The following is a 920,233-nucleotide window of genomic DNA, read 5'->3' on the forward strand; positions in this document are numbered from 1 at the left end:
AAAACCACCGTCTTCAACTGTCTGACCGGCTTTTATCGCGCCAGCGGCGGGCGGATACAGCTCAACGCCAACCAGCGCTCTACCGATGTGATTCAGGTGCTGGGCGAAAAAATCCATGCCAGCGACTGGTTGCATCCGGCGCAACTCGGCTCCCGTCTCTGGTACAAGATGTTTGGCGGCGCGCATCTGGTTAATCGCGCCGGGCTGGCGCGTACCTTTCAGAATATCCGGCTGTTTCGTGAGATGTCAGTGATTGAGAACCTGCTGGTGGCGCAGCACATGCTGGTGAACCGCAACCTGCTGGCGGGCGTATTCAATACCCGAAGCTACCGGGCGGCGGAAAACCGCGCGCTCGACCGGGCGTTCTACTGGCTGGAAACGGTGGACCTCGCCACCACCGCCAACCGGCTGGCGGGTACGCTGTCGTATGGTCAGCAGCGACGGCTGGAAATTGCGCGCGCCATGTGTACCCAGCCGGAGCTGATCTGTCTGGATGAGCCCGCCGCCGGACTGAACCCGGTGGAAACGGAGGCGCTCAGCGCTATTCTGCATCGCCTGCGGGCCGATCACCGCATCAGCGTGCTGCTGATTGAGCATGATATGCCGATGGTGATGAGTATCTCCGATCGCATCGTGGTGCTGGATCACGGCGAGGTTATCGCCGAAGGCACGCCGCAGCAGATTCGCCAGGATGCGCGGGTCATCGCCGCCTATCTTGGCAGTGACGAAGAGGAGTAAATGATGGCGGAACCACTGTTGCAGTTTGAGGCCGTCGATCTTTTTTATGGTCCGCTACAGGCGCTGAAAAATGTTTCGCTGACGGTTAACGCCGGTGAAACGGTCGCGCTGATTGGTGCCAACGGTGCCGGGAAATCGAGCCTGCTGATGTCCATCTTTGGTCAGCCGCGTATCGCCAGCGGCGAGATTCTGTTTCGCGGCCAGCCCATCAGTCAGAAGTCGACCCATTTTATTGCCGCCAACGGCATCGCTCAGGCACCGGAGGGCCGCCGGATCTTTGCGGACATGACCGTGGAAGAGAATCTGCAGATGGGCACCATCGCCATCGGCAATCGTTATCAGAAAGAGGATCTGGCGCGGATGTACAGCCTGTTTCCTCGCCTGCTGGAGCGTCGGCGTCAGCGTGCCATGACCTTGTCCGGCGGGGAACAGCAGATGCTGGCGATTGCGCGTGCGCTGATGAGCCGGCCCGCGCTGCTGCTGCTTGATGAACCGAGCCTCGGTCTGGCACCTCTGGTCGTTAAGCAAATCTTCACTATTCTGCGCGAACTGACGGCGCAGGGAATGACGCTGTTTCTGGTGGAGCAGAACGCGCGCCACGCGCTGAAGCTGGCCAATCGGGGTTATGTGATGGTCAATGGTGAAATTCGTTTAAGCGGCAGTGGCGCAGAACTGCTGAACAATGAAGAAGTTCGCAGCGCTTATCTGGGCGGCGCAGCAGTGCCTGCCGTCGTTGGGCTAAAAAGTTTGTAACGATGATTAATTTGGGCAGGAAAGACTTTGCATATTTCTCTGCCCACTATCATCATTAGATCTCCTGTCCAGTCTCTTCTGATTTGGTAATCCTTTGCAAAATCCTGGCGTAGCAGTGATGCAGGCGATCAAGCGCACGGCGTGGTATCCAAAACGTCGCGCTTACCGCACGCTCTACTGGCGTGAAATATCGCCATTAGCCGTGCCTATCTTTTTTGAGAACGCCTGTGTGTTATTGATGGGCGTGTTGAGCACCTTCCTGGTCAGCTGGCTGGGTAAAGAGGCGATGGCCGGCGTTGGCCTGGCAGACAGCTTCAATATGGTGATCATCTCATTCTTTGCCGCCATCGACCTCGGTACCACGGTGGTGGTGGCGTTCAGCCTGGCGAAACGCAACGGCAAGCGCGCCCGCGCCGCCACGCGTCAGTCGCTGGGGATGATGACGATACTGGCCTTTGTGCTGGTGATCGCGATCGAGTTCTGGGGCCATCTGATCATTGATGCGATAGCCGGTGCCGCCGATCCCAAAGTGAAAGCGCTGGCGCTGAGCTATCTGCAAACCTCGGCCTGGAGCTATCCGGCGGCGGCCATCACCCTGATTGGCAGCGGCGCACTGCGCGGCGCAGGCAATACCAAAATTCCGATGCTGATTAACGGCGGGATGAACATCCTCAATATCATCATCAGTAGCGTACTGATTTATGGCTGCTTCTCGTGGGACGGTTTAGGGTTTATCGGTGCCGGGCTCGGGCTGACCATCACCCGCTATATCGGCGCAATCGCGGTGATCTACGTACTGATGATTGGGTTCAACGCCTCGCTGAAGATTACTCTGTCGAGCTATTTCCGGCGCTGGAACAGCAGCATTCTGATGGAGGTGCTGGGTATCGGCGTGCCGGCCAGCATCGAGTCGGTGCTGTTCAACGGAGGGAAATTACTGACCCAGGTGTTCGTCGCCGGGATGGGTACCAGCGAGATCGCCGGTAACTTCATCGCCTTCTCCATCGCCTCGCTGATTAACCTGCCGGGCAATGCGCTGGGATCGGCGTCAACCATCATTACCGGGACCCGCTTAGGACGAAATCAGGTGTTTCAGGCGGAGCGTCAGGTGCGGCATGTTTTCTGGCTGGCAACGCTTTGTCTGACCGCGATGGCGCTGCTGACGGTGCCGCTGGCCGGTTTGCTGGCGCGGTTTTACACCAGCGACCCGGAAGTGATTAACGTCACGAAGCAGCTGATCTGGCTTAACGCGCTGTTTATGCCGCTATGGGCCGCCTCCTGGGTGCTGCCCGCCGGTCTGAAAGGCGCGCGCGATGCGCGTTATACCATGTACGTCTCGATGTTCAGCATGTGGGGCGCGCGCGTGGTCGCCGGTTATCTGCTCGGTATTGAGCTGGGCATGGGCGTCATCGGCGTCTGGCTGGGGATGTTCCTCGACTGGACGGTGCGCGGCGTCTTTTTCTGGTGGCGACTTAACAGCGGCAAATGGCTGAATAACTACCGCCGGATGATCGCCAAATCAGGCTAGCGCCGCGAAAAACGCCTTCCCTTTAGCCGGGGAAGGCGTTACGGCGTGCTGCACTACCGTCAAAAACCCCATCCCCGTCACATCTCCAGGCTTCCGGCTCAATCTTCAGTCAGTTGCACAAAGCCAGCCGGCATTTCTGCCGTTAGCGTTAAACGCCTGCCGACTGAAGCAGCTAATAATAAGAGTGAAGGTGACCCTATGATCCGTCTCAAACCGGCGCTGGCCTTGCTGCCGCTGCTGTGCAGTAGCCCGCTGTGGGCGACAAGCTATGTCTATGTCTCGAACGCCGACTCCGGAACCGTTTCCCGCTATCAACTCAACGACACCACCGGCAGTTTGCAGTGGCGCGGCGACACGCCAGCCGGTAAAAAGATAATGCCGCTGGCGGCCAGTCCGGATGGCAAGCGGCTGTATGGCGCGCTGCGCAGTCCGCCTTATTCCATTATCAGCTGGCGGGTGACGGGACAGCATGGCGACCTGCAGCGGCTGGCGGTAACGCCGGTTGAAGCCAGTTTTCCGTGGATCACCACCGACAGAAGCGGGCGCTATCTGCTCGCCGCCTCGTATGACAGTGATATCGTCACCAGCAACCGCATCGACGCACAGGGCGTGGTGACGCCGCAGGTGACCGGTCGGGTCAAAACCGGGCCGCACGCCCACTCGGTGATCACCGACGTCAGCAATCATTCGCTTTATGTCGGTAACCTCGGTGCCGATCGGGTGCTGGAATACTCCTTCGCCGACAACGGTGTGATCACTCCGCTGGGCAAGGGTTTTGTCCAGGGCGAGAAGAACAGCGGTGCGCGCCATTCGGTGATCTCGCCGGATAATCGCTTTCTCTATAACCTGGCGGAGATGAGCGGCACCGTAACCCAGTTCAGGCGCGCGGCCGATGGCTCGCTGACGGAGCTGAAACGCTGGCCGAATGCGGTGGCCGGAAAATATGGTCTGCAGCACGGTGAGCAGCGTCCGGCAGGTTACAGCGATCCAACGCCACGCATCTGGGCGGCAGACATCAAAATTACCCCGAATGGCCGCTTTCTCTACGTGACCGAACGGACCTCCAGCACGGTGAGCGGCTACCGGGTCGATCCCGCCTCGGGCGAGCTGACGCTGATTGGCAGCTGGCGGGTCGAGAAGCAGCCGCGCAGCATTGCGATTGATGCCAGCGGGAAATGGCTGATTGCCAGCGGCGAGAAGAGTGCGGTGATTGGCAGTTACGCGATTGATCCGGTCAGTGGCGAACTGAAACGGGTCGCTGAAGCGCCGGTCGGCAAGGGCGCTAACTGGGTGACGGTGATCGCCGGATAAGACCATGCGGTTCGCTTTGCTGCCCGCAGAGGTCGTGCAGGGCGGATCGCATAGTTAATTTCTGGCATAGCAGTGCAGAAATTTTTGGTTCTGTTTACGCGCCTGAACGGGTTTACTCGTCTTATCAACCGATACGGAGCGCGTACGATGAAACAGAAACTGAAAGCCTGGTTTGAACAACTGCTGAGTGGATCTGCGGCGACTGAGGCAGAACGCGATATCAACATTGAACTGCTGTTTCCCCTCAGCCAGCTTTACGGCATGGAGTATTATCCGGCACTGCATCGCTACCATGAAAAATAATCCCTGTTGTGCGTTAACGGATTAAAGGCCCGCCATTTTGCGCGGGCCTTTTTACGTTTGGGCCAGGATGGGGTGTGGACATCATTTCTCCGATGAATACAGGGTAGAGAGCTCTGATCGGCATGTCAGGAAACTTCGTTTAATATCTGCGAGTTGTGTTCCAGTTCTGCCTGTTGTCGTCCAGCGTTAATTGACCTATTCTTTTTCAGCGCCTGCAAAATCAGGCGACGGAATTGGAACTCCGGTTAAGCATGCTGGCGACAATGTATTAATGTCGTACGTCTCGCTACACCTCTATGGTGGGCTGGGCGAGGGCACCTCAGGGTGCGGTTTAAAAGCATACTGGAGACATCCCCATGACCACGAACCTCGATCAATGCCACTTCTCATCTGAAGGCGCGCCATCTAAAACACAACGTCGCTATACCATCGGCTATCTGCCTAAACGCGGTGATTGCACTACACCTGCAATACATCTGAGCGGAAAATGGCTGCGTGAGGCAGGATTTGATACCGGAAGCATTATTACGGTGAAAATTGAGCAGGGTTGTCTTGTGCTGGTTCCGCAAAATGATTGAATATAATTTCCTGATACAGGGGAATGACTCGGATAATTTTGATCACTTTCATTCAATCGCGTGATGACGCTTGTTTTTAGAGTTTATCTGTCAGGGGATATAAGTGAGGTTGTAAAGTCTGTTTTTGTATTTTCTACAGGGACATCTCAATAGTTTCCATCAACGATTAAAAGAGCTTGCCAGCATTGGTCTTAATTCATCCTGACTAATCTAAAAGATAAAAGCCCAATACTTAAATAGCAGGCTTTTATCTTTTTATTGATGACGGATTAGTGCATTAACTGGCTGACCAGGGCGCTGAGATCGGCATTCTTTTCCAGTGAACCCGCAGAGGAGGCTTTATCAACCAGTTGAGGTAAATATTTCACCAGCAGGTTAAGCGCATCCTGAGTATTAATACCCATCCGTTCGGCTAATTGCTGAATGGCCTCTGAATGAATCATTTTTTCCACAATATCGCTGCTGACAGCAATATTCTGTTCATCACCCAGCCAGGAGTTTACCACCGCATTAAAATCGCCATTCTGGATATGGCTGACGATGGCGTGCAGGCCACCTTGCTGCTCAACCCACTCCAGCACACCTTTGACTTCCTGACTGGTTTGACTATTCAGACCACACATTCCCAGCACTTTTTCCAGTAAACTCATTTTATTACCTTTAAATTTAAACGATTCAGGACTGCTTACAGGCCCTGATTTTATGCATCACAAAGAGCACGACAATCGAGCCCGCTGTCGCGATGGCAATACTGTAGAGATTGAAACCACTGACCTTACCAAAGCCCAGCGCTGTACTGATTACCCCGCCAATCAGAGCACCGACGACGCCAAGAATGATGGTCATGAAAATGCCCATATGTTCTTTGCCGGGCATAATACATCTGGCAATAATACCCGCAATCAGACCAAATATAACCCAGGACAATATGCCCATCTATTCTCTTCCTTTCTCAGTTTTATAATCGTAGCGTTTAGCGTTGGTTTAATTGTTAGCGTAAAAGCAAGCGTATCGTACGCTGCGTTAAAGGTCCCTGGCAATCAGGCTAAGTAAACATTCCACAAACGTAAGAGGGTCAACCATGAGCATTTTGGATAGCATAAAAAATATTGGTGGCGAGTTGTTACATGTTGTAGATAATAATGTTGAAAATAAAAAAACGCCGGAATCGTCGGATCAGCGTACTTATACTGTGAAGTCAGGCGATACGTTAAGCGTGATCGCTAAGCAGTATTACAATGACGCATCAAAGTATATGAAGATCTTCGAGGCCAACAAAGAATTGTTAAGCAGCCCGGACAAGATCGTGGTGGGTCAGGTGTTACACATTCCTGAGTAATCTGGTGAAGCCATTCGCAGCGGGTTGGAAAATCGGTTTCCGGCCCGCTTTGCTGTGGGCGCGTAACCTCTGTTTCCAGTGGGCATAAATCGCCGGGCGGGCTCCATCAAATCGAAAATCTGCCACAGTGAGCGCAGGGAACGGGCATCTGAGGGTAAAGAGAGTGACGTGCTGGCGGGAATTAAAGCAATGCTGAAGGTATAGATGACTGAGAATGGAGATGAGCATGCGTCTGAAAGCGCTCCTCTGAAAAGCAAAAAGCCTGCTCGAAAGCAGGCTTCTTTAAATCTGGCTCCTCTGACTGGACTCGAACCAGTGACATACGGATTAACAGTCCGCCGTTCTACCGACTGAACTACAGAGGAATCGTTGGAACGAGGCGAATATTAACGGCGTCGCCCTAAGGTGTCAACAGCAAAAAATACATTATCATTCAACTGGCTAGCTTTAGCGCAAAGCGATCGCGATTTAAGCAGTTTGCGCCGACAGCGTCGCGATCCGCGTGAGCGGGTCCTGCTGGTAAAACTGGCGAAGATGCTGATACATCGCCGGAAAGCGCTCGGCCAGCAGGTCCGGCGCGGTGAAGAAGTACTCCGACAGCACGGCAAAACATTCGGCCGGATCGCTGGCGGCATAAGGATCAATGCTTGCCGCCTGTTCGCCCACCAGCTCGACTTCGCTTTCGATCGCCGCCATCGCTGCCCGCAGATCTTTCTCCCAGCTGGCGACGTCACGCAACGGCATCACCGGAATCCCGCTGGTGTAGCCGCCGCCGCGGGCATCGAGCTTATGCGCCACTTCGTGAATCACCAGGTTGTAGCCGGAGAGATCAAACGAGTCCTGAATATCGAGCCAGTTCAGCACCACCGGCCCCTGAGTCCAGCTCTGACCCGCATGCACTGCGGCGGCGCTGTGTACCAGTCCATCTTCGTCCTGCCAGTGATCGTCAACCTCAAACGGCTCCGGATAGATCAGCACATCGTGAAAACCATCCAGCCACTCCAGACCCAGTTTCAGCACCGGCAGAGAGAACAGCAGGGCGATGCGGACGCTGCGCAACTCATCAAGCTGAACGTTATCGAGCGGCACCAGCTTTTTCTGTTGCAGGAAGCGCTGTGCCAGCTGCACCAGCGCCTGCTGCTCCTCCTCACTGAGCAGGGTGAAAATCGGCTGTGCCAGACCTGCCTGCCACGGCAGCGCGGCCAGCGTCGAGTCGTTATGCGATTTCCAGGGCCATTTAAACATCATCACTCCCGCACAGAACCGGACTATCTCGCTATCCTGGCGCGCCAGATACAAAAATGCCAGCATCCAAAACAGCATGCTGGCACCATTAATCTGGCTGCAGGGCTTAAGGCTGTCTATTCAACCCGTTAGCGCAGCCGTTGTCTGTGATTCAGCCCGCAAAGCGCAGGGCTGACAGCTTATTTACGCTCGATGCGCTGAAACTCTATCACCCAGACCCACGGGTTCACTTCCCAACTGGTCGCGCCATACTGTTTTTCCCAGGCTTTGCGGTAGGCTTCTTTCGGCGATTCTGAGTTAACGTTCATAGTGAAGAAGTTATTGAGGAAGTGCGAATCGGTCTGAACGCCTTCCGCCATAATGTCATCTTCACTGATGTCCTGAATCTTCTCTGCCCGCACCCCGGTAATTTCCAGGTTGATACGGCTGGCCCAGCGGGGCATGTGGATGGCGGTCTGCCAGCCAAACTGTTCCGCTTCCGGGCTGCTCATCACATGCTGACCCAGTTCGTTACTGTCCGCCCGATACTGGCAATAGGCTGGCTGACGAAAGGGCGTTGGATCGCGCTCATATTCTGCCAGATCGTTCTCGGGCACCATTGGACCACGCCAGGTTTCACGCACCCACAGCACATCGCCGGGTTTGCCATACGGACAGTGATAACTGATATCAGTCATCGACATCATTTTGTAGCCATGCAGATGGTTAGCACTCACATCGAAAGCATGCACACCTTCGTGATGATCCTGTCCCGGTCCGAAAGCCTGAGTTTTCATAATGCGCCGGGTTTGCGTTTGCTGGCCAACCAACAGGGCACGAACACGCTGTTCGGAAAAAAGAATCGGCCGTTCTTTCATGGATTACCTCTTTTTATTAGTAGAACCCGGTTACTGCTGTAAACATCCCCTTGCTCACCTCAGGGGATTATCATAAAGGGTATAAATCATTTTGCTTAATAATTTGTCGGTGGGTATGAAGGCGAAAATGGCCGCTTTTCGTGTTAAAAACCAGCAAAATGCAAAAACCGCACCAAAGCTTATCACGCTGGTCAGATAAAGCGCTGAACAGCCCGGTTACAGTACGTTATAACGGTAAAAATAGGAACCTTTTCAGAATTGTTCACCTGTCATTATTGACAGTTTTACAGTTATTTCGGGAATCAGGTCGCCTGAAATCGGCCCGTTGAAAAATTTTTCTGCTGGAGCAAACATTACACACATTAAACTAATGCGCTTAGCCGCCATCCGCTGAGGAAAGACCGAAAAGTGCTTAAATTGCGGTTATTTTGTATCAGAGGTGCTATAAAAATGATCCAGATCTCATTTTCCTGCCGGAAATCCCTGGCAGCGCCGCTCTTTTCCTCAGCACGGTAAGAAAAGTGTCATTAGCCATTCGCTATGATGGCTTGCTGTTGCGCAGCGTTCGCGACCAAAGTTTGCGCATCGATCACTACAGGGAGATAAATAATGTCACTCACACTCTGGCAATCTCGCTATGAAAGCTGGTTTCAGGCCAACTGGGTCCATGATGATGGCGCACACGATATTGCGCATTTAAGCCGCGTCTGGATGAGCGCACAGCGCATCATGACCGGCACTGCCGCCAATCCGCTGGTGGTATTAACCGCCTGCTATTTTCACGATGTGGTTAACCTGCCGAAAAACCATCCTGAACGCCATCTGGCTTCGACTTATGCCGCCACCGAAACGCAGCGCATATTGCAGCAGGACTTCCTCGATTTTCCTGAGGATTTGACCGAAGCGGTAATGCACGCGGTAAAAACCCACAGCTTCAGCGCCGGCATTCCGCCGCAGACGCTGGAAGCAAAAATCGTCCAGGATGCTGACCGGCTGGAGTCACTGGGTGCCATTGGGCTGGCGCGGGTGTTCTATACCGCCGGGGCGCTGAATCGTCCGCTGTTCGACAGCGTCGATCCGCTGGGCAAAGATCGTGAACTGAATGATGTGAAATGGACACTGGATCACTTCCAGAAGAAGTTGCTGCGTCTGCCGGAAACCATGCACACCGATACCGGACGGATGCTGGCTGAACACAATGCGGACTTCCTGGTGCGCTATATGGCCAAGCTCTATGCGGAGTTACAGGGCAATCTGACCGGGATGGACGAGGGCGTGCTGCGGGACTTTACGCCGCTTCGGGCCGAATATTAAATTTTTGTGACAGTATGTTAATCGAAACGGTCATCCGGTAGCGTGGAAGCAATAACAAAAAGGAGCAGCACGATGACCGAAACCGTTAATTTGACGATTAAAATTGATCCCGCACTGAAAGAAAATATTAAACAGCTGGCGCTGGAGAACCAGATTTCGATGAGCCAGGAAATTGTGCAGCGTTTGCAGGCCAGTCTGGAAACGCATCCGCATCCGGCCATTGATAATCAGGATCTGACCGAGGCGTCACCCGAAGCGTCATCAGAGGGGCTGACCAGTGCGGAAGTGAAGCAAATTCGCCTGCTGCTGAAGAAGCAGGGCAAGAAGAAGAAGTAAAACTAAACCCGTCGCCTGACGGGTTTTTTGTTTTATTGCGTCAGATCACCGTGACGGAACTGCTGCACCGTCTGTGCCAGCCGGCTGGCCTGCTGGTGCAGCGCATCTGCCGCGCTGCGCTGCTGCGCACTCAATCCTTCATTGGTCTGTAATTGTTCATTCAGCGCCAGCACCTCGGCGGCAATATGCGATACCCGCGCGCTTTGCGCGCTGGCGTTGTGTTGCAGCTCATTTAGCCGGGTGACGACCGCGCTGACCGCCTCGCCAATCTGCCCGAACAGCGCTTCCAGCGACTTCACTTTGCTGAATCCGCTATCCACATGCTGTCGGGTATGCTGGATCAACTGGTCAATCTGGCGGGTCGAATCACCGCTTTTATTCGACAGCAGTCCAATTTCCTTCGCCACCACGGAGAAGCTGCGGCCATAGACACCCGCATGGGCCGATTCTATGGCGGCGTTCAGCGCCAGCAGCCGCGTTTGCAGCGACAGGCTATCCAGCAAATCGACAATTCCGGCAATATCGCCCGACGCCTGCACGATCTGCCGCATCTGACTTTCCATCTGATCGACCTGACCGGCGCACTGCTGCATCAGACGATCGGCGGATTGCGCCTGATCGGTAGCCTGCAGTGAAAAACGGGTGCTGTTTTCCACCTCTTCCGAGACCCGATGCAGACGCTGTGACAGATGACTGAAGCTGGCATTTTGTGCCTGGTGCTGCTCACGGGCCTGCTGATTATAGTGCTGCATCTCGCCAGCCGCCGAGGTCACGCTGGCCGCCACCCGATCAATTTCATGAATGATGTGGTGCAGACCCAGGCGCATCTCATCCATAGCGTGAAACAGCTGCTGCGTCTCACGCGACTGCCGCCGGGCTGGCGCGTCAGAGACCCTTAAATCGCCGGTGGCGATAGCCTGGAGCTGACGGCTGGCCTGCTGCAGCGGCGTAATGACGCCCCGCACCAGCAAGGCTCCGCCCGCGATCAGCAGCCCGAACAGTAGCCCGGTCACCAGCAGTGAGGCATTACGGGTTTCAGTTAAGGTTGAGAGTGAACGGTGATTGACGGCCGCCAGCTGGCGGTTCGCCTCGCTGATCGCCTGGAACCAGGCATCGTTAAACTGCTGTTGATAGGCCTGCATCGGCACCATAAAAAAGGCGTCGATCTGGCTGGCGGCCAGGCCTTTTAGCTGCTCGTCCAGCCCCTGCGTTAACAGGGTGAAGCTCTGTTGCAGCGCACTCTGCGGGGCCGCCTGATAGCGGCTGAACAGCTGTTCGGCCTCGCGCAGCGAAGCGTTCGCGCTCTCCGCCAGGCTTTTCCAGCTGTCGACCGAGCCGCTCTGCTGATCCTGCATCAGATAGATGCCGGCGCGGTGGCTGTTATCGCTGGCGGTGAGCAGTTCGATACGGGCGCGATCCAGCAGCGCCAGTCGCTCACGCAGGGCCTGCGAGTGCGTCAGGTTGACCTGCGCCTGGCTGACCTGGGCCGTCAGCAGCAGGATGCCGGCCGATTGCAACAGGCAGAACAGCGCCACAAACAGGATGAATTGGCCGCGCAGGCTGGTAAGCCAGCCAGGCAGACGAGGGGAAAACCGGCGTTTAGCGCCGCTGAGCGGCAGCAGAGTAAGCAGTGACATCACGCAACCCGAAAAAAGAAAAACGGCAGTATCAAGGGCTTGCGTGACATCTTTGTGACAATCCCGCCTGATCGCGGGAGAACAGCAGAATCGTTTTTCTTAACCTAAACCGCGTAGCTTAATCCGCGCGTAACTGACGAATATGGGGCAGCAGCAGCTGAGCGACCGCGGCAAAAACCGGTACCACCACCGAGTTACCGAACTGCTTATAGGCTTGCGTATCCGATACCGGAATGCGGAACGGCTCACTGCCCGGCACGTCGAAGCCCATCAGGCGGGCGCACTCGCGCGGGGAGAGACGGCGCGGACGGCGTGCCATATTGGCCGCATTGTGAAACTCCGCTTCGCCCAGCGCGCTGTCCCAGCCGCGATCGATCAGGATCTCCGATCCATCCTTGTAGTAACGCGCCGAAAGGGTTCGCACGCAGCACGCCGGATTACGCGGATCGTTCAGCCCGAATCCAAAGCCGTTGCCTTTGGCTTTGTGTTTTTTGGCGTACTGGTAGAGATAGCGCCACAGCACCGGTGACAGAATATATTTATCATCCGGCTGCTGCTCCAGCAGGCTTTGCAGGCTCGGCACCACCGGCGGGAAAAACTTTTTGATATCGCGCAGAGTAAAATCCTGACAGCCTTTAATGTCACGGCGAATGCCGACCAGCACAATGCGTTCGCGATGCTGCGGCAGAAAATGACGGGCATCGATCACTTTCGCATCCGGGCTGCTGGCGGCGGCATCGGCCACTTCATAGCCCAGCTCATCCAGCGTCTCCATAATGATGGCGAAGGTCCGGCCCTTATCGTGGCTCTTGAGGTTCTTCACATTTTCCAGCACGAAGAACGGCGGCTTTTTCGCCGCCAGAATGCGGGCCACATCGAAAAATAAGGTGCCCTGAACCTGACATTCAAAGCCGTGGGCGCGGCCTAAGGCATTTTTCTTACTGACGCCCGCCAGCGAAAACGGCTGACAGGGAAAGCCCGCCAGCAGAACCTGATGGTCGGGGATCGCCGCATCAATGGCGCGATAGATATCCGCGTCATCGCTCAAGCCTTCCGGCTGCGTCACCTGGCGAATATCGGTGTTAAAGTGATGCTCCAGCGGATCGCTGTAGTGATTGGCCTTGTAGGTGCGGACCGCTTCCTTGTTCCACTCGCTGGTAAAGACGCATTTGCCGCCGATGGCGTCAAAGCCTTTACGAATGCCGCCAATGCCCGCGAACAGATCGATAAAGCGAAACTCAGGCGCATCATAATGGGCTGGCCGGCTGGGCAGCAGCGCCTGCAACAGTGCCAGCTCTGCATCACACAGCGGCGGCAGCGCGCTTTTGCCCTGGCGTACCCGGTTGAGCAGGGCAGGTGTCCAGCTGAGAAAACCGGCCTGTTGCAAACGGGTGGTGATATCCCGGACCGAATAGATGGAGAGCACTTGCTGTAACAGTTGAGACGCCTCAGAAGAGGAAAGGGCAGCGGAGTGTGGTTCAGCGATGGCGGCGGGGTGCATGCGTTTTTCCTTAACAGTGAGGCGCCTATGCTATCACTCCTGGCGCAGCGAGGAAATTGGCGGCGTGTGCCGCTATGCAGATTGCGCGGCAGCCAGATTTTTACCGCAACAATCTGATAGCGCCGCTTCGCGGCTTTCGCTTTTCGTGGCGCAGGCTAAAGTTGAAGGACCAGCAAAAAAGGAGAGTTTATGGCTGACGTTCACTCCAGCGAAATACGCAGCAAAAATATGCGTGCCATTCGCGCACAGGATACTGCTATTGAGCAGCGTGTGGCGCTGTTGCTGAAGGATCGCGGATTCAGCTATCGGGTACAGGATAAGAATCTGCCGGGACGGCCCGACTTCGTGCTGCTGGAGCAGCAGGCGATCATTTTTGTTCATGGCTGCTTCTGGCATCGGCATCACTGCTATCTTTTTAAGCTGCCTGCCACCCGTACCGAATTCTGGACCGGCAAGATCAACAGTAATGTCGAACGCGATCGGCGGTATGTCCGTCAGCTACAGGAGAGCGGCTGGAAGGTGCTGATCATCTGGGAATGCGCGCTGCGTGGGAAATTCCGGCTGGCGGATGACGATCTGCTGGAGCGGCTGGAAGAGTGGCTGCTGGCAATGGCGCAGAGCGCCGAGATTGACCACCAGGGCATTCATCATTATCACGCAGAGTGAACCTTGCTAATCAGCAACATAATTGGTTAGATCTGCGCTTTCTCCGTGGCCAGGAGCCTGACATGAGCAGCATTAAACTGACGGTAAAACGCCTTTACCAGCTTCGCGACGAGCGGATGGTGAATACCAAAGCGACCGCGCGCGTCTATCAGGGCGACAGGCTGATCGCCACGGAAGAGATTACCGGCATGACCGAAAGCCCGGTCAGTAAGTATTTGCACGCTGAAGGGACGGCAGGCGAAGCGGTACGGGTGGAGTGGGATTGTGAGGGCATCGCCGAGATGACAGTCACGGAGATCGAGCGCTGCCCATGTTGTCAACATAACGAACCAGACTAAGGATACGATTTTGGCGGGAACCAGCTTACTGACTTTACTTGATGATATTGCAACACTTCTGGACGATATTTCCGTCATGGGAAAATTGGCGGCGAAAAAGACCGCTGGTGTACTGGGTGACGATCTGTCGCTGAATGCCCAGCAGGTGACCGGCGTGAAAGCCAACCGGGAGCTGCCGGTGGTGTGGGGCGTCGCCAAAGGGTCATTTCTGAATAAACTGATCCTGGTGCCGCTGGCGCTGATTATCTCCGCCTTCGCCCCGTGGCTGATTACGCCGCTGCTGATGATCGGGGGGGCCTATCTCTGCTACGAAGGGGTAGAGAAGGTGATGCACAGCCTGCAAAACGACAAGCAGCATAAATCGCCGGAAGCGCGCCAGCAGCGTCTCGATGCGCTGGCAAACCAGGATGCCGCCGAGTTTGAAAAGAAGAAAATCAAAGGCGCGGTGCGCACCGATTTTATTCTGTCGGCGGAGATTGTGGCGATCACGCTGGGCATCGTGTCGGAGTCGCCGCTGCTGAACCAGGTGATTATTCTGGCGGGTATTGCGATTCTGGTCACCGTGGGTGTTTATGGCATCGTGGCGGCGATTGTCAAAATTGACGATCTGGGCTTCTGGCTGCGGGAGAAATCGTCGCGCGTCGCCCAGGGCATCGGCAGCGTCCTGCTGGCGGCAGCGCCGTGGCTGATGAAGATTCTGTCGGTGGTGGGCACCATTGCCATGTTCCTGGTGGGCGGCGGCATTGTGGTACACGGCATCGCGCCACTGCATCATCTGATTGAGGAAGCCAGCAGCGGATTCAGCGGCTGGATCGCCACGCTGCTGAGCAACGGCGCCAATCTGGTGCTCGGATTTATCATTGGGTCGATCGTGCTGTTAGTGGTGAACCTTATTGCCAAACTGCGCGGGAAATCGGTATAAAGCGCACTGTTATTACGGTCAGGAGAATGATGATGAACGACGACATGTTTGAATTTGATATCGACGCGCAACTTGAGCAGGCGGAAGCGAAAGCAGAGAAAAAGGCCAGCGAAGTGCCGGATGATCTGAGCGACGAAGCGGATTGCGAAGGCTGCAAAATCTGACTTCAGCCTGAACGTCTCTTCAAAGCGGATAATATTTATTATCCGCTTTTTTTATTTTCAACATATCCAACTGCTTAATTCTGAATTTGCCGCTTATTTGTGTGCCTTAACAGGCAGGAACCCTTTTCGGCTGCTATAAAGAAAATAATCACACAAGGTCAATGAGGAGGGCGCAACATGGTTTTTGCAATCAGTGAAGAAGTTCAGCACAAAGAAGATGGTCAGACGATGGTGGTCACCGGCTATGCCAGTGGCATGGTGGAGTGTCGCTGGTACGATGGTTATGCGGTGCGTCGCGAAGCGTTTCGCAGCGATGAGCTGAGCGCGCGCTCTTCCCCGCAGCAGCTGGCCAGCTAAATGGCCTGGCAGCAGGCCTGCAGGTACCGATACCTGACAGGCCCGGCTTTGCCATCCTCTTTCGCCTGACTCAACGCTATCCGGCACGCTCCCTGTGCCGCTGCTCGCCTCAGACGTTGCCGTCGTTGTCCTCTTCCACCGCCTGATAAATACGCTGAAGAATGTCCGGAAACGCTGACTGCACGCGGCTCCAGCTCGGGATAAACGGCTTATCATTAGGACGTTCAATAAACGCCTGTCCCGCTTCGAGAATCGACTGAGTAAACATTTCCACCGCCGCCTCTTCAACGTGCTGGTCGAACTTCAGGCCATTCATCGCGGCTTCATGGTTGTAGATCTCCATCATATCCAGCGCATTGCGATAGTAGGTGGCTTTGAGCACCCGGAACGAATCGCTGGTCAGCGGCACGCCCATCGTCGCCAGCTTGCGCATCAGTGACTGCACAATGTCGCTGCTCATGCGCTTCAGCCCGCCGGTACCATCATCTTCCGCCAGCGGCTGATGTTTATGGTCATAGTTATCCGCGATCTCCACCTGACAGGATTGACGGGTGGTGTAGTTACGATAGATCTCCGACAGCACACCAATCTCCAGACCCCAGTCGCCGGGAATTTTTATCCCGTTCAGTACATGGGTACGCATCGCGAACTCACCCGAGAGCGGATAGCGGAAGCTGGAGAGATAATCGAGATATTCTGAATGACCATAGACCTTCTGCAGCGAACGCAGCAGCGGACCGACCAGCAGACGACCGACGCGGCCATTCAGCTTGCCATCCGCAACGCGGGCGTAAAAGCCTTTACAAAATTCGTACTGGAACGCCGGGTTCGCCAGCGGATAGAGTAGCCGCGCCAGCATACCGCGCTCATAGGTGACGATATCGCAGTCATGCAGTGCGACGCAGCTGGTGCGGTCAGAGGCGAGCGTATAGCCGGTACAGAACCAGACGTTGCGCCCTTTGCCCGGATGAGTGGGCGATAAACCCTCTTTATCCAGTTCGGCGTCGATCGCCTTCAGGCGTGGGCCATCATTCCACAAAATGCGATGCCGCTGTGGCAGGCGCGAGAAGAACTCGCGGGCAAACAGAAACTGATCGCGGTCAGCGCGATCCAGCCCAATCACAATCTCATCGAGATAAGGCACTTTAGCCAGTTCATCGACAATTTTTGTCAGCGCCGGCCCTTCTAATTCTGAAAACAGCGACGGCAGGATCAGTCCCATTTTCCGTTTGCGGGCAAATCGCACCATCTCTTTTTCCAGCGATTCCACGCTGCGGTGGGTGAGATTATGAAAATTGGTGATTACGCCATTCTGATAGAAGTCACTCATCGCACCATCCTTTTAATGCCCGTGGGCAGCTCACTGAGGTTGAGTCAAAAAATAGTCCAGCCCTTCACGCCAGCCTTCAGGGCCATAGTGCGCCGTATGATAGACCTGCTGCTGATCGGTCCGGCTGAGGGTGACCGGTGTTTTACTGTAGCCTTTAATCACAACGGCATAATCGACGGCGTCGAGCATCGGCGCGTCGTTAGGGCCATCTCCTAATCCGATGGTGGTGCGTCCTCCAGCGGGCTGCTGCGCCAGTAGCCAGCGTACGGCTTCCCCTTTGCCGCTGCCTGCCGGCATCACATGCCAGAAGCGTCCGCCCTGTGCCAGCATCAGCCCATCCGCGTTCAGCGCCTGACGAAAATGATCAAACGCCTCGTCACTGTCACGCCACACCACGACTTCCGAGGCGTCACGCTGCCGCGCCAGGGCGGCCTCCGACTCCGTCAGCCCGGTCATCGATGAGACCTCCGGATCGGAAAAATCGTGGAAGCCGGTAAACCGGAAGGTGGTCTGCAGTTCAGCCAGCCGGGCGCACAGGGCGTCGTAGGTCAGGGTAGTGTCGGGCAGACGGGTCCGCTGCCCATTCATGTCAACCACCGCGCCGTTTTCCGCAATAAAGGGCGCGCCGGCAATCCCGAGCCGTTTCTGCAACGGGATAATTTCGGCGGCTGTTTTGCTGGAGCAGATCACCAGCGGGATCGCCCGCTGTTTCAGGGTAGTCAGCCACTCGGTGGCGGCGTCCCAGCGATAGCTGTGGTGGTCGAGCAGCGATCCATCGAGATCGGTAATTATCATTAACGGCTGTTGAAGATCGGGCATCTGTCAGCTCCTGTCAGCACGGCTAAAGCGGCGATTTTTCAATATTATAGTTGAATATGGCTCACACTTTTTTTTGCAGCGCACGCCGTGAAAATCCAGGATAAATCTTAAATCGAAACGTTACGGATGCTGGCGATGCGTGAAGTGTGCAGGCGCTAAGTCGCTGTCTGCTACGGTGTTTTCGGTAACATGCACGCTGATTCTGGCCGCCAGGTTGCAGAAATGTGCATATCAGATACTTGTCTTAACGAAGGGAAGGCGTAGTCTGCAGAGGTGTTAAGAATTCCCTGGTGTAACGAATTGAAATTTTTACCCGGCCATCCCGCCGGGTATTTTTTTTGAAATCGATTTCAGCGATGGACTTCACAGGAGCGGCAGTCGCCGATCTCCATTTCAAAGGTATCCGCCAGTTCGGTACCCCGATGCAACAGCCGCGGTTCCACCTTCAGTTCGGGCTGAGGCCCGTGCGCCATCGATTCCTGCATTTCGCCCGCGTTCCCGGCCTGAATCGCCTCCAGTAAACGGTCCACATCCAGTGTCATGGCGGAATGCTGCGTCCCGATAATCTGTTTTTCATCGCTCATTTTCTGACTCCCGGCAGCGGGCAGAGTAGTAAGTATAGTGGCTGGCGGAGAAAGGGGCGTGAGGCGATCGCAGCAAAAAAAAGCCCGCGCTGCGCGGGCAAAATCCTTGTTACTTTTAGGTTGACTGCGCCTATGGGGTTGGAGCAGTGAGGAGAAGTGTAAAGGGGAGGCGCGTCAGAAGTCTTGCGGTGAAATGTTAAGGAATTGAAAAAACGCACGCTTACTCAGATTTACCTGACTTTTCGCTCATTAACAGCAGAATCAGCTATAGTTGCTGGCAAAGCTGATTTTTATCAATACCTAAAGGAATGGTTATGGACATCTTGAGAATTATTATCGCTATCCTGCTGCCGCCGCTGGGCGTCTTTATGCAGGTCGGTTTCGGTGGTGCCTTCTGGCTGAACATCCTGCTGACATTGTGCGGCTACATTCCCGGGATTGTGCACGCCGTCTGGGTGATTGCCCGTCGCTAACGCTCGGCATCTCTGCGGTTCTTCGTTTAGACTGTGCAACAGGAAATCATCAGGAGAACCGAAATGAAGGTGAATGACCGCGTCAGCGTTAAAACCGATGGTGGCCCGCGCCGCATCGGTACCATTCTGGCCATGGAGCCATTTAATGAGGGCACCATGTTTCTGGTGGCGCTGGAGGACTACCCGTTAGGCATCTGGTTTTTTAACGAAAGCGATCACCAGGATGGGATTTTTGTCGAGCCGTACAGTGCAGAGTAACAGTGCAGAGTAGTGCGGTAAGGCAGCACAAACGGTGACGCGATCCTCCTCCCCGTCAGGGGGAGGAGGGGATAACTGATTTTAGTCACGCCGCATTAACCAGCCTGCGTGACTGCACTCAGAAGGTTTCCCAGTTTTCATTACCGCTTGCCAGCGCCGGACGGGCTGCAAGGGCAGGGGTTTTCACCGGTGCTGACGCGCGGGGCGCCATCCCGGCAGTGGCCGGCGTATCCTGCAGGCGGAACGCCGATACCGCCTGAGTCAGCTTACCAGCCTGATCTTCCAGCGAGGCCGCAGCGGCCGAGGCTTCTTCCACCAGCGAGGCGTTCTGCTGGGTGACGTTATCCATCTCGGTGACCGCCTGGCTGACCTGCTGAATACCGCGACTCTGTTCATCGGAGGCGGCGGCAATCTCTGCCATGATATCGGTCACCCGACGTACCGCTTCGACAATCTCGCCCATGGTGCTACCGGCATCACCGACCTGCTGCGAACCATCCTTAATCAGCGTTACCGACTCGCCAATCAGCGACTCAATCTCTTTTGCCGCCTGCGCACTGCGCTGAGCCAGATTGCGCACCTCACTGGCGACTACAGCAAAGCCGCGACCCTGCTCACCGGCGCGCGCCGCTTCTACCGCCGCGTTCAGGGCCAGGATGTTGGTCTGGAAAGCGATGCTGTTAATAACGTTAGTGATCTCGGCAATTTTCTTCGAGCTGCCGGAAATATTGTTCATGGTTTTTACCACGTTGCTCACCAGATCGCCCCCGCTGCGCGCTTTGCCTGAGGCATCGGCGGCCAGCTGGCTGGCGTGATGGGCGTTTTCGGCGTTCTGTTTCACCGTTGCGGTAAGCTGTTCCATGCTGGCAGCGGTCTGCTCCAGGGCTGCAGCCTGCTGCTCGGTCCGCGAAGAGAGATCGGTATTCCCGGCAGAGATTTCACTGGAGCCCTGATAAATGGCGACCGCGCCTTCACGTACCGTGCCAACGGTTTTCACCAGCGACTGCTGCATCAATTGCAGATTATGAATCAGCGTGCCGATTTCACTGCGACCGTGCGGCAGCGGAGGTGCGGTGAGATCGCCCTGCGCAATCCGCTCTATGCGCGACACCGACTGACGCAGCGGATTAATCACCACCCGACGCAGGAACACAAAGGTCAGCACCACCAGCACCAGCGCAGCGCCAAAGGCCACCGCCATAGCAATAAAGCCAATACGCGACTGCTGATTCGCTTCTGCGGTGATGGCATTGGCGCGATCGGTACGGATTTTGATCGCCTTCAGCAGCACGGCATTGTAATCCGCATCCAGCTTACGGGTGACGTCAGTTTCCTGAGCGATGATGCCTTCGAAACTGCCCTGTTTACCGGCGTTAATCATCGGTATCAGGCCTTTTTCAATGTAGTCGTTAAAGCGCGACTTGAGCTGGTCATCCAGCGCGACATCCTCAGGCAATTTCACCTTACGGTCGGCATAGACTTTAAACCCGTCTTTGGCCTGCTGAATGCGTTTCTCCGCCGCCGCTACGTTGGCGCGGAACTCATCCATCTCACCAATACGCGCGGCGGCTCCGGCCTGAATAATGGTCAGACGGGCGGTGCGTAAATGGTTTGAGCTATTCGAGATCCCCATGCGCACCTGAATTTCGTCGGTGGCATCGCTGAGCGAGTGATTCCCTGAAATAAGAAAGTAGCTGGCGACACCAATACAGAGTGCAAACAGCAGCAGAATGCCGCCGAAGATCAGGCTAAACAGCGGAACCAGGCGCAGGTTCTGCCATATGCCTGAGGTATTCTGTCCATCATTAACCAATGCAGTGTTCATATCCTTGCTCTGTTGTTATAAGGGTTAACATCGGCAAGAGGGCGGAAAGGCTTAGCGGCAGGAGTGAGATCTGGATCTCAGTTCAGAGCAAAAAAAAACCGGCCAGAGCGGCCGGTTTTCATTGCGGGAGATTATCGTACGTTGACGTAAATACCCGACGTGACATTATCTGTTAAACGCACCACATGATAAATAACCTGCTTATTATGGGTTTTGATTTTGCGTTTAATATTACCTTTGTGTGACGAAACGGTTTTCGCCTTAATTTGCATCTTATCTGAGATCTGAATGGTGTCGTGACCTGACATCCACATCTTCAGCATATTTGACTCGGTCTGGCTCAACGTCAATGGATGAACATCCATGCCGGAAGAGATACGCGCAGACTGATTGAGTTTTTTCTGCAAAGAGGTGCTCAGCAAGGAATCCAGTGTCGAGGTCTTTATCGATTTTGATGTAATAATCAGGTTCTTACGAACGTAGAGGTATTCCTCAAAATGGATATTGCTAATCGCCATGAATATAAAAAACAGCGTATCAGGGTGCTGCATAATAATGCTGCGGATACGTTCGCTGGAGTCAGGTTCATGAATGAAGCAGTCTTCATTAATAAAGACGACACCAGGTTTTAATTGTTCACATTTTTGCTGTAGTTGCTCAATATCGGAGGCAGAAGTGATATTTTTCTTCTTAACTCCTTTAAAAGACATGTAGTCCGATAATCCCAGGCGTGTGTAGTTGCAGGAATCCATAATAATCGTTGGCATAATAGCGACCCTCACCAATTTGTTATCCGTTTAAATCAACGATGAATTACGCGTTGCGGTACGAGAGAGATTTCTAAGGCACTTTTTTATTCTGCTCGTGCAGTGTGGTAACAGGCAACCGCCCGTAAAAGTCTTCATCCCTGACCCGTTCTGCAAAAAAGTTTGTGCTGCTTTGACGTCACGCATTCTCCGGCAATGGCGGGGAATGCCAGTGAAATACCGGAGGTTAAGTAAGACTCTGTTTTTGGGAGCGCTGTCACTATCGCTGAAAACCCGGAGTTTTCTGATAGGACAAATCTTAAAAACATTTGTTTTACGAAAGTGTGATGTCTCAGCGTGTGTTGACAATGCCGGAAAAAACATTTTTTAACAAGAAAAATCACTAAAGAATTTTTTTTGTTCAAATTCAATGTATTGCCGATTTTGTCAACAAAATCACAGTCTAACCGCTACTGTGAACCGCCCAACTAAAATACGCGAAGCCCGGTTTAATAAGAATTATTTTCAGACTCTCAGCACATTTATCAGATTTTCCTTAGTTGCTTTCTGGAAAATATGGTTTGCAAAATGCACGGATGGTTTTGCGTTACTTAAGTATCACTTCATGAAGATAGTTAGAAACTTAATGTTCAGGGACGGGATAGTTCTGTGAGGAACAGGGCGAGTAAATCAAACACTTCACCGAACAAATGCTCACAGAATGGGGCGAGCAGTGGCATCAGCATACTGATAGTCAAAATGCCCACTGATAAGGTGACAGGGAAGCCAATTGCGAAGATTGATAACTGTGGTGAAACACGGTTTAACAAACCTAGTACCAGATTTAGCATGAGGAGCAAAACGATTAACGGTAGCGCTAACATCATGCCATTAAGGAAAATTAATCCGCCCGATTTCACCAGCGCCATAAACGCATTGGCATTTAGCGGATGTCCGCCGATGGGCAACGTATGAAAACTGTCCGCCAGCAACGAGATCAGCCACAGGTGTCCGTTGAAGGTCAGGAACAGTAACATCGCCAGCATGTCTAAAAAACGCGCCAGTACCGGCATGTTAAGGCGGCTGCCGGGATCGAAAAAGGTGGCGAACGACAGGCCCATCTGCAGCCCAATCACTTCCCCGGCGGTACGCACCGCGGCAAACGCAAACTGCATGGTGAAACCGAGCGCAATGCCAATCAGCATCTGCTGGATCAGCAGCCAGAAGCCGGCGGGCGAAAACAGCGTCACGTCAACCGGAGGCAGCAGCGGCATTAACAGCCAGGTGATCATCACCGCCAGACCAATTTTGACCCGATGACTGATAGATCGTTCATTAAGCAGTGGCGCAGAGGCCAGCAACGCCAGAATACGCACCAGCGGCCAGAAAAACTGACTTACCCAGTGCACCAGCTGGCTGCTGTCGAGAGTAATCATCAGCCGATGATGTAAGGCAGGTTGGAAAAGACGGTGCGGATATAGTCGAGCAGCAGATTCAGCATCCACGGGCCAGCGATAATGCCGGTGGTGGCCACCGCCAGGATTTTCGGGATAAACGACAGGGTCTGCTCATTGACCTGCGTCGCCGCCTGCAACAGGCTGATCAGCAGGCCGCTGACCAGCGCAGCCAGCAGCATCGGGGCGGCCAGCATCAGGGCGACGCGCATCGCCTCCTGGCCCATTACCATTACTGATTCGGGTGTCATGTTGTGCTCCGGGAAAAGGGTGGGATCAGGAGTAAAAACTTTGCGCCAGCGAGCCGACCAGCAGTTGCCAGCCATCGACCAGAACAAACAGCATCAGCTTAAATGGCAGTGAGATCGTCGCCGGTGGCACCATCATCATTCCCAGCGCCATCAGCACGCTGGCGACCACCAGGTCAATAATCAGAAACGGGATAAACACGGTAAAGCCAATCTGGAAAGCGGTCTTCAGTTCGCTGGTCACGTAGGCGGGCAGCAGAATGCGCATCGGTACCGCTTCCGGACCGGCAATGGGCGCACTGTTCGCCAGCCGGGCGAACAGCGCCAGATCGGCTTCACGGGTCTGACGCAGCATAAACTCACGCAGCGGCTGAGCCCCTTTCTCAATCGCCACATCCATGCTGATTTTGTCCTGGCTGAACGGCAGATAGGCGTCCTGGTAAATCTTGTCGAAGGTCGGCGCCATAATAAAGAAGGTCAGAAACAGCGACAGCCCCAGCAGCACCTGGTTCGGCGGCGCGGAGGGCGTACCCAGCGCGTTACGCAGCAAACCAAATACGATGATGATGCGGGTAAAACTGGTCATCATCAGCAGCACGGCCGGTAGAAAGGTCAGCGCGGTGATAAACACCAGCGTCTGCACCGGCAGTGACCAGCTCTGGCCGCCGTTCGGCAGCGAATGACTCACCAGGCCCGGAAGCTGGGCATGGGCAACCGGTGCCAGCAACAGCAGCGGCAATAAAGGAAGCAGTCGACGCATCATTGAGGTTTTCCGGGACGTTTAACCAGATTCTGTAACAGCTGACGAAAATCCTGAGGTGCAGCACTGACTGGCGTAGTTGCCAGCGGCGCACCCGGCGGCAGGGTATGCAGATGGGTAATCTGCTGTGCGGTGACGCCGAGCACCAGCCGGGCATCGGCGGTATCGACAATCACCACCCGCTCACGCTGACCCACCTGCACGCTGGCGGTCAGTTTCAGCTCCTGGCTGCTTACCTTCTTCGGCGCGAAGCCGAAACGGCGCGCCAGCCAGGCGCAGGCCAGAATCAACAAAATAATCACGGCTAACATGCTGCTGACCTGCACCACCATGGAGCCGGTTGAAATCGGCTGCGCGTGCGGCGCAGCAGGTTGCAGACTTTGATTCTGGCTATTCATTCTCAGCGACTCAGACGACGCATACGTTCGGACGGGGTAATAATGTCAGTGATGCGCACGCCATATTTATCGTTCACCACCACCACTTCACCCTGGGCAATCAGGTAACCGTTGATCAGAATATCCAGCGGTTCGCCGGCCAGACCGTCCAGTGACACCACCGAACCCTGCGTCAGACGCAGCAGCTCTTTGATGGTCATCTTGGTGCGGCCCAGTTCCACGGTCAGTTTGACCGGGATATCCATGATCAGATCGATATCCTGCAGGGAGCCGGAGACGTTGCCGCTGTCGAATGACTTAAACACGTCATCGGTTTGCGGCGCGCTGCTGCTGCCGACCTGCTCATTCATTGCTTCAGCCCACAGATCGTCCGCAGAGATATCATCAGACGGCTTATTACTGTCACTCATGGGGCTGTTCCTCGTTCAGCGAATTCAAAATCGGGTTAATCAGGTGTTCGACACGAAGCGCGTACTGGCCATTCATCGTGCCATATTGGCTGGTTAAGACCGGCACGCCATCCACATGGGCGATAATGCGTTCCGGTATCTCAATCGGCAGCACGTCGCCGGGTTTCAGCTGCAAAATTCGCGACAGGCGCAGCGAGGTTTCGGCAAAGTGCGCAATCAGTTCCAGCTCGGAGTGCTGCACCTGTTTTACCAGGTTGTCACGCCAGTGGTTATCTTCCTGGCGGGAGTTCTCGAGCGGTGGATTCACCAGCAGCTCGCGCAGCGGCTCAATCATTGAAAACGGGATGCAGATGTTAAATTCACCCACCAGGTTACCAATCTCCACCTGGAACGGCGTGTTAACCACGATATCGTTCGGTGAGGTGGTGATGTTGGTGAACTTCACCTGCATCTCTGAACGTACATACTCGACGTCCAGCGGATAAATGGCTTTCCATGCATCGCTGTAACCATCCAGCGCCAGCTTCAGCATGCGACGGATCACGCGCTGTTCGGTATGGGTAAACTCGCGACCTTCTACTTTGGTCGGGAAGCGGCCATCACCCCCGAACAGGTTGTCCACTGCGATAAAGACCAGGCTCGGTGAAAACACCACCAGTGCCGTACCGCGCAGCGGCTTCAGGTGGATCAGGTTCAGGTTGGTTGGCACCGGCAGATTGCGGGCAAACTCGTGATACGGCTGAATCTTGATCGCACCCACGCTGATATCCGGGCTGCGACGCAGCAGGTTAAACAGCGCCATACGGAAACTACGGGCAAAACGCTCGTTAATAATCTCCAGCGCCTGCAGACGCTCGCGCACCACGCGACGCTGGGTGTTCGGGTCGTAAGGACGAATATCGCCTTCCGGCCCGTTTTGTTTCTTTTCTTCTTCCGCGCTGCCACTGTCGCCGTTTAATAGGGCGTCAATTTCAGCCTGGGAGAGAATGCTATCGCCCATTGATTCACCTCAAAATGAAGGCAGTAAACAGCACATCGTTCACGGCCTGCGGAGGTTGACCTTTTACCAGTGGTGGTGCCAGCGCCTGTTTGATTTGTTCAACAAGCGCTTGCTTTCCTTGCTCTGTCGCCAGCGCCGCAGCGCTCTGACGCGAGAGCAGCAGCAGCAGACGACTGCGCACCTCAGGCAGATAGTCATTTAACCGACGTCGGGTATCCTCATCGGCCAGACGCAGGGTAAAGCCTACGTACAGCACGCGGTCAGGATCGTTGTCGGGATTGACCAGGTTAACCGTAAATGTATCAAGTGCAAAAAAGACCGGGGCGGGAGGCGGTTCGACTTTCGCCACCTCCGGCTTATCGCCCTCATGTTTATTCATCATTCGCCAGACTGCATAGCCTGCCACGCTGCAAGCGGCCAGCGTCACAATGAGCAACACCGGAATTAAGAGTTTACGTTTGCGGCCTTTAGCTTTCGCGTTATCAGACATGTTTGCAGTTACTTCCTGTGAATTATGGGCAAGCCTCTCGGCTCACCTGGACAGATTATCCCGCGTCTTAAGTCAAACAATGGGAAGAAAAGACGCGGGTTTTACGCTTACCTTCAGCGTTTGTCGCTATCAGGCAAAAGTGTCGACCGCGCCATTACCGTTTACGCGCGCCTGAAGGGCAGCGGGAACGGCAATCGGCGTGATGTCGGTATCACTCTCCTGAGCGAGAGAGAAGCGGCCATGCTGTCCGTCGCGGCGCGTCTCCTGCTGTTGCTGGAAGCTCTGGCCTTGCGCGGAACTGTCACTGCTGACCTGACTCTCACCCAGGTTGATTCCGCTCTCTGCCAGCGCGCTGCGCAGCTGCGGAATCGCGGCTTCCAGCGCCGCTCTGACGTGGCTATGGCCGGAAACCAGATTAATTTGTGCCTGGTCGTTATCCAGTTTCAGGCTGATCTGGATAGCGCCCAGGTCTGCCGGATGTAACCGCAGCTCGGCATTCTGCTGACCGTTGCGGCTGAACATCACAATCTGCTGGCTTAACGCCTGCTGCCACTCATCACTGCCCAGCTGGGCATTCAGCATCGGCGTGGAAGGCGTGCTGGTGGTCGACGACGCCATCATCGGCGGTGCCAGGCTGCTGGCACTGGAGATCGGCGTGCTGGCGATCAGCGAACTATCGCTGGCGCTGGCTTTCATCGCGGCCTGATCGTCCTGCCGGGTGAGTTGGCTCAGCGCCTGCTGAAAACTGCTGTCCAGCGTCAGAGTGCTGCTGGCGCTGTTGCTGTTTACCGCAGCCGTACTGACCGGGCTGGCGGCGCTGCTCACAGCGGGCGCATTCAGCGCTGCGTTTTTCACGCCAGGCGGCTGATCCGCGCCGGATTCTTTACTCTCCTGACCGCTGCCGGTCAGCATCTGGGCCAGTGAGGTCAGGCTTTTGCGCGTGCTGTCGCTCTGAATCCCCAGCTCACCCGGCAGTTCGCTGACCGGGCTGGAGCTGGCGCTGGCCGCCGCTGGTGCTGTCGGTAACATGGCGAACAGCGCCTGAACATTTTGCATATCGCTGGCACTTAACGGTGCGGCTTCCGGCTTGTCTTTATCATCGGCTGATTTGGTGCCGGCTTTAATATTTTCCGGTTTAAACAGTGCGCTCAGCGCTGCCGGATTATCCAGTGCCGCGATCAGCGCATTCAGCGGCGCGGCAGGCTGGGCGTCAGTCTCACTTTCTGTTTTGGCATCAGCCGATTGCGCCGCTTTTCCCTGCTGCTTTACCAGGTTAAGCAACTGGTTTCCCAGCGTGGTCAGAAAGTCGTGCGGCAGGGCATCGGTGCCTGCCGCAAGGTCAGTGGAAACTGATGGTTCCGCGTCGGTTTTTACCGCCGCTTTGGTGGAAATGTGTGGCAGCGTAATCATTCGCCTCTCCTCAATGCGGCCCGTTGGGCAAATTCATCCATCCGTTTCTGGTCGAGACGGTTTTCCTGTCGTAATGCATTTTCTGCTGCCCGGGTGATCAGGGTCTGATACGCGTTCAGTCGCTGCTGTTTCTCACGCCAGTTGATCAGCGCCTGCTCTAAACGCTGGTTCCAGTTGTTGAGCTGATTGCGATGCTGATCGATCGCTTTTTCCAGCGTCTGAATAAACTGGTGATAGTTGGTCCAGCGGGTGCTGGCGATGCCGCTCGACATATCGTCGTTGAGCTTGTTGCGATATTCGTCCTGATAGTCGAGCAGCATGGTCAGCTGTTCATTAGCCGCCTGCTGACCGCGACGCATATCGCCCAGATAGATCGCGGCGCGCTCCAGATCCTGCTCCGCTAAATCGCGAAGCGTGTCGATGGCATTTGCAGTTTTCATGGCCGTTACCTTGCGTTAATCGCGTCGATTAGCCGAACAGTGCATGCAGATGCAGGCAGGCGTCGTCATAATCGCTGCGTTCGAAAATGCCCTGTTGCAGGAACGCTTCCATTTGCGGATAGAGCTTGATGGCTTTATCCAGCATCGGATCGCTGCCGGCGGCGTAGGCGCCCACGCTGACCAGATCGCGGTTGCGCTGGTAGCTGGAGAGCAACTGCTTAAACTGACGCACGCGTGCGTAATGGTTCTCATCAATCAGCGAGGTCATCGCACGGCTGATTGAGGCTTCAATATCGATCGCCGGATAGTGACCCGCTTCCGCCAGCCGACGCGACAGCACAATGTGACCATCGAGGATGGCGCGCGCGGAGTCAGCGATCGGGTCCTGCTGGTCATCACCTTCGGTCAGCACGGTATAGAAGGCGGTAATCGATCCGCCGCCATCAATCCCGTTACCGGCACGTTCGACCAGCGCCGGCAGTTTGGCGAACACCGACGGTGGATAGCCTTTGGTGGCAGGCGGCTCACCGATCGCCAGCGCGATCTCACGCTGCGCCATCGCGTAGCGGGTGAGGGAGTCCATAATCAGCAGCACATGTTTGCCGCGATCGCGGAAATCTTCGGCGATACGGGTGGCGTAAGCGGCACCCTGCATACGCAGCAGCGGCGAGACGTCAGCGGGCGCGGCGATCACCACCGAACGGGCACGACCTTCGGCACCCAGAATGTTCTCGATAAAGTCTTTAACTTCGCGGCCACGTTCGCCAATCAGCCCGACCACAATCACGTCAGCTTCGGTATAGCGCGCCATCATGCCGAGCAGCACGCTCTTACCGACGCCGGAACCGGCAAACAGGCCCATACGCTGGCCGCGTCCTACCGTCAGCAGCGAGTTAATCGCACGCACGCCGGTATCCAGCACATCGGTGATCGGCGTTCGCTGTAACGGGTTGAACGGCGGGGTGATCAGCGGCGCACGATAGCCGGTATCCGGTGATGGCAGGCCATCCAGCGGACGACCGCTGCCGTCCAGCACCCGGCCCAGCAGTTGCGGGCCTAACAGCAGTTGCTTACCCGCCTGTGGATTTTCACCGTTCTGCAGCGCGTAGACGCGTGCGCCAGGCAAAATGCCATCCACCTCTTCCAGCGGCATCATCAACAGTTTTTGTCCGTTGAATCCCACCACTTCGCTTTCGATTTCGCTGATGGAGTTGCCATTGTTACGTTCAATAATGCAGGTCGCACCGAGCGGCAACTGCAGGCCGGTCGCTTCCAGCACCAGACCGGTGGCGCGGGTCAGGCGACCATAGCGGCGCACCGGCTGAACCTGGGCGATACGTTTTTCGAACGCGTCGAGCGCGCCCAGCCAGCGATTGAGGCGGGTGGTCATTACACTTCTCCCGGCGCGGCAAGACGGCACAGTTCCTGCCAGCGCGTCGCCACGCTGGCATCCAGATCGCCATCTTCGGCGCTGAGTTTACAGCCGCCAGGATGCAGCGTGTTGTCCGCCAGCAGACGCCAGCCGTGCAGATCCAGCGTCGGGCCCAGCGTCTGCTCGATACGTTGCAGATCGTCCGGATGCACCCGCAGCTGCGGTTTACCACTGAACATCGGTTCCTGCTGCAGTAATCCCTGAATCTGACGCAGCAGGGCGCTGCCATCGACCGTGGTCGCCTGGCCAATCACCGAGCGGGCGGCTTCCAGCGCCAGCTGCATCAAACGGGCAGCAATAACGCTATCCAGCGACTCCAGCGTGTTCTGAAATTCCGTCACCAGTTGCTGCATCCGCGCCTGTAACGGCGCCTGCTGCTGCTGCGCATCGGCCAGACCCTGCTGAAAACCGGCGTCGTAGCCCGCTTTCTGACCTTCGGCAAACCCCTGCTGATGACCTTCGTTGTAGCCCTGGCCCTGCGCTTCTTTACGCATCTGCTGTTGCAGACGTTCCAGTTGCTGCTGCTGCTCATCCACTTCGGCAGTAAATTCGGTGATCTCCGGCTGTGGCTCCGGTTCAGGCTGATCGAAACGGCCTAAATCGGTTGGCTGCCACAGCTGCCACGGGCGGGCAGAAAATGCATCAGACATAGGTTTCCTCGCCACCGCCAATCACCATCTCGCCCGATTCGGCTAAGCGGCGTACCACCAGCAGGATCGCTTTCTGCTCGTTTTCCACTGCCGACATACGAACCGGTCCACGGTTGGCCAGATCGTCGCGCAGGATATCGGCCGCACGGGCTGACATGTTTTTGAGGAATTTCTCGCGCAGCGGCTGCTCGGCACCTTTCAGTGCCACCAGCAACTGCTCGGATTCCACTTCCTGCAACAGACGCTGGATGCTGCGGTCGTCGACTTCCACCAGGTTTTCGAACAGGAACATCTCGTCGATAATTTTCTGCGCCAGCTCGCCGTCGAAGTCGCGTACCGCTTCGATAACCGCTTCTTCCTGCTGCGTTTTCATCAGGTTGATGATCTCGGCTGCGGTTCTCACGCCGCCCATCTTCGCGCGCTTGAGGTTGGTTCCATCCAGCAGGCCGTTGAGCACTTCGGTCAGTTCGGCCAGCGCCGCTGGCTGGACACCACCGAAGGTGGCAATACGCAGCATCACGTCGTGGCGCAGACGCTCGTCGAACAGCGCCAGGATATCCGCCGCCTGACCGCGTTTGAGGTGGACCAGGATGGTGGCGATGATCTGTGGATGCTCGTCGCGGATCAGATCGGCAGCCGCCTGTGGCTCCATAAAGTTGAGCGTTTCCATGCCGCTGGTGGTTTCGCGGGTTTCGAGGATATCCTCCAGCAGGCTGGAGGCACGCTCTTCACCCAGCGCTTTAATCAGCACTGAACGCAGGTATTCATTGGAGTTGAGGCTCAGCGCCGCAAACTGCTCGGCATCAGTCTCAAACTCACGTAGCACTTCGGTCAGCTGCTTGTGCGACACCTGGCGCATACTGGCCATCGCGGCGCTCAGGTGTTGCACCTCACGCTGGTTCAGGTGTTTGAAAACTTCCGCTGCGCGCTCTTCGCCGATGGTCATCATCAGGATGGCGCTTTTTTCGGTTCCGGTCAGACTCATAGCTCTTTACTCATCCATTCGCGAATCACCAGCGCAACAACGCGCGGATCGTTTTCAGACATGTCGCGGATGCGTTGACTCATCACTTCTGCGCTCATGCGGTTACTGGACTTACGTTCCTGATCCAGCTCATCTTTGCTGAGCTGTACGTTATAGGCTTCTTCTTCTGCCGGTTCGGCGGCGCGCGCGGCGGCGGCTTCAGCAGCGGCTTTCTCTTCCGCCTTCTTACGAACCAGATGCGGACGAACCAGTTTGCGGTAGAGAATGAAGGCCACCAGCGCCACCAACAGCCACTTACCGGCGCTCATCAGCTGATCAAAGAACGCTTGCTGCTGCCAGAAGGGCAGGTCGCCCGTGGTCGGCTCGGTCGTATTGAACTGCGAGTTCACCACGTTGATGCTGTCACCACGGGTCTGGGAATAGCCCATCGCTTCGCGGGTCAGATCTTCAATCTGCTTCAGCTGCTGCTCATTCAGCGCAACCGCTTTACCTTTATCGTCTTCGCGATAGTTGACGACGACCGCCACCGACAGACGCTGCACGTCGCCAACGTTGAGTTTGGTATGGCGAATGGTGCGGTCCAGCTCATAGTTGACCGTGTCATCGCGACGTGAGTTGGTCGGCGTGCTGCTGGCCGCTGCGGTACTGGTGGTCTGTGCCGCGTTGTTCTGGCCGTTGGCATTCTGACCATTCGCGTTCTGTCCGTTGGCGTTCTGGCCATTGGCGGTTGGCGTATTCACCGGCGCGGTATTGGCTGGCGCGGGCTGATTAGAGAGCGCGCCCGGCACGCCGCCCGGATACGGGCTGCCTGACTGATCGCTGGTGCTGGTCTGACGCGAGCGAATCGCCGCGTTAGACGGGTTCGCGTTAGGCTGATATTTCTCGTCGGTCTGCTCGCTGGTGTCGAAGTTGATCTGTGCCGTCACCTGCGCATGCACGTTGCCCTGGCCGAGAATCGGGTTCAGGATCGCTTCGATACGTTGCTGATAGCGGGTTTCAACATCTGAGGCGTACTTCAGTTGTGCATCATTCAGATCGCGGCCAACGCTATCAGAGCGGGTCAGCAGGCGACCGGTCTGATCGACCACGGTGACGTTGCCCGGCGGCAAACCCGCCACGCTGCTGGAAACCATGTGGGCGATGGCCTGAATCTGACCTTCATCCAGCGCACGACCCGGCTGCAGGGTTAATGTGACCGAGGCTGAAGGCGCTTTCTGCTCACGCACAAATAAGGTGGGTTTTGGCATCGCCAGATGGACGCGGGCAGTTTTGACCGGACCCAGCGATTCGATGGTGCGAGCCAGTTCGCCTTCCAGCGCACGCTGGTAGTTGACCTGCTCGCTGAACTGGCTGATACCGAATTTCTCTTTATCCAGCAGTTCGAAGCCGACCGAGCCACCTTTCGGCAGGCCCTGTTGTGCCAGACGCAGACGCAGCTCATGGACATTCTCTTCCGGCACCATCAGTGCGCCGCCATTTTCGGCGAAGCGATAGGGAATGTTCATCTGCGTCAGCTGTGTGACGATAGCACCGCCATCTTCATCTGACAGGTTGTTGTAGAGCACGCTGTAGCTGGGGGCTTTAGCCCACAGCACCATTGCAATCACAATGGCGATAACAGCGGCGGCGGCGACGACTAAAGGAATACGCGGATTTGCGCGCAGGCGAGCGAGAAGGTCACCGAAGCCTTTCTTTTCTTGATCTTGTGTGGCGGCTGCACTCGCATTCATGACCGATTCCTGCCTGACGTAATTGACCGGGTTAGTTGAGATGGCAAAACAGACTCCCTGACCTGCGTAAATAAAAATTCCACTTCAATGCCAGGCATTATTTGTTGAAACCGAAAATTTGATGGCTGGATAAGCCGGGGTTTTTGCTGTCATTTAGCGCCTTTGTCTCATTGACAACGTGCTAGATTTTTGAACACAGAAAAACTTCACCACTTTTACAAGGTAACGTTAATGTCCATTCAGGCAATCGACGGGGTACTTCAGCAGCTTCAGGTCACCTCGCTGCAGGCGAGCAACCGCAGCAGCGAAGCGCCCAACCAGATCGATTTCGGCGCAACCATGAAAGCCGCGCTGGATAAGATCAGCGAGACGCAAACCACTGCCCGCACGCAGGCGCAGGATTTTGAGATGGGGAAACCGGGCATCGCGTTAAATGATGTGATGGTCGATCTGCAGAAATCATCTATCTCGATGCAGATGGGGATTCAGGTCAGGAACAAGCTGGTATCGGCGTACAGCGATATTATGAATATGCAGGTTTAGGAAGGCTAACTTATTGAATAAGAAGGGTATATCGTTCAGATCGCCTTGGTGTGGGACACCTGTGGGACAAATTCGTTGAGTTTTTCGTTCAGAAGACTCCTTTGTGCCTCGTCGTTTTCCTTCATCCAGGATCCGTATACCTGATAAACCATCTGAGCATTTGCATGGCCCATCTGACTGGCTATGAAGTTTGGATTTGCGCCGGCAGAAAGTGACCAGCATGCATACGTGTGCCGGGACTGGTAGGGCTTACGATAAGTCAGCCCGGCCTTCCTTATTGCAGCTCTCCATGTCTGTGGCAGAGATGACACCGCATAATAGTTTTCACTTTTATTGTTGACCGCATTCACTGTCGGGTTGAAGACGAAGGTGAGTTCCTCTTCGCTCTTTTTGCCATATTCCCGGGAATGCACTGTAATGACGGACGATCCCTTCAGTCTGGTCAGCTCCTGCTGATCTTTGAGAGTCGTGACAGCTGCATCTACCAGATAAATAGTGCGCAGACCTGACGCAGTTTTAGTTGGGGTAAAGTCACCGAGGATTGTCAGGTTACGCTTCACTGTGATAGTGCCTTTTATCAGGTCGATATCTTCCCATGCCAGTGCGCAGATTTCGCCATGCCTCTACCGGTGTAGACGGCCAGCGACCACAGGTTACGTAACTGCCAGCACCTGGAACACGCCGACGCAAACCAAAACCTACTTCCGAGTTGAGCTGGAAAGCCCATCTTCACTGCCATCAGACATCGTAACGTAAGCTTAGGGATCAATAATCAGCGCCTTCAATGGCAATAGTGAGCTGGTGCCTAAAGCTCGTATCGCTTCGAAAGTCTTTGCCGGCGGCTATTACTCGGTGCTAAACAACATAGACATGGCATCTGTTAACGTGCTTTCGGTAACAGTCAGTCTGGACGGGATTAACTTCGCTTCCTCCGTTGGATATGGCGTTAACCAGATACCCTCCCTCGACGCCAGTGATATTTGAGTGAGCTTTGTATGAAGAACGTGAAAGACACGATCCTTACGCAATACACCGCCAGCCCCAACATCCGAAGCCTGATTGAAACCTTCAACACATCAACGGACATGACGGAATTTACAGACGAATTCCTGACTTCCATTTGGGTTGTTTCAACGGCAACCGGGTACGGGCTGGATGTGTGGAGGAAGATAGTTGGCGTCTCAAGGCTGCTCAACGTCAGGCTCGCCAAGCCTGATCATTGTAGAGTGGTAATATGAATAATGATAATGTTTTTAGGTTCGCTTTTTTTAAAAAAGGCGAACTTAAGGTTGTTAATGTAATCTTGGCTGAAGAGGATACAAGATTACCGGGTACACAACTCTGAAGTTGAGTGACGATGCTTATTGCTCTCCGGGAATGGTATATAACCCAGATGACGGCATATTCTATCAGGATGAAAATTATTCTGAAATCCACCCCACAGACCCAGAGTTGATTTAAATCCTTTTGCAGTAAATATCCTGTTTGCCATAAACCTCGATGCAAATTTCGCTGTGCGTTTGGTTTTTACATACCTACGGTTTATGATGTGTAAAAACTAGATGATGGTGAATACGGTGATGCTGCCAACTTACTGATTTAGTGTATGATGGTGTTTTTGAGGTGCTCCAGTGGCTTCTGTTTCTATCACCTGTCCCTCCTGTTCAGCTACTGACGGGGTGGTGCGTAACGGCAAAAGCACTGCCGGACATCAGCGCTATCTCTGCTCTCACTGCCGTAAAACATGGCAACTGCAGTTCACTTACACCGCTTCTCAACCCGGTACGCACCAGAAAATCATTGATATGGCCATGAATGGCGTTGGATGCCGGGCAACCGCCCGCATTATGGGCGTTGGCCTCAACACGATTTTACGTCACTTAAAAAACTCAGGCCGCAGTCGGTAACCTCGCGCATACAGCCGGGCAGTGACGTCATCGTCTGCGCGGAAATGGACGAACAGTGGGGCTACGTCGGGGCTAAATCGCGCCAGCGCTGGCTGTTTTACGCGTATGACAGGCTCCGGAAGACGGTTGTTGCGCACGTATTCGGTGAACGCACTATGGCGACGCTGGGGCGTCTTATGAGCCTGCTGTCACCCTTTGACGTGGTGATATGGATGACGGATGGCTGGCCGCTGTATGAATCCCGCCTGAAGGGAAAGCTGCACGTAATCAGCAAGCGATATACGCAGCGAATTGAGCGGCATAACCTGAATCTGAGGCAGCACCTGGCACGGCTGGGACGGAAGTCGCTGTCGTTCTCAAAATCGGTGGAGCTGCATGACAAAGTCATCGGGCATTATCTGAACATAAAACACTATCAATAAGTTGGAGTCATTACCCAATGATAGATAGTAACTGGGGTTACCAATATTGTTGCCTGAAGCTCCAGTCACTTTACTAATGAACTCATGATCTAAAGAGTAAATTCCTAACCAGTGAACAATGACTACGCATAAAAAGGCAATAGCTCTAAGTTGTCCTGCAAAAATAACGCGAGACGAAGATATCGATGTAGGATACGTCTGGGCAATGCCTGCGCCATTGAGTTCAGGTGATGCTTGCGACATGCAAGACCTCTTCAGATAAAAACCAGTAATTAAATTTCTGTTAAAAAAGGGTAAAGATCAAGTAAATTGTGAGACTTGTCTTAATTTTGGCGTAAAAAGGTTCAGTCAAAGGTTAAAGAGACTTGTGCTAAGCAACCAAGGGCAGTTGTCTGACAAAGTGAAGTGTAGGGCTAAGCTTGCACATTCAATGGTGAGATGATTGAACTAAAAGCTGCTCTTTAGGCTATTTAAACTCTGCGATTTTGTCTTTACGTTTTTTTATAAAAAGATGCCATTATCTTATCTTCATAAATAATGCTTAAATATCATTAGCATAAGTGGAAAGCATGCTGACAGTGGGGTGAATGCTCCTGACCCATTTTGCTCATTAAGTAATGGTCTTTATGCGCCGCATCAGGGATCAAGACGTTTGGTCATTTCACCGATAGTAAGCGAAAATTATGCCACCTATAGTGGGCAGCAATTGCCTGCCACACAGACCTTCTCAGCCATCAGCAGGACACCGCAACAATGATAAAAACGATCGCCGGATTACTGTTACTGACATCTCTGTCTGCTACTGCTGGCACGCCGCTGCAATGCGGACCTTTCAAAATCGAGTCTGATGAAAAGGGCGCAGTCACGGTTAATGGTGCCAGCGCGAAGATAAAGAGCACCACCTTTCTCAAAGCAAAAAACGATGACGATAACGTCAGGCTTCACTGGCGGGTCAAAAACACCAAAGCGCCAGGCATGATCGATATGGATCTGGTGACCCGTGAGGGTAAATCGGAGTTAGAGGCTGAAATCGTCCGTACCAGCCCGAGCCAGATAAAAATTCGCGGCAGCTATGACTGTGAAAAAATAAAGTAACCGCGCGCTCCTGCACCTTGAGCAGGCGGAAAGCAAACAGTCGTATCAACTACCGCGTTGAAAACAGCCTTAGCTAAAAGATCGATGCGCGCCTTTTCAGGCAATAAAGAGTGAAACCCGGTTAAGGCCCACTGGCCCCAGAGGTGATGCGCTCAGGTTTCAGGCAGCCCGATGAATGCGTTCACTCCGCTTTTTTACACTCATCGATCAGGGCCGCTACCGATGCGCTGATGTCGGCGGCGTGCGGGTCATAAAAAAATTCAGTGCTGGTTTCGCTGTGGTTAAATTTGGCTATTTCGACCCAGGCGATAACGGTTCCGTCACCTTGTTCAAGGTTATAGCGTTGCGTACCGCCAGGTAGCGGATCGTCCTGATCAAGATAAAGGTGCCGGCTGATGGCGGCTGAGTAGAGACAGGACTGCACCTGATCAGGATGCGCATTAAAATAGGCGGTTTTAACTTGCGGATGTAATCCAACCCGACCGGTATCCACACAGCCGGCCATCATTATTAAAGCGAGTACTAAAACTGTTTTCTTCATCAACTCAAACCTCATCACGCTGCAGCATTTTTTTAGTCCATTCCGTCAGCCCTGAATCAGCGCCGGACACGGCACAGAATAGCCTGAACTATACTTACCTTTTTTCAACGAGGAGGATGAGATGATCAATCTTCGAGAGATGAATGAGAAAATTCATCAGGTGCTGCAGGCCGATGAAGCGTCAGGGTTTACGCCGCAGACTGCAGAGCAGGTATTAGCGGTGGTGAAATCTTACTGGCAGGAGGGCGATGAAACGATAAGAAACGACATCACCCAGAAATTGTCCCGTCTGGAAAAATCGGGCGTGCCTTTCCCGGATAATTACCTCGATACGCTGTAGCCTTCCGCTAAACCACAATGCGCCCCTGCGTGGGGCGCGATCTCTTCACTACTGCGCTTTGTAGGGATCTTTTTTATCATCCTGACTATCATCGTTCTTACGCGGTACTTCGCCATGATCTTTTGGCGCATCAGTAGCGGGATGATCGTCCTCTTCATAGGCATTGCCGACATGTGGCGCCGCTTCCGGCAGGCTTTTACTGACTTCACCTTCGTGTTTACGTTCTTCATTGGTTTTATGTTTAAACATACTTCACTCCTTTTTTTCCTGTCTGTTAAGTCTAGACCAGCCAACAGATGCTGGCAGGCGGGTCCACGTTCAGATAAAAAAAAGCCCGCATGAAGCGGGCTGAATCGGAGTTTTCTCTCGTGTGCTGCACGGCTTTATTCGTTGCGTGTCAGTGTGTAGCGGGATCATGCTAACGGGGTAGAACCGGTGCGGGAATGGACAAATCTGTTATCTGGCGTGCGGCAGGTCACAAATTAATCGATTAATAAATTCGATTGAACGGATTAATAAAAGGCATATAGTGACCTGCGTTACCAGGAGATAGAAATTATGTTACGAGACTATTTAAAGATTGAAGCTGACGATCAGCTGATTAAAAACCGTACCCTGAGCCTGAACAATCGCGGTCAGGAAGAGGTCACTGAGTGGACCATCGTCAGCCCGCACGGCGTCAAAAAAGGCGGCGTGACCCTGTTCGATAAACTGAGCACCCGCCGTTCATGGTGTGTCGGCTATCGCATCACGCAAACCGATCTGCATGGCAATGTGGTGGTGGATAAGCTGACTGACGCGTTATAAGTTGTCCGACTTTTGCCGTAGTAAAATGTGAACTTTGTTGGAATTAACCCGCAGCGTAGCGGGTTTTTTTATGTCCGCTAACGATAGCGGCGCAGTTCTACCAGCGTGCCGGCCAGCTTTATGCCATCGCGACGGGAATGCAGCAGTGGAAAGTCGATGTTCTCCGGTGCCAGCTCAAACTGCACAACACCGCTCTCACTGCTGCGTTGCCGGTATGTACGCAGCAGTGCGCTGTTCTGCTGCAGCGCCAGCACGCTGTCGCCGGGCATCGGTGAGACGGCCGGATCGATGATCACCACATCATTGTGCCTGATAGCAGGCGTCATGGCCTGTTCCTCAACCCGCAGGGCAAAGCTCTGCTGAGAGAGCGCCATGTCGTTATGCATCAGCAAATCACACTTCACCGAAGTGGCGTCATTCAGCCACCGGGCGACGTCGCGCTGATTGAGCAACGGAATCTGATGCAGGCCGGCAAATCTGCTTTCGCTAAAAACAGGACCATCGCCATCTATCAGATAGGCAGGCGCGCATCCCAGCGATTCCGACAGTCGCAGCAGATTTTCACCACGCGGTAACGTCTCCTCTTTTTCCCATTGTGAGATCGCCACATGGGACACTTTTACCTGTTCCGCCAATTGCTTCTGCGTTAATCCCAGGTTTTTTCGTCGGTGGCGAATACGGTCGCCCAGCGTTTCGTTTTTCATCTGCTTGACATTCAGGTTAAGAATGACTTAAGTATACTTAACCCTGGCATTTAAGCAATCTTAAATTTCAGGCAGGGGACGTGCCTGTTGTTGCACGCCGTGGTGTTCCAGTGACCTTACCGGGTAGAGGGGTGCGGCATGGAAAGTAGTTTAATTACCAGTATGGGTGCGTTGGTTTTGGGTGGGGGCGCGGCGGCACTGTTCTGGAAACCATTATTGGCGGGTATCGCGTCAATCGTGACCAGTAATCGGGCCGGCGGCGAAATTATAACCAGTTATAAAGAACAGGTGGTGTTGCTGAAGGAGAGCAATCTGCTGATACGAGAAGAGAACGACGAGCTACGAGAACGGCACGATAAAAATTTGCGGCGTATCTCCATGCTCGAAACCGATCTTCGGCTTATCAAGAATGCGTTAGGGATACTGCTGGCAATGACAGAGGCCGATCACAGCGATAAGTTTCGCAACGAGGTCGATCGCCTTATCTCAACTCTGGAGGATCGCAGCGATGGTGACGATAAATAGTCCTGCTACAACCCTGTTAAACAAGCGAAAAATTATCCTCGGCGGCGTGATGCTGGGCTGCTCGATGATCTGCGTGCTGATGACGATTCTGTTTCTTTATGTCAGCAATACGGCCAACCGGCGAGTAGCAGAGATTCGGCAGGAGTATCGCAATATCGCGGCAAAACGTGATGCCCGGGTCGATTTGCTGACTAATCAGGTGACGACGTTACAACACAAACTTGATGCGTTACCGGACCGCACGGCGATCAAAACGGTGGATAAAGTCAAAGAGGTAGTGATTGAAAAAGAAGTGTCACCGATGCATTCGCAACCCAGGCCATAACTTCCGATTATTCTTAGTGCGGCTTCGCTATTATCGACTAGTTTTAAATCTCCGGGCGACATTTTCTTTCGCTGTATTGTGCGAAGAAAAGGCCCGCAGATTGGCCGGTTGATGAACCGCTACGCCAAATCACTTTGGATAACTAACCAGAAGGACATTTAGCATGAGCGATTCAACAGAAACCAAGAGCAAAAATGATTACCTGCGTGATGTCACCTCTCAGCTGAAAGAGATGCGCCACTATGCGCAAACCAACACCGAGACGCTGTCAGCACATTGGTTAGCCTTCGACGCGGGCGAATACAAAGACAAAGTTAACGCCGATCGCATCGATGCGCTACTCAACAAGCAGGGTAAGATGCTGGAAGATCTGGATGCGGCCATCCAGGACATTGAGATCGAAATTAATCACAGCGAGCAGGAGAGTTAAGTGATCTCCCGCTAACTGATGCGGTGGCCATTAAGGGATTAATCGGCCACCAGCCACATTTCCGCTTCGTCGAACATCTCTTCAACTATCCGCGCAATCGTCGCTTTATCGTTCTTACTCAAATCCGTATCAATAGCGTTACGTTCCATCGGTTTGACCTTAACTTCAATGTCAGGAAACACCCGATGCACCCGCTTTTCCAGCTCTTCGAGAATCATCTCGCGCGCACCCGGTAAACCGGCTACGTTACGCTTGTCATAAATCAACTCAACAAACATGATGGCAATCCATTCAGGGCAAAATCGCTGGGATATAATACTGTAAATAAAAACAGTGGCAAGGCGGCGCGCCCGATTACGGGAAATATTTTTATGTCATGCCGGACTGCATCTTGATCTGGCTTATTACTGCATCATCACGACATAATGGCAGCTCAAACATCTGGAGAAGTGCGATGCGACAACTGGTCATTGATATTCTGCTTAAACTGGCAAAGATGGACGTCGACGCGAAAGAGCTGACCGCCCAGCTTGAAGCGCAATCGCTGCTCGTTGCTGCGTTACTGGTGCAGGCCAAACAGGACAACACGCTGACGATTAGCGAGACGGTTCAGGATGCTATTGTCACGGCGTCACGTTCGTCGACCGACTTTTTGCAGTCTGACGTAGACCTGCTGCTGACGCACATTAATCGTCTGCTGGCAGTGGCACAATATGTGGAAGTAAAAGGGAAGATGGCAGAAGAGGAGTAGCCGGAGAAAAAAATTCGCCTCTGGAGGTGAAATCCAGCAACACCTCCAGAGGCAGTGCAAAAGCACTATTCGTTCAAGGACAATCACGACCGAAGTCGTAGGATGAAGTTATACACTTTCCTCGTCCTTGTACAACTTTATCGGCGGTTATATCACTGGTTGGAGGTGTATAAAGAATACACCTTACAAGACTGGCCGATCAGAGCTCGTTTTTGATGCAAAACTCTTCCCAGCTCATCCCCAGCGATTCAGCATGTGATTTGAGATAGGTCTCAATCGCCTCAGCCGCCACCGCTTTGTCTGGCTCAGCCAGCTGTATCGAAAAGATCATCCCATCCAGATTTTTCTGACGTAAAAAAGCCGCATAGATGCGTTCAGCGTGCCATTCACGCAGCTGACGCAGGGAAAGATTGGCCGCGCGGGCGTCGCTTTCGGTCAGCTCATCCAGCGCTGCCTGGAAATCGGGATGAGCGGTAAAGAACATGTCGCGCGCCTGCGCGTAATACGCTTCTGGGGTTTTCATAGCCGGGTTCCTGAATATCTGTTGCAGCCCGCCAGTGTAGCGGGTTGCGCCAGCCTTGTCAGGAAGCGATGCTACGGCGTGGCAGAACAACGGTACTGACGCCGACTTTATGCAAGACAATGAAAAAAAACGCGCCGGGCGCGGCTGGATCAGCCGGATACCTTGCGCACTGGCGTGGAAAAATTATAACGTAGCCGCCATTGACGCGATCTTAGGGATTAAACATGAAAAAGTGGATGCTGATTGCCACGCTGGCACTGGGCGGTTGTGCGCAAATCAACGATTATGACAGTGCGGTGCAAACGCCGGCGCCGGCGAATCTTCAGGGTAACTGGCAAACCGTCGGGCCTCAGGGAAAGCTGATTAGCGATCAGGCAATGGGCTCGCTTATTGTCAATGCGGATGGCAGTACGCTGGATTGCCGTCAGTGGCAGCGAGTGATTGCCAAACCCGGCAAACTGACGTTGCTGAGCGGTGATTACGTTAACGTAACACGTCAGGTTCGGGTGATGCCGCTGGTGGTGGATAATGGTGAACTGAGCTATGACGGGCTGACGCTGCGCAAAGTGGATCGTCCGACCCTTGAGTGCCAGCAGGCGCTGGAGGAGGTGGCGAAGCAGCCAAAAGCCGCCATCATTCAGAATATTGAACCGCAGCTGCTGCGGACCCACATTACCGATAACAATGCGGCGGCCTTATCGCAATAACGTGATCTGGCAGGGCCGCGGCCCTGCCAGAAGAGGCACTACTCTGCGACGACCCAGACGCTGACGCTGCCGCCGTTACAGACAAACACTGCATTACCCTGATCATCGGCGGTAATGGTTTCTTCACGGTTTGCCAGATGATCGCGCCATACCTTGCCGGCATAGCCTTCACCCATCGCCACGGCTTTTTCGCCCGCCTCGCCATTCGACATGATTACCACACAGCCCGGCTGCGTTTCGGTTCCGCTGCGGCTAAAGGCAACGCAGTTAGGATGATCGAAATAGTCGGTCTGTACGCCCCAGCCATACTGCTGGCGCGCCCGGATTAACCCTTCCAGCTCCGGGATCACCGGCATCTCAATCTTATGCTTCTCACCGTCGCCACCGGTATCTTCGTAACTGGCGCCGAACAGATCGGGATAGAAAATGGTCGGTACCCCTTGTTCTCGCAGCAGGATCAGCGCGTAAGCCAGCGGTTTAAACCAGGCTTCCACCGGCGCTTCCAGCGACTGTAGCGGCTGGGTATCGTGGTTGGCGACGATCGTCACCGCATGCCAGGGATCGGCCACCACCAGCGAATTAGCAAAGATCTGACTCAGATCGTAAGCGCTGCCTGCGGTTGACGCCTGGTGGAAGTTCATGTGCAGTGGCGCATCAAACAGCATGGTTTTGCCTTCCACCTGATGCACATATTCCTGCAACTTGTCGGTTTCAAACGACCAGTATTCCGCGACGATGAACATCGGCTCTTCGGCCACTTCCTGAATGTGGTCGATCCAGGCTTTATAGAACCAGGCCGGGATATGTTTTACCGCATCCAGACGAAAGCCGGTGCACGGCACCTGTTCCATCACCCAGCGCGCCCAGTATTTCAGCTCTTCGCTCACCGCTTTATTGCGGAAATCGATGTTCGCGCCCATCAGATAGTCGAAGTTACCCAGCTCATTATCCACCTGATCGTTCCAGCCTTCGGCGGTGTAATCATTAATGATTTTAAAGACGCCGTTTTCATCCGGATTTTCGATATGGTCGACGCCGCTAAAGCATTTATGATCCCAGACGAATTTAGAATATTCACCGGCGCGCACCGGGAAGGTGAACTTCGTCCAGGCTTCGCACTCCACCACCTCGTCGTAAATTTCATCACGGTTGTCCGGATTGACGCGGTTGATGCGGATCTGCTCTTTTTCATCGGCACCCATTTTATGGTTGAGTACCACATCCAGCAGCACGCCGACGTTGTGGCTGCGCAAGGCATCTACTGCCGCCAGTAACTGCTGTTTATCGCCATATTTGGTGGCAACGCTGCCTTTCTGATCAAATTCACCGAGGTCAAACAGGTCATAGCTGTCGTAACCGACCGAATAGCCACCCGATTCCCCTTTATAGCTCGGCGGCAGCCAGGCCATGGTGATGCCGATTTCGCTGAGCCAGGCCGCGCGATCGGCGATTTCCGGCCACAGTTTGCCGCCATCCGGATAATACCAATGGAAAAACTGTAATAACGTCGGGTTTTGCATCTACTGCACTCCAGGGGATGATGAGAATCAAGTATGGAGTAAGCGGCAGAAAAGAGGCGCCGCGCAGAGAAATAAATCTGGCGGCGGGAGAGAGCAGCAATCAGGAGAGGGTTTCGCGCGGTACCATCACAACACCGCCTTGCTTACCGTAGGCGGAAAGCACCGATTTCTGGCGCGCATTCTGGCCGACCAGCGAGGCCAGCTCATCCATCCGCGCCTGCAGCAGGCGTTTCACTTCACTCTCATTATCCAGAATATGACGCAATACCGGACGCAGCTGCTCCTGAACCTGAACGGAAGGAGCGGCAGCTTCTGTCGATTGTGCTAACGATTGCACCGCGCTGACATAGTCCATCTCCCTGCTGATCAATTCATCCCATTCGCCCTGTGCGGCGTGACGCAGCATTCCCTGGCTGAGATCGAGTAACTGTTGGTAAACGGCAATCAGATGCGGTGCAATAGTCATTAAACGGCGTCCTGAATCAGGTTAGGTTGAACCACTTCTTTCCACGCGTCGGCGATGTTGCGCAGTAAGCCTTCGACTTCTTCGATAGCTTCTGCATCATTGTGCAGGTTGGCCTGCAACAGACGACGCGTCATGTAGTTGTAAAGACCCAGCAGGTTGTCTGCCAGCTCATCACCACTGTTTTCACTGAGGCCCTGTTTGAGGCCTCCTTCAATAATATTGATAGCTTTGGAAAGGGAATTACCTTTGCCTTCAATATTGCCATCCTGCATAAACAGGCGAGCGCGAATCAGCGCGCTGAGCGCGCCATCAAACAGCATAACCACCAGCTGGTGCTGGCTGGCGCTCATCACGGCGCTTTCCACGCCAATTTTTGCATAGGCTTTGGTGCCTGTAGCGCTGTACATGGTCACTCCTTACGATTTGGAACTGCTTGACGTCATGTTGTCAAACTGCTGAGTCAGGTAGCTACTGGTGCTGTTGAGTGAACTCATCGTCACATCGAGCTGGGTAAATTGCGCCTTATAGCGGGCAATCAGGTTGTCGATGCGAGTGCTCATTTTGTTGTACTGATCGGTCAGGTTGTTGAGCGTCTTGCTCACGCCATCCTTCGCCGCCTGAATGATGCCGGTTGATGAGAGCCAGCCGGTCAGGTTAGTGGCGATTTTGGTGGTGATGCCGGTGGTTTTGCCGTCGCCGATCATCATCTCTTTAATGCCGTCAGGATCTTTATCTAAGGCGGTTTTCAGTACCGCCGAGTCCAGCTTCAGTGCACCGGTGGTCGGGTCAGAAGAGATACCAATCTGCGACAGGGTTTTATAGCTGGATGAGCTCGCGGCATTAGTCAGCAGACCTTTTAACTGCGTCTGTATAGTGCGCAGCGTACTGTCGCCCACCAGCGCGCCGTTGCTGGTATCCTGCGCCGTTGCACCCACATCAACAGCGGTATATTTGGTCAGGCTGTTGAACTGATCGAGCAGGGTATTGTACGCATCAACAAAGGTAGAGAGCGCCGTCGTCACCTTGGTGGTGTCTTTAGCGACGTTCAGGGTCTGGCTGGTGGTGGTGGTGGTGTCTTTCAGATTAAGGGTGATGCCCTCTAAGGCGTCGCTGATGGTGTTGCTGCTGCTGGTGATGGCAACATTATTCACCGTCAGTTGGGCATCCTGTGCCGCCACGCTCAGATCCATAGGATTGTCTGCATCGGTTTTAGTGGCATCAAAACCCACAACGTTTTGCAGCGTATCGTCTCCGGTCACGGTCACAGACGAGACCGCATATTTCTCACCGGTTTTCGCCGCCGTTAATGAGAGCCGATATTCACCGTCACCCGATTTAATGATGCTGGCGCTCACGCCGGCACCCGCTTTATTGATCGCGTCACGCATACCGGTCAGCGAGGTCTGATCACTGGTAAGCGTAATATCTTTACTGGTGCCGTCAGCCAGCTTGATAGAGAGCGTACGGCTGGCCGCTGAGCTGTCGCCCAGTACGGCGGTGTTGCTGCTCTGCACGCCGGAGGTCAGGGTCTGTGCCTGCGCCAGCTTCGACACGCTAATGGTATAGCTGCCGGCAACGGCGCCGCTCGTGGTGGTGGCGCTGAAGGCGCTGCCGGTGCTGGTGGCCGTGGTGGAGCTAAACAGATCGGCGCTGTTCAGCGCGGTATTCGCGGTCTGAAAGGTCGTCAGTGCGCTGGAAAGCGTACCGTAAGCGCTGAGCTTAGCGGTATAGGCGCTCTGCTGCGCAGAGATAGGCTTCAATGTGGCTTTTTCTGCCGTTTGCAGACTGTCGAGAATATCACTTAATTGCAGACCTGAACCGACACCCAGGTTAGAGATACTAGCCATGTTGTTTCCTTTATATGGTCGACACGGAGTTTGAATACCTGAGTTATCGGCCTTGATTAACGAAAGTTTAAGGTTATTTGCCTTAGGGTAATGAGGTAAATAGGGCATATAGAGAAGGGTATTTCAACGACTAGAAAATTAATCAATTAAGTCTAAAGAAGTGCGGCAGGGTGGCGATAATCAAAAGCGTGACAGGTTGAAGCAAAAAAATTCGCCTGGTACTAAAAAAATTCTAAAGGTTGTTTAACGGCAGACGATAACAACTTTGACGGCGCTGAAGCCGGCGGGTTGAAGCCCACACCTTAACCGAAAGACTTGATTAACAGGAAAATTTATCATGGCCCAAGTCATTAATACCAACAGCCTCTCGCTGATCACTCAGAACAACATCAACAAGAACCAGTCAGCTCTGTCTACTTCTATCGAGCGTCTGTCTTCTGGTTTACGTATCAACAGCGCAAAAGATGACGCTGCTGGTCAGGCGATTGCCAACCGTTTCACCTCTAACATTAACGGCCTGACTCAGGCTGCGCGTAACGCCAACGACGGTATCTCTGCTGCGCAGACTACCGAAGGCGCACTGTCAGAAATCAACAACAATTTACAGCGCGTACGTGAACTGACCGTTCAGTCTCAAAACGGCACCAACTCTGATTCAGACCTGTCTTCAATCCAGGACGAAATCAAATCACGTCTGGACGAGATTGACCGCGTTTCTCAACAAACCACATTCAACGGTGTAAACGTCCTTGCTAAAGACGGCACCATGAAAATCCAGGTTGGCGCAAACGATGGTGAAACCATTTCAATCGATCTGAAAAAAATCGATTCTAAAACCTTAGGTTTGTCAGGTTTTAACGTAGATGGTGCTCAGAAAGTCACTGCGGGTGCACTGATTTCTGACTTTGGAGCTACTGGTACTAATAATTACTCCGTAGGCGCGAATACTTTCAATGTCGACGTCAGTACTGCTCAAGTTACCAAAGGTGGAAACGCTCAATACATTGACTCTGCAACAGGTGCTTTTACTGACAATGCAACAACTGCAAACGTAGCTAAGTTAGGAACTGCTGATGCCACTGCCCTTGCCACTGCATTTGCAGGTAAAGCTGATGGTTCAACAGCCACTGTTAATGGAGTTAGCATTACAGCGGTAGGTGCTGCCGATGCAAACGGTAACGGTAGCTTCAAAACCACTGTTGGCGGTAAAGATTATAGCTTCACTATCGCGAACAGCGCTGATACTTCTGGCGGTAGTGCTACATTTAGTGGTCAGTCTATCTATACCGACGCTGCTAGTGGTCAGCTGACTACCGAGGCAACACTCACTAACGTTGCCGCCACACAGAAAGACTTGGATCTGCAAGGCGCGACAAAAACAGGTAGCACTTTAAGTATCAATGGCAAGACTTATACAGCTAATGCTGCTGGTGACGAAGTAACAGCTGATTTCAGTGCTACGGCGACACCTGACATTCAAACTGTTTACTTAGGTAAAACTGCTGCAGGCAACTCAACGTTGATCAGCGCTGATGCAGCAAAATTACAGCAGTCTACTAATGATCCATTGAAAGCATTAGATTCAGCTATCGCAACCGTTGATGAATTCCGTTCAAGCCTGGGTGCGATTCAGAACCGTCTGGATTCAGCGGTCACTAACCTGAACAACACCACCACTAACCTGTCTGAAGCACAGTCTCGTATTCAGGATGCTGACTACGCAACTGAAGTTTCAAACATGTCTAAAGCGCAGATCATCCAGCAGGCGGGTAACTCAGTGTTGGCTAAAGCTAACCAGGTTCCACAGCAGGTTCTGTCTCTGCTGCAGGGCTAATTGCCTCTACTCGGAACGTCAAACCCCGCTTCGGCGGGGTTTTTTTATGCCTGTCAGATTTATTTTTTGGCGTTAGCCGGTCTAAAACAAGTCATTATAAAAAGAATCTAACCAGAGAAAAGCTAAGTCAGCGCTAAGCGTTCGTTACTTTTTTAGCCAGAGCGCGATGAGCCCTTTCTACAAAGCAGCATTGAGTAGTTAACAAAAAAACTTTAACTCATGGTTATCACACGAGTGTGTAGTCAGTATCGCGCTTTTGATTTGAGTTTCTGACAAAGAAAAAGGTATCATTTCATTCATGGAAATATTTTGTTACCTGAGTGATATAAATCTACATGCAAGCTTTCATTATCAATCTCGACTCTTCAACTGAACGCCGCGCAACGATTGCTGCGCAGTGTGAAACTGCAGGGATTACCTATCAGTTTATTCCTGCCGTAAATGGTAAGCAGCTGAGCCAAAAGGAAATTTCTCAGCATACCCGCTCGGTCAACTATGCGTTTAAACCGGGTGAAATAGGCTGTGCGTTGAGTCATCTGAAAATTTACCAAAAAATAGTTGATGAGAATATTGCGCAGGCATTGATTCTGGAAGACGACGCCTTATTAACCGAACAGTTACCTGAAGTCTTATCCAGCCCTGCAATGCAACTTCCTGTAGATAAGCCTGTGGTGGTGCTGTTATCGCAGGTTAATAAATTTGTTAATAAGGTTGTCGCGCCAATAACGCCAACCACCGGTCTTTATCCGGTATACAGTGCCACTACCTCTCATGCCTATGTGATTAATCTCGAAGCCGCCAGACGACTGCTGAAGCTGCTTTACCCGGTCTGGATGGCCGCTGATAAATGGTGTCTGTTCGAGGAGCATGGCGCATTCCGGTTATTGGCTGTCTATCCTGCGCCGGTGTTACTGCATGACGTGGCGCAACATACCACCATTCAGCAGTTTGATGATGTTGACAATCACAACAGACAAAAACGGGCGATCTGGACCAGCATAATGGCGAAACGGCCACTCAGCGCAAAAATCCGTCAGCGTTATCGCCGGGCGGTGGTACCGCTTCTGAACCCGATTGTTGATGTCAAAGCCGGGCTAAAAGAGTCGGGCCAGTAGCACACCCGGTATTCAAAGGTGCAGGCATAGCTTTCCAGCAGAATTAACCCCCCGCACCACGGGGTAGCCATGCCGGCACAGTTGCTGAGATCCCTGACAGCAGAGCCGGCGCAATGTCAGGAAAAAAGACACTGCGCTGCGCTTATTCACCCCCCGGTTACAGTTCCCCTCCAGCCTGCCGATAACTCCTTGCAGAACAACATCACTTTTGATCCATTTTCCTTATTTTGTGGAGTGTCTATGCGCTTCAATTATGACTTGTTACCGGGTGAGCGGCTGACCTTTGAGGAGATCGCGCTGCGTTATGCCCAGCAGTACCCTGAGGAGAAGGAGCTGACGGCGCGCGCGCTGCTCAGCCCGTCGACCAGCTTTCGCACCCTGAAAATCCGTGCGGTGTTTGCGCAGGAAGAGAGCAACAGTCCGCTGGAGGATCTGCTGTTCATCGCCAACGATAATGAACGTAAAAATTATCTGCGCCGCTTTGAGCACTACCTGAAGCAGAATCTCTCCTTTCTCTATTTCCGGCGCAGCGAGAAAGAGAAACGCGACAATCTGTGGAAGGTGATGGGCAGCACTCAGGTGTTCGCGATGATCGATCCCCATTCGGCTACCGCCCAGAACCTGATCAACAGTCGTGGCTACAAACTGGTGCTGATGTATCAGGATGAAGACGAGGCCTACTGGCAGCTATTTAACCCGCAGGCGAATCCCTGCTTTCCGCAGTCGCGGCGCATCCAGTTCATCGTGGTGTTGAGCACGCCCCAGCATAAAGTCCCGGCGGCGGTGATGCCGGGGACCGAAGTGGGGCGCCGGGTGAAAGCGCGGGTGCTACAGCGCGCCAGCCAGGCGGAGTTCAGCGCGGGGGTAAAAGCGCGTTACGGTGGCTGTGTGATGACCGGAACCCGACTCACCGAACGGCACAACTGGCCGTGGGTGGAAGCGTGCCACATCGACACGCAGGAGAATGACGAAGGGGTGCTGGCGGATAACAGTATCGATAACGGTTTATTTTTGCGCAGCGATCTACAACGACTGTTTATCAATCGGCTGATCAGCATCGATGGTGAATCGGGGCAGATTCAGGTGCATCCGGGTGACGAGGCGCAGGAAAACATCAGCCCTTATTATCAGGAACTTGATGGTCGCGTCTGCACCCTGTGGTCGGCAGTTCCTCCCGCCACCCGCCAGCGGCTGCGGGCGCGACGCTAGTCCACATCAGGGGCAGACGGATTTGCCCCTGCAGATAACAAAAATGAAATAACCTCGTTTTACCCCGCCTATTCCCCCAATCAATAACCCTACAGAATTGGATAATCATGCCGATAACTTCATTAACGCAGGGTAGTCAACGTGAACGATCTCTATACCGCCGAAGGCGTGATGGACAAGCATTCGCTCTGGCAGCGCTACGTCCCGCTGGTGCGCCATGAAGCGCTGCGCCTGCAGGTGCGTCTGCCAGCCAGCGTTGAGCTGGACGATTTGCTGCAAGCGGGAGGTATTGGCCTGTTAAATGCCGTGGAGCGCTACGACGCGCTACAGGGTACGGCCTTTACCACCTATGCCGTGCAGCGTATCCGTGGCGCAATGCTGGATGAGCTTCGCAGCCGGGACTGGGCTCCACGCAGCGTGCGTCGAAACGCGCGCGAGGTGGCCGGAGCAATGCATAAGGTGGAACAGGCGCTGGGTCGTGCTGCCTCCGAGCAGGAAGTCGCTGAGCAGTTGAATGTTTCAATGGAGGAGTACCGGCAGATCCTGCTGGACACCAACAACAGTCAGCTCTTCTCCTACGATGAGTATCGGGAAGAACATGGCGACAGTGCGGAGCTGGTGACGGAAGGGCATGAAGAGGCCAATCCGCTTCATCAGTTGATGGAAGGGAGTCTGCGTGAGCGCGTCATTGAAGCGATCGAAGCGTTACCCGATCGTGAAAAGATGGTGCTGACACTGTACTACCAGGAAGAACTGAACCTGAAAGAGATTGGCGCGGTACTTGATGTGGGGGAATCCCGTGTCAGCCAGCTGCACAGTCAGGCGATTAAACGCCTGCGGGCCCGACTTACGGGAGCGCGCTAGCAGTATCAGTTCCTGGCGATTCAAAAATATAAGAAACCGGGGACTCAGCAATGGGAGCCAAGACCAAGGCCAGACCGTTAAGTCGTTATCTTAAAGACTATAAACACAGCCAGAGCAACTGTTCACACTGTGGCAAGGTATTAGATCGTATGGCGCTCGTTTTTCGCGGCCAGATCATCAATAAAGAGGCCATCGCTCGGATGGACCAGATGATTGATGAGCCACTGTGGCTGAAACTTCAGCCAGAACTGACTGCGCTCTGTCGCTTTTGCAGCGATATTTTTTGCAATACCCATCCTAATTACTTCGACATTATGGCGTTCAAACAGTACCTGTTCGAACAGACAGAGATGAGCCCCAGCACCATTCGTGAATACGTGGTGCGGCTGCGTCGGCTTGACGACATGCTGAAGGCAAAAAATTTCCCGGCCGATCGGCTACAGGGCAATAGCTGGCATCAATGTCTGGAAAGCGACCTGCCGGATGCGGGCAATAACAATTACCGTATTGCTCTGCGCAAATACGATCAGTTTTTAGGGTGGCAACAGGGCTAGATCCCTGCTGCACACCCATTGCTCCCCCAGCGCACCGCCGGTGCGTTCCTGCCATTTTTAATCTGAAAAAAATGGCGGGGCGGGGGAGCACGCCTGTCACCGCATCTCACGCCACCTGAATCAGAGTGATCCTTTTCGCATCTTCTGCAACACTGTAAGGATAATTTCCAATGCCCGAATGGAGGCAGCATTGTCTTTACATCTGTTACACCAGTTTCCCCGGCTTGAGCTGCTGGGCGCACCGACGCCGTTAGAGCACCTGCCGCGACTCTCCGACTATCTGGGCCGCGATATTTTCATTAAGCGCGACGATGTCACGCCCGTGGCGATGGGCGGCAACAAGCTGCGTAAGCTGGAATTTCTGGCGGCCGATGCGCTGCGCGAAGGCGCGGATGTGCTGCTGACCGCTGGCGCGATTCAGTCCAACCATGTGCGGCAGACCGCTGCCGTTGCAGCCCGTCTTGGCCTGAAATGCGTTGCACTGCTGGAAAATCCGATTGGTACCCATGCTGAAAACTACCTGAGCAACGGTAACCGGCTGCTGCTGGAACTGATGGACGCGGAAGTGATCATGGTCGATGCGCTGCACAACCCTGCGGAACAGCTGGCTGAGCAGGCTGCGCGGCTTGAAGCCCAGGGATTCCGCCCTTACATCGTGCCGGTCGGCGGCTCCAATGCGCTGGGTGCGCTAGGCTATGTGGAGTGCGCGCAGGAAATTGCCCATCAGAGCGAAGGCGTGGTTGATTTCGCCGCCGTGGTGGTCGCTTCAGGCAGTGCCGGCACCCATGCCGGACTGGCGGTGGGTCTGGAGCATCTGTTGCCGGAGACCGAGCTGGTGGGCGTCACCGTTTCACGCCAGACTGAGGCGCAGTTACCGCTGGTTGAGCGGCTGCGTCAGTCGCTGGCGGAGACGCTGGAAGTGCAGGCTAAGGCGCCGATTACCCTGTGGGATGACTACTTTGCGCCGCGCTACGGCGAGCCAAACGACGAAGGCATGGCGGCGGTGAAACTGCTGGCACGGCTGGAAGGTATTCTGCTGGACCCGGTCTACACCGGTAAAGCGATGGCGGGCCTGCTGGACGGCATCAGTCAGAACCGTTTCCGTCGTGAAGGGCCACTGCTGTTTATTCATACTGGCGGTGCGCCGGCGTTATTTGCTTATCATCCTTCGGTCTGAGACAAGCAAAAAAAACAGTTTATAATCTTGCCGTTATCACGACAGACCGGCAGCGGGATCGCAGCGTTGCCGTTATAAACTACACACAACACAATCAATAATGGGGTGAATATGACCTTTTCTCTTGTACGTCGCCAGTTGGTGATGGGCGTCATGGCCGTGGCGCTGGTCGCGGGCGTCAACGTTAAAACTTTCGCAGCGGAAAACCTGCTGAATAAAATTAAAGAGCGCGGCACGCTGCTGGTGGGTCTGGAAGGCACTTATCCACCGTTCAGCTTCCAGGATGAAAAGGGCAAGCTGACCGGTTTTGAAGCGGAGTTCGCGCAACAACTGGCGCAGCATATGGGCGTTAAGGCCAGTCTGAAACCGACCAAATGGGACGGTATGCTGGCCTCGCTGGATGCGAAGCGCATTGATGTGGTGATCAACCAGGTCACCATCTCTGATGAGCGCAAGAAGAAGTATGACTTCTCTACGCCATACACCATCTCCGGCATTCAGGCGCTGACCATGAAAGCCAACGCGGGCACCATCACCAAACCTGCTGACCTGGCCGGTAAAAAGGTGGGCGTCGGTCTGGGCACCAACTACGAGCAGTGGCTGCGTGAAAACGTGAAAGGCGTGGATGTGCGTACCTATGATGATGACCCGACGAAATATCAGGATCTGCGCTCAGGCCGTCTGAACGCCATTCTGGTTGACCGCCTGGCCGCGCTGGATCTGGTGAAGAAAACCGGCGATACCATGGCCGTTGCGGGTGATGCGTTCTCTCGTCAGGAATCGGGCGTTGCGGTTCGTAAAGGCAACGACGACCTGCTGAAAGCGATCGACCAGGCTATCGCTGAGATGCAGAAAGATGGCTCGCTGAGCAAGCTGTCTCAGAAATGGTTTGGCGCGGACGTGACGAAATAATGCAGGAAAGTCTTCAACTGGTGCTGGATTCAGCACCTTTTTTATTAAAGGGCGCGCTGTTTACGCTGCAACTCAGCATCGGCGGGATGTTCTTCGGCCTGGTGCTGGGATTCATTCTGGCGCTGATGCGTCTGTCACGCTTCTGGCCGATCAGCTGGCTGTCGCGCATCTACGTCTCTATCTTCCGCGGTACGCCGCTGATCGCTCAGCTGTTTATGATCTACTACGGCTTACCGCAGTTTGGCATTGAACTGGACCCGATTCCGTCGGCGATGATTGGCCTGTCGCTGAATACGGCGGCCTATGCCTCAGAGTCACTGCGTGGCGCGATTTCCGCGATTGAGCGTGGTCAGTGGGAAGCGGCAGCGAGTATTGGTATGACGCGCTGGCAAACCCTGCGCCGGGTGATTCTGCCGCAGGCAGCCCGCACCGCGTTGCCGCCGCTGGGTAACAGCTTTATCAGCCTGGTTAAAGATACCTCACTGGCGGCGACCATTCAGGTGCCTGAGCTGTTCCGTCAGGCGCAGCTGATTACCTCGCGTACGCTGGAAGTCTTTACCATGTATCTGGCTGCCTCGCTGATTTACTGGGTGATGGCGACGGTGCTGTCCGCCCTGCAGAACCGGCTGGAGCAGCACGTTAATCGTCAGGATCAGGAGTCGAAATGAGTGCCATCGAAGTCAGAAAGCTGGTGAAATCCTTCAATGGCCAGACGGTGCTGCACGGCATCGATCTCGATGTCGCGGCAGGCGAAGTGGTGGCGATCATCGGTCCCAGCGGCTCGGGTAAAACCACGCTGCTGCGCAGCATTAACCTGCTGGAAGTGCCGGACAGCGGTACCATCAAAGTGGGCGATATCACCGTTGATGCGGCACTGGCGCAGAGTAAGCAAAAAGAGCAGGTGCGTCGTCTGCGTCAGCAGGTGGGCTTTGTCTTCCAGAACTTTAATCTGTTCCCGCACCGTTCGGTGATGGAGAACATTATTGAAGGCCCGGTCATCGTTAAACGCGAAGCCAGATCGGAAGCGGTGGCACGCGCCCGTGAACTGCTGGAAAAAGTCGGACTGCACGGCAAAGAGGAGAGTTATCCGCGCCGTCTTTCTGGTGGTCAGCAGCAGCGCGTGGCCATAGCCCGTGCGCTGGCGATGCGACCTGAGGTGATTCTGTTTGATGAGCCGACCTCGGCGCTGGATCCGGAGCTGGTCGGTGAGGTGCTCAACACCATCCGCGCGCTGGCCGAGGAGAAACGCACGCTGGTAATCGTGACGCATGAGATGAGCTTTGCCCGTGACGTGGCTGACCGCGCCATCTTTATGGATCAGGGGCGTATCGTCGAGCAGGGCGAAGCAAAAGCGCTGTTCAGCAATCCACAGCAGCCGCGAACCCGTCAGTTCCTCGATAAATTTCTCAGTCAGTAATGCCGCAGCCTTCCCCAGGGAGGGCTGCGTTAATCTGTTTAAATATCACGATTTTGGCTGAATAGCGTAGCGGTTATTGCCGTCGATATTCAGCATTATCACAGTTCAATAAGCCATCGTTAAACCTTTTGGCACATCTGACAAATCTTTTCCTTTCATCGGATATAGAGTGGTTTTTATTATTGCCACTTCCTCTTATTTATTTTTGCGGGATTATCAGAAAATATTATCCTTTATCTCTGTTCTGGCGTAATTAATCGCGTCAGCGTGTGCTTTAACGATAAGTGTAAGGAAAGGTTCCACTGCGTAAATAACTGTAGCAACAGGACCATGCGGGATTTTTTAAGACTTTCGCTACATTCACCACCGATTCAATGACGAATAATCGCTGGATAACCATAAAAGCACGACTGATTTCCTCGCTTTTACTTTTCAGCGTTCTGACCTACACAGCCGGAGTCATTGAATGAACGACACCAGAACCGAACATACCAGAACCGAACATATAGCCTGGATAAACACCCTGAAAGGGGCCTGTATATTACTGGTGGTCCTGTACCACACGGTGTTACCTGGATTTGAAGGAACAGTTAAATATCTCTCTGCCGGATGGATCCCCGCCGAAATATGGGTGCAGTTTAATACGGTCCTGTCGCCGCTACGAATGCCCGCTTTCTTTTTTGTTTCGGGTCTGCTGGCGACTAACGGTATTATTAACCGGCCCTGGAAACAGGTATTTACCAGCCGCATTACCAATCTTTTTTATCTCTATATTATATGGGGATTCATTCAGTGGTGGTCGATTTTAGGTATCTCCACTGAAATTACCGGCCAGCGCATTTCACAGAATCTGAATGCGGCCTACGCCGGATCGCTGATTGAGTTTCTGAAGCTGACATTTATGGCCATGAGTACGTCATGGTACTTATATGGGCTTGGACTCTATTTCCTCTGCGCCAAACTGTTTCGGCAATATAAACTGGTGCTGATGGCAGCGGCAATTCTGCTGAACTATCTGGCAGTTGAAAAGATTATTCCCTACTGGGGCCCACAGAGTCTGGCGCAATATTTCCTTTTCTTCCTGCTGGGCGCGTTCTGGAGCCAGACGATGCTGCGCCTGAGCGAGTGGCGTCGTGAAAACTACACACCCTGGGCCATCCTGGCCGCGCTGGCGGGTATTCACGCGATATTCGGTCTGGATAAGAGTCTGTTCATGTGCATCCTGGCGGTGCTGTTCAGTATTGCCGCCTGCCGCTGGCTGAATCAGCATTTCAGCATGCGTTATATAAACTGGATTGGCCGGAATACGCTGCAGATTTATGTCATACACCGTATTTTTATCGAGTTTTTCGGTATGTCAGCGATCCTGTTTGCACAGCGCCACCATCTGTTTGAGCAGGCGTGGTTTTCATTCCTCTGGGCCTGTTTCTATCCGCTGGCGATTGTGGGCCTCTGTTCGCTCTGTTCGGTGGCGATCTGGTCGCTGACCAACCGTGGACTGGGGCAGTCACTGTTTGTGTTTCCAACGCTGATGAAAAGGGCGCCTGGCGGCGCGAGCAGTGGGTAAGTTACGCTTAGCCGCGGGCTGGGGCCGGTTTCGCCTGGCGGCGGGCTGGAGCTGGGGTCAGGTTACGCATAGCTGCGGGCTGGCACTGAGCGGGTTTCGCACGGCAGCGGGCTGGCATTGAGTAAGGTTTCGCCCGCCAGGCGCTGGGGAGTTTCAGGTTGCCTGAGCGGGCGGACGCGTCAAGGGGCGGACGCCCGCCCCTTAACAATCCCGGCGTCCGGCTGCCTTCGCGCCACGCTGCGCGCGGTGCCTTCGTCATTCCCTGCGGCCGACGGACCGTCCGGACTCGCCGTCCCTGGCGAGGCCGTCCTTTCGCCGACGTCCTGTCGGCTCTTCCTGGCCTCCGCTCACTCCTCAGCGCTGCGGACGCCTCTGGCAAACCCCCGCCTGTGATTTCTTACATTTTTCATGCGGTCCGGAGCTGGCTGATGAGTGGGTGATTACGCCTGTCGGCGGGCTGGGGCTGGTTACGCATGGCTGCGGTCTGACATTGAGCGGGTTACGCCTGGCAGCGGGCTGGCACAGAGTGAGGTTTCGCCCGCCAGGCGCTGGGGAGTTTCAGATTGCCCGAGCGGGCGGACGCGTCAAGGGGCGGACGCCCGCCCCTTAACAATCCCGGCGTCCGGCTGCCTTCGCGCCACGCTGCGCGCGGTGCCTTCGTCATTCCCTGCGGCCGACGGACCGTCCGGACTCGCCGTCCCTGGCGAGGCCGTCCTTTCGCCGACGTCCTGTCGGCTCTTCCTGGCCTTCGCTCACTCCTCAGCGCTGCGGACGCCTCTGGCAAATCCCCGCCTGCAAATTCTTAAATGTTATGTGGCCCGGTATTGTCTGGCGGCTCACGAATACGAATGCGTCTGGCAAACCCCGGTCCGTAATTCCTGAATGGTTATCCGGCTCTGCCCGGTGTGGTAGCTGGCAAACTAAAAAACTGACAGCAGCGGAAGCTAGTCCCTACAGCAACGAAGAATGTGAAAAGAAACACAGAAATAACAGCGAGGGGTTGGGAGGCCGTCTGAAGCGCTGAGCGGATGAGGGATTTCAGGACGAGCGACAGGGATGTCGCGAAGAGGCGGGGCCGCGCCAGGGATGGCGCGTCCCGGCCGGTCCGTAAGAAATCCGGAAGAAGCGAAGGGACCGCGAAGCGGCGGTGAAGCAGGCCGGAGCCCGGGGTCAAGGGGGCGCGGCGACTGGCGCCCCCTTGTCGGTCGCCGGCAGCGGCGAAGCTGAAACTGCCACAGCCAGCCGGCGAACGAAACCCGCTCCCAGCCCGTTCGCGCAGCGAACCCCCACCAGCCAGCCGGCGAACGAAACCCGCTCCCAGCCCGTTCGCGCAGCGAACCCCACCAACCGGTCGGCGGCTCGAAACCCGCTCCCAGCCCGTTCGCGCAGCGAACCCAATCAGCCCCTAGCGGGCGCCCCTTACCCTATGGTCATCAGACTTGCATTGCCGCCAGCCGCGGCGGTATTCACACTGAGTGAACGCTCAATCAGCAACCGCTCCAGCAGCAGATTAGTCTCACCGCGGGCGAAGCCCTGCACCGACACAATCGCGCCTTCACGCGCCGCAATCTGCTCGCACAGGGTCCGCAGCTGATCGGCATCACCGTGATAGATCACCGCATCAAACTCAGCGCTTAACGGATCGCGCGCCAGGGTGATACGGGCTTTCACTGCGTCTGGCAGGCTTGCCAGCAGGCGACGATGCAACTCATCATCCTGCCACAGCGCCTTGCTGCCGACGCTGGTCACCGCCGCCAGTTGCACTAAAGCATCCTGCTCATTGTCGGCCAGACAGAGCACCTGATCACGAGGCAGCAGCGAGAAGGTATTGCGCTCGCCCGTCGGGCCTGGCAGCAACCGCACTACGCCTGCCTGCGCCAGATCGGCATAGTGCTGACACAACGCCGCCAGCTCAGGCTTCTCTTTCGCCCAGCCTGCCAGCGCCTGATGCGGTGCCAGCAGCGCCTGACGCAGCGTCGTGTCGGCAGGGCAGACGGCATCCTGACGATCGAAAGTCAGCCGCAGCGCGCCATCCGGACGATGCGCCAGCAGACGATAGAGGTAGAGCGGACCGCCCGCTTTCGGGCCGGTGCCGGATAAGCCCTCGCCGCCAAACGGCTGCACGCCCACTACGGCACCGACCATGTTGCGGTTAACGTAGAGATTGCCGACCCGGGCGTTCGCCGTCACCTGGGCAATGGTCTCGTCGATGCGGGTATGCACGCCCAGCGTCAGGCCGTAACCCGAGGCGTTGATCTGATCCACAATCTGCGGCAGTGCATTACGGGTGAAGCGCACCACATGCAGCACCGGACCAAACACCTCTTTATCCAGATCGGTCACCTTATCCAGCTCAATCAGGGTCGGCCTGATAAAGGTGCCGCTGCTCCACTCTTTGCTATCCTGCGGGTTCTCCTGCACCGCCTGATAGACCGTGAAGCCTTTATTGCGCATCGCCTGAATGTGACGCTCAATATTGGTTTTGGCTTCGGCATCAATCACCGGACCAATATCGGTCGACAGACGCTCCGGATTGCCCATCCGGCATTCCGCCATCGCGCCGCGCAGCATCTTCAGGGTATGGTCAGCCACATCTTCCTGGATGCAGAGCAGACGCAGGGCCGAGCAGCGCTGACCGGCGCTATCGAAGGCCGATGCGACGATATCAATCACCACCTGCTCAGTCAGCGCGGAGGAGTCGACGATCATCGCATTCATCCCGCCGGTTTCGGCAATCAGCGGCGTCGGACGACCTTGTGGGTCGAGACGACCCGCCAGATTACGTTGCAGCAGCGTGGCGACCGCGGTTGAACCGGTGAACATCACGCCGCGAACCCGATCGTCACCGGTCAGTTGCGCGCCGACCGTCTCACCCAGGCCTGGCAGCAGTTGCAGCACGCCCGCCGGCACGCCCGCATCCAGCAGAATCTGTACCGCCTGCGCCGCAATCAGCGGTGTCTGCTCCGCCGGTTTGGCCAGCACGCTGTTACCCGCTGCCAGCGCCGCGGCAATCTGTCCGGTAAAGATCGCCAGCGGGAAGTTCCACGGGCTGATACAGACCACCGGACCCAGTGGACGGTGGGTTTCGTTATCGAAATCTTCCCGCACCATACCGGCGTAGTAATAGAGGAAGTCGACCGCTTCACGGACTTCGGCAATGGCGTTGTTGTAAGTTTTGCCCGCTTCACGCACCAGAATGCCAATCAGCTGCTGCAGCTGGCCTTCCATGATTTGCGCGGCGCGTTCCAGGATCGCGGCACGCTCCTGCGGCGGCGTGGCGAACCAGATCGGTCCGCTGTTGACCGCAGCGTCCAGCGCCTGCGAGACTTCCTGCTCTGTCGCTTCACGCACCTGGCCGACAACATCGTTTGGCGCCGCCGGGTTAATGATAGTGCGGGTTTCCCCGTCGCCCGGTTCACCTTCAATCATCGGCTGCGCCAGCCACGGCTGCGCGGCACTGCTCAGCAGGGCGCTGGAGAGTGAGGCCAGACGATGTTCGTTGGCCATATCCAGACCGGCTGAATTGACGCGTTCAGCACCGTACAAATCGCGCGGCAGGGGGATCTTCGGATGCGGCAGGCCAATGGCGCCTTCGCTGGCCCCGAGCTTCTCCACCGCGCTGACCGGATCGGCAACCAGCTCATCAATCGGCAGCGAGGTATCCGCAATACGGTTAACGAAGGAGGTGTTGGCACCGTTTTCCAGCAGGCGACGCACCAGGTAAGCCAGCAGCGTTTCATGCGTGCCGACCGGGGCATAAATGCGGCAGGGACGATTCAGTTTGCCGTCCGCCACTTTACCGACCACCTGCTCATACAGCGGTTCGCCCATGCCGTGCAGGCACTGGAACTCATACTGACCGGGATAGTAGTTGTTACCGGCCAACTGATAAATCGCCGCCAGCGTATGGGCGTTGTGGGTGGCAAACTGTGGGTAGATCAGGTTAGGCACCGCCAGCAGTTTACGGGCGCAGGCCAGATAAGAGATATCGGTATAGACCTTACGGGTATACACCGGATATCCCTCCAGCCCTTCCATCTGGGCGCGTTTGATTTCGCTGTCCCAGTAGGCCCCTTTGACCAGACGGATCATCAGGCGGCGACGGCTGCGCTGCGCCAGATCGATCAGCTCGTCAATCACAAACGGACAGCGCTTCATATAGGCCTGGATGACAAAGCCGATGCCGTTCCAGCCTTCCAGTTCCGGCTCGAAACAGAGTTTTTCCAGCAGGTCGAGTGACAGCTCCAGACGGTCAGCTTCTTCCGCATCGATGTTGATGCCGATGTCATAGGAACGAGCCAGCAGCGTCAGCGATTTCAGAATAGGGTAGAGCTCTTCCATCACCCGCTCATACTGGGCGCGGCTGTAGCGCGGATGCAGCGCCGACAGCTTAATCGAGATGCCCGGGCCTTCATAAATGCCACGACCATTCGACGCTTTACCGATGGCGTGAATCGCCTGCTGATAGGAGATCAGATAGGCTTTAGCATCGCTGGCGGTCAGCGCCGCTTCACCCAGCATGTCATAGGAGTAACGGAAACCTTTCTCTTCCAGCTTACGGGCGTTAGCCAGCGCTTCAGCAATGGTTTCGCCCGTGACGAACTGCTCACCCATCAGACGCATCGCCATATCGACGCCTTTGCGGATCAGCGGTTCGCCACTCTTGCCAATAATGCGGTTCAGCGAGCGCGACAGGTTGGCTTCATTATGCGTAGAGACCAGGCGACCGGTAAACAGCAGTCCCCAGGTGGCGGCATTCACGAACAGTGACGGGCTGCGTCCAAGATGCGACTGCCAGTTGCCGTTGCTGATCTTATCGCGGATCAGCGCATCTCGGGTGGGCTTGTCCGGAATGCGTAACAGCGCTTCGGCGAGGCACATCAGCGCGACGCCTTCCTGCGAGGATAAAGAGAACTCCTGCAGCAGGCTTTGCACCATGCCAGCGCGTCCGGTTGCCCCTTTCTGGTGCCGCAGCTTATCGGCTAACTGATAAGCCAGCTGATGCGTTTTTTCGGCCAGCGCCGCGGGCAGGCGCGCCTGCTCCAGCAGCATCGGCACCGCATCGGTCTCCGGGCGACGCCAGGCGGCGGTCACGCTGGAACGGGTCACCGACTGCGGCAGAATCTGCTCTGCGAAGTCCAGGAACGGCTGATGCGCTTCCTCGGTCAGCACCTCATCCGCCTCCACGGTTGCCTGTCCGGATAACGGGATTTCAGGCAGTGAATCGCCCGACTCAAGCTGGCCGAGGTAGTTGAAGATCGCCTGCTTAATCAGCCAGTGTGGCGTGCGATCAATACGCTGGGCAGCCAGTTTGATGCGCTCGCGAGTCGCGTCATCCAGTTTTACACCCATGGTGGTTGTACCCATGAATCCAGTGCTCCTTATAGTGGTTCGATACGGCGTGGCTGCACTATCACTTAAGTTGCAACTTTGTGCAACCGTGTTAAATGTGAGCCAGTTAACACCCTTTTAATGCCGCCGATTGTTAACTTTTGCAGACCGGCACGGATATTGCTGCAAGATCCTCGCCAATCTGGCAGGCCCGGTAAACCGCGGTTTCTGTGAGGTTGTGCCAGGGTGCAACTTGAGATCTGTGAGCGAGTGCAACCTCTGAGCACATTTTCGCAATCGGTTAGTGAAATCGCTGTAACGCCTGTGTTAAATCCATTGTGCGCGGAACGCCTTTCCGGCAGGATACCGCGCCGCAGGGAAACGGCGAACGCCCTGACGAGGATAATCGGTCCGTTTTGCCCCGTTCCGGCAAGCAGGCAGCTGGCGATTTCTCTGGGATATCAAATAATAAGTGGAGAGACAGATGAGTCTAAGTACACCGATGCTGGTGACCTTTGTGGTTTATATTCTTGGGATGGTGCTAATCGGTTTTGTGGCGTACCGCTCAACCAAAAACTTCGATGACTACATCCTTGGCGGTCGCAGTCTCGGCAGCGTGGTGACGGCACTCTCGGCTGGGGCATCAGACATGAGCGGCTGGCTACTAATGGGATTACCGGGAGCCATTTTCATCTCCGGCATTTCGGAAAGCTGGATTGCAATTGGCCTGACCATTGGCGCCTGGCTGAACTGGAAAATCGTTGCCGGTCGTCTGCGGGTGCAGACCGAGCATCACAACAACGCCCTGACGCTACCGGACTTCTTTACCAGCCGTTTTGAAGATCACAGCAAAATCCTGCGCGTCATCTCGGCAATCGTCATTCTGGTGTTCTTCACTATCTATTGCGCCTCGGGCGTGGTGGCGGGCGCGCGTCTGTTTGAAAGCACCTTCGGCATGAGTTATCAGACGGCGCTGTGGGCCGGTGCTGCCGCCACCATTCTCTATACGCTGGTCGGCGGTTTCCTCGCGGTGAGCTGGACGGACACGGTGCAGGCCAGCCTGATGATTTTCGCGCTGATCCTGACGCCGGTGTTTGTGATTATCGCGGTGGGCGGCTGGTCTGACTCGCTGGCGGTGATCGAAGCGAAAAGCCTCGAAAACCTCGACATGCTGAAAGGGCTTAACGTTGTGGCGGTGATTTCGCTGCTTGGCTGGGGGCTGGGTTACTTTGGTCAGCCGCACATTCTGGCGCGCTTTATGGCGGCAGATTCGCACCGTTCAATCCGTACCGCGCGCCGTATCGGCATGGCCTGGATGATCCTCTGTCTGATTGGTGCGGTTGGCGTAGGCTTCTTCGGTATCGCTTACTTCCAGAACAACCCGACGCTGGCTTCCGGCGTCAACGATAACGCCGAGCGGGTCTTTATTGAGCTGGCACGTATCCTGTTCAACCCGTGGGTGGCCGGTATTCTGCTGTCAGCCATTCTGGCCGCGGTGATGTCGACCCTGAGCTGTCAGCTGCTGGTCTGCTCCAGCGCCCTGACGGAAGATCTCTATAAAGGTTTTCTGCGTAAGAACGCCAGCCAGAAGGAACTGGTGTGGGTCGGACGTCTGATGGTGCTGCTGGTGGCGCTGATTGCGATCGCGCTGGCGTCGAATCCGGAAAACCGGGTGCTGGGTCTGGTCAGCTACGCCTGGGCAGGTTTCGGTGCAGCCTTTGGGCCAGTGGTGCTGTTTGGTGTCTGCTGGAAGCGGATGAACCGCAACGGTGCACTGGCTGGCATGATCGTCGGCGCATTAACTGTGCTGGTGTGGAAACAGTATGGCTGGCTGGGACTGTATGAAATCATCCCAGGCTTCCTGTTCGCCAGCATCGCCATTGTCGTGTTCAGCCTGCTGGGTCGTGAACCTTCAGCCGAAGCGCAACAGCGCTTTGACGCGGCAGAAGCGGAGTTCCAGACGAAATAAACTCCGCACGGTCTGAAAAAGCCCGCCCGGTGATCCCGGCGGGCTTTTTTTTGTTACAAAGATAAACCACTCAAATGCGAAATTATCTCATCCGGCAACTTGTTTTTTTCGTGGCGATAATGATAATCGGTATCGTTTACACTTTACCTGATTTTACTTTCATTGACGCTGCTTAACATTCAAGAGGTTGGCGATGTTTGTTCCGTTTCTCATCATGCTGCGCGAAGGGTTAGAAGCCGCACTGATTGTCAGCCTGATCGCCAGCTATCTGAAGCGCACCCAGCGCACTCAGTGGTTCCCCGCCATGTGGGCCGGGGTGTTTATTGCCGCGGCGCTCTGCCTGGGGCTGGGCCTGTTCATCAACGCGACAACCGGCGAATTTCCGCAGAAACAGCAGGAGCTGTTTGAAGGGCTGGTGGCGCTGGTGGCGGTGGTGATCCTGACCTCGATGGTGTTCTGGATGCGCAAAGTGGCGCGCAACATTAAGGTCGAACTGGAGCAGGCGGTGGACCAGGCGCTACAGCGCTCAGGACGCGGCGGCCTGGCGCTGGTGCTGATGGTCTTCCTGGCGGTCGCGCGTGAAGGGCTGGAGTCAGTGTTCTTTCTGCTGGCGGCTTTTACTCAGGATGTCGGCTACGCGCCGCCGATTGGCGCGGTGCTCGGGCTGGCGACCGCTGTGGTGCTGGGTATGCTGCTTTACTGGGGCGGGATTCGCCTCAACATGGCCCATTTCTTCCGCTGGACCAGCATCTTCATCCTGTTTGTTGCAGCGGGACTGGCCGCCGGGGCGATTCGCGCTTTTCACGAAGCCGGTTTGTGGAATCGCTTTCAGGATGTGGCGTTCGATCTCAGCAACACCTTATCGACCCATTCGCTGTTCGGCACGCTGCTGGAAGGCGTGCTGGGCTATCAGGAAGCTCCCAGCGTCAGCGAAGTGGCGGTGTGGTGCCTCTATCTGATCCCGGCCCTGATTCTGTTTTTTATGCCCGCGCGGCCTGCTGCGTCGGCGACGGTGCGCTAAGCCATTTATCGGGCGCGCCAGCCGCGCTCATTAACGTGATAGGGAAAGAGATATGACAATGCGTTTTCGCCGCAAGGCACTGCTGCTTCCTCTGCTGGCGATCTCTGCCTCCGCGGCAGCGGCGGTGCCACAGGTGACCGTAACGGTTAATGACAAGCAGTGTGAGCCAATGACCTTAACCGTCAAGGCCGGTAAAACCCAGTTCCTGATTAAAAACAACAGCCAGAAAGCGCTGGAGTGGGAGATCCTGAAAGGAGTAATGGTGGTTGAAGAGCGCGAAAATATCGCGCCAGGTTTCAGCCAGAAACTGACTGCCAACCTGCAGGCGGGCGAATATGAGATGACCTGCGGCCTGTTGAGCAACCCGAAAGGTAAGCTGGTAGTGGAAGGTGAGGGTGCGGCAAAAAGTGCGCCCTCTGAGCGGATGCAACTGGTCGGCCCAATCAGCGCCTACAAAGCCTACGTCACTGAGCAGGTGAGCCAGCTGGTGAGCCATACCCAGGCCTTTACCGATGCGGTCAAAGCTGGCGATGTCGAAAAAGCCAAAGCGCTGTTTGCTCCGACGCGTCAGTATTATGAGCGCATTGAGCCAATTGCTGAGCTGTTCTCCGATCTCGACGGCAGCATTGACGCCCGTGAAGATGATTATGAGAAGAAAGCGGAAGATCCTAAATTTACCGGCTTCCACCGGCTGGAAAAAGCGCTGTTCGCCGATCGCAGCACCGAAGGGATGGCCGGCTACGCGGATCAGCTGAATAAAGACGTTAAAGATTTGCAGACCCGCATCAGCGAACTGGCCTTCCCGCCAGCCAAAGTGGTTGGCGGCGCGGCTGGGCTGATTGAAGAGGTCGCCTCCAGCAAAATTTCCGGTGAAGAAGATCGCTACAGCCGCACTGACCTGTGGGACTTCCAGGCCAACGTTGACGGTGCGCAGAAAATTGTTGAGCTGCTGCGGCCGATGGTCAGCCAGGCTAACCCGCAGTTACTGGCGAAAATCGACGGCAACTTCAAAAAAGTGGATGCGATTCTGAGTAAATATCGCACCAAAACCGGTTTCGAATCCTATGAGAAACTGACCAGCGCCGATCGTAATGCGCTGAAAGGACCGATTACCGCGCTGGCGGAAGATCTTTCATTACTGCGTGGCACCCTGGGTCTGGATTAATCATGAGTCGTCAGGAAGATGACGCGCAGCCCGCGCGTCGTCGCTTACTAAAAGGGCTGGGCCTGCTGGGCGGGGCGGCCGCACTGGGCGGCGGTTGCCCGTTTCACGCCGCCGCCGACAGCTTCTCACCGGGTACGGTAACGCCGCAGGCACGGCAGCAGACGCAGCCGTTTTACGGTCCGCATCAGGCAGGCATCGTGACGCCACAGCAGGCATCAATGATGCTGGTGGCGTTCGATCTGCTGAGCAGCGATAAAGCGGAGCTGGAACGGTTGTTTCGCCTGTTGACGCAGCGCATCGCTTTTCTCACGGCGGGCGGTCCGGCACCTGCGGTGACCAATCCCCGCCTGCCGCCGATGGATTCCGGTATTCTGGGCGCGACTATCGCGCCGGATAACCTGACCATTACCGTGTCGGTCGGCAATTCGCTGTTTGATGAACGCTTTGGTCTGGCGCCGCACAAGCCGAAAAAATTGCAGCCGATGACTCGCTTTCCCAATGATTCGCTGGATGCCAGTCAGTGTCATGGCGATCTGCTGTTGCAGCTCTGTGCCAACACTCAGGATACGGTGATTCATGCCCTGCGGGATATCATCAAGCATACGCCTGACCTGCTGGGCGTACGCTGGCGGCGTGAAGGCTTTATCTCCGATCACGCGGCGCGCAGCCAGGGGCAGGAGACGCCCATCAACCTGCTGGGCTTCAAAGACGGGACGGCCAATCCGGATACTCACAATCGGGCGCTGATGAATCAGCTGTTGTGGGTGACGGACGATCAGGATGAACCCGCCTGGGCGCGTAACGGCAGCTATCAGGCGGTGCGCCTGATCCGTTTTCACGTTGAGATGTGGGACCGTACGCCGCTGGGCGAGCAACAGACCATTTTTGGCCGCGATAAGCTGAGCGGGGCGCCGCTGGGTATGCAGCATGAACGCGATATCCCCGATTATCAGCGCGATCCGGAAGGCGAGGTGATTGCGCTGGATGCGCACATCCGGCTGGCAAATCCGCGTACGCCGGAAACCGCCAGCAGCCTGATGCTGCGTCGCGGCTACAGCTATTCTGCCGGCATCTCCGCTTCCGGTCAGCTGGAGATGGGGCTGTTGTTCGTCTGTTATCAGCACGATCTGGAAAAGGGTTTTATTACGGTCCAGAAGCGTCTGAATGGCGAAGCGCTGGAAGAATATATCCGGCCGTTTGGCGGCGGCTATTTTTTTGTTCTGCCCGGCGTCACCGATGCGAATCATTATTTAGCCCAGCCGCTGCTGGAAGCCTGATTAAATTTCATCCACATCGCGCTGTCTGGCCCCGGACAGCGCTTTTTTTTGGCGTAACAGCGAGCCGGGGCGGTTCCTGGCTCAGCTTTTACTGAAATTTTAACGCAATCTTTAGTGTGACAGAATAAAACAACCAACTGATTTTTATGGGTATTGTTATTTGTTGAGGCTAAAGTTATCGTGCGCAATTCGCAATTACTTTGCCATGAAGTAAAATTACTGTTGCAAAGCGCCAATAAAATGGTGCACTTTAATCAGTAAGCGTAATCAGACGTGTTGATGTATCACACTGGAGTTCGCGCATGGGTCGATTCTTTTATGGAAAGTCTGTATCAGTAAATAGATTACGCTTAACCGCGAGGGCTATTCTGCCTCGTCATATCCTCCTCTCTTCAACGTTCTCTCTTGTCATTTCGCATCCTTTTTTTACCGGTGTACAGCAACGCTGTGGTGCTGCTGCATGCCTGATTTCATGGCCTGTCACGGCTCTAAAGGAAGCCAACTGAAACCTCTAAAGCGTTCACGTAATCGCAACGGGCAATTCGCCTGACGCGGGAAATGAAACCAACTGTAAGGTGCCACTATGGGAAGACAGAAAGCAGTGATCAAAGCGCGTCGGGAAGCAAGACGAGTGCTTCGCAATGACTCCCGGAGTCATCGTCAGCGTGAAGAAGAATCGGTCACTTCGCTGGTGCAAATGGGTGGGCTGGACTCAATTGGTATGGCGCGCGATGTGCGTGACCGGGGACCGATTGAAGCCCGTAATGAAGCTCAGGCGCACTATCTCAACGCCATAGAAACGAAACAGCTGATCTTTGCCACCGGTGAAGCCGGTTGCGGCAAAACCTGGATCAGCGCTGCGAAAGCGGCAGAGGCCCTGATTCATAAGGATATTGACAGGATTATCGTTACGCGCCCGGTATTACAGGCCGATGAGGATCTGGGATTCCTTCCCGGCGATATCTCTGAGAAATTCGCGCCCTATTTCCGACCGGTGTACGACATTCTGGTTAAACGGCTCGGCGCATCCTTTATGCAATATTGTCTGCGCCCGGAAATTGCCAAGGTCGAGATCGCTCCGTTCGCCTATATGCGCGGCCGGACCTTTGAAAATGCGGTTGTTATCCTGGATGAGGCGCAGAACGTCACCGCCGCCCAGATGAAAATGTTCCTGACCCGACTGGGCGAAAACGTCACGGTCATTGTCAATGGTGATATTACCCAGTGCGACTTGCCCGCTGGGGTGCCTTCCGGTCTCGCAGACGCGCTGGCGCGTTTCGAAGAGGACGAGATGGTTGGCATCGTACGTTTTGGCAAAGAGGATTGTGTGCGTTCTGCGCTGTGTCAGCGCACCCTGCACGCGTATAGCTAGCGTTTGATTGAGTAGAAGTGTAGCGCCCAAACCCGGCTTCGGCCGGGTTTTCTTTTTGTCTTTATTGGTAATGATAACGCGCCGCAGTGAGCGTCAGGTGTCGACGTAATATTATCGGTCAGGTCATATGACGTTACCTTGTTAAATACGGCACAGCCTGAACCTTAATTTAAACAGGTAATATGGATTAAGAGCAGCTAACCACTTTACGGCAGCGACTTACAGGCTTGCTCTGGCAACGCTGATCTATTCAGCTTTAGTCGCTGCCGTCACTCTTTGCAGGATAGCGATTAGGGCGGTTTACCTGTAATTATTAAACTCAACAGACATTTCGGCAAGGTTAAAAAAGCGTCAGAAAATCATTCAGGCCTGATAACCTGCATTTTTTCTGTGTAAACAACACTATTGTCGGGGATGTTCTGATTGATAAATGACATGGCTCCGATAGTCACATTGTTTCCTATGATCAGTGAGTCGCCGATGATGCAACTTCCGGCCCCGACTTCAACGTTATCGCCAATGATAATGCGGACTGCCATGCTGTTATCTGAGCGACCGGAGATGCCGATTGTTGAGTTTTGGCGGATCTTAAAATTGCAGCCGATAACGGTGCATCCATTGATCACTACCGATAAAAAGTGACTGACTTTTAAACCTGGTCCTATTTGGGTACCTGGCTGAATCTCAGTGTTGTATTTCTGAATTAATTTTCTATTAATTCTATGCGCCATCTTTTTTAATAACCTGCTGTCGGAATTGTATAAAAAGGAAACAATTCGCCACCAGAAGTTAAACCGCCTGTCCGGACACTTAAACGCCTTGTGGAACGTACGTACCCAGCTAAAGGGTTTATCACTTATCATAACTTCGCGGCGTAAGCATTCATGCAGGTGTTTTTTTAATTCATCTTTTTTCATGTTTTTATCTGCGACTTTCAAATAATTAACCGCGTATATTAGCAGGCTTCAGTAAACACTTTTTGCGCCAGGTCATTTACCTTAAAACAGAGTTAAATAAAAGTCATTCGAATTAACGATATTGGAAGTTTAATTAACAGTCTCAAATAACAATAATGAACAAAGGATTGGCTTATATAAGGGGGCTGCGGAACTGGAGAGTGCTGATAACGGATCGCCAGGGCAGGATAGCTTCGCACCTTGTAGCGCTCGCCCTGCGGGCAGCGTCTCAGGCTCCGCTGTTCAACGGGCTGCGCCCGTTGTCGAACCCCGGCGGGGCTTCTCACCCCCTCTCTTAATTGCGCATAAAGAAGAGCCTGAACTTTCGTTCAGGCTCTTCTTTGAATGTGGCGGTGAGAGGGGGATGAACTCGCTGCGCTCGCCCTGCGGGCAGCGTCGCAGGCTCCGCTGTTCAACGGGCTGCGCCCGTTGTCGAACCCCGGCGGGGCTTCTCACCCCCCTCTCTGAATTGTGCATAAAAAAAAGCCTGAACTTTCGTTCAGGCTCTTCTTTGAATGTGGCGGTGAGAGGGGGATGAACTCGCTGCGCTCGCCCTGCGGGCAGCGTCGCAGGCTCCGCTGTTCAACGGGCTGCGCCCGTTGTCGAACCCCGGCGGGGCTTCTAACCCCCCTCTCTGAATTGTGCATAAAAAAAAGCCTGAACTTTCGTTCAGGCTCTTCTTTGAATGTGGCGGTGAGAGGGGGATTCGAACCCCCGATACGTTGCCGTATACACACTTTCCAGGCGTGCTCCTTCAGCCACTCGGACACCTCACCACATTTTTTCCATTGACCGCGCCGGGTCAACGGGGCGCTACTATAGGGAGTCGGCTGAAAAGGGTCAAGCACTATTTTTCTCTTTTGTTCTATTCGCTTAACCTCTGAACGAATCGATTTAGCCTTGTTCGCTACGCCGGTTTTGTCATCAAACTGAAACCCGGATGACACAAAAAGATCACCCGATCGTCGCAAAATTACCGACTGAAATCATTGGTATTTTTTGCTTACAAGGATCGATTAATGAAAAAGCTTCCTCTGTTTACCCTTTCTCTGCTCGCCTCCGTGATCGCCACGCCGACCCTGGCAGATACCGCCCTTGCTTCCCGCGCGGCGCAGGGTGATATCAGCCAGCACGGCGGGGCGCGTAGGCTGACCGGTGATCAGACTGAGGCGTTAAAAGCCTCGTTACGCAATAGCACCGCAAAAAACGTCATCCTGCTGATTGGCGACGGGATGGGCGACTCTGAAATTACTGCGGCGCGTAACCTGGCAGAAGGGGCGGGCGGCTTCTTTAAAGGCATCGATGCGCTGCCGCTGACCGGCCAGTACACCCACTATTCGTTAGACAAGAAAACCCATAAGCCCAATTACGTCACTGACTCTGCCGCGTCAGCCACCGCCTGGGCGACCGGCACCAAAAGCTATAACGGTGCGATCAGCGTTGACGTAAATGGTCAGGATCAAATGACGTTGCTGGAACTGGCGAAAGCGGCGGGCAAAGCCACTGGTGACGTTTCGACAGCTGAATTACAGGATGCGACGCCCGCCGTGCTGTTCTCACACGTCACCTCACGTAAATGCTACGGACCAGAAAAGACCAGCGAACTCTGTCCAACCAACGCTTTAGAGCAGGGTGGTAAAGGGTCGATCAGCGAGCAATTACTGAAAACCCGCCCGGATGTGACCCTGGGCGGTGGCGCGAAGTCCTTTGCTGAGGTGGCGAAAGCGGGCGAGTATCAGGGTAAAACCCTGAACGAGCAGGCGCAGGCGCTGGGCTATCAGCTGGTCAGTGACTGGCAGGGACTCAATGCCGTAACCCAGGCCGACCAGAAAAAACCGCTGCTGGGCCTGTTCTCGCCTGGCAACATGCCGGTGCGCTGGCAGGGACCCAAAGCCAGCTATCACGGCAATATCGATAAGCCGGTGGTAACCTGCGAAGTGAATAAAGATCGCCCGCTGTCGACGCCTACGCTGGCACAGATGACCGCTAAAGCGATCGACCTGCTGCGTCACAATCCCGATGGTTTCTTCCTGCAGGTGGAAGGCGCCTCAATAGATAAGCAGGATCACGCCGCCAATCCGTGCGGACAAATTGGCGAGACGGTGGATCTGGATGAAGCGGTCCAGCAGGCGCTGGCATTTGCGCGCGAAGAGGGGAATACCCTGGTGGTGGTGACGGCCGATCATGCTCACAGTAGTCAGATCGTCGAGAACGGCACCAAAGCGCCGGGCCTGACGCAGGCGCTGAACACCAAAGACGGCGCGGTGATGACCATCAGCTATGGCAATTCAGAAGAGGATTCGCAGGAACATACCGGTTCACAACTGCGTATTGCGGCGTATGGGCCACATGCCGGTAACGTGGTGGGACTGACCGATCAAACCGATCTGTTCTTTACCCTGGGGAATGCGATGGGGCTGAAGCTGCCCGGTCAGTAAAACCGGGTCGGGGTGGTGGAAACCACCCCGCAGCTGAAAAAACTAGCTCTTCACCTTATTGGCAAAGCTCTTACGCAGTTTCTGCAATTTCGGTGGGATCACCGCCAGGCAGTAACCGTTACGCTGACCGGCACCGTCCCAGTAATCCTGGTGATAGGCTTCAGCCGGATACCACTCTTTGAGCGGCTCGATGGTGGTTACCACCGGCACATCGTGATCGGCCTGCGCGCGTTCAATCGCGGCACGGGCTTCCGCTTCCTGCTCTGCATTGGCCGGGAAAATCGCTGAGCGATACTGGGTACCGATATCATTGCCCTGACGATTAAGCTGGGTCGGATCGTGGGTCACAAAGCTGATATCCAGTAAATCACCGTAGCTGACTTTTTCCGGATCAAAGCCGATGCGGATCGCTTCAGCGTGACCGGTGGCACCGCTGCAGACCTGCTCATAGGTCGGATTTGGCCGGGCACCGCCGGTGTAACCGCTCTCTACCGACTCCACGCCGATCACATCCTTAAATACCGCTTCGGTGCACCAGAAACAGCCACCCGCGATCACTGCATATTCGATTGCCATAATGAATTACTCCTGTCAGGTCGAAAGAGGAGAATGGGGACGAGAGCGCCCGCTTTCAACTAAATCAGCATTTCCGGTTTAAAATCTTTGCTCTTATCCAGCAGCTTATCGCTCATCACGCTGAAGCGGCCTTCACCGGTGTAGTGCAGGGTGGTGGGATAGTCGGGATGTTCGGCAACGTGCGCTTTAACAATCTCAAAAATAAACAGGTTGTAGTTATCGACCATCGAATCGTCGTACAGCTGGCATTCAAAGCTGGCAAAGCATTCGGCAATCATCGGCGCGCGAACTACCTGCGCGGGCTCAGCCGTCAGGCCAAAGGCGTCGAACTTATCCAGCTGGTCACCGTGGCTGTTACCGATCGCCACCACCTGATCAATCAGCGAGGCCGAAGGCACGTTGAGCACGCACTGACCGCTGTTACGGATCAGCTCATGACTGTAGTTCATGCCGGCAATCATGCAGCCGACCAGTGACGGGGAAAATTCAAGCACGGTGTGCCAGCCGAGGGTCATGATGTCGTGCCGATCCTCAAACTGCGAGCTGAGCAGCAGGACCGGACCCGGCTCAAGATATTTACGCGCTTTGCTGACCGGAAAAGCATATTTGTGCATGCGTTGACTCATGGCGGAACTCCCTGAACGGAATGGTGCCACTAAGTGTAGAGCACCACGCCGACGCAGCGGTGGAGCCAACCCGCAGAATGGAAAAAAGCGCTGCCGCGGCGCGGTTCAGCGCGCGTCAGCGTTCGGGCTTAACGGCCAACCCGCGCCTGCAAGGCGGCAGGGTAGCGGTCACCTTGTATCTGGACCGCGTCCAGTGCCTGATTGATGCGCTGTAACTCTTCCGCCGTGAGCTGCAACGCTGCCGCCTGCAGGTTTTCGCTCAGACGGTGCAGTTTCGTGGTGCCAGGGATCGGGACAATCCACGGTCTTTGTGCCAGCAGCCAGGCGAGGGCAATCTGTGCCGGTGTGGCAGCGTTATCCTGTGCGAGAGTGCCGAGCAGATCGATCAGCGCCTGATTAGCGGCCAGCGCTTCAGGCGAAAAGCGCGGCACCTGGCTGCGGAAATCGTCGCTGCCAAAGGTCGTGTCCGGCTGAATGGCGCCGGTCAGATAGCCTTTACCCAGTGGACTGAACGGCACAAAACCGATGCCCAGCGCCTCCAGCGTCGGCAGCATCTCCGCCTCCGGTTCACGCCACCACATCGAATATTCACTCTGCAACGCCGTCACCGGCTGAACCGCGTGGGCACGGCGCACGGTCTGTACGCCAGCTTCGGATAAGCCAAAATGTTTCACCTTACCTTCGGCGATTAAATCTTTAATCGTTCCGGCGACATCCTCAATCGGCACCTCAGGATCGACCCGATGCTGATAATAGAGGTCAATCACTTCCGTTCTCAGCCGACGCAGCGAACCTTCAATTGCCCGGCGAATCTGTTCTGGCCGGCTGTTAAGAATCTGCTGTTTGTTATCCTCGCCAAAAGTGAAGCCAAACTTAGTGGCGATCACCACCCGATCGCGAACCGGTGCCAGCGCTTCGCCCACCACCTCTTCATTCAGCCACGGGCCGTAAACTTCAGCGGTATCGAAAAAAGTGACGCCCTGATCGACGGCGGCGCGGATCAGGGAAATGGCCTGCTGTTTGTCAGTTGCCGGACCATAACCGTGACTCAGCCCCATGCAGCCGAGCCCCAGGCTGGAGACCTCCAGGCCGGACTGACCTAATCTGCGTGTTTGCATTGTTGCTCTCCTCGGAAGTGTTGCGGGAATCGCCTGAGAATAGAGCACATCGCGCGCGCTGATTAGATCCCTGAACAGAGATGAGTTTATGAGTTGTGCTCATTAGTCGTGGGGAAAGGGCGATTTTTAACCTAAGTCCGGCGAGCTTAAGGTTTCCTTAATCTGGCGCGAGGATACTCCAGGGACAACATGAGGAGAATGCCATGAAATCTGCGTCTACTGCGGTAATTGCTGCACCTGCCCGACCTGTCAGTGAATATGCGGCCGTGCTGATCGCCGCCGCAACCGTGATCCTGTTTCTGGCGGCATGGTTCAGCGCCTGAGTTGTCTGCCATCAGAATTTAATCACCGCCCGACAGCCGCTGCGGTCGCGGCGGTTTTCCAAAAAGAACTGAAAGCGATGCAGCTGCACAATGCGGCTGACGATGCTTAACCCCAGTCCAATCCCGCCGTAACGACTGTCCATCCGGATAAAGGCTTTACTCAGCTCACCGCTTTTACTTTCATCAATACCCGGACCTTCGTCTTCCACCGTCAGGGTCGGCTGTGCGCCCGACGCCAGCCGCAGAGTAATCGCACTCTCTTTGGGGCTGTAACGATGGGCATTCTCGACCAGATTACGCAGCAACATTTTCAGCAACGTCGCGTCCCCGCGTACAAACAGCTCCTCTGGCAGATCGAGCGTCAGCGTCTGCTGGTGCGCATCCAGCATGGTGCTTAGCTCCGCCTCCATCGGCAATATCACATCTTCAATCAGCGCCACATTCTGATAGGTGCCGGAGGTAAAAGACTGCCCGGCACGCGCCAGCTGCAACAGCTGCGACACGCTGTGCGTCATCTGATCGAGCCGCTGGAGTAACGGCTGAACATGGGCCTCGCCGTTGCGTTCAATCAGTTCCAGATGCAGTCGTAATCCCGCCAGCGGGGTGCGCAGCTCGTGCGCCACATCGGCGGTAAACAGCCGCTCGCGCTCCAGGCTGTTATTCAGCCGCGCCACCAGCTGGTTGATCGCCTGGGTCACGGCATCGATCTCATGCACCGAACTATGGCAGGCGATCGGGTCCAGATTCTCTTCGCTGCGGTTCTCCAGTTCACGCTGCAGTTGATACAGCGGCCGGGTGATCCATTTCACCGCCTGATAGCAGAGCAGCAGCGTCAGCGTAATCATCACCAGACTCGGCACCGCCAGGCTGGCAACCGCTTCATGCACCTCTCTTTCGACGTGGCGATCCATATTGCGCTTCTGCAACTGCGCTTCGACCAGAAACTGAATCTGTTCTTTACTCTCATGCCACAGCCAGACGACGCTGATCACCTGGAACACCAGCAGAATCAGGCCAATGGTCAGGATCAGGCGAAAACGCATACTGCGATGATCGATCCGGGATTTCATGGTGCCTCGCGCATCACGTCAGTCGTTACCAGCGCATAGCCGAAACCGCGCACCGTGCGGATCGCACTTTTGCCGATTTTGTCACGCAGATTATGAATGTGAACTTCCAGCGTATTGGTAGACGGCTCGGTTTCCCAGTTATAGATATCCTGATAGAGGATTTCGCGGTGCACCGGGTTACCTGCCTTCAGCATCAGGCGGGAGAGGATGGCATACTCTTTGGGCGTCAGATCCAGCAGCGTTCCGGCGAGTGAGATCTGGCGATGCGTCATATCCAGCGCCAGCGCGCCGACCATCAGATGACTGTCGCCCTGATTGACATGGCGGCGGATCAGGGCACGAATGCGTGCCAGCAGCTCCTCCAGCGAGAACGGCTTAATCAGGTAATCATCGGCACCGGCATCCAGCCCGGCAATACGTTCACTGATGGTGTCACGCGCGGTGAGAATCAGTACCGGCGTCATCTTCTTCTGCCGGCGCAGACGCAGCAGAAAATGCAGTCCGTCTTCATCCGGTAAACCGAGATCCAGCACCACCAGACTGTAAAGTCCGCTGGCAAAATGCGCTTCAGCATCGCGCACCGTGGTGACGCCATCACAGACGTAACCTTCGCCCTCCAGCGCCAGGATCAATCCCTGCAACAGCAGAGCATCATCTTCTACGATCAGAATCTTCATTGTGGTCGGCTCCGACACATCGTCAAAATGTCATCCGCGGGTACATATTCGTGGGTCGCGGTGCCGGTTAATCCCAGCATGGTTGAGAACAGATTATCCTGTGAAAAATCGTCTGTCGCCGCCAGTCTGGTCAGGCAGCCACGATTAATCGCATAGCGCTGCTGATAATCCTCTGACAGCCAGATCAACATCGGCACATGTTTTTGCGTCTCCGGGGCAATCGCGTAGGGCAGGCCATGCAGGTATTCGCCATTTTCGCCCAGCGATTCACCGTGATCGGAAAGATAGACCAGGCTGGTGGTAAAGCGATCCTGATGGGCACGCAGCAGGTTAATCGCCTTATCCACAATGTGATCCACATTCAGCAGCGTATTGTCATAAGTATTGACCAGCTGTTGCTGCGAACAATCCTGAATCTGATTGGTATCACAGGTCGGGACGAACTGACGCAATTCCGGCGGATAGCGGTGGCTGTAGGTCGGGCCGTGGCTACCAATGGTGTGCAGCACAATCACCGCATTGCCCTTAATCTGGTTAATGTAGTCATCCAGGCCATGAAACAGTACGTCGTCGTAACATTCACCGTTAATACACATGCCAGGCAGATTCAGGCTGGTCATATCCTGATGCGGCACCCGGTCGCAGGCGCCTTTACAGCCGCCATCATTCTCATTCCATAACACGCTGATGCCCGCCCGCTGGATGATATCCAGTAACCCTTCCTGATGCGCCGCCAGTACATCATCATAATGTGCGCGCGGCATATTAGAGAACATGCAGGGCACCGAAACGGCAGTGGCCGTGCCGCATGAGGTAGTGTGCGGAAAATAGATCACATTATCTTTTGCCAGCAGCGGGTTGGTCTGACGGGCGTAGCCGCCCAGCGAGAAGTTCTGCGCCCGTGAGGTTTCCCCGACGATCAAAATGGTCAGATTCTGTTTACCGCCGCTGAGCCGATCGGGCTGCTGATGGGCATCTTCGCCAATGCGCACCAGCGGCAGGTTCTCCAGTTGCTGATGCTTATACCAGGAGAGGCTGGCGGCGATGCTGTTTGACGGGCTAAGCGCCTTCACCAGTTCGCGGTTATTGCGAAACAGCGAGGCGTAATCTTTATAGAACAGCAGCGCAACCAGCAGGATCACCGCCACGGAGATCATGATGCTGAGCAGTCGCTGCACCACGCCACGCCAGTGCTGTTTCTTCAGCCGCGGCCAGAACACCAGCAGCGCCATCAACAGGCCCGATGTCAGCAGGGTAAACAGCAGTTGTGGGGTGATGAGCGCAAAAGATTCCGACGCGGTGGTATCCATCATATTGGTGATCATCGAGCGATCGACCACGATGTTATAGGTCTGGATAAAAAACTGTGCGCTGGCGGAGAGCAGGATAAACAGCGCAATCAGCAGCCGGTCCAGCCAGAGAAACGAGGCGAGGGTGATCACAATGTTGATCACGCTAAACGCCACCAGCGGCATAGAGAAAAAGACCAGCGAGGCGTGCAGGCTGGTCAGTGGCATCAGAGCCAGCACCTGACGGTAATAGGCCAGATTAAGGAAAACCGAGATATAACAAGCCGCAAGGATCAGCAAAGTGAGGCGGCTGATAACCGGCCGGTTCAGTGTAAATGCCATGTTGAGAAATATCCGAATATCAATTGTGTGCTGAGAGTGCACTTTCAATATTAGGAATACCTTAAGACGCTTAAGGTTGGCCCGGCTCCGGTGGCTCAGCCGCGCTACACAAGGGCTATTCCCCATCCATTGGCTGCAAAAAAAGGAATGAAGAGAAAATAACCCGCCTTTCAGCGTTGGCAAGGCTGGCTGACTTAACCGCAGCGGCTGGCATGAAACCTGCATCTTTCTGGCAAAGCCACTATTACTGTCTACACTTAATCGGGTGATGTTCTCAGTCAGCCAGTATTGTCAGTAATGAGCTTGCAAGTTTGAGGAGAGTGACCTATCGAATCGCCCGGCTTTATCCCTCAATCGCCACGTTATCAGAATTTCCCTCTTGCTGACCCTACTGCGTCAGGACATCCTTGATTTGAACTCAAATTTCCAAATTCAGGAGAAGTGACGTGACCCAAGCGGTAGATACCTCTGACGCGTTCCCGACACTCGATGGCGGGCTTTATGCCTTCTTTTTTGATGTCGATGGCACGCTGGCAGCGATACAGTCCCGTCCCGAAGCGGTGTTTATTCCTGAACAGGTCGTTGACCAGTTACAACAACTCTCCGCACTCAGTCAGGGTGCGCTGGCGCTGGTCTCTGGCCGGCCGATTGAACAACTCGATGCTCTGGCCGCGCCGTGGCGCGGTCCTGCCGCTGGCGTACACGGTGCCGAGCGCCGTGACGCCGACGGCGAGATGCAGCGCATCAGCCTGCCGGTTGAGGTTGAACAGGAACTCCGGACGGAACTGCAAAACGCGATGGCGTTATGGCCTGGCACCCAGCTGGAAATCAAAGGCATGGCCTTTGCACTCCACTATCGCCAGGCGATGCAGCATGAACAGGATGTGATGCGACTGGCTGAGCAATCTGTAAAACGTTTTCCAGGACTGGCGCTTCAGCCGGGGAAATGTGTCGTTGAAATTAAACCTTTAGGGATTGATAAGGGCGCTGCCATTCGCGATTTTATGCAACAGGTGCCTTTTGCCGGACGCATTCCGGTATTTATTGGAGACGACCTGACAGATGAGAAAGGCTTTCTCGCGGTTAACGCCATGCAGGGCATCTCTATTAAGGTCGGCGAAGGTTCCACTCAGGCCCGCTATCGATTAAACAATGTCGAGGCGGTATATGGCTGGCTGGAACGAACATTATTACGATTAAAGCAAGACAACGTCGGTAAGGAGTTTAGGTTATGAGTCGTTTAGTGGTTGTATCTAACCGTATTGCCATTCCAAATGGGGCTAAAACCAGCGCAGGCGGCCTGGCCGTTGGGATTCTGGACGCGTTGAAAAGCACAGGCGGACTGTGGTTTGGCTGGAACGGTGAAATCAGCGAGTTCTCAGGCGAAGAAGAGGACGATGTTACCGTCCAGCAGCATGAAGGCATTGAGTATGCCTCCTTCCCGTTAAGCCAGAACGAATACGATCTCTACTATTGCCAGTTTTCCAATACCGTAATCTGGCCCGCCTTCCATTATCGTCTTGATCTGGTGCAGTTCCAGCGCGAAGCCTGGGACGGCTATTGCGAAGTGAATGATGCGGTGGCCCAGCGGTTAAAACCGTTGATTGAGCCGGATGATATTCTGTGGATCCACGATTATCACTTCCTGCCGTTTGCCGCAGCGCTGCGTCGTGCCGGTATTAATAACCGCATCGGTTTCTTCCTGCATATTCCTTTCCCGACGCCAGAGATATTCAATGCGCTGCCACCGCACAAGGAACTGCTGGAAATGCTGTGCGAGTATGATCTGCTGGGTTTCCAGACCGAATCAGATCGGGTTGCTTTCCTCGACAGCGTCAGCCAGCTGACACAGTTGCAGAATAAAGGGGATAAGAAGCATCGCGCCTTCGGCAATACCTTTATGACCGAGGTTTATCCGATTGGGATTGAACCCGACAGTATTAAAGAGATGGCTGAAGGGCCGTTGCCACCGAAAATGGCGGCGATGAAGAAAGAGCTGGGCGACGCGCGCAACATTATTGCCTGTGAGCGCCTCGACTATTCCAAAGGTCTGCCTGAGCGTTTCCTGGCGTATGAAGCGCTGCTGGAGAACTACCCCCAGCACCGCGGTAAAATTCGCTACTCACAGATTGCGCCGACCTCACGCAGTGATGTGCAGGCCTATCAGGATATTCGTCATCAGCTGGAAACCGAAGCAGGGCGCATCAACGGTAAATACGGCACGCTGGGCTGGACGCCGCTCTACTATCTCAACCAGCACTTTGATCGCCGGCTGTTGATGAAAATCTTCCGCCTGACTGATGTCGGTCTGGTAACGCCGCTGCGTGACGGGATGAACCTGGTTGCGAAAGAGTATGTGGCGGCGCAGGACCCGGACGATCCGGGTGTGCTGGTGCTGTCGCGCTTCGCCGGTGCCGCCAATGAGCTGACCTCTGCGCTGATCGTCAATCCTTATGACCGCGATGAAGTGGCGGCGGCGCTCGACAAAGCGATTACCATGCCGCGCACTGAAAGGATTTCACGTTATAACGACATGATGGCGGTGCTGCGTAAAAATGACATTACCGCCTGGCGTGAAAACTTCCTCAAAGACCTCTATCGCATCGCCCCTCGCAGTGCCGACCATGGTACGGCGAACAAGGTCGCAACCTTTCCTAAACTGGCCTGATTAAACGGCCTGAACCCGTTCTGACGGGCAACGACATCTTTGGGTGTCGTTGCCCTTTTTTACAGCCAGCACCGGCTGTGCTCGCCGGTTACATTCCGTCATGCTCACTGCCACAATCTTTACCCTGGCTGGCGTTCGCTTTACGCCGCTTCACCCGGCACAGGGCTCCAAAAAAAGCAAACGGTCAAAAAAACCACTGATAAGCGTATCAGGCGGCTTTCTTTAATTTTTAAACTCAAGTTTTTCTTCCCGCTGCCGATACTGACTAAGCCTGATTAAACCCTTCCCCGATTCATTCATCCTGCTTATGTAACTCATTGTTACATCTGGTGTCGTATACTAAACATCCAGCGGTAACTGTTAACGCTTGGTTGCCAGTTGAAGTCAGTACTGCCGTATAAACCTTAACGCTTTCATTACTCACCCTCTGCGATACTCACCCTAAGTGACTAATTACAAAGTGATTCTCTGCCGCTTCGTTCAGCATAATATGCTGGCTTAGCCGTTTTAAATGGTTCTAAATAGGGTGTTAAATCGATTAACACTGACAATAGATCGACGCCGTCTCAAAGCCTCGAATAGAGCTGCTTTTACCCCCTATTAAACCTTTCTCAGGACCAATTCGACTTAAAATCGGCTTTTTTCGCTCAAAAATTGAACAACAGACAAAGGATCGTAAAGGGTTGCTGAAGAAATTTGCCTTAAAAGTGTGATCTGCGTCACACTTTATCTAAAATTTCACAGTACTGTCGTTGTATGTCGAAATCAGACGATATAGATTTGCCTTGTTTTCGGAATAGTCTTAAAAAATGTAAGAAGACGTCACGGAAGATGGTCAGAACTCGAAAATAAAATGGCCTGGATTTTTGACTTTCGGTGGGTCATGAACCCACACATAAGATGAAGGCGAAAAGCAGTGACATTGGCTTCACATGACATTTTTTTTGCCATCTTTAGATTTACCAAACAGCAGCTCAATACGCAGATAATAATCTGTGGTGAAGTTACGTCGCGTCTCTCAGGATGGAAAAATGGGTACATCTGAATTACTAAAACATATTTACGATCTCAACTTGTCATATTTACTGCTTGCGCAGCGATTAATTAACCAGGAAAAAGCTTCGGCAATGTTTCGCCTCGGTATCGATGAGAAAATGGCGGACGCATTATCTGAATTAACACTGCCTGAAATGGTAAAAATGGCGGAAACCAATCAATTGGTTTGCCAGTTCCGTTTTACCGATAGCAGCACAATTAATCGCCTGACGCAGGAATCACGCGTGGATGATTTACAGCAAATCCACACCGGCATTTTATTATCGAGCCGTTTACTGCGTAACGCGTCTAAAGATGACGTGCCTGCTAAAAAGAGGGCGATGTGATGACTGAGAAAAGTATTGTTCAGGAAGCGCGTGATATTCAGCTCGCGATGGAGCTGATTACCCTGGGCGCGCGTTTACAGATGTTAGAAAGCGAAACCCAACTGAGTCGTGGTCGTCTGATTAAGCTCTATAAAGAGCTGCGCGGTAGTCCGCCACCGAAAGGCATGCTGCCTTTCTCTACCGACTGGTTTATGACCTGGGAGCAGAATATTCACGCTTCCATGTTCTGTAACGCCTGGAAGTTTTTACTGAAAACCGGACTGTGCAACGGCGTCAACGCCGTGATTAAAGCCTACCGGTTATATCTCGAACAGTGTCCGCAATCGGACGAGGGCCCGCTGTTGGCGCTAACGCGTGCATGGACCCTGGTGCGATTCGTTGAAAGTGGCATGCTGGAACTGGCCGATTGCAAAAGCTGTAATGGCAGCTTTATTAATCACGCCCATCAGCCGGTTGGCAGCTTTGTCTGCAGCCTGTGCCAGCCGCCATCACGTGCCGTAAAAAGACGTAAACTTTCTGCAGATTCTGCCGATATGTTTCCACAACTGCTGGATGAACAGGTTAAACGCGCCGTTTAAGTTTGTTCGCACTGTGGAAGCCATCCAGCAGCGGTTAATACCGCTGCTTTTTTTTTGCTTCCGTTTTACGAATAACACCTGCGGCTCTCTGGCTTAACTTCCACCAACACGTTACGGACGTAAGGATTTCTTGTGCTGATAATTTTAGGTTATTTGATTGTTTTAGGCTCCGTGTTGGGCGGATATGCGCTGGTGGGTGGCCATCTTGGCGCACTTTATCAGCCGGCTGAATTATTAATGATCGGTGGCGCCGGGGCCGGTGCTTTTTTAGTGGGCAACAACGGCAAGTCGATTAAAAAAACCCTGAAAGCGTTACCTTTGTTATTTCGCGGGTCAAAATATAACAAAGCGGTTTACATGGACCTGATGGCGCTGCTCTATCGCCTGATGGCCAAGTCCCGTCAGCAGGGGATGTTGTCGCTGGAACGCGATATTGAAGATCCCAGCCAGAGCGAAATTTTCGCTAATTATCCGCGTATTCTTGCCGATAAACAGTTAGTGGATTTTATTACCGATTATTTGCGTCTGATGGTCAGCGGCAACATGAACGCCTTTGAGATTGAGGCGCTGATGGATGAAGAGATTGAGACCTACGAACACGAGTGTGACGTACCGGCGCAAAGTATAGCGGCGGTCGGCGATGGTCTGCCGGCATTCGGTATCGTGGCGGCGGTAATGGGCGTGGTACATGCCCTGGCTTCCGCCGATCGTCCGGCGGCGGAACTGGGTGCGCTGGTGGCTCATGCGATGGTCGGAACATTCCTCGGCATTCTGCTGGCGTATGGCTTCATTTCGCCGCTGGCGTCGGTACTGCGCCAGAAATGTGCTGAAACCACCAAGATGATGCAGTGCATCAAAGTGACGCTGCTCTCCAGCCTGAATGGCTACGCGCCTCAGATTGCGGTGGAGTTTGGTCGTAAAACGCTCTATTCCGCTGAACGTCCCTCATTCAGCGAACTGGAAGAGCACGTACGTAACGCGAAGAACCCGGCTAAACAGACTTCGGATCAGACCTCATGAAGCATGGCAATCGCCCAATTGTGCTGATCAAAAAGCGCAAACATAAAGGACATGAAGGCAGCCACGGGTCGTGGAAAATTGCCTACGCCGACTTTATGACGGCGATGATGGCATTTTTTATGGTGATGTGGCTGCTCTCCATCGCCAACCCGCAGGAGCTGGTGCAGATCGCTGACTACTTTAAAACGCCGCTGAAAGTGGCGATAACCGGTGGCCAGCGCAGCAGCGACAGCGACAGTCCGATTCCTGGCGGCGGCGACGATCCGACGAAAAAGATCGGTGAAGTGAAGAAAGTGGTCGATATGGATGAGCAGAAACGCAAGCTGGACGATATTCGCCTTAACCGGCTGCGGGAAAAGCTCGATCAGCTGATTGAAGCCGATCCGCGTCTGAAAGCGTTACGTCCGCATCTGATCATCAACATGGTGGAAGAAGGGCTGCGCATTCAGATTATCGACAGCCAGAACCGCCCGATGTTTAAGACCGGCAGGGCCGAGGTGGAGCCCTATATGCGCGATATTCTGCGCGCCATTGCGCCGATCCTCAACGGCATTCCCAACCGTATCAGTCTGGCCGGCCATACCGATGATTTTCAGTATGCCAGCGGTGATAAAGGGTACAGCAACTGGGAACTCTCAGCCGATCGTGCCAACGCCTCGCGGCGTGAACTGGTGATTGGCGGGTTAGACAGCGGCAAAATTTTGCGCGTGTTAGGCATGGCCGACACCATGCGCCTGAAAAATCGTGGCGGGAATGATGCGGTTAACCGTCGCATCAGCCTGCTGGTGTTGAACCACGACACCGAAGCGGCAATAGAAAAAGAGAACGCAGAAAGTGATGCCGTCCAGATCAGCGATCCGGCGGCCATTGAACAAATTACCGCACCGTCAGCTCCCCAGGGCAGCGCGGTGAATACAGCAGCCCCCTCACAGCCGAGGTGATCCCCGTGAGTATGGACATCAGCGATTTTTACCAGACGTTTTTTGATGAAGCCGATGAGCTGTTAGCGGATATGGAACAACACCTGTTGGGTCTCGACCCGCAGGAACCAGATTCTGAACAGCTTAACGCCATCTTCCGCGCCGCCCACTCGATTAAGGGTGGCGCCGGAACCTTTGGTTTTACGGTATTACAGGAAACTACTCACATCCTGGAAAACATTCTGGATGGTGCTCGTCGCGGCGAGATGCAGCTCAGCACCGACATCATCAACCTGTTTTTGGAAACCAAAGATATTATGCAGGAACAGCTCGATGCTTATAAAACCGCGCAAGAGCCGAACGCGGAGAGCTTCAAATATATCTGTGAAGCGCTGCGCCAGCTGGCGCTGGAGGCCAAAGGTCTGCCGGTTGAAGCACCGGTCAGCGTGGCCGCCGTTGCCAGCGCAGCACCGGCCAGCAGTGCGCTGCGCGTGCAGCTGATCGATCTGAAAGAGAAAGAAGTCGATCTGATGCTGGAAGAGATGAGCAATCTCGGCACCCTGACTAACGTCCAGAAGGGCAGCAACACGCTGGATGTCTGCATTGATGGCGTCGGCAAAGATGACATCGTGGCGGTGCTCTGCTTTGTGATTGATGAAGCGCAGATTCGCTTCCCGCAGGCGGAAGAGCCGGCACCGGTGTCAGCGCCAGCGCCTGTTGCGCCGGTGGTAGCTGAAGTGCAGACCGCCAGCGTCACCGAACTGCCAGTGGCCGCGGTGAAACGCGAAAGCAAACGCGCTGCGGCACCGGCCAAATCAAGCGAATCCACCAGCATCCGCGTGGCGGTTGAGAAGGTCGATCAGCTGATTAACCTGGTCGGCGAACTGGTGATTACCCAGTCGATGCTGGCGCAGCGTTCCGGTGAACTCGATCCGGTGGCGCACGGTGACCTGCTGAACAGCATGGGTCAGCTGGAGCGTAATGCCCGCGATCTGCAGGAATCGGTGATGTCGATTCGTATGATGCCAATGGAATATGTCTTCAGCCGCTTCCCGCGTCTGGTGCGTGACCTGGCGAGCAAGCTCGGCAAAGAAGTGGAGCTGACGCTGCTCGGCAGCTCAACCGAACTCGATAAGAGCCTGATTGAACGCATCATCGATCCGTTAACGCACCTGGTGCGTAACAGCCTCGACCACGGTATCGAATCGCCGGATAAACGTCTGGCGGCCGGCAAAGTGGCAACCGGTAACCTGACGCTGTCGGCGGAACATCAGGGCGGCAACATCTGTATCGAAGTCTCTGATGACGGTGCCGGTCTGAACCGTGAACGTATTCTGGCGAAAGCGCTCTCATCCGGCTTGCCGGTCAGCGAAAGCATGAGCGACGAAGAGGTCGGGATGCTGATCTTCGCGCCTGGCTTCTCAACGGCCGAGCAGGTCACCGACGTATCAGGCCGCGGCGTCGGCATGGATGTGGTGAAACGAAACATCCAGGAGATGGGCGGTCACGTCGAAATCGCCTCGAAGCAGGGCAAAGGCACCACCATCCGTATCCTGCTGCCACTGACGCTGGCGATCCTCGACGGCATGTCGGTTCGGGTGGCGGATGAAGTCTTTATTCTGCCGCTCAATGCGGTGATGGAATCGCTGCAGCCGCGTGCTGAAGAGCTGAAACCGCTGGCCGGTGGCGAGTGCGTACTGGAAGTGCGCGGTGAGTATCTGCCGCTGGTCGAACTGTGGAACGTGTTTGAGGTGCAGGGGGCGAAAACCGAGGCCACCCAGGGCATCGTCGTCATTCTGCAAAGCGCGGGCAAGCGTTACGCGCTGCTGGTCGATCAGCTGATTGGTCAGCATCAGGTGGTGGTGAAGAACCTGGAAAGTAACTATCGCAAAGTGCCGGGCATCTCCGCCGCCACCATTCTTGGCGATGGTAGCGTGGCGCTGATTGTCGATGTTTCAGCACTGCAATCACTGAACCGTGAAAAACGTGTGGCTGGCGCTGCCGCCTGATTGATAACGAAAGGGTAAATAACATGAATGGAATGGCAACCGTGACAAAAATCGCTGGCGAAACTGTCGGCCAGGAGTTTCTGGTCTTCACGCTGGGTGATGAAGAGTACGGCATCGATATCCTGAAAGTTCAGGAAATTCGCGGTTACGATCAGGTAACGCGTATCGCAAATACCCCTGAATTTATTCGCGGCGTCACCAACCTGCGTGGCGTGATCGTGCCGATTATCGACCTGCGGGTGAAGTTCTCCCAGCCCGATGTCGAATACAACGATAACACCGTGGTGATCGTGCTGAATCTGGAGAATCGCGTGGTCGGGATCGTGGTGGATGGCGTTTCTGACGTGCTGTCACTGACCCAGGATCAGATCCGCCCTTCACCGGAGTTCGCCGTCACCATGTCAACCGAGTACCTGACCGGTCTCGGCGCGCTGGGCGATCGCATGTTGATTCTGGTTGACATTGAGAAGCTGCTGAGCAGCGACGAGATGGCGCTGGTGGATAACCTGCGTAGCGCCTAAGCGTCACGTCACAGGCCGGTTATGTCCGGCCTGTGACAGTTTTACAGCTGAATAATTTCTTATTTTTCAAATAATAAACTCACTTTCTTCTCTAATTTCCCGCACGCACCTGCCGATAATCACGTTGCTGCTTTATCACTTACATTTTCCAGGGTTAATCATGTTAACGAAAATTCGCGTTGTCACCAGCCTGTTGCTGGTATTGCTGATGTTTGGGCTGTTACAGGCCTTTTCCGGCTCCGTTTTTTATTCGGCACTCAGCCATGACAAGCGTAGTTTTGCCGTGTCGCAGCTGGCGATGCAGAACACTCAGGCTCTCAACGATGCCTATATGAGTCTTAACCAGAGCCGGGTCTTACTCACCCGCATTCAGCTGCGCTTTGCCACCAGTAAACTGGAAGGAAAAGACGCCGACGTTGCCGGACTGTTTGACGACAGCAAAGCCTTTCAGCAGGCGGCCGCGGGCTATTACAAAGTCTTTAAGGAGACGCCCGATACCCCAGGGCAAAATCTGCAACTCAATGACCAGCTGGATCAGCGCTACAGCGCCTATGCTACGGCATTAAACGATCTGCAGACCGCACTGCAGGCCAACGATCTGGTGGCGGCTGGCAAAGCGCCGGTGGCACCGGGCCAGAGTGCGTTTCTGAAGCTCTATACCGACTGGCGCGCCGATCAGAACCGACTGACCACGCTCGGCGTTGAAGAGAACAGTTCTGCTTACAGCCGGATGCTGTGGATACTGGGCACCATCATGGCGGTAGTAGCAGGTGTGATCGTCCTGTGCTGGTTCGGTCTGCGCAAGGTATTAATTACTCCACTGAACACGAACATCACCCATATTCAGCACATCGCGCAGGGCGATCTGACCCAGCCGATCGCGGTTGAAGGGCGTAACGAGATGAGCCAGCTGGCGGCCAGCCTGCATGATATGCAGCAGTCACTGGTGCGCACGGTGAGCAACGTGCGCGAAGGGTCTGATGCCATTTTTACCGGTGCCAGCGAAATTTCTGCCGGCAATAATGATCTCTCTGCCCGTACTGAACAGCAGGCCGCCTCTCTGGAGCAGACCGCCGCCAGCATGGAGCAGCTGACCGCCACGGTGAAGCAGAACGCAGACAATGCGCGTCAGGCGTCGCAGCTGGCGCAGACCGCCTCAGAAACCGCGCAGAAGGGCGGCAATGTGGTGGATGGTGTGGTGAAAACCATGCGCGACATCGCGGGCAGCTCGAAGAAAATTGCTGATATCACCAGCGTGATTGACGGCATCGCCTTCCAGACCAACATCCTGGCGCTCAACGCCGCGGTGGAAGCGGCGCGGGCCGGAGAACAGGGTCGCGGTTTTGCGGTGGTAGCGGGTGAAGTGCGCAATCTGGCCCAGCGCAGCGCCCAGGCCGCCAAAGAGATCAAAGGACTGATTGAAGACTCGGTTAACCGGGTCAATGCTGGCTCCCAGCTGGTGGGAACCGCCGGTGAAACCATGAGCGATATCGTCAGTGCGGTGACCCGCGTCACCGACATCATGGGCGAGATCGCCTCGGCGTCCGATGAGCAGAGTCGCGGTATCGATCAGGTGGGTCAGGCGGTTACCGAGATGGATCGGGTCACCCAGCAGAACGCCTCGCTGGTCGAAGAGTCAGCGGCGGCCGCGGCCTCGCTGGAAGAGCAGGCCAGCCGTCTCAGCCAGTCAGTGGCGGTGTTTAAGATCCAGCGCGCGTCTGGCGGGCAGACGCTGACGAAGCATCTGCCGATTGCCGCGCCGGTGACCGCTCTGGCACCGCGTAAAGCGCTGACCGCACCGGTTAGCGACACTCACTGGGAAACCTTCTGATCGACCGCACGCCCCGTCTGCCTCCAGCCGGGGCGTGCACCTGCGCCTTATCCCGCCAGCCTGACTAAAGCCAAACCCGCCGCCCGGTAGCAATATCATTAATTACAAAAGCCGATTGTCGCTGAAAAGCGGCGAAAACCGCTAACACATCGCGTCAGAGCGCCGATAAAGCCGCTGCACCTTAATCAACCTGCAGGGGAACAAGATGTTAAAAAGAATAAAAGTGGTCACCAGTTTAATCGCGGTACTGGTGATCTTTGGCGCGCTTCAGCTGCTCTCCGGCAGCCTGTTCTGGTCGGCGCTGAATAAAGACAAAGCGGCTTTTGCCCTGTCGCAAGTCTCCAATCGCAACGTCACGGCGATGACCGACGCCTATATTTCGCTGAACAACAGCCGCACCACCCTGAACCGCGCCATGCTGCGGTTACAGACCAGCATGGCCTCGCAGATGAACGGCGGTCAGCTCGACGATCTGATGAACAAAGCTAACGCGCAATTAGCCGAGGCCGATCGTCACTTCCAGATCTACTACAACCTGCCTGCGACCGCTGGCCTTGCGGTGGCGCTGCGCGACCGGCTGGAAGCGGATTACGCCAGTTACGACAACGGCCTGAAAGCGATGGTGAAAAGCCTGCAGGCGCGCGATCTGGAAGGGATGTTTAAACAAAATATCGAACAGAAACAGGTGGCGATGCAGGGCAGCTATGGTGAGTGGCGCGCCCGTCAGACCGCGCTGTCTGAACAGGGCATTGCCCAAAACCAGCAGGCTTTTACCCAGATGATGTGGCTGTTGGGCGTGATTGCCGTGTCGGTACTGGTGGTGATTGTCGCCTGCTGGTTTGGCCTGCGGCAGGTGTTAATTCAGCCGCTGCAACAGCTGCTGGCGCATATCCGATCTATCGCCTCCGGCGATCTGACCCAGCCGATCCAGGTCGAGGGGCGTAACGAGATGAGCCAGCTGGCGGCCGGCATTCAGGAAATGCAGCAGTCGCTGGTGATGACCGTCAGCAACGTACGTGACGGCTCTGACGCCATCTTTACCGGTGCCAGTGAGATTGCTGCCGGTAATAACGATCTGTCAGCGCGTACCGAAGAACAGGCCGCCTCGCTGGAGCAGACCGCCGCCAGCATGGAGCAGCTGACCGCCACGGTGAAGCAGAACGCAGACAATGCGCGTCAGGCGTCGCAGCTGGCGCTGACCGCCTCAGAAACCGCGCAGCAGGGCGGCAAAGTGGTGGACGGTGTGGTCAGCACCATGAAAGAGATCGCCGGCAGTTCGAAGAAGATTGCCGACATTATCAGCGTGATTGACGGCATTGCCTTCCAGACCAACATCCTGGCGCTGAACGCCGCGGTGGAAGCGGCGCGGGCCGGTGAACAGGGCCGCGGTTTTGCGGTGGTGGCCGGTGAAGTGCGTAATCTGGCGCAGCGCAGCGCCCAGGCGGCGAAGGAGATCAAAGGGTTGATCGAAGATTCAGTGGCACGCGTCAACAGCGGTTCGCTGCAGGTCGAAAGCGCGGGCAGCACCATGAACGACATCGTCGGCGCGGTCACCCGCGTGACCGACATCATGGGCGAGATCGCCTCGGCATCCGATGAACAGAGCCGTGGCATCGAGCAGGTCGGTCAGGCGGTGACCGAGATGGATCGCGTCACCCAGCAGAACGCCTCGCTGGTGGAGCAATCCGCCGCCGCGGCCGCCGCCCTGGAGCAGCAGGCCAGCGTTCTGACCCAGGCCGTCTCCGTTTTCAAAGTTTCCCGCGTCTGATTTTCTCTCCTCTCCTCATGGCGGCAGCGGTAAAGCCGCCGCCATGCATAAAGTTCCCTTCAGATGCGCCGATAAACAGAAGCGAATCGCCAACCAATGAGGTGTGTATGTTTAGTCGTGTACGTGTTGTTACCGGTCTGCTGTGCGTGCTGGCGCTGTTTGCGCTGCTGCAGCTGTTTTCCGGCGGAATGTTTTTCAAAACCGTCAGTTCAGATAAAGAGAATTTTGCCTATAACCAGCGGCTGAATACGCTGCAACAGGCGATGGGCACCTCATGGGTTTCGCTGGTTCAGGCGCGCAACACCCTTAACCGCGCCGGTATTCGTTTTCTGCAGGATGCGCAGATGTCCGGATCGGGCGCCACGGTGAAAGATCTGGTGGCACTGGCGGGTGAAGAGCTGAAACAGGCTGAGCTGGGCTATCAAACCTTCAACGCTAACCTGTCAGAAAAAGGCAAAAACGCCGACAACGTCAAAACGCTGCAGGCAAATTATCAGGCTTATCACGACGCGCTGGCCGAACTGATGGTGTTCTTCAACAGCGGCAACTTTAAGGGCTTTGTTGACCAGCCTACTCAGAGTTATCAGGACAAGTTTCAGAAAGATTACAACGCCTGGCTGGAATACAACCAGGTGCTGGCGAAGCAGGGCGTGGATGCCAATGAGCAGGCCTATAGCCGCTCCATCACCATCGTGGTTGCGACGCTGGCTGTCACGCTGCTGATGATTATTCTGGTGTGGAACGTGATGCGCCGCGTGCTGATCCGCCCGCTGCGTCAGAGCATCGAGCATATTCAGCATATTGCGCGCGGCGACCTGACCCAGCCCATCGATCTCTCGGTGCGTAACGAAATCGGCGAGTTGCTGGCTTCCTTGCAGAACATGCAGCAGGAGCTGGCGCGCACCGTTCGTAGCGTACGCGATGGATCGGACGCGATTTATACCGGTGCCAGCGAAATCGCCATCGGTAACAACGATCTCTCCTCACGCACCGAACAGCAGGCCGCCTCACTGGAGCAGACCGCTGCCAGCATGGAGCAGCTGACCGCCACCGTGAAGCAGAACGCCGAGAACGCCCGTCAGGCCTCGAAGCTGGCGCTTAACGCCTCTGAAACCGCCCAGCAGGGCGGCAAAGTGGTGGATGGCGTGGTCACCACCATGAAAGAGATTGCCGGCAGCTCGAAAAAGATTGCCGATATCACCAGCGTGATTGATGGCATCGCCTTCCAGACCAATATCCTGGCGCTGAACGCCGCGGTGGAAGCCGCCCGTGCCGGTGAACAGGGTCGTGGTTTTGCGGTGGTGGCGGGTGAAGTCCGCAGCCTGGCACAGCGCAGCGCGCAGGCGGCCAAAGAGATCAAAGGTCTGATTGAAGACTCAGTCAGCCGCGTCAATACCGGCTCGGTGCTGGTGGAGAGCGCAGGCGACACCATGAGCAACATCGTCAGTGCGGTGACCCGCGTCACCGACATTATGGGCGAAATCGCCTCCGCGTCGGATGAGCAGAGCCGTGGCATTGATCAGGTGGGTCTGGCGGTCACCGAGATGGATCGCGTGACCCAACAGAACGCCTCGCTGGTGGAAGAGTCGGCTGCTGCCGCAGCGGCGCTGGAAGATCAGGCCAGCCACTTAAAACAAGCGGTCTCAGTGTTCAATATTGGTAAAGAATTTGTCGCCCAGGCCGTTAACAAGACAACGGCGACAAAAAGCCTTCAGTTGGATGCGCCGTTAACCGTTGCCCGTCAGTCTGCGTCACGCAGCGACGACAACTGGGAAACCTTTTAATCGCCTGGAAGGCCCGACCGCTGTCTGGCGGTCGGGCATCGCAGCAGAAAGTTAATGTGTTTTAGTTCAGGCCAGGTGCAGAAATGAAAAAATCGACATTCGAGCAAAATGAGACGACGACGCTGCTGTCGCAAATGGTGCAGCGCTTACCGCTGTCAGATACGCATTTTCGTCGTATCAGCCAGCTGATCTATCAGCGTGCCGGTATCGTGCTGGCCGATCACAAGCGCGAAATGGTTTACAACCGTCTGGTACGTCGTCTGCGCACGCTGAATATCGATGATTTTGGTCGTTACCTGGCGCTGCTGGAACACGATCCGAACAGTGCAGAATGGCAGGCGTTTATCAATGCGCTGACCACCAACCTGACCGCGTTTTTCCGCGAGGCGCATCACTTTCCGATCCTCGCGGACCATGCGCGTAAGCGTCAGGGTAATTTCAGCGTCTGGAGTACCGCCGCGTCGACCGGTGAAGAGCCTTACTCGATTGCCATGACGCTGGCCGAAACGCTGGGGACCGGACCGGGTAAGTTCCAGGTTCACGCCAGCGATATCGACACCCAGGTGCTGGAAAAAGCGGTGGCGGGCGTCTATCGCCAGGAGGAGCTGCGTACGCTGTCACCGGCGCAACTGCAACGCTTCTTCCTGCGCGGCACCGGTCCACATGCTGGCATGGTGCGGGTACGTTCTGAACTGGCCAGCATGGTCAGCTACGCACAGCTCAATTTGCTGGCGAATGACTGGGCGCTGCCAGGCCAGTTCGACGCCATTTTCTGCCGCAATGTGATGATCTATTTCGATAAAGAGACGCAGGAGAAAATTCTGCGTCGGTTTGTTCCCTTGCTGAAGCCCGGCGGCATTCTGTTTGCCGGTCACTCAGAGAACTTTAGTCAGATCAGTAAAGAGTTCTGGCTGCGTGGGCAAACCGTCTATGGACTGACGAAGGAAAGATGATGAGCAAAATCACCGTGATGTGCGTAGATGACTCTGCGCTGATGCGGCAACTGATGACGGAAATCATCAATAGCCATCCGGATATGGAGATGGTCGCGACTGCGCCCGATCCGTTAGTCGCCCGCGATCTGATTAAGCAGTTTAATCCGCAGGTGCTGACGCTGGATGTGGAAATGCCGCGCATGGATGGCCTCGACTTCCTCGAAAAACTGATGCGTTTACGGCCAATGCCGGTGGTGATGGTCTCATCGCTGACCGGAAAAGGCTCGGAAATTACCCTGCGGGCGCTGGAGCTGGGTGCGGTGGACTTCGTCACCAAACCGCAACTCGGGATTCGTGAAGGGATGCTGGCCTACAGCCAGATGATTGGCGACAAAATTCGTGCTGCCGCCCGCGCCCGTCTGCATAACCGGGCGGCGATGCCGGTGCCGGCGACGCTGAAAGCGGGTCCGTTGCTGAGCAGCGAGAAGCTGATTGCGATTGGTTCGTCAACCGGCGGTACCGAGGCGATTCGCCATGTGCTGCAGCCGCTGCCAGCCACCAGCCCGGCGCTGCTGATTACTCAGCATATGCCGCCAGGCTTTACCCGCTCTTTTGCCGAGCGGCTGAACAAGCTGTGTCAGATCACGGTGAAAGAGGCCGAAGACGGCGAGCGTATTCTGCCGGGACACGCCTACATCGCGCCAGGTGCGATGCACATGGAGCTGGGCCGCAGCGGTGCCAACTACGTGGTGAAACTGAACGAAGGGCCACCGGTCAACCGGCACAAACCCTCTGTGGATGTGCTGTTTAAATCGGTGGCGATCAACGCCGGACGCAATGCGGTCGGGGTGATCCTCACTGGCATGGGCAACGACGGGGCCGCCGGGATGCTGGAAATGCATCGGGCTGGTGCCTGGACCATTGCCCAGAACGAAGCCAGCTGTGTGGTATTTGGCATGCCGCGTGAGGCGATAGCCACGGGCGGCGTGAGTGAAGTCGTGGATTTAAGCAACATCAGCCAGCACATGCTGGCGAAAATTAGCGCCGGACAGGCATTGCGTATTTAACAGGCCCGTCCTGCCGGGCGAGATAACACAGGAGTAGATATGGCTGATAAAAACATGCGCTTTTTGGTGGTAGACGACTTCAATACGATGCGTCGTATTGTGCGTAACCTGCTGAAAGAGCTGGGCTTCAACAACGTTGAAGAAGCAGAAGATGGCGTGGATGCGCTCTCAAAGCTGAAAGCGGGTGGTTTTGACTTCGTCATTTCCGACTGGAACATGCCGAACATGGATGGCCTGCAGCTGCTGCAAACCATCCGTGCTGATGCCGCGATGAGCAGCATGCCGGTACTGATGGTCACCGCAGAAGCGAAGAAAGAGAATATTATCGCTGCCGCTCAGGCTGGCGCCAGCGGATACGTCGTGAAACCGTTCACGGCGGCGACGCTGGAAGAAAAGCTGGGCAAAATTTTCGAAAAACTGGGCATGTAAGGAGATGTGATGAGCGACCTTCCGAAACCAACTGAGGATGCCTCGGCACACGACATCATTACCCGCATCGGCTCTCTGACGCGTATGCTGCGCGACAGCCTGCGCGAGCTGGGGCTGGATCAGGCGATTGCCGATGCGGCTGAAGCCATTCCCGATGCCCGCGATCGTCTGGATTATGTGGTGCAGATGACGGCGCAGGCCGCCGACCGTGCGTTGAACTGCGTTGAAGCGGCACAACCGCATCAGGATAAGATGGAAGCCGGGGCAACCCAGCTGAAAGGGCGTTGGGACCAATGGTTTGAAAACCCAATTGAACTGGCCGATGCGCGTGAGTTGGTAACGGATACTCGCGAATTCCTTGCTGCCGTGCCGGATCATACGTCCTTTACCAACAAGCAGCTGCTTGAAATCATGATGGCGCAGGATTTCCAGGACCTGACCGGTCAGGTCATCAAGCGCATGATGGATGTGATCCAGGAGATTGAGCGCCAGCTGTTAATGGTGCTGCTGGAGAACATGCCGGAAGTCAGTGCCGAGAAGCGTCAGGAAGGCACCAGCCTGCTGAACGGTCCGCAGATCCACGCCGATGCACCTGGCGTGGTGGCGAACCAGGATCAGGTTGATGACCTGCTGGACAGCTTAGGATTTTAATCGGCTGAAGCCAGCCTGCGGGCTGGCGACACGGCTGCACCTCTCTGTTACGGGTCCACCAGACGGTGGGCCCGCTCTGCTTTGCCCGACTCATCCGTCAAAGAACGCCCCTTTTTCCCGTTTTATCTGCGCTTTAACCCCACTCAAATTTGGCATTCTATGCTCAGAATTCCTGCCAACCGAGGTTTGTCGTGGCTGAAGAGAGCGACGAGGACAAAACAGAATCGCCCACCGCGCACCGACTTGAAAAAGCGCGTGAGGATGGGCAGATCCCGCGATCGCGCGAGCTGACCTCATTACTGATGCTGCTGGCCGGCATCATGATTCTGTGGATGGGCGGCACCATGATGGCGCACCGGCTGGCCAGCATGGTCGCCACCGGTTTGCGTTTCGATCACGGCATGGTGACCGACGATAAAATTATCATCAGCCACATCGGCAGCCTGATTGGTCAGGCGCTGATGGCGCTGCTGCCGCTGATGGGCGGACTGGTGCTGGTCGCGATTGCTGCGCCGATGCTGCTGGGCGGCATTGTGATCAGCGGCAAGTCGATCAAGGTCGACTTCACCAAGCTCAGTCCGATGGCCGGTTTCAAGCGCATGTTTGCCGCACAGGCCTGGACCGAACTGTTCAAAGGCATTCTCAAGACCGTGCTGGTGGGCGCCGTTGGCTGCTGGTACATCTACGCTCACTGGCCGGAGATGCTGCGTCTGATCAGCGAATCCCCGATCACCGCTCTGATACACGGCATGGATATGATCGCCATCTGCTGCACCCTGGTGATGCTGGGGCTGGTGCCGATGGTGGGTTACGACGTCTTCTGGCAGCTCTACAGCTATTACAAAAAGCTGCGCATGTCGCGTCAGGAAATCCGCGATGAGCACAAGCAGCAGGAGGGCGATCCGCACGTTAAAGGGCGTATTCGCCAGCAGATGCGCGCCGCCGCCCGCCGCCGCATGATGGCCGATGTGCCGAAGGCTGACGTCATCGTCACTAACCCGACCCACTATTCGGTGGCGCTGCAGTACAACGAGAAGAAGATGAGTGCGCCGAAGGTGATAGCCAAAGGCGCGGGCGAGATTGCCCTGCGTATTCGTGAACTGGGTGCGGAACACCGCATACCGGTTCTGGAAGCACCGCCGCTGGCGCGTGCGTTATACCGACACACTGAAATTGGACAGCACATCCCCGGCGCGCTCTATGCGGCGGTGGCGGAAGTGCTGGCATGGGTCTGGCAGTCACGCCGCTGGAAGCGTGAAGGCGGCCTGATCCCGACCAAACCGAAAAACCTGCCGGTCCCGGCAGAGATGGACTTTGCAGGAGAGAGCAAAAACGATGGCTAATAACCTGGCCGCAAAACTACGTTTACCGGGCAACTTTAAAGATATGCAGTGGCAGGTACTGGCAGGTCCGGTACTGATCCTGATGATCCTGTCGATGATGGTGCTGCCGTTACCGCCGTTCATCCTCGATCTGCTGTTCACCTTTAACATTGCGCTGTCGATCATGGTCCTGCTGGTGGCGATGTTCACCCAGCGTACGCTGGAATTTGCGGCTTTCCCGACCATTCTGCTGTTCTCCACCTTGCTGCGTCTGGCGCTGAACGTCGCCTCAACCCGTATCATTCTGATGGAAGGGCATACCGGTGCGGCAGCGGCGGGTCAGGTGGTTGAGGCCTTTGGTCACTTCCTGGTCGGCGGCAACTTCGCCATCGGTATCGTGGTGTTTATCATCCTGGTGATCATCAACTTTATGGTCATCACCAAGGGTGCGGGCCGTATCGCAGAAGTGGGCGCGCGCTTTGTGCTTGACGGGATGCCCGGTAAGCAGATGGCGATCGACGCCGACCTCAACGCCGGTCTGATTGGCGAAGATGAAGCTAAACGCCGCCGTTCTGAAGTGACCCAGGAAGCGGACTTCTACGGTTCGATGGACGGTGCCAGTAAGTTCGTTCGCGGCGATGCCATTGCCGGTATCATGATCATGGTGATCAACGTTATCGGCGGCCTGCTGGTCGGCGTGGTGCAACACGGCATGGACGTGGGGCACGCGGCAGAAACCTATACCCTGCTGACCATCGGTGACGGCCTGGTCGCGCAGATCCCGGCGCTGGTGATCTCTACCGCGGCGGGCGTTATCGTAACCCGCGTGGCGACCGATCAGGACGTTGGCGAGCAGATGGTGACCCAGCTGTTCAAAGATCCGCGGGTGCTGATGCTGAGCGCCGGCGTCATCGGCCTGCTGGGGCTGGTGCCGGGTATGCCAAACTTCGTGTTCCTGCTGTTTACCGCGGCCTTACTCGGTCTGGCCTGGTGGCTGCGCGGACGTGAAATGCAGCCGAACAAAAAGTCGGAAGCAACGCCGGGCAGCATCACCAAAGCGCCGGACACGCCCGCCACCGCCGAAGCGTCGTGGACCGATGTCCAGCTGGAAGACACGCTGGGAATGGAAGTGGGTTACCGGCTGATTCCGATGGTCGATCATCTGCAAAATGGCGAACTGCTGGGCCGCATCCGCAGTATCCGTAAAAAAGTGGCGCAGGACGTGGGCTTCCTGCCGCCGGTGGTCCACATTCGTGACAACATGGAACTGCCACCGGCGCGCTACCGTATTCTGATGAAAGGGGTCGAAATCGGCAGCGGCGATGCCTATCCTGGCCGCTGGATGGCGATCAACCCAGGCACCGCGGCAGGCAGTCTGCCGGGTGAAGCCACCGTCGATCCGGCGTTTGGGCTGGCAGCGGTCTGGATTGACAGTGCGCTGAAAGAGCAGGCGCAGATCCAGGGCTTTACCGTAGTGGAAGCGAGCACCGTGGTGGCCACCCACCTTAACCATCTGATTGGGCAATTCGCCAGCGAGCTGTTTGGCCGTCAGGAAGCGCAGCAACTGCTGGATCGCGTCACTCAGGAGATGCCGAAGCTGACGGAAGACCTGGTGCCGGGCGTGATTTCGCTGACCACGCTGCACAAGGTGCTGCAAAACCTGCTGGTGGAGCGGGTATCCATTCGTGATATGCGCACCATCATCGAAACGCTGGCGGAACATGCGCCAGTGCAAAGTGATCCTCAGGAGCTGACCAGCGTGGTGCGCGTGGCGCTGGGCCGCGCCATTACTCAGCAGTGGTTCCCGGGCAACGATGAAGTGCAGGTGATCGGACTGGATTCAACACTGGAACGCTTGTTATTACAGGCGTTGCAGGGCGGCGGCGGACTGGAACCGGGCCTGGCTGATCGGCTGCTGAGCCAGGCGCAGGCGGCGCTGCAGCGTCAGGAGATGCTCGGCGCACCGCCGGTGCTGCTGGTGAACCATCCGCTGCGGGCGTTACTGGCGCGCTTCCTGCGTCGCAACCTGCCGCAGCTGGTGGTGCTGTCGAATCTGGAGCTGAGCGATAACCGCCAGATTCGGATGACCGCCACCATCGGAGGCAAATAATGCGCTGGCTGGTGATGGCATTCGTGATGCTGCCACTGATGGCGCAGGCGGCCGGTGGTGCCTGGAGTGCTTCGGCCAATGGGCCGCTGCTGGCTAACCGCGGCAGCTGGCAACGGGCGCAGCCGCTGACGCCGCCCGCCGACATTAGCGGGGAGGTCAGCGTCGTTAACTGGCGTTATCAGCTGAGCAGACCGGCCCCGTCCGGCCTGCAGGTGCGGCTGTGCGGCGAACAGCGCTGCACTTCCCTGGAGGGGGCCAGCGGCACCACACGCGGGTTGGCACATCTGAGCGCCGGTGAGACTTTGCACATGGTGTTTGGTTTTGCCGGAAGCGGGGCGCTGCCACCCGGTTTACGGGTGGTGAGCAGTGAAGTGATGGTCAATTACGAGTAAGGATATCGTTGCTGAATTGACTAGCGCACCTGGGCACAGTGCGCAAGTGCATAGTTTGTGTTCAGGCGTTAACCCCCTTCATTCCCTCCTCAGAGTAGCGACCGCCTTTAACTTCAACCTGTTGATGAACAGCATCCAGCAACCCGATATCTTCCTCTTCCAGCTCGATATCCGCGGCTTCCGCGTTTTCAGTGAGATAAGCGATCTGTTTGGTGCCTGGAATCGGCACAATTTTTTCATACTGTGCCAGTAGCCAGGCCAGCGCAATCTGCCCGGTAGTGGCGTGATATTTCTCCGCCAGCGGCGTTACCGCGTTAAGAAGCTGGAGATTGTGATCGATATTTTCCTGCTGGAAACGGTCATTATTTTTGCGGAAATCACCTTCAGCAAAATCGCTGTTTTTACGGTATTTACCGGTCAGGAAACCTCTGCCCAGCGGCGAATAGGGCACCAGGCCGATACCGAGCTTTTTCACCGCTGGCAGAATTTCCTCTTCGATGTCTCGCGTCCAGAGTGAATATTCCGTCTGCAGCGCGGCCAGCGGGTGGATCGCCTGCGCCCGGTTCAGCGTTGCGGCAGAGGCTTCACACAATCCAATCCGGGCGATTTTGCCCTCCTGCACCAGACGGCTGAGACACTGCATGCTCTCCTCAATCGGCGTCGCCGGACTGATGCGATGCAGATAAAAGAGATCGATACGCTCGACGCCCAGCCGTTTCAGGGAGGCATGGCAGCTGCGGGTAATGTAGTCTGGCTGATTATTAATGGTGCGGGCATAGGCCGCATCCGCCGGACGCTCAATGCCACATTTGGTGGCGACGGTGAACTTCAGCCGTTCAGACTTGCTCAGCCCGGCAAGAAACTCTCCGATCAGCTGCTCGTTGTGGCCACGTCCGTAGAGATCGGCGGTATCAATAAAAGTGATATCCAGCTCGCGCAGCTGGCTGAGCAGTTGCAGGGAGTGACGATCATCGGTCTGACCGTAAAATTCGCTTAGCCCCATCGCGCCGTAGCCGATGGCGCTGACATCCAGACCCTGAGTTAACGTTCGCTTTTTCATTGTCTCTCCTCGTAAGTGAGACGCGATTGTTTCACTCCGTGCGACAGCAATGAATTGCTCTTTCCGTCATGCAAGAAAGGTATCAGGGACGAAAGGGGACAACATCAGGATGGGCGACAGGCCGCGCGGAAGAAGGGAAACCGCGACTCAGCCGCGCAGACGCGCGGGGCTCAGCGTTCAGCGGACTGCGAGAGTGTTCTCAGCGCATCGAGAACCGCCTCATTGTTTTCATCAGCGCGAATAGCCGCATAAACATCAATCGCCAGCTGTTGCGCCGCGCCTTCCGTCAGCGGGCGGTAACAGAGTCCTGCCTGATTAAAGGTACATTTTGACTGCGGCATCAGCGCGAAGCCTTTACCTCTGGCGATGTGCGACAGCATCAGCAGGGAATCTTCCGGCTCTCTCACTCGTTTCAGCGTGACGCTGAGCATGGCGAAGAAGCGCTCGCATTTATCGTAAAACTGCGGATTGGCACTGCGCGCGAACCAGAACAGCGGCAGGTCAGCCAGCGCCTCCGGTGAGACTTTTGCCGCCAGACTGGCCGGATGGGCCGACGGCATCGCGACCAGAAGCGGCTCGCGGTGAACCCAGGCGTACTGGACAGCTTTTTCCGCTTCCGGACCTTTTTCACCGGTGAGGATCAAATCCAGGCTGTTTTTTGCGAGGCTTTGCAACAGCTGAGCGGAAGTCAGGCTGGGCATTTCCATCTCATCACGGGCATGAAAAGCGGCGAGTTGCTTATTGAGCGGCGCGATCAGTTCAAAGTTCAGCGTGCGGGTCAGCCCGATGCGCAGCCGTGCGGCAGGCTGCGCTTCCTGCTTTAAGGCACTCAGCGCACTGAGGATCGCTTCTGCTTTCGCCACCAGCGCACGGCCCGCTTCGGTGAGCGTTACCTCATGGGTTGTGCGACTGAACAGCAACTGACCGAGCAGATCTTCCAGGCTTTGAATCTGGCGGGTAAGCGGAGGCTGCGTGATGCTGAGTCGCTCTGCGGCCCGGCGAAAATTAAGCTCGTGTGCGACAGCCAGAAAGCACTGCAACTGTTTAATGGTGGGAAGGTGGCTGCTGATGAGGTGCGCGGCGACAGACATAACACGCTCCTGCTGCGGAGATTGGGGGGAAGTTCAGAGAGGATACTGAGATCAAAAACGGAGAGGGAAAACCTCTCCGTTTCTGAGATTACATGCGCTCGACGGTGTCGATACCCAGCGTATCCAGACCCTGCTTCAGCGTTTTCGCGGTCAGCGCGGCCAGCTGTAGCCGGCTCAGGCGGGTTTCTTCTGATTCCGCGCTGAGGATCGGGCAGTGCTCGTAGAAGCCGGAGAACAGGCCGGCCAGATCGTAGAGATAGGCACACATCACGTGCGGCGTACCGTCGCGCGCCACCTGAGTGATCACCTCTTCGAACTGCAACAGACGGGTGGCCAGCTGCGCTTCACGTTCTTCGCTGATCACAATCTCTGCATCCAGTGCATCAGCGTCAATACCGGCTTTACGGAATACCGACAGCACGCGGGTATAAGCGTACTGCATGTAAGGCGCGGTGTTGCCTTCAAACGCCAGCATGTTATCCCAGTCAAAGATGTAGTCGGTGGTGCGGCTTTTCGACAGGTCAGCGTATTTCACCGCGCTGATGCCCACCACTTCCGCCAGCGTTTTCACTTCCGCTTCGCTCATCTCCGGGTTCTTCTCACGCACCAGGGTATAGGCACGCTGATAGGCTTCATCGAGCAGATCGGCCAGCTTGATGGTGCCGCCGCTACGGGTCTTGAACGGACGACCATCTTTGCCCAGCATCATGCCGAAGGCATGGTGTTCCAGCGGTACCGACTCCGGCACATAGCCCGCTTTACGCACGATAGTCCAGGCCTGCACCAGATGCTGATGCTGACGCGAGTCGATGTAGTAGAGCACCCGATCGGCCTTCAGGGTTTCATAACGATATTTGGCGCAGGCGATATCGGTGGTGGTATAGAGGTAGCCGCCATCCTTTTTCTGGATGATGACGCCCATCGGTTCGCCTTCTTTGTTCTGGAACTCATCCAGGAACACCACGGTCGCGCCTTCACTTTCCACCGCTAACCCTTTCTGTTTCAGGTCAGCGACGATGCCGGGCAGCATATCGTTGTAGAGGCTCTCACCCATCACATCTTTGCGCGTCAGGGTGACATTCATGCGGTCATAAATTTTCTGGTTCTGACTCATGGTGATGTCGACCAGTTTTTTCCACATCTGGCGGCAATAGTCGTCGCCGCCCTGCAGTTTGACCACATAGCTGCGCGCCCGCTCGGCAAACGCTGGGTCTTCGTCGTAAGTCCGCTTGGCTTCACGGTAGAACGCTTCCAGATCGGCCAGCGCCATCTCGGCGTGATGCTCGTTTTGCTGTTTTTCGAGGAAGGCAATCAGCATACCGAACTGGGTACCCCAGTCACCGACGTGGTTGGCGCGAATCACCCGATGGCCGAGAAACTCCAGCGTGCGGACCGCCGCATCACCAATGATGGTGGAGCGCACATGGCCGACATGCATCTCTTTGGCCACGTTCGGCGCAGAGTAATCCACCACGATGGTCTGCGGCTCGGCCAGTTGCACGCCGAGGCGCGGCAGAGTCAGCGCTTCGCGGGCGTGGGTCGCCAGCCAGTGGTGGTCGAGGAAGATGTTGATGAAGCCCGGTCCGGCAATTTCAACTTTACTGGCGATGCCGGTCAGGTCGAGATGCTGGATCACTGCTTCCGCTAATTGTCGCGGTGCCTGTCCCAGCTTTTTCGCCACGGCCATAATGCCGTTGGCCTGATAATCACCAAACTGGACCCTGGCGGACTGACGAACCTGCGGTTCGCAATCGGCGGGAGCGCCGGCTAAAACCATTGCCTGACTGACTTTTGCGGAAAGAAGAGCCTGAATATTCACCGAGTTACCTTCATGTGCTGAACAACGCCCGAACCTGTTGAGTCGAGCCGTCATCATCTTGCCTGGCAGCATCGCGCAACGGAGTGACAGAAACGGATGGAACAGACAAAATGGAAAAAAATGAGGGGAAAAGTATACGTGAAATGTCGGTGGGCGTCAGTAGTTGGATGAAGCGGGGAAACAGAGCCGAAGATGTTTCCCAGGGGCTTTAACGACGTCGTGGATGACGGCGAGGGTTCTTGACGCTTTTATCTTCACGCACCTTCCAATGGCGGGAAATTGCAAATCCCATCAGTGCGATCAGGACTGCGACAACGATGAGCATAGACATATAGCCATTCCTTTTGGTTGTGTTGGGTCAAATTTATAAGAAAGAGGAGGTGGCTGCAATTGTTTGAGTGCCAAATAAGACTTATCTTATTGTATTAAAGAAGGTGATATAAATCAGTAATTTAAGCCACTTTCATCAATTAACTCATGGACCTAAAGAGGGGATTAATCCGAATTGAAAGCTGTTCTTATACGCTTTTGCAGGAAATAATGGGTTAAATAGGATGAATCTTACCATTTTGTCATGCGCAAGGCCGCGCAGGCCAGGGGTTCGATTGATAATAAAGTTTAAACAAACCGAGAGGATTTCCCGTTTTGAACCGATCTTTTCCCGCTGAATTGGATGATTTAAAGACAGATTTGCAACGTTTTGAAGAATCGTTGCAAAGTTTTGCACAGAGGCTGGGTTTACAACTTAACGATCTTGAAATCGATCACATTGCGGTGCGTTGTCATCAGGAAGCGACGGCAATACGCTGGCAGCAAGGGCTGCAACAGATCGGCAGTCAGTTTTCCCAGGCCATGATTAATGGCCGGCCAATCTGCCTGTTTAAATTGCATCAGCCACTGCAGGTAGCCGGCTGGCCGGTGGATGTGGTTGAGTTGCCGTGGCCCGGCGAGAAACGTTACCGTCATGAAGGATGGGAGCATATCGAAGTGGTGCTGCGCGGCGATCATCAGACGCTGGGCGTGCGGGCTATGGCGCTGTTATCCGATGACGCCCTGACTCAGCCCGGTATTTCGTTCAAAACCAGCTCGCCGCAGGGCGAAAATGAGCGTCTGCCGAATCCGACCCTGGCGGTCACAGATGGGCAGACAACCATTAAATTTCATCCGTGGCGACTGGAGGAGATCGTCGCCAGCGAGCAAGGCTAAGGCCGGGCAGCAACGGCGCGCTGCAGACGAGCAACCGCCTCATCGAGCAGGGCGCGGGTACAGCCAAAGTTGAGACGGACAAACTGGTCGTCACCAAACTCGCGTCCGGCTGACAGCCCCAGCCCATGTTTTTCAAAGTAGAGCGCCGGGCTGGCCACGCCCAGACCGCGCGCATCGATCCAGGCCAGATAACTCGCCTCAGGCGCTGAAAGCGACAACCCGCTGAGCTTATTCACCTGCGACACCAGCCAGTCACGGTTGCTGCGCAGGTAGTCATTCTGTGCGCTGAGCCAGTCACTGCCTTCGCGCCACGCCGCTTCTGCGGCCGTCAGCGCCAGAATATCAACATCCGGCACGATGCCACGCCGGACACGATCAAAGCGTGCGCGGAGTTCAGGATTGGGGATGATGGCGATGGACGCACCCAGTCCGGCAATATTGAAACTTTTGGACGGTGACAGCAGCGTAATCGAGCGCTGTGCCGCATCTTCGCTCAGGGTGGCAAACGGAATATGCTGCACGCCGGGTTCCAGCACCAGATCACAGTGGATCTCGTCGGAACAGACGATCAGATCATGCTGCTGAGCAAACGCCAGTTGCGCCTGCAGTTCATCACGCCGATAGACCGTGCCTCCCGGATTCTGGGGATTGCACAACATCAGCAACCGCTCTTTGCCCGTCATCTGCCCGTCTGCCGTCGCCAGATCCAGCAGCCAGCGTCCCTGTTGCAGAGTCAGCGGCAGGTTCAGCTGACCTCGCTCCGCCAGTTTTGCTGCACCGCGAAACGGCGGATAGATGGGCGTCGGTGCAATGCTGCGTTCATCCGGAGCAGTAAAGGCACGCACCGCAAGATTTAACCCGGTCACCACGCCAGGCAGCACCACAATCCATTCGGGATTAACGTGCCAGTGATAGCGCGAGGCCAGCCACGCAATCGCGCTGTCAATGAAACCGACAGGCTTATCGCCATAACCAAAAATGCCATGTTCGGCGCGGGCCTGTATCGCTTCGATCACAGCCTCAGGGGATCGAAAATCCGTATCCGCCACCCATAACGGCAGAATGTCCTGGTCCGCATATTTGTTCCATTTAAGGCTATCGCTGTGACGACGGTCTATCCGTTGGTCGAAATTGAATGCCATAGTTAACTTTCCCGGTAAACTCATTCCAGCAGCCAGACTAACTGATGAATCTGCCTTGAACCAGAGTCATGTAAAGGAGAAGAGAATGACCACACTGGAAATTTGCTGCTATGGCGTGGATTGCGCAGTGACCGCGCAGCAGGCCGGCGCCGATCGGGTTGAACTCTGTGCCGCACCGCGAGAAGGGGGATTAACCCCGTCGGCAGGCATGCTTCATGCGGCCCGACGTGAGGTTTCAATTCCGGTTCATCCCATTGTCCGGCCACGCGGCGGTGATTTTTGCTACACCGCACGCGAATTTGAGGCGATGAAATCTGACGTTGCATTGATCCGTGAGCTCGGTTTTCCCGGGCTGGTCATCGGCATGCTGAATGAGGATGCGCATATCCATCGGGGTCAGATGCGGCAGATTATGGCGCTGTGCGACGGACTGGCGGTGACCTTTCACCGCGCTTTCGACCTGTGCCACAGTCCGAAGCGGACGCTGGAAGAGCTGACCGATCTCGGCGTGGCGCGCATTCTCACTTCCGGCCAGCAGCAGAGCGCGGAGAACGGAATTGCATTACTCAAGGAACTTAATGAGGCGAGTACAGGTCCTATCATTATGGCAGGTGCCGGTGTTCGTCTCAGTAACCTGCAAAAGTTCCTCGACATGGGCATACGTGAAGTTCACAGCTCGGCAAGCCGGTTAGTCGCTTCGCCGATGCGCTACCGTAAAGCGGGTGTGTCCATGTGTTCTGAAGCCGAAACCGACGAGTTCAGCCGCTATTGTGTGGATGGCGATGTGGTGGAAGCGATGAAAAGCGTGATGCAGATGAGCACCGTTCGGGTGGCCTGAATCATGACCGATTTTGCCGCGCAGCACGCCGATCATTGACGTGGTGTTTGCAAGTACCAAACCCCAGTATGCTTGCTGGGGTTCTTTTTATCTAAAACAAAGGGTTAGGATAAAAAGGGGGCCTCATGGGGTCCTGATGTCGGCAAAAATAACGCAGAGTTAAGCAGCAATCAACAAGTTTATGCGCTTATTGGAGAGATTCTTAAAGCATTAAAAAAGGGCCATAAGGCCCTTAATTGATCACTGTCGCGTGTGCGTTGCGCTATGCAATTCGCGGCTGGCCCTTCGCTGTTCATCTATGTAGTCTGCAAGATCAGCAATGTGAACCATGCGTGGTGCTTTCTGACTTTCCGCAGTACGGAAAGTCGGGACCGGTAATTTATTCTCTGACGCCTTCCGCTCGGCAGTCGCCGACTTCATACCAAAATATTTCTCACACACCTGGCTAAGTGGGACTGTTGCCGTTTCATATTCGGCCATCAATAAAAACATTGTATTCATATTCTTCTCCACACGGCCTGCTGCATCAGGCGTTTTATTTTTGTGACATGTCACACGGTCAACTTCAGTTTGTGCCAGCCGCTGGTGGTCCAGCATGCAGCTTCACCCTGACAAGGACATGACCGCACCGGCAGCTGATCGCCACACTTACCGCATTGCTGGTGTGCCAGCGCTTCAATCTGCTGCGTCAGCTCAGCGGCATCTTTGCGTATCAGCATAGTGATGTACTCGCTGAGTTCGTACGGCTCGCGACCGGGGCGACGTGCGGCGCAGTTCTGCGCCAGCATCTCCAGCTCCTGACTGTCCAGCGCCAGATCCAGCTTTTTACCACCGGCAGCGGCCTGTCTGGCACGCTGCGCGGCTTTGCGTTCGGCGGGGGGATTTAGGCATTAGTCGTCATCCTCATCCCAGTCATCTTCGTCTTCATCCTCCTGCTCACACAAGGCCGCCAGCGGGTTGGTAGCCGCGAGCATTACACTGGCTGTGCCTCGGCGCTGAAGTCGGCGCAATGCTTCAGACAACTCAAACGCCTCAATTCGTTCCGGCCCCAAATCAAGCGAAGCAGCATAGCTGTATGCCAGACCGACAAGTTTGTGCAAGTTGTCACTGATTTCCTGTCTGCTCGCCATCATTCCACCTCCGGCGCTGCTGCCAGCATAGCCGCCCAGCAAAGTTGCGCTTTATACGCTGCCTGCTGGCAACCGCTCAGTTGGCTATATTTCTTCCACACTGCTGGCTCACTAAAGCTTTCATCAGGCCGTGACTCGAAACCTTCAATGATCATTTCCTCGGTTGGTTCTACCGGCACTAATTTCCAGCCATCCGGAACTTGTCCAGCCAAGTGAGCGGCGGGCGCTGGCGGGGCGGTGAATAACTCACCTGGCAATAAATCAAAGCGGCGCAACTGAACGGCACACGTTCTATTCTCAACTGGATGATTCCAGCTAACTACGTCTGCTACTGGCTCAGCAGTCAGTGCGGACAGCGCGACCACCATCAGCTCGACCATGTATCGCATGTTAGGGTCAGACTCTGATGCAGCCTTCCAGCGCTTAATCTCAATTTTGCAGAGTCCAATCAGCGCCTGTTTCTGCTCTTCGGTCATGATGGCTCTCCTGCGCGGATAGCGGTCGCATAGTACTGTGGAACTGCCTCGCCACTAACCCTGAATTGCTGCTCAGGCCCGTCGCCTTCAGCAACGCACACAACGGGGGTCTCACGACCACTTACGATGCTGTATTCAGCACTGTAACAATCTTCCTCTTCAGCCCACTCCTGTGCTGCTGACTCGGCGTCATGAGCTTCTATTTCACAGGCATCTTCACGCTCTGAGCCCATATCAGGGCACCATACTAAGAAGGTTTTCATCACTCACCATCCTTACCGACGCGGAGTTGGGCGGCGAAATCCTCAGCCCGGCAAGCGGTGATCCGGTGGCTACGTTGTTCCTCGCGGCGGGCTAACGCATCTGCAATTACGCGCTGATGATGTGCGAATGACTCGACGGCATCAACCCGCACAGAGTTGAGGTAGGCGTCGGTGGCTGGGGTTTCGGCCTTGATTATTTCCAGCGCGCGGGAGTGGCTGATGCTGTCTTTGCTCTGCTCATTAGCCCAGGCGTCGATTTCGTCTGATAGCTTTAGGTTTGGAGCCTCTAATTCCGGCCCTGCAATAGTTCCTTTGAGCCACTGCTCAGCTTCATAGCTGCGTCCAACCTGCATATGCATTAGTGCCGCCTGAATGCCCACCCAGTATTTATGCATTACCCAGGCATTAGAGAGTTCGCTAGCGGCTTTAGGCAAGAGGTATGCATTCTCAGCCGCCAGCGCGTCACGCTCTGCTTTGGCTTCGGCGAACTTGCGAACCAGATAGGCTGGCAATTCCTCATTCACCCGCATATCGCCCGGCAGACATTTACCAGCCAACAACCCGCGCATTTCATGTTCTGTGATATTCATTCTCTTACCCCTTATGCCGCTGGCAGGCTAACTGCCGCGGCGAAAATAGTTAGCCTTTAAATTCGGCACAAGCGGTCACGACCCGTTCACACGTATCTACGTCGAACATGCCGATATGGCAGTTTTTGAACGGGATGCTCAGTCGCTTACTTAGCCACTCATAAGCACCTCGCCGGGACTTTCTTCCTGACTTCCATATGGGGTCGAAAGCTGCGTGAGCTGCGCTCTTGGCCTTTCGCAGCTCTGCATTTGCGAGCCGACCCAGCGGAACTGCGTTTGATCGCTTATGACATCCAACCCATGCGGCGCAGGGTGGGCACTTCCAGAATTGCAGCCCCGCGAGGTCGGGCCGATTCGGGTACATATCCTTCCCGCTCACAAGCGCAGCATCCTTACCGCAATAGTCACAAATCACACTCACTTGCTCTCCTTAGTCGCCGTGATAGCGGCGTGCTGCCCATTCCGGATAGGCAGGGTTGGTATCTCTGACCGGCATGTCATGCTTGCTGTGCCGGTTGCGCTCAATGGCTTCCTGATGCTCGACGTACTTCGTCAGACGCCGCTCCGTGGCCTCCTGCACCCATTCCTTTGTCTGCTCAGTGGTCCGTACTGATAGCGACACCCTCACGCCTTTCTTCGCCAGAATCTGCTGCTGTGCGTCCTGCATCGCTAACATCCATCTGCGCTGTGATTCCGTTTCATCAGGGCGTGCAGAGTCCGCCGAAGGTTCGGTGATGGTCATGAGGGTGCCTTATTAGTGGGTGTTAGAAGGGGATCGAATTATCGTATTGAGGTTCGGTAGATTGACCATGCGACTGCTGCGGCCGACTCTGTTGCTGACCGCTCTGCTTTGGCGGAAGGTCGATATCCCGCACGAGAATCGTTGGCGTAGAAACCTTTGTGCCGTCGTCTTTCGTCCACTCCTCAAGCACAAACTCGCCGGTCACTGTGACCTTTGCACCTTTCAGAATGCTGGCCGACAGCTTCTCTGCCATAGCCCCGAACATCTTGCATTGCAGCCAGGATGTTTTCTCGTTGTCACCAAATCCGGACTTGGCCGGCAGAGAGAACGACGCGATGTGCTTTCCGTTTGGTGTGACACGCAGAACGGCATCCTTGCCGACATTACCTGCGATTGTGATCGTGTTGATTGGCATTATGCTGTGGCTCCTTCAAGCTCTGATTTGCGAATTTCATAGACTTCCTGAGCTTTAGCCTGCTCAGGCTTGCCGTCCAGCATCTGCCAGGCTTTAGCAAATGCGGTTTTCAGCTCAGGAATAGTTGATTTAAGATGCGCCGCCTCGGTGAATGCCTTCAGAACTTCTTCTGGCGACATGGATGGCTTCTGAGGCTGCTGCTTTGCATTGTTCTGCTGGTTCTTGTGCTCGTCCGTGTCAGCATCTTTTGAATCATCAATGCCGAACAGGCCATTCAGGCAGTATTTGCGGGCGTAGGAGCTGGTAGCGCCAGTAATCTGCGCGTCATCCATGCCTTTCTTATCGACGGCTTCACGGGCCATTGCAGAGGCGCTGTGTGTGGTCTCGCCATCGGTTATCGTCGCCGTAGCTTTGACGTAATAGCGATCGCCAATCAAAACGATTTCGTCCGAGATGGACAGGAACAGGCCATTAAGCAGCGGCTTCACACCCTCAAGGATGTCTTCGCAGCTGCGGTAGTGATACTTGCCAAAGCTATTGTACTGGCCCTTCGGCGCGTTCAAAGTGCGCTGTATCTCTGCCAGCCTGACGTAGAATTCCTTACTCATAGGCAACTCCCATTCTGCTTGCCTGCTGCTCCGTACGGTAATCAGCCGCCGCATCCATTGCAGCCTGCTGTGGCGTCATCTCATCAAGCACTGGCTCTAAGATGGCCTTCATCATTTCGATGAAATAGATACCCGGATCAATCATGCTGCGTGCTCCTGGTGAATTGTGTAGCCCTGCTCTGTGAGCCACTCCATGACGTCTTTGATATCAAGCTGGTTAAGCACCTGCCTGCCACTGAAGTCGAGCAGAGAGACCTCATCTGCCTCGATAATCATCATGCCAGGGCGATATCCGGCGCGCGTCTTAAGCTCGCCACATTCAATCTTCATTTTCATTTCAGCGCCCTGCGCAGTAACTGCATCGCCATATCCCATTTGGCACGGTCACCAAACAGATGAGCCTCTCTTGAAAGCTCCTGAGCCTTCGTGAAGTAACGTGATTTCATGACTGAACTCCTTTGCGGATGGAGATGAACAGGCTGCGAAGGCGACGTGCAATGCGTTCTAGCTGGGATTCAAAGTCGAAAGGGCAGCCCAATGCCGCCCCTGCCGTTGCATAAGCTGGCATGGGATACCTCGTGATAAATTTGGTTGGTGTAAAAAGAAGGGGCCATTGCGGCCCCCATAAGGTGTGTTACGTTCTGGTTATCTATCCTGCTGAAATCTCAGCGTTGGTGCGTAGCAGCTCAAAGCCGTCTACACAGGCGGCTTTACGGTGTCACTCAATTCACTGCTATAAACCCCAGCACCATCAACACACCAATAGCTATCCAGCCGATAATCCATTCAGCGTTGCTCATGGAACCTCCAATAAAAAAGGCTGCGGGTTAGGCAGCCTGATTGATGTAAGTGCCGGGATATTTATCCACGCCCGGCGCGTGTCCCTGCCATTCCCCAACAGCAAGAATTCGTTTAATCTTTAAGCTCCCCAACAGTAGAAAGGATGTGTTCATGCAGACCATGAAGACCGTTTGTCCTGATTGCGGTAGCGAGATGTTCAAGAGGCCCGACGATTTTGATTTTGACAGCAATTTCGTTGACGTTTTCTGTGCTGATTGTGGTAGAGAAATCACCAGGAGCGATGTTGTCAATCAGGCTACGGATGTGGCTAAAAAACAGGTTGACGATATGCTGAGGAATACCCTCAAAGGAACTGGCTGGAAATTCAAGTAACTTAGCAATCTCATTCACCTGACTTTCCGCCTTACTGGCGTCTATACGAATCTCAATAGGCGCTATTTTTTTCTCAGTCATAACTACCTCGCCGTTACGATGTCTTTTGAGTTGCGATAGCCAATAAAAAAGGCCGCCTAAGCAGCCTCATTGGTGGGTAGTCCGATCATCTTGTTAAGGTCTTCAACCTTAAGGGCAGGCAATGAAGCCCTAACGCTATCGACGTTTTCAGGTATCAGCTCCTGGCTTTCAGGCCAGACCTCAACCAGGCGTTTGATGGTCGAAACAGAGTTAAGGGCAGCCCATACTGTCTTTTCGATTTCCTCTTTGCGCTTTTCTGCCTTAGCCTCAGCAGCAAGGATTTCATCAAACCGCTTTGTAATCTCATGTTCAGCAGCAAAAAGGCACTGATCACGACTTGGTGTCACCAGATAAATCTCTTCACCTTTATCATCAACGCCATAACTGACCCAACCAAGACGGCGGCCGCCGATTGCGATGTTGATATTCCCACTGCGCCCGGAAGAAACGTAGGTGCTCGCACCGAGCTCCTGAATTTTCCTCTCGATATTTGTCATCTTGGCAAACAGAGAGTCAATTTCTTGGGCTTTCTTCTCGCCACCAAATGCGTGGATTCTCGCAGCCCGAGCAGCCTCGTTGCGCTGCGTTTGAAGTGATGCCAGCTCAGCTGTAACGCCTGACTTAGCAAGTGCATTTTTGGCAATCTGCTCACGGATGACGGTAGTTAAGCGTACTGATGACATATGGAAACCCTCACTTATAGATATGTGTTGCGCCCTTGCGGACGGTGCGGTGTCCCGCGTTATAGATAGCCACATCCGGCAAACACACTGATGTGCTCTCATGCCTGTCACGCAGAGAAGGGGAGATGCAAGCCTTCTCGATGCGGCTGATGTGCTTAACCTGAATCGCCACAACCTCTGGCTCAATGCCGAAAGCCGTGTCGATGATTGATTCGATGCGTTCGCGATCCATTGCCACCGCACGACGACGAGCATGGCGGCGTGATTTGGCGTTCTCTTTAACCGATGTGCCGTAAGTGATTACTGTCATGGTTGCCTCCTGAAGTGGTTTTGGTACTGCCGACTGGTAAGCCGATAGACAGTCCAAAGCCATCTCGTTTGGTTATTTGGCGCTTTGTCAGCGCTGCAATGTTTTTAAAGAGCATCACCGTCCTGGTGAGTAGTGCGTCCTGCTGATGGGATAAAATTACAATAAAGTTTGTATGCTGTAAACAATAAATATTGTATTTGATGGCGAAAAATACAAATAGCTTTGTTTTTAAAGGTGATTTATTTTTGCGAAGTGGGATCTGCAGGCACAAAAAAGCCCGCTCGGTGGCGGGCTATTTAAGTAACGCCAATAGGTTTTATCAGCGTTAGGTCATTTTTTAGAAACATATTGCTTTATAATATCTGCCACTTCTTTCGCTAATGAGAGCCAAACGCTTGGTATGTCATCTTTATCTTCTTTTGAAGACTTGCTGAAAGCAAAGCGCAGAAGCGCTAAAGCCAGTGTTGTAGGAATGGCAGCCAAGACAACAATGCCAGAAGTCCAAAGAATTTTGGTTTGTGAAATGAAATCAGCATACTTCTTAGGGTCTTCAACACCGCCTGCAAATTTGTGTAGATCAAGCGATGTCATAGGCCAAACAACAAGCCAATAAAGTAGAGCAAGTAAGAAGGCGCACACAATTGCGCATGCGCCATAGAAAGCTATAGACCTGAATCTAAGCGCCTGCTTTTGCTCGTTAACCTCATGCGTAGCTTCGTCAGCGGTTATTGACGTTGTCTGCGAGTCATCCGAAACGTCACCCATTACATAAAGCCCAGCTTTTTAAGCCTGTAGCTCATAGCGTTGACTGAAACATCGAATAAACGGGCCAGCTCGGCAACATCAGTAATTTTTCTCTGCTTAAGCAACACTTTTACAGCGACTTCTGGCATCAATACTTCGGCGGCAAACTGATTAGCATCAACTTCGCGCTGGTCATAATAGCTCATAGAAAAATGAGAAGATGGATCACGGAAAGCATGACCATGACCCAGCATGTAATGACCCAACTCATGAGCAATGGTAAAACGCTGGCGCTTTGCTGAATCGGAAGGGTTGAACTTAATGATGGCAGTATCGCCATCCGGCACAAGCTCACCAGAAAGGCTCTTGGAAGCGTTATCAGCAAATGGCTCTACCCGCAACCCTTCTAATGCAGCTATTTTGCTCGGGTCTATTGGTAACCCACCCTTCCAATATTTATTCAGAAGGTTTCGAGCTGTTTTTACTGGCATGTCAACCTCCTAGATTGAAATGTTCAGATGTAAGGAATCATCTCCGGAGGCTCAAGCCTCAAGAGCTGCCTGTATGGATAACCAGTGGTTACATTACACCGAGTCAACCATAACGTCTATATTAAATGTAATATCGAGTTACGTCACTGCAAACTGAATAGCATTACGTGCTAATGATTCATGAATGACAGCAGAATTAACCACATAAGCATTAAAAACTTTTCTAGCTTAATGGAATGATGCGGTGCCTGCGCAGAAGGCCGTAAGCACCATCATGAGAAGCAGAAACCTGTGTAAGCCTGAGTCAACCCTTCGCCATACGATAGCCATAAGGATCAACGCAGTTACTGCAAACTGGATGGCAATTACTTCACTGCGCATGAATCACCCCAACATCTCTGCCAGCCACTAAGCCTTAAACCAGCCGCATCTTTGTCTCGATCGCAACGCCCAGCACCTTACAGTTACCGTTAACCGGCACCATAGGCCATTGCGGATTAAGGCCCTTCAGGTATTTCTGGCTGCCGTCGATGATGAGCTTCTTGAATGTAGCTTCGTTGTCATCAGTAAGCTTCGCCACGACCAGGCTGCCATTGACCGCCTCACGACCTGTATCGAACAGTACATAGGTTCCTGCCGGAATACTTAGGCCAATCGGCGCAGTCATCGAATCGCCTTCCACCTGCAACCAGAAAGCCTCTCCTTGCGTATGTGCGTCAGATTCAAGCCACATATCGACATCCTTAATCGTATAGGGTTCACAGGCTTCATCCCATGCGCCAGCCTGAACCTTGCTTAAAACGGGATAGCGCGCAGTCGGCTTGTAGTCCCGAGGGTTAGACACATTGCTGTCTAAGGTTGCCCCTGTTCCATCAAGAAGCCATTGGATGTCGCAATTTAACGCCTTAGCTAGCTCAGGCAGATACCTTGGTCTTTTAGTTTTACCGCTCTCAAGCTGGACAATCGCCTGCTGCGTTGTGCCGGCCTTTTCCGCTAGCTCTGTCTGAGTCAAACCCAGTTCAGTCCTTTTTGAAAGCACCCTTGCCGCAATTGTCATTTAACACCTCATCAAAAAAGAGATGTTCACAAGAAAAGCTGTAATTGACAAACAAAGTAGTTTGTATTTAAAATACAAGAAAGTTTGTCAAGGAGGCTATATGCAAACTATCTCCCAGCGCCTCAAGCAGAAACGAGCAGAGCTGAAGATGACTCAGACCGAATTGGCGCTTAAGGCAGGTGTGAAGCAGCAATCAATCCAACAGATTGAAGCTGGTATCACCAAGCGCCCACGGAAGATCTTCGAAATCGCTGTAGCTCTGCAATGTGATCCTGTCTGGCTGCAATACGGAAACGGCGTCAATACCGCCGCCTAATTTCCACCGCTCTTTACACAATCTAGCCCGCCGCCAACGCGGGGAACTTTTAAACCGAAGTGACTTGCTCACCGCAATGTCACGCATTCATTTACCTACATGGAAATTATCAATCATGGAACAAGCAAGAAACAGCAAGTTGATCAACGAAGTAGAAACTGAATTACGCAGCCGCCTAACACACAAAGGGCAGCGCGTTCTGGCTGATGAGGCCGGATGGCATGAATCGAAGGTAAGCCGCTTAAACCTGCGCGATATGGCGACGGTTTTTGTGCTGCTGGAGAAGGTGTGGGAAACGAGCCTGATAGCAGAGGTTGCCCGACAAGCGGTAGCAGCTGCGATGGGAAAAGAAAAAGCGCCGAATGCGGTAACATTCGACGCCTGATAGCAATTTGCGAACACAAATAACTGGAGGAAATTATGCCAGGACTAACTGGATATGTAAACAGTAAAGGGGGCAGTTATGTCAACTGCTGAACTTTTTGATTTCAACGCAGCTCGCAAACACAGGAGCGCAAGGATGGAAAACCAAAAGCAGGGGCATTTTGCACTGTTCCGGAGTCTTCTGTCCAAGGACTGGGCCAAAGATACAGCCAAGCTGGCAATGTGGATTCGGCTTATCGGTGAGGCTTCCTACAGGCCACGCACAGTAGAGTTTGCTGGCAAGGAATGGAATCTTCAACCCGGCGAACTGGTCACCACAGCGGCGATTATGGGCCGAAAATTACGTGACCAAGATGGCACGGAAAAGAGTCCGCAGGCGGTGACCAGAATGATTAATTTCTTCGCCAGAGAAGGGATGATCACCACCAAGGGAACACGCTTCGGTACGGTGATCACCATCACGAATTATGCCGAATATCAGGTCATTTCAGCCGATGAACCTCGCGAAAGACCATCCGATAACAACAAACCCAGCACTGGAGCGGCTTTGAATGCCGTACCCGATGAACCATCCGATAAACCATCCGATGAACAGAACAAGAAGTTACTAGAACAAGAACTAAAAGATAAAACCCCCCATACCCCCAAAGGGGGCTTGGAAGGTGATCAGGTTAAACCTGAAAAGCGTCGGGCAGAGCGAATTGATTACGAATCATATCTGGTGGCTTACAACGAGGAGGTTGGTGATCGCCTTCCACACGCCGTATCTGCCAATACTCAGCGTCAGCGCCGCCTGAAAAAACTTATCCCTCAGCTCAAAACCCCAAACGTCGCAGGCTTCCGGTCATATGTCCGCGCATTCGTCTGCCAGGCCAAGCCGTTTTACTTCGGTGGAAACGAAACTGGCTGGTCAGCGGATCTGGATTTTCTCCTGCGTGAAACAACGCTCACCGGCGTCAGGGAAGGCAAGTTTGCAGACCACAAGGAGCCAGCATGATTAACACCGACATCGAAGCCAGCGTGATTGGCGGCCTGCTGATTGGCGGATACACGCCGGATGCCAGCGACGTCATCTCAACACTGGACGAAAGCGCATTTAGCGTAGACCTGTACCGCCGGGCATTTGGCGAGATTAAGCGCCAGGCGAAACAACGTAGCCTGATTGACGGGATGATGGTTGCCGAAGCCATGGGTGACGAGTATTTCGGTCACGTCATGGAGACCATGCGCAAATGCCCTTCAGCAGCAAACCTGAAAGGCTATGCCCGCGTGGTGGCCGACTATCACAAGGTACGCCGGTTCACTGAACTGATGGACGCTGGCAAACGTGAAATCACTTCAGCAGGTAATCACGAGATTGCTCTGAACGCTATCAGCCAGTTCATGGCATCACTCACCGACATCGACCGCCCTGGCGATGAAATCAGACCGATGCATATTCGTGACGTTCTGGACGGTTATCAGGAGCTGCTGGAGAAGCGCGTTCGTCAGGGTGAGGAATCCGACACACTGAAAACCGGCATCCCTGAACTGGACCACATCACCGGCGGCATCAACTCCGTCGACCTGGTCATCGTTGCGGCGCGCCCTGGTATGGGTAAAACGGAATTTGCGCTGACCGTAGCTGAAGGTGTTGGTAGGCAGAAGTTGCCAGGCAGCAATCAGAAACGAGGCGTACTGATTTTCAGCATGGAGATGGACGCTAATCAGGTCGTTGAGCGTCAGATCGCCGGTGCCGGTAATCTGCCAGTTTCAGCACTACGCAACCCTGCGAAGATGAACGATGAAGGCTGGGCAAAGGTAACAAACGGACTTGGTCGCCTGTTAGATCTGGATGTGTGGATTGTCGATGCCAGCAAGATGAACGTTGAGCAGATCCGCGCCATTTCAGAACGTCATAAGCGCAACAACCCGGCGCTGTCACTCATCTTGGTGGATTATCTCGGGCTGATTGATAAGCCAAAGGCAGAGCGTAACGACCTCGCTATTGCACACATCTCCGGAAGCCTCAAGCGCATTGCAAAAGACCTGAAGACGCCGGTTATGTCCCTCAGCCAGCTATCCCGTGATGTTGAGAAGCGCCCGAAAGGTCAGCGCCGCCCAACGAACGCCGACCTGCGCGACTCCGGCAGCATTGAGCAGGACGCCGACAGCATCATCATGCTCTACCGTGAAGCCGTCTATGACGAGGAATCACCAGCTGCGAACTATGCAGAAATCATCGTCACCAAGAACCGCTTTGGACAGCTAGGAACCGTTTATCAGGCTTTCAACAACGGACACTTCCAGCCAACAGATCAGGAAGCCGCAGCAAAACTCTGCCGCGCCCGCCCTGAGCAAACCCAGCAACAATCACGCCGCTACAACAAAGGGGCTGACGTATGAATTTAACCTATGAAGATTCAGAAGTAATTGCCGCATACCTCTGCGCAGACCGACCACAGTACAGAGGCCCGGTATTCATCGACCTCAGCAAGCTGGAAGACCTGCATATGCGTAGTGCTCAGGCTCACGTTCGCTATGCACTCATGTTTGCATCCGGAAAGTGGACATCGACCGGGAGGGCCGCATGACACACGTAACTCAACTGGTAATCACACCACCGCTGATGCGTCAGGCACGCAATATTCAGCTGGCAATCATCGACCTGGCGAAGAAGCGCGACCTGAAGCCTGAACAGTACCGGGCGCACCTGAACGCTATCGACATGCTGGCACGCGAAGCACATGACCTGATACTCGATGCTGAGTTTGAGCAGCAGGACAGGAGTCACCAATGAACAAGCTAACCGCTGAAGAGTGCAGAGAGTTGATTCAGCGCCTTAACGACAAACATGCTCACCCAATGAAGGGGCTGACCGGTGATGAAAAACTGTACCTGCAAGCCCTTGAAATTGCACTCCCCATACTGGAGCAGCAGGAGGCGATGCGGGTCCCGGCATATTATATCGTCTATCACCCAAACCCCGATCCGCATGAATATGATGACAAAGAGCACTCTCACTGTGGGTCAATTCATTTGGCGAGGCGATTAGCGGGAGAAATAGGCGGCAGCATTTGTCCAGTGTACATAGGGGATAAATTGAAGCAACCCACCAATCAGAACGGAGAGCAGTGATATGTTGCTGCACACCGGATGGCAGAGATTTCGATACTGGCGCTACTGGATGGGATTCGAGCGCGCCTATTACAAGCTGAAGAAGGAGCAGTGATATGAGTCAGTGGATAAAAATCACAAGGAAATCCCTGCCAGAACTTGATACCAGGGTGCTACTACTTTTCTCAAACTTTGATAATCACATTGAAGATGGATTTATAGGTGACGATGGCGACGGTTTTTATCACTACCTTTTCGACGGGGACTCAATGGGTGAAAACCCAACACACTGGCAACCACTCCCATCACCTCCGGAGGAAGCATGAGCATTCAAATCACCGAGCGCCAAATGTTTGAGAGATACGCCAAAATGATGGGGTGGGATTTATCTCTGGGTGAGGACGGCAAATATACAAGTCAAACCGCTGAAGATATCTGGTATGGCTGGAAGATTCGCGCCGATATGGAAAAGGCCAAAAGCATGGCTGAGTCATCACGCCAGCTAAATATGCTCGTCGATTACATCGGCAGAGGTGGCACATTTGAGGTGAAATCATGAACAACGTAATTCCCCTCAGACCTAAGCATCAAACCCTCAAAGACTCACACTCAGCGATATTGACAGCCCTTAAGATGCTTCGTGAAGGCGGACACAGTAAGCAGAGCATTGACCTGTTGTTGAGCGCAGCCGCCGACAACATCCATGACTACGTGGAGACAATCGAAGGGAGGTAACAGTGCAGGACTTCTGTTTGCACACAACGACTCTCGGGCATTTCACCAGACTCATCTTCGACCTCGTTTCTTCCGGCAAGAAATACCGCATCAAATTCTCCGAATGGCGTGACCTCCGAACAATTCCAATGAATCGCACATGGCGTATGTGGGTAGAAACCACAGGCGACTGGCTGCGCGCTCGCGGGGTAGTAGTCGATATTCGAAGCGGTAACGGGACGGTGGTACTCAGCAGGCCAATCAGCAATGAAGAAGTTCATGACTACTACGTTGGTCACTGGCTGGGCCGTGATGAAAGCGGCGAGCGCGAGAAGACGAGCAGGATGGACAAAGGCCGAATGCTTCACCTGATGGAGCTACATGAGCAATGGTGCCTGGATAAAGGCGTACCAATCACCATCCCCAACAACTCAGAGTTTTACGAACTCAGGCAGAAACAAAACCAATGACCCCCTTTACTGAAATTGGCGCAGCTATTGAAGAGGCTGCGTGGCTTGCTCACGCCCATAACAAACCGCACTGCGTATACCAGCGCTTTGACGGACTGATGGAAGTGACGCCAGAGAACCCCGACCGCAACCCTATGTACACAACCGGCGCGCCCGGTGTCGTGACCACTGAATACAGGAGAGCAGCATGAGAAATACATGGAGCCGCGAGCATCTCGACATTCTGGCTCGCGATTACGCAAACGCATCAACAGAACTGCTGGCAATCATGTTCGACAAGCCACGTCAGCAGGTAACCAACAAAGCACGTGAACTTGGCCTGAAGAAATCACCGGAATTCCTGGAAGTAGTTCGTGCAGCAACTGGTGCGATGAGGTGGCGTAATCATGCGTAAAACCTGGTTCACTCACCCCGACCCGATAGACACAAAAACAGCAGATGAGCTGATAGCCAGTTACAAATCACGAAATATCCAGGCCAAAAAGTGCCTTGCCTTTGACCCATGCTACTGGCTGGTAAGCGCACTTCTACCCGAATTCCGGAACGAGCCAATACCGAGCAGGCAGTATAAAAACCCAATGTGGAGCTGAAGATGAAAATTAAAACGTTCGGGTATGACAGGCACAAGCTGACTTCATTGACATACGAAGAGCTGGAAATGCTAATTCAGCAGGTCAATGAAGAGCATGCCTGCAGCGATGGCATCTACCTGGTAGATGCGAAAGGCAGGAAGAAAATCGACGCTATCGGATGGGCTGTTTATTACAAAAATAAGCAGGAGAAGCCCAATGCGTGAACGCTGCTGCCGCTGTCACATAACACTCACCTCAGAAGACAAGTATCACTACGGGGCTAACTGCGAAAATTGCGAGGTCGATTACCGATATGAAGAAGCCGAAAAAGCAAGCCCCATCAAATCAGCCCACTGGCGATGGCGTGCAATCTGCTTTGCCGTGCGCTGGTTGTGGTGCTCAGTTGCTGGATACCGAAGCCTACGCCTGTACCTCATGCCTCGACCTGTGGTGCCTGCTCGACCCAAATTTCAGGCTCACAGGAGAAAGTGATGACTGACACCAAATGGATAGCAGTCTTTGTAATTAGCGTCGTAATTGCAGGAATTATGCGAAGGAGGAAGTGATGGCAATCATTACTCTGCCAACCGAGAAAATGAAAACCCTCAGCGATGATAACTACCGTTTGCGGCGTGAGCTTCTTGTAGCCAGGCAATGTCTTTCTAGCGCCAACCACCGCGCTGACTTGCTGGAGAGGGAATTGCATACCAGGAGTTATGACATAACCTGCATACCGCCAATCAATATGACGAAGCAGATTGCCGAGTGGATTCAGGAATACCAGGTGCCGTGGGAAGTTTTGTACTGCACTGACTGCAAGAGTTGGATGAAAGAACTAGATTCGTCATTCCCGTATCACTGGGATGGCAACATCTGCAATTGCCAGGGAGGTGACGATGGCACAGGCTAAACAGCCGAAGCCGAAGCCGAAGCCGAAGAAATGCAAATGCTGTCCTGAAAAGTTTATCCCCCGCAATAGCCTCCAGACCGTCTGTTCCCCCAAATGTGCCATCCAACTCGCTAACCAGATATCCGAGCGCAAGCAAAAGCGCCTGGAGAAAGAGCAGCGTGCGGCATGGAACAAACGCAAAGCCGACGTGAAACCGTTAAGCCACTGGATGAACATGACCCAGCGGGCATTTAATGATTGGGTAAGGGCAAGGGACGGGAATATCTGCATCAGCTGTGGCAGCACAACAGCGGTGAGCTATCACGCAGGGCATTACAGGACAACAGCAGCGGCTTCGCAGTTAAGGTTCAATGAGGATGGATGCCACTCACAATGTGCATCTTGCAATGTGCATCACTCCGGCAACATCGGCCCATATAGGGTCAACCTCATAGAAAAAATCGGCCTTCAGCGCGTCTTAGCGCTCGAATCTAACAACACACCTCACCGATACACCCGCGAAGAACTGGAGCACATCAGAGCGCGTTACAGGGCGGCTCTGCGTGAACTGAATAAGCAAAGAGAGGCGGCATGAAACCAATCGATCACTACCGGCTGGCTATGTACCTGCACAGCCGCAAACAGCTTCAGCATCGACTCAACGAAATCAACTCGAAGATAGAGCGCATCCAGTACCTACCCCAGCGCAGACTGCCATTAGGCCAGCGCATCATGAATTGGTGGTTCGCATGACCGAATACCTCAGAGAGAAGTGGCTCCGCCTTCGCATCTATAAAAGGCGCGGCGGATTTGCAGTGGATTACCGGATACTCAGGAATATGGCGAAGATGATGGGGGTTAAGCATGCGCATTGAGCGTGACTATCAGCAAATCGTCAGGCTGTCAGGCGTCAGAACATCAGCGGACATGCGCCGGCTATTCGGTAATGGCTGGAAGACCATCAACAAATCGCAGCAGGCATGGGTCAGGCATCTGCTGGGCGTGTGGGGCGATCATCTGGGCGGAGAAGATTACGATCGTGCAGAGGTGAACGTGATTGGCCGTCTGATGATGCGATGCGAATGGAGTGAGCAGAAGGGCAGGCAGATAGAGAAAATCGTGTCACAGCTGCATTGTGAAGGGCTGCGTGGTGAAGAGCTGTTCCGCAAGGCGCGTGACCTGCTTATCCCTCAGTCATCAACGGCAAACATCATCGCTCTCGCCAAAGAATCCGATGATGCTGCCTTCGTTGAATCTGTCATGGTAAAGACATTCGGTAAGGACAACCCGCTCCGAAACGTAGCAAGATTACGCTACTGCAAACGCAAGAGCGTGCAAAACATCGGCTCATCGCTGATTTATTACTGCGCCATCTCACCCAAGGAGGCCCGGAACAGAATGGAATGGGCGATGGATATCCTTGAAGGAGAAATGTTTTACGCAATTAAGCGGGAAATGGAGAAGGAGATTCCTAAAATAGCCGCATAAATATACTAAATAGCACGAAATGACAAAGACAAAGGGCATGTAACCTGGCACATTAGCGGCATGATCGGGAAGTGAAGCGAACAGATCGCGGCTTTACCGGTCAGTTGCATAAATGTGGATGCCAAAGAGCCTCGCGACCTCACCAGTCGGCGGGGCTTTTTTATTTCTATCCCCTGAGAGGGATAAACCCTACTGCATACCCTGTAGCGGATAAGTAACACCACTAAACTATTTCAAAAGGTCGCCATCAGAGCGGCCTTTTTTATCATTGCCGTGAACCCGGCACGAAAAACCGGCACGAAAAAAAGCGCCATCCATATCCAGAAAGGCGCCAAAAAAATTCAAGTTCCACAATATGTCAGCCATCTTTCATAAACTGACCATAAAATCCTAACAATTCTTGATCATACGTTTGTGCAATAAATGTTATTTGGTTGCCTTTAAGATAGTTCTGTCTCTGTAAGGGTGTGCTGCTACAGACCCTTGTCGTTTTCACGTCACTCCGGGTTTCTGGATTTCCTCCTGTGTGTTATGGGGTGGCGTATTTTTTACCCATAAAAAAATCCGCTCAATGGCGGATTCTTCAGCGTTGACTACCCAACGGCAGTACGGTTCTTTTTCTCTCGACAAGGAAAAGACTAGCCGGACTTGCTCAGTTCAGAAAGTAGACAATTCCTAATTGAGCACGTCCCCGTAACCGGGGGTCACATGAGTATTGATATGAGCAAACTGGCATCAGGCGCAGCATATGGCGCATCTGCCGGGACGATTGCCAATGGTCTGCTGACCCGGTTAAGTCCCGATGAATGGAGTGCTGTGGGCGTACTGGCCGGTATTCTGGTCGCGCTGTTCACGCTCGGCATCAACTGGTATTACAAGCGCAAGACAACGATAGCGCAGATTAAAGCCCTTCAACGCTGGCCCACTGCACCAGACATCAACGAGGATTAACCCATGGCTATGTCAAACAGCCTGCGCAATAAGCTGATTGCTGTCGCGGGTGGCGGAGCTATGGCTATCGCCACGGTATTCCTCGGCGGAAAGGATGGAGTAGAGGGGAGGGTATACGAGCCTTACAAAGATGTGGCGGGCGTCTGGACTGTCTGCGACGGCCACACTGGCACCGACATCATAAAGGGTAAGAAGTACACCGACCGCGAATGCGACCGCCTGATGTGGAACGACCTGCAGCCAGTTAAAAAGGCGGTCGACGGGATGGTTAAAATCCCACTTGGCGAATACCAGCGCGCCGCGCTTTACAGCTTCACCTACAACGTGGGCACCAGCGCGTTCTCTAAATCAACCCTGCTTAAGCGATTGAACTCAGGCGATGTCGATGGCGCGTGTGAAGAGCTGCGCCGCTGGATTTACGCGGGTGGGCAGAAATGGCGTGGATTAATGAATCGCCGCGATATGGAGCGCACCATGTGCCTGGCGGAGAGTGCCGATGACCTTAAAGGCTAAGGTGCTTGCTGCACTCATCCTACTGGTTCTGCTGCTGTTAGCCACCTCAGTAGCGTTCGCACTCTACTACCGTGGGAATGCCATTGACTACAAGGCGCAGCGTGACACCGCAAGCAGCAGCCTTAAGCTGGCTCATGACACCATCACCGACATGCAGACGCGCCAGCGCGATGTGGCGGCACTCGATGAGAAATACACGAAGGAGCTAGCTGATGCTAAAGCGACTATCGATCAGCTGCATGATGATGTTGCTACTGGCAAGCGCCGGTTGCAGCTCAACGCAACCTGCACGAAGCAACCCACCGCCTCCTCCGGCCTGGATGATGCAGCCAGCGCCGAACTCACTCCAGACGCTCGACAAAATTATTTCCGTCTCAGAGAGCAATTAGCTACCTCTGAAAAACAAATTCGCGGTCTTCAAGATTATATCCGAAAGGTGGTATTTGATGAGAAGGGCGAAAGTAACCAGTGAAATTGAGGCTTACATCAACGAGCATCTTGAAGTAGATAGCAGCATGACTTCGGGCTTGAGATGGAAGAAAGCACCAAAATTCAATGGTCATATGCTCGGCAAGCAGGCCGGCGCTGAAACAGAAGATGGTTACTATCGGGTTGCCGTAAAAAGACAGAAGCTTTGCACCCATAGAGTGATCTGGTTTCTGGTCAACGGGTGCTGGCCTTTGTGCATTGACCATATAGATGGCAACCAAGCTAATAACTCTCCAGAAAACTTGCGCTCCGTGACCCTTTCAGAAAATCAACATAACCGAATCTGCAAAGGCGTTAAGCATGACCCTAGGCGCGATATGTATAGCGCAAGGATAACTGTTTCTGGTAAGTGCATCGAGCTTGGGTCCTTCAGGAGTGAGAGTGAAGCATCTCAGGCATACAAGTCAGCCAAAAGAAAGCTTCACCCATCAGCTCCTACACGATGTTATCAATGAGTCAACTCCGCTCAACGGGATTATTTCACCCTCAGAGAGCGAATCGAAACAGCCGGAAAGCAAATAGCAGGATTGCAGCAGTACATCAGGGAGCAGTGCCTGAAATGATTGAGGCGCACAGGAAAGTGCGCTAAATTTCCCAAAGATGAAGAGCTGCGTCCGAAAGGGTGCGGCTTTTTTTGTGCCCGAAAGCCAGCCCTGACAGAGATGTTCTGCCGGGGCTTTTTTATTACCACAACCAAGAGAAACAAAATGCTAACCATCAAGACCATCAACAAAGACAACGACATTTCAGTTTTACAGGCAACCGGCGACGTGAGTTTCGTTCGTGAATCAAGAATGATTTTCTTCCGTGGCTGGTCAGGCGGTGATGATGAAATGATTCTGGATGACGGAGAGGTTGCTTACGTCTGCAATGAGAAAGGCGTAACTGTCGCTACCTTCCAGTAGCTGTTACCAGAACCTACGTTACAACGAGCACCATAGAGCCTGGCTTCGGTCGGGCTTTTTTGTACCTGCAATAAATCTCAGCGCAGTCGCATGCGCATATCAACGAGAGCCTTTCAGTAAGCGAGCCTGAGAACTGCCGTTATAGGTGGCGACCTCTCTCGGGCGGCTTTTCTGTGCGAACAGGCTCACTTTCTAAAAGGTAGAAACGCAATGAATATTGTTCCACTGAACTACAAAGGTGAGGCGGTTCGTTTCAATACCGAAGGCTGGATCAACGTTACTGGCGTAGCAGAGAGATTTGGCAAACGTATCGATAACTGGATGCGTCTGGCAGAAACGCTCGAATACATTCGCGCCTTAGATGAGGCGCTAACCGGTGAAGATTCGCAGATTTTACATCCCTCACAATCGAGGTATGTAAAGACCAGTCGAGCCCGTAAGGATAGAGGCGGTGGTACTTGGCTCCATCCAAAGCTTTCAGTTGCGTTTGCACGTTGGTGTGACGCCCGCTTTGCTGTGTGGTGTGACTTGCACATTGATAGCTTGCTTCGCGGTGAGTTGACTGAGCAGCAGAAGTTTGAGCAAGCATGCCGCATCCGTGATGCGAGAAAGGAAAAAGTGAGTGCAGGGGCAAGTGAGCTGGCTCGCTGGAGATGGGACAAGCCAGCTATTGAGGCAAATGTCGAATACTGGCGCGAACAACTACAACTCACGCTGGATATCGCAGTCTGACAGCCAACGCAAATTTGCGTCGACCGAGAGCCTCTTTCACAACGGCTCTTTGTCCGCTGCTGGACGTGCGCCTGAACTACCTCCTACACTTTGTAACGTGTCTCATAAAAAAGGAGGATTCATGTCTGAGCGTCCGGTCGAAGGAGATCACCCTGACTATGACCCTAAACCAGTCTCGCCTAATCCAGATGAAAAAGGTGAAGGTAAAGACGATCCACATAAAGCACCTGAGTCAGGGGATAAATTCTGAATCATGCTAAGCCGCCTCCGGGCGGTTTTTTATTGGAGAAAATATGAAGATTCGACTCACCGTGAACGGGCTGGAGTATGCATCTGACGAAGGGCTTCACACCGCAACGGCTGAGGTCGTCGTAAAGCGTGGCGGGAAAGAGGTTGTCCGCGATACCTTCAACGGCAAGGCTGTCGGTGATTACTCCCGCACCTACGACGCGAAAGATGGCAAAGGCGATTTAGATGTGACTTACACAACCGAGTCACCTCACTTTCAGTGCAAGGCTGAGATTGTAGAAAGCGAATAAGGACTGAGTATGGCGACCAAAACTAAAACTGGCCGCCCTTCTGATTATCTACCAGAGGTGGCTGCTGACATCTGTTCACTGCTTGCCGACGGTGAAAGCCTGCGTAAAGTTTGTGAGCGCCCGGGAATGCCCAGCAAGACTTCTGTCTTCCGCTGGCTAGCTGAACACAAAGAGTTTCGTGACCAGTACGCGAAAGCCACTGAGACGCGAGCCGACGCTATTTTCGAAGAGATGTTCGACATTGCCGACGCGGTTGCCGAAGAAGCCGCAGCCGTAGCGAAAGCCCGCCTGCGCATCGATACTCGCAAATGGGCTCTGGCTCGCATGAATCCGAAGAAGTACGGTGACAAAGTCAGCCAGGAAATCGACCACAAATCTTCGGATGGCAGCATGGCAACTAAGCCGACGACCATCCAGCTGCTGCCCGTTGAGCCAAAAGCATGAGTGAAGCCGTACAGCTCCCGATCCCCGCTAAGCTTGCCCCACTGTTCACCGCCATCAATAAACGCTATCGCTGCTCACATGGAGGGCGCGGTAGCGCAAAGACTCGCACCTTTGCCCTGATGACAGCCGTCAAAGCGTATCAGGCCATGATGAACGGTGAGAGTGGGGTAATCCTGTGTGCACGTGAGTTCATGAACTCGCTGGAAGAGTCCAGTATGCAGGAAGTTAAGCAGGCGATCCTGTCGGTTCCATGGCTGGCTTCTAACTTCGATATTGGCGAGAAATACATCCGCACCATCGACAAAACAGTAACATACGTTTTCGCCGGTCTCCGTCATAACCTCGACAGCATCAAGTCAAAGGCACGCATTCTGCTGTGCTGGGTTGATGAAGCTGAATCGGTGAGCGAGATCGCCTGGCAGAAACTTAGCCCGACAGTTCGTGAAGAGGGCTCAGAGATTTGGGTGACGTGGAACCCGGAACGAGACGGCAGCGCTACCGACAAGCGCTTTCGGAAAGAGATGGGTGATGACTGTGTAACTGTCGAGATGAATTACACGGATAACCCGTGGTTCCCTGACGTGCTGGAGGGGGAGCGTCTGAACGATGAGCGCCGACTCGACCCTTCAACATATGCGTGGGTATGGGAAGGGGCCTATCTTGAGAACTCAGATAAGCAGGTGCTTGCTGGCAAATATCGTATTGCTGAGTTCTCTGATGATCTGTGGAAAGAGGCTGAGCGGCTGTTCTTTGGCGCTGACTTTGGTTTCGCCAAGGACCCGAACACACTGACCAGATCATTCATTCTGCATAACCGGCTTTACATCGAGTATGAGGCCTATGGTCAGCAGACTGAGCTGGACCACATGCCAGAGCTTTACGACACCATACCCGGATCTCGTGAATGGCCTATCAAGGCCGACTCTGCGCGACCAGAAACAATCAGCTACCTCAGGCGGCAGGGATTCAAAATATCTGCTGCTGAGAAGTGGCAGGGCAGCGTTGAGGATGGCATAGCACATTTGCGCGGCTTTGACGAAATCATCATCCATCCACGTTGCAAGAACGTAGCCCGTGAAGCTCGCATGTGGTCGTACAAAACGGACCGCATCACCGGAGAGGTGCTGCCGAAACTTGCCGATGGCGATGAGCACTGCTGGGACGGCATACGCTACGGGCTAGATGGTCATATTAAGCGCAAAGGCCAGTTAGCAGGGATGATGATCCCAAAAAGGCTGCGTTAAAGCCTAAAGATTTACCATGAACTGACGTTAATTTTAATGATGTACTTACAAGGAGATAGTTATGCAGCATCATTTTAAAAACGTTATTTTCCAACGCATTCCGAAAGGTTTCACCGCTGGCAATCAGGTCAAGCTAGCCGATGTTCTTGCTAATGGGAAAACGGAGTCAGCATTGATAGAAGCCCTTCAGAAACAATTTAAAGGCGACACGATAAAGCTGAAAAGCTATCAGTAATTTCCAAGCCACTTCGGTGGCTTTTTTATTGCCCCAAACCCACCAACGGACAAACCATGACTGACAAATTAACGCTAGCCGTCAATCACGCGCTGAATGACGTCAGGATTGCCCGTGCGCGCGCCATGGCATTTAACCCCGGCATGGGGCTGGACGCGAAGCGTGAGAGCGCATGGTGCGAATACGGCTTCAAAGAAGAGCTGACATTTAATGACCTGCACAAACTCTATCGTCGCGGCGGTATTGCTCACGGTGCTGTGAATAAGCTGGTTTCAAACTGCTGGAAGACGAACCCACAGGTTGTTGAGGGTGAGCAGTCAGACGACTCGCGAGAGCTTACCGCATGGGAATGCTCCAGCAATCAGGTATTCACTCACCGCTTCTGGCGTACCTTTGCTAAAGCTGACGCTCGACGCCTTGTCGGCCGATGGGCCGGTATCCTGCTGCACATCAAAGACAGCAAGAAGTGGGATGAGCCAGTAGTTAAAGGCAAAGCACTACAAAAGATAACGCCGGTTTGGGCGAGCGCATTGAAGGTGGGCGGCCGGGATAACAACGGCGGCATCACAATGTGGCAGTATACCGAGTCGCTTTCTGATGGAAGTACGGCGCAGCGCAACGTTCACCCTGACCGCGTGCTGATTATCGGCGATATGTCAGAAGACGAAATTGGCTTCCTTGAGCCTGGCTATAACGCATGCGTCAGCCTGGAAAAGGTCGAGGGTGGTTCAGGTGAGTCATTCCTGAAGAACGCGGCGCGACAGCAGAACATCAATTTCGACAAAGAGGTCGATTTCAACAATCTGGCATCGATGTATGGCGTCACAGTTGACGAGCTACAGGAGCGATACAACGAAGCAGCCAGAGAGATTAACCGCGGCAACGACACGCTGCTGATTACGCAAGGCGCGCAGGTCACATCGATGGTTAACGCCGTCTCTGACCCTTCGCCGACCTATGAAGTCAACCTGAAGACCTTCAGTGCTTCGGTAGATATTCCATCACGCATCATCGTTGGCAACCAGTCAGGTGAGCGAGCCAGCACTGAAGACCAGATTTATTTCAACAGCCGCTGCCAGTCGCGACGTGGTGACCTGTCGTTTGATATTGAGGACATGGTCGACAAGCTCACATCTCTGCAGGTAATCAAGCCGGTCGCGAAATTCAGCATCGTATGGGATGAGCTAAACGAGCAGTCACCATCAGACAAGCTGGATAGCGCAACGAAGATGAGCAACATCAACCAGACATCTCTGGCCTCAGGTGAGCAGGTGTTTACGGTTGATGAGATTCGCGTTGCTGCAGGATATGAACCGGGTGGCGGTGATCCATTACCAGAGGATGAGGAAGATGGCGAAACTGAAGAAGAAGCCGAAACCAGCAATCCTGCCCGGAAACAAGCTTGACCCGACAGGCGTTGACCGCTTCGAGCGCGGCGCAATGCGAGAATACGGCAGGCGCCTTAAGCAAATAAGCACACGTTACATCGAACTCCTTAACCGAATCCCGGCAGAGCCAGCAGTAAACCAGCGTTACACCTTCCAGTTAGACCCAACCCTGCTTTCGATGCTGTTGCAGAACAGCGATTCACTCGTTGATGAAATCCTGCTGCAGGGTGGCGAATTCAATCCGTGGCTGTTTCAGGATTACGTTTCACCATCTTATCAGCGAGGCACGGCGCAGGAGTTTGCCAACCTGTCTCAGCAATCTCCCGCGTACGAAGCAGATCGCGGCAGTGTGCAGGATATCCTTCTCAGCGATGCCTATCAAAGCCGGTTAATTCTGGTGAGAGCCCGCACGTTTGAAGAGATGAAAGGGCTTGCTGCGGATGTGAAGCAGGACCTGTCGAGAATCCTGACAGATGGGATGGGGCGCGGACAGAACCCGAAAGAAATAGCCAGACGGCTGCATGACCAGATAGGTATTGAGCAGGGCCGTGCTAACCGTATAGCCAGAACGGAAATCACCACCGCACTACGGCGTGCCAGATGGGATGAGCATGATTCAGCCAAAGATGAACTAGGCCTGAATGTCATGCTGCTTCATCTGTCTGCCCTGAGCGCCACAACGCGCCGGACGCATGCACTACGCCACGGCAATCTCTACACCTCGGAAGATGTTCGCGACTGGTACAGCATCAACGGCAATGCGATCAACTGCAAATGCTCTCAGGTCACTGTACTGGTTGATGCGAAGGGAGTGCCGCTCAATTCCTCTGTAATCGACATCGCCAAAAAAGAGTTTACCCAGACATGGGGTAGGCGCATGGCAACCAACAAATCACATCACTGCTGCGACCACAAGCACGCGGCTTAATCGAGAGATAACCATGACTATGCAGGTCAATGTCACCACTAAGGTGAACAGTCAGGCTATTCGCCGTGAAACGTATAACGGGCGGCCGCATCTGGTGCTGCCAAGTTACACACTGCCAGCCAACGTTGTGATGAACGGCGGCCTGTATCCGGCATCTGAAATCGACGCACATTATCAGGGGCTGGAAGGCACCCTGGCTCCGCTCGGACATCCGACTGTAGATGGCCAGTTTGTCTCAGCCTTTTCACCCGAAGGCATCAACGCTGGTCACATCGGCGCATGGAACCGCAACGTGAAGAAGTCCGGCAACCGCGTTTATGCGGAGAAGTGGGTTGATACCACTGTAGCGAACCAGAGCGAAGGCGGACGGGAGCTGCTTGAGCGCGTTGCCGCTATTGAGCGTGGCGATGACGTTCCGCCGATCCACACCAGTGTTGCTGTATTTCTCGACCAACTGGAGTCCAGCGCAGAACAGAAGGCGCAGGGCATCGAGTGGGTCGCGAAGATTAACATGATGGACCACGACGCCATTCTGCTGCACGAGGTTGGCGCAGCGCAGCCCGAGCAGGGTGTTGGTCTGATGGTTAACGCTGACCAGGCGAAAACGCTGCAATCCAACTCTGGCGCGCTGATTGGCGAATCATACCGCGAGCGCGAACGCCGCCTTGAGCAGGCTGCCCGAGATAAGTTTGCTACCGGCCCGGATGATTACGCGTGGATTGCTGACTTCACTGACTCACAGGCGATCGTCATCCGTAACGGGGGCGATGCGCAGGTTTACGGTTACACCACCGAAGGCGGCAAGATCACCTTTGACGATACCGGCTCAAAAGTCGCCCGCCAGGAATCATGGGTCGCCATCGTAGCCAACAAAGTTAAATCCCTTTTCACACCGCAGGATGCTCCTGCAACAAACCACCAAACGGAGGGCGATATGCCTTTAACCAAAGAAGAACTGGAACAGATTGGCACTATCGTCAGCGGCGCTATCGCTGCTAACAACGAAGCGTCACTGAAGCCCATTACTGAAGCACTGGCAGGCATCCAGGCCAATCAGAAAACGCTGTCAGATTCACTGACCGCCAACTCACGCGCTGAAGAGAAAACCAAGCGTGATGCTGTGGCAGCAGCGCATGGCGAAATCGTTGCTAGCGCACTGTCAGGCGAAGCCCTGGACGCAATGTTTAAGTCTCTGGGTGAAGCTACCCACATCGGCACCAACAGTGCCAAAAACCCACCAGTGACCGGCGCACCGGATCCGGCTGCTTACTTCGGAGGTGCTGCGTAATGGCACGTTATCGTCGCGTTAATATCGACGGTCAGTCTCTGTACAAGACCGAAACCCGCGTTACTGCTGCAGCTCTGCTGCCGGGTACTGCGGCTGTCATCAACGACGACAATGAGTTTGCGCAGGCTACCGCGCTGGCTGGTCGTCTCTACATCATTGATGTGGCATATCACCAGGGCCTGAATATCACCGAAGCCGTTCCGGCAGGCGATTCTGCTGTAGGTAACTACGTAGAAGAAGGTCGCGAGCTGGCTCTGTTATGCACGGCTGGCACCTATGCAAAAGACACACCGATCACGCTTGGCACCAACGGCCAATTCGAAATCGCTACGGCAGACACTGATTCAGTGATTGGCTACAGCCAGGACGAAGCGACCATCGCTGCTGGCGCTACCGATTTTATCCGTGTGCGTATGCGCGTCGGCACCGTTGCCGCAGCTGCTGGCGCTTAATCAGGAGAATAAGAATGTATTTTACCGCTGAAACACTGGCTGCTAACAGCCGACTGCGCGGACACTGGAACGAGCTGTGGGCGAACCGTGACATCTTCAATGCTCAGCACGACATGATGGTTAACGCGTTTCGTACGCGCATGACGCATGAGATGCTGGCAGCGAATGCCATCGGCGGCTTTACCCGCGAGTTCTGGGCTGAGATTGACCGCCAGATTATCCAGATGCGCGATCAGGAAGATGGCATGGAAATCATCAACGACCTGATGGGCGTGCAGACCGTTCTTCCTATTGGCAAGACTGCGAAGATGTATAACGTATCAGGCGACATCGCAGATGACGTATCAATCAGCATCGATGGTCAGGCGCCATATTCATTCGACCACACTGATTACGATGGTGATGGTGACCCGATCCCTGTCTTTACCGCTGGTTATGGCGTCAACTGGCGTCATGCTGCTGGCCTGAGCACTGTCGGCATCGATCTGGCGCTTGATTCTCAGGCTGCCAAACTGCGCAAGTTCCATAAAAAGCGCGTGAACTACTACCTAAATGGCAGTGACACAATCTCCGTCGATGGTATGAAAGGTCAGGGCATTCGCAACCACCGCAACACTTCCAAGATCAACCTTGGAAGCGGCGCTGGCGGTGCAAATATCGATCTGACTACGGCTACCCCGGCCCAGATGCTGGCCTTCTTTGGTCCTACAGGTGCCTTTGGTCTCAATGCCCGCCGCAACAAAGTCGCTGCTTATGACAAGTTGTGGGTGAGCGCCGAAATCTGGGCGAACATGTCCAAGCCTTACACCATTGAAGTTGGCAGCGGCTCGAATGCTTTTGTAAGCGGCACTGTGCTGGATGCGATCGCGAAGTTCATTCCTGCCAGAGAAATCACGCCGACCTTCGCACTTACCGGCAATGAATTCTTCGGCTACCAGCGCCGTCAGGACGTCATTTCTCCGCTGGTTGGTATGGCTGTTGGTACTGTTCCACTGCCGCGTCCAATGCCGCAGAGCAATTACAATTTCCAGATCATGTCTGCAGAAGGTTTGCAGATTAAGAAGGACGGCGAAGGCCTGTCCGGTGTGGTCTACGGCGCCAACCTGGCTTAAGGAGAAATCATGGCTGATAAATACGAAGTGATTAAGCCGTGGCACGGCGTAGCAAAGGGTGACGTAGTGCAACTGGAAGCAGTGCATCCATCACTGAAGCCTCACGTCCGCAAGCTTTCCGGTAAAGCATCGGCTGAGCTGGTTCCGGCAACACCTAGCGCCACGTCAGACAAGCAGGCCCGCAAAGATGCGATCACCAAGCGTCTTGATGAGCTGGGTATTGAGTACAAAGGCAATCTCGGCGCTGACAAGCTGGCAGAGCTGCTGCCGGACGGTGAGCTGGAAAAGCTTTTCCCAACCGCTGAATAACAACCGCCGCGCTGGCGGTTTTTTTATGCCCTGTTCCGGCAGGGCTGAGAGGTATTCATGGTTACCCAGGAGCAGGCAAAAGAGTATCTGGCTAGCCAGGGTATTACGCTGCCAGATTTCATTCTCACGGCGCTTGTTGAGCAGGCAAACAGCATTCAGGAATGTCTGGATGCTAATTACCCGCCAGCTACAGCGTTACTCATTCAGATGTACCTGTTAGGACTGATGGGGCTGGGGCAGGGCGATAAATATATCAGCTCTCAGTCAGCCCCATCTGGTGCGTCGAGATCATTCCGCTACGGCTCATTTGTAGATCGCTGGAAGGGTTCGATTGGTCTTCTGCGTGGTCTCGACAAAAACGGGTGTGCCACTGCATTGATACCCGCCGACCCAACTCAGCAGTCCTTTGCAGGCATCTGGATTGCCAAGGGCGGATGCATGTGTGGTGGGCGACAATGAGCTGGCTGCCGGCATCACAATTACCCAAGCCATTCGAACGGGTCTGGATCAGAACCTCAAATGGCCGGGAAGCGACTGGCTATGTGAACAGCAGCGGTGAGTGGGTGATTAACTGCCCTCGCATCGCTGCTGTAAAGCCCACCGTTGTTAGTTGGAGGGCATGATATGACCAGAACCGGCGGCTTTGTCGAATCAGGCAAAACCTACATCGCAGGCGAACACTGCTGTGACCACCTCATGCCCCGCGTGGATTATAGGGCAGAAAAGTCACATGGTGACGTCACAATCAATTTGGAGGTGAGCATTGAGCAGCCTAGACAGTTGGTCATACACAGCTCAGGCGACCATCTGGAAGCCTTTAGGGCTGGATGAGTACGGAGATTCTCTAGGCTGGTCTGAGCCGATGGTGATTGCCTGCGACTATCAGGGTGGACTGAGCAAGCGGCTAGGGGCGATTGGCGGCGAGAAGGTAGTTAAGAACACCATATGGACGGAGTACGCACTGGCAGATACCGGTGATTACATACTGATTGGCGCGTCGAGCAATCCAGACCCGATAGCAGCGGGCGCTGATGAGGTTATGCAGGCTATTCGCTATGCTGACACCTTTGAGCGGCTGGTTGATGATTATGCAATTCTGACCGGGGGCTGATATGGGAGTAAAAGTCCGCGGTATCCGACAGGCTCAGCAGAACCTTAATCGCCTGATTGGTGACATTCAGGGCAGGAAGGCTGTCAGGGCCATTCAGAGCGCATTAATCATCGGTTCATCACAGGCAGCGCTGTATACGCCTATCGACACGTCCACGCTCATCAACAGCCAGTATCGAGAGCTCGACATCAAAGGTACGAGGTTAACCGGGCGGGTTGGCTACTCAGCAAACTATGCGGTTTATGTTCACGACCCGAATGTGCTGCAGACATTCCGAAGGGCGACAGCCCAGAAGGAGTTTTTGACCAAAGGCTTCGAGGATACCCGCGACCTCATCGACCGCACCATTAAAAAGGAGATGAGCTTGTGAATCCTCCGATGCATCAGCGTGTTAAAAATCTGCTTATCGATACGGGCCTGACATCCGGATACACGGTTCAGTCACTCATCTGGACTGATACAGGTGACCTGAAGCAGCGGTTCATCGTGTTCCGGCCTAACGGTGGCACTCCGGTAGACAGAGATATCGGCTCCGATCATTACGTGCTTGTTGACCTGATCACCGGCAAATCTGCAGGAGATTACGCAAAGTCAGAGTCTGACGTGCAGGCCATCATCGACTACGTGCAGCAAAACCCTATCAGCGACCCCTGCGTCGGCCAAATCACCAATATGGGTGGCATACCATCACCAATCCCCACGGCAGAGGGGCGTATGGTCTGGCGCCTGCAATTTGCCTGTTCTTACGGCGAAAGTTAATCAAAAGAGGAATTACCCATGGCAGCAAATTGCCCAACGGACAACACAAAGTTGTTTGGCCGCGCCATTGTGCTCGAAGTAGCTGATGGTTGCGCCGATACAGTGCCGCAGGAGTCAGAGTGGAAGGCTTTGGCTGCAGGCACCAGTAAAGGCTTCGACTTCTCGCCGAACAGCGTGACGTCAGATGCCGATGACACCAAAGGCTACGTAGAGAACATTGTTACAAACGCTGACTTCACTATCTCGTTTGAGGGTGAGGTTCGCCGTAACGATAAGCTCGACCAGTATGGTGTTGGTCGCCTGATTAAGTATTTCAACACTGAAATTCAGGCGGCGCGCCAGCCTACTCTTTGGGTTCGCATGGAGTTCGGGCCGATCACCTTCCAGGGGTACATGCTGATCAACGCATTGAGTTCTGATGGCGGCACTAACGACATCATCACCTTCTCCACGGAGTTCAAGGTGGCGGCAGCCGATACCATCCAGGTAGTCGATACCGATGACAGAGTGCCTGCTACGGGTGTCACTGTTACACCAGCGACAACCTCTATTGCAGTTAGTGCGACCCGCCAGCTTACAGCGACCGTATTACCGGCTGATGCAACAGACAAGTCAGGAACCTGGACAACTTCAGACGCGACAAAAGCAACGGTAAGTTCTACCGGGCTGGTGACGGGTGTCGCAGTCGGCACTGCAAGCATCACCTTCACATCGACTGATGGTGCGTTTACTGGCTCCACTGCTGCGACCATCACCGCATAATATCCATTTCAGGGGCTTCCACCTGGTGGCCCCGAAAATGTCTGTTACCGGATTAACCCATGACACCTTACAAAGAGATTGGCGAGTGCATGATTACAGCTGGAGAGGATGAATATTTCTTCCGTCCTTCGTTCGCTGCAATGAGCCGAATCGGTGAACCGCAGGAGATTGTTCAGACCTTCGCCGATCTGCACCACGATGAGCTGACACCTCTGATAGAGCGTGCAACTGCCGCATATGGACATGTTCCAGCCTGGCTAATCGAGCACATCCGCAGCTGCAATTACGGAAAGCGAGCGCTTATGGCTGCCATGACTGTGATGCAGGCGTGCTGTGAGGATGATTTGTCTGCTCTTATTGGTGAGTTCCGTCCGGCCAGAGCGAAAGGCAGGCCATTTAAGCGCCGCATGGGCTTGATGGGTGATTTTGAGATGCTGCTAATCGCTCAGTCCTTGATAACACATGGCATCATCGGTAAGGCAAAGGTTCGGCAGTTACAGCGCCATGAAAGCGGCAAGGCAACGACAGAGTTTAATTCCTTCGATTACATTAACGCCGCAAGAAACCACTTCGGGATGAGCAGGAATGAGGCTGAGCAGTTAAGCATGACAGAGTTCCAGATGATGCTTGCAGCGAAATACCCTGACCAGAAAGGCTTTACTCGTGAAGAATATGACGCCACGCGAGACGAGTTCTTAGCCAAACAGGAAAGGCGGAGAGCGAAAGCTGCTTAATACCGAAACACTGCGCAAAATTTACTCGTCTTTATTGAAAAAAAACCGCCTCCTGGTAGGATGATTTCCAAATAACTAAAGGCGTAAATTATGAAAATTTTAATCACAATGTTGGCAATGTTGCTTCCATTTTCAGCGCTTGCTGTAACAGACGATGGGATAGTTACGTCAGTCAAAAAAGAAGCTGAAACTGAGTGGTTTCCTTCCGAAGTAACAGTTGAGTCTTTTGAAAATGCTAAGTTCTTTCCTAGCGCAGAATATTCTGAATACTCACGTTCGGGGAACGTGTGCGGTGTAATTACAGCCAGGTCAGGGGGTCAAAAAGTTTCCCTCAACTTTATATCAGAGGCTGAAGAGGTAAACGGCGGGGTGAGAGTTGGAACGCCTCAGCTATATGACAAATCAAAAGAACCAGCAGTAGCGCGAAAAGCGCTAAGCCAAAAATGCAAGAACCCGCTTTAAGCGGGTTTTTTTATGCCCGGAGAGAAGCGAATGGCAGGTGATAAGCAACTAGGCACCATTGTTTACCAGGTAGAGATGGATGTCGCTGATCTGATTGCCGCTCAGCAAAAAGTTAACCAGCGCCTTGACCAGATGGATGGAAGTTTCAACAAATCATCTCAGTCTGCCGGCCGGTTTGAGGGGGCGCTGAACAAGGTTGGCATTGCTATCGGCGCTGCTTTCACTCTGGAAACAGCAAAGCGTCTGATCGCAATTGGCGATGAGATGAGCACGCTTCAGGCGCGCGTAGCGAGGCTAAGTCCAAGTATTGATTCCGCCAGAGAAACAATGAAGTCCCTTTCTGTTATTGCATCGCAAACTGGCAGTAGCCTTGCTGACACCGAGCGGTTATGGGAATCCATGACATCTGCTCTTAAGGAAACAGGCGCGACAAACTCTCAGATTCTGGCACTCACATCCACCCTTCAAAAAATTGGAACAATTGGCGGATCTTCGGCTGAAGAAATGTCTAACGCACTTCGCCAGTTTGGTCAGTCTATTGCAGGCGGAACGATTCGAGCTGAAGAATTCAACTCAATACTGGAGCAGATGCCAGAGCTTGCTCGCCAGATCGCTTCCGGGCTCGGAATTTCTATCGGCGAACTACGTAAAAGAATGCTTGAGGGGAAATTAAGTGCAACTGACGCGCTTAATGCTATTCAGGGTCGTTCTCAGGCGGTGAATGAAGAATTCGATAAGATGCCGGTCAGCATCGAGAGGGCAAAAAACAGCCTAGATGTGGCATTCAGAAATGCGATCAGCGATCTGAACCAGGCCATTGGCCTGACGTCTACGCTTGCCGGTCTGATGCAGAACGTTGCTGATAACCTGAATTTCTATAACAACAATGCTGGCGATGCGGCAAGGATGCCGAAGTTGATTAAGCTCCAGCAAGATCTGAATAAAGAGGTCCAAGAGGGCCAGCGCTGGTACGAGACTGACACCGTATTCCAGCAGCGTCGAGGCCAGGCAGCATTCGAGCTCAAAAAGACCGAGCAGGAAATAGCCAGCATTCGAGCCAAGGCAGCGCAGGATGCAAAAAATAACAGCGGATTTAAGCCTTCTGGCACTAAAGGCGACGATGCAGCCACCCAAAAGCTGGTCAAGAACTCTGAGAGAAGGCTTGCTCTGTCAAAGCTTGAAGGCGAGGCGCGCGCCCGTCTTCAGGCGCAATACGACGCCGCGGATGCAGGGGTAACTGATCAGAAAAGAGTTAAAGCTATTGAGGATCAGTACGCAGCAACTTACCGCAATACTGAGGCTCAGAAAGAGAACAACAGGGAAGGCAAGACTACTGCAAGTCGGGCAGAGGCAATCACGCAGAAGCTTGAGAACCTCAAAGGGCAGTCAGAGCTGGCAGCAGGCTCAACAAGCCAGTTAAGCCGCGAGCAAGCCATCCTTAACGCACAGCAATCGCTGGGTATCGCTGCCACCAAGGAAGATATCGCGCTTGCTGGACAGTATGCAGCTGCCAAGTGGGATACCGGAAACGCGATCAGGGCTCAGGCTGCGGCTGAAAAGCTACTGCCAGAGGCCAAAGAAAACGCCAGCTACAAGCAGGATGTTGAAGATCTAAACACAGCATTGTCTGCGAAAAAGATTAGCCAGGAGCAGTACAACGTCACCTCAGAGAGATTGGAGCAAGAGCATCAGTCTAACCTCGCAAAAATACGTGCTGACCAGGCAGTATCCCCGCAGCAATCCGCCGCGGGTATGGTTGACCCAGTCCAGCAACTGGCTAATGAAAACGCGCAGAAACTGGCGCTGATCCAGCAATTCGAGGCTAATAAAACCCTCACCGAGCAGCAGGGTCTGGCACTGAGAAATGCCGCTAACACCCAATATGAGCAGCAGCGAATCGAAGCTCAGTGGGAAATATGGCGGCAACAGAGTGCTGGCAATGAAGTTGCAGCCGCTGCCTTTGATAGTTTTGCAGGTAATGCTTCTAATGCCCTGACCGGCATCCTGACCGGAAGCATGTCTGTTCAGGACGCAATGCGCTCGCTTGGTTCGACCGTGCTTAACAGCGTAATCAACTCATTTGTACAGATGGGTGTTGCATGGCTTCAGTCGGTAATTATGGGGCAGGTGGGGATGACCGCTGCGGCGGGAGTTGCGGCGGCACAAGGGGCAGTTATAGCTGCTGCCATGGCGCCAGCTGCGGCTATGACCTCGCTCGCAACATCAGGAGCAAACGCCGTGCCAGCTCAAATAGGAATAGGCGCAACCGTTGGAATGGCGCAAGCACTGTCTGTTGCCGGAGCACGTAAGAACGGCGGTCCTGTTTCGGCTGGGTCGATGTATCAGGTGGGCGAAGGTGGTTTGCCTGAAATATATCAGGCCAGCAGTGGCAAGCAATACATGATCCCCGGCGATAACGGTTCGGTAATCAGCAATAAGGATATGCAGGGTGCTGGCGGAGGCGGAGTGGTAATCAACATTCAGAACTACACCTCGGCATCTGTCGATGCACAGGCTGGTAATGACGGCAATGGTGGACTAACTGTCGACGTGATTGTTGCAGATTTGAATAACGGCGGGCCTATCAGTAGCAGCATCACCAGCAACTTTAATGTTAAACGCACGCCAAGGGGGCAAAGTTAATGCCGATTATTGACTATCCCGACTGGCTGCCGCTGGCGCAGAAAGCCAGCAAGAATATGACGCTGGATACTGGATTCCTTTCGGATCAGCCTGCGGTTGGGCCTGCTATCTTTCAAAACCTTACCGATGATCTGAAGGTTACCTGGTCGCTAACATGGATATTCACGCTGGCGCAAGAAAGGGCTTTTCAGCAATGGCTGAGAAGCCCTAACTACCTAAACCGGGGCGTAAACTGGTTCCGCATGAAAATCGACATTGGCGGCAGCGGTATTCAGATACAGGAACTGCACTTCACACAGATGCCTGTGCAGACCAGCATAGACGGGGGTGTTGTGACGTGGACGGGGACGGTAATAGCTAACCGCCTGAATAACCCAGATGACGACTTCGATGACATTATTGTTGAGTTGCCGCCGCCATGGGATTCATGGCTGGATATTGTTGTAACTGGATACCTAGATAACCGAGATCCAGAATCCTTGCCGAGGGTTCCCTGATGCCTTCCTTTCTAGAATATAAGCAACAGCGACCGACACGCGGCCTGTATGACACGCTGACGTTTTACCATCCATCATTCGGTTATGTGCGTCTCGTCGATAAGCAGTTTTACAACAAAACGCTCGGCGGCGTGATTTACCAACCAGCGAGATTTGAAATTGAGGAAAGCCAGCAGAGTGGGACGCCGGTAATCGACGCTACGGTCAAGCTTGGGCGGATATCCTCAGGCGTCAAATCAATGATGAAGCAATGGAAGGGTGCATCGCGTTTAACAGCGATAACCGCCACCCGGCAGATATTTGACAGTGGCGACGTGTCAGCACCGATTAAATCATGGCAGCTCTATGTTAAGACAGTGGACATAGATGCTGAAAATGCCTCCGTGACCTTATCTGTCACCAACCCACTCAACAATAACGTTGGCCGCCTCTATGACCCACGGGAATACACTGGACTGCAGTACCTCTGATTTTATTGCGCGCATGATCGGCGTCCCTTGGGCAAACCGGTCCTGTACGACTGATTCCGTCGACTGCTGGGGACTGGTGGTGCTTTATTACCGGCAGGTGCTAGGTATAGAGCTGCATCAGACACCAGACTACGAATCGGGTGCAGACTTCTTCACCTGCTATCAGGGTGACGTGGTTTTCTGGCAGCAGGTGCCGCATCCTGTAGAGAGCGGAATATTTGTTGGCTATACCGGCACGCGGCCGGCACACGTTGGGCTTATTCTGCGGCGTCAGGCGCTGCATTCTCGTGGCGAAAACGGAAGTGTCAGGCAGGACTCTTTGATGCTGATCCAGCGCGCATTCACCAAAGTGGAATACTTTCGATATGGCACTGATTGAACTGCAGAGATTTCCCGGAACGCCTAAAGAGCGTTACAGGGTGCCTAACGGCACCTTTTTTTATGCCTGGCTGGAAGATAATGACACCGCTCTGCACCGTGACGTGCTTATTGTGCGTAATGGCGTGAAACTGGAAGAGGATGACGAGCTGAATTTCGAGCTGTCAGAGCTGGACCACATTCAGATATTCGATCAGCCAAAAGGTGTTGTAGGTGACATCCTTAGCCCAATATTCAAGGTGGTTGGGCAGGTATTTTCTTTCCTGATGCCAAAGCCGGCCATTGCTAACTCTGGCGGGAACTCAGTGGACTCTCCGAATAATTCCCTGACCGGACAGACAAATACCGCTCGAGTTTATAAGGCAAAGCCGGACATCTACGGTCAGGTACGTTCATTCCCCGATCTGATTCAGGAATCGGTATTTGAGTACGTTACACAGAATGTGAAGAGCGGCGGGCTGAAGTATGTCACGGAATGGATGTGTATTGGCATTGGAAGTTATGACTACGACTCAGTGCGTTACTCCGAGTCCAGTATCGGGTCGTTAGCCGGTGCGGAATATCAGGTTTATCAGCCCGGAGAAGTAATTCCGCAAATCGTAGAAGGCTATGGTTTCGACGATGTAGACGGTCAAGAAGTGCCAGGACAGAACGAGGCAAGTGACTTCCCAATCCAGTCTGCCACCGCCAATACGATGGTCAGCGGAAGTTATTCCGGCGGCCAGATAGCCATTAAGATAGTGAAGCAGGCAGAGTTCGAATACTTCAAAAATTTGGTCCTGCCACACGCGGTTACGTTCACAATTAACGTAACGTACAGCACGGCATCCGGCAACGTGACAACGGACGCAACGTTTTCTGGCTCGCTGGTATCAGCTGTGGAAACGAACGACGGCGCGGTGACAAATCCGGTACGCTGGTACACCTTCACCTTTAGCCAACTGGAAGGTCCGCAGGACATCCCGGCAAACGCCACAATTAATACTACCAAGTTTGTGCTGAATGACAACGAAGCGCTGGTTGTGGGGCCATTCTTCTCGCCTGTCGCGTCCGATCAACTGTGGTTACATACGCAGTCGAGCTTAGGCGGGAAGAAAGAGACCAACTGGAAAGTCATCATCTGGAAGATCAATGATGACTACACGCAAGTTCCCGGGACTCAGCAGACTTTTACTTATCGCCAGACAACGCCACACCAGTCAACCAGCGAGGTTTTTTACCGAACCGACAAGTTGACGCCTGCTGGAGGATTTGGGAAATATGCAATCAGTTTCCAGCGTACCGATAACTCTGGCGACGCTTCTCTTCTGAAAGTAGAAGAGATTCACAGTATCAATATACGCCAGAACGTGACGCACCCAACGGATACGCTTGTGCGCGTCAGGGTCAGGGCAACGGAGAACGCACTAGGAAGTCGCGAACGAAAATATAATCTGTTAGCCACCCGCAAAACTATTAGCTACAACCTCGACACGCGCGCAGTAGATTACACGCTGCGAGCGTCCCGTTCCTTTGCCGATGCAGTCGCGCATGAGTGGCTGGTTATTGGTGAGCAACCAGTCAGTAGCATCGACCTCTACGGCCTGTATGCGATCGCAGAAGCACTGCCTGATGCTCGCCTTGGCTACTTCGATTACACGTTTGACGATGAGAACGATTCGCTGGGTGATCGAGTGCAGGCTATATGCAATGCCGCAAGCGTTATCGCATTCATGGATGACAACGTGCTGACGTTTACGCGTGATCAAAAGGTTGCCAATCCCGCCGCCGTATTTAACCGGGCCAACATGAAAACGGATGAATACAAAATAACGTATGAGGCCACTCTTCCGGGAGGTTATGACGGAGTTCAGGTGTCCTATGTGCATCCATCAACGAACAACAAGACGTACATTAACTACCGCATCGTCAACGGCGTGATCACGGAGCAAGAGGCGGAGAACCCGAACAAGATGGAAATCGTAGGGTTCCGCAACGAGTACCAGGCACGCGAGCGTGCATTACGTGAAGCAAAGCGGCTGATGTATTCACGAACCAGAATGAACGCCAAAGTATTTGAGGATGGCATAATCCAAGTAGGTAGCGTTATTCAGATGCCTGACATCTATGACAGCAACGAACAACAGGGATATATCACCGGCCGCGCCGGGAATGACTTTGATACCAGCGAGCAGATTACCTTTTCAGGGGATATGTATGTGCTGGTCACCGATAGTCTGGGCAAACCTACTCTGCGTTACCCAGCAACGGCCCGCTCTGACACGAAATACGGCTTCACCGCCGCAGTACCTAACATTCAGCTAAATATATGGAACGGAGACTCTGTGCAACTCCCATCGCGTTATCTCATAGCGACAGTGGAAGAGATGGACAGTCAGCTATGGACGGTCAGCAGTATCAAACCTAACACTGATAACACGGTATCTCTTACCGTCGCGGAATACAGCGACGCTATCTATCAATAAGAACCGTCACCGACCAACCAGACCCGGCCCCGTGCCGGGTTTTTTTATGGAAAAAATATGGCTACGCAACCTACACAAAACCAAGTTCCAAGTGAATCACCTCGCGACCTGAAGTTTAATGCGGGAAAAATTGATGAATTCGTAACATCAAAACAGCTCGAGTACCAAGATAGATTTGGTGTCAATCACTACACAATTGAAGGTCTTCGCTGGGTTGCACAGCAGGCGATATCGAAGTTTGGATATATTACAATTGACTCATTTCAGGCGGGGGCGACAATTTCATTACCTAATCAAGCGCTTCGAGACACCAGAACTGGTGAGTATTATCGCTGGGATGGCGACCTGCCAAAAATCATTGCAAGCAATTCTACACCTGAAAATACGGGTGGCTTTGGTATTGGGGCGTGGATATCGGTAGGTGATGCTTCTCTACGCGCGTCCCTTGCCAGCACCGGAATTGGAATGGGCGCATCAATGGTGGGATTCAAATTATCAGTCGACGGCGCATCCTCACGAACCCTACAGGAGAAATTAAGCGATTCTATATCTGTGCTGGATTTTGGTGCCAAGGGGGATGGGGTTACGGATGATTCAGCAGCATTCCAGAGCGCTCATGACTCACTAGGGAGCAACGGCGGTGTGATTTACATCCCCGGCGGCGCGTTCTGGCGCATAGAAAAACCCATTAATGTTTCGAAGCCAGTAACTTTCATCGGTGGTGGTAATACAGCAACAACCTTAACCCGCTCTGCTAATCAGTCTTCCACGTTTTTTAATATTGCGTCAGAAGGTTGCGGCTTAGAAAACCTTAGAATTATTGGCGCAGGAGCTCTCCAATCTACTGGTGGTACTTTTGCTGTCGATGCGACTAATGCATCATCAAGATTTTATGCCCGTAACGTCCAGATACTTTTTGTTCACTCGGGATTAAGGCTGCGCAGCAACCTGTTTACTTTAGACCGGGTTGAGGTCCGAGACATCCATTACCCTAGTGGCGTAGGTATCGAAGTGGACCAGTTAGGCGTTGACGACGGAGTGGGTACTATCGGGAATTCTGTTGTTCAGAATTCTGACGGAAATGAACCTTACGCCGGTATTAATTTCAAACACGCAATAGGCATACTTTTGCACAATACCCAATTAATGCAGTGCGGTCACTCTATCGTTATGGCCCCGCCACTCGGACGCGCGGTTAGCTCTGTTAAAATTGTTAACTGCTATCTCGATACCAGCGATGATGGCGGCCTGTTTATTGCTAACTCGCAGGCGGGTAATGTGCAGCGGATAACGGTAGCCGACTCGTGGCTCGCAAGCTGCCATAATGGTGCCGGGCTGCGGGTTGTATCCGGCTCTAACGTGGACGGATTAAGAGTATCCGCCTGCGAGTTTTACGACAGCGTTAACGGTATTCAAATTGATGATAATGTCACCCTGCAAAACTTTGAAGTTGATGGGGCTGTTTGTGCGGGTAACACTACCGCGGATGTTAGTATTGGACGCGCGGTGAGTAATGTTAGCCTGCGAAACTTGCGTACTGGTACCAGTGGCGGTTTCGGTGCATCGCCTCGCGGAGTGTTCTTGAATGCTGCAGTAACTAAAACTGTGGTAGAAAACTCAACTGTGCATGACCTTGTTGACGATTCGTTTCCTAGTACAGGTGTAGTTATTCGCAATCTTACCGGATGGGGTTTCGGTTCCGTAGTAGTTGACCCGGCGTCGCTAACGAATGGATCAGGTCAAACCTCAACATGTGCCTGTAAAGGCGCGAGGATGGGCGACATGGTAGAGTGTTCTTTCAGTAATGCGCTTTTGGGCGTGACCCTAAGCGCGTGGGTTTCTGCTTCAGACGTTGTAAGTTTCAGATTTCAAAACGGCACTGGTGGAACTGTTGACCTGGGGTCTGGGACAATCAGAGTTCAAGTGTCGAGAGTTAGCTAGGTAAAATTGGCCCCTCGGGGCCACTATCATTTTGAATATAACGCCCAGGCGTTATAAAGTCTACTTATGGCAAACCTTCCATTCGATTTGTTTGACGCTGAGATAGCGTCTGCTTCATTCTTGAAGACATAAATGCAATTTTCACGCATATCACCAGAGAGGACTTCCTCAGAAACTAAATCCTTTTGTCTGTCATACTTTTCTCTGTCAAATCTAGCAAAGTATCCGAAGCCTATTTTCATATTTTTCATTGCTGCATAGTATGAAAATTTCAGCCATTCTTCATTGAAGTCTTCAGGTTTAAATGCGACAAGGCAATCCTTACCGGCAATGTTAAGCTGATTCTTCGTTTCTGACTGAAGAGGATTTTCATCAATAATGTAATGAGCCGCCGACCATTTTGCAGAGTCTGTTTTGTCATAAGCCTGAATAGACAGGCATAGAGCAAGTATTATGTATGACAGTCTTTTGTCTTTATATTTATAGTTGGCAACTACAATTAATAAAGACAGTGTATAAAAAACTGGCCATATGAACCTTCCTGACGCTCTGAAGGCTCCGGTTATTCCATGCAAGAATGATGGGTAGTTGAAATCTATGATTGTCCTGTCGCCAAATGCAATGTTACCTGATAATGAATACAGATACAGGCCAACCATAAGGGCTAAAGCTATGCGCCGGTTTTTAGATGTTATCTTTTCCTTCAGGTACGAAAACTGGGAGAATATGGTAATGATTGCCATTAAAATAAGACCAGCGCCAGCATATGCCTGGCCCTCATAATCTCCAGGCTGCTTTTTCATTTCCGGTAGGATTGTAGATAGAACCTGATCATTTGGGTTTATAAAACCTAGCAGGTTGTGATGAAAGAAACCAAATCCGCTTATGTAGGTTGAGCCTATCGCAATGGTGAAATATCCTACGGCATCCATCAAGACATATAGAGATGCGAACAGGATAATTAAGTATATAGCTGCTGACTTTATTGATTCCCTGTCTCTTTTTGTTTTGTTTAACAGGTCAGCGAAAAAGATTGCAAGGCACATCGCCATAAGATACGCATGAATTAGTGAAGAGAGTAATATCAGCGACATCCATTTCTTTCTGCTGAAAGAGTCAGAGAATTGAAGGGTTATGGAATAAATCAATAACCATTGGGCACAAAGCGCATAGTGACCTATTGCTCTTTGAATCAATACGGCTGAGGTCGTGAAAAAAACCGTGCAGAGTAATGCGTATAGTTTATCGTTTGTCTTCTGTTGTACAAAGTTATAGGACGTCAGGCTAATTAAAGCAAAGCAAAGCATCAGCCACAGCCCTGTGTACTGTATGTTTTGATGATAAAAATACAGTATATATTTAAGAGGTATGGCTATCAGTGGAATGGAGTCGGTAAATACGACTGTATTGCCAATGTCCATTCCATAAGCATCATTTCTCCCTAACGGCCACTGAAGTATTGGAGAACTCCGAAAGGTTTCCCAGCCAATCCAATGCTGAGCAGGATCGCCGCTCATTAGGAAGTTAATGTTGAAAATATTAAGTGTCCGCGCCCCACCAAATATAATATAGATAAAGGCACCAAAAATAAGCGCCACTACAAGATAATATTTATTTTCTTTACTCGCCATGTTTTATTTATTCCTTTTGATATACAGAGGTCTGCGTTTTACCTCTAAGTAAATCCTGCCGATATACTCTCCAAGAACTCCAATCCCTATTAGCTGAACACCACCAAGAAACAGAATAGAAACAAGAATTGATGAGTAACCCGCGACAGGGTTTCCCCATATGAGCTTATCAATAATCATCCATACACCATAGATGAATGACAACGCAGCAACGAAGAAACCGATGTACGTCCATACCCGCAGGGGGAACGTAGAGAAGGATGTAATTCCCTCAATCGCAAGGTTCCAGAGTTTCCAGCCGTTGAATTTTGTCGATCCCGCCACTCGTTCCGCTCTTACGTACTCAACAATATCCGTTTTTCCGCCCACCCAAGAGAGAACGCCTTTCATGAACAGGTTTCTTTCCTGAAGCAATTTGATGTTCTCAACTACTTCGCGTGACATGAGCCGGAAGTCGCCCACGTTCTCCTCGATTTTAGGCTTACTGATAAGGTTGTGCAGATGGTAGAACCACTCAGCACTTTTCCTTTTGAGTTGGCTATCTGAAGATCTGTCCATGCGCTTAGCCAGAACCACATCTGCACCATCTCGCCATTTATCAATCATCAGCGGTATGACCTCAAGCGGGTCCTGCAAGTCAACATCAATGGGGATAACAACTTCACCGCTGGCTTTTTCTAATCCGGCAAATAAGGCCGGCTCTTTACCAAAATTACGAGTGAAAAAAACATTTTTTACGAGTGAGTCTTCCTTCGCCATTTCTTCCATGAGATGAGGAGTTAAGTCCGTGCTTCCGTCGTCAATGAATACAACCTCTACATCATATTTTTGAAATGGTTTAAAGAACCGCACCTGACGATAGAAAATGTTGATTGCATCTTCCTCATTGAAGACGGGAACCACTAGGGATATTTTCATTTTCTCTCCCTGAAAATTACATATTTAGAATAAATGAATCCGCAGACCAGGCTTATCAATGAGAATGCAACCAGTGTTACTATAGGATTTATGCTCATTTGATCACTATATGACCCTACAAAAGTCGCTATCGCACCCATAAAAAATACGTACATCATATATCTGATAGTTGTTGCCTCAGCGCTAAAAGTCCACTTAGCATTGGCAAAAAATGAAAACGTAACGGCAACACAGAATGCAATGAAATTTGATAGCGACTGCGGCTGCCCATTTTTCACGCAAATTGCAAATACACACCAATGTATAAGTGTGTTCAAAACGCCAATAGTCATATATCTGGCAAACAATTGAGCCATAGTATGCTCCAAAAAAAGATGCGGAATTTTCTCATTAGAGCAAGATATGATCAAGGGATCGATCATATCTTGCCCGCCAATTTTGAATAAAAAAGCCCCGGCGACGGGGCAGTTACAGACCGCGCCCATCTCAGCAGACTGCGGGGTGTGATTTGAGATTAGTCATCACTGAAACTGTGGGCAAAAAAATACCCGCCCCCCAATGAACAGGGCAGGTACAAAGTGAGGTGAAGCGCTAGAGCGCGCATGGGTGCTCTGTTGTTATCGGCCTCTCTACAGTGCACACAAGAAGGGAGTGGGGTGGATTTCCCTTCTTGCGTCAGATTGGCAGAACTATCCGTTTCCACCTATCTTCAGAAAGTCTATTCATAATGAATTCAACAACAAGCGTAAGCGGTAAGTTTTTTTGGTGTAGTGCTGCTGAACGTGTGACACAAAAAACCCGGCGCGGTGGCCGGGTTAAAAGGTTAAGCAACACTTCGCAGCTTTAAGCCATCATCGTATCCCATAAGGTATGCTGTGAAGGCATCCTTATGGCGAACATAGCTTGCTTGGCTTTCGGCCAGTTCGCTGAGCACTCCATCATCGGTAGACTTAGGAACGCCAATCATCGCGTGCCATTTCCCCAAATCATACGCACATCCTGCGCATTTGTGGCGCCCCGTTTGGCCTTGATTCTCTGGAAGAACCTCGAACATTTGGTTGCGGCGATGACTTTGTTTGCAGATTTGTTTCATAAAGCGCACCTAAAATAAGGCGCTGAACGCTTTACACGGGATCTCGCTTGAGATAGTCTCTTTGGCGAGATCTCAAGAAAACATTCAAGCACTGACTGTTTTTATTGGCCCCTCGGAACTTCGACCTTCCGCAGGGGCTTTCCCTTATGTGCAGATCACTATTTGACCGCACAACATCGGGATAATATCCAGACAGCACAAAAACCTCAATAAAAAGATCAGCTTAACTGCTGTATTTTTTCACATCTGTGCATTAATCCAGTTTTACCCCATTCCCAGATCACCGGAAACTAAATTTCTTTGCCCACCAACAGCTTTACAATTCCTTCAATCGCTCCGCCTTGATCAAAACCACCGATCGATATTACTGTTTATTCATACAGTATTTATCGAAAGGGATTTATCATGCCACGCGACTACGAAATCAGGGGTGCGTTTACTCAGGCTATCACACGCGACGGGCTGGGGCGTCAGGTGGTGACAACCGGCTCATTCCAGCGCCATCTGGAGGCGTTCAATCACCACTGGACGCTGCAACAGTGCAATCAGTGGATACGTCGCGAACAGAACATGTTCAGAGAGCTGGTAACTGATGGCGGTGAAAACCGCACTTACGCACTGATGAACATGGGATATGTGAGGTAGCTATGGGATTTCCATCTCCTGCGCAGGACCATGTTGAGCACCGCCTGAGCCTGAATGACATTCTGATGCCTAACCCGGCCAATATGATGCGCATTGAAACGCCGGAAGGGTTTGTGCTGGTTGACCGTTCCATCCCGCCTAAGCCTGGCGACAAGGTTGCATTCCAGTTTGAGGATTACCCGCAGATTGGGAAACTGTTCCCCTCGGGCATCATTACGCAGGACGGCGAGACGATCGACGGAAAGGGCCTTGATGGCGTCGTTGTGCTCGGAAAGGTGACGGCCGAAGTGCTGGCTGTGTATGAGCCTTACCGGCCGACGATTTAATGTGTGGACTAATAGCCTGTGTCGTTTTCGGGGCTATTTCTGGTACCATCGCCCTAATAAAATTAATGGGACTAAGAAATGAAAATTTTGGCTGTTGCTATGGGCGTCTTAGCTTTGACAGGGTGTGTTAACCCATATAATTATCGTCAGGATCAGGAGGTGTTAGCATCATATACAACCACAAAATCACCTGAAGAGACTCAAGAATGTATCTTAGCTGCTTGGCAGAAAGAGCCACTGATGTATCAGATCATTCCTCAGAAAACAGGCAAGTATTACAGCGTGTTCTCTGGAGCAGATAACGCAGATGTCTTTACAGACGGCGCGGTAACGCGCATAAATTTTTACTCCCTTCGCGGCGCGCTTGACGTTACAAATGGAATAAAAAAACGCAAGGCAGCAATTCAAACCTGCTTATGAGTTTCCGCCCGGACCATGCCGGGCATAACTTAATCAACTTTCGATTTCACTGCTGTTTGTTCAGAGTCAGAAATGACATCACATCTTTTTTCCTGCAGTTCTCTAAAACGTTCATGCAGGGACCGTGGGTACAGTTCTGTATAAATTTGCCATAAAGTTTTAAGTGAACGATGCCCTGTTACTTGAGCTACTTCCTCGATAACAAACCCCGCCTCAAACAATCTGCTTGCCCCCTCTCTTCGAAGATCGTGATAGCGCAAATCCTGAATCTCTAACTTATCCCTTTCCTCACCAAACACTATAGAAATCCTTTTATGGCGGAACGGGAAAATCAACTCACTGGTTTTCGGTTGCTCCTGCAAAATGTCCCATGCTTCGCCCAGCAAGGGTACATACATATGGTTACCCATTTTCTTCCTGGGATGCTTACGGTCACGCACAAGGACAGCTTTCTGAGCCTCATCAACGTCATCCCAGCGTAAGCTTGTGACTTCTCCTATACGCATACAGGTCAGAATGGAAAACATGAATATTCGGTGGAAAGGAATTTTTTTATATGAAGATCGCGATCGATCTTCTAAAGCAATTAGCAAAAAATTTATTTCTTCTTTTGTTGGCCGGCGACTTCGTTTTTGTGAGTGCGAAATCATGCCGAGCTTACTCAGCTGGTACTTCGCCTGTTGGTAACAAAGCATATCAAAATGGATGTTGAACAAAGGTCCTGCGGAAGCCAAAACCGCGCCGATGAAAGTAATATCATTGCGTATTGTTGAGGGCCCAGCTCCCTGAGTCGCCCGGAACTTAGCGTGTTGAATGAAGGTGTTGTTTGTAAACTCTTCAAGCGGTATATCACAAATCTCGCATCGCCTTACAAGGTCAAGAGACCAGCCCTTACTTTTTCCATAACTGATGTTTGGATGGCTTGTATAGAGGTCCAGCAGCTCGCCAAAATTAACCTTATTTTTTTGCTGCGAAACGGGGATACCATTCTTCTCTAAATCAGCAACGCGGACAACACCCCAACTTTTGGCCTCTGACTGCTTGGTAAACGTCTTTCTTTCCCGGAATGCGATTAACCCCTCTTTTTTAACACCAACTGTGCAGCGGTATCTGATCTCTCCTGTGGAGGTCTTCCGTTTCTCTATGCTATAGAAAGCCATTCTTGGTTACTCGCTATGGATTGTCAGGGGGGCCTACAGGGGGGCCTGAGCATGCAAAAAGGATAAATAATACTGTGATAATGTACAGTTATCTGCAAGCAAAAATACAACGTAATGTTTTAAGCTATTGTTAATTAAGTAATTTATATCAGCATTAAAAATGCGAATCGCAGTATGCTTGCTGGGGTTCTTTTTGCCCGCAACAAAATCTTTAGCCGAACCACGCGGCCGCGGCGCTGCGGCATAGTGCAGCATAGTGCAGCATTCTGGTCTGATGCCGTGCGGACAGAAGGCGCTGCGCGTCGGGCGTAATCTGTGAGCTGAAATCATCCATGTCGTCTTCGGCAAGGCTTTATAGCTTAATCCGTCGCACCTTCACGCTAAACATCGGACTACTGAATATAACCACTCGCGATTTTTCTGATTATTTTTCCGTCCGGTAAGCTGACTTTTCGATATAATGTTTTTTATCGTTGTGCGCTGGTTTTATATTCAGCGATCCACAATTAACGCCGGTTACGTTATCATTTTTGGTAGTATTATTCCGTAACTTATTCCAATGCTTTCTTTCCAGTCCGCAACGACTGCGAAACGTTGAACGCTGCGCCGAAGCCCCTTAAATCCCTTCTGGGAAGCGCTGGAATTTCATCTCACTGCTTTATTTTTTGCGCTAACTGTCAGTAAAGAGGTGACGCCTGAAATACAGAAAGCAATCAGCGTAAAGTCCGGCATTGTAAAGAGATCTGCATGGGTATCGCCATCTGTCATTGGGCATAAATAAAAAAGTAAAGATCACCGCGCGTCTTTATTATTGTCATTATGGAATGCATAGAGTGCAATAAAATATTTCCTCAGGCCTGGCTATTATTTTATTTGACTTGAATGAAAGGAAAGGTAGATTCTTATTGCGTCGATTTTCGCTGATATACCGCCGTGGATGTTTTCCAGGTAAGACCTGGTTTTTAACAAGGAGTGAAATTTAATGAAAAAGACTTTCTTAACGATACTATTACTTTCGTCGCCAGCGGTAACGCTTGCTGCTACACAGTCATGCAGCGAACAGCTTGCTGATATTAGCGCTAAAAGCGAAATAGCCAGAAATAGCGGAAATAGCGCGGAGGTCTCCAGGCTGGAAATTGCACGTAATAAGGTGCAAACCTACTGCTCAGACGACCGTCAGGCGCGCCAGGCGACCCATAACGTCAGTAAGAAAGAGTTAAAGGTTAAAAAAGCAGAGCTTGAACTGCAGCAGGCGCAGCAGGAACTGGCGGAAGCGAAAGAAGAGGGTCGGCTCGACAGAATCTCTCAGAAAACACATAAAGTTGAAGAGAAAAAACTCAAGCTTGAATCCGCTAAAATTGACCTGAAAGAAGCTCAGGACGATGCTGAGCGCCTGAACTAATCACCGCGTAACAGACGATGTTGAAAGGCTCTCATAGAGAGCCTTTTTTACTTTTTAATCTTAACCGATCGTGATTCAGCGCTCTCGAGGCGCAACCTGTTTTCGAGCGGTTCCAGGGTTGCTCAACGCATAGCGTTTCGATTGGTTCACGTTGCGCTATCCCCTTCAACCGGGTGAGAAGTCATGCTTTACCCAGCTTAACTGAACCCTCACGTACTTAATTGCGCTCTGTTATTCGCCCGCCTCGCGCGGATGCTCTTTCTGATGCGGATCATAAATTTTTTCCGTTCCCAGTCGCTTCACCGCTGGCCGCCATGCCTGCTGTTCGCAATAATCACACCGCTGTTCCGGCTGCGCTTTACTCTGCACCACATAACCGCAATGACCGCAGGCGAAGCGGTCATCAACCGCAATATGCTGGTTAAACTGCTGGTTCTGTTCAGGTAGTAACCATAATCCGGCACGGGGTTGCCGGTAGCACAACAGGCTGACCCGGCCGGAAGGTTCCAGCCAGGCGCGCCGCACCTCTCCCAGATGCTGAATCCCCATTGAGCGCAGTTCGGAAAAGGTACGATCGCGGGAGAACTCCGCATGGTGCAGATGCTCCAGCGCCAGCCGCCCATCCATCACCAGCATCGTGGCGTCACCCTGGGTCAGCACTTCCAGCCGATGCGAAAAAAACGTGCACCAGGAGAGCAGGCGAAAACAGCCAAGCAGGGTGATCAGCAACACGATAGTGGTCAGTATCCCTTTTTCAGGCGTCTGTAACGGTGCACCAATTGCAGCACCCAGCATAATCATGATCGCCAGGTCGATAATACTTAACTGACCGGCGAAGCGTCGGCCCATCAGCCGCAGCACCAGCAGTAAAACCAGATAGATACACAGAAAGCGCAGCAGGACTTCCGCCGCAAAGGACCAGGGCGCTTCACCTATCAGCCAGCGGTGCAGAAGATCACCCATGATCACTCCTCCAGCGACGCAGACGCAGGCAGCCATTGGTGCGCGTGGCAACCGTGGCAGGCACTGTCAGCAGGCGTGGTGCGGTCAGCCAGGTTTCCGCAGGAGGCGCAGACCTGATGCTCGCCGGTCTCCATTGCGGCGATCAGGGCGTGATCGCCGCGAGGCACAATCGCCAGGCCGGGCCGCGGCGTATCACTCCAGATCAGCGTCAACGCACCGGAAGGCTCGATGTAGATGCGGCTGAGCTGGCCCAGATGCTGAACGCCACGACCGCGCAGCAGCGAAAACAGTTTCTCGCGTGACAGTACGGTGGCGCGCAGCGTTTCCAGCTTCAGGCGACCTTCATCCAGCAGTACCCGTTCGCCACCCGCCAGCAGCCGATCGAAGCGGCGTGAACCCAGGCTGAGATGGCCTGCCAGATGCTGTAACGCCAGCAGGCTGACAATAATCACCAGCGGCGGCAACAGCCCGCGTTTGTCATCCAGCAACGGAACGCCCATCGTACCCGCCAGTGTCACCACCGCAGAGAGTTCGAACAACGTATATTGTGAGGCCACGCGACGCCCCAGCAGACGTAATGTGATAATTATCAGGACAAAGCAGATCACTGCCCGTCCCATCACCTCCAGCAGAAACGTTGGCGGATTCTGGCCAAAAACCAGACGCGCAATATCTGACAAAGCGATTTCATCCTGCTTCATGACTCATCTTTTCTCCGGTTAACTCACGCCAGAGTGAAAAGTATATCGGCAGAATTTCATTTTTCCGCCCGGCCTGAAACGCGCTTAACCCTTGTGCCGTCTGGCTTAGAGGCTAAAAAACGTTATAAAACCGGAACAAAGTGCGCGCGATTTTAGGTTGCGGGCGATGAAATAATTGACGCTATCTGACAACGGATATTTTTGCGCTACACCGCCATTCGTCGCTGCAGCGTTTACACTTAACGCAACGTTGTCTGGAACTTACCCTATGAAATGCGAACCGATTGTTGCCGCAAGCCTGTTACTGGCTGCGTTGAGTCCTCCGCTGTTTGCGGCCAGCCAGTGCGGTCCGCACAGCGGGGCTATTGCCAGTAGTAATAACTGGATCCTGCTGGGCGGAAGCGCAAAAGGCGCGGTTAAGCAGGTGATCGCCGGTGAGTTTGGCAAAGATGTCAATTCGCAGAAGCGGGTGCTGGGGCAGTTTGACGCCTGTGGCGATTTGCTGGTGGCTGACGTCAGCTATGACAAGAACGAGCGCAACGTGATCCTCAGTATGGAGCAGCACATCGCCAGAGTGCAGGGCGGCTGGGTGGCGGAATATGCTTACCTGGTGAAAGTGCTGAAAGAGGGGAAAGAGGTGGTGGTGGATAACCGGCAGGGGACGATTAACTGGCACAAGGGCCAGCACGGTAACATCATCAGCGCGTCGGACAAATTTACCAGCATGGGCAGCAGCGGATTTACCGACACCACCTATCGTTACGATCCCCAGTTCCGGCTGCAAAAGAGCGTGGCGCGCGGCAGCGATCAACTGACCAACGGGGAATATCTCTATCGCTGGAATCAGCAGGGTCTGGTAACCCGTACCAGTTCAGCCCGCAGCACCGACAGCTACAGCTACGATAACCAGTGGCGCGAGCTGCGTCTGAATGGCACCGCCACCACGCCGCTGAGCACCATCCGCACCGTCGATGAATGCCAGTCGTGGGACCAGGCGGGTAACTGCACTCTGAGCTATCTGCATGAAACCGAGATGTTTACCCGCGGCACCATCGAACGCCATCTCAGCTCCGCCTACAAATATGAGTACTGGGATCAGCCCGCCGCTGAAGAGTAGCGGGCGACTCGGCAATCGCGCGCAGCGGTTTACGCCACCGTTTTACTGAACGCATCCAGCGCCAGCAGGGCGTTGGCAATATCTTCCGGCGACAGGTTAGGATTCAGATTCTTCAGCGTGTCGCCCTCGCTGTTCGCCAGCGCACCGATTTTGACCAGATTTTCCCAGCTCTCATTCTCCAGATGCAGCTCTTTCAGGGTGGTCGGCATCTTAATTGCGCGATAGAAACGAATATAGCGCGCAATCTCCTCATCCGGCCGCTGCTCCAGCACCATCTGCGTCAGCGTGCCGTAAGCAACTTTCTCACCGTGCGTCAGGTGATGGATATCGCCATCAATTGCGGTAAAGCCGTTGTGGATGGCGTGAGCCGCGGCCAGACCGCCATTTTCGAAGCCCAGCCCGGAGAGCAGCGTATTCGCTTCGACCACCGCCTCGACCGCTGGCGTTACCCGTTTTTCACTCACCGCCACGTAAGCGCTGTAGCCCCAGGTCAGCAGCGTCTCTTCACAGGCACGGGCGATGGCCAGCCCGGCGAGCGTGGGATCGCCATTAACCATTGATTTGGCGTGCGAGCGCGCCACCGCCTGCGCTTCGACCCAGGTCGCCAGGCCATCGGCGATGCCAGAGGCGAACAGCCGCGCCGGCGCGCTGGCACAGACTGCGGTATCCACCAGCACCAGATCGGGGTTCTTGCTGTAGAAACGGTAACTTTCAAACACGCCGCTGTCCGAGTAGATCACGGAGAGGGCGCTGCAGGGCGCATCGGTTGAGGCGATGGTCGGCACGATCGCTACCGGCTGCTTCAGCTCATCCGCCACCGCTTTAACGGTATCCAGCGTTTTGCCGCCGCCCAACCCAACCACCACATTGCAGCCCTGACTTTTTGCCAGCTGGCTCAGGCGGGTGATCTCATTGCTCGACGCCTCGCCGTTGAACTGCTGCCAGTTGAAGGTCACGCCCGCCTGTTGCAGCGCCTGCTGCGCACGTTCGCCGATCAATTTCCAGACGACGTCATCTGCGACCAGGAAAGCGTTATCACCCAGTTCGGCCACATAAGGTCCCAGCTCATCCAGCACGCCCGCGCCCTGTACATATTTACGGGGTGAAGAGAAGATAAATTTACTCATAATCACAGCTCCTTAATATGAAGTTAAACCGCCCTTAGCCTGGCACACGCTGACGAACAGGGAGAGTAAGCAGGGTGAGATAATTCGACGGGCCTGTTACGCTAGCAGGACACCCAGACGCTGCTGACCGGCTGTTACCTCCAGGGAGAATGCCATGACCACCACGCTGTTTTCATTTCTGTTTGCCATCACCATACTGACGCTGACGCCGGGATTTGATACCGCGCTGGTACTGCGCTCAGCGGTAGCTCAGGGCGCAAAGCGCGCCAGCGTGACGGCACTGGGGATCACGCTCGGCTGTCTGGTCTGGGGTGTCGCGGTGGGATTCGGATTAGGCGCGCTGCTGCTGGCCTCCGAAATGGCCTATAACCTGCTGAAGTGGCTGGGTGCCGGCTGGTTACTCTGGCTGGGGCTGAAGTTGTTGCTGAAGCCCCGCCAGGGAGCCATCGACACGCAACAACCGGCGCTGCAACAGGGCTATCTAGCCTGCTTCAGCCGCGGTCTGCTGGGCAATCTGCTGAACCCCAAAGTGGGCATCTTCTATGTGAGTTTTTTGCCGCAGTTTATTCCGGCCGGGGCATCGGTCGCGTTGTGGTGTAGCCTGATGGCGCTGGCACATATGGTTCTGGGGCTGGTGTGGAATGCGGTATTGATTGGCGGCAGCCACTATTTCGCCGGTCATCTGCGTCAGCCACGGGTGCTGAAGGTGATGGATCGTCTGACCGGCTGTGTCTTTATCGGTTTTGCGGCGAAACTGGCGTTGTCTCGCCGCTAAAACTCAGGGTTTGGTGGCGACCAGCACCGCACGCAGCGGCGCGGGATAACCCTCAACGGTTTTGCTGGCGTCGTCAGGATCGAGGAACTCGGCCAGCGATTCGCTGGTCATCCAGTCGGTGCGACGCTGCTCTTCAGTGGTGGTGCGAGCGAAGTCGACGATGCGGACATCGACAAAACCGCTCTTCTCCAGCCAGCTTTTCAGCGCCTCGGCAGAGGGAATAAAGAACACATTGCGCATCTGCGCGTAGCGTTCGCCCGGCACCAGCACCTGATTAACGTCACCCTCAATCACTAAGGTTTCCAGCACCAGTTCGCCGCCGCTCACCAGCTGATTCTTTAACTGCAGCAGGTGATCCAGCGGGGAACGGCGGTGATAGAGCACGCCCATCGAAAAAACGGTATCGAACGCCTGCAGCGCCGGCAGTTGCTCAATCCCCAGCGGCAACAGGTGGGCGCGACGATCGTCATTCAGCAGCTTACGTACCGCTTCGAACTGCACCAGGAACAGCTGCATCGGATCGATACCGACCACCAGATGCGCGCCCGCACCGATCATCCGCCACATGTGATAGCCGCTGCCGCAGCCGACATCCAGCACCGTCCGGCCCGCCAGCGACGAGATATGCGGCAGAACGCGATCCCATTTCCAGTCGGAGCGCCACTCGGTGTTGATGTCGGTGCCGTAGAGCGAGTAAGGCCCTTTGCGCCACGGCATCAGGTTACGCAGCAGTTTCTCAATGCCCTGACGATGACGATCGCTGATGTCGTCGCGGTCAGCACTGACGCTGTGCAGCAGGTCAAGTTTCTGCGGCTCCAGCAGCGGCAGATACTCCAGCGACTTATACCAGTCGCGGAAGTGGCCATGCAGGTTTTCACGCTGCCATTCGCTGATTTGCGCCGGCAACACTTCCAGCCACTTCGCCAGCGGACCCACGGCGATTTGCTGATAAAAACGGCCAAAATCGATCATTTCAATGCCACCAGTGATCCAAAGTTAAAGCACTGGAACCAGAGTTCGGCGTGCGAGAAACCGGCCTGTTTCAGGCGGGCTTTGTGCGCTTCCACGCTGTCGGTCAGCATCACATTTTCCAGCATGCTGCGCTTCTGGCTGATCTCCAGTTCGCTGTAGCCGTTGGCACGCTTGAAGTCGTGATGCATGTTAAACAGCAGTTCACCCACTTCGGCGTCTTCAAAGCTGAATTTTTCCGACAGCACCAGCGCACCGCCAGGCTTCAGCCCGTGCCAGATTTTCTCCAGCAGCGCCAGCCGCGCCGGTGGTTCAAGAAACTGCAGCGTGAAGTTGAGCACCACCAGCGAGGCGTTCTCAATCGCAATATCGCGGATATCCGCTTCCAGCACCGTCACCGGCGTATCAGCGCGAAAGGCATCGATGTGGCGACGGCAGCGCTCGACCATCGCCGGGGAGTTATCCACCGCAATGATCTGGCAGCCGGGCACCTGAATGTTGCGGCGTACCGACAGGGTCGCCGCGCCGAGCGAGCAGCCGAGGTCATAGACCTGGCTGTCGGGGGTCACAAAACGTTCTGCCAGCATGCCAATCATCGAGATGATGTTGGAATAGCCTGGCACCGAGCGCTGAATCATGTCGGGAAAGACTTCAGCAACGCGCTCGTCAAAAGTCCAGTCACCCAGTTTTGCAATGGGCGCTGAGAAGAGTTGATCGCGGTCAGACATATCGAAAATCCGAAGAGACGACGGAAAGGGCGCTATTCTGGCAGAAAGTGGGGCGGGCTGCACCCCTTAACCCGGCAACACTCAGTGTAGCGTCAGCACCAGCTCCCAGGGCAGATAGATCAGGTTGAAAATCACCATGCCGCACAACGAAAACAGCGTCAGCAGCATGCCATATTTCCGGCCCGGCATGGCGCTGTGACGCAGACCCCAGGCGTGCAGCAGGCGGCTGATAAAGAACAGCAGGGCGGTCAGGTGCACCATCCAGATGTCGGCACCGTTCATCTCCATCATCACCAGCAACAGCAGCGCCAGCGGGATGGTTTCGATAGCGTTGCCGTGAATGCGAATCGCCATCTTTAAGTCATGGTAGCCGCCGTCGCCATACGCCACCCGATAGAAGCGGCGGTAACGCACCACGTCCAGCGTAAACTTCATGACCAGCAACGCACCCCACACCACGTATAACGCGCTAACCATTGTGACTCCATCAGCATCAGTAAGGCGGCTATTCTAACCAGCGCGGAGGGCGCTGTCCTGTCCAGTGATTAAAACAGTGATTCCTGTTGTGGCCAGTCGGGACCGCTGCCAATCTGCGGGTCAATCTGTTGCAGTTCGGGCCACAGCGCCTGCACCAGTGGAAATACCTGGCCCATATCCGGGGTATGCAGAAACAGCATCGCGTCGCCCTGTTGCTGCCATTCCGCTAACTTTGCCCGCCAGATCTGAAACAGCGGCACGCTCTCCTCCACGCTGTCGCTGCCGATAAAGCGCACCATCGGCTGCGCGCCGGTGCGCAGGGCATGCGGCGGCACGCGCGGCTTCTGGTTGCGTGCCGCCAGCGCCGCCGGGCTTTGCGACGCTGAGGCGTGGACCGGACGGCTGTCCAGCATCACCCGGTTAACGCCGCGCGCCAGCAAGCCGCGATTCAGCGCCCGCTCGGCTTCACCTTTGGCGAAAAACGCCGCATGACGCACTTCGACACCGTATTCGAAACGCGCAGGCAGACTGTCGAGAAAGCGCCAGAGATCGTTCAGCTGCGCCGGAGAAAAAGTGGCGGGTAGCTGCAGCCAGTATTGACCGATGCGATCGGCCAGCGGCTCCATCAGCCGCAGAAAATCGGTCAGCAGGTCATCGCTGTGCTGCAGCGCCGCCTGATGGCTGATGGTACTGGGAAATTTAAAGCAGAAGCGAAAGGCATCATGCGTCATCTCACGCCAGCGCAGTACGGTGTCGGGCGCGGGCAGCGCATACAGCGTGGTGTTACCTTCAACACAGTGAAAATAGCGGGCGTAGTCAGCCAGATTCTCAATGCCCCAGCGTTTCCAGTGTGAATGCTGCCACTGTGGCAGGCCAATACGAAGCGTCACGCCCTCTCTCCTGGCTCAGAATGAAGATTTACGATTATCCTCTAAGGTCACGCCCCGGTGCAAACAGGTCAACTGCCGATGAAATCGCCGCTTTGGCGCGGCTCTACTTATCCTGGTTGCCTTTTTCCATTATAATGACCGCCATTTTTGCGACAGCATCGCATCAGGTTACGCGGCCGGATGCTGTCAGCTGCAGCGGCGAAGTTAAAAGGATAGCGTTATGCGTACAGAATATTGCGGACAGCTCAATCTGTCTCATGTGGGTCAGCAAGTCACTCTTTGCGGCTGGGTAAACCGCCGTCGCGATCTGGGAAGCCTGATTTTTATCGATATGCGCGACCGTGAAGGCATCGTGCAGGTGTTCTTTGATCCCGATCGTCAGGACGCGTTTAAGCTGGCTTCTGAACTGCGTAACGAATTTTGTATCCAGATCACCGGTACCGTGCGTGCCCGTGACGATAAGAATAAAAACAGCGAGATGGCGACCGGGGAAGTCGAAGTGTTTGCCCATGCGCTGAACATCATCAACCGTTCTGAGCCGCTGCCGCTGGATGCAAACCAGACCAACAGTGAAGAAGCGCGCCTCAAATACCGCTATCTGGACCTGCGTCGCCCGGAGATGGTGACCCGTCTGAAAACCCGCGCGAAAATTACCAGCTTCGTGCGTCGTTTTATGGATGATGAGGGTTTCCTCGATATTGAAACCCCGATGCTGACTAAAGCGACGCCGGAAGGCGCACGCGACTATCTGGTGCCGAGCCGGGTGCATAAAGGCAAGTTCTATGCGCTGCCGCAATCGCCACAGCTGTTCAAACAGCTGCTGATGATGTCGGGCTTCGATCGCTACTACCAGATCGTTAAATGTTTCCGTGACGAAGATTTGCGTGCTGACCGTCAGCCAGAATTTACTCAGATCGACGTCGAAACCTCCTTCATGACCGCGCCACAGGTGCGTGAAGTGATGGAGCGTTTAATCCGCCATCTGTGGCTGGACGTGCAGGGTGTGGATCTCGGTGAGTTCCCGCAGATGACCTTCGCTGAAGCGATGCATCGCTACGGTTCCGATAAGCCAGATCTGCGCAACCCGATGGAGCTGGTGGACGTCGGCGATCTGCTGAAAAACGTCGAATTCCAGGTCTTCTCTGGCCCGGCCAACGATGCAAAAGGCCGTGTGGCCGCCTTGCGCGTGCCGACCGGTGCGCAGCTGAGCCGTAAGCAGATTGATGAATATGGCAAGTTCGTCGAAATTTACGGTGCCAAAGGTCTGGCATGGATGAAAGTTAACGTGCGCGCCGACGGTCTGGAAGGCGTGCAGAGCCCGGTAGCTAAGTTCCTGAATGCGGAGATCGTGGAAGGCATTCTGAGCCGCACTGGCGCTCAGGATGGCGACATCATCTTCTTTGGTGCCGATCGCGCCAAAGTGGTGGCTGACGCGCTGGGCGCGCTGCGTCTGAAAGTGGGCCGCGATCTCAGCATCACCGATGAGAAAGCCTGGGCACCGCTGTGGGTCATCGACTTCCCGATGTTCGAAGAGGACGAAGAGGGCGGCCTGGCGGCGATGCACCATCCGTTCACTGCGCCGAAAGAGATGAGCGCAGAGGAACTGGCTGCCGATCCGACCCGTGCCGTGGCGAATGCCTATGACATGGTGATCAACGGTTATGAAGTGGGTGGCGGTTCCGTACGTATCCACAACGGCAAAATGCAGCAGACGGTGTTCAGCATTCTGGGTATTGAAGAGCATGAGCAGCGTGAGAAGTTTGGCTTCCTGCTGGATGCGCTGAAGTTCGGTACGCCGCCACACGCTGGCCTGGCGTTTGGTCTGGATCGCCTGACCATGCTGCTGACCGGTACCGATAATATTCGTGACGTGATTGCGTTCCCGAAAACCACCGCCGCAGCCTGCCTGATGACCGAAGCCCCAAGCGAAGCGAATCCCGCCTCGCTGCTGGAGCTGGGCATTCAGGTAGTCAAAAAAGAAAAGCCTGAGAATAAATAATGGGCTATAAACACCCGGTTTCGGTGCTGGTGGTCATAATGGCGCGCGACACAGGCCGGGTGTTAATGCTGCAGCGGCAGGACGATCCGGCCTTCTGGCAGTCGGTCACCGGCAGCCTTGAAGCCGGTGAGTCGCCGCTGACGGCCGCGGTGCGTGAAGTGGGCGAAGAGTTGGGCATCGACGTGCTGGCCGAGCGGCTGGAGATGGAAGATTGTCAGCGTCAGATCGACTTTGAAATCTTTCCGCACTATCGCCATCGTTATGCACCCGGTGTCACCCATAATCACGAGCACTGGTTCCGGCTGCGATTGCCAGCAGAGCGTGATATCACGCTGACCGAGCATCTGGCGTTTCGCTGGCTGCGACCGGCGGAGGCTGCGGCACTCACCAAGTCCTGGAGTAATCGCCAGGCGATTGAAGAATTTACCTGAATTGCTGCTGCCGCGCATTTTCCGGCGGCGAATCGATTAAATTTTATGAATCTGGTGAGTTTTAACAGGACTACACCAACCTATTGAACAGTCAGGCGTAATCGGCGCCGCAAGGTTGTTCACCGCCAGCGCAACCTGACCCGCATACTCTGGTATCGGCGTTGCGAGAAGGGCAGCGAACAAGCTCGCAGCCAGGATAGCCTGCACCCTGTAAAAGATCGGAGAAAATTTAAAATGGCAGGACACAGTAAGTGGGCAAACACCAAACACCGTAAGGCGGCGCAGGATGCTAAGCGCGGTAAAATCTTCACCAAGATCATTCGTGAACTGGTGACAGCGGCCAAGCTGGGCGGCGGTGATCCGGGTTCAAACCCGCGTCTGCGTGCAGCAATGGATAAAGCGCTGGCGAACAACATGACCCGCGACACCATGGATCGCGCCATTGCGCGCGGTGTGGGTGGCGATGACAACGCCAACATGGAAACCATCATTTATGAAGGTTACGGTCCAGGCGGCTCCGCCATCATGATCGAATGCCTGAGCGACAACCGTAACCGTACCGTTGGCGAAGTGCGTCATGCCTTCACCAAAACCGGCGGCAATCTTGGCACCGACGGCTCCGTGGCTTACCTGTTTAACAAGAAAGGCGTGATCTCCTATGCGCCAGGTCAGGATGAAGATGCGGTAATGGAAGCGGCACTGGAAGCGGGTGCAGAAGACGTGGTCACCTATGACGACGGCGCAATTGATGTCTTCACTGCCTGGGAAGAGATGGGCACGGTGCGTGATGCACTGGAAGCACATGGTCTGAAAGCGGATACCGCAGAAGTGGCGATGATCCCGACTACCAAAGCGGAAATGGATGCGGAAACCGCTCCCAAACTGCTGCGTCTGATCGACATGCTGGAAGATTGCGACGATGTGCAGGAGGTCTATCACAACGGTGAGATCTCCGACGAGGTGGCGGAAACGCTGTAATGGCGCTGAGCCGCAATCCCTTAACCGGAGAGGCGTAATGTCGATTATTCTGGGTATCGATCCCGGTTCGCGCATCACCGGTTATGGTGTCATTCGTCAGACTGGCCGCCAGCTCACCTACCTGGGCAGCGGCTGTATCCGCACCAACACCACAGAGCTGCCCGCCCGCCTGAAGCTGATTTATGCGGGCGTCTGTGAAATCATCACCCAGTTTTCGCCCGATTACTTCGCCATCGAACAGGTGTTTATGGCGAAGAATGCGGATTCCGCGCTGAAACTGGGACAGGCGCGCGGCGCGGCTATTGTCGCGGCGGTCAACCACGATCTGCCGGTATTCGAGTACGCCGCGCGTCAGGTGAAACAGACGGTGGTCGGCATCGGCAGCGCCGAGAAAAGCCAGGTGCAGCACATGGTGCGAACCCTGCTGAAACTGCCGGCCAACCCGCAGGCGGATGCCGCCGATGCGCTGGCCATCGCGATTACCCATTGCCATGTGTCGCAGAATGCCGCGCGGATGAGCGACAGCAAGCTGGTGCTGACCCGCGGGCGTTTACGATCGGGTTAAGCGCACTGTCGCAGCGCTCCCCCGCAGGCTGGATATTCATCCAGCCTTTTTTATGTTATAAAATCCGCCACATTCGTTAGTTAAGGAAGTATTCAGGTGATAGGTCGTTTACGGGGCAATATTCTGGAGAAGCAGCCGCCGCTGGTGCTGCTTGAGGCGCACGGCGTAGGCTATGAAGTCCATATGCCCATGACCTGTTTCTATGAGTTACCTGAACTGAATCATGAAGCGGTGATTTTTACCCACTTCGTGGTGCGCGAAGATGCGCAGCTGCTGTTTGGCTTCAACAGCAAACAGGAGCGAGCGCTGTTTCGTGAGTTGATTAAGGTGAATGGCGTCGGCCCGAAACTGGCGTTAGCGATCCTCTCCGGCATGTCGGCGCAGCAGTTTGTCACCGCGGTCGAGAAAGAGGAGATCGCCTCGCTGGTGAAACTGCCGGGCGTGGGCAAGAAGACCGCTGAGCGTCTGGTGGTTGAGATGAAGGACCGCTTTAAAGGGATGCATGGCGATCTGTTTGGCGGTGATTCCGCCTTTACGCTGACCACGCCGAACGCGGAACCGGAAACCAATGATGCGGAAGCCGAAGCGGTTGCAGCGCTGGTGTCGCTGGGTTATAAACCGCAGGAAGCCAGTCGTATGATCAGTAAAGTCGGTCGACCGGATGCGGATTGCGAAACCCTGATCCGCGAAGCGCTACGCGCCGCCATTTGAGGTAAGTCATGATAGAAGCCGACCGCCTGGTCTCTGCTGTAAGCGTTAACGAAGAAGAGAGTCTCGATCGCGCCATTCGCCCGAAGATGCTGACCGAGTATGTGGGTCAGCCGCAGGTGCGTGAGCAGATGGAGATTTTCATCAAGGCAGCCCAGCTGCGCGGCGATGCGCTGGATCATCTGCTGATCTTTGGTCCGCCGGGGCTCGGGAAAACCACCCTGGCGAACATCGTCGCCAATGAGATGGGCGTGAACCTGCGCACCACCTCCGGTCCGGTGCTGGAGAAAGCGGGCGACCTGGCGGCGATGCTGACTAACCTTGAACCGCACGACGTGCTGTTTATTGATGAGATCCATCGTCTGTCACCGGTGGTAGAGGAAGTGCTCTATCCGGCGATGGAAGATTATCAGCTGGACATCATGATTGGTGAAGGCCCGGCGGCCCGCTCGATTAAGCTCGATCTGCCACCCTTTACCCTGATTGGTGCCACCACCCGCGCCGGTTCGCTCACCTCGCCGTTACGCGATCGCTTTGGCATTGTGCAGCGGCTGGAGTTCTATCAGGTGAAAGATCTGCAGCATATCGTCGGCCGCAGTGCCGCCTGTCTGGGGCTGGCGCTGAGTGAAGAAGGGGCGTTAGAGATCGCCCGTCGCGCCCGCGGAACGCCGCGTATCGCCAACCGTCTGCTGCGTCGGGTACGTGACTTCGCCGAAGTGCGCGCCAACGGTGAGCTGAGCGGTGAGGTTTCTTCCAGCGCCCTTGATATGCTGAACGTCGACAGTGAAGGGTTCGATTACATGGACCGCAAGCTGCTGCTGGCGATTATTGATAAGTTCATGGGCGGACCGGTCGGGCTGGATAACCTGGCGGCGGCCATTGGCGAAGAGCGTGAAACCATTGAAGATGTGATCGAGCCGTTTTTGATCCAGCAGGGGTTCATTCAGCGCACACCGCGCGGCCGGATGGCCACGCAGCATGCGTATCGTCATTTCGGTATCACCCGCGAAGTCTGATCAGACCGCCGGTTTACGCACCATGCTGAAGATAAACAGGATGGCGGCGCACAACACCACCGACGGACCGGCGGGCGTGTCATAAAAGGCCGAGAAGGTCAGGCCGCCGGTAACGGCGAGCACGCCGATAACCACCGCCACACCCGCCATCCCTTCGGGGGAACGGACAAAACGACGTGCGGTGGCGGCCGGGATGATCAGCAGTGACGTAATGATCAGCGCACCCACGAACTTCATCGCCACCCCAATCGTCAGCGCGGTGACCAGCATCAGAATCAACCGGGTTCGCTGAATATTGACGCCATCCACCTGTGCCAGCTCCGGGCTGATGGTCATCGACAGCAGCGAACGCCACTGCCACGCCATCACCAGTAACACCACCACCACGCCGCCACCCATCATCCAGAGATCGTCCGGCATGACCGCCAGCAAATCGCCAAACAGATAGGCCATCAGGTCAACCCGCACGTTCTTCATCAGGCTGACCACCACCAGACCCAGCGACAGCGCGCTGTGCGCCATGATGCCGAGCAGCGTATCGATCGCCAGATGCGGACGTCGCTCCAGCCAGACCAGGCCCAGCGCCAGACAGACCGTCACCAGGATCACGGCGTAATAGGGGTTAACGTTGAACAGCAGGCCAAAGGCGACGCCGAGCAGTGAGGCATGGGCCAGCGTATCGCCGAAGTAGGACATTTTGCGCCAGACTACAAACGACCCCAGCGGGCCTGCAGCCAGCGCTAACATCACGCCGCCTATCCAGCCCGGTAGTAACAACTCAATCATGATGAACCCTGTCCTTTGCGTAAAACAATGCGTCCCTGAAGGTCGTGACGGTGATTATGGTGGTGACGGTAAATCGCCAGCTGCTGCGCGCCGCGAGGACCAAACATGGCGATAAATTCGGGATGTTGTGACACCGCTTCCGGCGTACCGGAACAGCAGATGTGGTGATTAAGGCACAGCACCTCATCGGTTTTGGCCATCACCAGATGCAGATCGTGAGAAACCATCAGCACGCCGCAGTTCAGTTCATGGCGTAGCTGATCGATCAGATCGTACAGCGCCACCTGACCGTTAACATCCACGCCCTGGGTCGGCTCATCCAGCACCAGCAGCTGCGGCTGGTTGAGCAGGGCGCGTGCCAGCAATACCCGCTGGGTTTCACCGCCGGAGAGTTTTTGCAAAGGCGCATTGAGCAGGTGACCCGCCTGTACGCGTTTAAGCGCCGGTAGAATTTCCGCGCTTTTACTGCCGCGCGATAAACGCATAAAGCGTTCTACCGTCACCGGCAGCGTTGGATCGATGTGCAGTTTTTGCGGCACATAACCGATGCGCAGCCCAGCATCACGCCGGAGCGTACCGCTGGTCGGGGCTAATAATCCCAGCACCACGCGCACCAGTGTCGACTTTCCCGCGCCGTTGGGACCCAGCAACGTCAGAATACGGCCCGGCTGCAGCGCCAGGCTGACGCCAGACAACACCGTGCGCTGGTCAAATTTGATCGAAATGTTTTCGAGGCTAACAAGTGAGGTCATAGTATTTACAGGTTGCACAGAATTTCGAATGTTATAATATCACATCCCATCACCCGGTCACGATGGAATGACGCATAATGTTACATATTAAAAAAGGTGCACTTTTCGCCTTAACTGCTTTCTCCGCAACAGCTTCTTTTACCTTTCCTGCTCACGCCAATGTTGTGGCTTCACTGAAACCGGTCGGATTTATCGCGGCGGCCATTGCTGATGGCGTGACCCCGGTCGATGTTCTGCTGCCGGACGGGGCCTCGGAGCACGATTATGCCCTGCGCCCATCTGATGCAAAACGCTTAAAAAACGCGGACTTAGTTGTTTGGGTCGGGCCGGAAATGGAAGCCTTTATGGCGAAGTCTGTGGCTGAACTGCCGGCTAAAAAAAATCTGTCGATGGCCGATATCAATGGGGTGAAACCGCTATTGATTAGCGGTGGTGAAGATGAAGATGAACACACAGCGGAAAAATCCGAAGCCGCAGAGGCCGATGCCCATCACCATCATCACGGCGAGTTTAATATGCACCTCTGGTTGTCGCCGGAGATAGCGCGGAAAACCGCGGTTGCAATCCATGAAAAATTATTGGAACTTATGCCGCAAGATAAAGCCAAACTTGACGCCAACCTCCAGCAGTTTGAGGTAACTTTGGCGGACACGGACAAACGCGTTAACGCACAACTCGCGCCGGTCAGAAATAAAGGATATTTCGTTTTTCACGACGCTTACACGTACTTTGAAAAACACTACGGTCTCTCGCCCACCGGGCATTTTACCGTCAATCCTGAGATTCAACCGGGCGCTCAGCGTTTACACCAGATACGAACACAGTTGGTTGAGCAAAAGGCGGTCTGCGTCTTTGCTGAGCCACAATTCAGGCCAGCAGTCATCGATGCTGTCGCCCGCGGAACGCAGGTGCGTAAAGGTACGCTCGATCCGCTGGGAACAGACATCAGCTTAGCTAAAGATAGCTACGTGAAATTCCTCTCACAGCTGTCGAGCCAGTATGCAAGCTGCCTGAATGGAGCATGAGGAATAGGTAAAAGTGCAGCAGATAGCCCGCTCTGTCGCCCTCGCATTTAATAATTTGCCGCGCCCCCACCGCGTTATGCTGGGTTCTTTAACTGTTGTGACACTGGCCGTCGCCGTCTGGCGGCCTTACGTCTATCACCCCACCGATGATGTGACGCCTATCGTCAAAACCATCGAGCTGGATAAAAACGAACTCCGTACGCTGCTGCCGGAAGCCAGTGAGCCGATTGATCAAAGCACACCGGAGCCGGACGAAGAGCTGCCTGCAGACGACGTCGATACCGGCGTGCCTGACACCCCAGGCGTTCATGAATACACGGTCTCCTCCGGCGATACGCTGAGCAGTGCGCTGAATCAGTATGGCATCGACATTGGCGACATCAATTCGCTGGTGGTCAGCGACCGTGATTTACGCAACCTGCAGGTCGGGCAGCAGCTGAGCTGGACCCTGGCCGACGATGGCAGCCTGAAAACCCTGAGCTGGGAGATCTCCCGCCGCGAAACCCGTACCTATGAGCGCACCCCAAAAGGTGGCTTTAAAATGGACGCGGAGTTGCAGAAGGGCGAGTGGCGCAACAGCGTGCTGCAGGGCGAAGTGCGCGGCAGTTTTGCCGCCAGTGCCCAGCGCGCCGGGTTAAGCCGTGCCGAAGCCAGCGGCGTGATTAAAGCGATGCAATGGCAGATGGATTTCCGCAAGCTGCGGGCCGGCGATCAGTTCAGCGTGTTAATGTCACGTGAAATGCTCGACGGCAAAAGCGCCCAGAGCCAGCTGCTGGGCGTACGCCTGCGCAGCGGAGGTAAAGATTACTACGCCTTCCGTGCTGAAGATGGCAAATTCTACGATCGCAACGGCTCCGGCCTGGCGCGCGGCTTCATGCGCTTCCCGACCGTGAAGCAGTATCGCGTCTCCTCTAACTTCAACCCGCGCCGTCTCAACCCGGTGACCGGACGCATCGCGCCGCATAAAGGCGTCGACTTTGCGCTGCCGATCGGCACGCCGGTGCTGGCAGTGGGCGACGGGGAGATCGTAGTGGCGAAGAACGGCGGGGCCGCCGGTAACTACGTGGCGATCCGTCACGGTCGTCAGTATATGACGCGTTACATGCACATGAAGAAAGTGCTGGTGAAGCCGGGACAAAAAGTGAAACGCGGCGATCGCATCGGGCTGTCAGGCAACACCGGCCGCTCAACCGGGCCGCATCTGCACTTTGAAATCTGGATTAACAACCAGGCAGTCAACCCGTTAACGGCGAAGCTGCCGCGGATGGAAGGCCTGACCGGCAAAGATCGCAGCCAGTATATGGCGCAGGTGAAATCCTGGCTGCCGCAGCTGGGGCTGAAATAAGCGTATTTCGCCAAATCGCGCAGAAACCGACGGCAATCCCGTCGGTTTTTTTCTATCTGGCGCACGATGATTGCAAATTTGCCCGTCGTCACTATCATTAGCCGGTCATTGCTTGAGGCGAGTGCATGGAAACCCGAAAAAAAAATAACGCTGAATTTATTCCTGTTTTTGAACGTTCATTTCTCAAACCTAAATACTGGGGAAGCTGGCTGGCGATTGCTGGACTGGCCGGTATGGCGATGTTACCGCCCAAAGTGCGCGATCCGCTGCTGGGTCGTTTAGGCCGCTTTGCCGGCAAGCTGGCGAAAGGCGCACGTCGTCGTGCCCTGATCAATCTCTACTATTGCCTGCCGGAACTGAGTGAGACCCAGCGTGCCGCGCTGGTTGACGAGATGTTCGCCACGGCACCGCAGGCGATGGCAATGATGACCGAGTTAGTGCTGCGCGATCCGGCCCGTATTCGCGAGCGCGTAGAGTGGCATGGCCGTGAGATTATCGATCAGATGCAGGCTGAGCAGCAGAACGTCATTTTTCTGGTGCCACACGGCTGGGCAGTGGATATCCCCGCGATGCTGCTGGCATCGGAAGGGCAGAAAATGGCCGCGATGTTCCATAACCAAAGCGATCCGCTGCTCGATTATGCCTGGAACACCGCGCGTCGCCGTTATGGCGGCCGGTTACATGCCCGCAATGACGGTATCAAACCCTTTATCAGTTCCATCCGTCAGGGCTACTTTGGCTACTATCTGCCCGATCAGGATCATGGCCCGGAGCACAGCGAGTTCGTGGACTTTTTCGCCACCTATAAAGCGACGCTGCCGGCACTGGGCCGTTTGATGAAGCTGTGCCGCGCCCGCGTGGTACCGCTGTTTCCGGTCTATAACAGCGACACGCATAAGCTGGAAATCTATGTGCGGCCACCGATGGACGATCTGCTGGAAGCGGATGACCATCAGCTGGCGCGCCGGATGAATGAAGAAGTCGAAATTTTCGTGCGCCCGCATCCGGAACAGTACACCTGGATACTGAAGCTGCTGAAAACGCGCAAAGGCGACGATATCGAACCCTATTCGCGCAAAGAACTCTACCCGCGCAAATAGCAAAAAGGCCGCGCAAGCGGCCTTTTTCTTACAGTGCTTCCAGCTTACTGCGCCGTTTGCGTTCCCGCATAAACACAATTACCAGACCAAACCACAGCACACCGCTGATAAAGTTAATCAGACAGAACCACAGCGTGCCGCCACTGAAGTAGCCACTTTTCGCCAGTTCAATGCCGATAGCCAGCGTCAGAATGCTGATCATTCCCAGCATCGCCGCCACGCTGCCTTTGCCTTCATCGCTGGCGTAAAGCGTCAGGCGATAGAGTCCGGCATTGACCATGCCCGCGCCAAAGGCGTACAGGCTGAGCCCGGCGGTAATCAGCAGATAGCCGTGACTGTTCATCAGGCTCGCCACCAGCGCCAGGCTCAGCCCGATAAGGATCGGCCAGGCGGCAAACTTCACCGGCTGCTCAATCGGCACCCGTCCAGCCAGCTTACTCAGCGTCAGATTACCGGCGATCATCGCCAGGAAGACCGGCAGCTGCAGCAACGCATACTGCATACGCGACAGCCCTTCGTCATGCATCAGGATCACCGGCGACAGCGCCACCCAGGTGAGGATCGGGATAAATACCAGGCCGATAGCGAACGATCCCGTCATCACCAGCCGATCTTTCATCAGACGACCGTAGTTGCGCGCCAGATTCGGCAGCGCAATCGAATGAGTGCGATCGCCGGCGGTTTCCGGCATCACTCGCCACAGCACCACGAAGGCCAGCAGGCTACAGGCAGCGAACAGCCAGAACATGCTGCGCCAGCTGCCGACGGTGAGCCAGGCGGCGCCCGCCAGCGGACCGGCCAGCGGGGCCAGCAGCGCGACGTTGGCCATCAGCGCCATCATTCGTACCGCCAGCGCTTCATCAAACGCCTCCTGAATCGCCGCATAGCCGACCGCACCGATAAAGCACAGGCTGATCCCCTGCACAAAGCGCAGGCTGACAAACTCTTCAATAGAGCTGACCCAGTTCGTCAGCAGACAGGCGGCAGCAAAAAACAGGATACCGAACAGCATGACCGGACGGCGGCCAAACTTATCCGAGAGCGGGCCCAGCAGCCATTGCAGCACCACGCCGCCAATCAGGTAGGCGGTCAGCGAGGTAGAGACCCATTCCGGGCCGACGTTAAATTCTGCCGTGACGATCAACATACCCGGCTGGATCATGTCATGGGCAATGTAGGTAGCAAATTCGAATAACACTAATGCCAGAGGAAATAACAATACCCGGCCGGTGAGCTGGCTGATGGGGTGAAAACGGGCCATCTGGCCTCCTTGTCAGAAAAGAAAACGCGACTGGCAGGCAGTCGCGTCTTTTATTCTACACTGGCAATCTCAACCCGGTGTCAATTAATCCACGCGCAGCACGCGAGTGGTATTGGTGGTGCCGGTGGCGCCCATGACGTCGCCCTGAGTAACAATCACCAGGTCGCCTGAGACCAGGAAGCCTTTATCACGCAGCAGGTTAACCGCATCGTGCGCGGCCGCCACACCGTCGTTGTTGCTGTCAAAGAACACCGGCGTCACACCGCGATAGAGCGCGGTCAGGTTCAGGGTGCGCTCATGACGTGACATGGCGAAAATCGGCAGGCCGGAGGTGATACGGGAGGTCATCAGCGGCGTACGGCCCGATTCCGTCATAGTGATGATGGCGGTCACACCCTGCAGGTGGTTAGCGGCATACATCGACGACATCGCAATCGCTTCTTCTACGTTGTCGAACTGCACATCCAGACGGTGCTTCGAGACGTTAACGCTGGGGATCTTCTCTGCGCCAAGGCAGACTTTAGCCATCGCCGAAACGGTTTCTGCCGGATACTGACCGGCGGCGGTTTCAGCCGACAGCATCACGGCATCGGTTCCGTCCAGCACGGCGTTGGCCACGTCCATGACTTCTGCACGGGTCGGCATTGGGTTGGTAATCATCGACTCCATCATCTGAGTGGCGGTGATGATGGTACGGTTGAGCTGGCGGGCGCGACGGATTAAGGCTTTCTGAATCCCGACCAGTTCCGGATCGCCAATTTCCACGCCGAGATCGCCACGCGCGACCATCACCACATCAGAGGCGAGAATAATGTCATCCATCGCTTCCTGACTGGCCACCGCTTCGGCACGTTCTACTTTCGCCACCAGTTTGGCATCGCAACCCGCTTCACGGGCCAGACGACGCGCATAGTTCATGTCTTCGCCACAGCGTGGGAACGAGACCGCCAGATAGTCGACCTTGATTTTCGCCGCGGTGATGATGTCTGCTTTGTCTTTTTCAGTCAGCGCTTCAGCCGACAGGCCGCCGCCGAGCTTGTTAATCCCTTTATTGTTCGACAGCGGGCCACCGACGGTCACTTCGGTGAACACTTTCATCTCCTGCACTTCCAGCACTTTGAGCTGCACGCGACCATCATCCAGCAGCAGGATGTCGCCAGGCACGACGTCGGCTGGCAGACCTTTATAGTCGATACCAACGCGCTCTTTGTCGCCTTCGCCTTTACCCAGGCTGGCATCCAGCAGGAAACGATCGCCGATGTTGAGGAAAACTTTGCCTTCTTTAAAGGTAGAAACGCGAATTTTTGGACCCTGCAGGTCACCGAGGATCGCGACATGGCGACCCAGTTTTGCCGCAATCTCGCGCACTTTATCTGCACGTAGCTGGTGATCTTCTGGCGTGCCGTGGGAGAAGTTGAGTCGAACAACGTTAGCGCCAGCCGCGATGATTTTTTCGAGGTTATTATCACGATCGGTAGCCGGGCCGAGGGTTGTTACGATCTTGGTTCTTCTGAGACGTCTTGACATGAAGGACTCCGTTAACAAATAAGCCGGTCCTGATCTCCGGACGCGGCATGGTTAGCTATTCTATATGATCGATGGGTTGTGATACGACTCACATTGTAAATGTGATGTTAATTATTTTGTTGTGTATCTTGTTCCCGAATGGCGTGCTTTTCGTAACGCGACGCTTTCAGCGCCTGTTTAACGCGCTTGAGGTTTTCCCGGAAAGGCGTTCCGCGTTCCAGAGTGAAACCGGTCGCCAACACATCGATCACGGTCAACTGCGCCAGGCGCGACACCATCGGTAGATAGACATCAGTATCTTCCGGTACATCAAGCACTAAAGCCAGCGCGGCTTCGTCGGCAAGGGGCGAGTCGGGAGAGGTGATGGCAATAACGGTGGAACCGTTTACACGGGCCAGGCGAGCCAGTTCTACCATATTTTTTGTGCGGCCAGTATGTGAAATGAGAACAAAAACGTCACCGGCTCGACTATTTATACAACTCATGCGCTGGATCACAATATCGTCCGACCAGAAGACCGGCAAATCAAAGCGCAGAAATTTTGTGAAGGCGTCATGCGCCACCACCGCTGAAGCGCCCAGACCAAAAAAAGCGAGTTTATCCGCCCCGGTCAGCAGCGTGACTGCCTGCTGCAGACGCGCGGCGTCCAGCCGGTTGCGGACCTGTTGCAGGCCAGCCAGCGCCGAATCAAAAATTTTATGGCTGTAGTTTTCCACATCGTCATGCTGCTCTACGCCACGGCTGACCCAGCTGCTGCCTTTCACCAGGCTTTGCGCCAGCTGCAGTTTGAAGTCCGGAAAACCGCGCGCGCCTAACCGATGGCAAAAACGGTTGACCGTGGGTTCGCTGACGCCCGCTGCGCGCGCCAGTGTGGCAATGCTGGAGTGCATCGCAGCCTGCGGCGCTGCCAGAATCTGCCCGGCCACTTTCTGTTCCGCTTTACTCAACGCAGCCTGCTGCGCCTCAATCTTTTCCAGCATATTCATAAGTGGATGACCATTATCACTTTTATCGATTTCAATTATTGCTGTCGCTGGCAGCCATTAACAGAGACTATATCGCGTTAGCGCGGGTCGGGCGCAAGGGCGGATAAGCCGGACGCGCTTTTTTTTGGCATACTTTGAGCGGTGCCGGATTTTGCCTGACAACATCAGACACAGAAAAAAGCAGAAATGCGCACGCGTCATCACACGCGCTGACACTATCCGGTACAGAGTTAATGCGGTTGACCCGGCGCGTCGGTTTACCTGGCGCGGGGAAAAAAGTACATTGTGCTGAAAGAAAATAACAACCTGGACCCGGTGGCAGAGGATGCATCACCATCGGATTATCCTGCAACGAGGAGAGGAAAATGGCGGTTACACAAACAGCCCAGGCATGCGATCTGGTGATTTTCGGTGCCAAAGGCGATCTTGCACGCCGTAAACTGTTGCCTTCACTGTATCAGTTAGAAAAAGCGGGTCAGATTCACGAAGAGACCCGCATCATTGGCGTAGGCCGCGCCGAGTGGGACAAAGCGGAATACACCAAAGTGGTACGTGAAGCGCTGGAAACCTTCATGAAGGAGAAGATTGACGAAGCGCTGTGGGATAAGCTCAGCGGCCGTCTCGACTTCTGCAACCTCGATGTGAATGACACCACGCACTTCCCGAAACTGGGCAAGATGCTGGATCAGAAAAAACGCACCACCATCAACTATTTTGCCATGCCACCGAGCACTTTCGGCGCCATCTGTCAGGGTCTGGGCACCGCGAAGCTGAATGCCAAACCGGCGCGTGTCGTCATGGAGAAGCCGCTCGGCACCTCACTGGAAACCTCACAGGAAATCAACGATAGCGTCGGTGAGTATTTCGATGAGAGCCAGGTGTTCCGTATTGACCACTATCTGGGCAAAGAGACGGTACTGAATCTGCTGGCACTGCGCTTTGCCAACTCGATTTTCGTCAATAACTGGGACAACCGCACCATCGACCACGTACAGATCACCGTGGCGGAAGAGGTCGGGATTGAAGGCCGCTGGGGTTACTTCGACAAAGCGGGCCAGATGCGTGACATGATCCAGAACCACCTGTTGCAGATTCTGACCATGATCGCCATGTCGCCGCCTTCCGATCTCAGCGCTGACAGCATCCGTGATGAAAAAGTGAAGGTGCTGCGTTCGCTGCGTCGCATCGATCAGACCAACGTGCGTGAGAAAACGGTACGTGGTCAGTACACCGCGGGCTTCGTGCAGGGTAAAAAAGTGCCGGGCTACCTTGAAGAAGAGGGTGCCAATAAATCCAGCGCCACCGAAACCTTCGTCGCCATCCGGGTGGATATCGACAACTGGCGCTGGGCGGGCGTGCCGTTTTATCTGCGCACCGGCAAACGGTTACCGACCAAATGTTCAGAAGTGGTGGTCTACTTTAAAAACCCTGAGATGAACCTGTTTAAAGATTCTTATTCAGAGCTGCCGCAGAACAAGCTGACCATTCGTCTGCAGCCGGATGAAGGGGTGGATATCGAGATCCTGAACAAAGTGCCAGGCCTCGACCACAAGCACAAGCTGCAGACCACTAAGCTGGATCTGAGCTACTCCGAAACCTTCAACCAGTCGCATCTGGCGGATGCCTATGAACGCCTGCTGCTGGAAAGTATGCGCGGCATTCAGGCGCTGTTTGTCCGCCGTGACGAAGTGGAAGCGGCCTGGACCTATGTCGATTCCATCATTGAAGCCTGGGCGGCGGATGGTGATTCCTCCAAACCGTATCAGGCCGGCACCTGGGGCCCGGTTGCCTCGGTGGCGATGATCACCCGCGATGGCCGTTCGTGGAACGAATTTGAATAACGGAACCTCTGAGGCCCGCACTGTGCGGGCCTTTTTTTTGTCCGACGCAAAGGCAGAAAAGTGAACTGGCGTTTCAAAAATCGCGTCGGGCGATGGACGCTCAGGAACCGGATCATGTATGGTAGTGGCGCAATTGACAGGGCAGGAGCCGAGGCTCCATGACCGGGCCGCTAATCCCGGTGTTATCAAGCAAGGGGAAGTGATGAAGAACTGGAAAACAAGTGCTGAACAGATTCTGACCACCGGACCGGTCGTGCCGGTGATCGTGGTAAACAAGCTGGAACACGCGGTCCCGATGGCGAAAGCGCTGGTCGCGGGCGGTGTCCGGGTGCTGGAAGTGACGCTGCGTACGCCGGTGGCGATGGATGCGCTGCGTGCGATGATCAAAGAAGTGCCGGAAGCGATTGTCGGTGCGGGTACAGTGATTAATCCTCAGCAACTGCAGGAAGTGACCGAGGCGGGCGCGCAATTTATCATCAGCCCTGGCGTCACGGAGTCGTTACTGAAAGCTGCCGTTGAAGGCCCGGTTCCGTTGATTCCTGGCATCAGCACCGTTTCAGAACTGATGACCGGCATGGACTACGGCCTGCGTGAGTTCAAATTCTTCCCGGCGGAAGCCAACGGCGGTGTGAAAGCGCTGCAGGCGATTGGCGGGCCTTTCCCGCAGGTGCGTTTCTGCCCGACCGGCGGTATCTCTCCGGCCAACTACCGTGACTATCTGGCGCTGAAAAGCGTGCTGTGCATTGGCGGTTCGTGGCTGGTGCCTAACGATGCGCTGGAAGCGGGCGACTGGGATCGGATTACCCGACTGGCGCGTGAAGCGGTAGAAGGGGCGAAGTAAGTTCTGGCGGTGAGCCGAGGCTCACCGCCTTGATATTATCCCTCGACCTTCACCGCTGCCGCGCTGGCGACCGCACGCGCAATCGCCTGAGTGGTGGTGTCACCGCTGGCCAGCGCCACGCCCAGCCGGCGCTGTCCGCTGATCTCTGGCTTGCCGAACAGACGCAGTTGCAGACCGGCACCCAGCGCCGCCCCGACATTCACGAACTGCACATTCTGGCTGGTCAGCTGCGGCAGGATCACCGCCGACGCAGCCGGACCATACTGGCGAATGCCGCCAATTGGCAGACCGAGGAAGGCCCGGACGTGCAGCGCAAACTCCGACAGATCCTGTGAAATCAGCGTCACCATGCCGGTGTCATGTGGACGTGGTGACACTTCGCTGAAGATCACCTCATCACCACAGACAAACAGCTCAACGCCAAACAGTCCATATCCGCCCAGCGCCTCAACCACCTGCGCTGCAATCGCCTGCGCCCGCTGCAGCGCCAGATCGCTCATCTGCTGCGGCTGCCAGGATTCACGGTAATCGCCATCTTCCTGACGATGACCAATGGGTGCGCAGAAATGAATGCCGTCCACCGCACTGATGGTCAGCAGGGTAATTTCAAAATCAAAGGTCACGACGCCTTCGACGATCACCCGACCGGCACCGGCACGGCCGCCTTGCTGCGCGTATTCCCATGCGCTGTCCAGCTGGCTGGCATCACGGATAAAGCTCTGGCCCTTGCCGGAGGAGCTCATCACCGGTTTCACGATGCAGGGAAAGCCAATCTCCGCGGCAGCCTGGTCGAAACGCGCTTTGCTGTCGGCGAAGCAGTAACGGGAGGTCGGCAGTGACAGCTCTTCGGCAGCCAGACGACGAATACCTTCACGATTCATGGTCAGCTTTGCCGCCCGGGCAGTCGGCACCACGCGCTGTCCCTGCTGCTCCAGCGCCACCAGGGTGTCGGTGGCGATGGCTTCAATTTCCGGCACCACGAAGTCAGGTTTTTCCTGCGCGATCAGCGCGGCCAGCGCCTCGCCATCCAGCATGTTGATCACATAGCTGCGATGCGCCACCTGCATCGCCGGGGCATCGGCGTAGCGATCAACGGCAATCACTTCCACACCCAGACGCTGACACTCCAGCGCCACCTCTTTACCCAGTTCACCTGAACCTAATAGCATCACACGCGTGGCCGCAGGGCGCAGCGCAGTTCCGAGAGTCGTCATAAATTCACCTAAGCAGTCACAAAATGCGCGCGCAGTATAAACGAAAACGATTGCGTACTCATCTTTCTTACCGAACGCTCCGCCGTTTGCCTTACTTTTCCCGCTCTGACGTTTCCTGACATCTTTTTCGTCAGGATGACGGACTACCATCTTAAACAGGAGTGGATGATGAACAACTGGTTGCAACAAATTCAGTCGGTACTGGCGAAGAAGGGCGGCGACAGCAAGTCTGGCGGTGGTTTAAGCGATATGCTGGCACCGGGCGCGTTGGGCGGCCTGGCGGGTATGCTGATTTCCAGTAAATCGTCGCGCAAACTGTTAACCAAATATGGCGGCAAAGCGCTGATCATTGGCGGCGGTGCTGCCGCAGGCGCGGTGCTGTGGAACAAATATAAGCAGCGGGTCAGCGAAGCGCACCAGAATGAACCTGACTTTGGCGCAGCGCAGACGCCCATTGACCTGCGCGCCGAACGTCTGGTCACAGCGCTGGTATTCGCCGCCAAAAGTGATGGCCATATCGACGATCAGGAACGGGCAGCGATTGAGCAGAATATTCATCAGTCTGGTTACGGTCAGGAGGCGGAACAGCTGATTCAGAAAGCGATGAACCGCCCACTCGATCCGCAGTGGCTGGCCGCCGACGTAAAGAACGAAGAGGAGGCGCTGGAGCTTTACTTCCTGAGCTGCGCGGCGATCGACGTCGATCATTTTATGGAACGCAGTTACCTGTCGGCGCTGGGCGATGCGCTTAAAATCCCGCAGGATGTCCGTGACGGTATTCAGCAGGATATCGTGGCAGAGAAGGCCCGCTTACCCGCCAGTTAATCCCCCACTGGCCACCTCCGGTGGCCAGCTTGCTGTTTCCGTACCAGTTGAAGCTTGGCTTCCTGCGCCTTTGGTGCCACGCTTACAGATCATTACTTTCACGGAGACGGATGTCATGAAAGCACCCATCGCAAAGAAAATACCGCATGAGATGACGCTGCATGGTGAAACGCGCGTCGATAACTACTACTGGCTACGCGACGACAAACGTGAAGATAACGAAGTTCTCGATTACCTGCGGGCTGAAAATAATTATGGCCGTAAAATCATGGCCTCTCAGCAACCGCTTCAGGAGCGGGTACTCAAAGAGATCATCGATCGTCTGCCGCCGGAAGACCATTCGGTGCCCTATGTGAAGAACGGGTATCGTTATCAGAGTCGCTATCAGAGCGGCAATGAATATCCGGCTTACTATCGGCAACCCGCCGACAGCGCGGAGTCTGATGAATGGACCTTGCTGCTCGATGCCAATCAGCGCGCCTCCCACAGTGAGTTTTACACCATGGGCGCGCTGCACATCAGCCCGGATAACCAGGTGATGGCGATGGCAGAAGATTTTCTGTCGCGGCGGCAATATGGCATTCGCTTCCGCAATCTGCACAGCGGCAGCTGGTATCCGGAAGTGCTGAGCAACGCCTCCTCCAGCTTTGCCTGGGGTAACGATTCCCGCACCGTCTACTATGTGCAGAAGCATCCACAGACGCTGCTTTCTTATCAGGTCTGGCGGCATGAGCTGGGAACGCCGCAGTGCGACGATCAGCTGGTGTATGAGGAGAAGGATGATACGTTTCACCTCAGCGTGCATAAAACCACCTCAAAACAGTTCATCCTGATCGCGCTGTACAGCACGACCACCAGTGAAATTCAGCTGATCGACGCTAACTTCCCGGATGCGCTACCGCATGTGTTCCTGCCGCGCCGCCGCGATCATGAGTACAGCCTCGACCATTACGATCACCAGTTCTTTATCCGCTCGAATCGCGACGGCAAGAACTTCGGGCTTTATCGCACCCGATATCTGCCTGAGTCCCGCTGGGAGACGTTGATCCCGGCGCGGGATCATGTGGTGATGGAAGATTTCCAGCTATTCCGTGACTGGCTGGTGGTTGAGGAGCGCCAGCGCGGCCTGACCAGCCTGCGCCAGATTAACTGGGCCAGCGGCGAAAACAGCGGCATCGCGTTTGACGATCCGACCTATGTTACCTGGCTGGCCTATAACCCGACGCCCCGCACCAGTAAACTGCGCTACGGTTACTCGTCAATGACCACCCCGACCACGCTGTTTGAGCTGGATATGGATACCGGTGAACGCCGCATTCTGAAACAGACGGCGGTAAAAGGCTTCGACGCGGACGACTACAAAAGCGAGCATCACTGGATCAAAGTCAGCGATGGCACCGAAGTGCCGGTTTCGCTGGTCTATAACCGTAAATACTATCAGCCGGGCCAGAACCCGATGCTGGTCTACGGCTACGGTGCGTATGGCAGCAGTATGGATGCCGATTTCAGCGTCAGCCGTCTGAGCCTGCTGGATCGTGGCTTTGTCTATGCGCTGGTTCAGGTTCGCGGCGGCGGCGAGTTAGGCCAGCAATGGTACGATGCGGGCCGCCTGCTGAATAAGATGAACAGCTTTACCGATTTTATCGACGTAACCCATGCGCTGGTGGCGCGTGGCATCGGGCATCCCGAACGGCTCTACGCGATGGGTGGCAGCGCCGGTGGCCTGCTGATGGGCGCGGTGATCAATATGGCACCGCAGCGTTTCCACGGCGTGGTGGCGCAGGTGCCGTTTGTGGATGTGGTGACCACCATGCTCGATGAGTCGATCCCACTGACAACCGGCGAATATGATGAGTGGGGCAATCCCAATCAGGCGGAATACTATCACTATATCCGCCAGTACAGCCCTTACGACAATATCGAAGCCAAAGCCTATCCCCATTTGCTGGTGACGACCGGCCTGCACGATTCGCAGGTACAGTACTGGGAACCGGCAAAATGGGTGGCGAAGCTCAGATCAATGAAAACCGATAATAACCTGTTGCTGCTCTGTACCGACATGGATGCCGGTCACGGCGGCAAGTCCGGTCGCTATAAAGCCTACGAAGGGGTGGCGATGGAGTACGCCTTTATCCTCGGACTGGCGCAGGGGACGCTACCCCCGGCCGGAGACTACTGATCCTCGCTGAGGCATTTCCGCAGCGCCTGCCGTAATGGCGGGCGCAGATCGGCCACGTTATCCAGCATCCATTTCAGGTAGCCCGGATCTTTACGGGCGATCACTGCAATCGCCTGACCACGATACTTGCCGAATGGCAGAACATCGTCACGCTGCGCCGCCGGTTGCGAGCGCACAATCATCTCGGATGCGCTCCAGCCTGAGGTTTCCATAATGCGTATTAACAGCGCGGCGGTGACATAACAGTCATAGAGCGCGCGGTGCGCATGCAGGTCGGCGGGCGGCGTGACGTCCAGCTTCAGCGAGTGCCGCAGCGCCTGATTGCCATATTTGATGCCCGGCCACAGCTGACGCGCCAGCTGCATGGTGCAGATCCACTCACCGTACATCTCAGGCAACATGCGACGATCGAAGCTGGCGTTATGCGCCACGTAGAAGGCGCTGCCGTGGTAGCGGGAAATCGCCTGTTCAATGGTCGGCTTGTCGGCCACCATCGCTTCGGTAATGCGATGCACCGCCATTGCCTGCCGGCTGATAGGGCGGTCAGGCAGGATCAGATCGCTCATCGGGTTAACAATCTGGCCGTTGATCACATCCACCGACGCCACTTCCACCACGCCGCCCTGCAGGCCGCAGGTTTCGGTATCAATTACGCGTAACATCATTATTTCATCTTCGGTTCATAAGGCAGGCGCGACAGGCTGAGTGACGCCTGGCGATAGTGCATCAGACGCTGACGAAACCAGTCGCGTAGCGCCTCGGGCTGTTCCTGAGCGACCATCTCTGCGACCACCGGCATGTTATAGCGCTCTTTGAACGCCACACCCGCTGCCGCCAAATCGACATTGATTTTGTCTTTCTCTTCCCGGGACAGCCGGGCAAGGTTATGACTCATAGTGTTCTCCTGATGATGTGGGGCAAAAGTAATGTTTTCCCCGGCCTGAAGCAAGGGTTAAGGATCGCATCGCTGGCCTCGACACCATAAAACGAGCAGCGTATCCTTTCGCCACGTTTGTCGCGTCAACGGTTGTTAAAAGGATGATCTTATGCAGAAAAAAGCGGTTTCCCGCATGATCGCTGCGCTGGCGGTTGTCGCTGGCCTGAGTTTCAGTCAGTTTGCGCTGGCCCATGCTCATCTTCAGTCATCAAATCCGGCGGCTAACGCGCAGGTGACCTCTTCAGCGGATGCGCTGACGCTGAATTTTAGCGAAGATATTGAGGCGGCATTCAGCGGCGTGACCTTGCTGGATGCGGCACAACAGCCGGTAGCGACCGGCAAAGCGCGTGTCGCGGCGAAACAGGCCAGTCATCTGATTATTGATCTGCCGCAGCCGCTTAAAGCCGGTGACTATCAGGTTAACTGGCATGTGCTGTCGGTTGACGGGCATAAAACCTCAGGAAGCTACCGCTTCAGCGTGAAATAATCGTGGTGGAGACCCTTTGGGTAAGCCTGCGCGGGCTGCATTTTGCCGCTCTGATGCTGCTGACCGCGAGTGCAGGTTACTCTGCGCTACTGGCACCGGCACGCTACCGTCCACGGCTGGCGATTGGCTTAAACCCCTTGTTGCAGTGGAGCGCGTGGCTGGCGCTGCTGAGCGCACTGGCGATGCTGGCCTGCCAGAACGTATTGATGAGCGGCGACAGCGCCAACCTGGCCGAGGGTGCCATCTGGCTGGCGGTGCTGGGTACCCGCTTTGGCGTTGTGTGGCAATGGGAGATGCTGTTCAGCGTTTTAGCCGTCGCAGGGCTGTGGCTGAACGGGCGACTGCGAGCGCAGACGTTACTGCTGACGGGCGTGCTGCAACTGGCTTCTCTGGCCTTCACCGGACATGCAGCGATGCATGAAGGCTGGCCCGGCCTGTTACACCCGTTCAATCAGGCTTTGCATCTGATTGCGGCGGCGTTCTGGGCTGGTGGTTTGTTACCGCTGCTGTTATTGATGCGCGAAGCGCGGCAGATTGAGCGCCGCACGGATGCTATCCGTACCATGATGCGTTTTTCCCGTTATGGTCATCTGGCCGTCGCGTTAACGCTGCTCACTGGCGCGATCAACAGTCTGATGATCCTCGGCTGGCCGCTGACGTGGCCCGATTCACCTTATGTGATATTACTGCTGTGCAAGGTGTTGCTGGTGGCGTTAATGGTGCTGGTGGCGCTGATCAATCGTTACTGGCTGGTGCCACGCTTTCGTCTGGCGGGCAGTGGGACGCAGCAAAAATTTATCCGCATGACCCAGCTGGAACTGCTGCTGGCGTGTGGAGTGGTTGGGCTGGTCAGCGTTTTTGCCACGCTGTCGCCAGCCTGAATATTATTTAAGAGATGCGTAAAGGTAAGTTATGTTGCTGAAGAAAGTGATTCCCGCAGTCCTGTTGTTATCCCTATGCGGCCAGGCGCTGGCGGCGCAGATCATTACCGTCAGCCGTTTTGAAATCGGTAAAGACAAATGGCCGTTTAACCGTGAAGAGGTGATGCTGACCTGTGAAAAAGACGGTTCGCTGTTTGCCATTAACCCCAGCACCCTGATGCAGTATCCGCTGAATGACAAAGCAGAGCAGCTGTTCAAAAACAAACAGGTGAAAGCACAACCGATCAGCGTGATTCAGAGTGAAGATAAAGCGAATCCGGGCCATATGATGAGCCTGCAGCCGATTGTTGAGCGCACCCAGGCGCTGTGCGGTAAATAAACCCGCCGGGTACAGTGCCACGCTGTACCCGAATTCCACTGTTTTCTGCCGTTGCGATCACAAACTGTTCCAGATTCCGGTCTCCAGCCTCGCGCTGACTGGCAAATCCTGTGCGCTGATCTAATCTTAACGTGTAAGGCGAAACCGCCTTCATGAATGCCAACTTTTAGCGCACGGCTCCTTGAGAGCCATTTCCCTGGACCGAATATAGGAATCGTATTCGGTCTTTTTTTGTTTAATTATCAAGATAAAAATCAGATCCACAAGATTCCCTATCCGATATTGTCCTTTCAGACCATCGCAGATTTTCCTCTCCGGAATGGAGATACTTTTCAGTCATCATTTCTGGCTGATGTCCTGCTGTGTTTAGCGAATAATTTGTCACATTCACTTTCAACGGTCGCACCGGCAGTTAACTGATTCCAGAAAAGATGAGGGGATTAATGATTAGCCCGATATCGGCATTGTTCCGCGTTTTAACGAACCCTTCAGCCAGACTATCGGAGTAAAAAAATCATCAGGGCTGATCATGCAGATGCTTACGAGACGGCAGGATCAATGCCGGGTATTATGATTTTATCAGAATGAGCTTTATCGGGTCTGACATACAATCGGGTTAAAATCCTTTACAGATTATTGAATTGATCAATTCAAAGGTGTCATGGTAATCCATTATTAATACAATTAATTGCTTATCTCAGGAGGTCAGGGTTATTTGCGTGGGGTTGTGATGCAGACAGGAATTTATAGTCAGAAAGGGTTCGTCACACCCATCCTCCCTGACAACTTAACTCAGTTTAAGGCGAATTTAAAAAAAAGATCAACGCGCACGCAAAAGCCACCTTAACTTTGTTCAGAACGGTCTCCCCCGAAAGTTAACTTGATCCTCGGTATCCCAACCATTAGCGAGTTTTTTTGCTCAATAGATAGCCGTACTTCAGGATACCGTAGCCAGCAGGTTGTGGTTTACATCACGGTTAAATGAAGGCAGATACAAGAAATTTTATCATCCTGTTGCTAGGGCGAATCCCCTGTTCAGCAGAGATCAATCTGATAAGTAATTTGAAAAGCCAGGTTACGTCGACAGGCCTTAATTGGTGTTATCCCATTTTGATGATTGAGTGCCCTATCTATCCTAAGTAACAAATAAAAAGTTGTTGCCAAATATCGCGTTGAAAAATTTGTTACATAAAGCGGTTAATTAAATGCCTGATCATCAGGTGTGCGTCAGGTCTCATTATTTTAGAAGTAATAGGATAAAGAGGGTTTTTTTGTCACCATTTGAAGTTTATTTTTTCCTGTAAATTATTTAATTTCCTTTGCTATCATAGGCTTTATTGGCTTTTATTAAAGCAGGGTTTGATTTTGAGGTCGGTTTGCTTAAATGGTATAAACAACCTGCAGCGCTGCTTCCTTTAAGCTTGATACTTCTTTGGGAGATTTAAAATATGGAAATTTTAAACATTATGCAGTCAACCTTTGTTGCTGGTGCAAGGGGGGCCTGTGGTCCTGCCTATGCTGGTGCCGGCGCCCGACAAAGCCAACAGGGTGGTGGCAGTGGCAATCGCACCGCTGGCAGTAATGGAAATGATGACATTTATGCAGGTACCGATGACTGTGTGATATCAATTGGCTCAGGCGCGTTGGGCGGTATAAAAGGCGAGCCAGGGGGAGCATTCATCGGTGACCTGTCAAACGGGTATAGCGCATGTATTGGTAGCTCAAACAATGGTACTGGGGGAGGGGCATCTCAATCAGGGGCCGGAAACTGCTCTGGTGGAATAGGTGGCGTATGCAATTAGAAAAGCATGCAAAAAAAATCACCTGGCTTATAGATTTTGCGGTAATGGCCCTGTGCATCGTTTTTAATGTGTCTTTTCTGCATGGTGTTTGCCTGTGGGATTCGACGTATTTTGACATACCGAGAGATATTTCCAGATATGCATTATACCTCACTAGCCTTATCGGGGCTGTGACGATAAGTAATAAGGTCGCTGATTTTTTAATACGATGTATTATAAAATCCTGATGGGCTGAATTTAAAGTCCACCCCGGTGGACTTTTTACTACTTTTTCTCTCACTATTCATAATGCTGAGCCATTAAGCTGGTCGCGGTTATCTGCTCACTAGATATACCATTGGTCGATTTTGCCATTTGGCAAAAATTGAGAGGAGAGTATTTATTGGCGGCGCTGAACGGTCAGGCCTGTTAGTACCAGGCGTTATCGTGATCGGAGAGCCTATTAAAATGTCACCTGAGTGGATTTTCCTCTGGAACGAGAGCAATACCAACCCGGCATCAAATTAGGCGGACAGACCAGAGTCCGGCATGCAGCCAAACGCTACTCAGAGCAGTTTGTCACCTGTTGAACAGGTGACAATCGGCATTGGATCGCCAACACTCATAACTTAATCATCTGTGATGCCAACGGTTTCTTCACCGTACTTTATAACCTCTTCGATCAGCTGATACTCACTAAGCAAGCCGCGCTCAACAAGGCACATACATGGCCCGACCTGCGTATCATTCTGATTGATCGGGTTGGCGTCATCTGCAACGTCATGACTGGCCACAAACAGACTCAGCCGGATAGTCAGTACAAAACCATTACATCGCCATCCTCAGCCCGCCAATAAACTTGTTATCACTCGCGTTTGGCTTATCCTTACAGCTCAATCAAAGGGAGGTATGTTTATGAAAGCTGCAATTGCTAACAGTGAGCACCAGGTTGATGTTGTAGAAAAAACTCTGCGCCCGCTGAAGAATGGCGAAGCACGGCTGCGGATGGAGTGCTGCGGAGTTTGCCATACCGATCTGCATGTGAAGAACGGTGACTTTGGCGACAAAACGGGCGTAACGCTCGGGCATGAAGGTATCGGTATCGTGGAGGAAGTGGCGCCCGATGTTACTTCGCTCAAGCCTGGCGATCGCGCCAGCGTGGCGTGGTTCTTTAAGGGCTGCGGACACTGCGAATATTGTAACTCGGGTAACGAAACGCTCTGCCGCGACGTAGTCAATGCCGGTTATACCGTTGATGGCGGCATGGCTGAAGAGTGTATCGTGGTAGCGGATTATTCGGTCAAAGTACCGGAAGGGCTCGACCCTTATGCGGCCAGCAGCGTGACCTGCGCTGGCGTCACCACCTATAAAGCGGTGAAGGTGTCAGAAGTGAAACCCGGTCAATGGATTGCTATTTACGGGCTCGGCGGGCTGGGCAACCTCGCACTGCAATACGCGAAGAATGTCTTCAACGCCAAGGTTATCGCCGTGGATATCAGCGAAGGTCAGCTTGAACTGGCGAAACAGATGGGTGCCGATCTGGTAGTCAACTCCGCTACGCAGGATGCGGCTGCAGTTATTCAGGAAAAAACCGGTGGCGCGCATGCGGCAGTGGTGACCGCCGTCGCTAAAGCGGCGTTTAACTCGGCTGTTGACGCGGTCCGTGCCGGTGGTCGGGTTGTCGCGGTCGGGCTGCCGCCTGAAGAGATGAGCCTGAATATTCCGCGACTGGTGCTGGACGGCATTCAGGTAGTGGGCTCGCTGGTCGGAACCCGTAACGATCTGGCTGAGGCTTTCCAGTTTGCTGCAGAAGGGAAGGTGGTGCCTAAAGTCACCAAACGGAAAATCGGCGAAATCAATACCATCTTCGATGAGATGCTTCAGGGAACCATTCGCGGCAGGATGGTGATCGATTTTACCGGTCAGTCAGCCTGATAGCGGAACGTTCGAATCTGTAGCCCGCGCTATGCGGGCTTTTTTACGCCCCAGCACCGCCACAACTGGATGCCAGCAAAGGAAGAGAGTACCAGGTAGGCTTCAGCTGCGGGCTGATTCTGCCAGTAAAGCAGAAGTGCAGGTCGGTGCATCTGCTGAAAGATAAGAAAAAACCTCGCCGTAGCGAGGTTAATGCGTCAGGCTGCCTTACACCAGGCTGACCGAGAGCAGGGTAATCTCTGCGGTTTGCAGCGACATGTCCTTCTTAATCTCAAACATATAGGCTTCCAGCGCCTCTTCGACATCATGGCCTTCGATGAAAGCATGGGCGGTAACGTGATCTTCGCCTTTCGGCTTTATCACATAAGAAACGAACCACTTCTTATTCTGCATAATCAGCTTCCTTCTCTGTTTTAAATCATTTACCACGTGACCAGCGATGCTGGCTACTCAATCGGGGCGGGATGGAGCAGGTCAATCACGTCATCGATCTCATTGCTGGCCGCGTGGCGATCAAGTGCGACAGCGTAGTAGCGGCCTTTACAGTAGTGCCGCGTCACGGTTACCCGATGACCGGTATCACCATCAGCCTCATCGCCGGTTGCGGTTCGCAGATGCGGCGGGATCACCAGCTCCGTTTCGAGTTCATCAGCTTCGATAATCAGATGACCACCGTCGCTGGAAAGTAGCAGATGCTGAACGCTCATTGTCTCTCCTCTGTTGATCTCATGGGTACCGGAAAAGTGTAGCGCAAGGCTGTGAGGGCGCAGTGGGTGCGGCAAAGGCTTTTGCTGACCAATAAAAAAGCCCCGCTGACGGGGCTTAATACAGAGAGGGGCACAACGCTGAGATCAGCCAGGCTGGTTGGCCAGTTTAGGTTTCAGAACCCGTTTGCCGATCTGGATACCTGGCTTCTCGACATATTTATACAGCAGCGACGCCAGCGCATAGGTGACCGGAATAGCGGTCACGCAGACGATCAGAAAGCGCACCAGATCGCTTTTAAATTCGATGTCGGTATGGTTAAGCAGCAGAGCGATCAGTGGAATCACAATCAGCAGATGCAGCAGGTAAACCGAAAACGACACGTCGCCCAGCCAGGTGCTCAGGCGGTTATTGAGCAGCTTACGCGGCAGCATAATCAGTCGTGCCATCACGCTGTTTTCGCGGTACTGCCACAGAATCGCGGTCATCCCGACAATCATCAGCGCTTCCATAATCACCTGCAGCTTAATCGCTTCCAGACCAATCGCCACGCTGGCGACCGGGCCCAGTAGCGCATAGGCCACGTAAAGCAGGGATTTACGGCGAATCGCTTCGGCCAGCAGCATTCCCGAAAGGAACATGTTGAGCTTAATCAGGATCATCGACGGCATCTCAAAGGCTTCGTAGTAATCCGCCAGCAGATAACGTCCGGCGCAGCACAGCGCCATAATACCAATCAGTGAAGCCGCATAGCCGAATCGCAGCGTCACCAGCATGATGAACGGGAACAGCAGATAGAACTGCATCTCCAGACCAATGCTCCAGTCCGGCAGCACGGTATTGAAGCCATATTCAGGCAACAGGCCAAACAGGAAGCTGAAATGAGTGAGAATATTGGTCAGTGACTGATCGGTGTAACGGGATGACTCGGTCGCGGTGCCGGAGTAGAAATGGGCAATGGTATCGCGCATCTCACCGAACCACGGACCGTAAATCAGGGCGATAATTAGCAACAGGTAATAGAGCGGGGCGATACGGAAAAAACGACGGATCCAGAATTTTTTAATGGTTTCAGCGTGCTGCCACGGCTCTTTTTGCTGGCGCTCAACGTAGTTTTTCGCCATCAGATAACCGGAAAGCAAAATAAACAGATCGACCCCAATCCCCGGTGACGAAATCAGCGTGATATGACAATGCACCAGCAGACTGATATGGCCGACCAGTACCCAAAGAGAGGCGATACCGCGTAACCCCTCCAGCTCCGTTGACCATCCTCGTGTTGCAGACATGAAAAATTCCTCGGTTTCCGTTTTATCCGTCTTTGGGCGCTCACTTAGCCTCAAGGCTGTGATTAAGTAAACGGGGCGACAACAAAGTGGGAAAATTCCGAGCGGAGTTTAACCGGAAAATCGAGGAGAAACAGGCAACAGTCAGCAGTCGCTTAACGACGAGCGACTCGCTGTCGTTAAGCGACGTTAATCATTCGTCAGGCCGCATCAGGCCAGCTTTAACAGGATCATACCGGCCAGCAGCAGGGTTAACCCGGCCCAGCCTTTTCTGTTGAGACGCTGGCCAAATAAGACCCAACCGGCCGCGACAGTGGCGATAATCCCAAAACCACCCCAGACCGCATAGGCCACCGATAATTCGATGCCTTTGACGGCTTGTGCCAGCGCACTAAAGGCCAGCAGAACCGACGCCAGTGAGAGCGCACCAATCAGCGGTTTCTTAAAGCCATTGGAGTATTTAAGAAAGATATTAGCGGCAATTTCCAGCACGATCGCCAGCGCCAGCCAGGCGGGATGAACCAGATCAGCGATGACCATGGCTCACCTCCGGCGTGGCCAGGGTGCCGGTTTTGATCAGCACAATGCCAGCCACCAGCGTCACCAGGCCACCGAGTTTCAGTAGGGTCAGGGTTTCGCCAAACAGCTGCACGCTGAACAGGGTAATCAGCATAATGCCAATCCCTTCCCACAGCGCATAAGCCACGCCTAACGCAATGCGTTTAATGGCGAAGCTCAGCAAGATATAGGAGCAGGCAATCATCCCCAGCATCATCAGGTAGCCCGACTGGCTGCCGCTCAGGCTGGACCATTTCATAAACAGGGTGCCGATAATTTCAGTAGCAATAGCGAGTGATAATATGATCCATGCACGCATGGTTTTTCTCCAGCAACGATAACTATTCCTGCCATCACAACGGTGTTAGCAGACGCAGAATTCAGTCGAAGTGGAAAGGGGACTACAGGGCGCTGCGCCAGTGCCGATCGTCGGCGTTCCAGCCAGAGAGGAAAGGGGTAAAAGTGACAGGGATTGAAATGAACATTCTGCTCATAATATTCACGACGCATCCACTTTGTTGCTTCTCATCAGTGGACGAAGCAGGCCTCCGGTTATAAACACGCCAGATTTATAGCATTTTGCCTGATGGGTAATCAATAGCAGGATATGCTTCGTTTTGGGTTGATTTAGGTTTATCACAATGAAAAGTGATCGCGATCAGGAGGAATATGTTAATCAGAGGTGAAGGTAAAAAACAGCCGGGCAACAAGGTGCCCGGCCGGAATTGCGTGACAACGTCACTGATTACTCAGCACGCTGCGGTACCTTACGCACCGGGGCATCGCCGGCAACGTAATAGCGGGCGGTGCTGCGCGGCAGCGGATCGCGACCACGGATGATATCGGCAATCTTCTCGCCAATCATAATAGTGGTGGCGTTGAGGTTACCGGTGATGATCAACGGCATGATCGACGCATCGACCACGCGTAAGCCTTCGAGGCCATGCACTTTGCCTTCCCCATCGACCACGGACATCTCGTCGTAACCCATCTTACAGGTGCCGCACGGGTGATAAGCGGTTTCGCCGTGGTTACGCACGAACTCATCCAGCTGCTCGTCAGTCTGGCACTCCAGCCCCGGACTGATTTCACGGCCGCGGTATTTATCCAGCGCCGGCTGGTTAATGATCTCACGGGTGATACGAATCGCATCACGGAACTCGTGCCAGTCCTGCTCATGCGACATGTAGTTGAACAGAATGGCCGGATGCCGGCGCGGATCGCGTGACTTCAGGCGAACGTGACCACGGCTCGGTGAGCGCATTGAGCCGACGTGACACTGGAAACCGTGTGCATCGACCGCATTCGAACCGTTGTAGTTAATCGCCACCGGCAGGAAGTGATACTGAATATTCGGCCAGCTGAACTCTTCACGGCTGCGGATAAAGCCACCCGCTTCAAACTGGTTGCTGGCGCCAATTCCGCTGCCGTTGAACATCCATTCGGCACCGATTTTCGGCTGATTCCACCATTTCAGGGCCGGATAGAGCGACACCGGCTCTTTGCATTCATACTGCAGATACATCTCCAGATGGTCCTGCAGGTTTTCACCCACGCCTGGCAGATCGTGCACCAGTGGGATATCAAACTGCTTCAGCAGTTCAGGCGAACCGACGCCGGAACGCTGCAGGATCTGCGGCGAAGCGATGGCGCCAGCGCACAACAGCACCTCGCGACGCGCGGTCACTTTGTTGATGCTGTTGCTGTCACCCTGCAGATACTCCACGCCGACCGCACGTTTGCCGTCGAACACAATCCGATCGGTGGTGGCATGGGTAATGATTTTCAGGTTTGGCCGGCCTTTAGCCTGATCCAGGTAGCCGCGCGCGGTGCTGGAACGGCGTCCCTGCGGCGTCACGGTGCGGTCCATCGGACCAAAACCTTCCTGCTGGAAACCGTTGAGATCGTCGGTGCGCGGATAACCCGCCTGCACACCGGCTTCAATCATCGCTTCAAACAGCACGTTATTGCCCGCTTTTGGTGTCGCCACACAAACCGGACCGTCACCGCCGTGGAACTCATTCGGGCCGATATCGCGGGTTTCCGCTTTACGGTAGTAGGGCAGGCAGTCGGGATAGCTCCAGTGCTCCAGACCGGGCGCGGTGGCCCAGTTGTCGAGATCCATCGCATTACCGCGGATATAACACATGCCGTTAATCAGCGACGAACCGCCCAGACCTTTGCCGCGACCACACTCCATGCGGCGATTGTTCATGTAAGACTCAGGTTCGGTTTCGTACGCCCAGTTATAACGTTTTCCCTGCAAGGGATAGGCCAGCGCCGCAGGCATCTGGGTCCTGAAATCAAATCGATAATCCGGGCCGCCCGCTTCCAGCAACAGCACATTCACGTTGCTGTCCTCGGTCAGACGGGTGGCCAAAACGTTCCCTGCGGATCCGGCTCCAATAATGATGTAATCAAATTCCATTCATCGTTCCTCAGGTTTTAATGATTAAAATACGGACTGAAAACGCGACAGCTCAACCTGCACTGACTTCACCTGGGTATAGCTTTGCAGCGTCATCAGGCCATTTTCGCGTCCAATGCCGGAGTGCTTGTAGCCACCGACCGGCATTTCCGCCGCCGATTCGCCCCAGGTATTGATCCAGCAGATGCCAGCTTCGATCTGGTGGATCACGCGGTGCGCCCGGTTCAGATCCTGGGTCACCAGACCGGCAGCCAGACCAAAGTCGGTGTCGTTGGCGCGGCGGATCACCTCTTCTTCGCTGTCGTAGCTCAGGATGGACATCACCGGTCCGAAGATCTCTTCACGGACGATCTTCATCTCATCGCGGCAGTCGGTGAACACCGTTGGGGCCACCCAGGCACCCTGATCGAATTCGCCACCGGTCAGGCGTTTACCGCCGCACAGCAGCCGCGCGCCTTCAGCAATGCCGGATTCGATGTAGCGCATCACGTTATCGCGATGGCTGAAGCTGACCATCGGGCCAAAGTTGGTCTCCGGCTGGCGCAGATCGCCGGCCCGGATGCGGGCGACGCGCTCGCTGATTTTGGCTTCGAACGCCGCCTGCAGTTTTGTCGGAATAAACACTCGGGTACCGTTGGTGCAGACCTGGCCGGAACTGTAGAAGTTCGCCATCATGGCGATGTCAGCCGCCAGATCGAGGTCCGCGTCGTCGAAGATGATCAGCGGCGATTTACCGCCCAGCTCCATGGTGACCTCTTTCAGCGTCGATCCCGCCGCGTTAGCCATTACTTTTTTGCCGCTGACTACGCCGCCGGTAAACGATACTTTATCGATGCCCGGATGTTCGGTCAGCAACTGGCCGGTGACCGAGCCGATGCCCGGCAACACGTTGAATACGCCGTCCGGCAGGCCCGCTTCGGTGTAGATTTCCGCCAGTTTCAATGCGGTCAGTGGCGTGACTTCGCTGGGTTTGAAAATCATCGCGTTGCCGGCCGCCAGTGCGGGTGCGGATTTCCACAGCGCGATCTGAATCGGGTAGTTCCAGGCACCGATACCGGCGACCACGCCCAGCGGTTCACGGCGGGTATAGACGAAAGAGGTGTCACGCAGTGGGATCTGCTGACCTTCCAGCGCCGGTACCAGACCGGCGTAATATTCCAGCACGTCCGCGCCGGTGACGATGTCGACGCTGGCGGTTTCGCTCAGCGGTTTACCGGTATCCAGCATCTCCAGCTCAGCCAGTTCATCGTTACGTTCACGCAGAATATCGACGGCGCGGCGCAAAATGCGTGAACGCTCCATGGCGGTCATCGCGGCCCAGATTTTCTGGCCTTTTCTGGCTGCGGCAACGGCGCGATCAACATCCTGCTGACCGGCAGCGTGAACCTCGGCCAGCACCTCGCCGTTGGCCGGATTGATGGTCTGGAACGTTTCGCCAGACGTCGCGGCAACGTAAGCGCCATCGATATAGAGTTTCTGCTCGGTAAATCGGGACATGTTATCTCCTTCCGTTATTCGTGCTCGCCAGCCAGTTGCTGACGGATGAATTGGGTAGTCAGTGTGCGGGCTACCACCGGCTTAAACGGCTTCCCGCTCAGCGCGGCGCGTAACCATAAGCCGTCGATCAGGGCGGCCAGCCCATGTGCGGCGAGACGCGCCTGTTCCAGCGGCAGTTCGCGGCGAAATTCGGCGACCAGCGTCGAGTAAAGTCGTCGACTGCTGACCCGCTCAAGTCGATTCAGCTGGGGCTGATGCATACTGCTTGCCCAGAAATCGAGCCAGGCTTTCATCGCGGCGCTGTGCACCTGGGTTTCATCAAAATTGCCGTCGACGATTGCCCGCAGACGCTGCTCTGCCGGGGCATCAGCCAGCGGCTGCAGCCGGGCTGAAACCGCATCGCGCAGCTGGCGCGTCACATCACGCATCGTCGCTTCCAGCAGGCCGTTCTTATCTTTGAAGTAGTGACTGATGATGCCGGTCGACACACCCGCACGGCGGGCAATCTGGGCGATGGTGGCATCGTTAATCCCCACTTCGTTAATCGTGCTCAGGGTCGCATCAATCAATTGCCGACGTCGTATCGGCTGCATCCCCACCTTTGGCATAGCTCCAGCTCCACCCTCAAATCGAGTGCCTATTAAAACTTTTTTTGATTGCACGTTCAATATAAAAAGAAAAGTTGTTAGGATGCTGTTCTTTAAATGTAGCGAAAGCGCAACGGCATTGAGTGCTAAAATAGACTCGTTTGCCGAAGCGGCAAATCAGGAAAAGAGAGTACAACAACAGGCCGCACGGCGCGTCAGCCGCAGGCGGCGACATTTACCCATTGCATATTTTCAGGAAAACTAACCAGAGGTAATCGATGAATAATCCACCTGCCGGTGAAAAAGACAGACTCAATCCCGTTGTGTTCTACACCTCTGCCGGATTGATTCTGACGTTTTCACTTGTGACGATTCTCTACAGCGATCTGGCCGGCGGCTGGATCCTCTCGGCGGTGAACTGGGTCTCCGCGACCTTCGGCTGGTACTACATGCTGGCTGCTACGCTCTACATCGTGTTTGTGCTCTACATGGCCTGTTCACGGTTTGGCTCGATCAAACTGGGGCCGGAGCAGTCCAAACCCGAATTTAGCGTGCTGAGCTGGTCGGCAATGCTGTTTGCCGCCGGTATCGGTATCGATCTGATGTTCTTCTCGGTCGCCGAACCGGTGACCCAGTACATGCAGCCGCCGGAAGGGGCGGGGCAGACGCTGGAGGCCGCACGCCAGGCGATGGTCTGGACGCTGTTCCACTACGGCCTGACCGGCTGGTCGATGTATGCGCTGATGGGCATTGCGCTCGGCTACTTCAGCTATCGCTATAACCTGCCGCTGACCATTCGTTCGGCGCTCTATCCGATATTTGGTAAACGTATCTACGGCCCGATTGGACATACCGTGGATATCGCTGCGGTGGTCGGCACCATTTTTGGTATCGCCACCACGCTCGGCATCGGGGTGGTACAGCTCAATTACGGGCTGAAAGTGCTGTTTGATATTCCGGAAGGGCTGACCGCGCAGACGGCGCTGATTGTGCTGTCGGTGGTGATCGCCACGATTTCAGTGACCTCCGGCGTCGACAAAGGGATTCGTATCCTGTCAGAGCTGAACGTGGTGCTGGCGCTGGGCCTGATCCTGTTTGTGCTGTTCTTCGGTAATACCGAATTTCTGCTGAATGCACTGGTGCTGAACGTCGGCGATTACATCAACCGCTTCATGGGCATGACGCTCAATACCTTTGCCTTTGATCGACCGACGCAATGGATGAATAGCTGGACGCTGTTCTTCTGGGCATGGTGGGTCGCCTGGTCACCGTTTGTCGGGCTGTTCCTGGCGCGTATCTCCCGGGGTCGTACTATCCGCGAGTTTGTGCTCGGTACGCTGATCATTCCGTTTACCTTTACGCTGCTGTGGCTGTCGGTATTTGGCAACGCCGCGCTCTACCAGATCATTCACGGTAATGCCGGTTTCGCGCAGGAAGTGATGGCCCATGCCGAACGCGGTTTCTATAGCCTGCTGGCGCAATACCCGGCGTTTAAACTCAGTGCCTCGGTCGCGACCATTACCGGGATGCTGTTTTACGTCACCTCGGCCGACTCCGGTTCGCTGGTGCTGGGTAACTTCACCTCAAAGCTGAAGGATATCAACAGCGATGCGCCAAACTGGCTGCGTATTTTCTGGTCGATTGCGATCGGGGTACTGACGCTGAGTATGCTGATGACCAACGGGATCTCTGCGCTGCAGAACACCACGGTGATCATGGGGCTGCCGTTCAGTTTCGTCATCTTCTTTGTGATGGCCGGACTGTATAAATCGCTGAAGGTGGAGGACCACCGTCGCGCCAGTGCCACGCGTGATACGGCACCTTATCTGGCCCATGCCACCGATCGTCTGACCTGGAAAAAGCGCCTGTCGCGCCTGATGAATTATCCTGGCTCGCGTTATACCCAGCAGATGATGGAAAACACTATCTATCCGGCGATGCAGGAAGTGGCGAAAGAGCTGGAGCTGCGCGGTGGTGGCGTCACGCTGGAAAAAGTGGCACCGGATGATAACAATCCGATTGGCTATCTGGACCTGCGCGTCCACCTTGGCGAAGAGCAGGATTTTGTCTATCAGGTCTGGCCGCAGCAATACTCGGTTCCGGGCTTTACCTATCGCGCCCGCAGCGGTAAATCGACCTATTACCGGCTGGAAACCTTCCTGCTGGAGGGCAGCCAGGGTAACGATTTGATGGACTACAGCAAAGAGCAGGTGATCATCGATATTCTCGATCAGTATGAGCGCCACCTGAACTTTATCCATCTCAACCGTGAGGCGCCGGGCAGTAATATCACCTTCCCGAGCATGTAACTGTCAGCCCGTAAACTCTGTTGTTTACGGGCTTTTTTTATCGCCGGTGCGGCGATCCTGCGTCGCATCGGTGACAAATCGGCTATATTCAGGGCTTACTGGCCTGATGCCTGCCAGATGTAGACAGGGAGTCGTATGCGTAAAATATTCAGTACGTTTCTGCCGTTGTACACCACCACGCTGCTGATGCTGCTGGGGTCGGGCCTGTTAACCACCTATGTTTCACTCCGGCTCGCCAGTGAGCAGGTCAATGGCGCGCTGATCGGTGCGATTATCGCCGCTAACTACATCGGGCTGGTGATTGGTGGCAAAGTCGGGCACAACCTGATCGCCCGCGTCGGTCATATTCGCGCTTACGTTGCCTGTGCCGGGATTATTACCGCCTCGGTCATTGGTCACGGGCTGACTGATTTTATTCCGCTGTGGGTCTTCCTGCGCCTGATTATCGGGCTGTGCATGATGTGTCAGTACATGGTGCTGGAGAGCTGGCTCAACGATCAGGCGGAATCGTCGCAGCGCGGCGTGATTTTTGGTTTTTACATGGTCGCTACCTATCTCGGTCTGAGCGGCGGGCAGGTGATCCTCAGCCTGCAAAGCGGCTTTGACGTCAGCACGCTGCTGATTGTGGCGCTCTGTTTTGCTCTCTGTCTGGTGCCGATTGCGCTCACCACCCGTACCCATGTTCAGCCAATGTCGCCCGCGCCGATGGAGCTCGGCTACTTCATTCGCACCATTCCTAAACTGCTCGGGACCACGCTGGTGACCGGCATGGTCATCGGCGCTTTTTATGGTCTGGCGCCGGTTTACGGCAGCAGTAAAGGTTTTACCACCAGCCAGACCGGCTACTTTATGAGCCTGACTATCTTTGCCGGGCTGGTGTCGCAGTTTCCGCTCAGCTGGCTGTCGGATCGTTATGACCGTCAGCGGCTGCTGTTCTGCATGGCTATCCTGTTTGCCGTGGCCTGCGTGCCGCTGGTACTGTTGCCGCATCTGACCTTTAACTGGATGATCGGCATCGCCTTTGTCGCCAGTATGATGCAGTTTTCGCTCTATCCGTTGCAGGTGGCGCTGGCGAACGATCAGGTCGCTGCTGAACGGCGGGTCTCGTTAACCGCCTGTCTGCTGATGGCGTTTGGCATTGGTGCCAGTATTGGCCCGCTGGTGATCGGGGCGCTGATACAGCCATTTGGCAGCAATATGCTCTACCTGTTCTTTAGCCTGTGCGCGCTGGTGATTGCCGGACTGAGTTATGTCAAAGCCCCAGGACCGCTGCCCACTACTGAAGTGCCATTGCCGCATGTGGTGATGCCGGATAGCCTCGCCACCTCACCGCTGGGTGCGGCGTTGATCCCCACGCTGGAAGAGGAGGTGATCCAGGCATCAATGGGCAACAGCGAGCCTGAGCCGGACGAAGAGCAGGAAGAGGGGGAAGATCAGCGCGAAGATGCGCCGTTAAAATAACCACAGTCGGGGCGTGGCGGCACCGGTCGCCGCCAGCGCTCCCGATAAGTTCCAGTGATTGCTCAGATGAGAGGCTCGACAATCGCGCCTCGCCAGGCGAAGCTGGTGAACTCGTCTTCGTCTGGATAAACACCATGCTGGAACTTCGCCCCAACTGTGAACGCTGTGACACCGATTTGCCGCCAGCCTCGACCGAGGCGCGCATCTGCTCGTTTGAATGCACCTTTTGCGCAGCGTGCGCCGAACAGTCACTGAACCATCTCTGCCCCAACTGTGGCGGTGAACTGGTGCGGCGGCCGATTCGTCCGGCAGAAAAGCTGGTAAAATTTCCGGCTAAAACCCGCGCCTGAGCCGTTTCTGGCCCAAATGACACGGGTTATTTTCTGTACAGAATAGTCTTAAGGCGGCGATATCGCTATGATGCAGGTCGTCCCTGACAGAGCTACCACCTTTACTGAGTGCCGGAGATAAGCGCCGGAAGGGACAATCCTTTTCTGGCGCCTGACTGGCTCTCTGTTGCCGCGCAGCCCATCGCCCCGATCTATACTTCAGCTATCGTCCTTAATCCTCCGCTGAAGGTCACACTATGCACTATCACTATCTCAACGGTGAAAACTGGGACAGGATCTGGATTGTCGGCGATCTGCACGGCTGTCGTCGCGAACTTGATGCGCTGTTATTGCGTCATCAGTTCAATCCGCAACAGGATTTACTGCTGTGTACCGGTGATTTAATCGATCGGGGTGAAGAGAGCGCGGGTTGTCTGGCACTGCTTGGCGAACCCTGGTTTCGCTGTGTGCGCGGTAACCATGAGGAGATGGCGCTGTCGGCGTTACAGGGTCACGACGTGGCGCTCTGGCAGATGAACGGCGGTGACTGGTTCTGGCAACTGCGCGGTGCGGCACTGATCAGTGCGCGTCACGCTCTGCTGCGCTGTCGTGAACTGCCGCTGATTCTGCATCTGCAGCTTGAGCAGCGCATTATCGTGGTGGCCCATGCCGATTATCCTTCAGCCCGCTACGGCTGGGAAAAACCGCTTAACTGGCAGGATGTGGTGTGGAGTCGCCGCCGGCTGCAGGCGATAGAATCGGGTCAGCGGGGCGCGATTGAAGGCGCCGACGCTTTTTACTTCGGACACACGCCCCTCCAGCAGCCGCTGGAGGTGGATAATCTGCATTACATCGATACCGGCGCGGTGTTTGGCAATCACCTGACGCTGATTCAGCTGCAGTGACCTAGCGGAACAGACGCCCGTCACGCACCAGTTCGCGCGGATAACTGTTTTTAATCCGGCTCCCGACTTTTTTCGCCAGCCCCAGCGGTTGCCGCTGCCAGGTGACAATCATCTCATCACGCGTTACCGCCGTTTCCGGATAGATATCGCGGCCGCGATACCACTCCTCAGCTTCTGCGGCGCTGAGTTCAAACGTTTGTTCCGGTGCGGGTTGGGCCAGCGCGATCACCGCTTCATGTTGCCAGCGATAGCCTTTAGCAAAGGTTTCGGCCAGTTTCAGGCCAATCCGCGAGAAGCGCACTCTACCCAGCAGCGGTGTCACGGCGGCGGGGAACAGCCAGATCTCTTTATCGCGTTGCCACAGTTCCAGTGAGTCATCCCATTTGATCGAGACAGCGGCAGCGGCCTGCCGGATTTCGCTTTCCAGCTTGCGGCTGAGGTGGGAGAACGGCAGCTTACCGACTTTGTAAGTCGGCGCAGGCAGCGGCTCAACCGGGGCAGTTTTGCGCAACCGCGCCACGAAAAAGCCCTCGCTGTCGAACAGCTGCGGAAAGACGTGCAGATAGCCCTCAGGCGTTGCAGCCTGCGCGGCACCCTCAAACAGCTGATCGAGCGGCATCACCTCGACAGCATCGGGATAGCGCTGTAGCAGCCAGGCGATGACCTGCTGATTCTCGAGCTGATTGAGCGTACAGGTCGAATAGACCAGCGTCCCGCCGGGCTTCAGCGCGTGAAAGGCGCTGTCGATCAGGTCGCGCTGGGTCGCGGCTATCTGTGCGGTACTCTCCAGCGTCCAGTTTTTCAGCGCATCAGCATCCTTTCGCACCACGCCTTCGCCAGAGCAGGGCGCGTCGAGCAGTATCGCGTCAAACTGTTCCGGCAGCGCCGGGCCGAAAACCCGGGCATCAAAGTGGGTCAGGGCGCTGTTGCTGACGCCGCAACGGCTGATATTGGCGTGCAGCACTTTAACCCGGCTGGCGGAAAACTCATTCGCCAGAATGACGCCCTGGTTATTCATCCGCGCGGCAATCTGGGTGGTTTTCGATCCGGGCGCGGCGGCCATGTCCATCACTGCCGTGGCCTCAGGCTGTGCATCAAACAGCGCGGTAACCGGCAGCATCGAACTGGCTTCCTGAATATAGAACAGGCCGCTGAGGTGTTCAGCTACGCTGCCGAGCGGCAGGCTCTCATCTTCACGGCTGATCCAGAATCCTTCGCTGCACCACGGCACCGGCGTCAGTTGCCAGCCATAGGGCGCGGTCTGAGTAAGGAAGTCGGCCACGCTGATTTTCAGGGTATTGACGCGCAGGCTGCGGCGCAGCGGTTGCTGGCTGATGGCGATAAATTGTTCGAAGCTGGCATCATCAGGCAGGTTCTGACGCATTAACGCGAGAAAATCAGCGGGGAAAAGCGAAGAGGAGTCTGACACGGGCACATTCCAGTTAAGGCAAAGGCGGCAGTGTAGCATGGAGAAAGGAAACGGGCAGCCAGGCTGCCCGTTTCAGGCTAGCTTAGCGTGGAGAGGGGATCGCCGTTCCCCAGTTCCGCCACTCTTTCGGCGCTTCATCCTGCAGCAGGAAGTGTTTATCCGGATTCGCCTGTGGTGCCAGCGGCACGGTTGGCGGTGTGGCAAACTGGATGCCGCCCTGAATAAACTGCTGGAAGGTGCCGGTTTTCACCACGCCGCCAATCAGACCAAAGTCGAGGTTATAGCCTGACGCCAGCCAGAAGACCGAGTTGTTACGCACCAGATGCTGATATTTCTTACTGATACGCAGCGCAATCTGCACCCGGTCAGCCATGTTACCCAGCGAGGTGCCGGTCACGGTACCCACTTCCACCCCACGGAACAGCACCGGCGTTCCCAGCGACAGCGATCCGGCTTCGGTAGCATCGACGTAGATGTTCAGACCGTTCAGATAGCGCGAATCGGTAATGGTGCTCTCCTGCAGTTCAAAAGTGCGCGCCGCGCGTCCTTTGCCGGGATCGACGTTGACGTAAGGCTGCAGCAGCGTTTCCAGATGATTCACGCCGGTCGCGGAGATCTCCGGTGACACCACCGAGAAACGGCTGCCGAGGCGGGCGAAATCATCCACATATTCCGGATAGAGCACCGCTTTCGCCACCACCTGATTTTTATCGCTGCTCAGCGACAGCGACTCCACCTGGCCGACATTAATGCCGAGATAGCGAATCGGCATACCGGCCGACAGCTTGCTGGCATCGAAGGTATGCAGCGTGATCTGGCTACCCACTGCGCGCGCCGCAGTTTCCGACGGATAGAGGATGCGTTTGTCGCCTTTGGCTGACAGCGCACCGCTCATATTATCGAAGCTGATCGCGCCTTTCAGCGCGCGGTTAAGCGGCGAAGCCTGTACCGTCAGGCCGCTGCCGTTCAGCTGTACCCGCGCGCCGCCTTCCGCCCAGAAGACGCTTTCGCTGGTCAGCAGCTTGCGGTACTCCGGCTGAATATGCACCGCAATATCAAACGCATCGGCGCGTGGCGTCACCTTCACAATCTCACCGACCTGATACTTGCGGTAGAGCACGATGGAACCGGCCTGCACGTCGGGCAGGCTGGTGGCGGTCAGCGTAAGGGTGGTTGACGGTGCGTCACCAATAATCCCTTCTTTGGCTTTTTCCGCATCGGCAAACAGCGGATAGCGGGTTTTCGGCTGGCCTTTCTGACCGGGCTCAAGGCGAATACCGCCATCAACCCACTCACGGGCGCTGGCTCCCAGCACCTGCATCCCATCCAGTCCGAATTTCACATCCAGCCGGCTGTTAACGATAAATTTGCTGTCGCCATGCACCAGTTCGCGATTTTCCGGATTGACCGCCACCACGAAGTTGACGCCATTTTCATCCAGCGAGCGCGACATTACCTGGCCAATCTGCATCCCGTGCAGCATCAGCGGCTGGCCCTGATCGATGCCATAACTTTCCGGCGCGCTGAGTTTTACCGTCAGCACGTCGGGCCTCTGCAGCAGCGACTCATTCGACGCCAGCACGGTATAGTGCTGCTGCGGCGGGCCTTCGCCCGGCACCAGTTCAAAGGTGTTACCGGTCAGCAGCGCGCTGAGGCTGGTATCAGTCAGGCTGATTTTCGGGCTACGCATCTCAATGCGGGTGCCGCTGCGCATCAGGCCCACTACGGAAGGATCGATGGTCAGCTCGCCAGTGACTTTACCGCCGTCCTGCAAATTGAGTTTGGTCAGAGTGCCGACTTCCAGGCCCTGATACATCAGCGGCGTACTGCCCGCTTTGAGATTTTTGCCGTCAGGCAGGTCGAGGGTGATCAGCACCCCGCGCTGGCTGTGGGCCAGATCGGGATAGAGCTGGTAATTCTGATCCGCTTTAGCCGGTTGCGCATCGTCAGGTGAGTCAAAGGCCACCGCACCGTTAACCAGCGCCGCCAGACTCTCCAGCTGCACTTTGGCGCCGCTCAGGCTGACATCAGCATTGACGCCCGACACGTTCCAGAAGCGACTGGTTGTTTTCACCAGATTGGTAAAGCGACGATCGATTAACACATCAATCGCCACGCCATCGGTTTTGTTGTTGATGCTGTAGTCATAGACTCGACCCACCGGAATTTTCCGGTAATAGACCAGCGAGCCGGTGCTCAGCGATCCTAAATCGGGGGCATGCAGGTGGATCAGCAGTTCGCCGGTATTCACCCGATATTTGGGTTGGGTATCCAGGGCGGTAAAGGCTTCGCTCGGCTTGCCTTTGCCCGGCATCATGCCGATATAGTTACCGCCGACCAGCGCATCCAGCCCCGATACGCCCGCCAGAGATGCCTTCGGCGTGACCAGCCAGAACTGGGTATCTTCACGCAGCGCATCACGCATGTCGCTCTTGATGCTGGCTTTGATCTGAATGCTGCGATAGTCATCGCTCAGATTAATGCCCTGCACGGTTCCCACTTCCACACCCTGATAGCGAATCGGTGTGCGGCCCGGCACGATACCATCCGCCGTCTGGAAATTGATGGTGATGGTGGTGCCGCGCTCCTGATAATTGGTCCACAGCAGCCAGCAGGCGATCAGCATCGCAATGATCGGCAGCAGCCAGAAGGGCGAAATTTTGCGCTTGTTGCGCAGCGTGGCGTTAGTCGGTGTAGTCGGCGTTTCCTGTTGCATGTGCATCCCAGAGCAGGCGGCTGTCCAGCCACTCAACAGACATAATGGTCAGGATCACGGCGGCACCAAAAAACAGCGCTGCCGGTCCCATGGTAAAAGCCAGCAGCTGGTCACGGTTGACCAGCGACATGGTTAACGAAATCACGAACAGATCGAGCATTGACCAGCGGCCAACCCAGTTGACGAATCGCAGTAACCGGATTCGGGTTTTCAGCCCCTGTTCGCAGCGGAAGTGGATGCTTAGCAGCAGCGTCAGCATCACCAGCACTTTGGTGAACGGCACCAGAATACTGGCGATAAATACGATCGCCGCGATGGGAATATTGCCGGAGCCCAGCGAAACGATACCGGAGAAAATGGTGTCTTCGCGCCGTGAACCATTGAGGTAAACCACTGAAATCGGCATCAGGTTGGCCGGGATCAGCAGCACGATAGAGGCAATCAGCGCCGCCCAGGATTTTTGCAGGCTGTGACGGCGGCGGAAGTCGAGCGGCGTGTGGCAGCGCGGACAGCGCCCCCGCGCATCCGGCACGCCGGTGTGGTGGCAGTTGAGGCAGACCTGCAGGTCATCGCGTGCGACATTGCCGGGGCTTTGCGGATAGAAATGATCCCACAGCTGCTCAATGTTGAGATGGATCAGCGTCAGCACACTCAGCACCGTCAGGGCAATATAGGCGGCGAGGCCGTAGCCGAGCTCCAGCGAAGCGTAGTCCTGCACTTTGATTGAGGCAACGGCGATACCGATCAGGTAGATATCCAGCATCACCCACTCTTTGAGCTTCTCCAGCATCAACAGCACCGGACGTAAGTTCATTCCCAGCCGATGACCGATACCGAGGTAACAGATGCCCGCCACCAGCGTGACCGGTGCGCCGATAGTGCAAAACGCCACCATTGAGGCGGTCAGCACATCACCCTGCTGGGTCATCTGGATCACGCCTTCCAGCACGCTGGCGTTAATCCGCATGCCAAGCAGCCGGATATCCACCAGTGGCAGAGAAAAAGCGAATGGCATCAATACCATCATCGTGGCGGCCATCGCCATTAATCGGGTCATTGACCAGTCGCGGCCGCTGAGAATTTCTGCATTGCAGCGCGGGCAATGGGCCGACTGATGCGATTTCACATCCGGTAAGGAAAAAAGGGTATCGCATTGCGGACAACGCTGATAACGTGCGTGAGGCAATGACTGGCTGATAGCGTGAATTTTCATAGGGTGATGCAATCTTCGCTCATCGTAAGTAACACATATCGGTCGTTAAGACAGCGCCTGTGTGCCTGTCTCGGGCATCACGCTTCGATCCACAGAATGCTAAGGGTATAGTAACTAACGCTATGATTCACCTTGTGGCTCTGGATATTTAGTGCTTATTTTTAACGAGCGGGAAATAACCCTGCTCAGATGTCATTGGTAACGGTCAAATAATGAACAAAACTGCCTTTTACGCCGATTTGAATCGCGATATGCGCGCCTTGCTGGCGGGAGAAACGGCGTTCCTCGCCGCAATGGGTAACTTTAGCGCGCTGTTGTATGAACGTCTCGAAGGCGTGAACTGGGCAGGTTTCTACCTGCTGACGGAAGCGGATACGCTGGTGCTGGGGCCGTTCCAGGGCAAAATTGCCTGTGTGCGTATTCCGGTCGGTAAAGGCGTATGCGGTACCGCGCTGGCCGAAGAGAAAGTGCAACGCGTGGATGATGTGCATGCTTTTCCGGGACACATCGCCTGCGACGCAGCCAGTAATGCTGAGATTGTGATTCCTCTGAAAGTGAATGGCACTGTGGTTGGGGTGCTGGACATCGACAGTGTGGAATACAATCGCTTTGACAGCGACGACGAATCGGGGCTGGTCACACTTACTGATGGGCTTTGTGAAGTGCTTGCGAACAGCGACTTAGAAAAATATCTGCAGCTGACGCGCAGCTAATCGACTGGATCACATGGCATTTAGCGATGTTGTCATTATAATGTCGCCTGTTCATGCCTGCGCTGGTCGGCAAACCCGTTGTAATCAGGAAATTTCATGGAAAATCAACCTAAGTTGAATAGCAGTAAAGAAGTCATCAGCTTTCTGGCGGAGCGCTTTCCGCACTGCTTTAGCGCTGAAGGTGAAGCGCGTCCGCTCAAGATCGGTATCTTTCAGGATCTGGTCGAGCGTGTTCAGGGCGAAATGAATCTGAGCAAAACGCAGTTGCGTTCTGCCTTACGCCTTTATACCTCCAGCTGGCGCTATCTGTACGGCATCAAAGCCGGTGCGACCCGTGTCGATCTCGACGGTAACGCCTGTGGCGTGCTGGATGAGCAACACGTAGAGCATGCACGTAAGCAACTGGAAGACGCCAAAGCGCGTGTTCAGGCGCAGCGTGATCAGCAGCGTGCCGCACGTCGTGAAGCAGGCGAAAGCGAAGAGGGCGCCGCACCGCGTCGTCCACGCAAGCCGGCTGCGCGTAAACCTGCCGAAGGCGACGCCGCGCGTAAACCGCGTCCGCAGACCGCAGCAGAACGCCCGACCGCCTCACAGCACCGCAAACCGGCCCCACGCCCGGAGCAGCAAGCCCGACCCATCACTGATACCTCAACTTTGCAGCCCGGCCAGAGTATTAAAGTTAAAGCAGGCAAAAGTGCGATGGACGCGACCGTTCTTGAAGTATCGAAAGACGGCGTTCGGGTCCAGCTCGCTTCCGGCATGGCAATGATTGTGCGCGCAGAACATTTGCAGTTCTGAAACGGAGGCTGACCCCGGCATGAACACCCTTTTTAAAATTGGACTTATTGCGGGCCTGCTGTTGTCAGGCCCTTCCTTTGGCGCGGAGAATATTACCCGCGCCGACCAGATCCCCCAGTTACATGAGGATGCGCAGGACCCGACGGTCAGTGAGCGCGTCACGTCACGCTTTACCCGTTCCCACTACCGCCAGTTCGATCTGAATCAGGACTTTTCAGCGAAAATTTTTGATCGCTACCTGAACATGCTCGATTACAGCCATAACGTGCTGCTGGCCTCGGATGTGGCCCAGTTTGCCAGCAGAAAAACCACCGTCGGCGATGAGCTGCGCAGCGGTAAGCTGGACCTGTTTTACGATCTCTACAATCTGGCCCAGAAACGCCGCTTTGAGCGCTATCAGTATGCGCTGACGGTGCTGGCTCGCCCGATGAATTTTAGCGGCAACGACACCATCGATATTGACCGTGCCAAAGCACCCTGGCCGAAAGATCAGTCTGAGCTGAACGCGCTGTGGGATGCCAAGGTCAAATATGACCAGCTGAGCCTGAAGCTGGCCGGTAAAGACGAGAAAGAGATTCGCGATGTGCTGACCAAGCGCTATAACTTCGCGATCCGTCGTCTGGCGCAGAGCAACAGTGAAGATGTGTTCCAGCTGGCGATGAATGCCTTCGCCCACGAAATCGATCCTCACACCAGCTACCTCTCACCGCGCAACACCGAACAGTTCAATACCGAAATGAGCCTGTCGCTGGAAGGGATCGGCGCGGTGCTGCAGATGGATGACGACTACACCGTGATCAATTCCATGGTGGCGGGCGGTCCGGCTGCGAAAAGTAAAGCCATTACCGTGGGTGACCGCATCGTTGGTGTGGGTCAGCCTGGCAAGCCTATCGAAGATGTGATTGGCTGGCGTCTGGATGACGTGGTAGCAAAAATTAAAGGCCCGAAAGGCAGCAAAGTCCGTCTGGAAGTGCTGCCTGCCGGTAAAGGCACCAAAACCCGCACCGTCACGCTGACGCGTGAGAAGATCCGTCTTGAAGATCGGGCGGTGAAAATGAGCGTGCGGAATGTTGGTAAGCAGAAAGTCGGCGTACTCGATATTCCCGGCTTCTATGTCGGCCTGACTGATGACGTTAAAGTGCAGCTGCAGAAACTGCAAAAGCAGAACGTGGATAGCGTGGTGATCGATCTGCGTACCAACGGTGGTGGCGCGCTGACCGAAGCCGTCTCACTCTCCGGCCTGTTTATTCCGAGTGGCCCGGTGGTGCAGGTACGTGATAACAACGGTCGGGTGCGCGAAGACAGCGACAACGATGGCGTGGTCTACTATAAAGGCCCGCTGGTGGTGCTGGTCGATCGCTTCAGTGCCTCAGCCTCAGAGATTTTCGCGGCGGCAATGCAGGATTATGGCCGCGCGGTGATTGTCGGTGAGCCGACCTTTGGTAAAGGCACCGTTCAGCAGTATCGCTCGCTGAACCGCATCTACGATCAGATGCTGCGCCCGGAATGGCCAGCGCTGGGCTCGGTCTCTTACACCATTCAGAAGTTCTATCGCATCAACGGCGGCAGTACGCAGCGTAAAGGCGTTACGCCCGATCTGCTGATGCCAACCGGCGTAGAAGCGGCTGAAACCGGTGAGAAGTTCGAGGACAATGCGCTGCCGTGGGACAGCATCAATGCGGCGACCTACGTCAAAACCGGCGATGTGAAACCGCTGGTACCGCAGCTGACCCGTCAGCATGCCGATCGCATCGCTCAGGATCGTGAGTTCCAGTACATCATGAAGGACATTGCCCGTTACAATGCCCTGAAAGATAAACGCAACATCGTGTCGCTCAATCTCGCTCAGCGTGAGAAAGAGGATCACGAAGATGATGCGTCGCGACTGGAGCGGATCAATGCCCGTTATCAGGCCGAAGGCAAAAAACCGCTGAAAAACCTCGATGAACTGCCGAAGGATTATAAAGAGCCGGACCCGTATCTTGATGAGACGGTGAAGATTGCCAACGACCTGGCGCAGCTCGATAAATCTCAGCCCGACGCGCCTGCGGCTAAATAAGCCGCCGTCGCGATGAAAAAGCACCGTTCAGCGGTGCTTTTTTTTTGGAAAAATGGCGTGCCGGTCATCTTTGATAAGCGTCAGTAAACCGATGCAGCAGCGATGCAGAGCGGCGAAGATGACAAAGTGTAAAGTTATGTCTTTTTAGACACTTAAACGTTAAGGTCGCTTGAAAAGCGGCACAATGGACATAGGATATGTATCCGCGCACATGCGCGTGAACCACTGAGGAAGATTAACAAATATGATGCGTATTGCTCTTTTCCTGATGACCAACCTGGCTGTGATGTTGGTTTTCGGGCTGATTCTCAGCCTGACAGGGATCCAGTCAAGCAGTGTTCAGGGCCTGATGATCATGGCGGGTCTGTTTGGCTTTGGCGGTGCGTTTGTTTCACTGCTGATGTCGAAGTGGATGGCACTGCGTTCGGTTGGCGGTGAAGTAATTGAACAGCCGCGTAACGAAACGGAACGCTGGCTGATGACGACCATTGGACGCCAGGCGCAGCAGGCCGGTATTGCGATGCCGCAGGTTGCGATCTACCACGCGCCGGACATCAACGCCTTTGCAACCGGTGCACGGCGTGACGCCTCGCTGGTAGCCGTTTCCACTGGCTTACTGCAAAACATGAGCCGTGACGAAGCGGAAGCGGTGCTGGCACACGAAATCTCCCACATCGCCAACGGCGACATGATCACCATGACGCTGATTCAGGGTATCGTGAACACCTTTGTGATCTTTGTTTCACGTATTCTGGCGCAGATCGCGGCGGGCTTTATGTCCGGTAACCGTGATGGTGAGGAGAGCAGCAACGGTAATCCGCTGGTCTATTTTGCGGTATCGATGGTGCTGGAACTGGTGTTTGGTATTCTTGCCAGCATCATCACCATGTGGTTCTCACGTCACCGTGAATTTCATGCCGACGCCGGTTCTGCGAAGCTGGTGGGTCGTGAGAAAATGATTGCTGCGTTGCAGCGCCTGAAAACCAGCTATGAACCGCAGGAACCCAGCAGCATGATGGCGTTCTGTATTAACGGTAAAGGCAAATCGTTCAGCGAGCTGTTTATGTCGCATCCGCCGTTAGATAAGCGTATTGAAGCCCTGCGCAGCGGTCAGTATCTGAAGTAAGCGTGATGACAGTATGAAGGCGACCCTCTCGGGTCGCCTTTTTTTATGCCGCGGCGCGGGTCTGGGTCATGCGTGACAGGCTGACCACCGCCGCCACGCTTGAAAAGCCACCGGCCAGCAGCAGAGAAGCATGGGTGCCGCTCTGGTCAAACAGGTTAAACATCAGCGCCACCAGTGCCGCACCGATGCTCTGACCCAGCAGGCGGGCGGTGCCGAGCATTCCGCTGGCACCACCGCTGCGGTGACGCGGTGCAGAGGTGATAATGGTGTGATTATTGGGGGACTGAAACAGGCCAAAACCTGCGCCGCATAGCATCATCCGCCAGATAATATTCGCATCGGTAGGCTGGACCGGCAGCATCGCCAGCAGAAACAGTCCGGCTGCAAACATCGCCAGACCGATGCCGCCAAGCAGGCCGGCATGGACGCGCTCAATCAGTCGTCCGGCTATCGGGGCAAACACCATGGTCGCCAGCGGCCAGGGCGTCAGCAGCAAACCGGTTGTCACCTCATCGCGGCCCAGCACGTTCTGCAGGAAGAACGGCAATGACACCATGGCCAGCATCTGCGCGCAGAATGAACAGACCGAGGTGCCCATCGACAGGCTGAAAATCGGGATACGCAGCAGATCCACCGGCAGCAGCGGGACCGCCATGTTCAGCTGACGTCGAATAAAGAACAGCCCCACCAGCAGCAACGCCACCAATTCCGCCAGCACCAGCCAGCCATTCTGACCCTGAGCAAAGCCGCTTAAAGCGGATATCAGCAGGCCGAAAAACAGCGCATTCATAATCGCGCTGGGAATATCGAACTTCTGCGAGGTCGCTTTCTGCGGGTTATCCGGCAAGGTACGCAGCGCCAGCCACAGCGCAATTATGCCCAGCGGCACGTTAATCAGAAACAGCCATTTCCAGCTGGCAACGGAGAGAATCGCCGCGGCCACCGTCGGGCCGGCTGCGGTCGATACCGCCACAATCAGCGAGTTGATTGCCATTCCGCGGCCAAGGTAGCGCTGCGGATAAATAATGCGTATCAGCGCAGTATTCACGCTCATCAGGGCCGCGCCGCCAAAGCCCTGCAGCACACGGGCAAAGGTCAGCATATTCAGCGAGGTAGAGAGGGCGCAGAACAGCGAGGTTGCAATAAACAGCGCCAGCCCGGCCTGATAAACACGGCGATAGCCCAGCATATCGCCCAGAAACGACAGCGACAGCAGCGAAACGATAATCGCAATCTGGTAGGCATTGACGATCCATACCGATTCCGCCGGACTGGCATTCAGTTCACGGGAAATGGTCGGTAACGCCACGTTGGCAATCGCACCATCCAGCACGGCCATGGTGATGCCCAGCGCGATGGTCAGAATCGCCCAGTAGCGCTGGGCAACAGGGAGTCCGTCTTGCGGAGTAGAGGTCGGCATAAGGTAATTACTAAAGAGGGTGAATATCACCATGCTAATGAAATTGCCATGAAAAAGCAGCGAGTCTTGTGACAAAAAACTGTCTTAAAATATGTCTTAGCGCCGGCAGCGGCCTCTGCGGCGCTCATGCTTCATCCGCTGATCCCGGCTGCCACTCACCCAGACCGGCGGAATGCCTGGTTTTCCGCGGCTGGGCCAGCGCCGGAAACGCACCGCACGACGCGGTGTTGCTGGCGTCTTACCGGTCACGATTCTGATGGATAAAGGCGGCCTGAGGCGCGAAATCATTTCCGCCGTCGCCAGCCTCGCTCTATACTGACAGTCCGTTCCATTTTTTTTGAAACAGGTTTAACAAGGTGCGCGATGTCCTCTGCTGAAAATGACAAACAGCCCGATTCAGTCTCCTCGGTACTTAAAGTGTTCGGTATTTTGCAGGCACTGGGTGAAGAGCGCGATCACGGTATTACGGAACTCGCGCAGCGCGTGATGATGTCGAAAAGTACCGTTTACCGTTTTCTGCAAACCATGAAGTCGCTGGGTTACGTTACTCAGGAAGGGGAGAGTGAAAAATATTCGCTGACCCTGAAGCTGTTTGAGCTGGGTGCAAAAGCGTTGCAGAACGTCGATCTGATCCGCAGCGCCGACGTGCAGATGCGGGAGCTGTCGCGCCTGACCAAAGAGACGATTCACCTCGGGGCGCTGGAAGAAGACAGCATAGTCTACATCCACAAAATTGATTCACTCTACAACCTGCGCATGTATTCACGCATCGGCCGGCGTAATCCGCTGCATACCACCGCCATTGGTAAAGTGCTGCTCGCCTGGCGCGATCGTCAGGAAGTGAGAGAGATCCTGCGCGACGTTGAGTTCAAACGCAGCACCGCCAATACGCTGTTAAGCGCAGAGGCGCTGCTTGAGACGCTGGATCAGGTTAAAATCCAGGGTTACGGCGAAGATAATGAAGAGCAGGAAGAGGGATTACGCTGCATCGCGGTACCGGTGTTTGATCGCTTTGGCGTGGTGATCGCCGGATTGAGTATTTCCTTCCCGACCATCCGTTTTTCAGAAGACGCCAGACAGGACTATGTGGCCATGCTGCACCGCGCAGCACGCACTCTGTCAGCAGAAATGGGATTTCATCACTACGACTTCTGACAACAGCGGGCCACTGCGCCCGCCGTTTCAAAAATCAGTTATCAATCACTTCTCCGCTCTTCTTCAGTAACGGACAATCGGTAACGCCGATTACGCCACTGTCAGTATGCAGATATTGCGCGCTGATAAGGCCACGAGCGGTAAGATAACTGCACTGCAATCCCAGACCCGCTGCGTTTTTGGTGCTGCCGGTCAATACGCCGTAACCGGTAAAAAGCATCGCCAGCCAGATGACCGCCAGTAAACCTATTGTCCGAATCAACAGTTTCATTTTGTCTCCTTGTGACAGATAACGCAGCGATCCACATATTGCTGCTGGTCGTGATTGTACCAGCATGCCTCGCTTTTCTGGCCGGATCGATCAGAGATAACTGAAACGGTAAATTCTGTATTCGCGCAAAGCCATTATCTTTTACCAGGCCTGAGGGTAGAATGGGCGGTTGTCGTGTTTTCAGACTTTCCACTAAGGTGTATGAGGCAGTTATGAATGAGTTAGCCGCAAATTCGGGACCACTGGTCAGTTATGGTCTGCTGGTGATAATTTTGATTGTGGCCTTTATCGTCTGGTTTTTTGTCAACCGGGCCAGCGTGCGCGCCGGTGAGCAGATTCATTTACTCGAATTGCTGCTGGAAGAGCAGAAGAAGCAGAACCTGTTGTTACGCCGTCTGGTTGAGGCGCAGCCGGGTTCAGAGAGCAAAAAAACTGAGGAAGATCAGGATAAACGCGATTTCATCCGCCTGATCCCGGAACGTTAATTCCCGCAGGGAGGCTGGATGGCCTGGAAAAATCCGTGGTATGACAGCAGTAAAGCGCATCACACGCCTGAGGGCTTTCGCAATCCGGAACCCGATGCGCGTCAGCCCGGCGACCTGCAACGCTGGCGTCGTGAGCGTAAAGCGCAGGGATTGCCACTGCCGCCGCAGCAGGGCTATGCCGGCTTTAGCGCGCGGTGGTGGCAACCGGCCGATCTGAGCGGCAGCGATGACCGCATCTGGTGGCTGGGACATGCTGCGTTATTACTTCGGATTAACCAGCGCTATATCCTGATCGATCCCGCGTTATCGCCGCGGGCTTCACCGCTGCGTTTTGCCGGGCCGCCGCGCCGGACGCCTGCACCGTTGCACATCCGCGATTTACCGCAGCTCGATCTGGTGCTGGTCTCACATAATCATTACGATCATCTCGACACCCCGACGATTAAACAGATTATCCGGCGGTTTCCGCAGGTCAGATTTGTGGTGCCGCTCGGCCTGGCTGGCTGGTTCAGCCGTCAGGGTGCCAGAAAGGTGGAGCAGCTGGACTGGTGGCAGTCGCTGCAGATTGACGATCTCTGCATTGATGCGGTACCGGCGCGCCACTGGAGTATGCGAACGCCGCGCGATCGCAATCGTTCACTCTGGTGCGGCTGGGTCATTCGTTCGGCAGGGCTGCGTTTCTGGTTTTCGGGCGATAGCGGCTACAGTGACAATTTGCTGGAGATTGCGACCCGTCTCGGACCCTTCAACCTTGCGGCTTTACCCATCGGGGCCTGGGCACCAAAATGGTTCATGGCGAGCCAGCATATGGACCCGGATCAGGCTGTTGCGCTTTGGCAGGCGGCAGGCAGGCCGTTAACGGTTCCGATCCACTGGGGCGTGTTTGAACTGGCTGATGAATCTTTAGATGCCCCACCGGCCGAACTGAACCGTGCGCTGCAGCGGGCAGGGGAGAAGGAGACCTGTTTTTCTGCCTGGCGAATAGGTGAAAGCCGGGCACTGGATAATACCGACCAGGAATAATCCTAAAGCAGAGGAAATGATTTTAATCAGCCTCTGTTTTATCTGACATCAATTTTTCACTTCAAAAGCAAAATTTCTAATAAGTAAAATCTGAACTGATGCTTTTATTTGGCGCAGCACAAAATGATGAATCCTGTTTTTGGTGCAACGTGCTTTTTATATTTGTACTAAATAAGGTGCGCTGTACAGGATTGGCGCTGCGTTAATCACTTTTGTGGTCTACCGCTTCGCTTATTCTTTTAGCGTTTGCCATATTTGTGAAATAATAATTTCTTATGGTATCCATCAGTTTAGCCGAAGCCGGGCGCAGAAGCGTAGGCTACTGCGACTGCAAAGGCATTTGGCGGAATAGCGGAAGCCTTTATTTCATCGGGCCGAAAAGCGCGTCTTCTGTACCAGACGGAACATTCATTGTGAGCACTCTGGCAATTGTGGACAAAGCTTCTCACCTCGTTTAAAAATGGCTTGCCATTATTTTAAGGATATGTGATAACAATTCGTGGGTTAAACGAGGTACAGTTCTGTTTATGCATGGCATCTTCAGTAAAGAAGTTACGAGTAAAGACGTTGACGTTGAATACCGCTTCCTTGCCGAACCTTAATTAGTGCCTCATTCAGTAACGTCTCTGGTTTCTCTGTAGGTCAGCCTTCGGGCTAAATAAACATTCAAAGGAATTTGCAAAATGGCAAAGATTAAAGGTCAGGTTAAGTGGTTCAACGAGTCTAAAGGTTTTGGTTTCATTACGCCTGCTGACGGTAGCAAAGATGTGTTCGTACACTTCTCCGCTATCCAGGGCAATGGTTTCAAAACCCTGGCCGAAGGCCAAAGCGTTGAGTTCGAAATTCAGGACGGCCAGAAAGGCCCGGCAGCAGTAAACGTTACTGCTATCTGATTCGACTCCGACTCGGTGCACTGCACCTCGACACGGAATCTTAAAGCCCTGGCGAATTCGCCGGGGCTTTCTTTATGCTTCCGATGCGCAAACGTAAAGGGTACACTGCGGCGCGTTATCTGCTGCCGGAGTGCCTCATGTCGTTGATCTGCCCCCTTTGCCATTCCCCTCTTATCCTGACTGAGCGCAGCTGGCGCTGTGAAAACCGTCATCAGTTTGACCAGGCGAAAGAGGGCTACGTCAATTTGCTGCCCGTTCAGCATAAACGTTCGCGTGAACCGGGTGACAGCGCGGAAATGATGCAGGCACGGCGTGAATTTCTGGAGGCGGGCTATTATCAGCCGCTGCGCGACCAGGTGGTCAGCCTGCTGGCCCCGACGCTCTCCCAGCCGGGCAGCCAGATTCTTGATATTGGCTGTGGCGAAGGTTATTACACCGCGGCGCTGGCGGCAGCCAACAGCGAGACGGGTCAGTTTTACGGGCTGGACGTTGCCAGAATGGCGATCCGGCTGGCGGCAAAGCGCTACGCTGAGGTGCTGTTCTGCGTGGCTTCCAGCCAGCGCTTACCCTTTGCCAGCCAGTCGCTGGATGCGATAGTGCGGATTTACGCACCCTGTAATGAAGCGGAGCTGGCGCGGGTGCTGAAGCCCGGCGGCATCGTGCTTACCGTTACTCCCGGCCCGCACCATCTGCAGCAGTTTAAAGCACTGATCTATCGCGAGGTGCAGTTGCACGCGGCGGAACAAAAAACCTATCCCGATTTTCACCTGCTGGCGCAGCATTCGCTGCGTTATCCGATGGCGCTGACCGGCGCGGCGGCCACCACGCTGTTGCAGATGACGCCTTTCGCCTGGCGAGCGCGTGATGAGGTCTGGCAAACGTTGCAGCAGAGCGACCAGTTCAACTGTGACGCCGATTTCACCCTGACGCTGTGGCAGCGCGACTAACGCGCCTCCACCAGGGTGTTATAGATGCGCTCCAGATCGTCAAGTTGCTGCACCGCCACCAGCAGCCGACGCTGTTCGAGCTGGATCACCAGAATGCCATCTTCAGAAAGATTCATCCCCTGAATCCGCCGGTAATCGATCCAGACGCCGGCATAAAACAAGCCGCCGTTTTTCATCAGCAGTTTTGGCCGGCGTAACCAGAACAGCCAGAACGCCAGAAAGCTCAGCACCATCAGTAAAGACGTGGTGAGCTGCGGGCCGTGATGGCTGACGTTATTCCACAGCAGAATCAGCAGCAGACCAATGAAGATCAGACTGTCGATTTTGTGTCGCCGCTGCAGCGCCACCCGTAAGCGGGTTGGCCCGCGACGACGCGGCAGAATCACCTCATCGTAAATCGCAAACAGCAGCAGGGCGGCAATACAGCCTGCAATCAACATGTCGGTCAATGACATGGAACCTCCTCAAACAGGGTGAGATCAGCCCGTCAGGGCTCAGCTCACCACGCTCAAAAAAGTCGGGAGCCTGGGCTCCCGACCGGCTGGCATTACAGGCCGAGCAGTCCGATCCAGTAACCGAAGATACCGATGGCGAAGAAGCCGACGATAATCCACAGCGCATTGACCTTACGGCGTAACAGCCACATACAGGCGAAGGTCAGCAGCAGCGGCACCACGCCCGGCATCAACTGATCGAGAATCGACTGCACCGTGGTGACAGTGGTTTTGCCGGTTGAGTCGGTAATGCGCGAGACGACCAGTGGAATGTTGACGTGCGTCCACTTGTTCACCAGCGCGCCCATGACAAACAGGCCCAGTATCGAGGCGCCCTCCGTCAGTTTTTGCAGGAAGCCGCCGCCCATATCGCTGACGATATCGATCCCTTTGCGATAACCATAGGCCACGCCGTAATAGCGGGTCAGCAGGCGCGCCAGGTTAAACAGCACAAAGAACAGCAGCGGGCCGAGCAGGCTGCCGCTCATCGCAATGCCTGCGCCCAGCGCTGCAAACACCGGACGTACCGTTCCCCAGAAGATCGGATCGCCGACCCCGGCCAGCGGCCCCATCAGACCCACTTTGATACCGTTAATGGCACCATCATCAATCGCAGCGCCATTGGCACGCTGCTCTTCCATCGCCATGGTCACGCCCAGCACCGGGGCCGCCACGTAAGGGTGCGTGTTAAAAAATTCGAGGTGACGCTTGATCGCCTGTTTGCGTTCGTCATTGTTTTCCGGATAGAGACGGCGGATCACCGGCACCATCGAGAAGCAGAAGCCCAGCGCCTGCATACGTTCAAAGTTCCACGATCCCTGAAACAGGTTAGAGCGCATAAAGACAGCACGGACGTCACCCGGCGTGAGTTTCTTTTCGACTTTGGTAATATCAACCATGTTCTCACCTGTTCCTTAATCGAGTTCGTTATCGAGATCGTTAGCACTGGCTGGGCCTGCAGGCGCGCCAGCGACCCGGTTGTATTTCGGGCTGAGCTGGATGTAGAGCACCGCCATCACCACACCGATAACGCCAAGCGCGACCAGGTTAAAGTTGGTGAAGGCCGCGGTCACGAAGCCCAGATAGAAGAACGGCATCAGGTAGCCTGCGCGCATCATATTGATGACCATCGCGTAACCAACCACCACGATCATCCCGCCGGCGATGTTCAGGCCATTGGTGACAACGTCAGGAATCGAACTGAGTAAGGCGTGAACCGCGCTGGTTCCGACAGAAATCGCCACAATCAGTGCCGGAATCGCGATACGCATCGCCTGCAGCAGCAGGGCAGAGACATGGATCCAGGAGATAGCGGTGAGATTCCCTTTCTCGGCCGCCTTATCAGCAGCGTGCTGGAACGCCACGGTAATGGTACGTACGATAATCGTCAGCACCTGTCCGGCCGCCGCCAGCGGGATCGCCAGTGCAATACCGGCACCGACGCTTTGACCGCCAGCGATAACCAGAATGGTCGAGATGATGGAGGCGAGTGCGGCATCCGGCGCAACAGCGGCACCGATGTTCATCCAGCCCAGTGCAATCATCTCCAGCGTACCGCCGATGATAATCCCGGTTTTCATATCTCCTAATACGGCACCAATCAGCGTACAGGCGACCAGTGGGCGGTGAAACTGGAACTCATCCAGAATCGAGCCCATACCGGCAATACAGGCGACAATAAAGATCAAAATGATTTGTAGCGAGGTTATTTCCATCATACTTCTTGTCCTCAGCAGGATAACGAAAATGAGCCTGGCGAAGCAGGCGCAGACGGCACTGCGTTACGAATTAACCTTCGCAATCAGATCCATCATTTTCAGTTTCTGGTCGCTGGAAACTTTACGGACTTCCAGTTCAATATTGCGCTCATTCAGTTTACGAAACGCGGCAATGTCCTTTTCATCAACCGAGACGGCATTGTTCACCTGGGTTTTGCCCTGACGGAATGCCATACCGCCAATATTGACGGTTTTAATATCAACACCCTGTTCCACCACCCGAAGTACATCGGTAGGGTTGGTAAACAGCAGCATTACCCGATCCTGACCATATTTCGGGTTATTCCACACCCGCACCATCTTATCGACATCCACGACGTGTGCGGTGACGCCCGGCGGCGCAACCTGCGTCAGCAGCGTTTTACGCACGTGATCGTTAGCCACCTCATCGCTGACCACGATAATGCGCTGCACGTTGGTCTCTTTGGTCCAGCGTGTCGCCACCTGACCATGGATCAGGCGGTCATCAATACGTGCCAGCCCGATTTTCATATGGTCACCCGGTGCCATCGGTTTGGCCGGCTGTGCCGGTGCTGCCGCCGGTTTTGCTGCCGCCGGCGCAGGGGCCGCTTCTTTGGCTTTCAGCGCCTTCACGCCTTCACGGCCGGTTTCAACCGCCACGGCAATCAGTTCGTCGAAAGTGGGGTTGTCATCGCGCGCCATCAGGGTTTCGACCAGCATCGGGATATTAACGCCAGCCACCACATCATAATCGGGCTTATCCACCACAATGCGGCTGGCCGCATTAAAGGGACTGCCTCCCCAGGTATCGACTAAAAACAGCACGCCCTGCGCGGTATCCAGCTCCGCCAGCCGCGCCTGATACTTTTCAATCAGCGTTTCTGCATTTTCGCCCGGCACAAAGTCGATCCATCCGACATTTTCCTGCTCGCCTAACAGCATTTCTGCCGTTTTAAGCAGTTGTTCCGCTGCCCAGCCATGTGTACCAATTACAATCGCAATGGTCACTTGCTACCTCCGTTCGCTTGAGATGCTCATCTGAGTCAATGAACTGTATGAGTTACCGCTTCGGTTATGTGAAAATTCTGATCCCGAGGGTTCCGGATAGTGCCGGAAAATCATCGGGTAACCGCGATAAGGTCGTAAAGTCGCGATTTATTTTAGTGATCGAAAAAATAAATTATGTGATGGCTGTCTGCTATTCGCAGCCTGATTAACCGAACCTGCAATTAAATGCGCTCCGTCATTTGATCTGCAGATTGTAAAAATAAGAAAATTTTTTGACGCCATAGCGCGACCTGATACATTAACGATCTGTTTATTATTCAGGAGTAACGGGCCTCAGCCCACCTTTATGGATCGTCACCGACGTCGCTTAACCTGTTCTTTGCGCCTTCCGGCGCGTCATCTATCGCCTGCGGGCGTTTTCACCGCTTTTCCGATTGTCCCTCTGTCACGCTTTAACGCGCTGACACGCATCGGTTCACACTGTTCCTCGTTCGGGAGTCATTAATGGAATTTCTATTCGACCCCTCAATCTGGGCGGGTTTGCTGACGCTTGTGGTACTGGAAATCGTGCTGGGTATCGATAACCTGGTCTTTATTGCCATCCTTGCGGATAAGCTGCCGCCGAAGCAGCGTGATAAAGCACGGCTGATCGGCCTGTCGCTGGCGCTGGTGATGCGTCTGGGCCTGCTGTCGCTGATCTCCTGGATGGTGACGCTCACCACGCCCCTATTCAGCGTAGGCGATTTCAGCTTTGCCGGACGGGATTTAATCCTGCTGGCGGGGGGGCTGTTCCTGCTGTTTAAGGCGACGATGGAGTTGCATGAAAGGCTGGAGAACCGCCAGCTCGACGGTTCGGGTAATCGGGGTTATGCCAGTTTCTGGGCCGTGGTGACGCAGATTGTGGTGCTGGATGCGGTATTCTCGCTGGATGCGGTGATAACCGCCGTGGGTATGGTGAACCATCTGCCGGTGATGATGACCGCCGTGGTGATCGCCATGGGTGTGATGCTGCTGGCTTCTAAGCCGTTAACCAACTTTGTGAATGCCCATCCGACCGTGGTGGTGCTCTGCCTGAGCTTCCTGCTGATGATTGGCCTGTCACTGGTGGCAGAAGGCTTTGGTTTCCATATTCCTAAAGGTTACCTCTATGCGGCGATTGGCTTCTCGATCCTGATTGAGCTGTTTAACCAGATTGCCCGCCGGAACTTTATTCGCCATCAGTCGCATCGGCCGATGCGTGAACGAACCGCAGAGGCGATTCTGCGGCTGATGGGCGGTCGCAATCGTGCCCAGACGGCGAGCAGCAGCAGTAACGATGAATCCGCGCTCACCGAAGCGATGCCGCAGGAAGCGTTTAAAGATGAAGAGCGCTATATGATTAACGGTGTGCTGACGCTGGCGTCCCGTTCGATTCGCAGCATCATGACGCCGCGCGGTGAGATCTCCTGGGTGGATGCTAATCGTCCGGTGGATGAGATCCGTATTCAGCTGCTGGATACGCCGCACAGCCTGTTCCCGGTCTGTCGCGGTGAGCTGGATGAAATTGTAGGTGTGGTGCGGGCCAAAGAGCTGCTGGTGGCGCTGGAGCACGGCGTCGATGTGGCGACCTTTGCCGCCAATACGCCGACCATCGTGGTGCCGGAAACGCTGGACCCGATCAACCTGCTGGGCGTACTGCGCCGGGCCAAAGGCAGTTTTGTGATTGTGACCAACGAGTTTGGCGTGGTGCAGGGCCTGATTACGCCGCTGGACGTGCTGGAAGCGATTGCCGGTGAATTTCCGGATGAGGATGAAACGCCGGATATCATCGCCGATGGCGACGGCTGGTTAGTCAAAGGCGGCACCGATTTGCACTCGCTGCAACAGTTGCTCGACTTCCACGAACTGGTCGATCCGGATGAAGATCACGCCTCGCTGGCGGGCCTGCTGATTGCTCAGAAAGGGCAGTTACCGCAGCCAGGCGACGTCATCGATATCACGCCGCTGCACTTCCGGATTATCGAAGCGACCGACTACCGTATCGATCTGGTGCGGGTCACCAAAGATCAGCCGCTGGATGAAGAGGAAGAGCGTTAAGGCGACAGGCGCTGAGGTATTACCGCAAGCGCCGTTAGGGTAACGTCAGCTCGCTTCAATCTGGTCAGCCGCTGCAGGGATGCAGCGGCTTTTTTATTTTATCTACAGTCTGACTCGGGGCAGGCGGGTTGCGCCGCTGCCGTCAGACGGATAACGGTTCAACGTCTGGCTGGTGCCTGGCCAGCCAGCCGGGAAAATCACCGATCGGCATCGGGCGGGCGTAGTAGTAGCCCTGCAGATGATCGACGCCGCGCTCGCGCAGATAGGCGGCCTGTTCTGCGGTCTCGACCCCTTCCGCGACCAGACTGATATTCAGGCGCTGCGCCAGAGAAATCACCATATCGGTCACGGTGGCGTTAATCGCGTCGGTGCCGATAGCGGCGGTAAAGATTTTGTCGATCTTCAGCACGTCGGGCTTCAGGTCCTTGAGGTAGGAGAGCGAGCTGTGGCCGGTGCCGAAGTCATCAATCGCCAGCCGCACGCCAATCTCATGCAGCTGCGCAATAACCGATTGATCGACCACCGGCAGGGCATCCCGTTCGGTTAATTCAACCACCAGTTTCGGTATCGGATTAGCTGGCCACCACAGGTTTTGCAGATCCTGCAGGATGGCGCGATCGCGAAAATGACTGGCCGCCACGTTAATCGCGATGTGGAAACCCGGGCAGTTGGGCAGATGGGGCAACTGCTTCACCACCTCATTCAGCACAAAACGGGTGAGCGGCTTAATCAGGTTCTGTCGTTCTGCGAGCGGAATAAAGACATCAGGCGCGATCCAGCCCTGACGGGCATTATGCCAGCGCAGCAGTAACTCAATGCCGTCACACTCACCGCTTCTGGCGTTAATCAGCGGCTGGCAATAGACCATGAACTCATTGGCGGTGATGCCATAGCTGATTTGCCAGCTCAGACTCATGCGATTGGCGGTGGCCAGCCAGACGATATACCCCATCAGCAGGCTAAGCAGCAGCGCCAGCGGCAGCTGCGACGGCAGCGTGTGCAGTGCCAGCCGGGTCGGTGAAGGACCATACAGCGTCAGGGAATAAGGGTAGCGTAGCGAGGCCTGGTTATAGGTCACCTCATCTTCGGACGGCTGCGTCGGTTCAATCAGCGGATTGCCATATTCCAGACTCTCTCCGTTAACGTTGAAGACGGCGCGCTCCACCCACGGCAACTGCGGCTCCAGCAGATAATTACTCATCATTTCGATGTTAACCACCTGCAAAATACCCGAGCGATTATCCAGGCTTCTCGGCGTCCACAGCAATAGTATTGGCGAACCCTTTAATAAATAATTATCCGTGGCAAGCGTCATCCGCTGGCCGTTAAAGGCCAGATCCGGATAGGTGTCGCTAAACGGAATGGCTCGCGGGCCAAAGATGCTGGAACAGTAAATCGTGTCATTATCGACCAGCAGCATGGCGCGCACCGTCTGCAACGCCGATATTTTCTCAATCAGCGGGAAGCGCACGTCCCGACAGGGTACACCCACCAGCCCGAGCGTGTTATTGGCAGAGACATCAAGCGGTGAGAACATCCGGTCAAAACGCAGAATGGCTTTATCGGCGAAATCCATCGCCTGCTGCTCAATTCGCGACTTCTCTTCTATATAACGAAATGCCAGCGTCAGAATCAGCACCACGGTGGCGATTGCCAGCGCAATCAGCAAACGCTTACGTCTGAATTGTCCAACAAATTGCTGGGCCATGAGCATCAGTAACCACCTTCCCAAAAAACCAGAAAAAAGCCAAAAATAACGGGGTTGTTATCGGCACGGCCTAATCAACATTGAGGCCGGAAAGCAGAAAAGCGGGTCTGAAATGTTGCGCGACCAGGACGGTCGCGCGGAAATCACTCTACCGGTTTAGGCTGCGCTGAGATAGCGCAGGATGCGGATTTTATTACAGTTGCACAATAATTAAACAGTGAAACGTTTCGCTTAATCGCATTGCACTTTAATTGCCAGACCGCCGCGTGACGTTTCACGGTATTTGGCGTTCATGTCTTTGCCGGTTTCATACATGGTTTCGATCACCTTATCCAGCGAGACGCGCGGTTCACTGGTGCGGCGCAGGGCCATGCGTGCGGCGTTAATCGCTTTAACCGAGGCGATCGCGTTACGCTCAATGCACGGGACCTGCACCTGGCCCGCGACCGGATCACAGGTCAGACCCAGGTTATGTTCCATGCCGATCTCCGCAGCCACGCAGACCTGCTCCGGGCTGCCGCCCAGCAGTTCCGCCAGACCGGCAGCCGCCATCGAACAGGCGACACCCACTTCGCCCTGGCAACCCACTTCCGCACCAGAGATTGAGGCATTCATTTTATACAGCACGCCAATGGCGCCAGATGCGAGGAAGTAGCGCAGGAAAATATCGGGCGTGACCGGCTCAATAAAGTGATCGTAATAGGCGAGGACCGCCGGCACGATACCGCAGGCGCCATTGGTCGGCGCGGTGACCACCCGGCCACCGGCCGCATTCTCTTCATTCACCGCCAGCGCGAACATATTGATCCAGTCGATAACGATCATCGGATCGTTAGAGTGCTTAGAGGAGGAGATCAGCAAGCGACGCAAAGAGGCAGCACGACGCGGCACGCGCAGCGGACCAGGCAGCACGCCTTCGGTATTCAGACCGCGATCGATACAGGCCTGCATGGTCTGCCAGATGGTGGCGAAGTAGGCGTGGATCTCGTCGCGGCTGTGCAGCGCCAGTTCATTTTTCATCACCAGCCCGGATAACGACAGCCCGGTTTCGCGGCAGTGCGCCAGCAGATCTTTGGCGGAGTGAAACGGCCAGGGAACCGAGACTTCATCCAGCGCCGACTGCCCGAAATGCTCCTCATCGACGATAAAACCGCCGCCCACCGAGTAGTAGGTTTTCGACAGAATCAGCAGGTCACCGGCGAAGGCCAGCAGGCGCAGACCGTTTTCATGCAGTGAGAGGTTTTCGCTGCGGAACACCATGCCGCCCTCGCGCGGGAAATCAACCTCATGCGGCCCTTTGGCCAGCAGCAGACGTTCGCGCTCTGCGACATCTTTAATAAAAGCGGGGATGGCATCAATATCGACGGTGTCAGGGGATTCACCCGCCAGACCCATAATAATGGCGATATCTGTATGGTGGCCTTTACCGGTCAGCGACAGCGAGCCGTAAACATCCACCGCAATGCGCGTCACCTCCTGCAGCTTTCCCTGTTCGGATAACAAATCCACAAACTGCTTTCCCGCTTTCATCGGGCCGACAGTGTGAGAACTTGATGGGCCAATACCCACTTTGAACATGTCGAAAACACTAATCACAGGTGACACTCCTCACAAATTATTCTCAGTCTGCCGGGGCAGTTTATGGCGCTAATAGTAATAGTCATGCCGGGGAAAAGAGCAGCTTTTCGCATGAAATAAACTTATTAAAAGCGATAGAAAAAATTATAGCGCGGCCAGCGGCTCAGCAGGCCGGAATCGGGCAGGTAAAGGGCGAAAGTGAGCGTCAGAACGCAATTTGCTCGCTCAGCGAACGGATAATGCCGGCGGTCATGCCCCAGACCAGATAATCCTGGTAGCGGGAGAGCCAGACCGGATGACGTACGCCCGCCCGGTGGACCTCCAGCGCGCTGTAGCGGCTGAGCCGTAAGGCTTCGGCCAGCGGCATTTCAAAGGCGCTTCGCACTTCATCCGGATTGATCTGCAGCCGGAGATCGGGCGGGATGATCCCCAGCACCGGCGTGACCTGAAAGCCGGTACTGCTGGTGACGGCAGGCAGCGTACCCAACACTTCGACCTGCTGCGGGTCGATACCCACTTCCTCCTGGGCTTCCCGCAGGGCGGTGGCGATCAGCGAGGCGTCGGACTTATCCTGCATACCACCAGGAAACGCGACCTGGCCAGCATGTTTGCGCAGCGCATGGGAGCGTTGCGTCAATAACAGGCCAGGTTCAGGCCGCGCCACAATTGGTACCAGCACGGCGGCGTGCCGTCCGGCAAGGCGTTGTGTATTATGTTGCGGCGGCTGCAACAGGAAACGGCTGCGAAACGTGTCAAGCGTCAGCGCCATTCAGACCCCCTGAGCCAGCGCCGGCAGAATGCGGCTCACTTTATCCAGCGTCTCCTGATATTCCGCTTCCGGTTGGCTGTCGGCGACGATGCCACCGCCCGCCGCGCAGTAAAGTTGCTGGCCTTCAGCAATCAGCGTACGGATGGTGATGCTGGTGTCCATGCGGCCGCACAGGCTGAGATAGCCAATACTGCCGCACCAGGCATTCCGACGATGCGGTTCCAGCTCATCGATAATTTCCATCGCCCGGATTTTCGGTGCGCCGGTGATGGAGCCACCGGGGAAACAGGCGCGCAGCAGATCGGTCGCCTGCAATGTGTCCGGCAGTTGCGCCCGCACCGTACTGACCAGATGGTGTACGGCTGGAAAGGGTTCAACTACAAACAGTTCCGGCACGCTGACGGAGCCCGGCACGGCCACACGGCCAATGTCGTTGCGCAGCAGATCGACGATCATCAGATTTTCGGCCCGATCTTTCTCTGCATTTTGCAGCGCGTCGGCCTGTTGCCGATCGGCGACGGGATCGGCACAGCGTGGACGGGTGCCTTTGATCGGTCGGGTTTCGATCTGTTTTTCATTCAGCGACAGAAAGCGCTCCGGCGACAGGCTGAGGATCACGCTTTGCGGCAGACGCAGGAAGGCGCTGAACGGTGCGCGATTGGCGCGGTTCAGCGCACAAAATGCCTGCCATTCATCGCCCTGATAACCGGCCTGAAAACGCTGGGCCAGATTGACCTGATAACAGTCGCCCGCCTGGATATAGGCCTGAACAGCGGAAAAACACGCGGCGTAGGCGGCGTAATCCAGGTTGGATTGCCAGCGGCTGGTCAGGCTGAACGGGACGGCGTCACGCTCAGGCCACTGCGCCAGCCAGGCGGCACGGGCCTCGATATCCTGCAAGGCCAGCAGCGTCAGCGTCTGACGATGGTGATCGGCGATTAATGCCCAGTCATAAATGCCCACCGCCATATCCGGGGTAGTGAGATCGGCCTGCGCCTGCTGCGGCAACTGCTCAAACCGGCGGCCCAGATCGTAGCCGAACAGGCCCAGCGCGCCTCCCTGAAACGGCAGGGTCGCATTGGCAACGGGCGTCACACCTAGCGCATCGCACTGCTGCTGAAGCAGCAACAGCGGATCTTCGCGGGACTCAATTGTGCCGCTGGCATCGGTAATCTGCGTGATGTCGCCCCGGGTCACCAGCGTGGCGCGGGGATCGGCGGTAAGAATGTCAAACCGGTTGTCGCTGTGGTCGGCATTGGCAGAAGAGAGCAGCATGGCCCACGGCTGATCGGCAATCGGGGCAAAACGCTGATTGAGCGCATCCGGGGTATAATCAAGGCTGAGGGTTTTAACAATCATCAGGCAGACAAATCAGCAAGCAAAGAGGTCGCCAGACTGCCATATTTTTTCCCGACTGGCACCTGTTTGTTCCGCGTGTGATAATCGCTGCCCCAAAGCAGGAGTGAAACATGTTTAAAGGATTACCGGCTCTCTCTCATGAGCAACAGCAACAGGCCGTCGAACGCATTCAGGAACTGATGGCGGGAGGCCTGTCGAGCGGCGAAGCGATCGCCCAGGTGGCTCAGGAAATTCGACAAAACCATAAAGGTGAACAGGTCCGGGCGATGTTCGACGACGAAGACGAAGACGAAGACGAGGAAGAATAACGCCCGGCGAGCTTAGCGTGCGGCGATAATCTTTATTTCGATTTTATATTTCGGGTTCATTAAACCTGCCTGAACCGTGCAGCGTACTGGCGCGTTATCCGGGGAAACCCAGGCGTCCCAGGCGCGGTTCATTGCGGGCAGGTCCGCTTTGTCCACCAGAAACAGGGTGGCGTCCAGTATCTTACTCTTATCGCTGCCCAGTCGCGTCAGCAGGGCATCAATCACCGCCAGCGCATTGGCTGTCTGCGCTTCAGCATCAGCATCCAGATTTTCCGGCACGCTGGTGTAATAGATAGTGTCGTTGTGAATCACAGCTTCGGACATACGATGTTCCGGATCGATGCGGGTAATACTCATCTTTTTCTCCCTGGTTTGATGGGCATTAGCCTGGCACATTCCTTATGCTGCTGTCATCTCTTCGCCTCACAGGCAGCGCCTGACGATAGCCTGCCGGTCAGCCATTACCTGAGGCGCCATATTGAAGGTGGTGAAAAATTTCACCTCCGCACCCTGTGGCTGTGGCGTCACATCGGCAAAGATCGAATCTTCCCAGGTCAGGATGGTGATCTGTTCACCCTGCGGCTGAGTATGCGTGGTGTTATCTCTGGCGATGACCTCGGTGGTGGACCAGCCGCGATAAATACAGTCGCTGAGCTGTGGCACCGTGCGGGCGCTTTGTCCCTGGAATAGCGGCTGATTCAGCCGGGCTTGTTCCGGTGTCGGCGCCTGACAACCACAAATCAGCAGGACGCCGAAAAGAGAACCGATGCGGAAATGAGTCATAACGTTCCTCCGCCTGAGACAGGCAGTGCGGTAGAGGCGGTCTGCAGGAATCTGCCGACGGCGCATCACCTTACCGGCGCGCAGGCGAAAGGTAAGCTGATGTCATGATTATAATCTGTGCACTTATTTCCTCGCTGCAATCCCTCGCATTTGGTAGCTGCATCACACTGTCTGGCGCAGTGAAGGGCGCAGACCCGTGCCGCGTTCAACAGAAGGGGCGCACCCGGCACGGAAAAATGATATAAATCAGCCGTAAATGGCGCCACAGGATGAGGATCAAAGCATGGCGAATACGCAGTATCTTTTTTGGGTCATGGCAGGCGCGCTGACGCTGCTGTTTATTGTGGTCTCAGCCTTTGTCGGGTTGTCGCGTGGCGCAAAGCAGGGCTTCATTACCTTTGCCGTGCTGTTTGTTCTGATGCTGGCCGGGGCATTGTATATTCATCATTAGCGGTAATGGCCGCCGGTTTATTTCCGCTTAGCTCACAGTTCCAGCCAAAAACGGGCGGGAGAAGGTGCCGGTTAACTATGCTGAGATCAAATAGCAGCACTGCTATTTATCACCGGAGGTAATTATGTCTGAACGTCCTGATTACGATGAACCGCTGCCAGATGACGCTGAAATCTATCCGGAAGATGAAGAAGAGGATGAGGAGCCCGGCCAGGACCCGTTAGAAAAAGATATTTAATCGGCCCTGTTCGCCCGACGTTGCATAACTAGCCTGATCCGCGGGCAGTAGATGCAACAACATCAATGCGTTATCCCGACAAAACCGCCGCCGAGGCGGTTTTGTTGTTTCTGCTGATCCGCCGGTAGCCAGCTGGCTCAATGAACCGTTAAGGGCGCGTCACTCTCATCCCGGCAGGGTAGCCAGCCTGTTTATTAGCGCCGACATTGTTAACAAAAATTATCTTTAATGCGCATTCGGGACCGACTATATCGGCTGAAACCGGCTCTGCCTCCGCTATTCGCTTGCCGTCTCAAAGTTAACAGGAATATCATTTTTCGCTCCGGCATTAAGACGATAAAACAGGGATTAAGAAATGAAATTAAAGGGGATGTTCAGTCTGGTTCTGGCGCTGTCCACCTTCAGCGCAGTAAGTGCTGAGGCTCCGCACTGGACGTATGAAGGTCAGGCGGGTCCGGAGCACTGGAGTCAGTTAACCAACGATTTCCACATCTGCCATGAAGGCAAGTCTCAGTCACCCATCAACATTAAAGATCCAATTGAAGGACATTTACAGCCGCTGAATCTGCATTACCTTAGCTCAGCAGAGAAAGTGATCAACAACGGTCATACCATTCAGGTCACTGTCGCTGATGAAGACACCTTTGTGCTGGATAATGAAAAATTTATCCTCAGGCAGTATCACTTCCACACGCCGAGTGAAAACCAGATCAATGGTCACACCTTTCCGCTGGAAGCCCACTTTGTACACAGTAAAGAGGATGGCGATCTGGCTGTTGTCGCGGTGATGTTTGAAGTAGGAAAAGAAAATCCGGCGCTGGTACCGTTAATTGCTGCCATGCCGGAAGAGGAAAATCAGCAGAACAGTATTGATCGTGAAGTCGATTTACGCGCCCTGTTCCCGGAAGACCTGCACTATTATCGTTTCAGTGGTTCACTGACTACGCCACCCTGCAGTGAAGGGATACGCTGGCTGGTGCTGAAACAGCCGGTGACGCTCTCCCAGGCTCAGCTTGACGCCTTTAAACAGGCACTCAAAACCACCAATAATCGTCCGTTGCAGCATCTGAATGGTCGTATGATTGTTGAATAATCCCTGATTGCCGATCGCGGGCTGACTGCCTCAATGCCCGATATCCCATCGGGCGTAGCAGCGCGTTCTTCAGGCGGCCATGAGCCGCCTTTTTCATGTCTTCCTGATACCAGAAGCGCTGGCGGAAGCCGCTGCTCAGCGCGCTGCAAAGGATTAACCTGATGATTATCCTCCATTTTGCTTTGTGAAATTAATACTGACATAATTACAGTGTTTTTGCCGTTCTTTGAGAGGGTATGTGGCAGACGATTTTGCAGTTGATGGCGCGCTGGCGCAGGCGATAGCGGGCTTTAAGCCGCGCGAAGCGCAGCGTGAGATGGCGCAGGCGGTTTCCGACGCCGTAAAAGAGCAGGGCGAACTGGTGGTCGAAGCGGGTACCGGCACCGGTAAAACCTATGCTTATCTGGCACCCGCGCTGCGGGCCGGCAAGAAAGTGATCGTCTCGACCGGATCGAAAGCCCTGCAGGATCAGCTGTATGGACGCGATCTGCCCACCATGATCGATGCACTCAAATTTAAAGGGAAAACCGCCTTGCTGAAAGGGCGCTCCAACTATCTCTGTCTGGAGCGGCTGGAGCAGCAATCGATGGCGGGCGGGGATCTTACTGTCCAGGCGCTGACCGACCTGGTGACGTTACGTAGCTGGTCGTCGCAGACGGTGGATGGCGATATCAGCAGCTGCGCCGGCGTGACGGAAGACAGCCCGGTCTGGCCGCTGGTCACCAGCACCAACGATAACTGTCTGGGCACCGACTGCCCGCGCTATAAAGAGTGCTTTGTCGTGAAGGCACGTAAGCGGGCCATGGATGCGGATGTGGTGGTGGTAAACCATCATCTGTTTCTCGCCGATCTGGTGGTCAAGGAGGGCGGCTTCGGTGAGTTGATCCCGGAAGCGGATGTGATGATCTTTGATGAGGCCCATCAGCTGCCCGATATCGCCAGCCAGTATTTCGGCCAGCAGCTCTCCAGCCGGCAACTGCTCGACCTGGCAAAAGATATTATTACCGCCTACCGCACCGAAGTGCGTGACGTGCAGCAATTGCAGAAGTCCGCCGATCGCCTGGCGCAGTGCGCGCAGGACTTTCGCCTGTCATTAGGCGATCCAGGCTACCGCGGCAATCTGCGCGAACTGCTGAGCGATAACACTATTCTGCGCATGTTCACGCTGCTGGATGATGCGCTTGAGCTCTGTTACGACGTGATCAAACTGTCGCTGGGACGTTCAGCGCTGCTCGATGCGGCGTTTGAACGGGCGGCGCTCTATCGTGGCCGGCTGAAGCGGCTGCGCGCCATCAACGAGCCGGGCTACAGCTACTGGTATGAATGCACTTCGCGTCACTTTATCCTCGCCCTGACGCCGCTGTCAGTGGCAGAACGCTTCCGTGAAGTGATGGATAACCGTAAAGCCGCATGGATCTTCACTTCGGCCACCCTGGCGGTGGATGAGAAGATGGATCACTTCGCCGAGCGGCTGGGCGTTAACGCCGCAAAAAGTTTGATTCTCAACAGCCCGTTCGATTATGCGCAGCAGGCCCTGTTGTGCGTGCCGCGCAACCTGCCTGAACCTAACCGGCCCGGCGGCGCTCGCCAGCTGGCTGCCATGATGAAACCGCTGATTGATGCCAACAAAGGGCGCTGTTTCTTTCTCTGTACCTCGCATCTGATGATGCGTGAGCTGGCGGCGGAGTTTCGCGCCTCTATGACGCTGCCGGTACTGGTGCAGGGTGAAACCAGCAAAGGTCAGTTGCTGAAGCAGTTTATCGACAAAGGCAATGCCTTACTGGTGGCGACCAGCAGTTTCTGGGAAGGCGTCGACGTACGTGGCGACGCGCTCTCGCTGGTTATCATCGATAAACTGCCGTTTACCTCACCGGAAGATCCGTTGCTGAAGGCGCGGATGGAAGATTGCCGCATCCGCGGCGGCGATCCGTTTAACGACGTGCAGCTGCCGGATGCGGTGATCACGCTGAAGCAGGGCGTCGGGCGACTGATCCGGGATACTGACGATCGTGGCGTTCTGGTGATTTGCGATCAGCGGCTGGTTTCGCGTCCTTACGGTGCGCTGTTTCTCAACAGTCTGCCGCCGACGCCGCGCACCCGCGACATTGCACGCGCCATCGCCTTTGTACGTCAGCAACCGGACGCCTGATTTTATGGTAAGATGCGCGCCGTTTTCATTCTCCTGAGGTGGTCATGTCAGCCCGAATTTTAGCGCTGGATACGGCGACAGAAGCCTGTTCAGCGGCCTTGCTGAATCAGCAACAGATTGATGCCCGATTTGAGATCGCCCCGCGCGATCATACGCAGCGCATTTTGCCGCTGATTGAAGAGTTACTGCTGGCGCAGCAGCTCGACCTGACGCAACTCGACGCGCTGGCCTTTGGCCGCGGTCCCGGCAGTTTTACCGGCGTACGCATCGGTATTGGTATCGCCCAGGGGCTGGCGCTGGGTGCAGCGCTACCGATGATCGGCATTTCTACCCTGGCTACGCTGGCTGAAGGTGCCTGGCGTCTGCAGGGCGCGACCCGCGTTTTAGCCGCCATTGATGCGCGAATGGGGGAGGTCTACTGGGCCGAGTATCAGCGTGACGAAAATGGTGTCTGGCAGGGCGAAACCAGCGAAAGCGTATTATCCCCTGAGGCCGCACTGGCCAGGATGCAGGCGCTGTCCGGCGAATGGATGACTGCCGGTACCGGCTGGCAAGCCTATCCTGCACTGCAGCAGGGTCATGCGCTGACGCTGCATGCCAGTGAGGTCACGCTACCGGCGGCAGAAGATATGCTGCCGCTGGCCGTCATTGCCTTGCAGCAGGGCAAGACGCTGCAGCCGGAAAATGCCGAGCCAACTTATCTGCGTAATGAAGTGGCATGGAAAAAGTTGCCAGGCCGCTAGATCGCACGCAACTTATTGTTATGCGTCCAGTCTAAGCCATTACGTAACTGGAGAACGCCTATGTCAATGTGCGCTAAAGGGCTAACGGGTCTGCTACTGACCTGTACGCTGGTTTTAACAGGTTGTGTGTCGATTCCTGACACGCTGCAGGGCAGTTCACCACAGCCGCAACAGGATTTGTTGCGGGTAATGAACGATCCGGCCATCTATACCGGCCAGGAATCGCGTTTTGGCGGCAAAGTCGTGAATGTCACCAACCTCAATGGCAAAACCCGGCTGGAGATCGCTACGCAGCCGCTGGATGAGAGTGCCCGGCCCCGGCTGGGAGCCGCTTCGGTAGGGCGTATCTATGCCGACATCCACGGTTTCGTTGATCCCGTGGATGTGAAAGATCAGTTTGTCACGGTGCTGGGAACCATCAAAGGCACCGAGCCGGGTAAAATCGGTGAGGCGAATTACAAATTTGTGGTGATTGACGTGCGGGGTTATCAGCGCTGGCATCTCACCCGACAGGTGACAACACCGCCGCAGCCGATCGATCCGTGGATCTGGTATGGCCCGACGCGTCATCGCCCGGGCTACTGGGGACCGAATCCCTACTGGGGAATGTACAGCAGCGGCCCGGCCCAGGTAGAAACGATTCTGACTGAGTAACCCGTAGTGCCCTTTTTTTTAGCCCGGTAGCGCTGCTCGCCGCCGGGCTTTTTATTTGGCTGTTTTAACAGCACGAAATTTAGTGATGGACTTCGCAACCTCAACATGCCGAAGCAGGCAAACTGGTACAATCAGTTAAAATATTGTTAACAAACCAGATTGGCTGAGGCAGCGATGGAAATACAACATGATTATCGGGGTGGATCCTTGAATAAGGTTTGGCTGAAACGCTACCCGGCAGATGTGCCTGCCGAAATAAGTGCAGATCGTTATACTTCGCTGGTGGATCTGTTTGAGCAGGCCGCAAAACGCTACGCCGATCAACCTGCCTTCTGGAACATGGGTCAGAAGATGACCTACCGCCAGCTGGAAGAGAAAAGTCGCGCTTTCGCCGCTTATCTGCAACAGCAACTGGGACTGAAAGCGGGCGACCGGGTCGCCCTGATGATGCCGAACCTGCTGCAGTATCCGGTGGCACTGTTTGGTGTGCTGCGTGCTGGCATGGTGGTGGTCAACGTCAACCCGCTCTATACGCCGCGCGAGCTCAAGCATCAGCTGAATGACAGCGGTGCCAGCGCCATCGTTATTGTGTCGAATTTTGCCCACACGCTGGAAAAAGTGGTGGCAGAAACCGCTGTTCGCCATGTGATCCTGACCCGGATGGGCGATCAACTGGCGCCGGTAAAAGCTACGCTGGTTAATTTCGTGGTTAAATATGTCAAACGACTGGTGCCCAAATACCATCTGCCAGGCGCGATCTCATTTCGTGAGGTGATGGAGGCCGGCGCCACGCTGACTTATCAGCGGCCGACGGTGACCAATGACGACCTCGCTTTTCTGCAATACACCGGCGGCACCACCGGCATTGCCAAAGGCGCGATGCTGACTCACCGCAATATGCAGGCCAACCTTGAACAGACCAAAGCCACCTACGGTAAAGTGCTGCGTGACGGTAAAGAGTGCGTGGTCACGGCGTTGCCGCTTTATCATATCTTTGCTCTGACGGTAAATGGCCTGCTGTTCCTGGAACTGGGCGGGCAGAATCTGCTGATCACCAATCCACGCGATATTCCCGGCTTTGTGAAAGAGCTGGCGAAATTTCCCTTCACCGCTATTACCGGCGTCAATACCCTGTTTAACGCTCTGCTGAACGATGAGCAGTTCAATAAGCTCGATTTCAGTACGCTGCGGTTGTCAGCCGGTGGCGGGATGGCGGTGCAGAAAGCGGTGGCAGAACGCTGGGAAAAGCTGACCGGCCACTATCTGCTGGAGGGCTACGGCCTGACCGAGTGTTCACCGCTGGTATCGGTGAACCCTTACGACATCAGCTGTCACACCGGCAGTATTGGTTTGCCGGTTCCCTCAACCGACGTGTTGATTGTTGATGATAATGGTAATGAGGTGTCACCGGGTGAACCGGGCGAACTCTGTATCCGCGGTCCTCAGGTGATGCTCGGCTACTGGCAGCGTCCGGATGCCACCGAGGAAGTGCTGAAAAATGGCTGGCTCCACAGCGGCGATATTGTTACCGTTGATCAGGAAGGCTTTATTCGCATCGTCGATCGTAAAAAAGATATGATTCTGGTCTCCGGCTTTAACGTCTATCCGAATGAGATCGAAGATGTGCTGATGCAACATCCCAAAGTGCGTGAAGCGGCCGCTATCGGCGTGCCCAGCGATCTTTCTGGCGAGGCGGTCAAAGTCTGCGTGGTGAAGAAAGATCCCTCACTGACCAAAGAGGAGTTGCTTGATCACTGCCGCCGTCAGCTGACCGGATACAAGGTGCCAAAAATCATCGAGTTTCGTGAGGAGCTGCCAAAAACCAACGTTGGCAAAATTCTGCGCCGCGAATTGCGCGACGAAGTGAAACCCAGCGCAAGCTAAGCGCTGGAAAGATTCAGGTCAGACGCCGGCATGTCCGGCGTTTTTACTTTTTTAACATGGAGCGCCGCACGTTGTTAGCTGCGGTGGAAAAAACCAGACGTGAACTACTCTCTGATCGACCAGGATGAACAGCTGGCTGAAGTCTGCCAGAAAGCGCGCCAGCAATCGGCTGTCGCGCTGGATACTGAATTTGTCCGCACCCGGACCTACTACCCGCAACTCGGTTTGATCCAGCTGTTCGATGACCACCAGCTTGTGCTGATCGATCCCCTCGCGATCCGTGACTGGTCGCCGTTTATTGCCTTACTCACTGATACCGCGGTGACCAAATTCCTGCACGCCGGTGGCGAAGACCTGGAAGTGTTCCTGCACCGTTTTGGTGTGCTGCCACAGCCGATGATCGATACCCAGATTCTGGCAGCGTTCTCCGGCCAGCCGCTTTCCTGGGGCTTTGCCTCAATGGTGGCCCACTTTACCCAGGTCGAGCTGGACAAGAGCGAGTCGCGTACCGACTGGTTAGCGCGCCCGCTCACCGAGCGTCAATGTCAGTATGCGGCAGCCGATGTTCACTATCTGCTGCCCATTGCTCGTCAGCTGATGGTGCAGACTGAGGCGGCCGGCAACATGGCTGCCGCACTCAGTGAGTGTGACAACCTCTGTCAGCGTCGTCTTGATACTCTGGCACCTGAGGAAGCGTGGCGTGAGATCACCAATGCCTGGCAACTGCGTCCGCGTCAGCTGGCGGCGCTGCAGCGGCTGGCCGCGTGGCGTCTGAAACTGGCGCGTGAAAAAGATATGGCGGTTAACTTTGTGGTGCGTGAAGAGCATCTGTGGAAAGTGGCGCGCTTTATGCCAGGTTCGCTGGGCGAACTGGACCATCTCGGCCTGTCAGGGCACGAGATCCGTTTCCACGGCAAAACCCTGGTGGCGCTGGTGGCAGAAGCCCAGGCGCTGGATGAGAGTGAATTGCCCGCCGCGCTCGGCAATCTGATCGACCATCCGCATTACAAGCAGGTGTTCAAAGCGATGAAAGCGCTGGTACAGCAGGTCAGCGAGCAGAGCGGATTCAGCCAGGAGTTACTGGCGTCACGGCGTCAGATCAATCAGGTGCTGAGCCAGCACTGGGGCCTGAAGCCACAGGGACGTCAGCCGGAGTTACTGACCGGATGGCGCGGGGAACTGCTGAAACCCGGCATTGATGAGATTCTGGCCGGAGTGTGACCGATAAAATTTCCCCTGCTACTGCGCAGGGGAAATTCAGGAAACGGTCAGCGTCATTTAGTCACTTCTTCCGTTTCCGGTAGCGTGACGTTCAGCTCCAGAATAGAGATGTCGTCACCTTTCTGATCGAGCTGAACCGTGACCATTTCCGGATCGATTTTGACATATTTACAAATCACTTCCAGAATGTCGCGCTTGAGCTGCGGAAGATAGTGGGGCTCACTGTCGCCCCTTCTGCGTTCTGCCACAATAATCTGCAGCCTTTCCTTGGCTATATTGGCAGTGTTCTTCTTCCGGGATAAAAAGAAATCGAGTAATGCCATGGTTTATCCCCCGAACAGGCGTTTCAGGAAACCCTTCTTCTCTTCTTCAATAAAGCGGAAGGGGCGTACTTCACCGAGCAACCGTTCAACGGTATCGGCATAGGCTTTGCCAGCATCTGATTCACCATCGAGGATCACCGGCTCGCCCTGGTTAGAGGCACGTAACACCGATTGATCTTCCGGAATCACGCCGACCAGAGGAATGCGTAAGATTTCCAGCACGTCTTCCATGCTCAGCATATCGCCACGGTTTACCCGGCCAGGGTTATAGCGGGTCAGCAGCAGGTGCTCCTTAACCGGCTCCTGGCTGTTTTCTGCGCGACGGGACTTGGAAGAGATAATACCGAGAATACGGTCAGAGTCACGCACCGACGAGACTTCCGGGTTGGTGGTGATAATCGCTTCATCAGCGAAGTAGAGCGCCATCAGCGCGCCGGTTTCAATCCCTGCCGGAGAGTCGCAGACGATAAAATCAAACTCCATCGCCGCTAAATCGTTGAGGACTTTTTCGACACCTTCGCGGGTCAGGGCATCTTTATCGCGGGTCTGTGACGCAGGCAGAATGTAGAGTTGCTCGGTGCGCTTATCGCGAATCAACGCCTGATTCAGCGACGCATCGCCCTGAATCACGTTGACGAAATCGTAGACCACGCGTCGTTCACAACCCATGATCAAATCCAGGTTACGCAGACCGATATCGAAATCGATAACGACCGTTTTTTTGCCTTTCTGCGCTAAACCGGTGGCGATGGCCGCGCTTGACGTGGTCTTACCAACGCCCCCTTTACCGGATGTAACTACAATAATGCGTGCCATAAATGTTGATTTCCTTAACAAAAGAAAAGGGGCCTAATTAAGTGTCTGGATGGTGAGCGCGCCATCCTGCAGGCAAAGGCGCGCCGCTTTACCAAAAAAAGCTTCGGGGATCTGATCCATGATCCAGTATTCGCCAGCAATCGAGACCAGCTCTGCCGCCAGATTGGTACAAAAAATCTGGCAATCCCGGTCTCCGCCAGCGCCGGCGAGCGCCCGACCGCGCATCATGCCGTAAATATGAATGTTGCCGTCCGCAACCAGTTCGGCACCGGCACTGACGCTGCTGGTGATGATTAAATCCGCGTCACGGGCATAAATTTGCTGACCAGAACGCACCGGGGTATTCACGATGCGGGTTTTGGCCGCCAGCGGTTCAGCCACCACCGGCTGAGGTTCAGGTGCGGGAGCATCGCTGCGGCTTTTCGCCTCTTTGCCCTCCGCCAGAACCGGCAGGCCTGCGCGTGAAATCATGCGTTTCAACGCATCATCTTTACAGCCGCTCACGCCGACAATGCGCAAACCGGTGGCGATAATCGCCTGCTGTAGCTGCTTCCAGTTAATATCGGCACTTAAAGCCGCAACGTTCAGCACCACCGGGGCGTTTTTCAGGAAATCCGGAGCCTGGTCAATCTTGTCCTGAAGTGCCTTACGAATCACCGCGGGATCGTGGTGATGCAGATGGACGACAGATAGGGTGAAACTGCTACCTTTGAATTCGATTGGCGTTTGCGACATCTGTCCCGACTCAGTCCTGTTTTCACTACCGTTGGCTAAGCGACGATAAAATCATCATTAAAGCGCCAACGGTGAATATTCGAAGTTCTGCAAGCATGTTATAGTTACAGCTATATTCAGACAAGCCTCAACGCTGGTTAATTCGAGTAAAAAATATGTTTTGTGTGATCTACAGAAGCCCACTGCGCGACCAGACTTATCTTTATGTTGAAAAAAAAGACGATTTTTCTCGCGTACCGCCCGAATTGCTGAAAGGCTTTGGCAAGCCTCAGCTGGCAATGGTGCTGAAGCTGGCGGGCCGCGACAGGCTGGCTAATGCGGATATCAATAAAGTTAAGCAGGGATTGAGTGAGCAGGGCTATTATTTACAACTGCCGCCGCCGATAGAAAGTCTGCTTACCCTTCATCTGCAGACCGATAAAAAAGTTTAATTCGGATTCATCTGTAAATATTAATCCTGTCGCGCTGAAGCCGTCAGGTTTAATATTTTTTTGTCCCCGCTAAAATTAAACGTACTGCTTATCTATCCAGTTATTTTTAAATCGCCTGCCTGATATTTAGCGTCATTTGTGCATTTATTCATCACTTCCGCGCTCTGATTCACGCTTTTTGACAAATTCTGCTCACCTGACCGCAAAAAGCATCTTATTATCAGGCGATGAGGTTGGCATTTCGATCAACTCATCAGCAAACATCAACCCGCCAGCCACGCTGGCATCACACCTAACCTACGCAGGGGATGAGCATGTATCAGCATCGTAACTGGCAAGGCGCTCTGTTGGATTTTCCGGTCAGCAAAGTGGTTTGCGTTGGCAGCAACTATGCGAAACACATCAAGGAAATGGGCAGTGCCACGCCAACTGAGCCGGTGATTTTTATCAAGCCGGAAACCGCTCTGTGTGATTTACGCCAGCCGCTCTCGATTCCGGATGCGTTTGGCGAAGTCCATCATGAAGTTGAACTGGCCGTGCTGATCGGCGCGACCCTGAAGCAGGCATCTGAAGCGCATGTGGCGCAGGCGATTGCGGGTTATGGTGTGGCGCTCGACCTGACGCTGCGTGACCTGCAGGCCGGACTGAAAAAAGCCGGACAGCCGTGGGAAAAATCCAAGGGATTCGATAACTCCTGTCCGATTTCCGGCTTTATCCCGGTGGCCGAATTTAGTGACGATCCGCAAAATACTGAACTGAAACTGCGGGTCAATGGCGAGGTGCGCCAGCACGGTTCTACCGCGGATATGATCCATAAAATCCTGCCGCTGATTGCGCACATGAGTCAGTATTTCACCCTGCGCGCTGGCGACGTGATCCTGACCGGAACGCCGGAAGGGGTCGGTCCGATGCGTTCCGGCGACACGCTGGAAGTGTCACTGGCTGGTCACGGCATCAGCACGCGCGTTCTGTAAAAACTTGCATCGCCGCACCAGAGGCTTTATAAGGTGCGGTTTACGCTAAACCCGGACAATCATCATGACTGACACCCCTTTCTGGCAACACAAACGCCTGGCACAAATGAGCGATGAGGAATGGGAATCCTTGTGTGATGGTTGCGGGCAGTGCTGTCTGAACAAATTGCAGGATGCGGATACCGATGAGATCTACTTCACCAACGTCGCCTGTAACCAGCTCAACATCAAAACCTGCCAGTGCCGCAACTATGAGCGTCGCTTTGAATATGAAGAGGATTGCATCAAGCTGACGCGGGAAAACCTCACCACGTTCAACTGGCTGCCGCGCACCTGCGCCTATCGCCTGTTGGGTGAGGGCAAGCCGTTGCCTGCGTGGCATCCGCTGCGTGCAGGCTCAAAAAATGCGATGCACGCCCAGCGCATTTCGGTGCGATATATTGCGGTGCGGGAGAGTGAAGTACGCGACTGGGAAGATCACATCATTGATCGACCAGACCGCAACGGCTAAGCGCCGGAAAGAATTAAAAAAGGCTGCCGATGGCAGCCTTTTTTATGGCGTCAGCGGCTAAAGAGATCGCGACGTTTGGCTTTAAACGGCTGAGCAATCAGCACCAGCAGCGCCACCAGCAGATAACCGGCGAACACCACAATCATCCACTGCGGCATACTGAGCGTCAGGAAGCTCCAGCTGCGATCTGCGCAATCACCGCTGGCGAGGAACACGGACGGCAGCCACTTATCCAGCGGTAAGCCGCTCGGGAAGCGGGCAGCAAAATCACAGGTGGTAAAAGGATTGGGATGCAGCTGAATCATGGTGTGTTCATAGGAGAGACGAAGACCCTGCCAGGCGCTGTAGATCCACAACGCCAGCGCAGCCAGTCTTAATGGCGTTTTTGGCGCAATGGCACCGACCAGACCGGCACCCATCACGCCGAACAGCGCGTTGCGCTCATAGATACACATCACACAGGGTTTGAGCCCCATAACGTGCTGGAACCACAACGCAGTGAGTTCCAGCGCCAGCGCCGTCAGGGCCAGTAATAACCAGGCTCCACGACCGCGAGAACATTGATTCAGATATCGTAACATATTGCATTCCCTGTAAACGTCAATGTCACGCAGTGTAAACCAAAAGCGCCGTCAAACCAGCCTGGGCCAGGGAAAAATCATGTTCAAATATGACCTGAACCTGATCCAGACCAGGGAAAGCGTTGATCAGTGTGGCGGTAACAACCATCCCATGTTGAGCATACTGTCAGTCAGCGGCAGCAGCAGAAAATGGATAGACAGATAGCCGACCAGCGACAGGACCACCGTAAACGGCAGTGCCATCCAGACCATCCGCCCATATGAGAGGCGAATCAGCGGTGCCAGTGCTGAAGTCAGCAGGAACAGGAACGCCGCCTGACCGTTAGGGGTAGCGACGGAAGGGAGATTGGTACCGGTATTAATCGCTACCGCCAGCAACTCAAACTGCTGCGCGTCAATCGCGCCGCGATCAAAGGCATGACGTGCTTCATTGATATACACCGACCCGACAAAAACGTTATCGGAAATGGAAGAGAGCAGGCCATTAAAGACGTAGAACCATTTGAGCTGGGCCTCAGGCTCCGCGCTGAGAACGAATGAGACCAGCGGCGCAAACAGCTGTTGCTCAATGATCACCGCCACAATCGCAAAGAACACCGTCAGCAGCGCCGTGAAAGGCAGGGCTTCAGTGAATGCCTGGCCGATGGTGTGCTCATCGGTGATGCCGCACAGCGCGGTCGCCATAATGATCACCGACAGGCCAATCAGTCCCACTTCGGCCAGATGAAAGGCCAGCGCGATAATCAGCCAGATCCCAATTGCCGCCTGAATCCACAGTTTGATGGTGTCCTGACGGGTACGCTGGGCAGCCTCCTGTTTTTCGCTCTCCTCCAGCAACTGACGTACGCTGGCGGGCAGGGTTACGCCGTAGCCAAACCATTTACACTTTTCTACCAGCACACTGGTCAGGATGCCGCATAGCAGCACCGGAACGGTCACCGGCGCCATACGCAGGAAAAATTGGGTAAAGTCCCAGCTGGCGGCATGGGCAATAATCAGGTTTTGCGGCTCGCCGACCATGGTCATCACGCCACCCAGCGCGGTACCGACGCCCGCCTGCATCATCAGGCTGCGCAGAAATGCCCGAAACTGCTCCAGCGTCTCACGTTGTGCCAGCGGGTGATGCTGATTTTGTGGATCGGAGGCGACGCGGTGATAGATCTGATAAAAACTGACGGCGACGCTGATCACTACTGCCAGCACCGTTAAGGCATCAAGGAAGGCGGAGAGAAAGGCGGCGGCCAGGCAGAAGGTGACGCCGAGCAGCACTTTTGACTGAATCGACAGCAGCAGCCGGGTAAAGACAAACAGCAGCAGCTGCTTCATAAAGAAAATGCCGGCCACCATAAAGATTAACAGCAGCAGCACTTCCAGGTTGTTTGCCAGCTCGGTTTTAACCTGCTCCGCGCTGGCCATGCCGATGAAAATAGCTTCCAGCGCCAGCAGACCGCCAGGCAGCAGCGGATGGCATTTAAGCGCCATACCCAGGGTGAAAATAAACTCTGCTACTAATAACCAACCCGCAGCAAACGGGCTGACAAAAGCGTAAATTAATGGATTAACGATCAGAAAAGCCAGCATTAATCCCTTATACCAGTTGGGAGACTGGCCAAGAAAGTTCCGTTTTAACGCCTGCCCATAAGTCATATCCATCGGAATAAGTATCCTGTTGTTGTGTATCGATTTTGCTGCAAAGAATAATCTTTAGCAGGGTCTGGCGCAAATCGCGGCAAATTCGCCGTGAGGCAGGCCTGAAAATGGTACCTGCATCCGGTTTAAATAGTTGCGCAGGCTATATCCGCTATAGGGCGTCTGGTATGATGAGTGCCCATTACGATTAAGAAAGCAACGAGAACACACTGCTATGGTCATAAAGGCTCAGAGTCCAGCGGGATTTGCTGAAGAGTATATTATTGAAAGCATCTGGAACAGCCGCTTTCCGCCAGGGTCGATTCTTCCTGCTGAACGTGAGCTTTCTGAATTGATTGGGGTTACGCGCACCACATTACGTGAAGTGTTGCAGCGGCTGGCGCGTGATGGCTGGCTCACCATTCAGCACGGAAAACCGACCCGGGTTAACGACTTCTGGGAAACGTCCGGACTGAACATTCTGGAAACGCTCGCCCGTCTCGATCACGACAGCGTGCCGGTGTTAATCGATAACCTGCTGTCGGTTCGCACCAACATCTCTTCCATCTTTATCAGTCGCGCGTTGCGCCACCATCCGGAGAAAGCGCGTGCCGTGCTGGAGACCGTCGCCAGTGCCGACGATCAGGCGGATGCTTACACTGAACTCGACTATCGGGTGTTCCGCGGTCTGGCCTTTGCTTCAGGGAATCCGATTTACGGTCTGATCCTCAATGGACTGAAAGGGCTCTATACCCGCGTCGGTCGTCACTACTTCTCTAATCCGGAAGCTCGTCAGGTGGCGCGTGATTTTTATCTCTCGTTACTGGCGCTGTGTGACAAAGAGCCGGGCCAGGATGAAATTGTAGATGCGGTGCGCCACTACGGGCGTCGCAGCGGTGAAATCTGGCACAGTATGCAGAAAAGTATGCCAGACGATCTCAGCAGTAAACGCTAAAAAGCCGGGCATCTCGCCTCAGGCTCGTCCGTTAAGGTTAAATTTGCAAAGGCTGTCACGGTTAAACGTGGCAGCTTTTTTTTGGGTGAGTATGCCGGAGTGCGGGCCTGCGCACCGCTGCTGCTGCCGGGCCGTCCTCGCGCCGCTCACGCGGTACCTTCGGCTTTGACGTCGTGCCGACGAGCCGTTCGGGGATCGGCCCTCCCTGGCCGGCCCCGAACTCTCCACGCTTCCCGGCGTGGCGTTCTGGCCCACCGTCACGCCTCAGCGCTGCGGATAGCCCTTTCAGCAGCAGAGGCGCTCAGGCCTTCACGCTCGTGCCCTTTTTAACAGCACGTACTGAAGTTTCAGAGCAGGCTGGGGCCGATCAGGGGCAGGCAATCCGCAGCGCTGAACATTAGCCAGGAGAGCCCGCAGGACGCGGGCGAAAGGCGGGGCGGCACAGGATGTGCCATCCCCGGCGGTCCGTCAGGCAGAGGAATGAAGTGAAGGTACCGCGCAGCGGCGCGAGGACCGCCAGCCCCTGAGCAGCACCAGACTGCGCTATCACCGATCGCTTAACTAACGAGCATCAGAAACCGCGTCCGGTTTTTTTTAAAGTTACAGCGGCGAACCGCGTGACGGATTACGATCCAGCAATTCGACGCTGCCATCCTCGTTCTGTTGTTCCAGAATCACGTCAAAGCCCCACAAACGATGCACATGCTTCAGCACTTCGCGCCGGCTCTTATCCAGCGGCGTGCGGCTTTGCGGCACATAGCGCAGCGTCAGTGAGCGGTCACCGCGCAAATCCACATTGTAGACCTGAATGTTCGGTTCAAGATTGCTCAGGTTGTACTGTGCAGAGAGCTGCTGGCGAATGGCCCGATAACCGGCTTCATCGTGAATAGCGGCGATCTCAAGAAAGTTATTGCGGTCATCATCCAGCACGGTAAACAGGCGGAAATCGCGCATCACTTTCGGCGACAGGAACTGGCTGATAAAGCTCTCGTCCTTGAATTCACGCATCGCGAAGTGCAGAGTTTCCAGCCAGTCCGAACCGGCAATATCCGGGAACCAGTAGCGATCTTCTTCGGTGGGTGACTGACAGATACGCTTGATGTCCTGGAACATCGCGAAGCCTAAAGCATAGGGGTTAATGCCGTTATACCACTGGCTGTTATAGGGCGGCTGAAACACCACGTTGGTGTGACTGTGCAGGAACTCCATCATAAAGCGTTCCGACACTTTGCCTTCGTCATACAGATGATTCAGGATGGTGTAGTGCCAGAACGTGGCCCAGCCTTCGTTCATCACCTGAGTCTGCTTTTGCGGATAGAAATACTGGCTCACTTTGCGCACGATGCGCAGGATCTCACGCTGCCACGGCTCCAGCAGCGGCGCGTTCTTCTCCATAAAGTAGAGCAGGTTCTCCTGTGGTTCAGAGGGATAACGCGCCGCTTCAACCTGTACCGTCTCTTTTTCACGCCGTGGCAGGGTGCGCCACAGGGTATTCACCTGGCTTTGCAGATACTCTTCCCGACTCTTCTGTCGCGCTTTCTCCTCCTGCAGCGAGATCTTCTGCGGCCGTTTATAACGATCAACGCCGTAGTTCATCAGCGCATGGCATGAGTCGAGCAGCCGTTCGACTTCTTCAACGCCGTAACGCTCCTCGCAGTCACTGATGTAATTCTTCGCAAACAGCAGGTAATCAACGATCGAACCGGCATCCGTCCAGCTGCGGAACAGGTAATTATTTTTGAAGAAAGAGTTGTGACCGTAACAGGCGTGCGCCATCACCAGCGCCTGCATGGTCATGGTGTTCTCTTCCATCAGATAGGCGATGCAGGGATTGGAGTTAATCACAATCTCGTAGGCTAACCCCTGCTGACCATGCTTGTAGCGCTGTTCGGTTTCAATAAACTTTTTACCGAATGACCAGTGGGAATAATTGATCGGCATACCGACGCTGGAATAAGCGTCCATCATCTGCTCAGAGGTGATCACTTCGATTTGGTGCGGATAGGTATCGAGCCGGTAGAGTTTCGCCACGCGGTCGATCTCGGCTAAATAGACATCCAGTAGTTCGAATGTCCAGTCTGGTCCGTCATTGAGTCGTTTGCTGTCCTTGATGGGATCGTCAAAGATTGTCGTCATAGCGCACCTCTTTTTTTGCAAACTGGCTGACCCGAAAGGCAACCCGTTCCGGTTATTTAAGGCTTCATCCTGAGAAAGGGAACCCGAAAAAAACTGAGCGAACACAACAATGATAGCCCACTGTCGCTTATCCGAAATGCGAACTCAAATGAATTCTTTGGCAGAAAATCATTCATAGTGGAATGACGTGGAATTTAATAGCCTTTAACTCGACCATTATTTTAAAATCCAGCATATAATCCTGTTTATAAGTTGTTTGTATGGGGTTGAATGATTCTCCTGCCAAAAGCAGATTTAACTGCTGTTGTTGTCATTTATTTCTGGCCAGGAGTGATATGGCGCATAAATCTCTGTATTTTGCCGCCTGATATGATTTTAGTTACCTGTTAAGTAAAAAAGATGTGAAATAGTTGCTGGAATTTAGAGGTGATTTCCGCTGAGTGGATCCGCTGAATGTCGCCTGATGAATAGTGAATTATGCTTTTACATGCCGGTGGGGGACATATGCACGTTGTGATTCTGGGAAGTGGTGTGGTGGGTGCGGCGAGCGCGTGGTATCTGGCGCGTGCCGGACATCAGGTGACGGTTATCGATCGTCAGCCTGCCGCGGCGCTGGAGACCAGCGCAGGCAATGCCGGTCAGATTTCGCCGGGCTATGCGGCACCCTGGGCTGCACCGGGTGTACCGCTGAAAGCGGTTAAGTGGATGTTCCAGCGTCATGCACCGCTGGCGGTGCGGCTGGATGGCAGCAGCTTCCAGCTGGAGTGGATGTGGCAGATGTTGCGTAACTGCGATATCAACCACTATCAGCAGAATAAAAGCCGGATGGTACGCATCGCTGAATATAGCCGTGATTGCCTGAAAGCCCTGCGTGCTGAAACCGGCATCACGTATGAAGGACGGCAGGGCGGCACGCTGCAACTGTTCCGTACGCAACAGCAGTACGACAGTGCCAGCAAAGATATCGCGGTGCTGCGTGACGCGGGCGTACCCTACGAATTGCTGCAGGCACATGAGCTGGCGCGCGTCGAGCCGGCACTGGCCGCCACCCAGCATAAACTGACCGGCGGTCTGCGCCTGCCTAACGATGAAACTGGCGACTGCCAGTTGTTTACTCAGCGGCTGGCAAAAATGGCTGAGGAGGCGGGCGTGGTTTTCCGCTTCGGGACACCGATTGATCATCTGCTGCGTGACGGTAACCGCATCTACGGCGTGAAGTGTGGCGAGGAGATCGTTAAAGCGGATCAGTATGTTGTGGCGCTGGGTTCCTATTCCACCGCGCTGCTGCGTAACGTGGTGGATATTCCCGTCTATCCGCTGAAAGGCTATTCACTCACCATCCCGATTAAAAATCCGGATGCTGCGCCGGTCTCAACTATTCTCGATGAAACCTACAAAGTTGCGGTAACCCGTTTTGACGATCGTATTCGGGTCGGCGGAATGGCGGAAATTGTTGGTTTTAACACCAGACTGACTGAAGCACGGCGGGAAACGCTGGAGATGGTGGTCAGTGATCTCTATCCTGAAGGCGGTCATCTGGCCCAGGCCAGTTTCTGGACCGGCTTGCGTCCAATGACGCCCGATGGCACGCCGATTGTCGGTGCCACACCGGTGTCTAACCTCTGGCTCAATACCGGTCACGGGACGCTGGGCTGGACAATGGCGTGCGGTTCGGGTCAGCTTCTTGCCGATCTGATCTCCGGTATTCAACCGGCGATTGCCGCCGATGACCTGTCGGTGTTCCGTTACTTACCCGGTTTTGTGGCCAGCGCCGCGCCGCTGCGTAACGCCAACGCTACTCGTTAAGCTTTCAGGGAGAGGAAGGATGTCACGTCCGATTGTCGCTACCATCAATCAGCAGGCATTACGGCATAACCTGGCGGTGGTTCGCCAGGCCGCACCTGCATCCCGCGTCTGGTCGGTGGTTAAGGCTAACGCGTATGGTCATGGTCTGGCCCGCGTCTGGGAAAGTCTGGCTTCCACCGACGGCTTTGCGCTGCTGAATCTGGAAGAGGCGATTCTGTTGCGCGAGCAGGGCTGGAAAAAGCCGATCCTGCTGCTGGAAGGCTTTTTTCAGCCGGACGATCTGCACCTGATCGATCGCTATCGTCTCACCACCAGCGTACACAGTAACTGGCAGATTAAAGCGCTGGCTAATGCAACGCTGTCGGCACCGATCGATATCTATCTCAAGGTCAACAGCGGCATGAACCGGCTGGGCTTTCGCCCTGAGCAGGTTAATGCGGCGTGGCAAAAATTGCGCGCGCTTAACAACGTGGCTGAGATAACACTGATGGCCCATTTCGCGGATGCGGAAAATCCCGACGGCTTAATCGCTCCGCTGCAGCGTATTGAACAGGCGGCTGAGGGGCTGACCTGTCCGCGATCGCTCGCTAACTCCGCCTGCACGCTGTGGCACCCGGAGGCGCATTATGACTGGGTTCGTCCCGGTATTATTCTCTATGGCGCGTCACCGAGCGGCGACTGGCAGGATGTTGCCGGCAGCGGACTGACGCCGGTAATGACGCTGAGCAGTGAGATCATCGGTATCCAGCAGTTACAGGCGGGCGATGGCGTCGGTTATGGCTACCGTTATCATGCGGCGCAGGCGCAGCGGATTGGCGTGGTAGCCTGTGGCTATGCGGATGGTTACCCACGTCACGCACCCAACGGCACACCGGTCAGCGTCGATGGCGTGATGACGCAGGTGGTAGGCGCGGTGTCGATGGATATGATCACCGTCGATTTAACCCCCTGTCCGCAAGCCGGCATCGGCTCGCGGGTGGAGTTATGGGGCGAACAGGTGAAGATCGATCAGGTGGCAAAAGCGGCCGGAACGGTCGGATACGAGCTGATGTGTGCGCTGGCACCTCGCGTTCCGGTTCAGCTCAGTTAAGAGTGATTAAGCGCGGTCACCCGGCCGCGCATCTTCCGGCTGCAGCGCCAGGCGATCAACGCCAGCATGGCACCTAGCAGCATCATCAGACTCAGTGAGAGCTTCTCAGCCAGCGGCAGCGCCACAATCACCAGGCTGCCTGCCGCACCGCCCGCCATCTGAATAAATCCCTGTAGTGCGGATGCCACGCCAGCCTGTTGCTGATAGGGCTCCAGCGCATAGCTGGTCGCGGGACCGACGGTGAACGCCAGACCCGCCACCGAAACCGCGACCGGAAACATATACAACGCCCAATGGCTCTGCATCGATGCCGGAAACAGCATCATTCCCGCCAGCAGCAACAGCGCACCCAGCAGCATCGTGACAAAGCCCATCGCCAGACAGAAAGGCCGTCCCGCTTTGCGGATGGTTTTATTGACGAAGACGCTGACGAACATAATCCAGAAGCCGTTGGCACCAAAGGCAAAAGAGAACTCAATCGGTGATAAGCCGCCTTCGGTCATCAATACCTGCGGAGCCAGAGAGACATAGGTCAGCACCATGCCCAGTGCGCCCGCGTTGGCAAAGGCAAACGCCAGGAAGCGAGGCTGACGCAAAATGGCGGCATACTGCGCAATCGGCAATCCTTTCACCCGCAGGGTATCGGCCGGGCGCGTTTCGGGCAGCCAGACAATGACCAGCAGCATAATCAGCGCGCCGTAGCCGCACAGGAACCAGAAGGGCGCGCGCCAGTCGAACGCGCTGGCCAGCAGGCCGCCCAGCAGGGGAGCCAGTGCCGGAACGATATTTAATGCGCCATTCAGAAAGCCATAGGCGCGTGCCGCATCATCACCGCTCAGGCGATCGCGTACGCCGCTGAAGGCGACGACCGCACTGCAACAGACGCCACAGCCCTGCACCAGACGGGCAAGCAGAAACAGCGGAAATGAGGTGGCGGTAGCGGCAATGGCGCTGCCAGCGATGTAGAGCGCCAGGCCCAGCAGGGCAATCGGCTTACGGCCATAGTTATCCACCAGCGGGCCAGTCACCAGTTGTCCCAGCCCCATCACCAGCAGAAACAGCGGGATGGTGGTCTGCACCAGGTTAACCGGCGTATTCAGCCCTTCCGCAATCTGCGGCAGCGTGGGCAAATAGAGATCAATGCCTAAAGGTGCCAGCAACACCAGGCTCAATAACAGTAGAGTAAATTTTTGCATAACGACCAGAGGGTGAACGTTCTGTTAAAAAACGAGCCGCAGAGGGTAATGATTCACAACAAAAAAAGATAGAGGAGAAGATGCGGAAGTTGCGATGCCTGTGCGAAACAGGCATCGCTTACTGTCAGTTAGTAGGCACCATCACGACGCAGTACCACGCCAGCGGTTTTAAACAGGATGGCGATATCGGTCCACAACGCCCAGTTTTTCACATACCAGGAGTCAAAGTAGACGCGGGTATCGTAATCGATGTCATTACGTCCGCTGACCTGCCACAAACCGGTCATGCCAGGCTTCGCCATCAGATAGTAATCAACATCACCGGCATAGCGCTCCAGTTCCGCTTCAATCACCGGGCGCGGTCCCACCAGGCTCATCTCGCCACGGATGACGTTCCACAGCTGCGGCAACTCATCGAGGCTGGTTTTACGCAGGAAGCCACCGATTTTGGTGATGCGCGGATCGTTTTTAAGTTTGAAGTCCTTATCCCACTCAATACGCGCGGCTTCGCTGGTGGCCAGCAGATTTTCCAGCACCTCTTTCGAGTTGGTCACCATGGAACGGAATTTCAGGCACTTAAACTTTTTACCATCCTGACCGACGCGCTCATGGCCATAGATAGCATTGCCGCCATCGCGCTTCACCATGTAGCAGAGCAGGGCAAAAATCGGGCCGAGGAACAGCAGCAGCATTGACGCGACAATAATATCAAAGGCGCGCTTCAGGAACCGCGAGGAGTGCTTAGCCAGATTATTACTGACCCGCAGGATCATCACTTCATGGCTGAAGATAAATGACATATCGGTACCATAGAGCGGCACACCGCGCAGGGTCGGGATCACCGAGACGGAACGACAGTTCATCTTCGACAGGAACTTCAGCCAGCGATCACGCATAGGCTGCTGCTCATACTCCATCGCCACAATGAACTGCACGTTGTCGCGGTCGATGGTTTGCCAGTTAATATCTTTCCAGGTGATAACCGGGACGCCATTAACGCTTTGCTCGGCGGGCACATCGTCTACCGAGATAAACGCCTGTACGTTATAGCCCAGGATCTCTTCGCTTTGCAGCGCCGCGTAGGCCTCGGTGGCATTCCGGCCGGAGCCAATAATGATCGTCTCTTTCTGCCACTGACCGGCTTTATTAATCGCGCGCTTCACTACGGCACGCATCAACGGCAGCAGCAGCAGGGCATAAGTCCAGCTGAACACCCACACCATGCGGGAGAAATCCCACTTCGAAAAAGCGATCAGGGCGAGATCGAGCAGGGAGAAAACGAAAAGTGTCTTAACGATCTCTTTCAGCTCGAACCAAAAAGGTTTGCGATAGGTGTAGTGGCGCAGGCGTACCCAGAACCAGCCGGTACACATGACGGACATAATAAATTGTGCAACAAAACGATATTCAATTTGTTGCGGGGGAATAAATGTATCCAGCTCTCCCCAAATACCCTGAACAGTGGCGGCCGATAAAAACAACGCCAGATTAAGTGCAATCAGATCGGAAAAACTCAGGGCGAACTTTACGATGATATTTTTTCGCGTTCCGCTCCAGGAGCGGCTCGGGTTATTCATTATCAATGTACTTGCCATAAAACCTGCTCTCTTTCTCAAGTAAAAGATGGCCTGACCAGAATCAAGTACGCGCTCAGGAGTGGGCTACTGAAAAAATTAAAAAATCATTTTCAGTCTGTTGCAGTCAGTACAGCCAAAAGAAGCTGCGAAAAGAGTGACGGATAAAGCGTGATGTCACTCACGAAATATTGCAGCGTTGAGTATGAGTATGCAGGAGTTATTTGACAGAGTTAATACGGAAAAAATCTGAAAACGTTAAAACTGATTAAAGTTTTAAAGTCATAATTCTATGTTTAATAAGGATAAAATAAGAGAAGGGGTGGTTATAACCAAACTGTTTAAGACTGTTTTTAGGAATTACCGCCAAATCTCTCGACCGGCGGTAGTGAAGTCAACTCAGGCGGGCTTCTTTAAAATCCAGCGGTCCTGCTGTTTATCATAATGACCAATTTGCAGATTGACCGGTTCCCCGTCGATCCAGGCCGGAATGCTGGTGTCACGATCCCAGCCATCAAGTTGCGTAATTAAGCCGGGATTGGTATCACAGGGGATGCTGACGGTGTCGGGGTTCTCACTGTCAAGATCGGCATCCACAATCTCATAACGACCAATTTTAACCACGTGTCCCATTCATTTCTCCTGTTTAAGCGGGCTTGAACTCTTAGCTTAGTGCATCAGCAGAAAATAACGGGGCAGAATGATTAGGATTATTCCTTCTCTTCAGCCGGGCGCACACCAATCTTCACAATACGGTTATCTTCTTTCTCGGCCACGGTCCAGGTCAGCTGGTTCCATTCCACCTGATCGCCAACCACCGGCGCGCCGCCCAGCATACTCAGCATCAGCTGCCCCAGCGACTGCTGGTCATTGGTCTCCTCGTCCAGTTCCAGACCGTATATCTGCGCCACATCACGCAGCCGGGCTTCCGCATCAAGGATAAAGTCACCAAAGAAGCGCTGATCGAGCGAAACCGGCGGCGACTGACTGAACATCTTGCCCAGCGCCGGCAAATCGCGTTCGCGGCCAATCACGCAGATAACGTCGTTCTCTTTCAGGCGAGTGCCGCCATTGGGATGCATCAGCACATTGTCGCGGAACAGCGCCGCAATCCGGGTTTCACGCGGCATCTGTAAATCGCGCAGCGCGGCACCGACGCACCATTTGTCGGCGCTGAGCTGATAAACGAACTGCTCCCACGGATTCTCCGGATGGATATCCAGGCCTACCCGACTGATCGGTGAGGCCGTTGGCGGGACCACCACTTTGGCTTTTTTCGCGGCAAAGCCCAATGAGGTACCTTGCAGCATCAGCGAGACCAGCACCACAAAGAAGGCGATATTGAAATAAAGTGAGGCGTTCTCCAGTCCGGCCATCATCGGGAACACCGCCAGAATAATCGGCACGGCACCGCGCAGGCCGACCCAACTGATAAAGAAGCGCTCGCGGGTGGTAAAACTGCGGAACGGCAACAGGCCGATAAACACCGAGAGCGGGCGCGCCACCAGAATCAGCCACAGCGACAGAATCATCGCCGGCACGGCGATATGCCACAAATCAGAAGGCGTCACCAGCAGGCCGAGCACGATGAACATCCCGATCTGACTCAGCCAGGCCATGCCGTCGAAGGTCTGCAGGATGCCGTGACGGTTACGAATCGGGCTGTTACCCAGCAGGAAGCCGCACAGATAGACCGCCAGAATGCCGCTGCCTTCCAGTACCGTGGTCAGGGCGAACACCAGAATACCGCCGCTCAACGCCAGCAGCGGGTAGAGCCCGCCCGCCAGGCTGATGCGGTTGATTAACTGCTGCAGCGCCCAGCCGCCGCCGAGGCCTAACACAATGCCCAGCCCGAACTGCTGCACCAGGTGAACCAGGAACATCCAGTCAAGCCCGGTCTGGCCTTGCTCAATCATCTCAATCAGGGTGATGGTCAGAAACACCGCCATCGGGTCGTTGCTGCCCGATTCAATCTCCAGGGTTGAGCTGACGCGCTCGTTCAGGCCCTTATCGCCCAGCAGCGAGAATACCGCCGCCGCATCGGTAGAACCGATAATCGCGCCAATCAGAAAGCCCTGCATCATATCGAGATTAAACAGCCAGGCGGCCACCACGCCGGTTAAGCCCGCGGTAATCATCACGCCGACGGTGGCCAGCGACAGGGCGGGCCCCAGCGCCACCTTAAACGAGCTGGCTTTGGTTCGCATCCCGCCATCCAGCAGGATGATAGCCAGCGCCAGGTTAGAGATCAGGTAAGCGGCGGGGTAGTTATCAAAGGCGATGCCGCCGATGCCATCCACGCCGGTCAGCATACCCAGCGCCAGGAAGATAACCAGGATAGGAATACCCAGGCGTGAGGAGAAAGAGCTGAGCAAAATGCTCGAGGCTACCAGCACGGAACCGATGATAAACAGACTGTAAACAATGGTGTGGTTCAAACCCGGGCTCCTGAGTTATGGCGTTGCGTGGCTGCAAAGGGTGACAAATGTCCATGCTATCCCTAAAAGATAATGTTTTATCAAAGAGTTGTCATGGTCAAAATGAAAATTATACCAATTGTTAACTGGCTTATGGAATCAGATTAATGTGAAGAATGAGGGAGTTGGCAGGCAAGCGGCAGAAAAGCCACTCTTTTAGCAGGTTATTCGGCAGATAAAAAACAAGCCGGTGATAAGCCGGCTTGGTTGATCAGGCTTCGGTCGCCTGTTTATGAAACAGAGAACGGAACACCGGATAGATATCTTCCGGTTCGCGAATATGCTCTATCGCGAAGTTATCGAACATCGCCTGCAGATGTTCATACTCGCGCCACAGGGTCTGATGCGCGCGGCGGGTAATTTCGATATAGCTGTAGTAACGCACCACCGGCAGGATGTTCTTCGCCAGGATTTCGTGACACAGCGGCGAATCATCGGCCCAGTTGTCGCCGTCCGAGGCCTGCGCCGCATAGATATTCCACTGCGCCGGATCGTAGCGATCTTTGACCACCTCATCCATCAGCTTCAGGGCGCTGGAAACGATGGTGCCGCCGGTCTCCTGCGAATAGAAGAACTCCTGTTCATCCACCTCTTTCGCCTGAGTGTGATGGCGGATATAGACCACATCCACGTTCTTGTAGGTCCGGCTCAGGAACAGATAGAGCAGAATATAGAAACGCTTCGCCATATCCTTGGTCGCCTGATCCATGGAACCGGAAACGTCCATTAAACAGAACATCACCGCCTGGCTGGAAGGCTCCGGGCGTTTCTCGAAGTTTTTATAACGCAGGTCAAAGGTATCGATAAACGGCACGCGTTCGATGCGCGCGCGTAATTCGGCGATATCCTTACGCAGCCGCTCCTCCTCAAGCAGCTGTGCCGGTTCCGATTTTTCCACCATGCTGAGCGTCTCTTCCAGCTCGTGCAGCATCCGGCGTTTACCTGCCGTCATCGCCGTGCGGCGCGCCAGCGAGTTCTGCAGCGAACGCACCACACTGATGTTGGCAGGAACGCCGTTGGAGGTGTAACCGGCGCGGTGGGTTTTGTATTCATTCAGCTGACGATGCTGATTCCGGCGCAGATTGGGCAGAGCGAGATCCTCAAACAGCAGATCGAGATACTCATCTTTCGAGATCTGAAAAACAAATTCATCCTGACCTTCACCATCCTGGCTGGCGTTGCCCTGACCACTGCCGCCGCCACCGCCACCCTGAGGTCGCTCAATGCGGTCATTCTGCACAAAATGGTCGTTTCCGGGATGCACGCGGTGACGATTCCCGCCGCGTCCCTGATGGAAGATCGGCTCATTGATGTCATCAATGGGTATTGAAACAGATTCACCGCTGCTGACGTCGGTAACCGAGCGTTTGTTAATGGCCTCGGAGATCGACTGCTTGATTTGCGACTTATAACGGCGCAAGAAACGCTGGCGGTTGACCGCGCTCTTGTTTTTACCGTTAAGCCGGCGATCGATGAAATAGGCCATAGTGTTCCCCCAAACTACATTGCAAGCAGGTCGGGCATGCCCGACCTTTAGATGACCGGTACCGTAATACCGGCTTGCTTACAGACTTTTATCAGGACGATTTACGCACACGCAGATACCATTCACACAGCAGGCGTACCTGTTTGCGGGTATAGCCTTTTTCCATCATGCGATCGACGAAATCATCATGTTTCTTCTGCTCATCGGTCGAGGTCTTGGTATTGAATGAGATGACCGGCAGCAGCTCCTCCGTATTTGAGAACATTTTCTTCTCAATCACGGTGCGCAATTTCTCGTAACTGGTCCAGTTCGGATTGCGACCGTTATTGTGTGCCCGCGCGCGCAGCACGAAGTTGACGATCTCATTACGGAAATCTTTCGGGTTACTGATGCCCGCAGGCTTCTCAATCTTCTCCAGTTCCGCATTCAGCGATTCGCGGTCAAACAGCTGACCGGTATCGGGATCGCGATATTCCTGATCCTGAATCCAGAAGTCGGCATAGGTGACGTAGCGATCAAAGATGTTCTGACCATACTCGGAATAGGATTCCAGGTAAGCGGTCTGAATCTCTTTGCCGATGAACTCCGCATATTTTGGAATCAGGTAACCTTTCAGGTGCTCAAGGTATTTTTCCGCCTGATCCTGCGGGAACTGCTCACGCTCGATCTGCTGTTCAAGCACATAGAACAGGTGAACCGGGTTGGCCGCCACTTCGGCATGGTCGAAGTTGAAGACCCGTGACAGGATCTTAAAGGCGAAACGGGTCGACAGACCGTTCATGCCCTCATCAACGCCGGCGTAATCGTGATACTCCTGCCACGATTTCGCTTTCGGGTCGGTATCTTTCAGGCTTTCGCCGTCATAGACCCGCATTTTGGAGTAGATGCTGGAGTTTTCTGGATCTTTCAGGCGCGACAGAATCGAGAACTTAGCCAGTGTTTCCAGCGTACCAGGTGCGCATGGCGATGTTGCCAGCTCACTGTGGTTCAGCAGTTTCTCGTAAATTTTGATCTCTTCAGAGACTCGCAGGCAATAAGGCACTTTGACGATGTAAACACGGTCAAGGAACGCCTCATTGTTTTTGTTATTACGGAAAGTGACCCATTCAGATTCGTTGGAGTGCGCCAGAATGATGCCGTTAAACGGCAGCGCTGAGATCCCTTCGGTTCCGTTGTAGTTACCTTCCTGGGTGGCGGTCAGCAACGGATGCAGCACTTTAATCGGTGCCTTGAACATCTCGACAAATTCCATGATGCCCTGGTTCGCGCGGCACAGTGCGCCAGAGTAACCATATGCATCAGGATCGTTTTGCGCGTGGTTTTCCAGTTTGCGGATGTCCACTTTACCGACCAGCGCCGAAATGTCCTGGTTGTTCTCGTCGCCTGGCTCGGTTTTCGCGATCGCCAGTTGCTCAAGAATCGACGGCCAGACTTTCACTACTTTGAAGCGGGAGATGTCACCACCAAAGTCGTGCAGGCGTTTAGCGGCCCACGGCGACATGATGGTGCCAAGGTAACGGCGCGGCACGCCATACTCTTTTTCAAGAATGTGCGCATCCTCCTGCGGATTAAACAGACAGAGCGGATGGTCATTGACCGGGCTGCGTTCGCCATCTGCGCTCAGCACATAGATAGGGACGCGCTGCATCAGCGATTTAAGCCGCTCAGCCAGCGAGGATTTACCGCCGCCGACCGGCCCCAGCAGATAGAGGATCTGCTTCTTCTCCTCCAGTCCCTGAGCGGCATGTTTCAGGTAGGAGACGATCTGTTCAATCGCTTCCTCCATGCCGTAAAACTCCTCGAACGCCGGATAGCGTCCCATCACACGGTTGGAGAATATTCTGGAAAGGCGTGGCTCCTGAGCAGTGTCGACCATTACTGGCTCACCGATTGCCATTAACAGTCGCTCTGCAGCGTTGGCGTATGCACTGCGATCTTGCTTACAGATGGCAAGAAATTCCTGCAGTGTGAACTCTTCGTCCTTGGCAGCTTCATAACGCTGACGATAGTGATCGAATATATTCATAGCGATGCCCGTCCTTTCGTTTTTAGCACAGGTAAGGAGCGTAATTAGAGGCTCATGCAGCTCCCGGAAGATATTCTCTATTGAGTACAGCAACCCTTATGCCAACCTGATCATTTTTATCGGGATACACAACTTTACTGGTTACTCTGCTCGTACATATTGTCTGGTCTTACTTCTAACTGTAGATGGCTTCTAAGAAATTTCCTCCATGGCTGTGGGTGAATGAGGGTGAGATCAACAGCATAATCAGTCTGAGGTGAGGCCGGTATGCGCCTCTGATGAGTTAACTTAACGTGATTTTAACCTTTAATGCCACTTTCTACGGCTGGGCGCTTAAAGGATTTCGATATAAGTTAATCCAGTCGCAAAAAAACGTTAGACTTCATGTTTGATTGTTATATTTATGGAATGAATAAATTGTGAACCAATTCAAACTTAAGGCGCTTGTTGCACTTTTACCTTGTTATTTACTCTCTGGCGGCGTAAATGCCGCACCGCTTTCGGTCGGGGCTTCAGTCATCTATGCCGAGTCGCCTTATCGCGGCGGCCAGGACCGTTATCTGCCGGTTCCGGTGATCAATTACGAGGGTGAGAACTTCTGGTTTCGTAGCCTGCAGGGCGGTTACTACCTGTGGAAAGATCCTCAGAACCAGCTGTCACTGACGCTGCTCGGTTCACCGCAGGAGTACAAGCCCAGCGACAACGACCTGGGCGACATGAAAGGGCTGGATAAACGCCGCATGACCCTGATGGCGGGCGCAACATACCGTCACACAGCCGACTGGGGTATCGTTCGTACCGCACTGCTGGGCGACGTGCTGAACAACAGCAACGGTATGATCTGGGATTTAACTTACCTCTATCGCTTTGAAATGGGCGACTTCAGTCTGACGCCAGGCATTGGTGCGATGTGGAACAGTGCCAATCAAAACCGCTATTACTACGGTGTTTCCGGCCATGAAAGCGCCCGCACCGGCATCAGCCGTTACAATCCGGATGACAGCTGGTCACCTTATATTGAACTGAGCGCCAGCTATCAGATTTCGACGCAGTGGAACGTCGGCGTGGTCGGCCGCTATACCCGTTTCGACAGCGAAATCAAAGATAGCCCGATGATCGACAAAAGCGGCCAGGCGACACTCTGGACCGGCGTCAGTTACAGTTTCTGATAACGCACTAAAAGAGGGCATTATATGCCCTCTGTTCTTTTATGGGGCCTCAGCATGGGGCGGGAGAGCGAAATGCGCAACATCATGAATTTTGCCGGCCACAGCGATCTGCCGGTGATTGGTCAGGGCAGCTGGTATATGGGCGAGAATCCCGCTCAGCGCGCGGCGGAAGTCGCTGCACTTCAGCACGGGCTGGCGTGTGGTCTGCGCCTGATCGATACCGCCGAGATGTACGCCGACGGCGCAGCCGAAGAGGTGGTCGGCGAAGCGCTACAGGGTCGTCGTGCTCAGGCGCTGGTGGTGTCAAAAGTGTACCCGTGGAATGCTGGTGAACACGATGCCATCGAGGCTTGCGAGCGTAGCCTGCAGCGGCTGAAAACGGACTACCTCGACCTCTATCTTCTGCACTGGCGCGGTAATATCCCGCTGGAAGAGACGGTGCGGGCGATGGAACAGCTGCAGCAACAGGGTAAAATCCGCTACTGGGGCGTCTCTAATTTCGATACCGATGACATGGCTGAGCTGTGGGATGAAGCGGGTGGGACGCAGTGCGCGACCAATCAGGTGCTTTACCATCTCGGCTCACGGGGCATTGAATATGATCTGTTACCCGCCTGCCAGCAGCGTAACCTGCCGATTATGGCCTATTGTCCGCTGGCGCAGGCCGGACGGCTGCGCGATAGCCTGTTCAGCGACCCGCAACTGGTGCAGCTTGCACAGCAAAAGGGCATTAGCGTGGCCCAGCTCCTGCTTAGCTGGGTGATCCGTCAGCCTGGCGTTATTGCTATCCCTAAAGCCAGTTCTGTCGCTCACGTAGAGGAAAATGCGGCGGCGCTGAACGTGGTGCTGACTGACGACGATCTCACCCTCATCAACCAGCGTTATCCGGCACCGCAGCATAAGTTACCGCTCGACGTGGTTTAAGCCTTAACCGCGTCGCCGCTGAGCTTTTTCTTCAGGCGGAAGGTGGTCGCCAGGCGGGCCGGTTTTTCGCCTGCACTGCGCAGCGGCTTATTGATGCGCGCTGTCTCAACGCAAACCATGGTCTTATAACCTTCATTCGGCATATCGGCCATGCTGCAGGAGAGCTCAACTCCTGGATTCCACGTCACAACGTCACTGTGATGGTGGTGATAGACCTCGATCTGGCGCTGTGCAGCCGGATCGTTAATCACTGAGCAATCTTCAGCCGCGGTAAAAATGCGATCAATCCGGCCTGGATAGCGTTGCTTGCCGTCGCTGCTGCCGATCTCGCCCTGATTCACCTTATCGATGTAGGTTTCACCCAGGCCCGACACTTCAATGCCGCTGATATCGCTGACGGTGAAATAGCTGTGCAGGGCGGCGGTGGCTTCAAAATCGCCATGCGCTTCCAGTTCAATTTCACAGTGCTGACCCAGCCGGAAACGGGCGATGAGAGTGAACTCATGTGGCCACAGCTTCAGCGTCTGAGGATTGCTTTCCAGCACCAGCGTCAGCATCACGCCATCTTCATTTTCATCATGGGCGGACAGCGTCCACGGCTGATTGCGGGCAAAACCGTGTGCCGGTTCACCTGCCGGACCAAACCAGGGCCAGCAGATTGGTACGCCGCCGCGAATGGCTTTGCCGGGCGAAAACAGACTCTTATCGCTGAGCCACAGAACCGGTTGCTCACCGCTGGGCTGCCAGGCGATCAGATGAGCACCCTGCAGCGTAATGGCTGCACGCACTTTCGGATGACTGACGACAATCGCCGGCAGTTCGCCGACCTGACGCTGCGAGAGGTAAGGGGAGATCTGGGTAACGACCGGCAGAGAAAACAGTTTATCTTGCATGTTCGATTCCTTCCTGAGCGGATCAAAAAAAGGGCGACCGAAGTCGCCCTTATTCTCAATGATGTCTGGCTGCCTTATTTAGCAGAAACCAGCGCAATCAGGTCGAGAACTTTGTTTGAGTAGCCAGTTTCGTTGTCGTACCAGGAAACCAGTTTCACAAAGTTGTCGTTCAGCGCGATACCGGCTTTAGCGTCAAACACTGAAGTCAGGATTTCGCCGTTGAAGTCAGTAGAAACCACGTCATCTTCAACATAGCCCAGCACGTCTTTCATCTCACCTTCTGCAGCCGCTTTGATAGCCGCACAGATTTCTTTGTAAGAAGCCGCTTTTTCCAGACGTACGGTCAGGTCAACAACGGAGACGTTAGGGGTTGGTACGCGGAATGCCATACCGGTCAGTTTGCCGTTCAGTTCTGGCAGGACTTTACCCACTGCTTTCGCTGCGCCGGTTGAAGAAGGGATGATGTTCTGAGACGCGCCGCGGCCGCCGCGCCAGTCTTTGTGAGACGGGCCATCAACGGTTTTCTGAGTGGCGGTGGTGGCGTGAACAGTGGTCATCAGACCTTCAACGATACCAAACTTGTCGTTGATTACTTTTGCCAGTGGCGCCAGGCAGTTAGTGGTGCACGATGCGTTAGACACGATGTCCTGGCCCTGGTATTTGTCGAAGTTTGCACCGCGAACAAACATTGGGGTGTCATCTTTAGAAGGACCGGTCAGAACAACTTTCTTCGCACCTGCAGTGATGTGTTTACGTGCGGTTTCGTCGGTCAGGAAGATACCGGTTGCTTCAGCAACAACGTCAACGCCCACTTCGTCCCACTTCAGGTTAGCCGGATCTCTCTCAGAGGTAACACGGATTTTCTTGCCGTTAACAACCAGTGCGCCATCCTGAACTTCTACGGTGCCGTCGAAACGACCATGCGTAGAGTCATACTTCAGCATGTACGCCATGTAATCCGCGTCCAGCAGGTCGTTGATTGCAACGATTTCGATGTCAGAACGCTGTTGAGCAGCACGGAAAACGATGCGACCGATACGGCCAAAACCGTTGATACCTACTTTGATAGTCATATATTCCACCAGCTATTTGTTAGTGAATAAAAGGTTGCCTGTAAAATTACAAAAACCTTACCAGGCGTCAAGCGGAATCGTGTCAATTGTTGCGACAAATCAATTCGCCTGAAAGGAATTATTCGATGCGCAACCGCTTGCGTACCGCCAATTGTATCGCGCTTCGTTTAATCAATCGCCGAATATATAGGGATGCCCCGGATAAAAGGTGATCGAAGTCACAAATCCGGGCTGTGAGAGTCGGACTGAAAGGGTGAGCACGAAAAAAGACCCGTCTTATGTTGATCATTTGTTAGAATAGTAGTCGAAATTTTCAGATTGGCACCCTTCCGGAATCTTAAAAATGGCTAAAGACACCGCACCCGAAGCAAAAATTTCGCAGCTGACAGAAATGCAGCGTTATGTTACCCAGCATCGCGGAACGGAGCCGCCTTACAGTGGTGCACTGCTGCATAACAAACAGGAAGGTATTTATCACTGCCTGGTCTGCAACGCGCCGCTGTTTCTGTCAGAGACCAAATATGATTCAGGTTGTGGCTGGCCGAGCTTTTATCAGCCGGTGAGCGACGACGCGATTCGTTATATTGAAGATGACTCACACGGCATGCAGCGCATTGAGATCCGTTGTGGTCAGTGTGATGCGCATCTGGGACATGTCTTCCCGGATGGCCCGCAGCCGACCGGTGAACGCTATTGTGTTAACTCTGCCTCATTGAATTTCACCGATGAGCAGGGTGAGCAGACGAAAGGATAAAAGCGATGAAGCAGCAACTGGAAGCGATGCTTGCCGCAATGACGCCAGAAGTCTATCAGCGACTGGCGACCGCGGTGGAGATTGGTAAATGGCCGGATGGCGTAGCGCTGACGCAGGAGCAGCGTGAAAACTGCCTGCAGCTGGTCATGATGTGGCAGGCGCGGCATAACGACAGCCCGCAACACATGACCATCGGCAAGGGCGGTGAGATGGTGACAAAGTCGAAAAGAGAGCTCAAAGAAGAGTTTGGTATCGATTCAGACGTCACCCGCATCCAGCTGCACTAAGGGAGTCGGGTCACCGCTAATGGATGACCCGCATCCTGGCAGAAAACTGACACGACGCCGTAAGGCTGGTCAGTTAAGCGACCGGTGATAACGCCGTCGGGTGCCGCTCAGGGGCTGGCGCTCCTCGCACCGCTGTGCGGTTCCTTCACTTCATTCGCCTGCCTGACGCACCGCCGGGGATGGCACATCCTGTGACGCCCCGCCTTTCGCCTGCGTCATGCGGACTCTGATGGCTAATGTTCAGCGCTGCGGATTGCCTGCCCCTGATCGGCATCAGTCTGCTCCGAGGCTTCAGTGTGTGTGGTTAAAAAGGGCGCTCAGGCCCGCACGCCCGCCCAGAAAAAAAACTGCCACGTTTGACCGTGACAGCTTTTGCAAATGTAACCCTAACTGACGAGCATTACGCAGTGATGCGGCCTTTTTTCATATCAGAATCGCGCCCTGCGCGGTCATTTGTGCGAAGGCGATCTCGCTGTCCTCAGGGTTGAGATTCACCCCGCGACAGCCTTCTTTCACTACCTCGACGTGATAGCCCAGCTCCAGCGCGTCCAGCACGCTGTATTTCACGCAGTAATCAGTCGCCAGCCCCAGCATCACCAGATGGGTAATGCCGCGTTCGCGCAGCCAGCTGTCGAGTTCGGTTTTACGGCGATGGCCGTTATCGAAAAAGGCGCTGTAGCTGTCCACGTCCTGATCCTGACCTTTATGAAAGATCGCATCGAACAAGCTGCGGTCCAGTCCGGGATGGAAATCAGCGCCAGCCGATCCCTGGATACCGTGATCGGGCCACCAGATCTGTGCCAGGCCATTTAACTCGCCGAGCGTGTAGACCGGTTCGCCAGAGACTGAGGCAAAACTGCCGTGATCGGCGGGATGCCAGTCCTGCAGCGCCACCACACATTCCCCGTTCTGATGAAAGGTGCGGGCATAACGGTTGGCGATGTCAACGGTCTGGTCGCCCTGGTGAACGGCCATCGGGCCGCCCGGGCAAAAATCATTCTGGATATCAATAATGATGAGTGCGCGTTTCATTACAAGTCGCTCCGTCTCAGTCTTCTGTCAGTTCGCCGCGCAAATTTTGCTGCATTTTGCCGCGTATTTCATCGGCAGAGAGGTTCTGGCTGAGTAAAAAGTGCAGCTTGGTAAGCGCTGCCTCAACCGTCAGATCCGAACCGCTGATAACGCCAGCATGCTCCAGCGCATTGCCGGTGGCGTAGCCACCCATATTGACTTTGCCTGAAATACACTGCGTCAGATTCACCACCACAATTCCGCGCTCGCTGGCCTGCTGGAGCTCTGCCAGAAACTCGGCATTTTGCGGCGCATTACCGACGCCGTAAGAGCGCAGAATCAGCGCTTTAACAGGCTGACGCAGGAAGTTGCGCACCACATCTGCCGAGATGCCGGGATAGATGGTGACGACACCAATCGGCTGCGGCGTAATCGTGTGAACAATCAGTTCGCCCTGACCCTGTGGGGCGGCCGGCGTATTCAGGCGGCGGATATGAATACCGGCTTCCAGCAGCGCAGAGAGGTTAGGCGAGGCAAAAGCGTTAAAGCCATCGGCATGGGCTTTGGTGGTTCGGTTGCCACGATAGAGCGTATTGTTGAAAAACAGCGAGACTTCGCTGATCGGATAATTTGCCGCGACATATAGTGAGTTCAATAAGTTCTGCTGCCCATCTGAACGTAGCTCTGCCAGCGGAATCTGCGAACCGGTAACGATAACCGGTTTAGCCAGATTCTCCAGCATGAAGGAGAGGGCTGACGCGGTAAACGCCATAGTATCGGTGCCATGCAGAATCACAAAACCATCGTAGCGATCGTAATTCTGACGGATATCTTCGGCGATTGACTGCCAGTCCTGCGGCGTCATATCAGAAGAGTCGATCAGCGGCTGATACTCATGAATGGTGAAATCAGGCATTTCGGGGCGGTGGAACTCCGGCATGTTAGCCAGCTGCTGCTGCAGATGACCGGAGACCGGAATATATCCCTGCGCCGAGCGCTGCATACCAATGGTACCGCCAGTGTAGGCTACGTAGATGTTTTTCTTTTGCATTAGAGAACTCAGACTTGCCGTAAAACGCGCAGTATAAGGGGAATGGCGAGGAAATGCAGCCCGACCCATGGCCGGGCTGCGAGGTTTATCGCAATGTTGACTTACCGCACGTCGCCACAGTTCAGGCAGAAGGCGTAACGGTTCTGGGGATCGTTGAGGTGATCGAACAGTCCGGGCTGCGCTTTCATCGCGCTCATCACATCCAGCATCGGCGCCGGCAGCCAGGCTTTCAGCGGATCCGGCAGTACGGCGCGCACCGAGGCGTTCACCTGGTTCAGCATCATATCAAAGAAGCTCGGGTCATCCTGATACCAGCTCAGCTGCGGTTTGCTGACCTTCGCCAGTTCACCGGCTTTCTTCACCGCATCGTCAAAGTCACCCAGCGCATCGACCAGACCATTGGCCTTAGCGTCGCTACCGGTCCAGACATGACCCTGCGCAATGGCGTCGATCTGCTCCGGCGTCCTGTTGCGTGACTTCGCCACCAGACCAACAAAGTTGCGGTAGCCGTTTTCGATGGTCAGCTGCATGAGCTGCTGAACTTCGGTTGGCAACGCTTTGGTGGTGGAGATATCTGCCAGCGGCGAGGTGGCGACACCGTCGGTGTGCACGCCTATCGCATCCAGGCTGTTTTCCAGCGTGTTGATCACGCCAAAAATACCGATAGAGCCGGTCAGGGTGCTCGGATTCGCCACGATGTAGTTAGCGGGGGTTGAAATCCAGTAGCCACCGGAAGCGGCCATACCGCCCATTGAGACCACGATCGGCTTACCGGCTGCATGGGCGGCCGCCAGCTCTTCACGAATCGCTTCGGAGGCCGTCACGCTGCCGCCAGGGCTGTTCACCCGCAGAATGATGGCTTTAATTTTTGGATCGAGACGCGCATCGCGGATTTGTGCGGCAGTGGTGTCACCTCCGACGTTTCCGGGCGTCTCTTCACCGTCCATGATCGCGCCACTGGCCAGCACCACCGCAATGTTGCCATCCTGCTGCGTCGAGGCCGGTTTGACACTGTAGTCATAGATGCTGACGCTGCGATAATCGTTGCTCTGCTTATCCAGGCCAAAGGTTTTCACCAGCTCCTGATCGGCAGCGGCACGGGAACCCAGCACATCCACCAGCTTATTATCCAGCGCATACTGCGCGGTATCACCTTTTACGGCGTTCAGTCCGGCAATCATCGCCGTGGCACCCGGGAACAGCTGCTCTGGCGTAATCTGGCGATTCGCTGAGACGGTATTCAGGTAGTTCTGCCACAGCTGACCCACCCAGCGGCTATCCGCATCGCGCGCGGCAGGAGACATATCGTCACGCAGGAAGGGTTCGACCGCGGATTTATAGGTGCCGACGCGGAACACGTGTGAGGTGACTTTCAGTTTTTCCAGCAGGGTTTTGTAATACAAACCATTAGTGGCGAAACCGTGCAGATCGACCGCGCCCTGTGGCGACAGGTAGATTTTGCTGGCGTAGCTGGCGAGATAATATTGCGCCTGGCTATAGCTGTCGCCCAGCGCATAAATCGGTTTGCCGCTGTCGCGGAATTCACGCAGCGCTTTACCGACATACTGCAGCGAAGGCTGATCGCCACCGGCAAAGTCGCGCAAATCCAGCACCATACCTTTGATGTTGCTGTCCGTTTTGGCCTGACGGATCGCATCGACCACGTCAAACAGCGAATTTTCCTGCAGGCGGTCACTGCTGGCACCCAGCAACTGACGGCCAATTTTACTCAGGCGATTGCTGACCGAAGGCTTATCCACCAGCACGCCGCTGAGATCGACCCGCAGCGCGCCTTGCTGCATGGGTGCCGAGCTGTTACCCGAACCGCTGACCTGCAACCAGATGCCGACACCTGCCACAATCAACAAAATCAGAAAAATATTCAGGATAAATTCCCTGACAAAATTTAATACCCGCCAGGTCCAGCGAAACAGACCTGCAATTATTCGCCACAATGTGCGCATCAGACTCTCCATATTCATGTAGCCGGAAGTGGCCGCCGCGCGTACCAGGCTTCCCCGACGAGCTCATCCTAAAGAGCAGCGTGCTAAAAGTCAGCAGGAATTCACCGCTGACTGTTACAAAAAATCTGCCTGTGCCAGGATTACTGCAACATTAATACGATCGGGAGAAAAAACATGGATGCACTGGAGTTACTGGTTAACCGTCGTTCGGCGTCACGTCTGACCGAACCGGCACCCGCCGGCGAGGCGCTGGAAAATATTCTGCGCGCCGGTATGCGCGCACCGGATCACGGCACGCTGCAACCCTGGCGCTTTATTATTGTTGAGAATGAGGGGCGCGATCGGCTGAGTCAGCTACTGGAGCAGGCGGCACGCGATAAACAACTGGATGAGAAGGCGATCAACAAGGCCAGTCAGTCGCCGTTTCGCGCACCGATGATCATCACCGTGGTGGCACACTGTGAACCGCACCCGAAAGTACCGCGCTGGGAGCAGATCGCCTCAGCCAGCTGTGCCGTGATGGCAATGCAGATGGCCGCGGCAGCACAGGGATACAACGGTATCTGGCGCAGCGGCCCCTGGACTGACGACGTGGCGGTGCGTCAGGCATTTGGCTGCCGGGAGCAGGATGCCATTGTCGGCTTCCTCTATTTAGGCACGCCACAGCTCAAATCCAGCACCACGGTACTCCCGCCCGACACCGCGCCTTTCGTCAGTTACTTCTGATCCCGATCCTTTCCCACCATGCAGGGCTTTCTCTGGCCCTGCTGATTGAACGGTTCCTGTGCGAATGATCGCTAACCCAGCCTGTGACGCTTACGCCAGACGTCTTGCCAGGCTAACATAGCCGCCATGATTGCAGCCGACAGCTACCAATCGGTTATCCCCGTTATTCCCTGATGTTAAGGATTACCTGATTCAATGCGTTTGTTTATTGCGGAAAAACCCAGTCTTGGGCGTGCTATCGCCGATGTGCTGCCAAAACCCCATCGACGCGGTGATGGATATATCGCCTGTGGTAACGATCAGGTGGTCACCTGGTGTGTCGGACATCTGCTGGAGCAGGCGCAGCCCGACAGCTACGACAGCCGCTATGCGCGCTGGTCGCTGGCCGACCTGCCGATTATTCCGGAAAAATGGCGGCTCCAGCCGCGCCCATCGGTGGCGAAGCAGTTAAAAGTGGTGGAGGGCCTGCTGGCGCAGGCCAGTGAAGTCGTCCATGCTGGTGACCCGGATCGGGAAGGTCAGTTGCTGGTGGATGAGGTGCTCGACTATCTGAACCTGCCGGCCGAAAAACGCAGCCGGGTACAGCGCTGTCTGATCAACGATCTCAATCCACAGGCGGTGGATCGCGCGGTTAACCGCCTGCGTGAAAACCGGGAATTTATTCCGCTCTGCGTCTCGGCACTGGCGCGTGCGCGCGCTGACTGGCTCTACGGGATCAACATGACCCGCGCCTGGACGCTGCTGGGACGTAATGCCGGCTATGATGGCGTGCTGTCAGTGGGACGGGTACAGACACCGGTGCTCGGGCTGGTGGTACGACGCGACGAAGAGATTGAGAACTTCCTGCCGAAAGATTATTTCGAGGTGAAAGCCCATATCGTCACGCCTGACGAGGTACGATTTGTCGCCAGTTGGGTGCCGAGCGAGGCCTGTGAACCGTGGCAGGATGAAGAGGGGCGTCTGCTGAAGCGGGCGCTGGCCGATCACGTTGTGGCGCGCATTACCGGCCAGCCGGCAGCGGTGACCGCCTATAGCGATAAGCGCGAAAACGAAGGCGCACCCTTGCCGTTTTCCTTATCCAGCCTGCAGATTGAGGCGGCGAAGCGTTACGGCCTGAGTGCGCAGACGGTGCTCGATACCTGTCAGCGGCTGTATGAAACCCACAAGCTGATTACCTATCCGCGTTCTGATAGCCGTTATCTGCCGGAAGAGCATTTTGCGGGGCGTCACGCAGTCCTGAATGCCATTCAGGCCCATCAGCCGCAGCTGACGCCACCGGCGGATTTTGATGCCGATCGCCGTAATCGCTGCTGGGATGACAAAAAGGTCGATGCGCACCACGCCATCATCCCGACCGCGCGCGCCGGTTCGGTAAAGCTCAGCGAAAATGAGCAAAATATCTATGCGCTGGTGGCACGCCAGTATCTGATGCAGTTCTGCCCGGATGCGGTGTTCCGTAAATGCATCATTGAGCTGGAGATCGCGGGCGGCAAATTCGTCGCCAAAGCGCGCTTTCTGGCGGAGGCGGGCTGGCGGGCGCTGCTCGGTAACAAAGAGCGTGATGAAGAGAATGATGGTATGCCGCTGCCGGTGGTCGCCAAAGGGGATGAACTACTGTGTGAGCGTGGCGAGGTGCTGGCGAAGCAGACTCAGCCACCGCGCCCGTTTACCGATGCCACCATTCTTTCCGCTATGACCGGGATTGCCCGCTTCGTTCAGGATAAAGAATTAAAGAAAGTGCTGCGTGCGACCGATGGTTTAGGGACGGAAGCGACGCGAGCCGGCATTATCGAATTGCTGTTTCGCCGTGGCTTCCTGGTGAAAAAGGGGCGCTATATTCACTCAACCGAGGCTGGCCGCGCCCTGATTCACTCGTTACCCGATCTGGCTGCCCGTCCGGATATGACGGCACAGTGGGAATCGACCCTGACCCGCATCAGCGAAAAAGCCTGCCGCTATGATGAGTTTATGCAGCCGCTGGTGCAGACCCTGACCGGGCTGATCCATCAGGCGCGGCAGCAGCCTGCGGTGCATGCGTTTCGGGGATTACCGTCCACCGGGCAAAAGCGTCCGGTGCGCAAAACAAAGCGTAAAGTCAAGGAGACGGAATGAGGCGTTATTCACTATTAATGGTACTGGCTTTGTCGCTGACCGCCGGTGCAGTGCAGGCTAACAGTCGTCATCAGCCGCCACCGGTCAGCGATAATGGCGTCAATACCGACGTGGTGGTGGACCTGCCGCCGGAAGTCTGGACCCAGGGGCAACGGCGTCAGCCGGACTGTATCAGATGCTGTATCTTTGAGGATCGCAACTACAGCGAAGGCTCGGTAGTCAAGTCAGAAGGGGTACTGCTGCAGTGCGCCCGCGATGAGCATTCGTTAGGCACCAATAATCTGATCTGGAAAATCGTTAAATAAGCATCGCGTGGCATTGCGCCACGCGTTCTTCAGTTCAGCGCGCAGTCAGAAGCTAAAGGTTGACCAGATCGGCGCGTGGTCCGACGGTTTTTCCATACTGCGGATCTCATAATCGATGCCGGTCTCAGCGCAGTGTGACGCCAGGTTTTTACTCGCCAGCACCAGATCGATACGCAGCCCACGGTTATCATCAAATCCTTTCGAACGGTAATCGAACCACGAAAAACGATCGGTGGTTTCTGGATTATGCGCCCGCCAGGTATCCACCAGCCCCCAGCCCATCAACCGATCCATCCATTCACGCTCTTCCGGCAGGAAGGAACATTTACCGGTACGCAACCAGCGCTTGCGACTCTCTTCGCCGATACCAATGTCGAGATCGGTGCTGCTGATATTCATGTCACCCATGATCAGGACCGGTTTATCGGCGGGCAAATCCTCGGTCAGAAAACGCTGCAGATCGCGATAAAATTTCTCTTTAGCCGGGAATTTGGTTGGATGGTCGCGACTTTCTCCCTGCGGGAAATAGCCGTTGATCACGGTGATATCGCCGATCGGGCTGGGGATTTCGGCCATAATCAGCCGGCGCTGGGCATCTTCATCATCACCGGGAAAGCCACGGCGTACCGCCACCGGCTGCACCTTTGTCAGCAGGGCAACGCCGTAATGGCCTTTCTGTCCGTGATAGAAGACGTTGTAACCGAGCTTCGCCACCTCTTCCAGCGGAAACATATCGTCGTGGACTTTTGTTTCCTGCAGGCCAATCACGTCCGGGTTATGTTGCTCGACCAGCGCCTGGAGTTGATGCGGACGGGCGCGCAAGCCATTGATGTTGAATGAAACAAATTTCATGGGATTGACCATTTTTCAGCGAGTAATAGGCTGGGATGGTAGCGATTTTTACGCATAAAGTCATGGCAGAAGAGGGGAAGATTGTGCAAAAGCGGGCAGAAGGTGAGGGCGTGTCAGGCAGAACAGGAAGCGTTGATATCAGTCCGGGAATTGGGTGCAACATACGAGATGGTGGTGGGAGAAGGATTCGAACCTTCGAAGTCTGTGACGGCAGATTTACAGTCTGCTCCCTTTGGCCGCTCGGGAATCCCACCTGGGATAGCTAATGCTGGCAAAAAGACGATTCAGATTCAGATGGTGGTGGGAGAAGGATTCGAACCTTCGAAGTCTGTGACGGCAGATTTACAGTCTGCTCCCTTTGGCCGCTCGGGAATCCCACCATGGCCTGAATCTTTCTGTCTTAAAGCGGGGCGCATCATACCAAATGCGATAGGGGTGTAAAGCGCCCATCGGCAAAACAGCAACTGTTTGCCCACTTTTTGCCCGTAGCGCTGAATCTGCAGGCAATTCAGCGTCCGGGGTGATTAAAGAATAATCGTTCGGTTGCCGTAGACAAAGACGCGCTGCCCCAGCACTTTGTAAAGCGCACGGCTTAACACGTTTTTCTCGACGTCACGGCCGGCACGCATCATCTCTTCGGCGGTGTAGCTGTGATCGACATTAATGACGTCCTGCATAATGATCGGACCTTCATCAAGGTTGTCGTTCACATAGTGCGCGGTGGCGCCGATAATTTTCACGCCGCGCTCGTACGCCTGATGGTAAGGGCGAGCACCGATAAAGGCGGGCAGGAACGAATGATGAATGTTGATAATCTGGTTAGGGTAACGCTGGACGAACGACGGCGTCAGGACGCGCATATATTTAGCCAGCACCACATAGTCGGGCTGATAGCGGTCGATCTCTTCCACCATCCGGTTGTCATGCTCATCACGCGTCAGGCCTTCATGGCTGACCAGCACAAACGGGATATCGAAACGCTCTACCAGTGAACGCAGCGTGTCATGGTTGCCAATAACTGCGGCAATCTCCATATCCAGACCGCCAAAAGCGCTCTTCATCAGCAGATCGCCAAGGCAGTGCGCCTCTTTGGTCACCAGGATAACCACGCGGCGGCGGCCAGCGCTGTGCAGCTCACGCACCGAACCCTGTGGCAGGGCGCTATCAAGATCGGCCAGCAGTGTGTTGTCGTTAAAAATCCCTTCCAGCTCTGTGCGCATGAAAAAGCGCCCGGTGCGATGATCAACAAACTCGTTGTTCTGCACGATATTCAGCTCGTGCTTGTAACAAATATTGGTGATTTTGGCGATCAGACCTTTTGCATCGGGACAAATGGTACGTAAAACTTTTCTTTGCATGGTTTGCGCTTGCATCTCAATCAGAGTCCTGTCAAAGCATTTAAGGGTAGAACCGTTGCGGCCGTCAGCGGCTCAGCCACAACATTTTTTGTATTTTTTGTCGGTGCCGCATGGGCAGCGATCGTTGCGGCCAATCGGCGGCGTCGTTCCGTCGACATAGTACCAGCGTTGATCCTCACGAAGAAAGCGTGAACACTCATGAATGGCCTGAATGGTCATTTTCTCGCGGTATCGCGCAAAAAAGGTAACGAAAGCCTCATTCTCATGGCTTCCATGATTACAACGAGTTACATTCAGGCTAAGCCATTCGGTACCCGGAAAACTTTCGGATAAAAGCCCTGCCAGCGCCGGCTGACGTTTGGCAGGATGCCAGGTGGCAACCAGATAATCTGCATTCTGCTGAACATACGCACAATAACGTGAACGCATAAGTTGTTCAGCTGTAACAGGAATTTGGGTACCCTTGAGAAAGGGCTCGCAACATACGCTATACTGCTCTCCGCTACAACATGGGCAGATGTCTGACACGTGATCTCCTGAGAGTAATGAGTCGGAATAACCAGCGCGCTATGTTAGCTGACCCCACGTTGTGACGCTATGTATTGACGGCAGGACCAGATACAGATGAGAAAGGTAAAAATTGGATTGGCTCTGGGTTCTGGAGCGGCCAAAGGATGGGCGCATATCGGGGTCATCAAAGCCCTTGAGCACGCCGGAATTGAAGTGGATGTCGTCGCTGGCTGTTCCGTCGGCGCGCTGGTGGGCTCAGCCTATGTCAATAACCGCTTGCCGCTAATGGAAAAATGGGTCAGCGCGTTTCGCTACTGGGATGTCATTCGCCTGATGGATGTGTCGTGGCAGCGCGGTGGCTTGTTGCGCGGCGAGCGGGTGTTTAATCATGTCCGGCAGTTAATCCCCAACGACACCATTGAAACCTGCGGTAAACCCTTTGGCGTGGTCGCCACCAACCTCAGTACCGGTCGGGAACTGTGGCTGACCGAAGGCGATTTACATCAGGCGGTGCGCGCATCCTGTAGTATGCCAGGCTTATTACCGCCCGTGGGCTACAATGGGTATTGGCTGGTGGATGGCGCCGTCGTCAATCCGGTGCCCGTTTCGTTAACGCGCGCCCTGGGCGCAGACATTGTTATTGCCGTTGATCTACAGCATGACGCGCACCTGATGCAGCAGGATCTGTTTTCCGTGACACCTCAGAACAGTGAAGAAGAAGCCGCTGCGGTGGCATTGAGCTGGAGCGGAAAGCTGAGACAGCGTCTGGTGAATTTTAGCCAGCGTCGTGCGTCCCAGACACCGGGAGCGATGGAGATTATGACCACCTCTATCCAGGTGCTGGAAAATCGCCTGAAGCGAAATCGTATGGCAGGCGATCCGCCCGATGTCCTGATCCAGCCCGTCTGTCCGCAAATTTCGACGCTGGACTTTCACCGGGCTGAAGAGGCTATCGAGGCAGGCAAGGCCGCCGTTGAGAAGAAAATGGATGAACTGTTACCACTGGTCCGTGGCAGATAATCAGGTTGTTCATTCACAGATGTTACTTCGGGCAATTCTGAAAGGCGCAACTGCGTTTTATGAACCACTATTGAAATATCTGGTACGCAGGGGGAAAGAATGGAAAAACCACTAATCGGCAAAAAGATACTCATTGTCGAAGATGAGGCTGTTTTCCGTTCGTTGCTGGACCAATTTTTGTTATCGATGGGTGCTGTGACGTTACAAGCGGAAGATGGTCTGGAAGCAATTGCACAACTACAGCAGCATACTGTCGACCTGATAATTTGCGATCTGGAGATGCCGCGCATGAGTGGCATTCAGTTCGTGGAGCATATCCGTACCCGTGGCAATGCGGTGCCCATTTTGATCATCTCGGCCACTGAAAACATGTCCGACATCGCGCATGCGCTGCGGCTTGGGGTGCAGGATGTGCTGCTCAAGCCACTGAAAAATTTTGAACGCTTCCGTGAAGCGGTCTATGAATGCCTCTATCCCTCAATGTTCACCTCTAAAGTGGAGGAGGATGAGCAGCTGTTCCAGGACTGGGATGCGCTGGTACGCGATCCGAAAGCCGCCGCCAAGTTGCTCAAGCAGCTCCAGCCGCCGGTGCAACAAACCATTGCGAACTGTCGGGTCAACTATCGTCAGCTCACCATGGCCGAGCAGCCTGGTCTGGTGCTCGATATCGCAGCCCTCTCTGATAAAGACCTGGCGTTTTACTGTCTGGATGTAACCCGGGCTGGCGACAATGGTGTGCTGGCTGCGCTTCTGTTGCGGGCGCTGTTCAATGGCTTGCTGCAGGAGCAGTTGTCAGGGCAAAAACAGCGGTTACCGGAGCTCAATGGTCTGCTCAGACAGGTCAATCTGCTGCTGCGTCAGGCCAACCTCAGCGGCCAGTTCCCGTTACTGGTGGGTTACTACCATCGTGGTTTAAAAAATCTCATCCTGGTTTCAGCCGGTTTAAACGCCACGCTGCATGTTCATGCCCATCAGATTCAGCTCAGTAATGGTGTCCCGCTTGGCACGATGGGAAGCACCCATCTTAACCAGATCAGCCAGCGCGCAGATAACTGGCAATGCCACGTATGGGGCGCGGGCGGACGCATTCGCCTGATGTTATCGGCTGAAGAATAAACCACAAAAATTAATTTAATCTGGCGCTGGAGACAGGGCCAGAAGTTAGCTTTACACTTGGGTAATAGTCTTAATTTCGACGGTTTCAGTTCTTCCAGGATAAATCCGTTCGATACTAACTGATATACTCATTTCCGAATTTAAACCGACATATCAAGTATTAACTTGAACGGCCTATAAGAGAGGTATCTTAATGTCTGCCTATAAGTCCAAAGTAAAAAAAGCGGTAATCCCGGTAGCGGGTCTGGGTACGCGCATGCTCCCAGCCACTAAAGCGATTCCGAAAGAGATGTTACCGCTGGTTGATAAGCCGTTAATCCAGTATGTCGTTAACGAGTGTATTGCTGCGGGCATCAACGAAATCGTTCTGGTGACCCACTCCTCTAAAAACGCCATCGAAAACCACTTCGATACCAGCTTCGAACTGGAATCTATGCTGGAAAAACGCGTTAAGCGTCAGCTGCTGGATGAAATCCAGTCAATCTGTCCGCCACACGTCACCATCATGCAGGTCCGTCAGGGCATCGCTAAAGGTCTGGGTCACGCTGTAATGTGTGCACACCCACTGATCGGTGATGAGCCCTTTGCGGTCATCCTGCCAGACGTCATCATCGACGAATACGAATCTAACCCAACCAAAGATAACCTGGCAGAGATGCTGAGCCGTTATGAAGAGTCTGGCCGCAGCCAGATCATGGTTGAGCCGGTTGCTGACGTAACCGCTTACGGTGTGGTCGATTGCCAGGGCGCAGAACTGAACCCAGGCGACAGCGCACCTATGGTCGGTGTGGTTGAGAAGCCTAAAGCGACAGAAGCGCCATCAAACCTGGCCGTTGTGGGTCGTTATGTTCTCTCCTCTGACATCTGGCCACTGCTGGCAAAAACGCCTCCAGGTGCAGGCGGCGAAGTTCAGTTGACTGACTCTATCGCTATGCTGATGGAAAAAGAGACCGTTGAAGCTTATCACCTGAAAGGTGTGAGCCATGACTGCGGTAACAAACTGGGCTACATGCAGGCTTTCGTTGAGTACGGTGTTCGTCATCCGGTATTGGGCAAAGATTTTTCTGAATGGCTCGATGGCGCAGTTGGCAACAAAAAGTAATTCATAAACACAGGATAACTCGATGAAAGTCACTGTATTTGGTATCGGCTATGTCGGTCTGGTTCAGGCTGCGGTGTTGGCCGAAGTCGGACATGACGTTCTCTGCATTGATGTCGACGAAAAGAAAGTCGAAAATCTGAAAAAAGGCATCATTCCTATTTTCGAACCAGGTTTAACGCCGCTGGTAATGTCAAATTACGAAGCGGGTCGTCTCAAGTTCAGCACTGATGCTGAAATGGGCGTAAACCATGGTGTTATGCAGTTTATTGCAGTCGGTACGCCCCCGGATGAAGACGGCTCTGCCGATCTGAAATATGTGACCGCTGTAGCGCGCACCATTGCGCAATACATGAACGATCACAAAGTGGTTATCGACAAATCAACCGTTCCGGTTGGCACAGCAGACAAAGTACGTGCTGTGATGACGGAAGCGCTTCAGGCGCGTGATGCTAACATCACTTTTGATGTGGTCTCGAACCCTGAATTCCTCAAGGAAGGCGCGGCAGTGAATGACTGCATGCGTCCTGAGCGCATCGTTGTCGGCACCGATAATGACGAAGTGGTTGAACTGTTACGCGAGCTCTACGAGCCGTTTAACCGTAACCACGATCGTATGATCATGATGGATATCCGTAGCGCAGAGCTGACTAAGTACGCCGCGAACTGCATGCTGGCGACCAAAATCAGCTTTATGAACGAGATCTCCAACCTGGCTGAGCGCTTAGGCGCGGATATTGAAAAAGTCCGTCAGGGTATCGGCTCCGATCCCCGCATTGGCTACCACTTCATCTATCCGGGCTGTGGCTACGGCGGTTCCTGTTTCCCGAAAGATGTGCAGGCGCTGATCCGTACCGCTGAGTCTATCGGCTACAAACCTCGCCTGCTGCAGGCGGTGGAAGATGTCAATGACAGCCAGAAGACCAAGCTGCCAACCTTCATCAAGCGCCATTTCGGTGACGATCTGAGCGGCAAGACATTTGCGCTCTGGGGTCTGTCATTCAAGCCGAATACTGACGATATGCGTGAAGCCTCCAGCCGTGTACTGATGGAAACGCTGTGGGAAGCGGGTGCCTCTGTTCAGGCGTTCGATCCGGAAGCAATGGATGAAGCGCAGCGCATCTACGGTCACCGCAGCGATCTGAAGCTGATGGGAACCAAAGAAGCGGCACTGCAGGGCGCTGACGGCCTGGTCATCTGTACGGAGTGGCAAAACTTCCGTGCGCCTGACTTTGACGTCATCAAAAATGCACTGAAAGAACCCGTGATTTTTGATGGTCGTAACCTGTATGATCCAGAGCGTACCAGCAAACGCGGATTCGTTTATTATGCAATCGGCCGCGGAGCGTCTATTCAAATTGCGTAATTAACGAGGGATTTATGAACTTTCTGGTCACCGGCGCCGCAGGCTTTATTGGTTTTCATGTTAGCCAACGTCTGCTGGCTGCCGGTCACCAGGTTGTCGGAATCGACAACCTGAATGATTATTATGACGTAAATCTTAAGCATGCTCGCCTTAACCTGATCAAACCCGATCCTGCGTTTAGCTTTATTGAAATGGATCTGGCTGACCGTGACGCTATGGCGTCACTGTTTCAGCAGCATTCATTCCAGCGCGTTATTCATTTAGGCGCTCAGGCAGGCGTTCGCTATTCCATCGAGAACCCACATGCCTACGCCGATGCCAACCTGATTGGTCACCTCAACATTCTTGAGGGCTGTCGCCATCATAAAATCGAACATCTGCTTTATGCTTCTTCCAGCTCTGTTTATGGCCTGAATCGTAAAATGCCTTTCTCAACCGAAGATAGCGTTGACCATCCGGTCTCGTTATATGCGGCGACCAAGAAAGCCAACGAGTTAATGTCACACACTTACTCGCATCTCTACCAGTTGCCGACGACCGGACTGCGGTTCTTTACCGTTTATGGTCCGTGGGGCCGGCCGGATATGGCATTATTTAAATTCACCCGGGCGATGATTGCCGGTGAAGCGATTGATGTTTATAACCAGGGCCAGATGAAACGCGATTTCACCTATATTGATGACATTGCTGAAGCCATTGTTCGCCTGCAGGATGTTATTCCCGAGGCGGATGAAAAGTGGACGGTCGAAAACGGCTCGCCAGCCACCAGTTCGGCACCTTACCGCGTCTACAATATCGGTAACAGCCAGCCGGTAACGCTGATGAGCTATATTGAAGCCATCGAGAAAGCGCTGGGTATTACGGCCATCAAGAACCTGATGCCGATGCAGCCGGGTGATGTGCTGGAGACCAGCGCAGATACGGAAGCGCTGTTTAAGGCAATTGGCTTTAAGCCACAGACCAGCGTGGAAGAGGGCGTGAAGCGCTTTGTTGACTGGTATCGGGATTTTTATCAGGTCTGATGCAAAATAAAAAAGGAAGCCAGCGCTTCCTTTTTTTTCGCTTAACGCTTATTACCTTCAGCGTCAGCCCCGCTGATTTTCAGCGAGGTTAGGGATATTAAAGTAAAAAGTCGTCCAGCTGTTTGCCTTGTTCTTCCAGCGCTTTTTTAATCACGGCGGGTGTGCGGCCCTGACCGGTCCAGGTTCTGGATTCGCCTTTTTCATCAACGTAATGATATTTTGCCGGACGTACTGAACGGTTACCTTTTCCTGCACCCTTCATATCTGACAGAGAGCTAAGCAATTCATTCGGGTCAATGCCATCCGCCAGCAGCATTTCACGATACTGATTCAGTTTACGTGCGCGCTCGGCACTTTCCGCCTGAGTCAGCGACTCTTCTTCGCGGCGTTCTTTTACCACCACTTCAAGCTTTTCCAGCATCTCTTCCAGCGAGTCTACCGGATACTCTCTGGCCTGGGCACGCAGCGTACGGATATTATTAAGAACTTTTAGTGCTTCGCTCATTGTCCTGGTCTCTGAATAATAAAAAAGTTGTTTTGCCCGACAATAGTAGAGGCGGTAATAAATAACTTCAACACAAATTAAAAAATATAGCGTCAGTAAATATATAAATAGAGTCGAAACAAAAGTCATGCTTCAGAGAAATTTACTTTTTCCTTGTTTAAGACTATTTCTTCACCGGTTTTAAAAGAAGTAAATGTAATACATTAATGAAGGGGGTGAAAATTGCCGCCTGCGGTGGCTGGCTAAACCCAGCCCGGCTGCGCGCCGTGAAGCCAGCAGGGCGACGGGGTGCCAGCAATGCGGCTCCGTTTGATCACTATTCAGCGGCCAATCCCCTCGGTTTGGCGGCACTTTATGCTAATATGCGCGCCATTCCGTTTAGTCCTGATGAAGAACCCGCTGCTATGGCTCAACTCTATTTCTACTACTCTGCGATGAATGCAGGAAAATCGACCGCCTTACTTCAGTCCTCTTATAATTATCAGGAACGCGGTATGCGGACGCTGGTCTATACCGCGGAAATTGATGACCGCTTCGGCGCTGGCACGGTAAGCTCCCGCATTGGTCTCTCGTCGCCTGCCTTGCTCTATAACGCAGAGACGTCGCTCTACCGCGATATCGCCAGCGAGCATGCTGCGCAGGCTATTCACTGCGTGCTGGTCGATGAGAGTCAGTTCCTGACCCGTGAGCAGGTCAAAGCCCTGTCCGACGTGGTGGATAATCTCGACATCCCGGTGCTCTGCTATGGCCTGAGAACAGATTTCCGCGGGGAGCTGTTTACCGGTAGCCAGTATCTGCTGGCATGGGCAGATAAGCTGGTGGAGCTGAAGACAATTTGCCACTGTGGCCGCAAAGCCAGCATGGTGCTGCGGCTCGACAGCGAGGGTAAACCCTTTAGCGAAGGAGAGCAGGTGGTGATTGGGGGCAACGAACGCTATATCTCGGTGTGTCGCAAACATTACAAACAGGCGATAGAGCAGGGGTCGTTGCAGGCGATCTATGGCGCTCAGACACCGCTCAACTGATGGTGTGGTGACAGGCATAAAAAAACCCGCCGCAGCGGGTTTTTATTTACTTATCGGTCAGAACGCATCGGTCAGACTTTTTTCGCTTTCTTCTCGACTTTCACGCCTTTAACTGGCTGTTCGGCCACGGCTTCAGCGACGCTGGAGAAGGGCTCAACAAATTCGCGGCCATAATAGGTGTCCAGCATAATTTGTTTCAGCTCAGCAATCAGCGGATAACGTGGGTTAGCGCCGGTACACTGGTCATCAAAGGCATCATCTGCCAGCTTATCCACTTTCGCCAGGAAGTCCGCTTCTGCCACACCCGCTTCGCGAATAGAGGTTGGGATACCCAGTTGGGTTTTAAGCTCATCCAGCCACGCCAGCAGTTTTTCAATTTTCTGCGCGGTGCGGTCGCCCGGTGCCGACAGGCCTAAGTGGTCGGCCACTTCTGCGTAGCGACGACGTGCCTGCGGACGGTCATACTGGCTGAAAGCAGTCTGTTTAGTCGGGTTGTCGTTCGCGTTGTAGCGAATGACGTTGGCGATTAACAGCGAGTTAGCCAGGCCGTGCGGGATATGGAACTCTGAACCCAGTTTATGCGCCATGGAGTGACAAACCCCAAGGAAGGCGTTGGCAAAGGCGATACCGGCGATGGTGGCTGCATTGTGCACACGTTCACGCGCTACCGGATTTTTCGCACCTTCAGCATAGCTGGCGGGCAGATTCTCTTTTAGTAATTTGAGTGCCTGCAACGCCTGACCGTCAGAGTATTCATTCGCCAGCACTGAAACATAGGCTTCCAGAGCGTGAGTAACCGCATCCAGACCGCCGAAAGCGCAGAGCGAACGCGGCATATCCATCACCAGGTTGGCATCGACAATCGCCATATCCGGGGTTAATGCATAGTCAGCCAGCGGGTATTTCTGGCCGGTAGCATCATCGGTCACGACCGCAAACGGCGTCACTTCTGAACCGGTACCGGAGGTAGTGGTAATCGCTACCATGCGCGCTTTCACGCCCATTTTCGGGAATTTGTAGATACGTTTACGGATATCCATGAAACGTAACGCCAGCTCTTCGAAATGCGTTTCCGGATGCTCGTACATCACCCACATGATTTTCGCCGCATCCATCGGTGAACCGCCGCCCAGCGCGATAATCACGTCAGGTTTGAAGCTATTCATCTGCTCTGCGCCTTTACGCACGATGCTCAGCGTCGGGTCAGCTTCCACTTCAAAGAACACTTCTGTCTCAACGCCGTGCGCTTTCAGTACGCGGATCACCTGGTCTGCATAGCCGTTGTTGAACAGGAAGCGGTCAGTGACGATGAACGCACGTTTGGCGCCATCCGTAGCCACTTCTTCCAGCGCAATTGGCAGAGAGCCCCGACGGAAGTAGATGGATTTAGGAAGTTTATGCCACAACATATTCTCAGCTCGCTTGGCGACAGTTTTGGTATTGATCAGATGTTTCGGACCGACGTTTTCAGAGATGGAGTTACCGCCCCATGAACCACAACCCAGCGTCAGAGAAGGTGCCAGTTTAAAGTTGTAGAGGTCGCCGATACCGCCCTGAGAAGCCGGGGTATTGATCAGGATACGTGCGGTCTTCATTTTGTCGCCGAAATAGTGCACGCGCTCAGTCTGGTTGTCCTGGTCAGTATAGAGACAGGAGGTGTGACCGATGCCGCCCATCGCCACCAGTTTTTCCGCTTTATTAACCGCGTCGTGGAAATCTTTCGCCCGGTACATCGCAAGCGTAGGTGACAGTTTTTCGTGGGCAAAAGGCTCAGACTCGTCCACCAGCTGCACTTCACCAATCAGAATCTTGGTGCTCGGAGGAACGGTAATGCCCGCCATCTCAGCAATTTTAAACGCTGGCTGACCGACGATGGCGGCATTCAGGCCACCGTTTTTCAGAATGATGTTCTGCACTGCACTTAACTCAGCACCCTGCAGCATATAGCCGCCGTGACTGGCAAAGCGTTCACGCACCGCATCATAGGCCGAATCAACCACAATCACTGACTGCTCAGAGGCGCAGATCACACCGTTATCGAAGGTTTTCGACATCAGGATAGAGGCGACAGCGCGTTTCACATCGGCTGTTTCATCAATCACTACAGGTGTATTACCGGCACCGACACCGATGGCAGGTTTACCGGAGCTGTAAGCCGCCTTGACCATGCCTGGACCACCGGTTGCCAGAATCAGGTTGATGTCAGGGTGATGCATTAACTGATTAGAGAGCTCAACCGAAGGGGCATCAATCCAGCCGATAATATCTTTAGGTGCGCCGGCCGCGATGGCTGCCTGCAACACGATATCCGCCGCTTTATTGGTGGCGTCTTTGGCACGAGGATGGGGTGAAAAGATAATGCCGTTACGGGTTTTGAGGCTGATCAGGGCTTTAAAAATGGCGGTGGAAGTGGGGTTAGTGGTCGGAACGATACCGCAGATCAAACCAATAGGCTCAGCGATAGTGATGGTACCGAAGGTGTCGTCGGTGGCTAACACACCGCAGGTTTTTTCATCTTTGTAAGCGTTATAGATATATTCAGAAGCAAAATGATTTTTGATCACCTTATCTTCGACGATGCCCATGCCGGATTCGGCAACGGCCATTTTAGCAAGGGGAATTCGGGCATCTGCGGCGGCAAGCGCGGCAGCACGGAAAATGGCGTCAACCTGTTGTTGGGAAAAGTTGGCGTATTCACGCTGTGCTTTTTTTACACGTTCAACCAGTGCATTAAGTTCAGCGACATTAGTAACGGCCATGGTGTTCTCCTGAAGGAAGTTAAACTTTTTTAGTAAACAATCCTGCGTCCTGAGTATAGTCCCGCCTGGCTAGCGCGTCGGATTGGGCCAGAACGCCCGGATTTTCAACTGTTTACTAAACTAGTCTGCTCTCACAGCAGCGATGATGAACATCGATACCATTAATACTTCCGTTGCGAAAAGATTACCTGGTTTGAGGTAGGGCAATTTTGATGCAGATCAATTTAAACCCAAGCTGACACCTTTCAGCCGCACTTTTCAGCGCCTGCTTGCTAAAACCGGTTACGCCTCTGGGCAGCTGGCTTGCAGCGGCTAAAACCAGCAGCTTTTTATTGTCTGGTAAAATGCGCTAAAACGCAGGGCGATTGGCAGAATAAATAGCTGTCTGCACATCTGGCATCAGGGCGCGTTTTCACTTACATTAGGCGCGTTTTCCTCCCCCGTGGTACGGAGTCTGTCGTGAACCCTGCGCTATTAGATTTATCAGGCTATATAAAATTTTTTGTCGGTCTCTTTGCGCTGGTTAACCCGGTTGGGATTATTCCGGTCTTTATCAGCATGACCCGCTATCAGGGCGTAACTGAGCGTAATAAAACCAATCTGACGGCTAACCTCGCGGTGGCGATCATTCTGTGGACGTCGCTGTTTCTCGGCGATGGGATTTTGCATATTTTCGGCATCTCGATTGACTCGTTCCGCATCGCTGGCGGCATCCTGGTGGTCACTATTGCCATGTCGATGATCAGCGGCAAGCTGGGTGAAGATAAGCAGAATAAGCAGGAAAAATCAGAAACCGCGATTCGCGAAAGCGTCGGGGTGGTCCCGCTGGCGCTGCCACTGATGGCCGGACCGGGTGCCATCAGTTCGACCATCGTCTGGAGTACCCGCTACCACAGCTGGCTCAATCTGCTCGGGTTCAGCCTGGCGATTGCGTTGTTTGCCTTTTGCTGCTGGCTCCTGTTTCGTGCCGCGCCATTGATGGTTCGGGTACTGGGTCAGACCGGTATCAACGTCATCACCCGTATTATGGGGCTGTTGCTGATGGCGCTGGGTATTGAGTTTGTGGTCACCGGGATGAAAGCCATTTTCCCCGGTTTGCTGAATTAACAGGTCACTTATTTCAGCGGGCGAAATGAAAGTGTGACGCATTATGGTGCAAACTCCGGATTTATTGCACCATAATAAAGCAATTATTCATCCGGCTTAATAGATTCAGCCGATTATCACTTTCATTACTGGCCGACGCAATTCTCACCGCTGATGCGATTAAAATGTCACGATTTTCACATGATAATCTGCTTAATATTTACCGCTTAGCCTGACAAATCACGCCCGTTATGCTGACGGGCGTGCATTGATCTCGACTCTTTGCACTGCCTCCGAATAAGTACCAGAATGGCGCATTAACGCCGCCGTCTGCGCCTGCTAACAGAGTTTTTTATCTAAAATCTCTATTTTTCAAACCGATAAGATATTTTCAGGTTGAAAATTAACACTTCCGCTTCCAGAAAACTCATGATAAAAGAGAATTAGTTAACATTTTAGCTATTTTGCTTTGGCGCCCATTAACGGCTTCTGATAATTTTTGACGCAACGTAAAAATTTTCACCGAAAGCCCAAAGTGAGAACGCTTTTTGCTTAAGCCTATCGGGATACTTAATAAAAGGTTGGCGCTTTCGCATGACTGGGATGAAAAAATTGCAGCAGCAACGGTCAAAAATTGCATTAACGTTGTTAATCGCCTTTTCACCGGCTTACGCCGCTACGGTGCCGTCCGGAACCCCTCTGGCACCGCAGCAGCAGATCGTGATCAATAACGGCACTGAGGTGGCGTCACTTGATCCCCATAAAACCGAAGGCGTGCCCGAATCCAATATCATTCTTAACCTGCTCGATGGGTTAGTGAATACCGATAACAGCGGCAACGTGGTGCCCGGTGTCGCGAAGAGCTGGCAAAACCAGCAGGGAAGGCAGTGGACCTTTACCCTGCGTGATGACGCGAAATGGAGCAACGGCCAACCCGTCACCGCCGAAGATTTCGTCTATAGCTGGCGACGTCTGGCGGATCCCAACACCGCTTCTCCTTATTCCAGCTATTTACAGGCGGCGCACTTCGCCAACATTGACGCCATTCTGGCCGGTAAAATGTCACCCGATCAGCTCGGTGTTAAGGCGCTGGATGCTCATCATCTGCAAATTACCCTGAGCGAGCCGGTGCCTTATCTGGTGGCGATGCTGGCGCATACCGCGATGAAGCCGGTTTATGGCCCGGCGATCAAACAGTGGGGCGAGGCCTGGACGAGGCCGGGTCACTACGTCGGCAACGGCGCGTATACCCTGAGCGACTGGATAGTTAACGAAAAAATTGTGCTGAAGCGCAATCCACACTACTGGGATAACAGCCATACGGTGATTGAGCAGGGCACCTTCCTGCCGATAGCCTCTGAGAACAGCGATATCAATCGCTATCGCAGCGGTGGCACCGACATGACCAACAGCGTAATCCCGCCAGAAATGTTCGGCAAACTGCGGAAAGAGCTGGGCGAGCAGGTCAAAGTCAGTCCGCTGCTCTGCACTTTCTACTATGAAATTAATAATAAAAAGCCGCCGTTTAACGACCCGCGGGTCCGTGCCGCGATCAAGATGACCCTCGACCGCGAGGTGATAGCCAACAAGATCATGGGGCAGGGACAGATTCCGGCCTATAGCCTGACGCCACCTTTTACCGCCGGGATTAATTTAACCCCACCGGAATGGTTCAAAGAGAGCCAGGCGCAGCGCAATCAGGCAGCGAAAAAGTTACTGGCAGAGGCAGGGTTTGATGATAGCCATCCGTTAACTTTCACGCTGCTCTACAACACCTCCGATCAGAACAAACGCCAGGCGATCGCGGCTGCCTCCATGTGGCAGAAGAACCTTGGGGCGAAAGTGACGCTACAGAATCAGGAGTGGAAAACCCTGCTGGAGACCCGCCATCAGGCGCAGTATGACGTGGTTCGCGCTACCTGGTGTGCCGATTACAATGAGCCATCGACCTTCCTCAACATGCTGATCAGCAACGCCTCGATCAATACCGCGTTTTACAGTAGCCCGGAGTTTGACCGTCTGATGGCTGAGACCCTGACTGCCGGGAGTGACGCGCAGCGCGCCAGCCTCTATCAGCAGGCTGAAACTCAACTCGACAAAGACTCACCAATTGTGCCAGTTTACTACCGCGTGAGTGTGCGCCTGGTGAAGCCCTGGGTTGGCGGCTTTACGGGCAAAGACCCGCAGGACATGACAGACCTGAAATACTATTTCATCAAACAACACTGAGCCGCACGCTTACCCGGCGAGACAGCCGGGGAGCGCGCGATCGTGCAGACCACGTAATGCGGTCACTATCCTCAGGTTAACCAGCCGGGGATCCCGAGACGGGGGACGCCGGGGCAGCTAATCGCCCCGGTGACGATAATAAAACTGGAGTGTAATAATGAACAACATCACGAAAAAAAGCCTGATTGCAGCGGGCGTCTTCGCTGCAATCAGTGCACTGGCTGGGAATGCAGCTTTAGCGGCAACGGTGCCTGCGGGCGTTGAGCTGGCCGCAAAACAGGAACTGGTTCGCGGCAATGGCGATGAGGTGCAGTCGCTTGATCCGCACAAAATTGAAGGCGTACCGGAAGATAACGTAGCGCGCGATCTTTACGAAGGTCTGCTGGTCAATGACAGCAACGGCAAACCGGTCCCCGCCGTGGCGGAAAGTTACGAAAACAAAGATTTTAAAGTGTGGACTTTCCATCTGCGCAAAAATGCGAAATGGTCCAATGGCGAGCCGGTCACTGCGCAGGACTTCGTCTACAGCTGGGAGCGCCTGGTCGATCCGAAAACCGCCTCACCTTACGCCAGCTATCCGCAATATGGTCATATCCTGAATGTCGATGAGATCATCGCCGGTAAAAAACCGATTACCGATCTGGGCGTCAAAGCCATTGATGATCACACGCTGGAAGTCACCCTGAGTGAGCCGGTTCCCTATTTTGATAAGCTGCTGATCAACTCCGTCATGTCACCGGTTTACAAACCGGCAATTGAGAAGTTTGGCGATCAGTGGACCCAGCCACAGAACTGGGTCGGCAACGGCGCTTTTAAACTGGACGCGCACGTAATTAACGAGCGTATCACCCTGGTGCGTAACCCGAACTACTGGGACAACGAACACACCGTGCTGAACAAAGTCACCTTCCTGCCAATCAGTTCTGAAGTCAGCGACGTTAACCGTTACTTCTCCGAGAACGGCAGCGACATGACCTATAACAACCTGCCGATTGAGCTGTTTAAAAAGTTACAGCGTGACAACGGTAAAGAGCTGCACGTCGATCCTTACCTCTGCACCTACTACTACGAAATTAACAATCAGAAAGCACCTTTCACCGATCCGCGCGTGCGCGCCGCCCTGAAGCTGGGTCTGGATCGTGACATCATGGTGAATAAGGTGCTGGCGCAGGGTCAGATACCCGCCTACAGCTACACGCCGCCATCCACCGACGGCATGGATATTCTGCCACCAGACTGGTTCAAATGGTCGCAGGACAAACGTAATGAAGAGGCGAAAAAGCTGTTAGCTGAAGCGGGTTATACTGCCGACAAACCGCTGACCTTTAACCTGCTCTACAACACCTCCGATCTGCATAAGAAGCTGGCCATTGCCGCCTCGTCGATCTGGAAGAAAAACATCGGTGTGAACATCAAGCTGGAAAACCAGGAGTGGAAAACCTTCCTGGATACCCGTCATCAGGGTAACTTCGATGTTTCACGCGCGGCCTGGTGTGCGGACTACAACGAACCGACCTCCTTCCTGAATACTATGGTCTCCAACAGCAGCAGTAACACCTCGCACTATAAGAGCGACGAGTACGATAAAGTGGTGCGTGGGGCGATTAAGGCAGCCGATGAAAAAGCCCGTGCGGTGGAGTATCAGAAAGCCGAGCAGATCCTGGATAAAGACAGCACCATCGTACCGGTTTACTACTACGTGAATACACGTCTGGTGAAACCGTATGTCGGCGGTTATAACGGCAAAGATCCGCTGGATAAAACGCTCGATAAGAACTTCTACATCATTAAACACTAATAGCACACAGGCTATCGACAGTGGCGGCGCGTCTGCGCCGCCTTTACGTTTTTTTATTTGTTGTGAAGCAACAGCCTGGTAGGTACGGCAATGTTAAAATTCATCCTGCGTCGCTTGCTTGAAGCGGTCCCGACGCTGTTCGTTCTGATTACCATCTCCTTCTTTATGATGCGACTGGCACCCGGTAGTCCTTTTACCGGTGAGCGCACCCTTGCGCCGGAAGTCATGGCTAACATTGAGGCGAAATATCACCTCAACGATCCGATTGGTAAGCAGTATGTCGATTACCTGGTGCAGCTGGCGCACGGCGATTTCGGCCCCTCATTTAAATACAAAGATTATTCGGTTAACTATCTGGTTGCCCATGCGTTTCCGGTTTCAGCCAAACTCGGTCTGGCCGCCTTTCTGCTGGCGGTGGTGCTGGGGGTCACTGCCGGGGTTATTGCTGCGCTGAAACAGAACAGCCTGTGGGATTTCGCGGTGATGGGGGTGGCAATGACCGGCGTGGTGATACCGAGTTTCGTGGTGGCGCCGCTGCTGGTGCTGGTGTTCGCCATCACCCTGAAATGGCTGCCCGGCGGAGGCTGGAATGGCGGACAGTGGAACTACATGCTGCTGCCGATGGTCGCGCTGTCACTGGCCTATATCGCCAGCATCGCGCGTATTACCCGCGGATCGATGATTGAAGTGATGCACTCCAACTTTATCCGCACCGCCCGTGCAAAAGGGCTGCCGCTGCGCCGCATCGTGCTGCGCCACGCGCTGAAACCTGCGCTGCTGCCGGTCATCTCCTATATGGGACCGGCCTTTGTCGGCATTATCACCGGATCGATGGTGATTGAGTCGATCTACGGTCTGCCGGGCATTGGTCAGCTGTTCGTGAACGGCGCGCTGAACCGCGACTACTCACTGGTGATGAGCCTGACCATTCTGGTGGGGTTACTGACCATTCTGTTTAACGCGATTGTTGACGTGCTGTATGCCGTCATCGATCCGAAAATTCGTTACTGATTGCGGAGTTCGCCATGATGTTAAGTAAGAAAAACAGCGAAGCTCTGGATGCGTTCAGTGAGAAGCTGGAAGTGGAAGGGCGCAGTCTGTGGCAGGACGCCCGTCGTCGGTTTATCCATAACCGTGCGGCCTCACTCAGCCTGCTGGTGCTGCTGCTGATTACGCTGTTTGTGATCATTGCGCCGATGCTGTCACAGTTCACCTACGACGACACGGACTGGGCCATGATGTCCGCTGCGCCGGATACCACGTCCGGGCACTGGTTTGGCACCGACTCCTCGGGGCGCGATCTGCTGGTCAGGGTCGCCATTGGCGGCCGGATTTCACTGATGGTCGGTGTGGCTTCCGCCTTGATCGCGGTGATCGTCGGTACCCTGTACGGTTCCGTTGCTGGCTACCTTGGCGGCAAAACCGACTCGGTGATGATGCGTATTCTGGAGATCCTCAACTCGTTCCCGTTTATGTTCTTCGTTATCCTGCTGGTGACCTTCTTTGGCCGAAATATCCTGCTGATCTTTGCCGCTATCGGCATGGTGTCGTGGCTCGATATGGCGCGTATCGTGCGTGGACAGACCCTGAGCCTGAAGCGCAAAGAGTTCATTGAAGCGGCCCACGTTGGCGGCGTCTCCACCTGGAAAATCGTGCTGCGCCACATCGTGCCGAACGTGCTGGGCGTGGTGGTGGTTTACGCCTCGCTGCTGGTGCCGAGCATGATTCTGTTTGAATCCTTCCTGAGCTTCCTTGGCCTGGGGACGCAGGAGCCGCTGAGTAGCTGGGGCGCACTGCTCAGCGACGGCGCGAACTCGATGGAAGTGTCGCCGTGGTTACTGCTCTATCCGGCCGGTTTTCTGGTCGTGACGCTGTTCTGTTTCAACTTTATCGGCGATGGCCTGCGTGATGCCCTCGACCCGAAAGATCGCTAAGGAGTTTCCCGATGACCATTCATGAATTTCAGCCAGCAATGGCGGCCCGCGCGGGAAGCGATCAGTTACTGCAGGTGAAAGATTTACGTGTCACCTTCGGCACACACGACGGCGATGTCACCGCCGTCAACGATCTTAACTTTTCGCTGCGTGCCGGTGAGACGCTGGGCATTGTCGGTGAATCCGGTTCCGGCAAGTCGCAGACCGCGTTCGCCCTGATGGGGCTGCTGGCGAAAAATGGCCGCATTGGCGGCTCTGCGCTGTTCAATGGTAAAGAGATCCTGAATCTGCCCGAGAACCAGCTCAACCGGCTGCGAGCCGAGCAGATTGCGATGATCTTCCAGGACCCGATGACTTCGCTTAACCCTTACATGCGGGTCGGCGAGCAGTTAATGGAAGTGCTGAAGCTGCACAAGGGCATGAACAGCGCCCAGGCATTTGAAGAGTCGGTGAGAATGCTGGATGCGGTAAAAATGCCCGAAGCGCGTAAGCGCATGAAAATGTATCCGCATGAGTTTTCCGGCGGGATGCGCCAGCGCGTGATGATCGCCATGGCGCTGCTGTGCCGGCCAAAGCTGCTGATCGCCGATGAACCGACTACCGCGCTCGACGTGACGGTACAGGCGCAGATCATGACGCTGCTCAACGACCTCAAGCGCGAGTTCAACACCGCCATCATCATGATCACCCACGATCTGGGGGTGGTTGCCGGGATCTGCGACAAGGTACTGGTGATGTATGCCGGACGCACCATGGAGTATGGTCGCGCCCGTGACGTCTTCTATCAGCCGGCGCATCCTTACTCTATCGGCCTGCTGAATGCGGTGCCGCGGCTGGATGCCGAAGGGGAGAGCCTGACCACCATTCCGGGTAATCCGCCGAACCTGCTGCGTCTGCCGGTGGGCTGCCCGTTCCAGCCGCGTTGTCCACACGCGATGGATATCTGTGCCAAAGCGCCGCCGCTGGAACCGTTCGGCGATGGGCGTTTACGTGCCTGCTTTAAGCCGGTGGAGGAATTAGTATGAGCGCCGTAGCGGAAAAAAGAGTGTTACTGGAAATCGCCGACCTCAAGGTGCATTTCGATATTAAAGATGGCAAGCAGTGGTTCTGGCAGCCGTCAAAGACCCTGAAAGCGGTGGATGGCGTCAGCCTGCGTCTGTATGAAGGGGAAACGCTGGGTGTGGTTGGCGAGTCAGGCTGCGGTAAATCGACGCTGGCCCGCGCCATCATCGGCCTGGTGAAAGCCACTGAGGGTCGGGTGGCGTGGCTGGGACGCGATCTGCTGGGGCAGAGCGAAGAGGAGTGGCGCAAGGCGCGCAGCGACATCCAGATGATTTTCCAGGATCCGCTGGCCTCGCTCAATCCACGCATGACTATCGGCGATATCATTGCGGAACCGCTGCGGACCTATCATCCGAAAATGGCGCGTCAGGAAGTCAAAGATCGCGTTAAAAATATGATGATGAAGGTCGGCTTGCTGCCCAACCTGATCAACCGCTATCCGCATGAGTTCTCCGGCGGCCAGTGCCAGCGTATTGGTATCGCACGTGCGCTGATTCTGGAGCCGAAGCTGATTATCTGTGATGAACCGGTGTCAGCGCTCGACGTGTCGATTCAGGCGCAGGTGGTTAATTTGCTGCAGCAGCTGCAGCGCGAGATGGGGCTGTCGTTGATCTTTATTGCCCACGACCTGGCGGTGGTAAAACATATCTCTGACCGCGTGCTGGTGATGTATCTCGGTCATGCGGTCGAGCTGGGCACCTACAGCGAGGTTTACAGCAATCCGCAGCATCCCTACACCAAAGCGCTGATGTCGGCGGTGCCGATTCCCGATCCGGATCTGGAAAAGAATAAGCAGATCCAGCTGCTGGAAGGGGAACTGCCGTCACCGATCAATCCACCGTCGGGCTGCGTATTCCGCACCCGCTGTCCGATTGCCGGTCCGGAGTGCGCCAAAACCCGGCCGCTGCTGGAAGGCAGTTTCCGCCATGCGGTCTCCTGCCTGAAAGTCGATCCGTTATAAAGCAAAACGCCGGGCAATTGCCCGGCGTTTTTTATCACGGTGACGACTATTCACGCCACAGGATATGGCACAGCTTGTGGTCTTTTTCACGGCACAGCAGCACGCGTGCAAAGACGTCGTTAATCGGCTCACCATCCGCTTCACCCAGCCCAATCACCACTTCCGCAAAAAAGTCAGGATTCAGATCGAAGTCGACGTGATCTTTCCAGTCTTCTGACGGATCGAACAGCTCGGCACCGCCGCGCTCTTCAAACTGCAGATTAAAAAGGATGATATCTGCCGGATCGAGATTATCGCCTGCCAGCTCAAGAAAAATATCGTAAGCCTGTTCCAGCGTTTCGTCTTCAGTAAGGCGGTTGTTTAAATCCATGGTCTGTCCTGTCTGCCTGAGGCCGTTTACACAATCTGGCTCGTTTTACAGTAAAGGGCTGAAGAAGTAAAACAGTCGTTCGACGATGCGCTGCCACCAGGCACGTTTTGACCAGCGCTGGCCATCCAGCAGGCGTGAACGGGCAATATAGTCATCCTGCACACAGGCCAGATCGCTGCCAAATCCGGCATCGTCTACCACCAGTGTAATCTCAAAATTGAGCCACAGGCTGCGCATATCAAGATTTACCGTGCCGACCAGGCTGAGTTGTCCATCAACCAGGACGCTTTTGGTATGCAGCAGTCCATCTTCAAATTGATAAATTTTCACGCCCGCCTCCAGCAGTTCGCTGAAGAAGGCGCGGCTGGCCCAGCCTACCAGCAGGGAGTCGTTATGGCGCGGGACAATAATACTGACATTCACCCCGCGCTGCGCTGCGGTACAGATGGCGTGCAGCAGGTCGTCGCTTGGCACGAAGTAGGGCGTGGTCATGATCAACTGCTCACGGGCGGAATAGACCGCCGTCAGCAGCGCCTGGTGGATCATATCTTCCGGGAAGCCGGGACCGGAGGCGATCACCTGCACCGTATGGCCGCTCTCCTGCTCAAACGGCATAATATTGCGATCGGGCGGCGGCGGAAGAATGCGTTTTCCGGTCTCAATCTCCCAGTCGCAGCTAAAGACAATTCCCATGGCGGTGGCGACCGGACCTTCCATTCGCGCCATCAGGTCGATCCACTGACCGACGCCCGCGCTCTGTTTGAAGAAGCGGGGGTCCACCAGGTTCATGCTGCCGGTATAGGCGATGTAGTTATCGATTAAGACAATTTTTCGATGCTGGCGCAGATCCATCCGGCGCAGGAAGACGCGCAGCAGGCTGACCTGTAACGCTTCAACCACGTCAATGCCTGCATTGCGCATCATGCCAACCCACGGGCTGCGGAAAAAGGTCACGCTGCCGGCCGAATCGAGCAGCAGCCGGCAGTGGACGCCGCGGCGTGAGGCGGCCATCAGCGACTCGGCGACTTCATCCGCCAGCCCGCCGGGATGCCAGATATAGAACACCATCTCGATATTATGCCGCGCCAGCTGGATATCCCGAATCAGCGCCTGCATTACATCATCGGCGCTGGTGAGCAGCTGCAGTTGATTACCTTTCACCCCGGCGATGCCCTGACGGTGATAACAGAGTTCGAACAGCGAACGGGCGACATCGCTGTGTTCAGTGGCAAAGATTTCACGACACTGCTTCAGATCGGTCATCCAGCGGGCCGTCGATGGCCACATGGTACGAGCCCGTTCTGCGCGACGTTTACCCAGATGCAGTTCGCCAAACGACAGGTAGGCGATAATCCCCACCAGCGGCAGAATATAGATAATCAGCAGCCAGGCCATTGCCGAGGTCACGGCACGACGCTTCATCAGTATTCGCAGCGTGACACCGGCGATCAGTAGCCAGTAGCCAAACAGCAGTAACCAGCTGATCAGGGTGTAAAAAGTGGTCATTAAGTGGACATCCCGTTCGCGCTTTCGTCTGGCAAGTTTACGTGCAGATCACGGTCAGCGAAACCCTTTATCCTGTGCCATAACGATCAGATCCGATTTGGCATTGGCGATAAGATCTTTATAATGCGTGCGCGTGAATTCGATGTCAGAGAGGAAGTGATGAGACGAAGCAGAAATGAAGTGGCGCGCTGGAGAATGTTACGCCAGGTACAACGACGCCGTTCACGCTGGCTGGAAGGGCAGTCACGACGCTATAAACGCATTCACAGCATTCGCCATCAGCTGGCGCAGCAGCAGCGTCGCTCCATCCTGTTTATTACGCAGCATATTTAGTACTGCGTAACGGGCTGCTGCCGGCAGCGGCCCCTATTCGCCAGCGCGGTAAGACGCTGGCGGAATCAGGCTTCGAAAAATCCCAGATCGGCCAGAAAGTCGCGCGCCTGCAGATGTTCCTGTTGCGAGGCACCGCGATCGCTCACCTCACGCATCAGGCAATCCGCCGGGCTACCCAGCCCAACAGGACGGCGGCAACCGGCGCGGTCATACCACTCAAAAGACCACTTGCCCGTTTTGCGATGATAATAGATGGTTAACCAGGCAGAGCAGTTTGCCGGATAGCCACTCAACACTTCGGTTTTCGGATCGGCAATCGCCTGCACCCGTGATAACAGCTGATCGACTAAAGTTGAGGCGCCCTGAATATTATAAGTTTTATGCATAATGAGCCTGCGACTGTGCTGTAGCGTTCATTCTGAGCTTCAGAGGTGTAATAAAGAAGTCATAAATGTAGACAGCGATAAGAGATAATTCCTGTTTATCCTAAAAAAAATGTCTGATGGCGCAACATTTTTCGCTGCGTGCCGGGTCAATCTCACCGTAACGGGGCTTAATCTGGCCTTATACGCTCAGTATGGGCAAAGCTGTACAACTTTACAGTTACATAAGTGACTGTTTGGCTTTAAATTATTACCTTATCCACGGATTTAGCGTAAATTACTGGTCAAATACCTGTACAAGTAATGGTTAGTTGTATAACTTTATCGCATCGGTTATGACATCTAATGAACTCTGTGAGGGTTGACCATGCAAGCCAACGTAAGAATTCCGGCCTCAGTTTCTGATATCTCCGCTTATCTCAGCAGTGCGGCCCTGCCAGCGCAACAGGCCATTCTGGGCGCTGTGGTGACAGAGATCGTGCGTTCAGGTCGCAGTCTTAACCGTAAGGCCATCTGCACCCGACTGGTGAGCCGTTTACAGACGGTAACCAGTGCAGAAGAAGAGCATCATTATCATGCACTGATTGGGCTGCTGCTGGATCGCAACTAAACAGAGCCGCAGTCGTTGTGCGTCGCCTGAAATCAGCCGCACAGCGCGGTGATGAACGCCTCTGGCATGCTTGACAACCGCGCGGGCTTTTTATAGAAAATAGCCATCTTTCGTGATCGTTTTTCGTGGTCCAATCATTCATCCCTCACGGAAGATCGAAGCCCTGCCAGCCCGGCAGGGCTTTCGTTTTTCCCGCCCGAATCCGCACAGGATCAGTCCAGTAAATAGATGCCTGCAACAATCGCGCTGACAGACATGATATGCAGTAATTCGGTCATGACGGCCTCTCCTGTTGGGGTGATAAGTCTTTTCAGTCAAGAATACCTGAGCGATCAGGTCAAAAAAATTTACATTTTTAACCAGCGACTGAACCCTGCTGATCCCAGATTATGGCCTGTCGCCCTGAAATCAGACGAGGTATACCGGCTTGCGCTTCGGCTATTGTTTAGCGTAGCTGTATCGTCGAGGCGGAGGCAGCCTGTGGCGCTATCCGTTATTCCGTGGACTTCTGCCTGTGGGGCGAGCGTTGAGTGTCGGTGACCCTCAATTTTGCGTGTCAGGACGCTTTTAAGAACTCGCCAGATTGCCGCTTTTCAGGTCCAGGGTTAAATTTAAATCGAATACCTTTGGGAGCAGGACAATGAAAAATCTGGCAAGGTCTGGCGTCATCGCATTAACCCTCTGTTTGCTGTTCACCTCACCGGCGCTGCTGGCCAATCCAGGCAATGGTAACGGCAACGGCAATGGAAAGGGCAATGGTCATGCACAAGGGCATGGCAATAAGGGCGAGGGGAAACACGATAAGTCACAGGGTAAAAAGAATAAGGGCGGCGATCCCTGGCGGGCAGAAACCGACATCAGTTATTCATTCGCGCGTGATCTGGCCAGACAGCAGGGGCTGACCGGCTACTCCTCTTTGCCGCCGGGAATTGCTAAAAATCTCGCGCGCGGTAAACCGTTGCCGCCTGGTATCGCTAAACGCTCGGTGCCGCGCGGTATGCTGGAGGGTCTGCCTTCTTATCCCGGTTACGAATGGAAAATGGTGGGGGATAACCTGGTACTGATTGCGCTAAGTACGGCGGTGGTCACCGCGATCATCAATAACGTCTTTGATTAACGCCATCGCTGTGCCTTACCAGTAAAAAAACCGCCGGTGGGCGGTTTTTTTTAACGCGTAACGGCTGATCTCTTCAGCCCGCTGCACCAGATTCAACCCGCATCATCAGGATCATGTTCACCAGTTGCAGCACCGCTGCCAGCACAATTAACATCACAATCAGATGTTTTTTATTGCGCCAGCCCTGGCTGCGCCAAAAGTAAAGGGCGGTCGCGATAAGCCCCACGATCGGCACCAGCAGCGCCAGAATGATCATTTGCATCGTTGCTTTACCCGAAAAACAAAAAAGGCCCCGGTGCGCCGCACCGAAGCCATTTATCAGCGCGCATTCGCGATCAGAAAACGCGTTTGAACGGTTTAACGGCCACCTGTTTATAAACGCCAGCGGCAATATAGGGATCATCTTCTGCCCAGGATTGTGCCGCTTCAAGTGACGGGAACTCGGCAATCACGGTTGAACCGGTAAAGCCGGCCACGCCCGGATCGTTGCTGTCGACGGCAGGCATCGGACCCGCAATGATCAGGCGTCCTTCTTCATGCAGTAGTTTCAGGCGCGCCAGATGGGCAGGGCGCACGGCATTACGTTTTTCCAGTGAATCTGCGGTGTCTTCTGCATAAATGACGTAAAGCACTTGGGAGCTCCCATTAACTCTTCAGAATTTCGCAACACGTTAAGGGATTGCTTATCAGAGTGCAAACGAAACCTCTGACCCGTTGACGGCTCAGCATAAAGGGCTAAAAAGCGCTTTTCTTTCGGTGAGATGGCGGGAGTTATTGAAACTGATTGCTATTTGCATTTAAAATCGGCTCTTCATTTAATGACTGCGACTGTTATGACCACGCTGACTATGCCATTACCCAAACGCACGCCTGTCTCCATGTTATTGTCTGTCGCTTTGCATGGTGCCGTCATTGCCGGAATTCTTTACGCCTCATTCCATCAGGTGACTGAAGTGCCTAAGGCGTCGCAGCCTATCAGTGTCAGCCTTGTCGCTCCTGAAGTTCAGCCACAACCTGCCCCAGCCGTGGTTGAACCACCGGCGCCGCAACCTGAACCGCAGCCAGAACCGGAACCGGTCCCTGAACCTCAGCCCGCTCCGGAACCGCCTAAGGCGGAACCGGTACCGATTCCTAAGCCAGAACCTAAGCCAAAACCCAAACCGAAACCCAAGCCGGAACATAAACGTGAGCAACCTAAACGCGAGGTAAAACCGCGTCAGGAGAGCAAACCGCAGGCCGATCCGTTTAAACAGGACCTGCCGGCGACTCAGAACAAGCCGACAACTGCGCCGAAATCGACGCCGTCAGCGAGCCAGACGGCTTCAGGCGGGCCGAAAGCGCTGAGCGTCAGCAAGCCAGGCTATCCACAGCGTGCACGAGCGCTTCGCATTGAGGGTCGGGTGCGGGTGAAATTTGATGTGAACAGCGAGGGACGGGTGGAGAATATTCAGGTCCTCTCTGCGGAACCCCGCAATATGTTTGAACGGGCAGTCAAGGAGTCGATGAAGCAGTGGCGTTACCAGAGCGGTCGTCCGGGACAGGTGACCATGAACGTTGTCTTCAAGATGAGTGGCGGTGCCAGCATCGAATAAAAAAGCTGGCGGTCAGTGACACTGTGCCTGACCGCCAGATGTCCGGCTAGTCGCTGGGTTGCTGGTTAGCACGCCCGGCAGGTAATGGACGCGAATTGCCGTCATTATCTACCGCGACATAGATAAAGACCGCTTCGGTGGCACAGTAGGTCTGACCAATCGGTTCAGACGACACCTTCTTGATCCAGACTTCGACATTGATGGTCATTGAGCTGTTACCAGTACGGATACAGCGCGCATGACAGCTAACCACGTCGCCCACCGCCACCGGTTTCAGAAAGGACATGCCATCAACCCGCACCGTCACGACCCGGCCTTCAGCAATCTCTTTAGCCAGAATGGCTCCGCCCATATCCATCTGTGACATCAGCCAGCCGCCAAAGATATCGCCGTTGGCGTTGGTGTCTGCTGGCATGGCTAACGTACGTAACACCATTTCGCCTTGCGGCAATTTATGTTTTTCGCCCATTGCTTTCATTTCTTCTGCAGGTGATCGCTAAAAAAATGCCCGGCGTACCGGGCAGAGTGATTATTTTTGTTGTTGTTGCGGCATCTGTCGCCAGATGTAGAGCCCGCTAATCAGGGTAAACAGTAAGGTGAGGCCGGTCAGACCAAACACCTTAAAGTTAACCCAAAACGCCTGAGATAACCAAAAGGCAACGTAGATATTCACCAGGCCGCAGACCAGGAAAAAAAGCGCCCAGGCAGTGTTAAGCCGACGCCAGACCGGATCGGGCAACTGTAACTCTTTGCCCAGCATGCTCTGGATCAGCGTCTGCTTCATAAACCACTGGCTGTAGAGCAGCGCAACGGCAAACAGACTGTAGATTACCGTCACTTTCCACTTAATAAATTCATCGTTGTGGAACACCAGGGTCAGCGTGCCAAATACGGCGACCAGCACAAAGGTGAAAATGGTCATCTTCTCCAGCTTACGATAGAGCAACCAGCTGACCACTAAAGCCAGACCGGTCGCGACAATCAGCGCGCCTGAGGCAACAAAGATGTCGTACAGCTTGTAGAAGATGAAAAAGACCACCAAAGGGAGAAAATCGAGTAACTGCTTCATAGTCATTCCAGTCAGGGCTGAATTGGGGACCAATGCGCCCGCAGGCGCACTGCTCATCAACGTAACAGCATATAAAGCCGGTAGAGATAGATGATTAACATGGCCGAAACCAGGTTACCTGCAGCGGTAAAGATCACCGAGGAAACGTTCATCGGCAGCACGGTGAGCGATGAGAAAAACAGCATCACCACCACTTTTGCCAGCAGCCAGAGAAGAATTGCGGGCGCGATCAGCTTCGCATTCTTCCACGCCATTCGCATACTGGCACGCATGGCGGCGAACACGCCGATCTTCTCGCTCGCCAGCATCACCGGCGCCAGCGACAACAGAATCGTCAGCAGAATACCCGGCACCACCAGAACCATAAAGCCCAGCTGCGCCACCAGCGTGATCAGGAAGGTCAGCAGTAACAGCTTTGGCAGTAAAGGCGCAGAGGCGCCAATGGCACGCAGCGCACTGACCCGCTGACCGGAAGAGACCATCGGGATCAGAGACAACATCCCGCCGAGTAACAGCGTATTACCCACCAGCGCCGCGAACGTCCCCGCCGCGGAGGCGCGCAGCAGCACCTGCTGCTGTTCAGGTGACATATTCTGCACCATCTCAAACAACGAACTGGCACTGTCATCACCCTGCTGCAGAATCGCCATCTGATCGGCGCCAGGCGTCAGCACATGGACCAGCATAACGGTGATGAAAGCGGTCAACAGCGACATCAACAGTAAGGTGACCAGCTGATGGCGGGTAAAATTTCCTGTGTCACGGTATAACGAGCTTGCCGTGATAGACATGTACACTCCTTGGAGGAACCGGGTTAATTAACCCGGCGATTGTACATGTTCTGGCAGCTCGCGGGCACCCGGCGAGAGATAACTTTCTGTCATAACAGGTAAAGATGGGTGAAAAAGGGCGGGAAGACCGTAACGGGCGCGGGCGCGATCGCAGGCGTCATTGGCAACACCCTCTTCGCCCGACATCGCAAACTCCCGACAGGGCGTTGGCCGTTGCTCATAAATGCCGCAGGAGACGCAGCCGCCAATCTCGCCCTGCAGGGCGACACAGCGCGGCGCACGATCGTTGGTGCCGCGCATATTACGCATCAGCAGGCTCAGCGGTTCGGTTAATTCGGTTGGCACCAGGCCGCCAGCATCGTCGGCTTCAGCCCAGTAAAAAGAGACACGGAAATGGGCGCAGCAGGCGCCACAGCTGACACAAGGATTAGAGGTTTCGCTCATTTGATCACCCGCCACTCCTGAGGCATCGAACCAAAATCAACAATCAGAAACAGCAAAATAAGCCGGACAAAATTTTTCAGCAAGGGGAATTTCCCGATGTCAGCCACGGCCAAAATTGATCTAAATCAATCCATTGTTTTTTAAGTAATTTATATCAACCGAACAGAGTGCAATTTTCTGTAAATCACGTTAAATCTTTGCCAACAAAAAATGATGACGTTGGATACATTTACCTTTAGCAAAGGAGTGATGATGAAACTGGCAAAATGCGCGATGCTGCTGGCTCTGGCTTTACCACAACTGGCAATGGCCCATGAAGCGGGCGACTTCTTTATGCGTGCCGGCAGTGCAACGGTACGTCCGACCGAAGGCTCTGATAATGTCCTTGGCATGGGGGAGTTCAGCGCCAGCAACGATACCCAGCTGGGCCTGACCTTTACCTATATGGCAACCGACAATATCGGGGTTGAACTGCTGGCTGCCACGCCGTTCCGTCATAAAGTTGGACTGGGTCCGACCGGCACCCTGGCCACGGTACGCCAGTTACCGCCGACGCTGATGGCGCAATACTATTTCTTCGACAGCAAAAGCAAAGCGCGCCCCTATGTTGGCGTCGGTATCAACTACACCACTTTTTATGATGCGGACTTTAATCAGACCGGCCGTGATGCGGGACTCACCGATCTGAGCGTCAAAGATTCATGGGGTGTCGCGGGCCAGGTCGGTCTCGATTATCAGATTAACCGCGACTGGATGCTGAATGCGTCGGTGTGGTACATGGATATCGATACTGAGGTGAAATTTAAGGCGGCAGGCGAACAGCAGAATATTAATATGCGTATCGATCCCTGGGTCTTCTTCTTCGGGGCAGGCTACCGCTTCTGATGAGAAAAAGGCCGCTGAATCAGCGGCCTTTTTGATCATGACAGCCGGTATTACTTAATCTGCATGTTGTTAACTACGGACTTCACGCCCGGCACGCTGCGCGTAACCTGTACGGCACGATTAGCCATCTGTGGCGATGAGACAAAACCGCTCAGCTGAACTTTACCTTTAAAAGTTTCTACGTTGATTTCAGTCGATTTCAGCGAGTCATCTTTCAGCAGTTCACCTTTCACTTTGGTGGTGACCACGGTGTCATCAATATAGCCACCGGTACCCTCTTTGGTCGCGGTTGGCGCACAGGCGCTCAGTGCCAGCGCAACCACACCTGCCATCAACGCACCCGCCACAACTTTAAATAATTTCATTGCTTTCTCTCCCTGTCACAAATTGGATGCGACGTTACCGTAACGGCGCTCTGACATTGTGGTGCAGATTTTGCAAAAAGGGCAAATGGCGGGATGTAAAAAAAGGAAAGAAATCATGCCTTATCGTGTGATAAGGCATGATGGCGAGATTAACGGCTGGCGGCTTTCAGGCTGCTGACGAAGTTTTTCAGTTCGCGCAGCATCACCTCAGGTTCCGCATGATTTTTTTCAATGATCCGGACGATGGCCGAGCCGGAGATGGCACCTGCGGCACCGGCGGCGATGGCTTCTTTCACCTGCGACGGTTCAGAGATACCGAATCCCTGCAGCGGCGGGGCCGCGTTGTATTCACGCAGCTTTTCGATCAGGTGCTGCAGCGGCAGGCTGGCGCGGTTGTCCGCGCCGGTAACGCCAGCCCGAGAGAGCAGGTAGGTATAGCCGCGCCCGTGTGAAGCGATTTCCCGCAGCAGCGTATCGCTGGCGTTCGGCGGGCAGATGAAGATCGGTGCCACACCATGACGCAGCGCTGCCTGACGGAACGGAGCGGACTCTTCCACCGGGACGTCAGCCACCAGCACCGAATCCACACCGGCTTCTGCGCAGCGGGCATAAAACGCATCCACGCCGTTGGTGAACACCAGATTGGCGTACATCAGTAAACCGATTGGCAGGTCCGGATATTTACGGCGAATGGTCGCCAGCATTTCAAAACACTGCTGGGTATTGGTGCCCGCCGCGAAGGCGCGCAAGGTCGCATTCTGAATCGTCGGGCCGTCAGCCAGCGGATCGGAGAAAGGAATGCCTAACTCCAGCGCATCTGCACCGCCTTCCACCAGCGCGTCAATGACCTGCAGTGAAAGCGCCGGTGACGGATCGCCGAGCGTGACGAAAGGCACAAAGGCCCCTTCGTTACGGGCTGAAAGACGTTTAAACAGTTGATCGTAACGTTCCATCAGATTTCTCCCTGCGCGGTCAGAATGTCGTGAACGGTGAAAATATCTTTATCGCCGCGGCCGGAGAGGTTAACCACCACCAGCTGCTCTTTGTCCGGCTCGGCCTGAATCATCTTCAGGGCGTGGGCCAGCGCATGTGACGACTCCAGCGCCGGAATGATCCCTTCAGCACGACACAGCTGTTTAAAGGCGGCCAGCGCCTCATCATCGGTAACCGAGACATATTCGGCGCGACCAATGCTGTTCAGGTGCGCATGTTGCGGTCCCACTGACGGGAAATCCAGCCCGGCAGAGATCGAGTAAGATTCTTCGATCTGGCCATCTTCGGTCTGCATCATCGGGGCTTTCATACCGAAATAGATGCCGACGCGGCCATGCTTCAGCGGTGCGCCATGCTCGCCGGTTTCAATACCGTGACCCGCCGGTTCAACGCCGATCAGTTTCACGCTGGTTTCATCGATAAAGTCAGCGAACATGCCGATGGCATTCGAACCGCCACCGACGCAGGCGATGATGGCGTCGGGCAGACGACCCTCTTTTTCCAGGATCTGCTTTTTCGTCTCTTCGCCGATCATCCGCTGAAACTCCCGCACAATGGTCGGGAACGGATGGGGACCGGCGGCGGTGCCAAGCATATAGTGGGCGGTTTCGTAGCTGCCAGACCAGTCGCGCAGCGCTTCGTTACAGGCATCCTTCAGGGTCGCTGAACCACTGTGTACCGGGATCACTTCCGCGCCCATCAGACGCATACGGAATACGTTAGGAGACTGACGCTCAACGTCTTTGGCACCCATGTAGATGCGGCATTTCATGCCGAGCAGGGCGCAGGCCAGCGCTGAGGCAACACCGTGCTGTCCGGCACCGGTTTCGGCGATAATCTCGTTCTTACCCATGCGTTTGGCTAACAGCGCCTGACCCAGTACCTGATTGGTTTTGTGCGCGCCGCCGTGCAGCAGATCTTCGCGCTTCAGGTAGAGCCGGGTTTTGGTGCCTTTCGTCAGGTTCCTGCACAGCGTCAGGGCGGTAGGACGACCGGCATAGTTCTTCAGCAGGTCGGTAAATTCCGCCTGAAACTCAGGATCTTTTTGGGCATCGACAAACGCTTCTTCCAGCTGGCGCAACGCTGGCATCAGGATCTGCGGGACATACATCCCGCCAAATTCGCCAAAGTAGGGATTCAGTAACGTCATTTTTCATCTTCCTTTTTCAGGCCCGCCGTTGAGCAGGCCAGGCAAATCAGTAGGCGCGCAGTGTCTGAAACACCGCCGCGATTTTACGGGCATCTTTAATGCCGGGCGCACTTTCCACCCCGGAGTTGAAGTCGAGACCGGCACAGCCCAGCTGCGCGGCTTCAACACAGTTATCCGCGCTCAGGCCACCGGCCAGCAGCACATCATTCAGCGTCTGGCCCTGCAACAGTGACCAGTCAAAGCGCTCACCGGTCCCGCCGTCGCCGTTATCAAACACGTAGCGATCGACGTGCGGCCAGTTGCGCTCGGGTAAGACGCCTTCAATGCGCAGCGCTTTCCAGATTTCGATCCCGGCGGGCAGCGCCGCGCGCAGTTCGGTGACGAAATCGGGCGTTTCCTGACCGTGCAGCTGGACGGCTGACAGCGACAGGGCGGTCGCTTCAGTGACAACGTCACTAACGGAGCTGTTACGGAACACGCCGACGTAGCGCAGTGGTGCGCCAGCCATCACCGTCCGGGCGGTCCCGGTATCAATCTGACGCGGTGAGCCGGCGGCGAAAATCAGTCCGCCATAGATGGCGCCAGCTTCATACGCGGCGCGAGCATCTTCCGCCCGGGTCAGACCGCATACTTTGTTGGCACCGAGCGTGACCCGGCGCACCGCAGCGGTCAGATCGGGCTCTTCCATCAGGGCCGAGCCAATCAGGAAGCCGTTAGCAAAGTGGCTGAGCTCGCGAATGTCGGCGTAGCTGTTAATGCCGGATTCGCTGATCACCGTCACGCCGTGCGACAGGCGCGGAGCCAGCTGACGGGTACGGTTCAGATCGATCGACAGATCGCGCAGATCGCGGTTGTTGATCCCGACCACTCTGGCCTGTAACGCTATGGCGCGCTCCAGCTCCTCTTCATTACTGACCTCGGTCAGGATACCCATCTTCAGGCTGTGGGCAACGGCAGCCAGCTGACGATACTGTTCATCATCCAGCACCGATAACATCAGCAGAATCGCATCTGCCTGATAGTAACGCGCCAGATAGATCTGATACGGGTCGATGATAAAGTCTTTGCACAGCACCGGCTGGGTGATAGCGGCGCTGACGATCGGCAGAAACGCGAAGTCGCCCTGAAAGTATTTCTCATCGGTCAGCACCGACACCGCGGATGCATAGTGGCGATAGACTCCGGCAATGGCGGCCGGGTCGAAATCCTCACGAATAATGCCTTTTGAGGGCGACGCTTTTTTACACTCCAGAATAAACGCGGTGCGCGCGCCCTGTAGTGCATCATAAAAATGACGGCTGGCAGGTTCAATGCTGTTCTGAAAGGTAGAAAGAGGCTGCTGCTGCTGACGCGCTGCGACCCAAATCGCTTTGTCCTGCACAATTTTTTCTAACACGGTACCTTGCATGGTTATCCTCTTGCTGCCAGAGCGACCACGCGCTCGTAAGCCTGTCCACTGCGGATAGCGTTGAGCGCACGCTGTGCATTTTCACGCAGATCTTCATGACCGAAAACTTTAAGCAGCATCGCCACATTCACGGCGACCGCTTCCTCATGGGCCTGCTGGCCATTACCCTGGAGTAAAGCCGTGAGAATGTCACGATTTTCTTCCGGCGTGCCGCCAGCCAGCGCCTCCCTGGGATGGAAGCCAAAACCGAAGTCTTCTGGCGACAGCTGATAGCGGGTGATCTCCCCGTCACGCAGCTCAGCGACGTGGGTGACATCATGCAGCGCCACTTCATCCATTCCACCGCCATGCACCACGGCGGCACGCTGATAACCCAGCACTTTCAGGGTCTGCGCAATCGGCATCACCAGCTCGGGGCTGTACACGCCAATTACTGCCAGCGGCGGGCGCGCCGGATTGATCAGCGGGCCCAACACGTTAAACAGCGTCCGGGTTTTCAGCTGCTGACGCACCGGCATCGCGTGGCGAAATCCGGTGTGGTACTGCGGCGCAAACAGGAAACAGACGTTGAGATCGTCCAGCGCCTGTCTTGCCTGTTCAGCCGGCATATCCAGATTGATGCCAAACGCAGCCAGCAGATCGGAAGAGCCGGACTTGCTGGAAACGCTGCGGTTACCGTGCTTCGCCACTTTCAGGCCGCAGGTCGCCGCCACGAATGCGCTGGCGGTAGAAATATTGATGCTGTTACTGCCGTCGCCGCCGGTTCCGACGATATCGGCAAAGGTGTAGTCGGGGCGCGGGAAGGGTTTCGCATCTTCCAGCAGCGCGGTCGCCGCACCGGCAATCTCTTCCGGCGTTTCGCCCCGGACTTTCATCGCAATCAGCGCCGCCGCCAGTTGGGTCGGCTCCAGCTGACCGGTAATAATTGCGCTGAACAGCTGATGACTCTCAGCCTGATCCAGCGTCTGCGCCTGGTAAAGTTTTTCCAGTGTCTGTTGCATAGTCATTCTCCCTGTTACTTCGCCAGCGCCCAGGCCAGCGTCTGCTCAAGCAGTCGCGCGCCCTGAGTGGTCAGGATGGATTCAGGATGGAACTGGAACCCGCATACCCGGTCGGTTTCGTGACGCACCGCCATCACCATGCCGTTGTAGCTGGCATTGACGGTGAGCTCATCCGGCGTGTTGCTGCCGACCAGTGAGTGATAGCGCGCCACCGGCAGCGGATTGCTCAGGCCGGCAAACATCGCCTCGCCATCGTGAACCACCGCGGACGCTTTCCCGTGCAGGATCTCGCCAGCCTGACCAACGTGACCGCCATATTCTTCAACAATCGCCTGATGGCCGAGGCAGATACCGATAATCGGCAGACGTCCGCGCAGCGCCCGCAGCAGTTCCGGCATACAGCCAGCCTCTTTTGGCGCGCCGGGGCCTGGTGACAGCATCAGCACCGGATTTTCCATCCGTTGCAGGTGTTCGATTAACAGCGCGGCCGGCAGGTTGTTGCGGTAGATCACCACGTTATGACCAAAGGTCCGCAGTTGATCGACCAGGTTATAGGTAAATGAGTCGATGTTATCGAGCAGCAGAATATCGGCCATCAGAAGATCTCCTTGCAGTGATGGGCAGTGGCAATGGCGCGCAGCACGGCGCGGGCTTTATTGCGGCTCTCATCGGCTTCCGCCTGCGGATTCGAGTCCAGTACCACACCGGCGCCCGCCTGCACGGTCGCAACGCCGTCTTCTACATAAGCCGAGCGGATGACGATACAGGTATCGAGATCGCCATTGGCGGTAAAATAACCGACCGCACCGCCGTAACTGCCGCGGCGGGTGCCTTCGGCCGCGGCGATCAGCTGCATGGCGCGGACTTTCGGCGCACCGCTCAGCGTGCCCATGTTCATACAGGCGCGATAGGCGTGCAGCACATCCAGATCCTCGCGCAGGGTGCCAACCACGCGCGACACCAGGTGCATGACAAAGGAATAGCGGTCAACTTTAGTCAGGTCTGCCACATAGCGACTGCCCGGCACACAGATACGCGCCAGATCGTTACGCGCCAGGTCGACCAGCATCAGGTGCTCCGCCAGCTCTTTATGATCGGTGCGCATCTCCAGCTCAATGCGGCTGTCGAGATCGCGATCCAGCGAACCATCTGGTTTACGTCCGCGTGGACGGGTACCGGCAATCGGGTAGATCTCAATCTGTCGCGAGCTGGCGTCATACTTCAGCGAACTTTCCGGAGACGCGCCAAACAGGGCGAAGTCCTGATCCTGCATGAAAAACATATAGGGGCTGGGGTTGCTGTTTTTCAGCGTGTCGTAAGCCGCCAGCGGTGAAGGACAGGGCAGTGAGAAGCGGCGCGATGGCACCACCTGGAAGATTTCGCCGATGCGAATCGCCTCCTGCATGGTGCGCACTACCTCACAATACTCCTCGTCGCTCTGGCTGGTGGTCAGGCTCATCTGATCCACCGTCTGAACCGGCAGGGCAGGCGCGGGCTGCAGCATCTGGCCATGCAGCTGCTCGATGCGGCGTTGCAGGCGCTGAAATTCACTGGTGGACGGGCAGAACAGGCTGGCCTGCAGTCGCGCGCTGCGGGTCTGGTGATCGATCACCAGCAGCGTTTCCGCCAGATAAAAGCAGTAATCCGGGCAGCGCTGCTGATTATCCAGCGCGGGCAGGGTTTCAAATCCGGCGACCAGATCATAGGCAAACAGGCCACCTAACAGCACGGCTTCCCGCTCGTCGGCGGGGGAATTAACCAGCTGGGGGATCAGACGCAAGGCATCAAACACCGACAGCGCCTGCAGACGCGCATCTTCATCCTGCTGCCCGGCGGTCGGCGGGAAAGTGAGTTCGCGGCCATCGGGACGGACCTGATTCTCCACCGAGTCCGGCAGCGCGGCGTCAAGCAGCGGCAGCAGCGCGCGACCATTTTCCGACAGCGCCTGTAAGGTCACCTTGTTGTCCAGCGCGCTGATACGCAGTGCGCTGTCGACAATCAGCAGGCTTTTGAGATTCTTTTTGCTGTCGATATCAGCAGATTCAAGCAGCAGGGTTGCCGGACGTGCGCCGCATAACTGATGAAACACTGCGGCCGGATCTTCGCGATAAGGCGCGTTGCCGGTAATCAACTTCACTGTAGGTTTCGCAATTGGCATGATGATTTCTCTGAATTTCGCTCAAAAAAAAGCCCGCTCGGTGGCGGGCTCAGGTATCTGCACAGCGTTTACGCAAAGTGTGCACGACCACGTCGCCCGTGTTCGGGAACATCGCGCCACCAACCGTTAAAATGCGTGATTACAACAGCCATGATTGAATACCCGTTACGTGTGAACTTGTGTACTAGTTAACGGGTTCAGGGCGGAAATGTCAATACACTTTTTCACTGACGGCTAAAATCGTTATCATGCTGGCCGGTTTAGTTTCCAGCAGGAGTTCTCTTGAGCGATATCGCCCGTTTCCCGGTCTATGATTTACACAGCCACACGCGGGCTTCCGATGGCTTACTGACGCCTGCGGCGCTGGTACAGCGCGCGGTTGAGATGCGCGTAGGCGTACTGGCGATCACCGATCACGACAGCGTCGCCGGCGTGGAAGAAGCGCAGCAAACGGCTATCGATCAGGCCTTGCCGATAAAGGTGCTGGCGGGCGTTGAAGTCTCCACCCTGTGGGAGAACCATGAAATTCATATCGTGGGATTAAATATTGATATCCGTCATCCGGCGCTGGTCAGCTTTCTCGCCGGACAGCACGCCTGCCGACAGGCGCGCGCGGAACAGATTGCCGAGCGGCTGGAAAAAGCGCGTATTCCGGGCGCGCTGGCGGGTGCAATGCGGCTGGCCGATGGCGGCGTCATTACCCGTGGTCACTTCGCCCGCTTTCTGGTGGAGCAGGGCAAAGCGGATAACATGGCGCAGGTATTCAAAAATTATCTGGCGCGCGGCAAAACCGGCTACGTCCCGCCACAATGGTGTACAATTAAACAAGCTATTGATGCGATTCATCATTCTGGCGGTTGCGCGGTACTGGCGCATCCCGGACGCTATGGCTTATCGGCGAAATGGTTAAAGCGGCTGGTGGCCCATTTCCGTGAAGCCGGTGGCGATGCGATGGAAGTCGCCCAGTGCCAGCAGGCACCGAATGAGCGTACCCAACTGGCGCAATACGCCAGAGACAATGCGCTGGCCGCATCACAAGGTTCTGATTTTCATCAACCCTGCCCGTGGATTGAACTGGGCCGCAAGTTATGGCTGCCCGCGGCGGTTGAGCCGGTCTGGGAACGCTTCCCGGCACTGGCGCCCGCCCAGCTTTCCACGGAAAGGTGACACGAGGTTTCTATGAGTCAATTGTTTCACATCCATCCCGATAACCCACAGCCACGTCTGATTAATCAGGCGGTGGACTACCTTAATAAAGGCAGCGTCATCGTCTATCCGACCGATTCCGGTTATGCGCTGGGCTGTCGACTGGAAGAGAAGGGCGCGATGGAGCGCATCTGCCGTATCCGGCAGTTAGACGGGAATCACAACTTTACCCTGATGTGCCGGGATCTCTCCGAGCTTTCCGTTTACTCTCAGGTCGGTAACTCCGCCTTTCGGTTGCTGAAAAACAACACGCCCGGTAACTACACCTTTATTCTCAAGGCGACCAAAGAGGTGCCGCGTCGTTTGATGAATGACAAGCGGAAAACCATCGGGCTGCGCGTGCCGTCAAATCCGGTGGCGCTGGCGCTGCTGGAGGCGCTGAATCAGCCAATGATGTCCACCTCGCTGATTCTGCCGGGCAATGACTTTACCGAGTCTGACCCGGAAGAGATTCAGCACAGCATCGGCAAGCTGGTCGATCTGATTATCGACGGCGGCACGCTGGGGCAACAGCCGACCACGGTGGTCGATTTAACCACCGATGCGCCGGCAATTGTGCGTGAAGGCGTAGGCGATACCCGTCCATTCCTGTAAGGCAGCGGACTCAGGCACCGCGAGTCGGTGTCTGAGCCAGATTGCTCTGCAGCCAGGCTTTAAACTGGCCGTACGGAATATAAAGTGAAACGTCTTTGAGGATCACTTTCCCGTTACGGCCATTCTTAATGGCATCAGAATAACCGACAATCACGCCGCCCAGTGTCTCATCACTGTTATAAACACCGCCGCCTGACATTCCCTGCACGACGCCAGCATTAGAGGCCATTGCCATACAGGGACTTTTATTCCAGCCATTGCGAATAGTGGTGCGGGCTAAATTAACCCCTTTAGATTCAACTGGCAGTGCGGAAATAAAACTGTATCCGTACATTTTTATCGGATCGCCAATATCGCTACTGCGGAAGCGGGTTAAGGTGCCGGGATCATTCTTATGATAAATAATCGCCAGGTCGCAATAAGGATGGTAAGACTTAACGCGCTGCACGGCGGTTTTCGCGACGTGGGCGGCGGTCAGGCTATATTCTGGGGTAAGCGGAATGCTGGTGCCAAGGGTACCCAGACCGAGGATCGTCGGAATGCCGGTCACGCTCATATCTACGTGCTGCATCGCCGTACGACTGTACTCAGTATGGCCCACGGAACACCCGGTCAACGCCAGCGCGGCAAACGCTGGGCACAGAAAGAGGTTTCTCATGATGGTATTCTTTTTTCAGGCATGTCGTGAAAATCCCTGGTGAAGACTTCTGACATGCAATCAAGGTTCATCACTGAACCGTATTAACGCAACAACTCCGGATGCGCCGGTTTATTGGATTAATCTAAAAAGGCTATTTTTGTTAATGAATCATTAAAACTTAATTTTTATCGCGAGCTTATTTTACTGCCAGCTCTGCGTTTTTTATCTGCTTCAGTCACAAAGTGTACACCTATAATTTTTCTGTACAATTAATTAAAACTTATCTAATTAAAATGCCCTGAAAAATAAGGTAATAAACAAATCTGCCTTGGGGTTAAGCTACTAATTTTCATTTATCACAGGGTATATGACAGTTAAACTCAACTCCGTGGTGTTTTGTACTGAATTGCAGAATGAACATAGATGAAACGGTGTGCCTGTAAAGTGATGGAAGTGTAAGATACCGTGAATATTTTTCCTGCTGACAGATTGCTTGGTTTTGTGACATAGTTCAGAAAATTTAAATTTCGCCAACTATAAAGTTTTTGAAAACCCGGTTTTATTCACCACCTTTACTTATTATATCGCCCGCGATGGAGTGTCCGCCGCGGCTGGCGCAGCGGGCGGAAAGTTAACCGGAACCGGCTATCCTTTATTTGACTCCGTTAACCACAAAGCGCGTTACATCAGGGGTGAATGTCTGTATAATGGGCCAAACTTTTTAAGTTAACCTATTGATTTAAAAAGATTTCCCACCCTACCGTGACGCCTGGGAAGGCGACAAAGAGGAAGCTCAATGAGCGAGAAGTTACAGAAAGTGTTAGCGCGTGCCGGTCATGGTTCGCGTCGTGAAATCGAATCGATGATTGCTGCCGGTCGCGTCAGCGTCGATGGTAAAATTGCCACCCTCGGTGACCGTGTCGAAAGCAGCAAATCCCTGAAAATCCGTATTGATGGCCATCTGGTCTCCATCGCCGAGTCGGCGGCGGAAGTCTGCCGGGTGCTGGCGTATTACAAGCCGGAAGGCGAGCTTTGTACGCGTAGCGATCCGGAAGGCCGTCCAACCGTATTTGACCGTCTGCCACGCCTGCGCGGTTCGCGCTGGATTGCTGTCGGCCGTCTGGATGTGAATACCTGCGGTTTAATGCTATTCACCACCGACGGTGAACTGGCGAACCGCCTGATGCACCCAAGCCGTGAAGTTGAACGTGAATACGCGGTGCGCGTGTTTGGTCAGGTCGACGACGACAAAATTCGTCAGCTGAGTAAAGGCGTTCAGCTGGAAGATGGCCCGGCGGCGTTTAAAACCCTGCGTTTTGGCGGCGGTGAAGGCATCAACCAGTGGTACAACGTCACCCTGACAGAAGGACGTAACCGTGAGGTGCGTCGTTTATGGGAAGCGGTGGGTGTGCAGGTGAGTCGTCTGATGCGCGTGCGCTACGGTGATATTACCCTGCCAAAAGGCCTGCCTCGCGGCGGCTGGACCGAGCTGGACCTGCCGGCCGTCAACTACCTGCGCAACCTGGTTGGCATGGATGACGAAACGGTGACCAAGCTGGTGGTAGAAAAAGATCGTCGCCGCACCAAAGCTAACCAGATCCGTCGTGCGGTGAAGCGCCACAGCAAAGTGAGCAGCACGCCACGTGCGCCACGTCGCAATCCGGGCAGCAAACGTAACTCCGGTTAATTCCGATTCCGTTGCCTGATTGCTAAAAACGCAGCCCTGGGCTGCGTTTTCTTTTTCTGCTACCAGTCAATGCCCTGTTGCGCCTGAATGCCGGCATCAAAGGCGTGCTTCACCGGCCGCATTTCAGTTACGGTGTCTGCTATCTCCAGGATGCTGCGATGACAGCCGCGTCCGGTGATGATAACGCTTTGGCTGGCGGGACGCTGTTGCAGGGCAGTAAGCAGATCCTCCAGCGGCAGGTAATCCATGCTGATCATGTAGGTGATCTCATCCAGGATCACCAGATCCAGCGACGGGTCCGCCAGCATCCGTCTGGCGTGCTGCCAGACCGCCAGACAGGCGATAGTATCGGTTTCCCGATTCTGCGTTTCCCAGGTAAAACCGGTCGCCATCACCTGAAACTCGACGCCATGCTGTTCCAGCAGGTTGCGCTCGCCGTTCGGCCAGTCCCCTTTAATAAACTGAATCGCGCCGACGCGCTTATCATGACCACAGGCGCGCAGGGCAGTACCAAAGGCGGCCGTGGTTTTGCCTTTGCCGTTGCCGGTAAAGATCATCAGGATGCCACGCACCTCACTGGCCGCCGCGATGCGGGCATCGACCTGCTCTTTGAGCCGCTGCTGACGTTGCTGATGGCGATCGTCGGCCATTATTCCGCCGCTCCCGGCTTCCGGCCCGGCTGAGCATCAAAACTGATACCGGTTTTGCGCCGGCTGTCGTCGCCCATGACATAAAGGTAGAGCGGCATCAGATCGGCAGGGGTTTTCAGCTTGTCAGCATCTTCCTGTGGAAACGCACTGGCGCGCATCTTAGTGCGTGTCCCGCCGGGATTGATGCAGTTAACCCGCAGCGCATGGTTTTTATACTCATCGGCCAGCACCTGCATCATGCCTTCGGTCGCAAATTTGGAGACCGCATAGGCGCCCCAGCCCGCGCGACCGGTGCGGCCGACGCTGGAGGTGGTAAACACCAGCGAGCCCGATTCCGATTTCAGCAGCAGCGGCAACAACGCCTGGGTCAGAAAGAAGGTGGCATCCAGATTGATTTTCATCACCTGCTGCCAGACCTGCGGGTCCAGTTCAGCCAGCGGCACAATTTCGCCCAGAATGCCGGCATTGTGCAGCACGCCATCAAGATGGGAGAACTGCTGTGCCAGCTGGTGAGCCAGTTGCTGACAGCGTTCAGGCGTGGCATCCGCCAGGTCAAACACCAGCGAATGAGCAGGGCGTTTGTTGAGTTGATTAATCGTCTGTTCGACCTGTTGCAGCTTGTCGGCGTTGCGGCCCATCAGGATCACTTCAGCGCCATAGCGGGCGTAAGTCAGCGCCGCTTCGCGCCCAATACCGTCAGACGCGCCGGTGACCAGGATAATGCGATGGTTGAGCAGGTCGCTTTTCGGTTGATAATGCACAGCGGGATCCTCCAGCGAAAACAGCATGATTCCGCTTTATGCCTGAATTTGCGAATTGGCGCAATCGCCAACCGGCGCATTCTGTGCCAGCTGCTGGCATTTCAGGCGACTGATGGGGGCAAAACCGTTAAACTAGCCCATTGTCTCTAATTCTCTGTTTACTAAGGCGACACAATGGATCTTCTTTCGAGTTATGGACTGTTTTTAGCAAAAGTGGTGACGCTGGTCATCGCGATCGCGGCAATTGTGCTGATTGTGATGAATGCCGCGTTGCGCAAACGGGGTCAGAGCGGTCAACTGCGGCTGACGCATCTGGGTGAGGACTACACCCAGATGAAAGAGGACCTGCAGCTGGCGAAGATGAAACCGCAGGCGCAAAAAGTGTGGCTGAAAAACCATAAAAAGGCAGAAAAGCTAAAAGCGAAGGCGGAAAAGCGGGCGGCGAAGCAGGGTGAAAGTGAGGTGAGTAAACCCACGCTTTACGTGCTCGATTTCAAAGGCAGCATGGATGCCAGCGAAGTCACCTCGCTGCGTGAAGAAGTTTCAGCGGTGCTGGCTGTCACCCAGCCGGGCGATGAAGTGCTGCTGCGGCTGGAAAGCCCTGGTGGCGTGGTACATGGTTACGGCCTGGCCGCATCTCAGCTGCAGCGTCTGCGCGATCACGGTCTGCACATCACCGCGGCGGTGGATAAAGTGGCGGCCAGTGGCGGCTACATGATGGCCTGCGTGGCCGATCGTATCGTGGCGGCGCCATTTTCAATTATCGGTTCGATCGGCGTTGTGGCGCAGATCCCTAACTTCAATCGCCTGTTGAAGCGCAACGACATTGATGTGGAACTGCATACCGCTGGCCAGTATAAGCGGACCCTGACCCTGTTTGGCGAAAACACCGATGAGGGTCGGGAAAAGTTTCAGGAAGATCTGAATGAAACCCATCTGCTGTTTAAGCAGTTCGTTCATCAGATGCGCCCGACGCTGGATATCGATAAAGTGGCGACCGGCGAGCACTGGTATGGTCGGCAGGCGCTGGATCTTGGCCTGATTGATGAAGTTGGCACCAGCGACGATCTGATTATTCGTCAGATGGATCGCTTTAATGTGCTGGGCGTGCATTACGCCCGTCGTCGCAAGATGATTGACCGTGTCACACACAGTGCCGGATCGGTCGCCGAGCGGCTGCTGCTGAAACTCTGGCAGCGCGGCGAGAAGCCACTGCTCTGACACCCGGCCCGGCCTGTGTCTGAGGCTCGTCAGTTAAGCGGCAGGTGATAACGCAGTCTGGTGCCGCTCAGGGGCTGGCGGTCCTCGCGCCGCTGCGCGGTTCCTTCACTTCATTCGCCTGCCTGACGGACCGCCGGGGATGGCACATCCTGTGCCGCCCCGCCTTTCGCCCGCGTCCTGCGGGCTCTCCTGGCAGACTCATTCTGTTCAGCGCTGCGGATTGCCTGCCCCTGATCGGCCCCAGCCTGCTCTGAAACTTTAGTGCGTGTTGTTAAAAAGGGCACGAGCGTGAAGGCCTGAGCGCCTCTGCTGCTGAAAGGGCTATCCGCAGCGCTGAGGCGTGACGTTGGGCCAGAACGCCACGCCGGGAAGCGTGGAGAGTTCGGGGCCGGCCAGGGAAGGCCGATCCCCGAACGGTTCGTCGGCACGACGTCAAAGCCGAAGGAACCGCGCAGCGGCGCGAGGACGGCCCGGCAGCAGCAGAGGTGCTCAGGCCCGCACTCCGCCACGTCTGCCCAGACAAAAAGCGGCCACGTCTGGCCGCGACAGCCTTTGCAAATTTAACCTAACTGACGAGCATCAGGCCTCTGTGCCTGGTGTTTTATTCCAGATGGTATTGCGAAGATAATACAACGGCTAAATGTTTAAACACGTTGAACACCGCCGTGGTTCTGGCGGTGGGCAGTTCATCGGCATCCAGAAAAAACGGGCCGCGAAACACCAGCACGTTACCCTGCTGACTCACATCATCCGCCTGCATACCGGCAAAATAATCGTCGTGCTCTTTAATCAGCGCATTGGCCTTTTCCAGCAATGCCTGGCGTGAAATAGGCTGGGTTATTGTCTTCATTGTTTGCTCCTTTTTTGACAGCACGTTAATCCTTTCTATATTACTTGCGTGTCCCATTGTGTGACAAATCGACGTAACGGCTGAAAAGTTGGCGGAAATTTATCCTGAGTGCTAATTAAGTTGCGTAACAGATTTTATCAGGTAGAGTGTGGGCGATTCCGATTTCAGGGGTTTTGCACCGGGATGTGTGATTATGTCAGATGGAAAAAGCGCTCTTTATCATGCAGTTGCATAACGCCACGTCGTCTGATCTGAGATTGACCCCTCCGCCTTGAAATGTTAAACAGGCGCAGCAATATTGAACCCAATGGGTTTTTGGGCATCCAATCCTCTCCCGTTAAGCAGGATGTTTTCATTAGGTAAAGGTAAATATGGGTAAAGCACTCGTTATTGTTGAGTCCCCGGCAAAGGCTAAAACAATCAATAAATACCTCGGCAGTGACTACGTGGTTAAATCCAGCGTGGGTCATATCCGGGATCTGCCGACCAGTGGTTCAACCGCCAAAAAAAGTGCTGACGCCTCGACAGATAAAAAAGTCAAAAAAGTTAAAAAAGATGAGAAAGCGGCACTGGTCAGCCGGATGGGCGTTGATCCTTACCACGGCTGGGAAGCGGACTATCAGATCCTGCCTGGCAAAGAGAAAGTGGTTGCCGAGCTTAAAGCGTTAGCGGCCAGCGCTGACCACATCTATCTCGCAACGGACCTTGACCGCGAAGGGGAAGCCATTGCCTGGCACCTGCGGGAAGTGATCGGTGGCGACGAAAAGCGTTTCAGCCGCGTGGTGTTTAACGAAATCACCAAGAATGCGATTCGTCAGGCGTTTGAAAAGCCGGGCGAACTGAATATCGATCGGGTTAATGCTCAGCAGGCGCGTCGTTTTATGGACCGCGTGGTGGGCTATATGGTGTCTCCGCTGCTGTGGAAGAAAATCGCCCGTGGTCTCTCCGCCGGACGGGTGCAATCCGTTGCCGTGCGACTGGTGGTGGAGCGTGAGCGCGAGATCAAAGCGTTTGTACCAGAAGAATACTGGGAAATTAACGCTGCGCTGACCACGCCAAAAGGCGACGAGCTGTCAATGGACGTCAGCCACAAAGGTGACAAGCCATTCCGCCCGGTCAATCGCGACGAGACCTATGCGGCCGTTTCGCTGCTGGAAAAAGCGCGTTACGAGATTGTCGATCGTGAAGATAAGCCGACCAGCAGCAAGCCGGGCGCGCCTTATATCACCTCAACCTTGCAGCAAGCCGCCAGTACCCGTCTCGGCTTTGGCGTGAAGAAAACCATGATGATGGCGCAGCGCTTGTATGAAGCGGGCCACATTACCTATATGCGTACCGATTCGACCAACCTGAGCCAGGATGCGGTCGCCATGGCACGCGGCTATATCGAAAGCCACTTCGGCAAGAAATATCTGCCTGAAGCGGCCAACACTTACGCCAGCAAAGAGAACTCTCAGGAAGCGCACGAAGCGATTCGTCCTTCTGATGTGGAAGTGGTGGCGGAACAGTTAAAAGATATGGAAGCGGATGCGCAAAAACTCTATCAGCTGATCTGGCGCCAGTTTGTTGCCTGTCAGATGATGCCAGCGCAGTATGATTCCAGCACCATTACCGCAGTGGCAGGTGATTTTAAGCTCAAGGCCAAAGGCCGTACGCTGCGTTTCGACGGCTGGACCAAAGTGATGCCGGCGCTGCGTAAAAACGATGAAGATCGGACGTTACCGGCCGTTAAAGTGGGCGACGTGCTGGATCTGCAGCAGTTGCAGCCGGGCCAGCACTTTACCAAACCTCCGGCGCGCTTCAGTGAAGCCTCGCTGGTACGTGAACTGGAGAAACGCGGTATTGGTCGTCCATCGACTTACGCGGCGATTACCTCAACCATCCAGGATCGCGGATATGTGCGGGTCGAGAACCGCCGTTTCTATGCGGAGAAAATGGGTGAGATTGTCACCGATCGGCTGGAAGAGAACTTCCGCGAGCTGATGAACTACGATTTCACCGCTCACATGGAAAACAGCCTCGATCAGGTCGCCAATAATCAGGCGCAGTGGAAAGCGGTACTGGACAACTTCTTCAGCGACTTCACTCAGCAGCTTGAGCGGGCAGAGAAAGATCCTGAAGAGGGCGGCATGCAGCCGAACCAGATGGTGCTGACCTCGATTGACTGCCCGACCTGCGGCCGCAAAATGGGTATTCGTACCGCCAGCACCGGGGTGTTCCTCGGCTGTTCAGGCTATGCATTACCGCCGAAAGAGCGCTGCAAGCAGACCATCAACCTGATTCCGGAAAATGAAGTTCTGAATATTCTGGAAGGGGATGACGCTGAAACCAACGCCCTGCGCGCCCGTCGTCGTTGCCAGAAGTGTGGCACGGCCATGGACAGCTACCTGATCGATAACGAGCGTAAACTGCACGTCTGTGGTAACAACCCGGAATGTGACGGCTACGAGATCGAACAGGGTGAGTTCCGCATTAAAGGCTATGACGGCCCGGTGGTAGAGTGTGAGAAATGTGGTTCCGAGATGCACCTGAAAATGGGACGCTTCGGCAAGTACATGGCCTGTACCAACGACGAGTGTAAAAACACCCGTAAGATTCTGCGTAATGGCGAAGTGGCTCCGCCGAAAGAAGATCCGGTCCCGCTGCCTGAACTGGCGTGCGAGAAGTCGGATGCCTATTTCGTGCTGCGCGACGGTGCTGCCGGGGTCTTCCTGGCCGCTAACACCTTCCCGAAATCGCGCGAAACCCGTGCGCCGCTGGTAGAAGAGTTGCAGCGCTTCAGCGATCGTCTGCCAGAGAAGCTGAAATACCTGGCCGAGGCGCCGGCGACCGATCCGGAAGGGAATAAAACCCTGGTCCGTTTCAGCCGCAAAACCAAACAGCAGTATGTCTCCTCTGAAAAAGAGGGCAAAGCGACCGGCTGGTCTGCCTTCTATATTGATGGCAAATGGCAGGAAGCGAAGAAGTAATCCTCACAGGCCAGCGCTCGCTGGCCTTTTTCTGAGCCTTATACCAATCCGTTCTACAATCACACTTAAAATGATATAGTTGTTATAGCATTTCCGACTTTTCCTGATGCATGGCTTTTCTTCACCCTGTTAAGGCGACAATACGTCAACCGGGGATGCGACTCTGTAACTTACCGGGACGGAACAGATATGAAATTACAGCAGTTGCGCTATATCGTCGAAGTGGTTAACCACAATCTGAATGTCTCTTCGACGGCGGAAGGACTCTATACCTCGCAGCCTGGCATCAGTAAACAGGTGCGGATGCTGGAAGATGAGCTGGGCGTTCAGATCTTCGCCCGCAGCGGTAAACACCTGACGCAGGTCACGCCAGCCGGTGAAGAGATTATCCGTATTGCGCGTGAAGTGCTCTCTAAAGTGGATGCGATCAAATCGGTCGCCGGTGAACATACCTGGCCGGACAAAGGATCGCTCTATGTGGCCACCACGCATACGCAGGCACGCTATGCGCTGCCGGGCGTGATTAAAGGCTTCATTGAACGTTATCCACGGGTATCGCTGCATATGCATCAGGGCTCACCGACGCAGATTGCAGAAGCGGTGTCGAAAGGGAATGCTGATTTTGCGATCGCGACCGAGGCGCTGCATCTCTACGACGATTTAATTATGCTGCCGTGCTACCACTGGAACCGGGCGATAGTGGTGACATCTGATCATCCGCTGGCTGGAAAAGGGCAGGTGACTATTGAGGAGCTGGCGGAATATCCGCTGGTTACCTATACCTTCGGCTTTACCGGCCGCTCCGAACTGGACACGGCATTTAATCGTGCCGGTTTAACCCCACGGATTGTTTTTACGGCCACCGATGCTGACGTGATTAAAACCTACGTAAGATTAGGCCTGGGCGTGGGTGTGATTGCCAGCATGGCGGTTGACCCGGTTTCCGATCCTGATCTGATTCGTATTGAAGCGGCGGATATCTTTACCAACAGCACCACCAAGATTGGCTTCCGTCGCAGTACCTTTCTGCGCAGCTATATGTATGACTTCATTCAGCGCTTTGCACCGCACCTGACGCGGGACGTGGTCGATACCGCCGTGGCGTTACGCTCAAACGAAGACATTGAGGCAATGTTTAAAGACATCAAGCTGCCGTTTAAGTAACGTTGAAAACCAACAGGATTTTTCCGGGCTGCCTCTGGCAGCCTTTTTTATTGCTAGCGGTTAGCGCCAGATAAGATTCAAAATTTTTTATTATTTTTTTGTAAATGAAACATCGGTCACATGTTTTCGGATTGATCTTCCTTAAATGCGAATTACTACACATTTTTCACTTTGCCGCTTTGCGACTCGCCAGGAATATTCCCATACTCCAGTTAAGACCTGATGGAAAGCCGGTAGATATCAGGTTCTGTAATCCGCTCTTTAGTTTTGAATGGTCCTGATTTGAAATTAAGTCAAATTTACAATGTGATCGTTTAATTAAAAGTTTGTTCCGCGGTTAATGATTTCACACGTTATTGGGCCTTATTGATTAATAGCGTTAATCGTTTTACTCAATAAAAATAACTGGATTTTTGGCCTTAACGCGTTTAGGATTCCTCCTAAATCTTAATCGTTGTTATCAATCATTTTGTTGAGAGTGATTATCAAAAACTATGAATACACGACTGACTGTACAACCGGGCTTCCCGGCTAAAAGCACCAAGGTTGAGCGCACTGGCAATACTCGTCGTAAAGCCTGGCTGACCGTATTCGCTGCCTCAGCGCTGTTCTGGGTGGTTGTTGCATTAATGATCTGGCGTATCTGGGGCTAAAGCCATGTGGGCAAATACACTCAGCCATAAACGTTCTTTGACTGCGCGTCAGCACAAGCCGGCTTCCTGCAAAGGAAAAGAGCCGCTTGCAAAGGACGAAAAAGTGTCTATCCCCGATTCCTGGGATTTGAGTGATAACCAGCGACACTTTATCGAGTCGTTCCTGGACCCTAAAACCAAATAACGCTGTTCGCTGTACCGTTTATTTTCTTTCTGCTCTTCTTACCGGTCTTTCCGGCGGGCAAATTAAAAGCCCATCTCCACACTCAGTGACACAAACGGGTTTCATCTCTATATCGGATGAACGCAGGCCTTTGTACGCCCATTCTGGCGAAGGAGTGAACGCAATGAATATCATAAAAATGTCCTGGCTTAGCGCTTATGCCTTATGCTTCGCGTTCTGGTCCGCGGCGGTGTGGATTACCCTCTGATTTAAATTAAATCACCTCTTTCTGATGCCCTGTCTCCGGACGGGGCATTTTCGTTACGGCCGATTGTAGCAATTTGTGTTGTAATCAAAACGTTAACGAAATTGTGGTCTATCTTTAACATAAACCTTTAACTCTCTGAGGTTTAAAGACCACGATTATAAAGGAGGAGCTATGTCGTCTACCCTACGCGAGCAGAGTCAGGAAATACTGCAGGTCGACAATAAAAACTACCACATCTTCAGTCTTCCCCATGCTGCTCAACATCTCGGCAATATTGACCGCCTACCCAAATCCCTGAAAGTTTTACTGGAAAACCTGTTGCGCTGGCAGGATGGCGAATCCGTCACTGCGGAAGATATTCAGGCGCTGGTTGACTGGCAAAAAGATGCGCATGCCGATCGGGAGATTGCTTACCGTCCTGCCCGGGTATTAATGCAGGACTTTACCGGCGTGCCCGCCGTGGTTGATCTGGCGGCGATGCGCGAAGCGGTAAACCGGCTGGGCGGCGATGTCGCGAAGGTGAATCCGTTATCGCCGGTTGATCTGGTGATTGACCACTCGGTCACCGTTGACCATTTTGGCGATGATGACGCATTCGAACAGAACGTCCAGCTGGAGATGGAACGTAACCATGAACGTTACGTTTTCTTACGCTGGGGTCAGAAAGCCTTTGATAAATTCCGCGTGGTTCCGCCGGGCACCGGCATCTGCCATCAGGTCAACCTGGAATATCTCGGTAAAGCGATCTGGCATGAAACCCTGAATGGCGAAGAGTATGCCTGGCCGGACACGCTGGTTGGTACCGACTCCCACACCACCATGATCAATGCGCTGGGCGTGCTGGGCTGGGGCGTAGGCGGCATTGAAGCGGAAGCGGCGATGCTCGGTCAGCCGGTTTCGATGCTGATTCCGGATGTGGTGGGGTTCAAACTCACCGGTAAGCTCCGGGCGGGGATCACCGCAACCGACCTGGTCCTGACCGTTACCCAGATGCTGCGTAAGCACGGCGTAGTGGGTAAATTCGTCGAGTTCTACGGTGACGGGCTGGCCGATCTGCCGCTGGCCGACCGCGCCACCATTGCCAATATGGCACCGGAATATGGTGCAACCTGTGGTTTCTTCCCGGTGGATGAAGTGACCCTGAGTTACATGACGCTGACCGGACGCGAAGCTGAGCAGGTCGCGCTGGTAGAAGCCTATGCCAAAGCGCAGGGCCTGTGGCGTAATCCGGGCGATGAACCGCGTTTCACCAGTACCCTGGCGCTGGATATGAGCGAGGTTGAATCGAGCCTGGCCGGCCCGAAACGCCCGCAGGATCGCGTCTCTCTGGGCGACGTGCCGGCAGCGTTTGACGCCAGCAATGAGCTGGAGGTCAATCACGCGCAGAAGCCGCACAAAACCGTCGACTATACCGACAGTGACACCGGACTCAGCCATACGCTTACCGATGGCGCAGTGGTGATCAGTGCTATTACCTCCTGCACCAACACCTCAAACCCCAGCGTGCTGATGGCTGCCGGTTTGCTGGCGAAGAAAGCCGTTGAGCGCGGCCTGAAGCGGCAGCCCTGGGTAAAAGCCTCGCTTGCGCCAGGCTCTAAGGTGGTTTCCGATTATCTCGCGGTCGCACAGCTGACCCCTTATCTGGATAAGCTGGGCTTTAATCTGGTCGGCTACGGCTGTACCACCTGTATCGGTAACTCGGGTCCGCTGAAAGATGAAATTGAATCGGCGATCAAGGAAGGCGATCTCACGGTGGGCGCGGTGCTGTCAGGCAACCGTAACTTTGAAGGCCGTATCCATCCGCTGATCAAAACCAACTGGCTGGCCTCACCGCCGCTGGTCGTGGCTTACGCGCTGGCGGGTAACATGAAGATCAACCTGCAAACTGACCCGATCGGGCACGATCGCAGTGGCCAGCCGGTCTATCTGAAAGATATCTGGCCATCACCAGAAGAGATCTCCACTGCGGTGCAGCAGGTGACCAGCGACATGTTCCACAAAGAGTACGCCGAGGTGTTTGACGGGACGCCGGAATGGCAGGAGATCAAGGTAAGTGAAGCCGCGACCTATGACTGGGACGAAGGCTCAACCTACATTCGCCTGTCGCCGTTCTTTGATGATATGGAGAAAGAGCCGAAGCCGGTGCAGGATATTCGCGGGGCACGGGTACTGGCGATGCTGGGCGACTCCGTCACCACGGACCATATCTCGCCAGCCGGCAGTATCAAGGCAGAAAGTCCGGCGGGACGTTATCTGCTGTCGCACGGCGTTGAGCGCAACGATTTCAACTCATACGGTTCTCGTCGCGGTAACCACGAAGTGATGATGCGTGGCACCTTTGCGAACATTCGTATCCGTAATGAAATGGTGCCTGGCGTGGAAGGCGGCTACACCCGTCACTATCCGAGTGGCGAGCAGCTGGCTATCTATGATGCCGCGATGAAGTATCAGGCGGAAGGCATTCCGCTGGCGGTGATTGCCGGGAAAGAGTATGGATCGGGCTCAAGCCGCGACTGGGCGGCCAAAGGACCGCGCCTGCAGGGTGTCCGGGTGGTGATTGCCGAATCCTTTGAACGTATCCACCGTTCGAACCTGATCGGCATGGGAATACTGCCGCTGGAGTTCCCACAGGGCGTAAGCCGTAAAACGCTGGGTCTGACCGGTGAAGAACATATTGACGTCGAAAACCTGAGCGCGCTGGCGCCGGGATGCACGGTGAAAGTCACCCTGACCCGTGCCGATGGCAGTAAAGAGGAGCTGGATACCCGCTGCCGCATCGACACCGGTAACGAGCTGACCTATTACCGCAACGACGGTATTCTGCACTACGTCATCCGGAACATGCTGGACTAATAAAAAAGCCGGGGAAACCCGGCTTTTCTCTTTACGACTTCGGCAGTAAATGCCCCATCTTTTCCGCTTTAGTATCGAGATAGTGGGCATTCTTAGGATTACGACCCACCACCAGCGGCACACGCTCAACGATGTTAATGCCTGCCTCACTGAGGATCTCCACTTTGCGTGGATTGTTAGTCAGCAGACGCACTTCATTAACGCCAAGCAATTTAAACATGTCGGCACACAGCGTGAAGTCGCGCTCATCGGCGGCAAAGCCCAGTTGGTGGTTCGCTTCAACCGTGTCGTAGCCTTTATCCTGCAACGCATAGGCGCGGATCTTATTCAGCAGCCCGATGTTGCGTCCTTCCTGGCGGTGATAGAGCAGCGCGCCGCGGCCCTCTTCAGCGATGGCGTTCAACGCCGCTTCCAGCTGGAAGCCACAGTCGCAACGCAGGCTGAACAGCGCGTCGCCAGTCAGGCACTCGGAATGCACGCGCGCCAGCACGGGCTCGTTGTCATTAATATCGCCAAAGACCAGCGCAACGTGGTCATGTCCGGTTGCCAATTCTTCAAAACCGACCATCAGGAAATCTCCCCATGGCGTGGGCAGTTTGGCTTCTGCCACCCGTTTAAGCTGCATGTGACTCTCCAGAACCTTCAGAGGATGCACTATCATCATGATAGCGCACAGGCCAGTGTGGCCTGACAAACGTGCAATATTGTGCCACAACCCACAGGCGGGCTGGTAATCTGTCAGAGCAATTGATGTGATAAAGCACGATTATCTAATCGATAACGGTTATGTTATTCTTTTTTAAGCTAAAGTTATGCTGTTTTTGCGATTTGTCACCGAGATAAGGGAAAAGGATGTATAAAATTTCGCGTCGCACCACCTTCGGGATGTTACTGCTATTAATCATGCCGATCGGCGTCTGGTTATCCGGCTGGCAATGGCAACCGGGCGAAAGCAACGCGATATTAAAAGGGTTGTTCTGGATGACCGAAACGGTCACCAACCCGTGGGGAATTGTCAGCAGCGTGGTGCTGAGCGCCTGGGTTCTCTGGTGTCTGCGCTTTCGCCTGAAGCCAGCGATTCTGCTGTTGCTGATCATGAACGCCACTATTCTGGCGGGACAGTACACCAAATCCTTTATTAAAGAACAGGTTCAGGAGCCGCGTCCCTATGTGATCTGGCTGGAAGAACATCACGGGCTGGATGATAAAGCGTTCTATGAACTGAAACGCAAACAGCGTGGCGAGATGGTGACGGCGTTGATTGCTGATGAAACGCAGATTCCGGGCTGGCTGAAACGTCACTGGGCCTTTGAGACCGGCTTTGCGTTTCCTTCGGGCCATACCATGTTTGCCGCCAGCTGGGCACTGCTGGCGATAGGGCTGCTGTGGCCGCGCCGCCACTACAAAACCGTGGTGATCGTTTTTCTCTGGGCGATGGGCGTCATGGCCAGTCGTCTGCTGCTGGGGATGCACTGGCCGCGGGATCTGGCAATGGCAACGGTTCTCTCCTGGCTACTGGTCACCCTGGCGACCTGGCTGGCACAACGTGTCTGTGGTCCGTTAACCCTGCCACCTGCCGAGCAAAAAGAGGTGGCACAGCGGGAGCCCTGATTGTAATTCACCACAAAGTCCCCATATTATTGATCGGGCTGGCGTAAAAGCGGGCCGTCCGATGCTGCTGGGAGCAGCATTTTTGCTGGAGTTTTGGCATAATTCTACTGACAACCTCACAACAGGATGCACTGTGAAATATTTGCTGATTTTTTTAGTGGTATTGGTGATTTTCATTATTTCCGTCACCTTAGGCGCGCATAACGACCAGGTTATCACCTTCAACTACTTGCTGGCGCAGGGTGAGTTCAGCATCTCGACCTTACTGGCAACGCTCTTTGGTGCCGGTTTTGTGCTCGGCTGGCTGATCTGTGGTCTGTTCTGGTTACGTACCCGCGTCTCACTGGCCAATGCCAATCGAAAAATTAAGCGCATGCAGGCGCAAATTGAGCAGAGCAGTGTGGTTGCAACCGTGCCATCGTCACCGGCTGGCCGGGAATAAACATCGATGCTTGAGCTGCTGTTTCTGTTACTGCCGGTTGCGGCTGCGTATGGCTGGTATATGGGCCGCCGCAGCGCGCAGCAGGACAAGCAACAGGAAGCTAACCGCCTGTCACGCGAATATGTCGCTGGCGTCAACTTCCTGCTCTCTAACCAGCAGGATAAAGCGGTCGACCTGTTCCTTGATATGTTGAAAGAGGACAGCGGCACCGTTGAAGCCCACCTGACGCTGGGTAATCTGTTTCGCTCACGCGGCGAAGTCGATCGCGCCATCCGCATTCACCAGGCGCTGATGGAAAGTGCCTCCCTGAGCTATGAACAACGTCTGCTGGCCATTCAGCAACTGGGTCGCGACTACATGGCGGCCGGTCTGTACGATCGCGCAGAAGATATGTTCAAGCAACTCACCGATGAAACCGATTTCCGTATCGGCGCGCTGCAGCAGTTATTGCTGATCCATCAGGCGACCAGCGACTGGCAGCAGGCGATCGAGGTGGCGGAGCGGCTGGTCAAGCTGGGGAAAGAGAAGCAGAAAATTGAGATCGCTCATTTCTACTGCGAACTGGCGTTACAGGCGATGAGCAGCGACGATCTTGACCGCGCTATGACGCTGCTGAAGAAAGGGGAGGCGGCCGATCGGCAGAGCGCGCGCATCTCGATAATGATGGGCCGGATTCTGATGGAGAAGGGCGATTACGCGAAAGCGGTCGGCCATCTGCAACGGGTGCTGGATCAGGATAAAGAGCTGGTGAGCGAAACGCTGGCGATGCTTGAAACCTGCTTTCAGCGGCTCAATCAACCGGAAGCCTGGGCTGAATTTCTGCAACGCTGTGTGGAAGAGAACACCGGTGCTGCCGCTGAACTCTATCTGTCCGATATTCTTGAGCAACAGCAGGGACCGGAAGCGGCGCAGAACTACATTAACCGCCAGCTCCAGCGCCATCCTACTATGCGGGTGTTCCATCGCCTGATGGATTTTCACCTGCACGAAGCCGAGGATGGCCGTGCCAAAGAGAGCCTGATGGTGCTGCGCGATATGGTCGGTGAACAGATTCGTACCAAACCGCGCTATCGCTGTCAGAAGTGTGGTTTCACTGCCCATGCGCTCTACTGGCACTGCCCATCGTGCCGCACCTGGTCATCCGTTAAACCGATTCGCGGCCTCGACGGCCAGTAAAAGCTGGCTGATTGTGGCTTCTCTGGGACCCTAGTTAGTTACAACATACTAATGATTGCTATCAATGCAGAGCTGGCATCGGCGCACTCTTTGTCAGGCAGGCAAAGAATGGCGATTGTGATGGCCGGAGGCCGCAGGTAGAATGCTTGCCGTTTGTCTATCGCGCCCGCGGGTGCCAACTGCAGAGGAAATGCCATGCCTTCACCCCACACCGTGACCGCTTCGCCGATTCTGGTGGCGCTTGATTATCACGATATCAACAGCGCGCTGCGTTTTGTCGATCAGATTGATCCTCGCAGTTGCCGGCTGAAAGTGGGCAAAGAGATGTTCACGCTGTTTGGTCCTTCGCTGATTACCACCTTGCAGCAGCGCGGTTTTGAGCTGTTTCTCGACCTCAAGTTTCACGACATTCCCAACACCACTGCCCATGCGGTGGCCGCCGCTGCCGAATTAGGCGTGTGGATGGTCAATGTTCACGCCAGCGGCGGGGCGCGCATGATGAACGCTGCACGCGAAGCGCTGCTACCCTATGGTAAAGATGCCCCGTTGCTGATTGCCGTCACGGTGCTGACCAGCATGGATCAGGAAGACCTGCTGGGGCTGGGCATTACGCTTACGCCGGCCGAACAGGCTGAACGACTGGCGAAGCTGACGCGCGACTGCGGTCTCGACGGTGTGGTCTGTTCAGCGCACGAGGCGGTCCGTTTCAAACAGGTGATCGGTCAGGATTTTGCGCTGGTTACGCCAGGTATTCGTCCGGTGGGCAGCGACGCTGGCGATCAGCGCCGTATCATGACGCCACTGCAGGCTAAGCAGGCAGGTGTGGACTATATGGTGATTGGGCGTCCGATCACCCAATCCGCCGATCCCGCTGCGGCGTTGCAGGCTATTCTGCACAGTCTGGAGGAAAATTAATGGCAAATGACAATCCACTGGTTTATTCAACCGACAGCGGACGCATCGCACAGCCGGAGCCAAAGGCTGAACGACCCAAAGGGGATGGTATTGTGCGCATTCAGCGTCAGACCAGCGGGCGTAAAGGCAAAGGTGTCTGCCTGATCAGCGGCATTGATATGGATGATGCGGCATTAACGCAACTGGCAGCTGAGCTGAAAAAGAAGTGTGGCTGCGGCGGGTCGCTGAAAGAAGGCATCATCGAAATTCAGGGCGACAAACGCGACCTGCTGAAAAGTCTGCTGGAAGCTAAAGGAATGAAAGTCAAACTGGCGGGCGGCTGAATAAAAAATCGGGCTACCGAAGTAGCCCGACTGATAAGTAGATGCTTAGCGTAGCCGATTATTGTTTTAATGCGGTCATTAATGGACCTGATGACCGATAATACCACCTACAGCAGCGCCGCCGACTGTGCCGAGTGCGCTACCGTTAGTCAATACTGAACCCCCAATCGCCCCCGCACCTGCGCCAATCGCGGTGTTGCGGTCACGTTTAGACCAGTTAGAGCAGCCGCTTAATGCGACAACTAACGTGGTAGCCAGAACTGCTGCGGTGATTCGTTTCATTGTAATTGTCATAACTTCTCCTTTGATGTGCTCACAGAGGCAACACTCTAAGTATAGCTCTGATATTTCCTCAGCCCGCTTGTGTGCCCATTATTGCCGCTTCCCTGTCGGCATCGAAACTGGCTCCACCATCGACCCACTGTCTGTAGCGGATGAGTCACAACGCAGGACCATCAGGTCCACGCATTGCCTGAGAGAATTTTATTCATTCTTCGCCAATAACGAAGATAGACAATTCTGAAATCACGACACATTTTTGCATTCACAGTTAATTCCCTCTGCGTTTATAGCGATTTGCTCCATACCCTTTCGCGGGTTACTCCGCAAAATTTAAGGACAATTGTCAGCAGGAGAGAAGAGATGCTGGAACACCTTAAACAACAGGTTCTGGACGCGAATCTGGATCTACCCAAATACCATCTGGTGACGTTCACCTGGGGTAACGTCAGCGCGGTCGATCGCGAGCAGGGCCTGATGGTCATTAAACCCTCCGGCGTCCGTTACGAGGTGATGACGCGCGACGATATGGTGGTGGTGGAACTGGCGACCGGCAAGGTGGTGGAAGGGGATAAGCGGCCGTCGTCAGATACCGCAACCCACCGCGCGCTCTATCTTGCCTGGCCGGAGGTTGGCGGTATCGTCCATACCCATTCGCGCCATGCGACCATCTGGGCGCAGGCGGGACGACCGATCCCTGCCTGGGGCACCACCCATGCCGATGATTTTTACGGCGAGATCCCCTGTACCCGGGCGATGCGCGATGAGGAAATTCAGCAGCAATATGAGTGGAACACCGGCGAGGTGATTATTGAGACGTTTGCCGAGCGTGGGCTCTCTCCTTCCGCCATTCCGGCGGTGCTGGTCAATTCGCACGGTCCATTTGCCTGGGGCAAAGATGCGCATGCAGCGGTCCACAGCGCGGTGGTGCTGGAGGAAGTGGCTTACATGGGGCTGTTCAGTCAGCAACTGACCGCTAACCTGCCGCCGATTCAGCAAACGTTGCTCGACCTGCACTATTTGCGTAAGCATGGCGACAACGCCTGGTACGGGCAGAAGTAACTATCTGGACGCCCACTGCGTTAGTGCTCGCCAATTAAGCGACCTGTGATAACGCAGTCTGGTGCCGCTCCGGGGCTGGCGGTCCTCGCGCCGCTGCGGGGTTCCTTCACGTCATTCCTCTGCCTGACGGACCGCCGGAGATGGCACATCCTGTGCCGCCCCGCCTTTCGCCCGCGTCCTGCGGGCTCTCCTGGCAGACTCATTCCGTTCAGCGCTGCGGATTGCCTGCCCCGGAGCGGCACCCGCCTGCTCTGAAGCTTCAGTGCCTGCTGTTAAAAAGGGCACGATGGTGGAGGCCAGAGCGCCTCTGCTGCTGAAAGGGCTATCCGCAGCGCTGAGGCGTGACGTTGGGCCAGAACGCCACGCCGGGAAGCGTGGAGAGTTCGGGGCCGGCCAGGGAAGGCCGATCCCCGAACGGTTCGTCGGCACGACGTCAAAGCCGAAGGTACCGCGAAGCGGCGCGAGGACGGCCCGGCAGCAGCAGAGGTGCTCAGGCCCGCACTCCCACACAAAAAAGCGGCCGCTTTTGACCGTGACAGCCTTTGATAATGTAAATTTAACTGACAGGCATTACGCCCACTGCATCCCTTTTTAATTGCCAGCTTAACTGGTATGGCGATCGCGATCATGTTTACCAAAACAACCTGTCAATAAAAATAAAACAGCGTTTCATTTTATCGAGGCGATCACTGTTTTCGTTACGCTGAGTCACTATTTTGCTTGCATCGCCTTCGGGCATTTTTTTGCACCTCCCTCTGGCATAGCAAAGGTGACCTTAACATGCATATCAAACGTGCAATAGACAAAATCCCTGGCGGCATGATGTTGATTCCGCTCTTTATCGGCGCGCTCTGTCATACCTTTTCGCCGGGCGCCGGAAAGTATTTTGGTTCCTTCACCAATGGCCTGATGACCGGCACGGTACCGATACTGGCGGTGTGGTTTTTCTGCATGGGGGCATCAATCAAGCTGAGCGCAACCGGCACCGTGTTACGCAAGTCCGGTACGCTGGTGCTGACTAAAATTGCCGTCGCCTGGATCGTCGCGGCCATCGCATCACGGGTAATGCCGGAGAACGGCGTTGAGGTCGGGATGTTTGCCGGCTTATCGACCCTGGCGCTGGTAGCGGCAATGGATATGACCAATGGCGGGCTCTACGCTTCGATCATGCAGCAATATGGCTCAAAAGAGGAAGCGGGCGCCTTTGTGCTGATGTCGCTGGAATCCGGTCCGTTAATGACCATGGTGATTCTGGGCACCGCCGGAATTGCCTCATTCGAGCCGCATGTGTTTGTCGGGGCGGTGCTGCCGTTTGTGGTGGGCTTTGCATTAGGGAACCTTGATCCTGAACTGCGTGAATTCTTCGGTAAAGCAGTACATACCCTGATCCCGTTCTTTGCGTTTGCGCTGGGCAACACCATCAACCTGGCGGTGATCGTCGAAACCGGGCTGCTGGGCATTATGCTGGGCGTCGCGGTGATCATCATTACCGGCATCCCGTTGATTTTTGCCGACCGGCTGATTGGCGGCGGTGACGGCACGGCGGGCGTGGCCGCTTCCAGTACCGCTGGCGCTGCGGTGGCCACACCGGTGCTGATCGCTGAAATGCTGCCGCAGTTCAAACCGATTGCACCGGCTGCTACCGCGCTGGTAGCGACCTCGGTGATTGTCACTTCGGTACTGGTGCCGATTATTACCGCACTCTACTCAAAACGCGTTAAGCGTATGCATGTCGCCATCGACCAGCGCGCTGTCATTAAGTAACCCACCTAATCAATCCCCGGCGCGCCAGTCGGGGATCACTCTGGATTTTGTGTTGTAAATCAATCTCTCATTTGGTCTTGACTCACTCTGCATTACGCTGATGTGGCGTATTTAGCGCATCAAATATAAACAGAGGATGAGACAATGACAGTTATTAACCAAGCAACGTGCAGATTATTTACCGAAGTCGGCAACACCACTCAGTTAGTCGCCTATTACGAGGAAGGCCGACGCACGATGTGGATGATGTTGCGCGCTCAGCCACGTCCCAGCTTCAACCATGAGCTGATTGAGGAGATCATGAACCTGAGCTATGCCGCGCAGCGTTCCGGTCTGCCAATCGATTTCTGGGTCACCGGCTCGCTGGTACCGCAGATGTTCAACGCCGGAGGCGATTTACGTTTCTTCGTCGAGTGCATTCGTAATAACCGGCGCGAGGCGCTGCGGGCATATGCTCGTGCCTGTGTGGACTGCATCCACTCCGCGGCGCGGGGATTCGACACCGGTGCAGTCACGCTGGCGATGATTGAAGGCAGTGCGTTAGGCGGCGGCTTTGAAGCGGCGCTGGCGCACCACTTCATTCTGGCGCAGAACAACGCGCGGATGGGCTTCCCGGAAATCGCGTTTAACCTGTTTCCTGGCATGGGCGGCTATTCACTGGTGGCGCGTCGGGCAGGAATGAAGCTGGCGGAAGAGCTGATCTGTGAAGGAGAGTCACACAGTGCGGAATGGTATGAAACCCGTGGCCTGGTCGATAAAGTGTTCCAGCCGGGCGACAGCTATCGTGCGACCCGAACCTTCATCGACACCTTACGTCCGAAACTGAATGGCGTAAGGGCGATGCTGAAAGCGCGTCAGCGCGTGCTGCAACTGTCACGCGCTGAGCTGATGGACATCACTGAGGACTGGGTGGATTACGCCTTTACCATCGAACCAAAAGATATCGCTTATATGGAACGTCTGGTGCAGTTACAAAACCGCCACAGCGCATCACTGCGTAAAGCGGGCTAGTAACCGTCATTAGCGTTACACGCGGGCAGGATGCTTAGCCAGCCAATGCCCAAATTGCTCCGCGGGCATTGGTTTTGCGTAAAGATAGCCCTGACGCCCATCCACCCCACTTTTAAGGATAAATTTCTCTTCATCGCGGGTTTCAATACCCTCGGCAATCACCTGCAGATCGAGCGCCTTGGCGACGGCGACGATGGCACGGACCAGCGATTGTGAAACCGGCTGCTTGTTAATATTGCGAATAAAACTTTGGTCGAGCTTGATCGCGTTAATCGGCACCCGCGCCAGTTGTGACAGCGAGGAGTAGCCGGTCCCGAAGTCATCGAGATGCACTTGCGCGCCCAGCTCCTGAAACTGTTTCATCAGCTTCAGCGCTTCAGTCTCATTCTCGATCAGGCAACTTTCAGTCAGCTCAATGTCGATGGGACAATCATCCAGACCGGCTTCGATCAGCGCCTGTTTCAAATCGCTGTAGATACTTTGATCGATCAGCTGACGGGCTGAGACGTTAACCGCGACCCGCAGAAACACGCCGTGCTGCCGCCAGAGGATAATCTGCTTCAGCACATTGAGCATCACCCAGCGACCCAGCGGAACAATCAGGCCAGACTCTTCGGCGTAGGGAATGAAATCGCCGGGCGAGACCAGACCGCGTTCCGGTGAAAGCCAGCGCACCAGCGCTTCGGCGCTGCGAACTTTGCCGTCACTGTCGATTTTAGGCTGGTAGTGAACGATTAAGTGGTCCAGCTCCAGCGCTTTACGCAGGTTGGTATCCAGCCACAGATATTCAAACACCCGCTGATTCATCTCAGCGGCGAAGACGCAAAACTTGCCGCGGCCATTCTCTTTAGCATGATACATCGCGGTGTCGGCGTTGCGGATCAGGCTCTCGCGATCTTCGCCATGCATCGGGGCGAGGGCGATACCGATGGAACAGCCGCTGTAGACTTCAATCAGGCCGATGCGGAACGGCTGACGCAGTCGCTCCAGGATGCGCGAAGACATCGCCTCCAGCGCCGCCTGGCTGGTGTGTTCGGCCAGTACCACAAATTCATCACCGCCTAACCGGCCCAGCGTCTGGTCTTTACCCAGACAGCTAAGGATCGCCAGTGAGACCGCCTGCAGCAGTTGATCGCCGAACATATGACCGTAGGCGTCATTCACTTTCTTGAAATTATCGAGATCGAGGTAGACCACACCGGTCTGATCGTCACCGGCTTGCTCCAGCGCCTGGCTCATTTGCTGATGAATGGCGTTGCGGTTCGGTAATCCGGTCACCGTATCGGTGTTAGCCAGCACCCGCAGCCGTTCCTGAGCGCGGCGCTCCTCAGTTATGTCCGTGCCTGAACAGATGAGGAAAATTTCATTTTTGCCACTGCCGCTGTGAACGAACTTATTACGAAACAAGAACAGTCGCTGGCCTTTTTTGGTTTTGACCCAGCGCTCAACCTCATAGGAGTTACCATCCCGGAAGAAGCCGGCAATGTTACGTCGCGAGGAGGCCGCTTCCTGTTTGGTCATAAACAGCTGAAAGACATTCCGGCCAATCACCTCATGTTCATTCAGACCGGTATATTCTTCACTCAGACGGTTAAAACGCTGAATATTGCCGCGCTGATCGAGGATGACGATCACTGAATTGGCCTCGGAAACCACCTGTTCGGCGAATGAAAGCCCCAATGTCAAATCGCGCGCCACTGCGGCGGTGTCGCCCCAGGCTGACGCGGTTCCGGCCCATGAAGATTGGTTAACTTTGCGGCCGACCAGATGCAATGGCACCGCAACACCCTGCAACGGCAGGGTCAGATTAATGCTTGAGGTGATGACCGGCATAGCCCGGATCATCGCAGCCTGGCCGGGCGTGAGCGGCAGGGCGATATTGGTTTGTGACGACTCATCTTCGGCAAAATTCAGCGCATCGCTGTCCGCGGTCAGACGCCAATGAGGGCTGGTTGTACCAAACAAGGTGTACAACAACGTTTGCCCTTGTTCATCGGTCATGGAAACTTCCTCCGGGGAGTGCACTGCAGGCGTTATCTCATTATTTTAGCAACAGTATTCATCATCCGACGTTAGCACAAGGTACAAACCAAATATATTTCACTATCAAGATACGAATGGCACAAAAAAGCCCCAACAATGTGGGGCTTTTGCGTCTCGTCAGCAGGGGCATTTCCCCAGTTTTCCGGCCTTACCTGGGAAGCGGGCATCCAGACAATAGCGATGGAAATCCCGCTCATTCATCGGCGGCTGTGCGGGATGATGCAGTCGCATATGCTGCAGGTACGTTTGATAATCCTGCACCCCGACCATTAAGCGAAAGCACTGTTGCAGACCGCGCCACAGCGTTCGCCAGCGAAAGGGTGCCGGAGCAGGTGCCGACATAAACTGGCAGTGATGAATCTGCCAGTCGCCCTGTGGCCGACGCACCGGATGGATGGCATCAGACATGACGTACCGCCTTATTGCGCAGCGCAATGGTTGACTCATGGGTGGTTGGCAGATCGCTGCGCAGCGCTTTGCGAATCACAAAGAAGGCGGCAATCAGCATCGTCACCGCCACCAGCATAAAGAAGCCGCACAGCACGGCATTGATCTGATTGCTGAAGACGATGGTCTGCATATCGGCCACGGTTTTCGCTGGCGCAATCATCACGCCTTCATCCAGTCCTTTACGGAATTTGCTGGCCTGTGCCAGAAAACCGATCGACGGTTTTTCGTGGAAGATTTTCTGCCAGCCGGCGGTCATTGAGGTGATAAACAGCCAGATGGTTGGCAGGATGGTGACCCAGGCGTAGCGCTGTTTTTTCATTTTAAACAGCACCACGGTGCCCAGGATCAGCGCCATTGAGGCCAGCATCTGATTACCGATACCAAACAGCGGCCAGAGAGTATTAATGCCGCCCAGCGGGTCGACTACGCCCTGATAGACAAAGAAGCCCCAGCCCGCCACCGCGACCGTAGTGCCGGCCATATTGCCGAGCCACGAGCGGTTATTTGCCAGCGAAGGCACCACGGTGCCCACCAGGTCCTGCACCATAAAACGGCAGGCGCGGGTCCCGGCATCCACAGCGGTAAGGATAAACAGCGCTTCAAACAGGATGGCGAAGTGATACCAGAAGGCCATCATCGCCCGGCTGTTGAAAATGTCGGTGATGATGTGTGCCATGCCGACGGCAAACGTCGGCGCGCCACCGGCACGCGACAGAATCGAGCCTTCACCGACGTCGCGGGCGATGCCGCTCAGCATCTCAGGCGTCACCACAAAGCCCCAGCCGTTGATTACCTGTGAGGCGCTCTCAACCGTGGTACCAATCAGCGCAGCCGGTGAGTTCATGGCGAAGTAGACGCCCGGGTCCAGTACCGAGGCGCAAATCAGCGCCATGATCGCCACGAATGACTCCATCAGCATCGCGCCGTAACCGATAAAGCGAATATGACTTTCACGCTCCACCAGCTTCGGCGTGGTGCCGCTCGACACCAGCGCATGAAAGCCGGAGATAGCCCCACAGGCGATGGTAATAAACAGGAACGGGAACATCGCACCGGAGAAGACCGGGCCGCTGCCGTCGATAAATTTGGTGACTGCTGGCATTTTCATCTCTGGCATGGCGAAAACGATCCCCACCGCCAGACCAACAATCACACCGATTTTAAGAAAGGTCGAAAGGTAGTCACGCGGAGCGAGCAGCAGCCAGACCGGCAGCACCGAGGCAATAAAGCCGTAAATCACCAGCACCCAGGTCAGTGAGGTGCCTTTCAGGGTAAAAAACGGTCCCCAGTAAGGATGCTGTGCCACGTCGCCACCGTAAATGATGGCAGCCATCATCAGCACAAAGCCAATCAGCGACACTTCAGCGATTTTTCCGGGACGGATAAAGCGCATGTAAACGCCCATAAACAGCGCGATAGGAATGGTGGCGGCAATGGTGAACAGGCCCCACGGGCTGTTGGCTAACGCCTTAACCACCACCAGCGCCAGCGCGGAGAGAATGATGATCATCACCCCGAGCGCGCCGAGCATGGTGACCACACCGGCAAAGGCCCCCAGCTCCTGACGCGCCATTTCACCCAGCGAGCGACCATCGCGGCGGGTAGAGATAAACAGGATCAGAAAGTCCTGCACCGCACCGGCCAGCATCACCCCGACCAGAATCCAGATGGTGCCAGGCAGGAAACCCATTTGAGCCGCCAGAATCGGCCCGACCAGCGGACCGGCTCCGGCAATGGCGGCAAAGTGGTGACCAAACAGCACCCATTTGTTGGTGGGCACATAGTCGAGGCCGTCATTCAGCCGCTCGGCGGGCGTCAGGCGGCGGTCATCCAGTTCAAAAATATTTCGGGCGATAAACAGGCTGTAAAAACGATAAGCGATGCTGTAACAGGCGACAGACGCAATTACCAGCCAGACGGCGTTAACGTGTTCGCCGCGGCTGAGTGCCAGCATGGCGAAAGCGCCCGCGCCGATTAACGCCACCACTAACCAGATCGCGCCGGTTTTGACGTTTTTCATGACTAACTCCTTGTGAGGATCGAGAGAGATGCGATCGAAAACAACGAGTCAAACTTAATGTAATGGAATGTAAGTGAAAGTTAATCGATGGAGAAGTGTGAAGCGGGGAACAAATTTAACATTTTTGCAAAGAGAGCGGGGCGGGAAGCGGCGGGATAACCGGAGTTATCCCGCCGGATTTCAGACTCAGACGGCGGGACGCGCCACGACGCTGCGGGTTTCCATGCGCACTTCGGCGATGGTCACGTCGATAACGTCAGTAACACGGTAAACCACTTCGCCTTTGATCTGTACGCTGCCATTTTCCTGGCTGCAGACCAGTTCATCACGCACCGCGTGGATAAACGGTGCCGGGATAAACGCGACCGCGCCGAACTCCAGCAGACGGACACGCATACCGCCGCGTGACACATCAATGATCTCCGCGCTGAAGCGACGATCGGTAGCGGCGAACGGCGCCAGATAACGGGCGTAGAGCCAGTCACCGACATCGCGCTCTGCCATGCGGTTGAGGCGACGGCGTTCACTCATGGTGACGGTCAGCGCCTCATCCGGACGGGCAATCTGGTCACCGCGGATGATCGCTTTCAGCAGACGATGGTTGATCATGTCGCCAAATTTACGAATCGGTGAGGTCCAGGTGGCATAGGCTTCAAGGCCCAGACCAAAGTGCGGACCCGGTTCGGTGCTGATCTCGGCAAAGGTCTGGAAACGACGGATGCGGCTGTCGAGGAACTGTGTCGGCTGGGCATCCAGTTCGCGACGCAGCACGCGGAACCCTTCCAGCGTGGTAATCGCCTGCGCATCGACGCTGATGCCGTGGGTCGCCAGTACGGCGGCCGCCTGTTCAGCATTGGTGGTATCGAAACCGGCATGCACGTTGTAGATACCAAAGCCCAGCGTGTCACGCAGCACTTTTGCCGCGCAGACGTTAGCCAGAATCATCGCCTCTTCAACGATGCGGTTGGCGATGCGGCGCGGTTCAGCCACGATCTCCAGCACTTCGCCTTTCTCACCCAGCAGGAAGCGGTAGTCAGGACGATCTTTAAACACCAGCGCATGGGTCTGACGCCATTCGCTGCGGGCCAGACAGAGACGGTGCAGCAGACGGATTTGCTCAGCAATCGCTTCGCTTTCTGGCTGCCAGTCACCGCTGTTTTCCAGCCAGTCTGAAACGTCGTCGTAGGCCAGTTTGGCTTTGGATTCGATCCAGGCGGCAAAGAACTGCAGATCCTCACCCGGCGTACCATCCGGCGCGACGGTGACGCGACAGGCCAATGCCGGACGACGCGCATGTGGGCGCAGCGAGCAGACATCATCAGAGAGCTGGCGCGGCAGCATCGGAATGTTGAAGCCCGGCAGATAGTTGGTGAACGCACGCTGCGCCGCCAGTTTATCCAGCTGGCTGCCTTCCGGCACGTAGGCAGTCGGATCGGCGATCGCCACGGTCAGCCGCAGCGAGCCATCTTCCAGCGCTTCAACGTAGAGCGCATCATCCATATCTTCGGTGCTGGCGCTGTCGATGGTGACGAAATCGAGCGCGGTCAGATCTTCACGCGTCAGATTCTCATCCAGCATCTCGCCAAAGCTGACATCGGGCGCTTCACGCTCCAGGTTATGACGCGACAGCGTCACCCACCATGGCGCGAGGTGATCGTCAGCTTTAACAATGAAATCGGTCAGTTCGGCATAAAAACCGCGATCGCCTTTCAGCGGATGGCGACGCATTTCAGCGACAGCCCAGTCGCCATTCTCAAACTCGTGCGTCAGTCCGCGCACCGGACGGCACTGAATAGCGTCCCTGAGTAGCGGATGATCGGGCACAATTGACAGGCGATCGTCTTTCTTCTGGACCCGGCCAACAAAGCGGCTCAGGAACGGCTCAACCAGGGTTTCCGGCTCAGCGCTTTCACGATCTTTATCACTGTGGATCACGGCGACGATACGGTCACCGTGCATCACCTTCTTCATCTGCGGTGGCGGAATGAAGTAGCTTTTTTGCGCATCGACTTCCAGGAAGCCGAAGCCTTTTTCGGTGCCTTTAACAACGCCTTCAGCACGAGGCGTTTGCGAGTGGAGCTTCTCTTTCAGCTGCGCGAGCAGCGGGTTATCCTGGAACATAATTTTTACGTTTCGTTGCCTGATTGCGGCTGACAGTTTTACGCGAATCGACGCCGCGCGGCAAGGCAAAAAGCCGGACAGGCCGGCTTTTCAGGTGCGCTAAGTTGACCGTAATCAGGCGATGCGTTGGTCCGCCAGCGTCGACGACAGTTCCAGTTTCACCGGCACCGATTTCGAGGTCGGTGTTCCGCTGCCATCGCCGAAGCTGTTCAGCGGTACCAGCGGGTTGGTTTCCGGATAATAGGCCGCCAGATTGCCGCGCGGAATATTGTAGGGCACCAGTTTGAAACCGCTGACGCGACGGGTAATGCCATCATTCCATAGGGTTTCAATATCGACATTCTGGCCTTCGGTGAAGCCCAGATCGGCCATATCGTCCGGGTTGATGAACACCACTTCACGCTGACCAAACACGCCACGGTAACGGTCATCAAGGCCGTAAATGGTGGTGTTGTACTGATCGTGGGAACGCAGGGTCTGCAGCGTAAAGGGCACCTCCTGATCCAGATTCGGGAACAGTGAAGACGGCAGCGCTGCTGCGCTGAACTCCGCTTTGCCACTGGCGGTATTGAAGCGCAGTTCCGCCGCCGCGTTACCGAGATAGAAACCACCCGGAATATCACATTTAGCGTTAAAGTCTGCAAAGCCCGGAATGGTGGCGGCGATGTGCTCGCGGATCAGGTTGTAATCGCCTGCCAGATCCAGCCATTTCACTTTCTCATCACCCAGCACCGCATGAGCAATACCGGCCACAATCGCGGTTTCAGAACGCTGCGTCTCCGCCAGCGGAATGCCAATCCCTTCAGAGGCGTGCACCATACTGAACGAATCTTCCACCGTGATGAACTGGTTGCCGGTCGCCTGGCGGTCACGTTCGGTCCGGCCCAGCGTCGGCAGGATCAGCCCTTCATGACCCGGCACCAGATGGCTGCGGTTCAGTTTGGTGCTGATGTGAACGGTGAGTCCACAGCGTGACAGCGCTTCTTCAGTACGCGGTGAGTCCGGCGCGGCAGCAGCCAGGTTGCCACCCAGTGCAATCAGCACTTTTACTTCGTCGCGCAGCATCGCATTCAGCGCTTCAACGGTGTTGTGACCGTGGGCGCGTGGCGGTTCGAAGTTAAAGTGGTTACCCAGCGCATCGAGAAACGCCTGCGACGGCTTCTCATCGATACCCATGGTGCGGTTGCCCTGCACGTTACTGTGACCACGAACCGGGCAGAGACCCGCCCCTTTTTTGCCCAGCTGACCAAACAGCAGTTGCAGGTTGGTGATTTCACGTACCGTATCAACCGAGTGCTTATGCTGGGTAATGCCCATCGCCCAGGTACAGATCACCCGATCGGCACTCTGGTAGATTGCCGCGGCTTCACGGATTTGCGCCTGGGTCAGTCCCGACTGCGCCACAATCTGCATCCAGTCGGTGTTATCGACGGCCTCGATATAGGCTTCGATACCGTTGGTTTTGGCATTGATAAAGGTTTGATCAAACAGACCGCTTTCACCGGCTGCCAGGCGGGCGCGATGGGTTTCCAGCAGGCATTTCACCATGCCGCGCACCGCTGCCATATCACCGCCGAGATTCGGCTGATAGTAGGAGGAGCTGATGGTGCCGGACATCGAGGTCACCACTTCCAGCGGTTTTTGTGGATCGGCAAAGCGTTCCAGACCGCGCTCACGCAGGGTGTTGAAGGTCACGATCTTCGCGCCATGATCGGCGGCGTGACGCAGGCTATGCAACATGCGCGGATGGTTAGTGCCGGGATTCTGGCCGAAGACGAAAATCGCATCGGCATGATCAAAATCATCCAGACGGATAGTGCCTTTGCCCACGCCGATGCTGCGCTTCAGGCCGGTACCGCTGGCTTCATGGCACATGTTGGAGCAGTCGGGGAAGTTGTTGGTGCCCATCAGGCGGCCAAACAGCTGATAAAGCCAGGAGGCTTCATTACTGGCACGACCAGAGGTGTAAAGCTCCATCTGATCCGGGTTATCCATCGCCTTGATGTGACGGGCGATCAGGGCAAACGCGTCGTCCCAGCTGACTGGCTCATAGTGGTCAGTTTCGGCGTTGTAGCGCAGCGGATGAGTCAGACGTCCCTGATACTCCAGGAAATAGTCGCTCTGGGTGTAGAGCGTGGTCACGCTGTGTTTAGCGAAAAAGTCGGTGTCGACCATCCGGCGTGTCGCTTCCCAGGTGACCGCTTTCGCGCCGTTTTCGCAGAAGCTGAAGGTACTTTTGTTGTCATCGCCCCAGGCGCAGCCCGGACAGTCAAAACCGCGCGCTTTATTCATGCGCATCAGGTTGCGCATATTTTTCAGGGCCGCTTTGCTGTCAAGAACGAAACGCGTGGTGGCTTCCAGTGAACCCCAGCCGCCCGCAGCCGCGCGATAGGGTTTGATTTGGCGTTTAAATTTCATAGTGAGTGCAGGCTTTTTTATAGTAGGAAGTATTGTAGATAGTTTGTTATCAGGTTATGGCCTGATGGTGAAGTGGAGTGTGCAATTATCATCAAACCTTGTCTAATTGATTGACTTAATGGTGCGATAGCTGCCGTTTATCATGCATCGGCCAGAATTGTGATGCTGCTCAAATTTTACCCGCCTGTAACCTGCCGATAACGGGAGTTCTCACCACAACGGGCTAATACTTGCTGTTCATACCAGAAGAGGGCGCGACTCGATGAAACAGCTGACCAGCCAGATCCATGCGTTCGGCAAAGCGTTAATGATGCCAATCTCGGTGATCGCCGCGGCGGGGATCTTTCTCGGGCTGGCGGCAGCCATGCAAAACCCGGCAGTGACTGGCGATGCTTTTGCCCAGATGCAGGTGCCGCAGTTGATTATTGGTTTTATTCGCAAGGTTGCTGGCGCGCTGTTTGCTAACCTGCCGGTGTTCTTTGCGGTTGCCAGCGCCATCGGGCTGGCAAAAGCGGAAAAACCCACCGCTGCCTTTGCCGCCGTGATCGGCTATATCGCCATGAACGTCGGCATCAACGCCACGCTGGCGGCGAAAGGGATTACCGCGGCAACCACAACACCGGAGGCGTTACAGCAGGCCGGGCTGGACCAGACCACCGCGATGATGCGGTCGGCGGAATATATCGAGATGCTGGGCGTCTTCACCTACAACATGAGCGTGCTGGGCGGGGTCATCGCCGGGCTGGTAACGGTGGCGCTGCATAATCGCTTCTATACCCAACAGCTCCCGACGGCGATCAGTTTTTTCGGTGGCCGCCGCTTTGTACCGATCGTGACCGTGGTCTGCCTGCCGCTGATTGGCGTGCTGCTGGCGATGATCTGGCCGACCATCGGCAACGGCATCGCCTGGATTGGCCAGATGATTGGCAAAAGCGGGCAGTATGGCGCTTTTCTGCTTGGGGCGTTTGAACGCATCCTGATCCCAACCGGCCTGCACCATATTCTTAATGAAACCGTCCGCTTCACCCCGATTGGCGGGATGGCGATAGTGGACGGGCAGACGATTGTCGGCGCGCTGAACATCTTTAATACCTCGCTGACTCATCCGGGTATGATCCCGGACGACACGCTGCGCACCGCCACTCAGTTTCTGGCACAGGGTAAAATTCCGGTGATGATGTTTGGTCTGCCTGCCGCTGCGCTGGCGATCTATCATACCGCCCGGCCGGAGCACAAGCAGCGGGTGAAAGCGCTGGTACTGGCGGGCGCGCTGACCTCGTTTACCACCGGTATCACCGAACCGCTGGAGTTCTGCTTTATCTTCGTTTCACCGGTACTCTATCTGCTGCATGCGTTTCTCACCGGCCTCTCGTTTATGCTGATGTCGATGCTGCATCTGATGATCGGTAACGTGCAGGGCGGGATTATCGATCTGGTGGTATTTGGCATCTTAGGCGGCGCAAAAACCCACTGGTGGTGGACGCTGGCGCTGGGCGTGGTTTACGTCCCGATCTACTACTACGCTTTCCGCCTGGTCATCACCCGCATGAACGTTGAAACGCCGGGCAGAGAGTCGGATGAAGAGAAACCCCAGCAGGTGAGCGGGGATGAGCGCACTCAGGTGATCATCAGCGGGCTGGGCGGTCAGGCCAATATTGAGGATGTCGATTGCTGCTTTACCCGACTGCGGGTGCGGGTCAAAGACATGAAAGAGGTGGTCGATCAGACTCTGATGAGCACCGGGGCCAATGGGGTGAACCGGGTCAGTGACAACGATGTGCAGGTTATTTACGGACCGCAGGTGGAAAAGATCGCCAATCAGGTGAAAATGGCGCTCGGCGTGGCGTAACCGCAGCCGTGTTCGGAACCCGCTGACAGCCCGAGGCCATCGGGCTGTCAGGCGCAGATTTTTTATCTCTTTATCCGGCTGCCGTCTGGCTTAAAGTAACTAAAAAAAGCCGTACCCTAATGGGGGACAATTTCTGGCCGATATAACAGCATTCGTTCATTTTCCGGAAGTTGTTATGTCACTCAAAAAATCCTCTCTGCTGATTTTCTCTTTCCTGCTGGCGCTGTTTCTGACCAGCGTAGCCATCAGCACCTGGCTGCTGGTGCAGAGTAATCAGTCGTTAAACGCCGTCAATAAAGAGATCCGCGTGGTGCTGTCGGTCATCGACCCGATTAACCACAGTCGGACGCTGCGCGTGCGCCTGATGGAGTACATGAAAGCCATCGAAGAGAGCAACGGTCAAAACGCGGCCTCTCTGGAGGGCGTCAGAACGGTAGCGGCGAAGGCCGATGCTGCGTTTGAAGCCTATATGGCAGCCCCGCGTCTGCCGGGCGAAGAGGCGGAAGCCGATGCCTATCGTCAGGCCTATCTGGCTTACCGTCAGCAGGGGCTTCAGCCGTTGATCGATGCAGCCGAAGCGCATGATCAGGTGCGGTTTAAAAATCAGATTGCCAGCGTGGTGCGCCTTGACCGGCAGTACGAAATCATCCTCGATCGGGTGCTGGCCCAGCATGAAGCCTACGCCAAAAAGCTCAACACCGACGCGCAGAGCCATTTCACCTCTGGTATCACGCTGCTGGCTGTTTTTGGCATCCTGTTCTTTGCCATCATTATTGCCATCTACCTGTTTATGCAACGCTATGTCCTTTCACCACTCAATCAGGCCCAGGCGCACTGTAAACTGATTGCCGCTGGCGTACTGGATAGCAGCGTGCCGGTCAAAGCCGGTTCACGCAGCGAGATCCAGCAGCTGATGGCGTCGCTGGAGCAGATGCGCAGCGCCCTGACGGACATTATCCTGCAGGTGCGTGATTCGACCCGTTCGGTCTCGACTGCGTCACAGGAGATTGCGGCGGGTAATATCGACCTTGCCTCGCGCACCGAACAGCAGGCCGCGGCGCTGACCCAGACTGCCGCCAGCATGGAGCAGCTGGGCGCTACCGTTAAACAGAATACCGGCAATGTGTTTGAGGCCTGTCGCCTGACCAGTGAAGCGGTGCAGAATGCCGAAAGCGGTGCCAAAGTGTCGCAGGAGGTGGTGGTTTCGATGGCGATGATTAATGCCAGCTCGAAAAAAATTGAAGAGATCACCACCGTGATCGACAGCATCGCTTTCCAGACCAACATTCTGGCGCTGAATGCCGCCGTGGAAGCGGCGAGAGCCGGTGAGCAGGGCCGTGGCTTTGCGGTGGTGGCGGGTGAGGTGCGTAATCTGGCCCAGCGCAGCGCCGTCGCGGCAAAAGAAATTGAGAGCCTGATTGCTGAATCGGTGGCGATTATTCACGCCGGTTCTGACCAGGTCAGCCGCACCGGTGATGCCATGAGCGCCATCATCTCTTCGGTCAGCCAGGTTAATCAGCTGATGGAGCAGATCTCCACCGCTTCGGACGAACAGAGTCGCGGAATTGGACAGATTGAGCAGGCGGTGACCGAGATGGACAGCGTGACGCAGCAGAACGCCGCGCTGGTGCAGGAGTCCGCCGCTGCCTCGGCTTCACTGGAAGAGCAGGTGCACTATCTGACGAAATCGGTCTCCACCTTCCGGCTGTCAGCCCGCTAACCGGCACTCCCGCGCTCTCTCGCCGCGCGGGAACTGCATGGCGACCCGAGCTTTCTGAACCGGGTCTGACCGTGCGCAAGGAGAGGGAGTTTAGCCGGCGCCGCCCGCTTGTTTGCGACGAAAAATCAGCGGATTATATCGGCCATGTTTGCCAGGATGCGTAGGTTCCATGCTGATCACCACTGAAGATGCGCGCAGTATCGGCGCGGATAGTCGTCTGGCCTGTACGCTGGCCGCGGCTGCAGGCGCGCTGAACACCGCGGCGTTTGAGATTGTCGGCTTTTTCTCTGCCAATATGACCGGAAACGTCTCTTCGCTCTCCGATCATCTGGCAAAAGCCAATTTAGGGGCAGGCCTGTTTTTTCTGTCGATCGTCTGCCTGTTTATTGCCGGTTCGATGATCTCAACGCTGATCATTAATTTAGGACGTCGCCGTAATATCCGCACGATTTATGCCGTGGTGATCCTGGCCGAAGGCGCGGCGCTGCTGGCACTGGGCGTGGCTGAAACCCTTTTTTCACCGGATGCGCCTGGCGTGCTGCTGATCATGAGCCTGAGTTTCCTGATGGGCTTACAAAATGCAGTGGTTACCCGGATCTCAAATGCGCGGGTTCGCACTACGCACGTCTCCGGCACCGTGACTGATATCGGCATTGAGCTGGCGATGCTGTATGAGGTGTTACGGCGCAAAGTCTCTCCCAAAGAGGCGCCGCTCTATCTGGATCGCCTGCGGCTGCACGGCCTGACGCTGTTATCCTTTCTCACAGGCGGCGTGGCAGGAATCTGGCTCTACAGCGTGCTGGGATATGGGTTTTTGCTGCCGGTCGGTTTCGCACTCATTGCGCTGGCGCTGAAAACCATCGTCAGGCGTGCAAGGACAGGCTGAATGATCCTTGCTGTTAAGACGTATGCGCGCGTAACCGCTAAAATTGAAATGAATCATCGGGTAAACACCCCAAATAAAATAAGACATCGTGGATTCACCTAACCTGCTGACGGGTCATTAACATCGACATAAAACAATTAATTTACCTGTGTAATCTCGAACGCGAACGCCATTTTGGCCGGGCCGCCGAAGCCAGTTTTGTCACCCAGCCGACGCTTTCGATGCGCCTGAAAAATCTGGAGCGCGAGCTGGGCCTGTCGCTGATTAATCGCAGTAACAACTTTGCCGGTTTCACCCCGGAAGGCGATCGCGTGCTGGCGTGGGCGCGGGAGATCGTGTCGGTTTATCAGGGGCTGAAGCTGGAAGTGGAGTCGCTGAAGCATGGGGTCAACGGCACATTGCGGCTCGGCGTGGTACCACAATGCAGCGTGGCATTACCGCTGCTGTTAAAGGCGGTGCAGGCGCGTTATCCGCAGCTCGATTACCGGATTGCGGTGCTGAGTGCCGATCAACTGCTGGAGGCGCTCAACAGCCACACCGTGGATGTCGGCATTGGCTTCTTTGAAATGGCCACGCTGCGTGAACTCCATTTTCAGACGGCGATGCTGGCCGATCGGGGCGTTGAGGCGATCTTCCATCCCGACCATTTTCCTCAGCTGGTGGCGAGCGCTCCGCTCACGCTGAAAGAACTGGCGCAGCAACCGCTCTGCCTGGCGGAGCCGACCCGTTATTTCCGGCGTTATCTGGATATGGCGTTTCGCGAGGCGGCGCTGGTGCCGCGGGTGGTGGTCGAAAGCGCCTCAGTGATGCAACTGATGCAGTGCGCCCAGGTCGGGCTGGGATTGCTGGTCTCCCCGGTGGGTCACCTGTTGCCCGGTTCGCTGCAGGGATTGCATCAGCGGCCCATCCAGCTGCAACCGATGGCGCGCGAAGCGGCGCTGGTGATAGCTGAACCCGGACGCGCCACGCCGCTGGCCCAGCACTTTTTTGATGAAGCGCGCGGGCAGCTACCGGTCTGACGGTTTTACCTGACTTCCCCCAGCGCATAAAACAGCCGGCTGTTCCAGTTACCGATCGCCACTGACTGAATCACACCAAAGAGGGCGTCTGCGGTCCAGCCTGCCTCCGCCAGCGGTTGCAGATGTGCCGCGCTGAAGCGTTCCGGCGCACGGGTGAGCTGGGCGGCTAGCGCGACAATCTGCCGCTGCGGCTCACTGATGCCAGCCTCATCGACGCCCTCAATCAAATCCTCACTGCCGGACAGGTGCTGAAAGGCCCGGCGGCTGCCGAGTATCCGTGCTGCGGTCGCTTCAGCCAGCGGCTGACCGGCCGCTAATTGCTGACGCAACTGCACCCAGCCATACAGCGCCGACGCATCATGCGCCAGTAGCCACACCGCATCCTGCATTCCCGGCAGCGCCTGACTGCGGGTGATCGCCGCCAGCTGTTCGGCACTGGCGTAGCGTAACTCCAGCGGTTTCAGCGCCGGACGCCACTCAGCCGGCTGACCGAAGCCGATGCGGTCAGCATCCGGCGGGGGAGTGGAGCCAGGCAGCCAGCGCACCGGCTGGGCCTGCAGCGCCTGTAGTCCGGCGACCACGCGCGCCTGATAGCTGACAAAACCGATCAGCTGGTTGAGCGTAACGATATCCGGCTCGGTCAGGCCTACGGCATCCAGCGCGGAAATGGCGCTGGCGGTGATCAGCTCGGGCTGCATCGCCAGCTGACGGGCGTACTGGGTGATTTGGGTCAGACGATTGTTGCTCTCACGGGATGAATCGGGTCCGGGCAGCGGATTAAGACGTGCCGAGTAGTGATTGCACAAGCGCTGGACGCCAGCCACCTGGGCGACGGTCAGGGCGGTGCTGAGGCGATCGTACAGCGTCAGGGTATGGGTCAGCGAGGTCGTGACGCGGTCGGGGAACAGCAGCTGCGCCAGATCGCGCGCCGCCAGCAAAGCGGGCTGGTTCGCGCGCAGCACTGCCGCGATCTGCGCATCATCGGTCAGGCAGCCCAGCAGGAAACGGTCATCAATGTGAGCGGCTTCAGGCACCAGCGGAGCGGCCTGCGTGATGCGTGGACTGGTCTGGCTCTCGTAAAACCAGTGGTTATGGCCCGGATAGCGGCGTTGTTCCATGATCAATCCTTTTGCAAAATTCTGGTTCGGCAGGCAGGCGGCAGAATCTGAAAAATTGCCTGACCGAAGGGCAGAGGTATCCTCGCCGAAGGCCAGGCCAGGGCAAAAGAATGATCGGTGATAATTAATAGCGTTACGGTATAACGACAGGAAAATCAGGTCTGAAGGGGATGGGGCGAGAAGAAGAAAGAGAAGGGCGAGCCAGGCTCGCCCTCAGAAACTTATTTCAGTTCCAGTTCGTTCATTGCAGCGATGCTGAAGCCGCCGTCAACGTGAACGATTTCACCGGTGATGCCGCCTGCCAGATCAGAGCAGAGGAATGCCGCTGAGTTGCCGACATCTTCGATGGTCACGGTACGACGAATCGGGGTAACCGCTTCGCAGTGAGCCAGCATCTTACGGAAATCTTTAATGCCTGAAGCGGCCAGCGTACGAATTGGACCGGCAGAAACGGCGTTAACACGAACGCCTTCCGGACCCATTGCATTCGCCATATAGCGGACGTTGGCTTCCAGTGACGCTTTCGCCAGACCCATCACGTTGTAGTTCGGGATGGCGCGCTCAGCACCCAGGTAAGAAAGGGTCAGCAGCGCAGACTGTGGGTTCAGCATCGCGCGGCACTCTTTGGCCATCGCAACGAAGCTGTATGCACTGATGTCATGCGCGATTTTGAAGCCTTCGCGGGTTACGGCATTCACATAGTCACCATCCAGCTGGTCGCCTGGGGCGAAACCGATGGAGTGAACGAAACCGTCAAATTTCGGCCAGGTTTTTGCCAGTTCAGTGAACAGGGATTTGATGCTCTCATCTTCGGCAACGTCACACGGCAGAACGATGTCTGAGCCCAAATCTTTAGCAAACTCTTCCACACGACCTTTTAATTTGTCGTTCTGGTAGGTGAAAGCCAGTTCTGCGCCCTGTTTGTGCATCGCCTGTGCAATACCGTAGGCGATGGAAAGTTTACTGGCAACGCCAGTAATCAGAATGCGCTTACCGGAAAGAAAACCCATAGCTGTAATCCTTATGGTCATTGTAGTTGGCGGCCGCATTGTTTAAAAAGTAGGCGACCGACGTTAATCGACGTGCGGATTCTAGCACGTCTGTCTGAAATCAGGTAAATCAGCCCGCAAATTGCGGGAGAGGCAGCAATGATTAGTGTTCTCGCCGCCAGGCTTCGGCGGTCAGCGCTTCGCCAAAATGGCTGCTGATCAGCCGACGGGTCAAATCGTGCAACGGGGAGGCCAGCACATCGGCGGTTCCGCCACGCTCCACCACTTCGCCCTGATGCATCACCAGCACCTGATCGCTGATGTGCTTCATCATGCCGAGATGCTGGGTAACATAAATGTAGGCGATGCCGTGTTTCTCCTGCAGTTCCAGCATCAGATTGACCAGCTGCGAACGCATGGTCATATCCAGCGAGGCCAGCGCTTCATCCGCCACGATCACTTTCGGTTGCAGGATCAGCGCGCGCGCCAGGCCCAGACGCTGTTTCTGGCCGGGCGCCAGCATATGCGGATAGTAACCGGCGTGATCGCGCAGCAATCCTACCTGGCGCAGCGTAGCGATAATGCGTTTCTCCCGCTGTTCGGCGGTCAGCTCGGTATTGAGCCGCAGCGGAAAATCGAGGATCTGGCTGACCCGCTGACGCGGATTCAGTGAGGTTGACGGGTCCTGAAAAATCATCCTGATACGCTGGCTGCGGTAGCCGTAATCGCCAAAGCTGAGCGGATGATCGTCAATCAGGATTTCGCCCTCGGTCGGTGCGACCATCCCGCTGAGCATTTTTGCCAGCGTCGATTTGCCGGAGCCGTTTTCGCCGATAATCGCCAGCGTTTGCTTTTCGCGCAGGGTAAAGCTGACCGATTTCACCGCTTCGACATGCTGCCGACGAAACAACCCGGTGCGATAGCGAAAGGTTTTGCTCAGGTTGCGCACTTCCAGCAGGGTTTCCATGTTACTGGCTCTCCATGTTCAGCGGGAAATGACAGGCGTAAAGATGCGATTTACTGCCCGCCAGGCGCGGCGTTTCAACGCACTTTCGCTGCGCATAGGGGCAGCGCGGTCCCAGCCGGCAGCCTATCGGCAGGCTCTCCAGCGATGGAATAGCCCCCGACAGCGTATTCAGCCGGCTTTTATGCGGCAGAGCGCGACCAAAGTCAGGCATGGCGCGAATCAGCGCCTGGGTGTAAGGATGGTGCGGCGTGGTCATCAGATCGTCGCTCTGGGCGGTTTCCACCGTCTGACCACAATACATCACGTTTATCCGATCGGCCCATTGACTCATGGTGCGCAGATCATGACTGATCAGCAAAATCGTGGTGTTGTTATTCTGGTTGAGGCGACTCAGCAGGCGGAAAATCTGTGCCTGGGTAGTCGGCTCCATGGCGTTGGTCGGCTCATCGGCGATCAGCAGGCGCGGCTGGTTCGCCAGCGCGATGGCGATCATCACTTTCTGACACTCACCTTCAGTCAGCTCGTAAGGAAAGCTGCGCATGATATCTTTGTGATCCTTGATGCCGACGCGATGCAACAGTTCGATGGCACGGGTTTTGCGCCAGAACCAGAAGCGCTTCAGCCACGGACCTTTATAGGTCCAGCGCGGAATCGCCTGCATCAGCTGGCGGCCAATGCTTTCGGAGGGATCGAGACAGGATTGCGGCTCCTGAAAAATCATGGAAACGTTATGGCCGACAATACGACGGCGATCGCGGGGTGACAGCCGCAACAGATCCACATCATCAAACACCATGCGATCGGCGGTGACGCGCCAGTTATCTTTGGTCACGCCGCATATCGCTTTGGCCACCAGGCTCTTGCCCGATCCTGATTCACCCACCAGTCCGCGAATTTCACCTTCGCTCAGGGTCAGGTTGACGCGATCGACCGCCTTGACCGGCCCGTCGGCAGTCATAAATTCAATGGTGAGATTTCGAATATCGAGTAACGGCATTTATTCCACTCCCGCTTCGACGGCGCGACGAATGCCGTCACCGAGCAGGTTAACAATTAATACGCTGACCATTAGCGCCACGCCAGGCAGCATGACGGTCCAGGGCGCGACATAGATCAGTTCAAGCGAATCCCCCAGCATGGCACCCCATTCGGGTGAAGGCAGCTGTGCGCCCAGATCAAGAAAGCCCAGTGCCGCAATATCCAGAATCGCCATCGACAGGGCGCGGGTAATCTCACTGATCAATAATGGCAGAATGTTAGGCAGGATGGCGTAGCGCAGAATATTACGACTGCTGGCGCCATCGAGCCGGGCTGCTACCACATACTCTTTTTCCAGTTCATCATGAACCGCGCTATAAATCTCCCGCACCAGACGAGGCATCAGGGCCAGCCAGACCGCCAGCATGGCGTGCTCCAGGCGGGGACCGAGAAAGGCCACCACAATAATCGCCAGCAGCAGCGAAGGAATCGACAGCAGCGTATCCAATACGTGATTCATCACGGCAGACCGCACGCCGTGCGTCATGCCCGCCAGTATGCCTAACACCAGCGCCCAGAAGGTTGCAAACAGTGTGACCAGCATGGCCGACCCGACCGTGGGGCCGGCACCGCTCAGCAGGCGGCTCAACAGATCGCGGCCTAAATCGTCCGTGCCGAGGAAAAACGACACATCGCCATAGCGTGACCAGGAAGGCGGCAACAGCTGATAACCCAGGAACTGTTGATCAATACCGTAGGGCGCGATCAGTGCGCCAGTTAAACAGAGCAGCAGCAACGCGCCAAAGCCATACAGGCCCACCATCGCCGCGGTATCGCGATAAAAATGGTGCCAGCTCTGACGAAACGCGCTGGGCAGGCGTTTTTCGGCATAGATATTATCGGAGGGCATAGATTATCGCCTGATAATGATGAGACAAGGTTGGAACTGAATTGAAATTTTGATTCATAACAAGGGTTTGCTCTGTTTTGTGCTCAAACGTAGTGTAGCGTGCTTTAGCCCGAATAACTTCTTTTACCGCATGCTTAGGGATCACAAACGGCCCGGTGAAGGATAACCCGCATGACAACAAGCCTCTCATCAGCAGAAACGGCCACTTCCTGTGGCAGTCAGGCATTATTGATGCGCGGGGCTACTCTCCGGTTGTTCAGGCTGGACAGCATCAGCGACCTACGCTCACTGTGACGATTATCCGTCTAACTCCCATTCGCTGGCAAGGGAACCGCGACACCCATCAGGCCAGAACCGCCGATCATCACTTCAGGCCGGGCATAGCGGGCTGGCAGATGGCGGGGTATCGGGTAGTGCAGAAGCAAATTTTGCTGCACAAAATCAGTCACAGCAGGCTGAGCAACTTATATCCAGGCGGCAGCGGCGTAAAAGAAAAAATAGCCATGAAATAATCCGGGGAAATATCCATCAGCTTAAAGCCACTCAGTTTAACCGGCGGATCGTCAGCTTAATTTTATCCGCTCACGGCTGTTCAGTGTCGGTAGTCGTAATTGAGTTGGTGGAGGGTTTATTTTTAACGGGATTTATCTTAGTTTTCGACAGGGCAGCATCCAGGCTATTTTATCTGATATTTCCCTGCGTTAACGGGATAAAAGTAAATATTAAAAATTCCGGAAAATAACAATCATTGTAATGAAATGTGGAGTGAAAGTTAATATTCTTGTTAAGTTATCCAGCTATAGCATTTTAAGTTTAAGATGGTTCCGAGTATGGATATTTTGCTATTGTGCCCGTTCTGCTAATACAGATAATGAAGCTCCTTTTAGGAAAACAAGGAAAGTAAAAAGATGAGAGAATTATCTATTAATGAATGTCAGTCAATTTCCGGTGCAGGCCTGGCTGAAGGTTTAATGAGCGCAACACTGCTTGGCGTTGCGGGTACCTGGGGCGGCTTAATGCTGGGCACGCGTGTTGGCAGCAACGGCGGCGGCATCTTAGGCATTGGTTCTCTCGGTGCGCTGGTTGGCGGTATTGTCGGCGGTATCGCCGGTGGCGTTGGTGCAGCACTCACTGGTCTGATTACCGGCTGGGACAGCACCGCTGGTGCAGTACAACTGCTGGCTGATTTTGAAGCGAGCCTGTTAAACGGCACCTTCGGCATGATCCCAGACGCAGTATAATCAGCGTCATAAAATTTAAAATCACGCCATCATGATATTAATTTATATTCCTGCCACGCATGGCAGGAATATTTTTTGGTAAATCAATCGCCGCATTGAAGACGTTGTTTTTTCATCCCGTTCCGGCTTATCAATATCTGTTCCCCATGCTGTTAACTTCCGAATTATTGTCCAGATAAAATCCGTCTAAACCTCTGCGCTGTCAATTTGGCAAGCTGACTATTTTAGCGCCATTAATGTCGATCAGAGTAAAAAGATTACATTGCCCGATTCTGCTTTATTTCTGCGAAAAGCGGCTAACCATGCTGACTCATCATGATGCGTGAATTGAAAAATCCATCAGACACTCAGGAAAGGATCTATTCTGGCTGCAGGCAATCAGATAATCCCAATAACCGACGGCCAGAGAGAGAAAGCTATTGTTTAAGAAATATCGCATCCGACCTGAACAGCCGAATGCGAATGGGGTTCTAAAATAGTATCCGACAGGCAGCGCAGAGCCGCGCTATCGCAGGGCGTACCATTCTTTGTGTTTCAGCGGGTTCATGGCGGCGCCAATCACGTCGGAGATGACGTTAACCAGTATCACCAGCCCACCAATCACCATTACGCCAGCGGAGATCGCCGCGTAATCCTGCTGACGAATCGCATTAATTAACCAGCGGCCCAGACCCGGCCAGTTGAAAACCATCTCAGTGATCATGGCCAGCGTCAGCATGGTCGAAAATTGCAGGCCAAGACGCGGAATGACCGGCGGTAAGGCGTTGTGCAGCACATGGCGGCGGATCACCGTCAGGCGCGACAGGCCTCGGGTCGCAGCGGCTTTGACATAGTTTTTGTCCATCACTTCGCTGGTGCTGTTACGCAGCAGACGGATCACTTCGGTAGTCGGGGCCATTGCCAGTACCGTCACCGGCAAAATCAGATGGGTCAGGGCGCTGATAATCATTTCATGGCGCCAGGGTGAGCGGCTGAGCCAGGCATCAATCAGCGCAAAGCCGGACACATTCTGCACCGGATAGAGCAGATCGTGCCGGCCTGATACCGGCAGCCAGCCGAGCGTCAGAGAGAAGAAGAGGGTGAACAGCAGCGCCAGCCAGAAAATAGGCGCTGAAAAGCCGATCAGCGCCAGCGCACTGATGGTTTTATCCGGCCATTTGTTGCGCATCACGCCAGCACAGATGCCGAGCGGAATGCCGATCAGCAGAGCAAACAGAAAGGCCAGAATGCAGAGCTCCATGGTAGCCGGAAAGACTTCCCGCAGCTGCAGACCAATCTCCTGGCCATTGGTGCTGGAAACGCCAAAGTCAAACTGCAGCATGCCTTTGAACCAGAACCACCAGGCGTCAAACAGCGCAGCGCCTTCCAGCGGTGCATTCGGGGTAAAATAGCTCAGGCTAAAGCTGACCAGCGACAGCAAAAACAGCGTAATCAGCAGCAGCAGCAGGCGGCGCAGAATATAGATGATCACTTACTTTTCCTCACCTTCTTCACGATAAACCCCGGCAAACGAGGCGTTGCCAAACGGACTCAGCACCAGGCCTTTAATGTCATGGCGAAACGCCTGCAGTCGCAGCGACGACGCCAGCGGCAGAACCGGCAGCTCCTGCGCCAGAATCTGCTGCGCTTTGTCATAACTGTCGATGCGTCCCGACAGCTGCTGTGTTAACAGTGCATTCTGCAGAGTTTCATCAAATGCGGGCGAGCACCAGTGCGCATAGTTGGTCTGGGAGCGAATCGCCGCGCAGCTGAGCAGCGGACGGAAGAAACTGTCCGGATCGTTGCTGTCGGTTGCCCAGCCTGAAAGGGTGAGATCGTGATTCATCGACATCAGCTGGGCTTCCTGGAAACGGCCTTCAACCGGCACGATGGTCAGCCGGACGCCGACCTGCGCCAGATCGGCCTGCAATAACTCCGCGGTTTTAAGCGGGCTGGGATTCCATGATTGCGAGGATGACGGCACCACCAGTCGAAGATGCAGGTCAGTCAGGCCCAGCGCTTCCAGCTCCTGACGGGACTTCTGCGGATCGTATTCCGTGATACGGGCGTCACTGTCATAGGCCCATGAGGCACGCGGTAAAATAGAGGCTGCCGTCTCGGCGGTACCGTAGTAAATCGACTCCATCAGCCGTTCATTATTGATCGCCAGTGCCAGCGCGTGGCGCACTTCAGGGCGGTCCAGCGGTGGCTTGCGGGTGTTAAAGGCCAGATAGGCAATATTCATACCGGGCCGCAGCGTCATACGCAGGCGCGGATCGTCGCGTAAAATGCTGAGCTGACTGGCCGCCGGATAGGCCAGCACGTCACATTCACCGGTCAGCAGCTTAGATAAACGACCGGTACCACCGGCGCCCAGATCGATCACCGCCTGCTGCAGACGCGGCACGCCTTTCCAGTAGTGCGGATTACGCGCCAGACGAATGTATTGTCCGGTGCGGTATTCGCTGAGCTGATAAGGGCCGGTGCCTACCGGCTGGCGGTCCATCTCTTCCTGACGACCTTGCGCCGTCAGCTGGTCAGCATACTCTTTTGACAGCACCGGTGCGTAGTGGGTCGCCATATGCCAGAGGAAGGAAGCATCAGGACTGTTCAGCCGGAACTCTACCGTATTGTTATCCAGTTTCTTCACGCTCTGCACTGAATCAGCAAACTGCAGGCTATCGAAGTAGGGGTAGTTACCGCCGTTGACGTTGTGCCACGGATGATGACGATCGAACATGCGGGCAAAACTAAATACCACATCGTCGGCGTTCATCGGCCGGGTCGGTTTAAACTGGTTGGTCTGCTGGAACTGAACGCCGCTGCGCAGATGAAAACGATAGGTCGCACCGTTGTCCCGGACTTCCCAACTGGCCGCCAGATCGGGCTTCAGACGATAAGTGTAGGGATCAACATCCAGCAGGCGATCGTAAAGCTGGGCCGCCAAGGTATCGACGGTTAATCCGCTGCTGACCATTTGAGGATTGAAGGTATTAAGCGTGCCGCTGACGCAATAGACAAAGCCGCTCTGGCGGATATCGCCGGCGGGGGCCGACCATGCAGGCGCACTCAACACGCCGAGGCTAAACAACAGCGAACATATTAGTTTTGACATAGAACTCAACGATTTTGAGGCATTGAACAGAGTGTATCGCAAAGCCGGCAATGTCCCAAAATCTCAAAGGGTGCGCAGGCGGGTTTTCATTAATACAGCGGCAGAAAAAACGCACAGAGAGTGTGGTAATGAGAAATATTCTCAATTAGCGCTTTACAGATGATAATAGGAATGATTATTATTCCCTTGCACTTCGACGGTGGCTCTACCGGAGAAGAGCACGACATTGCTCACATTGCTTCCAGTATTGTTGCCCGCCTTCTGGCGGGCTTTTTTTTTGTCATCCGCTTTTTCTGGCGCAGTGTGCGGCATCACACCGCAGCGGCTCCCCTATCATCCGGAAAGAAGGGGACAGGTCGATGCGATATCGACCGGGAAGGGCTAAGGTCAGTGGGCATCTGCACCGGGTAAAAGGCTTACCGATGTCAGGGGAAAATAGCGGGTAAATGGCACGACAAAGGAGCATGGATCTGAAGTAAGCAGAGCAGGCCTCTGTGGGTACCTTGATAACGGGATCTTTTGCCAGCGCTGGCGCGCGTTTCACCAACCTAAGAAGGGTTGGGCCGGGCGTTGATGACAAGCCGGCATCATGTGATCCTGTCAGGCGCAGAACCCTGGGTTAATCGACGGGAAGAGGAGAAGGCGGAGAATCAGCAAGCGATTCAGGCGAGCGTAATTATTCTGTGAGCGCAAATTTAGCGGCTAATTTATGCAGGGCAACGACAGACATGAAATCCTGACTGCTTTCGAAAAACGCACTCCAGTTTTTTGACAGAAAAAAGGCCAGTGCTTCTTTTTCTTCTTCGGTCAGTTCCATCCTGAATACCCTTTTTTCTCTGTCGCTCTTTAGTTGATTTTGCTAAATCAACGCTCTGTTAGCGTTAATCACGCATCACAGAACAGACGGCGCATAAATTATCGGAATTAACATTTTCTCATCTGATGGCAAAAAAAAAGCGCCCTGATTGCAGGGCGACACCGAATGCCGATGAAAGCCTTTAATTGGTGTTAGCTTACACATTTAATTGATGAGGTCGTACTCACGGAAAACATTATTAACGCCTCAGCGACAACCGCAGTTAAACAGCGAGGTTTTGAACCGGCTATTTTTTGATGCCGATCAATTCTGCCAGCCTTTGGAATCTCATTGTCGATATTAACGTCAGTTATCCGGTGCTGAAAAAAGGGTCGTCGCCTCTGTCTCTGGATAAACGGATAATGCGAACTCTTCTGCTGACCAGCCTGAGCCATAGCCATCAGGAGTGGCAGGCATTACGGCAGCAGATGATCTTTAAGATAGAGACGCCAGTGTTCGATCTGCGTTCCGTCAGGTAAAAGACAATATTCGGTTTTACCGAAAAGGCTTTTTTCAGCCTTCAGTTCTCCGCCTTTCTGATGACAATAGTGTTCTGCTGAATTTTCACGCTGTGATGCGCCAGAACTGCAGGCTGAAACAATAAATAAAGCAATAAAAAGGGATATCGGTTTCATCATTCTTCTCTTAAAACAGAGGACGTTCATCACTGTTGGTATTCAGGCGTGGTACTCAGGGCTTTGCAAAAAAAGCCTGAGCAGGTGTGTAAAGCGGAAGCCGATAAGCTGTGGCCGATTAACAATTCTGCCATCGCAAACGGCTGCAAGTTATTGCCTGAAACCGGCTTACTCTGATGGTTAATTAATAACGGGCTGGCGGCGGGACCACAGCGGGCTATGTTAATCCTTGCCGGGGAAACAAACCCTCAACGCTGCGGTGAGTTGGCAATGAAAATAACCTGAGCCAGCGAATGTGCCGCAGCGGCTGTAGCGTATTCCGTTCGGGAAGCGCTACAGCCGCCTGACCGATCGGAATAGGGGCTTCCAGCGATGCAGCAATTAACCTGTTATTCACCACATCGTTTTGCCGGTTGCAGAAAAGAGCGCCACGGTGCCACAAACTTTGATCTCGACTTCTCTGAAGTGAGTCTCGAGAATTTGGTGTAACGCGTCCGCCGAATCCTGCCTGTTTGAAAATATTCCTTTTTTGTTATAAAGGTTCATCAACGCGGTGCCGAACTGATTGTGGCTGACGCCGGAGCCCAGAATTGTCGCGCCATAGAGTGTACCGTCAGCTTTTAACGCCTTCGCGGCATTGGCTATCACCGCCGCTTTCGACGTCATATTTCCGGGTAAGCAGTGAAGCAGATAGAACATTGAGACCGAGTCATAAGCGTTATGCATCGGATCAGGAAGCGGCAACAATATATCGTGCTGTAAACACTGGGTTTCGAATTGAGACGCAATGCGCGCACGAGCAGCATTCAGGCTGTTAAGATTGAGATCGACAAGGGTGATACTGCGCGGTTTTACCCGACTCCTGGCGAGGTAATAGCCGGTGCCGACGCCGATATCCATATGCTTTTCGCCGGAAAAGCGTTGAAAGTGTTTAAGCAGCACCGACTCCGTATCGCACCGCCAGGCATAGCTGTTTGAGATATTAAGCACCCACCAGTCGTAGGCTTTTAATGAGAGCGGTGTATAAACCTGCGAACCTTTTTGGCTTTCACTCTTCATTTTATCAACGTCCTTTTATCACTTTATCTTCCGGGAATGGGCTCAGGGGGTTATGAGTGAAGAGCGCTCTGATCGCATCCTGAATACAGAGCACTCTTCAGCAGGGTGAGGATTATTTTCAGGCAGCGATCACCGGCTGCTGTCTGAACTCTCAGCTCTCTGTGTGACGCTGCTGCATCTCGCGCTGATATTTATGATAATCCACGCCACACTCTGCTGAGCAGAACGCGGTGCTGGCGACCACAGGCTGGTCCTCGCACCAGATACAGAGCCCGTCGGGGCTGGTTAATGACGGCTGGCGGTTAACCAGAGCCGCCGTAATAATTGCCTGTTCAAGTTGTTGCGCTAAATCCGCGTCATCCATAACTCTTCTCTCATGGTCTGTTAAAGGAAACGTGTCGTACCACTTCGCATCCGCAGGCTGAGATCATAACCCAGCCGTTAGGCCTGCTGTTAGTGTGGATTTATACAGAATAAACCGGTCATTCTGTCTGATAAGTAAACAGGCATTAAGTGAAAGAAAGAGCGCCTTTTGGTTTCACTGTGATTAAGGAATAAAGGTGCAGAGCGGCCTGGCGGTGATTAACGGCCAGGCCGATGATGACCGACAGGCTTTATGGCGAAGAGGAGTAACGCTGGACGATGGCTGACGGAAAACAGGGCGTGCTGTCTACCGTCTTAACCTCATAATTTATCGTTAGAAATGCCGTGTTTTTTCATCATGGCGCGCAATTGATGGTAGGTGACGCCTAACAGACCGGCGGCGCGGCGCTGGTTATATCGCGCCTGTTGCAGGCTGGTTTCTACCAGATCGCGCTCCTGCTGATTCTGCCACTGACGCAGATCCAGCGGCAGCGAAGGCAGTTCGCCATCGTGATCCGGGCGGCTTACCGGCAGGGCATCAACCGGTTCAGGACGTGAAGCGAACGGATTAATAATTACATTATCCAGCGGCTGCTCGCTGCTGTTATGGCGATACACCGAACGCTCAACCACATTCTTCAGTTCACGCACGTTGCCGGGCCAGTGATAACTCAGCAGCGTCTGCTGTGCCTGAGGCGTAAATCCGGGGAACAGCAACAGGCCGAGTTCACGGCACATCTGAATAGCAAAATGTTCAGCCATCACCAGGATATCGCTGCGCCGCTCACGCAGCGGCGGCAGTTGCACGACGTCAAAGGCCAGACGATCCAGCAGGTCGGCGCGGAATTTTCCGGCCGCCGCCAGCGCGGGCAGGTCTTCATTAGTGGCGCAAACCAGGCGCACATTCACCTGCAAAGAGTGGTTACCCCCGACGCGCTCCAGCTGACCATATTCGATCACCCGCAGCAGTTTTTCCTGTACCAGCATCGGTGCCGTCGCCAGCTCATCCAGAAACAACGTCCCGCCGTCCGCCCGTTCAAAACGGCCCAGATGGCGCTTCTGAGCACCGGTAAACGCGCCAGCCTCATGACCGAACAGTTCAGAGTCGAGCAGGTTTTCATTCAGCGCCGCGCAGTTAAGCGAGATAAACGGTCCCTGCCAGCGATCGGAAAGATAGTGTAAACGACTGGCGATCAGCTCTTTGCCGGTACCGCGCTCACCAATCACCAGCACCGGTTTTTCCAGTGGTGCCAGCTTCGACACCTGTTCCAGGACCTCAAGGAAATTATTGGACTCACCGAGAAGGTTATCGTTAGTTCCTGCCATGATGAATTTCGCCACCCCTTAATCATTTTGACTATATTAGAACAAGCTTAAAGGGCTGTAAAATTTAAAAATTGCTATAAATCAAATAATTATAAAATTGGCACGCATCTTGTATTAGCTATGTAGCGCAACACGCCATGACACATTAAAAGAGGAACATCATTATGGGTATTTTTTCTCGTTTCGCCGACATCGTTAATGCCAACATCAATTCGCTGCTGGAGCGTGCGGAAGATCCGCAGAAACTGGTCCGCCTGATGATTCAGGAAATGGAAGACACCTTAGTCGAAGTCCGCTCAACCTCAGCGCGTGCGCTGGCTGAAAAGAAACAGCTGTCACGCCGGATTGAACAGGCGGAGATCCAGCAGGCGGAATGGCAGGAAAAAGCTGAGCTGGCACTGCGTAAAGATAAAGATGATTTAGCCCGTTCAGCGCTGATCGAAAAACAGAAACTCACTGACCTGATCGCCACACTGAAACAGGAAGTCAGCCAGGTTGAAGAGACGCTGGAGCGGATGAAAGGTGAAATCAGCGAGCTGGAGAAGAAACTGAGCGAAACGCGGGCGCGTCAGCAGGCGTTAACGCTGCGTCATCAGGCGGCATCCTCTTCTCGTGACGTTCGTCGTCAGCTGGACAGCGGTAAAATTGATGAAGCGATGGCGCGGTTTGAGTCGTTTGAACGTCGCATCGATCACATGGAAGCCGAAGCGGAAAGCCACGGTTTCGGTAAACCGAAAACCCTGGATCAGCAGTTTACTGACCTGAAAGCGGATGATGAAATCAGCCAGCAGCTGAACGCGCTGAAAGCCAAAATGAACCGCACTGAATAATTATCGACGTTGCGATGAGTGATTAAGGAGAGTCAATGAGCGCACTTTTTCTCGCCATACCGCTAACGATCTTCGTGTTGTTCGTGGCACCGATCTGGTTATGGCTGCATTACAGCAACAAACGCAACGGCGGTTCGGAACTGTCGCAAAGCGAAATCCAGCGCCTGCAGCGCGTTGCTCAGGACGCGCAGCGGATGCGCGAACGCATCGATGCGCTGGAGGCGATTCTGGACGCAGAGCATCCTAACTGGAGGCAACCATGATGAAAGGCCGCAAGTTATGGCGTAAGCCTGACGAAGGTAAACTGATGGGCGTCTGTGCGGGCCTGGCGGAGTATCTCGACATTCCGGTGCGCTTACTGCGCGTTATCATGGTGCTATCTCTGTTTTTCGGCCTGTTTATGTTTACCGTGGTCGCTTATTTCGTGCTGGGCTTTGTGCTGGATGTTAAACCGGCCAATGCCGCTGACAACCCACGTCAGCCCAGCGCCAGCGAACTGCTCGACCAGTTAGAAAGCGCACTGCAGCGCGACGAACGCAGCGTGCGCGATGTGGAACGCTACGTGACGTCTGAAACCTTCAGCGTGCGTAGCCGCTTCCGCCAGCTTTGATTCTTCTTACTCCGGGCCTGTCGCAGGCCCTTTCGCTGACCCTCTGGAGGTGTCGATGACTTTTTCGCGATCCACTGCTTTTCGCCACCGCGCGGCACCCGCGTTGAAGTCGGCGGCTAAATTCATCATTATCAATGCTGTCACCTACGGGCCTGCGGGTGTGACGGGCTGGGCAGTGAAATCGGTCGCCCGTCGACCGTTACGCCTGTTACTGGCGCTGGCGCTTGAGCCACTACTGAAACGCGTCATGAACCGCGCGGCCTCGCGCTTCATCAGGGAGAAAGATGAAAAGACTGCAAACTGAATTTATCGCATTAATGAACCGCGGCGTGGACCGTCATCTGCGCCTGGCGGTCACCGGCCTGAGCCGAAGTGGCAAAACGGCCTTTATCACCTCGCTGGTTAATCAGCTTCTGACGGTCCACAGCGGCGCACGTTTGCCGCTGTTTTCCGTGGTGCGGGATGAGCGCCTGCTCGGGGTAAAGCGGGTACCCCAGCGCGATATGGGCACGGCGCGCTTTACCTACGATGAAGGACTGGCGCAGCTCTATAGCACGCCGCCCGCCTGGCCGACCCCTACGCGCGGCGTCAGCGAAATGCGACTGGCACTGCGCTACCGGCCTAATGATTCGCTGCTGCGCCATCTGAAAGAAACCGCCACGCTCTATCTTGAAATCGTGGACTATCCTGGTGAATGGCTGCTCGACCTGCCGATGCTGGCCCAGGATTATCTCGCCTGGTCGCGGCAGATGAACGGTCTGCTGACTGGCGATCGTGCTGAATGGGCGAAGCCGTGGCGCACGCTCTGCCAGCAACTCGATCCGTTCGCCCCCGCGGATGAAAACCGGCTGGCGGAGATCGCCGCCGCCTGGACCGATTATCTGCACCGCTGTAAAACAGAAGGATTGCACTTCATCCAGCCGGGCCGCTTTGTCCTGCCCGGCGATATGGCTGGCGCACCGGCGCTGCAATTTTTCCCCTGGCCGGCCATCGACGAATCACAGCTCAGCAAACTGGCCCAGGCGGACAAGGGCAGTAACTTCAGCATGCTGCAGCAGCGCTTTAACTACTACTGTCAGCACGTAGTGAAAGGCTTCTATAAAAATCACTTCCTGCGTTTTGATCGCCAGATTGTGCTGGTCGATTGCCTGCAACCGCTCAACAGCGGACCTCAAGCCTTCAATGATATGCGGCTGGCGCTGACGCAGCTGATGCAGAGTTTTCATTATGGTCAGCGCACCCTGTTCCGGCGGCTGTTTTCGCCGGTGATCGATAAATTGCTGTTTGCCGCCACCAAAGCGGACCATATCACCAGCGATCAGCACGGCAATATGGTGTCACTGTTGCAGCAGCTGGTGCAGGATGCGTGGCAGAACGCCGCGTTTGAAGGCATCAGTATGGACTGCATCGGGCTGGCCTCGGTGCAGGCGACGCAGAGCGGGCTGGTGGATCACCGGGGTGAGAAGATCCCGGCGCTGCGCGGTAATCGGCTGAGCGATGGTGAACCGCTGACTGTCTATCCCGGCGACGTCCCGCCGCGGCTGCCGGGCAATGCCTTCTGGCAGCAGCAGGGTTTCCGGTTTGAACAATTCCGCCCACAGCAGCTGGATGTTGACCGGCCGCTGCCGCATATCCGCATAGATGCTGCGCTGGAATTTTTGTTAGGAGATAAATTGCGATGAGCGATCCGCTGAAGCCCCGTATTGATTTTGCCCGCCCGCTGGATGAGGCGACAGAGGTGCCGTTGCGGCCTGCGCAGACCTTTGATCCGCAGGCGCAGGCGGCATTTCTGGCGGTGCAGGATGACGAGGCCGCCGTTGAAGAAGAGGGCGCCGGTGAACGTGCAGTAGAAGCGGCGCTGAAACCGAAGCGCAGTTTGTGGCGCAAACTGGTGATGACCGGCGTGGCCCTGTTCGGTGTCAGCGTCGTCGCGCAGGGCGTGCAGTGGACCCATGACGCCTGGCTGGCGCGCGACTGGTTTTCGCTGGGCAGCGGCGTGGCGGGCGGGCTGATCGTGCTGGCGGGCGTCGGCGCGCTGGCCGGTGAGTGGCGTCGTCTCTACCAGCTCCGTCAGCGGGCGGAAGAGCGCGATATCGGCCGCGAACTGCTGCACAGCCACGGTATCGGCAAAGGCCGGGCTTTTTGTGAGAAGCTGGCGCAGCAGGCGGAGCTGGATCAGGCGCATCCGGCATTACAGCGCTGGCAGGCCTCGCTGCATGAAACCCACAACGACAGCGAAGTGGTACGATTATATGCCCAGCTGGTGCAGCCGGTGCTGGATCGACAGGCGCGACGTGAAATCAGCCGCCACGCGGCAGAAGCGACGCTGATGATCGCCGTTAGTCCGCTGGCGCTGGTTGATATGGCCTTTATCGCCTGGCGTAACCTGCGGCTGGTCAATCGTATCGCCGCGATTTACGGCATTGAGCTGGGTTACTTCAGTCGCATCCGTCTGTTCCGGCTGGTGCTGCTGAATATGGCGTTTGCCGGTGCGTCGGAACTGGTGCGTGAAGTGGGTATGGACTGGATGTCGCAGGATATCGCTGCCCGACTCTCGACGCGGGCCGCGCAGGGCATTGGTGCCGGTCTGCTGACTGCACGACTGGGCATTAAGGCGATGGAACTCTGTCGTCCGCTGCCGTGGCTGGAGCAGGATAAGCCGCGGCTGGGCGATTTCCGTCGCGAGCTGCTGAGTCAGATGAAAGAGGCGTTGCAGAAGGGCGGGAACAAGCCCGCGTAGCTGGTGTGGTGACGGAATAACACAAGGCGGCCTGCTAATGTTCGTCAGTTAAGCAGCAGGTGATAACGCAGTCTGGTGCCGCGCCGGGGCTGGCGGTCCTCGCGCCGCTGCGCGGTACCTTCACGTCATTCGTCTGCCTGACGGACCGCCGGGGATGGCACATCCTGTTCCGCCCCGCCTTTCGCCCGCGTCCTGCGGGCTCTCCTGGCTAATGTTCAGCGCTGCGGATTGCCTGCCCCGGAGCGGCACGCGCGCCCAAAAAAAGCGGCCACGTCTGACCGTGACAGCCTTTGCAAATTTAACCTTAACTGACCAGCATCAGGCCTGGCGCCTTGTTTTTTGCCTCAGTGTGGCTGTCGCAGCACTTCTTGTGCGTCGATCACCCGGCAGTTGCCCGGACAGGCTGATTCATCAGTGATGACCGGATTAGCCGGCAGGGTAAATGCCATTCCGTTTTGCAGCCTGACAAAATGCGCCATGCCCGCAAAGGTCCATGACATGCTGAGCCCCAGCCCACCGAAATCATCATACTTCCGCAACGTAGCCACTTTTGGCAGATATTCCCCGGTCAGACGATAGTAGAGCGCGCCGTCAAAATCTTTTGGCACCTGAGTGGTGATAGCCTGATTAAGCAGAGCAAACTCTTTACCTGCCGGTCTGGAATAGCCATTAATCAGATGACTCATTGCCAGTGACGCGGCAATCACCACTAATACGGCATAAAAGCGCTTTTTCCATTTTAACCGACGGCTGATTTCAAACAGACCGACAATAAACAGGCTGGCAGCGATCAGCGCCCCCGCAATCAGAGTGCGGTAAGCGGCCATGCTCTCACTGACGATCAGGTTTGGCAGCGCGGCGATGAGCAGCAAAATAAAGACCAGGTAAAACTTATCGTTGCCGGCCGCTTTGATTTTCTTCAATCCGAAACCAATGACGATTAACGAGACGATAACGGAAACGGTTTTCGCCCCCAGATCAAAATGACAGATAACGTTCTTCAGATACTCGGTAATGAACCATTTTAGCTTGACCGGAATATCGTAGCTGAATGCAGAACGCGGTAGCGTATGTCCATACAGCTGCACGGGCAGCACCTTCGAAGCAATCAACGCGGCAAACATGCCTGCACCCAATACCAGCAGGGAAATCAGGGCGCGTTTTTTATCGATTCTGCGATCCGAGAGAGATAAATCCAGTAAGGCAAAAAAGGTGAAGGTCATGGCGGCAGGTTGATAAATACAGAAGGCAACCGTCAGCAGGCAAATCGCCAGCAGCCGTCCTGCCACGCCCGATTTCACCGACAAAGTGTAGCTCGCACCCGCCAGCAGAATAGCGGCGATATAGGGAAAGCAGGAGGCCCAGGCGACGTAAACCTGGAAAGAGGGCAGCAGGCAAAGCAACAGCGAAAAGGTGATGCGTTGCGCCTGACTCTCAAACAGGTGATATTGCTGGCACAGCCGGTAGAAATAATAGCCGGTAAAAATAAGCAGAATAATGGCAACGGCGCGCAGCAGCGCCAGTTTTTCAACGCTATCCACAATAAAAGAGGCGGCATACTGGATAATGCCGTACACCGGCCGCCCTGATAACGTATCCCAGTTTAAAATACTGCGCGGGTCAAAATTAGCCCAGTAGAGGTTAGTCCAGTCATCGGTATAGGCATAGTGGCTTAAATAAGCCGGGCTGTACGCAAAAAGGAAAACAAGCACAAATAACGCAACTATTTTGCCGCGGCTTAATCCCTGTTGGCTGTTTATCATTTTCTATCCTTTTTATCATCAGACTGCAGGTGGTTGCCGCCCTGTGGCACCCCAACTTTGTGGTTAATCGTGGCGCTTTCCTGGCTCACTATTTTTTCGCAAAATGTAGCGCGGGCGGTTCTTCGTTTCCATATAGATGCGGCCGATATATTCGCCGAGCACGCCAATGCCGATAAGCTGAACGCCGCCCAGAAACAGCACTGAAACCAGAATCGACGGATAGCCAGGCACCGGATTGCCAAACAGCAGCTTGTCAATAATCAGCCACAGGCCATAAAGGAAGGCCAGCGTAGCGACCAGAAAACCGAGGTAAGACCAGACCCGAAGTGGCAGGGTTGAAAACGAGGTCAGCCCTTCCAGGGCCAGATTCCACAGTTTCCAGCCGCTGAATTTACTGTTGCCCGCGACCCGTTCCGTTCGGACATATTCAACAATTTCTGTCTCTCCACCCACCCAGCTAAGAATGCCTTTCATAAATAAATTTTTTTCAGGCAATAGCTTAATGTTCTCCACCACTTCCCGGGACATCAGCCGGAAATCGCCGACGTTTTCTTCCAGTTTGGGATGACTGATGCAGTTATGCAGTTTGTAAAACCAATGGGCAGTTTTACGCTTCAGGTGACCATCGGCACTTCTGTCGATACGTTTGGCTAACACAATATCGGCTCCCGCCTGCCACTTGGCGATCATTTGCGGAATCAGCGTAATCGGGTCCTGTAGATCGACATCAATCGGAATGATGGCCTCACCCGTAGCGGCTTCCAGCCCGGCGAAAAGCGCCGGTTCTTTACCGAAGTTGCGAATAAAAGAGAGGGAGCGGACCAGCGGATCCTGCTGGCTAAGCTGGGTGATCAGGGTGCGTGTCGCATCCGTACTGCCATCATCAACAAAGACAATCTCAACCTGCCATGCTGCAAAGTCGGCATATTTCCTGACGGCGTCGTAAAAAAGAGGAATCATCTGCTCTTCATTGAATACCGGCACCACCAGAGAGATCTTCATTAATTTCCTTTAAACACGATAAAGCGGGAAAAGATAAAGCCACAGGCCAGGCTCAATGCGGAAGAGACGACCAGCGTAATCAGCGGGTAAAGGCCGATCCGGTCCGCAAGATAGCCAACACCAAACGCCATTGCGCCCATAAATAGCACATACAGAATATAGCGGAACGGGGTAGCCTGTTGCTTAAAGGTCCAGCGGGCATTGACGAAGAACGAGAAGGTGACCGCCAGACAAAAGGCAATGACATTGGCGGTGGATTGTAATAACCCCTGGCTGAGACAGATAAAAAAGGTCATCCAGTGTATCAGGGTATTAAACACGCCAACGGTCAGGTATTTTGCAAAAAAAGTCAGCATTTTTTAATCATTATTAAGGGGTTGTGAGAAATATACAGCAAGTTGGCGGCAATCAACAGTTTATCACTGACGTAACCTGACAATGCCGCTCACTACCGAAACCGATAGCGGGCAGTACAAAAGCCAGCCAAACGGTTTCCGGCTGTCAACTTTTCCTGACAGAGCCCTTTCTGCCGGCGCATCTCTTAGCGTATTATCGCCTCATCTGAACCTGATTAAGGCCATCGCAATGCGTCTGGAAGTGTTCTGTCAGGACCGAATCGGTCTGACGCGTGAGCTGCTCGACCTGTTGGTTGCGCGTAACATCGATCTGCGCGGTATCGAAATCGCGGCGTTAGGCCGTATCTATCTCAATTTCTCCGCGCTGGAATTTGATGCCTTCAGTAATCTGATGGCGGAGATCCGGCGTACACCGGGCGTAACAGATGTGCGCACCGTGGCGTACATGCCGTCTGAGCGTGAGCACCGTGCGCTGAGTGCGCTGCTGGTGGCGATGCCGGAACCGGTCTTTTCGATCGATCTGAAAAGCAAAGTTGAACTGGCGAATCCGGCGGCGCAGAACCTGTTCAATCTTGACGAACAGAAGATGCGTAACTTCAGTGCCGGTAACCTGATTAACGGCTTTAACTTTATGCGCTGGCTGGAGAGCGAGCGGGTTGAAGCACAGGCGCAACATGTGGTGATTGAGGGACGAGACTTCCTGATGGAAGCGCGGCCTATATATCTGGCAGGTGAGGCGGACCAGAACGACCAGCCGGTCGGGGCGATGGTCATGCTTAAATCCACGGCCCGCATGGGGCAGCAGTTGCAGAACCTGGTGGTGACGGACGAATCGGAGTTCGACCACATCGTCGCGGTGACGCCAAAAATGCGTCAGGTGGTGGACCAGGCGCGCAAGCTGGCGATGCACGATGCGCCGCTGCTGATCATTGGTGACACCGGCACCGGCAAAGATATGCTGGCCCGGGCCTGCCATCTGCGTAGCGCTCGGGGTAAAAAGCCGTTCCTGGCGCTGAACTGCGCCTCGCTGCCCGATGACGTCGCCGAAAGTGAGCTGTTTGGTCATGCGGCGGGCGCCTATCCGAACGCGCTGGAGGGCAAAAAAGGGTTCTTTGAGCAGGCCAACGGCGGATCGGTGCTGCTGGATGAGATCGGGGAGATGTCGCCGAGAATGCAGACCAAACTGCTGCGTTTTCTCAATGACGGCACTTTCCGCCGGGTCGGTGAAGAGCATGAGGTCCATGTTAATGTGCGCGTCATCTGCGCCACCCAGAAGAACCTGATTGAACTGGTGCAGCGCGGCGAATTTCGTGAAGATCTCTTTTACCGGCTGAACGTGCTGACCCTGCATCTGCCGCCGCTGCGCGATCGTCCGCAGGATATTCTGCCGCTGACCGAAATGTTTGTTGCCCGGTTCGCCGACGAACAGGGAATGCCGCGTCCGCGTCTGTCACCACAGCTCAATGCGTTTCTGACCCGCTATGCCTGGCCGGGTAACGTGCGCCAGCTGAAAAATGCGCTCTACCGTGCGTTAACCCAACTGGAGGGCTATGAACTGCGTCCTCAGGATATTGTGTTACCGGAGCAGGCACTGGATGTGTCGCTGGGGGATGAAGCGCTGGAAGGGACGCTGGATCAGATCACCAGCCGGTTTGAACGTTCGATTCTGACGCGGCTCTATCTCTCCTATCCCAGCACCCGCAAACTGGCAAAACGGCTCGGCGTATCCCATACCGCCATTGCCAATAAGTTACGGGAATATGGTCTGGGGCAGAAGCGTACCGAAAGCGAATAGGCTGCCTGCTGAGGCGAACATGAAGCGGATAACCGGGTTATCCGCTTTTTTTTATTGCTGTGTTACTTCAGTGCCGCCAGCGCTGCTTCATAATCAGGCTCGGTGGTAATCTCATCCACCAGCTGGCTGTAAATCACCTTATCTTCCTCATCCAGCACAATCACGGCGCGTGCCGTCAGGCCTTCCAGCGCACCATCGGCAATTTCCACACCGTAGTCATACTTAAATTCTGAACCGCGCAGCGTAGAGAGCGTGACCACGTTGCTGAGGTTCTCCGCACCACAAAAGCGCGACTGGGCAAACGGCAGGTCAGCAGAGATGCACAGCACCACGGTGTTATTCAGTTCGCCCGCCGCCTGATTAAATTTACGCACCGAGGAGGCGCAGACGCCGGTATCAATGCTCGGGAAAATGTTCAGAATTTTGCGTTTTCCTGCATACTCAGAGAGCGCAACGTTGACCAGGTTTTTTGCTACCAGCGTGAATGCTTTGGCTTTATCGCCAGCCTGAGGAAACTGACCCGCAACCGGTACTGCGTTACCCTGAAAATGAACGGTCTGAGACATACTGATTCCTTTTGATGGTGAAGAGTTGGGACATTAAAACGGTTAACCCACAGCTATAACCGTTGTTTATGACATAAATGTTAAGGGTTTACGAGTTCAATTGTTGAGTTTAGCGTGGCAGCCTGCCACCGCGTCGTACATTGTGGAGAATCAATGAGAACGGTAAAAAGTTATCCTGAAGCCTGGCCATTGCATACGCCGTTTGTCATTGCCCGTGGAACCCGCACTGAAGTCAAAGTGGTGGTAGTTGAAATTGAAGAGGCGGGCGTAAAAGGTGTCGGGGAAGCGACGCCTTACGCACGTTATGGCGAAACCGAAGCCTCGGTGCTGGCGCAAATCGCCAGCCAGCTGACCGCATTACAGCAGGGTATGACGCGTGACGCGCTGCAACAGGCATTGCCAGCGGGCGCGGCGCGTAACGCCATTGACAGCGCATTGTGGGATCTGGCTGCCCGACAGCAGCAGCGTACGCTGTGGCAGCTCAGCGGCGTGGTGGCGCCCCGTGAAGTGGTCACCGCCCAGACGGTCAGCATCGATACCCCGGAAGCGATGGCCAGCAGCGCCCAGGCGCTGTGGCAACACGGTGCGACGCTGCTGAAGATCAAACTGGACGATAATTTTATCACCGAGCGGTTAATGGCGATCCGCGCCGCAGTGCCGCAGGCGACGCTGATCGTCGACGCCAACGAGTCGTGGCATGCGGAAGGGCTGGCGGCACGCTGCCAGCTTCTGGCCGATATCGGCGTGGCGATGCTGGAGCAGCCGTTACCGGCGGGCGACGATGCCGCGCTGGAGAACTTTATCCATCCGCTGCCGATCTGCGCAGATGAAAGCTGCCATACGCGTGACAGCCTGCCTGCGTTGCGCGGGCGTTATGAGATGGTCAACATCAAGCTGGATAAAGCCGGTGGTCTGACGGAGGCGCTGGCGCTGGCTGACGCCGCTCAGCAGCAGGGATTTGCCGTGATGCTGGGCTGTATGCTCTGCACCTCACGCGCCATTCGCGCCGCGTTGCCGCTGGTGCCGCAAACCCGCTTCGCCGATCTGGACGGCCCGACCTGGCTGGCGGTGGATGCGGAACCGGCGATAAAAGTGCAGAACGGTCAGCTGATTATTGCTGCCAGCGCAGCAGATTGACCATCATCTCAAGATAAGTTTCGGTGGCTTCATCGACTGAAATTACCGGCATTTCTGCCGTCACGCACGGCAGACTGAGATCCTTGCACCAGCTGCCGAACGAGCCGGGCGTGTCATAACCGACGCTGCTGACGCGCGGCAGGCCGGTCCGGGCCGCCAGCCAGCCGCCAATCTCAGCCTGATGCGGATCGTCAATGCAGCCCAGCGGCTCATGCCACGAAACAATCCAGCGCGGCTTGAGCTGATGAATCAGGGCGCACAGTGCCTGGGTTTCCGGTTCTGACGCCGGATGACTGCCGGTGGATAATGCCACGTCGCGCGCCTCTGCCATGCTGTTCCAGCGATAGACCGTCTCACCCGACTGCCAGTTTGCCGCCGGAAAGTTGCGGTTCAGATCGACGCCATTGGCGTTGGCACGCAATCCCAGCTGGCAGCCATCCGGATTCACCGCCAGCACCACATGATGCCGACGCAGCGCGTCGGGCAGCGTGCGTAGTGCGCCGGAGAGCGTGGCGATCGCCGCATTCTCATCGCCGTGGGTGCCCGCGAGGATCAGGCCGCTGTCGGCATCGCCCAGCGGGGCCGGGAACCACAGCAGCGGTGCGCCCAGCACTGACCGGCCATATTGCTGATACGGAACGTCCAGTTTGCCGCGCAGCGGTCGGGGATGTAGTGACGACATGGTGATTTCCTTTGAAAGGGTTTTCCTAAAAGTAGCGGAAAAGCCGCGCGCGGAAAATAGCTATTTATCAATCAGCAATTTGCGATAAAGTGCCAAAAGACAAGCTGCGTCGGCATCGGACCGCGGCAGCGCCTCTTTGGGGTAAAGGAGTGATGATGGTAAAGACCTTTCGCATGACGCTGGTGGCGATCAGCCTGAGCAGCGTCATCACACCCGCGCTGGCGGCAAATGTGCCGGCCGGCGCCCAGCTCGCCGACCAGCAGCAGATCGTTCGCCATATCAAAGATGAGCCTGCCTCGCTTGACCCACTCAAAGCGGTCGGGCTGCCGGAAATTCAGGTCATTCGCGATCTGTTTGAAGGGCTGACCAATCAGGATGCGCAGGGCAAAATCGTGCCGGGCGTGGCGCAGAGCTGGAGCAGCAGCGATAACAAAACCTGGATTTTCACCCTGCGCAACAATGCCCGCTGGTCCAACGGCGAGCCGGTCACCGCGCAGGATTTTGTCTACAGCTGGCAGCGACTGGTGAATCCGAACAACAGTTCGGCCTTTGCCTGGTTTGCAGCGTTAAGCGGCATTGAGAATGCGGCCGCCATCACCAAAGGCGAGATGACGCCCGACAAGCTGGGAGTAGTGGCGCAGGATAAAAGCCGGCTGAAGGTCACGCTTGATCGGCCGGTGCCGTGGTTCCCGGCGCTGGTCGCCAACGTCGCCCTGTTCCCGGTGCCGCAGAAGGTGATTGAACAGCAGGGCGATAGCTGGACCGCGCCAGGTAAACTGGTGGGTAACGGCGCCTATCAGCTGAGCGAAAGGGTGGTGAACGAGAAAATCGTGCTGACCCGTAACCCGCACTACTGGGATGATGCGCATTCGGTGCTGACCAAAGTCACCTTCGTGCCGATTAATGAGGAGTCGAGCGCCACCAAACGTTATCGCTCTAACGACATTGATATCACCGAATCCTTCCCGAAAAACATGTATGCGCTGTTGAAGAAAACCTTGCCCGGTCAGGTTTATACTCCGGACCAGCTCGGCACTTACTACTACGCATTTAATACCCAAAAAGGGCCTACCGCCGATGTGCGGGTGCGCAGAGCGCTGACATGGTCGATCGACCGGCAGATTATTGCGGATAAAGTGCTGGGAACCGGTGAAAAACCGGCGTGGCATTTTACACCGGACGTCACCGCGGGCTTCAGGCCGCTGCCGTCATTTATGCAACAGCACGATCAAAACAGTCTGAACGCGCAGGCCAAAGCGCTGCTGGCGGCAGCCGGATACGGACCGGATAAACCGCTGCACCTGAAACTGCTCTACAACACCTCTGAGAGCCATCAGAAAATCGCGATTGCGGTGGCCTCAATGTGGAAAAAGAATCTCGGGGTTGATGTCACGCTGGAGAATCAGGAGTGGAAAACCTACATCGACAGCCGCAACAGCGGTAATTTCGATGTGATCCGGGCATCGTGGGTCGGAGATTACAATGAACCCTCTACCTTCCTCAATCTGCTGACCTCAGGCAATAGCAGCAATATTGCGCGCTTCAGCAACGCCGACTACGATGCGGCGCTGGCGAAAGCCAGTAAAGAGTCCAGCGATCAGGCCCGTAACAGCGATTACAATCGCGCCGAACAGATACTGGCTCAGCAGGCACCGATTGCGCCCATCTACCAGTACACCAATGGCCGCCTGATCAAACCCTGGGTCAAAGGCTATCCGATCACCAACCCGGAAGATGTGGCCTATAGCCGCGAACTGTGGATTGAAAAACATTAAGCCTTATGCGGCCTGGCATCAGGCCGCTGTCTGACATCTTTCTACACAGCCCAATGATTGCAACTCAACGCCGCCACGCTAGACTGTATCGTATTGATTTTGATAGCGAGGCACGGTTGTGGATGTCATAGACGGAAAAGCATTACAGGTATCGGACGCCATCATTTCCTGCCAGCTGGACGGAAAGGGCGGTTTGATCCCGATTGCAGAAGATGAAGTGATTCACTGCGAGCGTCCCTGCTGGCTGCACCTGAACTATACCCATCGGCAGAGTGCCGAATGGCTACAATCGACAGCGCAGATCCCCGATGCCGTGCGTGACGCCTTAGCGGGCGACAGCATGCGTCCGCGCGTCAGCCGGCTGGGTGATGGTTTTATGATCGTGCTGCGCAGCGTCAACCACAACAGCGATGCGCGTCCCGACCAGCTGGTGGCGATGCGGGTGTTTATCAACGACAAACTGATTGTCTCAACCCGGCGGCGTAAAGTGTTCGCGGTAGATGAGGTGCTGACCGATCTGCAGAACGGCAATGGTCCCATCGATTGTGGCAGCTGGCTGGTGGATGTCTGCGATGCGCTGACCGATCACACCAGTGAGTTTATCGAAGAGCTGCATGACAAAATCATCGAAATGGAAGATGCGCTGCTCGATCAGCGGATGCCGGCGCGTGGCGAACTGGGCCTGCTGCGTAAACAGCTGATTGTGATGCGGCGTTATATGGCACCGCAGCGTGATGTCTATGCCCGGCTGGCCAGTGAGAAGCTGGGCTGGATGGACGACAGCGAGCGTCGAAGGATGCAGGAAATTGCCGATCGCCTCGGGCGCGGGCTGGATGACCTCGATGCTGGCGTGGCGCGCACCGCCATTCTGGCGGATGAAGTGGCTTCGCAGATGGCGGAGTCGATGAACCGCCGCACCTATACCATGTCGCTGATGGCGATGATCTTTCTGCCTGCCACTTTTCTGACCGGCCTGTTTGGCGTCAATCTCGGCGGCATTCCGGGTGGCGAATGGCATTATGGCTTCACCATTTTCTGTCTGCTGCTGGTGATACTGGCGCTCAGCGTGGCAGGCTACCTGCGTAAACGGCGCTGGCTGTAGCGGGCTGTCAGCAGCATCCGATGCAAAAGTGGCACTAAGCCGACAAAAGCTGATCGACATCAATAACCCTTAACCGCGACTGACGCAAAATCTCTCTCGCAGGTGAATGCAACGTCAAGCGATGGGCGTTGCGCTCCATATTGTCTTACTTCCTGATTTAGAATTAATGCATAGCACATTTAATTCGAAACACGCCGGCCACTGTGCCGGCTTTTTTTTTGCCGCCTGGCTGTAAGGCGTTTCCTTTCCTATGCTTAAAGTCCATTCGCAAGAAAAGGAGCACGGCATGAACGCGATTCTTAACAGCGAGCCTATCCCCACGGATCCGACCCCGATTCCTGACCCGATTCCTCAGCCGCAACCGCAGCCCGATCCGCCACCGGACCCGGAATTTCCACCCGTCATGGACCCGCCACCGCATCGGAACATATAAAAAAAGGGCGTGCTGTTAACAGCACGCCCTTAATCGTGGCAAAAGGCTTACTTAATCTGCACCACATCCAGACGCGCACTGATCTCCGGCACGTCTTCGTCTTCCGCGCGCCAGCCAGCAGGCTGTAGCGGCAATGTTTCACGATCAAAGGCGAGATCGCCGCCGTCGACGACCGCATCGCCGTGCTTAATGCCTTTGAAATCGAACAGGTTGATATCGGCCATGTGTGAAGGCACCAGATTCTGCATCGCACTGAACATGGTCTCGATGCGGCCAGGATAACGCTTATCCCAGTCACGCAGCATATCGGCCACCACCTGACGCTGCAGGTTCGGCTGAGAGCCACACAGGTTGCACGGGATGATCGGGAACTGGCGCGCTTCAGAGAAGCGGATAATATCTTTTTCGCGGCAGTAGGCCAGCGGGCGAATCACAATGTGCTTGCCGTCATCGCTCATCAGCTTAGGTGGCATGCCTTTCATTTTGCCGCCGTAAAACATGTTCAGGAACAGGGTCTGCAAAATGTCATCGCGATGGTGTCCCAGGGCAATCTTAGTGCAGCCGAGCTCGCTGGCAGTGCGGTAAAGAATACCGCGACGCAAGCGCGAGCAGAGCGAGCAGGTGGTTTTGCCTTCCGGGATCTTATCTTTAACGATCGAGTAGGTATCTTCTTCGATAATCCGGTATTCAACCCCCTGCGATTCAAGATACTCGGGCAGAATGTGCTGCGGGAATCCCGGCTGCTTCTGATCGAGGTTAACCGCGATCAGGCTGAAATTGACCGGCGCGCTTTTTTGCAGGCTGCGCAAAATTTCCAGCATGGTATAGCTGTCTTTACCACCGGACAGGCAAACCATAATGCGGTCGCCTTCTTCAATCATATTAAAATCAGCGATCGCTTCGCCGACATGGCGACGCAGGCGTTTTTGCAGCTTATTAAGGTTGTACTGTTCTTTCTTGTCAACCGTTTGATTATCTTGCATTTTTACCTATCTCTAAAACCAGAGATCGCACCTGGTCAGCCTGCCTGGGCTCGCGTTCAGGTGATCAACTCTCTGCGGTGTCACGAATATGCAGCGTATGGTACGGATTGTTGCCGCGCTTGTCAGCGCTGGCGTGAACTAATCAGCAGATAAACGTGCGCCGCCCGCCAGGTAAGAGAGGTTAGCCGTCGCGGTGAAACCAGCCGCTCAGCGCAGCTGAAGGATAAGCGCGGTTCTCGGGTCAGGTGCGCGGTTAACCATCGCGATCCGGCACATTATTCCACTGACAATCGATCTCGCTGCTGTGTGCTGAGCAGGAGGGCATCGATGCCTGCCAGGCTGCGCTCACGGCATCTGTTTTTTTTGCGGCACATCCCGCATTAATAAAAACAATTAACAGAACGAACAGGTATTTCATGGCGGTTACCGCGTTAATAAAAGCGAACAGGGTGCGCCAGATTCATTCAATAAGGTCTCAACAAAAAATAATCTGCAGCTGGCTGGATTGATTTAAATCAAAAACAGATATTTTTACTATAAAGAGCATGCTTTCGGTAAAGTCAGTATCTCTATAACTTCCGGCTGGCTGATATATCCGGGCAGCGGTAAGGTTGAATATAACAGCGCTGTTGAAACGCTGTTTATTAGCCTGAATTATAATTATGACCATGACGTTTAAATTGGGTTTCTGGCCGCGTGCTCGATAATGCTGCGATTAAACAGCGTTCAGGTGGCGTCACTGCTGGGTGCAAGGGAAGGGCTGCCCGCTCCCGCAGAGCGGATACATTATTGCAATAGCGTATGTAATATTGTCCGTTACGGGTCACTTAATCATCAGGCGCAGGAAAAATCTGTAAACACGCCACGGCGCACGTTTTGTGAATACAGAATTTTAATGAAAACGTTAAATAACCAGCAACGAAATCTATACTCTGCTTTGCTGTATAAAGAATATGACTCATTCAGGGAAGGCAAACAAAATCAAAAAATACAAATTCAGCGTTACGCTGATTGTTTTTCTATTATGCTATGTTGCAATTATGTATGTTGGCGTGTTGCTATTGATAAACCATCACGGCTTAATTCATTTTTTACTGCATTAATTTCTATTACCCACAGGCTTTAAAAATCCAGCGGTAGGCCTGGTGCAGGAACAGCTTGAGTGAGGCAAAAAATTCGTGAATACCGTCCTCAACCAGACAGTTGCCGGTATCTAACGCATTGTTCACAGAATCCCGATGGTTAACGATCAGCATGATGCCGACCGCTACGGCGATGGCAACCGGGACGATCAGTTTAAGCATCATGCCGTAATTTCTATGCCTGCCATCGGACAGGGCATCGTCAACATCATCCGGATTAAAAGCCATTAGTCTCCAGCCAGAATTATCACGTAGATCAATTAAGGCGGATTATGGCATCAATTTACCCCCGGCTCCATGTTTCAGGTCATTGAAAAAGGGTGACGAGAAGGTGAATTTTGCGTAACCGCAGGCGCTTTACCGCCGGTTCGCGACCCTGATGCGCGGTGATTTTTGCCCATCACTTTTGACATCTCTACTCGCATCAACCCCGGTCAGGCGCAGCTACATCATCTCCAGCGACTGCACCCCTTTGATTTCCATCACCTTATCGTAAAGGTGCGCATCGTTGGATTTGCGTGACAGCGTCACCTGAATGCTGAGTTCGCACAGGCCGCTCTCTTCATCGCGATTAACCACTGTCACGTTACCGTATCGAATCCCTTCGCGTTGCATCACCAGTAACACCAGCGGCACGCTTTTGGGTTTGAGAAACACCAGCAGCGTATGATGCTTGCCGATCAAAAAATGGCTGAGACGGCGAAAGACTTCCAGCACTAACAACGCCAGCACCGTGCCGTAGATGCCGATCTCATACATCCCGCTACCGATCACCAGGCCAATCGCCGCCGTCACCCACAGGCCTGCGGCGGTGGTTAAACCTCTCACCACCTGTTTCTGAACCATGATGGTGCCTGCGCCCAGGAAACCCATACCGCTGACCACCTGAGCCGCCACGCGACTCGGGTCCAGCGCGACATGCTCATTGGTCAGCATGTCGGCAAACCCATATTTCGACACCAGCATAAACATCGCGCTGCCGATGCCGACCAGAATGTGAGTGCGCAGCCCCGCCTCTTTGGCGCGCATCTGGCGCTCCATTCCGATCAGGCCACCAAGGATGCCTGCCAGGGCGATGCGAATTAACATGTCCATTAACATGGCATTACTCCGATTTAAGAATGGCAGAGGAAGTCTGACAATTCGCTGATAGCAGGTAAACAAGATAATTCTGCTTGCAAATGACGCGGGAGAATTTTGTAAAAAGCTGTTTCACCTCTCGACCCCTTGTGCTGCCTGACATATGCTGACCAGGCCTTTAACCTCAACTCCCGGAGTCCGATTGATGAAAGCAGCCACCTTATTGCTGGCCGGTGCCGCTCTGTTACTCTCTGCCTGCAGCAGCAACAGTGATGACAACGAGCCACCGCAACAGGCGACAGCCGCCCATATCCAGCCACGGGTGATGATGTCCTCGCTGGCCGAAAGTACCTGTTCCAATGCAGGCGGCACGCTGGCTTTCTCACATCAGCTGGACGGCTCCCGGGTCGGGATGTGCCAGCTGGTGAATGGTCGTCGCTGCGATGAGCAGGCGTTGATCGGCGGACGCTGCGCCCGTTAAGTGACAGGCCGGAGGTTTCCGGCCCGCCTGTTCAGGCTGAGAGTTGATTCGGGCAATTTTCGCCACGATCGAGCTGGCTGAGATTACTCAGGGTTGTTTCAGAGATGGCGGTCAGCGCTTCGGCGGTTAAAAACGCCTGATGGCCGGTAAACAGTACGTTGTGGCAGGCAGAGAGACGGCGGAAAACATCGTCCTGAATCACGTCATTCGACTTATCTTCAAAGAACAGATCGCGTTCATTCTCATACACATCCATGCCAAGCGACCCAATCCTCTGTTGTTTCAGCGCATCAATTGCCGCCTGGGAATCGATCAGGCTACCGCGACTGGTGTTGATGATCATCACGCCATCACGCATCTGGCTGAATGCCTCGGCATTAAGCAGGTGATAATTTTCTGACGTCAATGGACAGTGCAGCGTAATCACATGCGATTCGGCAAACAGCCTTTTCAGATCGACATATTCGGCACCCAAAGCCAGTGCTTCATCGCTGGGATAGGGATCAAAGGCCAGCAAGTGCATACCCAATCCCTTCAGGATCCGCATCGTCGCGATACCAATTTTACCGGTACCGATGACGCCAGCGGTTTTACCGTGCATATTAAATCCGGTCAGCCCGTCGAGTGAGAAGTTGGCGTCACGGGTGCGTTGATAGGCGCGATGGATTCGACGATTCAGCGTGAGCATCATACCCACGGTATGTTCCGCCACCGCTTCCGGGGAATAGGCCGGCACCCTGACGACTGGCAGGCCAAACTCCGCCGCGGCGGCCAGATCGACGTTATTAAAACCGGCACAGCGCAGGGCAATGTACTTCACGCCCAGCGACGCCAGCTCTTCCAGTACCGGGCGGCTGCCATCATCGTTGACAAAGATACAGACGGCATCACAGCCGACGGCATTTTTTGCCGTGCTCTCGGTAAGCAAAAAGTCAAAAAAGACCAGTTCGAAACCGAATTGCTGATTAACCTGTTCGAAGTACTTCTGATCGTAATGTTTGGTGCTGTAAACCGCGATCTTCATCGTTGTGCTCCTGCGTACGGGTGTGAAACAAGGATAACGTTTTCTGACTGACTTTGCTCTAACCGCTGATTTGCGCGCGGGCGGGACCTTCACCTTCGGGACGTTACATGCCATCATCATTGTCAGGATACTGTAAGGAAAAGGATTATGGCTGTGATGCCACGGATTTTCCGGCGACGGCTGGCGGCCATTCTGGCGCTGATTCTGCTGCTGCTGGGCTTACTGCTGACGATCACCCAATGGCTGCCACGGTTAGTCGGCATCTGGCTGCCGCCAGATACCCGGATTGCGCTTTCCGGCTCGCCGCGCTGGCGGGACGGCGGCCTGTGGTTTCCGGCTATTCGCTATCTGGCACAGGATTGTCCGCTGGCGGAAGTGAATGAGGTGTCACTCGGCTGGCAAAATTCCCGCTGGAAGCTGAATGCCGCACAGCTGACGTTGAACAGCGACTGCCTGCAAAAATTACCTGCCGCTGACGGCCCCTCGGCGGCACCCAAAACCCTGGCCGAGTGGCAGGCGATGCTGCCGGGCGCCGACGTTCACCTGGCGAAACTGGTTGTTACGCCGTGGCAGGCTTACGCCGGCGCCCTGGATCTGACCTTAGAGAAAAATCAGCAGCAACTCCGTTATCAGGGTGAAAATCTGCAACTGGCGGCGACGCTGACCGGACAGCAGCTCGCCATCAATCGCCTGACGCTGAATCATCCCGCATTGCCTGAGCCGGTCACACTCAGCGGCCATCTGGAGCTGCCGACCTTCGCCAGCGGCCTGCCGGTGAGCGGCGAAGTCGCCGGGCAACTGGCGCTGACCGCGCTGCCGCATCCGCTGCAGCTGACCCTTAACTGGCAGCAGCAACAGGGCGTGCTCAGTGTGGCGATGCCGGATAACGTCCGGCCGCTGCTGCAACTGCCGTGGCAGATCGGCGACGATCAGATCCGCATCGAGCAGGGCCAGTACTTCTGGCCGCTGGCCGGTCAGCCGCTCTCCGGATTTATCAATCTGACGCTGGCTAACTGGCAGTCGGGCCTTGAAACCAGCCAAATCAGCGGCCGGATTAACCTGTTAACCCAGGGACGCGGCGGTAAAGGCAACGTGGTGCTGGGTCTCGGTCCGGGGCATCTGAGTCTGACCGACAGCCATTTGCCCTTTCAGCTGACCGGCGAAAGCAAGCTGGCCGAGATGCAGCTGTACGGATCGATCCCGGGTCTGCTCAGCGGCTCACTGCTCGATCCGCAACTGCTGCTGCAACCCAAATCACTGCTGCGCCTGCGGGGTCGTCTGCTCTCTACGCTGGAGGTGGATGAGGCGCGCTGGCCGCTGGCTGGCGTCCGGATCTCCGCACAGGGCATTGATGGGCGGTTACAGGCGATCCTGAATGCGCACGACCCCAGTTTTGGTCATTTCCGGCTGCATCTGGATGGCCGCGCCACCGATTTCTGGCCGGATAAAGGCGAATGGAACTGGCGTTACTGGGGCGGAGGCGAAATGCTGCCGCTTCAGGCGCGCTGGGATGTTAAAGGCACCGGCGGCTGGCGGGACACGCTGATTCATCTGGATACGCTCTCCACCGGCTTCAACCACCTCGCTTATGGCAGCGTTCAGGTGGAAAAGCCGCGGCTGACGCTGACTGCGCCGGTCAACTGGCAGCGCGCGGCGCAGAATCCCTCTTTCAACGGTAGCTTCCGGCTACAGGCGGGCGCTACCCGATTCAGTTATGGCGGCAGGCTGGCGGATTCGACGCTCGACTTCGAAGCGAAAGGTCGCGATCCCGGTAACTTTACCTGGCGAGGATCACTCAATGCTGGCAGGGTGGGTCCGGTGCGGGTCAACGGTCGCTGGGATGGCGAACGGCTGCGTGGTGAAGCCTGGTGGCCGCAGCAATCGCTGACCGTGTTCCAGACCTTACTCAGTCCGGATCTGAAAATGCAGATTCGCGGCGGTGAGCTGCGGGCGCAGGTGGCGTTCTCGGCGGCGCGCGATCAGGGTTTCCAGGCGGGTGGTCACTGGATAGTCAAAGCGGGCAGTCTCTGGACTCCGGACAGTGAAATTAACGGCGTCGATTTCTCGCTGCCGTTCCGCCTGAAAGATCAGCAGTGGCAGTTTGGACAGCATGGCCCGGTATCGCTGCGTATCGCTGAGATAAAAAACCAGTTTGCGATGCAGAATATACGCGCCGATCTGCAGGGCGCCTGGCCGTGGAGCGAACAGGCGCCGCTGACCTTACAGGAGGTGAGTCTCGATCTGCTGGGCGGTCAGATTAGCTTACCGGCATTACGGATGCCGCAGCATCAGCCGGCGCGCGTGTCGCTGCGCAATATCAGCCTCAGTGAGCTGGTGACGGCGATTAAACCGAAACAGTTTGCCATGTCGGGCCGGATCAACGGCGAACTGCCGCTGTGGCTGAACCATCCGCGCTGGCTGATCGAGAAAGGGTGGATCGCCAACAGTGGCCCGCTGACCTTCCGGCTGGATAAAGATATGGCGGATGCGATCACCCGCAATAATGTCGCCACCGGCGCGGCGCTGGACTGGCTGCGCTACATGGAAATCTCCCGCTCCTGGGCCACGCTGAATCTGAATACGGTGGGCGATCTCACCATGGAGGCCCAGGTGCAGGGCGTCAGCCAGTTCAGTAATCGTCGGCAGACCGTGAATCTCAACTATCGTCATCAGGAAAATCTGTTTCAGCTGTGGCGCAGTCTGCGCTTTGGCGATAATTTGCAATCCTGGGTGGAGCAACATGCCGCCCTGCCATCGAACAAGGACACCACACCATGAGCCTCAGGGCATTACTGGTTCTGGCAGCCGGGCTGCCGCTGATCGGCTGCGTGCCGCGCATTGAAGTGACGGCACCGAAAGATCCGATCACCATCAACATGAACGTGAAAATCGAGCATGAGATTCACATCAAAGTGGATAAAGACGTGGAAGCGTTATTGAAAAACCAGAGCGATCTGTTCTGAGGAGAGCGAGTATGAAACGCATCAGCGTAGCCCTGTTACTTGCCCTGATGATCGCCCAGCCTGCCTGGGCGCTGACGCTGGATGAGGCGCGTCAGTCGGGACGGGTCGGCGAAACCCTTTCCGGCTATCTGGCCGCGCGTGCGCAGGACAGCGAAACCCTGGCGCTGACGGAGAAAATCAATGCGGGGCGACAGCAGCAGTATCAGCGGGTAGCAGAGCAGAACCATTTAACCACCGCCGAGGTGGCCGCGATTGCCGGTCAGAAGCTGGTGAGCCGGGCCGCCGCAGGAGAATATGTGCGCGGCATTAATGGTCAGTGGCTGAAAAAAGAGCAATAGCAGGCATAAAAAAGCCGGGCACAGGGCCCGGCAAGTACAACGGCATCAAATGATTAGGCAGTAACGATCTGCTGGATGGCGTCTTTAGCTTCTGCGGTGGCTTTGTTGGCCACTTCCGGACCGTAAGCGATACCTTCAGCGAACACGAACTCAACGTCGGTGATGCCGATGAAGCCCAGGAACAGTTTCACGTAGGGGGTCAGCAGATCGGACGCGGTATCTTTGTGAATGCCGCCGCGGCTGGAGATCACCACCGCACGCTTGCCTTTCACCAGACCTTCCGGGCCTGCTTCGGTGTAGCGGAAGGTCACGCCAGCACGGGCAATCAGGTCGAAATAGTTCTTCAGCTGAGTCGGAATGTTGAAGTTGTACATAGGTGCCGCAATTACGATTTCATCATGGGCCTGCAGTTCTGCAATCAGCTCATCAGACAGCGCCAGCGCCTCCTGCTGACGTGGCGACAGGGGAGCGTCAGACGGACGCAGCGCGCCGACCAGCTCACCATCCAGTACCGGAATCGGGTTAGCCGCCAGATCGCGGACGGTCACTTCTTTGCCCTGAGATTGTGCCTGTTCGACATAGAAGTCAGCCAGTTGGCTGGATTGTGAGTAGCCTGCGAGGATGCTTGATTTCAGAACTAAAACTTTGCTCATGGTGATTTCCTGTCTGTAACGCGGAAGGCTTTCCGCTCAATGGTTTACACTCTACGGTTATCAATGGCGCGGTGAAAGCGCAATATTTCGAGGTCAATGTTCGAATTTATTGAATAAGCGTAACGTGCGCCGCGCGCCGGCGCAGGTCGAAATGTGCTATGATGCGCCTAATTATTTTATTGAATCAGCCGGTTATCCCGGCTTGCAGCGCGCTGCGACAGCAGCGACAGCGTCTGAGTAAGGTACGTCATTATTATGTCATCTCCCGATACCTCCCCACTGGCTTCACTCTGGTCACGGCTTGACGGGTTAATGCTGCGCGATCGCCAGCGCCTGCAGCGCCGCTTACAGGGCGCCAGGAAAGTGAAAAATCCCGCCGCTCAGCAGGGCATCGCCAGCGAGCTGGAACAGGATTTTGCCGCTGCCGAACAGCGGGTGGCCCAGCGCCGCGCGGCTACGCCGGCCATCACCTTCCCGGAAAATCTGCCGGTCAGCCAGAAGCAGCAGGATATTGCTGAAGCGATACGCGATCATCAGGTGGTGATTGTGGCGGGCGAAACCGGCTCCGGTAAAACCACCCAGTTACCAAAAATCTGTCTGGCGCTGGGACGCGGCGTGACCGGGCTGATTGGACATACTCAGCCACGCCGCCTGGCGGCCCGTACCGTGGCCAACCGTATCGCCGACGAACTGGATACCTCGCCTGGCGGCTGCGTCGGCTATAAAGTGCGTTTTAACGATCAGGTCAGCGATCTGACCCAGATTAAATTAATGACCGACGGGATTTTGCTGGCGGAAATACAGCAGGACCGTCTGCTAATGCAGTACGACACCATCATTATTGATGAAGCGCATGAGCGCAGCCTGAATATCGACTTCCTGCTGGGTTACCTGCGCGAACTGCTGCCGCGCCGGCCCGATCTCAAGGTGATCATTACCTCGGCCACCATCGATCCGCAGCGCTTTTCACGGCATTTCAATAATGCGCCGGTGATTGAAGTTTCCGGCCGTACCTATCCGGTGGAAGTGCGCTACCGGCCGGTGGTGGAAGAGGCGGATGATGGCGATCGCGATCAGCTGCAGGCGATCTTTGATGCAGTGGATGAACTGGACCATGAGAGTCGCGGCGATATCCTGATTTTCATGAGCGGTGAGCGCGAGATCCGTGATACCGCCGACGCACTGATTAAACGCGATCTGCCGCATACCGAGATTCTGCCGCTCTACGCCCGCCTGTCGAATGCCGAGCAAAACCGGGTATTTCAGTCGCACAGCGGCCGGCGAATCGTACTGGCTACCAACGTGGCGGAAACCTCGCTGACGGTGCCGGGCATCAAATATGTTATCGATCCGGGAACGGCGCGCATCAGCCGCTACAGCTTCCGCACCAAAGTGCAGCGGCTGCCGATTGAGCCGATTTCACAGGCGTCGGCCAATCAGCGTAAAGGACGCTGTGGACGCGTATCAGAGGGGATCTGTATCCGCCTCTACTCTGAGGATGATTTTCTCAGTCGCCCGGCGTTTACCGATCCGGAAATTCTGCGCACTAACCTGGCATCGGTGATTCTGCAGATGACCGCGCTGGGGCTGGGTGATATCGCCGCGTTCCCATTTGTGGAAGCGCCCGATAAGCGCAACATTCAGGATGGCGTACGCCTGCTGGAAGAGCTGGGCGCACTGACCCTGAATGAAGACGATGGCCATTACCGGCTGACCGGTTCAGGCCGCCAGCTGGCGCAGTTGCCGGTCGATCCTCGTCTGGCGCGGATGGTGCTGGAAGCACAGAAATTTGGCTGCGTCCGCGAAGTGATGATCATTACTGCGGGCTTATCGATTCAGGACCCGCGTGAGCGGCCCGCCGAGAAAAAGCAGGCGTCAGATGAAAAACACCGTCGATTCGCCGATAAAGATTCCGACTTCCTGGCCTTCGTCAATTTATGGAATTACCTGGCGGAGCAGCAGAAAGCGCTGTCGGGTAACCTGTTCCGCCGCCAGTGCAAAAGTGACTTCCTTAACTATTTGCGGGTGCGCGAATGGCAGGATATCTACACCCAACTGCGGCAGGTGGTGCGCGAACTGGGCATACCGGTCAACAGCGAGCCGGCAGGCATGCGCGAGATCCACTGCGCGCTGTTAAGCGGGCTACTGTCGCATATCGGCCAGAAGGATGCGGATAAGCAGGAGTTCACCGGCGCGCGCAATACCCGCTTCGCCATTTTCCCCGGCTCCGGGCTGTTTAAGAAGCCGCCAAAATGGACCATGGTGGCGGAACTGGTCGAGACCAGCCGGCTGTGGGGCCGGACCGCCGGCCGCATCGAGCCGGAATGGATTGAGCCGCTGGCGCAGCATCTGATCAAGCGCAGCTACAGCGAACCGCACTGGGAGAAATCACAGGGCGCGGTGATGGCAACCGAAAAAGTGACGCTGTATGGCCTGCCGATTGTGGCGGCGCGCAAGGTTAACTATGGCGCTATCGATCCGACTCTGAGCCGCGAGCTGTTTATTCGCCATGCGCTGGTGGAAGGTGACTGGCAGACGCGTCACGCCTTCTTCCGCACCAACCAGAAGTTGCGCAGCGAAGTTGAAGATCTGGAGCATAAATCGCGCCGTCGCGACATTCTGGTCGATGACGAAACCCTGTTTGCCTTTTACGATCAGCGTATCGGTAAAGAGGTGGTCTCAGCGAAGCACTTTGATAGCTGGTGGAAGCAGGCCAGCCGTGACAATGCGGACTTGCTGAACTTTGATAAGCAGATGCTGATTAAAGAGGGCGCGGACAAGGTCAGCCAGCTCGACTATCCCAACTTCTGGCATCAGGGCAATCTCAGGCTGAAGCTGAGCTATCAGTTTGAACCGGGTGCCGATGCCGATGGCGTGACGGTGCATATTCCGCTGCCGCTGCTTAATCAGGTGGATGACAGCGGCTTTGAGTGGCAGATCCCGGGCGTGCGACGTGAACTGATTATCGCGCTGATTAAGTCGCTGCCTAAACCACTGCGTCGCAATCTGGTGCCGGCGCCTAACTATGCCGAAGCGTTTCTCGGCCGGGTTACCGCAATGGAGATGCCGCTGCTGGATGCGCTGTCGCGTGAGTTTCGCCGCATGACCGGCGTCACGCTGGAGCGGGACAACTGGCAGTGGGAACAGGTGCCCGATCATCTGAAAATGACCTTCCGGGTGGTAGATGAACACAACCGCAAACTGCTGGAAGGCAAAGATCTGACCGCCCTCAAGGCGCAGCTGAAAGGCAAAGTGCAGGAAACGTTGTCGAAAGTGGCGGATGACGGGCTGGAACAGAGCGGGCTGCATATCTGGAGCTTCGGTGATTTGCCGCGCAGCTATGAGCAGAAGCGCGGCAGTTATCAGGTGAAAGCCTGGCCGGCGCTGGTCGATGAGAAAGAGAGCGTTGCCATTCGGCTGTTCGACAGCGAACAGGAGCAGCAAAAAATGATGTGGCGCGGTCAGCGCCGTCTGTTGCTGCTGAACGTGCCGTCGCCGGTGAAATACCTGCACGAAAAGCTGCCGAACAAGGCCAAACTCGGTCTCTACTTTAATCCGTATGGCAAAGTGATGGAGCTGATCGACGACTGTATCGCCTGTGGCATCGATAAGCTGATCGCCGACGCGGGCGGGCCTGCCTGGGATCAGGCCGGCTTTGAGGCGTTGCGGGATAAAGTGCGCGGTGAACTGAATGAAACCGTGGTGACCATAGCTAAGCAGGTCGAGCAGATCCTGACGGCGGTATTCAACATCAATAAGCGGCTGAAAGGGCGGGTCGACATGACGATAGCGCTGGCGCTATCCGACATCAAGGCGCAGCTCAGTGGTCTGGTCTATCGCGGTTTTGTCACCGGCAATGGCTGGCAGCGCCTCGGCGACAGCCTGCGCTACCTGCACGGCATCGAACGGCGTCTGGAAAAATTGCCCGCCGATCCGCACAGCGATCGGGCGCGGATGTTGAAAGTGCAGGCGGTGGAGCAGGCATACCAGGCGTGGCGCAATAAATTGCCACCGCAGCGCCAGGATGATGAAGAGGTGAAGGCGATCCGCTGGATGATTGAAGAGTTGCGGATCAGCTATTTTGCCCAGCAGCTCGGCACGCCTTATCCGATCTCTGACAAGCGCATTCTGCAGACCATGGAGCAGATTGCGGGCTGATAAAAAACGGGGGCGCGTCAGTGATGACGCGCCCCCGGCTTCTGTTGCCCGTGAAGAGACTGTTACTGCGCTAAGGCTTCCAGTTCATCTCGGAATGAGGTGACGGCAATCGCCCGGTTGTCGGCCAGATAGCGATCTTTGGCGGCCGGTGCCGAGCTCTGTACCGCAATTAACTGCCAGCCATTATCTCCTTTCAGCAGCAGCGGCGAGCCACTGTCGCCGGGCAGCGTATCACACTGATGCGACAGCACGGCGCGCTGCGCCCAGCCGGTAATCAGGCAGTCACTGTGCGAATAGAGCGTATCGAGATGATCGGCCGGATAACCCGCCTGAGTCACTTTGCGGCCGGTCTGCTTCAGCGCCGCGGTTAAATCACTGCGTGAGCCGTCAAACAGCGGAATCGGCGTAATAGCGGAGGGCGGATTACGCAAAATCACGATGCCATAATCAAAGGGGGCAGCATTACTCGGCACGATCCAGCCTTCACCATCCGCTTTGAGCTTCGAAGCCAGCGACGGTTCGACGCGGGCATCGATATCGTGAATTTCATAACGCCAGCCTTTATCACTGGCCATAAAGCGCAACGCAACCGGCTTGTCGAAATTGCCCGGTGGCGCGAGTAAGCAGTGTCCGGCGGTCAGGGCCAGATGCGGTGAAATCAGCGTGGCGGTGCAGAGGTTACCGCTTTCGGTTTCCAGCTGACCAATGGCATCCCAGGGCGCCGCGGTAATATCGGTGATGGCTTGTCGATGATCTTTGCCGAAAAACAGCATTTTGATTTCAGCCGCGGTTGGCGTGTCGTCGTCGTCATCGGCATGAGCAAAGGAGGTAAAGCTGAAAAGTCCAACCATTAACAAGATAGCCAGGCGCATAGAACTCTCAATGGCGAGAAAAAAGTAACGTTATTGTTATCAGGCAACTGCGATAACTATAGTCGTTAGGCGCTAAAAAAGGGAGTTTTATTGGTTAATCAGTACGCTACAACCGTTAAATAAAAAAGCTCGCTGCCACAATGCCACAGAGGATCATAATCAGCAGAATAATTTCGAAGCGATAGCGACGCACCATTTCATCCACTCCAGTAAAGAAACACCCGGCATAACCGGGTGTTTTTAATCATTAACGCGTGGCCGGGCGCGCTACGGCGACCTTAGTTCTTAGCCGCTGGTTTAACGACTTTTTTGTGATGAACTTTTTTAGCTGCCTGCGCTTTCTGTGCAGGTTTTACCACTTTCTTGTGGTGCACTTTTTTAGCCGCCTGGGCTTTCTGTGCAGCAGGCTTAGTCACTTTTTTGTGGTGAACTTTCTTAGCGGCCTGCGCTTTCTGGGCAGCAGGTTTGGTGGCTTTCTTATGGTGCACTTTCTTAGCAGCCTGCGCTTTCTGCGCAGCCGGTTTTACTGCTTTTTTATGGTGAACTTTTTTAGCCGCCTGCGCTTTCTGTGCTGCGTCTTTTTTCACCGCTTTTTTGTGTTTCTTGTGTTCAGTTTTGTGTGCAGTTTTTGCTGGCGCAGCTGCGGTCGTTGTGGTCGCAGGTGCAGCGGCAGGTGCAGCCGTTGTTTCAGCAGCGAAGGCAACAGAAGACATACCCATAGCAGCGGCGACAACCAGTGCAAATAATTTTTTCATTGCAAATTCCTCGGACTTTTTTTTCATGTGTAGCCCACTGCGGGGCCGGTGAAGAGACTATAGGGAAATCGATGCAGGGTGTCCGTGGGTGTTTGGTATCGGCGTGTAACCGATTGTACAAGGCGGGAAAAGGGCGGTCAGATGACCGCCGCGAAGTTTAGTTATTCAGGTAGCGTTGTTCAAGGTGCTGACGGAAAAAGAGCGGATTGAGGGGCTCGCCGGTGGCGTTAATCAGTAACTGATCGGTTGAGAAGCGGCTGCCATGCTGCCAGATGTTCTGTTGCAGCCAGTGGAAGACCGGCTGCAGTTCGCCGTGCTGGATCAGCTCGCTGAGCTGTGGAATCGCTTTTTTGACCGCCTGGAACAGCTGGGCGGCGTACATCGCGCCCAGGGTGTAGGTCGGGAAGTAGCCGAAGGCACCGTCGGTCCAGTGAATATCCTGCATACAGCCATCACGGTAGTTGCCACGAGTATCCAGGCCCAGCGACTGCTGCATCTTCTCATCCCACAGCGCCGGAATATCTTCAACCTCAATCTCGCCTTCAATCAGCGCCTGCTCAATCTCATAACGCAGAATCACATGCGCCGGGTAGCTGAGCTCGTCGGCATCGACCCGAATCAGCCCCGGTTTCACCTGCTGCGCCAGCCGGATGAAGTTGTCCGCCTGCAGCGCGGGCTGATCGCCAAAGGTGGTGATGATTTGCGGCAGTATGCGCTGCAGAAATTCGCGGCTGCGGCCCAGCTGCATCTCCATAAACAGGCTCTGCGATTCGTGAATCGCAGTTGAACGGGCCAGCGCCACCGGCTGACCGCGCCACTGCTGCGGCAGATTTTGCTCATAGCGTGCGTGACCGGTTTCATGGATCACGCCCATCATGGCGCTGAGAAACTCCTGCTCATTGTAACGGGTGGTGATGCGAACATCTTCCGGTACGCCGCCACAGAAGGGATGTGCGCTGACATCCAGCCGCCCGTGGTTAAAGTCGAAACCCAGCGTTTCCATGATGCTCAGGCCAAGCTGGCGCTGCGCGGGCAGGTCAAACGGTCCCTGCGGCAGCGCAACGGGCTGTTGCGCCTGTTTCTCTACCACCTGCTGTAACAGCTGCGGCAGCCAGCGTTTGAGTTCGCCAAAGGTCTCATCCAGTCTGGCGCGGGTCATGCCGGGCTCATACAGATCCAGCAATGCGTCATAGCGCGAACAGCCGTTAGCTTCTGCACGCAACTGCGCTTCCTCACGGCTCAGGCGAACGACTTCTTTCAGGTTGGCAGCAAAACCCTGCCAGTCATTGGCCGGACGCTGGGTGCGCCAGGCATGTTCACAGACAGAACCAGCCAGCGACTTCGCCTCGACAAAGGCATCCGGTAACAGGCTGGCTTGCTGATAAGCGCGCTTCATTTCATTGAGGTTGGCGCGCTCCACATCATTCAGGGATTGTTGCTCTGCCTGTTGCAGCAGGTCACCGATTTGCGGGGCGGTCAGAATCTGGTGCTGCAACACGCTCATCTCAGCCAGCGCTTCACCGCGCGCCCGGCTGCCGCCCGGTGGCATGGTGGTTTGCATATCGCAGCCGGCGATGGCGGTGACGTGATTAAACCGCGACAGGCGCTGAAACTTCGCGCTAAGTTGTTGATACGCTGAGGTCATGTAAGACTCCTTGTAATAGTTTAACGCAGCGGAATTTCCCGCAAGGGTAGATCAACCGGCCAGCAAAAGCGAACGCTGGCCCCGCCGAGCGGGCTGGACTCAATCGTCACCTGGCCACTCAGCGCCTGCGCAATAGAGTGCACTATCGCCAGCCCGAGTCCGCATCCGCCGGTTGCCCGATCGCGGCTGGGGTCGAGCCGGACAAAAGGTTCGAATACCCGCTGGCGTTCTTCAGCCGGAATGCCAGGCCCATCATCTTCCACCTGCAGGCAGCCCATTGGTCCGTCAAACCACAGGCTGATTCGCAGCCGCTGACTGGCATAGCGCAGCGCGTTGTTGACCAGATTATCCAGTACCCGCTCCATCAGCCGGGTATCGGAGACGCCGGTGTTTTCCCGCTGTGGCAGATCAAGATCCATCTGAACCTGCGGATTGATGGCGCGAAAGTCATCGAGCCGCTCGCGCAGCCAGTTCGCCAGATCCAGCGAACGCAGGTTGAGGTCGACGCGAGGCCGGTCGAGCCGGGCATAGGTCAGCAGCTCTTCAATCAGGCTCTCCAGCTGGCCGATATCGCGGTTGAGCGCCACCCGCTCGCCATCCGTCAGGTTATCGCTCATCTCCAGCCGGTAGCGCAGGCGAACCAGCGGCGTTCGTAGCTCATGCGCAATGCCATCAATCAGCTGCTTCTTACTGGCAACCAGCGTATTGATGTTCTCCGCCATCTGGTTAAAGGCGATGCCAAGCCGGAACAGGCTGGAGGTGCTGTCAAAATGGGTGCGCACATCCAGTTCACCGCGGCCAAAGCGCTGAGCAGCTTTTTCCAGCCGCTGCATCTCTTTCCAGTGCGGTCGCATCCAGATAAAGACGGGCAGCGCCAGCGACATGCCGATAAACACCAGCAGCGCAATATCCAGCAGCCGCATCTGGTGCAGGTAGAACAGATAGGGGATCGGTCCGACCGACAGCACGTAGTGGCTGCGCGGAATATGCTGCAAAAAGGTGTATTGATCGTCGAGCGCGACAATTTCACCGGCGCGCAACCGACGCATATTGCCGTCATCGAGCTGATATTTGCTCATAGGCTCAATGTGCAGATCGAACGAGAGCCCGAGATCGAGACTCTTGATGGTTTTATTCCAGTCGCGCGGCGGAATCTCCCGCAGTTCACTGCGAATCAGATAGAGTGAACTGGCCATCAGGTCGTTCATCGACTGGCGGCCCGCCCGCTCTGCGGTGAATTTATAGACCAGACCGACCAGCAGCGTCATCACCAGAAAGCAGACAAACAGCAGCAGGTAGAACTGTATAAAAAGCTTTCTCATAGCACGCGAGTGTCCCAGGCCTGTGGCGCAAACAGATAGCCTTTGTTACGAATCGTTTTGATACGGAACGGCTCGGTGGCGCTGTCGTGCAGTTTTTTGCGCAGGCGCGAAATGGCAACGTCAATGCTGCGGTCAAGACCGTCATAGCTGACGCCACGCAGCGTTTTGAGCAGCGCATCGCGATTCAGGATCTGTCCGGCGTGGCTGGCGAGGACCCATAACAGGTCGAAATCTGCGGTGGAAAGGGCGATCTGCTCGTCAAACAGGGTCACCTGACGATTCAGGGCATCGATAGTCAGCGAGCCGAAACGCAGCATCCGATTGGCGGCCGGGGCAGGCGGCGTATCTTCCGGCTGTCCCTGCAGTGACTGGCGCAGATGCAGACGCAGGCGCGCCAGCAGCACTGCGGGCGGAGTGGTTTTCAGGATATAGTCCTGCGCGCCCATCTCCAGTGCCAGAATATGATTCATGTCGCTGTCGAGCGAGGTCAGCAACACAATCGGTCCCTGCCAGTTGGCTCGCAGGTCGCGGCAAATAGTCATGCCATCTTTGCCTGGCAGCATGATATCCAGCATCACCAGGTCCGGCTGTTGTTCCGCGATCACCGCTTCGGCACGATCGCCACGCGTCTCGACAATGACGTCAATATCATGACGTCCCAGGTAAGCGGCAATCAGCTCGCCCACTTCGGGTTCATCTTCTACATAAACGATTTTGTTCATAGTTCACTGCGCGGAATAAGGATGAACGAAAGCATATCTTTTCCTGGTCCTGAGCTCTACGCTATCGCACGAAATATCCTTATCTCACTGGTATATAACCGGCAAAATGTGCCATCATAACCGCGGCCTTTCTGCGCCAGGTTCGGAACCGTAATGATTAATATGAGGAGCGTGAGTGTGTCTGATAAAGAGCTGGCATCAGCCATATACAGTGACCGCATCTGCTTCAATTACAGTGATTTTCTTTCCGCTTCCTGCAAAAAACGCTGGAGCTTCGTCGATGCGATCTATGGTGTGATGCCGATTTTCGGCATGGTAACCCGTAAATCTGCGCACAGCTTACAGGCGAGTGATGACCAGCTTAAAGAATTAGCATTACAAATCATTTCCACTCAGGTCAGCGACGAAATTAACATTGCCCGTTTAATTACGCTGGCTGAACAGCAACAGATTAGCCGCTTTGATATTCAGCTGCCTTATCCGCTTTCTGCAGAGCAGCTGGATGCCATTCATCAGGAATACCGCAAGCCGCTGAATCTGACACAGCAGGATGACCTGCTGTGCGTCGCCATTCCGTTACAGTCACATTAAGTCGTCAGCTGCCACACCGCAGGCAGCGTTGCCGCCATCAACAGCCCCATCGCAATCCGTTCCAGTGAGGTCAGCGCAATATCCGCGCGGCCGCCGCGTCGTGCAAACAGAAACAGCAATAAGCCTGGCGCATAGAGAATGACTGAGGCCATCAGATGAAGCGGGCCGGATGCGTAAAGCAGCCAGATGCCGTAGAGGCTGGCACCAATGCCCACCGCCATTGCCAGCGGCTTATGCTGGCCACGAACCACTTTGATCAGGTAGAGACCCACCAGCAGATAGGGCACCAGGATCATCTCTGAGGCGATGGTCAGCAGGTTGTTGTAATTGGCACCGGTCACCGCGATCAGGATCAGACAGAGCTGAATGCTGCCGTTGGTCAGCCAGAGTGAGGCGGCTGGCGCATTGTGTCTGTTCTGCCGGGCAATGCTGCGCGGGAAAGCACCTTGCTGCGCAGCAATTAACGGCACTTCGGCCGCCATAATGGTCCAGCTCAGATAAGCGCCACAGACCGAAATGATCAAACCGATGGCAATCACCGCATCGCCCCAGTTCCCCATCAGGCGGGTCATTAATCCGGCCATCGACGGATTGCGCATCTCCGCCAGCTCAGCACGCGGCACCACGCCCAGTGACAATAACGTCACCAGCAGGTAGACCAGCAGCGCTGCCAGTACCGCCAGCAGCGTTGCCCGACCAACATCCTTTTTCTGCCGGGCTCGCGCTGACACCACCACCGCACCTTCGACCCCGATAAACACCCACAGGGTGATCAGCATAGTCTGCTTAATCTGCTCCCACAGCGGCTGTCCCAGCGTGACGCCGGAGAAATCGAAGCGGAACCGATCGTAGTTAAACGCCAGCACCGCCAGCACAATAAACAGCAGCAGCGGCACCAGTTTGCCCAGCGTCGCCATCAGGTTAATGCTGGCGGCTGTTTGCACGCCGCGCAGCACCAGCCAGTGCACCAGCCACAGCAGGACGGATGCGCCGAGCATCGCCTGCCAGGTATTGCCGTCACCAAAAACGACATGGCCTGGGCTGTCCGTGAAGAAGCTGAGCGCGGAAAAGACGATCACCAGATAGGATACGTTAGCGATGACCGCGCACAGCCAGTAACCCCAGGCGGAACAGAAGCCCATCAGCTCGCCAAAGCCGGCGCGCGCGTAGGTAAAGATGCCACCATCCAGATCGGGTTTGAGACGGGTCAGCAGCAGCATCGCCAGCGACAGAAAAATAATGCCGACGCCGGTAATCAGCCAGCCAATCAGCAGTGCGGCCGGGCCAGCCACCGCGGCCATATTTTGCGGCAGACTGAACACGCCTGCGCCGAGCATTGAACTCAGCACCAGCGCAGTCAGGGCACCGAGACCTAATTTTTTCTCCAAAACAACCTTCCCGCTAGCATATATGGCTGGGTAAACCAGTATTCATCTCAGGTATATCGTCGCCGTCAGGCAAATAACAATGAGAATATCCGGTCAAACAGGCGGCAGATTTTACGGAGTGCGGCAGGGGATGGCAATGCGTGAATATGCAAAACAGCACAGGAATTATGCAAACAGCAGGGCGGCGGGCGCCGCCCTGGCAGGATTACTTAAAGATGTCCGCGGTCACGGTCAGGTTACCACCACTCTGGTTCTGCCACTGACGGGTGACGTGGTAGTACTTGGCGCCTTTATCCGCGGCGCGCTTCGCCACTTCTTCCGAGATCTCGGTTGGTGTGCCAAAGTGTCCGGTAAAGGTAACGGTGTCAAACGGCTGCATCTGGGCGGCAGTGATGGCGTTAACTTCCTGCACTGATTTGCCGTTTGGCAGATTGACGGTATAGCGTTTGCCGGTTGAGGATTGAGTCTCAAAGAAACGACCCACGCCTTTGCTTGGGGTTTCTGACGAGGCAACGCCCGGAATTTCAACGTTAGCTGCCGCGGCACCGCCGGCGGCCAGCGCGGCTTTACCCGCTTCTGAATCGGCCGGAATGGCGTTTGGCGTCTGCACCTTACGCTCTTTGGCATCGGCCTTGTAGACGTAGGCGGTGACGTACTGGTTGCCGCCGTTGTTGGCGTCAATCTGGCGGACAATAAAGAAGGAGGCCGCGCCTTTCTCTTTGGCGGCTTTGGAGACCGCATCATTGACGTCAGGCTGGCTGGCGAAGAAACCGCTCACCGATACCGTATCAAAAGGTTCGAGTTTGTAGGCTTCGGCTTTCGGCAACTCGTTGATGCCGTTGAAACGACGGTAGCTGGTTGACACCGTCGCGTCAGGTGCATCGGCTTTATACAGGTCGGCGGTGACGCGCCAGTTGCCGCTGTTGCCGTTTGTGTCGTTAATGCCCTGAATATAGTAAGAGGCCGCGCCCATTTCATCAGCACGCTTAGAGACCGCATCGGCAGCATCGCCAATCGCGTTGAACCGGCCGGTGATATTAATACGTTCGAATGGCTTCAACGCGGCCGCTTTTTCTGGCGTTAACTCCTGCGCGGCAAATGCGTTAGCTGCCAGCAGCGATAACAGGGTGGACGCCAGAATAGTGTTCTTCAGCTTCATAAAAATAATCCTTCGCCTTACGCAAAAATGAGTACGAAAACGTGCTGGACTCTTGATGTATAACAGATTAGCCGCTGATTATTGCATGTTATAAACAGACTGTCGCAGCGATTTTTTGTGTCAGATCGCGTTATTCAACCGGGCTTTATTCATCTGATTGTCACGAATGACGTTTACGGCCCGATTAAGGGGCGGCTTATCGCTAAATCCGGTAAGTGATAGTGCTATAACAGTTAATGCATTGTTAAATAAAGGTTTTTATTAACCGGATCTGCGCCCTGACACGATTATGCATAGCAGATTATCTGCTGATGACGCACTTTAGTAGTGGGATAACACGGGTTTTTATCTTTAACACTGAATAATTGGGTGAATGTCTCTACTCTGCCAGGCCGAACTGGATCGGTTGTCACATTTTCAGTAGGTTATAAATACTTTGAAATAAGTGCATTTCATTCATAAGCAGCTGAAACAGCGTTTCAGTTGCGCTGATGACGTGCGGGCTTCAGGCCATCATCCTTTAACCGATGAAAGGAAACACTATGTTAATTGGAATACCCAAAGAACGATTGCTCAACGAGTCACGCGTAGCCGCTACGCCGCAGACCGTCGGGCAACTGATCAAGCTGGGTTTTAGCGTCACTGTGGAGCATGACGCTGGCCTGGGCGCCAGTTTCGATGACGACAGCTACGTCGCAGCGGGCGCAACCCTCAGCGACAGCCAGCAGGTCTGGCAGTCCGATATCGTGTTCAAAGTGAACGCGCCGGACGATGAGGAAATTGCGCTCACGCGGGAAGGCAGTACGCTGGTGAGCTTTATCTGGCCGGCACAGAATCTGGCATTGCTGGAAAAACTGGCGGCACGCCGCGTCACGGTGATGGCGATGGACTCCGTGCCACGTATCTCACGCGCGCAGTCACTGGATGCCCTGAGCTCGATGGCCAACATTGCCGGTTATCGCGCGATCGTTGAGGCGGCACACCAGTTTGGCCGCTTCTTTACCGGTCAGATCACGGCGGCAGGGAAAGTGCCACCGGCGAAAGTGATGGTGATTGGTGCGGGTGTTGCCGGCCTGGCTGCAATCGGCGCGGCGGGCAGCCTCGGCGCAATTGTCCGGGCGTTTGATACCCGACCGGAAGTTAAGGAGCAGGTGCAAAGCATGGGCGCCGAATTCCTCGAACTCGATTTCGAAGAGGAAGCAGGCAGCGGTGATGGTTACGCCAAAGTCATGTCTGAGGCGTTTATCAAGGCCGAGATGGCGCTGTTCGCCAGCCAGGCCAGAGAGGTGGACATTATCGTGACCACCGCGCTGATCCCTGGCAAACCGGCACCGAAGCTGATTACCGAAGAGATGGTGGCCAGCATGAAGCCGGGCAGCGTCATTGTCGATCTGGCGGCGCAAAACGGCGGCAACTGCGCGCTGACCGTAGCCAACCAGGTGACCGTTACCCCGAACGGCGTGAAAATTATCGGCTATACCGATCTGCCCAGCCGCTTGCCGACCCAGTCATCCCAGCTCTACGGCACCAATCTGGTGAACCTGATGAAGCTGTTGTGCAAAGAGAAAGATGGCAATATTACGGTCGACTTTGACGACGTTGTGGTGCGCGGCGTCACGGTGATCCGCGAAGGCGAAGTCACCTGGCCAGCACCGCCCATTCAGGTGTCGGCGGCACCCCAGGCGGCACCTGCTGCGGCTAAGAATGTGCAAAAAGTGGAGGCGAAACCGGTCTCACCGTGGCGGAAATATCTGCTGATTGCGCTGGCGATTGTACTGTTCGGCTGCCTCGCCAACGTCGCGCCCGCTGATTTCCTGTCGCACTTCACCGTCTTCGCGCTCTCCTGCGTGGTCGGCTACTACGTGGTCTGGAACGTCAGCCATGCGCTGCATACGCCGCTGATGTCGGTAACCAATGCCATCTCCGGCATTATCGTTATCGGTGCCGTGCTGCAGATGGGGCACGGTGGCTGGGTCACGTTCATCTCCTTTATTGCCGTGCTGATTGCCAGCATCAATATCTTTGGTGGCTTTACCGTCACCCAGCGCATGCTGAAAATGTTTCGTAAGGGGTAATTCATGTCTGGCGGATTAGTAACTGCAGCCTATATTGTCGCTGCGATTCTGTTTATTTGTAGCCTCGCCGGTCTCTCCCGACATGAGACCTCAAAGCAGGGCAATCTTTTCGGTATCAGCGGCATGGCGATTGCGCTGGTGGCGACCATTTTTGGCCCCGACAGCGGCAACGTGGTGTGGATCCTGCTGGCGATGGTGATCGGCGGCGCGATTGGTGTACGTCTGGCGAAGAAAGTCGAAATGACCGAAATGCCGGAGCTGGTGGCGATTCTGCACAGCTTTGTCGGTCTGGCGGCGGTACTGGTGGGCATCAACAGCTACATCGACCATGCTCCTGGGCTGCCAGCGGTGCTGGAAAATATCCATCTGAGCGAAGTCTTTATCGGCATCTTTATCGGTGCGGTGACCTTTACCGGCTCGCTGGTGGCGTTCGGCAAGCTGTGCGGTAAGATCTCCTCCCGGCCGCTGGCACTGCCGCATCGCCACAAGCTCAATCTGCTGGCGCTGGTGGTGTCGTTCCTGCTGCTGCTGTGGTTTGTTAACACCGAGAGTACCGTGGCACAGGTGTTCGCGCTGCTGCTGATGACGCTGATTGCGCTGGCGTTTGGCTGGCATCTGGTGGCTTCTATCGGCGGAGCGGATATGCCGGTGGTGGTGTCGATGCTCAACTCATACTCCGGCTGGGCCGCTGCCGCCGCGGGCTTTATGCTCAGCAACGATCTGCTGATCGTCACCGGTGCGCTGGTTGGCTCATCCGGTGCGATCCTCTCTTACATTATGTGTAAGGCGATGAACCGTTCCTTTATCAGCGTGATTGCCGGCGGTTTTGGCACCGAATCTGGCAGCAGCGATGAGAGCGAAGCGGCAGGTGAGCACCGTGAGATCAGTGCGGAAGAAACGGCTGAGATGCTGAAAGCCTCCTCTTCGGTGATCATCACGCCCGGCTACGGGATGGCGGTGGCGCAGGCGCAGTATCCGGTTGCCGAAATCACTGCCCGGCTGCGTGCGCTGGGGATCAAGGTCCGTTTTGGCATCCATCCGGTGGCGGGGCGTTTACCGGGACACATGAACGTGCTGCTGGCGGAAGCCAAAGTGCCCTATGACGTGGTGCTGGAGATGGATGAAATCAACGATGACTTCAGCGAAACCGATACCGTGCTGGTGATTGGCGCTAACGATACGGTGAATCCTGCCGCGCAGGACGATCCACGCAGCCCGATCGCTGGTATGCCGGTACTGGAAGTGTGGAAAGCCCACAACGTTATCGTCTTTAAACGTTCAATGAATACCGGTTATGCCGGAGTACAGAACCCGCTGTTCTTCAAAGAGAACACCCAGATGCTGTTTGGTGATGCCAAAGCCAGTGTCGAAGCGATTCTGAAAGCGCTGTAATAAAAAAGGGCGGCTGATAAGCCGCCCGATTCTTTTCTGAAGAGGGTTAATCCTCCTCATCCTCTTCATCATCCAGATCGATTGGCGATTTGAAGTCGTCAGGTTTGATCGCCAGCAGATCGCAACGCAGATGATCAATCACCTGTTCCGCCGTATTGCCGAGGAAAGCGGCAGACAGGCCGGTCCGTCCGATAGTCCCTAACACCACCACGCCCGCACCCAGATGCACGGCCAGATCGGGAATGACTTCCTCAGGTAACCCTTTAGCCACATGGGTGAACTCTTCACCAATGGAGAATTTCTGCCGAAGCGCTTTCATTGCCACCAGGTGCTGGCCGCGGATGGCGTCGTTGTAGACGCTGGGATCAAAATCGGGCAGTTCGATAGCGATATTGATGGGCGTAATGGGGTAGGCACCCACCAGATGCACTTCGGTGTGATTCACGGTTTCCGCCAGCTTGACCGTTTCACGGATCAGCTTCTGATTCAGGCCATCGTGATGGGGTTCTTCACTGGCAAGGTTGACCGCCACAATCGCTTTACCGCCTTCCGGCCACGGCTGGTCTTTTACCATCCACACCGGACACGGGCATTTCCGCAACAGGTGCCAGTCGGTCGGGGTAAAAATAACCGATTCCAGCCGGTCGTGCTGATGCGCCATTTTCAGCACTAAATCATGCTGATGGGCCAATACTTCCTGAATAATCGCTTCGTAGGGGCGGTTATGCCAGATCACTTTAATTTCAATCTCAACACCGGCATCCAGATAGGCGTGCGCCTGCTCGCGAATCCACTCGGTGCGCTGACTGATCACGCCCTGACGCATCGAGGCGCGTTCATCAGGCGAAAGCAGGGTGGTCATTTCGTAGGAGAAATCATAGATGGGCAAAAAGGCTTTGATTTTGCCGCCGATGAATTGATTCAGATAGACCGCACGCCGCAGCGCAGGCTGGTCGTCTTGCTGGGCATCGATCGCGACCAGAATATTTTGGTACTGGGACATGAGGAACTCTCCTTAAACCAGAGCGACTGGATTAAAGATAGCCTATGTTGCACAGCGGAAGAAGTGAAAAAGTTACTGCCGGATCAATAAAATAACAATTATTGATCCGGCCCGGTATCAGGCAGCCTGATGGCTCTGACCCGCTAACTCTTCCAGTAAGGCGTGGTTCTCAATGGTAATGTATTTACCCTTAACCGCCAGCATGCCTGATTTCTGGAAGCGGCCCAGCAGACGGCTGATAGTTTCTACCGTTAAGCCCAGATAGTTACCGATATCACCACGGGTCATGGTGAGACGAAATTCACGCTGGGAAAAACCACGCTGACCAAAGCGGCGTGACAGATTCCAGATAAACGCAGCCAGACGCTCTTCAGCATTTTTCTTCGACAGCAGTAAAATCATGTCCTGATCGCCTTTGATCTCACCGCTCATCAGTCGCATCATCTGCTGACGCAGGGCCGGCATTTTGCCTGACAGATCATCCAGCGTTTCAAACGGAATTTCGCACACCATCGCCGTTTCCAGTGCCTGAGCAAAGCTCGGATGGCTGGCACCCATAATGGCATCAAAGCCGACTAAATCCCCGGCCAGATGGAAACCGGTGATCTGCTCATCACCCTGTTCGGTGATGGTGTAGCTTTTAATGGTGCCGGAACGAATGGCGTAGAGCGATTTGAGATCGTCACCCGCTTTAAAAAGGGTTTGCCCTTTCTGAATCGGTTTTTTACGCTCAATGATATTGTCGAGCTGATCCAGCTCATGTTCATTTAGCGTAAAGGGGATGCAGAGCTGACTGATGCTGCAATCCTGGCAGTGAATGGCACAACCGCCCGACTGAATACGACGAATGCTGCGTTTTTCAGGGATCATAATGGTTTGCTCGACGATTATTGACTGGGGTCAATTTTAACATTTTTTGTGCTGAAGGGAACTCATCCGAGCAGTTTTAGGCTTACAAAAAGTATGGATGTGCAACAGGGCGCTAAACGCAGATGTGACGGGGCTCTCAGAATGACGCATCCTCTCACTGTCACGAAAAGTTGCCGCTTTTATGATCTGCTACCGGGATTTAATCTGCCCGGCAGCAGCGAAAAAGAGGATTAGCGCAGTGTCGTCAGCTTTTGCTACGCTTTCAGACTGAGCCTGTTTTGCCCTCCATCAATTTTAATCAGGTGTGAGAAAACCATGAACCTTGATGATAACGATCTTTTTCGAGACGCCATGGGAGATGTCACTCCGTTAAAAGACACCACCAGCACCTTGTGGCTGAAATCACCTTCCACCAAAGCGCCGCGCCATCCGCCGAGCGATCCCGAACAGGAGAATTTCCTGACCCGTGGCTATCTGGATATCGTGCCGCTGAACACGCCGCTGGAGTATAAGGCGGATGGTATCCAGCAGGGCGTGCTGGATAAACTGCGGAAAGGCGAGTATCGGCTGGATGCCAGCCTCAACCTGTTGCGTCAGCCGGTCGAAACCTGTCGTCAGGCGCTGTTTAACTTTATGGTGCAGGCGCATAAGCAGGGATTACGCAATCTGCTGATCATCCATGGCAAAGGCCGGGAGGATGAGTCGCACGCCAATATTGTGCGCAGCTATCTGGCGCGCTGGCTGACCCAGTTTGAGGATGTGCAGACTTTTTGCGTCGCCCAGGCGCAGCATGGCGGTGCCGGCGCGCTCTATGTCGGGCTGCGCAAGACCGATAAAGCGCGGCTGGATAACCGCGAGCGGCACGCCAAACGCAGCCGCTAGCTGTGGAATTTGCGCATGGTAGACATCAGCACTTCGGCGCTCAGGCTGAGCTGACTGCCGGTGCGGGTAATAATGCCGACCGGCTCGCCCGGCCCGGATGAGTTAATCGGCAGGGCGCAGACGGCGTTGTGGTTAAGATCTTCCTTAATCGCGCCGGATGGCACAAACCAGATATAGTCGTAACGCAGCGCCAGCTGGCGCGCCAGTGAGGTAGAAGAGGTCTCGATACAGTGCGGTGGCAGTGAACAGCCCTGTTCGTCCAGCATTTGCTGAGCAATACGGCGGGGCGCGGTGCCTTCGGGTGAGATCACAACCGGCCACTGCATCGCTCGTGAGAGCGTGACGTTGTCACTCAGAAGCGGGTGTTCGGGCCGCACCACCAGCTTCAGCGATTCGAGAAACAGCAGCTCATAGGTCAGTCCGGTCATCATTTCACTGTCTGCCATCCTGCCGATACCTATGTCGAACTCACCTGCCCGTAAGCCGGCTAACAGCACGTTATTATGTAAGGTTGCCACCTGAATAGTGGTGTTAGGTTGTATCTGATGAAAGCGATCGAGGATCTGCGGCAGCATCCCCATGGCGGCCGTGGTGAGCGCACCGAGCCGGATGATGGCTGGCTGGTCGGCAGGCTGCTCATTGAAACTCTGTCCGGCATGGTTGAGAGCGTCCAGTACCCGTACAGCATGAGTCAGGAACTGCTCTCCCATGGTGGTCAGCTGCGCGCCGAGTCGGCCGCGCTCAAACAGCCTCACGCCGGTCAGCTCTTCCAGCTCATTCAGGGTTTTCGACAGGGCAGGCTGGCTCAGGCTGAGCGTTTCTGCCGCCCGGCCCAGCGTGCCTTGCTGCGCGACCGCAACAAAGGTATGTAAATGGCGCAATCGAATGCGCTGATTGAAAAGGATATTTTTTTCCATCTCTCAAACTTAATGAGAATCACCGCTAACAGGCAACCTTTTAAAATGGATTTTGTTAACTTAGCTGCAAAATTATATTAACAAATAAGGCAAGGCGACAGGATTCGGGAGTAAACCGCTGAAAATAAACGTGTCATATGAGAATGCGATGAAAGCAGTCCAAATCGGGAATGTGTCAGATCAACCGCTTAGCGATATAAAGTTGAATAATTCTCAATATCATATAAAAATCTGACGTCATAACCTTAACGATCGGCTATCATTGGCGCCGTTTTTTTTACTAAAACTGATGTCACATCCCGGTGCCAGAGAGGAGTTTTCATTGTCCAGCGTAGAGGCGGTAGATGTACGCCAGCTCATTAACCAGCAGGCGCTGAGTCGCTGGCAAAAGCGGTTAATTGCGCTCTGCTTTGTTGTGGTGGCGCTCGATGGTATGGACATCGCGATTATGGGCTTTATTGCGCCTACGCTCAAAACCGCCTGGGGCGTGACTACGCATCAGCTGGGGATGGTGATCAGCGCCGCGCTGATTGGTCTCGCACTCGGGGCGATGGTCGCGGGGCCGCTGGCCGATCGCTATGGTCGCCGGATGATGATTATTCTCAGCGTCTTCTTTTTTGGTCTCTGGACGCTGGCAACGGCGCTGTCACACAATATCGAACAGATGATGCTGTTCCGCTTTCTTACCGGGCTGGGGCTGGGTGCAGCAATGCCAAACGTCGGGACGCTGGTGGCCGAGTACGCACCAGAACGACGCCGGGCATTCATCATCACCGTGGTGTTTTGCGGATTCACCTTTGGTGCCGCCAGTGGGGGATTTGCGGCCTCCTGGCTGTTGCCTCGCTACAACTGGCATTCGGTCCTGCTGCTCGGCGGGATTCTGCCGTTACTGATCCTGCCTTTTCTGATTCGGGGTCTGCCGGAATCGGTGCGTTTTCTGATCAGCCGTGGCGCGCCTGCCGCGCGCATTCACGCCATTGTTGAGCGGATGATGCCGGGCACCACCCAGCCGGACAGCGCCTTTCATGCGCCTGAAGCCAGCATCGCGGCACGGGGCGCCATCGGCACCGTCCTGTCGCGCAGCTATCTGTTTGGCAGCACCATGCTGTGGGGCGGCTATTTTATGGGGCTGTTTCTGGTCTATCTGATCGGCAGCTGGCTGCCGTCACTGATCAACACCCTGGGGATGTCCGTCACCGAAGCGGCGATTATCACCGCCATGTATCAGGCCGGCGGAACCCTGGGATCGCTGTTTGCCGGCTGGCTGATGGACCGTTTCAATGCCAACCTCGCGCTGGCCGCTATCTACTTCTGCGGCGGGCTGTTCATTGTGGCGCTGGGCTTTTCACCGGCGGAAGTGGGCATCATGAGCGGCATCGCTTTCTGTAGCGGCTTCTGCTTCAACGGGGCCAATACCGGGATGAACGCCTTATCTGCCAGTTATTATCCGACCCATGCCCGTGCTACCGGTTCCAGCTGGATGCATGGCGTCGGCCGTGTCGGTGCCATTCTCAGCGCTTTTGTCGGCGCAGAAATGCTGTCGCTCGGCTGGTCGTTTAGTTTTATCTTCCTGCTGCTGGCCATTCCCGCTGTGATCACCACCCTGATGCTGGTGCTGAAAAACCGCTACGGCTTTAAGCCGATCACAAATTCGTGATTTTTTCCGCTGGCGCCAACGCGTTGCATTACATTAGCAACAACGCTCACGGTGTCAGGTGGAACAGATGGACAACTTTCTCAGTGCGGATGCAATCCGCACCCGCTTCTCTCAGGCCATGTCCGCCATGTATCAGCAGGAGGTGCCGCAATACGGCACGCTGATGCAACTGGTAATGGCGGTTAATGACCGCACGCTGGAGTCCGATCCCGCGCTAAAAGATCGCCTGGCAGCGGCCGATGATCTGAGCCGCCTTAACATTGAGCGTCACGGCGCTATCCGCGTCGGTAGCGCCAGCGAACTTGCCACGCTGCGGCAGATATTTGCGGTGATGGGAATGGTTCCGGTCGGTTATTACGATCTCTCACAGGCGGGCGTGCCGGTGCATTCCACCGCTTTCCGGCCGGTCGATGACGCTGCGCTGCGGCGTAATCCTTTCCGTGTCTTTACCTCTCTGCTGCGGCTTGAGCTGATTGATGATGTGGCATTACGTGAAAAAGCGGCAGCGATACTGGCGGCGCGCGACATTTTCACACCGCGCTGCCGGCAACTGCTGCAACTGCATCAGCAGCAGGGCGGATTCACCGCTGAGCAGGCGGCAGAGTTTGTCAGTGAAGCGCTGGAAACCTTTCGCTGGCACGCGCACAGCAGCGTTGATAGGCAGACCTACCAGGCACTGAATCAACAACACCGGCTGATTGCTGACGTCGTCTGCTTCCCGGGCTGCCATATTAATCACCTGACGCCCCGCACGCTGGATATTGATCGGGTTCAGCAACTGATGCCATCCCGCGGAATCGAACCCAAAACCCTGATTGAGGGACCGCCGCGTCGTCAGGTACCGATTCTGTTACGTCAGACCAGCTTCAGAGCGCTGGAAGAGGCGATAATCTTTAAAGACGGTCATCAGGGCAGCCACACGGCACGCTTTGGGGAAATCGAGCAGCGCGGCGCAGCGCTGACCCCGAAGGGACGGGCGCTGTACGACCGGTTACTGCAACAGGCAGGTAGCGGCGAGGATAATCAGCAGCATCAGCAGCATCTTGCCGATGTGTTCCGAGATTTTCCCGACGATGAACAGACGCTGCGGCAGCAGGCGCTGGCGTGGTTCCACTATCGTCTGAGCGAAAAGGGCATTGCAACGCCGCCAGCTCGGGGCGAAACGCTCGACAGCCTGATCGCGCAAGGACGCATCATTGCCGAACCTATTATCTACGAAGATTTTCTGCCGGTCAGCGCAGCGGGCATTTTTCAGTCAAACCTCGGCGATCACGCGCAGGTGCGTTCAACCGGCCAGGCCAGCCGGGCGGCGTTTGAAGCAGCGCTCGGCAGTGCGGTGACAGACGAAATGACGCTTTATGCGCAACGTCAGCAACGTTCGCTGCTGCGATGTGGTGTGATGAACTGATCACGCTGAAGGGAATAAACGGGACCATCGTCGATTGTCCCGTTTAACCGCTGCGCATCGGCAATCGATCTGCACATTCGTTCTGACTCTGAATAGCGCAGTCTCAACGTTATACCCTGTTAAAAATAGCTGGATAAGCAAAGCGATAGATAAGGTTTGCTGTAGGACGGGTGTTCCCTGATGCTGGCGTAAAATAATAAATTAAATTTAACTATAAAGGCGATAAGTGGCAGCGCAACCGCCGCGCTACGCCGATATGATTTGTTGTAATTAACTGTGTGCAGGCTTTTTTTATATTGCCATCCCTGTTTTACCGCACCGTAGCAATGCCGGTACTTTCTGGAAAGCGTTAATAAATATAAACAGAAAACGGGCGAATGCCTATTCAAACCTTTTGATAATGTTGTTCAGTGCTTTGCTTCAACCTTCGGCATAATCTGCAAATCTGTTCCGGACATGGACAATGTCTCAAGGCCTGCAAATAATGGAGAGACGTTTGAACAGGGAAACAGGAATGAAAAACGAAACAGGTCTGCGGATCATGACGGCAGAGGGTGAGTTGCGTGGATGCATGGATGACGACCTTTTCGTATTCAAAGGCATACCTTATGCCGCCGCGCCGGAAGGCGCACTGCGCTGGCGTCCACCGCAGCCGGTAACCCCGTGGCAAAACGTGCGTGATGCCACACAGTTTGCCGCTTCAGGCTGGCAAAACCGTGATTATTGCCGGGCGGTAGGGGGCGGCGATCCGGGCGAATTTAGTGAGGATTGCCTGTACCTGAATGTCTGGACCCCGGATGTTGAACCAGCTACCCCGCTGCCGGTGATGGTCTGGTTACACGGTGGCGGATATACCATCGGCGCGGGCGGCCTGGCACCTTACAGCGGCAAACCGCTGGCCTCGCGCGGCGCGGTGGTGGTGACCATCAATTACCGACTCGGCCATTTTGGCTTCTTTTCCCATCCGGCATTAGATGCGCAATATCCGGTTGCCGGTTCGGTCAATAATTTTGGTCTGCTTGATCAGATCGCCGCGCTGCAGTGGGTGCAGCGTAATATTCCCGCGTTTGGCGGCGACCGCCGTAATGTCACCCTGTTTGGCGAATCGTCCGGCGCGCGCAGCGTGCTGTCACTCTGCTGTTCGCCGCTGGCGGAAGGGCTGTTTCACAAAGGCATCGTCCAGAGCGCCTACAGTTTACCCGATACCCCGCTGAAAAAAGCGCGCCAGCAGGGCATGGCGGTGGCTCGCCATTTCGGCCTGCCGCCCGATGCCAGTGCCGATGCGTTGCGTGCTTTACCCGCTGATGCCTTCTGGTCGCTGGAGGGTTCACTGGCGATCCAGCCGGTGCCGATCTCCGGCGATGCGGTGCTGCCTGAGCCGATGCTGAAAACCTTTCTGGCGGCAAAGCAGCATCGGCTGCCGTTAATGGCCGGCAGTAACAGCGACGAAGCCAGCGTGCTGGACTATTTTGGCGTCGATAGCACCGCCGTGCTGCATCAGCTGCGCGATAAAAATCGGGTGCTTTACCGGATGCTCAAGTGGATGTATGACCTCCATGACGATCGGCGTCTCGGTCGTGCGGTGGCGCGCGATATGGCCTTCAGCGTGGTGCCGTGGCTGGTGATGCGCGCCCAGCATAATAGCGGGATGCCTGGCTGGCGTTACTGGTTCGATTATGTTTCGGAGAATGCGCGCGATCTCTATCCGGACGGGACCTGGCACGGCAATGAAGTGCCCTACGTGCTTAATACCCTGAGTCAGATGCCCGATCCCAGTGAAAATCGCCCCTTCAGTGAGGAGGATCGGGCATTTGCCGCGCGCGTCAGCGACTACTGGTTCCGCTTCGCCTGCGATGCCAGCGAATATAAGCATCAGCTTGAAGGAGAGGTTGTCTGGCCAGCCTGGCACCCCGGCGAAGATGTGACAATGTCACTGGGTGAGGAGCGCCGCAGTGGTTTAGTCCTCAAAAAGAACTTTATGCGCGCCAGAATGCGGCTGTTGCGATTGCTGATGACCAAAATGGTGCGACTTTAATTAGCGTGCTAACCATCAAATTGCGCGAATGGGATTATCAATGCCATTCGCGCATAATTTTCTGAAAAATAAAGAGATTAATAGAACTCCGCGCTAAAGACGCTGTAAAATTTTAGATAACAAAAGAGTTACATCTTCACTATCCACTGCCGATAGATCTTCTATGCCCGACACTTACGGGTCAACGTGTATAGGATTTTGGTATGGGAATGCTCAAAAATTTCACCATTCGCGCTGTGATGCTCTCCATTCTGGGCCTGTTCTGCTTACTGTGGAGCGGTGTCGGGTTATTCAGCATCCATTCTCTCGGCGCGCTGAGCGAAGGGAATGATGTTGACCGTCATCTGGTCGCGCAAATGACGGTGCTCAGTAAAGGCAACGATCAATATTTCCGCGTTATCACCCGTCTGTCGCGTGTGATGGACAGCAAGGCGGGCGGCAAAACGCTGTCCGATGATGCCTATGCGCCGGTACAGCAGGCGCTGGATAACATGACCCAGCAACTGGCGACCTTTAAACAGCTGGCACCGGGACCAATGAACCCGGATGTGGTCGACAGCGTGGTACAGAGCTGGCAGAAATTGCTGGATGAAGGCGTCACGCCGCAGTTGCAACTCGCCCGTCAGGATTCACCCGATGCCTATCGTCAGCAGGCCAATAATGTCACGCCGCAGCTCAGCCGGGCCTTTGGTGCCAGCGCTGAAAAATTCAATCAGGGCGCGGCACAGGTACTGGATCATACCCGGGTTGAAGTTGACCGCTTAACCGCACTGACCAAAATGATTATCACCGTAACGGTGATCCTCGGCCTGCTGATCCTGTTGTTCACCGACCGCTATCTGGTGGCGATGCTGGTCAGGCCGCTGGAAACTATCCGTAACCATTTTGCCACTATCGCCACCGGCGATCTGAGCCAGCCGGTGGCCGATTTTGGTCGCAACTGTGTCGGTAAACTGGTGCCACTGCTGAGTGCCATGCAGGATAGCCTGCGTGAAGCGGTCAGCGCGATTCGCAGCGGCACCGAGAACATCTCGCGCGGCGCGGCAGAAATCTCGGCGGGCAACAACGATCTCTCTTCGCGTACCGAAGAGCAGGCGGCGGCGCTGGAGCAGACCGCGGCCAGTATGGAGCAGCTGACTGCTACGGTGAAATTTAACGCCGACAATGCGCGTCAGGCGAGCCTGCTGGCGGAAACCGCCACCACGACCGCACAACAGGGCGGCCAGCTGGTGAGCGAAGTGGTCAGCACCATGAACGGCATTTCCGGCAGTTCGAAGAAAATTGCTGAGATCACTAACGTGATTAATGGCATCGCCTTCCAGACCAACATTCTGGCACTGAACGCCGCGGTAGAAGCCGCTCGTGCCGGTGAACAGGGGCGCGGTTTTGCCGTAGTGGCCTCTGAGGTGCGTAATCTGGCCCAGCGCAGCGCCAACGCCGCCAAAGAGATTGCTACTCTGATTGAAGATTCCGTTCAGCGGGTCGGAAAAGGGGCCGAGCTGGTCGGCACCACCGGCGGCACCATGAATAACATTCTGAAATCGGTGCAGGATGTGGATGCGATCATGAAACAGATCGCTGCCGCCTCGGAAGAGCAGAGTAAGGGGATCTCGCAGGTTGGGGCCGCCGTAACTGAAATGGACAGCGTGACGCAGCAAAACGCCTCGCTGGTTGAGGAAGTCTCGGCCGCCGCCAGCGCCCTGGCGCTGCAGACCGAAGCGTTACAGGCCTCAGTCGCGAAGTTCCGCCTTTCCAGCAACGTGAGCCAGGCTGCGCCCGCCGCACCGCTGAGGCCGAATGCGCCAAAAGCGCCGGCGCTGGCGACCGCTCAGGCTAAGCCTGCTGACAATGGCGACTGGGTGACCTTCTGATCCTCAACCAGCCACGCCACCAGTTCCGCCAGTAACGGCGGCGCTTCTCCGGACGGCCGCTGCAGTAAACTGTAGGCCGCTCCGGTTTTTACCTCGCCAGCGAAGGGTTTAACCAGCCTGCCGCTGGCGATATCACTCTCCACCAGATTGCTGTCAGCAATCGCCACGCCAAATCCCTGAATCGCCGCACTAATTGCCAGATCCATGGTGGAAAAGTGCTGATTGCGCTGCATCGTCACTGCGATCCCTTGTCCCTGTAGCCAGCATTGCCAGTCGCGCATATCGTCGGTGGGATGCAAAAAGGTCATGCCAGCCAGCTCTGCGGGTGAAGCGGGTAGCGACGTTCCCGCCGCCATCACCGGCGTCAGCGACTCCTCAAACAGCGTTATGGCATCACGGCGGGGTTTGCCATAAACGATAGCGGCGTCGAAGTTATCAAGCTGAGAAGCATGATCCAGCGTGGTGGTCAGCGCCACATGCAGCTCCGGCTGCCGTTGCTCCAGCGCCATCAGCCGTGGTACCAGCCAGCGCATCGCACAGGTTGGCGCTTTAAGGCGAATACTGGCCTGGGTGCGGCGCGCTTTTTCGCCGGCCTGAGCGATCAGTTCATAGCCCTGACGCCATTCAGGCAGCAGCGCCGCGCCCTGCGGCGTCAGGCGCAGGCCGCGGGCGTGGCGATCAAACAGACTCAGGCCGAGCCAGTGCTCCAGCGCCGCGATCTTGCGGCTGACCGCGCCCTGGGTTATGCACAGCTCCCGGGCGGCATGGGTCAGATTGAGGTGGCGGGCCGTCACCAGAAAAGCGTGAATGGCGTTAAGCGGCAGGGTTGAACGCGACACAGAGAACCTCAGCTATGCATTTTTATCATGGCTATTATGACGACATTTCGCTTGCCGACTCAAGTCACAGCCCGTTGAATAGCTATTTATCGTATTCGCTTATCTATGCTTCTGACGGAGAGATCATGTCCCTGAACACGCCTGTCGCCATCCACTCAAAGTTGCCAGATGTTGGCACCACCATCTTCAGCGTTATCGGTCAGCTCTCAGCGCAGCATCAGGCGATTAACCTGTCGCAGGGCGCACCCAATTTTCCCTGCGATCCGGCGCTGGTCGAGGCGGTCAGTCAGGCGATGCGTGACGGCCAAAATCAGTATGCGTCGATGACCGGCTTACCGGCGTTGCGTGAAGCCTTAGCCAGCAAGGTGGCGACGCTCTACGGTCAGAAATATGATCCGGCCAGCGAAGTGCTGATCACCGGCAGCGCCAGTCAGGGCATCTATATGGCGATTACCGCGCTGGTGCATCCGGGCGATGAGGTGATTTTCTTTGAGCCAGCCTTTGACAGCTACGCACCGGTGGTGCGGTTGCAGGGCGGCAAGCCGATTGGCCTTAAACTTCAGGTGCCGTCTTTTGCCATTGACTGGCAGCAGTTGCGCGCTGCGATTACGCCACGCACCCGGATGATTATCATCAATACGCCGCATAACCCTAGCGCTCAGGTGCTGACGCCAGAGGATCTTAATCAGCTGGCGGCACTGACGCGTAACACGGACATTGTGGTGCTCTCTGATGAAGTTTATGAACATATCCTGTTTGATGGGCGCAGGCACTGCGGCATGGCGACCCATCCGGAGCTGGCGGCGCGCAGCGTTATTGTCTCTTCGTTTGGCAAAACCTTTCACGTTACCGGCTGGCGGGTCGGCTACTGTCTGGCACCGGCAGAGCTGATGACGGAGCTGGTGAAAGTCCATCAGTTTATGATGTATGCCGCCGACACACCGATGCAGGTCGGCTTCGCGCAATATCTGCAGAACGCGGAAAACTATCTGTCGCTGTCGGCGTTTTATCAGCAAAAGCGCGATCGGCTGATTGCGCTGCTGCAGGATTCACCGTTTGAACTGCTGCCGTGCGCCGGTTCCTTTTTTATGCTGGCCAGTTATGGACATTTCAGTGACGAACCGGACAGCGAAATGGTAAAACGTCTTATCGTCGATCATCGGGTAGCCACTATCCCGCTGTCGGCGTTTTATATGGATGGCACCGACAACAAACTGATCCGTCTTTCCTTTGCCAAAGATGAGGCGACGTTACAGGCTGGCGCTGCGGCGCTGTGTGCCTTCCCGCAGTAACGGGAAACGTTGCCTGACGGCCGCACTGCGAAGCAGGACAGCGATCGGTTAAAACAATAATTTCGGGGTAAGTAATGAAAAAACGCAACGCACTCTTTCTGGCACTCGGCATGATGGCTTCGGTACAGGCACTGGCGCAGGATTTACGTTATGGCCTGGAGTCGCAGTATCCGCCTTTTGAAAGCCGCAACGCCAAAGGGGAACTGGAAGGTTTTGATATCGAGCTGGGCAATGCCATTTGTCAGGCCGGTAAATTTAACTGTCACTGGGTGGAAAGCAGCTTCGACGCGCTGATCCCGGCGCTGCAGGCGAAGAAGTTTGATGCCATCAACTCGGCGATGAACATCACCGAAGCGCGGGCCAAAAGCATCGGTTTCACCCAGCCCATCTACCGTATTCCCACCATGCTGGTGGCGAAAACTGGCGAGAAGCTGGCACCGACCGCTGAATCACTGAAGGGCAAGAATATCGGGGTGCTGCAGGGTTCGATTCAGGAAACCTATGCCAAAAAGCACTGGGAATCCCAGGGCGTGACCGTCACCTCCTATCAGGATCAGAACCAGGTCTATAACGATATGGTCGCCGGGCGTCTGGATGGCACGCTGGTGATGTCAGCTGCCGGTCAGTCGGGCTTCCTCGATAAACCACAGGGTAAAGGCTTCGGCTTTATCGGTAAGCCGGTCGAAGATGATGCCATTCTGGGATCGGGGATCGGCTTTGGTCTGCGTAAAGATGACACCCAGCTCAAGCAGTCGCTGGATGCGGCGATCGCCAAAGTGCAAACCGACGGCACGCTGAAAAAGCTGGCGGAGAAATACTTTCCGGGCATTGATGTCAGCGTGAAGCCATAAGCCAGAATCGGGCGCAGAGTGCGCCCGATTTGATTGTTACTCCGCCGCCAGATAACAGAGCTTCTCGGCCACCTGGTAGGATTTTACAAACGACGGCAGCGGCAGGAACTCAAAGCGCGAATGGAAGTTATGCGCGCCGGTGAAGAAGTTCGGCGTCAGCAAGCCTTTAGCTGACAGCGCCGCACCATCAGTGCCACCCCGCATCGGAATCACCTTCGGTTCAATATCCAGCGCGCTAAGCGCCTTAAAAATCAGGTCAATCGCCCGGCGATCTTCACCCAGCGCATTGCTGATATTGCTGTAGATATCGGTGAGGGTAATCTCGACCTTACCGGTTGGATAGCGAGCGGCAATTTCCTGCGCCTGCTGCTGAAGCTGCTGCTTGCGGTCGGCAAAGCTGGCGAGGTCAAAGTCGCGGATGGAGGCTTTCAGAATTGCCTGGCTGGCATTGGCCTGCATCTCATTGAACCAGATATAGCCTTCACGCCCTTCGGTCTGTTCCGGTGTCTGCTGACGATCAAACTGGCTGATGAAGTCATGGGCCATCAGCAGCGGATTAACCAGCACCCCTTTACCTGACATCGGATGCGCCGGCACGCCGGTGAAGCGAATCTCAGCAGCGGCGCCGTTGAAGTTTTCATAAACCACTTCGCCCAGTTCGCAGCAGTCGATGGTCCAGGCGAAGTCCACATTGAATCGCGTTTCCAGATCGAGCGCTTTGGCCCCGCGCAGGCCAATCTCTTCATCGGGGACAAACGCCACCACGATATCGCCATGATCGCCGTGCAGGTTTTCCATCAGCGTCACCACCACGGTTACCGCCGCTTTGTTGTCGGCGCCCAGAACGCTGGTGCCGTCGCTGAAAATGATCTCCTGACCGATATAGGGGGCGATCTCCGGATGCTGGTCGCGGCGCAGCCAGATATCCTCCCCGGCATTCAGGCAGAGATCTTCATCCTGCCAGCGCAGAATTTGCGGTTTGATATCGGGTGAGAGACCAACGTCAACGGTATCGATATGGGTAATGAACCCGATGCGTGGCGCGTTGGGACGGTTACCGCGTTTCACCGCCGTTACCGTAGCATGTTGATCAATTACCACCTGTTCCAGCCCCAGTTCACGCAGCTCAGCCGCCAGCAGTTCCGCCATGGCGTGCTGGCTCGGCGTGCTGGGCAGGCTGGTCGATTTCGCATCACTCTGACTGCTGACGGCAAGGTAACGGAAAAAACGCTCGGTGAGTTGGGTCTCAAGTTTGTCGGTCATCACTATTCCTTATTAGTCAGCTACGTGCGGGGTTCGCTATGGTGCCGAATCGTGCTATCAATGAAGCATCTGAATGATTCATTTAGGTATTCTGATCACCGGAAGTCAATACAAAGCGAGGATGATAATGAAAATGAAGATAGCCACCTTAGCGCTTGTTACGGCTGGGATGACGCTGGCGGCCAGCGTTAACGCTAAAACGCTGGTCTACTGCTCTGAAGGATCGCCAGAGAATTTTAACCCGCAACTCTATACCTCAGGCACCAGCGTCGATGCCAGCGCCGTACCGGTGTTTAACCGCCTGGTGGATTTTAAACCGGGCACCACTGAGCTGGTGCCCAGCCTGGCAGAAAGCTGGGAGATCACTCCGGACGGCACCGTCTACACCTTCCATCTGCGCAAAAACGTTAAATTCCAGAGCAACAAGCAGTTTAAACCGGGCCGCGACTTTAACGCCGACGATGTCATTTTCTCTTTCATGCGCCAGATGGACCCGAAGAATCCCTACCACAACGTCTCAGGCGGCACCTATTCCAACTTCGAAAGCCTGGAGCTGTCGACGCTGATCAAACAGATTGATCGGGTAGATGACCATACGGTGCGCTTCACGCTGTCGCATCCCGAGGCGCCGTTCCTGGCCGACCTCGCCTGGTATTTCGCTTCGATTCATTCCGCTGAATATGCCGATCAGATGCTGAAAGCCGGTACGCCGGAGAAAGTGGATATGAACCCGATCGGCACCGGTCCGTTTGAGCTGGTGCAGTATCAGAAAGATTCGCGCATTCTGTACCGCGCCTTCCCGGATTACTGGCAGGGCAAGGCGAAGCTGGATCGGCTGGTGTTCAGCATCACGCCGGATGCCTCGGTGCGCTATGCCAAGCTGGAGAAGAACGAATGCCAGGTGATGCCGTTCCCCAATCCGGCCGATCTGGAGAAAATGCGCGCCAATCCGGACATTACGCTGGAACAGAAAGCCGGACTGAATACCGGTTTCCTGGCGTTTAATACCACCAAAGCGCCCACTGACAATGTCCAGGTGCGTCAGGCGCTGGCGATGGCGATCAACAAGCCGGCCATCATCGACGCGATTTTTAAAGGCACCGGCACGGTGGCAAAAAATATTCTGCCGCCGGGCGTCTGGAGCGCTGACAAAGATCTGAAGGATTACGACTACGATCCGGAAAAAGCCAAAGCGTTACTGCAACAGGCGGGGGTGAAACCGGGCACCGAGATTGCGCTGTGGGCGATGCCGGTCCAGCGGCCCTACAACCCCAATGCCCGTCGCATGGCCGAGATGATCCAGTCGGACTGGGCGAAGGTGGGTATCAAAGCCAATATCGTCAGCTATGAGTGGGGCGAATACCTGAAGCGGGTCCGCAGCGGCGAGCATCAGGCGGCTTTGATGGGCTGGACCACCGCCACCGGCGATCCGGATAATTTCTTTGGCCCGCTCTACAGTTGTACCTCGGCCCAGGGCGGTTCGAACTCGTCAAAATGGTGCTATCAGCCGTTTGAGAAGTTAATTACCACCGCCCGTGCCGAACCGGATCAGGGCAAACGTACCGCGCTCTATCTGCAGGCGCAGCAGATGATGCACGATCAAATGCCGGCCGTGATGATCGCGCACTCGACCATTTTCGAGCCGGTACGCAAATCAGTCAGCGGCTATCAGGTCGATCCGTTCGGTAAACACCTCTTTTATCAGGTCGACATCAGGCAGTAACAGAGGCCCTGTTGCCCACCGCAAGCGGGACAACAGGGCGCTTTAACCGGTTATTCCTGCCGCAGTTGCCGATCGATTTCGCTTAACCGCTGCTGTAAAAAATCCAGAAACAGCGACAGGGCCGCCGAACGCTGGCGGCCCGATACCGTTTGCAGTTGCAGGGTACGCTGGCTGAGCTGATCGACCCCCATCGTCCGCAACACCAGATTTTGCGACTCGCGCTCAAACAGCAGGGTAAACGCGCTACAGATGGTGACCGCCTGCGGCGTGCGCAGCAAAAAGTGATACAGCGTGGCGAAATAATCACAGGTCAGTACCGGCTCTACCACGCTGCCGTTCATCTGACAGGAGAGATCAAACAGTTGCCGCACCGTGGTGTGCTGACCCGGCAATGCCAGCGGCCAGCGATGGAGATCGGCCAGCGTCACCTGGCGTGACGCCAGCGGATGGCTCTGATGCATCGCCAGCAGCACCGGCGCTGGCCATGAGCCGAGCACCTCTACGCTGCGTTCCGGATGCAGGCTGAACTGCAGCGCAACGTCGCATTCACCGGCCCGCACTGCTTCAGCCACGCCCTGCGAGTGAGTGACATTCAGCGCAAACAGCACGCCCGGATTGGCGAGGCGAAACTCAGACAGCAGGCCTGGCAGCAGGCTGAATGCCATGCCATCGGTACAGGCGATACGGATGCGGGTGCGGCGTACCGCTTTCAGTCCCTTGATCTCCGCCAGCGCATATTCCATATCCAGCTGACTCTTGCGCACATGGTGCGCGAAAATTTCCCCGGCCTCATTCAACACCATTCCGCGCGCATGACGTTCAAACAGCGGAACGCCCACCTGCGCCTCCAGCCGCTGAATCTGGCGGCTGATGGCCGAGACGGCAACATAGAGCTGCTCACTGGCCGCGCTGAGCGAACCACCGTTCACCACCGCCAGAAAATAGCGGATTTCACTGCTCAACATGGTCACTCCTTACCGACCGGACGCATTAAAAAGGGGCAGGCTGGTTTTGCTTTAAAAGCAAAGCTCACTCGATAAATTGATAATTGTGGCAAAGCCCGAAGTTTGTCAAAGATAACTGACCATTAAAAAAACAAACAGGGCAAACATGACAGAGCAACAGGCGGTAAATCAGGCGATGCGCTATTTCGACAGCGGGGCGTTTCAGCAACTGCTGGCCCGACGCATTGCCTGTATCACGGAGAGTCAGCATCCCGGTCGTCAGGCGGAACTGCAGCACTATCTGCAGGCTGAGATTGGGCCTCAGCTTGAGGCACTCGGTTTTACGCTTCACCTTTTTGATAATCCTCAGCCGCAGAGCCCACCGTTTCTGATCGCTGTGCGGATAGAAGATCCGGCGCAGCCCACGCTGCTTTGCTACGGTCATGGGGATGTGGTGTCAGGCGATGCAGAGAACTGGCGCCAGGACTTATCACCGTGGCAACTGACCGCGGAAGGCGATCGCTGGTATGGCCGGGGCAGCGCGGATAACAAAGGCCAGCACTGCATCAATCTGGCGGCGCTGGAACAGGTGATGGCGGCACGCGGCGGCCGGCTGGGCTTTAACTGCAAAATCCTGTTTGAGATGGGGGAAGAGATCAGCTCGCCGGGACTGGCGCAGATATGCCAGCAGCAGCAGGCGCTGCTGGCTGCCGATCTGTTTATCGCCTCCGACGGCCCGCGGCTTAATGCTGAGCGGCCGACGCTGTTCCTTGGCTCACGCGGAGCCGCTAACTTTCGTCTGACTATTACGGCGCGCGACAACGCCTATCACTCAGGAAACTGGGGCGGCTTATTAAGCAATCCGGGCACGCAACTGGCGAATGCGCTGGCCTGTCTGGTGAACGCGCAGGGCGTGTTACAGGTGGCGGCGCTAAAGCCTGACTCACTGACGCCAGCGGTGCGCGACATCCTCAGTGACATCGAGCCAGGGGGCATGCCGGGCGATCCGGCGCTGGCTGAAAACTGGGGTGAACCGGGTTTAACCGCGGCCGAACGGTTATATGGCTGGAATACGCTGGAGGTGCTGGCGTTTGAAACCGGTCACCCGGCGCGGCCGATGAACGCCATTCCGGGCCGCGCCACGGCGGTCTGCCAGTTGCGGTTTGTGGTCGGCACCGACTGGCAGAATCTGACGCAGCACATCGACCAGCATCTGCGTCAGCACGGTTTCGATAATGTCAGCGTGGAGTTTATGCGCGGCTCGCCGGCGACGCGGCTGAATCCGCAGGACCCGCTGGTGGCATGGGCGCTCAGCAGCCTGGCCCGCAGCAGCGGTAAAAAACCGGCGCTGTTGCCCAACCTTGGCGGATCGCTGCCCAATGAGGTGTTTGCCGATATCCTCGGCCTGCCAACGCTGTGGGTGCCGCACTCCTATCCGGCCTGCGGGCAGCACGGGGTCAATGAGCATATGCTGACTTCAATCGCACGCGAAGGGCTGGAGATCATGACCCGGCTGTTCTGGCAACTGGGTGAAGAGGGCCAACTGTTAATCGCCCGCCACCGTGACTGGCAGGAGAGTGGACAATGAGCAGCATCGCGCAGAGCACGCCACGGATCACGCCCAGCCTGCATAAAACCCTGTTTGCCACCTGTATTGGTAACGCGCTGGAGTGGTTTGATATCGCGGTTTATGGCTTTTTCGCCAGCTATATCGCCCACGCTTTCTTTCCGGTCAGCGATCCCTCGGTTTCGCTGCTGCTGACGTTTGGCAGCTTCGGTATTGCGTTTCTTATCCGCCCACTGGGTGCGCTGGTATTAGGTAACTACGCCGATCGCCACGGTCGTAAAAAGGCGTTGCTGCTGTCGATCAATCTGATGATGCTGGGCGGGGCGATCATCACCTTTATGCCGGGTTACGCCACCATTGGGCTGGCTGCGCCGCTGCTGATTATCCTGGCGCGGCTGATACAGGGATTTTCAGCCGGTGGCGAGTTTGGCAGTTCCACCGCTTTTCTGGTGGAGCACTTTCCGGAACGGAAAGCGTTTATCGCCAGCTGGCAGTTTGCCACCCAGGGCGCGAGCACGCTGATGGCGTCGGCGTTTGGGCTGGGGCTGACGCAGTGGCTGAGTGAAAGTGAAATTCAGGCGTGGGGCTGGCGGATCCCGTTTGCCTTTGGCTTACTGATTGGTCCGCTGGGTGCCTGGATTCGCCGCCACGTTCACGAGCCTGCCAGTTTTGTGGCGCAGGAGAAGCACAGTGCGCCGCTTAAAACCCTGTTCGGTCGGCAGAAGGCGCTGATCACGCTGGCGATTGGGGTGATGGTTATTTCAACGGCGATCAACTACATGCTGAACTACATTCCGACCTATGCCACCAAGACGCTGCACTTGTCGGGATCGGTAGCCTTCACCGCTACGCTGGTGGCGGGAATCATCCTGACGGTTGTCACGCCAGTGATGGGGTTGTGGGCAGAGCGTATTGGCCGTCTGCCGCTGATGTGGGGATCGCTGTTACTGCTGATGGTGACCATCTATCCGGCCTTTAAAGGCATGGTCGATCACACCACGCCGACCACGCTGATTCTGCTGGTGGCCTGGATGGCGCTGCTGAAGTCCGTTTACTTCTCGACGGTGCCGTCGGTGATGGCCGATCTGTTTCCTGCCACCACCCGGGCCAGCGGTATGGCAATCAGTTATAACGTGGCGGTGACGGTGTTCGGCGGTTTTGCGCCGTTGATTTGCAGCATGTTGATCGCCGCTACCGGCAGCAGCCTGGCGCCAGGCTATTATCTGATGGCGGTCGCCATCCTGAGCGGTGTGGCGCTGTCGCGCAGCCGTAAGCATCTGGGATAACAAAAACGGGCCGCTATCACGGCCCGTTTTTGCTGTTTAGCTGAACTGAAGATAGGCGACGTGAGTCTGCAGATACTCTTCCAGCCCATGTTTGCCGTCGGCACCGCCAACACCCGATTTACGCCAGCCGGCATGAAAACCCTGCATCGCTTCAAAGTTTTCGCGGTTGACGTAGGTTTCGCCAAACTTCAGCTGACGCAGCGCCTTCATCGTGGTGTTCAGATTCTGAGTATAGAGCGAGGAGGTCAGGCCATACTGGCAGTCATTAGCCAGCGCGATCGCCTCGTCCAGCGTGTTAAAGGCCATCACCGGCAGCACCGGACCAAAGATCTCCTCCTGCATAATCTCCATCTCCTGACGCACACCGGTGATCAGCGTTGGCTCAAAAAAGAAGCCTTTATCGCCAGCCCGTTTGCCGCCCAGCACCACCGTTGCGCCTGCCGCTACCGCATCCGCCACTTTCTGTTCGACACGCGCCAGAGCCGCCGCATTAATCAGCGGGCCCATATCGATATCGCTGTGCTGAGCCGGATCGCCCAGTTTCACTTGGCGGAACGCGGCGGTAAGGGCGGTGATAAATTTATCGTAGATGCCCTGCTGGACATAGACCCGTTCTGCACAGTTACAGACCTGGCCGCTGTTGATCATCCTGGAGCTGACGATTGCCCGCACCGCGAGATCGATATCGGCATCCTCCATCACGATAGCCGGTGCTTTACCGCCCAGTTCCAGTGACACCTTAGTGACATTTTTCGCCGCTGCCTGCATGGTCGCAATGCCGGCACCCACGCTGCCGGTCAGGCTGACCAGCCCCACTTTCGGGTTCGCCGCCAGCTCCTGTCCCACTTCCGGGCCATAGCCATAAACAAAGTTGATCACTCCGGCGGGCAGCTCAATCTGCTGTAAAATCTCAGCAAAAATAGCGGCGTTATTCGGGGTCAGTTCACTGGGTTTGATAACGATGGTATTGCCGGTGATCAGCGCTGGCGCGGCTTTACGCGCAATCAGGAAGAACGGGAAGTTCCACGGCAGAATACCGGTGGTGACGCCAATCGCTTTTTTAAACAGGAAAATATTCTCGTTGGCGCGGTCGCTGTTGATGATTTCACCTTCGTAACGGCGGGCCCATTCAGCCATATAGTCGAGATAGTCTGCGGTAAACAGCACTTCGGTCTGCGCCAGCCCCTGCGTTTTTCCTCCTTCCGCCACAATGGTCCCGGTCAGCTGCGGTTCGCGTGCGCGAATCGCCGTGGCGATCTTATGCAACCAGCGACCCCGCTCCACTGCGGGCAGCGCTTCCCAGGCTGGCTGCGCCGCTTCGGCGGCGAGGATAGCGCGCTGTGCATCCTCTTTGCTGCCCTGCGGGATGCGCGACAGCAGCGCCTCAGTGGCGGGATTAATCACCTCAATCCACTTATCATTGTGATCGGCGATAAACTCGCCATTAATGTAATGTTGATGATGTGTTGTCATTCGCAGGACTCTCCGCTAACAGTACGTTGCAATAATGTGATAGCAGGGTGAAACAGATCCGGCGGGTCTACCTTTTCCTGATTGCCAGGCGTGAAGAACTGCTGGCAACCAATCACAGAAATCGGCGCGTTTTACGGCAAAAACCGCAAATTGTTATAGATTTAAAGGAGAGAAGCCGTAACAGGAGGATCACATCATGGCAAACGGATGGGCGTCGGAAGGCGCAGTACAGGAGCAGATCGACAGCACCGTCAACGACGGCATTGAACGTGTCAGGCAGTCAATCGGTCAGGGCGAAAGCGCCACCGAATGCGAACTCTGCGGCGAACCCATTCCCGAGGCACGCCGTAAAGCGTTAAAAGGCGTACGCTACTGCGTATCCTGTCAGGAGAAGCTGGACAAGCAGCAGCAGAGTAGCAGCTTATATAACCGGCGGGGCAGTAAAGACAGCCAACTGCGCTAGGCGTCAGGAGCCCGGCATCGCCAGGCCACTGCCAATAAACCAGGCCAGAAAGCCTACGCCCGCCACGATAATGGCGATAGGAAAGAGGATGCCAATTCTCATTATTTTCCTGCTGATAACAGAGAGGGTAAGGCGGGCGATCTTATCACGACAGCTGTAACACTGCGCGGTGGGTTTTCAACAGGGTAAACAGTTGAAACTGCGTCGCATCAGTAACCTCACGCAGCAGTTCCCCTTTTTTAAACACAATATGCTCAACATGTCCCAGCTGACGCCAGACGACGATGGCTGCGGCGATCAAGGCACAATGCTGTTCAGCCTGCACGCATTCAATGGTGGCGTAGTGCGTTTCATCCAGCCCGTTGACAAAAACCTTCATGGCATCTGCGGGCAAAATCGCCCGCAGATCATCCAGCATCACCTGGCTGACTGCGCGTGAAAGAAACAGCGTTAACCACTTCGTCGTCATCCTAATCCCTGAATCCGATCAATTTCCCCCAGTTTATACGAACCTCGCCGCCGTAAGGAAAGGCTTCTTTGTTCTTTTGCCAAAATGATCGCGCGCATGGCAGCCAGGCTGATAATGTGCTGCGCCACACAGCAAAATCACAAAAAACACTGAATAATAAGCGACTTAGCCAGGAAAACGTCCGGCAATCTGACAAAGAGCAATTTGTGATCCCTGGCGGGATTAATCGGGCAATTTTGCCATTACGTTGCGGCATCCGGCATTCATTCAAAGGCTGAGGAATTCCTGCAAAACGTAGACTGCCTGCTAAGCGGAAATCGTCTGGTTTCCGTCAGGCCTCAACCTAACCAGGAAAAAACAATGAACAGTGCCATTATTGCAGGAATCTTCTGGCATTTTGTCGGAGCTGCCAGCGCCGCGTGTTTCTACGCGCCTTTTAAACAGGTGAAAAGATGGTCATGGGAAACCATGTGGTCGGTGGGTGGTGTGATGTCGTGGCTGATTTTGCCCTGGGCGGTGAGCGCCATTTTGCTGCCCGACTTCCGCGCCTATTACAGTAGTTTCAGCCTGGCCCAACTGATGCCGGTGTTTCTGTTCGGCGCGATGTGGGGGATCGGTAACATCAACTACGGTCTGACGATGCGCTATCTCGGCATGTCGATGGGCATCGGTATTGCCATTGGCATTACGCTGGTGGTTGGCACGCTGATGACGCCGCTGCTGCAAGGCCGGTTTGGTGAGCTGTTCGCCTCCGCCGGTGGCCGCTTAACCCTGCTTGGCGTGCTGGTGGCGCTGATTGGGGTGGGCATAGTGACCCGGGCTGGCCTGCTGAAAGAACGGGCGCTGGGCATTAACGCGGAAGAGTTCAATCTGAAAAAAGGACTGGTGCTGGCGGTGATGTGCGGCATTTTCTCTGCCGGAATGTCGTTTGCGATGGATGCCGCGAAGCCGATGCATCAGGCCGCCGCGCAGTTGGGCATCGATCCGCTCTATGTCGCGCTGCCCAGCTATGTGGTGATTATGGGCGGCGGGGCGCTGGTCAATCTGGCGTTCTGTTTCTTCCGGCTGGCAACCCGACCCGAACTGTCAGTGCGCCGTGATTTCTCGGTGGCAAAACCCCTGCTGATGGCGAACGTGGCGTTTGCCGTCCTCGGCGGCACTATGTGGTATCTGCAATTCTTCTTTTACGCCTGGGGACATGCCCGAATTCCGGCGCAGTATGACTATGTGAGCTGGATGCTGCACATGAGCCTCTACGTGCTGTGTGGCGGTCTGGTCGGTTTGCTGATGAAAGAGTGGAAGTCAGCGGGTCGTCGGCCGGTTAGCGTTTTATCGATTGGTTGCGTGGTGATTATCATCGCCGCCAATATCGTTGGGCTGGGCATGGCAGCCTGAGTGGAAACTGCAGTGAAGCGCGAGCCTGCTGATGCAGGCTCGCGCTATTGTGATTCAAAATCCGCGTTTTTTAATGCGTGGCCGGGTGAAATGAAACGCTGACGCCAGGCGCTGGGCGTCAGGCCGGTATCGCGGGTAAACACCACCGAAAAGTAGTTACTGTCATCAAAGCCGCAGCGGGCCGCCACTTCACTAATCAGACAATCCTGGGTACGCAGCAGATACTTCGCCTGGCAGAGCTGCAGCTGGCGCAGATAATGGCTGATGGTCATACCGGTCTGCTGGCGAAACAGCTGCCTGAGCGCCCGCTCGTTAAGCTGGTTATGCTGGCAAAACTCGGCGAGGTCAAAAGGACGGGCAATCGCCCCCTGTAATGCGGACATCAGCAAATCTAACTGCTCACCTTCCGGCAGCGCCCACGGGCGATCGGCAGCATAGCCATGACGGCGCAGGATCAGCGCCAGCTGCAAAAACAGCGCCTCAGACAGCTGCACCGACAGGGAATCGCTTTTGCGGCTTTCGCGTTCCAGCTGACTAATCACGCCGCGCGCCAGCGCCATACCGCGCGTGGTCAGACGCCAGTAGCCGGGCGCATCGGCGCCCTGGGGTGGCAGCAGCTGATTCCAGTCCAGCCCAAGGGTGAAGCGGTCACGACAATAGAGGATATTATCCAGCACCAGGTCGTTGACGCTGTCGTAGCTGTGGCAGTCACTGTCGCGGATATAAAAAACGTCGCCACAGGTGATTAGCCAGGGACGATCGTTGAGGAGATGCAGACCGTTGCCGCGCCAGACAATGACGATTTCGCTAAACTCATGTTGGTGCGGCGGGAAAGAGGGTTGGGGCATCCGTTCGGCTACCGCCACCGGTAAGCTGGTGGCAGGAAAATAATCATCCCGGCTGAGTATCAACGCCATACTGTGCTCCTTTACAACATCTGCTGGCGCTCCGCTCGCGGTGCGCAGCCAAATTCGCGCCTGAACAGGGTGGAGAAGTGGTTACTGTCACCAAATCCACACTGAAAGGCGATATCGGTAATTCGCATATCACTGTGACGCAGCAAATGGCGCGCCTGCAATAACCGCAGCCGGTTGAGGTAACGCTGCGGCGTGCTGCCGGTTTGCTGCTTCATTTGTCGATGCAGCGTGCGCAACGACAGGGAAAAACGATCGGCCAGTTCATCCCAGACAATCTCATCACTGTAGTGATCGTTGAGCCAGTCGAGCAGCCGATGCAGACGTGCCTCCTGATCCTGGCTCTGTTCGTCACGACATGCTTCACGCAGCAGCACCAGCAGTTGCAGAAACAGCTGCTCCTGGCGTGCCTGCTTCTCCAGTGACCAGACCTCATCCTGCCGCATCTGCGTCGCCACACTCAGCGCCTGGGCCATCACTTTGTGATTAATACGCCAGTGCGAAGCATAGTGTCCATCCTTATCACAGGGCAGCAGCGCCTGCAGTCCGGAGAGAAAGCGAAACGCACCCGGACTGCGATACAGCACGTTGGTCAGGCAGAGGTTCTCGGTCTGCTCATACAGGTGTCGATCGTGATCGCGCACAAAGCAGACGCAGCCGGCGCACAGCGTTTGCGGCTGCCCGTTGAACACATGAATGCCTGACCCATGCTCTACCAGCACAATTTCATGAAAATCATGATGATGTTCCGGAAAAGCCTGCTGTGGAACACGCGGCTCAATGGCGATTGCATAATCGCCTTCCGGGAAAAAATCCGCACTGTGCAAAATGGTCATTATCGCCTCTCGCCACTGTTAACAAAACCGTAACGGAGTCTAATCAGCACAGGGTCACCTTACCTTGAATTTTCCGCTTATCTCAGCAGTAATCTTGCTGATTATTCAAGAAATCCTCAGCAGTTAACAAATTTGCGGCAGGGGTCACATCGCCTTAGCTCTCGTCTCTGTGATCTCTCTCACGAACTTCTTTGCAAGTCTGCCAGTGGCCTTCGCCCGCTGGCACTGTCGGGAAGGTGGCGACCCGGCAGGATTTCTACTCTGTGACCATCAAATCACAGGAAAAAATGCTGCCATGACCAAGCGAAATATTGTTGCTATCGATCTCGGCGCATCCAGCGGACGGGTGATGCTCGCACACTGGGATGCCGCTCAGCGCCACCTCAGCCTGCGCCAGGTGCGGCGTTTCGCGAATACCCGCCAGCGTCGTGCCGGCTATGACTGCTGGGATGTGGCGATGCTGGAGCAGGAGATCCGGGCCGGACTGGCGCAGCTGGATGAAGAGGGCGTAGTGCCGGACAGCATCGGCATTGATACCTGGGGCGTGGACATGGTGCTGCTGGATAGTGACGGCGAGCAGGTGGGTGAAGCGGTCAGCTACCGCGATGCCCGCACCCACGGTCTGATGGAGCAGGCGCAGCGCGATCTGAGCCACAGTGCAATCTATGCCCGCACCGGCATTCAGTTTCTGCCGTTTAACACGCTTTATCAGATGCGTGCGCTGCACCAGCAGCAGCCCGACTGGCAGGCCCGCGTCGCGCATGCGCTGATGATCCCGGACTATCTGCACTATCGCCTGACCGGCAATCTCAACTGGGAATACACCAACGCCACCACCACCCAGATGCTCAATATCGACAGCGGCGAATGGGATCGCGATCTGCTCAGCTGGGCCGGTGTCGATGCCGCCTGGTTCGGCCAGCCACAGCCGCCGGGTAATACCGTCGGCCACTGGCTAAACGCCCGCGGTGAGCGCATTCCGGTGATTGCCGTCGCCACCCACGATACCGCCAGCGCGGTACTGGCGACGCCGCTAATGCAGGACGATGCTGCCTATCTCAGTTCCGGCACCTGGTCATTAATGGGCTTTGAAAGCCTGCAACCATACGCGTCAGAGGCGGCACTGCGTGCCAATATCACCAATGAGGGCGGCGCGGAAGGCTACCGCGTACTGAAGAACATCATGGGATTATGGTTATTGCAGCGCGTCTGCGATGAACTTCATATCGACGATCTCAGCCCGCTGATTGCCGACACCGCCCGACAGCCCGCCTGCGTGTCATTGATCAGCCCGAACGATGCCCGCTTTATCAATCCGGACAGCATGGTCAATGAGATCCAGAATGCCTGTGCGGAGCAGGGTATGCCGGTGCCGCAGTCCGCCGCGACCCTGGCGCGCTGCATTTTTGACAGCCTGGCGCTGCTCTACCGCGAAGTCATCACGGAGCTGGCACAGCTGCGCGGCAAACCCTTCAGTCAGCTGCACGTTGTGGGCGGCGGCAGCCAGAATCATTTCCTTAATCAACTGTGCGCCGATGCCTGTCAGATTCCGGTGCTGGCCGGACCGATTGAAGCATCCACGCTGGGCAACGTAGGCTGTCAGCTGATCGCGCTCGGCGAGCTGACCGATGTAGCCGATTTCCGCTGCTGCGTGGTCAACAATTTCCCGCTCAAAAAATTTGAACCGCAAACAAACAGCGCTTTTGGTGCCAGTCAGGCACGCTTTGTGGCGCTGAGTCAACCCGCTAAGGAACTCGCTTATGACTAAGCAGATTGAACAGGCTTTTGAACTGGCTAAACAACGTTACGCCGACATCGGGGTTGATGTTGAACAGGCCATCCGCCAGCTGGATAGCATCCCGGTTTCCATGCACTGCTGGCAGGGCGATGATGTCCGGGGCTTCGAAAACCCGCAGGGCGAATTAACTGGCGGTATTCAGGCAACCGGCAACTATCCGGGACGCGCCCGAAACGCAGGCGAGTTGCGGGCCGATCTTGATAAAGCGATGTCACTGATTCCCGGCGCTAAACGCCTGAACCTGCACGCCATCTATCTGGAGAGCGACAAGCCGGTGGCGCGTGATGCGATTGAACCGGAACATTTCGCTAACTGGGTCAGCTGGGCCAAAGAGAACAAGCTGGGGCTGGACTTCAATCCGAGCTGCTTCTCTCATCCGCTGAGTGCCGACGGTTTTACGCTTTCCCATGCCGATAAAACCATTCGCCAGTTCTGGATCGACCACTGTAAAGCCAGCCGCCGGGTCTCCGCCTCATTTGGTGAGCAGCTGGGCACGCCTTCGGTCATGAACATCTGGGTACCGGATGGCATGAAAGATATCACCGTGGATCGTCTGGCCCCGCGTCAGCGTCTGATGAGCGCCCTGGATGAGATCATCTCAGAAAAACTCAACCCGCAGCACCATATCGACGCGGTAGAGAGCAAGCTGTTTGGCATTGGCGCTGAGAGCTACACCGTGGGCTCAAATGAGTTTTATCTCGGTTACGCCGCCAGCCGCCAGACGGCACTATGCCTGGATGCCGGTCACTTCCATCCGACCGAAGTGATCTCCGACAAAATCTCCGCCGCCATGCTTTATGTCCCGCGTCTGTTACTGCATGTCAGCCGTCCGGTGCGCTGGGACAGCGATCACGTGGTGCTGCTGGATGATGAAACGCAGGCGATCGCCAGCGAGATTGTCCGTCATCAGCTGTTTGACAAGGTACACATCGGTCTCGACTTCTTTGATGCCTCCATCAACCGCATCGCGGCCTGGGTTATCGGTACCCGCAACGCCAAAAAAGCGCTGCTGCGCGCCTTGCTGGAACCCACCGATCGTCTGCGCCAGGTGGAAGCTGACGGCGATTACACCGCCCGACTGGCGCTGCTGGAAGAGCAGAAGTCACTGCCGTGGCAGGCGGTATGGGAAGCCTGGTGCCTGCGTCACGATGTGCCCGCCGATGCCAGCTGGCTGAGCGATGTCCGTCACTATGAACAACAAATCTTGAGTCAACGTTAAGGATTCACTATGCAAAGCATTCTTTCTTCCTGGTTTGTTCAGGGAATGGTTAAAGCAACCAGCGATATGTGGCTGAAGGGCTGGGATGAGCGTAACGGCGGTAACGTCAGCCTGCGTCTGCTGGAGGAGGAGGTGAAACCTTTTGCTGCCGATTTCTATGCACAACCGCGCTGCATTGAACTGACACAACCCGCGCCCGCGCTGGCAAACTGCTGGTTTCTGGTGACCGGATCGGGCAAGTTCTTCCGTAACGTGCAGCTAGATCCCGCCGATTGTCTGGCGTTGCTGCAGGTGGATGACAAAGGACTCTCGTTCAAAATTCATTGGGGACTGTCGAATGGCGGCCTGCCAACGTCTGAACTGGCCTCCCATTTCCAGTCACATGGCGTGCGTAAAGCGGTCAGCAACGGCGCGGATCGCGTCATCATGCACTGCCACGCCACTAACTTCATGTCCCTGAGCTATGTGGTTGAACTCGATTCAGCCCGCTTTACCCGTCTGTTGTGGGAAGGCAGTACCGAATGTCTGGTGGTGTTCCCGGATGGCGTCGGCATCTTACCCTGGATGGTACCCGGCACCGACGGTATTGGCGCGGCCACCGCGGAACAGATGCAGTCGCACAGCCTGGTCATGTGGCCGTTCCACGGCATCTTTGGCAGCGGACCCACACTGGATGAAACCTTTGGTCTGATTGATACCGCGGAAAAATCCTCTGAAGTGATCGTTAAGGTGCTGTCGATGGGCGGGATGCGGCAGAGTATCACCACCGAACAACTGGTGGCGCTGGGCGAACGCTTCGGGGTGAATCCGTGGCAGGCGGCGCTGGACGTGGGGCCAGCCAATGCTTCGTAAAGCCTTTGTGATGCAGGTGAATGCTGACTGTCACGCAGAATATGAACGTCGTCATTCTCCCATCTGGCCAGAACTGGCCGAAACGCTGAAGGCGCATGGCGCGCACAACTATGCCATCTGGCTGGATGCGGATCGCAACCTGTTGTTCGCCAGCGTTGAGATCGAGTCAGAAGCGCGCTGGAATGCTGTTGCAGAGACGGAAGTGTGCCAGCGCTGGTGGGCATCGATGAAGGATCTGATGCCTTCTAATCAGGACAACAGTCCGATCAGCCAGCCTTTAAAACCGGTTTTCTTTCTCGACTGATCGCCTTCGGGTCACAGAAAGGCTATCGGCTTACCAACAATCAGGACGGTGTTATCACCGCCCTGATTTTTTTACGCTGATTTTACGCTTTGTGCTGACACAAGCCGGTCAGCGTCGGCCACATCGCCATCAACGTATCAATGATGTTGTCCAGATCGGCCCGCGGCGCACCTTCGCGCGCCCGAACAGACATCCCCTGCAGCATACAACCCAGATAGCGCGCGACCGCCGCAATATTTACCGATTCGCTCAGTTCGCCACGTTGCTGACGTCTCAGCAGAAAATGGCTCAGCGTACTCTCCTGTGACTGATGGTGCTGCTGTAACATCGTGGCGATCTCAGCTGAGGCCGCTGACAGGGTGGTCGACGTACAGATAAAGAAGCAGCCGCCGGGCGAATCGCGATCGGTGAAGCAGGCCGCCGTGGCACGAAAATAGCCTTCGATCGCCTGATCGACCGGCAACTCATCGTTACCCAGTGACGTATCACGCCAGGCGCTGAACTTCTCCACGTAGCGCTCCATGGCTGCCCGGAATAATCCCTCTTTATTAGCGAACTCAGCATAGAGCGTGGGCGCTTTTGCCCCGGTTGCCGCCACCAGATCGGCCAGCGACGTCCCCTCGTAACCGTGGGTCCAGAACAGGTTCAGCGCCTTATCGAGCGCAGCTTCACGGTCGAAAACTTTGGGACGACCGCGGCACTTCTTCACGTCGCATTCCTGAATCTGGCTCATAGATCCTCTCGGGTAGTGAAATACCCTATTAAATTACCGATCATTAATAAAATGTGCAAGGGCCGGTTCACGCAGCCGCAATACCCATTGCCATTTTGTGCGACGGCGCTCGCTTATCGCCCCTAAGGTTAAGTGAAAAAGGGGGCTGAAGCCCATAATCACGCCACTTCGCGAATAAAATAACGCTCATTAAATAAATATTGACGACCTGCCACAAAGGGTTCTATCATTTAGTTAATGATCGTTAATTAAATAGCGACACACATTTTCCACTACCGAATATGAAGAGAGAGAAACCCATGAAAAGCATCAAACTCAGCCTGGCCGCCATCGCACTGACTACTCTGACTTTTGGCGCATTCGCCGCTGAACAGGTCAGCAGTGACCCAATCAATCAGCAGCCTGTCGGCACTATTTCAGTCCAGGGCGGCAGCAACCTGCAGTCTGTTGAAGCGCAGTTAAATGCCAAAGCGGATGAAGCCGGTGCCAAATCGTTCCGCATCACCTCAACCAGTGGTCAGAACAAATTACACGGCACGGCTGTGATTTATCAGTAATTGATTGTTGAGAAGGGGTTCGTTATGAAAAGATTCACTATTATGGCGATGGCTGCGCTACTCAGCAGCCTCTCCTTTGCCAGCGTGGCGGCCCAGCAGGTGACACATTCACCGCTGGATCAGCAAAAAATCGGCGTCATCAGCGCGACAGGCAGCACTAACCTGACCTCGCTGGAACAACAACTGTCAGAAAAGGCCAGCGATGTCGGCGCAAAGTCTTTCCGCATCACTTCGACCTCTGGCAACAACAACCTGCATGGCACCGCAGTACTTTATAAGTAAGCTGAAACAGGCTTCAGATAAACCCTTATCTGAAGCCTTTTTTCTAGCCGTTGCTGCGTAATTGCGGGTAGCGGCGGAAAATATAGACGCACCAGAGCAGCGCCACCAGACCAATCATCCCACCGACATTGCCCACATCGGCCATCTTAAAGTGCAGGCTGACCTGATTCCCCAGCAACGCACCTGCGCCAATCCCGATATTGTAGATACCCGACATCAGCGACATCGCGACGTCGGTCGCGTCCGGTGCCAGCGACAATACCCGCACCTGCATCCCCAGGCCGATCATCATCATCGCCATCCCCCAGACAATGCACAGGATGGAGATCGCCGTGGGGCGAACCGCAGCGAAAATCAGCAGCCCCATGCAGAGCGTAATCAGCGCTATCGCGGCAATCAGCAGAGCGGAAGGGAATTTATTGCCCAGCGAACTGAACAACAGGCTACCGATAATGCCCGCTGAACCAAACATCAGCAGCAGCAGAGTGGTGAAGTTTTCGCCCGAATGCGCAACCGCCTGCATAAAGGGTTCGATGTAGCTGTAGGCGGTGTAATGCGCCGTCACCACCAGCGTGACCAGCAGATACATGCTGACCAGCGCCGGACGACGGAACAGCATCGGTACGCTGCTCAGTGAGCCGGTGTGTTCACTCGGCAGACGCGGCAGAATCCGCACCAGCATGATCATCAGCACCAGCGCGGAAAGGCCGATAGCGCCAAATGTTGTACGCCAGCCCAGATACTGACCGACCACGCGGCCAATCGGTACGCCCAGCACCATGGCAAGCGCCGTACCGGTGGCGAGCATGCTCAGCGCCTGGGTTTTCTTACCGGCCGGGGCCACGCGGATCGCCAGCGAGGCGGTGATCGACCAGAACACCGCATGGGAAAGCGCGATGCCGATGCGTGAAACGATCAGCGATCGGAAGTCCCAGGCTACCGTTGACAGCACATGGCTGGCGATAAAAATCAGGAACAGCACACCGAGCAGCATTCGTCGCTCAATATTGCGGGTCAGAAGCATCAGCGGCAGAGAGAGCAGCGCCACCACCCAGGCATAGATGGTCAGCATGATGCCAACATCAGCGGTCTGCATCGAAAAATCAGCGGCGATATCGGAGAGCAGGCCAACTGGCACAAATTCAGTGGTGTTGAACACAAAGGCGGCAATAGCCAGCAACACCACGCGAAGCCAGGCCGTTTTACGTGAAACAGTAGTTGATTGCATGAGGAGTCAAGTCAGTCAGAACAGCGAATCGGATGTGGCAGAAACATCCAGCGAAAGTGACCTGCGTCACAAATTACTGACTATTGTAGTGAATAAACCGGGAAGGGGAACCTTATAAACCGTTTTTAATCCTGATTATTTTTTATCGCCCGTTGGCCGGGCGATAGCCTGAGGTTATTGACCGCGTCGGCGTGCCGGCATCATTCGCAGCAACGTATTGTCCTTCAGCAGATAATGATGAAACAGTGCCGCCACCGCATGCAGTCCGATAAGCCAGTAACCCAGCGGTGCCAGCGTCTCATGCCAGTCAATCAGCCAGTCGGCGAGATCAAAATTGGGTACGGCTGCCACCGGCATACTGATGCCGAACAGCCACCATTCGCGGCCTTTCAGATAGCGTGACGTCAGCCCAAGAATCGGCAGCGTGATAAACAGAGCATAAATAAGCGTATGGGTCAGATGCGCCAGCCCGGTTTGCCAGCGACGTATAGCCGGCGTAATCGCTGGCGTACGATGACGGGTGCGCAGCACCAGACGGGCAATCATCAGCACCAGTACCGACGCGCCTGCGCTGAAGTGGGTAATGATCATGGCATAACCCTGCCACGAACCGCGCTGTGCAAAACCGCGCAGCTCAATCGTGGCATAGGCGATGACCACCAGCACAAAGGTCAGCCAGTGAAGGGCAATTTGAGATCCAGCATATTTTTCCCGCATGGTAAAACCCGCTAAACAAAATCAGGCCTTCTAACATAACGGAAAATAGCGGTAAATCTTAACAAATTAGCGCAGCGGGATAACTTTTCCGCCGCCACGACGCTAGCGTGACGTCAGGGTATGTTTCAGGGCCACGCTTTGCTGTTGATTAAGGCCGGATTTACCGTTCAGCGGACAGCAGGTATCGCAGCCCATCGCGCCTGGGTAATACTTTTTCGCCTGTAATAGAGCCGCGTTGACCTGATAAAAGCTGCCGAGAAACAGTCTGTCAGCGGGCAGCGGCAGAAACGCACAGCCAGCGGCATGGACCACATGGTTTTCGTTGTAGCCTGATTGTTTGTTCACGTAATAGTAGAGAGCCACAGGCGTTCCTTTTTGCTGTGTTAAGCGACAAATGTAAGCAAATATCACAATCAGACCGATTATAGCGGGAAAACCGCGTTTTGTTACGGCTGGATCTGAAGGTTGTGTCGCCTGCGGCAAAAGCGGCCCAAAAGCGTTCCGGGTCGCGCGGTCAGTCTGGCTGACCTCAGAGCTGTTTAGATTGCAGTCGCCACGCAACCAGCAGCGCCAGCAGCAGCAGGGCGCTGATAAACAGCGTGATGCCGATCCAGCCATAGTTGTGCCAGAACAGCCCGCCAAGCGTCCCGGCCACGCTGGAACCGACGTAATAGCTGAACAGATAGAGCGAAGAAGCCTGACCCCGCGCCCGACGCGCTCGCGGTCCTATCCAGCTGCTGGCCACCGCATGAGCAGCAAAAAAGCCGGCGGTGAATAGCATCATGCCAGGCAGAATCAGCCACAGCGAATTAAATGCAGTGAACAGCAGGCCTGCCAGCATAATCGCGGTGGCACCGAACATCACCGGGCCACGGCCCATCCGGCCGGTTAACGCACCCGCTTTGGGGGAACTCCAGGAACCGGTGAGGTAGACCACTGACAGCAGGCCCACAACGGCCTGACTCAGGTGCCAGGGCGCAGCCAGCAGGCGATAGCCGATGTAGTTAAACAGGGTGACGAACGCGCCCATCAGCAGAAACCCTTCAGCAAACAGCCACGGCAACCCTTCATCGCGCCAGTGCAGGCGAAAATTAATCAGCAGGTTGCGCGGGCGCAGCGAGGTGGCGCGAAAATGGCGCGACGGTGGCAGGATTTTCCAGAACATCAGCGCCGAGGCCAGTGAAAAACAGCCGATAACCGCAATCGCAACGCGCCAGGAGTAGAAGTCAGTCAGAACGCCACTCAGCAGGCGACCACTCATGCCGCCGATTGAGTTGCCGCTGATATAGAGCCCCATCGAGAACGCGACAACCCGCGGTGACATCTCCTCGCTCAGATAGGTCATGCCGACCGCTGCGACGCCGCTCAGTGACAGCCCCATCAGCGCGCGCATAATCAGAATGCCGTGCCAGCTGGTCATGGTGGCGGAGATCAGCGTACAAATCGCCGCCAGCATCAGGGCGGTCACCATCACAGATTTACGCCCGACGGCATCAGAGAGCGGCCCGGTTACCAGCAGGCCGAGCGCCATCAGCCCGGTGGAGATAGAGAGCGACAGGCTGCTGGCCGCTGGCGACACGCCAAACTGCTGTGACAGCACCGGCAAAATCGGTTGCACACAATAGAGCAGGGCAAAGGTCGCCAGACCGGCTGAAAACAGGGCCAGCGTGACGCGCATAAATTGCGGCGTACCGCGGGTAATCCAGCCTGATGAGGCTGGTGATGCTGTCGGTCTGCCGGCAACCTGATCCTCGACGGTAGCGGCCTGAGTAGTGCGACTCACGATCTTTCCTTTAGTGATAAAAAAACCTGTCGTCAGCTTAAAAAAGGGTGATTATGATGTCTAATATATTAATAATCTCAAATAAGACGTTTAACATATGAATATTGAGCTGCGTCACCTGCGCTACTTCATTGCCGTGGCCGAAGAATTGCATTTTGGCCGGGCGGCGTTGCGACTGAATATCTCTCAGCCACCCCTGAGCCAGCAGATTATTCAGCTGGAAAATGAGACCGGAGCCCGTCTGTTTAATCGCACCAACCGCAGCGTGCAGCTGACGGCTGCCGGACAGCAGCTGTTGCAGGATGCCCGCGCAATCCTGTTGCAGGTTGAACAGGCGTCAGATCGGGCGGCGCGGCTGCATCGCGGTGAAGAGGGCGAACTGCGCATCGGTTTTACCTCTTCGGCACCCTTTACCGCAGTGGTGTCAGATGCGCTCTACCAGTTCCGTCAGCGCTGGCCGCAGGTGCATATTCAGATGCAGGAGATCAATACCCGTCAGCAGCTGGCACCGCTTCATGATGGGCGGCTGGACCTCGGGGTGATGCGCAACACGCCGTTACCGGCGGATTTACGCCACCAGCTGCTGCTGAGCGAGCCGCTCTATGCGGTGGTGCACTGGGCCCATCCGCTGGCGACAGCAGAGAAAATCTCCGTTGCCGCGCTGGCGGCTGAGCCTTTTGTCTTTTTTGATCCCCAGGTCGGCACCGCGCTCTACAGTGAGATTCTGGCGCTGCTGCACCGTTATCAGATTAAACCCTACATCACCCAGGAAGTGGGCGAGGCGATGACTATTCTGGGACTGGTGGCGACCGGGTTAGGCGTGTCGATTTTGCCAGCCTCTTTTCGCCGGGCGCAGCTGGCGGATGTGGTCTGGCTGCCGCTGGAAGAGCGCGATGCCCTTTCCGAGCTCTGGCTGGTCTGGTCCGCAGAGCGCGAAATAAATGAACAGATGCGCCATATGATGGCGTTGCTGCAGCAAAATAAGGCGTAACTTCGGCCAGTCTCCACGACAATATGTGCGATAAATCACATTTCTAATCAAATATTTGACGCTGCCGCCTGATCTGCCTCACCATGACGCATGTTTATTTAGAAGCGCGAAAATAACCGGGAGCAGGGTTGTGAATCTGGACAGTCAACCTGGCCATATTGACCAAATTAAGCAAACCAATGCAGGCGTCGTTTACCGATTAATTGATCAATACGGTCCTATTTCGCGCATCGAACTTTCCCGACGCGCCCAGCTTGCGCCGGCCAGTATCACCAAGATCGTCCGTGAAATGCTGGATGCCCATCTGGTCCAGGAAACGGAGTTTCAGGAGCCAGGCAGCCGGGGTCGTCCGGCGATTGGGCTGATTCTGGATACCGATGCCTGGCACTATCTGGCGATTCGCCTTCATCGCGGTGCCATGACCTTTACCCTGCGTGACCTCAGCAGCCGCGAACTGGCAGAAGATACGCTGCCGCTGCCGGACGAAGCGGCGCAGCCGCTACTGACCGCGCTGATTGAACAGGTTGACGCCTTCTTTATTCGTCATCAGCAGAAGCTGGAACGCCTGACCGCCATCGCGGTCACCCTGCCGGGCTTAATTAACGCCGCCTCTGGCGTGGTGCATCGCCTGCCGGGCTATCAGGTGCGTGACATGCCGCTGGGTGACGCGCTGGCAGCCCGTACCGGCTTACCGGTGTTTGTGCAGCATGATATTTCCGCCTGGACGCTGGCCGAATCGCTGTTCGGTGCTTCTCGCGGCGCCGAAGATGTGATTCAGATTGTGATTGATGAAACGGTAGGGGCTGGCGTTATCAGCGGCGGTCAGCTGCTGCATAAACGCGGCCGGGCGCTGGTGGAGATCGGCCATACTCAGATCGATCCTTACGGTCAGCAGTGTTACTGCGGGAATCATGGCTGTCTTGAGACGGTCGCTAGCATCGGCAGTTTGCTGGCGCTGGCTGCTCAGCGTCTGCCGACCCAGCCCGACAGCCTGCTTAATCAGCAGCCGCTGACGCTGGCATCGCTCTGTGAGGCGGCCCAGGCGGGCGATCGGCTGGCACGCGATACCATCGCCAGCGTCGGGCATCATGTCGGGCGAATTCTGGCGATGATGGTCAATATCTTTAATCCGCAACAGATTCTTATTGGTTCGCCGCTGAATGCCGCGGCAGAGGTGCTGTTTCCGGCGGTCAGCAACACCATTCTGCAACAGTCTCTGCCGGCCTACAGTGCCGTTATCCAGCTGGCACCCACCGCCTTTAGCGAGCCAGGCACGCTGGGTGGCGCGGCGCTGATTAAGGACGCGCTCTATAGCGGTTACCTGTTAGTGAAGCTATTGCAAGGTTAAGCCAGACTAATCTTGCGCTAACGCAATCTGTTCTCATCAACCATTCCTTAAAATGCCGCTTATCCGCACGGTTAATCGTCGATTAGCCATTAACGGTTTAAGAGGAGAGTGGAGTGAAGAGACTATTTGTTACCGGCACCGATACCGCAGTGGGTAAAACCGTGGTGTCACGCGCCCTGTTACAAAGTTTTATCAAGGCAAACTTCAGTGCGGTCGGGTACAAACCCGTGGCGCGCTGCGCAGTGAAAACCGCTGACGGCCTGCGCAATAAAGATGCGCAGGTGCTGCAAAGCGCGTCCTCTGTGGCATTGCCGTATCAGGCCATCAATCCGCTGCTGTTTGAAGAGCAGGAAATCTCAACCCACAACGGCCCGATTATTGATTATGACGCTCTGACTCAGGGCTTAACCAACCTGACGCAGCAGGCGGACCGGGTGGTGGTCGAAGGCACCGGTGGCTGGCGTAGCCTGATGAACGATGCGCGGCCGCTCTCCTGCTGGGTCATCGAGCAGCAACTCCCGGTGGTGCTGGTGGTTGGCATCCAGCCGGGCTGCATCAGCCATGCGCTCTTAACGGCAGAGGCTATCCTGCAGGATGGATTACCGCTGGTTGGCTGGGTTGCTAACCGCATCAATCCGGGGCTGGCGCAGTACAGCGACATCATAGAAGTGCTGCGTGAAAAAATTCGTGCGCCACTGCTGGGTGAACTGCCTTATCTGCCGCGTGCAGAGCAGCGCGATCTGACGCCCTATATCGATATTTCACTGCTGGATCGGCCTGACCTGCACGCTGTGAGTGCAAAGATCGCCTGATCATGAAACAAAATAACTCATATCTGCCGGTAGTGAACGTAACGTTGCAGGTTGATTACCGGCGTGTCACAAAAATATTATCTTAAATATTCAATCACCTGGCGGGAAAAGCGAGGTGAGGCTGACGTGATGGCGTAAAAAATGCATTAACTCCGCTAATAACTGTTGCCGGAGCACCATCATGTCGCAATCGCACGAGAAAGGTTTGTTGTACGGACTTGACGCCCGTATTGGTCCCGTCCCGGCGTTTTTCGCCGCCTTACAGCATCTGCTGGCCAGCGTCGTCGGGATCATCACGCCGCCGTTAATTATCGGTTCGGTGCTGGGTCTGCAGGCCTATATCCCTTATCTGATTAGCATGTCCCTGTTTGTTTCAGGCCTGGGGACATTCCTGCAGGCCAGGCGTTTTATGGGCGTCGGGGCGGGCATGATCTGCCTGCAGGGCACCAGCTTTGCCTTTCTTGGCGTGCTGATATCGGGCGGGCTGATGGTGAAAGCGCGCGGGGGATCGCCTGAAGAGATCCTGGCGATGCTGTTCGGCTGCAACCTGGTGGCGGCACTGATCCCGATTCTGATCAGCCGCTGCGTGGGTCAGTTACGAAAAGTGCTGACGCCGGTGGTGACCGGCACGGTGATTACTCTGATCGGTATCAGCCTGATTAAAGTCAGCATTACCGACTGGGCTGGCGGACACAACGCCCGCGATTTTGGCGCGCCGGGCAATCTGGCGCTGGGTGGGCTGACGCTGCTGGTGATTGTGGCGCTGAACCGTTCGCGCAACCGCTGGGCGCGCCTGATTGCGGTCGTGACCGGTATTGTGGTCGGCTGCATTGCAGCGGCATTAACCGGCCATCTGCAGCTGAAAGCGCCTGACAGCAGCGACTGGCTGGTGCTGCCTGCCTTGTTTAAGTTTGGCTTTGCCTTTGACTGGACCCTTTTCCTGCCGATTGCGCTGGTCTCGGTCATTGCCGTGATTGAGGCGGTAGGGGATCTCACAGCGAATTGCCTGATTTCACAACAGCCCATCAGCGGCGCGGCGTTTCAGCAGCGGCTGCAGGGCGGTATCGTCGCCGACGGCCTGAGCTGCGTGCTGGCTGCGATCTTCTCGGCCTTTCCCAACACCACCTTTGCGCAAAACAATGGCGTGATCCAGATGACCGGTGTCGCCAGCCGTTATGTCGGGATGGTACTGGGCATGATGCTGGCGCTGCTCGGCCTGTTCCCGGCGATTGGCTCACTGTTGCAGCAAATCCCGCCGCCGGTACTGGGCGGGGCGACGATTGTCATGTTCGGCAGCGTGGTTGCGGCGGGCATCCGGGTGATGACGCAAACGCCATTAGGCCGTCGTGAGATGCTGATCGTGGCGGTGTCGTTTGGCGTCGGTCTGGGCGTTGAAGCGGTGCCGGAGGTGCTGAAGCAGCTTCCGCCGCTGATCAATACCTTGTTTGGTCATGCGGTGACCACTGGCGGACTGCTGGCGATCCTGCTGAATATGGTGCTACCAGACGAGGCGCGTGCCGAAACGGCGTCAGAGGCGTCAGCGCTGAGCGGCAGCGAAGAACAGGCATAACCTTTTTTAACAGCACGCACTGAAGCTCAGAGCAGGTTGATGCCGCTCCGGGGCAGGCAATCCGCAGCGCTGTACAGAATGAAGGAGAGCCCGCAGCACGCGGGCGACAGGCGGGGCGACACAGGATGTGCCATCCCGGCGGTCCGTCAGGCAGAATAAAGTGAAGGTACCGCGCGATGACCGCCAGCACGGAGCGGCACCAGAGTGCGTTATCACCGGTTGCCTCACTGACGGGCATCAGGGCCGTGATGGCCCTTTTTTTATGACGGATTTTTCATTACGGATTCAGGCGGCGGCGGGTCCGGCCTGAACTGAGGTAGTCCGCGATATAATCCTGCGAAATTTCACCGCTGTAGCGGCCCTCTTCATCGACGATCGGCATCCAGACGGTATTGTGCTCATACAGTTTTGACAGCACCACGCGCAGGTTCTCTTCCGCTTTACCGGTCACCTTAAAGGTGTGCAGGCGTTCTTCACAGCGGCCGCTGGCGTGACGCGCTTCACGTCGCTTCACAAAGCCGAGCGGTTTGCCATCCTCATCCACCACGGTGATCGAGCGCATGTCATTCTCATCCATGGTGCCGAAAGCCTCTTCGAGCGGAGTGGAACGCCGGACGGTGATGGTCGGCTGCTGATCGGTCACGTCACCCGCCTGCACCAGCAGCAGGCGCTTCAGCGTCCGGTCCTGGCCGACAAAGGAGCCAACAAAATCATTGGCCGGCGTCGCCAGCAGCTCATCCGGACTGGCGCACTGCACGATTTTCCCCTGACCAAAGACCGCAATCCGGTCACCCAGCTTCAGCGCTTCGTCGATGTCATGGCTCACCAGCATCACGGTTTTCTTCAGCTGACGCTGCATATCGAGAAACTCGTTCTGGATCACTTCGCGGTTGATCGGGTCAACGGCACCAAAAGGCTCATCCATCAGCAGCACCGGTGGATCTGCCGCCAGCGCACGAATCACGCCGATACGCTGCTGCTGGCCGCCTGACATTTCACGCGGATAGCGATGCAGGAATTTGCTCGGGTCGAGCGCCACCATGCTCATCAGTTCGGTGGCCCGTTCCCGGCAGCGCTTCTTGTCCCAGCCCAGCATACGCGGCACCACGGTTATGTTCTCTTCGATGGTCATGTTCGGGAACAGACCGATCTGCTGGATTACGTAACCGATGTTGCGGCGCAGGGTGGTGGTATCCTGGTTACTGGTGTCTTCGCCATTAATCAGAATCCGGCCGCTGGTCGCCGGGATCAGCCGGTTAATCATCTTCAGGGTGGTGGTTTTGCCGCAGCCCGACGGTCCAAGCAATACGCACATCTCACCGGCAGGGACTTCCAGGCTGACATTATCCACGGCTTTCATGGTGGTGCCGTTTTTCTGGGTAAAGGTTTTCGTCAGGTTTTCCAGTGTAATCATTATCGAATTCCCTTAGGAGTCAGCGCCTGCTGCAAACGGTGCAGCAGCCAGTCAAGAACAATTGCCAGCAGGCAAATCATTAACGCCCCGGCGATTAACATACGAATATCACTGCCGCTGATGCCATCCAGCAGCAGCTGGCCCAGCCCACCGGCGCCAATCACCGCAGCGATCGCCATCACGCCGACGTTCATCACCACCGCGGTGCGGATGCCGCCAAAGATCACCGGCAGGGCCATCGGAATTTCCACCCAGCGTAACCGCTGCCAGAAAGTCATGCCGATGCCGCGACCGGCTTCACGCAGACCGCCGGGCAGGTTCTCCAGCGCGGTATGGGTGTTACGCACAATCGGCAGCAGCGAGTAGAGAAACACCGCAGTAATCGCTGGCAGCGCACCAATGCCCTGACCGATCAGCGAAAACAGCGGGATCATCAGGCCAAACAGCGCGATGGTCGGGATGGTCAGCACCACGGTGGCAATACCGAGGATCGGCGTCGCCAGCCAGCGCACCCGGACAATCAGAATGCCGAGCGGCACGCCGATGACAATTGCCAGCCCGACAGCGACCAGCACCAGCCAGGTGTGTTGCCAGCTCAGCGTCAGCAGGCTGCTCCAGTTATCCATGATGTAGTGAAGGGTATCCACAGTGCCTCCTTACAGCATGTTTTTAGATTTAAGGAAATCACGCGCCACCTGTTCCGGTGACTGGTGATCGATATCGACCCGCTTGTTCATCTCGGTGATCGACTCATCGGTAATCAGTGGGGAGAGCTGGTTCAGCGCCGCTTCCAGGCCAGGATGGCTCTCCAGCACATCCTTACGCACCACCGGCGTGACGTTATAGCTCGGGAAGAAATGCTTATCATCCTCCAGCACTTTCAGGTCAAAGCCTTTCACCCGGCCGTCGGTGGTGTAGATCAGACCGGCATCGACGAAGCCATCGCGGATGGCGTTATAGACCAGGCCAGGGTCCATCTGGCGGATCTGCGGCCGATCCAGCGCCAGGTTGTAAGTCTTCTGCAGCGGCTTCATGCCGTCTGAGCGGCCTGAAAACTCCAGGTCCAGCCCCAGTCGCCAGTTATGGTCGGGATCGCGCTGGCGCACCTGTTCAATTTTGGCCACCAGTTGCGACATCGTGGTGATGCCCTCTTTCTCTGCCCGCTGCCGGGTCATGGCGAAAGCATAGGTATTGTTCATCGGGGCGGGCTGAAGCCACACCAGGCCCAGTTTCGCATCGAGTTTTTTAACCGTGTCATAGGCCTGCTCTGACGACATCGGCTGGTTGATATGGTTGAAAATGATCAGTGAAGTTCCGGTGTACTCCCACGTCATATCGATCTGCTTATTCAGCAGCGCATTCCGGCCAATAGTGGTGGCGATATTGCGCTTTGGGATCACCTCAAAGCCTTTCTTCTGTAACCACAGCACCGTCATCGCCGACAGGATGTGCTGCTCGGTAAAGCTCTTGGTGGCCATCACCAGCGGGGCCGCCGCCTGGGCGGTCTGACTTAATGCCAGCGTCGCCAGCAGGGTCAGGGCACTCTTTTTTATCCAGCGCGTAAGCATCGCAAATTCCTTATTGTTATGCCGCAGCGTGCGGACTGAGAAAGCGGCCGAGCGCGGCCAGCAGCATATCCAGCACCAGCGCCACCAGCGCAGTCGCCGCCGCACCCAGGATCAGCGTCGGGAAGTCGTTGAGGTAGATGCCGGGAAAAATCAGTTCGCCGAAGCTGCTGGCACCAATCAGAAACGCCAGCGGCGCGGTACCCACATTGATGGCGGTGGCAATACGCACGCCCGCGAGGATAACCGGCAGCGCATCAGGCAGTTCGACCTGGCGCAAACGCTGCATTTTGGTCATACCAATGCCGTTGGCGGCTTCGATCAGGGAAGAGGGAACCGCACTCAGGCCGGAGAAAGTGTTACGTACGATAGGCAGCAGAGAGGCGAGAAACAGCGCAATCAGCGCCGGACGGTCGCCGATGCCGATAATCACCATCGCTAATGCCAGCACCGCCAGCGGCGGCAGCGTATTACCGACGTTAAAAATCTGCATCACATATTCGGCCCAGCGACGGGCGAAAGGGCGACTGAGAATGATGCCGCTGGGAATACCGACCAGCAGAGCAAACAGCATTGACCAGAAGACTAAAAACAGGTGTTGCTGGCCGAGATAGAGCAGATCAACTTTTCTGGCGACTAACTGGTCCCAGCCAAGGCCCCAGATTAGCGCGCCAATCACCGCGGCCACAGCCAGCAGTGCCAGACCAGCGCGGCGGGCCAGTGAAGCATTTTGCATAAGGGACTCTCCCTGATTACGATCTCAATTGTTATACCCATCACTAGCAGCCCGACAGAAGCAGCAAAACCCGCCGCCGCTTCCAATACCGAAACTGCGATAAAATGCACATCAAATGACTGTTTATCGACGATTTTTAACTGAACGCTGAAAAACAGGCTTTAATGCTATAGCAGCCCTAAGCGAGCCGCGCTAGCTTTAACGCCCTAAAGCAGTCGGTGAAAAACAGGTTAAAATAGTGTTAAGGCCGCGTGGTGATTGGGCTAACACATCAATGAAAATTTTTCATCGACTTTTGGTGACAACGTCACACATTGCGCCCGTGATGCGCACTGACGGGAAACTGCATTCACTCAATCTGCGCTAGTGTTGCAGCTTAAAAAAGGATCTCTATGACTGAAAGCGCACAGATTCAGACCGGGCACCGCCACTGGATTTTAATCGCCTGTATGCTGGCCATGTTTATGGCGGCGATTGAGGTCACCATTGTTGCCACCGCGATGCCGACCATTATTGCTGAACTGGGCGGCTTTTCGCAGTTTGGCTGGGTATTCTCCATCTATCTGCTGACGCAGGCGGTCAGCGTCCCGCTCTACGGACGACTGGCGGATATCTATGGCCGTAAGCGGATGTTTTTTATCGGCACCACGCTGTTCCTGATCGGCTCGGTGCTGTGTGGCTTTGCCCATACCATGACCTGGCTGATTCTGTTCCGCGCTTTTCAGGGACTGGGAGCCGGTGCCATCATGCCGCTCAGCTCAACTATCGTGGCGGACATCTACTCACCGCGTGAGCGCGCCAGCGTGCAGGGCTGGCTCTCCAGCGTCTGGGGCGTGGCCGCCATCGTCGGTCCGCTGACCGGCGCCTGGCTGGTACAGCACTTTAGCTGGTCGGTGATTTTCTGGGTCAATCTGCCAATAGGGCTGATCAGTATGCTGATGCTGGCTCGCTGGTTACCGGCGCATCAACAGGAGGCGCAGGCGCAGCCGCTGAACCTGGCGGGCAGTGGCTGGCTGATGCTGTGCGTCAGCGCACTGCTGGTTGCGCTGCTGCAGGCTGAACAGCTGGGCTACTGGCTGATCCCGTTCCTGCTGTTTTCCCTGTTTGCTGGCTGGCGGCTCAAGCGCCACGAGCAGCAGGCTGACGCACCGTTGTTCCCACTGATTATCTGGCGCAGCCGGCTGATTATTGCCGGTAACGCCGGCAACCTGATCATCGGGGCCGCCATGATGGGGATCAGCGCTTTTCTGCCGACCTGGATTCAGGGTATCGGCGGCGGTTCGCCACTGCAGGCGGGCAGTGCGCTGGCGATGATGTCGATTGGCTGGCCGCTGGCCAGTACCCTGAGCGGCCGTCTGATGCTGCGCACCTCATACCGTTTCACCGCACAACTGGGCGCGCTGTTGCTGATTACCGGCAGTGGATTACTGCTGCTGTTGCAGCCTGACAGTTCGTTGTATCAGGCGGGCTTTACCGCGTTTGTCATCGGTACCGGCATGGGCATGACCAGCACCACCTTTCTGGTATCGGTACAGAATCAGGCGGATTACCAGATTCGCGGCATCTGTACCGCCTCGATTATGTTCAGCCGGATGATGGGTTCGGCGATTGGCACCGCCATCATGGGCGCGGTGCTGAACCTCAATCTGCAGTGGCGACTGCCGCAGGCGCAGGACCCGGTGCAGCAGATTATGGCGGATGAGAGTCGGCGTCAGCTGGCCCCGGAGACGCTACAGCAGATGGTGCAGGCGATTGCGAGCTCACTGCATTGGGTGTTTGTGGTGGCACTGGTGATAGCGCTGTTTGCGCTGGGCGTGGCGTGGATGATGCCGCGTCAGCGGCCGGAACATGCAGAATAGCGGAGCAGGGCGACAGGTCGTCGCCCTGGCAATTTACTGTGCGGGCGCGTCCTGTGAACTGCCGGCACTGTCTGGCACGCTGGCGTCATCGTCACGCCCCATGCGCTTGTAAACAATCTTTTGTGTGTCGTTCTCACAATGTCCCACCACCTGACCGCCAGCCTGATCAACCTGATCGTTGGCGACGATGTCGAGACTAAAACCCGATTCGGGCACACCGTTCTGAATAATTTTCTGGCTGATCTCGGTTTTTACCGATTCACAGGATGCCTGTGCCAGTACCGGCAGCGCAAACAACGTCGCGGTTAACAAAACCCTCTGTAGCTTCATCACGTATTCCTTATGTTAGTTGTCCGTCATTACTATAGCTGAAAATCAGGGTGCAATCGGTCGGCCGGAGCGGCGATCCAGACAACGCAGGGTATTCGGCTCCCAGTAGGCGTTGAGATTCAGGCTCTGCTCACACTTATCGCGGGTATCAAAAGCACGATCGGTCTTATCAAATTCCTTCTCAACGCGGCTGTTCACTTTGTTACGCAGCATCCGCGTGTCATTCCACTGCTCTTTATCCTGACGCGCCGCTTCATTACTGGCGGCGCTGCTGCCATCTTCAATGATCAGGCGATTGGTGGTAGCGCTGGCATTGAATGCTGCCGCTGACAGCAGGCTCACCAACAGGACCGGGATAAATTTTTTCATTGCGCTTTCCTTCAGTTAACGCAGACATCACCAATGGGAACGGCTGTTGCCGCGGGTAGCGTTAGTATATCATCGCCGTTTCTTTGCTCACCAGCCGTGAGTGGTTTGTTTACGTTTATGAGAGGTCGGGGTGCTGATTAAAACCGCCGTGCTGTTTTTTATCACCGCGCTGGCGGAAATCATCGGCTGCTTCCTGCCGTGGCTGTGGCTGAAAAAGGGCGGCTCCGTCTGGCTGCTGCTGCCCGCCGCCGCCAGCCTGGCGCTGTTTGTCTGGCTGTTGACGCTGCATCCCGCGGCCAGCGGACGGGTGTATGCCGCCTATGGCGGGGTTTACGTGCTGACTGCACTGCTGTGGTTACGGGTGGTCGATGGCGTGAAACTCAGCGCCTGGGACTGGAGCGGGGCGATCGTCGCCTTTATCGGTATGCTGATTATCGTGCTGGGCTGGGGACGCGGATAGGGCCAGCCGGTGCGGCTGGCCCTGAGGGTTACGGCTTGTGCACCTTGAGACCGGCCAGCGTCTGGCTGACGGGCATCATCTCAAGGGTATTGATGTTGACATGCTTAGGCAGCGTGGCGACCCAGTAGACCGCTTCGGTGACATCTTCCGGCGTTAAAGCGGTGGCGCCTTCATAGACCTGGCCCGCTTTATCATCGTCGCCCTTGAAGCGCACGTTAGAGAACTCGGTGCCGCCGACCAGTCCCGGCTCGATGTCGGTGACGCGCAGCGCCGTGCCGTGCAGATCGGTACGCAGATTCAGGCTGAACTGACGCACAAAGGCTTTGGTCGCGCCATAGACGTTGCCACCGGCATAAGGCCAGCTACCGGCGATTGAACCGATATTGATCACATGGCCGACGTTACGCTCCACCATCTGCGGTAGCAGGGCGCGCGTCATATAGACCAGCCCTTTGGTGTTGGTGTCGATCATGTTTTCCCAGTCTTCGACGTTGGCGCGGTGCGCGGGCTCAATCCCCAGCGCCAGACCGGCGTTATTCACCAGCACGTCGATGTCACGCCAGTCGGCAGGCAGCTGATTCACCGCCTCTTCAATTGCCGCGCGGTTCCGCACATCAAGCTGCACGGTATAAAGATGCTCGCCCAGCTCATCTTTCAGCGCTTTCAGCCGCTCGGCACGCCGTCCGCTGGCAATCACTTTGTGACCCTTTGCGATAAAGCGACGGGTGATGCTTTCACCAAAACCGGCGGTCGCGCCGGTGACAAAAATAATCATCTCACTGTTCCTTATGCCATTTTCAGAGTCGATGGCTTCACCATAGCATTTCATTTCCGCTTGCGCCCGCCGAAAAACCGATCGGGTTGTAAAGGCATTTTACCGGCCCGCCAGCTGCGCTGTTTTGGGGCGCACTGCACACAAACGGGGCAGCGCAGGCGCGCATTCAGCCGCTTAAACCCGCCCGATTCGTGACGAGCTTGCCAGGCAACCGATTGCGATTGCAAAGCAATCGGTTGCGGGGCCCTGTTGCCCTGCATCAGTTGCGCAACAAGCGCAATTTTATTTAACTCTTTGATAATAAAGTTAAAAGTGGTGATTGCGATCTGGCACGGCAGTTGCAACAGAGTATTAAGGCAATCATCTGCATAATGAAAAGAAGGCCGCAGTGCTTTCAGAAAGGAAAAGTCATGTCACCAGCGACAGATACGGCGATACGCGCCAGTTTTTTTGACTTCACCTCGGTGGTGGACCAGCCCGACGGGCTGCTCTCTGCCGCGCGCTATCTGGAGGATGGCGTGCTGCGGCTGCGCGACGGACGCGTGGTGGGGTTAGCGCCGTGGGAGGCGTGCAGTGCCGCACTGGCGGGTCAGCCGGTCATTGACCTGCGCGGCAAGCTGATCGTACCGGGCTTCGTCGATACCCACATTCACTATCCGCAGACCGAAATGATCGGCGCGTTCGGCGAACAGCTGCTGGAGTGGCTCAACCACTATACGTTTCCGGTAGAGGCGCAGTATCACTGTCCGGACCACGCGGCCCGGATGTCGGCCTTTTTCCTGCATCAGCTGCTGTCGAATGGCACCACCAGCGCGCTGGTGTTTGGCACCGTGCATCCCCAGTCGGTTGAGGCGCTGTTCAGCGCGGCGGAAGCGCTGAACATGCGGCTGATTGCCGGCAAAGTGATGATGGATCGTAACGCGCCTGACAATCTGACCGAAACTCCGGAACAGAGTTATCAGCAGACCCGCGCGCTGATTGAGCGCTGGCACCAGCGCGGACGACTGAGCTACGCGCTGACGCCACGTTTCGCCCCGACCTCCTCGCCACAGCTGCTGGAAAAAGTGCAGCAACTGCGGCAGGAGTTCCCGGATACCTGGCTGCATACTCATCTGAGCGAAAATCCGCAGGAGGTCGCCTGGGTGAAGCAGCTGTTCCCGGAGCGCGCCGGCTACCTTGATGTCTACCATCACTATCAGCTCACCGGGCGTCGCAGCGTGTTTGCTCACTGCGTCCATCTCGACGACGGCGAATGGCAATGCCTGCACGACACTGATTCCACCATCGCTTTCTGCCCGACCTCAAACCTGTTTCTTGGCAGCGGGCTGTTTAACCTTAAACGCAGCTGGCAGCAGGGCGTTAAAGTCGGTATTGGCACCGATGTGGGCGCCGGCACCACCTTCAGCATGCTGCAAACGCTGGGCGAAGCCTACAAAGTGGGCCAGCTACAGCAGTATAAGCTGAGCGCCGCCGAAGCCTTTTATCACGCCACGCTGGGCGGCGCGCGGGCGCTGGATCTCGATCACGCCATTGGCAATTTCAATCCGGGTAAAGAGGCGGATTTTGTGGTGCTCGATCCGGCCGTTTCCGCCTTACAGACTTTGCGTATCGGCAACAGCAAAGATATCTGGGAAAAACTGTTTGTTCTGATGACGCTCGGCGATGACCGCAATATCGCCCAGACCTGGGTCAACGGGCGTCCGGTATGGCAGCGCGACGCGGGAGAGCAAGCGGCATGATCCAGTTCCTGTTAAATAATCAATTAGTCACCGAAGAGGCGTTAGATCCTAATCTGACGATACTTAACTATCTGCGCGGTCATCTGCGCCGCACCGGTACCAAAGAGGGCTGCGCCTCAGGTGACTGCGGTGCCTGTAGCGTCACGCTCGGTAAAGCGGTCAATGGCGCGATGCAGTATGAAACGGTCAATAGCTGTCTGACGCTGGTCTCCACGCTACAGGGCAAGCAGCTGATCACCGTCGAGGATCTGCGTCACGGCGGTGCTCTGCATCCGGCGCAGCAGGCGATGGTGGATTGCCACGGCTCGCAATGCGGCTTCTGCACGCCCGGCTTTGTGATGTCGCTGTTCAGTCTGCAAAAATCGGTCAGCGGCTGGGATCGCCATCAGGCGGAGAGTGCGCTGGCGGGCAATCTCTGTCGCTGTACCGGTTACCGGCCAATCATGGCGGCCGCGCAGCAGCTCTGTTCACAGCCGGTCAGCGACCCGTTCGATCACCATGCGGCCAGCGTGGCGCAACGGCTGACGGCACTGGCGAATCAGGAGATGCAGCAGCTCAGCGGCGACGGGCGGCACTGTTATCTGCCTAAAACCCCGGCCCAGCTGGCGCAGATCTATCTGGAACATCCTGAGGCGCGGCTGATTGCCGGTGGCACCGATCTGAGCCTCACCATCACCCAGCAGCATCAGCGCATACCGGTGCTGATCGCGCTGGAGCAGGTTGCGGCGCTGAAAGTGTGCAGTGAATTTGACGATCACTATCTGCTCGGTGCCAGCGCCTCTCTGCAGCAGGTTGCCGAATTTCTGACCGACCGGATTCCGGGCATCAGCGAAATGCTGCAACGTTTCGCGTCGTTACAGATCCGGCTGCAGGGTACGCTGGGCGGCAATATCGCCAACGCCTCGCCGATTGGTGATGCCTCACCGATGCTGCTGGCGCTGAACGCCACTCTGCTGCTGCAGCAGGGCGAGCAGCAACGGCTGCTGCCGCTGGACCAGTTTTTCACCGGTTACCGGCAGACCAGACTGTTGCCGGGCGAGTTTATCCGGGCGATACGTATCGATAAAGTGACGGTGTCACCTGACTTTGTGGCCTGGAAAGTCTCTAAGCGGCTGGATGATGATATTTCAGCGGTGTTTGCGGCCTTTAACCTGGAGATTGAGCAGGGTCAGGTACGCGCGGCGCGCATCGCTTTTGGCGGCATGGCCGCGACGCCGAAACGGGCAACGCACTGCGAACAGGCCCTGCTGGATCAACCCTTTAACGCCGTGACGGTGTCACGCGCGGCCGCCGCGCTGGCGGAAGATTTCCAGCCGCTCTCCGATTTCCGCGCCAGCGCTGACTACCGCCTGCAGGTGGCGCGTAATCTGTTACGGCGCTACTACCATCGCTACAACGGCGAATTAACCTGTATCGAGGTGGCCCGCTATGTCTCATAACCGTCCTGAACTGAGTGAAGAGGTGCGCAAAGCGCAGCATACCGCCGGCATCCAGAGCGGTGTTGGCCGCAGCAATAAACATGAAAGCGCTGAGATGCATGTCTCCGGCGAGGCGCGGTTTATCGACGACAAGCCTGAGCTGCCCGGTATGCTGCACCTCTGTCCGCGGTTGAGTGAACACGCCCATGCGCGCATAACCCGGATTGATGTTGAGCCGTGCTACGCCATTCCCGGCGTAGTCAGCGTGCTGACCTGGCAGGATGTGCCCGGCATCAATGATGTTGGTCCGCTGGAGCCGGGCGATCCGCTGCTGGCGCACGACAAAGTCGAATATATGGGTCAGATTGTGATTGCGGTGGCGGCCGATTCCCCGGACGCTGCCCGGCTGGGCGCCGCCGCTGCCGTGATTGAATATGAGGTGCTTGAACCGCTGCTGGATGTTGAACAGGCGCTGGCGCAGGGCAGCTTTGTGCAGGAGCCGCACGTTCATCGGCGCGGTGACGTTGATGCCGCGCTGGCACGCGCCCCGCATCGCATCAGCGGTTCCTTTCATATTGGCGGTCAGGAACACTTCTATCTGGAAACCCAGACGGCAATGGTCATTCCCGGCGAAGATCAGCAGCTGCAGGTCTTTTCCTCGACTCAGAATCCCACTGAAGTGCAGAAGCTGGTGGCGGAAGTGATGGGCATCAGCCTGAATCAGGTCACAATTGATATGCGGCGGATGGGCGGCGGATTTGGCGGCAAAGAGACCCAGGCGGCGGGCGTGGCCTGTCTCTGCGCCATCGTGGCGCGCCAGACTGGCCGGGCGGCGAAGATGCGGCTTTCCCGCCGCGACGACATGCGCATCACCGGCAAACGGCATCCGTTTTTTGTCCGTTACGAGGTCGGTGTTGAGGATGACGGGCTGTTATGTGGGGTGAAGATTGACCTGGCGGGTAACTGCGGTTATTCACTCGATCTCAGTGGATCGATCGTCGATCGGGCGATGTTCCACGCCGACAACGCCTATTACCTCGGCGATGCGCTGATAACCGGCTATCGCTGCCGCACAAATACAGCCTCAAATACTGCCTATCGGGGTTTTGGCGGTCCGCAGGGCATGGTGGCGATTGAGCAGATCATGGATCACATCGCGCGGCACCGCGGCCTCGATCCGCTGGCGCTGCGCAAGCGCAATTACTACGGTAAGCAGGATCGCAATATCACCCATTATCATCAGCAGGTTGAGGATAATCTGCTGGACGAAATCACCGAACAGCTGGAACGGAGCAGTGATTATCAGGCGCGGCGGGCGGAGATTCAGGCGTTCAATGCCCGCAGCCCGCTGCTGAAACGCGGTCTGGCGCTGACGCCGGTTAAATTCGGCATCTCGTTTACCTCCAGCTTCCTTAACCAGGCGGGCGCGCTGATCCTGATCTACACCGACGGCACGGTGCAGCTCAACCACGGCGGCACCGAGATGGGTCAGGGGCTCAACACCAAAGTCATTCAGATCGTGGCTGAAGTGCTGCAGATTGAGGTCGATAAGATTCAGATCACCGCCACCGATACCGGCAAAGTGCCGAACACCTCGCCGACGGCGGCCTCCAGCGGGGCCGATCTCAACGGTAAGGCGGCGCAGAATGCGGCGGAGATCCTGCGCGAACGCATGACGCAGATGCTGTGTCAGCTGCATCAGTGTGAAGCATCGGCGGTCAGTTTCCGTAACGGCATTGTGCGCGCCGGGGAAAAACATTACACCTTCGCAGAAGTGGCGCAGCTGGCGTGGTTCAATCAGGTGCCGCTATCCGCCACCGGTTACTATCGTGTGCCGGGCATTCATTACGATCGACTGGCCGGGCGCGGTAAGCCCTTTTACTACTTCGCTTACGGCGCGGCCTGCTGTGAAGTGGTGATCGATACCTTAACTGGCGAATATCGTCTGTTGCGCGCTGACATCCTGCATGACGTGGGGGCCTCACTGAATCCGGCCATCGATATCGGTCAGGTCGAAGGCGGTTTTGTGCAGGGCGTCGGCTGGCTGACCTGTGAAGAGCTGGTGTGGAACCAGAAGGGGCAGTTGCTGACCGATGGGCCGGCCAGCTACAAAATTCCGGCCATCAGCGACGTGCCGGCCGATCTGCGGGTGACGCTGGTGGAGAACCGCAAAAATCCGCAGGATACGGTTTTCCACTCCAAAGCCGTCGGCGAGCCGCCCTTTATGCTGGGCATTGCGGCCTGGTGCGCGCTACAGGATGCGGTGGCCAGCGTGGCCGGTTATGCGCATCCTCCGCTGCTGGACGCGCCCGCCACGCCGGAACGGGTACTGAACGCGGTGCTGCAGCTGGCAGGAGCCTGTGATGATCTACCATGACTGGATAAGCGTGCTGCACCAGCTGCGTGAAAAGCGCCAGAGCTGCGTGCTGATCACCGTGCTCAGTGAGCGCGGTTCAGTACCGCGCGACAGCGGCAGCAAGATGGTAGTCACGCTGCAGGAGAACTTTCTGACGATTGGCGGCGGCCAGCTTGAATTTCAGTGTATTGCCCAGGCGCGCGCCATGTTGCAGAGCGGAGCCCGCGCACCGCATACCGAGGAGTACAGCCTCGGCGCACGGCTGGGTCAGTGCTGCGGCGGCAAAACCACGCTTTTGTTTGAGCCGCTGTTGCAGTGTCAGCCTGAGATCCTGCTGTTCGGCGCCGGTCATGTCGGCCAGGCGCTGGTTAATTTGCTGGCAACGTTACCCTGTCACATTCGCTGGATCGATAGCCGTCCCGGCCAGTTTGAGCGGGTGCCGCCAGGCGTGGTCACGCTGCAACCGGAAGACCCGCTCGACTGCGTGGCGCAGGCGGCTCCCGACAGCTATTTCATTATTATGACCCATCATCATCCGCTCGATTTCGAACTGTGTGAGGCGGTGCTGAAACGCGGCGATTTTCGCTATGCGGGCGTGATTGGCTCGCAGACCAAAAGCCAGCGCTTCCGCTACCGGCTGGCGGGCAAGGGCGCGCAGGCCGATCGGCTGGCGAAATTGCGCTGTCCGATTGGCCTGCCGGACGTCAAAGGCAAGCTGCCCGCCGAGATCGCCGTAGCGATTGCCGGTGAAGTGATCAGCGTTTATCAGCAGCACCTGGCCTGAGTTGTTCAACTGCCCGCAACCTGCCAGGATAAGGCTTTGCGATGCCCATTCAGGAGCGAATCATGAACGCCCGTCAGAATCCTTTCTTTAGCGTCAGCCCCTTGCCTTATCAGGCGCCGCCGTTTGACCAGATTCAGCAGCAGGATTTTCTGCCCGCCTTGCAGGCAGGCATTGAAGAAAAGCGTCGGGAAGTTGAGGCGATCGCCACATGCAGTGACGAGCCAACGTTCCTCAATACCTATGAGGCGCTGGAGAAGAGCGGGCAGTTGCTGAACCGGGTTAATCTGGTGTTCAGCGCCATGACCTCGGCGCACACCAGCCCCTATCTGCAACAGGTGGATGAAGAGATCGCACCGGAGCTGACCGCACTCAACGACGAGATCATGCTTAACCGGCCGCTGTTCTCACGGCTCGATGCGGTCTATCTGCAGCGCGCCCAGCTTGATGCTGAATCCAGGCGGCTGGTTGAGGTGATCTGGCAGCGCTTTCAGCTGGCGGGTGCCAATCTGCCCGAAGCGCAGAAACAGCAGCTAAAAGCCCTGAATCAGGAAGCGGCGCGTCTCAGTACCCGCTTTACCAACAGGCTGCTGGCTGCTACCAAGGCGGGCGGTCTGGTGGTGGATCAGGCAGAGAAACTGGCGGGGCTTTCCGCTGCAGACCTGGCGGTCGCGCAGGCAGAAGCGCGCGCCCGCGGGCTGGAGAATGCCTGGCTGCTGGTGCTGCAGAACACCACTCAGCAACCGGCGCTGCAAAGCCTGAGCGATCGCGAAACCCGCGAGGCGCTGTTTAAAGCGGGCATGACCCGAACCGAAAAGGGCGACGAAAATGACACGCGTGAGCTGGTGCTGCGTCTGGCTCAGGTGCGGGCCGAACAGGCCAGGCTGCTGGGCTTTGCCAGTTATGCCGAGTGGAAATTGCAGGACCAGATGGCGAAAACCCCGGACGCTGCGTTTGCCTTTATGCGTAACATCGTGCCTGCCGCCCGTGCGCGGGCTGAACGTGAAGCGGCGGCTATCCAGCAGACTATCGATCGCCAGCAGCAGAGCTTTACGCTGCGCGCCTGGGACTGGAATTTTTACGCCGAACAGGTGCGTCACGCGCAGTACGATCTCGATGAGAGCCAGATCAAACCTTACTTCGAGCTGAACTCGGTGCTGCAGAATGGCGTGTTCTGGGCGGCCACGCAGCTCTATGGCATCCGGTTTTCGCCCCGCCAGGATCTGCCGGTTTACCATCCCGATGTGCAGGTATACGAAATTTTCGATGCCGATCAAACACCGCTGGCGCTGTTCTATACCGACTTCTTCAAGCGCGACAGCAAAGGCGGCGGGGCGTGGATGAGCAATTTTGTTAACCAGTCGACGCTGCTGGAGAGCAAGCCGGTGATCTACAACGTCTGCAACTACACCAAACCGCCAGCCGGTGAACCGGCGCTGCTGAGCTGGGATGAGGTGATCACGATGTTTCACGAGTTTGGACATACGCTGCACGGCCTGTTCGCCAGCCAGCGCTATCCGAGCCTGTCAGGCACCGAGACGCCGCGCGATTTTGTGGAGTTTCCGTCGCAGATTAATGAGCACTGGGCCAGTGAGCCGCAGGTGTTCCGCCATTTCGCCCGCCACTATCAGAGCGGAGAACCGATGCCCGCCGCGCTGCACGAAAAAATCATCCGCGCCGGAAAATTCAACAAAGGTTACGAGATGAGTGAGTTGCTGGCGGCCGCGCTGCTCGATCTGCACTGGCACAGTCTGCCAGGCGACCGGGCACCGCAAAGCGTGGACGGTTTTGAACAGCAGGCGCTGCAGAGCGACAATCTGGCATTAGCGGCGGTGCCGCCACGCTACCGCTCCAGCTATTTTCAACATATCTGGGGCGGAGGCTATGCCGCCGGTTACTACGCCTATATCTGGACCCAGATGCTGGCTGATGACGGTTACCAGTGGTTTGTTGAACAGGGCGGACTGACACGGGAAAATGGCGAGATTTTCCGTCAGAAAATCCTGTCGCGTGGCAACAGCAGCGACCTGAAAACCCTGTATGAAAGCTGGCGTGGCGGCCAGCCGCAGCTGGAGCCGATGCTGAAGAATCGCGGCCTGGCGGAGTAGCTAATCAACGGGCGGTCATGCCGCCCGCTGATCTAAGAAACGGACCGGTTAACCCAGCGGTCCGCCTTCAATGGTTTCACACATGCCGGCCAGCACCCGCTCGCCGGTTTCACTTTTCAGCGAGCGATACCACTCTGCGGTCACCGCCGGATCTTTCGCATGGGTGACGTCACAGCGCTTACGCGCTTTCAGCACCAGATCTTTGACCCGCTCAACCCGGCGCGCCTGATAACGCAGCAGGGCATCTTCAATCCCCAATGAATGCGACGCCAGCGTAGAGGCGAGCACGATGGCATCTTCCATCGCTGCACAGCCGCCCTGACCGATATCAGGTGTGGTGCTGTGGGCTGCATCCCCCAGCAGGGCAACGCGACCTTTAACCAGGCGGCTGAACGGTTCGATATCGTGGATTTCGACCCGGTTGGTGGTGTCGGGATTGATCGCGGCAATCAGCTTCTGCACCGGTGCGGCCCAGCCGGCAAAATAGCCGCTCAGATCGGCTTTAACGGTACTACGGTCCTGCGGCAGCCCTTTGGGCAGCGGCACGTCGAAGAAGAAATAAAAACGGTTATCGCTCACCGGCATCAGCGACACGCGCTTGCCTTCGCCAACAAAGGTCGTCCACTGATCAGCAGGAGCGATGCTTTCATCAATCGTCACCAGCCCGTTCCAGTTGACGTAACCGGCATAGCGCCGCTCCAGCGTCTGCTCCAGCACATAATCCCGGATCACCGAATGGGTGCCGTCCGCGGCAATCAGAAAATCACCCTGAACCTGGCTACTATCGGCAAAGGTGGCAATCACACCGTGATCGCCTTGTTCAACCTGAATGACCCGTTTGCCGAAATTGACCCGCTGACGGCCAAAGGTATCGATCAGCATCGCCTGCAGTTCAGCACGCGCCACCGGATAGGGGAACTCACCGACCTGCTGCACCAGCGGCGACATACTGAAGCGGGTCAGCGGTGCGCCGCTCACCGCATCGTGATAGGCCATGTAGGCCATATTGCCACCCAGTGCGCGCAGCGCCGCCTTCATGCCCAGCGCATTCAGGCATTTAACGCCGTTTGGCCAGATGGAAATCGCGGCCCCGACCGGCTTCATCTCTTTTACCGCTTCGAATACCTCAACCTCAAAACCCGCTTTCTCCAGCGCGATGGCGCTACTCATGCCGCCGATACCACCACCGATTACGATCGCTTTCATAGTTATCTCCTGTCTGCTTGCAACGGATACTGCAACTTTTGTACCAGTGCCTTACCACGCAGCCAGAAAATCAGGATTTACAGACTGTTCAATGACATAGCGTGTCACGACAACCTAAGGATGCTGCGCCAGAGGATGCTGGCGCACGCTTATGTTGCAATGCGATGCGCTTAAACAGTGCATCGCAGGCAAAAAAAGCGGCTGCTGTATCATTTGTTTCATCAGGCAGGCGTCAGGAGATGAGGCAAACAATCACTGCTAATGACAGACGCTACCGTCAGATGCATAAAACAGGCCGATCTCTGAAAAGCCACTACAGGAAAACTGATTAGTTGAATTGTTATCAACTAATCGCCCCTGGGGCACGCCGGATTATTTTTAACAAATCTTTAAACTTACACATAATAAATGGCGCACCGGCTGACGGCGCTTTATTCCTCTTCATTAATCAACGAGTTAATTAATGAAATATGAGAACGGATGTAAAAATATTTCTGTAACCGTTACGCTGCTGCGACAGACCAGGAATAAACCCCGATCGGCAATCATAAATAAATTGCGCGATTGGCCGCTAAAAACATTTTTAGGATATTCTGCAGGCGCGCCTGCCGACATCGCATGATATAGATCTCCCGGGACTCAAGGACTCTGGAATACGATCATGAAAATCGGAATCACCAATAACCACTATCCGGAGCAGCGTAATATTTTAGTTAATCCGGAAAATGAATATATAAATCTCAAAAAGTACAATCTGTTTTACTTTATTAACCCGCTACGGACTCGCATACTCAAAAAAAATAAATCCTTCGTTTTTCTGCCGCTGCCATTTTCACCCGCATCCCGGCCAGACGTCCTGCATCTGTTTAATGAAGTGGCGATAACCCGTCAGAAATGGGTTGCCTCGTTTGAAACGGAATTACCGCGCGTTTTACCGGTGCCGGGCGTTGCAAAACAGGATAACCCCGAACTGAAGCGGCTGATCCCGCATCTGCTGAAAGAGAACTGTCTTGGGTTGATAGCCATTTCGGACGCGACGCTGAACATACAGATGAAACTGTTCCCGCCCGGAGACGGCGTGGCGCAGCAGATCAGACGTAAAACGGTGGTGTTGCATCCGCCACAGACTCTGTTCACGCCGCATAAAGCGCCACGCCAGGCTGGCATATTCCGGCTGGTGTTCGCTGGCAACGAGTTCTACCGTAAAGGCGGGGCCGAAGTGGTACTGGCGATAAGTGAGCTGATTGAAGAGCTCAAGCTGGAAGAGTCGCAGCTGGATGTGCAGCTGATCGGCGATCTCACCAAACGTCATAACGTAGCGCACCGGCAACATCAGGACGATGAGGCATTCTGTCGCTCAATTGAGAGCCGCATCGGACGTTATCGCTGTTTTACCCACCGCTCCCGGCTGGATAATGCCGCGCTGCTGCAGCTGTTTCGTGACAGCGACATCGGCCTGCTGCCGACCTGGCAGGAGACCTACGGCTTTTCGGTGCTGGAGATGCAGGCGAACGGCTGCCCGGTGATCACCAGCAACGTGCGTGCCTTACCGGAGATTAATCCGGCCAGCGCGGGCTGGGTGATTGGCGGCGCGCTCAACGGCGATCGTGAATACAGTGTCACTACGCCTCAGGAGAAACAGCAGCTGCGTCAGGCGCTGGTGGCGGGTCTGAAACAGACACTGCTCGCCATCTTCGATCGGCCTGAGATGTTGCAGGAAAAAGGGGAGGCGGCGATTCTGCGCATCAAAGATCAGCACGATCCGCAGCGTTATATCGTCCGGCTGCACGATATTTATCACCGCGGCGTGATCAACGTCACTCAACATCCTCCGGTGATCCCCGTTTGATAAGATTTTCCAGACGACGCGTGCCAGATTAGTCATACTTAGTGCAGCGTTCATCTGGAGATTAATCATGAAAATAGTCATCAGCCTGCTGCTGTCCGGACTGCTGGGCAGCAGCGCCTTTGCTCAACCCTCATCCCCGTTTCCGGCGCGTGCGCCGCTGCCACAGCTGACGCCCGTCGCCGCACGCTGCGATGTCTCAGCCTGTCAGACCAATTGCTATGTCGAACGATCCCATTGCAACACCCGTGATACCGGAGCGTGCAGTTCACAGGCACAAATCTGTGTGCAGGCCTGTGCCGATCAGTGCAAATAATTTGAATCAGAGAAAAAACTGTTAATTGCCAATGAAAAAGTCTTTGTCTTACCTTGTTTTGTGGTCCCTTTCTGCCAGCTGTGTTGCCGCCGATCTCACCTCACAGCAGGTCACTTCTCTGGTTAAAGCCGCGATAGAACCGCTGATGGAGCAGCAGGAGATCCCCGGTATGTCGGTCGCGATCCTCTATAAAGGCCGCACCCAGTTCATCAATGCCGGCGTCGCGGATCGGGAGTCCGGCCGCCGGGTCACCGAAAATACTCTGTTCGAACTCGGCTCGGTGAGTAAAACCTTCACCGGCGTGCTGGCCGGCGTGATGATCCGCAATGGGGATATCGCGCTTAACGATCCGGTACAGAAATACTGGCCACAGCTGACCGGCACGCAGTGGCGGCACATCCGGATGCTGCATCTGGCGACCTATACCGCGGGCGGCCTGCCGCTGCAGCTACCGGATGCGGTAACCGATCAGGCCTCGCTGCTTAACTATTATCAGCAGTGGCAACCGCAGGCCGCGCCGGGCACGCTGCGTCAGTATTCCAATGCCAGTATCGGTCTGTTTGGTGCGCTGATGGTGAAGGGCGATTACGAGCAGGCGATGGAGAAAAATGTCTTTCAGCCGCTGCGGCTGACGCGCACCTATATTACCGTGCCGCCGTCAATGATGCTGAATTATGCCTGGGGCTACAAAAACGGCCAGCCGGTGCGGGTATCGCCGGGAATGCTGGACGCGGAGGCCTACGGAATCAAATCGACCGCCCGCGATATGCTGACCTTTATGCAGGCGAATGCCGATCCTAATCGTCTCTCTTCAGGAAATACCGTGCTGCGCAATGCGATTCGCACGTCGCAGTCCCGCTATTTTAGCGTGCGCAGTTTCTATCAGGGACTGGGCTGGGAGATCTACGACTGGCCGGTGAGCGCCGCCACGGTGATCGCTGACAGTGAAAACGGCGTCGCGCTTAAACCTCAGCCCGCCACGCCACTCAATCCCGTCGTGCCTTCTCAAAGCGCCAGCTGGGTGCATAAAACCGGTGCCACCAACGGTTTTGGTGCCTACATTGCGTTTATTCCCGGCAGGAATACCGGCATCGTGATGCTTGCCAACAAGAACTACCCCAATCCGCTGCGGATAAAAACCGCCTGGCAAATTCTTGAGGCGTTGCAGTAATCTCCGGCGTTACTTTCCGCTGGCGCGCCTTGTTCATTTGCGCTAAAATTTAAATCAAATGAACAGAGGGTGATGCTATGTCAATTGCTATTTATACGCCCGCCAGCAGTGGCCGCAACCGTTCACTGCTGCATGCGCTGAACCTGCCGGAAACCCTGCCGGATGCGCATCAGCGGATTGCCGTTGGCTTCAGCAGCGGGGTACTGAAACGTACCGCGTCGCTGTCCGCATTTGATGAAGCCTGGCTGTGCCGGCTGGCGGGCATCGATCGCAGCACCTACAACCGCAAAGTGAAAGATCCTGAGCAGACTTTTTCGCCCGATCAAAGCGGACGGATTTATATGCTGATCCGCGTGCTCTCTGCCGCCAGCACGCTGTTGCGTGACGATCCGGCGCGGCTGGTACAGTGGCTGGAAACCCCAGCCAAAGCGCTGGGCGGCAAAAAACCGGCAGAGATGACCACTACCGTTGCGGGCGCGGAAGCGGTACTGAATCTGATTGGTCAGCTTGAACATGGCGTCATCACCTGATGGCGTCAGTGCATTTTTACCGGCTGGTAAAAAGCGAATATGCGATGACCGCCTTTGATGGTTTTGGTGCCCGCACCTACGGCGGACGCTGGAATTCAGTGGGCACCGGCTGTGTTTATCTGGGGTCGAGCCGGGCGCTGTGCGTGCTGGAAGCGCTGGTGCATCTCACTATTCAGGATCTGGCGCAGGACTATTCGATGCTGTCGATCAGCGTGCCTGACTCGCTGATTGCCGAGCTGTCGCTGGCGGCACTTCCCGCCGACTGGCAGGCCGATCCCGCACCGCCATCGACGCGGGAGATTGGCGACGGCTGGCTGGCCAACCCGGATAACGGGCTGATACTGAAAGTCCCGAGCACCCTGACCGGAGAGTGGAATGCGTTGTTGAATCCTGCTCACCCGGCCGCGGCGGCGATTATCAGCAAGGTGGTGGTCGAGCCATTTTTCTTTGACCCGCGCTTCAGGCTGCAATAGCTCCTGACCGGTCAGGCCTGCGCCTCAGTGGGCAGCTCTGGATTCTGAAATGGCCTGCGCGGCACAGATCAGCGCCAGGTGACTCAGCCCCTGCGGCATATTGCCGCGCCAGCTCTGGCTGCGCACATCAAACATCTCGTTAAAAATGTCGACGTTGCCATGCCGGTCAAGCGTGGCGAGGATCTGCTCCATCGCCTGGTCGGCCTGCTCAATGTTCCCCATCTCGGCCCAGGCCTCTGCCAGCCAGAACGCACAGGCGAGAAACGTGCTCTCTTCCTGGTCGACGCCGCTATAGCGATAGAGCATGGCGCTGTCATTGCCCAGTTCATGATGGATGGCACGATAGGTCGAGAGCATCCGCTGCGGATTAACCGCGTTGCCGTAGCTGTGTACCAGCGCCAGCGAGGCGTCAAGGCGATCCTCACTGCCGACGTAAAACAGGTAAGCCTGCTTCTGTTCCGACCAGCAGTGCGTCTCAATCCAGTCCCGAATCCGGTCGCGTTCCCGTTGCCAGCGGCCCAGCCAGGTGGGTTCGATGTGCTGGTTTTCGGCCAGCGCGACCGCCCGATCCAGCGCCATCCAGCAGGCCATTTTGGAGTGGGTGTAGTGCTGTAAGTCCGGCAACTCCCAGATACCGCAATCCTTTTGCCGCCAGTGATCGGCACAGCAGTTCGCCAGCTCGCCCAGCATCCGTGAGGTGGTGATATCCAGCACGTGTCCCGCTTCGATAAACAGTTGCGCGGTGGCCAGCATGTCGCCATACATGCTGAGCTGCACCTGATCGCGGGCGTTATTGCCAACCCGAACCGGCTGAGAATCCTGATAGCCGCTTAACGGCGGAAAGCGTTCTTCCGGGACTTCATCGCCATTCAGCGCATAGCAGGCACGCAGCCTGACGCCGTGGCGCAGGATGGTCTGTGACAGCCATGAAAAGGCCGCTTTACAATCCTCCAGCGCGCCGAGATAAACAAAGGCTTTGATGATCAGACAGGCGTCACGCACCCAGGCGTAGCGATAATCATAATTCTTCTCGCCGCCAATGCCTTCCGGCAGCGAGGTGGTGGCCGCAGCCGCCAGCGCACCGGTCGGTGAGTACCAGAGAAACTTGAGTGACAGGGCAGAGCGCTTCACCAGCGCCGGATAGCTGCCGTCATAGCTCAGACTCTCCACCCAGCTGGTCCAGCCGGTGTGGCTGGTTTCGATCCGCTGATCGATGGCGGAGAGCTCAGGCACTGCCAGCGGCTCATTCTCGGTGATCAGCAGCGCGCAGAGTGAGCGCGAACCGGCCGAGGTCCGCAGCGTGGCGCAGACCTGCTCATCATCCAGTAAGGTAATGCGGATATCGTCGCTGGTACGGAACATCGCCATCACGTCAGCAATGTGAAACACCTTGCCTTTCTCGGTGTCGGCAATCCACGGCGAACGGGTTTCAGCCGCGGTGCCGAATCGCAGGCTGATCTCCAGTTCAACGTCGCCGCTCACGCCTTCAATCCGACGGGCCAGTTCGCCCCACGGCAGTCGTCCCGCCAGCGTGCTGTTGATCGATTCGGTCAGCAGCACCGTGCCGCTGTCGGTCTCATACCGGGTTTCCAGCACATTGCTGTTATCGCGATAGCGGCGCGTGACCTGATAAGGCTCGCGCGGCACGATTTGAAAATAGCCGCCGACACCGGCATCCAGCAGACGGTCAAACAGCGGTTTAGCATCGAGGTTCGGGGCGCACCACCAGTCGATCGAGCCATCCGGCGCAATCAGCGCCACCGAACGCCCTTCACCAATGGCGGCATAATCACCCAGACCTGCAAAGCCATTATCCCGGGACGGCTGCCGGAAAATTTCGTTTTCCATGGTTTTCTTCCTTGTATCACTGTGACGACAAAGACAACAGGCGAAGGCAGGACAAAAAAGTGGCCGCATTATGCGGCCACCGGGGAACGGGTTTACAGGGTGCCGGTGCCGCCATCTGAGCACCAGACCTGGCCGGAAGAGTAACTGCTCTCCGTCGAGGCCAGCGTGACGTAGAGCGGGGCGATTTCAACCGGCTGACCGGGACGACCCATCGGTGAATCGGCACCAAACTGCTTCACTTTTTCCTGTGGCTGACCGCCGCTCGATTGCAGCACGGTCCAGTATGGGCCAGGCGCTACCGCATTTACCCGGATACCGTCGCCACCCAGCTGCTTCGCCAGTGATTTGGTAAAGGCGACAATCGCCGCTTTGGTCTGGGCGTAATCCAGCAGAATATCGCTGGGTTTAAAGGCCTGTACTGACGAGGTATTAATAATTGACGCGCCGCGTGGCAGATATTCCAGCGCCGCTTTGGTGATCCAGAACATCGCATAAACGTTGGTTTTAAACGTCGCGTCGAAATCTTCGGTACTCAGGGTACGAATGGACTCATTAAACTGCTGGCGTCCGGCGTTATTCACCAGAATATCCAGTCCGCCTAATTTATCGACCGCCTGTTTTACCAGCTGCTGACAAAATTCTTCAGAACGAATGTCGCCCGGAATAGCGAAAACTTTACGGCCTTCCGCTTCGATTAATTTAATCACTTCATCGGCATCGGGCTGTTCTTCTGGCAGATAGTTAATCACCACGTCTGCACCTTCGCGAGCATAGGCAATCGCGACGGCACGGCCAATACCGGAGTCACCGCCGGTAATCAGCGCTTTGCGGCCGGTCAGGCGGCCGGTGCCGCGGTAGCTGGTTTCACCGTGGTCGGGAAACGGAATCATTTTGCTGACTAAGCCTGGTGCCTGTTGCGGTTGTTCCTCAAAAGGAGGCTTAGGAAATTGATCGAGATCGAGCGTCTTGTTCGTTGGTGTCGTCATTGTAAGCTCCTTGTACATCATTATCTGAGTGATTAAGCCTGGCACAAATGTGATATTTGTCACATCTGACTGCTTATTCATTGAGCAGTGGCGGTCAGGGTGAATTAATAATGCTGATCAAGAATAGTCATAAAATCGGAGGTTGTGCCGCCGGATGGCGATATTCTGGCGAGAAGAGGAGAGATATTTAAAGCGAAGCGTGAAAGAGAGTGAAGGTTATTTCACCGGCGCTCAGGCACCGGCAATAATATAAAAAAGGGATTACCCGCCGCGTACCGAACCCCGCCAGACCACATCAGCCTGATATATTCGCCGATCGCTTTGCTGTTCAGCGGCTGGCGTTAATTGGTCCTGCTGCGCTTCGCTCTCTGTCAGCCAGCGGATGGCGTCACGGGCAAACTGCTCCACCGGCTGGGCGAAGGTGGTGAGGTTATAGGATGACCAGCCAGACTGCGGGATATTGTCGTGGCCGACAATGCACAGATCTTCCGGGATGCGCAGGGCAAAACGGTGGCGCGCCTCATCCATAAAGCCGCACGCCAGCAGGTCGGTGGCGCAGAACACCGCGTCAGGACGGACTTTGCGGGTCAGCAGCCGCTGCGCCAGGATCTGACCGCTTTCATAGGAGGTCGAGCCAAAGTGTTCCACCTGGACCGGGACCCCGGCTCTCTCTGCCGCTGCCAGAAAATCCCGCTCGCGTTTCAACAGGCTTGGGGTACCGGCCAGCGAATTAACAAATGCGATGCGCTGGCAGCCGGCCCGGACAAAGGCGTTGACCGCCATCTCCGCCGCCGGACGCGAGTCGAGGTTAATACTCAGCGAGCCGGGCAGGGATTCATCGCGGTTAATCAGCACCAGATGCTGCCCGTGTTTATAGCAGAGCCGGGTGATGGCGCTGTCAGGCATGCCGGAAAGTATGATCGAAGCATCTGCGCGAAAGTTGATCGCCTGCTGTAACGCGGCAGAGACCCGATCGTCGGAGCGGTCGGTGTTGATCAGCATCGCTACCTTTCCCGCTTCCTGCAGGTACTGGGTCATCCAGCGGACCAGGCTGGCACGGTAGGGCGTATCCACTTCAGAGGCGATCAGGCAGACAATGCCGCTGCGGTTGCGCACCAGACCGCGCGCCAGATGGTTAACGTGGTAGCCCAGCTCTTCGGCGGCTTTCATCACCCGCGCCCGGGTCGCCTCCGACACGCTGGCGCCTGGCGTAAAGGTGCGCGATACCGCCGAGCGGGACACGCCCGCCCGGTCAGCGACATCCTGCGCACTGACCACCGCCTTGAGTTGATGCATGAGTTTCTCCCGCGTTATGCATGATCCGTTTTGAGTCTGCCTGAGTTTGCAAGGCTGTGCAAAAGTAATCTCGCTGCTGGTGTTGCAAATTTGTGACAGCGACTGTCAATTGCTTCACATGCTAATTGACAGGGCAATCGGGTCGCCTTACTACTTTGCACAGCAGTGCAAAATAAAAGCGCGTCCAGGCGCTATCCTCGCCCTCAAGGAGAACACCATGCGTTACTCATCTCTGTTCGCTGCGGTTATCGTCAGTTGTCCGGCTCTGCCGTTTGCGGCTGCCGCGGCTGGCAATCTCAACATGGTCTGTTCGGCGGATGTGGTGGTCTGTGAGCAGATGACCCGCCTGTTCAGCCAGTCTCATCCCGATATCCATCTCAGCATGGTGCGGCTGTCAGCCGGAGAAGCCTATGCGCGTATTCGCAGTGAGGCGCGTAATCCCCGTACCGATATCTGGTGGGCGGGCACCGGCGATCCGCACATGCAGGCGGCGGAAGAGGGATTAACCCAGCCCTACAAATCACCGCTGCTCGACCAGCAGCAGACGTGGTCGCAAAAAGTGGCGGAGATCTCCGGCTATCGCACCGTGGGCGTCTATGCCGGTGCGCTGGGCTGGGGTTACAACACTAAGCTGCTGGCGGAGAAAAAGCTGAAGGTGCCCGCCTGCTGGGCCGATCTGCTCGATCCGGGCTTTAAAGGGGAAATCCAGATTGCTAATCCTAACTCCTCCGGCACCGCCTATAACACCCTGGCGACGCTGGTGCAGATCATGGGCGAAGACAAGGCCTTTGATTACCTGAAAAAGCTCAACGCCAACGTTTCGCAATACACCAAATCGGGGTCGGCACCGGTAAAAGCCGCCGCCCGCGGTGAAACCACGCTCGGCATCGTCTTTATGCATGATGCGGTGGCAATGGAAGTGGATGGCTTCCCGATTAAACCGGTCGCGCCCTGTGAAGGCACCGGCTATGAGATTGGATCGATGTCGATCATCAAAGGGGCGCGTAATCTGGCGAACGCCAAAAGCTGGTACGACTGGGCGCTGAGCGCTGAGGCGCAGTCGCACATGAAAGAAGCGAAATCGTTCCAGCTGCCGTCGAACCGCAAGGCGGAGATCTCGGAATATGCACCGCGCTTTGAGAACATCAAACTGATCGATTATGACTTCAAAACCTACGGGGATTCGGCGAAACGCAAAGCGCTGCTCGGACGCTGGGATAAAGAGATCGGTGCCAGCGCGCAGTAATGCTGTTTTTCGTCCGGCGATGCGAAGCCGGATACCTGCAGAACCGCGGTGGCGCAAGCCTGGTGTCCGCATCAGATCGAGGTGATTCATGAATGCGCACAATCGTCGCTTAACCGGCGCGTTAATGGCCGGTGCGGCTGCCCTGATGCTGTTGCCCTGGTACAGCCTGGAGCAGGGCTTTTTCTCGGGACACTGGCTGGTGTCGCTGTGGCGTGATGAGAACAGCGCGCCGGCGCTGTGGCAACTGATGCAGCATGGCTGGCTGGCTATTGCCGTGGCGCTGTGGCTGCTTGCTGCTGCCTGCGTATTTCTGCCACCGGGGCGCAGCCGCAGCGGCTTACTGTTACTGTTCAGCGTCTGCGGCATTCTGTTCCTGGTGGTGGAAGGCCATGCTATCGGGTTTAGCGGCTGGAACTGGCTGTGGCTGGAGAACCTCGCTGGCCCGCTGGAACAGGGGCAGCCGGCGATGGGTGCGGGCGCGCTACTGCTGCTGACGGTGTTTCTGCTGATTTTTTCCTTTGCGCTGGCCGAACGCGGCGTGCTGAAAGGTGATGCCTTTGTGGTGGCGGCGATTGTGCTGCTGGTGGCGCTGGTAACCACCTTTGTGCTCTATCCGGTCCTCAGCCTGTTTGTCGCCTCGGTGCAGGATATTGATGGCAGCTTTAAGCCTGACGGGCTGATCGCCAATCTGCAGGACCCGGCTATCTGGAGCGTCGCCTGTGTGACCGGCGGCACCTGCGGCACGGCGTGGCGCACGCTGGGCCTGGCGCTGATGACCGCCAGCGGCTCCACATTACTGGGACTGGCGTTTGCGCTGGCGGCGACCCGGACCTCGCTGCCGTGTAAAAAAGCGCTGCGGATGCTGACTATTCTGCCGATCATTACGCCGCCGTTCGTCATCGGGCTGGCGCTGATCCTGCTGTTTGGTCGTTCCGGCGTGGTCACCACCTCGCTGGCGACGCTGCTTGGCGTTGAGCCTGGCCGCTGGCTGTATGGCCTCACCGGGATCTGGCTTGCTCAGGTGTTGTCCTTTACCCCGATTGCGTTTCTGGTGCTGATTGGCGTGGTTGAAGGGGTCAGCCCGTCGCTGGAAGAGGCGTCTCAGACCCTGCGTGCCAGCCGCTGGCGCACCTTTTCCCGCATCTCTCTGCCGCTGATGGCGCCCGGACTGGCCAACGCCTTTCTGATCAGCTTTATCGAAAGCATGGCGGATTTTGGCAACCCGATGGTGCTGGGCGGCAGTCACGGCGTGCTGTCGACCGAAATCTTCTTCTCGGTGGTTGGGGCGCAGAACGATCCGAGCCGTGCCGCAGTGCTGGCGATGATCCTGCTGGGCTTCACCCTGACGGCGTTTCTGCTGCAGCGCGTCTGGCTGTCGGGGAAAAGTTTTGCCACCGTGACCGGCAAAGGCGACGGCGGCCGTCATGTGCTGCTGCCGCGCCCGGTGCGCTACAGCGTCTATGGCATGGTGATCCCGTGGGGCCTGTTCACGCTGGTGATTTACGGCATGATCATGATTGGCGGCTTCGTGCAGTCGTGGGGACTGAACAACACGCTGACGCTGGATCACTATATCCGCGCCTTCAGCGTCAGCCTGAATCAGGGGCAGCTGGTCTGGAGCGGCGTCGCCTGGAACTCTTTCTGGACCACGCTGGAGATCGCCCTGATTGCCGCGCCGCTTACCGCGGTGGTGGGGCTGCTGACTGCCTGGCTGATTGTGCGGCAGAAATTCGCCGGACGGCAGACCTTTGAGTTCATGCTGATGCTGAGCTTTGCCATTCCGGGCACCGTCATTGGTGTGAGCTATGTGATGGCCTATAACCTGCCGCCGCTGGAGATCACCGGCACCGCGATGATCCTGATCGCCTGCTTTGTGTTCCGTAACATGCCGGTCGGAGTGCGGGGCGGCATTGCGGCGATGAGCCAGCTCGATAAAAGCCTGGATGAAGCCTCTCTGACGCTGGGTGCCAACAGTTTCCGGACCTTACGTAAAGTGGTGCTGCCGCTGCTCAAACCGGCGATCAGCGCGGCGCTGGTTTATGCCTTTGTGCGCGCCATTACCTCGATCAGTGCGGTGATTTTTCTGGTCAGCGCGCAATACAACATGGCGACCTCTTACATTGTCGGGCTGGTGGAGAATGGCGAGTATGGCGTCGCCATTGCCTACTCGTCGGTACTGATCGTGGTGATGTTAGCCATTATCGGGCTGTTCCAGCTGCTGGTGGGTGAACGCCGCCTGCGCCGTGCCAGTCAATCTGCGGCCGTTGCCGCACCTGTTCCCACTCTGACTCAGGAGAGAGCCGTATGACCCCCATCCATGCTGGATCGGTCGTTTTTGAACATGTCGCGAAACGCTTTGATGGCTTTACGGCGCTGCCGGATCTTTCATTAACCGTGGAGCCAGGCACGCTGGTGACGCTGCTGGGGCCGTCCGGCTGTGGCAAAACCACCACGCTGCGGCTGCTGGCCGGGCTTGAGCATCCCACCTCGGGTCGTATTCTGATCGGCGGTAAAGATGTCACCCAGTTGCCGGCCAATGAACGCGACGTGGCGATGGTGTTTCAGTCCTACGCGCTGTTTCCTCATATGAATGCGCTCGACAATATCCTCTACGGGCTGCAGTCGTCGGGAATGAACAAGCGGGAGGCGCAGGATCGGGCGCGGGAAGGGTTGAAGCTGGTCGGGCTGGAAAGTCAGGGGCAGCGTCTGCCGTCTGAACTTTCCGGCGGACAACAGCAGCGTATTGCGGTGGCCCGCGCGCTGGTACTGGAACCGCAGGTGCTGCTGCTGGATGAGCCGCTGTCGAATCTGGATGAGCGTTTACGGCGTCGGGTGCGGACGGATATTCGCGATCTGCAGCAGCGGCTGGGTTTTACCGCGGTCTATGTGACGCACGATCAGGAAGAGGCGCTGGCGGTCTCCGATAAAATTATTGTCATGAAAGAGGGCGATATTGCTCAGCAGGGCGCGCCGGAAACCCTTTACCATTCGCCCAACTCGGTGTTTATCGCTGACTTTATGGGCGAAGCCAATATTCTGCCGTGCGACATTGAGCAGGCGGAAGCCGGTGAGGCGCTGGTTCGGGTCGGCAATCAGCGTTTCCGGCTGCGCGATGCCGGAGCCACCATCGGCAGCGGTCAGCTGGCGGTTCGGCCGCAGTTTATCACGCTGTCCGGCGACGGGCAGGGCGCGCTACAGGGGGAAGTAATTCACAGCACCTGGCTGGGCGACCATATCGAATATGAAGTCACCACCGAGCTGGGGTCGCTGTTTATCATCGATCCTCACATGGAGCAGCGCCTGCCGCTTGCCGCCCGGGTTGGCGTTAATTTTAAGCCGCAAGGGCTGGCCCTGATTGCCCGCTAATCTGCTTAACCGCAAGGAGTCACAATGGAACTGCACGATGAAATGATGTCGCGTCTGGCGCTGGCTGAGACGGTCGCCCGCGCGGGCGGTGCCACGGCGTTATCCTACTTTTCCCGCCGCGACACGCTGGTGGTGGAAACCAAATATGATCTGCAGGATGTGGTATCGATTGCCGATCGCGACGTAGAGCAGATGATCGCCGCCGCCATCCGAGAGGCATTCCCGGAGGATGGCTTTCTCGGTGAGGAAACGGGCCTGCAGGCGGGCCGGAGCGCCTATACCTGGGTAGTCGATCCGATCGATGGCACCAGCCCGTTCCTTAATGGGATGCCAAACTGGTGTGTATCGGTTGCCGTGCTGCGGGACGACGTGCCGATTATCGGGGTGATTTATGCTCCGACCTTTAATGAATGCTATGTGGCGGCGCTGGGCGAGGGCGCAACGCTCAATGGCCGTCGGTTGCAGGTTGATCCGGCACGCACCCTACAGAATCACGTCACGGGCTTTGGTGCCAACAGCTACGTCAGCCCACAGCAGGTTGGGGAGATTGTGGCGGCCTTGCTGACAGCGGGCGGTAACTTCATCCGCATCGGCTCAGGCGCCCTGATGCTGGCATGGGTGGCGGCTGGTCGGGTAGTGGGCTACTACGAACCTTATATGCACGCCTGGGATTGTCTGGCCGGTTACTGTCTGGTGAAAGAGGCGGGCGGTTGGGTGCATCCGTTCAACACCGACGGCGATCGCATCACCAAAGGGGCACAGGTGCTGGCGGTGGCTCCCGGTGCTGAAGCGGATTTGCGTCGCATCGCCGGCTTGTGACCCTGTCACGACGCTCAGGTCGGTACAGCCACCTCAGCGTCGTGATCTTTATCCTTTCAGCGTTTTGGTCAGGTAGTGGCGCTGCATACCGGTTTGCGGAAAGTCGGGCAGGGAGATCTGCTGCTGATAACCCTGTTTCAGATAAAACGGCAGCGCCTGAAAACTGAAGGTATCCACCAGCGCCTGCTGACATCCGTAAGCTATCGCCTGCTGTTCTGCTGCCCGCAGTAAAGCACTGCCCAGACCGGTGCCGCGCAGCGTATCGTCCACCCACAGATAATCGATACAGAGCCAGTTCCCTTTGCGCGAGGCCATTACGCCACCGCGCAATTTACCGTCCGCGTCATGATCAAATACCGCCAGCGGTCCGTGGTTTTCACTGCCGATAAACTGCCGGTTGAAACTGCCGAGCCCGGCGAATAACGCCTCCCGGTCTTTGTCCTCTGGCTGCTGCGTCACGGTAAAAGTCGCGCTTAGTGTCATGATTTTCCTCCTGTCGTGCTACTTCACTGGGGTGCATATCCGCAACAGAGGATAATAAATCATTTATCCCCTTATGGGTATAAAATGGTAATTATCCCTTGTTGGGGGTAATGAGCTAATTATCCTCTTTCGGGGATAATGGGAATGCGCTATGCTGATCGTCTGCCGACTTCGGAGGAACAGACACGATGATATACAGTCCGCTGCAGCTGGCTAACCGGCTGAAACTTATCCGTCAGCGTAATGGCTGGACCCAGAGCGAGCTGGCCAAAAAGGTGGGTCTGAAACAGGCGACCATTTCGCATTTTGAAAATGCGCCGGACAACACCTCGCTGGCAACGTTGTTTAAGCTGTTACAGTCGCTGGAGCTGAGCCTGGAGGTGCAGGAGAAAATGGTCGCCGCACCACCGCCGCTCAATGACGAGGATGACTGGTAATGCAGAAGCTGATTGCGTGGATGAACGGCGAGCGGGTTGGGGTGCTGACGCGTCAGCGCAATGGCGCGCACGAATTTCAGTACGATAAAGCGTGGCTGAGCAATCCGCTCGCCAGGCCGCTGTCGCTCTCAATGCCGCTGCAGGTTCCGGTCATCACCTCCCACGCGGTAATTAACTTTTTCGATAACCTGCTGCCGGATAGCCCGTTGATTCGTGACCGGATTGTGGCGCGCTACCAGATAAAATCCCGTCAGCCGTTTGACCTGTTGCAGGAAGTGGGACGTGACAGCGTCGGTGCGACCATGCTGTTGCCGCCGGAGATGCCGCTGCCGCCGTTACAGGTGCGTTACGAGCTGCTGGATGAGGCACGACTGGAGAGTGTGCTGTCAGCCTATCAGTCCGACATTCCGCTTGGGATGCTGCGCGAAGAGACTGACTTCCGGATTTCGGTAGCGGGCGCGCAGGAGAAAACCGCCCTGCTGCACACTGAGCAGGGCTGGAGTATTCCTGCCGGGGCCACGCCGACGTCGCACATCATCAAACTGCCAATTGGCGAAATTAAGCAGCCGGCGGCGACGCTGGATATGCGCGAAAGCGTAGAAAATGAGTATCTCTGCCTGGCGCTGGCCAGAGCGCTGGGGCTTAACGTTCCGCAGGCCTCCATTATTCGTGCTGGCGCGATGCGGGCGCTGGCGGTGGAGCGCTTCGATCGCCGCTGGTCACGCGACAGAACCCGGCTGATACGGCTGCCGCAGGAGGATTTCTGTCAGGCGCTGGGGCTGCCATCTTCCACCAAATATGAATCGGACGGCGGGCCGGGCATCGCGGAGATCATGCAGTTGCTGATGGGATCGAGTAATGCGATAGAGGATCGTTATCACTTCATGATGTTCCAGGTGTTTCAGTGGCTGATAGGGGCAACGGATGGTCACGCAAAGAACTTCTCGCTGTTTATTGAGCGCGGCGGCAGCTACCGGCTGACGCCCTTTTACGACGTGATTTCCGCCTACCCGGTGCTGGGCGGCACCGGCCTGAATAAGCGCGCGCTGAAGCTGGCGATGGGGCTGCGGGCCAGCAAGGGTAAGAAAACCGAGATCGATAAGATATTCCCGCGTCACTTTTTCGCTACGGCAAAAAGCGTCAATTTTGATAGCGGCAGCCTGCAACAGATTTTTGACTTCTTTATCCGGGCTTTTCCGCCAGCGGTGATCGCGGTGCGGGATGCGCTGCCCGCAGGATTTCCGCAACATATCGCCGATGCCATCTTCAGCCACTCGCTGATTATGCTGGAGCGGTTACGGCAGAAAGATTGATCGCGGCGGCAACAGGGCGGTCCGGAACCCCATAAACTGATTCTTTTTCCCGTTAGCCTGGAGCCTGTTATGCACACCGATACTGTCATGCACACTGATCGTTACGCTCTGGAAGCCATTGCGCCACCGCCGACCTTTCCTGACGCGGTAAGCCACGTCATGGCGGATGAAACCCTGCATCGCCGGCTAGCGGCGATAGTTCAGCGCATGAAACAGCATCAGATTGCGCAGCTGATCATCTATGCCGATAAAGAGCACGGCAGCAACTTTGAGTATCTGGCGGGCTTTATTCCGCGCTTCGAAGAGGCGCTGCTGGTGGTTAATCAGCAGGGCGAACTGGCCTACATCATGGGCAACGAAAACCTCAAACTGGTGCCGTTTGCCCGTAATCCGGGCCGCTGTCTGCACGCGGCGCTGTTTTCGCTGCCCAATCAGCCGATGAGCGGTGAACCGTCGCTCTCCCGTTTGCTGAGCCAGGCGGGAATTGTGCCCGACAGGCGTACCGGGCTGGTGGGCTGGAAGTTGTTTAGCAGCCAGCAGCCAGCGATGTTCGATTTACCACACTTTATCTGTGCGGCAGCGGCTGAAGCGGCGGGCGGCATGGCACATCTGGTGAACGCGACCGGGTTATTTATCTCACCCGATGAGGGCGCGCGCTGCATTAACAGCGCCGATGAGGTGGCCTTTTACGAAGCGGGAGCGAATCGGGCTTCCACTGCCATGCTAACGGCACTGGATAGCGTAGCGCCAGGCATCAGCGAGAAACGCATTGGCGCGCTGCTGAACCGCGATGGCCAGCCTCACAGCGTGATGACCATTGCGGCTACCGGCGATCGCTTTGCAAACGCGCAGCTTTATCCATCGGATAAACAGGTTGCGACGGGCGATAAGCTGTCGTTAACCGTCGGCTACAAAGGCGGGCTGACCAGCCGCGCCGCCTATGTGGTCAGCCAGGCTTCAGAGTTACCCTGTCACGTTGCAGACTGGCTGACCCGGCTGGCGATCCCCTATTATCATGCGGTGGTCAGCTGGCTGGAGCAGTTACGCATCGGCATCACCGGTGGCGAACTCTATGGGTTAATCGAGGCGGTACTCCCCAAAGCGCAGTATGGCTGGCACCTTAATCCGGGGCATCTGGTGGCTGACGAAGAGTGGCTCAGTTCACCGGTTTCGCCCGGTTCAGCCATTCCCCTGAAGAGCGGCATGTTGCTGCAGATCGATATCATTCCTTCGGTGGCCGGTTACGGCGGCTGCAGTATTGAGGATACCGTTGGTCTGGCGGACGCGGCACTGCGTGCTCAACTGGCGGCTGAATTTCCGGCGGTCTGGCAACGAATGATGCAGCGCAAAACTTACCTGAGTGAGGTATTGCGGCTGAAGCTCTCCGATGAGGTGATTTTACTCTCTAACACTGTGGGTTATCTGCGGCCGTTTTTGCTGGATCAGCACCGAGCGCTGGTGCGGCAACCGATCAGCGACGGGGTTTAAAAAAACGTGGTCGGCTGTTAAGTTAATAGCCTGTTAACCCCGGATAAAGGTCAGGAGCCGTAATGTCCGATATTGTGCATTTCCCGCTATTTGTTGCCTCCATTTTACTGCTCTGTATTACGCCAGGTCCCGATCTGGCCTATGTAGTGGGACAAAGCGTCGCCAGGGGACGATGTTCCGGTATCCTGTCAGCCGCCGGGGTTGCACTGGGCAGTTGTACCCATGCCGTGGCCAGTGCGCTTGGGCTGACTGCGCTGATTGCCGCCTCGCCGCTGCTGTTCACGCTGATCAAGTATCTCGGTGCGGCCTACCTGATCTACCTGGGGGCCAGAATGATTGGGTCAACCTTTATGACATCCGCAGCAGCGGAGATCACGCCGCCGCGCGCGCAGCCGGGCACCCGCTTACTGCTGCTGCGCGGTTTCATCACCTCAATCACCAATCCCAAAGTGCTGTTGTTTTTTATCGCCTTCTTCCCGCAGTTTGTGGTGGCTGGAAGTGAGCATCACGCCAGTGCCTTCCTATTGCTGGGGATGACCTATGCGCTGGTCGGCCTGATGACCGACGTGATGTTTGCGCTGCTGGCGGGCGGGGCCGCAGGCGCGGTGGCGAACAATAAGAGGTTACAGAAAGTGCTGGATCGGCTGGTCGGAGCCACTTTTATCGGCCTTGGGATCCGTCTGGCGCTGACCCGTCGCTGAGTCGAATCTGGTGCTGCCGGCCCGGTCAGCCGCAGCCTGAACCGGCCAGGGAAGGCCGGTAATAATTTGTATAATTTAACTGAGAGTAAAAGCCGCGCGCTTCTGTCAGGATACGCGCCACAGAAGTATTTCGGTCCTCTCATTCGATGAAATGGTTTACCAAAAACGCGGTTTTGTTTGCCTGCAAAACCTCCCTGGCCGCGTTTATCGCGTTATCTGTTGCTCTGATTCTTAACTTTGAAAAACCAGCCTGGGCGCTGACCACCGTATTTGTCACCTCTCAGCTTTATGCCGCCTCGACCGTCTCGAAATCGCTGTTTCGTCTGATGGGAACCGTGCTCGGCGGCGTCTTTATCCTGTTGATCTACCCGGAAACGGTGCAGTCGCCGCTGCTGTTCAGCCTGTGCGTCTCGCTGTGGGTGACCTTTTGCCTTTATCTGTCGCTACATGACCGCACGCCGAAAAGCTACGTCTTTATGCTGGCCGGTTACAGCGCGGCGATCATGGGCTTCCCGGAGGTAAACACGCCGTCGGCTATCGTGAATACGGTGATTTCCCGTATTGAGGAGATCACCCTTGGCATCCTGTGCAGCACCCTGGTTCACCGGCTGGTTTTTCCGGTATCGATGCACCATTTGCTCGGGCAGAGCGTCGACCACTGGTTTCAGAATGCGCGTAAATTGTGTGATGAACTGGTCAGCGGCATGGCGAAGAATAAGTCTCTGGAGCGCGAGGATATTCTGATCCAGATGGCGGGCTATCCGCTGAATGTCGAAACGCTGCTGACACACTGCGTGTATGAAGGAGAGGCGGCGCGTAATGTTATCCGTCTGGTCAGCGTACAGTATCAGCATCTGACCTATCTGCTGCCGACGCTGACGGCGATCGAATCGCGGCTCGGGGTGCTGGCGGAACTGAATATCCGCTTTCCGCTCTGCGTCACTTCGGTGTTCCAGCAATTTCTGCTGTGGCTTAATCAAGATCGGGTCAACGATATCGAAGGGCTGCGTAACGCCATCGCAGAAGGACAGGCGACGCTGGAACGTGACTGGCAGGCGGGAAATCTGGCGACCGAAGAGAGCCTGCTGCTGATTGGCTTACTGGAGCGGCTGGCGAACTTTGTCCGTATTGCGGATGCTTATCAGAACGTCAGCGCCCGCGCCGGCGATCTCTACAGCCATGGCGATGGGGCGGCGATCAGGAATATCCGCGAGCATCGTCATATTGATAATGGACTGCTGATCCTGTCGGTGCTGACGGCCTTTCTGGCGACCTTTCTCTCCAGCCTGTTCTGGATTGGCAGCGGCTGGGCGGATGGGGCGAATGCGCCGCTGATGGCCGCGATTATCAGCTCGTTTTTTGCCAGCGTGGATTCACCGGTGACGCCGATGAAACTGTTCGTTAAAGGGGTGGTGATTGCGCTGGTGGTCAGCCTGTTTTATATCGCCTTTCTGATCCCGCAGGCCAACACGCTGCAGGCATTGATGATCTGTCTGCTGCCGGGGCTGATGCTGCTGAGCCTGGTAATCGCTAATCCGGCCACTAACCTGATTGGACTGAGCGTGGCGATCCAGATACCGGGCTTTATCGGGCTGAGTCATCACTACGTGCCGGATCTGATCGTCACCCTGAATGCAGCTATCTCGTCGATGGTGGGCATTATGTTTGCGGTGGTGCTGACGGCGCTGATCCGTAACAAGCGGCCCTCGTGGATTGCCCGACGCGCGGTGCTGCGCGGACTACGTGACCTGCTGAGTTTTATTAAAAAAGTTGAACGTAATTCGGCCACGCTGCTGTCGCGGCAACAGTTTATTGCCCGGATGCTGGACCGGGTGAACATTATTCTGCCGCGTAAACGGCTCGATCCGGTACCGGACATTGTGGTGGGTGGCTATCTGATTAGCGAAACCTGGCTCGGCGCCAACTGTTACGACTATTATGCCCGCTATCGTGAGGTGTTAGAGGCACACCGTCTCGACAGCGGCCAGATGTTTCACGAACTGGGACTCTATCTGAAGCGCAAAATGAAGTCGCTTCAGCTGCTGCCGCATCCGGATCTGCTGGAGGAGCTGGATCTGTTGCTGCTGCGGCTGGAAACCATCGCGCGGCAGGAGAGTGCGGCGGTGGCACCGCTGGTTCACCTGTTTAACATTCGTGTCTCGCTGTTCCCGCAACAGCGCTGGCCGGGCTGATCGTGTTATAAAAGTCGGCGAAAAGTACCGCTAACCCGAGGACGTATAACCCGATGTCACCGCAACCACAAACGCTGCAGAAACAGCCGAATCCCTGGCGCCTGGCGAGGAAGTGAGAAGGGTGATCGCCAGTGTGTATGGCGGGTCCGTCTGGAGACCGGCACGCAGCGTCATTCGAGGTCCAAACCCTGGAGCGCTGTCGGTAGCCGAACGGGTCAGCTTGCGTGGCGTAAAGCCTCAGAGTATACGGCTGGTGGAAGCTGAACTGGAAAGCCAGCCGCAGGTTTATCGCAGCAAAGATCCTGAGGATGGCCGCCCGCAGCGGGTTGCGTTAACTCCACTGGCGGAAGTCGGCGCGGGCAGCCTGGCACAGGCGATTAGCCATCAACTGAACCTCACGCAGGAAGCGCGGCTCAATGTTCAGGCGGAAGGAGAGCGTCTCGCTGAAGTCATTAGAAATGGGCTATTTTAGTTACATCATACATAAGGCATATCTAATAATTATCCATCTGACATTGTGCCTGTCTGTTTTTGTCGATCAGTTACAGACGCCGAACCAGGCGGTAATTCCGTGTGTAAGGTTAGCTCGCTGAACGCGGCACAAACCTTGTGAAGTGACCGTGAACAGCGACGATAACGAGCTAAAAGAGCAGGGTGCAGGCAACGAAAACAGTGCCGAATCCGTAAAGCTGTCAGGCGGATAAGGGCGGCTGCAGCTGGTAAATCCAGGCGGTTAGCTGCTGATTGTTCTCTGTTTTTACCGTGACCTCAACCCGATCGTAGCCGTCTTCAAATTCATCCAGCATCGGCCAATGCGCGTCGAGTTGCTCGGAGATAAACAGATAGCCCGGCACGGGTGCCGCCTGATCATCAAGGATAATGCCGGGGAAATCCGCTGCCGCACCCCAGCCACGCGGGTAGAAAATGCCGGTTACCGAACCGGCCAGCCATTCGCCGCCAATATTTTCCAGCAGATGCGCATTCTCGCGGCCAGGACAAAGCGTGCCATAAACGAATAAGCGTTTCATGTTTCCTCATCGGGAGTGAAAGCCGAAGCCGGAAACTGTAACCTGGCTGAAAGCCGTTGTCATGCAGGCCGGATGCATTTCAGCATTCACCATCAGGTGAGGTTACAGTCAGTGATAAAATGGCGCGCTGTGATAAATTCTGCGGCCCATGAGCCACATGGCAGGCGCAGAATTTACGTAGCGTTGTCAAAAATGGGGTGTCTGACCGTGCGTTTTATGGCGATCGACTGCTAAGCGAGTAAGACCATTGGCTTTGAGCGCCGCCAGTGGCATAGATAATTTTCAGCGGCACAGGAGCGGCAAAGCCCGATACAGTGCGCATGAGCTGGCCGAAAGAGAGCTGCGAAGCGCGTATTATCTGGCAGCACGGCTACAACCGGCAACGACGTCACGCCGTTTGAAATGAATGATGCAGGTCGCCAAACAAAGTTGCCGTTGCAGAAGAAGGTTTGTCGTAAGGCAAATCCGGCAGGATGTGTTGAAACAAAGGATGATGCTACAAGGCGTATTGATCGGGAAGTTCGTCGAAGAGAACGTTGTAGCGAACAAGACGTTAGCAAATAAATTTGGCAGCGCAGTACAGCGGAAAAAACAGCTGTCGTGGAGGCAGGCAGTTTATGCAGGGAACGCAGAATGAGAATCAGGTGTTAAAGGTGTATGGGCGTCGGATGAGTATGGCCAGGCGGCCATTCTGATAACTGAGGAAACCAGTCCGGATTCATGCTGAAAGCACAGTAAACAGCAAAATCAAGCGATGTCCGGGCATCATAATCGGAGGGTTATCTAAGGGCGCATAATGTATATTATGTTAAATAAGAGATTAACACGTCCTTATCTGGCTTAGCCACAGCGCTCACTTTTCCCCTTTCCTCTCTCTTCCCGATTTTATCATTCAACTATGAAGCCAGCGTTGGCGCATCGGCAATCAGTGATTTCACGTTCTTCCCTGTTTATGCGTTTCACTATTCAACCTGCTGCGTAACTCTTTTTGCTGTTGTTCGTCAGCACGACGTTTCCTGTCTCGTCTTATCCTGTCTACATTATTTTTCAAAGCGGCGGCTTTGATCGGCAACTCTTTCGTCCAGAAAGCCTGCGGCACATAGTAACTTTCAGGTTCCGCTTCAAATATCGCAGCCAGCTGTTCCAGAATAAGATGCAGGCTAATGTTGTGCCCGACCTGAACACGTATGCTTGCTTCCAGCATCGATATCCTGAAGAACTCATCGACATAAGCTTTCATCTCACGAAACCTGACTGCACACCTTTCCGTTTCATCATCCGGATCGGTAACAGCATCAAATTTTTCCAGCAAAAAGTACACGGCGGGAAGCATCATCGCTTTGATTCGGGCGACTTCTATCTCCGGATTACGTTTTAACTCGCTAAGGTTGCTCAGCCTGGCACGGATACAGGCGATCGGGTTGATAACTCTGATCAGTTCATGTGACTCCGCCGATGTGGCGCTATCCTGCTCTATCATAAACCTTTCGGTATTTAGCAGCAGTTTATCGCCAGAAAAGTCTGTGTAGCTGAATCCTGATGGGAAATCGATAACATCCACGGTGTTTGGGCGTTGGGGATCGTCCGGGTCGGCAAAGAAACGACCATCAACTTCTTTTATCTGTTTTGTCTCCGGGTCTACCAAAGCAAATCTTGCCAGTGACGGCGGCTGTCCGTGCTCATTCATGTTCGGATCAACACCAAGAGCCGCAGCTATTGCCGCAACATCATGGCGCCGTGCGGAATAATCGACATCCACAGAAGTCACAAGGCGAGCATCTGGCAGAGCACCTCTGTACAGCTCCCGGTAATAGGAAACCCAGTACTGAATGGCTTGTCCGCCAACGGTTATTACGGGATCAGATAGAGTACTGGCTTTATCAATCAACTGCTTATTGAGGATATAGGCTTGTTCAAAAGGCGGGATGACAGGATCATGAGGCATAAAAAACCCTCTGCTGGAAGAGGGTTTATTTTACATTATCGGGCAGCATCAGGAAAACTGACGACATGCTTAGATGAAAGCTTACAGGATTTGCTGTAGCGCGATTTCTCCGCGGGTTTATAACCGAGTTCACCCCGGACAACAGCTGCCGCTTTTTCATCATAACGCTTGTGTTGTGCTTGTTTGATGTCAGATGGAGACATTTTAAGAAACCCGATAGCCTTTAGTAGACGACGCTTCAAATTTATACCCTTTCGTCTTCCCATTCCAGTTTTTCGAACCACAAAGTCTCGTCTGCCGTTTAATTTATCCTTACCCGGCACAGGACGGGTAAAGATAAAAACTAATAATTAATCAGACCAGCTACCGATATGATTTCAGGGTTGTGAACAGGTTAATCCCTCAATAGTTTTATCTTTCAAAATCAAGGAGTAACCTACCTTTCCTCTTATTGCTCGCTGACACGCCGACAATCCGGGCGGCATCATCACTACCGCCCGGCTCCCTTATTTCAGATGCGATCGCAGCGCTTCACCGGCCTGGTTGATGGCCGTTCTGACGGTGGGTTCCTGGCTCAGTGCGTTCAGCAAACCGTAATCATGGATCATGCCGTTATAGCGTGTCACGGTAACCGGCACGCCTGCCGCATCCAGTTTCCGGCCAAAGGCTTCACCCTCATCACGTAACACATCCAGCTCAGCGGTCTGAATCAATGTTGGCGGCAATCCTTTCAGCTGCCCGGTGGTTGCACGCAGCGGCGATGCCAGGATGTTATTACGATCTTTCTCTGATGTGGTGTAGTTATCCCAGAACCACTTCATCATATTCTTCGTCAGGAAATGTCCGTCGGCAAACTGATCATAAGAAGCGGTATCAAAACGCGCGTCGGTAACCGGCCACAGCATCACATCATAACGAATGGCTGGGGTTTTAAACTGCTTCGCCTGCAAGGCAACGGCAGCCACCATATTTCCGCCGACGCTGTTACCGACCAGCGCCAGACGTTTACCGTCCACGCCAATTTCAGCGCCATGTTCGGCCACCCATTTTGTAGCTTCATAAGCCTGCGTAATCGCCACCGGGAAATGTGCTTCTGGCGACGGGTCATAATTAACAAATACGGCTGCCGCGCCGGAGGCATTCACCATGTCACGGACAAGACGTTCATGGGTCGGGAAATCACCCAGTACCCAGCCACCGCCGTGGAAGAACATAAACACCGGCAACGTCGCGCTGGCATTCTCAGGTTTTACGATGGTCAGCGTCAGTGGCTTGCCCAGTACCGTAATGATCTTTTGTGAAACCTCTGCCGGCGGCAGTTCAGCGCCCTTTTGTGCCCCGGTCAGTACCGCACGGGCCTCTTTGACGGAGAGCTGCTCAATCGGCTTGCCGCCTCCGCTGTTGAGCGCCGTCAGAAAAGCGGCGACGCCAGCGGTCGGTTGCGGGCTATTTTCAGTGGGTGCTGCAAAGGCGGTACTCATCTGGCTGGCTAATAACAGTGCGCTGGCGGTCAGTTTCATGTTCATTATGGCTTTCCTTTAATTTGCTATTAAGTAGTGTGCTATCTGGTTGACGCAACAATGCCACGCCGCACTTTGGTTGTAAACTATTAAATAGCGCGCTATTTAAAAGACAAGTTTACCCTGCACATCATCTTTCGTCGTTTATAGCGTAGTCTGCCGCCATCTGTGTCGATTACCCACCATTTTCACCCTTCCAGGGAGCAATAAAAAAATAAAAAAAGCCATCCGGCTCGCTTTTCTTACTGTATGGCGGATGAAGACCGCACTTTGTCAGATGATTGTTAGTTGAAAGAGTAAATGCATGATGTAACTAAAATCACTTATGACCACAATTTCTGACCGCTCCACCTCAGAAATTTCACATTTTCCGCCGCAAAATATCGCTTTGCGGTTATCCACCCTACTATTGCTGCAAATAAACCCCGTCAATAAAGGAAACATTGATGAAAACCTCACATGCTTTGATCGCAACTGTACTTCTGGCCACTGGCATTTCTGCTTCTGCTGTTGCTGCACAACCCGCGGCGGCTAAAAATCCGTTAAGCGTCCACGTCCTGAACCTGCAAACCGGCCAGCCGACCGCTGGCATTGAAGTGGAACTGGATCAGAAACAGCAGGATAACTGGGTGAAACTGGCCACTGGCGTCACCGACAATAATGGTCGCATCAGCGCCCTGTTCCCGCAGGATAAAATGGCCAGCGCTGGCAGCTATCGCGTCGTGTTCAAAACCGGTGACTTCTATAAGAAGAACAACCAGAAAACGTTCTTCCCGGAGATCCCGGTTGAGTTCAACATGGATGCCAACGGCGAGCACTACCACATTCCGTTGCTGCTGAGCCCGTTCGGTTACTCGACCTATCGCGGTAACTAAGATTCTGAATGAATCCGGCGCGCCTGCGTGCCGGATTGCCCTTCTCCCGCGACCCGCCGCGGAGCCAGTCAATAAACACCCGCAACCGATGCGTAACGTGTCGATTCTGAGGATAGACCAGATGAAACGGATAACCCGCTGGTCGCCAGTCAGGCAAAATTTCCACCATCTCACCCTGCTGTAAAAACGCCCCAAGGCGTTTGTCGATGGCGGCATGGCGCAGGTATGATCGTCAGCCCGCAAATAACCGCAAAGTTCGGCGCAGTTCGCCGGTTCTCTGCGGTTATTCGCCTTATCTCACCGCTTAGTCTGTCATCTGCGGCCCGACTCAACGCGGCAAAAATCCACCGCCAACCCGCGCGCTGACATAAAATGTCACCTTGCGCCGCACCCGATCCGCCCAATCGCCCGCTATAGTTATTCCCTGTCACGTTAGTCATAAAACCATGGAGATAACATGAGCCAACTTTTTTCACCTGTCTCACTGGGCGAACTTACCCTGGATAACCGCATTGTGATTGCACCGATGTGCCAGTATTCAGCCGATTCCGGCAACGCGTCCGCCTGGCACCGTATTCACCTTGGTCAGCTGGCCTTTTCCGGTGCCGGCTTGTTGATTATTGAAGCCACCGCCGTCGAAGATATCGGCCGTATCTCTCCCGGCGATTTAGGACTGTGGAACGATGACAATGAAGCGGCGCTGAAATCCGTGCTGGAGGATGTGCGCCGTTACTCCTCAATTCCGATTGGCATTCAGCTGGGACACGCCGGACGCAAAGCGTCATGCGCGGTGCCGTGGGAAGGCGGCAAACAGATAGCGCCTGATGCCCCCGAGGGCTGGCAAACCGTCGCGCCTTCAGCGCTGAGCTACAGCGAAAATGAAGCCAGACCGCTGGCGATGGATCGTGATGCGCTGGAGCGGGTTAAACAAGCCTTTGTCGACAGCGCCCGTCGGGCAGTGAAACTGGGCATAGAGCTGATTGAGGTACACGGCGCACACGGCTATCTGCTGCATCAGTTCCTCTCACCGCTGTCGAACCAGCGCAGCGATGAGTATGGCGGCTCACTGGAAAACCGGATGCGCTTCCCGCTGGAAGTGTTCCAGGCGGTGCGTGATGCGGTACCGGCGTCAATTCCGGTCGGCGTGCGCATCTCGGCAACAGATTGGGTAGAGGGCGGCTGGGAAGTGAATCAGTCGATCGCGTTCTCCCGCGAGCTGGAAGCGCGCAACTGCGCCTATATTCACGTCTCCAGCGGTGGCCTGTCGGAGAAGCAAAAAATCAGCGTCGGCCCGAATTACCAGGTGCCGTTTGCCCGCGATATCCGTGAGCAGGTCTCGATTCCGGTGATTGCGGTCGGCCTGATTACGGAGCCCCAGCAGGCGGAAGATCTGCTGCAACAGGGCGAAGCCGATCTGGTGGCGCTGGCGCGCGGTATTCTCTACGATCCACGCTGGCCGTGGCACGCAGCGGCTGCGCTGGACGGTAAAGTCCGGGTTCCGCCACAGTATCTGCGTTCAGAACCGCACGATGTTAAAGGCATTCTGACCCGCGACGAATAAGCTCATCGGCAGGCCGCGTCGCTGCGGCCTGCCAGCCTGACGGCGTACTAAAGAATACCCTTCAGCCGCAGATGCTGCAGCAGCATGATGGTTTTGGCATCCATGATTTCACCGTCCGTAATCGCCTGCAGCGCCTGGTCAAAATCCATCTCCAGTACCTCAATATCCTCGCCCTCTTCTGCGATACCGCCGCCTTCACCGCTGCGCTGCTGATCTGCATATTCAGCAATAAAGAAATAGAGCTTTTCCGTGACCGATCCGGGGCTCATAAAGGCTTCAAACACCTTCTCCACCCGCGTGACGCGAAAACCGGTCTCCTCTTCGGCTTCGGCGACAATGCGCGCCTCCGGCGAGGCGTTATCCAGTAACCCCGCCGCCGCTTCAATCAGAAAGCCGTGGTGACCGTTAAGGTAGATGGGGAAACGGAACTGTCGCGTCAGCACGACCCGTTTTTTTTCACGGTTATACAGCAGGACCACCGCACCGTTGCCCCGATCATAGGCTTCCCGGCTCTGCTCCTGCCACTGCCCATCACGTCGCAACAGCGAAAAGGTGTATTTCTTCAGGGTGTACCAGTTATCGGATAGCAACTGCTCGCTGATGATGCGCACTCGGTCAGAACTCTGCTGCATGGTGATCTCCTCGATGGGTGGACAGCGGTCAAGCTATCATGCACAATCGTGCAATATCAAGAAAAAACAGGCAACCATAACTATGCTCTCGGGACAACGTAAACAGGCGATCCTCGCCCTGCTTGCCAGCGAAAAACAGGTGCAGTCGGGCGATCTCAGCCAGCGGTTTGGCGTCTCGGAAGATTCCGTTCGCCGGGATTTACGGGAGCTGGCAGCCGAAGGATTGCTGCAGCGGGTTCATGGCGGCGCTCTGCCGGTTTCAGCGGCTCTGGCGGGTTTTGAAACACGCAAAAGCGTGCAAACTGATTCGAAACGCGCCATTGCGCAGAAAGCGGTAGCGCTGATTCAGCCGGGACAGATCGTCCTGATCGATGGCGGGACCACCAGCGCGGAACTGGTACGGCTGCTGCCCGCCACGCTGGATTTCACCGCCGTGACCCACAGCCCCAGCGTGGCGCTGACGCTGGCCGACCATCCGCGCGTCGAAGTGATTCTGATCGGCGGCCAACTCTATAAGCACTCGGTGGTGGCGGTCGGCGCAGCGATGCTGGAGTCGATCAACCGCATCAATGCCGACCTGTTTTTTATGGGTGTCACCGGTGTGCATCCGGCGGCAGGCTTTACCACCGGCAACTTTGAAGAGGCCACGGTAAAACGCGCGCTCGCTGGCCGGGCAGCGGAAACCGTGGTGATGGCCTCAGCGGAGAAGCTCAACTCCGCCTCCGCCTTTGCAATTGGCGATCTCTCGCTGGCCAGCACGCTGGTGGTCGATACGCCGCCGGGCGAGCCGCTGCAGCAGGCGCTGACTGCCCACGGCGTCACCCTTATCTGAGGGCGTAGCAGGCCTGCAAGGCCAGATGCGGCGCGGTGAGCGGTCGCTGGCTGACAGCAAACCGCTGCGCCACCGGCGTCATGGAACTTTGCGCCAGCGCCACCTGACCTGCGCCCTGTTGATAAGCCTGCTCTGCCGCGTCCGCAATCAGAGCAAAATAACGCGCATTATCCCCGGCTTTGAAGGCGGCCCAAGCACCGGCCACCAGCCGGACTTCAACCTCGCCGCCAGCCCGGCAAAACAGTGCCCGCGTCGCTTCAAGCGTCGATTCCGCTGCACAGAGCGCCACCGAGGGACCCTTATAACGCTGCAGCGCCTCGGCCAGCATTTTATCGCTGCGCAGCACCCAACCAGGCTGACCGGCAACGGCAAAGTCATCGGCGACCGGTGCCAGGGTTGAGCAGGTCATCACTATTGCCTCCATCTGCGGCAGCAAAGCCTCAATCAGCCGGGCAATCCGGGCGCGTAATTCCACGCTCATCCCGCCGCTACGCTCCGCCTCCGCCAGCCATTCCGGCATCACCAGATGGTTAAGCGGACGCGCAGTCACGCCCAGCGAGGCGGCAGCGTCATCGAAAATGGCGATATTACTGGCCGCAGTATGAAGACAGAGCAGATTCATGGTTCTCTCCGGGCAAGGCTAGCGGTGAATTAAGTAAGCAGCTTACAGACTTACCGCGTTTGTTCGCCCTGTCCAGCGCCTGAGGCGATCCGCTGACGTAAAAAGTCGATAAAGCCCCGTACCTTCTCCGGAACGTGACGGGTATCCGGGTAGACGGCATAGATGCCCTGCATCGGAAAGGTGTAGTCCGGCAGCAGATGACACAGGCTGCCGCGATCGATCGCCTCTCTCACCAGCCACGCCGGCAGCAGCGCGACCCCATTGCCCTGCAGCGCAAATGCCATCAGTGCCGCCGCGCTGTCCGCCGAAAACCGCACCGGCTGGGTTATCTCAAACGCTAACGGCTGACGGTCCGGACCGCTAAGCTGCCAGCGCAAGGGGTCGGCCAGCCGGTTATGCACAATCCAGTCGGCCTGCGCCAGCGCGCTCAGCGAGTCCAGCGGATGAGCGCTCAGCCATTCCGGCGAGGCGACCGGCAGTATCGCAAAACGATCCAGCAGCGCCGCCCGATGGGTGGAGTCCGCTAACCGGCCCAGTCGGATAGCCACATCAAAGCGTCCGGAAATCAGATCGTCGGTTGCGGTCGAGGCGACGTGCCGGATACGCAGATCGGGATGCCGTCGCTGAAAGGCGGTAAGCGCCGGAATAATCATCTGCACACCATATTCCGGCGTACTGGTGATATGCAGCTCACCGGTTAATCCGCGGTGATCGCGCTGCACATCGTCAAGCATTCCCTGCGCATCCTGCAGCAGCGTCACACTGCGCCGGTAAAAGGCTTCGCCTGCCCCGGTCAGCGCCAGCCGTCGGGTAGTGCGCAACAGCAGGCTCACGCCCAGCTCCGCTTCAAGCTGCCGCAGGCTGAAACTCACCGCCGCTTTCGTCTGGCCTAGCGAGGCAGCGGCGGCGGTAAAACTACCGCTCTCCACCACCGCCACAAACATCGCCACCCGCTGTAGATTGAGCATCGGCATCATCCTTATTGTCAAAAATGCTTTGACAGTATATCGCTGAATCCGGGGTTTATCTGACATTCTCTCGCGGCCAGACTGTGCGCATCGTTCCGGAGAGCCCACTTATGACCTATCGCAGTAAAGTTGCCACGGTATTCCTGCTCGGCTTTTTTATCGACCTGATCACCCTGTTTATCGGCAGCGTCGCCTATCCCACTATCGGACGCAGCCTGCATGCCTCGGTGGCCGAACTGGCCTGGGTGAGCAACGGCTATATTCTCGGGCTGACGTTAGTTATTCCTCTCAGCGCCTGGCTAAGCCAGCGTATTGGCGCCCGACGGGTATTTCTGATCTCCCTGTTGCTGTTCAGCTTCGCAACCGCCGGAGCGGCACTGGCACCCGGTCTGGCGGCGCTGATCGCCTGGCGGGTGATTCAGGGTATCGGCGGCGGCCTGATTATCCCGGTCGGCCAGGCGCTCACCTGGCGTCTCTATCCGCCCCGGCAACGGGCCAGGCTGTCGGCGGCGGTGATGCTGGTCGGTCTGTTAGCCCCGGCGTTATCACCCTCGCTGGGCGGCCTGCTGGTGACGACGCTGAGCTGGCGCGGCATCTTCATGGTCAGCCTGCCCGTCTCGCTGCTGACGCTGTTACTGGCGGCCTGCTGGATCAGATGCGAGCCACTGCCCTCAACCCGACCGCCGCTGCACGCGGCTGGCCTGCTCAGCGGCTGTGGTGCGCTGGCCGCCCTGCTACTGGGATTAACCTGGATCAGCGATCCGGCCCGGCGGCTGCAGGCGGTTGCGCTGCTGCTGACCGGTGGGCTGCTGGCTGCCCTGTTTATCCACAGTAGCCGTCGCCATGCCCATCCGTTGCTGCCGATGCATCCCGGTCAGCTGATGCGTTTCTCCATGTTGGTCTATCAGTGTGTGCCGGGAATGTTTATCGGCATCAGCCTGATCGCGATGTTCTATCTGCAGGCGCAGCTCGGGCTGACGCCGGTGGCGTGCGGTATGCTGATGCTGCCGTGGTCACTGGCTTCCGGACTGGCGATTTTGCTGACGGGTAAGCACTTCAATCATACCGGCCCACGTCCGCTGATCATCACGGGTTGTCTGCTTCAGGCTCTGGGAATTGTAGTGCTGGCGCAGGTCACCGCACCGTTTCCGCTGCCCGGGCTGATGCTGGCCTTTGCCCTGATGGGGGCTGGCGGCAGCCTGTGCAGCAGCACTGCGCAGAGCAGCGCGTTTCTTGAGACCGACGACGATGCGCTGCCGCACGCCAGCGCCCTGTGGACGGTTAACCGCCAGCTGAGCTTTTGCTTTGGCGTAGCGCTGCTGAGCCTGTTGCTTGATCTGCTCTCCGCCCATCTGGCGTTGCATCAGGCCTGGCGGCTGACCTTTTACAGCGCCGCGCTGATTAGCCTGCTGCCGATTCTGGCCAGTTTTGGTGTTGATAACCGCGCCATTGTCCGGCGTTTGTCCCCCTGCAAGGAGTCTGTATGAACCGTTATTTTCGCGAAGTTATCGACGCGCACCAGGCGATTGAAGCCTGGCTGAGTGAAGGCCGCGGCGACGCGCTGCTGAGCCGCTTTGATGCCGACTTTTCCATGATTACCCTGCGCGGCGTCGCTATTGATTATGCCGCGCTGAGCGCCATGTTCAGCAGCCAGCGCGCCGCCCGTCCCGGCCTGCAGATTACGCTCGATCAGCTGACCTTACTGGCGGAATGGCCGCAGGGCGCGGTGGTGTTATACCGTGAACATCACCACCAGCCAGGCCAGACGCCCATAGTCCGCTGGTCTAGCGTGCTGTTTACGCTGCAGGGTGAACAGCTGCTGTGGCGGCACCTGCACGAGACGCGCCAGCCAGAGTAGTCAGGGTTGCCAGGCGGCGTGCTGCAACACCACCCGATAGCCATCGGCATCAACAAAGGTTATTCCCTGCCGATCCCAGTACGGATTGAAGGCCGGCCGCCGCTGGAATCCCGCCTGATCCATCCGCTTACAGTGGGTCAGCCACTCTTCTCTGGCTGGAATATAGAGCACCAGCAGGTCGTCGTCGGAAACCTGCGGCGTCAGCGGATGCGCATCACAGCGGGTAAATTCCAGATGCCAGTTTAAATCGACCCGACCCAGCATCACGCCGCTGAATCCCTGATGCTGTTCAAACGCGCCAATCGGGCTGAGCGCCAGTCCGTGACAATACATACTGCTGCTTAGGTTCAGATCGGCCACCGGCCGCGCGATACGCAGGTGTTGAATATTCATCGCTTTCTCTCCTCAGGGTTTACTGTTATTTATCACAGCATTCCGATCTCCCCGTTACGCCGGGTGCGCAACCCTATCCTACAGAGGCTGAAAATGTTGCAGAGTGAACGATTGCTGTTACGGCCGGTGCGGCCTGAAGATGAAGCCGATCTGTTTCGGATTTATGGCGATCCCGCCACCAACACTTTTAATCCGGCTGGCCCGATGCGCGATCGCCAGCAGGCCCATAGCGAGCTGCGTAACTGGCTACAGGGCTGGCAGGATGACGGCTTCGGCCGCTGGGCGATTGCCCGTCAGGCGCAGCCCGATCACCCGATCGGTTTTGGCGGGCTGAGCCTGCACCTGCTGGATGAGCGCCGGATGAATAATCTGGGGTACCGCTTTGAAACCGCCGCCTGGGGCCAGGGATACGCCACGGAGTTTGCCCGCTTCACGGTCGATTATGGGTTTACCTTGCTGGGGCTAAGCACGATTGAGGCGCGGGTCAGACAGCATCATCAGGCGTCGATTAAGGTGCTGGAGAAAGCCGGCCTGCACTATGTCAGTGAGATTCAGGATGTCACCGGTGCTCCGCCGAGCCGCCTTTATGCCCTGTCACAGGCTGAGTGGCTGGCCCGGCGTTAATCCAGGCGCAATTTTTTCCAATATTCCCCTGGCCGGTTAGTGATGAACTCGGGTTTTCTTCCAACAGATAACAGGAAACTCCGATGCTGACCCGAACGCTTTACGTGACTTCACTCTCAGGCGGTGAAGCATGATGCCCTTTTCGAATGGTTTTCTGCTGAGCCTGTCGCTCTGTCTGGATATCGGTATCGCTAACATCGCGATGATCACCCTGGCGATGCAGCGTGGCTATTTCCAGGGGTTCTGGCTGGGGATCGGCACCTGTATCGGCGATCTGTTTTATGCTCTGCTGGCGCTCTCCGGCCTGGCGATGCTGCTGCAGTTTACTCCGGTACGCTGGGTGCTGTGGCTGGGCGGCAGCGCGATGCTGCTGTGGTTTGCGGTGAAAATGGCGATGGCCGCATGGCAACCCACCGCGCCGATTGCCTTTGAAAAAGCCGCGCCGCCGCGCCCGCTGCGACAGGAATTTTCCCGTGGCGTGCTGCTGGCGATCTCCTCGCCCAGTGCGATTTTGTGGTTTGCCACCGTTGGCGGCGCGCTGATTTCCCGCATCGGTCAGCAGAGCACTGGCACTTCCGTCGCCTTTCTCAGCGGTTTTTTTATTGCCGGTGTGATCTGGACCGGCGTTCTGTGCCTGGTCGGGCATCTGGGCGGCCGGACGCTGGGTCAGCGCTTACTGAAATATTGCGCCATCGCCTCGGCCATCATCTTCAGCTATTTCGCGATTATCGTGATCGTCTCTGGCTATCGGGAATTTATGCTGCGCTGACCGGTCTGCTGCGCGTAGTCGTGCGGCGTCACGCCCATCACTTTCCGAAACGCATTGATGAAATGGCTCTGATCGTAAAAGCCGAGTTCCAGCGCCGCCTCCAGCGGATGCACCCGATTGCGCAGCAGCTGACGGGCGCGATGCAGCCGCAGCTGCATGTGATATTGCAGCGGTGGCAGACCGGTATGGCGGGTAAAACAGCGCACCAGATGATACTTGCTGACGCCCGCCTGACTGGCCAGATCGTCCAGCGAAGGTTTGATCTCAGGCGTCGCCAGCAGCGCTTCTTTAACGAGGACCACCAGCCGATGCTCCGCCCGGTCGGCGGGCTGTTCAGGTTGCAGCAGTTCGCCACACAGCGACAGCAGCCGCTGTTGCTGATCCGCCAGGTCATCGTCGCGGCTCGCCCCGGCGAAGGCACACAAGGCGCTAAACAGACGAGGTTCATCCAGCACGCCTTCACGCAACGACGGAGCCTGATGGTGGCTGGTGAGGTTGTGCTGTGTTGCAAGGTTTTGCAGTAGCGCCTGCGGCAGATGCACGCTGATGAAGTTCACCTCCTGATGATCAAAGCGTGAGGCCTGCAGCGTGGCCGGATTATAAAGCGTGACCTGCCCGGCCTTCACCTCGGCGGTTTTGCCCGCCAGCCAGATCTGCTCAACGCCGGTCAGGTTAGCGCTGATCACATACTCGTCGTGCAGATGACGTGGAAACAGGGCGTCGCGGGCGCTGACCTGCGAGCATTCAATGCCGTTGAAACTGAACCAGGCCGAGGAGTGTAACGCCACGCTGTCGATCCTTTTGCAAGCGGATGTTTCTATCACGATGATTCATCACACCATTTTGCCGTGGCGAATGCAATTGCCGCCGCGCGCTGCATAACTCACGCCATCCCGAATCATTGCCGTTACCGCCCACAGCGCTAAACGCACACCGCCAGATGTCATCTACACTTTGTCGACGTTCACCCGGCAATGCACTGCGCATTGCCCCGCAATAAAAGGATGACAGCATGACTGAACACGCCAGCCAGAATCACGCATGGTTACTGGCTTCTCGCCCGCATGGCGAGCCGACCAAAGAGAATTTTCGCTATGTGGCGCAGCCCATCCCGGAACTGAAAGAAGGCGAAGTGCTGCTGCGCACCGTCTATCTTTCGCTCGACCCCTACATGCGTGGCCGGATGGATGAGGGAAAATCTTACGCCGCGCCCGCCGAGCTGGATCAGCCGATGGTCGGCGGTACCGTCTGTCAGGTCGCCGACTCAAAAAACAGTGACTTTAAGAGCGGTGACTGGGTGCTGGCGCAAAGCGGCTGGCAGGAATATGCCGTCTCGGATGGCAAAGAGATCGCGAAGCTGGGCAATGACCTGCCACATCCGTCATGGGCGCTGGGCATTCTCGGGATGCCGGGCTTTACCGCCTACATGGGGCTGATGGATATCGGTCAGCCGAAAGCGGGCGAAACCCTGGTCGTCGCGGCGGCCACCGGACCGGTCGGCGCAACCGTTGGCCAGTTGGGTAAACAGCAGGGCTGCCGGGTTGTGGGTGTCGCAGGCGGAGAAGAGAAATGCCGTTACGCGGTGGAAACGCTGGGCTTTGATGCCTGTCTCGATCACCACAGCGCCGATTTTGAACAGCAGCTGAAAAATGCCTGCCCGGATGGCATTGATATCTACTTCGAAAACGTTGGCGGTAAGGTGTTCGATGCGGTGTTCCCGCTGCTGAATACCGCGGCGCGCGTGCCGGTCTGTGGTCTGGTTTCCGCCTACAGCCAGCGCGAGCTGCCGGCTGGCCCGGACAGAACCTCGCTGATCATGGCGGGTATCCTGAAACGCCGCATTCGTATGCAGGGCTTTATCATCTTCCAGGATTACGGTGACCGCTATCCGGAGTTCCTTGAAGCGATGCGTCCGCTGGTGGAGAGTAAAAAGATCCACTATCGCGAGCATATGATTGAAGGGCTGGAGAATGCGCCACAGGCGTTTATTGATATGCTGAACGGCAAAAACTTCGGTAAGACCGTGGTGAAAGTCGCGTCCTGAGGTAAAGCGTGCAGCGTCACTGGCGCTGCACGCCCGCTAATCAGTGTGGCAGCCGCGAAACGTGCTCTGCCGCCGCCCGGTTCGCCTCACCCACCGCAGCCGCCAGCGTCGCCCCGTCGCTTAATTGCTGACACAACACTCCGACAAAGCAATCGCCCGCACCGTGCGTGCTGACCAGCGTCACTTTTTGCGCCGCCAGACTGCCGGTTTCGCCCGCCTCGCTATACGCCACGCCATGTTCGCCTGCCGTGACTACCACCCGCGCAAAGCGTCTGCTCAGCGCCTCGGCCGCAGCCCGCGCTGAAGCCAGATCCTGCACGCTGATCTGACACATATCACGCGCCTCAATCGCATTCACCACCAGCAGATCAATACAGCTCTCGAACGCCGCCGACAGCGTTCTGGCCGGCGCGGCATTAACGCACACCGCTATGCCGCGTGCCCTGGCCGCCTGCGCCGCCCGCAGATTGACCGCTTCCGGCACCTCATTTTGCAGCACCAGCATCGTCACGTCCTGCCAGAAGGCGGGCTGCTCAAAAGCCGACAGCGCAATGTGCTGATTGGCGTTAGAGACCACTACCGCGCCATAATCGCCTTCGGCATCGGTAATCGCCACGCTCATGCCCGACGGCAGATGATCAATGATGGTAACGGCGGCGCAATCCACACCCGCCTGAAGCAGATGATCGCGCAGAAAGTGGCCCTGTGGATCGCTGCCCACTGCCCCGGCAAAGCGCACCGTTGCGCCCGCGCGGGCCGCGGCCACCGCCTGATTGCCGCCCTTGCCGCCAAACTTATAGTGACAGGCAGTGCCCATCACCGTTTCGCCTTTCTCCGGACGATGGGGCGCGTCCAGCATAATGTCATAATGAAGACTGCCGGTGACTGCAATTTTGCTCATAGCTAAAATTCCCGCAGATCCTGAACCGCATGCTGGGTTTTCATCAGGTTTTTTTCCGCCCGCTTTAAATCTTTTTTCGCGATAGCGACAAACAGCGCATCCAGAATATTGAGCTGGGCGATGCGTGACGCGGCGTTTTCCCCTAACAGATGCGATCCCTGAGACGTTGAATTGAGGACCACATGCGCGCTGCGGGCAATCGGCGATTCGGCATAGTTGGTAATGGCGATCACCTTCGCGCCATTCCGTCCCGCCAGTTTTACCGGATCGTTCACCGCGCGCGTGGCACCCGAATGACTGATAGCGATAACCACATCGTCATCAGATAACACCGCGGCTGACATCAGCATAATATGGGCGTCATCGTAGGCCGTCGACTTAATGCCAATCTTCAGCATCTTGTGCGAAAGATCGCGCGCAACGGCGGCCGAACCGCCTACGGCATAAAGATCGATATGCCGTGCTTTATAGATAATGTCTGCCGCGCGATTAAATTCAGAGACATCCAGAATCGATAAGGTTTCTTCGATCGCCTGAATAGAGGTTCTGAATACTTTTGCCAGCAATTGTTCCGACGAGTCATCCGGCTCAATTTCCGCATGCAATCCCGCCACCTCAGACTGGTTGTAATAAATCAGGCTGCTTCTGAAATGCCGGAAACCGGTGAAGTTAAGTTTTTTAGTGATCTTAACAATCATCGCTTCAGAGACATTATTCTCTCCGGCAATCTCTTTTAATGACGACTGCTCGGTAATATCGGTTCTGGCGATAATCGCCTCAACAACACGGCGTTCTAACGGCGTCAGCTGGGGCAAACGCATACGAATCTGAGCACCAATGGCTCGCGGATCTTGCTTCATTACTTGCCTCGGGTCGCCCGGTCAATCAACATCGCTATGATAATAATAAGGCCGGTAGCGAGCAATTGGTAAAAGGCCTGAATGTTCAGTAAGGTCAAGCCATTACGTAACGCACCGAGGATAATCACCCCAATAAGCGTGCCGAATATGCTGCCTTTGCCGCCCATCAATGAGGCGCCGCCAATCGCCGCCGCCGCGATGGCATCCAGCTCCCACAGGTTACCAATGGTCGGCTCGGCTGCACCCAGTCGGCCAATCAGGATCAGCGATGCCAGTGACGCCAGCAGGCCGGAGAAGATATAGACCGTCACTTTGGTGCGCTTCACCGGGACACCGGCAACCCGCGCCGCCTCTTCATTACCGCCAATTGCCAGAATATATTCCCCCAGCGGGGTTTTATTCATCACAGTCCACAGCAGCAGCGCAATCACCGCCACAATCACAATCGGCGTCGGGATACCGAACAGCGTGCTGTTGATCAGGCTGCGAAATTCCAGCGGAATACCAAAGATCGGATTGCCGCCGGTGTAGATCAACGCAATGGCGCGGAACAGTGACAGGCCGCCCAGCGTGACGATAAAAGGTTGCAGGCCCGCATAGGCAATCAGGGTGCCGCTGAACAGACCACACAGCGCCCCCACGCCCAGCGTGGCGAGGATCGCCAGCGGCACCGGTACGCCCGACACCATCAGGGTTGCGCCGAGCACCGCCGATAGCGCCGCGCTCGGACCAACCGAGAGATCGATACCGCCGGAAATAATCACCAGCGTCATCCCCAGCGCAATTAAGGCGTTAATTGAGGACTGTTGCAGAATATTCAGCAGATTCGGCAGGGTAAAAAAGACCGGCGACAGAAATGAAAATGTCACCACGATGATTAATAATCCAATTAAGGTGCCGGCATCGCGCAGATTAAATTTCAGCAGCGCGGGCGTGCGTACACCCGCCGGCGTGGTGGTCTGAGTCATCATAGTTATAACCTTTAATAGAGTCCGATAAGAGGTCAGGCGGTCTGGTCAATCTCTTTAATGGCAAAGCGGGCAATATTCTCTTCGGTGATCGCGCTACCGGTTAACTCCTGGGTAATTCGCCCTTCGCGCATCACCAGCACCCGGTCGGAGATCCGCATGATTTCGGTCATTTCGGATGAGACCACCACAATGGCCTTGCCTGCCTGGGCCAGTTTTTCAATTAAGTGATAAATTTCAGACTTGGCGCCAATATCGATACCGCGCGTTGGCTCATCAAACAGAAACACCCTGGCGTCGGCGGCTACCCAGCGGCCAATAATGACCTTTTGCTGATTCCCGCCGCTCAGCGTGCCGATGCTTTTTTCGATATCCAGCGGGCGCAGTTTCAGATCGCCCATCACCGTCTGCGCTTTGCGGTTCAGCCGCACCTGACTGAGCAGGCCGCCGAAGGTGAAATGGTGCATCGAAGGCAGCGCCATATTCATCTTCACCGCCCGTTCCTTAATGATGCCCTCTTTTTTCCGGTCTTCCGGAACCAGACCGATGCCCGCTTTAATGGCGGCCCGCACGTTGTGATTTTTCACGGCGGTGCCGTTCACGCTCACCGTGCCGCTGGTGCGCTTGTCGATACCGGCAATCAGTTTCAGCAGCTCGGTACGACCTGCACCGACCAGACCGGCAATACCCAGCACTTCACCGGCCCGCACGCTGAAGTTCGCCGCCACCACCTCATTGCCACGTCCGAGGTTCTCTACCCGCAGCACCTCGCGGTCACTGACGAAGGCCTGGTGATCGAGTTTGTCGATCTTACGCCCGACCATTTTGGCAACGATGCTCTCTTCATTCTCATCACAGATATTGACCACCCCAACCTGCCTGCCATCGCGCATGATGGTGGCGCGGTCACAGACCCGGAAAATCTCATTCATCTTATGTGATACGTAGATCAGTGAGACGCCGGTCGATTTCAGATCGGCAATCAGCTCCGCCAGCCGGTCAAATTCGGTTGGCGTCAGGCTGGAGGTCGGCTCATCCATCGCGATGATTTTGGCGTCATCGAGCAGCGCCCGGGCGATTTCAACGATCTGCTGCTGCGACACCTTGAGATTCTTAATCGGTGTGTTGGGATCGATACTCGGGTCCAGCGTTTTCAGGATCAGCGTGGCCCGCGCCAGCTGGGCCGATTTATCCACCCAGCAGCCACCGGCTCGGGTCAGCGGGCGACCGAGAAACATATTCTGCGCCACCGAGAGTTCCGGAACGTGCTGTAACTCCTGATGAATCATCGCAATACCGGCGTGACGGGCGCTGAGTGGATTCTTCATCTGCACCGGCTGACCGTTAACGCTGATTTCGCCACTGTCCGCCGCCCGCACGCCAGAGAGGATGTTCAGCAGCGTCGATTTCCCGGCGCCGTTCTCACCAATCAGGGCATGAACTTCGCCAGGCCGCACTGAAAAATCGACGCTCTGCAGCGCGGCGGCGTTGCCGTAGGTTTTACTGATGCCACGCATCATTAAACGATTCTGTTCCATACGCGCTCCGCCTGACTTATTGCTGGGTCAGTAACTGACGCAACCGGCTGTTGTCTTTGGTCGAAAAGGCCTCGACGTTCTCTTTGGTGATCAGCGCCTGCGGCGTCGAGATCACCCGCGAGAGTTTCTGGCCGTTAATCAGCCGAATCATCACGTCCATCGCCACTTCGCCGGTCAGCACCGGGAAACTGTCCACCGTGCCGGTCAGCTCACCGCGCTTGATCGAGGCGTACGCATCGGAGATACCGTCGGTGCCAAACACCGCCACCTGTGCCGCTTTGTTCTGCGCCCGCACCGCTTCCACCACGCCGAGCGCCATGGTGTCGTTGTTGGCGTAGAAACCAATCAGGTCCGGATGCTGTTGCAGAATGGTCGAGGCGGCGTTAAAGGCCTGCTCGCGGCTCCAGTTGGCCGGTACGCTGGCGGCAAGGGTGAATTTGCCGTTGGCCTGCAAGGTCTCTTTAAAGCCACGGGTACGCTGTCCGGCGGCATAGACGCCCGGCTGCCCTTCGATCACCGCCACTTTGCCGCCCTGTGGATGGTGTTCAATGAACCATTTCGCTACCCGCACGCCGTTGTCTTTCTGCACGTTACCGACGTAGTAGCGCGCGTTGGGCATCACCGCATCGTTGACGTTAACCACCGGGATATTCTTGCTGTTAGCCGTTTCCAGCGCCGGCTCCAGGTTGATGTCGGTCTGCGGGGAAACCAGCAGGCCGTTAAAGCCCTGGGAGATCAGGGTTTCGGCGATCGACAGCTGACCCAGCTGATCATCTTCATTGGCTGCCGCCTGATACGCAACGGTGAAGCCATATTTTTTCGCCACGTTCTGATAACCCTGGCCGAGGGAGCGCCAGTATTCATTGGTCAGGGTTTTCGATACCCCACCAATCTTCAGCGTCTTGTCCACTTTTGGCAGAGCGCCATATTTAGTATCAAGCTGGGTCCAGTCAGTGCGATCCGGTTCGGTGTCGGACTGCAGCGGTGCCAGTTCCGCCGCATAGGCGGTGCTGCACAGCAGTGAGGAAGTAATGACGGCAAGCAGGAGTTTCTTCATACGATGACCTTTCTTCTCTGGGTGTTGGGTAGAGGTTTTTTTATTTTTTACCGGCGGTGTGACCGTTAGCGTGCCAGCATGATGTCATTAACGATCTGTTGTGAAGCCACCGCATCCTGACGATCGATTGCCGCCTGTAATGCTGCGTTGTCATCCAGTTGCTCACACAATTTCAGTAAACGGGTGACGGTGGCGATATTGCTTTCCGCTTCCCGAATCGGGTCGAGTCCGCTGGCGTCCGGGAAGGTATCGAAGTAGTACGCACCGCTGTAGCCGTCACGCTGCATCTGCCAGAGAAACTCCAGCGTGGCGCGCGGATTCACCGAGCCCACCATCAGCCCGTCATCGCGTTTACCCCAGCCGTCGTTCAGATCGAGCCCCAGCAAACGGGAACGGCGCGCCACCATCGCCGCGGCATAAGCCGGGATCTCATTGGCAAACAGTACGTGGGCGAAGTCGAGCGTAATGCCGAGGTTGGGAGAGCCCGCTTCCTCCACCGCCAGCAGACAGGTCGTGGCGTTAGGGAAAATGCTGTAAGCACGCGGCTCGTTGGGTTTGTATTCAATGCTGACGTCGACGTCGGGCGCATAGTCCGCCACTTCACGCACCGCACTGACCGCGTCTTCCCACATCTTTTTGTAATTCGCCTGGAAGCAGTAATCGAATCCATCCTGCCCCATCCACAGCGTCATCAGCCGTGAGCCAAACTCCCGGCCGGTATCAATGCCGCGCTTAGTCAGCTCGATTGCTTCACGACGGACTTTCGCATCGGGATGGGTAAAGGCACCGATTTTGAACTGTGGGGCATCCCAGCGCATCTGCATCCCATTGACCGCCAGACCGGCATCAGCAATCGCCTGACGCAGCGTGGCTATGTCGCAGGTAAGGTGCTGCGGGAAATTGAGATCGAGATGGGTCAAGCCTTTAACCTTACCGGCGCGGGCAATCATCTGCAGTACCGACGGTTTGCCCTGCAAATCGGGCCAGTAAAGATGAGCGCCCGAGGCGAAGGAGTTAAGACGGGTGGCAAATTTCAGTTCGGACATGAGGATCAATCCTTCAGATAGCGACTTGTGATGTACTTTCCGTATTCACGATTATTTGTGAAGTTATACATTAATCTACTCTCTGTGCTCGGGCGCGCAAGCATCTCCCGGCGGGATAATCGTCAAACTGAGAGAGCCATCACGAAATAGTTTCGCGATGTTATTAAGTCAGATGCGGAGAGAAATCACAGGAAAGCATGAAGAAACAAGGCGTTAAGCGGGAAGGTCCGGCGAAGCGGCGAAGAGAAAAACGGGGGAAAGAAAATCAGGAAAGCTGGGCGCCAGCCACTGGCGCTCAGCCTGTCAGGTTACTTCAGTCGGAAAGCGACCACGCTGTCGCCCGCCGTGGTGCCGAGCGAACCGTGTCCGCCCGCGGCAATCACCACATACTGCTTACCATCTTTACCCATGAAGGTAGATGGCGTGGCCTGTGCGCCTGCGCTCAGTTCGGTCTGCCACAGCAGCTCACCGGTGGTGCTGTCATAGGCACGGAAGAAGTTATCCGCCGTCGCCCCGTGGAACACCAGATCGCCCGCAGTCAGTAACGGACCGCCGTGTGCCACCATCCCCATCGGGAAACCGATCGGGAAACGGCCCGGCAGGAAGCTGGTTTTCAGGTTTTTGGTGTTACCCACCCGACGCAGCCATTCGGTTTTACCGGTTTTCAGATCGACACCCACCATGCGTCCCCACGGTGGCGCGATGCACGGAATGCCCAGGCCGGAAGCCAGCTGCTGGATGTGAATCGCATAGTCGCCGTGGAAGTTTTCATTCCAGTACGGCGTGCCGTCCTTGCTGAAGGTACGCTGGGTTTCGGTTTCCGGCGTGCGCTTGATCAGGTTGTATTTGTAAGCCAGACGGACCGGCGCAGCAATCAGCATCTGACGCTGCGGATCGACGGCCACTGAGCCCCAGTTGAAGACCCCGATGTTGCCCGGGAAAATCAGCGAGCCTTTCTCAGTTGGCGGCGTCCACGGGTTACCGTCGTAACGCAGCTCACGGAAACTGGCCCGGCAGCTCATCTGGTCAAACGGCGTGATCCCCCACATCGACTTTTCGGTCAGCGGCTGCGGAATGAAGTTCAGGCTGGAGACCGGCTGAGTGGCGGCATACTGCTCGCCTTTGATGCCGTCAGTGGAAACCTTAACCTGCTCCACCGGATAGACCGGTTCGCCGGTCAGACGGTTCAGCACAAACAGGTTGCCGGTTTTGGTCGGCAGGATCACCGCCGGTTGTGACTTGCCCTGATAGTCGATATCAATCAGCGAAGGCTGTGAAGGGTTATCCCGATCCCACAGGTCGTGGTTCGAACTCTGATAACGCCATTTGAAGGCACCGGTTTTCAGATCCAGCGCCACCAGCGCATCGCGGAACTTCTCGGTGTTGCTATTGGGATCGCGTTCGATGCCGACTTCATCCGGCGAAGCGTTGCCAAACGGCACATAGACCAGACCATTTTTCAGGTCAGCACTCAGGGTCGCCCAGGCTACCGGCGTATCCTGCGGATAGGTGGCGGCCGCATCAACCGGTGCGGTATTGGCCGGATTAGCCGGATCGAAGTTCCACACCAGGCGACCGGTGATCGCATCGTAGGCACGGATCACGCCAGATGGGTTGCCGGTGTTGAAACCGTTATCCATCACCGAGCCGCCAACAATCACCAGATTGCCTGCCACCAGCGGTGCCGCAGTCTGCATCAGCGCATGGGGACGCAGCTCGCCCATGTTGGCGCGCAGGTCCACCACGCCGTTGTCACCGAAGTCGGCGCAGGCTTTACCGGTATCGGCATCCAGCGCAATCAGACGGGCATCGGTGGTGGCGTTGAAGATACGCTTGCGGCAGATCGCCGGCTGGGTGCTGCTCTGCTGCTGCGCCTGCTGACCGGCGTCGAAGTAGCTGACGCCACGACAGGTCTGGTGCTGCTGCAGATAGGAGCGGTTTTTATCCGGCGCAGTTTTCCACTTCACCGCACCGGTTTCCGGATCGAGCGCATGCACTTCGTTATGCGGCGTACAGAAGTAGAGCATCCCGTTGGCTTTCAGCGGCGTCGCTTCAAAGGTGTACTCGGTGGCATCATCACTCTGACGCAGATCGCCGGTATGATAGGTCCACGCCACTTCCAGATCTTTCACGTTATCTTTGGTGATCTGATTCAGCGCCGAGAAGCGCTGGCCGTCAGGGGTTCCGCCGTAAGCGCTCCACTCGTCTGCCGCGCCGTTGCTGGCTGCCGGCGTCCGGGCGTTATTGATGGTGCCCTGCTGAGGGATCGGATCGTAGAAACAGAGGCCGATCACCAGCACGACCATCAGCGCAACCGTACCGCCGAGGAAGGGATGGAAGCGGCGCTGCCCCTGATAGAGTGGACGAACCACCCACGGCAGGGCCAGCCAGACGCCCAGCACGCCAAACAGGTCACCGCGCGGGATCCACTGCCACTTATCGAAGCCCACTTCCCAGATAATCCAGAACAGGGTGATCCACATCAGCAGCGCATAGAGCGTCAGCGCGCTGCGCTTGTTCATAAACAGCAGGATAGCGCTGAGCAGAACGCCCACGCCGATCAGCGCATAGAATGCACTGCCTCCCACCAGCAGGAGTTGTCCTCCCATGTAAATCAGGGCGATAGCAAATATCGCCATGATTACACTGGTAATTTTGTTAATCATGATCCATCCTCGGGTCATTAGCGGCGGTAGAAAATCAAATTTGAAAACATAAAATCAACGGGATTTTAACTAACGTAAGAAATATGTAAAAACATGTTGAAAGGTAAGACATTAGGCTGACTTATTAATCTCACACTCTGTGATAGCGTAACGGCTGCTTTTTTTACTTTCCGAAGCGGTAAAACCGCGACATTCATCACAAAAAATTAATCATTGGGCAAAACAGACCGCACCTTTTGTTCAAAGGTGAAGATTAAACAGACAAATTTTGCTTCAGCAACTCCGGTCCGGGGGCGATACGGCGCAGAAGAGGAATGTCAAAAAATAGTAATCAGTGGAGTGCCGTGTGGTGGCTATAAATCTTATGCCGCGGCGGGAATATCCAATGCGGGATTTACGCATTGCAAAATAAAGCTGAAAAATAATTCATTAGCACAACCGGTTAGCCCTGTGCGATTAGTCTTAATTAATCTCACCCCGACATTTTACAATACACAATCTTTTTACAAGCCATCCCGTAATCCCGAAAAAATATTAACTACCCTGTTAATTAAACCGCGCAAAAACGCTTTAAGATATTCCTCAGCTTGGCAGCTAATTATGATGTGATATAAATAGAAACACATCCCCCCTTCTTCTCTGCGGGCGCAGCAGGCTTTGCGTGGCAGGATAAACAGGCAGGCTAATCATGTCCGCACTACATGCTATTTATCGTAAATTTCGTTTCCCATTTAAATTCATCAATGCGGCGATGCGTTATCCGGCGGCGCAGGCGCAGGTTAAACGTTATTCGGTCATGTCGATTGAAGAGACTATCGATCTGTTATTAGCGAACCCGCAATTATCGCTGGCACGCTACGGGGATGGTGAACTGGAGATGACCTACTATAAAAATATAGGTTTTCAGCCTTTTAACCCGCAGCTTTCGGCCAGGCTGAAAGCGCTGCTGCAACAGGGACCGCAGGCAAATCCTCACTGTCTGGTCTGCCTGCCGGATGCCTTTCGCACCACGCGAAATATGCGTTCAGGTTCGGCCCTGTTCTGGTTCTTTCACAAGTCATTTTATTTTAAATATTATGCTTCTCTGCTCAATTCTCAGTACCAGTATGGTAATACCTCTGTCACCCGTCCTTATCACGATTATAAAACTAAACAATTGTCCCAGACGATATTTGATAAATTTAAGCAACTCTATAAAGACCGCCGGCTGTTAATTGTTGAGGGAAGCGGAACGCGGCTGGGATTAGGCAATGATTTACTGGCAGATGCGCGCGAAGTTAAACGCATCACCACGCTCAACCGCAATGCCTTTTCGGTTTATGACCGTTTACTCGCCGCGATATTAGCGCACGCCTCTGATTATGATCTGGTCTTAATTTCATTGGGTCCTACCGCAACGGTACTGGCCTATGATCTGAGCCAGCATGGCATTCGCTGTATTGATAGTGGTCACGTTGATATTGAATATGAATGGATGCTGGCCAGTGCCACCACAAAAATGAAAGTGGCGGGGAAAAACGTTAATGAAGCGGGTGTGCTGCTCAGTGAACAGAGTGCAGTAGCCGATGCCGGTTATCAGTTGCAGGTGCTGCAACATGTCGGCGAAACGGCCGAACCCCCGGTAGTTCCGCTGCCCCAGGGCCCGCTGGCGCAGCACAGCGCGGCCTGATGGTTTTCCCTGCGCTCCCTGTTTTCAGGCAGCCACTGCACCGGATTGATGCGCAGGCGAATAATTAGCCGGGTAATTCTCCATCCCGGCTGTCCGATGCGGCAGCGGGAAACGCCCGTTGTCGCGGGCAAGTCGGTCCTTTTTCCCCTTTCCGCCATTTCCGGCACTCATTTTGCTTTATCGATCCTGTTATCCCCATTCAGGAGAAGTGAGATGAAGGCCAGCCGTTACCGTTACACCATATTTTCACTGTTGTTCCTGATCGCTCTGATCAACTACATCGACCGCGGCGCGCTCTCGTTTGCCGCCAATGCGATTGCCACTGAGTACCACTTCAGTAAAGTTCAGCTGGGCGCAGTGCTGGGCTACTTTGGCTTCGGCTATCTGTTTGGTTCGCTGTGCGGCGGCTTTCTTGCCGATCGCATCGGCACCAAAAAAGTGTGGTTAATGGCAGGCGTGCTCTGGTCACTGCTGGAGATTGCCACCGCCTGGGCCGGTGAGCTGGGTATCGCGCTGTTTGGCGGTTCCGCCCTGATGGGGTTTGCCGCCCTGCGCATCCTGTTCGGCTTCTCGGAAGGCCCCGCCTATGCGCTGATGAACAAGGCGATTGCCCACTGGGCACCGGATAACGAGCGTGGTTTTGCGCTGGGCATTGGCCTGCTCTCTACCCAGGTCGGGGCACTGCTGACTGCGCCGATAGCGGTCGGGCTGCTGCTGCTGACCGGTGACTGGCGCATGATGTTTATCCTGCTCGGCGTTTTTTCGCTGCTGGCGATGGCGCTGTTTGCCCGCACCTTCAGTGACGGCCCGGAGAGCAGTCCTGCCACCAGCGCCGCAGAACGCAGCCTGATCCGCGACGGTCAGCGGCAGCGCGACTCCGATGGCGTGGCGCTGCCGTGGTGGCGCTTCTTCACCAGCCGCACGCTGGTGTGTAACGCGCTGGGCTATTTCTCTTTCCTCTACATCACCTTTACCCTGGTGACGTGGATGCCGAAATACCTGCAGGATAATTTCCATTACGACCTGCATTCACTGTGGTACGTGGCAATGATCCCGTGGAGCGGAGCCTGCCTGACCGTGCTGCTGGGCGGACGCATTGCTGACCTGCTGCTGGCGCGCTTTAACAACCTGCGGCTGGCGCGAAACCTGTTTGCCGCCGTGACGCTGTGCGGGACCGCCTGCTGCTTTATGGCGATCCCTTACGTATCATCAGCTGCCGGAATTATTGCTCTGATGACGCTGGGTAACGCCCTCAATGCGCTGGTGAATAATGTTTACTGGTCCGTGGTCATTGACGTGACACCCAAAGCCTCGGTCGGCACCTACAGCGGCATGACGCTGGCGATCGCCAACCTGGCGGCAATTATCTCGCCGATGCTGTGCGGCTGGCTGGCGGAATACTATGGCTATAACGCGATGTTCACCGTCACCGCGCTGATCGCCTTTGGCAGTATGCTGGCGATGACCCTGCTGCAACCGGAGAAACCGCTGGTAGCGGAGAGCCGGTCATCTGACGTAGCGGAAACCTCCGCCGCCTGACGGGTCGCCTCTTCGGTTAACGCCGGGGAGGCGTTTGATCTGACGTCAGGCTGATCGGGCGTCGTGACGCTGGCAAAACTGTTCAATATCGCCGTGCTGAAAGTCCGCCAGGTGGGCCAGCAGTTTCTCCAGCGGCCAGTTCCACCAGGCAATGCGTTGCAGGCTGGCGGCGATCGCCGGGGTAAACCGCACCCGCAGCGGTTTAGCCGGTACGCCGCCCACCACGCTGTAAGGCGCCACATCTTTGGTCACGACCGCGCCCGCGGCCAGTACTGCACCATCACCGATGGTCACGCCTGGCAGCACGATCACCGCGTGACCGATCCAGACATCATGACCGATGATCACCCGATCGGCCCGACGCGCAGCGAAGAAGCCGCGATCGCGCGTGGCGTCAGCCTGATAATATTCCGGGCAGTAGGTGAAGCGATGCTGAGAGGCGCGATCCATCGGATGATTGGGTGCCCCGATGCGCACCTGATTGGCGATGGCGCAGAAGCGGCCAATCTGGCTATCGGCGATGCTGCAATGCTCCCCGACGTAGGAGAAGTCGCCCAGCTCGCAATATTCCAGCGTCGAGTGCGCCAGAATTTCACACTGCTGACCGATGCGGGTTTCACGCATACGCACACTCTCATCAATCCGGGTCTGCTGGAGTCTGGCGGGCATAACGGCGGTCTCTGACATAAGGCTCCCGATGGCAAAAGGTGACACCGGGCTGGCGTCACGCTGCCGCCACACTCTACCCGGCCAGCATGACAGCCCGTTGACAGCGAAAAAAGGCGGAGTGGTTAGCTCCGCCTTGTTTCAAGTTCCGGTTAACCTGCGTGACCGGTCAGTTGCATAAGGGCAACGATGATCTGCAAGATGACCCGGATGAGATCCAGAATCAGCTTAGTCAGTTCCATCACTTTCCTTCTCCTTTAACAGGAGCGCGCTGTTCGGCAACCGAGGCTTTGACTCTACCCGCCGGGCGCCTAAGCACATCTTTGTGGAGAGGGCTGAGCGGCACTCATGGTTAAAGCCACAGGCCAGCACCACCTGATGCCTGCCGGGATTTTGGAAACCGTGCCCCTGGGAGCGGCCAGTCGACAATGAGGCGTTGCCCAACACTCAACACATGTATAAACATACAGTATTTTGGCGAAACTTGAAATCCTTAGCCGCACATTTTACAATCTGCTGTGTGGAGAGGGCTGAGCACCTCGTTCGCAGCGCGGTTACCAGCCGGGTAGCGAACAAAAAAATAAAGGATTTGGCATCATGCCAAATCCTTTTTTTATGCCCGTCATACCGGTATTAGTTGGCGGCGCTGATCCGCCAGACGGTGTTGCCGGCGTCATCGGCGATTAATACGCCGCCCTGCTGGTCGCTGGCCAGGCCAACCGGCAGACCGCGCACCTGCTTCTCATCCTCCGTCAGGAAGCCAGATACCACCGTTTGTGGCTGTCCGACCGGCTTGCCGTTTTCAAACTTCACCCACACCACTTTATAGCCGTTGAGCGGCGTGCGGTTCCAGCTACCGTGCTCGCTGATAAAGGCACCACCGCGATACTGCGGCATGTTATCTGCGCCGTAAAACAGCAGTCCCAGCGGGGCGACGTGAGAGCTCAGCGCGTAATCGGGTTTTATCGCCTTCTCAACCAGGTCAGGACGCTGCGGTTCGGCACGGCTATCGACATGCTGACCAAAGTAGCTGTAGGGCCAGCCGTAAAAGCCTTTATCCTGCACCGAGGTCAGATAGTCCGGCACCAGGTCGGAACCAATTTCATCACGTTCGTTGACGATCGCCCACAGTTTGCCGCTCTGCGGCTCCCACTGTAAGCCGGTCGGATTGCGCAGTCCGCTGGCGTAGATACGGCTGGCCCCGCTGGCCGCGTCCACTTCCAGCACCGCCGCGCGCCGGTATTCCGCACCAATGCCGTTTTCGGTGACGTTACTGTTCGAGCCGACGCCGACATAGAGTTTGCTGCCATCCGGGCTGGCTAACAGCGCTTTGGTCCAGTGGTGGTTAATCGGGCCGCCCGGCAGCTCGGTCACCTCTTCTGGCGGCGTACGAATCTCCGTCTGCCCTTCCTGATACGGGAATTTCACCAGGCTATCGGCATTGGCGACATAAAGCGTATTGCCAATCAGCTGCATGCCAAACGGCGAATGCAGATTTTCAATAAAGCGGTGCTGTTCCCACTTCCCGTTGACGTTACGCAGCAGCGTAATGCGATTTCCGCCGGCACCGCCTTTGCCAGACGCCTTCTGCACAATCCCCATAATCAGCTGCTTAGGACGGGTGGTTGGCTTCGGCGGTCCGTTGGATTCGGCGACCAGCACGTCATTATTCGGTAGCACGTAAACCTGCCGCGGATGTTGCAGATTCTCCGCGATTTTCTCGATTTTCAGCCCCTGCGCCACTTCAGGCATCTCGCCCGCTTTCCACGGTGTCCCTTCCGGCACCTGCATCGGCGGCATAAAGAAGTTCTGCGCCTGCGGCAGTTCCGGGTTGGGTCCGATCTGTTTTTGCGGATCGACCAGCGCACCATCATCACAGCCGGCCAGCAGAGCCGTCAGGGTGAGCGCCAGTAAGGATTTATGCTGCATTTTCATGGTGGCTCCTCCTTAAGCGCTACGCTGACGTAACGCAAGTTGCACATTCGCCAGCAGCAGCAGCGCCACCACCAGCGTGGAAAGCGTTACGCCAAGCGGTATCACGGCGGCGGCATCGCGGCTGTGGATAAACGCATTGACGATGGCGATGACAATCGCCACCAGCCACAGCCAGAAATGGCTCTTTTCTGCGCTGTCGCTGCCGCGAAACAGATAAACCAGCGCGATGAGTCGCGGCACAATCGCCAGCACCAGCCCCAGCGCGATCAGCCAGCCGGCCGCATCGGTCCAGAACAGCACAAAGGTCTGGCTATAGAGGATGTCAAACAGCCAGGCGGCGACAAAAAAGCCCAGCGGCACCGGCTCCAGCAGAGCGTACAGCGTCACGGCGAACGCCGATCTTCCCGAGGTATTGCGCATGTTTCTCTCCATTTTAGCGATGAAAGCGGATCGGGCCAGCCGTGAAGCTGCCGGCAACAACCGATCGCGCGCCTGTAAAAGATTAGTAAACATGAAGAAAAGCGAAGGGTTAATTCGGCAGGAAGTGAAAATCAGGGCGGTGACAGCGCCGTCACCGCCAGGGGATCAGGACTTATCGGCGGGCAGCGTCACCCAGTAACCCGGCTGATACGGCAGCGGCAGGAACTGCTGATGGAACGCGCGGAAGGTCTCGTCCGGATCAAGATCGGCAAACAAATCGGGATGCAGCCATTTGGCCAGCACCTGAATCGCGACAAACTGATACGGGCTGTCGTAGAACTGATGCCAGATGGCGTGTGCCTTGCCGTTATGTGCCACCGGCAGGGTTTTGAACGCGTCCCGCATCATCAGGGTTTTCAGTCGTGCAATGGCTTCTGCCTGATTAGCACCCGGTCCGACGCCGACCCATTTACCCACGGTGTTGTAGTTCTTCCAGTTTGCGCCGGTCACCACCACCACATCCGGCTGGCTGGCAATAATCTGCTCCGGGTTAACCGTGCCAAAGGTACCGGGGATCAGATCTTTAGCGATGTTACGGCCGCCAGCCATCTCCACCATCTGACCGAAGTTTTCATTACCAAATGACATGCAGCACTCATCGCTGTAGCCGCCAGCCCGGTCAATCATCACTTTTGGCCGGTAGCCGGTGAAATTGGCCAGTTTTGAGGTGACCCGATCAATCTGCTGCTGGCGAAAATCGATAATCGCCTGCGCCCGCGCAGGTTTATTCAGCAGTTCGCCCATAATGCGGATACTTTTTTCCGCATTCACAAACGGAGATTCACGGAAATCGATAAACACCACCGGTACGCCCACCGCCTGCAGCTTTTCAATCAGCTTGCCTTCGTCGGTGGCCGCTTTCGACTCCAGGTTCATCAGCACCAGGTCGGGCTTCAGCGTTAACGCCTGCTCCACGTTAAAGGTGCCATCTTTCGCACCGCCAAAGGTGGGTAGCTGCCTGATCTGCGGATAGCGCTGCTCATAGGCCTGATAACCATCCCAGTCCGCTTTCGGAAAATCATCGCGCCAGCCAATCACCCGCTTAAACGGCGCGTCGGTATCAAACGCAGCCAGCAGGTAGATCTGACGTCCCTCGCCCAGAATGATGCGTTTTGCTTCCTGCGGCACCTCAACCTGACGACCTGCCACATCGGTAAGGGTTTTGGCTGACGCCATCCCTGCCAGCGTTATTAGCCCCAGCGCTAAAAACCATTTTTTCATTGTTAACATCCAGAGTAATGATAATGAGAATTATTAATGTCAAGCGGCGTTACTATCACTTAAAAACAGCATCAGGGGAAGTGGTGACAGGAAATGTTTTAGCGCCCGCATCAGCCGGGTAAATTGCGCCCGCCAGCGCATGGAGCGCTGCCTGACTTCCTTTATTCCCCGGATAACGCCAGAAAGCGGCTGTGTCACTGCTCACAAAATGGCCGGCTTTCGTGAATATGCTCACAGTGCCCAGGGCGATTGCCCACATATTCGCCATCAATGTAATCGCTTTGGCTAATGCGTTAACAAAATGTTGCAGTTAGATTGAAAAATGAAACGACGTTTTAATAATCGTCAGGACCGTCAGCCACAGGAGCTTAGCCGTGAAGATCAGCGCGATTGATGTCACTCTCTTTACCTACCCGACCCAACGCTGCAGCGACAGCGCCGGACATTCCCATCCCGGCCCGGAAAATGAGGCGCAGATGGCGCTGCTCACCCTGACCAGCGAGGACGGCACCTGCGGTTACGCCTTTGCCCCGCCAGAAGTGATTCGTTCGCATGTGGTCAACGCCTTCTTTCGTAAGGTGCTGATCGGTCAGAACGCCTTTGACCGCGAGCGGTTATGGCAGGATCTGGCGCACTGGCAGCGCGGCAGCGCCCATCAGCTCACCGAGCGGGCGCTGTCGGCGGTCGAACAGGCGCTGTGGGATTTGATTGGCCGCAAACTTAACCAGCCGGTTCACAAGCTGCTGGGCGGCTACCGGGAAAAAATCCCGGCCTATGGCAGCACCATGTGCGGCGATGAGCTGCACGGCGGCCTCTCAACCCCCGATGAGTATGCGCAGTTCGCTGAAAAACTGGTGGCGCGCGGCTATCAGGCGATCAAACTGCACACCTGGATGCCGCCGGTCTCGTTTGCCCCCAGCCCGGCGATGGATATCAAAGCCTGCGCCGCAGTGCGGGAAGCGGTCGGCCCGGATATCGCGCTGATGCTGGATGGCTACCACTGGTACAGCCGCAGCGATGCCCTGACCATCGGCAAGGCGCTGGAAAAACTCAACTTCGCCTGGTTTGAAGAGCCGATGGAAGAGGAAAGCATGGCCTCTTACGCCTGGCTGGCGGAGAACCTGTCGATTGACGTCCTCGGCCCGGAGAGTCTGGGTGGCAAGCATCACAGCCGTGCCGACTGGGTGCGCGCCGGGGCCTGCGACATTCTGCGTGCCGGGGCCAACGGCGTCGGCGGCATCTCTGCCACCCTCAAAGTAGCCAACCTCGCCGAGGCGTTTGGCATGGACTGTGAAGTTCACGGCAACGGTGCCGCCAGCCTGGCGGTGGTCGGCGCAATCCGCAACTGCCGCTGGTACGAGCGCGGCCTGCTGCATCCGTTCCTCGACTATGAGACGCCACCCGCCTATCTCAACAGCCTGGTCGATCCGATGGATGAACAGGGTTTTGTTACTCTGCCGACCCGTGCCGGGCTGGGTGAGGACATTAATTTTAGCTGGATCGAGACGCACACGCTGAACCGCTGGTAAATCGCACTACCGAAATACGTCAAACAATAATAACCCCGTCGCCCGCCTGCTGCCTGCCATCCCGTTGGCCAGCAGCAGGCAGAGTCGTAAACGGGAAAACCTCTGACCCGCTGGACTTTACCTATGACCCTGACACAACGATGTGGCGCGTGGCTGATCACGCTGCTGATGCTGACGGGCAGCGCGTCAATCCAGGCAAAGACCCCGGATGACCAGCTGATCGTCGGCATGAACATGAATAACCTGCTCACTCTTGATCCGGCCGCAATGACCGGTAATGAGGTGGTGGGCATCGTGGTTAATCTTTATGACGGGCTGGTGGAACTCAACCCGAAACAGCTGACCGACGTGCGTCCGGCGCTGGCCGAACGCTGGTCGGTCAGCGCCGACCAAACAACCCTGACCTTTCATCTTCGTGACAATGTCACTTTTCACTCCGGCAACCCGCTGACCAGTGACGACGCGGTCTGGTCGATGCGGCGGGTACTGCACCTTAATCTGGCGCAGGCGTCGGTCTGGAAATCCTACGGGTTCAGCCGTGACAACGTTGACCAGATGATCACCGCCCCTGACGCCCGCACCGTGGTTATTACCCTGCCGAAACCCAACGACCCGCAGCTGGTGATCTACTCGCTGGCTGCGCTCGGCAGCATGGTGGTGCTGGATCGTAAAACGGTGCAGCAGCATGAGGTCAATGGTGACTGGGGCAATCGCTGGCTCACCACCCATGAAGCGGGTTCCGGTCCGTTCCGGCTGGATCTCTGGCAGGCAAAAGATGTGCTGCGCATGAGCCGGGCCGACGGTTACTGGCGCGGCGAGGCAAAAATGTCACGGGTGGTGTTCCGTCATCTGCAGGAGTCGCAGACGCTGCGACTGATGATGCAGAAAGGCGATCTCGACATCGCCAGTAATATGTCGATTCCCGATGTCCGCGCCCTGCGCCACGATCCCGATCTGGCGATTGATGCGGTCAGAAGAGGCACCCTCTACTACCTGGCGATGAGTATGAAAGACCCGCACTTTAGCGATCGCCGGGTACGCGAGGCGGTGCGTTATCTGGTGGATTATCAGGGGATTAACAAGAGCCTGATGACCGGCTATGGCGAACTGCATCAGCGGCCGATTCAGGCGGGTATGCCGGCCACGCTGCCCGATCCCGGCTACCGGCTGGATGTGCCGCGCGCCAGAGCACTGCTGGCCGAGGCGGGTTATCCGGACGGTTTCGACACCACGCTGCGGGTGCTGGCCGATCAGCCGTTCCTCAATATCGCCATTGCCATTCAGTCAACGCTGCTGCAGGCGGGCATCCGCGCCAGAATCATCACCGGCACCGGTAATCAGATCTACGGGGCGATGCGCGATCGTCAGTTCAACCTGCTGGTCGGCCGCGGCGGCAGCGGCGTGGAGCCGCATCCGCACTCCAGCCTGCGTTCACTGGTCTATAACCCGAACAACGCCGACAGCGCCCGCCTGACTAATTTCCAGGGCTGGCGCACCGGTTTTTATGATGCGCAACTCAACAGCATGATCGATCGCGCGCTGGTGGAACGCGACAGCGCCCGGCAACAGCAGGCCTATTTCGCCATTCAGCAACGCTATGACCAGCTGGTGCCGGCGCTGATGCCCCTTTCCCAGATGCTCGATTCGGTGGTGGTCAACAACCGGGTGCAGGATTATCAGCCCCATCCGTCGGCCACCACCTTTCTGCGCGACGTCTGGAAAACCCCTGATAGCCTGGCCGGAGGTGCACAATGACTCTGACGCTCACCCGAAATCACTGCCGTCGCATCAGCAAACGCGGCCTGCAGGTGCTGATCACCCTCTCTGGCCTGCTGATGCTGACCTTCTTTATCGGGCGGGTGATGCCGCTTGATCCGGTGCTGGCGATTGTCGGACCGGATGCCGATCAGGCGACCTATCAGCAGGTTTATCATCAGCTCGGTTTTGATAAGCCGCTGTGGGTCCAGTTCGGCATCTACCTCAATACGCTGCTGCACGGCGATCTCGGCCATGCGCTGCTCACCGGTCAGCCGGTGGTCAACGATATTCTGCGCGTCTTTCCGGCGACGGTTGAACTGGCAACGCTGGCGATTGTGCTGGGTGCCGGCCTCGGCGTGCCGCTGGGCGTGCTGGCCGCCGCCCGGCGTAACAGCGTGATCGATTATCTGGTGCGGATGATCAGCCTGGCGGGTTACTCAACGCCGATCTTCTGGGTCGGGATGATGGGCCTGCTGCTGTTTTATGCCCATCTCGGCTGGGTCGGTGGCGCGGGCCGGGTTGACTTCAGCCTGGATGGCGTGGTGCCACGCCGCACCGGCTTTATGTTGATCGACGCCCTGCTGGCCGCCAACAGCCAGGTATTCTGGAATGCGCTGAATCATCTGGTGTTACCCGCCTCACTGCTGGGCTTTCATTCGCTGGCCTACATCAGCCGCATGACGCGCAGCTTTATGCTGGCGCAGCTGTCGCAGGAGTTCATCCTCACCGCCCGGGTGAAAGGCTTAACCGAGTGGCAGGTGATCTGGCAACACGCCTTCCGCAATATTCTGGTGCAGCTGCTGACCGTGGTCGCGCTGGCGTACGGTTCACTGCTGGAAGGCGCGGTGCTGATTGAAACCGTCTTCTCGTGGCCGGGCTTTGGTTCCTATCTGACCGGCAGCCTGATGCTGGGTGATATGAACGCGGTGATGGGCTGCGTACTGGTGGTCGGCCTGATTTTTGTGCTGCTTAACCTGCTCTCCGACCTGCTCTATCAGGTGTTTGATCCGAGGACCAAAGTATGACGATTTCCTTTGATGCGCCAGCCACCAGCACCACGCGTGAGCGACTGGCGCGCTGCCGCCGTTTCGCTGCCCGTAGCGGATACTTTATCTGGCGCATGGCCTGTAATCCGCTGACCGCCATCGGCGGCGGCATTGTGCTGCTGCTCTGTATCGTGGCGCTGTTTGCACCGTGGATCGCCCCTTATCACCCGCTGATCCAGGACCTCAACAATGCGCTGATGCCGCCGGGTGCCGCACACTGGTTCGGCACCGACGAATTTGGCCGTGACATCTTCAGCCGGCTGGTCTGGGGGGCGCGTATCACCCTCTATATCGTGCTGCTGGTGTCGGTGACCGTCGGGCCGCTCGGCCTGCTGCTGGGCGTGACCGCTGGCTATTTTGGCGGCAAGGTTGATGCCGTACTGATGCGCGTCACCGATATTTTTATCTCCTTTCCCAGCCTGGTGCTGGCGCTGGCCTTTGTCGCCGCGCTGGGTCCGGGACTGGAGCACGTGGTGATCGCCATTACCCTTACCGCCTGGCCGCCGATTGCCCGCCTGGCGCGGGCAGAAACCCTGTCGCTGCGTCAGGCGGACTTTATCTCTGCGGTGCGTTTACAAGGGGCTTCGCCGCTGCGGGTGCTGTGGAAGCACATCATCCCGCTCTGCCTGCCGTCAGTGATTATTCGCATCACCATGAACATGGCGGGCATCATTCTCACCGCCGCGGGCCTCGGCTTTCTCGGCCTCGGCGCGCAGCCGCCCGATCCGGAATGGGGCGCGATGATCGCCAGTGGTCGTACCTACATGCTGGAGTGCTGGTGGGTCGTCACCGTACCCGGTCTGGCAATTCTGATTAACAGCCTGGCATTTAACTTCTTAGGAGATGGCCTACGTGACCTGCTCGATCCCCGCAGTGAGTAACGCTTCGCCGTTGCTCGACGTGCGCGATTTGCACGTAAATTTTGTTAACGGACGTCAGAGCACCCCGGCGGTACGCGGCGTCTCCTTTCAGCTCGGCCAGGAGAAGCTGGCCATTGTGGGTGAATCCGGCTCCGGTAAATCAACCGTTGGCCGGGCGCTGCTGCAACTGCTACCGGCGAAAGCGCGGATTGAGGCCAGCCGGATGCAGTTTGGCGATGTCGATCTGCTGCACGCCACGCCGGCCCGGATGCGCGACATCCGCGGTAAACGGATCTCGATGATCATGCAGGACCCGAAATATTCGCTCAATCCGGTGGTCCGGGTCGGCGAGCAGATTGCCGAGGCGTGGCGCAGTCATCATCGCGGCCAGCAGGCGGCAGCCCGTCAGCGGGCGCTGGCGATGCTGGAGGTGGTACAAATTCGCGATCCTGAACGGGTCTATCAGCTTTATCCGCATGAAATTTCTGGCGGCCAGGGGCAGCGCGTGATGATAGCCATGATGCTGATTACCGAACCGGAGCTGGTGATTGCCGATGAACCCACCTCCGCGCTGGATGTGTCGGTGCGTCTGCAGGTGCTGGCGCTGCTCGACGATCTGGTCAAGGCGCGCGGGCTAGGGCTGATTTTTATCAGCCACGACATTAACCTGGTGCGCCGTTTTTGCGATCGGGTGCTGGTGATGTATGCCGGTCGCGTCGTGGAGTCGCTGGCCGCCAGCGAACTGGATCGGGCGCAGCATCCCTACACCCAGGGCCTGATGGCGGCGCTGCCGGACCTCGATCACCGTCGCAGCCGCCTGCCGGTGTTACAACGTCACGCCAGCTGGTTAACTGAATAAGGAAAAAGCATGATTACCGTCAACAATCTTAATCTCAGCTTTGGTGAGGAGAGCGCCCGCAGTCAGGTGCTGTTCGACGTCAATCTGCAGGTCAGCCAGGGCGAAATCTTTGGGCTGGTCGGCGAGTCAGGATCGGGCAAAACCACGGTGCTGAAATGCCTGGCGGGACTGTTTAACCACTGGCAGGGTGCGCTGGAGATTGACGGCCAGCCGCTGGCGCACTGCATCGATCGGGCTCGCTGCCGTCGGGTGCAGATGGTGTTTCAGGACCCCTACGGTTCGCTGCATCCGCGCCATACGATTGGCGATATCCTCGAAGAGCCGCTTCAGATTCAGGGCATCGGCCAGCGTCAGCAGCGGGTGATCGCTATGCTGGAGAAAGTCGGATTAAATCGCGCCTGGCAGACCCGTTATCCCCACCAGCTCTCCGGCGGTCAGCGTCAGCGGGTGGCGATCGCCAGAGCGCTGATTCTGGAACCGGCGGTGCTGTTACTGGATGAGCCGACCTCGGCGCTTGATGTGTCGGTGCAGGCGGAGATCCTTAACCTGCTGAGTGACCTGCAGCAGCAGGATAACCTGACCTATCTGATGGTGACGCACGATCTGGGCGTGGTGGCGCACCTCTGTCATCGGGTGGCGGTGATGCAACAGGGTAAGGTGCTGGAGACGCTGGATGTCCCGACGCTGGTGAGCAATCGGGCGAGTATGCCCTATACCCGAATGCTGGTGGAGGCGAGCCGCCACGCTACGCCGGTAACGGCGCACTGAATACGGCGACGGGCGGCAGGCATAAAAAAGGCCAGGTTACCCTGGCCTTCTGCTTCTGCACCCTGGCGCGTTTACTGAGTCAGCTGACGCACAAAGGAGACGATCTCTGCGTTCTGTCCGTGCTCAAACAGGCACTGCTGGAAGCGCGGGCCGCTGACCGCAGTCTTCACCAGTTCAGGATCGATGGCGCGCAGCGTATCCAGGTAGTTCTCTTTGATCACCGCCGCTTTCACCTGGTTCAGCAGACCGGCATTGCGCACCTGTGGCTCTCTGCGCTCTGGCGGATAGCCCATGCCTTTCTCGCCGGTAAAGGCTTTTTCGAAGATAAAGCGCAGGTTGAGCTCAGCGCCCCAGCCGAAACCTTTAGCGAACGGCAGCGCCAGCGCATTACCGTTATTAATCTGCGCAAACAGATAAGCATCAGCTGGATCGATACAGTATCCGCAGTTGACGCCCGGATGAATGTTGAGCGACATCAGCGCGCCCTGTCCGGTGCCGCAACCCGCTACGATGAAATCAACGGCCTTGCTGTTCAGCAGCAGGCTGGCCTGGATGCCGAGGTGAATATAGGTCAGATGGTGATCCTGCTCGTCGCTCATCCCGACGTTGAAGACCTGATGGCCCAGCGGCTGCGCAACGCCTTCCAGTTCTTTCAACACGATAGCGTTTTTAGCCGCCTGGCTGTTTTCCATCATTAACGCGATTTTCATGATCTGCCCTTAGCATTTAATTGAAACACCGTTTCATTTTAATGAAAAACCGCTAAAGTGCATGGACTAATTCACCTCCGCGCTGTGAGTAGCGTCACAAAACGGCTACCCTGGCGTCCACCTGCATAAGGAAGTTCTGATGTTTATCTATAAAAAAGAGCGGCCACTGGAAGATTTAGGCAACGGCGTAACCCGTCGGGTGCTGGCGTATGGCGGTACCCTGATGGCGGTCGAAGTCAGTTTCGAAAAAGATGCCGTCGGCCCGCTACATCACCATCCGCATGAGCAGTTAACGTATGTGCTCAGCGGCCGTTTCGCCTTCACCATCAATGGGGAAACGCGGGAAGTGGGTCCGGGCGATACGCTTTACAAAGCGCCCGATGTGGTACACGGCTGCGTCTGCCTCGAACCCGGCGTGCTGCTGGATACCTTTACTCCACAACGCGACGATTTCCTGCCCGCCCGCGACGCCACCGCCTGACAAAGCGTGAATCAGTCGGCGTGCAACCTGTCGCGCGCTGGCTGATGCTGAATACTCTCCCACAGACTCTCCCGCATCGGTCTGGCGTGTCTCTGACGGCTCCGGCTGCCGCTGGCCGGGCCGCGGATTATTTTTTCACCTTTTTTTTCCGGCAGACTGGTTAGCTAACCAAATGATTAGCAGGCTTTTAATATTTACCCGCTACGCAATTCCCGGCGATTGCCGCTCCGCATCCCGCGCCAACCGGGGCTTGCTCAACTATTCTTATTTTCTTCACCCCGCCTCTGATACCCGTTCCGCTTAAAAAGATTCCCGTCAAAATCTGTACAAAAACACGTTTCATGTATAGGTTTAAAGGGTTCACCAGGTCATTTTTTAACCCAAAACAGGATAATTCTATGAACCATACAGAGAGCAATACCCTGGCCGTGAAGGAAAATGTCCACCTGATCAATCCGGCGTTTCACGCGACTGAACAGGATAAACTGAATTTTCTGGTCGAAGAGCTGATGGAAGCGGGCAAGGAAACCAGCTGTATGGCGCTGCTGCGTCATCTGGCTGCCGCAGACAGCGCGGAAGAAGAGGCGTGCTGCCGGGAGTTGCTGACCTTACTGATGGCGAAACAGGCGTGAAGGTGACCGTTTGCGGCAACGCGGTGACTGCGTCCCTTTGCGGGCTGCTGATAGCAGGCTGTCACCGCGCCCGCTGCTCCTCCGCCCCGGCAGCGCTCCGCCGCTGGCTGGCCCATTCCCCTTCAGTGCGGCGTGACCACAATTGCTGTCAGGCGCCAGCGGCGCGATATCTGGCTGCTTAATCCCGCAGTCTTTGCTAGTCTCACAGGATGAACCGATACGCTTTACCCCAGTCAGAGATGATTAACACCGTCTGTATCGCGGTGGGATAGCCTGTCTCTTTCTCCCGCCGGTAAGGCGGGCCTTACCGGCGTTAACCCGATAAGGAACCCTATGAATCCTGTTACCCTGACACCCGCAACGCTGCATCTGCTGTGCGGCAAAATCGCCTCCGGTAAATCAACCCTCGCTGCCCGTCTCGCCGCAGAGCCTGGTTGCGTCATTCTGAGTGAAGATCACTGGCTGGCTGCGCTCTATGCAGATCAAATGCAGTCGGTCGCCGACTATGTCCGCTGTGCGGCACAACTGAAAACGGCGATGACCCCGCACCTGGTGGCACTGCTCCGGGCGGGCGTCTCGGTAGTGCTCGATTTTCCCGCCAACACTAAGGCGAATCGTGCCTGGATGATGTCGCTAATCAAGGCATCCTCTGCTGACCATCGCCTGCATTATCTGGACGTCCCGGATGCGCTGTGTAAATCGCGTCTGCACGCCCGTAATCAGGGCGGCGAACACGCCTTTGCCGCAACGGACGAACAGTTCGCGCTGATTACCCGCTATTTCGACCCGCCGCAGGAGGAAGAAGGCTTTAACCTGGTGCGACATGGTTAACGCCTTCTGAGGTGGGGGATTAAGAGAGAGCGAGCGCCGCGAGCACGGCAGCAATCTGCTGGCAATCCGCATCGGAGAGCGGCAGCAGCGGGCGCGGCAGGCAGTCGCGTTCGGTCAGGCCCAGCAGCCCCGCTGCGGCGCTGATTACCCGCAGGCTGCCGCCATGCTGGCGGAACAGTGCCCATAACGGTTGCAGTTGCGCATCCAGCGCGCTGACACGCTGATCATCGCCCGCCTTTGCTGCCGCGGTCATCGCCTGTGCGATCCCGGGAAACAGCCCGCCGCAGACCGAGTACCAGCCATCGCAGCCTGCCAGCAGACCGGTGGCGGCAAACGCATCGCCGCTGACCCCGATTGAGACCCTCTCCGGCAGCCGAGACCGCAGTTGTGCAATGCGCTCGCGGGCCGCCTGCAAATCGGCGGGTACGCCGGGAATTTTTATTGAGGCAATGCCCGGCAGCGCGGCGATGCGGCCAAGCAGCGCATCGGAAAAAGCAAAATGGGTGGTACCCGGATTGTCATAGACGCAGATCGGCACCGAGACGTGACGCGCGACCGTCTGATAAAGCGTGAATACCTCTTCTTCGCGCAGCGCCTGATAGCCGAGTGGCGGCAGCAGTAATGCCGCCGCACCCGCCTGCTGGGCATCCTCAGCCAGCTGCAGCACTTCGGTCGTGCTGACCGCACCAATGCTCACCATCACCGGAATCGCCTCTGAATGGGCAACCGCCAGTTCGGTGATCCGCCTGCGCTGGGCGCGGGTCAGATAGGCGTAGCTGCCGGTAGAACCCAGCACGCCAAGCGAATCGACTTTCGCCTCCGTCAGCCGCTGCAACAGCCGTAAAAATGCCGCTTCATCCGGCTTATCCGCCGTAAAAGGGGTCAGGGGAAACGCACTCAGTCCGCTGAACATCGTCACTGCTCCATAATGGTGGAATACCTGGCTGGCTCATCGCGTCAGCCCAGGAAGATTTCGTTACTGGCCGAAGCATCCTGCCGCCCCGCCCGCTATGTTACAGCTGACTCCCACAGGAGGAGGCTGGTCTGAGAGTATGCCTCTGAACAGCACGTAAATGACACTGTTTGATCGCCCTGTGATGCGGCACAATCGCCCGGCATCCGCCTTTCTGCACCCGACCGCACGGCAGCCCGCAGCGGTGACCATCGCCTGGCGGCCACCATCGGGATATCGCCAGCCTCATCCCACGCCCGCTGTAACACAGTTATGAATCCTGTCACATTTCTGCAAACTGAGTTCGCGGCTAACATGGCCGGATTAACGTTGCGCCCGACAAATAATCCCCTGATATTGCTGGCTTTATTGCTTCATCCTGTCTGAATCATGCAGTTCACGCATCAATCGATGCCCTTTTTGCACTTATTTACCGCCGGTCGCTGATCCACTCTTCGATGACAGGCGCGGTAAAAAGCGTCATTCACAGACTGGAGCTCACTGATGCAAATTCCCTCACCCTCTACGCTTTCCACCCGCGCCCGGATTGGCGCAATATTCCGTGTTACCTCAGGCAACTTTCTTGAGCAGTTTGATTTCTTTCTGTTTGGTTTCTATGCCACCTACATCGCCCATACCTTCTTTCCGGCCAGCAGTGAATTTGCTTCGCTGATGATGACTTTTGCCGTGTTTGGTGCCGGTTTCCTGATGCGTCCGCTCGGCGCGGTGGTGCTGGGGGCCTACATCGACAAAGTGGGTCGCCGTAAAGGGCTGATTGTGACGCTGTCGATCATGGCGGCCGGCACCTTCATGATTGTGCTGATCCCCTCTTACCAGAGCATTGGCCTGTGGGCGCCGTTGCTGGTGCTGCTGGGCCGTCTGCTGCAGGGCTTCTCCGCCGGTGCTGAGCTGGGCGGCGTCTCTGTCTATCTGGCTGAGATCGCCACGCCGGGCCGCAAAGGCTTCTACACCAGCTGGCAGTCGGGCAGCCAGCAGGTGGCGATCATGGTGGCCGCCGCGATGGGCTTTATTCTCAATGCGCTGCTGGCAGAATCGGTGATCCGCGACTGGGGCTGGCGGATTCCTTTCCTGTTCGGCTGCCTGATCGTGCCGTTTATTTTCGTGCTGCGTCGCAAGCTGGAAGAGACGCAGGCCTTCAACGCGCGGCGCAGCCATCCTGATGTGAAACAGGTGTTCCGCATCCTGCTCGCCAACTGGCAGGTGGTGATTGCCGGGATGTTGATGGTCGCGATGACCACGACCGCGTTTTACCTGATTACGGTTTACGCCCCGACCTTTGGCAAGAAAGTGCTGCTGCTCAGCGCCTCCGACAGCCTGCTGGTGACCCTGCTGGTGGCGGTATCGAACTTTATCTGGCTGCCGATTGGCGGCGCGCTCTCCGACCGATTTGGTCGCAAACCGATCCTGATCGCCATGACCCTGCTGGCGCTGACGACCGCCTATCCGGCACTGAGCCTGCTGGCGGCGGCACCGGGCTTCTCAATGATGCTGGGCGTACTGCTGTGGCTGTCGATGATTTACGGTCTCTACAACGGCGCGATGATCCCGGCACTGACCGAGATTATGCCAGCCGAAGTGCGGGTGGCGGGCTTCTCGCTGGCCTACAGCCTGGCGACGGCGCTGTTTGGCGGCTTCACGCCGGTGATCTCTACCGGCCTGATTGAGCTGACCGGGGATAAAGCCTCGCCCGGCTACTGGATGAGTTTTGCTGCCGTCTGTGCGCTGCTGGCCACTCTCTACCTCTACCGCCGGACCGGTGAACGCCTGCCGCAGACCCGCAACTCTTTCAGCTAAGGAAACCCGGATGAAAGGTTATTTTGTCTTATTCGCTCTGCTGATCAGCGTGGCGGGCAGTGCCTGCGCGCAGACCAAAGCATTGACCGTGATGATCTCAGGCGGCTTTAAAGCGGCGTGGGATCAATTATCCCCGCGCTATGCGCAACGTGAAGGCATTCAGATCCGCACCGTCGCCGGTCCGTCAATGGGCAAGACGCCGCAGGCGATCCCGGCGCGGCTGGCGCGGGGTGAATCCGCCGATCTGGTGATTATGGTGGGCGACGCGCTGGCCGATCTGGAAAAACAGGGCCGCACGCTGTCCGGTTCACGGGTTGAACTGGCCGATTCCCGCATCGGTGCGGTGATCAGACAGGGTGCAACGCCGGTGACTATCGACAGCGAAAGCGCGCTGCGCAATACGCTGCTCAACGCCCGCTCGATCGCCTATTCAGACAGTGCCAGCGGCAAATATGTCAGCAGCCAGCTGTTCAGCCGGCTGGGAATTGCGGATCAGGTCAGGGCGAAGGCGTTTAAAGTCGAACGCATCCCGGTTGCCTCACAGGTCGCGGCAGGCAAATACAGCATCGGGTTTCAGCAGGTCAGTGAGCTGCTGCCGGTCGCTGGCGTGACTTTCGTGGGCGAGTTGCCGGACACACTGCAATACACCACCCGCTTTGCCGGTGCAGTGGTCCGGCAGTCCGCGCAGCCGGACGAGGCGCGTCAGCTGCTGCGCTGGCTCGCCTCGCCCGAGGTACAGCAGGTGGTACGTGAGACCGGGCTGCACCCGATCGTGACGTCGCAGCCGACCGGCGTCACCCGGCCGGTCAGACAGCCTGATACTGTTCAATAATCAGCGTTTCCAGCTCGACGGCCAGATGCGACAGCGTGCGACCGCTTTTACGCAGCAGCCCGACGGTGCGCCTGACTGGCGGATCGGTCAGCGGCACCGAGGTCAGCGCAGAATGCCCGGAAACCGGCATCGACATCGCGGGCACGGCAGCAATGCCCAGCCCCGCTTCAACCATACCCAGCATCGTGGTGACATGCCGGGTTTCGCAGATGCAGGCTTTCTCCGGCACAATGTGCGCCAGCGCCTGATCGAGCAGGTTACGGTTACCGGAGGTTTTATCCAGCCCGATCCAGCTCTGCTGATAAAATTCGTGCCAGCTCAGGCTCGCTCTGGCCGCAATCGGGTCTTCATGCCGACAGGCCGCCACGTAAGGATCGTCGCGCAGCGGCAGAAAATGCACATCGGGCTGGCTGCGGCCGGAGAAGCTGATGCCAAAATCCGCCTGACCGCCTGTCACCGCGTCATAAACATTGGCGGCGCTGCTGTCGATCAGCTTGACCCGCACCCGCGGATAGCGAGCCTGAAACAGCCGGATAATATTGGGCATGAAGTAATAGGCAGCGGAAGGCACGCAGGCGACTGTGATCAGGCCGGTACGGGTCAGGCTGACCTCACTCAGATCGGCCATCACCTCTTCAAAATCCACCAGCAGCTTGTCCGATCGCTCGGCAAAGGCGTGTCCCTTTAGCGTCAGAGTGACCCGCCGCGTGGTGCGCTCAAACAGGCGAATACCCAGCGCCGTTTCGAGCTTGTCTATTCTGCGGCTCAGGGCCGACTGCGACAGGCAGATCGATTCCGCCGCGAGGCGAAAATTGCCATACTCCACCAGCGCGCGGAAGGCATAGAGATCGTTGAGATCGACATTAACCGGCATGGTGACTTGCTCCTCTGTTGCGCATCAGACCTCCTCCCGCTCGTCGCCACGCAGCGCGCTGAAATCGGTGACGAAACGCTGCAGTAACTGTTCCAGCGCGCCACGATCTTCCTCCGGCCAGTGCGCAAACACCCGCTGGTAGATCTGCTCCCGTTGCGCATCAATTTTATCGGTCATCGCTTTACCGGCTGGGGTAATCGCCGCCTCGTTGATCCGTTTGTCGCTGGCATTTTTCTGGCGCTGCACCAGCCCGGTCTCTTCCAGCTTCGCCACCTGCCGACTGACGGTGGTGTAATCGCGCCCCACCCGATCGGCGAGCTCACCAACCCCGATCGGACCGAACCGGCCGATCTGCACCAGCAGCGGAAACAGCGCGCGATCAAGCTCAATCCCGGCACCTTTGATCATGGCCAGGTCGCGCTGAGGGCGGTTAAACGCCCCGACCAGGGTCAGTAAGCTGTTGTGCAGCGGATCAAACTGACCATTATGTGTATTTTGCACCTTTTTCATTGACGCTATCCAGAGGCAGGAATAATGTGTGTAATCTACACTCATTAAGCCCACAACAGAAGGTCCATAGCCATGAAAGCAGCCATCATCGCGCAGCCAGGCGAAAAACCGCACTACGGTGATTTTCCTGAACCCCAGGCAACAGCAGAGCAGCTGCGGGTCAGGGTGAAAGCCGCTGCCATCAGCCAGCTGGCAAAATCCCGCGCAGCGGGTACCCATTACAGTTCATCCGCGCACTATCCGTTTATCCCCGGCATTGACGGCACTGGCTATCTCGATAACGGCGATCCGGTCTACTTTCTGGCGTTTGACGGAAGCTGGGGCAGCATGGCTGAGACCACTCTGGTGCGTCGCGAAAGCCTGATTCCGCTGCCGCCGACGCTCGACCCGGTCATCGCTGCGGCGATAGCCAATCCCGGTATGTCTTCGTGGGCCGCCCTGACCCGCCGGGCGGCGCTGCGGCCAGGGGAAACGGTGCTGATTAACGGAGCTACCTCCACCTCGGGTCGGCTGGCTATCCACATTGCCCGTAGTCTGGGCGCGGGGAAAATCATCGCCACCGGCCGCAACAAAGAGACGCTGCAACAGTTACAGCATGAGGGGGCTGATATCACCCTGACGCTGGATGCGCTGCCAACAGCGCTGCCCGACCTGATGGCGCAAGGCGTGGATGTGGTGCTGGATTATCTGTGGGGTGACAGTGCGCTGGCGATTATGACGGCGGCGGTGCGTGGCGGCGACAAGGTGGTGCGCTTTGTACAGATTGGTTCGCTGAGCGGACAGGAGATTCCGCTGCACAGTAAACTGCTGCGTTCATCCGGATTGACGCTGATGGGCAGCGGCCTCGGCAGCGTCTCTGATGGCGAGCTGATCGCCTCGATTGGCGAAATGCTGCGGGCCGCCGGAGCCCACCCATTTTCCGTGCCTTTCCGCACCCGTCCGTTAAGCGAGGTCGCGCAGGCGTGGGACGAAGACGACAGCCGCTGCCGGACGGTGTTTACGCTGTAATATCTCACGCCGCTTCAGCGCGACGGTTCCAGCGGATGCAAAAAGCGCTCAGGATAATCGGGCGTAATCGCCTGCTGGCTGTCGTAGCGACCAAACAGCTTATAGCGGTTTAAGGCGATGCGGTCGTAGGCGAAATTGCTGATGGCGTCAGGGAAATGGCGCAGCACGCCGAGGCCGCGCCAGGGTGCCGGCAGATGCCGCATGACGCGAAAGACCGCCTGCGCCCGCAGCCAGTGCTGGTCACCGGCGATATAGACAATGGTACTGACGTTCTCTTCCGGTAAGCCCGCCCAGCGCAGCAGCGCCTTGCCCTGCTCGCTCTGTACCGCCGCAAAACGAACCTGCCGCGCCAGTCGATGGCGCAGCAGGAACCGGACCCAGCCGTTGCACAGCTTGCAGACGCCGTCATACAGCACGGCACTCTCACCGGTTTGCAGATAAGGGGGTGATGACATCCTGCAACTCCTCAATGGGTGAACATTGAGGTGAAGTGTAGCTGTTTCTCTCCAGCTGTTGCTGTAACCAGCGGGCGACCGCTGCCTCATGCAGGTCGCAGGCATCAACCTGCAGCACCGGCCCCAGCGCCATCGGCTGCGCCTGTTGCGCCAGCTGGCGCAGTTCGGGCAGGTATTCCGCGCCGGGATGACCCGGAAGCCGCTGCGACAGCCGCGCCTGGTAACGCGCCACGGCCTCCTCCGGCGTGATCTGCATCCACAGCTCCAGCACCGCGCCAACGCCGGCCTGTTGCAGTCCCTGTTCCAGCAGCGCGCGCGGCTGGAAGCCGAACCAGGCATCTATCAGCCAGATCTGACTGGCTGGCGCCTGGCCGACAATGTTCCAGATCGCCTGATAGGCGGCGCAGCCGAGCTGCCGGTTGCGCTGCCGATCCACCGGCGCGAAGCAGGCCATAAAGGGTTCCTTGAGGCTGTCGAGCGTCAGCACCGGCCAGCCGAAGCGCTGGGAGAGCGCCCGCGTCAGCGTGCTTTTCCCCGAGGCGGGAATGCCGTTGACCAGCACCACGCGCTTTAACGAATTGTTGGTGGTCATAAGATGTCGATGACCTCCGCAACGCTGCTGGCCTGGCGCAATCTGACCAGCGTCTCCGCATCCTCCAGCAATGACACGATGGCGCGGATACCCTCTTCGATATGCGCATTACTGTCGCGGGCACCAAACATAATCACAATGTCCGCTTTATCGCTGCCGTCAAAGGCGATCGGCTCTGTCAGTACAATCAGGCTGAAGCAGTCACGAATCACTCCGGCTTCCGGCCGTGCATGGGGAATGGCGATCCCCTCTTCAAACACATAATAGGCACCATGCGCCAGGGTATTGGCGATCACCGCGTCCGGGTAACTGGCGTGAAGATAGCCACCGCTGACCAGCGGCTCGGCGGCCAGCGCGATTACCTGACGCCAGTCCGTGGCGTCAATCCCGACCTGAATCGCGTTGGCTTGCTGCAATAACTGCTTAATGCTCATCACGGCTCCTTAAATCGACTGGCGAATGACGTTGCGTAATTCATCGATTTTGACAAACAGCGCATCAATTTCATTGCGGTAGTGACGGCTTTTAGCAAATAACGTTAATGCCCGATTATATTCCAGCATTAATTGTTTTTGCGTTTCGCCATTACGCGGATCGATTGCCAGCTTATTTTCCAGCTCGGTTATTTTTTCACGGCTTAATTCCGCCAGATGATCCTGCTGATCGGCGTCTGGCTGATTGACCGGCGGCGACTTTTTTAAGAATCCAAACATAGCGTCTCCTGCCCCGAATGGCGCCGGGGCACCTCAGGTTATGGCTTAATTAACATTGGAACGGCCGGTGAAGAGATTGGCTGACGACTGACGCGCCCTTACCTTCGCCGGTTAACGGAATAACTGCATCTTCTCCACCAGCACGCTGGTTACCGCATCATTGGCAGGCACCAGGAAATTACGCACGCTGTCGTTGACCTTGCCTTTTTCAAAACTATTTTTGCACTGCGCCACCCATTGAACGTTCATTTCCGTGCCGACATTCACCTTTTCAATGCCGCTGCTGACCGCTAAACGCATATCTTCGTCACTGACGCCGGTCCCGCCGTGCAGCACCAGCGGCGTGTGGGTGGCAGCCGTGATATCCGCCAGCCGCTGATGCTGGATATGCGCTTTACCGGTATAGAGGCCATGCACGGTGCCGATTGAGATCGCCAGCATATCGACGCCGGTTTCTTCGACGAAGCGCCTGGCATCCTCCACCGGCGTAAAGGCTATCGCCTCCATCTCCACGCATTTACCATCTTCCGACCCGCCAATCGCCCCGAGCTCCGCCTCTACCGAGACATTATGTGGCCGCGCCATATCGATTACCCGGCGGGTATTGGCAATATTCTCGTCAATCGGCAGGTGCGAACCGTCATACATCACCGAACTGAAGCCGGCATCAATGGCGGTCTGAATCGCCGCTAAATCGGAACAGTGATCGAGATGCAGGCAGGTCGGTACTTTCATACTCTCTGACAGCGATTTAATCGCATCAACCAGCAGCTTATGGCCGAGATATTTCGCCGTGCCGGTAGAGATCTGAATCATTAATGGACTATTGGTTTTTTCCGCCGCTTTAAAATAGGCGGGCAGCATCTCCAGACAGTGCAGATTAAAGGAGCCGACCGCTTTAAAATCGCGTTGCTTAGCCAGCTGTAACAGATCGGCGAAATTATAAAGTTTCATGGATTTTTTCCTCTTGCGGCTTAGTGGATTTCCCGTTAACAAACCAGGCGAGTGCAGTAACAAAAGCGATGAACAGCGCGACAAACAGCCAGTTGTTCTGGAAGGCGTGGCCCAGTACCAGACCGGTGCTGATCACATCGGAGTCGCTGAAGGTGACACCGGTAAAGCCGTAGCTCTCCAGCATCGGTACCAGAATGGCGGGCAGCAGCGTGATGAACAGGCCGTGGACAAAGCCGCCAATCATCGCCCCGCGCCGTCCGCCGATGGCATTACCGAACACCCCGGCAGTGCCGCCAGCGAAGAAGTTGGTCAGCAGTCCCGGCAGGATCATCGCCAGGCCAAACATCGGAAAGATGAGCATGCCCACAATGGAGCCGAGCGTGGTGGCCAGGAAGCCGACGATCACCGCGTTCGGCGCGTAGGGAAACATCACCGGGCAGTCGAGCGCCGGTTTAGCGTCCGGTACCAGCCGCATCGCAATGCCACGGAAGGCCGGCACCAGTTCGTTCAGCAGCAGACGTACCCCGCTGTAGAGCACGAACACCCCGGCCACGAACTGAATCGACTGCATAAAGGCGTACATCAGGTAGTTCATGCCGTTACTGTACTGCGCGATAAACGCCGGACCGGCCGCCACCGCCGGGATCAGATACATCGGCACCATCACCAGCGCCATTGACAGATAGGTGTCCTGCAGGAATTTGAAGTTATCCGGCAGCTTCAGGTCTTCGGTGGAGCGCGATCCCTTGCCGACCACTTTCGCCACCGCCGCCGTCACCAGATAGCCAATGGTGCAGAAGTGACCCAGCGCGACATCATCGGAATCGGTAATCCGCCGCACCACCGGCTGCGCCAGCGCAGGCATCACCACCGCCATAATCCCGCCAAAAATACCGCCGGTCAGGATCAGCGGCAGACCGGTCAGCCCGGCTTTGTAGCCAATCACTGCGCCAATCGTCGCCATCCACAGTAGCGCCTGGCCGGTAAGGAAGATGTACTTAAACGGCGTAATGCGGGCGATGATGATATTGACGATAAAAATCACCAGCAGCGTCAGCGCCACTTCCGATCCCAGTTCCCGGTTCGCCAGCCCGGCAATTGCCGCCACATCGGTGATATAGCCCTGCATGCCGAAGCCGTGGGTAAAGATGGTGTTAAGGAAGGTCAGCGTGCCGACGATGATATTGATCCCGGCCATCATAATTAAAAAGCCCAGCAGGGTTTTAAAGGTGCCTTCCACCACCTTGCCCGCCGATTTTTTTTGCAGCAACAGACCGATCAGGCCAATAAAGGCGATCAGAATCGAGGCCTGCCCTAATAAGTCTTTTACCAGGAAGTCGATCACACTATTCATGGGCAGCGACCTTCATGTTGCGTTCTTTTAAAAAGGCCACAATCTTCTGCTCTATTTCCGCTTTATCGGTGAGCTTATTAAGAATAATGACCCGCTTGATCTGTTCCGGACTGGCGTCGGCATTTAACACATCGGCAAAGGCTTTTTGCGTCAGAATCATGTCTGATTTAAACGCATTGGCTTCTGAAATGGTGGTGTGGTCAATATCCGCGTCAATTTCCAGCTTTTTTAATACCGCTTTTGCGCTCATCTCAATCGCAAAGCTGGACCCTAACCCGCAGCCACAAACACATAAAATTTTCAGCATGGTTATCTCCTCACAATATATTCAGTTGTTTAGCGAGTTTGTAATGATGCCCGTCAGTATCGACCAGGCGTTTTTGCATGCTTATTAAATCAATCGGAATCGGTTTATTGCTGCCATTAATAATGACGGCTTTATTACGCATTCCCGACTGAATACAACGCACCACTTCACTGGCCATAATGGTGCCCTGATAAATTTCCTCGCAGGTCGGTTCACCATTACGCAATCCGTAACCGAGAATGGTTTTGCGGATACGCACACCAATTAACGGTTCAAGCTGTTTGATTAAGGTATCGATCGCCCCCTGAAAACCGGGCGAGTATTCACGGGTGTAACCTTCTGAGCAGAGGATCACCACGCTGTTCTGCTGCGCCAGCCGCTGAGTGATACGCTGGGCCAGCTGCGGCAGCGGGATCTGACACTCCGGGATCAGGGCAAAATCGGCGTTGGATTTCAGGGCCGACTGCAGAGTTAGCTCGCCGCAATAGCCGCCGAGCAGCTCCAGCATAAAAACCCGTCCGGGCAGCGCACGTCCGGTATTACGCAGTTTTGCCACCTCCTTCAGGACCTGCTCGCAGGCGGTGGAAAAGCCGAGGGTATAGTCACTGCCAAAGACATCGTTATCTATCGTCATGCCGACGCCAAAACAATTCACGCCGAACTCCGACAGATGATGCAGAAATTGCAATGAACCATCCCCGCCCGCCATGATTAATAGATCAATGCGGGCACTTTTCAATTGACGGGCAATGAGTTCATATTCGCTGCGCAACAATTTTTTTTGCGTCCGTCCCGATTGCATCACCGGGATCGGGGCGATAGAAAAGTCGAGCAGATCGCGCGGACTAATATCACGATGCTGATGCGCTAATAAGCCTGGAATACCCCCATCGAATATCACGATTTCCGCCTGAGCCAGACGACCGAGCTGGAAAACAAAATTATTAATACCGCTGACATCGCCGCCGCTAATAACCATTCCGATCCGCATCATTTTGACCCCGCTGACGTAATTGGTGCTGGCGTTCATTGTTCCGGGATAAGGGGTTGTTATTTGCAATGGAGATCACAGTTACGCGCGGTATATTTCTGGTGAAGAGATTGACAGCGGATAATTAACCGGGTTATTTGTGAGTAGGATCACAAATTAAAGCCGCGGCGGAGATTTACAGAACTTAAATAAATCAGTGGGTTAGGCTTTGACCGACGGGAATCAGGCTAAGGGTTCACCGGCCGCGTTAATCGCCGGGTGATGTCGTTACAGATTTGTGATTTCCGCCTCATTTTTTCCGGTTCAGCCACGTTTTTCACCCGACAGGCCACGGCGAGGTGAATTAAAAACGCCCGGCGCGCGCGTTTTTAATTTCACCGATGAGAGGATAACGCGGGGAAGAAAGCAGCAAGATTCAGCTCAGCAGCAAAAACGTTCAGCCGTCTGCTATCGCTATGACGGGTTCACATCAATGCCCATTTTTTTCATTCTGGATAACAGCGTGGTTCGTTTCAGCCCCAGACGCACGGCGGCTCCGCGCGGTCCGGCAACGACGCCGTTCGTCTCCTTCAGCATGGCAATAATTCGCTGACGTTCATCCTCTTCGCTCAGGGAGGAAACGGGCGCGGAGTACGGCGCCCCGGATGGCAGGATCGGTGCAGCGAAGGTCAGGGGCTGATTAAACTCTTCAAACGGCATCTCCAGCACCGTTCCACGCGTCAGCAGTACCGCACGCTCAATGACATTTTCCAGCTCCCGTACATTTCCAGGCCACGGCATCCGGCTCAGCAAACGCAGTGTTTCGGCCGGAATACTGTCGATCGTCCGCTTCATGCGTTTGGCGATTTTGTAGGTCAGAAACTTCACCAGCTGCGGGATATCTTCCGGACGTTCACGTAACGGCGGAATAACAATCGGGAAGACGTTCAGCCGGTAATAGAGGTCGCTGCGAAATTCTTTGTCTGCGACCATCTGTTTCAGGTCACGGTTTGTGGCCGCGATCATGCGGACATCCACCGAGATCAGTTTGTTACCGCCGACCCGCTCAAACTCCTGCTCCTGCAATATGCGCAGCAGTTTCGGTTGCAGCTCCAGTGGGATCTCGCCGACCTCATCGAGAAACAGCGTGCCCTGATCCGCCAGCTCAAAGCGCCCCATTCTTTGCGCCGTTGCGCCGGTAAAGGAGCCCTTCTCATGGCCAAACAGATCGCTTTCCATCAGCCCGGCAGGCATTGCCGCACAGTTCATTTTTACCATGCGACGATCGCGGCGATCGCCGAGATTATGGATGGCCCGGGCGATCAGCTCTTTACCGGTGCCGGTTTCACCGAGGATCAGCACCGAACAGTCGCTTTTCGCCACGATCTCCACCTGTTTCAACACCGCTGACATACGGGGGCTGCGCCCGACGATGTAACTGAAGTCAGGATTGTTGCTGTTGATCTGCTCGGTCAGATAGAGGTTTTCATGCTGCAGCTTCTCTTTCAGGCTTTTGATTTCCTGATAGGCCAGTGCATTATCCACCGCGATGGCGATGCGCTCAGCGATCTGCTGCAGCACCCGCAGGTTGGTAGAATTGAAATTATCGGGCTGACAGCGCGCCAGCTTTAACACCCCCAGCGTTTTATGCCCGAAGCGTAGCGGCAGAACGCACAGCGTTTTGGTTTGATCGCGCCACAGCAGATGGAACAGCGTTCGCTCTTCAGTTTCTCCCTCTGGCTTCAGATGCGTCAGCAGCATCTCGCCGCTTTTCATCACCTGCTGCTCCAGCGTGCCGGCCAGCGTCATCCGCGATTGCTCACGCTCCGCAACATCGGCCTGCAGGTAATGGGTGGCGTAAACATTTGCCTGCTCGCTCTCCTGACCGGCATCACATAACACGATGCTGATGGCGTTGATATGGAAGAAGTGATGAATGGTTTTGGCGATTTCGCCGGTCAGCTCATCGAGATCTAATTTGGACAGCACCGCATTGGTGATATCCACCAGAATACGAAAATCGTCACGCTCGTGACGCAGCAGGGATTGCTGCAGTAAGGCGTTTTCGCGCAGCTGAATCTGCCCGACCGCAATCGCCGCCAGCGTGGCGAGCTCATACAGGCTGTTCTTCTCCTCTTCACTGAATGGGGCGGCCTGCTGGCGGATAAACTCACACCCGCCCAGCAAGCCGGACGAGGCCAGCAGCGGCACCAGACAGTAGTCGCTGAACGGCGGATAGAGATTCAGTGCCGCCAGTTGCGGATAGCGAAGGTGCAGCGCTTCACTGCGCCAGACCTGGGTTTTTGGATTACTCCGCAACGCCTGCACCGGGCCGGTTGCCAGCAGGGTTTGATCCTGATAACTGATCGGCTGATGATGCGCGTCGAGGCCGTAAAAACTGACGCGCTCACTGTTGTTGTCGAACAACACCAGCGACACGCTATCTGCCATACCGGCGGTCTGAATCAGCTGGTTCAGGGCTTGCAGCAGCGCTGGCATGGTCTGCTGAAGCAGTAACATGCGTGTCAGTTCCAGTAATCCCTGGTGTGGGGAGGTGCTCATGGTTGCACTCTGCATAGCGTTGGCTCTGGATATCGAAATTAAGTGAAATAAGTTGTTCCTGGGGGGCGAACCGCGTTGAAAAGTCTACCGCTTTCCGCGCCGCCGTCGCCCTGATGAGATCAACAAATACGAGGTAATGGCTCCGAATGCGGCAACATCAGCTGGCGTGAAACACCCAGCGTCCCGCGCAGAGAGACCTGCGGCGTCCGGGTCACTTCACCTATGGTTGCGGCATCAGCACCCAGCGGATGCGTGCGCAGCAGGGAAAGCGCCTGCTCTTCTGCCTCTGCAGAGACCACCACCACCACTTTGCCTTCATTGGCGAAGTTCAGCGGTTCCAGTCCCAGCAGTTCTGCCAGGCCACGCACCGCTGGCTTAACCGGCAGCGCATCCTCATCAATGCAGAAGCCGCATCCGCTGGCCGCGCTGAACTCATGCAAAATGGCATTGACGCCACCGCGCGTCGCATCGCGCAGAGCATGAACCCCGCTCAGCCCGCGCAGCGGTGCAATCATCGGTGCCAGCACCGCGCAGTCGCTCTCCACCCCCAGCACCATTCCCAGCTTTTCACGCAGATTAAGGATCGCTGCGCCGTGATCGCCCAGCGTACCGCTGACGATCACTTTATCGCCCGCGCTGATCTGGCTGGCACACCAGTTAACCGCCGTCGGAATGACCCCGATCCCGGCGGTATTGATAAAAATTTTGTCGGCCGCGCCGCGCTGCACCACTTTGGTGTCGCCGGTGACAATCGCGATGCCTGCCTCACGCGCGGTCTGCGCCATCAGGCTGACGATCTGCTGCAAATCGGCGAGCGGTAAGCCCTCCTCCAGAATAAAACCGCAGGAGAGATAAGCCGGTGTTGCGCCGCTCACCGCCAGATCGTTGGCGGTTCCGCACACCGCCAGCTTGCCGATATTGCCGCCAGGGAAAAAAACCGGATCGATCACGTAGCTGTCCGTGGTAAACGCCAGCCGATCGCCCTGCGCGCTCAGGCTGGCCAGCGACAACCGCGCGCCATCTTCCTGCTGATTAAGCCAGGGATTGTCGAACGCCCGCAGGAAGATCTGTTCAATCATCTGCTGCATCGCCCGTCCCCCGCTGCCGTGCGCCAGGGTGACAACCTCGTTATCCTTACTCATTCAGGCCTGCCTTCTGTTGCTGAAGCTGTTGCTGCGGTGTTGCCGCCGTGGTCGTTTCCTGATGCCGGTACTGATACCACGCCGCGCACGCGCCTTCAGAAGAGACCATCAGCGCCCCAAAGGCGTTGTGGGGCGTACAATCGTTGCCAAACAGCGGACACTGATGCGGTCTGCAGCGCCCGGTCAGAACCTCACCGCACCGGCAGCGCGGATCGTCCGCGACCGGCTGCGCCTGCGGGCGAAAGCGCCGTTCCGCATCAAACGCGGCATAGGCTGGCGTCAGGGCTATTGCCGAGGTTTCGATCAGCCCCAGGCCGCGCCACTCACTGCTACCGGAGAGCGTAAAAACCTCGCGCATCGCCTGTTGTGCCAGCAGGTTACCCTGTTGCGTCACCACGCGGCGGTACTGATTTTCGGTTTTACAGGACCCCTCGCAAATCTGGTTCACCAGCATCAGCACGCTTTGCAGCATGTCGAGTGGCTCAAAGCCGCTGATCACCAGCGGCTTGCGAAAGGTCTGATTGATGAAGCGGTATGGCGCGGTGCCGGTGATCATGCTGACGTGACCCGGTGCCAGAAAGGCATCAATCCGCACATCCTGCTGGGACAGCAGGCTGCGTAAGGTGGGCATCAGGCTGATGTGCTGGCAGAAGACCGTGAAATTGGTCAGCGCTTCACGCCGCGCCTGTTGCAGGGTGACAGCCGTGACCGGCAGCGTGGTTTCAAACCCCAGCGCAAAAAACACCACCTGTCGTGACGGATTTTCCCGTGCCAGCTGCAGCGCATCGATCGGCGAGTAGACCACGCGGATTTCTGCGCCGCGCTCGCGCGCCTGCGCCAGCGATCCCTGTTTACCCGGCACCCGTAAGGCGTCACCAAAGGTGCAGAAAATCACTTCAGGATGGGCGGCAATTTCACAGCAGGCATCAATGCGCCCCATCGGCAATACGCACACCGGACAGCCCGGTCCGTGGATAAATTCCAGCTGCGGTGGCAGCAGTTTATCCAGCCCGAATTTAAAAATAGCGTGAGTGTGTCCGCCACAGACTTCCATAATCTGCATCGGCTTGTCGGGGCTAAAAGGCAGCCTCGCCGCCCGCTGATGCAGCCGTTCAACCAGCGCCTGCGCCAGTTGCGGATCGCGAAATTCATCGACAAAACGCATTAGCTTTTGGCTCCCGCAGTGAGAAACAGCGCGACATCAGCCTCGACTTCCCCCATCGCCTGCAGCGCCGCCAGCGTTTCCAGCGCTTCCTGTTGATCAAGCCGGCTCAGCGCGAACCCGACATGGATTAACACCCAGCAACCGATCAGCGCCTCGCGGTCGCCTTCGCAGACCAGCGCGATATTCACTTCCCGACGCAGGCCGCAGACTTCGGCCCACGCGTGATCGATCCGCGTCTCATGCAGGGCAACAATCTGTCCCGGAATGCCTATGCACATCGCTGCTGCTCCAGCCAGGCCAGCCACTCCGCCATGCCAGCGCCGCGGGTGGCAGAGAGCGCGATCACCTCAATCTGCGGATTGATCTGCCGGGCGTAAGCGATGCAGGCGTCGACGTCAAAACTGACATAAGGCAGCAGGTCAATTTTATTCAGGATCATCAGCCGGGAAGCGGCAAACATATCGGGATATTTGAGCGGTTTGTCTTCGCCTTCGGTCACCGAAAGCAGCGCCACCTTGTGGCGTTCCCCCAGGTCAAAACTGGCCGGACAGACCAGGTTGCCGACATTCTCAATGAACAGCAGGCTGCCCGGGCTGGGCGACAGATGATGCAGCGCATCGTGAACCATCTGCGCGTCCAGATGGCATCCTTTACCGGTGTTGACCTGAATCGCCGCCACGCCCGTGGCACGGATGCGATCGGCATCGCGGCTGGTTTGCTGGTCACCTTCAATCACCGTACAGACAACGCGGGCTGCCAGTTGCTCCAGCGTGCGGGTCAGCAAGGTGGTTTTACCGGAGCCGGGGCTGGAGACCAGATTCAGCGCCAGAATGCCCGCAGCGGCAAAGTGCGCACGGTTGTGCGCAGCAATCTGATTATTCTTCGCCAGCACGTCCATTTCGATATCCACCAGCCGGCGCGGCGCAAACGGCAGGCCAGAAGGATGATGACCCGAAGGATCAGACGAAAAGGCGTGACCGGGACGATCGTCGCGGCTGACGCCTTCGATACGCCGTTCACCGCTGGCGCAACCACAGGTACTGCACATAGCGTTCTCCCCAGGCAACTGTGTTGCCGGTTATTCAATTTCGATGCGTTTGATTTTCATGCCGCTATCGGCCACCACCCGCACATCCTGGCCGCCGCAATGCGGACAGCGCAGCACGCCAGGGCTGAGTAAGCCGATGGCCTGCTGGCAGCGGTGGCACCAGCCTGCCGCCTCCGGCGTTTCCAGATACAGCGTGCAGCCCTCGGCGAGCGTTTCACGGCACGCCAGCGCAAAGCAGAATTGCACCGCATCCGGCTCAACGCAGGAGAGCGCGCCGATTTCGATCCACACTGCGGTAATTCGGCTGGCGCAGTGTTGCTGCCCGAACTGTTGCATTATTTCTACCGCGTTCTGACACAGCGTAATTTCATGCATTGCGCCTCCTCTGCCTGGCGTTAAATAAAGCGGACACCCACGGGCATTTGCAATATTGATGCCAGGAAAAGCAATGAAATAAAAAGCTGCCCAATCCTCTGTCAGAATAATGTCGTTCTTTCCGACATAAATGACGAAATAGCGACCATCGACACTTGCGGCTATTTGGTTGGCAGAATGAATAACGCTGATGAGGCCCGTAATCGCCTGATAATCATTCATTTAAGCAATGCGGTAAAAAGCTGGCCCGATTTATGCTTAGAGAGCGTTAATGCTGTCCTTTTTATTCATCGCCACCCTGGCAGCCAGAGGAATAAAAAGGCATTAACGCACCACTCAATGACGGGTAATGACAATGAGCACACTCAGCGAACTGACCAGCAAGGCGGATTACATCGCCTGCAAAAATGGTCATCTGAAATCACAATGGCGGACCTATCAGAACAGCCTGATACAGGCCATCACGCAGCTTAACAGCAAGATAAATCATGAATTTAGCTGCGGGGAGCAGCAGGATGTCCGCTTCACGCTGTTTAACCACTTTAGCGTCAGCATTCATCTCAGCGACGACTTCTACAGCCAGAAGATCCTCTACAGCCTGAACATGGCACACGACGGCGAACAACCTGACTTCAGGCCGTTTACCGAGGCCTCGCTGAGTGAAGAAGGCTGGGTCGATCGCACCGTGGATATAAAAGATAAAAACGCGGTACTGGAACACTACCTCAATAAAATATCGGGGCTCTACCAGTGTATTTTTGACGCATTAAAAAATGACCAGCCGGTCTATTCCCAGCTGGAACAATTATTCATTCGTCGCTGAATCTGTTTCGGTTTTTAACTTTGTGGTTAAAACCGTAAGGGCTTTTATTGCCGGTCGTGTGCGCGAATCATTCCGACATAAATGTCGATTTAAGTGACGATTTCGTCAGCTTTGACGAAATTAACAGGAGACTTCATGAGCGTTAACGCTGCCATGAATCAATATATTATCGCTGACCCGAAACGGTGTATCGGCTGCAATACCTGTATGGCCAGCTGTTCACAGGAACACCAGCGCCACGGTTTACAATCCGCGCCCCGTTTGCAGGTGATGCGTAACCGGCTCGATTCCGCGCCGGTGATGTGCCACCAGTGTGAAGACGCGCCCTGTGCCCAGGTCTGCCCGGTCAATGCCATCCGCCGCGAAAACCACGCGATTCATCTCAATGAAAGCCTCTGTGTGAGCTGCAAGCTGTGCGGTATCGCCTGCCCGTTCGGGGCAATCAGCTTTTCCGGCAGTGCTCCGCTGGCAATTCCGCGCGACTGCAATAGCGCCAAAGCGCTGCCGGCTCCGCTGCCGCCGCGTGCCGTCAGCCCGTTTCTCGATTGCGTGCCGGGGCTGCGCGCGGTGGCGGTGAAGTGCGATTTGTGCAGCTTCAGTTCCGAGGGTCCGGCCTGCATCAGAACCTGTCCGACCCAGGCGATCACGCTGGTTACCGCGCAGCTGGCGGAAAAAGCCAGCCAGCAAAAACGACTGAATGCCATCAGCGTGCTGCCGGTCGGGCTGATCGCCCTGAGTGCCCCTGAGGGAGAGAACCGATCATGATGTCACTGTTTGCTTTATCACCGGCGGCGCTGGTGACGCTGGCGCTGTTGCTGTTTGTTGGCAGTGGCCTCGCTGGCGGGTTACTGGCGGCGGCGGCACGAGTCAGCAGCCTGATTTCCGGCATCGGCGGCATGGTGGCCGCCGGCGCGCTAGCGGTAGCCGCCCTTGAGCTGCTGAACAGCGGCACATCGCAGACGCTGCCGCTGCCGCCGCTGCCTTACCGTGCGGCGTTCAGCCCGCTGAATGCGCTGCTGTTGCTGACGCTCGCCGTAACCGCCCTGTGCTGCAGCCTCTATGCCTGCGCCTGGCTGGCGCGGGTCGATCGGCGTCGTCGCGCCCGCACTGGCCTGCTGTGTAATCTGTTGCTGGCGGCCCTGACCGCCGCCACGGTTGCCGCCAATGCCGTCGCGCTGATCCTGATGATGGAAATCGCTGCGCTGTGTGCCTATTTCATCATCGTGCAGGTCGATGATGTTAAAAGCCGCCGTGCCGGTCTCAATCACTATTTATCCGGTCGTCTCGGCACGCTGTGCCTGCTGCTGGCGTTCGGGCTGCTGCATCACGCCGCGGGCAGTCTCGATTTCGACCTGCTGCGCCAGTCATCCCTGACGGCAGGCACGAAATCCGTGGCATTCCTGCTGGCGCTGGCCGGTTTCGGGCTCTACGCCGGCATTATTCCGCTGCACGCCTGGGTACCGCAGTCGCACGCCAGCGCGCCCGCTCACGTTGCCGCGCTGTTCTCTGCGGTGCTGATGAAAATCGGCATTATCGGCCTGGTGAAAGTCGGTCTGGACCTGCTGGGCGCGCCACCACTCTGGTGGGGAATAACGGTGCTGCTGCTGGCGATGCTTACCGCCTTTCTCGGCGGACTCTACGCCCTGATGGAGCACGATATCCGCCGCCTGCTGGCCTGGCACACGCTGGAAAACGTCGGCATTATTCTGCTCGGTATCGGCGGCGCGATGGTCGGTGTGGCGCTAAATCTGCCGCAGCTGGCCTCGCTGGCGCTGCTGGCGGGCCTGTTCCATCTGTTTAATCACGGACTGTTTAAAACCGCGCTGTTCCTGACTGCCGGTGAAATCGAAATGCAGACCGGCATTCAGGATATGGAAAAGCTCGGCGGGATCGCCCGTCGGATGCCGTTTACCGCCATCGCCATGCTGATCGCCCTGATGTCGATGGCGGCGCTGCCACCGCTGAACGGCTTTGCCAGTGAATGGCTGCTTTATCAGTCACTGTTCCAGCTCAGCGCCAGTCACGCCATCATTGGACGCCTGATCGGACCGCTGCTGGCGGTGGGTCTGGCGCTGACCGGTGCGCTGGCGCTGATGTGTATTGCCAAAGTGTTCGGCGTGACCTGTCTGGGTGTTGCGCGCAGTCAGGCGGCGGCAGAGGCCAGCCCTGCGCCGCGGGCCATGACGCTCAGCAGCAGCCTGCTGGCGCTGTTGTGCGTGATGAGCGGCATCGCCTCGCCGTGGATAGTTCCGCACTTCTCCGCCGTGGCCGCCTCGGTGCTGCATCTGCCGGTGCTGGCGGCGGCCGGGCATGGCGTGACCTATTCCACCTCTTCTGCGGTCTCCGCGCCGATGATCGCTGTGCTGCTGCTGGCGATGCCGTTACTGCCGTGGATCATCGCCACTCTGCTGCGCGGCCCGCGCCTGCCCAACCGGACACGCGGTGATGCCTGGGCCTGCGGCTACGCGCATTCCGCCGACATGGTGGTGACCGCAACCGGTTTTGCCCAGCCGCTGCGCGTGATGTTTGCCCCGCTTTATCGCCTGCGTCAGCAACTGACACCCGCCCCGCTGGTGGCTGCGCTGCATCGTGGCTGGCTCGCGGCGTTCTGCCGACGTCTGGCGTTTATCGAACTGGCCGTGCTGCTGGTGGTAGCTGTTGCCTGAGGAACTGACTATGAAAACTTCACTGCTGTTTGCCGGATCGTTATGGCCGCTGGCGCTGCTGCAGGCGATCGCGTTGCTGGCGCTGGCACCGCTGTTTGCCGGCTTCAGCCGGGTCCTGCGCGCCCGGCTGCAAAACCGGCAAGGGCCAGGCCTGTTACAGGAGTACCGCGACCTCGGCAAATTGCTTAAACGTCAGAGCGTGGCACCGGCCGCGGCGGGCATCGCGTTTCGCAGTATGCCCTGTCTGCTGATCGGCGGACTGCTCACCATCGCCAGCGCGCTACCGATGGTGACGCTGGCATCGCCGATGGGTGCGGCAGGCGATCTCATCACCGTGCTTTACCTGTTTGCCGTGGTGCGGCTGGTCTTTGCCCTTGCCGGGCTGGATACCGGCAGCCCGTTCACCGGCATCGGTGCCAGCCGTGAAGCCGTGCTTGGCGTGCTGGTGGAGCCGATTTTGCTGCTCGGGCTGTGGGTGGCGGCGCTGGTCGCCGGTTCCACTTCGCTCGGCGCGATAGCCGCCCGGGTGCTGCACTGGCCGCTCTCCTCGTCGTTAACCCTGATGCTGGCCGCGCTGGCCTGCGCCTTTGCCTGCTATATCGAGCTGGGCAAGCTGCCGTTTGACATGGCCGAAGCCGAACAGGAACTGCAGGAAGGTCCGCTGACTGAATATTCCGGTGCCGCGCTGGGCGTGCTGAAACTCGGCATCAGCCTGAAACAGCTGGTGGTGTTACAGCTGTTCCTCGGCCTGTTTTTCCCGTTCGGGATGGCACAACAGCTGACGCCGCTGGCGTTGCTGATTGCCGTCATCGCCTGTGTGGCGAAACTGCTGATCGCGCTGTTGGTGGTGGCACTGATCGAGAACAGCGTGGCGCGTCTGCGCTTTCTTAAAACCTCCCGAACCACCTGGGCAGGCTTCGGGCTGGCGTTTCTGGCGCTGGTTTCCTGGCTGGTCACAGGCTGATTCCCCCTTTTCTGCTCCCGCTGCGGCGGGAAGAGGCTTTGTCATGAATGAGTTCAGTAGCGCATTAAATCAAAACCCGGTCGGCAAAGAGTATCTGGCCGCGCTGGCGCAGCAGTTTCCGTCGGCACTTTCAGGCAGTGAATGGCAGACCGATACGCAGGTAACGGTCACCATCAGGCTCAACTGGCTACCGGAAGTGGTCGAATGGCTCTGCTACCAGCAGGGCGGCTGGCTGTCGGTGCTGTTTGGCAATGACGAACGCACGCTGTGCGGCAACTACGCGCTCTATTACGTGCTGTCGATGGAAAAAGGCGTGAAGTGCTGGATTACCGTGCGTGCCGAAGTGGACCCGGTGTCACTGGAGTTTCCTTCCGTCACCCCGCGCGTGCCGGCGGCGGTCTGGGGTGAACGTGAGGTCCGGGATATGTACGGTTTACGACCGGTCGGCTTGCCGGACGAACGGCGGCTGGTGTTGCCGGATGACTGGCCGGACGATCTCTATCCGCTGCGGAAAGATGCGATGGATTACCGTCAGCGTCCCGCCCCGACCACCGACGAAGAAACCTACCCGTTTATCTCTGAAACCAGAGCAGGCAATAAAATTGTGCCGATCGGCCCGCTACACGTCACCTCAGATGAACCGGGACATTTTCGGCTATTCGTCGATGGTGAAGATATTATCGACGCCGACTACCGCCTGTTCTACGTCCATCGCGGCATGGAAAAACTGGCTGAAACCCGCATGGGCTACAACGAAGTGACCTTTCTGTCAGATCGGGTCTGCGGCATCTGCGGCTTCACCCACAGCGTCGCGTACACCTCCTCGGTGGAAAACGCGATGGGCATTGTGGTGCCGGAGCGCGCCCAGATGATCCGTTCGATTCTGCTCGAAGTTGAACGCCTGCATAGCCATTTACTGAACCTCGGGCTGGCCTGTCACTTTGTCGGTTTTGATTCCGGATTCATGCAGTTTTTTCGCGTGCGTGAACAGTCGATGAAGATGGCGGAAATCCTGACCGGCGCGCGAAAAACCTACGGCATGAATCTGATCGGCGGCATCCGCCGTGACATTCTCAAAGACGACATGATCGCCACGCTGGCGCTGGCGGCCAGTATGCGCCAGGAGCTTAACCAGCTGGTCGATATCCTGCTCAGCACGCCAAATACCCGCCAGCGCAGCATCGGCGTCGGCATTCTCGACCCGCAGGTTGCGCGTGATTTCGCTAACGTCGGGCCGATGGTGCGCGGCAGCGGCCACCGCCGTGATATGCGTCAGGATCATCCCTACGCCAGCTACGCAAAACTGCCGTTCGAGCTCTGCAGCGAAACCGGTAACGACGTCTATTCCCGCCTGAAGGTACGGATTCATGAGGTGTTTAACGCCCTGAATATGATCGAGTTCGGTCTGCAAAGCCTGCCCGGTGGTCCGCTGGCGGTTGACGGGTTTACCTATATTCCACACCGTTTTGCCCTCGGCTTCGCGGAAGCGCCGCGCGGTGATGACATCCACTGGAGCATGACCGGCGACAACCAGAAACTGTTTCGCTGGCGCTGCCGGGCGGCGACCTATGCCAACTGGCCGACGCTGCGCTACATGCTGCGCGGCAACACGGTCTCTGATGCCCCGCTGATTATCGGCAGCCTCGATCCCTGTTACTCCTGCACCGACCGCATGACGGTGGTCGATGTGCGCAAGAAAACCACGATCGTCGTGCCGTATAAAGAGATCGAGCGTTACGGCATCGAACGTAAAAATTCGCCGCTTTGAGGAGCCGCGCATCATGCTGAAACTGATTAAAAAAGTGCTCAAAACCGGGACCGTGACGGTAGCTTATCCGTTTAAGCCGCTGGATCTGGCCGCAAATTTTCGCGGCAAACCGCAATACAACGCCCAGCAGTGTGTCGGCTGTGGGGCCTGCGCCAACGCCTGTCCGTCAAATGCGCTGACCATGACCACGGCGGACGATGGCGCATCCCTCCGCTGGCAGCTGTTTCTCGGCCGCTGCATTTTCTGCGCCCGCTGCGAAGAGGTCTGCCCGACCGCCGCCATCCGGCTCTCGTCAGAATTTGAACTGGCGGTGTGGCGCAAAGAGGATCTGTTCGAGAGCGCTGACTTCCCGATCTGCCGCTGCCGGGGCTGCGGTAAACCTTATGCGGTACAGAAGGAGATCGATTTCGCGCTGAGTCTGTTACAGGAGAGCGCCGCGCTGAGTGACCAGCAGCTGGCTGACCGGCGTCAGCAGTATGAAACCTGCCCGGAATGCAAACAGCGGCTCAGGGTTTGCGCCAGTGACCGGATTGATATCGGTCGCCATTTGATCGGGGAGGCCCACTGATGAGTCAACTGCCGATTGCGCCCCGCGACGAAAATGGTCTGCCACAGCCGATCACGCTGGGCCAGAGTATCGCCCGACTGAAATCCACCTTACTAAACAGTATCCGCCGTTCAGCCTATGTCTACCGCGTGGACTGCGGCGGCTGTAACGGCTGCGAAATTGAGATTTTTGCTGCCATTTCGCCGCTGTTCGATGCTGAACGCTTTGGCATCAAAGTGGTGCCCTCGCCCCGCCACGCTGACATTCTGCTGTTTACCGGTGCCGTAACCCGCGCCATGCGGATACCGGCGCTGCGTGCCTGGGACAGCGCGCCGGACCCGAAAATCTGCATCTCCTACGGCGCCTGCGGAAACAGCGGCGGCATTTTCCATGACCTTTACTGCGTCTGGGGCGGCACTGACAAAATCGTACCGGTCGATGTCTATATTCCTGGCTGCCCGCCAACGCCAGCCGCGACAATTTACGGGTTTGCGCTGGCGCTGGGCCTGCTGGACCAGAAAATCAAAGCGGAGCCCCATCATGCGCTGGCGGCCGAACCGGCCGCGTTATTACATCCCGGACTGCCGCAGCCGCTGCGGGTACTGCTGGATCGCGAAGCGCGCCGGATGGCCGGTTACCGTTATGGCCGCCAGATTGCCGATCGGTTTATGGCGCTGATGACGGCGCCGGGCGCTCAGCCGGTGGACCAGCGCCTGTCGGCGTACCTTGAGCAACAGGGCGATCCGCGTCTTAACGAAATCATCGGTCAGCTGCAGCAGATCTATCAGCAGGTTCAGCGTGGCGAGGTACGCCTGTAATGCGCACGGATAACGATCAGCGCTTCGCGCGCCATCAGCCGGTGGCCGGTCATCAGCCGCACAAAAACAAAGTGGTTTTCTATTCGCTGAGCAGCAAGTTTGTCGATGAGAAAAGTGCGCAGCAGCGCAGTGCGCAGCCGGTACAGGAGGTGGTCTATTACAGCCTGGCCATCGGCCATCATCTGGGCGTCATCGACTGCCTGCAATCCCGTCTTGAGTGCCCGCTTGATGACTATCAGCAGTGGGTAAATTGCCTGCCAGTAAACAGCGCAGCCCGGCACAAACTGGCTGGGGTGCAGCGCTTCGGGGAGATCACCATCGACAGCACGCATACCCATTTGCTGGCGCTGGCGCTGCGTGCGGCTCGTCCGCAGATGAGTGCCCTGCAGCAGGGCTGGAGCGATCGGCTCATCGCCATGCTGACCCGGATTGAACACGACCCCGCCCTCTACCTGATGGTCCGGAGATACGATGCCTGATTTTACCTCGCGTTACGCGCTGCTGTGCGTCGGAAACAGCATGATGGGCGATGACGGTGCCGGTCCGCGCCTGGCGGAGCGGTGCACTGAACATCCGCTGCCCGGCTGGACGGTGGTGGACGGCGGCGCGGCCCCGGAAAACGATATCGGGTATTTACGTGAACTGCGCCCGCAGCATCTGGTGATCGTTGATGCCACCGATATGGGACTGGCAGCGGGCGAGATGCGTCTTATCGACGAAGAGGATATTGCCGACCTGTTCATGATGACCACCCACAACCTGCCGCTGAGCTTTCTGATTCAGCAACTGCGCAGCGATATTCCGGCTATCACCTTTGTCGGCATTCAGCCCGACGTGGTGGCCTTTTACTACCCGATCAGCGCCGCTGTTGAGCGGGCCGTTATCGATCTGCATCAGCGACTGCCTGCGCTGGAACAGGGGCTGGGAATCGCCCCTTTCCGGGCGGCAGGCGCCTGACAACGGCGTCGTCATAACTGTCGGAATGATGACGAAACCCGGCTGACGTAAGCAGCCGGTTTCGTCACCTTCGACGACAGCCGATATAACCCACTGAATAAAAACTAAAAAATTTAAATCTGCAAGCTGGCACGCTTTATGTATTACCCCTACAGCCCTCTCGTCAGGCCGGTGTGATCCGGCGTCAGACGAAATCCCCAATCAGGAGATTCAGATGAACCGGTTTATTATCGCCGATCCGAAAAAATGCATCGGCTGCCGCACCTGTGAAATTGCCTGTGTGATGGCGCACAGTGAATCGCAGGATATTTCACAGCTTAACGCCGTTACCTTCGCACCGCGTCTGCACGTTATCAAAGGCGTCAATCTCAGTACGCCGGTGATGTGCCGCCAGTGTGAAGATGCGCCCTGTGCCAATGTCTGTCCGAACGGTGCCATTCTTCGCGCCGCCGATCATGTGCAGGTGATGCAGGAACGCTGTATCGGTTGTAAAACCTGCGTGGTCGCCTGTCCCTACGGCGCGATGGAGGTGATCACCCGACCCGTTTTCCGTCAGAACGGGGCAGCGATGGTCGCCACCTCAGATAAAGCCGAGGCGCACAAATGCGACCTGTGCCACACCCGCCCGGACGGCCCGGCCTGTATGCAAACCTGCCCGACCAAGGCGCTGTTCGCCATTGATCGCAACCAGTTGCAGGAAATGAACGCAGAAAAACGCCGCCGTGCGGCGCTCGACAGCCCCTCTCCGTTGCTGTTTTAACCCCGGATTAAGGAAACCCTCTTATGAATAAAGTCACGACCGTCTGCCCCTATTGCGGGGCTGGATGTAAATTGAACCTGGTTGTCGATAATGGAAAAATCATCCGCGCGGAAGCGGCGAATGGCGTCACCAATCAGGGCGAACTGTGCCTGAAAGGTTACTACGGCTGGGATTTTCTCAATGACACCAAACTGCTCACCCCGCGGCTGACCCAGCCGCTGATTCGCCGTGAAAAAGGCGGTAAATTTGAAGCCGTCAGCTGGGATGAAGCCATCCGCTACACCGCGCAGCGCCTGGCGGCGATCAAACAAAAACATGGCCCGCGCGCCATCATGACCACCGGATCGTCACGCGGCACCGGCAATGAAACCAACTTTGTGATGCAGAAATTTGCCCGCGCGGTGATCGGCACCAACAACGTCGATTGTTGCGCCCGCGTCTGCCACGGACCCTCAGTATCAGGATTGCAGGCCACGCTGGGTAACGGCGCGATGAGTAACTCCATCGGTGATATCGAAAACTCAAAATGCCTGCTGGTGATCGGCTATAACTGCGCAGACTCGCATCCCATCGTCGCCCGTCGGGTGATCAAAGCCAAAGAAAAAGGGGCGCAGATCATCGTCTGCGATCCGCGCCGCATCGAAACCGCCCGGATTGCCGATCAGCACCTGCAAATCAAAAACGGCTGCAACATGGCGCTGGTCAATGCCTTTGCCCATGTGCTGATCGAGGAAGATCTGTATGACCACGACTATGTGGCGAAGTACACCGAAGGCTTTGAGGAATACCGTAAAAATGTCGCCAGCTACTCCCCGGAAGCCGTAGAGGAGCAGACCGGCGTCTCCGCCCGGCAAATCCGTCAGGCGATGCGCACCTACGCCGCCGCCCCGTCTGCCACCATCATGTGGGGCATGGGCGTTACCCAGTTTGGTCAGGCGGTTGATGTGGTGAAAGGCCTGGCGGGCCTGGCCTTACTCACCGGCAACCTTGGCCGGGCCAACGTCGGCGTCGGCCCGGTGCGCGGACAAAATAATGTGCAGGGTGCCTGTGATATGGGCGTACTGCCGAACGAATTTCCCGGCTATCAGTCGGTCACCGATCCGAAGATTCGGGCGAAATTCGCCGCAGCCTGGGGCATTGATGTGGATCAGATGGATGCCGAGATCGGTTACCGCATCACCGAAATTCCGCATCTGGCGCTGGAAGGCAAGGTCAAAGCCTATTACATCATGGGCGAGGACCCGTTACAGACCGAAGCTGACCTGGGGCTGGTACGTAAAGGCTTTGAGGCCCTGGAATTTGTGGTAGTGCAGGATATCTTCATGACCAAAACCGCGGAGCAGGCCGACGTCATTCTACCGGCGACCTCGTGGGGCGAACACGGCGGCGTCTTTTCCTGCGCCGACCGGGGATTCCAGCGCTTTGAGAAAGCCATCGAACCGAAATATAACGTCAAACGCGACTGGGAGATCATCAGCCTGCTGGCGACTCAGATGGGTTATCCGATGCAGTACCAGGATAACCAGCAAATCTGGGACGAAATGCGCAGCCTCTGCCCGCTGTTTTACGGCGTCACTTACGAAAAAATGGGTGAACTGGGACACGTTCAGTGGCCCTGCACCACGCTTGAAAGCCCAGGTACGCCCTGGCTCTACGCTGACAATCACTTCGACACCCCTACCGGTAAAGGTCAGCTGTTTGCCGCGCCGTGGCGCGCACCGGCTGAACTGCCCGACGGCGATTATCCGCTGGTGCTCTGCACCGTGCGCGAGGTCGGTCACTACTCCTGCCGATCAATGACCGGTAACTGTGCCGCCTTGCAGACGCTGGCCGACGAACCGGGCTTTGTGCAGATGAATCCGGCTGATGCGCAGGCGCTGAATATCGGCGATCAGCAGCTGGTATGGGTCGCTTCACGGCGCGGCAAGGTGATCTCACGCGTCAACTACAACGAGCGTATCAACGTCGGTGCGGTCTACATGACCTATCAGTGGTGGATCGGCGCCTGTAATGAACTGACGCAGGATAATCTTGATCCGATCTCCAAAACGCCAGAGACCAAATACTGTGCGGTCAACGTCGAGCAGATTGCCGATCAGCGCTGGGCCGAAAACTACGCTCATCAGACCTACAGTGATATGAAAGCGCGCCTGCGCAGCGCGGTGGAAGATGTGATCCCGATCGTCGCGGTCTGATGCTGACCAGCCTGCTGAGTCGCGGCCCGTTTCGTGCGGGTCGCGGTCAAGGCGCAACGCCCGGTATCCGGCTGGCAAAACCGCTCAGCCGGTCTGCCGCGCGAAACTGAAAAAAAGGAGTCGCCGTTCATGTCTGCTTCCGGCTTACGCATCCGCATTAGCGGTAAAGTTCAGGGCGTCGGCTTCCGGCCTTTTATCTGGCAGCTTGCCAGCCAGTTGCAGCTGCGCGGTGAGGTCAGCAACGACAGCGCCGGTGTGGAAGTCAGGCTGCTGCAACCGCTTAACATCGACGCCTTGTTAGCACAGATAGCACGCGACTGTCCGTCGCTGGCGCGTATCGATAGCCTGAGTGTGGAACCTTTCGACTGGCAGACGTCGCCGCAAAACTTCACGATCGCTGACAGCCGTCGCAGCCGGATGAATACCCAGGTGGTGCCCGATGCGGCAACCTGTCCGGCTTGTCTGCAGGAGATGGCGAGCACGGACGATCGCCGGTTTGGCTACGCCTTCACCAACTGTACCCACTGCGGCCCGCGTTTTACGCTGATCCGCGCCATGCCTTACGATCGCCCTTTTACCAGCATGGCCGCCTTCACTCTCTGTCCGGCCTGTCAGCAGGAGTATCAGAATCCCGCCGATCGGCGCTTTCACGCGCAGCCGGTCGCCTGTCCGCACTGCGGCCCTCGCGTCAGTGCGACGTTACAGAATGGCGATCTGCTGGCGCAGGATGCGGCAGCCATAGCGCGGGCAGCGCGGGCACTCCGGGCCGGCAACATCGTTGCCATTAAAGGGCTTGGTGGTTTTCATCTGGCCTGTGACGCCACGCAGCAGGCAGCGGTGATGCGTCTGCGGCAACGCAAACGGCGACCGTCGAAGCCGCTGGCGGTGATGCTGCCGGATATCAGCTGGCTGATGCGGTGCAGCGATGAAGGCGGTGATAGCGGCGCGCAGCCTGAGCGGCGTACGCTGCTGACTTCATCTGCCGCGCCGATTGTGCTGACTCCGCACAGCGCGACGTCACCGCTGTGCGCCGCGATTGCGCCCGGACTGGATGAGGTCGGGCTGATGCTGCCCTTTACGCCCCTGCATCATCTGTTAATGCAGGCCTGTCAGACGCCGCTGGTGATGACCTCCGGCAATATCAGCGACGCGGCGCCACCGCTTACCAATGAGGCGGGCCGCTGTCAGCTCGCGGCGATCGCCGACCTGTGGCTGCTGCATAACCGGGATATCGTGCAGCGCGCCGATGATTCGCTGGTGCGTGCGACGCCAGCGGGAACGGAAGTGTTACGCCGGGCGCGCGGTTACGTACCGGACGCCCTGCCGCTGCCCGCCGGATTTGATCGCCCGCCGCCGCTGCTGGCGCTGGGCGGTGACCTGAAAAACACCTTCTGCCTGGTTCAGGGTAAGCAGGCCATTCTCAGCCCGCATTTTGGTTCAGTCAGCTATAGCGATATTGCCGCCCAGCAGCAGCAGGCGATCGCCCATTTTCAGCAGCTTTATGACTGCACGCCGCACTACGTGGTTTGTGATGCGCATCCCGGCTCGGTCAGCCAGGCGCAGGCGCAGCGCCTCGCCATCAGCAAAATTGAGGTGTTTCACCATCACGCCCACATCGCCGCCTGTCTGGCAGAACATCAGTGGCCGCTGGACGGCGGGACAGTGGTGGGGCTGGCGCTGGACGGTCTCGGCTACGGTGAAGATGGGGCGCTGTGGGGCGGGGAATGTGTGCTGGCCGACTATCGGCATTGTGAACATGCAGGCGGATTACCGGCTGTCGCGCTGCCGGGAGGTGACCGTGCCGCCCGGCAGCCCTGGCGTAACTTACTGGCGCAGTGGCAGGCGTTTGTGCCGGACTGGCAGACGCATCCCGATGCACAGGCGCTGTCAGCACATCCGTGGCAGCCGCTCTCCAGAGCCATCCGCGCCGGCGTCAACGCGCCGCTCGCCTCCTCCTGTGGCCGTCTGTTTGATGCCGTTGCTGCCGCCCTCGGCTGCGCGCCCGCCACCCTGAGCTGGGAAGGTGAAGCGGCCTGCCGTCTGGAGACGCTGGCGCGACAGGCACAAGGCGCGAGGCATCCGATCACGCTGCCGTTGCGGCAGACCCCGCAGGGCATCCGACTGGATCTGGCCCGCTTCTGGCAACAGTGGCTGGCGTGGCGGGCACCCTCCGCCGAACGCGCGTTTGCCTTTCATGACGCCCTGGCGCAGGGCTTTGCCGCCCTCGCCCATTATCAGGCGCGGCGATCGGGCTGCAATACCGTGGCGCTGGGCGGAGGCGTGCTGCACAACCGGCTGCTGCGTCAGCTTTTGCCGCACTATCTGGCACCGCTTCGCGTGCTGATGCCGCAACAGTTCCCTGCCGGAGACGGCGGACTGGCGCTGGGCCAGGCGGTTATCGCCTGCGCCCGCCTTCAGCATTGTGACATTTCGTTTACTGACAAGGATCTCCATGATAAAGCGTGATTTTTTTCACACCCATCGTCGCGCCTGCTGGCTGTTAACCGGTCTGGTGGCGGTTAATTTACTCAGCTGGGGCTGGGCGCTGCTGCTGTTTCAGCACAACGCGGCGCTGATCGCGGCCGCGCTGCTGGCTTACGGCTATGGTCTGCGCCACGCCGTCGATGCCGATCACATCGCGGCGATTGATAACGTGACGCGCAAACTGATGCAGCAGGGTCAGCAGCCGGTGGCCGTCGGCGCTTTTTTCTCTCTCGGCCACTCAACCATCGTGGTGCTGGCCTGCGTGGCGATTGCCGCTACCGCGCTGATGTCCGGCCATAACATCGGCTGGCTGCATGATTATGGTGGCACCCTCGGCACGCTGATTTCGGCCCTGTTCCTGCTGCTGATGGCGCTGCTGAATGCGCTGATCCTGCGCGATGTCTGTCGCCGCTTTCAGCGGGTCAAACAGGGTAAAATCCCTGAGCGGCAGGTGGCGCTGGAGGAACTGCAAGGTGGGATCATGAGCCGGATATTCAGGTTTGCGTTTAATCTGGTGAACCGAAGCTGGCAGATGTATCTGGTCGGTTTTTTGTTCGGACTGGGTTTTGATACCGCGACTGAAATTGGTCTGCTGGGCATGTCGGCGGCGGGTGCCTCTTCCGGGATGTCGGTGTGGAGCATTCTGGTGTTCCCGGCGCTGTTTGCCAGCGGCATGGCGCTGGTGGATTCACTGGATAACTTTGTGATGGTCGGCGCATACGGCTGGGCTTTTAATAAGCCGGTGCGCAAGCTCTATTACAACATCACCATTACCGCCACCAGCGTGGTGATCGCGCTGTTTATCGGCGGGCTGGAAGCGCTCGGGCTGATGGCAGATAAGCTGGATTTACATGGCGGGCTGTGGGCGACCGTCGGCCAGCTGAACGACAATATGGGCAGTGTGGGCTACGTTGCGGTGGGGGCTTTTGTGGTGTTCTGGGCGCTCTCTGCGCTGAATTATCGCCGTAAAGGATATGACCGTCTGGTCAGTTAACCGCTGCCGGTCCGGCATCAGGGCGGATCGCAACAGCCAGGCCGATCGGCGTTACGGTGGCAGGTGACGGATAAACGCAATAAGGGCGGCTGCCCTTATTGCGAGGCCCGCACTTATTTAGCGTAGGCTTCGGTCGACAGGGTCAGCTCAACCTCATCACCCACTGCTGGCACATATTTATCCAGCTTAAAGTCGGAGCGCTTGATGGTGCCGGTGGCGTCAAAACCAATCGCCTGCTTCTTCACCATCGGATGCTCGCCCTGCTGGTTCAGCGTCGCGTGCAGCGTTACCGGTTTGGTGATCCCTTTCAGGGTCAGATTGCCTTCAACGTCAAATTTGTTGTCGCCCTTCGCCACCACTTTGGTGCTGTGGAAGGTCGCGGTCGGGTATTTCGCGGTGTCGAAATAGTCTGCACCGTTAAATTCTTTGGTCAGCGCCGCAACGTGGCTGTCGATTTTGCTGACGGGCAGCGTGACGTCAACGCGCGACTGCTCAGGATGGTCTTTATCAAACACCAGCGAACCGCTGGCATCCGGGATGTCCGCCGTCGGATGTGAGAAACCGAAATGATTCCAGCTGACCACTACCGAGGTGTGCTCCGGATTGAGCTGATAGTGCATCGCTTCTGCCTGAGAGAAAGGGACATACAGGCTGGCAACGGCTAACAGGGGCAGCGCAACACGCTTGAGGTTCTTCACGGTAAATTCCTTGTACAACTCAAAATGTAGAGTGAGTGTGGTGCAATTCGGCGGGAATAAACAGTGAAGAGATTTGTCGGTAATTTTCAAATAAATTCAGCAACCTTGCCGATGGCGCTTACGCCGCGCCACCGGCAGTAAACAGTACCCGCCAGCGGCGACGGGCCTGAATCAGCTCCTGATGCAGCTGCTGCAACCGCGCGTGGTCCAGCGTCTCAATCGCCGCCGCATCCGGCTCAGCCAGACCATTCAGCTGGCGCAACCGGGCCAGCGCCTGGTCCGGGCGCTCACGGTGCAGAGCGGCCCTGATTGCCTCCAGGTCGCAGGTCGCCAGCGTCTCATTCAGCGAACGCAGAAAGTTACGGCAGTAGCGCAGCAGCGACAGCGCACTGTAATCGGGCGACTGCAACGCAAACAGCACGCCATCCTGATCGGCACAGCGCAGGTAGCGGCTGCTGACCACATAGCCTATCTGCTGTTCCACCCGGTAACGCTGAAAAAAACGCGGCTCATACAGCAGCGCCAGCGCCCGCAGCGCGACCCGTTGCTCCGCATCCTGTGGCCCCGAGCGGGACGCATTGTGCAGCGGAATAAACAGCAGCAAGGCGTTGTCGCGGCTGACATGCGGCAGCGCGGTCATGCCACTCTGTGCCGTCATCCGCATCGGCGGTAACGCCGGATTGACCGGCAGCGCCAGCGCGCTCAGCCGTCGGGCAATCAGCGTATGCAGCGCCGTGCTGCCGCCGGTCAGCAGGGCACGCCAGCAGCCCGGCGTAAAGTGGGTTGCCAGCTGGTAAGGCAACTGTCGGAGCAGCGCGCGGATGGCAATCGTATCAGGCGATGAGGGCGGTTCCACGCTGACCGGCGGCGTCAGCGCCAGCACCAGCTGATGCAGCGCCCAGTCCGCCACTTTCAGATCGGCGGTCAGTTGCAGCGTCAGTTGCCACACGCCCTCCACTTCCTGCCACTCGCCCCGGCCGCCCAGATGACGCAAGGCGGCAAACAGCGGACGCAGCCGACGACCATACGCCTCACCCACGGCCTGGCTGAAGGTCGAAAAAAATTCCGGCCGCAGCAGCAGCGTGGCGGTGTGGTCGGCCGGACCGGCGTCGGGATCAGGGTCAGCGCCTGGAGTGGGGATCGGAACCGGGCTGGATGGGTCGGGATCGGGATGACAATGCGGTAAGTGGACCGCCTGTGACGGCAGTGGCCCGGCGGTCAGTTCCGCCGCCAGCGGATAGAAGGTGAAGTCTGTCGCCTGGTGAGCAGCGGGCAGCGCAGGCTGCCAGGGATGTAGCGCCAGGCTGAAGCCCTGGGTCAGCACATTTTCCGCCGCCGCCTGCGGGCTGCACACCAGCGTGGTGCCGGGCGCCTCTGCCAGCGTTGCCAGCAATGCCGGAAACGCGTCAATCGCCGCCTGCGGCTCAAAACCGAAAGCGCGCTCGCGTAACTGATCCAGCGGCGTCAGCGCCGTAAAACGCTGTTGCGCCAGCTGAAGGTAGTGCTGCTGCTGCGGCTCACCGCTGTGTCTGAGTGCGGTTAACCAGCGGTCGAATAGCGCATTGACCGCCTCAGGCTGATCCGTCTCAATGCCCATCGCCAGCCAGACCGCGTTATCCGCCTGATAGAGCCATTTCAGGCTCAGGTTCTCCGCCAGTTGCTGCTGGCGAAGCGTGGCCAGCAGCGAACCCGGTGCTTCATCCAGCAAAAACTCGCGCCACAACGTGACACCGTCACTGCTGTCCAGCAGCCAGCTGCGCCACAGCGCGGCCGGTTCGCTATTGCCAAGCCGGAATGCGGCGCTGGCGGGCAGCCTGGGGCGCGGCGTCTCCTGCTGCCACTGGCCCTGCGGCAGTGCTGCGGCAAAGGTGTGCGCCAGCTGTTCCAGCTGATCCAGTGACTGCGGTCCCTGCAGCCAGAGCCGCAGATTGCCGGCATAAAAATGACGCTGGTGGAACTGGCGTAACGCCTGTTGCAGCGCGGTCATCTCCTCGCCAAATGCCGCCCGGCTGCCCACCTGAAAGCGCTGAAACGCGGCCGGTGACGCAGCCAGATGCAGCAACGCCGCCTCGGTACGGGAAGGCTGATGATGGGCTATCAGCTGATATTCGGCCTCTATCACCGCCACTTCCTGGCGGATCGCCTGATGATCGAGCAGCGGATGGGCGATCATATCCTGCAGCCGTGCCAGCCCGTCAGCCAGCTGGGGCGGCGCTACCTCAAAGAACCAGGCACTGCGCCGCGCCAGCGTGGTGGCGTTCACCCGGCCGCCCTGCGCCTGAATCCAGCTCATCAGTCGCCCATCCTCCGGCCAGCCCGCGCTGCCGGTGAACAGCAGATGCTCCAGCAGGTGCGCCAGTCCCGGCCAGCGGTCTGGCTCATCGTGGCTGCCCGCGCCGACCTGAATTAACGCGGCGGCCTGGCGCGCATCGGGCTGATGCACCAGTTCTATCCGCAGGCCGTTAATTTCCAGGCGGCGCACCGTTACAGATTCCGGGTCTTGTAGATCAGCTGGGAATTGCTGCGATTACGGAACTGCAGCTGACCAATTTTGATGTCGCTGCAATCCGCTTCGCGGCGGGCTTCAAGGATTTTGCCATGATGAGGCGATTTGCTGCAGACCGGATCGGCGTTGTCGGCATTGCCGGTCAGCATGTAAGCCTGACAGCGGCAGCCGCCGAAATCTTTCTCTTTTTCGTCGCACGAGCGGCACGGCTCAGGCATCCAGTCGTAACCGCGATAGCGGTTAAAACCAAACGAGTGATACCAGATGTCGTCCAGCCGCTGATCGAGCACCGACGGGAACTCCACCGGCAGCTGGCGCGCGCTATGGCACGGCAGCGCCGTCCCTTCCGGGGTAACGCTGAGGAAAATCGCGCCCCAGCCACCCATACAGCCTTTCGGACGCTCTTCATAATAATCTGGCGTGACGAACAGCAGATTGGTCAGGTTGCCGCTGGCGCTCATCTGCTCGCGGTAACGGCTGACCACGGCCTCAGCGCGGGCGATCTGTTCGCGGGTCGGCAGCAGGCCTTCCCGGTTGAGCTGCGCCCAGCCATAAAACTGACAGGTCGCCAGTTCAACATCATCCGCTTCCAGTTCGATGCAGAGATCGATGATTTTATCGATCTGATCGATGTTATGGCGGTGCAACACGAAGTTCAGCACCATCGGATAGCCGTGCGCTTTCACCGCTTTCGCCATCTCCAGCTTCTGCTGGAAGGCTTTTTTCGATCCGGCCAGCGCGGCATTCAGGGTTTCATCACTGGCCTGGAAGCTGATCTGAATATGATCCAGCCCGGCCTCGCTGAACGCATCCAGCTTTTTCTCGGTGAGGCCAATGCCCGAGGTGATCAGGTTGGTGTAGAAGCCAAGGTCGCGCGCCGCTTTGATCAGCTCCGGCAGATCTTTACGCACCAGCGGTTCACCGCCGGAAAAACCGAGCTGCACGCTGCCCATAGCGCGGGCCTGACGGAACACCTCGATCCACTGTTCGGTGGTCAGCTCTTTCTCCTGCTGCGCAAAATCGAGCGGGTTCGAGCAGTACGGGCACTGCAGCGGGCAGCGATAGGTCAGCTCCGCCAGCAGCCAGAGCGGCGAATTGACGTCAGGTTTATGCGGGGTCACGGAACTGTATCCACTTCTGTTCATAGGCTGATTGCAGGAACTCTTTCACATCGTCACCGACGCCGCCCGCTTCCGGGAACTGGCTATCCAGCGTGGCAATGATTGCGGCGATATCCTGTTTACCGTCCACCAGCGCGAGGATCGCCGCCGCCGTTTCGTTGAGCTTCGCCATCCCTTCCGGGTAGAGCACCACATGGCTATCCTGCGCCGCTTCCCACTGCAGCCGGTAGCCACGGCGGAACACCGCTATCGATTTTTCGTTCATCATTTATACCAGTCGGGTGGTGTGCCACGCCGCCTTGTCGGTGACGGTGTGGTAAGGCGGCCGCTTCAGCTCATAGGCCATGGTCATCGCGTCGAGCATACTCCACAGAATATCGAGCTTAAACTGCAAAATTTCCAGCATCCGGTTCTGCTTTTCGACGGTGGTACAAAATTCCAGCGCCAGCGCCAGACCATGTTCCACATCGCGGTTCGCCTGGCTCAGACGGCTGCGGAAGTAGAAATAGCCCTCTTCTTTGATCCACGGATAGTGCTGTGGCCAGCTGTCGAGGCGCGACTGATGGATCTGCGGCGCAAACAGTTCGGTCAGGGAGCTGCAGGCCGCTTCCTGCCAGTTGGCGCGACGGGCAAAGTTGACGTAGGCGTCAACCGCAAAACGCACGCCCGGCAGTACGTGCCGCTCAGAGATCAATGCTTCACGCGTCAGCCCGACCGCTTCGCCCAGCTGCAGCCAGGCTTCAATGCCGCCCTCTGCGCCGTTGCTGCCGTCGTGATCGAGAATACGCTGCACCCATTTACGGCGGGTGGCCGGATCGGGACAGTTGGCCATGATAGCGGCATCTTTCAGCGGAATGGTGGTCTGGTAGTAAAAACGGTTCGCCACCCATCCCTGAATCTGCTCGCGCGTCGCCTGACCGTTATGCATCGCGATGTGATACGGATGATGAATATGGTAGTAAGCGCCTTTGTCGCGCAGCGCCTGTTCAAAAGCCTGCGGCGAGAGCGTGTCAGTGATCTGCATGATTTAGTCCTGAAGGTGGATCGCCATCCCGTCCCAGCTTACCTCTATTCCTTGTTCTGTCAGGAACTGACGCTGAGGTGACTGCTCGTTGAGGATCGGATTGGTGTTGTTTATGTGGATCAGAATTTTGCGTTTAGCCGGCAGCGAGGCCAGCAGCGCCATCAGCCCCTGCTCTTCCGCCAGCGCCAGGTGGCCCATCGCTTTGCCGGTATTTTTCCCGACGCCGGTGGTCAGCAGCTCATCATCCTGCCAGACGGTGCCGTCAATCAGCAGGCAATCGGCTTTCTGCAGCCACGGCAGGATCACCGCATCCGGCTCTCCGAGGCCCGGCGCATACAGCAGCGTCTGACCGCTGGCGCGGTTTTCAATAAACAGCGCCACGTTGTGGCCCGGCAGTGGCCGATCGCGGTAAGGCGAATAAGGCGGTGCGTTGCTGAGAATCGGGATCGCGGTGAACTGCAGATCGCGGCAGACGTCAACGCTGAACGGCGTCAGCGGCGCAATGGGCCGGTGCTGCAGACCGCCGTTCCAGTGGGTCAGCATCGGGAAGATTGGAAAGCCGCTGCTGAGATCCTGATGCACTTCCGGCGTACACCACACCTGATGCGGACAGCCTTCGCGCAGGCTGAGCAACCCGGTGGTGTGGTCGATCTGGCTGTCGGTGAGAATAATGGCGCCGATCGCCGTGCCGCGCAGCACCCCGTGACGGACTAATTCAGGCGTATGCAGCATCTGCTGACTGATGTCGGGCGAGGCGTTACATAACACCCAGTCTTCGCCATTATCGCTGAGAATAATCGATGATTGCGTGCGGGGACGGGCCTGAATGGAGCCGGTGCGCACGCCGTGGCAGTTGGCGCAGTTGCAGTTCCACTGCGGAAATCCGCCACCCGCGGCCGAGCCGAGGACTTTAATAAACATGAAGGAAAACCAGAAGTTGAAACAAAATGCCCGCACAGAGGGCGGGCAGAATTATTAACGGTTGGAGATGTACAGCGTGACTTCCAGACCGAGACGCAGATCAACGAAAGTTGGTTTTTTCCACATGAGTTTTTTCCTCTTTAGTAACAGTAAATTAGCGGCCTTAAAAAACAACGGCCAGATGTGAAACGCGATCCGAGTCACAAAATTGCCGACAGATGTTGCGCCAATGGCGCGTCGAGATCAACCCGAAAGAAGTAAGGAAATTGTTATCACAGACCGGTTTGTCTTAAAACCCGCTGCCAGTTTCCCCATGCCAGCTTCTCTGTCAGTCTCTGATCATAGCCCGCTTCGCGCAAAGCGGCGAGCAGACGCGGTAAACCGCTGACATCGCCCAGCGCTGCTGGCGGGGTGATACCGTCGAAATCGGAGCCAAAGGCCACATGGTCGCTGCCCATTATCCTCATCAGATGATCACAATGCTTAACAATTTCTGTCAACGGAGTGTTATCGTCGCGCTGACCGTCAGCGCGTAAAAAGGCGTTGCCGAAGTTGATACCGACCAGTCCGCCGCTGTCGCGAATCGCCAGCAGCTGCGCATCGGTCAGATTGCGCGGCTGTGGACAGAGCGCATGCGCATTGGAATGGCTGGCGACCAGCGGCGCAGCGGAGAGCCGTGCGGTATCCCAGAACGCTTTTTCGTTCATGTGCGAGACGTCGATCATCATCCGCAGCGCATTGGCCTGCTGGATCAGCGCTTCACCGGCCGCCGTCAGCCCCGGCCCGGTATCGGGCGAGCCGGGAAAAGCGCCATTCACTCCGTGACCAAAGCGGTTCGGCAGGTTCCAGAAAGGCCCGATGCTGCGCACCCCGGCCTGCCAGAACGCCTGTAACGCCTCGCCGTCACCGTCCAGCGCATCGGCCCCTTCGATATGTGCCACCATCGCCAGCACGCCCGCGGCGCGGCAGGCTGCGATCTGCTCGCTGTCACGACAGAGTTGCGCCCGCCCGTCCGATTCATCGGCCAGCTGCTGCAATATCGCCAGCTGCTGCCACATGATCGCCTGCGGTTGCCACGGCTCTGCCGCCCGTTCCGGTGCCATCCGGGCGACATACTCCTGTGGCGGAACAAAAATCGCAAACAGTCCGCCGCCCATGCCGCCCTGCTGAATGCGTGGGTAATCGAGATGCCCGCGCGCAATGCCGTGATAAAACGCCTGCACGGGCGCATCGCGGTGATGCAGCCACAGGTTCAGCAGCAGATCGTTGTGACCATCAAAAATCAACATAAACACCCGACTGTAAGAAAGATCGCGCCATGCTACCGCTGCACGGCGGATTCATCAAACCACAGCGCACCCAGCGTTCAGCGACGGCAAAAAGCGCACTTGTCACTTTTGCGCTTCAGGTTGTCAGCCTTGCGCGCGCGCCACTGCCGCGCTGCCGCCAGACTGATAAAAAACCACCAGGAGAGAACAATGCTGACCCATCCCGCTGAGAAGTACTGCCCATCCCCGCTGATTAGCCTGCCCGATCGCCAGTGGCCTGCCCGTCAGATCACTCAGGCACCGCGCTGGCTGGCGACCGATCTGCGCGACGGTAATCAGGCGCTGGCGCAGCCGATGGATCGCGCCCGCAAAATGGCGTTCTGGGCGCTGCTGCTGCGCTGCGGTTTTAAAGAGATTGAGGTTGCCTTTCCCTCCGCCTCGCAGACCGATTTCGATTTTGTGCGCGACCTGATTGAACAGCGCCAAATCCCTGATGACGTGACCTTGCAGGTACTGACCCAGGCGCGCCACGATTTGATTGAGCGCACCTTCGAGGCATTGCAGGGCGCGCCACGGGCGATTGTGCATCTCTATAACGCCACCGCCCCGCTGTTTCGTGAACGGGTGTTTAAACAGAGCAAAGCGGAGATTGTGGCGCTGGCTACCCGCGCTGCGCAGCAGATCCGCGCCGCCTGCGAGGCGCAGCCGGAGACGGCGTGGACCTTTGAATATTCGCCGGAAACCTTCTGTTTTACTGAAATGGCGTTTGTGCTGGAGATTTGTGAAGCGGTGGCCGATGTCTGGCAACCGGATGCCGACCGGCCGATGATCATCAACCTGCCCGCCACGGTAGAGGTCAATACGCCCAACGTTTATGCCGACCAGATTGAGCTGTTTTGCCGCCAGTTCAGCCGCCGTGATGCGGTCTGTATCAGCGTGCATCCGCATAACGATCGCGGGACCGGTGTCGCCTGCGCCGAGCTGGCGCTGCTGGCGGGGGCAGACCGGGTCGAAGGCTGCCTGTTTGGCAACGGCGAACGCACCGGTAATGTCGATCTGGTGACGCTGGCGCTCAATCTCTATACCCAGGGCGTGGCTCCGCAGCTTGATTTCAGTCAGATGAGTGAGGTGATCGAGGTGGTGACCCGCTGTAATCAACTGCCGGTCCATCCGCGCCACCCTTACGCCGGTGAACTGGTGTTTACCGCCTTCTCCGGTTCGCATCAGGATGCGATCCGCAAGGGCTTTGCCTGGCGCGCCAGCCAGCCGGAAACCCGCTGGCAGATGCCCTACCTGCCGCTCGATCCGGCTGATATCGGCTGCAGCTATGAAGCGGTGATCCGCGTGAACAGCCAGTCAGGCAAAGGAGGCGCCGCCTGGCTGCTGGAGCAGAATCACGGCCTGCAGCTGCCGCGTGGCTTGCAGCAGGATTTCAGCCGCTGCGTGCAACAGCACACCGATCGTCACGGCGGTGAAATGACCCACTACGCGCTGTGGCAGCTGTTTTGCCGCCACTATGGCGTAGACCAGCCGACGCTGCAGTTGCTGAATGCCAGCAGCCAGAGCGACAGCGGCGCAGAGACGACGCTGACCGCCAGCGTCAGCGATCGGTCGCGCACCCTGACGTTACAGGGCCGGGGCAATGGCTGGCTGTCGGCTGGCGTGAATGCCCTGCGGCAGTGCTTCGATCTGTCGCTGACGATTGAGGATTATCATGAGCACACGCTGGGAAAACGCAGCGAGAGCCGTTCGGTCGCCTACATTAGCTGTCTGGATGCCAGTGGCCACCGCTACTGGGGCGTGAGCATCGATAACGACACGGCGCGCGCCGCACTGCAGGCGCTGTTTAATGCGGCGAGTCGTTTGAGGGAAAGTAGTCTGTTGGTGCCACGCCCAGCAGACGACGAAACATCGCGCTGAAGGCACTCGGGCTCTCATAGCCGAGATCCAGCGCCACCTGTAGCACCGAATCGCCCTGCGCCAGCCGCGTCAGGGCGATGGCGAGACGGGCGCGCCGGACCCAGTCGCTGAACTGCAGGCCGGTTTCGCGGCTGAAGTGACGCGCCAGCGTGCGTCCCGAGACGTTAAGGCTGTCACTGGCACGCTGCAGCGTCCAGCTCTCGCCTGGCGTCTGCTGAATCCGGTCACACAGCGCCTGCAGGCGGGCGCTGTGTGGCGCGGGCAGCGCAAATGGCAGCACGTCCATGCCGCGGATTTCATCCAGAATTAACTCCAGGATCCGTTCAGCCCGACTGTCCGCACTATAGGCGTCTGGCAAGCTCAGCGCACTGACAATCAGCTCGCGCAGTAATGGCGTGATCTGCACCACCTGACAACTGGCAGGCAGATCGGCGCGCGCCAGCGGATGGATAAACAGCGTACGGGCCGCCACCCTGCCGGTGATCTGCAACGCATGACGGGTAAAGGCCGGCAGCCAGACGCCACGGCTCGGTGGCACAATCCAGCTGCCATACTCGGTTTCGACCCGCACCACGCCGCTCAGCGTGTGGATCAGCTGGGCGCAATCGTGATGGTGCCACGGCTCGCTGGCACCGTGCGCATAATCATGCGCCAGCGGCACCAGCGGACGCTGGCTGAAGTCAAAGCCCGGCGGACAACTCATTGCGCCTTCAGATAACGATAAACCACCGCCAGATCCTGTTCGCCGAGGCCGTCATCCACCGCCTGCTGCCAGACATCCGCAATGTTTGCCAGCGCCGGCAGTGGCGTGTCGGAGGCTTCCAGCGCCAGCCGCGCATCTTTCAGCGCCCAGACCAGATTCATCTGCGGGGTATAGTCGTCGCTGGCGATCATCGCCAGCTTCATTTTTGCATAGGGTGCCGCCAGCGGACCGCCCTCCAGCACCTGCCACAGATCGTCGGTGGAGAAACCAAACTGCGCCGCCAGTTGGGTGCTCTCCGCCAGGCTCTGCATCATGCCGATCAGCCAGCTGTTGATCACCAGCTTCATGCGCGAACTTTTGCCCGCCTCGCCCAGCCACTGTGTGCCTTTGCCAATCGCAGCGAACACCGTTTCCGCCGCGGCTGCGCGGCTGCGATCGCCGCTGGCCAGCACCAGAATCTGCCCATTCTCTGCCGGCGCTTTGGTGCCGGAGACCGGCGCATCGATAAACAGCATATCGCTGCGCGCGTCAGCGAATAACGCGATCAGCGCGTCGGTTTTTTCCACGCCAATGGTGCCCATCTGGCACAGGATGGCACCCGATTTAAACGCATCCAGACTCTGCTGCAGCACCTGCTCCGTGGTTTCGCCATCGGAGAGCATCGCAATCACCACATCGGCCTGCGCCACGGCCCCGGCCGGGGAATCGGCTAGCTGCAATCCGGCCTCCAGCAGATCCTCGCCGCGCGCGCGGGTGCGGTTCCAGCCATGAACCTTAAAACCTTTCTTTAGCAGGTTAGCGGCAAACGCGTGCCCCATTGCACCCAATCCCAGAACCGCCACTTCAGGTTGTTGACTCATGCTGACTCCCTTTGATCATTATCGAGGTGATGCGCCACCGCCCCGCAGGCACGTACGCATCATGGGTAAAAAAGGCCGTCTCCAGCCTGGCGGCAAACGGCCAAAAAATCCAGCGCAACAGAATGCGTCATCCCGGAGAATGCGGCGCGGCCATTGCCGGCAAAGAATATTCTTTCGCCAGCACGCTCTCTTTTTTATGTGTCCACACCCCAGGTTCAGATTTACCGCAACCGACCGGGCCGGGCAATATTGGGTATTCTGCCGCGGCCTCATTTTGCGTCCTGTCACCCCAGAACTATGCTTTATTCACTTTTATTTCTGAGAGCGCCCGCTATGCAGCAATTTGATCCGCAGATGCTTCTGTTACTTTATTTCGTATTACCCGTCTGGCTTATTGCTGGCTTTGCCGACTGGATCTGTCATCGGGCCACCGATATTGAAAACACCACCGGACTGAAAGAAACCTGGATCCATATTCTGATGTTTCTGGAGATGGGGCTGCCGTTATTATCGGCGCTGTTTCTGGAGGTGAATGCGCTGGTGATCGGTTTCATGATTGTGCTGTTCTTCTGCCACGAAGCCACGGCGCTGTGGGATGTCAGCTACGCGGTGACGGCGCGCGAGGTCAAACCGGTTGAGCAACATGTTCACAGTTTTCTTGAGATGGTGCCGCTGATGGCGCTGCTGCTGGTTATTTCACGGCACTGGCCGCAGTTCCAGGCACTATTTGGTCTGGGCGATGAGTCGCCCCGTTTTGAACTGAAGTGGCGCGCCGATCCGCTACCGACCGGTTATATTATTTTCGTGCTGTCGGCTATTTTCCTGCTGGAGATGCTGCCCTATCTGGAAGAGTACTGGCGCGGTAAAAAAGCCCGCAGGCGTGCCGCGAATAACCGCGCCGCCGGGGAATAACCGCCGATGACCTTATCGCCCGCTATTTTCATTTTGCTGACCGGCAGAAAACGAAATAGCGGTCGCCGGGCGCAGAACGGATAAAATAACGCCGACGGCCCCGCCGCAGGGTCTGCGCGGAATAAGCGTGACGCCACGTAAAAGGCTATACCCGACCCCGGCAAAGCATTACCATACGCGCCAATTGTTCCAGCTGGTTCATTGTTGATCTTTTCTCAGGCCGCTAAAAATGAAAATAACCTTACTGCGTCAGGCGACGCTGCCGCTGTTGATCCTGCCCGCCCTCTATCCTTTGTCGCCGCTGGCGGCGGAAAATGACAATACCCTGGTGGTCAGCGCGACCCCGGCGGAGAGCGGCCTGAACGTGCTTGATACGCCCGCCGCCGTCAGCGTGGTCAGTGGTGATGAGATGCGCCAGGCCGCGCCGCGCGTCAACCTGTCGGAAAATCTCAGCAGCGTGCCCGGCCTGCAGATCCAGAACAGACAGAATTACGCCCAGGATCTGCAGCTGTCGATCCGCGGCTTTGGCTCCCGATCAACCTATGGCGTTCGCGGTTTACGCATCTATGTCGACGGTATTCCCGCCACCATGCCGGACGGTCAGGCGCAAACCTCAAATATTGATATCGGCTCCATCGATCACGTCGAGGTGCTGCGCGGGCCGTTTTCCGCGCTGTACGGCAATGCCTCCGGCGGCGTGCTGAATGTGACGACTCAGGCCGGGCAACAGCCGCCCTCGCTGGAGGCGAGTAGCTGGTACGGCAGCTACGGCAGCTGGCGCAATAGCGTCAAAGCCAGCGGCGCGACCGGCGACGGCAGCCACGCCGGTGATGTGAACTACACCGTTTCCGCCTCACGCTTTACCACGCACGGCTACCGGGACCACAGCGCCGCCCAGAAAAATCTCGGCAATGCCCGGCTCGGGGTACGGATTGATGATGTCAGCACCTTAACGCTGCTGTTCAACAGCGTCCATATCGATGCGCAGGACCCCGGCGGTCTGACGCCCGCCCAGTGGCGCGACAATCCCCGTCAGGTGGTGAGTAATGTCTCGCTCTACGATACGCGTAAAACCGTTGACCAGACGCAAGGCGGCCTGCACTACCAGCGCCAGATGAGTGAAAACGACGATCTCAGCGTGATGGTGTATGCCGGTGTACGCGAAACCACCCAGTTTCAGTCGATTCCCGCCAGTGTTCAGAGCAGCCCCAGCCATCCCGGCGGCGTAATCGACCTGACCCGCCACTATCAGGGCATCGATACCCGCTGGACCCACCGCGACAGCCTACTGTCGATTCCGGTGACGCTGACCGGCGGCCTCGATTACGAAACCATGACGGAACGGCGCAAAGGCTACGAGAACTTTACCGTCAGCAATGGCGTGACCCATTACGGCGATCAGGGCAACCTGCGACGCAATGAGCGCAACCTGATGTGGAACCTCGATCCCTATCTGCAGACGGCCTGGCAACTGACCGATAAGCTGTCGCTGGATGCCGGTGTGCGCTTCAGCACCGTTAACTTCGACTCCAATGACTTTTATGTTCGTAACGGCAACGGTGATGACAGCGGCGATGCGCGCTATCACAAATGGTTACCGGCGGCGTCGCTGAAGTATGCGTTTGACCCGAGCTGGAACGCCTATCTCTCGGCCGGTCGCGGCTTTGAAACCCCAACGATTAATGAGCTGTCTTACCGTTCAGATGGTCAGTCGGGCCTCAATCTCGGCCTGAAACCGTCCACCAGCGATACGCTGGAGATCGGCAGCAAGAAACGGATTGGCAATGGCCTGGTCAGCGCGGCGCTGTTTCAGACCGATACCCAGGATGAAATTGTCGCTGACGCCAGCAGTGGCGGACGCACCACCTATAAAAACGCCGGCGAAACCCGACGTCGCGGGCTGGAGTTAGCGCTGGATCAGCAGTTTGGCTGGGACTGGCAGCTGAAAATGGCTTATACCCTGCTGGATGCGCGCTATCGCAGCAACGCCTGCGGCAGTGACAGCTGCGACGGCAATCGCATTCCCGGCATCGCCCGTAATATGCTCTACGCCGGGCTAGGCTATGCGCCGGAACAGGGCTTCTATGCCGGAGCGGAAATGCGCTACCTGAGCCAGATCGCCGCCGATGACCAGAATGAGGTCAATACCCCATCCTATACCGTCGTCGCGCTGAACAGCGGCTATAAATGGCAGGTCAGTGACTGGACGCTGGATCTGTTTGGCCGGGTCGATAATCTGTTTGACCGCGAGTATGTCGGGTCGGTGATCGTTAATGAGAGCAATGGCCGCTACTTCGAATCGGCACCTGGCCGCAATTACAGCGTCGGCTTAACGCTGGGTTACGCTTTCCGCTAATTAAAGAGGCTGGCTTGCGAAAGCCAGCTTATTTTCGCCCGCCATTCAGATTAATATAATCTCACCGCTTTATTATTCAATGCTGTTATTTAAGATAAATCGCGCTCCGCTTTATTTGGCTGCCTGATAGCAAAACATTTATAACCTGTTATTAAACTGTATTCTCTTTTGAGAATAAAAATGGAAATAGCGCCTCAATTAAAGTGACAGGAATCCGCCTGTTTCCTGATAGATTAGCGTCAAATTAAACTCATCAACTCAGCCGCTCATCTTGACGGCTTAAATCCTCAATTGTGCGTTGAGCTTTGATGCCATACAGGGATGCTTAGTCAATGAAAAAAATAAACACGCGTCATTTAACCCCATTAGCCCTATTAATAGGATTTATCCTGAGTGGTTCTGCTGCGGGTGAAAATATCGGAAGCCAGACAGGAACAAATATCACATTGAATAATGGCGACATCCTGACTGGTGATGCGCTCTATTCCGGCGGCCTTTACGGCATAATGAATCCCTATGGTCAGACTGGCATCATTAATTTAGGCAGCCAGTCAGTGATTAATGTTAATGATGCGGCTAATTACGCACGGGGTGTGGTCATCTGGGGCAGAAACAGTACGCTGACTGCCGATGGCCTTACCGTCAATGTCAGCGGCGATCGGGCTGTGGGTATTAATATCATCGGGGATAATGTCACCGCCAATCTGGGCAGCGGAACGGCCGTCAATGTGACCGGCACCGGCGATATGATTGCCAGCGGGGTGACCGTTAAAGGCGGGTCCTTTTTAACCGCCGATGCCCTTTCTGTTACAACCGTGGGCGGCACCGGCACCGGCCTCACAATTACCAATCCCGGCAGTGGCGCTGACCTGAGAAACCTGAGTACGATATCGACAAACGGTGATCGAAGCAGTGGGATTGTGGTTGATGCATTAAATGGAACGGCGTCATCCGCCCTTTCATCACTGAAGGCCAACCAGCTGAGCATTACCACCGCTGGCGATTATTCAAATGGCCTTGAGCTGCAGGAAAATACCCTCGCGGATTTAGGCGCTGGCAGTGTCATCACCACCACCGGCGCTGATTCAACCGGTCTGTGGAACTTTGGTGATCTCACCGCTGAAAGTCTGACAATTTCTACCTCTGGCGCTGACGCTATCGCTCTGGAAGTGAGAGGCAATGGTGTTGCCAATATCGGTGCCGACAGCCACGTCACTTCCGCGCTGGCGGGCGGTATTGTCGCCAGTGGTACCAACACAACGATTAATTTTAAGGGTACAGCAGAACAGCGGAATACCATCGATGCCGGTGGCTCTTATGGGGCTTCTGCACAAACCTCTGCCTCAACCGTTAATCTGGATGAGACCGATATTACCAGCGCCAATATGGGCTTATGGGCAATTAATTCGGGTCACATTACCGGTAATAACATCACCATTAAAAATGCAGTAACAGAACAAGCCGCTGTGTTTGCGATGGCAGGCGGTGATATCGATTTAACCGGCGATTTAGCGATTACCCTGCCCTCATCAGATGAGCTGGCTATCGCAACACAATATGACGCGGGTTACGCAGCGGGTAACATTAACGTTGATGGCAAACTGAATATGATGGGTTCAGTTTATTCCAACGGCGGAAAAATTGATTTATCACTGCAGCCGGGATCGGTCTGGGAAGGGAGTGCGTTTAGCGATAATATTAATAGCGGCTATTTAAACGCAACCCTCGATAATAGCGACTGGTATGTTAGCGGAACGTCAAATCTCGATCGGTTAACCCTCACCAACAGTAACGTTGACTTTAGCCGGGCAACCTCTGCCAGCGGGTATTCCACCTTAACCGTTGCGGATCTTCAGGGTACGGGTCATTTCAACATGCGTGTTGATCTGGTCGGTGAAGGAGATGGCGTAAATAACGGCGGTGATAAGCTGGTCGTCACCAACAGCAGTGCTGGCGATTATTCACTCTCTTTTGTTAACCAGGGAAGTCTGGCTACCACGGGTAATGAGACATTAACCGTGGTGGAAACCCCAGATGGTCAGGCCAGTTTTACCTCAGACTCTGATGTCGAACTGGGTGGCTATCTTTATAGCGTAAGCAAAACGGGTAATAACTGGGCGTTAGCCTCTTCCGGTCGTGTGCCTGCGGTAGATCCGGTTACCCCGGATGAACCGGTAATTCCTGATGAACCCGTTACGCCTGCAGACCCGGTAACGCCGGATGAACCGGTTACGCCTGACGAACCCGCAACCCCTGCAGAACCGGTTACGCCTGACGAACCCGTAACGCCGGATGAACCGGTAACGCCTGACGAACCTGCAACCCCTGCAGAACCGGTAACGCCTGACGAACCTGCAACCCCTGCAGAACCGGCAACCCCTGCGGAACCCGCAACGCCTGCAGAACCGGCAACCCCTGCTGATGAACCCGTCACGCCTGAGCGTGGCGCGGAACCTGACGCTCCCGTTGTCCCGACTGCGCCGGCGGCACCTCAACAGACTAAACCGATCACCACCACCGCTGATGCCGGCGGCAATTTCCTGCACATCGGCTATCTGCTTAACTATGTCGAGAACCAGACGCTGCTGCAGCGCATGGGCGATATCCGTCAGAGCAGCGGCACAGGCAACGTCTGGTTAAGAGGCTATGGCGGTAAGCTGAGTTCTTTCTCAAGCGGAAAGCTGAGCGGTTTTGACATGGACTACAGCGGCTTCCAGTTTGGTGTGGATAAGAACCTGATTGAAGGTAAGAAGCTGTATGGCGGCTTATTCATGGGAACGACTCACGCCTCACCTAAATATCGCGGCGGTGACGGAACAGCAGAATCACAGCATTTTGGTGCCTACCTGACCTGGATGGCTGACAATGGCTTTTACATCGATCAGGTTTACAAAATTAACCGCCTCAGCAACCAGTTCGACGTTAAAGACAGCCAGCAGAATCAGGTTTCCGGTAAAGCAAAATCGACCGGCTACAGCGCCTCTGTTGAAGCGGGTAAACGTTTTAGCTTCTCAGCCAACAATCAGGGTTTCTACCTCGAACCCCAGGTTCAGCTGACCGCAGGCCGTCAGAAAGGCTCGCAGACCCGGGCAAGTAACGGTCTGGTGATTGCGTTCAAAGATTATGATGCGGTTAATGGCCGGATCAGCGCGCTGGCAGGCTACAGCGAGGATAAAGCGGGCAGCAAATATAACGTTTATGTCAAAACCGGACTGGTGCGTGAGTTCTCAGCCAATATGCAATATGCCTTAAACGGCTCCCGCGAGAAGACCGATTTTCGCGGTAACGGCTGGAACAATGGCCTGGGCGTGAGCGCAAGTCTGAATAACGTGCACAATTTCTATCTGGAAGCCGATCTCACCACCGGTCAACGCTTTGATCAGCGTCAGGTTAATGCGGGCTACCGCTTCAGTTTTTAACTCTTAGCAGTAATGTCCTGCCAGCCTGGCAGGACATTTTTCCACCTTCAAAGGCTGTTATCTCACTGCGGTAATAATTCCACAATATCCGCGCTGCTGCCGGTTTCGCCCAGACGAGGGAAAATCAGGTTGATGCTGTTGTTATGGGTATTAAGGTCTAAATCCGTCATGGCATCGGTGGCCAGCGTGACGTTGTAACCGAGCTCGTACGCCTGACGTGCGGTCGATTCCACCCCAATACTGGTGGCGATGCCACAAATCACCACCTGCGTAATTCCGCGTTTCTGCAGCTCTTCATGCAGTGGCGTGGCGTGAAACGCGCCCCAGGTTTTTTTGGTAATGGTCAGATCGTTCTGCTGCGGTGTCATCTCCGGCACCAGTGTCGCCCAGTCAGCCGGCAGTTCGCCGCCGTGACGCGCCTGCTCAGTCCGGCCCGGCGCCCCGCCCGCGACGTTAACCAGTACCACCGGCAGATCGCTGGCGCGAAACGCCTGAGCCAGGCGCGCGCAGCGTTCAACTACCGGCTGCGGCTGATGGACCAGCGGCAGCGCAACGATGCCATGTTGCAGGTCAATAACAATCAGCGCCGTTTTCGCATCAAGTGTGGTTACAGCCATATCGTCTCCTCTCAGGATTCATGTTCAGTAAGTCGTTGAAGTAAAGGAATGGCATCGATCAACTGCTGCTGCTCGGCCACACTCAGCTGTGCCTCAAAAGCCCCGATCAACCAGTCATCACGCATCGCACGGCTGGACGCGATGACCGCCAGACAGGCTTCCGTGGGGCGATAGCGGGTTTTGCGTCCGTCATGGGGATCGGGCTCGCCGGTCACCATGCCCGCGTCCAGCAGGGTGGCGACGGTGGCGCCCATTGACTGACTGCGAACGCTTTCCGCCGCGGCCAGTTCAGTGACCGTCATCGCCCCGTCACGCACCAGATAGCCCAGTACGGCCACCTGCGACCAGCTGAGATTGCCGGGCGGCGCGGACTCACGCAGCCGACGAGCCAGTTTACCCACCAGCATACGCAAGGTGGCGGCAGGTTCGCTTAAATCGCACATCGCCCTTCTCCTCAGGTTTAGCGGCCAGTATAGAGATACGAAGGTAAACTGTGTAGTTTACCCTGGTTTCAATTTGTAAGTTCGGGGCGCTGCAGATAGTGGATCAGGCTGTGAAACCGTAGCGGACTGCTGAGCGGATTACGGTAGCTGTGGGTGACGTCAGCGCGGAATTGAAACGCTGCACCGCGGGGCAGACGCCGCCAGAGATCGCCGACCCCAAGCAGCAGTTCCCCCTCTATGACCACAACCTGCTCAACGCAGCCCGCTTCATGGGGCGAAGAGATGCTCTGTGCGCCTGCGGCCAGCTCAACCGCCAGCAGATCAAACCGCAGTTGCGGATCGTAAGGTAACAGCGGCTGGACCGACATCTCGGCGTTGGGCTGACTGAAGCCCGCGGGCGCGCCGGGCAACGGATTGCCGTCGATAAAAAACGAAAACGGCACGTTAAAGCCGGTGGCAATTTTCCACAGCGTCGCCACCGTCGGGCTCGATTCGCCGCGCTCAATCTGGCCCAGCATCGCTTTGCTGACGCCGGTTCGTTCGGCCGTCAGCGTCAGGCTCCAGCCGTTGGCCTGACGTAACTGTCTGAGCGCGTTACTCAGATGGTGCTGAATGCTCTCCACTTCTGCTCCTGATTCTGTCGCCAGTCCACACGCTGACCTTATGGCGGCAGTGTAGCACTTGTGCGTTATAGCGCATCATGCGACCATGTGCGCTATAACGCACAAACCGGTTAACATCATGATTCAGACATCTGTTCAACCCCGCCTGACTCTGCCGATGGTGGTCTCTGGCTTTGTCGCTGTGCTGGTCGGCTACAGCAGCAGCGGCGCGATTGTTTATCAGGCCTTCGAGGCGGCTGGCGCGTCACCCAGCCAAATCGGCGGCTGGCTGGCGGTGCTGGGCATCGCGCTGGGTATTGCCTCGCTGGGATTATCGCTGCGCTACCGGATGCCGGTGCTGGCGGCCTGGTCAACCCCTGGCGCGGCGCTGCTGGCAACCAGCTTTCACGACATCAGCCTCAACGAAGCTGTCGGGGTGTTTGTCTTCGCCAATCTGCTGATCGTCCTTTCCGGCGTGACCGGCCTGTTTGCGCGCCTGATGAACACCATTCCCGCCTCGCTGGCGGCGGCGATGCTGGCCGGTATTCTGCTGCGCTTTGGCCTGCAGACCTTTGCCGATTTGCAGACCAACTTTGCCCTGTGCGGCAGTATGTGTCTGGCCTGGCTGCTGGCCCGCCGCTGGCTGTCGCGCTACGCCATTCTGATCACCCTGCTGATTGGAACCGGCGTCGCGCTGGCGCAGCAGGCGATCCATTTTCCGCCACAGCCGATTGTGCTGACGCTGCCGCAGCCGGTAATGCCACATTTTACCCTGACCACGCTGATCGGCATCGGCCTGCCCTATTTTCTGGTCACCATGGCGTCACAGAACGCGCCCGGCATCGCCACGCTGCAGGCGCACGGTTACCGCCCGCCGGTCTCATCACTGATCAGCTGGACCGGCCTTATCGCGCTGTTACTGGCACCCTTTGGCGGCTTTTCGGTCTGTATTGCCGCCATCACCGCCGCCATCTGCATGAGTGATGAGGTGGATGCCGATCCGCAGCGGCGCTGGCGGGCAGCCGCGCTGGCAGGGCTGTTTTATCTGCTGGCTGGCGCGGCCGGTGCCCTGATCGCGGTGTTGTTCAGTGCATTGCCGCCGGTGCTGATTCAGGCGCTGGCCGGACTGGCGCTGCTGGCGACGCTGGGCGGCAGCCTGCAACGGGCACTGGATCAGCCAGCTGAGCGCGACAGTGCGCTGATCACTTTCCTGATTACCGCCTCCGGTGTCTCGCTGCTTGGCATCGGTCCGGCGTTCTGGGGACTGGTCGGCGGCGTACTCGCCCATCTGCTGCTGGTGCGAAAAGCACGCTAAGCAGCCGTGCTGGCAGGTTGTTTTTGCGCCAGCCGGTGAAAAAACCGCTGCATTTGGCCCCTTTTCCACCGTTTGATTTGTCATTGTCCCGCGTAAAATCAACCCAATCGTCGATAACACGCGATTTTCTGCCTCAGACAACGACCGATAAGGGCCCAACAGGTGGCAAAAACTTTTCTGCGCAGCGGTAATTTAGATGCGGTTCTGGCGTTAGGTGAAAATGGCCAGCCGGTCTACGCCTCGGCGCTACAAATTCGTGAGACCCTGCGCCTGCGCCGTCAGCGCGCACTGGCAGACTGCCTGGCGATTCCGCAGGCCAATGAACGGGGCGATCGCCTCGACTGGTATGCGCCTTTCAGCGGCAGGGTCAAATCCTGGCTGGGCGCCAGCGATCATGAACGTCGCGCCGCCCTGCAACACCTCACCGCCTGCCAGCAGGATATGCAGGATCTCAGTACGCGCGCGCGCGCGGCTGAGAACCCGGCGATGCGCCTGTTCGGCGCCTTGCTCAGCAAAAGCCTGCAGTTTCCCGATCAGCAATACGTTTATCTGGTGGATGGCAAACCGGTTATCACCTTCTGGGGCTTTGTCGATGCGCAGGCTCGCAGCCGTGATGACGCGCTGGCCTGCCTGCGCGACACGCTGGAAGAGAGCCTGCCGACCGTGCTGGTCGAGCCGCCTGAGCCCATCGCCGAACCGGTCAGCGCCGAGCCGGTTCTGGCCGAGCCGCTGCCGGTGGAACCGCAACCCGAAGCGGAACCGGTGGTTGCGCCTGAACCGCCTGCGGCCGTCACGCCGCCGGTTGTGGCTGCCCGTGGTCGTTTCCGGGTCTGGATGATTCTGCCGCCGCTGGCGATTGCCGCTGCCGTGGTGATGACGGTGCTGTTGCACCGTCCACAACCGGCTCCTGCGCCGTCAGCGATGCCGGCAGTCCAGGCGTCGGTGACTCCGGTTAAACCGCCGGCGGTGGTCAATGCCGCCGGAAAACTGGCCGCCACCCTGCCGCAGAAAGCCGCCACGGTGAATGCCGCCGCCGCGACGCCTGCGCCCGCTGCTGCTACCCTTGCCAGTGTGGTCACACCGGCCGTGCCAGCCCGGCCAGACGATCTGATCGTTACCCCGGATGCGGTGCGCGACGGTCAGGTTGCGGTGATTGATGGCCGCTGGCGCGTCACTATCGGTCCGATGCCAACCCCAACCGGCAAGCCACCGGTGATGCAGTTCCAGTTTAAAAACGGCAAAGGCAGCGTGCAGATTACCCAGGGCAACACCCGCTGTAAGGCGGATGTCAGCGCGGCAATGACCAGCGCCGGTAATCTGGTGATCGAAAGCCGCTATACCGCCCGATGCGAGAACAAATCCCGCTATCGTATGCCGCTGCTGATCTGCCATGCCAGCATCGGTGCCGCAGTCTGCGAAGCGCAATATGCTGATGACCGGGTTTTCCCGATGACGATTAAGCGTGAGAGTAAATAAACATGCTGGCTCCCCTGATCGATGACAAACAAAAAATTTCGCTGATTGAAAACAGCGGCGTGCAGTTTCTGGATTTTGGCCTGCAACTCTCTGCGACGCAGACGCGTCGCCAGTTCGTGCGTCAGACCGCCAATGGCCCGCTGCTGCGGCTGAATGTCGATGGCAACAGCGGTAAGTTCCTGCTCTACCCGGAAGATGGCGGCGCGCCGGAAGTGGTGCGCCCGGAGTCCGATATCGCGCTGGCTGATTCGCTGAGTCTGCTCTCTGCCTGCTGGCTGCCGCTGCCGATGCTGCGCTGCGCCAGCGGACGCCGCTTTATCGGCGGGCCGGAGAACTGGGCGCGGATGCGTCTGGTGGCGCTGAATAGCCCGGATGCGGCGGGCAATACCCATCGCGTCAGCCTCGCCTTCGATACCCGCTGCGTGGCGGAACAGGATGGCGGCGAAAAGCTGGGTCTGTCGGCAGCCGACGCACAGAATGGCGTCACTTTCGCGCTGGCGTGGCACAACTACGAGCTGGGCGAGTTTCTCGACCACACCTGGGTCGACGGCTGGCTGCGTGAAGCCTTTACCGATCGGGTCTCCGATCGTCGCGAACAGGCGATTAATCAGGCGCTGCGTGAGTTTGAATATCAGGCGCACTACCTCAACCTGCTGGAGCTGCTGGGCGAGCAACTCAATCTCAGCGAGATCCACATTCAGGCCGCCACGCTGCAAACGCCAGCGGTCAACGTCGATATCATTCTGGACGTCGGCAACTCGCATACCTGCGGCATTCTGGTGGAAGATCACCCGGAAGAGAGCAACGGACTCAGGCAGACCTATGAGCTTCAGCTGCGCGATTTATCCCAGCCGCACCAGGTCTATAACGAACTGTTTGATAGCCGTCTTGAGTTTGCCGAAACCCGTTTTGGTAAAGAAAACTTCTCGCTGGAGAGCGGCCGCGAACACGCCTTTATGTGGCCGTCGCTGACCCGCGTTGGCCGCGAGGCAAGCCGTCTGGCCCTGCAACGGGTCGGTCTGGAAGGCAGTACCGGTCTTTCCAGCCCGCGTCGCTATTTGTGGGATGAAGCGCGCTATCAGCCCGGCTGGCGCTTTAACAACGCCGGTGCGCAAACCGAACCGCTGGCCTGTGCCGCGCCGTTCACCACCCTGCTGAATGACGAAGGCCAGCCGCTTTATACGCTGCCGCCTGACGATCGTCTGCCGGTATTCTCGCCGCACTACAGCCGCAGTTCACTGATGACCTTTATGCTGTGCGAACTGCTGGCGCAGGCGATGATGCAGATGAACAGCGCCGCACAGCGCCAGCGGATGCCGCAAAGTCACGCGCCGCGTCAGCTGCGTCATGTGATCCTGACGCTGCCTTCAGCGATGCCAAAACCGGAGCGTGAAATTTTCCGCCGCCGGATGCAGGAAGCGATTGCGCTGGTCTGGAAAGCGGAAGGCTGGCTGAGCGATGAGGACGATGTCGCGCCATCCCGCCCGCATCAGACCCCGAAACCGTTGCCGGATGTGCAGATGGAGTGGGATGAGGCGACCTGCGGTCAGATGGTCTGGCTGTTTAATGAAACCCAGGTGAACTTTGCCGGACGTGCCGAAGATTTCTTCAGCAGCATGGCGCGGCCGGACCGTCCGCGTGAAGCGGATGAGCTGCCGGGTAAAAGCCTGCGCATCGCCTCGATTGATATCGGCGGCGGCACTACCGATCTCGCCATCACCCAGTATCGTCTGGATGATGGTCAGGGCAACAACGTCAAAATCACCCCACGGCTGCTGTTCCGTGAAGGTTTCAAAGTGGCGGGTGACGATATCCTGCTGGATGTGATCCAGCTGTGGGTTCTGCCCGCGCTGCAACAGCATCTGCAGAAAGCCGGACTGACGCTGGCTGAGCCACTGATGAACAAACTGTTTGGTCACGACAGTCGCATGGACGGTCAGGCTACCCTGCGCCAGCAGGTGACGCTTCAGCTGTTTATTCCGCTGGCGCAGGCGGTGCTGGAGCGCTATGAAAACTGGGACCCGCTGGAGAGCCACGCTGAGATCAACGCGCTGTTTGGCGAACTGGTCGGGCAATCGCCGGGCGAATCAGTGCTGGCCTTCGTCAACGGTGAAATTCAGCGTGAACTGGGCGTCAACAGTCGCTTCGACCTGTTGCAGGTTCCGCTGGTGGTCAGCCTGGCGCAGCTGCACGGCGAATTTATGCAGCATCGGATGGCGATCATTCCGGCGCTGCGTTCCATGTGCGAAGTGGTGTCGCTTTATCAGTGCGATGTGCTGCTGCTCACCGGGCGTCCGTCGCGCTTCCCTGGCATTCAGGCGCTGGTTCGCCATCTGCAGCCGCTGCCGGGCAGCCGCATCCTGTCGCTGGAAGGCTACCACACCAGCGACTGGTATCCGTTTAACAAGCATGGCCGGATCGATAACCCGAAATCCACCGCTGCCGTCGGCGCGATGCTCTGCCTGCTGGCGCTGGATCTGCGCCTCAGCAGCTTCTGGTTCCGCGCCGGTGATTTTGAACCCTATTCCACCATCCGTTACCTCGGGATGCTGGATGAAAACCAGGCCCTGACCGACGAAAACCTCTGCTACAGCGAGATCGACCTCGACGATGCGGGCTTTGCGCTGGATAAGAAAAGCAGCTTCCGTATTCGCGGCAACGTCTGCCTCGGCTTCCGTCAGCTGGATAACGATCGCTGGCCCGCCTCACCGCTCTACAGCCTGACGCTGAACGATGCGACGCTGGCCCGTAAGGTGGCCGGTGAAAGCGTGCTGCGCATCAAGCTGGCGGTGAAAGCCGGACCTGATGCGCCCGGCCCGGAAACGCTGGTGCTGAGCGATGCTCGGCTGGACGACGGCACCCGCGTGCCGCTGGAGCAGCTGAGTCTGAAACTGAATACCCTGTCGGCCACCGGCAACGCTAATGCGCAGTACTGGATTGACAGCGGGAGCGTATGTAAACGATGAAAGCCCTCAAAACCCGCCAGCCACAGACGCTGGCCAAACGCCTGACCCTGCTGCAGGAGGCGCTGAACGGCAGCCTGAGCTGGATCGAGACGACCCGTGAACAGTCGCCGCGTCTGGCGCTGGAGGCCGATACCCTGACCCTGCAACTGCGTCAGGCGCGGGTGCAGACCCAGGCGCTGGCGCAGCAGGTGGCGCGCCCGGTCACGCTGGCCCTGTTTGGTCAGTCGCAGGCCGGTAAGGCCTGGTTGCTGAATGAGATGGTCGCCGATGCTCAGGGCCAGCTGATGACACGGCTGGGCGATAAGTCGCTCAGCTATTTCCAGCACATCAATCCCGGTAATCTCGATTTTGCGACCGCCACCCGCTTCAGTCACCAGCGTGAGCCGCTGTCAAATGAATGGCCGGTTGAACTGACGCTGCTGACGGATGCCGAGATCGTCCGGCTGATCATGGCCTGCGCCGCCAGCACCGTAGCGCCTGATGTGGCGCTGATCGACAGCGGCCTGCAGCGTTTACAGCGTCATCGTCTGACCAGCCCACTTGCCGGTCTGGAGAGCGATGCGCTGGTGACCTTATGGTCATGGTGCCGCCACCGTCAGCACTATGACGTCCGTCTCGATCGGCACTTCTGGCCGCAGGCGGTTGAGCTGGCACCCTGGCTGAGCGTCGATGACCGGGTAGAGCTGTTTTCGCTGCTGTGGCCAGCGCAGCCGGCGCTGAACGATACGCTGCGCAGCCTGCTTCACCTGCGCCACCAGTTGCGCAATAGCAGCCGGGTGCTGGCACCGCTCAGCCTGCTGACCGACAGTGCTTTGCTGCCGGCCGAGCAGCTGATTGTGCCCGCCAGCGAGCAGGATCTGCAGCAGCCGGTGGAAGTCTGCCCGATGAACGGCAACCGGCCAGGCAAACCGCAAAACGTGGCGCTGGGTTTGCTGGCGCTACTGACGCTGGAAGTGGTGATTCCGCTGGGTTCGACGCCGCGTACCGCGCTCTATGACGAAGCCGATATGCTGGAGCTGCCTGCGCCAGGCCAGCCGAACGACAGCGCCGCCCAGGAAGATCGCCAGCGTCTGCAGCAGCGCGATCCGCTGCGGGCGCAGTTGCTGGAACAGAAGCGCGCCCTGCTGCCCGGCCTGTATGCCGCGCGTCAGGGCATCGACCTGCTGCTGGTCTGCACCGCCGCCAGTCAGCGTCAGGATGCCGATCGGGTCAGCCAGACGCTGCGCGAGTGGCAGCGGCTGCAACCGACCCAGCAATCCAGCGAAAAACCGCGGCTGATCTGGGCCATCACTCCCTATGATGCCCGTCATCAGCAGATCAATGTGGATGAAGCGGTACAGCGCCAGTTAGGCCAGCCGGGACAACACTGGGGATCGATGCTGGTGCTGGATCGCGCCGGTGTGGATCGGATGGCAAGCTGGCTGCAGGATGAGATGCAGCCGGAAGCCCGTCGCGACCTGCTGCTGGCCCAGCTGGCGCAGATTCAGCACACCGTGGTTGAGCGGCGGTTACTGCCGTGGACCGAGGCGGGCGCCAGCCCGGAACAGGCGGCGCGCAAACAGACTATCGCCGATACCCTGCTGAAATGTTTACAGCACCGTACCGGCCTGCACGGCGAACTGCTGGAGCGTCTGCAACCGCCGCGGGAAGCGCTGCGCCAGCTGTGGCTCAATCAGTCGAACCTGAGCAGCCCCACCACGCCGCATCCGCAGGCACCGGAAAATCAGTTCGGCATTGGGTTTGAATTTGATCTGTTCAGCCAGTCAGAGCCGGAGGTGCCGGTTCAGCCGCGTCAGAGCGGGCACGGCGCGCAGCAGTTTCCGCGCCAGGTGCTGCTGCTGTGGCTCGATCACCTGCGCCAGCTGCCAGAAAACCGCAGCCTGCTGGCGTTGCTGAATATTGATAAAGCGACCATGGAGTGGCTGGTAGAAGAGTTGATCACCGCCAGTTTCCGCACCGACATGACGCAAAAACTGCAGCAGGCGCTGCATGAGCCTGACAGCCACAGCATGACCCATGAGTCGCGTGCCGATCGTCAGGTGACGCGTGCGATGACGGTGCTGGGGGACTTCGTCGCCTGGCTCGGCTTTTTACAGCGCCCGGAAGCCGAGCGTCCGGCCAGCCGCGTCAATCGCGGTCAGGCGATCTTTACCCGTCCGCCGACACCGAGCGTCAGCTTCAGTACCGGACAGCGGCTGACTAAACTGTCGGCGGCTCCGGCTAACCACACCGCTTATTATATCTACGACTGGCTGGTGGGGCTGAATCAGGTGATTATCGAGAATAATGGCTATACCGGCGGCGGTGACCTGCCGCTGGCGGCGCGCGAGGCGCTGATCGCCCTGCTTAAACCGCTGCGCGCTTAATCCTTCACCAGGCGCAGTTCGCCGTCCAGCGACTGCGCCGCCTCTTCCAGTAACGCCAGCACCGGGGCCAGATCGGCATGGTGTTCGGCGTAATGCTGCAGCCGCACCTCTGCCGGCAACGCAATGCCGCCGGTCAGCCAGTCCCACAACGCATCCAGGTTGTTGCCAAAATAGGCAGGCGTCCCGCCGCTCTGTGCGGCAAACTGCTGGTAGAACGCCGCGCGGCTGGTCAGCTGGCGCAGATCAAATTGCATAATCAGCATGATCAGGGTACCTGTTTAAAGCTGCGATAGTGGTCGGTGGACAGAAACACCAGCCCGTCGGAGGAGTAGACCAGCCGGTCAGCATCGCGCCGTCCGCAGCGATAGTTAACGTCCGCCTCATACCACTGGCGGCCAGCGCGTTGCGGCAGGCGTTTTTCCCGGTTGGCAAAGCGATCGCCGCCGATGGCTTTACCGGGCAGCACCTCGCACAGGTTGCCTTTGGCCGGGTTCCAGCCGCGCTTGCGGGCATCATTTTTGGTGAGGTAGTAGTCCGGCAGTTGCTGATGTTGCAGCACCCAGCGCGCCACGGTATGGGCGTCGGTCAGCGCAGCAATGTCTGCCTGAGCAGGCGCTACAGAAGAGTTCAGATAAGGTTTAAGGCCGTAGAAGCAGGCCGCGAGGACCAGGAAAAGTCCAATCCAGAGTTTTTTTGACATGATGGCATCCGTGACGACAGGATGCAGATGATACCAGTTTTGCGCGCTGAGAAAAGCGCGGGCCAGACAGGCTGGCCCTGGCGAGGTTATGCAGCGTGCGAATCACCGCTGTGTCGACGCCATGCACCCGGTGCCACACCGTACTGACGTTTGAAGCTGCGATTAAAGGACTGCTGCGAATCAAAACCCAACGAAATCGCTACGTTCAGGATCGGTTCATCGGTGCTGGTCAGGCGATCGGCTGATTTCTTCAGTTTCTTCACCCGGATATATTCACCCAGCGGATAGCCGGTATGCTCTTTGAACATCCGTTGCAGGTGCCATTTCGAGTAGCCCGCGCGCTCGGATACGGTGTCCAGATCCAGACGTGCTTCAATGTTGTTATCAATCCAGTCGATTAAATCGTGAATAAAGGCGTCACTCATCATTCCAGTCTCTCCCGTCGCCGTGGCGAACAGTATTAGTATCAGTTGCAGTTACACTTAAAGGGTGACTGACTATGTCATTTAATGCAAGTTTTATTAGTACATTAAATGCCGCACACTTTTCAGGGTCTTTCACCCGCCGCTTAGCTTTTAACCGGTGGGCAACAAACCGCACATAAAGTGTATCTGTTATTCTTGCAGTTGCCAGCGACGCCAGCCTACACTCCTCGCGATTAATTGCAATCTTAAAAGTTGCAAATATTGGCCTGCGGGTCGTTTTCACCTTATCGCGGAATAACAACAATGATTACCAACTGGGTTCGTCAGGGTTTTACCCTTTTAGGGATGGTACTGCTGATCGTTCAGCTAAGCGGCTGTGATGATGGCGTGGCGCAAAACGCCCCGCCACCGCCGCCCGAAGTGAGTGCTGCGCCGGTGCTGATCAAGCCGGTCAGCCAGTGGGACAGTTTCAATGGCCGGGTTGAGGCGGTGCAGAGCGTGCAGCTGCGTCCGCGCGTCTCTGGTTACATCGAGTCAGTTAACTATCGCGAAGGCGAAGAGGTGAAGAAAGGTCAGGTGCTGTTCACCATCGACGATCGCAGCTATCGCGCGGCGCTGGAACAGGCCAAAGCGGAATTAGCCCGCGCCCGCAGCCAGGCGAGTCTGGCGCGCAGTGAGTCAGGACGCAGCGAGAAGCTGATTGGCAGCCAGGCGATCTCGCGTGAAGTGTGGGAGCAGCGCCGCTCAGCCGCCAGCCAGGCGCAGGCGGATGTGCTGGCCGCCGAGGCCGCCGTGGATATGGCGCAACTGAATCTCGATTTTACCCGCGTTACCGCGCCGATTGATGGTCAGGCCAGCCGGGCGATGATCACCGCTGGCAACCTGGTGACCGCCGGTGACAGCGCCAGCGTGCTGACCACGCTGGTGTCGCAGCAAAGCATGTATGTCTATTTCGACGTCGATGAAAACACCTTCCTGCACTATCAGGCGATGGCGCGTCAGGGCCAGCAGCGCCATGCGTTGCCGGTGGAAATCGCGCTGGTCGGCGAGCAGGGTTATCCGCATCAGGGCAAAGTCGATTTCCTGGATAATCAGCTGACCGCCAGCACCGGCACCATTCGCATGCGCGCCCTGCTCGACAACCAGCAGCGTCAGTTCACGCCGGGTCTGTTTGCGCGGGTCCGTCTGCCTGGCAGTGCGCAGTTCGAGGCGGTGCTGATTGATGACAAAGCGGTGTTAACCGACCAGGACCGTAAGTATGTCTACGTGGTGGACAGCGAAGGTAAAGCTCAGCGCCGTGATATCGAGCCGGGCGCGATGGTGGATGGTCTGCGCATCGTCAAGTCGGGCCTGAAATCGGGCGATCGGGTGATTGTCTCCGGTCTGCAAAAAGTGTTTATGCCCGGCATGCCGGTCACTGCTCAGCAGGTCGCCATGCGTGCGGCAACCGCTCAATAATCCGAGGCCGCTATGGACTTTTCCCGCTTTTTTATCGACCGGCCGATCTTTGCGGCGGTGTTATCGATTCTGATTTTCGTTACCGGGTTGATCTCAATTCCGCTGCTGCCGATCAGTGAATATCCTGATGTGGTGCCGCCCAGTGTGCAGGTGCGTGCCGAATATCCCGGCGCTAACCCGAAAGTCATTGCCGATTCGGTGGCGACGCCACTGGAAGAGGCGATTAACGGCGTCGAAAACATGATGTACATGAAATCGGTGGCCGGTTCCGATGGCGTGCTGGTGACCACCGTCACCTTCCGTCCCGGCACCGATCCCGACCAGGCTCAGGTTCAGGTACAGAACCGCGTGGCGCAGGCTGAAGCCCGCCTGCCGGAAGATGTGCGTCGGCTGGGGATCACCACCCAGAAGATGTCACCGACCCTGACGCTGGTGGTACACATGTTCTCGCCGAACAACACCTACGATTCGCTCTATCTGCGTAACTACGCCACCCTTAAAGTGAAAGATGAGCTGGCGCGCCTGCCGGGCGTGGGTCAGATTCAGATCTTCGGTGCTGGTGAGTATGCGATGCGCGTCTGGCTCGATCCGAATAAAGTGGCGGCGCGCGGTTTAACCGCTTCAGATGTCGTCACCGCGATGCAGGAACAGAACGTGCAGGTTTCTGCCGGTCAGCTGGGTGCCGAGCCGCTGAAAAAGCAGAGTGATTTTCTGCTGTCGATCAACACCCAGGGACGACTGGAGAGCGAACAGCAGTTTGGCGACATCATTCTGAAAACCTCAGAAGATGGCTCACTGGTGCGGCTGCGCGACGTGGCGCGTATCGAGATGGGCTCCGGCAGCTATGCCCTGCGCTCGCAGCTGAATAACAAAGATGCGGTCGGTATCGGCATCTTCCAGGCGCCTGGCGCCAACGCCATCGATCTCTCCAATGCGGTTCGCGCCAAAATGGATGAGCTGGCAATCCGTTTCCCCAACGATGTGAAATGGGCCGCGCCGTACGATCCGACGGTGTTTGTCCGCGACTCGATTAAAGCCGTGGTGCAGACCCTGCTGGAAGCGGTCATTCTGGTGGTGCTGGTGGTGATTCTGTTCCTGCAGACCTGGCGCGCCTCGATTATCCCGCTGCTGGCAGTGCCGGTGTCGGTAGTCGGTACCTTTAGCGTGCTCTATCTGCTCGGCTTCTCGCTGAACACCCTGAGCCTGTTTGGCCTGGTACTGGCGATCGGGATCGTGGTGGATGACGCCATCGTAGTGGTGGAAAACGTCGAGCGTAACATTGAGATGGGACTGACGCCGCGGGCGGCGGCGCATCAGGCGATGCGTGAGGTTTCCGGCCCGATCATCGCCATCGCGCTGGTGCTCTGTGCGGTGTTTGTGCCGATGGCGTTTTTGTCTGGCGTGACCGGTCAGTTCTACAAACAGTTCGCCACCACCATCGCTATTTCCACCGTGATCTCAGCCATCAACTCGCTGACGCTGTCACCGGCGCTGGCTGCGATGCTGTTAAAAGATCATCACGCGCCGAAAGACAGGCTGACGCGGATCATTGATGCGCTGTTTGGCTGGCTGTTCCGGCCGTTTAACCGCTTCTTCCAGCGCAGTGCCCACGGTTATGAAACCCTGGTGGGCCGTACGCTGCGTCGCCGTGGCGCCGTGTTTGGCGTCTATATTCTGCTGCTGGCGGGTGCCGGATTTATGTTCCACACCGTGCCAGGCGGTTTCATCCCGACTCAGGACAAGCTCTACCTGATTGGCGGGGTGAAAATGCCGGAAGGCTCGTCACTGGCGCGCACCGATGAAGTGATTCGTAAGATGAGCGAAATCGGTATGCAGACCGAAGGCGTCGCCTATGCGGTGGCGTTCCCTGGCCTGAATGCATTGCAGTTCACCAATACGCCGAACAGCGGCACGGTGTTCTTCGGTCTGAAGCCGTTTAATGAGCGCAAACATACGGCGGCGGAGATCAACGCTGAGATCAATGCGAAGATCGCGCAAATCCAGCAGGGCTTCGGCTTCTCGATCATGCCGCCGCCGATTCTGGGGCTGGGTCAGGGTTCGGGCTACTCGCTCTATGTGCAGGACCGCGCGGGGCTGGGTTACGGTGCGCTGCAGACCGCCATCAATACGATGTCGGGTGCGATTATGCAGACACCGGGTATGCACTTCCCGATCTCCTCCTATCAGGCCAACGTGCCGCAGCTGGATGTGCAGGTTGACCGGGATAAAGCTAAAGCCCAGGGCGTCTCGCTGACCGATCTGTTCAGCACCCTGCAGACCTATCTCGGTTCGTCATACGTTAATGACTTCAACCGATTTGGCCGCACCTGGCGCGTGATGGCACAGGCCGATGGTGATTTCCGCGACAGCGTTGAGGATATCGCGAATCTGCGTACCCGCAACGATCGCGGTGAGATGGTGCCGATTGGCAGCATGGTGAACATCACCACCACTTACGGCCCCGATCCGGTGATTCGTTATAACGGCTATCCGGCAGCGGATCTGATTGGCGATGCTGACCCGCGCGTGCTCTCTTCCGCTCAGGCGATGAGCCAGCTGGAAACGATGTCCGGTCAGCTATTACCCAACGGCATGAACATCGAGTGGACCGATCTGAGTTATCAGCAGTCGACCCAGGGCAATACGGCGCTGATTGTCTTCCCGATGGCGGTATTGCTGGCTTTCCTGGTGCTGGCTGCGCTGTATGAGAGCTGGACGCTGCCGCTGGCGGTGATCCTGATCGTGCCGATGACTATGCTCTCGGCGCTGGTGGGCGTCTGGCTGACCGGCGGCGATAACAACGTCTTTGTGCAGGTCGGACTGGTGGTGCTGATGGGGCTCGCCTGTAAGAACGCGATTCTGATCGTTGAGTTTGCGCGCGAACTGGAGATGCAGGGCAAAGGGATTGTCGAGGCGGCGCTGGAAGCCTGTCGCCTGCGTCTGCGACCGATTGTGATGACCTCCATCGCCTTTATCGCTGGCACCATCCCGCTGATTCTGGGCGAAGGCGCCGGTGCAGAAGTGCGCGGCGTGACCGGCATTACGGTGTTCTCCGGGATGCTGGGTGTGACGCTGTTCGGGCTGTTCCTGACGCCGGTGTTCTACGTTACCCTGCGTAAGCTGGTGACGCGAAAAGCGGATAAAGCATCGTTGCAGACGGTGTAAACTGCAAAAGGGCGACCGCGGGGTCGCCCTTTTTTTGGCTGTCAGTCGGTGCCATATTCGTATCACGGCCTGATGGCCGGCTGTTCTTCCTGCCGGTTTACACTTGCCAGTCAGACATGCTTTAACTTTTCATTAAGCGTTTCAATGATAAAGGCGTTTAACGACGTTTGGTTTTGTGCCGCCGCCTGAGATAAGCGTTCGCCGAGCGATTCAGGATAGCGCAGGGTAAAGGTCTTTATTTTCTCCTGCTCAGCGTAAGGATTAACTCCAGATGCCACGCAATCCTCCAGATACTCACGCAAAGAGATTTCCCCTTCTTTATGCAAGCCCTGCACACTATCAGAGACAAAATCGCAGTAGCCTGACAGGCCAAGAAAGCGACCCCTGAACATGTTTATTTCAGGTACATAGCTAATCACCGCCGGTTGTCCGGCAACCGTGATCGTTGATGTATTTACACGACTATTCATGCGGATTAACTCCCGTACTTTCCAGCCATTCACGCAGACTAATAATGGCCCCTTTATCGGTATCCGGTGACGGATGCGGACGATGAAAACGCGCTATTTTTCCACTAAGCAGAAAGCGAACACGCGAACCGCTGCCCTGCTTAATCTGACCGCCCAGCGCCCTGATCAATGACTCAATCGCCTGCCATTTCACTCCGGATGGCGGAGGCGTCTGAAAAATCTGCAGCAGGGTTTCACGCTGTTTTTTCCGTAAAGCGTTGATGGCGTCGTTCATCCTGATCTCCGCGACTTCATAATGTGAAGTCATTTTACCCGGCTATTGGAGAAGATCAATGCGAAATTACCCACCGAAGATGCTTACCTCGCTGATATGGAACGAGCGATCCTCAGCACTGCCGATTTGCAGGCATAAAAAAAGCCGCATCAGCGGCTCTTTTTACACAGGTCTTCAATCTCATCGGGTTCCGGTTCCGGAACCGCGGTGCAGTTGCTGGTGTCGCGTTTTTTCAGCTCATTGAGCGCATCGGCAACGGTGCGTTTCGCCAGCACGTCCAGCGACGCCTGCTCGGCTTCATCGGCAATCGATTTGAAATACCAGCAGAGATTGGCGCTGACCAGGCAACGCGGCGCGACATCAGGACGCGCCGCCCAGATTTTCTTGTCTTCGATCACCGAGACGTAGATATCACGCAGCGTAATTTCTGCGGCGGGGCGACCCAGATGGATCGACCCGGTGCGGCCCAGCGTCGAGACGATGATGCCGTCACGGGTCAGCGGAACCATTAATTTTCGAATGAAACTGGGATTCGCTTCCAGCCCGTAGGCCAGAATCGCGCTGGTAGAGCGTTTTCCCATTTGCTCCGCCATCGCTACGCTCAGAACCATTTGCAAAGCTGTCGGGAAGCGGTAATCAAGCATTTCTTTATCCTGAGTTGCGGTGCATCTTATTGTTTTATTGCCGCATAAGTGAACAATCAATGAGCAATAAATATAACAAACACAGTTGCTTTTTAGAAGCAAGCCAGCGGTGACAAGGCACGTATTCACCAAAGTCTGAAGCCTGATAGCACAAGGTGCTTAGCCTGCTAACGGCCCGCGCTGCCTGCCGCATAACGACCCGCGGGTTATGCGGTCGCGGCGGGTGACGCGGGCAACCGTTGTTTCAGTATCATTACCAGCACCACGTTAAAGATTGCTAACGCGCAAAGCAACCACAGTGTTGCTGAAGCGCCCATCCTTTCAAACACATACCCGCCGATCAACGGCGTCAGCGCCTGTCCCATCAGTGCCGGACGCGCCATCCGGCCGACCACAATGGCATAGGACTCTGGTTTGACCATCGCCAGCGGTAAAGTTCCGCGCACAATGGCACGTAAACCATTACCGGCACCATAAAGCACCATGCTCAGCAGCGCCATCTGCGGCGCCAGCGCCAGTAACAACAAGCCCAGCGCCACCAGCCCGACCGAAAATAAGGTGGTACGGATCGGATGACTGCGTTTAAAGGCGATATCCACTATTCGCGCCCCCACCTGGCACGGACCCAGCACCGCGCTGATCGCCAGCGCTGAGGTGAGCGTATGGCCGCTGGCCTGCAACAGGGCGATCAGCTGCACCGAAATGGCGGTCATGATTACCGAGGCCAGGGTGAAAATGGCGCACAGCAGCCAGAAGATGGCAGGCGCAATCTCCGCATGGGTGGTGACCGGGTTACGCGCTTTAACCGGCCTGATCGTCTGGCTCGCCGGTAAGGCAAAGAGATAAGCGGGCAGCACGCAGAGCGTCAACAGCGCAGCAATCGCCAGACAGGCGCCCCGCCATCCCAGCGCGTGAATCAACAGCGCGGTACCCGGCCAGACCAGCGTGGTGCAGAAGCCGGAAATCAGGGTGATGCCGGTAATCGCCGCTCGCGCCTGTCCGCCGTAACAGGTACCCAGCGTGGCAAACAGCGCATCATACAGCCCCATTGCCATCCCGATGCCGATAATCACCCAGGCGAACAGCAACAGCGGCAGTTGATAGCTGAAGGCCATTATCACCAGACCCAGCGCCATGACGATGCCACTCATCGCCAGCAGCAGCCGGCCACCGGTGCGGGCAATAATCCGGCCACTGAGCGGTGCCAGCAGTCCCGACACCAGAATACCGGTCGAGAGCGCGCCATAAATCCACTGCTGTGACCAGCCGGTTTCCGCCGCGATCGGGGTTGCCATCACCGCCATCAGGTAGAACGATCCGCCCCACGACAGGATCTGTACCCAGCCGAGCGTGATAATGGCGGCGACGCCGGGTTTGTTAGTCTGGTTCACATCAGCTATCCGTTAGCGAGCAAACCATTTTTATAACATGTTCTGAGATAAGGAAAAATGCACGCCGCCTTTTCACCCTGCTTTCGCCCGGATGGCTGCACTGGTTTGAGTGGTTATCCTTATAGTATGTTGTAACTAGTATCGCTATTGCGTCCACCGTGCGCTTCTGCCACATTATGAACGTTGTAACTATGGAGGCCCGGAATGGCGCGCTACGATTTAGTGTCAGATATGCATCAATGCGTAAACGATTTAGAACAGGCGCTGGGCCAGTTGCGCCAGCAGATTGAGGCACAGCCGTTGCTGATCGCCCGCGTGTTCAGCCTGCCGCCGATTGTCAAAGGCCGCGAGCATGAAGCGATTACCCAAATCACCGTTGAGCAGCAGCTGGGACAACAGGCCTTAGAGCTGGCACTGAACCACTACTGCCGGCTGTTTATGCAGCACCAGTCAGAGCAGCTCAGCACCAAGGCGGCGGTCCGGCTGCCGGGCGCGCTGTGCATTGAGTGTGATGAGCCGCGAGAAGCGGAGATCCGCGCCCAGGTCGATCGCATCAATCAGCTTAAAGCGCAACTGGAGCAGCTGATTACGGTCGACTCCGGCCTGCCCAGCGAGGCACGCTTCGAATTTGTCCATCAGCACCTGCGCGGGCTGATTACGCTTAATGCCTATCGCACCATCACCCTGCTCAGCGCACCGGACAGCCTGCGTTTCGGCTGGGCGAATAAGCACATCATCAAAAATATGAAGCGCGAAGAGGTGATTGCCCAGCTGGAAAAAAGCCTGAAAGCCGGACGGGCTCAGGCGCCGTGGTCACGCGAACAGTGGGCAGAAAAGGTGCAGGAGGAGTTAGCCAGCGTGCGCGCCCTGCCCGCCTCGGCCCGGCTGAAAATCAAGCGACCGGTCAAAGTGCAGCCGGTGGCGCGCGTCTGGCGTGCTGACCAGAAAAAGCAGACGCAGCTGGCCTGCCCGTCGCCGATTCTGGTGATCTGCCGCGACCGCAGCCAGGTGCCGGTATTGGGTGAACTGCTCAATTACGATGCCGATAACATTACCTATCGCCATAAGCCTGCCGCCGAGCCGCTCAACCTGCTGATCCCACGGCTGCATCTGTGGGTCGACTGCCCGATTTAAGCCATAAAAAAAAGGCCAGCGTCGGCTGGCCTCCGTCACCGCAGATCTTTTACGACTTCATGCTGCCGACCATCTCTTCCGGACGTACCCAGGCATCAAACTGTTCTTCCGTCAGATAGCCCAGCTTCAGCGCCGCGCCTTTCAGCGTCAGCCCCTCTTTATGGGCTTTCTTGGCGATTTCGGCCGCTTTGTCATAACCGATATGGGTATTCAGCGCCGTCACCAGCATCAGCGACTCATTCAGTAACTGCTCAATACGCTCGCGCACCGGCTCAATGCCAATCGCGCAGTGGTGATTGAAGCTGTCCATGCCGTCCGCCAGCAGACGAATCGACTGCAGGAAGTTATGGATCACCATCGGGCGGAACACGTTGAGTTCGAAGTTACCGGATGCGCCGCCCATGTTGATCGCCACGTCATTGCCCATTACCTGACAGCACAGCATGGTCATCGCTTCACACTGGGTCGGGTTCACTTTCCCCGGCATGATCGAGCTGCCTGGTTCGTTTTCCGGAATGGCGATCTCACCAATTCCGCAACGCGGACCGGAAGAGAGCCAGCGCACATCGTTGGCGATTTTCATCAGCGAGGCGGCCAGCCCTTTCAGCGCGCCGTGAGCGTGAACCAGCGCATCACAGGTTGCCAGCGCTTCGAACTTATTGGGTGCGGTGACGAACGGCTGCTGCGTCAGATCGGCCAGCGCCTTCGCCACCCGTACTGCATATTCCGGATGGGTGTTGAGGCCGGTGCCGACGGCGGTGCCGCCCAGCGCCAGCTCCGCCACGTGCGGGATGCTCTGCTCGATGTGCTTCAGATTATGTTCAAGCATCGCGACCCAGCCGGAGATCTCCTGGCCAAGGGTCAGCGGCGTGGCGTCCTGCAGATGGGTACGGCCAATTTTGACAATATCTTTGAAGGCTTCTGACTTCTCGCTCAGGGTTTTCTTTAACACCTGAATCTGCGGGATCAGCTGTTCACGCAGGGCGATCACCGCCGCAACGTGCATCGCGGTCGGGAAGACGTCGTTGGAGCTCTGGCTCTTGTTCACATCATCATTGGGATGGACCAGGCGCGACATACCGCGCTCGCCACCCAGAATTTCACTGGCGCGGTTGGCCAGCACTTCGTTCATGTTCATGTTGGTCTGGGTACCGGAACCGGTCTGCCAGATGGCTAACGGAAACTCGTCGCTGTGCTTATCCGCCAGCACTTCGTCCGCCGCATTGATGATCGCCTCTGCGCGCTCAGCGGGCAGCAGCCCAAGATCGCGGTTAACCGCCGCGGCGGCGCGTTTGGTCAGCGCCAGCGCGTGAACCAGTGCGGTGGGCATTTTTTCGGTTGAGATGCGAAAATGTTCCAGCGAGCGCTGCGTCTGCGCGCCCCACAGTTTATCAGCCGGTACATCAATCGGGCCCATTGAATCTTTCTCAATGCGGTTGCCTGCCATGAATAGGTCTCCTTCGCTCTGTTTTAGATGAATGACCGCCCGATGCATCGTCCTGTGGGCGACATTCGGGCGGGCAAGATAATGACATACAATAATTTAACATTATGAGAGCTTAGCGTCCTTTTGCGCTTGATATGTATTTTCCCTGGCACTTTCTGCTTTAATAGCGCCAATAACATCCCGTGATAAAGGGTTTAATGATGCAAAAAATGAACAATTCGCTGCAGAATTACGCGTGGGGCAGCAAAACGGCGTTAACTGAACTCTACGGCATTGCCAATCCGCAGGGATTGCCGATGGCGGAGCTGTGGATGGGGGCGCACCCCAAAAGTCCGTCAACCGTTGACGACCACGGCACGCCGCGTTCGCTGCGCGAGGTGATCGAGGCCAATCCGACCGCAACCCTCGGCGCTGCCGTGGCAGAGCGCTTCGGTGAACTGCCTTTCCTGTTTAAGGTGCTGTGCGCCGATCAGCCGCTGTCGATTCAGGTTCATCCCAGCAAAAGCGCCGCTGAAGCGGGTTTTGCCCGTGAAAATGCCGCCGCCATTCCCCTGACAGCCGCCGAGCGTAACTATAAAGATGCCAACCATAAGCCGGAACTGGTCTATGCCCTGACGCCGTTTCAGGCGATGAACGGCTTCCGCCCGCTGAGTGAGATGGTGTCGCTGCTTCAGCCGGTCGCCGGTGCGCATCCGCAGATTGCCCATTTTTTGCAGCATCCCGATCGGGCTAACCTGGCCACCCTGTTCTCCACCCTGCTGTCGCTGGAGGGTGAGGCAAAATCGCTGGCGCTGGACCTGCTGAAATCGGTGCTTAACGGCCAGCAGGGCGAACCCTGGCAGACCATCAGCACGATCGCGGCGGACTACCCGGACGACAGCGGCCTGTTTTCACCGCTGCTGCTGAACGTGATTACCCTGCAACCGGGCGAAGCGATGTTCCTGTATGCTGAAACGCCACACGCCTACCTGAAAGGCGTGGCGCTGGAAGTGATGGCGAACTCCGATAACGTGCTGCGCGCGGGGCTAACGCCAAAATATATTGATATTCCTGAGCTGATGGCCAACCTCAAATTTGAGGAGAAGCCCGCCAGCGCGCTGCTGACGCAGCCGGAACAGCAGGGTCATAGCCTGAACTTCCCGATTCCGGTCGATGATTTCGCCTTTGCTATTCACACCCTGAGCGCACAGCCGCAGACGCTGAATCAGTCGAGCGCGGCGCTGCTGTTCTGCATTGAGGGCCAGGCGGTGGTGGCGAAAGATCAGCAACAACTGACGCTGCAACCGGGCGAATCCTGCTTTATCGCCGCCAGTGAAGCACCGGTTACGGTCGCCGGAACCGGCCGGCTGGCGCGGGTGTTTAACCAGTTAGGGTGATGCGGCTGACGGACCTGCGGTTAACTGCTATTATTTCAACCTATTAGCATTTAAAACGCCTGCGGGCGTTTTTTCTTCAGTCGTCGGGGTAACCTGCGGCGTAAGCGGACTCAAGGATAAGGACGAATCAGCAATGAAAAAGACCAACGTTGCCGTGGGCGTGATCATCGCGCTGGGCGTAATCTGGACCGGCGCAGCATGGTTCACCGGCAAGCAACTGGAAAGCCACATGGACCAGCTGGTGCAGAATGCCAATACCCAGCTGAATGCTTATGCACCTAACAGTCGACTGAAGATCAGCTATCAGGATTACCAGCGCGGTATCTTCAGCAGCAAAGCTAACCTGGTGATCCAGGCCAGCTCACAGACCGAAGATAACGCCCTGCTGAAACCGGGCCAGAGCGTCATTCTGAATGAAACCATCGATCATGGTCCTTTCCCGTTTGCGCAGCTGAAACACGTCAATCTGATCCCGAGCATGGCGTCGGTGCACACTGAACTGGCAAATACCGATGCGGTGAAGAAGCTGTTTGAGCTGACGCAAAACAAATCGCTGATCAATGCGGATACCCGCATTGGCTACAGTGGTGCCACCGATACCGCACTGCGTATTCTGCCGATCGACTACCAGAACGCGCAAACCGGCGAACGTCTGGCTACCAATGGCGGCACGCTTAACGTCAGCGCCGACCGCAAAGGCGATAAAGTCTCGCTGGACAGCGATGTTGATAGCCTGGCGCTGACCAGCAAAAATGAGATGGGTCAGCCGGTGCTGTTTACCCTTAACGGCCTGAAGCTGAACGGTAATACCCATCTGAGTCCGGAAGGCGTGCGGGTTGGCGATCAGTCAGTGGATATTGAAAAGGTTAATGCCAGCATTAACGGCCAGGATGCCCTGACGCTGCACAAGATGACCGGCAACTCTTCTTTCGATAACAGTGCCGGTAAGATCAGCGGCAATATTGATTATAAGGTCGATAGCGTTCAGCTGCAGAAGCAGGACTTTGGTCAGGCGGCGCTGAAGATGAAGCTGTCGCAGTTTGATGCCCAGGCGGTTAAAGCCTTCTCCGATCGCTATAACGCGCAGATGCAGGATCTGCAGAACCAGAAAGGTCTGGCTGACGATCCGATTCGCTATCAGGCGGGCGTCAATACCATCCTGATGAATAACCTGCCGACGCTGCTGAAAGGCACGCCGTCGATCAGCATCGCGCCGCTGAGCTGGAAGAATGATAAGGGCGAAAGCACCTTCAATCTGACCGCCAATTTTAACGATCCCGCCACCGTCACCGGCGAACCCCAAACCCTGAGCGGCATGGTGGATCGGGTACTGAAAACGCTGGATGCGAAGCTGACCATCAATATGCCGATGGCGACCGAGACCATGCATAAAGTGGGCCTGGCAGAAGGCTATCAGAGCGATGATGCACAGAAGCTGGCCGATCAGCAGGTGAAAGGTCTGGCCGCTATGGGCCAGATGTTCCGCCTGACCCAGCAGCAGGATAACAACATCATCACCAGCCTGCAGTACGCTAACGGCCAGGTAAACATGAACGGCGACAAGATGACGCTGGAACAGTTCATGTCACGCTATATGCTGGGTATGCCGACCAGCGAAGGGATGCCGCAATAATTTTCAGGCAGCCGTAAAAAAGGCGACTCCGGTCGCCTTTTTTTATGCTGAACCGCGGATGATCAGCTGCGGCGGCATGATCACATTCTGCCGCGCAGCGTCCGGTTGCGCCATCCGTTGCAGGATGCGCTCGGCGGCAACGCGACCAATCTCCCGCGCTGAGCTGGTCACCACGGTCAGTGGCGGATCGGTCAGCTCCGCCTGCGGTTCATCGCCAAATCCCATCAGCGCCAGCTGTTGCCCATAGTAACTGTCGACCGCACCGCGGGCGAACGTCCGCCCGGTGCGCAGCAGGCCGAAATAGCATCCCAGCGCCGTCGGGGTGTTGTAGGCCAGCACCGCGGTTAAGCGCGGATGGTGCTGAAACAGCTCAATCGCCGCCTCCGCAGCCTCTTTCTGGCTGTTACCGCACTCAATAATCCACTCCGGCCGGAACGGCAGACCGTACTGCAACAGGGTGGCGCAATAGCCGCCAAGGCGCTCCGCCCGGGTTAACGAGGCGCTGTGGCCGCCCAGCCAGGCGATGCGCTGATGTCCCTGACGAATCAGGTACTCGGTGGCGAGACGCGCAGCCTGTGCGTTATCGGGACGGATCGCATCTACCTCTTCCAGACTACTGGCCCGCGCCGCGCAGACCAGCGCGATCTGCAATTCCCGCGCGCGAGCCACCATCTGGCTGGCTTTATCCGCACCGCCACCCAGCACTACGCCATCAACGCCCTGCGCCACCAGCGACTCAAAGCAGCGCTCCAGATGCTGGCCCTGACGGCCGCTCTGGGTCAGGAACAGCAGTTTGCCCTGTTTTTCCAGCGCGTCGCTCAGCCCTGCGGTCATTTCGGCATAAAACGGCTGGCTGAGATCGCGCACGATCAGGCCTATCACCCCACTTTGCCCGCCGCGCAGCATGGTCGCCGAACGGTTACGGACAAAGCCAAGCTGCTCAATGGTCTGATTAACGCGCGCCATGGTGTCAGCAGAAATCCGCCCTTTGCCGGAGAGCACCAGAGAGACGGTGGTGACCGAAACGCCTGCGGCGGCAGCCACGTCATGGATGGTAATTCTGCTCATGCCATTACTTGTCCGAATAAAACGCCTGGAAAGAAGATAAAACGTTACACCTTAAAGCCCGAAAATAATATCATCCCTGGCCGGGATAGTGTGATTCAGCGCGCATATCAGCGTGGTAAAACGTTTTATCATCGCTGCACTTTATCACTGTGAATCATCATTGCCGGAGAGATCATGCCCGCACCTCGCCAAAAAATGTCCGTCTGGGAGTTTTTCCAGAGCCTGGGGAAAACCTTTATGCTGCCGGTGGCCCTGCTCTCGTTCTGCGGCATCATGCTCGGCATTGGCAGTTCGCTGAGCAGCCATGATGTGCTGACGCTGCTGCCGGTGCTGGATCAGCCGTGGCTGCAATATCTGTTTCTGTGGATGGCGAAACTCGGTTCCTTCGCCTTCAGTTATTTACCGGTGATGTTTGCCATTGCGATCCCGCTGGGGATGGCGCGCGACAATAAAGGCGTGGCGGCGTTTGCCGGTTTCGTCGGCTATGCGGTGCTCAATCTTAGTATCAACTTCTGGCTCAATGTGAATGGCATTCTGCCGACCACCGATGCCGCGGTGCTGAAAGCCAACAACGTCCAGTCGATACTCGGTATCCCGTCGATCGATACCGGCATTCTGGGTGCGGTGATTGTCGGTATCGTGGTGTTCTGGCTGCACGAGCGCTTTCACAATATCCGGCTGCCGGATGCGCTGGCCTTCTTTGGCGGCACCCGCTTTGTGCCGATCATCACCACGCTGGTGATTGGTATGCTGGGACTGGTAGTGCCGTTGATCTGGCCTTTCTTCGCTCGCGGCATTACCGGACTGGGCTGGATGATCAACAGCGCCGGCGACTTCGGTCCGATGATCTTTGGTACCGGCGAACGCCTGCTGCTGCCGTTTGGCCTGCAGCATATTCTGGTGGCGATCATGCGCTTTACCGATGCGGGCGGCACGCTTGAGGTGTGCGGCAAAAGCGTCAGCGGCGCCCTGACAATTTTCCAGGCGCAGCTGGCCTGTCCGGAAACCCACGGTTTTGCTGAAAGCGCCACCCGCTTCCTGTCGCAGGGCAAAATGCCGGCCTTCCTCGGTGGCCTGCCGGGTGCTGCGCTGGCGATCTATCACTGCGCCCGTCCGGAAAATCGACACAAAATTAAAGGCCTGTTGATTTCCGGCGTGGTGGCCTGTGTGGTGGGCGGCACCACCGAACCGATCGAGTTCCTGTTTTTATTCGTCGCGCCGTTCCTCTATCTGATCCATGCGCTGTTGACCGGCGTTGGCTTTAGCCTGATGGCTATTCTCGGCGTCACCATCGGTAACACCGACGGCAATATCATCGACTTCGTGGTGTTTGGCGTGCTGCACGGCCTGTCAACTAAGTGGTACTGGGTGCCGGTAGTCGCAGCAATCTGGTTTGTGGGTTACTACCTGATTTTCCGTTTCGCGATTCTGCACTTCAATATCAAAACGCCGGGACGCGAAGTGGAGAGTGCCAGCGCGCTGGCGCAGCAGGTCAGCAATGCCGGTAAAGGCAAGTCGGGCTATAACTCACCGGCTATTCTGTCCGCACTGGGCGGCGTGGAGAATATCACTTCGCTGGATAACTGCCTGACGCGCCTGCGCCTGACCATTGCCGACATGAGTAAAGTGGACGATGCGGCCCTGAAAGCCAACGGTGCCATTGGCGTGGTACACCTTAATCAGACCAGCCTGCAGGTGGTGATCGGCCCGCAGGTGCAGTCGGTGAAAGATGAACTGTCGACGCTGATGAACGTCACCGCTTAACGCACCGGGAGCTGATATGTTTAATTTTGATGAGGTGGTCGATCGCCGTGGCAGCTGGTCTACCCAGTGGGATTTTGTTGCCGATCGCTTTGGCGTGCCCGATCTGCTGCCGTTCACCATTTCCGATATGGATTTCAGAACCGCCCCGGTGGTGTTACAGGCGCTGGCCCAGCGCCTGGAGCATGGCGTTTTCGGATACAGCCGCTGGCAGCATGATGATTTCCTGGCCGCCTGCTGTCACTGGATGGCCAGCCGTTTTGATTATCAGCCGCAGCCGGAGACGCTGGTGTATGGACCCTCGGTGATCTACATGGTGGCGCAGATGATCCGTCACTGGAGTGAGGTGGATGATGAAGTGGTCATCCATACGCCCGCCTACGATGCCTTTTATAAAACGGTGCGCGGTAACCAGCGCCAGGTGCTGGAGATGCCGCTGCAGCGGACAGCCGAAGGCTGGCAATGTGATATGACGGCGCTGGAAGCGCGGCTGGCGCGTCCGCGCTGCAAAATCCTGTTGCTGTGCAGCCCGCACAATCCCACCGGCAAAGTCTGGACGGCAGATGAGTTGCAGCAGATGGCTGAACTCTGCGAGCGTTATCAGGTGCGGGTGATCAGCGATGAAATCCATATGGATATGGTGATGGCTGACCAGCCTCATACGCCGTGGGCCCGCGTGGCGCGTGGCGACTGGGCGCTGTTTACCTCGGCATCGAAAAGTTTCAACCTGCCGGGCCTGACCGGTGCCTGGGGCATCATCCCGAATGCTGCTGACCGGGCGGCCTGGTTCCAGGCGCTGAAAAATGCCGATGGGCTCTCCTCACCGGCGGTGCTTGCCGTCGCCGCACACATCGCCGCCTACCGGCACGGCGCGCCGTGGCTCGATGCGCTGTGCGACTACTTATCAGGCAACCTGACCTGGGTTGCCGATCGGCTTAACGCCGCGTTTCCGCAACTTAACTGGCAGCCGCCGCAGGCCACCTATCTCGCCTGGATCGATCTTAATCCGCTTGGTATTGGCGAAGAGGCGCTGCAGCAGGCGCTGATCCAGCAACGCGTGGCGATTATGCCCGGCTCAACCTACGGCAGCGCCGGCCAGGGGTTCTTGCGTCTCAACGTGGGCTGTCCACGCAGCAAGGTGGAAGATGGCGTCAGCCGCTTGATTGCCGCCCTTCACGCCTTATCTGCCTGAAATAAACCGGCCAGGCGGCGATCGCTGGCCGGTTATGGGTAATTAACCAGCATCCACGTCAGTTGTTGCGCAAATTGCTGGCGCTGTTGCGCAAGATATTTTTATAATGTTATGCACTTTAGTTACCACTGAGCGAGTGCACCATGATCGATACCACGATTCCTCTTACCGATATTCACCGCCACCTCGACGGCAACATCCGTGCACAAACCATTCTTGATTTAGGTCGCCAGTTTAATCTCGCCCTGCCCGCTACCACGCTGGAGACACTGCGTCCGCATGTGCAGGTGGGCGACAATGAGCCTGACCTGGTGAGCTTTCTGCAGAAACTCGACTGGGGCGTGAAGGTGCTGGGCGATCTCGATGCCTGCCGCCGTATTGCGCAGGAAAATGTTGAAGATGCCGCGCGTGCCGGCATTCACTATGCGGAACTGCGTTTCTCGCCGGGCTACATGGCAATGAGCCACCATCTGCCGATCGCTGGCGTGGTCGAAGCGGTGATTGAGGGCGTCAGAGCCGGTTGCCAGCAGCACAATATTGATGTACGGCTGATCGGCATCATGAGCCGCACCTTCGGCGAAGAGGCCTGCCTGGCCGAACTGGATGGCCTGCTGGCTCATCGCGATCACATCACCGCCGTCGATCTGGCGGGCGATGAACTGGGTTTCCCCGGCAGCGAGTTCCTCAGCCATTTTACCCAGGCGCGCGATGCCGGTTTCCGGGTGACGGTACACGCCGGTGAAGCGGCCGGTCCGGAGAGCATCTGGCAGGCGATTCGTGAACTGGGTGCAGAGCGTATCGGCCACGGCGTGAAGGCGATTGAAGATCGTGCGCTGATGGATTTCCTGGCGGAGCACCACATCGGGATTGAATCCTGCCTGACCTCCAACATTCAGACCAGCACCGTGGCGTCACTGGCGCAGCATCCGCTGAAGGCCTTCCTTGAGCACGGCATTCTGGCCACCCTGAACACCGACGATCCGGCCGTTCAGGGCATTGAGCTGGCGCATGAGTACCACCATGCCGCCCCTGCGGCGGGCCTGAGCGCGGCGCAGATCCGCCAGGCGCAGGAAAATGGCCTCACCATCGCGTTTCTCAGCGACGCCGAGAGAGCCGCGATTCGCGCCCGCGTGCAGTAATTCTGTCGCGTCAGCGAAAAAAAACGGGCCGGATAACCGGCCCGTCACTCTGCTGCTCCAACTCACTCAGGGCAATTCTGACAGCCACGCATATGCCTGACGCGCAGGGAACACGGTCAAAATAGGAAGGCGTCCCGCGCCAGGACGGCACGGGCCGAGCATGCCATGGATGGCGGCTTTTGCGTCTTTCCGATCTGACCGTGTTCCCTTCGCAGGTTCGAACTCCCCGCTAAAACAGCAAACATAACGGGCCGGATATCCGGCCCGTTTCGCTTTTTTACTTATTGCGTTTAGCTCTGACCCATTAAACGCGCTTCAGCGACAGCGTCTGGCGTTTCTCAGCGGATTGCAGACCCAGCTCGATGAGTTCCATCACCTGAATCGCCTCTTCTGCCGTCACCGGATTACTGCCGCGACCGGCAATCGCATCACGGATGCCGGCATAGTAAGCCGGATAGTTACCCGGTTGCGTCAGCTGGCTGCTTTCCTTCAGTGAATCACCGTCAACCAGCGTCAGAGTGCCATCGCGCATGTCGTAGCCCCAATCCTCTTTCGGCGGGAAATCCCCGGATTTCAGGCGATCTTCCTGCGGGTCGAGACCATATTTGACGTAGCTGCCGCGCGTGCCGTGAACGGTATAACGCGGCGACTCGGCTGCCACCAGCATGCTGGCGTGCAGCACCACGCGGCGCTGCGGATAGGTCAGCGTGGCGTGGAAGTAGTCGGTGGTTTGCGCGCCCGGACGCATCTCGGCCAGATCGACATTGATCGCCACCGGCGGGCCAAACAGCTGCAGCGCCTGGTCCAGCAGATGCGGCCCAAGGTCATACCAGATGCCGCTGCCGGCGCCTTTCATTTCACGCCAGCGATTACGCACTTCCAGCCGGAAACGGTCAAAGTGCGACTCAAAGTAGCGGACTTCACCCAGCGTACCGGCCTCTATCAGCGATTTCAGCGTCAGGAAGTCACTGTCCCAGCGGCGGTTATGGAACACCGATAGCAGCAGCCCTTTGGCTTTGGCTAACGCATCCAGCTCGCGTGCCTGTGACAACGTCACGGTAAAGGGCTTATCGACCACCACATGCTTACCGGCATTCAGCGCCGCTTTTGCCAGCGGAAAGTGAGTGTCGTTGGGGGTCGGGATAACGATTAAGTGCAGAGAGGGGTCGTCCAGCAGCGCCTGCGGATCGGCCACTACCTGAACGGCAGGCCAGTCGGCGTGGACTTTACTGGCATCGCTACTGGAAATCGCGGCCAGCTCAACGTCCGGGGTGCCCGCAATCAGCGGGGCGTGAAATGTTTTGCTGGCAAAACCGTAACCGATTAGACCAACACGCAATTTATCGCTCATTTTAATTCCTCTTAGCGCCTTACCCATCAGGCGTAATTGTTGCAGTCAGTCTGGACCGGGACAGCGCGGAATAACCGGAGCGTACTGGAAGTACGTGAGAATGGTGAGCACTGCCCGGGTTCAGAATGACAAATAATATTGCCTGACTGGCCAGGCGCTTAGTTGCTAACCTGATTGATTTAAGACTATTAACCAGGCCAGGACAAGGAGGAATATCCCGAAAAAACTAAGAGATAGCACTCTGGGTCATCGGCCAGGCGGTCTGCGCGGCCAGGTTGTCATGGGCGTCCTGATTGCGGCGACGGAAGTCACTGGGGCTGACACCGACCCGCTTACGAAACACGCGGGAAAAGTAGAGCTGATCGTCATAGCCTACTTCCCGTCCCACCGTTGCAATCGGTTCCTGGGTGGTTTGCAGCAGCAGTTTGGCGCGGATCACTCGCTGATCTTCGCGCCAGCGCAGCAGATTCACCCCCATCTGCTCGCGGAACAGATGCGCCAGCCGTGACGGTGACAGACAGACATGGCGCGCCACCTCTTCAATTTTCACTTCGCTGGCCAGATGATTAGTGACGTACTGACAGGCTTCGATCACCCGTGGATCACGGATTAACTGATGACTGCGCGGATCTTCTTCCACCGCCCGCAGCAACAGCCGCTCCAGCAGGTTCATCGCCAGCTCTTCGGCAAAGCGGCGGCCGGAGTTATGGGTCTGTTCGATGCTGGCAAACAGCCGGTCAAACTCGCCACGCAGCGACTCCGGCAGCAGCAGACGGCCAACGCCCTCCTGCTCATCCTGCCAGCGCAGCCAGTCGTGCCAGTAAGCGCGCGGACGGAAATAGACCCAGCGATGAAACCACTGCGGGCTGTCGGGCGCGCGGCCATAGTAGTGTGCGGTTTTCGGCTGAAACAGCAGCATTTCGCCCGGCTCGCAGTCAAACGCCCGCTCGCCGTCAAATACCCGTCCTTTGCCTTTAATGGTGAGATTAAGGATGTAACCCTTCATGCCGTGCGGACGATCGATAAAAAAGTCCAGCGGACCGTCGGCGGTAATCGGCGTCAGCCCGGCTACCAGCCAGGCATTGAATGAATAACCCGGCAGCAAGGGGTTTTGCTGCCCGGCCGGGGATTCACGGTGATACATAGTGTCCTCACTCAGTCTGTCATTGATCGAATCACCCGCAGACGCGTGCGGCGTCTGCGGGTTAACGGCTGGCCAAATCAGGCTTTATGTTTCTGTTTGTAGCGGTCAAATATCACCGCCGCTAACAGTATCAGACCGCGCACCACATACTGTGAGAATGGCGAGATATTCAATAAATTCATCGCATTCTCAACGGTACCGAGAATCAGCACCCCGGCCACCACATAGGAAATTTTACCGATGCCGCCCTTGAGCGAGACGCCACCCAGCACGCAGGCGGAAATCACCACCAGTTCATAACCCAGCGAGGTCATTGGCTGCCCGCTGGTCATGCGTGAGGCCAGAATGATGCCCGCCGCCGCAGAAACCAGACCGGAGAGGATGAAGATGATGATGCGGGTACGCACCACCGGCACACCGGCCAGTCGCGCCGCTTCTTCGTTGCCGCCAATGGCCAGCGTGTTGCGGCCAAAAGTGGTTTTGTTCAGCAAAAAGCCGAAGATCAGCATGGTGGCGATGGTCAGCCAGATGGGTGCAGGCACGCCCAGCCAGTTGGCAAAGCCCAGCGCGAAAAAGCGCTCATCTTCGATACCAACCGCTTTGCCGTCAGAGAAGATGTAGGCCAGACCGCGCACGATCTGCATGGTCGCCAGGGTGGTGATCAACGCATTGATCTTCAGCCGGGCAATCACAAAGCCGTTGATAAAGCCGGTCAGCATACCCAGCACCAGGCCGGCGGCGACGCCGATCCACAGGCTTTCGGTCATGTTGATCACCACCGCCGTGACGACGCCGGCACAGGCAATCACCGACGCCACCGACAGGTCAAAATCGCCGGACGCCAGGCAGAACAGCATGCCGCAGGCGACCATGCCGGACATCGACATCGCCAGACCGAGGCCTTTCATATTGATAAAGGAACCAAAGTTCGGCACAAACACCGCACAGGCAATAAACAGCAGCGCAAACACCACCAGCATGCCGAAATTGTCCCAGATGCGACCAAACTGCAGGCCGCTGCGTGAGGCTGGCGGCGGCGTATTTGAGGTCGTGGATGAAGCCATGTTGCTCTCCTGTCAGGCCACGGCGGCCGCTTGTGTGGTTTTTGGCATTGCCAGGCTCAGCGTCTGCTGCTCCGTGGCGTCGTCATGCAGCACTTCACCGGCAATCGCCCCTTCACGCATCACCACGATGCGATCGGCAAGCCCCATCACTTCCGGCAGATCGCTGGAGGCGAACAGCACGGCGATACCGTCGCTGGCCAGTTGGTAAATCAGGTTATAAATTTCGTGTTTTGCGCCAACATCAATGCCGCGCGTCGGCTCATCCAGCAGGATCACCTTCATCTCTTCGGATAACCAGCGGCCGAGAATCGCCTTCTGCTGGTTGCCGCCGGAGAGGTTCATGATCAGCTGCTCTGCGCCTGGCGTTTTGATGTTGAGCGAACGGATGTGGCTGTCGGCGTTGCGGCTTTCCCAGTCGTTTTTGATCAGGCAGCCCGCGGTCAGGTTGTGACGCCGGGCGCTGATGTTGATGTTGTCGCGCACCGAGTGGACCGGAATAATGCCTTCGGCTTTCCGATCTTCCGGGCAGAGCATAATACCGGCGCGGATAGCGTCGATCGGCTCGCGCAGCGTCAGCGGTTTACCGTCCAGCAATACCCGGCCGCTGCGCAGGCGCGTGCCGCCGAACAGCCCTTTCAGCAGTTCGCTGCGACCGGCACCGACCAGACCAAACAGCCCGACAATCTCACCCGCGTGGACCTTGAGCGAAATCGGCGTACGGACGCCCTTCGCTTCCACCTGGTCCAGCTCAAGGCGCACAGCCCCTTTTTCACGCGGCGTATAACCGTAGATATCACCGAGGTTGCGGCCCACCATCGCCTGCACCAGGTCGTCATGATGGGTATTTGCCATGTCGGTAAAGGTCCGGACATAGCGGCCATCTTTAAATACCGTGATGGCGTCGCTTAGGGCAAAAATCTCCTCCATCCGGTGTGATACATACAGCACCACCCGGCCTTCCTGACGAAGCTGGCGGATGACGCGGAACAGGTTGTCGATTTCGCGCGCCGACAGCGAACTGGTCGGTTCATCAAAGGCGATAATGCGCGCGTTACGCGCCAGCGCTTTGGCGATCTCCACCATCTGCCACTGACCCAGCGACAGGTATTTCAGCGGCATATCGGGATCGATATCCATGCCGAGGTTTTTCAGTTGCAGGCCAGCTTCATAACGCATCAGCTTACGGTTGACCAGCCCATGTTTGTGCGGGATCTGACCGAGGTAGATGTTCTCCGCCACGCTCATTTCCGGCACCAGATGCAGCTCCTGGTAAATAATGGCCACGCCCGCGTCCAGCGCATCGGTCGTACGCTGAAAGCTCATCGGCTGGCCTTTAATCCGGATCTCACCGCCGCTGGGCTGATAGCTGCCGCTGAGAATTTTCAGCAGCGTCGATTTGCCCGCCCCGTTTTCGCCCATTAAGGCGTGGACTTCACCGCTGCGGCAGTCGAACGAGATATCCTGCAGCGCTTTCACGCCAGGAAAGGTTTTACTGATGCCATGAAACGACAGAAAAGCTGAATCAGTGTTCATGTTTATCCTCACTCTTTCGCGCCGCAGGCAGGCCAGCGGCGCGAACAATCCAGGCTGACACTCAGATACGCCGGTGTGGTCAGACACCGGCACGCGCAAGGTTTACATCAGCCCTTTTTTCGCCAGTTCGGTCTTGAAGTTGTCGCGGGTGATTAACACCACGTCGGTAACTTCGGTGAATTTTGGTGGCTCTTCGCCTTTGCTGACCCAGTTGTAGAGCATCTGGCTACTTTTGTAGCCATGAACATCCGGGCTTGGCAGCAGCGAGCCGTAGAAGCCGGTCGCTTTGTCTTTCGACAGTTCGCTGATGGCATCAACGCCGTTAATGCCGATACCGATGACGTCAGCCGCTTTGAAACCCTGGCCTTCGGTGGCGCGCACGCCGCCCAGCACGGTGTTGTCGTTCATGCCGACAATCAGCCAGTGTTTCACTTCCGGATGCTGCACCAGCAGCGAGTTACCGGCATCGAATGCGCCAGGAATATCGTTGGATTTGGTCGGCACCTGGTAGATCTGCGCGGCCGGGAAGCCCGCGGCTTTGATCGCGTCCATCGAGCCGCCGGTACGACGACGCGCGGTGTCGAGTTCGTTCGCGGTAATTGCCATCACGCCGGTGGTTTTCGCATCCCAGCCGCGCTTCTGCATCTCTTTGTAGAGTTCCTGACCCTGACGCTCACCAATTTTGGTGGCGGCCATCATCACCAGCGGAACGGTATCCATCGGCTTGCCTTTGGCGGTGACGAACTGGTCATCGACCGCAATCACCTTCAGACCGTAGCCACGCGCTTTGGCCATGATGGCGGAACCGAGTTTGGGATCGGGCGTACAGATAACGAAGCCTTTTGCGCCATTGGCGGCCAGGCTATCGATGGCGTTAAGGGTTTTCTCACCATCGGGAACGGCAATCTTAATCACGTCAAAGCCTAAATCCTTACCGGCCTTATCGGCGAACTTCCACTCGGTCTGGAACCAGGGTTCCTCCGGTTGCTTGACTAAGAAACCGAGCTTCATGGTCTCGGCGATAGCGGATTGTGACATAACCGCTGCCAGGCCGATGGCCGCGAACGCTTTAGTGAATTTATGCATGATGCTCTCCGGTACCAGGTTGTTTTTCTCTGCTATTAACGAATCGGTGTAAACGTTACCAGTTTGTTTTGATTTGTGGGTACAGCCATAAATCAGTGCGTTAGGACGCTAACTGCTGAAAGCCTGTTCAGACGCTGCGCTAGTTTTAACGGGATTAGCGAAGAAAAATGTAGAGCGGTATCACATCTTAAAATCACGGCAGAATGGTCCATATATTCAGCAAATTTAACCGGACGTTAACTTTTGCAATGGATCACAAAATCACTGTCGATGACAGAAAAGTGCATATTGTCAGCCAGCCATGACTAACCGTTCTGGCGCGTCGGACACAGGATGTAAGGGTTCATTAACTACAGGAGATTCCGATGCGTGCTGGAGCCATCACCCTTGGGCTGGACTTTGGTAGTGATTCGGTGCGTGCGCTGGCCGTCGATTGTCATAGCGGCAAAGAGCTGCAGAGTGCGGTGGTCAGTTACCCGCGCTGGCAACAGGGCTTGTACAGCGATCCACACACCAACCGTTTTCGTCACCATCCGCAGGATTATATCGATGCGATGGAACAGGCGATGCTCGGCGTTCTGAATGCACTTAGCGAGACGCAGCGCGCCGCCGTGGTCGGGATTGGCGTCGATACCACTGGCTCGACCCCGGCGCCGATCGATCGCGACGGCAACGTGCTGGCGCTACGCCCCGAGTTTGCTGACAACCCCAACGCCATGTTTGTGTTGTGGAAAGATCACACCGCCATTGAAGAGGCGGAAGAGATTAACCAGCTCTGTCACAGCGGCCGTTTTCAGGATTACAGCCGCTATATTGGCGGCATTTACTCCTCTGAATGGTTCTGGGCCAAGATTCTGCACGTTTCACGCGAAGATGCGGCGGTACGTGACGCGGCAGTCTCCTGGGTGGAGCTGTGTGACTGGGTCCCGGCGCTGCTGAGCGGCACCACCGCACCCGATCGTCTGCGTCGTGGACGCTGCGCCGCCGGACATAAAGCGCTGTGGCACGGTGACTGGAACGGCCTGCCCGAGGCCGATTTCCTTAACGCCCTCGACCCGATGCTGACGCAACAGCTCGACTCTCCGCTGTTCAGCGACACCTGGACCGCTGACCTGCCGGTCGGCACCCTGAGCCCGGAATGGGCGCAGCGGCTCGGTCTGCCGCAGACGGTGACCCTCTCCGGCGGCGCGTTTGACTGCCATATGGGCGCAGTCGGCGGCGGCGCGAAGCCTTATACCCTGGTGAAAGTGATTGGCACCTCTACCTGCGACATCCTGATTGCGGATACTGAAAAGGTCGGCGATCGCGACATCAAAGGCATCTGCGGTCAGGTCGATGGCAGCGTGATGCCGGGCGCTATCGGGCTGGAAGCGGGACAGTCAGCCTTTGGTGATATCTATGCCTGGTTCAGCCGCCTGCTGGGCTGGCCGCTGCAGCTGGCGGCGGAACGTCATCCGGCGCTGAAACCGCAGCTGGCAGAGATGCAGAAGACGCTGATCAAAGATCTGACCGAGGCCTGGGCGGCCAATCCGCAGCTCGATCATCTGCCGGTGGTGCTCGACTGGTTTAACGGTCGCCGCACGCCGAACGCCAACCAGCGTCTGAAAGGCGTGATTACCGACCTGAATCTCGGCACCGATGCGCCCGCGCTGTTTGGCGGCCTGGTTGCCGCCACCGCCTTTGGCGCGCGCGCCATTATGGAATGCTTTGAGCAGCAGCAGATCCCGGTGGAAAATATCCTGACTCTCGGCGGCATCGCGCGTAAATCGCCCGCCATTATGCAGGCCTGTTGTGACGTGATGAACCGTCCGCTGGATATCGTCGCCTCAGACGAATGCTGTGCGCTGGGCGCGGCGATTTTCGCCGCCGTCGCGGCGGGCGTCTACCCCAGCGTGCCGGAGGCCCAGCAGGTGATGGCCAGTCCGATCGCCGTCACGCTGCAGCCCGATCCGGCGCGCGTGGCGCGCTATCAACAACTCTATCAACGCTATCAACAATGGTGCGTGACGGCTGAACCGCAATACGCCGCCCGCCCCGCTTCCGCTAAGAGCCTATCCCAGTAGGCGTAATTGTTGCAGGCAGTCTGGACACGAACCGCGCGGAACAACCAGGCGTACACCGAGTACGTGAGGATTGTGAGCACTGCTCAGGTTCAGACTGACAAATAAAATAGCCTATTGGGGTAGGCTCAAAGTAAAGGAGCGATCTTATGGAACAATTAAACAGCTACAGCGTATGGTTTGTGATTGGCACGCAGCACCTCTACGGGGCGGAGACATTACGCCAGGTCGAACAACATGCGCGTCAGGTGGTCGAGGGATTAAATCAGGCCGGTCTGCCACTGCGTCTGGAGCTGAAACCGCTGGTGAAATCACCGGACGAAGCGCTGACCCTGTGCCGCGACGCCAATCACGATAACCAGTGCGTCGGCATCATTACCTGGCTGCATACTTTTTCACCAGCCAAAATGTGGATTGGCGGCCTCAGCGTGCTGAATAAACCGCTGCTGCAATTCCATACCCAGTTCAATGCTGAAATCCCGTGGGACAGCATGGACATGGACTTTATGAACCTGAACCAGACCGCACACGGCGGCCGTGAGTTTGGCTTTATCGGCGCGCGCATGGGGCTGCAACACAGCGTGGTCACCGGTCACTGGCAGGATGGCGCCAGCCAGCAGCGTCTGGGTCACTGGATGCACGCAGCGCTGGCGAAACAGGCCAGCCAGCAGCTGAAAGTGGCACGCTTCGGCGACAACATGCGCGAAGTGGCGGTCACCGAAGGCGATAAAGTCGCAGCGCAGATTCAGTTCGGCTACTCAGTCAATGGCTGGGGCGTTGGCGACCTGGTTGAGGTGATCAATCAGGTGAGTGACGGCGACGTCAATGCGCTGATCGACGAGTATGAAAGCCTCTATCGCTTTACCGACGTGGCGGCTTCTGGTGGCGAAAAACGGCAGAACGTGCTGGATGCCGCACGCATCGAGCTCGGCCTGAAGCGTTTCCTGGAAGCGGAAGGCTGCCACGCTTTCACTACCAACTTCCAGACGCTGCACGGCATGACGCAGTTGCCAGGTCTGGCGGTGCAGCGTCTGATGGGCCAGGGTTACGGCTTTGCCGGTGAAGGCGACTGGAAAACCGCTGCGCTGCTGCGCATCTTCAAAGTGCTGGCTGGCGACCGCAAAGGTGGCACCTCATTTATGGAGGATTACACCTATCACTTCTCTCCGGGTAACGATCTGGTGCTTGGCTCTCACATGCTGGAAGTCTGCCCCTCGATCGCCATTGAAGAGAAGCCGCTGATCGATGTGCAGTTCCTCGGCATTGGCGATAAAGCCGATCCGGCCCGCATGATCTTCTCTACACCGGCGGGTCGTGCAATTAACGCCAGCGTCATCGATATGGGCGATCGTTTCCGTCTGCTGGTTAACGTGGTGGATGCGATAGAACAGCCTAAGCCGCTGCCGAAGCTGCCGGTGGCGCGCGCACTGTGGAAAGCCCAGCCATCACTGGCGACCGCGTCCGAAGCGTGGATTCTGGGCGGCGGCGCGCACCATACGGTGTTCAGCCAGGCGCTGACGCTGGATGATATGTATCTGTACGGTGAAATGAACGACATCGAAGTGTTGGTGATTGATGAGCACACCCGGTTACCTGCGTTTAAAGATGCGCTGCGCTGGAACGAAGCGTATTACCGGCTGAAACGTTAATAACCAAAAGGCGCTGTTCATTTTTTAATTAGCAACGCGCCAGATTAAATGAAACCACCGATGCAGGCTTTTGCGGCATCGGTTTTTTTATATAAACGGTGCTATTCAGTCGGGAATAACAGGCGTTCCGTAAAGTCGCCATAAATAGATCCCGGTAGCCCCGGCCGCCGGGCTATTCTCCTCATCCGTCAGGCTCGCCCGCAAGCGGGCCCACGCTTCGCGTTGTTCAAAAACGTTCCCGGCGTTTTTGTCCATGCGGCGGACGCTTTACTCCACTGCCCGTCACCTCCTCCTTTTTGCTAGTTCAGCGCATATTTTTAAAAGCCATGATCAAGCCCAACCGGGCAGGAAAGGCATGCCTGAAGAGCAAAGCGTCCGCGCCAGGGAAGGCGCGGCCGATCCGCAGGGATGCGGGAATCCTTTGCGATCGGGCATCCCTTTCCTGACCTTGCACCAGAAATCAACAGCAATTGTTTTATTCAACACATCAATAAAAAGTCCACTCTTCTGCTTCTCAAAGCGATGCATCAGCCCAACCGGGAAGGAAAGGCATGCCTGAAGAGCAAAGCGTCCGCGCCAGGGAAGGCGCGGCCGATCCGCAGGGATGCGGGAATCCTTTGCGATCGGGCATCCCTTTCCTGACCTAGCACCAGCAACCAATAGCAATTGTTTTATTCAACACATCAATAAAAAGTCCACTCTTCTGCTTCTCAAAGCGATGCATCAAGCCCAACCGGGAAGGAAAGGTATGCCTGAAGAGCAAAGCGTCCGCGCCAGGGAAGGCGCGGCCGACCCGCAGGGATGCGGGAATCCTTTGCGATCGGGCATCCCTTTCCTGACCTTGCACCAGCAACCAACAGCAATTGTTTTATTCAACACATCAATAAAAAGTCCACTCTTCTGCTTCTCAAAGCGATGCATCAGCCCAACCGGGAAGGAAAGGTATGCCCGAAGAGCAAAGCGTCCGCGCCAGGGAATGCGCGGCCGATCCGCAGGGATGCGGGAATCCTTTGCGATCGGGCATCCCTTTCCTGACCTTGCTCCAGCAACCAACAACCAACAGCGATTGTTTTATTCAACACATCAATAAAAAGTCCACTCTTCTGCTTCTCAAAGCAATGATCAAGCCCAACCGGGAAGGAAAGGCATGCCTGAAGAGCAAAGCGTCCGCGCCAGGGAAGGCGCGGCCGATCCGCATGGATGCGGGAATCCTTTGCGATCGGGCAGCCTTTCCTGACCTAGCACCAGCAACCAACAGCGATTGTTTTTCCTGTCATACAAAAGAGAGCCTAAGTCTTTGCTATAACTTAACCCTTTCATGAATTTGTACTTTCCCCCATCAGCCTGTATTGCTTGTAGCCTGAAAAAACAAAGGTAGCCAGAGCCATGCAAATTGCCGAACTGAACCAACATCCCGGCTACGCCGGACAAACCGCACAGTTACTGCACACGGAATGGTCAGCACTGCCTGCATGGTCGCATCAGCCCACCATCCTTGAGCGTATAAAACAGCGGAATCAGGCGCCTGCTGCAGAATTTACCCTCATCGCCACGCCGGATGGCGAAACGGTTGCCGCTACCTGTAGCCTCATTCGTTATGAACTGGATGACATCGCGGCAAGGGAATACTGGATCGGTGAAGTGGTAACGGATAAGAAATTCCGGGGCCAGGGCGTGGCAAAAGCGTTGATCCAGCAGGCAATCGCGCGAGCAAAACAGCAGCAGATTAGCGAGCTCTGGCTCTATACTCCCGATCAACAGGCGTACTATCAGCGTTCAGGATGGCAGGCGGTGGAACAGCGGCAAATAGCGGGTGAAGAGGTCACGGTGATGATGCTGCATCTGGCGCAGTAATGGGCGGCTCCTGCGAGCCGCCTTTTAGCTGGAAACTCAGGAACTCAATCGTTTTACCGGTGCATTCTGCTGGCGATCCCAGATCACCGTCAGCAGGCGCTGCAACGCGATAAAGGCAAACAGCAGGATACCAATGGCGATTTTGGTCCACCACGAACTGAGCGTACCGTCGAAGTTAATCCAGGTCTGGATCAGCCCCTGAATCAATACGCCAAACAGCGTCCCCAGCACCGTGCCGACGCCGCCCGACAGCAGCGTGCCGCCAATCACCACCGAGGCAATCGCATCCAGCTCCACGCCGAGTCCCGCCAGTGCATAGCCAGCCGAGGTATAGATCGAAAAGACGATACCGGCCAGCGTGGCTAAGGTGGTAGAGAGCATATAGATTTTGATGGTGGTGGCGCGGGTCGAAACCCCCATAAGCTGCGCCGAGGTCAGATTCCCGCCGATGGCGTAGACCTGATTCCCGAAGCGGGTGCGGTGCGCCAGAATGATGCCGCCTAGCACCACCACCAGCATAATCACCGCCAGCAGACTAAGGCGTCCGCCGCCCGGCACTTTCCACGCCAGGCTGGAGAGCGTGGTGTAGAACGGATGATCGATCGGAATCGAATTTTCCGACACCAGATAGCTGCAGCCGCGCAGAAAAAACATGCCCGCCAGGGTGATAATAAACGCCGGGATCTTCAGCGCATCGATCAGCCAGCCCATCATCGCGCCAAACAGCGCCCCCAGCGACAGAATCACCGCGAAGGCCAGCAGCGGATCGAGGTGGAAATCGCCGATTGCCCGCGCCAGAAACACGCCGGTAAAGGCGATAACCGCGCCGACCGACAGGTCGATACCGCCGGATAAAATCACAAAAGTCATGCCGACCGCGATAATACCGAGAAAGGCATTGTCGGTCAGAATATTGCAGATCACCCGGGTTGAGGCAAAGCCCGGAAACTGGCTCAGGCAGAACAGATAACCCGCCACGAACACCAGCAAGGTGATCATCAACGGCAGATGGCGTTTGATCATGTCGGGCGTCTCCGTTTCAACATCGCAATAAAGCGCGGTGACTGCAGTAACAGTACGCACATCACCACCACCGCTTTCACTACCTGATTCAGCTCAGGCGGGAAGCCGGAGAGCAGAATGCCGGTGTTCATGGACTGAATAATCAGCGCGCCAATCAGTGACAGCACCAGATTGAAGCGTCCGCCCATCAGCGACGCGCCCCCAATCACCACCGCCAGAATCGCGTCCAGCTCCAGCCACAAGCCAGCGTTATTGGCATCCGCACCGCGAATATCCGCGGCCACAATCAGCCCCGCTACCGCCGCACAGACTCCGCTGATGGCGTAGGTGGACATCACCACCAGCCAGCCGGTAACGCCCGCATTGCGCGCAGCGCGCAGGTTAATGCCCACCGCTTCAATAAACAGACCGAGCGCGGTTTTTCGCGTCAGCAGCCAGACCGCCAGCGCCACCACCAGAGTGATCCAGACCGGCACCGGCAGCATCCACAACGAACCGTTACCAAACCAGCCGAGCGCATCGCTGTCGAACGTAACAATCTGTCCCTGAGTAATCAGCTGGGCGATACCGCGCCCCGCCACCATCAGAATCAGCGTGGCAACAAACGGCTGAATCCGCAGCAGCGCGACCAGCACCCCGTTCCAGATGCCGCACGCCAGACCGGTTCCCAGCGTGGCGAGAATAATAAACGGCAGGCTGTGTCCGGCCACGGTTAAGGTTGCCGCCGTCGCGCCGGCAATCGCCATCACCGCGCCCACCGAAAGGTCGATACCGCCGGTGGCGATCACCAGCGTCATGCCAATCGCCAGCAGCGCCACGGGCGCAGCGCGGTTGAGGATATCAATCGGGCTGCCGAACAGACGACCATCCTGCAGATGAACAGCAAAAAAGTTGTTCGCCACCAGGCTATCGATCAGCAGCACCAGCAGCAGCGCGGCGATTTGCGGCATCCCCGGCGGCAGTTTCAGCTTACGGCGTTGCGGTTTTTCAGGTGTCATAGGGGTCTCAAGCATGTTGTGCCCCTCCGTCAGCGATAGCGTTAACGATCGACGCGACCGAAAGTTGTTCCAGCGGAATTTCTGCCACCTGCTTCAGGTCGCGCATAATCAGCACCCGATCGGCATAACCCACCAGCTCTTCCAGCTCAGAGGAGATCACCAGCAGCGCCAGTCCATCAGCGCACAGGGATTCGATCAAACGGATAATCTCGGCGTGTGCGCCCACGTCAATGCCGCGCGTCGGTTCGTCGAGGATCAGAAATTGCGGTTTAGTCACCAGCCAGCGCGACAGCAGAACCTTCTGCTGATTACCGCCCGACAGCAACTCCACCGGTTGATCGGCGTGCGGCGTACGGATACCCAGGCTCTTGATAAAGCGTTCGGCGATCGCCTGCTGCTCGCGCTTTTTAATCGGCCGCAACCAGCCGCGCTGCGCCTGCAACGCCAGAATGATATTTTCGCGCACCGATGCCGCGCCAATGATCCCGTCGGTTTTACGATCTTCCGGACAGAACCCCATGCCCAGCTGCGATGCTCTGGCCGGATTGGTAATGCGCTGCACTTTGCCTTTGATTTTTGCCGTGCCACGGTCGGCGCGACGAATACCAAACAGCACTTCCGCCGTTTCGGTACGCCCGGAGCCGAGCAGCCCCGCCAGACCTACCACTTCACCGGGCCGGACTTCCAGGTTGAACGGCTCGATGGTGCCCTTTTTGCCATAATCTTCAAACGACACCACCGGCTGATTACTGCGCAGGGTACTGCCCTGTCGCTGCAGCGCGGTCTCCAGCAGTTCGCGGCCCAGCATCAGTTTGATCAGTTCAATTTGCGGCAGCGAAGCGGTATCGCGGGTCGCGATAAACTGCCCGTTGCGTAATACCGTAATGCGATCGGTAATGCGGTACACCTGGTCGAGAAAGTGGGTCACGAAAATCAGGCTCATCCCTTTGGCTTTTAACTGCGTCATCAGGGTAAACAGCATCTCTACTTCACTGGCGTCGAGGCTGGCGGTCGGCTCATCGAGGATCAACACCTGGGCGGAGAGATCGACCGCCCGACAGATGGCGATAATCTGCTGCATCGCCACCGAGTAGTGTCCCAGCGGACGCGTCACGTCGAGGGAAAAACCGTAATTGCGCATCAGCGCATCGGCATCGCGCACCATACGCCGCCGATCGAGCATACCGAAGCGACGCGGCTCACGGCCAATATAGAGGTTATCCGCCACCGACATATTCGGCAGCATGTTCACTTCCTGATAAACCGTGCCGATGCCCATCTCCTGCGCTTCGGCCGTGTTGTGTGGGGAAATCGGTTTTCCGTTAAGGGTAATGGTGCCGGCATCGCGGCTGTAGACGCCGGTCAGCACTTTAATCAGGGTCGATTTGCCCGCGCCGTTTTCGCCCAGCAGCGCCATAATCTCGCCTTTGCGTATATCAAACGAAACGTTGCTCAGCGCCTTCACGCCGGGAAATCCTTTGCTGATGCCGCTAATGGTTAACAGCGATGTTTCATTGGGTGTGGTCATTCTGCTAACTCCGCCTCACGTCATGAAAAACCGCCCCGCAGGGCGGTCTGCGGCTTAGTAACCCATGCCTTTTTTGCGTTCCAGTTCGGTCTGCGCGTCAGCAGGCAGGAACAGTTTTGATTCGGTTTTAATCACTTTTGGCGGCAGCGTGCCCTCTTTCTTAAATTTCTCCAGCGCGTCAAATGCCGGGCCGGCCATGTTTGGCGTCAGCTCCACGTTGGCGTTGGCTTCGCCCGCCAGCATCGCTTTATAGATATCCGGCACACCGTCGATTGAGCCGGTCAGAATATCTTTGCCCGGTTTCAGGCCCGCTTCTTTAATTGCCTGAATGGCACCGATCGCCATGTCATCGTTGTGGGCGTAAACCATGCAGATGTTTTTGCCGTTGTTTTCCGCCTTGATGAAGCTCTCCATTACCTCTTTACCTTTACTGCGGGTAAAGTCGCCCGACTGAGAGCGGATCACTTTAATATTCGGATGGCCGCTGATCGCTTCGGCAAAGCCTTTCTTACGATCGATCGCCACGCTGGCCCCGACCGTGCCCTGCAGTTCCACCACGTTACACCGCTTGTCGCCGACGGTTTTCACCAGCCAGTCGCCAATCAGCTTACCTTCCAGCACGTTGTCCGCCGTGACCACCGCCTGATAGAGCGATTTGTCTTTAACGACGATGGCGCGGTCCAGCAGATAGACCGGGATTTTGGCGTCTTTGGCTTCTTCCAGCACCGGTTCCCAGCCGGTCTGCACCACCGGTGCAATAAAGATGGCATCCACGCCCTGAGCAATAAATGAGCGCACCGCTTTTATCTGGTTCTCCTGTTTTTGCTGACCATCGGCGATTTTCAGCGTGATACCGCGTTTTTTAGCCTCGCTTTTCGCCACGTTGGTTTCTGCTGAACGCCAGCCAGATTCCGAACCCACCTGCGAGAAGCCGACCGTCATGTCCGCAGCCAGCACCGGACCAGTCAACGCGGCGCTGACCAGCGTGGTCAGAAGTAAACGTTTCCACATAGTTTTTATTCCTCTGAAGGGCATTTGCTGTTTAGGGTAGAGAGCTCGCTTAGCCTGGACTAAAAAAGGGTGCATAATGGCGACATGCTTCACAAAATTGAGCAAATTAAAGGAGTTACGTGCAGGCATGCGGTTTTTTTCATGGGCGGTTATGGATAAAATAACTGAAAGCAAAATCCGGGCAGGTTAAATAATTGTAATAAACAGAATCGCTTATGCGCAGGCTCTCTGGAAGCGATTACAGCCAGGCGTACTAAATGGGTTATCTGCCCGTCCGATGAACAAAAAATGGGATTTGTGATTACCCGCACAATGCGATTTCTGGCCTGCTGGCGGGCGAAACGTTTCTCTGGTGGGTTCGGCTGACTTTCCCGCTCTATAGCACGCTGAAAGGTCATCACTGACGGGGAGAAGTTTGCAGACCGGTGATTCAGCCCAACAGGCAAGCCTGTTGCTCAATAATAAAACGTGCAAAAATGGACTTTTAGCGGCGTATCCCGGTCTTTTGTCTGATTTTCACCTTTTTTTCACGGCAGGATCTGGACAGCTTTAGGTTGCCCCCTATACTGAGCACTCCTTCGTTCCTTCTACTGTTATGGCAATGATGACTGCGTACGACTACCTGCTTAAATTTCGCAAAGTGAATAACTCAGACAGTCTGGAAAAGCTCTTCGATCACCTCAATTACTCGCTCACCGATGACATGGAAATCATCAATATGTACCGCGCTGCCGATCATCGACGTGCCGAACTGGCGTCGGGCGGACGGTTATATGATCTGGGCTGTGTGCCTCAGACGGTGTGGCGCTACGTGGTTTAATTTCCGGCTGCCCGTTCGCCTTTTTTATCGGTCACGTTGTCCAGGCGGGCACACCCCATCTGGACATGCTATTCTGCTGCGCTTCAACCTCCCGAAACAGGAATACCCGCTATGAATGAACAGGTTGCTGCGCCGCGCATCGGTGGCTGGCTTTTGCTGCCGCTGGCCTGGCTGATTATGACCCTGTTAACCACCGCGCTGGTGATGGCGATGTACCTTACACCGCTGTTTAACCCGGAATGGCGTGCCACACTCTTTTCTCACGGCAGCACCCTTTTCTCGTACTGGGCCATCTCTCTGCTCACCACCGTCGCGGTCTGGGCCTATAGCCTGTGGATCAGCTGGCTGTTCTTTAAACGCTCACGCCGTTTGCCGCGTCATTATCTGCTGTGGTTGCTGATTACCGTGCTGTTAGCGCTGAAAACCTTTGCCTTTACCCCGGTTTCTGACAGCCGCGCCCTGCAGACGCTCCTGCTGTCACTGCTGGCGGCAGCGGTGTTTGTTCCCTACTTCAAGCGCTCACAACGGGTTAAAAACACCTTTATCGAGCCGTAATCGCGTGAGTTATGTCAGGAATTTAATTCTGAGTGCGGTCTGCCAGACCGGTCGCGGCGTAGGTGTTGAGATACGCCACACTATCTATGATAATAAGCCGCTTTCTGGTTCCCAGGCGAAAAAATGACCGATTATCTGCTTCTCTTTGTTGGTACTGTGCTGGTTAATAACTTCGTGCTTGTGAAGTTCCTTGGCCTGTGCCCGTTTATGGGCGTTTCCAAAAAACTGGAAACGGCGATCGGCATGGGCCTGGCCACCACTTTCGTCATCACCCTGGCCTCGATCTGCGCCTGGCTGGTGAATCACCTGATCCTGCTGCCGCTGGATCTGGTCTATCTGCGCACCATGGCCTATATCCTGGTGATCGCCGTGGTGGTGCAGTTCACCGAGATGGTGGTCCGTAAAACCAGCCCGTCACTCTATCGCCTGCTGGGCATTTTCCTGCCGCTGATCACCACTAACTGTGCGGTGCTCGGCGTGCCGCTGCTGAGCGTGAACCTGAATCACACCTTTTTACAGGCGGCGCTCTACGGCTTTAGCGCCTCGCTCGGCTTTTCGCTGGTGATGGTGCTGTTCGCTGGCATGCGCGAACGTCTGGTGCTGGCCAATGTCCCGGCACCGTTCAAAGGTAACTCTATTGCCCTGATTACCGCGGGCCTGATGGCGCTGGCGTTTATGGGCTTTACCGGCCTGGTGAAATTCTGATGACCGGGATCTGGATTGCCATTGCTGTATTAAGTGCGCTGAGTCTGGTGTTCGGCGCGCTGCTGGGCTACGCCTCACGTCGCTTCGAAGTCGAAGAAGATCCCATCGTTGAACAAATTGATGCCATTCTGCCGCAGAGCCAGTGTGGACAGTGCGGCTATCCCGGTTGCCGTCCCTATGCCGATGCGGTAGGCAATAACGGAGAAGCGATCAACAAGTGCGCGCCAGGCGGAGAGCAGACCATGCTCAAGCTGGCGGAGCTGCTCAATGTTGAGCCGCAGCCGATTGATGGCGATGAAACCGCCAAAGCGCCAGTCCGCACCGTGGCCTTTATTGATGAAGCGAACTGCATCGGCTGCACCAAGTGTATTCAGGCCTGCCCGGTCGATGCGATTGTCGGGGCGACCCGCGCGATGCACACCGTGCTGAGCGATGTCTGCACCGGCTGCGATCTCTGCGTGGCACCCTGCCCGACTGACTGCATCGAGATGCGGCCGGTTGAGACGACGCCTGCCAACTGGAAATGGGATCTGAACAGCATCCCGGTGCGGGTGATCCCGGTAGAAAACCATGCTTAATTTGTTGAATTTTTTCAAAAAAGATAAGATCTGGGATTTCGATGGCGGCATTCATCCGCCGGAAATGAAAACCCAGTCCAACGGCACGCCACTGAGCGAACTGCCGTTGCCGCACCGTTTTATCATCCCGCTGAAACAGCATATCGGTCATGAAGGTGAAATCTGCGTCGCACCTGGCGATAAGGTGCTGCGTGGTCAGCCGCTGACGTTTGGCACCGGCCGGATGTTACCGGTGCATGCGCCGACCTCCGGCACCATTGAGGAAATCGGTCAGCACATGACCGCCCATCCATCGGGCCTGTCAGAGCTGTGCATTTTCCTGACGCCCGATGGCGAAGACCGCTGGATGCCACTCGATCCGCTCCCCGATTACCGGCAGCATTCGCGCGCTGACATCGTGCAGCGCATTCACGATGCCGGTATTGCCGGCCTGGGCGGCGCCGGTTTTCCCACCGCCACCAAGCTGAAAGGCGGCTTGCGCGGTGTTAAAACGCTGATCATCAACGCCGCGGAATGCGAACCTTACATCACGGCGGATGACCGCCTGATGCAGGACTACGCCGCTGAAGTGCTGGAAGGCAGCCGGATTCTCGCCTGGGTATTACAGGCAGAGCGGGTACTGATTGGCATTGAAGATAATAAACCTGAAGCCATTGCCGCGCTGAAGCAGGCGCTGGGCGGCGAGCGCGATCTGCAAATCCGGGTGATCCCGACCAAATACCCCTCTGGCGGTGCTAAACAGCTGACCCGCATCCTGACCGGGATGGAGGTGCCACACGGCGGACGCTCGACCGATATCGGCGTGCTGATGCAGAACGTCGGTACCGCCTGGGCAGTTAAGCGCGCCATTATCAACGGTGAACCGATTACCGAACGCGTGGTGACGCTGACCGGCGAGGCGATCGCCCAGCCGCGCAACGTCTGGAGCCGTCTCGGCACCCCTATCAGTCATCTGCTGCATCAGGTCGGGTTCCGTCCTGGCCCGCGCCAGATGGTGATCATGGGCGGTCCGCTGATGGGCTTTACCCTGCCGTCGCTGGATGTGCCGGTGGTGAAGATCACCAACTGTATTCTGGCGCCTTCCGGCAGCGAAATGGGCAACAACGACGAAGAGCAGTCCTGTATTCGCTGTTCCGCCTGCGCCGATGCCTGCCCGGCGAAGCTGCTGCCACAGCAACTCTACTGGTACAGCCAGGGCGGCGATCACGACAAGGCGCGCGCCCATCATATTGATGACTGCATTGAATGCGGTGCCTGCGCCTATGTCTGCCCGAGCAATATCCCGCTGGTGCAATATTACCGGCAGGAAAAAGCGGAACTGCGCGCCATCGATCTGGAAGCGAAACGGACTCTCGAAGCCAAAGCGCGGTTTGAAGCGCGTCAGGCGCGACTGGAACGTGAGAAGCAGGCGCGTGAAGCGCGACACGAAGAAGCGAAACAGCGCGTTGCCCGCAGTGACAACAGCGAACTGGCTGCAGCGAAAGCACGAGCAACCGCCCGTCGCGCCGAGCCGGATGAAGCCACGGCCGAAGCGCAGCGTGAAGCCCGTCATGCACAGGCACGTTTGCGTCAGGCCGAGGCTCAGGCGGAAACCCAGCCGCTGACTCGTCAGACAACCGATCCGCGTAAAGCGGCGGTTGAGGCGGCCATCGCCCGCGCCAAAGCGAAGAAAATGACGCCAGCCGAGGCTGAAGTCAGTGAAGATGCGGAAGTTGATCCGCGTAAAGCCGCCGTCGAAGCCGCCGTTGCCCGCGCTAAAGCGAAGAAAGCCGCACAGGCGGCAAGCGCGGCGGATGCTGAGCCGCAGACGGTAGCTGACGCTGAGCCTGCTGCGGAAACCGACGACCCGCGTAAAGCCGCGGTGCAGGCCGCTATCGCCCGCGCCAAAGCGAAGAAAGCGCAGGCCGCAAGCGCGGCGGATGCTGAGCCGTATACGGTAGCTGACGCTGAGCCTGCTGCTGAAGCCGAAGACCCGCGCAAAGCCGCGGTGCAGGCCGCTATCGCCCGCGCCAAAGCGAAGAAAGCCGCACAGGCTGAAAACGCGGCGGATGCTGAGCCGCAGACGGTAGCTGACGCTGAGCCTGCTGCGGAAACCGACGACCCACGCAAAGCCGCGGTGCAGGCGGCTATCGCCCGTGCCAAAGCGAAGAAAGCGCAGGCCGCAAGCGCGGCGGATGCTGAGCCGCAGACGGCTGCTGAGCCTGCCGCTGAAGCCGACGACCCACGCAAAGCCGCAGTGCAGGCGGCTATCGCCCGCGCCAAAGCGAAGAAAGCCGCACAGGCGGCAAGCGCGGCGGATGCTGAGCCGCAGACGGTAGCTGGCGCTGAGCCTGCCGCTGAAGCCGACGACCCACGCAAAGCCGCGGTGCAGGCCGCTATCGCCCGCGCCAAAGCGAAGAAAGCGCAGGCCGCAAGCGCGGCGGATGCTGAGCCGCAGACGGCTGCTGAGCCTGCTGCGGAAGCCGAAGACCCGCGCAAAGCCGCGGTGCAGGCGGCCATCGCCCGCGCCAAAGCGAAGAAAGCCGCGCAGGCGGCAAGCGCGGCGGATGCTGAGCCGCAGACGGTAGCTGGCGCTGAGCCTGTCGCGGAAGCCGAAGACCCGCGCAAAGCCGCGGTGCAGGCGGCTATCGCCCGCGCCAAAGCGAAGAAAGCCGCACAGGCTGAAAGCACGGCGGATGCTGAGCCGTATACGGTAGCTGACGCTGAGCCTGCTGCTGAAGCCGAAGACCCGCGCAAAGCCGCGGTGCAGGCGGCTATCGCCCGCGCCAAAGCGAAGAAAGCGCAGGCGCAGGCGGCGGCCGCAGAAGAAGCGTCGCGGGATGCTGCGGTAGCAGCCACTGCCGCCCACCACGCCGTAGAAAAAGCCGAACAGGCGCAGGAGCAGGCCAACAACGCCAACGCGGAACCGGAACAGGCACCTGAACTGAATCAACCCGATGATGCGCGTAAAGCTGCCATAGCGGCCGCCATCGCCCGTGCCAAAGCGCGTAAAGCGCAGTCGTCTACGACGCTTGAGGATTAAATGGCTTTTCGTATCGCAAGTTCCCCTTATACCCATAACCGCCGCAGTACCGGCAATATCATGTTGCTGGTGGTGCTGGCGGCGGTGCCGGGCTTTGCCGCGCAGTGTTATTTCTTTGGCTACGGCACTTTTTTGCAGGTTTTACTGGCAACGCTGACCGCCTGGCTGACCGAAGCTGCGATTTTACGGCTGCGTAAAGCCCCGATTGGCAGCAACCTGGCGGATAACTCCGCGCTACTGACCGCGGTGCTGATCGGCATCAGCCTGCCGCCGCTGGCGCCCTGGTGGCTGGTGGTGATCGGTACGGTCTTTGCCATCGTGATTGCCAAACAGCTGTATGGTGGGCTGGGTCAGAACCCGTTTAACCCGGCGATGGTGGGATATGTGGTGCTGCTGATCTCCTTCCCGGTGCAGATGACCAGCTGGCTGCCGCCCGACACGCTTCAGGCGATCAAACCGACGCTGCTGGATAGCCTGAGCATGGTATTCCGCGGCCACACGCTGGCAGGCGAAACCATGCAGCAGTTGCAGATGGGTGTGGATGGCGTCAGTCAGGCAACGCCGCTGGATACCTTTAAAACCGGTCTGCGCGCCGGTCACAGCGCCGATCAGTTACTGGCGCAGCCGATCTACAGCGGCGTACTGGCGGGTCTCGGCTGGCAGTGGGTCAACCTGGCTTATCTGGCTGGTGGTCTGTTTCTGCTGTGGAAAAAGGCTATCCGCTGGCATATTCCTGCCGCTATGCTGCTGTCGCTGGCGTTGTGCGCAACGCTGGGCTGGCTGTTCTCACCTGATTCACTGAACAGCCCGCTGATTCACCTGTTCTCGGGCGCGACCATGCTGGGGGCGTTTTTCATCGCTACCGATCCGGTGACCGCCTCCACCACGAACCGCGGCCGTCTGCTTTACGGCGCGCTGATTGGTCTGCTGGTCTGGCTGATCAGAAGTTTTGGCGGCTATCCGGATGGCGTCGCCTTTGCGGTGTTGCTGGCTAACATCTGCGTGCCGCTGATCGATTACTATACTCAGCCGCGCGTTTACGGCCATCTCAAGGATTAAGCGATGCTGCAGACGATTCGTAAAAATGGCGTGACGCTGGCAATTTTTGCCGCGATTACCACTGCCGCCACCGCCGTGGTGAATACCGTGACCAAACCCACGGTGGAGCATCAGACCCAGCTGCAGCAAAAAAACCTGCTGGATCAGGTGGTACCGGCTACGCTCTACGACAACAATATTCAGCAGGATTGTTACGTTGTCACCGATCCCGCACTGGGCAATAGTGCTCCTCACCGCCTCTATCTGGCGCGGAAACAGGGTCAGCCGGTGGCGGCTGCGCTGGAAACGACCGCGCCGGACGGCTATTCAGGTGCGATTCAGATGCTGGTCGGTGCTGATTTTAGCGGTAAAGTGCTGGGGGTTCGGGTGGTTGAACACCATGAAACGCCCGGTCTGGGCGATAAAATTGAGTTGCGTATTTCAGACTGGATCAACAGTTTTAATGGCAAAGTGGTTCAGGGGCCGACCGATAAAGCCTTTGCGGTGAAAAAGGATGGCGGTGAGTTCGACCAGTTTACCGGTGCCACCATCACGCCGCGCGCGGTGGTCAATGCCACCAGACGCACCGCCCTGTTAATTGAAACCCTTCCGGAGAGATTCTCTTCGTTACCGGCATGTGGAGACGCAAATGAGTGAAGCTAAAAGCCTGCTGGTGGGCGGGCTGTGGAAAAATAACTCCGCGCTGGTTCAGCTACTGGGCCTCTGCCCGCTGCTGGCCGTGACCGCCACCGCCACCAACGCGCTGGGACTGGGTCTGGCGACCACGCTGGTGCTGACCCTGACCAACAGTTTTATCTCCGCCTCACGCCGCTGGGTGCCGTCGGAGATCCGCATCCCGATTTACGTGATGATCATCGCCTCGGTGGTGAGTTGCGTACAGATGCTGATCAACGCCTACGCCTACGGTTTGTATCAGTCACTGGGCATCTTCATCCCGCTGATTGTCACTAACTGCATCGTGGTTGGCCGGGCCGAAGCGGTGGCCTCAAAAAGCAGTATCCCGCTGGCGGCGCTGGATGGATTCGCTATCGGTATGGGCGCGACCTGCGCCATGGTCGTGCTGGGTTCGATGCGCGAAATCATCGGCAGCGGCACGCTGTTCAACGGTGCCGATCAGCTGCTGGGGCCGTGGGCGAAGTCGTTACGCATCGAGGTGGTCCATTTTGACTCGCCGATGCTGCTGGCTATGCTGCCGCCTGGCGCCTTTATCGGCCTTGGCATGATGCTGGCAGGCAAATATCTGATCGACCAGAAGATGAAGCAGCGCGCCGCACAGCGGGCAGAAGCCGCAGCCACTGCGACGCCACAGGGCGCAACCGGGAAAGCGGTGTGAACCAGACGAAACGTAATGAGATCCTGCGTCGGCTGCAGCAGAATAATCCGCATCCGACCACCGAGCTTAACTTCAGCTCCCCGTTTGAGCTGCTGATTGCGGTACTGCTCTCGGCCCAGGCGACTGACGTCAGCGTCAATAAAGCCACCGCCCGGCTCTATCCGGTGGCGAATACCCCGGCGGCGATGCTGGCGCTGGGCGTTGAGGGCGTGAAGGAATACATCAAAACTATCGGGCTGTTTAACAGCAAAGCGGAGAATGTGATTAAGACCTGCCGCATCCTGCTGGAACAGCACAATGGCGAGGTGCCGGAAGATCGTGCCGCGCTGGAAGCCCTGCCCGGCGTTGGCCGTAAAACCGCTAACGTGGTGCTGAATACCGCATTTGGCTGGCCAACCATCGCGGTCGATACCCATATCTTTCGCGTCAGCAATCGCACCCGCTTTGCGCCGGGTAAAAATGTTGAAGAGGTGGAGCAGAAACTGCTGAAGGTAGTGCCGGCGGCGTACAAGGTCGACTGTCATCACTGGCTGATTCTGCATGGTCGTTACACCTGTGTGGCGCGCAAGCCGCGCTGTGGTGCCTGTCTGATTGAAGACCTGTGTGAGTATCCCGATAAAGTCGATTAACCGGCTGCTCTGACCCGCTACGGCGGGTTTTTTATTGCTGGTCGCGCCGCCACGCAATGATCTTCTTCCGCCCCCATGTCCCGCCGTTGATACCTGCACAGTTTGTCGGGTTGTTACATTGATGTTGATGATGGAAAATCGCCGCCCCTGACGATAAGAAAATGTTATGACACGGTGAGTAAAGTAATGAATAACAGCCCTTCCACCGGCAGGCACGCGGTACGCCTGTTTCTGGCCCGTCTCTGGCCACATCCGCTGGCGGTGAGTAAAAAGCATATCTTTTTTGCCAGCCTGGGTGCCGGTAGCGGATTGATTCTGACCAGTCTGCTCAGCCACTGGCTGCTGGGCGAGCTGAATTTATGGTTTATCGCCCCGGTCGGCGCTTCGGCAGTGCTGCTGTTTGGCGTGCCGGCCAGTCCACTGGCGCAGCCGTGGGCAGTGGTTGGCGGAAATACGCTGTCAGCACTGGCTGGCGTCACGGTGAGTCAGTTTATCCCCCATCCCGCTATTGCCATGGGCGTTGCCGCCGGTCTGGCCATTCTGTTGATGTTTAAGCTGCGCTGCCTGCACCCACCGGGTGGTGCGGTGGCCCTGACCGCTATTTTAGGCGGTCCGACGGTGCAGCAGATGGGCTACCACTTTGTGCTGACGCCGGTGCTGATCAACTCGGTGACGCTGGCCCTGCTGGCTATGCTGTTTAATAACCTGGCCGGACGCCGCTATCCGCACCCGCTGGCCCCGGAAGAGGTGAAACCGGAGCCGGTAGCGATGCCGGTACCGCTGACGCGCGCAGATCTGCACCAGGCGCTGGAAGCCGGTGAACTGCTGGATATCGACGAAGATGATTTGCAGGCCCTGTTGCAGCGCGCGGAACTGATCGCCCAGCGCCGTCAGACCGCCAGCGCCTGATTCCCGCCGTATGGCCTCAGCGCCGAACTTGATCCGTGCCACAGATTTGGTCAGCCAAAGCGCAGCGGCTTTTCCATAACATACTGATAACACTCTCGCCCAGGCCGGACGCCCAGTCTGCCCTGGGCGATTGCCCATAGAGCCCGCCTTTTCATCTCCTTACACTTTACTCTTCTTTACGCAACCGCGAGGAAGACCGATGGAAAGCGCCCTGTCACTCGATCACGATGAGCTGATTGCCTCCGCCATCAAAAAGTTTTTCACCCGCATCATTCCGATGCTGGCCGTTATGCTGATCATTAATCAGATCGACCGCGCCAATATAGGCTTTATCAAAGCAGAGCTGCAGACCGATGCCGGCATCAGCGCCGCGGCTTTCGGGCTGGGCGCCGGGCTGTTTTTTATCGGTTACGCGCTGTTTGAGGTGCCGAGTAACCTGATGATGAAGCGTTTTGGTGCCCGGGTCTGGCTGACGCGCATCATGATTACCTGGGGGCTGGTCGTGGTGCTGACCGGCTTCATCACCTCGGCGACGCAGTTCTATCTGCTGCGCTTTTTACTCGGCGTCGCCGAGGCGGGCTTCTTTCCCGGTGTACTGTTCTATTTTCGCCAGTGGGTGCCGAATGCCTGGCGCGGTCGGGCTACCGCGATGGTGCTGAGCGCGACCGCCGGGGCCTTTCTCTTTTCCGGCCCGATTACCGGCGCGATCCTGATGATGCATAATTTTCTCGGCATCGCGGGCTGGAAATGGGTGATGTTTCTGGAAGGTGGCGCTTCGGTGCTGGTGGGGATTCTGGCCGCCTGGGTGCTGGTTTCGCGACCTGCCGATGCCCGCTGGCTCAGCGAACCGGAAAAGCAGGCGCTGGCACAGCAGCTGCACAACGAAGAAGCCCATCGCGACCAGCTTAATCAGCAGCCGGGCCGGATGTCGCTGCTGCGTAACCGCAGCCTGCTGTTCTTCTGCGTTATTTTCTTCACCATGACCATGACCGGCTACACGCTGGTGTTCTGGCTGCCACAGATTATTCAGCGTATTCAGGGCTTCAGCAGTTTTGGCATCGGGATTCTGACCGCCGTGCCCTGGCTGTGCGCGATTGTCGCCATCAACCTGCTGAGCCGCTTTTCTGATCGCCATCGTGACAAGCTGGATAAGGCGCTGGGTGCCGCCATGCTGGTCGCCGCCTGCGGCACCTTTATGGCGACGCTGGGATCGCCGTGGTTTGGTTTCGTGGCGATGATCGTCGCCTGCATTGGCTCGAAAGTCAGCGCCACCTTTTTCTGGCCGATGCCACAGGGCGAACTGCCCGCCTCGATTGTGGCACCCGGCATTGCGCTGGTGAACTCAATCGGTAATCTCGGCGGCTTCTTCGCGCCGACGGTATTTGGCTATCTGGAAATGAAGACCGGCTCAACCACCGGCGGTCTCTACGCCCTGACCAGCGTCTCGCTGCTGACCGGTCTGTGGCTGCTGCTACGTCGCAAACCGGCCCCGTCTTCCCTTGTCCCTATGGAGAATCAACATGTCAGCCAGTCCAGTCATTAAATCTATGCGGGTGGTGCCGGTCGCCGGCTATGACAGTATGCTGCTGAATATTGGCGGCGCGCATAACTGCTATTTCACCCGCATTCTGGTGATTCTTACTGACTCCGCTGGCCGCACCGGGGTCGGCGAAAGCCCGTGCCACGCCTCGACGCTGGCGCTGCTTGAGCGTTTTCGGCCACAGATTGAGGGCAGCGACCTGCTGCGGCTTAACGCCACCATTTCGACGCTGTTCGCCAGCGATGCGCGCCACCAGCAAAGTGCGCATACCGATAATATTCATATTCCGCAGATGAATCCGGAGAAGTTCTACAACGCCGCCGCGGCGATTGAGGCGGCGTTACTCGACCTGCTGGGGCAGCACCTCGATCTGCCGGTCGCCGAGCTGCTGGCCAGCGGCAAACAGCGCGATCGGGTGCCGGTACTCGGCTACCTGTTCTATATCGCCGACCGGCATCTGACCACCATGAATTACCAGCCGGGCCAGGCCGGTGGCGATGACTGGCTCCGCCTGCGCCATGAAAAAGCGATGGATGCCGAAGCGGTGGTGCGGCTGGCAGAAGCCGCCACCGATCGCTACGGTTTCCGTGACTTCAAACTCAAAGGCGGCGTGCATCACCCCGAAGTGGAAGTGGAGACGGTGAATGCGCTGCTGGCGCGCTTCCCCACGGCGCGGGTCACTGTTGATCCCAACGCCAGCTGGTCACTGGATGAAGCGATTTACTACGGTCGTCAGCTGGCGGGCCGTATTCCCTATCTGGAAGATCCCTGCGGCGCGGAAAACGGCTATTCCGGCCGTGAGACGCTGGCGGAATTTAAGCGCTCTACCGGTATCCCGGTTGCCACTAATATGATCGCCAACGACTGGCGTCAGTTGCAGCACGCTTTACAGCTCAATGCCATCGACATCCCGCTGGCCGATCCGCACTTCTGGACGATGCGCAATGCGCATACCGTGGCGCAGCTGTGCCATGAATGGGGACTGACTACCGGCTGTCACTCAAATAACCATTTTGATGTATCGCTGGCGATGGTAGCGCATCTGGGTGCCGCAGCACCTGGCGATCGGCTGACCGCCTTCGATACGCACTGGATCTGGCAGGATGGACAGCAGCTGACGCAGCAGGCACCGCAGATCCGCGACGGCTTTCTGGAGCTGCCTGAAGGACCCGGCCTGGGGATTACGCTGGATATGAAGCGGGTCGACGCGGCACATGCACTCTACAACGCGCTGCCGGATAAAAATCGCAATGATGCGCTCGGGATGCAGTTTCTGATCGAAAACTGGGCGTTTGACGCCAGACGCCCGGCGCTGCTGCGCGATTAACCGGGCACGCTGTGACAGTGTCACAGCGTGCCGCGCATTAGCGCTGAGCCAGTGCGGCCTGCATCCAGGCAATCACCAGCGGTGAATCCTGTTGTTGCAGGGCCGCGCGCTCTGACTGGAACAGCGTTGCTACAAAGAAAGGGTGATCCTGCAATTCTACGCCGCGCATGTCACCGTCGGCATCCCATGCGGTAATGTCCAGCGTCTTACCGGCCAGCGCTGCCGTGAACTCAGGATTAACGCCGAAGTTACAGTGGTAGCCTTCATCGCTGCTGAGCGTAGCGTAAGCCTGCGCAATGCGTGAACCGGCTTCAAATCTCACCGCGCCCCGCTGCTCCACCAGCGAACAGCTGAGAGGCGCTATCACCATCCGCCCGCTCCGATCGGTCTCAGCATGTGCCGCATCCTGCCAGTCCAGCACGTTGCGGGCATATTCAATCACCGCGTACTGAAATCCGCCGCAGGAGCCGAGAAAGGGTTTGCCCTGTTCCCGCGCCAGCCGGATGGTGGCGAAAACGCCCGCATCATTATGGTAAGGACTGCCAGGTACCACCCAGATCGCCTCACGTTGTTGCAGGCGGCTCAGATCGCCCAGCTGTTCAGTGGCAATCCATTCAGCGTCAACGCGGATATTCAGATGGGCGGCGGCACGTTCAATCGCCAGCGGAATGGCCTGATGGGCTACGGCGTCAGCACGATAGTCGCCAACCAGAGATAAACGTAAAGGGGAAGACATGGGACGATCCTTATGAGGGAAATTAAGAGGTTACAGGAATGTTAATTTCTTGTCTAGCGCCCTTGCTACGCCTCAACTTTACCGGAAAACGCGGCGCTGGCTCATCTCAACGACCTGATAGCCGCTGTTAAGGTGGTGCTGATTTCCGAAACCGCGAAGCACAGCGATCGACCGGGCGGTCTGCTCGCTGCCTTACCGCTTGTCACCCTGCTGATCCGGGTAAAACCGGAAGGGCAAACGCAGGCGATCATTGTCGCCCACGTCGGGTACCTTTTCTTTTTGACAACGACGACTGACGTTATCAGCTATCCATTTTAATAACGATTTTGCCAAATGCACCCCGGGAGAGATGCTCAAAAGCGTCGACTGCCTCGCTAAAGCGGTAAACCTGTTCAATAACGGGTTTGATATGGTGTTTATTCAGGAATGGGTTCATCCGATCAAACGAGGAACGGGGTGCCACTGCAATGCCTCTGATGGTTGTCTGCCGGAAAATTAACGGCATTAAATCAAGCTGCGCTGTCTGACCGGTAAGAAAACCTACCTGTGCAATCGTTCCGGCCACTTTGGTTGCCGTAATTGACTGGTTAATGCCGCTGCCACCGGCAACCTCCACCGTGACATCAGCGCCCTTACCCCCGGTCAGCTCCAGAACTTTATTTTGCCATTGAGGCCATTTTTTATAATTAATCCCCTCATCCGCCCCCAGCGATTTAATCCGTTCGAGGTTGGCATCGTTACTGGATGTCGCAATCACCCGCGCGCCATAGGCATGCGCTATCTGAGCAGCAAACACGGATACACCGCCGGTTCCCTGTACCAGCACGGTTTGTCCGGGCTGCAAATTACCGATATCCATTAGCGAGTACCATGCCGTCAACGCCGCAATAGGAAGAGTGGAGGCTTCCTCATCTGTCATGCTGTCCGGGGCTTTGACCGCGCTATCTTCATGAAGAATCATGTACTCAGCCAGTCCGCCAGGTAACGGCATGCCTATACACCAGGCTGGCTCGTCGGCAGCCGGTTCGCCATCCAGCCAGCGGGAATAGAGATGTGAATTAACGCGATCGCCAATGCTGAAACGGGTTACCCCCTCACCGGTGGCAACCACGGTTCCTGACGCATCAGAGACCGGGATAAGGGGCTTTGGCACCAGATGTGGCTCATAAAAACCCTCCACGATGGCTTTGTCCCTGAAGTTCAGCGAAACCGCGCCAACTTTTACCAGAAGTTCACCCGGACCGGGTGTGGGGGTCTCAACCTCCTCCAGTTTTAAGTTTTCAAGACCAAAATCTTTTAATAACCATGCTTTCATTTCTGTCATTTCCTGTGTGCCTGTATCAGAGAGGCATGATAAGCAAAGCGATCGCGGGTAAAAAGCCATCAAAAAGAGGTTCAGTGTTTCTGCAGGAGAAACAATCGAGATGGGTTATACTCCCGGCTATCACAATTTTGGTCATACTATCTCAGCGGAGTTAAAAACGTGCGCCCGAACATGCTTGAGTTGATGGACATTTTTGTTCAGGTTGTAGAACTGCGCAGCTTCACCCGTGCCGCTGACGCTTTGCAGTTGCATCGCCCTGCGGTCAGCAAGTCGGTGAAGCAGCTGGAGGATACGCTGGGCGTTAAACTGCTGCATCGCACCACGCGCAGTCTGAGTGTGACGGCTGAAGGAGAGGAAATTTATCAGCGAGCCAAAGCGCTTCTGACCGATGTCAGCGAGATGATGGCCTCTTATTCGCCCGATCAGTTGCCGCACGGCGAGCTTCGCATTGATGCTCCGCTGGCCCTGACGCACAGTATTCTGCTCCCCTTCCTGGCTAATTTTCAGGCTCTGTATCCGCAGATTGACATTGTCTTAACGGCTTCAGATCGTCTGACTGACCTGATTTCCGAAGGCGTCGATTGTGTTATACGTCTCGGTGAGCTTGCGGATTCAAATTTTATTTCGCGTCGTGTCGGCGATCTGCAGATGGTGACCTGTGCAGCCCCCTCCTATCTGAAAAAATATGGCACGCCTCAGACGCCGGATGATCTTGCTGATCATAAAGCCGTCTGTTTTTTTAGCGAGCATAGCCGTGACCTCCATGAATGGAGATTTGTTGTTAACGGTGAGGTTATTTCACGGCGACCGGCACACAGTATGCGGGTTAATAATTCAGATGTGTTGTTATCCTGCGGCCTGCAAGGCCTTGGTATACTTCATGCCATACGCGCGGCATTAGAAACTGACATTGAAGCGGGCAGGCTGACGGAACTGTTATCTGACTACGCAACGGTAACCAAACCGGTTTCCATCCTCTATCCTGACCGACGCTATCTTCCTCCTAAGGTCAGGGTTTTTATCGAATGGTTCGATGAGTTATTTAAGCAGTATCACCAGCGTTAATGTTGCTCGACAGACAGGCTGCGGCAATAACATCAGCGCGGTAATCACAGCGGGAGATCAACGTAAAGGAGAGCACCTGGGACGAGCCTTATGACGGGCGCGGGAAGGTGATTAAATGTTAATTTTTTGTCGAGTCTGCCCGGCGGCCTCTTCATCACGGTCGATTTTTGCCGGATAACCCGCGCACCTGATAACTGCCGCAGACAGAAGTTTTATGCTTCGATTGCCACTCGCGCACCGCTTTTGCTGCGTAGATTTCCGCCACGCAAACGGTTTCTTCTTTTTCTTCCTGAATTAAATCATCTGTTTGTGCGCAGGATCGTCATTTGCTCACTTTTAGCGCAAAGCAGGCGGGTAAATGAGGGTTTTTTCATCGCTTCGCCTGATAAATAGCCGCTGACTGACTCATAGTGCTGGATAGTGATTATTCAACAAACTATTAATCTGGATAATCGTCCATTAGCAGTTAATATCAATATTATCCAGGACGTGACTCGCACCCACCCTATTTATACTGCTATAATCCCCGCTTGCCATATTTAAATCCGATTAACAGTTTGTTATAAGTTTTTTAACCCGATAATATCAGGGTCATCCAGTGGTCAGAAAATTCTTGCCCTGTCGCGCTTAATCAGCCAAATTAGGCGCCGCTTTTCCCTTCTAATAACAATCTTGCGCATGGACAACTCACATGACGCGGACTTAATTCCTGTCCCGAAACAGGGTGTGATAAAACTGAGGTACATGTGTCAACTGCAAACAAACACACTGATGAGACAGTTAGTCTCAATGCGTTTAAACAGCCAAAGGCGTTCTACTTAATCTTCTCGATTGAGCTGTGGGAGCGGTTTGGTTTTTACGGTCTTCAGGCCATCATGGCGGTTTACCTGGTGAAACAGCTGGGGATGTCTGAATCCGATTCCATCACGCTGTTCTCCTCGTTCAGCGCCCTGGTCTACGGGCTGGTGGCGATTGGCGGCTGGCTCGGCGATAAAGTGCTGGGCACCAAACGCGTGATTGTGCTGGGTGTCCTGGTGCTGGCGCTGGGTTATGCGCTGGTGGCGTTCTCCGGTCACAACGTGAGCATTGTCTATATCGGCATGGCGACCATCGCTGTCGGTAGCGGCCTGTTCAAAGCCAACCCCTCTTCGCTGCTCTCCACCTGCTACGACAAAGATGACCCGCGTATCGACGGTGCTTTCACCATGTTCTATATGTCGATCAACATCGGTTCGCTGTTTTCGATGATGCTGACCCCGTGGTTAGCGGCGAAATATGGCTATAACGTGGCGTTCTCGCTGTCGGTGATTGGTCTGGTGATCACCCTGTTCAACTTCCTGTTCTGCAAGCGCATGGTGAAAGATTACGGTTCTAAACCGGACTTCGCCCCCCTGCACATCGGTAAGCTGCTGATGACGCTGGTTGGCGTGGTGGTGCTGGTGGCGCTGGCTAACTGGATGCTGCATCACCAGTCTATCGCCCGCCTGGTGCTGGCAGTGATTGCGCTGGGTATCGTACTGGTGTTTGCCAAAGAGGCCTTTGCCCTGCAGGGTGCCGCGCGTCGTAAGATGATTGTGGCCTTCCTGCTGATGGTGGAAGCGATCCTGTTCTTTGTGCTCTACATGCAGATGCCCACCTCGCTGAACTTCTTTGCAATCCGCAACGTTGAACACAGCATTCTCGGCATCACCTTTGCGCCGGAACAGTTCCAGGCACTGAACCCGTTCTGGATCATGCTGGCCAGCCCGCTGCTGGCGGCGCTCTACAACAAGCTGGGCGATAAGCTGCCGATGCCGCATAAGTTTGCTTTCGGCATGGTGCTCTGCTCAGGGGCGTTTCTGGTGCTGCCGGTGGGCGCGAAGTTCGCCAGCGATGCCGGTATTGTCTCGGTTAACTGGCTGATTCTGAGCTATGCGCTGCAGAGTATCGGTGAACTGATGATCTCCGGTCTCGGCCTGGCGATGGTGGCCCAGCTGGTGCCGCAGCGTCTGATGGGCTTTATCATGGGCTCCTGGTTCCTGACCACCGCTGGCGCGGCAGTGATCGCCGGTAAAGTGGCGAATCTGATGGCGGTGCCGGAAAACGTGACCGATCCGCTGATGTCGCTGGCGACCTACAGCCGCGTATTCCAGCAGATCGGTATCGTTACCGCGGTGATTGCTCTGCTGATGCTGGTTACTGCGCCGTTGCTTAACCGCATGACCCAGGATACTGACGCAGAAACGAAAAAAGCTGAGGCGTAATTTCCTGACGCTTCTCCAGCCGGGCTCTGCCCGGCTTTTTTTTGCGGCGGCGGCTCCGGTCGCAGATCCTGATCCGCGTCACTGGCAATTCTTCGCTGAGCCTTTACTATGCTGTGATCCCATCGCATCAAGGAGGCCTGGTCATGAAACTGTTTTGCAAAGCGGGTGCCTGCTCTCTCTCACCCCACATTGTCATGCGCGAATGCGGGCTCGACTTCACTCAGGTGAACGTTGATCTGGCAAAAAAACTCACGGAACGGGGCGACGATTTTCGGCAAATCAATCCCAAAGGTCAGGTACCGGCGCTGCAGCTCAGTGATGGCACGGTACTGACTGAAGGCGTGGCGATTGTGCAGTACCTGGCAGATCTCAAGCCCGATCGCCATCTGCTGGCGCCTGCCGGCAGCCTGACGCGCTATCACACCATTGAATGGCTGAGCTACACCAGCAGCGAGCTGCACAAAGGCTTTACGCCGCTGTTTCGTCCGGACACCACGGACGAGGAGAAAGCGCGGGCACGTACGCAGCTGGAGGCGAAATTTCGCTATGTCGATGAGAGCCTGCATGACAGACAGTGGCTGATGGGGCTGCGCTTCAGCGTGGCCGATGCGTATCTCTATGTGGTGACGCGCTGGGCGAAAGCGCTGAAGCTCAATTTATCGGGATGTGAAGCACTGGAGAGCTGGTTCAGTCGGGTAGCGGCGCGTCCGGCGGTGCAGGCGGCGTTAAAAGCCGAAGGGTTACAGTAAGGGAACCACTTAATAAACAGGGCCGCTGAAGCGGCCCTGTTCCGTTTTACAGTTTTTCTGCCGCGAAGTGCTGCGTTGGCGCGGCAATCGCATCCTGAGCCGCCACCAGCTGCAGTTCATACTCGCCCATCTGATGGGTTTTCAGCATCACTTCATACACTGCCGCCGTTACGTGCTCCAGCGCATCCTGCAGGCTTTTGCCATGCAGCAGATTGACCAGCAGCAGGCCGCTGGTCAGATCGCCCACGCCGACCGGCTGACGTACGCCAAAATCGACCAGCGGACGGCTGATGTGCCAGGCATCTTCAGCGGTCACCAGCAGCATTTCAAAGCGATCGCTGCGACGGCCGGCGCGTGCCAGATGTTTGACCAGCACCACTTTCGGTCCCTGGGCGATCAGCGCCCGTGCGGCATCCACCGCGGCAGCGACATCGGTAATGCTGCGCTCGCTCAGCATCTCCAGCTCCAGCAGATTCGGCGCGATGATATCGCTGGCGGGCATCGCCATTTTGCAGTGAAACTCCGCCACACCCGGTGCCACGATGCAGCCTTTTTCCGGGTGACCCATCACCGGATCGCAGAAATACCAGGCGTCGGGATTGGCCGCTTTCACCTGACGGACAATCTCTAATATCTGTTCGCCCTGCTCCGCCGATCCCAGATAGCCGCTCAGCACCGCATCACAGGTTTTCAGGCGGTCAATGTCAGCAATGCCTTTCACGATATCGGTTAAGTGGGTGGCGGGCATCACCGTGCCGGTCCAGTGACCATATTGGGTATGGTTAGAAAACTGTACGGTATTCAGCGGCCAGACGTTCGCGCCCATGCGGCGCATCGGAAACTCAGCCGCCGCGTTACCGGCATGACCAAAAACAACGTGCGACTGAATCGCTAAAATATTTTTCACTTGTTTGCCCTGTCCTGCCATAAAAAAAAGGGCCGGAAACCGGCCCTGAAATCTTACTGCCAGTTAATCAGGCAGTAATGTTTCTTGCCGCGACGCAGTAGCGTGTAGCGATTAAACAGCTTATCACTGTCGCTGAAGCGGTACTCGGCGTCCGACTGCTTCTCACCGTTCAGTGAGACTGCGTTTGATCCGATCATGGTACGTGCCTGGCCGCGTGACGGCACCAGCTCCGCTTTCACCAGCGCCTGCTGCAGATCATCGTCAGCACCCAGCACGATGGTTGGCATACCATCCTGCGCCAGCTGGTCGAAGTCTGCTTCGGTCATCTCGCTGATGGCGCCGGAGAACAGGCTGTCGGTAATGCGTTTTGCGGCGGCCAGTCCGGCTTCACCGTGTACCAGACGCGTTACCTGCTCTGCCAGCACATACTGCGCGCGTGGCGCGGTGCCGCTGTTTTTGTCCTCTTCTTCCAGCGCATTGATCTCTTCAATGCTCATAAAGGTGAAGAACTTCAGGAAGCGGTAGACATCAGCATCCGCGGTGTTGATCCAGAACTGATAGAACTTGTACGGGCTGGTTTTCTTCGCATCCAGCCAGACTGCGCCGCCTTCGGTTTTACCGAATTTGGTGCCGTCAGACTTGGTGATCAGCGGAACCGTCAGGCCAAACACCTGGTTCTGATGCAGACGACGGGTCAGATCGATACCGGAAGTGATGTTGCCCCACTGATCCGAGCCGCCAATCTGCAGCGAGACGCCGTGGCGCTCGTTCAGACAGGCGAAGTCGTAGCCCTGCAGCAGATTGTAGGAGAACTCGGTGAAAGAGATGCCCTGGTCGTCACGGTTCAGACGCTGCTTCACCGCTTCTTTATTGATCATCTGGTTCACGGAGAAGTGTTTGCCAATATCCCGCAGGAAGGTCAGCACGTTCATGCTGCCAAACCAGTCGTAGTTATTGGCGGCGATAGCGCTGTTGCTGCCGCAATCGAAATCAAGGAATGGCGCCACCTGCTGACGGATCTTTTCAACCCATTCATTGACGGTTTCGCTGGTATTGAGTTTACGCTCTGCGGCTTTAAAGCTGGGATCGCCAATCAGGCCGGTCGCCCCGCCAACCAGCGCCACCGGCTTGTGTCCGGCATCCTGAAAACGCTTCAGGCAGAGCAGCGGTACCAGATGGCCCAAATGCAAGCTGTCAGCAGTGGGGTCAAAGCCGCAATAGAGCGAAATTGGCCCCTGCGCCAGTTTCTCTGTTAACGCGTCTTCATCCGTCACCTGGGCGATCAGGCCCCTCTCTTGCAATTGTTGTATCAGGTTACTGCTGGTCATCACTGACTCCAAATTGATCAGACTGCACCTATGCTGGTACACAGCTTTCCGCTGAGTTGCGGAATCGAAAAAAATAAGGGCTATAGCATAAAGCGCTGACGCCTTCTGTGCCAGCGCTGAAAGGCGGGAATGTTACCGATTCAGGGTGCCAGTCGGTCGATTTTCCAGCCGTCGTGATCGCGCTGATAGAGGAAACGATCGTGCAGGCGATGTTCGCCGCCCTGCCAGAACTCCACCGTGTGAAATTTCACCCGGTAGCCACCCCAGAAACTGGGCAGCGGGATCTCGCCCTGCTGGAACTTCTGTTTAAGCTCAAGGAACTTGCCTTCCAGAATGCCGCGCGCCGAAATGCGGCTCGACTGCTTCGAGACCCAGGCACCAATCTGGCTGTCACGCGGACGGCTGTGGAAGTATTTCAGCACCTCCAGCGGCGACAGCTTTTCCACTTCGCCCAGCACCAGCACCTGACGCTCCAGAAAGTGCCACGGAAAATGCAGCGAGATGCGCGGGTTGTGCGCCAGCTGCAGTGCCTTGCGGCTGCCCAGATTGGTATAAAACACCATGCCCTGCGCATCAAAATGCTTCAGCAGAACGATGCGTTGCCACGGCTGCCCTTCCTCATCCACCGTCGCCACGGTCATCGCCGTGGGATCGGGCAGTTTCGCTTCGCAGGCCTGGCTCAGCCACTGTTCAAACAGCGCAATCGGATTGTCCGGCAGATCCTTGCGGCGCAACCCGCCGCGGGTATATTCACGCCGCAGGTGGGCGATGGTGTGTAGCGTTTCGCTGTCGCTCATAATGTTCGCCTATTCAGATAAACAGTCAGCTGGCGGGTTGCAGCTCACAATCATTGACGACAATTTTATCGTTACGTTCGATAAACGCGCCGTTTCCTTTGGACCAGAAGACGTAGTTGCCATCACTGTAGCGGGCGCCAGAGGCGGACACCGTCTGTTTCAGCGTCAGCGGCTGACCATCCATAATAAAACTGACCTGCTGCTGCGCTTCATCAAGCGTGACGGTCAGCGGCAGCGTCCCACAGCGGTAGTGCAGCGTCTGGGGGGCCGGCGGTTGTTTATGCATCAGGCTACAGCCCGACAGCAGCAGCGCAGCGGCAACGGTTAATCCTTTCAACATAAGCGGGTCTCCTTCACGAGTGAAGCTGGCATTATAAGAAGGATTTGGCGTGAAGTAAGTGGGAATCCACGCCAATCTGGCCGACAGCTGACATTGAGGTGCTTTATTGCGGTTTATCAGCCGGTTGTCTGAATGCACGCGCGGCTTAATCAGGCTACGCTCTATAGATCTGAAGCGAGGGAGACAAAAATGAAATTTGATAACGAAGATGCGTTTAAACTGGCGGTGGCCTTTATGAACCACAAAGAGAATGCCACCATAGCCAGCAGCTACTTTAAAACCTTTATCGACACCTACCAGAAATTCGATCGCTGGCTGAGCGCCTCCGATCCGATCAATGCGATGAAAGCCGAGAAAGCGGCCGCCAAAGCCGGGGAAGACTCGCTGCTCTGATGGCTCTGCCTGCTGAACCGTCTGACCGATCGGTACGGTTCATCGCCACGCGTGATCCTCACGCTCCGGCCCGGTAGCGCATCAGGCTACCGGGTCATCAATTTCCGCAATCAGACTGGCATCCTGATGATGAATATTGCCCACCGCCTGGCTTACCGGATGCCAGGCAAATTCCTGTTCCGGCAGCGCCGCCTGCTGCGCAATCTCAACCGCCCGCTCTGGCGTGGTCTGCGGGCTTAACCACTCCGCCACGGCACTGGCAGCCAGCACCAGCGGCCGCCGATCGTGAATATCCACCATTCCTTTATCGCTGGCGGCGGTGACAATCACAAACCCCTCTTTGCCATGCTCACGGTCATAAGGCGCTTTACCGATGGCGGCAAAGAACAGCGGCTGCTTCTGGCGATGATAAATAAACCACGGCTGCTTTTGCCTGCCGTGCTTTTGCCACTCATACCAGCCATCTGCCGGCACCACGGCCCGACCGTGCGCCCACAAGGGTTTAAACATACGCCCCTGCGCGGCGGTTTCGCTGCGCGCATTGATCAGCGGCGCCTTATGCCACCAGTCGGGACCGTATCCCCACAGCACCGGGTCTAGTTGCAGTTGGTCGTCACGCTGATTCAGCACCAGCACCCGGGTGCCGGGCGCAACGTTGTAGCGTCCGATCGGCTGCGGATCGTAAATAATCTCATCTTCCGGAATCGCCAGCGCATCGAAATAGTCATTCCGGCTGCTGTACTGCGCAAATCGTCCACACATAATCACCTCCCTCATCAAGCATAGCTGACGCTGGCGGCACAACGAGGGCAACGGCAGCACTATTATTTCACTGGTCAAACCTCTGGCCTGCGGATTATTTGCGTAAGATTTAACCGAGTGAAGAAATATTCTGAGCGGCACGTTTCGTTGGCAATAAATGCTATATCCTGGCGGCAGCAGCGCGATTATTCCCTGTTACGCCGGTTTCTGATTAAAAATCGCGCAACGAAGCGCGGCAGGGCCAGCAAAAATGATAAAGGCGTCTATGCTGTATACGTCTGGATTCACTTCAAGGAGAAGAAAAAATGAAAATGAAATCTCTGTCAGCGGTCGCGTTGCTGGCACTTTGTTTAGGTACGCTGGCAGGTTGCGCGTCTAACCAATCGATTAAGACTACTGATGGCCGCACTATTGTCACTGATGGTAAGCCACAAATTGATGATGATACCGGTCTGGTGTCCTATCGCGATGCTCAGACAGGCAAAACTGAGCAAATCAATCGCAATGAAATTAGTAACATGAGTGAACTCGACAACTAATAAAGGTGAATACGATGAAAAAAGCGCTGATTTTACCTCTTGCTGCATTGATCGGTATGACCGTATTAACCGGTTGCACCCGTACCAGTTACGCTATTCACACCAATGACGGCCGTACCATTATTAGTGACGGTAAACCGTCTGAATCAGATGCCGGTCTGCTGGCGTATAAAGATGCCAATGGCGTGAAGCAACAGATTAATAAAGCTGACGTCAAAGCCGTATCTGAAGTGCCAAATAAATAATTATTGGCCATCCCGTTATAAAGCCGCCGCTGTGCGGCTTTATTTTTGCCTGTTGGCTGCCGAAATAACCCCGCCGCTGAGGATATGCCTCGTCTGCGCGGCTGTCTCACCCTTTCTCACCCGGGCATTCAGCTGAAATAACGTCCGCTGGTTGCCCCTTCGCTTATCTGAATTTCAGGCACATCCGCAATTTTTTACCACTCTCATTCATTCCCCCGGTGCGATAAAAAAAGCAGCGACGTTTCTTTCAGAACAATATCAGCCATTTAAAGCGATTAAAAAAAGTTCATTTTATTTCCTGATGGTTTTAATAGTCTCTGCCCTGGGTTAGTAACCTTTCGTTCAGGCTGTTTTTTACTAGAATAATTATTGTGTTATTTACGTTTTCACTCAGGAGGTTACCCATGGTATTTCACGATAAATCAACCGGACATATGATTCTTGGTGAAGCAGCCATTAACCTGGCCTTTCAACAACAGGATATTACGCTGGTATCGCTGATCCGACAGTTGGGTGAGATGGCTGAAAATGAGAGTAACGACGATCGCGTGGCGCAGATTGCTGATGCGCGCAACTGGCTGAAAAGTTTTATCAATGCCTCTACCCGCGATCGCGCCGAGCTGAACTGGCTGGTGGTGACCGGACAGGAACCGGTAGAACTTAAAAACACCCGTTAACCTTTTCTCTGGCTGCCGTTCAGCCGAGGGCACCTCATCCGGTGCCCGCCTCGCCCCACCTTATCGCCCTCTGACATCTTTATGCCGTCCTACAGCCAGAAAAGTGCCTCTCCGGCCGCTGATTCGCTGTGCTCAGGGCACCCTGTGCCGCAGCATCAGGTGTTGCACCGGGCACGGCGGTCAGGGTCATCGTGGCTGGCCTGCTACTCAGCGACTGGTTCGCCGTTTTCGGTGACGCTCTGGTGCAACGGATGTTTCGCCGCATCGGTTTCGAATCCGCCACGGGCAGCAATAACGGAACAACCAATGGCTGCCACAAGCGTCAGTAAGATAGAGGTTTTCACAAAACAGGCCTTAATATTTTACGCAGGATAATGGAGCAGGAAGCCTGGCACACTACGGGGTAATCGGAAAGGCCGGAACGCGATTTCTCTGGCCGGAAACGGCCGGGCTAGTGAAGTTTACGCGCCAGAATACGAATCGCTTTCCTGCAGGATAAGCGTGTATTCCGGTCGGGAGAGCGAACACGCAGGCTGTGCAGCGCGTTGATAATTTCATGCACACTCAGCGGCTCATCTGGCCTGATAAGGCGTGAGACCACTTTTCCTATCAGAGCACGGATCTCATCATTGATGGTTAGGTCGTCGTCTGTCACTGCTTACTCCCTGACGTCTGGCTGGCGGCAATGGTCACGCCAGTGATTAAGCGGGTGAGTCCCCTCGCTTTCTCTTTTTCTTTTTTGCTCTTTTTGCTTTTTTTTGCCGTGCATTACTGACGCCCGTTTAACGGCCACTTTAGGAAGCGATTACCTCCTAATTGGGGAAATTTTAACCCAATACTTTCAGTGCCAGGGCGAGAGTCTGTTGTTCATTGGCCACATCCCTGACTTTGCCCGCGACCCGCAACCCGTAGGCGAGGCAGATAATCAGCCCGGCGGCGGCCTCAACATCCAGCGTGGCGGAGATGGAGCCATCCTGCTGCCCCTGCTCCAGCAGCGAGACCAGTAAGCCCTGATTGCGCGACACCACCTGACCGATGCGTTGCGCCAGTGCGTCATCCAGCGTCTGTAATTCAATCGCGCTGGCAACCACCAGACAGCCGCGACGTCCCTCTACTGCGCGCGCTGAGTCCAGATAGAACTGCAACAGTTCAGCGATCTTCGCCCGCCCGCTGTCAAGCGGCTGCAGCCGACGCCGTAGCTCGGCGTTACGCAACAGCAGATAACGTTCAAATACCTGCAGAAACAGGGAGCGCTTATCTTTAAACGCCTTATAAATACTGCCTGCCGAGAGGTTCATCGCCGCACCCAGATCGTTCAGCGATGCTGCGTGATACCCCTTTTGCCGAAAAACAATCATGGCCTGATCCAGAGCCTGTTCAATATTGAACTCTCTGGGACGGCCCCGCTCTTTGTTTTTGTGCTCTGTGGCTATCGTGATCATCATTACCGGCCAGGGGAAAATGCGCTCCCGTAAAATCAACGGGGGATTGTATCTCAGGCACTGATAATAAGTATACCGCGCTGATTATTTTCACCGGCCGCGCGGACGGATGATCCATCAATTAATCACCTCAATGGTTAACATCGCTACTCAATTTATCACTTTCAGTCCGGCACTATTTTCTCAGGCAGCGAAAAAATCTGCCGGTTATTTATCCGGGAAAAGTGTGGCCTCAGCCTGACGATCGGCCTTTTGCTGCCTGCGCCGCTCACTATTTATTTTGGTCAGCCACAGCATAAATTGTTTATTCAGCAGGCTGGCATGGTTCTCATTATCTGCAAAACAGATAAACAGCTGAGATTTTATATTATTGTTCTCATCGACCGCATAAATTTCATATTCATCATCGCGACGGGTTTTGACTATCGCCGTGAAATGTATTGCAGGCCAAAGATTAATTCTGGCTTCAAATTGTCTAAAGTTCATCACATTTACCTAAATATTTTATCAATACACCCGATCAGTCAACAACTGGTCGGGCCAGGTAAAGGATAGCGCTGCAATAATTTCGCTGCGTGATAAAAAAAGCTTTTCAGCGGCTAGGGGGCGACTAAACGTTCGGGTACGGCGATTCACTTCACCACGGCTATCGGTAAATCGCTCAGTCGGGTGGTGTAGGCCGGTGACAGCATCTCTCGCTTCATCGCCCACTCTTTATGGATGCCCTGACCGGCAAACCAGAGCTTACCTCTGCCGCTCTGGTTGATGCTATCAACCAGCTGCATCAATACCTCGCTGTCAGGCCGCGGCGCAACCTCATCAAACAGGTTAAGCTGCGCCACGCCCTGACTGAAGAAGTCTCCCAGCAGGATACCGGCTTTCATGTAGCGGTGCCCCTCTATCCAGATATTATCCAGGCACGTCATCGCCACGCGAATAATGTCACGCGTATCATGGGTGGGCGTCAGCAGCTGGCCGGTGGACTGATTGCCGTAAAAGGTTTCACCGGCCGCGTGCGGGCTGGTACGAACAAACACGCCGACCTGTCGGCAATACTGTTTCTCCTGACGCAGTTTTTCTGCGGCCCGTTCCGCATAGGCGCAGATCGCCTGGCGCATCTGCTGGTAGTCTGAGATACGGCTGCCAAACGATCGCGAGCACATGATTTGCTGTTTAACCGGGACAAACTCTTCCATCTCCAGGCAGGGCTCACCGCGCAGTTCCCTGACCGTGCGCTCCAGCACCACATTAAAATGTTTACGGATGGTCCAGGTGCTCTGGGCAGCTAAATCCCGCGCCGTCTCGATCCCCATCGCCTTCAGCCGTTTAGCGATACGTCCCCCCACGCCCCAGACATCCGTCACATCCGTCAGCGCCAGCAGTTTTTCCTGCCGCTCGCGGTTTGACAGGTCGACAATGCCGCCGGTTTTGCTCCATTTCTTGGCGGCAAAATTGGCCAGCTTAGCCAGCGTTTTGGTCGGCGCAATGCCGACGCCGACGGTCAGATGAGTCTCTTTCAGCACCCGCTGCCGGACCTGATGAGCAAAGGTCTCCAGCGCCATGCAGTTGCGTACGCCGGTCAGATCCATAAACGCTTCGTCGATCGAGTAAATCTCAACCGAAGGCGCCATCTCTTCCAGTATGGTCATCACCCGATGGCTCATATCGGCGTAGAGCGCATAGTTTGAGCTGAAGACCTGCACCGCATGGCGCGTCAGTTCCTCACGCATTTTAAAATAGGGCGCGCCCATTTTGATGCCCACTCTTTTCGCCTCGGCGCTGCGCGCAATAACACAACCGTCGTTATTCGACAGTACGACTACCGGCTTGCCGCGCAGATCGGGCCTGAACACCGTCTCGCACGAGGCATAAAAACTGTTCACGTCGACCAGCGCGAACATAATTAATGGGTCGATTTAATAACAAACGTCACGACGCCAAACACCTCAAGCGCCTCTTCGGTTTTGATGGCGATCGGCTTAAATTGGGTATTCATGGGCATCAGTTGCAGGCAGGGATGAAGCTGGAGGCGTTTAACCGTGAATTCACCGTCGACGGCGGCAACCACTATATCGCCATGCGCGGCGGTAAGTGAACTGTCAACCACCAGCATGTCGCCGTCGTTAATCCCTGCGTCAATCATCGATTCGCCGCTGACCCGGACAAAATAGGTAGCGCTTGGCCGCTGAACCATCAGTGCGTTCAAATCAATTCTTTGTTCGACATAATCCTGCGCCGGTGAAGGGAAGCCGCAGGGAACGCGTTCGATATATAACGGTAATGGCATGACGGCGCGGAGGTCCGCAGGTTTGATGAATTCCACAATTTCACTCCTTTTCCAGATAACTGTATATAAACACAGTAATATCGAATCCCCCTTTTAATCAAGCGTAACGGAAAAGGTTTAAGCGAAGGGGTTGAAGACAATGCACTTTTTTTTGTGGCTTTTTTTCACCCTGACGTCATATTCAGCAGAAAGTGGTCACTATCGCCGCATGACCTGAGCGGCGTGAGTTTTACATTAATCGTCGTGGCTAATGAATGATGCTGACTTAAGGAAAATCTGACAACGTTTCTCTGCTGCCACCGTTGTTTGAATATCCGGCGTGGCATGGTTATTCTGCGGTTTTAATCATGGAGGTGTTATGTCAGACGACAATCGCATCACGCATCTTGAAAACGAAGTCCGTCAGTTGAAAGTTGAGACCACCGTATTAAAAGCGATCCTGGGTCAGCAGATCGCACTCAATAATCTCAATTACAAGGGTAAATTTGATGATGTGCTGGCGGCGCTGGCGAAAGAATATGCCGATCGTGGGCTGGATGAAGGGGATAATCGGGCGATCCATGACACCCTGCGTCAGTACATTAAATATGAGCCACCATCCATAGAATAAGCCAATACCCGGCAGCGATGACGTTGCCGGGTATCCCCTGCTTTCCAACGCGCCAGCCGCCGGGCATAAGGTGACAGCACGTTAACGGCAGGCTTATACCTCGCTATCGCTCTCCAGGGCATCCTGAATCGCATCGGCCAGATTAGCGATTTCATTGGCGACCGCCTGCAGATCCCACGCCGTTTTTGAACCAGTCGCCGAGGTTGATGCGCTGACCGACTCTTTTGCTACTGCCAGCGCAGCCGCCACTGCCACCGTGCGCTTATGTTGTTCTTGTGTGATGCCCGCAGGCGGAAGTGCAAAGTAGTCATTAACCATGATCATCTCCTTCTGATTAAGTAAGCGCTCAACCTTAGCCTTCTGAGTAACGGGTGTGAAGTGAATTATGCTGACTCAGGGATCGGGCGGCCAGGATTGCAACGATCGTGAACGCTGCCAGCGTCAGGAGAGCCGCTTTTCCCTGGCTAAACCTGTACAGGTTTTCATGAAAAAGACGGCAGAAGTACAGACTTTAGCAAAAAGGTCTGAACAAAAAATTTGATAAAAAAAACGCAGAAAGCGAGACGATATAATTTCAACAGGCTGTAAATAAACAACATTAACCAGGGGTTTTGTTTAAATCCTGTAAACATGCATTTAATATACAGCACCGACCAGATAAAATTTTGCGAATTTCGTTGTACAACTTTGTCATTCTTGTATAGCTTTACGCCGTGATGTTAAGTCACTTGTAACGAAAGGTGCATTGCACCGCATCTGAAGGTGTCGTGGATTTCCACCTTCAGATGCTCTTTTTTTTGCGTCGTCCGTTAACCGGACCTGATCTGGCGCACTGACCCCCTTTTTGATGAGGCCTGATATGCAAACGACAATCAATACAGAGTCTCAGATTTCTGAATACTTCATGAACTCTGGCACTCCGGTCACTAGCGAGAAAGAAGTGATTGCAGCTGTCCATGCTGAACTCGCGCAATATAAAACCCACGTTTCCGATAAAGACGTTGTACTGGGCCTGATTCACCGCCTGGAAAGTGAGCGTGACGTGGTTAAACAGGATATTTATCGCCAGGCGCTGGAACATGTTCTGCAGAGCGCGTCGTCGACTAGTAACAGCTAAACATCCTGTGTCTGTTGTGAGGGATCACTGATTAGCACGGATGCTTTTCCTTCCCAGAATTTGCCCCGCTTGCGGGGCTTTTTTACGCCCGTTTTTCAGGCCATAAGCATCCTGCCGGCAGGTTGATTTCTCCTCACTAACGGACCAGTAGTTAATCGCCTTTTCCCGCTTTTTTGCCGCTTATCGCCCCTGACTCGCCGGTTAATTGCTCTCGTTACGCTTTCTTTTTTCGCTATCCCTGTCCAGGCTTTTTCCTGCATCGAGTGTAAACACTGACGAGGAAAATAATCATGTTTCATCATTCATCAAAACTCCAGTTCCCGGTTCGCGTCGAGAAACCAGATCCAGAATTTGCCATGCTGTTACAGCAAGCCATCGGTGGCGTAGAAGGTGAAATTCGTGTGGCGATGCAATACTTTTTCCAGGCGATGGGCGCGCGTGGCGATGCCCGGATTCGGGATCTGCTGATCTCTACCGCAACTGAAGAACTCAGCCATATCGAAATGCTGGGTTATGCGGTGGCACTTAACCTTGAGGGCGCACCGCTCTCTTACCAGGAAGCCTCGGCGAAAGATCCGGTGGTCAATGCGATTCTGGGCGGCATGAACCCGCGCCATATCCTCTCTTCCGGTCTGGCGGCCCTGCCGGTGAATGCCAATGGTGTTCCCTTCGATATGAGCCATATCTACGCCTCCGGCAACGTGGCGGCTGACATGCTGGCCAACGTGACTGCAGAAGCGACCGGCCGTGTGCTGGCGACCCGCCTGTACAATATGACGGAAGACAAAGGGATGAAGGATTTCCTGTCGTTCCTGATTGCTCGCGACACCATGCACCAGCAGCAATGGCTGGCGGTGATCGAAGAGATGGGCGGCCTGAATGCCTCGTTGCCGATTCCGAACAGCTTCCCGCAGGAGCATGAGGCGCAGGAGCACTCTTACTACTGTCTCAACACCTCACTGGATAAACCGCTGCCGGAAGGCCGCTGGAGCAATGGCCCGGCCTACGACGGTCACGGCCAGTTCAGCGCCAAACAGCAGCCGGAGATCCTTGGCGATGAGCCGCTGCTGGGTAACGCCCGTCCAGGCTCGGGGGCGCAGCAAGAGCAGATTGACGGCATTGCATCACCGAAGCCTTAACTGACGCAGGCGTGCCGGTCAGGGCCACACTGCGCGGTGTAACCCTGACCGGTTGTTTTACGCTAACGGATTTTTATGGAGGAATATTCATGTCATCGACTCAACGCCCGCAACCCCCTTTTGCCGAACAGCAACAGACGCCGCCCGGTAAGACTGCGGCTATGCAGCCACAGCCCGATCATGGCGAGCAGAGTTATCAGGGCTCCGGTCGCCTGAAAGGGAAAAAAGCCATTATTACCGGCGGTGATTCCGGCATTGGCCGCGCTGTCGCCATCGCATTTGCCCGCGAAGGGGCCGATGTTCTGATCTCCTATCTTGATGAGCATGAAGATGCACAGGATACCGCCCGGCTGGTTGAAGAGGCTGGCCAGAAAGCGGTTCTGGTCGCTGGCGATATTACCGAAGCGACTCACTGTTCCGCTCTGGTTGATAAAGCGGTAGAGGCGTTCGGCGAGATCAATATCCTGGTGAATAATGCGGCTTTTCAGATGACGCGCGAATCGCTGGACGAGATCAGCGATGACGAGTTTGATCGGACGATGAAAACCAATCTTTACGCCCTGTTCCGCATCACCAAAGCCGCCGTGCCGCATATGCCGCCAGGCGGCTCGATCATTAATACCGCCTCGATCAACGCCGACCAGCCGAAACCGAAACTGCTGCCCTATTCGGCGACCAAAGCGGCTATCGTCAACCTGTCCGGTAGCCTGGCCGCAATGCTGGCTGATAAAGGCATCCGCGCCAACGCGGTGGCACCCGGACCGATCTGGACGCCGCTGATCCCGTCGACCATGCCGGTTGAGCAGGTGAAAAATTTCGGCAGTGAAGTGCCGTTGCAGCGGGCCGGTCAGCCTGCCGAACTGGCCCCGGCCTATGTGATGCTGGCCAGCGACGAAGCCAGCTATATTTCGGGCGCCACCATTGCCGTCACCGGCGGTGTCGCGATTATCTGATGTCGCTTCCCCTTACTGCCCGTGCGGTAAGGGGAAACTCAGCGGCAGCGGTCAGGCTATCCGCTGCTGCTGTTGCGCCCATTGGTAGAGCTGTTCCCGCGCCAGATTCTTCATTTTCACTTCGCACATGATGTCGAACGCCTGAAACGACAGCGCCCAGTCATTGAGCGTGGCATTGAAGTAGTAATCGGAGTGCGCCCGCAGCTTGCTTTTCGATACGCCCAGCTGTTGCTGATCCGGCCAGCCCTGTTGCGGAATAATCCCTTCCTGTGAAATCGAGTAGTGCAGCACCGGTCGTACGCCGCGCCATGAGGCGATCACCGGCGCGATCCGCGCATCGTCAGGCTGGATAAACGCGTTCTCTTTCACCCAGTGATGATGAATATCCAGCACCACCGGACAGAGTGCCGCGGCCTGCAGGACATCATCCAGCGAACAGGAGATCTCGTCGTTTTCCACCGTCAGCATCAGCCGCGCTTCCGGACTCAGCTGGCCGAACGATCGTTTAAAACCGTCGAACCCTCCCTTACCGTTCATATGAATGTTGATCTTAAAATCCTGAAAAGATTTGCCATAGCCCATCAGACAGGCACAGAGCGCGTGATACTCCACATCCTGCAGCGCGCGGGTGACCACATCGGGATTATCTGACGCCAGCACCGTGTACTGTCCCGGATGAAACGAGAGCCGGATCTGATGCGCACGCGCCAGCTCACCGCAGCGGGCGAACAGCGGATAGAGCTCGGGTAAAAATGCCTCAAACAGCGGCGTCGCTTCCGGTACGGTATAGAGCGGCAGCAGATCGCTGCCGATGCGCATCATCCTTAATGGCTCCGGCAAGGTTGCCAGCTGCTCCAGCGTCAAATAAAGCTGGTTGAGATTGGTTACGGAGATCTCATAAATCAGTTGATTACGTTGCTCGTGCGGTAAACTCAGAAACCGTTTACGCGTGGTGGCGCGGAACGGGAAAAACTGTTTGCCATCGCTGTTGAGATACTTACATGCAAAGCCTAATTTCATGTCTGCTCCTGATTTATGCTTATCAGAAGTGTAACAGGCCTCAGTGACTCAGCCAGTCAGGCCGGGCTTTCAGACAATGACCGGATAAAAGGAGATTCGCTATGCAGGGTGCTGATATCCAGCGCATCGCTATTGAGACCGCCGAGCGGCTGCCTGCCGCCGAGTGCAGTTACCCGTTTGGGCCGGAACATCAGGTTTATAAAGTGTGCGGAAAGGTATTTTTACTGCTGACTACGCTGCGGGGTGTGCCGATCATTACCCTGAAATGCCAGCCGCAGCAGGCGGAACTGCACCGGGCGATCTACGCCACAATTACCGCCGGTTACCATATGAATAAGCGCCACTGGATCACCGTCTACCCTGGCGACGGGCTATCAGCGGGCCTGATCCAGCAGCTGACAGAAGAGTCGTATCAGCAGGTGGTAAAGGGAATCCCTGTCTCACGTCGGCCGGCCTGGGTTGGCTGAGGCTTCGCTTATTCAGCTATAGAATCAACAGATTAGCAGCGCGCGATCGGCGGCCATCCTGCTCTTTAGCTGGCATAATCCAGCCTGCAAACTAAACTTAACCCTGTGACTAGCTAGTCCTTCTTATCTACGGAACCTGATACGAGGCCTATCTATGACACAACAGAAATACCGGGGTGGTGCAGGCAACTTTGCCAATGACCCGGACCGTGCCAGTGAAGCTGGAAGTGCCGGTGGCAAAGCCAGCGGAGGCAATTTCAAGAACGATCCTGAAAGAGCCAGGGAAGCTGGCCGGAAAGGCGGTAAAGTCAGTCGGCGCACCTCGAAGTAGATCTGAGTGAAGCGCTTTAGGATTTTGTACGCCAGGGAGTGGCGACCTGTCCCGCATAAAAAACCCGCCGTTACGGGCGGGTCTGTCAGAGACTGAAGCGAGCTATCAGTGATGCAGCATCTCATCCACAACCTGCGCGTTGGTCATCTGATACGGATAGTAGGTCGGCCAGTTATCCATCTCCTCCAGTAACGCCTGCTGCGAACGGTTACCCATAAAGATGTGGAAATGCGCTGACTTGCGCGGTGCAATTGTATGGTCGCTGAACTGCACATATTTCGGCGCTTTGCTGTCAGCCTCCGGGCATTCAAACAGGTAACGCACCCCTTTCTTTCCGGACGCATAGGTCAGGATCTGATGGCCGGCATAACGGTAGTGGCAGGCACTGACCTGCTCACCGATGTGAAATTCCATCACGCCATTTTCAATGCCGATCGTGTCAACCTGCGTGGCGTAGCCTTTGCGATAATAGGCTTTGACCTGCGAGGCGGTTTTGCTGCTATCCTGCTGCGCCTTCTTCTGCCATACCGGGTCCAGTTCGCCGCTCTCCAGCAACGGATAGACCGACTGCCACAGGCCATCCCAGTCAGACAACGGCCGATCTTTGACATCCGCATCCGCGAACACCCCTTCCGCCGCTTTCTGCTCCAGGGCGGATAACGGTTTGCCGTGCGAATGCCCGCCGTGCGCCACCACCTGATGACTGATGAACAGCGCGCCCAGCGCCATCGCCCACTTAACTGTATGATTTACCAACGTCGCGATCCTCGATAGAAGTAACAAATTGCAATGTTATGATATAACATTACCAACTTCAATCGCGAATGCGTCCCGACGGCAATTAAACCGACGCGTAGGCTGGATCATCGTTACAGAACAGCGCCAGCTTGTTGCCTGCCGGATCGCGCAGATAAGCCACGTAAAAATTCGGGTTATAGCGCTCGCGAATGCCCGGCGCGCCTTCATCAGTGCCGCCTGCCCGCAGGCCCGCCGCATAAAGCTCGTCAATCATTTGTCGTGTCGGCGCCCGAAAGCCCGCCATATGGCCATTACCCGGCTGTGCGGCTTCGCCATTCCACGGCTTTGCAATATAGACGGCACCCGGCCCGTTTTGCCGATCGGGCACCTCCGGCAGCGAAAAGATCAGCTGTTCGCCATCAGGCTCAGCGAGATAACCCAGCGGCAGCAATACTGCCCGATAAAAGTGACCAGAGAGCGCCACGTCATTCGCACCAATGAACAGATAACTCAGCATAACCGCCTCCAGATAGTGAATGTTGGTCAGTAATAAGCGAAACGCCAGCGTGCTTTACAGATGAATGTTCTATTTTAGTCGGTCAAAAATCAGCACGTCGATTGCAGTTAAAGTGTCGTCTTAACCCCAGCATGGGTCAGGTTGTTCTATATTTAGTGTCGTCGAAAGTAAAATAACCGCTGGAGCATGGATTAATGTCGAAAGAAACAGAGAAGAAAGAACTGAGCCACCGCGCCCCCACCACCGGTCCGGAATCATCAGAACCGGGTCTGGGTTCGCTGGCACCTCAGGATGGTTCGCATCAGCCACCCGCCGAACCCACCCCGCCAGGCAAACAACCCACCGCGCCAGGCAGCCTGAAAGCCCCTCAGACTCACAATGCCAAACTCGACCAGCTCAACGCCAGCCGTAAAAACGGCACCAACAGCCCGCTGACCACCAACCAGGGCACCCGCATCGCCAACGACCAGAATTCGCTGCGGGCCGGTTCGCGTGGGCCGACGCTGCTGGAAGACTTTATTATGCGTGAGAAGATCACGCACTTTGACCATGAACGTATTCCGGAGCGCATCGTGCATGCGCGCGGCTCAGCGGCGCACGGCTATTTCCAGCCTTACCGCTCGTTAAAAGATCTGACTAAGGCGCAGTTCCTCAGCGATCCGAATCAGGTGACGCCGGTTTTTGTGCGTTTCTCCACGGTACAGGGCGGTGCCGGTTCCGCCGATACGGTGCGTGATATTCGCGGCTTCGCCACCAAGTTTTATACCGAAGAAGGCGTCTTTGACCTGGTCGGCAACAACACCCCGGTGTTCTTTATTCAGGATGCGCATAAATTCCCTGACTTCGTGCATGCGGTCAAACCCGAGCCGCACAACGAAATCCCACAGGGCCAGAGCGCCCATGACACCTTCTGGGATTACGTCTCGCTGCAGCCGGAAACCATGCACAACGTCATCTGGGCGATGTCTGACCGCGGCATTCCGCGCAGCTATCGCACCATGGAAGGCTTTGGTATTCACACCTTCCGCCTGATTAATGCCGCAGGCAAAGCGACCTTTGTCCGCTTCCACTGGAAGCCGGTGGCGGGCAAAGCCTCGCTGCTGTGGGATGAGTCGCAGAAACTGACCGGTCGCGATCCCGATTTCCATCGTCGCGATCTGTGGGAAGCGATTGAAGCGGGCGATTTCCCGGAATATGAGCTGGGCCTGCAGCTGATCCCCGAAGAGGATGAGTTTAAATTCGATTTCGATATTCTGGACGCCACCAAACTGATCCCGGAAGAGCTGGTGCCGGTAGAGATCGTCGGTAAGATGGTGCTTAACCGTAACCCGGATAACTTCTTCGCCGAGACCGAACAGGTGGCGTTCCATCCAGGCCATATCGTGCCGGGCCTCGATTTCTCCAACGATCCGCTGCTGCAGGGCCGCCTGTTCTCCTATACCGATACCCAGATCAGCCGTCTGGGTGGACCGAACTTCCACGAGATCCCGATCAACCGTCCAACCTGTCCGTACCATAACTTCCAGCGTCAGGGGATGCACCGTCAGGATATCGACACCAACCCGGCCAACTACGAGCCGAACTCCATTAACGATAACTGGCCGCGTGAAACCCCGCCAGCCGCTGAAGGTGGCGGTTTTGAAAGCTATCAGGAGCGCATCGAGGGCCACAAAGTGCGCGAGCGCAGCCCGTCATTCGGTGAGTACTATGCGCAGCCGCGCCTGTTCTGGCTGAGTCAGACCCCGTTCGAGCAGCAGCATATTATCGGCGCTTACTCGTTCGAGCTGAGCAAAGTGGCGCGGGCCTATATCCGTGAGCGGGTGGTTGATCATCTGGCACGCATCGATCTCGGCCTGGCAAAAGGCGTGGCGGATAATCTCGGACTCGCCCTGACCGCCGATCAGCTGAATATCCAGCCACCAAAAGCGGTTAACGGCCTGACCAAAGATGACAGCCTGAGCCTCTACGCCACGCCGGATGGTGAGATCAAGGGCCGTCAGGTTGCGTTACTGATCAGCGATGGCGTGAAGGCGGCAGATGTGCTGTCGATTATGCAGGAACTGAAAGCGGTGGGCGTGCATACCAAACTGCTGGCCTCGCACATGGGTCAGGTACGCGCCGATGATGGGTCGGTGCTGCCGATTGATGCCACCTTCGCCGGTCTGCCGTCACTGACTTTCGACGCGGTGATCGTGCCGGATGGCAACATCGACGCCCTGCTGTTAAGCGGTGATGCGCGTTACTTCCTGCTGGAAGCCTACAAGCATCTGAAAGTTATTGGTCTGTCAGGCGACGCCCGTCGCTTCAAGGCGCAGTTCGGTCTGGAGGAAGCGGAGCAAGAAGAAGGCATTGTTCAGGCTGATAAAGCAGAAGGTGCCCTGATGACGGACTTTATCCAGGCGATGAAGGCACACCGCGTCTGGTCACGCAGCCAGAAAGCGCTGTCGGTTCCGGCCTGACGATCACGACGCGCTAATGCGTGTCAGCTCCTCAGTAAAAACTGCCCTTCGGGGCGGTTTTTTTTTGCTCACAATCTGGTCGTCAAGCGACGCTGCCGCAGCCAGAGATGCGCCGATCATTTCATCTTTTTGACCCGGTTTTCACGGAACAGCAAGGTGACGACACCGAATATCCCGCCGGTCAGAAAACCGTATTCAAGATCGGCGGCATCCTTACGGATATCCCGCAGTCTGATCAGCGCCCTTTCCGCATCTGGCGCGATAATTTCCTCAAACTGTTTCTGGTAGCCGTCAGCTTTAAGCCGTTCGGCTGCCGCGGTGTCCTTCCGGTCGGCAGCCACCAGCTGACGGCCTTTCCTGAAAAAGAAAAATTCGGGCATGCTGAGTTCCTTTGCAGTCACGATTTGAAGCTTCAACATAACCGCAATCGGACGCTGCGCCCAGCGGAAACTCAGGCCTGGGCAGCCAGGCAAAGCGATATTGATCAGACGCCGGCTTATCCGCGCTGACCGTAGCCTGCGTGTATTGTATTATCGGTGGAGACGGGTCGAATGCGGGTCGGGTTTGTGGCGTGGCTCTTTACATCTTTCGTGTCATTCGTCAGAAACGGCAGATGAGGCAGGATGACAAACGTTAAAGGATGGACCAACCGTACCGATACTGTTTCAATAACTGATTAGAACGCGTAAAAACAGCCAGGAATGGTCGATGGCACGAAGAAGAGAGCTCAAAGGAATTAGCCATTCTCTGAATGGCAGTTTTGTCAGTCGAAACAACGATTACAAGGGTTTCTGGACTATAGGCCTGTTGAAACAATTTTCAATTGGCCAGGGACTTAAATCAGTGAAGTTTACATTTCCCATGTATATAAGCCGTGCAAATTCTGATCTGATAAATGATACAGGGCACCGTTATACGGTCATGCTGGCAGATCTTATGCTGAAACAGCAACTACCTAACTCATGGGTTAAAAAAGCAGGTATTGTCATCGATTTTTATCCAAATGATAACGCCGCTCAGTCAGCTGAATATCATACATCAGGTGATCCTTTTAAGTGCCTTTGTCAGATAACTGATGACAGGGGTTCTGATTATTCTTCCATCATTTATGGCCGGTGTCTCCCTCACTCTCCGGCGCGAGAATTACGATCAAACCGTTATCTCTGCTGATAATTTCTTAAAAGCTTAAACAACAACCTGAGCTGGCCCTCAAAGTGGAAATCCAGCCGAAACAGGAAGCTGCGCCAGACGCTAAAGTTAAGAGAACATGTCGTAAAAGTGGAAATATTACTCACTGATAAATAAGGGAATATAATGGTGAAAAGTATTACTTATTTCAAAGATAATTTCAGGAAATGGTTTACTGCTGCAGTGGTATACATTCTGTTAGGTGGCTGGTGCTGGTATACATTGTGGGCAACAAGCATTTCCCACGATACAGTTTTAAAAAAATCGGTCCCTGAATGGAAAACCTATATTTTATCCGGCCTGTTTATGGGCATCATTATTCTGGCACTGGCTTGCTGCAGGGACACTTTTAATAAAAAGTTAAAATCTCTGTTTAATGCATTCAGTGGCGGTTTTATTCTGGGTTTTGTGTTGTCATTAAATTGTTATGATGTCTATGTTTATCTCTTCCCGGACAATGTTATAGGCTATGAATCGGAATATGAAGTTGTCTTCCCAGGCCCGTCAAGAGGCAAGTACGGGCATTGTGAAGCAGGTCTCTGGCTAAAGGATCAGAACACCCGCAGATGGAAGCAGCTTTGTATCAATAAAGAGTATCTGCACAATCACCGTAAGCAAGGAATGACAGGAGTATGGGTAACCGCTCGTGTAAATAATATTGGCACTTACATCGTGAAATATGAATTTATCTACCGGTAGATTGAGCTGGCTATAGTGATTCGCTGAAGTTATTCGCCAGGGCCTCAATCGCTATCTTCTTATTCTGCGTCAGTAAAAATGAGTAATAGTCGTTAAGGTCCGCCCTTCACTCTTAAAACATTCACCCTTTACAATCGCTGCGCAGCAATCCAGTCCCTTCCCGATTGAGCTCAAACACAACGAGCTCAACCTGGCTATCAGGCACTGGCCGTCAGCATCTGGCTGACGGCCATCCACTCAGAAGGCTTGCCAGTTCTGGTTATCCGCCTGCGGGCTGACCGCAGCAGGACGCAGTGGACTCAGCACCGGCCGGACCGGCTCGGCGGCAAACGCCGTCTGCAGGCTGCCGGTTTTGAACACCGACACGGTTTTACGCAGATAGCTGGCCTGCTCTTCCAGCGAGGCGGCGGCGCTGGCCGACTCTTCCACCAGCGCGGCGTTCTGCTGCGTCACGCCATCCATCTCTGACACCGCGATGCAGACCTGCTCAATGCCACGCGTCTGCTCGACCGACGAGGATGCAATCTCTTCGATCAGCTGGGTGACCCGGCTGACCGAGGTCACGATACTTTCCATCGCCTTACCGGCTTCAGAGGCATGGCCAGCCCCGGCTCTGATCCGCTCAGCTGAGCGATCGATCAGGCCACGGATTTCCTGAGCGGCACTGGCGCTGCGGCCTGCCAGTGAACGCACCTCGCCCGCCACCACCGCAAATCCGCGGCCCTGCTCACCGGCACGCGCCGCTTCAACTGCGGCGTTGAGCGCCAGAATATTGGTCTGGAAGGCGATGCTGTCGATAATCGCAATGATGCCAGCGATCTGCCCGGAGCTTTCACTGATCTGCTCCATATTAGCGATGACCCGAGCCACCGTCTCGCCGCCCTGGGTAGCAGTGGTCGAGGCCTGTTTCGATACCGCCGTGGCCTGCTGTGCATTGTCAGCGTTGAGCTTCACCGTCGAGGTCAGCTGCTCCATGCTGGCTGCCGTTTGCTCCAGCGCCGCCGCCTGCTGTTCAGTTCGGGACGAGAGATCGGTGCTGCCGGCTGAAATTTCCGCCGCGCCGGTAAAGATAGAGCGCGTGGCGTCATCAACCGAGGTGATGGTGACCACCAGCGCATCGCGCATCTGCTGCAGTTCAGTAATTAACAGCCCCATCTCATTGCGGCCTTCCTGCTGAATATCTGAGGTCAGATCGCCAGCCGATATCGCGCGGATATAGCCGGTCAGTCGGCTAAGCGGGCCGATAAGCCGTTTTTGTAATCCAACCCAGACGGCGAAAATGATCACTCCGGTCACCAGACCCAGGATCAGCAGGGTCCAGAGCGCGTCGGTCAGGCTGCGCTGGTTCTGTTCAGAGGTATTTTTCATCAGCTGAATGTTGACCGCACGCCAGGCTTCATAGGCACTGTCGAGCCGATCCTGCGCGGCCTGCGCTTCCAGATTGCCGTAAGCCTGATAGTTGCCCTGCTTCAGGAAGTTGACCGACGCCAGCATGGTGTCGTGCATTTGCTGATAGGCGGCCTGCACCTCAGCGGCCTGAGCCTCATCCTGTCCCGCTTTGCGTGGCAACGCCTGCCACGCACGATACTCAACATCGGCGGCGGCGGCGGACTGCCCTGCTTTATCCAGCAGTGACGCCATCGCGGCCAGTGACGCCGGGTCCTGCTGGTTTTTGAGAAAACGAATCGCCACCCGGTTAATGGTTACGCGGGTTTTAATCAGGGTTTTTACCGCATCGCTCAGGTGTTGCTGTTGCAGCGTCAGCTGTTCTGCCGCCACGAAGTTCTGGTCGGCTTTTGAGACGGCGTTATACAGCAGAAAGCCGGTCAGGCTCAGCAATGCGGTAAAGATTAAAAGTACCGCGAGAATACTGTGGGTTATTTTGAGATTTTTAAGCATTTCAGCAGGCTCATGTCAGAGGAGATAAAGCAGTTATCGGCTAGCAAGCGCTTTATCTGAGTGCCGCGATGCAACGAGGCGTAGCTAAGCGGGATAATCGGGCGGAAGCGCACACTTTTCGCGGCATCTGCCGCTGTTCAGCGTCAGGATCGGTAAAACTGGCCGCCGCCCGCGCTAAACGCATTCGGCGCTCAACAACCCGCGCCGCACTGTGGTTGAATTCGCCCCTTACATTTTTCGCACGTGGTTATCATGCATTACATTCAGAGTCTGATGAGTTTTATAGAGGGAAACAGGGTGCTGTCGGTCAGCTTCAGCCTGCTGCTGTTGATAATGGCCGGGATGGTCACTCACCTGATCTGCAAATTTTTCATCGTCAAAGTGATCAGAAAGGTCTTTTTCAGCAGCCATAAACAGGGCGTTCCGCTGGATAAAGATGTCCGGCTCTCTCAGAAGCTGTCGAATTTTGTGCCGGTGATTGTGGTCTACAATTTCCTGCAATTTATGCCAGGCCTGCCTGAGAATCTGAAAGTGGCGATTCAGACCATCTGCGGCATCCTGTTTTTTGTCTATCTGTCGATCTTCTTCAATGAAGTGCTGGAGATTGTTAACAACTCCTACTCGCGCAAATCGAAGCGTAAGAACCACTCGATCAAGGGCTATATCCAGATTGGCAAAATCCTGGTGCATATTATCGCCGCGATTATGATTCTGGCGATTATGTCCAACAAGTCACCGGCGATTATTATCTCCTCGCTGGGTGCGGTCGCCGCGGTGCTGATGCTGATCTTCCAGCATACGCTGCTGTCGCTGGTGGCGAATATTCAGCTCTCTTCCAACGATGTGCTGCAACTGGGCGACTGGATTGAGATGCCGGACAGAAATATCAGTGGCGAGGTGATCGATATTGCGCTGCATACCATCACCATCCGCAACTGGGATAACACCATCTCGCGCATCCCGACCAAGAATTTCCTCACCGAGACCTACACCAACTGGCAGGCGATGTTCTCTTCAGGCGCGCGCCGTATCATGCGCAGCTTTTATCTGGATCAGAAGTCGATCACCTTTGTAAATCAGGAGAAGCTGCAGGCGATGAGCCAGATCCGCATCGCCAGCGAATCGATCACTGAGCTGCTGGATGGACGTGATATCAACGCGGTCGGCGACCGCTGGTTTATGGAGAACGGCATTACTAACCTGATGGTGTTCCGTAAATTCCTGACCGCCTGGCTGGCCCAGCGCGATGATATTAAAAAAGAGATGTATATCGTGGTGCGTCCGCTGAAGCCGTCGCCGGATGGGTTGCCGGTGGAGATCTACTGCTTCACCTCATCTATTTTCTGGGCTGATTATGAGAATACCCAGGCGGCGATTTTTGAATATATTTACGCGATGGCCCGCTATTTTGATCTGCAGATTTATCAGCATCCGGCGGGTTCGGATTTCGCCCGGCTGGCCCAGCCGCGTGCAGAGAGTGCCGCCGGAAGTACTGCCGGAAGTGCCGATATCCGGCCTGGCGGCCCGCAGTAACCTGATCCACGGCGGCGTCCCGTGCGCCGCCTTCCCCCGCTCCGGCGATGAACCGCTGCGTCAGCTTTTGCTCAGGGCAAAGTTCAGCACCTTATCGTTCTTCATCTGTACCGTCAGCGTCTGCCCTTCGGTGGTGTTCAGGGTGCGCGCTTCGCTGTAGGTCCATTTCAGCAAACGCTGTCCATCCGGATAGGGCGTCTCGCTGTCCGGCTGACCAAACAGCGAAATCAGCTGCGCTTTGCTGGTCTGGCCGGGCTGGATATGCTGCAGCCGCGCGGTATCCAGATTGTGCCCGACGCGATTAGAGCAGGCAGATAACAGCATCAGTAGCGCCACAAACAGGGCATTTTTGCTCACGTAAGGTCCTTTTAAAATATAAATTCGCACTGCTGTCGTCCGGCACGCCTGACGATGGCAGGTTAGCCAGCTTATACGGAATCGACCGGCTCCGGCAGGATTTTCTGCGCGGCTTTGGCGCACGATGAACCGCCCGGAGGATGCGAATCCACGCCATTAACGCAAATTCCCGCCTCTGTAAGACCCGCAGCCCTGCGATCGCGACATCTTAGTCTATGATTATTCTTCGTATGCCGCGTGGAAACGGTCTCATTCCTGACTTCCCGCCGCATCACGCTGAATACCAGTCCAGGATCCTGGCTGAAGAGACGCGCCAACCCATTTGGCATCCTGGTCTCGCTGACATGTTTATGTTTTTGAAGCTCGCATCATCGGCATCATTTCCGCGCGATGGCGATCATTGCGCATTTCCAGGTTAAACGAGGCAACTGAATGGAATCCAAATCATTTTTTAAAAGCTGGGGCGCCGAGCGGGTGTCCGGCGATGAGGTCCGTTTCCGTCTCTGGGCAACGGGCCAGCAACGCGTGACCCTGCGGCTATCCGGCAAAGATATTGAGATGACACGCCAGCCTGATGGCTGGTTCGAAACCCAGCTGGGCGGCGTCGCGCCCGGTGCCGAATACGATTTTGTGCTGGCCGACGGTACCTCGGTGCCCGATCCCGCGTCGCGCGGTCAGAAAGATGACGTCAACGGCCCGTCGCTGGTGATCGATCCTGAGGCTTACGCCTGGCAGAACACCGACTGGCAAGGCCGTCCGTGGCAGGAGTCGGTGGTGTATGAACTGCACATCGGCACCTTTACGCCGCAGGGCACCTTCCAGGCGGCGATTGAAAAACTGCCGTGGCTGGCGGAAAACGGCATCACCATGATTGAAGTATTACCGGTTTCGCAGTTCGGCGGCAATCGCGGCTGGGGCTACGACGGCGTGCTGCTGTATGCACCGCACGCCGCCTACGGCACGCCGGATGATTTCAAAGCCTTTGTCGATGCGGCGCACGGTCACGGCCTGTCGGTGGTGCTGGATATCGTGCTGAACCACTTTGGCCCGGAAGGCAACTATCTGCCGCTGCTGTCGCCAGACTTTTTCCATAAAGAGCGCCAGACACCGTGGGGCGCCGGCATCGCTTATGACGTTGACGCGGTGCGCCGTTATATCACCGAAGCCCCGCTCTACTGGCTGAAAGAATTTAACCTCGATGGCCTGCGCTTCGACGCCATCGATCAGATCGAAGATCCGGCCGATAAACATGTGCTGATTGAGATTGCTGAACGCATCCGGGCTGAGATTACCGATCGGCCGATTCACCTGACCACCGAAGATTGCCGCAACGTCACCTTCCTGCATCCGCGCGATGAAAACGGTCAGGCACCGCTGTTTACCGGCGAATGGAATGATGACTTCCACAATGCGGTCCACGTACTGGCGACCGGCGAAAAGCATGCCTATTACCAGGACTTCGCCGATCGACCGGAGCAGCGGGTTGCCCGCGCGCTGGCGGAAGGTTTCGTTTATCAGGGCGAAGTGTCGCTGCAGTCAGGCGAGCCGCGCGGCGTTGACAGCCGCAGCCAGCCACCGGTCGCCTTTGTCGACTTCATTCAGAACCATGACCAGGTGGGTAACCGCGCCCAGGGCGAAAGGCTGGTGAGCCTGGCCGGCGTGGAACGTACCCAGTTGCTGCTGGCCACGTTACTGCTGTCGCCGCACATACCGCTGCTGTTTATGGGCGAAGAGTATGGCGAAACGCAGCCGTTCCTGTTCTTCACCGATTTCCATGGCGATCTGGCCAAAGCGGTGCGTGAAGGCCGTGCCCGAGAGTTTGAAGGTCATGCTGGTCACGAAGGTGAAAGCGTGCCGGACCCTAACGATCCGCAGACCTTTGCCGATTCAAAGCTGGACTGGGAGAAGCCCGATACGCCGGAAGGCCAGCAGTGGCTGGCGCTGACGCGCAGGCTGCTGCAACTGCGCCAGCAGCACATTGTGCCGCTGCTGCAGACCGCGGGCGGCAACAGTGGTCAGGTGGTCAACACCGCGCCCGGTTTCTTCGCGGTGCGCTGGGACTTCCCTGAGGGCACGCTGTCACTGGCGCTCAACCTCAGCGACCGGCCGCAGCCGATTGCCGATCTGCCGGGTGAGACCATCTTTGCCTGGCCGCAGGAGAGCCCCGAACTGGCACCGGAGTCGATTGTGGTTCGTCTGGATCAAGGAGCCGCACAATGAATATCCCAACCGCCACCTATCGTATCCAGTTCCGCAACGGCATGACGTTTGACCGTGCCGCGGCGCTGGTCCCCTATCTGAAACAGCTTGGCATCAGTCATCTTTACGCCTCGCCGATCTTCAGCGCCACCGCCGAATCCACCCACGGCTATGACGTCACCGATGTTAACCAGATCGAACCCTCGATCGGTGGCCGTGCCGGCTTTGACCGGATGGCGGCGGCGCTGAAAGCGGCCGGTCTTGGGCTGATCCTCGATATCGTCCCCAACCATATGGCCGCCTCGCTGGAGAACCCGTGGTGGCGCGACGTGATCGAGCACGGCGAACAGAGTCAGTATGCCCACTACTTTGACATTGACTGGTCACGCCGCCTGACGCTGCCGTTCCTTGGCGACACCTTCGAGGCGGTGCTGGCCAACGGCGAGATCAGCGTGCAGCGCGACCCGCAGAGCGGCAAACCGGCGCTGGCCTACTACGACAACTATTATCCGCTGGCCCCGCACACCTGGCAGGGCCGCGAAGAAGCGGTGCTCGGCCTGCGCGACCCGGCACAGATTGCCGCGCTGCATGACCAGCAGCCGTGGCGTCTGATGTCGTGGCGTGACGCACCCAACGACCTCTCCTATCGCCGCTTCTTCGAAGTGACCGGCCTGGTCGGGGTTCGGGTAGAAGATAAAGCGGTGTTTGATGCGGCGCATCAGCTGATCCTGGAACTGGTCCACAGCGGCGCGGTGCAGGGGTTGCGCGTCGACCACGTCGATGGTCTGGCCGATCCGCGCGGCTATCTTGAGCAGTTACGCCAGGCCGCTGGCCCCGATTGCTACCTCACGGTAGAAAAAATCCTGGGCGAGAACGAGCAGTTGCCGGATGAGTGGCCGGTTTCCGGCACCACCGGCTACGAGTTTATGGCGGCGCTGGCGAATGTGCTGGTGGACGGTAATCGCCTCAGTGCGCTGCGCAAGGCTTATCAGACCGTGATCGGCAAAACGGTCGACATGAAAGCTGAGCTGCGTGCGGCCAAGTTACTGATGGCTAATCGCAACTTCGCAGGTGAATTTAACCGTCTGCTGCAGCTGGCTCTCGGCATCGCCCGGCACGACGGCACGCCGCAACCGGAAGCTGAACTGAAGAACGCGCTGCGCGAACTGCTGGTGGCATTTCCGGTTTACCGCACTTACGGCACGCCGCAGGGGCTGACGCCTGCCGATAACGCGCTGCTGCAACAGGTGGTCAGCCAGGTCAAATCCAGTGCCAGCGCGCCGGATGCGGATGCGCTTGACCTGCTGGTGCGCATTCTGCGCGGCGAGGTCACGGCAGCCGCCACCGAAGACGCCGCCCAGTTCCGCACCCGCTTCCAGCAACTGACCGGTCCGCTGATGGCGAAGTCGGTGGAGGACACCCTCTTTTTCCGTCAGCACATGGCGCTGGCGTTAAACGAAGTGGGTGCCGAACCGCTGGCGCGTCACTTTTCGCTGGATCAGTTTCATGCCGAAATGCAGGCGCGGCGCGAACATCAGCCCGACGCGCTCTCCGGCACCTCAACCCATGACACCAAGCGCGGCGAAGATGCCCGCGCCCGACTCTATACCCTGACCGAAGCGCCGGAGCGCTGGGCAGAGTGCGTCGCCCGCTGGCGGGAGATGAATCAGGCGAAGGTCGTCCGCCTGAAAGATGGCGCGGCACCGGAACCGGCGGTGGAATGGATGCTGTATGAAGCGCTGGCCGGCGTCTGGCCACCGACGCTGCAGCCCGACGATGCTGCCGGACTGGCGGCGCTGGAAGCGCGCTTCGTGGTTTACGTCGAAAAAGCGCTGCGTGAAGCGAAATTACGCACCGACTGGGCAGACAACAACGATGCCTATGAACAGGCGGTCCTGGATTATGCCCGTCACCTGCTGGCACCGGACAATATCGCTTTCCTGCGCGATTTCTGCTCCGCCCTGCAGCCGTTTGTGCGGGCCGGACTGGTTAACAGCCTGACGCAGACGGTGGTGAAACTCACCGCGCCCGGCGTCCCGGATATTTATCAGGGCAGTGAGGCGCTGGATTTCAGCCTGGTCGATCCGGATAACCGGCGCGAACCTGATTTTGCCGCGCTGGCGGCGATGCTGGACCAGCCGCAGCAGGAACAGGATGACGGTCACTGGCTGCGCGGTCAGGTCAATCAGCAGGCCATTGCCCGCTTGCTGGCAGTGCGTCAGCAGCAGCCATCGCTGTTCCGCCACGGTGACTATCTGCCGCTGACCGCCCACGGCGAACATCAGGATCGGGTAGTGGCATTTGCCCGTCAGCATCAGCATCAGGCGGTGATCGTGATTGTCCCGCGGCTGGTGTTGAATCACCTGCCGGAAACGCTGGATCAGCCGCCGGCAGACCGCTGGGCCGCGACTGAAATCGCCCTGCCGTCCTCACTTAGCCAGCATCGCTACCGCGATCTGCTGAGTGGCAACGAGATTGTGCCCGGTGACCGGCTGCAACTGGATAACCTTGCGTCGGGCTGGTGTGCCGTGCTGCTGGCGCTGTAAGGGTCCGTTTTCAGGAAGTTTTTTTTAACGCGTCAATCTGGTCATTGAATAACGAGGCATAAATGTCAAACAGTAAGCGTTTTGAAATCACGGCGGGCTACAGCCATCAGCTTGGGGCAAACTTTGATGGTCAGGGCGTTAACTTCGCCCTGTTCAGCGCCCATGCCGAGCGGGTCGAGCTTTGTCTTTACGATCCAGGCGGCAAAAACGAAATTGCCCGGCTGGAACTGCCGGAATTTACCCATGAGGTATGGCACGGCTATGTGCCTGGGCTGCAACCGGGCGCGCTGTATGGTTATCGCGTTTACGGTCCCTACGATCCGGAAAACGGCCACCGTTTTAACCCGAATAAGTTACTACTCGATCCCTACGCCCGTGAACTGGCTGGCGACATTGAGTGGAACGAGGCGCACTTTGCCTATGACCTCTATCACGAAGACAAAGATCTGACCTTTGACAGCCGCGACAGCGCGCCGTTTACCCCTAAATGCCGGGTGATCGATCCGAATGAGTTTGACTGGCAGGATAAGCATCGTCCCAACGTGCCCTGGCCGAAGACGGTGATTTATGAAACTCACGTTAAAGGCTTCACCCAGCTCAACACCGCGCTGCCTCCGGAAATGCGCGGCACCTTCGATGGCATGAGCCACAAATCCACCGTCGATTACATCAAAAGTCTGGGCATCACCTCTGTCGAACTGCTGCCGGTACACTGGTTCCCGGACGATCAGCATCTGCTGGACAAAGGGCTGAAAAACTTCTGGGGCTACAACACGCTCGGCTTCTTCGCACCCGCTACCCGTTACTTCGGTCCGCGCGGTATTCAGGGCTTCCGTGACATGGTGCGCGCATTCCACGATGCCGGTATCGAGGTGATTCTCGACGTGGTCTATAACCACACCGCCGAAGGGAATGAGCTGGGCCCGACGCTGTCGTTTAAAGGCATTGATAACTTCTCTTACTACCGCACCCTGCCCGACCAGCATCGTTACTACATCAACGATACCGGCACCGGCAACACCGTGAATACCTCGCATCCACGGGTGCTGCAGATGGTGATGGATTCGCTGCGTTACTGGTCTGAATCGATGCATATCGACGGTTTCCGCTTCGATCTCGGCACCATTCTCGGCCGCGAACCCGAAGGATTCGACCCACGCGGCGGCTTCTTTGATGCCGTGATGCAGGACCCGATTCTGTCACAGAAAAAACTGATTGGTGAACCCTGGGATATCGGTCCGGGCGGCTATCAGGTCGGTGGCTTCCCGCCGGGCTGGGCAGAGTGGAACGACCAGTACCGCGATACGGTGCGCGATTACTGGAAAGGCAACAACGTCTCGACCGACTTCGCGGCGCGTCTGCTGGGATCGGGCGATCTCTACGACCAGCGCGGTCGCCGTCCGTGGGCCAGCGTCAACTTCATCACCGCTCACGATGGCTTCACCCTCAACGATCTGGTGTCGTATAACGACAAGCACAACGATGAGAATGGCGAGGACAACAACGACGGGCACAACGATAACCGTTCTTACAACTACGGCGCGGAAGGTCCGACCGACGATGAGAACATTAACGCGGTGCGCGAACGTCAGAAGCGTAATTTCCTCGCTACTCTGATTTTCTCACACGGGACCCCGATGCTGCTGGCGGGCGATGAGTTTGGCCGCAGCCAGCTGGGTAACAACAACGGCTACTGCCAGGATAGCGAAATCTCCTGGGTTCACTGGGATAACCTGCCGGAGTCCGCCGAGGCGCTGCGTGAATTTACCCGTCAGATCCTGAAGTTGCGCGCCGATCAGCCACTGCTGCGCCGTGAAAACTGGCGCGATGGCATGGATATCAAATGGTTCAACGCCGGTGGCGGTTTCCAGCAGGCGGAACAGTGGGATGAAGGCTCAACGCTGGGCGTCTACATCGGGCGGCCGGACCTGCAAACTGAAGAAGGCATCTGGCACGACGTCCTGATGCTGTTCAATCCGTTTGAAGGCAATGTGCCGTTCCAGATTCCGCAGTTTGGCGAAGGCGGCTGGGTGCTGGAGCTGACCACCAGCGATACCGCGAAGCGCGGTCTGGTGATCACCAAAGAGAAGGATTTCGAGCTGGAAGGCCGCAGCTTCGCCCTGTTCAGACGTCCGTAGGGTTAAGGCAAGGCAATCAGGCGCAGCGCATTTCGCGCTGCGCTTGAGTTTCTGGCTGTGACTGCCAGGCTTAACCGGTTGTTTACGATGAATATTGATGCTGACAAGGAGGCATAATGTCCAGATTTACGCAGAAGGTTGTGGTTGTGACAGGTGCCGGCTCCGGTATTGGCGAAGCAGCAGCTAAACGCTTTGCTGAAGAAGGCGCATCGGTGGTGCTGGTGGGACGGACGCAGGAAAAGCTGGAAAAAACCCATGCCGGGCTGGCTGCGGGCGATCATCTGGTTGCTGCCTGTGACGTTTCCGACGCTGACCAGGTCAGACAACTGTCAGAAAAAGTACTGGATAAATATGGCCGGGTTGACGTGCTGGTCAATAACGCCGGGGTGATCGTGCAGGGCCGGATTCATGAGGTCGAACTTGACGCATGGAAAACGCTGATGAAAACCGACCTGGATGGCGTCTTCCACGGCGTACACTATTTCATGCCCGCCCTGCTGCGCAGCAAAGGCAACGTGGTGAATATCTCCTCGGTTTCCGGTTTAGGCGGTGACTGGGGCATGAGCATCTATAACGCCGCGAAGGGTGCTATCACCAACTTTACCCGCGCCCTGGCAATGGATTACGGCGCGGACGGCGTGCGGGTCAACGCTATCTGCCCGGGCTTTACCTTTACCGATTTAACCGAAGATATGAAAGATAATCAGCCGTTACTGGAGCGCTTTTACGATCGAATCCCGCTGCGGCGTGCCGGAGAAGCGGACGATATCGCCCGTGCGATTGTCTTTATTGCCAGCGATGAGGCCAGTTATATTACCGGCGTAAACCTGCCGGTGGACGGCGGTATTACCGCTTCTAACGGCCAGCCTAAACAGGCTTAATCGTCTCCGCTATATAATCAAAAAGGCAGCGTATTCACGCTGCCTTTTTTCTGTTTATTAATTGCCGCGACTCACGGCTTATTGATTATCTGCCGATCCAGGCCGTCACGCTGTAGCGACAGCGGAATTAATGTTTAGGCGTGTGACGGGTTGGCGTTGCGGCGCGCGCAGGCTTAATTACCGTACTACTGGTGGGGCAGATAAAATTATTCAGGCAAACACTGCACATAGTGGCATTAGCGTGATGAATTTTCGCAACGGTTAATGCCTGTTGACGGGTATAAAGCGAACCAATAAACACGCGCTTATCGCTTTTTAACAGATTAACGCAACCTTCTTTGTGTAAAATCCATCCACCCATGGGACGTGGGCACAGATAATAATAACTGGCTTTGAGCATGGTATTCATCCTAATCGTTGCTGTATGTATCTTAAAAAAACCGACAAAATTCGTAAGGGCTTATGTTTTTATCTGAAGCTTTATTAAACTAACTGAGAGTTATGCTTAAAACCACTTTATTGTACCGGTTAAACTGACTTTGAGATTTAGCCGTTTTCAGAGACCTGAGTCGCTTTAGTCGCTCAGTGCGACATAACCCCGGCTTTGCCTCCCCGCCGCCAGTCCCATTCAGCCTGCTAATCAATATCGCTGATAAATCATTCTAAAATAAATGATTAAAATCAAAACTTTAACTCAATAACCCCTGCGACCGCATCCGAAGATGACACGGGTTGGATTAACCTGGCTGTGGCAAAAAGTGGACGCCGTCAGGTCAACGATGAGCGCTCATAAACTGAAGCATAATCGTCCGGTCATTATCTGCTGGCCTCAAAAAAGCGCAGCCGGAACAGAGCCTGACTGTGAGGTTTATCAGTTAAGGCGCACGCAACAAAAGTGAACGCACCTTGAAAAAGTAAAACGATCGGTTTACTTTTAAACTATGAAAAAGAGAGACGATATTATTCAGGCGGCCGAGCGGGTGTTCTATGCCAGCGGTTTTCACGCCACCAGTACCGACCAGATTTGCCGCGAGGCGGGCGTCTCCACGCGCACGCTTTACCATCACTTTGCCTCCAGGGAGGCACTGACCGCTGCGGTGATGCACGCCCGGGAACAACGCTTTATGGCGGACCTCTGTGCGCCACAGCAGCCAGAAGCGATTGCCCGGCTGTTTCAGGTGCTGGGCGAGTGGACGCAGGCGAATGGCGCGAAAGGCTGCTTCTTTCTCAAAGCCTGGGGCGAATATGCCGAGCGGGATGCCACTCTCGCCGGTCAGGCGCTGGCCTTTCGCACCACGCTGCGTGACTACATTCGCGACTGCGTCACCGCAGTACAGGGAAAAGAGAATCGGCTGCTGAGCGACGCCATCTGGATGCTGTTTGAAGGAGCGATTACTTCGGCGCTGATTATCGGTCATGCTGCCGCCAATCAGGCCGGCACCCTGGCCATCCAGCTGCTGCAACCGCAGGGCGCGGCGGAATGAGGTCCGCGAGCGCACTGGCGCTGACCGGATTTAGCCTGATTGCGGTGACCTATGGCATGGCGAGATTTTCGTGGGGGCTGATGCTGCCTGCGATTTCGGCCGATATTCCGTTGAGCCCGCAGCGGGCAGGTTTGCTCTCTGCCTGCAGCTTTGTGGCTTACTGCCTGACCATTCTGGCGGCGGCCTCGCTGGCGCGACGGTGGGGTTCGCGCCGCGCCGCACTGCTGGCGTCGCTCTGCGCAGCGACAGGGCTGCTGCTGCTTGCCTGTGCCTCTTCCGCGCTGCTGCTGGCGATCGGGCTGTTTATCGCCGGACTCAGTTCTGGCCTGGCGTCTCCGGCGCTGGCTGCCGCCGTCAGTCAGCGGATCAGCCCTGCCCGGCAGCCGCGCATCAATACCCTGCTCAATGCCGGAACCAGTGGCGGAATCATGCTGACGGTACCTGTGCTGGCGGCCTTACCGGGCGGCTGGCGGGCGTCCTGTCTGCTGTTCGCCCTGCTGGCGCTGGTGTCTATATGGCCGATCATGCGCGCACTGCCCGGTGAGGCGGCCGCTGCTGGCGCGACCCGCCAGCCCTGGCATCAGCAACTGTTTCGCCGTTCAATGATCCGCCTGATCGCCATTGCCTTCGTGTCCGGCCTGGCGAGCGCCGCCTGGTGGAGCTTCGGCTCAGCCCTGCTGCGCCAGCATGTCGGCCTGGAACCCGCCACCACCCGCCTGCTGTGGCTGGTGGCAGGCGGCGCGGGCATTATCGGCGTGGCTACCGGGCCGGTCGCAGCCTGGATCGGTCTGAACGCCGTTTACCGGCTGTCGCTGTCAGCGATGGCGCTGCCACTGCTGGTCATCGCCTTCAGCCACGGTAATTCCGTCGGCTTACTGATAGCGGTGGCCTGTTGCGGTGCCGGTTACGTCACGCTGTCAGGGGTGCTGCTGGTCTGGGGCGCGCAGGCCACCGAAGAGGAACCTGCAACCGGCGTCGGCATGTTGTTTTTCATGCTGGCTGTCGGCCAGGTAACGGGATCGCTGCTGTTTGGTCAGGGGTATGCTGCGCTGGGTGCGGTCACTACTCTGGTTCTGTTTGCTGCCAGCGCGCTGCTGTTGCTCTTTTTTGCGCCGCCAGAAACCGCAGATTCTGAAGGCAAAAAAAACCCGCACGCTGCGGCTGAAATAACGTTACAGAGAAAACGCTGACCTGACTGGGCAGCACGGCCAGAACGACGTTCACGCTTTTGCGGCGAATCGGTGTTTAATCGGTTGTGCGAAAGCAATAAAACAAATAAACCCACAGCCGCCTGTTTTCATTCCTGCGCTGATAAATCAGATAACGCGGATATTATTAATTCTCGGATTAATCGTCTGGTTTAACAGATCCTGTTCCGGCCCCAGATAATAAGGCACGGCGCACTGCTTACCATCTTTGGTAAAAATAACCTGGTTATCATGCAGAAACAGCGCAGTGAAATGGCCCAGCACCACGCCATTTAATTCAAAACAGTATTTTCTGGCTTCACGAAGCCCCTGCTTGCTATTCAGAAAATCAACAAATCGCATCACGCTGCGTCTCCTGGCAAATTTCATCCGCTCTGCTTGTTTATTTATTACACAGAGATCAGGCGGAGGATAATATCCGTAAGCGCAGCGCGGATCATTATGCTGGCGCGGTTTTCAGAAAAGACTGAATAGCCAATAATCAGTCAGGCTGAACAGATCAAATAACCTCAGCATTCTTCCCCGACTGACGCGGTCAGAGGAAATCGTTATGGTGCGGTCTGTGCATATTGCGCGGCAAAAGCGCGCGCTTTATTGTGGTTTTTTAGTCAGCATCACCGTGCAGGGCCAGGAGAGAGATAATGGAAATTTTTGACGCGGATTCACGTCATATCAGGGCGATCCAGCAGATTTATGCCTGGCATGTCCTTAACGGCACCGGCTCATTTGAAACCGTTGCGCCGGATGAAGCGGAGATGGCGCAGCGGCTGAATAAGATTCAGCAGGCGGGCCTGCCGTGGTTCATCGCTGTGAGTGACGGCGAGGTGCGCGGCTTCTGTTATCTGGCGCCCTACCGTCCCCGTCACGCCTATCGTTATACGCTGGAAGACTCAATCTATATCGATCCACAGTTTCGTCAGCGCGGCGTCGGCTCGCGTTTGCTGCGTCACGCTATCGCCTGGGCTGAACAGGCGGGTTACCGTCAGTTGATTGCTAATGTCGGAGACAGCGAGAACCGCGCATCGGTTGCTCTGCATTGCGCGGCGGGCTTTGAATTGGTAGGAACGCTGAGGTCGGTCGGCTTTAAACATGGCCGCTGGCTCGATACCGTTTTCCTGCAGCGAGCGCTGGGTGCCGGGGATGCTCTGCTGCCCGCTGACAATTAAATGCGTTCCGGAGCAATAAAGGCGGCCAGGCCTCGTTCACCGCTGATAAACCTTCTGGTAATGTGTGCGGACAAAAACAAAAAATCCGGAAGCCTTTATGTTGTCGACAATCATTTACCGCAGCCATATCGCCGGGCACGTACCGGTGAAATCGCTAAACGATTTGGCGGTAAAAGCTAATAAAATCAATGAATCCTCTGGTATTTCCGGCATTTTGCTGTTCAACGGCACGCATTTTTTCCAGGTACTGGAAGGTCCGGAACAGGCGGTAAAGGCGATCTATAGCCGGATTTGTCAGGACCCGCGTCATCATAACCTGGTGGAACTGATGCGCGATTATGCGCCATCACGCCGCTTCGGCAACGTGGGCATGGAGCTGTTTGACCTGCGGCAACATGATAAAGAGTCAGTGCTGGACGCAGTGCTGGCCAGATGCACCACAAAATTCCAGCTCACCTATGCCGATCGCGCGCTGCAGTTTCTGCGGACCTTTGTCGAAGCACGGGAAAAAGAGAACTATTTCGAGATCCCGGCTGCCAGCAGCTGGACCTTTATCCGTGATGAATCACCCCGACGCGACGGTGAAGCGGCGCTGATTGCGGCTGATGAAGTGAGTTTTGCCTTTCAGCCGATTGTCGATCCTCTTGCCTGTGAAATTGTCTCGCTGGAGGCGCTGCTGCGCGGTCCACAGGGTGAACTGCCGCTCGACTATTTTGCACAGCTGCCGCGCGATCAGATCTACCTGACCGATCTGCAGTCGAAGAAGAGAGCCTTTGCCCAGGCTAAACAGCTGGGCATTGAGGGGCTGACGCTCTCGATTAATCTGTTGCCGATGACGCTGGTGGAAGTGCCTGATGCAGTGCCGTTCCTGCTGGATGAAATTGCCGCTCAGGGTCTGGTGCCTGAGCAGATCATGGTGGAGTTCACTGAAAACGAAGTGATCTCCCGCCTTGATGAGTTTGAAGCCGCGATTAAGCAGCTGAAGGCGGCCGGTATCAGCCTGGCGCTGGATGATTTCGGGGCCGGTTTTGCCGGCCTGTCGCTGCTGACGCGCATCCAGCCGGATAAGATCAAGATCGACCGCAATATTATTAGCGGCGTTCACAAGAGTGGTCCTAAGCAGGCGATCATTCATGCGATCCTGAAATGCTGCTCCTCACTGGAAATTTCCGTTATCGCCGAAGGCATTGAACAGCCGGAAGAGTGGATGTGGCTGGAAGCCGCAGGCGTCTCGCAGTTTCAGGGATATCTGTTCGCCAGGCCGCAGCTTAACGGCATCGCGGCGGTCGCCTGGCCAGAACTGAACGCAACCCAGATCCTCTGACGTCATCGCACAGTCTGCGATTTAGACGAATCTGTCCCGCCCCGCCTTGCCGGATCGGCCCGGTGCTGCTAATAAATAAGCAGCACCGGGTGATGATCTTCATCTCTCTGTCATCTCCCGGCTGCAAAGTCAGCCATTATCAACCCGTTATTACCCCCGATGTTTAGCAGTCAGATGTTCAGTGTTTAGGCCGACGCAGCGCGCACAGCGTGCAACGTGACTCCCAGGGACAGCATTTGAGGAACTGAATGAAGCACATCATCCGCGGTGATAAAGAGCCCGCCCATATCCTGGCCGCAACGCGTGCGCTCGAAGCGCACTATTCTCGCTATGGAGAAGGCAATAAATACCACCCCATCATCTATTCCATCGCCTATCGCAGCCGGTATTACCAGGTTGAAGTCATTACCCGCCGTGAAACCATGGTTGCCACGGTGATCACCGGCGTGCGCAATCTGACCCATCTCTCGGGCGCAGCCTGACAGACGGCGTATCCCTTCATCAAACGGGGGCGCTTCGCCCCCGAATCGTCAGAGTGAATCTCAGCGCCGGTAGAGCACATTGGCCGGGTAGATCGCGCCAATCACACTCTTTTCCCGCGCGCCGGTGACCGCAGGCAGATTGCCCGGTAAGCCTGAGAGCGTGCGGAAAGCGAGCCAGGCAAATGCCAGCGCTTCCATATCGTCACCGCTGATCCCTGCGGCATCGGTGGTGGTCACTTCGGTACCCGGCAGATGGGTGGCCAGACGGGCCATCAGCAGCGGATTGCGGCTGCCGCCACCACACACCAGCAGACGATCGCAGCCATCATTGAGCTGCACCTGCCGGGAGATAGTGATGGCGGTCAGCTCCACCAGCGTGGTCTGCACATCCTGCGGCGCCAGCCCAGGGAAGTGGCGCAGATGCTGCTCCAGCCAGCCGAGGTTAAAATGTTCCCGTCCGGTGCTCTTCGGCGGCGGCAGGGCAAACCACGGCTCGCGCAGCATCGCCTCCAGCAGTGCCGGGATCAGAGTGCCACTGCGCGCCCATTGTGCATCCTGATCGTAGGCTTTGCCCTGATTGCGCCAGATCCAGGCATCCAGCAACATGTTGCCGGGTCCGGTATCAAAACCGCGCACCGGCTGGCCGGGAAACAGCAGCGAGAGATTAGCGATGCCGCCAATGTTCAGCACCATGCGGCGTTCCGTGGCGTCCATTAACAGCGCCTGATGGAAAGCGGGCACCAGCGGCGCGCCCTGCCCGCCGAGCGCCATATCGCGGCGGCGAAAATCCCCGACAACGGTCACGCCGGTTGCCGCAACGATCCGGTTGTTATCGCCAATCTGTAACGTATTCGGGGCGGCACTTTGCGGCTCATGCCAGACGGTCTGCCCGTGACAACCTATCGCGACCACATCGCTCGCCTCCAGCGATTCGCGCTGCATTAAGGTCAGCACCGCATCGGCAAACAGCTGGCCCAGCCGGGTATCGAGCTGTCCGAGCTGTGACAACGTCAGGCTTTGTCCCTGGCAAACCGCCAGAACGGCCTGGCGCAGATCGGGCGGCATCGGATGGCAGTAGCTGGCCTGCTGCGCCACCAGATTCTCATCAATCGCCGCCAGTACCACATCCACCCCGTCCAGGCTGGTGCCCGACATCACACCAATATAACGTCCTGATTTTATAGCCATTGTTTTCTCCCCGCTGGAGGTGCGAATCATTGCGATTAGCCTGACAAAATACGCAGGCTAATTCTATGATTAAATTATTTATTTCTCAGAGCTGGCGAGCCGGTAACGCAACGGCACTATTTTTCTCCGTCGATTGAATTATTGTTAACCTTACAGAGTCTATGCTTCTGTCCAGCCGTGTTTTATTCGGACAAGGATTAATTTGCCAGGTTTGTGTCTTATACTGTGTGCAGGATATCGCGATAAACGTGGCGCCTTCTCGACTAAAGGAGTTTCAAATGATTAAGCGTGTAGTGGTGGTCGCTTTGACCGGTGTGATGCTGGCAGGTTGTAGCAACACAAGTACGCTGTCGGGTGATACCTACAGTGCCAGTGAAGCCAAACAGGTTCAGAGCGTCTCTTACGGTACTCTGGTCTCGGTTCGTCCGGTGAAAATTCAGGGCGGAGATGAGAGTAACGTGATTGGTGCCATCGGTGGTGCCGTGCTGGGTGGTTTCCTCGGTAACACCATTGGTGGTGGCAGCGGACGTAGCCTGGCAACAGCCGGCGGTGCGGTACTGGGCGGCGTAGCCGGTCAGGGCGTACAGGGCGCGGTGAACAAGACTGATGGTGTTGAGCTGGAGATCCGTAAGGATGATGGTAACACTATCATGGTGGTACAGAAGCAGGCCGCAACGCGCTACTCGGTTGGTCAGCGTGTGGTGATGGCATCGAACGGCAGCCAGGTGACCGTTTCACCTCGCTAAGGCGAATGATGTGAAAAAAAACCGACGCCTGAGCGTCGGTTTTTTTATTTCTCGCGGTTCTGCAGTTCGAGAATATTTTTTTCCAGCCGGGCAATCAGCGTCACCATCTGGTTGATCTCTTCGCGGCTGATGCCGGAGAGAATATCATCGCGCGTTTCATCAATCACGCTCTCAACCTGTTCGATGATCGGTTCCGCCTGCTGCGTCAGCTTAATGCGCTTGGCGCGGCGATCGTTGGCGCAGGTCGAACGGGTAATTAATCCCTTATCCTCCAGCTGGTCGAGCGTCCGCACCAGTGAAGGTTGTTCGATGCCGATGGCTTTGGCTAACTGAATCTGTGACTGCTCTGGCGGCAGTTGATGAATATTGTGCAGCGTTACCCAGTGAGTCTGAGTCAGCTCAAGCGGTTTTAATCGCTGATCAATCAACGCGCGCCAGATGCGCACCAGTCGAGATAAATCCGTTCCGAGGGGCGTATCCATTTCATCTCCTTATAATTAGCTTGCTAGCTATCAAGCCAGATTTTACACTATTCTGCGAGTTTACAGGATAAATTACAAATCCCGGACCGCCGCGCAGCGACAGGGCATCGCTTTCGGGCTGCCGCTCGGGTTAATTAAGGATATCAAACGTGCTCACCCACCTCTTCTCCAGTGCCAAACCGCTAACCGATCTGGTGGTCGGCGCTTCGCTGTTTTTCCCGCCCATCTTCAAAGCGGTGATACTGGGTTTTCTGGTCTGGTTGCTGATTCACCCGCTGGTGCGCGGCTGGATCTACTCTGGTGATATCTGGCATCCCACGCTGTTTGATCTCTCTCTGTTTGTGCTGTGCGTTACCGCCGCACTCTGGCTCATCGGTCACGGATAATCGTATGAAATTTAACGCGGTGAAATATTTCTCCACCCTGATTGTGTTTGCGCTGGCGCTGCTGGCCGGTGGATGGATGTGGAATTACTACATGCAGTCGCCCTGGACGCGCGACGGCAAAGTGCGGGCTGAACTGGTCGATATCACGCCACAGGTCTCTGGCCGCATTACTCAGCTGCAGGTCAAAGACAATCAGTTTGTCCATCAGGGTCAGCAATTGCTGACGCTGGACCCGGTGCCGTGGCAAATTGCACTCGACAATGCCGAAGCGCAACTCAGCAAGGCGCAGGCCGATCTGGCCCGAACGCAGCACGAATTTAACCGGCGTAGTCGCCTGCCGCGCAATGTGATTTCAGCGGAAGATCTCGACGCCGCACGGCTGGCCGCTAACGCCGCCGTCGCCAGTGCCAAAGCGGCCGAGGCGGAGCGGGATCGGGCGCGCTGGAATCTGCAACAGACGACGCTGACCGCGCCCACTGACGGCTGGATCACTAATCTCACTCTGCGGCCCGGCAACTACGCCAGCGCGGGCAGTCCGCTGTTTGCGCTGGTCGATAGCCACTCTTATTACGTGGTGGGCTATTTTGAAGAAACCAAGCTGCGCCATATTCATCCGGGCGCAGCGGCTCAGGTGGTGCTCTATAGCAGTGGCGCACGACTCCAGGGCCAGGTCGACAGTATTGGCCGCGCCATCTACGACCAGAGCATTGAGACGGACAGCGGTCTGGTGCCGGACGTCAAGCCTAACGTGCCCTGGGTGCGGCTGGCGCAGCGGGTGCCGGTACGCATTCGTCTCGATCCGCTGCCGGCTGAGGTGCCGCTGGTGGCCGGAACCACCTGCACGATCACCATTCAGCCATGAATTTTCAGTGGCTGGCGTGGGATCAGTTACCCTGGATTAAGGCCAACGCTAATCAGTGGCGCTATGCGTTGCGCAACGCCATTGCCATGTGTCTGGCACTCAGTATCGCCTATGGGCTGGATCTGGATGAGCCTTACTGGGCGATGACCTCGGCGGCAGTCATCAGTTTTCCGACCGTGGGCGGTGCCATCAGCAAAAGCCTTGGCCGGATTGTCGGCAGCCTGCTCGGGGCCAGCGCCGCGTTGCTGATCGCCGGACATACCCTGAATGAACCCTGGCTGTTTACCTTTGCGATTGCCGGCTGGCTGGCGCTCTGTACCGGCATCGCCAATCACTATCAGAACAATGTCGCCTACGCCTTTTCTCTCGCCGGCTATACTGCAGCCATTATTGCCTTCAGCAGCGTTAACATCACCGATATTACCGATTTATGGACCATCGCTCAGGCGCGGGTCTGCGAAGTGATCTCCGGCATCCTGTGTGCCGGTTTTATGATGATGGTGCTGCCGAGCACCTCCGATGGCGAGACGCTCATCACCTCGTTAAAGCAGATGCACGCCAGGCTGCTGGAGCATGCGGTGTTACTGCTGCAACCGTCGGTCAGTGACAACATTCGTACCGCGCATGAGAATGTCATCAGTCAGATTCTGACCATGAACCTGCTGCGGATTCAGGCCTTCTGGAGCCACTACCGCTTTCGCCGCCAGAACAACGTGCTTAACTACGTGCTGCACCAGCAGCTGCGGCTGACCAGCGTGCTCTCCAGCCTGCGCCGTATGTTGCTGAACTGGCCCGACGCGCCCGACGCGCTGTTTGCTGCGTTGCAACAGCTGCTGGCCGAGCTGGGAAAACCGGAGTGTGATAAGTACCGGCTGGCGCGCATTCTGCGTAGCGTCACGCCAGCGGCCGACGGTGACTACCGGCAGCGCGCTTTTTGTCAGCGGCTGCGTTATTTTTGCTGGATGTATCTCAACGTGCTGCGCTGGATCCGGCTGCTGGATCGCGCCGATGCCGATACCCGCTTTCAGCCCCCGCCGGTTCCGGCCTTAGCGCGCGACAGCGACAGCGCCGAAGCGGGCTGGAGCGCGCTGCGTACCTTCAGCATCATCGTGCTGGGCTGCGCGTTCTGGATCAATACTCAATGGTCCTCCGGTGCGGCGGCGCTGACCTTAACCGCCATCGCCTGCGTGCTCTATGCCTCTTCACCGTCGCCGGGCGGCAGCGTGACGCTGCTGCTGAAAACCCTGCTGTGGCTGTTTGCCTTTAGTTTTGTGATGAAGTTCGGTCTGATGGTGCAAATCAGCCAGCTGTGGCAGTTTTTACTGCTGCTGTTCCCGCTGCTGGTGACGCTGCAGCTGTTTAAGTTACAGCAAAAGCAGCGCGCCGGGATGTGGGGACAATTTATTGTGTTTATGGGCTCGTTCATCGCCGTCACCAACCCGCCGACCTGGGATTATCAGGATTTCTTCAATGACAACATCGCCAAAGTGTGCGGCGTCCTGCTGGCCTGGCTGGCGTTCCAGATTTTACGGCCCAGCTCAGATGCGCGCCGAAGTCGTCGTCATATCCGTGCGTTGCGGCTGGCGTTTCTTGATCAGCTCAGACGGCGTCCGCGCCTGAGTGAAAGCCGTTTTGAATCGCAGATTTATCATCGCATCAGCCAGCTTAGTCACAGCCGGGATGAGCAGGCGCGCGTCTGGTTATTGCGCTGGGGCGTGGTATTGCTCAATTGCTCGCATATTGTCTGGCAGTTGCGGCAGTGGCAGGCGGATTCCGCCACGCTGATCAGCGTGCGCGACAGCAGTTTGCAGAATCTTCAGCGGATTATCAGCAGTCGCGGGGTGCAGCACAGTTCGCTGGATCTGATCCTGGCGGAGCTGGAGAGAATGATCGCCTCATTGCTGGCGCTGGGCAGTAATGAGGCGAGTGAACTGGCCGGTATTCTCTGGCGGCTGCGCTGTTCGCTGGCTCAGCTGAAACAGGCGGTGCCGGGCTGATTACTGGCAATATTGCTGCTGCTGCCGGGTGAAATCATCCTGCAATTGCTGCAGCGTTTTATGGCCTTCAAAGCGGGTTTTATCAACCTCGGTCATCGGCTCGATGACCAGCGCCTTTTCATCCGGCGAGAAGATAAACCGCCGGCTCAGTTCGGTGCCGGTAAAACTTTTGCCGACAATGCCGCCGCAGACCATAGTCATGGTGCGTCGGTAAATGGTGGTGTCAGTAAAATTGGTTTCGGTAGCGCTGCGATAGACCTGATCGCAACCCTGCGCTTCCAGCTTGCGCACCGTATTACGGCTCAGCCATTCACGTCCTTTAGCAATCTTTTCGCAGGTGCTGCGCATCGGGTTGGTATCAATGGTGCGCTGCAGCTCCCGCCCGGTTTCCGTCACCAACTGCGTATCGTTGGGTTTATCGCATCCCACCAGCAGCAAGCACAGCAGTAATGCGCCCTTGAATTTCATATACCTGCTCCTTCACCCATCACGCTTTCTTACCTGAATCAATATCATAGGGGGGAAATGTGCAGGATGGTACAACAATTCATAAACAGGCTGGAAGAAAAACAGGCGGCACCGATGGCCGCCCTGAAAATCAGATTACGCCGCAGGCAAAGCGTGCCCCGCCACCGCCCAGCGGTTGCGGATGATCGGCATGGTTATCGCCGCCCACATGCACCATCAGCGCTTTACCCTTAATTTCACTCAGCGATTTGAGACGTGGCGCGAGCACCGGATAGCTGGCGTTGCCTTTCTCATCCACATAGACGGCTGGCAGATCGCCTGAGTGCCCTTCCGCGTAAGGCCCCAGATGTTTCCCGCTGTTAGCCGGATCAAGATGGCCGCCTGCCGCACCGGCCGCTACTACCTTGCCCTGCGACTCGCCCGGTTCACAGCTGCCCTTTGCATGCACATGAAAACCATGAATACCAGGCTGCAGCCCTTTGAGATCGGGCGTGAACTGCAGGCCATACCGGGTCTCTTCAATCGTCACGTTACCGAGCGATTTTCCAATCCCCTCCGCGGTGACCTGATGGATGGTGACCTGTTCACTGGCGGCCTGAGCCGCTCCGCAAGTCATAAGGGCAAATAGCGCAACTGCTTTGAGCTTCATGGTGACTCCTTGTTGGTACCAGGGTATGGCATAAGCCTGGTACCGGTTGCGCTATTCTGCCGAAGATTGACGCAGTTTTACGCTTCAGGGCACATCGAAGCCTAACGCAGCCTTGCGGATGCGGAACCATTGCTGACGGTTCAGGGTCAGGTTTACCGCCGCGGCTGCTTCAGTGACGCGCGCCGTTTTGCCTGATCCGATAATCGGCAGCGGCTTGCTCGGCAGCATCATAATCCACGCATACACTACCTGCTCCATGCTGCTGGCACCGGTCTCCTGGCGTATCACCTCCAGTTCGTCACGCAGTGGCTGATAGTGAGGATCGTTAAACAGCCGTCCGCCGCCCAGACAGGACCAGGCCATCGGCCGGAAACGTAACTGCTGACACTGATCGAGCGTGCCGTCCATCAGCAGATTTTGCTGCACCGGCGAGATCTCCAGCTGGTTAGTGACCAGGGAAAATGGCAGACGGGACTGCAGCAGCGCGAATTGCGCTGGCGTGAAGTTAGAGACGCCTGCGTTCAGCACTTTGCCACTCTGGTGCAGCGTCATAAAGGCCTCGGCGACCTCGTCGGCCTCCATCAGCGGATCGGGACGGTGAATCAGCAGCAAATCAAGGCGATCGGTGCCGAAATGGCGCAGCGAATTTTCCGCACTCTGAATGATATGCGCTTTATCCGTATTGTAATGGCCGATCCGATGCTCAGGCCGGGCGCGGGTTGCAATCCCGCATTTGGTGACGATCTGCAGCCGTTCGCGCAGTCCTGGCGCCAGCTTCAGCGCCTCGCCAAATGCCGCTTCGCACTGATAATCACCATAGATATCCGCGTGGTCGACGGTGGTGATGCCGAGGCTCAGGTGATGCTCAATAAATGCCACTCGTTGCTGGGGCGACATCCCCCACTCCATCAGCCGCCAGTAACCCATAATGAGCGGTGAAAAATCCGGACCCTGCGACGCGATGGCTTGCGGTTGTAACATAACGATCTCCCTGTGGCACGATGGCTGGAATAAAGGTGTCAGAGAGTATAACGGAAACCGCCACGTCGTCAGAACAAGCTCGGTTGATGCGGATCAAGCGGCTCCTCTTTCTTCTGTTGCCGCAGCAGTCGCAGGCGGCGCTGGTGACAGAGACGCAGCACCTCACGCTTCTGCGTGTCGCTGAAGCGCATCCAGTTGAACCGCTCTTCGCGGCTGCGTAAACATCCCAGACAGTAGCCGCGGGCATCGCTCTCGCAGATGCCACGACAGGGACTGGGAACCGGGAAAAACTCAAGCTGCTCGGCCACCACGACTCCCGTGTTAAAGATGAAACGGACTATTGAAGAGATCTTAGCCTGTTTGTGCAACAAAGAAGCAATATCTGTTACCCGATTCTTGCTGTTCACCGTCACGGAGTGAACACTCTGTGCCAAAAGCGACTCGCCCGATTGCATTAGACCGACTGGTCTACTAATCTCCCTGTCATGAACAAGACGCAACCACGCAATGAAACCCGCGAACATCTGCTCCGTATTGGTGAGCAGCTTTGTCTGCAACGGGGTTTCACCGGAATGGGGCTGAGCGAACTGCTGACCCTGGCGGAAGTGCCGAAAGGCTCTTTCTACTATTACTTCCGTTCCAAAGAGACCTTTGGCGTGGCGCTGCTGGAGCGCTACTTTGCACGCTTCCTGCAGGATGTTGAGCTTCAGCTGAATCAGCCCGATGGCACGCCGCGTGAGCGTCTGCTGAACCATTTTCGGGCTGCTGAGCAGCTGTTTACCCAGCAGGGACACATTGTGGGCTGTCTCGGCGTCAAGGTATCGGCAGAGGTCTGCGATCTCTCTGAACCGATGCGCGACGCGCTGCAACAGGGCGCAGCAAAAATTACCGCGCTCTATGCAGAGACGCTGAGTGCCGCTGCTCAGCAGGAGTCGCTGGCATTGCCGCATCCTCCGGCGCAAATGGCCGAACTGTTGTCGCTGTTGTGGCTCGGTGCGAGCTTACAAAGCAAGATTTCCCGTGAGCCGCAGCCGCTGCGGCTGGCATTACGTACCATCGAACAGTGGCTGAAAATCCACTGATTTTTAAAAAAAGTGTTTGTAGACGACTGGTCTACTAATCAGGAGCTAACATGGCGAGTACCCAGCTGTTTCGTCCGCTGAAAGTCGGCGCAATTACCGTGCCAAACCGCGTTTTTATGGCACCACTGACCCGTCTGCGCAGCATTGAGCCAGGCGATATTCCTACTCCGATGATGGGCGAATATTATCGCCAGCGCGCCAGCGCCGGTTTGATCATTACTGAAGCCACCCAGATCTCTTTCCAGGCGAAAGGCTATGCCGGCGCACCAGGCCTGCATACTCAACCGCAGATTGCGGCGTGGAAAGCGATTAACGAAGGCGTGCATCAGGCGGGCGGACACACGGCGGTACAGCTGTGGCACACCGGCCGTATCTCACATAACAGCGTCCAGCCAGAAGGTAAAGCCCCGGTTGCGCCATCGGCCCTTGCTGCCGGTACCCGCACTTCACTGCGTGCCGCTGACGGCAGCGTCTACCGCGAAGAAACTTCGGTACCTCGTGAGCTGACGGTGGCTGAGATTCAGCAGATCGTCGCCGATTTCGGTCAGGCCGCCGCCAATGCGCGTGAAGCCGATTTCGACCTGCTGGAACTGCACTCCGCACATGGTTACCTGATCCATCAGTTCCTGGCACCTGGCTCTAACCAGCGTACCGACGAATATGGCGGCAGCATCGAGAAGCGTGGCCGTTTTGCGCTGGAAGTGGTTGATGCGGTGATCGCTAACTGGTCAGCTGACCGCATTGGTATCCGCGTATCGCCTATCGGCAGCTTCCAGAATCTGGATAACGGTCCGGATGAGGAAGAAGCAGCGCTGTGGTACATCGGTGAGCTGGCAAAACGCAATATCGCTTACCTGCACCTCTCCGAGCCAGACTGGGCTGGCGGCAAGCCGTACAGCGATGCCTTCCGTGAGAAAGTGCGTAACCTGTTCCCTGGCGCGATCATTGGCGCAGGTGCTTATACCGTTGAGAAAGCGGACGATCTGATCGCCCGCGGCCTGATCGATGCGGTGGCGTTTGGTCGTGATTATATCGCGAACCCGGATCTGGTGGAGCGCCTGCAGCAGGATGCGCCGCTGAACCCGCAACGTCCGGAAAGTTTCTACGGCGGCGGTGCTGAAGGCTATATCGATTACCCGACGCTGTAATCTTCTTACAGGCTGCCATCCGGGAAGATGATGGCAGCCATTATTCACTGGCGATTTTGATCGCTATACTTAGCGCTGGTGTCATCCGGCGATGGCGTTTTGATTATTAAAGAGGATGTTATGCGTTTACTTCATACCATGCTGCGCGTTGGCGATCTGCAACGTTCGATCGATTTCTACACCCGTGTGCTGGGCATGCGCGTGCTGCGTCAGAGCGAAAACACCGAATACAAATATACGCTGGCCTTTGTGGGCTATACCGAAGAGAGCGAAGGTGCAGTCATCGAGCTGACCTACAACTGGGGCGTGGATAAATATGACCTCGGCAATGCTTACGGACACATTGCGCTGGGCGTTGATGATGTGGCTGCGGCCTGCGAACGCATCCGTAACGATGGCGGCAACGTCACGCGTGAAGCGGGTCCGGTGAAAGGCGGCTCGACCATCATTGCCTTTGTTGAAGATCCCGATGGTTACAAAATCGAACTGATCGAAAACAAACACGCCGGTCACGGCCTGGGCAACTAAGCCTGCTCTTCAGCCTGCCCTGCCGGGTGGGCTGATCTTCTCTGCTCCTCTTCATCTGCTGCACCCGGGCCCGTTTTTTGCCATAATGCGCGCTGCCCTTTTTCTGCAATGAGATCCTGATGTCTGAATCGAATTCCCCCCATGCACTCAATCAACGTTTCCGTGGCTTCTATCCGGTGGTCATCGACGTGGAAACCGCCGGTTTCAACGCGCAGACTGACGCGCTGCTGGAGATCGCGGCCACCACGCTGAAAATGGATGAAGAGGGTTGGATCCATCTCGACCAGACGCTGCATTTTCACGTTGAACCTTTTGTCGGCTCGCTGCTGCATCCTGAAGCGCTGGCATTTACCGGCATCGATCCCAGTAACCCGCTGCGCGGCGCAGTGAGTGAATATGAAGCGCTGCACGCCATCTTTAAGATGGTGCGTAAAGGCATTAAGGATACCGGCTGTAATCGCGCCATTATGGTGGCGCACAACGCCACTTTCGATCTCAACTTTATGAATGCCGCCGCCGAACGCGCCAGCCTGAAACGCAATCCGTTTCACCCGTTCGCCACCTTTGATACCGCGGCGCTGAGCGGACTGGTGCTGGGTCAGACGGTGCTGGCGAAAGCCTGTAAAGCGGCAGGAATGGATTTTGACAGTACCCAGGCGCACTCGGCGCTGTACGATACCCAGCAGACCGCTATTTTGTTCTGTGAACTGGTGAATCGCTGGAAGCGACTGGGTGGATGGCCGCTGCCGTTTGCTGAAGGCGAGCCATCAGCGACCGCTGACTGAAGAACCGGCAATGAAAGACAATGAAAAAGGCCGACATCGCGTCGGCCTTTCTGTTTTATTCCGCTTCTTTAAACTTCTCTGCGGTCTCTTTGATCAGCGACTGCAGTTCACCGCGCTGGAACATCTCGACGATGATGTCACATCCGCCGACCAGCTCGCCATCAATCCACAGCTGTGGAAAGGTTGGCCAGTTGGCATATTTCGGCAGCTCTGCACGAATGTCCGGGTTCTGCAGAATATCCACGTAAGCAAAACGCTCACCGCAGGCTGACAGCGCCTGAACCGCCTGCGCAGAGAAACCGCAGCTTGGCAGTTTCGGTGAACCTTTCATGAACAGCAGGATCGGGTTTTCTGCGATCTGGCGCTGAATTTTTTCTACAGTACTCATAATTGCCTTCCTTAATTCGTCACTTCGTGTTTGTTTATTGTAGCGACTTCGCACCAGGACTGAAAACGAGATTTTACCGCTGCCGGATTAAATCGCCATGTTTGTTAAGTCCGCTCATCAGCCCTGATGCCACCCGGTTATTAACGGCCAGTAACATATTAATAGTTTGCAATAGTTTTGCCGATATAAGACGCTGAAAATGTTCATTTTCAACGCAATTGCGTGAGGCCGAAAGATTAATAAAAAAAGGCGTTACTGTTTTCAAACGAACTGGACTAGAATGGCATCGGCGCTGATCCTGGATCAGATTATTCCCAACTTTGTCGCGGTGCGTAGTGGCCCTGACAACTTAACTAAAACCGGACTATGCGTTTAATCATTACGCTTTTCATTCTTGCCTTTGCGCAACTGTTCTTTAACATCGCTTCTGCCTCACCGCAGGCGCCGGTGAATGTCAGTTCGCATAAAGCAGAGAAAAAGAGTGCGCGCGAAGATGAGCGCCGCAAGCGTCGCCCGCTGAAAACGGCGGCAAAGAAAACACGCGTCAGTCCGGTTCAGAAGCTCAAAGTCAAAAAACAGAAAAAAAGCGAACTCACCGCCAGCCATCTTCCCGCTAAGAAAAGTAAAACCTCCCTGAAAACGGCCAGTAAAAAACGCTACGGCCACCAGCGTTCGCTTAAAACCGTTGACGCCAGCAGCAGTGACACCGGCACCATTAAAATGAGCAAGTCACATCGTCAGCGTTACCAGAAAGCGCGCGAAACGGCGATGACCAAGTTGATGGGCCAGTTGGGCAAACCTTATCAATGGGGTGGCACCTCACCGCATACCGGTTTTGATTGCAGCGGCCTGGTCTGGTACGCCTATAAAGATTTGGTCAAGTTCAAGATCCCGCGCACCGCCAATGAGATGTTCCATCTGCGCGACGCCGCGCCGGTTAAACGTGAGTCACTGGAGAAAGGCGATTTAGTCTTTTTCCGCATCAATGGCCGCGGCACCGCCGATCACGTTGGGGTTTATCTCGGCAACGGCAAATTCATTCAGTCACCGCGTACCGGCAAAGATATTCAGATCAGTGCGCTGGGTGAAGACTACTGGCAGCGCCACTATATTGGTGCGCGTCGGGTCATGACGCCAAAGACCATTCGCTAACGCAGCCGTTGAGCGATCGCCAGACAGCAAAAAGCCGGGCCATGCCCGGCTTTTTCGATCAGTGCAGAATCGCGGTGAAGCTAAAAGCGACAATCATCAGCAGGCAGCCGACGGTAGTCATCAGCGCCAGTTTCAAATCGGTACTCATTTAACTCTCCTTAGTCACAATTTTTGTGGGGTTAAGCCATTTTCCCACAGGACCGGGTAAAAATCTCGTTTTATCCGCCCAGCCTTGTTAGAATCCTGCCTTTGTTGCGCAACGCGCGCAGCCCCGGTTCCGTTTGCTCTCTTTTCAGGCGCTCATTACCCGCCAGTCGCCCTGTTTACCGGTCAGAAAACCTGCATAATTGCGCAGAAAACCCTGAGCAGACGCAAACGTTTAACATTATGCTTATCATTGCGTTAGATAAGCCCTGGAGTCCGATTTTAATGGCAACAATTAAAGATGTGGCAAAACGCGCCGGCGTCTCAACGACCACCGTTTCGCACGTCATCAATAAAACGCGTTTTGTCGCTGAAGAGACGCGCAACGCCGTCTGGCAGGCGATTCAGGAACTGCACTATTCGCCGAGCGCCGTGGCGCGCAGCCTGAAGGTGAATCACACCAAAACGCTGGGCCTGCTGGCGACTTCCAGCGAAGCGCCCTACTTTGCTGAAATTATTGAAGCAGTGGAAAACCACTGTTTCGACAAAGGCTATACCCTGATTCTGGGTAATGCGCACAATGATCTGCAGAAGCAGCGCGCCTATCTCAGCATGATGGCGCAAAAGCGCGTCGATGGGCTGCTGGTGATGTGCTCTGAGTATCCGGACGATCTGCTGAAAATGCTGGAAGAGAACCGTAACATCCCGATGGTGGTAATGGACTGGGGCGAATCCCGCGCCGACTTTACCGACACGGTGCTGGACAATGCGTTTCAGGGCGGTTATCTCGCCGGGCGTTATCTGATTGAGCGTGGCCATCGCGAGATTGGCGCCATCCCCGGCCAGATGGAGCGCAACACCGGTGGCGGACGTCACGCCGGCTTCCTGAAGGCACTGGAAGAAGCGGGTATTCAGCCGCGTGCCGAGTGGATTGTTCAGGGTGACTTTGAACCTGAATCGGGCTATCAGGCAATGCAGCAGATCCTGTCGCAGAAACAGCGCCCGACCGCGGTGTTCTGTGGTGGCGATATCATGGCGATGGGGGCGATTTGCGCCGCCGATGAGATGGGATTGCGCGTGCCGCAGGACATTTCGGTGATCGGCTATGACAATGTGCGCAACGCGCGCTACTTCGCGCCGGCGCTGACCACCGTTCATCAGCCGAAAGCGCAGCTGGGTGAGAAAGCGCTGGAGATGTTGCTGGATCGCATCACCAGCAAACGTGAGATTTCTCAGACCATCGAAGTGCATCCAACCCTGATTGAACGTCGTTCCGTAGCTGATGGTCCGTTCCGCGACTACCGCCGTTAATCTTCGCTTAACCACTCCTGATTAAGCGTTTGCGCATCACCCAAATAGCTGAGTAACCAGCCGGTCGCCGGTGATGCGCGATCTTCCGCCCAGCTGACACAACAGGGACTCTCCGGAAAAGCCACCGGCAGGATCAGCTCCACCAACGCGCCACTGTCCAGCAACGGCCGGGCCAGATGACCAGGCACCATCGCCACGCACAATCCCGCCAGTACGCAATCCAGCCCGGTCTGCCATTCCGGCACCACCAGCCGACGCTGGTTGTCGAGCGTCCACGTCATCCGGCGTGGCAGCGCGCGCGAAGTATCTTCCAGAACCAGCGACGGCCAGCTGCGCAGGGTATCGTCATCTATCTGGCTCACTTCCGTCAGCGGATGGTGGTTCGCGACTACGCAGCGCCAGTTGAGCGTCCCCATATCGCGAAAGGCAAAGCGGCCGCCGACCGGGATCGCCTGAGTCGCGCCGATAGCAACCTCCACCCGGCCATCCGCCAGCGCATCCCAGACGCCGTTGAACACTTCATAACTGATGTGCAACTCCATGTCAGGAAAGTGCCGGTAAAAATCCTTCACTAATTGTCGGGTACGCTGCGGCTTGACGATACAGTCCACCGCAATACTTAACTGCCCGCGCCAGCCGTTGGCCAGCTGCTGACACTGGCGGCGGGTGGCGAGCATTTTTTTGATGACGCTGCGCCCTTCCCGGACAAAATGCTCTCCCGCAGGGGTTAATACCACCTCACGATGCTGACGTTCAAACAGCGGAACCGCCAGCCAGGTCTCCAGCTGGCGCACCGTGTAGCTGATAGCCGACGGCACCCGATGCAGCTCCTGCGCCGCCGCGCTGAAGCTGCCACCGCGCGCCACGGCATCCACCACTTCTAACGCATATTCTGACCACATATTCTGCCTTCAAATTTTTTAACAGCAATCGGCAAATATTAGCGTTTCACAGCGGCAAACGCACCTTTTACACTCTGCCGCGTTCAACCTGCAAAATGAGAATCAGATGTCACCGTCAAAAGGATTTATGCCTTATCTCGCTCTGCTGAGCATGCTGGGCTTTTTAGCCACCGATATGTACCTGCCCGCGTTTGGCGCGATGCAGCAAACTTTCAATACCTCGCCTGGCCTGATCAGTGCCAGCATGAGCCTGTTCCTGGCCGGTTTTGCCTGCGGTCAGCTGTTCTGGGGTCCGCTCTCCGATCGCATCGGGCGTAAGCCGGTGCTGCTGGCCGGACTGGCGCTGTTCGCCGTCGGCTGCGCCGGTATGCTGTGGGTAGAGGATATTTATCTGATGCTGGCGCTGCGCTTTGTTCAGGCGATTGGCGTCTGTGCGGCCGCTGTCAGCTGGCAGGCGCTGGTGGTCGATCGCTATCCGGCCGCACGTGCTAATAAGTTGTTTGCCACCATCATGCCGCTGGTGGCGCTTTCGCCAGCCCTGGCACCGCTATTAGGCGCGTGGCTGATTGGTCATTTCCACTGGCGTTCGATCTTCCTGGTGCTGACGCTGATTGCGCTGGCCTTGATCCTCACGACGCTGCGCCTGCCGTCGGGCCGCAAAGCAACGGGCAACCAGGGCGCAAATCCGGGCTTTTTTACCCTGCTTAAATCCCGGGTTTACAGTGGTAACGTGCTGATTTATTCCGCCTGTTCCGCCAGCTTTTTCGCCTGGCTGACCGGCTCACCCTTTATTCTGGCCGATCTGGGCCTGTCGCCCGCCGATATTGGTCTGAGTTATCTGCCGCAGACGATTGCCTTCCTGATTGGTGGCTTCGGCTGCCGTGCCCTGCTCAACCGTTATAAAGGGGCGCAGCTGCTGCCGTGGCTGCTGGCGGTCTACAGTCTGAGCATCCTAGCGCTGTTTGCCGTCGCACTCTCCGGCCACAGTACGCTGCTGAGCCTGCTGCTGCCGTTCTGCGGCATGGCGCTGGCTAACGGTGCTATCTATCCGATTGTGGTCTCCGCCGCACTGATGCCTTTCCCGGATGCGACCGGTAAAGCCGCTGCGCTGCAGAATACGCTACAGCTGGGATTATGCTTTGCCGCCAGCCTGGCCGTCTCCGCCGGATTAACCCAGCCACTGCTGACCACAACCCTGATAATGGCCCTGACCATTCTGCTCGCCCTGCTCGGCTTCGCGCTGCAGCGGGTGACAAACGCACAATCTGATGTTGCCACCCCCACGACCGCCTGCCAGGATAATCACTGAGGCAATGATTTTTAGTTAGCAACCTAACAATAAGTCATTGAATATTGACCCGCGTGAGAATATACTCATTCGGGTCAATAATTCTGCTACAAATCAACAACATAATAACGTAACAAACTGATTGGCAACCGGGTTGCCGGGATGGCGTCTGCGCGCGCGTTACTGTTACCGTGCCTGATGCTTTTGAACCGTTTCAATCCTCTGTATCACGCCAGATCTCTGGTTTACGGAGTCATCCGTGACTTTTCTCAATTCCTGAAGAAATTGACTATTCTTTTTCAGGTTAAGATTGGACAGGTGGTGGAGAAGCTATGAGTTCATCGTATGTAGAAGAAGTGAGCCTCGAAGAAAACCATTGGTATCGCATCGTTCACGAATTGCTGGAAAAAGCGGATATCGAAATTAATGGCTCACGGAGCTGGGATATTCAGGTGAAAAATCCTGACTTCTTTAAACGTGTCCTGCAGGAAGGATCGCTGGGTCTGGGCGAGAGTTATATGGATGGCTGGTGGGAATGCGATCGGCTGGATATATTTTTCCACCACGTACTCAAACATAAACTGGATCAGCAACTCCCTCATCACTTTAAAGATACGCTGCGTATTGCCGCGGCGCGCTTAACTAATCTCCAGTCGAAAAAACGCGCCTGGATTGTCGGTAAAGAGCATTACGATTTAGGAAACGATTTGTTTTCTCTGATGCTTGATCCCTATATGCAGTACTCCTGCGGCTACTGGAAAGAGGCCACGACGCTGGCCGCTGCGCAGGAAGCGAAGCTGGATATGATCTGCCGTAAATTAGGGCTGGAGCCTGGCATGTCGCTGCTGGATATTGGCTGCGGCTGGGGAGGACTGGCCGAATTTGCCGCCCGTCATTATGGCGTGAAAGTACACGGCGTTACCATTTCCGCCGAACAGCAGAAGCTGGCACAACAGCGTTGTGAAGGTTTAGACGTCACTATTTTATTGCAAGATTATCGCGACCTGAATGAGCAGTTTGACCGTATTGTCTCGGTTGGCATGTTTGAACATGTCGGACCGAAAAATTACGCCACCTATTTCGATGTCGTGGACCGTAATTTAAAGCCAGACGGTATTTTCCTGCTGCATACTATCGGTGCGATTAAAACCGATATGAATGTTGATCCCTGGATCGATAAATATATTTTCCCGAATGGTTGTCTGCCTTCCGTTCGACATATTGCTGACGCCAGCGAGCCCCATTTTATTCTGGAAGACTGGCATAACTTTGGCGCCGATTACGACACGACCCTGATGGCGTGGCATGAGCGCTTTATCCAGGCCTGGCCGCAACTGGCGGAGAGCTACGGCGAACGTTTTAAACGCATGTTCTCCTACTATCTCAACGCCTGTGCCGGTGCGTTTCGCGCCCGTGATATTCAGTTATGGCAGGTAGTATTCAGTCGGGGTGTGGAAGGCGGATTACGCGTGGCGCGTTGATGCGGCGGCTGAGCAAGATTAAAAACAGAAAAAAAGGCGCTGATGCGCCTTATTTTTTTATTCCTGCGCGGCAGGCTTTCCGGCCAGCATAGCTACCGTCCCGGCGGCATCCCGTTGTGCGAGGACCCGCTCAACGGTATCGACGATCGCCTGGGTATGCGGATCAATCTCGATGTTAACCCGGTCGCCAAAGGTTTTGGCGCCTAACGTAGTGCGTTCCAGCGTTTCCGGAATCAGATAGACGCAGAATTTGGTTTTGGTCACGTCCCCTACCGTCAGGCTAATGCCGTCGATGCCGACAAAGCCTTTGTGCAGGATATATTTCATCTGGGTCGGGTCCTGAATTTTAAACCACACTTCGCGGTTGTGTTCCGACTGGATAATTTTGCAGATCTCAGCCGTGGTCATAATATGACCGGACATCAGGTGTCCGCCTATTTCATCGCTGAATTTTGCGGCACGCTCGATATTGACCACATCGCCCTGACGTAAATCGCCGAGGTTGGTGACACGCAGGGTCTCTTTAATTAAATCAAAACTGACCCGATCGCCCTCAATAGCCGTTACGGTTAAGCAACAGCCGTTGTGCGCCACGGAGGCGCCCAGTGCCAGGCCTGGCAATAATTCTGCCGGCATCCTGATGGTGTGGGTGCGGAACAGCTCTTTCTCTTCAATGGACACTATTTCTGCGGTGCCCTGCACAATACCGGTAAACATAGTCTTTGCCTCTGCGAAGTTTGCGCTAGTTTATCACAGCTCACGTCCGCTGTTCGCTTTCAGCCAGCGGTGTTGCCTGACAGCAGAGTAAATCGCATGCAGTGACAAAGATTGGCGAATCCGGTCCTGACAGTTACACTAGCGGACGCAATTCCTGGGGCTTTTCTGACCCCGTCATTATTTTATTAACTATTCAGGTGTTAACGTGCAGAAGTATTTAACAGAAGCGCGTCAATTGCTTGCCCTTGCGATCCCGGTCATCCTTGCTCAGGTGGCTCAAACCGCAATGGGCTTTGTGGATACCATTATGGCCGGCGCCGTCAGCGCCACGGATATGGCCGCCGTTGCTGTCGGCACCTCTATCTGGCTTCCGGCCATTCTGTTTGGTCATGGTCTTCTGCTTGCATTGACGCCCACGGTTGCGCAACTCAACGGCTCTGGCCGCCGCGAACGTATCGCCGAGCAAATTCGTCAGGGCTACTGGCTGGCATTTTTTGTTTCGCTGTTGATCATGGTGGTGTTGTGGAACGCCGGTTATTTAATCCGGGCGATGCACGATATCGATCCGCTGCTGGCGCAGAAAGCAGAAGGTTACCTGCATGCGCTGCTGTTTGGCGCACCGGGCTACCTGTTCTTCCAGGTGCTGCGTAATCAGTGCGAAGGCCTGTCGAAAACCAAACCGGGTATGGTGCTGGGTTTTCTCGGGCTGATGGTGAATATCCCGCTTAACTATATCTTTATCTACGGTCACTTCGGTATGCCAGCGCTGGGCGGTGTCGGCTGCGGCGTGGCAACAGCCTCGGTTTACTGGGTGATGTTCATCTGTATGCGTTTCTGGATCCGCCGGATGGGCGCCATGCGGGATATCCATCTGGTCAGTCGCTGGTCTGCGCCGTCACGGCCTATTCTGACCCGTCTGATGACGCTGGGCTTGCCGGTGGCGCTGGCGCTGTTCTTTGAGGTGACGCTGTTTGCCGTGGTGGCGCTGCTGGTCTCTCCGCTGGGAATCGTTGACGTTGCCGGACATCAGATTGCACTGAACTTCAGCTCACTGATGTTTGTTATGCCGCTGTCGCTTGGCGTCGCCACCACTATCCGGGTCGGCTATCGTCTGGGTCAGGGATCGACTGAACAGGCGAAGGTGGCCGCCTGGACTGCGCAGGGCGTCGGCATCAGCATGGCGGCGATGACCGCGCTGTTTACCGTCACCTTCCGGCATCAGATCGCCCTGCTCTATAACGACAATCCGGAAGTGGTGACGCTGGCGGCGCAGCTGATGCTGCTGGCGGCGATCTATCAGTTCTCCGATTCGATCCAGGTGATTGGCAGCGGTATTCTGCGTGGCTACAAAGATACCCGCTCGATCTTTTTTATCACCTTTATCGCCTACTGGCTGCTTGGTCTGCCGGCCGGTTATCTGCTGGCGCTCACTGACTGGCTGGTGCCACGCATGGGGCCAGCGGGATTCTGGTGCGGCTTCATTATCGGGCTGACATCCGCGGCGGTAATGATGCTTTGGCGAATCAGGCGTCTGCAGCAGTCACCTGCCGAGGTGATCCTGACGCGCGCGGCGCGCTAACCGGTTGAGCGGGCGGTAAAAGGCTCGCGACGCCTAAAAAAACGACGCATAGCACAGTTGCTACTCAGTCACGGTGAAAAAACGCTTTTTCTCCTTGCCAGCCTCACCGACTGCCGTTAATATTCGTCCCCGCTGTCGCCCAGACAGCGTGTTGCGCTCTTAGCTCAGTTGGTTAGAGCACCACCTTGACATGGTGGGGGTCGATGGTTCGAGTCCATTAGAGCGCACCAAGTGCGTCCGTAGCTCAGTTGGTTAGAGCACCACCTTGACATGGTGGGGGTCGGTGGTTCGAGTCCACTCGGACGCACCAATATTCAATATGCATTCAGTATGCGCTCTTAGCTCAGTTGGTTAGAGCACCACCTTGACATGGTGGGGGTCGATGGTTCGAGTCCATTAGAGCGCACCAAGTGCGTCCGTAGCTCAGTTGGTTAGAGCACCACCTTGACATGGTGGGGGTCGGTGGTTCGAGTCCACTCGGACGCACCAATATTCAATATGCATTCAGTATGCGCTCTTAGCTCAGTTGGTTAGAGCACCACCTTGACATGGTGGGGGTCGATGGTTCGAGTCCATTAGAGCGCACCACTTTCAGAATTCCTTCAGCTTGCGCAACTCCACTTTTATTGATCTGCATCGCTTCCCCCTTCTGCTTTTTGATTGGTTTTCGCATACTTAGCGTCTATACTGTGCCGCGTTGTCCACTTGAAAGGTTTCAGCGATCACGTGCCTATTGCGATAACTCAGATAATTTGCGCAACAATAATGAGGTGGTTACCCGGCGTAACCGCACAACTTCCCTGCACGCCTGGCCTTCGTCACCTATTCTTACTCTGTACAGCCCGTTTCGATTTCAAACAGTATTCTCACTTCGATGCATTGCCATCGGATTTCGCCCTTTATCATCCATCACAACTTACAGATAACCTGTCATGAAAAAGACTAAGATCGTTTGTACTATCGGCCCGAAAACCGAATCAGAAGAGATGCTGACCCAGCTGCTGGAAGCCGGCATGAATGTTATGCGTCTTAACTTCTCCCACGGCGATTATGCCGAGCACGGTCAGCGCATCACCAATATGCGTGCCGTGATGGAAAAAACCGGTCGTCAGGCGGCTATCCTGCTGGATACCAAAGGCCCTGAAATCCGCACCATGAAACTGGAAGGCGGAAATGATGCGCCGTTGAAAGCGGGTCAGACCTTTACCTTTACCACCGACCAGAGCGTGATCGGTAACAGCGAGCGCGTTGCGGTCACCTACCCTGGCTTTACCGCTGACCTGAAAATCGGCAACACCGTGCTGGTCGATGATGGCTTGATCGGAATGGAAGTGACCGAAGTCACTGAAAATACCGTGGTGTGTAAAGTGCTGAACAACGGCGACCTTGGTGAAAACAAAGGCGTTAACCTGCCTGGCGTTTCAATCCAGTTGCCAGCGCTGGCCGAAAAAGATAAGCGCGACCTGATTTTCGGTTGCGAGCAAGGCGTTGATTTCGTGGCGGCCTCTTTCATCCGTAAACGCTCAGACGTGCTGGAAATTCGCGAGCACCTGAAGCAGCACGGCGGTGAGAACATCCAGATCATCTCCAAAATCGAAAACCAGGAAGGCCTGAACAACTTCGACGAAATTCTCGAAGCCTCTGATGGCATCATGGTAGCGCGTGGCGACCTGGGCGTTGAGATCCCGGTTGAAGAAGTGATCTTCGCTCAGAAGATGATGATCAAGAAGTGTAATAAAGCGCGCAAAGTGGTGATTACCGCTACCCAGATGCTTGACTCGATGATCAAGAACCCACGCCCTACCCGTGCTGAAGCGGGCGACGTGGCAAACGCCATCCTCGACGGCACCGATGCGGTAATGCTCTCTGGCGAAAGCGCCAAGGGTAAATACCCGCTTGAGTCGGTCACCATCATGGCGACCATCTGTGAGCGTACCGACCGCGTGATGAAGTCACGTATCGATAGCCAGAACGACACCCGCAAGCTGCGTATCACCGAAGCGGTCTGCCGCGGTGCCGTTGAAACGGCTGAGAAGCTGGAAGCACCACTGATTGTGGTTGCCACCGAAGGCGGTAAATCTGCCAAGGCCGTGCGTAAATACTTCCCGAACGCCACCATCCTGGCGCTGACCACCAATCCGACCACTGCGCGTCAGCTGATCCTGAGTAAAGGGATTGAGACTCGTCTGGTCACTGAGATTGCCTCTACCGATGATTTCTATCGTCTGGGTAAAGAAGCGGCGCTGGAAAGCGGCTACGGTCAGAAAGGTGATGTGGTGGTGCTGGTCTCTGGTGCATTAGTACCAAGCGGAACTACCAACACCGCCTCAGTACACGTACTGTAAAACACTTTTTGCTCTTTATTTTAAGGCGCCTTTCATGGGCGCTTTTTTTTATTTGTACTTAATACAAATAGCGGAAAATTCCAATCGAAAATAACTATTCAAATACACTTTATATTAAGGTTAATCCGATTAAATCTCTCTGTTTTCGCTAAATTTTTTTATCATCTACTGCGATCCGCTGCTTCTTTGAGCGAACGATCAAATTTAAGCATCTTCTCATCAAAAATTTATTCTCAACTTAAAAAGCTTTGTGTAATACTTGTAACGCTACATGGAGATTAACTCAATCTAGAGGGTATAAATAATGAATCGTACTAAACTGGTACTGGGCGCGGTAGTTCTGGCTTCAACTCTGCTGGCTGGTTGCTCAAGCAACGCTAAAATCGACCAGCTGTCTTCAGACGTTCAGACTCTGAACGCTAAAGTTGACCAGCTGAGCAACGACGTGAACGCAGTGCGTTCAGACGTTCAGGCTGCTAAAGATGACGCAGCTCGCGCTAACCAGCGTCTGGACAACCAGGCTCACTCTTACCGTAAGTAAGAGTTCTGGTTTAAAAATGGCGCCTTTAAGGCGCCATTTTTTTTGCTTTGCATTTACGCGGTTTCCCGCGTTAATCCTTTCAGGGCGTGGCCGTTTCGGCTTTAGCCTCATCGACTGGCGCAGCAGAGGCTGATGAAGGCGTCTCCCGCCCTGCTGGCGGCGTTGTCTCGCTCCGGACCGGCTCACCATTGCTGACCAGTACCGGCATCCCTGAGCGGCGCGCTAAGGTCGCTTTAATCAGTGCGCTATCGCTCTCTTCGCTTTTAATAAACTTTTTCAGTCCGGTAGTCAGCGCTAACGGCATAGTTTGCGGATCGTCCTTATCGCTATGCGACAGGGGCTGATGCACCTCAACGTAGCGTTTACCGTCAGGCTCCACCGCATATTTCACCGGCTGATTGATAATCTGAACCCGCGTCCCTTTCGGTACCGAATTAAACAGCGCTTCGATATCCTCTGAACGCAGGCGGATACAACCGGAGCTGACACGCATACCAATACCAAACTTCGCATTGGTGCCGTGGATCAGATACTGGCCGCTGCCGCGCGCCAGACGCATGGCAAACAGCCCCATCGGGTTGTCGGGCCCGGCAGGCACCACTGCAGGCAGCGTCACGCCCTCTTTGGCATAGCGTTTACGAATGTTCTGAGTCGGCGTCCAGGTGGGATTCGGTATTTTCTGACTGATTTGGGTCACCATCACCGGCGTCGCCGCGCCCAGCTGACCAATCCCGATTGGATAGACGATCACCTTGTCTTCGCCTTTGGGATAGTAGTAGAGACGCAGTTCGGCCAGATTCACCACAATGCCTTCACGGGGTGTGTCGGGCAGCAACATCTGCAGCGGTACGGTCAGTTGCGTGCCGGCTTTCGGCAGCCAGGGATCGGTGCCGGGATTGGCCTCCAGCATGCCGAGCAGACCAACCTGGTAGCGGGCGGCGATCTCTTCCAGTGGACGTTTGTCGTCAGGAACCTGAGTCAGGACGTTTTCGCCAATCAGGCGACTGTCAGGCGGCGGTAGCGGGTATTCCGTGGCAAAAGCGGGTGCAGAGAGCCCAAAGCAGGTCAGCAGCAGTGCACCGGCTAAACGTAAAGCAGGTTTCATGCAATTTTCTCGTCAGATAAAAAAACAGACGCCGGTTGGCGTCTGTCGAGTGTAGCTTAGCTGAGGTTCTGAGCGGTATGGCGAATAGACCGAATCATCGCTTCCAGCCCCTGCGACCGGGTCGGCGTCAGGTGCTGCATCAGTGCCAGTTCGCCAAACCAGTGGCGTACATCCAGCGCGACAATTTCAGCGGGCGGCAGATTCTGATAAAGGCTAAATACGATAGCAATCAGACCTTTAACAATCGCGGCGTCACTGTCACCTTCAAAGGCGATGGTGCCATCTTCCTGCGGTGTCATCCTGATCCACACCTGGCTCTGGCAGCCTGAAATGGCATTTTCCGGCTGGTGTAAGGTTTCAGATGATTCCGGAAGTTTTGACCCCAGCTCAATGATGTAGAGGTACTTCTCTTCCCAGTTGGCGCAACGATTAAAGTTACGCACCAGTTTCTCTTTTTCTGGCAAATTCGCCATCGGTTACTCCGTTAAAACTGTTCAGCCGCCCAGCAGACGATGAATACGAGTCAGTCCGGCCGCCAGACGATCCACTTCCTCTTCACTGTTGTAGAAGGTGAACGAGGCGCGACACATCGCTGGCACGTTGTAGTGGTGCATCAGCGGCATTGCGCAGTGGTGGCCGGTACGGATCGCAATGCCGTACTGATCGAGGAAGCTGCCAACGTCAAAGGCGTGATGCTTGCCCAGATTGAAGGCGATCACCCCAGCACGCGCCTGCGGGCCGTAAATCTGAATATCCGGTACCGAGGCCAGCTTATCGAGCGCGTAATTCATCAGCGCCGTTTCGCGTTGATGAATCGTCTCCAGACCCAGCGCCTGAACGTAGGCCAGCGCGGCACCAAAGCCGATAATCCCGCCGGTGTTTGGCGTCCCGGCTTCGAAACGCCAGGGCGCACTGTTCCAGGTAGTCCCGGTCGGCAGCAGCACGCGGTCGATCATCGATCCACCGCCTTCCCACGGTGGCATCTCATCCAGCAGCGCTTTGCGGCCATAGAGAATACCGACGCCGTTCGGGCCATACAGCTTGTGGCTGGAGAAAACGTAGAAGTCGCAGCCGATATCCTGCACGTCGACTTTGCCATGCATCACCGCCTGCGCGCCATCAATCAGCGTCACGACGCCCGCGGCTTTTGCCTGCGCGACGATCGCCTTCACCGGGTTGACTGTGCCAAGGACGTTAGAGACATGCGTGACCGCCAGCAAACGGGTGCGGCTGTCGATCAGACCTGCCAGTTGCTCCAGCGCCAGCTCGCCATTGTCGTTCAGCGGCAGCACCCGGATTTCAGCACCGGTACGCTGCGCCACCATCTGCCACGGCACGATGTTAGCGTGATGCTCCATCTCGGTGATGATCAGGTTGTCGCCCGGCTGGAGATTCGCGCCGCCCCAGCTGTTGGCCACCAGATTGATGCCTTCAGTGGTGCCTTTGACGAACACGATCTCTTCCTGCGTGGCCGCATTCAGAAAACGCGCCGCCTGGTCGCGCACGTTCTCCATATCGCTGGTCGCCTGCTGGCTGAGCGTATGAATACCGCGATGCACGGCCGCGTAGCCGTGCTGGTAGAAATGACTTTCGGCGTTGATCACCGACAACGGGCGTTGTGCGCTGGCCGCACTGTCAAGATAGGCCAGCGGATGACCGTTGACCTCACGCTTCAGGATCGGAAAATCTTCCCTGATGCGTTCGAGATCGAAGTTCATCATGAGTCGTCTCCAGGAAAGCGCTCAGCGATACGCTGCAGCACTGCCTGACGCAAGACCTCATTCTCCAGTGCTTCGGTCAGTTCCGCAGCAAAGGCGTGAATGATCATGGTCTGGGCAGCGTCCTGCTCAATACCGCGCGAGCGCAGATAGAACATCTGCTCATCATCGATGCGACCGATGGTGGCGCCGTGGCTGCACTTCACGTCATCCGCATAGATTTCCAGCTGCGGCTTGGTGTCCACTTCGGCCAGACGTCCCAGCAACAGGTTGTTGTTGGTCATCTGTCCATCTGTTTTCAGCGCATGCTTAGCCACTTTGATATGACCATTAAACACCGCCCGGCCTTTGTCACGCACGATGGTTTTGTGCATCTGACGGCTGACGCAGTAGCCTTTATTGTGCTCAAGGTAAGTACGGGTATCCGCCACTTCCTGACGCACCGGCAGCACCAGACTGTTCACCGCCAGCTGGGTATTCTCACCGTTTAACTGGGTGCTGGTGTTGTGACGGCTCAGACCCGCGCCCAGCAGGAAGCTGGTGCTGCTGACCTGGGCATCACTGCCGATCACCAGGTCGTTGTGCGCGAAGTGATAGCTCTCGCTGCTTTCAAACGCCAGTTTGGTGTGGGTCAGTTTTGCGTTGTTGCCGACCTCAAAGGTAAAGCGTGCGCCGGTGAAGTGCGCGCTGCCATCCAGCGAGACGTAGTGCTCAACCACTTCCGCTTCCGCGCTCTCATCCAGCTGCAGATGATGACGATGATGAACGGTGTTCATCCCGCTCTGCTGGCCGCTGGTGATGTGCAGCAGATAGAGCGGACGGGCAGCAGCTTTACCGCGAGCCAGATGAAGAGTGGTCACCTCTTCCGCCAGACTCTCGGTCAGGTGCAGGAAGACTTCCGGCTGTACCGCAGCCGGCAGTGGACGACGCTCGGCCGCCACGCTGTGGTGAATCTCAAACAGCTCGCTGTCGCGGGAACTGAACGCAGGCTGGAACTGACCATCGACATAGACCAGACGCACGGCATCCAGTGGCAGCGCCAGCGCATCAACCTGCTCAGCGCTCAGGGTTTGCGGTGCCTCTGGCAGCACAAACTGTTGCGTCAGGAAAGTATCCAGCGAGGTGTATTTCCAGTTCTCATGCTTGCGGGTCGGCAAGCCAACCCGCATCAGTTGCTGCCAGTGCTGCTGTGCCTGAAGTGAACGCACGTCACCGCGCGATTCAAACAGGTGATGCCACTGTTGCAGCGCAGAATCACTCTTCGTCGGTAAGCCAGCCATAACCTTGCTCCTCCAGCTGTTTCACCAGCGAGAAGTCGCCAGATTTCACGATTTTGCCCTGATAAAGAACGTGTACGAAGTCTGGCTTGATGTAGTCCAGAATACGCTGATAGTGGGTAACGATGATAAAGGCACGCTTCTCATCGCGCAGGCTGTTAACGCCGTTCGCCACAATTTTCAGCGCATCAATATCCAGCCCGGAATCGGTTTCATCCAGGATGCAGAGTTCCGGCTCCAGCGCCGCCATCTGCAGAATGTCGTTACGCTTCTTCTCGCCACCGGAGAAGCCAACGTTCACTGAACGGGTCAGTAGATCCTCTGGCATCTTCAGCAGATGAATTTTTTCTTCGATAAAGTCCTGGAAATCGAAGCGATCCAGCTCCTCCTGCTGACGGTATTTACGCACCGCGTTAACCGAAGTTTGCAGGAAAAACTGGTTGCTCACGCCAGGGATTTCAACCGGATACTGGAAAGCCATAAAGATACCTTCACCGGCACGCTCTTCCGGTGCCAGCTCCAGCAGGTCTTTACCTTTAAAGGTGACAGAACCACCGGTCACTTCATAATCTTCGCGTCCGGCCAGCGTGGCAGAGAGCGTACTTTTGCCTGAGCCGTTCGGGCCCATAATGGCGTGAACTTCACCCGGTTTAATTTCGAGGTTCAGACCACGCAGAATGGCTTTATCTTCAACACTTACCTGTAAATCTTTAATGCTTAACATACTTATTCCTTCACATTGCTTCCGGCAACGCGTGTGACGGCATCAGCCCACACTGTGCTCAAGGCTGATGGCTAACAATTTCTGGGCTTCCACGGCAAATTCCAGTGGCAGCTCCGAAAACACGTCTTTACAGAAGCCGTTCACGATCATCGAGATGGCATCTTCTTCACTGATACCGCGCTGCAGACAGTAGAACATCTGATCTTCGCCGATACGTGAGGTAGTGGCTTCGTGCTCAAGCTGGGCCGTATTGTTGCGGGTTTCCACATACGGGAAGGTATGTGCGCCGCAGTCCGGGCCAATCAGCATTGAGTCACACTGGGTAAAGTTACGCGCGTTAGTGGCGGTCGGCATGATTTTCACCAGGCCGCGATAGGTGTTTTCACTTTTACCGGCCGAAATCCCTTTGGAGATAATGGTCGATTTGGTGTTTTTACCGATGTGAATCATTTTGGTGCCGGTGTCCGCCTGCTGGCGGCCGCTGGTCAGCGCGACCGAGTAAAATTCGCCAACCGAGTAATCACCGCGCAGAATGCAGCTCGGGTATTTCCAGGTGATGGCTGAACCGGTTTCTGACTGCGTCCAGGACATCTTGCTGTGGTCGCCTTCACACAGCGCACGCTTGGTCACGAAGTTGAGGATACCGCCCTCGCCTTCACCGCCCGGGAACCAGTTCTGCACCGTCGAGTACTTCACTTCGGCATTTTTATGGATGATCACTTCCACCACCGCCGCATGCAGCTGGTAGCTGTCACGTACCGGTGCTGAACATCCTTCGATGTAGCTAACGTAACTGTCTTCATCAGCAATCAGGATGGTGCGTTCGAACTGACCGGTTTTCGCTGCGTTGATGCGGAAATAGGTCGACAGCTCCATCGGGCAGCGCACGCCTTTCGGGATATAAACAAAGGTCCCGTCTGAGGCAACGGCCGAGTTCAGCGCGGCAAAGAAGTTATCGTTGGCCGGTACCACCGTGCCAAGATACTGCTTCACCAGCTCCGGATGATCCTGAATCGCTTCGCCGAAGGAACAGAAGATAATGCCCTGCTCCGCCAGTTTGCCGCGATAGGTGGTCGCCACCGATACCGAGTCAAAAATCGCGTCAACCGCCACTTCGCGCCCTTCACGTACCGGTACGCCCAGCTGGTTAAAGGCATTTTCCACTTCCTGCGTCAGATAATCGCTGGCCGGCGCGCTGCCTGATGCCTGGGTTGCTCCCGGCTCAGAGGCGCAGCTGTCATCGCAATTACCGCACGACGGTGCGGAATAGTAGCTGTAATCCTGGTAATCGAGTTTCTCGTAATGCGCTTTCAGCCAGTGCGGCTCTTCCATTTCAAGCCAGGCACGGAAAGCTTTAAGACGAAACTCCAGCATCCACTCTGGCTCGTTACGCTTGGCCGAAATTGCGCGCACCACATCTTCATTGATGCCGTTGGCAAATTCTTCGGTCTGCAGTTGGGTAAAGAAGCCCTCTTTATAATTGAGCTTGCCTTCCCAGATTTGTACATCGTCAGATGTTTCGCTGTGTCGTGACATATTTCACTTACTCGACGCCAAAGCTCTCGCCACACCCGCAGGCGTGCTGAGCTTTAGGGTTATTGAATTTAAAAATCTGATTCAGGCCTTCGCGAACGTAATCCACTTCGGTGCCATCAACAAATGGCATCGCCTGAAGCGGCACAAACAGGGTTGCGCCGTGGAACGAGAACTGCAGATCGTCATCGACTGGCTCTTTCACCAGATCCATGACGTAACCAAAACCGGCGCAGCCGGATTGTTTCACGCCTAAGCGCAGACCCTTGACATCAGGGTCCTGAGCCGCCAGATTGAGAATTTGTTGCGCTGCGGTTTCAGTCAGCGTCAGCCCTTTCCAGACATAGTCGTCGGGTGAGAAAGAGTCTGCATTAACGGATGCCATGTTGATACCTCTTGAGTCCGGACCTTTTCAGGCTATCCCCCTATGGTAGTGATCTGACCAATCACTTCAACCTCTTGTTTTGCAGGGATAATCATCTTGTGCTGTTTTATTCGCCTGTTTATTAAGCATAGACCCTTCAACTCACTTTGCGGTGAGACAGAACACAGGAAGAGTCCCGATATAACCTATTAATAAATCACTCTTTTTAAAATCATCACTTTTCGTAAAAGTCGTTATTGATAGGTTACGCCTTTCTGCGATGTAAACAGATTGTTATTTCCGATTATACCGACAGGCCAGATAAATCGTTAAATTTTTCTGCCGCAACAATTGCATTCCCGGCCCAGTTGAATATGATAATTATTATCATTCACGTTCAGGGTGGCGTTATGACGCTTTCAGTCTCTGCCTGGCTGCAGCATAAGATCGACGAGTACAAATTTTCGGTGCGCGATATCACCGTCGACTTCTACCTGGCGCAGGCCAGACTTGACCGGGCCGACTGTTCCCTTCAGCAATTACGTCAGTTTAATGATACCTGTCTGGATATGGCAGAAGTCTGCCAGCTGAACGGAGATGACCAGAGCTACCTGCATGCGATGGGCAAACTGCATCACCGCCTGGTGCAGGAGATGGGCAATAGCGAACGCGACCGCCTGTTTCGCATTCAGGCCTATCAGCTGGCGCGCCTGTCCCTGACCCGTCTCTGCCATCAGCTGGCGATGATCGGTGAATGGGACAAAGCCACCGCGCTGCAAAGCGAATTTGTGCGTCACGCGGGCTGGATATTCTAATCCAGCCGCATCGTGACGTCGCGCACAATTTTTTTACATAAGTTCTAACAATGCCTGCAGTGGATGTCGCATCCCGTTCCCTTCCACGCGTTTTACCTGGCTGCGGCAGGAGTAGCCGGTGGCCAGGCAGCGCTGGCGCGGCAGGCGCTGCAGTTGCGGATGCCAGGAGAGCGCGTAGATCCCCAGTGAGTTTTCGAAGTTTTTAGTTTCGTGGCCGTAGGTCCCTGCCATTCCACAGCAACCGACGTTGATGTTCTCCAGCTTGGCGCCAAAACGGGAAAAAATCTCCTGCCACTGATTGGGCGCGGACGGCAACGCTGTCACTTCGGTACAGTGTCCAAACAGATACCATGACTCTCCGCTGGTGGTCTGTACCGCGCGTTCAGCCAGCGCCTGTTGTAGCCACTCATGCACCAGCAAGACGCTGAACTCACCGCGCGCCTCACCCAGCGTCTGATGATACTCATCGCGATAGCAGAGCACCGTGGCGGGATCGACGCCAACCATCGGCATTCCCAGCTTTGCCACCCGATTGAGGAAGTCAGCGGTACGGCTGGCGGTGCGGGCGAAACGTTGCAGGAAACCTTTCACATGCTGCGCTTTGCCATTCGGCGAAAACGGCAGCAGAACCGGTCGGTAGCCCAGCTTCTCAATCAGGCGGATAAAGTCATTCACCAGCTGCGCTTCATAGAAGCTGGTAAACGGGTCCTGCACCACCAGCACCGTGTCAGCGCGTTCAGCCAGCGGGAGCTGCTCCAGCTGTTCCAGCGTCATATTCATCGCCGGATGGCCGCTTAGCTGCTGTTTCAGCGTCGGTGAGGAGAGCAGCGGCAGATCGACCATGCCAATCTGCTTTTTGCTCAGCTCTTTCAGCCACGGCTGGCGCAGAAAGAAGTTAAAGGTTTTGGGCGCTTTCGCCATCAGCGGCGCGTAGCTTTCAACGGCCGCCACCAGATGATCGCTGACCGGCCGCAGATAACGGGTGTGGTAGAGCTGTAAGAAGCGCGAGCGGAATCCGGGAACGTCAATTTTGATTGGACACTGGGTTGAGCAGGCTTTACAGGCCAGACAGCCCGACATCGCCTCTTTAACCTCATGCGAAAAATCGTATTCGCCTTTACTGGCATGCCAGCTGTTGCGGGTACGGGCGATCAGCGCCCGCAGCGACAGTCGGTTCTCCGGCAGTTGCTGCTCCAGAACCAGCGGATCGACGCCCTGATTTGCCAGCAGTCGCAGCCATTCACGGGTCAGCGTCGCGCGCCCTTTCGGTGAATGAATACGGTTACGGGTGATCTTCATCGACGGACACATCGGGCTACGGGCATCAAAGTTAAAGCACAGACCGTTGCCGTTACACTCCATCGCACCGCGCCATTCATCGCGCACCGTGACCGGAATCTGGCGGTCAAACGTGCCACGCTTCTCCGCATCGACCTGCATCATCTCGTCATGGCTGTCAAACGGGGTGCAGATTTTGCCGGGGTTGAGGCGGTTAAGCGGATCGAATGCCGCTTTAATCCGACGCAATTCATTGAACAGGGTTTCGCCAAAAAATGCCGGGCTGTACTGCGCGCGGAATCCTTTCCCGTGCTCGCCCCAGAGTAAGCCGCCATAGCGCGCCGTCAGCGCCACCACTTCATCGGAGATCTGTTTCATCATCATCTCCTGCTGCGGATCGCACATATCCAGCGCCGGACGAACATGCAGTACGCCCGCATCGACATGCCCGAACATGCCATAACTCAGCCCGTGGCTGTCGAGCAAGGCGCGAAATTCAACAATGTAATCAGCCAGGCTCTCTGGCGGCACGGCAGTATCTTCTACAAACGGGATGGGCTTGGCGCGACCTTTGGCATTACCCAGCAGCCCGACCGCTTTTTTGCGCATATTATAAATGCGCTCAATGCCCTGCAGATCGTCACAGAACTGATAACCGATAACGCCGCCCTGCTGTTGCGCCATCAGCGCATCCAGACGCGCGCACAGCTGGCTGATCTGGCTGTCGATTAATGCGGCATTGTCACCGGCAAATTCGACAATATTCAGCCCCAGCATCTCTTTATCCGGCACGTCGGTAATCAGCTCCCGCACCGAATGCCAGACGATATCTTCCCGCGCCAGATTCAGCACTTTCGAGTCGACGGTTTCGACCGACAGCGCCTGCGCTTCAACCATAAAAGGCGCATTGCGCAGGGCCGAATCGAACGAATCATATTTGATGTTAACCAGCCGGCGTACTTTCGGCAGCGGCGTGATGTCCAGCCGGGCTTCGGTGATAAAAGCCAGCGTTCCTTCGGCACCGCACAGCAGGCGCGTTAAATCGAAGGTTTGCATATCGTCGCTAAAGACGTGCCGCAGGTCATAGCCGGTCAGGAAACGGTTGAGACGCGGGAATTTTTCCAGAATCAGCGCGCGCTGTTCACGGCAGCGACTCAGCACCTGCTGATAGATCCGGCCTTCCGGCGTGGCCGTGCGGGCCAGCGTTTCGGCCAGTGCTGTCGCCATTGGCCGGGTATCCAGGATATCGCCGCCCAGCAGAACGGCGCGCAGTCCAATGACATGATCGGAGGTTTTACCATAGACCAGCGACCCCTGGCCGGAGGCATCGGTATTAATCATGCCGCCCAGCGTGGCGCGATTACTGGTCGACAGCTCAGGCGAGAAGAAGAAGCCAAACGGTTTAAGATAAGCATTCAACTGATCTTTGATAACGCCCGCTTCTACCCGCACCCAGCCTTCGTCAGTGTTAATCTCCAGGATGCGGTTCATGTAGCGCGACATATCCACCACAATACCCTGGTTCAGCGACTGGCCGTTGGTGCCGGTGCCACCACCGCGCGGCGTGAACACCAGGCTCTCAAAGCGTGACTCGCCGGCCAGCCGGGCAATCAGCGCAACATCGGCGGTTGAGCGTGGAAACAGTGCCGCATCGGGCAGCAGCTGATAGATGCTGTTGTCGGTGGAGAGTGAGAGGCGATCGGCATAGCTGGTGGCGGTATCGCCGGTAAAACCCTGCTCTTTCAGCGACTCGAGGAATGTCAGCACCAGTTGAACCAGGCCCGGCGCCTGCGAAATCTGTGGGATCATGATTGTCTGACCGAAGATGTTGTAAACGTTTGCGTTTGCGCGTTTGCGGTCCCTCGTTTTATCACATTTTTTCCACGGCTGCCGTTTTTTCAGGAAAGGTAAAAACCTTTCCCCGCGGCTCTGTTTAATCCGCGGTAAATAGATCATGATAAAAACGGGCGCAGAGAGCCCGGCAATGAAGGATTTGGATGAGGTTATGAATCAATGATGAAAAGCCTGTATCGGGACATGGATTTACCGCAGATACTTTTTACCCTGATGTTTATTCTGTTACTGATCATCGCCTGTTTATGGGTGGTACAGCCCTTTATTCTGGGGTTTGCCTGGGCCAGCATGGTGGTGATCGCTACCTGGCCACTGATGCTCAGGATACAGCGGCTGTTATGGGGACGTCGTTCACTGGCGGTGATCGCCATGACCCTGCTGCTGTTACTGCTGTTTATTATCCCTATTGCTCTGCTGGTCAGTAGCCTGATCGATAACAGCGCACCGGTAGTCGCCTGGGTAACGCAGGGGCACCTGGTGCCTCAGTTGTTATGGATTAATGATGTGCCGATGGTAGGCCGTAAACTTTACAGCAGTTATCACAAACTGGTGGAAGGCGGCGGCTCCGGCATCATGGCGAAAGTACAGCCCTATATTGGCCGCACTACCGGTTTCTTTGTGGCGCAGGCCGGCCATTTTGGTCGCTTTATGATTCACCTGGCGGTGATGCTGCTGTTCAGCGTGCTGCTCTACTGGCGTGGCGAACAGGCCGCGCAGGGCATCCGCCACTTTGCGTTCCGCATGGCCGGACGTCGTGGCGATGCTGCGGTACTGCTGGCGGCGCAGTCGATCCGCGCCGTGGCGCTGGGAGTGGTTGTCACCGCGCTGGTACAGGGCGTGCTGGGCGGTATTGGCCTGGCGATCTCCGGTATCCCCTATGCCACGCTGTTAACGGTGCTGATGATCCTCTGCTGCCTGGTGCAGATTGGTCCGCTGCTGGTGCTGGTACCTGCCATTATCTATCTCTACTGGAGCGGCGATACTACCTGGGGCACCGTCCTGCTGGTCTGGAGTTGCGTCGTCGGCACGCTGGATAACGTGCTGCGACCGATGCTGATTCGGATGGGGGCTGACCTGCCGATGATCCTCATCCTCTCCGGTGTCATCGGCGGCCTGTTCGCGTTTGGTATGATTGGCCTGTTTATCGGTCCGGTAGTGCTGGCGGTCTCTTATCGCCTAGTTTCCGTCTGGGTACATGAAGCGCCCGCCCCGGACGACGACCCGCTGGCCGTGGCGGAGGCCCTCTCCGACCATGAAGAAACCCCACCTTAACGCCCTTTAAGCAATGATTAGTGCGGTTAATGATCATTAACCGCACCGCTTCTTCTTCTTCACCTTAATACTGTTTTCCATTAGCGGTTTTTAAGAAAAAAGCCATGTTTAGCCAGAAATGCACCATTCCGGGTTAAAAAAGATTATTTTCTGCACTGTTTCTTAAGTGAAATGCGCCATAAAAGGTGACAAAAGATTATCGGCCTTAAACTAATAAGAGGATTCTTAAAGACGCCAGCCGGTCTGGTGAATAACATGTTTCCTATGTTCGAAATCATCTTACTGATTTCTAAACAACAGTCTTCCCCTGAGTAGAGTAAAGAATTGCTGTGTGTAGTCTTTGCCCATCCCCTGTGATGGGCTTTTTTTTGCCCGCAATACAGCCACCTGATAAAAAAAAGGCCAGCTAAGCTGGCCTTGTCACTGCAATCGGGAGGATTGTCAGGCGGATTTATTGAGCTGTGCCAGGCTGACCCAGGTCTCAACCACGGTGTCCGGGTTGAGCGACAGGCTGTCTATCCCTTCTTCCATCAGCCAGGCGGCAAAGTCCTGGTGATCCGACGGACCCTGACCGCAAATCCCGACATACTTGCCCTGCTTTTTCGCCGCTTTGATCGCCATTGAAAGCAACGCCTTGACCGCGTCGTTACGCTCATCAAACAGCGCGGAAACCACGCCAGAGTCGCGGTCCAGCCCCAGCGTCAGCTGCGTCATATCGTTGGAGCCAATCGAGAAGCCGTCAAAGTGCTGCAGGAACTGCTCAGCCAGCAGGGCATTCGACGGGATCTCACACATCATGATCACCTTCAGCCCATTCTCGCCGCGCTTCAGTCCCTGACGCGCCAGCTCTTCCACCACCGCCTGCGCCTGATCGACGGTACGCACGAACGGAACCATGATCTCGACATTGGTCAGTCCCATCTCGTTGCGGACCCGCTTCACCGCTTCACACTCCAGCGCGAAGCAATCACGGAAGCTGTCAGCAACATAACGGCCGGCACCGCGGAAGCCGAGCATCGGATTTTCCTCTTCCGGCTCGTAACGTTCGCCCCCGACCAGATTGGCGTATTCGTTAGTTTTAAAATCGGAAAGTCGCACAATTACCCGTTTCGGCGCAAAAGCGGCACCAAGAGTGGCAATCCCTTCAGTCAGACGACCGATATAAAATTCTACCGGATCGTCGAATCCTTTCATCAGCTTGCGAATCTGCTGCTGTATTTCCGGCGTCTGCTGATCAAACTCCAGCAGGGCTTTAGGGTGAACGCCAATCATGCGGTTGATGATAAATTCCAGCCGCGCCAGGCCAACGCCCTCATTCGGCAGACAGGCGAAGTCAAAAGCCCGGTCAGGGTTGCCGACGTTCATCATAATTTTCAGCGGCAGCTCTGGCAGGGAATCGACCTGCGAACTGGTGACGTCAAAGTCCAGCAGCTGATCGTAGACATAGCCGGTATCCCCTTCGGCGCAGGAGACCGTCACCTTATGACCTTCTTTCAGCCGATCGGTGGCATCTCCGCAGCCGACCACCGCCGGGATACCCAGTTCACGCGCAATGATCGCGGCATGACAGGTACGACCGCCACGGTTGGTCACGATTGCCGAGGCTTTTTTCATGATCGGTTCCCAGTCCGGGTCGGTCATGTCCGTGACCAGCACATCGCCTTTTTCAATCCGGTTCATTTCGCTGATGTCGTGGATGACTTTCACTTCACCCGCGCCAATACGATGACCAATGGCACGACCTTCAACCACCACGCTGCCCTGACCCTGCAGCGTATAGCGCTCCATCACCTGACCATTTGAGCGCACCGTTTCAGGCCGCGCCTGAACGATAAATAACTTGCCGGTATGACCATCTTTGGCCCATTCAATGTCCATCGGACGCTGATAGTGTTGTTCGATCAGCACCGCCTGCTGCGCCAGCGCCTGCACTTCGTCATCCGAGAGACAGAAGCGATCGCGCTCAGTTTCGGGCACATCTTCTATCCGGACCTGTTCGCCATGCGCCAGGGAATCGGCGTAAACCATACGCACTTTTTTCGACCCCATGTTGCGACGAACAATCGCCGGGCGGCCCGCCGCCAGCGTCGGTTTATGGACATAAAACTCATCCGGGTTGACCGCGCCCTGCACCACCATCTCACCCAGGCCCAGCGCCGCGGTGATGAAGACTACCTGGTCGAAGCCGGATTCGGTATCGATAGTAAACATCACGCCGGATGCAGCCAGATCGGAACGCACCATACGCTGAATGCCCGCTGACAGTGCGACGCCACGGTGATCATAGCCCTGATGGACACGGTAGGAGATTGCGCGATCGTTAAACAGTGAGGCATAAACATGCTTCACCGCCACCATCACTGCCTCAATGCCCTGCACGTTCAGGAACGTTTCCTGCTGGCCGGCAAATGAGGCATCGGGCATATCTTCGGCGGTCGCCGATGAACGTACGGCAAAAGAGGCATCAGCATCATCAGAAGAGAGTTGCTGGTAGGCCTCCAGGATCGCCGCTTCCAGTTCCGGCAAAAACGGCGTTTCGACTATCCACTGACGAATCTGCTTACCGGCTTTTGCCAGCGCATCAACATCATCAATATCGGTGCTATCCAGTAATGCATAAATGCGCTGGTTCAGTCCGCTTTGATCGAGAAACAGGTTGAAGGCGTAAGATGTGGTCGCAAAACCATTGGGTACCGATACTCCCAGCGACGACAGATTGGTAATCATTTCACCCAGAGAAGCATTTTTGCCTCCCACCCGATCAACATCATGCATGCCAAGCTGGTTATACCAGAGCACTAGCGGCTGTTCGCCTTTATTGGACATTGAGCTTATCCTTTATCAATGAATGGGCACATGGAATATTCTGCAATCAACCCATTCAGCCTGGCATAACGTCCTGCTAATAACGATCTGTTGAATCGTTAAAGCAGAATATCGGTAACAGATTCGGAATTGTGCATGGCGTAATTTTCTGTTGCGCAAGCCGCTTATTTTAAGCTAAATGACTGATGCAACAGTAAATCACCCATTTTCAGTCACTTAATAATCGATTTTTGTTGCGCAACAGGCTGAATGGCTGTTTTTATTGCCGCTTAAAGTCATCACGAAAATATGCGAAATGAAACACCCTTTCATTTTCTCTGCTGTGCTAAAACAGGGCGGTAATACTAAAAATGAAAAATTCATAACTGAATAATATGGATTATTTATTTTATCTTGCGGCACCGACTGACCGCTCACTCTTTTCAGAGGCCGACACGTCATGAGTACTGACAGAAGCGTTTTTTATATTTCCGATGGCACGGCCATCACCGCCGAAGTGCTGGGCCATGCGGTGCTGTCCCAGTTTCCGGTCAACATCACCAGCCTGACGCTGCCGTTCGTTGAAAACGTTCAGCGGGCGCAGGCGGTCAAAGCGCAGATTAATGCGCTCTATCAGCAGAGCGGCGTACGACCGCTGGTGTTCTTCTCTATTGTCACGCCGGAAGTGCGCGACATCATCGTGCAGAGTGAAGGTTTTTGTCAGGATATCGTGCAGGCGCTGGTGGCACCGTTACAGCAGGAACTGGGGCTGTCGCCAGCGCCGGTGGCGCACCGCACGCACGGTCTGGATGCCAGTAATCTCGGTAAATATGATGCGCGTATCGCCGCTATTGACTATACCCTGGCGCACGATGATGGCATTTCACTGCGCGGTCTGGAAGATGCGCAGGTGATTTTGCTGGGGGTATCGCGCTGTGGCAAAACGCCCACCAGCCTCTACCTGGCGATGCAGTTTGGTATCCGCGCCGCCAACTACCCGTTCATCGCCGATGATATGGATAACCTTAAACTGCCGCCGGCGCTGCGCGCCCATCAGCACAAACTGTTCGGGCTAACCATCGATCCGGAGCGGCTGGCCGCGATTCGCCAGGAGCGGGCGGAAAATACCCGTTACGCCTCAATGCGCCAGTGCCGGCTGGAAGTGGGTGAAGTGGAAGCGCTGTTCCGCACCCATCAGATTCGCTATCTCAACAGCACCAACTACTCGGTGGAGGAGATCGCCACCAAAATTCTCGACATTATGGGTCTGACCCGCCGCATGTATTAACGCGCTTTCTACGGCGGCGATGTAAAGCGTCGCTGCCGTCGGTTTTGATTTCATTATTAATTCCCGGGTTGAATTCGCAGGCTAATGGTTTATTGTGACCACCATCACTTCCCGGTATTTCACCGTTGCGAAGAATCGTTTTCGAGAAACTCATGAACAAAACCGACGAACTGCGTACCGCCCGCATTGGCAGTCTGATTACGCCTGCCAGCCTGGCGGCTGAGCATCCTGTTTCTGCCGCCATCGCGGATAATGTTACCGCCGCCCGCCAGCGCATCGCCCGTATCCTGACCGGTGAAGATCCGCGTCTGCTGGTGATTATCGGCCCCTGCTCGCTGCACGATCCGAAAGCGGCGCTGGAGTATGCGGAGCGCCTGAACGCGCTGCGCGTGCGTTATCAGGATCGACTGGAGATCGTGATGCGCGCCTACTTCGAGAAGCCTCGCACCGTGGTGGGCTGGAAGGGCCTGATCTCCGATCCCGACCTGGACGGCAGTTATGATGTCAACCGGGGTATCGGTATTGCCCGCCAGTTGCTGATTGATATCAACGCCCTGGGCTTGCCGACCGCAACAGAATTCCTTGATATGGTGATCGGACAGTTTATTGCTGACCTGATTAGCTGGGGCGCGATTGGCGCACGCACCACTGAAAGTCAGATTCACCGTGAAATGGCGTCGGCACTCTCCTGCCCGGTCGGCTTCAAAAACGGCACTGACGGCAACGTGCAAATTGCGGTGGATGCGATTCGCGCTGCCCGCGCCAGCCACATGTTTCTGTCGCCGGATAAGCAGGGCCAGATGACGATTTATCAGACCAGCGGCAACCCGCATGGTCATGTGATCCTGCGCGGTGGCAAAGCGCCAAACTATCATGCCAGCGATGTGGCAGATGCGGCGGCCAGCCTGACGAAGTTTAATTTACCGCAACAGCTGGTGATCGACTTCAGCCACGGCAACTGCCTGAAGCAGCATCGCCGCCAGCTTGATGTGGCGGCGGATGTGGCGCAGCAGATTGAGACAGGATCGCGGGCCGTGGCTGGCGTAATGGTTGAGAGCTTCCTGCAGGAAGGCAATCAGAAAGTGGTGGGCGGTCAACCGCTGGTTTACGGTCAGTCAATCACCGATCCCTGCCTCGGCTGGCAGGAGAGTGAAGCGGTGCTTGCCCTGCTCGCCGACGCGGTCTCCCGCCGTTTCTGAGTTAACTGGAGCAGCTGACCTCTAAAGTTTTACCCCAGTCTGGCGGCCGCTGACGATATTCAGCGGCGGTCAGATCGCTGAAAGGCTGCTGCAGCGCCTGGTGCAATCGCGCCAGCGCGCCCTGCTCTCCCCGCTCTGCCTCTTCAATCGCCTGCTGTGCCAGATAATTTCGCAGCACCACTGCCGGATTCGACGACTTCATCAGCGTCTGGCGCGTATCATCGCGACTCTCCTCCTGCAATAAGCGCGCACGATAACGCTGGTACCAGCTATCAAAGGCTTCACGATCGATAAACTCATCGCGCAGCGGTGAACGGGTTTCTGCCTGCTGGGTCTCACTTAACAGCCTGAAAGTCAGCGTGTAGTCGCTGTGCTCTTTGGTCATCAGCGCCAGCAGTTCAGTCAGAATCTCATTGTCGCCGCTCTCTGCCGTTTGCAAGCCGAGCTTAGCCCGCATCCGTTCGCCCCATATCCGCATCAGTTCCGGCTCGTAAACGCTCAGCGCCTGCTTCAGTTGTTCGATGGTCATCAGTCCGGACAGCGCATGTGCCAGCCGGTTGAGATTCCACAGGCCGATCATCGGCTGGTTTTCGAAGCTGTAGCGGCCCTGATAATCGCTGTGATTACAGATGTAGTCGGGCTGGTAATCATCAAGAAAGCCGAACGGACCGTAATCGAGCGTCAGACCCAGAATCGACATGTTATCGGTGTTCATGACGCCATGAGCAAAACCGATACTTTGCCACTGCGCGATCAGGCGCGCGGTGCGCAGGACCACGTCGGTAAACCACAGCTGATAGCGGTCAGCCTCTTCCTGCCACTGCGGCCAGTGGTGGCGAATGGCGTAATCGGCCAGCTGCTGCACTTTCTCCTGCTGCTGGCTGTAGAAGAAATGCTCGAAGTGGCCGAAGCGCAGATGGCTCGGCGAAATGCGCATCAGCATGGCACCACGCTCCGGCGTTTCCCGATAAACCGGCTCATCGCCAATGGATAAGGTCAGTGCGCGGGTGGTGGGGATCCCCAGGTGATGCAGCGCTTCTGAGGCCAGAAACTCACGCACGCTGGAGCGTATCACTGCACGACCGTCGCCCATGCGCGAATAGGGCGTCAGTCCCGCCCCTTTCAGATGCCAGTCGAGTTTGCTGCCATCCGCCAGCCGCTGCTCACCGAGCAGGATGCCACGGCCATCGCCCAGCTGTCCGGCCCAGACTCCAAACTGGTGTCCGCTGTAGACCTGAGCCAGCGGCTGCATGCCGGGCAACAAGGCCGCGCCCTGCCAGACATCATGACCGTCACCGGTAAACAGCGCCTCATCCAGCCCCATTTCGGTGGCCAGCGGGGCATTATGGTAAAGCAGGCGTCCGCCTGCCAGCGGAGTGGGGTTCAGTGCGGTGTAACACCCTGTCAGCTCGCGGAACCAGGTGTTATCAAAAGAGATCTTGCCAGAGGACATTGTTTCTCCCATGCGACGCTCAGCGATACGTCGTTCAGCTAAAACCTTCAGTGTAACGCTGATATCGGGGATTAAACAGGTCGCATCAGCCTGGATGCAAAGAGGAAGGCACGCGGTTGTCAGCGCAAACCAGCGAAGACAACGCATCGGATTTAACCACCGGGAATAGCGCGCCCTGCAGATGCACGCCGTTAAGTTGCAGGGCTTTATCCAGCAGGCGATCGTCGTCTATGCCACAAATAATGATCTGATCGCAGTGAGAACGGAAGTTATCGACAATGCTTTGAATAAAGGGGACGAACGAAGCCCGTTTGGCCAGCGAATGAATAAATCCCTTATCAAGACTGATGCAGGTAAACAAATTATCGTAAACCGCATTGGCAGGTGATTTCCCGGCACCAAAATGCGAAAGCGATAAATTAAATTCAGCGTTCAGGCTCTGCAGCAACGGATTATTTCTGCCCAGTTTAAGTTGCGGAAACGTTTCAGTGATATCCAGCAGCACAAAGGGCAGCTGTTTTATTTTCCGCATCAGTAATTCATTTTCCAGCAGGGTGTGGGCCATCCCTTCGTCAATACGAATTAATGCAGAAATCGCGTGCGAATCAAATAGCGCGCGATTCTGTTCCAGTAAACCGATCTGACTTTGTAACAGCCGCAACTGCTGCGATTTGTCCAGCTGTGGCAGCAGCAGGTCCTGCGGCAGAGTGATAGGTGCACTCTCATGCACAAACTGGGTTACCAGCTCGACAGCGGTCAGCCGCCCATCAACATCACAGGCAGGATAGAACCAAATTTCCGACTGATAGTCGGCCGATAAGTGAATTTTCATTTCTACTGCCAGAATAAGCGGCGATGGTTATATCCTATCTGAATGGATACACGCAGGCAATAGGACCAAATCATTGAAGAGATGGACTTCTTTACCCTTCCACCGCCGTTTGCGGCCGGGTAATCACGCTTAAGCCAAATAGTGCCAATCAAAACCCGGTTATTAGTGGAAATAAAGGTGCGCTTATTATGATTAATTAAATCCCGGCGGGATAAATATCATTTTAAATAAAACTTTTACCGGCGGGTTCCGGTCTATTTAAAATTGGACTTAAGTCAGCCTCTGCAGGCTGCGATTAAATGCGCCGCGCCTGCCAGAACACTTTGCGCCAGTAGACATTATCCAGTGAAGAGCGGATCACGCCCTGGCTGGTTGAGGCATGGATAAAGGCGTTGTCGGTATCGTAAATTCCGACGTGCAGGCCATTCTCGCCTCTGCCGGTTTTAAAGAACACTAAATCGCCAGGCAGCAGTTCATCTTTACTGATGCGCGTACCGATATCGCTCTGCGCCGCCGTGGTACGGGGCAGTTGCAGCGCGAATTTGTCGCGGAAGGTGAGATAGACAAAACCGGAGCAATCAACGCCGTTGCGGCTCATACCGCCATAACGATAAGGCGTGCCTCGCCAGTTGCCAAGCTGGTCATTCAGCTCTGCAATCACGGTGATCGAATCGGAAAGACGGCCATTAATGGGCGGCGCGTGATGACTGCATCCCGTCAGTAGCAGAACTAAAATCAGCAAAGCCAGGCGCATCGCCAAATGTCCTTATCAGAAGTTACGACCGGCTTAATGTAGCGGGAAAGCGCGCCGGGTGGCAAGTGTCAGGACTGTACCATCAGCAGTGTGCGCCCTTCTGTTTCCAGCTGGCGAAACGCAATCTGATACAGCGGGGTCAGCTGCGCCGGAGTCAGCACGGCCGCGGGCGTTCCCTGGGCGACAACTTCGCCCTGATGCATCAGCCAGACGCAATCGGCCCGTTGCAGGCTGTGATTGAGATCGTGGCTGCTGGCGATCACGCTGATGCCCGCAGCACACAGCCCGGCAATCAGATCGTCCACCGCTTTCTGCTGCGCCAGATCCAGTGCCGTTAACGGTTCATCGAGTATCAGTAACCGGCCTTGCGGGTTGATCTGCGGATCGATCTGAGCACAGACCGCCGCCAGCCGGACGCGCTGCCACTCGCCACCTGACAGCTGGCTCAGCAGACGGGATAACTTATCATCGAGCTGCAGACGCTGGAGCAGCGTTGCCAGTCGCGCATCGGCGCGGGCATCATCCGGTTGCAGATGCAGGCGTAAATAGTGCCAGACCGGCATCTGACTGAGCGGTAACTGCTGCTGCGGCAGCCAGCCACGCACCCGTGCCAGCGCCTTGCCGTTCCATTCACTTAACGGACGCTCATCCAGCAGCACGCTGCCGTCAGCGGCTTGCAGACCCGCAATCACACTCAGTAAGGTGCTCTTGCCGGCCCCGTTCGGACCCGCCAGATGCAGTAACTGCCCGGCATCCAGCGTACTGCTAAACGGCAGTAGCCGTCCGGAGACGGCCACCTGTTTCAGCCGGAGCAGCATTTACTTTGCCAGTGCCTGCTTGATGGTTTCCAGAATGATCGGATCTTCTGGTGTCATATCGGGCGCAAAGCGCTGAATGATAGTGCCATCACGGCCAATCAGGAATTTTTCAAAGTTCCACAGGATATCGCCTGGCGCTTTCGGGCCGCGCCCCTTGCTCACCTGCCGCTCGTAGAAGCCGCTGCCTTCCGGACGCACCGCGTCGGGCCGTGCCGCCACCAGTTGCGCATAGAGCGGATGACGATGCTCGCCATTGACGTCTGTCTTCTCAAACATCGGGAACGTCACGCCATAAGTGGTGCTGCAGAACGTTTTGATCTCCTCGCTGCTGCCCGGCTCCTGCTCAAGAAACTGATTGCAGGGAAAGCCCAGCACGCTGAAACCGTCGTCCTGCCAGGCTTTTTGCAGATTTTCCAGCTCCTCATACTGCGGTGTCAGACCGCATTTCGACGCCACATTGACCACCAGCAGCACCTTGCCCTGCCACTGTGACAGCGTGGTTTTTTCCCCATCAAGCGTAACCAGTTCAGTTTGATAAATGCTCATTCTGGATTCCTATCGTGGATGTTAAATAACCAGCCGAGGCTAGCGTGAAGATTTCAACAGTAGCGCAATAAACAGCGGCGCCCCGAGGGTCGCGGTCACCACGCCGATCGGTAATTCTGCAGCGGTCAGCGCCAGACGGGCGATAATATCGGCACCCAGCAGCACACTGCCACCGGCCAGCGCAGATGCCGGTAGCAGATAGCGGTGATCGCTGATGCCGCTCAGGCGCAGCAGGTGCGGGATCACCAGCCCGACAAAGCCGATGGCTCCCGCCATCGCCACACTGACGCCCACCAGCCAGCCCATCGCCAGCACCAGCAGATTGCGCCAGTAGAACAGCGACAGGCCGAGCTGCCGCGCCGAGGTCTCGCCCAATGCCAGCAGATTCAGTATCCGGCCGCTGCCGTTCAGCGCCAGCATCACCGGCAATATGCCCAGCATCATCCAGCCGTAGCGCCAGTCAATCCCGCTGAATCCGCCCATCATCCAGTACATCAGCTGACGTAAGTCCAGACTGGTACTGAAGTAGACGGCCCAGGTCATGATGGCGCTGCAGATGATGCCCAGCGCAACGCCGGTCAGCAGCAGCCGGGTCACAGAAAGCTGGCGATGGGCGAAGTGCAGCAGAATCAGGGTAACGATCAGCGCGCCAGCCATCGCGGCGAGGCTCAGGCTCCACAGCGATCCGCTGCCGAGCAGGACCCCGAGTACCAGCCCGATCCCGGCGCCATTCGAGACGCCAAGCAGTCCCGGCTCTGCCAGTGGATTAGTAAACAGCGCCTGCATTACCACGCCGCACACCGCCAGCGAGGCGCCAACCAATACCACCGCCAGGCTGCGCGGCAGCCGCAACTGCCAGACAAACAGCCGGCCGCTGTCACTCAGCCAGCGCGAAGGCGCAATCCAGCTGTCGCCGGCGCACAGGCTGACAACAAGCAGCGCAAGCAGCGCAATACTCAGTCCCACCAGCCATTTCTGGCTGCGGCGGTCGGCCTGGTGAGCAAGCTGGTCTAGCAGAGACATAAGCAGGATTAGCTGAGAAAACAGAGATTTGATTGTAGAGGGATTGCAGAAAAAAGAAAGGCTGGCAGTGAAGCCGTCAGGCTGAGCGGTAAATCGTGTGGCGATAGCGGCGGGCGGTGGTGAAAACGGGGTAATAAAAAAAGGCCGCTTGCGCGGCCTTTTTGAAACGCTGAAATCAGTCAGTTTCTTTGGGTGTGGCGTTCTCTACGCGGCTTTTCAGCTTCTGCCCTGGGCGGAAGGTTACTACGCGACGCGCAGTAATCGGAATATCTTCCCCCGTTTTCGGGTTTCTGCCAGGACGCTGGTTTTTGTCGCGCAGGTCGAAATTACCAAACCCAGACAGTTTTACCTGTTCTCCATTTTCCAAAGCGCGGCGTACCTCTTCAAAAAACAGCTCTACCAACTCTTTCGCATCGCGTTTGCTCAGCCCGAGTTTCTCAAACAGGTACTCTGACATTTCAGCTTTTGTAAGCGCCATAGGTTCAATCCCTCAAGGTTGCCTGGAATCGCTCTTTTAATGCCGCAACGCATTTGCCAACGGTCGCGGCAATCTCCTCTTCTTCGAGTGTCCGGCTGGTATCCTGCAAAATCAGGCTGATTGCGAGGCTCTTGTAACCCTCAGAAACGCCCTTACCGCGGTACACGTCAAACAAGTTTACGCCAACTACCTGATTTACGCCAACTTTCTTACACTCCGCGATGATATCTGCTGCAGGGACGTTTTCAGCCACCACAACGGCAATGTCACGACGGTTCGCCGGGAAGCGTGAAATCTCGCGCGCATCAGGCAGGACGCGGTCTGCGACCTTATTCCAAAGCAGTTCAAAGACTAAGGTGCGGCCATTGAGATCAAGCTTACGTTCCAGCTCAGGATGAACAACTCCGATAAATCCGATTCGTTCATCATGCAAATAAATCGCAGCGCTCTGTCCTGGGTGCAACGCCGGATTGGCTTCAGCACGGAAGCTGATGTCATCCAGTTTGCCGGTTAAATCGAGCAGCGATTCTAAATCGCCTTTTAAATCATAGAAGTCAACCGTCTGGCGCGCCAGATCCCAGTGCTCTTCCGCGCGGTTGCCGCTCAGTACGCCAGCCAGCATAAGATCCTGACGGATGCCGAGATCGGCCTGAGTATCTGGCACAAAGCGTAATCCGCTCTCAAACAGACGCACCCGGCTCTGCTGACGGTTCTGGTTATAGACCACCGCGCTGAGTAAACCGGTCCACAGAGAGAGACGCATGGTCGACATATCGCTGGAGATCGGGCTTGGCAGCAGCAGCGCCTCTTCACCCGGATGCAGCAGCTGTTGGATTTTCGGGTCAACGAAGCTGTAGGTGATCGCTTCCTGATAGCCTTTGTCGACCAGCAGAGTTTTGGCACGCTTCAGCGACAGGTTCGCTTCGCGGTGCTTCGTCATCACCAGGCCAGCCTGAACCGGCACGTCCGGAATGTTGTTGTAGCCGTAGATACGGGCGACTTCTTCAACCAGATCTTCTTCAATCGCCATATCAAAACGCCAGCTCGGCGCAACCGCCTGCCACTGGCCTTCAGCCACGCTGACCTGACAACCGAGACGGGTCAGAATATCGGTCACCTGCTCATCCGGGATGACGTGACCAATCAGACGGTCCAGCTTCTCACGACGCAGAGTGATGGTAGCCTGCGGCGGTAACGCAGCCTGCTGAGTCTGATCGATGATCGGGCCCGCTTCGCCACCACAAATCTCTAACAGCAGCGCAGTCGCACGCTCCAGAGCCATATGTTGCAGTGCCGGGTCTACGCCACGCTCATAGCGATGTGACGCATCGGTATGCAGGCCATGACGACGCGCACGGCCGGTAATCGAGAGCGGATCAAAAAAGGCGCACTCAAACAGGATATTTTGCGTTTCGCTGTTCACACCGGAATGCTCGCCGCCAAAAATACCGGCCATCGCCAGCGCTTTATGGTGATCGGCGATCACTAAGGTATCGCTCTGCAGCGTGGCTTCGGTGCCGTCCAGCAGCGTCAGGGTTTCGCCCTCTTTCGCCATCCGCACCACGATCCCGCCATCAATGCGGTCGAGATCAAAGGCATGCATCGGCTGACCCAGCTCCAGCAGCACATAGTTAGTGATATCGACGATCGGGTCGATAGAGCGAATACCACAGCGGCGCAGCTTCTCTTTCATCCACAGCGGAGTAGCCGCCGTGACGTTGACGCCTTTCACGACGCGGCCCAGATAGCGCGGGCAGGCATCGGTCGCATCGACGCGAATCGGGAAGGTTTCGCTCAGGGTGGCCGCGACCGGTGTGATCTCAGGCATATTGAGCGGCAGGCCATTCAGTACCGCCACATCACGCGCAATACCGATGATGCCCAGACAGTCGGCGCGGTTCGGCGTGACGCTGATTTCGATGGTGTTGTCATTCAGCTGCAGATAGTCGCGGATGTCAGACCCGATCGGCGCGTCCGCTGGCAGTTCGATAATGCCGTTGTGGTCGTCGGAAATGCCCAGCTCGGAGAAGGAGCAGAGCATCCCTTCGGACGGTTCGCCACGCAGTTTTGCCGCTTTGATTTTGAAATCACCCGGCAGCACGGCACCCACCGTTGCTACGGCGACTTTCAGGCCCTGGCGGCAGTTTGGCGCGCCACAGACGATATCCAGCAGGCGATCGCCGCCAACGTTGATTTTGGTGACGCGCAGTTTGTCGGCGTTCGGGTGCTGGCCGCACTCAACCACTTCACCCACTACCACGCCGTGAAACGCACCCGCGACCGGGTCAACGCCATCCACTTCCAGACCGGCCATGGTGATTTGCTCAGACAGCGCCGCGCTGTCCAGGGCTGGATTTACCCATTCGCGTAACCAGAGTTCACTGAATTTCATTGGATAACCTGCCCTTACTTAAATTGTTTGAGGAAACGTAAATCGTTTTCGAAGAATGCACGCAGATCGGTGACGCCATAGCGCAGCATGGTCAGACGCTCCATACCCATGCCAAAGGCGAAGCCGGAGTAAACTTCCGGATCGATACCCACATTGCGCAGTACGTTTGGATGCACCATGCCGCAGCCCAGCACTTCCAGCCATTTGCCGTTTTTGCCCATCACATCCACTTCCGCTGAAGGCTCGGTGAACGGGAAATAGGAGGGACGGAAACGAATCTGCAAATCTTCTTCGAAGAAGTTGTTCAGGAAATCGTGCAGCGTGCCTTTGAGATTGGTGAAGCTGATATTTTTGTCGACAATCAGCCCTTCCATCTGATGAAACATCGGCGTGTGGGTCTGATCGTAATCGTTACGGTAGACACGGCCTGGCGCGATGATGCGAATCGGCGGCTGCTGATTTTTCATGGTGCGGATCTGCACGCCGGACGTCTGGGTACGCAGCAGTCGCGTGGCGTCGAACCAGAAGGTATCGTGATCGGCACGCGCCGGGTGATGTCCGGGAATATTCAGTGCATCAAAGTTATGGTAGTCATCTTCGATTTCCGGGCCTGTCACCACCGCGAAACCCAATTCGCCGAAAAAGGTTTCGATACGATCGATAGTGCGGGTCACCGGATGCAGTCCGCCATTCTCAATCCGGCGGCCAGGCAGTGAAACATCAATGGTTTCGGCGGCCAGACGCGCGTTCAGTACCGCAGACTCCAGCGCATCTTTACGGGCATTCAGACGTTCAGTGACCTGCTGTTTCGCTTCGTTGATCACCGCACCGGCTGCCGGACGCTCGTCGGCTGGCAGCTCACGTAAGGTGGTCATCTGCAGGGTCAGATGGCCTTTCTTACCCAGATATTCGACGCGCACCGCGTCAAGGGCGGCGATATCTGTCGCCCCGTCGATGGCCGCCGTGGCGTTGGCCACCAGTTCTGCGAGTTGGGACATAGTTTCCTCTTTTTCCAGTCAGGCTGGTCAGTTCTCGTTGGGACCTGCCGGTCCAATATGCTAGCGCCAGAAACAAAAAAGCCTCCACGAGGGAGGCTTTCAGCGCGATTTTTCGTTTCTCTTCTTATGCGCAAAAGCCCCCGAATGTCAGGCGCTAAAGTAAAAAAAGAAACGGAAAATAGCAGCATTCATGCTTGCGGTTACCTTGTCATGAACCATGAGGGCACTATTGAAATGCGTTGCGATGAAAATGTCAATCTTTTGCGCGAGTTACAGGCAATAAAAAAGGGAGCAAGCTCCCTTTTTCATCCGGCTTACGCCAGTGCTGATTTCGCTTTTTCGACCAGTGCAGAGAATGCCACTTTGTCGAATACGGCGATGTCAGCCAGGATCTTACGGTCGATCTCAATGGCTGCTTTTTTCAGACCATTGATGAAACGGCTGTAAGACATGCCGTTCTGACGTGCCGCTGCGTTGATACGCGCGATCCACAGCTGACGGAACTGACGCTTACGTTGACGACGGTCACGGTAAGCATACTGACCAGCTTTGATAACAGCCTGGAAGGCAACGCGGTAAACACGTGAACGTGCACCGTAATAGCCTTTAGCTTGTTTTAAGATTTTTTTGTGACGTGCGCGAGCAACTACACCACGTTTTACACGAGCCATTTAGCTCTCCTGTTTAATATTCTGAATTAATGAAAAAATTTACTTATGCGTATGGCAGGCAGGCAATAACCAGACCCAGATCGCCTTTAGACACCATGCCTTTAGGGCGCAGGTGACGTTTACGCTTAGTAGATTTTTTGGTCAGAATATGACGCAGGTTTGCGTGCTTACGCTTGAAGCCGCCAGAAGCGGTCTTCTTGAAGCGCTTAGCCGCGCCACGTACAGTTTTAATCTTTGGCATTTTAAAAAATATCCACTTCGCATTGTTGATAACATGACCCAGACAGGCGAACAGAAAACCGCACAGCGCGAACGCTGCGCGGTCAATGCTACTTGAAAGCCTACTGTTTCTTCTTAGGAGCGAGCACCATGATCATCTGGCGGCCTTCGATCTTCGAAGGGAAGGATTCGACAATGGCCAAATCCAGATCTTCACACAGGTCTTTACGGACGCGGTTAAGCACTTCCATACCGATCTGCTGGTGCGCCATCTCACGACCGCGGAAACGCAGCGTGATTTTGGCTTTATCGCCTTCTTCCAGAAAGCGAATCAGGTTGCGTAGTTTGACCTGATAGTCGCCATCATCGGTTCCAGGACGGAATTTAATTTCCTTAACCTGAATAACTTTTTGCTTCTTCTTCTGTTCCTTAGAAGATTTGCTTTTTTCATAGAGGAACTTGCCGTAATCCATTATGCGGCAAACCGGCGGTTCGGCATTCGGGCTGATCTCAACCAGATCAGCACCCGATTCCTCGGCTTTTTCCAAAGCTTCGCGTAATGTGACAATGCCAATCGGCTCGCCATCCATGCCTGTTAAGCGCACTTCAGTCGCGCGGATTTCACTGTTGATTTTGTTCGGTCGCGTCGGTAGTACTCGTTTTCCGCCTTTAATACTTTATTCCTCCAATTGGTGAAGATTTCGGCTGCGAATCTCTTGTTGAAGTTTTTCAACAAACACATCGACATCCAGCGACCCAAGGTCTTTACCACGGCGGGTGCGAACGGCAACTTTGCCAGATTCCACCTCTTTATCACCACAGACCAGCATATAAGGGACGCGACGTAATGTGTGCTCGCGGATTTTAAAGCCTATCTTCTCATTTCTCAAGTCTGCCTTCACACGAATGCCAGCATTCTGCAGCTTACGCGTCAAAGACTCAACATATTCTGCTTGTCCATCGGTAATATTCATTACCACGACTTGCAGCGGTGCCAGCCAGGTTGGGAAAAAACCGGCGAATTCTTCGGTAAGAATACCGATGAAACGCTCCATTGACCCCAGAATCGCACGGTGAATCATCACTGGCGTCTGACGATCGTTGTTTTCACCCACGTAGGTTGCCTCAAGGCGTTTTGGCAGGGAAAAGTCTAGCTGAACGGTTCCGCACTGCCAGGCGCGATCAAGACAATCGTACAATGTGAACTCAATTTTAGGACCGTAGAACGCACCTTCGCCTGGCTGGAACTCAAACTCAATATTGTTTTCGTTCAGCGCGGCCGCCAGATCTTCCTCGGCACGATCCCACATCTCATCCGTGCCGATACGCTTCTCAGGACGGGTAGATAACTTCACCACAATCTTTTCAAAGCCGAAGGTGCTGTACATGTCATAGACCATGCGGATACAGCTGTTCACTTCGTCACGTACCTGCTCTTCAGTACAGAAGACGTGTGCGTCATCCTGGGTAAAGCCACGAACGCGCATCAGACCGTGCAAGGCACCTGATGGCTCGTTACGGTGACAGCTACCAAACTCGGCCATACGCAGCGGCAGGTCACGGTATGATTTCAGACCCTGATTAAAGATCTGTACATGGCCTGGGCAGTTCATCGGCTTGATGCAATATTCACGGTTCTCTGAAGAGGTAGTGAACATCGCTTCTTTGTAGTTTTCCCAGTGTCCGGTTTTTTCCCACAACACGCGATCCATCATAAATGGACCTTTGACTTCCTGGTACTGATACTCTTTCAGCTTGCTGCGGACGAACACTTCCAGCTCGCGGAAAATGGTCCAGCCGTCATTATGCCAGAAGACCATGCCTGGCGCTTCTTCCTGCATGTGGTAGAGGTCAAGCTGCTTACCAATCTTACGATGGTCGCGCTTCGCCGCCTCTTCCAGGCGCTGCAGATAGGCTGCCAGTTGTTTCTTGTCTGCCCATGCGGTGCCATAAATACGCTGCAGCATTTTATTGTTGCTGTCGCCACGCCAGTAGGCGCCGGAGATTTTCTGCAGCTTAAAATGATGACAGAAACGCATGTTCGGCACGTGCGGACCGCGGCACATGTCGACATATTCTTCGTGATGATACAAGCCAGGCTGATCATCATGACTGATATTTTCATCCAGGATGGTGGTCTTGTAGACTTCACCACGCGCGGCGAAGACATCGCGCGCTTCCTGCCAGCTGACTTTTTTCTTAACGACGTCATAGTTGGTTTCAGCCAACTGATGCATGCGTTTTTCCAGCAGGTCGATATCTTCCTGGGTCAGGGTGCGATCGATATCAACATCATAATAGAAGCCGTTATCAATCACCGGGCCGATCGCCATTTTAGTGTCCGGCCACAGCTGCTTAATCGCATGCCCTAACAGGTGCGCGCAGGAGTGACGAATAATCTCCAGGCCCGCTTCATCTTTGGCCGTGATGATCGCAACGGCAGCATCTTCAGTGATGGGATCGACAGCATCAACCAGTTCACCATTGACGCGACCTGCGATGCAGGCTTTTGCTAATCCCGGGCCGATGTCCAGCGCGATATCCATAACGCTGACAGGGCGATCAAAAACTCGCTGGCTGCCATCAGGAAGCGTAATTACAGGCATTTCATATCCTTAATTGCAGTGGTAAGCCACACGAAAGCCTACATGCAACGTCGTGTAAATTTAGTGACCTGGCGTAATGTCTGACCCACAGTGTCGGAATGTCGCCAGGATTGCAGTGCGGAACAGATGATAGCAGTTTTCCCCGGCGAGAAAAACCCATGCCGTTTTCGCTAAGCCTCGGAGAGATCAAAAAAAAGCGGCCTGACACGTTGTCAGGCCGCCGCAGCTGCTGCGATGGAAAAGCCGCTTACATCGCGTATGAGAGCATGATAGAGGTTTTGGTATCGGTACGATCCGGCGCAGATTCTGGCGGATTGTTGTTCCAGGTGACGTTGTAAGCCAGCTTCAGCGCGAAGTGGCTGTTGATTGCCACCTGCAGGCCGGTTTCTGAGTTGACGGTGGTGTCTTCGCCAAAGCTGCTCAGCACGGAAACGCCCTGCACGAATTTGGTGGTATCGGTCAGCTGCCACTGGTAGCTGATAGCACCGTAGCCCAGCGCTTTCGTTTCGTGGCCGCCATCATGGAAGTCATCGTAGCGTACGCCCGGACCAAATTCCGCGCGCAGTGAATGCACCGGACCGTTCAGGATCTGACGACCATAACCGGCGGTCAGCACGTCGCGGGAATCGTAGCCGTTGAAGCGATCGCTTAACCAGCTAGCCTGACCGAACAGGTAGTCATAGGCGTTGAGGTTATAACGTGAACGGCCGCCGATATTGTAGGTCTCGGACGAGCGCTCATCATTTGAAGAGGTGTTGGCGGCGTTGCCCCACAAACTGTATGCCATCGATGACTGATACCAGGTCATGTTGGTCTGAGCAGTCATGGATGAACTGGTGGTGTTACCGGTTTGCGCCAGGTAACCCGCAGCAGCAGAACCTTCAAACGGTTTTTTCGCCGTGGAAGGGTCATCCATGGAAGTGAATACGGCATTATCGGCCAGTGCCTGGTGGCAAAACGCTCCGGCGGAGAGCAAAAGTACAGCAGACAGCTTGTTAAAGGCTTTCATTAAATGTGATCCGTGCGACAGTTTAAAAAACGGAGAGTCTGAAGCGTTTTGCCCGGCAATCAACGCAATTTACGGTAAGTTTTGTAAAATATTATTAACTCGCTCGAAATGCGTGGCATTGCTCTGAAACCGCATGTTAATTGGGACTCATCTGATTAACGCGGCGCATTATAGTGGTGCGCAATCGAAAATACAGCCGCTGCGCGACAAGATTTTTCAGATCGTTACCGGCTGCGGTTGACAGAATTTTACTTTTCGACCCGTGGTTGAGCTTTCATTATCCCCTTCATAATTCGCTCATTTTTTCAGCATGGTCTACGCTCAGTTCAGTTTCTCTACCCTGAGGTGAATGATGAGCAACCATTCTTTAAGCCGTTATATTGTGACGTTGCGCTATCAGGAGTCTGGCTTGAGTGACATTCTTGAGCTGACCGGCGCCATGACCGCCGCCGGATTTACCACCACCCTGACAGATGACGATGGACACCCGCATGAGCTGGGAACCAACAGTTTTGGCATTGTCACTACGCTGGATGAGGAGGATCTCAGAGAGCAGGTGACGTCAGCGGGTGAAAGCGCGCTGGGACAAAAGCCAGAGGTGACCGTGACTCCCTTTGAGCAGTACCTGCGCGACGCAGCCGATCATCGCCCTGCCGCTTCACCTGCAGAATAAAGGGTGCGTCAGCGCTGGTTTTGGTGAAGATTTACGCGCTACAATCGAACTTACGCAGCGAATAACGAGGATAGCCCGATGTGGTCAGCCATTAGTCGTCTGTTAAGCGAGCAGTTAGGCAACGCCGAAATCACTCAACGCCACGCCCTGCCCGGTGGCGATGTCCATCCCGCCTGGCGTATCCGCTACGGTGATCATGACGTCTTTGTGAAATGCAACAGTCGCGAGATGCTGTCGCTATTTACCTGGGAAGCCGATCAGCTCGCCCTGCTGGCGCGCACCCAGACCGTCACCGTGCCGAAAGTGTACGGTGTCGGGCATCATCGCGAAGAGAGCTTTTTGCTACTGGAATATATCGAGCCGCAGCCGCTTGATCAGCAGAGTGCCTTTCAGCTGGGACAGCAGCTGGCGCATCTGCATCAGTGGAGTGAGCAAACCCAGTTCGGGCTCGACTTCGACAACAACATCACCACCACCCCGCAACCCAATAGCTGGCTACGACGCTGGTCGGTTTTCTTTGCGGAACAACGCATCGGCTGGCAACTGCAGCTGGCGGCGGAAAAAGGCATTCAGTATGGCGACACCGAACTGATTATTGCCTGTGTGCAGCGGGTGCTGGCATCACATCATCCCCAGCCTTCCCTGTTGCATGGCGATCTCTGGCCCGCTAACTGCGCAGGCAGCGCAGCGGGACCGTGGATTTTCGATCCCGCCTGTTACTGGGGCGACCGGGAATGCGATTTAGCGATGCTAAACTGGTTCCCGGATCTGCCACGCCAGATCTTCGAGGGGTATCACACCGTCTGGCCGCTGCCGGATGGCTTTTCGCAGCGGCAGCCGGTATACCAGCTTTATTATCTGCTAAACCGGGCCAACGTGTTTGGCGGCCACTGGCTGGGCGACGCCCAGTTCGCCATTGGTCAGCTGCTGGATGAAGATGCGCTGGCGGCTCGTCAGGCCAGACCGGCCTGACCGGCTCAGATAAAGCCGAGCAGCGACAGCACGAAGTAGCCAGCGACGGCAATCACTATCGGCAGCACGTAAAGCGGGAAAATTTGCAGGAAAATGGTGTGGCGCGGCACCCGCACCTTCTCTTCCAGCTGCTGACGCGTGCGCCCTTCACTGCCCTTAACCTGCTCCAGAATCATCTGATCCTCAATGCCTTCTTTGACGTGACGCGCCTGACGGCCCATCCGCGCCCCTGACGACTCCAGCGCCAGCCCGACAAAAATCAGAATGTAGATCAGCCAGAAGCCTGGGTTCATCTGGCCGTTAAACTCCGGCACCGGCGAATTATGCCAAAAGAAGTTAAGGAACGGGGTGTTAAACCGGATCATATCGATCATCACATGAACAAAATCGAGCATTACGGCATCAATGCCAGGCTGCTTCTCACTGTGCTTAAACATAAAGCTCAGCACAGAAATAATGGTTGAGAGTAGCGCCAGTAAAAAAATCACCCAGCCAGCCACACGCTTGAGGATGGCGATGCGGCCAGCCTGTTGATAGGTCATGATATCTCCTGAACCCGGAATCCAATTTGCTGTAAGTCTACCTGCCAATGGCGAAATTTCCCAAATAAAGCGTGACGCGCTGCCCGTCGACCCGGGACCGGCTGAACATGCTAAGGTAGACCAAACTGTATAAGGAGACCTCAGATGCCCTATCACCGCCCCGTTCTCGCCGCGCTGTTTGACATGGATGGATTACTGATTGATTCAGAGCCGCTGTGGGACCAGGCTGAAATGGATATTTTTTCCACGCTGGATGTCGACCTCTCTCGTCGCAGCGAAATGCCTGACACTCTGGGCTTACGCATCGATCAGACGGTGCGCATGTGGTACGAAACCCTGCCGTGGCACGGGCCCAGCCAGCAGGAGGTGACGCAACGGATCATTGCCCGGGCGATGGCGCTGGTCGAAGAGACGCGTCCGTTGCTGCCCGGCGTTGAACGCGCGCTGCAACTCTGCCGGGAGCACAACCTGAAAATCGGTCTCGCCTCTGCCTCACCGCTGGCGATGCTGGAACGGGTACTGGAGATATTTAATTTGCGCCACTATTTCGACGTGCTCTCCTCGGCGGAAGCGCTGCCCTACAGCAAACCGCATCCTCAGGTCTATCTCAACGCGGCCAGCAGTCTGGCGATCGATCCGCTGAACTGCGTCACGCTGGAGGACTCCTTCAACGGCATGATTGCCACCAAGGCAGCACGGATGCGTTCAATTGCGGTGCCTGCCGCGGAGCATCGTAACGATCCGCGCTGGTCGCTGGCCGATGTCAGACTGGACGATCTGACCCGTCTCACGCTGGCTGATTTACAAGGCTAATCACTGCCCGCCATCAGGCGGGCAGTTTCAACGCCATCACCGGCTATTGATCTACTCCGCAAATAAATAAAACAACGTTTCATTTTTATTGAATTCATATCCCACTCTGCCTAAGATGCCCGAACAGTCCCTGTTCCGGGGCATGCTTAACCTGATCTGCAGAGAGGCCTGAGATGGACGTTCGTCAAAGCATTCACAGTGATCACGCCAGACAGCTGGACACTGACGCGCTGCGTCGCCAGTTTCTGATTGAGAAGATTTTTACTGCCGATAACTACACCCTGACCTACAGCCATATCGATCGCATCATTATCGGTGGCGTGATGCCGGTGAATAACCCGGTCACCATTGGCGATGAGATGGGCAAACAGCTGGGGGTCAGCTATTTCCTTGAGCGCCGCGAACTGGGCATGATCAACATTGGCGGGCCAGGCCTGGTGGAAGTGGATGGCAAGCGCTGGGAAATCGGCCATGAAGAGGCGCTCTATGTCGGCAAAGGCGCGCGTAATTTAGTATTCAGCAGCCTGAACCCGGCGCAGCCAGCGAAGTTCTACTACAACAGCGCCCCGGCACACGCGACCTTCCCGGATAAAAAAATCACCTTACAGGAAGCGGCTACCGCCACGCTCGGCGATCCCGCCACCTCTAACCGCCGCACCATCAATAAATTTATCGTGCCGGACGTCCTTCCCACCTGTCAGCTCACTATGGGCTTAACCAAACTGGAGGAAGGCAGCCTGTGGAACACCATGCCGTGTCACACCCATGAACGCCGCATGGAGGTCTATTTCTATTTCGACATGAGCGAGGAGAGCGCGGTATTCCACATGATGGGCGAGCCGCAGCAAACCCGTCATCTGCTGGTGCATAACGAGCAGGCGGTGATCTCGCCCAGCTGGTCAATCCATGCGGGTGTTGGTACGCAGCGCTACACCTTTATCTGGGGCATGGTGGGCGAAAATCAGGTCTTTGATGACATGGACCACGTCAAAATCAGCGAACTGCGCTGAGCAGAGGAGAAATATCATGGTACTGAATGCGTTTAGCCTGGAAGGTAAAGTGGCGCTGGTGACCGGCTGTAACACCGGTTTAGGACAAGGTATGGCGCTGGGCCTGGCGCAGGCGGGATGCGACATTGTCGGCGTTAACCGCGACGGTCCGGACGAGACCCAAAGCAAAGTAGAAGCGCTGGGCCGCCGTTTCTGGCCGATACAGGCGGACCTGATGAAAACGGAGGTGGTCGGCTCAGTGGTGGAGCAGGCGCTGGCCGCAGCCGGTAAAATCGACATTCTGGTGAATAACGCCGGGATTATCCGACGCGAGGATGCACTCAATTTCAGCGAACAGGACTGGGATGATGTGATGAATCTCAACAGCAAAAGTCTGTTCTTTCTGTCACAGCAGGTTGCCCGGCAGTTTATTGCCCAGGGTAACGGCGGCAAGATCATTAACATCGCGTCGATGCTCTCCTTCCAGGGCGGGATTCGCGTTCCGTCTTACACCGCGTCAAAAAGTGCCGTGATGGGGCTGACCCGTCTGATGGCCAACGAGTGGGCGAAGCATGGCATTAACGTTAACGCCATTGCGCCCGGCTACATGGCGACCAATAACACCGAACAGTTACGCAGCGACGAGGCACGCAGCGAAGAGATACTTGGCCGTATTCCGGCAGGTCGCTGGGGCGTGCCGGATGACATGATGGGGCCGGTGGTGTTCCTCGCGTCCGCCGCGTCTGACTATGTTAATGGCTATACGCTGGCGGTAGATGGCGGCTGGCTGGCACGCTGATCAATCTGGCGGGCAATGCGCGATGCTTGTCCGCCTTTAATGCGTAATTATTAACGCTTCGTTACAGCGTCACATGTTCTCATTCACTGGATAAATCCCTATACTGGATGCATCGACAGTTTTCTTTGCAGCCAGGTTCCATCATGACGGCCGAGGGCCATATCATTTTCGCCATTGCGAGCGCCATATTTGCCAAACGTGCTGAACTTACGCCAGTGCTGGCGCAGGCAGACTGGTGGCATCTCGTTCCATCAGCCTTGCTGACCTGCCTGTTGCCCGACATCGATCACCCGAAGTCGGTGCTGGGACAGCGGCTGCGCTGGCTCTCTCATCCGATTGCGCGCGCCTTTGGTCATCGCGGCTTTACCCACAGTTTGCTGGCGGTCGCCGCCGGGCTGTGGCTGTTCCAGATCAATCTGCCCAAAGAATCCCCGATTCCGGCCGATGTGTTACAGGGGCTGACGCTGGGTTATCTCAGTCATATTGTCGCCGATATGCTGACGCCGGCGGGCGTCCCATTATTATGGCCCTGCCGCTGGCGCTTCCGTCTCCCTATTCTGAAAAGTCAGAAAGGTAACCAGCTTGAGCGAGCGCTATGCCTCGGACTGGTCGGCTATGCGCTGTGGTTCCCGGTGGGCATGCCTTCGTTTGGTGCAAACGGCTGGCCGGCTCAGCTGTTCGATACCCTGCAAAACGGTGTTGGCCGGCTCATTTCCAGCCAGACTGCGCATTAAACCAACAAATTCAGGCAATAAGTTATAAAGCATTCCATTTGGATATAAGGTCTGCACCCTCTCCTGCTGCTAACATTCCCGCAGTCTTAATTCGTGATTAACATTATGCGGTTTTCCCGACGCGGAAAGCCGCATTACTCTGGAGTTTCAGTATGGACCTTCCCTTAACGCTTAACCTCGTCGCCTTTGTGGTGCTGCTGGTGTTGCTCTCGCGCTTTAGCCGCAACAACTGGAGCCTGTCAAAGAAAGTGCTGACCGGTCTGGTGATCGGCGTGCTGTTTGGCCTGGTGCTGCAGCTGATTTACGGTGAAAACAGCGCGGTGGTTAAAACCTCCATCAGCTGGTTTAACATCGTCGGTAATGGCTATGTTCAGCTGCTGCAGATGGTGGTGATGCCGCTGGTGTTTGTTTCAATTCTGAGTGCGGTTGCCCGGCTGCATAACGCCTCCTCGCTGGGTAAAATCAGCGTACTGACCATCGGCGTGCTGCTGTTTACCACCGCTATCTCCGCGCTGGTCGGCGTATTTGTCACCGGCCTGTTTGGTCTGAGCGCTGAAGGTCTGGTGCAGGGCGTGCAGGAAACGGCGCGTCTGAGCGCCATTCAGAGCAACTACGTCGGTAAGGTCGCTGACCTGAGCGTGCCGCAGCTAGTGCTCTCCTTTATTCCGAAAAATCCGTTTGCCGATCTCACCGGCGCTAACCCGACGTCGATCATCAGCGTCGTCATCTTCGCGGCCTTCCTCGGTGTGGCCGCGCTGCAACTGCTGAAAGATGATGAAGTCAAAGGTCAGCGTGTGCTGGTCGCGATCGACACGCTGCAGTCGTGGGTGATGAAGCTGGTTCGTTTAGTGATGAAGCTGACCCCCTACGGCGTGCTGGCCCTGATGACCAAAGTGGTGGCCGGTTCGAATCTGCAGGACATCATCAAACTGGGAAGCTTCGTGGTTGCCTCTTATCTTGGCCTGGCGATTATGTTTGGCGTCCACGCGCTGCTGCTGTCGGTGAACGGCATTAACCCGATGCGTTTCTTCCGCAAAGTGTGGCCGGTGATTACCTTCGCCTTTACCAGCCGCTCCAGCGCCGCCAGCATTCCGCTGAGCGTCGAGACGCAGACCCGTCGCCTTGGCGTACCGGAGTCGATTGCCAGCTTCTCGGCCTCTTTCGGTGCCACGATTGGTCAGAACGGCTGTGCCGGACTCTATCCGACCATGCTGGCGGTGATGGTTGCGCCAACCGTCGGCATCAATCCGTTTGACCCGCTGTGGATCGCCACGCTGGTCGGGATTGTAACGCTGAGCTCTGCCGGCGTGGCCGGTGTCGGTGGCGGTGCTACGTTTGCCGCGCTGATTGTGCTGCCCGCGATGGGCCTGCCAGTGACGCTGGTCGCACTGCTGATCTCCATCGAACCGCTGATCGATATGGGCCGTACCGCGCTGAACGTCAATGGCTCGATGACGGCAGGTTCCCTGACCAGCCGCTGGTTAGGTCTGACCGATAAGCGCGTGCTGGAAAGCGATGAACACGCCGAACTGGCACATCGTTAATCCTGGTTAAACCTGGCGCGCCTGCGCCAGGTTCTCTTCTCCTCTCCCGCCTTCCTCTCTCCATAATTTCCCCGCTTGATGGCGACGTCGTTAAGAAAGCGTTAAGCGTGGTAAACAGGCGAAAATTCGCCGCTTTAGCGCTTGTCTTTAGCCGGTAAAAAGCCAATTCTGCGTGGAGTCTTATGAGGAGAATGCCCGATGAAAAAAGTTATCGCCTCACTGCTGGCGTTAACCCTGTTAACCCCGGCTATCGCTTTTGCCCATCCTGGCGGATGGGGCCCACACGGCGGTCCTGGTCCTCACTGGGGCGGCCCCGGTCCGGTGCGCTTCCTGCCTGAAGTCGCCACGGCAGTACTGATTGGCGGCCTGACTTACTACCTGCTTAACGGTAATTACTATCAGCGCCACGGCGAGGAGTATGTGGTGGTGGAGCCACCTGAAGAGCGCCGCGTCAGCGACGATATGCGGGTACTGGACTTCAACGGTAAACGCTTCTATGTCCAGCAGGGACACTACTATCAGCGCCAGATCGATGGCGACTACGTCGAGGTTCCGCGCCCGGCAGGGTTATAAGCCGCACCACAACGAAAAACGGCCCGTCATCTGACGGGCCGCTTATTATTCAATTGGGGCTTTACAGCGTATAACTTACTGCTGAGCCTGCGGATCGGTATCGTATTCCGCACAGCTCTGGAAGCCGTAGTTCATTACGCGACCGGTATCGTTATAGCTCACGAAGTAGGTCTGTGCTTTGCCATCACGCTGGCCCAGAACGTAGGTCTGGCAGGTGCCGCGCGCGTGAACCATGGTGATCTCGGTTGACGGTGCGCCAGCGATCTGACGAACCTGGTCACGGGTCATCCCTTTTTTAACATCCTTCACCACCGGCTTGGTGACGTAGCTTTCAGCGCGGTCGTAAGTCGTACAACCAGACAGTGCAGCCAGCGTCAGCGCCGCAGCGATACATCCCATCACTTTATTCATCTTGTTGTTCCTCATTTATTGTCCATGTGCAGACAAGCCTGGAACATAAATTCAGGTTTATCAAGTTTATGGCGAACTTTTAATGCACTGACAACCGTCAGGATTTCGTAAAGAAGGCTGTTTTGCTGTCAACGGGCACGTATAATCAGCGCCAAAAAAACGGCGCCTCTCGCGGCAACAACCCATCTGCCGAGTGCAGTTTGCCATCACCGGCAGTGCCAGGACCGGCTCCGGCATCCGTGACCGCCTGTGAAGGCGTTGTCTGCCTGCTGTTCACCCATCGCTTCAGATACTGAGAATAAATGACACCTGTACATTCCAACCGGCTGGTTTATGCCATTACGCTGGGCCTGCTGGCCGCACTCGGCCCGCTGTGTATCGATCTCTACCTGCCCGCGCTGCCCCAGCTGGCGCGTGACCTGCAAACCGAAACCGCCACGGCACAGCTTAGCCTGACCGCCGGATTACTCGGCCTGGGTGCCGGTCAGCTGGTGTTTGGTCCGATGAGCGACAAATTTGGGCGTCTGCGGCCGCTGGCGCTGTCACTGGTGCTGTTGTTTATCGCCTCGATCGGCTGTGCGCTGGCGCAGGATATTCATCAGCTACTGCTGGCCCGTCTGTTTGAAGGCTTAGCCGGCGCGGGCGGTGCAGTGTTATCACGCGCCATCGCTCGTGATATGTACAGCGGTCACGAACTGACCCGCTTCTTTGCGCTGCTGATGCTGGTCAATGGCCTGGCCCCGATCGCCGCACCGGTACTTGGCGGCGTGCTGATGACGGTGCTTAACTGGCGCGGCATTTTTGTGGTGCTCGGCTGCATTGCCCTGCTGCTGATTTTGCTGGCGCGCTGGAAACTGCATGAAACCCTGCCCGATGCGCGACGCAGTAAAGGTTCCATTTTCTCCGCCTACGCAGCGCTGGGACAGGTGGTGACTCATCGTCCTTTCATGGGCTTCTGTCTGACGCAGGGCTTTATGATGTCCGGGATGTTTGCCTATATCGGCGCATCACCGTTTGTGCTGCAGCAAATCTACGGACTCTCGCCGCAGGCGTTTAGCTTCTGCTTTGCCGCCAACGGTGTCGGGCTGGTGATCGCCTCGCAGACCAGTGCCCGTCTCTGCCCGCTGTGGGGAGAATATCGGGTGCTGAAAGGTGGACTGACGCTGGCCTTTGTTGCCTCCAGCCTGCTGCTGCTGGCCGCGCTAACGCAGGCGCCGTTACCGCTGCTGCTGGTGGCGCTGTTCTTTACCATTGCCAGTAATGGGGTGATCGCGACGACGGCCTCCTCACTGGCGATGCAGAGCCAGGGCCATCGCGCCGGTAGCGCCTCGGCAGTGATTGGCGTCACCATGTTCACCCTGGGCGCTATCACCGTGCCGATTACCGGCATTGGCGGCACCTCGGTGCTGAGCATGACCGCTACCATTTTTGGCTGCTTTATGCTGGCGATCCTGATGTTCATTGTGCTGGCCAAAAAACCGCAGCCGCAGGTGAAAACTGTCTGATTTCGCAACGGTTAACTGAAATCGACTGCCGCTTTGGCTTGTTGTTTTCGCTGAGGCACGTTAGCTTTAATAAAACGTTCGCATCGAGCCGACGGGCCACTGACCTGAGGAGAAGTTCATGTCACTGCAGCAGGAAATCATTGAAGCACTGGGCGTTAAGCCTACTATCGACGCCGATCACGAAGTGCGCGTTAGCGTCGATTTTCTTAAAGCCTATCTGAAGCGGCACAGCGCCATTAAGACGCTGGTGCTGGGGATCAGCGGCGGTCAGGACTCGACCCTCGCAGGCAAGCTGGCGCAGATGGCGATCGGCGAACTGCGCGAAGAGAGCGGCGATAATGACTACACGTTTATCGCGGTGCGCCTGCCCTACGGCGTGCAGGCCGATGAGCAGGATTGCCAGGACGCGCTGGCATTTATCCAGCCCGATCGCTCGCTGGTGGTCAACATTAAAGAATCGGTGCTGGCCAGTGAGCGGGCGCTGCAGGCGGCCGGCATTACACTGTCTGACTTCGTGCGCGGCAATGAAAAAGCGCGTGAGCGTATGAAAGCCCAGTACAGCATCGCCGGTATGACCAAAGGCGTGGTGGTGGGTACCGACCATGCGGCTGAAGCGGTCACCGGATTCTTCACCAAATATGGTGATGGCGGTACCGACATTAATCCGCTGTTCCGTCTTAACAAACGCCAGGGCAAGCAACTGCTGAAGCAACTCGGCTGCCCGGAACATCTCTACCTGAAGAAACCCACAGCTGACCTGGAAGACGATCGTCCCGGCCTGCAGGATGAAGTGGCGCTGGGCGTAACCTACGAGATGATTGATGACTATCTGGAAGGCAAAACCATCGACCCGGATAACGCGAAAATCATTGAAGGCTGGTATCAGAAAACTGAGCACAAACGTCGCCCACCGATTACCGTATTCGACGACTTCTGGAAGTAAACCCGTCCCTCCCTTGCTGCGGCAAGGGAGGCTTTCTCCTGCCTCATCCCGTTGATAGCAACATGCCTGCTACTGTGACACGCGCCACCCTGATCGGTCTGATCGCCATTCTGCTCTGGAGCACCACGGTTGGCCTGCTGCGCAGCGTCAGTGAAGCCTTTGGCGCGACCGGCGGTGCGGCCCTGATCTATACCACCACCGCCCTGCTGCTCTGCATTACTCGCGGTTTGCCCAGACCCGGCGCGATGCCCGCCGCGTACTTAGCCATCGGCGGTGCGCTGTTTGTCGGCTATGAAATCTGTCTGGCGCTGGCGATTGGGCTGGCCAGCGATCGCAGCCAGTCGCTGGAGCTGGGCATGATCAACTATCTCTGGCCCTGCCTGACGGTGGTGCTGGCGATCCCGTTTAACCAGCAGCGCTTTCGCCTGTGGCTGTGGCCGGGACTGGCGCTTTCTCTGCTGGGCATCGTCTGGGTGATGAAGGCCAACGGCGGCGGCTCGCCCGCTCTGATGTGGCAGAACCTGTTGCGTAACCCAACGGCTTACACGCTGGCGTTTATCGCTGCCATAACCTGGGCGCTCTACAACAATATCACCCGTCGCTATGCCCGCGGCGCGAATGGTGTCACGCTATTTTTTATCCTCACCGCGCTGGCGCTGTGGGTCAAAACCTTGCTGAGTGCACCAGCGGTACCGATGCAATTCGCACTGATGCCGCTGCTGGAAGTGTTCTTTGTCGGGGCGTCGACCGCTATCGCCTACTCCGCCTGGAATCACGGTATTCAGCACGGCAATCTGACACTGCTGGCCACCGCCTCCTACTTCACACCGGTTTTTTCCGCCCTGCTGGCCTCACTGTGGCTGGGCCTGACACCGCCGCTGGCCTTCTGGCAAGGTGTGGCGATGATCACGCTCGGTTCGCTGATCTGCTGGCTGGCGACGCGGCGTCTTTGATCGGCTGGCTGGCGATCATTTCACCTGCCTGTTATGCTGTATGGACAACCAGTAAATGGAGTCCATCTTGGTCAGACGTGCTGCAACGCACCGCCTCGAGTTCGACGCGGCTGCAATTTATCAATATCCCGAACACCTGCGTGAGTGGCTGGAAGGCCTGCCCAATCAGCCCGGCGTCTATACCTTTCACGGCGAAAGTGATTCGCTGCCGCTCTACATTGGCAAAAGCGTTAACCTGCGCTCGCGGGTGATGTCGCATTTCCGCACCCCGGACGAGGCGAAAATGCTGCGCCAGTCGCGGCGCGTCAGCTGGATCCCAACCGCGGGCGATCTCGGCGCGCTGCTGCTGGAAGCGCAGATGATTAAAACGCAGCAGCCGCTGTTTAATAAGCGCCTGCGTAAAAACCGCCAGCTCTGCTCGTTGCAGATTACCGACGGTAAACCGCAGGTGGTTTACGCCAAAGATCTCGACTTCAGCCAGTCGCCCAATTTGTTTGGCCTCTATCGTAGCCGCTTTGCTGCGATAGAGCGGCTGAAGCAGCTGGCCGATGAGTATCAGCTCTGTCACGGTTTGCTCGGGCTGGAAGCGCTCAGTGCTCAGCGCGGCTGTTTCCGTTCCGCGCTGCGCCGCTGTGCCGGTGCCTGCTGCGGCAAAGAGCCGGTCAGCGATCATCAGGATCGGTTGCTGGAAGCGCTGGAAAATGTACGGGTCTTTTGCTGGCCGTGGCAGGGCGCGGTCGGGCTGGTCGAGGAAGGCAAACAGATGACTCAAATCCACGTCATCGATCACTGGTTTTACCTTGGCTCGGTCAGCAATATCGAGGAAGCGAAAACGTTGCAGCGTCCCAAAGGGGGGTTCGATCACGACGGTTACAAGATCCTCTGCCGACCGATTCTGTCGGGCGATTATCCTATCCTGCCGCTGTAAATAAAAAAAACCGCCGACGCTGTCCACTTACTGTCAGTGGACAAGGCTGGCGGTCTCAGACCGTTCGCTTAACGAAAATTATTCAGCGGGTGCGGCTGGCGGTGCCATTTTGTCATCGTGCGGACGTTTCTCAGTCAGACGCTTTTCAAAATTGGCGTTGTACTGCTTCTTCTGCTCTGGCGTCAGCACGTTATAGAGTTTGTTCTGGGTTTCCAGCATTTTCAGCGCATGATCTTTCGCATTGGCGGTCATTTTTTCCGCCTGCGCTTCAGCTTTGCTCTGATCGAAGCTGTCCGCGGCAACAATGCTGTGCATCGCACGGCGCTCTTCCAGCGACGGACGTTTCATCTCTTTGCGGCTCTCTTTCATGATGTCACGTATCTGGGTTTTCTGTGCGTCGGTCAGGTTCAGACCTTTAAACATCATCTCCATGCCGCCGTGACGCATTGGCGGTTTATGCATCGCTTTTTCACTGCCGGCTGGCGGTGGCGTCAGGTTATCAGCGGCGGCGTGAACGGCGCTGGCCGCGCCAAATGCCAGTGAAGAAGCCAGTAACAGGGAAGTCAGTTTGCGCATAATAGTGTCCTTATTATTGATTCGGGATTATGACGACAGCACTCTGTCGCGTCTTCGGAAACAAGCATACGATGCTGAACGTCAACTACTCAGAGGCTGAGTAAAGCCGTGAAAGCATAAAAGACAAAAATCCGGCAATCATGAAGAGAATGCGAAGAAAGGCGTGAGGAATTGCAAAACTTTATGAATTTAAAGCGAATCTGGCAGAAATCATGGAGAGGTGTGCGGGGAGTGTAAGGGTAATGGCAGGAAAGCGGAAGTAAAACTCCCGCCTGTTTTCGCTGAATTTGCCCGACGTCAGATCGGCAGCGCCTGAGTCTGCTCGCCCTCTTCAATCAGCATCAATCCGGCGCGCAGGCCGGCAGCGACATTGGGGTTGGGAAACAGAACATACTCGCGCGCCTGCTGGACGTAATAGCGGGTCTCCCCATCCTCCGCCAGCAGCGCGCCCTGCGGAAAGGCGGTGAAGTTGAGCGTTTCCGGTGACATGTGGAGCTGGAAATGTTCACTCAGCCGGGTAATCTGCTGCGCCACCCGATAGTGACGTGGTGTGGAGGTCGCCGGTGGCAGCGCATCGCCGTATAGCAGGGCCGCCAGCGCCTGCTGCGTCGCGCTGAACTGCGTGAGATCGTTCGCGCCAAACGGCAGCGCTTTGCCCAGCTCCAGCGTACAGCTGGCCGCCCCGAAGTGCTCGCAGCTGAAATGGGTAAAGGTACCGCCCGGCGAACGGTGGAATACCAGCGCCTCGAGACCGGCCGCCGCCAGCCATTTGAGAAACTCAGGCGGCCACGGACGCTCATTGTGCGGCATCACGCCGAAGCGTGGATGATAAGAACCGCGAATCGCGGTGTGCATATCAAGGTGCCAGCGTGTCTCATCGCATTCGCCGACCTGCCAGAAGGTCTCCAGTGTCTGCTCCAGACGCAGCACGCGACGGGCTTCGTCACCGTCATCAATCTGCTGCCAGCGTCCGCCAAACAGCCGGTTAATATCATAGCGAACGTAGCGTTTGCCGCTGCGTAGCGCCGAGGGATTGCCGAGGATCACCAGCATCCGCTGCTGCAGCGGCTTCTCGCCCCGCAACAGCGGATTAATCACCTGATTGAGAATTTCGACCGGCGCGGTTTCGTTACCGTGAATACCGGCTGACAATACCAGCGCCTGCTTAACCGGCACCGTCGGTTCCATTAACAGAATGCCGTGATACAACCACTGCCAGCGAAGATGCGCCGTTTCACCACTACGCTTACGCGGCGCCTCGCCGGACAGCGTTTGCTGTAAAAAGTCCTGCATCGTTCCTCCTTTGAGCCTGAAGTGAGCGGCAGCCGCTGCTGCCGCGCCCTTCACTGCTGAAATGCATACACATTTCCTAAGTCTAGCAGCTTCGTTAATTCATCCAGCGCTTCACGTCCTTCGCGCAGTAACTGCGGATCGACCAGATCGGCCTGCGTCAGGCGATCGCGATAGTGGCGATCAACCCATTGGTTCAGCCGGGTAAATAGCCGATCGTTCATTATTACAGCGGGATTCACCGCCTGCTGCTCCTGTGGCGTCAGCACCACCCGCAAACGCAGGCAGGCCGGTCCGCCTCCGTTATACATGCTTTCACGCAGATCAAACACCTTCAATGCCTTGAGCGGACCCTCACTCTCCACCTGCTCGCACAAATAGTCCCAGACGCCCGCATGCTGGCGCGACTCTTCCGGCAGCACCAGCAGCATACTGCCGTCAGGCTGGCTCAGCAGCTGGCTGTTAAACAGATAGGTGTTGACCGCGTCTTTGACCGATACCCGACTTTCCGGCACTTCCAGTGCCACAAATCCCGGCACCCGCGCCTGTAGCCGGGCCAGTAACGCAGGCTGGTCGACAAACGCCTGCTGGTGACAGAACAACATCTGCTGATTGCTCACGGCTATCACGTCATTATGAAACACACCCTGATCGATAACCGCCGGGTTTTGCTGCGCGAACATCACCTGTTCGGCCGGGAGCTGATGCAGTCGCGCCACCGCTTCACTGGCTTCGCGCGTCTGTCGGGCCGGATACCGCTGCGGCGCCCTGCCTTCATGGCTGCTGTCACGACCATAAACAAACAGCTGCAGGCCCGGCTCGCCATACGCACCGCCGAGCCGGTTATGGTTGGCCGCGCCCTCATCACCAAACATCGCCACCTGCGGCAAGGCATCATGCACGCTAAAGTGGCGGCTATCGCGGAAGATGGCGCGCAACAGTAATGCGGTCTCCGGCGCTTCCATCGCCCGATGAAATTTATTATTGAGGTTAGCCACGGTCAGATGGACCCGCCCATCGCCACTGTCAGCCGACGGCGAGACCGTGGCGGCATTCGCCACCCACATCGCCGAAGCGGAGCTGGCGGCCGAAAGTAAACCTGGTGCGGTTTTTCCGGCGTGGGCCAGCACCTGCTCATCGCTGCCGCTGAAGCCTAACTGGCGCAGCGCGCCGATGTTGGGTCGCTCATGCGGCGGAATAACGCCTTGCAGATAGCCCATATCCGCCAGCGCTTTCATCTTCAGCAGGCCCTGCTTTGCCGCCAGCCGGGGGTTCGACGGCTGCAGCTGATTGCGGGTCGAAGCCTCATTGCCAAACGACAAGCCGGCGTAATGGTGGGTTAAACCCACCAGCCCATCAAAGTTCGCTTCCACTGCACTCATTTCGCCGCTCCCTGAGGTGAAAAATCGAGTCCCGGCGAGAGTGAGGCAGGCAGCGTCAGATCCGCCGTTTCCAGCGAGGCCATCGGCCAGGCGCAGTAATCGGCGGCGTACCAGGCGCTGGCGCGATGGTTGCCTGACGCGCCAATGCCGCCAAACGGTGCGGTACTGGCTGCACCGGTCAGCGGTTTATTCCAGTTTACGATACCCGCTCGTGCCTCAAGCAGCAGCTGATCGAACTGGGCGCGGGAGGGCGAAATCAGGCCGCACGACAGACCGTAGCGCGTCTGATTGGCCAGCCGGATCGCCTGATCGTAATCGTCATAGCGAATCACGCCCAGCAGCGGACCAAACACCTCTTCATCCGCCACGCCCGCGACATCGGTTAAATCGATAATGCCAGGCGTCAGCAGTGCGCTGTGGCGATCCGGCCAGCGCATCGCCAGCAGCACTTTGCCGCCCGCCGTCACCCGCTGTTGCCATTCCCCGAAAATCTTTTCCGCCGCGCCGGTCGAAATAACGCTGCCCATAAACGGCTGCGGCTCAGCGTTCCAGCCGCCCGGCTGCAAACGACCGGCGACCTCCACCAGACGCTGTAAAAACGCATCGCCCGCTGCGCCGCGTTTCACCAGCAGGCGACGGGCGCAGGTGCAGCGCTGACCGGCGGTAATGAACGCCGACTGCAACGCAATGTGGACCGCGGCGTCAATATCGGCCGGATCTTCAACAATCAGCGCATTGTTGCCGCCCATCTCCAGCGCCAGCATCTTTTCAGGCTGTCCGGCAAACTGGCGGTGCAGCTGGTAACCGGTATGCGCGCTGCCGGTAAACAGCAGGCCATCAATCTGGCTATCCGCAGCCAGCGCCTGACCGGTTTCCCGCCCGCCCTGCAGCAGCGCCAGCACACCGGCTGGCAGGCCGGCCGCCAGCCAGAGCTGCACGGTTTTCTCAGCCGTCAGCGGCGTCAGCTCACTGGGTTTGAACACCACGCAGTTACCGGCCAGCAGCGCCGGAACGATATGACCGTTCGGCAGATGGCCGGGGAAATTATAGGGACCAAATACCGCCAGCACCCCGTGCGGACGATGGCGCAGGCTGCTCTCGCCGTCCGCCTGTTCGCCAGTGCGGCTATGCCAGGCCTTCACCGAAATGGCAATTTTATTGATCATCGCGCCAACTTCAGTCAGCGCTTCCCAGCGTGGCTTGCCGGTTTCGCGGGCGATGGTTTCCGCCAGCTCAGCTTTGTGTGCTTCCAGCTGTGCGGCAAACTTTTCTACCGCTGCCTGACGCTCGGCAAACGGACGTCTGGCCCAGCCGGGAAAGGCCGTGCGTGCCGCCTCACAGGCGGCGCTGACCTGGGCTGGCGAAGCTGCCACGCCCTGCCACAGCGTATCGCCACTGACCGGGTCAGTTTTGACCAACGCCTCTGCTTCGCCGCGCAGCCATTGTCCATTAATCAGGTGGGTCATACTTTTTTCTCCTCACTGCAAAGCGGCACGACGCGCAGGCTATCGCCCGGCTGGCAGTGCAACGCCCGCATCTGTTCATCCGTCAGGTGCACGCAGTCGCCATCCGCTTCGGCCGGTATCAGCGCCACGCGAAACTGGCGATAATTGTGGTTAGCGACCAGGCACAGCGGCGCATCGTGGCGGTTTTCGCCCGATTCGGCGCAGCGCAGGCGGCTTTTGCGTACCGCCCGGATACGATCGATGTCGCACTCCAGCGTCGGGCCGCCGTCAAAGATGTCGACATAGTTGAGGTAGCGGAAACCTTCCGCCTCCAGCACGGCGCGGGCTGGCGCAGTTTTGGGATGTACCTCGCCAATTACCGCCTGTGCCTCTGGCGACAGATAGTGAATATAGAGCGGATGTTTTGGCATCAGCTCGGCGATAAAGGATTTCTGACCGGTGCCGCTCAGGAAGTCCGCTTTGCTGAACTCCATCGAGAAGAACCGGCTGCCCACGCTCTCCCAGAATGGCGAATGTCCCTGCTCATCGCTGACGCCACGCATCTCAGCCACCACCCGATCCATGAAGCGTTCGCGGAAGTTAGCCATAAACAGAAAGCGCGACTTCGACAGCAGGTAGCCGTTTTTGCCGTCGCGGTAGTCCGGGTCGAGAAACAGCGTACAGAGCTCGCTGCTGCCGGTGTGGTCGTTACCCAGCGACAGCGTAGGCAGCGCGGCATAGACATTCAGCTCTTTGGAGGCGTGTACCTGGGTACCGACCCGGAAGTTATACCAGGGATCCTGCAGGCCGACCGCCACTTCAATGGCGCAAATGCCCACGGCCCGATTGTCCTCACTATCGGCCAGCACAAACACGTAGCCCTGCTCGGCGCGCGGCAGCGTATCCTGCCAGGTTTGTAGCGATCGATCGATGCGCGCCTGCAACGTGGCGCTATCCACCGGCAGCGAGGTCAGCCCGCCGCCGGTTTTACCGGCCAGCGCCAGTAGCTGGCTCAGGTCGTCGCGTTCAACCGGACGGATCACCATCATGATGCGGACCCTCGTACCAGGCTTTCACACACCTCGGCGAAGCGCGCCATGCCCAGCTTCACTTCCTGCTCGCTGATGTTGAGCGCCGGCGCGAAACGCACCACACTGGCACCGGCAATCAGCACCATCACGCCCATTTCAGCCGCCGCGAGATTAATCTGCTTCGCTTTGCCGGCGAAATCGTCGTTCAGAACCGCACCAATCAGCAGACCCAGACCGCGCACCTCTTTAAACAGATGCAGCCGTTGGTTGATCTCATTAAGTGCCGCAACGATCCACTGGTGACGCTCGGTCACGCCCGCCATCAGGGCCGGTTGATTGATCAGCTCCATCACTTTTCCCGCCACCGCGCCAGCCAGCGGATTGCCGCCGTAGGTAGTGCCGTGGGTGCCGACACCCATCACCAGCGCGAGATCCTCACGCGTCAGCATCGCCCCAATCGGGAAGCCGCCGCCAAGCGCTTTCGCGCTGGTCAGCACGTCTGGCGTCACGCCGTAGTGCATATAGGCGTAAAGCGAACCGGTGCGGCCAACGCCGCTTTGCACTTCGTCAAAAATCAGCACCGCGTTGTGCTTATCGCACAGTTCACGCAGGCCACGCAGAAAGGCCGGTTCGGCCGGTACCACGCCGCCTTCGCCCTGAATCGGTTCGACGATCACCGCACAGGTCGTGTCGTTAATCAGTGCGGCCGCAGCGGCCAGGTCGTTAAAAGGCGCATGCTGGATATCTGGCGGCAACGGCGCAAAATCTTTTGAATAGGCGGGCTGACCGCCAGCCGAAACGGTAAACAGCGTGCGGCCGTGGAAGGCATTATTAAAGGCAACGATGCCGCTTTTTGCCGGGCCAAAGCGATCGTGCGCCACTTTACGCGCCAGCTTCAGCGCGGCTTCGTTCGCCTCAGCACCGGAGTTACAGAAGAACACCCGGTCCGCAAAGGTGGCGTCGATCAGCTGCTTAGCCAGACGCAGAATCGGCTCATTGGTATAACCGTTACCGGTATGCCATAAACGTGCGGCCTGTTCCTGCAACGCCTGCTGTAATGCCGGATGCGCATGGCCTAACGCATTGACGGCTATGCCTCCGGCGAAATCGATGTAATCCTTGCCGTTCTGATCCCAGACGGTTGACCCTTCAGCGCGAACCGGCACAAAGGTGGCGGGCGCATATACCGGCATCATCCATTGATCGAAATCGTGACGCGAAACCTGCAGTGACATAACCGACTCTCCTGCTTACCCGGCTGGGTAAATATTTTGTTTTAAAATTGTTAAAGGATGTTGTGAAGCTGCTCTACTGTAGAGTGCAGATAGCGTGCCAGCCAAGGAGATTAATGCATAAAATCGTCCTGCAAACGGATTATCAATAACTTAGTCACTGACACCATTCACTTATTTTGCATATATAGTGAATAATTGTCTTATCGCAGCGGCAGCGCCGGGTTTTAATCAGCAGAATTATGCATTTATGGCAGGAAATATCGCTTTTGTGATCGCTGATAAATTATCTGTCCAAAAAAGGTCAACCGTTGCCCTGTTTTGGCGCAAAGGGCTACCAGACGGTGCAACAGAAGCGTGGCTATAAAGGGGTTACGCGGCGGAAGGCGTCAGGAAAGAGAAAAGTATCTTCGTATGACCTGCCATATCAGCGAGGTGACCTCGCCGACGATGCCAGCCATTCACATCGTCGCAGCGCTGTGCGGCAGATATGCGGAATTGTGAAGCAAAACAGTGGGGTGAACCGGGTACTGATTAGGCTGAATCAGTGAATGCCTCGCATCTGATAAAGCGGATCACGGGTTCTGGGTAAGGAGGTTGGCGACTCAAAACGTTTCACTGCTTCCGCCTGTTGTTTCCTTTGCAGAATCTCATAATCCCTTTCCGGGTCCGTTGATTTTTCTATCGAAGAACAACCTGCGACTAACAGAGAACATAGCGGCAGAAGAAAGTGTATTTTCATGTGCAACTCGCTGAGGTGGCTTAAACATGGCGAGGTAACGACGAGACTGATGTCGATATCACTCTCATCTTCACGCCAGGTTAACCATGCTATAAGCGCATCGGATAAAGGTAATGCTGGCCCGACACGATACAATTAGCCGATACGCCTGTTAGCAGGCACGCTTAAAAGCTGAGCCTGCGCCGGTTTATCCACAGATCTCTATCTTTTCACCTGGATATTGATGGGGTTATCGCCAGGACAAGTAAGACCAGGCCATCAGATTAGCCGGTACCTTAGCGCAGGACGCGGACGGCAGCGCTGCGGTATTTCACCTTACAACGCGACACATCAACGCAGCTGCAACAGTATTACACTTCAGCACGATGGCTACAGCGCCACACCCGAAACGCCGGCTGGTGCCATCAGATCGTAACGCTCATCCGGTGACGGCGGGTCCATCGCCATTGGCGGCTGGATTTTCAGGGTGATCCAGTTTGAGGTCACACGCTGTTGCTTGTTGTCTTCCAGCGTGACTGACAGCCGGTATTCGTTGCTGGCACCCGGCGAATCATCCCACTGCGGTAAAATGACGCTCCAGCCCTGCGGATCGGCATTATTGGCGGGCGGTGTCAGGCTAAGGGCCTGGGTATCGCCCTGCCAGCTAACGGCTTTAATCGGATTACTGGCGCGCACCTGCAGCTTCAGCGGCAGACTTTCACCGGCATTCAATTGCCACGGCGGCGTCGCGAGGAACACCGACAGGGTTTTGCGCTGGCGGAATGAGAGCACCGGCGTATCGCTGCGGGTCACGGTATCGTAACGACTGCCGCGCAGCGAGTGCGCTTCAGCAACGTTACTGGCATCCAGCTGGCGGCTCAGCGCCACACCGAAGCGGTAATTGAGCTTCAGGCCGAGCTGATCCTGACTTTCTCCGGCACTGCTGGTTTTATGGGTCGCGGACAGCGTCACCAGCGGCACCGGCGTATAGGAGAGGCCAAACGCCATTGCGGAGGGATTATGGTAGCGGTTGCCGCTGTTAAACAGATCGACATTTTCGCCGAGATATTGCTGGTAGCTCACCGAGACGCCAAGCTGACGATAGAACGGCAGATAGCTCTGGCTGGTGATGTCGTAACCGCGCGCCATCCGCTGCTGCTGTGAATCGCCGAGATTTTTCCAGCCTGACAGCGGCATATAGTAGTTGGCGGAGAGGCGCAGATTGTCGCTCCAGGCCTCGGTCCCCAGCGAGGCACGCTGCAGGCCGCTGCTGAAAATGCGATCGACAAAACCGTTGTAGCCCAGCAGCCAGTTGCCTGCATCCCAGCGTTGCCCCAGCCCGGCATTCCCCACCAGCCCGTCGCCGGTGTCGTGTACTCCGAGCTGGCTGAAGGTGAGCATACTGTTCTCATCGGCCAGCGCACTGAACAGATCGCCACCGGTGCCGGTAAAGTTACCGTTCATGTCCACCATCAGATCGAGCTGTGCGGTGCCGTACGGGGAGAGCAGTGACTGCCCTTCGCTCTCGACCCGATCGGCCACCTCATCACGCAGATGATTAAAGGCCCAGACGCCAGCCTGCTGTCCAAAGGAGACGTCACTGTCACTGTTGTTACTCGCTTCACCAATACTTTTGGCGACCGCCGCCAGTTTTTTGCTCCACTCTTCATCCTGCTCAGCGCTGCTGCCCAGCGACGGCAATGCGTCCAGCGACTGACGATAGCGAGCAGGATCGTCAAATGGCGTCTCAGACACCTGTGTTTCGGTCTGGAGCGCGCGAACAGGCTGCAGCGTCAGCAGCACCGGTGCGAACAAAGAGAGAATCACTGTTTTTCGTATCATGTCACCAGGCATTCAGATTAAGGTTTAGTGGCAGCGGATGAAAAATAACGTGCCTTTACCTTACCATATTGTGACGGCGATACAGGACAGAGGTGACAAATCGTGCATATGCCAGAAAAATCTGACGCAAAAAAAGGCCTGCCGCAGCAAGCCCGGAGTTAATGCGCATCCTCAGGAGAAGATTAATCCGCCATCGACATTGATCGTCTGGCCGGTGATGTAGCGCGCATCCTCAGACGCCAGAAAGGCCACCAGACCGGCGACATCCTCAGGCTGACCGGCGCGCTTCAGCGGAATATTTTGCACCCACTCCGCCATCAGCTCGCCCTTGCCGTAGGTTTTCTGGTCGCTACTGAGGATTTCTCCCCAGACGCGGTCGTTGTAATCCCACATCTCACTCTCAATAATGCCGGGACAAAAAGCGTTGACCGTGATGTGCCAGGGTGCCAGTTCCAGCGCCAGGCTCTGAGTAATGCCGATGACTCCCATTTTGCTGGCGGCGTAGTGCGGCGTGTAGATGAAGCCCTGCCGTCCCTGTCCCGATGAGGTATTGATCAGACTGCCGCTGCGCTGCTTTACCATATACTTCGCCGCTTCGCGACAGCAGAGCCAGACGCCGGTGGTATTCACCGCCAGCACCTTCTCAAAATCACTTTTCGGCATCGTATCGAAGCGATCGATGGTGATCACGCCGGCATTCTGGATCGACACGTCGATCTGGCCAAAGCGATCGGCAGCCTGCTGATAGAGCTGCTGCACCGCCGCCTCATCGGTGACATCCACCTGTAGCGCCAGAATCTCACTGCCGTATTGCTGCTGTAACTGCTCAGCGGTGGCGAAGACGCGGTCGGCGTTGGACACCATCACCAGCTTCGCACCATCGCGGGCAAAGCGGGCTGCAATTCCGGCACCGATGCCGCGACAGGCACCGGTGATCACCACTGTTTTTCCACTAAAATCGCGGGTCATAAACACTCCTGTTAGCTGTGACGAATGTCAGAGAGCGGTGCCGCCTGTAACTTCTTTTCATGGCGACGTAACAGCACCACTTTGCTTTGCAGACGCTGCTGGAACTGGTCAATGACGACGGCGGTCACAATCACCAGCCCTTTAATTACCATCTGCCAGAAATCGCTGACGCCCATCATCACCATGCCGTCAGCCAGAAAGACAATCACGAAGGCACCAATAATCGAACCGGAAACCCGTCCGCGTCCGCCCGCCAGCGCGGTGCCGCCCAGCACCGTGGCACCAATCGCATCCATCTCAAACATGTTGCCGGTCATCGGATGCGCCGTCTGTAGCTGAGAGGCCACCACCAGCCCGACCAGGCCGGCACACAGGCCAGAAAAGGCGTAGACAAACACTTTGACTTTGATAATCGGCACGCCCGCCAGCCGGGCCGCGGACTCATTGCCGCCGGTGGCGTAGATGTAACGCCCGAGCGGCGTTTTGCGCGTCAGGTAGAGCCCGAGCAGCAGGAAACCGATCATCAGCCAGATCGGGATGTAAACGCCCAGCACCGTGCCGGAGCCAAGCAGCGCAAAGCCGGTATTGCCGAGCGCCGGCAGCCCGACCAGATTGGCGTAGGTGCTGCCGTCGTTGAACAGCAATGCCGCACCGCGCGCCACATACATCATGCCAAGGGTACAGATAAAGGGCGCCACGCCCAGCCGGGTAATCACCGTGCCGTTGATGAATCCCACCAGCACGCCAAAGATCGCCACCACCAGAATCACTTCGGGCACGTTAAGAAACAGCGTATTCCCGCCCCACAACGGCACGCCGTTGGTGAGCAGCGCGCCCGCCACCATGCCGCAGATGCCCGCCACCGCACCCACCGAAAGATCGATACCGCCGGTCAGGATCACCAGCGTCATACCAATCGCCAGCAGGCCAGTAATTGCCACATGCTGAGTCATAATCAGCAGGTTGGAGGGCGTCAGAAAGTTCGGCACCATCACGCTGAAAAAGCCGACCACAATCAGCAGCGCGATGAAAGTGCGCGCCTTCAGCAGGTACATATAGAGCAGATATTTTTGGTTCATGAAGTTCTCCGGCCAGCTTAGGGCCTGGCCCACCAGGCGTAATGGTTGCAGGCAGTCTGGACACGGACAGCGCGGAACAACCAGCCGTACACGCAGTACGTGAGGATTACTCGCTGTGCTCGCCCCTTCAGGGCCGCCCTGACGGGCGTTCAGGTTGCTAAAGCAGCCTGTGTGACCACTGCCCAGCGTCAGACTGACAAATAAAATAGCCCGATGGACCAGGCTTTTAATCCTGCGGGGTTGATGCCGCAATCAGTTGTTCTCGCGTCGCCACGGCACGCGGCAAATCGGCAGTAATCCGGCCATCGGCCATCACCAGGATGCGGTCTGCCAGCGCCATCACCTCATCCAGTTCCGAGGAGGAGAACATGACCGCCAGCCCCTGTTGCGCCAGATTGCCAATCAGATGGTAAACATCGGTTTTTGCGCCGACGTCGATGCCGCGCGTTGGCTCATCCAGCAGCACCACCTGCGGACCGGTCATCAACGCTTTACCCAGCACCACTTTTTGCTGGTTGCCGCCGCTCAGCGCGGTGATCGGCAGTTCCGCGTCGCTGACCTTGATCGACAGATGCCCAATCATCTCATTCACCCGCTGATTCTCCTGAGCCGGCCTGAGCAGCCGCAGCGCACGGCGAAACCCGCGCAGGCTGAGATCGGAGAGCGTCATGTTGGCGGTGATCGACATCAGCTCCACCACGCCTTCCCCTTTACGGTCTTCCGGCACCAGCGCGATACCGCTTTTTAGCCGCTGCTGGAAGCTGCGTTTCGCCAGATCTTTACCCGCCAGCTGCACCTGGCCTGACTGACACGGCATCAGGCCAATCAGCCCTTTAAACAGTTCGGTGCGCCCGGCACCCAGCAGACCATAAATGCCAATCACTTCGCCTTTGCGCAGGGTAAAGGTCACGTCATTCAGGGTGTAACCGCCGTTCTGGTGCAGGGCGGTCAGGCCGTCAACCTGCAATACCGTTTCCCCCTGCGGAGCCGCCTGGTAATCGAACTGCTTCTTCTTATCACCCACCATCTGGGCGATAATCCACGGCACGCTCGCCTCACGCACGTCGCGTTCGCTGATAAAGCGCCCATCGCGGAAGATGGTGATGTGATCGCCAATCTCCATCAGCTCCTCCAGCCGGTGCGAGATATAGATGATGGTGACGCCGCGCCGCTTGAGCTGAGCGATCACGTTAAACAGCACTTTCACCTCGGACTGACTCAGCGCGCTGGTCGGCTCATCCATGATCAATACCCGCGTATCCTTGGAGAGCGCGCGGGCGATCTCCACCAGCTGCTGATGACCGATGCCCAGCTCACCAAGGGGCGCATAAGGGTCAACATCCAGCTCCAGCCGCTCCAGCAGCGTCTTCGCCAGCGCATACTGATATTTTTCGTTGATCACGCCACGCTGGAAAAACTCGTTAGCGATAAAGATGTTGTCCATCACGTTCATGTTGGGGAACAGGTTCAGCTCCTGAAAGATGATACTGATGCCCTGCTTCTCTGCCTGATGGGTCGAGTTAAGCGATACCACCTTACCGTCCAGCAGGATCTCGCCGGATGAGGGCGTTTCGACCCCCGCCAGCATCTTCATCATGGTTGATTTGCCGGCACCGTTTTCGCCAATCAGCACGTTGACTTTATTGCGATAGACCCGGTAGTTAACCTGATCGAGTGCCGTAACGCCGGGATAGAGACGCGACACGTTGCGGGTTTCGATGATCACATCGCTGCTCTGCTGCGGTTGAAGATCTTGCATCTGCCGCTCCTTATTGCCGGCTGATCGACGCCGGAGTGATCTCCGGCAGCGACTGCGGGATGTCCCAGCTACTGAACACGCCGACGACCGTCACCTTATCGCCCACGCCAGGCTTGAATGTCTGCATCAGGCTGGCCGCCTGCTGATTAATCGCTTTGCCGTAATCACCAAACAGCACCTGATCGTTAAAGTCCTGATAGCTCGCGCCCTTATAAGCATCACGCAGCGCGGTCCCGCGAATGATCGGCCCGGTCTGAATAGTGACAGTGTCACCTGATTCATCTTTGACGCTCATCTTGCCGCTGCGGGAAGTGGTGTTTAGCGCGGTGACGTCACCACGAACCGTCACGCTGAATACGCACGGATTTTCCGCCTGGCTGCGGTAGCCATAGGATTGGCAGGCGCTGTCAAAATCTTTCGCCGTCTGCAGCGACTTCATTAACACCGCCAGCGGTTTCGCCTCGGCCGTGAGCTGTGGCACCAGCTTTTGCTGCCAGACCTGATCGATGTTGGCCATCTGTGGATTGGGGGGATTTTTCAGCTCGGCCAGCTGTTGCTGCGACACAATCCGGCAGCCGCTCAGCAGCAGGACCCCCAGTGTCAGCCAGACTCTTCCGGACATCTTCTTCTCCCTGGCGCCCGCTCAGGCAGGCGCGGCGGCGATGAGTGAATTACGATTTGAAGTTGAAATCCTGTACGCCGCTGGCGTTATCCGGCGTAATCAGGATGCCGCGGAACATCACCCGCTGTTTCTCCGGTTTCGCCCCTTTCTGGATATAATTGTCGAGGTCGGTCACGCCCTGCGCCGCAATCGCCTGCGCCTGTAACATCACCGTGGCTTTCAGGGTGCCGGCCTTCACCGCATCCCGTTCGTCATTGCTGCCATCGATCCCCACCACAATCACATCGTTGCGTCCGGCTGCTTTCAGGGCGGCAATGGCCCCCAGCGCCACCGGTCCGTTACCGCAAATCACCCCTTTCACATCCGGATGCGCCTGCAGAATACTGTCCATGATCCGCTTGCCGTCGATCAGCGTTCCTTTGGCATCCTGGCGTGCCACGCTCTGCATATCGCTGTACTGATCCAGCACCTGATGGAACGATTTGGAGCGCGTCACGCAGTTATTGTCGGCCAGGTTACAGGTCAGCTCGGCGTACTTGCCCTTCTCACCCATCTTCTCGACAAACACGTTGGCGACGTCAGAACCGGCCTGGAAGTTGTTATGGGTAATCTGCGCCAGCGCCACGTCATCCACCGGAATTTCACGGTTGATCAGCACCACCGGAATACCGGCATCTTTGGCTTTTTTGATCGCTGCCACGCTGGCGGTAGAGTCGGCGTTGTCCAGCACGATACCCTGCACTTTTTTACCGATGGCGGCGTCGATCAGTTCGCTCTGCTTCTTCACATCTTCGCCGTGCGACAGCACCGAGGTTTTGTAGCCCAGCGCCTGCGCTTTGAGGTTGGCGCCTTTGGCTTCCGAGGCGTAATACGGGTTATCGAGGGAGTTAACCAGAATCATAATGGTGCCTTTCTCGACGGCGAATGCCGCCTGCGAAACCAGACAGGCGGCCACAGCAGTGCACAGCAGGGTACGGTTTTTCATGATGTTCTCTCTTATCGTTATCACTGGGTGTTGATTCCCGGGTGTCAGAGCAGCCTTACCAGATGGTAAATCCGCCATCGATCATCAAATCTGCGCCGGTGATCATGTCGCTGCCGTTGCTGGCAAAAAACAGCACTGCGGCGGCAATCTCATCGGTGTAAGCAAAGCGGCCTAACGGAATCAGTTTCTTCATCTGCTCGCCCTTCTCGCCGCGCCAGGCTTTTTCGCCCATCGGCGTCAGCACCACGGTGGGCGAAAGGGTATTAACGTTGATGCGGTACGGCGCGAACTCTTTCGCCATCACCTTCGTCATGCCGAGCAGTCCCGCTTTGGCTGAGGTGTAGGCGACGTGGTTATCAATGGCGATGGAGGCCGCCTGCGAGGCGATATTGATGATTTTTCCGCCGTTACCCGCCGCGATCATCAGGCGCGCTGCGGCCTGCGAACAGAGAAAAGGGCCAGTGAGATTGACGGCGATCTGCTTCTGCCACTCGGCAAAATCGGTCTCGATCACCGGCTGTAACATCACATACCCGGCGCAGTTCACCAGAATATCGATGCGGCCGTAGTGGGCGATCACCTGGTCAAAGGCCGTCGTAACGGAAGCGGGGTCAGTGACATCACAGCAGACGAAACGCACCCGATCGGCAGCAAACTCCGCCTCAAGGCTGGCTACCTTATCCGCCTCGAACGGCGGATAGAGCAGCGCCAGACGTGCTCCTTTCTCCAGCAACATGCCATTGGTCGCCATCGCAATGCCGCCGAGCCCGCCGGTCACCACCGCGACTTTCTCAGCCAGATTCAGAGCGATATCCACGCCGTAGCGCAGGTTTACGTCATATTCAGCACTCATCCCACTTATCCCCTCAGTTTTTTGCTGCCGCTCAGGACTCAATCATTTTCGAACAAAAATATAAGCTATCGAAAAGAAATGATATGTGGGGCAGATCAAATTTCGACCATCTGCCTGCTGGCAGGGATTATCTTATTGAAAAGACGTGATCCGGCTTGCAATGCGGAAATAAAAGTGCTGAACCGCATGGATGAAAACGCGGATGATTCAATGACCTGTCGGATATTAACTTTCGTTCGAAAATCAATGTTGCTGCGGGCTATCTCGCATTCATAAAAACGTCGCGTTAAACTCTGCGACAGATCCTTCTTCGCCTGAACCCCTGCGATTGGAAAAGGGAGCATTTCGATTGAAAAGCAAAAGTGAGCAGTTAGCTGATATGCAGCAACGCCGCGAAAAAATTCTGGAGATGATCCGAGAGGATGGCACCGTCACGGTCAAAGCCCTGACCGAGACTTTTGGCCTGACGGAAGCCACCTTGCGCAGCGATCTGCGAATGCTGCAAAAACAGGGCTTTGTCCAGCGCTACCACGGGGGCGCAACCCTGATGACCGGCAAACAGAATACCGGGGCGATGCTGCTTGAGCGGCAGACCCATCTGGAAGAGAAGGAGGCGATTGGCCGGCTGGCTGCCCAGCATATCGAAAATGGCGACACGGTGATTTTCGATTCCGGTACCACCACCACCGCCATCACCGACGCCATGACGCATATCCGCCGGTTGTCGGTGGTCACCACGGCGGTAAATATCGCACTAAAACTGGGCGGCGAGCCCGGCATTAACATACTGCTGACCGGCGGCACCTTTAAGTTTCCGACGCTGTCGACCTCCGGCGAGAAGGCAGCTAACTTTTTCGAAAATGTGTTAGCGGAAAAACTGTTTCTGGCGACCGCCTGCATCTCACCGCGCCTCGGCCTGAGCTTTCCAAGCGAAACCGACATCAAGGTCAAGCTGGCGATGATCCGCTCCGCCAGTACGGTGTATGTGGTGGCCGATTCCAGCAAGATTGATAAAGTTTCAATGTTTGCGCTGCCCTGTGACTGGAGCAATATCCACTATCTGATTACCGATAGCGGCATCAGCCCGGCGCAGGTCAGAGCTTTCGAAACGTTGGGTGTCAAGGTGCTGGTGGCACCGCTGCCGATGAAGCGGGCAATGTAACCGCAATAGCGTCGGCGGGGTTCATCACAACGACATGTGGTGCGTCTATGTTGCGATCACGACGCTGAACGTCGCGGTCAGAAAGGTGAACAACCGATGAAAGACGAGATTTTTGAGCGCAGGCGGACACGGGCATTCGCCATCATGGCGGAGAAAAAAATGTGGGGCTGCCACGCCCCACCGCCGTTACATCGACTGCTGTGGAACATGAAAATCTACCTTCCCTTGCCGCCCTTTGCTGCTTTCTGGCTCAATGTGCTGGTTTTTGCCTCGCTCTATACGCTAATGATGCCGCTGCTGCTGTTATTTCCTTCACTTTCCGCGCCCACTTTTGACGCCATTTCCATCGCCACCAACCTGATGGCCGCGCTCTTTTTTGGCCTGTCGATCGCGGGATTCTACGCCTGGCGTAAAAGAGTTTATCGTTTGCCCGAATGGGATCAGCTTTAAGCGCAGCCAGCGCTCGCACCTGACGCTTAGCCCACTCAGATCATTAAGCCCTTTCAGCCCCTCACCAAAACGCGTACTCCAGCCCGCCGGGCAGGCACTTACTGACCACTGCACCTGTCTCACAGCCCGCTCCGTCGCACGGTTAGCCCCCTGACCTCAACACGCGGCAACGCGCGCCAGCGCACCCACCTGCAAATCAGCACGGTAATAACGCACCACCTCACCGACCAGCAACAGCGACGGCGACACCGGCTTCTCCTGAGCTACCGTCTGTGCCAGCCCGGCCAGCGTGGTAATCAACACCCGCTGATCCGGCCGGGTGCCGTTCTCAATGATCGCCACCGGCGTCTCTGCATCACGCCCCTGAGCCTGCAGTTGCGCACTGATCGAGGCACTCCAGCTCAGGCCCATATAAAACACCAGTGTCTGATTGTCCGCCGCCACGGCGGCGGCATCGAGTTGCGGCTCCCCGCTACGCCCGTGCCCGGTAATCAGCCGCAAAGACTGCGCACAATCACGGTGCGTCAACGGAATACCGCTGGCCGCCGCACAGCCGACCGCAGCAGTAATCCCCGGCACCACTTCACAACGGATCCCGGCCTGCTGCAGACTCACCATCTCCTCTCCGCCACGACCAAAAATAAAGGGATCGCCGCCTTTCAGCCGGATAACATCCCGGCCACTGTATGCCAGATCGATCAGCAGCTGATTGATCTGCGCCTGCTTCAGACCGTGCTGCCCAGGCTGTTTACCGACATCAATACACAAGGCGCTCTCCGGCACTTCCGCCATCACCGCCTCGCTCACCAGCCGGTCATAGACCACCACCTCAGCGCAATGCAGTAACCGCAACGCTTTCACCGTCAGCAACTCAACATCACCCGGCCCGGCACCGACTAACCACACTGCACCCTGCTGCGGAACAACGCCCTGTGGCGTCAGTAATTTATCGAGCGATTCAATGGCCAGCGTCATGATTCCTCCGTTACCGATTCGGAAAGCAACAGCTGTTTCAGTTCCGGAATGCAGGAACCGCACTGCGTGCCGCATTTAAGCCTCTCACCTAGCGCCTGAGTCGTATCACACCCCTGCGCCACCGCCTGCAAAATGGCCTGTTCGCCAACCACCATGCAACTGCAGATAATCCGCCCCGCCGCCTGGCCCTGCGCGGCCTGACCTGCCAGTAAACGGTGCCGCCGAAACGCATCCGGTGGCGCAGCCTGAAACGCGGCAGCGACTAAATCGTGATCGACATCCGGCAACCTGGCCCCGGCATAAAACGCCCGTTGCAGCACGCCGTCGCGCCATGCCAGCACCCGATAATCACTGCCGCTGCCGCCCGCGACCTGCAACTGACACCCGGTGAGATCATCATGCGCAGCCAGCCAGGCTTCCGGCGCGCCCTCGCCCGCGACCACATAGCGCTGCACCCCGGCGTAGGGTGAGCGTGCCCAGTAACGTAATCCCGCTGGCGACGTCACCGCGGGCTGCCATAACCAGCCCTGCCAGCTCACCGGCAACGGCATAATCCGCACCGGCGTCTGTTTCAGCGCCGGTTGCTGTGAAAACGGACAGCCTCGTGCGGCGACCAACATATCGACATGGCTCTGCTGACTGAACTGACGGTTCCAGTGCATCGGCACAAACAGCTCTCCGCACCGCAGCCCGCGATCAATCGTCACCCGGACGCTGATCCAGCCCGCAACCGACTGCACCCGCGCCAGCGCCCCTGCCGTTAACCCATAACGGGCCGCATCGGCCGGATGAAGCGCCACAAAGGGTTCGTCACAATGCTGCATCAGCCGCGGCACCAGCCCGGTACGGGTCATGGTATGCCACTGATCGCGCACCCGTCCGGTATTCATCAGTAACGGATAAGCCGCCTCGCGTGACATCACCGCGGGCGTTGCCGGCACCCACAGTCGTGCCTTACCATCAGGATAATAAAACCGCCGATCGCGAAACAATCGGGCGCAACCCTCGGGATGTTCAGCATTCACCGGCCACTGAACCGGACGCAACGCATCCCAGCCAGCATCACTTAACTGCGCCAGCGCGCTGATATCAAACGCTCGTCGACCACCGTTCTCAAAGCCCGACAGCGCCGCGTGTTCACGAAAAATCGCCGCCGGATGCTGCCAGTCAAATCCATCAAAACCTAAACGCCGGGCCACCTGGGCCAGCAACCACCAGTCGGGACGGGCATCGCCAGGCGCGGCGGCAAAGGCGCGCTGACGCGAAATCCGCCGTTCGGAATTGGTCACGGTGCCATTTTTCTCGCCCCAGCCCTGGGCCGGTAGCAGGATGTCAGCAAACGCACTGGTATCGGTGTGCGCCATGATGTCCGACACAATCACCAGCGGACAAGCCGCCAGCGCCTGCGCCACCCGATTGCCCTCAGGCATCGACACCGCCGGATTGGTGCCCATAATCCAGACTGCTTTCACCTCGCCGCGCGCAATAGCCTGGAACAGATCCATCGCCGTCAGACCAGGCTGACGGGCAATGGTCGGACTGCGCCAGAAACGCTGCACCCGATCACAGTCAGCCGGGTCAAATCCCATGTGCGCCGCCAGCTGATTGGCCAGCCCACCCACTTCACGGCCGCCCATCGCATTTGGCTGTCCGGTCAGCGAAAACGGGCCGCAGCCTGTCCGGCCGATTTTGCCGCTTAACAGGTGTGCATTGAGAATCGCCTGGTTGTTATCACTGCCGGTCACCGACTGATTAATCCCCATGCACCACAGCGTCAGTACCCGATCGGTGCCACTGAACAGCGTAAAAAACGCCGTGACCTGCTGCAGTGTCAGATCGCACTGCTCGGCGACGTGCGCAATCTCCCACGGCTCTGCCGCCGCCAGGGTCTCTTCCACGCCGCTCAGATGGGGCAGCATCGTCTGATCGATGCCGCCCTGCGTTGCCAGCCAGCGCAGCAGACCGGAAAACAGCAGCGTATCGCTGCCAGGACGCAGCGGCAGATGCAGATCGGCCAGATCGCAACTGGCGGTGCGGCGCGGATCGATCACCACCATCCGCATTTCCGGACGCTGCTGTTTCGCCTGTGCCAGCCGCTGCCAGATCACCGGATGTGCCCAGGCAGCATTGGAACCGACCAGCACCACCAGATCGGCCTGCTCCAGATCCTCATAACAGCAGGGCACCGCATCCGCACCGAACGCCCGCTTATAGCCAATCACCGCCGACGCCATACAGAGCCGCGAATTGGTATCGATATTGGCGGCGCCGATATAGCCCTTCATCAGCTTATTGGCGACGTAATAATCCTCGGTCAACAGCTGGCCGGAGCCATAAAACGCCACCGCCTGCGGACCATAACGATCCATCACTTCTCTTAATCCCTCTGCCGCGGCATCCAGCGCTGCATCGAGCGTCACTGGCTGGCCGTTGACCTGCGCGGTAAGCAACCGTCCCTGTGGCGTCAGCGTCTCGCCTAACGCAGTGCCCTTAACGCACAGCCGCCCGGCGTTGGCCGGATGCTGGGGATCGCCCATCACCTGCGCCCGATGATTGTCCTGCGGCGTGACGCAGACGCCACAGCCGACGCCGCAATAGGGACAGGTGGTCTTCATGATGCCTGCGCCAGCTGATTAATCGGGCGATTGGCCAGCCAGATCTGCCCCGCTTCCAGCTTCACCGGCCAGCAGCGTAACTGATGCTGCGGATTATCCAGACTCTGACCGTCCCGCAGACGCACACGCTGCTTGTAGAGTGGCGAAATCACCACAGGCTCACCGCCAACATCACCGAGGATACCGCGCGACAACACGCTGGCTTCGCTGCCCGGTTCACGATCTTCCAGCGCATAAAGCGCCTCGCCAAAGCGGAACAGGGCGATACGCTCGCTGCCCAGCCGCGCCCCGATACCCGCCTGCTGTGGCACCGCATCAAGGGCGCAGATCGCGCTCCAGGGTTCAGCGGGCAGTTGCTGCACCGGCCGGGATGTCGCTTCATCCGGCTGGCGCTGGCCGCGTACCCGGCTGTAATACAGACTCTCATCCGGTTGATCGCTGTTGACCGTCGGAGTAAACAGCGCAAGGCGTGACGCATCGGCCAGCGTGGTCTGCCATTCGCACTGGTAAGCCTCCACCACCTGCTGCATCTCCTGCTCCAGGGTGGCGGCCAGACCGAGGCTATCGTCGATCACCACCTGGCGGAGATAGTCGAGTCCGCCCTCCAGGTTATCCAGCCAGACGCTGGTACGCTGCAGACGATCGGCGGTACGGATATAAAACATCAGCAGTCGATCGACATAACGCAGCAAGGTGGCGTCGTCGAGATCGCTGGCGAACAGATCGGCGTGACGCGGCTTCATGCCGCCATTGCCGCAGACGTAGAGGTTCCAGCCCTTGTCGGTGGCGATCACCCCGATATCTTTGCTCTGTGCTTCGGCACACTCACGGGTGCAGCCGGAGACCGCCATCTTGATCTTGTGCGGGGCGCGCAGGCCCTTGTAACGATTCTCCAGCGCGATGGCGAATGCCGTCGAATCCTGTACGCCGTAGCGGCACCAGGTCGAGCCGACGCAGGACTTCACGGTGCGCAGCGATTTGCCGTAGGCGTGGCCGGTTTCAAAGCCGGCATCCAGCAGCGTCTGCCAGATAGCGGGAAGCTGTTCGAGCCGCGCCCCGAACAGATCGATGCGCTGCCCGCCGGTAATTTTGGTGTAGAGATCGTAACGCGCCGCCACTTCACCAATGGCAATCAGGCCTTGCGGAGTGATCTCACCGGCTGGCACGCGCGGCACCACCGAATAAGTGCCATCTTTCTGGATGTTGGCGAAGTAGCGATCGTTGGTGTCCTGCAGCGGCAGATGCGCCGGTTGCAGCAGATAATCGTTCCAGCAGGAGGCCAGTAACGAGGCCACCAGCGGTTTACACACTTCACAGCCGTGGCCTTTGCCGTGCGCCGCCAGCAGATCGTCAAAGGTTGTGATACCTTCCACCCGAATCAGGTGATAAAGCGCTTGCCGTGACCAGGGGAAGTGCTCGCAGATATCCGTCTTCACCTCGACGCCGAGGTTCGACAGCTGGTAGTCCATCACCTGTTTCACCAGCGCGGAACAACCGCCGCAGCCGGTGGCGGCTTTGGTGCAGCTTTTAATGCTGCTCATCTCACTGCAGCCACTTTTCACCGCGGCGCAGATATCGCCTTTGCTGACGTTATGACAGGAGCAGACCTGAGCACTGTCAGGCAGCGCGGCTACGCCGGGCGCTTTGGCCGGTGCGCCCGCCAGCTGCGGCAGGATCAGACTCTCTGGCGCGGCAGGCAGCGGCAACGCATTCAGCATCATCTGCAGCAGCGTGGCGTAATCGCTGCTGTCACCCACCAGCACGCCGCCCAGCAACCGGCTGCCGTCGGCAGAAATCACGATTTTTTTGTAAATGCCCTTTGGACCGTCCGTCCAGTGATAACTCTGGCAGCCCGGGGCCCGCCCCTGTGCATCACCAAACGAGGCCACCTCGACGCCCAGCAGCTTGAGCTTCGTGCTCATGTCTGCACCGCTGAACGCACTGGGTTCCGCCGCCAGATGGCCCGCCAGCACCCGTGCCATCTGATAGCCAGGTGCCACCAGACCAAAAATCTGCCCGTTCCACAGCGCGCATTCGCCGATGGCGTAGACCGCTTCATCGCTGGTCTGGCAACGATCGTTAATCTCAATACCGCCGCGCGGACCGAGCATCAGCCCGGCATCACGCGCCAGTTCATCACGCGGTCGGATGCCCGCCGAGAACAGCACCAGATCGCTGTGCAGGCTGCTGCCATCGGCAAAGTGCAGCAGCACGCTGCCGTCAGCTCGGGTCTCAATCTGCTCTGTCTGTTTTGAGGTATGTACCGTCACGCCGAGCGCCTCGATCTTCTGACGCAGCATTAACGCGCCGCCCTCATCCAGCTGCACCGCCATCAGGCGCGGCGCAAACTCCACCACGTGGGTTTCCAGCCCCAGTTGCCGCAGCGCATTCGCTGCCTCCAGACCCAGCAGCCCGCCGCCAATCACTACGCCGCGCTGACTGTGCCGGGCGCAGGCGGCAATCGCGTCCAGATCGTCCAGCGTGCGGTAGACGAAACAGCGTGCCGCGTCGTGGCCGGGAATCGGCGGCACGAAGGCGCGTGACCCGGTGGCCAGCACCAGCCGATCCCACGCCAGCTGGTTGCCCGCGCTGTCAGTCAGGCTACGCTGCGCCCGATCAACCGACACCACCTGGCAGCCGCTGCGCAGTTCAATACCGTGCTGAGCAAAGAAATCCGCCTCCACCAGAGAGAGGTCAGCCGCCTGCTTGCCGTTGAAATAGTCCGACAAATGTACCCGGTCATAGGCTGGCTGAGACTCTTCGCCATACACCACAATCTGATAGTGCTGATGCAGTTCACGGGCGACCAATTGCTCAAGAAAATAGTGGCTGACCATGCCGTGACCGATCACGGCTAATAGAGGTTTACTCATCAGAAGGCTCTCTGCAGCCTGTGGCTGCGTTTCAGGTTGATCGGGATCGAACAGGGTCGCGAGGGTGGCGGATTCAGCGCGCTGCAGGCGGCCAAGCAGTGCGGCCCCCTGCTGGCTGTCACCAAACAGCAGCACGCCGTTGAGGCGTCCCTGTCGCAGAAAGAGACGACGATAATCGCCGGATATCGGATCAAAACTGCTGACCGACGGCGCTTCACGGATATCCCCGGCGCTGAACAGGGAAATGCCGCTGACTTTGAGCCGCGTGCCGCCGGGCTGCGTCCGGTAATCGGGTTCTGGCGTACCGGCCAGCTGCGCCGCCAGTACCTTCGCCTGTGCCAGACAGGGCGCCACCAGGCCAAAAGTTTCGCTCTCAATTTCACAGCACTCGCCGACGGCGTAGACACCGGGTACGGCGCTGCGTAGCTGGCGATCGACCAGAATACCGCGCTGACACGGCAGGCCCGCATCCCGCGCCACGGCCACCGCCGGTTCCACCCCAATGGCGATCACCACCTGGCTGGCCGCGCAATGGTGGCCATCGGTCAGCAGCACGCCCGCGGCAGTGATCGCCTGCACGCCGCTGTTCAGCGCACACCGTATGCCACGCTCGCGCAGCGCCGTCAGCAGCAGTTCGCCCGCTCTGGCATCCAACTGGCGATCGAGCAGGCAGCCTTTGTGATGAATCAGCGTCACTTCGCGTCCCTGGGCTCGCAGCGCCGCCGCCGCCTCAATACCGAGGAAACCGCCACCCAGCACCGCCACCGGACCGTGGCCCGCCAGCAGCCGCTCAACGTCACTGATGCAGCGGAAACTGCTGACCTGCGGCCGATCGATGCCTGGAATAGCTGGCAGGCGCGGCTGCGATCCGGTGGCGAACACCAGCCGGTCCCAGCCCAGCTGACGCTGGTCGGTCAGCACCGTACGGGCCGCCAGATTGACCTGCTGCACCGTTTCGCCCGCCAGCAGCGTCACGCCGTGCTGCTGATACCACGACGTTGCATGGATCAGGGTCTCGCTGAAGCGCATCTCACCCGCCAGCACCGGTGATAACAGCACGCGGTTGTAGTTGCCATGCGGCTCGCGGCCAATCACCGTGATGGCGTAACGCTGCGGCGCCCGTTGCAACAGGCTCTCGACCAGCTGCATCGCCGCCATGCCATTCCCTATTACCAGCAGCCGTTGCGTCATAATGCGATCCTCACGCCGCCGTGGTCTGTTTTTCATACAGAAAGTGCAGCACCTGCTGGCGCAGCTGGTGATAGCGCGGCTCATCGGCCAGCGCGACGCGTGAACGCGGACGCGGCAGGTTGACCGGCAGGATCTCACCGACTCGCGCTGCTGGGCCGTTGGTCATCATCAGTACCCGATCGGACAACAGCACCGCCTCATCGACGTCATGGGTAATCAGCACGATGGTGGTGTTCAGCTCCTGCTGAATGCGCATCACGCTGTCCTGCAGGTGGGCGCGGGTCAAGGCGTCCAGCGCGCCAAACGGCTCATCCAGCAGCAGCACACGCGGCTTCATCGCCAGCGCCCGCGCGATGCCAACCCGCTGCTTCATGCCGCCGGAAATTTCACCCGGCCGCTTGTGCATCGCATGGCTCATCTGCACCCGATTCAGGTTGTGCTCAATCCAGTCCTGCATTTCCGCTTTACTCAGCCTGCCTTTAAACACCTGCTGTACCGCCAGCTCAACGTTCTGAAACGCCGTCAGCCACGGCAGCAGCGAATGGTTCTGAAACACCACCGCCCGCTCCGGCCCCGGACCGCCGATCTCACGGTTATCACACAGCAATACGCCGCTGCTGGGCCGGCTCAGTCCGGCAATCAGGTTCAGCAGCGTCGATTTTCCGCAGCCGGAATGGCCGATCAGACTCAGGGTTTCGCCTTCGTGAATATCAAAACTGACGTTATCCAGTGCCAGGAATTCACCGCTGGCGGTATTGAAGCGCTGGCTGACCTGCTGGACGCGTATAATGTGTGTCATGGTGAACTCCTTATTTATCCCAGCTAAAACGACGTACCAGCAGCATCAGGCCCTGCTCCAGCAACAGGCCGACGCCGCCGATAATCAGGATGGCGATCAGAATGTTTTCCACGTTGAGGTTGTTCCACTCGTTCCAGATCCAGAAGCCGATACCGAGTCCGCCGGTCAGCATTTCAGCGGCGACAATCACCAGCCACGCAATGCCAATCGACAGGCGAACCCCGGTCAGCACGGCGGGCAGCACCGCCGGCAGCAGGATGCGGCGCATCACGGTCCACTCGGAAAGCTGCAGCACCCGCGCCACATTGAGGTAATCCTGCGGAATGCGTTGTACCCCTTCGGCGGTGTTGATGATCATTGGCCAGATCGAACAGATGAAAATGGTCCAGCTGGCGGCAGGCTCAGCGCGCTGAAACAGCAGCAGGCCAATCGGCAGCCAGGCCAGCGGACTGACCGGGCGCAGCAAGGCGATAATCGGATTAAACATCCGCGCCATAAACAGAAACCGACCGAGCAGAAAACCGGCGGGAATACCCACCAGGGCGGCCAGGCCGAAGCCGATAGCGACACGCTGCAGTGACGCCAGCACGTTCCAGCCGATACCCTGATCGTTGGGGCCATTGCTGTAGAACGGATCGGCAAACAGAATCTGCGCCGCCTGCCAGGTGGCGTACGGCGTTGGAAAAGCCGGCGCCGATAGCGCAGCGATTTGCCACACCAGCAGCAGCAACAGCATCCCACCAGCGACCGGAATAGCCCGCTGGATCAGCGGACGCAGGCGGGCCGGTCTGGCGGCGGCTTTCGGGGTAATCTGCAACGGGATCACGGTGGCACTGCTGTCGGTCTGCACCGGCTGCGCCAGGGCGCGCGCGTCAGTTTTCATGGCATCCTCTCTTAACGTTTGATGGCGAAACTGGCGGCATAGGCGGCAGGATTGCTGCCGTCCCACACTTTGCCGTCGATGAGGGTACTGCTGCGCATCTCTGTGGCGGGCAGCGCGATCTGGCCGACCGCACTGGCGGCCTGTTTATAGATGTCGATACGATTAATCTGGCGCGCGACGGCCTGATAATCGGGATCGCGGGTCAGCAGCCCCCAGCGCTTCATCTGGGTCAGAAACCACATGCCGTCGGAGAGCCAGGGGAAACTGACGTTGCCGTCACCAAAGAAGCGCATCGGGTGCGCATCCTGCCACGACTGACCGAGCCCGTTCTGATACTGCCCCAGCATCCGTCCCTGTAACGTCTCAACTTTGGTATTGATCCAGGCGCGTCCGGCTAATACCTGAGCCGTTTCGCGGCGGTTATCGTCGGAGGCGTCAATCCAGCGGGCGGCGTCCAGTACTGCCGCCGTGAGGGCACGGGCGGTGTTGGGGTTCTCTTTGACCCACTGCGCACGGGTGCCGAGGATTTTCTCCGGATGTTCAGGCCAGATCTGCTGGCTGGTGGCGGCGGTAAAGCCGATGTTGTCGCTGATGGCACGCTGGTTCCACGGCTCACCGACGCAGAAGCCGCTCATGTTGCCAATTTTCATGTTCATCACCATCTGTGGCGGCGGCACAACCACAGTGCGCACATCCTCAAACGGGTTGATGCCAGCATTAGCCAGCCAGTAATAGAGCCACATGGCATGGGTGCTGGTAGGAAAGGTGTGGGCGAAGGTCAGGCTGCCTTTGGCCTGGCTCTCCACCGCCTTTTTCAGGCTGGCCGCGTCGGTCACGCCGCTGGCTTTCAGCTGGTTCGACAGGGTGATCGCCTGGCCGTTGTGGTTGAGCGTCATCAGGTTAGCCATGTCGTGTTGCGGACCGGCCACGCCGAGCTGTAACGCGTAGATCATGCCGTATAACACGTGCGCCGCATCCAGTTCACCGGAAGTCAGTTTGTCGCGCACTGCCGCCCAGCTCGCCTCTTTACTGGCCTGAAGGCTCAGGCCATATTTTTTATCGAAGCCTTTAACGGACGCCATCACCACCGGCGCGCAGTCAGTGAGCGGAATAAAGCCGACCCGGACCTCGGCTTTTTCGGGTGCATCTGATCCCGCCGCCCAGACGGCATTGCGTAATCCTGGGATAACCCAGGCCGCACCCAGCGCGGCCCCGGAAATCAGTAACTGGCGTCGTGAGACTGGCATTTTGCTCATCATATGGCCCCTGAACAGGAATAAAAAAAGGCGTCCTCCGACATGCCGAAGCATGCGGATGGACGCCTTTATCCAAAGCACTGGCCCCACCGCCGTTGGCAGGAACAATGCGTACTGTCTGTAAGGTTAAGCAAACAGCGTGCCAGACTCCCTGCCCACGCGCTATCAGGCCTCCCGCCTCAGGAGTGGTGGAAAAATAACCGTTTTTGCACTCCCCTGACGCAGCGTGCGCACAAGCGTTGTGCAGCTACCTCTTACGGGTTAAACGCTGAGCGTCGCGGCGACGGCCAGCACCGCTTGTGCGATCTCCACGACCTTTTTGTTCTGGTTCATGGCGCTTTTACGCAGTGCCTGCCAGGCCGCTTGTTCACTGAAACCGTGCTGCTGCATCAGCCAGTGCTTGGCCTGTTCAATGATCCGGCGCTCATCAAGTGACGCGCGCATAGCGGCCAGTTCATCAGCCTGCTGCTGCAAGCGCTGCTGCTGTTCGCCAATCAACGACAGTACCGAACGCCCAAGCTGCGGTGCCAAACCATCGCTGTCCAGCGTGGCCGCGCCGGGCAGCCAGTCGGCACCGGAAACATAAAGCGCAAAACTGCTGTTTCCCTGCGCGGGGGTCAGCGGCAATGCCGCCTGGTCAATCGCGGTGCGGCAACGCAGCATCAGGGTAGCGGAGAGACCATCTTCGACCCTTTTCATCTGATCGAGCCGCTCAGAGAGCAGTGAAAACCAGTTCAGCGCGCCAGATTCTTCGCCGGTGCCGCCGGTGCAGGCGATGCGCCGTAGCCGCTCGATATCCCGGCTGGCCTGCGCCAGCGGCTGCCACTGGGTACAAGCTTCAGCATCGGCAAACTGGCTAAAGGTGGTGAAGCTCTGCTCCTGGGCGGCAATCAGCGCCACCATCTGGCTGCGCTGGTCGGCAGTGAACTGCCCGGCCGCAAAGCCAGCGGACCCAATGGCGCGCTCCTGTCCGGCCAGCTCTTTGCCCTGCATAAAGCTGAATAGTGCTATCAGGGCTCGGGAAATATCGGGATGGCTGGCAGTGTCTGCCGCTTCAAAGACCAGATTGAGTAAGGTGCGGATCACCTGATTAAACGCCGCCATTGCCGTTACCTGAGTCAGCGTTTCTTCAGCGATCTGCTGTCGTAGCGCGGGCAGCTCGCTCAGCGCCTGCAACGCGGCGGCAATCAGGTGACAGAAGCGGCTGTAGCCCGGCTGCGCCACGGCGGGCGGTAGCGCCTGATAAAAGTGCTGCAGGCAGGCGCTGACATCCTGCTGACGGGCGAGCCGCTCAGTGCTAAACAGCCGCCCATGAGAACAGATCCAGATATTACTGGCCCCGCGTTCCCGCTGCAGCTGGTGAACCAGCTCACTGACCGCAGTAATCAGTTGTCCGGTCTGGAGTAGCCGTTGCAGGCTGGCAATATCGCTTTCCCGTGATGCACGTAGCCAGGTCAGGGCGTCTCTCATTGCTCACCTCTCATCGCCATAAAACACTTTTTAAGCAAAAGCCGTGCCGCTTTCGGCGCATAAGCGGGATGAGACGGACCCGGAAATTCCGATTTTAATAAGATTATTAAGGCAAACGGATAAAATTTTCTGGTAATAAGTGATTAGAAAAACTTAATAGTTTCCAATTGAATTCAATGCATGGCAAGATGCGCGGCAACATTCACAACCGGTTTGCGGTCGCGATAATTCAGTTCGCTTTAACTATTGTAAAGCATGGCGCTTTTCCTGCGCCCTGGCTTAGCGGTAACGCGCCCGCTATCACGCATCGGCAGCCGGTGCAATGGTTTGAATTCTCAAAAGTCTTAGGTAGACTGAACGCAGTACTATCCCGATGTAATCTGACCTTTTTTTGAATGTCAGAACGTTGGCCCACTGCGGTGCCAATGTCGGCCTTCCCCTGCGTCGGGCCAGGCAATATGCAGATACTTTGATGAGATCACGAGGAACATGGTGAAAAAGAGTCTTGCGTTAACACTGCTGGCGGTCCTTACCCTGGCAGGCTGTAAGGCCCCGCCGCCGCCCGTCACTGATGACACGCTGGTGACCAGCGAAATTAATGGCGTCAAACTGGTTCATCGGCACGCCGTGGCGCCGCCGACTGAATTTGAGCCGGTCAACCAGACCTGGCGGGCGCTATACGGTGCGTCAGTTATGACCACGCCCGATTATGGCGGCAAAGTGGTTCGCTATCTCGAAACGAGTAAACCGTTTGAAGTATTAGGCAATGTGGAAAATCACTGGCTGGCGATTGCTGACCAGGCTGACGGCCCGATGATCGGTTACGTCCCGTTAAAAGCGGGTGTGGAAAGCAGTCGTTATGATGCAACGGTGCTTAGCGATCGTCCCCGTCCCCGCAAAACGAAACAGGTCTGTGTCGCCGTTGGCGGTGCCAGTAAAGCGTGCCGCACTAACGATACCGCGACCTGGATCTTAGACTAAACATGAAATCCGGCGCATATTGCCCGCAGCACCGTCCTGGGCTGCGGGTACAGGGATTTGCCATTGGCTGGAAGATCACGAATTAATGACTGTGGAATCCCCTGCGCGTGAGGTCATCCCCTCAGGCAATGAGAATCTATTACTTCAGGCTGCAGCACCACTGCTGAACGCGGTGGTGCAAATTCGTCAGTCAGCCACCCATGACGACCCCGCGGGCTTACGCCAGTCGCTTATTGATGAGATCCGCCTGTTCGAACAGCGTTGTAAACAGGCGGGTTTGCCGTTTGAGATGATTATCGGCGCACGCTACTGCGTCTGTAGTGCGCTGGATGAAGCGGCGGCACAAACCCCGTGGGGGACGCGCGGCGTCTGGTCTGGCAACGGTATGCTGGTGACGTTTCACAATGAGAGCTGGGGCGGCGAGAAATTTTTTCAGCTGCTGTCACGCATTTCACAAAGCCCGCAACAGCACCTCTGGCTGCTGGAGGTGGTGCACTACTGTCTGCTGCTGGGCTATGAAGGCCGCTATCGCGGCAGTGAAAACGGTCGCGCCCAGTGCGACGGCATCCGCAAGCGATTGAAAAGCCTGATTGACGAAACGCGCGCGCAGCGTCAGACGCCGCAGCCACCGCTGGTGGAGGTGCATCCGCTGGTCAGCACGCTGGCGCGGCCGATGGTGCCGCTGTGGGCCTGCGCGATGCTGGTGGCGCTGATTGGCTGCCTGATCTATAGCGGCCTCAACTGGCGACTGGGTAATGCCGCCGAGCCGCTGCTGCGCGCCATCTACCAGACCCCATTGCCGCAGATTACGGCTGGCCGTCGTCCCTCCTCACCGCAGGCGCTGCTCGATCTGCGCCAGCGTCTGAATGATGTGATTGCCGCCGGTCAGCTGGAAGTCAGCGACGGCGCCTTCGGCAGCAAAGTGATTATCCCGGCGGATAAGCTGTTCGCCGAACAGGGCACGGTGATCAATCCGGTGGGCCGCGCCCTGCTGGCTCGTGTCTCGACGGCGATGAAAAATGTGAAAGGCGCTATCCTGGTGTCGGTGTTTACCGACGATCATCCGGTCGACAACAGCCGTTTTGCCTCCAGTTACGAATTTTCTTTCGCCCGCGCCCGCGCGGTCACGCAGTTGCTGCAGTCCCAACTGGCGGATGGCCATACGGTGCGCTCTGAAGGCCGCGGCGACAGCGACCCGCTGCTGCCGAATGACAGCAGCGAAAACCGAACCCGCAACCGCCGCGTTGAAATCACACTGTTTGCCGCGCCCGAAACGCTCAGTAATCATCAAGGAGCACAATAATGCGCGCTTCCGTTCGACTGCTTCTGACGCATCGATTGTTATGGAGTTTTATCGGCGTCACGGCGCTGAGCTGTCTGGTCTGGATGCTCGGGCCGCTCTGGTCGTGGGGCGAATCGCGCCCGCTGGAGCCGATCCTGCCGCGTCAGCTCACCGTCGCTGCGCTCTATTTTCTTTGGGTTCTGTTCCAGCTGATCCCCTCGCTTTATCGTGCCTGGTTTAACAGCCGGTTACTGACCCAGCTGCAGGCCGCCGGCAGCGACGATCCGGCTGAACGTCAGGTCACCGAGGAGCTGCTCAACCAGCGCTTCAGCGATGCAGCAATGCAGCTCAAACGGACCCAGTTTGGCCGTCGTCACGCTGGCGGTCTGCTGACGCGGTTCAATTCAAACTACCTTTATCAGCTGCCGTGGTATCTGGTGATGGGCGCACCGGGCGCCGGAAAAACCACCGCCCTGCTGAATGCCGGTCTGAATTTCCCGCTGACCGACACGCTGGGTAAAAATGCGATTCGCGGCGTGGGCGGCACCCGGAACTGCGACTGGTGGTTTACCGACAGTGCGGTGCTGATTGATACCGCGGGCCGCTACGCCCTGCAGGAGAGCCAGCGTGCGCGCGACGCCGCCGAGTGGCACAGCTTTATCAACCTGCTTAAACGTTACCGCACCCGTCAGCCGATTAACGGTGTGATCATGACCATCAGCGTCGCCGATCTGCTGAGTGACTCCGCTGAGGCGCGCTTTGCGCAGGCCAGCGCGCTGCGTGAACGCATGGCAGAACTGCATCAGCAGAGCGGCATCCATTTCCCGGTCTATGTGATGGTGACCAAAACCGACCTGCTGAAAGGCTTTATGAGTTATTTCGGCTCGGTGGACAAAGCGAAGCGTGATGCTATCTGGGGTTTCACCTTTAACTGGGACCTCGGCAAGCCGCATAAAGGTGACTGGCATCGCCATTTCGGCCAGCAGTTTCAGCGGCTGGAGCAGCAGCTACAGCAGCAGCTGGCTGACCAGATGACGCAGGAGCGCGATCTCAATGAGCGTGCTGAATGCTTCCTGTTTCCTCAGGAGTTTGCCTCGCTGCGTCCGCTGCTGAATGAGTACCTCGACATCGTCTTTTCCGATCATCAGGATGCGGTTGCCTGGAGTCCGCGCGGCCTGTTTTTCACCAGCGGTACGCAGGAAGGCCTGCCTTTTGACCGGGTGATGGGCGAGCTGAGCCGAAAATTGCAGCTGCGCCCGGCGGGTGACCATTCGATCGCCGCATGGGACAGCGTTAACCGCAATAGCCCGATTCCGGGTAACAAAGGACAGAGCTTCTTTATCCGCGATTTGCTCAGCGATCTGATCTTTAAAGAGAGCGGACTGGCTGGCAGCAACCGACGCTGGGAATACCGTAATCAGCTGTTTCACTGGATCGGCTATGGCGTTCTGGCCGGCGCTCTGCTGATTATGTCGAGCCTGTGGGGCATCAGTTACTACCAGAACCAGCACTATCTGGATCAGGTTGAGGCGCGGGTACCGGCTATTCGTGAGCAGAGCCAGCAGGTGATTCATCAGCCTGCTGATAATATTTTTGATCTGCTACCCTTTCTTAATAGCCTGGTGAAACTGCCGCTCTCAGACCGTTTTTCTCTCGATAATCCGCCGCTTACTATGCGGATTGGCTTATATCGCGGAACCCAGGTCAGCGATGCGGCCTGGGCACTTTATCAAAATGCGCTTAAGTCTTTACTGCTGCCGCGCGTGGCCCAGCAGATCACCAATATTCTGCGTAATGACCCAGGCGATGATAATGCGTATAGCCGCAATGCCCTGCGCGCCTATCAGATGCTCTATCAACCGCGTAATTACGATGGTGAATTTCTGCGTGCCTGGCTGCTGCAAAACTTACAGCGTTCGCTGCCCGATACGGTCAGCACCCGCGATCTTCAGCAGCTTGACTGGCACCTGAGTCAGCTACTGGATCAGCAGATTCAGTCATCGCCCTATGCACGTGATAATGCGCTGATGATGCGGAAACTTGCGGAAAATCTGAAAATTGCGGGGCAATCCGGCCCTGTGCTGGCGGTAACGCCCTCGCGCTCTGCACAGCGGTTGACCCTGCATAGCGAGTAATGGTGAGGTGAATATGGCTGCTTATACTGCCCCCGGCTGGTATGGCAAGCTGCCGTCTACCGGCGACTTTCTGCACCATCGGCTGAGCGAGCAACAGATCACCCCGTGGAACCACTGGTTCCAGCAGGGATTACTGCACTGGCATCAGCAGGACGACGCGGTGACCGCGAACTTTTTGCGCGCGCCGGTATGGAATTTTGTCTTGCCGATCACCCCGACCCGGCAACAGGTGCAGATGGGCTGTTTACTCCCCTCCTGTGACCGCGTCGGACGGGCCTGGCCGCTGCTGGCGCTGCACAGCTTTCCGCTCAGCCAGTGGCATCCGGCGCAGCTGACTATCTCGGGAGAGTGGTTTCAGGAGCTGGGTGCCACGCTGCTGCGTGCGGTACAGACGCCGCTTAATGGTGAGCAGCTTGAGCAGCAAATCCAGGCGCTGACGCCGCTGCTGGTGCCCGCCAGGCAGCCTTCGGACATTATGGATGTGATCGGGTTTCAGGATTTGCCCTGCACGCTGAGCTGGCGTGAAGTGGCTGAACGTTTCGATCCCCAGCAGCATATGAGCTACTGGTGGAGTAACCGCAGTGATGGTTTTGCCCACGCGACCCATAAGCACAGCGGCAACCTCACCGCACAACTGTTTTCGTTACTGTTTAACCCGGCGGCAGGTGCACAGCCGGGACGTAATGGCCTCTACCCACCGATGTTTGAGTAAGGCCGGTTGCGTTTGCCGTTCAATCTGGGATAACTCATGCAATTTACCATTGTGCAATGCACTACGGATGTTCCGGTTAAAACCGTCGTGTTTCAACCGCCTGGAGGCACCATTGGCCGCAGTCAGGACAACGATCTGGTACTGCCAGATGAGTCACGCGCCATTTCGCGTCTGCAGGCGCTGGTTCATGTGTCGCACGACGGCGAATGCCGGCTGACGAATCAGGGCAGTGTCACGCCGGTGGAGCACAACGGCATCACGCTCGGTCGCGGGATGCAGGTGCTGCTGAAGCATGGCGATGCGTTACGCATCGGCGACTATGCGCTGGACGTGCGCGATCCCGCCTGCCATCGCGAGCAGAGCGATCCTCTCGCGCTGTTTGCCGGTAACAGCGACCACCCGGCGAATCCGTTAGGCATTCACGAACATCATGAGGTGGAGGATCGCCTGATGGTGAATGAAAGCGCGCCGGTGCGGCACGAGCGCCACAATGATGCACGGCTGGCGATAGAACCGCAGGCCAACGAGCCGCGCCGTGCGCTCGCCTCCCAGCCGCAGGATCAGGATAAGCTGATTGCCGCGCTGCTGGACGGCATGGGGCTGAGCAACGGGCACGCGACGCCCATCGACGAAGAGCAGATGCGCATCACCGGCCGGATGCTGAGCCTGTTTTCGCAGGGTACGGTGGCGTTACTGTCGTCGCGCTCCATCCTCAAGCGCGGGGTGAAAGCGGACATGACGATGATCCTTAACGAGGCCAACAACCCCTTTAAGATCCTGCCTTCCGGTAAGACCGTGCTGATGCAGATGTATCAGAGCCAGATGCCGGGCTTTATGCCGCCCGAGCAGGCGGTACGCGATGCGCTGGTTGATCTGCAGGCGCATCAGCTGGGGATGATCGCCGGTATCCGCGCCATCATTGCGGCCATGCTGCAGTCGTTTAATCCGGCCCGACTGGAAGAGCAGGCCCGCGCCGACGGCATGCTGCCTAAGCTACCCTTCACCAGCCTCAAAAAGGCGGCGCTGTGGGATTACTTTACCCGCAACTATCAGCGTACCGCCGGCGAAATTGACGATGATTTCCATACCCTGTTTGGCGAAGCGTTTCTGCATGCCTATGACATGGAGGTCAATCAGTACAAAGATTCCCAGACGCGGGTAGATGAAGCATGAAGATCGTTTTTGCCAGCCGCTGCCAGCAAGGTCTGCGCGATGATAATCAGGATCGCACCGGTGCCGAGCTGGACGATCGCCGGGCCTGTTTTGTGGTCTGTGACGGCGTCGCCGGCCTCCCCGGCGGCGAGATGGCCGCGCAGCTGGTGCGTGACTGCCTGATTAGCCAGCTACAGCATTGCGAGCACTTTACCCCGGAGTTTACCCATCAGGCGATCGAACAGTGCCGGATTGCGCTGCACGAGGCACAGGGAAAGAATCCTAAATTTGCACGCATGAGCACCACCCTTGCGGCGCTGTTTATTGACCGCCAGAAACAGCGCGCATGGTGGGCGCACGCAGGTGATAGCCGGGTTTACCACTTCCGGCGTGGGGTGCTGCATGAGGTGACCCGGGACCACAGTCTGGCCCAGCAACTGAAAGAAGCGGGCTATGAAAATACCGGCATTAACAGTAATTTACTCTATAATGCGCTCGGCGCTGAACCGCCGCGTGCCGTCAGTTTTTCTCAGGAGATTGCGCTGGAAGATGGCGACGCGTTTCTGGTCTGCACCGATGGATTCTGGCTTAACCTGACCACCGGTGAAATGGAACAGGCACTGCGTATGGTTAACGCCTGCGAAGAGTGGCTGGCGCTGATGGAACAGGCGGTGAGCCGTAACGTGAAAAAAGATAATCTCAGCGCACTGGCGGTCTGGATTGGTGAGCCGGAAGAAGCGACATTGCTCTATTCACTGGCTGATTCGGCGCGCTTTCTGCCGCCTCGTTTTTGATTCCAAGGATTCTTATGAAACTGTGGTTGCCCGGCATCGCCACCTTACTGATCGCCTTTCACGCCCAGGCCGAAAATTATCGTGTGGTCTATTCGCCCAGCCTGGCGCTGGAGGTCTACATCGATAATGTGGTGAGCAAAGCGCCTGACGACTGGTGCAAGGAGACCTTGCCGCTGCGCATTGTCTCTGGCAAAAGTAAGGATTCGGCGGTGCTGACCACCTTTTTACCGCGCGTCGGCACCCTGCTGGCTAACCAGTGCGGCTTGCTGGATGTTATGCCGTGGCAGATGACCGACAAAGAGGGCGGTGTACTCGCCAGCGGCAGCGCCAGCAAGTTACAGAACTGGCGGCCGATTGTGATGGCGGACGCCACGGCCAGCGCCAGCGCCAGTAATGCCGCCCCGCTCGATCTGTCACGTCCGGCCAACAGCACGCCGCTGCAACATTTTGATCTGCCCAGCGGCTGCCATTTCCGCACCGCCTGGGATGAGAATGCCCAGACGATGTTTATCCCGGATGTCAGCAAGCAACAGTGCTCACCCGACGGCTGGGTCGAGGGCAAAAGTGAGCTGACGCTGGCCACGCCGGATCATACGACGCCGGTGGCAGTGACCTTTTATCAGGGCTATCCGATCGCCAATCTGGCCATCCCGGACAGCAAACTGGAGGTCATTGCGGCGAATAATCAGCGCATGATCGTCACCCGCGCCGAAGCGCCCGATAGCTGGCTGGTGCTGCCGTTTGACAGCCAGCAACATGTCTGGCGCTTTAATGGAACCTTGTTGATTAAGATGGATAAGAATGCTGCGCAGCAGGACGCTGACGCTGTGAAATCGCGGGTTGAGACTTTGCGCGGCCAATGGGCGCCGCATTTCATGCCACAGCAAAAAGTGAATGTGTTACTCATCGACACCCTGCACGCGGATCTGGTTGATCCTGCCATTGGTGCCTGGCGTAACATCAATTAATTACCGCGCAGCCTGGCGAGCAGGCCGTGTTCAGAGAGTTCACTATGTCGGCAAATGATAATCAGAAAACGGTTCCGAATGCCCTGCCGGACGGATACCGCTTTAACGAGTTTGAGATCAAGGAAGTGATTGGTGGCGGCGGTTTCGGCATCGTCTATCGCGCGTGGGATCACCAGCTGGAACGCACCATCGCCATCAAAGAGTACATGCCGGTTTCGCTGGCGGTGCGTGCGGCGGATTTAACCCTGGAACTGCGCGGCGAGCGCTTCCAGAAACTGTTTAACGCCGGGCTGAACAGCTTTATCCAGGAAGCACGTCTGCTGGCCCGCTTTAACCATCCCGGCCTGCTGCACGTATTGCGCTTCTGGGAGCAGAACGGCACCGCCTATATGGGCACGCTTTACTACAGCGGCATGACGCTGAAAGAGTGGCAGCTCACCAGCCCGGAGTCGATTTCCGAAGCCTGGATTCGTCGTCTGCTGCCGCCGCTGCTGGGCGCCATCAGCACCATTCATCAGGCGGGCTATCTGCATCGCGATATCTCGCTGGATAATATCCAGATTCAGGAAAACCAGCTGCCGGTGCTGCTGGATTTCGGCTCGGCGCGCAAAGAGATCGGCAATCTCTCCGATGAAACCGAAATCATGCTGAAGCCCGGTTTCGCCCCGATTGAGCAGTACAGCGAAGAGGGAGAGGTTGAACAGGGCCCGTGGACGGATATCTACGCGCTCGGTGCCGTGCTGCACAGCCTGATCACCGGTAATCCCCCGCCGGTCAGCGTGGTGCGCTGCATTGAAGATAACTATCAGCCGCTGGTTGAACGTCAGCCAGAAGGGTATTCGCTGCCGCTGCTGCATGCGATTGACTGCGCGCTGGCGATGAAGCCGGGCGATCGTCCGCAAACTATCGATGCGTTTGCGGCGCTGATTGATCTGCCGGTCAGTGATGTTGAAGCCGTGGTTAACAGTTTCCCGATACCGGGCGAAAGTCCTGCCGTCGTGGAAGAGGAGCCGGTCGAGACGCCAGCCCCGGTAGTAATGGCGGTGAATCACGGTGCCGCCGCCGCCGAGCCGGTTACGCCGCGCACCGTGCGCCGACTGTCGCCAGGATTGCTGGGCACAGCGGCCGTTGCGCTGCTGGCGGTGGTGGCTGCAGTCTGGCTGGCGAATCGTCACGCTGCAACACCGGAACCGGTCAGCCATGCACCGGTTGCCGCCACCGGTGCGCCCGCAGCGGCAGCGCCGGCCACCGACGCGCCAGCAGTGCTGGCGACGGTTTATCTCAAGCTGGAAAGCGGTGAAAACGTGGTGCTCAACGGACAGCAGGTGGAAGTTAAACCGGGCAGCAGCGGCTTTGCCGCGCTGAATCTGGCGGCCGGACAGTATCGCATTGAAGTGCATAACGGCAGCGTGACCCACACACAATCGCTGACCATTGATAAGCCAGGCACCTGGCTGATTAATCCGGCCAACTGAGGTGAGGTAAGGCGGGAACGTAACCGCCAGCTCACCGTTTCCCCTGCTGCCAGAGGGCGGCAGGGGAAACGGGTTACGGTTACGGCGTCAGGCCTGCTTCAGGCAATGGCTTTGTTGTAACGTCCGTACCTGATGGGCCAGCCGGCTCAGACTCTCCTCTTCCATGCCGCGTCGGGTCAGCTCTTCTTCCAGCGAAAACAGATACTGGGCATTGGAACCCAGCGGGCCACTGGCAGCGGCAATCAGTGGGGCGATCGCCTCCGGGCAGGAGTCCGATTCATACAGCGGGTGACGCGGGTCCATAATAAAGGTCAGTGCCGTCACGCTGCGGCCATCATCCAGCTGCAGTTCGCACCAGGTCGGCAGATAGCAGCCGGTAATCATCTCGCGTTTCCACAGCAGCGCCAGCTCCTCATGCAGCCGCGCCTCCGGCAGGCGAAACGCCAGACCGCTGGTGCGACCGCCCTGTTTCAGCGCCAGCATCCGGCCGGGATGCGTGGCGGTGCCGCGTCCGGCAATCAGCCGCAAACAGAAAGCGCGATGCCAGCCTTCCAGCCAGCCGGAAGCCACCTCATCCGCTTCAAAGATCGGGTTCCACATCAGAGAGCCGTAACCAAAGATCCAAACCGGGCTGTGATCGGGACGGCAGGCCAGCGTAGCCGCCAGCGACGCCGCGCGCTGCTCGCAACTCCAGAGCAGCGTCTCTTCGATATCACCGAACGACGTTTTACAATCCGCTTTTAAAAGAAATTCCCGGGTAAGCAATGCGACCTCCTCGACTATCACGGCGTCCTGTCCAGATGGCTCCTCTGTAATGATCACCAAAACGGCTTCGCGTTTCGTTCATAAAATTGACATTAATCCATTTACCGGACGGGTTTCAAGCGTGAGGTGGGTCGCAGGATAAAAAAAACCAGATAAACCTGATAGCGCAGAGGCAAAAAAGGACCAGATGTTTCTGGCCCTTTGCTGAAATCCGTCTACCTGCCGGCGTTAACGTTTAGGATGCCATTTATCATCATCCCCTTTTTCATACTCTTTCTTTACCGCCGACCAGGCAACTTTATGCGCCACCTCTTCGCGGGACTCATCACCACGACGATCGTCGGCGTCTTTATACTGTGACCAGGCGCTGTTGAATGCCTGCTGATAGATATCCTGCGCATGGGCTGGCAGTACGTGTCTGACGCTGTCGGGTAGATCGTTTCGGTTATCGTAAGGCATGTTTGCTCCTCGCTTTACAGGGTAATATTAAGTCTGGCCCAGCAGCGGAAAATTACAAATGCCGATTTATGCCAGGCTCAGATTAAAAATCGATTATCGGCACTGTAAATGCAGTTATCTGAGACTTTTTATCCGACTATCACGATGAAAGGATGGGTTTCGGATTTTTATTGTTAACTGATTAATAATGAAATATTGATGATAATATCTGGTTAAGAGGCTTACGTTCATTTATTGAGAATAAGTAAAAAGCAGTAAATTTTCCCCGTTGAGTCAGCTGAAAAGATAAACTGCGCCCTGCCCTAAAACTGATTATATTTTAACAGCAGCAGCCGCTGCCCTTATGATCATTAACCAGAGAGGATGGTGAATGCCTTCACATGAAAAAACACGTCACAAGGAATTCTCGCTGATATTTCCCATCGTTACGCTGGGTGTACTCTACTTTTTTGGCGCACAAACCTCGTTCCCGATCGTCGTCGGTATCAACATTCTGGCCCTGATTGCCATTCTTAGCAGCGCGTTCAGCGTAGTGCGGCACGCAGACGTGCTGGCACACCGGCTGGGTGAGCCTTACGGATCGCTGATTCTGAGTTTATCGGTGGTAATCCTTGAGGTGAGTCTGATCTCGGCGCTGATGGCGACCGGCGATGCCGCGCCTGGCCTGATGCGTGACACGCTCTACTCGATTGTCATGATCGTGACCGGTGGGCTGGTAGGCTTTGCCCTGCTGCTTGGCGGTAATAAGTTTGCAACGCAATACGTTAATCTGGCGGGCGTGAAGCAATATCTGATCGCTATCTTCCCGCTGGCGATTCTGGTGCTGGTCTTTCCCAACGCCCTGCCCGGCGGCAACTTTTCCACCGCGCAGGCGCTGCTGATCGCGGCAATTTCAGCGGCGATGTATGGCGTTTTCCTGCTGATCCAGACCCGGACTCACCAAAGCCTGTTTATCTATGAACATGAAGATGAGAGTGACGATGGCGATCCGCATCACGGCAAACCCTCGGCCCACAGCAGCATCTGGCATACCGTCTGGCTGATTGTGCATCTGATTGCGGTGATCGCCGTGACCAAAATGAATGCCAATACGCTGGAAAGTTTGCTGACCGAAATGAATGCGCCGGCACAGTTCACCGGTTTCCTGGTGGCGCTGCTGATCCTCTCGCCTGAAGGCCTGGGCGCGATCAAAGCGGTGCTGATGAACCAGGTGCAGCGCGCCATGAACCTGTTCTTTGGTTCCGTGCTGGCCACCATCTCGTTAACCGTCCCGGCGGTGACTATCATTGCCACTCTGACCGGCCAGGAGTTGATCTTTGGCCTGGAGCCGCCACAGATGGTCATTATGATGGCGTCGCTGATCCTGTGTCAGCTCTCCTTCTCTACCGGCCGCACCAACGTGCTGAACGGTGCAGCGCACCTGGCGTTGTTTGCCGGTTACCTGGTCACCATCATGCTGTAACAACCCTTTTCGCAGACGAAAAAAAAGAGCGATTTCTCGCTCTTTTTTTCGTTGCGGCCGTTACTTACTTGCTGGTATCGAGATCCGGGAAGCTCTTGACCAGATCGTCAATCGCCTTCATCTGCATCAGGAACGGCTCCAGTTTGTCCAGCGGCAGCGCAGAAGGACCATCACACAAGGCGTGATCCGGGTCCGGATGTGCTTCAATGAACAGGCCGGCAATGCCCACCGCCATACCGGCACGCGCCAGTTCAGCCACCTGCGCACGACGTCCGCCAGACGCGGCGCCAAACGGGTCGCGGGTCTGCAGCGCATGAGTCACGTCGAAAATCACCGGGCTATTTTTGGTCACTTTCTTCATCACGTTGAAGCCAAGCATGTCGACCACCAGATTGTCATAACCGAAGTTGCTGCCGCGGTCGCACAGGATCACCTGCTCGTTACCACCTTCAGCAAACTTATCCACGATGTTGCCCATCTGGCCAGGGCTGACGAACTGCGGCTTCTTAACGTTAATTACCGCACCGGTTTTCGCCATCGCTTCCACCAGGTCCGTCTGACGCGCCAGGAAAGCGGGCAACTGGATAACGTCAACCACATCGGCCACCGGCTGCGCCTGCGATGCTTCATGGACGTCAGTGATGATTTTCACGCCGAAAGCCTGCTTCAGCTCCTGGAAAATCTTCATGCCTTCTTCCAGGCCCGGACCGCGATAGGAGTGAATAGATGAACGGTTAGCTTTATCAAACGACGCTTTGAACACGTAAGGAATGCCGAGTTTGTCAGTCACTTTTACATAGTGTTCGCAGATGCGCATTGCCAGGTCGCGCGACTCCAGCACGTTCATCCCGCCGAACAGCACAAACGGCAGATCGTTTGCTACTCTGATGTCACCAATACTCACGACTTTCTGTGTCATGCCCTTTCCTTTTCAGTGGGTACGCTTAGTGCAGCGTGACCTGTTTTTGTTCGATTGCGTGAATCTGAACTTTGATCATTTCGCTGACCGGGTCCTCAGGACACTGCTCAACGAAGTACGTTAAATCATTCAGCGCGATATGTTCGCATTCCAGCTGCGCATAGATCAAACCGCGATCGCGGATTTCATAGGGATCGTCCGGATCGATACGTAACAGCACCTGGCTGACGTTCAGCGCCAGCTCCATCTGCTTCTCTTCCATCAGGGCGGCTTTCAGCGTATCGAGCATTTTACGCATCACGGTGACGGTTTTGGCTTCATCAAGATCGTCATCATACAGCCGCGCGGTCGGACTGATGTTGCCCTTGAGCCACACTTCCAGCGTATGGGTATCCAGGGTTTCGCCATTGAACGGATTGATCAGCCATTTTTCGCCATCAATCCAGTCGGCACGCAGTATCAGCTGGGTTGGGAAGATCACCGGCATCAGCGGCAACTCCAGCTCAGCCGCAATATGCAGCAGAATAACGCCCAGCGAGACGGCGGTGCCCTGCCGGGTTTTCAGTACGTTGTCAATCCAGAGCGCATCAGAAAGGTTATATACCCCGCTGGCGCCGCCAAAACCCCACTGGCGATAGAACAGCTCCAGCAATTTTTCGAGTTGCAGATCCGCATCTTCGGCGTGGCTGACATAGTCACGCGCTTCGGCCACCAGGGCCGCAAGTTGTGCTTCCACCGACACGGCCGGGAAATCGGCGCGGATGGCAAGCGTAGCGCCAATCACCGCTTCACATAACGGTGTCTGGCTAAAATCTAATTGTTCGGTAGAGGTCATGCTATCCCCACAACGGCATTTTGCTCAGCGCCAGCTTAATGACCAGCACCAGTGCGATTAACGCCACCAGAAACGCAATCCAGCGGGTACGGTCAGTGCGTGGTCGGCGGCTCAATGCCACAAATCCTAAGGCGATGTAGATAATAACCCCTAATAGCTTCTCAGTCAGCCAGCTTCCTTGCGGAGTGAAGGGATAGAAGTGCGTAATCATCACCAGTGAGACACCGGTCAACAGTAACAGGGTGTCGTTAGCGTGAGGCAGAATGCGCACCCAGCGCCGCGACAGCATCGCTGACCCGCTGCGCAGCCAGTAAAAACGCAGAACAAACATAAAAATGGTGATCGCCACCGTTAACAGGTGAACATTTTTGATCAGAGGGTACCAGGCGTACATGGTGCGTCCTTGTCAGTCCGTTTTCAGGTTGAAGATTGTCCCAGGGTGACACGAGGATTGCCACCGTAATCATTGACGGTTTCTACCGCGCGATAGCCTTGCTGGCGCATCTGTTCACGCACCGCATCGCCCTGCTGCCAGCCATGCTCCAGCAGCAGCCAGCCGCCGGGTTGCAGCCAGTCAGGCGACTGCTCTATCAGCGTGCGTAAATCTGCCAGACCGGCGTCAGCCGCCACCAGCGCGCTGCGCGGCTCAAACCGCACGTCGCCCTGTTCCAGGTGGTGATCGCAGGCATCAATATAGGGAGGATTGCTGACGATAAGGTCAAATCGCTGCGGGGCGAGCTGCTGAAACCAGTGGCTAAGCAGGAAACGGGCATGGGTAAGGTTGAGCCGCTGCGCATTACTGCGCGCCAGTTCCACCGCTTCGGCGATACGATCCACCCCGGTGACCTGGCAGTCAGGCCGTTCGCTGGCCAGCGCCAGTGCAATCGCGCCGGTGCCGGTACCCAGATCAAGAATGGTGGCGGGAGACGCGGGCAGATGTGCCAGCGCCTGCTCAACCAGCAGCTCAGTGTCCGGTCGCGGGATCAGCGTGGCGTCCGTGACGCGCAGCGGCAGCGACCAGAATTCACGTTCGCCAACCAGATGCGCCACCGGTTCACCGCGTGCGCGACGGCTCAGCAAGGCATCAAGCTGGCTCAGCTGCTCCTCACTCAGCACGGTGTCATCAAAAGCGATCAGCCAGCTGCGCGATTTACCGGTCACAAAACTTAGCAGAATTTCAGCATCGCGCTTTGGACTCTCGCCGCCGCGCAAGGTCGCAACGGCCTGTTTCAGCCAGTGGCGAATCTCCATCAATCCTGTCCAGCCAGCGCCGCCAGCTGATCCGCCTGATATTCCTGCACGATCGGCTCAATCAGGCTGTCGATTTTGCCTTCCATGGTTTCATCCAGACGGTAAAGCGTCAGGTTGATGCGATGGTCGGTGACGCGGCCCTGCGGGAAGTTGTAGGTGCGGATACGGTCGGAGCGGTCACCGCTGCCCAGCAGGTTACGACGGGTGCTGGCTTCAGCGGCGTGACGACGGGCCATTTCAGCGGCGTGGATACGCGCGCCCAGCACCGCCAGCGCTTTGGCTTTGTTTTTATGCTGCGAACGTTCGTCCTGACACTCCACCACAATGCCGGTCGGCAGGTGAGTAATACGGATGGCTGAGTCGGTGGTGTTAACGTGCTGACCGCCGGCGCCCGATGAGCGGAAGGTATCGATCTTCAGATCGCCGGCGTTGATCTCCGGCAGTTCCGCTTCAGGAATTTCCGGCATCACCGCCACGGTGCAGGCGGAGGTATGGATTCGGCCCTGTGATTCGGTTTCAGGCACGCGCTGAACCCGGTGTCCGCCCGATTCAAACTTCAGGCGACCATAGGCACCGTCGCCCGTGACCCTGGCGATCACCTCTTTGTAACCGCCATGTTCGCCTTCGTTGGCGCTGACGATCTCTACCCGCCAGCGGCGCGCTTCAGCATAGCGGCTGTACATGCGGAACAGATCACCGGCGAAAATCGCCGCTTCATCACCGCCGGTCCCGGCGCGCACTTCAATGAAGCAGGCGCGTTCATCATCGGGATCTTTCGGCAGCAACAGCACCTGCAACTGCTGCTCCAGCACTTCACTCTGCTCACGCGCCGCCTGCAGCTCTTCCTGCGCCATGTCGCGCATTTCAGGATCGTCGAGCATCTGCTGCGCGGTTTCGATATCTTCCTGCACCTGCTGCCAGTCGCGGAAGCAACGGGTCACATCGGTCAGCTGGGCATATTCGCGTGACAGCGCACGGAAACGCTCCTGATCGGCGATCACGCCAGCATCGCCCAGCATCGCTTCCACTTCTTCGTGGCGCTCCTGCAGGGCTTCCAGTTTGGCAACTATAGAGGTTTTCATTTAAATATGGGATTCCCGTAACAGGTGGCAGCAGCCTGGTGCCTACTCGAGACCCAGGCTGTCGCGTAAAATCTGCAGGCGTTCATTATCGCCGTCGCGGGCGGCCTGCTGAAGCGATTTGGTTGGTGCGTGAATTAAACGGTTGGTCAGCTTGTGTGCCAGTTCCTGCATCACTTTTTGTGGGTCGGCACCCTGTTGCAGCGCCTGCAGCGCGCGGCCTTCCAGCTCAGCACGGATCTCGTCCGCCTGAGAGCGGTATTCACGAATGGTGTTGACCGCGCCCTGAGAACGCAGCCACGCCATAAATTCGCCGCTCTCCTGCACCACGATGCTCTCGGCCTGCACTGCCGCGGCTTTGCGCTGCGCCAGATTCTGCTCGATAATCGCCTGCAGGTCATCGACGCTATAGAGATAGGCATTCGGCAGCTTGCCCACTTCCGGCTCGACATCGCGCGGAACGGCGATATCCACCAGCAGCATCGGCTTATTACGACGTGCCTTCAGCGCGCGCTCCATCATGCCTTTGCCAATAATCGGCAACGGACTGGCGGTGGAAGAGATGATAATGTCAGCTTCGGCCAGGCGGGCATCAATCTCCGCCAGGCTGATGACATCGGCCCCGACTTCGTTCGCCAGGGTTTCCGCCCGCTCGCGAGTGCGGTTAGCGATGATGAGTTTTTTGACCTGATGCTCGCGCAGATGGCGCGCCACCAGCTCAATGGTTTCACCGGCACCGACCAGCAGCACGTTGACGGAAGAGAGCGATTCAAAAATCTGACGCGCCAGGGTACAGGCGGCAAACGCCACCGAGACGGCATTGGCACCGATATCAGTTTCGGTCCGCACCCGCTTGGCGACAGAGAAGGTTTTCTGGAACATGCGTTCCAGTTCGCTGCTCAGCGCCTGGCCGCGCGAGGAGTCGGCAAAGGCTTTCTTCACCTGGCCGAGAATCTGCGGTTCACCCAGCACCAGCGAATCGAGCCCGCTGGCGACACGCATCAGGTGGCTGACCGCCTCGTTATCCTGATGCCAGTAAAGGCTGTTGCGTACGTCTTCTTCATCGAGCTGATGATAGTCGCATAACCAGCGTACCAGACGCGCCTGCAAATCAGCCTGCTGCTCTACACTGAGGTAGAGTTCGGTCCGGTTACAGGTCGACAGCACCACGCCGCTCTGCACCATTGGCTGTGATAACAGGCTGTTCAGCGCCTGCTCAAGCGTCTCCGGCCCGAACGAGACACGTTCGCGCAGAGCAATGGGGGCAGTTTTGTGATTGATTCCGAGAGCGAGCAGCGTCATGGTGGTTTCGGTTGGGATGTCCCAATAATGTCAGGGTTTTGTGAGGCGCATTCTACAAGATGCGACAGATCAAGAAAAGCCATACAAAGCCTATGACTGTAATAAGATTAACCTGATCGTGCTCAATTTGCTGCATAACAGCATTGACGGCTTAAATACGGATGGTTAGCGTTATCCGTTACGAATTATAAACGTGTCTGAGGAGATGACCACTTGATGCTTTATTCACCACGCACTCTGTTGCGCATTTTGCCCCTTGCCAGCGTATTGCTGGCTGCCTGTAGCGTGAACAAACCGCAAGGTCCGGGCCCCAGCGTAACTGCGCCACAGTGGCAACAGCATCAGCAGGCAGTATCGAAAGTCACGCATTATCAGACGCGCGGCGCTTTTGCTTACCTTTCTGACAAGCAAAAAGTCTACGCACGCTTTAACTGGCAGCAGACCGCGCCCGATCGTTATCGCCTGTTGCTGACCAATCCGCTCGGCAGCACCGAGTTGCAGCTGGATGCCCAGGGTACAGTGGTGCAGATCGTTGACAACAAAGGCAAACGCTACGTCAGCAACGACGCGCAGAAGATGATTTCGCAGCTGACCGGGATGAACATTCCGCTGGCTAACCTGCGTCAGTGGATGATGGGTCTGCCAGGCGAAGCCACCGACTATCAGCTTAATGAGAACTACCAGCTGCGCAGCCTGAACTACAGCCGTGATGGCCAGAGCTGGCAGGTGTCGATTGCCGGTTACGACAGCAAAGTGACGCCGCCGCTGCCCGCCAGTCTGGAGCTGAAAGAAGGCGATCAGCGGATTAAACTGCGTATGGACAGCTGGACCGTTCAATGATCACCTACTGGCCATCACCGGCAAAACTGAACCTTTTTCTCTACATCACCGGCCGTCGTCCCGACGGCTATCACAACCTGCAGACGCTGTTTCAGTTTCTCGATTATGGCGACAGGTTGCAGATTACGGTCGATCAGAGCGATCGCATCCAGCTGCTGACGCCGGTCGCAGGCGTGGCCGAGGCGGATAACCTGATCGTCCGGGCGGCCGAACGCTTAAAACAGGCGGCACAGGCGAAGCAGACGCTGCCCGCCCAGGCTGGCGCGCAGATTGCCATTGAGAAGCGTTTGCCGATGGGTGGTGGTCTCGGCGGCGGCTCATCCAACGCGGCAACCGTGCTGGTGGCGCTCAATCATCTGTGGCAAACCGGCCTGACGCCGGATGAGCTGGCGGCCATTGGCGTGCAGCTCGGTGCCGACGTTCCGGTGTTCGTAAAAGGCTTCGCCGCCTTTGCTCAGGGTGTCGGTGAACAACTTCAGCCCGCAGAGCCGGAAGAAAAGTGGTATCTTGTCGCCCATCCCGGCGTGAGTATCAGCACCCCGGCAGTCTTCAACGACCCCGCGCTGACGCGAGACACGCCGGTGCGCAGTTTAGCGACGCTTTTATCCTCACCCTTCGCTAATGATTGTGAAGCAGTGGTAAGAAAACGTTTTCGCGAGGTTGAAGAGCTTGTTTCCTGGCTGCTAGAATACGCGCCGTCGCGCCTGACTGGCACTGGCGCTTGTGTGTTTGCTGAATTTGACACCGAGTCTGCTGCTCGTCAGGTGCTGGAACTTGCCCCGAATGGGGTGCGCGGATTTGTAGCCCGAGGCGTAAATGTTTCGCCGCTACAGCGTGCCCTGCGAGGCGATTAGCGAATGCGTGACAGTGTCACCCCGTTCCAGACACTGCACGTTTCGCATCAACACACCCGTGTGAACGCCCATGACCGTATTCGCCGGTTACTGTCGTGCCGTTCATTCTCTGGACGCAAAGCCTGAGGTTCTTCTCGTGCCTGATATGAAGCTATTTGCTGGTAACGCCACCCCGGAACTAGCACAACGTATTGCCAACCGCCTTTACACCAGTCTGGGAGACGCCGCCGTTGGTCGTTTCAGTGACGGTGAAGTGAGCGTACAGATTAACGAAAATGTACGCGGTGGTGATATTTTCATCATCCAGTCCACCTGTGCTCCCACCAACGATAATCTGATGGAACTGGTTGTGATGGTCGACGCGCTGCGTCGTGCTTCTGCTGGTCGTATTACCGCAGTCATCCCCTACTTTGGTTATGCCCGTCAGGATCGCCGCGTGCGCTCCGCGCGTGTACCTATTACCGCTAAAGTAGTGGCAGACTTCCTTTCCAGCGTCGGTGTTGACCGTGTTCTGACGGTTGACCTGCACGCCGAGCAGATCCAGGGCTTCTTCGACGTCCCGGTTGATAACGTATTTGGCAGCCCGATTCTGCTGGAAGACATGCTGCAGATTGGTCTGGAAAACCCGATTGTTGTTTCTCCCGATATTGGTGGCGTAGTACGTGCCCGTGCTATCGCTAAACTGCTGAACGACACCGATATGGCAATCATCGATAAACGCCGCCCGCGCGCGAACGTTTCTCAGGTGATGCACATTATTGGTGACGTTGCTGGCCGCGACTGCGTGCTGGTCGACGACATGATCGACACCGGCGGCACGCTGTGTAAAGCGGCTGAAGCGTTGAAAGAGCGCGGTGCGAAGCGCGTATTTGCTTACGCAACGCACCCGATCTTCTCAGGCAACGCGGTTGAAAACCTGCGTAAGTCGGTGATCGACCAGGTGATTGTCTGCGATACCATTCCGCTGTCTGAAGAGATGAAGTCACTGCCGAATGTGCGCACCCTGACTTTGTCTGGCATGCTGGCTGAAGCGATTCGCCGCATCAGTAACGAAGAGTCAATCTCGGCGATGTTCGAGCATTAATCTTCGCGAAACCGGGCTTCATGCCCGGTTTTTTTCATGTGTGCGACGGCCCGATTAACTCGCTGCCTTTAGTGCTATTCCCGCGATAAATTTCCCCGAAATCGATTATTTTCAACGCCACCCACTCTTTTAGTAAAACGCCGCATTCCTCACTTCTGCCCCAGACGGTTAAGTGATAATTTGCTGCGCACTTTTCATCACAACGCCACCACTATGACTCTGGATATCTATACGCTATTTATTTGTGAGCTCTACGTGTTGGGTTTTTTAAGCATCATCATGGTTTTTGCCTGGATGGGATCGCAATACGATCGCGTGCTGGGTTTTACCTGTCTGTCGCTTGTTTTTACCCTGGTGGCGGTGTTTTTTAGCAGTTTACGCAGCAGCGGAATGCAGTTTCTGCCGGTTGCCGCCGGCAATGTGCTGGTGATGCTGGCCTATGGCGGCTTACTCAATGCCTTTCGCTTATTCTGCGGTAAAAAGATCGGCACCGGCTGGCTGCTGGGCGCACTGCTCTGGGCGATCCTCTGCTGTTTTCCAGCGTTCTACTACAGCTTACCCAAGCGGGTGCTGGTGCTGTGCATCGCCTGTGTTGCATACACGGCGGCGCTGATCCAGTTGTTATGGCTGGCCCGTGATTCGCTGAAAGTCACCTTCTGGCCCGCGCAGCTGCTGCTGTGGATCCATCTGCTGTTTCATCTGGCGCGGATGCTGCTGGACAAGGCGATACCGACCCGCCTGCACGGTGCGATTGGCGGGTCTGACTTTTCGGTTTATGTGATTCTGGAATCGATTCTGTTTGTCATCGGCCTGACCTTCACCATTCTGGCGATGGTCAATGAGCGCACCCAGATCGCCTACAAATACGCCTCACTGCACGATCCGCTGACCAGCGTCTGGAACCGGCGGGCGCTGTTCCTTGAGGCGGAGAAAATCGTGGCGCGCTGCCATCGGCAGAACCGCCCGTTTACTGCGGTGCTGTTCGATCTCGATCACATTAAAAGCGTCAATGACCGTTATGGACACCATCAGGGCGACCAGATTTTGATCGACTTTTGCCAGTTAGTAACCGGACTGATCCCGGTAGAAGGACGTTTTGCCCGACTGGGCGGTGAGGAGTTTGCAGCGATTATTCCGGCCGGTGCAGAGGAAGCACAGGCCTGGTGTGAAGCGATTCGTTTGGCGACCAGTCAGTCACAACCCAGCTCCGTAGACTATACGGTCAGCATTGGATTTGCCACAGCGACCCATCGCCAGCACCGCTTTGAGGATTTACTGGCGCTGGCCGATGAGGCGCTTTATCGCGCCAAAGCCAGCGGCAGAAATCGTACTGAACAGCAACCGATATCGGCAGCCATCCGTTAGTGATGGGTGTGATGAGACCGACGGCAGCGTTTGTCGTAATGACGCAGCCAGTAATAACGATCTTCCACTTTTTCACGACCGCTGACGCGTGCGCCGACCAGCCACAGCAACGCGCCGATAAAAATACTGAACATCGCACCGTGCGCCAGAAACTGTGGCAGATGAAGCGACGGTAACTGGTTGATAATTGAATAGCCAACACCCAGTACCATTGTGAGTAATCCCAGTACCATCAAACTATTACCCGCGACGCGACAATGTTGATGTTTCATGTTGCACCTCCATCCTTATGAGCCGATTAAAACCGCACACAATGTTAAGTTGCCATAAGTTTAGGCAATGGCTGACGGCAACGTTGCGGGCCGGATCACACAACCGCCATAAACTTGTGACTGGATCTGATTGCAGCTTATTGATTTAGATGAAAAATGATTAATCACCGTTCTGAATCACTTTAACGGTATGCGCTTTGTCATCTCGCCTGCGGCGAAGTAAACTAACGCCCTTTGGCAATAACAGCAGGATATTCATTGTGAGCAGCATTAAACTGATTGTGGGTCTTGCCAATCCCGGCGCTGAATATGCCGCCACGCGCCATAATGCCGGTGCCTGGTATCTGGATTTACTGGCTGAGCGCCACAATCAGTCACTGAAAGAGGAAGGTAAATTCTTCGGCTATACCGCCCGTCTGGCGATCGCCGGAGAAGATGTGCGCTTGCTGGTGCCGACCACTTTTATGAACCTGAGCGGCAAAGCGGTGGCCGCAATGGCGACCTTCTATCGCATTGCACCGGAAGAGATTCTGGTGGCCCACGATGAACTCGACTTGCCGCCAGGCGTAGCGAAGTTTAAGCAAGGCGGCGGGCATGGTGGCCATAATGGGCTGAAGGACATCATCAGTAAGCTAGGCAACAACAATAACTTCCACCGTCTGCGCATCGGCATCGGTCATCCGGGCGATCGCAATAAGGTAACCGGATTTGTGCTGGGCAAACCGCCCGCCAGTGAGCAGAAACTGATTGATGACGCCATTGATGAAGCGGTGCGCTGCACCGAACTGTGGCTGAAAGAAGATCGCATCAAGGCGATGAACCGGCTGCACGCTTTCAAGCCTGCTTAATCGCCCGAATCGTCGCGATTCTGTGTATAATGCGCGAAAATTTTCATTTCGTCTCCGACAGTGCGCCGCCGGGCGGGCTGTCCATCCAGTTATAAAGGGTATCAAACCATGGGATTCAAATGCGGTATCGTCGGCCTGCCGAACGTCGGTAAATCCACGCTGTTTAACGCGCTGACTAAAGCGGGTATCGAAGCGGCTAACTTCCCCTTCTGCACCATTGAGCCCAACACTGGCGTGGTGCCGATGCCTGACCTGCGTCTCGATCAGCTGTCTGAGATTGTTAAACCGCAGCGCGTGGTGCCTACGACCATGGAATTCGTCGACATCGCTGGCCTGGTAAAAGGCGCGTCAAAAGGTGAAGGACTGGGTAACCAGTTCCTGACCAACATCCGTGAAACCGAAGCGATCGGTCACGTGGTGCGCTGCTTTGAGAACGACAACATCATTCACGTTGCGGGCAAAGTAAACCCGGCTGAAGATATTGACGTCATCAACACCGAACTGGCGCTCTCCGATCTCGATACCTGCGAACGTGCGATTCAGCGCGTGCAGAAGAAAGCCAAAGGCGGCGATAAAGACGCGAAAGCCGAACTGGCTGCGCTGGAGAAGTGCCTGCCGCATCTCTCTGAAGCCGGTATGCTGCGTTCGCTGGATCTGGATGCTGATGAGAAAGCGGCAATTCGCTATCTGAGCTTCCTGACGCTGAAGCCGACCATGTACATCGCTAACGTCAATGAAGACGGTTTTGAGAACAACCCTTACCTTGATCAGGTGCGTGCCATCGCCGAAGCGGAAGGTTCCGTGGTGGTGCCGGTGTGTGCTGCGGTGGAATCAGATATCGCTGAGCTGGAAGATGAAGATCGTGATGAGTTCATGGCGGAACTGGGACTGGAAGAGCCAGGCCTGAACCGTGTGATCCGTGCCGGTTACTCCCTGCTGAACCTGCAGACTTACTTCACCGCAGGCGTGAAAGAAGTGCGTGCCTGGACCATCCCGGTAGGCGCTACGGCTCCTCAGGCAGCCGGTAAAATCCATACCGACTTCGAGAAAGGCTTCATCCGTGCACAGACCATCGCCTTTGAAGACTTTATCGCTTATAAAGGCGAGCAAGGCGCGAAAGAAGCCGGCAAGATGCGTTCTGAAGGGAAAGAGTACATCGTCAAAGATGGCGACGTGATGAACTTCCTGTTTAACGTCTGATTGGTTTCTGTTGTCACATGGGGTTTCACTGAACCTGATGCAGCGCAACATACCCGATAAAATCCACGCCATGGCGTGGATTTTTGTTTTCAGAAGCTATGGAGCACCCTTTGAAAGGGGGCGATGAAGTGCTGGCTGCCATCTGCTGCACTTTAACTCAGCCTGGTAACGGGTTAAGGGATCTGCCGGAAGATCAATCTGTTGTTTTCAGATCATAGCGGGCAGCGGTATCGCACTGATGGCATCAACACTGCTGACCGGCGCGGCCAGCTGTGTTGTAAGCGGAAGCGATCATTGCTGAATCCACTCATCAGCGGAAAGCGAGATCAGAATGAAGCTGCCGTGGTCTCTTTTTCTTTCTCCTTCATCAGCGCATAGGCCTGTGCACGCAGATGCTGCCCGGCTTGCTCGATCTGCTGCTGCCTGGCAGGTGAATCATCTGGTAGCTGACGAATGAGCCGCAACTGTTCCTCTACGGGTATCGTCTGCCGAAAATGCGTCATCATGCTGAAGACCGCTGATTTAAGCTCGCTGACCGTCAGATATCTGCCTCGCTTTTCATCCAGAGCATTTAATTTGTCCGCCAGAGTCTGCAATTCCGTCATGCCCTGATGCCATCCATTCATCGTATCGGCAGGTAAAGCCGCGGCGTTAACCTGCTGCTGCCACTGTTGTGTCAGTTGACGCGATTTTTCCGGCCACAGCACCTGAGCCTGTTTCATCAGCTGACGGCTGTAATCCGTTGCCCAGTCCGGCGGTAACTGGCTGAGACGGGTAAGCTGCTGCTGTGTCGCGGTAAATAGCGCGTCAGAGAGCGGGCCCTGCTGACGAAGCGCCTCCAGCTGCATCGGTGAGAGTACCGAAGGTAACGCTGACAGTGATGAAGCAAGTGGTGTCTGCAGCGGGTCCGGACGCTGAAAAAGGTTCCAGCTCCACAGCGCGACGCTGGCTAGCACCAGCATGGCCAACATTCCCAGCGCAAACGGCTGCCATAACGTTGCAGCAGCAGGCGGCGGGAGCTGCGGGTTCGTCGCAGGCTGGGGTTCCGGCGGCACCAGATAAATCCATTTCACCTCATTGGCCGACCGGGTCGTTTCTGGTGAGGGAGCCACTGAAATCCCGGTGCTGGTAAGGACTACCTCAGAATCATTTTCAACGACTGGCGCCGCGGCGCTGTCACTCCTCTCCAGCCTGACGGCACTATGGTGTATCAGGCTGAGCAAAGCATTCAGCGGGCTCAAAGGGGTAAGCTCCCGTCGCTGTAGCGCGCTTATCAGACGAGTCAGCTGCTGCTCAGCAAGATTGAGCGCGCTGTAGTCGCTGTCGCTGGGCGAGAAGGTGCGCAGCAGCTGTTGCATCCGCTGACTGAGGCTGCACAGAATTTCCATCCTTACCGCCACAGGCTGCGGCCAGAGCGCGTCCCACTGATGGGTGATCAGGGTTTCCAGTAACGACAGGCCTTCATTCAAGCCGGAAAGTCCGGCCAGATGCGTACGCGCCAGCGTATACCAGGCCGCCGACTGCAACTCCACGCCATTCTGCTCAAACAATGCATCACAGCGTTTTTCGACAGACTGCCAGTTCACATCGGGACGGGCCGGATGCGAGAGTTTAGCCAGTTCATTGCGCAGTGCGGCGTAATCAGGAAGCCTGCGCGGATCGCTGCCGGTTTTTACCCGGCGGTCAGAGAAATTGGTCATGAAGATAAACTCAGGGAGGAAAAATCGTGGTGACTCAGGTCAGTATGTTGACGCCCGAGGCTCAAGATAGTGCTGCTGTTTCATATGCCTGATGAGCACCCGTCCTTCTGGCATAAACTCAGTACCGTAGCGAACCAGTCCAACACCTTTCAGTTCAGCATCGATGGCATAACGTAACTCTCCCGGAATGACCTGGTCGAGCAGCACGACATTAATGCTTTTCAGACGTGGCTCATATTTGAGCAATACCGCCGACAGCGTTCCCATCAGTTCATGTGCCGTACCCGGCATTCCCTGGAGAATTTTGGTCATGTCCGGCAAACCATAGTCAGGAAGATGAGCCAGCGTCCCGGCACGACAGTTCAGGACGCGCTGCATGTTGTCGAGTACGGACATGATCACCTGGTTTTCTTCACTGACCTGATGTAAATCGAGGCCACCGGAGAAATTTCCGGCGAGCATCTCATACAGCGAGGGCGTCTTGTGGTTCTGGGGCATTATTTATCCTTCACCGCGATCAGCGTCAGAGAGTTATTCCCGGCCTCAATCACCCTGGCCTTGTCGGGATCAAGCGCTTCACGCTCAATCGTCAGCTTCCATCTGTTTTTCACCTGATCGGGATGGCGGAACAATCCCGCCACGCCCACATATTTCGCCGCCTCTTCCATCGGCATATCAAGCTGCACGTCACCACCCGGTTTAATCACCACATCACGGGTGGACAACAGATCTGCGGCCAGCACCGTTTCTCCTTCCTTCAGCAGTTGCTGGTACACCGTCTTATCGAAGGTTTTACGATCCCTGAGCTGATAAATTCTCACCACAAGCGACTCAGACAGAGAGTTGCTCTCTCGTTCATCGGTATTCAGCGCTTCACGCGCGGTGAAATCGAGATGCAGCACTTTGATCTTCTTATAGAACACTGCGGTGAAGGCCGATTTGGTCCCGTCACTGACGCGTTGTGTCAGGCCACAGCCCGTCAGGCTCAGGGCCAGCAATATGGGCAGCCAGCATGCCGCCTTAGTCAAATTTATACGTAACACGTCGGTTTCCTTGTTGTAATATTGCGGGCTGCAGGCCACTGTAGCAGCCCAGTTCCGTGGTGAAAGTCTGCGGGATATCGTCTGTCAGTGTCTCCTGATCGGCACCCAGTACGCCGTTCATCCCAAGCCAGAAAGGCCCCTCGCCAAGCGGCGGAACGGCCAGCAGACGAGTCTGCGTGGTCAGGGTGATTTTTGCTTTAAAGCGCCAGCCCAGATAGACCCGCAGCATGACCAGAAAATCCTGATACAGCAGGCCATCTGGCTTCCAGCCCTGCGATTCCTGCTCGTCATCGGTGAACAGCGCAATCATTAGCTGACTGTTCGCATCCATCGCCTCGTCGCCAAGCGGCGTATTGCCATCCAGCAGAAAGTCTTCATCACCGTAAAAGCCAAGCGGCCGGGTAATCTCCACCGGACGCAGAGAGTACGGGCTGACCTGTACCCGGGTTTCAGGTGCCAGCAGGCTGACCAGCGCCTGCATCCCCTGCTGAGTTTTTCCGGGCTGCTGCAGCACCCCAAGCAGCGACAAAAAGCGAGATACCGGCGTAGCAATATGCTCTGCGGTGCCTGGAATCCCCAGACCCACCAGGCCCAGCAGCGATTGTGAGATGCTGTCGGTCCCGCCGGGCTCGAAGGTCGCCGGGTAAGAGTACTTACGCCAGATACGGTAAAACTGCGTCAGGATGCGATGGCTGAAAATATCGAGGAAGCCCTGCAGCGCCTCATGCCCTTCCCGGCGTTGCGTAATATCATCGAGATAGGCGGTCGGCAACGGTGAGTCGACGCCGTACATCCCCATAAACGTAGTGCGGATGCGTGGCGGTTTACTCTCATCGTCTTCGTCGTATTCAACAGATTTAAGCTCACTGACCGGAAAACCCATCCCCGGATAAGGCACAAAGCGCACCGGGTCATCAGCCGGATGGCTGGTAGAACCGAGCAGCGGACTGCCCGGATGACGCTTCTCCAGCAGCTGACAGAAACGATAAAAGTTAATACGGTGAAGTTCGGCTTCCAGCCGCGGGGTCAGCCGGGAATGCGGCGGTTGTGCTTCTCTTCCCATTCCAGGCGTTCTCCGGTCGGTTGCAGGGTAATAATCAGACGGTTAAACAGATAGATGTCGGTATAGAGTGCAAAGAAGCGGCTCAGCATCTCGCCAAACAGGCAGATGTCACCACGCCCGGCAAAGCCGTGGCTGTCCAGCGTCACGTCAATCTGGACGCCGCGCACCAGGTAACCCTGTTCGAAGCGCTCAGTTTCGCTGTGCTTCACATCGATAATGGCTTCCAGACGGCGGCGGTTCATCTCACTGTCGGTCCACTCATACAGCGCCAGGGTGCCGCGCAGTACGTCAGCATTATCCATCATCGGAAGAAAACCACTGCCGAGATGACTTAGCACACGCCAGTGGAAACGGTCCTGTGCTGGCGGATAACAGGGCAGCGTTGGCGCGCAAAGGTTGCGGACGGCGATACTGGCTGAGGTGGTTTTCATTACCGTATCAAGAACTGTACTTTGCAGCGCGCGGCGCGGTAACTGGCCGTGAGTGCCGGTCAGTGTCAGCGACAGGCTTTCGTCTTCCGGTACCGTATGATTGTCAAAGGCTTCGCCCCCAAGAATCAGCCAGGTATTATGTAATCCGGACGGACCGCGGCGAACGCGAGTGTGGTAGTAATACTCAGGCGCTTCGTGGCGCATCATCCCGCCTTTATGACGAAAACTGGAGAACGGCACATAAGTCTGCTGACTGGAGGACGTTACTGAGTCGACGGCGTAAATTTCCGTGTGACCATCCTGTACGCGCATCGGGCGCAGCATATATTCCGTCTGCAGCGAGTTCAGCGTCAGCGGATCCGATTCCAGTGGGAACAGATTAATCACCGGCACGCAGTTAAGACGCAGGTGCTTCTCGGTAAAGCTGAAGTCATGCTCCCAGCGTTCCGCCAGCACCACGTCGATTTCAAACCAGGGAAGATCCGATGGCCATGCTACGCTCTCCAGCCCGCGCAGCCCGGTGAACATGAATTTCTCGCGGAAGGTAAAGTACTCCAGCAGCAGTTGATAGCCACTAAAGCTGCTGTTGCCCTTCGGCCAGAGGGTATCGTCATCGTCAAACCCGAGCGCGGTGAAACGCCCCTCCAGCCCCCTTCTGTCCGGCTCACCCGGCATCCGCAGCCACATCCGGGACACATTCATGGTGAAGGCTTCGTGCATGGCGCAGGCCAGCGGTGCATCCGCATTGAAATAGAATGGAATATGGCTGAGATCGATACGGCTCCAGTCCGCCAGTTTGCTGCAATGAAAGCGCAGCGAGATAACAGAGCGGCCATCAGGATCGGTCGACAACCGGGCGCGTTCCAGTGACAGTGGCTGAAGATTGATCGCCTTCGTACTGCTGTAGCGGCAGCGCGTGCCTTTTTCACCGATTGGTCGGGAAAGGACTTCGAAGCCTTTAGCGATACGCATCGGCTCTTTCATTTCGCGCCAGTCCGGCGTGAACTCCACTACCGACATCGACGGAATAGTGCGCAGATAATGCGGCCACAGCAGGCTGACCAACCCTTCGGTCAGTTCTGGCAGGTCATCATCCAGCTTTTCACGCAGTCGTCCCATCAAAAAGGCAAAGCCTTCAAACAGGCGCTCCACGTACGGGTCGCGCGCACCCGCTTTATCGAGATTGAGCATTGCAGCCTGCTCCGGATGAGCACGGGCAAACTCTTCGCCTGCTTCAAGCAGGTAGCGCATTTCAGCGTCGTAATAACGCAGGGTTAAGTCATCCATAATTATGTCTGTGTGTTGATTACTGCTTGTTGAGCGGTGAAGAAAAATCCAGCCCCAATGAAGGCACCAGATGATGTGAAGGATCGTTAATGCTGGTTTCGAAGAGAACAGCCTGCTATCTGGCGGGTGACTGCTGGCCTGAAGGAACACCATTGCAGCGGGCTTCCCTCACTAAGCAATGCCTGTTAATACAGAAAGATACCCCACCACCGCAGGGTTACCTTCTGCCATAGCACTCTGTTTTCCGTTGAGAGGTACTCAGCCGCACAGCACCGCGGCCCGAGCAGGATCCAGTGAGATAAGCCCGGATAGCAGCATGTCCATTTCAGGCTGCAGACGCGTTTTATCAGCTTCGCTGCGTGCGGCTTTGCCCCGCAGCAGTTTTAGCCGGCGAGCTTTGACTTCAAATATCAGCTCAGGCTTCCACTGCTTAAGCGTGAGTTCGCGGGCACCGGAGTCGAGCTCACCCAGCAGGTGCAGTGCCATTTCATTTTTTCCGTACTGCTCGCTCACCCGGGCCATCAGCAGACGCATCAGCCACTGGTTACGGGAAGAAGTGTAACCCGACTGAACCTGAAGCCAGTTAAGCGCGGCTTCAAATCCTTCTGTATCGGCTTTTGTTAACACTTCAGGCTCCAGTGCCAGCACATCATCGCTGCCCACAGCAACGACTGATACCGTCCCCTCTTTCCAGCCAGCCATATCATCCAGTACGCTTTCGTTTATCCAGTTCAGCGTCACCTCGTCAGCAAAGGGTGTTCCGTCACTGAAAGCCAGTGCTTCCAGCCCAGGAAGGCGGGCCAGCAAACCTTTGAGATCACGGCAGAGAATATCTGCGCGCACCCTATCGCTATCGAGTTTTGCCAGTGCCTGACAGGCGTACCACTGCACATCCAGCCACAGATGATTGACGCCCTGCGCCAGCAACGTGTCTGTATGCTCCAGCAATTCAGACCAACTTTTTTGCAGGTAGAGTCGCTTGAGGTGAGCCCTGCTGTCTGGCTTAGGTGGAACCAGACGCGTACGCCCCGTCGCATCCAGCGGCGGCAGTTCGGTCAACGTATCCCAGCGGACACTTTTCAACAGATGATGCCCGGCCAGCCAGCCTCCAGGCTGATCGCGAAGATATTTCGCCAGCACTTTCGCCTGATCTAGCAAATCACGCCCGGATGTAACAGCGTTCATTACTGGCGCAGAAGTTACTGACACGGCTGTCGCGCTATCCTCACGGCTGGTCTGAGGCACCAGACTGTTGGCACCGCCGTTCTGTACCAGCCGGTTGTCCAGTGCCTGATACAGTCCGCCGAGTTCGGGACGGGCATCTTCATCAAACCATTGAAAAGCCTGCTCCGAAAGTAGCAGGCCTGCTGTGATGCGCTGCATCACCGACAAATCCACTTCCGGATATAAGGAAAGGCTATCAATTAAGCGGCCGCTACCCAGCCACTCCAGAGCTGATTTGCGGCTCCGGTCGCGTAACGGATGCAGCCGGGCACCGAACCGCTCAAGCATTGCCGCCAGCAGTTCAATCCCCTGTGCCAGTCCGGACTCACCATCCTGATGCAGGCGCGCCCAGACATAGAAAGTAATAACGCGCAGATCCTTGCAGCAGCCGGTCAGCAGCTTTTCCGCCAACTGGCATATCAGCCCGGTATCAATGCCGGAAAGTTTGTTGACCTCTTCACGGATGCGCTGGAAATCGTCATCGTAGCCTGGGTCCTCTCCGGTAGGCGCATCGTCGCTAACAGGCTCCAGCCAGCGTTCCCATTCAGCACAGCGCGACCTGGCACTCTCCAGTAACGTCTTCTCATCAGCGCCCATCGCCTGAAGTAAATTTTGTAATGTCGCCATTATTCCACTCCTTCCATGGCTGAATAATCTGTATCAACCGGAGCCTGTGAGGTGACCGGGGTATCCAGACTGAATATCTGGTCCGGCAGGCTGAAGTTGCGCAGTGAAAGTAGCGCCAGCGGTCCGTTGCCTAGCTGCGATCTCAGTACCCACTGCAGCGTTCTGCCGTCAGAGGCACTAAAACTCAGCATCCATTGACTGCGGTCAAGTTGCCGCCGTTTGCTCTGATCCAGCCAGCGAATAAAGCCCCAGGTCCCGCTGTAGTCCCCGAACAGGCGCGCACCGGCGTTGACAGTAGTCCAGGTCAGCATAGTGCCTGGCCTGAAGGTATCACCCGGCCAGCGCAAAGATTGCCAGTCGGCCATCTGGTTAAAGTAATGCAATTTTTGTCCGTCAATGGTCAGTTGAGTCTCTGTAACTTCTGCCGCGGGACGTGGCTGCAACTCAAAACTGATCCCCTGACTGCCATCGGTAAATAAAATATCCGACAGCTGACTCAGCTGGTTAACTGCTCTGAGGAAAGCCGGATTAAAGGTCAGGCCCTGACTGTGTGAATTGTCCGGCACCCACTGACTCCCCTCTTTGTGGAGCACGCCGTTGAGCTGCGTGCTGAGGAACCGGTCGATGCGGCCACTATCCTTACGAATAAACTCGGCCAGCATCGGCAGAGAAGCATCACTCTTGCTCATCGCAAACGGGAAGCGTCCGTCAAAGGCCGTGTGCCAGTTCGCGACCACCGAGCGGCTCCAGCGGTCATTCAGGCTGGCAGCCGAGGGCTGCAGAACCGTTTCCCAGGCCTGAGTCAGCGGCTGAACAAACATCGTGTTGCCAAAACCGCTCCACTCTTCCCCCAGGCTGGCAGCGACAAGGCTGCCGTACTGCTGGGTATCCGTCAGATCCACGCTTTTGCCCTGGAAGACGGTCTGGGCCAGGGTCTGCATGCTCTCCTGCGGATCCGATGAATTGGCTACCTGCTGCAGGCGAAGACGTACACGGGTGATGCGGGTCAGCCAGGTCTGCAGGCTCAGCGTGCTGTCAGCTGACATGACATTGCTGGCTTTGTTTTTCCCCATCAGCGCCAGCAGCGGCCCAAAGGTGTCATCCAGCGGTCCTTGCGGACCGGCCGCGCTCTGGTCGATCACCGGTTTCTCCTGACTGCCGACCAGTTCTTTTGCGGATTTGATAATTGAATCGGACAGGCCGGCTCGCTGCTCGCCGGTCTGTCCCTGCCACGCCAGCGTATTCATCAGCGCAATCAGCGGCGACTGGCGTACATCACTCATCAGCGTCAGCTGGTCGGTGACATCGGCAATATTGTGCGCTGGGTTCCAGTGCAGGCTGTTCAGGAAGCTCAGCCAGTTACCGGCAAAATCAGCGAAATAACGCTGGGTCAGACGCGCCTTCAGCGCTTCCGGCGACAGGTCGGCCGAAACGGCTTTGCCGGAATCACTTAATACCCAGTCAATCTCATCGCGGCGTGAATTCGCTGCTTTCTCGATTGCCTGCTGAATTCCACCCTGCCATGCCTGACGGGTGAACATGCCGGGGACCACCTCATCGGTAGTGAACAGTCGCCGGGCATCGGTGCCACTGGTCATGTCTTCGAGAGAGATATCCGCGAAGTTACGACGTACCGATTTGAGCATGTTTTCATATAGGGTGCTTTCTGCGTTGCGACGGCCAATCTGCGCCAGCAGCACCTGACGGCTCTGACTGAGCAGAGAGGCATCCGGGACGATTTTCCACTGGGGCTGCCGTGGCAGTTCGGTGATATAGAAGGCCCACAGATCCGGTGAGAGACTTTGCCACAGGCCCGTTGAGATACCCATGTGCGTCGGCTGCACGGCTTTCATGGTCTGTGCGTAAAATGGGCCGTCGGCTTTATCCGGACGGGCCATCATCAGCCAGGCTTTCAACTGGTCATAACCCGGTTTAGCCAGTTGTGCTCGCTGGTCGCTGCCAGGTGCAGAGTTTGCCAGCACGCTAAGCTTTTGCGTCAGGGCAGCAGCTGCCGGATCGCGTATCAGGCGGTTGTTCGCCACACCATACCAGGGCAGCATTGCGGCAAGCAGCTGCGGGTTATGGTCAAGGCCGAAGCGCTGATACCAGGGCGCGCCTTCCTGAATACGGTGTTGCAGGCGGCCAGCATCATTACGCAGGTTATGCAGCGCTGTCAGTTGGTAATCCGATACGGAAGGATGCTCTACCAGGGCATGAGCCTGTTCAGCAACAGCCACTATCTGCAGACGGTTTACCGCAAATGACAGCAGTGTCCCCGCTCCCCAGACACCGATAATGATCATCAGTGTCCAGGCGAGTGTTTGTTCCCACGCTATTCCGACACGGCGGCCACGTATACGGGTGCAGTCATCAACAATACCCTGCCAGATCACCGGCAGAGTCAGTGCATGCCGTTGTGATTCCGCGCGGAATCTCTCTGTGTCAGCAGAAGTGGGATTAAAGGCTACGCCATTCTCAGATATGCCTGCAGGTTTATTCTCCGGCAGGCTGAACATCAGGCCACGCAGCGGAACACGCTGCTGGGTGACAGAGAGCCACGGCACCAGTTGCTGAGCCCAGCGGGCGATACCGCCGTCGCTGAGATGCTGGCCAAGGCGTAGCAGGAAATCGTGGCTGTTGTTCTCGATAACCTGATCGACACCCTGCGCTCGCAGTGCAGGCAGCATCTGTTCAAGTTGTCGGGAAATATCGTCTGCTTTGGCGCGCAGTGGAAAGCTTGCCCCTACCGCCTGCTCAGGACGCTTCGACTGCGACCAGTCGCTGCTGCACAGTTGCCACAGCCAGACCGGTGCGGAATAGCGCAGCAATTCACTGATTTTTTCCAGCCCGCGTAAATCGTTGTCACTGATTTGTGGTGTCAGGTTAAGCGACTCAGGCATGACGCGTACAATACCGTCCAGCGGGCGCCCGCGACGCAGTTTACGCAGCGCGGTGTATTTTTCGCTGTCCGGCTCTTCCTTCAGGCTGCCGCCAAAAATCAGCACGGTACGGTTGCCTTCAAGCCACTGACTTTCCTTCAGGCCAGGTGCCAGTTGTTCGATTGCCGCCTCATCGCCAGTGATTAGCAGCAGGCGGGTTTTACGACGCCAGTAAAGAGTGTAGCGTCGGCGAAGGTGGGTACGAATCTGTTGACTGATCGTCATTACAGCAGATACGGGAGTAATTTCTTCCTTTGGTGACATCTTAACATCATCACCCTGCGCATTTTGCAGCTCTTTGTTGAAGCTGTGCTTACCCTCAGCGTGCGCGCCAAAGAACAGAAATATTTCAATCACGGCCAGAGCAATGCCAGCTGCCACAGAACCGCTCAGCCAGGCATACCAGGCAGAAGTATCCCTGATGAGCTGTAATTTTTCAGGATGCCAGTAAACGATACCCAGAACAGCAATACTACCGGCCAGCGCAATTAACATCACAAGCCAGAATACAATTTCCGGTTTCTTAAACAGTGAGAGGAATCGCCTCATACCTCGCCCTCCTTAGCGGAAGTCTCAGGGGATACAACCATATTCCAGACCTTTCCATATTTGTGTTCACGGCATCCAGTAAATGGTATGCCGGTTGTTATATTGATTGTTTGACACCTGCCACGGCAAGGCAGAGTGCAGCGTTATCTGCATCCCCAGAAAATAATTAAGGTACTTCATGCGTACCGGCGTCTGTATAACCCACAGGCCTCAGGCAGGACTTTGCGAATACCGGAAGCCCAACAATGACAGGATTATCCGGATCGGCTTAGCTATTGCCGCCTTTGCTCTGTTGGGGAATAAATTCATAGGTGTCGGTGTATATCGACGGAATAAACTCAGCCCGGCACGGGCAAGTACTTCTGCTATGCAGCGTACCGGCAATACGGCGACCATGAATAAAATCGTCAGGTAAGCCCCCCATGATTTTAAAAAGACCTGGATGCTTACCGCAGGTTACACTGTGCTCCTCGCAGGCCTGCAATCGCCCGAAATGCATGTGATCGGGCATTCCTTCTGTGATCACCCCACCGCAGCTTGTCTTGTCGTCCTGAAACAAAAAATGTCCAACCGCCATTGCGTTGTCCTCACTTTTTTTCTTTCATGCGTGTCTGCGGTAGCCACAATCCGGTAGCCACAAACAGTCCCGTCTGCCAGTGTCCGTACCAACCACCAGACCCAGCGCATCAGAGTGACGCCAGAAAAGCCAGCACAGAGCGCGCGCCCCAGCCATTAAAAACGTGATGAAAATCCATAGGAATAACCTGCTGCGAAGCAGGCGGAAAATATATTTCATGATTTACGCTCCCTGTTTAACCTCGGACTCACGCGGGGGTAATGGCCTGTATCCATAGTGTCCCAGAGCCATGATCGGCGCTGATAGCTAGTTGTGCGGAGCCGGTCTGCTGCGCAGCAAGTGTCGCCATGGCTGTGGCCAACCACACGGACACGCAGCCGGCATGTCCTATGATAAGATCGGTGTTATGCCGGCCTGCCGGTGACGGTACGCCGGAAAGAAGCGGTAGCGCCATCGCCGGGATAACGGCGGAAGCCTCCTCTACCGTCAGACCACTGAGCCAGAGGTTTTTAATCTGCCTAGCCTCCAGGGGTACCCAGTCAGCTGCCTGCGTTATGCCTTCGTCGAGCAATTGTGGTTCGGTCCGTTCCGGGCGGTGTAACCACGCCAGCGGCGGTACCCTGTTCTGTGTAAGCCTATTGCCCAACAGCAACGCCACCACTGCCTCCGCACTTCCCTGACGTATTTCAGGTGCGACCTGAGCAGCAATGACGAGCAGCAGTGATTTGTCATTGATGCGGTTATCAAGCCACTCATCAATAAACTGCGCACCGTGGCCATCAACATATTCAATCGGCTGTGCAATGTCGGCCTCCTTCAGGCTGTCGTGCCAGGCCGGGATGAAACGACGTGGTAAAATAGAGGTGTCAGCCTCAAACAGCACCGCGAGCGTTTGTTTCGGTGAAAACGGTGCGAGTGCGATTGCAACATCAGCCAGCAGCTTCTGAAGCCGGGCCTGAAACACCATCAGATCCTGTTGTTCGGGCTCCAGTGAATCATCACTCTCCCCTCCCATCAGAGGAGTTGGGAAAAATGTATGTAAATAAAAGACTTCCTGACCGCGACCAGGCTGGCTTTTAAGTATTGAGGGCCCTTCCATTAACAATGTCACCGGATTCTGTCCCGGTTCCTCTGGTAACGGAATATCCACGCTTATATGCAGGATCTGGAGCGCCCGGCGGCCCCGTCGGGTTTCCCACAGTAATGTTTTTTCGCGCATTCTGTCCCAGCCATCAGCATTATTGTGTTGAAACAGCCAGAACAGCAATCGCAGAACAAACACCAGTAACCAGACCAGCATGATGGCCGCAGGAAGGAGTATCCAGAATTTTGTACCCTCACCCTGCCGATAAAAGGCCAGACCCGCTATTGCAGCCACAACAGTCAGCGCCGCCAGAGCCGATAACCAGTAGCCGAAACGGATGGGGGCCGGGCGCCAAGCTGCGGGGGGAATAATTTTAAGATTTACCGGCATAATTAGGGTGTAAAGACCAGTTCAGGTGAAACAGTATTAAGATTCAGTTGCGCGCGAAGGTTGGTAAATTTAGGCGGCACAATCCAGTCAAACGTAACCCCATCCTTATTCCATGTAATCGATGAGAAATCATCCTGCTTCTGCCAGCTATTTAATTCCAGTGAACGCCAGCAACTGACAACCATTATACGTTGTACCCTGGTCGCTTTTTTAGCTTCAACCTGGTAAATATCGGCATACATTTCCTGCCCAGCCCCGCACTGGGCGGTAGGGTTCCCCGGGCGTGAGGGGAACCCATTAATTAAAAGGAAATATTGTCTGTTACCTACGGTATGCAGCCTCCCGTCACTATATAGTGATGCCAGTTCTTTTTGAGGTGTAATCGTTACACCTTCAATCGTTAACGGTTGCTGACGGTTAAATATTTCTTTGATTTCTGACGCAGAGGCATTCAGTGCTGCGCCAAGAAAAAAAACAAGGAGTGAAGTATTTTTCATGTATTTATTGTCCATAAACTTTATCGGCATAACACAATCCTGAATAAACCCATCTATGCTCCGTAGACTGCCCTGCAGCGCCAGAAGCGTAGGTTGGCTGATCACGGTTATGTAGTTGTTCTTCAGTCTGAGCAGCATTCGCAGGATTATTCATATTCCAGCCAATATTTCCGGTGGTACTGTCACACAGGTGGTTGTATTTACGTACCCAAGCGCTTGTCGTGTCATCCCATTTGTAATAGTATCCCCCGTTCCACAAAGCGATTGCTTCCCGCTCTACCATTTCGTCCGTATAGGTTCCGTGCTGGCTGAGATGACGTATCGCCTGCTCCCGCTTAGTCTGGAACAGGTCGCGTCCGGCTTTAACATTTTCCTTCCAGCTCCAGGTTGTGGTGTAGTCCGGAGCCGGATTTGTCATTTGAGCCATACCATAGCCCTGGTCAAAGGACACAACAGGTTCACCATCACGATTAATAAATTGCTTATTGTAGCTTTCGTGAGCCAGCAGTTTTTCAAGCCCGGATGAGTTTTCAAGAGTATCAATAAAAGCGTGCAGATCTGCAACAGCCGGATTCTGGCCTTTTATTTTAATATTACGCTTAATGGTCAACTCACCAACCTTGACCGAAACAACCAGCTCTCCCCCCAGTACTTTTCCTTCACCAAAATTTACCGTCCATTTTTTTTCAGTCGAACAAAACTCACCGGCATCCGAATACGTTCGTAATACGGTGTTTTCCCGAGCTCTTTCCCTCAGGCCACTCTTTTTGGCATTCCAGCTAATTGCCCAAGACCATTGATAAGGGCCAGTAGCTTCCGTACTGAATTCAAAAACAATCTCCGGAATCGTGGCATCAGCATTTAAAGTAAATTCCGCATTATCCGCCGGCGTAATCCAGGTCGTATTCTCCGGGGTGGCAACCACCTGGACGAGGCTGTCCGGGGTGGTATTAGTGGTTCCCGCGTTCTGTGCGTTATCCATTTTGTGGCTCCTTGCTCCTTAAAACTTCAGTGAAAGTTTTTCAGCAGTACGGGTAACTACCCGCTCCGTCATGCCGTCTTTGTCCGTTATTCCCTCCCATACCTGCCCGGACGCACTGCTGATGGTATAGGGAACGCCAGCGCGCGGTGTGACTTTATCTGCCTCAGTGATACGGAACTGTTCATTAAACAGGTCGCTCACCTTGCCAGGTGGCGTGGCAATGGTTTTTACATCACTGGCGGCATCCATACGCACATAACGTCCCGCACGGGTGTTATAATCGCCAGTCGTCGCCAGTTCAATCCTGCCGCCGTCTAGTGTGATATAACTGCCCCCGGCATTTAACGTGATACTCTTTGCTGCCGTTATTTGGATCTCATCCTCCGTGCTGACAATGCTGATTTCTTTACGCGCCACCAGTTCCATCAGGTCATTCTGTGCCTGGATCCTCACCGGCCCCTGGTTCGCGATCAGCTTGATCCCCAGCTTGCGGACAAAGACGCTCAGGGCATTCCCCACCCCGATAAACAGATTTTTCACCACGCTGACGTCTGCATTTTTACCAGCAGTGGCTATCAGGTTCTGACCAGCAGATACCTGCAGATGTTGTCCGCTGGTCAGCGCCACACCATCCGGCGCGCTGAGCAACAGCACCGATTTTTTGAGGTCCGTCAGTTGCTGTTCCAGTAGTTTGATCTGTGCCTGGAGATCGGCCGGGTTCGCGGTCGCCTTCTGCGCGTCACCTGAGATGGATGTCATCTGTTCCCGGGCATCACCCAGATTGCTGACCGCCGGCCCCATCTCCAGCACCTGGCCCTGCGCCTTCGCCTGACCGTCCGCCGAGATAAACAGCCCCTTATGCGCCCGTATTGCGCCCCGGCTGTCGGTCCGGAGCTCAAAACCCTCGCCGCGCTGTTGCTTCTCCGCGTCAACCAGATGACCCAGGTTCAGCTGGCTCTTGCCGCCGTACTCGGTGCTGACCTTGATGTACTCTTTCCCGCGCTCATCGTCGAGGCGGATTTTGTTGTTCGCCGGCGTGCGCAGCACGTTGCGCTTATAGTTGCGAATAGTGACGTGGTCACCGTGCGCCGAGTCATGCAGCACGCCTAAGATGTACGGCCTGTCCGGGTTGCCGTCCTCAAAGCCAATCGCCACCTCGGTGCCCGCCAGCAGCGGCAGGTGCAGGCCGTAAGTGTCCCCGGCGTACGGGCGGGACTGCCGCACCCACAGGCTCTCAAAGCCCGTATCCCAGCTGTCCCGGTCAAACAGCATGCTGACGCGGTAGCGGCCGTCTTTGTCGATATGTCCGTAGGTGTCATTTTCCGTGGTGCTGGTGACGCGCGCCGGCAGCGTGCCGGCCATCACCGGGCGGGTGCCGGGTTCAGGGCGGAAGCTAAAATCATCGCTGTCCGGGATGCCCTCAACGCTCACCCTGAAGTCTTCGTCACGCCGGGCGTGGCTGTGCATCGCCGTGATGACCACGCCCTGAGCAAAGACCTCCGCCACCTCATAGCCGCCGGTCACCTTCAGCACCTGACCCGGCGCGAGCACCGGACAGCTGGTGATGGCACGGGTCTGCGTCTGGCCGTTCAGGTAGCGCTCATGACGGATGCGCGCATAAAACGCACCGGACTCCGGTACCGGATCTTTATGTAAGCTTTATTTTTTCTTTTTATATTCAGGATTAGCCCATCATGAACCATCAAAGTCACTCTTGCTAAGTCATCCACTGATACACCCAATAACTTGAATATGTACCTGACATATTGTCTGGTGAAAGTTTCCTCACAGTGATCTTATATTTGAAACAGCTATTTAGTTCAACATCATTTAACCTTAAATGAAAGATACACTCTCTTATAATCCTTAAATAATGACGAATCACCTCTACCAATGAAAATAAAATTTGTCTTTTGTGGTAAATTTATCTCTGCTTGAAAACACTGCTCAGTATGATATCCAGCATCATCTTGATACTTACATGAAACTATTGCACTCATACCGGTGAATTTCGACGTAACAATTACATCCGTCAAAACTGGAATGCCATCAGTTACAGCCTCCCAATGTCCGTCATCATTTCTTATAAAGTAATCACTTTCTTCGCTTGATGAACCTCTGCATAGTTTGAGGTAATCGGATGCATTTACATGCTCTTTCCTAATAAATAGACAATCATTTTTTTATTGACACTCCATTTGGCAGGAATGCTAATAAATGCCTCATTAAGAGAGAGTGACTTATAAAATTCCCCACTGTAACTCGAACTCGCAAAAAAGCACAAAAAAAACATTAGGAAAATTTTCACTTATTTATCCCCAACAATAGAATATGCATTTTGCGTTGATTGAAATCTGCGATCAAAAGATGGCTCATCCCATCTGTTTATTACCATGCTAACAGATCTTGAACTGTCGCGAGTAACTCCCGCATCTGCTCTTCGTAGAACTCCATTTTTTGCTACGAATTGCCCTCCAGAATCAATGCAATTGTACGGTATTGTCGATATATCTTGGGGGTTATTGATTACAGGTACTCTTAACCGGGTAGGATTTTGCCACCAATTATTATCATAATCCGTACGACGCAACCATCCTCTATAAGCCCACTTATGGAAAATATAATAAGGAGGGAAACCGGTATTTGGTGCACCAATTTGATATACTTATGATAGGCCGTAAGGTTCTCCATCCTTGTAGGTATAGCTTTTGACTGCGGATGACACATCCTGATTACTTGCCATTACGCAAAATGAAATTAAAAAAACATCAATAGCGAAACTCAACAAAAATATAGCTTTCGTTTGAACCATTTTAAACTCCAGCGTTACTTTAGATAAATAGCTGGCGACTCACAAGAAAATTGATGAACTGACAGCAAGAAAATAATTACAAAAATTTCATTTCGTATAAATGAACTTTCCACCTAGCTCATTCAGTGTTTTCTCACCTGAAAAAAGTTCTTTGCATTTACGGTCAGTAACTGCATCATCTTTATCCTCCAGGAATGAAATTTTCATTTTCTTTTCAATATCCCATACACCAGGAAATGAATCCACAGTACAATCCAAGTCATTTGGTGCAACGTATTTCCCATTAAAAGATATTTTCCCAATATATATGGTATCTCCGGGGTAAAACAAGCTGTCATCATCCGGTTCATTTTTGGAACCATTCCAAAAACCTTTTTCTGATAATAGATTTTTAGTTCCGTTAAACCTGGAAACGATAGCTTGATATGATCTAAGGTGAGCATCAACCACAACTAAAGCCAGAACTATTTTTTTTTCAAAGTTTACATCTATGATGGAAGCAATTTCTTCATCAAAGTATGAAATAGAATGAATGCTGATAGGTTTTCCTTTGCAATTTATAATATCATTAACATACAAATATTTATTACCTGATGCTATAAGCACTCCTACCTGATCACTAGTTAAAGAGATACCTCCCGCTCCAGAGAGTAGCAAATCATTCCAGTTATCTATTTTACAGGAATAATACGCATTTGATTTTTTATCATAAATGCTGACAGAACCAGCTCTATTTTTATCAAACTTTACGCTTACGCCATCAACTTCAATGGTGTTGTAATATGCCCCCGATGAACTAAAAGCCATAGAGCCAAGTATCATAAACAAAAATGAATTAGTTTTAAACATCATCATCAATAACCTCTTTCGATTTTTTAGTGGCTTTTTTTCTTTCTGCTATCCCTTTATCTGCACCATTTATACCCTTTGTTACCTTCAAAATAATGCTGTCATCATCAGATTTACCAAACTTTTCTTCATCCATAATTTTAAGTACTTTAGATTTAAAGCATGCTATAAAAAAACCACCTGTATCTATGCAGTTGTATGCGCTTTCTGTTACCTTTTGAGGTGCAACTATATTTGGAGGTCGCTTTTTCATACCAGGAGCATTTTTCTTTTTGTACTCTGGATCATCCCACCAATACTTATCGAAATCATTTTTTGATATCCAACCTCTATATACCCAATAACCTGAATATGTATCAAGGCCAGTTAACATTTTAAATCCTCTGCCTCTAAATTTCTGAGCATCTACATCTCCGCAATTACCATTTATCCAACTATAGGAACCGGTAATATACCCACCGCGTGAATTATATTTCCCCCCAGAAAAGTAACTATCTTTCTCGGTTTCCAGTGCCCCATACCAATGACCAAGCTCACTTGTTTCATTATATGTTGAGGCCTCTATGATTTTACCACCTTTCTGAACACCATCTACCACAACCTGCTGCTGGCTGGACTCTTGCATAGACAATAAATACCCTGACTCTACCGCCCCCTGCCCTAAAAAATGACAAATCCTATTTACATCAGATAAATTATACTTCCGCATTATTTTATTTATATCCAAATAGTACTCTGACGTAGTGTTTTTGATGTTATCAAGTGCATTTTTATTTTTCTTACTGGTATTCGCTGCCATTACCGTTTCAATTACTTGACAATCAAGCCAACCACACTTCCGGAAGTGTCTAATAAATGTTTTTGGCTCGAAATGCCATAACCTTCCACTACTGAATGCTCCTGAATCAAAGCATAACGCTTCTGCATGAGCTTTGAATTTTGCATAATCTGCTTCTGTCATCGGGTCATGCTCATCACTACCCGTTTTCAGCCATGAAAAACGGCTATCGATCGTGCTTTTTTCCCATTCAAACGGAAAATGACAGATCAGTTTTCCACACTGATTATCATAGTCGTCACCTTCGGTCAGGCTGGCAATCGTAACCGAGTTACACTGGCTGTTGGTATCGGTATCGTCATCAACCAGCTGCCAGCCCGTCCAGTGTGGAAAATCCGCGTCACTGAATTTCTTAATTTTTGAGTCTGCAAGGTTTACCACTCCCTTTCCGTCCGGATAACTGACGGTCATCCACAGTGGTGCATCCGCAGGCACCAGAGTTTCATGTTCCGTATTAATAATCCGCCCAAAACGAAGCAACTCAAATCCTGCACTGGGGCTCTCCTTATAGTTGGCCATGGCGGTTTTATAGAGGTTGTATTCGTAGTCTTTACCGTCAGCGTTAACCAGTGGCTCGCCCAGCAAATCATACTTCCCGTCAGTCTGTGCGTTTTTCTGGCGGGTCAGCATCGTGCAGTTGCCTTGCCCCAGAGTCATACTGGCATACAGAGGCGCACTGCTGGTATAGAGCTCAGAAAGCCCGGTTATGGCGGTACTGTTATTTGCGGGTGCCTTATCATAAAACTTCGTCCCGGCCGGAAGATAAAAATGAATATCCCCATAAACGGCATCGGTTCGGCCATCTTTCGACACCTCCAGTTCGCGGCTCTTCCTGCCCGTCAGTTTGCTGATGTTGTCGTCATCACAGAAAATCTGGAAATGGAAGGCATTGACCGCATCAACCATCCCGGAGGTGCCAAGCGGATCTTTCCGGTACACCTTCTCACCGACCTTCACTGTTGATTCAAGCGACTTCAGGTGCATGTAAAGCGAATAAAAGACCACTTTAGCGCCCTCATCACTGCCGATCTCCGTTTCGTGCTTTAGCAGCACGTAGCCATCGTCACTGCCTTTGACATTTGGTTGATCCGCATTGAGGTTCAGCGGTGCCTTATCTCGTTTACCGATGCCTGAACTTTTACGCACGGAAACCACGATCCCATCCGCAACAGCTCTTACACTCTCAAAAGGCCTGCCGCCATCAGTATGGGCTATGTGGATCCCGCCATGCCATGAGCCATGGCCATTAACCGGGTAATCGCGGCGGTCAACTACGGCCATCACTCTTTCAATCCATGCCGCATCGGTTTCATGGGCATTTTTCGCTTTCAGGAATGGTGGGCTGATAATCATGTTATGACTCCATGTCAGGAAAAGCTGAATTTGCGGGAAGGTTCGGTGGTTTCCTGGGCAATGCTCGGGAATTGTTCGGGGTTGTTAGCCTTCTCTTTGCGCCCGTAGAACCCGGCTTTTGTCCGGTACTCACCCAACGTGGCAGATTCGATACCATTGGCATCCAGGTTGATATAACTTCCGCCGCCATTGATCACCACACGCTTATTTGCCGTAATGTGGATCTCATCCTCAGTGCTGGTAATACTGAATTCCCCACGCGCCACCAGCTCCATCAAGTCGTTCTGCGCCTGTATTTTTACCGGTCCCTGGTTCGCGATCAGCTTGATCCCCAGCTTGCGGACAAAGACGCTCAGGGCATTCCCCACCCCGATAAACAGATTTTTCACCACGCTGACGTCTGCATTTTTACCAGCAGTGGCTATCAGGTTCTGACCAGCAGATACCTGCAGATGTTGTCCGCTGGTCAGCGCCACACCATCCGGCGCGCTGAGCAACAGCACCGATTTTTTGAGGTCCGTCAGTTGCTGTTCCAGTAGTTTGATCTGTGCCTGGAGATCGGCCGGGTTCGCGGTCGCCTTCTGCGCGTCACCTGAGATGGATGTCATCTGTTCCCGGGCATCACCCAGATTGCTGACCGCCGGCCCCATCTCCAGCACCTGGCCCTGCGCCTTCGCCTGACCGTCCGCCGAGATAAACAGCCCCTTCTGCGCCCGTATTGCGCCCCGGCTGTCGGTCCGGAGCTCAAAACCCTCGCCGCGCTGTTGCTTCTCCGCGTCAACCAGATGACCCAGGTTCAGCTGGCTTTTGCCGCCGTACTCGGTGCTGACCTTGATGTGCTCTTTCCCGCACTCATCGTCGAGGCGGATTTTGTTGTTCGCCGGCGTGCGCAGCACGTTGCGCTTATAGTTGCGGATGGTGACGTGATCGCCGTGCGCCGAGTCGTGCAGCACGCCGGCGATATAGGGCCGGTCCGGGTTACCGTCCTCAAAGCCAATCGCCACCTCGGTGCCCGCCAGCAGCGGCAGGTGCAGGCCGTAAGCGTCCCCGGCGTACGGGCGGGACTGCCGCACCCACAGGCTCTCAAAGCCCGTATCCCAGCTGTCCCGGTCAAACAACATGCTGACCCGGTAGCGGCCGTCTTTGTCGATATGTCCGTAGGTGTCATTTTCCGTGGTGCTGGTGACGCGCGCCGGCAGCGTGCCGGCCATCACCGGGCGGGCGCCGGGTTCAGGGCGGAAGCTAAAATCGTCGCTGTCCGGGATGCCCTCAACGCTCACCCTGAAGTCTTCGTCACGCCGGGCGTGGCTGTGCATCGCCGTGATGACCACGCCCTGAGCAAAGACCTCCGCCACCTCATAGCCGCCGGTCACCTTCAGCACCTGACCCGGCGCGAGCACCGGGCAGCTGGTGATGGCACGGGTCTGCGTCTGGCCGTTCAGGTAGCGCTCATGACGGATGCGGGCATAAAACGCCCCGGACTCCGGGACCGGATTGCGGTCATAGGTACTACCCGCTGTCAGATAGTTATCCGCATAATGGTAGGCTTCACCGTAGGTGATGGTATCCCCGGCGACCGCACCGGCCTGCGCGCTCATCTCTTCCGTGGCCTGACGGTAGTTGTAATCGCCGGTCGTGACCCGCTGCTGCACCACGCGGTGGTGACTCTCCATTGCCCATACCGAGTCCGCCCCGGCCGAATGCTGCCCCGACGGCGGCACCGACGGCAGGATCGGGCCTGCCTCATAGCCCTGCCGGCTGTCGAAGAACTCCACCACGTCAATACTGAGCCGCGTGTCGGTGGTAAAACGGAACCCGATCCCCACCTCCCCCAGCAGGCGGGTGATGAAGTGCAGATCGTCTTCACCGTACTGCATCACCTGCTCACGGCGCGGGTACTCTTTTGTCAGCGAGAACAGGAAGTCCTGACCGCGCATGCTGTGACGCTCGCGCAGGATTTTTTCCACGATCTGCGGAACGGACATGTCCTGGTAGATGGCGTTCTGATGCGAACGGTCGAGCAGCGCCAGGCGCGGCTGGAGCGTCAGGGCGTAGTGGGTTTCATCTTTTGAGGTGCCGAAGCGCTCAAAGCCCGTCACCACGCCCTGAATCACCCGCACCGGCTGCTGTATTTTAATGCCGTAGCCCTGATCGACCGGCGCCTGCAGCGTCAGGGAGCCGGCCTTCATCAGCATCCTCTCTTTGCTGATGGCATGGTCACTGCTGGTGAACTCAATGCGGTAACGGAACGGCCTGCTCAGGGCCTCATCGCCCTCAAACGCCAGCACGTCGGGCGCTGTTTCACTCTCTTTCACCGCCAGCAGGTGGTGGCTGTGGCTGAATCTTATCGGGAGATTCATGCGTTCACTCCTTGTACAGGATCAAATTCCAGCGCAATCCCCTCTTCCTCACGCCATTCCAGAGTAAGCGACTGCGGTTTCTGTTTAGCCGCCATCCGGGTCAGCAGCTGCTGGCTCAGCACCGGTAAAATCTGCTGGTTCAGCAGGCTGTCGACGTTGCGTGCACCGGTGTCCGGCAGCAGGCAGGCGGCGGTCAGGGCGTCATACAGGCTCTCATCAAACTGCGTGGTCAGGCCGTAGTGACGATGTAAGCGCTGGCTCACCTGTGCAAGCTTCATCTGCACGATGGTGCGCATGGCGGTTTCCGTCAGAGGGCGGTAAATCACCGTCTGGAAGCGGGCCAGCAGCGCAGGCTGGAAGTGGTCGCGCAGAATCGGGCGCAGCAGTTCGTGCAGCTCGCCTTCGGTGGCGTCCGGCTGCTCATCCAGCAGCTGCATCAGGTGGTCGCTGCCGAGGTTCGAGGTCATCAGAATCACGGTGTTGCGGAAGTCGATTTCACGCCCTTCGCCGTCGCGCATAAAGCCGCGGTCGAACACCTGATAGAACAGGTTCATCACGTCGCGGTGCGCTTTCTCCACCTCATCGAGCAGCACCACGCTGTACGGACGCTTGCGCACCGCCTCAGTCAGAATGCCGCCCTGGCCGTAGCCGACGTAGCCCGGCGGCGAGCCCTTCAGCTGAGAAACGGTGTGCGGCTCCTGGTATTCCGACAGGTTAATGGTGATGAGGGACTTTTCGCCGCCGTACAGCACACCGGCCAGCGCAAGCGCGGTTTCGGTTTTCCCGGTGCCGCTCGGGCCGACCAGCAGGAACACGCCCTGCGGGCCGTTCTCTGACGTCAGCCCGGTTTTGGCGGCGCGCAGACGCTGTGCGATAGCGTTCAGCGCCACCGGCTGGCCCACCACGCGCCTGCCGATTTCATCTTCCAGCGTCAGCAGGCCGGTCTGCTCATCTTTCAGCAGCGATGAGAGCGGCACGCCGGTCCAGTCGGCAATCACGTTCGCGACCGTGCGGGTGTCCACATCCACCTGAACCAGCACGTCGCCCTGCTGCGCCTGTTCCAGCTGCTGTTGCAGGCCGGCAATTTCAGCCTGCTGGCTGACGTTCTGCCGGCTGGCCATCAGCTGCTGCACCAGCGCCTTTTCCTTTCTGAACCGCTCTTCCTGCTGCTGAATACGCACGTCCAGTTCAGCCCGCTGCTGCTCAATGACACCCAGGCGGTCACCATGACGGCTGCTGCCGGCGGCGATATCGTCCAGCAGCGCCTGCTCTTCCAGTGCCAGTGCGGTCAGCTGTGCTTTCAGGCGCACAATTTGTTCAGGCACCGTGTCGAGGTTCATCCGGACGCGCGCCGCCGCCGTATCGAGCAGGTCGACGGCCTTGTCCGGCAGCTGGCGGCCGGTCAGATAACGGCGGGAGAGTGTCACCGCGGCACGCACCGCATCATCGGTAATGTGGACACCATGATGTTCTGCATAGCGTGACTTCAGTCCCCGCAGCATCAGGCAGGCGGTCCCGTCGTCCGGCTCATCCACTTTCACCATCTGGAAGCGACGTTCCAGTGCGGCATCGCGCTCAAAGTATTGCTTGTATTCTGACCAGGTCGTCGCGGCGATGGTCCGCAGCTCGCCGCGCGCCAGTGCCGGTTTCAGCAGGTTGGCCGCATCCGCGCCGCCCGCCTGGTTACCGGCACCGATGATGGTGTGAGCCTCATCGATAAACAGCAGAACCGGGACCGGCGACTGCTGCACCGCATCGATGACGTTTTTCAGGCGCTGTTCAAATTCGCCTTTCACACCCGCACCCGCCTGCAGCAGACCGAGGTCGAGGGTGCGCAGTACAACAGGTTTCAGGCTTTCCGGTACGTTGCCTTCGGCAATGCGCAGCGCCAGGCCTTCCACCAGCGCGGTTTTGCCGACGCCCGGCTCACCGACCAGGATCGGGTTGTTCTTACGACGGCGCGAGAGGATGTCTACCATCTGACGGATTTCGGTGTCACGGCCAAACACCGGGTCAATCTTGCCTTCTTTCGCTTTAGCGGTGACATCGAGGGTGAATTTATCCAGCGCGTTCTGCAGCGCCGGGTTGAGCTCACCGTCTTTCAGCTCTGCCCCGACCGGACGACCAACAAACTCCACTTCACCACCATGGTTTTGTGCCAGCTCGGCTTCCTGCTGAATGTCCGGTCGCTCGTCTGACTGCGCATCCAGCAGCGGCCGCAGGCGCTCCAGCTGGCTCTGACCGAGCGTCAGCAGTGGCCACAGACCATCGCAGCGCACCAGCTTCGGTTTATCCGCCAGCGCCATCAGCAGATGCACGCTGCGGATATTGTCTTCACCGCTGAGTGAGGCGAGCAGCCAGGCCTGCTGCATCAGGGTCCGGGTGCTGTCCGCCAGTTGCGGGCGAGTGCGTACCGAGCGCGGCCGTGCCTCCAGCCAGCCGAGTAAATCCTGCCACAGGCCGTCCATATCCCATTCATAGCGGCGGGCCAGAACCGTGAGGTCGCCTTCGCCCTGCTCCAGCAACTTCAGCAGCCAGTGCTCCGGCAGGATTTCCGCATGGGCGCGGGTCTGGCAGAGCGAAGCCGCGCCTTCCATCGCACGGGCACAGTAAGGATTGAGACGACGCAGAAGAATTGCCGGGTTTTCCATGTTCTTGAACTCGCAGTCTGAGGACCGTCAGGCACGCTACCGCCCATCGCTTTTCCTTGTCGTAAGGAACCTAAAGCGCATCAGGTCAGATTTCTCGGTTAGGGAATGTTTTTTACTCAGTACCCGCCAGGCAGATACTCAGCAAAACAGCGGAAAGGTCATCCCCCTCCGCTTAAAACGAGGATTACGCGAAAGCGTTCGCGTCGCAGGAAGGCGGCAGGCTGGTCAGCCTCCGGGAACAGAGATAACTCTGTGGCCGGAGCGGGCGAACGCAGCCAGCGCACCTGCGGCGCGAAACAGGACGCGTAATCAGGCGGTGGCGCGCTCGTTCCAGGAATCGGAATGAATGATGTTGCCGTCTTTGTAGGTCCAGGTGATTTTTTCGTAACGCAACTCGACCTGTTCCAGATGGTTGTGTTTCTCGAAGGAGGAATCTTTAATGTCGTGCATTTTCGGCGCAACTTTCACCAGCTTCACGTTTTCCAGTCGGGTGTTGAAGTACTCCACTTCCTGACCGGCGTCGTTGATTTTGTACCATTTGAACTCAGCAGATTTCAGGGTCTGACCGGTGGTCACCGCCTTGTAGAGGTACGGGCTGGAGGAATCGATCTCCTTGGTGAACAGGAACGGCGTGTGGATACGGGTACCGGTCAGCTTGCCGGTGTTGTTGTCAGTCGGGATGTAAACGCGGTGATCCTGCGCAACCACTTCGATGCTGCCTTCACGATCCTGAACGTCCACAGACCCTTTGATGTCTGCGCCGCCGTCGTCTTTCAGCCAGAGATAAACAGGAATTGCCATGGTATTACTCTCCATTGTGTTGTGACGCGCCATCATCCTGCGATGGCGCCGGGTGTTTGCCGGGTATCTGACAGGCGTCGGCCTGCGGTACCAGACTGATTTCGACACGGCGGTTGAGCGCGCGCCCTTCCGGGGTGTCGTTAGTTGCGGCAGGGCGGCCTGCGCCATAGCCCTGCACGGCAAAACAGCTTTCCGGCACGTCGCCGGTGTCACGCATCCAGTCACGTACCGCTTCGGCACGTTTCAGGGACAGCGTCTGGTTCAGCTCCGGGTTACCGGTGTTGTCGGTATGCCCGCTGACCACAATCAGCCAGCCTGGCCTGGCTTTGATACCCACCAGCGAATTGACCAGCATTTTGGTAGAGCCGGCTTTCAGGACGGACCTGCCGGAATCGAACAGCGACATGCTGTCGAGACGGACAATTTTCGGGACCGGTTCTGGTTTTGGTTGCGGTTTGGGCGGCGGTGGCGGCGGAATATACGAGCGAATGGCATCCAGCAATGGCATACGCAGGCGTTCGCCCTGATAAAGACCCAAACTCATCCGGATAGGTACGCCATTGCGTGCCCAGTTATCCAGCTGTGCGGCATCCTCACGCAGGACCCTGACGGCATCGGCTTTCGGACCGTAGTTGTCCATCCCGATACGGTCATATCGGGCAATATCAAAGCTCACACGGTGCAGCAGCTGGCGATTGTTCCAGCCACTGCTGAGCAGCGCCGCGATGGCCGCCAGGCTGAAAAGAGTCAATGCGCAGCGCCAGGTCCGGCCTCGTGGGGTTAAACCGCGACCTTCCGGTAACAGTGGCAGAACGAAATCCGGCAGTGGTGATATCACCGTACTGTCAGTGCCGACCGGCTGCCAGCCTGCCACCTGCTGCATGGCGGTGTGGCGAGACAGCCATGCTGTCCAGGCTGAAGAGGCCAGACTTCCGGCAAGAATCGGTCCCATGCCCCACAGCACTGCCGCAGGTTTAATGGCCGGAACATCAGGATTCTCATCCGTAAACACCGCATTAACGTGCTGATGAAACCAGCGCATCAGGCTGTTCATCAGCACCTGTTGCTGCATCGCGGGCGCACCACCCTGGCTGACCCATGCGGCAATCGAACCAGGCGCCGTGGACTCACGCCAGATTCTTACTCCTTCCCCGGGGATCGCCGCCTGCCAGAGCATGTCCCTCACCATTGCACTGCCGGCCTGACCATTCAGTACCAGCGGCACAGAATGGCCACTCTCCTTACGCAGCAGGCTGATTTGCCAGCGCAGGGCCAGCAGGCGGCTGGTCAGCGCTTCACTGTCTGCATGCTTCTGCGGACAGACTGTGACCATCACCGAGAGCTGACGTCCCCACTCAGGACGTTGCCACAGAAGCTGGCGGGCAACCTGCTCCAGCGCCTGGTCGTCTTCGACCCGGATCCAGCAACCCTGCGTGACATTCAGTACCGGTGACGACTGAGGCCACGCCAGCGGCAGATCGCCACAAACCAGGACCACCGGCTGGCGGTATGTCGCTTCCGGGAGGCCCTCCAGGGGCAGGATCTCCTCTTCCTGGACACGACGGCGGACGGCGAATCCGATCGCCGCAATCAACCCGATTACCGCCAGCAGAATCAGCACAGCAGCCAGTCGGGAAACCGGCAGAAAGCCCAGACAGACGCCCGCGCTGAGCAGGAGCGCCCACAGCGCAAGACCACGCTGTTGTGCAGGACTCATTTCACGGCTCCCGGCAGCAGTGTCGACAGCATCTGATCGAGCCAGTGGTTCAGCCCCCACCACAGGGCGATAAGCACAATCACACTCAGCCCTATACGCATCGGCCATGACGAGAGCCAGCCGCCCATCCGCCAGCCGACAGGGCTTTCCGCCAGCACCGGCTGGGTCTGGGGATAGCTGAAGGGTGTGACATGTTCATTAAGCGCGCTGACGAGTTTCTGACGTGCCGGATCGTCCAGAGACTGGAAGTTGCCGAGGAATCCCAGCATCATCACCCGCTGGAAGCAGGTAATGACGGCCAGATCAGGTGCCGGTTCACGCAACACGTCACGCATCCGGTCACACAGCGTGTCACCTGCGTCCATGGTGCCGAGGAAATGTCCCTGCAGCGGAATGTCATACCACTGGACGCAGGCATCATCTTCCACGCCGCGGCCTTTTACTGTCTCATCCAGCAATGCACACTGTGCGGTGAGAATATGCAGGCAATGGGTTTCATCGAGTCCACTCGCTTTCAGGACACGCTGCACCTCTTCAACATCGGCGATGCAGCGTTCCCACAGCTTTCGCCCTTCCCCTTCCTGAAACTGCGGGCCATGGCGCAGGCTGATAACCTGCAACCAGGTATTTTGCAGCAAGGCATCGATATCAATGGATGCGGCGGTACCGCTTTTATGCTCACTCATGTTCTTAGTACCGCAAAGAGTTCAAGCTCAGGCTCGCCGAGCATGCCCGGCACGTAAAACATACAGGTACCGCTCTGAAGCATTTCCGTCGCCAGGGGATGAGAGACATCGAGGCTGAAATATTGATTTTCCAGACGTAACGGAATGGCGGCAGGAACATGACGCAGCGGCGTTAGTGGCACCCCTACCCGTGAAGAATTGACGATGCCCCGGACATGATCCGGGCTGCCCACCTTGCACTGGCGCGGGAACTGCTCCTGCAACTGGGCCACAGGCATGGGGGATCGCACGGAGAGATAGTAATCGGCCCCTTCACGCAGGCGCGGGTCATGCAAACGGGCCTGCCAGAAGTGGAGACGGGGATCATTTTCCAGCTCGATTGACACCACGCGCGAGGGCAGACTGGCTTCCAGCAGATCGCCCAGTAAGTCAAACAGCGGCGGAAACACAGCATTCAGCTGCTCGTGCTGCCAGGCCGGAATGGCGCTCACCTGATGCTCCAGTGAAAAGGTCAGCAGGCTACCCGCCAGGCGGGCCAGTTCCGGATACAAGCGCTCCGGCGGGCTTTGCAGATTGCGCTGAAACTGTCCCAGCACCGGTTCTGCGCTGTTCAGGGCATTAAGCAGCCAGAACAGGGAAACATCGGCCACGGCAAAATCGGCCATCCGCTCGTTACTTTCACGGCGCATCGCCATCAGGCGGCTCAGCCGGGCGCGCAGCTGAGTCATCAGCTGTTCAAGCTGAGTGACCAGCCAGCGGCTGCCCTGAAGGGTAAGCAGTGGAGGCAGAAACGCTTCATCCAGTCTCCAGCTGCCCTGCGAATCCTGCTGCAGTCGGGCAACCGGACAGGTCAGATAGTCGCTGTTGTTCTGATGGGAAAAACGCAGGCTCAGCTCCGGCTGCATTACGGCAATCTGGCGGATATCTTCGCCAAAAGTATTGCGGACATCCCGCCAGCGCTGGCGAAAACGCACCGGCCGTTCGGCCACCTCATCAGGTTTCAGGCAGTTCCCCCCGTTCGCCCGCATCAGCGGGAGCGCCAGCAGTACCACTGCATTATGCGATTCGCTCTCAAGCGACAGCGCCGGTGGCAGGGCGTCAGCATTGTCAGTGTCAATCAGCGTGCCGTCCCGAAAACGGATGTGCAGATGACGGGCCTGCAGGCGGCCCAGTTTCAGTGCATCCGGTTCGAACGTGGCTTCAATCATTCCCCAGGGATGGGAAAGGCCCAACTGGGCGATGCATTCCACAGACCAGGCCGCATACGCGGCCTGTTGCTGGAAGTGCTGGGGAGAGACCATCTGGCCCCTGCCCCATAACGGTTGTTCCGTTTTCATCGGCTTCCTGCCTTACTTTACGCTTTCGCCTTCGGCATCTGGGAAACCAGCGACAGATTGACGTCCATCCCTTCCACCTGGAAATGCGGCACGGCATAGAGTTTCACGCGGAAGAAACCTGGATTGTCCTCGATATCTTCCACCGTCACTTTCGCGTCGCGCAGCGGATGTGAAGCCTGCAGGTCGTCGCCTGGATCGGTCATCTCCGTCACCAGCCCGCGCACCCAGGTATTGAGCTCCAGCTCAAGCAGGCGGCGATCTTTGGTGGTGCCGATATTTTCACGCTGAATCAGTTTCAGGTAATGAGCGATACGTGACAGCAGGAAAATGTACGGCAGACGCGCGTTGATGCGGCTGTTAGCCGTCGCGTCAGCGGTGTCGTACAGGGCCGGTTTCTGGGCGGAGTTAGCCGAGAAGAAGCAGGCGTAGTCGCGGTTTTTGTAGTACGACAGCGGGATAAAGCCCAGGCTGGCAAATTCGAACTCGCGGGTTTCCGGGATCATCACCTCGGACGGAATTTTCACCTGATTACCGGTGCCCAGGTCATAGAGATGAATCGGCAGATCCCGTACCGCGCCACCGGCCTGCGGACCACGGATTTGCACGCACCAGCCGTTGCTGATAAAGCTCTGCACCATGTTGGCCGCAAAGGCGAAGGCGGCGCTGGTCCAGAGGTATTTGTCGTGATCCGGGCCTTTGACCTGCTCAACATAGTTGAAGCTGCGCACCGGCACGGTGTCCGGGCCATACGGCAGGCGACCCAGCACGCGCGGCATCACCAGGCCGATATAGCGGGAGTCATCGGTTTCACGAAAAGATTTCCACTTGATGTACTCGGCGCGATCGAAGTAGCTGCCGATGTCTTTAATCGCCGCCACTTCTTCCATTGCATCCTTGAGGAAGAATTTCGGACCGGCAGCGCCGATAAACGGCATATGCGCCGCGGCGGAGACTTTCGAAATATTGCGCAGCAGCGCGACATCCTGGGCTGACGCATCAAATTCATAGGCAGAAATCAGGGCGGCAATCGGCTCACCACCGGGGCTGTCATACTCAGCCGTATAGGTGTGCTGGTATAATCCGCTCTGAATAATCTCCGGCGCGTCTTCGAAATCCTGACGCAGGTGATCTTTCGACAGATCAAGCAGCTCGATTTTAACGTTCTGCCGGAAATCGGTTTTATCGACCAGCGACTTCAGCCCGCGCCAGGTACTTTCTGTCTGCTGAAAAGCCTCATGATGCATCACCGCGTCCAGCTGACGGCTGATCTGGTAATCCAGCCCGGCGATATGGTGGTCAATCAGCGTCTTGTCCAGCTTTTCGACTTTTGAACCCGACTTCTTCAGGCACTCCAGAAAGACCTGCATGCCGGCCGTCAGGCGCTCATCGGCCGTGGCATCAGACATTGCCTGCGCATCCTGCCAGATATCCAGCGCGCTCAGCTCAGAGACCGGATTAAGGTTGATTTTTTCAAACAGAGACGCGTAAACCCCGCCCGCTGACGGACGTTCCAGCACAACGCTTTCGCCACCCGCGCCATTTTGATTTTGTACAGACATGAGCATTCCTTGGTTAATCCGTTATTACTCGTGAGGGTTAAGGCTGTTTGGGTGCCAGCGCCGACAGCTCGCTACGCAGTTCAGCGCTGAGCGCCGGGTCGATCAGGATTTTTTCCAGCTCTTTGCGGAAGGCCTGGTTATCCAGCAGGTTGGCTTTGAGGTCGCGCAGCAGGTTGCGCATGGCCAGCATCGCTTTAAGCTGCGGGATTTGGCGGGCGACCTGCTCGGGTTCGAAGTCTTTCATCTGCGTGAACGACAGGCTGACGTTCTCTTCGCTGCCGTCACCGGCCAGGGTGTTTTCTACAGCGAGGTTTACCGACGGGGCAAATTCAGCCATGACGCTGTCAAAGTTGTTTTTGTTGACGTTGATTTTTTCGCGTTCAGACAGCGGACGCTGTTCTGCACCGTTGCTGTAATCCCCCACCACCATCAGCTTGAGGGGCAGTTCGACTTTCTTCTGCGCGCCACCGGTGTGTACGCTGAGCTGGATGTTAACGCGGGCTTTGGGGATCTCGGACTGATAGGAGTTAGACATGGCTATCCCTGTTCTATGCATTAATAGAAATGGTCAATGCCAGCATGAAATTATCAGAAAGGCTTACCCTGCCAGAGCGGCATTCCTGCTTACGTTGTCCGACGTAAAGCAAAAACGGGGGCGTCAAAAGCGAGTGTAATCCCTTCACCAGCGAGCATGACACGGTTTTTCTAGCAATAATCCGAAAGATTACTTTTCAGACAAAGAGCTATTGCCGCGAGTGTAAAAATATTTACATGAACAGGGGAAATTAATATTTGTAACAAAATAATACGAAACCTTGATTTTATCTGAATCAACCATCTTCATGATAAATAAGAAATTTCTTAATATTTCCCTGCAAAGCCTGTGGGATAAGGATTGCGGCGAAGCGAGATTTTCATTCACCGGACAAAATTGAGGGAAAAAACGCCCTCATAGGAAATCAAAAATTTTTTTTGAAAGATGAGAGGCTGTACATAAGTGAAGATGAATTGCCTGAATTATTTCATCAGACCGTCCTTCAGATAGTGACTTTTATATCGGACAGGCTTTAACTTCAGACCAGGAATTAACGTTTTAACCTTCAATATATAAACATTATTTATAGAGAACTTTTAACGCGGCTGTATCATGAATAGGAAAATGAGGATGCTAAGCCAGACTCATTGATCAAAAAGTCGTTTAATCCGGATTATTTTTTAGAATCTTTTAGCTGTTACAGGCCAGATTTTAACGAAAACAGCCGCAAAACGCCGCCCGTTCATAGCTTTCTGTTTCAGGCTGGTGATCCTTCCGATCTTAATCCGATGAAAACGACGGCATTAGCGGCGGGATGAGTTAAAGGTGATGTGATTGTGCGAACGCGCTGACAGCGTGCCGCCCGACGGCGGCACGCCCTGATCTCACCGACTCAGAAGAAGCCAAGCGGTTCAATGCTGTAACTGATCAGCAGATTTTTGGTTTGCTGATAGTGATCGAGCATCATTTTGTGGGTTTCACGACCAATACCCGATTTTTTATAGCCTCCGAAGGCAGCATGTGCCGGATAGAGGTGATAGCAGTTGGTCCAGACCCGCCCGGCTTTGATCGCCCGGCCCACGCGATAGGCGCGGTTGATGTCACGTGTCCAGACACCGGCACCCAGGCCGTAAATCGAGTCGTTGGCGATGCTGACTGCTTCGGCCTCATCTTTGAAGGTGGTAATGCCAATCACCGGGCCAAAAATCTCTTCCTGGAACACCCGCATGCTGTTGTTACCCTTGAGTAAGGTCGGCTGGATGTAGTAACCACTGGCGAGCGTGTCGTCCAGCTTCTCCACACCACCGCCCACCAGCACTTCTGCGCCTTCCTGCCGGGCAACCTCAAGATAAGAGAGAATCTTATCGAACTGCTGCTGTGACGCCTGCGCGCCGACCATCGTTTCGGTGTCGAGCGGATCGCCACGCTTGATGGTTTTAACCCGTTTCATCACCGCTGCCATGAACGGCTCGTAGATGGACTCCTGCACCAGTGCCCGCGATGGACAGGTACAGACTTCGCCCTGGTTAAGGAAACCCAGCACCACCCCTTCTGCGGCTTTCTCAATAAAGCTCTCTTCCGCCTGCATGATGTCTTCAAAGAAGATATTGGGGGATTTGCCGCCCAGCTCGACCGTTGACGGGATCAGGCTTTTCGCCGCCAGTTCCAGAATATGGCCGCCGGTCGCGGTCGATCCGGTAAAGGCGACTTTGGCGATCCCCGGATGGGACGCCAGCGCTTCACCCGCCTCTTTACCGAAACCGTGGACCACGTTCAGTACGCCGGGCGGCAGTAAATCTTTAATCAGATCGACAAACAGGGTGATCGACAGCGGCGTCTGCTCTGCCGGTTTCAGCACTACGCAGTTTCCGGCACCTAACGCAGGTGCCAGCTTCCACGCAGCCATCAGCAGCGGGAAATTCCACGGAATAATTTGCGCCACCACACCCAGCGGCTCATGGAAATGATACGCCGCGGTAAATTCATCAATCTCCGCCGCGCTGCCCTCCTGCGCCCGCACGCAGCCAGCGAAATAACGGAAGTGATCGACCGCCAGCGGCAAATCGGCGGCCAGCGTTTCCCGCACCGGTTTACCGTTATCCCAGGTCTCGTTCACCGCCATATATTCCAGATTCTGCTCCAGCCGGTCGGCGATTTTCAGTAGCAGTAACGATCGCTGCTGCGGTGACGTTTTTCCCCAGGCATCTGCTGCTGCTGCCGCGGCGGCGACCGCATTATCGACATCAGCGCGGTCCGAACGCGGAAACTCGCCTGCTGCTGAGCCATTTACCGGCGAGGTATTGGTGAAGTAGTTGCCCTTCACTGGCGCGACAAATTCACCATTAATGAAGTTGCCATAATTCTTTTGTAGCGTGATCAGAGAACCCTGTTCTCCTGGCGCGGCGTAACGCATGGTCATTCTCCTTACAGGTGACGAGATGCAACAATGATGAAACTTATTATTAACATGAATGATCATTGCCAGCCTGTCAGATCTGTCGCCCGGAAACTGTGACCGCCCCGAAGGAAAACCCGCATGGGTTGCTGCTACAGATAATTCCGACTTTTCCCGGTTGCGCTTATAAATAAGAAACTTGTCAGCCTGAAGGGGTCAATATGAGGAAGAATTCACACGGGAGGTAAGCATGCTGGCTTCGGCTTTCACCCTGATGCGCGCTAAAGCAAACTTCGTGCATCAGTTCATCCGCAATCCGCGCAAGATGGGCAGCATTACGCCTTCATCCGATGCGCTGTGCCGCACAATGATCGCGTCGGTGGAATGGAATACTCAGCTGCGTATCGCCGAGCTTGGCGGAGGAGACGGTGTGTTAACCCGTCGGTTACTGGAACGAATGGCACCGGACGCCACGCTGGATGTGTTTGAGATCAGCAGTATGCTGGCGGAGAAGCTCAACGCACTGGACGATGACCGTATGACCGTCCGCACCTGTTCAGCGGAGTACCTCAACGGGCAGTATGATGCGATCTTCTCCGGTCTGCCGCTGTTGTCACTGCCGCCCGCGCTGCGTGAGGCGATTCTGCGCGCAGTCTACAATGCGCTGGGTCCCAACGGGGTGTTTGTACAGTTTCAATACACTTCTCTGACCCAGCCTGACCTGTCACGCTACTTTACCTGGGAGCGGCAGCGGGTGCTGAAAAACGTTCCGCCCGCCTGGGTTTATCGTTGTACCCGCCACTACGCGCCCTGAGCCTGCTCAACTGACGGGCGCGCCTGTTGCCAGAAGGCGGTTAACAGTGCACGCGCCCAGTCTTTTCCCTCCATCACAGCAGCCACATCGCTGCTGTCGTCCGGCAGACAGGCGCGCATGATGGATGACGAAAATTCGGGATGAAACTGCACTGACAGCGCCTGAGGTGAATAGCGAATGATCTGGCAGCCGTCACGCTCAGAAGCGGCTAATACCTGAGCCTGCGGCGGCGGCGTCAGCACCGACTGTCGATGCGACAGCCAGGCGCTAAAGGTCGACGGTACTCCCCGCAGCAGCGGGTCGCGCTGCGCCTGTGCGCCGCAGGTGACCGGCAACAGACCGCGTTCCCAGCCATTCGGGTTATCCGCCACCTCGCCGCCCAGCGCATACGCCATCAGCTGATGACCGTAGCAGACCCCCAGCAACGGCAATGACGCCTCGATGGCCGCTCTGATCCATGCCGCGCTGCGTTCGCTCCAGTCGGCATGATCGGTGACCATCGCCCACGAGCCACTGAGGATTGCCGCAGAGATCTGATCGAAGGCGGGCAGCGCCTCGCCCAGATGCGGACGGACGATCAGATACTCATCAGGCTGTAAATTTAACGCGTCAATAAACCAGCGCGGTTGTTCACCAATCTGCGCGACGACGTGAGCGGGTGGGACTTCGAGCTGAATTAATGCAATGGGCAAGGCGGGCGTGTGGGTCATACCGAATCGGGTCCTGTTCCAGAGAGGCGTTTCGGAAAATCAGTCTGACAGCAACGCGCAAAAAAGTCTTATGATTTTATTTTCCCCTCTGCGACAGAAAATTTCTTAGCGCTGCTGCCAGGAATGCCGCAGTTCGTGCCATCATTAGCGGGCTAAGCAAAAAAAGTTAAGGATATTATTGTGGCGGTGCGGCATTTCTTTCTGGTCCTGATGGTGGTGTGTATCTGGGCCTTCAACAACGTAGCGGTAAAATGGGGCTTGCTTGAGCTTCCGCCGCTGTTCCTGACCTTTATGCGTTTTGTGGTGGTCGCCATTGTGCTGGTGCCGTTTTGCCGCATCACCCGACAGCAACTGCCCTGGCTGTTGCTGCTGGCGTTCACTTTCGGCTTTATGCACTTCTCGCTGTTGTTTGTCGGAATGCGGTATACCGATGCCGGCACCGGCGCGATTGTGGTCCAGCTCGGCACGCCGATCGCCATGCTGCTGGCGATGGTGGTGCTAAAAGAGAAACTGAAGCTGGTGCAACTGGTGGGCATTATGATCTCGCTGAGCGGCGTGGTGGTGCTCTCCGGCAGCCCGACCATTCCCACCTGGTGGGTGCTGTGTCTGCTGTTGTGCAGCGCGACCGGCTGGGCGGTAAGCAACCTGATAGTTAAAAAATCGCCATCGATTAAGCCACTGACCATGACCGGCTGGATCGCCTTTCTGGCGATTCCGATAGTCGGTGCCGCCAGCCTGATAATGGAGTCAAACCAGCTTTATGCCCTGAGTCATGCCGGCTGGCACGGTTGGTTCGCCATCCTCTACAGCGCCATCGCCTCGTCGATCGTCGCCTATACGCTGTGGTATATGCTGCTGAAGAAATATAACGTCAACCTGATTATGCCCTACTCGCTGCTGACCCCGGTGCTGTCGGTACTGATGGGGATCGTGGTGCTGGGCGACAGCCTTAACAGCTTCAAAATCATCGGCGCCTCGCTGGTAATACTCGGTACGGCGATTGCGGTGATTAATCTGCGTAATCTGCGGATGCATGCCCGCTTTCCGCGTCTGCGGCGACGTTAATCACGCGTGCTATGCTTGAGTGATTGTCACTCGTCAGGAGCACAGCAGATGGAGCATCAGCTCGCCACGTCCCTCTGGCAGCAGATGTGGCAGGGATTGCGTGGCAACGCCGCCGCACACCCGTTACCCACCTTTGTCGATCATGCCAGTTTTCCCGCCGCCTTTGCCGTCAGTGAACTGGCGGCCACCAGCATCGGCCTTGCCACCCAGGCCGCTGCCGACCTGATCAATGCCAGCCGGCCAGTTGAAGTGAATGTCCGGCTGGCGTCGCGCTGGTTCCGGCACAGTTTTATGCCGCTCAACCGGCCTGCTCCCGCGCTGTGGGACGCTTTCGCCGGCGATTACGCCAGTCGCGATGGCTGGGTCCGCCTGCACACCAATGCTGCCCATCACCGCCAGGCGATGGAGCAGGTGCTCGGCCAGCATCCCGATCGCGCCGCACTGGCCCGCGAGGTGCAGCGCTGGCAGGCTGCTGAGCTGGAGCAGGCGATCATTGATGCGGGCGGTTGTGCCGCAGAGATGCGCAGCAGCGCGGCCTGGCAGCAGCATCCGCAGGGCCAGGCGATAGCGCAGGAGCCGCTGTTCGCCTGGCAGCGTACAGATCAGGCTGCCGCGCCCGACTGGCCGTTACCGCCGGCGCGCCCGCTGCTCGGTGTCCGGGTACTGGATCTGACCCGGATTATTGCCGGTCCGGTCGCCACCCGCTTTCTGGCCAGCCTCGGTGCTCATGTGCTGCGCATCGATCCGCCTGGCTGGCAGGAACCGTCGCTGGATGAGGAGATCACCTGTGGTAAGCGCCGTGCGGTCCTGAATCTCAGACAGGCCAGCGATCGGGAGCAGTTCATCCGTTTACTGCGTGAGGCCGACGTACTGGTGCACGGTTACCGGGCCGATGCGCTGGAGCAACTGGGCTTTGATGCCGGAACCCGTCGGGCGCTGGCTCCGGGCCTGGTCGATGTCAGCCTGAATGCCTGGGGCTGGCAGGGTCCGTGGCGCAACCGGCGCGGCTTCGACAGTCTGGTTCAGATGGGCTGTGGTATTGCCGAACAGGGGATGCAGTGGCAGCAGAGTGATAAACCGACGCCATTGCCGGTGCAGGCGCTGGATCATGCCACCGGTTATCTGCTGGCGGCGGCGGTACTGGAGGGATTACGGCAGCGGCGCACTGACGGGCATGGCAGCCAGGTGCGGCTGTCACTGGCGCGTACCGCCTGGCTGTTGCAGCAGCATCCTGCTACGCCGGGCACTGTACAGTCCGGCATCACGCCGAAAACAGAGGATAACCTGCCCTTTTTTGAGTTCACGCCCTGGGGGCTGGGCGTAAGACTGCGCGCGCCATCCTGGCTGCCCGGCACCGCGCAATGCTGTGCGACACCGGGCTGTCTGCCGGGTACGCACCCGGCATCATGGTAAATCAGGCATCCTGCTGCGGTTCAGCGCTGTCGAGCAGTTCATTGTACATCGCCTGAATCGCCTCACGGCTCAGCGCAGCCATCGTACGATAAAACGCAGTGGTGGCATGCGCCTCAACCTTCCCGAGGAAAGTGCCGCACCACGGCAGCAGATACTCTTCAAACAGCGCCAGCTGGGCGCTGCTCTCATCTTCCGCAGACTGATCTTCCAGCCACGACGCCGCCAGCAGCAGCACGCCAAAGTGATCGGCAGGCGCATCGCTCAGCGGCATACCACGCGAAGTCAGAAAAGCACGCACCTCCGGCTCCGTTTTACCTTCGGGCCACTGCGACGCATACGGCGATACCTTACAGTCGCTGCCGACAAACAGCGCATTGTAATCGGCGGCCAGCGCCTGCGGATCGCTGTTCTGTTGCAGGCGGGTCAGCAGTTCGTCCTGCTCCAGCGGCCACTGCGCCTGCAGTTTGCCCTCACGCAGCAGCGTAAACAGCGGCACCAGCAGCGGGTCCTGCGGCTGACGATTGTACAGTGAGCCGAGCACGCGGCACAGAATGGAAAACTCATTCATGAGTCAGATTTCCTTGAGGCAAAGTAAATTAAAAGTCAGCCAGTTCAGCAATCGATTTGCCGGTGCGCTGTTCGAGGAAGTCGAGCAGACGCCGCGGCGTGACATTTAACACCCGATCCTCCGGAAAATCCACTTCGCGGGTGATGCGCAGGCAGTGCTCAAAATGGCCGAGCGTAAAAGCGGTATGGGAATCAGAGCCAAAAGCCAGTCGTCCGCCCGCATCCCGTACCGCCTCGGCGATCGCCCGGCAGTTGGGTTCGCTGCCTGGACGAGAGTGGGTAAACGAGGAGTTATTGATCTCCAGCGCCACATCGTAGTGGGCCGCCGCCTCGGCAATCGCCGTGATATCCACCGGGAACTTCGGGTTACCCGGATGGCTGATGATATGCACCAGTCCACCCGCCATCGCCGCAATCATCGCATCGGTGTGGTGCTTTCTGTCGCGCGGCGCGTAGACCGGCTCATGAAAGCCCGCCACGATCAGATCCAGCGCATCCAGCATCGGGCCGGAACAGTCAATCTCGCCCTGCTGGTTTTTTATATTGGCCTCAATACCGCGCAGAATCCCGACGCCATCAATCACTCGCGGCCAGATGCGCATATTAATAAAGTGCCAGTAGTGTGGCGCGTCGGCCATATCAGGGCCGTGATCGGTAATGGCAAACAGTTTCATCCCCGTTTGCTTTGCCTGAGTGACGTAATCGTGCAGCGTACTGTAGGCGTGGGTACTGGCGATGGTGTGCATATGCAGATCTACCGGATACATCATCTTCTCCTGCTGATAGCCCCTGACTGAACAGGGTAATTAGTAGCCACGCTGTCGATCGACCCGCCCCTGCGGTATTTCTCCCGCCTGATGCTGGTCAATCGCCCGGGCAATGTAGTCAATAGCTTCGTCGATTAAGGTTACCGCCGCATTATGCGGCGTCAGGGTCACGCGAGGATGAGACCAGAGCGGATGCGATTCCGGCAACGGTTCAACCTGAAACACATCCAGCGCGGCGGCTTTTAGCTGACCGCTGTTGAGCGCCGCCAGTAAGTCCGCTTCCACCACCTGCGCACCGCGCGCGATATTAAGGAAGAAAGCGCCGTGCGGCAGCTGCTGGAAAAAATCATGATTGATTAAGTTGATGGTTTCCGCCGTGCTGGGCAGCAGGTTGATTAACACCCGCGTGCCCTGCAGAAAATCGTGCAGCGACTCAGGGCCGGCAAAGCTGGTGACGCCGGCAATCTGCTTCGGCGAACGGCTCCAGACGCGGACCGGAAAGCCCCAGGGTTTCAGCGCTTCTGCCACGCTCCGTCCCAGCACGCCCGCGCCGAGGATGCCAATAGTAAAGCTGTCGCGCGGATAAGCGGGCAGCGGCTGCCAGCAGTGCTGCTGTTGCTGTAACCGATAGTCGTCAAAGCGCCGGAACCAGCTCAGCACGCTGTGGACCGCATACTCCTGCATCTGCCGCGCCATGCCGGTATCTTCCAGCCGGAACAGCGGTACCTCCTCCGGTAACATGTCCGGATACTGCTGCAGCTGCTTCAGAATTTCATCCACACCGGCGCCCAGCGCAAATACCCCGCGCAGCCCGCTGCGTCCCCGCAGCATCTCCGCCGGCGGGGAGCGCACCAGCGCGTAATCGGCCGGGCCATCATCGCCCGGTTGCCAGGCACGGACCCGCGCCTGCGGCAGGCGCTGTTGTAAACCGTTAATCCATGTCGTCGCAGATTGCGACGGGTGATACCAGATGATCTCCATCCTGCTCTCCTTTTTTTCTTTCAGCGTCAGGGAAAACCGGCATCAGGGCAAGTAAAAAGCGGCGGGAAAAAGCGCTTTTTTTAGCAAAAATAATTCCCGTGGCTTCACAATTCCGGACCGCTTCAGGGTGAAGTGGCCAGATAAGGTCTAAAGTTGGTCCTGTGGTCAATGCGTTACGCGCGGCCGCGTTTCGGACAAGGAGAAAAACCGATGACAAAAATTGAGGTAAACGCCACTGAACGGCGTCAGCGTTATGTCCCCCTTCTGCTCACACTGCTGCTAAGCGTGCCGGCCTTCACGGTTCACGCCGACGACACGTCGCGCATGTTGAATAATCAGCCGCAGCCGCCGGATGTCCGTTTAGGGCCACTGTTTAATGCTGTACAGCAAGCGAAGTTCTATCCCGATCAAAAAACCTTTGCCGATGCCCTGCCTAAATTCGATCCGGCCTCGATCCTCGCCGACTGGCAGATGCAGAAAAAACAGCGCAACTTTGATCTGAAACGCTTTGTTGACGCCAACTTCACCCTGCCCGCCGCGGGCGATAAGTATGTGCCGCCTGCCGGGCAGAATCTGCGTGACCACATTGACGGCTTATGGCCGGTGCTGACCCGCACCGCCAGCAGCGCCGGTCAGTATGATTCGCTGCTGCCGTTGCCGAAACCTTATGTGGTGCCGGGCGGCCGTTTCCGTGAAGTCTATTACTGGGACAGTTACTTCACGATGCTCGGCCTGGCCGAAAGCGGCCACTGGGATAAAGTACAGGATATGGTGGATAACTTCGCCTCGCTGCTTGATCGTTATGGTCTTATTCCCAACGGCAACCGCAGCTACTATCTGAGCCGTTCGCAGCCGCCATTCTTCAGCATGATGGTGGATCTGCTGGCGAGCCATGATAACGGCAAAGCCTATACCCGTTATCTGCCACAGCTGCAGAAAGAGTATGACTACTGGATGGCCGACAGCGACAAACTGGCCGCCGGCTCAGCCAGCAAGCGGGCAATCAAACTCAGCGATGGCACGCTGCTGAACCGCTACTGGGATGCCCGCGATGTGCCGCGTACCGAGTCCTGGATGGATGATGTCACCACCGCGAAGAAGGCACCGCAGCGTGACAAGGCTGAGGTCTATCGCGAACTGCGTTCGGGTGCGGCGTCCGGCTGGGATTTCAGCTCCCGCTGGTTCACTGATGCCCATAATCTGGCCACTATCCGCACCACCCAACTGGCGCCGGTCGATCTCAACAGCCTGATGTTCCATCTGGAGCAGACGCTGTCGAAAGGCTATCAGATGAATAAGCAGGATGATCTGGCGAAGCAGTTTGCCGACCGCGCAGAGAAGCGCCAGGCCGCAATTAATCGCTACCTGTGGAATGACAAACAGGGCTGGTACGCCGATTACGACTGGCAGAAAAAACAGGTGCATCCGCAGCTGACCGCCGCCACGCTGTTCCCGCTCTACCTGCGGGTCGCCAGCGATAAGCAGGCGGAAAGCACCGCCAGCGCGGTGGAAAAACAGCTGCTGAAACCGGGCGGGCTGGTGACGACTACGGTCAACAACGGCCAGCAATGGGATGCTCCGAACGGCTGGGCGCCGCTGCAATGGGTCGCCGTGGAAGGTCTGGAGCACTACAACCAGCCGAAACTGGCGAAAGAGGTCGGGCTGCGGTTCCTGCAGAACGTGCAGAACACCTACGATCGCGAGCATAAGCTGGTAGAGAAATATGTGGTGGAAGGCAAGAATCTCGGCGGCGGTGGCGGCGGTGAATATCCGCTGCAGGACGGCTTTGGCTGGACCAACGGCGTTACCCTGAAACTGCTGGATAAATATTGCCCGAAAGATAAAACCTGTAACAGCGCCCACGATATTCCCCAGGCGTCTGCGTCTCAACCCTGACCTTATCCAGAGACCGCCGGCCTGGCTGGCGGTCTCTGCCCGCGCGTTTTAACGAAATTTACTTGACGTTCTTCAATTGGCAGGCAAAATTGCAGCGAACTTACAAACGGTAATAGTTCTCACTCTGATAATGAGAACGCTTATCGAGAATGTTAATCATCTGCTGAACCTCTGCCATGAAAGGAATTTCAATGAGATTGCCATCGCCGCTGAAAGGTTACGTCCCGTTCTGCACTCTGGCGCTGACTGCGCCTGCCCTGAGTTTTGCTGCCGATATGGTAGTGACAGCCCAACCGCAGGAGCAAGCTGACTCCCCGACTCAGGGTTATCTCGCCACCACCAGTCAGGGCGCGACCAAAAGCGATCGCCCGCTGATTACTACACCGCAGTCGGTGTCGGTGGTGACGCGCCAGCAGATGCAGGATCAGGGTGCGCTGACCCTGAATCAGGCGCTGGGCTATACGTCCGGCGTCTTTACCAACTTCGGCGGTGCTGCAACCCGTTATGACACCATTGCCCTGCGCGGTTTCCACGGTGGCGATGTCGATAACACCTTCCTCGACGGCTTACGGGTGATGAGCGACGGCGGCAGCTTCAATGTGTTGCAGGTCGATAACGCCTTCCTGGAGCGGATTGATGTCATCAAAGGCCCCTCTTCCGCGCTTTATGGTCAGACGGTGCCGGGCGGGCTGGTCAATATGGTAACGAAACGTCCACAGTTCCGTGAAGAAGGTCATGTCCAGCTGCAGGCTGGCAATAACGCCACCACCGGCGCGATGTTTGACTACACCAACGCGATTAACGATCAATGGGCGTTTCGCCTGACCGGTGTGACCCGCAACAGCGATACCCAGTATGACCATACGCGCGAAGAGAAGTATGCGCTGATGCCTCAGCTGATGTGGCAACCGGATGAGGATACTCAGCTGATCCTTAAAGCCTATCTGCAGAAAGATCCCTCCGGCGGCTATCACGGCTCGGTGCCGGGCGACGGCAGTATTACGGAGCATAATGGCTATAAGCTGAGCAACGGTTTTTATGAAGGCAACAGCGATCTGGATCAGTTCAAACGCCGTGAGCAGATCTACAGCTACGATTTCACTCATCGCTTTAGCGACGTCTGGTCGTTCTCCTCAACCGGCAGCTACAGCCATTCCAACGTCGATCTCGATCAGGTTTATCAGATTGGCTGGGATGCGCAGAATCCCGATCTGCTGAACCGTTACTATTCGGGTGAGCGCTCCTCACTGGCCGCCTGGGCCACGGATAACCGGCTACAGGCCGAATTTAACACCGGCGAGCTGGAGCATCGCGTCTCGCTGGGCACGGAGTATCATCGCTATAAAAATGAGATCAGCAAAGCGGTCGGCAACGCATCGCAGCTTAATGCCGTGACCGGCGAACAGGTTGGCGACATGCCGGCCTACAGCTGGAGCGATAACAGCCGCAGCTACTATCAGACCGGCCTCTACCTGCAGGATGAGATGAAGCTGGATCGCTGGCATCTGGATCTCTCCGGCCGCTATGACCGCATCGTTGCCAGCAACAGCGGCAGTGACCGCCGTCAGGACGATCACATCAGCGGACGCGCGGCGCTGCTTTATGCGTTCGACAACGGTATCTCGCCATATGTCAGCTGGAGTCAGGCGATCACCCCTACCGCCCTGACCGACCCGAACAACAACCTGCTGAAGCCGACCACCGCGGAGCAGTATGAAGCCGGGGTTAAATATCAGCCAAACGGCACCCGCGATCTCTATAGCCTGGCGGTCTATGATCTGACACAGAAAGATGTGGCTAACCGTAATGTACAGGATGGTACCTATACGCCGTCTGGCAAAGTGCATTCGCAGGGGATTGAGCTGGAAGCGCGTAATCAGTTAACGCCGCGTCTGAGCACCGTCGCCAGTTACACCCTGAATCACCTGCGCTTTAAAGATTCCGTTGATGGCAATGATGGTCACACGCCTTACGTGACGCCAAACAGCATGGCGGCCTTCTGGGGACACTATCAGTTTGATTACGGCCTGAGTGCCGGCGCGGGCGTGCGCTATATCGGCAAACAGTGGGCAGATAACGAAAACACCACCCGTTTGCCATCAGTGACGCTGTTTGATGCCTCGGTTCGTGCCGATCTCGGCGTCTGGAACAGCAGCCTGAAAGGCGCGTGGCTGCAGGTGAATGCGAATAACCTGACCGACCGTAAATACGTGGCGGGCTGTTACGGCACGGGCTATTGCTACTGGGGTGCGGAACGCAGCGTGATGGCGACGGTGGGCTACGATTTCTGATCGCCAGAAGTGAAAAAGGGGACGAATCGCTTCGTCCCCTTTTTGATTAAATCTTTGTTAAATCGTTACGATCAACTGCGTACTTTACGATAGATAAACAGCACCACGATGGCACCGATGACGGCGACCACGAAGCTGCCGAAGTTGAACCCATCGACGCGACCGAAGCCAAACAGCGTACTGATCCAGCCACCCACTACGGCACCAATAATACCCAGTACGATAGTCAGAATGAAACCGCCACCGTCTTTACCCGGCATGATCCACTTCGCCAGGATACCTGCGATTAAGCCAAAGACGATCCAGGAAATAATACCCATCTGTTGCTCCTTCCTTTTTTTGATTAAATCGTGAACGCTTGATTTATCAAGCGGTTTACCGCGATAAGTATAGACAGGTTTTCAAAAAATGTTTACTTGCTCACAGTTATTATTGCGCAGGGAGAGGCTAAAGCTTTTTTTTGCCACGCCGATAACGGAGATGAGGGCAAAAAAAAGAACAAACAAAGCACCAACCTTTTGGAGCCAGGAAGTGAAAGAAGCCGATCAGGAACAATATTTAAAACGTGGCACGCTGGCCATCCTTGGCGTGATGAAAGACCTGCTGCGTTTACAGACGCCGCTACTGGTGAGTTTTTCCCGTGGGCAGTTTATCAGCCGGATGCTGGCGGCCGATGAAAATCAGTTGCTGTTCGACCTCGGCAGCAACAATCTGGATAACGACTACGCCTTAACCTGCGATGAACTCAGCATCGCTGCAGAAACCCACGGCGCTAAAGTGGAGTTCAGCCTCGCGTCGCTGGCGCGGGTCGATTTTGAAGGCTTACCGGCGTTCAGCGCGCCGTTGCCGGAGCTGGTGTGGCAGATCCAGCGTCGTGAGTTTTTTCGCGTCAATGCGCCACTGGAACCACAGTTCTGGTGTCATACCGAGTGGCCCGACGGCAATACAGCCCGTCTGCGGTTGCAGGATCTGTCGCTGGGTGGTATCGGCGTACTGGTGGATGAGCCGCTGCCCGAAGGATTACAAAGTGGCGACAGTTTCAAAAAATTCCGCGTTGAGCTGGGCGAATATGGTCACTTTGAAGTGCCGGTGAAACTGTTGCACATTGGCGAACGCAGCGTGGTAACGCATAAAAATGAAACCCGAATTACGCCACGCCTGAGCTTTCGCTTTTCAGCACTCGATCCGGTGCAGGAGCGGCAACTGCAGCAGGTTATTTTTGCCCTTGAGCGGCTGGCACGCGATAAATCAACCCGTTTTCAATAAGTTCTTCCCGGATGCGCCGCACAGTTGCGTCGCATCCAGGCTATGCTTCTTGCGTGTTTTCTTTTAAACCGGAACCCAGCAAGGAGAATCTCCCCAATGGAAAACTGGCTTTCTTCACGTCATTTTCAATCCATTCTGTTCAATCAGAGCTTCTGGATCAACAGCGCCATCGTTATCGTCGCGACCCTCGTCATTTACTGGCTGCTGCGTACCCTGATCCGTTTTATCTCCAACCGTATTGCCCGCTATAGCGAACATCGGCATGTCCGGGCGACCGGCATTGTGGTGGAAATTCTGCGCAGTACCAGCCAGAGTCTGCTGCTGATTTTTTCACTGCTCATTGCGTTAAAATTTGTCGATTTACCCGCCTCGTGGAGCGTGGCGATCTCACACGGCTGGTTCCTGGCGTTAATCGTTCAGCTGGCGCTGTGGATCGACTGCGGCATCCGGCTCTGGCTGCACAGTCTGCTGCGCGACCCTTTGCATGTGCGGAACCCGGTCACTACGGTGATCCTCGGTATTCTGCTGCGCGTAGTGGTGTGGATCATGATGTTTCTCGCCATTCTGTCGAATATGGGCATCAATATTACCGCGCTGGTGGCCAGTCTCGGCGTCGGGGGTATTGCGATTGCGCTGGCGATTCAGACCGTGCTGAGCGACGTCTTCGCCTCGCTGGCGATCGGGTTCGATAAGCCGTTTGAGCACGGTGATTTTATCGTGTTTGGCGATATTGCCGGGTCGATTGAGCATATCGGTCTGAAAACCACCCGGCTGCGCAGCCTGAGCGGTGAACAGATTGTCTGCTCAAATACCATTCTGCTGCAGCAGACGATCCACAACTATAAGCGGATGCAGCAACGCCGCATCGTGTTTAAGTTCGGTATCAGCTACGCCACGCCGTCGGAACAGGTGCGCGAGATCAGTCCGCTGGTGAAAGAGATTATCCAGAGCGTTGACACCACCCGCTTCGACCGCGCCCACTTCCTGGCGTTTGAAGATTCGAAACTGACCTTTGAAGTGGTCTACTTTGTGCTGGACGCCGACTACAACAAGTACATGGATATTCAGCAGGAGATCAACCTGCAGCTGATGGCAGCGCTGGAACAGCGCAACATCCGCTTTGCCTTCCCGATTCGTCAGGTCGAGTTCAGCGGCGGTAATCTGCCGCCGGTGGATCTGGTGGCGGTGGACAATGAGGAGGGCGAGGTACGCAGAATGGCGCGCTAAGCGCGCTCAGGATGCCAGCCTTCCCGAGGATCAGGGAAAGGCTGGCGAAGCCTGTTCACGTCAGCATAAGTGCGGCCCGCGCGTGCCAGCATCGGCCGCGCGAGCCATGCCGACATCACTGCCATCACTGACTGCGGCTCCGTTACTGATGGCGATAACAGCTGACGCCCAGATACTGGCTGAACGCTTCCTGCAATACGTCTGCCGTGGCGGAGTGGTTCATCGCCACATGGTGTTCGAATCCGTTACGGCAGATCCACGCCAGCAAGGATTCCAGTTGCGGGACCTGAATCACCGCGCGACAGCCCACCGTATCCAGCGGATCGTCTACCGACATCCCCTCACCGACGTAGGCCTTGATCTCTCCGCTGAAATCATCGGTTGAGAGACGAAAATAGGTCAGATCGCCGCTTTTCATCCGGCCATGCACCGCGCCACAGGTGTTCTCTTTCCCGACCGTGGTACCAACAATATCGGCCGTGCCCATCGTGGGTGACTCCAGGCTGGCGCTGGCGAAGTTACCGCAGTGAAACAGCACGCATTTATCCCGATCATCGCCGAAGTTGTTGTTCCAGTCCGCCAGTGAGGCGGGATTCAGCGAGCAGCTGGCCAGGGCATACATCGACAGCGCCCCCATCACGTCCACCTCGCAGGCGCTCGGCATCAGCTGTCCTGACATCACGCTCATGATCGAGCAGACGTTAATACCGAGGTTCTCCTGCAGCGAGGTCCAGCACTGAATCGCGGTAGTATCGATGTCGTTGTCGTTCACCCATTCGCTGATGACCACAAACAGTTTCGCCATGGTTTGCAGCTTTTCGCCGGGAATCCCGCGCGCATCGGCGTTGGCTTCCAGAATCTCGCGCTTCTCCGCCACGCGGATATCATCATCGCGCAGCCGGTTAGTACGGGTAAAAATTTCTGACAGATCCAGCGTTTCCACCGCAATGCCCATCTTCTCCAGCAGTTTCTCACTGTAGCGCACGGTGTTAAAACCGGCGGGCCGGGCACCGATCGCCCCGACACGCACCCGCCGCATCGCATTCACCACCCGACAGAGCTGGCTGAAACGCTGCAGATCCTGCATGAAGACCTCACCGCTCAGGGCGCAGACATGCTGGCGGGTCAGGGAAAAGGGGATGCCATATTGCCGCAGGTTATTACACAGTGAGATTTTGCCGCAGAAGCTGTCACGCCGGGTCGCCAGCCCCATTTTATCGAGGTTATCTTCTTCCGCCTGCACCAGCACCGGCACATTTAATCCGGCGAGGCGCAATGCCTCGGCGATCGCTTTCTCATCGCCAAAGTTGGGCAGCAACACCACCACGCCGTGAATCGCTTCGCGGTGCTGACGAAACAGTTCGGCGCAGATTTTCGCTTCCTGACGGGTTTCGACTCCGCCGAGATGCGTCTGACTCTCGTCCAGCATCACCGTATTGATATTCATTTTTTCAAACAGCGCGACCGCCTGCTGACGCGCTTCGCCCACCAGATAGCTGGGAAAGAAACCCCGGTTGCCAATTATCACGCCGAAGGTTAACTGCTGAGGAAGTTTTGACATGGCTCTGCTCCGAAAGGGTTAATGTGGCTGATAACGACAGCGTGCGACGGCGTCGATCCAGCCTTTATAGTTTTCCTGCATCTGCTGCGCACAGGCCTGTCGCGGTTCGATCACGTTGCCGCCCTGTAACGCCTGCATATCACTGCCCTGCTGCCACCAGCCCAGCACTTTTCCCGCCAGCAGCGCGGCACCCAGCGCCGAGACTTCGGCGGTCGGCACCCGCAGCAACGGACGCTGCAAAACATCTGCCTGTAACTGCATCAGCCAGCTGTTTTCGGTAGCGCTGCCATCCACGCATAGCGCAGGAAGTTGCTGCCCGCTGGCCTGCTCCATGGCAAAAAAGACGTCGGCGATCTGCCAGACGATCGACTCCAGCGCCACCCGCGCCAGCACCGCCGGTGTGGCGGCATCCGTCAGGCCACAGACCATACCGCGCGCCTGCAAGTCCCACCAGGGCGCACCCAGCCCGGAAAGCGCCGGCACAAAATAAACGCCCTGATTATCTTCGCTGCGTTGCGCCAGTACGGTGAGCTGGCGCGGGTCCTGAACCCCCAGCATGCTGCCGAGCCACGCCGCGCCCGAACCGGTGTGGGTGATATTGCCTTCGAAGGCGTAACGCAGGGTGCCGTCGTGCCAGGCCACGGTGGTGCTGAGGCCGTTCTCGGTCAGCAGCGGCGTGGCCATCGACATCATCAGCGACGAACCCGTACCGTAAGTGGCCTTCACCACTTCCGCGGTGCCACGCCGCTGTGCCTGCAGGGCGGCGTGGGAATCGCCGATACGCGCCAGAATCGGCGTGCCCGGCGGCAGCCCGGCAATATCCGTGACGGCCACTACGCCCTGTTCGCTGGCGGAGGCCACGATGCGCGGCAGCGCGGCGCGTGGCAGCTGAAACAGCGCCAGCAGTTCGTCATCCCAGTCATTAAGATGCAGGCTGTAGAGTTGGGTGCGCGAGGCGTTGGCGTGATCGGTAATAAAAGTCTCACCCGCGCTGAGCTGCCAGCTGAGCCAGCTGTCCACGGTGCCGATACAGAGCTCGCCCGCTTCGGCACGCGCCACGCCGTCGGGAATTGCCGCCAGCATGCCGGTCAGCTTGGCAGCCGGGAACATCGGGTCCACTGCCAGCCCGGTGAGGCCGGTGATGCGCGGTGCTTTACCCGCGAGGTGTAAATCGCGACAGAACGGCTCGGAACGTCGGTCCTGCCAGCTCACCAGCGGCGTCAGGGGCTGACCGTCGCGACGTTGCCAGATCAGTACCGACTCACGCTGATTACTGATCGCCACCGCTGCCACGCTGGCCCCGCCACATGACGCCAGACACTGCGCGATCGCCTGCTTCACCGCCCGCCAGATGGCCAGCGGGTCCTGCTCCGCCAGGCCTGGCTGCGGGTGCGCCAGCGTCAAACTCTGGCTGCCGCGCGCCACCACGCTGCCGTGACGATCCACCGCAATCGCTTTGGCATTGGTGGTGCCTTCGTCAATCGCCAGAATCAGAGGTCCCACCATCGTTACGCTCCTGCGCAGATGCGCACTGCACTGTTGACCACGCTGCTGGCATCAATGCCATGGTGGGCCCGGGTTGAAGCGCGGTCACCGGCAATGGCATATTCCCCATCCGGAATACCGAGCCGCAGCAGTGGAATCGCGCAGCCGCCTTCCGCCAGCACCTCAGCCACCAGGCTGCCGACGCCGCCATTGACGTTGTGCTCTTCGACGCTGATGACCGCTGGGTAGTGATTTAACAGGTTGCGCAGCTGTTGGGTATCACAGGGTCGAATCGATGGAACCGCGATCACACCGGCTGATATGCCCTGCTCAGCCAGTTGCTCCGCGGCGTGAACCACCTCGTGAACCGTGGAGCCCATTGCCACCAGCGCGATGTCGTGGCCTTCGCGTAACAGATCAATCTGACCCGGTCTGAACTGGTAGCTCTCATCGTGCAGCTGGGGCAGATCTTTGCCATCGAGGCGGATATAGACCGGCCCGACGTGCGCCAGTGCGTAGTCGATAATCTGACGGCACTCCAGCGGGCATGACGGCGCGTAGATCTCGATGTTGCCGAAGCCGCGCATCACGGCGATATCGTCAATACTGTGATGGGTACTGGCGAGCGGGCCATAGCTGGCACCGGCATTGAGTCCGAACAGTTTGACGTTGGTGTTGTTGTAGCAGACGTCGACTTTCACCTGCTCGTTAGCACGCGAGACCAGAAACGGCGCGGCATTACAGGTGACGGCGATCTTGCCGCCCAGCGCCAGGCCGGCCGCCGTGCCGACCAGCGTCTGCTCCGCAATGCCGACGTTGATTAACCGGTCGGGAAACGCCTTGATAAAGGGCGCGATTTTGGCGGTTGAGGTGGAATCAGCGACGACCGGCACCAGATCCACGCCGCGATTCACCGCGTCGATAAAGGCCGTGACCATTACACTGGCTAAATGTTGTGCGTTACTCATCTTTTAACTCCTCCAGCGCCTGCTCAATTTCTGCCCCTTTTGGCACCCGGTGATGCCACTCGGCTTTACTCTGAATAAAGGAGACGCCAAAACCCTTCTCGGTATGCGCCACAATCACCTGCGGTTTGCCGTTCTGCGGCAGGCCTTCAATGGTTTCGACCACCGCCGCCATGTCATTGCCGTTGCACTCAGTCACCTCCAGGCCAAAGGCGCGCCATTTTTCAGGCAGCGGATCGGTGTTCATGATCTCGCGCGTCGCGCCTGCCAGTTGCAGCTTGTTCTTGTCATTAATGATGATCAGGTTGTCGAGGCCATAATGGGCCGCCACCAGCGCCGCCTCCCAGTTGCTGCCTTCCGCCAGCTCACCATCGCCGGTCACCACGAAGATGCGGCGCGCGCTGTTGTCCTTTTTCGCCGCGATCGCGATCCCGACTGCGACCGGCAGCCCGTGCCCCAGCGCCCCGGTATTCAGCTCCACGCCAGGGGTTTTTTGCCGCACCGGATGTCCCGGCAGATGAGAATCGGCGTGCTGATAGGTCGGTAGCCAGTCGGTAGGGAAATAGCCCGCTTCCGCCAGCACACAGTAGTAACCGCCTACCGCGTGACCTTTTGACTGAATGTAGATATCACGCTGGTCATCTTCGGTGCGATCCGGCGCGCAGTTGAGAATGCGGAAATAGAGCGCGGTGAGGATCTCCACCTGTGACAGATCGGCACCGGTATGACCGCCTGCCGGGCTACCGGCGTTAAGCTGAATGATACGGCGGCGGATCGCCCGCGCCCGGCGCTTGAGGTCGTCTACCGGAAGATTGAAAGGATTCATACACTACCTCTGAATTTTAAATCGATTATGAATAAATATTCAAATCAGTTAAAAAAAAGGTGAAACACGGGAGATAAAGAGCGTCACAATCGACTCCGTTTCTCTTTCTCCGTTCGCCTGTTTCGTCTCCTGCTGCGGCGTGTGACGACGCAGCAGGAGGTTAACCGGTTAGCTTTTTATTGGCGCGCCCTCCTCTATCAGTGCTTTCTGCGCCACCACGGCCGCTTTTTGCTGCATCCGGCTCTGGGTCTGGTCGATGATCACCGCGATGATAATCACGATGCCTTTAATCACCATCTGCCAGAATTCACTGACGCCCATCATGATCAGCCCGTCCGCCAGGAAGCCGATGACGAACGCGCCAATCAGCGTGCCGACGATGGTGCCGCGTCCGCCCGCCAGCGAAGTGCCGCCCAGCACCACCGCAGCAATGGCGTTCATCTCAAACGCCGTGCCGTTGGCCGGATGGCTGGCGACCAGTTGCGATGAGACCACGATGCCGGCGATCGCCGCGCAGAATCCCGACAGGGTATAAACCAGAATCTTAACCTGCCGGGTTTTGACGCCCGACAACTCGGCGGCACGTTCGTTATCACCGATGGCGTAAACCTGACGGCCAAACGGCAGGCGGCGCGCGACGTAAGCAATCACTAACGCCAGCAGCACCATCATCCAGATGGCATAGGGCAAGCCGAGCAAATTACCGGCACCAATCCTGTCGAAACCGGTGTTGCCCAGCAGCGGATTGCCCTGCAGGCCAGGAAAGGTTTCGCCACCGGAGGTAAGCATCGCCGCACCGCGCAGGATATACATGGTGCCGAGCGTGCAGATAAAGGGCGCAACGTTGTAGCGTGTGATGATCCAGCCATTGCCCGCGCCAATCAGCGCACCCACCAGCAGAACAAACGGCACGATCACCCAGACGCTGGGAAAGATGGCGATGCCAAACATCGGCAACACAATGCCTTTGGTGATCATCCAGCCGGCGATCATGCCGCACAGCCCCAGCGTGGCGCCAATCGACAGGTCAATGCCGGCGGTGATAATGACGAAGGTGATACCCAGCGCCAGAAAGGCGTTGATGGCAATGTGCTTCACCATGATCACCAGGCTGCCCACCGCCAGAAAGTCCGGCACGGTAATCGCAAAGAAGCCAACGATCAGAATCAGCGCAATAAAGGTGCGCAGCTTCAGTAGCAGCAGCAAAAAATTCTCACGCGAGTTAAACGCCTTAGCGGGAAGTGTGGCCAACGCCACGCTGTCATTGCTTTTCATGCTCAGAACCCCTGCGCACTTGCTTTCACCAGCGCTGCCTCTTCCGCCTGTTCTCGCGGAAGGTCAGCCGTAAGTTTGCCGCCCGACATCACCAGGATGCGATCGGCTACCGCCATGATCTCTTTCAGGTCGGAGGTGGAGAACAGCACCGCAATCCCCTGCTGCGACAGCGCCACCATCATGCGAAATACCTCCGCTTTAGCCCCGACATCAATGCCGCGACTCGGTTCATCCAGCAGCAGTAAACGCGGATTGGTCAGCAGCGCGCGGCCAATCACCACCTTTTGCTGGTTACCGCCGCTCAGCGCGCTGATCGCCACCTCCGGCGAGGAGATTTTGATCGCCAGGTTGCCTACCGTCTGTTTCACCGCCTGCTGCTCCTGCTGATGAGCAATGGCAAAACGATGCGACAGCCGCCGCCACAAACTGGCGATAGTGAGGTTACTCGCCACCGACGAGACCGGGAAAATGCCAGAGCGTTTGCGATCTTCCGGCACCAGGCTCATGCCCATCCGGATGCGATCCGCCGTCGGCAGGCGGGTGGGCAACGGTTTGCTGTCGAGCCACAGTTTGCCCAGGTAGTTGCGCTGGCTGCCAAGCAGGCACTCAAACAGCTCGGTCCGTCCGGCGCCCATCAGGCCATAGATGCCGACGATTTCCCCGGCCCGGACCTGAAAGCTGACATCGTCCACCAGCGTGTTGCCGTTGGGGCTGACGCAGGTGATGTGTTGCGCTTCCAGCATCGGCGCACCAAACTGCCGCGTTTCCGGCAGGAATGTGGTCACCGGTTCGCTGCCCAGCATCTCCCGCACAATCCACGGTACGTCGATGCTGCTGACCTGCGCTTCGGCCTGAAAACGGCCATCACGCAGGATGGTGATGACATCGCCAATCGCCATCAGCTCTTCCAGCCGGTGTGAAATGTAAATGATGGAGACGCCCTGCTGCGTCAGATCGCGGATCACCCGGAACAGGATCTCCACTTCAGTTTTGCTCAGCGCGGAAGTCGGTTCATCAAGGATCAGAATGTCGGCATCTTCGGCCAGCGCTTTGGCGATCTCCACCAGCTGCTGCTGACCCACTTTCAGGTTACCGACCCGCTCAGCGGGCGAAATGGGCTGGTCGAGACGCGCCATCAGCGCGGCGGTGCGACGCGCCTGCTCCGCCTCGTTAATCGGCGCTAATCCACGCTGCAGTTCACGCCCCAGGAACAGATTTTCCGCCACCGTCAGGTTCTCAAACAGATTCAGCTCCTGATGCACCATGCCGATGCCGTGTCGGGCGGCGTCGCGGGTGCTGCTGAGCGTCAGCGGCGCACCGTTGAGAAACATCGTCCCGGCGGTGGGTTGCTGTACTCCGGCCAGAATCTTCATCAGCGTCGATTTACCGGCGCCGTTTTCACCGATGATGACGTTAACTTTGCCGCGCCAGACCCGGTAATCGACATGATCCAGCGCCAGCGTGCCGGGAAACAGCATCGAAATCTGCTCGGCCCGCAGAATGATCTCCTCGTCCATCAGGGCGTCCCTCGCGTCAGTTCAACCGCCACCACATCCTCAACGCTGCCATGCCCGATGCTCACCGCCAGCAGCGCCTGTACCGGCTGGTTGACCCAGCTGGCATCCAGCGTCGGCAGCTGCTTCACCGCATGACGATTCAGCGCCCGGGTTAACTGGGCGTACTGCACCTGATTGGTGAACTCTTCGAAACGGAAACCGGCGGCATCGCGGATGGCGTTGCTGCGCAGCACCGGCCCGATGCTGACCTCAACCGGCTTACCGTTCAGCGTCAGCGTCAGGATGCGCTCGCGTGGATTGCTCTCATTCAGCGCCGTTACCGTGCCGCTGGCGCGGACAAACACGCTTTCACTGGCACCCGCTTTCACCGTCTGACTTTTCGTTTCCATGTCAGCCCAGCTCAGCGCATGGCTGCTGGCGGTGGCCATCACCCGCGGCGACCAGCTCTCCTCCGCAATTTGCTGCGGCGTCTGGGTCGCATAACCCGGTTTCGCCTGCGGATCTTTCGGCAGAATCGGCTGACCGTTTGCATCCAGATCCACTACGGTGCAGGCGCTAAGCAGCGCCATCCCGGTTAAAACCGCCAGTATCCGTTTCATGGTCATTTCGCCAGGTTGAAGTTTTTCAGTCTGGCGGCGTTGCTGTCATCAATCAGCACACAGTCCATCAGCTGTTTCTCTTCTTTCTGCGCTTTGCCATTTTTCAGGTAGTAATCGGCCTGACTGACCGCCATCTGCGCCTGATCCCAGCCCGGTTGCAGCACCGTGGCCTTGATATTGCCTTTGTTGATAATCGAGTCGCGGGTGTAGTCACTGCCGTCAAAGCCCACCACGATCACCGCGGTTTTACCCGCCGCTTTCAGTGCGGCTTCCGCGCCCAGCGCCATGGTGTCGTTGCCGGAGATCACCCCCACAATATTGGGATGCTTCTGCAGAATGGTTTCCATCCGGCTGAAGGCCTCGGTCTGGCTCCAGTTGGCGCTCTGCTGAGCCACCATTTTCATCTCGCTGTAATCGTCCAGTACGTCGTGGTAACCCTGGGAACGCACGCCCGCATTGGTGTCGGACTCTTTACCGAGCAGTTCGACATAGTCCCCTTTGCCGCCCAGCAATTTGGCAAACTTTTCGGCGCCCAGCTGCGCGCCCTGATAGTTGTTCGAGACGATCTGCGCCACCGCAATGCCGGTTTTGTTAATCTCCCGGTCGATCAGGAAGGTCGGGATACCGGCATCTTTCGCTTTCTGCACCGGTCCGACCGTGGCATCGGCACCGGCGTTATCCAGAATGATCGCTTTGGCTTTTCGGGCAATCGCCGTTTCAATCAGCTGGTTTTGCTTACTGACGTCATCATCATGCGATGCCACCAGCGTGGTGTAGCCCAGCTCTTTGGCTTTGGCTAACGCGCCTTCCGCCTCCGCTTTAAAGAAAGGGTTGTCGTGTGACGGTGTGATAATTGCCAGCAGGCCTTGTTCCGCCGCCAGCAACGTGGTTGAGAAAGTGATGATTGAAGCCAGCAGGGTCAGTTTGATCAGAGGACGAGTCATTATTTTTCTCCGCTTGAATATATATTCATACGCGATTTTATATGCATAATGACTATGCGCCGTCGATGAGACGCCGTCCAATGCGGGATCGTCAAAAAGCGAAAACGATCACAAATTCGCCTGCGTTGTGATTTCGACCATCCTGGTTAACAATACCGGGCAGAATCAGAGAGGGAAAAACCGATGGCAAAACAGGATGAACAGCGACTGATGGTGAAGATTGCCACCCTTTACTACGTCGAAGGGTTGAAGCAGTCAGAGATTGCCCAGTCACTGAAGTTATCGCAGTCGTTTGTCTCACGTATTCTTAATCGCAGCGTCAAAGAGGGCGTGGTTAAGATCAGCGTGGTCCCGCCAGCCAATGTTTTTCCTGAACTGGAAAAAGCGATTGAGCAGACCTACGGCCTGCCGCAGGCGATTGTGGTGGATGTGCCGGATCAGGCCTCGACGTTACAGATTAAACAGGCGATTGGCTCCGCAGCGGCGCACTATCTGGAGACCCGTCTGCGGGATGACGAGCTGATTGGCATTTCATCGTGGAGCGGCACCATCCGGGCGATGGTTGATGCGCTGCATCCGCTGAACAGCTCTTGCAAAGGCGTGATTCAGCTGCTGGGCGGCGTGGGCGCGAACGGCAATGTGCAGGCGACTATTCTGACGCAGAACCTGGCGGCGCTGCTTAACTGCCCGGCCTGGCTGCTGCCCTCGCAGTCGATTGAGCGGTCAGTCAGCGACCGCCAGCGCCTGTCGGCCAATCTCGAAGTGGCGGAGGTGTTGGGGAAATTCGATCAGGTCGACCTGGCGATTGTCGGGATCGGCGATCTTGAGCCGTCGGCGCTGCTGCGTAATTCCGGCAACTATTATGATGGCGGGATGCTTCAGACGCTGGCGGCGCGCGGTGCGGTCGGTGATATCTGTCTGCACTACTTTGACGCCAGCGGTCAGCCGGTGTTGCAGGCAGAAGAAGATCCGGTGATTGGCATGGAGCTGGCGCAGGTGAAGCGCTGTCCACAGGTGGTGGCGCTGGCGGGCGGCACGGAGAAAGCCCAGGCGATCCGCGGTGCGCTGCGCGGCGGTTATGTCAAAGTGCTGATTGTTGATTATCCGACGGCGCGGCGGCTGCTGGAGCCCTGAAGCCGCCGAGGCCGTTTCGCCCGGCCAGGCTGCCGGGCGAAACGGTTAAATGGTGCGATAAGCGGTGGTGACTTTCCACAGATAGCGCGGTGCCTGGGCCGCCGGATGTTTATTCTGCACATGCTGATAAAACTCATCCGGTGACATGGCATTGATCATCGCAATCGCCCGATCGCGGTCACGGGAGAAGGTACGCAGCAACGCCCCGGCCCCGTTGGCATAAGAGACGATAGTCGCGTAACGCAGCGTCAGCGGATCGCGGATGCCCGACAGCGCAGAATCCTGCAGAATGCGGATATAGGCGGTGCCGATATCAATATTTTTCGCCGGATCGCGCAGCTCCGCATTGGACGGTTGTCCGCGCCGTCCCAGGGTGCGATAGACTTCGCGGCCCGCGGTTGAGGCTTTAATCTGCATCAATCCCACGGCATTTGAGCGGCTGACCACGGCTGGATTCCCGCCCGACTCGACACTAATAATGGCGCTGATCAGCTTCTCATCAACACCATAATGACTGGCGGCATCTTCGGTAAACATGGCCCAGGCATCATTCACGCTGGAAGGTGGGGCCTGAGTGAGCGGCGTATTCTTCTCTTTCACCGCATGATGCGACGGCTCGCTGGCACAGCCGGTCAGGAATAACGCTGAGAGTATAAGGTGTCGGAATTTCAGCAATTTTTCATCTCGTTGCAGAAGTGGCGAATGCTATCATACCCAGGCAGACTCAGAGCAAAATTACCGTTTATCCTAAATAACGTAAATCGCAGTGCGTACCGTGACTTCAGTGGCACTTTTGGTCATCATCGGCCTGAGTCAGGTGCGCTAACAGCAGGAAAGTATGATGATTTCACGTTCAATCCGTCTTATCTCCCCATCCGGTTACTGTCACAACCAGCCTGCGGCACAGCTCGGCATTGAACGGCTGCAGGCAGCGGGACATCAGATAGAGAATCAGCAGGTGATTGCCCGCCGGTTCCAGCGCTTTGCCGGCACAGACGCCGAGCGGCTGGCGGATATCAACCAGCTGGCTGCACTCACCACCCTGCCCGATATCGTGCTGGCGGTGCGTGGCGGATACGGTGCCAGCCGTTTGCTGGAATCGATTGACTACACGGGTCTGCAACGCCGCCTGCTGAATCAGCCGCTGGCGCTGTGCGGCCACAGCGATTTCACCGCCATCCAGCTCGCCCTGCTGGCGCAGGTGGGGTTAATCAGCTTCAGCGGCCCGATGCTCACCGGCAATTTTGGCGCCGCGACTTTATCTGAATTTACCCTGCACCACTTCTGGCAGGCCGTGACATCACCTACAGTCAATGTGAACTGGCAAAGCGCGTCACCGGACCAGGGCGAATGGCAAGGTACGCTGTGGGGCGGGAATCTGGCGATGATCTGTTCGCTGGTTGGCACCCCCTGGATGCCGCAGGTCGATAACGGCATTCTGGTGATCGAGGATGTGAATGAACATCCGTTCCGCATTGAACGCATGCTGATTCAGCTGCAGCAGAGCGGGATTCTGGCCCGCCAGCGCGCCATCGTTACCGGCAGCTTTACCAGCACTGCCCTGTCAGAATATGACAACGGTTTTGATTTCAGTACCGTCTGGCAGCGGCTGCGCGATACCTGCGGCTTGCCGGTGATCAGTGAGTTAGATTTTGGCCATGCGGCGGATACCGTTACGCTGCCGCTGGGAGCCCGAGCCAGGCTCCGGATCAGTCAGGGCCACGCCCATTTGCAAGCGACCGGGCATCCCGTCCTGCGCGGATAAAAAGGTTCCAGGAGATCGACATTGAAGCCGTTGTATGACGATTTGTGGATCTCAACCCCGGAGTTTCCGGTGGAAGATACCGTTAATGACCTGATGATGCATGGGTTTATGCTGCGTCACCCGCGCGGTAATCTGCTGATTGGCCGGGTGGAAAATCCGCTCGATCATGAAGTGATTGCCGATACCGGTGGCGTGATCCGCCACTATCTGACCCACTGGCATGAATCAGCGCCCGGTACGGCGCTGATCCAGCAGCGCTTCAGCAGCGCGCTCTATTGCCACAGCCGTTCACTGGGTCCGATCAGCCATTTTGCCGAACCCGATGACACCTTTTCCCAGCCGGAGACCCACTTTGGTGATTTCCAGCTGCTGCCCACGCCAGGCCATACGCCGGGCAGCTGCAGTTATCTCTACCGTTCACCGCTCGGCCTGACCTATCTGTTTGTCGGGGATACGGTGACGCGTTCGCACGACCGCTGGATCACCGTGCTGGTGCCGGACAGCAATCCGGCCGAACTGAGCCAGACGCTGGAGTTTTACCGCACGCTGCGGCCCGATGTGGTGCTGATGAGCACCACCCGCGGTCATCTGTCATGGAAAAAAGTGACGCTGCAAAGCTGGCTGGCGGCGATAGATGAAGCGGAGCAGCAGCCGCTGGATCTGCGTCAGCAACCGCTGTTCTGATTACAATATTTTGGTCAGATAATGACGCTGGTGGTGGCGTGGGTAATGATCAAGGCTGAAGCGCAGGCTGTAGCCGAGCTTCTCATAGAAAGGACGCGCCTGAAAACTGGCGGTATCCACCTGGGCGTAACGGCAACCGCGCTGGCGCGCTTCCTGTTCTGCCGCCTGAATCAGACGGCTGCCGACGCCCTGCCCGCGCAGCGCATCACCAACCCACAGCATATCGATACGAAGCCAGTTGCCGGCCGTTGAGCCGGTCAGCCCGGCCAGCTTCCTGCCCTGCTCATCACGGATAAAAACGCCGATCGATTTGATCTCATCAACATTAATAAACTTGCTGTTAAACGCCGTCAGGCCCAGCCGGACCTCATCCAGATCCTGGGACGTCACGTTATCGGTGATAGTGAGTTGCATAGCGGCTCCTGTTACGGCGGGTTACGAGTCAGAACGCTGACGATCGTCGTAACGCTCCAGGCTTAACGCCTCGACATCACGCTTTTCGCTGCGGCTACAGGGCACCAGCTTATCGCTATCGCGGTAAACAAAGAAAGTCGCTTCACTGCGCTGGTTGACGATTAACTGATCGCCATTACGAAAGCGGGTGATCGCCACTTTATCGCCCGCCTGTAACCGGGTGCGCTGTTGGCCAGCAGCAATCTGGAAATGGTTCTGCGGCCACATTAAAGTGGTTAAACCATATTCGGCACGCGAAATAGTCATGGTCGGACGACCGGGACAGTTGATTTGAAATTCGCTTTCGCTCCAGGCTGGCGCGACGTGACAGGCCAGCAGGCCCAGCGCAATCAGGGCTGATTTCATCGGTTCTCTCCGCTGAATTGATGATTTTATTAGGGATTTTTCAGCTTAACACATCACAGCAGAGAGAAAAGGCAGCAGAGCAGCGGGAATAAGACCAGTAAAAGATAGAATCTGGCGCAGCGAGAGCAGGAAAGTTGAGAAATTTTGAAGTAAACAGGCCAGCATAACCCTGCGTCATGCTGGCCCATCAGACGTTATTCTGAGGAGACCTCTGCAGCGACTAACATCAGTGCCAGTCCTGCATTTTCGCCGTCGTAGGCCTGCATCGCGGCGCGAATATCAGCAGCGCAACTGACCACCTGGTGCTTTTTATCGCTCTCAAGTTGCTCAATCGCGTGGCGAATAATCATTAGATGTGCTTCTTCTTCGTTCATCATTTATCCCTGGTTTTGCCTAAGTGGTGCGCAAAGAAGCCAAGAATACCGTTTATCTGTTAGCAAAGTCACCCTTTTACATTCCCGTTGCTTAACGATTAAACAAATTGCAAATGGGAAGCGTATTCGGAACTGCTATGATCAAGCTATCCGTGACGTAACCAGATAGAATCTGCGCCACGCGTTTCCCAGGGACTGAAGCAGGTAGAGGATCATGTTGCGACTCAGCATTTTCATATTCATCATACTGATGACTGGATGTTCATCTGGCCCGAAAGGGGTTGAGTGTCCGGGTGAGGTATCGACAATTTATGGTCAGCCGATGGGACAGACGCAGAGCGTTATTTTTGACCTGGTGAGTTCATTCAGCGTCAGCCGCGATGATGTCAGGGTGGAGAGCGGGCCATTGCAGTCGCTCGATCGTTTTAAATATGTGCCGTCGAGCGTGACGCGTGAAGGTTATTACGCCCAGCGCCTCTCTGATAAGCAGTTCCGCCTGATTAATCCTTATCAAAACACGCAGATTACCTGGACATGTCCATAAGGGATGAATCCTGCTGCCAGATGGTTTATTGTCAGAAAACGTCAAGCAGCAGGTCTCTTTACCATGGAAAAGCGTCTGGATAACAACGGCTACATCGATTTCCCCTTTCCCGCCACGCGTAATGCCGATGGTTCGGTTAATCCCTGTGGTTTCGATCTCACGCTGGAGACCGGCCGGCTGGAGGAGATTGCCGTACTGACGCACTCGGTCAACCTGCGTCGGCTGGTGGAGGAGATCAACCTGCAGGATGGCCTGTTTATGACGCTGGCCTGTGACTGGCAGCAGCAAGCCCATGCGGTGTGCGGCTTTATTGACGTGGCTTTTCGTCCCGATCTGCCGCATCACGGTCACGATGAGGCGTTGCAGCTTGAGGCGCGCTTTAATCACTATCTGGCGGAACAGGAGAAGCAGCATCAGATGGCGCCTGACACGCTGGTAAATTATGCCCGCTCGGTGCTTGACTGGAGCTGGTCGCCGCTGCGTCAGCGGCAGCGCGACTATGAAAAGATCACCATTCAGTTTTATTGCCCGCAGGCTGACGACGCTGAATGGTGCTTTGATCACCTGCGTCATTTTCTGGTGAGCTGGTATCCGGCTTGCGTGGCGTCCCGCTAATCCTGCTTTTATCTGCGCCCGGAGCCGCTATGCGCCCTTTCTGGTTACTTGCTGTGACGCTGTTCTGTTCGCTGTTGTTGACGTCAGTCGCACAGGCTGATGAGTGCCGGCAAATCCGGGCTGGCCTTGATATCGGTTCCGGCACGACCAAAATCGCCGTCGCCCGCGTGGATCTCTGCCAGCACCGCATCGAGAAGATGCTCTATCAGGATCAGCGTGCCGTGGCCTGGAACGAGGCGCTGTCGCAGGCCAGCGATAACCAGCTGAGTCCGGCGGTGGTCCGCCAGGGCGAAGTGGCGTTGCAGCAACTGCTGAAAAATGCACAACGTTACCATCCGCAACGCATCACGGGCGTTGCCACGGCGGCGTTTCGCCGCGCCAGTAACGGCCAGGCCGTCATTGAACAGCTGGCCAGCCAGACCGGCACCCGGCTGACCGTGATCTCACAACAGCAGGAAGCGAAGCTGGGTTTTTTGTCGGCGAAAGCGGCACTTAACGATCCGTCCATCCGCGACGAGCAGCTGCTGGTGTGGGATATCGGCGGCGGTTCAATGCAGATGACCGCCTGGCGGCAACAGCAGAATCAGCCGGTTGCGGATATTTATCAGGGCAAGCTCGCCTCGGTGACGCTAAAGAACTTTATTCTGACGGTGCTGAAAAACAGCCCGGACGCCGCATCGCCGAACCCGATTGGCTCATGGCGGCAGACAGTGCTGCGTTTTGTCGAATTGTTTGCCGGTAATGATGTCACGCCGCAAATCCGCCAGGATGTGGCGGGTCGTCAGGTGATTGGCATTGGTGGCGTCCACGGTTTTTCGATCCGTAATCAGCTGCCGGGCAAACCCGATCGTTACAGCTTGTCCCGCCTGAGCGAGTTATCGAAACAGCAGGTCTGGAAGGGCGACAGCGAACTGACGGGCGAATACCGGGCGACCGACGTCAGTAATCTGCTGCTGGTTGAAGGCTATATGCGGGCGCTGAAGATAGACGAGGTAACCGTCGTGAATGCCAGTCTGATTCAGGGCGTGTTGCTGCAATAGCCTGCCAGCATAAAACCGGACGCCGTGCCGGTTTTTCACTTGCGGGCGCGAAGTCAGACGTGCTCAGGGCTTGATCAGACGAATCGCGTGCTCCAGCATCTTTTGCTCGTCGCGATCGCTATGAGCCCGATGCTGACGGGTGCGTTTCAGTACGTCGAAGATTTCATTGCGTTTGGTTTCATGACCACACTCTGCCAGCATAATCACTGCGTCACCAATCACCCGGCACACCTCGTCATAATCGTCTTCTTTCAGTACATCACGTTTCATCGCTTCTCCTCCCGTTACGCCTGATTTCTGTCCAGCTTAACAAAGGCTAGACAGGAAATGCTTAGCCTGCAAATTGAACGCCATTCACAGCCAGAAACGATTTTTACCGCTTCATTTACCGCTAAACGGCGCAGAGTTCGTCATCTTTGCTACGCTTGGAGAGTCTCACTAAAACCAAGGAGCAATAAATGTCAGGAAAAATCGAAGATAAAGTCAAAGAAGCAGCTGGCGCGGTTCAGGAACAATGGGGCGCAGCAACCGGTTCATCTGAGCATCAGGCGAAAGGCGCAGCCCGCCGCTATACCAACCAGGCCAGCTATGCCGCGCGTGATGCTGCGGATTGCATCAAGGATCAGGTTCAGTCCAATCCTTTCGCCGGTCTGGCTGTGGCCGCTGGCGTGGGCGTCTTCATCGGTTTCCTGCTGGGTCGTAAATAATCCGGCAGTTCAGGTGACAGAACGGAAGCCAGTGGCTTCCGTTTTTTTTTGCTGACAATCCCCTCCCTGAGAAATCTCTGAAAAAACAGCCATCTCAAGGCTGAACGTTTTTTTTCAACCAGGCTTAATCGGGTAAGTGCTTACCCATTCTTTCTACTTTCTGAATTAATAAAAAGGTGGTTACATGAAAGCATTCCCTGCCCTGTTGCTGGTTGCAGCAACCCTGACCTCACTGGCAGGCTGTTCACACCGGAGCAGCGCGATTAAAGAAGATGGCCGTCCTCATGCCCCTAGCGGTCAGTCCTCACCTGGCGGCACCCTGGGTTCCGGCCCGGTCGGTCAGCCTCAGTCATAAAACCTCTCCCCGGCACAGTGGCCTGATGCTCGTCAGTTAAGGTTAGTTAAATGTGCAAAGGCTGTCACGGTCAGACGTGGCAGCTTTTTTTTTGGGCAGGAGTGCGGGCCTGCGCACCGCTGCTGCTGCCGGGCCGTCCTCGCGCCGCTGCGCGGTACCTTCGGCTTTGACGTCGTGCCGACGAACCGTTCGGGGATCGGCCTTCCCTGGCCGGCCCCGAACTCTCCACGCTTCCCGGCGTGGCGTTCTGGCCCAACGTCACGCCTCAGCGCTGCGGATAGCCCTTTCAGCAGCAGAGGCGCCCAGGCCTCCACTATCGTGCCCTTTTTAACAACACGCACTGAAGCTTCAGAGCAGGCTGGAGTCGATCAGGGGCAGGCAATCCGCAGCGCTGAGCAGAATGAGTCTGCCAGGAGAGCCCGCAGGACGCGGGCGAAAGGCGGGGCGGCACAGGATGTGCCATCCCCGGCGGTCCGTCAGGCAGACGAATGAAGTGAAGGTACCGCGCAGCGGCGCGAGGACCGCCAGCCCCTGAGCGGCACCAGACTGCGTTATCACCTGCGGCTTAACTGACAGGCATCAGGCACAGTGGCCGGGGAATTTTTTCGGGATAAACAGTGATCTTTGTTAAGCGGACAAGGAGATAAATAACACTCACACTAATAATTACCTCGCTATTAATTACCGGCTAAATAAATATTTTTCCTCATCAAAAAATAAATCGCAGAATCATCCTAATTCTTTTTCTATTATTTTCCTGCTCTGCTGGTCCGTATGTAAAGAATCCGCCTATAAACAGTAAAATTACTGGTTATAACTTCAACACTTCCTCTACGGCCGCTAAAAATAAAGCCATTCAATGAACTTTACCCGCCGCCTTATTATCTAATTCTTCACAACACCTTCTGTTTAATAAAATTAATACGTTCAAGAGAATTCAGACGTGAAGAAAAAAAAGATTTATCTGATAGACCGCTTTTTAACGCTTTATTCTCGATTTTCCGGCCGGAAAAAACCCCATAACCTGCAGGGTCTGACGCCAGAGACGGTCGTCATCTACTCCACCACCGCACTGGGGGATTTCCTGATGAACACCCCGGCGATCTGGAGTCTGAAAAATCGTTTTCCCACCAGTAAATTTATTCTGGTCTCCAGCAAGAAAAATAAAGATTTAGTCACGCGTTATCACTGGTTCGATGATGTCTATATCTGGGATAACAAGATGCTGAATTTTTTACCCTTAATATTCAAACTGCGACGTAAAAAACCCGATTTATCGGTGATATTACACGCCCATTTCCCCTACGACATTTTGAGTTCAGTGATAACCGGTAGCCAGACAATTATCCGTGACCACTATGGCAGCGAATCAGCACTGCTCAATAAACATCTCGATCATTACTCAGGTTATTTCGACGATCACACCATTAAGCGCAAACTGAAACTGGTGGAATCACTGGGTGCCGGGACGTATCAGACAGAGATGCACCTGCCGCCGCAGGAAACTCACACCGCAGCGCCCTGCGCCCATCGGCGGATTGGCTTCCAGTTAGGTGCATCGAAAGATATTCGCCGCTGGCCGCTGGCGCATTTTAGCCAGCTGGCAACGACCTTAGTGGAGACCTGGCCGGACTGTGAGATTATCGTGACCGGCACCGCCGCTGAACAGCCGCTCGAACAGGCATTTATTGACAGCCTGCCGTTGCCATACCGCAAAAATGTGACGCCGATGGCGGGCAAAACCCCGCTCAGTGGGCTGATTACGCTGATCCGCAGCCTGGATTTGCTGGTCACCGGTGATACCGGCCCGCTGCATATTGCCGTTGCGGCGCAGGTTCCTACCGTCAGCCTCTTCTCAACCGCCAATCCGCGCTATACCGGTCCCTGTCAGGACCGCGATCGACATATTATTATTCATCGTCCGGAACGCCACGCCTCACAACATCCGATGGCCTCGATCAAGGCTGAGGAAGTCCATCAGGCTGTGACGCAACTGGTGGGATAATGGCGAAGCCCTGCACACCACAAGCGGTCATCGCGTTAATTGAATATCACAACCAGCCAACGGCATTGGGCTGGTTCCGCAGAACAGATCGCCATAACTTTTACCTGCAGCAGTTACCGCTGAATGAAGTGGAGTTTGCTCTGCTGATGAGTGATTTCTTTCTGACTTTTGACGTCTGTTCGCAGCACTACGATGAGGATCGCTATTTTCCGGCGTCAGACTCGTTGTTGTCGAGGCTGACCAGACGGATGGGCATAGCATCCCGGCTGGCTTACCGCCCGCTGACGGTGGCGATGCTGTGCGAAGCGGCCAGCCTGGGACGCTGGCCTGAGGAAGATTACTGGATAACGGTGCCGACAAAGGCCTCATAGACCTCGCTGCACCTTAGCGCGGTAACCTGACGTGAAGACGGGTGCAGCACCTGGTGCTTCACCTGCCACGGATGCCAGCAGACCGGATCGCTGTCGCCGAACATCGCCACCACCGGCAGACCGAGCGCGGCACCGATGTGCATCGCACCGCCATCGCTGGTCACCAGGCCCTGACACAGCGACATCGCCGCGATCAGCTGTGGCAGGCTGGTGGTTGCTACCGCTTTCAGCGACAGTTGCGGACAGAGCGCCATAATTTCACTGGCTTTCTCATCATCGCCTGGATGGCGCGGGTTATCGCGACTGCCCGGTGACCATAGCAACATGATCTGGCAGGAATGGCGGGCCGCAAGAGTTTGCGCCAGTTCGGCAAAGCGTTCAGCCGGCCACTGCTGGCTCGGCTTACGGGCGCTGATTTGCAACGCATAAACTGGTTGATCGGCATCGATAGCGTATGTTTTTCGCAGAGCAGCCGCGATGGCGGCATCGGGTTGCAGCGTCAGTCCGCCCGGCGCAGAGACGCTAAGATTGAAGGGGCGCGCTAAACTGAACAGGATTTCGCTGATGTGTCGCTGCCCGGAGGTGTCCGGTGCTAACAGCGTGGTAATCAACGGATGCGGTTCCTGCCCTAACGCAATCACCTGCGCAGGACGTATCACTTTGACCCACTTCAGGCCATGCTGATCCCAGCGGCTTTTCGCCAGAATCACCGCATCGTAATGCTTCTTTTTCAGCGTCAGCATCAGTTTCAGACGCTGCAGCAGACAGGCGACTCTTCCCTGTCCCGCTTCCCGATGATGCGATTTGGTGTAGTAAAACAGGTGCCGGATTTCAGGATTATGCTGCAACACCGGTGCCGCATAGTTGTTCGTTAACACATCAACCTGGTGCTCACCCGACTGGTGCAGCGCGCTAATCAGCGGCGTGGTCAGTAACGTATCGCCAATGTTATCCCGACAAATAATCAAAACCTGCATGTTTGACATCCTTTGCACACCGGGCAGGCCGTTATGCTGGCTAAAAGTGAAGCTCGCCACCCTTGTCCCCGAAAGGGATAACCGTGACGGCATAAGTCAGCATTTAGTCAGCGCAGATTGAGGTTGGTTCCGTAGCGGTATCAACAGGAAAAGAGGAGTACAGAGAGGAAAAGCCTCAGCTCAGCGTGCGGCAGGCCTGGGCCAGGAAGCATGCCCCATCCGGCGCTTATCTCCGGCACTCGCAATGGCTTAGCTCTTGAAGGGGCATAAGAATCATCTCATTTCACAGTGCAGCGGGATTAACAATAATTGCGATTATGACTATTACCCTGCTAACAAAAGGTAAACCACCTGCTGTTCAGTGATGCCGGATGAGCCATTACTGAACAGCGCCAGCCGGGGATTAGCGAAAGACTTATTAAATCCTGACGGTTTCCCGACGAAATATTCACAGCCTGAAATATAATTAGTTTTTACAGCACACTTTGCTATTGAAAAGATTTTATATTCGGATGCAAATCCGCTATTAAATACAATTATTAAACTTCACTTCTCAAATAAAACTGATCGTTTGTCAGGATTTAAAAATTAAAATGCCGGTGTATATTGCTTTCGGCTACTCCTCCCTATGGCAAACTTAGATAAGGATCATCATGAAAAAAATCACAGTTTCTTTAATTACACTTGCCCTTCTGTTACCCGCCGTTAGCTTTGCAAGTAATGGATTTTATCCCAGCGGTCATAGCGAATCTCATCGGCATGAAAAGGAAAAAAAACCAGGCAGTCACGATGCCCGCCTGAAAAGGATTGACCACAAAAAAACGACTCAACACCACGATCGCTGGGATCATAAAAATAATAAGCACCTTACCAGACACAGTGATCATAAATAATCAGAAGTGAAGGATGCTCACCGGAAACGGTGGGCATCCTGAGTCAATACAAATGCAGACAATTGAATCAACCTTTATCGCCTTCCAGGGATTAATAGCTGTTCAAAATCCGCTTTTCGCATAACATGAAATTTTATAAATGCAATAGTAAAACAGATCCACTGGATAACTTTCGGAATTAATCCATTCAGGCAGGACAGAAAATGATTAGAAAGTTTTTAATCTTAAATTTATAATTAAAAACAGTCATGTCTTACCAGATTCACTCAAAGCCGCTTTCCCTGGTGTTAGCCATATTGGCAACCCCACTTTAGTCCGACAGTCACTAACGGCTACTAAGTGGGGATTTTTTTATCCGGTAAAAGCTGACACCTTATCTGCCCTGGTGTTACCCCCACATTTAGCGAAATGATCGCATTCATCCCGGTCAATTTTAATAACCAGTAACTAAAATAACTTAGTGAGACTATTAAAAGTACATGGATAGCGGGATATTGCCGGACCGCTTTTCTGATCGGATCATTACTGACGCTAAGAAGTGCTCTGTTGCGGCTTCCTGCGCAAGCATGGCGCTCTGGAATCATTTGGCCCGCGCGGTCTATCCTAAGCTCACCAACGGCTTCTGACGCTGAAGCCGCTGGTGCAAGGCGCTATTGATGCGCCTGATACCGATATAGCTGATGCTTATCCTTCGTTCTGCCGGCAATGTCAGTGGGGAAGCTGGCTGAGGATTTGATGCTGACGTGATACACACCGTGGCTAACCCACGATGCTTATTATGGTGCGACTTTCGTTTATGATCGCCATCCCTGTAAAAATTATGGCGTAGCCTGAATAACCGCTGTCTGTATCGTTCTGGCGAGGCGCCTGACTTAATAGCCTGGCTAAAATGTTCGTATCAGCCAGACCGCACGGCCTTAATTAATTGATCGAAGTTCTTCATCCTTTCAATGAAGCTCTTTTCATCCTGATTGAAGTGATGCCTGGCTGAAACACTTTCACGATCGGTAGAGCGTTCTGACAAAATGAAAAACTTCTTGTCTACGCCTTTCAGGAAGTAGGTTCGTTTAGGGCTGTCAGTGCCAATCTCAATGAGACAATAAGGCGATCGTATCAATGTCTTCAGCGAAGTTCTGACAGAATTAACCGCATAATCAGGATAATGTTCTCTGACAAGATGATGCATTTCAGCTTCAGTAAGAGATTTACCCATAATTAACTTAGCCAGCTGCGCTGAATTGATATTCACCCTATTCTCAATGCACCTTCTCCTTGTTATTTTCACCACGCGTGCCTCCGGCACACGTCTGCTCCCTGCTTTACTCAGTCGTCGCACCGTCAAAACTGCGGGGATCGATCACTGGCCGGGTTCCTGTCATTTATCGCCCGTCAGTGTAGCGCCACCCCAAAACATTGCCGTGAGGCAGACAACATTTAATTGACTGCGAAAGCCATTTAAACGGATATCACACTTATCGCTCATCTTACCGCCTGCCATCAGATCCTGTTTCAGTTATTGATGCTCTATGGGTACCCTTTTTTATTGAGCCAGGCAGTCAGTTCAGTCATTACAACAATGTTAAATCAACGATTCGGTATCAGGACAGCCAGATGATTAACTCATGTGTAAACCCTGTTCGCAGACAGAGAGGTTAAGCCGTTAATAATAAAACGGTCAGCTGCTGAAAGTCACAAAGAGAGTCGCGGTTGTATTAATAGATCAGGCTGACTGCCTGCAATCTGACCCCTTCTGCAATACAGGAGAGGTTAATCCGCAACCGGAAAGCGGATTTGGGCAACATCAGGGTAAAAAAAAGCCAGCACGAGACGGTGCTGGCTGTGTGCTACTTAGATCCGATTACATATTTTCGATGATCGCATCACCAAACTCTGAACATTTCAGCAGTTTAGCGCCATCCATCAGGCGTTCGAAATCGTAAGTCACGGTCTTGTTAGCGATAGCGCCTTCAACACCTTTAACAATCAGGTCAGCCGCTTCGAACCACTCCATGTGACGCAGCATCATTTCTGCTGACAGGATGACGGAACCTGGGTTCACTTTATCCTGACCAGCATATTTAGGAGCTGTACCGTGGGTCGCTTCGAACAGCGCGCACTCATCACCAATGTTAGCGCCTGGTGCGATACCGATACCGCCAACCTGCGCCGCCAGGGCGTCAGAAATGTAGTCACCGTTCAGGTTCATACAGGCGATAACGTCATATTCAGCCGGACGCAGCAGGATCTGTTGCAGGAACGCATCGGCAATCACATCTTTAACGATGATCTCTTTACCGGTGTTCGGGTTTTTGAACTTCATCCACGGGCCGCCGTCGATCAGTTCGCCGCCGAACTCTTCTTTCACTAACTGGTATCCCCAGTCTTTGAAAGAGCCTTCGGTGAACTTCATGATGTTGCCTTTGTGAACCAGCGTCAGGGAATCACGATCGTTGGTGATGGTGTATTCCACTGCCGCACGGACCAGGCGTTTGGTCCCTTCTTCCGAGCACGGCTTAACACCGATACCACACTGCTCAGGGAAGCGAATTTTCTTCACGCCCATCTCTTCGCGCAGGAACTTGATCACTTTGTCTGCTTCAGCAGAGCCCGCTTTCCACTCGATACCGGCATAGATATCTTCGGAGTTCTCACGGAAGATCACCATGTCGGTCTCTTCAGGGCGTTTAACCGGGCTTGGCGTGCCTTTGTAGTAACGTACCGGACGCAGGCAGACGTAGAGGTCCAGCTCCTGACGCAGAGCAACGTTCAGTGAACGAATACCGCCGCCGACCGGCGTGGTCAGTGGGCCTTTGATGGCAACGCGATATTCTTTAATTAAGTCGAGAGTTTCCTGTGGCAGCCAGACATCCTGACCATAAAGTTCCACGGATTTCTCACCGGTGTAGATCTCCATCCAGGAGATTTTACGCTCGCCGTTGTAGGCTTTCTTCACCGCAGCGTCGACCACTTTCAGCATCACTGGTGAAACATCAACGCCGATACCGTCACCCTCAATGTAAGGAATGACCGGATTGTTTGGCACTGTAAGCTTGCCCTGATTCAGGGTGATTTTCTGACCTTCCGCCGGAACAACTACTTTGCTTTCCATTAACCTCTCCTGGGCGTTTGTTAATGATTTGTAAGATGCGGGTCAATACTACTTGAATATTTCCGTCACGCCAATCACCGCAATTTCGCGTTATAATGCGCCCATTGTTTCTGACTGCAAAGCCCATGCGAAAAACTTCTCAACGAATTCACCAGGATAAACGATTCAGCCGCCCGACGCGTGATGCGCGGCCTGCGCCTGTCCGCACTGCCGACCCGCGCCGCGTGCTGCTGTTTAACAAACCCTTCGATGTTTTGCCACAATTCACCGATGAGGCGGGCCGCCGCACGCTAAAAGATTTCATCAGCGTGGCCGGGGTTTATGCCGCGGGCCGTCTCGATCGCGACAGCGAAGGCCTGATGGTGCTGACCAATGATGGTGCCTTGCAGGCCAGGCTGACACAGCCCGGCAAACGCACCGGCAAGATCTACTATGTTCAGGTGGAAGGTGCGCCGCAGGAAGCGGACCTGCAACCCTTGCGGGATGGGGTTAATCTGAAAGATGGCCCGACGCTACCGGCACAGGTCGAGAAAGTCGCCGAACCAGAGTGGCTCTGGCCACGCCAGCCGCCGATTCGCGAGCGCAAAAATATCCCGACCCAGTGGCTGAAAGTGACGCTGTATGAGGGCCGCAATCGCCAGTTGCGCCGGATGACGGCGCATATCGGCTTTCCGACGCTGCGGCTGATCCGTTATGCGATGGGCGGCTATGCGCTCGATAATCTGGCGCCCGGAGAGTGGCGTGATGCAGACGACAGTCCGGCCTGAGAATGTCTTTTTTTTCATAACGTCAGGTTAACAATTGCGGAGGATCGATGTTTAAACCTCATGTCACGGTCGCCTGCTTAGTGCAGGCGCAAGGTGAGCTGCTGGTGGTCGAAGAAACCATTAATGGCCAGCCGACCTGGAACCAGCCCGCCGGTCATCTGGAAGCGGATGAAACGCTGCAGCAAGCGGCGCAACGTGAATTAGCCGAAGAGACCGGTATCGTGGCAGAGATGGACTATTTCATCACCGTTCACCAGTGGATAGCGCCTGATAATACGCCTTTTGTGCGTTTTCTGTTTGGACTCGATCTGGCTGAAAAGCAGCCAACCCAGCCGCAGGATAGTGATATCGATTGCTGCTGGTGGTTGCCGCCAGCGCAGATTCTTACCGCGTCTAACCTCCGTTCACCGCTGGTCGCTGAGAGCGTGCGTCTCTGGCAGCAAGGGGCGCGCTATCCGTTACATCTGGTCAGTGCGTTCCGCTGGCCGTTTCATGAGGGTGCGCGCCCGCCTTCTGCATGGTAGAATGCGCCGCCTGTTTTTTTATCGTTATGCGAGCGTGTCATGTCTGACAACAGCCAGAAAAAAGTGATCGTCGGTATGTCCGGCGGCGTCGATTCTTCCGTTTCCGCCTGGTTACTGCAGCAGCAGGGTTACCAGGTTGAAGGCCTGTTCATGAAGAACTGGGAGGAGGACGATGGCGAGGAATATTGTACTGCCGCGGACGATCTGGCGGATGCGCAAGCGGTGTGCGACAAGCTGGGTATTAAGCTGCATAAGGTGAACTTTGCGGCTGAATACTGGGATAACGTCTTTGAGCATTTCCTCGAAGAGTACAAAGCGGGTCGTACGCCGAACCCCGATATTCTGTGTAACAAAGAGATCAAATTCAAAGCGTTCCTTGAGTTCGCGGCTGAAGATCTCGGCGCGGACTTTATCGCCACCGGCCACTACGTGCGTCGTCACGACGTGGATGGTCAGAGCCAGCTGCTGCGCGGTCTGGATGGCAACAAAGATCAGAGCTACTTCCTCTACACCCTGAGCCACCAGCAGATTGCTCAGAGCCTGTTCCCGGTCGGCGAACTGGAAAAACCGGAAGTGCGCCGCATCGCCGAACAGCTGGATTTAATTACCGCGAAAAAGAAAGATTCCACCGGTATCTGTTTTATCGGCGAGCGCAAATTCCGCGACTTCCTGGCACGTTATCTGCCGGCGCAGCCCGGTGAGATCGAGACCGTGGACGGCCAGATCGTTGGCGAGCATCAGGGTCTGATGTATCACACGCTGGGGCAACGCAAAGGTCTGGGCATCGGCGGTCTGAAAGAGAGCAAAGATGATCCCTGGTATGTGGTCGACAAAGATGTGGCGCGCAACCGCCTGATTGTCGCCCAGGGCGGCGATCATCCGCGTCTGATGTCTGTGGGTCTGATTGCACAGCAATTGCACTGGGTTGATCGTCAGCCGATCACCGCCCCGCTACGCTGTACGGTCAAAACCCGTTATCGTCAGACCGACATCCCGTGTGAGATCATCCCTCACGGCGAAGACCGGATTGAAGTGCGCTTTGATGAGCCCGTTGCGGCCGTCACGCCCGGACAATCTGCCGTGTTCTATCTGGGCGATGTCTGCCTGGGTGGCGGCATCATTGAAGAGCGCCTGCCGTTAGTGGCGAAATAAGCCGCCCTGACCCGGCGTTCATGACGCGTAAACAGGAGTAACCGTGGCGAAGAATTATCAGGAAATCACACTGGCGCTGGCGGGCATCTGTCAGTCAGCCCATCTGGTGCAGCAGCTGGCCCAGCAGGGTCATTGTCAGCCGGAGGCGTTTACCGTGACGTTGCGCAGCGTACTGGATCTCAATCCCAGCTCGACGCTGGCGGTGTTCGGTAACAATGAAGCCAACCTGCGCCTCGGTCTTGAAACCCTGATGGCGGTGCTCAACAGCAGCAGTCGCCAGGGCGCGGGCGCAGAACTGACGCGTTACACCCTCAGCATGATGGTGCTGGAGCGTAAGCTCAGCGCCAATAAATCCGCGATGGCGACGCTGGCCCAGCGTATCAGCCAGCTCGATCGTCAGCTGGCGCATTATGAACTGGAGTCCGATACCATTCTCAGCGCCATGGCGGGTATCTACGTGGACGTCATCAGCCCGTTAGGCCCGCGCATTCAGGTCACCGGATCGCCCACCGTGCTGCAGAACCCGCAGTTGCAGAGTAAAGTCCGTGCCACACTGTTAGCCGGCATTCGTGCCGCGGTATTGTGGCAGCAGGTCGGCGGTGGCCGTCTGCAACTGATGTTCTCGCGCCAGCGTTTGCTGCGTGAGGCCAAGACCCTATTATCCCGGCTGCCACTGACTTATTAAGTCGGTGCGGCAAAACACTGTTAAATGATTCAGGAGTTGCACTGATGGAATTATCCTCTCTGACCGCCGTCTCACCTGTCGATGGTCGTTACGGCGATAAAGTCAGCCCGCTGCGTGCGATTTTCAGCGAATTTGGTTTGCTGAAATTCCGCGTTGAGGTTGAAGTTCGCTGGTTACAAAAACTGGCCGCGACCGCAGAGATCAAGGAAGTTCCTGCATTTGATGCCGACGCAAACGCTTTCCTCGATGCGATTGTCAGCAACTTTTCAGAAGATGATGCAGCGCGTATCAAAACTATTGAGCGCACCACCAACCACGACGTGAAAGCGGTTGAATATTTCCTGAAAGAGAAAGTGGCGGACGTACCTGCTCTGCACGCGGTCTCTGAGTTCATTCACTTCGCCTGCACCTCCGAAGATATCAATAACCTCTCTCACGCACTGATGCTGGAAACCGCCCGTCGCGACGTGATCCTGCCCTACTGGCAGCAGCTGATCGCCGCCGTGAAAGGCCTGGCGAATGAATACCGCGATATCCCGCTGTTGTCCCGTACGCACGGTCAGCCTGCGACGCCCTCCACCATGGGTAAAGAGATGGCGAACGTCGCTTACCGTCTGGAACGTCAGCTGCGTCAGCTGAGCCAGATCGAGGTGCTGGGTAAAATCAACGGCGCCGTCGGTAACTATAACGCCCACATTGCTGCCTATCCGGAAGTGGACTGGCATCAGCTGAGCGAGCGCTTTGTCACCTCGCTGGGTATCAGCTGGAACCCCTACACCACCCAGATTGAGCCGCACGACTACATTGCAGAGATGTTCGACTGTATTGCCCGCTTTAACACCATCCTGATCGATTTCGATCGCGATATCTGGGGCTACGTGGCGCTGAATCACTTTAAACAGAAAACCATTGCCGGCGAGATCGGCTCTTCCACCATGCCGCACAAGGTGAACCCGATCGATTTCGAAAACTCCGAAGGCAATCTGGGACTGGCCAACGCAGTGATGCAGCATCTGGCCAGCAAACTGCCGGTATCACGCTGGCAGCGTGACCTGACCGATTCCACCGTGCTGCGTAACCTCGGCGTCGGCATCGGCTATGCACTGATCGCCTATCAGGCGACGCTGAAAGGCATTTCGAAGCTGGAAGTGAACCGTGACCGTCTGCTGGACGAGCTGGATCACAACTGGGAAGTGCTGGCGGAACCGATCCAGACGGTGATGCGCCGTTACGGCATCGAGAAGCCTTACGAGAAGCTGAAAGAGCTGACGCGCGGCAAGCGAGTGGATGCAGCAGGCATGCAGGCCTTTATCGACAGCCTGGCACTGCCGGAAGAAGAAAAAGTGCGTCTGAAGCAGATGACGCCAGCAAACTATCTCGGTCGGGCTATCCAGATGGTTGACGATCTGAAATAATCCCCTCCGCAGGCCGGTTCAGGCCGGCCTGCGTTAACATCTTGTTTAGTTCATTTCGCGTATACTTTCTTCAATTTGACTCATTCAGATAGTAAGGAATTCCTATGCGTGTTCTGGTTGTGGAAGACAATGCCCTGCTGCGCCATCATCTCGCCGTCCAGTTACGTGATATGGGCCACCAGGTTGATGCTGCCGAAGACGCCAAAGAAGCCGACTATTTTCTTCGCGAGCACCTGCCCGACATTGCGCTGGTCGATTTAGGCCTGCCTGATGAAGATGGCATGTCACTGATCCGTCGCTGGCGCAGCGATGCCGTTCGGCAGCCCATTCTGGTGCTGACCGCTCGCGAAGGCTGGCAGGCTAAAGTGGAGGCGCTGGAAGCCGGTGCCGATGATTACGTCACCAAGCCGTTCCATATTGAAGAAGTGGCGGCGCGGCTGCAGGCGCTGATGCGCCGTAACAGCGGTCACGCCTCGCAGATTATCGACATGGCGCCGTTTCAGGTTGATTTGTCACGTCGCGAACTGACGGTGAATGAGCAGCCGGTTAAACTCACGGCCTTTGAATACACCATCGTGGAAACCCTGATTCGTAACGCCGGCAAAGTGGTGAGTAAAGACTCGCTGATGCTGCAACTCTATCCCGACGCTGAACTACGCGAAAGCCACACCATCGACGTGCTGATGGGTCGCCTGCGCAAAAAAATTCTCGCGTTGCATCCCGCTGAAGTCATTGCCACCGTCCGTGGCCAGGGTTACCGCTTTGATCTCTGACCATGTCCTGGTTTAATCGTTATCGCCCGATTTCGCTGCGCGCCCGTTTTCTGTTGGCCTCCGCAGCGATTGTCCTGTTCCTCTCCCTCTCCTATGGCATGGTCGCCGTGATTGGCTATGTGGTGAGCTTCGATAAAAACACCTATCGGGTCATGCGCGGTGAAAGCAATCTGTTCTTTACGCTGGCGCAGTGGCATGACAATCGGCTCACCATTGCCCAGCCGGAACGGATGACGCTTAACTTCCCGACGCTGGTATTCATTTATGACGAGCACGGCAAGCTGCTGTGGCAGCAACGCGACGTGCCGGAGATCCGCCAGAAGATCCGGCGTGACTGGCTGATAAAGCCCGACTTCTATGAAATTGATACCAGCAACGGCACCAGCCTGGCGGCGATGGGAGATAACCTGAGTGCCAAACGGCGACTGCACGCCTGGGATACCGACAGTGATGACACCTTCACCCACTCGGTCGCGGTTAACCGCTATGACGCCACCACCAATCTGCCGGCGCTGACCATTGTGGTGGTCGACTCGATCCCGCAGGAGCTGCAGCATTCGGACGTGGTCTGGTCGTGGTTCAGCTATGTGCTGGCGGCGAATCTGATCCTGATTGTGCCGCTGCTCTGGCTGGCGGCACACTGGAGCCTGCGCCCCATTGGCGCACTGACTCAGCAGGTGCGGGAACTGGAGACCAGCCAGCGCGAAAAGCTGGATGACAATCCGCCGCAGGAGCTGCGCAGTCTGGTACGCAACCTGAATCTGTTGCTGACTAACGAACGACAGCGCTACACCCGCTATCGCACCACGCTTTCAGATCTGACGCACAGCCTGAAAACCCCGCTGGCGGTACTGCAGAGTACCCTGCGATCGCTGCGCAGCGGCAAAGAGCTGACGGTTGAGGAAGCTGAGCCGGTGATGCTGGAGCAGATCAGCCGCATCTCGCAGCAGGTCGGTTATTACCTGCATCGCGCCAGTATGCAGGCCGATCATAATCCGCTGCAGCGCGACCTGCATTCGGTATCCGGGCTGCTCGACAGCCTCTGTTCGGCGCTGAATAAGGTCTATCAACGCAAAGGCGTGGCTATCACGCTGGATATCTCCCCGGAACTCACTTTCGTCGGCGATCAGAATGATTTCATGGAAGTGATGGGTAACGTGCTGGATAACGCCTGTAAATATTGCCTGGAGTTTATTGAAGTCAGCGCTTATCAGAGCGAGAAAGCGCTGCATCTCTATATTGATGATGACGGTCCCGGCATCCCGGAGAGCAAGCGCGATCTGGTGTTTGTCCGCGGTCAGCGCGCCGATACGCTCCGTCCGGGTCAGGGACTGGGGCTGGCGGTGGCACTGGATATCCTGGAGCAATATGCGGGTAAGGTCATCGCCTCCAGCAGCGCGCTGGGTGGCACCCGGATGGAAGTGGTGTTTCAGCGCCAGGAAGTCGAACATCGCCGCGAGTAGAAACCGGTCCGGGCTGTTATACTTGCTGGCATTTACAGCCCTAAGCGGAACCCTTGTATGGACTATCAGCTCGATCTCAACTGGCCCGATTTTATTCAACGCTACTGGCAAAAACGTCCGGTCGTGCTGAAGCGTGGCTTTAAAAACTTTGTCGATCCTCTCTCCCCGGATGAACTGGCCGGACTGGCGATGGAAAACGAGGTGGATAGCCGCCTGGTCAGTCATCAGGATGGCAAATGGCAGGTCAGTCACGGCCCGTTTGAGAGCTACGATCATCTGGGTGAGAATAACTGGTCCCTGCTGGTTCAGGCAGTTAATCACTGGCATGAACCTTCTGCCGCCCTGATGCGCCCTTTCCGTTTTCTGCCTGACTGGCGTATCGATGATCTGATGGTCTCATTCGCCGTGCCGGGTGGCGGTGTCGGCCCGCATTTCGACCAATATGACGTGTTCATTATTCAGGGCAGTGGTCGCCGTCGCTGGCGTGTCGGTGAAAAAGTGCCGATGAAACAGCACTGTCCGCACCCTGACTTACTGCAGGTGGAGCCGTTCGACGCCATCATCGATGAAGAGATGGAGCCGGGCGATATTCTCTATATTCCACCTGGATTCCCGCATGAAGGCTATTCGCTGGAAAATGCGCTGAACTATTCGGTGGGCTTCCGCGCGCCGAGCGGCCGTGAGCTGATCAGCGGCTTTGCCGATTACACGCTGGCGAATGAGCTGGGTAGCCTGCGCTTTAGCGATCCTGATGTGCCGTCGCGCGATTGCCCGTCACAGATCCTGCCGCAGGAAATTGAAGGGATTCGTCAGGTGATGCTGGACGTGATTAACCAGCCGGAACATTTTGCGCAGTGGTTTGGCGAGTTTATTTCGCAGTCGCGTCACGAACTGGATGTTGCGCCACCAGAGCCGCCTTATCAGCCCGATGAGATCTATGACGCCCTGCAACAGGGTGATGCGCTGAGCCGGCTAGGTGGCCTGCGCGTGCTGACGATTGGCGATGCCGTTTACGTCAACGGTGAGCGGGTTGAGTGCTCGCATCCTGATGTCATGGCCGTTCTGGCCCATCATTACCGCATTACGCTGGAAGATCTGGGCGATGCGCTGGACGATCCGGCGGTACTGGCGCAGATCGCCGGGCTGGTGAATGCCGGTTACTGGTACTTTGGCGAAGAGTAACTGATCCTGAGGGCAGGCACGCCAGCCGCCAGCCCTCAGCAAGCCCATCAACTCAACAGGCTCTCCGCCGTTAGCGGCAGAGAGCCTGCCTCAGTAAAAAGCCGTTCGCAACTTAACCTTTCTTCTGCGCCGCCAGTTCTGACAACCGCACAATCACGTCTACTGATTTCGCCATGATATTCAGCGAAGCAAACTCATGCTTGCCGTGATAGTTGTAGCCGCCGGTAAACAGGTTCGGGCAGGGTAAGCCTTTCCATGACAGCGCGGAGCCATCCGTGCCGCCACGAATCGGTTTCACCACCGGCTCAATTCCGCAGTCACGCATCGCCTGCAGCGCCAGTTCGATGATGTGCGGGAACGGCTCAACCTTCTCGCGCATATTACGATAGCTGTTGGTGATCTCTACGGTGACAGAGCAATCCTTGTGCAGGGTTTTGGTCATCTCCGTCGCAATCTGCTGCAACGTCTGTTTGCGCTGCTCAAAACTGTCGGTATCAAAGTCGCGAATAATGTAGTGCAGCTCAGCATGTTCAACCGTGCCTTTCATCTGATGCAGATGATAGAAGCCCTCATAGCCTTCGGTGTACTGCGGCTTTTCACTGGCGGGTACGGCGGCATGAAACTGATTAGCCAGATCCAGCGCATTCACCATCACCCCTTTGGCTGAGCCTGGATGGACATTGTTGCCCACGATTTTGACCGTGGCTGAGGCGGCATTAAAGTTTTCATACTCAAACTCACCCAGATCGCTGCCGTCGACGGTGTAGGCCCAGTCAGCGGCAAAACCTTCGACATCAAAATGCGAGGTGCCACGGCCGATCTCTTCGTCAGGCGTAAAGGCCACGCGGATGGCGCCATGCGGAATATCGCTCTCCACCAGCCGGGCCATTGCGGTCATGATTTCGGCGATGCCCGCTTTATCGTCCGCGCCCAGCAGGGTTTTGCCATCGGTGGTGATCAGCGTGTGGCCGATCAGCTTGTGCAGCACCGGAAACATCACCGGCGACAGAATCTCATCGCCATTGCCCAGCGCAATGTCACCGCCGCGATAGTTTTCAATAATCTGTGGATTAACGTGCTTCGCAGTGAAATCAGGCGAGGTATCCATATGGGAGATAAAACCAATCACCGGGGTAGGCCAGTCAACATTGGCGGGCAAAGTGCCCATCACACAGCAGTGGTCGCTTAACGTGACATCAGCAAAGCCCAACGCCAGCAGCTCTTCCTGCAGCTGACGCGCCAGCGTCCACTGCCCTTCACTGCTCGGCACCTGACGCGCCTGCGGTTTCGCCTGGGTTTCGACTGCGACGTAGCTCAAAAAACGCTCTAGTAACTGTTCCATATCCCATCCTTTAAAAGTGCTGTCCGTTATTATTCACGGACCAGCCGGACGCAACGTTGCGTCAAATCATTAGCTGACAGGTTAGCGCTGTCGATCCCCTTTGGGAAAGCGATCCCGTCGAAAAAAAGCCGGATTGTGAGATTATTGCGGCAGGTCTCGCAATGTGTTGTTAACAATCCCGATTATCGGCTGCCCGGCGTGGTCAAAACATGGCAATGACACAGTTTTCAGGTATCATCCGCCCCTTCTTGCTGGCTGGCTGCGGTAGGCGGCTATGCTGTAACCTGATCGACCTTTGACAGACTGAGACTAAAATGACGCAAACACGCGCACAGCAGGCGCTGGTTACGCTTTCTGGCATCAGTAAAGCTTTCGATGGCAAAACCATCATTGATGATTTTAATCTGACCATTCACCATGGCGAATTTATCACGCTGCTTGGCCCCTCGGGCTGTGGCAAAACCACCATTCTGCGCCTGATTGCCGGGCTGGAAGAGGCCGATAGCGGGCGCATCCTGCTGGACAACCAGGATATTACCGATACCGTTGCTGAACATCGTCACGTCAATACGGTATTTCAGAGCTACGCACTGTTCCCGCATATGACGGTGTTTGAGAACGTCGCCTTTGGTTTGCGGATGCAAAAAACTCCGGCGGCGCAGATCACTACCCGGGTCACTGATGCGCTGGCGATGGTGCAGCTGGAGAGCTTTGCCGATCGCCGTCCGCATCAGCTGTCGGGCGGACAGCAGCAGCGTGTTGCTATCGCCCGTGCGGTGGTCAACCGGCCAAAGGTGCTGTTGCTGGATGAGTCGCTCTCTGCGCTGGATTATAAGTTGCGTAAGCAGATGCAGAACGAGTTGAAAGCGCTGCAGCGTAAGCTGGGTATTACCTTTGTTTTCGTCACCCACGATCAGGAAGAGGCGCTGACCATGTCCGATCGGATTGTGGTGATGCGCGACGGAAAAATTGTGCAGGACGGTACGCCGCGTGAGATCTACGAAGAGCCTGATAATCTGTTTGTCGCCCGCTTTATCGGTGAGATCAACGTTTTTGATGCTGAAGTGATCGCCAGCGAAAACGCCCCACGGATTCGGGCGCGGGTAGAAGGCCGTGAGTGCGATATTCACTGCGCTTTCCCGGTCCGGACAGGTGACCGGCTGCATGTGATGCTGCGCCCGGAGGATTTGCGCGTGGAAGAGATCCACGGTGACAGCGCAGTGGATGGCCTGATCGGCTATGTCCGTGAGCGTAACTACAAAGGCATGACGCTGGAATCAACCGTTGAACTGGAGAACGGCAAGCTGGTAACGGTGAGCGAGTTCTTCAATGAAGACGATCCTGACTTTGACCACTCACTGAACCAGAAGATGGCGGTGAACTGGGTGCCCAGCTGGGAGGTGGTGTTGCCGTATGAAGCTGATGCGTAACGGTTTCCAGAAGAGCGTCATTGCGCTGATCGTCAGCTGGCTGGCGCTGTTTGTCTTTCTGCCTAACCTGATGATCTTTATCACCAGCTTTCTGACGCGTGATGATGCGCACTTTGTCAGCGCGGTCTTTACCCTCAGCAACTACACGCGGCTGCTTGATCCGCTCTATGCCGAAGTGCTGCTGCATTCGCTCAACATGGCGCTGATCGCCACCCTCTGCTGTCTGCTGCTGGGCTACCCGTTCGCCTGGTGTCTGACAAAATTACCGGCGCGTCTGCGTCCGCTGATGCTGTTCCTGCTGATTGTGCCCTTCTGGACTAACTCCCTGATCCGCATTTATGGCCTGAAAATATTTCTCAGTACCCGTGGCTGGCTGAATGATTTTCTGCTGACGCTTGGCCTGATCGATAAGCCGTTTCGGATAATCTACACCCCGGAAGCGGTGGTGCTGGGCCTGATCTACATCCTGCTGCCGTTTATGGTGCTGCCGCTCTACTCCAGCCTGGAAAAGCTGGACAAGCCGCTGCTGGAAGCGGCGCGTGATTTAGGTGCCGGAAAAATACAGACCTTCTTTCGCATCATTCTGCCGCTCACCATGCCGGGCATTATTGCCGGCTGCCTGCTGGTGTTGATCCCGGCGATGGGGCTGTTCTACGTGGCCGATTTAATGGGCGGCGCGAAAAACCTGCTGATTGGTAACGTGATCAAAAGTCAGTTCCTTAATATTCGCGACTGGCCGTTTGGTGCCGCCACCAGCATCGTGATGACGCTGCTAATGGGCCTGCTGCTGCTGATTTACTGGCGCGTTGCGCGTCTGCTGAATAACAAGGTGGATTTAGGATGATGGCACGCCTGTTACGCGGCAGTTTTATGGCGGTGATTTACGCCTGGTTTTATATTCCGATTGTGATTTTGATCGTCAATTCGTTTAACGCCTCGCGGTTTGGCATTAACTGGCAGGGATTCACGACGCAGTGGTATCACCTGCTGCTGAACAACGACAGCCTGCTGCAGGCGGCGCAGCATTCGCTGATCATGGGGGTGCTGTCAGCCAGCTGTGCAACGTTGATCGGCTCGCTTACCGCCGTGGCGCTCTACCGCTACCGCTTTCGCGGCAAGCCTTTTGTCAGCGGTATGCTATTTGTGGTGATGATGTCGCCGGATATTGTGATGGCGATTTCGCTGCTGGTGCTGTTTATGCTGCTGGGGATCTCGCTGGGTTTCTGGTCGCTGCTGTTCTCACACATCATCTTCTGTCTGCCGTTTGTGGTGATCACCGTTTACTCGCGGCTGAAAGGCTTTGATGTGCGGATGCTGGAGGCGGCAAAAGATCTGGGTGCCAGCGAGACCACGATTCTGCGTAAAATTATCCTGCCGCTGGCGATGCCCGCCGTCGCGGCCGGCTGGTTGCTGAGCTTTACCCTCTCCATGGATGATGTGGTGGTCTCTTCGTTTGTGACCGGCCCGACCTTTGAAATATTACCGCTGAAGATTTACTCAATGGTCAAGGTGGGCGTCTCACCGGAGGTGAATGCGCTCGCCACCATTCTGATGCTGCTGTCGTTGCTGCTGGTAGCCGGCAGTCAGTGGTTACTGCGTGACAGAAATAAATAACCGGGGAATGATAATGAAAAAATGGTCTCACTGGCTGGCGGCTGGCGCGCTGGCACTGGGGATGCAGTCTGCCCAGGCGGACGACGGTAAAACGCTCTACTTCTATAACTGGACCGAGTATGTCCCGCCGGGCCTGCTGGAACAGTTTACTAAAGAGACCGGCATCAGGGTGATCTACTCGACGTATGAATCCAATGAGAGCATGTATGCCAAGCTCAAAACCTGGAAAGATGGCGCCTACGATTTGGTGGTGCCTTCAACCTACTTCGTGGCGAAGATGCGTAACGAAGGCATGTTGCAGAAGATCGATAAGAGCCAGCTGAGCAACTTCAGCAACCTTGATCCAAATCTGCTGAACAAGCCGTTCGATCCCAACAACGATTACTCCATCCCCTACATCTGGGGCGCAACGGCGATTGGCGTCAACCGTGACGAGATCGACCCTAAGAGCGTCACCCGCTGGGCCGACTTGTGGAAACCGGAATATAAGCAGAGCCTGTTGCTGACCGACGATGCGCGGGAAGTGTTTCAGATGGCGCTGCGTAAGCTCGGTTACTCCGGTAACACCCGCGATCCGGCGCAGATCAAGGCGGCTTATCAGGAGCTGAAAAAGCTGATGCCGAACGTGCTGGCGTTCAACTCCGACAATCCGGGCAACCCCTACATGGAAGGTGAAGTGAATCTGGGGATGATCTGGAATGGCTCAGCCTATGTGGCCCGTCAGGCGGGAACGCCGCTGGAAGTCGTCTGGCCCGAAGAAGGCGGCATTTTCTGGATGGATAACCTGGCCATTCCTGCTAACGCGAAAAACAAAGCGGGCGCGCTGAAGCTGATTAACTTCCTGCTGCGCCCCGACGTAGCGGCAAAAGTGGCAGAGACCATCGGCTATCCAACGCCGAATCTGGCCGCCAGAAAACTGCTGCCAGCGGCGGTGGCGAACGATCCGTCACTCTATCCGTCCGATGAAATCATTCAGCACGGCGAATGGCAGGATGATGTCGGCGATGCCAGCGTGCAGTATGAGACGCTGTTCCAGCAGCTGAAAGCGGGCCGTTAAGCCTGATAACCGGGCGGCAACAGCCGCCCGATTTATTTGTACAGGCCGCGCAGCAGCGTATGCACGAACTCCGGCACCACTTCGCTGGCCAGGCCGTAGTGACGCTCGGCAAACTCATTGCCCACCTGGCTCGGCTCCAGGTTCAGCTCGACGGTGTGCGCGCCCTGCAGTTTGGCTTCATGCACAAAACCGGCTGCCGGATAGACATGGCCTGAGGTCCCGATAGCAATAAAGTAGTCGGCCTGCTCCAGCGCCTGATAGATCTGCTCCATGCCCAGCGGCATCTCACCGAACCACACCACATGCGGACGCAGCGCGGATGGAAACTGGCAGCAGGTACAGCGGTCATCCGGGGTGATATCACCGGTCCACTCAATCACCTGGCCGCTGTTGACACAGCGTACCTTCAGCAGTTCGCCATGCATATGCAGTACCCGCGCATTGCCGGCACGCTCATGCAGATTATCGATATTCTGCGTCACCAGCAGAAAGTTATCACCCAGCACCTGTTCCAGCTCCGCCAGCGCCAGATGGGCGGCATTGGGCTGAATCTCCGCCTGTTGCAGCTGCTGACGACGGGCGTTATAGAAACGTTGCACCAGCGCAGGATCGCGCTGGAAACCTTCCGGCGTGGCAACATCCTCAACATGATGTTCTTCCCACAAGCCGTCAGCGGCGCGGAAGGTACGGATGCCGGACTCAGCAGAAATGCCAGCGCCGGTCAGCACCACCACATGCGGCTGCGGATGGGCGGCCAGTTCGGCCTGACGATCACGCTCGAAAATTCGCTGGCGAAAGCGCTGATGCACCTTTCTCCGGGTCTTTTTAAGGCGGGCAAGTCGTATGCGGCGACGTGGTGTACGCATAAAATCTCCTGGAGCAGCGGCTTCGGCGAGCCGCTATAAACAAATTCTGGGCTGAAAACACCCGATAATAACGGTTGCGCATGACAGCGCCATGCAGCAGAGGCCGAAAATGTGCGCGGCGCGAAGAGTGGATTCGCGCCGCGTGTCATTACTGTCCGCTCAATACCCGAGCCGGGTCGATGCGGCTGGCGCGTCTGGCAGGATACCAGCTGGCGACCAGGCTCAACACAATGGCGGTAATCAGAACGGAGAACACATCGATCCAGTGCAGCTCCGACGGCAGGAAGTCGATAAAGTAAATATCGCCCGCCAGCAGATGATGGCCGGTGAGTGACTCCAGCCCGCGTACCAGATGTGTCAGGTTGAGTGACACCAGCACGCCCACCACCACGCCGCTGACGCTGCCGAGCAGGCCTGCCAGCAGACCGTACCAGATAAAGATGGCGCGAATCAGACGATCTTTGGCACCGAGGGTACGCAGCACCGCAATATCACTGCTTTTGTCTTTGACCGCCATCACCAGCGTGGAAACGATATTAAAGCAGGCAACGCCAATCACCAGCACCATCGCCAGATACATGATGGCGCGAATCATCTGGATATCGCGATACATGTAGCCGTAGGTGCCGATCCAGCTTTTGATATAGACATAAGAGCGGGTCGCTTCGCCGGCATCCCGTACCAGCTTTACCGCCTGGAACGGGTCATTCATTTTTAACGCAATGCCGGTGACGCTGTTGCCCATATCCAGATAGTGCTGTGCATCAGCCAGCGGCACCAGCGCCAGACTGTGATCGAGCATGCCGCTCAGCTGCAGGATACCGCTGACCTGAAGCCGGATACGCTTCGGCTGCAGCAGCTTATTCTCCCCGTCGTTATTCGGGATCATGATGGTAATCCAGTCACCCTGTTTAACCTTCAGCGTATCCGCAATGCCGCCGCCGAGGATGATCTGCTGTTTACCGGCGGCAAAAGTGGACCAGGCGTTGCTGGCGACAAACTGCGGCAGCGCGCTGAGACGCGGCTCCTGCGCCGGATCGACGCCTTTCACCTGCAGCGCTTCCAGCCGCGCACCGCTTTCAATCAGCCCGGTGAAGTTGATATAAGGCGCCGCCGCCGCAATGCCGGGGACCTTTTCAATCGGTGCAATCATCGACTGCCAGCGCTGAAACGGCTGATTCACCGCTTCAATCTCACCGTGCGGTACCACCGCCAGAATGCGGTTATTCAGCTCACGCTCAAACCCGTTCATCGCGCTCAGGCCGATAATTAACACCGCCACGCCCAGCGCAATACCGATGGTTGAGATCACCGAAATCAGCGATACCATGCCGCCACGGCGACGACCCCGGCTAAAGCGCAGACCTAACAGCAGCGATAACGACGATCCCATTACACCGCTCCTGCCATGCTCAGCTGTTCGCTTAACTGCCCGTCACGCATCTCCATCTGGCGCGACATCCGTTTCGCCAGCTGCAAATCGTGGGTCACCACCAGAAACGCGGTGCCCTGACGCACGTTAAGTTCACCCAGCAGGGCAAAAATCGCATCGGCATTGCGCGCATCGAGGTTACCGGTGGGCTCATCGGCCATCACCAGACGAGGACGGTTGACCAGCGCACGGGCAATCGCCACGCGCTGACGTTCACCGCCCGACAGCTCCGATGGCCGGTGAGCGGCGCGGTGATCGAGTCCCACCGCGGCCAGCATCTCGCGGGCGCGATCCTGCGCTTCAGCTTTGGCCACTTTGCCAATCAGCAACGGCATCGCCACGTTCTCCAGCGCGCTAAAATCGGGCAGCAGATGATGAAACTGATAGATAAAGCCCAGCTCGCGGTTGCGCAGATCCGCTTTAGCCGAGGAGGACATGGCGTTCAGTGACTGACCATCAAATATCACATCGCCCGAGGTCGGCGCATCCAGACCGCCCAGCAGGTGCAGCAGGGTACTTTTGCCCGATCCCGAACTGCCGACGATGGCCGTCAGTTCACCAGGCTGCAGGCTGAAAGCCACATTGCGCAGCACATCGGTCTGCACGCTGCCTTCCTGATAGCGTTTACACAGGTCGCGACACTGCAACAAAGGAGAGTTACTCATAACGTAAAGCCTCAGCGGGTTGAACGGCGGCAGCGCGCCACGAAGGATAGAGCGTAGAAAGCAGCGCCACCACCATCGCGCTCAGGGCGATGGTCACCACTTGCCACAGATTAATGTCGACCGGCAGCGCGGCACCATCAAGGAACAGGCCGATCAGCGGCATCAGATTATTCAGCTGACTGGCCAGCAACACGCCCAGCAGCGTACCGAGTAAGGTGCCGATAATGCCGGCGCTGGCGCCCTGCACCATAAACACCGCCACAATCTGTCGGCGCGTCAGCCCCTGGGTTTGCAGGATCGCTACCTCGCCCTGCTTCTCCATAATCAGCAGGCCCAGTGAGGTGATGATGTTAAAAGCGGCAACGGCGATGATCAGGCTCAGCAGCAGCCCCATCATGTTTTTCTCCATCCGCACCGCCTGGAACAGATCGCCCTTGCGCTCACGCCAGTCTTTCCATACCAGCCCGGCTGGCAGGGTCTGCTGACTCAGGCTATCAACCTGCAGCGGCTTATCCAGCCACAAGCGCCAGCCGGTAATATTCCCGGCCGGGTAGCGCATCACGCGCGACGCATCCTGCTGATTGACCAGAATCTGATAGCCATCAACTTCACTGTTGGCGGCATAGGTACCCGCCACGGTAAACAGACGCTGGCTCGGGACCCGTCCCATCGGGGTAAACTGGCTGACCGACGGCACCATCAGACGCAGCTGATCGCCGCGCTTCACGCCGAGCTGTGACGCCAGCTGCTCGCCGAGGATCACATTATATTGTCCGGGTTGCAGTACGCTCTGTTGGGTATTGACCAGAAAAGGGGTGAGCGGATCTTTTTCATCCGGCTGAATGCCGAGCATCACGCCCACCGAGACGCTGTGCGGGCTTTGCAGCACCACGTTGGCGGTGGTCAGCGGCGCAATGCGGCTGATGCCCTGCAACGCCAGGCTGGAAGCCGGTTGTTGTTGCGGGTTGATACTGCCTTTATCGCTGGTCACCAGCGCCTGAGGCATCAGCCCAAGAATGTTGCCTTCAAGCTCACGTTCAAAGCCGTTCATGACGGACAGAACCGTCACCATCGCCAGCACGCCAAGCGTAATGCCAATAGTAGAAAGCCAGGAGACAAAGCGACCGAAGCGATCCGATGCGCGTCCGCGCATGTAACGCAGACCGATAAATAGCGCGACAGGTTGATACATGGAATCCAGTAAGCCGTTGCCTGAAAATAGGTAGGGGGATGATAAAGGAGCCGCTGCCTTTATGAAACCTCTAACCCTCTGAGTCGGCGGCAAAGTTGTATCAGAACGGGTCAGGCTGCGCGACAAAGCGCCAGTATAGCGGCTAAAGCCGCGGGTTATTGGCGGATTATCCCGCAGCGATCGGGGTAGACTACAATCAGTAAGACGATAAGGCGTGACGTTATCGCACAGCGGTAAGAGGTAGCGACCATGTTTAAATTTCCCAAAGGCAGCATCGTAAAACATAAATCCGGGGAGATCAGAGGCGAAGTGATCAACGTCTTCGGGCAGGGAGATGCGCCCGCCGGCTACTACGTAAAATGGGATGATGGCAATCATAGCTATCATTCTGAGCAGGAATTAACCTGGGCGAACATTGACCGCCCGCGCATGTATTACACACAGCAATCCATAAAATAATCCTCAGCCCTGTCCGGCTGTTTACCCCGTCGCCACCGTGCGACGGCGGTTTTCCCCCGCCCTTCTCCTCGATTTGCCATCTACGCTGACCCTCGCTTATCCCGCCCGAACCGCGGGTTCCGCTCGCTGCCGCAGGAAAATTGTGCCGCAGAGGTGATCGCCATGACGTAATATGGAATGATTACGTCCTGGTAAAAATGGAGCAACCCCGAGATCCCATGTCCGAACAGACTCGCTATACCCTGCCCGTTAAATCCGGCGATCACCGTCAGCTCGGCCAGCTTATTGGCGCTGCGCACGCGGTGGAGTGTGCCAGCATTACCGAGCGACATGCCGGTCCGGTGTTAATGATTACGCCCGATACCCAAACCGCCCTGCGTCTGCTGGACGAGATCCGCCAGTTTACCGATCTGCCGGTGGCGCATCTTGCCGACTGGGAAACGCTGCCTTACGACAGTTTTTCACCGCATCAGGATATTATTTCCGCCCGTCTGTCGACGCTGTATGGATTGCCGGTAATGCAGCGCGGCATGCTGATTATGCCGGTCAATACCCTGATGCAGCGCGTCTGCCCGCACAGTTTCCTGCACGGCCATGCGCTGGTGATGAAACAGGGACAGAAACTGTCGCGCGATCGGCTGCGCGATCAGCTGGAGCAGGCGGGTTACCGTCATGTCGATCAGGTGATGGAGCATGGCGAATACGCCACGCGCGGTGCGCTGCTCGATCTCTTCCCGATGGGCAGCGACCAGCCCTACCGCATCGACTTTTTTGATGATGAGATCGACAGCCTGCGCCTGTTTGATGTCGACAGCCAGCGTACGCTGGAAGCGGTAGCGGAAATCAATCTGCTGCCTGCGCATGAGTTCCCCAGCGACAAGGCGGCGATTGAGCTGTTCCGCAGCCGCTGGCGCGAAATTTTTGATGTGCGCCGCGAGTCGGAGCACGTCTATCAGCAGGTCAGCAAAGGGACGCTGCCCGCCGGTATCGAATACTGGCAGCCGCTGTTTTTTGAGCAGCCGCTGCCCAGCCTGTTCAGCTATCTGCCTGACAATACGCTGATTGTTAACTGCGGCGATCTGGAAGGGAGCGCGACCCGCTTCTGGCAGGATGCCGAAGCCCGCTATGAGAATCGCCGGGTCGATCCGATGCGTCCGCTGCTGGAACCCACCAACCTGTGGTTACGGCCTGATGCGTTAATGGGCGAGCTGAAAAGCTGGCCGCGTATCCAGATGACCAATGAGCAGCTGCCCGCGAAAGCCGCCAACACCAATCTGGGTTACCAGCCTCTGCCCGACCTGACAGTACAGGCGCAGGCTAAAGCGCCGCTGGATCATCTGCGTCAGTTCATCGAAACCTTTAGCGGTGCGGTGGTGTTCTCGGTTGAGAGTGAAGGTCGTCGCGAAAGCCTGCAGGAGCTGCTGGCGCGCATTAAACTCCGTCCTCAGGCGGTCAAACGCTTCGATCAAACCGGCGAAGAACGGTTCAGCCTGATGATTGGCGCCAGCGAGCGCGGCTTTATTGATACGCAGGGCAACCGGGCGCTGATTTGTGAAAGCGACCTGCTGGGTGAGCGCGTCAGTCGCCGCCGCCAGGATACCCGCCGCACGATTAACCCGGACATTCTGATTCGTAACCTGGCCGAGCTGCATCCCGGCCAGCCGGTGGTCCATCTTGAACATGGCGTTGGCCGCTACATTGGCCTGACTACGCTGGAAGCGGGCGGCATTCAGGCTGAATACCTGATGCTCTCCTACGCCAACGACGCCAAACTCTATGTGCCGGTCTCCTCGCTGCATCTGATCAGCCGTTACGCTGGCGGTGCCGACGATAATGCGCCGCTGCATAAGCTCGGCAGCGATGCCTGGTCACGCGCCCGGCAGAAAGCGGCCGAAAAAGTCCGTGACGTGGCGGCAGAACTGCTGGATATCTACGCTCAGCGTGCCGCCAAAACCGGTTTTGCCTTTAAACATAATCGTGAACAGTACCAGCTGTTCTGCGAAAGTTTCCCGTTTGAGACTACGCCCGACCAGGCGCAGGCGATCAATGCGGTGCTCAGTGATATGTGCGAGCCGCTGGCAATGGACCGCCTGGTATGCGGTGACGTGGGCTTTGGTAAAACCGAAGTGGCAATGCGCGCCGCGTTTTTGGCGGTTGAGAACAATAAGCAGGTGGCGGTGCTGGTGCCGACCACCCTGCTGGCGCAGCAGCACTACGATAATTTCCGCGATCGCTTCGCTAACTGGCCGGTGCGGATTGAAATGTTGTCGCGCTTTCGTACCGCCAAAGAGCAGGCCCAGGTGCTGGAGCAGGCCAGCGAGGGCAAGATCGATATTCTGATCGGTACCCATAAGCTGCTGATGAGCGATCTCAAATGGCGCGATCTCGGCCTGCTGATCGTCGATGAGGAGCACCGCTTTGGCGTGCGTCACAAAGAGCGGATTAAAGCGATGCGGGCCGATGTCGATATCCTGACCCTGACCGCAACGCCGATCCCGCGGACCCTGAATATGGCGATGAGCGGCATGCGCGATCTGTCGATCATTGCCACCCCGCCGGCGCGCCGTCTGGCGGTGAAGACCTTTGTGCGTGAGTTTGACGATCTGGTGATTCGTGAGGCGATCCTGCGCGAAATATTGCGCGGCGGGCAGGTCTACTACCTCTATAACGACGTCGAAAATATCGAGAAAGCGGCACAGCGCTTAACCGACCTGGTGCCGGAAGCGCGTGTCGCCATTGGTCACGGTCAGATGCGTGAACGCGACCTGGAACGGGTGATGAATGATTTCCATCATCAACGGTTTAACGTGCTGGTGTGTACCACCATCATTGAGACCGGCATCGATATTCCAACCGCCAATACCATCATCATTGAGCGTGCGGATCACTTCGGTCTGGCGCAGTTGCATCAGCTACGGGGACGCGTCGGCCGATCGCATCATCAGGCCTACGCCTGGCTGCTGACGCCGCATCCTAAAGCGATGACGGCTGATGCGCAGAAGCGGCTGGAAGCGATCGCGTCGCTGGAAGATCTGGGTGCCGGTTTTGCGCTGGCGACGCACGATCTGGAGATTCGCGGTGCCGGCGAGCTGTTGGGTGAGGAACAGAGCGGCCAGATGGAGACGCTGGGCTTTTCGCTCTATATGGAGCTGCTGGAAAATGCGGTGGATGCCCTGAAAGAGGGTCGCGAGCCGTCGCTTGAAGATCTCACCAGCAACCAGACCGAAGTCGAGCTGCGGATGCCCGCCCTGCTGCCGGAAGAGTTTATTCCGGATGTCAGTACGCGCCTCTCCCTCTATAAACGCATCGCCAGCGCGGAGAGTGAGGATGAATTGCAGGAGCTGAAGGTAGAGATGATCGACCGCTTTGGCCTGCTGCCCGATCCGGCACGCAACCTGCTGGACGTGGCAATTTTGCGGCTTAAAGCGCGGGCGGTGGGCGTACGCAAGATTGAAGCCAGCGACAAAGGTGGCTATTTCGATTTTGCGCCAGATAACAGCGTTGATCCGACCTGGCTGATTGGCCTGCTGCAGAAAGATCCTAAACAGTGGAAGCTGGAAGGTCCGACGCGCTTACGCTTTACCCGTGAACTGTCGGAAAGGAAAGTCCGCATGGAATGGGTGCAGGGATTCGTATCACAACTGGCTGAAAATCGGGCCTAGCGCCCTTTCATTGCGGTGTTCGGCAAAGTGGAGTAAAAACAAAAAGGCGCATCTCAGGATGCGCCTTTTCTTTACTACTGTGCTGTGTGGCCGCTAATGCGGCAAAGCTTTGCCCAATTACGCCTGGTCGCTATTAAGAATCAGCTGACCATTGCGGTCCAGTGGGATACGTGTGCCAGGGTCATTTTCCATGCGGATTTTGCCCTGCTGGTCGCCTATTTTATAGGTCACGTCATATCCCAGCATTTTCTCTTGTTTATCATATACCGTTTTGCAGCGCTGCTCGGTTGTGGTGTAGGTATCACGGTTCTGCATACCGGCCTGGACCTGATTACCGGCATAACCACCGGCAACGGCACCTGCCACCGTCGCTACATCTTTACCGCGACCGCCACCAAACTGATGACCTAATACTCCACCCGCTACTGCACCTAATACCGAGCCAGCCAGACGGTTTTCATCCTGTACCGCACGACGATGCGTCAGCGTCACATTACGACACTCCTGACGCGGCTGCTTAATGCTCTCTTTGATGGGCGTTGCAGCCAGCACCTGTGCGTATTGTGGACCGCGATCAAACACATTCATGCCTGCCACGGCGGCAACACCTAACGCCGCTGCCACACCAATACCGATACCCGCTAACATTGATTTATTCACAGGAAGTTCCTCCTGAAAGTGTTACCGCGCATTCCTGCCGCTGAAGCATCCTCTTCAACTGAGGCAGATCGGCGTGCGCGACTCGCCGTGTTTCATGGGATTAAGTTTTACAGATGGACCGAAATTGCAACATCAGATAAATGGAGGAAAACGGTCACTCTGGCAACAGTGCCAGCTTTTAGGAGAGTTCCGAGGCGGAAAAAGCAGCAGCAATAACGGGTGAAAGAGAGGAGTCAGACCTGAAAAATCAGTGGGATAGCCGCTGCGCTAGCTGAAATTTAAGCGTGACGCCGCAGGGTGCTTGACGTTGCCTTAGTCAGGCTCCGTAACGGCACTTTACCGTAGCCCGTGTCACGCTTGCGGTAAATTAGCTGAGAGTGGCGGGCAGCTACACTGTTTTGTGGTGAACAGGATAAGCATTCCGGTTCCGTACCGTAATGCTTATCCTCTCGGCGATTTAGAAACGGTAGCCAACGGCGATATTAAAGCCATTGATGGCGACATCATCGTTATATTTGACCCTGGTACCTTCATAGCCAACACTGATGGACAGTGCGCTTATCGGGTTAACCACTACGCCTGCACCGTAAGCAAAGGAGGTTTTGCTTTCGTTATACTCTTCAGAGTATTGCGTCAGATAAGTGGTTTTATCTTCAACTTTGGTATGAGCCAGACCGATCAGACCATACAAGCTGACATAGTCATTGATACGATAGGCCGGACCCGCCATCAGTGAATAATATTTCAGCTCTGTTTTGCTGTCATACCCACCAATTTCATTAAAATAATCATTACGCTCGGAATAGGTGTCATCGCCTTTCATGTAGCTGAATGACCCGATAACGCTTAATGGGGAATCCCATTCATAACGATACTGAACATTCACCCCACGGATATTTTTAAAATCGTCCACCTTACTTTGCGCATAACCGACCGAGACGGTATGGTTATCCGCCAGCGCAGCGCTACCGGTAAACAGGCCACCACAAAGTAATGCCATTAACGCAATTTTGCTTTTCATTCCCGGATTATTCCTTTCAATAATTTAAAATTATTCCCCTGCGCTTCACGCAGGACTTCGTTCCCTGAATCACCAATATCCGACGGAAAGAGAATGTCGACTATCCATCCGCCTATACCGGACAGGAATTTCTTAGCGCACGCCGCGATTCGCTATCAGTGCGGAATCACCAGGTGCGCTGTTTAAGCACGTTAAGACTTCATGTACAAAAGACCGCTGCATTTTAAATTTTGTGACGCGACTACGCTTTTAAATTACTGGCATATGATATCAGTTGACAACCGCTAATTAATCAAAAAACCAGACCTTGAATCTGAACTCTATAGGCGATCTGCATTAATAAAATATGAAGTTAGCTCTTTTCAACTCTCATATAATTCGTGCCATCATTAAATCAAAAGCCGACCAGCGCATCAAGACCGGATATCGGTAAAATAAGCATTTTGGGAATATTATTAATGCACTTCTTACCTGTCTATTTGATTCTCAGACACGTTCAGCTTACCGATTCATTTAAATGCCTTATCGCGCTAACAACAGCTTCTGCGTTTCAGTAACAGAGATGTGTAACCCCGCCTTCGCTTGCTGACAGATAATCTGACACTCTTGCTATAAAGCATGACTTCGATAGCCTGGTTATTTGTGCAGAAACGCCGGTGAACATATTTTATAAAGCCGGTTTCGTAGCGTTGCAGAGTTTTTAGTAGTCGCTGCTCAGCCACTGCTTCTGATTAACGAAACGCGGATCGGTCTCCACCAGACAGTGACTGTCGCTGGAGGGTTTTCGCTGCCGGTCGCCTTCAGTAAGCCGCTGTATTTACCCGCAGGAAAATCCCTTCGTTACCGGTTTCGGCGGCGATACAGGCGTAATCCGGAAGACTGGCTCAAGGCGGGTTAACGCGGATTTACAGCATGAAAGGCTGCCTGCAACTGATATTCCAGATGGCGACACGACGAAGGGATAAGCGAATTGCAGACCGGAAAAAAACAGTCCATTTTTCAGAGGTGCCTCGCAATTTATGTCTTAGCTATCAGCGAGTTCACCCGGAAGAAGGTGTATATTTGAACAGGATAAAACAGGAAAGGAAGAGCATAACGAGAGATTATTAGCGCGGGCTGAAGGTGTCTCACCACCGACAGCCCGCTGACCACAACCAACTATCAAGGAGTTGATTATGGCTGAGACACATCATAAGCCAGGCACCACCACATCCACAACCGCCGCCAGCAGATCGCAGGCACATTATTACAGAGTGGGGTACCGGCCTAACAGAGGCCAGCCGAGCCCGCTGCCACAGCTCACCATCAACGGCCGCTGGCTGGAAGCGCTGGGTTTTATGACCGGGCAGAAGATTGAGGTGATCACCGGGCCAGGACAGCTGATTATCCGGCTGGCTGAAGAGTGATCGGCAGGTAAAAATATCCCGGCCTGATTGGGCCGGGATCGCTGTTTACTGCGGATCGGATGGGGGAGATTTTCGGGCTTTACGTTCATCTATTTTGGCGAAGATCCATGATCTTATGGCAGCCGCTGTTCCTGCTATAGTACTAGCAACCAAAATGTGTTTGATATCTGATTGTTCAATATGCACGTTATGGTTAATGATAAGTTTTACAGTTACCAAGGCTAGAGAAAAAAATATTAAACAGCAGAAAACCATATATGCAACACTCAGAAATAATAAACCTATAGTAGGACTATTTTTTCTTTTCATTTATCCCATCCTTTACAGCGTTACCAATAAACTCTCCTCCTATCGAACCGATTATATCGCCAACAGGAGCTGAGCCTGTACCTAAAACAGGGTCAAATAAAGGTGGCGCAATAAGGCCAACTGCTGTACCAAATGCCCAGCCAGCTCCTGCGCCAGTTAAAGCACCTTTATCAGGCCCATCAGTAAATAGGGTTCCACCCGCCGCGATACCAGCATTTGCCCACACGCCCCGCCCCGGTGCCAGCGCACCAGTCACAGCCGCAGAAGCGCTTCCCCAGTAATCCCATGTTTTCTGCTGATTTTCAGGCAAGCTCTGATTCTTCTCACTGTTTATATCAAACCACTGGTAAGTTCCATTCGCTATTTCAGCGATGGTTGCACCTGCCACAACTTTACCCACCGAGGCCGCCGGACCTAAATAAGCCGCCCCTGCTATCAACACACCATCTTTATATCCATTCACGATGACTTTGGTGATATTAGCGCCTTCCGGTAAGTCTCCCTTCGCCAGTTTGTCCAGACCCGCCTGTTTCTGCTCCGGCGTCAGACCATTAGCTTCCGCATACTGGTTCCAGGATTTTACTGCCGCACCGTAGCTGTTCATCCCCGTACCAAAGCTCAGCGCATTATTCTCAACCGCGTTCTTACCCGCCTGCGCACCCGCCACAACATCCGCCGTGCTGTCTCCGGCCACGCCGCCCGCAAGGCCCGCCGCCAGCGTCCCCAGCGCGCTGATGGTCTGCCGCTGCTCCTCACTCAGGTCTTCGCGCTTAACTCCCGGATACATCTGCTGCGCGATGTACTCGCCCATCGCCGCACCCGAGGCACCCGCAAGTGCAGGATTACCCGACGCGTATGACGTCACCGCGCCTACCACCGCGTGCGCAATCAGGTTTGCCTGAACGTTCACCACCTCTTTGCCGTCCGGGCCTTTTGTGGTCGTCAGCGTATGTATCTGCTCCGCCAGATAAGGTGCGGCCGCCCCGCTCACCGCCTGGGCAATGTTGCCCCCCGCCAGCCCCTGAATCGCTGCCGTCGCCGCCTGGATACCCTGCTGCACCGGCCCGCCGGTTCCCATTCCGCCAGCCAGCATCTCCCGGTTGTACAGCGTCTGATAGACCTGTCCGGTGATGTCGGCCACGGACGGCTCCTGACCCGGGTTCGCTTTCCGCCACTGCGCCTCGGCGTCCTTCTTCTGGTCCGGTGAGATGTTCTTCATCTTCTCCGTGGCCGCTCTGGTAGCCGCTATCTCACCCTGCGTCCGCGCAATATCCCCCGCCTGGCTGCCGATTTCCGCCAGCAGCTGCGCCGCCTTCAGCCGGTTCTGCTCCTTCTCTTTATCAAAGATAACTCCCAGCCGGGTGGCTGGGATTAATTTTTCGGATTATCTTTTATTTAGATCTTATTCCCAAACGGAACATTTCTGTTGGAAATAAAGGTTGCAGTATGATTTCATTATTAAAAATAAATAATCTCGGTGATAAGGCTGTAACATCATAAATATTTTCAGCAATCAAACTCAAGTTTGACCTGAAAATAGGAATGCTGGCATCATCTACAAGAACGAATACATCCGCATTTTTCATGCAATCTATATTCAATAAATCATCAATATTTTCATAATCAGAATATTCAATTTCCGGCCATGAAACACCCCCACTTACAAAAGGATATTTATTTAAAATATCAATAGCTTCTTTCTTTTCTTGGCCTTCAACAATTCCGAAATCAGCACTAAGCGCTTCTTGACACTCTTCAAATAAAGTCATGTTCTCTACCTGTTTAGCTGCTTCAATATCGTTTCAAAAGCTTTTTCGTTACCCTCAAATGGTATGACCTGCTTAACCGCTTTTCCTGGCCCCTTACCTTGAGAATAATCCCATATATTGATATGAGTGCCTTTGTCTGGATCATAATCAACACGCCAACCAACTTTACCGTCGCTGGATTGCCGCCCAATAACTTTCCCATTTCCAGCACTTACTTCCAGCCGTCCAATCACAGGTTTAGAATCAGCACCTAAATTACCGACAATATCCAATGCTTTATTTCGGGCGCTTTCCCAATTTTTCTCAGGGGAAAGTATTTGTTCAATTCGATTTCCTGGTTGTGTACCAGGTTTAATTTTCCCGATTCCAGTAGCGATCCCTGCCGCACTGGTTCCTACCACCTGAGCCAGAGAGTTTATCACGAGCTGCTTCGCTTCAGGTGAGTCACCGGACATCAGCGCATTATGAATCGCCGCATTTCTGTCCGCCTCAAGCTGGATCGTCGTTACCTGAAGGATTGAAAGCTCGCTCTGTTCTGCCGAACTCAGACCGCCATCAGCACGGGCTTTTTCCAGCAACTCACTGGTACGGTTAGCATAATCAGTCTGTAACCTGCTAACTTCATTCGCTTTATCAACACAGTCCTGAGCGCCTGTACACTCCACCACACGCTTTTGTTGTGCCGCTGAGATCTGCTTGTACTTCTCGGTGACTGCTCCTTCACAGGATTTGCTGCCCTGACACTGCGACATTTCATGAACGCGAGACTGGTTTTCCTGCACACTCAGCGCATTATTCTCAACCGCATTTTTACCCGCCTGCGCGCCCGCCACAACATCCGCCGTGCTGTCACCCGCTACGCCGCCCGCAAGACCCGCAGCTAACGTCCCCAGCGCACTTATCGTCTGCCGCTGCTCCTCAGACAGGTCTTTACGTTTAACGCCCGGATACAGCTGCTGCGCGATGTACTCGCCCATCGCCGCGCCCGATGCGCCCGCCAGCGCCGCATTGCCCGCTGCATATGAGGTTACCGCACCCAGCACTGCGTGCGCCATCAGGTTCGCCTGGACATTAACCTTACCGTTCGAGTCCGTGGTCCGCTTATGTATTTCCTCCGCCAGGTACGGTGCCGACGCACCGCTTACCGCCTGCGCCAGGTTCCCGCCCGACAGGCCCTGCACTGCCGCCGTCACCGCGCTGATGCCCTGCTGCAGCGACGAACCCGTGCCGAACGGCTTCATCGCCGTGTCGTAGGCCTGCTTCGCCACATCCGCATCCGTGAACGGCTTGCCGGACGCGGCGAGTTGTTCTCTGGCCGCCTTCAGCGCCGCCGGGTCCTGCTGCGCCTGTATGCCCGCTATCTCACCCTGCGTCCGCGCAATATCCCCCGCCTGGCTGCCGATTTCCGCCAGCAGCTGCGCCGTCTCCATCCGCCGCTGCTCTTTCTCCTTATCGAAGATTTTATCCAGCCCCGGATTCGCACCAGCCACGTCGCGGCTCAGCGCTGCAACGTCCTGCGCCTGTTTTTCCTTATCGCGGATAACGATAGTGCCGTCGCTCACCGCCGACTTCGTCACCGAGTCCGCGCTGCCGCTGTCGTTCAGCCCCGCCAGCAGCCCGTTCGCCATGTTGCCGGCAAACTGTCCGCCGATGCTGCCGCCGGTGCTGATGCCCGCGCTCTGGTGCTCTGTTTTGTAATCCGCGTGGTTCGCGATGTCGCCGAAGCCCAGCGTGCCGGTGTCGAGCCGGTTTTTATCCGCCGTCGCCGTCGAGCTGATGACCGCACCGTTCAGCTGGGTGTGCTCACCCGCCGTCACGTCAAAGCCGCCCTTCCCGGCAAAGATGCCGGTCTGTTCCGCCACGCTCTGCCAGTTGCTGTGCATCTTATCCCGGCTCAGGTTGAGGCTTGCGGAGCCGGTCATTGAGCCGAAGGTGACGCTGCCGCCCGCGCTGGCGCTCTGCTGCTGACTGTCGTAGCGGTCGCTGTCCTGCTCTGAGGTCAGCGTCAGGGTGCGTCCGCTCTCCACCGTCACGCGTTCGCCGCGCGCCTGCGCGCCGGTCAGCGTGGTGTCGCGTCCGGCGTTCAGGCTGAGGTCCCTGCCCGCCTCCAGCATGGTTTCGGTGTGGGTCAGCCCGTTGCCGTTCTCTCGGCCTTTGCCCGCGTTGACGCTGGCCGACACGCTGATGCCGTAGCCGCCCGAACCCGCGCCGACGCCGACGCCGAGGCTGCCGCCTTTGCTGCTGTTTTTGCTGTCGGTGCGTTCGCTGTTCTGCGCCGACAGCAGGCTGATGTCGTTTTTCGCCGCCAGCGCCAGGTCGCCGCCCGCCGTCAGCCGGCTGCCCTGCACGAGGATGTTGCCCGCGCTGCCCGGCTGTGCGCCGGTGGCGGTAATGGCCAGGTTACCGCCCGCGCCCAGCGCACTGCCCTGCGCTTCACGGCTTTCGGTGCGGGTCTCGCTTTTCGACGACTGGCTGCCGTACGAGGCGCTGACGCCGATGGTGTTGGTTGCGCCTTCATCGTAGCCTTTGTCGCCCGGCTTCAGGCCCGCGGCGGCGTTTCTGGCGTTCGCCGCGTCGGTCTGTGCGCCGTCCATCTGAGCCGCCTGCGCCGCCTGCGTCGCGGTCAGCGCGGCTTTGGTGGCCTGCAGCGCCTTCAGCCGGTCATCACCGGTCTCGCTGGCCGTCCGGGCGGTCTGCACCGCCGTGTTCAGCGCCGCGCCGGCGGTGCCGGACAGCGCCAGCGTCAGGCCGCTCTGCTTCTGTTCTGTCTTCGTCAGGGCGGTATGGCTGTTTTCTGCCGCACTGATGTTCACGTCGCTGCCGCTCAGCGTCAGGTCTTTTCCGGCGATCAGATCGCTGCCGTGCACCTTCAGCTGATTGCCTGTGCTGAGGGTAACGCTGCCGTCGCTGCTGCCAAGGGTGCTGCCCCTGCTGAGCGTGCCGGTGCTGTCGGTGGTGCTCTTCTGCATCGCCTTACCGGCGGTAAAACCGATGCCGCCGGTGCCCATCAGGCCCGATTTTTTCTCCTCGCGCTGGTGCGTTTCCTCACGGGTTTCGCTGGCGGTGGTGACGGTCAGATCGCGCCCCGCGCTCAGCCCGACGTCCCGGGTACCGGCGACGTTGCTGCCGGTGATGCCGATATCGCGGCCCGCCTCAAGCAGCACGCTGTCGCCGCTCAGGGTGGTGCTGAGCGCCTGGCGATCGTGCAGCTCGTCGTGGGTTTCCAGACTGCTGCCCGACAGCAGCCCTTTGCTGCTCTGTCTGCTGTGTTCGGTAAGATCGGTACGGCTGTTGCCCGCGCTGAGCACGATATCGCGCCCGGCACTGACGCTGAGCGCGCCGCCCGCCGTGACGTCCGCTGCCGTAGCGCGGATATCCTGTCCGGCACTCAGCTGCAGCGCGCCGCCGGTGGTGATGCGGGTGCCGGTATCGCTCTGCTGAGTCAGGCGACGGTAGTTATCGCTTCCCCAGCTCTCATTTTCGCTGTGCTGCGTGCTGACCGTGGAGAGCGTCAGATCGTTGCCGGCCTGAATGCGGGTGGTGCCGTTCTCTCCGGCGTTGCCGATGTCGCTGGCGGCCAGCGTGATGTTGTTCAGGGCGCTCAGCGTCAGCGCGCCGTCACTGCCCTGTACGTAAATACCGGCAGGACGATCGACCCGGCGGTCGGTGCCGTTATCGCGCAGCATCGACTGGCTGGTGATATCCCGTCCGGCCAGCAGCGACACCTGCCTGTCACCGCTGATGATGCCGCCCAGGTTAGTGATATCCTGACGGGTGGTGAGATTCACCGTATTGCCGCTGATGTAGCCGCTGCTGGTCAGCGACTCTGCCGTCAGCTGCGTCACGTCGCGCCCGCGGATCGTGCCGCTGTTGGTGATGTCGTCACGCGCTGTCAGCGCCACGCTACCGCCCCCGAGCAACGCGCCGTCGCCGGTTAAATCTCCCTCCTTCAGCTTCGCATAGACCTGTGGCACCAGCACGGTCTGCTGCGTGCCGTCCGGCAGCGTCACCGTCTGATTAACCAGCCAGACGATGTCGCTGGTCAGCCGCGCCATCTGCGCCGGGGTCAGCGCCACGCCCGGCTCCAGCTGATACGCCTGGGCGAAGGCTACCCCATTATTCATCAGCCCGCGATACTGTTCTTCGTCGCTGGCGTAGCCGCTGAGATAGCGGCTGCCGGTCAGCTGAATAATCTGATCGCGCACCAGACGCTGTTCATAGTAGCCGTCGCCCAGCCGCTTCAGCATCTGGCTGCCATCGGCTGTCAGCGCGTTCTGCATGTAGTCGCTGCTCAGCCACTGCTTCTGGTTAACGAAACGCGGATCGGTCTCCACCAGATAGTGACTGTCGCTGGAGGGCTGCAGACGATAGAGGCTGTTATCTGGCAGCCGGATATCCGGGGAGACGGCGCGGATCACCGGCGTAACGCTTTGTCCATCGACCAGGGTTGCGGGCAGCGTCAAAGAGAATTTCTGGCCCAACGGAAGCAATAACGGACGATCTTTCAGGCTACCCAGCTTATCGAGCGTTAATGCGCTGTCGTAGCGCTGGCCCGCGGGAAGCAACGGGCTGCCTTGATCCGCCGCGCCGAGCGCGACCGTGGCAGAGTCCAGCTGGCCGCTTACCGCGCCCACCGCAGCGGCCTGGGTCGTCACGGCCTGCAACTGACGGTTGCCGGTCTGATAACCGTTACCCTGTGGCGCGGCGTTCGCCTGCCAGCTCAGGGTCTGCAGATCGATGGTTTCGGTTATCGGTGCCGGACGATAGTCGCTGCGGCTTTTGCCCTGCGACGTCTTGGTTCCGCCCAGTTTCTTTTTCTTTTTCTTCGCGTACCAGCGCATCACGGTACCCTGGTCGGTGGTCACCCGGGTGCCTTGGGTCGCCAGGTTATTCAGCTCACCAATCTCGCCAGCCAGCAGCGCACCGGCCACTATCTGGCTATCCTGGTTGGTCAGGCGATCCGCGCTGAAGGTCATGTTACCGCCCGACAGGATCTTGCCCGGATCGCTCTCTTTAATCTGGGTTTCTTCCACCACCCGCTGATAGGTGTATTCATAAAACTCACTGCCGCTGGTGCCATCCGGCATCTTCGCGGTGTGTACGTTATATTTATTTTTTTTGCTGTTATCCACCTGATCCCAGTCGAAGCGATCGGTATGGCCTTTCAGCACCGCGTCATGATGCTGGCTGTTTTCCGTGATGACCGTGGTGGTGACAAGATTGCGGTTGCTGTTGTTGATTTCCGCCATCGCAATCGTCGCGTCATGCCCGGCCTCAATAGTGGCACCCTCATTATTGAGCTGCCGTCCCTGTCCGGTGGCCTGATTATTCGCATCCAGCTCTCCGCCAAGATGCAGATCGCCATCGCTGTAAATCAGCGCATGATCGAGGTTGTTTATCGTTTCAGCCGCCACGTCAAGCCGCTGCCGTGCCGCAATCACCGCGGCTTTGCCTGCCTCGCTAAGGTTGTTCAGCAGCGTGGCGGCAATGGCGATATGATCGCCAAAAATGCGGCCGCTACCGGCGTTATTGACCACGCGGGCCACAAGGTGGGTCAGTTCACCATCGATCAGCCCACGGTTCTCCAGCGTATCGGCGGCGGTGATGTGGGTCTGCTGCGCACTGATTTCCCCGCTGGCCTGGTTACTGACGTTCTGAGCGGTCAGGAACAGTGCCTGCTGAGCAGTGATCGCCCCGTCGTTAGTGACAGTGCCGCCGGATGTCAGACGCAGCGTGCCATTCGCGCTGACCTCGCCCTGGTTGTAGAAATCGTCTGCCAGGATGATGCCAAGATTCCCCTGCGATGCGACCTGCCCGTCGCCACTCAGAGAGGCAGCGATGATCTGCGCCTCTTTATCGGCGACCAGCGTGCCCTGGCGGTTATTCAGCGCCAGCGTCTGGCCCTGAGCGCTATCCTGAATCGTCAGGGTATCGGCTGAAGAGATCAGCCCGCTGACATTATCCAGCGCCTGCTGGATGGTCAGCGCCAGTCGGGTGTTAGCCCGCAAGGCGCCCTGACTGTTGTCCAGCGAGCTGGCCTGAACGCTCAGCTGGTCCGCTTCAATTCCTTTGCCGCTCTGCTGCGTATCGCGGTTAATCAGCAGTGGCGTCGTGATATCCAGCCCCCGATCGCTTTTTAGCAGCCCGCCACTATTATCAAGCTGTTGGGTCAGCGCCAGGCTGGCTGTTCCGATGCTCTGAAGCTGACCGGATGTGTTAATCATCTGGCCTGCCATCAGCGTCGTGGTGCCGGCTGAAAAGAGTTTACCGTTCTGGTTCTGCAGCAGGTTCTGGCCGAGGTTAAGCGTTAACTCTTTACCGCCCTGAATCTGCCCCTGCTGGTTGTCCAGACTGCCGCTGTCGATGCGGGTATTGCCCGATGCGGCAATCAGTCCCTGCTGATTTGTCAGTGCCTGACCGGCGGTATTAATCGTTACATCGCCCGCCGATTGAAGTTTGCCCGCGCTGTTATTCAGCGCCTGGCCGTTAATGCTGAGCCCGCCGTTACCCGCTATCTGCCCCTGGCTGTTATTCAGTTCAGCGCCGATCAGCGTCGCCTGATTGCCCGCGGCGATAAAGCCGGTCTGGTTGTTTATCCCGCCGCTGCGCAGCGTCAGATCGTTAAGTGCAATGATGCCGCGCTGGTTACCACTGTCGCTGTTGATCAAGGCATGACCCTGAGTATCCAGCGTCAGGTCGCTGCCCGCCTGCAATAATCCGCCCTGATTCTGCAGTTCACCGGTGGTCATCGACAGCAAATCGCGGCCGCCGGTCAGCGTACCTTCACGGTTGTTGACGTCACCGGCCTGAATCAGGCTACCCTGACTGCCGGTAATAAAGCCCCGCTGGTTATCGATCTGACCAGTGTATAACGTCAGCACTCCGCCGCTGTAGAGGCCGCCGGTGGTGCCACTGTCGCGGTTTACAAGGCTATTACCGTGGCTATCCAGTTTCAGATCGCCAGCCGACTCGATTCTGCCCGCCTGGTTATTCACTAATCCGCTATCGAGTTGCAGCGTTCCCTTCGCGCCTAACTGCCCCTGCTGATTACTGAAGGCCTGCTGCCGGGTATCAACAGTAATATTTTTTCCGAGGATCACCCCGCCGTTGCTGGTGATCTGCCCGGTCGCCAGACGCAGATCGCCCCCCGAGACGATGCCCGCACGCTGACCACTGTCGTTATTGATCAGCGCTGCGCCCTGGGTGTTAAGCGATAGTGCCTCGCCCGCCTGCAGCAGACCGCGCTGATTGTCCACGCCCGCGGTTTCCAGCGTCAGTGAACCCTCGGCGGAGAGGATGCCGTCGATATTGCTGAGCGCACCGCTATTAAGTTGCGCATTTCCAGCCGACGCCATCACACCGCTGTCGTTGTCGGTCTCGCCACTGTGCAGCGTCAGATTGCCGCCAGCAATCACGCCGCCGGAGTCGCCGCTTTGCTGATTGATCAGCGCCTTTCCGTGAGTATCCAGCAACATATCGCCGCCGGACTGCAGCCGCCCGGCACGGTTGTTCAGCGCGCCGCTCGCCAGTTGCAGCGTTCCCTTTGCACTCAGCAAACCGCCCTGCTGATTAAGCTCCTGCTGATGCGTATCAATGATGACGTTCTGGCCCTGAATAACGCCCCTGTTGCCGTTAACCTGCCCGGTCGACAGTTGCAGATCGCCGCGCGCTACGATGCCGCCACGCTCGCCACTGTCGCTATTGGTCAACAGTGCGCCCTGCGTATCCAGTGAAAGCGTCTCAGCGGACTGTAACAGACCGCGCTGGTTGTCGAGCGCGCCGCTATTCAGCACCAGCGGACCTTCTGACATCAGCGTGCCGTCGGCGTTGTTCAGCGTCCCGCTATTGATGGTCGTCGCAGACGCCGCGGCAATCATGCCGTGCTGGTTATTGGTCTCGCCACTGAACAGCGAGAGCGAACCACCGCTGAGTATGCCGCCCTGACCGCTGTCACTGTTGATCAGCGCCTGTCCGTGGGTATCAATCAACATCTCGCTGCCGGACTGGATCACGCCGGCGTGATTATTCAGCTCGCCGGTGGTGAGATTAAGACCACGTTGCGCCACCAGATTACCGCGGCTGTTATCCAGCCCGCCCAGTTGCGTATCCGCCACGATCTGATGACCGAGCAGAACGCCATCCCTGTTGTTGATGCCCTGACTGTCACTGTTCAGCTGCTGTGCGGCTTCGATGCGGCCCTGGGTATTATCTATGCCCTGCCCGATTGCCAGCGTGGCGTCACCGCCCACCGCAGCAATCCGGCCCTGCTGATTTTCCAGGCGACTACCGTTGAGATGCAGGTTCTGACCGGCCAGCAGCGACCCCTGGCTATTAGTCAGCGCCCCCTGAACGGTGACCCGCAGATCGCCCTGATCAGCCGCCAGCAGCGTACCGCCGCGGTTATCCAGCTCGCCGGAGGAGAGGCGCAGCGTGCCACCGCTCTCTATCCGTCCAGCCTGATTATCTGTGGTGCCCGCAACGGCGATCGTCATCTCGCCCGCTGCCCGCTGCGAGAGCAGGCCCTGCCGATGATTCAGCGAGTCCGCCGTCAGCGTCACCGTCTGGGCCTGGGTCTCTCCCTGAGAGAGGTCGAGCTGTCCGCCGCTCAGATTCAGCGCGCCCGCCGACAGCACGCTGCCCTGGTTGCCCGCCAGCTGGGTGGTGTTGAGCGTCAGCGCACCGTCACCTGCCAGCTGTATCGTGCCCTGCTGGTTATCGAGATAAGGCGTATCCAGCTGCAGAGAAGGCCCGTTGCCGGCGATCAGGCCGCTGCGGTTTTCAATCCGTTGCGCCTGCAGATGGGTATCGCCTTCATTGATAATGGTGCCCTGATTGTTGAGCAGTGAACCGGTCCTGAGCGTCAGCGCATCCCGGTTTTGCTGACGCAGCAGGCCGCGATTGTTACTGATGTTTTGTGCCGTGACGGCGAGATTGCCCGCTGCCAGTTTGCCATCATCGTTGGTTAACCCGGTGGCGGCCTCTACCCGCAACGTCCTGCCCGCAACCGTAGCGCGTGCGGTGGAGATATCCGCCTGGGTCGCGGTCAGGGCGATCGCGTCCGCCGCCGTCTGGCTGTCGGCCAGATCGACCCGGCTGCCCTGCGCCTGGATCTGATTGTGTGCCAGATTTTTTCCCTGCGCGATCAGTTCGCCCTGGCTGGTGAGCACCAGATTACCGGGCTGGCTCAGCGTCCCGCTGCTGTCTGCACCCGCAGCCAGGATACCGTCGTGGCTGCTTTCAATACGCTGAGCCGTCAGCGTGGCGTGGCTGCTCGCACTCACCACGCCGCTGTTGCGTAGCGTACCGCCCGCGCTCAGCGTGACCGCCTGCTGTGAAAGGATTTTTCCGCTGTTACTTTGATCGCCCTGGCTGGCTAACTCCATCGGCGCCTGGCTTTGCAGCGTACCGCTGTTTTCCAGCCGGCCATCAACAGAGAGGCGCAGCTCACCCGCACTGGCGCCCAGTTCGCCCGCGTTACGGACTCCGACGCCTTTTTCCGTACCGGTCAGGGTGATTTTATTGGCATACATCCCGCCAATGGCCGCCACGTCGAGCGCAAAGTCAGGACGGGTTGTCTCGTCACCCGGTTTGACGCTGGTGACGTTTCCCTCTGCTGCTACCTGATTTTTACCGGTCACCACGTTCAGTTCGCGGGCATGAATTTTCGCGTTAACGGCCACCGACTGGGCGATGATCTGGGTGTAGTCGGCATCCGTCCCGTTAAAGCCGTTACCTTCGATATTGACCCGACCGCCGTTAACGTCAAAGCCTTTCAGCTGACCGTTTTCCATCAGCACCTGGCCGGTGGTCAGCGTATTGCGACTGGCATTGATGAAACCGCAGCCGTTACAGGTGATGCCGGAGGGATTAGCGATCACCACCGCCGCCCGCTTACCGGCCACCTCTATAAAACCATTGAGCTGGCTGGGATTGCGGCTGTTAACCTCGTTGAGGATCACGCTGGCTTCCTGCTTTGAAAGCCACGGGTTAGCCGCGACCATGCCGCCGATCTGAGTCTGGGTGTTCTGATGACTGTTGTTCAGGATGGCGCCGCGCCCGTCGACATCCAGCTGGCTAAACTGGTTGCGGGATACGCCCTGGCTGTTCGGAGTCTGGATATTGATCTGCGGCAGTCCGTTAGCCGTCGCCATGACCGTTGGCTGCTGGTTAGCCGGTGCCCGGCCGTCAGCCACGATATTCGCCTGCACCGGCAGGCTGATGACGCCCGCAGCCAGCCACAGTGAGAAGCTGATCGGTGTAATACGCAACCGCGCTTCTGCACGCGTGGCGCGCTGGCGACAACGGGCCATGCGAGAGTAACCGCTGCGGGCAATATCGGGCACCACCATGAGCATGCCGCGAACCCGGTTAAAGATGATGCGATAGCAAAGTTTATTCATAATGCGCACAGTCCATTGTCAGCAATAGGGATGAATAGGGTTAATAGTTCCAGTTGACGCTGAAGCCAAAAGTGACCGGATCGGTTTTAAAGCCATCGGGTTTCGACAGTGGCGTACCGGCAAAAAAGTCGTAGCTGAGACTGGCAGGCGTGATCGCACCGCGCAGTCCGACCACGCCACCCGCCAGATGACGGCCAACGGGTCCGCCCTGAGTAGCGCTGTGACCGCCCACTTCGCCGTAATCAACGCCCAGATAGAGCTCCTGGGCAGGCAGCGGCGTCTGCCAGGCCAGGGTGTTCTGCAGCGTCCAGCCGCGACTGGCGCTGAGGGTGCGTTCACCATCAAATCCACGCACCGTCCAGCGGTTGCCAATCGAAAACTCATCCTGCGGTGTCAGCGGGGTGTTACTCATCTGCCGACGATATTGGATGTTGTAACTTAAATGCTGCTTACCCAGCGTAAAGGGTGTTGTCAGCCCGGCCTGCCAGCTGAGAATTTTTGATAGCGCCGTGGCGTACGTGGAATCCTGCCAGGACTCCTCCCAGGCGGGCATGGCGCCAAACCAGCGCGTACCGCGCTGATAGCTGACACCGGCATCCAGCGTCGCCGGACCGATGTAGTGACGATGTGACAGACCGAGTCGCCAGGCGCTGGTGCGCCGCTTCTGACTTTCAATTTCGGTGTCATCGATAAAATTGCGCGACTCTCTGACCAACACATCCGCGCTGACGGTGGTTTTGGATGACGCGTTGCGGTGTAAAACCCGGCTGGCCTGCAGATCCAGTGAGCGGCTTTTACCGGCGTAGAGGAAATCACGGCTGTAGCCCGCCACCGTCTGGTGGTAGTCGTAATCGCTGGCGGTAACGCCCAGCAGCCAGTAGCCCAGCGGTACCGAGTAGTGGCCTGACAGACTTTTGCTGCTTTTTCGCCCGGCGAAGCCGAGGTCACGACTGGCGGTGAGATAAAAAAGATCGCTGAGCGAGGTAGGGTTATCCAGCGCCAGCATCAACCCGCTCTGGTAACGTCCGGTGCTTTCGGTACCGGAATCATCCAGCCAGGCACCAAGCCGCCAGAAACGATGCTGTGTACGCTCGATCACAATGTCGCTTTCACCCGGCTTCTCACCCGGCCGCAGCGTCATATGCGCTTCGACACTGGGCAGTCGTTGCAGGTTCTCCAGCCCCTGCTCGATGTCACGCAGATCCAGCAGATTGCCCGAATGCGCCGGTAGCGCAGACCACAGGTTCACATAGTGAGACGATGAAGGTGTCAGCATCACATGACGCACTTTGCCAGGCACAATCAGGAAGCGCAGTTCGCCCTGCCGCAGATCCTGCTGCGGTGCCAGTACCCGTGTTGTGACCCAGCCGTGGTTAATCAGCCGGTTCTGCAGAATCGACATCAGCTGACTGATGCCTTTTACGCCCAGGCATTGACCATTGGCCTGGCTGGCAAGGCGCTGCAACGGCACCCAGTGCGGCAGCGCCTCCTGCCCGGAAAGCGTAACCTGATGGATGACAAAACAGGGCGTTTCGTGCGGAAAAGTGAGATGTGAAGGCGACGGAACCGGTTCGGATAAGCGGATATCCGGGGCCTGAGGTTGCAGGCGTTCCTGCTGCGCTTTTTGTTGCTCCTGCTGATGCTGTAACTGCGCGTCGCCCGGCGCAGCCTGAGCCATGCCCGGGATCATTGCGCACAGCAGAATCGCGGTTGCTGAAAATCGTCCTTTATTTTCTGGCTGCATAATAGGTCCATTTATTAAATGTAACAGAATATATCACTCCGTATATTCCGCGTACATTATGCGCCCGGGCAATAAAATCTCAAGAAAAAAAAGCAGAAAACTTACACAAAACTTACAATACTTAACGGAAGCCCTTACTGATAAAAGTACCGATAATTACCAGTAATTCCACCCGAGTCGCGATGTGAGTGGGTAATTTTTCGCGGACACTCATGAACAGGCAACACCACAGACGTAGCGGGTTTCCGATAAAATGGCTCAATATTTATTTCAAAGCCTTCCACCTTTTATTTTACTTACCATCGGATCTGTAAATTTCTTTTTAACCTGATTTGTCATTCTGGAACGACTGTTAACTGAATAATCAAGCAGAATTTTCGGCGCGGGTGTTAAAGCGGCTACCCTGACCCATCATCCGCCTGAAAGGCCTGCCCTCCCTTTTTGGGTAAAAAAAAGCCTCCTCACGAATGAGGAGGCCGGATAACAACAGCAGCCAGCCGCGATCGCGATCGCGTCAGGCGTGGGGGTTAGTGCAGCTTGAGCCGCGGGCGGATTACCCTATTGATACTGCCGACCAGCATCATCAGCCCGGTTTTGAAATAGCCATGCAGTGCAATCTGGTGCATACGGTAGAGCGAGATGTACACAAAGCGCGCAATGCGCCCTTCAACCATCATCGATCCGCGCATCAGGTTACCCATCAGGCTGCCGACGGTACTGAAGCGTGACAGTGAGACCAGCGAGCCGTGATCTTTATAGACGTAGGCTTTCAGGGGCTTACCCTGACGCTGCGCCAGAATATTTTCCATGGCGCGTGATGCCATCTGGTGTGCCGATTGCGCACGCGGCGGAACAAAGCCGCCACCTGGCAAGGCGCAGGAGGCGCAATCGCCAATCGCATAGATGTCTTCATCCAGCGTGGTTTGCAGCGTCTCTTTCACCACCAGCTGATTGATACGGTTGGTCTCCAGCCCGCCAATCTCTTTCAGAAAGTCAGGGGCTTTGATGCCGGCGGCCCATACCATCAGGTCAGCCTCAATAAACTCACCGTTTTTAGTATTCAGGCCGTGGCGCTCGGCGCTGGTCACCATGGTCTGCGTCAACACCCGCACGCCCAGCTTGGTCAGCTCCTGATGGGCGGCCGCTGAGATGCGCGGCGGTAGCGCGGGCAGAATGCGCTCGCCCGCCTCAACCAGCGTGACGTTCAGCGCTTCGCGTCCCAGTCCTTTAAAGCCATAACTGTGCAGCTGTTTTACCGCATTGTGCAGTTCCGCCGACAGCTCGACGCCGGTTGCGCCGCCGCCGACAATTGCGATGTTTACCTTCTCCACTTTGCCTTCGCTGGCCGAGAACTTCAGGAACAGGTTGAGCATTTCATTGTGAAAACGGCGCGCCTGATGCGGGTTGTCGAGGAAAATGCAGTGATCTTTGACGCCGGGGGTACCGAAGTCATTGGACGTGCTGCCCAGCGCCATCACCAGCTGGTCATACGCCACTTCGCGTTGTGGCACCAGCACCTCGCCGTTGGCATCCAGCACTTCTGCCAGCTGGATCACTTTGCGGGTGCGATCGATATCGGTCAGCGAGCCAAGCTGAAATTCAAATCCGTGGTTGCGGGCGTGCGCCAGATAGCTTAACGCATCAATCCCTTCATCCATTGAGCCGGTAGCCACTTCATGCAGCAGCGGTTTCCACAGGTGGCTGTGGTTACGATCTACCAGAATGATTTCGGCTTTCTTTTTACGACCGAGTTTATGACCCAGCTGCGTCGCCATTTCCAGGCCGCCAGCGCCCCCTCCAACGATAACAATTTTCTTAACAGACGTAGTCAACAAGGACCCCCTCAAATTGTGAACCAAAAGTTAATCAATGGTTAAATTAAACCTTAATAAACATAGGGTTGGCGAAGTTAAAATCGCAATCTGAGGGCAGAATAGCATGGCGCAGACAGGAGAACATAAGAAAATTGATATACATCAAAGCAGGCAGATAAAACTCAGAAAATTACGCAGCGAAAACAGGCACCTCGCGGTGCCCTTTTGCTTAACCCAATGTTTTGAAAGCTTTTATCCGCTGAAGATGTGGGGAGATATTTTTGAATTTGTGCCCTTCGGACTCGTCCCAGACAATTTCATAAAAAGGATGGAGTTGATCGGCGATACGCTGGCTGTCGAGTGCCTCATCCTGTCGCGAAAGAAAGGTCAGGCAGCGGTCACGATTGCGTTCGCGAAAATCGCTGACGCATTTGGTCGCGATATCCTGATACTCCTCCGGGCGGTCAATTTTTCCTTCCATGTTCTCAAACGGATAGAGGTTAGGATTAAAAATCGCCTGGCGGATGCCGCACAAAAACCCGATGCGCTCTGACCAGTAACCGCCCAGCCCTACGCCACAAATCAGCGGCCGATCGTCGTCGCTCAGGCTCAGCATTTTATCGGTCTCTTTCAGCAGAAACTGCATGTCATGTTTGGGATGACGGGTGCTGTAACTGATCAACCTGACGTCAGGATCGATAAACTGCAGTTGCAGCACCTTTTCGTGATTACCCGGACTGGTGGAATCAAAACCGTGCAGATAGATGATCATGATAATCCTCAAGGTAGAGATAGCGCCGGGCAGTCACTGCTTACCGCGACGCTTTATAAGCCAGCCAGCGTTCCTGAAGTGAACTCAGTTGCTGCGCATTGCTTTTCCAGCGACGGCTTGCCTGCAGGCTGTCGCGGGTAAAAGTGCCTCGATGATACAACTGCGTGACCCGCTCTGCCCCGATCAAGGTCAGGTTATCTAACACACTGATAGCCCCCTGACGCTGATTGCAGACCAGAATCATGTCACAGCCGGCAGCAAGCGATTGTTGCGCACGCTCCGGATAGCTCCCCATCACGGCAGCCCCTTCCATCGACAGATCGTCGGAGAAGATGACGCCGTTAAAGCCCAGCTGCTGGCGTAACACCGTTTTGAGCCAGTAAGGCGAACCGCTGGCGGGTAGCGGATCGATGTCAGTGTAGATCACGTGCGCCGGCATAATGGCGTCCAGCGCCTGTTCTTCGATCAGCGTGCTGAAGATCGCCATATCATGCTCGCGCAGCGTGGCTTCATCGCGCGGATCGCGTGGCGTCTCTTTGTGTGAATCGGCGCTGACTGCCCCGTGGCCGGGGAAATGTTTCCCAGTGGTTTTCATGCCGGCTTCGTGCATTCCGGCAATAAAGCGGCGGGCGACCGCCAGCGCAATCGCCGGATCGGCATGAAACGACCGGTCGCCGATCGCTGCGCTGATGTGGCCGATGTCGAGCACCGGTGCGAAGCTGATGTCGATATCCATCGCGATCATCTCGGCAGCCATCTGCCATCCCGCCTGTTGCGCCAGCTCGCCTGCGGTCGTTTGATCGTGGAGCGCGGCAAACGACTGCATTGCCGGCAACTGGGTGAAGCCGTCCCGGAAACGCTGGACCCGTCCGCCCTCCTGATCCACTGCCACCACCAGCCGGGTGTGCGATGCCGCGCGGATCTGCCGCACCAACTCCGCCAGCTGCGCCGGATCGTGATAATTACGGGCAAACAGTATCAGCCCGCCAACCAGCGGATGCTGCAAAATTTCGCGCTCTTCGCCGTCCAGCTCATAGCCTTCGACGTCGAGCATCAATGGGCCGGGTAAATGTGATGTCATAACCTGAATCCTGTCGCATTGCGTCGCTGCGCAACGCCGTTAAATCTGTTCCCAGCTCTGTCGAGCCATCTGTTGCAAAGTTTCATCGCCACTTTGCTCGGCGCGCAGCTGATACCAGCTGGCCATCAATAGCCGCAGCCACGGTTGCCAGCATGCCACCTGCCGCTGAAGCGTGCTCAACGGCAGTCGTGCCGCGTCAGCGTACTCTCTCAGCCAGTCAGCCTGATGCTGCGGATCGGCCGCGCAGACCGCAGCCAGTTCCAGTGCCACATCGCCATCCGCCGCATATTCCCAGTCGATTAAACGCAGCTGCCGGGCATCCTGGATCAGATTGCCGCCGTGGACATCCATATGCAGCGGTGCCAGCCTCAGCGGTCGGGGCTCGCCCTGCCGGGTGAGGCTCTGCAGCGCGGCCAGCCAGCGGTGATGTCGCTGCTGACACGCCTGCCAGTAGTGCCACAGCAGCGGCCGCAGCAGCAGGCGATAGCCGGTCAGCGGCTGCTGATGCAGCTGTCGCAGCAGTGCGACAACTGCCGGACGTTGCTGACTGAACGCCGCGCTGTCGAGCGGTTCGCCAGCCGACCATGTCAGCAGCACGCCGTGACGGTTGCCCGCGATCGGTGGTGCCGCCAGGCCAGCCGGCTGCAGTTTGCTTAACAGACGAAACTCACGCTGCCGATCGACAAACGGAATAGCGGGTTGCGGTGCGGGCCGCGCGATAAAAGTCCCGCGCGGCGTGACAATTTTCTGGCTCTGGCCGGTCAGGCCGGCCAGCGGCGTGACGGTCATTGAAGCGGTCTCACCGATGGCCTGCTGAATAATCCGCTGGAAAGCCGGATTAATTCTGTGCAACGCCGTTACCGGACCAGATGATCTCGCCGGTCTGCACCAGCATCAGCTGCATCTGCAGCGTCGGCGCTTTCACATCGCCCTGCGCGTTGCTGTAGAGCACATACTGGGCATTAACGTTGCGCGCCAGACCGATGGCTTTACTGCGCGAATTGAGGCTGTCATCCGGCGATAAACCCAGCGTTTGCTTGGCCTGATTCAGCTGTTCAGTGGAGACCAGCGTGAACTTGCCATTGTTGTTCAGGGCGTTCTGAATCGCGGCGGTCGCTTTCTCGCTTTGCAGCGCGCCGTTAGTGCTGTTTTTAATCCGGTCCACCAGCAGAACGCTGCCCGGCTCGGCGCTGGCGGCGCTGAGCATCTGCGCCACTAATGGCTGAACGCTGGCATCCCAGTTAATGGTTTTCAGCTTCGGCGGCTGAGGAATCGGCTGCGGTTGCGGTACCGGCTCAGGTTGCGGCACCGGCTGCACCGGCTCAGTCGGCTGTGTCGGTTCGACCGGCGCTGGCTGCTGCTGTTTCACCACACAACCGGTCAGAATGAGCGCCATCAGAAGCGCTCCAGTACGATTAACACTGCGTATCACGTAAACAATCCTTAAAGATAGAGATAAAGGCGAACCTTGCTGGCGCTCAGGTTACCCAGTTGCGAAATCACGACAATGCTCCCCTGTGCCGGAACGCTGACGGTTTGTGCCGGTTCCTGCGGGGTGATTTCCAGCCCCTTGTCGTCGTACCAGTAATAACGATAGTGCACAATCACCGGCGTTTCGCGTTGATTATAGAGCACGCTGGCGGCACGCTTCTGTCCATCGTGCTCATCCAGCGTCGGTTCATCGGTGATGATGCCCGCGGATAAGACAGACGACTCCATCACCAGTGACTGCGAGGTGTTGATCATCGGTTTATCACTGCTGCAGCCAGCCAGGCTGAGCAGGAACGGCAGGCCAATCAGCCAGGATCGCATAGCACGTTTCCGTTAGAGGTTCAGTTTGACAACATCGGGCCAAGCGGCTCGCCGCCCAGCAGATGCATATGGATGTGATACACCTCCTGACCACCATGTTTGTTGCAGTTCACAATCAAACGATAGCCATCCTGATCGATCCCTTCCTGACGGGCAATCTTCGCGGCAGTGGTAAACATGCGGCCCAGCGCATGTTCATGCGCCGCTTCAACCTCATTCACCGTTGGGATCAGCACATTCGGCACGATCAAAATATGGGTTGGCGCTTTTGGCGAGATATCGCGGAACGCGGTGACCAGTTCATCCTGATAAACCACATCAGCGGGGATTTCGCGGCGGATAATTTTACTAAAAATGGTTTCTTCAGCCATGGTGCAATTCCTTGAGCCTGAGTCGTAATCAAGCAGTATGCGGGAGAAATTTGTTTTCTTTCAACCTCAGGTCCACTTTTCTTACATTGTTCGCCTCTCTTTACAGCCTCGCTTCTCAGCCCCGGTTAAACCTCGCTCCGGATCGTGCATATTGATGCGCGCTACAGCACAAAAATGAAACGCCGTTTTATAAATTAGATTTTAGCCGCCCTTTTCTTTGTATGATTGCCACTTCACCCCGGACGTTTGCCAAATCACGAAGGTTAAGCCGTCGTTGCAGTTCTACTTTGCTTACCAGTCCGGGTGAAAAGCCCGGCGTCGTCATGAGGGATTTACCGACATTCACCATCAAGGAGCACTCACCATGCGCTCACGTAAGATTGGTCTTGGCCATTATCTGGCTTACGGTTCCGGGGATTTTCTGGGAGCAGGTACTACGGCGCTGACCGCCGCCTGGCTGCTCTATTTCTACACCACCTTTTGTGGGCTGACGCCGATTGAGGCGACCCTGATCTTTGCTGCTGCCCGCGTACTGGATGCCGTCGTCAGCCCGCTAATGGGCTTCCTGACCGATAACTTCGGCTCGACCTGGCTGGGCAAGCGCTTTGGCCGGCGCAAATTCTTTATCCTGTTAGGCATACCCTGCGTCTTCAGTTATAGCCTGATGTGGATCAGTGACATGAATTTCTGGTGGTATCTCTGCACCTATCTGCTGTTCGATATGGTCTACACCATGATTCTGGTGCCTTATGAAACGCTGGTTCCTGAGATGACCGACGATTTCAAACAGAAAACCCGCTTCTCGGGTGCCCGCATCGGCCTGGCCCAGCTTTCCGCTATTCTGGCGGCGTTTTTACCCGGTATCCTGCTGGGCGCGCTCGGCAAAGACAATCCGCACTCCTTTTTCTATGCCAGCCTGGTTTTCTCCATCATCTGCGCCCTGGTGCTGACGCTGGTGTGGTTCTTTACCTGGGAGCGGCATCCGGATGATTTTTCTGCCGAGTCACGCCGTGCTGAGCAGGAAAAACAGCAGCTGACGCTGATGCAGAACCTCAAGCGGCTGCATGTCGAACTGACCTCAACCTTACGCATTCGTATCTTCCGCCAGCACCTTGGCATGTATCTTGGCGGTTATATCGCGCAGGACGTGTTTAACGCCGTCTTTACCTGGTATGTGGTGTTTGTCCTGATGCAGAGCGCCCAGGTTGCCTCGAATCTGATGGGCACCATGGCGGTATTACAGTTTATTGCGGTGATGGGGATGATTCCGCTCTGTATCCGCATGGGACCAGCGCCCGCCTATCGTCTGGTGGCGGTGCTGTTCGGGCTGGCGGCACTCTCATATGCCCTGCTGTGGTATGCCGGAATGAACGATAACCTCGCGCTACTGTTACTGATTTCCGCAGTGGCTGGTCTGGGACGCGGCGGCATTAACTATGTGCCGTGGAACACCTATACCTACATCGCCGATGTGGATGAGGTGATCACCGGCCAGCGTCGTGAAGGTATTTTCGCCGGTATCATGACCTTAACCCGCAAGGCGTCGCAGGCCGGGGCGGTGATGCTGGTTGGCATCGTGCTGCAGCTGTCAGGCTTTGTCTCCGGCCAGGCGACTCAGGTGCCGGGCGTCAGCCACACGATTCTGGCGATCCTCAGCCTGGGCACGGTGGCAGTCCTCACCTGCGGCTTCCTGGTATCACTGCGCTTCAAGCTGAATCTGCAGACCCACACCGTGCTGCGTGAAGAGACGCTGAAGATGCGGGAAGCGGGACGTATCGTGCCAGAAAAAATCACTCCCGAAGCGCGACAGATTGTCGAAACGCTGGCGGGCATGCCCTATGAAAATCTGTGGGGCAACAACAACATTGGCTTCCTGAATCGCATGAAGCCTGCTGCGCCAAAGTTAGCGTCGCAGTCCCCTTTACTCTCATCTATAAATCCGACCTTAAAGTGACAGGAATAAACCATGACTGTATTTCCCGTTAAACACAGCGCGTTATTGTGCCAACCTGAACATCTGCTGCCACGCAGCGAACTGGTACAGCTGATTCAAAAGCTGACACAAAATCTGGTCAATATCACCGATGAAACCGGCGAGTTTCTGCTGCGGCTGGACGATGGCCGGGTGATTGATACCAAAGGCTGGGCGGGTTGGGAATGGACACACGGCATTGGCCTGTATGGCATGCTGCACTACTATCAGCAAACCGGCGACCAGCAGACGCTGGCGATCATTGATGACTGGTTTGCTGAGCGGCTGGCGGAGGGAACGCCAACCAAAAATGTGAATACCGTTTGCCCGTTTCTTACCCTGGCTTACCGCTACGAAGAGACTGGCAACGCCGCATGGCTGCCGGTGCTGGAGCGCTGGGCAGAATGGGTGATGTACGAAATGCCGCGTACCGAACAGGGCGGTCTGCAACACATCGTGTATAACAATGAAAACACCCAGCAACTGTGGGACGACACGCTGATGATGAGCGTGATGGCGCTGGCAAAAATCGGCCAGTTGCTGAAACGTGACGAGTGGGTCGAAGAAGCCAGTTACCAGTTCCTGCTGCATACCCAGTACCTGATGGATCGGGAAACGGGTCTGTGGTTCCACGGCTGGAACTTTGATGGTCGCCATAATTTTGCCAACGCACGCTGGGCGCGCGGTAATAGCTGGCTGACCATCGTTATTCCTGATTTTCTGGAGATGATGAACTGGCCTGAGCATCATGCAACCCGCCGCTTCCTGCAGCAGGTGCTGGCCTCTCAGGTGAAGGCCCTGCAGGCGTGTCAGCACAGCAGCGGCCTCTGGCATACCCTGCTTGACGACCCACAGAGCTATCCGGAAGCCTCGGCCACCGCGGGTTTTGCCTATGGCATTCTGAAAGCGGTACGCAAGCGTTATCTGCCAGCGGAATACCGTGAGATGGCGGAAAAGGCGCTGCGTGGTGTGATTGCCAACATCGATGACGACGGCGAACTGAAGCAGGTATCGTTTGGTACCGCGATGGGCAGCGATCTGGACTACTATCGCAACGTGCCGCTGACCTCGATGCCCTATGGCCAGGCGATGGCGCTGCTCTGCCTGACCGAGTATCTGCGCGTTTACCTGTAAACCCTGGCCATAAAAAAAGCCCCGCTCAGCGGGGCTTTTTTGTTACTCAGCAACCATTACATGCTGCGGATGTAATCATCCATATCGGTTTTCAGGTTATCGGACTTGGTACCGAAAATCGCCTGAACGCCTGAACCGGCTACCACGACGCCACGCGCGCCAAGGTTTTTCAGTTCGGTCTGGTCCACTTTCGCCACGTCAGCCACGCTGACACGTAAGCGGGTGATACAGGCATCAAGGTTAGTGATGTTCTCTTTACCACCAAATGCTGCAACCAGTTTGCCCGCCATTTCGGTGCCGGTCGCCGTGGACTGCTCGGTGCTGGTCTCTTCACGGCCTGGGGTTTTCAGGTCCAGTTTAGCGATCAGCACGCGGAAGATGGTGTAATAAATCAGACCGTAGATGATACCGATAATCGGGAACAGCCAGATTTTGCTGCTGTTACCGCTCAGTACGATAAAGTCGATCAGACCGTGCGAGAAGCTGGTACCGTCACGCATTCCGAGCAGAATACAGATTGGGAAAGCCAGACCAGCCAGCAGCGCATGGATTACGTACAGAATCGGCGCAACGAACATGAATGAAAATTCAATCGGTTCGGTGATACCGGTCAGGAACGCAGTCAGCGCAGCGGAGATCATGATACCGCCCACTTTGGCACGGTTTTCAGGCTTCGCGGAGTGCCAGATAGCAATCGCTGCGGCTGGCAGACCATACATTTTGAACAGGAAGCCACCGGAGAGTTTGCCTGCGGTCGGGTCACCTGCCATGTAACGTGGGATATCGCCGTGGAACACCTGACCGGCCGCATTGGTGTATTCACCGATCTGCATCTGGAAAGGAACGTTCCAGATGTGATGCAGACCAAATGGCACCAACGCGCGTTCAATTACGCCATAAATACCAAAGGCGACAACCGGGTTTTGATAGGCAGCCCACTGCGAGAATTCCTGAATCGCGGAACCTATCGGTGGCCAGATAAAGGAGAGCAGCACGCCGAGAATGATAGCTGCCAGTCCGGAAATAATCGGCACAAAACGCTTACCGGCAAAGAAGCCCAGATATTCTGGCAGCTTGATGCGGTAAAAACGATTAAACATGTACGCGGCGATGGAACCGGCGATAATTCCGCCCAGTACCCCGGTATCCGCCAGGTGTTTCGCCTCAATTTCTGCCGCAGGCAGATGCAGCACCAGCGGTGCGACAACCGCCATGGTTTTCACCATGATGCCGTATGCAACCACGGCAGCCAGCGCCGATACACCGTCGTTATTGGTAAAGCCCAGCGCCACACCGATGGCGAAAATCAGCGGCATATTGGCAAACACCGATCCGCCCGCTTCTGCCATCACATGCGAAACCACTGCAGGCAACCAGCTGAAGTTGGCCGAACCGACACCTAACAAAATCCCGGCAATCGGCAGAACCGATACCGGTAGCATGAGCGATTTACCGACCTTTTGCAGGTTGGCAAAAGCATTTTTGAACATAGCGTGAAGCTCCTGAGTATGAGTGCATATTTCGCGCAGTGCGCGTGGTAAAGAGGGAGGATTCTTTACCGGTTGGCGGTATCCGCCTTTTGATTTATTACGAAGGGTAAAATAAATCGCTGTTTGTTACTTTGACGGTTATCACGTTTCGACAATCGCAGCCGTGCACTTTACGAAATATCTTACTGACCCGCACGAATTATCAGCAATAAAACGCTGGCCTTGTCAGGAAAACAAGGCCATATGCGCATATTACAGATTAATTACAGAGTCTGAAATAAACCGCGGACTCAGGCGCCCAGCCGACTCATCGGGATATGGAACAGCTCAGAAAAGTTACGGGTGGTGGTGGCCGCCAGCGTGTCGATATCCACGCCTTTTAGCACCGCCAGATAATCTGCCACATCACGAGTATAGGCGGGCTGATTTTCTTTGCCACGGTAGGGGACCGGCGCCAGATAAGGCGAATCGGTTTCAACCAGCATCCGATCCAGCGGCACATAGCGGGCCGCCTCACGCAACTGCTCCGCATTACGGAAGGTGACGATGCCGGAAAACGAAATGTAGAAACCCATATCCAGCAGTTTAGCAGCGGTAGGCTGATCCTCAGTGAAGCAGTGCAGAACACCGCCGCAACGTTCAACCTGCTCTTCACGCAGGATGGCCAGCGTGTCTTCACGCGCATCCCGGGTATGCACAATGATCGGTTTATTCAGGGCAATACCGGTGCGGATATGCTCGCGGAAAGACGCCTGCTGTTGCGCTTTGGTCTCCTGCTGGTAGTAATAATCCAGACCGGTTTCGCCCAGCGCTACTACCTGTGGATCGGCGGCCAGACGGCGAAACTCCTCGACGTCATAAGCCTCTTCCTGATTAAGTGGATGAACACCACAGGAGAGCGCAATATTCGACCGATCGCCAACCAGCGCTTTCAGAGTATGAAATCCGGGCAGCGTGGTGGCGATCGCCAGCATAAATTTCACATCACGCGCCGCCGCTTTGGCGATCACATCGTCCAGGTCGTGATGGTTTTTCTCATAATCCAGGCCATCAAGATGGCAATGGGAATCAACAATAAACATAGTTACTCTCAAAAAGGGTTAGCCGATCAGCGCTGGCTTCATGTTATCAGCCCAGCTCAGCAGCTGGTCGGTCAGCAATAATTCGCGGTTAACCGCCGCCACGTGCAGTAACTGCTCACGACAGCGCATCCAGCCCTGCGCGCTGCTGTTAAGCGCCGTAGGGCTAAAGTGTTCGGCCAGCAGCAGCACCACGTCCTGACGGTCAACGTTACTGAGCCACTGACCCGCATTCTGCTGCCACTTCATCGCATCCAGCAGCAGGGAGAGCAGCCAGCCAATGCGTACCGCCGCGTCATCGGCGTTGAGCACCGGCAACAGCTGCAGAATATCCTGTTGCAGTGCCGCGGGCAGCGCATCGCACAGTTTCTGCCGCGCCTGCCACGGGCCTGCTGCCAGCAGATTCAGTGCTGCTTCAGGCGCACCGGCACTGAGTCGCAGCGCCGCCACCAGCATCGTTTCATCCTGATCTGACTGTTTTTTCAGCCAGTGCAGGCTCTGCTCTTCGTCCGGCGGCGACAGATGCAGCGTCATGCAGCGGCTGCGCAGCGTCGCCAGCAGGCGCGAAGGATCGCGGCTGCTGAGAAAGAACCAGCTATTGGCTGGCGGCTCTTCCAGCGTTTTCAGCAGAGCATTGGCGGCTGCTTCTGAGAGCTGAGCCGCATCGGGCAGCCAGACAACCTTGGCACCGCCCTGCTGACCAAAATGGTACATTTTTTCCGTGACCTGACGCACCGCATCGATGCCCAGAGTATTTTTACCTTTCTCCGCTTCCAGCCGATACCAGTCCGGATGGGTGTTAGCCTGCATCAGCTGACAACCGTGGCACTGACCACAACTTTTCAGTCCATCAGGCTGCTGGCACATCAGCCAGCGGCTTACGCCCCATACCAGCGCTTCATCGCCCATCCCGGCCATCGCCTGAATTAACAGCGCATGGTGACCGCGACCCTCCTGGTGCTGAGCAATCAGCTGGCGGTAGAGCTGATTCAGCCACGGATACCAGTTCATCCCGCCTGCTCCGCCAGCCAGCCCTTGAGAGCCGCCTGAAGTGACGCTGTCACTTGCTGCAGCGACTGGGTAGCATCGATGGTCAGAATGGCAGGATCTTCTGCCGCCAGCGCCAGATAACGATCGCGGGTACGTTCAAAAAAGCGCAGCGATTCCTGCTCAATGCGGTCCAGCGCGCCGCGCGCCCGGGCGCGTTGCAGACCGATATCTGGCGTGACATCAAGATAGAGCGTCAGATCGGGGCGAAAATCGCCGAGCACCGCATCGCGCAGAGTACGCATCAGCTCACTGTCGAGCCCGCGTCCGCCTCCCTGGTAAGCCTGTGAAGAGAGATCGTGACGATCGCCAATCACCCAGGCACCACGGGCCAGCGCCGGTTTGATCACCGTTTCAACCAGCTGCACCCGTGCCGCATAGAGCATCAGCAGTTCCGCTTTATCGGTCACCTGCTCACCTTCAATGCCCTGCTTGACCAGCACCCGCAGCTGCTCCGCCAGCGGCGTTCCACCGGGTTCACGGGTGAAGACCATCTCTTCAATCCCGCGTTCACGCAGGGTGGCGACAATCGCCTCGCGCGCGGTGGTTTTACCAGCGCCTTCCAGGCCCTCAATGACGATAAACTTACTGTTCATTTTTTTCCTTCAGCGTTTGCCGGTAAACCTGCACCGCCCGGTTATGGCTGGCCAGATTGGTGGTAAAGGTATGGCCGCCCTTTCCATCCGCCACAAAATAGAGGTAATTACTCTTTTCCGGGTGAGCCGCCGCCTGCAGCGACGCTTTGCCCGGCATCGCAATCGGACCTGGCGGCAGACCATTAATGATATAGGTATTGTAATCGGTTGCCGTCTCCAGGTCTTTACGCGTCAGGGTGCCGTTGTAGGCCTGGCCCATGCCATAAATCACCGTAGGATCGGTTTGCAGCCGCATTCCGGTACGCAGCCGGTTGATAAATACCGAAGCGACACGGGCGCGCTCTTCACTGACGGCGGTCTCTTTTTCAATGATCGAGGCCATCGTCACCAGATCCTGTGGTGTTTTATAGGGCAGGTTATCCGCCCTTTCCTGCCAGACCTGATCGATGGTTTTCTTCATCCGCTCGTGGGCGCGCTGCAGAATCGACAGATCGCTGGTGTTGGCGGTATAGAGATAGGTGTCCGGGAAGAAGTTTCCTTCCAGCTGCTGCGGTTCGACCTTCAGCTCACTGGCAAGCGTAGCAAACTGATCATCCTTCAGCGTATGACGGATATAGGGCGCCTTACGCAGCTCACTCAGCCACTCAGTCAGGCGCTGACCCTCGACAAAGCGCAACGGAAACTGCGCCTCTTTGCCACTGGCCAGCAGCTGTAGCAGCGAACGCACCGTCATGGTCGGCTCCAGGCGGTAGGTACCGGCTTTAAAGGTCGCCAGTTCCGGCTCAACCTTGAGTAACGCGCCAAACCAGATGCTGTGCGGAATAATGTGCTGACTTTCTAACTGGGCTTCCAGCGCTACCCGGCCGGTACCGGCAGGCAGCGTATAGATCGTTTCCTGGTGCAGGGTTAACGGAGTGGACGCGAACTGTTTTATCTGCCAGTAACTCAAGGCAGCCGCGACAACCACTATCGCCAGCAGGCTGGCGAGAATTTTTTTACTTCGGCTCATGATGCATCCATTATCTTTTTACAGCTTGCGTACAACTGCTTAAACAGCGCACGTTCAGTAAAGTTCACCGACTCCAGCTGTCGTACCGGCAGAACCGGCATCAGGGCGTTACATATCACGATTTCATCGGCAGCCAGCAACGCGTCAGGCTCACACTGGACAATCCGGCAAGCCTGCCCTGCTGCGGCAAGCTGCGCCATCAGACACCGCCGCATAATGCCATCGACGCCCGCCCAGCGCAGGTCCGGGGTGAAAATCTCCGCGCCCTGTCGCCAGAATAAATTGGCCGCACAGCATTCCACCACCCAACCTTCAGTGTCAAGCACCAGCGCTTCGTCGGCGTCTGTCTGGTCAAGATGAGTGCGGATCATCACCTGCTCCAGCCGGTTGAGATGCTTCAGCCCGGCAAACTGCGGATTGCGTGCCAGCCGAATCGGGCTGATAGCCAGCGAGACGCCCAGCTGCTGTAGATCCGCATAGTGTTGAGGCCAGGGCGCCAGAGAGACGATGCGCGTCGGTTCACCACACCCTTTCCGGCTGTAACCGCGCCCGCCGCTGCCGGCGCTGAGTATCACTTTCAGCACCACCTGCGTCTGCTGCTGTGCCGCCTGGCGCATCTCATTTTCCAGCTGCAGCCAGTCGATCCCGCTGATCAATAGCCGCTCACAGCTCTCTTGCAGACGCTGCATATGACGTTCCAGCAACAGGATTTTGCCGTGCTGCACCGCTGCGGTGGTAAAGCAGCCATCACCAAACTGTAAGCCACGATCGCTGGCCGCCAGCGTTGATTGTTCGATGCCGTTAATCCACATGGTTTTCTCCTGTCGCGGCCGTGACTGACCTCAGCCC

At 56.1% G+C, this 920,233-nt stretch carries 885 protein-coding genes, 9 tRNA genes, 2 other RNA genes, 8 pseudogenes and 2 other annotated features (1 of these 906 running past the window's edge); of the genes and pseudogenes, 459 read left to right on the top strand and 445 right to left on the bottom strand.

The genetic code is table 11. The features are described from left to right. The 6 genes from LZU96_RS07990 to LZU96_RS08015 all read left to right on the top strand — a co-directional run. Positions 1-738, top strand: the 3' portion of a protein-coding gene (locus LZU96_RS07990; RefSeq protein ID WP_233987792.1) for an ABC transporter ATP-binding protein. 129 nt of this gene lie to the left of the window's left edge; only the last 738 of its 867 coding nucleotides appear in the window; its start codon lies beyond the left edge, outside the window; the stop codon is at positions 736-738. 3 nt (positions 739-741) lie between these two features. After that, the gene (locus tag LZU96_RS07995; protein ID WP_233988157.1) at positions 742-1,491 is read left to right on the top strand and encodes an ABC transporter ATP-binding protein; all 750 of its coding nucleotides are present in this window, start codon (positions 742-744) and stop codon (positions 1,489-1,491) included. A gap of 118 nt (positions 1,492-1,609) precedes the next feature. After that, entirely contained in the window at positions 1,610-3,019 is a 1,410-nt protein-coding gene (locus tag LZU96_RS08000) for an EmmdR/YeeO family multidrug/toxin efflux MATE transporter (protein WP_233987793.1), read from the top strand. Between the two features lie 198 nt (positions 3,020-3,217). Continuing rightward, positions 3,218-4,330, top strand: a complete 1,113-nt coding sequence (locus LZU96_RS08005; protein ID WP_233987794.1) for a lactonase family protein — start codon at positions 3,218-3,220, stop codon at positions 4,328-4,330. Between the two features lie 147 nt (positions 4,331-4,477). After that, complete coding sequence (locus LZU96_RS08010) at positions 4,478-4,633, top strand: hypothetical protein (RefSeq protein ID WP_233987795.1); 156 nt, start codon at positions 4,478-4,480, stop codon at positions 4,631-4,633. A gap of 356 nt (positions 4,634-4,989) precedes the next feature. Next, complete coding sequence (locus LZU96_RS08015; protein WP_233987796.1) at positions 4,990-5,211, top strand: SymE family type I addiction module toxin; 222 nt, start codon at positions 4,990-4,992, stop codon at positions 5,209-5,211. Between the two features lie 269 nt (positions 5,212-5,480). On the opposite strand, the gene LZU96_RS08020 is transcribed toward LZU96_RS08015, so the two are convergent. Beyond that, positions 5,481-5,861: a YidB family protein gene (locus tag LZU96_RS08020; protein WP_233987797.1), complete on the bottom strand. Its 381-nt coding sequence runs from the start codon at positions 5,859-5,861 to the stop codon at positions 5,481-5,483. A 25-nt stretch (positions 5,862-5,886) separates the two neighbouring features. Beyond that, a complete protein-coding gene (locus tag LZU96_RS08025; protein WP_233987798.1) occupies positions 5,887-6,147 on the bottom strand; it encodes a GlsB/YeaQ/YmgE family stress response membrane protein in 261 nt (86 codons plus the stop codon). A 145-nt stretch (positions 6,148-6,292) separates the two neighbouring features. On the opposite strand from LZU96_RS08025, the gene LZU96_RS08030 reads away from it, so the two are divergent. After that, entirely contained in the window at positions 6,293-6,550 is a 258-nt protein-coding gene (locus tag LZU96_RS08030) for a LysM peptidoglycan-binding domain-containing protein (protein ID WP_233987799.1), read from the top strand. A gap of 289 nt (positions 6,551-6,839) precedes the next feature. Here the strand turns inward: LZU96_RS08030 and LZU96_RS08035 are convergent. From LZU96_RS08035 to LZU96_RS08045, 3 genes are all read right to left on the bottom strand, one after another. Then, positions 6,840-6,915 (bottom strand) — tRNA-Asn (locus LZU96_RS08035). 103 nt (positions 6,916-7,018) lie between these two features. Further along, positions 7,019-7,795, bottom strand: a complete 777-nt coding sequence (mtfA, locus tag LZU96_RS08040; RefSeq protein WP_233988158.1) for a DgsA anti-repressor MtfA — start codon at positions 7,793-7,795, stop codon at positions 7,019-7,021. 179 nt (positions 7,796-7,974) lie between these two features. Further along, positions 7,975-8,652: a hypothetical protein gene (locus LZU96_RS08045; RefSeq protein WP_094121706.1), complete on the bottom strand. Its 678-nt coding sequence runs from the start codon at positions 8,650-8,652 to the stop codon at positions 7,975-7,977. Positions 8,653-9,261: 609 nt separating this feature from the next. Here LZU96_RS08045 and LZU96_RS08050 point away from each other — a divergent pair. Together LZU96_RS08050 and LZU96_RS08055 are read left to right on the top strand one after the other, a co-directional pair. Beyond that, complete coding sequence (locus LZU96_RS08050) at positions 9,262-9,966, top strand: phosphohydrolase (RefSeq protein WP_233987800.1); 705 nt, start codon at positions 9,262-9,264, stop codon at positions 9,964-9,966. Between the two features lie 72 nt (positions 9,967-10,038). Continuing rightward, positions 10,039-10,302: a hypothetical protein gene (locus LZU96_RS08055; protein WP_233987801.1), complete on the top strand. Its 264-nt coding sequence runs from the start codon at positions 10,039-10,041 to the stop codon at positions 10,300-10,302. A gap of 32 nt (positions 10,303-10,334) precedes the next feature. On the opposite strand, the gene LZU96_RS08060 is transcribed toward LZU96_RS08055, so the two are convergent. Both LZU96_RS08060 and dcm read right to left on the bottom strand, forming a co-directional pair. Next, positions 10,335-11,939, bottom strand: a complete 1,605-nt coding sequence (locus LZU96_RS08060) for a methyl-accepting chemotaxis protein (RefSeq protein ID WP_233987802.1) — start codon at positions 11,937-11,939, stop codon at positions 10,335-10,337. Between the two features lie 118 nt (positions 11,940-12,057). After that, on the bottom strand, positions 12,058-13,440 hold the full coding sequence (gene dcm, locus LZU96_RS08065; protein WP_233987803.1) for a DNA (cytosine-5-)-methyltransferase: 1,383 nt from the start codon (positions 13,438-13,440) through the stop codon (positions 12,058-12,060). A 189-nt stretch (positions 13,441-13,629) separates the two neighbouring features. Between dcm and LZU96_RS08070 the strand changes: the two genes are divergently transcribed. The 5 genes from LZU96_RS08070 to LZU96_RS08090 all read left to right on the top strand — a co-directional run bounded on the left by LZU96_RS08070 (position 13,630) and on the right by LZU96_RS08090 (position 15,887). Next, the gene (locus LZU96_RS08070; RefSeq protein WP_233987804.1) at positions 13,630-14,106 is read left to right on the top strand and encodes a very short patch repair endonuclease; all 477 of its coding nucleotides are present in this window, start codon (positions 13,630-13,632) and stop codon (positions 14,104-14,106) included. Between the two features lie 62 nt (positions 14,107-14,168). Next, a complete protein-coding gene (locus LZU96_RS08075; protein WP_233987805.1) occupies positions 14,169-14,444 on the top strand; it encodes a hypothetical protein in 276 nt (91 codons plus the stop codon). Between the two features lie 10 nt (positions 14,445-14,454). Then, a complete protein-coding gene (locus tag LZU96_RS08080) occupies positions 14,455-15,366 on the top strand; it encodes a DUF808 domain-containing protein (protein ID WP_233987806.1) in 912 nt (303 codons plus the stop codon). 26 nt (positions 15,367-15,392) lie between these two features. Then, positions 15,393-15,530, top strand: coding sequence for a hypothetical protein (locus LZU96_RS08085; protein ID WP_233988246.1), 138 nt, complete (start codon positions 15,393-15,395; stop codon positions 15,528-15,530). 177 nt (positions 15,531-15,707) lie between these two features. Next, positions 15,708-15,887, top strand: coding sequence for a YodC family protein (locus LZU96_RS08090; RefSeq protein WP_233987807.1), 180 nt, complete (start codon positions 15,708-15,710; stop codon positions 15,885-15,887). 109 nt (positions 15,888-15,996) lie between these two features. On the opposite strand, the gene LZU96_RS08095 is transcribed toward LZU96_RS08090, so the two are convergent. The 3 genes from LZU96_RS08095 to LZU96_RS08105 form a co-directional block, all read right to left on the bottom strand. Beyond that, positions 15,997-17,217, bottom strand: a complete 1,221-nt coding sequence (locus LZU96_RS08095; protein ID WP_233987808.1) for a glycosyl transferase — start codon at positions 17,215-17,217, stop codon at positions 15,997-15,999. Positions 17,218-17,247: 30 nt separating this feature from the next. Beyond that, complete coding sequence (locus tag LZU96_RS08100; RefSeq protein ID WP_233987809.1) at positions 17,248-18,036, bottom strand: mannosyl-3-phosphoglycerate phosphatase-related protein; 789 nt, start codon at positions 18,034-18,036, stop codon at positions 17,248-17,250. A gap of 350 nt (positions 18,037-18,386) precedes the next feature. Further along, on the bottom strand, positions 18,387-18,620 hold the full coding sequence (locus LZU96_RS08105) for a DUF2525 domain-containing protein (RefSeq protein ID WP_233987810.1): 234 nt from the start codon (positions 18,618-18,620) through the stop codon (positions 18,387-18,389). 314 nt (positions 18,621-18,934) lie between these two features. On the opposite strand from LZU96_RS08105, the gene LZU96_RS08110 reads away from it, so the two are divergent. Both LZU96_RS08110 and dsrB read left to right on the top strand, forming a co-directional pair. Then, a complete protein-coding gene (locus LZU96_RS08110) occupies positions 18,935-19,093 on the top strand; it encodes a YqaE/Pmp3 family membrane protein (RefSeq protein WP_046288250.1) in 159 nt (52 codons plus the stop codon). A 63-nt stretch (positions 19,094-19,156) separates the two neighbouring features. Next, complete coding sequence (gene dsrB / locus LZU96_RS08115) at positions 19,157-19,351, top strand: protein DsrB (RefSeq protein WP_233987811.1); 195 nt, start codon at positions 19,157-19,159, stop codon at positions 19,349-19,351. 118 nt (positions 19,352-19,469) lie between these two features. Here dsrB and LZU96_RS08120 read toward each other — a convergent pair whose 3' ends face one another. The 15 genes from LZU96_RS08120 to fliF form a co-directional block, all read right to left on the bottom strand. Then, complete coding sequence (locus LZU96_RS08120) at positions 19,470-21,176, bottom strand: methyl-accepting chemotaxis protein (protein WP_233987812.1); 1,707 nt, start codon at positions 21,174-21,176, stop codon at positions 19,470-19,472. 131 nt (positions 21,177-21,307) lie between these two features. Then, complete coding sequence (gene rcsA, locus LZU96_RS08125; protein ID WP_233987813.1) at positions 21,308-21,943, bottom strand: transcriptional regulator RcsA; 636 nt, start codon at positions 21,941-21,943, stop codon at positions 21,308-21,310. Between the two features lie 629 nt (positions 21,944-22,572). Next, positions 22,573-23,358: a flagellar biosynthetic protein FliR gene (fliR, locus tag LZU96_RS08130; protein WP_094121981.1), complete on the bottom strand. Its 786-nt coding sequence runs from the start codon at positions 23,356-23,358 to the stop codon at positions 22,573-22,575. After that, on the bottom strand, positions 23,358-23,627 hold the full coding sequence (fliQ, locus tag LZU96_RS08135; RefSeq protein WP_031377095.1) for a flagellar biosynthesis protein FliQ: 270 nt from the start codon (positions 23,625-23,627) through the stop codon (positions 23,358-23,360). Before fliQ ends, fliR begins: the two co-directional genes overlap by 1 nt. A gap of 25 nt (positions 23,628-23,652) precedes the next feature. Next, positions 23,653-24,384 (bottom strand): flagellar type III secretion system pore protein FliP, encoded by a 732-nt coding sequence (gene fliP / locus LZU96_RS08140; RefSeq protein WP_233988159.1) that lies wholly within the window; start codon positions 24,382-24,384, stop codon positions 23,653-23,655. Then, on the bottom strand, positions 24,384-24,782 hold the full coding sequence (gene fliO, locus LZU96_RS08145; protein WP_233987814.1) for a flagellar biosynthetic protein FliO: 399 nt from the start codon (positions 24,780-24,782) through the stop codon (positions 24,384-24,386). The genes fliP and fliO overlap by 1 nt, the downstream gene beginning before the upstream one ends. Before the next feature lie 2 nt (positions 24,783-24,784). Beyond that, complete coding sequence (fliN, locus tag LZU96_RS08150; protein WP_094121979.1) at positions 24,785-25,192, bottom strand: flagellar motor switch protein FliN; 408 nt, start codon at positions 25,190-25,192, stop codon at positions 24,785-24,787. Beyond that, the gene (gene fliM / locus LZU96_RS08155; protein ID WP_233987815.1) at positions 25,185-26,192 is read right to left on the bottom strand and encodes a flagellar motor switch protein FliM; all 1,008 of its coding nucleotides are present in this window, start codon (positions 26,190-26,192) and stop codon (positions 25,185-25,187) included. Before fliM ends, fliN begins: the two co-directional genes overlap by 8 nt. A gap of 4 nt (positions 26,193-26,196) precedes the next feature. After that, positions 26,197-26,682, bottom strand: a complete 486-nt coding sequence (fliL, locus tag LZU96_RS08160) for a flagellar basal body-associated protein FliL (RefSeq protein ID WP_031377091.1) — start codon at positions 26,680-26,682, stop codon at positions 26,197-26,199. Between the two features lie 129 nt (positions 26,683-26,811). Next, the gene (locus tag LZU96_RS08165; protein WP_233987816.1) at positions 26,812-28,092 is read right to left on the bottom strand and encodes a flagellar hook-length control protein FliK; all 1,281 of its coding nucleotides are present in this window, start codon (positions 28,090-28,092) and stop codon (positions 26,812-26,814) included. Next, positions 28,089-28,532 (bottom strand): flagellar export protein FliJ, encoded by a 444-nt coding sequence (fliJ, locus tag LZU96_RS08170; RefSeq protein WP_233987817.1) that lies wholly within the window; start codon positions 28,530-28,532, stop codon positions 28,089-28,091. Before fliJ ends, LZU96_RS08165 begins: the two co-directional genes overlap by 4 nt. A 28-nt stretch (positions 28,533-28,560) precedes the next feature. Beyond that, entirely contained in the window at positions 28,561-29,922 is a 1,362-nt protein-coding gene (fliI, locus tag LZU96_RS08175) for a flagellar protein export ATPase FliI (RefSeq protein WP_094121974.1), read from the bottom strand. Then, positions 29,922-30,614 carry a flagellar assembly protein FliH gene (fliH, locus tag LZU96_RS08180; protein ID WP_233987818.1) on the bottom strand — a complete coding sequence of 231 codons (693 nt, stop codon included), beginning with the start codon at positions 30,612-30,614 and terminating at the stop codon, positions 29,922-29,924. The genes fliI and fliH overlap by 1 nt, the downstream gene beginning before the upstream one ends. Beyond that, on the bottom strand, positions 30,607-31,599 hold the full coding sequence (gene fliG / locus LZU96_RS08185; RefSeq protein ID WP_094121972.1) for a flagellar motor switch protein FliG: 993 nt from the start codon (positions 31,597-31,599) through the stop codon (positions 30,607-30,609). The genes fliH and fliG overlap by 8 nt, the downstream gene beginning before the upstream one ends. Next, entirely contained in the window at positions 31,596-33,329 is a 1,734-nt protein-coding gene (gene fliF, locus LZU96_RS08190; protein WP_233987819.1) for a flagellar basal-body MS-ring/collar protein FliF, read from the bottom strand. Before fliF ends, fliG begins: the two co-directional genes overlap by 4 nt. A 231-nt stretch (positions 33,330-33,560) precedes the next feature. Between fliF and fliE the strand changes: the two genes are divergently transcribed. Next, positions 33,561-33,872, top strand: a complete 312-nt coding sequence (fliE, locus tag LZU96_RS08195; protein WP_233987820.1) for a flagellar hook-basal body complex protein FliE — start codon at positions 33,561-33,563, stop codon at positions 33,870-33,872. Between the two features lie 35 nt (positions 33,873-33,907). On the opposite strand, the gene LZU96_RS08200 is transcribed toward fliE, so the two are convergent. After that, positions 33,908-34,483, bottom strand: coding sequence for a site-specific integrase (locus LZU96_RS08200; RefSeq protein ID WP_316044357.1), 576 nt, complete (start codon positions 34,481-34,483; stop codon positions 33,908-33,910). Between the two features lie 384 nt (positions 34,484-34,867). Between LZU96_RS08200 and LZU96_RS08205 the strand changes: the two genes are divergently transcribed. From LZU96_RS08205 to LZU96_RS08215, 3 genes are all read left to right on the top strand, one after another. Then, positions 34,868-35,110, top strand: a complete 243-nt coding sequence (locus tag LZU96_RS08205) for a DUF2612 domain-containing protein (RefSeq protein WP_233987822.1) — start codon at positions 34,868-34,870, stop codon at positions 35,108-35,110. A 393-nt stretch (positions 35,111-35,503) separates the two neighbouring features. Then, positions 35,504-36,201 (top strand): IS1-like element IS1A family transposase gene (locus tag LZU96_RS08210; protein ID WP_233987823.1). Its coding sequence is split into 2 segments (ribosomal slippage): positions 35,504-35,753 and positions 35,753-36,201, totalling 699 coding nucleotides; the frame shifts between segments, so codons are not numbered across the junction. A gap of 753 nt (positions 36,202-36,954) precedes the next feature. Then, positions 36,955-37,296 carry a hypothetical protein gene (locus LZU96_RS08215; protein ID WP_233987824.1) on the top strand — a complete coding sequence of 114 codons (342 nt, stop codon included), beginning with the start codon at positions 36,955-36,957 and terminating at the stop codon, positions 37,294-37,296. Positions 37,297-37,477: 181 nt separating this feature from the next. Here LZU96_RS08215 and LZU96_RS08220 read toward each other — a convergent pair whose 3' ends face one another. Beyond that, the gene (locus LZU96_RS08220) at positions 37,478-37,837 is read right to left on the bottom strand and encodes a hypothetical protein (RefSeq protein WP_233987825.1); all 360 of its coding nucleotides are present in this window, start codon (positions 37,835-37,837) and stop codon (positions 37,478-37,480) included. A 121-nt stretch (positions 37,838-37,958) separates the two neighbouring features. Between LZU96_RS08220 and LZU96_RS08225 the strand changes: the two genes are divergently transcribed. Further along, positions 37,959-38,177 carry a hypothetical protein gene (locus tag LZU96_RS08225; protein ID WP_233987826.1) on the top strand — a complete coding sequence of 73 codons (219 nt, stop codon included), beginning with the start codon at positions 37,959-37,961 and terminating at the stop codon, positions 38,175-38,177. 48 nt (positions 38,178-38,225) lie between these two features. On the opposite strand, the gene LZU96_RS08230 is transcribed toward LZU96_RS08225, so the two are convergent. Then, positions 38,226-38,426 carry a hypothetical protein gene (locus LZU96_RS08230; protein ID WP_094121761.1) on the bottom strand — a complete coding sequence of 67 codons (201 nt, stop codon included), beginning with the start codon at positions 38,424-38,426 and terminating at the stop codon, positions 38,226-38,228. A 309-nt stretch (positions 38,427-38,735) separates the two neighbouring features. On the opposite strand from LZU96_RS08230, the gene LZU96_RS08235 reads away from it, so the two are divergent. After that, positions 38,736-38,984 (top strand): hypothetical protein, encoded by a 249-nt coding sequence (locus LZU96_RS08235; protein WP_233987827.1) that lies wholly within the window; start codon positions 38,736-38,738, stop codon positions 38,982-38,984. Between the two features lie 77 nt (positions 38,985-39,061). Here the strand turns inward: LZU96_RS08235 and LZU96_RS08240 are convergent, their stop codons facing one another. Then, positions 39,062-39,688: a helix-turn-helix domain-containing protein gene (locus LZU96_RS08240; protein WP_233987828.1), complete on the bottom strand. Its 627-nt coding sequence runs from the start codon at positions 39,686-39,688 to the stop codon at positions 39,062-39,064. Between the two features lie 138 nt (positions 39,689-39,826). Here LZU96_RS08240 and LZU96_RS08245 point away from each other — a divergent pair, with 138 nt between their 5' ends. From LZU96_RS08245 to LZU96_RS08255, 3 genes are all read left to right on the top strand, one after another. Continuing rightward, positions 39,827-40,213: a hypothetical protein gene (locus LZU96_RS08245; protein ID WP_233987829.1), complete on the top strand. Its 387-nt coding sequence runs from the start codon at positions 39,827-39,829 to the stop codon at positions 40,211-40,213. Continuing rightward, positions 40,197-40,538 carry a hypothetical protein gene (locus LZU96_RS08250; protein ID WP_233987830.1) on the top strand — a complete coding sequence of 114 codons (342 nt, stop codon included), beginning with the start codon at positions 40,197-40,199 and terminating at the stop codon, positions 40,536-40,538. The genes LZU96_RS08245 and LZU96_RS08250 overlap by 17 nt, the downstream gene beginning before the upstream one ends. A gap of 163 nt (positions 40,539-40,701) precedes the next feature. After that, entirely contained in the window at positions 40,702-40,968 is a 267-nt protein-coding gene (locus LZU96_RS08255; protein ID WP_094121756.1) for a hypothetical protein, read from the top strand. 38 nt (positions 40,969-41,006) lie between these two features. On the opposite strand, the gene LZU96_RS08260 is transcribed toward LZU96_RS08255, so the two are convergent. Continuing rightward, positions 41,007-41,246, bottom strand: coding sequence for a DinI-like family protein (locus tag LZU96_RS08260; protein WP_031375086.1), 240 nt, complete (start codon positions 41,244-41,246; stop codon positions 41,007-41,009). A gap of 176 nt (positions 41,247-41,422) precedes the next feature. Here LZU96_RS08260 and iraP point away from each other — a divergent pair, with 176 nt between their 5' ends. Beyond that, the gene (gene iraP, locus LZU96_RS08265) at positions 41,423-41,719 is read left to right on the top strand and encodes an anti-adapter protein IraP (RefSeq protein WP_233987831.1); all 297 of its coding nucleotides are present in this window, start codon (positions 41,423-41,425) and stop codon (positions 41,717-41,719) included. 199 nt (positions 41,720-41,918) lie between these two features. Here the strand turns inward: iraP and LZU96_RS08270 are convergent, their stop codons facing one another. Then, a complete protein-coding gene (locus LZU96_RS08270) occupies positions 41,919-42,242 on the bottom strand; it encodes a DUF6388 family protein (protein WP_094121754.1) in 324 nt (107 codons plus the stop codon). 224 nt (positions 42,243-42,466) lie between these two features. Between LZU96_RS08270 and yedD the strand changes: the two genes are divergently transcribed. Beyond that, on the top strand, positions 42,467-42,949 hold the full coding sequence (yedD, locus tag LZU96_RS08275; protein WP_233987832.1) for a lipoprotein YedD: 483 nt from the start codon (positions 42,467-42,469) through the stop codon (positions 42,947-42,949). Between the two features lie 38 nt (positions 42,950-42,987). Here yedD and amyA read toward each other — a convergent pair whose 3' ends face one another. The 4 genes from amyA to fliD all read right to left on the bottom strand — a co-directional run bounded on the left by amyA (position 42,988) and on the right by fliD (position 46,782). After that, complete coding sequence (amyA, locus tag LZU96_RS08280; protein WP_233987833.1) at positions 42,988-44,469, bottom strand: alpha-amylase; 1,482 nt, start codon at positions 44,467-44,469, stop codon at positions 42,988-42,990. Between the two features lie 100 nt (positions 44,470-44,569). Next, positions 44,570-44,935: a flagella biosynthesis regulatory protein FliT gene (gene fliT, locus LZU96_RS08285; protein ID WP_233987834.1), complete on the bottom strand. Its 366-nt coding sequence runs from the start codon at positions 44,933-44,935 to the stop codon at positions 44,570-44,572. Next, positions 44,935-45,342, bottom strand: coding sequence for a flagellar export chaperone FliS (fliS, locus tag LZU96_RS08290; RefSeq protein WP_233987835.1), 408 nt, complete (start codon positions 45,340-45,342; stop codon positions 44,935-44,937). Before fliS ends, fliT begins: the two co-directional genes overlap by 1 nt. Before the next feature lie 9 nt (positions 45,343-45,351). Further along, positions 45,352-46,782 carry a flagellar filament capping protein FliD gene (gene fliD / locus LZU96_RS08295; protein ID WP_233987836.1) on the bottom strand — a complete coding sequence of 477 codons (1,431 nt, stop codon included), beginning with the start codon at positions 46,780-46,782 and terminating at the stop codon, positions 45,352-45,354. A gap of 337 nt (positions 46,783-47,119) precedes the next feature. Between fliD and LZU96_RS08300 the strand changes: the two genes are divergently transcribed. The 10 genes from LZU96_RS08300 to LZU96_RS08345 all read left to right on the top strand — a co-directional run bounded on the left by LZU96_RS08300 (position 47,120) and on the right by LZU96_RS08345 (position 57,431). Then, entirely contained in the window at positions 47,120-48,616 is a 1,497-nt protein-coding gene (locus LZU96_RS08300) for a flagellin (RefSeq protein WP_233987837.1), read from the top strand. A gap of 335 nt (positions 48,617-48,951) precedes the next feature. Then, a complete protein-coding gene (locus LZU96_RS08305) occupies positions 48,952-49,731 on the top strand; it encodes a glycosyltransferase family 25 protein (protein WP_233987838.1) in 780 nt (259 codons plus the stop codon). Positions 49,732-49,971: 240 nt separating this feature from the next. Continuing rightward, positions 49,972-50,940, top strand: coding sequence for an HNH endonuclease signature motif containing protein (locus LZU96_RS08310; protein WP_233987839.1), 969 nt, complete (start codon positions 49,972-49,974; stop codon positions 50,938-50,940). 141 nt (positions 50,941-51,081) lie between these two features. Next, positions 51,082-51,804 (top strand): RNA polymerase sigma factor FliA, encoded by a 723-nt coding sequence (locus LZU96_RS08315; RefSeq protein WP_233987840.1) that lies wholly within the window; start codon positions 51,082-51,084, stop codon positions 51,802-51,804. Positions 51,805-51,854: 50 nt separating this feature from the next. Then, positions 51,855-52,358 (top strand): flagella biosynthesis regulatory protein FliZ, encoded by a 504-nt coding sequence (gene fliZ / locus LZU96_RS08320; RefSeq protein ID WP_233987841.1) that lies wholly within the window; start codon positions 51,855-51,857, stop codon positions 52,356-52,358. Between the two features lie 190 nt (positions 52,359-52,548). Next, complete coding sequence (locus LZU96_RS08325; protein WP_233987842.1) at positions 52,549-53,535, top strand: D-cysteine desulfhydrase; 987 nt, start codon at positions 52,549-52,551, stop codon at positions 53,533-53,535. Between the two features lie 111 nt (positions 53,536-53,646). After that, positions 53,647-54,447, top strand: coding sequence for a cystine ABC transporter substrate-binding protein (gene tcyJ, locus LZU96_RS08330; RefSeq protein ID WP_233987843.1), 801 nt, complete (start codon positions 53,647-53,649; stop codon positions 54,445-54,447). After that, positions 54,447-55,115: a cystine ABC transporter permease gene (gene tcyL / locus LZU96_RS08335; protein WP_094121744.1), complete on the top strand. Its 669-nt coding sequence runs from the start codon at positions 54,447-54,449 to the stop codon at positions 55,113-55,115. The genes tcyJ and tcyL overlap by 1 nt, the downstream gene beginning before the upstream one ends. Next, positions 55,112-55,864 carry an L-cystine ABC transporter ATP-binding protein TcyN gene (gene tcyN, locus LZU96_RS08340; protein WP_233987844.1) on the top strand — a complete coding sequence of 251 codons (753 nt, stop codon included), beginning with the start codon at positions 55,112-55,114 and terminating at the stop codon, positions 55,862-55,864. Before tcyL ends, tcyN begins: the two co-directional genes overlap by 4 nt. 466 nt (positions 55,865-56,330) lie before the next feature. Further along, positions 56,331-57,431, top strand: a complete 1,101-nt coding sequence (locus LZU96_RS08345) for an acyltransferase family protein (protein WP_233987845.1) — start codon at positions 56,331-56,333, stop codon at positions 57,429-57,431. A 1,419-nt stretch (positions 57,432-58,850) separates the two neighbouring features. Here LZU96_RS08345 and putA read toward each other — a convergent pair. Beyond that, positions 58,851-62,798, bottom strand: coding sequence for a trifunctional transcriptional regulator/proline dehydrogenase/L-glutamate gamma-semialdehyde dehydrogenase (putA, locus tag LZU96_RS08350; RefSeq protein ID WP_233987846.1), 3,948 nt, complete (start codon positions 62,796-62,798; stop codon positions 58,851-58,853). A 448-nt stretch (positions 62,799-63,246) separates the two neighbouring features. Between putA and putP the strand changes: the two genes are divergently transcribed. The 5 genes from putP (at position 63,247) to phoH (ending at position 69,566) form a co-directional block, all read left to right on the top strand. Beyond that, on the top strand, positions 63,247-64,731 hold the full coding sequence (gene putP / locus LZU96_RS08355; RefSeq protein WP_233987847.1) for a sodium/proline symporter PutP: 1,485 nt from the start codon (positions 63,247-63,249) through the stop codon (positions 64,729-64,731). Between the two features lie 193 nt (positions 64,732-64,924). Continuing rightward, positions 64,925-65,752 (top strand): iron uptake transporter permease EfeU, encoded by an 828-nt coding sequence (gene efeU, locus LZU96_RS08360; RefSeq protein WP_233987848.1) that lies wholly within the window; start codon positions 64,925-64,927, stop codon positions 65,750-65,752. A 52-nt stretch (positions 65,753-65,804) separates the two neighbouring features. After that, entirely contained in the window at positions 65,805-66,917 is a 1,113-nt protein-coding gene (gene efeO / locus LZU96_RS08365; protein WP_233987849.1) for an iron uptake system protein EfeO, read from the top strand. Between the two features lie 2 nt (positions 66,918-66,919). Further along, positions 66,920-68,194: an iron uptake transporter deferrochelatase/peroxidase subunit gene (gene efeB / locus LZU96_RS08370; protein WP_233987850.1), complete on the top strand. Its 1,275-nt coding sequence runs from the start codon at positions 66,920-66,922 to the stop codon at positions 68,192-68,194. A gap of 583 nt (positions 68,195-68,777) precedes the next feature. Beyond that, positions 68,778-69,566 (top strand): phosphate starvation-inducible protein PhoH, encoded by a 789-nt coding sequence (phoH, locus tag LZU96_RS08375; RefSeq protein ID WP_031376423.1) that lies wholly within the window; start codon positions 68,778-68,780, stop codon positions 69,564-69,566. A 359-nt stretch (positions 69,567-69,925) separates the two neighbouring features. Here the strand turns inward: phoH and LZU96_RS08380 are convergent, their stop codons facing one another. The 3 genes from LZU96_RS08380 to LZU96_RS08390 all read right to left on the bottom strand — a co-directional run bounded on the left by LZU96_RS08380 (position 69,926) and on the right by LZU96_RS08390 (position 71,298). Next, the gene (locus LZU96_RS08380; protein ID WP_233987851.1) at positions 69,926-70,483 is read right to left on the bottom strand and encodes a serine acetyltransferase; all 558 of its coding nucleotides are present in this window, start codon (positions 70,481-70,483) and stop codon (positions 69,926-69,928) included. A gap of 387 nt (positions 70,484-70,870) precedes the next feature. Next, positions 70,871-70,999: non-coding RNA, RtT sRNA (locus tag LZU96_RS08385), on the bottom strand. Positions 71,000-71,210: 211 nt separating this feature from the next. Continuing rightward, positions 71,211-71,298: transfer RNA gene (locus tag LZU96_RS08390), tRNA-Ser, on the bottom strand. A 243-nt stretch (positions 71,299-71,541) separates the two neighbouring features. Here LZU96_RS08390 and phoA point away from each other — a divergent pair. Further along, positions 71,542-72,960 carry an alkaline phosphatase gene (gene phoA / locus LZU96_RS08395; RefSeq protein ID WP_233987852.1) on the top strand — a complete coding sequence of 473 codons (1,419 nt, stop codon included), beginning with the start codon at positions 71,542-71,544 and terminating at the stop codon, positions 72,958-72,960. A gap of 42 nt (positions 72,961-73,002) precedes the next feature. Here the strand turns inward: phoA and msrA are convergent, their stop codons facing one another. The 6 genes from msrA to eptA form a co-directional block, all read right to left on the bottom strand. Then, positions 73,003-73,536, bottom strand: coding sequence for a peptide-methionine (S)-S-oxide reductase MsrA (gene msrA / locus LZU96_RS08400; RefSeq protein ID WP_031376424.1), 534 nt, complete (start codon positions 73,534-73,536; stop codon positions 73,003-73,005). Between the two features lie 59 nt (positions 73,537-73,595). Then, positions 73,596-74,162, bottom strand: a complete 567-nt coding sequence (locus LZU96_RS08405) for a flavin reductase family protein (protein WP_233987853.1) — start codon at positions 74,160-74,162, stop codon at positions 73,596-73,598. Positions 74,163-74,290: 128 nt separating this feature from the next. After that, the gene (locus LZU96_RS08410) at positions 74,291-75,280 is read right to left on the bottom strand and encodes an aldo/keto reductase (RefSeq protein WP_233987854.1); all 990 of its coding nucleotides are present in this window, start codon (positions 75,278-75,280) and stop codon (positions 74,291-74,293) included. Positions 75,281-75,614: 334 nt separating this feature from the next. Further along, on the bottom strand, positions 75,615-76,673 hold the full coding sequence (gene pmrB, locus LZU96_RS08415) for a two-component system sensor histidine kinase PmrB (RefSeq protein ID WP_233987855.1): 1,059 nt from the start codon (positions 76,671-76,673) through the stop codon (positions 75,615-75,617). Continuing rightward, positions 76,670-77,350 (bottom strand): two-component system response regulator PmrA, encoded by a 681-nt coding sequence (gene pmrA, locus LZU96_RS08420; protein WP_233987856.1) that lies wholly within the window; start codon positions 77,348-77,350, stop codon positions 76,670-76,672. The genes pmrB and pmrA overlap by 4 nt, the downstream gene beginning before the upstream one ends. After that, positions 77,347-78,981, bottom strand: a complete 1,635-nt coding sequence (eptA, locus tag LZU96_RS08425; RefSeq protein WP_233987857.1) for a phosphoethanolamine transferase EptA — start codon at positions 78,979-78,981, stop codon at positions 77,347-77,349. The genes pmrA and eptA overlap by 4 nt, the downstream gene beginning before the upstream one ends. Before the next feature lie 446 nt (positions 78,982-79,427). Between eptA and otsB the strand changes: the two genes are divergently transcribed. The 18 genes from otsB (at position 79,428) to flhE (ending at position 100,368) form a co-directional block, all read left to right on the top strand. Then, complete coding sequence (otsB, locus tag LZU96_RS08430; RefSeq protein ID WP_233987858.1) at positions 79,428-80,216, top strand: trehalose-phosphatase; 789 nt, start codon at positions 79,428-79,430, stop codon at positions 80,214-80,216. After that, complete coding sequence (gene otsA / locus LZU96_RS08435) at positions 80,213-81,649, top strand: alpha,alpha-trehalose-phosphate synthase (RefSeq protein ID WP_233987859.1); 1,437 nt, start codon at positions 80,213-80,215, stop codon at positions 81,647-81,649. The genes otsB and otsA overlap by 4 nt, the downstream gene beginning before the upstream one ends. A 1,031-nt stretch (positions 81,650-82,680) precedes the next feature. Next, entirely contained in the window at positions 82,681-83,031 is a 351-nt protein-coding gene (gene flhD, locus LZU96_RS08440) for a flagellar transcriptional regulator FlhD (RefSeq protein WP_233987860.1), read from the top strand. Then, positions 83,031-83,609, top strand: coding sequence for a flagellar transcriptional regulator FlhC (gene flhC / locus LZU96_RS08445; protein ID WP_233987861.1), 579 nt, complete (start codon positions 83,031-83,033; stop codon positions 83,607-83,609). Before flhD ends, flhC begins: the two co-directional genes overlap by 1 nt. A 132-nt stretch (positions 83,610-83,741) precedes the next feature. Further along, on the top strand, positions 83,742-84,629 hold the full coding sequence (gene motA, locus LZU96_RS08450; protein ID WP_094121232.1) for a flagellar motor stator protein MotA: 888 nt from the start codon (positions 83,742-83,744) through the stop codon (positions 84,627-84,629). Next, positions 84,626-85,570, top strand: coding sequence for a flagellar motor protein MotB (gene motB, locus LZU96_RS08455; protein WP_233987862.1), 945 nt, complete (start codon positions 84,626-84,628; stop codon positions 85,568-85,570). The genes motA and motB overlap by 4 nt, the downstream gene beginning before the upstream one ends. Before the next feature lie 11 nt (positions 85,571-85,581). Continuing rightward, on the top strand, positions 85,582-87,558 hold the full coding sequence (cheA, locus tag LZU96_RS08460) for a chemotaxis protein CheA (RefSeq protein WP_233988160.1): 1,977 nt from the start codon (positions 85,582-85,584) through the stop codon (positions 87,556-87,558). 23 nt (positions 87,559-87,581) lie between these two features. Continuing rightward, the gene (gene cheW, locus LZU96_RS08465) at positions 87,582-88,079 is read left to right on the top strand and encodes a chemotaxis protein CheW (protein ID WP_233987863.1); all 498 of its coding nucleotides are present in this window, start codon (positions 87,582-87,584) and stop codon (positions 88,077-88,079) included. A 160-nt stretch (positions 88,080-88,239) separates the two neighbouring features. Further along, positions 88,240-89,910 carry a methyl-accepting chemotaxis protein gene (locus tag LZU96_RS08470; protein WP_233987864.1) on the top strand — a complete coding sequence of 557 codons (1,671 nt, stop codon included), beginning with the start codon at positions 88,240-88,242 and terminating at the stop codon, positions 89,908-89,910. Positions 89,911-90,115: 205 nt separating this feature from the next. Further along, positions 90,116-91,678, top strand: a complete 1,563-nt coding sequence (locus LZU96_RS08475; RefSeq protein WP_233987865.1) for a methyl-accepting chemotaxis protein — start codon at positions 90,116-90,118, stop codon at positions 91,676-91,678. 107 nt (positions 91,679-91,785) lie between these two features. Next, entirely contained in the window at positions 91,786-93,462 is a 1,677-nt protein-coding gene (locus LZU96_RS08480) for a methyl-accepting chemotaxis protein (protein WP_233987866.1), read from the top strand. 83 nt (positions 93,463-93,545) lie between these two features. Continuing rightward, positions 93,546-94,415: a protein-glutamate O-methyltransferase CheR gene (cheR, locus tag LZU96_RS08485; protein WP_233987867.1), complete on the top strand. Its 870-nt coding sequence runs from the start codon at positions 93,546-93,548 to the stop codon at positions 94,413-94,415. Continuing rightward, positions 94,415-95,464, top strand: coding sequence for a protein-glutamate methylesterase/protein-glutamine glutaminase (locus tag LZU96_RS08490; protein ID WP_233988161.1), 1,050 nt, complete (start codon positions 94,415-94,417; stop codon positions 95,462-95,464). The genes cheR and LZU96_RS08490 overlap by 1 nt, the downstream gene beginning before the upstream one ends. Before the next feature lie 39 nt (positions 95,465-95,503). Further along, positions 95,504-95,893 (top strand): chemotaxis response regulator CheY, encoded by a 390-nt coding sequence (gene cheY / locus LZU96_RS08495; RefSeq protein ID WP_094121240.1) that lies wholly within the window; start codon positions 95,504-95,506, stop codon positions 95,891-95,893. Between the two features lie 9 nt (positions 95,894-95,902). Then, positions 95,903-96,544: a protein phosphatase CheZ gene (gene cheZ, locus LZU96_RS08500; RefSeq protein ID WP_094121241.1), complete on the top strand. Its 642-nt coding sequence runs from the start codon at positions 95,903-95,905 to the stop codon at positions 96,542-96,544. 191 nt (positions 96,545-96,735) lie between these two features. Continuing rightward, positions 96,736-97,887: a flagellar biosynthesis protein FlhB gene (gene flhB / locus LZU96_RS08505; protein ID WP_094121242.1), complete on the top strand. Its 1,152-nt coding sequence runs from the start codon at positions 96,736-96,738 to the stop codon at positions 97,885-97,887. Continuing rightward, positions 97,880-99,976, top strand: coding sequence for a flagellar biosynthesis protein FlhA (gene flhA, locus LZU96_RS08510; protein WP_233987868.1), 2,097 nt, complete (start codon positions 97,880-97,882; stop codon positions 99,974-99,976). The genes flhB and flhA (LZU96_RS08510) overlap by 8 nt, the downstream gene beginning before the upstream one ends. After that, the gene (gene flhE, locus LZU96_RS08515; RefSeq protein ID WP_083067821.1) at positions 99,976-100,368 is read left to right on the top strand and encodes a flagellar protein FlhE; all 393 of its coding nucleotides are present in this window, start codon (positions 99,976-99,978) and stop codon (positions 100,366-100,368) included. Before flhA (LZU96_RS08510) ends, flhE begins: the two co-directional genes overlap by 1 nt. A gap of 61 nt (positions 100,369-100,429) precedes the next feature. Here flhE and LZU96_RS08520 read toward each other — a convergent pair whose 3' ends face one another. From LZU96_RS08520 to LZU96_RS23495, 4 genes are all read right to left on the bottom strand, one after another. Then, positions 100,430-101,428, bottom strand: a complete 999-nt coding sequence (locus LZU96_RS08520; protein ID WP_233987869.1) for an aldo/keto reductase — start codon at positions 101,426-101,428, stop codon at positions 100,430-100,432. Between the two features lie 170 nt (positions 101,429-101,598). Continuing rightward, on the bottom strand, positions 101,599-102,519 hold the full coding sequence (locus tag LZU96_RS08525) for a LysR substrate-binding domain-containing protein (protein ID WP_233987870.1): 921 nt from the start codon (positions 102,517-102,519) through the stop codon (positions 101,599-101,601). Positions 102,520-102,607: 88 nt separating this feature from the next. After that, entirely contained in the window at positions 102,608-104,338 is a 1,731-nt protein-coding gene (gene argS / locus LZU96_RS08530; protein WP_233987871.1) for an arginine--tRNA ligase, read from the bottom strand. 208 nt (positions 104,339-104,546) lie between these two features. Next, positions 104,547-104,669 carry a hypothetical protein gene (locus LZU96_RS23495; protein ID WP_007889544.1) on the bottom strand — a complete coding sequence of 41 codons (123 nt, stop codon included), beginning with the start codon at positions 104,667-104,669 and terminating at the stop codon, positions 104,547-104,549. Between the two features lie 314 nt (positions 104,670-104,983). On the opposite strand from LZU96_RS23495, the gene LZU96_RS08535 reads away from it, so the two are divergent. Then, positions 104,984-105,544 carry a VOC family protein gene (locus tag LZU96_RS08535; protein ID WP_233987872.1) on the top strand — a complete coding sequence of 187 codons (561 nt, stop codon included), beginning with the start codon at positions 104,984-104,986 and terminating at the stop codon, positions 105,542-105,544. Here LZU96_RS08535 and LZU96_RS08540 read toward each other — a convergent pair. Further along, on the bottom strand, positions 105,541-106,686 hold the full coding sequence (locus LZU96_RS08540) for a MalY/PatB family protein (protein ID WP_233987873.1): 1,146 nt from the start codon (positions 106,684-106,686) through the stop codon (positions 105,541-105,543). The genes LZU96_RS08535 and LZU96_RS08540 overlap by 4 nt on opposite strands. A gap of 85 nt (positions 106,687-106,771) precedes the next feature. Between LZU96_RS08540 and cutC the strand changes: the two genes are divergently transcribed. Next, positions 106,772-107,524, top strand: coding sequence for a copper homeostasis protein CutC (cutC, locus tag LZU96_RS08545; protein ID WP_233987874.1), 753 nt, complete (start codon positions 106,772-106,774; stop codon positions 107,522-107,524). Between the two features lie 240 nt (positions 107,525-107,764). Here cutC and LZU96_RS08550 read toward each other — a convergent pair whose 3' ends face one another. The 13 genes and pseudogenes from LZU96_RS08550 to LZU96_RS23575 all read right to left on the bottom strand — a co-directional run bounded on the left by LZU96_RS08550 (position 107,765) and on the right by LZU96_RS23575 (position 112,316). Further along, a complete protein-coding gene (locus LZU96_RS08550) occupies positions 107,765-108,025 on the bottom strand; it encodes a pyocin activator PrtN family protein (protein ID WP_233988162.1) in 261 nt (86 codons plus the stop codon). A 50-nt stretch (positions 108,026-108,075) separates the two neighbouring features. Beyond that, positions 108,076-108,415 (bottom strand): annotated as a pseudogene (locus tag LZU96_RS08555) (hypothetical protein). Further along, positions 108,415-108,657, bottom strand: coding sequence for a hypothetical protein (locus tag LZU96_RS08560; RefSeq protein ID WP_410055306.1), 243 nt, complete (start codon positions 108,655-108,657; stop codon positions 108,415-108,417). The pseudogene LZU96_RS08555 and the gene LZU96_RS08560 overlap by 1 nt, the downstream one beginning before the upstream one ends. Further along, positions 108,654-109,130 carry a hypothetical protein gene (locus LZU96_RS08565; protein WP_233987875.1) on the bottom strand — a complete coding sequence of 159 codons (477 nt, stop codon included), beginning with the start codon at positions 109,128-109,130 and terminating at the stop codon, positions 108,654-108,656. The genes LZU96_RS08560 and LZU96_RS08565 overlap by 4 nt, the downstream gene beginning before the upstream one ends. Beyond that, on the bottom strand, positions 109,127-109,393 hold the full coding sequence (locus LZU96_RS08570) for a hypothetical protein (protein WP_233987876.1): 267 nt from the start codon (positions 109,391-109,393) through the stop codon (positions 109,127-109,129). The genes LZU96_RS08565 and LZU96_RS08570 overlap by 4 nt, the downstream gene beginning before the upstream one ends. Next, positions 109,393-109,983, bottom strand: a complete 591-nt coding sequence (locus LZU96_RS08575; protein ID WP_233987877.1) for a hypothetical protein — start codon at positions 109,981-109,983, stop codon at positions 109,393-109,395. Before LZU96_RS08575 ends, LZU96_RS08570 begins: the two co-directional genes overlap by 1 nt. Before the next feature lie 49 nt (positions 109,984-110,032). Next, positions 110,033-110,347, bottom strand: coding sequence for a zinc-finger-containing protein (locus tag LZU96_RS08580; protein WP_233988164.1), 315 nt, complete (start codon positions 110,345-110,347; stop codon positions 110,033-110,035). A gap of 66 nt (positions 110,348-110,413) precedes the next feature. Beyond that, entirely contained in the window at positions 110,414-110,725 is a 312-nt protein-coding gene (locus LZU96_RS08585) for a hypothetical protein (protein ID WP_233985051.1), read from the bottom strand. Positions 110,726-110,747: 22 nt separating this feature from the next. Then, positions 110,748-111,140 (bottom strand): single-stranded DNA-binding protein, encoded by a 393-nt coding sequence (locus LZU96_RS08590; RefSeq protein ID WP_233985050.1) that lies wholly within the window; start codon positions 111,138-111,140, stop codon positions 110,748-110,750. Next, a complete protein-coding gene (locus LZU96_RS08595; RefSeq protein ID WP_233985049.1) occupies positions 111,140-111,748 on the bottom strand; it encodes an ERF family protein in 609 nt (202 codons plus the stop codon). Before LZU96_RS08595 ends, LZU96_RS08590 begins: the two co-directional genes overlap by 1 nt. Next, a complete protein-coding gene (locus LZU96_RS08600) occupies positions 111,741-111,893 on the bottom strand; it encodes a hypothetical protein (RefSeq protein WP_233985048.1) in 153 nt (50 codons plus the stop codon). Before LZU96_RS08600 ends, LZU96_RS08595 begins: the two co-directional genes overlap by 8 nt. Continuing rightward, the gene (locus LZU96_RS08605; RefSeq protein WP_233985047.1) at positions 111,890-112,084 is read right to left on the bottom strand and encodes a thioredoxin reductase; all 195 of its coding nucleotides are present in this window, start codon (positions 112,082-112,084) and stop codon (positions 111,890-111,892) included. Before LZU96_RS08605 ends, LZU96_RS08600 begins: the two co-directional genes overlap by 4 nt. A 106-nt stretch (positions 112,085-112,190) precedes the next feature. Continuing rightward, a complete protein-coding gene (locus LZU96_RS23575) occupies positions 112,191-112,316 on the bottom strand; it encodes a protease FtsH-inhibitory lysogeny factor CIII (RefSeq protein WP_411829892.1) in 126 nt (41 codons plus the stop codon). 425 nt (positions 112,317-112,741) lie between these two features. Between LZU96_RS23575 and LZU96_RS23580 the strand changes: the two genes are divergently transcribed. Next, positions 112,742-112,921: an ECs_2282 family putative zinc-binding protein gene (locus LZU96_RS23580; protein ID WP_419149890.1), complete on the top strand. Its 180-nt coding sequence runs from the start codon at positions 112,742-112,744 to the stop codon at positions 112,919-112,921. 137 nt (positions 112,922-113,058) lie between these two features. On the opposite strand, the gene LZU96_RS08615 is transcribed toward LZU96_RS23580, so the two are convergent. The 5 genes from LZU96_RS08615 to LZU96_RS08635 all read right to left on the bottom strand — a co-directional run bounded on the left by LZU96_RS08615 (position 113,059) and on the right by LZU96_RS08635 (position 116,287). Then, positions 113,059-113,685, bottom strand: coding sequence for an Nmad5 family putative nucleotide modification protein (locus LZU96_RS08615; protein ID WP_233987878.1), 627 nt, complete (start codon positions 113,683-113,685; stop codon positions 113,059-113,061). A gap of 10 nt (positions 113,686-113,695) precedes the next feature. After that, complete coding sequence (locus LZU96_RS08620) at positions 113,696-113,995, bottom strand: regulator (RefSeq protein WP_233987879.1); 300 nt, start codon at positions 113,993-113,995, stop codon at positions 113,696-113,698. A 330-nt stretch (positions 113,996-114,325) separates the two neighbouring features. Next, positions 114,326-114,760 carry a hypothetical protein gene (locus LZU96_RS08625; RefSeq protein ID WP_233987880.1) on the bottom strand — a complete coding sequence of 145 codons (435 nt, stop codon included), beginning with the start codon at positions 114,758-114,760 and terminating at the stop codon, positions 114,326-114,328. Continuing rightward, positions 114,760-115,230 (bottom strand): ImmA/IrrE family metallo-endopeptidase, encoded by a 471-nt coding sequence (locus tag LZU96_RS08630; protein WP_233987881.1) that lies wholly within the window; start codon positions 115,228-115,230, stop codon positions 114,760-114,762. The genes LZU96_RS08625 and LZU96_RS08630 overlap by 1 nt, the downstream gene beginning before the upstream one ends. Positions 115,231-115,645: 415 nt before the next feature. After that, positions 115,646-116,287 (bottom strand): LexA family protein, encoded by a 642-nt coding sequence (locus LZU96_RS08635; RefSeq protein WP_233987882.1) that lies wholly within the window; start codon positions 116,285-116,287, stop codon positions 115,646-115,648. Positions 116,288-116,387: 100 nt separating this feature from the next. On the opposite strand from LZU96_RS08635, the gene LZU96_RS08640 reads away from it, so the two are divergent. The 48 genes and pseudogenes from LZU96_RS08640 (at position 116,388) to LZU96_RS08875 (ending at position 147,967) form a co-directional block, all read left to right on the top strand. Further along, positions 116,388-116,603 carry a helix-turn-helix domain-containing protein gene (locus tag LZU96_RS08640; RefSeq protein ID WP_201499392.1) on the top strand — a complete coding sequence of 72 codons (216 nt, stop codon included), beginning with the start codon at positions 116,388-116,390 and terminating at the stop codon, positions 116,601-116,603. A gap of 115 nt (positions 116,604-116,718) precedes the next feature. Further along, positions 116,719-116,988 carry a CII family transcriptional regulator gene (locus tag LZU96_RS08645; RefSeq protein ID WP_233987883.1) on the top strand — a complete coding sequence of 90 codons (270 nt, stop codon included), beginning with the start codon at positions 116,719-116,721 and terminating at the stop codon, positions 116,986-116,988. Between the two features lie 135 nt (positions 116,989-117,123). Next, a complete protein-coding gene (locus LZU96_RS08650) occupies positions 117,124-117,984 on the top strand; it encodes a replication protein (RefSeq protein WP_233988165.1) in 861 nt (286 codons plus the stop codon). Beyond that, positions 117,984-119,372 carry a replicative DNA helicase gene (locus tag LZU96_RS08655; protein WP_233988166.1) on the top strand — a complete coding sequence of 463 codons (1,389 nt, stop codon included), beginning with the start codon at positions 117,984-117,986 and terminating at the stop codon, positions 119,370-119,372. The genes LZU96_RS08650 and LZU96_RS08655 overlap by 1 nt, the downstream gene beginning before the upstream one ends. A gap of 184 nt (positions 119,373-119,556) precedes the next feature. Then, on the top strand, positions 119,557-119,766 hold the full coding sequence (locus LZU96_RS08660) for a hypothetical protein (protein WP_233987884.1): 210 nt from the start codon (positions 119,557-119,559) through the stop codon (positions 119,764-119,766). Then, a complete protein-coding gene (locus LZU96_RS08665) occupies positions 119,763-120,104 on the top strand; it encodes a hypothetical protein (protein WP_233987885.1) in 342 nt (113 codons plus the stop codon). Before LZU96_RS08660 ends, LZU96_RS08665 begins: the two co-directional genes overlap by 4 nt. A 95-nt stretch (positions 120,105-120,199) precedes the next feature. Continuing rightward, complete coding sequence (locus LZU96_RS08670; RefSeq protein WP_233987886.1) at positions 120,200-120,409, top strand: DUF551 domain-containing protein; 210 nt, start codon at positions 120,200-120,202, stop codon at positions 120,407-120,409. Further along, the gene (locus LZU96_RS08675) at positions 120,406-120,642 is read left to right on the top strand and encodes a hypothetical protein (RefSeq protein WP_233987887.1); all 237 of its coding nucleotides are present in this window, start codon (positions 120,406-120,408) and stop codon (positions 120,640-120,642) included. The genes LZU96_RS08670 and LZU96_RS08675 overlap by 4 nt, the downstream gene beginning before the upstream one ends. A gap of 193 nt (positions 120,643-120,835) precedes the next feature. Beyond that, entirely contained in the window at positions 120,836-121,267 is a 432-nt protein-coding gene (locus LZU96_RS08680) for a hypothetical protein (RefSeq protein WP_233987888.1), read from the top strand. After that, positions 121,264-121,458: a hypothetical protein gene (locus LZU96_RS08685; RefSeq protein ID WP_233987889.1), complete on the top strand. Its 195-nt coding sequence runs from the start codon at positions 121,264-121,266 to the stop codon at positions 121,456-121,458. Before LZU96_RS08680 ends, LZU96_RS08685 begins: the two co-directional genes overlap by 4 nt. After that, positions 121,455-121,661 carry a hypothetical protein gene (locus LZU96_RS08690; protein ID WP_233987890.1) on the top strand — a complete coding sequence of 69 codons (207 nt, stop codon included), beginning with the start codon at positions 121,455-121,457 and terminating at the stop codon, positions 121,659-121,661. The genes LZU96_RS08685 and LZU96_RS08690 overlap by 4 nt, the downstream gene beginning before the upstream one ends. 198 nt (positions 121,662-121,859) lie before the next feature. Beyond that, a complete protein-coding gene (locus LZU96_RS08695) occupies positions 121,860-122,063 on the top strand; it encodes a hypothetical protein (RefSeq protein ID WP_316044352.1) in 204 nt (67 codons plus the stop codon). A gap of 341 nt (positions 122,064-122,404) precedes the next feature. Beyond that, a complete protein-coding gene (locus LZU96_RS08705; RefSeq protein ID WP_233987892.1) occupies positions 122,405-122,749 on the top strand; it encodes a hypothetical protein in 345 nt (114 codons plus the stop codon). Then, positions 122,736-123,323 carry a recombination protein NinG gene (locus tag LZU96_RS08710; protein WP_233987893.1) on the top strand — a complete coding sequence of 196 codons (588 nt, stop codon included), beginning with the start codon at positions 122,736-122,738 and terminating at the stop codon, positions 123,321-123,323. The genes LZU96_RS08705 and LZU96_RS08710 overlap by 14 nt, the downstream gene beginning before the upstream one ends. Continuing rightward, positions 123,320-123,481, top strand: coding sequence for a hypothetical protein (locus LZU96_RS08715; RefSeq protein ID WP_233987894.1), 162 nt, complete (start codon positions 123,320-123,322; stop codon positions 123,479-123,481). Before LZU96_RS08710 ends, LZU96_RS08715 begins: the two co-directional genes overlap by 4 nt. After that, entirely contained in the window at positions 123,478-123,603 is a 126-nt protein-coding gene (locus LZU96_RS08720; RefSeq protein ID WP_233987895.1) for a YlcG family protein, read from the top strand. The genes LZU96_RS08715 and LZU96_RS08720 overlap by 4 nt, the downstream gene beginning before the upstream one ends. Next, a complete protein-coding gene (locus tag LZU96_RS08725) occupies positions 123,593-124,216 on the top strand; it encodes a hypothetical protein (RefSeq protein ID WP_233987896.1) in 624 nt (207 codons plus the stop codon). The genes LZU96_RS08720 and LZU96_RS08725 overlap by 11 nt, the downstream gene beginning before the upstream one ends. A 708-nt stretch (positions 124,217-124,924) precedes the next feature. Beyond that, entirely contained in the window at positions 124,925-125,167 is a 243-nt protein-coding gene (locus LZU96_RS08730; RefSeq protein ID WP_039660053.1) for a phage holin, read from the top strand. Between the two features lie 3 nt (positions 125,168-125,170). Continuing rightward, positions 125,171-125,680, top strand: coding sequence for a lysozyme (locus LZU96_RS08735; protein WP_274598692.1), 510 nt, complete (start codon positions 125,171-125,173; stop codon positions 125,678-125,680). Further along, entirely contained in the window at positions 125,664-126,152 is a 489-nt protein-coding gene (locus LZU96_RS08740) for a lysis protein (RefSeq protein WP_233987897.1), read from the top strand. The genes LZU96_RS08735 and LZU96_RS08740 overlap by 17 nt, the downstream gene beginning before the upstream one ends. After that, complete coding sequence (locus tag LZU96_RS08745) at positions 126,127-126,624, top strand: HNH endonuclease signature motif containing protein (RefSeq protein ID WP_094119116.1); 498 nt, start codon at positions 126,127-126,129, stop codon at positions 126,622-126,624. The genes LZU96_RS08740 and LZU96_RS08745 overlap by 26 nt, the downstream gene beginning before the upstream one ends. Positions 126,625-126,627: 3 nt before the next feature. Continuing rightward, positions 126,628-126,732: pseudogene (locus tag LZU96_RS08750) on the top strand (lysis system i-spanin subunit Rz); the annotation flags it as partial. Positions 126,733-126,876: 144 nt separating this feature from the next. Continuing rightward, positions 126,877-127,074 (top strand): hypothetical protein, encoded by a 198-nt coding sequence (locus LZU96_RS08755; RefSeq protein WP_094119117.1) that lies wholly within the window; start codon positions 126,877-126,879, stop codon positions 127,072-127,074. Positions 127,075-127,284: 210 nt separating this feature from the next. Next, complete coding sequence (locus tag LZU96_RS08760; RefSeq protein ID WP_094119118.1) at positions 127,285-127,806, top strand: KilA-N domain-containing protein; 522 nt, start codon at positions 127,285-127,287, stop codon at positions 127,804-127,806. Between the two features lie 121 nt (positions 127,807-127,927). Further along, entirely contained in the window at positions 127,928-128,056 is a 129-nt protein-coding gene (locus LZU96_RS23500) for a hypothetical protein (RefSeq protein ID WP_255729652.1), read from the top strand. Positions 128,057-128,099: 43 nt separating this feature from the next. Next, positions 128,100-128,345: a hypothetical protein gene (locus tag LZU96_RS08765; protein WP_233987898.1), complete on the top strand. Its 246-nt coding sequence runs from the start codon at positions 128,100-128,102 to the stop codon at positions 128,343-128,345. A 9-nt stretch (positions 128,346-128,354) separates the two neighbouring features. Further along, entirely contained in the window at positions 128,355-128,789 is a 435-nt protein-coding gene (locus LZU96_RS08770) for a ubiquitin carboxyl-hydrolase (RefSeq protein WP_233987899.1), read from the top strand. Beyond that, positions 128,786-130,033: a PBSX family phage terminase large subunit gene (locus LZU96_RS08775; RefSeq protein ID WP_233987900.1), complete on the top strand. Its 1,248-nt coding sequence runs from the start codon at positions 128,786-128,788 to the stop codon at positions 130,031-130,033. Before LZU96_RS08770 ends, LZU96_RS08775 begins: the two co-directional genes overlap by 4 nt. 61 nt (positions 130,034-130,094) lie before the next feature. Next, complete coding sequence (locus LZU96_RS08780; protein ID WP_233987901.1) at positions 130,095-130,268, top strand: hypothetical protein; 174 nt, start codon at positions 130,095-130,097, stop codon at positions 130,266-130,268. Between the two features lie 56 nt (positions 130,269-130,324). Further along, positions 130,325-131,674, top strand: coding sequence for a DUF1073 domain-containing protein (locus LZU96_RS08785; RefSeq protein ID WP_233987902.1), 1,350 nt, complete (start codon positions 130,325-130,327; stop codon positions 131,672-131,674). Beyond that, complete coding sequence (locus tag LZU96_RS08790) at positions 131,619-132,584, top strand: phage minor head protein (protein WP_233987903.1); 966 nt, start codon at positions 131,619-131,621, stop codon at positions 132,582-132,584. Before LZU96_RS08785 ends, LZU96_RS08790 begins: the two co-directional genes overlap by 56 nt. A 13-nt stretch (positions 132,585-132,597) precedes the next feature. Next, entirely contained in the window at positions 132,598-133,872 is a 1,275-nt protein-coding gene (locus tag LZU96_RS08795; RefSeq protein ID WP_233987904.1) for a hypothetical protein, read from the top strand. Further along, positions 133,872-134,324 (top strand): phage cement protein, encoded by a 453-nt coding sequence (locus LZU96_RS08800; protein WP_233987905.1) that lies wholly within the window; start codon positions 133,872-133,874, stop codon positions 134,322-134,324. The genes LZU96_RS08795 and LZU96_RS08800 overlap by 1 nt, the downstream gene beginning before the upstream one ends. Before the next feature lie 14 nt (positions 134,325-134,338). Further along, positions 134,339-135,436 (top strand): major capsid protein, encoded by a 1,098-nt coding sequence (locus LZU96_RS08805; RefSeq protein WP_233987906.1) that lies wholly within the window; start codon positions 134,339-134,341, stop codon positions 135,434-135,436. Positions 135,437-135,445: 9 nt separating this feature from the next. Further along, entirely contained in the window at positions 135,446-135,745 is a 300-nt protein-coding gene (locus LZU96_RS08810; protein WP_233987907.1) for a hypothetical protein, read from the top strand. 57 nt (positions 135,746-135,802) lie between these two features. After that, the gene (locus tag LZU96_RS08815) at positions 135,803-136,204 is read left to right on the top strand and encodes a DUF7370 family protein (protein ID WP_233987908.1); all 402 of its coding nucleotides are present in this window, start codon (positions 135,803-135,805) and stop codon (positions 136,202-136,204) included. Positions 136,205-136,508: 304 nt separating this feature from the next. Further along, positions 136,509-136,856: a hypothetical protein gene (locus LZU96_RS08820; protein WP_233987909.1), complete on the top strand. Its 348-nt coding sequence runs from the start codon at positions 136,509-136,511 to the stop codon at positions 136,854-136,856. Between the two features lies 1 nt (position 136,857). Then, on the top strand, positions 136,858-137,226 hold the full coding sequence (locus LZU96_RS08825; protein WP_233987910.1) for an HK97 gp10 family phage protein: 369 nt from the start codon (positions 136,858-136,860) through the stop codon (positions 137,224-137,226). Beyond that, a complete protein-coding gene (locus tag LZU96_RS08830; protein ID WP_094119133.1) occupies positions 137,223-137,615 on the top strand; it encodes a hypothetical protein in 393 nt (130 codons plus the stop codon). Before LZU96_RS08825 ends, LZU96_RS08830 begins: the two co-directional genes overlap by 4 nt. 18 nt (positions 137,616-137,633) lie before the next feature. Further along, positions 137,634-138,377, top strand: coding sequence for an Ig-like domain-containing protein (locus tag LZU96_RS08835; RefSeq protein ID WP_094119134.1), 744 nt, complete (start codon positions 137,634-137,636; stop codon positions 138,375-138,377). A gap of 59 nt (positions 138,378-138,436) precedes the next feature. Further along, positions 138,437-139,111 carry a DUF6246 family protein gene (locus LZU96_RS08840; RefSeq protein ID WP_094119135.1) on the top strand — a complete coding sequence of 225 codons (675 nt, stop codon included), beginning with the start codon at positions 138,437-138,439 and terminating at the stop codon, positions 139,109-139,111. A 90-nt stretch (positions 139,112-139,201) separates the two neighbouring features. Further along, a complete protein-coding gene (locus tag LZU96_RS08845; protein ID WP_233987911.1) occupies positions 139,202-139,573 on the top strand; it encodes a hypothetical protein in 372 nt (123 codons plus the stop codon). A 30-nt stretch (positions 139,574-139,603) separates the two neighbouring features. Beyond that, a complete protein-coding gene (locus LZU96_RS08850) occupies positions 139,604-142,216 on the top strand; it encodes a tape measure protein (RefSeq protein WP_233987912.1) in 2,613 nt (870 codons plus the stop codon). Then, complete coding sequence (locus LZU96_RS08855) at positions 142,216-142,713, top strand: hypothetical protein (RefSeq protein WP_233987913.1); 498 nt, start codon at positions 142,216-142,218, stop codon at positions 142,711-142,713. The genes LZU96_RS08850 and LZU96_RS08855 overlap by 1 nt, the downstream gene beginning before the upstream one ends. After that, the gene (locus LZU96_RS08860) at positions 142,713-143,183 is read left to right on the top strand and encodes a hypothetical protein (protein ID WP_233987914.1); all 471 of its coding nucleotides are present in this window, start codon (positions 142,713-142,715) and stop codon (positions 143,181-143,183) included. Before LZU96_RS08855 ends, LZU96_RS08860 begins: the two co-directional genes overlap by 1 nt. A gap of 13 nt (positions 143,184-143,196) precedes the next feature. Continuing rightward, positions 143,197-143,562, top strand: coding sequence for an NlpC/P60 family protein (locus LZU96_RS08865; protein WP_233987915.1), 366 nt, complete (start codon positions 143,197-143,199; stop codon positions 143,560-143,562). Then, positions 143,549-146,026, top strand: coding sequence for a host specificity factor TipJ family phage tail protein (locus LZU96_RS08870; RefSeq protein ID WP_233987916.1), 2,478 nt, complete (start codon positions 143,549-143,551; stop codon positions 146,024-146,026). Before LZU96_RS08865 ends, LZU96_RS08870 begins: the two co-directional genes overlap by 14 nt. A gap of 57 nt (positions 146,027-146,083) precedes the next feature. After that, positions 146,084-147,967, top strand: coding sequence for a glycosyl hydrolase family 28-related protein (locus tag LZU96_RS08875; RefSeq protein ID WP_233987917.1), 1,884 nt, complete (start codon positions 146,084-146,086; stop codon positions 147,965-147,967). 26 nt (positions 147,968-147,993) lie between these two features. Here LZU96_RS08875 and LZU96_RS08880 read toward each other — a convergent pair whose 3' ends face one another. From LZU96_RS08880 to LZU96_RS08895, 4 genes are all read right to left on the bottom strand, one after another. Continuing rightward, positions 147,994-149,598: a DUF6311 domain-containing protein gene (locus LZU96_RS08880; protein ID WP_233987918.1), complete on the bottom strand. Its 1,605-nt coding sequence runs from the start codon at positions 149,596-149,598 to the stop codon at positions 147,994-147,996. A gap of 3 nt (positions 149,599-149,601) precedes the next feature. Further along, positions 149,602-150,516, bottom strand: a complete 915-nt coding sequence (locus LZU96_RS08885; RefSeq protein ID WP_233987919.1) for a glycosyltransferase family 2 protein — start codon at positions 150,514-150,516, stop codon at positions 149,602-149,604. Then, the gene (locus tag LZU96_RS08890; protein WP_233987920.1) at positions 150,513-150,872 is read right to left on the bottom strand and encodes a GtrA family protein; all 360 of its coding nucleotides are present in this window, start codon (positions 150,870-150,872) and stop codon (positions 150,513-150,515) included. Before LZU96_RS08890 ends, LZU96_RS08885 begins: the two co-directional genes overlap by 4 nt. Before the next feature lie 467 nt (positions 150,873-151,339). Further along, positions 151,340-151,609 (bottom strand): hypothetical protein, encoded by a 270-nt coding sequence (locus tag LZU96_RS08895; RefSeq protein WP_233987921.1) that lies wholly within the window; start codon positions 151,607-151,609, stop codon positions 151,340-151,342. A gap of 405 nt (positions 151,610-152,014) precedes the next feature. Here LZU96_RS08895 and LZU96_RS08900 point away from each other — a divergent pair, with 405 nt between their 5' ends. The 3 genes from LZU96_RS08900 to LZU96_RS08910 all read left to right on the top strand — a co-directional run bounded on the left by LZU96_RS08900 (position 152,015) and on the right by LZU96_RS08910 (position 153,000). Then, positions 152,015-152,254 carry a hypothetical protein gene (locus LZU96_RS08900; protein WP_233987922.1) on the top strand — a complete coding sequence of 80 codons (240 nt, stop codon included), beginning with the start codon at positions 152,015-152,017 and terminating at the stop codon, positions 152,252-152,254. A 2-nt stretch (positions 152,255-152,256) separates the two neighbouring features. Next, on the top strand, positions 152,257-152,580 hold the full coding sequence (locus tag LZU96_RS08905; protein WP_233987923.1) for a LexA family protein: 324 nt from the start codon (positions 152,257-152,259) through the stop codon (positions 152,578-152,580). 78 nt (positions 152,581-152,658) lie between these two features. Continuing rightward, positions 152,659-153,000 (top strand): hypothetical protein, encoded by a 342-nt coding sequence (locus tag LZU96_RS08910; protein ID WP_233987924.1) that lies wholly within the window; start codon positions 152,659-152,661, stop codon positions 152,998-153,000. Between the two features lie 29 nt (positions 153,001-153,029). Here LZU96_RS08910 and LZU96_RS08915 read toward each other — a convergent pair whose 3' ends face one another. Then, on the bottom strand, positions 153,030-154,160 hold the full coding sequence (locus LZU96_RS08915; protein WP_233987925.1) for a site-specific integrase: 1,131 nt from the start codon (positions 154,158-154,160) through the stop codon (positions 153,030-153,032). A 982-nt stretch (positions 154,161-155,142) separates the two neighbouring features. Here LZU96_RS08915 and LZU96_RS08920 point away from each other — a divergent pair. Beyond that, entirely contained in the window at positions 155,143-155,562 is a 420-nt protein-coding gene (locus tag LZU96_RS08920) for a DUF1090 family protein (protein WP_233987926.1), read from the top strand. A gap of 231 nt (positions 155,563-155,793) precedes the next feature. Here the strand turns inward: LZU96_RS08920 and LZU96_RS08925 are convergent, their stop codons facing one another. Further along, positions 155,794-156,525: a DUF421 domain-containing protein gene (locus tag LZU96_RS08925; RefSeq protein WP_233987927.1), complete on the bottom strand. Its 732-nt coding sequence runs from the start codon at positions 156,523-156,525 to the stop codon at positions 155,794-155,796. 2 nt (positions 156,526-156,527) lie between these two features. Then, positions 156,528-157,226, bottom strand: coding sequence for a DUF421 domain-containing protein (locus LZU96_RS08930; protein ID WP_233987928.1), 699 nt, complete (start codon positions 157,224-157,226; stop codon positions 156,528-156,530). Between the two features lie 268 nt (positions 157,227-157,494). Here LZU96_RS08930 and LZU96_RS08935 point away from each other — a divergent pair, with 268 nt between their 5' ends. Next, positions 157,495-158,343 (top strand): hypothetical protein, encoded by an 849-nt coding sequence (locus LZU96_RS08935; protein ID WP_233987929.1) that lies wholly within the window; start codon positions 157,495-157,497, stop codon positions 158,341-158,343. Positions 158,344-158,372: 29 nt separating this feature from the next. Here LZU96_RS08935 and LZU96_RS08940 read toward each other — a convergent pair whose 3' ends face one another. After that, positions 158,373-159,470 carry a glycerol dehydrogenase gene (locus LZU96_RS08940; protein WP_233987930.1) on the bottom strand — a complete coding sequence of 366 codons (1,098 nt, stop codon included), beginning with the start codon at positions 159,468-159,470 and terminating at the stop codon, positions 158,373-158,375. A gap of 154 nt (positions 159,471-159,624) precedes the next feature. On the opposite strand from LZU96_RS08940, the gene LZU96_RS08945 reads away from it, so the two are divergent. After that, positions 159,625-160,245 (top strand): LysE family translocator, encoded by a 621-nt coding sequence (locus tag LZU96_RS08945; protein WP_233987931.1) that lies wholly within the window; start codon positions 159,625-159,627, stop codon positions 160,243-160,245. Positions 160,246-160,248: 3 nt separating this feature from the next. Here LZU96_RS08945 and cmoB read toward each other — a convergent pair whose 3' ends face one another. The 4 genes from cmoB to LZU96_RS08965 all read right to left on the bottom strand — a co-directional run bounded on the left by cmoB (position 160,249) and on the right by LZU96_RS08965 (position 163,309). Next, positions 160,249-161,217, bottom strand: coding sequence for a tRNA 5-methoxyuridine(34)/uridine 5-oxyacetic acid(34) synthase CmoB (gene cmoB, locus LZU96_RS08950; protein WP_233987932.1), 969 nt, complete (start codon positions 161,215-161,217; stop codon positions 160,249-160,251). Further along, positions 161,214-161,942, bottom strand: coding sequence for a carboxy-S-adenosyl-L-methionine synthase CmoA (gene cmoA, locus LZU96_RS08955; RefSeq protein ID WP_031376660.1), 729 nt, complete (start codon positions 161,940-161,942; stop codon positions 161,214-161,216). The genes cmoB and cmoA overlap by 4 nt, the downstream gene beginning before the upstream one ends. An 81-nt stretch (positions 161,943-162,023) precedes the next feature. Next, positions 162,024-162,419, bottom strand: a complete 396-nt coding sequence (locus LZU96_RS08960) for an MAPEG family protein (RefSeq protein ID WP_094120003.1) — start codon at positions 162,417-162,419, stop codon at positions 162,024-162,026. Positions 162,420-162,487: 68 nt separating this feature from the next. Continuing rightward, the gene (locus LZU96_RS08965) at positions 162,488-163,309 is read right to left on the bottom strand and encodes a DUF72 domain-containing protein (protein ID WP_233987933.1); all 822 of its coding nucleotides are present in this window, start codon (positions 163,307-163,309) and stop codon (positions 162,488-162,490) included. Between the two features lie 220 nt (positions 163,310-163,529). On the opposite strand from LZU96_RS08965, the gene aspS reads away from it, so the two are divergent. From aspS to ruvB, 6 genes are all read left to right on the top strand, one after another. After that, positions 163,530-165,308 (top strand): aspartate--tRNA ligase, encoded by a 1,779-nt coding sequence (gene aspS / locus LZU96_RS08970; protein ID WP_233987934.1) that lies wholly within the window; start codon positions 163,530-163,532, stop codon positions 165,306-165,308. Continuing rightward, a complete protein-coding gene (nudB, locus tag LZU96_RS08975; RefSeq protein WP_233987935.1) occupies positions 165,308-165,739 on the top strand; it encodes a dihydroneopterin triphosphate diphosphatase in 432 nt (143 codons plus the stop codon). Before aspS ends, nudB begins: the two co-directional genes overlap by 1 nt. Positions 165,740-165,973: 234 nt before the next feature. Next, complete coding sequence (locus LZU96_RS08980) at positions 165,974-166,717, top strand: YebC/PmpR family DNA-binding transcriptional regulator (RefSeq protein WP_233987936.1); 744 nt, start codon at positions 165,974-165,976, stop codon at positions 166,715-166,717. A gap of 37 nt (positions 166,718-166,754) precedes the next feature. Next, positions 166,755-167,282 carry a crossover junction endodeoxyribonuclease RuvC gene (gene ruvC / locus LZU96_RS08985; RefSeq protein ID WP_031377446.1) on the top strand — a complete coding sequence of 176 codons (528 nt, stop codon included), beginning with the start codon at positions 166,755-166,757 and terminating at the stop codon, positions 167,280-167,282. A 96-nt stretch (positions 167,283-167,378) separates the two neighbouring features. Further along, positions 167,379-167,993 (top strand): Holliday junction branch migration protein RuvA, encoded by a 615-nt coding sequence (gene ruvA, locus LZU96_RS08990; RefSeq protein ID WP_031377445.1) that lies wholly within the window; start codon positions 167,379-167,381, stop codon positions 167,991-167,993. 8 nt (positions 167,994-168,001) lie between these two features. Then, on the top strand, positions 168,002-169,006 hold the full coding sequence (gene ruvB, locus LZU96_RS08995) for a Holliday junction branch migration DNA helicase RuvB (protein WP_233987937.1): 1,005 nt from the start codon (positions 168,002-168,004) through the stop codon (positions 169,004-169,006). Here ruvB and znuB read toward each other — a convergent pair whose 3' ends face one another. Both znuB and znuC read right to left on the bottom strand, forming a co-directional pair. Then, positions 169,007-169,792 carry a zinc ABC transporter permease subunit ZnuB gene (gene znuB, locus LZU96_RS09000; RefSeq protein WP_233987938.1) on the bottom strand — a complete coding sequence of 262 codons (786 nt, stop codon included), beginning with the start codon at positions 169,790-169,792 and terminating at the stop codon, positions 169,007-169,009. It abuts the gene before it with no gap. Further along, positions 169,789-170,544: a zinc ABC transporter ATP-binding protein ZnuC gene (gene znuC, locus LZU96_RS09005; RefSeq protein WP_233987939.1), complete on the bottom strand. Its 756-nt coding sequence runs from the start codon at positions 170,542-170,544 to the stop codon at positions 169,789-169,791. Before znuC ends, znuB begins: the two co-directional genes overlap by 4 nt. A 77-nt stretch (positions 170,545-170,621) precedes the next feature. On the opposite strand from znuC, the gene znuA reads away from it, so the two are divergent. The 3 genes from znuA (at position 170,622) to lpxM (ending at position 174,014) form a co-directional block, all read left to right on the top strand. Further along, a complete protein-coding gene (gene znuA, locus LZU96_RS09010; protein ID WP_233987940.1) occupies positions 170,622-171,569 on the top strand; it encodes a zinc ABC transporter substrate-binding protein ZnuA in 948 nt (315 codons plus the stop codon). A 13-nt stretch (positions 171,570-171,582) separates the two neighbouring features. After that, on the top strand, positions 171,583-172,914 hold the full coding sequence (gene mepM / locus LZU96_RS09015) for a murein DD-endopeptidase MepM (protein ID WP_233987941.1): 1,332 nt from the start codon (positions 171,583-171,585) through the stop codon (positions 172,912-172,914). A 125-nt stretch (positions 172,915-173,039) separates the two neighbouring features. After that, complete coding sequence (lpxM, locus tag LZU96_RS09020; RefSeq protein WP_233987942.1) at positions 173,040-174,014, top strand: lauroyl-Kdo(2)-lipid IV(A) myristoyltransferase; 975 nt, start codon at positions 173,040-173,042, stop codon at positions 174,012-174,014. A gap of 28 nt (positions 174,015-174,042) precedes the next feature. On the opposite strand, the gene LZU96_RS09025 is transcribed toward lpxM, so the two are convergent. From LZU96_RS09025 to LZU96_RS09035, 3 genes are all read right to left on the bottom strand, one after another. Next, positions 174,043-175,275 (bottom strand): MFS transporter, encoded by a 1,233-nt coding sequence (locus tag LZU96_RS09025; protein ID WP_233987943.1) that lies wholly within the window; start codon positions 175,273-175,275, stop codon positions 174,043-174,045. Positions 175,276-175,359: 84 nt separating this feature from the next. Further along, the gene (gene pyk, locus LZU96_RS09030) at positions 175,360-176,802 is read right to left on the bottom strand and encodes a pyruvate kinase (RefSeq protein WP_233987944.1); all 1,443 of its coding nucleotides are present in this window, start codon (positions 176,800-176,802) and stop codon (positions 175,360-175,362) included. A 107-nt stretch (positions 176,803-176,909) separates the two neighbouring features. Then, the gene (locus LZU96_RS09035) at positions 176,910-177,788 is read right to left on the bottom strand and encodes a MurR/RpiR family transcriptional regulator (RefSeq protein ID WP_233987945.1); all 879 of its coding nucleotides are present in this window, start codon (positions 177,786-177,788) and stop codon (positions 176,910-176,912) included. A 365-nt stretch (positions 177,789-178,153) separates the two neighbouring features. On the opposite strand from LZU96_RS09035, the gene zwf reads away from it, so the two are divergent. Further along, entirely contained in the window at positions 178,154-179,629 is a 1,476-nt protein-coding gene (zwf, locus tag LZU96_RS09040) for a glucose-6-phosphate dehydrogenase (protein WP_031377491.1), read from the top strand. Positions 179,630-179,831: 202 nt separating this feature from the next. Continuing rightward, positions 179,832-180,470, top strand: a complete 639-nt coding sequence (locus LZU96_RS09045; protein WP_094119984.1) for a bifunctional 4-hydroxy-2-oxoglutarate aldolase/2-dehydro-3-deoxy-phosphogluconate aldolase — start codon at positions 179,832-179,834, stop codon at positions 180,468-180,470. A gap of 35 nt (positions 180,471-180,505) precedes the next feature. On the opposite strand, the gene purT is transcribed toward LZU96_RS09045, so the two are convergent. Then, entirely contained in the window at positions 180,506-181,684 is a 1,179-nt protein-coding gene (gene purT, locus LZU96_RS09050; RefSeq protein WP_233987946.1) for a formate-dependent phosphoribosylglycinamide formyltransferase, read from the bottom strand. Between the two features lie 168 nt (positions 181,685-181,852). Between purT and LZU96_RS09055 the strand changes: the two genes are divergently transcribed. Next, positions 181,853-182,509, top strand: coding sequence for a tellurite resistance TerB family protein (locus LZU96_RS09055; protein ID WP_094119983.1), 657 nt, complete (start codon positions 181,853-181,855; stop codon positions 182,507-182,509). Positions 182,510-182,624: 115 nt separating this feature from the next. Continuing rightward, positions 182,625-184,688 carry a prolyl oligopeptidase family serine peptidase gene (locus LZU96_RS09060; protein WP_233987947.1) on the top strand — a complete coding sequence of 688 codons (2,064 nt, stop codon included), beginning with the start codon at positions 182,625-182,627 and terminating at the stop codon, positions 184,686-184,688. Here the strand turns inward: LZU96_RS09060 and exoX are convergent. Both exoX and LZU96_RS09070 read right to left on the bottom strand, forming a co-directional pair. Then, complete coding sequence (gene exoX, locus LZU96_RS09065) at positions 184,682-185,350, bottom strand: exodeoxyribonuclease X (protein WP_233988168.1); 669 nt, start codon at positions 185,348-185,350, stop codon at positions 184,682-184,684. The genes LZU96_RS09060 and exoX overlap by 7 nt on opposite strands. Positions 185,351-185,352: 2 nt before the next feature. Further along, a complete protein-coding gene (locus LZU96_RS09070; RefSeq protein WP_094119981.1) occupies positions 185,353-185,583 on the bottom strand; it encodes a DNA polymerase III subunit theta in 231 nt (76 codons plus the stop codon). 151 nt (positions 185,584-185,734) lie between these two features. On the opposite strand from LZU96_RS09070, the gene copC reads away from it, so the two are divergent. From copC to adhP, 4 genes are all read left to right on the top strand, one after another. After that, positions 185,735-186,112, top strand: coding sequence for a copper homeostasis periplasmic binding protein CopC (gene copC, locus LZU96_RS09075; protein WP_233987948.1), 378 nt, complete (start codon positions 185,735-185,737; stop codon positions 186,110-186,112). A 5-nt stretch (positions 186,113-186,117) separates the two neighbouring features. Beyond that, positions 186,118-186,993, top strand: coding sequence for a copper homeostasis membrane protein CopD (gene copD, locus LZU96_RS09080; RefSeq protein ID WP_233988169.1), 876 nt, complete (start codon positions 186,118-186,120; stop codon positions 186,991-186,993). A gap of 31 nt (positions 186,994-187,024) precedes the next feature. Continuing rightward, positions 187,025-187,372, top strand: coding sequence for a YebY family protein (locus tag LZU96_RS09085; protein ID WP_233987949.1), 348 nt, complete (start codon positions 187,025-187,027; stop codon positions 187,370-187,372). 2,696 nt (positions 187,373-190,068) lie between these two features. Then, on the top strand, positions 190,069-191,088 hold the full coding sequence (gene adhP, locus LZU96_RS09090) for an alcohol dehydrogenase AdhP (RefSeq protein ID WP_233987950.1): 1,020 nt from the start codon (positions 190,069-190,071) through the stop codon (positions 191,086-191,088). A gap of 207 nt (positions 191,089-191,295) precedes the next feature. Here adhP and LZU96_RS09095 read toward each other — a convergent pair whose 3' ends face one another. The 8 genes from LZU96_RS09095 to betI all read right to left on the bottom strand — a co-directional run bounded on the left by LZU96_RS09095 (position 191,296) and on the right by betI (position 198,170). Continuing rightward, a complete protein-coding gene (locus LZU96_RS09095) occupies positions 191,296-191,481 on the bottom strand; it encodes a hypothetical protein (RefSeq protein ID WP_233987951.1) in 186 nt (61 codons plus the stop codon). Between the two features lie 53 nt (positions 191,482-191,534). Continuing rightward, positions 191,535-191,795, bottom strand: a complete 261-nt coding sequence (locus LZU96_RS09100) for a hypothetical protein (protein WP_233987952.1) — start codon at positions 191,793-191,795, stop codon at positions 191,535-191,537. 144 nt (positions 191,796-191,939) lie between these two features. After that, positions 191,940-193,082 (bottom strand): acyltransferase family protein, encoded by a 1,143-nt coding sequence (locus tag LZU96_RS09105; protein WP_233987953.1) that lies wholly within the window; start codon positions 193,080-193,082, stop codon positions 191,940-191,942. 207 nt (positions 193,083-193,289) lie between these two features. After that, positions 193,290-193,619 carry a multidrug/spermidine efflux SMR transporter subunit MdtI gene (mdtI, locus tag LZU96_RS09110; protein ID WP_233987954.1) on the bottom strand — a complete coding sequence of 110 codons (330 nt, stop codon included), beginning with the start codon at positions 193,617-193,619 and terminating at the stop codon, positions 193,290-193,292. Beyond that, on the bottom strand, positions 193,606-193,956 hold the full coding sequence (gene mdtJ, locus LZU96_RS09115) for a multidrug/spermidine efflux SMR transporter subunit MdtJ (protein ID WP_233987955.1): 351 nt from the start codon (positions 193,954-193,956) through the stop codon (positions 193,606-193,608). Before mdtJ ends, mdtI begins: the two co-directional genes overlap by 14 nt. A 426-nt stretch (positions 193,957-194,382) precedes the next feature. Beyond that, positions 194,383-196,065 (bottom strand): choline dehydrogenase, encoded by a 1,683-nt coding sequence (gene betA, locus LZU96_RS09120; protein ID WP_233987956.1) that lies wholly within the window; start codon positions 196,063-196,065, stop codon positions 194,383-194,385. Positions 196,066-196,089: 24 nt separating this feature from the next. Beyond that, positions 196,090-197,562: a betaine-aldehyde dehydrogenase gene (betB, locus tag LZU96_RS09125; protein ID WP_233987957.1), complete on the bottom strand. Its 1,473-nt coding sequence runs from the start codon at positions 197,560-197,562 to the stop codon at positions 196,090-196,092. Positions 197,563-197,576: 14 nt separating this feature from the next. Further along, the gene (gene betI, locus LZU96_RS09130) at positions 197,577-198,170 is read right to left on the bottom strand and encodes a transcriptional regulator BetI (protein WP_233987958.1); all 594 of its coding nucleotides are present in this window, start codon (positions 198,168-198,170) and stop codon (positions 197,577-197,579) included. Positions 198,171-198,427: 257 nt separating this feature from the next. Between betI and LZU96_RS09135 the strand changes: the two genes are divergently transcribed. From LZU96_RS09135 to LZU96_RS09150, 4 genes are all read left to right on the top strand, one after another. After that, the gene (locus LZU96_RS09135; protein ID WP_233987959.1) at positions 198,428-200,458 is read left to right on the top strand and encodes a choline transporter; all 2,031 of its coding nucleotides are present in this window, start codon (positions 198,428-198,430) and stop codon (positions 200,456-200,458) included. Between the two features lie 135 nt (positions 200,459-200,593). Then, positions 200,594-201,919 carry an MFS transporter gene (locus LZU96_RS09140; protein ID WP_233987960.1) on the top strand — a complete coding sequence of 442 codons (1,326 nt, stop codon included), beginning with the start codon at positions 200,594-200,596 and terminating at the stop codon, positions 201,917-201,919. Between the two features lie 134 nt (positions 201,920-202,053). Continuing rightward, positions 202,054-202,269 (top strand): DUF1272 domain-containing protein, encoded by a 216-nt coding sequence (locus LZU96_RS09145; RefSeq protein ID WP_233987961.1) that lies wholly within the window; start codon positions 202,054-202,056, stop codon positions 202,267-202,269. 236 nt (positions 202,270-202,505) lie between these two features. Further along, positions 202,506-203,153 (top strand): metallophosphoesterase, encoded by a 648-nt coding sequence (locus LZU96_RS09150; protein WP_233987962.1) that lies wholly within the window; start codon positions 202,506-202,508, stop codon positions 203,151-203,153. A gap of 1 nt (position 203,154) precedes the next feature. On the opposite strand, the gene rsmF is transcribed toward LZU96_RS09150, so the two are convergent. The 3 genes from rsmF to yebS are packed head-to-tail and all read right to left on the bottom strand — an operon-like array spanning position 203,155 to position 208,511. After that, on the bottom strand, positions 203,155-204,621 hold the full coding sequence (rsmF, locus tag LZU96_RS09155; protein ID WP_409520463.1) for a 16S rRNA (cytosine(1407)-C(5))-methyltransferase RsmF: 1,467 nt from the start codon (positions 204,619-204,621) through the stop codon (positions 203,155-203,157). Between the two features lie 43 nt (positions 204,622-204,664). After that, positions 204,665-207,298, bottom strand: a complete 2,634-nt coding sequence (locus LZU96_RS09160) for a PqiB family protein (RefSeq protein WP_233987964.1) — start codon at positions 207,296-207,298, stop codon at positions 204,665-204,667. Further along, positions 207,267-208,511, bottom strand: coding sequence for a membrane integrity lipid transport subunit YebS (gene yebS, locus LZU96_RS09165; RefSeq protein WP_233987965.1), 1,245 nt, complete (start codon positions 208,509-208,511; stop codon positions 207,267-207,269). Before yebS ends, LZU96_RS09160 begins: the two co-directional genes overlap by 32 nt. Before the next feature lie 212 nt (positions 208,512-208,723). Between yebS and LZU96_RS09170 the strand changes: the two genes are divergently transcribed. From LZU96_RS09170 to htpX, 4 genes are all read left to right on the top strand, one after another. Then, positions 208,724-209,224 carry a GAF domain-containing protein gene (locus tag LZU96_RS09170; protein ID WP_233987966.1) on the top strand — a complete coding sequence of 167 codons (501 nt, stop codon included), beginning with the start codon at positions 208,724-208,726 and terminating at the stop codon, positions 209,222-209,224. Between the two features lie 96 nt (positions 209,225-209,320). Continuing rightward, the gene (proQ, locus tag LZU96_RS09175) at positions 209,321-210,022 is read left to right on the top strand and encodes an RNA chaperone ProQ (protein WP_046288277.1); all 702 of its coding nucleotides are present in this window, start codon (positions 209,321-209,323) and stop codon (positions 210,020-210,022) included. A gap of 19 nt (positions 210,023-210,041) precedes the next feature. Then, positions 210,042-212,081 (top strand): carboxy terminal-processing peptidase, encoded by a 2,040-nt coding sequence (gene prc, locus LZU96_RS09180; protein WP_233987967.1) that lies wholly within the window; start codon positions 210,042-210,044, stop codon positions 212,079-212,081. A gap of 244 nt (positions 212,082-212,325) precedes the next feature. Next, positions 212,326-213,207, top strand: coding sequence for a protease HtpX (htpX, locus tag LZU96_RS09185; RefSeq protein ID WP_233987968.1), 882 nt, complete (start codon positions 212,326-212,328; stop codon positions 213,205-213,207). A gap of 43 nt (positions 213,208-213,250) precedes the next feature. Here the strand turns inward: htpX and LZU96_RS09190 are convergent, their stop codons facing one another. Further along, positions 213,251-214,627, bottom strand: a complete 1,377-nt coding sequence (locus LZU96_RS09190) for an MFS transporter (protein ID WP_233987969.1) — start codon at positions 214,625-214,627, stop codon at positions 213,251-213,253. 363 nt (positions 214,628-214,990) lie between these two features. Here LZU96_RS09190 and kdgR point away from each other — a divergent pair, with 363 nt between their 5' ends. Continuing rightward, complete coding sequence (gene kdgR / locus LZU96_RS09195) at positions 214,991-215,782, top strand: DNA-binding transcriptional regulator KdgR (protein WP_233987970.1); 792 nt, start codon at positions 214,991-214,993, stop codon at positions 215,780-215,782. A gap of 34 nt (positions 215,783-215,816) precedes the next feature. Here kdgR and LZU96_RS09200 read toward each other — a convergent pair whose 3' ends face one another. After that, on the bottom strand, positions 215,817-216,053 hold the full coding sequence (locus tag LZU96_RS09200; RefSeq protein ID WP_233987971.1) for a YobH family protein: 237 nt from the start codon (positions 216,051-216,053) through the stop codon (positions 215,817-215,819). 212 nt (positions 216,054-216,265) lie between these two features. Between LZU96_RS09200 and LZU96_RS09205 the strand changes: the two genes are divergently transcribed. The 5 genes from LZU96_RS09205 to rlmA all read left to right on the top strand — a co-directional run bounded on the left by LZU96_RS09205 (position 216,266) and on the right by rlmA (position 219,401). Continuing rightward, on the top strand, positions 216,266-216,538 hold the full coding sequence (locus LZU96_RS09205) for a YebO family protein (RefSeq protein WP_233987972.1): 273 nt from the start codon (positions 216,266-216,268) through the stop codon (positions 216,536-216,538). An 18-nt stretch (positions 216,539-216,556) separates the two neighbouring features. Then, positions 216,557-217,561, top strand: coding sequence for an MBL fold metallo-hydrolase (locus LZU96_RS09210; protein WP_233987973.1), 1,005 nt, complete (start codon positions 216,557-216,559; stop codon positions 217,559-217,561). A gap of 527 nt (positions 217,562-218,088) precedes the next feature. After that, entirely contained in the window at positions 218,089-218,163 is a 75-nt protein-coding gene (locus LZU96_RS09215; protein WP_143811575.1) for a DUF2627 domain-containing protein, read from the top strand. 81 nt (positions 218,164-218,244) lie between these two features. Then, the gene (gene cspE, locus LZU96_RS09220; protein ID WP_003852684.1) at positions 218,245-218,454 is read left to right on the top strand and encodes a transcription antiterminator/RNA stability regulator CspE; all 210 of its coding nucleotides are present in this window, start codon (positions 218,245-218,247) and stop codon (positions 218,452-218,454) included. A 137-nt stretch (positions 218,455-218,591) separates the two neighbouring features. Next, a complete protein-coding gene (gene rlmA / locus LZU96_RS09225; protein ID WP_233987974.1) occupies positions 218,592-219,401 on the top strand; it encodes a 23S rRNA (guanine(745)-N(1))-methyltransferase in 810 nt (269 codons plus the stop codon). On the opposite strand, the gene LZU96_RS09230 is transcribed toward rlmA, so the two are convergent. The 4 genes from LZU96_RS09230 to manX all read right to left on the bottom strand — a co-directional run bounded on the left by LZU96_RS09230 (position 219,398) and on the right by manX (position 222,642). After that, positions 219,398-219,856 (bottom strand): DUF986 family protein, encoded by a 459-nt coding sequence (locus tag LZU96_RS09230; RefSeq protein ID WP_233987975.1) that lies wholly within the window; start codon positions 219,854-219,856, stop codon positions 219,398-219,400. The genes rlmA and LZU96_RS09230 overlap by 4 nt on opposite strands. A gap of 92 nt (positions 219,857-219,948) precedes the next feature. Continuing rightward, positions 219,949-220,794, bottom strand: coding sequence for a PTS mannose transporter subunit IID (locus tag LZU96_RS09235; protein ID WP_031374635.1), 846 nt, complete (start codon positions 220,792-220,794; stop codon positions 219,949-219,951). Between the two features lie 15 nt (positions 220,795-220,809). Beyond that, entirely contained in the window at positions 220,810-221,610 is an 801-nt protein-coding gene (locus tag LZU96_RS09240; protein ID WP_031374634.1) for a PTS mannose/fructose/sorbose transporter subunit IIC, read from the bottom strand. A gap of 66 nt (positions 221,611-221,676) precedes the next feature. Next, positions 221,677-222,642 carry a PTS mannose transporter subunit IIAB gene (manX, locus tag LZU96_RS09245; RefSeq protein ID WP_233987976.1) on the bottom strand — a complete coding sequence of 322 codons (966 nt, stop codon included), beginning with the start codon at positions 222,640-222,642 and terminating at the stop codon, positions 221,677-221,679. 504 nt (positions 222,643-223,146) lie between these two features. Here manX and LZU96_RS09250 point away from each other — a divergent pair. Further along, on the top strand, positions 223,147-224,718 hold the full coding sequence (locus LZU96_RS09250; protein ID WP_233987977.1) for a TerC family protein: 1,572 nt from the start codon (positions 223,147-223,149) through the stop codon (positions 224,716-224,718). Between the two features lie 142 nt (positions 224,719-224,860). Here the strand turns inward: LZU96_RS09250 and LZU96_RS09255 are convergent, their stop codons facing one another. The 4 genes from LZU96_RS09255 to pabB all read right to left on the bottom strand — a co-directional run bounded on the left by LZU96_RS09255 (position 224,861) and on the right by pabB (position 230,132). Next, the gene (locus LZU96_RS09255) at positions 224,861-226,432 is read right to left on the bottom strand and encodes an EAL domain-containing protein (RefSeq protein WP_233987978.1); all 1,572 of its coding nucleotides are present in this window, start codon (positions 226,430-226,432) and stop codon (positions 224,861-224,863) included. A gap of 225 nt (positions 226,433-226,657) precedes the next feature. Further along, positions 226,658-228,022, bottom strand: coding sequence for an L-serine ammonia-lyase (locus LZU96_RS09260; RefSeq protein ID WP_233987979.1), 1,365 nt, complete (start codon positions 228,020-228,022; stop codon positions 226,658-226,660). A gap of 187 nt (positions 228,023-228,209) precedes the next feature. After that, entirely contained in the window at positions 228,210-228,773 is a 564-nt protein-coding gene (locus LZU96_RS09265) for a CoA pyrophosphatase (RefSeq protein ID WP_233987980.1), read from the bottom strand. Further along, complete coding sequence (gene pabB, locus LZU96_RS09270; RefSeq protein ID WP_233987981.1) at positions 228,774-230,132, bottom strand: aminodeoxychorismate synthase component 1; 1,359 nt, start codon at positions 230,130-230,132, stop codon at positions 228,774-228,776. Positions 230,133-230,242: 110 nt separating this feature from the next. Here pabB and LZU96_RS09275 point away from each other — a divergent pair, with 110 nt between their 5' ends. After that, positions 230,243-230,440: a YoaH family protein gene (locus LZU96_RS09275; protein WP_233987982.1), complete on the top strand. Its 198-nt coding sequence runs from the start codon at positions 230,243-230,245 to the stop codon at positions 230,438-230,440. A 12-nt stretch (positions 230,441-230,452) separates the two neighbouring features. Here the strand turns inward: LZU96_RS09275 and LZU96_RS09280 are convergent, their stop codons facing one another. Both LZU96_RS09280 and LZU96_RS09285 read right to left on the bottom strand, forming a co-directional pair. After that, on the bottom strand, positions 230,453-230,797 hold the full coding sequence (locus LZU96_RS09280; RefSeq protein ID WP_233987983.1) for a RidA family protein: 345 nt from the start codon (positions 230,795-230,797) through the stop codon (positions 230,453-230,455). Positions 230,798-230,863: 66 nt separating this feature from the next. Then, positions 230,864-231,223 (bottom strand): hypothetical protein, encoded by a 360-nt coding sequence (locus LZU96_RS09285; RefSeq protein ID WP_233987984.1) that lies wholly within the window; start codon positions 231,221-231,223, stop codon positions 230,864-230,866. A 283-nt stretch (positions 231,224-231,506) separates the two neighbouring features. Here LZU96_RS09285 and LZU96_RS09290 point away from each other — a divergent pair, with 283 nt between their 5' ends. From LZU96_RS09290 to rnd, 7 genes are all read left to right on the top strand, one after another. Beyond that, a complete protein-coding gene (locus LZU96_RS09290) occupies positions 231,507-231,674 on the top strand; it encodes a hypothetical protein (RefSeq protein WP_233987985.1) in 168 nt (55 codons plus the stop codon). 593 nt (positions 231,675-232,267) lie between these two features. Continuing rightward, complete coding sequence (locus LZU96_RS09295) at positions 232,268-233,005, top strand: carbonic anhydrase (RefSeq protein WP_233987986.1); 738 nt, start codon at positions 232,268-232,270, stop codon at positions 233,003-233,005. Positions 233,006-233,243: 238 nt separating this feature from the next. Continuing rightward, positions 233,244-235,154, top strand: a complete 1,911-nt coding sequence (locus tag LZU96_RS09300) for an ATP-dependent DNA helicase (protein ID WP_233987987.1) — start codon at positions 233,244-233,246, stop codon at positions 235,152-235,154. A 44-nt stretch (positions 235,155-235,198) separates the two neighbouring features. After that, the gene (gene tsaB, locus LZU96_RS09305) at positions 235,199-235,897 is read left to right on the top strand and encodes a tRNA (adenosine(37)-N6)-threonylcarbamoyltransferase complex dimerization subunit type 1 TsaB (RefSeq protein WP_233987988.1); all 699 of its coding nucleotides are present in this window, start codon (positions 235,199-235,201) and stop codon (positions 235,895-235,897) included. A 60-nt stretch (positions 235,898-235,957) separates the two neighbouring features. Next, positions 235,958-236,551, top strand: coding sequence for a Slp family lipoprotein (locus LZU96_RS09310; RefSeq protein WP_233987989.1), 594 nt, complete (start codon positions 235,958-235,960; stop codon positions 236,549-236,551). Positions 236,552-236,758: 207 nt separating this feature from the next. Then, entirely contained in the window at positions 236,759-238,435 is a 1,677-nt protein-coding gene (fadD, locus tag LZU96_RS09315) for a long-chain-fatty-acid--CoA ligase FadD (RefSeq protein ID WP_233987990.1), read from the top strand. A gap of 99 nt (positions 238,436-238,534) precedes the next feature. Then, positions 238,535-239,656: a ribonuclease D gene (gene rnd, locus LZU96_RS09320; protein ID WP_233987991.1), complete on the top strand. Its 1,122-nt coding sequence runs from the start codon at positions 238,535-238,537 to the stop codon at positions 239,654-239,656. A gap of 53 nt (positions 239,657-239,709) precedes the next feature. Here the strand turns inward: rnd and minE are convergent, their stop codons facing one another. From minE to minC, 3 genes are read right to left on the bottom strand one after another with little or no spacing between them, the layout of a single operon-like run. After that, positions 239,710-239,979 carry a cell division topological specificity factor MinE gene (gene minE / locus LZU96_RS09325; protein ID WP_031374622.1) on the bottom strand — a complete coding sequence of 90 codons (270 nt, stop codon included), beginning with the start codon at positions 239,977-239,979 and terminating at the stop codon, positions 239,710-239,712. 3 nt (positions 239,980-239,982) lie between these two features. Further along, on the bottom strand, positions 239,983-240,795 hold the full coding sequence (gene minD / locus LZU96_RS09330) for a septum site-determining protein MinD (protein ID WP_031374621.1): 813 nt from the start codon (positions 240,793-240,795) through the stop codon (positions 239,983-239,985). Between the two features lie 33 nt (positions 240,796-240,828). Continuing rightward, entirely contained in the window at positions 240,829-241,530 is a 702-nt protein-coding gene (gene minC / locus LZU96_RS09335; RefSeq protein WP_233987992.1) for a septum site-determining protein MinC, read from the bottom strand. Positions 241,531-241,685: 155 nt separating this feature from the next. On the opposite strand from minC, the gene LZU96_RS09340 reads away from it, so the two are divergent. The 3 genes from LZU96_RS09340 to LZU96_RS09350 all read left to right on the top strand — a co-directional run bounded on the left by LZU96_RS09340 (position 241,686) and on the right by LZU96_RS09350 (position 243,446). Beyond that, positions 241,686-241,961: a YcgL domain-containing protein gene (locus LZU96_RS09340; RefSeq protein WP_233987993.1), complete on the top strand. Its 276-nt coding sequence runs from the start codon at positions 241,686-241,688 to the stop codon at positions 241,959-241,961. Between the two features lie 314 nt (positions 241,962-242,275). Beyond that, a complete protein-coding gene (locus LZU96_RS09345) occupies positions 242,276-242,935 on the top strand; it encodes a fumarylacetoacetate hydrolase family protein (RefSeq protein ID WP_233987994.1) in 660 nt (219 codons plus the stop codon). A 64-nt stretch (positions 242,936-242,999) separates the two neighbouring features. Continuing rightward, complete coding sequence (locus tag LZU96_RS09350; RefSeq protein ID WP_233987995.1) at positions 243,000-243,446, top strand: YcgN family cysteine cluster protein; 447 nt, start codon at positions 243,000-243,002, stop codon at positions 243,444-243,446. A 50-nt stretch (positions 243,447-243,496) separates the two neighbouring features. Here LZU96_RS09350 and dsbB read toward each other — a convergent pair whose 3' ends face one another. Together dsbB and nhaB are read right to left on the bottom strand one after the other, a co-directional pair. Further along, positions 243,497-244,027: a disulfide bond formation protein DsbB gene (gene dsbB, locus LZU96_RS09355; RefSeq protein ID WP_233987996.1), complete on the bottom strand. Its 531-nt coding sequence runs from the start codon at positions 244,025-244,027 to the stop codon at positions 243,497-243,499. A 126-nt stretch (positions 244,028-244,153) separates the two neighbouring features. Beyond that, complete coding sequence (gene nhaB / locus LZU96_RS09360; RefSeq protein ID WP_233987997.1) at positions 244,154-245,680, bottom strand: sodium/proton antiporter NhaB; 1,527 nt, start codon at positions 245,678-245,680, stop codon at positions 244,154-244,156. A 211-nt stretch (positions 245,681-245,891) separates the two neighbouring features. Between nhaB and fadR the strand changes: the two genes are divergently transcribed. After that, positions 245,892-246,611: a fatty acid metabolism transcriptional regulator FadR gene (gene fadR / locus LZU96_RS09365; protein WP_233987998.1), complete on the top strand. Its 720-nt coding sequence runs from the start codon at positions 245,892-245,894 to the stop codon at positions 246,609-246,611. A gap of 600 nt (positions 246,612-247,211) precedes the next feature. On the opposite strand, the gene LZU96_RS09370 is transcribed toward fadR, so the two are convergent. Next, on the bottom strand, positions 247,212-248,747 hold the full coding sequence (locus LZU96_RS09370) for a SpoVR family protein (protein ID WP_233987999.1): 1,536 nt from the start codon (positions 248,745-248,747) through the stop codon (positions 247,212-247,214). A gap of 504 nt (positions 248,748-249,251) precedes the next feature. Here LZU96_RS09370 and LZU96_RS09375 point away from each other — a divergent pair. Beyond that, positions 249,252-250,553 carry a D-amino acid dehydrogenase gene (locus LZU96_RS09375; protein ID WP_233988000.1) on the top strand — a complete coding sequence of 434 codons (1,302 nt, stop codon included), beginning with the start codon at positions 249,252-249,254 and terminating at the stop codon, positions 250,551-250,553. A gap of 19 nt (positions 250,554-250,572) precedes the next feature. Beyond that, positions 250,573-251,643 (top strand): catabolic alanine racemase DadX, encoded by a 1,071-nt coding sequence (gene dadX / locus LZU96_RS09380; protein ID WP_233988001.1) that lies wholly within the window; start codon positions 250,573-250,575, stop codon positions 251,641-251,643. Here the strand turns inward: dadX and LZU96_RS09385 are convergent. From LZU96_RS09385 to yeaG, 6 genes are all read right to left on the bottom strand, one after another. Continuing rightward, positions 251,640-252,839, bottom strand: a complete 1,200-nt coding sequence (locus LZU96_RS09385; protein WP_233988002.1) for a multidrug effflux MFS transporter — start codon at positions 252,837-252,839, stop codon at positions 251,640-251,642. The genes dadX and LZU96_RS09385 overlap by 4 nt on opposite strands. 128 nt (positions 252,840-252,967) lie before the next feature. Then, positions 252,968-254,434: an undecaprenyl-phosphate galactose phosphotransferase WbaP gene (gene wbaP / locus LZU96_RS09390; RefSeq protein WP_233988003.1), complete on the bottom strand. Its 1,467-nt coding sequence runs from the start codon at positions 254,432-254,434 to the stop codon at positions 252,968-252,970. Positions 254,435-254,812: 378 nt separating this feature from the next. Continuing rightward, the gene (locus LZU96_RS09395) at positions 254,813-255,046 is read right to left on the bottom strand and encodes a DUF1480 family protein (RefSeq protein WP_094121422.1); all 234 of its coding nucleotides are present in this window, start codon (positions 255,044-255,046) and stop codon (positions 254,813-254,815) included. A 77-nt stretch (positions 255,047-255,123) separates the two neighbouring features. Further along, on the bottom strand, positions 255,124-256,851 hold the full coding sequence (locus LZU96_RS09400) for a potassium/proton antiporter (RefSeq protein WP_233988004.1): 1,728 nt from the start codon (positions 256,849-256,851) through the stop codon (positions 255,124-255,126). A 250-nt stretch (positions 256,852-257,101) separates the two neighbouring features. Continuing rightward, complete coding sequence (locus LZU96_RS09405; protein ID WP_233988005.1) at positions 257,102-258,376, bottom strand: YeaH/YhbH family protein; 1,275 nt, start codon at positions 258,374-258,376, stop codon at positions 257,102-257,104. Positions 258,377-258,467: 91 nt separating this feature from the next. Further along, positions 258,468-260,402 carry a protein kinase YeaG gene (gene yeaG / locus LZU96_RS09410; RefSeq protein WP_233988006.1) on the bottom strand — a complete coding sequence of 645 codons (1,935 nt, stop codon included), beginning with the start codon at positions 260,400-260,402 and terminating at the stop codon, positions 258,468-258,470. 419 nt (positions 260,403-260,821) lie between these two features. Between yeaG and LZU96_RS09415 the strand changes: the two genes are divergently transcribed. Together LZU96_RS09415 and LZU96_RS09420 are read left to right on the top strand one after the other, a co-directional pair. Beyond that, on the top strand, positions 260,822-261,571 hold the full coding sequence (locus tag LZU96_RS09415; RefSeq protein ID WP_233988007.1) for a MipA/OmpV family protein: 750 nt from the start codon (positions 260,822-260,824) through the stop codon (positions 261,569-261,571). Between the two features lie 72 nt (positions 261,572-261,643). Then, complete coding sequence (locus LZU96_RS09420) at positions 261,644-262,495, top strand: aldo/keto reductase (RefSeq protein ID WP_233988008.1); 852 nt, start codon at positions 261,644-261,646, stop codon at positions 262,493-262,495. Here the strand turns inward: LZU96_RS09420 and LZU96_RS09425 are convergent. Both LZU96_RS09425 and gapA read right to left on the bottom strand, forming a co-directional pair. Beyond that, positions 262,492-263,388, bottom strand: coding sequence for a D-hexose-6-phosphate mutarotase (locus LZU96_RS09425; RefSeq protein ID WP_233988009.1), 897 nt, complete (start codon positions 263,386-263,388; stop codon positions 262,492-262,494). The two genes, LZU96_RS09420 and LZU96_RS09425, sit on opposite strands and share 4 nt — an antisense overlap. A gap of 74 nt (positions 263,389-263,462) precedes the next feature. Next, positions 263,463-264,461, bottom strand: coding sequence for a glyceraldehyde-3-phosphate dehydrogenase (gene gapA / locus LZU96_RS09430; protein ID WP_069728542.1), 999 nt, complete (start codon positions 264,459-264,461; stop codon positions 263,463-263,465). 343 nt (positions 264,462-264,804) lie between these two features. On the opposite strand from gapA, the gene msrB reads away from it, so the two are divergent. Both msrB and LZU96_RS09440 read left to right on the top strand, forming a co-directional pair. After that, positions 264,805-265,215 carry a peptide-methionine (R)-S-oxide reductase MsrB gene (msrB, locus tag LZU96_RS09435; protein ID WP_159859181.1) on the top strand — a complete coding sequence of 137 codons (411 nt, stop codon included), beginning with the start codon at positions 264,805-264,807 and terminating at the stop codon, positions 265,213-265,215. Positions 265,216-265,220: 5 nt separating this feature from the next. After that, positions 265,221-265,502 carry a YeaC family protein gene (locus tag LZU96_RS09440; protein ID WP_233988010.1) on the top strand — a complete coding sequence of 94 codons (282 nt, stop codon included), beginning with the start codon at positions 265,221-265,223 and terminating at the stop codon, positions 265,500-265,502. A gap of 423 nt (positions 265,503-265,925) precedes the next feature. On the opposite strand, the gene pncA is transcribed toward LZU96_RS09440, so the two are convergent. The 3 genes from pncA to sppA all read right to left on the bottom strand — a co-directional run bounded on the left by pncA (position 265,926) and on the right by sppA (position 269,528). After that, positions 265,926-266,534, bottom strand: a complete 609-nt coding sequence (gene pncA / locus LZU96_RS09445; RefSeq protein ID WP_233988011.1) for a bifunctional nicotinamidase/pyrazinamidase — start codon at positions 266,532-266,534, stop codon at positions 265,926-265,928. 16 nt (positions 266,535-266,550) lie between these two features. Next, positions 266,551-267,564 carry an asparaginase gene (ansA, locus tag LZU96_RS09450; protein WP_233988012.1) on the bottom strand — a complete coding sequence of 338 codons (1,014 nt, stop codon included), beginning with the start codon at positions 267,562-267,564 and terminating at the stop codon, positions 266,551-266,553. A 101-nt stretch (positions 267,565-267,665) separates the two neighbouring features. Further along, positions 267,666-269,528, bottom strand: coding sequence for a signal peptide peptidase SppA (sppA, locus tag LZU96_RS09455; RefSeq protein WP_233988013.1), 1,863 nt, complete (start codon positions 269,526-269,528; stop codon positions 267,666-267,668). 174 nt (positions 269,529-269,702) lie between these two features. On the opposite strand from sppA, the gene LZU96_RS09460 reads away from it, so the two are divergent. From LZU96_RS09460 to LZU96_RS09470, 3 genes are all read left to right on the top strand, one after another. Beyond that, on the top strand, positions 269,703-270,254 hold the full coding sequence (locus tag LZU96_RS09460) for an NAD(P)H nitroreductase (RefSeq protein ID WP_233988014.1): 552 nt from the start codon (positions 269,703-269,705) through the stop codon (positions 270,252-270,254). 195 nt (positions 270,255-270,449) lie between these two features. Next, the gene (locus LZU96_RS09465; RefSeq protein WP_233988015.1) at positions 270,450-272,366 is read left to right on the top strand and encodes a DNA topoisomerase III; all 1,917 of its coding nucleotides are present in this window, start codon (positions 270,450-270,452) and stop codon (positions 272,364-272,366) included. Continuing rightward, positions 272,363-272,671 carry a YnjH family protein gene (locus LZU96_RS09470; protein ID WP_233988016.1) on the top strand — a complete coding sequence of 103 codons (309 nt, stop codon included), beginning with the start codon at positions 272,363-272,365 and terminating at the stop codon, positions 272,669-272,671. The genes LZU96_RS09465 and LZU96_RS09470 overlap by 4 nt, the downstream gene beginning before the upstream one ends. A gap of 45 nt (positions 272,672-272,716) precedes the next feature. Here the strand turns inward: LZU96_RS09470 and xthA are convergent, their stop codons facing one another. The 5 genes from xthA to LZU96_RS09495 all read right to left on the bottom strand — a co-directional run bounded on the left by xthA (position 272,717) and on the right by LZU96_RS09495 (position 275,409). Then, positions 272,717-273,523: an exodeoxyribonuclease III gene (xthA, locus tag LZU96_RS09475; RefSeq protein ID WP_233988017.1), complete on the bottom strand. Its 807-nt coding sequence runs from the start codon at positions 273,521-273,523 to the stop codon at positions 272,717-272,719. 169 nt (positions 273,524-273,692) lie between these two features. Beyond that, positions 273,693-273,777: transfer RNA gene (locus LZU96_RS09480), tRNA-Tyr, on the bottom strand. 41 nt (positions 273,778-273,818) lie between these two features. Next, positions 273,819-273,903, bottom strand: a tRNA-Tyr gene (locus LZU96_RS09485). 144 nt (positions 273,904-274,047) lie between these two features. Then, positions 274,048-274,896, bottom strand: a complete 849-nt coding sequence (gene purU / locus LZU96_RS09490; protein WP_233988018.1) for a formyltetrahydrofolate deformylase — start codon at positions 274,894-274,896, stop codon at positions 274,048-274,050. A gap of 57 nt (positions 274,897-274,953) precedes the next feature. Beyond that, positions 274,954-275,409 carry a YchJ family protein gene (locus tag LZU96_RS09495; RefSeq protein ID WP_233988019.1) on the bottom strand — a complete coding sequence of 152 codons (456 nt, stop codon included), beginning with the start codon at positions 275,407-275,409 and terminating at the stop codon, positions 274,954-274,956. Positions 275,410-275,505: 96 nt separating this feature from the next. Between LZU96_RS09495 and rssA the strand changes: the two genes are divergently transcribed. From rssA to LZU96_RS09520, 5 genes are all read left to right on the top strand, one after another. Then, complete coding sequence (gene rssA / locus LZU96_RS09500; RefSeq protein ID WP_233988020.1) at positions 275,506-276,411, top strand: patatin-like phospholipase RssA; 906 nt, start codon at positions 275,506-275,508, stop codon at positions 276,409-276,411. A 99-nt stretch (positions 276,412-276,510) separates the two neighbouring features. Continuing rightward, a complete protein-coding gene (gene rssB, locus LZU96_RS09505) occupies positions 276,511-277,527 on the top strand; it encodes a two-component system response regulator RssB (RefSeq protein ID WP_233988021.1) in 1,017 nt (338 codons plus the stop codon). Positions 277,528-277,720: 193 nt separating this feature from the next. Beyond that, positions 277,721-278,629: a UTP--glucose-1-phosphate uridylyltransferase GalU gene (gene galU / locus LZU96_RS09510; protein ID WP_094120536.1), complete on the top strand. Its 909-nt coding sequence runs from the start codon at positions 277,721-277,723 to the stop codon at positions 278,627-278,629. Between the two features lie 22 nt (positions 278,630-278,651). Next, positions 278,652-279,992 (top strand): UDP-glucose dehydrogenase family protein, encoded by a 1,341-nt coding sequence (locus LZU96_RS09515; RefSeq protein ID WP_233988022.1) that lies wholly within the window; start codon positions 278,652-278,654, stop codon positions 279,990-279,992. A gap of 14 nt (positions 279,993-280,006) precedes the next feature. After that, positions 280,007-281,014 carry an NAD-dependent epimerase gene (locus tag LZU96_RS09520; protein WP_233988023.1) on the top strand — a complete coding sequence of 336 codons (1,008 nt, stop codon included), beginning with the start codon at positions 280,007-280,009 and terminating at the stop codon, positions 281,012-281,014. 97 nt (positions 281,015-281,111) lie between these two features. Here LZU96_RS09520 and hns read toward each other — a convergent pair whose 3' ends face one another. Beyond that, the gene (gene hns, locus LZU96_RS09525) at positions 281,112-281,519 is read right to left on the bottom strand and encodes a histone-like nucleoid-structuring protein H-NS (protein WP_233988024.1); all 408 of its coding nucleotides are present in this window, start codon (positions 281,517-281,519) and stop codon (positions 281,112-281,114) included. Between the two features lie 404 nt (positions 281,520-281,923). Between hns and tdk the strand changes: the two genes are divergently transcribed. Next, on the top strand, positions 281,924-282,544 hold the full coding sequence (gene tdk / locus LZU96_RS09530; RefSeq protein ID WP_094120539.1) for a thymidine kinase: 621 nt from the start codon (positions 281,924-281,926) through the stop codon (positions 282,542-282,544). 71 nt (positions 282,545-282,615) lie between these two features. Here tdk and adhE read toward each other — a convergent pair whose 3' ends face one another. After that, complete coding sequence (adhE, locus tag LZU96_RS09535) at positions 282,616-285,303, bottom strand: bifunctional acetaldehyde-CoA/alcohol dehydrogenase (RefSeq protein ID WP_233988025.1); 2,688 nt, start codon at positions 285,301-285,303, stop codon at positions 282,616-282,618. Positions 285,304-285,762: 459 nt separating this feature from the next. Here adhE and LZU96_RS09540 point away from each other — a divergent pair, with 459 nt between their 5' ends. The 7 genes from LZU96_RS09540 (at position 285,763) to oppF (ending at position 294,373) form a co-directional block, all read left to right on the top strand. Beyond that, positions 285,763-286,410, top strand: coding sequence for a YchE family NAAT transporter (locus LZU96_RS09540; RefSeq protein ID WP_233988026.1), 648 nt, complete (start codon positions 285,763-285,765; stop codon positions 286,408-286,410). A 582-nt stretch (positions 286,411-286,992) separates the two neighbouring features. Then, on the top strand, positions 286,993-288,618 hold the full coding sequence (locus LZU96_RS09545) for an ABC transporter substrate-binding protein (protein WP_233988027.1): 1,626 nt from the start codon (positions 286,993-286,995) through the stop codon (positions 288,616-288,618). 157 nt (positions 288,619-288,775) lie between these two features. Further along, positions 288,776-290,416, top strand: a complete 1,641-nt coding sequence (oppA, locus tag LZU96_RS09550; protein ID WP_233988028.1) for an oligopeptide ABC transporter substrate-binding protein OppA — start codon at positions 288,776-288,778, stop codon at positions 290,414-290,416. A 90-nt stretch (positions 290,417-290,506) separates the two neighbouring features. Beyond that, on the top strand, positions 290,507-291,427 hold the full coding sequence (gene oppB / locus LZU96_RS09555; protein WP_233988029.1) for an oligopeptide ABC transporter permease OppB: 921 nt from the start codon (positions 290,507-290,509) through the stop codon (positions 291,425-291,427). A gap of 14 nt (positions 291,428-291,441) precedes the next feature. Further along, a complete protein-coding gene (gene oppC / locus LZU96_RS09560) occupies positions 291,442-292,350 on the top strand; it encodes an oligopeptide ABC transporter permease OppC (RefSeq protein ID WP_233988030.1) in 909 nt (302 codons plus the stop codon). An 11-nt stretch (positions 292,351-292,361) separates the two neighbouring features. Next, positions 292,362-293,375, top strand: a complete 1,014-nt coding sequence (locus LZU96_RS09565; protein WP_233988031.1) for an ABC transporter ATP-binding protein — start codon at positions 292,362-292,364, stop codon at positions 293,373-293,375. Continuing rightward, positions 293,372-294,373, top strand: a complete 1,002-nt coding sequence (gene oppF, locus LZU96_RS09570; RefSeq protein WP_233988032.1) for a murein tripeptide/oligopeptide ABC transporter ATP binding protein OppF — start codon at positions 293,372-293,374, stop codon at positions 294,371-294,373. The genes LZU96_RS09565 and oppF overlap by 4 nt, the downstream gene beginning before the upstream one ends. Positions 294,374-294,419: 46 nt before the next feature. Here oppF and LZU96_RS09575 read toward each other — a convergent pair whose 3' ends face one another. Then, complete coding sequence (locus LZU96_RS09575) at positions 294,420-294,743, bottom strand: HI1450 family dsDNA-mimic protein (protein ID WP_233988033.1); 324 nt, start codon at positions 294,741-294,743, stop codon at positions 294,420-294,422. Positions 294,744-294,788: 45 nt separating this feature from the next. Then, positions 294,789-296,249 (bottom strand): cardiolipin synthase, encoded by a 1,461-nt coding sequence (gene cls / locus LZU96_RS09580; RefSeq protein WP_233988034.1) that lies wholly within the window; start codon positions 296,247-296,249, stop codon positions 294,789-294,791. Positions 296,250-296,408: 159 nt separating this feature from the next. On the opposite strand from cls, the gene LZU96_RS09585 reads away from it, so the two are divergent. Further along, on the top strand, positions 296,409-296,582 hold the full coding sequence (locus tag LZU96_RS09585; RefSeq protein WP_233988035.1) for a YciY family protein: 174 nt from the start codon (positions 296,409-296,411) through the stop codon (positions 296,580-296,582). 65 nt (positions 296,583-296,647) lie between these two features. Here the strand turns inward: LZU96_RS09585 and LZU96_RS09590 are convergent, their stop codons facing one another. Beyond that, positions 296,648-296,968, bottom strand: coding sequence for a hypothetical protein (locus LZU96_RS09590; protein WP_233988036.1), 321 nt, complete (start codon positions 296,966-296,968; stop codon positions 296,648-296,650). Positions 296,969-297,332: 364 nt separating this feature from the next. Between LZU96_RS09590 and ycgZ the strand changes: the two genes are divergently transcribed. Further along, on the top strand, positions 297,333-297,575 hold the full coding sequence (gene ycgZ, locus LZU96_RS09595) for a regulatory protein YcgZ (protein WP_233988037.1): 243 nt from the start codon (positions 297,333-297,335) through the stop codon (positions 297,573-297,575). Between the two features lie 640 nt (positions 297,576-298,215). Next, positions 298,216-298,692: an anti-virulence regulator CigR family protein gene (locus LZU96_RS09600; RefSeq protein ID WP_233988038.1), complete on the top strand. Its 477-nt coding sequence runs from the start codon at positions 298,216-298,218 to the stop codon at positions 298,690-298,692. Positions 298,693-298,765: 73 nt separating this feature from the next. On the opposite strand, the gene LZU96_RS09605 is transcribed toward LZU96_RS09600, so the two are convergent. Continuing rightward, positions 298,766-298,954 (bottom strand): hypothetical protein, encoded by a 189-nt coding sequence (locus tag LZU96_RS09605; RefSeq protein ID WP_233988039.1) that lies wholly within the window; start codon positions 298,952-298,954, stop codon positions 298,766-298,768. Between the two features lie 73 nt (positions 298,955-299,027). Further along, a complete protein-coding gene (locus tag LZU96_RS09610) occupies positions 299,028-299,324 on the bottom strand; it encodes a YciI family protein (protein ID WP_233988040.1) in 297 nt (98 codons plus the stop codon). Between the two features lie 201 nt (positions 299,325-299,525). Here LZU96_RS09610 and tonB point away from each other — a divergent pair, with 201 nt between their 5' ends. Continuing rightward, positions 299,526-300,284 carry a TonB system transport protein TonB gene (gene tonB, locus LZU96_RS09615; RefSeq protein ID WP_233988041.1) on the top strand — a complete coding sequence of 253 codons (759 nt, stop codon included), beginning with the start codon at positions 299,526-299,528 and terminating at the stop codon, positions 300,282-300,284. Positions 300,285-300,330: 46 nt separating this feature from the next. On the opposite strand, the gene yciA is transcribed toward tonB, so the two are convergent. The 4 genes from yciA to LZU96_RS09635 are packed head-to-tail and all read right to left on the bottom strand — an operon-like array spanning position 300,331 to position 302,588. Beyond that, positions 300,331-300,753, bottom strand: coding sequence for an acyl-CoA thioester hydrolase YciA (gene yciA / locus LZU96_RS09620; protein WP_094120552.1), 423 nt, complete (start codon positions 300,751-300,753; stop codon positions 300,331-300,333). 60 nt (positions 300,754-300,813) lie between these two features. Then, entirely contained in the window at positions 300,814-301,353 is a 540-nt protein-coding gene (locus tag LZU96_RS09625) for a septation protein A (RefSeq protein ID WP_233988042.1), read from the bottom strand. A gap of 56 nt (positions 301,354-301,409) precedes the next feature. Further along, entirely contained in the window at positions 301,410-302,144 is a 735-nt protein-coding gene (locus LZU96_RS09630; RefSeq protein WP_233988043.1) for a YciC family protein, read from the bottom strand. A 27-nt stretch (positions 302,145-302,171) separates the two neighbouring features. Next, the gene (locus LZU96_RS09635; RefSeq protein WP_233988044.1) at positions 302,172-302,588 is read right to left on the bottom strand and encodes a YkgJ family cysteine cluster protein; all 417 of its coding nucleotides are present in this window, start codon (positions 302,586-302,588) and stop codon (positions 302,172-302,174) included. A 249-nt stretch (positions 302,589-302,837) separates the two neighbouring features. Here LZU96_RS09635 and ompW point away from each other — a divergent pair, with 249 nt between their 5' ends. Next, entirely contained in the window at positions 302,838-303,473 is a 636-nt protein-coding gene (gene ompW, locus LZU96_RS09640) for an outer membrane protein OmpW (RefSeq protein WP_233988045.1), read from the top strand. Between the two features lie 50 nt (positions 303,474-303,523). On the opposite strand, the gene LZU96_RS09645 is transcribed toward ompW, so the two are convergent. The 6 genes and pseudogenes from LZU96_RS09645 to LZU96_RS09670 all read right to left on the bottom strand — a co-directional run bounded on the left by LZU96_RS09645 (position 303,524) and on the right by LZU96_RS09670 (position 310,548). Then, positions 303,524-303,838 (bottom strand): BON domain-containing protein, encoded by a 315-nt coding sequence (locus LZU96_RS09645; protein ID WP_233988046.1) that lies wholly within the window; start codon positions 303,836-303,838, stop codon positions 303,524-303,526. Between the two features lie 149 nt (positions 303,839-303,987). Further along, positions 303,988-304,791, bottom strand: a complete 804-nt coding sequence (trpA, locus tag LZU96_RS09650) for a tryptophan synthase subunit alpha (protein ID WP_233988048.1) — start codon at positions 304,789-304,791, stop codon at positions 303,988-303,990. After that, the gene (gene trpB, locus LZU96_RS09655) at positions 304,791-305,981 is read right to left on the bottom strand and encodes a tryptophan synthase subunit beta (RefSeq protein WP_233988049.1); all 1,191 of its coding nucleotides are present in this window, start codon (positions 305,979-305,981) and stop codon (positions 304,791-304,793) included. The genes trpA and trpB overlap by 1 nt, the downstream gene beginning before the upstream one ends. A gap of 46 nt (positions 305,982-306,027) precedes the next feature. Next, positions 306,028-307,389, bottom strand: coding sequence for a bifunctional indole-3-glycerol-phosphate synthase TrpC/phosphoribosylanthranilate isomerase TrpF (trpCF, locus tag LZU96_RS09660; RefSeq protein ID WP_233988050.1), 1,362 nt, complete (start codon positions 307,387-307,389; stop codon positions 306,028-306,030). Between the two features lie 2 nt (positions 307,390-307,391). Beyond that, positions 307,392-308,986: pseudogene (trpD, locus tag LZU96_RS09665) on the bottom strand (bifunctional anthranilate synthase glutamate amidotransferase component TrpG/anthranilate phosphoribosyltransferase TrpD). Further along, positions 308,986-310,548, bottom strand: a complete 1,563-nt coding sequence (locus LZU96_RS09670; RefSeq protein WP_233988051.1) for an anthranilate synthase component 1 — start codon at positions 310,546-310,548, stop codon at positions 308,986-308,988. The pseudogene trpD and the gene LZU96_RS09670 overlap by 1 nt, the downstream one beginning before the upstream one ends. A 23-nt stretch (positions 310,549-310,571) precedes the next feature. After that, positions 310,572-310,676: a sequence feature (Trp leader region), on the bottom strand. Positions 310,677-310,830: 154 nt separating this feature from the next. On the opposite strand from LZU96_RS09670, the gene rnm reads away from it, so the two are divergent. Then, on the top strand, positions 310,831-311,715 hold the full coding sequence (gene rnm, locus LZU96_RS09675; RefSeq protein ID WP_233988052.1) for an RNase RNM: 885 nt from the start codon (positions 310,831-310,833) through the stop codon (positions 311,713-311,715). Positions 311,716-311,727: 12 nt separating this feature from the next. Then, a complete protein-coding gene (locus LZU96_RS09680; RefSeq protein WP_233988053.1) occupies positions 311,728-312,348 on the top strand; it encodes an L-threonylcarbamoyladenylate synthase in 621 nt (206 codons plus the stop codon). Between the two features lie 10 nt (positions 312,349-312,358). Here LZU96_RS09680 and LZU96_RS09685 read toward each other — a convergent pair whose 3' ends face one another. Continuing rightward, positions 312,359-313,006 (bottom strand): serine protease, encoded by a 648-nt coding sequence (locus LZU96_RS09685; RefSeq protein WP_233988054.1) that lies wholly within the window; start codon positions 313,004-313,006, stop codon positions 312,359-312,361. A 778-nt stretch (positions 313,007-313,784) separates the two neighbouring features. Here LZU96_RS09685 and rluB point away from each other — a divergent pair. Beyond that, positions 313,785-314,675, top strand: coding sequence for a 23S rRNA pseudouridine(2605) synthase RluB (gene rluB, locus LZU96_RS09690; RefSeq protein WP_094120565.1), 891 nt, complete (start codon positions 313,785-313,787; stop codon positions 314,673-314,675). Positions 314,676-314,734: 59 nt separating this feature from the next. Here the strand turns inward: rluB and cobO are convergent, their stop codons facing one another. Then, a complete protein-coding gene (cobO, locus tag LZU96_RS09695; RefSeq protein ID WP_233988055.1) occupies positions 314,735-315,325 on the bottom strand; it encodes a cob(I)yrinic acid a,c-diamide adenosyltransferase in 591 nt (196 codons plus the stop codon). Continuing rightward, entirely contained in the window at positions 315,325-316,086 is a 762-nt protein-coding gene (locus LZU96_RS09700) for a YciK family oxidoreductase (protein WP_233988056.1), read from the bottom strand. Before LZU96_RS09700 ends, cobO begins: the two co-directional genes overlap by 1 nt. A gap of 174 nt (positions 316,087-316,260) precedes the next feature. Between LZU96_RS09700 and sohB the strand changes: the two genes are divergently transcribed. Beyond that, entirely contained in the window at positions 316,261-317,307 is a 1,047-nt protein-coding gene (sohB, locus tag LZU96_RS09705; protein ID WP_233988057.1) for a protease SohB, read from the top strand. A 601-nt stretch (positions 317,308-317,908) separates the two neighbouring features. Here sohB and LZU96_RS09710 read toward each other — a convergent pair. After that, positions 317,909-318,157: a DUF2498 family protein gene (locus tag LZU96_RS09710; RefSeq protein WP_233988058.1), complete on the bottom strand. Its 249-nt coding sequence runs from the start codon at positions 318,155-318,157 to the stop codon at positions 317,909-317,911. A 371-nt stretch (positions 318,158-318,528) separates the two neighbouring features. Between LZU96_RS09710 and topA the strand changes: the two genes are divergently transcribed. The 4 genes from topA to acnA all read left to right on the top strand — a co-directional run bounded on the left by topA (position 318,529) and on the right by acnA (position 326,227). Next, entirely contained in the window at positions 318,529-321,126 is a 2,598-nt protein-coding gene (gene topA / locus LZU96_RS09715) for a type I DNA topoisomerase (RefSeq protein WP_233988059.1), read from the top strand. Positions 321,127-321,315: 189 nt separating this feature from the next. After that, entirely contained in the window at positions 321,316-322,290 is a 975-nt protein-coding gene (gene cysB, locus LZU96_RS09720; protein WP_233988060.1) for an HTH-type transcriptional regulator CysB, read from the top strand. 494 nt (positions 322,291-322,784) lie between these two features. After that, positions 322,785-322,943: a YmiA family putative membrane protein gene (locus LZU96_RS09725; protein ID WP_071778593.1), complete on the top strand. Its 159-nt coding sequence runs from the start codon at positions 322,785-322,787 to the stop codon at positions 322,941-322,943. Positions 322,944-323,545: 602 nt separating this feature from the next. After that, complete coding sequence (gene acnA / locus LZU96_RS09730; RefSeq protein ID WP_233988062.1) at positions 323,546-326,227, top strand: aconitate hydratase AcnA; 2,682 nt, start codon at positions 323,546-323,548, stop codon at positions 326,225-326,227. A gap of 31 nt (positions 326,228-326,258) precedes the next feature. On the opposite strand, the gene ribA is transcribed toward acnA, so the two are convergent. After that, entirely contained in the window at positions 326,259-326,852 is a 594-nt protein-coding gene (ribA, locus tag LZU96_RS09735) for a GTP cyclohydrolase II (protein WP_010244482.1), read from the bottom strand. A 227-nt stretch (positions 326,853-327,079) separates the two neighbouring features. Here ribA and pgpB point away from each other — a divergent pair, with 227 nt between their 5' ends. The 5 genes from pgpB to yciH all read left to right on the top strand — a co-directional run bounded on the left by pgpB (position 327,080) and on the right by yciH (position 330,694). Continuing rightward, a complete protein-coding gene (gene pgpB / locus LZU96_RS09740; protein WP_233988063.1) occupies positions 327,080-327,838 on the top strand; it encodes a phosphatidylglycerophosphatase B in 759 nt (252 codons plus the stop codon). Between the two features lie 133 nt (positions 327,839-327,971). Further along, entirely contained in the window at positions 327,972-328,280 is a 309-nt protein-coding gene (locus LZU96_RS09745; protein WP_233988064.1) for a LapA family protein, read from the top strand. A 6-nt stretch (positions 328,281-328,286) separates the two neighbouring features. Beyond that, on the top strand, positions 328,287-329,456 hold the full coding sequence (lapB, locus tag LZU96_RS09750; protein WP_233988065.1) for a lipopolysaccharide assembly protein LapB: 1,170 nt from the start codon (positions 328,287-328,289) through the stop codon (positions 329,454-329,456). 195 nt (positions 329,457-329,651) lie between these two features. Then, positions 329,652-330,371 (top strand): orotidine-5'-phosphate decarboxylase, encoded by a 720-nt coding sequence (gene pyrF, locus LZU96_RS09755; RefSeq protein WP_233988066.1) that lies wholly within the window; start codon positions 329,652-329,654, stop codon positions 330,369-330,371. Continuing rightward, entirely contained in the window at positions 330,371-330,694 is a 324-nt protein-coding gene (gene yciH / locus LZU96_RS09760; RefSeq protein ID WP_233988067.1) for a stress response translation initiation inhibitor YciH, read from the top strand. Before pyrF ends, yciH begins: the two co-directional genes overlap by 1 nt. Before the next feature lie 78 nt (positions 330,695-330,772). Here yciH and osmB read toward each other — a convergent pair whose 3' ends face one another. Then, entirely contained in the window at positions 330,773-330,988 is a 216-nt protein-coding gene (gene osmB, locus LZU96_RS09765; protein ID WP_031374546.1) for an osmotically-inducible lipoprotein OsmB, read from the bottom strand. Positions 330,989-331,336: 348 nt separating this feature from the next. On the opposite strand from osmB, the gene araD reads away from it, so the two are divergent. The 3 genes from araD (at position 331,337) to LZU96_RS09780 (ending at position 334,810) form a co-directional block, all read left to right on the top strand. Continuing rightward, positions 331,337-332,035, top strand: a complete 699-nt coding sequence (gene araD, locus LZU96_RS09770; RefSeq protein ID WP_233988068.1) for an L-ribulose-5-phosphate 4-epimerase — start codon at positions 331,337-331,339, stop codon at positions 332,033-332,035. Between the two features lie 780 nt (positions 332,036-332,815). Further along, positions 332,816-333,799 (top strand): 2-keto-3-deoxygluconate transporter, encoded by a 984-nt coding sequence (gene kdgT, locus LZU96_RS09775; RefSeq protein WP_233988069.1) that lies wholly within the window; start codon positions 332,816-332,818, stop codon positions 333,797-333,799. 144 nt (positions 333,800-333,943) lie between these two features. Continuing rightward, positions 333,944-334,810: a crotonase/enoyl-CoA hydratase family protein gene (locus LZU96_RS09780; protein ID WP_031374543.1), complete on the top strand. Its 867-nt coding sequence runs from the start codon at positions 333,944-333,946 to the stop codon at positions 334,808-334,810. A gap of 15 nt (positions 334,811-334,825) precedes the next feature. Here LZU96_RS09780 and pdeR read toward each other — a convergent pair whose 3' ends face one another. The 5 genes from pdeR to LZU96_RS09805 form a co-directional block, all read right to left on the bottom strand. Next, complete coding sequence (gene pdeR / locus LZU96_RS09785; protein WP_233988070.1) at positions 334,826-336,811, bottom strand: cyclic di-GMP phosphodiesterase; 1,986 nt, start codon at positions 336,809-336,811, stop codon at positions 334,826-334,828. 159 nt (positions 336,812-336,970) lie between these two features. After that, positions 336,971-337,261 (bottom strand): YbdD/YjiX family protein, encoded by a 291-nt coding sequence (locus LZU96_RS09790; protein ID WP_233988071.1) that lies wholly within the window; start codon positions 337,259-337,261, stop codon positions 336,971-336,973. After that, positions 337,254-339,323: a carbon starvation CstA family protein gene (locus tag LZU96_RS09795; RefSeq protein WP_233988072.1), complete on the bottom strand. Its 2,070-nt coding sequence runs from the start codon at positions 339,321-339,323 to the stop codon at positions 337,254-337,256. Before LZU96_RS09795 ends, LZU96_RS09790 begins: the two co-directional genes overlap by 8 nt. Positions 339,324-339,509: 186 nt before the next feature. Beyond that, the gene (locus tag LZU96_RS09800) at positions 339,510-341,444 is read right to left on the bottom strand and encodes an exoribonuclease II (protein ID WP_233988073.1); all 1,935 of its coding nucleotides are present in this window, start codon (positions 341,442-341,444) and stop codon (positions 339,510-339,512) included. Between the two features lie 114 nt (positions 341,445-341,558). Next, positions 341,559-343,862, bottom strand: coding sequence for an FdhF/YdeP family oxidoreductase (locus LZU96_RS09805; protein ID WP_233988075.1), 2,304 nt, complete (start codon positions 343,860-343,862; stop codon positions 341,559-341,561). A 262-nt stretch (positions 343,863-344,124) separates the two neighbouring features. On the opposite strand from LZU96_RS09805, the gene LZU96_RS09810 reads away from it, so the two are divergent. From LZU96_RS09810 to LZU96_RS09825, 4 genes are all read left to right on the top strand, one after another. Further along, a complete protein-coding gene (locus LZU96_RS09810; protein ID WP_233988076.1) occupies positions 344,125-345,711 on the top strand; it encodes a PTS transporter subunit EIIC in 1,587 nt (528 codons plus the stop codon). A 175-nt stretch (positions 345,712-345,886) separates the two neighbouring features. Then, positions 345,887-347,431, top strand: coding sequence for a methyl-accepting chemotaxis protein (locus LZU96_RS09815; protein ID WP_233988077.1), 1,545 nt, complete (start codon positions 345,887-345,889; stop codon positions 347,429-347,431). 169 nt (positions 347,432-347,600) lie between these two features. Then, positions 347,601-348,317: a YoaK family protein gene (locus tag LZU96_RS09820; RefSeq protein ID WP_233988078.1), complete on the top strand. Its 717-nt coding sequence runs from the start codon at positions 347,601-347,603 to the stop codon at positions 348,315-348,317. 122 nt (positions 348,318-348,439) lie between these two features. Next, entirely contained in the window at positions 348,440-349,336 is an 897-nt protein-coding gene (locus LZU96_RS09825) for a LysR family transcriptional regulator (protein ID WP_233988170.1), read from the top strand. 5 nt (positions 349,337-349,341) lie between these two features. Here LZU96_RS09825 and LZU96_RS09830 read toward each other — a convergent pair whose 3' ends face one another. The 5 genes from LZU96_RS09830 to sapC all read right to left on the bottom strand — a co-directional run bounded on the left by LZU96_RS09830 (position 349,342) and on the right by sapC (position 354,298). Beyond that, on the bottom strand, positions 349,342-350,454 hold the full coding sequence (locus LZU96_RS09830; RefSeq protein ID WP_233988080.1) for a CMD domain-containing protein: 1,113 nt from the start codon (positions 350,452-350,454) through the stop codon (positions 349,342-349,344). Between the two features lie 221 nt (positions 350,455-350,675). Further along, positions 350,676-351,464 (bottom strand): enoyl-ACP reductase FabI, encoded by a 789-nt coding sequence (gene fabI / locus LZU96_RS09835; protein WP_094119473.1) that lies wholly within the window; start codon positions 351,462-351,464, stop codon positions 350,676-350,678. Positions 351,465-351,606: 142 nt separating this feature from the next. Next, a complete protein-coding gene (sapF, locus tag LZU96_RS09840) occupies positions 351,607-352,410 on the bottom strand; it encodes a putrescine export ABC transporter ATP-binding protein SapF (protein ID WP_233988082.1) in 804 nt (267 codons plus the stop codon). 1 nt (position 352,411) lies between these two features. Further along, the gene (gene sapD, locus LZU96_RS09845) at positions 352,412-353,407 is read right to left on the bottom strand and encodes a putrescine export ABC transporter ATP-binding protein SapD (RefSeq protein ID WP_233988083.1); all 996 of its coding nucleotides are present in this window, start codon (positions 353,405-353,407) and stop codon (positions 352,412-352,414) included. After that, entirely contained in the window at positions 353,408-354,298 is an 891-nt protein-coding gene (gene sapC / locus LZU96_RS09850; RefSeq protein ID WP_233988085.1) for a putrescine export ABC transporter permease SapC, read from the bottom strand. A 155-nt stretch (positions 354,299-354,453) separates the two neighbouring features. Between sapC and LZU96_RS09855 the strand changes: the two genes are divergently transcribed. Together LZU96_RS09855 and LZU96_RS09860 are read left to right on the top strand one after the other, a co-directional pair. Then, complete coding sequence (locus tag LZU96_RS09855; protein ID WP_233988086.1) at positions 354,454-354,810, top strand: hypothetical protein; 357 nt, start codon at positions 354,454-354,456, stop codon at positions 354,808-354,810. Between the two features lie 459 nt (positions 354,811-355,269). After that, entirely contained in the window at positions 355,270-355,539 is a 270-nt protein-coding gene (locus tag LZU96_RS09860) for a colicin V synthesis protein (RefSeq protein WP_233988247.1), read from the top strand. 505 nt (positions 355,540-356,044) lie between these two features. Here LZU96_RS09860 and sapB read toward each other — a convergent pair. Beyond that, complete coding sequence (gene sapB, locus LZU96_RS09865) at positions 356,045-357,010, bottom strand: putrescine export ABC transporter permease SapB (protein WP_233988088.1); 966 nt, start codon at positions 357,008-357,010, stop codon at positions 356,045-356,047. Then, positions 357,011-358,633 (bottom strand): ABC transporter substrate-binding protein SapA, encoded by a 1,623-nt coding sequence (gene sapA / locus LZU96_RS09870; RefSeq protein ID WP_233988090.1) that lies wholly within the window; start codon positions 358,631-358,633, stop codon positions 357,011-357,013. A gap of 171 nt (positions 358,634-358,804) precedes the next feature. On the opposite strand from sapA, the gene LZU96_RS09875 reads away from it, so the two are divergent. Then, positions 358,805-359,044, top strand: coding sequence for a hypothetical protein (locus LZU96_RS09875; RefSeq protein WP_233988092.1), 240 nt, complete (start codon positions 358,805-358,807; stop codon positions 359,042-359,044). 265 nt (positions 359,045-359,309) lie between these two features. On the opposite strand, the gene LZU96_RS09880 is transcribed toward LZU96_RS09875, so the two are convergent. From LZU96_RS09880 to pspF, 5 genes and pseudogenes are all read right to left on the bottom strand, one after another. Next, positions 359,310-359,450 (bottom strand): hypothetical protein, encoded by a 141-nt coding sequence (locus LZU96_RS09880; RefSeq protein WP_233988094.1) that lies wholly within the window; start codon positions 359,448-359,450, stop codon positions 359,310-359,312. A gap of 533 nt (positions 359,451-359,983) precedes the next feature. Then, a pseudogene (locus LZU96_RS23585) lies at positions 359,984-360,154 on the bottom strand (hypothetical protein); the annotation flags it as partial. A 363-nt stretch (positions 360,155-360,517) separates the two neighbouring features. Then, positions 360,518-361,183, bottom strand: coding sequence for a class I SAM-dependent methyltransferase (locus tag LZU96_RS09885; protein WP_233988095.1), 666 nt, complete (start codon positions 361,181-361,183; stop codon positions 360,518-360,520). Between the two features lie 151 nt (positions 361,184-361,334). Beyond that, complete coding sequence (locus tag LZU96_RS09890; RefSeq protein WP_233988096.1) at positions 361,335-361,547, bottom strand: hypothetical protein; 213 nt, start codon at positions 361,545-361,547, stop codon at positions 361,335-361,337. 320 nt (positions 361,548-361,867) lie between these two features. After that, on the bottom strand, positions 361,868-362,872 hold the full coding sequence (gene pspF, locus LZU96_RS09895) for a phage shock protein operon transcriptional activator (protein ID WP_233988097.1): 1,005 nt from the start codon (positions 362,870-362,872) through the stop codon (positions 361,868-361,870). A gap of 164 nt (positions 362,873-363,036) precedes the next feature. Between pspF and pspA the strand changes: the two genes are divergently transcribed. From pspA to LZU96_RS09925, 6 genes are read left to right on the top strand one after another with little or no spacing between them, the layout of a single operon-like run. After that, complete coding sequence (gene pspA / locus LZU96_RS09900) at positions 363,037-363,702, top strand: phage shock protein PspA (protein ID WP_233988098.1); 666 nt, start codon at positions 363,037-363,039, stop codon at positions 363,700-363,702. Between the two features lie 35 nt (positions 363,703-363,737). Further along, positions 363,738-363,965 carry an envelope stress response membrane protein PspB gene (gene pspB / locus LZU96_RS09905; RefSeq protein ID WP_031377770.1) on the top strand — a complete coding sequence of 76 codons (228 nt, stop codon included), beginning with the start codon at positions 363,738-363,740 and terminating at the stop codon, positions 363,963-363,965. Next, entirely contained in the window at positions 363,962-364,312 is a 351-nt protein-coding gene (pspC, locus tag LZU96_RS09910) for an envelope stress response membrane protein PspC (protein ID WP_094119483.1), read from the top strand. Before pspB ends, pspC begins: the two co-directional genes overlap by 4 nt. Positions 364,313-364,367: 55 nt before the next feature. Further along, complete coding sequence (gene pspD, locus LZU96_RS09915; protein ID WP_233988099.1) at positions 364,368-364,616, top strand: phage shock protein PspD; 249 nt, start codon at positions 364,368-364,370, stop codon at positions 364,614-364,616. Then, on the top strand, positions 364,597-365,994 hold the full coding sequence (locus LZU96_RS09920) for a YcjX family protein (RefSeq protein ID WP_233988100.1): 1,398 nt from the start codon (positions 364,597-364,599) through the stop codon (positions 365,992-365,994). The genes pspD and LZU96_RS09920 overlap by 20 nt, the downstream gene beginning before the upstream one ends. Next, positions 365,991-367,052: a YcjF family protein gene (locus LZU96_RS09925; protein WP_233988101.1), complete on the top strand. Its 1,062-nt coding sequence runs from the start codon at positions 365,991-365,993 to the stop codon at positions 367,050-367,052. The genes LZU96_RS09920 and LZU96_RS09925 overlap by 4 nt, the downstream gene beginning before the upstream one ends. 344 nt (positions 367,053-367,396) lie before the next feature. Here the strand turns inward: LZU96_RS09925 and LZU96_RS09930 are convergent, their stop codons facing one another. The 3 genes from LZU96_RS09930 to LZU96_RS09940 all read right to left on the bottom strand — a co-directional run bounded on the left by LZU96_RS09930 (position 367,397) and on the right by LZU96_RS09940 (position 370,173). After that, positions 367,397-368,815, bottom strand: coding sequence for a glucosyltransferase domain-containing protein (locus LZU96_RS09930; protein WP_233988102.1), 1,419 nt, complete (start codon positions 368,813-368,815; stop codon positions 367,397-367,399). 63 nt (positions 368,816-368,878) lie between these two features. Continuing rightward, positions 368,879-369,817, bottom strand: a complete 939-nt coding sequence (locus LZU96_RS09935; RefSeq protein ID WP_233988103.1) for a glycosyltransferase family 2 protein — start codon at positions 369,815-369,817, stop codon at positions 368,879-368,881. Beyond that, positions 369,817-370,173 (bottom strand): GtrA family protein, encoded by a 357-nt coding sequence (locus tag LZU96_RS09940; protein WP_233988104.1) that lies wholly within the window; start codon positions 370,171-370,173, stop codon positions 369,817-369,819. The genes LZU96_RS09935 and LZU96_RS09940 overlap by 1 nt, the downstream gene beginning before the upstream one ends. A gap of 229 nt (positions 370,174-370,402) precedes the next feature. Between LZU96_RS09940 and tyrR the strand changes: the two genes are divergently transcribed. Beyond that, positions 370,403-371,968, top strand: coding sequence for a transcriptional regulator TyrR (gene tyrR / locus LZU96_RS09945; RefSeq protein WP_233988105.1), 1,566 nt, complete (start codon positions 370,403-370,405; stop codon positions 371,966-371,968). A gap of 62 nt (positions 371,969-372,030) precedes the next feature. On the opposite strand, the gene tpx is transcribed toward tyrR, so the two are convergent. Continuing rightward, complete coding sequence (gene tpx, locus LZU96_RS09950; RefSeq protein ID WP_094119490.1) at positions 372,031-372,534, bottom strand: thiol peroxidase; 504 nt, start codon at positions 372,532-372,534, stop codon at positions 372,031-372,033. 153 nt (positions 372,535-372,687) lie between these two features. Here tpx and ycjG point away from each other — a divergent pair, with 153 nt between their 5' ends. Beyond that, complete coding sequence (gene ycjG / locus LZU96_RS09955; RefSeq protein ID WP_233988106.1) at positions 372,688-373,671, top strand: L-Ala-D/L-Glu epimerase; 984 nt, start codon at positions 372,688-372,690, stop codon at positions 373,669-373,671. Here ycjG and mpaA read toward each other — a convergent pair. Beyond that, the gene (mpaA, locus tag LZU96_RS09960; protein ID WP_233988107.1) at positions 373,646-374,353 is read right to left on the bottom strand and encodes a murein tripeptide amidase MpaA; all 708 of its coding nucleotides are present in this window, start codon (positions 374,351-374,353) and stop codon (positions 373,646-373,648) included. The genes ycjG and mpaA overlap by 26 nt on opposite strands. Before the next feature lie 155 nt (positions 374,354-374,508). Here mpaA and LZU96_RS09965 point away from each other — a divergent pair, with 155 nt between their 5' ends. Both LZU96_RS09965 and zntB read left to right on the top strand, forming a co-directional pair. After that, entirely contained in the window at positions 374,509-376,128 is a 1,620-nt protein-coding gene (locus LZU96_RS09965; RefSeq protein WP_233988171.1) for a peptide ABC transporter substrate-binding protein, read from the top strand. Between the two features lie 118 nt (positions 376,129-376,246). Further along, on the top strand, positions 376,247-377,230 hold the full coding sequence (zntB, locus tag LZU96_RS09970; RefSeq protein WP_233984206.1) for a zinc transporter ZntB: 984 nt from the start codon (positions 376,247-376,249) through the stop codon (positions 377,228-377,230). Between the two features lie 480 nt (positions 377,231-377,710). On the opposite strand, the gene ttcA is transcribed toward zntB, so the two are convergent. From ttcA to LZU96_RS09990, 4 genes are all read right to left on the bottom strand, one after another. Further along, positions 377,711-378,646, bottom strand: coding sequence for a tRNA 2-thiocytidine(32) synthetase TtcA (gene ttcA, locus LZU96_RS09975; RefSeq protein WP_233984207.1), 936 nt, complete (start codon positions 378,644-378,646; stop codon positions 377,711-377,713). Positions 378,647-378,899: 253 nt separating this feature from the next. Continuing rightward, positions 378,900-379,064 carry a hypothetical protein gene (locus tag LZU96_RS09980; RefSeq protein WP_233984208.1) on the bottom strand — a complete coding sequence of 55 codons (165 nt, stop codon included), beginning with the start codon at positions 379,062-379,064 and terminating at the stop codon, positions 378,900-378,902. Between the two features lie 691 nt (positions 379,065-379,755). Further along, positions 379,756-380,016 carry a hypothetical protein gene (locus LZU96_RS09985; RefSeq protein WP_233984209.1) on the bottom strand — a complete coding sequence of 87 codons (261 nt, stop codon included), beginning with the start codon at positions 380,014-380,016 and terminating at the stop codon, positions 379,756-379,758. 216 nt (positions 380,017-380,232) lie between these two features. Further along, positions 380,233-380,889, bottom strand: coding sequence for an MgtC/SapB family protein (locus tag LZU96_RS09990; RefSeq protein ID WP_233984210.1), 657 nt, complete (start codon positions 380,887-380,889; stop codon positions 380,233-380,235). 184 nt (positions 380,890-381,073) lie between these two features. Between LZU96_RS09990 and LZU96_RS09995 the strand changes: the two genes are divergently transcribed. Further along, positions 381,074-381,349 carry a DUF333 domain-containing protein gene (locus LZU96_RS09995; RefSeq protein WP_233984211.1) on the top strand — a complete coding sequence of 92 codons (276 nt, stop codon included), beginning with the start codon at positions 381,074-381,076 and terminating at the stop codon, positions 381,347-381,349. Positions 381,350-381,380: 31 nt separating this feature from the next. On the opposite strand, the gene LZU96_RS10000 is transcribed toward LZU96_RS09995, so the two are convergent. Further along, complete coding sequence (locus tag LZU96_RS10000) at positions 381,381-382,373, bottom strand: 2-hydroxyacid dehydrogenase (RefSeq protein ID WP_233984212.1); 993 nt, start codon at positions 382,371-382,373, stop codon at positions 381,381-381,383. 147 nt (positions 382,374-382,520) lie between these two features. On the opposite strand from LZU96_RS10000, the gene LZU96_RS10005 reads away from it, so the two are divergent. From LZU96_RS10005 to LZU96_RS10015, 3 genes are read left to right on the top strand one after another with little or no spacing between them, the layout of a single operon-like run. Then, the gene (locus LZU96_RS10005; protein WP_293003705.1) at positions 382,521-385,151 is read left to right on the top strand and encodes a YdbH family protein; all 2,631 of its coding nucleotides are present in this window, start codon (positions 382,521-382,523) and stop codon (positions 385,149-385,151) included. Further along, positions 385,148-385,336, top strand: coding sequence for a YnbE family lipoprotein (locus tag LZU96_RS10010; RefSeq protein WP_031376780.1), 189 nt, complete (start codon positions 385,148-385,150; stop codon positions 385,334-385,336). The genes LZU96_RS10005 and LZU96_RS10010 overlap by 4 nt, the downstream gene beginning before the upstream one ends. An 11-nt stretch (positions 385,337-385,347) precedes the next feature. Then, positions 385,348-385,674, top strand: a complete 327-nt coding sequence (locus LZU96_RS10015; protein ID WP_233984213.1) for a YdbL family protein — start codon at positions 385,348-385,350, stop codon at positions 385,672-385,674. A gap of 53 nt (positions 385,675-385,727) precedes the next feature. Here the strand turns inward: LZU96_RS10015 and azoR are convergent, their stop codons facing one another. Then, complete coding sequence (azoR, locus tag LZU96_RS10020; protein ID WP_233984214.1) at positions 385,728-386,327, bottom strand: FMN-dependent NADH-azoreductase; 600 nt, start codon at positions 386,325-386,327, stop codon at positions 385,728-385,730. A 255-nt stretch (positions 386,328-386,582) separates the two neighbouring features. Here azoR and hrpA point away from each other — a divergent pair, with 255 nt between their 5' ends. Next, complete coding sequence (gene hrpA, locus LZU96_RS10025) at positions 386,583-390,485, top strand: ATP-dependent RNA helicase HrpA (protein ID WP_233984215.1); 3,903 nt, start codon at positions 386,583-386,585, stop codon at positions 390,483-390,485. Between the two features lie 62 nt (positions 390,486-390,547). Here the strand turns inward: hrpA and LZU96_RS10030 are convergent, their stop codons facing one another. From LZU96_RS10030 to rstA, 5 genes are all read right to left on the bottom strand, one after another. Beyond that, positions 390,548-391,357, bottom strand: coding sequence for a trypsin-like serine peptidase (locus LZU96_RS10030; protein ID WP_233984216.1), 810 nt, complete (start codon positions 391,355-391,357; stop codon positions 390,548-390,550). 278 nt (positions 391,358-391,635) lie between these two features. Further along, positions 391,636-392,112: an acid resistance repetitive basic protein Asr gene (gene asr / locus LZU96_RS10035; protein ID WP_233984217.1), complete on the bottom strand. Its 477-nt coding sequence runs from the start codon at positions 392,110-392,112 to the stop codon at positions 391,636-391,638. Between the two features lie 157 nt (positions 392,113-392,269). Next, the gene (locus LZU96_RS10040; RefSeq protein ID WP_233984218.1) at positions 392,270-393,757 is read right to left on the bottom strand and encodes a carboxypeptidase M32; all 1,488 of its coding nucleotides are present in this window, start codon (positions 393,755-393,757) and stop codon (positions 392,270-392,272) included. Positions 393,758-393,777: 20 nt separating this feature from the next. Continuing rightward, complete coding sequence (gene rstB / locus LZU96_RS10045) at positions 393,778-395,079, bottom strand: two-component system sensor histidine kinase RstB (RefSeq protein ID WP_233984219.1); 1,302 nt, start codon at positions 395,077-395,079, stop codon at positions 393,778-393,780. After that, positions 395,076-395,801, bottom strand: a complete 726-nt coding sequence (rstA, locus tag LZU96_RS10050) for a two-component system response regulator RstA (protein WP_233984220.1) — start codon at positions 395,799-395,801, stop codon at positions 395,076-395,078. Before rstA ends, rstB begins: the two co-directional genes overlap by 4 nt. A 177-nt stretch (positions 395,802-395,978) precedes the next feature. Here rstA and LZU96_RS10055 point away from each other — a divergent pair, with 177 nt between their 5' ends. Continuing rightward, complete coding sequence (locus tag LZU96_RS10055; RefSeq protein ID WP_233984221.1) at positions 395,979-396,392, top strand: hypothetical protein; 414 nt, start codon at positions 395,979-395,981, stop codon at positions 396,390-396,392. On the opposite strand, the gene LZU96_RS10060 is transcribed toward LZU96_RS10055, so the two are convergent. Further along, positions 396,389-397,780, bottom strand: a complete 1,392-nt coding sequence (locus LZU96_RS10060; RefSeq protein WP_233984222.1) for a basic amino acid/polyamine antiporter — start codon at positions 397,778-397,780, stop codon at positions 396,389-396,391. The genes LZU96_RS10055 and LZU96_RS10060 overlap by 4 nt on opposite strands. Before the next feature lie 205 nt (positions 397,781-397,985). Next, positions 397,986-398,939, bottom strand: coding sequence for a DUF1471 family protein YdgH (ydgH, locus tag LZU96_RS10065; protein WP_233984223.1), 954 nt, complete (start codon positions 398,937-398,939; stop codon positions 397,986-397,988). Between the two features lie 542 nt (positions 398,940-399,481). Between ydgH and pntA the strand changes: the two genes are divergently transcribed. Both pntA and pntB read left to right on the top strand, forming a co-directional pair. Next, on the top strand, positions 399,482-401,014 hold the full coding sequence (pntA, locus tag LZU96_RS10070; RefSeq protein WP_233984224.1) for a Re/Si-specific NAD(P)(+) transhydrogenase subunit alpha: 1,533 nt from the start codon (positions 399,482-399,484) through the stop codon (positions 401,012-401,014). A gap of 3 nt (positions 401,015-401,017) precedes the next feature. Beyond that, positions 401,018-402,406: a Re/Si-specific NAD(P)(+) transhydrogenase subunit beta gene (gene pntB / locus LZU96_RS10075; RefSeq protein WP_233984225.1), complete on the top strand. Its 1,389-nt coding sequence runs from the start codon at positions 401,018-401,020 to the stop codon at positions 402,404-402,406. Positions 402,407-402,452: 46 nt separating this feature from the next. Here the strand turns inward: pntB and uspE are convergent, their stop codons facing one another. Both uspE and LZU96_RS10085 read right to left on the bottom strand, forming a co-directional pair. After that, positions 402,453-403,409: a universal stress protein UspE gene (gene uspE, locus LZU96_RS10080; protein ID WP_159859383.1), complete on the bottom strand. Its 957-nt coding sequence runs from the start codon at positions 403,407-403,409 to the stop codon at positions 402,453-402,455. A gap of 117 nt (positions 403,410-403,526) precedes the next feature. Then, the gene (locus LZU96_RS10085) at positions 403,527-404,279 is read right to left on the bottom strand and encodes an FNR family transcription factor (RefSeq protein WP_094119513.1); all 753 of its coding nucleotides are present in this window, start codon (positions 404,277-404,279) and stop codon (positions 403,527-403,529) included. Positions 404,280-404,594: 315 nt separating this feature from the next. On the opposite strand from LZU96_RS10085, the gene smrA reads away from it, so the two are divergent. After that, complete coding sequence (gene smrA / locus LZU96_RS10090; protein ID WP_233984226.1) at positions 404,595-405,161, top strand: DNA endonuclease SmrA; 567 nt, start codon at positions 404,595-404,597, stop codon at positions 405,159-405,161. On the opposite strand, the gene LZU96_RS10095 is transcribed toward smrA, so the two are convergent. Next, on the bottom strand, positions 405,158-406,078 hold the full coding sequence (locus LZU96_RS10095; protein WP_233984227.1) for a LysR substrate-binding domain-containing protein: 921 nt from the start codon (positions 406,076-406,078) through the stop codon (positions 405,158-405,160). The two genes, smrA and LZU96_RS10095, sit on opposite strands and share 4 nt — an antisense overlap. A gap of 322 nt (positions 406,079-406,400) precedes the next feature. Here LZU96_RS10095 and LZU96_RS10100 point away from each other — a divergent pair, with 322 nt between their 5' ends. The 4 genes from LZU96_RS10100 (at position 406,401) to LZU96_RS10115 (ending at position 413,049) form a co-directional block, all read left to right on the top strand. Then, on the top strand, positions 406,401-407,735 hold the full coding sequence (locus LZU96_RS10100; RefSeq protein WP_233984228.1) for an MFS transporter: 1,335 nt from the start codon (positions 406,401-406,403) through the stop codon (positions 407,733-407,735). A 67-nt stretch (positions 407,736-407,802) separates the two neighbouring features. Beyond that, entirely contained in the window at positions 407,803-409,143 is a 1,341-nt protein-coding gene (locus tag LZU96_RS10105; protein WP_233984229.1) for a VOC family protein, read from the top strand. Between the two features lie 514 nt (positions 409,144-409,657). Next, positions 409,658-411,178, top strand: a complete 1,521-nt coding sequence (locus LZU96_RS10110) for a carboxylesterase/lipase family protein (RefSeq protein WP_233984230.1) — start codon at positions 409,658-409,660, stop codon at positions 411,176-411,178. A gap of 203 nt (positions 411,179-411,381) precedes the next feature. Further along, complete coding sequence (locus LZU96_RS10115; protein WP_233984231.1) at positions 411,382-413,049, top strand: methyl-accepting chemotaxis protein; 1,668 nt, start codon at positions 411,382-411,384, stop codon at positions 413,047-413,049. Here LZU96_RS10115 and LZU96_RS10120 read toward each other — a convergent pair. Next, positions 413,007-413,888: a LysR substrate-binding domain-containing protein gene (locus LZU96_RS10120; RefSeq protein ID WP_233984232.1), complete on the bottom strand. Its 882-nt coding sequence runs from the start codon at positions 413,886-413,888 to the stop codon at positions 413,007-413,009. The genes LZU96_RS10115 and LZU96_RS10120 overlap by 43 nt on opposite strands. Positions 413,889-414,013: 125 nt before the next feature. Between LZU96_RS10120 and LZU96_RS10125 the strand changes: the two genes are divergently transcribed. Both LZU96_RS10125 and LZU96_RS10130 read left to right on the top strand, forming a co-directional pair. Further along, complete coding sequence (locus tag LZU96_RS10125; protein WP_233984233.1) at positions 414,014-415,180, top strand: methionine aminotransferase; 1,167 nt, start codon at positions 414,014-414,016, stop codon at positions 415,178-415,180. 74 nt (positions 415,181-415,254) lie between these two features. Then, the gene (locus LZU96_RS10130) at positions 415,255-416,031 is read left to right on the top strand and encodes a transporter substrate-binding domain-containing protein (protein ID WP_233984234.1); all 777 of its coding nucleotides are present in this window, start codon (positions 415,255-415,257) and stop codon (positions 416,029-416,031) included. A 36-nt stretch (positions 416,032-416,067) separates the two neighbouring features. Here LZU96_RS10130 and pepT (LZU96_RS10135) read toward each other — a convergent pair whose 3' ends face one another. Continuing rightward, a complete protein-coding gene (gene pepT, locus LZU96_RS10135; RefSeq protein ID WP_233984235.1) occupies positions 416,068-417,294 on the bottom strand; it encodes a peptidase T in 1,227 nt (408 codons plus the stop codon). A 127-nt stretch (positions 417,295-417,421) separates the two neighbouring features. On the opposite strand from pepT (LZU96_RS10135), the gene LZU96_RS10140 reads away from it, so the two are divergent. Next, positions 417,422-419,017, top strand: a complete 1,596-nt coding sequence (locus LZU96_RS10140; protein WP_233984236.1) for an ABC transporter substrate-binding protein — start codon at positions 417,422-417,424, stop codon at positions 419,015-419,017. Between the two features lie 50 nt (positions 419,018-419,067). Here the strand turns inward: LZU96_RS10140 and LZU96_RS10145 are convergent, their stop codons facing one another. Then, positions 419,068-419,982, bottom strand: coding sequence for a LysR family transcriptional regulator (locus tag LZU96_RS10145; RefSeq protein WP_233984237.1), 915 nt, complete (start codon positions 419,980-419,982; stop codon positions 419,068-419,070). Positions 419,983-420,127: 145 nt separating this feature from the next. Here LZU96_RS10145 and LZU96_RS10150 point away from each other — a divergent pair, with 145 nt between their 5' ends. Beyond that, positions 420,128-421,549 carry a M20 family metallopeptidase gene (locus LZU96_RS10150; protein WP_233984238.1) on the top strand — a complete coding sequence of 474 codons (1,422 nt, stop codon included), beginning with the start codon at positions 420,128-420,130 and terminating at the stop codon, positions 421,547-421,549. Next, positions 421,546-422,814 (top strand): MFS transporter, encoded by a 1,269-nt coding sequence (locus LZU96_RS10155; protein ID WP_233984239.1) that lies wholly within the window; start codon positions 421,546-421,548, stop codon positions 422,812-422,814. Before LZU96_RS10150 ends, LZU96_RS10155 begins: the two co-directional genes overlap by 4 nt. A 36-nt stretch (positions 422,815-422,850) precedes the next feature. On the opposite strand, the gene aldA is transcribed toward LZU96_RS10155, so the two are convergent. Then, positions 422,851-424,287 carry an aldehyde dehydrogenase gene (gene aldA / locus LZU96_RS10160; protein ID WP_233984240.1) on the bottom strand — a complete coding sequence of 479 codons (1,437 nt, stop codon included), beginning with the start codon at positions 424,285-424,287 and terminating at the stop codon, positions 422,851-422,853. 196 nt (positions 424,288-424,483) lie between these two features. On the opposite strand from aldA, the gene LZU96_RS10165 reads away from it, so the two are divergent. Next, the gene (locus LZU96_RS10165; RefSeq protein WP_233984241.1) at positions 424,484-424,750 is read left to right on the top strand and encodes a DksA/TraR family C4-type zinc finger protein; all 267 of its coding nucleotides are present in this window, start codon (positions 424,484-424,486) and stop codon (positions 424,748-424,750) included. Between the two features lie 3 nt (positions 424,751-424,753). Here the strand turns inward: LZU96_RS10165 and LZU96_RS10170 are convergent, their stop codons facing one another. Together LZU96_RS10170 and LZU96_RS10175 are read right to left on the bottom strand one after the other, a co-directional pair. Beyond that, the gene (locus LZU96_RS10170) at positions 424,754-424,852 is read right to left on the bottom strand and encodes a YoaK family small membrane protein (protein ID WP_008925225.1); all 99 of its coding nucleotides are present in this window, start codon (positions 424,850-424,852) and stop codon (positions 424,754-424,756) included. A 43-nt stretch (positions 424,853-424,895) separates the two neighbouring features. Beyond that, the gene (locus LZU96_RS10175) at positions 424,896-425,219 is read right to left on the bottom strand and encodes a hypothetical protein (RefSeq protein WP_233984242.1); all 324 of its coding nucleotides are present in this window, start codon (positions 425,217-425,219) and stop codon (positions 424,896-424,898) included. Positions 425,220-425,579: 360 nt separating this feature from the next. Between LZU96_RS10175 and rhaT the strand changes: the two genes are divergently transcribed. Continuing rightward, entirely contained in the window at positions 425,580-426,614 is a 1,035-nt protein-coding gene (gene rhaT / locus LZU96_RS10180) for an L-rhamnose/proton symporter RhaT (RefSeq protein WP_233984243.1), read from the top strand. A gap of 44 nt (positions 426,615-426,658) precedes the next feature. Here the strand turns inward: rhaT and rhaR are convergent, their stop codons facing one another. Both rhaR and rhaS read right to left on the bottom strand, forming a co-directional pair. Continuing rightward, positions 426,659-427,531: an HTH-type transcriptional activator RhaR gene (rhaR, locus tag LZU96_RS10185; protein WP_233984244.1), complete on the bottom strand. Its 873-nt coding sequence runs from the start codon at positions 427,529-427,531 to the stop codon at positions 426,659-426,661. Positions 427,532-427,542: 11 nt separating this feature from the next. Beyond that, positions 427,543-428,364 (bottom strand): HTH-type transcriptional activator RhaS, encoded by an 822-nt coding sequence (gene rhaS / locus LZU96_RS10190; RefSeq protein ID WP_233984245.1) that lies wholly within the window; start codon positions 428,362-428,364, stop codon positions 427,543-427,545. Positions 428,365-428,659: 295 nt separating this feature from the next. Between rhaS and rhaB the strand changes: the two genes are divergently transcribed. The 4 genes from rhaB to rhaM are packed head-to-tail and all read left to right on the top strand — an operon-like array spanning position 428,660 to position 432,537. Next, positions 428,660-430,132 carry a rhamnulokinase gene (gene rhaB, locus LZU96_RS10195; protein ID WP_233984246.1) on the top strand — a complete coding sequence of 491 codons (1,473 nt, stop codon included), beginning with the start codon at positions 428,660-428,662 and terminating at the stop codon, positions 430,130-430,132. Beyond that, on the top strand, positions 430,125-431,381 hold the full coding sequence (locus tag LZU96_RS10200) for an L-rhamnose isomerase (RefSeq protein ID WP_233984247.1): 1,257 nt from the start codon (positions 430,125-430,127) through the stop codon (positions 431,379-431,381). The genes rhaB and LZU96_RS10200 overlap by 8 nt, the downstream gene beginning before the upstream one ends. 9 nt (positions 431,382-431,390) lie before the next feature. Beyond that, on the top strand, positions 431,391-432,233 hold the full coding sequence (gene rhaD, locus LZU96_RS10205; protein ID WP_233984248.1) for a rhamnulose-1-phosphate aldolase: 843 nt from the start codon (positions 431,391-431,393) through the stop codon (positions 432,231-432,233). After that, a complete protein-coding gene (gene rhaM, locus LZU96_RS10210) occupies positions 432,223-432,537 on the top strand; it encodes an L-rhamnose mutarotase (RefSeq protein ID WP_233984249.1) in 315 nt (104 codons plus the stop codon). Before rhaD ends, rhaM begins: the two co-directional genes overlap by 11 nt. Positions 432,538-432,619: 82 nt before the next feature. Here the strand turns inward: rhaM and LZU96_RS10215 are convergent, their stop codons facing one another. Then, a complete protein-coding gene (locus LZU96_RS10215) occupies positions 432,620-433,270 on the bottom strand; it encodes a TetR/AcrR family transcriptional regulator (RefSeq protein WP_233984250.1) in 651 nt (216 codons plus the stop codon). Between the two features lie 299 nt (positions 433,271-433,569). Here LZU96_RS10215 and bhsA (LZU96_RS10220) point away from each other — a divergent pair, with 299 nt between their 5' ends. Continuing rightward, complete coding sequence (gene bhsA / locus LZU96_RS10220; RefSeq protein WP_233984251.1) at positions 433,570-433,827, top strand: multiple stress resistance protein BhsA; 258 nt, start codon at positions 433,570-433,572, stop codon at positions 433,825-433,827. A gap of 24 nt (positions 433,828-433,851) precedes the next feature. Then, positions 433,852-434,109 carry a multiple stress resistance protein BhsA gene (bhsA, locus tag LZU96_RS10225; RefSeq protein WP_233984252.1) on the top strand — a complete coding sequence of 86 codons (258 nt, stop codon included), beginning with the start codon at positions 433,852-433,854 and terminating at the stop codon, positions 434,107-434,109. Between the two features lie 43 nt (positions 434,110-434,152). Here bhsA (LZU96_RS10225) and LZU96_RS10230 read toward each other — a convergent pair whose 3' ends face one another. From LZU96_RS10230 to LZU96_RS10245, 4 genes are all read right to left on the bottom strand, one after another. Then, a complete protein-coding gene (locus LZU96_RS10230; RefSeq protein WP_233984253.1) occupies positions 434,153-435,337 on the bottom strand; it encodes a sugar transporter in 1,185 nt (394 codons plus the stop codon). Positions 435,338-435,511: 174 nt separating this feature from the next. Further along, positions 435,512-436,054, bottom strand: a complete 543-nt coding sequence (gene cybB / locus LZU96_RS10235; RefSeq protein ID WP_233984254.1) for a cytochrome b561 — start codon at positions 436,052-436,054, stop codon at positions 435,512-435,514. A gap of 102 nt (positions 436,055-436,156) precedes the next feature. Then, positions 436,157-436,417 (bottom strand): hypothetical protein, encoded by a 261-nt coding sequence (locus tag LZU96_RS10240; protein ID WP_233984255.1) that lies wholly within the window; start codon positions 436,415-436,417, stop codon positions 436,157-436,159. A gap of 166 nt (positions 436,418-436,583) precedes the next feature. Further along, positions 436,584-437,837 carry an MFS transporter gene (locus LZU96_RS10245; protein WP_233984256.1) on the bottom strand — a complete coding sequence of 418 codons (1,254 nt, stop codon included), beginning with the start codon at positions 437,835-437,837 and terminating at the stop codon, positions 436,584-436,586. Between the two features lie 97 nt (positions 437,838-437,934). Between LZU96_RS10245 and LZU96_RS10250 the strand changes: the two genes are divergently transcribed. From LZU96_RS10250 to LZU96_RS10265, 4 genes are all read left to right on the top strand, one after another. Continuing rightward, positions 437,935-438,828 carry a LysR family transcriptional regulator gene (locus tag LZU96_RS10250; RefSeq protein ID WP_233984257.1) on the top strand — a complete coding sequence of 298 codons (894 nt, stop codon included), beginning with the start codon at positions 437,935-437,937 and terminating at the stop codon, positions 438,826-438,828. A 130-nt stretch (positions 438,829-438,958) separates the two neighbouring features. Next, positions 438,959-440,176: an ROK family transcriptional regulator gene (locus tag LZU96_RS10255; RefSeq protein ID WP_233984258.1), complete on the top strand. Its 1,218-nt coding sequence runs from the start codon at positions 438,959-438,961 to the stop codon at positions 440,174-440,176. Between the two features lie 113 nt (positions 440,177-440,289). Continuing rightward, on the top strand, positions 440,290-440,988 hold the full coding sequence (gene bioD, locus LZU96_RS10260) for a dethiobiotin synthase (protein ID WP_233984259.1): 699 nt from the start codon (positions 440,290-440,292) through the stop codon (positions 440,986-440,988). A gap of 181 nt (positions 440,989-441,169) precedes the next feature. Beyond that, entirely contained in the window at positions 441,170-442,558 is a 1,389-nt protein-coding gene (locus LZU96_RS10265; RefSeq protein WP_233984260.1) for a nucleobase:cation symporter-2 family protein, read from the top strand. Positions 442,559-442,835: 277 nt separating this feature from the next. Here LZU96_RS10265 and osmV read toward each other — a convergent pair whose 3' ends face one another. The 4 genes from osmV to LZU96_RS10285 are packed head-to-tail and all read right to left on the bottom strand — an operon-like array spanning position 442,836 to position 446,273. Then, positions 442,836-443,972 carry an osmoprotectant ABC transporter ATP-binding protein OsmV gene (osmV, locus tag LZU96_RS10270; RefSeq protein ID WP_233984261.1) on the bottom strand — a complete coding sequence of 379 codons (1,137 nt, stop codon included), beginning with the start codon at positions 443,970-443,972 and terminating at the stop codon, positions 442,836-442,838. Beyond that, positions 443,972-444,619: an osmoprotectant ABC transporter permease OsmW gene (osmW, locus tag LZU96_RS10275; protein ID WP_094119542.1), complete on the bottom strand. Its 648-nt coding sequence runs from the start codon at positions 444,617-444,619 to the stop codon at positions 443,972-443,974. The genes osmV and osmW overlap by 1 nt, the downstream gene beginning before the upstream one ends. A gap of 9 nt (positions 444,620-444,628) precedes the next feature. After that, complete coding sequence (locus tag LZU96_RS10280) at positions 444,629-445,540, bottom strand: glycine betaine ABC transporter substrate-binding protein (RefSeq protein ID WP_233984262.1); 912 nt, start codon at positions 445,538-445,540, stop codon at positions 444,629-444,631. 16 nt (positions 445,541-445,556) lie between these two features. Then, entirely contained in the window at positions 445,557-446,273 is a 717-nt protein-coding gene (locus tag LZU96_RS10285; RefSeq protein WP_233984263.1) for an ABC transporter permease, read from the bottom strand. Between the two features lie 392 nt (positions 446,274-446,665). Here LZU96_RS10285 and LZU96_RS10290 point away from each other — a divergent pair, with 392 nt between their 5' ends. Further along, complete coding sequence (locus tag LZU96_RS10290) at positions 446,666-448,132, top strand: MDR family MFS transporter (RefSeq protein WP_233984264.1); 1,467 nt, start codon at positions 446,666-446,668, stop codon at positions 448,130-448,132. Between the two features lie 33 nt (positions 448,133-448,165). Here LZU96_RS10290 and LZU96_RS10295 read toward each other — a convergent pair whose 3' ends face one another. Then, entirely contained in the window at positions 448,166-448,462 is a 297-nt protein-coding gene (locus LZU96_RS10295) for a DUF1161 domain-containing protein (protein WP_159859395.1), read from the bottom strand. 45 nt (positions 448,463-448,507) lie between these two features. Further along, entirely contained in the window at positions 448,508-448,831 is a 324-nt protein-coding gene (locus tag LZU96_RS10300; RefSeq protein ID WP_233984265.1) for a DUF1283 family protein, read from the bottom strand. A 133-nt stretch (positions 448,832-448,964) separates the two neighbouring features. On the opposite strand from LZU96_RS10300, the gene LZU96_RS10305 reads away from it, so the two are divergent. Further along, positions 448,965-449,291 carry a YnfA family protein gene (locus tag LZU96_RS10305; RefSeq protein ID WP_233988173.1) on the top strand — a complete coding sequence of 109 codons (327 nt, stop codon included), beginning with the start codon at positions 448,965-448,967 and terminating at the stop codon, positions 449,289-449,291. 28 nt (positions 449,292-449,319) lie between these two features. Here LZU96_RS10305 and ydfG read toward each other — a convergent pair whose 3' ends face one another. Then, complete coding sequence (ydfG, locus tag LZU96_RS10310; RefSeq protein ID WP_233984266.1) at positions 449,320-450,066, bottom strand: bifunctional NADP-dependent 3-hydroxy acid dehydrogenase/3-hydroxypropionate dehydrogenase YdfG; 747 nt, start codon at positions 450,064-450,066, stop codon at positions 449,320-449,322. 410 nt (positions 450,067-450,476) lie between these two features. Here ydfG and guaD point away from each other — a divergent pair, with 410 nt between their 5' ends. The 5 genes from guaD (at position 450,477) to dcp (ending at position 458,468) form a co-directional block, all read left to right on the top strand. Continuing rightward, positions 450,477-451,805 (top strand): guanine deaminase, encoded by a 1,329-nt coding sequence (gene guaD, locus LZU96_RS10315; RefSeq protein WP_233984267.1) that lies wholly within the window; start codon positions 450,477-450,479, stop codon positions 451,803-451,805. Beyond that, complete coding sequence (gene xdhA, locus LZU96_RS10320; RefSeq protein WP_233984268.1) at positions 451,802-453,244, top strand: xanthine dehydrogenase small subunit; 1,443 nt, start codon at positions 451,802-451,804, stop codon at positions 453,242-453,244. The genes guaD and xdhA overlap by 4 nt, the downstream gene beginning before the upstream one ends. Then, positions 453,234-455,600, top strand: a complete 2,367-nt coding sequence (gene xdhB, locus LZU96_RS10325) for a xanthine dehydrogenase molybdopterin binding subunit (protein ID WP_233984269.1) — start codon at positions 453,234-453,236, stop codon at positions 455,598-455,600. The genes xdhA and xdhB overlap by 11 nt, the downstream gene beginning before the upstream one ends. Further along, positions 455,587-456,363 carry a xanthine dehydrogenase accessory protein XdhC gene (gene xdhC / locus LZU96_RS10330; RefSeq protein ID WP_233984270.1) on the top strand — a complete coding sequence of 259 codons (777 nt, stop codon included), beginning with the start codon at positions 455,587-455,589 and terminating at the stop codon, positions 456,361-456,363. Before xdhB ends, xdhC begins: the two co-directional genes overlap by 14 nt. A gap of 62 nt (positions 456,364-456,425) precedes the next feature. After that, positions 456,426-458,468 carry a peptidyl-dipeptidase Dcp gene (gene dcp, locus LZU96_RS10335; RefSeq protein ID WP_233984271.1) on the top strand — a complete coding sequence of 681 codons (2,043 nt, stop codon included), beginning with the start codon at positions 456,426-456,428 and terminating at the stop codon, positions 458,466-458,468. Between the two features lie 48 nt (positions 458,469-458,516). Here dcp and hpxO read toward each other — a convergent pair whose 3' ends face one another. Continuing rightward, on the bottom strand, positions 458,517-459,674 hold the full coding sequence (gene hpxO, locus LZU96_RS10340; RefSeq protein WP_233984272.1) for an FAD-dependent urate hydroxylase HpxO: 1,158 nt from the start codon (positions 459,672-459,674) through the stop codon (positions 458,517-458,519). Positions 459,675-460,335: 661 nt separating this feature from the next. Here hpxO and LZU96_RS10345 point away from each other — a divergent pair. The 5 genes from LZU96_RS10345 to LZU96_RS10365 all read left to right on the top strand — a co-directional run bounded on the left by LZU96_RS10345 (position 460,336) and on the right by LZU96_RS10365 (position 464,010). Next, positions 460,336-461,523 carry a glycosyltransferase gene (locus tag LZU96_RS10345; RefSeq protein ID WP_233984273.1) on the top strand — a complete coding sequence of 396 codons (1,188 nt, stop codon included), beginning with the start codon at positions 460,336-460,338 and terminating at the stop codon, positions 461,521-461,523. A 67-nt stretch (positions 461,524-461,590) separates the two neighbouring features. After that, the gene (locus LZU96_RS10350) at positions 461,591-461,836 is read left to right on the top strand and encodes a hypothetical protein (protein ID WP_233984274.1); all 246 of its coding nucleotides are present in this window, start codon (positions 461,591-461,593) and stop codon (positions 461,834-461,836) included. Positions 461,837-461,867: 31 nt separating this feature from the next. Next, positions 461,868-463,007, top strand: a complete 1,140-nt coding sequence (gene ampC / locus LZU96_RS10355; RefSeq protein WP_233984275.1) for a class C beta-lactamase — start codon at positions 461,868-461,870, stop codon at positions 463,005-463,007. A gap of 77 nt (positions 463,008-463,084) precedes the next feature. Further along, positions 463,085-463,537, top strand: coding sequence for an antitoxin Xre/MbcA/ParS toxin-binding domain-containing protein (locus LZU96_RS10360; RefSeq protein WP_233984276.1), 453 nt, complete (start codon positions 463,085-463,087; stop codon positions 463,535-463,537). Further along, positions 463,537-464,010, top strand: a complete 474-nt coding sequence (locus LZU96_RS10365; protein WP_233984277.1) for an RES family NAD+ phosphorylase — start codon at positions 463,537-463,539, stop codon at positions 464,008-464,010. Before LZU96_RS10360 ends, LZU96_RS10365 begins: the two co-directional genes overlap by 1 nt. A 24-nt stretch (positions 464,011-464,034) precedes the next feature. On the opposite strand, the gene LZU96_RS10370 is transcribed toward LZU96_RS10365, so the two are convergent. The 3 genes from LZU96_RS10370 to LZU96_RS10380 form a co-directional block, all read right to left on the bottom strand. Continuing rightward, positions 464,035-465,858 (bottom strand): glycoside hydrolase family 15 protein, encoded by a 1,824-nt coding sequence (locus LZU96_RS10370; protein ID WP_233984278.1) that lies wholly within the window; start codon positions 465,856-465,858, stop codon positions 464,035-464,037. 92 nt (positions 465,859-465,950) lie between these two features. Continuing rightward, positions 465,951-466,844 (bottom strand): SDR family oxidoreductase, encoded by an 894-nt coding sequence (locus LZU96_RS10375; protein ID WP_233984279.1) that lies wholly within the window; start codon positions 466,842-466,844, stop codon positions 465,951-465,953. Between the two features lie 261 nt (positions 466,845-467,105). Then, positions 467,106-468,140 (bottom strand): LacI family DNA-binding transcriptional regulator, encoded by a 1,035-nt coding sequence (locus LZU96_RS10380; protein ID WP_233984280.1) that lies wholly within the window; start codon positions 468,138-468,140, stop codon positions 467,106-467,108. Between the two features lie 217 nt (positions 468,141-468,357). Here LZU96_RS10380 and LZU96_RS10385 point away from each other — a divergent pair, with 217 nt between their 5' ends. From LZU96_RS10385 to LZU96_RS10400, 4 genes are all read left to right on the top strand, one after another. Further along, positions 468,358-469,386, top strand: a complete 1,029-nt coding sequence (locus LZU96_RS10385) for an ABC transporter substrate-binding protein (RefSeq protein WP_233984281.1) — start codon at positions 468,358-468,360, stop codon at positions 469,384-469,386. 88 nt (positions 469,387-469,474) lie between these two features. Continuing rightward, positions 469,475-471,694: an ABC transporter permease gene (locus tag LZU96_RS10390; protein WP_233984282.1), complete on the top strand. Its 2,220-nt coding sequence runs from the start codon at positions 469,475-469,477 to the stop codon at positions 471,692-471,694. Further along, complete coding sequence (locus LZU96_RS10395) at positions 471,691-472,752, top strand: ABC transporter ATP-binding protein (protein ID WP_233984283.1); 1,062 nt, start codon at positions 471,691-471,693, stop codon at positions 472,750-472,752. Before LZU96_RS10390 ends, LZU96_RS10395 begins: the two co-directional genes overlap by 4 nt. Positions 472,753-472,776: 24 nt before the next feature. Next, the gene (locus LZU96_RS10400) at positions 472,777-473,571 is read left to right on the top strand and encodes an inositol monophosphatase family protein (RefSeq protein ID WP_233984284.1); all 795 of its coding nucleotides are present in this window, start codon (positions 472,777-472,779) and stop codon (positions 473,569-473,571) included. A gap of 48 nt (positions 473,572-473,619) precedes the next feature. Here LZU96_RS10400 and LZU96_RS10405 read toward each other — a convergent pair whose 3' ends face one another. Next, the gene (locus LZU96_RS10405; protein WP_233984285.1) at positions 473,620-474,054 is read right to left on the bottom strand and encodes a GNAT family N-acetyltransferase; all 435 of its coding nucleotides are present in this window, start codon (positions 474,052-474,054) and stop codon (positions 473,620-473,622) included. Between the two features lie 188 nt (positions 474,055-474,242). Here LZU96_RS10405 and hipB point away from each other — a divergent pair, with 188 nt between their 5' ends. The 6 genes from hipB (at position 474,243) to LZU96_RS10435 (ending at position 480,657) form a co-directional block, all read left to right on the top strand. Further along, positions 474,243-474,491 carry a type II toxin-antitoxin system antitoxin HipB gene (gene hipB, locus LZU96_RS10410; protein WP_233984286.1) on the top strand — a complete coding sequence of 83 codons (249 nt, stop codon included), beginning with the start codon at positions 474,243-474,245 and terminating at the stop codon, positions 474,489-474,491. Next, complete coding sequence (locus tag LZU96_RS10415) at positions 474,491-475,804, top strand: type II toxin-antitoxin system HipA family toxin (RefSeq protein WP_233984287.1); 1,314 nt, start codon at positions 474,491-474,493, stop codon at positions 475,802-475,804. Before hipB ends, LZU96_RS10415 begins: the two co-directional genes overlap by 1 nt. Before the next feature lie 87 nt (positions 475,805-475,891). Then, the gene (locus LZU96_RS10420; protein WP_233988174.1) at positions 475,892-477,292 is read left to right on the top strand and encodes a M24 family metallopeptidase; all 1,401 of its coding nucleotides are present in this window, start codon (positions 475,892-475,894) and stop codon (positions 477,290-477,292) included. 62 nt (positions 477,293-477,354) lie between these two features. Further along, on the top strand, positions 477,355-477,993 hold the full coding sequence (locus LZU96_RS10425; protein WP_233984288.1) for a LysE family translocator: 639 nt from the start codon (positions 477,355-477,357) through the stop codon (positions 477,991-477,993). Between the two features lie 146 nt (positions 477,994-478,139). Next, on the top strand, positions 478,140-480,185 hold the full coding sequence (locus LZU96_RS10430; RefSeq protein ID WP_233984289.1) for an FUSC family protein: 2,046 nt from the start codon (positions 478,140-478,142) through the stop codon (positions 480,183-480,185). 220 nt (positions 480,186-480,405) lie between these two features. After that, positions 480,406-480,657: a hypothetical protein gene (locus LZU96_RS10435; protein ID WP_233984290.1), complete on the top strand. Its 252-nt coding sequence runs from the start codon at positions 480,406-480,408 to the stop codon at positions 480,655-480,657. 220 nt (positions 480,658-480,877) lie between these two features. On the opposite strand, the gene LZU96_RS10440 is transcribed toward LZU96_RS10435, so the two are convergent. The 4 genes from LZU96_RS10440 to LZU96_RS10455 all read right to left on the bottom strand — a co-directional run bounded on the left by LZU96_RS10440 (position 480,878) and on the right by LZU96_RS10455 (position 484,684). Then, positions 480,878-481,213: a gamma-glutamylcyclotransferase family protein gene (locus LZU96_RS10440; protein WP_233984291.1), complete on the bottom strand. Its 336-nt coding sequence runs from the start codon at positions 481,211-481,213 to the stop codon at positions 480,878-480,880. Between the two features lie 934 nt (positions 481,214-482,147). Beyond that, the gene (locus LZU96_RS10445; protein WP_233984292.1) at positions 482,148-483,158 is read right to left on the bottom strand and encodes a hypothetical protein; all 1,011 of its coding nucleotides are present in this window, start codon (positions 483,156-483,158) and stop codon (positions 482,148-482,150) included. Between the two features lie 35 nt (positions 483,159-483,193). Beyond that, a complete protein-coding gene (locus tag LZU96_RS10450; protein ID WP_233984293.1) occupies positions 483,194-483,400 on the bottom strand; it encodes a hypothetical protein in 207 nt (68 codons plus the stop codon). Positions 483,401-483,664: 264 nt separating this feature from the next. Beyond that, entirely contained in the window at positions 483,665-484,684 is a 1,020-nt protein-coding gene (locus tag LZU96_RS10455; protein ID WP_233984294.1) for an alpha/beta hydrolase, read from the bottom strand. Positions 484,685-485,124: 440 nt separating this feature from the next. On the opposite strand from LZU96_RS10455, the gene uraH reads away from it, so the two are divergent. Further along, entirely contained in the window at positions 485,125-485,553 is a 429-nt protein-coding gene (gene uraH, locus LZU96_RS10460; RefSeq protein ID WP_233984295.1) for a hydroxyisourate hydrolase, read from the top strand. Positions 485,554-485,614: 61 nt separating this feature from the next. Here the strand turns inward: uraH and LZU96_RS23590 are convergent. After that, positions 485,615-485,743 (bottom strand): annotated as a pseudogene (locus LZU96_RS23590) (LysR family transcriptional regulator); the annotation flags it as partial. 267 nt (positions 485,744-486,010) lie between these two features. On the opposite strand from LZU96_RS23590, the gene LZU96_RS10465 reads away from it, so the two are divergent. Beyond that, positions 486,011-487,114, top strand: coding sequence for an NADH:flavin oxidoreductase/NADH oxidase (locus LZU96_RS10465; RefSeq protein ID WP_233984296.1), 1,104 nt, complete (start codon positions 486,011-486,013; stop codon positions 487,112-487,114). A gap of 47 nt (positions 487,115-487,161) precedes the next feature. Here LZU96_RS10465 and LZU96_RS10470 read toward each other — a convergent pair whose 3' ends face one another. Next, entirely contained in the window at positions 487,162-487,746 is a 585-nt protein-coding gene (locus tag LZU96_RS10470) for an NUDIX domain-containing protein (protein ID WP_233984297.1), read from the bottom strand. A gap of 82 nt (positions 487,747-487,828) precedes the next feature. Here LZU96_RS10470 and LZU96_RS10475 point away from each other — a divergent pair, with 82 nt between their 5' ends. Continuing rightward, positions 487,829-488,578 carry a DeoR/GlpR family DNA-binding transcription regulator gene (locus tag LZU96_RS10475; RefSeq protein ID WP_233984298.1) on the top strand — a complete coding sequence of 250 codons (750 nt, stop codon included), beginning with the start codon at positions 487,829-487,831 and terminating at the stop codon, positions 488,576-488,578. On the opposite strand, the gene LZU96_RS10480 is transcribed toward LZU96_RS10475, so the two are convergent. Together LZU96_RS10480 and LZU96_RS10485 are read right to left on the bottom strand one after the other, a co-directional pair. Continuing rightward, positions 488,571-489,200 (bottom strand): glutamate racemase, encoded by a 630-nt coding sequence (locus tag LZU96_RS10480; protein WP_409520420.1) that lies wholly within the window; start codon positions 489,198-489,200, stop codon positions 488,571-488,573. The two genes, LZU96_RS10475 and LZU96_RS10480, sit on opposite strands and share 8 nt — an antisense overlap. Positions 489,201-489,250: 50 nt before the next feature. Beyond that, a complete protein-coding gene (locus LZU96_RS10485) occupies positions 489,251-490,168 on the bottom strand; it encodes a LysR family transcriptional regulator (protein WP_233984299.1) in 918 nt (305 codons plus the stop codon). 110 nt (positions 490,169-490,278) lie between these two features. Between LZU96_RS10485 and LZU96_RS10490 the strand changes: the two genes are divergently transcribed. Together LZU96_RS10490 and LZU96_RS10495 are read left to right on the top strand one after the other, a co-directional pair. Then, positions 490,279-491,655, top strand: a complete 1,377-nt coding sequence (locus LZU96_RS10490) for an MFS transporter (RefSeq protein WP_233984300.1) — start codon at positions 490,279-490,281, stop codon at positions 491,653-491,655. After that, a complete protein-coding gene (locus tag LZU96_RS10495) occupies positions 491,652-492,026 on the top strand; it encodes a DUF4440 domain-containing protein (RefSeq protein WP_233984301.1) in 375 nt (124 codons plus the stop codon). Before LZU96_RS10490 ends, LZU96_RS10495 begins: the two co-directional genes overlap by 4 nt. On the opposite strand, the gene LZU96_RS10500 is transcribed toward LZU96_RS10495, so the two are convergent. After that, the gene (locus LZU96_RS10500) at positions 492,027-492,419 is read right to left on the bottom strand and encodes a VOC family protein (RefSeq protein ID WP_233984302.1); all 393 of its coding nucleotides are present in this window, start codon (positions 492,417-492,419) and stop codon (positions 492,027-492,029) included. Positions 492,420-492,512: 93 nt separating this feature from the next. Here LZU96_RS10500 and LZU96_RS10505 point away from each other — a divergent pair, with 93 nt between their 5' ends. Together LZU96_RS10505 and LZU96_RS10510 are read left to right on the top strand one after the other, a co-directional pair. Continuing rightward, positions 492,513-493,043 (top strand): GNAT family N-acetyltransferase, encoded by a 531-nt coding sequence (locus LZU96_RS10505; RefSeq protein ID WP_233984303.1) that lies wholly within the window; start codon positions 492,513-492,515, stop codon positions 493,041-493,043. Positions 493,044-493,173: 130 nt separating this feature from the next. After that, on the top strand, positions 493,174-493,812 hold the full coding sequence (locus LZU96_RS10510) for a LysE family translocator (protein ID WP_233984304.1): 639 nt from the start codon (positions 493,174-493,176) through the stop codon (positions 493,810-493,812). On the opposite strand, the gene LZU96_RS10515 is transcribed toward LZU96_RS10510, so the two are convergent. Continuing rightward, positions 493,788-494,600 carry an AraC family transcriptional regulator gene (locus tag LZU96_RS10515; protein WP_233984305.1) on the bottom strand — a complete coding sequence of 271 codons (813 nt, stop codon included), beginning with the start codon at positions 494,598-494,600 and terminating at the stop codon, positions 493,788-493,790. The genes LZU96_RS10510 and LZU96_RS10515 overlap by 25 nt on opposite strands. 224 nt (positions 494,601-494,824) lie before the next feature. Between LZU96_RS10515 and LZU96_RS10520 the strand changes: the two genes are divergently transcribed. Continuing rightward, complete coding sequence (locus tag LZU96_RS10520) at positions 494,825-495,856, top strand: NADP-dependent oxidoreductase (protein ID WP_233984306.1); 1,032 nt, start codon at positions 494,825-494,827, stop codon at positions 495,854-495,856. A gap of 40 nt (positions 495,857-495,896) precedes the next feature. On the opposite strand, the gene LZU96_RS10525 is transcribed toward LZU96_RS10520, so the two are convergent. From LZU96_RS10525 to LZU96_RS10555, 7 genes are all read right to left on the bottom strand, one after another. Further along, positions 495,897-496,757 carry a PfkB family carbohydrate kinase gene (locus LZU96_RS10525; RefSeq protein WP_233984307.1) on the bottom strand — a complete coding sequence of 287 codons (861 nt, stop codon included), beginning with the start codon at positions 496,755-496,757 and terminating at the stop codon, positions 495,897-495,899. A gap of 2 nt (positions 496,758-496,759) precedes the next feature. Beyond that, the gene (locus LZU96_RS10530) at positions 496,760-497,617 is read right to left on the bottom strand and encodes a MurR/RpiR family transcriptional regulator (RefSeq protein WP_233984308.1); all 858 of its coding nucleotides are present in this window, start codon (positions 497,615-497,617) and stop codon (positions 496,760-496,762) included. Further along, complete coding sequence (locus tag LZU96_RS10535; RefSeq protein WP_233984309.1) at positions 497,617-498,588, bottom strand: ABC transporter permease; 972 nt, start codon at positions 498,586-498,588, stop codon at positions 497,617-497,619. The genes LZU96_RS10530 and LZU96_RS10535 overlap by 1 nt, the downstream gene beginning before the upstream one ends. Before the next feature lie 32 nt (positions 498,589-498,620). Then, the gene (locus LZU96_RS10540; RefSeq protein ID WP_233984310.1) at positions 498,621-500,123 is read right to left on the bottom strand and encodes a sugar ABC transporter ATP-binding protein; all 1,503 of its coding nucleotides are present in this window, start codon (positions 500,121-500,123) and stop codon (positions 498,621-498,623) included. Between the two features lie 16 nt (positions 500,124-500,139). Then, complete coding sequence (locus tag LZU96_RS10545) at positions 500,140-501,180, bottom strand: substrate-binding domain-containing protein (protein WP_233984311.1); 1,041 nt, start codon at positions 501,178-501,180, stop codon at positions 500,140-500,142. Between the two features lie 65 nt (positions 501,181-501,245). Next, entirely contained in the window at positions 501,246-502,226 is a 981-nt protein-coding gene (locus LZU96_RS10550) for a TIM barrel protein (protein WP_233984312.1), read from the bottom strand. Positions 502,227-502,534: 308 nt separating this feature from the next. Beyond that, complete coding sequence (locus LZU96_RS10555; RefSeq protein WP_233984313.1) at positions 502,535-504,892, bottom strand: membrane-bound PQQ-dependent dehydrogenase, glucose/quinate/shikimate family; 2,358 nt, start codon at positions 504,890-504,892, stop codon at positions 502,535-502,537. 688 nt (positions 504,893-505,580) lie between these two features. On the opposite strand from LZU96_RS10555, the gene LZU96_RS10560 reads away from it, so the two are divergent. Both LZU96_RS10560 and LZU96_RS10565 read left to right on the top strand, forming a co-directional pair. Further along, positions 505,581-506,561, top strand: coding sequence for a GT-D fold domain-containing glycosyltransferase (locus LZU96_RS10560; RefSeq protein WP_233984314.1), 981 nt, complete (start codon positions 505,581-505,583; stop codon positions 506,559-506,561). A gap of 213 nt (positions 506,562-506,774) precedes the next feature. Beyond that, positions 506,775-508,100 carry an MFS transporter gene (locus LZU96_RS10565; RefSeq protein WP_233984315.1) on the top strand — a complete coding sequence of 442 codons (1,326 nt, stop codon included), beginning with the start codon at positions 506,775-506,777 and terminating at the stop codon, positions 508,098-508,100. A gap of 45 nt (positions 508,101-508,145) precedes the next feature. Here the strand turns inward: LZU96_RS10565 and LZU96_RS10570 are convergent, their stop codons facing one another. The 4 genes from LZU96_RS10570 to LZU96_RS10585 all read right to left on the bottom strand — a co-directional run bounded on the left by LZU96_RS10570 (position 508,146) and on the right by LZU96_RS10585 (position 512,402). Next, positions 508,146-508,787, bottom strand: coding sequence for a DapH/DapD/GlmU-related protein (locus LZU96_RS10570; RefSeq protein WP_233984316.1), 642 nt, complete (start codon positions 508,785-508,787; stop codon positions 508,146-508,148). Between the two features lie 612 nt (positions 508,788-509,399). Beyond that, positions 509,400-510,701 carry a PQQ-dependent sugar dehydrogenase gene (locus LZU96_RS10575; protein ID WP_233984317.1) on the bottom strand — a complete coding sequence of 434 codons (1,302 nt, stop codon included), beginning with the start codon at positions 510,699-510,701 and terminating at the stop codon, positions 509,400-509,402. Positions 510,702-510,713: 12 nt separating this feature from the next. After that, on the bottom strand, positions 510,714-511,121 hold the full coding sequence (locus tag LZU96_RS10580) for a hypothetical protein (RefSeq protein ID WP_233984318.1): 408 nt from the start codon (positions 511,119-511,121) through the stop codon (positions 510,714-510,716). Positions 511,122-511,286: 165 nt separating this feature from the next. Continuing rightward, positions 511,287-512,402 carry an ABC transporter substrate-binding protein gene (locus tag LZU96_RS10585; RefSeq protein ID WP_233984319.1) on the bottom strand — a complete coding sequence of 372 codons (1,116 nt, stop codon included), beginning with the start codon at positions 512,400-512,402 and terminating at the stop codon, positions 511,287-511,289. Between the two features lie 374 nt (positions 512,403-512,776). On the opposite strand from LZU96_RS10585, the gene LZU96_RS10590 reads away from it, so the two are divergent. The 6 genes from LZU96_RS10590 (at position 512,777) to LZU96_RS10615 (ending at position 519,222) form a co-directional block, all read left to right on the top strand. Then, on the top strand, positions 512,777-513,931 hold the full coding sequence (locus tag LZU96_RS10590; protein ID WP_233984320.1) for a mandelate racemase family protein: 1,155 nt from the start codon (positions 512,777-512,779) through the stop codon (positions 513,929-513,931). 123 nt (positions 513,932-514,054) lie between these two features. After that, entirely contained in the window at positions 514,055-515,686 is a 1,632-nt protein-coding gene (locus LZU96_RS10595) for an ABC transporter substrate-binding protein (RefSeq protein ID WP_233984321.1), read from the top strand. Beyond that, a complete protein-coding gene (locus tag LZU96_RS10600; protein ID WP_233984322.1) occupies positions 515,683-516,714 on the top strand; it encodes an ABC transporter permease in 1,032 nt (343 codons plus the stop codon). Before LZU96_RS10595 ends, LZU96_RS10600 begins: the two co-directional genes overlap by 4 nt. Then, positions 516,711-517,616: an ABC transporter permease gene (locus LZU96_RS10605; protein ID WP_233984323.1), complete on the top strand. Its 906-nt coding sequence runs from the start codon at positions 516,711-516,713 to the stop codon at positions 517,614-517,616. Before LZU96_RS10600 ends, LZU96_RS10605 begins: the two co-directional genes overlap by 4 nt. Continuing rightward, positions 517,588-518,454 carry an ABC transporter ATP-binding protein gene (locus LZU96_RS10610; RefSeq protein WP_233984324.1) on the top strand — a complete coding sequence of 289 codons (867 nt, stop codon included), beginning with the start codon at positions 517,588-517,590 and terminating at the stop codon, positions 518,452-518,454. Before LZU96_RS10605 ends, LZU96_RS10610 begins: the two co-directional genes overlap by 29 nt. Before the next feature lie 9 nt (positions 518,455-518,463). Further along, the gene (locus LZU96_RS10615; protein WP_233984325.1) at positions 518,464-519,222 is read left to right on the top strand and encodes an ABC transporter ATP-binding protein; all 759 of its coding nucleotides are present in this window, start codon (positions 518,464-518,466) and stop codon (positions 519,220-519,222) included. A gap of 71 nt (positions 519,223-519,293) precedes the next feature. Here the strand turns inward: LZU96_RS10615 and LZU96_RS10620 are convergent, their stop codons facing one another. After that, on the bottom strand, positions 519,294-519,932 hold the full coding sequence (locus tag LZU96_RS10620) for an RpiB/LacA/LacB family sugar-phosphate isomerase (RefSeq protein ID WP_233984326.1): 639 nt from the start codon (positions 519,930-519,932) through the stop codon (positions 519,294-519,296). A 139-nt stretch (positions 519,933-520,071) separates the two neighbouring features. Here LZU96_RS10620 and LZU96_RS10625 point away from each other — a divergent pair, with 139 nt between their 5' ends. From LZU96_RS10625 to LZU96_RS10635, 3 genes are all read left to right on the top strand, one after another. Next, positions 520,072-520,413, top strand: coding sequence for a cupin domain-containing protein (locus LZU96_RS10625; protein WP_233984327.1), 342 nt, complete (start codon positions 520,072-520,074; stop codon positions 520,411-520,413). A 398-nt stretch (positions 520,414-520,811) separates the two neighbouring features. After that, positions 520,812-521,045: a hypothetical protein gene (locus LZU96_RS10630; protein ID WP_233984328.1), complete on the top strand. Its 234-nt coding sequence runs from the start codon at positions 520,812-520,814 to the stop codon at positions 521,043-521,045. Between the two features lie 333 nt (positions 521,046-521,378). After that, positions 521,379-521,876, top strand: coding sequence for an AAA family ATPase (locus LZU96_RS10635; protein ID WP_233984329.1), 498 nt, complete (start codon positions 521,379-521,381; stop codon positions 521,874-521,876). A 19-nt stretch (positions 521,877-521,895) separates the two neighbouring features. Here LZU96_RS10635 and LZU96_RS10640 read toward each other — a convergent pair whose 3' ends face one another. Further along, positions 521,896-522,789, bottom strand: coding sequence for a dihydrodipicolinate synthase family protein (locus LZU96_RS10640; RefSeq protein ID WP_233984330.1), 894 nt, complete (start codon positions 522,787-522,789; stop codon positions 521,896-521,898). Positions 522,790-523,332: 543 nt separating this feature from the next. On the opposite strand from LZU96_RS10640, the gene LZU96_RS10645 reads away from it, so the two are divergent. After that, positions 523,333-524,643, top strand: coding sequence for an MFS transporter (locus LZU96_RS10645; protein WP_233984331.1), 1,311 nt, complete (start codon positions 523,333-523,335; stop codon positions 524,641-524,643). 10 nt (positions 524,644-524,653) lie between these two features. Then, positions 524,654-525,475: a substrate-binding domain-containing protein gene (locus LZU96_RS10650; protein WP_233984332.1), complete on the top strand. Its 822-nt coding sequence runs from the start codon at positions 524,654-524,656 to the stop codon at positions 525,473-525,475. Here the strand turns inward: LZU96_RS10650 and LZU96_RS10655 are convergent. After that, positions 525,450-526,349: a LysR family transcriptional regulator gene (locus LZU96_RS10655; RefSeq protein ID WP_233984333.1), complete on the bottom strand. Its 900-nt coding sequence runs from the start codon at positions 526,347-526,349 to the stop codon at positions 525,450-525,452. The genes LZU96_RS10650 and LZU96_RS10655 overlap by 26 nt on opposite strands. Before the next feature lie 24 nt (positions 526,350-526,373). After that, complete coding sequence (locus LZU96_RS10660) at positions 526,374-526,859, bottom strand: MarR family winged helix-turn-helix transcriptional regulator (RefSeq protein ID WP_233984334.1); 486 nt, start codon at positions 526,857-526,859, stop codon at positions 526,374-526,376. 72 nt (positions 526,860-526,931) lie between these two features. Between LZU96_RS10660 and LZU96_RS10665 the strand changes: the two genes are divergently transcribed. Continuing rightward, positions 526,932-527,867, top strand: coding sequence for a quinone oxidoreductase family protein (locus LZU96_RS10665; RefSeq protein WP_233984335.1), 936 nt, complete (start codon positions 526,932-526,934; stop codon positions 527,865-527,867). Positions 527,868-527,881: 14 nt separating this feature from the next. Here LZU96_RS10665 and LZU96_RS10670 read toward each other — a convergent pair whose 3' ends face one another. The 14 genes from LZU96_RS10670 to hypA all read right to left on the bottom strand — a co-directional run bounded on the left by LZU96_RS10670 (position 527,882) and on the right by hypA (position 539,504). Then, on the bottom strand, positions 527,882-528,322 hold the full coding sequence (locus LZU96_RS10670; RefSeq protein ID WP_233984336.1) for a thiol-disulfide oxidoreductase DCC family protein: 441 nt from the start codon (positions 528,320-528,322) through the stop codon (positions 527,882-527,884). Then, complete coding sequence (locus tag LZU96_RS10675; protein WP_233984337.1) at positions 528,291-528,914, bottom strand: AAA family ATPase; 624 nt, start codon at positions 528,912-528,914, stop codon at positions 528,291-528,293. The genes LZU96_RS10670 and LZU96_RS10675 overlap by 32 nt, the downstream gene beginning before the upstream one ends. Next, on the bottom strand, positions 528,911-529,348 hold the full coding sequence (locus LZU96_RS10680) for a PTS sugar transporter subunit IIA (protein WP_233984338.1): 438 nt from the start codon (positions 529,346-529,348) through the stop codon (positions 528,911-528,913). Before LZU96_RS10680 ends, LZU96_RS10675 begins: the two co-directional genes overlap by 4 nt. 9 nt (positions 529,349-529,357) lie before the next feature. Further along, positions 529,358-529,627, bottom strand: coding sequence for a hypothetical protein (locus tag LZU96_RS10685; RefSeq protein WP_233984339.1), 270 nt, complete (start codon positions 529,625-529,627; stop codon positions 529,358-529,360). Between the two features lie 111 nt (positions 529,628-529,738). After that, the gene (locus tag LZU96_RS10690; RefSeq protein WP_233984340.1) at positions 529,739-530,581 is read right to left on the bottom strand and encodes a class II fructose-bisphosphate aldolase; all 843 of its coding nucleotides are present in this window, start codon (positions 530,579-530,581) and stop codon (positions 529,739-529,741) included. Beyond that, positions 530,568-531,935, bottom strand: a complete 1,368-nt coding sequence (locus tag LZU96_RS10695) for a PTS sugar transporter subunit IIC (RefSeq protein ID WP_233984341.1) — start codon at positions 531,933-531,935, stop codon at positions 530,568-530,570. Before LZU96_RS10695 ends, LZU96_RS10690 begins: the two co-directional genes overlap by 14 nt. After that, positions 531,928-532,242, bottom strand: coding sequence for a PTS sugar transporter subunit IIB (locus LZU96_RS10700; protein WP_031377537.1), 315 nt, complete (start codon positions 532,240-532,242; stop codon positions 531,928-531,930). Before LZU96_RS10700 ends, LZU96_RS10695 begins: the two co-directional genes overlap by 8 nt. A 10-nt stretch (positions 532,243-532,252) precedes the next feature. Then, the gene (locus LZU96_RS10705; RefSeq protein WP_233988176.1) at positions 532,253-533,233 is read right to left on the bottom strand and encodes a 6-phosphofructokinase; all 981 of its coding nucleotides are present in this window, start codon (positions 533,231-533,233) and stop codon (positions 532,253-532,255) included. Positions 533,234-533,686: 453 nt separating this feature from the next. Continuing rightward, on the bottom strand, positions 533,687-535,774 hold the full coding sequence (gene flhA / locus LZU96_RS10710) for a formate hydrogenlyase transcriptional activator FlhA (RefSeq protein ID WP_419149880.1): 2,088 nt from the start codon (positions 535,772-535,774) through the stop codon (positions 533,687-533,689). A gap of 119 nt (positions 535,775-535,893) precedes the next feature. Continuing rightward, positions 535,894-536,916 (bottom strand): hydrogenase expression/formation protein HypE, encoded by a 1,023-nt coding sequence (gene hypE, locus LZU96_RS10715; protein ID WP_233984343.1) that lies wholly within the window; start codon positions 536,914-536,916, stop codon positions 535,894-535,896. Next, entirely contained in the window at positions 536,909-538,081 is a 1,173-nt protein-coding gene (hypD, locus tag LZU96_RS10720) for a hydrogenase formation protein HypD (protein ID WP_233984344.1), read from the bottom strand. The genes hypE and hypD overlap by 8 nt, the downstream gene beginning before the upstream one ends. Next, positions 538,081-538,359 carry a HypC/HybG/HupF family hydrogenase formation chaperone gene (gene hypC, locus LZU96_RS10725; RefSeq protein WP_233984345.1) on the bottom strand — a complete coding sequence of 93 codons (279 nt, stop codon included), beginning with the start codon at positions 538,357-538,359 and terminating at the stop codon, positions 538,081-538,083. The genes hypD and hypC overlap by 1 nt, the downstream gene beginning before the upstream one ends. Beyond that, positions 538,350-539,129: a hydrogenase nickel incorporation protein HypB gene (gene hypB / locus LZU96_RS10730; protein ID WP_233984346.1), complete on the bottom strand. Its 780-nt coding sequence runs from the start codon at positions 539,127-539,129 to the stop codon at positions 538,350-538,352. Before hypB ends, hypC begins: the two co-directional genes overlap by 10 nt. Before the next feature lie 30 nt (positions 539,130-539,159). Then, positions 539,160-539,504, bottom strand: a complete 345-nt coding sequence (gene hypA / locus LZU96_RS10735; RefSeq protein WP_233988177.1) for a hydrogenase maturation nickel metallochaperone HypA — start codon at positions 539,502-539,504, stop codon at positions 539,160-539,162. Between the two features lie 355 nt (positions 539,505-539,859). Between hypA and LZU96_RS10740 the strand changes: the two genes are divergently transcribed. The 13 genes from LZU96_RS10740 to LZU96_RS10800 all read left to right on the top strand — a co-directional run bounded on the left by LZU96_RS10740 (position 539,860) and on the right by LZU96_RS10800 (position 554,480). Continuing rightward, positions 539,860-540,327 (top strand): formate hydrogenlyase regulator HycA, encoded by a 468-nt coding sequence (locus tag LZU96_RS10740; RefSeq protein WP_233984347.1) that lies wholly within the window; start codon positions 539,860-539,862, stop codon positions 540,325-540,327. 153 nt (positions 540,328-540,480) lie between these two features. Then, the gene (locus LZU96_RS10745; protein ID WP_233988178.1) at positions 540,481-541,092 is read left to right on the top strand and encodes a 4Fe-4S dicluster domain-containing protein; all 612 of its coding nucleotides are present in this window, start codon (positions 540,481-540,483) and stop codon (positions 541,090-541,092) included. Beyond that, positions 541,089-542,993 (top strand): proton-conducting transporter membrane subunit, encoded by a 1,905-nt coding sequence (locus LZU96_RS10750; protein WP_233984348.1) that lies wholly within the window; start codon positions 541,089-541,091, stop codon positions 542,991-542,993. Before LZU96_RS10745 ends, LZU96_RS10750 begins: the two co-directional genes overlap by 4 nt. 10 nt (positions 542,994-543,003) lie before the next feature. Continuing rightward, complete coding sequence (locus LZU96_RS10755) at positions 543,004-543,957, top strand: respiratory chain complex I subunit 1 family protein (RefSeq protein ID WP_233984349.1); 954 nt, start codon at positions 543,004-543,006, stop codon at positions 543,955-543,957. 43 nt (positions 543,958-544,000) lie between these two features. Further along, complete coding sequence (locus LZU96_RS10760) at positions 544,001-545,725, top strand: NADH-quinone oxidoreductase subunit C (RefSeq protein WP_233984350.1); 1,725 nt, start codon at positions 544,001-544,003, stop codon at positions 545,723-545,725. Between the two features lie 13 nt (positions 545,726-545,738). Beyond that, positions 545,739-546,293, top strand: a complete 555-nt coding sequence (locus LZU96_RS10765; protein WP_233984351.1) for a formate hydrogenlyase complex iron-sulfur subunit — start codon at positions 545,739-545,741, stop codon at positions 546,291-546,293. After that, positions 546,293-547,090: an NADH-quinone oxidoreductase subunit B family protein gene (locus LZU96_RS10770; protein WP_233984352.1), complete on the top strand. Its 798-nt coding sequence runs from the start codon at positions 546,293-546,295 to the stop codon at positions 547,088-547,090. The genes LZU96_RS10765 and LZU96_RS10770 overlap by 1 nt, the downstream gene beginning before the upstream one ends. Further along, the gene (gene hycH / locus LZU96_RS10775) at positions 547,090-547,569 is read left to right on the top strand and encodes a formate hydrogenlyase maturation protein HycH (protein WP_233984353.1); all 480 of its coding nucleotides are present in this window, start codon (positions 547,090-547,092) and stop codon (positions 547,567-547,569) included. Before LZU96_RS10770 ends, hycH begins: the two co-directional genes overlap by 1 nt. Next, positions 547,562-548,047 carry a hydrogenase maturation peptidase HycI gene (hycI, locus tag LZU96_RS10780; protein ID WP_233984354.1) on the top strand — a complete coding sequence of 162 codons (486 nt, stop codon included), beginning with the start codon at positions 547,562-547,564 and terminating at the stop codon, positions 548,045-548,047. Before hycH ends, hycI begins: the two co-directional genes overlap by 8 nt. A 214-nt stretch (positions 548,048-548,261) precedes the next feature. Then, positions 548,262-548,807 (top strand): electron transport protein HydN, encoded by a 546-nt coding sequence (hydN, locus tag LZU96_RS10785; protein ID WP_233984355.1) that lies wholly within the window; start codon positions 548,262-548,264, stop codon positions 548,805-548,807. A gap of 23 nt (positions 548,808-548,830) precedes the next feature. Next, on the top strand, positions 548,831-551,002 hold the full coding sequence (gene fdhF, locus LZU96_RS10790; RefSeq protein ID WP_233984356.1) for a formate dehydrogenase subunit alpha: 2,172 nt from the start codon (positions 548,831-548,833) through the stop codon (positions 551,000-551,002). A gap of 129 nt (positions 551,003-551,131) precedes the next feature. Continuing rightward, positions 551,132-553,468: a carbamoyltransferase HypF gene (gene hypF / locus LZU96_RS10795; protein ID WP_233984357.1), complete on the top strand. Its 2,337-nt coding sequence runs from the start codon at positions 551,132-551,134 to the stop codon at positions 553,466-553,468. Continuing rightward, on the top strand, positions 553,455-554,480 hold the full coding sequence (locus LZU96_RS10800) for a HoxN/HupN/NixA family nickel/cobalt transporter (RefSeq protein WP_233984358.1): 1,026 nt from the start codon (positions 553,455-553,457) through the stop codon (positions 554,478-554,480). Before hypF ends, LZU96_RS10800 begins: the two co-directional genes overlap by 14 nt. 113 nt (positions 554,481-554,593) lie before the next feature. Here the strand turns inward: LZU96_RS10800 and LZU96_RS10805 are convergent, their stop codons facing one another. The 8 genes from LZU96_RS10805 to LZU96_RS10840 all read right to left on the bottom strand — a co-directional run bounded on the left by LZU96_RS10805 (position 554,594) and on the right by LZU96_RS10840 (position 562,039). Beyond that, positions 554,594-555,178, bottom strand: a complete 585-nt coding sequence (locus LZU96_RS10805) for a YceI family protein (RefSeq protein WP_233984359.1) — start codon at positions 555,176-555,178, stop codon at positions 554,594-554,596. A gap of 118 nt (positions 555,179-555,296) precedes the next feature. Beyond that, positions 555,297-557,660, bottom strand: coding sequence for a pyrroloquinoline quinone biosynthesis protein PqqF (gene pqqF / locus LZU96_RS10810; protein WP_233984360.1), 2,364 nt, complete (start codon positions 557,658-557,660; stop codon positions 555,297-555,299). 2 nt (positions 557,661-557,662) lie between these two features. Then, positions 557,663-558,829 (bottom strand): pyrroloquinoline quinone biosynthesis protein PqqE, encoded by a 1,167-nt coding sequence (pqqE, locus tag LZU96_RS10815; protein ID WP_409520415.1) that lies wholly within the window; start codon positions 558,827-558,829, stop codon positions 557,663-557,665. Next, a complete protein-coding gene (pqqD, locus tag LZU96_RS10820) occupies positions 558,792-559,070 on the bottom strand; it encodes a pyrroloquinoline quinone biosynthesis peptide chaperone PqqD (protein WP_094120093.1) in 279 nt (92 codons plus the stop codon). The genes pqqE and pqqD overlap by 38 nt, the downstream gene beginning before the upstream one ends. Positions 559,071-559,073: 3 nt before the next feature. Continuing rightward, complete coding sequence (gene pqqC, locus LZU96_RS10825; RefSeq protein ID WP_233984362.1) at positions 559,074-559,829, bottom strand: pyrroloquinoline-quinone synthase PqqC; 756 nt, start codon at positions 559,827-559,829, stop codon at positions 559,074-559,076. 3 nt (positions 559,830-559,832) lie between these two features. Next, positions 559,833-560,750, bottom strand: a complete 918-nt coding sequence (pqqB, locus tag LZU96_RS10830) for a pyrroloquinoline quinone biosynthesis protein PqqB (protein ID WP_233984363.1) — start codon at positions 560,748-560,750, stop codon at positions 559,833-559,835. A gap of 54 nt (positions 560,751-560,804) precedes the next feature. Then, positions 560,805-560,876: a pyrroloquinoline quinone precursor peptide PqqA gene (pqqA, locus tag LZU96_RS10835; RefSeq protein WP_009090272.1), complete on the bottom strand. Its 72-nt coding sequence runs from the start codon at positions 560,874-560,876 to the stop codon at positions 560,805-560,807. A gap of 146 nt (positions 560,877-561,022) precedes the next feature. Further along, on the bottom strand, positions 561,023-562,039 hold the full coding sequence (locus LZU96_RS10840) for a dipeptidase (RefSeq protein WP_233984364.1): 1,017 nt from the start codon (positions 562,037-562,039) through the stop codon (positions 561,023-561,025). A gap of 189 nt (positions 562,040-562,228) precedes the next feature. On the opposite strand from LZU96_RS10840, the gene leuA reads away from it, so the two are divergent. Beyond that, positions 562,229-563,938 carry a 2-isopropylmalate synthase gene (gene leuA / locus LZU96_RS10845; protein ID WP_233984365.1) on the top strand — a complete coding sequence of 570 codons (1,710 nt, stop codon included), beginning with the start codon at positions 562,229-562,231 and terminating at the stop codon, positions 563,936-563,938. Here leuA and LZU96_RS10850 read toward each other — a convergent pair. Both LZU96_RS10850 and LZU96_RS10855 read right to left on the bottom strand, forming a co-directional pair. After that, a complete protein-coding gene (locus LZU96_RS10850) occupies positions 563,865-564,641 on the bottom strand; it encodes an AraC family transcriptional regulator (RefSeq protein WP_233984366.1) in 777 nt (258 codons plus the stop codon). The two genes, leuA and LZU96_RS10850, sit on opposite strands and share 74 nt — an antisense overlap. Then, on the bottom strand, positions 564,638-565,501 hold the full coding sequence (locus tag LZU96_RS10855) for an NAD(P)-dependent oxidoreductase (RefSeq protein WP_233984367.1): 864 nt from the start codon (positions 565,499-565,501) through the stop codon (positions 564,638-564,640). The genes LZU96_RS10850 and LZU96_RS10855 overlap by 4 nt, the downstream gene beginning before the upstream one ends. Before the next feature lie 11 nt (positions 565,502-565,512). On the opposite strand from LZU96_RS10855, the gene LZU96_RS10860 reads away from it, so the two are divergent. The 4 genes from LZU96_RS10860 to LZU96_RS10875 all read left to right on the top strand — a co-directional run bounded on the left by LZU96_RS10860 (position 565,513) and on the right by LZU96_RS10875 (position 572,188). Beyond that, positions 565,513-565,848, top strand: coding sequence for a hypothetical protein (locus LZU96_RS10860; RefSeq protein ID WP_233984368.1), 336 nt, complete (start codon positions 565,513-565,515; stop codon positions 565,846-565,848). A 7-nt stretch (positions 565,849-565,855) separates the two neighbouring features. Continuing rightward, entirely contained in the window at positions 565,856-566,413 is a 558-nt protein-coding gene (locus LZU96_RS10865) for a diguanylate cyclase (protein WP_233984369.1), read from the top strand. A 229-nt stretch (positions 566,414-566,642) separates the two neighbouring features. Next, the gene (gene pqqU, locus LZU96_RS10870) at positions 566,643-568,769 is read left to right on the top strand and encodes a TonB-dependent receptor PqqU (RefSeq protein ID WP_233984370.1); all 2,127 of its coding nucleotides are present in this window, start codon (positions 566,643-566,645) and stop codon (positions 568,767-568,769) included. Between the two features lie 332 nt (positions 568,770-569,101). After that, positions 569,102-572,188, top strand: coding sequence for an autotransporter outer membrane beta-barrel domain-containing protein (locus LZU96_RS10875; RefSeq protein ID WP_410055308.1), 3,087 nt, complete (start codon positions 569,102-569,104; stop codon positions 572,186-572,188). A gap of 62 nt (positions 572,189-572,250) precedes the next feature. On the opposite strand, the gene LZU96_RS10880 is transcribed toward LZU96_RS10875, so the two are convergent. The 3 genes from LZU96_RS10880 to LZU96_RS10890 form a co-directional block, all read right to left on the bottom strand. Then, a complete protein-coding gene (locus LZU96_RS10880) occupies positions 572,251-572,805 on the bottom strand; it encodes an isochorismatase family protein (RefSeq protein WP_233984372.1) in 555 nt (184 codons plus the stop codon). A gap of 11 nt (positions 572,806-572,816) precedes the next feature. Further along, complete coding sequence (locus tag LZU96_RS10885; protein ID WP_233984373.1) at positions 572,817-573,248, bottom strand: MarR family winged helix-turn-helix transcriptional regulator; 432 nt, start codon at positions 573,246-573,248, stop codon at positions 572,817-572,819. A 68-nt stretch (positions 573,249-573,316) separates the two neighbouring features. Beyond that, positions 573,317-573,871 carry a helix-turn-helix domain-containing protein gene (locus LZU96_RS10890; protein ID WP_233984374.1) on the bottom strand — a complete coding sequence of 185 codons (555 nt, stop codon included), beginning with the start codon at positions 573,869-573,871 and terminating at the stop codon, positions 573,317-573,319. Positions 573,872-573,989: 118 nt separating this feature from the next. Between LZU96_RS10890 and LZU96_RS10895 the strand changes: the two genes are divergently transcribed. From LZU96_RS10895 to LZU96_RS10910, 4 genes are all read left to right on the top strand, one after another. Beyond that, positions 573,990-575,165 (top strand): benzoate/H(+) symporter BenE family transporter, encoded by a 1,176-nt coding sequence (locus tag LZU96_RS10895; RefSeq protein WP_233984375.1) that lies wholly within the window; start codon positions 573,990-573,992, stop codon positions 575,163-575,165. Between the two features lie 162 nt (positions 575,166-575,327). Continuing rightward, on the top strand, positions 575,328-576,641 hold the full coding sequence (locus tag LZU96_RS10900) for an SrfA family protein (RefSeq protein ID WP_233984376.1): 1,314 nt from the start codon (positions 575,328-575,330) through the stop codon (positions 576,639-576,641). A gap of 2 nt (positions 576,642-576,643) precedes the next feature. Beyond that, positions 576,644-579,607 (top strand): virulence factor SrfB, encoded by a 2,964-nt coding sequence (locus LZU96_RS10905; protein WP_233984377.1) that lies wholly within the window; start codon positions 576,644-576,646, stop codon positions 579,605-579,607. Further along, positions 579,604-581,973, top strand: a complete 2,370-nt coding sequence (locus tag LZU96_RS10910) for a virulence factor SrfC family protein (RefSeq protein WP_233984378.1) — start codon at positions 579,604-579,606, stop codon at positions 581,971-581,973. Before LZU96_RS10905 ends, LZU96_RS10910 begins: the two co-directional genes overlap by 4 nt. Here LZU96_RS10910 and LZU96_RS10915 read toward each other — a convergent pair. The 3 genes from LZU96_RS10915 to LZU96_RS10925 all read right to left on the bottom strand — a co-directional run bounded on the left by LZU96_RS10915 (position 581,970) and on the right by LZU96_RS10925 (position 583,101). Further along, positions 581,970-582,236 carry a barstar family protein gene (locus LZU96_RS10915; protein WP_094121570.1) on the bottom strand — a complete coding sequence of 89 codons (267 nt, stop codon included), beginning with the start codon at positions 582,234-582,236 and terminating at the stop codon, positions 581,970-581,972. The genes LZU96_RS10910 and LZU96_RS10915 overlap by 4 nt on opposite strands. Before the next feature lie 2 nt (positions 582,237-582,238). Beyond that, positions 582,239-582,673, bottom strand: coding sequence for a ribonuclease domain-containing protein (locus tag LZU96_RS10920; protein WP_233984379.1), 435 nt, complete (start codon positions 582,671-582,673; stop codon positions 582,239-582,241). An 86-nt stretch (positions 582,674-582,759) separates the two neighbouring features. Beyond that, entirely contained in the window at positions 582,760-583,101 is a 342-nt protein-coding gene (locus LZU96_RS10925; RefSeq protein WP_009090299.1) for a helix-turn-helix domain-containing protein, read from the bottom strand. A 300-nt stretch (positions 583,102-583,401) separates the two neighbouring features. On the opposite strand from LZU96_RS10925, the gene LZU96_RS10930 reads away from it, so the two are divergent. Next, positions 583,402-584,556: an efflux RND transporter periplasmic adaptor subunit gene (locus LZU96_RS10930; RefSeq protein ID WP_233984380.1), complete on the top strand. Its 1,155-nt coding sequence runs from the start codon at positions 583,402-583,404 to the stop codon at positions 584,554-584,556. A gap of 12 nt (positions 584,557-584,568) precedes the next feature. Then, positions 584,569-587,721, top strand: coding sequence for a multidrug efflux RND transporter permease subunit OqxB (oqxB, locus tag LZU96_RS10935; protein WP_233984381.1), 3,153 nt, complete (start codon positions 584,569-584,571; stop codon positions 587,719-587,721). Between the two features lie 110 nt (positions 587,722-587,831). Here the strand turns inward: oqxB and LZU96_RS10940 are convergent, their stop codons facing one another. The 4 genes from LZU96_RS10940 to LZU96_RS10955 form a co-directional block, all read right to left on the bottom strand. After that, entirely contained in the window at positions 587,832-588,191 is a 360-nt protein-coding gene (locus tag LZU96_RS10940) for a type II toxin-antitoxin system HicB family antitoxin (RefSeq protein WP_233984382.1), read from the bottom strand. After that, positions 588,184-588,465 carry a type II toxin-antitoxin system HicA family toxin gene (locus LZU96_RS10945; protein WP_233984383.1) on the bottom strand — a complete coding sequence of 94 codons (282 nt, stop codon included), beginning with the start codon at positions 588,463-588,465 and terminating at the stop codon, positions 588,184-588,186. The genes LZU96_RS10940 and LZU96_RS10945 overlap by 8 nt, the downstream gene beginning before the upstream one ends. 149 nt (positions 588,466-588,614) lie before the next feature. Continuing rightward, positions 588,615-589,109, bottom strand: a complete 495-nt coding sequence (locus tag LZU96_RS10950) for an RrF2 family transcriptional regulator (protein ID WP_233984384.1) — start codon at positions 589,107-589,109, stop codon at positions 588,615-588,617. A 206-nt stretch (positions 589,110-589,315) separates the two neighbouring features. Then, on the bottom strand, positions 589,316-590,500 hold the full coding sequence (locus LZU96_RS10955; protein WP_233984385.1) for an MFS transporter: 1,185 nt from the start codon (positions 590,498-590,500) through the stop codon (positions 589,316-589,318). Positions 590,501-590,704: 204 nt separating this feature from the next. Between LZU96_RS10955 and tus the strand changes: the two genes are divergently transcribed. Further along, positions 590,705-591,634, top strand: coding sequence for a DNA replication terminus site-binding protein (gene tus, locus LZU96_RS10960; protein WP_233984386.1), 930 nt, complete (start codon positions 590,705-590,707; stop codon positions 591,632-591,634). Between the two features lie 49 nt (positions 591,635-591,683). On the opposite strand, the gene fumC is transcribed toward tus, so the two are convergent. Next, positions 591,684-593,081, bottom strand: coding sequence for a class II fumarate hydratase (gene fumC, locus LZU96_RS10965; RefSeq protein ID WP_233984387.1), 1,398 nt, complete (start codon positions 593,079-593,081; stop codon positions 591,684-591,686). Between the two features lie 200 nt (positions 593,082-593,281). On the opposite strand from fumC, the gene manA reads away from it, so the two are divergent. Both manA and LZU96_RS10975 read left to right on the top strand, forming a co-directional pair. Continuing rightward, complete coding sequence (manA, locus tag LZU96_RS10970) at positions 593,282-594,457, top strand: mannose-6-phosphate isomerase (RefSeq protein WP_233988179.1); 1,176 nt, start codon at positions 593,282-593,284, stop codon at positions 594,455-594,457. 133 nt (positions 594,458-594,590) lie between these two features. Beyond that, the gene (locus LZU96_RS10975) at positions 594,591-596,090 is read left to right on the top strand and encodes a YdgA family protein (protein WP_233984388.1); all 1,500 of its coding nucleotides are present in this window, start codon (positions 594,591-594,593) and stop codon (positions 596,088-596,090) included. A gap of 42 nt (positions 596,091-596,132) precedes the next feature. On the opposite strand, the gene malI is transcribed toward LZU96_RS10975, so the two are convergent. Continuing rightward, positions 596,133-597,158: a Mal regulon transcriptional regulator MalI gene (gene malI / locus LZU96_RS10980; RefSeq protein WP_233984389.1), complete on the bottom strand. Its 1,026-nt coding sequence runs from the start codon at positions 597,156-597,158 to the stop codon at positions 596,133-596,135. Between the two features lie 174 nt (positions 597,159-597,332). Here malI and malX point away from each other — a divergent pair, with 174 nt between their 5' ends. From malX to add, 3 genes are all read left to right on the top strand, one after another. Beyond that, a complete protein-coding gene (gene malX / locus LZU96_RS10985; RefSeq protein WP_233984390.1) occupies positions 597,333-598,922 on the top strand; it encodes a maltose/glucose-specific PTS transporter subunit IIBC in 1,590 nt (529 codons plus the stop codon). 16 nt (positions 598,923-598,938) lie between these two features. Then, entirely contained in the window at positions 598,939-600,111 is a 1,173-nt protein-coding gene (locus tag LZU96_RS10990) for a MalY/PatB family protein (RefSeq protein WP_233984391.1), read from the top strand. Positions 600,112-600,254: 143 nt separating this feature from the next. Continuing rightward, entirely contained in the window at positions 600,255-601,250 is a 996-nt protein-coding gene (gene add, locus LZU96_RS10995; protein WP_233984392.1) for an adenosine deaminase, read from the top strand. A 304-nt stretch (positions 601,251-601,554) separates the two neighbouring features. Here the strand turns inward: add and LZU96_RS11000 are convergent, their stop codons facing one another. From LZU96_RS11000 to LZU96_RS11020, 5 genes are all read right to left on the bottom strand, one after another. Next, complete coding sequence (locus LZU96_RS11000; protein WP_233984393.1) at positions 601,555-602,601, bottom strand: oxidoreductase; 1,047 nt, start codon at positions 602,599-602,601, stop codon at positions 601,555-601,557. Positions 602,602-602,827: 226 nt separating this feature from the next. After that, positions 602,828-603,745 (bottom strand): arabinose operon transcriptional regulator AraC, encoded by a 918-nt coding sequence (gene araC / locus LZU96_RS11005; RefSeq protein ID WP_094121553.1) that lies wholly within the window; start codon positions 603,743-603,745, stop codon positions 602,828-602,830. A 77-nt stretch (positions 603,746-603,822) separates the two neighbouring features. After that, complete coding sequence (araH, locus tag LZU96_RS11010; protein WP_031377613.1) at positions 603,823-604,809, bottom strand: L-arabinose ABC transporter permease AraH; 987 nt, start codon at positions 604,807-604,809, stop codon at positions 603,823-603,825. 12 nt (positions 604,810-604,821) lie between these two features. Then, positions 604,822-606,342 (bottom strand): L-arabinose ABC transporter ATP-binding protein AraG, encoded by a 1,521-nt coding sequence (araG, locus tag LZU96_RS11015; RefSeq protein ID WP_233984394.1) that lies wholly within the window; start codon positions 606,340-606,342, stop codon positions 604,822-604,824. Between the two features lie 102 nt (positions 606,343-606,444). Next, positions 606,445-607,428 (bottom strand): arabinose ABC transporter substrate-binding protein, encoded by a 984-nt coding sequence (locus tag LZU96_RS11020; RefSeq protein WP_233984395.1) that lies wholly within the window; start codon positions 607,426-607,428, stop codon positions 606,445-606,447. 365 nt (positions 607,429-607,793) lie between these two features. Here LZU96_RS11020 and LZU96_RS11025 point away from each other — a divergent pair, with 365 nt between their 5' ends. Next, complete coding sequence (locus LZU96_RS11025; RefSeq protein ID WP_233984396.1) at positions 607,794-609,491, top strand: ribulokinase; 1,698 nt, start codon at positions 607,794-607,796, stop codon at positions 609,489-609,491. A gap of 146 nt (positions 609,492-609,637) precedes the next feature. After that, entirely contained in the window at positions 609,638-611,137 is a 1,500-nt protein-coding gene (gene araA / locus LZU96_RS11030) for an L-arabinose isomerase (RefSeq protein ID WP_233984397.1), read from the top strand. Positions 611,138-611,467: 330 nt separating this feature from the next. Here the strand turns inward: araA and LZU96_RS11035 are convergent, their stop codons facing one another. Then, positions 611,468-611,665: a hypothetical protein gene (locus tag LZU96_RS11035; protein WP_233984398.1), complete on the bottom strand. Its 198-nt coding sequence runs from the start codon at positions 611,663-611,665 to the stop codon at positions 611,468-611,470. Positions 611,666-612,081: 416 nt separating this feature from the next. Between LZU96_RS11035 and LZU96_RS11040 the strand changes: the two genes are divergently transcribed. Together LZU96_RS11040 and LZU96_RS11045 are read left to right on the top strand one after the other, a co-directional pair. Then, a complete protein-coding gene (locus tag LZU96_RS11040) occupies positions 612,082-612,459 on the top strand; it encodes a hypothetical protein (RefSeq protein ID WP_233984399.1) in 378 nt (125 codons plus the stop codon). Between the two features lie 64 nt (positions 612,460-612,523). Further along, positions 612,524-612,991: a GNAT family N-acetyltransferase gene (locus LZU96_RS11045; protein WP_233984400.1), complete on the top strand. Its 468-nt coding sequence runs from the start codon at positions 612,524-612,526 to the stop codon at positions 612,989-612,991. Between the two features lie 36 nt (positions 612,992-613,027). On the opposite strand, the gene yjfF is transcribed toward LZU96_RS11045, so the two are convergent. Genes yjfF through ytfQ form a run of 4 tightly spaced genes read right to left on the bottom strand, consistent with a single transcriptional unit; the run spans position 613,028 to position 617,551 of the window. Continuing rightward, positions 613,028-614,014: a galactofuranose ABC transporter, permease protein YjfF gene (gene yjfF, locus LZU96_RS11050; RefSeq protein ID WP_233988180.1), complete on the bottom strand. Its 987-nt coding sequence runs from the start codon at positions 614,012-614,014 to the stop codon at positions 613,028-613,030. After that, positions 614,011-615,027: a galactofuranose ABC transporter, ATP-binding protein YtfT gene (gene ytfT, locus LZU96_RS11055; protein WP_233984401.1), complete on the bottom strand. Its 1,017-nt coding sequence runs from the start codon at positions 615,025-615,027 to the stop codon at positions 614,011-614,013. Before ytfT ends, yjfF begins: the two co-directional genes overlap by 4 nt. Continuing rightward, a complete protein-coding gene (locus LZU96_RS11060) occupies positions 615,020-616,540 on the bottom strand; it encodes a sugar ABC transporter ATP-binding protein (RefSeq protein ID WP_233984402.1) in 1,521 nt (506 codons plus the stop codon). The genes ytfT and LZU96_RS11060 overlap by 8 nt, the downstream gene beginning before the upstream one ends. Before the next feature lie 54 nt (positions 616,541-616,594). After that, positions 616,595-617,551, bottom strand: coding sequence for a galactofuranose ABC transporter, galactofuranose-binding protein YtfQ (ytfQ, locus tag LZU96_RS11065; protein WP_233984403.1), 957 nt, complete (start codon positions 617,549-617,551; stop codon positions 616,595-616,597). Positions 617,552-618,155: 604 nt separating this feature from the next. Here ytfQ and ydgT point away from each other — a divergent pair. From ydgT to LZU96_RS11125, 12 genes are all read left to right on the top strand, one after another. Further along, entirely contained in the window at positions 618,156-618,371 is a 216-nt protein-coding gene (ydgT, locus tag LZU96_RS11070; protein WP_233988181.1) for a transcription modulator YdgT, read from the top strand. A gap of 111 nt (positions 618,372-618,482) precedes the next feature. Continuing rightward, positions 618,483-618,926 carry a DUF2569 domain-containing protein gene (locus tag LZU96_RS11075; RefSeq protein WP_233984404.1) on the top strand — a complete coding sequence of 148 codons (444 nt, stop codon included), beginning with the start codon at positions 618,483-618,485 and terminating at the stop codon, positions 618,924-618,926. A 123-nt stretch (positions 618,927-619,049) separates the two neighbouring features. Further along, entirely contained in the window at positions 619,050-619,631 is a 582-nt protein-coding gene (rsxA, locus tag LZU96_RS11080) for an electron transport complex subunit RsxA (protein WP_031377346.1), read from the top strand. Next, positions 619,631-620,209, top strand: a complete 579-nt coding sequence (gene rsxB / locus LZU96_RS11085) for an electron transport complex subunit RsxB (RefSeq protein WP_233984405.1) — start codon at positions 619,631-619,633, stop codon at positions 620,207-620,209. Before rsxA ends, rsxB begins: the two co-directional genes overlap by 1 nt. Continuing rightward, positions 620,202-623,231, top strand: coding sequence for an electron transport complex subunit RsxC (rsxC, locus tag LZU96_RS11090; RefSeq protein ID WP_233984406.1), 3,030 nt, complete (start codon positions 620,202-620,204; stop codon positions 623,229-623,231). The genes rsxB and rsxC overlap by 8 nt, the downstream gene beginning before the upstream one ends. Further along, the gene (rsxD, locus tag LZU96_RS11095) at positions 623,232-624,290 is read left to right on the top strand and encodes an electron transport complex subunit RsxD (protein WP_233984407.1); all 1,059 of its coding nucleotides are present in this window, start codon (positions 623,232-623,234) and stop codon (positions 624,288-624,290) included. 3 nt (positions 624,291-624,293) lie between these two features. After that, the gene (gene rsxG, locus LZU96_RS11100; RefSeq protein WP_233984408.1) at positions 624,294-624,926 is read left to right on the top strand and encodes an electron transport complex subunit RsxG; all 633 of its coding nucleotides are present in this window, start codon (positions 624,294-624,296) and stop codon (positions 624,924-624,926) included. Then, on the top strand, positions 624,919-625,623 hold the full coding sequence (locus tag LZU96_RS11105; protein WP_233984409.1) for an electron transport complex subunit E: 705 nt from the start codon (positions 624,919-624,921) through the stop codon (positions 625,621-625,623). Before rsxG ends, LZU96_RS11105 begins: the two co-directional genes overlap by 8 nt. Continuing rightward, entirely contained in the window at positions 625,620-626,252 is a 633-nt protein-coding gene (nth, locus tag LZU96_RS11110; protein WP_233984410.1) for an endonuclease III, read from the top strand. The genes LZU96_RS11105 and nth overlap by 4 nt, the downstream gene beginning before the upstream one ends. A 186-nt stretch (positions 626,253-626,438) precedes the next feature. After that, complete coding sequence (locus tag LZU96_RS11115; RefSeq protein WP_233984411.1) at positions 626,439-627,161, top strand: HPP family protein; 723 nt, start codon at positions 626,439-626,441, stop codon at positions 627,159-627,161. A 199-nt stretch (positions 627,162-627,360) separates the two neighbouring features. After that, on the top strand, positions 627,361-628,704 hold the full coding sequence (locus tag LZU96_RS11120) for an MFS transporter (protein WP_233984412.1): 1,344 nt from the start codon (positions 627,361-627,363) through the stop codon (positions 628,702-628,704). Then, positions 628,682-630,028 (top strand): enolase C-terminal domain-like protein, encoded by a 1,347-nt coding sequence (locus tag LZU96_RS11125; protein WP_233984413.1) that lies wholly within the window; start codon positions 628,682-628,684, stop codon positions 630,026-630,028. The genes LZU96_RS11120 and LZU96_RS11125 overlap by 23 nt, the downstream gene beginning before the upstream one ends. Before the next feature lie 37 nt (positions 630,029-630,065). Here the strand turns inward: LZU96_RS11125 and LZU96_RS11130 are convergent, their stop codons facing one another. Next, a complete protein-coding gene (locus LZU96_RS11130; protein ID WP_233984414.1) occupies positions 630,066-630,764 on the bottom strand; it encodes a CTP synthase in 699 nt (232 codons plus the stop codon). 301 nt (positions 630,765-631,065) lie between these two features. After that, entirely contained in the window at positions 631,066-632,079 is a 1,014-nt protein-coding gene (locus LZU96_RS11140; RefSeq protein WP_233984415.1) for a zinc-dependent alcohol dehydrogenase family protein, read from the bottom strand. A 168-nt stretch (positions 632,080-632,247) separates the two neighbouring features. On the opposite strand from LZU96_RS11140, the gene LZU96_RS11145 reads away from it, so the two are divergent. From LZU96_RS11145 to gstA, 3 genes are all read left to right on the top strand, one after another. Further along, positions 632,248-633,153, top strand: a complete 906-nt coding sequence (locus LZU96_RS11145; RefSeq protein ID WP_233984416.1) for a LysR family transcriptional regulator — start codon at positions 632,248-632,250, stop codon at positions 633,151-633,153. Between the two features lie 746 nt (positions 633,154-633,899). After that, positions 633,900-635,396, top strand: a complete 1,497-nt coding sequence (dtpA, locus tag LZU96_RS11150; protein ID WP_233984417.1) for a dipeptide/tripeptide permease DtpA — start codon at positions 633,900-633,902, stop codon at positions 635,394-635,396. Positions 635,397-635,539: 143 nt separating this feature from the next. Further along, positions 635,540-636,145, top strand: a complete 606-nt coding sequence (gstA, locus tag LZU96_RS11155) for a glutathione transferase GstA (protein ID WP_233984418.1) — start codon at positions 635,540-635,542, stop codon at positions 636,143-636,145. 46 nt (positions 636,146-636,191) lie between these two features. Here the strand turns inward: gstA and pdxY are convergent, their stop codons facing one another. From pdxY to LZU96_RS11175, 4 genes are all read right to left on the bottom strand, one after another. Continuing rightward, positions 636,192-637,052, bottom strand: coding sequence for a pyridoxal kinase PdxY (pdxY, locus tag LZU96_RS11160; protein ID WP_233984419.1), 861 nt, complete (start codon positions 637,050-637,052; stop codon positions 636,192-636,194). 53 nt (positions 637,053-637,105) lie between these two features. Further along, positions 637,106-638,380 carry a tyrosine--tRNA ligase gene (tyrS, locus tag LZU96_RS11165; protein WP_233984420.1) on the bottom strand — a complete coding sequence of 425 codons (1,275 nt, stop codon included), beginning with the start codon at positions 638,378-638,380 and terminating at the stop codon, positions 637,106-637,108. A 140-nt stretch (positions 638,381-638,520) separates the two neighbouring features. Next, entirely contained in the window at positions 638,521-639,177 is a 657-nt protein-coding gene (gene pdxH / locus LZU96_RS11170; protein WP_233984421.1) for a pyridoxamine 5'-phosphate oxidase, read from the bottom strand. Between the two features lie 25 nt (positions 639,178-639,202). Beyond that, complete coding sequence (locus LZU96_RS11175; RefSeq protein WP_031377360.1) at positions 639,203-639,517, bottom strand: MliC family protein; 315 nt, start codon at positions 639,515-639,517, stop codon at positions 639,203-639,205. A gap of 189 nt (positions 639,518-639,706) precedes the next feature. On the opposite strand from LZU96_RS11175, the gene LZU96_RS11180 reads away from it, so the two are divergent. Further along, complete coding sequence (locus tag LZU96_RS11180; protein ID WP_031377361.1) at positions 639,707-639,910, top strand: hypothetical protein; 204 nt, start codon at positions 639,707-639,709, stop codon at positions 639,908-639,910. Between the two features lie 81 nt (positions 639,911-639,991). Here the strand turns inward: LZU96_RS11180 and LZU96_RS11185 are convergent, their stop codons facing one another. Beyond that, complete coding sequence (locus LZU96_RS11185; protein WP_233984422.1) at positions 639,992-640,672, bottom strand: SOS response-associated peptidase family protein; 681 nt, start codon at positions 640,670-640,672, stop codon at positions 639,992-639,994. A gap of 117 nt (positions 640,673-640,789) precedes the next feature. Here LZU96_RS11185 and LZU96_RS23595 point away from each other — a divergent pair, with 117 nt between their 5' ends. From LZU96_RS23595 to LZU96_RS11205, 5 genes are all read left to right on the top strand, one after another. Beyond that, a complete protein-coding gene (locus LZU96_RS23595; RefSeq protein ID WP_419149881.1) occupies positions 640,790-640,981 on the top strand; it encodes a hypothetical protein in 192 nt (63 codons plus the stop codon). Then, positions 640,978-641,211: a YgdI/YgdR family lipoprotein gene (locus LZU96_RS11190; RefSeq protein ID WP_233984423.1), complete on the top strand. Its 234-nt coding sequence runs from the start codon at positions 640,978-640,980 to the stop codon at positions 641,209-641,211. The genes LZU96_RS23595 and LZU96_RS11190 overlap by 4 nt, the downstream gene beginning before the upstream one ends. Positions 641,212-641,225: 14 nt before the next feature. After that, positions 641,226-641,456, top strand: coding sequence for a YgdI/YgdR family lipoprotein (locus LZU96_RS11195; RefSeq protein WP_031377364.1), 231 nt, complete (start codon positions 641,226-641,228; stop codon positions 641,454-641,456). A gap of 404 nt (positions 641,457-641,860) precedes the next feature. Next, on the top strand, positions 641,861-642,133 hold the full coding sequence (locus LZU96_RS11200) for a hypothetical protein (protein WP_233984424.1): 273 nt from the start codon (positions 641,861-641,863) through the stop codon (positions 642,131-642,133). Between the two features lie 191 nt (positions 642,134-642,324). Next, the gene (locus LZU96_RS11205) at positions 642,325-642,462 is read left to right on the top strand and encodes a hypothetical protein (RefSeq protein WP_233984425.1); all 138 of its coding nucleotides are present in this window, start codon (positions 642,325-642,327) and stop codon (positions 642,460-642,462) included. 498 nt (positions 642,463-642,960) lie between these two features. Here LZU96_RS11205 and LZU96_RS11210 read toward each other — a convergent pair whose 3' ends face one another. The 4 genes from LZU96_RS11210 to umuD form a co-directional block, all read right to left on the bottom strand. Then, positions 642,961-643,575, bottom strand: coding sequence for a TetR/AcrR family transcriptional regulator (locus LZU96_RS11210; RefSeq protein ID WP_233988182.1), 615 nt, complete (start codon positions 643,573-643,575; stop codon positions 642,961-642,963). 207 nt (positions 643,576-643,782) lie between these two features. Further along, on the bottom strand, positions 643,783-644,061 hold the full coding sequence (locus LZU96_RS11215; RefSeq protein WP_233984426.1) for a hypothetical protein: 279 nt from the start codon (positions 644,059-644,061) through the stop codon (positions 643,783-643,785). Between the two features lie 146 nt (positions 644,062-644,207). Further along, entirely contained in the window at positions 644,208-645,476 is a 1,269-nt protein-coding gene (gene umuC, locus LZU96_RS11220; protein WP_233984427.1) for a translesion error-prone DNA polymerase V subunit UmuC, read from the bottom strand. A 2-nt stretch (positions 645,477-645,478) separates the two neighbouring features. After that, complete coding sequence (umuD, locus tag LZU96_RS11225; protein WP_293000981.1) at positions 645,479-645,898, bottom strand: translesion error-prone DNA polymerase V autoproteolytic subunit; 420 nt, start codon at positions 645,896-645,898, stop codon at positions 645,479-645,481. A gap of 322 nt (positions 645,899-646,220) precedes the next feature. On the opposite strand from umuD, the gene LZU96_RS11230 reads away from it, so the two are divergent. Next, a complete protein-coding gene (locus tag LZU96_RS11230) occupies positions 646,221-646,472 on the top strand; it encodes a hypothetical protein (RefSeq protein ID WP_094121381.1) in 252 nt (83 codons plus the stop codon). Between the two features lie 93 nt (positions 646,473-646,565). On the opposite strand, the gene LZU96_RS11235 is transcribed toward LZU96_RS11230, so the two are convergent. Beyond that, complete coding sequence (locus LZU96_RS11235) at positions 646,566-646,790, bottom strand: hypothetical protein (protein ID WP_094121380.1); 225 nt, start codon at positions 646,788-646,790, stop codon at positions 646,566-646,568. 541 nt (positions 646,791-647,331) lie between these two features. On the opposite strand from LZU96_RS11235, the gene LZU96_RS11240 reads away from it, so the two are divergent. From LZU96_RS11240 to LZU96_RS11250, 3 genes are all read left to right on the top strand, one after another. Beyond that, the gene (locus LZU96_RS11240) at positions 647,332-647,589 is read left to right on the top strand and encodes a biofilm development regulator YmgB/AriR family protein (protein WP_233984428.1); all 258 of its coding nucleotides are present in this window, start codon (positions 647,332-647,334) and stop codon (positions 647,587-647,589) included. 290 nt (positions 647,590-647,879) lie between these two features. Further along, positions 647,880-648,728: a manganese catalase family protein gene (locus LZU96_RS11245; RefSeq protein ID WP_233984429.1), complete on the top strand. Its 849-nt coding sequence runs from the start codon at positions 647,880-647,882 to the stop codon at positions 648,726-648,728. Positions 648,729-648,817: 89 nt separating this feature from the next. Next, positions 648,818-649,681 (top strand): glucose 1-dehydrogenase, encoded by an 864-nt coding sequence (locus tag LZU96_RS11250; RefSeq protein WP_233984430.1) that lies wholly within the window; start codon positions 648,818-648,820, stop codon positions 649,679-649,681. 51 nt (positions 649,682-649,732) lie between these two features. Here LZU96_RS11250 and LZU96_RS11255 read toward each other — a convergent pair whose 3' ends face one another. Beyond that, complete coding sequence (locus LZU96_RS11255) at positions 649,733-650,701, bottom strand: UV damage endonuclease UvsE (protein WP_233984431.1); 969 nt, start codon at positions 650,699-650,701, stop codon at positions 649,733-649,735. Between the two features lie 101 nt (positions 650,702-650,802). On the opposite strand from LZU96_RS11255, the gene LZU96_RS11260 reads away from it, so the two are divergent. After that, positions 650,803-651,168: an MmcQ/YjbR family DNA-binding protein gene (locus tag LZU96_RS11260; protein ID WP_233984432.1), complete on the top strand. Its 366-nt coding sequence runs from the start codon at positions 650,803-650,805 to the stop codon at positions 651,166-651,168. 154 nt (positions 651,169-651,322) lie between these two features. Beyond that, positions 651,323-651,499 (top strand): general stress protein, encoded by a 177-nt coding sequence (locus LZU96_RS11265; RefSeq protein ID WP_031377378.1) that lies wholly within the window; start codon positions 651,323-651,325, stop codon positions 651,497-651,499. Positions 651,500-651,604: 105 nt separating this feature from the next. On the opposite strand, the gene zinT is transcribed toward LZU96_RS11265, so the two are convergent. Beyond that, the gene (zinT, locus tag LZU96_RS11270; RefSeq protein ID WP_233988184.1) at positions 651,605-652,228 is read right to left on the bottom strand and encodes a metal-binding protein ZinT; all 624 of its coding nucleotides are present in this window, start codon (positions 652,226-652,228) and stop codon (positions 651,605-651,607) included. A 112-nt stretch (positions 652,229-652,340) separates the two neighbouring features. Next, on the bottom strand, positions 652,341-652,754 hold the full coding sequence (locus LZU96_RS11275) for a VOC family protein (protein ID WP_233984433.1): 414 nt from the start codon (positions 652,752-652,754) through the stop codon (positions 652,341-652,343). Between the two features lie 194 nt (positions 652,755-652,948). Here LZU96_RS11275 and katE point away from each other — a divergent pair, with 194 nt between their 5' ends. Further along, complete coding sequence (gene katE / locus LZU96_RS11280) at positions 652,949-655,213, top strand: catalase HPII (protein ID WP_233984434.1); 2,265 nt, start codon at positions 652,949-652,951, stop codon at positions 655,211-655,213. Positions 655,214-655,329: 116 nt separating this feature from the next. Here the strand turns inward: katE and LZU96_RS11285 are convergent, their stop codons facing one another. Next, complete coding sequence (locus LZU96_RS11285; protein ID WP_233984435.1) at positions 655,330-655,632, bottom strand: hypothetical protein; 303 nt, start codon at positions 655,630-655,632, stop codon at positions 655,330-655,332. A gap of 289 nt (positions 655,633-655,921) precedes the next feature. Between LZU96_RS11285 and LZU96_RS11290 the strand changes: the two genes are divergently transcribed. Both LZU96_RS11290 and LZU96_RS11295 read left to right on the top strand, forming a co-directional pair. Then, positions 655,922-656,383 (top strand): hypothetical protein, encoded by a 462-nt coding sequence (locus tag LZU96_RS11290; protein ID WP_233984436.1) that lies wholly within the window; start codon positions 655,922-655,924, stop codon positions 656,381-656,383. 144 nt (positions 656,384-656,527) lie between these two features. Continuing rightward, a complete protein-coding gene (locus LZU96_RS11295; RefSeq protein WP_233984437.1) occupies positions 656,528-657,100 on the top strand; it encodes a hypothetical protein in 573 nt (190 codons plus the stop codon). 237 nt (positions 657,101-657,337) lie between these two features. Here LZU96_RS11295 and LZU96_RS11300 read toward each other — a convergent pair whose 3' ends face one another. Further along, entirely contained in the window at positions 657,338-658,999 is a 1,662-nt protein-coding gene (locus tag LZU96_RS11300; RefSeq protein WP_233984438.1) for a methyl-accepting chemotaxis protein, read from the bottom strand. A gap of 252 nt (positions 659,000-659,251) precedes the next feature. Here LZU96_RS11300 and LZU96_RS11305 point away from each other — a divergent pair, with 252 nt between their 5' ends. Continuing rightward, positions 659,252-660,532, top strand: coding sequence for a mechanosensitive ion channel family protein (locus tag LZU96_RS11305; RefSeq protein ID WP_233984439.1), 1,281 nt, complete (start codon positions 659,252-659,254; stop codon positions 660,530-660,532). Between the two features lie 60 nt (positions 660,533-660,592). On the opposite strand, the gene LZU96_RS11310 is transcribed toward LZU96_RS11305, so the two are convergent. Beyond that, positions 660,593-660,889, bottom strand: a complete 297-nt coding sequence (locus LZU96_RS11310; RefSeq protein ID WP_233984440.1) for a hypothetical protein — start codon at positions 660,887-660,889, stop codon at positions 660,593-660,595. 432 nt (positions 660,890-661,321) lie between these two features. On the opposite strand from LZU96_RS11310, the gene treZ reads away from it, so the two are divergent. From treZ to LZU96_RS11330, 4 genes are all read left to right on the top strand, one after another. Continuing rightward, positions 661,322-663,109, top strand: coding sequence for a malto-oligosyltrehalose trehalohydrolase (treZ, locus tag LZU96_RS11315; protein WP_233984441.1), 1,788 nt, complete (start codon positions 661,322-661,324; stop codon positions 663,107-663,109). Then, positions 663,106-665,634: a malto-oligosyltrehalose synthase gene (gene treY / locus LZU96_RS11320; RefSeq protein ID WP_233984442.1), complete on the top strand. Its 2,529-nt coding sequence runs from the start codon at positions 663,106-663,108 to the stop codon at positions 665,632-665,634. Before treZ ends, treY begins: the two co-directional genes overlap by 4 nt. A 62-nt stretch (positions 665,635-665,696) precedes the next feature. After that, positions 665,697-667,772: a glycogen debranching protein GlgX gene (glgX, locus tag LZU96_RS11325; RefSeq protein ID WP_233984443.1), complete on the top strand. Its 2,076-nt coding sequence runs from the start codon at positions 665,697-665,699 to the stop codon at positions 667,770-667,772. Between the two features lie 116 nt (positions 667,773-667,888). Beyond that, positions 667,889-668,653, top strand: a complete 765-nt coding sequence (locus LZU96_RS11330) for an SDR family NAD(P)-dependent oxidoreductase (protein ID WP_233984444.1) — start codon at positions 667,889-667,891, stop codon at positions 668,651-668,653. Between the two features lie 127 nt (positions 668,654-668,780). Here LZU96_RS11330 and LZU96_RS11335 read toward each other — a convergent pair whose 3' ends face one another. After that, complete coding sequence (locus tag LZU96_RS11335; RefSeq protein ID WP_094121385.1) at positions 668,781-669,053, bottom strand: hypothetical protein; 273 nt, start codon at positions 669,051-669,053, stop codon at positions 668,781-668,783. 541 nt (positions 669,054-669,594) lie between these two features. Here LZU96_RS11335 and LZU96_RS11340 point away from each other — a divergent pair. Then, a complete protein-coding gene (locus LZU96_RS11340) occupies positions 669,595-670,137 on the top strand; it encodes a TetR/AcrR family transcriptional regulator (protein ID WP_233984445.1) in 543 nt (180 codons plus the stop codon). After that, complete coding sequence (locus LZU96_RS11345) at positions 670,134-671,327, top strand: MFS transporter (RefSeq protein ID WP_233984446.1); 1,194 nt, start codon at positions 670,134-670,136, stop codon at positions 671,325-671,327. Before LZU96_RS11340 ends, LZU96_RS11345 begins: the two co-directional genes overlap by 4 nt. Positions 671,328-671,453: 126 nt before the next feature. Here the strand turns inward: LZU96_RS11345 and LZU96_RS11350 are convergent, their stop codons facing one another. After that, positions 671,454-671,687, bottom strand: a complete 234-nt coding sequence (locus LZU96_RS11350) for a hypothetical protein (RefSeq protein WP_233984447.1) — start codon at positions 671,685-671,687, stop codon at positions 671,454-671,456. Positions 671,688-671,986: 299 nt separating this feature from the next. On the opposite strand from LZU96_RS11350, the gene LZU96_RS11355 reads away from it, so the two are divergent. The 3 genes from LZU96_RS11355 (at position 671,987) to LZU96_RS11365 (ending at position 674,317) form a co-directional block, all read left to right on the top strand. Continuing rightward, entirely contained in the window at positions 671,987-672,511 is a 525-nt protein-coding gene (locus LZU96_RS11355; protein ID WP_233984448.1) for a GNAT family N-acetyltransferase, read from the top strand. 97 nt (positions 672,512-672,608) lie between these two features. Beyond that, a complete protein-coding gene (locus tag LZU96_RS11360; protein ID WP_233984449.1) occupies positions 672,609-673,835 on the top strand; it encodes a diguanylate phosphodiesterase in 1,227 nt (408 codons plus the stop codon). A 248-nt stretch (positions 673,836-674,083) separates the two neighbouring features. Next, positions 674,084-674,317: a DUF4060 family protein gene (locus LZU96_RS11365; protein ID WP_233984450.1), complete on the top strand. Its 234-nt coding sequence runs from the start codon at positions 674,084-674,086 to the stop codon at positions 674,315-674,317. A 60-nt stretch (positions 674,318-674,377) separates the two neighbouring features. Here LZU96_RS11365 and anmK read toward each other — a convergent pair whose 3' ends face one another. After that, positions 674,378-675,499, bottom strand: coding sequence for an anhydro-N-acetylmuramic acid kinase (anmK, locus tag LZU96_RS11370; protein ID WP_233988185.1), 1,122 nt, complete (start codon positions 675,497-675,499; stop codon positions 674,378-674,380). 284 nt (positions 675,500-675,783) lie between these two features. On the opposite strand from anmK, the gene slyB reads away from it, so the two are divergent. Then, positions 675,784-676,251, top strand: a complete 468-nt coding sequence (slyB, locus tag LZU96_RS11375) for an outer membrane lipoprotein SlyB (protein ID WP_094121943.1) — start codon at positions 675,784-675,786, stop codon at positions 676,249-676,251. A gap of 44 nt (positions 676,252-676,295) precedes the next feature. Here the strand turns inward: slyB and slyA are convergent, their stop codons facing one another. Beyond that, positions 676,296-676,733 carry a transcriptional regulator SlyA gene (gene slyA, locus LZU96_RS11380; protein ID WP_233984451.1) on the bottom strand — a complete coding sequence of 146 codons (438 nt, stop codon included), beginning with the start codon at positions 676,731-676,733 and terminating at the stop codon, positions 676,296-676,298. Between the two features lie 149 nt (positions 676,734-676,882). Between slyA and LZU96_RS11385 the strand changes: the two genes are divergently transcribed. The 3 genes from LZU96_RS11385 to LZU96_RS11395 are packed head-to-tail and all read left to right on the top strand — an operon-like array spanning position 676,883 to position 679,978. Continuing rightward, entirely contained in the window at positions 676,883-677,119 is a 237-nt protein-coding gene (locus LZU96_RS11385; protein WP_233984452.1) for a DUF1656 domain-containing protein, read from the top strand. Positions 677,120-677,123: 4 nt separating this feature from the next. Next, positions 677,124-677,981 (top strand): HlyD family secretion protein, encoded by an 858-nt coding sequence (locus LZU96_RS11390; RefSeq protein ID WP_233984453.1) that lies wholly within the window; start codon positions 677,124-677,126, stop codon positions 677,979-677,981. Next, the gene (locus LZU96_RS11395) at positions 677,978-679,978 is read left to right on the top strand and encodes an FUSC family protein (RefSeq protein ID WP_233984454.1); all 2,001 of its coding nucleotides are present in this window, start codon (positions 677,978-677,980) and stop codon (positions 679,976-679,978) included. Before LZU96_RS11390 ends, LZU96_RS11395 begins: the two co-directional genes overlap by 4 nt. On the opposite strand, the gene LZU96_RS11400 is transcribed toward LZU96_RS11395, so the two are convergent. The 4 genes from LZU96_RS11400 to LZU96_RS11415 all read right to left on the bottom strand — a co-directional run bounded on the left by LZU96_RS11400 (position 679,979) and on the right by LZU96_RS11415 (position 682,384). Further along, positions 679,979-680,446 (bottom strand): hypothetical protein, encoded by a 468-nt coding sequence (locus LZU96_RS11400; protein WP_233984455.1) that lies wholly within the window; start codon positions 680,444-680,446, stop codon positions 679,979-679,981. Between the two features lie 130 nt (positions 680,447-680,576). Continuing rightward, the gene (gene sodC / locus LZU96_RS11405; protein WP_233984456.1) at positions 680,577-681,095 is read right to left on the bottom strand and encodes a superoxide dismutase [Cu-Zn] SodC; all 519 of its coding nucleotides are present in this window, start codon (positions 681,093-681,095) and stop codon (positions 680,577-680,579) included. An 84-nt stretch (positions 681,096-681,179) separates the two neighbouring features. Then, positions 681,180-682,076: an aldo/keto reductase gene (locus LZU96_RS11410; protein WP_233984457.1), complete on the bottom strand. Its 897-nt coding sequence runs from the start codon at positions 682,074-682,076 to the stop codon at positions 681,180-681,182. Between the two features lie 68 nt (positions 682,077-682,144). Continuing rightward, positions 682,145-682,384, bottom strand: a complete 240-nt coding sequence (locus LZU96_RS11415) for a DUF1289 domain-containing protein (protein WP_233984458.1) — start codon at positions 682,382-682,384, stop codon at positions 682,145-682,147. Positions 682,385-682,561: 177 nt separating this feature from the next. Between LZU96_RS11415 and LZU96_RS11420 the strand changes: the two genes are divergently transcribed. From LZU96_RS11420 to rnt, 4 genes are all read left to right on the top strand, one after another. After that, entirely contained in the window at positions 682,562-683,158 is a 597-nt protein-coding gene (locus LZU96_RS11420) for a TetR/AcrR family transcriptional regulator (protein ID WP_233984459.1), read from the top strand. Between the two features lie 50 nt (positions 683,159-683,208). After that, on the top strand, positions 683,209-684,306 hold the full coding sequence (locus LZU96_RS11425; protein WP_233984460.1) for an alkene reductase: 1,098 nt from the start codon (positions 683,209-683,211) through the stop codon (positions 684,304-684,306). A 120-nt stretch (positions 684,307-684,426) separates the two neighbouring features. After that, positions 684,427-684,834: a lactoylglutathione lyase gene (gene gloA, locus LZU96_RS11430; RefSeq protein ID WP_031375718.1), complete on the top strand. Its 408-nt coding sequence runs from the start codon at positions 684,427-684,429 to the stop codon at positions 684,832-684,834. 119 nt (positions 684,835-684,953) lie between these two features. After that, entirely contained in the window at positions 684,954-685,619 is a 666-nt protein-coding gene (gene rnt, locus LZU96_RS11435; protein ID WP_233984461.1) for a ribonuclease T, read from the top strand. A 55-nt stretch (positions 685,620-685,674) separates the two neighbouring features. Here rnt and LZU96_RS11440 read toward each other — a convergent pair whose 3' ends face one another. After that, the gene (locus LZU96_RS11440; protein ID WP_208612774.1) at positions 685,675-686,010 is read right to left on the bottom strand and encodes a Grx4 family monothiol glutaredoxin; all 336 of its coding nucleotides are present in this window, start codon (positions 686,008-686,010) and stop codon (positions 685,675-685,677) included. A 363-nt stretch (positions 686,011-686,373) separates the two neighbouring features. Between LZU96_RS11440 and LZU96_RS11445 the strand changes: the two genes are divergently transcribed. Then, positions 686,374-687,159, top strand: a complete 786-nt coding sequence (locus tag LZU96_RS11445; RefSeq protein WP_233984462.1) for a C40 family peptidase — start codon at positions 686,374-686,376, stop codon at positions 687,157-687,159. Between the two features lie 58 nt (positions 687,160-687,217). Here the strand turns inward: LZU96_RS11445 and LZU96_RS11450 are convergent, their stop codons facing one another. Beyond that, positions 687,218-687,307: a YnhF family membrane protein gene (locus tag LZU96_RS11450; protein ID WP_095707274.1), complete on the bottom strand. Its 90-nt coding sequence runs from the start codon at positions 687,305-687,307 to the stop codon at positions 687,218-687,220. 281 nt (positions 687,308-687,588) lie between these two features. On the opposite strand from LZU96_RS11450, the gene purR reads away from it, so the two are divergent. Next, the gene (gene purR, locus LZU96_RS11455) at positions 687,589-688,614 is read left to right on the top strand and encodes an HTH-type transcriptional repressor PurR (protein ID WP_233984463.1); all 1,026 of its coding nucleotides are present in this window, start codon (positions 687,589-687,591) and stop codon (positions 688,612-688,614) included. On the opposite strand, the gene punR is transcribed toward purR, so the two are convergent. Then, on the bottom strand, positions 688,611-689,516 hold the full coding sequence (punR, locus tag LZU96_RS11460) for a DNA-binding transcriptional activator PunR (RefSeq protein ID WP_233984464.1): 906 nt from the start codon (positions 689,514-689,516) through the stop codon (positions 688,611-688,613). The two genes, purR and punR, sit on opposite strands and share 4 nt — an antisense overlap. Before the next feature lie 106 nt (positions 689,517-689,622). Here punR and punC point away from each other — a divergent pair, with 106 nt between their 5' ends. Together punC and cfa are read left to right on the top strand one after the other, a co-directional pair. Next, positions 689,623-690,825 (top strand): purine nucleoside transporter PunC, encoded by a 1,203-nt coding sequence (gene punC / locus LZU96_RS11465; protein WP_233984465.1) that lies wholly within the window; start codon positions 689,623-689,625, stop codon positions 690,823-690,825. A 311-nt stretch (positions 690,826-691,136) separates the two neighbouring features. Next, the gene (gene cfa, locus LZU96_RS11470; protein ID WP_233984466.1) at positions 691,137-692,285 is read left to right on the top strand and encodes a cyclopropane fatty acyl phospholipid synthase; all 1,149 of its coding nucleotides are present in this window, start codon (positions 691,137-691,139) and stop codon (positions 692,283-692,285) included. Positions 692,286-692,342: 57 nt separating this feature from the next. Here the strand turns inward: cfa and LZU96_RS11475 are convergent, their stop codons facing one another. Further along, on the bottom strand, positions 692,343-693,002 hold the full coding sequence (locus tag LZU96_RS11475; RefSeq protein WP_233984467.1) for a riboflavin synthase subunit alpha: 660 nt from the start codon (positions 693,000-693,002) through the stop codon (positions 692,343-692,345). 205 nt (positions 693,003-693,207) lie between these two features. Between LZU96_RS11475 and LZU96_RS11480 the strand changes: the two genes are divergently transcribed. The 8 genes from LZU96_RS11480 (at position 693,208) to LZU96_RS11515 (ending at position 697,467) form a co-directional block, all read left to right on the top strand. Then, positions 693,208-694,581 (top strand): MATE family efflux transporter, encoded by a 1,374-nt coding sequence (locus LZU96_RS11480; protein WP_233984468.1) that lies wholly within the window; start codon positions 693,208-693,210, stop codon positions 694,579-694,581. A 153-nt stretch (positions 694,582-694,734) separates the two neighbouring features. Continuing rightward, a tRNA-Val gene (locus LZU96_RS11485) sits at positions 694,735-694,811 on the top strand. 3 nt (positions 694,812-694,814) lie between these two features. Continuing rightward, a tRNA-Val gene (locus LZU96_RS11490) sits at positions 694,815-694,891 on the top strand. Between the two features lie 22 nt (positions 694,892-694,913). Beyond that, a tRNA-Val gene (locus LZU96_RS11495) sits at positions 694,914-694,990 on the top strand. Between the two features lie 3 nt (positions 694,991-694,993). Then, positions 694,994-695,070, top strand: a tRNA-Val gene (locus LZU96_RS11500). A 22-nt stretch (positions 695,071-695,092) separates the two neighbouring features. After that, positions 695,093-695,169, top strand: a tRNA-Val gene (locus LZU96_RS11505). A gap of 344 nt (positions 695,170-695,513) precedes the next feature. Next, positions 695,514-696,926: a pyruvate kinase PykF gene (pykF, locus tag LZU96_RS11510; protein ID WP_233984469.1), complete on the top strand. Its 1,413-nt coding sequence runs from the start codon at positions 695,514-695,516 to the stop codon at positions 696,924-696,926. A gap of 304 nt (positions 696,927-697,230) precedes the next feature. Beyond that, positions 697,231-697,467, top strand: a complete 237-nt coding sequence (locus LZU96_RS11515; RefSeq protein ID WP_009090492.1) for a major outer membrane lipoprotein — start codon at positions 697,231-697,233, stop codon at positions 697,465-697,467. 79 nt (positions 697,468-697,546) lie between these two features. Here the strand turns inward: LZU96_RS11515 and LZU96_RS11520 are convergent, their stop codons facing one another. The 7 genes from LZU96_RS11520 to sufA are packed head-to-tail and all read right to left on the bottom strand — an operon-like array spanning position 697,547 to position 704,209. Next, a complete protein-coding gene (locus tag LZU96_RS11520; protein ID WP_233984470.1) occupies positions 697,547-698,572 on the bottom strand; it encodes a L,D-transpeptidase family protein in 1,026 nt (341 codons plus the stop codon). A 56-nt stretch (positions 698,573-698,628) separates the two neighbouring features. Then, positions 698,629-699,045, bottom strand: a complete 417-nt coding sequence (sufE, locus tag LZU96_RS11525) for a cysteine desulfuration protein SufE (protein ID WP_233984471.1) — start codon at positions 699,043-699,045, stop codon at positions 698,629-698,631. 21 nt (positions 699,046-699,066) lie between these two features. Further along, a complete protein-coding gene (gene sufS / locus LZU96_RS11530) occupies positions 699,067-700,290 on the bottom strand; it encodes a cysteine desulfurase SufS (protein WP_233988186.1) in 1,224 nt (407 codons plus the stop codon). After that, positions 700,290-701,570 (bottom strand): Fe-S cluster assembly protein SufD, encoded by a 1,281-nt coding sequence (gene sufD / locus LZU96_RS11535; protein WP_233984472.1) that lies wholly within the window; start codon positions 701,568-701,570, stop codon positions 700,290-700,292. Before sufD ends, sufS begins: the two co-directional genes overlap by 1 nt. Next, on the bottom strand, positions 701,545-702,291 hold the full coding sequence (sufC, locus tag LZU96_RS11540) for a Fe-S cluster assembly ATPase SufC (protein ID WP_094120315.1): 747 nt from the start codon (positions 702,289-702,291) through the stop codon (positions 701,545-701,547). The genes sufD and sufC overlap by 26 nt, the downstream gene beginning before the upstream one ends. A gap of 42 nt (positions 702,292-702,333) precedes the next feature. Beyond that, the gene (sufB, locus tag LZU96_RS11545; RefSeq protein WP_233984473.1) at positions 702,334-703,827 is read right to left on the bottom strand and encodes a Fe-S cluster assembly protein SufB; all 1,494 of its coding nucleotides are present in this window, start codon (positions 703,825-703,827) and stop codon (positions 702,334-702,336) included. Positions 703,828-703,834: 7 nt separating this feature from the next. Next, positions 703,835-704,209: a Fe-S cluster assembly scaffold SufA gene (gene sufA, locus LZU96_RS11550; protein ID WP_233984474.1), complete on the bottom strand. Its 375-nt coding sequence runs from the start codon at positions 704,207-704,209 to the stop codon at positions 703,835-703,837. A 389-nt stretch (positions 704,210-704,598) separates the two neighbouring features. Between sufA and LZU96_RS11555 the strand changes: the two genes are divergently transcribed. Further along, the gene (locus tag LZU96_RS11555) at positions 704,599-705,003 is read left to right on the top strand and encodes a hypothetical protein (RefSeq protein ID WP_233984475.1); all 405 of its coding nucleotides are present in this window, start codon (positions 704,599-704,601) and stop codon (positions 705,001-705,003) included. Between the two features lie 33 nt (positions 705,004-705,036). Here the strand turns inward: LZU96_RS11555 and LZU96_RS11560 are convergent, their stop codons facing one another. Further along, positions 705,037-708,090: an FAD-binding and (Fe-S)-binding domain-containing protein gene (locus LZU96_RS11560; RefSeq protein WP_233984476.1), complete on the bottom strand. Its 3,054-nt coding sequence runs from the start codon at positions 708,088-708,090 to the stop codon at positions 705,037-705,039. A 207-nt stretch (positions 708,091-708,297) separates the two neighbouring features. On the opposite strand from LZU96_RS11560, the gene ydiK reads away from it, so the two are divergent. Further along, positions 708,298-709,407: an AI-2E family transporter YdiK gene (gene ydiK, locus LZU96_RS11565; protein WP_233988187.1), complete on the top strand. Its 1,110-nt coding sequence runs from the start codon at positions 708,298-708,300 to the stop codon at positions 709,405-709,407. 264 nt (positions 709,408-709,671) lie between these two features. Then, an RNA gene (rprA, locus tag LZU96_RS11570) (antisense sRNA RprA) lies at positions 709,672-709,779 on the top strand. 69 nt (positions 709,780-709,848) lie between these two features. On the opposite strand, the gene ppsA is transcribed toward rprA, so the two are convergent. Next, complete coding sequence (ppsA, locus tag LZU96_RS11575; RefSeq protein WP_233984477.1) at positions 709,849-712,233, bottom strand: phosphoenolpyruvate synthase; 2,385 nt, start codon at positions 712,231-712,233, stop codon at positions 709,849-709,851. 439 nt (positions 712,234-712,672) lie between these two features. Between ppsA and LZU96_RS11580 the strand changes: the two genes are divergently transcribed. Then, the gene (locus LZU96_RS11580; protein WP_094120311.1) at positions 712,673-713,500 is read left to right on the top strand and encodes a pyruvate, water dikinase regulatory protein; all 828 of its coding nucleotides are present in this window, start codon (positions 712,673-712,675) and stop codon (positions 713,498-713,500) included. Between the two features lie 152 nt (positions 713,501-713,652). Then, on the top strand, positions 713,653-714,699 hold the full coding sequence (locus LZU96_RS11585; protein ID WP_233984478.1) for a 3-deoxy-7-phosphoheptulonate synthase: 1,047 nt from the start codon (positions 713,653-713,655) through the stop codon (positions 714,697-714,699). Position 714,700: 1 nt separating this feature from the next. On the opposite strand, the gene LZU96_RS11590 is transcribed toward LZU96_RS11585, so the two are convergent. From LZU96_RS11590 to LZU96_RS11660, 15 genes are all read right to left on the bottom strand, one after another. After that, entirely contained in the window at positions 714,701-716,137 is a 1,437-nt protein-coding gene (locus LZU96_RS11590; protein WP_233988188.1) for a protein adenylyltransferase SelO, read from the bottom strand. 100 nt (positions 716,138-716,237) lie between these two features. Further along, positions 716,238-716,984, bottom strand: coding sequence for an EAL domain-containing protein (locus tag LZU96_RS11595; RefSeq protein WP_233984479.1), 747 nt, complete (start codon positions 716,982-716,984; stop codon positions 716,238-716,240). Positions 716,985-717,279: 295 nt separating this feature from the next. Beyond that, entirely contained in the window at positions 717,280-717,738 is a 459-nt protein-coding gene (locus tag LZU96_RS11600) for a C40 family peptidase (RefSeq protein WP_233984480.1), read from the bottom strand. A gap of 68 nt (positions 717,739-717,806) precedes the next feature. Continuing rightward, positions 717,807-718,556 carry a vitamin B12 ABC transporter ATP-binding protein BtuD gene (gene btuD / locus LZU96_RS11605; protein ID WP_233984481.1) on the bottom strand — a complete coding sequence of 250 codons (750 nt, stop codon included), beginning with the start codon at positions 718,554-718,556 and terminating at the stop codon, positions 717,807-717,809. Further along, on the bottom strand, positions 718,557-719,102 hold the full coding sequence (locus LZU96_RS11610) for a glutathione peroxidase (protein WP_233984482.1): 546 nt from the start codon (positions 719,100-719,102) through the stop codon (positions 718,557-718,559). 39 nt (positions 719,103-719,141) lie between these two features. Further along, positions 719,142-720,125: a vitamin B12 ABC transporter permease BtuC gene (gene btuC, locus LZU96_RS11615; protein WP_233984483.1), complete on the bottom strand. Its 984-nt coding sequence runs from the start codon at positions 720,123-720,125 to the stop codon at positions 719,142-719,144. 175 nt (positions 720,126-720,300) lie between these two features. After that, positions 720,301-720,603 carry an integration host factor subunit alpha gene (ihfA, locus tag LZU96_RS11620; RefSeq protein ID WP_003853259.1) on the bottom strand — a complete coding sequence of 101 codons (303 nt, stop codon included), beginning with the start codon at positions 720,601-720,603 and terminating at the stop codon, positions 720,301-720,303. Positions 720,604-720,607: 4 nt separating this feature from the next. Beyond that, a complete protein-coding gene (gene pheT / locus LZU96_RS11625; RefSeq protein ID WP_233984484.1) occupies positions 720,608-722,995 on the bottom strand; it encodes a phenylalanine--tRNA ligase subunit beta in 2,388 nt (795 codons plus the stop codon). Between the two features lie 14 nt (positions 722,996-723,009). After that, positions 723,010-723,993 (bottom strand): phenylalanine--tRNA ligase subunit alpha, encoded by a 984-nt coding sequence (gene pheS, locus LZU96_RS11630; RefSeq protein ID WP_094120303.1) that lies wholly within the window; start codon positions 723,991-723,993, stop codon positions 723,010-723,012. 71 nt (positions 723,994-724,064) lie between these two features. Beyond that, positions 724,065-724,190: a sequence feature (Phe leader region), on the bottom strand. Further along, on the bottom strand, positions 724,141-724,185 hold the full coding sequence (gene pheM / locus LZU96_RS11635; protein ID WP_106120997.1) for a pheST operon leader peptide PheM: 45 nt from the start codon (positions 724,183-724,185) through the stop codon (positions 724,141-724,143). Its footprint overlaps the feature before it by 45 nt. Before the next feature lie 117 nt (positions 724,191-724,307). Next, positions 724,308-724,664 (bottom strand): 50S ribosomal protein L20, encoded by a 357-nt coding sequence (gene rplT / locus LZU96_RS11640; protein ID WP_003853267.1) that lies wholly within the window; start codon positions 724,662-724,664, stop codon positions 724,308-724,310. A 43-nt stretch (positions 724,665-724,707) separates the two neighbouring features. Further along, on the bottom strand, positions 724,708-724,905 hold the full coding sequence (rpmI, locus tag LZU96_RS11645; protein WP_004157374.1) for a 50S ribosomal protein L35: 198 nt from the start codon (positions 724,903-724,905) through the stop codon (positions 724,708-724,710). Between the two features lie 100 nt (positions 724,906-725,005). Further along, a complete protein-coding gene (gene infC, locus LZU96_RS11650) occupies positions 725,006-725,557 on the bottom strand; it encodes a translation initiation factor IF-3 (protein ID WP_094120302.1) in 552 nt (183 codons plus the stop codon). A 3-nt stretch (positions 725,558-725,560) separates the two neighbouring features. Next, a complete protein-coding gene (gene thrS / locus LZU96_RS11655) occupies positions 725,561-727,489 on the bottom strand; it encodes a threonine--tRNA ligase (protein WP_233984485.1) in 1,929 nt (642 codons plus the stop codon). A 247-nt stretch (positions 727,490-727,736) separates the two neighbouring features. Beyond that, complete coding sequence (locus tag LZU96_RS11660; RefSeq protein WP_233984486.1) at positions 727,737-728,498, bottom strand: DUF481 domain-containing protein; 762 nt, start codon at positions 728,496-728,498, stop codon at positions 727,737-727,739. Between the two features lie 352 nt (positions 728,499-728,850). Here LZU96_RS11660 and ghoS point away from each other — a divergent pair, with 352 nt between their 5' ends. Together ghoS and LZU96_RS11670 are read left to right on the top strand one after the other, a co-directional pair. Beyond that, on the top strand, positions 728,851-729,171 hold the full coding sequence (ghoS, locus tag LZU96_RS11665) for a type V toxin-antitoxin system endoribonuclease antitoxin GhoS (protein WP_233988189.1): 321 nt from the start codon (positions 728,851-728,853) through the stop codon (positions 729,169-729,171). 78 nt (positions 729,172-729,249) lie between these two features. After that, the gene (locus LZU96_RS11670) at positions 729,250-730,143 is read left to right on the top strand and encodes a fructosamine kinase family protein (protein WP_233984487.1); all 894 of its coding nucleotides are present in this window, start codon (positions 729,250-729,252) and stop codon (positions 730,141-730,143) included. A gap of 5 nt (positions 730,144-730,148) precedes the next feature. Here the strand turns inward: LZU96_RS11670 and LZU96_RS11675 are convergent, their stop codons facing one another. Further along, positions 730,149-730,685 (bottom strand): YniB family protein, encoded by a 537-nt coding sequence (locus tag LZU96_RS11675; protein ID WP_233984488.1) that lies wholly within the window; start codon positions 730,683-730,685, stop codon positions 730,149-730,151. Between the two features lie 144 nt (positions 730,686-730,829). Between LZU96_RS11675 and hxpB the strand changes: the two genes are divergently transcribed. The 6 genes from hxpB to LZU96_RS11705 all read left to right on the top strand — a co-directional run bounded on the left by hxpB (position 730,830) and on the right by LZU96_RS11705 (position 736,137). Beyond that, entirely contained in the window at positions 730,830-731,498 is a 669-nt protein-coding gene (gene hxpB / locus LZU96_RS11680; RefSeq protein WP_233984489.1) for a hexitol phosphatase HxpB, read from the top strand. A gap of 173 nt (positions 731,499-731,671) precedes the next feature. Next, a complete protein-coding gene (kduI, locus tag LZU96_RS11685) occupies positions 731,672-732,508 on the top strand; it encodes a 5-dehydro-4-deoxy-D-glucuronate isomerase (RefSeq protein ID WP_233984490.1) in 837 nt (278 codons plus the stop codon). Positions 732,509-732,524: 16 nt separating this feature from the next. Then, positions 732,525-733,286, top strand: a complete 762-nt coding sequence (gene kduD / locus LZU96_RS11690; RefSeq protein ID WP_233984491.1) for a 2-dehydro-3-deoxy-D-gluconate 5-dehydrogenase KduD — start codon at positions 732,525-732,527, stop codon at positions 733,284-733,286. A gap of 143 nt (positions 733,287-733,429) precedes the next feature. Beyond that, the gene (locus LZU96_RS11695; RefSeq protein WP_233984492.1) at positions 733,430-734,020 is read left to right on the top strand and encodes a metal-dependent hydrolase; all 591 of its coding nucleotides are present in this window, start codon (positions 733,430-733,432) and stop codon (positions 734,018-734,020) included. 152 nt (positions 734,021-734,172) lie between these two features. Continuing rightward, positions 734,173-735,564: an L-cystine transporter gene (locus LZU96_RS11700; protein ID WP_233984493.1), complete on the top strand. Its 1,392-nt coding sequence runs from the start codon at positions 734,173-734,175 to the stop codon at positions 735,562-735,564. Positions 735,565-735,762: 198 nt separating this feature from the next. Next, positions 735,763-736,137 (top strand): DUF6515 family protein, encoded by a 375-nt coding sequence (locus LZU96_RS11705; protein WP_233984494.1) that lies wholly within the window; start codon positions 735,763-735,765, stop codon positions 736,135-736,137. 75 nt (positions 736,138-736,212) lie between these two features. On the opposite strand, the gene osmE is transcribed toward LZU96_RS11705, so the two are convergent. Beyond that, entirely contained in the window at positions 736,213-736,548 is a 336-nt protein-coding gene (gene osmE / locus LZU96_RS11710) for an osmotically-inducible lipoprotein OsmE (RefSeq protein ID WP_111139102.1), read from the bottom strand. A 302-nt stretch (positions 736,549-736,850) separates the two neighbouring features. Here osmE and LZU96_RS11715 point away from each other — a divergent pair, with 302 nt between their 5' ends. The 4 genes from LZU96_RS11715 to cho all read left to right on the top strand — a co-directional run bounded on the left by LZU96_RS11715 (position 736,851) and on the right by cho (position 740,877). Next, on the top strand, positions 736,851-738,053 hold the full coding sequence (locus LZU96_RS11715; RefSeq protein WP_233984495.1) for a multidrug effflux MFS transporter: 1,203 nt from the start codon (positions 736,851-736,853) through the stop codon (positions 738,051-738,053). A 118-nt stretch (positions 738,054-738,171) separates the two neighbouring features. Then, positions 738,172-738,996: an ammonia-dependent NAD(+) synthetase gene (gene nadE, locus LZU96_RS11720; RefSeq protein WP_233984496.1), complete on the top strand. Its 825-nt coding sequence runs from the start codon at positions 738,172-738,174 to the stop codon at positions 738,994-738,996. A 62-nt stretch (positions 738,997-739,058) separates the two neighbouring features. Further along, positions 739,059-739,949, top strand: coding sequence for an aromatic amino acid DMT transporter YddG (gene yddG / locus LZU96_RS11725; RefSeq protein ID WP_233984497.1), 891 nt, complete (start codon positions 739,059-739,061; stop codon positions 739,947-739,949). Between the two features lie 67 nt (positions 739,950-740,016). Further along, positions 740,017-740,877, top strand: coding sequence for an excinuclease Cho (gene cho / locus LZU96_RS11730; RefSeq protein ID WP_233984498.1), 861 nt, complete (start codon positions 740,017-740,019; stop codon positions 740,875-740,877). Positions 740,878-740,955: 78 nt separating this feature from the next. Here the strand turns inward: cho and spy are convergent, their stop codons facing one another. From spy to LZU96_RS11795, 13 genes are all read right to left on the bottom strand, one after another. Further along, positions 740,956-741,453, bottom strand: coding sequence for an ATP-independent periplasmic protein-refolding chaperone Spy (spy, locus tag LZU96_RS11735; RefSeq protein ID WP_233984499.1), 498 nt, complete (start codon positions 741,451-741,453; stop codon positions 740,956-740,958). A 297-nt stretch (positions 741,454-741,750) separates the two neighbouring features. Further along, positions 741,751-742,746, bottom strand: coding sequence for a succinylglutamate desuccinylase (astE, locus tag LZU96_RS11740; RefSeq protein ID WP_233984500.1), 996 nt, complete (start codon positions 742,744-742,746; stop codon positions 741,751-741,753). Between the two features lie 50 nt (positions 742,747-742,796). After that, a complete protein-coding gene (gene astB / locus LZU96_RS11745; protein ID WP_233984501.1) occupies positions 742,797-744,125 on the bottom strand; it encodes an N-succinylarginine dihydrolase in 1,329 nt (442 codons plus the stop codon). After that, the gene (gene astD, locus LZU96_RS11750; protein WP_233984502.1) at positions 744,122-745,591 is read right to left on the bottom strand and encodes a succinylglutamate-semialdehyde dehydrogenase; all 1,470 of its coding nucleotides are present in this window, start codon (positions 745,589-745,591) and stop codon (positions 744,122-744,124) included. Before astD ends, astB begins: the two co-directional genes overlap by 4 nt. Then, positions 745,588-746,619, bottom strand: coding sequence for an arginine N-succinyltransferase (astA, locus tag LZU96_RS11755; RefSeq protein WP_233984503.1), 1,032 nt, complete (start codon positions 746,617-746,619; stop codon positions 745,588-745,590). The genes astD and astA overlap by 4 nt, the downstream gene beginning before the upstream one ends. After that, positions 746,616-747,836, bottom strand: coding sequence for an aspartate aminotransferase family protein (locus LZU96_RS11760; protein ID WP_233984504.1), 1,221 nt, complete (start codon positions 747,834-747,836; stop codon positions 746,616-746,618). Before LZU96_RS11760 ends, astA begins: the two co-directional genes overlap by 4 nt. A 1,108-nt stretch (positions 747,837-748,944) precedes the next feature. Beyond that, the gene (locus tag LZU96_RS11765; RefSeq protein ID WP_233984505.1) at positions 748,945-750,396 is read right to left on the bottom strand and encodes a YchO/YchP family invasin; all 1,452 of its coding nucleotides are present in this window, start codon (positions 750,394-750,396) and stop codon (positions 748,945-748,947) included. Between the two features lie 171 nt (positions 750,397-750,567). Beyond that, entirely contained in the window at positions 750,568-751,365 is a 798-nt protein-coding gene (locus tag LZU96_RS11770) for an SDR family oxidoreductase (protein WP_233984506.1), read from the bottom strand. A gap of 11 nt (positions 751,366-751,376) precedes the next feature. Continuing rightward, complete coding sequence (locus LZU96_RS11775; RefSeq protein WP_233984507.1) at positions 751,377-752,444, bottom strand: ABC transporter permease; 1,068 nt, start codon at positions 752,442-752,444, stop codon at positions 751,377-751,379. A 226-nt stretch (positions 752,445-752,670) separates the two neighbouring features. Continuing rightward, complete coding sequence (locus LZU96_RS11780; RefSeq protein WP_233984508.1) at positions 752,671-754,203, bottom strand: sugar ABC transporter ATP-binding protein; 1,533 nt, start codon at positions 754,201-754,203, stop codon at positions 752,671-752,673. 10 nt (positions 754,204-754,213) lie between these two features. Continuing rightward, entirely contained in the window at positions 754,214-754,825 is a 612-nt protein-coding gene (locus LZU96_RS11785) for a DUF2291 family protein (RefSeq protein ID WP_233984509.1), read from the bottom strand. 49 nt (positions 754,826-754,874) lie between these two features. After that, positions 754,875-755,810, bottom strand: coding sequence for a D-ribose ABC transporter substrate-binding protein (locus LZU96_RS11790; protein WP_233984510.1), 936 nt, complete (start codon positions 755,808-755,810; stop codon positions 754,875-754,877). A gap of 55 nt (positions 755,811-755,865) precedes the next feature. Then, a complete protein-coding gene (locus tag LZU96_RS11795; RefSeq protein WP_233984511.1) occupies positions 755,866-756,663 on the bottom strand; it encodes a GolD/DthD family dehydrogenase in 798 nt (265 codons plus the stop codon). Between the two features lie 349 nt (positions 756,664-757,012). Here LZU96_RS11795 and LZU96_RS11800 point away from each other — a divergent pair, with 349 nt between their 5' ends. Continuing rightward, positions 757,013-757,825, top strand: coding sequence for a DeoR/GlpR family DNA-binding transcription regulator (locus LZU96_RS11800; protein ID WP_233984512.1), 813 nt, complete (start codon positions 757,013-757,015; stop codon positions 757,823-757,825). Between the two features lie 96 nt (positions 757,826-757,921). Next, entirely contained in the window at positions 757,922-758,275 is a 354-nt protein-coding gene (locus LZU96_RS11805; protein ID WP_233984513.1) for a DUF6404 family protein, read from the top strand. A 156-nt stretch (positions 758,276-758,431) separates the two neighbouring features. Here the strand turns inward: LZU96_RS11805 and cobA are convergent, their stop codons facing one another. The 7 genes from cobA to LZU96_RS11840 form a co-directional block, all read right to left on the bottom strand. Next, complete coding sequence (cobA, locus tag LZU96_RS11810) at positions 758,432-759,250, bottom strand: uroporphyrinogen-III C-methyltransferase (RefSeq protein WP_233984514.1); 819 nt, start codon at positions 759,248-759,250, stop codon at positions 758,432-758,434. Beyond that, on the bottom strand, positions 759,247-761,865 hold the full coding sequence (locus tag LZU96_RS11815) for a nitrate reductase (RefSeq protein WP_233984515.1): 2,619 nt from the start codon (positions 761,863-761,865) through the stop codon (positions 759,247-759,249). The genes cobA and LZU96_RS11815 overlap by 4 nt, the downstream gene beginning before the upstream one ends. Continuing rightward, positions 761,862-765,929 (bottom strand): nitrite reductase large subunit NirB, encoded by a 4,068-nt coding sequence (gene nirB, locus LZU96_RS11820; RefSeq protein ID WP_233984516.1) that lies wholly within the window; start codon positions 765,927-765,929, stop codon positions 761,862-761,864. Before nirB ends, LZU96_RS11815 begins: the two co-directional genes overlap by 4 nt. A 10-nt stretch (positions 765,930-765,939) precedes the next feature. After that, positions 765,940-766,728 (bottom strand): ABC transporter ATP-binding protein, encoded by a 789-nt coding sequence (locus tag LZU96_RS11825; RefSeq protein ID WP_233984517.1) that lies wholly within the window; start codon positions 766,726-766,728, stop codon positions 765,940-765,942. Between the two features lie 10 nt (positions 766,729-766,738). Further along, positions 766,739-767,611, bottom strand: coding sequence for a nitrate ABC transporter permease (ntrB, locus tag LZU96_RS11830; RefSeq protein ID WP_233984518.1), 873 nt, complete (start codon positions 767,609-767,611; stop codon positions 766,739-766,741). Positions 767,612-767,622: 11 nt separating this feature from the next. After that, on the bottom strand, positions 767,623-768,867 hold the full coding sequence (locus tag LZU96_RS11835; protein WP_233988190.1) for a CmpA/NrtA family ABC transporter substrate-binding protein: 1,245 nt from the start codon (positions 768,865-768,867) through the stop codon (positions 767,623-767,625). A 261-nt stretch (positions 768,868-769,128) separates the two neighbouring features. Next, entirely contained in the window at positions 769,129-770,337 is a 1,209-nt protein-coding gene (locus LZU96_RS11840; protein ID WP_233984519.1) for a nitrate regulatory protein, read from the bottom strand. A gap of 489 nt (positions 770,338-770,826) precedes the next feature. Between LZU96_RS11840 and LZU96_RS11845 the strand changes: the two genes are divergently transcribed. The 8 genes from LZU96_RS11845 (at position 770,827) to LZU96_RS11880 (ending at position 779,836) form a co-directional block, all read left to right on the top strand. Continuing rightward, positions 770,827-771,318: an SH3 domain-containing protein gene (locus tag LZU96_RS11845; RefSeq protein ID WP_233984520.1), complete on the top strand. Its 492-nt coding sequence runs from the start codon at positions 770,827-770,829 to the stop codon at positions 771,316-771,318. Positions 771,319-771,403: 85 nt separating this feature from the next. Beyond that, entirely contained in the window at positions 771,404-772,621 is a 1,218-nt protein-coding gene (gene icmH, locus LZU96_RS11850) for a type IVB secretion system protein IcmH/DotU (protein WP_233984521.1), read from the top strand. Then, complete coding sequence (gene tssM / locus LZU96_RS11855) at positions 772,621-774,735, top strand: type VI secretion system membrane subunit TssM (protein ID WP_233984522.1); 2,115 nt, start codon at positions 772,621-772,623, stop codon at positions 774,733-774,735. The genes icmH and tssM overlap by 1 nt, the downstream gene beginning before the upstream one ends. A 13-nt stretch (positions 774,736-774,748) precedes the next feature. Then, positions 774,749-775,447, top strand: coding sequence for a type VI secretion system-associated protein TagF (tagF, locus tag LZU96_RS11860; RefSeq protein WP_233984523.1), 699 nt, complete (start codon positions 774,749-774,751; stop codon positions 775,445-775,447). Positions 775,448-775,483: 36 nt separating this feature from the next. After that, positions 775,484-776,620, top strand: a complete 1,137-nt coding sequence (gene tagH / locus LZU96_RS11865) for a type VI secretion system-associated FHA domain protein TagH (protein ID WP_233984524.1) — start codon at positions 775,484-775,486, stop codon at positions 776,618-776,620. Beyond that, positions 776,617-777,393, top strand: a complete 777-nt coding sequence (locus LZU96_RS11870; protein ID WP_233984525.1) for a PP2C family protein-serine/threonine phosphatase — start codon at positions 776,617-776,619, stop codon at positions 777,391-777,393. The genes tagH and LZU96_RS11870 overlap by 4 nt, the downstream gene beginning before the upstream one ends. A 14-nt stretch (positions 777,394-777,407) precedes the next feature. Beyond that, a complete protein-coding gene (locus tag LZU96_RS11875; RefSeq protein WP_233984526.1) occupies positions 777,408-778,361 on the top strand; it encodes a hypothetical protein in 954 nt (317 codons plus the stop codon). Between the two features lie 44 nt (positions 778,362-778,405). Then, the gene (locus tag LZU96_RS11880; RefSeq protein WP_233984527.1) at positions 778,406-779,836 is read left to right on the top strand and encodes a serine/threonine protein kinase; all 1,431 of its coding nucleotides are present in this window, start codon (positions 778,406-778,408) and stop codon (positions 779,834-779,836) included. Positions 779,837-779,923: 87 nt separating this feature from the next. Here the strand turns inward: LZU96_RS11880 and LZU96_RS11885 are convergent, their stop codons facing one another. Together LZU96_RS11885 and chaB are read right to left on the bottom strand one after the other, a co-directional pair. Then, the gene (locus LZU96_RS11885; RefSeq protein WP_233984528.1) at positions 779,924-780,601 is read right to left on the bottom strand and encodes a gamma-glutamylcyclotransferase; all 678 of its coding nucleotides are present in this window, start codon (positions 780,599-780,601) and stop codon (positions 779,924-779,926) included. 228 nt (positions 780,602-780,829) lie between these two features. Next, positions 780,830-781,060, bottom strand: coding sequence for a putative cation transport regulator ChaB (gene chaB / locus LZU96_RS11890; RefSeq protein WP_233984529.1), 231 nt, complete (start codon positions 781,058-781,060; stop codon positions 780,830-780,832). 370 nt (positions 781,061-781,430) lie between these two features. Between chaB and chaA the strand changes: the two genes are divergently transcribed. Beyond that, complete coding sequence (gene chaA / locus LZU96_RS11895) at positions 781,431-782,522, top strand: sodium-potassium/proton antiporter ChaA (RefSeq protein WP_233984530.1); 1,092 nt, start codon at positions 781,431-781,433, stop codon at positions 782,520-782,522. A 64-nt stretch (positions 782,523-782,586) separates the two neighbouring features. On the opposite strand, the gene kdsA is transcribed toward chaA, so the two are convergent. Genes kdsA through hemA form a run of 6 tightly spaced genes read right to left on the bottom strand, consistent with a single transcriptional unit; the run spans position 782,587 to position 787,908 of the window. After that, the gene (kdsA, locus tag LZU96_RS11900) at positions 782,587-783,441 is read right to left on the bottom strand and encodes a 3-deoxy-8-phosphooctulonate synthase (protein WP_233984531.1); all 855 of its coding nucleotides are present in this window, start codon (positions 783,439-783,441) and stop codon (positions 782,587-782,589) included. A gap of 25 nt (positions 783,442-783,466) precedes the next feature. After that, on the bottom strand, positions 783,467-784,276 hold the full coding sequence (gene sirB1 / locus LZU96_RS11905; RefSeq protein WP_094121771.1) for an invasion regulator SirB1: 810 nt from the start codon (positions 784,274-784,276) through the stop codon (positions 783,467-783,469). A 1-nt stretch (position 784,277) separates the two neighbouring features. Continuing rightward, on the bottom strand, positions 784,278-784,670 hold the full coding sequence (locus LZU96_RS11910) for a SirB2 family protein (protein ID WP_233984532.1): 393 nt from the start codon (positions 784,668-784,670) through the stop codon (positions 784,278-784,280). A gap of 23 nt (positions 784,671-784,693) precedes the next feature. Further along, entirely contained in the window at positions 784,694-785,527 is an 834-nt protein-coding gene (gene prmC, locus LZU96_RS11915; protein ID WP_233984533.1) for a peptide chain release factor N(5)-glutamine methyltransferase, read from the bottom strand. Beyond that, a complete protein-coding gene (prfA, locus tag LZU96_RS11920) occupies positions 785,527-786,609 on the bottom strand; it encodes a peptide chain release factor 1 (RefSeq protein WP_233984534.1) in 1,083 nt (360 codons plus the stop codon). The genes prmC and prfA overlap by 1 nt, the downstream gene beginning before the upstream one ends. A gap of 42 nt (positions 786,610-786,651) precedes the next feature. Continuing rightward, positions 786,652-787,908: a glutamyl-tRNA reductase gene (gene hemA / locus LZU96_RS11925; RefSeq protein WP_233984535.1), complete on the bottom strand. Its 1,257-nt coding sequence runs from the start codon at positions 787,906-787,908 to the stop codon at positions 786,652-786,654. Positions 787,909-788,124: 216 nt separating this feature from the next. On the opposite strand from hemA, the gene lolB reads away from it, so the two are divergent. The 4 genes from lolB (at position 788,125) to LZU96_RS11945 (ending at position 792,051) form a co-directional block, all read left to right on the top strand. Then, positions 788,125-788,748, top strand: coding sequence for a lipoprotein insertase outer membrane protein LolB (gene lolB / locus LZU96_RS11930; RefSeq protein WP_094121776.1), 624 nt, complete (start codon positions 788,125-788,127; stop codon positions 788,746-788,748). Then, positions 788,745-789,602 (top strand): 4-(cytidine 5'-diphospho)-2-C-methyl-D-erythritol kinase, encoded by an 858-nt coding sequence (ispE, locus tag LZU96_RS11935; RefSeq protein ID WP_233984536.1) that lies wholly within the window; start codon positions 788,745-788,747, stop codon positions 789,600-789,602. Before lolB ends, ispE begins: the two co-directional genes overlap by 4 nt. Positions 789,603-789,738: 136 nt before the next feature. Then, a complete protein-coding gene (prs, locus tag LZU96_RS11940; protein WP_006118899.1) occupies positions 789,739-790,686 on the top strand; it encodes a ribose-phosphate diphosphokinase in 948 nt (315 codons plus the stop codon). A gap of 213 nt (positions 790,687-790,899) precedes the next feature. Beyond that, complete coding sequence (locus tag LZU96_RS11945) at positions 790,900-792,051, top strand: GGDEF domain-containing protein (RefSeq protein WP_233988191.1); 1,152 nt, start codon at positions 790,900-790,902, stop codon at positions 792,049-792,051. Here LZU96_RS11945 and ychH read toward each other — a convergent pair. Continuing rightward, on the bottom strand, positions 792,048-792,323 hold the full coding sequence (gene ychH, locus LZU96_RS11950) for a stress-induced protein YchH (RefSeq protein ID WP_031375314.1): 276 nt from the start codon (positions 792,321-792,323) through the stop codon (positions 792,048-792,050). The genes LZU96_RS11945 and ychH overlap by 4 nt on opposite strands. 260 nt (positions 792,324-792,583) lie before the next feature. On the opposite strand from ychH, the gene pth reads away from it, so the two are divergent. Together pth and ychF are read left to right on the top strand one after the other, a co-directional pair. Continuing rightward, positions 792,584-793,171: an aminoacyl-tRNA hydrolase gene (gene pth, locus LZU96_RS11955; RefSeq protein WP_233984537.1), complete on the top strand. Its 588-nt coding sequence runs from the start codon at positions 792,584-792,586 to the stop codon at positions 793,169-793,171. A 108-nt stretch (positions 793,172-793,279) separates the two neighbouring features. Continuing rightward, positions 793,280-794,371, top strand: coding sequence for a redox-regulated ATPase YchF (gene ychF / locus LZU96_RS11960; protein WP_031375312.1), 1,092 nt, complete (start codon positions 793,280-793,282; stop codon positions 794,369-794,371). 326 nt (positions 794,372-794,697) lie between these two features. Here the strand turns inward: ychF and LZU96_RS11965 are convergent, their stop codons facing one another. From LZU96_RS11965 to LZU96_RS12080, 24 genes and pseudogenes are all read right to left on the bottom strand, one after another. After that, positions 794,698-796,071 (bottom strand): VasL domain-containing protein, encoded by a 1,374-nt coding sequence (locus LZU96_RS11965; protein WP_233984538.1) that lies wholly within the window; start codon positions 796,069-796,071, stop codon positions 794,698-794,700. 39 nt (positions 796,072-796,110) lie between these two features. Further along, positions 796,111-796,569: a type VI secretion system baseplate subunit TssE gene (gene tssE / locus LZU96_RS11970; RefSeq protein WP_233984539.1), complete on the bottom strand. Its 459-nt coding sequence runs from the start codon at positions 796,567-796,569 to the stop codon at positions 796,111-796,113. Next, entirely contained in the window at positions 796,569-797,114 is a 546-nt protein-coding gene (gene tssJ, locus LZU96_RS11975; protein ID WP_233984540.1) for a type VI secretion system lipoprotein TssJ, read from the bottom strand. The genes tssE and tssJ overlap by 1 nt, the downstream gene beginning before the upstream one ends. Beyond that, positions 797,092-798,177, bottom strand: coding sequence for a type VI secretion system baseplate subunit TssG (tssG, locus tag LZU96_RS11980; RefSeq protein ID WP_233984541.1), 1,086 nt, complete (start codon positions 798,175-798,177; stop codon positions 797,092-797,094). The genes tssJ and tssG overlap by 23 nt, the downstream gene beginning before the upstream one ends. Further along, on the bottom strand, positions 798,141-799,895 hold the full coding sequence (tssF, locus tag LZU96_RS11985) for a type VI secretion system baseplate subunit TssF (RefSeq protein WP_233984542.1): 1,755 nt from the start codon (positions 799,893-799,895) through the stop codon (positions 798,141-798,143). Before tssF ends, tssG begins: the two co-directional genes overlap by 37 nt. A gap of 258 nt (positions 799,896-800,153) precedes the next feature. Further along, positions 800,154-801,746 (bottom strand): type VI secretion system protein TssA, encoded by a 1,593-nt coding sequence (tssA, locus tag LZU96_RS11990; RefSeq protein ID WP_233984543.1) that lies wholly within the window; start codon positions 801,744-801,746, stop codon positions 800,154-800,156. Next, on the bottom strand, positions 801,746-805,234 hold the full coding sequence (locus LZU96_RS11995) for an ImcF-related family protein (RefSeq protein WP_233984544.1): 3,489 nt from the start codon (positions 805,232-805,234) through the stop codon (positions 801,746-801,748). The genes tssA and LZU96_RS11995 overlap by 1 nt, the downstream gene beginning before the upstream one ends. A 304-nt stretch (positions 805,235-805,538) precedes the next feature. Continuing rightward, positions 805,539-805,811 (bottom strand): annotated as a pseudogene (locus LZU96_RS12000) (PAAR domain-containing protein); the annotation flags it as partial. Between the two features lie 247 nt (positions 805,812-806,058). Then, positions 806,059-807,285 carry a hypothetical protein gene (locus LZU96_RS12005; protein ID WP_233984545.1) on the bottom strand — a complete coding sequence of 409 codons (1,227 nt, stop codon included), beginning with the start codon at positions 807,283-807,285 and terminating at the stop codon, positions 806,059-806,061. A 2-nt stretch (positions 807,286-807,287) separates the two neighbouring features. Beyond that, a complete protein-coding gene (locus LZU96_RS12010; RefSeq protein WP_233984546.1) occupies positions 807,288-807,812 on the bottom strand; it encodes a hypothetical protein in 525 nt (174 codons plus the stop codon). Beyond that, on the bottom strand, positions 807,787-808,764 hold the full coding sequence (locus tag LZU96_RS12015; protein WP_233984547.1) for a hypothetical protein: 978 nt from the start codon (positions 808,762-808,764) through the stop codon (positions 807,787-807,789). The genes LZU96_RS12010 and LZU96_RS12015 overlap by 26 nt, the downstream gene beginning before the upstream one ends. 18 nt (positions 808,765-808,782) lie before the next feature. Next, positions 808,783-810,414, bottom strand: a pseudogene (locus LZU96_RS12020) (DUF2345 domain-containing protein); the annotation flags it as partial. A gap of 658 nt (positions 810,415-811,072) precedes the next feature. Then, positions 811,073-811,372, bottom strand: a pseudogene (locus tag LZU96_RS12025) (hydroxyethylthiazole kinase); the annotation flags it as partial. A gap of 291 nt (positions 811,373-811,663) precedes the next feature. Beyond that, a complete protein-coding gene (locus LZU96_RS12030; protein WP_233984548.1) occupies positions 811,664-812,431 on the bottom strand; it encodes a hypothetical protein in 768 nt (255 codons plus the stop codon). Beyond that, entirely contained in the window at positions 812,418-814,616 is a 2,199-nt protein-coding gene (locus LZU96_RS12035; protein WP_233984549.1) for a M23 family metallopeptidase, read from the bottom strand. Before LZU96_RS12035 ends, LZU96_RS12030 begins: the two co-directional genes overlap by 14 nt. A 14-nt stretch (positions 814,617-814,630) precedes the next feature. Next, positions 814,631-816,976, bottom strand: a complete 2,346-nt coding sequence (locus LZU96_RS12040) for a type VI secretion system Vgr family protein (RefSeq protein WP_233984550.1) — start codon at positions 816,974-816,976, stop codon at positions 814,631-814,633. After that, the gene (gene tssH, locus LZU96_RS12045; protein WP_233984551.1) at positions 816,973-819,627 is read right to left on the bottom strand and encodes a type VI secretion system ATPase TssH; all 2,655 of its coding nucleotides are present in this window, start codon (positions 819,625-819,627) and stop codon (positions 816,973-816,975) included. The genes LZU96_RS12040 and tssH overlap by 4 nt, the downstream gene beginning before the upstream one ends. 309 nt (positions 819,628-819,936) lie before the next feature. Next, a complete protein-coding gene (locus LZU96_RS12050) occupies positions 819,937-820,428 on the bottom strand; it encodes an Hcp family type VI secretion system effector (RefSeq protein WP_233984552.1) in 492 nt (163 codons plus the stop codon). A 4-nt stretch (positions 820,429-820,432) separates the two neighbouring features. Beyond that, the gene (locus LZU96_RS12055) at positions 820,433-822,145 is read right to left on the bottom strand and encodes an OmpA family protein (protein ID WP_233984553.1); all 1,713 of its coding nucleotides are present in this window, start codon (positions 822,143-822,145) and stop codon (positions 820,433-820,435) included. Further along, entirely contained in the window at positions 822,142-822,831 is a 690-nt protein-coding gene (tssL, locus tag LZU96_RS12060; RefSeq protein ID WP_233984554.1) for a type VI secretion system protein TssL, short form, read from the bottom strand. The genes LZU96_RS12055 and tssL overlap by 4 nt, the downstream gene beginning before the upstream one ends. Next, positions 822,828-824,168 carry a type VI secretion system baseplate subunit TssK gene (gene tssK / locus LZU96_RS12065; RefSeq protein WP_233984555.1) on the bottom strand — a complete coding sequence of 447 codons (1,341 nt, stop codon included), beginning with the start codon at positions 824,166-824,168 and terminating at the stop codon, positions 822,828-822,830. The genes tssL and tssK overlap by 4 nt, the downstream gene beginning before the upstream one ends. 17 nt (positions 824,169-824,185) lie before the next feature. Further along, a complete protein-coding gene (gene tssC / locus LZU96_RS12070; RefSeq protein WP_233984556.1) occupies positions 824,186-825,733 on the bottom strand; it encodes a type VI secretion system contractile sheath large subunit in 1,548 nt (515 codons plus the stop codon). Between the two features lie 31 nt (positions 825,734-825,764). Then, positions 825,765-826,262 carry a type VI secretion system contractile sheath small subunit gene (gene tssB / locus LZU96_RS12075; RefSeq protein WP_233984557.1) on the bottom strand — a complete coding sequence of 166 codons (498 nt, stop codon included), beginning with the start codon at positions 826,260-826,262 and terminating at the stop codon, positions 825,765-825,767. A gap of 892 nt (positions 826,263-827,154) precedes the next feature. Then, positions 827,155-828,675 (bottom strand): aldehyde dehydrogenase family protein, encoded by a 1,521-nt coding sequence (locus tag LZU96_RS12080; RefSeq protein ID WP_233984558.1) that lies wholly within the window; start codon positions 828,673-828,675, stop codon positions 827,155-827,157. A 232-nt stretch (positions 828,676-828,907) separates the two neighbouring features. Here LZU96_RS12080 and LZU96_RS12085 point away from each other — a divergent pair, with 232 nt between their 5' ends. After that, positions 828,908-829,471, top strand: coding sequence for a class I SAM-dependent methyltransferase (locus LZU96_RS12085; protein ID WP_233984559.1), 564 nt, complete (start codon positions 828,908-828,910; stop codon positions 829,469-829,471). Here the strand turns inward: LZU96_RS12085 and LZU96_RS12090 are convergent. Continuing rightward, the gene (locus tag LZU96_RS12090) at positions 829,459-830,181 is read right to left on the bottom strand and encodes a glutamine amidotransferase (RefSeq protein WP_233984560.1); all 723 of its coding nucleotides are present in this window, start codon (positions 830,179-830,181) and stop codon (positions 829,459-829,461) included. The genes LZU96_RS12085 and LZU96_RS12090 overlap by 13 nt on opposite strands. Before the next feature lie 180 nt (positions 830,182-830,361). Between LZU96_RS12090 and LZU96_RS12095 the strand changes: the two genes are divergently transcribed. Together LZU96_RS12095 and LZU96_RS12100 are read left to right on the top strand one after the other, a co-directional pair. Continuing rightward, positions 830,362-831,246, top strand: coding sequence for a DMT family transporter (locus LZU96_RS12095; protein WP_233984561.1), 885 nt, complete (start codon positions 830,362-830,364; stop codon positions 831,244-831,246). Between the two features lie 48 nt (positions 831,247-831,294). Continuing rightward, the gene (locus LZU96_RS12100; protein ID WP_233984562.1) at positions 831,295-832,659 is read left to right on the top strand and encodes a CoA transferase; all 1,365 of its coding nucleotides are present in this window, start codon (positions 831,295-831,297) and stop codon (positions 832,657-832,659) included. Between the two features lies 1 nt (position 832,660). Here LZU96_RS12100 and LZU96_RS12105 read toward each other — a convergent pair whose 3' ends face one another. Genes LZU96_RS12105 through ghrA form a run of 3 tightly spaced genes read right to left on the bottom strand, consistent with a single transcriptional unit; the run spans position 832,661 to position 834,974 of the window. Continuing rightward, complete coding sequence (locus LZU96_RS12105) at positions 832,661-833,227, bottom strand: TorD/DmsD family molecular chaperone (RefSeq protein WP_233984563.1); 567 nt, start codon at positions 833,225-833,227, stop codon at positions 832,661-832,663. Between the two features lie 28 nt (positions 833,228-833,255). Further along, complete coding sequence (locus tag LZU96_RS12110; RefSeq protein ID WP_233988192.1) at positions 833,256-833,993, bottom strand: phosphatase; 738 nt, start codon at positions 833,991-833,993, stop codon at positions 833,256-833,258. 39 nt (positions 833,994-834,032) lie between these two features. Beyond that, positions 834,033-834,974, bottom strand: a complete 942-nt coding sequence (gene ghrA, locus LZU96_RS12115) for a glyoxylate/hydroxypyruvate reductase GhrA (protein ID WP_233984564.1) — start codon at positions 834,972-834,974, stop codon at positions 834,033-834,035. Positions 834,975-835,184: 210 nt separating this feature from the next. On the opposite strand from ghrA, the gene treA reads away from it, so the two are divergent. Then, positions 835,185-836,870, top strand: a complete 1,686-nt coding sequence (gene treA, locus LZU96_RS12120; RefSeq protein WP_233984565.1) for an alpha,alpha-trehalase TreA — start codon at positions 835,185-835,187, stop codon at positions 836,868-836,870. A 191-nt stretch (positions 836,871-837,061) separates the two neighbouring features. Further along, a complete protein-coding gene (locus tag LZU96_RS12125; protein ID WP_233984566.1) occupies positions 837,062-839,161 on the top strand; it encodes a TonB-dependent siderophore receptor in 2,100 nt (699 codons plus the stop codon). A 71-nt stretch (positions 839,162-839,232) separates the two neighbouring features. On the opposite strand, the gene LZU96_RS12130 is transcribed toward LZU96_RS12125, so the two are convergent. Next, the gene (locus LZU96_RS12130) at positions 839,233-839,481 is read right to left on the bottom strand and encodes a GlsB/YeaQ/YmgE family stress response membrane protein (RefSeq protein ID WP_031375306.1); all 249 of its coding nucleotides are present in this window, start codon (positions 839,479-839,481) and stop codon (positions 839,233-839,235) included. Positions 839,482-839,692: 211 nt separating this feature from the next. Here LZU96_RS12130 and LZU96_RS12135 point away from each other — a divergent pair, with 211 nt between their 5' ends. Together LZU96_RS12135 and LZU96_RS12140 are read left to right on the top strand one after the other, a co-directional pair. Beyond that, positions 839,693-840,427 carry a flagellar brake protein gene (locus LZU96_RS12135; protein WP_233984567.1) on the top strand — a complete coding sequence of 245 codons (735 nt, stop codon included), beginning with the start codon at positions 839,693-839,695 and terminating at the stop codon, positions 840,425-840,427. 96 nt (positions 840,428-840,523) lie between these two features. Further along, entirely contained in the window at positions 840,524-841,654 is a 1,131-nt protein-coding gene (locus LZU96_RS12140; RefSeq protein ID WP_233984568.1) for a mechanosensitive ion channel family protein, read from the top strand. A 142-nt stretch (positions 841,655-841,796) separates the two neighbouring features. Here LZU96_RS12140 and LZU96_RS12145 read toward each other — a convergent pair whose 3' ends face one another. The 8 genes from LZU96_RS12145 to LZU96_RS12180 all read right to left on the bottom strand — a co-directional run bounded on the left by LZU96_RS12145 (position 841,797) and on the right by LZU96_RS12180 (position 850,826). After that, complete coding sequence (locus LZU96_RS12145) at positions 841,797-843,215, bottom strand: L-fucose/L-arabinose isomerase family protein (RefSeq protein ID WP_233984569.1); 1,419 nt, start codon at positions 843,213-843,215, stop codon at positions 841,797-841,799. An 18-nt stretch (positions 843,216-843,233) separates the two neighbouring features. Further along, positions 843,234-844,721, bottom strand: a complete 1,488-nt coding sequence (locus tag LZU96_RS12150; RefSeq protein ID WP_233984570.1) for an FGGY family carbohydrate kinase — start codon at positions 844,719-844,721, stop codon at positions 843,234-843,236. Positions 844,722-844,723: 2 nt separating this feature from the next. Further along, a complete protein-coding gene (locus tag LZU96_RS12155) occupies positions 844,724-845,668 on the bottom strand; it encodes a transketolase family protein (protein ID WP_094121788.1) in 945 nt (314 codons plus the stop codon). Further along, positions 845,661-846,491, bottom strand: coding sequence for a transketolase (locus tag LZU96_RS12160; RefSeq protein ID WP_233984571.1), 831 nt, complete (start codon positions 846,489-846,491; stop codon positions 845,661-845,663). The genes LZU96_RS12155 and LZU96_RS12160 overlap by 8 nt, the downstream gene beginning before the upstream one ends. A gap of 168 nt (positions 846,492-846,659) precedes the next feature. Continuing rightward, a complete protein-coding gene (locus tag LZU96_RS12165; protein WP_233984572.1) occupies positions 846,660-847,766 on the bottom strand; it encodes an ABC transporter permease in 1,107 nt (368 codons plus the stop codon). A 2-nt stretch (positions 847,767-847,768) separates the two neighbouring features. Continuing rightward, positions 847,769-849,283, bottom strand: coding sequence for a sugar ABC transporter ATP-binding protein (locus LZU96_RS12170; protein WP_233984573.1), 1,515 nt, complete (start codon positions 849,281-849,283; stop codon positions 847,769-847,771). Further along, the gene (locus tag LZU96_RS12175; protein WP_233984574.1) at positions 849,283-849,882 is read right to left on the bottom strand and encodes a DUF2291 family protein; all 600 of its coding nucleotides are present in this window, start codon (positions 849,880-849,882) and stop codon (positions 849,283-849,285) included. The genes LZU96_RS12170 and LZU96_RS12175 overlap by 1 nt, the downstream gene beginning before the upstream one ends. A gap of 2 nt (positions 849,883-849,884) precedes the next feature. After that, positions 849,885-850,826 (bottom strand): D-ribose ABC transporter substrate-binding protein, encoded by a 942-nt coding sequence (locus LZU96_RS12180; protein ID WP_233984575.1) that lies wholly within the window; start codon positions 850,824-850,826, stop codon positions 849,885-849,887. 183 nt (positions 850,827-851,009) lie between these two features. On the opposite strand from LZU96_RS12180, the gene LZU96_RS12185 reads away from it, so the two are divergent. Continuing rightward, on the top strand, positions 851,010-851,960 hold the full coding sequence (locus LZU96_RS12185; protein ID WP_233984576.1) for a sugar-binding transcriptional regulator: 951 nt from the start codon (positions 851,010-851,012) through the stop codon (positions 851,958-851,960). A gap of 45 nt (positions 851,961-852,005) precedes the next feature. On the opposite strand, the gene emtA is transcribed toward LZU96_RS12185, so the two are convergent. Next, positions 852,006-852,635, bottom strand: a complete 630-nt coding sequence (gene emtA, locus LZU96_RS12190) for a membrane-bound lytic murein transglycosylase EmtA (protein ID WP_233984577.1) — start codon at positions 852,633-852,635, stop codon at positions 852,006-852,008. A 166-nt stretch (positions 852,636-852,801) separates the two neighbouring features. Here emtA and ldcA point away from each other — a divergent pair, with 166 nt between their 5' ends. Then, positions 852,802-853,725 (top strand): muramoyltetrapeptide carboxypeptidase, encoded by a 924-nt coding sequence (ldcA, locus tag LZU96_RS12195; protein ID WP_233988193.1) that lies wholly within the window; start codon positions 852,802-852,804, stop codon positions 853,723-853,725. Between the two features lie 21 nt (positions 853,726-853,746). Next, complete coding sequence (locus LZU96_RS12200) at positions 853,747-854,409, top strand: MBL fold metallo-hydrolase (RefSeq protein ID WP_233984578.1); 663 nt, start codon at positions 853,747-853,749, stop codon at positions 854,407-854,409. Here the strand turns inward: LZU96_RS12200 and LZU96_RS12205 are convergent, their stop codons facing one another. The 3 genes from LZU96_RS12205 to LZU96_RS12215 all read right to left on the bottom strand — a co-directional run bounded on the left by LZU96_RS12205 (position 854,410) and on the right by LZU96_RS12215 (position 855,602). After that, the gene (locus LZU96_RS12205; protein ID WP_233984579.1) at positions 854,410-854,823 is read right to left on the bottom strand and encodes a GNAT family N-acetyltransferase; all 414 of its coding nucleotides are present in this window, start codon (positions 854,821-854,823) and stop codon (positions 854,410-854,412) included. A gap of 21 nt (positions 854,824-854,844) precedes the next feature. After that, positions 854,845-855,228: a hypothetical protein gene (locus LZU96_RS12210; RefSeq protein ID WP_233984580.1), complete on the bottom strand. Its 384-nt coding sequence runs from the start codon at positions 855,226-855,228 to the stop codon at positions 854,845-854,847. A gap of 194 nt (positions 855,229-855,422) precedes the next feature. Further along, entirely contained in the window at positions 855,423-855,602 is a 180-nt protein-coding gene (locus LZU96_RS12215) for a hypothetical protein (protein WP_233988194.1), read from the bottom strand. 214 nt (positions 855,603-855,816) lie between these two features. Here LZU96_RS12215 and LZU96_RS12220 point away from each other — a divergent pair, with 214 nt between their 5' ends. The 3 genes from LZU96_RS12220 to LZU96_RS12230 all read left to right on the top strand — a co-directional run bounded on the left by LZU96_RS12220 (position 855,817) and on the right by LZU96_RS12230 (position 857,801). After that, positions 855,817-856,146 (top strand): hypothetical protein, encoded by a 330-nt coding sequence (locus LZU96_RS12220; RefSeq protein WP_233984581.1) that lies wholly within the window; start codon positions 855,817-855,819, stop codon positions 856,144-856,146. A 63-nt stretch (positions 856,147-856,209) separates the two neighbouring features. After that, the gene (locus tag LZU96_RS12225) at positions 856,210-856,761 is read left to right on the top strand and encodes a hypothetical protein (protein WP_233984582.1); all 552 of its coding nucleotides are present in this window, start codon (positions 856,210-856,212) and stop codon (positions 856,759-856,761) included. Positions 856,762-856,790: 29 nt separating this feature from the next. Further along, positions 856,791-857,801 carry a Ppx/GppA phosphatase family protein gene (locus LZU96_RS12230; protein WP_233984583.1) on the top strand — a complete coding sequence of 337 codons (1,011 nt, stop codon included), beginning with the start codon at positions 856,791-856,793 and terminating at the stop codon, positions 857,799-857,801. A gap of 63 nt (positions 857,802-857,864) precedes the next feature. Here LZU96_RS12230 and LZU96_RS12235 read toward each other — a convergent pair whose 3' ends face one another. Further along, on the bottom strand, positions 857,865-858,071 hold the full coding sequence (locus LZU96_RS12235; RefSeq protein ID WP_233984584.1) for a DUF2767 family protein: 207 nt from the start codon (positions 858,069-858,071) through the stop codon (positions 857,865-857,867). A 188-nt stretch (positions 858,072-858,259) separates the two neighbouring features. Here LZU96_RS12235 and LZU96_RS12240 point away from each other — a divergent pair, with 188 nt between their 5' ends. The 4 genes from LZU96_RS12240 (at position 858,260) to LZU96_RS12255 (ending at position 861,239) form a co-directional block, all read left to right on the top strand. After that, entirely contained in the window at positions 858,260-858,508 is a 249-nt protein-coding gene (locus LZU96_RS12240; RefSeq protein ID WP_233984585.1) for a DUF883 family protein, read from the top strand. 184 nt (positions 858,509-858,692) lie between these two features. Beyond that, a complete protein-coding gene (locus LZU96_RS12245) occupies positions 858,693-858,863 on the top strand; it encodes a hypothetical protein (RefSeq protein ID WP_233984586.1) in 171 nt (56 codons plus the stop codon). A gap of 943 nt (positions 858,864-859,806) precedes the next feature. After that, complete coding sequence (locus LZU96_RS12250) at positions 859,807-860,868, top strand: glycosyltransferase family 9 protein (protein ID WP_233984587.1); 1,062 nt, start codon at positions 859,807-859,809, stop codon at positions 860,866-860,868. Then, positions 860,868-861,239, top strand: a complete 372-nt coding sequence (locus LZU96_RS12255; RefSeq protein ID WP_233984588.1) for a DUF1493 family protein — start codon at positions 860,868-860,870, stop codon at positions 861,237-861,239. Before LZU96_RS12250 ends, LZU96_RS12255 begins: the two co-directional genes overlap by 1 nt. On the opposite strand, the gene LZU96_RS12260 is transcribed toward LZU96_RS12255, so the two are convergent. Further along, complete coding sequence (locus LZU96_RS12260; RefSeq protein ID WP_233984589.1) at positions 861,206-862,216, bottom strand: glycosyltransferase family 9 protein; 1,011 nt, start codon at positions 862,214-862,216, stop codon at positions 861,206-861,208. The two genes, LZU96_RS12255 and LZU96_RS12260, sit on opposite strands and share 34 nt — an antisense overlap. Positions 862,217-862,869: 653 nt before the next feature. Between LZU96_RS12260 and LZU96_RS12265 the strand changes: the two genes are divergently transcribed. Further along, positions 862,870-863,109: a hypothetical protein gene (locus LZU96_RS12265; protein ID WP_233984590.1), complete on the top strand. Its 240-nt coding sequence runs from the start codon at positions 862,870-862,872 to the stop codon at positions 863,107-863,109. Between the two features lie 898 nt (positions 863,110-864,007). Here LZU96_RS12265 and LZU96_RS12270 read toward each other — a convergent pair. Continuing rightward, positions 864,008-864,358 (bottom strand): hypothetical protein, encoded by a 351-nt coding sequence (locus LZU96_RS12270; RefSeq protein WP_233984591.1) that lies wholly within the window; start codon positions 864,356-864,358, stop codon positions 864,008-864,010. 609 nt (positions 864,359-864,967) lie between these two features. Then, the gene (gene icd, locus LZU96_RS12275; protein ID WP_233984592.1) at positions 864,968-866,218 is read right to left on the bottom strand and encodes an NADP-dependent isocitrate dehydrogenase; all 1,251 of its coding nucleotides are present in this window, start codon (positions 866,216-866,218) and stop codon (positions 864,968-864,970) included. Positions 866,219-866,313: 95 nt separating this feature from the next. On the opposite strand from icd, the gene rluE reads away from it, so the two are divergent. The 8 genes from rluE to LZU96_RS12315 all read left to right on the top strand — a co-directional run bounded on the left by rluE (position 866,314) and on the right by LZU96_RS12315 (position 874,179). Continuing rightward, on the top strand, positions 866,314-866,985 hold the full coding sequence (gene rluE / locus LZU96_RS12280; RefSeq protein ID WP_233984593.1) for a 23S rRNA pseudouridine(2457) synthase RluE: 672 nt from the start codon (positions 866,314-866,316) through the stop codon (positions 866,983-866,985). A 47-nt stretch (positions 866,986-867,032) separates the two neighbouring features. Then, the gene (locus LZU96_RS12285) at positions 867,033-867,509 is read left to right on the top strand and encodes an NUDIX domain-containing protein (RefSeq protein WP_233984594.1); all 477 of its coding nucleotides are present in this window, start codon (positions 867,033-867,035) and stop codon (positions 867,507-867,509) included. Positions 867,510-867,548: 39 nt separating this feature from the next. Further along, entirely contained in the window at positions 867,549-868,661 is a 1,113-nt protein-coding gene (gene mnmA / locus LZU96_RS12290) for a tRNA 2-thiouridine(34) synthase MnmA (RefSeq protein ID WP_233984595.1), read from the top strand. A gap of 43 nt (positions 868,662-868,704) precedes the next feature. Continuing rightward, positions 868,705-869,346 carry a high frequency lysogenization protein HflD gene (gene hflD / locus LZU96_RS12295; protein WP_233984596.1) on the top strand — a complete coding sequence of 214 codons (642 nt, stop codon included), beginning with the start codon at positions 868,705-868,707 and terminating at the stop codon, positions 869,344-869,346. Positions 869,347-869,390: 44 nt separating this feature from the next. Then, entirely contained in the window at positions 869,391-870,761 is a 1,371-nt protein-coding gene (gene purB, locus LZU96_RS12300; protein ID WP_233984597.1) for an adenylosuccinate lyase, read from the top strand. A gap of 104 nt (positions 870,762-870,865) precedes the next feature. Further along, positions 870,866-871,534 (top strand): two-component system response regulator PhoP, encoded by a 669-nt coding sequence (phoP, locus tag LZU96_RS12305; protein ID WP_233984598.1) that lies wholly within the window; start codon positions 870,866-870,868, stop codon positions 871,532-871,534. A 2-nt stretch (positions 871,535-871,536) separates the two neighbouring features. Further along, on the top strand, positions 871,537-872,997 hold the full coding sequence (gene phoQ, locus LZU96_RS12310; protein WP_233984599.1) for a two-component system sensor histidine kinase PhoQ: 1,461 nt from the start codon (positions 871,537-871,539) through the stop codon (positions 872,995-872,997). A gap of 57 nt (positions 872,998-873,054) precedes the next feature. Next, complete coding sequence (locus tag LZU96_RS12315) at positions 873,055-874,179, top strand: cupin domain-containing protein (RefSeq protein ID WP_233984600.1); 1,125 nt, start codon at positions 873,055-873,057, stop codon at positions 874,177-874,179. 112 nt (positions 874,180-874,291) lie between these two features. Here the strand turns inward: LZU96_RS12315 and pepT (LZU96_RS12320) are convergent, their stop codons facing one another. Next, positions 874,292-875,521 (bottom strand): peptidase T, encoded by a 1,230-nt coding sequence (pepT, locus tag LZU96_RS12320; RefSeq protein ID WP_233984601.1) that lies wholly within the window; start codon positions 875,519-875,521, stop codon positions 874,292-874,294. Between the two features lie 314 nt (positions 875,522-875,835). On the opposite strand from pepT (LZU96_RS12320), the gene potA reads away from it, so the two are divergent. From potA to potD, 4 genes are read left to right on the top strand one after another with little or no spacing between them, the layout of a single operon-like run. Beyond that, a complete protein-coding gene (gene potA, locus LZU96_RS12325; protein ID WP_233984602.1) occupies positions 875,836-876,951 on the top strand; it encodes a spermidine/putrescine ABC transporter ATP-binding protein PotA in 1,116 nt (371 codons plus the stop codon). Next, entirely contained in the window at positions 876,935-877,795 is an 861-nt protein-coding gene (potB, locus tag LZU96_RS12330; RefSeq protein WP_409520468.1) for a spermidine/putrescine ABC transporter permease PotB, read from the top strand. The genes potA and potB overlap by 17 nt, the downstream gene beginning before the upstream one ends. Then, entirely contained in the window at positions 877,792-878,565 is a 774-nt protein-coding gene (gene potC / locus LZU96_RS12335; RefSeq protein ID WP_233984603.1) for a spermidine/putrescine ABC transporter permease PotC, read from the top strand. The genes potB and potC overlap by 4 nt, the downstream gene beginning before the upstream one ends. Before the next feature lie 13 nt (positions 878,566-878,578). Beyond that, the gene (potD, locus tag LZU96_RS12340) at positions 878,579-879,622 is read left to right on the top strand and encodes a spermidine/putrescine ABC transporter substrate-binding protein PotD (protein WP_233984604.1); all 1,044 of its coding nucleotides are present in this window, start codon (positions 878,579-878,581) and stop codon (positions 879,620-879,622) included. Positions 879,623-879,654: 32 nt separating this feature from the next. Here the strand turns inward: potD and cobB are convergent, their stop codons facing one another. The 4 genes from cobB to lolC form a co-directional block, all read right to left on the bottom strand. After that, positions 879,655-880,488 carry a Sir2 family NAD+-dependent deacetylase gene (gene cobB, locus LZU96_RS12345; RefSeq protein ID WP_031374476.1) on the bottom strand — a complete coding sequence of 278 codons (834 nt, stop codon included), beginning with the start codon at positions 880,486-880,488 and terminating at the stop codon, positions 879,655-879,657. Between the two features lie 148 nt (positions 880,489-880,636). Beyond that, a complete protein-coding gene (gene lolE, locus LZU96_RS12350) occupies positions 880,637-881,881 on the bottom strand; it encodes a lipoprotein-releasing ABC transporter permease subunit LolE (RefSeq protein WP_233984605.1) in 1,245 nt (414 codons plus the stop codon). Beyond that, a complete protein-coding gene (gene lolD / locus LZU96_RS12355) occupies positions 881,881-882,585 on the bottom strand; it encodes a lipoprotein-releasing ABC transporter ATP-binding protein LolD (RefSeq protein WP_094120409.1) in 705 nt (234 codons plus the stop codon). Before lolD ends, lolE begins: the two co-directional genes overlap by 1 nt. Further along, a complete protein-coding gene (gene lolC / locus LZU96_RS12360; RefSeq protein WP_233984606.1) occupies positions 882,578-883,777 on the bottom strand; it encodes a lipoprotein-releasing ABC transporter permease subunit LolC in 1,200 nt (399 codons plus the stop codon). Before lolC ends, lolD begins: the two co-directional genes overlap by 8 nt. Positions 883,778-884,026: 249 nt before the next feature. Between lolC and LZU96_RS12365 the strand changes: the two genes are divergently transcribed. Then, positions 884,027-884,236: a hypothetical protein gene (locus LZU96_RS12365; protein ID WP_233984607.1), complete on the top strand. Its 210-nt coding sequence runs from the start codon at positions 884,027-884,029 to the stop codon at positions 884,234-884,236. A 218-nt stretch (positions 884,237-884,454) separates the two neighbouring features. Beyond that, positions 884,455-887,898: a transcription-repair coupling factor gene (gene mfd, locus LZU96_RS12370; RefSeq protein WP_233984608.1), complete on the top strand. Its 3,444-nt coding sequence runs from the start codon at positions 884,455-884,457 to the stop codon at positions 887,896-887,898. 117 nt (positions 887,899-888,015) lie between these two features. Here the strand turns inward: mfd and LZU96_RS12375 are convergent, their stop codons facing one another. Together LZU96_RS12375 and LZU96_RS12380 are read right to left on the bottom strand one after the other, a co-directional pair. Next, a complete protein-coding gene (locus LZU96_RS12375) occupies positions 888,016-888,558 on the bottom strand; it encodes a glycine zipper 2TM domain-containing protein (protein ID WP_094120406.1) in 543 nt (180 codons plus the stop codon). A 457-nt stretch (positions 888,559-889,015) separates the two neighbouring features. After that, positions 889,016-889,579 carry an Ail/Lom family outer membrane beta-barrel protein gene (locus LZU96_RS12380; protein ID WP_233984609.1) on the bottom strand — a complete coding sequence of 188 codons (564 nt, stop codon included), beginning with the start codon at positions 889,577-889,579 and terminating at the stop codon, positions 889,016-889,018. Positions 889,580-890,754: 1,175 nt separating this feature from the next. On the opposite strand from LZU96_RS12380, the gene LZU96_RS12385 reads away from it, so the two are divergent. Then, positions 890,755-890,985 (top strand): SymE family type I addiction module toxin, encoded by a 231-nt coding sequence (locus tag LZU96_RS12385; RefSeq protein WP_233984610.1) that lies wholly within the window; start codon positions 890,755-890,757, stop codon positions 890,983-890,985. Positions 890,986-891,030: 45 nt separating this feature from the next. Here the strand turns inward: LZU96_RS12385 and LZU96_RS12390 are convergent, their stop codons facing one another. The 12 genes from LZU96_RS12390 to hinT all read right to left on the bottom strand — a co-directional run bounded on the left by LZU96_RS12390 (position 891,031) and on the right by hinT (position 911,057). Further along, on the bottom strand, positions 891,031-891,294 hold the full coding sequence (locus LZU96_RS12390) for a hypothetical protein (RefSeq protein WP_233984611.1): 264 nt from the start codon (positions 891,292-891,294) through the stop codon (positions 891,031-891,033). Then, positions 891,278-892,513, bottom strand: coding sequence for a VENN motif pre-toxin domain-containing protein (locus LZU96_RS12395; RefSeq protein ID WP_233984612.1), 1,236 nt, complete (start codon positions 892,511-892,513; stop codon positions 891,278-891,280). Before LZU96_RS12395 ends, LZU96_RS12390 begins: the two co-directional genes overlap by 17 nt. Before the next feature lie 172 nt (positions 892,514-892,685). Beyond that, positions 892,686-893,063 carry a hypothetical protein gene (locus LZU96_RS12400; RefSeq protein WP_233984613.1) on the bottom strand — a complete coding sequence of 126 codons (378 nt, stop codon included), beginning with the start codon at positions 893,061-893,063 and terminating at the stop codon, positions 892,686-892,688. 5 nt (positions 893,064-893,068) lie between these two features. Continuing rightward, complete coding sequence (locus LZU96_RS12405; RefSeq protein WP_233984614.1) at positions 893,069-903,463, bottom strand: hemagglutinin repeat-containing protein; 10,395 nt, start codon at positions 903,461-903,463, stop codon at positions 893,069-893,071. Between the two features lie 40 nt (positions 903,464-903,503). After that, on the bottom strand, positions 903,504-905,207 hold the full coding sequence (locus LZU96_RS12410) for a ShlB/FhaC/HecB family hemolysin secretion/activation protein (RefSeq protein ID WP_409520469.1): 1,704 nt from the start codon (positions 905,205-905,207) through the stop codon (positions 903,504-903,506). 527 nt (positions 905,208-905,734) lie between these two features. Beyond that, positions 905,735-907,039, bottom strand: coding sequence for an NAD(P)/FAD-dependent oxidoreductase (locus LZU96_RS12415; protein ID WP_233984615.1), 1,305 nt, complete (start codon positions 907,037-907,039; stop codon positions 905,735-905,737). Positions 907,040-907,250: 211 nt separating this feature from the next. Further along, positions 907,251-907,793: an alpha/beta hydrolase YcfP gene (gene ycfP, locus LZU96_RS12420; RefSeq protein ID WP_233984616.1), complete on the bottom strand. Its 543-nt coding sequence runs from the start codon at positions 907,791-907,793 to the stop codon at positions 907,251-907,253. Positions 907,794-907,833: 40 nt separating this feature from the next. After that, entirely contained in the window at positions 907,834-908,874 is a 1,041-nt protein-coding gene (gene nagZ / locus LZU96_RS12425; protein ID WP_233984617.1) for a beta-N-acetylhexosaminidase, read from the bottom strand. Between the two features lie 39 nt (positions 908,875-908,913). Next, positions 908,914-909,696, bottom strand: coding sequence for a thiamine kinase (gene thiK, locus LZU96_RS12430; RefSeq protein ID WP_409520470.1), 783 nt, complete (start codon positions 909,694-909,696; stop codon positions 908,914-908,916). Between the two features lie 16 nt (positions 909,697-909,712). After that, positions 909,713-910,306: a penicillin-binding protein activator LpoB gene (lpoB, locus tag LZU96_RS12435; protein WP_233984618.1), complete on the bottom strand. Its 594-nt coding sequence runs from the start codon at positions 910,304-910,306 to the stop codon at positions 909,713-909,715. Between the two features lie 11 nt (positions 910,307-910,317). Continuing rightward, complete coding sequence (locus tag LZU96_RS12440; protein WP_233984619.1) at positions 910,318-910,686, bottom strand: YcfL family protein; 369 nt, start codon at positions 910,684-910,686, stop codon at positions 910,318-910,320. Between the two features lie 20 nt (positions 910,687-910,706). Further along, positions 910,707-911,057 (bottom strand): purine nucleoside phosphoramidase, encoded by a 351-nt coding sequence (gene hinT, locus LZU96_RS12445; RefSeq protein ID WP_094120399.1) that lies wholly within the window; start codon positions 911,055-911,057, stop codon positions 910,707-910,709. Positions 911,058-911,421: 364 nt separating this feature from the next. Between hinT and LZU96_RS12450 the strand changes: the two genes are divergently transcribed. Both LZU96_RS12450 and LZU96_RS12455 read left to right on the top strand, forming a co-directional pair. After that, entirely contained in the window at positions 911,422-913,011 is a 1,590-nt protein-coding gene (locus LZU96_RS12450) for an MFS transporter (RefSeq protein WP_233984620.1), read from the top strand. A 12-nt stretch (positions 913,012-913,023) separates the two neighbouring features. Beyond that, positions 913,024-914,163 carry a glycoside hydrolase family 88/105 protein gene (locus tag LZU96_RS12455; RefSeq protein WP_233984621.1) on the top strand — a complete coding sequence of 380 codons (1,140 nt, stop codon included), beginning with the start codon at positions 913,024-913,026 and terminating at the stop codon, positions 914,161-914,163. Between the two features lie 56 nt (positions 914,164-914,219). Here LZU96_RS12455 and ptsG read toward each other — a convergent pair whose 3' ends face one another. The 6 genes from ptsG to pabC all read right to left on the bottom strand — a co-directional run bounded on the left by ptsG (position 914,220) and on the right by pabC (position 920,196). Then, a complete protein-coding gene (gene ptsG / locus LZU96_RS12460) occupies positions 914,220-915,653 on the bottom strand; it encodes a PTS glucose transporter subunit IIBC (RefSeq protein ID WP_233984622.1) in 1,434 nt (477 codons plus the stop codon). Positions 915,654-915,943: 290 nt separating this feature from the next. Next, positions 915,944-916,735 (bottom strand): metal-dependent hydrolase, encoded by a 792-nt coding sequence (locus tag LZU96_RS12465; RefSeq protein WP_233984623.1) that lies wholly within the window; start codon positions 916,733-916,735, stop codon positions 915,944-915,946. 18 nt (positions 916,736-916,753) lie between these two features. Next, positions 916,754-917,743 carry a DNA polymerase III subunit delta' gene (gene holB, locus LZU96_RS12470; RefSeq protein ID WP_233984624.1) on the bottom strand — a complete coding sequence of 330 codons (990 nt, stop codon included), beginning with the start codon at positions 917,741-917,743 and terminating at the stop codon, positions 916,754-916,756. Further along, positions 917,740-918,375: a dTMP kinase gene (gene tmk, locus LZU96_RS12475; RefSeq protein ID WP_233984625.1), complete on the bottom strand. Its 636-nt coding sequence runs from the start codon at positions 918,373-918,375 to the stop codon at positions 917,740-917,742. Before tmk ends, holB begins: the two co-directional genes overlap by 4 nt. Beyond that, on the bottom strand, positions 918,365-919,384 hold the full coding sequence (gene mltG / locus LZU96_RS12480; RefSeq protein ID WP_233984626.1) for an endolytic transglycosylase MltG: 1,020 nt from the start codon (positions 919,382-919,384) through the stop codon (positions 918,365-918,367). The genes tmk and mltG overlap by 11 nt, the downstream gene beginning before the upstream one ends. Further along, positions 919,381-920,196, bottom strand: a complete 816-nt coding sequence (gene pabC, locus LZU96_RS12485) for an aminodeoxychorismate lyase (RefSeq protein WP_233984627.1) — start codon at positions 920,194-920,196, stop codon at positions 919,381-919,383. The genes mltG and pabC overlap by 4 nt, the downstream gene beginning before the upstream one ends. Positions 920,197-920,233 lie beyond the last annotated feature (37 nt).

Origin of the sequence: Pantoea agglomerans (assembly GCF_021397715.1) — a bacterium.
Lineage (GTDB): Bacteria > Pseudomonadota > Gammaproteobacteria > Enterobacterales > Enterobacteriaceae > Pantoea > Pantoea astica.

Bases quoted from the DNA above. Each gene is read 5' to 3' on its own strand.
- LZU96_RS07995 (WP_233988157.1), top strand. From the start codon at position 742: ATGGCGGAACCACTGTTGCAGTTTGAGGCCGTCGATCTTTTTTATGGT.
- LZU96_RS08000 (WP_233987793.1), top strand. From the start codon at position 1,610: ATGCAGGCGATCAAGCGCACGGCGTGGTATCCAAAACGTCGCGCTTAC.
- LZU96_RS08005 (WP_233987794.1), top strand. From the start codon at position 3,218: ATGATCCGTCTCAAACCGGCGCTGGCCTTGCTGCCGCTGCTGTGCAGT.
- LZU96_RS08010 (WP_233987795.1), top strand. From the start codon at position 4,478: ATGAAACAGAAACTGAAAGCCTGGTTTGAACAACTGCTGAGTGGATCT.
- LZU96_RS08015 (WP_233987796.1), top strand. From the start codon at position 4,990: ATGACCACGAACCTCGATCAATGCCACTTCTCATCTGAAGGCGCGCCA.
- LZU96_RS08020 (WP_233987797.1), bottom strand. From the start codon at position 5,861: ATGAGTTTACTGGAAAAAGTGCTGGGAATGTGTGGTCTGAATAGTCAA.
- LZU96_RS08025 (WP_233987798.1), bottom strand. From the start codon at position 6,147: ATGGGCATATTGTCCTGGGTTATATTTGGTCTGATTGCGGGTATTATT.
- LZU96_RS08030 (WP_233987799.1), top strand. From the start codon at position 6,293: ATGAGCATTTTGGATAGCATAAAAAATATTGGTGGCGAGTTGTTACAT.
- mtfA (WP_233988158.1), bottom strand. From the start codon at position 7,795: ATGTTTAAATGGCCCTGGAAATCGCATAACGACTCGACGCTGGCCGCG.
- LZU96_RS08045 (WP_094121706.1), bottom strand. From the start codon at position 8,652: ATGAAAGAACGGCCGATTCTTTTTTCCGAACAGCGTGTTCGTGCCCTG.
- LZU96_RS08050 (WP_233987800.1), top strand. From the start codon at position 9,262: ATGTCACTCACACTCTGGCAATCTCGCTATGAAAGCTGGTTTCAGGCC.
- LZU96_RS08055 (WP_233987801.1), top strand. From the start codon at position 10,039: ATGACCGAAACCGTTAATTTGACGATTAAAATTGATCCCGCACTGAAA.
- LZU96_RS08060 (WP_233987802.1), bottom strand. From the start codon at position 11,939: ATGTCACTGCTTACTCTGCTGCCGCTCAGCGGCGCTAAACGCCGGTTT.
- dcm (WP_233987803.1), bottom strand. From the start codon at position 13,440: ATGCACCCCGCCGCCATCGCTGAACCACACTCCGCTGCCCTTTCCTCT.
- LZU96_RS08070 (WP_233987804.1), top strand. From the start codon at position 13,630: ATGGCTGACGTTCACTCCAGCGAAATACGCAGCAAAAATATGCGTGCC.
- LZU96_RS08075 (WP_233987805.1), top strand. From the start codon at position 14,169: ATGAGCAGCATTAAACTGACGGTAAAACGCCTTTACCAGCTTCGCGAC.
- LZU96_RS08085 (WP_233988246.1), top strand. From the start codon at position 15,393: ATGATGATGAACGACGACATGTTTGAATTTGATATCGACGCGCAACTT.
- LZU96_RS08090 (WP_233987807.1), top strand. From the start codon at position 15,708: ATGGTTTTTGCAATCAGTGAAGAAGTTCAGCACAAAGAAGATGGTCAG.
- LZU96_RS08095 (WP_233987808.1), bottom strand. From the start codon at position 17,217: ATGAGTGACTTCTATCAGAATGGCGTAATCACCAATTTTCATAATCTC.
- LZU96_RS08100 (WP_233987809.1), bottom strand. From the start codon at position 18,036: ATGCCCGATCTTCAACAGCCGTTAATGATAATTACCGATCTCGATGGA.
- LZU96_RS08105 (WP_233987810.1), bottom strand. From the start codon at position 18,620: ATGAGCGATGAAAAACAGATTATCGGGACGCAGCATTCCGCCATGACA.
- LZU96_RS08110 (WP_046288250.1), top strand. From the start codon at position 18,935: ATGGACATCTTGAGAATTATTATCGCTATCCTGCTGCCGCCGCTGGGC.
- dsrB (WP_233987811.1), top strand. From the start codon at position 19,157: ATGAAGGTGAATGACCGCGTCAGCGTTAAAACCGATGGTGGCCCGCGC.
- LZU96_RS08120 (WP_233987812.1), bottom strand. From the start codon at position 21,176: ATGAACACTGCATTGGTTAATGATGGACAGAATACCTCAGGCATATGG.
- rcsA (WP_233987813.1), bottom strand. From the start codon at position 21,943: ATGCCAACGATTATTATGGATTCCTGCAACTACACACGCCTGGGATTA.
- fliR (WP_094121981.1), bottom strand. From the start codon at position 23,358: ATGATTACTCTCGACAGCAGCCAGCTGGTGCACTGGGTAAGTCAGTTT.
- fliQ (WP_031377095.1), bottom strand. From the start codon at position 23,627: ATGACACCCGAATCAGTAATGGTAATGGGCCAGGAGGCGATGCGCGTC.
- fliP (WP_233988159.1), bottom strand. From the start codon at position 24,384: ATGCGTCGACTGCTTCCTTTATTGCCGCTGCTGTTGCTGGCACCGGTT.
- fliO (WP_233987814.1), bottom strand. From the start codon at position 24,782: ATGAATAGCCAGAATCAAAGTCTGCAACCTGCTGCGCCGCACGCGCAG.
- fliN (WP_094121979.1), bottom strand. From the start codon at position 25,192: ATGAGTGACAGTAATAAGCCGTCTGATGATATCTCTGCGGACGATCTG.
- fliM (WP_233987815.1), bottom strand. From the start codon at position 26,192: ATGGGCGATAGCATTCTCTCCCAGGCTGAAATTGACGCCCTATTAAAC.
- fliL (WP_031377091.1), bottom strand. From the start codon at position 26,682: ATGTCTGATAACGCGAAAGCTAAAGGCCGCAAACGTAAACTCTTAATT.
- LZU96_RS08165 (WP_233987816.1), bottom strand. From the start codon at position 28,092: ATGATTACGCTGCCACACATTTCCACCAAAGCGGCGGTAAAAACCGAC.
- fliJ (WP_233987817.1), bottom strand. From the start codon at position 28,532: ATGAAAACTGCAAATGCCATCGACACGCTTCGCGATTTAGCGGAGCAG.
- fliI (WP_094121974.1), bottom strand. From the start codon at position 29,922: ATGACCACCCGCCTCAATCGCTGGCTGGGCGCGCTCGACGCGTTCGAA.
- fliH (WP_233987818.1), bottom strand. From the start codon at position 30,614: ATGTCTGATGCATTTTCTGCCCGCCCGTGGCAGCTGTGGCAGCCAACC.
- fliG (WP_094121972.1), bottom strand. From the start codon at position 31,599: ATGAGTCTGACCGGAACCGAAAAAAGCGCCATCCTGATGATGACCATC.
- fliF (WP_233987819.1), bottom strand. From the start codon at position 33,329: ATGAATGCGAGTGCAGCCGCCACACAAGATCAAGAAAAGAAAGGCTTC.
- fliE (WP_233987820.1), top strand. From the start codon at position 33,561: ATGTCCATTCAGGCAATCGACGGGGTACTTCAGCAGCTTCAGGTCACC.
- LZU96_RS08205 (WP_233987822.1), top strand. From the start codon at position 34,868: ATGAAGAACGTGAAAGACACGATCCTTACGCAATACACCGCCAGCCCC.
- LZU96_RS08215 (WP_233987824.1), top strand. From the start codon at position 36,955: ATGATAAAAACGATCGCCGGATTACTGTTACTGACATCTCTGTCTGCT.
- LZU96_RS08220 (WP_233987825.1), bottom strand. From the start codon at position 37,837: ATGAAGAAAACAGTTTTAGTACTCGCTTTAATAATGATGGCCGGCTGT.
- LZU96_RS08225 (WP_233987826.1), top strand. From the start codon at position 37,959: ATGATCAATCTTCGAGAGATGAATGAGAAAATTCATCAGGTGCTGCAG.
- LZU96_RS08230 (WP_094121761.1), bottom strand. From the start codon at position 38,426: ATGTTTAAACATAAAACCAATGAAGAACGTAAACACGAAGGTGAAGTC.
- LZU96_RS08235 (WP_233987827.1), top strand. From the start codon at position 38,736: ATGTTACGAGACTATTTAAAGATTGAAGCTGACGATCAGCTGATTAAA.
- LZU96_RS08240 (WP_233987828.1), bottom strand. From the start codon at position 39,688: ATGAAAAACGAAACGCTGGGCGACCGTATTCGCCACCGACGAAAAAAC.
- LZU96_RS08245 (WP_233987829.1), top strand. From the start codon at position 39,827: ATGGAAAGTAGTTTAATTACCAGTATGGGTGCGTTGGTTTTGGGTGGG.
- LZU96_RS08250 (WP_233987830.1), top strand. From the start codon at position 40,197: ATGGTGACGATAAATAGTCCTGCTACAACCCTGTTAAACAAGCGAAAA.
- LZU96_RS08255 (WP_094121756.1), top strand. From the start codon at position 40,702: ATGAGCGATTCAACAGAAACCAAGAGCAAAAATGATTACCTGCGTGAT.
- LZU96_RS08260 (WP_031375086.1), bottom strand. From the start codon at position 41,246: ATGTTTGTTGAGTTGATTTATGACAAGCGTAACGTAGCCGGTTTACCG.
- iraP (WP_233987831.1), top strand. From the start codon at position 41,423: ATGCGACAACTGGTCATTGATATTCTGCTTAAACTGGCAAAGATGGAC.
- LZU96_RS08270 (WP_094121754.1), bottom strand. From the start codon at position 42,242: ATGAAAACCCCAGAAGCGTATTACGCGCAGGCGCGCGACATGTTCTTT.
- yedD (WP_233987832.1), top strand. From the start codon at position 42,467: ATGAAAAAGTGGATGCTGATTGCCACGCTGGCACTGGGCGGTTGTGCG.
- amyA (WP_233987833.1), bottom strand. From the start codon at position 44,469: ATGCAAAACCCGACGTTATTACAGTTTTTCCATTGGTATTATCCGGAT.
- fliT (WP_233987834.1), bottom strand. From the start codon at position 44,935: ATGACTATTGCACCGCATCTGATTGCCGTTTACCAACAGTTACTCGAT.
- fliS (WP_233987835.1), bottom strand. From the start codon at position 45,342: ATGTACAGCGCTACAGGCACCAAAGCCTATGCAAAAATTGGCGTGGAA.
- fliD (WP_233987836.1), bottom strand. From the start codon at position 46,782: ATGGCTAGTATCTCTAACCTGGGTGTCGGTTCAGGTCTGCAATTAAGT.
- LZU96_RS08300 (WP_233987837.1), top strand. From the start codon at position 47,120: ATGGCCCAAGTCATTAATACCAACAGCCTCTCGCTGATCACTCAGAAC.
- LZU96_RS08305 (WP_233987838.1), top strand. From the start codon at position 48,952: ATGCAAGCTTTCATTATCAATCTCGACTCTTCAACTGAACGCCGCGCA.
- LZU96_RS08310 (WP_233987839.1), top strand. From the start codon at position 49,972: ATGCGCTTCAATTATGACTTGTTACCGGGTGAGCGGCTGACCTTTGAG.
- fliZ (WP_233987841.1), top strand. From the start codon at position 51,855: ATGGGAGCCAAGACCAAGGCCAGACCGTTAAGTCGTTATCTTAAAGAC.
- tcyJ (WP_233987843.1), top strand. From the start codon at position 53,647: ATGACCTTTTCTCTTGTACGTCGCCAGTTGGTGATGGGCGTCATGGCC.
- tcyL (WP_094121744.1), top strand. From the start codon at position 54,447: ATGCAGGAAAGTCTTCAACTGGTGCTGGATTCAGCACCTTTTTTATTA.
- tcyN (WP_233987844.1), top strand. From the start codon at position 55,112: ATGAGTGCCATCGAAGTCAGAAAGCTGGTGAAATCCTTCAATGGCCAG.
- LZU96_RS08345 (WP_233987845.1), top strand. From the start codon at position 56,331: ATGAACGACACCAGAACCGAACATACCAGAACCGAACATATAGCCTGG.
- putA (WP_233987846.1), bottom strand. From the start codon at position 62,798: ATGGGTACAACCACCATGGGTGTAAAACTGGATGACGCGACTCGCGAG.
- putP (WP_233987847.1), top strand. From the start codon at position 63,247: ATGAGTCTAAGTACACCGATGCTGGTGACCTTTGTGGTTTATATTCTT.
- efeU (WP_233987848.1), top strand. From the start codon at position 64,925: ATGTTTGTTCCGTTTCTCATCATGCTGCGCGAAGGGTTAGAAGCCGCA.
- efeO (WP_233987849.1), top strand. From the start codon at position 65,805: ATGACAATGCGTTTTCGCCGCAAGGCACTGCTGCTTCCTCTGCTGGCG.
- efeB (WP_233987850.1), top strand. From the start codon at position 66,920: ATGAGTCGTCAGGAAGATGACGCGCAGCCCGCGCGTCGTCGCTTACTA.
- phoH (WP_031376423.1), top strand. From the start codon at position 68,778: ATGGGAAGACAGAAAGCAGTGATCAAAGCGCGTCGGGAAGCAAGACGA.
- LZU96_RS08380 (WP_233987851.1), bottom strand. From the start codon at position 70,483: ATGAAAAAAGATGAATTAAAAAAACACCTGCATGAATGCTTACGCCGC.
- phoA (WP_233987852.1), top strand. From the start codon at position 71,542: ATGAAAAAGCTTCCTCTGTTTACCCTTTCTCTGCTCGCCTCCGTGATC.
- msrA (WP_031376424.1), bottom strand. From the start codon at position 73,536: ATGGCAATCGAATATGCAGTGATCGCGGGTGGCTGTTTCTGGTGCACC.
- LZU96_RS08405 (WP_233987853.1), bottom strand. From the start codon at position 74,162: ATGAGTCAACGCATGCACAAATATGCTTTTCCGGTCAGCAAAGCGCGT.
- LZU96_RS08410 (WP_233987854.1), bottom strand. From the start codon at position 75,280: ATGCAAACACGCAGATTAGGTCAGTCCGGCCTGGAGGTCTCCAGCCTG.
- pmrB (WP_233987855.1), bottom strand. From the start codon at position 76,673: ATGAAATCCCGGATCGATCATCGCAGTATGCGTTTTCGCCTGATCCTG.
- pmrA (WP_233987856.1), bottom strand. From the start codon at position 77,350: ATGAAGATTCTGATCGTAGAAGATGATGCTCTGCTGTTGCAGGGATTG.
- eptA (WP_233987857.1), bottom strand. From the start codon at position 78,981: ATGGCATTTACACTGAACCGGCCGGTTATCAGCCGCCTCACTTTGCTG.
- otsA (WP_233987859.1), top strand. From the start codon at position 80,213: ATGAGTCGTTTAGTGGTTGTATCTAACCGTATTGCCATTCCAAATGGG.
- flhD (WP_233987860.1), top strand. From the start codon at position 82,681: ATGGGTACATCTGAATTACTAAAACATATTTACGATCTCAACTTGTCA.
- flhC (WP_233987861.1), top strand. From the start codon at position 83,031: ATGACTGAGAAAAGTATTGTTCAGGAAGCGCGTGATATTCAGCTCGCG.
- motB (WP_233987862.1), top strand. From the start codon at position 84,626: ATGAAGCATGGCAATCGCCCAATTGTGCTGATCAAAAAGCGCAAACAT.
- cheA (WP_233988160.1), top strand. From the start codon at position 85,582: ATGGACATCAGCGATTTTTACCAGACGTTTTTTGATGAAGCCGATGAG.
- cheW (WP_233987863.1), top strand. From the start codon at position 87,582: ATGAATGGAATGGCAACCGTGACAAAAATCGCTGGCGAAACTGTCGGC.
- LZU96_RS08470 (WP_233987864.1), top strand. From the start codon at position 88,240: ATGTTAACGAAAATTCGCGTTGTCACCAGCCTGTTGCTGGTATTGCTG.
- LZU96_RS08475 (WP_233987865.1), top strand. From the start codon at position 90,116: ATGTTAAAAAGAATAAAAGTGGTCACCAGTTTAATCGCGGTACTGGTG.
- LZU96_RS08480 (WP_233987866.1), top strand. From the start codon at position 91,786: ATGTTTAGTCGTGTACGTGTTGTTACCGGTCTGCTGTGCGTGCTGGCG.
- cheR (WP_233987867.1), top strand. From the start codon at position 93,546: ATGAAAAAATCGACATTCGAGCAAAATGAGACGACGACGCTGCTGTCG.
- LZU96_RS08490 (WP_233988161.1), top strand. From the start codon at position 94,415: ATGAGCAAAATCACCGTGATGTGCGTAGATGACTCTGCGCTGATGCGG.
- cheY (WP_094121240.1), top strand. From the start codon at position 95,504: ATGGCTGATAAAAACATGCGCTTTTTGGTGGTAGACGACTTCAATACG.
- cheZ (WP_094121241.1), top strand. From the start codon at position 95,903: ATGAGCGACCTTCCGAAACCAACTGAGGATGCCTCGGCACACGACATC.
- flhA (WP_233987868.1), top strand. From the start codon at position 97,880: ATGGCTAATAACCTGGCCGCAAAACTACGTTTACCGGGCAACTTTAAA.
- flhE (WP_083067821.1), top strand. From the start codon at position 99,976: ATGCGCTGGCTGGTGATGGCATTCGTGATGCTGCCACTGATGGCGCAG.
- LZU96_RS08520 (WP_233987869.1), bottom strand. From the start codon at position 101,428: ATGAAAAAGCGAACGTTAACTCAGGGTCTGGATGTCAGCGCCATCGGC.
- LZU96_RS08525 (WP_233987870.1), bottom strand. From the start codon at position 102,519: ATGTCTGTCGCCGCGCACCTCATCAGCAGCCACCTTCCCACCATTAAA.
- LZU96_RS23495 (WP_007889544.1), bottom strand. From the start codon at position 104,669: ATGTCTATGCTCATCGTTGTCGCAGTCCTGATCGCACTGATGGGATTT.
- LZU96_RS08540 (WP_233987873.1), bottom strand. From the start codon at position 106,686: ATGGCATTCAATTTCGACCAACGGATAGACCGTCGTCACAGCGATAGC.
- cutC (WP_233987874.1), top strand. From the start codon at position 106,772: ATGACCACACTGGAAATTTGCTGCTATGGCGTGGATTGCGCAGTGACC.
- LZU96_RS08550 (WP_233988162.1), bottom strand. From the start codon at position 108,025: ATGAATACAATGTTTTTATTGATGGCCGAATATGAAACGGCAACAGTC.
- LZU96_RS08560 (WP_410055306.1), bottom strand. From the start codon at position 108,657: ATGATGGCGAGCAGACAGGAAATCAGTGACAACTTGCACAAACTTGTC.
- LZU96_RS08565 (WP_233987875.1), bottom strand. From the start codon at position 109,130: ATGACCGAAGAGCAGAAACAGGCGCTGATTGGACTCTGCAAAATTGAG.
- LZU96_RS08570 (WP_233987876.1), bottom strand. From the start codon at position 109,393: ATGAAAACCTTCTTAGTATGGTGCCCTGATATGGGCTCAGAGCGTGAA.
- LZU96_RS08575 (WP_233987877.1), bottom strand. From the start codon at position 109,983: ATGAATATCACAGAACATGAAATGCGCGGGTTGTTGGCTGGTAAATGT.
- LZU96_RS08580 (WP_233988164.1), bottom strand. From the start codon at position 110,347: ATGTACCCGAATCGGCCCGACCTCGCGGGGCTGCAATTCTGGAAGTGC.
- LZU96_RS08585 (WP_233985051.1), bottom strand. From the start codon at position 110,725: ATGACCATCACCGAACCTTCGGCGGACTCTGCACGCCCTGATGAAACG.
- LZU96_RS08590 (WP_233985050.1), bottom strand. From the start codon at position 111,140: ATGCCAATCAACACGATCACAATCGCAGGTAATGTCGGCAAGGATGCC.
- LZU96_RS08595 (WP_233985049.1), bottom strand. From the start codon at position 111,748: ATGAGTAAGGAATTCTACGTCAGGCTGGCAGAGATACAGCGCACTTTG.
- LZU96_RS08600 (WP_233985048.1), bottom strand. From the start codon at position 111,893: ATGATTGATCCGGGTATCTATTTCATCGAAATGATGAAGGCCATCTTA.
- LZU96_RS08605 (WP_233985047.1), bottom strand. From the start codon at position 112,084: ATGAAAATGAAGATTGAATGTGGCGAGCTTAAGACGCGCGCCGGATAT.
- LZU96_RS23575 (WP_411829892.1), bottom strand. From the start codon at position 112,316: ATGCCAGCTTATGCAACGGCAGGGGCGGCATTGGGCTGCCCTTTCGAC.
- LZU96_RS23580 (WP_419149890.1), top strand. From the start codon at position 112,742: ATGTTCAAGAGGCCCGACGATTTTGATTTTGACAGCAATTTCGTTGAC.
- LZU96_RS08615 (WP_233987878.1), bottom strand. From the start codon at position 113,685: ATGTCATCAGTACGCTTAACTACCGTCATCCGTGAGCAGATTGCCAAA.
- LZU96_RS08620 (WP_233987879.1), bottom strand. From the start codon at position 113,995: ATGACAGTAATCACTTACGGCACATCGGTTAAAGAGAACGCCAAATCA.
- LZU96_RS08625 (WP_233987880.1), bottom strand. From the start codon at position 114,760: ATGGGTGACGTTTCGGATGACTCGCAGACAACGTCAATAACCGCTGAC.
- LZU96_RS08630 (WP_233987881.1), bottom strand. From the start codon at position 115,230: ATGCCAGTAAAAACAGCTCGAAACCTTCTGAATAAATATTGGAAGGGT.
- LZU96_RS08635 (WP_233987882.1), bottom strand. From the start codon at position 116,287: ATGACAATTGCGGCAAGGGTGCTTTCAAAAAGGACTGAACTGGGTTTG.
- LZU96_RS08640 (WP_201499392.1), top strand. From the start codon at position 116,388: ATGCAAACTATCTCCCAGCGCCTCAAGCAGAAACGAGCAGAGCTGAAG.
- LZU96_RS08645 (WP_233987883.1), top strand. From the start codon at position 116,719: ATGGAACAAGCAAGAAACAGCAAGTTGATCAACGAAGTAGAAACTGAA.
- LZU96_RS08650 (WP_233988165.1), top strand. From the start codon at position 117,124: ATGGAAAACCAAAAGCAGGGGCATTTTGCACTGTTCCGGAGTCTTCTG.
- LZU96_RS08660 (WP_233987884.1), top strand. From the start codon at position 119,557: ATGACACACGTAACTCAACTGGTAATCACACCACCGCTGATGCGTCAG.
- LZU96_RS08665 (WP_233987885.1), top strand. From the start codon at position 119,763: ATGAACAAGCTAACCGCTGAAGAGTGCAGAGAGTTGATTCAGCGCCTT.
- LZU96_RS08670 (WP_233987886.1), top strand. From the start codon at position 120,200: ATGAGTCAGTGGATAAAAATCACAAGGAAATCCCTGCCAGAACTTGAT.
- LZU96_RS08675 (WP_233987887.1), top strand. From the start codon at position 120,406: ATGAGCATTCAAATCACCGAGCGCCAAATGTTTGAGAGATACGCCAAA.
- LZU96_RS08685 (WP_233987889.1), top strand. From the start codon at position 121,264: ATGACCCCCTTTACTGAAATTGGCGCAGCTATTGAAGAGGCTGCGTGG.
- LZU96_RS08690 (WP_233987890.1), top strand. From the start codon at position 121,455: ATGAGAAATACATGGAGCCGCGAGCATCTCGACATTCTGGCTCGCGAT.
- LZU96_RS08695 (WP_316044352.1), top strand. From the start codon at position 121,860: ATGAAAATTAAAACGTTCGGGTATGACAGGCACAAGCTGACTTCATTG.
- LZU96_RS08705 (WP_233987892.1), top strand. From the start codon at position 122,405: ATGGCAATCATTACTCTGCCAACCGAGAAAATGAAAACCCTCAGCGAT.
- LZU96_RS08710 (WP_233987893.1), top strand. From the start codon at position 122,736: ATGGCACAGGCTAAACAGCCGAAGCCGAAGCCGAAGCCGAAGAAATGC.
- LZU96_RS08715 (WP_233987894.1), top strand. From the start codon at position 123,320: ATGAAACCAATCGATCACTACCGGCTGGCTATGTACCTGCACAGCCGC.
- LZU96_RS08720 (WP_233987895.1), top strand. From the start codon at position 123,478: ATGACCGAATACCTCAGAGAGAAGTGGCTCCGCCTTCGCATCTATAAA.
- LZU96_RS08725 (WP_233987896.1), top strand. From the start codon at position 123,593: ATGCGCATTGAGCGTGACTATCAGCAAATCGTCAGGCTGTCAGGCGTC.
- LZU96_RS08730 (WP_039660053.1), top strand. From the start codon at position 124,925: ATGAGTATTGATATGAGCAAACTGGCATCAGGCGCAGCATATGGCGCA.
- LZU96_RS08735 (WP_274598692.1), top strand. From the start codon at position 125,171: ATGGCTATGTCAAACAGCCTGCGCAATAAGCTGATTGCTGTCGCGGGT.
- LZU96_RS08740 (WP_233987897.1), top strand. From the start codon at position 125,664: ATGACCTTAAAGGCTAAGGTGCTTGCTGCACTCATCCTACTGGTTCTG.
- LZU96_RS08745 (WP_094119116.1), top strand. From the start codon at position 126,127: ATGAGAAGGGCGAAAGTAACCAGTGAAATTGAGGCTTACATCAACGAG.
- LZU96_RS08755 (WP_094119117.1), top strand. From the start codon at position 126,877: ATGCTAACCATCAAGACCATCAACAAAGACAACGACATTTCAGTTTTA.
- LZU96_RS08760 (WP_094119118.1), top strand. From the start codon at position 127,285: ATGAATATTGTTCCACTGAACTACAAAGGTGAGGCGGTTCGTTTCAAT.
- LZU96_RS23500 (WP_255729652.1), top strand. From the start codon at position 127,928: ATGTCTGAGCGTCCGGTCGAAGGAGATCACCCTGACTATGACCCTAAA.
- LZU96_RS08765 (WP_233987898.1), top strand. From the start codon at position 128,100: ATGAAGATTCGACTCACCGTGAACGGGCTGGAGTATGCATCTGACGAA.
- LZU96_RS08770 (WP_233987899.1), top strand. From the start codon at position 128,355: ATGGCGACCAAAACTAAAACTGGCCGCCCTTCTGATTATCTACCAGAG.
- LZU96_RS08775 (WP_233987900.1), top strand. From the start codon at position 128,786: ATGAGTGAAGCCGTACAGCTCCCGATCCCCGCTAAGCTTGCCCCACTG.
- LZU96_RS08780 (WP_233987901.1), top strand. From the start codon at position 130,095: ATGCAGCATCATTTTAAAAACGTTATTTTCCAACGCATTCCGAAAGGT.
- LZU96_RS08785 (WP_233987902.1), top strand. From the start codon at position 130,325: ATGACTGACAAATTAACGCTAGCCGTCAATCACGCGCTGAATGACGTC.
- LZU96_RS08790 (WP_233987903.1), top strand. From the start codon at position 131,619: ATGGCGAAACTGAAGAAGAAGCCGAAACCAGCAATCCTGCCCGGAAAC.
- LZU96_RS08795 (WP_233987904.1), top strand. From the start codon at position 132,598: ATGACTATGCAGGTCAATGTCACCACTAAGGTGAACAGTCAGGCTATT.
- LZU96_RS08800 (WP_233987905.1), top strand. From the start codon at position 133,872: ATGGCACGTTATCGTCGCGTTAATATCGACGGTCAGTCTCTGTACAAG.
- LZU96_RS08805 (WP_233987906.1), top strand. From the start codon at position 134,339: ATGTATTTTACCGCTGAAACACTGGCTGCTAACAGCCGACTGCGCGGA.
- LZU96_RS08810 (WP_233987907.1), top strand. From the start codon at position 135,446: ATGGCTGATAAATACGAAGTGATTAAGCCGTGGCACGGCGTAGCAAAG.
- LZU96_RS08815 (WP_233987908.1), top strand. From the start codon at position 135,803: ATGGTTACCCAGGAGCAGGCAAAAGAGTATCTGGCTAGCCAGGGTATT.
- LZU96_RS08825 (WP_233987910.1), top strand. From the start codon at position 136,858: ATGGGAGTAAAAGTCCGCGGTATCCGACAGGCTCAGCAGAACCTTAAT.
- LZU96_RS08835 (WP_094119134.1), top strand. From the start codon at position 137,634: ATGGCAGCAAATTGCCCAACGGACAACACAAAGTTGTTTGGCCGCGCC.
- LZU96_RS08840 (WP_094119135.1), top strand. From the start codon at position 138,437: ATGACACCTTACAAAGAGATTGGCGAGTGCATGATTACAGCTGGAGAG.
- LZU96_RS08845 (WP_233987911.1), top strand. From the start codon at position 139,202: ATGAAAATTTTAATCACAATGTTGGCAATGTTGCTTCCATTTTCAGCG.
- LZU96_RS08850 (WP_233987912.1), top strand. From the start codon at position 139,604: ATGGCAGGTGATAAGCAACTAGGCACCATTGTTTACCAGGTAGAGATG.
- LZU96_RS08855 (WP_233987913.1), top strand. From the start codon at position 142,216: ATGCCGATTATTGACTATCCCGACTGGCTGCCGCTGGCGCAGAAAGCC.
- LZU96_RS08860 (WP_233987914.1), top strand. From the start codon at position 142,713: ATGCCTTCCTTTCTAGAATATAAGCAACAGCGACCGACACGCGGCCTG.
- LZU96_RS08865 (WP_233987915.1), top strand. From the start codon at position 143,197: ATGATCGGCGTCCCTTGGGCAAACCGGTCCTGTACGACTGATTCCGTC.
- LZU96_RS08870 (WP_233987916.1), top strand. From the start codon at position 143,549: ATGGCACTGATTGAACTGCAGAGATTTCCCGGAACGCCTAAAGAGCGT.
- LZU96_RS08875 (WP_233987917.1), top strand. From the start codon at position 146,084: ATGGCTACGCAACCTACACAAAACCAAGTTCCAAGTGAATCACCTCGC.
- LZU96_RS08880 (WP_233987918.1), bottom strand. From the start codon at position 149,598: ATGGCGAGTAAAGAAAATAAATATTATCTTGTAGTGGCGCTTATTTTT.
- LZU96_RS08885 (WP_233987919.1), bottom strand. From the start codon at position 150,516: ATGAAAATATCCCTAGTGGTTCCCGTCTTCAATGAGGAAGATGCAATC.
- LZU96_RS08890 (WP_233987920.1), bottom strand. From the start codon at position 150,872: ATGGCTCAATTGTTTGCCAGATATATGACTATTGGCGTTTTGAACACA.
- LZU96_RS08895 (WP_233987921.1), bottom strand. From the start codon at position 151,609: ATGAAACAAATCTGCAAACAAAGTCATCGCCGCAACCAAATGTTCGAG.
- LZU96_RS08900 (WP_233987922.1), top strand. From the start codon at position 152,015: ATGCCACGCGACTACGAAATCAGGGGTGCGTTTACTCAGGCTATCACA.
- LZU96_RS08905 (WP_233987923.1), top strand. From the start codon at position 152,257: ATGGGATTTCCATCTCCTGCGCAGGACCATGTTGAGCACCGCCTGAGC.
- LZU96_RS08910 (WP_233987924.1), top strand. From the start codon at position 152,659: ATGAAAATTTTGGCTGTTGCTATGGGCGTCTTAGCTTTGACAGGGTGT.
- LZU96_RS08915 (WP_233987925.1), bottom strand. From the start codon at position 154,160: ATGGCTTTCTATAGCATAGAGAAACGGAAGACCTCCACAGGAGAGATC.
- LZU96_RS08920 (WP_233987926.1), top strand. From the start codon at position 155,143: ATGAAAAAGACTTTCTTAACGATACTATTACTTTCGTCGCCAGCGGTA.
- LZU96_RS08925 (WP_233987927.1), bottom strand. From the start codon at position 156,525: ATGGGTGATCTTCTGCACCGCTGGCTGATAGGTGAAGCGCCCTGGTCC.
- LZU96_RS08930 (WP_233987928.1), bottom strand. From the start codon at position 157,226: ATGAAGCAGGATGAAATCGCTTTGTCAGATATTGCGCGTCTGGTTTTT.
- LZU96_RS08935 (WP_233987929.1), top strand. From the start codon at position 157,495: ATGAAATGCGAACCGATTGTTGCCGCAAGCCTGTTACTGGCTGCGTTG.
- LZU96_RS08940 (WP_233987930.1), bottom strand. From the start codon at position 159,470: ATGAGTAAATTTATCTTCTCTTCACCCCGTAAATATGTACAGGGCGCG.
- LZU96_RS08945 (WP_233987931.1), top strand. From the start codon at position 159,625: ATGACCACCACGCTGTTTTCATTTCTGTTTGCCATCACCATACTGACG.
- cmoB (WP_233987932.1), bottom strand. From the start codon at position 161,217: ATGATCGATTTTGGCCGTTTTTATCAGCAAATCGCCGTGGGTCCGCTG.
- cmoA (WP_031376660.1), bottom strand. From the start codon at position 161,942: ATGTCTGACCGCGATCAACTCTTCTCAGCGCCCATTGCAAAACTGGGT.
- LZU96_RS08960 (WP_094120003.1), bottom strand. From the start codon at position 162,419: ATGGTTAGCGCGTTATACGTGGTGTGGGGTGCGTTGCTGGTCATGAAG.
- aspS (WP_233987934.1), top strand. From the start codon at position 163,530: ATGCGTACAGAATATTGCGGACAGCTCAATCTGTCTCATGTGGGTCAG.
- nudB (WP_233987935.1), top strand. From the start codon at position 165,308: ATGGGCTATAAACACCCGGTTTCGGTGCTGGTGGTCATAATGGCGCGC.
- LZU96_RS08980 (WP_233987936.1), top strand. From the start codon at position 165,974: ATGGCAGGACACAGTAAGTGGGCAAACACCAAACACCGTAAGGCGGCG.
- ruvC (WP_031377446.1), top strand. From the start codon at position 166,755: ATGTCGATTATTCTGGGTATCGATCCCGGTTCGCGCATCACCGGTTAT.
- ruvB (WP_233987937.1), top strand. From the start codon at position 168,002: ATGATAGAAGCCGACCGCCTGGTCTCTGCTGTAAGCGTTAACGAAGAA.
- znuB (WP_233987938.1), bottom strand. From the start codon at position 169,792: ATGATTGAGTTGTTACTACCGGGCTGGATAGGCGGCGTGATGTTAGCG.
- znuC (WP_233987939.1), bottom strand. From the start codon at position 170,544: ATGACCTCACTTGTTAGCCTCGAAAACATTTCGATCAAATTTGACCAG.
- znuA (WP_233987940.1), top strand. From the start codon at position 170,622: ATGTTACATATTAAAAAAGGTGCACTTTTCGCCTTAACTGCTTTCTCC.
- lpxM (WP_233987942.1), top strand. From the start codon at position 173,040: ATGGAAACCCGAAAAAAAAATAACGCTGAATTTATTCCTGTTTTTGAA.
- LZU96_RS09025 (WP_233987943.1), bottom strand. From the start codon at position 175,275: ATGGCCCGTTTTCACCCCATCAGCCAGCTCACCGGCCGGGTATTGTTA.
- pyk (WP_233987944.1), bottom strand. From the start codon at position 176,802: ATGTCAAGACGTCTCAGAAGAACCAAGATCGTAACAACCCTCGGCCCG.
- LZU96_RS09035 (WP_233987945.1), bottom strand. From the start codon at position 177,788: ATGAATATGCTGGAAAAGATTGAGGCGCAGCAGGCTGCGTTGAGTAAA.
- zwf (WP_031377491.1), top strand. From the start codon at position 178,154: ATGGCGGTTACACAAACAGCCCAGGCATGCGATCTGGTGATTTTCGGT.
- LZU96_RS09045 (WP_094119984.1), top strand. From the start codon at position 179,832: ATGAAGAACTGGAAAACAAGTGCTGAACAGATTCTGACCACCGGACCG.
- purT (WP_233987946.1), bottom strand. From the start codon at position 181,684: ATGACGACTCTCGGAACTGCGCTGCGCCCTGCGGCCACGCGTGTGATG.
- LZU96_RS09055 (WP_094119983.1), top strand. From the start codon at position 181,853: ATGAACAACTGGTTGCAACAAATTCAGTCGGTACTGGCGAAGAAGGGC.
- LZU96_RS09060 (WP_233987947.1), top strand. From the start codon at position 182,625: ATGAAAGCACCCATCGCAAAGAAAATACCGCATGAGATGACGCTGCAT.
- exoX (WP_233988168.1), bottom strand. From the start codon at position 185,350: ATGTTACGCGTAATTGATACCGAAACCTGCGGCCTGCAGGGCGGCGTG.
- LZU96_RS09070 (WP_094119981.1), bottom strand. From the start codon at position 185,583: ATGAGTCATAACCTTGCCCGGCTGTCCCGGGAAGAGAAAGACAAAATC.
- copC (WP_233987948.1), top strand. From the start codon at position 185,735: ATGCAGAAAAAAGCGGTTTCCCGCATGATCGCTGCGCTGGCGGTTGTC.
- LZU96_RS09085 (WP_233987949.1), top strand. From the start codon at position 187,025: ATGTTGCTGAAGAAAGTGATTCCCGCAGTCCTGTTGTTATCCCTATGC.
- adhP (WP_233987950.1), top strand. From the start codon at position 190,069: ATGAAAGCTGCAATTGCTAACAGTGAGCACCAGGTTGATGTTGTAGAA.
- LZU96_RS09095 (WP_233987951.1), bottom strand. From the start codon at position 191,481: ATGCAGAATAAGAAGTGGTTCGTTTCTTATGTGATAAAGCCGAAAGGC.
- LZU96_RS09100 (WP_233987952.1), bottom strand. From the start codon at position 191,795: ATGAGCGTTCAGCATCTGCTACTTTCCAGCGACGGTGGTCATCTGATT.
- LZU96_RS09105 (WP_233987953.1), bottom strand. From the start codon at position 193,082: ATGTCTGCAACACGAGGATGGTCAACGGAGCTGGAGGGGTTACGCGGT.
- mdtI (WP_233987954.1), bottom strand. From the start codon at position 193,619: ATGGTCATCGCTGATCTGGTTCATCCCGCCTGGCTGGCGCTGGCGATC.
- mdtJ (WP_233987955.1), bottom strand. From the start codon at position 193,956: ATGCGTGCATGGATCATATTATCACTCGCTATTGCTACTGAAATTATC.
- betA (WP_233987956.1), bottom strand. From the start codon at position 196,065: ATGGAATTTGATTACATCATTATTGGAGCCGGATCCGCAGGGAACGTT.
- betB (WP_233987957.1), bottom strand. From the start codon at position 197,562: ATGTCCCGATTTACCGAGCAGAAACTCTATATCGATGGCGCTTACGTT.
- betI (WP_233987958.1), bottom strand. From the start codon at position 198,170: ATGCCAAAGGTGGGGATGCAGCCGATACGACGTCGGCAATTGATTGAT.
- LZU96_RS09135 (WP_233987959.1), top strand. From the start codon at position 198,428: ATGAATAATCCACCTGCCGGTGAAAAAGACAGACTCAATCCCGTTGTG.
- LZU96_RS09140 (WP_233987960.1), top strand. From the start codon at position 200,594: ATGCGTAAAATATTCAGTACGTTTCTGCCGTTGTACACCACCACGCTG.
- LZU96_RS09145 (WP_233987961.1), top strand. From the start codon at position 202,054: ATGCTGGAACTTCGCCCCAACTGTGAACGCTGTGACACCGATTTGCCG.
- LZU96_RS09150 (WP_233987962.1), top strand. From the start codon at position 202,506: ATGCACTATCACTATCTCAACGGTGAAAACTGGGACAGGATCTGGATT.
- rsmF (WP_409520463.1), bottom strand. From the start codon at position 204,621: ATGCTACACTGCCGCCTTTGCCTTAACTGGAATGTGCCCGTGTCAGAC.
- LZU96_RS09160 (WP_233987964.1), bottom strand. From the start codon at position 207,298: ATGCAACAGGAAACGCCGACTACACCGACTAACGCCACGCTGCGCAAC.
- yebS (WP_233987965.1), bottom strand. From the start codon at position 208,511: ATGAAAATTCACGCTATCAGCCAGTCATTGCCTCACGCACGTTATCAG.
- LZU96_RS09170 (WP_233987966.1), top strand. From the start codon at position 208,724: ATGAACAAAACTGCCTTTTACGCCGATTTGAATCGCGATATGCGCGCC.
- proQ (WP_046288277.1), top strand. From the start codon at position 209,321: ATGGAAAATCAACCTAAGTTGAATAGCAGTAAAGAAGTCATCAGCTTT.
- prc (WP_233987967.1), top strand. From the start codon at position 210,042: ATGAACACCCTTTTTAAAATTGGACTTATTGCGGGCCTGCTGTTGTCA.
- htpX (WP_233987968.1), top strand. From the start codon at position 212,326: ATGATGCGTATTGCTCTTTTCCTGATGACCAACCTGGCTGTGATGTTG.
- LZU96_RS09190 (WP_233987969.1), bottom strand. From the start codon at position 214,627: ATGCCGACCTCTACTCCGCAAGACGGACTCCCTGTTGCCCAGCGCTAC.
- kdgR (WP_233987970.1), top strand. From the start codon at position 214,991: ATGTCCTCTGCTGAAAATGACAAACAGCCCGATTCAGTCTCCTCGGTA.
- LZU96_RS09200 (WP_233987971.1), bottom strand. From the start codon at position 216,053: ATGAAACTGTTGATTCGGACAATAGGTTTACTGGCGGTCATCTGGCTG.
- LZU96_RS09205 (WP_233987972.1), top strand. From the start codon at position 216,266: ATGAATGAGTTAGCCGCAAATTCGGGACCACTGGTCAGTTATGGTCTG.
- LZU96_RS09210 (WP_233987973.1), top strand. From the start codon at position 216,557: ATGGCCTGGAAAAATCCGTGGTATGACAGCAGTAAAGCGCATCACACG.
- cspE (WP_003852684.1), top strand. From the start codon at position 218,245: ATGGCAAAGATTAAAGGTCAGGTTAAGTGGTTCAACGAGTCTAAAGGT.
- rlmA (WP_233987974.1), top strand. From the start codon at position 218,592: ATGTCGTTGATCTGCCCCCTTTGCCATTCCCCTCTTATCCTGACTGAG.
- LZU96_RS09230 (WP_233987975.1), bottom strand. From the start codon at position 219,856: ATGTCATTGACCGACATGTTGATTGCAGGCTGTATTGCCGCCCTGCTG.
- LZU96_RS09235 (WP_031374635.1), bottom strand. From the start codon at position 220,794: ATGGTTGATATTACCAAAGTCGAAAAGAAACTCACGCCGGGTGACGTC.
- LZU96_RS09240 (WP_031374634.1), bottom strand. From the start codon at position 221,610: ATGGAAATAACCTCGCTACAAATCATTTTGATCTTTATTGTCGCCTGT.
- LZU96_RS09250 (WP_233987977.1), top strand. From the start codon at position 223,147: ATGGAATTTCTATTCGACCCCTCAATCTGGGCGGGTTTGCTGACGCTT.
- LZU96_RS09255 (WP_233987978.1), bottom strand. From the start codon at position 226,432: ATGCTCATGGCCCAGCAATTTGTTGGACAATTCAGACGTAAGCGTTTG.
- LZU96_RS09265 (WP_233987980.1), bottom strand. From the start codon at position 228,773: ATGGCGCTGACGCTTGACACGTTTCGCAGCCGTTTCCTGTTGCAGCCG.
- pabB (WP_233987981.1), bottom strand. From the start codon at position 230,132: ATGATTGTTAAAACCCTCAGCCTTGATTATACCCCGGATGCGCTCAAT.
- LZU96_RS09275 (WP_233987982.1), top strand. From the start codon at position 230,243: ATGTTTAAAGGATTACCGGCTCTCTCTCATGAGCAACAGCAACAGGCC.
- LZU96_RS09280 (WP_233987983.1), bottom strand. From the start codon at position 230,797: ATGAGTATTACCCGCATCGATCCGGAACATCGTATGTCCGAAGCTGTG.
- LZU96_RS09285 (WP_233987984.1), bottom strand. From the start codon at position 231,223: ATGACTCATTTCCGCATCGGTTCTCTTTTCGGCGTCCTGCTGATTTGT.
- LZU96_RS09290 (WP_233987985.1), top strand. From the start codon at position 231,507: ATGGCGAATACGCAGTATCTTTTTTGGGTCATGGCAGGCGCGCTGACG.
- LZU96_RS09295 (WP_233987986.1), top strand. From the start codon at position 232,268: ATGAAATTAAAGGGGATGTTCAGTCTGGTTCTGGCGCTGTCCACCTTC.
- tsaB (WP_233987988.1), top strand. From the start codon at position 235,199: ATGTCAGCCCGAATTTTAGCGCTGGATACGGCGACAGAAGCCTGTTCA.
- LZU96_RS09310 (WP_233987989.1), top strand. From the start codon at position 235,958: ATGTCAATGTGCGCTAAAGGGCTAACGGGTCTGCTACTGACCTGTACG.
- minE (WP_031374622.1), bottom strand. From the start codon at position 239,979: ATGGCATTACTCGATTTCTTTTTATCCCGGAAGAAGAACACTGCCAAT.
- minD (WP_031374621.1), bottom strand. From the start codon at position 240,795: ATGGCACGCATTATTGTAGTTACATCCGGTAAAGGGGGCGTTGGTAAG.
- minC (WP_233987992.1), bottom strand. From the start codon at position 241,530: ATGTCGCAAACGCCAATCGAATTCAAAGGTAGCAGTTTCACCCTATCT.
- LZU96_RS09340 (WP_233987993.1), top strand. From the start codon at position 241,686: ATGTTTTGTGTGATCTACAGAAGCCCACTGCGCGACCAGACTTATCTT.
- LZU96_RS09345 (WP_233987994.1), top strand. From the start codon at position 242,276: ATGTATCAGCATCGTAACTGGCAAGGCGCTCTGTTGGATTTTCCGGTC.
- LZU96_RS09350 (WP_233987995.1), top strand. From the start codon at position 243,000: ATGACTGACACCCCTTTCTGGCAACACAAACGCCTGGCACAAATGAGC.
- dsbB (WP_233987996.1), bottom strand. From the start codon at position 244,027: ATGTTACGATATCTGAATCAATGTTCTCGCGGTCGTGGAGCCTGGTTA.
- nhaB (WP_233987997.1), bottom strand. From the start codon at position 245,680: ATGGATATGACTTATGGGCAGGCGTTAAAACGGAACTTTCTTGGCCAG.
- fadR (WP_233987998.1), top strand. From the start codon at position 245,892: ATGGTCATAAAGGCTCAGAGTCCAGCGGGATTTGCTGAAGAGTATATT.
- LZU96_RS09370 (WP_233987999.1), bottom strand. From the start codon at position 248,747: ATGACGACAATCTTTGACGATCCCATCAAGGACAGCAAACGACTCAAT.
- LZU96_RS09375 (WP_233988000.1), top strand. From the start codon at position 249,252: ATGCACGTTGTGATTCTGGGAAGTGGTGTGGTGGGTGCGGCGAGCGCG.
- dadX (WP_233988001.1), top strand. From the start codon at position 250,573: ATGTCACGTCCGATTGTCGCTACCATCAATCAGCAGGCATTACGGCAT.
- LZU96_RS09385 (WP_233988002.1), bottom strand. From the start codon at position 252,839: ATGCAAAAATTTACTCTACTGTTATTGAGCCTGGTGTTGCTGGCACCT.
- wbaP (WP_233988003.1), bottom strand. From the start codon at position 254,434: ATGGCAAGTACATTGATAATGAATAACCCGAGCCGCTCCTGGAGCGGA.
- LZU96_RS09395 (WP_094121422.1), bottom strand. From the start codon at position 255,046: ATGGGACACGTGGTTAAAATTGGTCGTTATGAGATTGTGGATGCCGAT.
- LZU96_RS09405 (WP_233988005.1), bottom strand. From the start codon at position 258,376: ATGGCCTATTTCATCGATCGCCGGCTTAACGGTAAAAACAAGAGCGCG.
- yeaG (WP_233988006.1), bottom strand. From the start codon at position 260,402: ATGAATATATTCGATCACTATCGTCAGCGTTATGAAGCTGCCAAGGAC.
- LZU96_RS09420 (WP_233988008.1), top strand. From the start codon at position 261,644: ATGCGCAACATCATGAATTTTGCCGGCCACAGCGATCTGCCGGTGATT.
- LZU96_RS09425 (WP_233988009.1), bottom strand. From the start codon at position 263,388: ATGCAAGATAAACTGTTTTCTCTGCCGGTCGTTACCCAGATCTCCCCT.
- gapA (WP_069728542.1), bottom strand. From the start codon at position 264,461: ATGACTATCAAAGTAGGTATCAACGGTTTTGGCCGTATCGGTCGCATC.
- msrB (WP_159859181.1), top strand. From the start codon at position 264,805: ATGGCTAAAGACACCGCACCCGAAGCAAAAATTTCGCAGCTGACAGAA.
- LZU96_RS09440 (WP_233988010.1), top strand. From the start codon at position 265,221: ATGAAGCAGCAACTGGAAGCGATGCTTGCCGCAATGACGCCAGAAGTC.
- pncA (WP_233988011.1), bottom strand. From the start codon at position 266,534: ATGAAACGCGCACTCATCATTATTGATATCCAGAATGATTTTTGCCCG.
- ansA (WP_233988012.1), bottom strand. From the start codon at position 267,564: ATGCAAAAGAAAAACATCTACGTAGCCTACACTGGCGGTACCATTGGT.
- sppA (WP_233988013.1), bottom strand. From the start codon at position 269,528: ATGCGCACATTGTGGCGAATAATTGCAGGTCTGTTTCGCTGGACCTGG.
- LZU96_RS09460 (WP_233988014.1), top strand. From the start codon at position 269,703: ATGGATGCACTGGAGTTACTGGTTAACCGTCGTTCGGCGTCACGTCTG.
- LZU96_RS09465 (WP_233988015.1), top strand. From the start codon at position 270,450: ATGCGTTTGTTTATTGCGGAAAAACCCAGTCTTGGGCGTGCTATCGCC.
- LZU96_RS09470 (WP_233988016.1), top strand. From the start codon at position 272,363: ATGAGGCGTTATTCACTATTAATGGTACTGGCTTTGTCGCTGACCGCC.
- xthA (WP_233988017.1), bottom strand. From the start codon at position 273,523: ATGAAATTTGTTTCATTCAACATCAATGGCTTGCGCGCCCGTCCGCAT.
- purU (WP_233988018.1), bottom strand. From the start codon at position 274,896: ATGCAAGCGCAAACCATGCAAAGAAAAGTTTTACGTACCATTTGTCCC.
- rssA (WP_233988020.1), top strand. From the start codon at position 275,506: ATGAGAAAGGTAAAAATTGGATTGGCTCTGGGTTCTGGAGCGGCCAAA.
- rssB (WP_233988021.1), top strand. From the start codon at position 276,511: ATGGAAAAACCACTAATCGGCAAAAAGATACTCATTGTCGAAGATGAG.
- galU (WP_094120536.1), top strand. From the start codon at position 277,721: ATGTCTGCCTATAAGTCCAAAGTAAAAAAAGCGGTAATCCCGGTAGCG.
- LZU96_RS09515 (WP_233988022.1), top strand. From the start codon at position 278,652: ATGAAAGTCACTGTATTTGGTATCGGCTATGTCGGTCTGGTTCAGGCT.
- LZU96_RS09520 (WP_233988023.1), top strand. From the start codon at position 280,007: ATGAACTTTCTGGTCACCGGCGCCGCAGGCTTTATTGGTTTTCATGTT.
- hns (WP_233988024.1), bottom strand. From the start codon at position 281,519: ATGAGCGAAGCACTAAAAGTTCTTAATAATATCCGTACGCTGCGTGCC.
- tdk (WP_094120539.1), top strand. From the start codon at position 281,924: ATGGCTCAACTCTATTTCTACTACTCTGCGATGAATGCAGGAAAATCG.
- adhE (WP_233988025.1), bottom strand. From the start codon at position 285,303: ATGGCCGTTACTAATGTCGCTGAACTTAATGCACTGGTTGAACGTGTA.
- LZU96_RS09545 (WP_233988027.1), top strand. From the start codon at position 286,993: ATGAAAAAATTGCAGCAGCAACGGTCAAAAATTGCATTAACGTTGTTA.
- oppA (WP_233988028.1), top strand. From the start codon at position 288,776: ATGAACAACATCACGAAAAAAAGCCTGATTGCAGCGGGCGTCTTCGCT.
- oppB (WP_233988029.1), top strand. From the start codon at position 290,507: ATGTTAAAATTCATCCTGCGTCGCTTGCTTGAAGCGGTCCCGACGCTG.
- oppC (WP_233988030.1), top strand. From the start codon at position 291,442: ATGATGTTAAGTAAGAAAAACAGCGAAGCTCTGGATGCGTTCAGTGAG.
- LZU96_RS09565 (WP_233988031.1), top strand. From the start codon at position 292,362: ATGACCATTCATGAATTTCAGCCAGCAATGGCGGCCCGCGCGGGAAGC.
- oppF (WP_233988032.1), top strand. From the start codon at position 293,372: ATGAGCGCCGTAGCGGAAAAAAGAGTGTTACTGGAAATCGCCGACCTC.
- LZU96_RS09575 (WP_233988033.1), bottom strand. From the start codon at position 294,743: ATGGATTTAAACAACCGCCTTACTGAAGACGAAACGCTGGAACAGGCT.
- cls (WP_233988034.1), bottom strand. From the start codon at position 296,249: ATGACCACTTTTTACACCCTGATCAGCTGGTTACTGCTGTTTGGCTAC.
- LZU96_RS09585 (WP_233988035.1), top strand. From the start codon at position 296,409: ATGAGACGAAGCAGAAATGAAGTGGCGCGCTGGAGAATGTTACGCCAG.
- LZU96_RS09590 (WP_233988036.1), bottom strand. From the start codon at position 296,968: ATGCATAAAACTTATAATATTCAGGGCGCCTCAACTTTAGTCGATCAG.
- ycgZ (WP_233988037.1), top strand. From the start codon at position 297,333: ATGCAAGCCAACGTAAGAATTCCGGCCTCAGTTTCTGATATCTCCGCT.
- LZU96_RS09600 (WP_233988038.1), top strand. From the start codon at position 298,216: ATGAAAAATCTGGCAAGGTCTGGCGTCATCGCATTAACCCTCTGTTTG.
- LZU96_RS09605 (WP_233988039.1), bottom strand. From the start codon at position 298,954: ATGCAAATGATCATTCTGGCGCTGCTGGTGCCGATCGTGGGGCTTATC.
- tonB (WP_233988041.1), top strand. From the start codon at position 299,526: ATGACCACGCTGACTATGCCATTACCCAAACGCACGCCTGTCTCCATG.
- yciA (WP_094120552.1), bottom strand. From the start codon at position 300,753: ATGGGCGAAAAACATAAATTGCCGCAAGGCGAAATGGTGTTACGTACG.
- LZU96_RS09625 (WP_233988042.1), bottom strand. From the start codon at position 301,353: ATGAAGCAGTTACTCGATTTTCTCCCTTTGGTGGTCTTTTTCATCTTC.
- LZU96_RS09630 (WP_233988043.1), bottom strand. From the start codon at position 302,144: ATGTCTATCACGGCAAGCTCGTTATACCGTGACACAGGAAATTTTACC.
- LZU96_RS09635 (WP_233988044.1), bottom strand. From the start codon at position 302,588: ATGAGCGAAACCTCTAATCCTTGTGTCAGCTGTGGCGCCTGCTGCGCC.
- ompW (WP_233988045.1), top strand. From the start codon at position 302,838: ATGATGAAACTGGCAAAATGCGCGATGCTGCTGGCTCTGGCTTTACCA.
- LZU96_RS09645 (WP_233988046.1), bottom strand. From the start codon at position 303,838: ATGAAATTATTTAAAGTTGTGGCGGGTGCGTTGATGGCAGGTGTGGTT.
- trpA (WP_233988048.1), bottom strand. From the start codon at position 304,791: ATGGAACGTTACGATCAACTGTTTAAACGTCTTTCAGCCCGTAACGAA.
- trpB (WP_233988049.1), bottom strand. From the start codon at position 305,981: ATGACGTTACTGAATCCCTACTTTGGCGAATTTGGCGGGATGTATGTC.
- trpCF (WP_233988050.1), bottom strand. From the start codon at position 307,389: ATGCAAGGTACCGTGTTAGAAAAAATTGTGCAGGACAAAGCGATTTGG.
- LZU96_RS09670 (WP_233988051.1), bottom strand. From the start codon at position 310,548: ATGCCAATTGCGAAACCTACAGTGAAGTTGATTACCGGCAACGCGCCT.
- LZU96_RS09680 (WP_233988053.1), top strand. From the start codon at position 311,728: ATGAGTCAATTGTTTCACATCCATCCCGATAACCCACAGCCACGTCTG.
- LZU96_RS09685 (WP_233988054.1), bottom strand. From the start codon at position 313,006: ATGAGAAACCTCTTTCTGTGCCCAGCGTTTGCCGCGCTGGCGTTGACC.
- rluB (WP_094120565.1), top strand. From the start codon at position 313,785: ATGAGCGAGAAGTTACAGAAAGTGTTAGCGCGTGCCGGTCATGGTTCG.
- cobO (WP_233988055.1), bottom strand. From the start codon at position 315,325: ATGGCCGACGATCGCCATCAGCAACGTCAGCAGCGGCTCAAAGAGCAG.
- sohB (WP_233988057.1), top strand. From the start codon at position 316,261: ATGGATCTTCTTTCGAGTTATGGACTGTTTTTAGCAAAAGTGGTGACG.
- LZU96_RS09710 (WP_233988058.1), bottom strand. From the start codon at position 318,157: ATGAAGACAATAACCCAGCCTATTTCACGCCAGGCATTGCTGGAAAAG.
- topA (WP_233988059.1), top strand. From the start codon at position 318,529: ATGGGTAAAGCACTCGTTATTGTTGAGTCCCCGGCAAAGGCTAAAACA.
- cysB (WP_233988060.1), top strand. From the start codon at position 321,316: ATGAAATTACAGCAGTTGCGCTATATCGTCGAAGTGGTTAACCACAAT.
- LZU96_RS09725 (WP_071778593.1), top strand. From the start codon at position 322,785: ATGAATACACGACTGACTGTACAACCGGGCTTCCCGGCTAAAAGCACC.
- acnA (WP_233988062.1), top strand. From the start codon at position 323,546: ATGTCGTCTACCCTACGCGAGCAGAGTCAGGAAATACTGCAGGTCGAC.
- ribA (WP_010244482.1), bottom strand. From the start codon at position 326,852: ATGCAGCTTAAACGGGTGGCAGAAGCCAAACTGCCCACGCCATGGGGA.
- pgpB (WP_233988063.1), top strand. From the start codon at position 327,080: ATGTATAAAATTTCGCGTCGCACCACCTTCGGGATGTTACTGCTATTA.
- lapB (WP_233988065.1), top strand. From the start codon at position 328,287: ATGCTTGAGCTGCTGTTTCTGTTACTGCCGGTTGCGGCTGCGTATGGC.
- pyrF (WP_233988066.1), top strand. From the start codon at position 329,652: ATGCCTTCACCCCACACCGTGACCGCTTCGCCGATTCTGGTGGCGCTT.
- yciH (WP_233988067.1), top strand. From the start codon at position 330,371: ATGGCAAATGACAATCCACTGGTTTATTCAACCGACAGCGGACGCATC.
- osmB (WP_031374546.1), bottom strand. From the start codon at position 330,988: ATGACAATTACAATGAAACGAATCACCGCAGCAGTTCTGGCTACCACG.
- araD (WP_233988068.1), top strand. From the start codon at position 331,337: ATGCTGGAACACCTTAAACAACAGGTTCTGGACGCGAATCTGGATCTA.
- kdgT (WP_233988069.1), top strand. From the start codon at position 332,816: ATGCATATCAAACGTGCAATAGACAAAATCCCTGGCGGCATGATGTTG.
- LZU96_RS09780 (WP_031374543.1), top strand. From the start codon at position 333,944: ATGACAGTTATTAACCAAGCAACGTGCAGATTATTTACCGAAGTCGGC.
- pdeR (WP_233988070.1), bottom strand. From the start codon at position 336,811: ATGACCGATGAACAAGGGCAAACGTTGTTGTACACCTTGTTTGGTACA.
- LZU96_RS09790 (WP_233988071.1), bottom strand. From the start codon at position 337,261: ATGTCTGATGCCATCCATCCGGTGCGTCGGCCACAGGGCGACTGGCAG.
- LZU96_RS09795 (WP_233988072.1), bottom strand. From the start codon at position 339,323: ATGAAAAACGTCAAAACCGGCGCGATCTGGTTAGTGGTGGCGTTAATC.
- LZU96_RS09800 (WP_233988073.1), bottom strand. From the start codon at position 341,444: ATGTTCCAGGATAACCCGCTGCTCGCGCAGCTGAAAGAGAAGCTCCAC.
- LZU96_RS09805 (WP_233988075.1), bottom strand. From the start codon at position 343,862: ATGAAATTTAAACGCCAAATCAAACCCTATCGCGCGGCTGCGGGCGGC.
- LZU96_RS09810 (WP_233988076.1), top strand. From the start codon at position 344,125: ATGAAACAGCTGACCAGCCAGATCCATGCGTTCGGCAAAGCGTTAATG.
- LZU96_RS09815 (WP_233988077.1), top strand. From the start codon at position 345,887: ATGTCACTCAAAAAATCCTCTCTGCTGATTTTCTCTTTCCTGCTGGCG.
- LZU96_RS09820 (WP_233988078.1), top strand. From the start codon at position 347,601: ATGCTGATCACCACTGAAGATGCGCGCAGTATCGGCGCGGATAGTCGT.
- LZU96_RS09830 (WP_233988080.1), bottom strand. From the start codon at position 350,454: ATGGAACAACGCCGCTATCCGGGCCATAACCACTGGTTTTACGAGAGC.
- fabI (WP_094119473.1), bottom strand. From the start codon at position 351,464: ATGGGTTTTCTTTCCGGTAAGCGCATTCTGATTACTGGCGTTGCCAGT.
- sapF (WP_233988082.1), bottom strand. From the start codon at position 352,410: ATGGAAACCCTGCTGGAAGTGCGCAACCTGAGCAAAACCTTTCGCTAT.
- sapD (WP_233988083.1), bottom strand. From the start codon at position 353,407: ATGCCGTTACTCGATATTCGAAATCTCACCATTGAATTTATGACTGCC.
- sapC (WP_233988085.1), bottom strand. From the start codon at position 354,298: ATGCCCTCCGATAATATCTATGCCGAAAAACGCCTGCCCAGCGCGTTT.
- LZU96_RS09860 (WP_233988247.1), top strand. From the start codon at position 355,270: ATGAGCGCAACACTGCTTGGCGTTGCGGGTACCTGGGGCGGCTTAATG.
- sapA (WP_233988090.1), bottom strand. From the start codon at position 358,633: ATGTCAAAACTAATATGTTCGCTGTTGTTTAGCCTCGGCGTGTTGAGT.
- LZU96_RS09875 (WP_233988092.1), top strand. From the start codon at position 358,805: ATGATTATTATTCCCTTGCACTTCGACGGTGGCTCTACCGGAGAAGAG.
- LZU96_RS09880 (WP_233988094.1), bottom strand. From the start codon at position 359,450: ATGGAACTGACCGAAGAAGAAAAAGAAGCACTGGCCTTTTTTCTGTCA.
- LZU96_RS09885 (WP_233988095.1), bottom strand. From the start codon at position 361,183: ATGAAGAGTGAAAGCCAAAAAGGTTCGCAGGTTTATACACCGCTCTCA.
- LZU96_RS09890 (WP_233988096.1), bottom strand. From the start codon at position 361,547: ATGGATGACGCGGATTTAGCGCAACAACTTGAACAGGCAATTATTACG.
- pspF (WP_233988097.1), bottom strand. From the start codon at position 362,872: ATGGCAGGAACTAACGATAACCTTCTCGGTGAGTCCAATAATTTCCTT.
- pspA (WP_233988098.1), top strand. From the start codon at position 363,037: ATGGGTATTTTTTCTCGTTTCGCCGACATCGTTAATGCCAACATCAAT.
- pspB (WP_031377770.1), top strand. From the start codon at position 363,738: ATGAGCGCACTTTTTCTCGCCATACCGCTAACGATCTTCGTGTTGTTC.
- pspC (WP_094119483.1), top strand. From the start codon at position 363,962: ATGATGAAAGGCCGCAAGTTATGGCGTAAGCCTGACGAAGGTAAACTG.
- pspD (WP_233988099.1), top strand. From the start codon at position 364,368: ATGACTTTTTCGCGATCCACTGCTTTTCGCCACCGCGCGGCACCCGCG.
- LZU96_RS09920 (WP_233988100.1), top strand. From the start codon at position 364,597: ATGAAAAGACTGCAAACTGAATTTATCGCATTAATGAACCGCGGCGTG.
- LZU96_RS09925 (WP_233988101.1), top strand. From the start codon at position 365,991: ATGAGCGATCCGCTGAAGCCCCGTATTGATTTTGCCCGCCCGCTGGAT.
- LZU96_RS09930 (WP_233988102.1), bottom strand. From the start codon at position 368,815: ATGATAAACAGCCAACAGGGATTAAGCCGCGGCAAAATAGTTGCGTTA.
- LZU96_RS09935 (WP_233988103.1), bottom strand. From the start codon at position 369,817: ATGAAGATCTCTCTGGTGGTGCCGGTATTCAATGAAGAGCAGATGATT.
- LZU96_RS09940 (WP_233988104.1), bottom strand. From the start codon at position 370,173: ATGCTGACTTTTTTTGCAAAATACCTGACCGTTGGCGTGTTTAATACC.
- tyrR (WP_233988105.1), top strand. From the start codon at position 370,403: ATGCGTCTGGAAGTGTTCTGTCAGGACCGAATCGGTCTGACGCGTGAG.
- tpx (WP_094119490.1), bottom strand. From the start codon at position 372,534: ATGTCTCAGACCGTTCATTTTCAGGGTAACGCAGTACCGGTTGCGGGT.
- ycjG (WP_233988106.1), top strand. From the start codon at position 372,688: ATGAGAACGGTAAAAAGTTATCCTGAAGCCTGGCCATTGCATACGCCG.
- mpaA (WP_233988107.1), bottom strand. From the start codon at position 374,353: ATGTCGTCACTACATCCCCGACCGCTGCGCGGCAAACTGGACGTTCCG.
- LZU96_RS09965 (WP_233988171.1), top strand. From the start codon at position 374,509: ATGGTAAAGACCTTTCGCATGACGCTGGTGGCGATCAGCCTGAGCAGC.
- ttcA (WP_233984207.1), bottom strand. From the start codon at position 378,646: ATGCAAGATAATCAAACGGTTGACAAGAAAGAACAGTACAACCTTAAT.
- LZU96_RS09980 (WP_233984208.1), bottom strand. From the start codon at position 379,064: ATGAAATACCTGTTCGTTCTGTTAATTGTTTTTATTAATGCGGGATGT.
- LZU96_RS09985 (WP_233984209.1), bottom strand. From the start codon at position 380,016: ATGGCTTTTAATCCGGATGATGTTGACGATGCCCTGTCCGATGGCAGG.
- LZU96_RS09990 (WP_233984210.1), bottom strand. From the start codon at position 380,889: ATGTTAATGGACATGTTAATTCGCATCGCCCTGGCAGGCATCCTTGGT.
- LZU96_RS09995 (WP_233984211.1), top strand. From the start codon at position 381,074: ATGAAAGCAGCCACCTTATTGCTGGCCGGTGCCGCTCTGTTACTCTCT.
- LZU96_RS10000 (WP_233984212.1), bottom strand. From the start codon at position 382,373: ATGAAGATCGCGGTTTACAGCACCAAACATTACGATCAGAAGTACTTC.
- LZU96_RS10005 (WP_293003705.1), top strand. From the start codon at position 382,521: ATGGCTGTGATGCCACGGATTTTCCGGCGACGGCTGGCGGCCATTCTG.
- LZU96_RS10010 (WP_031376780.1), top strand. From the start codon at position 385,148: ATGAGCCTCAGGGCATTACTGGTTCTGGCAGCCGGGCTGCCGCTGATC.
- LZU96_RS10015 (WP_233984213.1), top strand. From the start codon at position 385,348: ATGAAACGCATCAGCGTAGCCCTGTTACTTGCCCTGATGATCGCCCAG.
- azoR (WP_233984214.1), bottom strand. From the start codon at position 386,327: ATGAGCAAAGTTTTAGTTCTGAAATCAAGCATCCTCGCAGGCTACTCA.
- hrpA (WP_233984215.1), top strand. From the start codon at position 386,583: ATGTCATCTCCCGATACCTCCCCACTGGCTTCACTCTGGTCACGGCTT.
- LZU96_RS10030 (WP_233984216.1), bottom strand. From the start codon at position 391,357: ATGCGCCTGGCTATCTTGTTAATGGTTGGACTTTTCAGCTTTACCTCC.
- asr (WP_233984217.1), bottom strand. From the start codon at position 392,112: ATGAAAAAATTATTTGCACTGGTTGTCGCCGCTGCTATGGGTATGTCT.
- LZU96_RS10040 (WP_233984218.1), bottom strand. From the start codon at position 393,757: ATGACCTCAGCGTATCAACAACTTAGCGCGAAGTTTCAGCGCCTGTCG.
- rstB (WP_233984219.1), bottom strand. From the start codon at position 395,079: ATGAGAAAGCTTTTTATACAGTTCTACCTGCTGCTGTTTGTCTGCTTT.
- rstA (WP_233984220.1), bottom strand. From the start codon at position 395,801: ATGAACAAAATCGTTTATGTAGAAGATGAACCCGAAGTGGGCGAGCTG.
- ydgH (WP_233984223.1), bottom strand. From the start codon at position 398,939: ATGAAGCTGAAGAACACTATTCTGGCGTCCACCCTGTTATCGCTGCTG.
- pntA (WP_233984224.1), top strand. From the start codon at position 399,482: ATGTTAATTGGAATACCCAAAGAACGATTGCTCAACGAGTCACGCGTA.
- pntB (WP_233984225.1), top strand. From the start codon at position 401,018: ATGTCTGGCGGATTAGTAACTGCAGCCTATATTGTCGCTGCGATTCTG.
- uspE (WP_159859383.1), bottom strand. From the start codon at position 403,409: ATGTCCCAGTACCAAAATATTCTGGTCGCGATCGATGCCCAGCAAGAC.
- LZU96_RS10085 (WP_094119513.1), bottom strand. From the start codon at position 404,279: ATGATCCCTGAAAAACGCAGCATTCGTCGTATTCAGTCGGGCGGTTGT.
- smrA (WP_233984226.1), top strand. From the start codon at position 404,595: ATGAACCTTGATGATAACGATCTTTTTCGAGACGCCATGGGAGATGTC.
- LZU96_RS10095 (WP_233984227.1), bottom strand. From the start codon at position 406,078: ATGGAAAAAAATATCCTTTTCAATCAGCGCATTCGATTGCGCCATTTA.
- LZU96_RS10105 (WP_233984229.1), top strand. From the start codon at position 407,803: ATGGACAACTTTCTCAGTGCGGATGCAATCCGCACCCGCTTCTCTCAG.
- LZU96_RS10110 (WP_233984230.1), top strand. From the start codon at position 409,658: ATGAAAAACGAAACAGGTCTGCGGATCATGACGGCAGAGGGTGAGTTG.
- LZU96_RS10115 (WP_233984231.1), top strand. From the start codon at position 411,382: ATGGGAATGCTCAAAAATTTCACCATTCGCGCTGTGATGCTCTCCATT.
- LZU96_RS10125 (WP_233984233.1), top strand. From the start codon at position 414,014: ATGTCCCTGAACACGCCTGTCGCCATCCACTCAAAGTTGCCAGATGTT.
- LZU96_RS10130 (WP_233984234.1), top strand. From the start codon at position 415,255: ATGAAAAAACGCAACGCACTCTTTCTGGCACTCGGCATGATGGCTTCG.
- pepT (WP_233984235.1), bottom strand. From the start codon at position 417,294: ATGACCGACAAACTTGAGACCCAACTCACCGAGCGTTTTTTCCGTTAC.
- LZU96_RS10140 (WP_233984236.1), top strand. From the start codon at position 417,422: ATGAAAATGAAGATAGCCACCTTAGCGCTTGTTACGGCTGGGATGACG.
- LZU96_RS10145 (WP_233984237.1), bottom strand. From the start codon at position 419,982: ATGTTGAGCAGTGAAATCCGCTATTTTCTGGCGGTGGTGAACGGTGGT.
- LZU96_RS10150 (WP_233984238.1), top strand. From the start codon at position 420,128: ATGACAGAGCAACAGGCGGTAAATCAGGCGATGCGCTATTTCGACAGC.
- LZU96_RS10155 (WP_233984239.1), top strand. From the start codon at position 421,546: ATGAGCAGCATCGCGCAGAGCACGCCACGGATCACGCCCAGCCTGCAT.
- aldA (WP_233984240.1), bottom strand. From the start codon at position 424,287: ATGACAACACATCATCAACATTACATTAATGGCGAGTTTATCGCCGAT.
- LZU96_RS10165 (WP_233984241.1), top strand. From the start codon at position 424,484: ATGGCAAACGGATGGGCGTCGGAAGGCGCAGTACAGGAGCAGATCGAC.
- LZU96_RS10170 (WP_008925225.1), bottom strand. From the start codon at position 424,852: ATGAGAATTGGCATCCTCTTTCCTATCGCCATTATCGTGGCGGGCGTA.
- LZU96_RS10175 (WP_233984242.1), bottom strand. From the start codon at position 425,219: ATGACGACGAAGTGGTTAACGCTGTTTCTTTCACGCGCAGTCAGCCAG.
- rhaT (WP_233984243.1), top strand. From the start codon at position 425,580: ATGAACAGTGCCATTATTGCAGGAATCTTCTGGCATTTTGTCGGAGCT.
- rhaR (WP_233984244.1), bottom strand. From the start codon at position 427,531: ATGGCGTTGATACTCAGCCGGGATGATTATTTTCCTGCCACCAGCTTA.
- rhaS (WP_233984245.1), bottom strand. From the start codon at position 428,364: ATGACCATTTTGCACAGTGCGGATTTTTTCCCGGAAGGCGATTATGCA.
- rhaB (WP_233984246.1), top strand. From the start codon at position 428,660: ATGACCAAGCGAAATATTGTTGCTATCGATCTCGGCGCATCCAGCGGA.
- LZU96_RS10200 (WP_233984247.1), top strand. From the start codon at position 430,125: ATGACTAAGCAGATTGAACAGGCTTTTGAACTGGCTAAACAACGTTAC.
- rhaD (WP_233984248.1), top strand. From the start codon at position 431,391: ATGCAAAGCATTCTTTCTTCCTGGTTTGTTCAGGGAATGGTTAAAGCA.
- rhaM (WP_233984249.1), top strand. From the start codon at position 432,223: ATGCTTCGTAAAGCCTTTGTGATGCAGGTGAATGCTGACTGTCACGCA.
- LZU96_RS10215 (WP_233984250.1), bottom strand. From the start codon at position 433,270: ATGAGCCAGATTCAGGAATGCGACGTGAAGAAGTGCCGCGGTCGTCCC.
- bhsA (WP_233984251.1), top strand. From the start codon at position 433,570: ATGAAAAGCATCAAACTCAGCCTGGCCGCCATCGCACTGACTACTCTG.
- bhsA (WP_233984252.1), top strand. From the start codon at position 433,852: ATGAAAAGATTCACTATTATGGCGATGGCTGCGCTACTCAGCAGCCTC.
- LZU96_RS10230 (WP_233984253.1), bottom strand. From the start codon at position 435,337: ATGCAATCAACTACTGTTTCACGTAAAACGGCCTGGCTTCGCGTGGTG.
- cybB (WP_233984254.1), bottom strand. From the start codon at position 436,054: ATGCGGGAAAAATATGCTGGATCTCAAATTGCCCTTCACTGGCTGACC.
- LZU96_RS10250 (WP_233984257.1), top strand. From the start codon at position 437,935: ATGAATATTGAGCTGCGTCACCTGCGCTACTTCATTGCCGTGGCCGAA.
- LZU96_RS10265 (WP_233984260.1), top strand. From the start codon at position 441,170: ATGTCGCAATCGCACGAGAAAGGTTTGTTGTACGGACTTGACGCCCGT.
- osmV (WP_233984261.1), bottom strand. From the start codon at position 443,972: ATGATTACACTGGAAAACCTGACGAAAACCTTTACCCAGAAAAACGGC.
- LZU96_RS10280 (WP_233984262.1), bottom strand. From the start codon at position 445,540: ATGCTTACGCGCTGGATAAAAAAGAGTGCCCTGACCCTGCTGGCGACG.
- LZU96_RS10285 (WP_233984263.1), bottom strand. From the start codon at position 446,273: ATGCAAAATGCTTCACTGGCCCGCCGCGCTGGTCTGGCACTGCTGGCT.
- LZU96_RS10290 (WP_233984264.1), top strand. From the start codon at position 446,666: ATGACTGAAAGCGCACAGATTCAGACCGGGCACCGCCACTGGATTTTA.
- LZU96_RS10295 (WP_159859395.1), bottom strand. From the start codon at position 448,462: ATGAAGCTACAGAGGGTTTTGTTAACCGCGACGTTGTTTGCGCTGCCG.
- LZU96_RS10300 (WP_233984265.1), bottom strand. From the start codon at position 448,831: ATGAAAAAATTTATCCCGGTCCTGTTGGTGAGCCTGCTGTCAGCGGCA.
- ydfG (WP_233984266.1), bottom strand. From the start codon at position 450,066: ATGATTATTTTTGTCACCGGCGCGACCGCCGGTTTTGGTGAAAGCATC.
- guaD (WP_233984267.1), top strand. From the start codon at position 450,477: ATGTCACCAGCGACAGATACGGCGATACGCGCCAGTTTTTTTGACTTC.
- xdhA (WP_233984268.1), top strand. From the start codon at position 451,802: ATGATCCAGTTCCTGTTAAATAATCAATTAGTCACCGAAGAGGCGTTA.
- xdhB (WP_233984269.1), top strand. From the start codon at position 453,234: ATGTCTCATAACCGTCCTGAACTGAGTGAAGAGGTGCGCAAAGCGCAG.
- xdhC (WP_233984270.1), top strand. From the start codon at position 455,587: ATGATCTACCATGACTGGATAAGCGTGCTGCACCAGCTGCGTGAAAAG.
- dcp (WP_233984271.1), top strand. From the start codon at position 456,426: ATGAACGCCCGTCAGAATCCTTTCTTTAGCGTCAGCCCCTTGCCTTAT.
- hpxO (WP_233984272.1), bottom strand. From the start codon at position 459,674: ATGAAAGCGATCGTAATCGGTGGTGGTATCGGCGGCATGAGTAGCGCC.
- LZU96_RS10345 (WP_233984273.1), top strand. From the start codon at position 460,336: ATGAAAATCGGAATCACCAATAACCACTATCCGGAGCAGCGTAATATT.
- LZU96_RS10350 (WP_233984274.1), top strand. From the start codon at position 461,591: ATGAAAATAGTCATCAGCCTGCTGCTGTCCGGACTGCTGGGCAGCAGC.
- ampC (WP_233984275.1), top strand. From the start codon at position 461,868: ATGAAAAAGTCTTTGTCTTACCTTGTTTTGTGGTCCCTTTCTGCCAGC.
- LZU96_RS10360 (WP_233984276.1), top strand. From the start codon at position 463,085: ATGTCAATTGCTATTTATACGCCCGCCAGCAGTGGCCGCAACCGTTCA.
- LZU96_RS10365 (WP_233984277.1), top strand. From the start codon at position 463,537: ATGGCGTCAGTGCATTTTTACCGGCTGGTAAAAAGCGAATATGCGATG.
- LZU96_RS10370 (WP_233984278.1), bottom strand. From the start codon at position 465,858: ATGGAAAACGAAATTTTCCGGCAGCCGTCCCGGGATAATGGCTTTGCA.
- LZU96_RS10375 (WP_233984279.1), bottom strand. From the start codon at position 466,844: ATGACGACACCAACGAACAAGACGCTCGATCTCGATCAATTTCCTAAG.
- LZU96_RS10380 (WP_233984280.1), bottom strand. From the start codon at position 468,140: ATGCATCAACTCAAGGCGGTGGTCAGTGCGCAGGATGTCGCTGACCGG.
- LZU96_RS10385 (WP_233984281.1), top strand. From the start codon at position 468,358: ATGCGTTACTCATCTCTGTTCGCTGCGGTTATCGTCAGTTGTCCGGCT.
- LZU96_RS10390 (WP_233984282.1), top strand. From the start codon at position 469,475: ATGAATGCGCACAATCGTCGCTTAACCGGCGCGTTAATGGCCGGTGCG.
- LZU96_RS10395 (WP_233984283.1), top strand. From the start codon at position 471,691: ATGACCCCCATCCATGCTGGATCGGTCGTTTTTGAACATGTCGCGAAA.
- LZU96_RS10400 (WP_233984284.1), top strand. From the start codon at position 472,777: ATGGAACTGCACGATGAAATGATGTCGCGTCTGGCGCTGGCTGAGACG.
- LZU96_RS10405 (WP_233984285.1), bottom strand. From the start codon at position 474,054: ATGACACTAAGCGCGACTTTTACCGTGACGCAGCAGCCAGAGGACAAA.
- hipB (WP_233984286.1), top strand. From the start codon at position 474,243: ATGATATACAGTCCGCTGCAGCTGGCTAACCGGCTGAAACTTATCCGT.
- LZU96_RS10415 (WP_233984287.1), top strand. From the start codon at position 474,491: ATGCAGAAGCTGATTGCGTGGATGAACGGCGAGCGGGTTGGGGTGCTG.
- LZU96_RS10420 (WP_233988174.1), top strand. From the start codon at position 475,892: ATGCACACTGATCGTTACGCTCTGGAAGCCATTGCGCCACCGCCGACC.
- LZU96_RS10425 (WP_233984288.1), top strand. From the start codon at position 477,355: ATGTCCGATATTGTGCATTTCCCGCTATTTGTTGCCTCCATTTTACTG.
- LZU96_RS10430 (WP_233984289.1), top strand. From the start codon at position 478,140: ATGAAATGGTTTACCAAAAACGCGGTTTTGTTTGCCTGCAAAACCTCC.
- LZU96_RS10440 (WP_233984291.1), bottom strand. From the start codon at position 481,213: ATGAAACGCTTATTCGTTTATGGCACGCTTTGTCCTGGCCGCGAGAAT.
- LZU96_RS10445 (WP_233984292.1), bottom strand. From the start codon at position 483,158: ATGCCTCATGATCCTGTCATCCCGCCTTTTGAACAAGCCTATATCCTC.
- LZU96_RS10455 (WP_233984294.1), bottom strand. From the start codon at position 484,684: ATGAACATGAAACTGACCGCCAGCGCACTGTTATTAGCCAGCCAGATG.
- uraH (WP_233984295.1), top strand. From the start codon at position 485,125: ATGAAAACCTCACATGCTTTGATCGCAACTGTACTTCTGGCCACTGGC.
- LZU96_RS10465 (WP_233984296.1), top strand. From the start codon at position 486,011: ATGAGCCAACTTTTTTCACCTGTCTCACTGGGCGAACTTACCCTGGAT.
- LZU96_RS10470 (WP_233984297.1), bottom strand. From the start codon at position 487,746: ATGCAGCAGAGTTCTGACCGAGTGCGCATCATCAGCGAGCAGTTGCTA.
- LZU96_RS10475 (WP_233984298.1), top strand. From the start codon at position 487,829: ATGCTCTCGGGACAACGTAAACAGGCGATCCTCGCCCTGCTTGCCAGC.
- LZU96_RS10480 (WP_409520420.1), bottom strand. From the start codon at position 489,200: ATGAATCTGCTCTGTCTTCATACTGCGGCCAGTAATATCGCCATTTTC.
- LZU96_RS10485 (WP_233984299.1), bottom strand. From the start codon at position 490,168: ATGCTCAATCTACAGCGGGTGGCGATGTTTGTGGCGGTGGTGGAGAGC.
- LZU96_RS10490 (WP_233984300.1), top strand. From the start codon at position 490,279: ATGACCTATCGCAGTAAAGTTGCCACGGTATTCCTGCTCGGCTTTTTT.
- LZU96_RS10495 (WP_233984301.1), top strand. From the start codon at position 491,652: ATGAACCGTTATTTTCGCGAAGTTATCGACGCGCACCAGGCGATTGAA.
- LZU96_RS10500 (WP_233984302.1), bottom strand. From the start codon at position 492,419: ATGAATATTCAACACCTGCGTATCGCGCGGCCGGTGGCCGATCTGAAC.
- LZU96_RS10505 (WP_233984303.1), top strand. From the start codon at position 492,513: ATGTTGCAGAGTGAACGATTGCTGTTACGGCCGGTGCGGCCTGAAGAT.
- LZU96_RS10510 (WP_233984304.1), top strand. From the start codon at position 493,174: ATGATGCCCTTTTCGAATGGTTTTCTGCTGAGCCTGTCGCTCTGTCTG.
- LZU96_RS10520 (WP_233984306.1), top strand. From the start codon at position 494,825: ATGACTGAACACGCCAGCCAGAATCACGCATGGTTACTGGCTTCTCGC.
- LZU96_RS10525 (WP_233984307.1), bottom strand. From the start codon at position 496,757: ATGAGCAAAATTGCAGTCACCGGCAGTCTTCATTATGACATTATGCTG.
- LZU96_RS10530 (WP_233984308.1), bottom strand. From the start codon at position 497,617: ATGAAGCAAGATCCGCGAGCCATTGGTGCTCAGATTCGTATGCGTTTG.
- LZU96_RS10535 (WP_233984309.1), bottom strand. From the start codon at position 498,588: ATGATGACTCAGACCACCACGCCGGCGGGTGTACGCACGCCCGCGCTG.
- LZU96_RS10540 (WP_233984310.1), bottom strand. From the start codon at position 500,123: ATGGAACAGAATCGTTTAATGATGCGTGGCATCAGTAAAACCTACGGC.
- LZU96_RS10545 (WP_233984311.1), bottom strand. From the start codon at position 501,180: ATGAAGAAACTCCTGCTTGCCGTCATTACTTCCTCACTGCTGTGCAGC.
- LZU96_RS10550 (WP_233984312.1), bottom strand. From the start codon at position 502,226: ATGTCCGAACTGAAATTTGCCACCCGTCTTAACTCCTTCGCCTCGGGC.
- LZU96_RS10555 (WP_233984313.1), bottom strand. From the start codon at position 504,892: ATGATTAACAAAATTACCAGTGTAATCATGGCGATATTTGCTATCGCC.
- LZU96_RS10560 (WP_233984314.1), top strand. From the start codon at position 505,581: ATGTCCGCACTACATGCTATTTATCGTAAATTTCGTTTCCCATTTAAA.
- LZU96_RS10565 (WP_233984315.1), top strand. From the start codon at position 506,775: ATGAAGGCCAGCCGTTACCGTTACACCATATTTTCACTGTTGTTCCTG.
- LZU96_RS10570 (WP_233984316.1), bottom strand. From the start codon at position 508,787: ATGTCAGAGACCGCCGTTATGCCCGCCAGACTCCAGCAGACCCGGATT.
- LZU96_RS10575 (WP_233984317.1), bottom strand. From the start codon at position 510,701: ATGAAAATGCAGCATAAATCCTTACTGGCGCTCACCCTGACGGCTCTG.
- LZU96_RS10580 (WP_233984318.1), bottom strand. From the start codon at position 511,121: ATGCGCAATACCTCGGGAAGATCGGCGTTCGCCGTGACGCTGTACGCT.
- LZU96_RS10585 (WP_233984319.1), bottom strand. From the start codon at position 512,402: ATGAAAAAATGGTTTTTAGCGCTGGGGCTAATAACGCTGGCAGGGATG.
- LZU96_RS10595 (WP_233984321.1), top strand. From the start codon at position 514,055: ATGACCCTGACACAACGATGTGGCGCGTGGCTGATCACGCTGCTGATG.
- LZU96_RS10600 (WP_233984322.1), top strand. From the start codon at position 515,683: ATGACTCTGACGCTCACCCGAAATCACTGCCGTCGCATCAGCAAACGC.
- LZU96_RS10605 (WP_233984323.1), top strand. From the start codon at position 516,711: ATGACGATTTCCTTTGATGCGCCAGCCACCAGCACCACGCGTGAGCGA.
- LZU96_RS10615 (WP_233984325.1), top strand. From the start codon at position 518,464: ATGATTACCGTCAACAATCTTAATCTCAGCTTTGGTGAGGAGAGCGCC.
- LZU96_RS10620 (WP_233984326.1), bottom strand. From the start codon at position 519,932: ATGAAAATCGCGTTAATGATGGAAAACAGCCAGGCGGCTAAAAACGCT.
- LZU96_RS10625 (WP_233984327.1), top strand. From the start codon at position 520,072: ATGTTTATCTATAAAAAAGAGCGGCCACTGGAAGATTTAGGCAACGGC.
- LZU96_RS10630 (WP_233984328.1), top strand. From the start codon at position 520,812: ATGAACCATACAGAGAGCAATACCCTGGCCGTGAAGGAAAATGTCCAC.
- LZU96_RS10635 (WP_233984329.1), top strand. From the start codon at position 521,379: ATGAATCCTGTTACCCTGACACCCGCAACGCTGCATCTGCTGTGCGGC.
- LZU96_RS10640 (WP_233984330.1), bottom strand. From the start codon at position 522,789: ATGTTCAGCGGACTGAGTGCGTTTCCCCTGACCCCTTTTACGGCGGAT.
- LZU96_RS10645 (WP_233984331.1), top strand. From the start codon at position 523,333: ATGCAAATTCCCTCACCCTCTACGCTTTCCACCCGCGCCCGGATTGGC.
- LZU96_RS10650 (WP_233984332.1), top strand. From the start codon at position 524,654: ATGAAAGGTTATTTTGTCTTATTCGCTCTGCTGATCAGCGTGGCGGGC.
- LZU96_RS10655 (WP_233984333.1), bottom strand. From the start codon at position 526,349: ATGCCGGTTAATGTCGATCTCAACGATCTCTATGCCTTCCGCGCGCTG.
- LZU96_RS10660 (WP_233984334.1), bottom strand. From the start codon at position 526,859: ATGAAAAAGGTGCAAAATACACATAATGGTCAGTTTGATCCGCTGCAC.
- LZU96_RS10665 (WP_233984335.1), top strand. From the start codon at position 526,932: ATGAAAGCAGCCATCATCGCGCAGCCAGGCGAAAAACCGCACTACGGT.
- LZU96_RS10670 (WP_233984336.1), bottom strand. From the start codon at position 528,322: ATGTCATCACCCCCTTATCTGCAAACCGGTGAGAGTGCCGTGCTGTAT.
- LZU96_RS10675 (WP_233984337.1), bottom strand. From the start codon at position 528,914: ATGACCACCAACAATTCGTTAAAGCGCGTGGTGCTGGTCAACGGCATT.
- LZU96_RS10680 (WP_233984338.1), bottom strand. From the start codon at position 529,348: ATGAGCATTAAGCAGTTATTGCAGCAAGCCAACGCGATTCAGGTCGGG.
- LZU96_RS10685 (WP_233984339.1), bottom strand. From the start codon at position 529,627: ATGTTTGGATTCTTAAAAAAGTCGCCGCCGGTCAATCAGCCAGACGCC.
- LZU96_RS10690 (WP_233984340.1), bottom strand. From the start codon at position 530,581: ATGAAACTTTATAATTTCGCCGATCTGTTACAGCTGGCTAAGCAACGC.
- LZU96_RS10695 (WP_233984341.1), bottom strand. From the start codon at position 531,935: ATGAATAGTGTGATCGACTTCCTGGTAAAAGACTTATTAGGGCAGGCC.
- LZU96_RS10700 (WP_031377537.1), bottom strand. From the start codon at position 532,242: ATGCTGAAAATTTTATGTGTTTGTGGCTGCGGGTTAGGGTCCAGCTTT.
- LZU96_RS10705 (WP_233988176.1), bottom strand. From the start codon at position 533,233: ATGCGGATCGGAATGGTTATTAGCGGCGGCGATGTCAGCGGTATTAAT.
- flhA (WP_419149880.1), bottom strand. From the start codon at position 535,774: ATGAGCACCTCCCCACACCAGGGATTACTGGAACTGACACGCATGTTA.
- hypE (WP_233984343.1), bottom strand. From the start codon at position 536,916: ATGAGTAAGGATAACGAGGTTGTCACCCTGGCGCACGGCAGCGGGGGA.
- hypD (WP_233984344.1), bottom strand. From the start codon at position 538,081: ATGCGTTTTGTCGATGAATTTCGCGATCCGCAACTGGCGCAGGCGCTG.
- hypC (WP_233984345.1), bottom strand. From the start codon at position 538,359: ATGTGCATAGGCATTCCGGGACAGATTGTTGCCCTGCATGAGACGCGG.
- hypB (WP_233984346.1), bottom strand. From the start codon at position 539,129: ATGTGCAGTACCTGTGGTTGCGCCAGCGGTGAACGGCGTATCGAAGGC.
- hypA (WP_233988177.1), bottom strand. From the start codon at position 539,504: ATGCATGAAATTACGCTGTGTCAGAACGCGGTAGAAATAATGCAACAG.
- LZU96_RS10740 (WP_233984347.1), top strand. From the start codon at position 539,860: ATGAGCACACTCAGCGAACTGACCAGCAAGGCGGATTACATCGCCTGC.
- LZU96_RS10745 (WP_233988178.1), top strand. From the start codon at position 540,481: ATGAATCAATATATTATCGCTGACCCGAAACGGTGTATCGGCTGCAAT.
- LZU96_RS10750 (WP_233984348.1), top strand. From the start codon at position 541,089: ATGATGTCACTGTTTGCTTTATCACCGGCGGCGCTGGTGACGCTGGCG.
- LZU96_RS10755 (WP_233984349.1), top strand. From the start codon at position 543,004: ATGAAAACTTCACTGCTGTTTGCCGGATCGTTATGGCCGCTGGCGCTG.
- LZU96_RS10760 (WP_233984350.1), top strand. From the start codon at position 544,001: ATGAATGAGTTCAGTAGCGCATTAAATCAAAACCCGGTCGGCAAAGAG.
- LZU96_RS10765 (WP_233984351.1), top strand. From the start codon at position 545,739: ATGCTGAAACTGATTAAAAAAGTGCTCAAAACCGGGACCGTGACGGTA.
- LZU96_RS10770 (WP_233984352.1), top strand. From the start codon at position 546,293: ATGAGTCAACTGCCGATTGCGCCCCGCGACGAAAATGGTCTGCCACAG.
- hycH (WP_233984353.1), top strand. From the start codon at position 547,090: ATGCGCACGGATAACGATCAGCGCTTCGCGCGCCATCAGCCGGTGGCC.
- hycI (WP_233984354.1), top strand. From the start codon at position 547,562: ATGCCTGATTTTACCTCGCGTTACGCGCTGCTGTGCGTCGGAAACAGC.
- hydN (WP_233984355.1), top strand. From the start codon at position 548,262: ATGAACCGGTTTATTATCGCCGATCCGAAAAAATGCATCGGCTGCCGC.
- fdhF (WP_233984356.1), top strand. From the start codon at position 548,831: ATGAATAAAGTCACGACCGTCTGCCCCTATTGCGGGGCTGGATGTAAA.
- hypF (WP_233984357.1), top strand. From the start codon at position 551,132: ATGTCTGCTTCCGGCTTACGCATCCGCATTAGCGGTAAAGTTCAGGGC.
- LZU96_RS10800 (WP_233984358.1), top strand. From the start codon at position 553,455: ATGATAAAGCGTGATTTTTTTCACACCCATCGTCGCGCCTGCTGGCTG.
- pqqE (WP_409520415.1), bottom strand. From the start codon at position 558,829: ATGAACAGAAGTGGATACAGTTCCGTGACCCCGCATAAACCTGACGTC.
- pqqD (WP_094120093.1), bottom strand. From the start codon at position 559,070: ATGAACGAAAAATCGATAGCGGTGTTCCGCCGTGGCTACCGGCTGCAG.
- pqqC (WP_233984362.1), bottom strand. From the start codon at position 559,829: ATGCAGATCACTGACACGCTCTCGCCGCAGGCTTTTGAACAGGCGCTG.
- pqqB (WP_233984363.1), bottom strand. From the start codon at position 560,750: ATGTTTATTAAAGTCCTCGGCTCGGCCGCGGGTGGCGGATTTCCGCAG.
- LZU96_RS10840 (WP_233984364.1), bottom strand. From the start codon at position 562,039: ATGTTGATTTTTGATGGTCACAACGATCTGCTGCTGAACCTGTGGCTG.
- leuA (WP_233984365.1), top strand. From the start codon at position 562,229: ATGCTGACCCATCCCGCTGAGAAGTACTGCCCATCCCCGCTGATTAGC.
- LZU96_RS10850 (WP_233984366.1), bottom strand. From the start codon at position 564,641: ATGAGTTGTCCGCCGGGCTTTGACTTCAGCCAGCGTCCGCTGGTGCCG.
- LZU96_RS10855 (WP_233984367.1), bottom strand. From the start codon at position 565,501: ATGAGTCAACAACCTGAAGTGGCGGTTCTGGGATTGGGTGCAATGGGG.
- LZU96_RS10865 (WP_233984369.1), top strand. From the start codon at position 565,856: ATGCTTCTGTTACTTTATTTCGTATTACCCGTCTGGCTTATTGCTGGC.
- pqqU (WP_233984370.1), top strand. From the start codon at position 566,643: ATGAAAATAACCTTACTGCGTCAGGCGACGCTGCCGCTGTTGATCCTG.
- LZU96_RS10875 (WP_410055308.1), top strand. From the start codon at position 569,102: ATGAAAAAAATAAACACGCGTCATTTAACCCCATTAGCCCTATTAATA.
- LZU96_RS10880 (WP_233984372.1), bottom strand. From the start codon at position 572,805: ATGGCTGTAACCACACTTGATGCGAAAACGGCGCTGATTGTTATTGAC.
- LZU96_RS10885 (WP_233984373.1), bottom strand. From the start codon at position 573,248: ATGTGCGATTTAAGCGAACCTGCCGCCACCTTGCGTATGCTGGTGGGT.
- LZU96_RS10895 (WP_233984375.1), top strand. From the start codon at position 573,990: ATGATTCAGACATCTGTTCAACCCCGCCTGACTCTGCCGATGGTGGTC.
- LZU96_RS10905 (WP_233984377.1), top strand. From the start codon at position 576,644: ATGCTGGCTCCCCTGATCGATGACAAACAAAAAATTTCGCTGATTGAA.
- LZU96_RS10910 (WP_233984378.1), top strand. From the start codon at position 579,604: ATGAAAGCCCTCAAAACCCGCCAGCCACAGACGCTGGCCAAACGCCTG.
- LZU96_RS10915 (WP_094121570.1), bottom strand. From the start codon at position 582,236: ATGCTGATTATGCAATTTGATCTGCGCCAGCTGACCAGCCGCGCGGCG.
- LZU96_RS10920 (WP_233984379.1), bottom strand. From the start codon at position 582,673: ATGTCAAAAAAACTCTGGATTGGACTTTTCCTGGTCCTCGCGGCCTGC.
- LZU96_RS10925 (WP_009090299.1), bottom strand. From the start codon at position 583,101: ATGATGAGTGACGCCTTTATTCACGATTTAATCGACTGGATTGATAAC.
- LZU96_RS10930 (WP_233984380.1), top strand. From the start codon at position 583,402: ATGATTACCAACTGGGTTCGTCAGGGTTTTACCCTTTTAGGGATGGTA.
- oqxB (WP_233984381.1), top strand. From the start codon at position 584,569: ATGGACTTTTCCCGCTTTTTTATCGACCGGCCGATCTTTGCGGCGGTG.
- LZU96_RS10940 (WP_233984382.1), bottom strand. From the start codon at position 588,191: ATGAATAGTCGTGTAAATACATCAACGATCACGGTTGCCGGACAACCG.
- LZU96_RS10945 (WP_233984383.1), bottom strand. From the start codon at position 588,465: ATGAACGACGCCATCAACGCTTTACGGAAAAAACAGCGTGAAACCCTG.
- LZU96_RS10950 (WP_233984384.1), bottom strand. From the start codon at position 589,109: ATGCTTGATTACCGCTTCCCGACAGCTTTGCAAATGGTTCTGAGCGTA.
- tus (WP_233984386.1), top strand. From the start codon at position 590,705: ATGGCGCGCTACGATTTAGTGTCAGATATGCATCAATGCGTAAACGAT.
- fumC (WP_233984387.1), bottom strand. From the start codon at position 593,081: ATGGCAGGCAACCGCATTGAGAAAGATTCAATGGGCCCGATTGATGTA.
- manA (WP_233988179.1), top strand. From the start codon at position 593,282: ATGCAAAAAATGAACAATTCGCTGCAGAATTACGCGTGGGGCAGCAAA.
- LZU96_RS10975 (WP_233984388.1), top strand. From the start codon at position 594,591: ATGAAAAAGACCAACGTTGCCGTGGGCGTGATCATCGCGCTGGGCGTA.
- malI (WP_233984389.1), bottom strand. From the start codon at position 597,158: ATGAGCAGAATTACCATCCATGACGTGGCTGCCGCCGCAGGCGTTTCG.
- malX (WP_233984390.1), top strand. From the start codon at position 597,333: ATGCCCGCACCTCGCCAAAAAATGTCCGTCTGGGAGTTTTTCCAGAGC.
- LZU96_RS10990 (WP_233984391.1), top strand. From the start codon at position 598,939: ATGTTTAATTTTGATGAGGTGGTCGATCGCCGTGGCAGCTGGTCTACC.
- add (WP_233984392.1), top strand. From the start codon at position 600,255: ATGATCGATACCACGATTCCTCTTACCGATATTCACCGCCACCTCGAC.
- LZU96_RS11000 (WP_233984393.1), bottom strand. From the start codon at position 602,601: ATGAGCGATAAATTGCGTGTTGGTCTAATCGGTTACGGTTTTGCCAGC.
- araC (WP_094121553.1), bottom strand. From the start codon at position 603,745: ATGTATCACCGTGAATCCCCGGCCGGGCAGCAAAACCCCTTGCTGCCG.
- araH (WP_031377613.1), bottom strand. From the start codon at position 604,809: ATGGCTTCATCCACGACCTCAAATACGCCGCCGCCAGCCTCACGCAGC.
- araG (WP_233984394.1), bottom strand. From the start codon at position 606,342: ATGAACACTGATTCAGCTTTTCTGTCGTTTCATGGCATCAGTAAAACC.
- LZU96_RS11020 (WP_233984395.1), bottom strand. From the start codon at position 607,428: ATGCATAAATTCACTAAAGCGTTCGCGGCCATCGGCCTGGCAGCGGTT.
- LZU96_RS11025 (WP_233984396.1), top strand. From the start codon at position 607,794: ATGCGTGCTGGAGCCATCACCCTTGGGCTGGACTTTGGTAGTGATTCG.
- araA (WP_233984397.1), top strand. From the start codon at position 609,638: ATGGAACAATTAAACAGCTACAGCGTATGGTTTGTGATTGGCACGCAG.
- LZU96_RS11035 (WP_233984398.1), bottom strand. From the start codon at position 611,665: ATGCATCGCTTTGAGAAGCAGAAGAGTGGACTTTTTATTGATGTGTTG.
- LZU96_RS11040 (WP_233984399.1), top strand. From the start codon at position 612,082: ATGCCCGAAGAGCAAAGCGTCCGCGCCAGGGAATGCGCGGCCGATCCG.
- LZU96_RS11045 (WP_233984400.1), top strand. From the start codon at position 612,524: ATGCAAATTGCCGAACTGAACCAACATCCCGGCTACGCCGGACAAACC.
- yjfF (WP_233988180.1), bottom strand. From the start codon at position 614,014: ATGATCAAACGCCATCTGCCGTTGATGATCACCTTGCTGGTGTTCGTG.
- ytfT (WP_233984401.1), bottom strand. From the start codon at position 615,027: ATGCTTGAGACCCCTATGACACCTGAAAAACCGCAACGCCGTAAGCTG.
- LZU96_RS11060 (WP_233984402.1), bottom strand. From the start codon at position 616,540: ATGACCACACCCAATGAAACATCGCTGTTAACCATTAGCGGCATCAGC.
- ytfQ (WP_233984403.1), bottom strand. From the start codon at position 617,551: ATGTGGAAACGTTTACTTCTGACCACGCTGGTCAGCGCCGCGTTGACT.
- ydgT (WP_233988181.1), top strand. From the start codon at position 618,156: ATGACTGCGTACGACTACCTGCTTAAATTTCGCAAAGTGAATAACTCA.
- LZU96_RS11075 (WP_233984404.1), top strand. From the start codon at position 618,483: ATGAATGAACAGGTTGCTGCGCCGCGCATCGGTGGCTGGCTTTTGCTG.
- rsxA (WP_031377346.1), top strand. From the start codon at position 619,050: ATGACCGATTATCTGCTTCTCTTTGTTGGTACTGTGCTGGTTAATAAC.
- rsxB (WP_233984405.1), top strand. From the start codon at position 619,631: ATGACCGGGATCTGGATTGCCATTGCTGTATTAAGTGCGCTGAGTCTG.
- rsxC (WP_233984406.1), top strand. From the start codon at position 620,202: ATGCTTAATTTGTTGAATTTTTTCAAAAAAGATAAGATCTGGGATTTC.
- rsxD (WP_233984407.1), top strand. From the start codon at position 623,232: ATGGCTTTTCGTATCGCAAGTTCCCCTTATACCCATAACCGCCGCAGT.
- rsxG (WP_233984408.1), top strand. From the start codon at position 624,294: ATGCTGCAGACGATTCGTAAAAATGGCGTGACGCTGGCAATTTTTGCC.
- LZU96_RS11105 (WP_233984409.1), top strand. From the start codon at position 624,919: ATGAGTGAAGCTAAAAGCCTGCTGGTGGGCGGGCTGTGGAAAAATAAC.
- LZU96_RS11115 (WP_233984411.1), top strand. From the start codon at position 626,439: ATGAATAACAGCCCTTCCACCGGCAGGCACGCGGTACGCCTGTTTCTG.
- LZU96_RS11120 (WP_233984412.1), top strand. From the start codon at position 627,361: ATGGAAAGCGCCCTGTCACTCGATCACGATGAGCTGATTGCCTCCGCC.
- LZU96_RS11125 (WP_233984413.1), top strand. From the start codon at position 628,682: ATGTCAGCCAGTCCAGTCATTAAATCTATGCGGGTGGTGCCGGTCGCC.
- LZU96_RS11130 (WP_233984414.1), bottom strand. From the start codon at position 630,764: ATGTCTTCCCCTTTACGTTTATCTCTGGTTGGCGACTATCGTGCTGAC.
- LZU96_RS11140 (WP_233984415.1), bottom strand. From the start codon at position 632,079: ATGAAAGCATGGTTATTAAAAGATTTTGGTCTTGAAAACTTAAAACTG.
- gstA (WP_233984418.1), top strand. From the start codon at position 635,540: ATGAAACTGTTTTGCAAAGCGGGTGCCTGCTCTCTCTCACCCCACATT.
- tyrS (WP_233984420.1), bottom strand. From the start codon at position 638,380: ATGACCAGCAGTAACCTGATACAACAATTGCAAGAGAGGGGCCTGATC.
- pdxH (WP_233984421.1), bottom strand. From the start codon at position 639,177: ATGAGCGACAGCGAAACGCTACACACCATCGCCCACCTGCGGCGTGAA.
- LZU96_RS11175 (WP_031377360.1), bottom strand. From the start codon at position 639,517: ATGTTGAAAGGATTAACCGTTGCCGCTGCGCTGCTGCTGTCGGGCTGT.
- LZU96_RS11180 (WP_031377361.1), top strand. From the start codon at position 639,707: ATGAAATTTGATAACGAAGATGCGTTTAAACTGGCGGTGGCCTTTATG.
- LZU96_RS11185 (WP_233984422.1), bottom strand. From the start codon at position 640,672: ATGTGTGGACGATTTGCGCAGTACAGCAGCCGGAATGACTATTTCGAT.
- LZU96_RS11190 (WP_233984423.1), top strand. From the start codon at position 640,978: ATGAAAATGAAATCTCTGTCAGCGGTCGCGTTGCTGGCACTTTGTTTA.
- LZU96_RS11195 (WP_031377364.1), top strand. From the start codon at position 641,226: ATGAAAAAAGCGCTGATTTTACCTCTTGCTGCATTGATCGGTATGACC.
- LZU96_RS11200 (WP_233984424.1), top strand. From the start codon at position 641,861: ATGGTATTTCACGATAAATCAACCGGACATATGATTCTTGGTGAAGCA.
- LZU96_RS11210 (WP_233988182.1), bottom strand. From the start codon at position 643,575: ATGATCACGATAGCCACAGAGCACAAAAACAAAGAGCGGGGCCGTCCC.
- LZU96_RS11215 (WP_233984426.1), bottom strand. From the start codon at position 644,061: ATGAACTTTAGACAATTTGAAGCCAGAATTAATCTTTGGCCTGCAATA.
- umuC (WP_233984427.1), bottom strand. From the start codon at position 645,476: ATGTTCGCGCTGGTCGACGTGAACAGTTTTTATGCCTCGTGCGAGACG.
- LZU96_RS11230 (WP_094121381.1), top strand. From the start codon at position 646,221: ATGTCAGACGACAATCGCATCACGCATCTTGAAAACGAAGTCCGTCAG.
- LZU96_RS11235 (WP_094121380.1), bottom strand. From the start codon at position 646,790: ATGGTTAATGACTACTTTGCACTTCCGCCTGCGGGCATCACACAAGAA.
- LZU96_RS11240 (WP_233984428.1), top strand. From the start codon at position 647,332: ATGCAAACGACAATCAATACAGAGTCTCAGATTTCTGAATACTTCATG.
- LZU96_RS11245 (WP_233984429.1), top strand. From the start codon at position 647,880: ATGTTTCATCATTCATCAAAACTCCAGTTCCCGGTTCGCGTCGAGAAA.
- LZU96_RS11250 (WP_233984430.1), top strand. From the start codon at position 648,818: ATGTCATCGACTCAACGCCCGCAACCCCCTTTTGCCGAACAGCAACAG.
- LZU96_RS11255 (WP_233984431.1), bottom strand. From the start codon at position 650,701: ATGAAATTAGGCTTTGCATGTAAGTATCTCAACAGCGATGGCAAACAG.
- LZU96_RS11260 (WP_233984432.1), top strand. From the start codon at position 650,803: ATGCAGGGTGCTGATATCCAGCGCATCGCTATTGAGACCGCCGAGCGG.
- LZU96_RS11265 (WP_031377378.1), top strand. From the start codon at position 651,323: ATGACACAACAGAAATACCGGGGTGGTGCAGGCAACTTTGCCAATGAC.
- zinT (WP_233988184.1), bottom strand. From the start codon at position 652,228: ATGGCGCTGGGCGCGCTGTTCATCAGTCATCAGGTGGTGGCGCACGGC.
- LZU96_RS11275 (WP_233984433.1), bottom strand. From the start codon at position 652,754: ATGCTGAGTTATCTGTTCATTGGTGCGAATGACGTGGCGCTCTCTGGT.
- katE (WP_233984434.1), top strand. From the start codon at position 652,949: ATGTCGAAAGAAACAGAGAAGAAAGAACTGAGCCACCGCGCCCCCACC.
- LZU96_RS11285 (WP_233984435.1), bottom strand. From the start codon at position 655,632: ATGTTGAAGCTTCAAATCGTGACTGCAAAGGAACTCAGCATGCCCGAA.
- LZU96_RS11290 (WP_233984436.1), top strand. From the start codon at position 655,922: ATGGCACGAAGAAGAGAGCTCAAAGGAATTAGCCATTCTCTGAATGGC.
- LZU96_RS11295 (WP_233984437.1), top strand. From the start codon at position 656,528: ATGGTGAAAAGTATTACTTATTTCAAAGATAATTTCAGGAAATGGTTT.
- LZU96_RS11300 (WP_233984438.1), bottom strand. From the start codon at position 658,999: ATGCTTAAAAATCTCAAAATAACCCACAGTATTCTCGCGGTACTTTTA.
- LZU96_RS11305 (WP_233984439.1), top strand. From the start codon at position 659,252: ATGCATTACATTCAGAGTCTGATGAGTTTTATAGAGGGAAACAGGGTG.
- treZ (WP_233984441.1), top strand. From the start codon at position 661,322: ATGGAATCCAAATCATTTTTTAAAAGCTGGGGCGCCGAGCGGGTGTCC.
- treY (WP_233984442.1), top strand. From the start codon at position 663,106: ATGAATATCCCAACCGCCACCTATCGTATCCAGTTCCGCAACGGCATG.
- glgX (WP_233984443.1), top strand. From the start codon at position 665,697: ATGTCAAACAGTAAGCGTTTTGAAATCACGGCGGGCTACAGCCATCAG.
- LZU96_RS11330 (WP_233984444.1), top strand. From the start codon at position 667,889: ATGTCCAGATTTACGCAGAAGGTTGTGGTTGTGACAGGTGCCGGCTCC.
- LZU96_RS11335 (WP_094121385.1), bottom strand. From the start codon at position 669,053: ATGCTCAAAGCCAGTTATTATTATCTGTGCCCACGTCCCATGGGTGGA.
- LZU96_RS11340 (WP_233984445.1), top strand. From the start codon at position 669,595: ATGAAAAAGAGAGACGATATTATTCAGGCGGCCGAGCGGGTGTTCTAT.
- LZU96_RS11345 (WP_233984446.1), top strand. From the start codon at position 670,134: ATGAGGTCCGCGAGCGCACTGGCGCTGACCGGATTTAGCCTGATTGCG.
- LZU96_RS11350 (WP_233984447.1), bottom strand. From the start codon at position 671,687: ATGCGATTTGTTGATTTTCTGAATAGCAAGCAGGGGCTTCGTGAAGCC.
- LZU96_RS11355 (WP_233984448.1), top strand. From the start codon at position 671,987: ATGGAAATTTTTGACGCGGATTCACGTCATATCAGGGCGATCCAGCAG.
- LZU96_RS11360 (WP_233984449.1), top strand. From the start codon at position 672,609: ATGTTGTCGACAATCATTTACCGCAGCCATATCGCCGGGCACGTACCG.
- LZU96_RS11365 (WP_233984450.1), top strand. From the start codon at position 674,084: ATGAAGCACATCATCCGCGGTGATAAAGAGCCCGCCCATATCCTGGCC.
- slyB (WP_094121943.1), top strand. From the start codon at position 675,784: ATGATTAAGCGTGTAGTGGTGGTCGCTTTGACCGGTGTGATGCTGGCA.
- slyA (WP_233984451.1), bottom strand. From the start codon at position 676,733: ATGGATACGCCCCTCGGAACGGATTTATCTCGACTGGTGCGCATCTGG.
- LZU96_RS11390 (WP_233984453.1), top strand. From the start codon at position 677,124: ATGAAATTTAACGCGGTGAAATATTTCTCCACCCTGATTGTGTTTGCG.
- LZU96_RS11395 (WP_233984454.1), top strand. From the start codon at position 677,978: ATGAATTTTCAGTGGCTGGCGTGGGATCAGTTACCCTGGATTAAGGCC.
- LZU96_RS11400 (WP_233984455.1), bottom strand. From the start codon at position 680,446: ATGAAATTCAAGGGCGCATTACTGCTGTGCTTGCTGCTGGTGGGATGC.
- sodC (WP_233984456.1), bottom strand. From the start codon at position 681,095: ATGAAGCTCAAAGCAGTTGCGCTATTTGCCCTTATGACTTGCGGAGCG.
- LZU96_RS11410 (WP_233984457.1), bottom strand. From the start codon at position 682,076: ATGTTACAACCGCAAGCCATCGCGTCGCAGGGTCCGGATTTTTCACCG.
- LZU96_RS11420 (WP_233984459.1), top strand. From the start codon at position 682,562: ATGAACAAGACGCAACCACGCAATGAAACCCGCGAACATCTGCTCCGT.
- LZU96_RS11425 (WP_233984460.1), top strand. From the start codon at position 683,209: ATGGCGAGTACCCAGCTGTTTCGTCCGCTGAAAGTCGGCGCAATTACC.
- gloA (WP_031375718.1), top strand. From the start codon at position 684,427: ATGCGTTTACTTCATACCATGCTGCGCGTTGGCGATCTGCAACGTTCG.
- rnt (WP_233984461.1), top strand. From the start codon at position 684,954: ATGTCTGAATCGAATTCCCCCCATGCACTCAATCAACGTTTCCGTGGC.
- LZU96_RS11445 (WP_233984462.1), top strand. From the start codon at position 686,374: ATGCGTTTAATCATTACGCTTTTCATTCTTGCCTTTGCGCAACTGTTC.
- LZU96_RS11450 (WP_095707274.1), bottom strand. From the start codon at position 687,307: ATGAGTACCGATTTGAAACTGGCGCTGATGACTACCGTCGGCTGCCTG.
- purR (WP_233984463.1), top strand. From the start codon at position 687,589: ATGGCAACAATTAAAGATGTGGCAAAACGCGCCGGCGTCTCAACGACC.
- punR (WP_233984464.1), bottom strand. From the start codon at position 689,516: ATGTGGTCAGAATATGCGTTAGAAGTGGTGGATGCCGTGGCGCGCGGT.
- punC (WP_233984465.1), top strand. From the start codon at position 689,623: ATGTCACCGTCAAAAGGATTTATGCCTTATCTCGCTCTGCTGAGCATG.
- cfa (WP_233984466.1), top strand. From the start codon at position 691,137: ATGAGTTCATCGTATGTAGAAGAAGTGAGCCTCGAAGAAAACCATTGG.
- LZU96_RS11475 (WP_233984467.1), bottom strand. From the start codon at position 693,002: ATGTTTACCGGTATTGTGCAGGGCACCGCAGAAATAGTGTCCATTGAA.
- pykF (WP_233984469.1), top strand. From the start codon at position 695,514: ATGAAAAAGACTAAGATCGTTTGTACTATCGGCCCGAAAACCGAATCA.
- LZU96_RS11515 (WP_009090492.1), top strand. From the start codon at position 697,231: ATGAATCGTACTAAACTGGTACTGGGCGCGGTAGTTCTGGCTTCAACT.
- LZU96_RS11520 (WP_233984470.1), bottom strand. From the start codon at position 698,572: ATGAAACCTGCTTTACGTTTAGCCGGTGCACTGCTGCTGACCTGCTTT.
- sufE (WP_233984471.1), bottom strand. From the start codon at position 699,045: ATGGCGAATTTGCCAGAAAAAGAGAAACTGGTGCGTAACTTTAATCGT.
- sufS (WP_233988186.1), bottom strand. From the start codon at position 700,290: ATGAACTTCGATCTCGAACGCATCAGGGAAGATTTTCCGATCCTGAAG.
- sufD (WP_233984472.1), bottom strand. From the start codon at position 701,570: ATGGCTGGCTTACCGACGAAGAGTGATTCTGCGCTGCAACAGTGGCAT.
- sufC (WP_094120315.1), bottom strand. From the start codon at position 702,291: ATGTTAAGCATTAAAGATTTACAGGTAAGTGTTGAAGATAAAGCCATT.
- sufB (WP_233984473.1), bottom strand. From the start codon at position 703,827: ATGTCACGACACAGCGAAACATCTGACGATGTACAAATCTGGGAAGGC.
- sufA (WP_233984474.1), bottom strand. From the start codon at position 704,209: ATGGCATCCGTTAATGCAGACTCTTTCTCACCCGACGACTATGTCTGG.
- LZU96_RS11555 (WP_233984475.1), top strand. From the start codon at position 704,599: ATGACGCTTTCAGTCTCTGCCTGGCTGCAGCATAAGATCGACGAGTAC.
- LZU96_RS11560 (WP_233984476.1), bottom strand. From the start codon at position 708,090: ATGATCCCACAGATTTCGCAGGCGCCGGGCCTGGTTCAACTGGTGCTG.
- ydiK (WP_233988187.1), top strand. From the start codon at position 708,298: ATGAAAAGCCTGTATCGGGACATGGATTTACCGCAGATACTTTTTACC.
- ppsA (WP_233984477.1), bottom strand. From the start codon at position 712,233: ATGTCCAATAAAGGCGAACAGCCGCTAGTGCTCTGGTATAACCAGCTT.
- LZU96_RS11580 (WP_094120311.1), top strand. From the start codon at position 712,673: ATGAGTACTGACAGAAGCGTTTTTTATATTTCCGATGGCACGGCCATC.
- LZU96_RS11585 (WP_233984478.1), top strand. From the start codon at position 713,653: ATGAACAAAACCGACGAACTGCGTACCGCCCGCATTGGCAGTCTGATT.
- LZU96_RS11595 (WP_233984479.1), bottom strand. From the start codon at position 716,984: ATGAAAATTCACTTATCGGCCGACTATCAGTCGGAAATTTGGTTCTAT.
- LZU96_RS11600 (WP_233984480.1), bottom strand. From the start codon at position 717,738: ATGCGCCTGGCTTTGCTGATTTTAGTTCTGCTACTGACGGGATGCAGT.
- btuD (WP_233984481.1), bottom strand. From the start codon at position 718,556: ATGCTGCTCCGGCTGAAACAGGTGGCCGTCTCCGGACGGCTACTGCCG.
- LZU96_RS11610 (WP_233984482.1), bottom strand. From the start codon at position 719,102: ATGAGCATTTATCAAACTGAACTGGTTACGCTTGATGGGGAAAAAACC.
- btuC (WP_233984483.1), bottom strand. From the start codon at position 720,125: ATGTCTCTGCTAGACCAGCTTGCTCACCAGGCCGACCGCCGCAGCCAG.
- ihfA (WP_003853259.1), bottom strand. From the start codon at position 720,603: ATGGCGCTTACAAAAGCTGAAATGTCAGAGTACCTGTTTGAGAAACTC.
- pheT (WP_233984484.1), bottom strand. From the start codon at position 722,995: ATGAAATTCAGTGAACTCTGGTTACGCGAATGGGTAAATCCAGCCCTG.
- pheS (WP_094120303.1), bottom strand. From the start codon at position 723,993: ATGTCCCAACTCGCAGAACTGGTGGCCAACGCCACGGCGGCCATCGAC.
- rplT (WP_003853267.1), bottom strand. From the start codon at position 724,664: ATGGCTCGTGTAAAACGTGGTGTAGTTGCTCGCGCACGTCACAAAAAA.
- rpmI (WP_004157374.1), bottom strand. From the start codon at position 724,905: ATGCCAAAGATTAAAACTGTACGTGGCGCGGCTAAGCGCTTCAAGAAG.
- thrS (WP_233984485.1), bottom strand. From the start codon at position 727,489: ATGCCTGTAATTACGCTTCCTGATGGCAGCCAGCGAGTTTTTGATCGC.
- LZU96_RS11660 (WP_233984486.1), bottom strand. From the start codon at position 728,498: ATGAAAGCCTTTAACAAGCTGTCTGCTGTACTTTTGCTCTCCGCCGGA.
- ghoS (WP_233988189.1), top strand. From the start codon at position 728,851: ATGAGCAACCATTCTTTAAGCCGTTATATTGTGACGTTGCGCTATCAG.
- LZU96_RS11670 (WP_233984487.1), top strand. From the start codon at position 729,250: ATGTGGTCAGCCATTAGTCGTCTGTTAAGCGAGCAGTTAGGCAACGCC.
- LZU96_RS11675 (WP_233984488.1), bottom strand. From the start codon at position 730,685: ATGACCTATCAACAGGCTGGCCGCATCGCCATCCTCAAGCGTGTGGCT.
- hxpB (WP_233984489.1), top strand. From the start codon at position 730,830: ATGCCCTATCACCGCCCCGTTCTCGCCGCGCTGTTTGACATGGATGGA.
- kduI (WP_233984490.1), top strand. From the start codon at position 731,672: ATGGACGTTCGTCAAAGCATTCACAGTGATCACGCCAGACAGCTGGAC.
- kduD (WP_233984491.1), top strand. From the start codon at position 732,525: ATGGTACTGAATGCGTTTAGCCTGGAAGGTAAAGTGGCGCTGGTGACC.
- LZU96_RS11695 (WP_233984492.1), top strand. From the start codon at position 733,430: ATGACGGCCGAGGGCCATATCATTTTCGCCATTGCGAGCGCCATATTT.
- LZU96_RS11700 (WP_233984493.1), top strand. From the start codon at position 734,173: ATGGACCTTCCCTTAACGCTTAACCTCGTCGCCTTTGTGGTGCTGCTG.
- LZU96_RS11705 (WP_233984494.1), top strand. From the start codon at position 735,763: ATGAAAAAAGTTATCGCCTCACTGCTGGCGTTAACCCTGTTAACCCCG.
- osmE (WP_111139102.1), bottom strand. From the start codon at position 736,548: ATGAATAAAGTGATGGGATGTATCGCTGCGGCGCTGACGCTGGCTGCA.
- LZU96_RS11715 (WP_233984495.1), top strand. From the start codon at position 736,851: ATGACACCTGTACATTCCAACCGGCTGGTTTATGCCATTACGCTGGGC.
- nadE (WP_233984496.1), top strand. From the start codon at position 738,172: ATGTCACTGCAGCAGGAAATCATTGAAGCACTGGGCGTTAAGCCTACT.
- yddG (WP_233984497.1), top strand. From the start codon at position 739,059: ATGCCTGCTACTGTGACACGCGCCACCCTGATCGGTCTGATCGCCATT.
- spy (WP_233984499.1), bottom strand. From the start codon at position 741,453: ATGCGCAAACTGACTTCCCTGTTACTGGCTTCTTCACTGGCATTTGGC.
- astE (WP_233984500.1), bottom strand. From the start codon at position 742,746: ATGCAGGACTTTTTACAGCAAACGCTGTCCGGCGAGGCGCCGCGTAAG.
- astB (WP_233984501.1), bottom strand. From the start codon at position 744,125: ATGAGTGCAGTGGAAGCGAACTTTGATGGGCTGGTGGGTTTAACCCAC.
- astD (WP_233984502.1), bottom strand. From the start codon at position 745,591: ATGACCCACCTGATTAATGGACAATGGCTGCGCGGCGAAGCAGAGGCG.
- astA (WP_233984503.1), bottom strand. From the start codon at position 746,619: ATGATGGTGATCCGTCCGGTTGAACGCGACGACCTGAGCCAGCTACTG.
- LZU96_RS11760 (WP_233984504.1), bottom strand. From the start codon at position 747,836: ATGTCACTGCAGGTTTCGCGTCACGATTTCGATCAATGGATGATGCCG.
- LZU96_RS11765 (WP_233984505.1), bottom strand. From the start codon at position 750,396: ATGATACGAAAAACAGTGATTCTCTCTTTGTTCGCACCGGTGCTGCTG.
- LZU96_RS11770 (WP_233984506.1), bottom strand. From the start codon at position 751,365: ATGACCCGCGATTTTAGTGGAAAAACAGTGGTGATCACCGGTGCCTGT.
- LZU96_RS11775 (WP_233984507.1), bottom strand. From the start codon at position 752,444: ATGAACCAAAAATATCTGCTCTATATGTACCTGCTGAAGGCGCGCACT.
- LZU96_RS11780 (WP_233984508.1), bottom strand. From the start codon at position 754,203: ATGCAAGATCTTCAACCGCAGCAGAGCAGCGATGTGATCATCGAAACC.
- LZU96_RS11785 (WP_233984509.1), bottom strand. From the start codon at position 754,825: ATGTCCGGAAGAGTCTGGCTGACACTGGGGGTCCTGCTGCTGAGCGGC.
- LZU96_RS11790 (WP_233984510.1), bottom strand. From the start codon at position 755,810: ATGAAAAACCGTACCCTGCTGTGCACTGCTGTGGCCGCCTGTCTGGTT.
- LZU96_RS11795 (WP_233984511.1), bottom strand. From the start codon at position 756,663: ATGAGTGCTGAATATGACGTAAACCTGCGCTACGGCGTGGATATCGCT.
- LZU96_RS11805 (WP_233984513.1), top strand. From the start codon at position 757,922: ATGAAAGACGAGATTTTTGAGCGCAGGCGGACACGGGCATTCGCCATC.
- cobA (WP_233984514.1), bottom strand. From the start codon at position 759,250: ATGACGCTGGCCATTGAATCGCTCGATAAATTACTGACGCCACAGGGC.
- LZU96_RS11815 (WP_233984515.1), bottom strand. From the start codon at position 761,865: ATGAAGACCACCTGTCCCTATTGCGGCGTCGGCTGTGGCGTCTGCGTC.
- nirB (WP_233984516.1), bottom strand. From the start codon at position 765,929: ATGACGCAACGGCTGCTGGTAATAGGGAATGGCATGGCGGCGATGCAG.
- LZU96_RS11825 (WP_233984517.1), bottom strand. From the start codon at position 766,728: ATGACACACATTATACGCGTCCAGCAGGTCAGCCAGCGCTTCAATACC.
- ntrB (WP_233984518.1), bottom strand. From the start codon at position 767,611: ATGAAAACTGACGCGCGCGCCCTGGCGCAGCCGGTGCAGACCGACAGC.
- LZU96_RS11835 (WP_233988190.1), bottom strand. From the start codon at position 768,867: ATGAGCAAAATGCCAGTCTCACGACGCCAGTTACTGATTTCCGGGGCC.
- LZU96_RS11840 (WP_233984519.1), bottom strand. From the start codon at position 770,337: ATGAGAGACGCCCTGACCTGGCTACGTGCATCACGGGAAAGCGATATT.
- LZU96_RS11845 (WP_233984520.1), top strand. From the start codon at position 770,827: ATGGTGAAAAAGAGTCTTGCGTTAACACTGCTGGCGGTCCTTACCCTG.
- icmH (WP_233984521.1), top strand. From the start codon at position 771,404: ATGACTGTGGAATCCCCTGCGCGTGAGGTCATCCCCTCAGGCAATGAG.
- tssM (WP_233984522.1), top strand. From the start codon at position 772,621: ATGCGCGCTTCCGTTCGACTGCTTCTGACGCATCGATTGTTATGGAGT.
- tagF (WP_233984523.1), top strand. From the start codon at position 774,749: ATGGCTGCTTATACTGCCCCCGGCTGGTATGGCAAGCTGCCGTCTACC.
- tagH (WP_233984524.1), top strand. From the start codon at position 775,484: ATGCAATTTACCATTGTGCAATGCACTACGGATGTTCCGGTTAAAACC.
- LZU96_RS11870 (WP_233984525.1), top strand. From the start codon at position 776,617: ATGAAGATCGTTTTTGCCAGCCGCTGCCAGCAAGGTCTGCGCGATGAT.
- LZU96_RS11875 (WP_233984526.1), top strand. From the start codon at position 777,408: ATGAAACTGTGGTTGCCCGGCATCGCCACCTTACTGATCGCCTTTCAC.
- LZU96_RS11880 (WP_233984527.1), top strand. From the start codon at position 778,406: ATGTCGGCAAATGATAATCAGAAAACGGTTCCGAATGCCCTGCCGGAC.
- chaB (WP_233984529.1), bottom strand. From the start codon at position 781,060: ATGCCTTACGATAACCGAAACGATCTACCCGACAGCGTCAGACACGTA.
- chaA (WP_233984530.1), top strand. From the start codon at position 781,431: ATGCCTTCACATGAAAAAACACGTCACAAGGAATTCTCGCTGATATTT.
- kdsA (WP_233984531.1), bottom strand. From the start codon at position 783,441: ATGACACAGAAAGTCGTGAGTATTGGTGACATCAGAGTAGCAAACGAT.
- sirB1 (WP_094121771.1), bottom strand. From the start codon at position 784,276: ATGACCTCTACCGAACAATTAGATTTTAGCCAGACACCGTTATGTGAA.
- LZU96_RS11910 (WP_233984532.1), bottom strand. From the start codon at position 784,670: ATGTACGCCTGGTACCCTCTGATCAAAAATGTTCACCTGTTAACGGTG.
- prmC (WP_233984533.1), bottom strand. From the start codon at position 785,527: ATGGAGATTCGCCACTGGCTGAAACAGGCCGTTGCGACCTTGCGCGGC.
- prfA (WP_233984534.1), bottom strand. From the start codon at position 786,609: ATGAAAACCTCTATAGTTGCCAAACTGGAAGCCCTGCAGGAGCGCCAC.
- hemA (WP_233984535.1), bottom strand. From the start codon at position 787,908: ATGACGCTGCTCGCTCTCGGAATCAATCACAAAACTGCCCCCATTGCT.
- lolB (WP_094121776.1), top strand. From the start codon at position 788,125: ATGCTTTATTCACCACGCACTCTGTTGCGCATTTTGCCCCTTGCCAGC.
- ispE (WP_233984536.1), top strand. From the start codon at position 788,745: ATGATCACCTACTGGCCATCACCGGCAAAACTGAACCTTTTTCTCTAC.
- LZU96_RS11945 (WP_233988191.1), top strand. From the start codon at position 790,900: ATGACTCTGGATATCTATACGCTATTTATTTGTGAGCTCTACGTGTTG.
- ychH (WP_031375314.1), bottom strand. From the start codon at position 792,323: ATGAAACATCAACATTGTCGCGTCGCGGGTAATAGTTTGATGGTACTG.
- ychF (WP_031375312.1), top strand. From the start codon at position 793,280: ATGGGATTCAAATGCGGTATCGTCGGCCTGCCGAACGTCGGTAAATCC.
- LZU96_RS11965 (WP_233984538.1), bottom strand. From the start codon at position 796,071: ATGACCAATTTCTCTGACCGCCGGGTAAAAACCGGCAGCGATCCGCGC.
- tssE (WP_233984539.1), bottom strand. From the start codon at position 796,569: ATGCCCCAGAACCACAAGACGCCCTCGCTGTATGAGATGCTCGCCGGA.
- tssG (WP_233984541.1), bottom strand. From the start codon at position 798,177: ATGGGAAGAGAAGCACAACCGCCGCATTCCCGGCTGACCCCGCGGCTG.
- tssF (WP_233984542.1), bottom strand. From the start codon at position 799,895: ATGGATGACTTAACCCTGCGTTATTACGACGCTGAAATGCGCTACCTG.
- tssA (WP_233984543.1), bottom strand. From the start codon at position 801,746: ATGGCGACATTACAAAATTTACTTCAGGCGATGGGCGCTGATGAGAAG.
- LZU96_RS11995 (WP_233984544.1), bottom strand. From the start codon at position 805,234: ATGAGGCGATTCCTCTCACTGTTTAAGAAACCGGAAATTGTATTCTGG.
- LZU96_RS12005 (WP_233984545.1), bottom strand. From the start codon at position 807,285: ATGCCGGTAAATCTTAAAATTATTCCCCCCGCAGCTTGGCGCCCGGCC.
- LZU96_RS12010 (WP_233984546.1), bottom strand. From the start codon at position 807,812: ATGCCGATAAAGTTTATGGACAATAAATACATGAAAAATACTTCACTC.
- LZU96_RS12015 (WP_233984547.1), bottom strand. From the start codon at position 808,764: ATGGATAACGCACAGAACGCGGGAACCACTAATACCACCCCGGACAGC.
- LZU96_RS12030 (WP_233984548.1), bottom strand. From the start codon at position 812,431: ATGATGATGTTTAAAACTAATTCATTTTTGTTTATGATACTTGGCTCT.
- LZU96_RS12035 (WP_233984549.1), bottom strand. From the start codon at position 814,616: ATGATTATCAGCCCACCATTCCTGAAAGCGAAAAATGCCCATGAAACC.
- LZU96_RS12040 (WP_233984550.1), bottom strand. From the start codon at position 816,976: ATGAATCTCCCGATAAGATTCAGCCACAGCCACCACCTGCTGGCGGTG.
- tssH (WP_233984551.1), bottom strand. From the start codon at position 819,627: ATGGAAAACCCGGCAATTCTTCTGCGTCGTCTCAATCCTTACTGTGCC.
- LZU96_RS12050 (WP_233984552.1), bottom strand. From the start codon at position 820,428: ATGGCAATTCCTGTTTATCTCTGGCTGAAAGACGACGGCGGCGCAGAC.
- LZU96_RS12055 (WP_233984553.1), bottom strand. From the start codon at position 822,145: ATGAGTCCTGCACAACAGCGTGGTCTTGCGCTGTGGGCGCTCCTGCTC.
- tssL (WP_233984554.1), bottom strand. From the start codon at position 822,831: ATGAGTGAGCATAAAAGCGGTACCGCCGCATCCATTGATATCGATGCC.
- tssK (WP_233984555.1), bottom strand. From the start codon at position 824,168: ATGAAAACGGAACAACCGTTATGGGGCAGGGGCCAGATGGTCTCTCCC.
- tssC (WP_233984556.1), bottom strand. From the start codon at position 825,733: ATGCTCATGTCTGTACAAAATCAAAATGGCGCGGGTGGCGAAAGCGTT.
- tssB (WP_233984557.1), bottom strand. From the start codon at position 826,262: ATGTCTAACTCCTATCAGTCCGAGATCCCCAAAGCCCGCGTTAACATC.
- LZU96_RS12080 (WP_233984558.1), bottom strand. From the start codon at position 828,675: ATGCGTTACGCCGCGCCAGGAGAACAGGGTTCTCTGATCACGCTACAA.
- LZU96_RS12085 (WP_233984559.1), top strand. From the start codon at position 828,908: ATGCTGGCTTCGGCTTTCACCCTGATGCGCGCTAAAGCAAACTTCGTG.
- LZU96_RS12090 (WP_233984560.1), bottom strand. From the start codon at position 830,181: ATGACCCACACGCCCGCCTTGCCCATTGCATTAATTCAGCTCGAAGTC.
- LZU96_RS12100 (WP_233984562.1), top strand. From the start codon at position 831,295: ATGGAGCATCAGCTCGCCACGTCCCTCTGGCAGCAGATGTGGCAGGGA.
- LZU96_RS12105 (WP_233984563.1), bottom strand. From the start codon at position 833,227: ATGAATGAGTTTTCCATTCTGTGCCGCGTGCTCGGCTCACTGTACAAT.
- LZU96_RS12110 (WP_233988192.1), bottom strand. From the start codon at position 833,993: ATGTATCCGGTAGATCTGCATATGCACACCATCGCCAGTACCCACGCC.
- ghrA (WP_233984564.1), bottom strand. From the start codon at position 834,974: ATGGAGATCATCTGGTATCACCCGTCGCAATCTGCGACGACATGGATT.
- treA (WP_233984565.1), top strand. From the start codon at position 835,185: ATGACAAAAATTGAGGTAAACGCCACTGAACGGCGTCAGCGTTATGTC.
- LZU96_RS12125 (WP_233984566.1), top strand. From the start codon at position 837,062: ATGAGATTGCCATCGCCGCTGAAAGGTTACGTCCCGTTCTGCACTCTG.
- LZU96_RS12130 (WP_031375306.1), bottom strand. From the start codon at position 839,481: ATGGGTATTATTTCCTGGATCGTCTTTGGCTTAATCGCAGGTATCCTG.
- LZU96_RS12140 (WP_233984568.1), top strand. From the start codon at position 840,524: ATGGAAAACTGGCTTTCTTCACGTCATTTTCAATCCATTCTGTTCAAT.
- LZU96_RS12145 (WP_233984569.1), bottom strand. From the start codon at position 843,215: ATGTCAAAACTTCCTCAGCAGTTAACCTTCGGCGTGATAATTGGCAAC.
- LZU96_RS12150 (WP_233984570.1), bottom strand. From the start codon at position 844,721: ATGGTGGGACCTCTGATTCTGGCGATTGACGAAGGCACCACCAATGCC.
- LZU96_RS12155 (WP_094121788.1), bottom strand. From the start codon at position 845,668: ATGAGTAACGCACAACATTTAGCCAGTGTAATGGTCACGGCCTTTATC.
- LZU96_RS12160 (WP_233984571.1), bottom strand. From the start codon at position 846,491: ATGAATCCTTTCAATCTTCCGGTAGACGACCTCAAGCGCCGGGCGCGG.
- LZU96_RS12165 (WP_233984572.1), bottom strand. From the start codon at position 847,766: ATGAAAAGCAATGACAGCGTGGCGTTGGCCACACTTCCCGCTAAGGCG.
- LZU96_RS12170 (WP_233984573.1), bottom strand. From the start codon at position 849,283: ATGGACGAGGAGATCATTCTGCGGGCCGAGCAGATTTCGATGCTGTTT.
- LZU96_RS12175 (WP_233984574.1), bottom strand. From the start codon at position 849,882: ATGAAACGGATACTGGCGGTTTTAACCGGGATGGCGCTGCTTAGCGCC.
- LZU96_RS12180 (WP_233984575.1), bottom strand. From the start codon at position 850,826: ATGACTCGTCCTCTGATCAAACTGACCCTGCTGGCTTCAATCATCACT.
- LZU96_RS12185 (WP_233984576.1), top strand. From the start codon at position 851,010: ATGGCAAAACAGGATGAACAGCGACTGATGGTGAAGATTGCCACCCTT.
- ldcA (WP_233988193.1), top strand. From the start codon at position 852,802: ATGATTTCACGTTCAATCCGTCTTATCTCCCCATCCGGTTACTGTCAC.
- LZU96_RS12205 (WP_233984579.1), bottom strand. From the start codon at position 854,823: ATGCAACTCACTATCACCGATAACGTGACGTCCCAGGATCTGGATGAG.
- LZU96_RS12210 (WP_233984580.1), bottom strand. From the start codon at position 855,228: ATGAAATCAGCCCTGATTGCGCTGGGCCTGCTGGCCTGTCACGTCGCG.
- LZU96_RS12215 (WP_233988194.1), bottom strand. From the start codon at position 855,602: ATGAACGAAGAAGAAGCACATCTAATGATTATTCGCCACGCGATTGAG.
- LZU96_RS12220 (WP_233984581.1), top strand. From the start codon at position 855,817: ATGTTGCGACTCAGCATTTTCATATTCATCATACTGATGACTGGATGT.
- LZU96_RS12225 (WP_233984582.1), top strand. From the start codon at position 856,210: ATGGAAAAGCGTCTGGATAACAACGGCTACATCGATTTCCCCTTTCCC.
- LZU96_RS12230 (WP_233984583.1), top strand. From the start codon at position 856,791: ATGCGCCCTTTCTGGTTACTTGCTGTGACGCTGTTCTGTTCGCTGTTG.
- LZU96_RS12235 (WP_233984584.1), bottom strand. From the start codon at position 858,071: ATGAAACGTGATGTACTGAAAGAAGACGATTATGACGAGGTGTGCCGG.
- LZU96_RS12240 (WP_233984585.1), top strand. From the start codon at position 858,260: ATGTCAGGAAAAATCGAAGATAAAGTCAAAGAAGCAGCTGGCGCGGTT.
- LZU96_RS12245 (WP_233984586.1), top strand. From the start codon at position 858,693: ATGAAAGCATTCCCTGCCCTGTTGCTGGTTGCAGCAACCCTGACCTCA.
- LZU96_RS12255 (WP_233984588.1), top strand. From the start codon at position 860,868: ATGGCGAAGCCCTGCACACCACAAGCGGTCATCGCGTTAATTGAATAT.
- LZU96_RS12260 (WP_233984589.1), bottom strand. From the start codon at position 862,216: ATGCAGGTTTTGATTATTTGTCGGGATAACATTGGCGATACGTTACTG.
- LZU96_RS12265 (WP_233984590.1), top strand. From the start codon at position 862,870: ATGAAAAAAATCACAGTTTCTTTAATTACACTTGCCCTTCTGTTACCC.
- icd (WP_233984592.1), bottom strand. From the start codon at position 866,218: ATGGAAAGCAAAGTAGTTGTTCCGGCGGAAGGTCAGAAAATCACCCTG.
- rluE (WP_233984593.1), top strand. From the start codon at position 866,314: ATGCGCCCATTGTTTCTGACTGCAAAGCCCATGCGAAAAACTTCTCAA.
- LZU96_RS12285 (WP_233984594.1), top strand. From the start codon at position 867,033: ATGTTTAAACCTCATGTCACGGTCGCCTGCTTAGTGCAGGCGCAAGGT.
- mnmA (WP_233984595.1), top strand. From the start codon at position 867,549: ATGTCTGACAACAGCCAGAAAAAAGTGATCGTCGGTATGTCCGGCGGC.
- purB (WP_233984597.1), top strand. From the start codon at position 869,391: ATGGAATTATCCTCTCTGACCGCCGTCTCACCTGTCGATGGTCGTTAC.
- phoP (WP_233984598.1), top strand. From the start codon at position 870,866: ATGCGTGTTCTGGTTGTGGAAGACAATGCCCTGCTGCGCCATCATCTC.
- phoQ (WP_233984599.1), top strand. From the start codon at position 871,537: ATGTCCTGGTTTAATCGTTATCGCCCGATTTCGCTGCGCGCCCGTTTT.
- LZU96_RS12315 (WP_233984600.1), top strand. From the start codon at position 873,055: ATGGACTATCAGCTCGATCTCAACTGGCCCGATTTTATTCAACGCTAC.
- pepT (WP_233984601.1), bottom strand. From the start codon at position 875,521: ATGGAACAGTTACTAGAGCGTTTTTTGAGCTACGTCGCAGTCGAAACC.
- potA (WP_233984602.1), top strand. From the start codon at position 875,836: ATGACGCAAACACGCGCACAGCAGGCGCTGGTTACGCTTTCTGGCATC.
- potB (WP_409520468.1), top strand. From the start codon at position 876,935: ATGAAGCTGATGCGTAACGGTTTCCAGAAGAGCGTCATTGCGCTGATC.
- potC (WP_233984603.1), top strand. From the start codon at position 877,792: ATGATGGCACGCCTGTTACGCGGCAGTTTTATGGCGGTGATTTACGCC.
- potD (WP_233984604.1), top strand. From the start codon at position 878,579: ATGAAAAAATGGTCTCACTGGCTGGCGGCTGGCGCGCTGGCACTGGGG.
- cobB (WP_031374476.1), bottom strand. From the start codon at position 880,488: ATGCGTACACCACGTCGCCGCATACGACTTGCCCGCCTTAAAAAGACC.
- lolE (WP_233984605.1), bottom strand. From the start codon at position 881,881: ATGGGATCGTCGTTATCGCTGCTGTTAGGTCTGCGCTTTAGCCGGGGT.
- lolD (WP_094120409.1), bottom strand. From the start codon at position 882,585: ATGAGTAACTCTCCTTTGTTGCAGTGTCGCGACCTGTGTAAACGCTAT.
- lolC (WP_233984606.1), bottom strand. From the start codon at position 883,777: ATGTATCAACCTGTCGCGCTATTTATCGGTCTGCGTTACATGCGCGGA.
- LZU96_RS12365 (WP_233984607.1), top strand. From the start codon at position 884,027: ATGTTTAAATTTCCCAAAGGCAGCATCGTAAAACATAAATCCGGGGAG.
- mfd (WP_233984608.1), top strand. From the start codon at position 884,455: ATGTCCGAACAGACTCGCTATACCCTGCCCGTTAAATCCGGCGATCAC.
- LZU96_RS12380 (WP_233984609.1), bottom strand. From the start codon at position 889,579: ATGAAAAGCAAAATTGCGTTAATGGCATTACTTTGTGGTGGCCTGTTT.
- LZU96_RS12385 (WP_233984610.1), top strand. From the start codon at position 890,755: ATGGCTGAGACACATCATAAGCCAGGCACCACCACATCCACAACCGCC.
- LZU96_RS12390 (WP_233984611.1), bottom strand. From the start codon at position 891,294: ATGAAAAGAAAAAATAGTCCTACTATAGGTTTATTATTTCTGAGTGTT.
- LZU96_RS12395 (WP_233984612.1), bottom strand. From the start codon at position 892,513: ATGAAGAACATCTCACCGGACCAGAAGAAGGACGCCGAGGCGCAGTGG.
- LZU96_RS12400 (WP_233984613.1), bottom strand. From the start codon at position 893,063: ATGACTTTATTTGAAGAGTGTCAAGAAGCGCTTAGTGCTGATTTCGGA.
- LZU96_RS12405 (WP_233984614.1), bottom strand. From the start codon at position 903,463: ATGAATAAACTTTGCTATCGCATCATCTTTAACCGGGTTCGCGGCATG.
- LZU96_RS12410 (WP_409520469.1), bottom strand. From the start codon at position 905,207: ATGCAGCCAGAAAATAAAGGACGATTTTCAGCAACCGCGATTCTGCTG.
- ycfP (WP_233984616.1), bottom strand. From the start codon at position 907,793: ATGATCATCTATCTGCACGGTTTTGATTCCACCAGTCCGGGTAATCAC.
- nagZ (WP_233984617.1), bottom strand. From the start codon at position 908,874: ATGACATCACATTTACCCGGCCCATTGATGCTCGACGTCGAAGGCTAT.
- LZU96_RS12440 (WP_233984619.1), bottom strand. From the start codon at position 910,686: ATGCGATCCTGGCTGATTGGCCTGCCGTTCCTGCTCAGCCTGGCTGGC.
- hinT (WP_094120399.1), bottom strand. From the start codon at position 911,057: ATGGCTGAAGAAACCATTTTTAGTAAAATTATCCGCCGCGAAATCCCC.
- LZU96_RS12450 (WP_233984620.1), top strand. From the start codon at position 911,422: ATGCGCTCACGTAAGATTGGTCTTGGCCATTATCTGGCTTACGGTTCC.
- LZU96_RS12455 (WP_233984621.1), top strand. From the start codon at position 913,024: ATGACTGTATTTCCCGTTAAACACAGCGCGTTATTGTGCCAACCTGAA.
- ptsG (WP_233984622.1), bottom strand. From the start codon at position 915,653: ATGTTCAAAAATGCTTTTGCCAACCTGCAAAAGGTCGGTAAATCGCTC.
- LZU96_RS12465 (WP_233984623.1), bottom strand. From the start codon at position 916,735: ATGTTTATTGTTGATTCCCATTGCCATCTTGATGGCCTGGATTATGAG.
- holB (WP_233984624.1), bottom strand. From the start codon at position 917,743: ATGAACTGGTATCCGTGGCTGAATCAGCTCTACCGCCAGCTGATTGCT.
- tmk (WP_233984625.1), bottom strand. From the start codon at position 918,375: ATGAACAGTAAGTTTATCGTCATTGAGGGCCTGGAAGGCGCTGGTAAA.
- mltG (WP_233984626.1), bottom strand. From the start codon at position 919,384: ATGAGCCGAAGTAAAAAAATTCTCGCCAGCCTGCTGGCGATAGTGGTT.
- pabC (WP_233984627.1), bottom strand. From the start codon at position 920,196: ATGTGGATTAACGGCATCGAACAATCAACGCTGGCGGCCAGCGATCGT.